Below are 908,623 nucleotides of genomic sequence, written 5' to 3' on the forward strand. Positions count from 1 at the left end.
TGCAGCAGCTCCCACTGGCCGCCTTCGGGCTTGCCTTCGATATGCACGGGCTTGCTGCCCGCGCGGCGCAGCCGCTGCGCGGCCGGCAGGATCTTGTCGCCCGGCAGCAAACCGTTGAGCCGGATCGGCACGATGCAGTCGATCCGGCGGTCGACGATCGCCGGCGGTGCCGACGAGATCGTCGTCGCGGCCGGCAGCACGGGTTCGACCGGCTCGGCCGCTTCAGCGTGCGTGTCGTGCGCGGCGGCCGGCACGGTGTCTTCTCCGGCAACCGCGTCGACCGGCTCGGCCGGCTCTGCCGACGGCTCGACACCGGTCGCCTCGGCCTGCAGGTCGGCCGGCATGTCGGCAGGCGCCGCACCGCCGAAGGTCGGCTCGACGCGCGCGACTTCCGCCGACGTGGCGGCCGCAGCAGCAGTCGCAGCCGGCGCCGCAGGCTCGCGCCGCACCGGCTGACGCACCGGCTCGATGAACGGCAACTCTTCGTCGCGCTCGGGGCGGTTCATCGCCTCGGCCGCTTCCTCCGGCATCGGGCGCGGCATCCTGCGCCGCACCTTCGCGCCCTGCCATGCGTTGTAGACCACGACGCCGCCCACCACGACGGCGCCCGCGCCGATCAAACCGAGTGTCAACTCGTCCATGCACGCTCCATCAGCAATTCTTGTTCGTCGGAACCGCGAACGGGCGCCCATGCGCCGCGCGAACGCGGTCCGGTTTCGTCAAACGTCAATTCTGGGCAAAACCCGCGGCGGTTTCCATGTCCACCGCGACGATCCGCGACACGCCCTGCTCCTGCATCGTCACGCCGATCAGCTGCTGCGCCATCTCCATCGCGATCTTGTTGTGCGAGATGAACAGGAACTGCGTCTTGTCGGACATCGCGCGCACGAGATTCGCGAAACGCTCGGTGTTCGCGTCGTCGAGCGGCGCGTCGACCTCGTCGAGCAGACAGAACGGCGCCGGATTGAGCTGGAACATCGCGAACACCAGTGCGGTCGCGGTCAGCGCCTTCTCGCCGCCCGACAGCAGGTGAATCGTCGCGTTCTTCTTGCCCGGCGGCTGCGCCATCACCTGCACGCCGGCATCGAGGATCTCGTCGCCCGTCATGATCAGCTTCGCCTGGCCGCCGCCGAACAGGCGCGGGAACAGGTCGCTGAAGTGACGGTTGACCTCGTCGAAAGTGCCTTGCAGCAGCGTGCGGGTTTCCTGGTCGATCTTGTGGATCGCGTCCTCGAGCGTCGTGATCGCGTCGATCAGGTCGGCCGACTGCGCATCGAGGAACACCTTGCGCTCGCTCGCGGCCTTCAGCTCGTCGAGCGCGGCCATGTTCACCGGGCCGAGCGCATTGATCGCGTTGTTCAGGCGCGTGACCTCGCCTTGCAGGTACGACGGCTTCAGATCCGGCGTGAGCTTCTCGCGCAGCGCCTCCTCGTCGACCTCGGCCGCGGTCAGTTGCTCGGCGAACTGCTCGACCGCCAGGCGCGCGGCCTGCTCCTTCAACTGCAATTCGGTGATGCGGTCGCGCAGCGGCTGCAGCGAGCGCTCGGCGACGAGCCGCTGCTCGTCCGACGCGCGCAGCTTCGCGGTCAGGTCGTCGAGTTCGATCCGCGCGGCCTGCAGCGCCTCTTCCTTCACCGCACGCACTTCGAGCGCATCCTGCAGGCCCGTGTGCGCGGTCTGCTCGTTGATCGTCTCGAGTTCGGCGCGTGCGTCTTCCAGCGATCCGGCAACACGTTCGCTCTGCTCGTGCGCGACCTGGATGCTGCGCTTGAGTTCGTCGATCCGCGTGACCGCGTTGCGCGCGGCGAAGCGCGCGTCGTTCGCGCCGCGCTCCAGGTCGCGCGCTTCCTGACGCGCCTGCGTCAGCGATTCGTCGAGTGCTTCGAATGCGAGCTGGTTGTCCTCGAAGCGCGCCTGCAGCTCCGCGAGTTCGCCGTCGAAACGCTCGAAATTCGCTTCCGATTCAGCGCGCATCGCGCGCTGCTCTTCGATCTGCGCGCCGATTTCCTCGAGTTCCTCGCGGATCTGCGTGCTGCGCTGCGTGTAACGTTCGTGCGCCTGCGCGAGCTTCAGCACGTCCATCTGCAGCGCGTGCACGCGTTGCGTCGCACGCTCGGCCTGTGCGCGCACGTCGCCGAGCGCCTGCGTGGCCTGCGTGTGCGCGGCTTCCGCGCGCACGGCTGCCGTGCGCGCCTCGTCGGCGAGCAGCGCCTGCGCACGCACCTGGCGCGTCAGGTTTTCGATTTCCTGCTGGCGGGCCAGCATCCCGGCCTGCTCCGAATCGGCGGCATAGAGCTGCACGCCGACGCGCGTGACGACATGGCCGGCCTTGACGACGAACGCGCCGCCTGCCGGCAGCTGCGTGCGCGTCGCGAGCGCCTGTGCGACGTCGTCGGCGACATACACGTTGCCGAGCCAGTCGTTCAGCACCGCACGGATGCCCGCATCGTCGATGCGCACGAGCGACAGCACCGGGCGCAGGCCCGCCACGGCCGCGGGCGGTTCGCCGGCCGCGGGCGGCGCATAGAACGCGAGCTTCGCCGGCGGCGCATCGGTCGCGAATGCCTTCACCCAGTCGAGATTCGACACTTCGAGCGCGGCGAGACGCTCGCGCAGCACGGCCTCGAGCGCCGCTTCCCAGCCGGCCTCGACGTGCAGCTTCTTCCACAGGCGCGGCAGCGCGCCGAGCTCGTGCTTGTCGAGCCAGGGCTGCACCTTGCCTTCGGTCTGCACGTTTTCCTGCAGTTGCTTCAACGCGGCGAGACGCGCCTCGAGCTGGTGGATCTGCGCGGCCTCGGCCTGCACGCGCTCCTGCGCGGCACGGCGTTCGCCATCGAGGCGCGGCACCGTTTCCTGCGCGTCGGCGAGGCGCGCCTGCGCTTCGGCAAGGATCTCTTCCTGCTCGGCCAGCTGCATGCGCAGCTCCTCGAGCTGGGCCTCGTCCGGCGCGTCGAGCCCGCCCGCTTCGCTCTTCAGGCGCTCATGGCGTTGCTGAAGCTGCTGAAGCTGCTGGTCGGCGTTGCGCTGGTGCGCGGCCTCGAGTTTCAGCGACTGTTCGGTCTGCGCGATCCGCGCGCGCTCGTCGTTGAGCTGCGCCTGCGCATCGCGCCATTTCGCTTCGAGCGCCGGCAGTGCGTCGTGCTTCGCGGCGGCGTTGTCTTCGGCGAGCGCGGCCTTCTCGTCGGCCATCGCGCGCGCTTCCTCGGCTTCCTCGAGCTCGTCCTGCGCCTTCTCGGCCTGCGCGCGCCATTGCTCGCGCTGCGCATTCAGCGCGGCGATCTGCGCCTGCACGCGATTGCGCGATTCGACGATGAACTTGATCTCGGCTTCGAGGCGGCTCACCTCGGCATTCGCCTCGTAGAGCGAACCCTGCGCGCCCTGCATCGCGTCGCTCGCCGAGTAATGCGCGACACGCAGCGTCTCGAGCTGCGCCTCGACCTCGCGCAGCTTCGCCGTCTGCGCCTCGAGGTCGATCTGCGCCTGTTCGATCGCGCGCTGCTGCTTCTGCTGCTCGCCGGCGGCCTCGTTCTTGCGCAGCAACCACAGCAGGCGCTGCTTCTCCTCGCCGTCGGCGACGAGTTCCTTGTACCTGGTCGCGACGACGGCCTGCGCCTCGAGCTTCTCGAGGTTCGCGCCGAGTTCGCGGACGATGTCCTCGACGCGCGTCAGGTTCTCGCGCGTGTCGTGCAGGCGGTTCTCGGTTTCGCGGCGGCGCTCCTTGTACTTCGATACGCCCGCGGCTTCCTCGAGGAACACGCGCAGCTCTTCCGGCTTCGCCTCGATGATCCGCGCGATCATGCCCTGCCCGATGATCGCGTATGCACGCGGCCCGAGGCCCGTGCCGAGGAAGATGTCCTGGATGTCGCGGCGGCGCGCCGGCAGGTTGTTGATGTAGTAACTCGACGTGCCGTCGCGCGTGAGCACGCGCTTCACGGCGATCTCGCCGTACTGGCCCCACTGGCCGGCCGCGCGGCCGTCGGAGTTGTCGAAGATCAGTTCGACGCTGGCCCGGCTGCCGGGCTTGCGGGCGGTCGAGCCGTTGAAGATCACGTCCTGCATCGACTCGCCGCGCAGCTCGGAAGCGCGCGACTCGCCGAGCACCCAGCGCACGGCGTCGATGATGTTGGACTTGCCGCACCCGTTCGGGCCCACCACGCCGACAAGCTGGCCCGGAACCTGGAAATGCGTGGGATCGACAAAGGATTTGAAGCCAGCGAGTTTGATCGAGCTCAGACGCACGGCGGTATCGGATGTGAAGAAGGTGTGAAACGGACGGAGCCGCACTGCGCGAGGCCGGACGGCCCATGCGCGCGACGCGCCCCGGAATTCAAAAGCGGGGCCGCGCGCATCCAGCGTTGGGCCCCGCAAACGGCTTCCATCATACCATCGCGCGTGCACCGTCCCGACCGTCGCCGGGTTTGTCCGGTGCCGGCGCGGCACGATGGACCCGGCTCGACAGCAGCGTGGCCAGCACGATGCATGCGCCGCCCGCCCACTCGCGCGCGGTCGGCAGCTCGTTCGCGAACACCCACGCCGACAGCGCGGTGATCACGATCTCGAACAGCATGATGATCGACGCGCGGTTCGCCGGCACACGCGCGAGCCCGTACTGCACGAGCAGGTTGTTCGACGCCATCGTCACGCCGATCGCGACGATGATCAGCGCGGCGACACCGAGCTGGCCGCCCGCCGGCGCAGCCGGCAGCCCCTCGAACAGCGACGCGATCGCGCCGAACACGGCCGCGCCGCCGAACAGCGTCGCGGTGCGCATCTCCGCGCGCATCTCCGGCAGCTCGCGGCTCGCCTTGATCACGAGCACGTTGCTCATCGCGAAGCTCAGCCCGGCAGCGAGGCCGGCCCATTCGGCCGGGCTGGCCGGCAGCGGCAGGCCGAGCGCCGGCGACCACAGCATCAGCATCGCGCCGCCGATCGACAGCGCCGCGAGCCCCGCGCCGGCCCAGGTCAGCCGCTCGCGCAGCAGGAAGTGCGCGTAGATCGCGGTCCACGCGGGGGTCAGGTAGAACAGCAGCATCACACGCAGCACTTCGCCGTGGATCGTGCCCCACACGAACCCGAGGTTCGTCACGCCGGCCGTCACCGCGATGCCGGCCAGCACCCAGTGCCAGCGCAGCGTCGCGATCGTGCGGTGCCGCGCGACGATCACGAACAGGAACGCGACGAGGCTCGTCAGCGCGCTCGCGAGCGTGCCCGTCACGCCGAGCGACGCAAGGATCCGCAGCGGATACCAGATCAGGCCCCATACCGATGCGCCGATCAGGATGGCCAGCGTCGGCAGGCTGCCGCGTACCGCGTTATTCATTTGGTTCGATACCCTTTATTCGACCGGCCCGGCCGCCGTTCCGGCAGGCCGTGACCGCGTTCCGTCACGCTATAATCGTCCGTTGCGACCCGTGCGCCCGCGGCGCCCGTTCGCAGCCGCGCGGCGCGCCCGCCGCTTCCTTCGCTCCAACCGGCCGCGATGGCCGCTTCGCCCGTGAACCCTCGACTCGACTCGCTCCAGCCCTATCCCTTCGAAAAGCTGCGCGCCCTGTTCAAGGACGTGACGCCCTCCGGCGCCCTCAAACCGATCAGCTTCGGCATCGGCGAGCCCAAACACGCGACGCCGGCGCTGATCCGCGACGCCGTGGTGGCCGCGCTCGACGGTCTCGCGTCGTACCCGGCCACCGCCGGCTCGGACGCGCTGCGTACGTCGATCGCGCACTGGCTCGAGCGCCGCTACGGGCTGCCGGCCATCGATCCGGCCACGCAGGTGCTGCCCGTGTCGGGCTCGCGCGAGGCGCTGTTCTCGCTCGCCCAGACGGTGATCGACGCACGCCCGTCCGAAACGGGCGAGAAGGCGATCGTACTCTGTCCGAATCCTTTCTATCAAATTTACGAAGGCGCGGCGCTGCTGGCCGGTGCCGAACCCTATTTCGCGAACAGCGACCCGGCCCGCAACTTCGCGTGCGACTACGCGTCGGTGCCCGACGCGGTCTGGGCGCGCACGCAGCTGCTGTACGTGTGCTCGCCGGGCAACCCGACGGGCGCCGTGCTGACGCTCGACGACTGGCGCGAGCTGTTCGCGCTGTCCGACCGCCACGGTTTCGTGATCGCGTCCGACGAGTGCTATTCGGAAATCTATTTCGACGAAGCGGCACCGCCGCTCGGCGGCCTCGAGGCCGCGCACCGCCTCGGCCGCGGCTTCGAGCGGCTCGTGATGCTGTCGAGCCTGTCGAAACGCTCGAACGTGCCGGGCATGCGCTCGGGTTTCGTCGCCGGCGACGCCGCGCTGCTGAAGAAATTCCTGCTGTACCGCACGTACCATGGTGCGGCGCTGTCGCCGGTCTGGCAGCACGCAAGCATCGCCGCGTGGAACGACGAGGCGCACGTGCGCGAGAACCGGGCGCTGTACCTGCAGAAGTTCAGCACGGTCACGCCGATGCTCGCCGACGTGATCGACGTGAAACTGCCCGACGCGGCGTTCTACCTGTGGGCCAACGTGTCGCGCACCGGCCTGTCGGACACCGAGTTCGCCCGCCGCCTGTACGCCGACTATAATGTGACGGTTCTGCCCGGCTCGTACCTCGCGCGCGATGCGCACGGCACGAATCCGGGCCGCGATTTCATCCGGATCGCGCTCGTCGCGGGCACCCCCGAATGCGTCGAGGGCGCGCAACGCATCGTCGATTTCTGCCGGTCTCTCGCGCGGTAATCGTCCATCCGATCAATTCCATCCAATCTCCTGCGAAAACGAACATGTCGCAACAACTTCAGCAAATCATCGATACCGCCTGGGACAACCGCGCCGAGCTGTCGCCGAAGGCCGCACCGGCCGACGTCCGCGAAGCCGTCGCGCACGCGATCGAGCAGCTCGACAAAGGCGCGCTGCGCGTTGCCGAGAAGATCGACGGCAACTGGACCGTGCACCAGTGGCTGAAGAAGGCCGTGCTGCTGTCGTTCCGCCTGGAGGACAACGCGCCGATGCCCGCCGGCGGCTACTCGCAGTTCTACGACAAGGTGCCGTCGAAGTTCGCGAACTACACGGCCGAAGATTTCGCCGCAGGCGGCTTCCGCGTCGTCCCGCCGGCCATCGCGCGCCGCGGCTCGTTCATCGCGAAGAACGTCGTGCTGATGCCGTCGTACACCAACATCGGCGCGTACGTCGACGAAGGCACGATGGTCGACACGTGGGCAACGGTCGGTTCGTGCGCGCAGATCGGCAAGAACGTGCACCTGTCGGGCGGCGTCGGCATCGGCGGCGTGCTCGAGCCGCTGCAGGCGAACCCGGTCATCATCGAAGACAACTGCTTCATCGGCGCCCGCTCGGAAGTCGTCGAAGGCGTGATCGTCGAGGAAAACTCGGTGATCTCGATGGGCGTGTACCTCGGCCAGAGCACGAAGATCTACGATCGCGAGACGGGCGAAGTCAGCTACGGCCGCATCCCGGCCGGTTCGGTCGTCGTCGCCGGCAACCTGCCGTCGAAGGACGGCTCGCACAGCCTGTATTGCGCGGTGATCGTCAAGAAGGTCGACGCGAAGACGCGTGCGAAGGTCGGCCTGAACGAGCTGCTGCGAGGCGACTGATGGCGAAGCCGCACACCGTGGTCGTCTACGGCATTCCGAACTGCGACACCGTGAAGAAGGCCCGCGTGTGGCTCGACGATCACGGCGTCGAATTCGAGTTCCACGACTTCAAGAAGCTCGGCGTCAGCGCGCCGCTGATCGAAGACTGGCTGAAGGACGTGTCGCTCGACGCACTCGTCAACAAGCGCGGCACCACGTGGCGCGGCCTCGACGACGCAATGAAGGCGGCCGCCGAAACGAAGACCGGCGCGGTCGCTCTGATGATCCACAAGCCGTCGGTCATCAAGCGCCCCGTGCTGGTGGTCAACGGCCGCGTGAAATCGCTCGGCTTCGTGGCCGATCAATACGCGGCGCTGTTTGCCGCATAGGGCTGCCCGCGCTGCGCCCGTCGGCGCGGCCCGACGTCTTGTCGCTGCCGGCCACCGCGCCGGCATTTTTTATCGAAAGTGGTCCGAACCATGTCCGCCACCCTAGCCCTTACCGAACAGCTGATCGCCCGCGCGTCCGTGACGCCCGACGACCAGCATTGCCAGCAGATCATGACCGAGCGCCTCGCCGCACTCGGCTTCGAATGCGAGACCATCGCGTCGCACGGCGTGACCAACCTGTGGGCCGTCAAGCGCGGCGCCGACGGCCGCGACGGCAAGCTGCTCGCCTTCGCGGGCCATACCGACGTCGTACCGACCGGCCCGCTCGAGCAATGGAGCTCGCCGCCGTTCATCCCCGCCCATCGGGACGGCAAGCTGTACGGCCGCGGCGCGGCCGACATGAAGACGTCGCTCGCGGCGTTCGTGGTCGCGTCCGAGGAATTCGTCGCGGCACACCCCGGCCACCGCGGCGCGATCGCATTCCTGATCACGAGCGACGAGGAAGGCCCCGCCACCGATGGCACCGTGAAGGTCGTCGAGCTGCTCGAAGCGCGCGGCGAACGCATGGACTACTGCATCGTCGGCGAACCGACGTCGACCAACGAACTCGGCGACGTCGTCAAGAACGGCCGCCGCGGCTCGATGTCGGGCGAACTGGTCGTCAAGGGCGTGCAGGGCCACATCGCCTATCCGCACCTCGCGAAGAACCCGATCCACCTGCTCGCGCCGGCGCTCGCCGAGCTCGCCGCCGAGCAATGGGACGAAGGCAACGAATACTTCCCGCCGACCACCTGGCAGGTATCGAACCTGCACGCCGGCACCGGCGCGACCAACGTGATCCCCGGCCACGCCGACCTGCTGTTCAACTTCCGCTTCTCGACCGCGAGCACGGTCGAGGGCCTGCAGGCGCGCGTGCACGCGATCCTCGACAAGCACGGCCTCGAATACACGCTGAAATGGTCGGTGAGCGGCCTGCCGTTCCTCACGCCGCGCGGCGAGCTGTCGGGCGCGCTGGAAAACGCGATCCGCACCGAGACCGGCATCACGACCGAGCTGTCGACCACGGGCGGCACGTCGGACGGCCGTTTCATCGCGCGCATCTGCCCGCAGGTGATCGAGTTCGGGCCGCCGAACGGCAGCATCCACAAGATCGACGAGCACATCGAAGTGCGCTTCATCGATCCGCTGAAGAACGTGTACCGCCGCGTGCTCGAACAACTGATCGCCTGATGGAGCCTCGCATGACGACACCTTTTGCCACAGTCCGCGACCTGCTGCGCTACGCGGTCACGCGCTTCTCGAAGGCGAAGCTCGCGTTCGGCCACGGCTCCGACAATGCGTACGACGAAGCGGCCTACCTCGTGCTGCGCACGCTCGACCTGCCGCTCGACACGCTCGAGCCGTTCCTCGACGCACGGCTCCTGCCCGACGAAATCGCGGCCGTGCTCGCCGTGATCGAACGGCGCGCGACCGACCGCGTGCCGGCCGCGTACCTCACGCATGAAGCCTGGATGCATGGCCACCGCTTCTACGTCGACGAACGCGTGATCGTGCCGCGCTCGTTCATCGGCGAACTGCTCGACGACGGGCTGCAGCCGTACGTCGCCGATCCCGAACAGGTCGGCGCCGTGCTCGAGCTGTGCACGGGCTCGGGCTGCCTCGCGATCCTCGCGGCGAGCGCGTTCCCGAATGCCGAGATCGACGCGGTCGACCTGTCCGACAAGGCCCTCGAAGTCGCCGAGATCAACGTGCGCGACTACGGCCTCGAAGACCGCATCGGGCTGCACCGCGGCGACCTCTACGCGCCGCTGCCCGCATTCCGCACCGACCCGGACTCGCGCTACGACGTGATCCTGACGAACCCGCCGTACGTGAATGCGTCGTCGATGGCCGCACTGCCGCCCGAGTACCGGCACGAGCCGGAGATGGCGCTCGCGGGTGGCGACGACGGGATGGACATCGTGCGACGCATCGTCGCCGAAGCCCATCGCTGGCTGCACGACGACGGCGTGCTCGTCGTCGAGATCGGCAACGAGCGCGAGAACGTCGAAGCCGCGTTCGGCGGCCTCGAACTCACGTGGCTGCCGACCAGCGCGGGCGACGACGCCGTGTTCCTGATCCAGGCGTCGGACCTGCCGCGCAAGGCCTGAGCCTTTTCGGCTCGCCCACCGTGCGGTGCACCGTTGCGCCGCACGGTTGGGTAAGATGCGCGTAGGCGGCCGCCCGGCCGCGCGACCTCAGGAGTCCGTCACGCGCCCATGACCCTCGACTGGCTACATCTCGGCACCCTGATCCTGACCATCCATGTGCTCGGGATCGTCGCTGCGTGCCACGCGATCATGAACACGCGCACGTCGCAAGGTGCGATCGCATGGGCCGTCTCGCTTGCGGCCATGCCGTACCTGACGCTCGTTCCGTACCTGTTCCTCGGTCGCAGCAAGTTCTCCGGCTACGTCGACGCCCGGCGCCACGAGCTGGAAATGTTGCGCATGCACACACCCCGCTCGCCCTGGCTCAGCAGCGACGCGACCGACGGGCCGGCCGCCGACGCGATCGGCCAGGCCGCGGTGCTCGCGCTTACGCGTCTCGGCGGCATGCCGTTCCTCGGCGGCAATTCGGTGCGCACGCTCGTGAACGGCGATGCGACGTTCTCGGCGATCCTCGCCGCAATCGACGCAGCGCGCGATTACGTGGTGGTGCAGTTCTTCATCGTGCGCGACGATGCGCTCGGCCGGATGCTGCGCGACTCGATGCTCGCGCGTGCGGCAGCCGGCGTGCGCTGCTGCCTCCTGTACGACAGCATCGGCAGCTTCGACTTGCCGCACAGCTACGTCGACACATTGCGCCGGGGCGGCGTCGAGGTGCATCCGTTCGCGACCAACCGGAAGTTCGTCAACCGTTTCCAGCTCAACTTCCGCAACCACCGCAAGATCGTCGTGGTCGACGGCAATCGCGCGTTCGTCGGCGGCCACAACGTCGGCGTCGAATATCTCGGCGCGAAGCCGCGCCTGTCGCCGTGGCGCGACACGCACATCGAGATACGCGGCCCCGTGGTCGCGAGCATCCAGTACGTGTTCGCCGAAGACTGGCACTGGGCGACGCAGAAGCTGCCGCCGCTCGCGATGCCGCCGCCCGCGCAGCCGGGCGACAACATGCATTGCCTCGCCGTGCCGATGGGGCCGGCCGACAAGCAGGAGACGGGCTCGCTGTTCTTCGTCGAGGCGATCAACGCCGCGCGCGAACGGGTCTGGATCACCACGCCGTACCTCGTCCCCGACGAAGCCGTGATCTCCGCGCTGAAGCTCGCCGTCATGCGCGGCGTCGACGTGCGCATCCTGATTCCGAGCCGGCGCGATCACTACGTGGTATTCGAGGCGTCGAAGCTGTACGCGCGCGACCTGGTCGATGCGGGCGTGAAGGTATTCCGCTACCGGCCCGGCTTCCTGCACCAGAAGGTCGTGCTGATCGACCGCATCGCGGCGGCGATCGGAAGCGCGAATCTCGACAACCGTTCGTTCCGCCTCAATTTCGAGATCATGGTGCTGACCGTCGACCGCGCATTCGCCGACGAGGTCGAGACGATGCTCGCTGCCGACTTCGCACAGGCGTACGAGGTCGATGCGAACGAATACCGCCGATCGCCTGCCTGGCGACGCATCGCGATGCACGTCGCGCGGCTGTTCGCACCGATCCTCTGACGGCCGGGACCGCGGCGGGCAGGCGACCCGCACCGGCGCCGCGAACGACGCCGGCAGCCGTCACAGCAGCTTGTCGATATCCGCGGCGATTTCGTCCGGCTTGGTGGACGGCGCATAGCGCTTGACGATGCGCCCTTCGCGATCGATCAGGAATTTCGTGAAGTTCCACTTGATCGCCTTGAGGCCGAGAATGCCGGGCGCCTCGTCGGTCAGGTAGCGGTACAGCGGATGCGCATGGTCGCCCTTCACGTCGATCTTCGCGAACATCGGGAACGTGACGCCGTAATTGCGCTCGCAGAACGCGCCGATCTGCGCGGCGTCGCCGGGCTCCTGCTTGCCGAACTGGTTGCACGGGAAGCCGAGCACATAGAAGCCGCGCGCCGCGTACTGGTCGTACAGCTTCTGCAAACCGGCGTACTGCGGCGTGAAACCACACTCGCTCGCGGTGTTGACGATCAGCAGCACCTTGCCGCGATACGCGTCGAGCGAGGCCGGCGCGCCGGCAAGCGTCTCTGCGCTGAACGAATACAGGGTGGACATCGGGCACTCCTTTTACGAAACCGGATCGACGTGGAGTCTAGGCGAAATTGCACCATTGCGGCATCCGCCGAACGGCCAATGCCCGGCGCAAGCGGCGCGCAGTCTAGAATAGCGGTTTTGGCCAGTCATTTCCGCCGTGATCCGTTTCAATCAGTTCAGCCTTGCGCGCGGCACCAAGCCGCTGTTCGAGTCGACCTCCTTCGTGCTCAATCCCGGCGAGAAAGCCGGCCTGATCGGCGCGAACGGCGCCGGCAAGTCGACGCTGTTCTCGGTCCTGCGCGGCGAGCTGCACTCCGACGGCGGCGATTTCTCGATGCCGCCGTCGTGGCGGATCGCCCACGTGTCGCAGGAAACGCCCGCCGTCGACCGCTCGGCGCTCGACTACACGCTCGACGGCGACGCCGCGCTGCGCGAGATCGAGGCGCGCATCGCCGCCGCGTCCGCCGCGCATGACGGCGCCGCCGAAGCCGACGCGCACGCGGCATTCGCCGACGCCGACGGCTACACCGCGCCGGCCCGTGCCGAGGCGCTGCTGCTCGGTCTCGGCTTCACGCTCGCGCAGACGCGCGAATCCGTCGCCAGCTTCTCCGGCGGCTGGCGCATGCGCCTGAATCTCGCGCAGGCGCTGATGTGCCGCTCCGACCTGCTGCTGCTCGACGAACCGACGAACCACCTCGACCTCGACGCGATCGTCTGGCTCGAAGACTGGCTGCACCGCTACCCCGGCACGCTCGTCGTGATTTCGCACGACCGCGAATTCCTCGATTCGATCTGCAATGTCACGCTGCACCTGGAAAACCGCCAGGTGAAGCGCTACGGCGGCAACTACTCGCAGTTCGAAGTGCTGCGCGCGCAGCAACTGGCGCTCCAGCAAAGCGCCTACGAAAAGCAGCAGAAGACGATCGAGCACCTGCAGAGCTTCGTCGACCGCTTCAAGGCCAAGGCGACCAAGGCCAAGCAGGCGCAGAGCCGGATGAAGGCGCTCGAGAAGATGGAGCTGATCGCGCCCGCGCACATCGCGTCGCCGTTCACGTTCGAATTCCGCACGCCCGACGCCGCGCCGAACCCGATGATGGTGATGGAAGACGTCCGCTGCGGCTACCACGCCGACGGCGGAGCGGAGATCCCGATCGTCGAGCGCGTCGCGCTGTCGATCCAGAACGGCCAGCGCATCGGCCTGCTCGGCGCGAACGGCCAGGGCAAGTCGACGCTGATCAAGACGCTGGCCGGCACGCTAGCGCCGCTGTCGGGGCACGTCCGCGACGGCAAGGGGCTGACGATCGGCTATTTCGCGCAGCACCAGCTCGAAACGCTGCGTGAGGACGATTCGCCGCTGGCGCATCTGGCGCGGCTCGCGCCCGACACGCGCGAGCAGGAAATGCGCGACTTCCTCGGCGGCTTCAACTTCTCGGGCGACATGGCAACCAGCCCGGTCGGGCCGTTTTCGGGCGGCGAAAAGGCACGCCTCGCGCTCGCGCTGATCATCTGGCAGAAGCCGAACCTGCTGCTGCTCGACGAACCGACCAACCACCTCGACCTCGAAACGCGCCATGCGCTGACGATGGCGCTCGCGCAGTTCGAGGGCACGCTGATCCTCGTCTCGCACGACCGCCACCTGCTGCGCGCGACGACCGACCAGTTCATGCTGGTCGCGAAGCACCGGCTGCAGCCGTTCGACGGCGACCTCGACGACTACCGCGACTGGCTGCTGCAGCACGCGGCCGAGCAGCGCGCCGCCGCGAAGGCGGACAGCGCAGCTTCGTCGGGCGCGGGTGCCGCGGCCAACCGCAAGGACCAGAAACGTCAGGCCGCCGAGGAACGGCAGCGCCTGTCGGTGCTGAAGAAGCCGCTGCAGACGCGCATCACCAAGCTCGAAAAGGAAATGGAGACGCTGCACGCGGAGAAGGCCCGCCTCGACGCATTCGTCGCCGATCCGGCGAGCTACGAAGCCGAGCGCAAGACGGAGCTGACCGATGCGATCCGCAAGCTCGGGGACGTCAACACGCGTCTCGAGACGGTCGAGGCCGACTGGCTTGCCGCACAGGAAGAGCTCGAGCAGATCGGCTGACCGCTGTCACGGCGCAACCGGCCGGTATGCCAGCCCGGCGTGCCGGCTGCCTCGGCACCGCGGCACCGCGGCACCTTGATATCGCGGCATCTCGACAGGCCCATCCGTCCTTCTTCGGGCCCGGATACGACAAGGCCGGGCGCACGGTCCCGGCCTGTTCATTCACTACCGTCGTCACCCTGTGGTTCGCCGACCATCCGCCAGGCTGCCGGCTCAGCGGCGCGGCAGCGTATCGCGCGGCATCTGCTCGTCGTCGCCCATCAGGTACCGGCGCCCTTCGGTCGGCCGCCGGATCGTGGCAGCGACTTCCGCTTCCGTCACGTCCTCGGACACGACCTTGCGCGCGAGTCGCCCCTCTTCGTCGATCCACTCGACGATCCGGCATCCCCCACCCCAGGGCTGGCGAATCGGCTCCGACACGCGGCAGCCGCGCAGGTTGTAAAGGCGTCCGCCCGGCGCTTCCCCATAGGATTTCAACATAGGTTCCCTTCGCATTGCGCGGTTCGACAATCCGGCCAAGGATAGGGAAAAGCGATGTCCGGCGGGTTACAGAAGCCTACATATTCTTTACAGCGAATTACGCGCCAGATCGCCGGCAGGCCCGGCCCGCGTACCCGTGCAGCCGGTCACTCGAGATCGCGCACGCGGTCGATCGCCTGCTCGAGCCGATCGACGGCCATCACGTTCAGCCCTTCGATCGGCTGCTTCGGCGCGTTCGCCTTCGGGATCAGCGCGGACGTGAAACCGAGCTTCGCGGCCTCGCGCAGCCGCTCCTGCCCGCGCGGCGACGGCCGGATCTCGCCCGCCAGCCCCACTTCGCCGAACACGATCAGCCCCTTCGGCAGCGCCTTGTTGCGCATCGACGAATGGATCGCGAGCAGCACCGCGAGGTCGGCGGCCGGCTCGGTGATCTTCACGCCGCCCACCGCATTGAGGAACACGTCCTGGTCGAAGCACGCGATGCCGGCATGACGGTGCAGCACCGCGAGCAGCATCGCGAGCCGGTTCTGTTCGAGGCCGACCGCGAGCCGGCGCGGGTTCGGCACGTGCGCGGTGTCGACGAGCGCCTGGACTTCGACGAGCAGCGGGCGCGTGCCCTCCTGTGTAACGAGCACGCACGAGCCGGGCACGACCTGCTCGTGCTGCGACAGGAACAGTGCGGATGGATTCGCGACGCCGCGCAGCCCGCGCTCCGTCATCGCGAACACGCCGAGTTCGTTGACCGCGCCGAAGCGGTTCTTGAACGCGCGCACGAGCCGGAACGACGAGTGCGTGTCGCCTTCGAAGTACAGCACCGTGTCGACGATGTGCTCGAGCACGCGCGGGCCGGCCAGGTTGCCTTCCTTCGTCACGTGCCCGACCATGATGATCGCGGTGCCCGACTGCTTCGCGATGCGCGTGAGCTGCGCCGCGCATTCGCGCACCTGCGCGACGGAGCCGGGGGCCGACGTGAGCGCTTCCGAATAGACGGTCTGGATCGAGTCGATCACGGCCACGTCCGGCCGTTCCGTGTCGATCGCGGCCTGGATCTTCTCGAGCTGGATCTCCGCGAGCAGCTTCAGTTCGTCCGCCGGCGTACCGCCGTCGAGCAGCGCAAGCCGTTGCGCGCGCAACGCGATCTGCGCGGCCGATTCCTCGCCGCTGATATAGAGCGCGCGCCGCTCGCTCGCGATGTCCGCAAGCGACTGCAGCAGCAGCGTCGATTTGCCGATACCCGGGTCGCCGCCGATCAGTACGACGCCGCCCGGCACGAGCCCGCCGCCGAGCACGCGGTCGAATTCGCCGATGCCGGTGGAGAAGCGCGGCACGTCGGCGGCTTCGATGTCGACGAGACGCTGCACGGGCGCACGCTTGGCGAGCGACTGGAAACGATGGGCCGACGGCGCCTCAGGAACCGATTCGACGAGCGTATTCCAGGCCTGGCACGACGGGCATTGCCCTTGCCACTTCGGGGTCTGTCCGCCGCACTCGCTGCAGACGTATACGGTTTTCTGTTTGGCCACGCGCGACGCCCTTATTCCGCGCGCACGGGCACGCGGCCGGCGACTGCACACATCAGCTCGTAACCGATCGTGCCGCAATGGCGGGCGACGTCGTCGATCGGCAATGCATTGCCCCACAGCTCGACCCGCGCGCCGACGCCGGCTTGCGGGCACGGGGTCAGGTCGACGGTAATCATGTCCATCGACACGCGGCCGACGATCCGCGTGCGGATGCCGTCGACGATCACGGGCGTGCCTTCGGGCGCGACCCGCGGATAACCGTCCGCATAACCGCATGCGACCACGCCGATCCGCATCGGCGCCTGCGCGGAAAACGTCGAGCCGTAGCCGATCGCCTGGCCCTTCGCGATCGTCTGCACCGCGATCAGTTCGGACGCGAGCGTCATCGCCGGCTTCAGCCCCGTGTCGGCGATGTCGGACGACAGCCCCGACGGCGACGCGCCGTACAGCACGATCCCCGGGCGCACCCAGTCGAAATGCGTGTCCGGATGCCACAGCACGGCGGCCGAGTTCGCGAGACTGCGCGCGCCGGCGATGTTTTCCGCGCCGCGCTCGAACGTCGCGAGCTGCTCGGCGACGCCGCGCTCGTTGTCCGCATCCGAAAAATGGGTCATCAACGTGATCTGGCCGATGCCGGGGCACGCGCGGGCGCGCTCCCACGCGGCGCGGTATTTCTCCGGCAGGTAGCCGAGCCGGTTCATCCCGCTGTTCATCTTCAGCTGCACGTTGACGGGTTTCGACAGCCGCGCCGTTTCCAGCATCCGCATCTGCTCGTCGTTGTGGACGGTCGTCGTCAGGCTGTAGCGGTCGATCACGTCGATGTCGGTCGAGCGGAAGAACCCCTCCAGCAGCAGGATCGGGCCGGCCCAGCCGAGCTCGCGCAGCTTGACTGCCTCGTCGAGGTCGAGCAGGCCGAAGCCGTCGGTGCCGCGCAGGCCCGGAAACGCGCGGGCGAGACCGTGCCCGTACGCGTTCGCCTTGACGACCGCCCAGACCTTGGACGGGCCGGCAAAGCGGCGGACGACGGAGAGATTGTTCGCGAGAGCGGCGGTGTGGATGGTGGCGGAGATCGGGCGCGGCATGGGAAATTTACGTAAAGACGCTTGCGAATCATCAGCTTACCGCGCCTTTTGAGCACTGAAGCCGACAACTTGCGGAACGATCGGGGAATCTTGCTAGTCCGAACTGGCGTATTTTCATGTTATAAAGCCGTGCGCACAACCCATTTCGAACGGAATAAGCCGATCGCATACCAGGCGGCCTACGCGGCCCTGCCGCAGCGACGAAAGCATCGCATCAGATGAAAAAAGGTTTTTACACCATCATGGCCGCGCAGTTTTTCTCGTCGCTGGCCGACAATGCGCTCCTCATCGCCGCCATCGCCCTGCTGAAAGACCTCCACGCCCCCAACTGGATGACACCGCTGCTGAAGCTGTTCTTCGTGTTGTCCTATGTGGTGCTGGCGGCGTATGTCGGTGCGTTCGCGGATTCGCGACCGAAGGGCCGCGTGATGTTCATCACCAACTCGATCAAGGTGATCGGCTGCATGATCATGCTGCTCGGCGCCCACCCGCTGATCGCGTACGGGATTGTCGGCTTCGGCGCGGCAGCCTACTCGCCCGCGAAATACGGCATTCTCACCGAGCTGCTGCCGGCCGACCGGCTGGTTGCCGCCAACGGCTGGATCGAAGGCACGACCGTCAGCTCGATCATCCTCGGCACCGTGCTCGGCGGTGCGCTGATCAGCCCGCACATCGCGTCGCACGTGATCGCGCATACCCCCGCCTGGATCGGCACGCCCGCCGAAGCGGCGATGGCGATCATCATGGCGATCTACGTGGTCGCCGCGCTGTTCAACCTGCGCATTCCCGATACCGGCGCCCGCTACCCGAAGCAGGAACGCGGCCCGGTCAAGCTCCTCACCGATTTCGCCGACTGTTTCATGGTGCTGTGGCGCGACAAGCTCGGCCAGATCTCGCTGGCGGTCACGACGCTGTTCTGGGGTGCGGGTGCGACGCTGCAGTTCATCGTGCTGAAGTGGGCTGAAGTCTCGCTCGGCATGTCGCTGTCGGAAGGCGCGATCCTCCAGGCCGTGGTCGCGGTCGGCGTCGCGGCCGGCGCAATCGCCGCCGCGGCCCGGATCCCGTTGAAGAAGTCGCTGACCGTGCTGCCCGTCGGCATCGTCATGGGCATCGCGGTGATGCTGATGGCGTTCTACACGCGCGACCTGTTCCCGCCGCACTGGGCCGTGCATTTCGGCCACCTGCGCATGCCCGTGTACCTGATCATCGCGTACATCTTCCTGATGTGCGTGGGCGCGCTGTCCGGTTACTTCGTCGTTCCGATGAACGCGCTGCTGCAGCATCGCGGCCACGTGCTCCTGTCGGCCGGCCACTCGATCGCGGTGCAGAACTTCAACGAGAACCTGTCGGTGCTCGTGATGCTGTGCCTGTATGCGGTGCTCGTGTGGCTCGACGTGCCGGTCGGCGTCGTGATCGTCCTGTTCGGCACGTTCGTCTGCCTGACGATGTGGCTCGTGATGCGCCGCCACCAGGCGAACCAGCGCCAGTTCGACTCGGTCGCGCTGATCGGCGAATCGCGGCACTGACGCTACACTCCTCGTTTCCGTCCGCCGGCGCCGGTCTTTGAACCGGCGCATTGCCCCGATGACGCACCCGATACCCAACATCCTGACGATCGCCGGCTCCGATTCGGGCGGCGGCGCAGGCATCCAGGCCGACCTGAAGACGTTCTCCGCGCTGGGCGCCTACGGTGCCAGCGCAATCACTGCGTTGACCGCCCAGAACACCCGCGGCGTAACGGGCGTGCATGCGCCGGACGCGGCGTTCGTGACCGCACAGCTCGACGCGGTGTTCAGCGACATCCGCATCGATGCGGTCAAGATCGGGATGCTCGCGAATGCGGCGATCGTGCACGCGGTCGCCGACGCGCTGCGGCGTTATGCGCCACGCTTCGTCGTACTCGACACGGTGATGATCTCGAAGAGCTCGCACGCGCTGCTGGCGCCCGATGCCGTCGACGCGTTGCGCGATGCGCTGCTGCCGCTCGCGACGGTCGTGACGCCGAACCTGCCCGAGGCCGCCGCGCTGCTGAACGACGTGCCCGCCACCACGGAAGACGACATGGTCCGGCAAGGCCGGGCCCTGCTACAGACCGGCGCGCGTGCCGTACTGATGAAAGGCGGCCACCTGCCGGACGCGTCCGCGAGCCCCGACTGGCTCGTCGAAGCGGCGCGCTCCGTGCGGCTCGACGGTGCACGCGTGCCGGTCAGCAACACGCACGGCACCGGCTGCACGCTGTCGTCGGCGATCGCCGCGCTGCTGCCGCAACAGCCCGACCTCGAAAGCGCGGTGCGCGAAGCCAAGACCTACCTGACCGGCGCGATCGCCGCGAGCGGCCACCTCGACGTCGGCCACGGCGTCGGCCCCGTCCATCACTTCCATCGCTGGTGGTGAGCGCCGGCTGACGCGGCGTCAGTGATCCTGCGCCGCGAACGCCTGCGCGCGCACCGGCCAGTCGTCCGGCACGACGAACCCACGCGCCCGTTCGCGCCAGGTGCCGTCACCGTCCTGTTCATGTATGCCGATCAGCGCGGGGGCCTCGCGCGTCGTCAACACGGGCGGCAGCTCCAGAGCGGCCGCCAGCGGTTCCGGCTCGAATCCGGTATCGGCGGCGGCACGTCGCGGCGCGAGCCACGCGAGCCTCGGTAACACACTCCATGCGGCGCCGGCGGGCTGCGCGGCCGCCCACCCCGGCCACTGCGCGTGCGTCAGCCAGAATCCGCGCGGGTGATCCGGCGCGATTTCGGCGGACACCGACGGCAACGGCGCGCCGTGCGGATAGAACAACCAGCCCTTGATGAACATCTGTGCGTCGGACGGTGCGCCATAGCCGAGCCGCGCGAACCCGTCGTGTTCGCCGAGGCGCAACTGGTGATCGAGCAGCCGGCTGCGCTTGCGGTCGAACCGGTCGACGAGATTGGGGCCGACGAAGTCGGCAAGCGATGCACCGTCGCGTACCGGCGCGCACAAATAGCACTTCACCGCGAGCTCCCAATGCAGGCGCTGACCACCCGGCACGTCGACGAGAAAATCGACTTCGCCGAGCGTCTTGCCGTTGCTGCGCAGCGGCAGATTGGCCGCGACGAGCCGCAGCGACGGGCCGTGCGTCAGGAAATACTCGAGCAGGCATTCCGCGTAGCGGCCGAGCCGGGTGGGCCGGAACCCGTCCAGCGCGCGATGCAGCGGCCCGGGCTGCGCATCGAGCGCGGCGAGCCAAGCGTGGACGGCCGACTGCCCGGCCGCATCCGGCCACGGGCGCGCAAGCGGCGCTCCCGGTACCGCGGTGAGGAGGCTCGGGCTGGCAAGCAACCAGCCCAGATCGCGAACCGCGGCGTCATGCAGCGTATCGACGAGTGCGCACGCCGCGCCCGTCGTCATTGCCCGGCCGGCCCGTTCACGTCGGCGCCTTCCGCGCGCCGGAACGTGTCGCGTGCGAGGCACAGGTCGGCCCATGCCTTCGACTTGTCCTGCAGACTGCGCAACAGGTATGCCGGGTGGTAGGTCACGATCACCGGCACGCCCTCGTACGCATGCACGCGGCCGCGCAGCGACGCGATGCTCGCATCCGTCTTCAGCAGGGTTTGCGCGGCAAAACGGCCGAGCGCGACGATCAGCTTCGGCTTCACGAGCGCGACCTGACGCTGCAGATAAGGCTCGCAGCGAGCGACCTCGTCCGGCTCCGGGTTGCGGTTGCCGGGCGGCCGGCACTTGATCACGTTCGCGATGTACACGTTGTCGCCGCGCTGGAGCGACAGCGACTGCAGCATGTTGTCGAGCAGCTTGCCGGCCTGGCCGACGAACGGCTCGCCCTGCTTGTCCTCGTTCTCGCCCGGCGCTTCGCCGATCAGCATCCAGTCCGCCTCGCGGTCGCCGACCCCGAACACGGTGTTGGTCCGCTTCTCGCACAACCGGCAGAGCGTGCAGTCGGCCACGCGCGCAGCCAGCGCGTCCCAGTCGAGTGTCGCAACCGGGGTTTCGGCGCGTCGCAATGGGGCCGTCGGCGCGGGATCGCCCGGCGGCGCCGCATCGAACCACGCAAAATCGTCGGCTCCGGCAGGCGGCGCATCGTCCATCGGCGGCATCGTGTCGGTCGATGCGACCGGCGCGGCGCGTGCGGGCACGCGATCGTCGTCGACGCGGTGCGCCGGGGCGGCAGGCTCGCGAACCGGCGGAACATCGACGCTCCGCGCCACTGCCGGCGTCGCCTCGTCTTGCGCCGGCGTGCGCGCGGTGCGCGCAGGTCGCTCGGTCGCAACGACGGCTGGTGCGGCGTTCGCCGCCCCCGTTTGCGCCGCGGCGGGCGCTTCGACTGCCGCGCCCGCGTCCGCGCCTTCATTCGCGCCCTGCCCGCGCCGCACCCAGATCTGCGCGAGACCCATTTCCTCGAGCGCCGCTTCAGCCCATGCCATGCGCGTCCCCCTCATCCTTGTTCAGCGTCAGACGCATCACGATCGCGTCTTCCCGGCTGTGGTGCTTCGCCGGGTAGTAATTCTTGCGCCGGCCGATCGTCACGAAGCCGAAGCGCTCGTACAGATGGATCGCGCGCGGATTGGACGGCCGCACCTCGAGCAGCACGCCGTCGAGCCGCTCCGCACGCGAAATGCGCACGGCCTCGCGCAGCAGCGCAAGGCCCGCACCCGCGCGCTGCGCGGCCGGCGCGACGCACAGGTTCAGCAGGTGCATCTCGTCGACCACCGGCATCAGCACGCAATAGCCGACGAGCGAACCCGTCACGTGCCGCAGGCACACGCCCAGGTAGCCGTTGCGCAACGAATCCTCGAAGTTGCCGCGGCTCCACGGGAACTCGTACGCGACGTGCTCGATCGCGACGACCTCGTCGAGATCAGCATCCGTCATCGGCGCCAGGTAGCGGTCGCTCAGCAGTACGCCCGTCATCCCTTCGCTCCGCCTGCCTGAGCGGCGCGTGCCGCGACGCGCTCGGCGGTCGTCTGTGCCACCTTGTCGCGCACGTATTCCGGTGCGGCCTGGTCGGCCGGCACCGCACGGCCGGCACGGAACGCGCGCAGCGCGGCATGGGCGACCGCCAGCGCGTGCGGCATCGCGTCGCCGTCGATCACGGCCGCGTGCGCCGCGGCCGGCAACTGCGCGCCGAACGCGGCGGCCGCGTTGCCCGCGAGCGTGAACGGCGTATCGGGCAGGCCGACCGCACCCGGCGCATCGAGCGAAGCCGGATGCAGCGTGAGCCAGTCGCCGGCGCTTTCGTCCCACGCGAAGTCCGCCCAGTAGGCTTCGTCCATCCGCGCATCCAGCGCGGCGAGGACACGGGTCGTACCGGGGGCGCGCAGCCGCGCGTGCTCGGCACACGCGAGCAGCGTGCCGATCGGCACGACCGGCAGCCCGCGCCCGAACGCGAGCCCCTGGGTGATGCCCGTCGCGGTGCGCAGGCCCGTGAACGACCCGGGGCCCGCGCCGAACGCGATCGCGTCGCAATCGGCGAGCGTCAGCCCCGATTCGGCGAAGAGTTCCTGGATTGCCGGCAGCACGCGCGTGCTCGACACGGCGCCCGTCAGTTCGTGGCGGACCCAGGTTTGCGGGATGGAAACGGCGTCATCGGCGTGGGCCGAGCGCAGCAGCGCGACCGAGCAGTATTCGGTCGACGTATCGATGGCGAGGAGCACTGTTTGCGTCATGGGCGACATTGTAATGCGGCACCCCGCTCCCACGGGCGATCGGGCCCGATCCGTGCGCACGCGCACGCCCGGCGGCGGTTTGGAAGGATCGCTCGACCCCGCGCGGCGGTCCGCTTGTTAAGATCGCCCGACCTGAAACCCTTACGGAGACACCCGATGAGCGAACTCACCGCCCAATTCGACCAGGCCCAGATCGACGTCAAGCAACTGACGGAACGGCCGGGCAACCTGACCCTGCTGCGCCTGTACGCGCTCTTCAAGCAGGCGACCGACGGCGACGCCCATGGCGACAAGCCGGGCTTCACCGACATCGTCGGCAAATACAAGTACGACGCATGGGATGCGCTGAAGGGCACGTCGCAGGATGCGGCAAAGCAGCAGTACATCGAACTCGTCGAATCGCTGAAGAACGGCACGGCATCCTGACCGAATAGCCTCCGGCCGTCCCCGGTCACCCCCGGTTGCAATAGGCAATCAAATCAGTGGCGCAGCGCAGCAAATCTCTTTATAATGCTGGCTGCGTCATCTCCGCGCTCGGCTCGCAAGCCGTTCCGGCCCGACGCCTCGTAGCGTTAAGCTCCAATCCGGTTTAGAACCTGTCCCCTCCTGCTTCGACCTTCGCGGTCGTCACTTATCAGGCTGGCGGCCCCGCTCCTGAAGCGCGCCGCACCCAAAACAGCTTCTAATGCCTCATCCGCCGACGGTTCGGCGGATTGCACCCGTTTCCCGATTTGCTCGCTGAATCCGACGACTTGGGTATGCGCGATTGGCGCCGACGTTTCACCCACTGTGTTTCAAGGATTGTTATGACTTCGAGCATCAACTCCAGCCCGCTCAACGCGATCGCCGACCAGGCGCTCGGTCTCGACGACGCCGCCGCACCGGCCGCGGTCGAACCGGCGTCGGACGAGCCGAGCTTCGCGTCGCTCGGGTTGTCGCCGGAGATCGTCTCCGCGCTGCAGGCCGCCGGCTATGTGAAGCCGACGCCGGTCCAGCAGCGCGCGATTCCGGCCGGCATCGCCGGCCGTGACCTGCTGGTCTCGAGCCCGACCGGTTCGGGCAAGACCGCTGCATTCATGCTGCCCGCGATCGAACGTTTCGCGCAGCTCCAGAAGGCACAGGCGCAGCAACCGCGCGCGCCGCGTGAACCGAACCAGGGCGACCGCCGTGCGCGCCGCCCGCAACCCGTCGCGCGCCCGGGCCTGCTCGTGCTGACGCCGACCCGCGAACTCGCGATGCAGGTCACCACCGCCGCGTCGACCTACGGCAAGCACCTGAAGCGCCTGCGCACGGTCAGCATCCTCGGCGGCGTCGCCTACGGCCAGCAGCTGATGCTGCTCGCGAAGAACCCCGAAATCCTGGTCGCCACGCCGGGCCGTCTGCTCGATCACCTCGAACGCGGCCGTATCGACCTGTCCGAGCTGAAGATGCTCGTGCTCGACGAAGCCGACCGCATGCTCGACATGGGCTTCATCGACGACATCGAAACGATCGTCGCCGCGACGCCCGCGACGCGCCAGACGATGCTGTTCTCGGCCACGCTCGACGGCAAGATCGGTTCGCTGACGAGCCGCCTGCTGAAGGATCCCGAGCGTATCGAGATCCAGCAGCGCCTCGAGTCGCGCGCAAACATCGCGCAGACCGTGCATTACGTCGACGACCGCGACCACAAGGATCGCCTGCTCGATCACCTGCTGCGCGACGACGCGCTCGACCAGGCGATCATCTTCACGGCGACCAAGATCGATGCCGACCAGCTCGCCGGCCGTCTCGCCGACGCAGGTTTCGAATCGGCCGCGCTGCACGGCGACCTGCCGCAGGGCGCGCGTAACCGCACGATCCGTGCGCTGCGCGAGCGCCGTGTGCGCGTGCTGGTCGCGACCGACGTCGCGGCGCGCGGCATCGACATCCCGGGCATCACGCACGTGTTCAACTACGACCTGCCGAAGTTCGCGGAAGACTACGTGCACCGTATCGGCCGTACGGGCCGTGCGGGCCGTTCGGGCACCGCGGTGAGCCTCGTGCACCACGCCGAACAGGGCGCGCTCAAGCGCATCGAACGCTTCGTGCGCTCGCCGCTGCCGGTCAACGTGATCGAAGGTTTCGAGCCGCGCAAGGCACCCCCGCGCAACGGCGGCACCGGCGGCCGCGGCCGTCCGGGCGGCGGTAACGGCGGCGGTCGACGTTTCGGCGGCAAGCCGGGTGGCGGTCATGGCGGCAACGGCCGCAGCTACGGCGGCGGCAATGGCGGCGGCTGGAGCGGCAAGCCGGGCGGCAGCCGTGACGGCGGCCCGCGCCGCGACGGTCAACGCAGCGGCGGCCCGCGTCGCAGCAACTCCGCGTCGTAAGCACGCACGGGCGGCCACCGGCCGCCCCACGGATGGCACTGCCCATTCAGCCAACCGGCGCATCTGCGCCGGTTTTTTTTCGCCCCGCCCCACATTTCACGATGCGGAAAATTTTTTTGTGTCGTAAAAAATCATGCTGCGTGGCACAACCCGAGCGATTGCAGGATGGGAAAGAGCGTTTCTTATCTCGAAATCACAACTTCAAGTCATTGATTAAAAACAACTAAAAATTTGACTGCCGCCCCACAAAGCCCCCTGTCCCGCCCCGGTCGATTTGCCTAGACTCTTATACAAGACCTCACGAACCGGAACACAACGCTCCCGGCTTCGAGAACAGCCTCACCATCGTCAGATTCAACCCATCAGGCATCGCACCGCATCAAGGAGCTCATCATGTCGCGTCAGCAACAGGCACAGGAACTGCAAAAGCAATGGGAAACCGATCCGCGCTGGAAAGGCATCAAGCGCAGCTATTCGGCTGAGGACGTGGTCCGCCTGCGCGGTTCGGTGCCGATCGAGCACACGCTCGCCAGGCGCGGCGCGGAAAAGCTGTGGAGCCTCGTCAACAACGAGCCGTTCGTCAACGCACTCGGCGCGCTGACCGGCAACCAGGCGATGCAGCAGGTGAAGGCCGGCCTGAAGGCCATCTACCTGTCCGGCTGGCAAGTGGCCGGCGACGCGAACGTCGCGGGCGAAATGTACCCGGACCAGTCGCTGTACCCGGCAAACTCGGTGCCGCTCGTCGTGAAGCGCATCAACAACACGCTGACGCGCGCCGACCAGATCCAGTGGTCGGAAGGCAAGAATCCGGGCGACGAAGGTTATGTCGACTTCTTCGCACCGATCGTCGCCGACGCGGAAGCCGGTTTCGGCGGCGTGCTGAACGCGTTCGAGCTGATGAAGGCGATGATCGAAGCCGGCGCCTCGGGCGTCCACTTCGAGGACCAGCTCGCGTCGGTGAAGAAGTGCGGCCACATGGGCGGCAAGGTGCTCGTGCCGACCCGCGAAGCCGTCGCGAAGCTGTCGGCAGCGCGCCTCGCGGCCGACGTGATGGGCACGCCGACCGTGCTGGTTGCCCGCACCGACGCGGAAGCCGCCGACCTGATCACGTCCGACGTCGACGACAACGACAAGCCGTTCCTCACGGGCGAGCGCACGGTGGAAGGCTTCTTCCGCACGAAGCCGGGCATCGGGCAGGCGATCTCGCGCGGTCTTGCCTACGCGCCGTACGCCGACCTCGTCTGGTGCGAAACCGGCAAGCCGGATCTCGAGTACGCGAAGAAGTTCGCGGAAGCGATCCACAAGCAGTTCCCGGGCAAGCTGCTGTCGTACAACTGCTCGCCGTCGTTCAACTGGAAGAAGAACCTCGACGACGCGACGATCGCGAAGTTCCAGAAGGAGCTCGGCGCGATGGGCTACAAGTTCCAGTTCATCACGCTGGCCGGCTTCCATGCGCTGAACTACTCGATGTTCAACCTCGCGCACGGCTATGCCCGCACACAGATGAGCGCCTTCGTCGAACTGCAGCAGGCCGAGTTCGCGGCCGCGGACAAGGGCTTCACGGCCGTCAAGCACCAGCGCGAAGTCGGCACCGGCTACTTCGACGCCGTGACGCAGACGGTCGAACGCGAAGCGTCGACGACCGCACTGCACGGCTCGACCGAGGACGAGCAGTTCTTCGACGGCAAGAAGGTCGCGTAACACGCGCCAGGCGTGTCATGCCGATGCCCGCCTCCGTCTCGCGACGGCGCGGCATCGGCCACCGAACAAAAATCAGGGAGGAGACGGCAGGCGCGCGATACCGATCGCGCGACCGGCCGCGCGGCCTGCGTGCCGCCAGCAACGACGCGCGCCGGCTTCGTCCGGCGCGCCCTTTTTCCAGGGCACGGCCCTACCGATAAACGATCACCGGAATTTTCGTATGGGTCAGCACGCGCTGCGTCTCGCTGCCGATCAGCAAGCTGCCGAGCCCGCGGCGTCCGTGGGACGCCATGAAGATCACGTCGCAGCCGCCGCGTTCGGCCGCCTCGATGATGCCGAGATACGGCGACGGATGGACGCTCGTCCAGGTGTCGCAGTCGACGCCGGCCGCCTTCGCGGCCGATTCGACCTCGTCCAGATGCGTACGCGCCTCGCGCTCGCTGCGCGCCCGGAAATCGGCGGGCGGCTCGATGATCACTTCGGAAAACGGCGAGTACGGATACTGCGGCAGGCACGCGTACGCCGTGACGCGCGCACCGACCGCCCGGGCCAGGTCGATCGCGCCGTCGATCGCCTTCTGCGACAGTTCGGAACCGTCGGTTGGAACGAGGATGTGCCGGAACATCGCGCCCTCCTTCGTCAAGTACACGCCGCAAGCCGCGATCCCATCCGGGGCGGCCGTGACGCGTCGGACATGCCTCCTACGAGTGTAGTGCGCGAAACCGCCCAACCGGCCCCGGCAACGGGTTCGCCCTCATATCGGAAACACGCGGGCGAACGCGACCGGCTCCCGCTGCTACTCGCCCCAATATCCGGGCCGCTCGTAAGTGTGCTTCAGGTAGTCGAGAAACAGCCGCACACGCAGCGGCAGGTGCCGGCGTTGCGGGAACACCGCGTGGATGCCGATCGGCGGGGCGGCAAATGCGTCGAGCACGCTGACGAGCCGGCCGGCCGCGATGTCCTCGCCGACCTCCCACCACGAGCGCCACGCCAGGCCATGTCCGGCGAGGCACCATTCGTGCAGCACCGCGCCGTCCGAGCATTCCATCGTGCCGTTCACGCGGATCGACACGACCTTGCCGTCCTCCTGGAACGCCCAGCCGCGCTGCTGGTTCGCGTTTGCCGCAAGCGCGAGGCAGTTGTGCCGCGCCAGTTCCGCGAGCGTCGCGGGCGTGCCGCGCCGTACGAGGTACGCGGGAGCCGCGACGCACACACGGCGGTTCTCGCCGAGCTTCAGCGACACGAGCGAGGAGTCGGGCAGCTCGCCGAGCCGCACCGCGCAATCGAACCCCTCGTTGACGAGGTCGACCATGCGGTCGGACAGGTCGAGCGTGACCGAGACGTCGGGATGCCCGACGCTGAATTCGGGCACGAGCGGCGCGACGTGCCGCCGGCCGAAGCCCGCCGGCGCGGAAATACGCAGGTGGCCGCTCGCCTTGACGCCGCCGGCGGACACGCTCGCCTCCGCGTTCTGCATGTCGTTGATGATCCGCTGGCAATCCTCGAGAAACGCCGAGCCCTCGAACGTCAGCGTGAGCTTGCGCGTCGTGCGCACCAGCAGCTTGACGCCGAGCCGCTCCTCGAGCGCGTCGAGGCGTCGGCCGATGATCGCCGGGGCGACGCCTTCCGCATGCGCAGCCGCCGACAGGCTGCCCTTCGCCGCGACCGCAGCGAACGTTTCGATCTGCTTGAACCGGTCCATGACTCGCCGGGGCGGTGCCGCCGCCCTTCAAATAGCTTAAACGGCTCAAGATTAGGTATATGAAAGTAAAAGATCAAGTGATGAATAGCGTCTTTTTTAGCGCATACGATCACGAATAGAATTCACTCGACCTCTGAAACCGGAGCGCAAGGCTATGTCGGCCACAACGACACTCTCCTCTCCCGACGCAATCCTCTTCGACGCATTCGGCACGTTGTTCGACGTGCGTGCGGTGCTGGCCGCGGCAGAGCAGATGTTTCCGGGTCACGGGGAACGGTTGTCGCAGCTGTGGCGACGCAAGCAAATCGAATACTCGCAACTGCGCACGCTCGCCGATCCGGCCGGCGCCCGCTATCGCCCGTTCCGGGACATCACGCTCGATGCGCTGCGGTTCGCCGCGCGCCGGCTCGGGCTCGCGCTGAACAGCGCGGCCGAGAAGCGACTGATGGACGAATACGCGTGCCTGTCCACCTATCCCGATACGGTGCCCGCGCTGCGCAAGCTGCGCGCGCTCGACCCGCGCCCGCCGCTCGCGATCCTGTCGAACGGCACGCCACAGATGCTCGACATCGCGATCAAGAGCGCCGGCATGTCCGGGCTGTTCGATCGCGTGCTGTCGGCCGACACCGTGCACGCGTACAAGCCGAGTCCGGCGGCCTATGCGCTCGGCACCGCCGCGTTCGGACCGAACCGGCGCGGCATCGTGTTCGTGTCGTCGAACGCGTGGGACGTCGCCGGCGCCGTCTGGTTCGGCTACACCACGTTCTGGCTCAACCGCACGGGCGCGCCCGCCGAGGAACTCGGCGCGCCGCCGGACGGTACGGGCACCGGCATGGCCGACCTGCTCGCATTCCTCGCCACCCCGGCTCCGTCCGGCAGACCCGCAAACCGCACGCGCCCCGGCCCGGGTGCATGACGATTGCAGCTGCCGCCTCCCCCCTTTACCGAAACCGCAACTGACCGACCAAGGAGATGAGACTCATGAGCACCCCGATCACGCTGCCGCAAGGCATGGCGATCACCGGCGAAATCAAGCCGGGTTACGAAGCAATCCTGACGCCCGACGCGCTCGCACTCGTCGCGGCGCTGCACCGCACGTTCGAACCGCGCCGCCGGGCGCTGCTGCAGGCGCGCGTCGAGCGCACGAAACGCCTCGACGCGGGCGAGCGCCCCGACTTCCTGGCCGAAACGAAGGCGATCCGCGAAGGCGACTGGAAGGTCGCGCCGCTGCCGGCCGACCTGCAATGCCGCCGCGTCGAGATCACGGGCCCCGTCGAGCGCAAGATGATCATCAACGCGCTGAACTCGGGCGCCGATTCGTACATGACGGACTTCGAGGATTCGAACGCGCCGAGCTGGACGAACCAGATCGACGGCCAGATCAACCTGAAGGACGCAGTGCGCCGGACGATCTCGCTCGAGCAGAACGGCAAGTCCTACCAGTTGAACGACAAGGTCGCGACGCTGATCGTGCGTCCGCGCGGCTGGCACCTCGACGAGAAACACGTGACGGTCGACGGCCAGCGCGTGTCCGGCGGCATCTTCGACTTCGCGCTGTTCCTGTTCCACAACGCGAAGGAACTGCTTGCGCGCGGCTCGGGCCCGTACTTCTACCTGCCGAAGATGGAAAGCCATCTCGAGGCACGGCTGTGGAACGACATCTTCGTCGCGGCGCAGGAAGCCGTCGGCGTGCCGCGCGGCACGATCCGCGCGACGGTGCTGATCGAGACGATCCTCGCCGCGTTCGAGATGGACGAGATCCTGTACGAACTGCGCGAACACAGCTCGGGCCTGAACGCGGGCCGCTGGGACTACATCTTCTCGGCGATCAAGAAGTTCAAGAACGACCGCGACTTCTGCCTGGCCGAGCGTTCGAAGATCACGATGACGGTGCCGTTCATGCGCGCGTACGCGCTGCTGCTGCTGAAGACCTGCCACAAGCGCAACGCGCCGGCGATCGGCGGGATGAGCGCGCTGATCCCGATCAAGAACGATCCGGAAGCGAACGACAAGGCGATGGGCGGCGTGCGTTCGGACAAGCAGCGCGACGCGACCGACGGCTACGACGGCGGCTGGGTCGCGCACCCGGGCCTCGTGCCGATCGCGATGGAAGAGTTCGTCAAGGTGCTCGGCGACAAGCCGAACCAGATCGCGAAGCAGCGCGACGACGTACAGGTCGAAGGCAGGAACCTGCTCGACTTCCAGCCTGAAACGCCGATCACCGAAGCCGGCCTGCGCAACAACATCAACGTCGGCATCCATTACCTCGGCGCCTGGCTCGACGGCAACGGTTGCGTACCGATCCACAACCTGATGGAAGATGCAGCCACGGCCGAGATTTCCCGTTCGCAGGTGTGGCAGTGGATCCGCTCGCCGAAGGGCGTGCTCGACGACGGCCGCAAGGTCACGGCCGAGCTCGTGCGGGAATTCTCGAAGGCCGAGCTCGACAACGTGAAGCGCTCGGTCGGCGGCAACACGCAGCCGTACGAGCGCGCCGCCGCGATCTTCGAGCAGATGTCGACGTCGGAAGGCTTCACCGAATTCCTGACGCTGCCGCTGTACGAGGAAATCTGACGAAGCCGCCCGTCCCGATCGGGGCCGCCCTTGCGTCGGCGCCGGTCGCATGCGAATGACGGCACAAACGAAAGCGCCCCTCGGGGCGCTTTTTCCTTTGCGGCTGAAGCGGCTGCCGCGCGGCCGGTCAGACGGCTTCCCGCTCGCGCCGGTGCTGAACCCAGTCGCCCGACGCAATGCGCGGACGCCCGGCGGTCGCGTGCGCGGCGACCGGATAGTAAAGGCACGCGTACTGCCGGCCGCCGAGTTCGACGGTCACGTCGTCCGGCTTGAACAGCGAGTCGACACCCGGATAGACGCGCTCGATCTCGTCGAGCACGGGAACAAGCAGGTCGTCGATTTCGTAGACGTCGCCCCAGACCAGCGACTTGCCGGCCGACCCGGCAACCATCCCCGGATACGTGCCGAAATCGTACAGCTCTCCCGGCAGCGCGGCGGCGCCGAGCAGCGTCGGCGCGGCAATTCCGTGCCTGGCGGCCGCGTGGCCGATGTCGTTGGCCTCCCCGTTTCTCAAGGTGCCGTAGACGAAGACGTAACGCATCGTGGTTCTCCTCTTTGATTCGTGTGTTGCCCTGTTCACGGGCGATTCATGCGCGATCCGTGCGCAATTCTTGCGCAATCCCCCGCGCATCGATAGACCACGATACCGGCCCGATGGTTCGAACGCGCAAGCGCCTCTCGTCGCGGGCGGCCCTGAAATCGCCGGGCCACACACAACATTCATTTGAGCGCGGCATGATCGCCCGACAAACCGTCACATGCGCTTTCGCGGCGCCTTCTACAATAACGGCATCGCCGCAGCGTTGCCCGAATCGTTCATGAATCCGCCCGCCCAAGCCGACGTACCGAACCTGTACGTCATCGACATTCCGCCCGAATTCGCGCCGACCGCCGTCCATCCAATGCGCGTGCGCGCACGGCAGCTCGACGCCGGACGCCGCATCCCGCTGCATACGCATGCATGGGCACAGCTCGCGTACGCATCGCGCGGCGTGCTGCGCGTCGCGACGACCGGCACGACATGGATGGTGCCGCCGTCCCGTGCGATCTGGGTACCGCCGCACGTGACGCACGAGGTCGTGATCGTCGAAGAGGCGTTCTTGCGCACGCTGTACATCGACGAGTCGATCGTGCCGGAAGAGCTTGACGCGTGCCGTGTCGTCGAAGTGACGGGGCTCCTGCGCGAACTGATCGTCGCGCTCGACGCGCGCGATCTGAGCACCGCGCGCGAGCGCCTGTTGTGCGGGCTCGTGCTCGACGAGCTGAGTCGCGCCGAACCGCTGCCGCTCGCGGTACCGATGCCCGACGAAAAACGGCTGCGCATGCTGTGCGAGTCGGTACTCGCGCATCCGGCGCATGCGGAATCGCTCGAGCACTGGGCAAGCGAGGTCGGCGCGAGCACGCGCACGATTTCGCGGCTCTTCAAGCAGGAACTGGGCGTGAGTTTTTCGCAGTGGCGTCAGCAGGCACTGCTGGCACGGGCCATTCCGCTGCTGAACCAGGGGCGCCCGCTGTCGCATATCGCGCGCGAGCTCGGCTACCAGAGCCAGAGCGCCTTTTCGGCGATGTTCCGGCGCGCATTCGGCGAAAGCCCGCGCGCATTCATGCTGCGCGGCTACGAACACCGCGGCCCGGAAGGCAGCCTCGCGGACGACGAAACCCCGGACGACGACGACATCGGCGCTGTCCGCTGAACGCGTCGTTCGGGGCCATCAGCGCGTCAGACCGGCCGCACCATGTGGCGGATCGAGCCAAGTTGCGCGAGCCGCGACCCGGCAACCCGATAGCCCATGCGCAAATAAAGACGCGCGGCAGGATTGTCGACGAACACGCGCAATTGCAGTTCGTGCAGCCCGCGCGCACGCGCCCAGCGGTGCGACATGTCGAGCATGTAGGTGCCGGCGCCCTGCCCGCGATGACCGGCCGCGATCTGTACGTCGCGGATGTGCAGCGAATCGCCCTCCTCGGTCACGCGCAGCACGCCGATGCGTTCGCCGTCGGCCTCGAGGATGAAGTTCTCGGATTCGCGCCAGCTCGCGTAGAACAGGTCGCTGCGCCAGACGAGCCCATGGCGCTTGTAATAGCCGCCCATGTTGCCGTGCGTCAGCGCTTCGGCAAACGGAAAATCGCCGGCCTCCGCGGGCCGGAGCTGATACAGGAGTCGCAGGTCGGTCGGATCGAGCATCGCGCAGGGGTCAAGAACGCATCCCGCCACGATAGCGCAGTCGCGTGCGGATGCAATCGCGGATTTCTCGTAGCGGCTCGACGCGTGATGACCGGTGGTTACGTGCCGCCCGCAGACGCAACTGGAAACGCAAAATGAAAAAGCCCGCACAAGGCGGGCTTCTTCATTTTTTGGCGGAGCGGACGGGACTCGCCTACATCCTGCAGGCCGCGGATGCGCGTGCACGCGCATCCCTTCGCGTCCCGCCGGAAGCCGCGCAGGCGGCTTCCTCCGCTCCGCGGTCACGCGCCCGCCAGCGGGCGCAATCGACGATACAAATAAAAAAGCCCGCACGAGGCGGGCTTCTTCATTTTTTTGGCGGAGCGGACGGGACTCGAACCCGCGACCCCCGGCGTGACAGGCCGGTATTCTAACCGACTGAACTACCGCTCCAGTCTTGCTGCTTGCCTGGCAGGCGTCGGTTGCTTCCTGCCGGCGCATCGTTTGTTCGAACGACGCCGAAATCTGGCGTCCCCTAGGGGATTCGAACCCCTGTACTCACCGTGAAAGGGTGATGTCCTAGGCCTCTAGACGAAGGGGACAACGTACTGCTTACATCCTTAATGCAAAAGCCCGTTCAAAAAACGTTCTTTGAACGGGCTTCGTTCTGGCGGAGCGGACGGGGCTCGAACCCGCGACCCCCGGCGTGACAGGCCGGTATTCTAACCAACTGAACTACCGCTCCAGCTTTTCTTACCCTCGCCTGCAGGATCTTGTCACGCTCCTGCAAGCGATGCGGCACTTCTACGAAACGCCGCTGAATCCTGGCGTCCCCTAGGGGATTCGAACCCCTGTACTCACCGTGAAAGGGTGATGTCCTAGGCCTCTAGACGAAGGGGACAACGTACTGCTTACATCTTTAATACAAAAGCCCGCTCAAAAACGTCTTGAACGGGCTTCGTTCTGGCGGAGCGGACGGGACTCGAACCCGCGACCCCCGGCGTGACAGGCCGGTATTCTAACCGACTGAACTACCGCTCCAGCTTTCTTACCCAACCCGCAGGACGTCGGTTACGTTCCTGCGAGCCTTGCGACACTTCTACGAAACGCCGCTGAATCCTGGCGTCCCCTAGGGGATTCGAACCCCTGTACTCACCGTGAAAGGGTGATGTCCTAGGCCTCTAGACGAAGGGGACAAAATCTTTTCAGATCTGTCTGACTTTCGCTATTCACTTTTCAATCAACAGCGAAGGCCGAAATTCTAACTGCTTTGAATCATTTTGTGAAGCATTTATTACTACCCTACTTGCTTCGCAAATCAATCCAGCTTGTTCTGATGGTGGAGGTAAGCGGGATCGAACCGCTGACCTCTTGCATGCCATGCAAGCGCTCTCCCAGCTGAGCTATACCCCCTTGCAGAACAGAAATGAGATTATATGGAGCTACTTTGAACTTGTAAATACCCTTTTTGCGATTGGAGCGAAATTTTTTGCGAAGCCGCCGCGATGTCACGCACGGGCGGCTTCGCTCGCCCCCGAAGCTCAGGCCAGCGCGGCCTCGATGCGCGACACCACGACATCGCGACCGAACAGGACGAGCACCGCGTCGATCGACGGCGTGTGCGTCGTCCCCGCCACCAGCAGGCGCACCGGCATCGCGAGTTGCGGCATCTTCAGCTTGTGCGTGCCGAGCGTCGCCTTCAGCGCGGCGGATACGGCCTCCTTCGTCCAGTCGGCTGCCTTCAGCGCAGCGACGAGATCGGCCAGCGCCGGACGCACCGCATCGGTCACGTGCTGCGCAAGCGCATCGGCCTCCGGTGCCGGCACGCGGTAGAACATCGCAGCGCCTTCCGCGATCTCCTTGACCGTCGTCGCGCGATCCTTCATCAGCCCGACCACGGCATCGAGCGCCGGGCCCGTGGCGATCGCCGCATCGTCGACGCCGAGTGCGGCGAGGAACGGTTTGGCCAGCTCGGCGAGGCGCGCGTTGTCGGCTTCCTTGATGTAATGCGCGTTCAGCCAGCTCAGCTTGCTGTGGTCGTATTGCGCGGGCGACTTGCCGAGATGCTCGAGATCGAACCATTCGACGAACTGCTCACGCGAGAAGATCTCGGCATCGCCGTGCGACCAGCCGAGGCGCGCGAGATAGTTGACGACCGCTTCGGGCAGGAAACCCGCGTCGCGATACGCCATCACGCTCATCGCGCCATGCCGCTTGCTCATCTTCTCGCCCTGCTCGTTCAGCACGGTCGGCAGGTGCGCGTAGACCGGCGCCTCGCCGCCGAGCGCATTCAGGATGTTGATCTGGCGCGGCGTGTTGTTCACGTGGTCGTCGCCACGGATCACGTGCGTGATGCCCATGTCCATGTCGTCCACCACCACGCAGAAGTTGTAGATCGGCGTGCCGTCCGGGCGCGCGATTACGAGGTCGTCGAGCTCCTCGTTCGAAATCTCGACGCGCCCCTTCACCGCGTCATCCCACACGACCGTGCCCGTCAGCGGATTGCGGAAACGCAGCACCGGCTTCACGCCGGCCGGCGGCTCCGGCAGCACCTTGCCGGGCTCCGGACGCCACGTGCCGTCGTAGCGCGGCTTCAGGCCGGCCTCGCGCTGGCGTTCGCGCAGCGCGTCGAGCTCCTCGGCCGACATGTAGCACGGGTAGGCAAGCCCCTTCTCCAGCATCTGCGCGAGCACCTCGCGATAGCGGTCCATCCGCTGCATCTGGTAGATCGGGCCTTCGTCGAAATCCAGGCCGAGCCATTGCATCCCTTCGAGGATCGCGTCGACCGCTTCCTGCGACGAGCGCTCGACGTCGGTGTCCTCGATGCGCAGCACGAACGTGCCCTTCATCTTGCGGGCGAACGCCCACGGATAGAGCGCGGAGCGGATGTTGCCGAGGTGGATGAAGCCGGTGGGACTCGGCGCGAAGCGGGTACGGACAGGACGGGTCATAAACGGTAACTCGAACGCCTGGGGCGCATGAATGATTCGACGCGGGATCGACGGCGGCAGCCCGGACAGCAACGGGGCCGGCCGCGCCCGGAACGGGAAAGAAGCCGGAATTATACTCGCGCCGGACATCGCGCCAAGCGCGCCGCTTGCTTTATGATGTGCGCGCCGCGGCCGCCAGCCGGCGCGGCGCCGGCCGCACGGAACCTGCCGCGCGGCCGCTCGGAACCTATCGCCGCCGCGGGCCGTGTGACCCGCCGCCAAGCCGCCGGAGAACCATTCGATGTCGTCCCCTCGCCTGTCGCGCCGCCACTTCACGATCGCCGCCGCGTCCGCCAGCCTCGCCGCCTGCACGTCGTTCGGCGACAAATCCCGTTCGGACAATACTTCCGGCGCCACGCAGCCGCGCGAGAAGCCGGTGAAGATCGGCATCGCGCTCGGCGGCGGCGCCGCGCGCGGCTTCTCGCACATCGGCGTGCTGAAGGCGCTCGAGGCGCGCGGCATCCCGGTCGAAATCGTCGCGGGCACGAGCGCGGGCTCGGTGGTCGGCGCACTGTATGCGTCGGGCATGAGCGCACTGCAGATCAACAAGATCGCGCTCGACATGGATCAGGCGGCGATCAGCGACTGGGCGCTGCCGTTCCGTTCGCGCGGGCTGCTGCAGGGCGTGGCGCTGCAGAACTTCCTGAACAAGACGCTCAACAACCGGCCGATCGAGAAGATGGCGAAGCCGCTCGGTATTGTCGCGACCGATCTGCAGAGCGGTCAGCCGATCCTGTTCCAGCAGGGCAACACGGGGCTCGCGGTGCGTGCGTCGTGCAGCGTGCCGTCGGTGTTCGAACCGGTGAAGATCGGCAACCGCGAATATGTCGACGGCGGCCTCGTGAGCCCCGTGCCGGCGTCGTACGCGCGCAAGATGGGCGCGAGCTTCGTGATCGCGGTCGACATCTCGGCCCGGCCGGACGGCGCGGCAACCAACAACCCGATCGAGATGCTGCTGCAGACCTTCACGATCATGGGCCAGACGATCAAGACCTACGAGCTCGAAAAGTACGCCGACGTCGTGATCCGCCCGAACCTCGCGGCCATGGGCGGCAGCGACTTCAACCAGCGCAACGCGGCCATTCTTGCAGGCGAGGAAGCCGTCGCGCGCATCATGCCGGAACTGCAGCGCAAGCTCGCGGCAGCGCGCGGCGTGGCCGCCGCGTAAGCACGCGACGCGCAGGCCGGCGCGCGCCGCCGGCCCGCAAACGACGGCGCGACCGTCATTCACCGTTTGCACCGCCCCAAAACAAAAAACCCTGCCGCCTTTCGGTGACAGGGTTTTTTCGATCCGGCCGGACCGGCCGTCGAACGTCAGTTGTTGCCGTTCGCCGAATCGTCGCCAATCGTCGCGCGCACGCGCTGACGCAGATCTTCCGGCTTCATCGGGAACTCCGACTCAAGCCGGCGCGCGCCGGTAAAACGCTTTTCCCAGTAGCCGCTATCGAGATCGTCGACGCGGATGGTGCTGCCCGTCGACGGCGAGTGCACGAACTTGTTGTCGCCGATGTAGATGCCGACGTGCGAGAACGTGCGGCGCATCGTGTTGAAGAACACGAGATCGCCCGGCTTGAGGTTGCTCATGCTCACCTTCTCGCCGACGCGGCTCATCTCTTCCGCTCGACGCGGCAGCGACATCCCGAGGGTGTCCTGGAACACGTAGCGCACGAAGCCGCTGCAGTCGAGGCCCGAATCCGGCGAGTTGCCGCCCCAGCGATAGCGCACGCCGATCATGTTCAGCGCGCCGACGACCACGTCGCCCGCCTTGCCGGCCATGCCGGCGAGGAACGACTTCGCGCCACCGCTCGACGGCTGCGCGCTGGTCTGCTGGAGGGAGGAATTCGACGCGTTCTGCGTCGAATTGGTGACATTCTGGTTAAAACTGCTGACTTCGTCGGCGAACGCGCCGGGTGCTGCTGCGAACAGGGCGCCGATGAACAGCCCGGCGATGGTGCGCGCGCATGCCTGGGTCAGGGATCGATGCTGCATTGGTCGATGGAATGTGCTTAAAAATCAGCTGATTGGCGGAAAATTTCGGTCGATACTAGCCAGCGCGTAATCGTTTGTCAAAACAAATTAATAAATACAATCGAGATGGTCAGACCATTGGCGGCCTATCACGCTTTCCAGACCGCTTTCAACAGCTTTTGTGTGTAAGGATGTGACGGTCTGCTGAAGATGTCGGCCACCTCTCCCGACTCGACGACGGCCCCGCCCTGCATCACCGCGACGCGGTGCGCCATCGCCCCGATCACCTCCAGGTCGTGGCTGATGAATACATAGCCGAGGTTGTATTTCTGTTGCAAATTCGCGAGCAGCTTGAGCACCTGCTGCTGGATCGACACGTCGAGCGCGGACGTCGGCTCGTCGAGGATCAGGATGCGCGGTTCCAGCACCAGCGCGCGCGCGATCGCGATCCGCTGGCGCTGCCCGCCCGAGAATTCGTGCGGATAACGGTGCAGCACCGTGCGGTCGAGGCCGACTTCGCGCAGCACCGCGAGCGACTTCGCGCGACGCGCATCGGGCGTCATGTCCGGGCGATGCAGTTCGAGCCCCTCGCCGACGATCCGCTCGATCGTGTGACGCGGAGAAAGCGAACTGAACGGGTCCTGAAAGACCACCTGCATGTTCGAGCGCAGGGCGGTCTGTTCGCGGCCGCGATAGGTCGACAGCGCGCGCCCCTGGAATTCGATCGTGCCGCCGGCCGTCTTTTGCAGGCCGAGCAGCGCCATCGCGAGCGTCGACTTCCCGGATCCCGATTCACCGACGATGCCGAGCGTCTCGCCCTGCCGCACCGACACCGACACATCCGCGACGGCCGTCACGGGTACCGAGCCGAACCAGCCCGCGATGCCCGGCCGCTTGCGCGCGAACTGCACGCTCACGTGGCGGGCATCGAGCACGACGGGCGCGATCGGCATCACCGGCGCGACCGCGCGTTGCGGCCGGCTGTTCAGCAGCCGCTGCGTATACGGATGCTCGGGTTCCGCGAAGATCCGCTCGACCGGCCCGCTCTCGACGAGCCGGCCGTGCTCCATCACCGCGACGCGATCCGCGAAGTGCCGCACGAGATTCAGGTCGTGCGTGATCAGCAGGATCGCCATCCCGCGCTTTTCCGCTTCCTCGCGCTGCAGCTCCAGCAGCAGGTCGACGATCTGCGCGCGGATCGTCACGTCGAGCGCGGTGGTCGGCTCGTCGGCCAGCAGCAGGCGCGGCCGGCAGGCGAGCGCCATCGCGATCATCGCGCGCTGCCGCTGGCCGCCCGACAACTGGTGCGGATAGCTGTCGACACGCTTCTCCGGCTCCGCGATGCCCGTGCGCGCAAGCAGAGCGATCGCACGCTTGCGCGCCTCGACCGCCGATACGCCGTCGTGCAGCACGATCGTCTCGCCGATCTGCACGCCGATCGTATACAGCGGGTTGAGCGCCGTCATCGGTTCCTGGAAGATCATCGCGATGTCCGAGCCGCGCAGCCCGCGCATCTCGCGCTCGCTCTTGCCAGCCAGGTCCTGCCCCGCGAAGCGGATCGCCCCGCTCACGTCGGCGTCGCGCAGCAGCCTCAGGATCGACAGCGCGGTCACGCTCTTGCCGGAACCCGATTCGCCGACCAGCGCCACGCGCTCGCCGCGACCGATCTCGAGCGTCACGTCGTCCACCGCGACCGTGTCGCCGAAGCGTACATGCAGATGCTCGAGCGCCAGCAGCGGCTCATGCTGCGTCGATACGACCGCCTCGCTCATCGCTGGCCTCCCGCCGCGCGCACCGAATCGGCGATCCGCGTATCGAGTGCGTTGCGCAGCGCATCGCCCATGAAGGTCAGCAGCAGCAGCGTCGTGACCAGCACGCCGAAGGTCGACAACGAGATCCACCATGCGTCGAGATTGCCCTTGCCCTGCGCGAGCAGTTCGCCGAGGCTCGGGGTCGGCGGCGGCACGCCGAGCCCGAGGAAATCGAGGCTCGTGAGCGCGAGGATCGAGCCGCTCATCCGGAACGGCAGGAACGTGATCACCGGCGTGAGGCTGTTCGGCAGCACATGGCGCCAGATGATCTGCCAGTTCGTGAGCCCCATCGCGTGCGCCGCGCGCACGTAGTCCTGCGTGCGGTTGCGCAGGAATTCGGCGCGCACGTAGTCGGCGAGCCCGATCCAGCCGAACAGCGACAGCAGCACGATCAGCAGCAGGAAACTCGGCTCGAAGATCGACGCGAAGATGATCAGCAGGTACAGCTCGGGCAGCGAACTCCAGATCTCGATCAGGCGCTGCCCGACGATGTCGATGCGCCCGCCGAAGAAGCCCTGCACGGCGCCCGCGGCAATCCCGAGCAGCGTGCCGATCACGGTCAGGATCAGCCCGAACTCGACCGACACGCGGAACCCGTACACGAGCCGGGCGAGCAGGTCGCGCCCTTGCGCGTCGGTGCCGAGCCAGTTCGCGCGCGACGGCGGCGCGGGGTTCGGCACGTTCGAGAAGTAGTTCAGCGTGTCGTAGTAATAATGGTTCGGCGGGTAGACGACGAAGTTGCCGGGCGCCTCGAGCCGCTTGCGCACATACGGATCGAGATAGTCGGCCGGCGTCGGGAAATCGCCGCCGAAGGTCGTCTCCGGATACGCATGGAACATCGGGAAATAGGTCTGGCCGTCGTAACGCACGACGAGCGGCTTGTCGTTCGACCACAGCGGCGCCGCGAGGCTCGCGGCGAACGCGACGACGAAGATCACGAAGCTCCAGTAGCCGAGGCGCTGCTGCCTGAAGCGCTGCCATACGCGGCGTGCGGGAGACGGCGACACGCGGGCGCGCGCCGCGTCGATGCGGGACGACACGACGGCCCGGTTCATCGCGCACCTCGCCCGGTGACGCCGGGCATGCAGACGGACGGTTTCATGTCAGCGCTCCAGGGTGTCGAATTGAATGCGCGGATCGACCCACACATAGCAGAGATCGGAAATCAGCTTGGTCGCAAGGCCGATCAGCGTGAACAGGTACAGCGTGCCGAGCACGACCGGATAGTCGCGCCGCACGACCGATTCGTACGACAGCAGCCCGAGGCCGTCGAGCGAGAACAGCGTCTCGATCAGCAGGCTGCCCGTGAAGAACGCACCGATGAACGCGGCCGGGAAACCGACGATCAGCGGCAGCATCGCGTTGCGGAACACGTGCTTCCACAGCACGCTGCGCTCGGAGAGCCCTTTCGCGCGCGCGGTCAGCACGTATTGCCGGCGGATCTGGTCGAGGAACGCATTCTTCGTGAGCATCGTGACGACCGCGAAGCTGCCGACGACCGACGCCGTGATCGGCAGCGCGATGTGCCACAGGTAGTCGAGCACCTTGCCGACGAGCGACAGCTGGGCGAAGTTGTCCGACGTGAGCCCGCGCAGCGGGAAAAGCTGCCAGAACGAGCCGCCGCCGAACAGCACGAGCAGCAGCACGCCGAGCACGAAGCCCGGAATCGCATAACCGACGAGCACGACGAGGCTCGTCGCGACGTCGAACGGCGAACCGTTGCGCACGGCCTTCGCGATGCCCAGCGGCACCGAGATCAGGTACGTGAGGAAGAACGTCCACAGCCCGATGCTGATCGACACGGGCAGCTTCTGCACGACCAGCGACCACACGCTCTGGTGGCGGAAGTAACTTTCGCCGAGATCGAAGCGCGCGAAGCGCTTCAGCATCAGCCAGTAGCGTTCGAGCGGCGGTTTGTCGAAACCGTACAGCGCCTTCAGCTGCGCGAGCTGCTGCGCGTCGACGCCGGTGTGCGCGCGCATCCCGAACGGCACCGCACCCTGCTCCGTCGCGCCCTTGCGCAATTCCTGCACGGCCTGTTCGACGGGGCCGCCCGGTACGAACTGGATCACCGCGAACGTGAGCGTCAGCACGCCGACGAGCGTCGGGATCATCAGCAGCAGGCGTTTGAGGATGTAGCTCCACATGGGCGTCGACTCGCGATCGGTAGGCAGGGTTGGACGTAGGGCGGCGCGGCTCAGTGATCGGGCTTCGCCCACCAGGTCGACACGACCCAGCCCTCGGCCGAATAGTACAGCGGCAGCGTCTGCGGGTAGCCGAGCGTGCGCTTGTACGCGATCCGGTGCGTCGTGCTGTACCACTGCGGGACCGCGTAGTAGCCATGCATCAGCACGCGGTCGAGCGCGTGTGTCGCATCGAGCAATTCGTCGCGCGACTGCGCGGTGCCGAGTGCGTGCAGCAGCGCGTCGACGGCCGGTGACTTCAGCCCGATGAAGTTGTCGGAGCCCGGCTCGTCGGCGAACTTGCTGGCGTAACGCGAGTATTGCTCGGCCCCCGGCACCTGCACGCCCGGCAGGCGGATCGTCGTCATGTCGTAGTCGAACGCGTCGAGGCGCTTTTGCAGCAGCGCGAAATCGGCCGTGCGAAAGCGTGCATCGATGCCGAGCTTCGCCAGATTGCGCTGATAGGCCGTCACGACACCTTCCATCGCAGCGCCCGAATCGTCGAGGATCTCGAACGTGAACGGCTCGCCTTTCGCATTGCGCAGCGCGCCGTCGCGATAGGTCCAGCCGGCCTGCGCGAGCAGCGTGCGCGCCTTCAGCAGGTTCGCGCGCAGCGAGCCCGGCGGATTCGTGTCCGGCTGAGTGACCATCGGCCCGAACACGGCCGGGTCGAGCTGCGCGCGCAGCGGCTCCAGCAACTTCAGCTCGCCGGGGCCGGGCGTGCCGGTCGCCTGCAGGTCGGTGTCGGCGAAGTAGCTGTCCAGACGCGTGTAGGCGCTGTAGAACAGCTGGCGGTTCAGCCATTCGAAGTCGAACGCAAGGTCGAGCGCCTGGCGTACGCGCACGTCGCGAAACAGCGGCCGGCGCAGGTTCATGAAGAAGCCCTGCATGCCGGCGCCGTTGTGCTGGCGGAATTCGCGCTTGACGAGCTCGCCGCTGTCGAAACGCTTGCCGACGTCGCGGCGTGTCCAGTTGCGCGCGATGTACTCGACGAGCACATCGTATTCGCCCGCCTTGAACGCTTCGAGCCGCGCAACGCCATCGCCGTACAGCTTGTAGACGATCCGTTCGAAGTTGTTGGTGCCCACCCGCACCGGCAAGTCGGCACCCCAGTACGCCGGGTTGCGCCGGTAAGTGATCGTCCGGCCGTTGTCGTAGCGCTCGATCAGGTACGGGCCGCTGCCGATCGGTTGCTCGAACGCGAGCTGGTCGAACGGGATGCGCGAGCCGTCCGCGCGCAATCCCCACTTGCGCGAAAACACCGGCACGCCGCCTGCGATCAGCGGCAGTTCACGATTCGCGCTGCGGAACTCGAAACGCACGGTGGCAGGATCAACCACCACGGCCTTCGTGATTTCCGCGAAATACGCGCCGAACTGTGGCGCGGCCAGCTTGCTCTTCAGTGTGTCGAACGAGAACTTGACGTCGTCGGCCGTGACCGGGTCGCCATTGGAAAAGCGCGCGCGTGAATTCAGGTGGAACGTGACCGAACGGCGATCCGGTGCGATGTCGATGTCGTCGGCGAGCAGCCCGTACGCGGACGCCGGCTCGTCCGAGCTGCCGGTCGCGAGGCTCTCGAACAGCATGTCGATGCCCGGCGCGGGATTGCCGCGCATCGTAAACGGGTTGAACTTGTCGAACGAGGTCAGCCGGTTGGGGTTCGCGAGCACGAGCGTGCCGCCCTTCGGCGCGTCGGGGTTGACGTAGTCGAAATGCCTGAAGCCCGGCGGATACTTCGGCTCGCCGTACTGCGCAATGGCGTAGGCCGCGTGCGCGGCGGTCGCGGCCAGCGCCGCCTGCAACACGAATACCGCGGCCGTGCGGCCGGCAACCCGTACGGCACGGCGGACACGCCCGGCGGCCCGGGGCGAACCCTTCGTCATAGAGGCCCTGTCGGTCGAATGAGGGTAGTAACGAGGGACGATTCTACCCATTCAATCCGTCGGGCCAAAAGAAAACCGCCATGCAGGCGGTTTCTTCATCGGCGGACGTTGCGCGCACATCACGCGTGCGCCCTGTCGATCAACGCCAGCCGTTGTGGCGACCGTTGTCCCAATGGCCGTGACCGCGATCCCAGCCGGGGCGGCCGCCGTGACGGCGGTACCACTCGTCGCGGCCCCAGTAGCGACGGCCGTCCCAGTAGCGGTCGCCATGCCAGCCGATCACGATAGTCGGCGCCGGTGCGTAGACGGGTGCCGGCGCGTAGACCGGCGCAGGCTGATAGACGACCGGCGGCGGAGGCGGCGGCGCATACACAGGTGCGGGCGCGACGTAGACCGGTGCCGGAACGCCGAGATTGATCCCGACATTGACTCCCGCCATTGCTGCGCCCGACACGAGCAAGGCCGTCATACCGGTCAAGAGCGAGGCAATACGCAAGGTCTTCATGGATTCCTCTTTGGGGGTTGTTTGATGTGTGATTCGACTATAACGGCAAGCGTTGCCCCCGCATATTTCAAGTTTGTAAGAACTGATGCGCGGCATCGCAACGGCAAGCTTGCGCTAACGTCTTGTAACAATCGACGGCCCGACGGAGGCGTCCAGGCGCCCTTCCGCCTTCGCCGGTCGGCGTTCGCACCGGCCATGCGGCGCGCCGAATCACACAGTCGACGCCCCCCGATACCGCCCTGGCGGGCCGCAGCGCCCTTCTCGCGGACGAAAAAAAAGCGGCACCTTCGTGCCGCTTCTCCGGTCGACGCATCGCGCCGCGATGCCGCTCAGCGCGACATCATGTTCATGCTGACGTTGTGCATCACCCACAGCGTGCCGACGATCAGGATCGCGGCGGTCAGCACCGTGTAGCTGAACGCCATCACGTTCCAGCGCTGGCCCGACGAGCCATTCATGTGCAGGAAGTACACGAGGTGCACGACGATCTGCACGAACGCGAGCACGGCAAGCGCGATCAGCGACGCGTGCGGCGACAGCACGCCGCCCATCACGAGGCCGAACGACGCGGCCGTGAGCAGCACCGACAGGATGAAGCCGGCGACATAACCGCCGACACTGCCGTGCCCTTCTTCGAGTTGAGACGAATGCGAATGGGCCATTTAGATCACGCTCGCGAGATAGACAAAGGAAAACACGCAGATCCACACGATGTCGAGGAAGTGCCAGAAGAGGCTCAGGCACGTCAGGCGTCGCAGGTCGCGATCGGTCAGGTCGCCGCCGCGAAACACGATCTGCCCGGCGAGCACGATCATCCACAGCAGCCCGGCCGTCACGTGCAGCCCGTGCGTGCCGACCAGCGTGAAGAACGCCGACAGGAACGCGCTGCGCTGCGGGCCCGCGCCTTCCGCGATCAGGTGCGAGAACTCGCGCAGTTCCATCACGAGAAACGCCGCGCCGAGCACGAACGTCACCGCGAGCCACGCGAGCAGCGCGCCACGCCGCTGCTTGTACGCGGCGAGCATCGCGAAACCGTACGTGATGCTCGACAGCAGCAGCGCGGCGGTTTCCACCGCGACGCCCGGAATGTCGAACAGGTCTTTCGCGGTCGGCCCGCCCGCATACTGCTGGCCGAGCACCGCGAACGTCGCGAACAGCGCGGCAAAGATCACGCAGTCGGTCATCAGGTACAGCCAGAACCCGAACACCGAATGCGACGGCGGATGGTCGTCGTGCTCGAGCAGGGTCGCGCTCAAGGTTTTCTGCAACATCAGTTGGCCTCCAGTTCCACGTCGTCGACGCGCGCGGCCACGCGCTGCGTCGGCTGCTTGTCTTCGGTCTTGCGCACCGTCGACGCAGGGATGTAATAACCGTCGTTATCGCGCGAGCTGTAGATCACGAGCGTCGCGACAATCCCGACGAGCCCGCCGATCGCCATCCACCAGATGTGCCACACCAGCGCGAAGCCGAGCACCAAGCTGAAGATCGCCACCACGAGGCCCGCGCAGGTATTCGACGGCATGTGGATGTCGCGGAACGACGCCGGGTTCGGCCAGCCTTCGCCGCGTGCCTTCATGTCGGCATACGCGTCGAGCGTGCGCACCTGCGGGATCACCGCGAAGTTGTAGTCGGCCGGCGGCGACGAAGTCGCCCACTCCAGCGTGCGGCCGCCCCACGGATCGCCCGTCGTGTCGCGGTATGCCGGCAGGTTGCGGTTGCGGATGCTGACCACCAGTTGCAGCAACTGGCACGCAATGCCGACCGCGATCAGCACGGCGCCGAATGCGGCGACCAGCAGCCACGGATGCCAGGCCGGGTTGTCGTAGTGGTTGAGCCGGCGCGTCATGCCCATGAAGCCGAGCACGTAGAGCGGCACGAACGCGACGTAGAAACCGACCTGCCAGAACCAGAACGCAGCCTTGCCCAGCTTCTCGTTCAGCTTGAAGCCGAACGCCTTCGGGAACCAGTAGTTGAAGCCCGCGAGATAACCGAACAGCACGCCGCCGATGATCACGTTGTGGAAGTGCGCGATCAGGAACAGGCTGTTGTGCAGCACGAAGTCCGCACCCGGAATCGCCATCATCACGCCGGTCATGCCGCCGATCGTGAACGTGACCATGAAGCCGATCGTCCACAGCACGGGCGTCGTGAATTCGATCCGGCCGCGATACATCGTGAACAGCCAGTTGAACACCTTCACGCCGGTCGGGATCGCGATGATCATCGTCATGATGCCGAAGAACGCGTTCACGTTCGCACCCGAGCCCATCGTGAAGAAGTGGTGCAGCCACACGAGGAACGACAGCACCATGATCGCGCAGGTCGCGTACACCATCGTCTTGTAGCCGAACAGCGGCTTCTTCGCGAACGTCGCGATGACTTCCGAGAAGATCCCGAACGCCGGCAGGATCAGGATGTACACCTCCGGATGGCCCCACGCCCAGATCAGGTTCAGGTACAGCATCGCGTTGCCGCCGGCTTCGTTCGTGAAGAAGTGCATGCCGAGGTAACGGTCGAGACCGAGCAGCGCGAGCGTCGCGGTCAGGATCGGGAACGACGCCATGATCAGCACGTTCGTGCAGAGCGCGGTCCACGTGAACACCGGCATCTTCATCAGCGTCATGCCCGGCGCGCGCATCTTGATGATCGTCACGAAGAAGTTCACGCCGGTCAGCAGCGTGCCGACGCCCGATATCTGCAGCGCCCACAGGTAGTAGTCGACCCCTACCCCCGGACTGAACTGCAGTTCCGACAGCGGCGGATACGCGAGCCAGCCCGTCTGCGCGAATTCGCCGATCACGAGCGACACGTTGATCAGGATCGCACTGACGGCCGTCATCCAGAAGGAGAGCGAGTTGATGAACGGGAATGCGACGTCGCGCGCGCCGATCTGCAGCGGCACGACCAGGTTCATCAGGCCGACCATGAACACCATCGCCATGAAGAAGATCATGATCACGCCGTGTGCCGTGAAGACCTGGTCATAGTGGTGCGGCGGCAGGTAGCCGGGCCCGTTGTACGAGAGCGCGAGCTGCATGCGCATCATGATCGCGTCGGCGAAGCCGCGCAGCAGCATGATCAGCGCGACGATGATGTACATCACGCCGAGTCTCTTGTGGTCGACCGTGGTCAGCCATTCCGTCCACAGCCATTTCCACCGGCCGGTGATCGTCAGCGCGGCGAGAATGCCCAGCACGACCAGCCCCATGAAGGCGCCTGCCCCCATGATGATGGGCTGATCGAACGGGATCGCCGAGAGTGTGAGTTTGCCGAACATGCGTTACCCCTTCGTGCCGCAGGCGGCGTCCTTCAGGTCGAGGACGTGGCCATCGTTGTATTTCGCGATGATGTTGTGGAAGAGCCGCGGATCGACCGACGAGAAGTAGCGCACCGGCGCCTTCTCGCTCGGCTGGGCGACCGTACCGTACACGGTCGCGTCGAGACGGTCGGGCGAGGCCTTCACCTTCTGCACCCATGCATCGAACTGTTCGCGCGGCTCGGCGAGCGTGCGGAACTTCATGTCGGAGAAGCCGCGGCCGCTGAAGTTGGCGGACGTGCCCGCGTAGTTGCCGGGCTCGTCGGCGATCAGGTGCAGGCGCGTCTGCATGCCGGCCATCGCATAGACCTGGCCGCCGAGCTGCGGGATGAAGAACGAGTTCATCACCGAATCCGACGTGATGCGGAAGTTCACCGGCGTGCCGACCGGAATCGCGAGCTGGTTCACCGACGCGATGCCGAGTTCCGGATAGATGAACAGCCACTTCCAGTCGAGCGCGACGACCTCGACGTCGATCGGCTTCACCGACGACTCGAGCGGCTTGTACGGGTCGAGCTCGTGCGTGGTCTTCCACGTGAGCACGCCGAGGAACAGGATGATCAGCGTCGGCACCGTCCAGATCACGACCTCGATCGCGGTCGAGTGCGACCAGTTCGGCGCGTAGGTGGCGCTGCGGTTCGATGCGCGGTAACGCCACGCGAACCACAGCGTGAGCAGGATCACCGGCACGACGACGACCAGCATCGCCCAGGTGGACGTCGCGATCAGCGCCTTTTCGGCAGCACCCACGCTTCCTTTCGGATTTAGTACATCTAAATTACATCCTGACAGGCTCAGGGCCGCGCCGATCGACATCAGCGCCACCCCGCCTTTTGAAGCTCTTCTTTTCATCACACCGCCCGAGGGTCATTGAATCCGTTTGCGTATGCCCGATGCGCATTCGATCCACGAAAGTGGCCGAATCATACGTCGCGCGAGTGCGATGAAGAACCAGCTAATGCGGAAAATCATCATTGCAGAATCTGTTGTGAGACACATTGTCGCGGGGCAATTTCACGCAGCCGCAAGCGGGCCCGGCGCTACCTGCGCCGGACCGAGATCGATGTGTACGCAACGGCTGTACCGCCGTGCGATGAGCCCCGCTCGCGCGACGTGCCGCGATCAGCCGCGCGTCGATGCCATGTACGACGGCTGCGGCTGCGCAGGGCTGTCCCCTGCCGGCAGCTTCGAATGGCTCGCGTCTTGGATCAGCCTTCCGACAGTCGGATCGATCGCGTCGGTGAACGGCTTCGGATCGATGCCGACCGCCAGCACGACCAGTGCGAGCGACGCGAACATCACGATCTCGCGACGGTTCAGGTCGGCGAGCTTCGCGATCCGCTGGCTCGCGACCTTGCCGAACACGACGCGCTTGAGCATCCACAGCGTGTACGACGCGCTGAGGATCAGCGTCAGAGCCGCGATCGCGCCGATCCAGAAGTTGAAGCGGATCGCGCCCATGATGACCATGAACTCGCCGACGAAGCCCGACGTGCCCGGCAAGCCGACGTTGGCCATCGCGAACAGCACCGTGAAGGTCGCGAAACGCGGCATCACGCCCGCGACGCCGCCGTACGCGGCAATCTCGCGCTGCTTCGTGCGGTCGACGAGCACGTTCACGCACAACAGCATCGCGCCCGCGACGAAGCCGTACGACACGAGCTGCACGATCGCGCCTTCGACGCCGATCCGGTTGAACAGGAACAGCCCGAGCGTGACGATCCCCATGTGCGCGACCGTCGAATACGCGAGCAGCTTGCCGAGATCGGTCTGGGCGAGCGCGATCAGGCTCGCATAGACGATCGCGAACAGCGACAGCGCGATCACGGCCGGCGCGAAGAAGTGGCTCGCGTCGGGTGTCACCGGCAGCGCGAAGCGCAGGAACCCGTAGCCGCCGAGCTTGAGCATCGCGAGCATCAGCGCGGCGCCGGTCGGGCCGTCGGTATAGACGTCGCTCAGCCACGTGTGGACCGGCCACATCGGCACCTTGACCGCGAAGGCGGCGAAGAAGCCGAGGAACACCAGCAACTGCGGCGCGAAGCCGAGCTGCAGCGTGCGCCACACGGCCATGTCGAACGTGTGCGACTGCGCGTACAGGTACAGCATCGCCATCAGCAGCAACAGCGAGCCGGCGAACGAGATGAAGAAGAACTTCACGGCCGCGTACACGCGGCGCTCGCGCCCCCATGTGCCGATCAGCAGGTAAAGCGGGATCAGCGTCGCCTCGAAGAAGATGAAGAACAGCAGGCCGTCCTGTGCGACGAACACGCCGACCATCAGCCCCGACAGGATCAGGAACGATGCGTAGTACTGCGCGACGCGCACCGTGACCGACTCCCACGACGCCACGACCACCACGAGCGTCGTGAACGCGGTCAGCACGACGAGCCACAGCGACGCGCCGTCGATGCCGACCCGCCATCCGGAATTGAATGCCGCCAGCCAGTTGCGGCTCTCGACGAACTGCATCGCGGCCGAGTGCGCATCGAAACCGGCGACCAGCGGAACGACGGCCGCAAGCCCCACCAGCGCGCCGACGAGCGCGATCAGCCTCGTTCGACGTGGATGATGGTCGGAACCGGCACGCAGCAGGCACGCGCCGAACAGGATCGGAGCCCAGATGGCCAGGCTCAGGAAGGGAAAATCATGCATGTCAACAGGGCCTTGATGAAGTCGCGCACTGCATCGGGGACAGGCGAGACGAAAGGAACGAAATCAAATCGACAGAAAGATTTCGTGAATCGCCAATGTTGGCAAAATGTAAAGCGGCATCACGGGAAAGCTTGATGCCGCTCAAACGCGATCGGGTTAACCAGCATAAGGCGATTGATTATTTTCTGCAGCGCAGCAGAGCATTGATTTCCACAACCCACTTTATCTTTATGATTTTTATGAGTAATTTTTCGTATTGCTTGATCAGGAAGATTGCAGAAATCGACGCAGCGCCGCATTTTTGACATCCGCCTGCCATTTCGGAGGGTCGGAACGAGCTGATTGGCGCCAGACAAGACGGGGAGAATGCAGCTCCGATTTCTTACAAGACGCCTTTCATTTTTATTTCATATCGTCTTGCTCGACTCGGATCGAGTGAATGGTCGCGCCGCCCCCTCTCCACACTCTCGCGGCCATGCACGACATCCCGCAACGCGGGCGGGTCACGCGCTACGGAGAACGGATCGATCACGGGCAGCAATGCCGCCCTGCTTCATCGCGACGAGAGGCGCGACGATCGCGTGGACTCCTCCGCGGAGGATCTGCGGGCACTCGCAATACACGCGTATGCCGTCGGCCATCGCGTGCCGGTAGTCGCGTGCCGCCGTGCGGAACGCGCGCGGTCGCCGACAAAACGATGAATCGATGAGAGAAGACAGCCGGAACGGAACGCAGGCTCGCCAAGAGCATCACCTCGAGTCGCGCCGGACGATACGCGCCCTATCGCGCACGATCACCGCTCGACCCGAGCACTCATTGGACATTGAGCACCACGCCCACATCGGCCGGCGGACGAGATCCAGCCGCATCGCGCGTCGGGCGCCCGACGGACTGGAAAAGAAAAAGCCCCGCAAGTCCGAGAACTTGCGGGGCTTTGTCACCGCTTTTGGCGGAGACGGAGGGATTCGAACCCTCGATCCAGGTTTTGGCCCAGATGCTCCCTTAGCAGGGGAGTGCCTTCGACCTCTCGGCCACGTCTCCCAAACTTTCGCTCGCACCAGGGAGGCAGTGCGACGAGAACGAAATAATATAGGGTTTCGAACCGCTCGTCAATTTCCGTGATGCATTTTCTTCAATGCATCACGAAAAATTCACGATGCCTGGTCGAGTTCGAATGCCTTGTGCAACGCGCGGACGGCCAGCTCCATGTATTTCTCGTCGATCAGCACCGAAATCTTGATTTCGGACGTCGAGATCATCTGGATGTTGATGCCCTCTTCCGACAGCGTCCGGAACATCTTGCTTGCGACGCCCACGTGCGAACGCATGCCGACGCCGACCACCGACACCTTCGACACCTTCGGATCGCCCTGCACCTGCTCGGCGTTCACATGGCCCTTCACCTGGTTGGTGAGGATGTCCATCGCCTTCTGGTAGTCGCCGCGGCCGACCGTGAACGTGAAGTCGGTCTTGCCCTGGACGCTCTGGTTCTGGATGATCATGTCGACGTCGACGTTCGCATCCGCGACCGGGCCGAGGATCTGATACGCGATGCCCGGCTTGTCGGGCACGCCCATCACCGCAATGCGTGCTTCGTCGCGCTGGAACGCGATGCCGGAAATGACTGCCTTTTCCATGGTCTCGTCTTCTTCAAAAGTAATCAGGGTGCCCGAGCGCATTTCTTCGTCGAGCGCAATCAGCGGATCGGTCAGGCTCGACAGCACACGCGTCTTCACCTGGTATTTGCCGGCGAATTCGACCGAGCGGATCTGCAGGACCTTCGAGCCGAGGCTGGCCATTTCCAGCATTTCCTCGAACGTCACGCGATCGAGGCGTCGCGCCTCTTCGACGACGCGCGGGTCGGTCGTGTAGACGCCGTCGACGTCCGTGTAAATCAGGCACTCTTCGGCACCCAGCGCAGCCGCGACCGCCACCGCCGACGTATCCGAGCCGCCACGGCCCAGCGTCGTGATGTGGCCGTCCGGATCGACGCCCTGGAAGCCCGTGATGATCACGACCTTGCCTGCATTCAGGTCGGCCTTCACGCGCTCGTCATCGATCGAGTGAATGCGCGCTTTCGTGAACGCGCTGTCCGTCTTGATCGGCACTTGCCAACCCGCGTAGCTGACGGCCTCGACGCCGATTTCCTGCAGCGCGATCGACAGCAGGCCGACGCTGACCTGCTCGCCGGTCGACGCGATCATGTCGAGCTCGCGCGGGCTCGGCTGGCTCGAAATCTCTTTCGCAAGACCGAGCAGACGGTTGGTTTCGCCGGACATCGCCGAAGGCACGACCACCATCTGGTGCCCGGCCTGATGCCATTTTGCGACGCGTTTCGCGACGTTCTTGATGCGCTCGACCGAGCCCATCGAAGTGCCGCCGTATTTGTGTACGATGAGTGCCATTGTCGTTCTGAACTGGAGGAGAAACCGCACGGGCGCGCTGGGCAGGCCGCGTAGCCGTTCGGTCACGCGGCTTGTGGCTGTGGACGGACGACGAGGGGGACGGCTGGGACGCAACACGCAAGCGTGACGGATTTTGCCCGGAAGGCCGATCAGGCCGCGCAAACCGGGTACGTCACGCGGAAAACCTGCACAAATCGCTCAAAAATCGAGCCGAGCAAACGTCCGAGCGTACCCGATAGAGGCCCGCTTGACAAGCCGCTCGCCGCGTCCGGAGCCGTTCCGGCGCTGTTTACCAAATGGTGAAAATGCGCGCGCCATCGCGCCGCCGGAAGCCTGCCCGCCGTTACGCGATCAGCAGGTCGGGACGCCATTCGATCCGGCGCCAGGCGCCGTCGCCGGCCGCCTCGCTGCCGGACGCGCCGACATCGCGATTGATGCCGAGCCGCGGCACGTAGATCAGCCGCTCGCCCACGAACAAGAGCGGCACGTCGCGCTGCCAGGCCGGCACGCCGCGCTCCTGGAACAGGTTCTTCAGCGTGCGGCCCGGCCCGCCCGGCGACGTGCGCATCCGCTCGCCGCCCGCTCGGGCGCGCGCCACGAGCCGCGCGCCGCGCAGCAGCGCCTCCGGCACCGCATCGGGGCTTGCCGCGTCGGCCGGCGCGAACACGAACGTGCCGCGCCACCCCGGCAGGTGCCAGACCTCCTGCCCGTCCCACGCGAGCGATGCGTCCGGATGGGGCGTGCCGGTGCCGTCGTCGGCCGGCTCGCTGCTGTCGCCCGCTTCCCAGTAGACGACATCGCGATAAAGCCGCAAGCATTGCCCCGCGTGATCGACGCGCAATGCATGGGCATCGTGTGCGGCACGCAACTGCCGCATCATGTTGGCGAGCCGCGCGGCCGACGCGCCCGGCAAACCGAGCCGGCGCATCCAGAAGCGCAGCAGGTTCGCGCCACGCGTATCGTCGAACGCAACCAGTGCATCGCGTGACAGCGCCTGCCCGTCATCGCGCGCGGCAACGGCGAAGTCGAGTTCAGCCAGATCGTCGAGCAACCGCTGGGCGGCCGCCGCATGCTGGGCCGCGCGGCCCAGCGCGTCGCGAAAGCCCGGAAAATGCACGGCCAGCGCCGGCAGCACGTCGATGCGCAGCGCATTGCGCGCGTAACGCGTGTCGTTGTTCGATTCGTCGTCGATCCATTCGAGCGCGCGCTGCGCCGCATAACGCTCGAGTTGCGCGCGCAGCAATCGCAGCAGCGGGCGCACGCGCTCGACGCTCACGCCGTCGGGGCGGTAACGCGGCGCCATCGCGGCAAGCCCCGCGATCCCCGCGCCGCGCAACAACTGCAGCAACACGGTCTCGGCCTGGTCGTCCGCATGCTGCGCGAGCCACAGCGCGGCCGCGCCGTGGCGTTCGCACATCGCGTCGAGCGCCGCATAGCGCCGCTCGCGCGCCGTCGCCTCGACACCGAGGCCGCTGTCGCGCGGCACGTCGACGCACATCGATTCGAACGCGACGCCGAGCCCGGCCGCGCTCGCCTCGGCATGCGCAACCCAGGCGTCGGCGTTCGCACTCAGCCCGTGATGCACGTGCAGCGCGACGCAACGCGACGCGCCCGCGACGCGCACGGCCGCATCGAGCAACACCGTCGAGTCGAGGCCGCCGCTGTACGCGATCGCGATGCGCGCATCGGGCGGCATGCCGGAAAGCGCAACGCCGACCGCGTCGAGGACGACGCGGTCGGCGGAGAATTCGGTCGGTGGGATCACGAGAAGAACGCGCGCGCAGCGGCGCGCGTATTGAACACGCGGGCGGTCATGCGCCCGGCGTGGTTTCCTTGAACTTGCCGTAGGCCATCAGGCGCTCGAAGCGGCGCTCGCGCAGCGCATCGATGCTCATGCCCTGGAACTGGCGCAGCGAATCGGCGAGCGCGCGGCGCAGCAGCGCAGCCATGCCCTTCGGATCGCGATGTGCGCCGCCGAGCGGCTCGTTGATGATCTTGTCGATCAGGCCGAGCGCCTTCAGGCGGTGCGCGGTCAGGCCGAGCGCTTCCGCGGCTTCCGGCGCCTTCGCTGCACTCTTCCACAGGATCGACGCGCAGCCTTCCGGCGAGATCACCGAGTAGGTCGAGAACTGCAGCATCATCACGGTGTCGGCCACGGCGATCGCGAGCGCGCCGCCCGAACCGCCCTCGCCGATCACGGTCGTGATGATCGGCGTCTTCAGCTCGGCCATCACGTACAGGTTGCGGCCGATCGCCTCCGACTGGCCGCGCTCTTCCGCGCCGATGCCCGGGTACGCGCCCGGCGTGTCGACGAACGTGAAGATCGGCAGCCCGAACTTCTCGGCGAGACGCATCAGGCGCTCGGCCTTGCGATAGCCTTCCGGACGCGGCATCCCGAAGTTGCGCGCGGCGCGCTCCTTCGTGTCGCGGCCCTTCTGGTGACCGATCACCATGCACGGATGGCCGCCGAAGCGCGCGAGACCGCCGACGATCGACAGGTCGTCCGCGAATGCGCGGTCGCCGTGCAGCTCGTGAAAATCGGTAAACAGTTCCGCAACGTAATCGAGCGTGTACGGGCGCTGCGGATGCCGCGCGATCTGCGAAACCTGCCACGGCGACAGGTTCGCGTAGAGGTCTTTCGTCAGTTGCTGGCTTTTCTTCGACAGCCGCTCGATTTCTTCCGAAATGTCGACAGCCGAGTCGTCCTGCACGAATCGCAGCTCTTCGATCTTGGCCTCGAGTTCGGCGATCGGCTGTTCGAAATCCAGAAACGTGGTCTTCATGTGTTCGAATCCTTGGGTCTTGCGGCAGCGCGTATTCTACCCGCGCGGGCGACGCTCAAAACCGGCTCTCAACTATTGATGTTTAAAACCCGATAGCCGCCGCTCAGGCGTCGGCGTCGGGCGCATCGAGGCTGCGCCACATGTACCAGGTCGCGACGGTGCGCCACGGTTCCCAGTTGGCCGCGACTTCACGCGCCTCGCTGCGCGTGACGGGTTCCCCGCTGAAGTAATTGACGCTGATCGCACGGATCAGGCCCGGGTCGTCGAGCGGCAGGACATCCGGCCGCGACAGGTTGAAGATCAGGAACATCTCGGCCGTCCAGCGGCTGATGCCGCGGATCTGCGTGAGTTCCGCGATCACGTCCTCGTCGTCCATCGACGTCCATTTGTCGACGTGCAGCGCGCCCGACACGAAATGCTGCGCGAGATCGAGGATGTATTCCGTCTTGCGCTTCGACAGCCCGCACGCGATCAGCTTGTCCGCGCCGAGCCGGATCACCGGTTGCGGCGCGAGTTTCGGACAGGCGTCCCCGATGCGCGCCCACAGCGACTGCGCCGACGGCACCGAAATCTGCTGGCCGACGACCGAGCGCGCAAGCGTGACGAACGGGTCGCCGCGCTTCACGAGATGCGCGGGACCGAACTTCGGAATCAGTTTCTTCAGGATCCGGTCGCGCTTGACGAGGTCGGCGCATGCCTTGTCCCAGTAAGCAGGACGCACGACGACCTCCTCGCCGTCCGCTTCGGACGCACGGGCCTTGCGGGCCGCGTCGGCGGCCGGCTGCGCGGCCGCAGGCTGCGCATGACCGTTGAGCGCGCCGTTCGGCACGGCGCGCGTTGCGTCCGTCTTCACCGGCGGCACGCGCTTGGCTGCCGGACGCGCGGCGACCGGGGTCGCGCGCCTGACCGGCGCTTTTCTGGCCGTTGCCATCTTGCCTCCTACCTGACGGATCGGTCAGTGGAACGCACCGCGCTCATACGCGACGCCATTCGGTCGATCCGCCCGGTTTGTCTTCAAGTGCGATACCGGTCTCGAGCAGTTCCGCCCGGATCCGGTCCGCTTCGGCATAGTCCTTCGCTTGCTTCGCCGCGACGCGCGCGGCGATCTTCGCTTCGATCTCGTCGGCGGCGAGCCCGCCCGCCTGCGCGGCACCCGACGCCTGCTGCAGGAACGCGCGCGGTTCGCGGCCCAGCAGGCCGAGCAGCCCCGCCAGCTGTTTCAGTTGCCGCGCGAGCGATGCGTCGCGCGTGCGATTCACCTCGCCCGCCAGCTCGAACAACGTCGCCACCGCGACCGGCGTGTTGAAGTCGTCGTTCATCGCGGCCGCGAAACGCTGCGCGTGCGGCTCGTTCCAGTCGAGCGCGAGCGTGTCGGCATCGACGTCCTTCAGCGCGGTGTAGAGGCGCGTGAGCGACGCGCGCGCATCGTCGAGATGCACGTCGCTGTAATTGAGAGGCGAACGGTAGTGCGTGCGCACGATGAAGAAGCGCATGACTTCCGCGTCGTAGCGCTCGAGCACTTCGCGGATCGTGAAGAAGTTGCCGAGCGATTTCGACATCTTCTCGTTGTCGACCTGCACGAAGCCGTTGTGCATCCAGTAATTGACGAACGTCTGGCCGGTCGCGCCTTCGCTCTGCGCGATCTCGTTCTCGTGGTGCGGGAATTGCAGGTCCTGCCCGCCGCCATGGATGTCGAAATGTTCGCCGAGCAGCGTGCAACCCATCGCCGAGCACTCGATGTGCCAGCCCGGGCGGCCCATCCCGTACTTCGACGCCCACGACGCGCCTTCCGGATCTTCCGGCTTCGCCCGCTTCCACAGCACGAAGTCGAGCGGATCTTCCTTCGCGTCGTTCGCGGCGACGCGCTCGCCCGCGCGGAGATCGTCGAGCGACTTGCCCGACAGCTTTCCGTAGTTCGCGAACTTGCGCACCGAGTAGTTGACGTCGCCGTCGGTCGCCTGATACGCGTAACCGTTCGTCTCGAGCGTCTCGATCATGCCGAGCATCTGCGGAATGAACGCCGTCGCACGCGGCTCGATGTCGGGCCGCTGGATGCCGAGCGCGCTTTCGTCGTCGTGCATCGCGCCGATGAACCGGTCGGTCAGCGACTTGATCGTCTCGCCGTTCTCGACCGCGCGGCGGATGATCTTGTCGTCGATGTCGGTGATGTTGCGCACATACGTGACCCGGTAACCGATCGCACGCAACCAGCGCTGGACGAGGTCGAACACGACCAGCATGCGCGCGTGGCCCACGTGACAATAGTCGTATACGGTGATTCCGCATACGTACATCCGCACCTCGCCGGGCTGGCGCGGCACGAAAACTTGCTTGTCACGCGCGAGCGTGTTGTAGATGCGCAGTGATTCCATAGAGATGAACCGTGAGCCGAAGGAAACCGCCCTGGCGAAGCTCGCCCAGCGTGTGAAACGGACGGACCATCTGCTGCGGCACCGGGCCGAGCGTCCTCGTATCACACGGGGCGGTCAGGCTGCAAGCACAGCGGTGACGGCCACGAGAGGCTAAGAAAGACTGTCTGCCGCTCGCCGGAACGCGCAGACGTTTTGTTAGAATGGCTCGGAGTATAACATTCCGATTTACGCCTATGAAACCTCATCGCGGCCGCGCGCAGAGCGCTGCGACCCTCGTTGCGACCACCGTCATGGGCGTCGCGCTGACGCTTTTCGCGGCCCCGGCGGCGCATGCGCAGAAGGCCCCGGCCACCGCCGACGGCACGCCCGAAATCGACGCGTCGATCGCCGGCAAGCAGTGGAAGCAGGCGCTCGCGCAGCTCGACGCGCGCATCGCTTCGAACCCGCACGACCTGCAGGCACAGTTCAAGCGCGGCACCGTGCTGGCCCGCCTGAACCGCGACGACGATGCGATCCAGCAGTTCGTCGCGATCACGCAGGCGTACCCCGAACTGCCCGAGCCGTACAACAACCTTGCGGCGCTTTACGCGAAGCATGGCCGATACGACGAAGCGCGCACCGCGCTCGTCACGGCAACGCAAGCGAATCCGAGCTACTCGCTCGCATACGAAAACCTCGGCGATCTTTACCTGCGCCTCGCGGCCGAGTCGTACAAGCGCGCGCAATCGCTCGGCCGCACGAGCGGCGCGACCGCGCAGCGCCTCGCCGATCTCCAGAAGATCGTGTCGCCGCCGAAGGCCGCGCCGAACGCCCGCGCGGCTTCGCCGAGCACGCGCGACTACTCCGACCGCGCCGCCGCGAACGTGAGCACCACCACGCTGCCGATGTCGCCGACGTTCCAGTTCAGCGGTCCGTCGGGCGCACTGGCGGCGCCGTACGTCGCGCCGTCGCAATAAGCGGCGCGGCCTTCTTTCCCTCCCAACCTGAGGATCGCAATGAAACGTCTGTTGCTGGCGCTTGGCGGCGCCGCCCTTCTCGCGACCGCGACCGCACCTGCGTTCGCGCAATCGGCTACCGCGCACCCCGTCGTGCAGCTGAAGACCTCGCAGGGCGACATCCGCGTCGAGCTCTACCCGGAGAAGGCGCCGAAATCGGTCGCCAACTTCCTCGATTACGTGAAGGCCGGCCAGTACAACGGCACGATCTTCCATCGCGTGATCAAGGGCTTCATGATCCAGGGCGGCGGCTACAAGACCAACTTCGAGGAGAAGCCGACCCGCGCGCCGATCCCGCTGGAAAGCCGCAATGGTCTGAAGAACCTGACGGGCACGATCGCGATGGCGCGCACGAGCGATCCGAACTCGGCCACCGCGCAGTTCTTCATCAACACGGTCGACAACAGCGGCCTCGACTACCCGAACCCGGACGGCAACGGTTATGCGGTGTTCGGCAAGGTCGTGTCGGGTCTCGACGTCGTGAAGAAGATCGAAGGCGTCGCGACGACCTCGCGCGGCCCGATGCAGGACGTGCCCGCACAACCGATCGTGATCGAATCGGCGAGCGTCGTCTCGAAGTAAGAACCTGCCGGCACGTCCGGCGCCTCACGCGGCCGCGTCGCACGACCGGCCGCGTGCCATTTAAACCGCCTCACCGAAGGAATTCATCATGGTTGAACTGCATACGAACCACGGCGTGATCAAGCTCGAGCTCGACGCCGCGAAGGCACCGAAGACGGTCGAAAACTTCCTGAACTACGTGAAGAAGGGCCACTACGACGGCACCGTGTTCCATCGCGTGATCAACGGCTTCATGATCCAGGGCGGCGGCTTCGAGCCGGGCCTGAAGCAGAAGCCGACCGATGCGCCGATCGACAACGAAGCGAACAACGGCCTGAAGAACGACAACTACACGATCGCGATGGCACGCACGAACGATCCGCACTCGGCGACCGCCCAGTTCTTCATCAACGTGAACGACAACGACTTCCTGAACCACTCGTCGCCGACGCCGCAAGGCTGGGGCTACGCCGTGTTCGGCAAGGTTGTCGAAGGCCAGGACGTGGTCGACAAGATCAAGGGCGTCAAGACGGGCAACGCCGGTTTCCACCAGGACGTGCCGGCCGACGACGTCGTGATCGAAAAGGCCGTCGTGGTCTGACGCACAGCACGTAACGGAGGCACTTCGATGTTGCAGGAGAGTCCGCCACGAAGCGTCTCCGCGGGCGTGCCGGGCGAGCGCGAATACGCGCAAGCCGCACGCCCGTTCCTGTTTCTCTCCGATCTGCACCTGAGCGAAGCGATTCCGAAGACGGTCGCCGCGTTCGAGCATTTCGTGAAATACACCGCCGACAGCGCCGACTCGGTGTTCATCCTCGGTGATCTGTTCGAATACTGGATCGGCGACGACATCCTCGACGACGATCCGTTCGCGGCCCGCATGGCCGCGCTGATGCACACGTTCTCGGAACGCGGAATTGCGCTCTACGTGATGCACGGCAACCGCGATTTCCTGCTCGGCCGTCGCTTCATGAAGGCAGCCGGTGCGATGCTGCTGCCCGACCCGTCGCTGATCATGGCGTTCGGCCAGCGCATCGTGCTCGCGCACGGCGACGCGCAATGCACGGCCGATCGCGGCTACCAGCTGTTCCGCCGCTTCGCACGCAACCGCGTCGCGCAATGGCTGTTTCTCGCGTGGCCGTTCCGCTGGCGCCGCGCGCTCGCGCAGCGCATGCGCTCGAACAGCGAAGCGGGCCGGATCCGCCCTGCTTCGGCGATTTACGATGTCACGCGTGAAGGGGTAGCCGCCCTGTTCCGGAAAAGCCGCGCGAGCGTGATCATTCACGGCCACACGCACCGCCCCGCGCGCCACAGCGAGCCGGGCGGCATTCGCTGGGTGTTGCCCGACTGGGATCTCGACCACGGCAAGCCGCGCGGCGGTTACCTGCGTGTCGACGCGGAAGGTATCCACGCGATGCCGCTCGACTGACGCGGCTGCCGCCGTCGAACCGACCTGCTGCGACCGGCAGCGACCCGCATCGATCACATTACGCCTGACGCTCGACCGCCTTGCCTTCCAGCACCGCCGACAGCCGGCGCAGGTCGAGGCGCGCTGCGTCGGCGCCCTGCAGCGTTTCCAGATGCGTGCCGAGCCGCTCGAGCGCCGCGACAATCTCGTCGACACGGCGGCTTTCCTTCGCAGCGTGATCGATCAGCCCGTGAATGGCGAGCGACATCGGATCGTCGGCATTCGGCGTGATCCCGTACGCGGAGAACGCCGCGCGTTCGGGCTGCGGCTTCGGCTGCGCCGGCATCACGACGCGCGCCGGATTGCCGACTGCCGTGCCGCCTGCCGGCACCGGCTTCACGACGACCGCGTTCGAACCGATCTTCGCGCCCGCACCGACCGTGAAACCGCCGAGCACCTTCGCACCCGCGCCGACGATCACGCCGGCCTCGAGCGTCGGGTGGCGCTTCGCGCCGCGCGTGAGCGACGTGCCGCCCAGCGTCACGCCCTGATAGATCGTGCAGTCGTCGCCGATGATCGCCGTCTCGCCGATCACGACACCCATGCCGTGGTCGATGAACACGCGCCGGCCGATCGTCGCGCCCGGGTGGATTTCAATGCCGGTCAGGAACCGGCCGGCCTGTGACGCGAAACGCGCGAGCCAGTAGCGCTTCGCGCGCCAGCATGCGTGCGCGAAGCGATGCAGTACGAGCGCATGCAGCCCCGGATAACAGGTCAGCACTTCCCATGCACTGCGAGCGGCGGGATCCCGCTCGCGAATCGTTGCAACGTCTTCGCGCAGTCTCGTGAACATGATGTGGTCTGGGAAAAGGCCGGCGCGCATCGCCGGCAATGACCGGCCGTTATCGCGCCGGGTAATTTAGTTATGACGTTCGGCGATTGTAGGGCGAGTCGCGCACGGCCGCACGAGCCCGCGCGTTCACCCCGCCGACGGCGCGGGTATTCGGCCGGAACGCTTGCTGGCGTTGAGTTTGCGGGATGGCCGAACGGGCCGGACGATTCGGCCCGGCGCTTCCGGCGGCCGACGCAGCACCTGCCCGACAGGGAAACGGCCCCGCGCGCCGAGCCGTCCAGCGGCCCCTGCACTGCGCACCGGCCGCTTACGCGTCGCCGCCCGGTTTGCCCGATTTCAGCAGGACGTGCTTCGCGATACCGCGCAGGATATTGACCTCCTCACGCTCAAGGCCCGTGCGCGCGAACAGGCGCCGCAGCCGCGGCATCAGCTTCTTCGGGTTGCGCGGATCGAGGAAATCGAGTGCGATCAGCGCGTTCTCGAGGTGCACGTACATCCGCTCGATCTCATCGCTCTGCGCGAGCGTGCCGGCTTCGGCCGGCGCTTGCGCGGATGGCTCGCTCGCCTGCTCGAGAAACGCGACGCGCAACTCGTACGCGAGCACCTGCACGGCCTGTGCGAGATTCAGCGAACTGTAGGCAGGGTTCGCCGGGATGTGGGCGAGCGCGCTGCACTGCTCGACGTGCTCGTTCGCGAGGCCCGTGCGCTCGTTGCCGAACACGAGCGCGATGTCGCCCGTACCGACCTGTGCGCACGCCTGCGTGGCGGCCGCGCGCGGCGCGAGACGCGGCGGCCCGTATTCGCGCGTACGCGCGGTGAGTGCGATCGACCAGTGCACGCCGGACAGCGCGTCGCCAAGCGTCGGCACGACATGCGCGGAGGCGAGGACGTCGTCCGCGCCGCTGGCCATCGCGATCGCCTCGGGATCGCTCTGCACGTGCGGCACACGCGGCGCGACCAGCACCAGACGCGAGAAACCCATCGTCTTCAACGCGCGGGCGGCCGCCCCGACGTTGCCGGGATGGCTCGGCTCGACGAGCACGAAACGGGTGGACGTGAAGCCGCCGGACGGCGGCCGGGACGAGGCCGCGCCCGGCTCGGACGGCGCGGCGGTGATCTGCGGGGTTTCCACTACGATACGACTCGGTTCATCAGAATGGCAGTATGGTATCGCCATCGCCGCGGCAAACCCACTCGTCCGGACGGATAGTGGGGGTTTCCCCGTATTCCGGTCGCCTGAAACCGCCAAAAATCGGGTAAAATCATGCCTTTACGCGTCGCACTCCGTGCTGCGCGGGTCGTACCCCGTTCTTTGTCAATTCGCGTCTCACCTCGCCTGCCACGCTTGCGCCGTGCCGGGCGGTTGTTCCACTTCGTGGCGGCCCGTGCCGCCGGCTACAGGATCCAGGCTCATGCATCCCATGCTCAACATTGCTGTCAAGGCTGCGCGCCGCGCCGGACAGATCATCAACCGCGCGTCCCTCGATCTCGACCTGATCGAGATCCGCAAGAAGCAGCAGAACGACTTCGTCACCGAAGTGGACAAGGCCGCCGAAGACGCGATCATCGAGACGCTGAAGACCGCCTATCCGGACCACGCGATCCTCGCCGAGGAATCGGGCGAATCGGAGAACGAATCCGAATTCAAGTGGATCATCGATCCGCTCGACGGCACGACCAACTTCATCCACGGCTTCCCGTACTACTGCGTGTCGATTGCGCTCGAGCACAAGGGCGTCGTCACGCAGGCCGTCGTCTACGACCCGAACAAGAACGACCTGTTCACGGCCACGCGCGGCCGCGGTGCATACCTGAACGACCGCCGCATCCGCGTCGGCCGCCGCGACCGCCTGTCGGACGCACTGGTCGGCACGGGCTTCCCGTTCCGCGAAAAGGACGGCCTCGATGCATACGCACGCCTCTTCACCGAAATGACGCAAGCCTGTACCGGCCTGCGTCGTCCGGGCGCAGCAGCACTCGATCTCGCGAACGTCGCGGCCGGCCGCCTCGACGCGTTCTTCGAGCAAGGCATCAACGTGTGGGACATGGCAGCGGGCAGCCTGCTGATCACCGAGGCCGGCGGCCTCGTCGGCAACTACACGGGCGACGCCGATTTCCTGCATCGCCATGAAATCGTCGCGGCGAACCCGAAGATCTACGCGCAGATGATCCCGATCCTGAACCGTTACACGCGCGTGCATCCGGCGGCGGAGTAAGCCCCGGCCGCGCCCGCGCGGCGCGGCTTTCGCGCACACCGCTCGCGGGCATCGTCACGACGGCGCACCGTTCGCCTCCCGGTTGCCGGGAGGCGGGAACATCTTCCCGCACAAGGGTCGCTTCGTGCGCCTATCCTGAAGTTGCTTGAGTTTGTCGGGGCCGGTCAGCGTACTGCCGCCCACACCGCCGTTCCCGCAAGACAATAAATGGCTTGCGTGCGGGTTTGCGTACGGCACGCCCGCGCGGCGGACGACCCCGCCGGCCTGCCAGCCCCCGACCGTATCAACACCGCCACGACGCCGTGGCAATCGCATCCGAGTCCCCATGTTACGGCTAAGCGAAATTAAACTCCCCCTCGACCACCCCGAAAGCGCGCTCGAGGCCGCGATTCGCGCGCGCCTCGCGGAGCTTGGCGTGGCCGCGGACGAGTTCCTCCGTTACACCGTGTTCCGTCGTGCGCACGATGCGCGCAAGCGCGCCGACATCAAGCTCACGTATATCGTCGATGTCGAAGTCGCGGACGAAGCGGCCGCGATCAAGCGCCTCGCCGGGAAACCGCATTGCGGCGTGACGCCCGACATGGCGTACCACTTCGTCACGAAGGCGCCCGAGCACGGCAATTTCCTGCGCCCGGTCGTGATCGGCATGGGGCCGTGCGGCCTGTTCGCTGGGCTGATCCTCGCGCAGATGGGTTTCCGTCCCATCATCCTCGAACGCGGCAAGGCCGTGCGCGAGCGCACCAAGGACACCTTCGGCCTGTGGCGCAAGAGCGTGCTCAACCCCGAATCCAACGTGCAGTTCGGCGAAGGCGGGGCCGGCACGTTTTCCGACGGCAAGCTGTACAGCCAGATCAAGGATCCCAACCACTATGGCCGCAAGGTGCTGGACGAATTCGTCAAGGCAGGCGCACCGGAAGACATCCTGTATCTGAGCCGGCCGCATATCGGCACGTTCCGCCTCGTCAGCATGGTGGAAAAAATGCGTGCGTCCATCCACGAACTGGGTGGTGAAGTGCGTTTCGAAACGCGGGTCGACGACATCGAGATCGATCAGGGCAAGGTGCGCTCGCTGAAGCTCTCGAACGGAGAAACGCTGCGGTGCGACCACGTGGTGCTGGCCGTGGGCCACAGCGCGCGCGACACCTTCCAGATGCTGCACGATCGCGGCGTCTACATCGAAGCCAAGCCGTTCTCGCTGGGTTTTCGCATCGAGCATCCGCAGGGGCTGATCGATCGCAGCCGCTTCGGCAAGTTCGCGGGCCACAAGCAGCTCGGCGCGGCCGACTACAAGGTGGTCCACCACTGCAGCAACGGCCGCGCCGTCTACAGCTTCTGCATGTGCCCTGGGGGCACCGTGGTCGCGGCGACGTCCGAGCCGGGGCGCGTGGTCACCAACGGCATGAGCCAGTATTCGCGGGCCGAGCGCAACGCGAATGCGGGCATCGTCGTCGGCATCACGCCGGACGATTATCCCGGCGGCCCGCTGGCGGGCATCGCGTTCCAGCGCAAATGGGAAGAGCGCGCGTTCGAACTCGGCGGCGGCGATTACCGCGCGCCGGGTCAACTGGTCGGCGATTTCATCGCAGGCCGGCCGTCGACGTCGCTGGGCTCCGTGGAGCCGTCGTACAAGCCCGGCGTGAACCCGACCGATCTCAGCACCGCGCTGCCGGACTATGTGATCGAAGCGATCCGTGAAGCCCTGCCCCAGATCGACAAGAAGATCGCCGGCTTTGCGATGCACGATGCCGTGCTCACCGGCGTGGAGACGCGCACGTCGTCACCGATCCGGATTCGACGCAAGGACGATTACCAGAGCATGAACGTCGAAGGCCTGTATCCGGCCGGCGAAGGCGCCGGGTATGCGGGCGGCATTTATTCGGCGGCGATCGACGGCATCGAAGTTGCGCAGGCGGTGGCCCTCAGCCTGACGTCGGGACACGCGTCCTGACACGCAGGACAGAGTCGGCGTGCGAAGGTCCGTGACCCGAGTACGCCGACTTTTTGCACGTTCGCCGCGCCAATCTGTTTCACCGGCTCACCACCACGGCGCGCTTTGGGCACGCCCGTCAAAACACACCGGGAATCAGCCGGTACCGAACCTTCGTCTTGTACGCACGATAATCGGCGTCTTCCGACAGCACCCGCTCTTCCAAACTGATTCGCCCGATCTGCAACAGCATCCAGATGCCGATCGCGAGCAGGTTTCGCGTACTGAAGTTTGCAAGCAGGAAACCGATTTCGGACAACAGATAACCGGCATAGATCGGGTGGCGCATGAACCGGTACGCTCCGCTCGAAACGACGCCGCGATTCGCCGGCAGCAAGCCGAACGAGCGCCCGAGCGACAGTTTCGCGAACAGTTGCCACGCAATCCCGCATATTTGCCAGGCGCCCCCTGCCCACTCCGGGATCAGTTGGGTACTGGCAGTCAGCTGATAGGTCAGGCAGTAGAACGAACCACCCAGGGACAAGCACACTGCAACGGGATGCCAGTCGCGCCGTTTCGGCAATTTGGCAAACGCCGACATGCCGACGGTCAGTACCGCGGATACCAGCAGCAGGATCAGCGTGATCCGGCTCGGATCCAATCGCCACGGCATATAAATCAGATAGGCAAATACGCCCAGCACGGTCACTGACGACACGCGAGCACCAAGCTCGATCAGATTGATCCGCTCCGACTCGTCCGCGACCGTTGTAACGTGCGGCACCAGGGTACTTTGCGCGCACGCGCCCCCCGCATCCTGTATGGCCTGCTTCATGTTTGTGCCCCGAACTTACTGCGTTTTTATATATTGCCGTTTCAGACTAGCACGCTCCATTCATTGAAACTTGCCTAAGTTTCAGTTTTACGAGGTTGATTGGTGTAAGTCCCGAGAGCATGGGCAAATATAAAGACCGAGTAACTGGATTACGCGGTCTGCCAAACGTTTCACAGTTCGTAGCGTTGCCCGGACGGACGAAATCGTCTGCGGTCGATGGTAATGAGTGGCTAGTCTCCCAGGCGAAAAAGGGGCCGAATGAGAGCCGCGGATCGGGTCGCCATGCTCGAAACCGACCGGCGACGCCACGCCGCCGGGTTCGAAGCCGCCGCACGCCGCCTGACGTCCAACCACACGCGCTGATATGCGGGGCGGCGTCAGCACGCAAGGGTTCGCGCGATCGTCCGCACCTGGCCAAACGGCGAACTTCGCGCGTGCACATGGAAGCGACTGGTAAACTCGGGCAACCCAAGCAACAACTTCATGCCTGACCTATGACCACGCTGTCGCCCGAAGCCTTCGCCGGCCATACTCCAATGATGCAGCAGTACCTGCGCATCAAGGCCGACCATCCCGACACGCTTGTCTTCTACCGGATGGGCGACTTCTACGAGCTGTTCTTCGAAGACGCGGAAAAGGCCGCACGCCTGCTCGACCTGACCCTCACGCAACGCGGCGCATCCGCCGGCACGCCGATCAAGATGGCCGGTGTGCCGCATCATGCGGTCGAACAGTATCTCGCCAAGCTCGTGAAGATGGGCGAATCGGTCGCGATCTGCGAACAGATCGGCGATCCCGCCACGTCGAAGGGCCCCGTCGAGCGCAAGGTCGTGCGCGTCGTCACGCCCGGCACGCTGACCGATGCAGCACTGCTGTCCGACAAGAACGATGTCTACCTGCTCGCGATGTGCACGGGCCACAACAAGCGTGGCGTCGCGGTCAATGTCGGCCTCGCGTGGCTGAACCTTGCAAGCGGCGCGCTGCGGCTCGCAGAAATCGAACCCGAGCAGCTCGCTGCCGCGCTCGAGCGCATCCGGCCGGCCGAGATCCTGACGCCGGACGGCGCAACCGACGCCGTGCCGGCAGGCGCAGGCGCAAGCAAGCGCGTGCCGGCGTGGCATTTCGACATCGCGTCGGGCACGCAGCGCCTGTGCGACCAGCTCGATGTCGCGAGCCTCGACGGCTTCGGCGCACATTCGCTGACGAGCGCGTGCGGCGCGGCCGGCGCGCTGCTGCTCTACGCAGCGGCCACGCAAGGCCAGCAGTTGCGGCACGTGCGCAGCCTCAAGGTCGAAAACGAAACCGAGTACATCGGGCTCGATCCGGCCACGCGCCGCAACCTCGAACTGACCGAGACGCTGCGCGGCACCGAGTCGCCGACGCTGTATTCGCTGCTCGACACCTGCTGCACGACGATGGGCAGCCGCCTGCTGCGTCACTGGCTGCATCACCCGCCGCGCGCGTCGGTCGCCGCACAGTCGCGCCAGCAGGCGATCGGCGCGCTGCTCGATGCACCGGCAAACGCAAGCCTCGATGCGCTGCGCAGCGCGCTGCGCCAGATCGCCGACGTCGAACGGATCACCGGGCGCCTCGCACTGCTGTCCGCGCGCCCGCGTGATTTGTCGAGCCTGCGCGACACGTTCGCCGCCCTCCCGGCGCTGCGTGAGCGCATCAGCGCGATCGTCGCGGACGCGGACGCCCTCACCCGCGTCGACGCAGCACTCGCACCGCCCGCCGAATGCCTCGACCTGCTGACGAGCGCGATCGCGCCCGAACCGGCCGCGATGGTGCGCGACGGCGGCGTGATCGCGCGCGGTTACGACGCCGAGCTCGACGAGCTGCGCGACATCTCGGAGAACTGCGGGCAGTTCCTGATCGATCTCGAAGCGCGCGAGCGCACGCGCACCGGCATCGCGAACCTGCGCGTCGAATACAACAAGGTGCACGGCTTCTACATCGAGGTCACGCGCGGCCAGACCGACAAGGTGCCCGACGACTATCGCCGGCGCCAGACGTTGAAGAATGCCGAGCGCTACATCACGCCCGAACTGAAGACTTTCGAGGACAAGGCGCTGTCCGCGCAGGAACGCGCCCTGGCGCGCGAGCGCGCGCTGTACGACGCAGTGCTGCAGGCACTGCTGCCGTTCATCCCCGAGTGTCAGCGCGTCGCATCGGCGCTCGCCGAACTCGACCTGCTCGCCGCATTCGCCGAACGCGCCCGCGCGCTCGACTGGGTCGCGCCGACCTTCACCGACGAGATCGGCATCGAAATCGAACAGGGCCGCCACCCGGTCGTCGAGGCGCAGGTCGAACAGTTCATCGCGAACGACTGCCGGTTCGGCACCGAGCGCAAGCTGCTGCTGATCACCGGCCCGAACATGGGCGGCAAGTCGACGTTCATGCGGCAGACCGCGTTGATCGCGCTGATGGCTTACGTCGGCAGCTACGTGCCGGCCAGGTCGGCATGCTTCGGCCCGATCGACCGGATCTTCACGCGCATCGGCGCGGCAGACGATCTCGCAGGCGGCCGCTCGACGTTCATGGTCGAGATGACCGAAGCCGCGGCGATCCTCAACGACGCGACACCGCAAAGCCTCGTGCTGATGGACGAGATCGGCCGCGGCACGTCGACGTTCGACGGCCTCGCGCTCGCGTGGGCCATCGCGCGCCACCTGCTGGCGCACAACGCGTGCTACACGCTGTTCGCGACGCACTACTTCGAGCTGACGCAGCTGCCGGCGGAATTTCCGCAAGCGGCCAACGTCCACCTGTCGGCCGTCGAGCACGGCCACGGCATCGTGTTCCTGCACGCGGTCAACGAAGGGCCGGCCAACCAGAGCTACGGCCTGCAGGTCGCCCAGCTCGCAGGCGTTCCGGCGCCCGTGATCCGCGCCGCGCGCAAGCACCTCGCGTACCTCGAACAGCAATCGGCTTCGCAGCACACGCCGCAGCTCGACCTGTTCAGCGCGCCGCCGGTGGCCGCCGACGATCTCGAATGCGCGGACGCGCCGGCGCTGCCCGACACACCGCATCCGGCGCTCGAAAAGCTGCGCGACATCGATCCCGACGATCTCAAGCCGCGCGAGGCACTCGACCTGCTGTACGAACTGCGCACGCTGGTCCGGTCGCACGATGCAGACGGACACGCGTAAGCGCGTCTCGCCGGGCCTGCCGGCCCGTGCGGCCGCCGCGCTCGTCGCGGCGTTGATCGCGTTCGCGCCGGCCGGTGCGCAGGCGGCACCGCCGAAGCGCAGCACCGCGCCCTACTCGTTCGCGGTCGTGTCGGGCGTGATCAACACCCCTGCGGACGAACCGGCTGCACAGCGGCTGCTCGACGCGATCGCGCGCGAGCGCAATCTCGCGTTCGTGGTGTATGCGGGCGATCTCAAGGGTTCGAAGGAAGCGTGCCGCGATGCACTGTATTCGCAGCGCGGCGCGATCCTGGATGCGGCACGCGTGCCGCTCATATTCATTCCCGGTCACGACGACTGGGCAACGTGCAACACCGTGGCCGGCGGTAGCTACGATCCGGTCGAGCGGCTCGACTTCCTGCGGCAGACACTGCTCGCCGATTCGGCACTGCCCGACCCCGGCGCGCTGCCGATCACGCGGGAAAGCGAAGTCGCACGGTTCCGGCCGTATCGCGAGAATGCCCGCTGGATGCGCGACGACATCGTCTACGTCGCGCTCAACGCGCCGGCGCCGAACAACCATTACCTGACGGCCGGCGGCCGCAATGGCGAATTCGAGGACCGCATCATCGCGAACGGTTTCTGGATCGACCACGCGGCCGAATACGCGAAGCGGCGCGAGGCGCGTGCGATGGTGGTGATGTTCGAAGGCGATCCGCAGTTCGAACGCTATGAACGCGCGGAACGCTTCGCATGGCTGCGTTTCAACCGGCCGCGCGTACGCGACGGCTTCCGCGAGTTGAAACGTACGCTGGTGAAGGCGGCGGCGACGTTCCGCGGCCCGATCCTGGTGATGCACGCGAGCGGCGAACCGCTGGCGAACGGCTTCCTGATCGACCGGCCGCTGCGTGCCGACGATGGTGAGCTGATAGGAAACGTGACGCGCGTCGCGATCGGACCGCGCCATCCGGCGAATCAGTGGGTCAAGGTGAGCGTGTCGCCGTCACGGCAGACAATCTTCAACGTCAGCCTGCAGGAGGTGCCGAAGAACCTGCCGGTGCCACCCGCGCTGCCGCTCGTGCCGCACGACGACGTGCCGCTGCCACAGATGCCGGAAATCCCCGCGTTGCCGGCGCTGCCCGACTCGTCGTCGGTCGCGCCGCCGCTGCAGGGTGACGGCGCCGCCCCGGGCGGCGCGTCGTGGCCTGCGCCGCCCCCTGCATCGGGGCCGACGCCCGGCGTGCCTGCAAGCTCAGTGCAGAGTACGCCCTGACGGCGCTTCGCCGTCTTCGTCTTCGTCATCGTCCTCGTCGACGATCTCGAGCCCTTCCGCGCCATGTGCGTGCTCATGCTCGATTTCGTCTTCGGTGGCTTCGCGAACGTCCTTCACGGTCAGCGCGAAACGCAGCGCCATGCCTGCCAGCGGGTGATTGCCGTCGAGCACGACCTTGTCTTCGGCGACGTCGGTGACCGTGTAGATCAGCGAATCGACTTCCTCGTCGCCGTCTTCCGGCGTGCCCTCGAACTGCATGCCCACTTCGAGCGGCTCGGGAAAACGATCGCGCGGCTCGATCTTCACGAGTTCGGGATCGTAGTCGCCGAACGCGTCCTGCGGCTCGAGCTGGACCTGCGCCTCGTAGCCGGGCTCGTGGCCGTCGAGCTGTTCCTCGATCTTGGGGAACGTGCCATCATAGCCGCCGTGCAGATAAACCATCGGCTCGTCGCTTTCCTCGATCAGATTGCCCTGTGCATCCGACAGCTTGTAAGTGACCGACACGACGGTGTTTTTTGCGATTTTCATCCAATTCTCCCAAATACAAGTCTCATTATACGATGCGCAACCGGTCTCAAGCCGAACCGCGGGATGCCGCTGCCGCCCCGTTCGGCGCGCCGCCCTCCGATCTTCCCACACCGCTGCTTGGCGGTCTTACGCCGACGCAATTCATGCGCGGCTACTGGCAGAAGAAGCCGCTCCTGATCCGCCAGGCGATCCCCGGCGTCGCGTCGCCGGTCTCGCGCGACGCGCTGTTCGAGCTCGCCACCGACTATGACGCGGAATCGCGACTGATCACCCATTTTCGTAACAAGTGGCAACTGGCTCACGGCCCGTTCGAACCGGGCTCGCTGCCGGCCGTCACGCGCAAGGCCTGGACCCTGCTCGTACAAGGGCTCGACCTGCACGTCGACGCGGCGCGCGCGCTGCTCGACCGCTTCCGCTTCATCCCCGACGCGCGGCTGGACGACCTGATGATCTCGTACGCGACGGACGGCGGCGGAGTCGGCCCGCATTTCGATTCATACGACGTCTTCCTGCTGCAGGTCGAGGGCCGGCGCCGCTGGCGCGTCGGCGCGCAGAAGGACCTGTCGCTGCAGCCGGACGTGCCGCTGAAGATCCTCGAAAACTTCGAGCCCAGCGACGAATGGGTGCTGGAACCCGGCGACATGCTGTACCTGCCGCCGCACATCGCGCACGACGGCGTGGCCGAAGGCGAATGCATGACCTGCTCGATCGGCTTCCGGGCGCCGTCCGCAGGCGAGCTGGGCGCCCAGTTCCTGTACTATCTCGCGGAGCGTGGCGGCCTGCGGGACGGGTGCGGGGACGACCTCTACCGCGACCCGAAGCAGCCGGCCGTCGACACGCCCGCGCAACTGCCTCCGGCGATGGTGGAGCGCGTCGCGGAGATCGTCGACGCGATTCGCTGGCGCAAGCGCGACGTCGCGGAGTTTCTCGGCTGCTACCTGAGCGAGCCCAAACCGAACGTCGTTTTCGACCCGCCCGCGCGCCCGCTGTCCGAGGCCGCGTTCGTCACGCAAGCGTCACGTCGTGGCGTGTGTCTCGACAGAAGGGCCGCATTGATGTATAACGCGCGCTCGTACTTCATTAATGGCGAGGAAGGACCGCTCGAGCAGGCCAGCGAATGGCTGCCCGAACTGGCCAATCAACGCCAGATGGAGGCGAAACGGTTTGTAACACTATCCCGGGCTCCCTCAATGACAGCTTTATTGCACGAGTGGTATCGTGCGGGCTGGATACGGGTCGGAAACCGGAATTAGTGTGAGTCGCCCCGTATGCCCGTACGGATCAAATTCTGTATGGGAAAGACAACGTATTGACCCCGCATTTGTCGACGGTCGATAGGAAAGTGCATATAATTTCCGCCCAAGCCGTAGGGAAGATTCACGCTCTAGAAGTGCATCTCCACCAGCGGCCCAGGTCGGTGTTGGAGCACATTACCGGTATTGTTTCGCGCTGTTGCTTACCTTTAACCATAAAAGGACGTGATCATGAAGAAATCCCTCCTCGTAGCTTCCCTGTTGGCTGCTGTTGCACTGGCTGCTTGCAACAAGAGCGCTGATCAAGCTGCTTCGTCGGCTGCAAGCGACGCGGCTGCTGCTGCTTCGTCGGCTGCTTCGGCAGTTGCTGGTGCTGCGAGCGACGCTTCGGCTGCTGCTTCGTCGGCAACGGCTGCTGCGAGCGACGCTGCTGCTGCAGTGGCGTCGGCTGCTTCGGCAGCGACGGCTGCTCCGGCTTCGGGCGCAAGCCAGTAAGCCTCAGCGTCAGCTGAAAAAAAACCGGCCCGAGGGCCGGTTTTTTTACGTCTGCCGTTTTCGCGCCTGTCGCCCGGCAGTCATACGGGGCCGCCGTAGCGGCCCTGCCCCCGCTCACCCGAGCGCGAGCCAGTCGAAGCCCGCGTCCTGCGTGGCCACGATCACGTCCTCCCCGTTCGTCCCCAGTACGCCGCCAAACGCCTGGCGGACCAGTTCCGGCTGGTTGTTCTGCTGGCTCAGGTGCGCCCCGACCAGGTGCCGAAGGCGGCTGCGCTCAAGCGATGCGAGGATGGCCGCCGCTGCGTCGTTGCTCAGGTGGCCGTGGTTGCCGCCGATGCGCGCCTTCAGCGACTGCGGATAGCGGCTCGCGGCCAGCATTGCGGTGTCGTGGTTGGATTCGAGCACCAGCGCGTCACAGCCGCTCAGTACCGTCGTGATGTGCGGCGTGGCCATGCCGACGTCCGTCAGCACGCCGAGCCGGCTACAGCCGTCCATAAAGACGAACTGGAGCGGCTCGCGCGCGTCGTGAGGGACCGTATAGGGCATCACGGCCAGATCGCGTATCGCGGCCGTCTCGTCGCCCCACAGCACGTGGAGGTCGACATCGGCCTCGTCCGCGCCGACCGCGCGCGCGGTACCCCAGCTCATGTAGAGCGGCAGCGACGCCCGGCGAGCGAGCGTCAGCGCACTGCCGACGTGGTCGCTGTGTTCGTGGGTAATCAGGATCGCATCGAGATCGCCGATGCAGAGATTCAGACGGCCGAGCCGACGCTCGACCTCCTTGGCGGAAAAGCCGCAGTCGAGCAGCACGCGGGTGGTCGTCGTGCCGCTCGAGGCCTCGACGACCAGCGCGTTGCCTTCGCTGCCGCTTCCGAGGCTGGCGAATCGCACGCGCTCAGTTCAGCTGCGCGTGGAGCAGCGAAATGATCCGCTGCGCGTCCGACGAGTTGTCGACCTGGCCGTTTGCGCCGATCACCGCGACCTGCGTGCCGCCGTTGCCTTGCGCGCGTACATTGACGAGGAATTCCTTGCCCGGCTTCGCGGCCGCCGGGCCGCCGTAGAACAGCTTGCCGAACAGGCCGTCACGCTTCAGCTCTTCCATCGAATTCGCATAGCGCACGGTGTACACGCCCTTCTCGCGGTCGCGATTGTCGACCGTGAAGTTGGTCCGGTCGAGCGCCAGGCCCACCCGCAGCCATGCGCGGTCGAACGACTCGGCCAGCTGCAGCGTTGCCGCGCCGTTGCTCGTGTCGCTGACCTGCGCCGGCGCCGTCGCGGGGCGTGCATCGGTCAGCAGCTGCTTCGCCTGCGCATCGGTCAGGCCGAACTTCTGCATCAACTTCGACAGGAACACAGCTTCCAGCACCGGGTTGCGCGGACGCTCCTCCCAGCGCGACGACGTGCCGCCCTGCGGGCCGACCATCATTTCTTCCATCGCGCTGTGCGTGATCGAGATGTCGGTGTTGCCGTCCGACGTGCGGTTCACGAGCGTACGGAAGCGGTCGCGCGTACCGGACGAGTAAGCGAAATCGATGACCTTGCCGATCGTGCGGCGGAACCAGTCGTCGGGAATGTTCGCGCGGTTTTCGGCCCAGTCGGTGGCCATGATGCCCGTCGACGGCGCGTCGGTCTTCAGCGAGAAACCGTTCTCCTGCCAGAACTCCTTCAGGATCGGCCACAGCTGCTCGGGCGTCCGGCCGTCGACGACGAGCCAGCGGCGGTCGCCGTCGCGCTCGATGTGCATGCCGAACGGATCCTGCGCGCTCGGGATGCCGTCGGTCGCGTTGCCGGCCTGGGTCGTGGCCCGCGGCGGCAGCGTGCCGAGGCCGGCGTTGCTCGGCGGCGCGACGAACTGCTGCGTCGTCGGTACCGGCTTCAGGTCGCTCGGCACCGCGAGCGGCGGCGCCGAACCGGTATTCTTGTAGTTGACCCGGTCGGGGGCCAGATAGTCGTTCAGCGTATCGCAGCCGGCGAGCGCGCCCAGCGCCAGCGCCACCACCGACATCTGGATGGCGCGAGAGGAAAAGGCGAAACGTTTCATGAAATCCTTCGTCTTGCTAGAACGCTCGTCAGGAGCGGCGCCGGACGGAGCCGGCCGGTGCGGGTTGATCAGGGTACGAGCCGGCGGCCGCAGGACGCGGCCGCCTCGGCATCAGGCGAGGACGCCGGCCTCGACGAGGGCCGAACGCACGGCATCGTGGCAGCGCTCGTCGAGCGCCGTGAGCGGCAGCCGGATGCCGCCCTGCATCTTGCCCATCGCCTGCAGCGCCCACTTCACCGGAATCGGGTTCGCCTCGATGAACAGGTTCTTGTGCAGCGACAGCAGCTTCATGTGCAGTTCGCGGGCCGTCAGGACGTCGCCGGCCAGCGCTGCACGGCACAGTTCGCTCATCGCGCGCGGTGCGACGTTCGCCGTGACCGAGATGTTGCCGTGGCCGCCGAGCAGCATCAGCGCGATAGCCGTCGGATCGTCGCCGCTATAGATCGCGAAATGCTTCGGTGCAGCCTTGATCAGGTGCGCGGCGCGATCGATGTTGCCGGTCGCTTCCTTCACGCCGATGATGCCCGGGACTTCCGCGAGGCGCAGCATCGTCTCGTTCGCCATGTCCGCGACCGTGCGGCCCGGCACGTTGTACAGGATCACCGGCAGGTCGACCGCTTCGGCGATCGTCTTGAAGTGCCGGTACATGCCTTCCTGCGTCGGCTTGTTGTAGTACGGCACGACCTGCAGCGTCGCGTCTGCGCCGACGGCTTTCGCGTGCTTCGTCAGCTCGATCGCCTCGGCGGTCGAGTTGCCGCCCGCGCCCGCGATGATCGGGATGCGTTTCGCCGCATGCTCGACCGCCGTGCGGATCATCAGGATGTGCTCTTCGACGTTGAGCGTTGCCGACTCGCCGCTCGTACCGACCACGACGAGCGCATCGGTGCCTTCCGCGATATGCCAGTCGATCAGTTTGCGAAACGCCGGCAGGTCGAGACTGCCGTCTTCGAGCATCGGGGTGACGATCGCGGGGATGCTGCCGCGGATTTGAATGCCGTCTTGGGTGCCGTTAGCCATGAAACGCGATTGAGATTATGTACCGGTAAACGTTGAGATTGTAGCGGATTAGCCGGGCAGTTCGTAACGTGGAATTCCCGCCCCCGCCTTCGGGGTCGCGCCCTCGCGCACTGCGCAGAGACGCTGGACGAACGCCTCGCGCGGCGCGGCAACGAACCCGTCCTCGTACGCAACCACCCGCAGGCGGCCGTGCACGGCGTCCAGCAGCTCGCCCGGGGCGAGCAGGAACGCGGGGTTGGACGGTTTACCGACCGATTCGTTTCCTTGCGCGAAGGTTTCGTAGATGAGCACGCCGCCCGGCGCCACCGCATCGAGCAGATGGGGCCAGAGCGGACGATGCAGATAATGGGTGACGATCACCGCCGAAAACTGCTCGCCGGCCGGCAATGGCCACGGCGCGCCTTCGAGATCGGCGTCACGGGCGTCGACGCCCGGAATCGCACGCAACGCGGCCAGCGCGACCGGGTCGCTGTCGAGTGCGACGACCGGATGCCCGCGCGACGCGAACCAGCGCGCATGGCGGCCGCCGCCCGCGGCGACATCCAGCACCGCGCCGCCTGCCGGCACGAGCCGCGACCATTGCGCGACCCAGCGCGACGGTTCGGCCTGGGCGACGTGGCCGCCCGCGGCGGCGATGACGGATGCGCTCATGCGGTCGATCAGTTGTACGACAGGCCCATCGCGTCGCGCACGTCGCGCATCGTTTCCGTCGCGTACTTGCGTGCCTTGTCGCAACCGTCCGCGACGATCGCGCGCAGCAGCGACGGATCGTCCATGTACTTCTGCGCACGCTCGAGCATCGGCTGCTGCTCGCGCAGGATGCCTTCGACGACCGGCTGCTTGCAATCGAGGCAGCCGATGCCCGCCGAACGACAGCCCTTCTGCACCCAGTCGTGCGTCGCTTCGTCCGTATAGACCTGGTGCAGCTGCCACACCGGGCACTTGTCGGGATCGCCCGGATCGGTGCGGCGCACGCGCGCGGGATCGGTCGGCATCGTGCGGACCTTCTTCGTGATCGTCTCGGCGTCTTCACGCAGCCCGATCGTGTTGCCGTACGACTTGGACATCTTCTGCCCGTCGAGACCCGGCATCCGCGATGCTTCGGTGAGGAGCGCCTGCGGCTCGACGAGGATGATCTTGCGCGCGCCTTCGAGATAGCCGAACAGGCGCTCGCGGTCGCTCATCGACAGACTCTGCGATTCCTGCAGCATCGCGCGCGCCTGTTCGAGCGCCTCGTCGTCGCCCTCCTGCTGGTATGCATTGCGCAGCTCGTGATAGAGCTTCGCGCGCTTGCCGCCGAGTTTCTTCGCGGCATCGAGCGCCTTCTCCTCGAAGCCCGGCTCGCGGCCGTACAGGTAGTTGAAGCGGCGCGCGATCTCGCGCGTCATCTCGACGTGCGGCACCTGGTCTTCACCGACCGGCACGAGCGAGCCGCGATACAGCAGGATGTCGGCTGCCATCAGCACCGGGTAGCCGAGGAAACCGTAGGTCGACAGGTCCTTGTCCTTCAGCTTCTCCATCTGCTCCTTGTAGGTCGGCACGCGTTCGAGCCAGCCGAGCGGCGTGCTCATGCCGAGCAGCAGCGCGAGTTCGGCATGTTCGGGCACCTTGCTCTGGATGAACAGCGTCGCCTGGGCCGGATCGATGCCGGACGCCAGCCAGTCGATCAGCACGTCCCACACGTTCTTCTCGATGACCTCGGGAGTCTCGTAGTGCGTCGTCAGCGCATGCCAGTCGACGACGCAGAAGAAGCACGGGTACTCGGACTGCAGCTTCACCCAGTTTTTCAGCACGCCGTGGTAATGACCGAGGTGCAGCGACCCGGTGGGTCGCATGCCGGAGAAAATACGTTCAGGGAACATGGTTGTCGTTAGAAAAGCGAGGCGAATGGAGACAGGATGGCGCTCAGGACGGCGTAACCGACGTTGACGAGCGGGCGCAGCCAGAAGTTCGTCAGCACGCCCGTCGCGACCAGCACGAGGACGATGATGAAACCGTACGGCTCGATGCGCGACAGCGCGATCGATTGTTTCGTGGGCAGCAGCGCCGCCAGGATGCGGCCGCCGTCGAGCGGCGGCAGCGGAAACAGGTTCAGCACGCCCAGCACGAGGTTCGCGCTGACGCCGGCAAACGCCATCCGCGTGAAGAACGGCTCGTCGATGCCGACGGCCGGCAGCACGAGCGTCAGCACGCCCCAGATCAGCGCCTGCACGAAGTTGCAGGCCGGCCCCGCGAGCGATACCCACAGGCTGCCCCAGCGCGGATCGCGCAGGTTGCCGAACGACACCGGCACCGGCTTCGCATAGCCGAACAGGAACGCGCCGCCCGTCAGGAAATACATCGCGAGCGGGATCGCGATCGTGCCGAGCGGATCGATGTGGCGCATCGGGTTGAACGATACGCGCCCCATCATGTAGGCGGTGTTGTCGCCGAGCAGGCGGGCGGCGTAGCCATGCGCGGCCTCGTGCAGCGTGATCGCGAAGATCACGGGAAGCGCGTAGACGGCGATGGTCTGTATCAGGGAAGCATCCATATCGCGTTATTGTAACAAGCGCACTCGCGCAAAAAATGGAACGGCGCGCTTACGGCGCCGAGAGGCCGAACGGCTCGAGCGCGCCGCGCCCCGCACGCACGAGCTCGGGCTCGTCGCCGGTGAGGTCGATCACCGTCGACGGCTCGCGCGGGCACGCGCCACCGTCGATCACGAGATCGACCTGTTTCTCGAGCCGCGCGCGAATGTCTTCGGGATCGTTGAGCGGCTCGTCGTCCGGCGGCAGGATCAGCGTCGTGCCGAGCAGCGGCTGGCCGAGCGACTCCAGCAACGCGAGCGTGATCGCGTGATCGGGCACGCGCAACCCGATCGTCTTGCGCGACGGATGCGACAGCCGGCGCGGCACTTCCTTGGTCGCCTGCAGGATGAACACGTACGGGCCGGGCGTCACCGACTTGATCTGGCGGTACTGGCGGTTGTCGACCATCGCGAAGTTGGCGAGCTCCGACAGGTCGCGCACGAGCAGCGACAGGTGCTGCTTCTCGTCGAGGCCGCGAATCCGGCGCACCCGCTCGACCGCGTCCTTGTCGTCGAGATGGCACGCGAGCGCATAGCTCGAATCGGTCGGCATCGCGATCACGCCGCCCTTGCTGACGATCTCCACGGCCTGCTTGATCAGGCGCGGCTGCGGATTATCCGGATGAATCCTGAAGAACTGGGACATGGGGGTACGTAAAGAGGGAAGAATCGGCAACGCATGATGGCGGCACGGGCGGCGGTCAGCCGCCCGGCGTCAGAGCCAGCGTTCCCAGACCGGCGTGAGATCGGACGGCAACGGCGGCAGGCTGCCGAGCTCGACGCGGCCCTCGCCCGGCGCATGGAAATCCGAGCCGCGCGACACTTCGAAGCCGAAGCGGCGCGCAACATCCGCGTATTCGCGGTACTGGTCGGGCGTATGACTGCCCGTGATGACTTCGATCGCGCGGCCGCCCAGATCGATGAATTCACCGAAGAATGCGTCGAATTCGACCGGCGTGTAGCGGTAGCGGCCCGGATGCGCGACCACGGCCTCGCCGCCCGCCGTACGGATCCAGCCGACCGCGTCGGACAGCGATGCCCAGCGATGCGGGACGAAACCGGGCTTGCCGTCGCCGAGCAGCCGGTCGAACACGTCGGACGTCGATTCGGCGTGGCCGTTCTCGACGAGAAAGCGTGCGAAATGCGTGCGCGAGATCAGGTCCGGATTCGAGACGTACTTCAGCGCGCCTTCGTACGCGCCGGGAATGCCGAGCGTGGCGAGCTGCTCGCCGATCGCCACTGCGCGCGCCGCGCGGCCGTGGCGCGTGCGGTACAGGCCGTCGACCAGCGCCGGGTTCGCGGGATCGATGTTCAGGCCGACGATGTGCACGGTGCGCGACGCCCACGTGACCGAAATCTCGACGCCGCTCAGGTAGCGCATGCCGAGCGCTTCCGCCTCGCTGCGCGCCGCCGCCTGGCCGCCGATTTCATCGTGGTCGGTCAGCGCCCACAGGGTCACGCCGCCCGCATGGGCGCGGCGCGCGACGTCGGCAGGCGACAGCAACCCGTCGGAAACATTGGAATGGCAGTGGAGATCGGCGTTCATTGTCGGCATGGCAGGTAAGGCTTCATTCTACTGCAACGCGGCAATTGCGCCGCCCGCCTGCCCCGCCGCTGCCGCTGCACGGCTTACGCGCAGAACGCCTCGATCAGCGCCGCGATCTGCTCGGGCTGGTCGTGATGCACCATGTGGCCGGCATCCTCGACGAGCTTCTCGCGCCAGTCGGGAAACGCGTCGAAGCGCGCCTTGAATTCCGGCAGCGGGATGTCGCCGGCGATGTGTGCGAGCGTCGGCGAGTTGACGGCCTCGACATGCAGCACCTTCGCACGCACCTGCGCCCAGGTAGCCATCACTTCGTCGAGCCGGTACAGCAGCGGACCCGGCATCTTGTGAGCGGGGTCGGCCAGCAGGTGGTAGAGGCCGTCGTCGCCGCGCTTCGACCAGTGCTCGGCGAGGAACGCGGCACGGCGCGGGGCGAGCCGCGGATTGGTCTTGATCAGGCGCGCCGCCACGTCGTCGAGTGACGCATAAGGGCGCAGCGCGGGCGGTTCGCGCAACTCGTCGAGCCAGCCGCGCAGCCGGCGCGGCGCCTGCTCGGCCCGCGCGGGCGCGAGCCCGAAACCCTCGAGATCGACCACGCGCCGCACGCGCTCCGGCCGTGCGCCGGCATACAGGCACACGACGTTCGCGCCCATGCTGTGCCCGACCAGGTTGACTTCGCCGGCCGGCGCATAGTAGTCGACGAGCGCATCGAGGTCGCCCAGGTATTCGTGGAACCAGTAGTGGCCGCCACCCTGCCGCGCAACCGGCCAGTCTGACAGCCCGAAGCCGCGCGCATCGGGCGCGATCACCTGCCAGTCGCCCGCGAGCGCGTCGACGACGAACTGGAACGACGCCGCGACGTCCATCCAGCCGTGCAGCATGAACAGCGTCGGCGCATCGGGCCGGCCCCAGCGCCGGACATGCAGCTGGACGCCGCGCACCATGACGAAATCGGAAACAGAACTCGAGGCACTCATCGCAGCCGCTCAAAAAAAGAATGGTCGTTCGATTATAGCGGCGGCGCTTTCTTTCCGGCGTCCGGCAGTCGAGGCGCCGCTCTAGCGGTGCCGGCGCGCACGAGCCACCGGGGGGGGTGCCATCTGCCGGGTGTCTGAACAGCCGGCGGTGGTCGAAACGCAGCCGAACCCGAGCGGGTCAGCGCGGCGCGCTTCCGTCCGCCCCGTCCTGCGCGGCCAGTTCGTCGAGTTCGGCCTGCTCGAATCCGGCATCGCGGCGAGCGTCGAAATTGAACGGGCCACGCAGCCGCGGGGCATGATATTGCTCGGCGAGCTGCCGGTAGGTCGGCACGGGATCGCGGCCCGCTTCGTCGCACAGATGCCGGAACCAGCGGTTGCCGATCGCGACATGGCCGATTTCGTCGCGCAGGATCACGTCGAGGATCGCGGCCGACGCCTCGTCGCCCGCCTGTACGAGCCGCGCGCGAATCGGCGGCGATGCGTCGAGCCCGCGGGCCTCGAGCGTACGCGGCACGAGCGCCATGCGCGCCAGCACGTCGCCCTTGGTTCGCTCGCACATCTCCCACAGGCCGTTGTGCGCGGGAAAATCGCCGTACGCATGCCCGAATGCCGCCAGGCGCTCGGACAGCAGCGTGAAGTGGTACGCCTCCTCGGCCGCCACCTTCAGCCAGTCCGAGTAGAACGCGTTCGGCAGGCCCGCGAAGCGCCAGACGGCGTCGAGCGCCAGGTTGATCGCATTGAACTCGATATGGGCGAGCGCGTGCAGCAGCACGGCGCGCCCTTCGGGCGAACGCATGCTGCGTCGCTCGAGCTGGCGCGGCTCGACGAGCGGCGGGCGCGCCGGGCGCCCCGGCAGGTCGGCCGGCTCGGGCAATTCGAGCGATGGCGCGATCGTCGCCCGCCCGGCCAGCAGCGCATCGTGGAGCGAGCGCACCTGTGCGGCCTTGGCCGCGGGTTCTGCGTCACGCAGTGCGACAAGCGCGGCGCGGCGCACGCAGGCACGCGCCTCGCCGAAAGAAGAAGACTCCATGCTCATAAACGGGGACACCCTGCGCGCGCATCGCGGGAGCGCACGCACGCGACGGTTTACAATAGGCGATTGTTCCGCGGCGCAATGCGAACGCGCCGGGCAAACCGGACGCGCCATTCTACCGGCGCCCATCATCGAAGAGACAAGGAGACTCCGTGACGATCTACAAGCTGGGCGATACGGCCCCGACGATCCACGAAAGCGTATTCGTCGCCGATACGGCGGCCATCATCGGCAAGGTCGTGCTCGAGGAGAACGCGAGCGTCTGGTTCGGTGCGACGATTCGCGGCGACAACGAGACGATTACCGTCGGCGCGGGCAGCAACGTCCAGGAAGGCGCGGTACTGCATACGGACCCGGGCTTTCCGCTGACGATTGCCGAAAACGTGACGATCGGGCATCAGGCCATGCTGCACGGCTGCACGATCGGCGAAGGGTCGCTGGTCGGGATTCAGGCGGTGGTCTTGAATGGAGCGGTGATCGGCCGCAACTGTCTGGTTGGTGCCGGCGCGGTCGTGACGGAAGGCAAGACGTTCCCGGACAATTCGCTGATTCTCGGCGCACCGGCGAAAGTCGTGCGCGAACTGACGGCGGAAGACATCGCGCGGCTGCGCACGAACGCGAAGACGTACGTCGAGCGGCGTGCGCATTTCAAGGAGCAACTCGTGCGAATCGGATGATTCGCACGGATTTCAAGGAAGAAGAGTGAGCGACCAGTTACAGAAATTCATGTTCAATGCGGCGCCCGTGCGCGGCGAGATCGTTTCGCTGCGCAATACGTGGCAGGAAGTGCTCTCCCGCCGCGACTACCCGGCCCCCGTGCGCACGGTGCTCGGCGAGATGATGGCCGCATGCGCGCTGCTGTCCGCGAACCTGAAATTCAACGGCACCCTGATCATGCAGATCTTCGGCGACGGGCCGGTCCAGATGCTGGTCGTCCAGTGCAGTTCGGATCTGTCGATGCGGGCCACCGCGAAGTTCGCCGGCGACGCCGCCCAGACGATCGGCGACGACACGAGCTTCGCATCGCTCGTCAATGCGAGCGGTCACGGCCGTTGCGTGATCACGCTCGACCCGGCCGACAAGCTGCCGGGCCAGCAGCCGTACCAGGGCATCGTGCCGCTGAACGGCGTCGACGGCCCGCTCGAATCCGTCTCGCAGGTGCTCGAGCACTACATGCATCACTCGGAGCAGCTCGACACGCGGATGTGGCTCGCGGCCGATCGCGACCGCGCGGTCGGCATGCTGCTGCAAAAGCTGCCGGGCGACGGCGGCATCGTGCCGCGCAACGCCGAAACCGATACCGATACGTGGGAACGCGTCTGCACGCTCGGCGGCACGCTGTCCGCCAAGGAACTGCTCGAGGTCGAACCGGAAGTCGTGTTCCGCCGGCTGTTCTGGCAGGAAAACGTGCAGCACTTCGAGCCGGCCGGCACGCGCTTCCAGTGCTCGTGCTCGCGCGAGAGGGTCGGTGCGATGCTGCGCATGCTCGGCCGCGAAGAAGTCGACAGCGTGATCGTCGAGCGTGGCCACGTCGAGATCCATTGCGAGTTCTGCAATCAGCGCTATGAATTCGATCCGGTCGACGTCGCGCAGCTGTTCGCGGCACCCGGCGTCGAGACGGGCATCGCACCCGCGACCGAACAGCGTCACTGAGCGGCGCCCCGATGCCCGCCGTCCGGGCACGGGCGCATAATGACGCACGAGCGTCGCACGCAAGGCTCGCGCGCCGAAGTCGCGCACTTCGGCGCAAGCCGCTTCCCGTCGTCGGCGCGCTGCAGGAGAAACACATGAATCGCCCGCTTCCTCTCCCGTTTCGTCTCCCGTTTCGTACCGTCGTCCTGACGAGCGTTGCCGCCTGCACGCTCGCGCTTGCCGGCTGCGCGATGCCGCCGCCGACCTCCACGATCCTGAGCCGCCTGCCCGAACCCGGCGCGTCGGGCGGCCAGCCGCCCGCGCTGTCGAGCGCCGAACGCAAGCGTTATGACGAGATCGACCAGCAGGTGCTGCGCGAACAGAACAGCGCGATGGCAGCCGAGGCAGCCGCGCGCGCGTGGGCCTATTACTCGCCGCCGCCCGTGACGGTCTACGGCGGGTATTACGGCGGATGGGGCAATCGCTGGGGTACGGGTATCAGCTACGGCTACCCGGGATGGTGGTGGTGAGCATCCGTCGCCCAGCCGATTGACTACCGGCAGGAAATAAAAAAGCGCGGCATTTCCCGCGCTTTTCCAATGGGTTCGAACGATCGTGGTCAGTGATGCGCGGCCTTGCCCTTGTCGCCGCCATGATGCCGCGACGGCTTCGCGATCGACTGCGGATTCGGCACGACGCGCACCGGCGCCGCGGACACGGCGCCGCGCGTCGACGTATTCGACGGCATGTTGTTCAGCGGCGCGGCCGGTGCATTCGGCGACACGAACTGCACGAAAACCTCGCCGTCCTTCACCATGCCCATCTCGTAGCGCGCGCGCTCCTCGATGGCCGCGGTGCCGCTCTGCAGATCCTGCACTTCGCCGGCAGTGCGCTCGTTGCGCAGCTTCTCGTCCGCATTCTTCTGGAGCTGGTCGTCGAGCTGCTGACGCAATTCATGCACCCGCAGCCAGCCGCCGTGTCCCCACCATAGGGGGTACTGAATGAGCGCCAGCAAGGCAATCAGGACGACAGTGACAAGCCGCATGTAAGAGACGCAGATATAAGAAGCGCCGCTCCGCGCACAGGCACAGAGCGGCGTCGAGATGACGAACCCGATAGTAGCGCGTTAGCGCAGGTTATAGAAAGCCGATTTACCCGGGTAGCTCGCGATGTCGCCGAGATCTTCCTCGATGCGCAGCAGCTGGTTGTACTTCGAGATACGGTCGCTGCGCGACAGCGAACCCGTCTTGATCTGACCGGCGTTCAGGCCGACCGCGATATCCGCGATCGTCGAATCTTCCGTTTCGCCCGAGCGGTGCGAGATCACGGCCGTGTAGCCTGCGCGCTTCGCCATTTCGATGGCCGCGAACGTTTCGGTCAGCGTACCGATCTGGTTGATCTTGATGAGGATCGAGTTCGCGATGCCCTTCTCGATACCTTCCTTCAGGATGCGCGTGTTCGTGACGAACAGGTCGTCGCCGACCAGCTGCACCTTCTTGCCGAGGCGGTCGGTCAGCAGCTTCCAGCCTTCCCAGTCGCTTTCGTGCATGCCGTCCTCGATCGACACGATCGGGAACTTGTCGGCGAGCGTCGCGAGGTAGTCGGTGAATTCGGCCGACGACAGTTGCAGGCCTTCGCCCGCGAGCTGGTACTTGCCGTCGTGGTAGAACTCGGATGCCGCGCAGTCGAGCGCGAGCAGCACGTCTTCGCCCGCGCGGTAGCCGGCCTTCTCGATCGCCTGCAGGATCGTCGACAGGCACTCGTCGTTGCTGCCGAAGTTCGGCGCGAAGCCGCCTTCGTCGCCGACTGCCGTGCTCATGCCGCGGTCGCTCAGGATCTTCTTCAGTGCGTGGAACACTTCCGCGCCGCAACGCAGGGCTTCACGGAACGTCGGCTGGCTCACCGGGACGATCATGAATTCCTGGATGTCGAGGCTGTTGTTCGCATGCGCGCCGCCGTTGACGATGTTCATCATCGGCACCGGCAGCTGCATCGCGCCCGAACCGCCGAAATAGCGGTACAGCGGCAGGCCGGCCTCTTCAGCCGCTGCCTTCGCGACGGCCATCGACACGGCCAGCATCGCGTTCGCGCCGAGGCGCGACTTGTTGTCGGTGCCGTCCAGCTCGAGCAGCGTCTTGTCGAGGAACGCCTGTTCCGACGCGTCGAGGCCCATGATGGCTTCGGAGATTTCGGTGTTGATGTGCTCGACCGCCTTCAGCACGCCCTTGCCGTTGTAGCGGCCGGCTTCGCCGTCGCGCAGTTCGATCGCTTCACGCGAGCCGGTGGACGCGCCCGACGGCACGGCCGCGCGGCCCATCGTGCCCGATTCGAGCAGCACGTCGCATTCGACGGTGGGGTTGCCGCGCGAATCCAGAATCTCGCGGCCGATGATATCTACGATTGCACTCATGGGTTTCCTCTGAGAATGACGATGGATTCTTCAAACTGCGACGGCGCACGCGCCTGAACCGCTTTCGCTACTGACGCGCGAAACCGTCGCAAGGTTCATTCGATCTTTAATTGAAATCGTTTTCCAGGAACGGATGGCGCTTCACCGCCTGGTCGAGCGTGACGAGGGTCTCCAGCAGCGCGCTCATCCGGTTCAGCGGTACCGCGTTCGGGCCGTCCGATTTTGCCTCGGCCGGATTCGGGTGCGTTTCCATGAAGAGGCCCGCGACGCCCGTCGCGACTGCCGCACGGGCAAGCACCGGCACGAATTCGCGCTGGCCGCCCGAGCTCGTGCCCTGCCCGCCCGGCAACTGCACCGAGTGGGTCGCGTCGAACACGACCGGGGCGCTCGTCTCGCGCATGATCGCGAGCGAACGCATGTCCGACACGAGATTGTTGTAGCCGAACGAGACACCGCGCTCGCACGCCATGAAGCGGTCTTCCGACAGCCCCGCTTCACGTGCGGCGTCGCGCGCCTTGTCGATCACGTTCTTCATGTCGTGCGGCGCGAGGAACTGGCCCTTCTTGATGTTGACGGGCTTGCCCGAGCGCGCGCACGCCTGGATGAAATCGGTCTGGCGGCACAGGAACGCGGGCGTCTGCAGCACGTCGACGACCGACGCGACCTGCTCGATCTCGTCGATCGAATGCACGTCGGTCAGCACCGGCAGGCCGAGCTGGCGCTTCACCTCGGACAGGATCCGCAGGCCCTCGTCCATTCCGAGGCCACGAAACGACTTGCCCGAGCTGCGGTTCGCCTTGTCGTAGGACGACTTGTAGATGAACGGAACGTTCAGCTTCGCGCAGATTTCCTTCAGGCGGCCTGCCGTGTCGATCGTCATTTGCTCCGATTCAACGACGCAGGTACCCGCGATCAGGAAGAAAGGCTTGTCGAGACCGACCTCGAAATCGCACAGCTTCATGCTTGCACTCCGCGCGCTTGCTTGTTAGCGAGCGCGGCTTCGACGAACGACTTGAAGAGGGGGTGACCGTCACGCGGCGTGGACGTGAATTCCGGGTGGAACTGGACGCCGACGAACCACGGGTGCATCGAACGCGGCAGCTCCATCATTTCCGGCAGATCCTCGCTCGGGGTACGGGCGCTGATGATAAGGCCGCCGGCTTCGAGCTGGGGCACGAAGCGGTTATTGACTTCATAACGGTGGCGATGGCGTTCGTTCACGTCCTTGCCATAGATTTCTTCGGCCATCGTGCCCGGCTTGATCGGGCAACGCTGCGAACCGAGGCGCATCGTGCCGCCGAGGTCGGATTCCTCGGTGCGCGTCTCGACCTTGCCGTCGCGGTCATACCACTCGGTGATCAGTGCGACCACGCGTTCCGGCGTGTCCGGCTCGAATTCCGTGCTGTTCGCCTGCTTCAGGCCGACGACGTCGCGTGCGAATTCGATCACCGCGAGCTGCATGCCGAGGCAGATGCCGAGATACGGCACCTTGGCTTCACGCGCATAGCGGATCGCCGCGATCTTGCCTTCCGTGCCGCGACGGCCGAAACCGCCCGGCACCAGCACGGCGTCGAGGTGCTTCAGGCTGTCGACACCGTTCGACTCGATCTCTTCCGAGTCGATGTATTCGATGTTGACCTTGGTCGACGTATGCAGCGACGCGTGGCGCAGCGCCTCGATCAGCGACTTGTACGACTCGGTCAGGTCGACGTACTTGCCGACCATGCCGATCGTCACTTCGTGCTTCGGGTTTTCGAGCTTCTCGACGAGCTCCGACCACATGCTCAGGTCGGCGTCCTTCGGCGACAGCTTCAGTTCCTCGCAGATGATCCGGTCGAGGCCCTGGTCGTGCAGCATCTGCGGAATCTTGTAGATGCTGTCGGCGTCCCACACCGAGATCACGGCGTCTTCCGGCACGTTCGAGAACATCGAGATCTTCTTCGATTCGTCGTCCGGAATGCGGCGGTCCGCACGGCACAGCAGCACGTGCGGCAGGATGCCGATCTCACGCAGCTTCTGCACGCTGTGCTGGGTCGGCTTCGTCTTCAGCTCGCCGGCGGTCGCGACATACGGCACCAGCGTCAGGTGCACGAAGCACGCGCTGTTGCGGCCGAGGCGCAGGCTCATCTGGCGCGCGGCTTCAAGGAACGGCAGCGATTCGATATCGCCGACCGTGCCGCCGATCTCGACGATCGCGACATCCGGCTCGCCGCAGGTGGCCGATGCCGCCCCGCGCTCGATGAACGCCTGGATTTCGTTCGTGATGTGCGGAATCACCTGCACGGTCTTGCCGAGATAGTCGCCGCGGCGTTCCTTGCGGATCACCGATTCGTAGATCTGGCCGGTCGTGAAGTTGTTGGCCTTGCGCATCTTCGTGCTGATGAAGCGCTCGTAGTGGCCGAGGTCGAGGTCGGTCTCCGCTCCGTCTTCCGTCACGAACACTTCGCCGTGCTGGAACGGGCTCATCGTGCCGGGGTCGACGTTGATGTAGGGATCGAGTTTGAGGAGGGTGACTTTCAGACCGCGCGATTCTAGGATCGCGGCGAGGGAGGCGGCGGCAATACCCTTGCCGAGGGAAGAAACTACGCCGCCGGTGACGAAAACATATTTGGTCATCGCTGAATGCTCGCGGGAAAAACGGATTATACCGTAAAGCCCGCCCTTCTCTCAGCAATTGACTCGATGATCGCGCCCTTTCGTGCCGCCCCGCACCAGCCGTGGGCGCCGGGGCGAAGCCCCCCCGCCGGCCGGCGCAGCCGCACACACTGGCGGCGCGGCCCGGTCACCCGGCCGGGCGTCAGGCGTGCTTCGCGAGCGGGGCGCTGCCCTGCGACATGCCTCCCTCGGCCGCCTTCAGCGAATTCAGCATCCGCTGCAATGCGCGGGCCGTCTCGAGCGGCCGCTCCATCGGGAACAGGTGGCTGCCTTCCAGCCATTCGACGCGGCCGCGCGCCGCGCGGCGCGTCGCATCGAGCCCGACCTGGCGCACCTCGCGCGAACGCGTGCCGGCGAGAAAACCGAGCGGCACCGGCGCGCCGTGCGCGAGCCTCGGGCCGAGCGTGTGCGGCAGCGTCCGGTAGATCAGGTATTCGACCTGCCGGTCGAACGCGAGCGCCCGCTCGCCGTCGGCGCCGGCCTGCGGGATCCCGTAGTCGATGTAGTCGGCGAGCATCCGCTCGTCCCAGCGCGCGAACGCGGGCTTCTCGCGGAAGTGCCGCCACACTTCGTCGCGGCTCGTCCAGCGCGTGCGCCGGTTACGCGTCGCGGCGGCCGGCGACAGCCGCTCGTCGAGCCCCGCCCACTGGCTCGCACGCAATGCGCCGGCGCGCCAGCCCGCGATGATCGGCGAATCGATCATCACGACGCCGCGCACCCATTGAGGCTTCTTCAGCGCAGCCATCAGCGACAGGTAGCCGCCGAGCGAATGGCCGACGAGCCAGACGGGACGCTCGTAGCGGCTGCCGATGTCGTCGAGCAGTTGCTCGACGAGATGCGGCCAGTCGCGCGTCACCGGGTAGCGGCGGTCGTGGCCGATCCGTTCGATGTAGCGCAGCTCGTAGTCGTCGGCCAGTTCGGCGAAGATCGTGCGGTACGTCGACGCCGGAAAGCCGTTCGCATGCGAGAAATGGAGGATGTCCTTCAAACGCCGATGTCTCCCTTGTCGACCGGAATTGACGCGGCCCTTGCCGCGATCACCGATCCATCCAGTATCGCCGCCGGACGTCGCGATGACGCTCGAAGGCAAACCCGCCGTCGGCCGGCGCGACGTCGAACCGCACGGCGCCGTCGCGATCGGTGCGCGGCAGCGGAATCCCGCGCGCCTCGTAACGTGCGAGAACCGCCCGGTGCGGATGCCCGAAACGATTGCGATAGCCTACAGGAAATACCGCGACGCGCGGCCCGACCGAATCGAGGAAAGGCTCGACCGACGACGTGCGGCTGCCGTGGTGCGGAACGACCAGGATCTGCGCGGCCAGCGTGTCGCGCGCAGTGCCCACGAGTTGGCGTTCGACGGGCGCTTCGATGTCGCCCGTCAGCAGCGCGGACGTCCCGCCCGCGTCGATACGCAGCACGCAGGACTGCCCGTTCGACGAACCCGCGCCCGGACCGCCCGATGGCCAGAGCATCGTGAACACCACGCCGTCCCAGGTCCAGCGCTGCCCGGCCGCGCACGGCAGCCGGTCGGCAACGCCGGCGGCCGTCGCATCGCGCCACAGCCCGCTCGTCGGCGGAATGCCCGCCAGCAGCTGGCGCACGTCGGCAGCCGCATAGACGGCCGGCGCGCCGCCCGCGTGATCGGCGTGCGCGTGACTGAGCACGAGCGAATCTATCACCGCGATGCCTCGCGAGCGCAATGCCGGCGCGACGATCCGCGCACCGGCATGCGTCGACTCCTCGCCCGGTCCCGCGTCGAACAGCAAGGTCCGTCGGGCGGTCTCCACCAGCACCGACGCGCCCTGCCCGACGTCGAGCACGGTCAGCCGGAAACCGCCCGGCGGCGGCGCATCGGCTGCCGGCGCGACGAGCGGCAGCCACGTGAGCGGCGCAGCCCAGCGCAGCGGCCAGCCGCGCGGCATCAGCGCCCATGCGACGCCCACGCAGGCCAGCGCCAGCACCGGCCAGTCGGGCATGCGCAACCAGAACACGCCGGCCGGCCAGTCGGCGAGGTATCCCAATAACGTCATCATCGGTTCGAGCGCCGCGTGCGCAAGCCGGAACGCATAGGCGTCGAACGGCGCCGGCAGCGCGATGCCGGCCAGCACGACCGGCGTCACGACCGAGCTGACCCAGGGAATCGCGAACGCATTGCCGAACGGGCCCGACAGCGATATCTGCGCAAACCAGGCGGCCGTCAGCGGCGCGAGGCCGATCGTCACCGCGTACTGCACGCGCGTGGCCTCGGCGATGCGGCGCCCGGCGCGTGCACCCCACGCGCGCAACCGGCTCGACAAGCCGGCCAGGCCGTCGCCTTCGTCACCGTCATCGCCTTCCGCATCGGCCTCGCGCGCGGCGCGCCAGCCGGCAACCGCCAGCAGGATCACGGCAACCGCACCGAACGACAACCAGAACCCGGCCGACAGCACCGCCCACGGATCGGCGAGCAGGACGCCGCCGAGCGCCGCGCACAGCACCGCCGACGTCGGGACGCTGCGTCCGGCCAGATACGCGATGCCGCCGCCCGCGATCATCCACCACGCGCGCTGCGCCGGCACGTTGAAGCCGGCGAGCGCCGCATAACCGGCCGCGGCCGTCAGCGCGGCGAGCGCGGCCGCGTACGGCGCCGGCAACACGAGCGGCGCGGCCCGCGCGCGCCACCGCAGACGGCGCCAGACCATCGACACGAGCCCGCCCGCGATCGCGCCGACGAGCCCGACATGCAGGCCGGAGATCGCGACGAGGTGGCTCGTGCCCGTGTTGCGCAGCACGCGCCAGTCGTCGTCGCCGATGCCCGACTGGTCGCCGATCGCGAGCGCGGCGACGATGCCGCGATGGCCGGCGTCGCCGCCGAGCGTCTCGCCGATACGCGAGCGCAGCACGTCGCGCAGCCGATCGATCGATGCACGCCATCCCGACGCGCGCGCATCGAGCAATACCGCCCGCCGGGGCGCGCTGACGTAACCGACGGCGCGAATGCCCGCGGCAAGCCAGGCCGCCTCGCTGTCGCGCGCGCCGGGATTGGATTCCGCATGCGGGCGCTTCAGGCGCACGACGAAACGCCAGCGCTGCGCGGCGCGCAGATCGGGCAGCGCGTCGCGCGTCGCGGCCGCGTCATACGCGCGCCACGACAGACGGATCAACGGCGGGAAACGGGCCAGCCCCGCATCGTTCGACTCGACCGCGAACAGCAGCCGCGCACCCGTGTCGTCGACCACGGGCAACCCCCGGATCACACCGGTGACGACGATGTCGCGCCCTTCCCACTCGACGGGCAGGCTGTCGCCCAGCCGCCATTCGGCCCGCGCGGCCGCGTAGCCGAATCCGGCGACGCAGGCCGCGAGCGCGCAAAGCATCCATCCGAGCGCGACGGTCATGCGCATACGCCGGCGGCGCACGCACCATGCGCCCAGGATCACGCAGCCCGCGAGCACGGCCGCACCGATCGTCCATGCGAACGCACCCGGCAGCGTCGCCTGCCGCTGCAGTACGACCACGCCGAGCGCGAACGCGATCCACCACACGCGCATCGCCCCTCCTCGTCGATCCGGCGCCGCCATTGCGAATACGGCGCCTTCCGGCAACGATTATGCGGACGAAAGGGCGAGTCGCGGCAGCGCGGCGAGCGCGTTAGCCGAAGTGCATAGGGAGAGCGCGCCGGTGTCGATCCCGCGCAGTTCGGCGAGCACGTCGCCGATGCGCGGCACCTGGTCGGGCGTGTTGCGGGATTTGTATGCCCATTCGGGCGCGATGTCGGGCGCGTCCGTCTCGACGACGATCGCATCGAGCGGCAACTGCGCCGCGAGCCGGCGGATCTGCAGCGCCCGCGTGAACGTCACGTTGCCGCCGAAGCCGAGATGCAGCCCATGCGCGAGATACGCTTCGGCCTGCTGAAAACTGCCGTTGAACGCATGCGCGATGCCGCGCCGCACGCCGAAGCGGCGCAGCCCGGCCAGTACGCAGTCCTGCGACTTGCGCACATGACACAGCACGGGCAGGTCGAATTCGCGCGCCAGCTTCAGTTGCCCCTGGTAGAAGAACTGCTGCCGCGCGTCGTCGAGCCCCGGCACGAAATAGTCGAGTCCGATCTCGCCGATCGCGACGAAGCGCGGATCGTCGAGGCTCGCCTCGATTTCCATGCGCAACAGGTCGAGATCCTCGTCGCGTGCGCGCGGCGTGTACATCGGATGGATGCCGAGCGCGTAAACCGCGCCCGGCGTGCGTTGCGCAAGCTCGCGCACCGTCGTGAAGTTGTCGCGCCCGACGCTCGGGATCACGATGCGCGACACGCCGGCCGCGTGCGCCGCCTGTACGACCGCATCGCGGTCGGCGTCGAACTCGGCGGCATCGAGATGGCAGTGCGTATCGATCCACATGGCGATGTTCCAGCACGCTGGCGCCGCGCCGGGACGAACCCGGCACCGGCCAGCGGCGTTCACTTACACCGGCAACGCCGGCTCCTCGTGCAGCACGCCGTCGCGCAGCCGCATGATGCGGTCGCAGCGCGCGGCGAGATCGGGATCGTGCGTGACGATCACGAAGCTCGTTTCGAGCGTTTCCGACAATTCGAGCATCAGGTTGAACACCGTATCGGCCGTCGTGCCGTCGAGGTTGCCGGTCGGCTCGTCGGCGAGCACGCACGCAGGCTTCGTGACCAGCGCGCGCGCGATCGCGACGCGCTGCCGCTCACCACCCGACAGCTCGCCCGGCCGATGCTTCGCCCGCGGCCCGAGACCGACGCGCTCGAGCATCGCCTGGGCCTCGGCACGCGCGGCCTCGGTCGTCATCCGGCGGATGCGCAGCGGCATCGCGACGTTGTCGAGCGCGGTGAACTCGGGCAGCAGGTGATGGAACTGGTAGACGAAACCGAGCGCACGGTTACGCAATTCGTTGCGCTCGCGCTCGGCGAGTTGTGTGAACGGCTTGCCGAGCAGCGACACCTCGCCCGCGCTCGGCTCGTCGAGCCCGCCCAGCACGTGCAGCAGCGTGCTCTTGCCGGAGCCCGACGCGCCGACGACCGCAAGCTTCTCGCCGCGCCGCACCGTCAGCTCGGTATTGTCGAGCACCTGCACGTTGAAGCCGCCCTGCACGAACGCCTTCGTGATCCCGCGCGCCTGAAGCACGTATTCCTGCATACCTGCCGAATCCTGTCTGTTGTGTTGTCGTGAATCCGCAAATGCGGTCGCGCGATCATTCATAGCGAAGGGCCTCCGCCGGCTTCACCTTCGCGCCGCGCCAGCTCGGGTAGAGCGTCGCGACAGCCGACAGCGCGAACGCGATCAGCCCGATCCGGATCACGTCGCTCGCGACGAGTTCCGACGGCAGCTCGCTGATGAAGTACACGGACGGCGGCAGGAACTGCACACCGAACAGGTGCTCGATCATCGGAATCAGCCACGGGATGCTCCATGCGATCAGGCAGCCGAGCGCGACGCCCGACGCCGTGCCGACGAAGCCGATCGTCACGCCTTGCACGACGAAGATCCTCATGATCGACCCCGGCTGCGCGCCGAGCGTGCGCAGGATCGCGATGTCGGCCTGCTTGTTGGTCACCGTCATCACGAGCGACGACACGAGGTTGAACGCGGCCACCGCGATGATCAGCGTGAGGATGATGAACATCATCCGCTTCTCGATCTGCACGGCCGAGAACCACGTCTTGTTCTGCTGGGTCCAGTCGCGGATGTACAGGCTGCCCGACAGCGTATGCGACAGTTCGACCGCCACGTCCGGCGCCTTCTGCATGTCCTTCAGCCGCAGCCGCACACCGGTCGGCGCGGCCATCCGGAACAGCGCCTCGGCATCGCGGATGTTGATCATCGCGAGCGTGCTGTCGTATTCGTAGTGCCCGGACTCGAACACGCCGACGACCGTGAACTGCTTCAGCCGCGGCATCATGCCGGCCGGCGTGATCGAACCCTCCGGCGCGACGAGCGTCACCTTGTCGCCGACCGTCACGCCGAGGTTGCCGGCAAGCGCATCGCCGAGCACGATGCCGAACTGGCCCGGCACGAGCGCGGCGAGCTGGCCGGCCTTCATGTCCTTGCCGATGTCCGACACCTGCGGCTCGAGCGTCGGCTCGACACCGCGCAGCATCACGCCGCTCACCGCGTCCTGGCGAGTGAGCAGCGCCTGCGCGTCGACGTATGGCGCCGCGCCGATCACCGACGGATTGCGGCGCGCTTCCTGCGCGGTCAGCTGCCAGTCGGGCATCGAGCCCGTCGGCGAGAACACCTCGACGTGCGCGAGCACCGACAGCATGCGGTCGCGCACTTCCTTCTGGAAGCCGTTCATCACCGACAGCACGACGATCAGCGCCGCGACACCGAGCGCGATCCCGAGCATCGACACGAGCGCGATGAAGGAAATGAAGCCGTTACCGGTCGTGCGTTTGCCGGCGCGCGTGTAGCGCCAGCCGATCTGCCATTCGTACGGAAGTTTCAAGCGAATCCTTTCTGCTGGTTACGGCGGGGAGGCACCCCGCGGCCGGACCGCCGCCCGGTGGCGGACACCGGCCCGGGCACGGTCGAAAAACGGCCGCCGGACGCGAACGGGCCGTCAGCCGGCCCGATCACGCGCGCAGTTTGCCATAAACCGGCGTGCTACACTTAACCCTTTGATTTTCGGGGAAAACCTTGTCCGACAAGGACTTACGGGGCGTTGTGGCCGGTGTTACATACACCGAGGGTGACACCATGACAAATCATTTGCTGCGACGGGGCTCTAGATACTATGTCCGCCGCAAAGTTCCCGCCGACCTTGTTGAGCACCTAGGCAAGCGCGAAATTGTGCGCGCCCTTGGCACGGCCGACCCGGCAGAAGCCCGGCGTATTGTCCGGGAGGCCAGCGTACAGATTGACCGGGAGTTTGACGCCGCCCGCGCCGCCCTTCTCGGTACCCCACCCCGAAAAGCTACGCCCCACCCGCAATATGTGACGATTACCCAGCAACAGGCCGACGAGGCAGAACTCGCTATGCACGAGGCCGCCGACGAATTCGCCCAGCCGCTAGAGGAGCAGTATGAGGAACACGACCGGCAGGTAGCCCGAGAGGCACGCCGGCGGGAAATGCACGAGAGACAGGTAGCCGCATACACGGAGGCATTGCGCCGTGTGGGTGCGGTTCCCGGGACACTCCCGGCGCTACCCCATACATCTGCCCCGGCGGCCGCTCCGGGGGCTTCCGCGTTGTCCCTGGCGGCCCTCGTTGAGCGATGGGCCAAGGAGCGCCAGCCTACCGGCGGAACCGTTGAACAAATGAATCTCGTTGTAGGTCGGTTCTACGAGCACGTCGGGCGTATCCCTCTCCCGTCCGTCACACGTCAGCACGTCGTCTCGTTCAAAGAGAAGCTGCTGGAATCCGGCCTCGCTACGTCAAGCGTGAACAGGTACGTGGGCCAGTTCTTTACGCTAATGAATTATGCGGCCGATAGCATGCTCATCCCGGCCCCCATCCCCCGAGTAACAGTCGTCGTAAAGCGCACCGACAAGTCCCGTGTCTCGTTCAACGAGAGCGCCGTTAAGGCGATATTCTCCAGCCCGGTCTATACCGAGGGGATGCGACCCGTCCGAGGTGCGGGGGAAGCTGCGTACTGGGTCCCCCTGCTCGGCCTGTACACGGGCGCGCGCATTGAGGAGCTTTGCCAGCTCGCCCCCACCGACATATTCGAGGAATCGGGGCATTGGTGCATCCGGTTCGTGAACGACGAGTCTGAGGGACAACGCGTTAAGAACGTCGGGAGCGTTCGCCGCATTCCGTTGCACGCGGAACTTATCCGGCTTGGCTTCCTTGAGTATGTCGCCTCGCGGCGCGACCAAGGCCGCCTATTCGATCTAGCCCCGGACAGGCACGGACGCGTATCGCCCACCTGGGGTAAGTGGTTCGGAGACTACCTCCGCAACGTGTGCAAAGTAACGGACAGGCGTATGACATTCCATAGCTTCCGCCACCTGTTTAAGGACGTATGCCGCACGCACGGAATTAGCCGTGAGGTTGCGGACGCGCTACAGGGACATAGCGACGGGTCCGCATCGAGCGGATACGGCGGAGAGTTCTACCCGCTGCGGCCTCTTGTGGTGGCAATCAGCAAGTTCGACGTTCCGGGCATGCAGGATTGCGACCTAAGCCGCAACTCTTGACGTCCGAAAAAAACTCAGGATCGGTTGTGGTCAATCGAAAGCAACAGCCTATCGACGCTCTCTATCGGAATCTGCCCGCAGGCGTTGAGCGGGATTCGATAGCGTGACAGCATAGCCGTTACGGTGCTACGGTTCCTCCCCAGCATTTCGGCCGCCTGGGTAATGGTGACATGCGGCGGACGCGGGTGGCGGGCTGCGTAAATCTCTACAGCCTTTATAGCGGTATTCAGTACGTCTACCTCGGTCATAGGTCCTCCGTGGGGTTAGTGGATGACCGTACCTTTGGCTGCTCGCCCTTCTCTATTGTTCGAGAGTGAGTAATCAAATCGGCCAACTTCAAACACTCCGCCAGCACTAAGTGCAAGTAATCACGAGCATTACGAGCCGCTACTGCCTTCTTCCCCGTTGCGTGTAACGGCTCGATCCGCTTAAGCAACTCCTCGTGTCGGGCGGTTCCAGCTTTGTTGACATCTTGTAACGCCTTATCCTCTGTCGGGTCATAGCTCTTAGGGCCGAGTTTGCGGCGCGTGCGCACGTAAGATTCTTCCAGTGGCCGCATCATCGTCGTGACTTCATCGAAGCGCGCCATAAGCATGTCCCGCTCGTGCTCCAGCTTCAGCAGTTCCCACCAATTGAGCCTGGGTTGCTCTTGAATTGCCTTGACAGCCTCCCGCAGCTTCCTTGCATCGAAAACCGACAAATTTACGTCGTCCGGATTCGCCTTGATAGGTTCCATACAACCTCGCCGTTGGTTAGCACCAAAGCTCCATACTAATCGAGGTTGTATATTTCAATAGTTTTCCTAATCTATTGACAGATTTCGTGTACCCGGAACCCCTCCCTTAGATTTGTCCGTACTTGATTTGAGCTGCGTAGCCGCCTTGGCCTCGCATGTTCTGCGACATGCGCCGATCTACGAACGCCTGCATATGTGCTTGCATCGCCTTAAGGTCCTCGGCAGACCAACCGCCACCGCCCTGGACGTGCATATGTACGTCGCCGCCACTTCCGGAGCCGCCCGAACTGCCGCCGCTAGACCCGACGTAACCGCCGGTGGCGAAATGAGACATTTGGCCGGAATTGATCGACTCCAACAGTCCGCGATAGCGGGAGGTGCTAGACGCGTTCACGACAAATTCGCCATTGGAGAGCATGGCGGGAATGCTGTCACTCGTAGCCGTACCGGCCCCCGTGACGTGGCCGCCGTCCGCGAGGTGGAACGCGCCCGCGAAGCTCGTAGCGCCGGCCGTAGATGCCCCAAGCCCAAGAGCACCCATGCCAATACCAACCAACGACGAGAACGCTTGATTCGCCGCGATCTTCGCGAAGTCCGCGAGAATCGATGCGGTCAGGTCAGCCATGTTGAGCTTGCCCGTGGTAACAAATTTATCCATTGCGCTCTGTACCTGCCCGAACGCTTGGGTAAATCCTCCCGCGAACGCCTCCGCGTTGGTCTTGCCGTTGGCCGTGAGGCTCGTTACGGCGATGCTCATTTGATCGCTATACGAATTGCGGATTTGATTGCGCTGCCGCTCGTACGCCTCGTACTCTGCGAGCCGATCCGTATAGCCCTGAACGACGGATTGCAATCGGCGCGCTCGTTCGGCGGCGTCAGACTCGTCCGGGTACTGGTCCCGGATCGCCTGCTTATCCTGCTCGTACTTCTCGCATAGCTTGAGCCATACGGAATACTTCCCCGCATCGTCCCGACTCATAAACGGCGTCTTGTTAGACGCGTCCAATCCGAGCGCAAGTTTTGCCGTACCGTTGGCTTGATGCGCTTGGAATTTTGCGAAAGACTGCTCCCTCTTTTCGTATTCCTTAGCAATCGCGGTAATAGCATTGGCAATCGCCTTTACGTGCTCGTGCTCGATACGGTCTAGCTCTTGCTGTGCGGTCTGCGCGGCTGCAATGTTGCGCTTCTGCTGCGCGAGTTCGATGCGCTTACGCTGTAGCTCCTCCTCTTTTCCGTATGCGTCGGTGTTGATCTTGACGACCTTAGCGTAGTAGTCCTGGTACGTGAGTGCTCCAGTATCAAAGTCGGACTTGGCCGTCTGCAACGCTTCCTGTCGGGCTTGGTCGATTTGCTTTAGCTGCGTCTCGTACTGCGCAATCTGACCGTTAAGGGCATTCTCGTTGCCACGGCTTCCGCCTTGTCGAACCTTGGCGTAACTGAGCTGACGCTTAGGAGCGGCTTTTTCGGCCGCTTCGTTAGCCGCCGCAACGTCGCTCCATACCTTCGTATAGAAGTTAACGAACCGGTTGCCATCGTCCTCAATCGTATGGAATCCGTTTTTGAAGTCATCGACAACCGCGCCGAACTTCCCTTGCCCTAAGTGGTTCGATGCCTGAGATAGCATATTGATACCGTCGCCCACTTGCTTAAACGCCGTGTAGACGCCGTATGCGGCGGTCGTGACCGTTCGGAACACCTCCACGACTCCCTTATAGAAGTCCTCCAAAACGGGTTTCATTGACGCGTTGTCTGAGAGCGCACCCGTTACCGCCTCGATAGAGGGCACGAGCTGCGCCTTAGCACCCCGGGCCATCGCGTCCCAGCGCGCGTGCGCTTGCTCCGTGTGCTCCTTCATCTCCGCGAGGCGCTTGTTCACGTCGTCGGAGAGAACACCCCCGAGTCGGCTAGCCTCATTCTCCAGGTTGCGGATACTGTCCGCGCCCTGGTTGAGCGTGGGGATAAGCTGCTCACCGGACTGCCCGAACAACTCTTGCGCGATAGCGGCCTTAGCTGCGCCGTCTTGGGACTTTGAAAACGCATCAGCAACCGCGAGCAACGCATCGTGCGGGGACAATGCCTTAACTTGCTGCATGGAGATACCGAGCGCGGTAAATGCGGCCTCGGCCTGCTTGTTGCCGTGGGCGGCCTTATTCTGCGCCTGCTCGAACGCCTCCAAGCTCTTTGCGGCCTCGTTAGCTTTCAGGCCGGCGGACTCAGTTACGTACGCCCATTGCTGCAAGTTTTGCATGCTAATGCCGGTCTGCTGCGAGAGCGTTACGTACTCTTTGCCGTAGTTCTCAAGTTCTTCTGCTGCATGGTGTACGACCGCGATAGTTGCGCCGATAGTCGCAGCCGCAGCAGTGGCCGCTAGTGCCCCGCCCTTGAACAGCGACGTAAGATCGAACCCGCTACGCTCACCCATAACGAGCATTGAGCCGCCGAACTGCTTATATCGCCCTTGCGAAAGCTCGTGCATGAGCACAAGCATTTCGCGCTGTACGCCCTTGTTCTTCAGCATTGCCGCCGAGAACTCATGCGTATGGCTCGTTGCGTTCGCAATAGTCTTTGTGTATGCCTCGAACGCGGACCCGGCCCCGAGTTGTTCGGCCTTGAGTGCCGCAAGCTCTGCCTGTGTCTTACCCGCAGTTTGCGCCATGCGGTCTAGCTGCATGGTCGCCTTTGCAATCTGCTGAACCTGCTTAGCCGTAGCCGCGCCGGATTCGTCTAGTGCCTGCTGGAACGTGTCGAGAACTTGCCTCGTTCGCCCGGTCTGCTCTGCGTACTTTGTGATTCGGTCGCGTGCGCTGTCCAACGCGGCATTGAAGCTTGTTGCGTCAGCAGAGACTCTGACGTTAACTTGTTTATCTGCCAATTATTTGAATATCCTTAATCATTGATTCAATCTAACCTTCGCTCTCAAGGTCGGTCTACTGATACCGAGGTACTCCGCCGCAAGAGCCTGATTACCTTTCGTAAAATCTAGGACCACCGAAATTACGGCATGCTCGGCGGCATCCATTACGATCTTATGTAAGTCTTTCGGGGCCGTTCCGTGTAGCTCAGTAAGGCACATAGCTGTTCGGTAGCGCACGGTTTCATCAATCGTCGGTGCCAGCACATCGAACAAATCTTCCCGATTTTTGAGGTACTTGTACGCCAAGTTTTGACCTCCTCCAAAGTTATAATTAATAGGTGGAAAAATTTTTTACAACGAAGGGCCGCGCATCCTTCGAGCTGCCCGCTCAGCCTTGATATACGCTGCCTATATTTTGAGCAGACGCCCGGAAACCCTTGTCAGGCCGTGGTCGTCCTAAGGGGAGGTTACGGGGATGGAGAGACATTGAAATATCTCCTGGTATGCTGCGGATACAGACCGGGTTAGTTAGCTAGTAAGGAACATCAGTATCCGCAAGGCTCGTTGCATCCAGTCTCTTATGAAACCGGGAATGGATAAGCTCTAATGCCTTAGCAACCTCAACCCCAATAGGTCTAGTCCGCTGCGCACGGAGTAGATTATCTAGAGCCAAGCTAGTAGCAAGACTGCTTATAGATCGGGCAATGTTTCTCGGCAGAGCATCATTCGACCTACTTGCAGCCAACACACGTTGCATAGCTTCTATCTCATACCGAGTAGGTAGCGACTGCTCTATCCTCTTGTGCTTATCTCTGGCGTTGTAGCTGTAACAGGAAATCGACCAAGGGACATTAGCTTTAGGTGAGCAGCTACCTATCGACTGCCCGGTTAGTCTCGCCTGTGCTCTGATCTGTTGATGTCCACGCAGAACTGACCCACCTGAGGCAGTAATTTTCATCGAATTTTGACCCACGTGATTGAATGCCCTGCTCAATCTTTGAGCAGGGGATACAGAGGTGATCACGGTGGGCATATTGGCCAAGATCAGGCGGATGTATTTCCGCGAGAAGGTCCCGCTGCGCGAGATTGCCAGGCGCACGGGCCTGTCCCGGAACACGGTGCGCAGCTGGCTTCGGCAAACGGATGCCGTTGAGCCGAAGTACCCGAAGCGCGTCAGCCCGAGCGTCGTCGACGAGTGGGCCGCGCAGCTGACGGGCTGGCTGCGGGCGGACAGCCATCGCCCGAAGCGTGACCGGCGCACGGCCCGGTTCATGTTCGAGGCCATCCGCGGCGAGGGCTACGCCGGCAGCTACGGCCGCGTCAGCGCCTTCGTGAGACGCTGGCACGAGGAGCAGGCTGAAGCCCCGCGCAGGAAGGCCTATGTACCGCTGGCCTTCGAACCCGGTGAAGCATTTCAGTTTGACTGGAGCTGCGAATACGCCTTCATCGGCGGGTTGCGGCGACGCCTGGAGGTCGCCCACGTCAAGCTCAATGCCAGCCGGGCGTTCTGGCTGGTCGCCTATCCGACCCAGAGTCACGAGATGCTGTTCGATGCGCACGCCCGCGCATTCGCCGCGTTTGACGGCGTTCCGCGCCGCGGCATCTACGACAACATGAAGACCGCCGTGGACAAGGTCGGCCGCGGCAAGGAGCGCGCGGTTAACGCCCGCTTCGAGGCAATGTGCGGCCATTACCTGTTCGAGCCGGAATTCTGCAACCGTGCCGCCGGCTGGGAGAAGGGCATCGTTGAGAAGAACGTGCAGGACCGGCGCCGCCAGATCTGGCACGAGGCTGCGCTACGACGCTGGGAAACGCTGGAGCTTCTGAACGAATGGGTCGCGGGCCAGTGTCGTCAGGCCTGGCAGATGCGGCACCCGCAGTGGCCCGAGCTGACGGTCGAGGACGTGCTGCAGGACGAGCGCACCAGGCTGATGCCCAATCCACGCCCGTTTGACGGCTATGTCGAGCAGACGCTGCGGGTGTCGTCGACCAGCCTCATCCACTTCCAGCGCAACCGCTACAGCGTGCCCACCGAGTACACGAACCAGCTGGTGAGCGTGCGCTGCTATCCGGCATATCTCAGCGTCGTCGCCGACGCCCAGGAGATCGCACGCCACGAACGCAGCTTCGAGCGGCACATGACCTTCTACGACTGGCGCCATTACATCACGCTGGTCGAGCGCAAACCCGGCGCGTTGCGCAACGGTGCTCCGTTCGTCACGATGCCACAGCCGCTGCAGCAGTTGCAGCGGCACCTACTGAAGCACCCGGGAGGTGATCGCATCATGACGCAGGTGCTCGCCGCGGTGCGCGAACACGGACTCGATGCCGTGCTGCTTGCCGTGCAGGCAGCGCTGGACTCGGGACGCCCCAGTGGGGAGCACGTTCTGAACGTGCTGAGCCGGTTGAAGGCACCCACCACGAGCACCAACCTCGCGACGACGAAACTCCAGCTTACCGAAGAGCCGGCCGCCGACGTGAGCCGCTACGAAACCCTGCGCGCCAACCCACCGGAGGACCGTCATGTCTAACGACATCGCCGCCCAGCTCAAGGGGCTCAAACTGCATGGCATGGCGAGCACCTGGCCAGAGCTGCTGGCGCAGTCGCGTCACACGGAGTTCGACCCGGAGCGCTTCATGAAGCAGCTGCTGATGGCTGAGACGGCGGAGCGACAGGTGCGCTCGATCGCCTATCAGATGACCGCCGCTCGCTTCCCGGCTCACCGCGACCTGAAGGGCTTCGACTTCGCGCAGGCGCACGTCGACGAAGCGCTGGTTCGAGAACTCAGTGACCTGTCGTTCCTCGCAAGCGCACACAACGTCGTGTTCATCGGTGGCCCCGGCACCGGCAAAACGCACCTCGCCTCAGCGATCGGAATTGAGGCCGTGCAGCGCCACGGCAAGCGAGTGCGCTACTTCTCGACCGTCGAGCTGACCAACGCACTGGAGCAGGAGAAGTCCATCGGCAAACAAGGCCAGATCGCCCATAAGCTGATGTACGTCGACCTGGTGATCCTCGACGAACTGGGCTACCTGCCGTTCAGCCAGACCGGTGGCGCATTGCTGTTCCACTTGCTCTCGAAGCTGTATGAACACACGAGTGTCGCGATCACCACCAACCTCAGCTTCGGCGAGTGGGCGACCGTGTTCGGGGACGCAAAGATGACGACGGCGCTGCTGGACCGCGTTACCCATCACTGCCACATCGTCGAAACGGGCAATGAATCCTGGCGCTTCAAGTCCAGTTCTGCCAAGGCGAAGGCAACCAGAAAGAGAGCAGCAAAAGCAGCAGGCAGTGAGGAGTTATCCACACCGGAATAGATGTACTACGCTGTCTCGGGGTGGGTCAGATTTAGATGAAAACGGTGGGTCAAGATTCGGTGGAAATCAACACTCTGATCCTCCGATCTAGAGCTAAGTCGTACCCGCCCTCATCCAAGCTGGCTATCTGCTTGTGCTCCCCTGGTCTACGTCTACCTGTCATAGTCCGGTCTACGCATTATAGGTCGCACTCCTTACTTATTAGGTACTACCAGGGGTTAGGGATTCCCTATGGATACGGGGGCGGGATAGGTAAAATGCGGAGGGCAAAAGGTCGTGACACCGACTGGTCCCTGTCGAAATAACGGCCCAAAGCGGAATTAAAATTTGTGAGCGGGACCAAACGGGCAAAAGGCTAGGATTTGCACATAAATCGGCCGGTTTATGGCCTATCTCTGCACGAACTACCAAAATCCATAGGTGTAAAAACACGCACTTTATTGCCCCGTCCTCGGTCCCCGCTGCTAGGTTCCCTTGATGCGGTCCCTGATGCCGTCCACTAGCTGCGCTTGCTCTGCTACGTCGCTCACGAACGCTTCCCGGCTATGCTCAGGCATGTCATCCGGTGCGATACCGTGGGCTGTCAGGAATGCAGCCAGTCCCGGCAGTAAAACCCGGTGCGTACAGTAATCGGCTCCGTAGAGGCTAAGCAATCTGTCCGCTTCCGGGCTACGCTTAACCTTGATGCCCGCAGCCTCACTGCGTTTAACGTTGATCCTGTCTATGCCTAGGTCGTTACGGAGTCGTCGTACAGCGGCGTTAGAACTCTCCACGGCGATAAGCTCGGGACTGCGCTTCGTGCCTCCGTTCCTGGTCTCCACGGTAACGGGTGCATTCATAGCGGCTCGCTGGGCCTTTCTGAGTAGCGCCTCAGCGTCGATCAGCTCAGAGATACGCGGATCATTCCGGCTAAGCGCGGGGTTGAGCCGTAGTACCTCGTTGATCCGGTCCGCCTTGCTCTTACGCGCCATGCCCAGCTCCGAAGAGTGCTGCCTGGGCGGCTTTACGTCTATCCATTTCGGCCTGGATCGCCTTATGGCTATCTGCCCTACTGCCCCGTTCGACTTCGCTAAGGTCATAGCCCGCTGCGGTCATGTCGCGCTCAAGCTCGATCATGTCGAGGGACACGCGGACGATTTCCAACCATTCCCGCCACTCGCACTGTGTTTGCTCGATCGCATCCATAGCTTTACGGCGCGCCACGTTACGGTTTCTACCGGGAGTACGTGCTTTGCGGGCCTGTTCCCATGCAGCCGCTTCGGCTGCCCTAGCCTCGTTGGCTTTACGGAGTGCGGTTTGTGCTTGTTGATGCAACCAACCGAGCCGCCCCCGGAAGTTCGCCACTACAGCGGTAGCGAGCCAGTTATCTACATCGGCGGCCTTGTCCATACGCTGAATCGGCACCGGGCCGGAGGTCAGCCCCAGGCACCGGTTAGCGATTGCTAGGCGTAGCTCAGTGCTCGTAAGCTGTACCGGCCGCTTTGCGCCGCGTCGCTGGGTCGGAATGCCTACTGCCTGGGCTAGCTCGATCAACAGCGGATTGGTTCTCAAGCTGCCTCCGCCGGGTGGGCGGTAAGCTTGCGCTGGATTTCTTCGTAACGGCGGGCATGCGCACTGCCGTCCGTACCTGTAGCGACTGCGATACGGAAAAGCTCGCGTTCGCGTTCAAGCTCTGCCTGCAACTCGGTAACATTCTTGTTCATTTCGTACATAGTCAATCCTCTTAGATTAGCAATCCTTCGGGTAATAGCTAAGCACCATCTCCCCGATACATTCTTTTGGCACGCCGTAGCGCGCGGCCACGATAACCAACCCGGCGTACTGCTCAGCGGTCATCGTCACACTGTAGGTATAGCTCGTCCTGCTGCTGGACACCTCGAACTTAGGCCCCGTGTCTTCAATGAGGCAGTAGACTAAACGTCTAAACTCGTTGGCTGCGGTGTATCCGGTCTCCTCCCGCAACTGGTGGAGTCGCTTCACCGCTTGCCGCGATAAAGCGAACCTATAGCGCCTTGCGGGCTTCACACGCTCAGGTCATTTACAAGCGCGGCCAATTGCTCCGCTGCTTCGTCAGCCTTCATGCGCTCAGCAAGTTCCCTGTCAAGTGCGCGTCCAACTTCGCGCGCAGCTTGTGCGGTACGGTGCGGCTCGTCCACGGCCGCCGCGTCAATAACGCCGGCTCGCGCCTGCATTGCCATGCGCTCCAGATGCGCATTGGCCTTGCTTGTTACTTCCTGTTGACGTGCGATGAGCTTACGCAGATCACGCTGACTTCGAGCACTAGAGACCGCTTTCCCACGCAGTTCCGCCACCTCTGCTTTAATCCGCGCTACAGCGGCTTCCAGAGTCGGCGGCGGACTCGATCCAACGTACTTGACGCTACCATCCGGGCACCGCATGTAGTCGGATTGCGCAAAGTGGTAATGAACCGCCCCACCACTTTGAACGTGATCCGCGAGGCTACGCGGCGGCTTCGGAGTGAAAATTTTTCCCATGATACCCATATGGATTACTTATTAAATTGGAGCGAGCGGCATACCCGCTCCGTTATCGTTAGGCTACGGTAACGGCCACCGGATTGACCATAAGCTTGTAGTCGGCGTACCGCGTAATCTTGAAGGCCGTTTGGTTCGTCTGGAACAGGCGCGTTACCGTGGTATTGCTACCGCTCGGTGCCGTGTCCATCACGATATCGGCCTCGTTGCTTCGCTCGATAATCTGAGGGCCATCGAAAACGGCGGTGCGCTGCGCATCCACGAGGAACAGCAGCCCCTCAGGCATCGCCAGTACGGCCAGTGCCGGCAGGTCGTAGAAAGTGCCGCCTCGTGGTCCGATGTTTTGCTCCTGTGCGCTACGGAGCTTCGCAAGGGTTTGCGGATTCCCTACCCAGCATGCGGTGCGCAGATCACCATGAAAACTATCAAAGGCGGCGTTGACCGTCGTTTGCGCCGTTCCCGCCGCCGTCGTCAGGCTCGTAACCATCGCGGCATCGATCGCGTTATTTGCGGCGTTTTCGAGGTTGGTTTGCACGAAGGAAATCACGTTCCCCTCGTTATCCGCGTTAAGCAGCACATCGGAAAACGCGAGAATCAGGCCGAACTTTCGTGTACCGTTCAGAACGAAATCCGCGCCCGGGGCTGCGCCGGGATACGGGTTTCCCTCGGCGACCTCCGACGCGGCCAGCAATGCGGCCTGAGTCAGCACACGCACCTCCGGAGGCAATTGCGGCGCGCCAAGTTCGGCAAGCATCGTTACAAGCGGTTTGGTTACGACCGGAACGAGCGACGTAACGCCCTGGGCCTGACGCGGATAGACGAGGTTCGGTGTCGTGTTGCCGAGCGGCGCAACCGATGATTTCACCACGCCGCCTTTCTCCGCCCACTCCACCATAGCGTCCCGGTCGCCGGCCAACCGCGCAGCGTGGAGCGCCTTGACAGTTTGGACGTCACGTCGTCCCTCGTGGATTGCTTCGATAACTTCCAGGTTGCCTAGCGGCGGCTGCTCTGCCAGCATGCCCGCTTCCCGGTATGTCTCGGTCTTCTTTTCGTGTGTGTCGATCAGGTCGAGTGCCTTAGCTACAACCGGGAATCGAGCTTTACGAACATCACTAGGGAGAGACTTTGCGATAGCAAATCCAATTTGCTCTGCGGGGGTGAGTTTCGAAAGAATTGCTGCGTTCATACTTTGTAATCCTTATTTTATAGATTGAATAGTTCCGGCCTTGTTTGTACCGGTCAGCCCGTAGACCGAGTTAAGGCGGGCCGCCTACGTTCAAGCTCGTTATTCCTTCGGCGGCTCGGGGTCCGTGACAAAGACAATCGGCGCGCTTGGATCAAACGATGGCTTGTCTTCGAAGTGGAATACCGCTGTCACCCCACCGCCAAGTGAAACGCGGTATGAGTTGGTACGCAACGACTCCGGCTCGGATGACTTACCGAGGATGCGGGATAGCCATTTCCTCATGCGCCGCCCGTCTTCCTGCATGGCTCACTCAAATAGCGTGTTAGCACCCGCCGGATAAGCTCGGATACGTCCACGTCCTCCTCTACGGCGCGCATGCGGATAGCTCTGCGCATGTCAGCCCGGACCTTGAACGTCATCGCACACGGCTCGCTTGCCGTAGTGCGTTTCATCCGTGGCTGTATCTCGTTCGTTGGAATCATTGCCCTCCTCTGTAGGTAATACCAACGGCCAAACAAAAGGGCCGGCCGCCTCAAATGAGACGCCGACCCGAGATGTAGTCCTAAATAGTTCAGGACAGAATGAACAGTTCCGCCTTGATAGCAGGATCGACCGGGACAATCTTGGCTAGTTCGCCCAGGGCCTCCGCCATGTCACTGGCGCAGTATCGAACATGAGCCGTGATGACGCCGCCGCGCTTGGTCTGCCGCAAGATGCGAAAACCGTAATCGCGGAGGGCGAGAATCACGAGCTTGCATGCGGCGTCCGTGTGGTCCTTCAGCGTGATATGGAGCGCGCTAGGCGCACAATTGTTTGTGTTCGTCATTTCCGTTCTGCTCCTGTCTACCGCTGACTACACGTGAGACTTGATGTAGGTCCGCGTGGCGCTGTTTGCGTGGTCGATCTTTTCTGGTCCCTTGTACTGCCTCGTGCCGGCTGCATTGCGTCGCACGGATGAGGCGGTCGCTTGGTGCTGCCTAACCTTCTCCCAATAGGCTTTTCGCTTCTCTGCTGCCGTCACCGATACTCCCAGTAGTTATCGAAAGGCGCTCGTGGAACACCCTTGGATAACTACATCGCCCTCGCACTCGTCGCGGCTTGGTCGGGCCGGAGTCAAAGCGGTCAAGACTCTTAACGCGGGGTCTGCTGCGGTAGCTCACCGGTTCCGTGTGGCTGACTACAGGACGGAGCATATCCCGACTTTCTGGCTACGGAAAGTATATTTTTCAATACTCGCAAGATATTTACATATCAGTTGCTTTTATACAACACTATTCCGTTGACTTATGAGAAAATGTACTTTTCGTAACGGAGAAAGTCATGGCCATGGGTCGCCCCAAGGGTCCGCCGTCTCGCCCGCTAAACGTGCGCGTTGAAACTGCGGACCTAGACAAGTTGGCCCTCATCTATCGTGTTACCGGGAAGTCCACGGCGGACGTAGTGAGGGACGCAATCAAGCTCTACATAAAGCTACACGAGGGCCAAATACGCGAGGCCGAATGGCAGATTGCCGGGGGCGTCGGCCAGCGGTCTACGGGATGGGAAACGATGACGCCGGAGGAATGGGGTATCGACCGTGACGACGAGGAGCAGTAGTACAGCTCCCGCGTGCTACCATTTGCACCTACATTCGCTGTAACACCAACCTGTACCGGCTGCTACAGCCCCGCTTATAAGTCCTTGATTTCTAAGGGTGCGTAGGTTTGCCATACAATGCGCACCATCATGCACGACCGACGCCTCCATTTTCTCGTTCCGTTCGCGCTGCCGTCGGCGGCCGATGCGGCCTCGTCCCTGCACACGCTGGACAGCCCCGCGCTCGAAAAGTTGCTCGCCCGCGCGAGCCTCGTCGAGCGCGTGGCCGGCGAGGACTTCCAGCGCACGCTGCCGCACGAGCGCTGGCTGGCCCGCCAGTTCGGCGCGACCCAGGGCAACGCCGCCGACGAGGCGCCGCTCGCGCCCTACATGCTGCTGGCGGACGGCGGCGATCCGGGCGCCCGGGCCTGGGCCTGCGTCGAGCCCGTGCACGTCGAAATCGCGCACGATCACCTGGTGCTCGTCGATCCGGCGGCCCTTGCGCTCGACGACGGCGACGCGGCCGCGCTGCTCGCGGTCGCCCGGCCGCTGATCGAGGAGCTCGGCGTACGGCTCGAAGCGCCGAACCCGTCACGCTGGTACCTGTCGAGCGAGCAGCTCGCCCGGCTCGCCGGCGCCGCGCCGCTGCGCGCGAGCGGCCGCAACATCGAAATCTGGCTGCCGCACGAGGCGCATACGGGCGAACGCTCGCGGATGTGGATGAAGCTGCAGAACGAAGTGCAGATGGCCTGGTTCCAGCACCCGGTCAACGAAGCGCGCGAAGCGCGCGGGCTGCCGGCCGTCAACTCGATCTGGTTCCATGCGCAGGGCACGCTGAAACCGGTCGGCCAGCCGTTCGCGCGCGTGCTGTCCGCATCGCCCGCGGCGCTCGGCCTTGCACGTGCCGCGCGGATCGACGCCTCGGGCGTGCCCGCCGCATTCGGCACACTGCCCGCTGCCGACGGCGCGACGCTCGTCGAACTGCCGGCGCTGACCACCCCGTTCATCGAGCAGGACTGGGCGCGCTGGCACGACGGACTCGCCGCGCTCGAGCGCGACTGGTTCGCGCCGGCCCTCGCCGCGCTGCGGAACGGCGAGCTGGCGGGCGTCGATTTCACGCTGTGCGGCGACACGAGTTCCGTGACGCTGCGTGCGACGCGCTCAGACCTGCGCAAGTTCTGGCGCCGCCGCGCGCTGGCCTCCCTGTTCGAATAACAACAAGCACACCCCGTATGACCCGGATCGTTACCCGCCCCGTCGCGCCCGCCGACGCCGAAGCGCTCGCGCGCCACGGCCTGCATCCCGTGCTCGCGCGCCTGTACGCGTCGCGCGGCGTGCAGTCCCCCGCCGACATCGAGACCGCGCTGGCGCGGCTCGTCCCGCCCACCGAGCTGAAAGGCTGCGCCGACGCGGCGTCGCTGCTCGCCGACGCGATCGCCGACAAGCGGCGCCTGCTCGTCGTCGCCGACTACGACTGCGACGGCGCGACCGCTTGCGCGGTCGCGGTGCGCGGCCTGCGGATGTTCGGTGCGCAGATCGACTACCTGGTGCCGAACCGCTTCGAATACGGCTACGGCCTCACGCCCGAGATCGTCGAACTCGCCGCCGCGCGCAAGCCCGACCTGCTGATCACCGTCGACAACGGGATCGCGAGCGTCGCGGGCGTCGAGGCCGCGAACGCACGCGGCATCGACGTGCTCGTGACCGATCACCACCTGCCCGGCGACGCACTGCCCGCCGCACGCGCGATCGTCAACCCGAACCAGCCGGGCTGCGCGTTCCCGAGCAAGCACCTCGCCGGCGTCGGCGTGATGTTCTACGTGCTGCTCGCGCTGCGCGCCGAGCTGCGCCGCCGCGGCGCCTTTGCAAGCAAGGAAGCCGAGCCGCGCCTCGACGGCCTGCTCGACCTCGTCGCGCTCGGCACCGTCGCCGACGTCGTGCGGCTCGACGGCAACAACCGCGTGCTCGTCGCGCAGGGGCTGCAGCGCATCCGCAACGGCCGCATGCAGCCGGGCGTCGCCGCGCTGTTCCGCGCCGCCGCGCGCGAGGCGCGCACGGCATCGGGCTTCGACCTCGGTTTCGGCCTCGGCCCGCGCCTGAACGCCGCCGGGCGGCTCTCCGACATGTCGCTCGGCATCGAGTGCCTGATCACCGACGACATCGGCCGTGCCTGGGACCTGGCGCAGCAGCTCGACGTGATGAACCGCGAGCGCCGCGAGATCGAGGCCGGCATGCAGCAGCAGGCGCTCGCCGATCTCGCCGACGTCGACCCGGCCGACGCGTGCACGATCACCCTCTTCAACCCCGAGTGGCACCAGGGCGTGATCGGCATCGTCGCCGGCCGGCTCAAGGAAAAATTCCACCGCCCGTCGTTCACGTTTGCGCACGCGGACGACGAAGGCAAGCGGGTCAAGGGTTCGGGTCGGTCGATCCCGGGTTTCCACCTGCGCGACGCACTCGACCTCGTGTCGAAACGCGAACCGGACCTGATCGTCGCGTTCGGCGGCCACGCGATGGCGGCCGGCCTCACGCTCGACACCGAGAACGTGCCGCGCTTCGCCGCCGCGTTCGAGGCGGTCGCGCGCGAATGGCTGTCCGACGACGCGCTCGCCCGCGTGATCGAGACCGACGGCGAACTCGAGGACGCGTACTTCACGCCGCAGTTCGTCGGGCTGCTCGACGAGGCCGTCTGGGGGCAAGGTTTTCCGGCCCCGCTTTTCTCGGGCGAATTCGACGTCGTGTCCCAGTCGCTCGTGAAGGAAAAGCACCTGAAACTGCAGCTTGCACGCGGCCGCCAGCGCTTCAACGCGATCTGGTTCAACCACACGGAGCCCCTGCCGGAAAGCGCGCTGGTCGCGTACCGGCTCGTCGCCGACACGTGGAACGGCGTCACGCGCGTCCAGCTGATCGTCGAACACGCGGCCGGCTGAGCGCGGGCCGCCCGGCCCGCGACGCCCGCCGATGCATGCGCGCCGCGCCGGACGGGGCCGCGGTACGCGTGCGAGCACCGTTTGCGTCACCGGGCAACCCTGCCGATCGGCTATAATTCCGCTTTTTTACGAAGCAAGAATAGCGAGCGATCATGGAAGCGGAACGTCTCAACGCGATCGAAAGCTCCCTGCTCGACCTGCGCAATCGCGCGGGCGAGCTCCGGGGGTATCTTTGACTACGACGCCAAAGCTGCGCGTCTGACCGAAGTCAACAAGGAACTCGAAGACCCGAACGTCTGGAACGATTCGAAGAACGCCCAGGCGCTCGGTCGCGAGAAGAAGCTGCTCGAGGGCGTCGTCACGACGCTCACCGCGCTTGATGGCGACCTGCGCGACGCGCTCGACCTGTTCGAGCTGGCCCGCGAGGAAGGCGACGAAGACACCCTCATCGCGTCGGAAGAAGACGCCGCGAAGCTCGAGGCACGCGTCGGCGACATCGAGTTCCGCCGGATGTTCTCGAACCCGGCCGACCCGAACAACTGCTTCATCGACATCCAGGCCGGCGCCGGCGGTACCGAGGCGTGCGACTGGGCATCGATGCTGCTGCGCCAGTACCTGCGCTACTGCGAGCGCAAGGGCTTCAAGGCCGAAGTGCTCGAAGAGTCCGACGGCGACGTCGCCGGCATCAAGAACGCGACGGTCAAGGTCTCGGGCGAATATGCATACGGCTTCCTGCGCACCGAAACGGGCATCCACCGCCTCGTGCGCAAGTCGCCGTTCGACTCGTCGGGCGGCCGCCACACGTCGTTCTCGTCGGTGTTCGTCTATCCGGAAATCGACGACTCGATCGAGGTCGAGATCAACCCGGCCGACCTGCGCATCGACACGTACCGCGCATCGGGCGCGGGCGGCCAGCACATCAACAAGACCGACTCCGCGGTGCGGATCACGCACATGCCGACCGGTATCGTCGTGCAGTGCCAGAACGACCGCTCGCAGCACCGCAACCGCGCCGAAGCGATGGCAATGCTGAAGTCGCGCCTGTACGAAGTCGAGATGCGCAAGCGCCAGGCCGAACAGGACAAGCTCGAATCGAGCAAGACCGATGTGGGCTGGGGCCATCAGATCCGCTCGTACGTGCTCGACCAGAGCCGCGTGAAGGACCTGCGCACGAACGTCGAAATGAGCAACACGAGAGCCGTCCTCGACGGCGACCTCGACGACTTCATCAGCGCGAGCCTCAAACAGGGCGTGTAAGCGCCGCGGCGCGGCCTGGCCAGGCCGCGCCCCCTTGCCCTTCCCCCGTTTGCGTTGCCGCACCCACTCCGAATTCCGACCATCATGACCGAACCGACCCAAACGCAGCCCGCCGTCACCGCGGACGAAAACCAGATCATCGCGGAGCGCCGCGAGAAGCTGCGCGCCCTGCGCGAGCAAGGCGTCGCCTACCCGAACGATTTCCGGCCCGAGCACCACGCAGCCGACCTGCAGGCGAAATTCGCCGACTCGGACAAGGCCGCGCTCGAAGCGAACCCGGTCGAGGTGTCGGTGGCCGGCCGCATGATGCTCAAGCGCGTGATGGGCAAGGCGAGCTTCGCGACGGTGCAGGACGGGTCGGGCCAGATCCAGTTCTTCGTGACGCCGAACGACGTCGGCGCGGAAACCTACGACGCATTCAAGAAGTGGGACCTCGGCGACATCGTCGCCGCGCGCGGGGTGCTGTTCCGCACCAACAAGGGTGAGCTGTCGGTCCAGTGCAAGGAGCTGCGCCTGCTGTCGAAGGCGCTGCGCCCGCTGCCGGACAAGTTCCACGGCCTGTCCGACCAGGAAATGCGCTACCGCCAGCGCTACGTCGACCTGATCGTCACGCCGGAAACGCGCGACACGTTCCGCGCCCGCACGAAGACGATCGCGTCGATCCGCAAGTTCATGGACAACGCCGAGTTCATGGAAGTCGAAACGCCGATGCTGCACCCGATCCCGGGCGGCGCGGCGGCGAAGCCGTTCGTCACGCATCACAATGCGCTCGACATGCAGATGTTCCTGCGCATTGCGCCGGAGCTGTACCTGAAGCGCCTGATCGTCGGCGGCTTCGAACGCGTGTTCGAGATCAACCGTAACTTCCGGAACGAAGGCGTGTCGCCGCGTCACAACCCGGAATTCACGATGATGGAGTTCTACGCCGCGTACACCGACTACCGCTGGCTGATGGACTTCACCGAGCAACTGATCCGCCAGGCGGCGATCGATGCGCTCGGCACCGCGACGATCCAGTACCAAGGCCGCGAGCTCGACCTCGCGAAACCGTTCCATCGACTGACGATCACGCAGGCGATCCAGAAGTACGCACCGGACTACACCGACGGCCAGCTGTCGGACGACGCGTTCCTGCGCACCGAACTGAAGCGCTTCGGTGTCGACGTGTCGCAGCCGGCGTTCCTGAACGCGGGTACCGGCGCACTGCAGCTCGCGCTGTTCGAGGAAACGGCCGAAGCGCAGCTGTGGGAGCCGACCTTCATCATCGATTACCCGGTCGAAGTGTCGCCGCTCGCACGCGCATCGGATACGGTGCCGGGCATCACCGAGCGTTTCGAGCTGTTCATGACCGGCCGCGAAATCGCGAACGGCTTCTCGGAGCTGAACGATCCGGAAGACCAGGCCGCACGCTTCAAGAAGCAGGTCGAGCAGAAGGACGCAGGTGACGAGGAAGCGATGTTCTTCGACGCCGACTACATCCGCGCGCTCGAATACGGAATGCCTCCGACCGGCGGCTGCGGGATCGGCATCGACCGTCTCGTGATGCTGCTGACCGACAGCCCGACGATCCGCGACGTGCTGCTGTTCCCGCACCTGCGCCGCGAAGACTGATCGCCGCGCCCGCGTGTGCGCCGCGCCCTGCGGCGCGCACGCGTCAGCTTTGTAACGACGCGTAAATCCCTTCGGCCGGTGTCCGCCGGCTCTCGATCCTCCCCTGTTTTATTCCCCCGTCGCGACGGCCTTCCCCGGGTTTTCCCTGTCATGGTCGCCAGCGCCCCGCTGCAATTCGTTACACCTTGATACGGCGCGCCGCTTGCCGGTGGACGACACTCCGTTTGCGTCACCACGCATGACCACGGGCCCAGAACGAGGCGCAGGAACGCCAAGTCTGCTCGAGCCCGCAGCGTGGGATCAGGCCCGGCGCCGCAGTGCCGATCCGGATCGACATCGGAGAAAAAAATGGACAACCAGAATCAGACCACGCCGCAAAAGCAACGCCTTCACCCGCTTATCGCCACCGCCGCCGGCGCCGTCATCGTCGCCAGCCTCGCGGCGACGGCTGCGATCACGGGCATCTTCCCGAAGGCCAGCAGCAGCAACGCACAGAACGGCCAGACCCAGGCCGCGCTGATCGCATCGCAGCCGGCCGTCGATACGGCCGCGGCCGCCAGCGCCGCGCTGGCCGCGCAAGCCCAGCAGCAGGCAGCCGAACAGGCCGCCGCGCAGCAGAAGGCGGCCGAACAGAAGGCTGCCATCGCGCAGGCCGAGCCGAAGCCCGCGCCGCGCCCGGCTGCACCGCACCGCCGTCATACGACGGCACCGCAGCCGCCGCAATACGCGCAGCAGCCGTCGGCGCCGGCCCAGACCTACTGCCAGAGCTGCGGCACGGTCGTCGCGATCACGCAGACGCGCACGCCGGGCCAGAGCTCGGGGATCGGCGCCGTGGGCGGCGCTGCAGCCGGCGGCCTGCTCGGCAACCAGTTCGGCCACGGTAACGGCCGCACCGCGATGACGATCATCGGCGCGCTGGGCGGCGGTCTCGCCGGCAACCAGGTTGAAAAGCAGGTGCGCGCGGAAACCGACTATCAGGTGCAAGTGCAGATGGAGAGCGGCGCGACGCGCACGTTCACGTACCACAACCCGCCGCCTTTCGGCCAGGGCCAGCGCGTGCGGATCGAGAACGGCACGCTGGTCGGCGCGTGATCGCCTGATCGCATCGGTGCCCCCTGCCCGCATGTCGTGCGCGGGCAAGCGGCCTGAAAACGAAAACGGCTCGTGAGCGATTGCTCACGAGCCGTTTTCTCATGACCGGCCGTCTGCGCCGTTGTGGCGCACGCGGTGTTCAGTCTTCGTCGTCGAAATCCGATTCGTCGATCCAGTGGGCCTGGATCGCTTCGAGGATCTTCTCGCCCGAGTGCTTGGGATCGTCGTCGAAACCGTCGAGTTCGAGCACCCACTGGCGCAGGTCGACGAAGTTGATCCGCTGCGGGTCGATGTCGGGGTGCTTGTCCGCCAGCGCAATGGCTATTTCACGCGAATCGGTCCATTTCATCGCCTGCCTCCGGTTCCTGTCAGTGATTTTCCTTCGCGTGGTTGATCGAGTACTTAGGAATCTCGACCACCAGGTCCGAATTTTCCTTCACGATCGCCTGGCACGACAGGCGCGACGTCGGCTCGAGGCCCCACGCCTTGTCCAGCAGATCGTCCTCGTCCTCCTCGGACGGTGTCAGATCGTTGAAGCCTTCGCGGATCACCACGTGGCAGGTCGTGCACGCGCACGACTTCTCGCATGCATGCTCGATCTCGATCCCGTGTTCGAGCAGGTTGTCGCAGATACTCTTGCCGGGCGTCGCGTCGATCACCGCGCCGTCCGGGCACAGTTCGACGTGAGGCAGCACCACCAGTTGAGGCATGTCCGTTCCGTCAGTCAGGGTGCGGCGCCAGGCGCCGCACGGTTCAATGTCGCGCGGGCCGTTACCGGCCGATGCGCAGTTCGTGAGTTCAGATCTCGTCGAGCCGGCGGCCCGACAACGCGCGCTTGATGCTCTTGTCCATCCGGCGCGCCGCGAATTCGTCGGTGCCGTCGGCCAGCGCCTTGGTCGCGGTTTCGATCGCGTCCGTGTCGTCGCCCTGCGCGATCGTGCGCAGCGCCGCGGCCAACGCATCGACCTGCGCGCGCTCGTCCGTGTCGAGCAGCTCGCCGTCGGCCGCCAGCGCAGCCTGCGTCGCCTCGAGCATCCGCTCGGCCTCGACCTGCGCTTCGCGCAGCGCGCGGGCGCGCATGTCGATTTCGGCAGTCTTGAAACTGTCCTCGAGCATCTTCGCGATGTCGTCGTCGGCGAGACCGTACGACGGCTTCACGACGACCGACGCCTCGACGCCCGAATGCTGCTCACGCGCGAACACCGACAGCAGCCCGTCCGCATCGACCTGGTAGGTCACGCGAATGCGCGCCGCACCGGCCGTCATCGGCGGAATGCCGCGCAGCTCGAAGCGCGCGAGCGAGCGGCAGTCGGCGACGAGCTCGCGCTCGCCCTGCACGACGTGGATCGCCATCGCGGTCTGGCCGTCCTTGAAGGTCGTGAATTCCTGTGCGCGCGCGATCGGAATCGTCGAGTTACGCGGGATGATCTTCTCGACGAGGCCGCCCATCGTCTCGACACCGAGCGACAGCGGAATCACGTCGAGCAGCAGCCAGTCGTCGCCGGTGCCGCGATTGCCTGCGAGCAGGTCGGCCTGGATCGCCGCGCCGAGCGCGACGACCTGGTCCGGATCGAGGTTCACGAGCGGCGGCTGGCCGAAATACTTCGCGACCGCGTCGCGGATCACCGGCATGCGCGTCGCGCCGCCGACGAGCACGACGCCCTTGATGTCGGCCGGCGTGACCTGCGCGTCGCGCAGTGCCTTGCGGGTCGGCGTGAGCGTACGCTGCACGAGCGGCTCGACGAGCGACGCGAACGTATCGTGCGAGATCGTCTGCACGAGATGCGCACCGCCCGACAGCGTGACGTCGAGCGCGGCTTCGGGCGCCGACGACAGCGCTTCCTTCAGCACGCGCACACGGTCGAGCAGCAGGCGTACGTCCTCGGGCGCGAGCGTCTTCGCATCGATGCCGGCCTGCGCGAGCACGTGACCGAACAGCGCGTGGTCGAAATCGTCGCCGCCGAGCGCGGAATCGCCGCCCGCGGCCAGCACTTCGAACACGCCTTTCGTCAGCTTCAGGATCGACAGGTCGAACGTGCCGCCGCCGAGGTCGTACACCGCGTAGAGGCCTTCGGCCCCGTTGTCGAGGCCATAGGCAATCGCCGCGGCGGTCGGTTCGTTCAGCAGGCGCAGCACGTTGAGGCCCGCGAGGCGCGCGGCGTCCTTGGTCGCCTGGCGCTGTGCGTCGTCGAAATACGCGGGCACCGTGATCACCGCGCCGACGAGGTCGTCGCCAAGCGAATCTTCCGCGCGATAACGCAGCGTCGCGAGAATCTCGGCCGACACTTCGACCGGGCTCTTCACGCCGTCGACGGTGCGGATCTGCACCATGCCCGGCGCGTCGACGAATTCGTACGGCGCGTTCGCCGCGCCTTCGACCTCGGCCTTGCCGCGGCCCATGAAGCGCTTGACCGACACGATCGTGTTGCGCGGATCGGTCGCGGCCTGCTCCTTCGCTTCGTGGCCGATACGCCGGCCGCCCTTCTCGAGATAGCGGACCACCGACGGCAGCAGCACACGGCCCGCTTCGTCCGGCAGCACCTCCGGCACGCTGTTACGCACGGCCGCGACGAGCGAGTTCGTCGTGCCGAGATCGATCCCGACGGCGAGTCGCCGCTGATGCGGCGCCGGCGCCATGCCCGGTTCGGAAATTTGCAGTAAAGCCATCTTGGTTCGTTCGGGCGCTCGGCCCGTTTGCTGCGCGTGCCGCGAGGCACGCGGTTAAGTTTCGAGGCGCTCGATCTGCGCGCCCACTTCCGACGCGACCCGTTCGATGAACATCAGCTGGCGCACGGCCTCGGCGGCCGCCTGATCCGCGCCGCTGTCGAGCAGCGTGCCGAGACGTTCCACACGCACGCGCCGCTCTTCGCGCAACTCGGCGAGCAGCGCGTCGAGCGCGTCGACATTGCGGGCGGCCGCGGCATCCTCGATGCCCTCGCGCCACTCCATCTGCTGCATCAGGAACGCGGGCTCCATCGCGGTGTTGTTTTCCGCACCGATGTCGACACCACGCAGGGACAGCAGATACGACGCGCGCTTCAGCGGATCGCGCAGCGTGCGGTACGCCTCGTTCGCGCGGGTTGCCCATTGCATCGCGATGCGTTTCTGCGCATCGCCGGCCGCCGCGAAGCGGTCCGGATGCACCTGCGTCTGCACCGTCCGATAGGCGGCGTCGAGCGCCGTCTCGTCGAGCGCGAATTGCGCCGGCAGGTGAAACAGGTCGAAGTGGCTGTCTTTCAGCGAGACCATCGTCGCGTTCAATTCCGGTTCGTCGCACGGCAAACGCCGCACATTAAAAAGGCGGCCCGTGCCGCCTCTTGCCCGCATCGCGCGGAGATCCGCGTCACACGCGGAACGATTCGCCGCAACCGCACTCGTCCTTCACGTTCGGGTTGTTGAACTTGAACCCTTCGTTCAGGCCTTCGCGGGCGAAGTCGAGCTCGGTGCCGTCGATGTACGCAAGACTCTTCGGATCGACGATCACTTTCACGCCATGGCTCTCGAACACCTGATCCTCGGGAGCCAGCTCGTCGACATACTCGAGCTTGTACGCGAGCCCCGAGCACCCGGTCGTGCGAACGCCAAGCCGCAGGCCCATACCCTTGCCGCGACGGACGAGGTATTTCTGGACGTGCTGTGCTGCTTTTTCGGTCAGTGTAATTGCCATGATGTCCTTGCCGCGGCACGCCACCGGGGCCCGCCGCGTTTCCTTCTCTAGCCGCTCGATGCCGCTCAGGCTGCTGCCTGATCGCCTTCCTTGGTGTCGTGGCGCTTCTTGTAGTCGGCCACGGCTGCCTTGATTGCGTCTTCCGCGAGGATCGAGCAGTGAATCTTCACCGGCGGCAGCGCGAGTTCTTCGGCGATCTGCGTGTTCTTGATCGACAGTGCTTCGTCGAGCGTCTTGCCCTTCACCCACTCGGTAACGAGCGAGCTCGACGCGATCGCCGAACCGCAACCGTACGTTTTGAACTTCGCGTCTTCGATCACGCCGTCCGCGCCGACGCGGATCTGCAGCTTCATCACGTCGCCGCAGGCCGGCGCGCCGACCATGCCCGTGCCGACCGTGTCGTCGTCCTTCGCGAACGAACCGACGTTGCGCGGGTTTTCGTAGTGATCCAGAACCTTGTTGCTGTAAGACATGACTCAGACTCCTTGACTCGTTACGTCTGCGTGCGCGAATCCGCCCGCGGGTATGTTCAATCCGGCGCTCAGTGTGCGGCCCATTCGATCGTCGACAGATCGATGCCTTCCTGGTGCATTTCCCAGAGCGGCGACAGTTCGCGCAGTTTCGCGATCTTGCTGTTCAGCAGGTTGATCACGAAGTCGACTTCCTGCTCCGTCGTGAAGCGGCCGACCGTGAAGCGGATCGAGCTGTGCGCCAGCTCGTCGTTGCGGCCGAGCGCACGCAGCACGTACGACGGCTCCAGCGACGCCGACGTGCACGCGGAGCCCGACGACACCGCGACGTCCTTGATCGCCATGATCAGCGACTCGCCTTCGACGAAGTTGAAACTGATGTTGAGGTTGTGCGGGACACGGCGTTCCATGTCGCCGTTCACGTACGTTTCCTCGATCTGCGACAGGCCGCGCAGCAGCTTGTCTCGCAGCATGCGGACGCGCTCGTTTTCCGTCGCCATTTCTTCACGTGCGATGCGGAACGCTTCGCCCATGCCGACGATCTGGTGCGTCGGCAGCGTGCCCGAACGCATCCCGCGCTCGTGGCCGCCGCCGTGCATCTGCGCTTCGATGCGCACACGCGGCTTGCGGCGCACGTACAGCGCACCGATGCCCTTCGGGCCGTACGTCTTGTGTGCCGAGAACGACATCAGGTCGACCTTCAGCTTCGCGAGATCGATCCCGACCTTGCCGGTCGACTGTGCGGCGTCGACGTGGAACACGATGCCCTTCTCGCGGCAGATTTCGCCGATCGTCTCGATGTCCTGGATTACGCCGATCTCGTTGTTCACGTGCATCACCGACACGAGGATCGTGTCCGGACGCAGCGCGGCCTTGAACACGTCGAGGTCGATCAGGCCGTCATCCTTGACGTCGAGGTAGGTGACTTCGAAGCCATCGCGCTCGAGCTCGCGGCACGTGTCGAGCACGGCCTTGTGCTCGGTCTTCACCGTGACGATGTGCTTGCCCTTGCCTTTGTAGAAGTTCGCGGCACCCTTGATCGCGAGGTTGTCCGACTCCGTTGCGCCGGACGTCCAGATGATCTCGCGCGGATCCGCGTTCACGAGCGCGGCCACCTGTTCGCGCGCTTCCTCGACCGCACGCTCGGCATCCCAGCCGTACGCGTGGCTGCGCGATGCCGGGTTGCCGAACTGCTCGCGCAGGTACGGCACCATCTTGTCGACCACACGCGGGTCGACCGGTGTCGTCGCGCTGTAATCCATGTAGATGGGCAGGTGGAGAGTCTCTTGGGTCATCTGTCGCTCCGGGAATTCTGTGCAGGGACTATGTGCGTTATGGGGGTTGGCGGGCGCCTTCGCGCTCACGAACTCGCGATGTTGAACACCGAATTGGGACCGAGCGGCATCGTGCGCACCGGTTCGGCCGGTGCGGCGACGGGCTCCGGCGTGCGGCGATCGCGCAGCACCGCAGGGGCACCCTCGCGTGCGCGCTGCTGATCGACGAGATCCTGCAGCGACACGGAGTCGAGGTATTCGACCATCTTCTGGTTCAGCGTCGACCACAGCTCGTGCGTCATGCAATGGCCGTCGGGCTGCTTCGAGCCGTCGCACGTGCCTTTGCCGCCGCACTGCGTGGCGTCGAGCGGTTCATCGACCGCGATGATGATGTCGGCAACGGTGACGTCCTGCGCGCGACGCGCGAGGTTGTAGCCGCCGCCCGGGCCGCGCACGGATTCGACGATTTCATGCCTGCGCAGCTTGCCGAACAGCTGTTCGAGATACGAGAGCGAAATCCGCTGGCGCTGGCTGATGCCTGCAAGCGTCACCGGGCCCTGCTCCTGGCGCAGTGCCAAGTCAATCATCGCCGTGACGGCGAAACGGCCTTTGGTGGTGAGTCTCATGGTGTCTAGGGGACTGCAATCTTGACGATTTTGGTCAAGTATAAATATTTGACGTTTTTAGTCAAGTATCCATGTCTTTGAAAGGGTATTCGCAGACCGCTGAATACCGCGTGATCAGCGTTCCGTGCGAGCCCGGAGCGTCTCGAGCAGGCCCGCGCACGCGCGCTCGACCTGGTCGAGCACCTGCTCGAAACCCTGCGCGCCGCCGAAATACGGATCGGCCACTTCGGTTTCAGTCGAATCCGGCGCGAATTCCATCAGCAGGCGCACCTTGTCGAGATGCTGCGGCGGACAGCGGCGGCGCAGCTCCGCGAGATTCGCGTCGTCCATCGCGAGCAGCAGGTCGAAGCGCTCGAAATCCGCCGCGCTCACCTGTCGTGCGCGCAGCGCCGACAGGTCGTAGCCGCGGCCGCGAGCGGCCGCCTGCGCACGCGTATCGGGCGGCTCGCCGACATGCCAGTCGCCGGTGCCGGCCGAATCGATCGCGATCCGGTCCGCCAGCGCGGCCGCATCGACCTGATGACGCATCACGCCTTCCGCGGTGGGCGAACGGCAGATGTTGCCGAGACAGACGAAACAGATCGAAACGCGGGTCATCGCACTATCGGAAAGCCGCGGCGAACCGCGCGGGAGAAGAACACGCCATTATACAAAGGCGACCGGAATCGCGCCGTCCGGCAAAGCGACGGCGCCGTGCATTACAGCGCCTTCGGCGCGACGAGCGCGACGTCGCCGGATGCCGCCGGCAGCGGCTTCGCCGCGTCGTCGACCAGCCCGAACGACACCGCACGCGCCAGTTCGGCAGATGCCTGGTGGACTGCGAGCGGGCCACGCGACGGCGCATCGGCCATCGCATGCAGATAGGCAGCCGCAGCCAGCGGAACGACGATTGCCAGCGGCCAGTACATCGATATTGTCTTTTTCATGATGCGGACCTCCTTGACCTCGTACCCCGAAACCCAATTCCGGGGACTACAGACGAGATTCTATAGACCGCATCTATCGAGATAAATATCTAAATAGCGAACGCAGTGTTGTCGCCGGATGAACAGTCGTCAGCCGAGGTGGCTTTGCGACGCCGCGTACAGTTCGCGGAACGTGCGCCCGGTCGGGGTCGGCATGTCGCGCGTGTCCATCCAGCCGCCCATCATCGGCAGGCGCCGCAGCGTGCCGCCGGCGCCCAGCCGCTCGAGGATGCGCACCGCGAGCTTCGTCGTCAGCGCGTACAGCATCGGCCGCCGCGCGACGAAACCCCATGCAGCGAGCGCCGCCCGCTCGCGCCACGGCCGCAGGTGCCGCTCGACCTGCTTCTCGCGCAGCGTGCGCAACAGGTGCGACAACGGAATCCCGGCCGGGCAGACGCTGTCGCATTCCCCGCAAAGCGTCGCGGCCTGCGGCAGATCCAGCGCGCGATCGAGCCCGACGTAACTCGGCGTCAGCACGGAACCCATCGGCCCCGGGTAGACCCAGCCGTACGCATGGCCGCCGACCTTCTGGTAAACCGGGCAATGGTTCATGCATGCGCCGCAGCGGATGCAACGCAGCATCTCCTGGAACTCGCCGCCGATCAGCCCCGTGCGGCCGCCGTCGACGAGCACCACGTAGTTGTGCTCGGGGCCGTCCTCGTCGTCCGGCCCGCGCGGCCCGGTCAGCAGCGAGAAATAGTTCGACGTCTTCTGCCCCGTCGCGGAACGCGGCAGCAGGCGCATCGCGGTCGCGAGGTCCTCGAGGGTCGGCAGCACCTTCTCGATGCCCGTCACTGCCACATGCACGCGCGGCATCACCGTGCACATCCCCTCGTTCCCTTCGTTCGTCACGATCGCGACCGACCCGGTCTCGGCGATCACGAAGTTGCCGCCGGTCACGCCCATGTCGGCCGACATGAAATGCGGGCGCAGCACCTCGCGCGCCTCCCGCGTCATGTCCGGAATCTCGGTGAGCCGCTCGCGGTGGTGCGTGCGCGCGAACAGGTCGGCGATCTCGTCCTTGTCCTTGTGGACGACGGGCGCGATGATGTGGCTCGGCGGCTCGTTGTCGTTGATCTGCAGGATGTATTCGCCGAGGTCCGTCTCGATCGATTGCACGCCCATTTCCGCGAGCACCGCGTTCAGGCGCATTTCCTCCGACACCATCGACTTGGTCTTGATGACCTTCTTCACGTCGTGACGACGCGCGATGTCGGCCACGAGCCGCGCGGCGTCCGCCGTCGTCTCGGCGAACAGCACGGTCGTGCCGCGCCGCGTCGCCTCCTGCTCGAAGGCCTCGAGCCAGACGTCGAGGTTCTCCAGCGCGCGGTTGCGGCGCGCCTTGAGCGCGGCCCGCGTGGCCGGGAAGTCGATCGCGGTCATCGCGTCGGCACGCGCGGACACGAACTTCGTCGACAGCTTCTTCAGGTTCTGCTGCAGGCGCTGGTCGGCCAGCTTCTGGCCGGCGCGCGCCTTGAAATGCATCGATTGGACTTGCATCGCGGTATCGGGGAAAAGTGAGCGGAACCGGGCGTCAGACGTCGCCCGCCAGCACTTGCGCGACGTGCAGCACGCGCGTGTCGCGGTCGCCGGTGCGGCGCAACCGCCCTTCGATGTTCAGCATGCAGCCGAGATCGCCGAGCACGACGGCGCCCGCGCCCGACGCGCGCACGTTCGCGCACTTTTCGTCCGCGATGGCCGCCGAGATGTCGCCGTACTTCACCGCAAACGTGCCGCCGAAGCCGCAGCAGTGCTCGCAGTCCTTCATCTCGGTAACCGCGATGCCGCGCTGCGCGAGCAGCGCGCGCGGCTGCGCCTTCACGCCGAGTTCGCGCAGGCCCGAGCACGAATCGTGATAGGTGACGGGCCCCGTGAATTCACCCGGCGCGAGCGAGACCTTCGCGACATTCGCCAGGAAATCGGTCAGTTCGTAGACCTTCTGCTGGAACCGCGTGTAGCGCCCCATCAGCTCGGGGTCGTCGCGGAACAGGTCGCCGTAGTGCGCGCGGATCATCCCGCCGCATGAACCCGACGGCGCGACGACGTAATCGAACTGCTCGAACTCGCGCAGCGTCTTTTCCGCGAGATCGCGGGCGAGCGCGCGGTCGCCCGAGTTGTAGGCCGGCTGGCCGCAGCAAGTCTGCGCGGGCGGCACGATCACCTCGTAGCCGGCGTCGCGAATCAGCTTGAGCGCCGAAAAACCGATTTCCGGACGCATCAGATCGACCAGGCAGGTCACGAACAAACCGACTCGCATACGCGCTCCTTCGAGAAAACGGCTCTCATTATCCGCCGTTTGGCCGGCGAGACCAACGCCGGCTCGCGCGCAAGCCCGCACTGCGCGAAACGAGGACTTCCTCGAACGGCGTTCGCTTTTTTCACGATACGAGATACAATCGTCGCACCACCGCTTGCCGCGTCAACCGATTTCTCCCCCGACATGAGCCAACCCACCCCGGATTCCAAAACGTCGATCCAGGTGATCGAACGCATGATGCGGTTGCTGGACGCGCTCGCCGCGCACAGTGACCCCGTGAGCCTGAAGGAACTTGCGCAGCGCACGGAGCTGCACCCGTCTACGGCGCACCGCATCCTCAACGACATGGTGACCTGCCGCCTCGTCGACCGCTCCGATCCCGGCACGTATCGCCTCGGCATGCGGCTGCTGGAACTCGGCAACCTCGTGAAGGCACGCCTGTCGGTACGCGACGCGGCGCTGATGCCGATGCGCGAGCTGCACCGCCTCACCGGGCAGACCGTGAACCTGTCGGTGCGCCAGGGCGACGAGATCGTCTACATCGAGCGCGCGTATTCGGAGCGCTCGGGGATGCAGGTCGTCCGTGCGATCGGTGGCCGCGCGCCGCTGCACCTCACGTCGGTCGGCAAGCTGTTCCTTGCAGCCGACGAAACGTCGCGCGTGCGCGCCTATGCGACGCGCACGGGGCTGTCCGGCCATACGCAGAACAGCATCACCGACATCGCGAAGCTCGAGCGCGAGCTGACGATCGTCCGCCAGCAATCGTGCGCACGCGACAACGAGGAACTGGAGCTCGGCGTGCGCTGCATCGCGGCCGGCATCTACGACGATTCGGGCAAGCTCGTCGCGGGCCTGTCGCTGTCGGCGCCGGCCGATCGCCTCCAGGATGCGTGGCTCGGCCAGTTGAGCCGTACTGCCCTCACCATTTCGGAATCGCTCGGCTACCGGCCGGCGCCCACGAAGGATGCGGACGGGCTGCAGCGGCAGGCGTAAGCCGCTCCGCGCGCCCGCAGTAAAAAAGCCCCGCGATTGCGGGGCTTTTTTTTCGGCCATCGGCGCGGCGGCGAACCGTCACGCCGCCGTGCGATCAGGTCCCGCCGTTCGGCGTGTTGGCCGCCGTCAGGCGCTCGCCGCCGCCGGCGTCGAGCCAGTTGCGCAGGCGTGCCGCGTCGGCGAATCGCGAATACTTGCCGAACGAATCGAGCAGCACCATCACCATTGGCCGGCCGTGGATCGTCGCCTGCATCACGAGGCATTCGCCCGCTTCGTTGATGAAGCCCGTCTTCTGCAGACCGATGTCCCACGAGCCGTTGCCGCGGATCAGCGCGTTCGTGCTGTTGTAGGCGAGATTGCGCTTGCCCGTGTACACCTCGTAGCTGCGATCGGTCGAGAACTGACGGATCATCGGGTACTGGTACGCCGCATTGACCATCTTCACCAGATCGCGCGCGCTCGACACGTTCGAGCTCGACAGGCCGGTCGAATTCTCGAAATGGGTATCGGTCATGCCGAGCGACTTCGCCTTCGCGTTCATCGCGGCGATGAACGCCGGACGACCGCCCGGGTAATAACGCGACAACGCGGCGGCCGCGCGGTTTTCCGACGCCATCAGCGCGATGTGCAGCATGTCTTCACGCGACAGCACCGAGCCGACCGACAGGCGCGAGCCCGTGCCCTTCTCGTAGTCGCGGTCTTCGTCGGTGACTTCGATCTGGTCGGCCATCGGCGCCTTCGAGTCGAGCACGACCATCGCCGTCATCAGCTTCGAGATCGACGCGATCGGCACGACGGCGTGCGAATTCTTGTCGAACAGCGGCTCGCCGGTGTTCTGGTCGACGACGTACGCGACGCTCGAACGCAGCGCGAGTGCGTCCGGCGTATCGTGCAGGCCGAACGCCTGGCCGACGCTCTGCCGGCGCGGCTGGAACGCGACCTTGCGAACCGCGCCGTGATGGCCGGCACGCACGCTGTTCGCCGCGAGCGTCACGCGCTTGCGCGACGCCTTTGCGCGCGGCGCATCGGCCGCGGCGACCTTGGCGGATTTGTCGGAGGTGGCCTTGGCCGACTTCTTCTTCGCGGACGAAGCAGGAGCGACAGCCTTTTTCTTGGCGGCTTGTTGGGTCTTCGCAGTGGCGGCAAAGGCGTCAGCGGGCGTGACGGACGCGGTGGTCGCCAGCAAGGCGACAGCGACCGACACAGCCGTGCCGAGCGTCATGCTCTGCAACAATCTGCGCGGTGAAAACGATTCGGCTTTCATTGGGGTCTGGACAAAGCGGGCGGGAGGTTTCCGCAAGTGTAGTTAAAGCTGAAAAAAAGAGCAATATTAGGCACTTACCGATCGTCGTTAAACCGGAATGTAAGGGTTGGCCAACCTCTGACCAATGAACCCTCCCGCTCCCATCGAAAAAATTCATGGGATGCGCTGCCCGACAGTACCCGTCTCCCGATTACACACGGTTAATTGAGATAACGTCACTTCGGAGGCGATTTAAAGCGGGGAAACTACGTATCCGGCGCTCGGGGTGCCTTGGGAGCCGGTCTCGGCCGTGGCGGCGGCACGTCGCCACGGTACGCGCATCGAAACGGCGCGTTTTCGACAGGAACAGAAGGATAACGTTCCATGACCCTGTCAGGTTTACCTGTGCATGATCATGGTGCGCCGCGTGCGCCCCGCGCCCGTGCGCACCATCTGGGAGACGCGCATGAAACCGATTCCGGACGGGCACGATAACTTGTTGTTTTATCGATAATTTGTCGCGATTGTGCAACGCACAAAAAATACTTGACATCCGTTTTCGCTGCCCTAAAATAGGCCTCATTGCTGCGTTGCACAAAGCACGCGCATCCGAGGTTCCCCGTCGTAGTGCCCTTTACCCTGCGATCGACGCGATCGCTTTTCAGGAGCTGGACATGTCCTTGCTGACCCCCGAGCAAATCGCCGCTGCACAGAAAGCCAACCTCGAAAGCCTGTTCGGTCTGACGACCAAGGCGTTCGAAGGCGTCGAGAAGCTGATCGAACTCAACCTGCAGGTCGTGAAGTCGACGCTGGCCGAAGGCCAGGAAAACGCACAGCGCCTGCTGTCGGTGAAGGACGCACAGGAACTGATCGCACTGCAAGCCAGCCTGTCGCAGCCGGTCGCGGAAAAGGTGCTGTCGTACGGCCGTCACCTGTACGAAATCGCATCGTCGACGCAAGCCGAGTTCGCGAAGGTTGCAGAAGCGCAATTCGAAGAGCAGAACAAGAAGGTCCAGGCACTCGTCGACAACGTCGCGAAGAACGCCCCGGCCGGTTCGGAAACGGCTGTCGCCGCACTGAAGTCGGCACTGAACGCTGCGAACACCACGTACGAAACGGTTCAGAAGGCCACGAAGCAAGCCGTCGAAATCGCTGAAACGAACTTCAACGCTGCTGCTGCCGTCGCAACGAAGGCTGCTACCGCCGCTGCCGCACGTCGTTCGAGCAAGCCGGCCGCATAAGCGTCCCCTGCTCCTGAAAGAGCCGCGCACTGCGCGGCTTTTTCGTTTCTGGCGCCGTACCACGCCGGAATCGCCAAGCCGCCTGACTTGCCCGAACGGTCGTTTGAGCATCGGCCGCCAGCAAAAGAAAACGCCGCCGCCCGGATTGCCCGGGAGGCGGCGTTTTTTTTGGCCGGCAACATGCCGGCTCCGCTCGCGTTACTTCTTGCGCTGCGGCGGCAGGTCCGTGCACACGCCTTCGTACAGTTCGGCGGCCATGCCGACCGATTCGCCGAGCGTCGGGTGCGGATGGATCGTCTTGCCGATGTCTTCCGCGTCCGCGCCCATCTCGACGGCGAGGCACACTTCGCTGATCAGGTCGCCCGCGTTCAGGCCGACGATCGCGCCGCCGATCACCCGATGGGTTTCCTCGTCGAAGATCAGCTTCGTGAAGCCTTCGTCGCGGCCGTTCGCGATCGCGCGGCCCGATGCGGCCCACGGGAACACGGCCTTGCCGTACTTGATGCCTTCGGCCTTGCACTGGTCTTCCGTCTTGCCGGCCCACGCCACTTCCGGATCGGTGTACGCCACCGACGGGATCTGCAGTGCGTCGAAGTACGCCTTCTCGCCGTGCGCGGCTTCCGCTGCGACGTGGCCTTCATGCACGGCCTTGTGCGCGAGCATCGGCTGGCCGACGATGTCGCCGATCGCGAAGATGTGCGGGACGTTCGTGCGCATCTGCTTGTCGACGTCGATGAAGCCGCGATCCGTGACGGCAACGCCCGCCTTGTCGGCGCCGATCTTCTTGCCGTTCGGGCTGCGGCCCACCGCGACGAGCACGAGGTCGTAGCGCTGCGCTTCCGCCGGCGCCTTCTCGCCCTCGAACTTCACGTAGATGCCGTCTTCCTTCGCTTCCGCGCCGACCGTCTTGGTCTTCAGCATCACGTTGCCGAAGCGCTTCGCGTTGTACTTTTCCCAGACCTTCACGAGATCGCGGTCCGCGCCCATCATCAGGCCGTCCATCATTTCGACCACGTCGATCTCGGCGCCGAGCGTCGAGTACACCGTCGCCATTTCGAGGCCGATGATGCCGCCGCCGATCACGAGCATGCGCTTCGGCAGCTGGCGCAGTTCGAGTGCCCCGGTCGAATCGACGACGCGCGGGTCTTCCGGCATGAACGGCAGCTTCACGGCCTGCGAGCCCGCCGCGATGATCGCCTGCTTGAACTTGACGACCTTCTTGCCGTTTTCGCCCTGCACTTCCATGTGGAACGGATCGACGAATGCGCCGACGCCCGTGACCACTTCGACCTTGCGCGCCTTGGCCATGCCGGCGAGGCCCGTCGTCAGTTTCTTGACGACGCCGCCCTTGAAGTCGCGCAGCTTGTCGAGATCGACTTCCGGCTTGCCGAACGTGATGCCGTGCGACGCGAGCGCCGCGGCTTCCTCGACGACGAGCGACGTATGCAGCAGTGCTTTCGACGGGATGCAGCCGACGTTCAGGCACACGCCGCCGAGCGTCGAGTAGCGTTCGACGAGCACGGTCTTCATGCCGAGGTCGGCTGCGCGGAACGCGGCCGAGTAGCCGCCGGGGCCGGCGCCGAGCACGAGCATGTCGCATTCGATGTCGGCGGCACCGCTGTAGCTGCCGGCTTGCGGCGCGGGTGCCGGGGCGGCCGGTGCCGGAGCAGCCGCTGCGGGCTTGGCCGGTTCGGGTGCTTTCGCGGGCGCGGCGGCGCCTGCCGATGCTTCGACGATGGCGATGACGGTGCCTTGCGAGACTTTCTCGCCGGCCTTGACCTTGACTTCCTTGACGGTGCCGGCGACGTCGCTGGGCACTTCCATGGAGGCTTTGTCGGATTCGAGCGTGATGAGCGTCTGCTCTTTTTCGATCACGTCGCCGGGTTTCACGTTGACTTCGATGACATCGACGCCGCTGAAATCGCCGATATCCGGAACCTTGACTTCGATGAGACTCATGACTGTCCCCTTCTTGATTAGCTGCAGACAGAGGGGGAGAAACCCGCGGAAGAACCCACTACTGCGACTACGGCCTGACAAGAGAACGCGACGCTGGGCAGGACCACCTTTGCCGTCCGCCCAAGGACGCGCCTTTCTTTTGGTTACTTTTCTTTGGAAGACAAAGAAAAGTGACCGCCGCCCCGCGCAGGGGCGACGCTAATAGACCGTTAGCGCAACAGGTTCAACGACAAGAGCGTGGAGAACCAACCCAAAACCACGCCCCCGCGAGCCCCACCCCGCTCATCAAAGAATGATGCGACGGAAATCCGCGAGCAACGCGCCGAGATACGCATTGAACCGCGCGGCTTCCGCGCCATCGATCACGCGATGGTCATACGACAGCGACAGCGGCAGCGTCAGACGCGGCACGAACTGCTTGCCGTCCCACACCGGCTTCATCTGGCCGCGCGACAACCCGAGGATCGCGACTTCCGGCGCATTGATGATCGGCGTGAAGTGGGTGCCGCCGATCCCGCCGAGCGACGAGATCGAGAAGCAACCGCCCTGCATCTGGTCCGGCTTCAGCTTGCCGTCGCGTGCGGCCTTCGACAGCTCGGCCATTTCCTTCGCGATATCGACGAGCCCCTTCTTGTCCGCATCGCGGATCACCGGCACGACGAGGCCGTTCGGCGTGTCCGCGGCAAAACCGATGTGGTAGTACTGCTTGAACACCAGGTTGTCGCCGTCGAGGCTCGCGTTGAAGGTCGGGAACTTCTTCAGCGCGGCGACGACCGCCTTGATCACGAACGCGAGCATCGTGAACTTCACGCCCGCCTTTTCGTGCTCCTTGTTCAGCTGCACGCGCAGCGCTTCGAGCTCGGTGATGTCCGCTTCGTCGTTGTTCGTGACGTGCGGGATCATCACCCAGTTGCGATGCAGGTTCGCGCCCGAGATCTTCTTGATGCGCGACAGCGGCTTCGCCTCGAACGGGCCGAACTTCGAGAAGTCGACCTTCGGCCACGGCAGCAGGTTCAGCTCGCCGCCGCCTGCCGGCGCGGCTGCCGCGCCCGGTGCCGCGCGCTGGCCGGTCATCACGCCCTTCACGAAGCCCGTGACGTCTTCCTTCGTGATGCGGCCCTTCGGACCCGAGCCCTGCACGCGCGCGACTTCGACGCCGAGTTCGCGTGCGAACTTGCGTACCGACGGCGATGCGTGGCTGGCGCGGTATTCGCCCGACGGTGCCGCGGCCGGAGCCGGCGCAGCAGCGGCCGGTGCGGCCTTCGCGGGTGCCGGTGCCGGTGCTGCCGGTGCTGCCGGTGCTGGCGCCGGCGCTGCAGCGGCGGGCGCCGGTGCGCTCGCCTGCGGTGCGGCAGCCGCTGCACCTGCGGCTTCGAGCAGCACGATCAGCGTGCCTTCCGACACCGAATCGCCCACCTTGACCTTGATTTCCTTCACGACGCCCGCTGCCGGGCTCGGCACGTCCATCGTCGCCTTGTCCGACTCGAGCGTGACGAGCGACTGTTCCTTCTCGACCGTGTCGCCGACCTTCACGCCGATCTCGATCACCGGCACGTCCTTGTAGTCGCCGATGTCCGGTACCTTCACTTCGAGCGTGCCGCCGGCGGCTGCCGGTGCGGCTGCCGGTGCCGCTGCGGCCGGCGCAGGCGCGGCCGCCGGAGCCGGTGCTGCGGCCGGCGCGGCCGCGCCGTTGGCCTGCGCCGCGGCGCCGCCTTCGAGCAGGATGATCAGCGAGCCTTCCGACACGGAATCGCCCACCTTGACCTTGATTTCCTTCACGACGCCGCCTACCGGGCTCGGCACGTCCATCGTCGCCTTGTCCGACTCGAGCGTGACGAGCGACTGCTCCGGCTCGACCGTGTCGCCGACCTTCACGCCGATCTCGATCACCGGCACGTCCTTGTAATCGCCGATATCCGGCACCTTCACTTCGATCGCTTGACTCATCTGTTTCTGTCTCCATGGCCGCGCGCGCTTCTCGCGGAAGCGGCGCGCGGCATCACACGGCGTGTGCGTTAAACGGTCATCGGGTTGGGCTTCGACGGATCGAGGTTGTACTTGGCGATCGCGTCCGCGACCACCTTGCGCTCGATCGTGCCCTCGTCGGCCAGCGCGTTGAGCGCGGCGACGGTGACCCAGTGACGGTCGACTTCGAAGAAGTGACGCAGCTTCTCGCGGGTATCCGAGCGGCCGAAACCGTCGGTGCCCAGCACGACGAAGCGGCGATCGATCTGGCCGCGGATCTGGTCGACCAGCGCGCGGACGTAGTCGGTCGACGCGATGACCGGGCCCTGCGTGTCCTTCAGGCACTTCTGCACGTGCGACAGGCGACGCTCCTCGGTCGGATGGAGCAGGTTCCAGCGCTCGACCTGGTGGCCTTCACGCGCCAGCTCGGTGAAGCTCGGCACGCTCCACAGGTCGGCGGCGACGCCCCAGTCGTTCTTCAGCAGGTCGGCGGCAGCGATCACTTCGTTGAAGATCGTGCCCGCGCCGAGCAGCTGGACGCGCGGCGCCTTCTTGTCGGCGTCGGCCTTCCTGAACGCGTACATGCCCTTGATGATGTCGGCCGCCACGTGCTCGCCCTGCGGAATCGCCGGGTGCTCGTAGTTTTCGTTCATCACCGTGATGTAGTAGTACACGTCCTCCTGGTCCTGCACCATGCGGCGCAGGCCGTCCTGGACGATCACCGCGAGTTCGTAGCCGAAGGTCGGGTCGTAGCTCACGCAGTTCGGCACCGATGCCGCCCACAGGAGCGAGTGGCCGTCTTCGTGCTGCAGGCCTTCACCGTTCAGCGTCGTGCGGCCCGCGGTACCGCCGAGCAGGAAGCCGCGCGAACGCATGTCGCCCGCGGCCCATGCCAGGTCGCCGATCCGCTGGAAGCCGAACATCGAGTAGAAGATGTAGAACGGCACCATGATCTCGCCGTGCGTCGAATACGACGTCGCCGCCGCGATCCAGTCGCACATGCCGCCCGCTTCGTTGATGCCTTCCTGCAGGATCTGGCCGGTCTGCGATTCCTTGTAGAACATCAGCTGGTCGGAATCTTCCGGCACGTACTTCTGGCCTTCCTGGTTCCAGATACCGATCTGGCGGAACAGGCCTTCCATGCCGAACGTGCGCGATTCGTCCGGGACGATCGGCACGACGCGCTTGCCGAGCGCCTTGTCCTTCAGCAGGATGTTCAGAATCCGCACGAACGCCATCGTCGTCGAAATCTCGCGGCCCTCGCCCGTGCCCTTCAGCAGCGGTTCGAACGCGTCGAGCGCCGGCACCGGCAGCGACGTCGCCTTCTCGCGGCGATGCGGCAGGTAGCCGCCGAGATCCATGCGCTGCTTGCGCATGTATTCGAGTTCCTTCGAGCCTTCCTCGAACTTCAGGTACGGCACGTCGGCGATCTGCTCGTCGGTGATCGGCAGGCGGAACTGGTCGCGGAACTTCTTCAGTTGCTCGACCGGCAGCTTCTTCTGCTGGTGCGTGATGTTCATCGCCTGGCCCGACTCGCCCATCCCGTAGCCCTTGATGGTCTTCGCGAGAATGACGGTCGGCGCACCCTTCGTGTTCGTGGCTTCGTGGAAAGCCGCGTAGATCTTGTGCGGATCGTGGCCGCCGCGGTTCAGCGCCCAGATGTCGTCGTCGGACCAGTCGGCGACGAGCGCCTTCAGTTCAGGCGTGTTGAAGAAGTGCTCGCGCACGAACGCGCCCGACTCCGACTTGTACGTCTGGTACTCGCCGTCGACGACTTCCATCATGCGGCGCATCAGCGCGCCCGTCTTGTCGCGCGCGAACAGCGCGTCCCAGCGGCTGCCCCAGATGACCTTGATCACGTTCCAGCCGGCACCGCGGAATTCCGATTCCAGTTCCTGGATGATCTTGCCGTTGCCGCGCACCGGGCCGTCGAGACGCTGCAGGTTGCAGTTGATCACGAACACGAGGTTGTCGAGCTTTTCGCGGCTCGCCATCCCGATCGCGCCGAGCGATTCCGGCTCGTCCGTCTCGCCGTCGCCGAGGAATGCCCACACCTTGCGGCCTTCCGTCTTCGCGATGCCGCGCGCTTCCAGATACTTCATGAAACGTGCCTGGTAGATCGCCATGATCGGGCCGAGACCCATCGACACGGTCGGGAACTGCCAGAAGTCCGGCATCAGCCACGGGTGCGGGTACGACGAAATGCCGTTGCCGTCGACTTCCTGGCGGAAGTTGTCGAGCTGCTCTTCCTTCAGGCGGCCGAGCAGGAATGCGCGCGAGTACACGCCCGGCGACGAGTGGCCCTGCACAAACACGAGATCGCCGCCGTGCTGCTCGGACGCTGCGTGCCAGAAGTGGTTGTAGCCGACGTCATAGAGCGTCGCGGCCGACGCGAACGACGCGATGTGGCCGCCGACGTTCGTGTCCTTGCCTGCACGCAGCACCATCGCCAGCGCGTTCCAGCGCGTGTACGAACGGATGCGGTGCTCGATGTCCTGGTCGCCCGGGATCTTTGCCTGGGCTTCGACCGGGATCGTGTTGATGTACGGGGTATTGGCGGAGAACGGCAGGTGTTCGCCGTGCATGCGGGCGAACTCGATCTGCTTTTCGATCAGGTAATGCGCGCGGCCGGTGCCCACGGAGGAGATCACGCCATCGAGCGACTCCAGCCACTCGACGGTTTCTTGCGGGTCGTCGTCACGTTCGGCGGCGACATATTTCATCACTTCGTTCGGTACAGCGGACATTCTCGTCTCCTGGGTCCTGGAATGTGAGGATCGCTCTCGTGCAGACGACGCGACGCGACCGGCTGCGGGCAAGCTCCAGCGGATTGTAATGAGCGTGCGCGGGCCTGCGCAACAAAATTTTCGAATTGTGAGATCTTTTCTCGCAATACGAAATATTGCTGCGCTGCACCCATATTTCGGGGCTCTCCGGCGCGTCCCGGCGGAACAAATCCGTTTCCGTTCAACATATCCGGTATAGGTTTTCCATGTATTGCGCTGCGCTACAATCCTGCCATGTTGACCGATCGGCTTTTCGCACGCTCGGCGCGACCGTCGGGCCCGCCGGCGGAGTCGCAGCCGTCCCGTTGGCACCACGGACCGTGGTGGTCCAATTCCTATTTGCTGACGCCACTGCTGTCGATCCTCGTGTTCCTGGTGGTGATGAGCCTCATCCTGTGGAGCCTCAACCGCCGCGAACAGCAGCAGCAGGAAGACACCCTCTTCCGGAACGTCGCGTGGGCGCAGCAGCAGATCCGCCTGTCGATGACGGGCGCGCAGGAACAGCTCCAGGCAGTGTCGCGCGACCTTGCGTCCGGCCGTCTCGACCAGAACGCGTTCCAGATGGCCGTCGCGGACGTGATGCAGACGCACCCGGAAATCCTCTACCTGAACTGGTACACGTCGCCCGGCGTACAGCGCTGGCCGACCGTGCATCCGCCGCTGCTCGGCCAGCGGCTCGCGAAGCCCGGCGAAGCGCAGATGCAGGACGCCGTGCGCGGCGCGTACGACGAGGCGCGCAGCACGCGGCGCCAGGCCTATTCGCCGCTGATCTACGACGACTTCGGCAACGGCTTCATCACGCTGCAGACGCCCGTCATGCGCGGCGACCGCGAGTACCTCGGCTCGATCGCCGCGGTGTTCTCGGTCGAAGGCATCCTGAAGCACGACATTCCGCAGGAACTGTCGTCGAAGTACAAGATCTCGATCACCGACGCGAACAACCGCGAGCTGTCGTCCACGTCGACGCGCCCGCGCCTGCCGCGCGACTCGCACTACGACCTGCCGCTCGATCCGCCCGGCCAGGGGCTGACCGTGCGCGTGTATGCATTCCCGCAACTCACGAACCTCACCAACAACACGCTCGTGTGGCTCGTGGCGGGCCTGTCGTGCTTCGTGCTGTGGAGCCTCTGGAGCCTGTGGAAGCACACGCGCCAGCGCTTCGAGGCGCAGCAGGCGCTGTACGCGGAGGCGTTCTTCCGCCGCGCGATGGAGAATTCGGTGCTGATCGGCATGCGCGTGCTCGACATGCACGGCCGCATCACGCACGTGAACCCCGCGTTCTGCCGGATGACGGGCTGGGACGAAACCGACCTCGTCGGCAAGGTCGCGCCGTTCCCGTACTGGCCGCGCGACGCTTACCCGGAAATGCAGCGCCAGCTCGACATGACGCTGCGCGGCAAGGCGCCGAGCTCGGGCTTCGAGCTGCGCGTGCGGCGCAAGAACGGCACGCTGTTCCATGCGCGCCTGTACGTGTCGCCGCTGATCGACAGTTCGGGCCGCCAGACCGGCTGGATGTCGTCGATGACCGACATCACCGAGCCGAAGCGCGCGCGCGAGGAACTCGCGGCCGCGCACGAGCGCTTCACGACGGTGCTCGAAAGCCTCGACGCCGCGGTGTCGGTGCTGGCCGCCGACGAAGCCGAGCTGCTGTTCGCGAACCGCTACTACCGCCACCTGTTCGGCATTCGCCCGGACGGCCATCTCGAGCTGTCGGGCGGCGGCTTCGACCGCGCGCAGGCATCGTCCGACTCGATCGACATGGTCGACGCGTTCGCGGGCCTGCCGGCCGCCGCGCTGACGAGCAGCACGGCCGATGCGCAGGAGGTGTACGTCGAGAGCATCCAGAAGTGGTTCGAGGTGCGCCGCCAGTACATCCAGTGGGTGGACGGCCACCTCGCGCAGATGCAGATCGCGACCGACATCACGACCCGCAAGAAGGCGCAGGAGCTCGCGCACCAGCAGGAAGAGAAGCTGCAGTTCACGAGCCGATTGATGACGATGGGTGAAATGGCGTCGTCGATTGCTCACGAATTGAACCAGCCGCTCGCCGCGATCAACAACTACTGCTCGGGCACGCTCGCGCTCGTCAAGAGCGGCCGCGGCACGCCCGAGACGCTGCAGCCCGCGCTGGAAAAGACCGCGCAGCAGGCGCTGCGCGCCGGGATGATCGTCAAGCGGATCCGCGAATTCGTGAAGCGCAGCGAGCCGAAGCGCCAGCCGGCCCGGGTCGCGGACATCGTCGCCGACGCGGTCGGGCTCGCTGAAATCGAGGCCAGGAAGCGCAGGATCCGGATCGTCACGGAAATCCTCGCAAGAATGCCTATTATTTATGTCGACCCCGTGCTGATCGAGCAGGTGCTCGTGAACCTGATGAAGAACGCGGCCGAGGCGATGGCCGACGTGAAGCCGGCGTCGGCGGACGGCGTGATCCGCGTCATCGCCGACATCGAGGCGGGATTCGTCGACATCCGCGTGATCGACCAGGGCCCGGGCGTCGACGAAGCGACCGCCGAGCGCCTGTTCGAACCGTTTTACAGCACCAAGTCCGATGGCATGGGCATGGGGCTGAACATCTGCCGTTCGATCATCGAATCGCATCGGGGGCGTCTGTGGGTGGTCAACAACGTCGAGCCGGATGGCCGCATTTCCGGCGCGACGTTCCACTGCAGCCTGCCCATTGGGGAACCCGCTGATCTCGGCCAAGGGGGGCGCGAGGCATCGGCATCACATACCGTTACGGGAGAACTATGAATAGCCCTGTCACCACCACTCAGGAAACCGTCTTCGTCGTCGACGACGACGAGGCCGTACGGGACTCGCTGCGCTGGCTGCTGGAGGCGAACGGCTATCGCGTGCAATGCTTCTCGAGCGCCGAGCAGTTCCTCGATGCGTACCAGCCGGCGCAGCAGGCCGGCCAGATCGCGTGCCTGATCCTCGACGTGCGGATGTCGGGCATGAGCGGCCTCGAGCTGCAGGAACGCCTGATCGCCGACAATGCCGCGCTGCCGATCATCTTCGTCACGGGTCACGGCGACGTGCCGATGGCCGTGTCGACGATGAAAAAGGGTGCGATGGACTTTATCGAGAAACCGTTCGACGAAGCCGAGCTGCGCAAGCTCGTCGAGCGGATGCTCGACAAGGCCCGAAGCGAAAGCAAGAGCGTCCAGGAGCAGCGTGCCGCGAGCGAACGCCTGTCGAAGCTGACCGCGCGCGAGCAGCAGGTGCTCGAACGGATCATCGCGGGCCGCCTGAACAAGCAGATCGCCGACGATCTCGGCATCAGCATCAAGACGGTCGAAGCGCACCGCGCGAACATCATGGAAAAGCTCAACGTCAATACGGTGGCCGACCTGCTGCGCCTCGCGCTGTCGAAGAAGCAGGCCTGAGCGTCGCGCGCGGCTCCGGGCAGCCCTGCCCGGCCGGCCGCACCATCGGCTACCGCGCCGCGCGATGCGGCCCACTCGCGCGGCATGGCCCGGCGCTTCCTCCCGGAGCGCCGGCACCGGCGCCATGACGCTTTCCTTGTATTCACTGTCGGACGACGGCAGGCGACCGGTATAATTGCGTGCTTTGCTGCGGCGCTTCGCGTGCCGCACGCCCGCATTCCAACTTCCCGGCAGGACCACCACCATGACAGCCCTCCTCATCGACGGCAACGCCCTCTCGAAGACCTTGCGCGCGCAGGCCGCCGAACGCGCCGCCGCCCTGACCGCACGCGGCCACCAGCCCGGTCTCGCGGTGATCCTCGTCGGCGCCAACCCGGCGAGCGAAGTCTATGTGCGCAACAAGATCAAGGCGTGCGAGGACAACGGCTTCTTCTCGCTGAAGGATGCGTACCCGGCCACGCTGTCGGAAGCCGACCTGCTCGCGCGCATCGACGAGCTGAACCGCGACCCGAAGATTCACGGCATCCTCGTCCAGCTGCCGCTGCCCGCGCACATCGACAGCCACAAGGTGATCGAGGCGATCGCGCCGGAGAAGGACGTCGACGGCTTCCACATCGCGAACGCCGGCGCGCTGATGACCGGCAAGCCGCTGTTCCGCCCGTGCACGCCGTACGGCGTGATGAAGATGTTCGAGGCGCACGGCATCCCGCTGCAGGGTGCGAACGCGGTCGTGATCGGCCGCTCGAACATCGTCGGCAAGCCGATGGCAATGATGCTGCTCGACGCCGGCGCGACCGTGACGATCTGCCACAGCAAGACGCGCGACCTCGCCGCGCATACGCGGCAGGCCGATGTCGTGGTCGCCGCGGTCGGCAAGCGCAACATCCTGACCGCCGACATGGTCAAGCCCGGCGCGACGGTGATCGACGTCGGCATGAACCGCGACGATGCCGGCAAGCTGTGCGGCGACGTCGACTTCGCGGGCGTGAAGGAAGTGGCCGGCCACATCACGCCGGTGCCGGGCGGCGTCGGCCCGATGACCATCACGATGCTGCTGATCAACACGATCGAAGCCGCCGAGCGCGCGGCCGACGCAGCAGCCTGACCCTGCCCGTTCAGCCGGCGTGCGGTTCCGCGCGCCGGCGCCTCGCCGGCCGCACTTGGCCGGCCACCCCATCCCGCATTCGACCCCGCGCCAATCGCGTCGTTAGAAACTAACGATTGGAAAGCGCGCGATGCGCCCCAATAATGTCGATATCGGGCGCCGCGCTGTCGTGCGCGCCTTACCCTTTTCACTCCGGTTCATCCGGCAACAGACAGGGAGTCTTATGTCCGCCAGCGCCAACACCAACCCGCTTCTCGACTTCTCGGGCCTGCCCCGCTTCGGCGAGATCCGCCCGGAACACGTGACGCCCGCGCTCGACACGTTGCTCGATGCCGCCAGCCGCGCGGTCGAGACCGCAAGCGCCGCCGCGACGCCGGCAACCTGGGCGGATGTCGTCGAGACGGTCGAGCACGCGACGGAGCCGCTCGGTCGCGCGTGGGGCATCGTCGGCCACCTGAACGCGGTCGCCGATACCCCCGAACTGCGGGCCGCCTACGGCGAAAACCTGCCGCGCGTGACCGAATTCTGGTCGAGCGTCGGCCAGAACCTCGCGCTGTACGAGAAGTACAAGGCAATCGCCGCGAGTGCCGAATACGCAACGCTGTCCACCGAACGCAAAAAGATCCTCGACAACGCGCTGCGTGATTTCCGCCTGTCGGGCGCCGAGCTGCCCGAGGACCAGAAGCCGCGTTTCGCCGAACTGCAGGAACAGCAGGCCGCGCTGTCGAAGGCCTTCTCCGATCACGTGCTCGACGCGACCAACGCGTACGCGTACATCGTGCAGGACGACGCCGAACTGGCCGGCCTGCCCGGCGACGCGATCGAGGCCGCCCGCGAAGCCGCGCAGAAGGACGGCAAGGAAGGCTGGAAATTCACGCTGCACTTCCCGTCGTACTTCCCGGTGCTGCAATACGCCGACAACCGCGCACTGCGCGAGACGCTCTACCGCGCCTATGCGACGCGCGCGTCGGAACTCGGGCCGCAGTACGGCGACGGCAAGGCCGAATGGGACAACACGGCGATCGTCGCCGATGCGCTGAAGCTGCGCCGCGAAGAGGCGCAGATGCTCGGCTACCGCAACTTCGCCGAAGTGTCGCTCGCGCCGAAGATGGCCGAATCGCCGCAGCAGGTGATCGCGTTCCTCGAGGATCTCGCAACGCGCGCACGCCCGCACGCGGACAAGGACTGGGACGAGCTGCGCACGTTCGCCGCGAAGGAACTCGGCCTCGCCGAACTCGCGCCGTGGGACGTCGCATACGCGGCCGAGAAGCTGCGCCAGCAGCGCTACGCATTCTCGGAAAACGAGGTCAAGCAGTATTTCCCGGAGCCGGCCGCGCTGAAGGGGCTGTTCACCGTCACCGAGACGCTGTTCGGCGTCCAGATCAAGCCGGACGATGCGCCGGTGTGGCACAAGGACGTGCGCTTCTTCCGCGTCGAGAACCGCGACGGCTCGCTCGTCGCGCAGTTCTATCTCGACCTGTACGCGCGCGAAGGCAAGCGCGGTGGTGCGTGGATGGACGACGCGCGTTCGCGCGCGAAGCGCGGCAGCACCGTGCAGACGCCGGTCGCGTACCTGACCTGCAACTTCTCGGCACCGGTCGGCGGCAAGCCCGCATGCTTCACGCACGACGAAGTCATCACGCTGTTCCATGAATTCGGTCACGGGCTGCACCACATGCTCACGCGCGTCGACGAGCTCGGCGTGTCGGGCATCAACGGCGTCGAATGGGATGCCGTCGAGCTGCCGTCGCAGTTCATGGAAAACTTCTGTTGGGAATGGGACGTGCTGTCGTCGATGTCGTCGCACGTCGATACGGGCGCCGCGCTGCCGCGCGAGCTGTTCGACAAGATGATCGCCGCGAAGAACTTCCAGAGCGGGCTCGGCACGCTGCGCCAGATCGTGTTCTCGATGTTCGACATGCTGCTGCACGTCGACTTCGACCCGGCAGGCGCCACCGGCGTGACCGCATTCGCGCGCGAGATCAACGAACGCTATCACGTGATCCCGCAAGCCGCGTTCTCGCGCTGGCCGAACACGTTCAGCCACATCTTCGCGGGCGGCTACGCGGCCGGCTACTACAGCTACAAGTGGGCCGAGGTGCTGTCGGCCGATGCGTACGCGGCGTTCGAGGAAGCGGCCGCCGCGAGCGGCAGCGTGCTCGACGCAGCGACCGGCACGCGCTATCGACGCGAAATCCTCGAGGTCGGCGGCAGCCGCCCGGCGATGGACTCGTTCAAGGCGTTCCGCGGCCGCGAACCGCAGATCGATGCGCTGCTGCGCCACAACGGGATGGCCGCACCCGCGCACTGAGCGCCCGCTGTCCGGCTCGTCCGGCTGCATCGAAAGGCACCGCCGCGGCGGTGCCTTTTTTTCATGGTGCCGGGGGTTCGTCGGCTGCGTCGCCGGCGTGTCCGGTTTCGTCGTCGAACAGCGAGAACTGCCCGTGGCGCTCGGCGGTATCCTCGTCGATGCGCACGCCGACGCCGAGCAGCCGCACCGCCTGCGCACGCCGTTGCAGCCCCTTCGCGAGCAGCGTGACGGCCGTATCCGCATGCGTCGCGTCGGCCACGCACTCGACCGTCGTCCGCTGGAAATCGGCGAAGCGGATCTTCACGTACAGCTTGCGGATCGACCGCGCGGCGCCCGCCCGCGCGATACGCGCGTCGAGCTGCACGACGAGCCGGCGGATTTCTTCCGCGCACTGCTCGAGCGTCGTCAGATCGGTGACGTAGGTCGTCTCGACGCTGACCGACTTGCGCTCCTGGTCGGCCTGCACCGGCCGCTCGTCGATCCCGCGCGACAATTCGTACAGCCGCCGCCCGAACGCGCCGAATTCGCGGTGCAGGTCGATCAGCGGCCAGTCGCGCAATTGCGCGCAGGTCTGGATGCCTAGCCGGTCGAGCCGCGAGGCCGTCACCTTGCCGACGCCGTGCAGCTTGCGCACCGGCAGCGCCGCGACGAACGCGTCGATCTCGTGCGGCCGCACGACGAACAGCCCGTCTGGCTTGTTCCAGTCGGACGCGATCTTCGCGATGAACTTGTTCGGCGCGACGCCGGCCGACACGGTCACGCCGACCGTATCGTGCACGCGCTGGCGGATCTCCCGCGCAATCAGCGTCGCACTGCCCTGGCATCGCTCCGACCCGCTGACGTCGAGGTACGCCTCGTCGAGCGACAGCGGCTCGACGTCGGGCGTGTAGTCGCGATAGATCGCCATGATCTGCCGCGATGCCGCGCGGTACTTGTCCATCGCGGACGGCAGGATCAGCAGGTCCGGACACTTGCGCATCGCCAGCGCCGACGACATCGCCGAATGCACGCCGTAGCGCCGCGCCTCGTAGTTGCAGGTCGCGATCACGCCGCGCTGGTCGGGCCGGCCGCCGACCGCGAGCGGCCGGTTGCGCAGCGACGGGTCGTCGCGCATCTCGACCGACGCGTAGAAGCAGTCGCAATCGCAATGAATGATCTTGCGCATGCGCGGCAGCACGTCGCCCGGTGGTGGCGCGTGCGGATCGGCAGGCGGAATGATGGTCGGGTTCACGGTGCCGATACTGTACAAAAACACAGTGCCGGTTTCAACTGTCGCGTGCGGTCGCGCCCGGCTGTGCCGTACCGGCCCGCTTTGCACGGATCGTACCGGCCGGCGCGGGCAGCGGCGCCTATACTCGTCTGCCGCAATACACGAAACGCAAAGGTGACAGATGAAGACGATCGGATTGATCGGCGGGATGAGCTGGGAATCGTCGGCCGAGTACTACCGGATGATCAATCGCCATTCGAAGGCGCTGCACGGCGGGCATCACAACGCGAAAAGCGTGCTGGTCACGGTCGATTTCGCGGAGATCGAAGCGCTGCAGCGCACGCACGACTGGGCCGCGCTCGGCGAACGGATGGCCGGCGCCGCGCGGCAGCTCGAAGCGGCCGGCGCCGATCTCGTCGTGCTGACGACCAATACGATGCATCGCGTCCACGCCGCGATCGAAGCCGCGGTGACGCTGCCGTTCCTGCACATCGCCGATCCGACCGGCGCCGCGCTGCGCGATGCGGGCATCGAGCGCGTCGCGCTGCTGGGCACGCGCTACACGATGGAGCTGCCGTTCTACGCGGAGCGGTTGCGCGACAGGTTCGGCATGGAGGTACTCGTGCCGGACGAACGCGGGCGCGACGACGTGCACCGGATCATCTACGACGAGCTGTGCCACGGCATCATCGCGCCGCAATCGCGCGCGACGTACGTGACGATCATCGAGGAACTGGCGACACGCGGCGCCCAGGCGGTGATCCTCGGCTGCACGGAAATCACGCTGCTGATCGGCGCGGATGACTCGCCGCTGCCGGTGTTCGATACGACCGCGCTGCATGCGAAGGCGGCGGTCGAGTGGGCCGCGCAATAGCGGCGCCGCGCGCAGAAAACAAAAAACCCGGCACGGGGCCGGGTTCCTGTCGACGAAGCGCGCATCGGTCACTTGCGCTGCACATCGTCTGGTGTGCTTGGTTGCGGGGGTAGGATTTGAACCTACGACCTTCGGGTTATGAGCCCGACGAGCTGCCAGACTGCTCCACCCCGCGTCAGAGAAATAAATTATAGGGTGAGGAAGTACTCACGTCAATACTTTTGTCACAATTTCTTCCCGATTCCCCGTGACGGCGGTGCGAGGCACCGCCCCGCCCCGCACGACGGGCGCGTTCGCACCGCGTGCTCGCGGTAAGATGGCGGCCTTCGCATTTACCCCGCACGCACACTCCCGTTCATGAAAATCGCCACCTGGAACGTCAACTCGCTCAACGTCCGCAAGCAGCACGTACTCGACTGGCTCGCGCAAAGCGGCACCGACGTGCTGTGCCTGCAGGAACTGAAGCTGCCGGACGAGAAATTCCCGCGCGCCGATCTTGAAGCCGCCGGCTACCGCAGCTGGTTCACGGGCCAGAAGACCTACAACGGCGTCGCGATCCTCGCGCGCGACACGCTGTCCGTCGACGAATCGGACGTCGTGCGCAACATTCCAGGCTTCGACGATCCGCAGCAGCGCGTGATCGCCGCGACGGTCGACGGCGTGCGCATCGTGTCCGCGTATTTCCCGAACGGCCAGGCGCCCGACTCGGACAAGTTCGTCTACAAGATGCAATGGCTCGACGCGCTGCAGGCGTGGCTGCGCACCGAGCTGCAGCGCTACCCGAAGCTCGCGCTGCTCGGCGACTACAACATCGCGCCGGAAGACCGCGACGTGCACGACCCCGCGAAATGGGAAGGCCAGAACCTCGTGTCGCCGCAGGAGCGCGCCCATTTCGCGCAACTGATCGAACTCGGCTTCGTCGATGCGTTCCGCCGCTTCGAACAGCCGGAGAAGACCTTCACGTGGTGGGACTACCGGATGATGGCGTTCCGCCGCAACGCGGGGCTGCGCATCGACCACGTGCTGCTGTCGCCGGCGCTCGCGCAAACCTGCACGTCGTGCGAGGTCGATCGCACGCCGCGCACGTGGGAACAGCCGTCCGACCACACGCCCGTGGTCGCGGTCGTCGGCTGACCGGGCAGCCCGCGCGCGTTCAGCGCCGCGCGGGCGCCGGCCCGAGATGGGCCCACAGGAACCCGAATTCCGCCGCGTCGGCTTCCGCGCGTTCCAGATCGTCGGCACTGCCGTGGCCGCCGTCGGTGTTCTCCCAATACCACACCCGTTCATGACCGAGCGCATGCATGCGCGCGGCCATCTTGCGCGCATGCGCGGGATGCACGCGGTCGTCGCGCGTCGACGTCGTCAGCAGTAACGGCGGATACGCGACGCCCTCGCGCACGCGGTGATACGGCGAATACGCGGCCAGCGCCGCACCTTCGTGCGGATCCTCCGGGTCGCCGTATTCGTCGAGCCACGCGGCGCCCGCGTGCAGCTTCGGATAACGCCGCATGTCGAGCAGCGGCACGCGACAGAGCACCGCGCCGAACAGCTCCGGCCGCTGCACCATGCACGCGGCAACCAGCAGCCCGCCGTTGCTGCCGCCCTCGATGCCGAGCTGAGCGGCGCTCGTCACGCCGGTCGCGGCCAGATCCTCGGCCACCGCGATGAAATCGTCGAACGAGCGCTGGCGGTGTTCGCGCTGCGCGTCGACGTGCCAGCGCGGCCCGAACTCGCCGCCGCCCCGGATGTGCGCGAACGCCATCACGCCGCCGCGCTCGAGCCACCCGATGCCGAACGCGTCGCTGTAGCCCGGCAGGTTCGGGATCGCAAAGCCGCCGTAGCCCGACAGCAAACACGGCCGCGCGACGCGCGCGGTGCCTTCGGCCGGATCGAGTGCATCGCGCGGCCCGATCAGCGTGTACGGCACCATCGTGCCGTCTCGCGAGCGCGCGCTCGCGCGGCGCACGACGAGCCCCGTCGCGTCGAACTGCACCGGCGGCCGGTCGAGCAGCACGCGGCGCGACGACGCATCGTCCGCGCGGTCGGCCAGATCCGCCAGCCAGCACTCGGGCGGATCGAGATAGGTGTCGACGTCGACGTACACCTCGTCGTTCAGCGTCGCCTCGACGGGCTCGACGTCGATCTGCGCGTCGCCCGCCCACTCGAACGGCCGCGCATCCCATGTCCACGTACCGTCGTCGACCTGTCGCGGTTGCCACAGCATCGTGCGGTTGTGCACGTCGTCGAGCCAGCTCGCGATCAGCGTCGTGCGCGTGTGCGTCCACGTGCATGCGGACGTCGTCGGCTGCGGCGCGAACAGCGTCGTGAGTTCGCGCGACCCGGCCAGGAACGCCTGCTCGCGGATCGCCAGCAGCGAGCCGCCCGCATGGCGCACGCCGCCGCAATCCCAGTCGAGGCGCGGCTCCAGCATGAGCCAGCCTTCCCAGAACCCGACCTCGACATGGGGCGGCACGTCGTAGCGCGCCCACTCGCCCGCATCGGTCAGCCGGTACGCATGCGCGTCGAAGAAGTCGACGCTGCGCCACGCGACGTGGCGGTTGTCGATCGGATCGAACCCCGCGCCCGCGCTGATGTCGTCGGGTTCGCCGCTGAAGACGACGGGCGCATCGGCAAGCGCGGTGCCGCGCACCCAGCGCCGCGCTTCATACGGATAGCCGGCCGCGGTGGCATGCGCGTCGCCGCGATCCCAGCTCACGTAGACGGTATCGCGATCGATCCAGCCGACCGTGTGATGCCCCGGCTCGTCGATCGTGAAGCCGCCGTCGACGAAACGACGTTCGACGAGATCGAATTCGCGCACGACGACCGCGTCGGCACCGCCCGGCGACAGCGACAGCAGCACGCGATCGCCGTCCGGATACAGGATCGCGTCCTGCTCGAACACCCACGATTCGCCCTCCTCCGCGCCGAGCGCATCGACGTCGAGCAGCGTTTCCCACGCCGGCCGGCCTGCACGCCAGTCGTCCCAGCGCGTGCGGCGCCACAGCCCCTTCGGATGGAGATCGTCCTGCCACAGGTCGTAGGCCCAGTCGCGCCAGCGGGTTGGAATCACCGGGCGTTCGCGCGGCAGGTACGCTTTCGCGAGGCGCGCCGTGAGCGCGCGATAGGCATCGTCGTCACGCAGCGCGGCGCGCGTGCGCGCGTTCTGCTCGTCGACCCACGTGCGGGCACGCTTGCTGTCGAGCGCTTCGAGGAAACGGAACGGGTCGGCCCCGGCGGGCCAGCGGAAGGAATCGGACATTGCGGATGGGCGGAATGGCAAACGGCGTGCAAACCGCGATTATGTCCGATCGCGGCATGCGCGATGCCCGCGCATGCCGCAAATCGTGCTCAGGGCTCCAGATGGAGTTCCTGGATCTTGCGCGTGATCGTGTTGCGGCCGATGCCGAGGCGCTCCGCGGCCTCGACCTTGCGACCGCGCGTGAAGTCGAGCGCCTCGCGGATCACGGCCGCCTCGAAGCGGCGTGCGAGTTCGTCCATCACGTCGGCCGAATTCTCGCGCAACAGCCGTGCAACCTCGGTGCGCAAACCATGCTCCCACACCGGATAGCCGGCCGGCGCACTGCCGTTCGGCGCGGCTGCGACCGGCGCGGACGCCGCCGGCGCCGTGCCGGTCACCGGTGCCGAGAGTGCCGTATCGCCACCACCGACGTGCGTGCCCGCACCTTCGCCCGCAGCGACGACCGGCGCGCCGGCCGGCACGAGGTCGGGCGGCAGGTCCTTGATCTCGACCGTCTGCGCGGGCGCCATCACGGTCAGCCAGTTCGCGAGGTTCTCGAGCTGGCGCACGTTGCCGGGAAACGCGAGCGACGTCAGGTAGGCCAGCGCCTCGTCGGACACGCGTTTCGGCTCGACGCCGAGATCGCGCGCGCTCTTCTGCAGGAAGTGGCGCGTGAGCAGCGCGATGTCCTCGCTGCGCTCGCGCAGCGGCGGCAGCCGCAGCCGGATCACGTTGAGCCGGTGGTAAAGGTCTTCGCGGAACAGGCCCTGCCGCACGCGCGATTCGAGATTCTGGTGCGTCGCGGCGATCACGCGCACGTTCGCGCGCAGCGGGTTGTGCCCGCCGACCCGATAGAACTGCCCGTCCGACAGCACGCGCAACAGGCGCGTCTGCAGGTCGAACGGCATGTCGCCGATTTCGTCGAGGAACAGCGTGCCGTTCTCGGCCTGCTCGAAGCGGCCCTGCCGCGTCGACTGCGCGCCGGTGAACGCGCCGCGCTCATGGCCGAACAGCTCGGATTCGAGCAGGTCCTTCGGAATCGCCGCGGTGTTCAGCGCGATGAACGGCCCGTTCGCGCGCGGGCTGTGACGGTGCAGCGCACGCGCGACGAGCTCCTTGCCGGTGCCCGATTCGCCGGTGATCAGCACGGTCGCGGCCGAGTGCGACAGGCGGCCGATCGCGCGGAACATGTCCTGCATCGCGGGCGCCTGGCCGAGCATCTCGGGCGCCTCGGCCACGCGCTCGTCCTGCGGCACGCCGCCGCGCAGGCTTTCCTCGACGGCGCGGCGGATCAGCTCGACCGCCTTGTCGACGTCGAACGGCTTCGCGAGATATTCGAACGCGCCGCCCTGGAACGCCGCGACGGCGCTGTCGAGATCGGAGAACGCCGTCATGATGATGACGGGCAGGCCCGGCAGGCGCTCGTGCATCGCCTGCAGCAACTCGAGGCCCGAGCCGCCCGGCATCCGGATGTCGGATACGAGCACCTGCGGCGTCTCGTGGTCGAGCGCGGCCAGCGCGTCGCGCACGTTCGCGAAGCTCTTCGTCGCGAAGCTGTCCCGGGCGAGCGCCTTTTCAAGCACCCAGCGGATCGATTGGTCGTCGTCTACTATCCAGATCGGCTTCATAGGTCGGTCAGATATTGGTGAATCCGGTGAATCGCCATGCCGCCGCTCAATGATCGAGCGGCAGCAGGATCTGAAATTCGGTACGTCCGGGCCGGCTTTCGACCTCGATCGTCCCGTCGTGCTGCTGCACGAACGTCTGCGCGAGCGTCAGGCCGAGGCCGCTGCCGTCATCGCGCCCGGACACGAGCGGGTAGAAGATCCGGTCGCGGATGTCTTCCGGGATGCCGGGCCCGTTGTCGATCACGTGCAAGTCCAGTGCCAGCCGGTACAGGCGCTTCGCGATCGTCACCTTGCGCGCGATGCGCGTGCGCAACTCGATCTTCGCGTCGCCCTGCGCGATCCGTTCGCGCAGCGCCTGCGCCGCGTTGCGCACGATGTTGAGCAGCGCCTGGATCAGTTGTTCCTTGTCGCCGCGCAGGTCCGGCACGCTCACGTCGTAGTCGCGCTCGATCGTGAGCCCGCGCGGGAATTCCGCGAGCATCACCGCGCGCACGCGTTCGCATACTTCATGAATGTTCACGTCGCCGACGATGTGCGGATGCCGGTGCGGCTCCAGCAACCGGTCGACGAGCGTCTGCAGGCGGTCGGACTCCTTGATGATCACCTGCGTGTATTCGCGCAACTCGCCGCGCTCGCGCTCGCCGAGTTCGAATTCGAGCAGCTGGGCTGCGCCGCGAATGCCGCCGAGCGGATTCTTGATCTCGTGCGCGAGGTTGCGGATCAGCTGCTTGTTGACCGCGGTCAGGTCGTGGATGCGCTCCTCGCGATCGGTGCGCGACTGCCGTTCGTTCTCGAACAGCTCGACGAGCACGAAATCGGGCGCGGTCTCGAGGAAGCCGACGATCGCGTGCACGTGCAGCGGTTCGCGGCCGGGCCGGTCGAGCACGGTATCGAGGTGCGTCGCGTGAAAGCGTTCCTCGCCGATCGCGGTGATCGTCGACGCCAGTTCGTTCGCATTCGGAAAGATCTCGCCCCACGGCCGCTGCGCGAGCTGCCGGCGCGAGATGTCGAGCATCGCCTCCGCGGACGGGTTCGCGAACGCGATCCGCAGCGTCTTGCGGTCGAGCACGAGCACGACCGTCGGCAGCGCTTCCAGCCCCGCCAGCAGGCCCGAGCGTGCGAGCCGCTCGTCGTCCGTCAGTCGCTCGGGCTGCCCCGTTTTCGCCTTGATCAGATTCTTCAGAACCATCTGCGTGCTTGTCGCGCCTCAACGGGCCAGAAAAGGAAAATCACCGGAACAAAAAAGGGACGGCTGAACGCCGCCCCTTTCAGACTCCGCCGCCCCCGCCGCCAACCACGCGGCGGGAACGAACCGGCAAAACGGCGCTGAATCGAAGCGCCATCGCCGATTACAGCGAGTAGTACATCTCGAACTCGATCGGGTGCGTCGTCATGCGGAACTTCGCCAGCTCCTGCTCCTTCAGCGCGAGGTACGCGTCGATCATGCCGTCCGTGAACACGCCGCCGCGCGTCAGGAACTCGCGATCCTTGTCGAGCGCTTCGAGTGCCTGGTCGAGGCCCGCGCAGACGGTCGGGATCTTTGCATCTTCTTCCGGCGGCAGGTCGTACAGGTTCTTGTCCGCTGCTTCGCCCGGATGGATCTTGTTCTGGATCCCGTCGAGGCCGGCCATCATCAGCGCCGTGAAGCACAGGTACGGGTTCGCCATCGGATCCGGGAAGCGCGTTTCGATACGGCGGCCCTTCGGGTTCGACACGTGCGGAATGCGGATCGATGCCGAACGGTTGCGCGCCGAGTACGCGAGCTTGACCGGTGCTTCGAAGTGCGGGACCAGACGCTTGTACGAGTTCGTCGTCGGGTTCGTGATCGCGTTCAGTGCACGGGCGTGCTTGATGATGCCGCCGATGTAGAACAGCGCCAGTTCCGACAGGCCGGCGTAGCCGTTGCCCGCGAACAGGTTCTGGCCGTCCTTCCAGATCGACTGGTGAACGTGCATGCCCGAACCGTTGTCGCCGACGACCGGCTTCGGCATGAACGTCGCCGTCTTGCCGTACGAGTGCGCGACGTTGTGGATGATGTACTTCGACCATTGCGTCCAGTCGGCGCGCTGAACCAGCGTCGAGAACTTCGTGCCGATTTCGTTCTGGCCCTGGCCCGCCACTTCGTGGTGGTGCACTTCGACCGGGATGCCGAGCTGTTCGAGCAGCAGGCACATTTCCGAACGCATGTCCTGGAACGTATCGACCGGTGCGACCGGGAAGTAGCCGCCCTTCGTGCCCGGACGGTGGCCCGTGTTGCCGCCTTCGAATTCCTTGCCTGCCGACCACGGCGCTTCTTCCGAGTTGATCTTCACGAAGCAGCCCGACATGTCCGTGTTCCACTGGACCGAGTCGAAAATGAAGAATTCCGGTTCCGGACCGAAGTAGGCCGTGTCGCCGATGCCCGTGCTCTTCAGGTACGCTTCGCCGCGCTTCGCGAGCGAACGCGGATCGCGCTCGTAGCCCTTGCCGTCGGCCGGCTCGACCACGTCGCAGGTCAGCACGAGGGTCGACTCTTCGTAGAACGGGTCGACGAAAGCGGCGCTCGGGTCCGGCATGAGCAGCATGTCCGACGCCTCGATGCCCTTCCAGCCGGCGATCGACGAGCCGTCGAATGCATGGCCGCTTTCGAACTTGTCTTCGTCAAACGCCGAAACCGGCACCGACACGTGCTGCTCCTTGCCGCGCGTATCCGTGAAGCGGAAATCGACAAACTTGACGTCCTCGTCCTTCACGAGCTGCATGACGTCGGCGACGGTTTTACTCATAACCTCTTCTCCTGATTAGAACAATTCCGGCGGACTGGGAACCGCCTCGTTTATCGAGCTGACCGGGGTCTTGCTTTGGCGCAGCGCGCCCCGATTCGACCGAATTCTATATAGCAGCTTCCGTGCCACCTTTGCGAACGACGGGCGCAAATCGCGCCGGGGCTCGCCACGACAGGGCCGGGCTGCGCGATTCCGGGGCCTTGCGCCGCACCGGTCGCTTGCCGAAAGCACTGTGATGGTGCAATTCCGGCGACCCGCCGCAGTCAAGGAATCATTCTGGTGCATGCGTGCCATTCTGCACTTTTTTGGTGAACGCGTGGGCCATGCGTGCACCGCACCGCACGCGGCCATCCGTGCCGCGACGCCGCGCTAGAATGCTCGTTTGACCGATACGGAGACTCCCTGCCATGAGTACGCTCGACCAGCTTTACGCGAAGGCCGACGAACGCCGCGCCCAAGGCGCGCTCAACTACGCCGGGGCGCTGCTGCCGGCCGAAGCCTTCGAACTGCTGCAGCTCGATCCGTCGGCGCGCCTCGTCGACGTGCGCACCCGCGCCGAACTCGACTGGATCGGCCGCCCGCTCGTCGGCGACGGCCAGTACCTGCACCTCGAATGGACGCGCTACCCGGGCGGCGTGCCGAACGCCGAATTCGTCAACGAACTGAAGGCGGCCCTCCCGCCCGATACCCCCATCCTGTTCCTGTGCCGCAGCGCCGCGCGCTCGAAGCTCGCCGCGGTCGCCTCCGCGCAGGCCGGCTTCACGAAGGCGTTCGACCTGCTCGAAGGCTTCGAGGGCGCGAAGGACGCCGAAGGCCACCGCAAGACCGTCGACGGCTGGTGCTTCCGGAAACTGCCGTGGATCGGCGCCTGACGGCGCGCCGCGCCCGCCGGTGACGACAGCCTCATCGTCGAGCCGGGCGATGACATGCCGATGACGGGCCGCGTTGCGCGGCCCGTGGTTTTTGTGCGACCGGCCGGCACGCCGCTCAGGCGCGCGACGCCTCGGCTTCGACGACGTCGCCGCCGAGCAGGTGCACGCCCTCGCGCAGCTTCACGTACGCGGCCGCGACCGCTTCCGGCTCGCCCTTCACGCCGAGGTCGATGTGACGGCGCGCGAAGATCCCGCCACGCTCCGCATCGCCCACGCTCGGCAGGCTGAACACGCGCACGCCCGGGAAATCGCGCTCGATGCGCTCCATCAACGGCGTGAGCGTCGATTCCGGCAGCTCGAACACGTACAGCGAACGCTCCGCGTGCGGCGTCGCGTGATGCAGGTGCGCGTACTTCGTATCGAGCACCCATTCGATCATCGGCCACGCCATCACCGGGAAGCCCGGCACGAAGTGCAGGTCGCCGACCGAGAAACCGGGAATCCGGTTGTAGCCGTTCGGGATGATCGTCGCGCCCACCGGAAACACGCCCATGTTGAAGCGGTGCTGGTTCTCCGGGGAATCGAAATCGACCGGCGTGGCCGGGTCGGTGTGGGTTTCGCGGATCCGCTCCGAAATCAGCACCTTCGCTTCCGGGTGCAGCTCGAGCGTCACGCCGAGCGCGGCGGCCGCGCACTGGCGCGTGTGGTCGTCCGGCGTCGCGCCGATCCCGCCCGTCGAGAACACGATGTCGCCCGACGCGATCGCGCGCGCGAGCGTCGCCGTGATGCGCGCGGGATCGTCGCCGACGTATTCGGCCCAGTCGAGCGCGAGGCCGCGTGCGCCGAGCAGCTCGATGACCTTCGCCAGATGCTTGTCCTGCCGGCGCCCCGAAAGGATTTCGTCGCCGATGATGATGATGCCGATGCTCATGCCTGCCCCATGTCGATTGCGGTGGCGCGCGAACTCGCACGCAGGTCCTCCAGCGCGCGCAGGCAATAATGCCCGAACCACAGCGCCGAGAAGACGAGGATGAAAGCGTAAACCCAGATCATGGCCGCCGCGACGAACGGGAACAGCACCATCATCCAGACCGACGACACCCACACGAAGGTCGGCACGGTGCCGAGCAGCCCGGTCGCGACGCCGATGCCGATCAGCGGCCAGCGGTGCCGGCGCACGAGCGCCCGGCGCTCGTCGCGGCTCGCGTGCAGCGCGAGTGCGTCGTAGGTCATCACGCGGTACGTGAGCCAGCCCCAGATCACGGGCGGCAGCAGCGCGAAGAACGGTGGAATCAGCCACAGCGGGATCGTGACGACCAGCACGACGACGCCGGCCAGCGCCGCCCACAGCGAATTGAACACGCTGCCGAAGAAGGTGCCGCCCCGCTTCGGCTCGAGCGCCGCGAACTGCCGGTTCGACAGGTGCTTGATCACGACCGGCATCGAAATCGTCGCGATCAGCAACAGCACGGTCAGCACGATCAGCGGAATCGCGAGCGACACGACCACGAACGGCGCGACGACCGCATGCAGCTGCGACATGCCGATCGCGTCGAACGCGCGGTACAGCAGGGCCGTCAGCACGAAGCCGTCGAGCGCGCCGCGTGCGAGGTCCAGCAGCGTCTGCCACGAGAACCACAGCACGACGCCCCACAGGACGGCCGAGACGAGAAACGGCATCAGGGTGAGCCAGAGCATGCGCGGATGCAGTGCGCTCGCCAATGCCCGGACGAAGGAACGCAGCAAGTCGTTCATGCGAGCCTGTATCGACGGAGAAAAACGGGGAAAGGATAAACCACGCGGCCCGCATGCGCCAAAGCACATGCGGGCCGCGTGGGAGAGCCGCTCAACGTGGGAATGGCCGGATCAGGCCGACGCCGCGCCGCGCTTGGCGGGGAACAGGCGCCGGAAGATCCGCACGAACGCGAGGCCGTGCTGCGCCCAGAAGCCTTCGCCGTAGGACACGCCCTCGACCTGGTCGCGGATGCCGGTCGGCTCGACCGTGCGGTTCCACGACGCGGTGCCGAACATCATGTCCCACCATGGGAACAGCACGCCGAAGTTGCACCCGTACTTCGTGCCTTCGTGGCCGTAGCCGACCGCGTGGTGGCGCCGGTGGAAGATCGGGCTCACGAACAGGCGCTCGCCGAGCCAGCCGAACGACAGGCGCGCATTCGTGTGCTGAATGCTCTGCATGAAGTTGGTGAACGCGGTCAGCACGACGAACTGCGACGGCGTCACGCCGATCACGAGCGCGATCGCCGCGAAGAAGCACGACTGGATCACGTCGTCGAGCACGTGGTTGCGGTCGTCGCACCACAGCGACATCTGGCGCTGGCTGTGATGCACGGCGTGCAGTTCCCACCAGACGCCGAACTTGTGCTGCCAGCGGTGATACCAGTAGCCGGCGAAATCGAGCACGACGAGATAGATCGCGAACGCGACGATCGGCTTCGAGGTCACGCCCGGCCACAGGTAGTCGAGGTTGACGTTCGCGACCCCGTGCAGGCGCAGCCACGCCTGGAAGTTGTCGAACAGCGGCTGCAGCGCGAAGAAGAAGAACAGCGAATAGATGCCGAGCTTCGCGATCGCGGTGTAGATCACGTCGACCCGCACGGCACTGCGGTTCGTCCAGCGCTCGACGGGCCGCAGCGCCTCGAGCGGGCGCAGCAGCACGAACATCAGCACCATCTGCAGCGCGCCGACGATCACCCAGTACAGCGCGTCGTAGGTGTCCTCGTCGTAGTCCATCAGGTTGAACTTGAAGAGGAGCGGCTGCACGACGTCGACGTACAGCCAGGTCTGGATGTCCGATACGAACGCATCGATCAGGTGCAGCATCGTTCTCCCCCGCCCGTCACGCGCCGTTCGCGGCGCGCCACGGCGCGCGGTCGTAGAAGTAGATCCCGTGCGGCGAACGGCCGACGGCGATCGTCTGCACCAGCTTGCGCGACGCCAGGTCGATGATCCCGACCTTCTTCGCGAAGCGGAACGTCACCCACAGCGTCTTCTTGTCGGCGGACAGCTCCATGTCGTCCGGGCCCGGCAGAAGGCCGGTGATGTCGCCGACGTTGGTGAGCGTGTTCTCGTCGATGATGCTGATCGTGTTCGCGACCCGGTTCGTCACCGCGACGTGGGTGCCGTCGGCGAGTGAACGGAAGTTGTGCGCGCCCTTGCCGGTGTAGATCTGCTTGACGACTTTCTGGTTGCGCCAGTCGACCACCGCAACGTAATCCGCGCCCGTCATGCCGACGAGCAGGTACTTGTCGTCCGGCGTGAGCCACAGGCCGGCCGGCACCTTGCCGACCTTCATCTTCCACTTGACCGTCTGCGTCGGCAGGTCGATCGCCGCGATCTCGCCGGACACCTGCAGCGACACGAGCAGCGTCTTGCTGTCCTTCGTGAACGCGAGGTGGCTCGGCATGACTTCGAGCGGCACGCGCTTCACGAGCTTCAGGTCGCGGCCGTCGTAGCCGTAGATGTCGACGCGGTCGAGGCGCAGGCCGGCGGCCGCGAACCACTTGCGGTCGGGCGAGAAACCGAGCTGGTAAGGATCGTCGATCCCTTCGACGGTGCGCTGCAGCTTGCCCGTCTTCGGATCGAGGAACATCAGGCTGTTCGAGACCGAATTTGCAACGATCAGCGACGAATTGTCGGGCGTTGCCATCAGGTGGTGCGGTTCCTTGCCGGTCGGCATCGTGCCGACGACCTCACGGGTCTGCTGGTCGATCAGGGAAAGCGTCGCTTCGGCCGAATTGAGGATGATCACGTTATTCGCGTGGGCGGCGGGCGCCAGCACGGCGGCGGCCAGCGCGAGCGTGCGGCCGAGGGAAAGGAAAGTGCGCATGAAGACTCACGTCGTGGAACAACCGTCATTGTAAAACGTTCAACCGGCCCGGCCGGTTGACCTGGGCCGGCATTGCGCCACTTCGACGCACGCGGCGGCGGCCCGGCCGGGCGGCGCGGCAAGCGCCGCGCGGCCGGCCGGGGCCCGGCGCCGGCGCGGAGCCCGGGAAGCCGATGTTGCGCTAGCGCTGCATCGACTCCCAGACCTTGTGCAGACGCTTGACAGAGACAGGCATCGGCGTGCGCAGTTCCTGCGCGAACAGCGAAATCCGCAATTCCTCGAGCAGCCAGCGGAATTCCGCGAGCCGCGGATCGGCGACGCCGCCGCGCTGCGACACCGCGCGCTGGTACTGCTGGGCGAGCGGCAGCAGGTCGGCCGACTGCTTCGCGTCGCGCGCCGGATCGGCCTTCAGCTTGTCGATCCGCAGCGCGATGCCCTTCAGGTAGCGCGGGAAGTGCGCGAGTTGCGCGTAGGGCGTATCGATCACGAAGCGCTTGCCGACCAGCGCGGCGAGCTGCTGCTGCAGGTCCGCATGCGCCTGCGCGAACGGCTTCGCCTGCGCGAGCTTCTTCACGAGACCCGCGTATTCGGCCAGGACCTGCCCGACCAGCCGCGCGATTTCCTGCGCGAGCAGGTTCAGGCGGCTTCGGCCCTCGTCACGGCGCGCGTGGAAGCTCGCGTCGTCGTCGGGCAGCGGGTCCTGCAGGCACGCGCGGTCGAGCGCCGTGTCGATCAGCTGGTCGCGCAATTCGTCCTGCGTGCCGAGCGACATGTACTGCATCGCCATCTCGCGCAGGCCCGGCAGGTTCTTCTCGAGGAACTTGATCGGCTCCTTCAGCTGCAGCGCGAACAGCCGCCGCAGGCCGGCCCGGTGGATGCGCGCGGCCTCCTCCGGCGAATCGAACACCTCGACGTCGCAATGCGTGCCGCGATCGACGAGCGCCGGGTAGCCGTACAGCGTCTGGCCGCGCCGGCGGATCTCCAGCAGCTCGGGGAGCTTGCCGAAATTCCACGTCGTCAGGTTCTCGTACAGCGCCGTCGCGCCGGCTTCCGCCGGAGCGGACGTCTGCGGCGCCGCGCCCTTCGCGGGCTTCGGGCCGCGGCCGGGTGCGCCGGCCGTACCCGCCGCCGCCGGCGCCTGGCCGACCGGCTGACCCGCATCGGCATCGCCGCCAGCCGCGATCGTCGACGCCGCCGCGATCTTCTGGAACTGCTGCTGCGCCTGCGCGCCCAGCTCCTGGCGAAGCTGCGCGAGATTGCGCCCCATCGCGAGCTGGCGGCCGTGCTCGTCGATCACCTTGAAGTTCATGAACAGGTGCGCGGGCAGCGTCTCGAGCTTGAAGTCGGCCGTTTTCATCGCGACCTGCGTCTCGCCGCGCACGTCGGCGATCAGCGCCTCGACGAGCCCGCCCGCGCCGAAGCGCTCGCGGCCCATCCGCTCGACGAAGCCGGCCGCGTATTCGGGCAGCGGCACGCAGTGCCGGCGCAGCTTCTGCGGCAGCGACTTCAGCAGCAACTGCACCTTTTCCTTCAGCATCCCCGGCACGAGCCACTCGCAGCGGCGCGCGTCGACCTGGTTCAGCGCATACAGCGGCACCGCGAGCGTCACGCCGTCGCGCGGCGTGCCCGGCTCGAAGTGATACGTGAGCGCCATCTCGACGCCGGCCATCGTCGCGCGCTTCGGGAACAGCTCGGTCGTCACGCCGGCCGCCTCGTGGCGCATCAGGTCGTCGCGCGACAGGTACAGCAGCCGCTGCTTGTCCTCGGGCTGGCCGCCCTTCTTCACCTCGTCGCGATACCAGCGCTCGAATGCGGCACCCGTGTGGATGCCCGCCGGAATCGCCTGGTCGTAGTACGCGTAGATCAGCTCGTCGTCGACCAGCACGTCCTGCCGGCGCGACTTGTGCTCGAGCTGCTCGATGTCGGCGAGCAGCTTGCGGTTGTGCGCGAAGAACGGCAGCTTCGTGTCGAATTCGCCTTCGACCAGCGCGCCGCGGATGAACAGCTCGCGCGCCCGCGCCGGATCCTGCTTGCCGAACGCGACGCGCCGGCGGTGGTAGATCGGCAGCCCGTACAGCGTCGCGCGCTCGAACGCGCTGACCTGCGCCGGGCGCTTCTCCCAGTGCGGCTCCGACAGCGATTTCTTCAGCAGGTGCGCGCCGATCTTCTCGACCCACTCCGGCTCGATCTTCGCGAGGCAGCGCGCGTACAGCCGGCTCGTCTCGACGAGCTCGGCCGCCATCACCCAGCGGCCGGCCTTCTTCGCGAGCACGGAGCCCGGCCACAGGTAGAACTTGATCCCGCGCGCGCCGAGATAGTGCGGATCGTCATCGGCCTTCAGGCCGAGGTTGCCGAGCAGGCCCGTCAGCAGGGCCAGATGGACCTGTTCGTACGTCGCCTCGGCTTCGTTGAGCCGCCAGCCGTGCTCGCGCACGACCGTCAGCAGCTGCGAGTGGACGTCGCGCCACTCGCGCAGCCGCAGGTGCGACAGGAAATTCTGCCGGCATGCGTCGACGAGCTGGCGGTTCGACTTCTTGTGCGCGACCGCCTCTTCGAACCACGCCCAGATCTTCAGCCACTGCAGGAACTCGGAACGCTCGTCGGCAAACCGGCGGTGCGCCTGGTCGGCCTGCTCCTGCGCTTCGATCGGGCGGTCGCGCGGGTCCTGCACGGACAGCGCGCTCGCGATGATCAGCACCTCACGCAGCGACTGCTGGTCGCGCGCGGCGAGAATCATCCGGCCGACGCGCGGGTCGAGCGGCAGCCGCGCGAGTTCGCGGCCGAGCGGCGTCAGCGCGTTGTCGTCGTCGACCGCGCCGAGCTCGTTGAGCAACTGGTAGCCGTCCGCGATCGCGCGGCCGGGCGGCGGCTCGAGGAACGGGAACGATTCGATCGCCGTCAGGTGCAGCGACTTCATCCGCAGGATCACCGACGCGAGCGACGAGCGCAGGATTTCCGGGTCGGTGAAGCGTGCGCGCGCCTGGTAGTCGCTTTCCTCGTACAAGCGAATGCACACGCCGTCGGCCACGCGGCCGCAGCGGCCCGCGCGCTGGTTCGCGGCCGCCTGCGAGATCGACTCGACCTGCAGCTGCTCGACCTTGTTCCGGTACGAATAGCGCTTCACACGCGCGAGGCCGGTATCGACGACGTAGCGGATGCCCGGCACCGTCAGCGAGGTTTCCGCCACGTTGGTCGCGAGCACGATCCGGCGCGCGTTCGATGCCTTGAACACCTTGTCCTGGTCGGCCGCCGAGAGCCGCGCGAACAGCGGCAGGATCTCGGTATGCGGCGGATGATGCTTGCGCAGCGCCTCGGCCGCCTCGCGGATTTCGCGCTCGCCGGGCAGGAACACCAGCACGTCGCCAGGGCCTTCGCGGCACAGTTCGTCGACCGCGTCGACGATCGCGTCCATCAGGTCGCGCTCGGCTTCGCGCGCGGTCTTCACGCGATCGCGGCCGCCCGTGCCTTCGGCATTTTTCACGGCCGGGCGATCCTCGGCCACCGGCCGGTAGCGCATCTCGACCGGATACAGCCGCCCGCTCACCTCGATCACGGGCGCAGGACGCTCGTCGGTGCCGAAATGACGCGCGAAGCGGTCGGCGTCGATCGTCGCGGACGTGACGATCAGCTTCAGGTCCGGCCGCCGCGGCAGGATTTCCTTCAGGTAGCCGAGCAGGAAGTCGATGTTCAGGCTGCGCTCGTGCGCCTCATCGATGATCAGCGTGTCGTACGCCTTCAGCAGCGGATCGGTCTGCGTCTCGGCGAGCAGGATCCCGTCCGTCATCAGCTTCACGGACGCGCCCGGCGCGAGATTGTCGGTAAAGCGCACCTTGTAGCCGACCACCTCGCCGAACGGCGTGCCGAGTTCCTCGGCGATCCGCCGGCCGGTCGACGATGCAGCCAGACGGCGCGGCTGCGTATGGCCGATCAGGCCCGTGCCGCCGGCGCCGAGGCCGCGGCCGAGGTCGAGACAGATCTTCGGCAACTGTGTGGTCTTGCCCGAGCCGGTTTCGCCGCAGACGATGACAACCTGATGACCGGCGATCGCGCGCGCGATTTCGTCGCGCTTGCCCGACACCGGCAGGCTTTCGGGGTACGTGATCGGCGGGACGGGGTTCGGTGCGACGACGGCGCGCGGCGGCCGCTCGCGGCGCGGTGGGCGCTCGCCCGTTGCCTGGGGTGCGCCCTTCGCGGCCGGCTGGCGCGCATCGCCGCGCCGTTCGTCACCGCGCGGTGCGCGCGGCGCGTCTGCCGGTTTGCCCGCCTGCTTTTCCTGCTGCTGGCGCGCTGGCTGGCCCTGCTGCTCGCGTGCGTCGGCCGCACCATCCGGGTGCCGGGCCGACGGCGTATTGGCCCGCGTCGGCGCGGGACTTTTAGAAACATTCGACATGGGGGCGCATTATAATCCCGCCCATGAATTCCCAAACCGACCTCCCCCCCGCCCAGACCGGCGCCGCGACGCCGCCGGCCGCCGACGATTCGGCCGCCAGTCACGCGCAGTTCGTCGACTGGATGCGCTCCGTCGCGCCCTATATCCACAAGTTCCGCAACAGCACGTTCGTCGTGGGGTTTGGCGGTGAGGTGGTGCAGCAGGGGCTCCTGAACGCGCTCGTGTCCGACATCGCGCTGCTGCAGGCGATGGGTATCCAGATCGTGCTGGTGCACGGTTCGCGCCCGCAGGTCGAGGAGCAGCTGAGCCTGCACGGTGTCGAATCCGAGTTTTCGCACGGTCTGCGCATCACCGATGCGCGCGCGCTCGAATCCGCGAAGGAAGCGGCCGGCGAAGTGCGTCTCGACATCGAGGCCGCGATCAGCCAGGGTCTGCCGAACTCGCCGATGGCGCACGCGCACATCAGCGTCGTGTCGGGCAACTTCGTGACCGCGCGGCCGGTGGGGATTCTCGACGGGGTCGATTTCGCGCATACGGGCATCGTGCGCAAGATCGACGCCGAGTCGATCCGTCATTCTCTCGCGAGCCGCAAGCTCGTGCTGCTGTCGCCGCTCGGCTTCTCGCCGACCGGCGAAGCGTTCAACCTGTCGATGGAAGACGTCGCGTCGGCCGCCGCGATCGCACTGCGCGCCGACAAGATCATCTTCCTGACCGAAGCACCCGGCATCGTCGACGACGAAGGCGGCCTGGTGCGGGAAATGTCGCTCGACGCGGCCGCCGAGCTGCTCGATTCCGGCAACGTCCAGGGCGACGACGCGTTCTTCCTGAAGCACTCGATCCGCGCATGCCGCGGCGGCGTGACCCGGGCCCACCTGATCCCGCAGTCGCTCGACGGCAGCATGCTGCTCGAACTGTTCCTGCACGACGGCGTCGGCACGATGATCTCGTACGAGAACCTCGAGAGCCTGCGCGAAGCGACGCCGGACGACGTCGGCGGCATCCTGTCGCTGATCGAGCCGCTCGAGTCGGACGGCACGCTGGTGCGCCGCGGCCGCCACCAGATCGAACGCGACATCGACCACTTCTCGGTGATCGAGCACGATGGCGTGCTGTTCGGCTGCGCGGCGCTGTATCCGTACCAGCAGGAGAAGATCGGCGAGATGGCGTGCCTGACGGTCGCGCCGGAAGCGCAGGGCTCGGGCGACGGCGAACGCCTGCTCAAGCGCATCGAGCAGCGCGCCCGTGCACGCGGTCTCACGCACATCTTCGTGCTCACGACGCGCACCGAGCACTGGTTCCTCAAGCGCGGCTTCGTCAAGGTCAGCGTCGACGACCTCCCCGAAGACCGCCGCAAACTCTATAACTGGCAGCGCAAGTCGCTCGTGCTGATGAAGCAGCTCTGAGCGCAGGCACGACTGCCCTCCCCCCAGTTCGATTACAGGAGAAGTACACGATGGCTCGAATGATTCAATGCGCGAAGCTCGGCAAGGAAGCCGAAGGCCTCGATTTCCCGCCGCTGCCGGGCGAACTCGGCAAGCGCATTTACGAGAGCGTCTCGAAGGAAGCGTGGCAGGGCTGGCTCAAGCAGCAGACGATGCTGATCAACGAGAACCGCCTGAACATGGCCGACCCGCGCGCGCGCCAGTACCTGATGAAGCAGACCGAGAAGTACTTCTTCGGCGACGGCGCGGACCAGGCGTCCGGCTACGTGCCGCCGACGGAAGGCTGATGATGCGATGCGCGCGGCCGGCAGCCTGCCGGCCTTGTGCTCCGGGAAAGACGGCACCGTGTTTCGCACGGTGCCGTTTTCTTTTGGCGACATGCGCTCGGGGCGTTCCCGCCTCCCGCGCGGCGGCATGGCATGCCGCTCAGCCGGCCGGCTTCAGCGCGCCGCCGTCGCCCGGCTGCGCGCTCCCGTCGGCCGCGGGTGCCGCGCTGCCGCCTTCGGTGCCCCATTCGGCCGCATCGCTGCGTTCGGCCGTCGACAGTTCGTCCGCGCGATACCCGGTGCGATTCAGCAGCGCGAGCATGCAGACGAGCGACACGAGCGCGTAAAGCCCCGACGCGACCGCGACGCCGACGATGCTGCCGGTCGTGTTGAGGATCGCCTGCGCGAGCACGGGCGTGCCGCCGCCGACGACGAGCGCGCTCAGCTGATACGCGAGCGACAGGCCCGTGTAGCGGATGTTCGCCGGGAACACGCGCGCGAGCACGCCGCCGACCGCGCCGTAGAACATCGCCGACGGAATCGTCGAGATGCACATGCCCGCGACGGCGATCCAATACGAACGCGTCGCGAGCGCATGGAACATCACCGGCATCAGCACGATTTCCGGAATCAGGATCCAGCACATCGCGCGGCGCATGTCGACCTTCGACACGAACCACGCGCCGACCGGCTGCATCAGGAACTGCACGACGAGCGAGATCGACAGGATGCCGAGGAACGTGCCCTGCGCATAGCCGAGCTCCTTCGTCGCCCACGACAGCGCGAACGTGCTGCGGAAGTACGTGACGTTGATCACCGGCAGCGTGCCGGCCGCGAGCAGCACGACGACCCGGTGATCGCGCACGACGTCGCGCAGCGGCAGCTTCACGGTGCGCTTGCGCGCGAGCACGCGCCGCATGTCGGCCGACTCCTCGAGCTTCAGCCGGATCACCATGCCGATGATCACCAGCACGGCCGACAGCAGGAACGGAATGCGCCAGCCCCACATCAGGAACGACGGTGTCGGCAGCGCGCTCAGCGCGAAAAACGCGGCCGTGGCCAGCAGGTTGCCGGTGGGCGAACCCTGCTGCGCGAACGCCGCGTACAGGATGCTGCGATGCTTCGGCGCGTTCTCGCTCGCGATCAGCACCGCGCCGCCCCACTCGCCGCCGACCGCGATGCCCTGCAGCACGCGCAGCGCGACGAGGCCGGCCGGCGCCCATACACCGATCTGCGCATAACCGGGCAGCAGGCCGATGCCGGTCGTCGCGAGCCCCATCATCACCAGCGTGATCACGAGCGCGGTCTTGCGGCCGACACGATCGCCGAGATGCCCGAACACGATGCCGCCGAGCGGCCGCGCGGCGAAGCCGGCCCAGAACGTGACGAACGCAAGCAGCGTCGCGACGCCGGGATCCATCCTGCTGGAAAAGAACACCTTGCCGAACACGAGTGCCGCGGCGGTGCCGTAAATGTAGAAGTCGTACCACTCGATCGTGGTGCCGACGAACGCCGCGAAGGCGGCACGGCCGGGCCGCGGCTGCGGCTGCGGTTGCGGCCCGGCGGGCGGGGATGGCTGACGGCTCATCGATGTCTCCATGTTTGTGTTTCCGGGGCGCGACTGCCGCGCGCCTTTCCCGGGTGGCCGGCATGGCGCCGCCGGCCGGCGGCGTCGTGTCAGCCGGGGGCTTCCCTCAGCACGCCGGCGTCGAGCAGTTGCTGCTGGAGCGCGGGATCGATGCCGAGGCGATCGAGCACCGCGCGCGTGTCGCCGCCCAGCGCGGGCGGTGGCGAACGATAGGTAGCCGGCGTGCGCGACAGCTTCACCGGCGACGCGGTGCCGCGATACGCGCCGATCTCGACGAACAGGTTCCGGTGCAGCGCATGCGGATCGTGCGCGACGTCGGCCACCGTTCGCACCGGCCCGCACGGCACGCCGGCCGCCATCAGGTCGCGTGCGAGCGGTTCGCATGCGTGCGCGGCGAGCCGCGCTTCCAGTTCGGCCTTCAGCTCGGGACGGTGCGCGCAGCGGGTGCGGTTGTCGACGAAGCGTGGATCCCCCGCGAGCGCCGGCACGCCGAGATGCGCGACGAGCCGCGCGAACTGCCTGTCGTTGCCGATCGCGAGGAAGATCGGCACGGTCGCCGTGCGGTAGCTGTCGTATGGCGCGATGTTCGGATGCGCGTTGCCGCTGCGCGCCGGCACGCGCCCCGAACCGAAGAAGTTCGGCAGGTGCGGATGCAGCAGCGACACGCCGCAGTCGTACAGCGCGATGTCGATCGACTGTCCGCGCCCGCTCTTCCCGCGCTCCGCGAGCGCCAGCAGGATGCCCGCGAGCGCATTGAGGCCCGTGACCATGTCGACGATCGGCAGACCGATGCGCGTCGCGTCGCCGTCACGCTCGCCGTTGACGCTCATCAGCCCCGCCATCGCCTGGATCACCGCGTCGTAGCCGGGCAGCCCGCCGAGCGGGCCCGTTTCGCCGAAGCCCGTCACCGCGCAGTGGATCAGGCGCGGGAAACGCGGCTGCAAGTCGCGCGCGTAATCCATCCCCCAGCGCGCGAGCGTGCCGGGCTTGAAGTTCTCGACGAGCACGTCGGCCTCTTCGAGCAGGCGCCACAGGATCGCGCGCCCCTCGTCGCGCGACAGGTCGAGCGCGAGCCCTTCCTTGTTGCGGTTCACGCCCATGAAGTACCACGCGGTGTCGCCGAGGAACGGCGGCCCCCAGCCGCGCGTCTCGTCGCCGTCCGGCGGCTCGATCTTGATCACCGTCGCCCCGTGGTCGGCGAGTGCCTGCGTACAGTACGGGCCGCCGAGCACGCGGCTCAGGTCGACGACCTTCAGGCCGTCCAGTGCACCACGCGAGGCGGTCATCGTTCGACCTCCGGCAGCAGGTCGAGCGCGGTATCGAGCGCGATGGGCGCGCCGCGCAGCAGCGCAGCGCAGGCGGCGGATTCGTCGTCGCGCGATGCCGGCGCAAGCGGGTCGACCGGCAGCAGCTTGTGGCGCACGACCAGGTGCGCGAGCGCGAGACGCCGGAAATCCGGCGCGAGCCGCGCGCCCTCGCACGCCATCAGCACGGCCGCGCTTGCGTAGTACAGCGCGGACGCGGCCTGCCGCACGCGTGCGTCGTCGCCTTCCGCCGCGACCCGCGCAAGCCCGTCGCAGGCGCGCGCGAGGATGCGCCGCAACGCCGCGCGGCTCGCGTCGGGCAGCGGTGCCGCGCCGAGGCGGTCGCCGAGAAAGGTACGCAGCGCGCCGAGCGCCTGCTCGCGCTGCGCGGCCCGCGCGACGTCCAGCGCGACGATGTTGCTCGTGCCTTCCCAGATCGAGCCGAGATGCGCATCGCGCACGATGCGCGCGTCGCTCCATTCCTCGATGTAACCGGTGCCGCCGCGCACTTCCATCGCATCGCCCGTCACGCGCCGCGCATCGCGGCACGCGCGGAACTTGATCAGCGGCGTCAGGATCCGCACGCAGCGCGCGGCCTGCTCGTCGCCGGCATCGGCCTGCGGCAGCAGCAGCGCGATCTGCATGAACATCGCGCGCGCGGCCTCGGCCGGCAGCAGCATCTTCAGCAACTGGCGCTGCATCAGCGGCATCTCGATCAGCTTGCGGCCGAACGCCTCGCGGTGCGCGGCGACGTGCAGCGCCTCGTTCAGCGCGCGCCGCATCAGCCCCGCCGCGCGCACGCCGTTCGACAGCCGCGACATGTTGATCATGTCGGCCATCTGGTGGAAACCGCGGCCGATCTCGCCGATCAGGAACGCCTGCGCGCCTTCGAGCGCGATCTCGCCGCTCGCCATCGACCGGCTGCCGAGCTTGTCCTTCAGGCGCACGATCCGGTAGCGGTTGCGCGTGCCGTCCGGCAGCGTCTTCGGCAGCAGGAACAACGCGAGGCCCTTGATGCCGTCCGGCGCGCCGTCTGGCCGCGCGAGCACCATCGCGAGATCGGCGTCCGCGTTCGAGCAGAACCACTTGTCGCCGGTCAGGCGCCAGACGGTCTCGCCGTGCGCGTCCGTCTCGCGCGTCGCCCGCGTGGCGATCCGGCCGACATCGGAACCTGCCGCCTGCTCGGTCATGAACATCGCGCCCTGGTACAGCGTGTCGAAGTCGCGCGACGCGAGCTTCGGCAGGTAGCGCGCGACGAGCGCCGGATCGCCGAAGCGGCGCAGCGTACGCGTCAGCGAATCGGTCATGCTGACCGGGCAGCACAGCCCGAATTCAGCCTGCACGAACAGGAACGTCAGCGCGTACTTGACGAGCGGCGCAACGGATTCCGCCCCGTGGCTCAGCGACGCGAGCCCGAGCTCGGCATACGCGACACGTTCGAGCGCGACATACGCGGGATCCTTGTCGATCCGCTGCACGGCCTCGCCTCGCCGGTTGCGGTGTTCGAGCACGGGCGGGTGCTTGTCCGCGCGCGACGCCCATTCGTCGAGTTCGCCCGACACGCGTGCGCCGAGCGCGCGCAGCCGAGGCTCCAGTTCCGCATAGTGCGCGTCGCCGAGATGCAGCTTCAGCAACACGCCGAGATCGGGATCGACCGTGAAGAAATTGAGGCCCCGGCTGTCGGGGATGTTGGATGCGCCGGCGTCCGGCGTGCGAGCGGTGTCGTTCATGCGTGCGTCTCCTGGGTTGCCTGCACATCGGCTGGCGGGGCGCGCCGCGGCGCCCGGCCAGTCCCGTGCAAAGCCTTCCGCAGAGCGTAGGCGCGCGATCGATAAGCGTCCAATACAGGATTTGTCCGGTACGATAGACGTCGCTTATCGATGCCGACGCCGCGAGGAGACACCATGGAACTGAGGCAGTTGCGCTACTTCGTGGCGGTCGCCGAGGAACTGCATTTCGGACGCGCGGCAAAGCGCCTGTTCATCTCGCAGCCGGCGCTGAGTTTCGATATCCGCAAGTTCGAAGACGCGCTCGGCGTCCAGCTGTTCTCGCGCACCAACAAGACCGTCGCGCTGACCAATGCGGGCGAGGTGCTGCTCGGCGAAGCGCGCCGGCTGCTGCTGCAGGCGGCCGAGGCCGAACGCCTGACGGTGCGCTCCGCGTCGGGCCTCGCGGGACGGCTGCGGATCGGCTTCGTTCATTCGATGCTGTATCGCGGGCTGCCCGATGCGGTGCGGCGTTTCGAAGCCGACTACCCGGGCGTCGAGGTCGTGCTGAGCGAGATGAACACGCACGCGCAGGTGCAGGCGATCCAGCGCGGCCAGATCGATCTCGGCTACGCGCACTGGGGCCACTTCCCGCCCGAGGTCGAATCGGTACCTGTCTATGCGGAACCGTTCGTGTGCTGCCTGCCGGCCGCACATCCGCTCGCGCGGCGCAGGCAGGTCGCGCTAGCCGCGCTGGCCGCGGAACCGTTCATCCTGTTCCCGCGCGAAGCGGCGCCGCATTATCACGACCTGATCATTGCGCAATGCGTGAACGCCGGCTTCAGCCCGCTGATTCGCCACGAAGCGCGGCTGTGGCAGACGATCCTGTCGATGATCGAGTTCGGGATGGGCGTCGCGCTGGTGCCGCGCGTGCTGCAGCAGGCGAAGAGCGACCGGCTCGCATTCCGGCCGCTGAAGGATGCGTCGCTCGAATCGCGCACGCTCGCGCTGAAGCGCAGCGGCACCGCCGAGCCGGTTGCGCTGCGCTTCGCCGATTACGTGCGCGCGTCGATCGACGCACTGCCCGCGCTCGCGGGCTGAGTGCACGGCCGGCTGGCAGGTATTTGCGGGTATCTGAAAAATATTTGCAGAAAGGGCTTTACGAACCCCAAAAGCTCTGACATAATTTGATTCTTCTTTGGGCGGTTAGCTCAGCGGTAGAGCACTGCCTTCACACGGCAGGGGTCACTGGTTCGATCCCAGTACCGCCCACCAAAGAATTCAAGGGCCTGCGTCTCACGACGCAGGCCCTTTTCGTTTTGGCGTCGCGCGTGCTTCGAGCGACGCGGGCGCCATGTCATTCGACGCCCGCGTCCGCACGCAGCTAGCTACCGAGATACCGGCTTACCGTGCGTGCCCCACCCGCTGCGCCGTCGCATCGAACGCCCGTTTCGCCTTGTCGACGATCTCGTCGACCTCCGCCTCGCGAATCAAGAGCGGCGGCGACAGCAGCATCCGGTCGCCGGTCGCACGCATGATCAGGTTGCCGTTGAAGCAGAAGTCGCGGCAGATCGTCCCGATATCGACGTTCGCACCGAACCGCTCTCGCCGGTGCCGGTCGCGCGCAAGCTGAACGCCTGCCACGAGCCCCGCTCCCGAAATCTCCCCGACGATCGGATGGTCGCCCAGCGCATCGCGCAGCCTGCGCTGGAAGTACGGCCCGATGTCGTTCTTCACGCGCTCGACGATCCCTTCGTCGCGCAGCAGCTTCAGGTTCGCGACCGCGACGGCTGCCGCCACCGGGTGGCCCGAGTACGTGAGGCCGTGGTTGAATTCGCCGTTGTCGATGATCGGCCGCGCCACGCGCTCGTGAATGCCGACGGCGCCCATCGGCACGTAGCCCGACGTGAGGCCCTTGGCCATCGTGATCAGGTCAGGCTCGAAGCCGAAATGCTGGTGCGCGAACCATTCGCCGGTGCGCCCGAACCCGCCGATCACTTCGTCGGCCACCAGCAGGATGTCGTACTTGCGGCAGATCCGCTGGATTTCCGGCCAGTACGTCGACGGCGGGAAGATCACGCCGCCCGCGCCCTGGAACGGCTCGCCGATGAACGCCGCGACGTTTTCCGCGCCGAGTTCGAGGATCTTCGCCTCGAGCTGCTGCGCGCGGGCCAGGCCGAACGCTTCCGGCGTTTCGCCGGCCGCTGCCTCGCCGAAGAAATACGGCTGGTCGATGTGCACGATGTTCTCGACCTTCGACGGCATCTGCTCGTGCATGTAGCCCATCCCGCCGAGCGTGCCGCCCGCGATCGTCGAGCCGTGGTAACCGTTCTTGCGCGAGATCACGAACTTCTTCTGCGGCTGGCCCTGCACGCGCCAGTACTGGTGCACGAGGCGCAGCACGGTGTCGTTGCCTTCCGAGCCGCTGTTGCAATAGAAGAAGTGGTTGAAGCCCTTCGGCGTGACTTCCGCGAGCATCGCGGAGAGTTCGATCACCGGCGGGTGCGTGGTCTTGAAGAAGGTGTTGTAGAACGGCAGTTCCTGGATCTGGCGATACGCGGCGTCGGCGAGTTCCTTGCGGCCGTAGCCGACGTTCACGCACCAGAGGCCGGCCATCCCGTCGATGACCTTGTTGCCGTCCGAGTCCCACAGGTAGACGCCGTCGGCCTTCACGATCACGCGGCTGCCCGCGCGGTTCAGCGCACCCATGTCCGAGAACGGGTGGATGTGGTGCGCGGCGTCGAGCGCGCGGTATTCGGCGGTCGAATGCGGTGAGAAGGCTTCGTTTCGATCGGTCATGTTTCCTCCGGATAACGCTGCCGCACGCTCAGACGTGCAGCAGCAGATGCCTGCGTTCCCACGAGCTGATCACGCGGAAGAACGCTTCGTATTCGGTGTCCTTCAGCGCCAGGTAGGCCTTCACGAACTTGTCGCCGAGAATGCCGGCCAGCGGCGTGCACGCCGCCATCAGCGAGATCCCCTCCTCGAGATTGCGCGGCAGCTGGTACGGCAGGTTGTAGCCGTCCGACGCGATCGGCTCGGTCGGCGCGAGCTGCTGCGACAGGCCGAGATAGCCGGCGGCGAGCGTCGCCGCGAACGCGAGGTACGGGTTGCAGTCGACACCCGGAATCCGGTTCTCGATGCGGCGCGCCGATGCACCCGACTGCGGGATGCGGAAGCCGACCGTGCGGTTGTCGTAGCCCCACTGCACGTTGATCGGCGCGGCCATGAAGCGCGACAGGCGGCGATACGAGTTGATGTACGGCGCGAAGATCGGCATCAGCGCGGGCGTGTACTTCTGCAGCCCCGCGAGATAGCTGTGGAACATCGGCGACACGGCGCCGTCTTCGCCCGAGAACAGGTTGCGCCCCGTGCGCGCGTCGGCCAGGCTCTGGTGGATGTGCATCGCCGAGCCGGGCTCGTCCTGCATCGGCTTCGCCATGAAGGTCGCGTACATGTTGTGGCGCAACGCGGCCTCGCGCACCGTGCGCTTGAACAGGAACACCTGGTCGGCCAGCGACAGCGCATCGCCGTGCACGAAGTTGATCTCCATCTGCGCGGCGCCGACTTCATGGATCAGCGTCTCGATATCGAGCCCCTGCATCTCGCAGTATTCGTAGATGTCCTCGAACAGTGAATCGAACTCGTTGACGGCCTCGATCGAATACGACTGCCGGCCGGTTTCCGCGCGCCCGGTGCGGCCGACCGGCGGACGCAGCGGCAGGTCCGGATCGGCGTTCATGTCGACCAGGTAGAACTCGAGCTCGGGCGCGACGACCGGCTGCCAGCCTTTCGCCTTGTACAGGTCGAGCACACGGCGCAGCACGTAGCGCGGCGAGATCTCGACCGGCGAGCCGTCGAAGTGCACGCAGTCGTGAATCACCTGCGCGGTCGGATCGACGGCCCACGGAATCAGGCAGATCGTCGACGGATCGGGCACGCACACCATGTCGGGATCGGTCACGCCGGTCAGCGTGCCGTCCTCCGGATAGTCGCCGGTGACGGTCTGCACCATCACGGCCTGCGGCAAGCGCATCGATTCGCCGGATTCGAACTTGTTGCGCGGAATGATCTTGCCGCGCGCGATGCCGGCCATGTCGGGAATGATCGCCTCGACCTCGGTGATGCGGTGCTGTCGCAGGAATTCGCTCAGTTCGGGTTGCATGATCGGCCTCTATCAGTCGACGTCGGATGCGGCCGGCGACGGCATCGCGCCGCCGGCCGCATGAATGCGATGGGTCATGCGCGCGCGGCACGCCGCGCCGAATGCCGCGAAGATGTCGCGCGACAGCGGCTGTTCCGCGTAACGCCATTCGGGATGCCACTGCACGCCGAGCGCGAACGCACGCGCGCCGCGCACGCTGACGGCCTCGACCAGCCCGTCGGGCGCGCTGGCTTCGACGACGAGCCCCGCACCGAGCTGCGCGATGCCCTGGTCGTGCAGCGAATTGACCGTCGCTTCAGGTGCGCCGCGCGCGATCCGCTGCAGCAGGCCGCCCGGCGCGAACTGCACGACGTGCGCGGGGCCGTACTGCCGTTCGAGCGGATCGGCCGGCCGCTCGCGGTGATCGTCGAAGCCGGTCGTCGCGTGCAGCCGCTGATGCAGCGTGCCGCCGTAGGCAACGTTCAGCTCCTGCATGCCGCGACAGATCGCGAGTACGGGCACGCCCGCGTCGATCGCCGCGCGGATCAGCGGCAGCGCGGTCGCATCGCGCGCGGGATCGTGCAGCGTGTCGGGCGCGCTCGCGGCACCGCCGTAATGATGCGGTTCGACGTTCGAGTAACTGCCGGTCAACAGCAACCCGTCGACCGCCGCGACGATCGCATCGGCCGGCTGGCGCGCGCCGAGCGCGGGCAGCACGAAGGCAAGCGCACCCGCGCCGTCGACGAGCGCAGCCAGGTACTTCTCCCCCGCCGTGTGGTTCGGATGCGCACCGCGCAGGATGCGGTCGGCGGTCACGGCTACGATCGGTCGCGCATGCATGGGTGTCTCTCCGGCAATCGCGCGCGACACGTTCGCACGCGGGACGATGAAGGTTCGCGCCGGCACCGCACGCGCGCACCACGATGCGCCGCATGCCCAAACGCGATCGCGCCGCGCGGACGATGCGGCAACAGGCGGTGCGGCCCGGAACGGACGTGGAAAGGGACGCTAGGGCAACAACGATGCGCTGCCGTCGCACTGCACCGCGCTGAACACGCGGGCAGCCACGAGGTTGAAGCGACGCAGGCCGCGACGGGAAATGGCGGAGAAACGAGGTTCGCGCAAAGAGGCGGCACGCGTGCCGCGATCAGCATGCCGGATCGGCCCGGCATGAGGCGGCGCGCCCGCCGACGGACTTCGCGTCCGGCGTATCGAAGGGCTGGCGGCTTTCACGATCGTACTCGACTGACGAATGCAGGATACGTGTCGCGATGAAGCGCATGCGGCAATGCCGCGCGGCGACACGTCGGCAAGGTGTCTCGCCGCGCATTCCGGCGCGGTGCGGCCACGATCGATGGCCCGCCGCCGGTGCGCGCGTGACGACTTCCTGACATTCAGCTTATATCACCCAAAAATTGCGTCAAATTTTCAGGTGCGGATGACGACATCGATCAGACGAAACCCGGACCAAAAAAAACGGCACCGATCTCGTGGATCGATGCCGTATTGTGCAGTGCATCGGTGCGTCACGCTGCGTGCCGGCGGGCCGGCGGGCCGTCACGCACCTGCTCCGCCGCGCTGCCGCATCCGTGCGGCCCGGGTTCAGCGATACGCGAGCGCGGTTTCGACGAGCGTCTGCAATAGCGGCACAATCCGCGCCGCACGCGTTTCGTCGTACGCGTAGGGGCGCGTCTCTTCCATGTAGGTGATCTGCGAGAGCTCGAGCTGCACGGCCTCGACGCCCGTTTCGGGCACGCCGTAGTGGCGCGTGATGTAGCCGCCCTTGAAGCGCCCGTTCGCGACGGCCGTATAGCCGCCATGTTCGAGCACGCGCGCGGCGAGCGCCTCCGCCAGGCCCGGCGCGGCACTTGCACCGCTCGACGTGCCGAAGTTGAAGTCCGGCAGGCGGCCGTCGAAGAAGCGCGGCACGTGCGAGCGGATCGAATGCGCTTCCCACACGAGCACGCGGCCGTGCTCGCGCTTCAGGCGTGCGACCTCGCGTTGCAGCGCGTCGTGGTACGGCAACCAGTAGCGATCGCGGCGGCGCATGATCTCGTCGTTGCCGGGCAGCGCGTTCGCCGGATACAGCGGCGCCTTGTCGAACGTATCGACCGGCACGAGCCCCGTCGTGTCCTGCCCCGGGTACAGGTTCTCGTTGTCGGGCGGACGGTTCAGGTCGACGACGTAGCGCGCATGCGACGGGACGAGGATCGATGCGCCGAGGCCAGCCGCGAAGCCGTACAGCCGTTCGAGATGCCAGTCGCAATCGTCGACGAGACGCGCGTCGGCCGTCATCGTCGCGGCGATGTCGTCGGGGATGTGCGTGCCTGCGTGCGGAATCGAGATCAGCAGCGGCAGCGTGCCCTGCTTCAGCGTGAATACAGCCGGTTGTTCAGTCATGTCGCATCACCGTTGAAGGTCTGCCGGCGCACGCAGGCGGCGTGCGCCGGTTGCCGCGCGTCAGCGCAGCAGTTGCGCCAGCGCGGCGCGGTAGTCGGCATACGCGACGGTTTCGTCGCGATGGCGGCGGCCGCTCACGACGCGCTCGCCGCCCGTGTAGACGTCGAGCACCGGCGTCTCGCCGTGCTCCGCGAACACGATACCCGACAACCACGACGTGCTGTCGTGTTCGGCGATCGCCGGATGATCGGGATCGAGCACGAGCCAGTCGGCGCGGCACCCTTCGCGCAGCGCGCCGACGCGCCGCCCGCTGGCCTGCGCGCCGCCCGCGAGCGACGCGTCGAACAGGCGATCGGCGACATGTGCCTGCGTGTCGCTCGCCAGCACGTTGCGCGCGCGGTGCACGAGCCGTTGCCCGTATTCGAGCAGGCGCAGCTCGGCACGCCAGTCGACCGACGCGTGGCTGTCCGAGCCGACACCGATCACGCCGCCTTGCGCGAGATAGTCGACGGCCGGGAACACGCCGTCGCCGAGGTTCGCCTCGGTCGTCAGGCACAGGCCGGCGACCGCGCGACGCCGCGCGAGCGCGGCCGTTTCGGCCGCGTCGACGTGCGTCGCGTGCACGAGACACCAGCGTGCGTCGACATCGAAGCGATCGAGCAGCCATTGCACGGGGCGCGCGCCGTAGGCACGCACGCAGTCGTCGACTTCGGCCGTCTGCTCGGCGATATGGATATGCACGGGCGCGTCGTCGGGCAGCCCGTCGAGCAGCACGCGCAACCCGTTCTCGGACACCGCCCGCAGCGAGTGCGGCGCGACGCCGTAGCGCAGCCCGCCGTGCTCCGGCGCCGCGCGACGCATCGCGTCGAGCAGCTCGAGCAGGCCGTCGGGCGTATTGATGAAGCGGCGCTGGTCGTCGCGCGGCGGTTTGTTGCCGAAGCCGGCGAACTGGTACGACACGGGCAGCATCGTGATGCCGATGCCGGCCGAGCGCGCGGCGTCGACCACGCGCGTGCCGAGTTCCGCGATCTGCGGATAACGCGAGCCGTCCTGCGCGTGATGCACGTAGTGGAATTCGCACACCGACGTATAACCGCACTTGAGCATCTCGACGTACAGCCAGCGCGCGATCGCGGCGAGCGCGTCGGGCGTGATCTTCAGCGCGAAGCGGTACATCAGGTCGCGCCAGCTCCAGAAGCTGTCGGCCGGATTCGCGCGGTATTCGGTGAGCCCCGCCATCGCGCGCTGGAACGCGTGCGAATGCAGGTTCGGCATGCCGGGCAGCACCGGCCCGGCCGCATGCGCGACGCCTGCCGGGGCGTCGGTGTCGGGCGTCACGCCGGTCAGCGTGCCGGCCGCGTCCCAGCGCAGCAGCACGTTACGGCGCCAGCCGTCGGGCAGGTACGCATGGTCGGCGAACAACAGGGTGTCGGTCATAAGGCTATCTATCCATTCATCCGGCGAAACACGGTCGTGCCGCCGCGTACGACCTGCTCGCACAGCGGCCGGCCGATCCAGTAGGCGAGCTCCGCCAGCGAGCCGACCGACCATGCGGCGAAGTCGGCCTGGCGACCGACCTCGAGCGCGCCGTGGCGATCCGCGCGGCCGAGCGCCGCGGCCGCGTGGCGCGTCACGCCCTGCAGCACTTCGGGCACCGTCATGCGGAACAGCGTGCAGCCCATGTTCAACGTCAGCAGCAGCGATTCGAGCGGCGACGTGCCGGGGTTGTGATCGGTCGCGAGCGCGATCGGCACGCCGTGCTTGCGCAGCAGCTCGATCGGCGGCAGTTGCGTCTCGCGGATGAAGTAATACGCGCCCGGCAGCAGCACGGCGACCGTGCCGGCCGCCTTCATCGCCTCGATGCCGGCTTCGTCGAGAAATTCGAGGTGGTCGGCGGACAGTGCCCGATAGCGGGCGGCGAGCGCCGTGCCACCCGCGTTCGACAGTTGCTCCGCATGCAGCTTCACCGGCAGCCCGCGCCGCGTCGCGGCTTCGAACACGCGCTCGGTCTGGGCGAGCGAAAAGCCGATGCGTTCGCAGAACACGTCGACTGCGTCGATGAGCCCCTCGTCGGCCAGCGCCGGCAGCATCCGGTTGCACACTTCGTCGATGTAGTCGTCCGCGCGGCCCGCGTATTCCGGCGGCAGCGCATGCGCGCCGAGAAAGGTCGTGTAGACCGTGACCGGGAAACGCTCGCCGAGCTGGCGCGCGACGCGCAGCATCTTGCGTTCGCTCGCGAGGTCGAGCCCGTAGCCCGACTTGATCTCGATCGCGGTCACGCCTTCGGCCAGCAGCGGCTGCAGCCGCGCGGCGGCCTGCACGAACAGCGTCGTCTCGTCGGCCGCGCGCGTCGCGCGCACCGTCGACACGATCCCGCCGCCCTGCCGCGCAATCTCCTCGTAGCTGACGCCCGCGAGGCGCTGCGCGAATTCGTCGGCACGCGTGCCGCCGTACACGAGGTGCGTATGGCAGTCGACGAGGCCCGGCGTCACCCACGCGCCGTGCAGGTCCTCGCGCCGCCAATGCGCATAACCGTGCGGCAGCGCGGACATCGCGCCGAGCCAGACGATCGTGCCGGTTTCGTCGACGGCGATCGCCGCGTCGTCGATCGTCTCGTCGGGATGGCCGTGCGGACACAGCCTCAGGTGATGCCAGACAGTCGGTTTCATGCGTTCAGTCTCGTTCGCCGATGGCGAGCGACACGGCGAGCAACGCGCCGCTACCGCTCACGACGACGTCAAACGCACGCCGCGGCCCGTCGAGCCGCAACGTGTCCATTTCTTCCAGTGTGTAGCGCGTGCCGTCGATTTCAACGGCGACCTCGCCGGCCGCGCAAAACAACAGCACGGTATCGGCATGCCCGATGCGGTGCGCGCCTGCGCGCCACACGTCGAGCGTGCCGCGCGCGGCCGAACGGCGCGTCATCAGGTTGAAGTCGCGCGTCGCGCCGTCGTGCAGCGTCGCGTCGATCGCCGCCTCGCCCGCGAAATCCGCGCGGGCCAGCGGTGCGTCGAGCACGTGGCGTGCGCCGCCTTCCTCGGCGAGCGTCATGCCTGCGCCGGACAGCAGCACGAGCGTGCGGTCGACGCCGTCGAAACGCGAGAACGGGCCGTCCGTGCCGACGTCCGCGACGCTCACGCGCCACGCGAACGCGTCGAGCGCGGCGCCCGGCGGCGCCCCCAAGGAAGTCTCCTTGGGGGAAAACGCCGCGATCTCGCGCGTCACGCCGCCGCCGTTCTTCCATGGCGACGCGACGAGATCCGCTGCGCGCATCATCGTCGCGTTCACCGGCGCCTGATCGAGCGCCGTCATGCTCAGCGGCCGAGCATCGGCAGCTTCAGGCCGGCTTCGCGGGCCGTCTGCTGCGCGAGTTCGTAACCGGCATCCGCATGGCGCATCACGCCCGTCGCCGGGTCGTTCAGCAGCACGCGGCCGAGACGCTCGTGCGCTTCGGCGGTACCGTCGGCGACGATCACGACGCCCGAGTGCTGCGAGAAGCCCATGCCGACGCCGCCGCCATGGTGCAGCGACACCCACGATGCGCCGCCCGCGGTGTTCAGCAGCGCGTTCAGCAGCGGCCAGTCGCTCACGGCGTCCGAACCGTCCTTCATCGATTCCGTCTCGCGGTTCGGGCTCGCGACCGAACCGGTGTCGAGGTGGTCGCGGCCGATCACGATCGGGGCCTTCAGTTCGCCGTTCTTCACCATCTCGTTGAACGCCTGGCCGAGGCGATAGCGATCCTTCACGCCGACCCAGCAGATCCGCGCCGGCAGGCCCTGGAACGCGATGCGCTCACGTGCCATGTCGAGCCAGTTGTGCAGGTGCGGATCGTCGGGGATCAGCTCCTTCACCTTCTGGTCGGTCTTGTAGATGTCTTCCGGATCGCCCGACAGCGCGACCCAGCGGAACGGGCCCTTGCCTTCGCAGAACAGCGGGCGGATATAGGCCGGCACGAAGCCCGGGAAGTCGAACGCGTTCTCGACACCCATTTCGAGCGCCATCTGGCGGATGTTGTTGCCGTAGTCGAGCGTCGCCGCGCCGCGCTCCTGCAGCGCCAGCATCGCGCGCACCTGGACGGCCATCGACTGCTTCGCGACCTTCACGATGCTCTGCGGATCGACCTTCTGCGCTTCGCGCCATTGCGCGACGGTCCAGCCTTGCGGCAGGTAGCCGTTGATCGGGTCGTGCGCGCTCGTCTGGTCGGTCACGCAATCCGGCGTGATGCCGCGCGTGACGAGCTCCGCGAACACGTCGGCCGCATTGCCGAGCAGGCCGACCGACACCGGCTTGCCGGTGCGCTTCGCTTCCTCGATCATGCCGAGCGCCTCGTCGAGCGTCGTCGCCTTCTTGTCGACGTAGCGCGTCTTCAGGCGGAAGTCGATGCGCGTCTCGTCGCATTCGACCGCGATCATCGAGAAGCCGGCCATCGTCGCGGCCAGCGGCTGCGCGCCGCCCATGCCGCCGAGGCCGCCCGTCAGGATCCAGCGGCCCGACGGATCGCCGTTGAAGTGCTGGTTCGCGACCGAGAAGAACGTTTCATAGGTGCCCTGCACGATGCCCTGGCTGCCGATGTAGATCCAGCTGCCGGCCGTCATCTGGCCGTACATCATCAGGCCCTTGCGGTCGAGCTCGTGGAAGTGATCCCAGTTCGCCCAGTGCGGCACGAGGTTCGAGTTCGCCAGCAGCACGCGCGGCGCATCCTTGTGCGTGCGGAACACACCGACCGGCTTGCCCGACTGGATCAGCAGCGTTTCGTTTTCCTCGAGATCCTTCAGCGACGCGAGGATCTGGTCGTAGCATTCCCAGTTGCGCGCCGCACGGCCGATGCCGCCGTACACGACGAGCGCATGCGGATGCTCGGCGACTTCCGGGTCGAGATTGTTCTGGATCATCCGGTAGGCCGCTTCGGCCAGCCAGGTCTTGCAGACCTTCTCGCTGCCGCGCGGCGCGCGGATCGTGCGCGTCGGATCGAGACGGGGATCGATGTGTTTCGGATGGTTCATGACGACTGCTCCCGAAGGAAATGAATATCAAATAGGAATCAGAAATGCCCGGTGAAGCGATAACGGCTGCCGGGATGCCACAGATTCGCCACCGAGGCGACGACGCCCTGCGACCAGGTGCGCCGATGTAAAACCAGACACGGCTCGACGTCGTCCATCCGCAGCTGCTCGCGCCGCTCCGGCGCCGGGGCCCCCGCTTCGATCCGGTACTCGACGCGCTGCAGCGGAGCCGCGCGCATCAGGTACAGGTTCGGCGTCGTGTTCGTGAAATCCTGCTCGGCGTAATCCGGCGCGACCGCCGGATTCACCCACCGCTCTTCGAGCTGCACCGGCTCGTCGTTCTCGAAGTGCAGCACCTGCGAATGAAACAGCTTCGTGCGCACGGCCACCTGCATCTCGTCGGCGAGCACCTCGTCGGCGCGGATCGTGTCGAGGCCGAGCACGCTCGCGCGATACGCATGCCCGCGCGCGCCGACCTCCTCCGAGATGCTGCGGATCGCCACCAGCGTCGACTCGTACTTCGGCCGCGCGACGTAGGTGCCCGCGCCCTTCATGCGCGTGAGCACCTGCTCGGCCGTCAACTCGCGCAGCGCGCGGTTGACGGTCATGCGCGCCACCTTGAACTCGCGCGCCAGCTCGTTCTCGGACGGCACCTGGTCGCCCTCCTCCCACTCGCCGGCGTGGATGCGGGCCAGGATGAAATCCTTGATCTCCTGGTAGACCGGCGCGCTCATGGGCTTACTGTTCCGACGCGAACGAGAACGGCGCGACCTTCGCGAACGCACGCTCGCCGACCAGCTTCGCGATCACCGCGATGTCCGGTGCGAAGTAGTGGTCGAGCTCGTAGTGCGCGACCTTGCTGCGGATCGTTTCCATCACCGGCGCGAGCTTCGGGCTCGTGTGGTGCGGCGCGCGCAGGTCGACGCCTTGCGCGGCGGCCAGCAGTTCGATCGCGAGGATGTGCTTCGTGTTGTCCGCGATGTCGGCGAGCTTGCGTGCGGCGAACGTCGCCATCGACACGTGGTCTTCCTGGTTCGCCGAGGTCGGCAGCGAGTCGACCGACGCCGGGTGCGCGAGCGTCTTGTTTTCCGATGCGAGTGCGGCGGCCGTCACGTGGGCGATCATGAAGCCCGAGTTCACGCCGCCGTCCCGCACGAGGAACGGGGGCAGGCCCGACAGCGTCGCGTCGATCAGCAGCGCGATGCGGCGTTCGGCCAGTGCGCCGATTTCCGATGCGGCCAGTGCGAGGTTGTCGGCCGCGAACGCGACGGGCTCGGCGTGGAAGTTGCCGCCCGACAGCACTTCGCCGGTATCCGGGAAGATCAGCGGGTTGTCCGACACGGCGTTCGCTTCGATCAGCAGCACGTCGGCCGCGTGACGCATCTGGTCCAGGCACGCGCCCATCACCTGCGGCTGGCAGCGCAGGCTGTACGGGTCCTGCACCTTGTCGCAATCGCGGTGCGACTGGTTGATCGGCGAGCCTTCGAGCAGGTCGCGATACGACGCTGCCGCGTCGATCTGGCCTTGATGGCCGCGCAGTTCATGAATGCGTGCGTCGAACGGCTTCACCGAGCCGGCAGCCGCGTCGACCGACAGCGCGCCCGCGACGAGCGCGGTGCGGTACAGGTCTTCGATCGCGAACATGTTGTCGAGCGCGAGCGCGGTGGATGCCTGCGTGCCGTTCAGCAGCGCGAGGCCTTCCTTCGCCTGCAGCGTCAGCGGCGCGAGGCCCGCGACGCGCAGGCCGTCGAGCGCGCTCGCGCGCTCGCCGCGGATGAACACTTCGCCGACGCCCAGCAGCACGGCCGACATGTGCGCGAGCGGCGCGAGGTCGCCCGATGCGCCGACCGAGCCCTTCACCGGGATCAGCGGCAGCACGTCCGCGTTGAACAGCTTGATCAGCGCGTCCATCACTTCGCGGCGGATGCCCGAGTGGCCGCGGCCGAGGCTCGACAGCTTCAGCGCCATCAGCAGGCGCACCGACGAACGTGCCATCGGCTCGCCGACGCCGACCGCGTGCGACAGCACGAGGTTCTTCTGCAGCAGTTCGAGCTGGTCGTGCGGGATGTGCGTGCTCGCCAGGCGGCCGAAGCCCGTGTTGATGCCGTAGGCCGGCTCGCCCTTCGCGGCGATGTCGGCGACGGCCTTCGCGCCGGCGTCGATCTTCGCGAAGCTGGCCGGGTCGAGCGCGAGCTGCACGGATTCGCGTGCGATCTGGCGCAGTTGCGGGAGGGTCAGGTGGCCGGGGGTCAACGTAATCATGTGAGCAATCCTGTCTAGACAAGTTCGGAGTGGTTTGAAGTGTAGCCACCTGAACTTGTCTAGACAACCCGTTTTTCACCGATTTCGACTTGGGAGTTTCCCTGATGCCCGGTGCGGCCCGCCGGAGCGATCGGCGGGATCCGGCTCTTAACATATGTTGCGATTATTTTGTCTTTGGCAACATACGAATCACCACTCGCCACGGAGCCCGTCATGCCCTTCCCGCCCCGTTTCATCGCCCGGTTCATCGCCCGGTTCATTGCCCGGTTCATTGCCCGGTTCGGCCGCCCCCTGCTCTTCGCCGCGTGCGCATTCGCAAGCGGCGCGTCGTTCGCCGCGGAGCCGCTCTCCGGCACGCTCGAGAAGATCCGGCAAAGCAACCTGATCTCGATCGGCCACCGCGAAACGTCGGTGCCGTTCTCCTACGTCGACGCGAGCGGCAAGGTCATCGGCTTCTCGCAGGATCTGTGCGACCGCGTGATCGCCGCCGTGAAGGCACGCATCGGCAAGCCCGACCTGCAGGTGCGCTTCATCCCCGTCACGTCGCAGAACCGCATCCCGCTCGTGCAGAACGGCACCGTCGATCTCGAATGCGGCGTCACCACGAACCTCGCCGCGCGCCACGCGCAGGTCGCGTTCTCGACCACCTTCTTCGTCGCGACGACGCGCCTGCTCACGCGCACGAGCGCGGGCATCCGCGACTTCCCCGACCTCGCCGGCAAGACGGTCGTGACGAACCAGGGCACGACGTCCGAGCGCCTGCTGCGCAGGATGAACGAGGAAAGGAAGATGAACATGCAGATCATCAGCGCGAAGGACTACGGCGAAGGACGCCTCACGCTCGAATCGGGCCGCGCGGCCGCGTACATGATGGACGACGTGCTGCTCGCGGGCGTGCGCCAGCTCGCCGCGAAACCGGCCGACTGGCAGATCGTCGGCACGCCGCAGTCGTCGGAGGCCTACGGGTTCATGCTGCGCAAGGACGATCCGCAGTTCAAGGCGCTCGTCGACGGCGTGCTCGTGCAGTCGATGAAGCGCGGCGAGATCGATGCGCTGTACGACAGGTGGTTCATGAAGCCGGTGCCGCCGAAGGGGCTCGCGTTCGACTTCCCGATGAGCGACGTGATCAAGGCGCGCTACGCGGCACCGAACGACGCGCCGCTCGAATGAGCGCCGCGCGCTGACGCCGGCTCACGCACGCGTCCACGCGATGCACGCCGCGTAGCCGGGCGCCGCGTCGAGCCACGCCGCGTCGAACGCCGCGACACCGGCGGCGGGCGCGGCCGGTTCGACGATCTTCGTCGCAGGGGTCGCGACATCGCGCGGCGGCACGACCGCGAACGCTCGCAACCCGCCGACGATGCCGGTGCCGAGCGCCTTGAGCAGCGCTTCCTTCGCCGCCCACACGCGCATGAACGCCGCCGCGCGCGCGGCGGGCGACACGCTGTCGAGCCACGCAGCCTCGACAGGCGCGCAGACTTCGCGTGTCAGCGCACGCCAGTCGGCCGCGCGGTCGCAGCACTCGATATCGACACCGACACGACCTGCGGGCGCCCACGCGAGCAAGGCATGATCGCCCGCATGCGACACGTTGAAATCGAGTGACGTCCGATGCGCGGGGGCCGGCGACGGCCGCCCCGATGCGTCGACGACGATCGCGACCGCATGCGGCGCGACACCGAGGGCCGCGCCGAGCACGTCGCGCAGCGCGGCACGCGTCGCGGCACTGCGCACCGCATCCTCGTGACGCATGAAGCGCGCGGCGCGCGCGCGCTCGTCATCGCTCAGCGCCGCATAGGCCGGCGACGCGAGCGGCACGCTCCAGTCGAAATCGATACGCGCGACCCGCACACCCGCGCGTGCAGCGGCGGGCGGCACATCGAGCGCGTGCACGCGCCATGCGCGGGCGGTGTCGGCCGGAGAGGCGGAATCGGACGGAATGGACATCGGTGCGCAGCAGCCTGTGCCGTGAAAGGAAACGCCCGATGTTAATCGATCGCGCCGGCATATGAACCGGCCCGGGTGCGACTCGCCGCGGCCGCATCGAATCGGAGCGGCTTCATGAGCCGCATGCGAAGGCCGCGCACGGCAGCACGCCATGCCCGCGACGCACCGGGCAGCCGCCGCGCCTCACCCGTTCGCGGCGACGCCCGGCACGCCGCTGCCCGTCCCTCGCCCGCGCGACGCCGGGTGAAGCGCATGCACGTGACCCGGCGCATCGGCCGGCAGCACGCCGTGCTGCAGCCAGTACAACGCGAGCGGCCACAGCGTGTCGGTGAAGCGGCTGTGGAAAAACGCGAAATGGCCGATCGCCTCGACGCCGATGTCGGCCGGTGCGATCCGCAGATGCGTGACGTCGCTGCCCGTGTAGTAGCCGACCAGCCGCTCGATCGCCTCGACCGTGCCGAACCCGTCGTCGTCGAGGCCGATCGCGAGCATCGGCGCCGACAGTCCCGCGAAGCGGGTGGGCAACGCGACGCGGCTTGCGACGGGTTCGGCGAGCAGGCCGCGCGTATAACCATCCTCGAAGCGGGCCTGCGAGCGCACCCACGACAACGCGACGCCGCGCGGCGTGTCCTCCATCCAGCCGAGCCGCTTCGCGGGCACGTAGCCGAACACGGCCGCGAGCAGCGGCATCGCAACGTGCCACTTCCACCACATGCGCCGCCGTTCGGCCGGCAGGTAATCGCGCCAGTACGCGTACTGCGCGCCGACCGTCACCGCGTGCCGCACGTGAGCGTTCGATGCCGCGAGCCCGAGCGCGAACCCGCCGATGCTGTGCGCGACCACGTCGATCGGCTGGCCCGGAAACGCGTCGCGCGCGTACTGCAGCGCGGCGTCGCAATCGAGCCGCCCCCAGTCGAGCCAGTTCGCGCGCAGCTTCGCGAGCTGCGCCGGGCGCGACCCGCCGATGCCGCGATAGTCGTAGACGAGCACGTCGCGCCCCTGTGAAAACAACCAGGCCGCGAAACGAAAGTAGTAGTCGCAACGCACCGACGTCGCGCAATTGATGACCGTCACGGGCCGCGCGGCACTGCCGCCGCGATGGCGCCACACATGGCCGCGCAATTCATAGCCGTCGGCCGCGCGCAGCGTCACGGGCTCGGGCGGCAATGCGCCTGCCGCACGGCTGCCCTGCGTCGTCCCGCTGCTCTCGTTCGAAATCGTCATCGAGTCTCCTGTCGGTCCGAGTTAGCGCTTTAGCGCTTACTCGGACCCCATGCTTCGCGGTCGGTCCGAGTTAGCGCTTTAGCGCTTACTCGGACCCCATGCTTCGCGGTCGGTCCGAGTTGGCGCTTTAGCGCTTACTCGGGCCCCATGCTTCGCGGTCGGTCCGAGTTAGCGCCTCAGCGTTTACTCGGCCCCCATGCTTCGCGGTCGGTCCGGGTTGGCGCTTCAGCGCTTACTCGGAACCCATGCTTCGCGGTCGATCCCGGTTAGCGCTTCAGCGCTTACCCGAACCCCATGCTTCGCGGTCAGCCCCGCACTCCCCGCGCCAGCCTCCATTGAACTTGACGCGCCCCGCGTTCTCAACCAATCTTGCTGCTCCGTTCGCATGAGTCACGCGCATGTCAACGCCACTCGTCCGCCTCCCGTCGCTCGACCTCGTCCGCGGTTTCGTCGCCGTCGGCCGCCGCATGAGCATCACGCTCGCCGCGCAGGATCTGTGCGTCACGCAATCGGCGGTCAGCCGCCAGGTGCACGCGCTCGAAGCGCATCTCGGCGTCGCGCTGCTGCAGCGCGGCTACCGGAAGATCACGTTCACGCCGGAAGGCGAGCGGCTGTTTCGTGTCGCCGATGCGGCCCTGCACAGCCTGCAGGACACCGTCGCGTCGCTCGCCGCCGCACGCGAGCGCCAGCCCGTCACGATCACCGCGAGCATCGGCGTCACCGCGCTGTGGTTGCTGCCGCGGCTCGGGCGGCTGCAGGCGCGCCTGCCGGAGATCGACCTGCGCGTCGCCGCGAACGACAAGGTACTCGATTTGCGCGCCGAAGGCATCGACCTCGGCGTCCGCTATTGCCCGCGCGAGCGCGCGCCGGCCGGCGCGCTGCACCTGTTCGACGAGATCGTCGTGCCGGTCGCCCATCCCGCGCTCGCCGCACGGCCCGTCACGAACGCGGCCGCGATCGCCGACCACGTCCTGCTCGAATTCGACGGGCCGCCGCAGCCGCAACTGCAATGGCGCACGCACCTGCTCGCGGCCGGGCTCGGCGACGCGCGCCCGAAAGGCGTACTCCGCTTCAACCAGTACGACCAGGTGATCCAGGCCGCGATCGCGGGCCAGGGCGTCGCGCTCGGGCGGCTCGCGCTCGTCGCGCCGATGCTCGCGGACGGGCGGCTCGCGGTGCTCGGGCCGCACACGCAGGCGCTGTCGGAGGCTTACGGCTACTGGCTGTTCCAGCACGATCCGGCACCGCGCCGCGAAGTCGCCGAGGTCCGCGACTGGATGCTCGCCGAAGCAGCCGAATGCGATACCGCGATGCGTGCGCACGATACGGCGTCGGCATAGGCCGGAGCCTGAGCCGGAGCCTGAGCCGGTTCAGCGAATGCCGCCGGCCACGGCCGGGCCCGCCCGATCCCCGCGCCCTTCGTCGCATTCCCCACACGCATACCAACCTGACCGAATGATCGCTTGAGGGTCGACGGGCCCGATCGTCTAATCGGATCGAGCGCGGCCGTTTTGCCGCGCCCCCTTCCGGAGACACGCATGACCCCGATCGAGCACGAAGTCCGCCGCCGCTGGCTGCCCGTACTGGCCGGCGGCCTGATCATGGGCGCCGCGCTCGGCATCCGCCACGTGCAGGGCCTGTTCCTCGCGCCGGTGTCGCTCGACCACGGCTGGTCACGCGAAGCGTTCGGGCTCGCACTGGCGTTGCAGAACCTGATCTGGGGCGTCGCGCAGCCGTTCACGGGCATGATCGCCGATCGTTTCGGGTCGCTGCGCGTGATCGTCGCCGGGATGCTGCTCTATGCGGCTGGGCTCGTCACGATGGCGCATGCGGCGACGACCGGCATGTTCACGGTCGGTGCCGGGCTCGTGATCGGCATCGCGCTGTCGGGCTCGGCGTTCGCATCGATCTACGGCGCGCTGAGCCGCCTGTTCCCACCCGACCGGCGCGGCTGGGCGCTCGGCGTCGCAGGCGCGATCGGCGGGCTCGGCCAGTTCTGCATGGTGCCCGTCGCGCAGGAACTGATCGGCGGCATCGGCTGGCGGCATGCGTTCGTCGCACTGGCGCTCGTCGCGGTGGTGCTCGCGCCGCTCGCCGTGCTGCTGCGCGACCGGCCCGCGCAGATTGCCGGCGCCGCCGCCGGCCCCGACCAGTCGATCGGCGAAGCCGTGCGCGAGGCGTTCGCGCATCGCGGCTTCTGGCTGCTGAACGCGGGTTTCTTCGCGTGCGGCTTCCAGCTCGCCTTCATCGCGACGCATCTTCCCGCGTACCTGCTGGATCACGGGCTGCCGGCTCGCCACGCGAGCGTCGCGCTCGCGCTGATCGCGCTGACCAACGTGGCCGGCACCTATGCGTGCGGCCATCTCGGCGGGCTGCTGCGGCGCAAGTACGTGCTGTCGGTGCTGTACCTCGTGCGTGCGCTCACGATGGCCGTGTTCGTCATCGTGCCGCTGTCGCCCGCGAGCGTCTACGTGTTCGCGGCGGTCATGGGGTTCACGTGGCTCGGCACCGTGCCGCTGACGAACGGCGTGATCTCGCAGGTGTTCGGCGTGCGCTACATCGCGACGCTGTTCGGCTTCGTGTTCTTCGGGCACCAGCTCGGCAGCTTCTTCGGTGTGTGGCTCGGTGCGCTCGTGTACGACGCGACGCATTCGTACATGCCGCTGTGGATCGGCTCGATCGCGCTCGGCGTACTCGCGGCGCTGCTGCACCTGCCGATCAACGACGCGCGCGTCGCGCGTCCGGCAGCGGGCAACGCGGCGTGGGCATGATCCGCGCGGCACTGGCCGCCGGCACGCTTGCGTTCGTCGCGTGGTGCGGCGCGGCCTACTTCGATTCGGGCGTCGCGTACGCGCTGCTCGAACACGTCGCGTTCTGCAATTGACGCGGCAACCCGGGGGCGGGCGTTCAGCGGCGCTTCGGCAATGCGGCCAGTGCATCGAGCGCGCGGGCACGCGCCGCTGCATGCTCGACGAGCGGCTCCGGATAGTCGACGCCGAGCCGCACGCCGGCCGCTTCGAGCTCCAGCGGCGAGGCCTCCCACGGCGCGTGGATCGATGCGGCGTCGAGGCCGGTCAGCTCGGGCACCCAGCGCCGCACGTACGCGCCGTCCGGGTCGAACTTCCGCCCCTGCGCGACCGGATTGAAGATGCGGAAATACGGCGCGGCGTCGGCACCGCAGCCGGCCACCCACTGCCAGCTCGCCGCGTTGTTCGCGGGATCGGCGTCGACCAGCGTGTCCCAGAACCACGCTTCGCCCGCGCGCCAGTCGATCAGCAGATGCTTGATCAGGAACGACGCGACGACCATCCGCACGCGGTTGTGCATCCAGCCGGTCGTCCACAGCTCGCGCAAGCCCGCATCGACGAGCGGATAGCCGGTCAGCCCGCGCTGCCACGCGCGCAGCGCGGCGGGATCGTCGCGCCACGGCATCGCATCGAACTGCGCGCGGAAATTGTCGGTCGCGAGTGCCGGAAAGTGGTACAGCAGCGTGTAGCTGAATTCACGCCAGCCGAGTTCGCTCAGGAACTTGTCGGCGCCCGCCGCGCATGCCGCGCCGCCGGCCTGCGCGGCGCCCTGCACCGCGTGCCACACCTGTCGCGGCGACACGTTGCCGAAGCGCAGGAACGGCGACAGCCGGCTCGTCGCGGGCCGGTCGGGACGGTCGCGCGCATCCGCGTAATCGGCGAGCGACGTCGTCAGAAACGCGTCGAGCTGCGCGTGCGCGCCGCCTTCGTCGGGCGCGGGCCACGCGTCGCGCAGGCCGCCGGCCCAATCCGGCGCCGACGGACGCAACGCCAGCGCATCGAGCGCCAGCGCGCGGTCGCTCACGGCCTTCGGCCAGCGATGAAACCCGATCCGTTCCGGCTCGGGCAGCGGCGCGGCCACCGCGCGATCGCGGCGTGCCGCGCGCCAGTACGCGGTGAACACCTGGTACGGCCCGCCGCTGCCCGTGAGCACCTCCCACGGCTCGTTCAACAGGCTGCCGTTGCTGCTCTCGACCGTGACGCCGCGCGCCTTGAGCGACGCCTTCAGCGCCGCGTCGGCGTCGCGCTGCGGTTGCGCATAACGACGGTTCCAGTACACCGCTTGCGCACCCGTGTCGTGCACGACGCGTTCGATCTCGCGCGGCGCGTCGCCGCGCAACAGCAGCAGGCGGCCGCCATGACGCGCAAGCGCCGCGTCGAGCCCGGCCAGCGACCCGTGCAGCCACCAGCGCGCCGCGCCGCCGGGCGCGCGCCCGGCGGCGGCGCCCGTGTCGTCGACGAATACGCATACGAGCGGCCGGCCCGACGCCACCGCGCGCGTCAGCGCGGGCTGATCGGTCACGCGCAGATCGTCGCGGAACCAGACGATCGCGGGAGCAACGGACGACTTGGCGGACACGGGCACCTCGATGACGAAAGCAGGAAGAGACGCGTATTGTCGCGGCTGTGCCGCGCGGTGTCGATGTTCGGCACGCCGGCGGATCGACGACGGTCACGGCCGTCGCGCTCCCCCTGCCGCCCCCGGTGAAACGCCTTAGTCCATTCCGACGATTCTTCGCCGCATGCGCCGGCCTACGCTCGATGTCGGGTACGCCGCACGGCACCTGCCGGCCGCTACCGGCACCGCGCGTCCCGCCCCTGCCACGCACGCCGGCCGATGCCGACGCGGACCTTTCCGACTGCTGCGGCGCCCGGCCGGGCGCGCGGCCTCACCCGATACTCACCCGATACGCCGCCATGACCAAACCCTCGAATCTCGTCACCTCGATCACCGTCGACATCGACGCACCGGCCTCCGTCGTATGGGAAGTGCTGACCGACTTCCCGCGCTACGGCGAATGGAACACATTCTGCGTCGGCTTCGAAACGACCGGCAGGCTCGGCGATTTCGTGCACATGCAGGTGCGCATTCCCGGCACGGAAACCGTGATTCCCGTCGACGAGATCCTCGTCGCGTGCGAACCGGAACGCCTGCTGTCGTGGGAGCAGCGCCCGACCGACGACAACAAGGACGCCGCGCGCCGCGACCAGTACATCGACGCGATCGGCGCGGAACGCTGCCGTTATTTCACGACCGACCAGTTCCTCGGCATCAACGCGGACACGATCATGCGGAACCACGGTGCGTGGGTGAAACAGGGTTTCGACCAGTGCGCGCGCGACGTGAAGCGGCGCGCCGAAGCGCTCCATGCGGCACGCCGGCGCAACGGCGTCTGACCGGGAGCCGCCGATGCCCGATCTGCACACGCTGTCCGACTATCACGACATCCGCGAACTGATCGTCGCGTATTCGACCGCGATCGATACGCGCGACTTCGACGCGCTCGACGCGGTGTTCACGCCCGACGCGGCGATCGACTATCGCGCGATGGGCGGCATCGCGGGCCGATATCCGGACGTGAAGGCATGGCTGCGCACCGTGCTGCCGCGGTTTCCGCAGTACCAGCACCTGGTCGGCAACCTGTCGATCCGGCTCGACGGCGACACCGCGCGCGGCCGCACGACCTGCTTCAATCCGATGGAAGTCGCGCTGCCGGACGGCGGCACGCAGGTGATGTTTCTCGGGCTGTGGTACGTCGACCGGTTCGCGCGTACCGCGCTCGGCTGGCGCATCGTCGAGCGTGTCGAGGAGCGCTGTTACGGCCACAACGTGCCGGCCGTGCTCGCGGGCGCGACCGGTTGATCGCGCCGCAACCCGGCGGCCACAATCCGCCGCCCGCGACGCGCACGCCGTGCGCGGGATGCACGGCGTGCGCATCGCGGGCCGTTGCGTCAATCGAGCCGGAACGCCGCCTCGAACCGCTCGGCGAACGCGTCGAACTCGGTTTCCGGCAGATGATTGATGCCGCCCGCGCGCTTGCGCCCGCCGCCGGTCGGAAAACCGCGACAGAACTCGTCGGCGCCGAGCGGCCGGCCGTCGGGCACGCGCACGCTGACGACGAGCCCGCCGTCCGCGCGCGGCGACAGCACCGCGAGCGCCGCATGCGGCGCGTTGCGCATCCGCTCGTTCGCGAGCATGCCCGTCGCGCGCCGCGCCCATGGATGATCGGGCATCCGGACCAACGTCGCGCCGGGCACCTCGCGCAGCGGCGCGAGTGCGCACGCCCGTGCCATGTCGTCGCGGTAGCCGTCGCGCAGCGCGGCAAACACGGCGGTCTCGCGCACGAACTCGAGCGGGTCGACGCACGGCAGCATCGCGTCGGCAAGTGCCGCCGGGTCGAAATGCAGATCGCCGACACACTCGCCGTACGCGTTGTAGTTCAGGTAGAGGCCCAGTTCGGCGAGCGTGTCGCGCTCCGCGTCGTCGATCCCGTGCTCGCGCGCGAGCGCGCCGCCGAGCGCCGGCAACTCGTCGCCGAATGCCGCGACGATCGCCCAGCGCACGTGCCGGCCGCCGAGATAACGGTTCACGATCGCGCTCGTGCAGACGTCGGCCGCCGTGTCGATGTGCGCGTCGAAGCGCGGATCGTCGGGCAGCTCGCCCGCGAAGTGATGGTCGAAATAGCGGACCGTCGCGCCGTCGCGCAGCAGCCGCGCGCAGGCATCGCGATTCTGGTCGTGCGACACGTCGAGCACGGTGACGATGTCGCCCGCGCGCGCGTCGATCCGCTCGAGCAGCCTGATGTCGCGCTTCACGCCGGTCACGAGCGTGCCGCGCACGCCCTCCGCGAGCCGCAGTTGCTGAAGCGCGCACAGGCCGTCCGCGTCGCCGTTGAACGCAAGGAAGTGTCGTTCGTCGTGGTTGTCCTGCATGATCCTTTGCTCCGTCGTCAGGGCATGAAATCGCCGCCATTCGCGTCGAGCGTCGCGCCCGTCACCGCGTTCGCGTAGTCCGACGCGAGGAACAGCGCCGCGCGCGCGCAGTCGTCGTCGGTCGGCAGCTTCGCGAGCGCGATGTTCGACGCGACCGGCGCGATCACCTGCTCTTCCGTCATCCCGTATTCGGCCGCCGCCTGCCGGAAATACGTCCGGGTCGGCACGCCCCACATCCACCCCATGTGGATGCTGTTCGCGCGAATGCCGTGCACGCCGAGTTCGCGCGCCAGGTATTTTGCCGCAACGGCGAGCGCCCCCTTCGATACAGCGTAGCCGCCTTCCCCTGCAAACGGCTTGCGGGTCGCCTGCGTGTTGATCATCACGATCGCGCCGCGCTTGTGCCGCTTCATGTGCGGCACGACTTCCTGCGTAAGTGCCATCGTGCCGAACACGTTGGTGTCGAACACCGCGCGCCAGCCGTCGAGGTCGGCATCCTCCACCGGTTCGGGAAACCTGCCGTGCACGAATGCGCTGTTCACGAGCGCATCGATCCGGCCGAAGCGCTCGACGGCCTGCGTCGCGAGCTGCCGGCATTGCGCGCGATCGGTGATGTCGGTCTTCACCTTCAGCACGTCGCAGTCGACACCGAGTGCACGGATCCGCGTTTCGGCGTCGTCGAGCTTTTCCGTCGTGCGCGCCGCGACGACCACGCCGCACGCGCCCTCGCGCGCGGCCTCGACGGCGAGCTTCACGCCGAGCCCCGGCCCGATCCCGGAAATCACGACGATCTTGTCCTTCAGCAACATGGCTTGTCTCCTGGTTGTCGTTGGTGTCGCGAGCCCGGCCGTCAGCCGGCCGCCCGCAGGTGCCGCGCGCGATACGCGGCGAAGTCGCGCGCGAGCTGCGCATCGGTGAAGCCGAAGCGCGCGATCGAATAGTCGTGCGCGGCACGCTTGTCGCGGCCGTTGCGCGCCATCCAGTCGGCCATCGCCGTGCGCCGCCGCGCATCGAGCGGCATGCCGGCAAACGCGTACACGGCCTCTGCCACGCCGAGCGGATTCGACACCGTGTCCTCGAAACGCACGTCGAGGAAGCGGCCGGACGGCAGCGCATCGCGCGCGGCCATCGCGGCGCCGATCGCGCGTGCCATTCCGGCGTTCCACTGCGCGCCGACGGCAAGCGGATCGGGATCGTCCGCATACATCTGCCACAGCGTGTGCGCCATGCTGGCCATCGACGGAATCGTCTGCGCCGGGTCGCGGTGCGTGAGCACGACCTGCGCGCGCGGGAACACGCGGCACAGCACGTCGAGCGCATGCAGGTGCTGCGGCGTCTTCAGCAGCCAGCGCGTGGCCGGCGCGACGCCGCGCCGCGCCTTCTGCCATTGCAGGAACTGCAGCATCCGCTTCAGGTACGTATAGACCGGCGTGAGATCCTGTCGCGCGAGCCACGCCGTATAGCGCGGCACGTTGGCGTACGAGTCCATCGCGCACACGAACGAGTGCTCCATCAGCATGAACTCCTCGTCGGCGAGCATCGCATCGAGCGGATGAATCGTCAGGATCTGCGGAATGCAGTCGATCATCGTCGCGACTTCGGCCTGCGCGCGGGCGATGCGCACCGCCGGCTCGGCCAGCGTCTCGCCCGCGAGCGGCGCCGGGTAGCGGGTCTCCCACCACGCGGCAGTATGGAAGCGCGGATCGACGGCCAGCAGCCGCTGCAGCAGCGTCGTGCCCGTGCGCGGCAGGCCGACGATCACGAGCGGATCGTCGATCGCGATGTCCGCGATTTCCGGATGGCGCCGGAAGTAATCCTCGACGACGAGCCGGTTCACGAGTTGCCCGACGAGCTTCTCGCGCATCATCGCCGCGCCGCGTTCGGACAGCCTGGCTTCGTCGATCAGCGACGCGCACATCACGTCGAGCGCCTCGCGATACGGTCCGTCGCCGAACGCGGTGAGCCCGCCCGTGCGCGACACGGCCTCGGCGATCAGTCCGTCGGCATCGAGCCGCGAGCGGACCAGGTCGATCGGCGCGTTCATGCGGCCTCCTTCAGCGCGGCGAGCTTCACGACCCGCGTGCGCGGATGCACCGGCTGCGCGGCGCCGACCCAGCGCCAGCAGATCGTGCCGGTGCGATGCCCGGCCGTATCGAGCCAGTTCGCGTCGCCCGGCCGCGCGGCCGCGACGACCACCGTCACGCCACCATCCGCATTCCGGCGTGCGCCGTGCTTGTTCACGCAGATATCGAAGTGCCGGTAATCGAGCGACTCCATCCAGTAGTTGTTGAGCTGCACGTTCCAGAAATCGCAGTCGGGCACCTTGTCGACGTCGATCACGAGCGCCTCGTCGTCGGCCAGCTCCCAGCACGAGTGGTAGTAGTAGATGTTCGGGTCGCCGCCGACCGACTGGCACAGCGCCTGGTCGGCGGGCGGCAGCGCGTTCACATGCGACCGGTAGCCCGCGGCCCAGTCGGCGAACAGCTTCGCCGTCTGCTCGACGAACTGCGCGGCACGCGTGAGGCCGCCCTGCAACGCGAGCGGATCGAGTGGCGCCGGGCGGTCGTGCGCGCCGATGCGTTCGATCTTCAGTTGCGCGGGTGTCTCCGTGCGCCGGTCGAGGAAAGTCTGGCGCACCAGCAACGCGTTGGTGCCGGGCTCCATGCGTACCCAGTTGCCCGCGCGCGGTGTCTCGCCGAGCACGATCTCGAAGCTGCCGTCCGGTGCGATCTCGAGCTGCTTCGCATCGAGAAAGCCCGTCTGCAGCATCTTGCCGTCGGTCTCGTAGCCGCCCTTCTGCGTGCCGAAGCTCAGGTAGGCCACCGTGCCGCGCCGCCCCGTCACGCGGTATTCGCAACGGCCGTCGAGCCGCGCGTACTGGTACAGGTTGTCGGGATTGTCGGCGCCGATCTTCGCGGTCTCGTGCGACGGCGAGAAAAAGCCGGGCCACGCGCCGTCCGCGAATTCGACGTGCATTTCGAGCGCGATGCGCATCAGCCGGCTCAGGTAACGAAAGCCTTCCGCGCGTGTCAGCGGATCGTCCGGCGCCTCGGCGCGCAGGATCTGCTCGCCGCTGCGTTTCAGGGTGTCGCAGAAATCGGCCCAGGTCTGGCCCGAAAGCAGTTGCGTGGCACGTGTGTCGTCCGTCATGTGTCGTCTCCGCCGATGGTCGAGCGCTCACCTTAAGCGCCGGCGTCGCGCACCTCTTCGTCCGGGTGGACTAAGGAAAGATCCGCTCCACCGCCGTGCCGCGGTTTAGTCCACCCGGACGAAGAGCGGCATGCCGCTCGCTCGATACCGTTGGCGTCATGCACGAAACGCCGCACATGTCGCGCGGCGCCGGCATGAAACAAGGAGACGAACGATGTTGACCCACTTGGAGCGACTGGAGGCCGAAAGCATCCACATCATGCGCGAGGTGGTTGCCGAGAGCGAGAACCCGGTGATGCTGTATTCGATCGGCAAGGACAGCTCGGTCATGCTGCATCTCGCGATGAAGGCGTTCTACCCGGCGAAGCCGCCCTTTCCGCTGCTGCACGTCGATACGACGTGGAAATTCCGCGAGATGATCGCGTTTCGCGACGAAACGGCCGCGCGCCTCGGCCTCGACCTGCGCGTGCACGTGAACCCCGACGGCGTCGCGAACGACATCAATCCGTTCACGCACGGCTCGGCCATGCACACCGACGTGTGGAAGACGCAGGGGCTCAAGCAGGCGCTCGATCATTACGGCTTCGATGCCGCGTTCGGCGGTGCGCGCCGCGACGAGGAGAAATCGCGCGCGAAGGAACGCATCGTGTCGCTGCGCTCCGAGCAGCACCGCTGGGACCCGAAGCGCCAGCGCCCCGAACTCTGGTCGCTGTACAACGCGCGCAAGCGCAAGGGCGAAAGCCTGCGCGTGTTCCCGATCTCGAACTGGACCGAGCTCGACATCTGGCAGTACATCCAGCTTCACGACATCCCGATCGTGCCGCTCTACTTCGCGAAGGAACGGCCCGTCGTCGAACGTGATGGCGCGCTGATCATGGTCGACGACGAACGCCTGCCGCTGCGCCAAGGCGAAGTGCCGCAGATGCGCAAGGTGCGCTTTCGCACGCTCGGCTGCTACCCGCTGACGGGCGCGATCGACAGCGATGCGAGCTCGCTCGACGACATCCTTCGGGAAATGCGCGAGACGCGCACGTCGGAACGACAAGGACGCCTGATCGACAGCGATTCGGTCGGCTCGATGGAGAAGAAGAAACAGGAGGGATATTTCTGATGGCAAACGTTCTCACCGCGCCCGAGGCACACGCACATGCGACGCCCAACATGCACGCCGACGATGCGCAGACGAAGGACCTGCTGCGCTTCATCACGTGCGGCAGCGTCGACGACGGCAAGAGCACGCTGATCGGCCGCCTGCTCTACGAATCGAACATGCTGTTCGACGACCAGCTCACGCAGCTCGAAGCCGATTCGAAGAAGGTCGGCACGCAGGGCGGCGAGCTCGATTTCGCGCTGCTCGTCGACGGCCTGTCGGCCGAGCGCGAGCAAGGGATCACGATCGACGTCGCGTACCGCTTCTTCGCGACCGCGCGCCGCAAGTTCATCGTCGCCGACACGCCCGGCCACGAGCAGTACACGCGCAACATGATCACCGGCGCGTCGACCGCCGATCTCGCCGTGATCCTGATCGACGCGCGCAAGGGCGTGCTCACGCAGACGCGCCGTCATAGCCATCTCGTCGCGCTGATCGGCATCAGGCGCGTGGTGCTCGCGATCAACAAGATGGACCTGGTCGACTACGACCGGGCCGTGTTCGAGCGCATCGACGCCGACTATCGCGCATTCGCGGCCGAGCTCGGGCTGGCGGAGATCGTCAGCATCCCGATGTCGGCGCTGCGCGGCGACAACGTGATCGCGCCGGGCGCGCGGATGCCGTGGTACGCGGGCCCGACGCTGATGCAGCATCTCGACACGCTGCCGCTCGCCGCGCGCGTGACGCGCGACGAGCCGTTCCGGCTGCCGGTGCAGTGGGTCAACCGCCCGCACCTGAATTTCCGCGGCTACGCGGGCAGCATCGCATCGGGCGAGATCCGCGTCGGCGAGCGCGTGCGCGTGCTGCCGTCCGGCAAGGAGAGCCGCGTCGCATCGGTGATCACGCAACGCGGCGAAAGCGACATCGCGCACGCCGGCGACGCGGTGACGCTCACGCTCGCCGACGAGATCGACATCAGCCGCGGCGACATGATCGCGCGCGCGGATGCGCCGCCCGAGGTGGCCGACCAGTTCGAGGCGACGCTCGTGTGGATGCACGACGCGCCGCTGCTGCCCGGCCGCCCGTATCTCGTGAAACTCGGCACGCAGACGGTCGGCGCGACCTGCGCGACGCCGAAGTACAAGGTCGACGTGAACACGCGCGAGCATCTCGCGGCACGCACGCTCGCGCTCAACGAAATCGGCGTGTGCAACCTGAGCTTCGACCGGCCCGTGGCGTTCGATCCGTACGACCGCAACCGCCACACGGGCGGCTTCATCGTGATCGACCGCTTCACCAACGACACGGTCGGTGCCGGGATGCTGCACTTCGCGCTGCGCCGCGCGCACAACGTGCACTGGCAGGCGGTCGACGTCGACCGCGCCGCGCGTGCCGCGCAGAAGGCGCAGACGCCGCGCATCGTGTGGCTGACGGGGCTGTCGGGCGCCGGCAAGTCGACGATCGCGAACCTCGTCGAGAAGCGGCTGCACGCGCTCGGCAAGCACACGTACCTGCTCGACGGCGACAACGTGCGGCACGGGCTCAATCGCGATCTCGGCTTCACCGAGGCCGATCGCGTGGAGAACATCCGGCGCGTCGCCGAAGTCGCACGGCTGATGCTCGACGCGGGGCTCATCACGCTCGTGTCGTTCATCTCGCCGTTCCGCTCGGAACGCGAGATGGCGCGTGCGCTCGCCGGCCCCGACGAGTTCGTCGAGGTGTTCGTCGACACGCCGCTCGCGGTCGCCGAGGAGCGCGACCCGAAGGGCCTGTACAAGAAGGCGCGGCGCGGCGAGCTGAAGCATTTCACGGGCATCGATTCGCCGTACGAGCCGCCCGCGCGGCCCGAACTGCGCGTCGATACGGTCGCCGAGTCCCCTGACGAAGCGGCCGGGCGCATCGTCGCTTACCTGCTGCGCGAGCGCGCAGCGTAGGCGCCGCAGGCGGGGCAGCCCGGCGGCTGCCCGCCTGCCCGCCCGGGCGCGCCGCCTCCTCCGTTCGGACGACGCGGGCCGCCGGGCGGCCGGTATGCTGGCTCGGGAACCCTCCCCCCCGATCCAGGAGAACACGAGCATGCCCATCGCGCTGGCACCCGGCGATCCGGCCGCGCACGACGGCTTCGACGACGCGGCGTGGACGGCGCGCGAACTCAGCGCGTGGCTCGGGCTCGTCTATCAGGGCCCGTCGGAAGCGCCCCCGTGGGCCGGCTTCCTCGAAGCGGTCCGCGTGCGGCTCGACGCGCGCTTCACGACACTGGTGCTGCGCAACCCGGGCGGCGCACGGCACGGGCTCATCATCAACGCGTCGGCGCACGGCCCGCTGCTGCCCGGCGAGCCGTCGTACAGCGAGCAGTTCTATGCGCTGTGCCCGTTTCTCGATCAGCCGCCCGGCCAGGTCTTCACGGCCGACCGGCTGTTCGGCGAAACCGCGTGGCGCGCGCACGATTTCTACCGGCAGTATCTACAGCCGCTCGACCTGCGCTACATCCTCGGCGCGAACCTGCGCGGCGAACGCGGCGTCGAATGCGCGTTCTTCGTGAGCCGCGCGCACGGCGGACGGGACTTCGACGCGGCCGAACGCGCGCAGGTCGCGACGCTGCTGCCGCACCTGCAGCGGGCAGTCGAACTGCACGCGGCGTTCGACGTGCTCGACGCCGAACGCGCGCTGTACGCGGGCACCGTCGACCGGCTCGATGTCGGCACCGCGATCGTCGACGAGGACGGCCGCGTGATCAAGCGCAACCGCATCGCCGAGCGGCTGATCGAGCAGCAGGACGGGCTGTGCGTGCGCCACGAGCGGCTCCACGCCTCGTGCCCGCTCGACGAGCGCCGGCTGCAGAAGGCGTTGCAGGCCGCGCTCGAGCATTTCCGCGCGGGCGCGCTCGCCCGCATCGAAGCCACCACGCTGTCGCGCCCCGGCGGCGCGATGCCGTTGAGCGTGCTGCTGCGCCCGCTCGCGCCCTACCGCGGCGCCGAGGACCGCCGGCACCGGCCGGCCGTCGCGGTGTTCGTGCGCGATCCCGTGTCGTCGCCGCAGACGTCGCGCGACATGCTGCACCGGCTGTTCCGGCTCACGCCGATGGAAACCGAAATCGCGCTGCTGCTCGTCGACGGGTTGACGCTCGACGAGGCCGCCGCCGCGACCGGCATCACGAAGAACACCGCGCGTGCGCACCTGCGCGGCATCTTCGCGAAAACGGGCGCAACGCGGCAGGCCGTGCTCGTGAAGACGCTGCTCAACAGCGTCGTGTCGATGGCGTAGCGGCCGCGAGAGTAGCCGCCGGTCGGGTTGCCGGGGAGTGCACCACGCGCGCGGGTTACCACCGGGTACCCCGGCCACTGGTACGCACTCGTTTCATGTCATATGTCATCAGACATTGAAAACTGCCCGACGGATCTCGTGAAATTCCCCAATATCTGAGAAATTCCCGGGTAAACCCGCGACGTCTTCACCGGCGCTCAGGCGTACCATGTCATACGACGACATACTACACAGCCCCGCCCGACCGGAGACACGCTTGAACCCGCCCTCGCCCGCCCTGCCCGGACGCGACCCGCTCGCGTCCGCCGTCTCGAAAGTGAAGTGGCATGTACTGCCGCTCGTGCTGATCATGTTCATCGCGAACTACATCGACCGCGTAAACGTCGGCTTCGTCGACCGCCACCTCGAAGCGTCGATCGGTATCGGCGCGGCCGCGTACGGCCTCGGTGCCGGGTTGTTCTTCGTCGGCTACGCGCTGTTCGAGGTGCCGTCGAACCTGCTGATGCAACGCTACGGCGCCCGCGTGTGGCTCGCGCGGATCATGGCGACGTGGGGCATCGTCGCGGCCGCGATGGCGTTCGTGTGGAACGACACGTCGTTCTATGCCTTGCGCTTCCTGCTCGGCGCGGCCGAGGCCGGTTTCTTTCCCGGCGTCGTGCTGTACCTGTCGCAATGGCTGCCGCCGCAGGAGCGCGGCAAGGCGATGGCGATCTTCCTCGGCGGCTCCGCGTTCGCGTCGGTGCTGTCCGGGCCCGTCACCGGTGCGCTGCTGTCGATCCGCGGCTTCGGCCTCGAAGGCTGGCAGTGGATGTTCCTGATCGAAGGACTGTTCTCCGTCGCGCTGTGCGGCGCGAGCTGGCTGCTGCTGAAATCGCACATCCGCGACGCGACGTGGCTCACGGCCGAGGAACGCACGGCGCTGCAGAACGCGCTCGACGAGGAACGCGCGACGCGCGACGTGCGCTCGAACGTGCCGGTGCGCGCCACCGCGCTGCTGCGCGATCCGCAGATCATGCTGTTCTGCTTCCTGTATTTCTCGATCCAGCTGACGATCTACGCGGCGACGTTCTGGCTGCCGACGATCATCCGCAAGATGGGCGGCCTCACCGATTTCCAGGTCGGCCTGTACAACACGATTCCGTGGATGATCGCGATCGGCGCGATGTACGGCTTCGCGGTGCTGTCGTCGAAATGGAAACATCCGCAGCGCTGGCTCGCGTTCGCGCTCGTGCTCGCCGCGTGCGGGCTGTTCGCGTCGACGTCGCACGATCCGGTCTGGTCGTTCGCGTCGATCTGCTTCGCCGCACTCGGCTTCAAGGCCGCGGCGTCACTGTTCTGGCCGATCCCGCAGGGTTATCTCGACACGCGCGTGGCCGCGGCCGTGATCGCGCTGATCAACTCGGTCGGCAACCTCGGCGGCTTCGTCGCGCCGACGGCCTTCGGTTATCTGAAGCAACATACGGGTTCGATCACGGGCGGGCTGTATGCGCTCGCGATCGCGTCGCTCGTCGCCGCCGTGGCCGCGCTGTTCGCGCGCACGCACCGGCGCAGCGATCCGCCGCGCGGCCTGCCGGCCGACACCGCCCTGACGAACGCATCGATGCTCCGCCATGCCGAACACTGACCGCCTGACCGTCGTCGTCTCGAACGCCGCCGACGCCGACCTCGCCACGTTCTCCCTCGCGGCCGACGGCACGCTCGCGCCGCTCGCCCGCTATCCCGCAGCCGACGTCGCGATGCCGATCGCCGTGCAGGCCGACCGCGCGCGGCTCTATGTCGCGACGCGCGGCGAACAGCCGACGATCGTCGCGTTCCGCGTCGTGCCGGCCACCGGCGCGCTCGTGCGCATCGGCGCGACCGCGATCGACGCGAGCCATGCATACCTGTCGCTCGACCGCAGCGGCCGCTGGCTGCTCGGTGCATCGTACGGCGGAAATTCGCTGAGCCTCTACGACGCCGCGCGCGTGCGCGACGGAGACGGCACGCCGCTGCAGGTCGTGGGCGGCATCGCGAACGCGCACTCGGTGATCGTCTCGCCGGACAACCGTTTCGCCTATGTCAGCTCGCTCGGATCGGATCGCGTGTTCAGCTTCGCGCTGGTCGAGGACGCGGCCGGCCTGCGCGCGCTCGAACACGGCGAAACGCGCGTGCCGGCCGGGTTCGGCCCGCGCCACCTGCAGTTCGCGCGCGACGGCCGAACGCTCGTCGTCGTCAGCGAATTCCAGGCCACGCTCGCCACGTTCGCGTGCGACCCCGACACCGGCCGGCTCGGCGAGGTGCACGTGAGTGCGCGCCATCCGACCGTCGCCGAACTCGCGCCGGGCCATGCGCGGCCGCCCGCGCCCGCCGAGCCCTCCGTGTGGGCCGCCGACCTGCACCTGAGCCCCGACGGGCGTTTCGCCTACGTCAGCGAACGCACGTCGAGCCGCCTGCTCTGCTATCGCCGCACCGCTGACGGCACGTTCGAACCCGCGCACGCAACGGCCACCGAGACGCAGCCGCGCGGGTTCGCGATCGACCCGTCGGGGCGCTGGCTCGTCGCGTGCGGCGAACAGTCGGAATACGTGTCGGTGTATGCGATCTCGCAGGACGACGGCGCGCTGTCGCCGCACGCACGCGTACCGGGCGGGCGCGGCGCGAACTGGGTCGAGATCGTCTGAAGAAGGGATAAGTGGAGCATGAAGCGGCAGTCCTGCCACGCGGGCCGGCGCATGCCCGCGTTCAGCGCCGCTCGCTCGGCGCGACACCCGTCCAGCGCTTGAACGCACGCGTGAAGTTCGCGCGATCCGTATAACCGACGCGCGCGGCGATCTCGTCCACCGGCAGCCGCGTTCCCTCGAGCAACCGCAGCGCGTCGCGCAACCGGATCTCGTCGAGCAGCGTCGAATAGGTCGCACCGTACTCGGCGAGCTTGCGCTTGAGCGTACGCGCCGATACATGCAGCTCGCGCGCGACGTCGTCGACTGCCGGATAGCCGCCCTCGCCGCAGATCAGCAGGTTGCGCACGCGCTCGACGATGCTTTCCGCATAACCGAGCCGCGCGAGTTCGGCCTCGCACTGCTGCACGATCATCTGCGCGGTGTGCGCGTTCGCGGTGCCGATCGGTTCGTCGAGCAGCGCGGCATCGCAACGGATGCGGTTCGCGCTCGCGTCGAAATGGCAGCGCGGCAGCCGCGCGCGATAACGCTCGAACCACGGCGGCTCGGGCCATTCGAAATGGAGTTCGGCGCGCGACTGCAACGTGCGTCCCGGCACCGGATACAGCAGCGAATTGAACAGGATCGCCGTCTCGACCAGGAAGTTCTCGACCGCGAACTGCCGCAGCCGGCCGAGCGGAAACGCTTCGAGCACGTCGATGTCGACGGTTCCGTCGAGCCGCGCGAGCCGCACCGAGAAGAACGGCACGCGCGTCGGCAGGTAGCGGATGCCGAGCGAGATCGCCTCGCCGAGCGTCGCGCAGCTCATCAGCCCGAAGCCGATCAGTCCCGCTTTCGTCAGGCTGCTGCGCAGGCCGATCTCGATCGCGATCGACGGATCGTCCGTCGCGTCGAGCAGGTTGAACACGATCGCCGCCTGTTGCAGCGGCGTGATGCGCGCATCGGGCTGCGCGAGCCGGTCGCGCTCGACGCCCGAGCCCGCAAGAATGCGTCCGCCGTCGATACCGCGCTCCTCGGCCAGCATCAGCATGAACAGCGCATACGCGGACGACACCGTCGCCTTGTTCAACTGGCGCGCGGCATCCGGGACGGACAGGGCCATGCGGAGGACTCCGGAGCGGTTTCGGCGGATTGTAGCGCCGCTGGCCCGCAATGACACCGGGGCGAGACTCTAGCCGCGCCGGCCGGCCAACGTGGCCCGAAATGACACCGCCATTGGCACCCGCGGCCCTCGCGGGCGGCCCGGTGCGCGCCTATGCTTGTCACATCGGCATAACGCCCCACTCTTTCCGCAGGAATCCGGTCGATGAGCCAACCCGCACGAACCGCCTTTCGCCACGACGCGGACAAGGTCGCGTACGTCCGCCGCGAGGTCAACGCCGCGAGCGACGCGATCCGCGCGCGCTTTCCGCTGCTCGACAACCAGAACCTCGTCGGCGCGACCGTGATGGCCGTGTCGGTGAGCGCGATGCTCGCGATCGCCTGGCTGTATGCGCGCGGGGCGATCGCGTGGTACGTCGCGCTGCCGCTCGCCGCGTTCGTCACGTCGCTGATCCACGAGCTCGAGCACGACCTGATCCACCTGATGTACTTCAAGAAGACGCCGTGGGCCTATCACCTGATGATGGCGCTGTGCTGGCTCACGCGGCCCGGCACGATCAACCCGTGGACGCGGCGGCGCATGCACCTGCATCACCACAAGGTGTCGGGCGGCGAATCGGATCTCGAGGAATTCGGCATCACCAACGGCGAGCGCTGGGGCGTGAAGCGCCTGCTGATGATCGCCGACGGCATGCTCGCCGTCGTGCTGCGGCCGGCCGCGATGCGCCGCAAGGTCAAGCAGTACGTGGCCGCTCAGCCGGTGCAGGACCCGTCCGAACGCTTGCAGTTGCGCGTCGAGCAGGTGTCGTCGTACATGCCGGTCGGTCACGTGTATTACGTGCTGTGGCATGCGTTCATCGTCTATCACGCCGGCCTGTTCGCGCTGCATGCGTTCGGCTACGCGGTGACGGTGCCGGCCATCGTCGCGCGCGTGATGAGCGTCGTCGATTTCCTGGCCGTGGTGTGGCTCGGGCCGAACTTCGTGCGCAGCTTCTGCATCAACTTCGTCAGCTCGAACATGCATTACTTCGGCGATATCGATTCACGCAACGTGATCCAGCAGACGCAGGTGCTCAACCCGTGGTGGATGCTGCCGTTCCAGCTGTTCTGCTTCAACTTCGGCAGCACGCATGCGATCCATCACTTCGTGGTGCGCGACCCGTTCTACATTCGCCAGCTGACCGCGCGCACCGCGCATGCGGCGCTGCGTGAAGTCGGCGTGCGCTTCAACGACGTCGGCACCTTCGCGCGTGCGAATCGCTGGGGCCCGTATCGACCGTCGCGCCGCGCTCGCCGCGCGCAAGCCGACGCGTGATGTAAGACCGGCGCCGCGCAGGCTCAGCCGCCGATCGGCGGCATCGGCCCTTGCCCGCGGATCCACGACCAGTTCGCGAGCTCGGCCATTTCCTTGTCGCCGCGGCTGTCGCCGTACGCGAACAGCTGTTTCGGCGGCCGGTTGCCCCACCACCCGCGCAGCCGCACGACCTTCTGCGGCCCCCAGCAGTTTTCGCCGTCGAGCCGGCCGGCAAACGTGCCGCGCTCGAACGCGAGCCGCGTCGCGAGCACCGCATCGAAGCCGGCCGTCTTCGCCCACTTCTCCAGGTACAGCGACGGCGACGCACTCACCAGCACGACTTCATGCCCGCGTGCCCGGTGCTCGCGAATGCGTTCGAGCATTTCCGGACGCACGAGGCCCGGCAGGTAGGTGTCGACGAACGTGCGTGCCTGCGCATCGAGCGCGTCCTCGCGCACGGGTCCGAACGCGAACGACGCGAACTTCGCTTTCGCATCGCCACGCGACAGCAGCCCGGCCTTCATTGCGACGATCCACGGCAATGCACGCAGCCCGGCCCATGCGAAGCGCGGCGTGCCGACCGCATAGCGGACGAAATGGCGAAAGCTGTCGGTCGTCGTGATGGTGCCGTCGAAATCGAATGCGGCAACGATGCGGTCGGTCATGGAGAATCGGGCGGGAAAGCAATGAGATGCCCGGGAAGATAGCAGACTCGCGCCGGTGCACGTTAAATGGCGTGACGTGGCGCGCCGTGGCCCGCGCAGCGAATGCGCGCGCCACGGCGCGCGCATTCGTGCGCTTCGTGCCCGATGCGCCGTTCGCTCAGCGCTGCGGCCGCGCCGCCAGCGCCGCCGGCAGCACGACGTTCATCAGGTGATCGGCGCGCGACAGCAGATCGGTCACGCGCTCGTCGAGCCCGCGCAATTGTGCGGGTTGCATGCGGATCTGCTGCACCGCCTGCCCGACGATGTTGCGGCGGTCGAACAACGTGCGCTCGACGCCCGCATCGTCCGGTGCGCGCACGACGTCCGACACCGCGCTCAGCGCCGCGAGCACGACCACGAGATTTTCCTCCGCATGGCGAACCTTCGCGGCGAGTTCCTCGGTGCGGCGCGGAAAGAAGCCGAGCGACTGCTTGAGCGCACCGAGCGCCGCTCGATAATCGACATGCCCGGCGGACCCGCCGAACCAGCGTTCGAACATGCCGGCCTTGCGCGTCGCCTGCGCGAGCATGCCGGCCATCATGTCGGCCGCGCCGAGTTCGTTGAATTCGCGCGTGGTGGCCGCGACGGCTTCGACGAGGTTGCCCGCCGTCTCCAGCGCGCCGTCGCCGATCGTCGCGACCGTCGTGAGCTTCAGCGGTACCAGTTGCCGGATGTGCCGCTCGATGCGCGGCGCGTAGTCGGGGTAGAGATTCGGGAAGCTGGCCTGCGCGGCGCGGAAGCATGCTTCGAGCTGCGGATGGTTCGACTCGCCGAACACCGCGCGGCCGACCGCCTCGGCCGGCGCGGTGCGCACGGGCCTGTCGGGCGCCGGCCCGAAGTCGAGCGCCTGCGGTGCCGGCCGCTCGGGCGCGCGCGTGCCCGGCGTCGTCGCGGCCGCGGGCGGCGCGTCGAACGCAAGACGCCCGGGCGTGCGCTCGGGCGTCGTATCGAACTCGAGCCGTTTCGGCTCGTCGGACGGATTCGTCATCGCTGCTTCCTGCCCGGCGCGGCGGTGTCCCGCCGGCCGGACTGCCGCCAGTCAGACCGCGCCGCCGTACGCGCGCACGAAGTCGCCCAGGCCGCGGTTGTAGCCGGCGCCGACCGCCTTGAACATGAAGTGGCCGTCACGGCGATAGAAGCTGCCCACCTGCACCGACGTCTCCATCGAGAAGTCTTCCTCGAGCGCGTACTTCGCGATCACCGCGCCCGACACCTCGTCGGCGATCTGGATGTAGCTGTTGCGCACCTGGCCGAAATTCTGGCGGCGCGCTTCGGCCTGGTCGATCGTCACGACCACCGAGATTTCCTCGATGTCCGCGGCGAGCTTCGTCACGTCGATGAAGATCACCTCGTCGTCGCCGCCGCCGCTGCCCGTGCGGTTGTCGCCGCTATGCACGACACCCAGGCACTTCGACGCGGGCATCCCGCGCTTCGGGAAATCGTCGCCCGGCTGGATGAAGGTTTCCTTGCGCTCCATCGTGCGCACTTCGCTGTTGTAGAACACGAAATGCTGATCCGAGATCAGCTTCGGATTGCTCTGTGCGTCGTACTTGCACAGGAACACCGACACATCGAGATCGAAATCCGTGCCCGTGTCCGTCGCGTTCGCGTCCCAACCGAGACCGATGCGGAACTTCTGCGTGCCGGGCGCTTCCTTCGACAGGTTGACGCGACCGCCTTTCGACAAATTGATCATCTGAACCTCTTCTGCTGGAACCGCCGTTGCGCCGGCGGCAATACCGGGCCGCCCTACGCGGCCCCCTCGTTGATGGCTTTCGTGCGGCGCGCGCTTATTCGCCGGCCACCGCGGTGCGGTCTTCCTTGCGCTGCACGACGATCGACGACCACACGGCCGCGGCGATCATCGCCGCGCCGACCAGGCCCGTGATGACCTCGGGCACCTCGAACTTCACGCCGAGGAACATGATCGTTGCGAGCGCACCGATCGCCCAGAACGCGCCGTGCTCGAGATAGCGGTACTGCGCGAGCGTGCCCTTCTTCAGCAGCACGAGCGTCATCTCCCGGATATAGGCCGCGCCGACGCCGAGGCCGAGCGCGATCAGGAAGATGTTGTTCGACAGCGCGAATGCGCCGATCACGCCGTCGAAGCTGAACGACGAATCGAGCACCTCGAGATACATGAAACCCGCGACGCCTTCGCGCACCACGCGCGTGCCCGTTTCCTCGCCGCCGATCAGGTCGCCGATACCGTGTGCGATCACGAAGCTGATCACGCCGAACGCGCCCGCCAGCAGGAAGGCGACCTGTTCCGCCGACGGCACGTAGAACGATGCGACGATCACGATCGCGAGCGTCAGCGCCACTTCCAGCGCGGTGATGCGGCCGAGATGACGCATCGGGCTTTCGAGGAAACCGATCCAGTGCTCGTCCTTCTCGGTGTCGAGCATGAACTTGAAGAACACCATCAGCAGGAACGCGCCGCCGAACGCCGACACCTGGTGATGCGCGGAAGTCAGGATCGCCGCGTACTTCTCCGGCGACTCGATCGCGAGCGTCAGCGCATCCCACATGCCGATGTGGCCGATCACCGCGACGATCAGCAGCGGGAACACGAGCCGCATGCCGAACACGGCGACCGGCAGGCCGAACACCATGAAGCGGTTGCGCCATTTCTCCGACCAGTTCTTGAGCACGGAGGCGTTGACGACCGCGTTGTCGAGCGACAACGAGATTTCGAGCACGCACAGGACCGCGACGATCAGCATGTCTTTCACGCCGCCGAGGAAATACGCGGCGACCAGTGCGAGCGCCGTGAGCGACAGCGGGATCTTGAAGTCTTTCAACATGATGTGGGGTTTCGAGTTTCGGGAAAAAATGACGTGCGGGCCACGCTTACTTCGCGCGCACCCAGTCGCAGAATTCCTGCGTGATCAACTGTTCGTAGATCTGTTCGTCGCTGATGTCGAGCGATTCGAGATGCAGGAAGCCGACGTTCGGCATCTCTTCCGCGATTTCCGCGAGGAAGCCGAATTCGCTCGGGTCGCCGACGCCGACGAGCGACCAGTACAGTGGGTAGTGCTGCGACTCGGCCAGCAGCTGGCGCACGCGCTTGCGATCGTTCTTAGGGTTCTGCCCGTCGGTGACGAACAGTACCCATGCGGGCAGATGGCCGTTCACCGGCGCGGAAGCCGCCGGTGCCGGCGTCTCGTCCGCGCCGCCGAACAGCCGGCTCAGGAAGCCGCGCTTCTCTTCGCGTTTCGGCGACGGCTGCGGCGCCCGGAAGAAGAAGTCGACGATGTCGTTCATCACCGGCGCGTACTGCGTGCCGCCCCATTTGTCGATCCGCGCTTCGAGCACGTGGTCGGAAATGTACGAACCGTAGTTGTCCGGCGTCGCGGTCGGCAGCCGGTTGTAGCCTTCGGTGAAGGTCCACGTGTCGACTTCGCCGTTGTCGTCGAACTTCAGTGCGATGCCGAGGATCCGGTCGTGCGTCTCCTGGATCACGCCCGACTGGTAGAGCGGCTTCGCGGAGCCGGAGATGTCGAGCGCCGCGCCGACGCGCACGACGGGCGGCTTCAGGATCTGGCGTTTTTCGAGGACGATCGCGACCTTCGCCGCGCGTTTCTCAAGCGTAATCATGCGGTGTTCTCTCAGTTCTCTCAGTTGTGCTTCGGAGCGAATCGGGTGATCAGGTCCTGTTCGAGCTGGCGCAGGCGCGGCGCGTCCTGCTCGCGCTGGCGCTTGCCGTCGGCGATGATCTGCGTGATGTCGTCGAATGCGCCGAACAGCTGCTGCTGCGCGTATTCGAACGTGTCGGTCGAGATCACCGGGCGCTGGCCGAGCTTCGCGACTTCCTGCGCGTTCTGGCGGTTCAGGTCGGCCTGCGCGCGGATCGCCTCGTCGGCCGCGTCGTACGTCGCGTTCGCGAGTGCCGCCGCGCGCTTCGTGCTGAGCTGCTCGAGGTAGAGCGCGAACGCATTGGTCCACGCGGGGATCAGCACGGTCTTGATCGTCATGAACTTCGACGTCAGCGTGCGTTTCTGGTCCTGCTCCATGCGGATCTGCGGCGCGAGCTGCTTCGACATCAGCATCGCGCGGTCGAGGTCGTCGAGCTTGCTTTCGAGCGCGTCGACCTTGCGCTGCACGTCGAGCAGGCGTTGTGCGGCGAACGCGTCGTCCGCCGGCTGCTGGCCGGCCGCGAGATGCGCACGCAGCGTCGCGAGCGCCGTTTCGCCGAGCGCCTTCGACTGCGCGAGCTCCTGGTGCAGCGCGTAGTTGTCGTTGTACATCCGCTCGAGCTCGTCGATGCCGGCCTTCTGGCGCCGCGCATGGCTCTCGAGCTCGACGACGAGCGTGTCCATCCGCTTGCTCACCGATTCGTATTGCGACAGCAGCTTCTCCTTGGTCGAGCGAAACAGCCGCGTGACCTGCGTGAGCAGCCCGCCCTTGTCGGCACCGCGCGGATCGAGCCCCTTCGCGGTCGCGATCAATTCGTTGAGCTTGTCACCGAACTGGTCGGCATCCGACGCACGGACGCTCGCGAGAATCTGCTGGGAAAAAGCGGCGATTCGCGTGCCCTGCGTCGCGCCGAGCTGGTCGATCTCGTCGACGGTGATCAGGCGGACATTCTCCGCCGGGCGCGCGGCCGGCACGGCGACGGCGGCGGCAGGCACGGCGACGGGTGACGAAGACGGGGTGGAAGGACGATCGCTGACCGCATCGGAGTTCTTGTCATCGAATAGCGGCTTCATGTGGCTACCACGTTTCCTTTTCTGCTTTCTGCTGCGTGTTGTCGTGCGCGCGTGGCGCGCATCCGCGATAACCGCCGTGCTCTCTCACGGGCGGCAGACGGACAATAAATGGCCCGAGCGCCTTGCGTCAAGGGAAGGAATTCTTTCAATTTCCATTCATTTTGTAAGGTGATGAACGGACGTCATGCCCGGGCGCCCCCGCTCCTGCCGCCATGCGGGCCGGCCACGCGAGATTCGGACACGCCGAAACTTACATGTCCGATCAATGCGAAAGAGAAATGAAACCGCCTGTTTGAACGGGTTTCAGACGGCGCACTCACGGGGCCAATCCCCTCGCGGACACCGATCGCGCATTAGCGATCCCGCACGCGATTCATCCCGAGCCTGGGCAGGATGAACGGCACCGATCGGTCACGAATCGTAAAATCCCATCGTCCGTCGATGTCCACGAACGTCGCGCTGAAATGCCGGTCGTCGGCCCACGCGAGGTCGTCCAGATGGCACGACGCATACATCGCGCCGACCGTGCGCCGCGCGATTTCCGTCAATGGATCCTTCGACACGAGCGTGAACGTGACGGCCTCCTCGAACAGGCAGTCGTAGTTGGTGACGAGCAGATAAGCGGCCGGCGTCTCGAACTGGCGAAGCAGCACGTAACCGGAAACCGTGAGGCCCGAGCGCTCGCCGTTCACGAGCACGGCGGTACGCGACGGCCACGTTTCGTACGAGCCGTCGTGCGTTTCGAGCGCGAAGCGTTCGATCGGCTTCATCGCCGGGCCGGTTGGCCGAGATCGTGCGCCGGAAGCATCGTCGCGTCAGTTCGCGGCCTTGCGGTACAACGCGACATATCCCGCGAGAATCAGCAGCAGCGACCCGCTGACGCGGTTCAGCCACTTCTCGCCGGCCGCTTTCCACACGCGCACCGAGTGCACGCCGAGCAGCGCGTAGCCGGTCATCCCGACGACGTCGATCGCGACGATCGTGGCTGCGAGGATCGCGTACTGCGGCGCGATCGCGTGCGACCGGTCGACGAACTGCGGCAGCAGCGCGGACATGAACAGGTAATACTTCGGGTTGCTCATGGCGACGAAAAAACTCTTCAGGAACGCGGTCCGGCGATCGGGGATCGCCTGATCGACTGCCTGCGCGGCAGCACGGCCGCCGGACGAGAGCAGCATCCGCACACCGACATAGGCGAGCCACGCGGCACCGGCCAGCTTCAGCGTGACGAACGCCGTTTCCGATGCTTCGAGCAGCATCCCGAGACCGAACCCGACCAGCGCGACCATCACGACATCGGCGGTAACGGCGCCGAGCATGCCGACCAGTGCGTGACGCAATCCGTACCGTGAGCCGTTGCTCATCGCGAGCAACACCGTCGGGCCGGGCGTCGCGACGCCGACGGAGAGGATCAGGGCAAAAGCGAGCAAGGCGGACAGCGACATGGCGTGGCGTTCCTTCTGAAGGGAGCTTGCGAACGGGATGGCGTCGTCGTCTTCGGCCGCGCGGGCCGCTGCCGGCGTGCGCGAACAATGGCGACGCATTCGAACGGCTCATGATCGCATGTTCGCCCCGAGGTCCGCTCGGCGGTCGCGTGGCGTCGATCCCGGCGTGGGACCGCCACGATCTCGGTGCGCGTTGTGCGACGGCGCTGTTCGGCAGGAAGACGACGTTGCACGCAACCGTACGCAATGTCACGAACAAGTCGTACTGGCCGCCGACGACCGGCGGGTACCCGATACAAGGCGAGCCGCGGTCGGTATGGCTGTCGATGACGACGGATTTCCGACGATCGCCGAAGGGAGTGGCGGGCTGCCGCCAGAGTTTGCTATACTCTCGGTCTTCCGGAGAGATGGATGAGTGGTTTAAGTCGCACGCCTGGAAAGCGTGTATAGGTTAATCGCCTATCGGGGGTTCGAATCCCCCTCTCTCCGCCAGGACAATGTCGAAAACCCCGTAAAGTCAATGACTTACGGGGTTTTTTGTTTTTCGGCTCACAAGCAGACCATCAAACGTCGATTCCTCGACTTGCCAAGAGCGTCGCAAGGACTCTTCGGTCATCCGTTGCGCGCGAGACTCGGCGATATGTGGCACTGGTCGAGCCGGTCCGGGGACGTGCGTCCCGATCTTCCGATTCAGCTGGCTCCCAGCACAGAGGGGCGGTGTTGTCTGCCACACCTTTTCCATTGCCCTGAGTGATGCCCAATTGTTCGCGATCGAAGAAGTGCGGACAGGCGGAAACATCGAGCTGAGGTTGAATCCCGTAGCAGCGGGATTCTCTGCTCAATACGGTCAGCTAGTCATCCCGGACAATTCCTTGTGCGGTGAACCTTAGCGACTGGCGCGAAACTTGAAAGAGCTCGGGCACGGCGATGTAATCGTGCTCGGCGTTCACCGTTCCATTTGGGAGGAGGCGGTCCCGCTACGCTCAGCCATCGAGTTTCTCCACCAGGCCAATCCAATAGGCATCTGTTAAACAGCGCCGTCCGTCATAGACGAATCACCGCCTTTGCGTGCGACATACCGGCCGTCGAATCGAATTGACGTAGAACCAGTTTCGACTTTGATCCGTGGCCGGGTGTCGTCTCCGATACGAATTAAATTCATCACGTCAGGCTACTATTTCCCGAGAAGAGTCCTTAAATAATCAACCCGCTGTTTTGTTATCGTGGCAAGGCAATCTTTTGTGACCAGACCGGAGCCGGCGCCTTGGGATTGCGACGCCTCGGCTGCAATATAACCGTTGCACTGCTTGTCCCGGTAATTGAGCCAAGCCTTCTGAGATTGCTCAAATTCATTCTTGTACTGCGTGGCAGAGTAAAGTTTTTGATAAATCAAATTGAGTTCTTTTTTTGATTTATCGAGGGCTTGGTTGACACAAGACAAGTCGCCGTATACGTTCCCGCTATTGGCACACGCGTCAGCAAAAGAGGTTATTGGTAAAATTAAAAACACAAGCGGGATGATTTTTTCATGGCTTCATTAAAAATGATTGATTGCATGATTCAAGAATTATTGTAAAAGGTCGCGCCAAAAAGTCCGAGAAATATTTGCCGACTTGACGCAAGCTGACGCTGAGTCTGGAAGATCGTGCGGAAGTTTCTCGGTCAACTCGTTGCCGCTGGCGTGAACCCAGATCTGCTCCAGGAATCCTGGACACAAACGAGTGTTAGTGCGTCGGCGGCAATTTCCCCGTCAGGAACGGGAGGTTGGCGATGAAACGCAAGCCATGCTCGACGGAGCAGATCGTGGCCGGCACGCCCGCTCGTCCGATCCGCTGCGTCGTCTGGACCGAGCACCCATCGCACATCGAACCCCGAACACCGCTCGCTAAAGATGTGTATTCTTCTGACGATATCCGAGGTTTCAGCTCCGCGAGTCAGATCCATGCGATTCAGTCCAGGGTTCGCCATGACGATTGTCGCTTCGACGATGCTGTCAGCTTGCGCAACGGCATTTTCGCCGCCGTCGATCACCACCACCGTCGCGGTGACCTCTCCCCCGCCGGTCGACAAGGCGCTGCGCGACGGCGGATCGTCTACCGGCCTGTCGGTCATCGGTCAGCCTGCATCCCCGTTTCGCACGCTGCTTTCCGTTCGTGAGTGCGCTGCCGGCAAATGCGCGGCGGGAATCGCCATGCCGACGCTTGCGGTCACGGTTCAACGCGTGTCCGAAGGACAGGCGGCGATACGCTTCTCGGTCAGCGGAGAGATCGGCAGCAGCCAGACGCTGAAATCGCAAACCGGAAACGCCGCGTCGGAAGTGACGATGTCGATCCCGTCGAGCGCGACACCGATCAACGATCGCTTTGCCGTCGACCGGGTCGCGACGATCAAGGTCGGCGAGTTTCGCCACGTGGCACTGCCTCATGGCATCCGTGCGTACGTGTGCGTCGCGATACCGAACGCCAAGGGGATGACGGACGGAAGCTGCGATTTCAGCCGGGTGCAGACGACCAAGGGCGCCGAACTCGGCATTTCCGCGCTCTGACCCGCCCGTCACGGCGCCGATACCGGCTGCCCCGGCACGCGAGCATGCCGAACGACACCCGCGTCACGGATGCCGGATGTAATCCACCAGCGCCCGCGTATAGTCATCCGGCTTTCGATCGAACAGACTCACGATGATCGCCACCGCGAACCCCGCCGGCACCCCGAATACTCCCGAACTGATCGACTCGATCCCGAACCACGTGCGCCCCGCGAATCCCGTCAGCTGAGTGAAGTACGGATAGGTCGACACGATGTAGTACACGCACACCGCGAGCCCGGTCACCATCCCGGCGATCGCACCGCGCGTCGTCGTGCGCTTCCAGAACACGCCGAGCACCAGCACCGGAAAGAAGCTCGAGGCCGCCAGCGAGAACGCGGCGCCGACGAGAAACAGGATCTTCCCCGTATTGAGCGACGCGACATACGACGCGAACAGCGCGACGCCGAGCAGCAGCACTTTCGAGATCGTCACGCGCCGCTGGCTCGATGCGTCGGGCGCGACCATGCAGTAGTAGACGTCGTGCGACAGCGCGTTCGCGATCGTCAGCAGCAGCCCGTCCGCGGTCGACAGCGCCGCGGCAAGCGCACCGGCCGCGATCAGTCCCGACACGACGTACGGCAACCCGGCAATCTCCGGCGCGGCCAGTACGACCATGTCCGGCTGCATCTGGATTTCCGACCAGTGCACGATGCCACCGCGAATCACCTCGACGACGCTGATCAGGTCGGGTTCGAAGTGATGCCACTGCGTGACCCACGCCGGCAATTCGGCGAACGGCCGCCCGACGAGGTTCGCGAGGATCTCGTACTTGATCAGCACCGCGAGCACCGGCACGCTGAGGTAGAACAGCGCGATGAAGAACAGGGTCCACCCGACCGAGCGCCGCGCCGACGCGACCGACGTGGTCGTGTTGTAACGCGTCAGGATGTGCGGCAGGCTCGCGGTGCCGAGCGACAGGCACAGCAGCAGCGCGAGGAAATTCCGCTCGCGCGGCTTGCGCTCGTCATCGCTCGCGGCGGGAAACGGTTCGTGCATCGGCACGGGCGGCTCGGCACGGGCCAGCAGGTCGTCACGCGCCTGCGTCCACGCGACCCGCGCCGCCGCCGGATCGCGCGGAAAGTCCGCCAGCTCGCGCTCGCGCTGGCTGATCTCGCGCAGCGGCCCGTTGTGGCGCCGCAGGTCGGCCAGCTGGTCGGCGAGATGCCGGCGTGCATCCGCATACGACGAAGGCAGCCGGTCGAGCCGCGTCTGGATGTCCGCGGCTTGTCGTCGATACGCGTCGCGCACCTGCTGTTCGTCGGACGCATCGCGCACCTGCGCCTCGCGCGCCGCGACGCGCTCCATCAGCTTGCCGTAGCTGAACTGCGGCACCGGGCCGAGCCCGTTCTTCATCGCGATCAGCGACACCGGAATCAGGATCGCGCTGATCAGGATGATGTACTGCGCGACCTGCGTCCAGGTGACCGCGCGCATTCCGCCGAGAAACGAGCACACGAGAATGCCCGCGAGCCCGCAGAAGATCCCGATCGCGAAATCGACGCCGATGAAGCGCGTCGCGATCAGGCCGATCCCCTGGATCTGCGCGACCAGGTACACGAACGAACACAGGATCGCCGCGCCGGCCGCGAGCGCACGCACGGCCGTGCTCGAAAAGCGCGTACCGAGAAAATCGGGAATCGTGTAGCGCGCGAGCTTGCGCACATACGGCGCAAGCAGGAACGCGACGAGGCAGAACCCGCCCGTCCAGCCCATCACGTACGCGAGCGCATCGTAGCCGGTCGTATAGAGCGAACCGGCCAGGCCGATGAACGACGCGGCCGACAGCCAGTCGGCCGCCGTCGCCATCCCGTTGAAGGCGGACGGCACGCGCCGCCCGGCCACGTAGTATTCGACGAGATCGGACGTGCGCGACAGCAGCCCGATCACCGCGTACACCGCGATCGGCACGAACAGGAACACGTAGCCGATCCAGACGCCGGAGCCGGTGGCGCGCTCGATCCGCCACATCAGCAGCACGAACCCGAGAAACCCCAGCGTGTAGAGCGCATACGCGCGGATCAGTCGATGCGTCAGCATGAATCAGCGCCCGCCGTTCGGATGGCCGGTACGTGCCGCATGATCGTCGTACGCGCGGCGCAGCGTGCGGTCGGCGCGTTGCATCAGCCCGATGTACGCGACGATCAGCACGAGATACACGAGAATCGCGCCCTGCGCACCGACGTAGAACGGCAGGCTGAACCCGGCGAAGCGCACGCTCGCGAGCGCGGGCCCGAAGAACGGCACGATGAACGACACGGCGAAACCGATCGCCATCAGCACCGCGATCAGCGCGACGTTGAAGCGCCAGTAGCGTGCATGGGCACGCGCGAGCGGCTCGGGAACGGGCGGTGGCGCGGCAGGCGCGGATCGGGTCGGAACGGTCATGCCGTTATGTAACAAAAAGCCCCTGCGCGGGCAATCGGGATTGCCGCGCAGGGGCTCGTGCGCGTGATACGCAACCGGTACGGTCAGCGCACTTCGGCGAGCTGCTCGAGGATGGCCGGGTTCTCGAGCGTGGACGTGTCCTGCGTGATCGCTTCGCCCTTGGCGAGCGAACGCAGCAGGCGCCGCATGATCTTGCCCGAGCGCGTCTTCGGCAGGTTGTCGCCGAAGCGGATGTCCTTCGGCTTCGCGATCGGCCCGATCTGCTTGCCGACCCAGTCGCGCAGCGTCTTCGCGAGCGCCGCGGCCTCCTCGCCTTCCGGACGCGAACGCTTGAGCACCACGAACGCGACCACCGCCTCGCCCGTCGTGTCGTCAGGACGGCCGACCACGGCCGCCTCGGCCACCAGCTCGTGCGAGACCAGCGCCGATTCGATCTCCATCGTGCCGAGCCGGTGGCCCGACACGTTCAGCACGTCGTCGATCCGGCCCATGATCGTGAAGTAGCCGGTGTCCTTGTCGCGAACGGTGCCGTCGCCCGCGAGATAGAGCGTGCCGCCGAGTTCCTCGGGGTAATAGCTCTTCCTGAAGCGTTCCGGGTCGCCCCAGATCGTGCGGATCATCGCGGGCCACGGGCGCTTGACGACGAGAATGCCGCCTTGCCCGTTCGGCACGTCCTGGCCGGTTTCGTCGACCACCGCGGCCATGATGCCCGGCAGCGGCAGCGTGCACGAACCGGGCACGGTCGGCGTCGCGCCCGGCAGCGGCGTGATCATGTGGCCGCCCGTCTCGGTCTGCCACCACGTATCGACGATCGGGCAGCGCTCTTGGCCGACGTGCTTGTGATACCACATCCACGCTTCCGGATTGATCGGCTCGCCGACCGTGCCGATGATGCGCAGGCTCGACAGGTCGTAGCTCTTCGGATGCACCTTGTCGTCGGCCTCGGCGGCCTTGATCAGCGAACGGATCGCGGTCGGCGCGGTGTAGAACACGCTGACCTTGTGGTCGCCGATCATCTTCCAGAAGCGGCCGGCGTCCGGGTAGGTCGGCACGCCCTCGAACACGACCTGCGTGCCGCCGCAGGCGAGCGGGCCGTACGTGATGTACGTGTGGCCGGTGACCCAGCCGATGTCGGCCGTGCACCAGAACACGTCGGTGGGCTTCCAGTCGAAGGTCCACTTCATCGTCTGCGCGGCCCACAGCAGGTAGCCGCCGGTGCTGTGTTGCACACCCTTCGGCTTGCCGGTCGAGCCCGACGTATACAGGATGAACAGCGGATGCTCGGCGCTCACCCACTCCGGCTCGCACGTGTCGGACTCGCCGGCCGTCAGTTCGTGCATCCAGAGGTCGCGGTCGGCATGCCAGTCGATCTTGCCGCCGGTGCGGCGATAGACGATCACGCTCTTCACCGCTTCGCAGCCGCCCAGCGCAAGCGCCTCGTCGGCGATGCTCTTGAGCGGCAGCGTCTTGCCGCCGCGTGCCTGCTCGTCGGCCGTGATCAGTGCCGTCGCGCCGACGTCGACGAGCCGCTCGTTCAGCGACTTCGCGGAGAAGCCGCCGAACACGACCGAGTGCGTCGCGCCGATGCGGGCGCAGGCCTGCATCGCGACGATGCCTTCGATCGACATCGGGATATAGATGACGACGCGGTCGCCCTTGCCGATGCCGCGCTTCTTCAGCGCATTCGCGAAACGCGACACGCGGGCGAGGAGATCCGCATAGGTGACGCGCGTGACGGTGCCGTCGTCGGCTTCGAAGATCACCGCGACGCGCTCGCCGTTGCCGGCTTCGACGTGACGGTCGAGGCAGTTGTACGACGCGTTCAGCTCGCCGTCGTCGAACCACTTGTAGAACGGCGCGTTGGACTCGTCGAGCACTTTGGTGAACGGCTTGTGCCACGCGAGGCCCTCGCGCGCGAGGCGCGCCCAGAAGCCTTCGTAATCGCGCTCGGCCTCGGCGACGAGCGCCCGATAGGCCGGCATGCCGGAAATGGTCGCCGCCTGCTCGAGCGCCGCGGGCGGCGCAAACTGGCGGGTTTCGTGAAGAACCGATTCAATCGCAGACATCGACAACCCCTTGGTGAACATGAATCCTCTGCATGGCGGCGCGATCGTGCGCGCCGCGCGTCTTGGCCGGCGCATGCGCGCCGCTGTCTCCTACCCACCACCCGCGCACGGCCCGAAGGCCGCTGCGCGATGCTGCGCCGCACCACGTCGCACGATGGCGACCGGGCGACCCGACAGTGTCCACAATAAGCGCTCCAACTTACCCGTCACTTACGCGGCACGGCCGTTTCGCCCGCCGGGCGGCGCCGCTTGCAGCTTTACGCTGTAACGAGCGCGACCCTACAATCCTAACTGAACTCGCCTTCCGGATTCCAGCTTGAATCGCTATGCTTTCTTTCTCGTCCTGTCGATGCTGTTCGTCGGCAGCAATGTCGGTATCGGCAAATCGATCGTCGCCTTCGTTCCCGTCGCCATCCTCGCCACACTGCGCTTCGTGATTGCGATCGCCGTGCTGTGGCCGCTGTTCAGCCCGGTGAAGATGCGCACCGTCAAGCGCGGCGAATGGCTGAACCTGTTCCTGCAGGCGTTCTTCGGCACCTTCATGTTCACGCTGCTGATGCTGAACGGGGTGCAGCGCACGAGCGCGGTCGCGGCCGGCGTGATCACCAGCACGATTCCGGCGATCGTCGCGCTGTTCGCGTGGCTGATCCTGCGTGAAAAACCGAACGGCCGTGCGCTCGTGTCGATCGCGCTCGCGATCGCCGGCGTCGTGACGATCAACCTCGCGAACGGCAGCGCCGCCGGGCACGGCGCATCGTCGTCGCTCACCGGCAACCTGCTGATCCTCGGCGCGGTGTGCTGCGAATCGATCTACGTGATCCTGTCGCGCCGCCTCACGCAGACGCTCGCGCCGATCGACATCTGCGCGTACACGCACCTGTTCGGCCTATGCCTGATGCTGCCGCTCGGCGCGACGGCCATGTGGCATTTCGATTACGCGAGCGTGCCGGCCGGCACCTGGGCGCTCGTCGTCTGGTACGGCCTGTCGGCCAGCATCTTCTCGTTCTGGCTGTGGATGAAGGGCATCCGGCACGTGCCGGGCAGCCTCGCCGGCGTGTTCAGCGCGGTGCTGCCGGTCGCCGCGGCCGCGTATGGCATCGTGTTCCTCGGCGAGCGCCCGACCCTCGCCCACGGCATCGCGCTCGCGTGCGTCGTCACCGGCATCGTGCTCGCGAGCCTGCGCGTGAAACGCGTGCCCGCCGCCGCGTCCTGATCCGTCCCTGGCCGTGCCGGCGCGTCACTGCAGTCGCGCCGGCCGACGCGTTACAATAGCGCGCCTTTTCAAGATTACCCCCGATACCTGCGCACCGCGCCCGAGTCTCCACCATGTCCGCCCCGCATTCGCCCGGCCGCCCCGCGCGTCGCCCGCTTCGCCCGCTTCCCGCGCTGATTTTCATGAGCCGCTGGCTCCAGGTTCCGCTTTATCTCGGCCTGATCGTCGCGCAGGCCGTCTATGTGTTCCTGTTCCTGAAGGAAGTCTGGCACCTGCTGTCGCATGCGACCAGCCTCGACGAAATCAGCGTGATGCTCGCGGTGCTCGGCCTGATCGACGTGGTGATGATCTCGAACCTGCTGATCATGGTGATCGTCGGCGGTTACGAAACGTTCGTGTCGCGCCTCGGCATCGAGGGCCACCCCGACGAGCCCGAATGGCTCGACCACGTGAATGCGGGCGTGCTGAAGGTCAAGCTGTCGATGGCGCTGATCAGCATTTCGTCGATCCACCTGCTGAAGACGTTCATCAACCCCGACCAGCACACGATGCACGCGATCATGTGGCAGGTGATCATCCACGTGTCGTTCCTGGTGTCGGCGCTCGTGATGGCGTGGGTCGACCGCCTGACGACGCACACGCACCCGGCCCATTTCCACGAGACGCACGCCCACGACGGGCACGCGCCTGCAGCGAACGAGCCCCGCAAGCCGGCCGAAGCGGCCGCCAACGCATAAACGCATTCCCCACTGTCCCCACAGAGTCTCAGCCATGACCGTCATCAAACAGGAAGACCTGATCCAGAGCATCGCGGATTCGCTGCAGTACATCAGCTACTACCACCCGCTCGACTACATCCAGGCCCTCGGCCGCGCGTACGAACTGGAAGAAAGCCCGGCCGCGAAGGATGCGATCGCGCAGATCCTCACGAACAGCCGCATGTGCGCGGAAGGCAAGCGTCCGATCTGCCAGGACACCGGCATCGTCACGATCTTCGTGAAGGTCGGCATGGACGTGCGCTGGGACGGCGCGACGATGGGCCTCACCGACATGATCAACGAAGGCGTGCGCCGCGGTTACACGCACCCGGACAACGTGCTGCGCGCGTCGATCGTCAATCCGCCGGAAGGCGCCCGCAAGAACACGAAGGACAACACGCCGGCCGTGATCCACTACGAGATCGTGCCGGGCGACAAGGTCGACGTGCAGGTCGCGGCGAAGGGCGGCGGCTCGGAGAACAAGTCGAAGTTCGTGATGCTGAACCCCTCCGACTCGATCGTCGACTGGGTGCTGAAGACGGTCCCGACGATGGGCGCGGGCTGGTGCCCGCCGGGCATGCTCGGGATCGGCATCGGCGGCACCGCCGAGAAGGCGATGCTGATGGCGAAGGAATCGCTGATGGAGCCGATCGACATCCAGGAAATCATTGCGCGCGGCCCGAAGGACTGGGTCGAGGAACTGCGCGTCGAGCTGCACGAGAAGGTCAACGCGCTCGGCATCGGCGCACAGGGCCTCGGCGGCCTGGCCACCGTGCTCGACGTGAAGATCATGGCGGCACCGACGCACGCGGCATCGAAGCCGGTCGCGCTGATCCCGAACTGCGCGGCCACGCGCCACGCGCACTTCGTGCTCGACGGCTCGGGCCCGGCCAAGCTTGAAGCACCGTCGCTCGACGCATGGCCGAAGGTCCAGTGGGAACCGAACACGGAAACCAGCAAGCGCGTCGACCTGAACACGCTGACGCCGGAAGAAGTCGCCAGCTGGACGCCGGGCCAGACGCTGCTGCTGTCGGGCAAGATGCTCACCGGCCGCGACGCTGCGCACAAGCGCATCGCCGACATGCTCGCGAAGGGCGAGAAGCTGCCGGTCGACTTCACCAACCGCGTGATCTACTACGTCGGCCCGGTCGATCCGGTGCGCGACGAAGTGGTCGGCCCGGCAGGCCCGACGACGGCCACGCGCATGGACAAGTTCACCGAGACGATGCTCGCGCAAACCGGCCTGATCTCGATGGTCGGCAAGGCCGAGCGCGGCCCGATCGCGATCGACGCGATCAAGAAGCACAAGGCGGCCTACCTGATGGCCGTCGGCGGCGCCGCATACCTCGTGTCGAAGGCGATCCGCGGCGCGAAGGTGCTCGCATTCGAGGACCTCGGCATGGAAGCGATCTACGAGTTCGACGTGCAGGACATGCCGGTGACGGTCGCCGTCGATTCGTCGGGCACGTCGGTGCACCAGACCGGCCCGAAGGAGTGGCAGGCGAAGATCGGCAAGATCCCGGTCGCAACTGCTTAAGCGCGGTCGAATGCAAGGCCGGACGCAAGTCCGGCCTTTTTGCTTCTCGTTCTCATTATTGTGTGCGGCCGGTTATTCGAGGCTGATTCTCATTACATGCAAAAGGCAGGCCCGGCAAGGCTTTGAGGCTTGGCTTTTCTCGTACGAGCGATTATCTTTCGGTTTCTGAAGCCCCACTGAACAAGGAACAAGCCATGCAAGGCGACAAGAAAGTCATCGAATATCTGAACGCCCAGTTGAAGAATGAACTCACGGCGATCAACCAGTACTTCCTGCATGCGCGCATGTACAAGCACTGGGGCCTCGAGAAACTGGGCAAGCACGAGTACGACGAGTCGATCGGCGAAATGAAGCACGCAGACTGGCTGATCGAGCGCGTATTCATGCTCGACGGCCTGCCGAACCTCCAGGACCTGCACAAGCTGCTCGTCGGCGAGGAAACCGAAGAGATCCTGAAGTGCGACCTGAAGCTCGAGCAGATCTCGCAGTCCACCTGCAAGGAAGCGATTGCCTATTGCGAATCGGTTCGTGACTACGTGTCGCGCGAGATCTTCGAAAAGATCCTCGACGACACCGAAGAACACATCGACTGGCTGGAAACGCAGATCGACCTGATCGGCAAGGTCGGCCTGCAGAACTACCAGCAAACGATGATGGGTTCGCCGGAGTAAGCGCGCTCCGCCCTTCCCGCCATCGCCACCCGCCCTTTCATGTCGACACCTTCCGTTATCGCCGCGACGTCCACGACCGTTGCCCCCATCGGCATCTTCGATTCAGGGCTGGGTGGCCTGTCGGTACTGCGCGCCGCGCGCGCGCAGCTGCCCGACGAATCGTTCATCTACGTCGCCGATTCGCACCACGCACCTTATGGTCCGCGCGATGAGGCGTTCATTACGGAACGCACGCTGGCAATCGGCGAGTGGCTGGCCCGCGAAGGGGCGAAGGCGCTCGTCATCGCCTGCAACACCGCAACCGCACGCGCGATCGCCGCGATCCGCGAACACCTGCCGATGCCGCTCGTCGGCGTCGAGCCGGGCATCAAGCCGGCGGTCGCCGTGTCCGCGAGCGGCGTCGCGGGCGTCCTCGCCACGCAGTCGACGCTGAACAGCCCGCGCTTCCAGGCGCTGCTCGACCGCTACGGCGCCGGCCGCCGCTTCATCTGCCAGCCCGGCCACGGGCTCGTCGAGGCCATCGAGCGCGGCAACACGAATTCGCCCGCCTTGCGCGCCTTGCTCGACAGCTATCTGCAGCCGATGCTCGACGACGGCGCCGATACGCTGGTACTCGGCTGCACGCATTACCCGTTCTTCACGGAAACGATTCGTGACCTTGTGGGCGACCGCCTGACGATCGTCGACACGAGCGACGCAATCGCGCGCCAGCTCGCCCGGATTCTCGACGAGCGCAACCTGCGTGCACCGGCCGGCACGCGCGCGGCGCCGCCCCGCTTCTGCTCGACCAGCGACGGCCGCCAGTTGCAGGTACTCGCGTCGACGCTGCTCGGCCTCGCCGCCCCGGTCGAATCCGTCACCATTTCCTCGCCGAACGCGCGCGCCTGCGCGACCGCCTGACACGAGCCGGCACGCCCGCTTTCGCGTGCCGCTCCACTGCCCCCATCGCTTCAAGGGTCTGATGACCTTAAAAAAAGCCCGGCCCGCGCTTGTCAACGTCCGCAAAATTAATGATAATAATTCGCATTAACGTTAGCTATCGCAACTCACCATGATCGTCTGCGTGTGCAAGTCTGTTTCCGATCGCAAGATTCGCGCGTCCCTCGCAGAGGGCGTGAACTCTTTCGATGAACTCCAGTTCGAGCTCGGCGTGGCCACGTGCTGCGGCAAGTGCGAGGAGTCCGTACGCGACCTCATGGCCGAACAAGGCGTCTGCGCGAGCCAGTGCGGTGTCGAGCACCACGCTCATCCGATCCCGGTCACGTTCTACGAACGCAAGGCGGCCTGACCGGCGCCGGGTGTATACATGCGGCCCAGGCCGCATTTTTGTTTTGACCGTCAGCAAGCCACCGTCTACGCGAGCCAGCGGCTTACCTGCCAAGGAGCCTGTCATGGAATTGCTGATCGGATTTGTGACCACCGTTTGCATCTCGCTGCTGATCTTCCGCAAGTGATGCCGATTCACCCGCCGCGCCCCGGGTGCGACATCGTTCTTTCAAGCTAACATGCAGGCTTCGCATTCCACTCCCGCCGGCATCTTGCCGGCCGCACCACGTATGAATCCCCGAGTGATCGTCGTCGCGGTCGGTGTGCTTGCCGCACATGCGATCATGCTGACGGCCGCCTGGCTCCATCGCAACGCGCCGCCGCCGGCGAAGGAGATCGAGGTTCAGTCGATCACCGCGCAGCTCATTCCGCCCGCGCCCCCTGCCCAGCCGGTCGCGGTCCAGTCGGCCGCGCAGCAGCCCACGCCGCCCAAGCCCGCGCCGCGTGTGAAGCCGAAGGTCGAGCCGAAGCCGGTACAGAAAGCCGTCCCGACGCCTCAGCCGGTCGCGCAGGCACCGTCGCCGACGCCCGCGCCGGCAGCGGTCGATCCGACACCGGCTCCCGCCGCGCCAGCGCCTGCCGCTCCGGCCGCAGCACCCGGCCCGGCCCGCGAGACGATGCAGGTCAGCGCGCCGAAGAACGTCACGGCGCTCAGCTGCAATTTCGTGAAGCCCGCCTATCCGACGATGTCGAAGCGTCGCGGCGAAACGGGCACGGCTTATGTTCACTTCGTCATCGGCGTGACGGGCAAGATCGAAAGCGTCCAGCTGCAGAAGAGCAGCGGCTACCCGCGTCTCGACGAAGCCGCGCTCGAGGCGACGCGCGCCAGCACCTGTCCGCCGTATATCGAGAACGGCCAGGCGATCCGCGCCGCCCATACGCTGCCCTTCAACTTCACGCTCGACGACTAACCCGTCATATTCGGTAGATTCAAAGGAAACAAGAAAATGCAAAGCTACGGTATCGCGCACGTCTGGGCGCAAGGTGATTTCGTCACGCGCGCCATCGCGATCACGCTGCTCGTGATGTCGATCCTGTCGTGGATCGTGATCGTCATCAAGGGCTGGAACGTGATCCGCCTGAACCGCCTGACGAAGAACGCCGAACAGGCGTTCTGGCATTCGGACAACTTCGACGACGGCATCAAGAAGCTCGGGCTCGCCGCCTCGACGCCGAACGACAATCCGTTCCTCGCGCTCGCGCTGTCGGGCAAGGAAGCCGCCGATCACCACCATCAGACGCAACCGCACCTGCACGACCGCATGGACGTGTCGGACTGGGTCACGCGCTGCCTGAAGGACACGATGGACGAAGGCATCTCGCGCATGCAAAGCGGCCTCGCGATCCTCGCGTCGGTCGGCAGCACGGCGCCGTTCGTCGGCCTGTTCGGTACGGTCTGGGGGATCTACCACGCACTGCTCGCGATCGGCGCATCCGGCCAGACGTCGATCGACCAGGTCGCGGGCCCGGTCGGCGAATCGCTGATCATGACCGCATTCGGCCTGTTCGTCGCGATCCCGGCCGTGCTCGGCTACAACGCACTCACCCGTGCGAACAAGGGCGTGGTCAGCAAGCTGCGTCGCTTCGCGCACGGCCTGCACGCGTACTTCGTGACGGGCGCGAGCCTTGCATCGTCGTCGACGCGCGACGGCCTGCGTCTCGCGACGCGCGCCAACTGAGACGGGGTGAAGCATGGCAATGAACACCGGTTTCAGCGACGATGACGACGATGCCGTGATGAGCGAGATCAACATGACGCCGCTCGTCGACGTCATGCTCGTACTCCTGATCATTTTCCTCGTGACGATCCCGGCGATGCAGCACGCGGTGAAGATCGACCTGCCGCATGCCAGCAGCCAGCCTGTCGACGAGAAACCGCAGACGGTCGACGTCGCGATCCAGGGTGACGGCACGATCCTGTGGGACGACCATGCGGTCACGCGCGAACAATTGCAGGAACGCATCGCGGAAGCGGCAAAACGCACGCCGCAGCCGGAGTTGCACCTGCGTGCGGACCGCAAGGTTGCCTACGAACACGTCGCCGAAGTGATGTCGGATGCGCAGGCCGGCGGCTTGACGAAGCTCGGCTTCGTGACCGAGCCGACCGCAAAAGCGAAGTAACGCACGCGCAATAGGCGCTCGCCGGCCGCACCTAGCCGGCCGCGCACAAAGTAAAAGGCCTTCATCGCCAGATGAAGGCCTTTTTTCATGCGCACGCGGGCGCCTTCGGGCGGCGGGCTCTTTGGCGGTATCGGTTACGCCTCGAGCAACGCAAATGCGACTCTGCCGTGGTCTGCACGGACTGCGCGTTCTGCCCTATCTGGCTCACAATATATGCGGCCACCTGATTTCGCTCAGAACTTCCTTCACGAAATGGGATTTCAATATAGGCTCGCACGCACGCGCATTCAAGGTTCCGGCGATTGAAACTTGCGATTGCAGGCGACGCTTCAATGACAAAACAAATTTGCGTCGCCGTGCACGTCGTGTTCAGGTCGCCGAAACATCGGCCGCCGCTTCCTTCTTCGCACGCTCGGGACACCCCGGTTCCTTGTAGGCGCCGTGATCGAGCTTCTCGACCAGATAGTCGACAAACGCACGCACAGCGGGCGGCATCCCCTGCCGCGACACGAACACCGCGTACAGTTGCGGCACGGGCAGCGTCCAGCCCGGCATCACCGGCGACAGTTGCCCCGCGCGCAGCGCGTTGCCGTACATCATCTCCGGCAGCGCCGCGATGCCGAGGCCATCGAGCACGGCTTCGCGGATCGTCATCAGGTCGGCCGTCACCAGCCGCGGGTCGTGTTCGTGCACGTGACGCGTACCGTCCGGCGCGATCAGGTTGAACACGTGCCGCCCGTCGACGCTCGGCGTATCGAGCGTTTCGAATCCGCTCAGGTCGTCCGGTACCAGCGGCGGCGCATTCTGGCTCAGCAGGCTCGGCGCGCCGACCAGCATCTGCTCGGTGCGCCACAGCGGCCGCACGACGATATTCGCGTTCTGCGGCGGCTCCGAGCGCACACGCAGCGCGACGTCGATCGAATCCTCGAACAGGTCGATCACGCGATTCGTCACGCGGACGTGCACCTTCACCTCGGGATAACGGCGCAGGAATTCGGGCAGGATGCGCGACAGCATCGTCTGCGACAGCGTCACGGGCACACTGACTCGCACCGAGCCGCGCGGCGATGCACGCAACTGCTGGACCGCGTTCATCGCAGCCTGCGCTTCGGCCAGCATCGCCTGGCAGTGCTGGTAGAACAGCTCCCCCGCCTCGGTCAGCGCGAGCTTGCGTGTGGAGCGCTGCAACAGGCGCACGCCGAGCGCCGCCTCGAGTTCGGTCAGGCGCCGCGACAGGCGCGATTTCGAGATGCCCAGCACGCGCTCCGCCGCCGAGAAACCGCCATGTTCGACGACCTGCGAAAAGTACATGAGGTCGTTCAGGTTGTGTGCATCGATATTCATCTCATCGTTCCAATTTCAGAACAATCCATTGCGAACCGTCGCGAATCGAACGGTAAAACGCCCAATATAATAGCTCTATGTTTCAAAAATAACGCTATTCCGATGATTTCGAGGGTATCCGCATGACGACCGCTCGCTCGCTTGACCGCATGTACCCCGCCCTTCGCACGACCGAAGGCGGCGGCTTCGTGGTTCACCGCCCGTTCCCGACCCGGCTGCTGATGGATTTCGATCCGTTCCTGCTGCTCGACGAAATGGGCCCCGTCGACTACGCGCCCGGCGAAGCCAAAGGCGCCCCCGACCATCCCCATCGCGGCTTCGAGACCGTGACCTACGCACTCGACGGGCGCTTCCGTCATCGCGACTCGTCCGGCCATGCCGGCACGCTCGGCCCGGGCGACGTGCAATGGATGACGGCGGGCGCCGGCGTCGTGCACAGCGAGATGCCGGATCCTGAATTCGCGCAGGCAGGCGGCCGCTCTCACGGCTTCCAGCTGTGGGTCAACCTGCCGCGGCGCGACAAGCTGATCGCGCCGCGCTACCAGGAGATCCCGGCCGATCGCATCCCGAGCGCCACGTCGCCGGACGGTCTCGCGCGCGTGCGCGTGATCGCCGGCGAAGCGTTCGGCGTCCGGGCGGCGATCGAGACACGCACGCCGATCCTCTACCAGCATTACACGCTGCAGCCCGGTGCAACGGTCACGCAGCCCGTCCCGGCAGGCTATCGCGTATTCGCCTATCCGATCGACGGAACGGGCCTCTACGGGCCCGACAGGCAGGCAGTCGACGCACGGCACATGGTCGTGTATGGCGACGACGGCGACACGGTCACGTTCGCTGCCGGCGACACGCCGCTCGACCTGCTGCTGATTGGCGGCGTACCGCTCAACGAGCCGATCGTCCGCTACGGCCCGTTCGTGATGAATACCGAGGAAGAGATCCGGCAGGCGGTCGTCGACTACCAGACGGGGCGCATGGGCCGTATCGAGGCATGACGCATGGACGCACGGGCAGGTGCCGCGAAACTGCCCGTTTTGCGTCACAATGACTTCTTGAGCCATGTGGCCGCCCGCCACCAGAAGGAACCCGTCCCCTTGAACTTCGAACATCTGATCCAGATCAACTCCGACGATCCGGCCGTGCCCACCCTCACCCGCGACCAGCTCTGGGAAGGTCTCGTGCTGCGCGCCGAACAGCCGCAACTGTTCGTGCTCGGTCTCGACAGCTGCGTCGTCCATGAACGGACGGAGACGACGCTCGAGCGTGAACTGCACTACGGTCACGCGACCGTGCGCGACCACGTCACGTTCACGCCGAATCAGCAGGTCCGCTACGACATCCGCGCCGCCGACGGCGAGATCGGCGGCTCGCTGACGATGACGATCGAGGAACGCGACGACCACGAGCTGTTCCTGCGTTTCGAATACCGCACGACGCTGGTCGTCACCGACGACAGCGAAGACGCGCGCCAGACGCACGGGATCGTCAAGGAGGCGTACCGCACGTCGGATATCGACACGGTTCGCCTGATCCGCGAGTACGCGCAGGGCCGCAAGGATCCCGATCCGCTGCACTGAACCCGGCGGCGGCCTGCGGGCCGCCCCTTTGATTCAAGCTATCAGATTCCCATTTCCGATCGATAAAGAGTTTTTGTAAATGGGAATAGTTATCATTTAGAATTCATTCCATCGTATCGACAGTCACCGATCAACCGAATGACCGACACCATGCGCCCGACCACGCTGACCTTGCGCCGCCCGACCGGCACCGCAGGCAGCAGCCGCCAGAAGACGGCAGCGGTCACCACGCCGGCGAAGCCCGCCGGCAACCGCGATGCAGGCACGCGGGTCGTCAGCAGCGATGCGCTGCTGCAAGGCCAAAGCCACGTCAGCATCGCGCATAACGGAGAGACCTATCAGTTGCGCGCCACACGGCTCGGCAAACTGATCCTGACGAAGTAACGACAGAGTATTGTGGGGACCACCTCCCTGAGAGGTGTTGGGCATTAGCCAGCGTAACGGCTTGCACGCGAGATCTAGACCCCTTCGTGCAAACACACTCAAGCAGCCGTTGCAGCAAGCCAAGCCACTTTTTTTGGTTCTCGCACAAGGAAGAAAAAAGCGACACGTCCTTCGACGTGTCGCTTTTTTATTTGGGCGGCCAATGCGCGAAGCAGGTTCCCGAGCTTCGTTACCGCGTGAGTGCATGACCGCCGAAGCGGCGCACGAGCCGCTTCAGAAACCCCAGAACATCAGCCACCATGCGCTGTCGATGACGGCAAGCGCGACAGCGAACCACGCGAATGCCGCAAGCCGGCGCGGCAAGGCCGCATAACGCCCCGTCACTTTCCACGCGAGCCACGCACTCCATGTGTTGGCGCCGACCAGGATCGCGATGCGTACATCGGTTGCCCATCCGAGCGGTACATGCTCGGCACGAAGCAGCGACAGCGTCGTGGCCGACAGGCCAAGAAACACGCCCGCGCCCGCGATCGGGATCAATGCCTGCGCGAGATGATGCAGCCGCACGCGCTCGAAGCGGCCGAGCACCAGCGTGGCGCCGGCCAGCAGCACCAGCAGCGCCGTGCCGTACACGAGCCCCGTGCCGACGATGTAGCTGACGACCAGCCCGCCGTCGAGCCAGGAGAAGACGTCGTTGCGATCCGGATAATGCGTGAGCAGGAACCACGGTGCATTGGTTTCGAGCGGCCACGTGATGTCATGGTCGATCAGCCAGCCCGCGAGCCATTGCTTGATCTGCACGAACCACGGGCTGACGGTCCAGTGGAACGCACCGATCGCAACGCCGAGCAGGCCGTACAGGATCAGCGCGGTGTCCCACGGGTTCGCCTTTTGCGCGCCGAGGTTCACGACTTCGTCGGACGGCGAGCGCAACGACAGCGAGATCGCATCCCGGTGCCCGCTGCAGCGGCCGCACATATGGCAGTCCGCCGCGCCCTGCATGTTGCGCAACGGCACGAGCGGTGCGCAGTTGATCGGAATCACGCGATGGCCATGCTCGCCGTTCTTGTACGAACGGCGCCATGCCTCCTCGTCGACCTTGTAGCGCATCGGCGCGAGTCGCGCGAGCAGCCCGAACACGCCGTTGACCGGGCACAGGTACTTGCACCACACGCGCTTCTCGCGGCCGTACAGCACGCCGATCACGATCGCGCCGACGGTCGAGCCGCCGAGCACGAACAGCACCGCGAGCGGGTACTGGTACACGCTCACCATCTGCCCGTAGATCGTCGTGAGCCCGAACGCGACGAACGGCCAGCCCCCCCACCGTATCCAGCGCGGAATCGGGCCGCCCCGGCCGAACTTGCTCGCGAATTCGGTGAGCGCGCCCTCCGGACACAGCACGCCGCACCAGACGCGGCCGAGCATCACCATCGACAGCAGCACGAACGGCCACCAGATGCCCCAGAACGTGAATTGCGCGATCAGCGTGAGGTTGCTCCACAGGTGCGCGGAGTCGTCCGGCAGCGGCAACACCGCCGGCACGATGATCAGGAATGCATAGACGGCGACGACGGCCCACTGGATGCCGCGGATCAGCGCGCCGTGGCGCTGCATCCACTGGCCCGCCTGCGCGAGCCAGCCCGGCTTGGCTGCGGCGGCAACGCTCATGCCGCGCGACCCGCAGCGACGGCCGGACGACGGCTCGCACGCTTCATCAGCAGCCAGACCACCGCCCAGTACACCGCGTACGCAACCAGGTTGGTCAGTGCCGGGTGCGCGCGATAACCGGTCAGCGTCGCGACGAGCGAGCCGAACGTGCCCGAATCATCGAGGATCGCGGACGTGTCCCACACCTGCGAAATGCCGAGCGGCAGGATTTCCTTGTCGATCAGCTTGTCGACGCCGGTCTGGAACAGGCCCGCGCCGAGGAACAGCAGCATCACTTCGGTGACGCGGAAGAAATGCCGCCACGAGAAGTACTTGCCGCCGAGCTGCAGCAGATAGAACGTGAAGAACGCAAGGCCGAGGCCGATCACAACCGCGAGCATCTGGCTGCCGTCGACGTGGCCCGACTGGCCGAAACCGAGACCGTACAGGAAGATCACCGTCTCGCTGCCCTCGCGCGCGATCGCGAGCGCGACCAGCACCGCGACGCCCCACCAGTTCGAATCGCGCGTGCTCTGCTGAAGCGATTGCTCCATGTCGCGCTTCAGCGTGCGGCCGTGCCGGCGCATCCACAGCACCATCTGCACGATCAGCACGCATGCGATCAGCACCATCGCGGTCTGGAAGTAGTCCTGCGCGTCACCGGACAGCACTTCGGTGAAACCGACCAGCGCGGCGCCGAGGCCCACGGCCATCAGCAAGCCGACACCGACGCCGGCCCACAGGAAAGGCAGGCCGCGGCGCGCGTCGTCGTCGCCGTTTTTCAGCCATGCATAGAGAATGCCGACGACGAGCAGCGCTTCGACGCTCTCCCGCCAGACGATGAACAAGATCTGACCCATCGATACCTCCTGACGCGCAGAACACCGGGTTGGTGAGCCCGCGCGCAGATAAAACGTGTTACTTCGCGACGATCACGCCCTGCGCCTGCTGGTGGAAATCGTCGAAAAACTTGTATTCGCCCGGCGACAGCGGCGCGACGACCACGAACGAATCGGCACCCGGCGCAAGCACCTTCTCCTTGCGCAGCTGCACGCTCTCGAATTCGGCCGCGCCCTTGCCGGTGTTCTTGATCTCGATCTTGAAACGCTGGCCGGCCGGCACTTCGATGCGGGCGGGAGTCAGCTTGCCGTCCGCCATTTCGAGCTTGAACGTCGGCAGATCGGCAGCGTACGCTGCGCCGGCAAGCCACAACGCAGCGGCTGCGGCAACGATTTTCTGGGGAATTTTCATTCTGGATTCTCTACGCCGACGGCGCGCCGAAGCGCGCCGTCCGTGATGCCACCGATCAGTAACCGCCCTTCTTGCCGATACCGGCGAACGGGAAGTCGTATTCGAGGGTAATGGGCTTGAACCATGCGCCCACGCCCGTTTCCTTGTCGATGTGACGACCGAACGCCATGTGGCCCGTCTGCATCGGCGGCTTGACGACCATCGTCAGGTGATACTTGCCCGGGCCGTTCAGCTTCACGTTGTCGCCGTAGTGCGGACCATCGCTCGCGACCATGCCCATCAGGTCGCCTTCGGCCTTCCACTTCGTGTCACCCTGCTTCGTCAGCTTGTACGTGACCTGCAGGTACGGCATCCAGTCGCCTTCCGCGAAACCCGTCGGGTTGTTCTTGACCGCATGGATGTCGGCCTCGAGGTGGATGTCGGAATCCGACGCCTTGCGCATCATCCCTTCCGGGTCCATCGTGATCGGCTGCAGGTACACCGCGCCGATTTCCATGCCGCCCTGGATCTGCTGCTTGCCGATCGGATATTCGGCAGCCGAGGCCGACATCGCGGCAAGCGCCGCCGCTACCGCAACCGTCGTGCGGATGAACGAAGAACCCAACATGGACACTCCTTGTTATTTGATCTGGAACCATGCGGACCGACCGCCAGGCCTGCCCGCCGAAAACACTAACGCGACGAATAACGTTAATGCGAACAATTCTCAATAATTGCGAAGTTTAGCACCGAACCTGTTCCGGAACAAACGACGAGCCGTGTAAACCCCTGATCCGACAAGGCTTACAGGCTCGTTACCGCAAGGTTTCTGTGACGCTTGGAAAGATTTACCGGCCGCCGCTGACGTGATCGCCGACGTTCGCGCCGAACACGCGCTCGCGCAGAAGCGCAAGCTGGTCGCGGGTCGCGGCAGCCTTCTCGAACTCGAGGTTCTTCGCGTAGTCGGCCATCTGCTTCTCGAGGCGCTTGATTTCCTTCGCGAGCTGCTTTTCCGACATGTCCTCGAATTTCGCACGCTGCTGCGCTTCCTTCAGCTCGGCGCGTGCCTCGTCCGCGTTGTAGACGCCGTCGATGATGTCCTTGATGCGCTTCACGACACCGCGCGGCGTGATGCCCATCTGCTCGTTGTAGGCAATCTGCTTCGCGCGGCGCCGCTCGGTCTCGCCGATCGCGCGTTTCATCGACTCGGTCATGTTGTCCGCGTAGAGGATCGCCTTGCCGTTCACGTTCCGCGCGGCCCGGCCGATCGTCTGGATCAGCGAGCGCTCCGCGCGCAGGAAGCCTTCCTTGTCCGCGTCGAGGATCGCGACCAGCGACACCTCGGGAATGTCGAGCCCTTCGCGCAGCAGGTTGATCCCGACCAGCACGTCGAACGTGCCGAGCCGCAGGTCACGGATGATTTCGACACGCTCGACCGTGTCGATGTCGCTGTGCAGGTAACGCACCTTGACCCCGTGGTCGGCCAGGAACTCGGTGAGCTGTTCGGCCATGCGCTTCGTCAGCACGGTGATCAGCACGCGCTCCTCGGCTTTCACTCGCGCGTTGATCTCGGCGAGCACGTCGTCGACCTGCGAGCTCGCCGGCCGCACTTCGATTTCCGGATCGACGAGCCCCGTCGGCCGCACGACCTGTTCGGCGATCTGCCCGGTCACGCGCTTCTCGTAGTCGGCCGGCGTGGCCGACACGAACACGACCTGGCGCATCTTGCGCTCGAACTCGGGGAACTTGAGCGGCCGGTTGTCCAGCGCCGACGGCAGCCGGAAGCCGTAGTTGACGAGGTTTTCCTTGCGTGCGCGGTCGCCGTTGTACATGCCGTTCAGCTGGCCGATCAGCACGTGCGATTCGTCGAGCAGCATCAGCGCGTCGGGCGGCAGGTAGTCGACGAGCGTCGGCGGCGGATCGCCGGGCTCCGCCCCCGAGAAATGCCGCGAGTAGTTCTCGATGCCCTTGCAGAAGCCGAGCTCCTGCAGCATCTCGAGATCGAAACGCGTGCGCTGCTCGAGGCGCTGCGCCTCGACGAGCTTGCCGTCGCTGTGAAAGAACTCGAGCCGCTCGCGCAGTTCGTCCTTGATCGTCTCGACCGCGCGCATCACGGTATCGCGCGGCGTCACGTAGTGCGACGACGGATACACGGTGAAGCGCGGGATCTTCTGCCGCACGCGGCCGGTCAGCGGGTCGAACAGCTGCAGCGTCTCGACCTCGTCGTCGAACAGCTCGACGCGCACGGCCAGCTCGGCGTGCTCGGCCGGGAAGATGTCGATCGTGTCGCCGCGCACGCGGAACGTGCCGCGCTGGAAATCCTGCTCGTTGCGCGTGTACTGCATCGCGATCAGCCGCGCGATCACGTCGCGCTGGCCGAGCTTGTCGCCGGCGCGCAGCGTCAGGATCATCTGGTGGTATTCGGACGGATTGCCGATACCGTAGATCGCCGACACCGTCGCGACGATCACGACGTCGCGGCGCTCCATCAGGCTCTTCGTCGCCGACAGCCGCATCTGCTCGATGTGCTCGTTGATCGACGAGTCCTTCTCGATGAACAGGTCGCGCTGCGGCACGTAGGCTTCAGGCTGGTAATAGTCGTAGTAAGAGACGAAATACTCGACCGCGTTGCGCGGGAAGAACTCCCGGAACTCCGAATAAAGCTGCGCGGCAAGCGTCTTGTTCGGTGCGAACACGATCGCCGGGCGGCCGAGCCGCGCGATCGTGTTCGCCATCGTGAAGGTCTTGCCGGAGCCCGTCACGCCGAGCAGCGTCTGGAACGACAGGCCGTCCTCGACCCCTTCGACGAGCGTGTCGATCGCGGTCGGCTGGTCGCCTGCGGGCGGATACGGTTGGTACAGCTGGAACGGCGACCCTTCGAAGGTCACGAATTTCGATTCGTCGAGCGCGTCGCCGGTTTCGGCATGATGTTCGGACATGGAATGCGGCCGGAGCGAGGGCAAAAGAGTCATTCTAGCGCTTCGCGGCCGGGCGAACTGCTGTCGGCTCCTGACGCGCGACGGGCGCCGGAAATCGCGGTTCCCGGCCGAATTTCGCCGCCGAAACGCCGCCCCCGCCAGCGCGAATTCGCTACAATGTCAGGCTGCTGCGCTTTCCGGCGTCGTGCCTGCCTGCGCGCGGTCCCCCGCGCCCGCCCCGCCCGTTGAAAGCCTGACCCTCTTTTCACTACTGCCGAATCATCATGTCGCTCTTCTCTGCTGTCCAGCTTGCTCCCCGCGACCCGATCCTGGGCCTGAACGAAGCCTTCAACGCCGATGCGCGTCCGACCAAGGTCAACCTCGGCGTCGGTGTGTACACGAACGAAGAAGGCAAGATCCCGCTGCTGCGCGCGGTTCGCGAAGCAGAGAAGGTGCGCGTTGAAGCGGGCCTGCCGCGCGGCTACCTGCCGATCGACGGCATCGCCGCCTACGATGCGGCCGTGCAAAAGCTGCTGCTCGGCAACGATTCGCCGCTGATCGCGGCGGGCCGCGTGGTCACGGCCCAGGCACTGGGCGGCACGGGCGCGCTGAAGATCGGCGCCGATTTCCTGCGCACCGTGAACCCGAACGTGAAGGTCGCGATCAGCGATCCGAGCTGGGAAAACCACCGCGCGCTGTTCGAAGCAGCCGGCTTCGAAGTCGTTGCGTACCCGTATTACGACGCTGCCACCAACGGCGTGAACTTCGAAGGCATGCTGTCGGCGCTGAACGGCTACGAAGCCGGCACGGTCGTCGTGCTGCACGCATGCTGCCACAACCCGACCGGCGTGGACCTGACCGAAGCGCAATGGCAACAGGTCGTCGACGTCGTGAAGGCACGCAACCTCGTGCCGTTCCTCGACATGGCCTACCAGGGCTTCGGCGAGAGCATCGAGGCCGACGCTGCCGCCGTGCGCCTGTTTGCCGCGGCCGACCTGAACGCATTCGTGTCGTCGTCGTTCTCGAAGTCGTTCTCGCTGTACGGCGAACGCGTCGGCGCCCTGTCGATCATCACGTCGAGCAAGGAAGAAGCGACGCGCGTGCTGTCGCAACTGAAGCGCGTGATCCGCACGAACTACTCGAACCCGCCGACCCATGGCGGCGCCGTGGTCGCAGCGGTGCTCGCATCGCCGGAACTGCACGCTTCGTGGGTGCAGGAACTCGGTGAAATGCGCGACCGCATCCGCGCGATGCGCAACGGTCTCGTCGAGCGCCTGAAGGCAAGCGGCGTCGATCGCGACTTCAGTTTCATCAACGCGCAGCGCGGGATGTTCTCGTATTCGGGCCTGACCTCGGCGCAAGTCGATCGCCTGCGCGACGAGTTCGGCATCTACGCGGTCGGCACGGGCCGGATCTGCGTCGCCGCGCTGAACACGCGCAACCTCGACGCGGTTGCCAATGCCGTTGCAGCTGTCCTGAAGTAAGTCGGCGCCCACGGACGGCAGCCATCGCCGGCCCGTCCTGCCGAAACGAAAAACGCGCTCCCCGGAGCGCGTTTTTTTTGTGCGATTCGCCGGACTAGCCGGGGAGTCGTCGCCCGAGCAGCCCGTGTCGCGACCGCCCGTGCCGGAAGCCTTTACTGCATGAACCAGCCGTGGCTGACGACGACCGACTGGCCCGTGAGCGCGGCGCTCGGGAACGCCGACAGGAACAGCACCGTCTGCGCGACGTCCTGCACCGTCGTGAACACGCCGTCGACCGTATTGCCGAGCATCACCTTCTTCACCACTTCCTCTTCGCTGATCCCGAGCTCCTTCGCCTGCTCCGGAATCTGCTTGTCGACCAGCGGCGTGCGTACGAAGCCCGGACACACGACGTGCGAGCGCACGTTGTGCTTCGCGCCTTCCTTCGCCAGCACGCGGGCCAGGCCGAGCAGGCCGTGCTTGGCCGTCACGTACGCCGACTTCAGCGGCGACGCTTCGTGCGAGTGCACCGAACCCATGTAGATCACGACACCGCCGCGATCGTCCTTGTACATGTGCTTGAGCGCGGCCTTGGTCGTCAGGAATGCGCCGTCGACGTGGATCGCCTGCATCTTCTTCCAGTCGGAGAACGAGTAGTTCTCGATCGGGTTGACGATCTGGATGCCCGCGTTCGACACGAGGATGTCGACCGAGCCGAACGTTTCGGCCACCTTGTCGATACCGCTGTTCACGGCTTCCTCGTTCGTCACGTCCATCGCGACGCCGATCGCCTTGCCGCCGGCCTTGACGATCTCGTCGGCAACGGCGTTCGCGCCGTCCTGGTTCAGGTCGGCGATCGCGACGGCCGCGCCCGCTTTCGCGAGCTCGAGTGCGATTTCCTTGCCGATGCCGCTCGCGGCGCCCGTGACGACTGCGGTCTTGCCATTCAGATCTGCTGCCATGTCCGTCTCCTCCCGTTGTCGGATCGAAAAAGTACGTGCCCGTCACCTCGGCATTCATCGCATGATCGACGCGGCGGGCCAGCCGCCATTGTGCACGATCGGCCCCGCCGTTCGCGCGCAAAACGTCTAAGCTTAAGGTCGGTTCTGTCACGCAGGAGATTCGCATGCACTATCGACGGCTAGGCCGCTCCGGCCTGCAGATCAGCGCGCTTTCCCTCGGCTCGTGGGTCACGTACGGCAACCAGGTCGACCAGCGGGTCGCGCGTGAATGCCTTGCCGCAGCACGCGACGCAGGCGTCAATTTTTTCGACAACGCCGAGGTGTACGCCGGCGGCAAATCCGAGGAAATCATGGGTCACGCGCTCAAGTCGCTCGATTGGCCGCGTGTCAGCTATATCGTGTCCACCAAGTTCTTCTGGGGGCTCGTCGAAGCGCCGAACCAGTATCACACGCTGAACCGGAAATACCTGCTGAACGCCATCGACGGCTCACTGCGTCGGCTGCAGCTCGACTACGTCGATCTCGTCTATTGCCATCGCCCCGATCCGAACACGCCGATCGAGGAAACCGTCTGGGCAATGAGCGACATGATCGTGCGCGGCAAGGCGCTGTACTGGGGCACGTCGGAATGGAGCGCCGACGAGATCCGTGCTGCCTGCGAGATCGCCGAACGGCATCACCTGCACAAGCCGGTTGTCGAGCAGCCGCAGTACAACCTGTTCCACCGCACGCGGGTCGAAAAGGAATATGCACGGCTCTATGACGACTACGGTCTCGGCCTCACGACCTGGAGCCCGCTGGCATCGGGCCTGCTCACCGGCAAGTACCGTAACGGCGTACCGCCCGGCAGCCGCGCGCAGTTACAGGGGTACGACTGGATGCGCGACCGCCTGACCGACCAGGCCGCCAACGACATCGTCGAACGGCTCGGCGAAATTGCGACGGAGCTCGGCTGCAGCACCGGCCAGCTCGCGATCGCATGGGTGCTCACGAATCCGCACGTGAGCTCGGTCATCACGGGCGCGTCGCGGATCGAGCAGATCGGCGAAAACATGCGCGCGCTCGACGTTGCCGCGAAGCTGACACCGGATGTGAAGCAACGCATCGAGGAGGTGGTCGGCGATGCGTACGAATGAGGCGATGCACGGCCACTCGCGTACAATACGCGGCCCGCATCGGCGCCCGGCCTGACTGCCGCGCCTAGCCGGCCGCGCACGATCAAGCGCTTTCATCGATTCACCTTTCGTTTCAGGCAGCCCGCCATGCTCAGTTATCGTCACGGTTTTCACGCAGGCAACCACGCGGACGTGCTCAAGCACGCCGTCGTCGTCCAGTTGCTGCGCTACCTGAACAAGAAAGACAAGTCGTACTGGTACATCGACACGCATGCAGGTGCCGGCGTGTATTCGCTGCGCGACGGTTACGCGGCAAAGACGTCGGAATTCGACACCGGTATCGGCCGGCTGTGGAACGAAAAGAACCTGCCGGAAGCGCTGGGCGACTATGTGGATGAGGTCCGCGCGCTGAACGACGACGGTGAACTGCGCTTCTACCCGGGGTCCCCGTACATTGCATGGCGATCGATGCGCGAGCAGGACCGCATGCGGCTGTTCGAAATGCACACGACGGAAATCGACGTGCTGCGCCACAATTTCCGCGATGCGGGGCGACGCGCGATGATCTTTGCCGGAGACGGCTTCGAAGGCATCAAGGCGCTGCTGCCGCCGCCGCCGCGACGCGCACTCGTGCTGATCGACCCGTCCTACGAGGACAAGAAGGATTACGCGCGCACGGTGACTTGCGTGACGGAGTGTCTGAAGCGTTTCGCGACGGGCTGCTATGCCGTCTGGTACCCGCAGGTGACCCGGACGGAATCGCAGCGTTTCCCCGAGCAGTTGAAGCGCCTGCAACCGAACAACTGGCTGCACCTGACACTGACGGTGTCGAATCCGCCCACTGACGGACTCGGTCTCTACGGCAGCGGGATGTTCATCCTGAATCCGCCGTACACCCTCGCCCAGAGCATGAACGAGGCACTCCCTTATCTGGTCGAGAGGCTGGGACAGGATAGCGGCGCCCGCTGCCAGATCGAGCACCGCGGAAACTGATCGCGCGACTGCGCGTTACGGCTGCGGTCTGGGCGCGAGCCTTGGCTGGTTGGCCGGCTGTCCACCCCACGCGGGGACATTGATATACGGTGCGACGAACAGCGGAACCGACGTGTTCGGCGCCTGCCCGGCCGGAGCCCGCATGCCTGCCGGCTCGACGATCGGCTCGGGAGACAGCGGCGCCGTCTGCAGCACCAACCCGCCCTTGCCGTCCTGGATGCCGCGTTGCGTATCGAGAATCAGCGGTTTGGACGATGTCGCGGCAGCGGCCGCGAGTCCATGGACAAGCGCCACCGCGCCGAGAACGAGACGCGCGCGGGCACTGCGACGCACATCGAGACGCAAACGCATGATCGTGTCCTTCGGGATGAAAAGCAGGCCCATACCATAGCGCTGCACTGATGATTGCGCCAGATCCGGCGCACAAAAAAACAAAGCCCCGTCAATACGGGGCTTGCTTATCGTTCGGTGCCACGTGGCACCTGACGGTGACTCCGATTACAGCGAGTAGCCGTTGGTTTCGAGCGAGCGGATACGGCTCTCGAGCTGGACGATGTCCGACGACGTGGCGAGGTAAGCCTCACGGCGTTCACGTTCTGCGGATTCGAACCAGTTGCTCAGCTTTTCGACGATGTAGGCGATCATGACGTTCTCCAAGGAAGGGGGACCCCTGGTGAATCGAGATTCAGGGATTTCCCGTATAGGGTTATCCCGAATTATAGCGATGCCGCACCAAGATGCTAGTGAAATACTTGCATGGAAACCATTCCGGTTTGGAATGGCCGAGCATCAACTTCACGTAACCTGTTGATTTTTATGGAAATCGAATCGAGGCCCGTTTCGAACCTCGAATACGCGCACTAATTTGGTTCACTGACAGGGTCGGACAGACGCGCCAAAATCGGGCACTCGGGACGCCCGTCACCATGACAGTGCGCGGCAAGATCGGCCAGCGTGTCGCGCATGTCGCTCAGTTCCGCGATGCGCTTGTCGAGTTCGGCCACGTGCTCGAGCGCAATCGACTTCACTTCCGAGCTCGCGCGGGAACGATCTTGCCAGAGCGTCAGCAGCTTGCGGATGTCCTCGACGAGAAAGCCAAGGCGTCGCGCCTGACGGATGAAGCGCAGAATGTGAATTTCGTCCGCCCCGTAGATGCGGTAGCCGGCGTCGGTACGTTTGCTCGGCGCAAGCAGGCCAACCTGTTCGTAGTACCGGATCATTTTTGCGCTGACTCCGGATTCGCGCGACGCATCGCCGATATTCATTCCCGCCCTCTCCATCAAGCCCTGGTTTCGAACATGAACGTCGACGAGTGCAATCGCCGGCGCCACTTCGATCGTATCAAATCGCGTGGTTTCGTTTCGGGGCGAGGTTTGACTGCAGGATGGCAGCTGAGAGATCGGGCCAGCGCGCCAGGTAGACGGGATGAATGACGTGCGCTTTCTCCAAGCGCAAATGGTTTTCCATCGCCGAAATGCAAAAACCCCCGCCTTTTGGGCGGGGGTTCTTGGCTTAGGAAGCCTGACGATTACCTACTTTCACACGGGAATCCGCACTATCATCGGCGTAGAGTCGTTTCACGGTCCTGTTCGGGATGGGAAGGGGTGGGACCGACTCGCTATGGTCATCAGGCAAAGAAGGTTGTTCTGCTGGCTTGGCCAACAGAACCAATCTTGGAAGAAGCAGTAATTTAGGTTGTGTGTATCACACACGAGAATCCAACTTGTCGCTTTGGATCTTGCCGCCAGTGCTTTCACACGGCGCCGATCTACAAGGCAGACTTGTTATAGGATCAAGCCTTACGGGCAATTAGTATCAGTTAGCTGAACGCATTACTGCGCTTACACACCTGACCTATCAACGTCCTGGTCTCGAACGACCCTTCAAGGGGATCTAGTCCCCAGGGATATCTCATCTTAAGGCGAGTTTCCCGCTTAGATGCTTTCAGCGGTTATCTCTTCCGAACATAGCTACCCGGCGATGCCACTGGCGTGACAACCGGTACACCAGAGGTTCGTCCACTCCGGTCCTCTCGTACTAGGAGCAGCCCCCTTCAAATATCCAACGCCCACGGCAGATAGGGACCAAACTGTCTCACGACGTTTTAAACCCAGCTCACGTACCTCTTTAAATGGCGAACAGCCATACCCTTGGGACCGGCTACAGCCCCAGGATGAGATGAGCCGACATCGAGGTGCCAAACACCGCCGTCGATATGAACTCTTGGGCGGTATCAGCCTGTTATCCCCAGAGTACCTTTTATCCGTTGAGCGATGGCCCTTCCATACAGAACCACCGGATCACTATGACCTGCTTTCGCACCTGCTCGACTTGTCGGTCTCGCAGTTAAGCACGCTTATGCCATTGCACTATCAGCACGATTTCCGACCGTACCTAGCGTACCTTCGTACTCCTCCGTTACGCTTTGGGAGGAGACCGCCCCAGTCAAACTGCCTACCATGCACTGTCCCCGACCCGGATCACGGGCCAAGGTTAGAACCTCAAACAAACCAGGGTGGTATTTCAAGGACGGCTCCACCGAAACTAGCGTTCCGGTTTCATAGCCTCCCACCTATCCTACACAGATCGGTTCAAAGTCCAATGCAAAGCTACAGTAAAGGTTCATGGGGTCTTTCCGTCTAGCCGCGGGTAGATTGCATCATCACAAACACTTCAACTTCGCTGAGTCTCGGGAGGAGACAGTGTGGCCATCGTTACGCCATTCGTGCAGGTCGGAACTTACCCGACAAGGAATTTCGCTACCTTAGGACCGTTATAGTTACGGCCGCCGTTTACCGGGACTTCAATCAAGAGCTTGCACCCCATCATTTAATCTTCCGGCACCGGGCAGGCGTCACACCCTATACGTCCACTTTCGTGTTTGCAGAGTGCTGTGTTTTTATTAAACAGTCGCAGCCACCAGTTTATTGCAACCCCTTCACCCTCCTGGCGCAGGCCAGTCAAGCTACAAGGGCGTACCTTATCCCGAAGTTACGGTACCAATTTGCCGAGTTCCTTCTCCCGAGTTCTCTCAAGCGCCTTAGAATACTCATCTCGCCCACCTGTGTCGGTTTGCGGTACGGTCATCGTTAGACTGAAGCTTAGAGGCTTTTCTTGGAACCACTTCCAATTGCTTCGCTCCCGAAGGAGCTCGCGCCACACCCTTGAATTCCGCGCCCGGATTTGCCTAAGCGCCTTCTCCAATGCAGCGACCGGGACTTCCAACACCCGGACAACCTTCCGCGATCCGTCCCCCCATCGCATCTAACAATGGTGCAGGAATATTGACCTGCTTCCCATCAGCTACGCATTTCTGCCTCGCCTTAGGGGCCGACTCACCCTACGCCGATGAACGTTGCGTAGGAAACCTTGGGCTTACGGCGAGGGGGCCTTTCACCCCCTTTATCGCTACTCATGTCAGCATTCGCACTTCCGATACCTCCAGCACCCTTTACAAGGCACCTTCGCAGGCTTACGGAACGCTCTCCTACCATGCGTGCAAGCACGCATCCGCAGCTTCGGTATATAGCTTAGCCCCGTTACATCTTCCGCGCAGGACGACTCGATCAGTGAGCTATTACGCTTTCTTTAAAGGGTGGCTGCTTCTAAGCCAACCTCCTGACTGTTTTAGCCTTCCCACTTCGTTTCCCACTTAGCTATATTTGGGGACCTTAGCTGGCGGTCTGGGTTGTTTCCCTCTTGACACCGGACGTTAGCACCCGATGTCTGTCTCCCGTGATTGCACTCTTCGGTATTCGGAGTTTGCTATGGCGGGGTAATCTGCAATAGACCCCCCAACCATGACAGTGCTCTACCCCCGAAGGTGAGACACGAGGCACTACCTAAATAGTTTTCGGAGAGAACCAGCTATTTCCAGGTTTGTTTAGCCTTTCACCCCTATCCACAGCTCATCCCCTAACTTTTCAACGTTAGTGGGTTCGGACCTCCAGTACGTGTTACCGCACCTTCATCCTGGCCATGGATAGATCACCTGGTTTCGGGTCTACGCCCAGCAACTGAACGCCCTATTCGGACTCGCTTTCGCTACGCCTGCCCTATACGGTTAAGCTTGCTACTGAACGTAAGTCGCTGACCCATTATACAAAAGGTACGCCGTCACCCCTTACGAGGCTCCGACTGTTTGTATGCATGCGGTTTCAGGATCTATTTCACTCCCCTCCCGGGGTTCTTTTCGCCTTTCCCTCACGGTACTGGTTCACTATCGGTCGATCACGAGTATTTAGCCTTGGAGGATGGTCCCCCCATCTTCAGACAGGATTTCACGTGTCCCGCCCTACTTGTCGCACACCTAGTTCTTTCATACTGTTTTCGCCTACAGGGCTATCACCTGCTATGGCCGCACTTTCCAGAGCGTTCGGCTAACAATACAAATAAAGAGTGCAAGGCTCATCCCATTTCGCTCGCCACTACTTTGGGAATCTCGGTTGATTTCTTTTCCTGCGGTTACTTAGATGTTTCAGTTCACCGCGTTCGCTTCACATGGCCTATGTATTCAGCCATGGATACTCCAAAAGGAGTGGGTTTCCCCATTCGGACATCTACGGATCAAAGCTTGTTTGCCAGCTCCCCGTAGCTTTTCGCAGGCTACCGCGTCCTTCATCGCCTGTGATCGCCAAGGCATCCACCACATGCACTTGTTCGCTTGACCCTATAACGAGTCTGTCTCATCGACAGTCGCTACAGGTTGAGTTCTCGCGTTGTGCCGTATTCCAATTGAGTCGAACATAGAGTTCGAATCATCTTGAGATACATCGATACAATCACAACCCGGATAGTTTCCACGTCCATCTCAAGACGCTTCCGCTATCCAAATTACTTACTTCTTCCAGATTGTTAAAGAACGACAGCCGATACTTTCGTACCGCTCTGACTGGCTCAATCGCCAATGCAAAATTCTCGGTTCATCGTATGAACCAAGCACTTAGCGTTGGTGATTGGTGGAGGCAGACGGGATCGAACCGACGACCCCCTGCTTGCAAAGCAGGTGCTCTCCCAGCTGAGCTATGCCCCCATTGAGTACAGATGCCCTCAGGTGTTACCGCCAGACAATGGTGGGTCTGGTTGGATTCGAACCAACGACCCCCGCCTTATCAAGACGGTGCTCTAACCGACTGAGCTACAGACCCCTGAGTCTGTCTTTAATTTACAGCCGATAAGCGTGAGCGCTCAACTTTGCGAGAAGCTCTGGAAAGGAGGTGATCCAGCCGCACCTTCCGATACGGCTACCTTGTTACGACTTCACCCCAGTCATGAATCCTACCGTGGTGACCGTCCTCCTTGCGGTTAGACTAGCCACTTCTGGTAAAACCCACTCCCATGGTGTGACGGGCGGTGTGTACAAGACCCGGGAACGTATTCACCGCGGCATGCTGATCCGCGATTACTAGCGATTCCAGCTTCATGCACTCGAGTTGCAGAGTGCAATCCGGACTACGATCGGTTTTCTGGGATTAGCTCCCCCTCGCGGGTTGGCAACCCTCTGTTCCGACCATTGTATGACGTGTGAAGCCCTACCCATAAGGGCCATGAGGACTTGACGTCATCCCCACCTTCCTCCGGTTTGTCACCGGCAGTCTCCTTAGAGTGCTCTTGCGTAGCAACTAAGGACAAGGGTTGCGCTCGTTGCGGGACTTAACCCAACATCTCACGACACGAGCTGACGACAGCCATGCAGCACCTGTGCGCCGGTTCTCTTTCGAGCACTCCCACCTCTCAGCGGGATTCCGACCATGTCAAGGGTAGGTAAGGTTTTTCGCGTTGCATCGAATTAATCCACATCATCCACCGCTTGTGCGGGTCCCCGTCAATTCCTTTGAGTTTTAATCTTGCGACCGTACTCCCCAGGCGGTCAACTTCACGCGTTAGCTACGTTACTAAGGAAATGAATCCCCAACAACTAGTTGACATCGTTTAGGGCGTGGACTACCAGGGTATCTAATCCTGTTTGCTCCCCACGCTTTCGTGCATGAGCGTCAGTATTGGCCCAGGGGGCTGCCTTCGCCATCGGTATTCCTCCACATCTCTACGCATTTCACTGCTACACGTGGAATTCTACCCCCCTCTGCCATACTCTAGCCTGCCAGTCACCAATGCAGTTCCCAGGTTGAGCCCGGGGATTTCACATCGGTCTTAGCAAACCGCCTGCGCACGCTTTACGCCCAGTAATTCCGATTAACGCTTGCACCCTACGTATTACCGCGGCTGCTGGCACGTAGTTAGCCGGTGCTTATTCTTCCGGTACCGTCATCCCCCGACTGTATTAGAGCCAAGGATTTCTTTCCGGACAAAAGTGCTTTACAACCCGAAGGCCTTCTTCACACACGCGGCATTGCTGGATCAGGCTTTCGCCCATTGTCCAAAATTCCCCACTGCTGCCTCCCGTAGGAGTCTGGGCCGTGTCTCAGTCCCAGTGTGGCTGGTCGTCCTCTCAGACCAGCTACTGATCGTCGCCTTGGTAGGCCTTTACCCCACCAACTAGCTAATCAGCCATCGGCCAACCCTATAGCGCGAGGCCCGAAGGTCCCCCGCTTTCATCCGTAGATCGTATGCGGTATTAATCCGGCTTTCGCCGGGCTATCCCCCACTACAGGACATGTTCCGATGTATTACTCACCCGTTCGCCACTCGCCACCAGGTGCAAGCACCCGTGCTGCCGTTCGACTTGCATGTGTAAGGCATGCCGCCAGCGTTCAATCTGAGCCAGGATCAAACTCTTCAGTTTAAACCTGTTACTGTTTTCGGTTCAGTTAAGAACCGGTCGCTCACTCAAAGCTGACAGGAATATGAATTGCTTCATAAACCTGACTTACTTTAGTGTGAGACTCTTGATACTTTCGCTATCTGATCCGAGGATCAGCTCGCTTCCATCAAGCGCCCACACTTATCGGCTGTTAATTTTTAAAGAGCAATCTGCGAGGAACTTCGTGTTTCTCAGCAGCGCTGCGTTTTCAGCAGCAGAGAAGCGAGATTATGAACCGTGTTTCGCAGCTCGTCAACAACTTTTTACACTACATCGTTGCGACTGCGGGGCTCAACTTCCAAGCCAGCCGCGCGCCCAAGACTGCAGCACACTACCAGCTTCGCTTCCCCTTCCGCGCTGCGTTTCCGTTAGCGCGAAAGAGGCGTGATTCTAAGCACCCTCTTCGAACTGCGCAAGGGGTTTGACGCAACTTTTTTACAAAGGCTGCGATCCGGCCGATCTGCCATGCCTCGGCACGAGACCGCTTATGGTGCAAAGAACGGACTAGAATGTGAGGTTCTTCGCCTCTTTCTATATACGTCTTTAATATGCGCCAGCGAATCGCCAAACGCCTCCCCCCCGATGCCGACAAACTGGTCGGTCTGTCGCTTGCGCTCTTCGCGTCGGGCAGCCGCATCGAGGATCGCTTCTGGGAAGCGAAGCTCGACGCGCTGCTCGCCAAGATTGTCCGCAACGGCAACCAGACCACGCTCGACGCAGCGCTCGACCATCTTCAGCAGAATCATCCCGACGCCTATGGCGCGCTCGCCGACATGGCCGAGACGCACAGCGAGTCGATGGTGATCGAGCACGACGGCCAACCGTTCGACGCGCTGCTGGTCGCCGTCCCGGTTCTCGCATGGACGCGCTACATGATTCCGTCCGGCCCGCTCAAGGGTGACGTTGCCGACGCGCTGCGAACGCACTTGCAGGCTCATGTCCTTGCGAACGGCACCCTCGTCGGCCTTGCACCGTTCCTTTACAGCATTGACCAGTTGCCGCGGCACCACGTCGAGACCTACCGGCTGGCCCAGCAACTCGCTCATGCAGCGATCACCCAGCACACCCCCAAGCTCAGCTTCGGCGACCTGCCTGAAACTTCGCCGATCCTGGCCGACCCGCGCTTCCTGCTCGCCGTCGTCGCCGCGCCCGCCGGCGCGCCGCTGTTCCGATGGCAGGAAGAGGAAAACGGCAGCCGGATCGAGCGTGGCCAGTGCCTCGAGCAATGGACGGCCCAGGGCGGCCCGAACCTGTCGATCGCCCTGCCCGGCTGCGAGTTCGAATGCCTGCTTCCGGACGCGTACTATTCGGCTTGCCGGGATGCGGACGAGCGGGTGCGTCCGCACACGGTGCGAACCGCCATTCGTTATCTTTTCGACACACTTGGTGCGGCACCGCAAGAGCTGCGCGCGGTGGTCGCCGGCTTCGGCGAACGCCGTATCGACGAGTATCGTGTCGGCTTCACGCGGCGTGCCAGCAACGACGTAATCTACGGCGTCGTATGGCCGCTCTACGGTCGTGAAAACGGCGACGTGTCGATCGACAGCGCGACGCTCGAAGGCGAAGCGCCGATCGAAGGACCGCTCGAGGAAATCGTGAGCCTGCTGAAGGAATGCGGTGTAACCGACGTCCGGCGGCACGCAGGCCGCTTCGAACCCGAATACTGCGACGACTGCGGCGTACCGCTTTACGCAGACCCGCTCGGCGAAATCGTCCACGCGGAAATGCCGGAAGACGCATCACCCGCCCAACCGCACTTTCACTGACCCACACAGCAGTACCCTGACGGCCTGCCCGTCCGAAGCCGCTCACGGTTCCCGCCGGAGCGGCTTTTTTCTTGTCCGCCATCCCTCCGTCCGAAATTTCATACTTTTCCTAAGCCTTTCAGCCAAGCAGACATCGTGTAAGGTCTTTGTCATCATCAGACCCAAGGCATGCCAGACGGCAGATCAATGGCTCACATTACGGAGGTTGAATATGCGGTTCCTGATGCTCAATTCAGACGCCGAGCGGCGTGACGGACTGAAGGCCCTGTTGCGACAGATCGACCGTCACGCCAGCATCAACGATGCGCCCGACAGTTTTCAGGCGCGCAGGCTGCTGCGCAACCAGCGTTTCGACCTCGTCGCGATCGACTGGCTCGACGTCGGCCGACTCAGCGAGCTTCAGGCGCTCTGCAGCGCGTGCTCGCCGACACCCGTCGCCGTCCTGGTCGACGAAACATCGCCGGAAGCCATCCAGCGCTTCTTCAACTATGGTGTCGCCGGCGTGATCCCGCATTCCACGCGGCCGCACCTGATCGTGCGTGCGCTCGAGATCGTCCTGCTGGGCGGGCACTACATCCCGCCGATCGCGCTCCGTCTGCTGCCTTCCGCTGCTGCGGCGCGCTACGATGCCCATTTCCAGACACTCGCCGGGTCGCTTCCCCGCCGGCCGCCGAGCGGCCTCTTGTCGCCACGCCAAGCTCAGATCATGCGCTTCGTCCACATGGGCAGCACCAACAAGATGATCGCCCGTACGCTCGGCATCAGCGAAGGCACCGTCAAGATCCACCTCGCCAGCATCTTCCAGCAACTCGGTGCCGCCAATCGCGCCGCCGCGGTCGCGATCTACAACGGCTGGCTGTCGCCCCACCTCGAGGTGCTGCTGGCGAATCGCAACCGCACGCGCAAGCCGCCCATCGGCCAACAGGGCCCGGTTCCGCTGCGTACGCAACGGAAGGACCGCCCGTACCCGGTGCCAGCCTCGATCGACAGCACACAGGACCTGCCGATCGCCGCCGAACCGCCGGCGCGGTTTCGGCGCGAACGCTAGCCAGACAGTCTCGATATTGCGACGGTCGGCGTGTGTGGATTCCCACCTTTGATGCTCAACGAGTAATATGGACGAATGGGTTTTCTCTTCACACCGCTTCCGCTCTGGGTTGGCATCGGTGGCTGGATCGCCGCCGTGGCCCTGCTCGCGCTCGCGATCTGGAATCGCCCCTTCGTGCGCCTGCAGGACGCCACGCTCCAGCACGTGTGGCTCGCGCTCGTCACCGCCATTACGGTTCTCTGGGCCTCGAATGCGTGGCTCGAAGACGGCATCGTCATGCATCTGCTTGGCGCGACGCTGCTCGTCACACTGTTCGACTGGACACTCGCATTGATCGCGATGGGCGCCGTCACGGCGGTTGCCGCGATCATTTTCGACGCGCCCTGGCAGGGCATTGGCCTGACCTATCTGATCTACGGCGCGCTGCCGGTCGCCGTGTCGGCATTGCTGCAGCGCGCCGCACTCGCATGGTTGCCGCACAATCTCGCATCGTTCATCACCTGCCAGGGATTCCTGTCGCCGGCCATCGCAATCATCGCAGTCGCTGCTGCCGCGGCCGGGGTCCAACTCGCGCTGGCGGACGGCGTGCCTGTCGTGATTCCGGCCGGCTACCTGCTGAACACTGCGCTGCTCGCACTCGGCGAAGCGTGGTTCACCGGCATGGCAACGGCACTCATCGCGGTCTATCGTCCCGCGTGGGTCACGACCTTCGACGTCCGGCGCTATCGCCTCGGCGGCCCGCGCGCCTGAATCGCCCTCCGGCGGCGACACCGCCATCACCCGCCGGCAGGGCATCGCGCGGTGCGGCAGAATGCGACATCTACTGCCGCACAACTTTTTTACGCTAAGATTGAACTCCGGTTCTTCATCGGGCATCTATACGTGCCCGATGTCTCATTCGCTCCTCACCAATAACCAGATGGACAGCTCTCCTGCGTCGCTCCGGATTTTCCGGGCGCTCGGCAAGCTGGCAGCCTGTATTGCGGGCCTGTCGCTTGCGCTTCCGACACCGGCATTCGCCGACCTGCTCGACCAGCGCTCCGAACTGATCAACAAATTCGTCAACGAAATGCATGCCGATCCGCTCGCCGCCGATTGTGCGGCGCACGGCAGCTTCATCGCCAGCACGTCGTCGGCGTTCGACCGCGTCGACTTCGCGCCGAACACATTCGACAGCGGCAACGCGACAATCACGCCATGGAACGACTCGTTCGACCAGGGCAAGCAGCGTGTGAAGGTCGACAATATCGTCACTGTCGACGGGCTCGGTATCCACAGCGACGGCAGCGACCCGACGCCGCTGAAATTCCGATGCGGCTATGTCGGTCAGCAAATGCTCGCGTTCAGCTGGAACGACCCGGTTCCGCCGCTGAAGCCGCGCGTCGAGCGCTCCACGTCCTCGACGAAGAAGTTCAAGGGCAAGTCGCACCGAGGCAAGGTCAAGGCGAAAGCATCGGGCCGCACCGGCAGCAAGAAGGCCGCCGCAACGAAAAAGTCGAGCGGACAGAAGAAGGTCGTGAAGAAAAGCGCGAAGAAGTCCTGATTCGACGAAGCGACCTCGACAGAAGCAAAAAAGCCGGAGCATCCTGAGATGCCCCGGCTTTTTTCATACGGCGACGCTGCGCTTACGCGAACGTGTCGACATGCACCAGGATCGCAGCCAGCATCGCCGCGCCAAGCGCCGCGCTTCGCTCGCCGTTCCAGCCGACTCGCTCGTCGGGCAGGTTCGCGTTGTCCTTGAACGGCATCTCGAGCGTCAGCGACAGGCAGCCGAACTGGTGGCCGATGTACTTCGACGCGAGCTTGAGCGCGTCCTCCTTGTACTTGCTCGCCGCATAGCCATGCTCAGTCTGGAAGTCGGGGCTCGCGAGCTTGAACGCTTCGATGAACGCGGTCTGCTCCTTGCCCTGCTGCTCGGTAAAGCTCGGCAGCATTTCCGACCCGGCAACGAACACGTACGGCAGATCCTCGTCGCCATGAATGTCGAAGAACATGTCGCAGCCGATCGCATGGATCGCATCGCGCACGGCCAGCACCTCGGGACTGCGCTCGGCATCGGGCGCCATCCACTCGCGGTTCAGGTTCGCGCCCGCCGCATTGGTGCGCAGGTTGCCATGCACGCTGCCGTCCGGATTCATGTTCGGGACGATGTGGAACGTCACGCGATCGTAGAGCTTGCGCGCGACCGGATCGCCGGCCCAGTCGCCCCATCCGGCCAGCCGCTTGACGAGGCCTTCGACGAACCACTCAGCCATCGACTCGCCGGGATGCTGGCGCGCGATGATCCACACCTTCTTCTTCGGTGCGCCGTCGGTCTCCGGCGTACCGAGCGTCAGCAGCGACATCGGACGACCTTCGACCGTGCGACCGAGTTCGACGACGCTCGCCTGCGGCAACTGCTGGACCGCACCGAGAAATGCCGCATGACGCTCTTCCGAGTACGGTTCGAAATACGCGTAGTAGATGCTGTCGAATTCCGGCGTATGGTCGATGGTCATCGTCTTGCCGTCGAACGTCGTCGGCACGCGGAACCAGTCGACCCGGTCATAGCTCGCCACCGCGCTGTAATTGCGCCAGCCCGACGGATACGCGCATTCGGCCGCATTCTCGAACGTCATCACGCAGCGCTCGCCGCGCGCGCCCGTCAAGCGGTAGTAAAACCATTGCGCGAATTCCGAGCGGTTGTCGCCGCGCACGCGCAACCGAATCGCATCGGGGCTGTCGCACGACACGACGTCGATTGCGCCTGCGTCGAAATTGCTGGTGATCGAAAGGGCCATCTGTCTCTCCTTTGTCGACCGGAGTTGGCGCTTCAGCGCTGACACCGGTCTAATGTAAAGCTGGCGACCGGAACAGGCGGTGTAGCGCTTGCCCGGCCTCATGCATGCGCCGGCCGTCTCGTGAACGGCCGGCAGGGTCACTCGCCGACTCGCCGGCGATATACGTAAGTCGAATCGTTCGACGCAGCCGCATCGAACGCATAGCCTTCCGTCGCGAATTCCTTCAGCGCCTTCGGGTCGGCAATCCGGTTCTCGACGATAAAACGCGCCATCAGGCCGCGCGCACGCTTCGCATGGAAGCTGATGATCTTGTAGCGGCCGCCCTTCCAGTCCTCGAACACCGGCGTGACGACGGGCGCGGCCAGCAGTTTCGGCTTGACCGACTTGAAGTATTCGGTCGATGCGCAGTTGACGAGCACGCGCGCCGCGCCGCTGCGCGTTTCGAGCTGCTCGTTCAGCGCCCGCGTGATGCGGTCGCCCCAGAACGCGTACAGATCCTTGCCGCGTGCGTTCGCGAAACGCGTACCCATCTCGAGACGGTACGGCTGCAGCAGATCGAGGGGACGCAGCAGCCCGTACAGCCCCGACAGCACGCGCACGTGCTGCTGCGCATAGTCGAGATCGGCGGACGACAGCGATTTGGCGTCGAATCCTTCATATACGTCGCCGTTGAATGCGAGCACGGCCTGCTTCGCGTTGGCCGGCGTAAAGGTCGGCGACCAGTCCGCGTAGCGCTGAAAATTCAGGCGTGCAAGCGGATCGGAGATATCCATCAGCGTCGCGATGTCCTGCGGCGAAAGCTTGCGCAGGCCGTCGATCAGCTCGGACGCGTCGTCGACGAATGCAGGCTTCGTGTAAGACTGGACGTGCGCGGGCGTATCGTAGTCGAGGGATTTGGCGGGAGAGAGAACGATTATCATAGAGGCTCGCTGGCACGCCGTGCCTTGCGGTCAGACGAAAACCACCGATTGTAACGAATGACCCGCTCTCCCGCCCCGCATGCCGCACATCGCGTCGTGCTCGACTCGAACGTCTGGATCGACATCCTCGTATTCGACGATCCCGCTACGCGCCCGATCCGCGCCGCGCTCGAACGCGGCACGCTTGCCGCCGTGATCGACGGCCGCTGCCTGACCGAACTCGAGTACGTGCTCGATTATCCGCAGTTCCAGGCGCGCGCCGTCGACAAGGCGGCCGCGCTCGCAACCGTCGCCCGCCTGGCGAGCCTCGTCGAGCCGCCGGCCGTCGACGCCGATGCGCCGCCGTTGCCGAAGTGCAAGGACCGCGACGACCAGAAGTTTCTTGAACTCGCCCGCGCCGCCCAGGCCGATTGGCTCGTGTCGAAAGACCGCGCGCTGCTGAAGCTCGCGAAGCGCACCGCGCGCGATTTCGGCTTCCGGATCGCGCAACCCGCCCCCTTTGCCGAGGCCTGCGCGCTCGACGCCACGCCGGCTTGACGCACGCAACACCACCCGATTTCGACCGTCTCGATGAACGCTCCTTCAGACATGCCAACGACTCCCGTTTTCCCTTCGCGCCTGCCGAACGTCGGCACGACGATCTTCACGGTCATGAGCGCGCTTGCAGCAGAAAAAGGCGCCGTGAACCTCGGCCAGGGCTTTCCGGATTTCGACTGCGATCCGCGCATCGTCGATGCGGTTGCCGCCGCGATGCGCAACGGGCACAACCAGTATCCGCCGATGGCCGGTGTCGCGCCGCTGCGCGAGGCAATCGCAGACAAGATCGCGCAGGTCTACGGCCGGCGTTACGATCCGGCGACCGAAATCACCGTCACGGCCGGCGCGACGCAGGCACTGCTCACCGCGATCCTGTGCACGGTGCATCCGGGTGATGAGGTGATCGTCGTCGAACCGACCTACGACAGCTACCTGCCGTCGATCGAACTCGCGGGCGGCACACCCGTGTTCGTCACGCTGGAGGCGCCCGACTACGCGATTCCGTTCGACCGCCTGGCGGCCGCCATCACGCCGAAAACGCGCATGATCCTGATCAACACGCCGCATAACCCGACGGGTACCGTGTGGCGCGAGGCGGACATGCGCAAGCTCGAAGAGATCGTGCGTGGCACCAACGTGCTGATCCTGTCCGACGAGGTCTACGAGCACATGGTCTATGACGGCGCGCGCCATGAGAGCGTCGCGCGTTATCCGGAACTCGCCGCGCGCAGCTTCATCGTGTCGAGCTTCGGCAAGACCTATCACGTGACGGGCTGGAAGGTCGGTTATGTCGCAGCCCCTGCCGCGCTAACCGCGGAATTCCGCAAGGTCCACCAGTTCAACGTGTTCACGGTGAACACACCGATGCAGGTCGGGCTCGCCGAGTACCTGCGCGACCCGGCACCGTACCTGACGCTTGCCGACTTCTACCAGAAGAAGCGCGACTTCTTCCGGGCCGGCCTCGAGCGCACGCGCTTCAAGCTGCTGCCCTGCACGGGTACGTACTTCCAGTGCGTCGATTATTCGGCGATCAGCGACCTGCCGGAAGCGGAATTCTCGAAGTGGCTCACGTCGGAGATCGGCGTGGCCGCCATTCCGGTGTCGGCGTTCTATCACGAGCCGCACGAATCGGGCGTCGTCCGCTTCTGCTTCGCGAAGCAGGAAAGCACGCTCGCATCCGCGCTCGAACGGCTCGCCCGCCTGTAAGTCCTGCACGGGCGGCCTGAAGCCGCCCTGCAGGAACCGCGCTTACGAACGCGCGACGCTCGTCGCCTCGATATACGCCTTGCGCTCGGCTGCCACGCGCTGCGCGGCCGGACGCTCGCCGACGATCTTCGCGTGCGCCTTCCAGTCGATACCCGCGTCGAGCAGGAAATCGCGTCCGAAAATGGCCTTCGTCGCCATCCCGACGACCGGCAGATGGACCCATGCGGCGATGTCGGCAAGGCCGAACGACTCGCCGAGCGCATACGGCGAAAACTGCGTCATCTGTTTGAACGCATCGATCGCGCGCGGCAGGCGCTTCTCGACGTGCGCCTTCGTCCCGTCGCTGACCTTGCCGCCGAAAAAAGCTTCCGTATAGACTTCGCGCGCCATCCATTCGAGATACAGCTCGAGCGTCTCGACCAGTTCGCGCACCTTCGCAGCCGCGAACGGGCTCGCCGGGAAAATGCCTTTCTCGGGATAACGCGCCGCCAGGTATTCGATGATCACCTGCGACTCGAACAATGCGCCTTCTTCGGTCTTCAGGAACGGAATCTTGCCGAGCGGCGAATCGGCGAGCCGGGCCGGATCGCTGATCGGCAAACCGCACACCGACTCCTCGAACGGAATGTCGTGCTCGAGCAGGACGAACTTCACCTTGTTGTAATAGTTGGACAACGGAATACCGCACAGCTGTAGCATCGGAGTCTCCTTCGTTGCTGGAACGCGGCCGCAACGGTGCCGGCCGCAGCGAGATTCATCGCGCCGAAAAGCACGTTCGTGCTAGTCTAAAGCAAGTATTGCGTTCGTCACGACAACATTACATCCGCTGCGGCATCGGTCGCATCCGCGTGCGCGGCGCGCACGGCGCCGCAGCCCCGCCATCCGATGGAGACACGCTCGCATGAGTGCTGAACTGCTGGCCTCGCGCCCGCCCGAGAGCGACTCGACGCTCGTCCTCACGCTATCCAATCCCGGCGCACGCAATGCGCTGCATCCCGACATGTACGCAGCCGGCATCGAGGCGCTCGCCACCGCCGAGCGCGATCCCGGGATTCGCGCTGTCGTGCTGACCGGTGCCGATCGCTTCTTCTGCGCGGGCGGCAACCTGAACCGGCTGCTCGACAACCGTTCGAAGGATCCGTCCTACCAGGCCGACAGCATCGATCAGCTCGCCGCATGGGTAACGGCGATCCACGCTTCGACGAAGCCGGTGATCGCGGCGGTCGAAGGCGCGGCGGCCGGCGCCGGCTTTTCGCTCGCGCTCGCGTGCGACCTGATCGTCGCCGCGCACGATGCGAAATTCGTGATGTCATACGCGCGTGTCGGCCTGACACCCGACGGGGGCGGTTCGTGGTTCATCGCCCGCGCACTGCCGCGCGCGCTCGCGGCCGAAATCCTGTTCGAAGGCAAACCCGTCGCGGCCGAACGTCTGCACGCGCTCGGCGTCGTCAACCGGCTCGCCGTGCCGGGCGCGGCGTTGACCGACGCGCTGGCATGGGCCGATGCACTCGCCGGCATCTCGCCGAACGCGCTCACGCGCATCAAGTCGCTGCTCGACGACGCGACGACGCAACCGCTCGATGCGCACCTCGGCACCGAACGCGATCATTTCGTCGCGTCGCTGTATCATGCGGACGGGCTCGAGGGCATCACCGCATTTCTCGAGAAGCGCCCGCCCCGCTACAAGCGCTGAGCCGCCACGCCTGCGTTCCGCCTGCCTGACCGCATCACCAGGAAACGCCGCACGCGACGGCGGCGGCGAGCGCTCGCACGCCCGCGCACACGTATCGGCACGCGCGTTTGCGTCGCCAGCAGCGCGCATCGATCCATGCTCTAATGACCGCCTGTCGCGGCGCTGCCAGCGCCGTTTTCGCGCACGCAACAAAGGAGTTCACGATGATCGACGTCTATAGCTGGGCGACCCCGAACGGCCACAAGGTGCACATCATGCTCGAGGAAACGGGCCTCGCCTATCGTGTCCATCCGGTCGATATCGGCGCAGGCGACCAGTTCAAGCCGGAATTCCTGAAGATCAGCCCGAACAACAAGATCCCCGCGATCGTCGATCCGGACGGCCCCGGCGGCAAGCCGATCTCGCTGTTCGAATCGGGCGCGATCCTGATCTACCTCGCGGAGAAGACCGGCAAGTTCCTGCCGACCGATCCGGCCGCACGCTATGCCACGCTCGAATGGCTGATGTTCCAGATGGGCGGCGTCGGGCCGATGCTCGGGCAGGCGCACCACTTCCGCCTGTATGCGCGGGAGAAGATCGAGTATGCGGTCAACCGCTACACGAACGAGGCGAAACGCCTGTACAACGTGATGGACAAGCGACTCGGCGAATCCGAGTATCTCGCGGGCGACACGTACACGATCGCGGACATTGCGACGTTCCCGTGGACGCGCTCATGGCAGAACCAGGGCATCGTGCTCGACGAATTGCCGAACGTGAAGCGCTGGTACGACACGATCGCCGCGCGACCGGCCGTGCAGCGCGGTGTCGAAGTGCTCGCGTCGATGCGCAAGGCGCTGCAGGACGACAAGGCACGCGAGGTGCTGTTCGGCGCAACGCAATACGCGAAGCACTGACACTCATGTGACGGGCGGAGCGGCATCCACGCATGCCGCTCCCCGCTTCAGAAGTAATGCAGCGTGATGAATTCCGCCGCGCAAACCGGCAGCGGCGCATCGGGACGCTCGACCTGCATCGTCACCGACCACGTCACCTGCACGCCGTCCCGCGCGGCCTCGGCGGTTTCCTTTACCGCAAACAGCGCACGCACGCGCGCGCCGACCGGCACCGGCTTCAGGAACCGCACGCGGTTCAGTCCGTAGTTCACGCCCATCTTCTGCTCGAAACGCATCGCGTCGGTCATCAACGCCGGAATCAGCGACAGCGTCAGGAACCCGTGGGCGATCGGCCCGCCGAACGGCGACTCGCGTTGCGCGCGCTCGGGATCGACGTGAATCCATTGATGATCGCCGGTCGCGTCGGCAAACCCGTCGACGCGCTTCTGATCGATCACGATCCAGCCGCTCGCGAGCGGCTCCGCGCCCACGCGTGCCTGCAGCGCCTGCGCCGACGCGATCAGCGGCAAGGTCATTTCCGTCATGCCTGCACGCCTCCCGGATGGCGCAGCCCGAAGATCACTTTCGTGTGCACGGTAATCACCGTCTCGCCGGCCTCGTTCACGCCGACCCATTCCGTCGACACGATGCCGCGGTCGGGCTTGCTCTCGGACACACGCTTGTCGTGGACCTTCTGGTACATCGTGATCGTATCGCCCGCACGCACCGGCTTGAGCCAGCGGATCGAGTCGATGCCCGGCGAGCCCATGCTGGTCGAGTCCCGGCCGAGCTTCTTGACGAGCAGGCTCATGAACACCGAACACGTATGCCAGCCGCTCGCGACCAGCCCGCCGAAATGCGATGCCTTCCCGGCTTCTTCGTCGAGATGGAACGGCTGCGGATCGTAGCGTTGCGCGAACGTCTTGATGTCGTCGGGTTCGAACGTGTAACGGCCCACTTCGGTGGTGCTACCGACCACCAGGTCTTCGTAACTGATGCCCACTAGATGTCTCCTTGTCTGGCGCGCTCGCGCGTCGCCGTCATGCCGCGTCGGCCTGCGCGAAATCGGGCAGTGCCGCGATGCGCGCAAGATGGTGATCGGTGTCGCCGAGCGTCGTCTCGATGATCGTCAGCCGCTTGAACAGGTGCGCCGCGGCGACCTCGTTGGTCACGCCCATGCCGCCGTGCAGTTGAACGGCCTGCTGGCCGACGAAACGCGCGGCGGCGCCGACACGCGCTTTCGCGGCCGACACCGCCTTGCGCCGCGCGTCCGCATCGCCGCTCGCGTAGCGTACGGCTGCCAGGTAGGTCAGCGAACGTGCCTGCTCGGCATGGATCAGCATGTCGACCATCCGGTGTTGCAGTGCCTGGAAACGCGCGATCGGCATGCCGAACTGTTCGCGCGTCTTCGTGTATTCGACCGTGGCGCGGTTCAGTTCGTCGAGCGCGCCGACCGCCTCCGCGCACAGCAGGAACGTCGCGTAATCGGCAACCTGCTCGAGGGCGACGGCGTCGCGTGCACCGCCCGTCAGCAGTCGCGCCGGCGTTTCATTGAAACCGATCGTCGCGGCACGCTGGCCGTCGATCGTCCGGTAGTCGGCCACCTTCGCATTCGCGGCATCCCGTTCGACGACGAACAGGCCGATGCCGCCGCCGTCGACGCGCGCAGGCACGATCCACGCATGCGCCTGCGCGCCGTGCTGAACGACCGACTTCGTGCCCGTCAGGCGGTACGTGCCGCCCTGCTCGCGCGCATGCGTATCGAGTTCGAACAGGTCGTAGCGCGCATGCGGCTCGTGGAAAGCAACCGCGACACGTTTCTGCCCCTGCGCGACCGCCTCCAGCAACGCGGCATCCTCACCGGCGCCGGAGCCGGCGATGCGCAAGGCCTCGACGCCCACCGCCGTTGCCCAGTACGGCTCGATCACGAGCGCGCGGCCGAGTTCCTGCATCACGACCAGCATGTCGACCGGGCCGCCGCCGAAGCCGCCCTGTGCGTCCGGCACGGGCAGCGCGGTCAACCCCAGTTCGGCGAACGCACTCCATTGCGTGTCCGACACGCCCGCGTCGCTGCGCACGATGGCCTGGCGCGCTTCGAAGCCGTATTGCTCGCCGAGATAACGGCGCAGCGCGTCGGCGAACTGCTGCTGCTCATCGGTAAAGCTGAAATCCATGGTTGTCTCCGTTCCCTGATCACAGCCCCAGAATCATCTGCGCGATGATGTTCTTCTGGATCTCGTTCGAACCGCCGTAGATCGACGTCTTCCGGTAGTTGAAGTAGTACGCGGCCAGCGGCGCCGCATCGTCGTCGCCGGCGATGCTGTGCTCGCGCTGGCCGTCGAGGAACGGAACGTCGAACGGTGCGGCGAGCGGGCCGATCGCGTCGACCATCAGCTCGGTGAGCGCCTGCTGCACTTCCGTGCCCTTGATCTTCAGCATGGACGCCTCGGGGCCCGGCCCCTTCCCGCTCGTCTCGCGGCTGACGACCCGCAGCACCGTCACCTCGAGCGCCATCAGCTCGACCTCGAGCGCCGCGACCTTGGCGGCGAACACGGGATCGGCAAGCAACGGCTTGCCGTTCTTGCGCTGGTTCGACGCCACGCGCTTCAGGAACGCGAGCTCGCGCTTCGACGCGCCGACGCGCGCGATCCCGGTGCGCTCATGGCCAAGCAGGTATTTCGCATAAGTCCAGCCGCGATTCTCGTCGCCGACGAGATTCTCGACCGGCACCTTCACGTCCTCGAAGAACACCTCGTTGACCTCGTGGTCCTCGTCGAGCATGACGATCGGCCGCACCGTGATGCCGGGCGACTTCATGTCGATCAGCAGGAACGAGATGCCCTCCTGCTTCTTCGCGGCCGGATCGGTGCGCACGAGGCAGAACATCATGTCGGCGTACTGGCCGAGCGTCGTCCAGGTCTTCTGGCCATTGACGACATAGTGATCGCCCTGGCGCTCGGCGCGCGTGCGCAACGAGGCGAGGTCGGATCCCGAACCCGGCTCCGAATAGCCCTGGCACCACCAGTCCGAGCCGTCGAGAATCCGCGGCAGATAATGACGCTTCTGCGCTTCGCTGCCGTATTTCATCAACACCGGCGCGACCATCGATACGCCGAACGGCAGCACGGTCGGTGCACCGATCCGCGCGCACTCCTCATCCCAGATGTGCCGTTGCGTCGCGTTCCAGCCCGGCCCGCCGTATTCAACCGGCCAGGCGGGCGCGGACCAGCCGCGCTGGCCGAGAATCCGGTGCCAGCTCGCGAAATCCTCGCGGTCGAGTCGTTTGTGATCGAGTACTTTGGCGCGCAGTGCGTGAGGCAGGTTGGCCTCGAGCCAGGCGCGGACGTCGACGCGGAACGCGTCGTCGGCGGGGGAATAATCCAGATCCATGCGCAGTGTCTCCTGTCGACCGGAGTTTGCGCTTCAGCGCTTACTCAGGTCCCATGCAAGGCTGACCGCAGCCGTCCAGCCCGGCAAGGACCCACTGCATGCGTCATTGCAGCGGTTCTTTCAGCGCGGCAGGAATCGGCAGCGGCATCACGTCGATGCCTTCTTCGGCCAAGGATTGCGCATCTTCGGGCGTCGTGACGCCGCGAATGCTGCGTGCCGGCGCCTCGTTGTAATGGATGCGCCGCGCTTCCTCGGCGAAGCGCTCGCCCACATTCTCGGTTTTCTCCAGCACCTCGCGCAGTGCACGCATCACCTGCGCCTGCATTGCGCGCGGATCGGCCGGCTGTGCCTGCGTCGCACCCGACAGATTCAGGCGCGGCGCCGACGGCAGACGGTTGACCTCCGTCGTTCCGCACACCGGGCATTCGACCAGCTTGCGGGACAACTGCGCTTCGAATTCATCGGCGGAAGCGAACCAGCCTTCGAACCGATGACCGTGCGGGCACTGCAAATCGAGGACCTTCATGCTGAATCAGGGCGTGTGGCGAGTGTAGCGCAAAAAGCGGTTTTGTGAACGATCGTGCTAATTACCGATCGCGCGACGTGGAGGCGTCGCGTCACCGGATTGTAACGCGGCGCCCCACCCGCCGCTGACGCCGCACTCAGGGCGTCAGGACCGGCCCGAGCGGCCACGTACCGGACAGCACCTTGTCGAGCCACATCGTACCGATGATCGTCTTCACGTCGGAAATCTGGCCCGTGCGCACCCATTCCTGCAGATCGGCCTGCGTCGCGGTGAAAGTCTCGAGGAATTCGCCCTCATCGAGCTTGCGCTCGCCGGCCGTCAGCCCGCGCGCCAGGTACAGGTCGATGAATTCGGTCGAGTAGGAAATGATCGGATGAATGCGGGCCAGGAACACGTACTCGCGTGCCGTGTAACCCGTTTCCTCGCGCAGTTCGCGCACCGCGCAGGCGAGCGCGCCTTCGTTCGGGTCGAGCTTGCCGGCCGGGAATTCGGCCATCACCTTGCCGATCGGGTAGCGAAACTGGTTTTCCATCAGCACGCGGCCGTCGTCGAACAGCGGGATCACCATCACCGCGCCCGGATGCTGGACGTATTCGCGCGTGGCCTTCTTGCCATCCGGCAGGCGGACGATATCGCGCTTGAGCTTGAGGAACGCGCCGTCGAAAATCGCCTCGCTCTCGAGGCAGGTTTCGGTCAGTGCGGCGTCGTGATTGGGTAGTTCGGCCATCGGCGGCTCCGGGAATGAGCGCGACGGCCGAAGCCGTCAGCGTCGTTTGACGAGATACTGGAACGTGAAGCCGGGAAACGCGAACACGACGAAAAGACTGAACGTGATCGCGTAGAACTGCCAGCCCTGTTCGAAGCGGTTGCCGGCGCGCGACTCGAGCCAGAAGCCGAGCGCGCCGACGATGAAGTAAAGCACGATCAGCTCGCCGATCCGCACCCACCCGCCCTTCTTCGTCGCGCCGAACGGCACGACGGCGAAGAGGCGTTGGTTCAGGAACGGCAGGTTGGCGCAGACGAACGCCAACAGCACGATAAACCAGCCGGCTGCCGACATTACAGCGGCAGCGTGTGGCGAATTGCCTGCAGGCAGGCCGTCAGCAGCGGGCTCGGGATCAGGCCGAGCACGACGACCGCCAGGCCGTTCAGCACGAGGATCGTGCGCTTGCAGAAATCGCCCGTGATCGGCGTTGCATCCTGCGGTGCATCGAAGTACATCAGCTTCACGATGCGCAGGTAGTAGAACGCGCCGAACAGCGACGTGATCACGGCCAGCACGGCCAGCCACGTGAGGCCCGCGTTGACGGTCGCCTCGAGCACGGCGAGCTTCGCATAGAAGCCGACGGTCGGCGGGATGCCTGCCAGCGAGAACATCATGACCATCATCACGAACGCGAACACCGGGCTGCGCTTGTTGAGGCCCTTGAAGTCGTCGATCGTGTCGGCTTCGAAATCGCGGCGTGCGAGCAGCATCACCACGCCGAACGAGCCGAGCGTCGTGATCAGATAGACGATCGCGTAGAACATCGCCGAGCTGTATGCATTCGCCGGCGCCGACGCGTCGCCCTTCACGATGCCCGCGAGCAGGCCGAGCAGCACGAAGCCCATGTTCGAGATCGCCGAGTACGCGAGCATCCGCTTGATGTTGCGCTGGACGATACCGGTGATGTTGCCGACGATCAGCGACAGCGCGGCGAGGATCACGAGCGCGGTCTGCCAGTTCTGCGCGAGCGGCAGCAGGCCCATCACCAGGAAGCGCAGGCCCCACGCGAACGCGGCAACCTTCGGGCCGCCGCCGACGAACAGCGTCATCGCGGTCGGTGCGCCCTGGTATACGTCCGGCACCCACATGTGGAACGGCACGGCGCCGAGCTTGAACGCGATACCGGCGACGATGAAGACCACGCCGAACATCAGCACGGCTGCGTCGGTGTTGCCGCCGACCGCCTTGTACACCTCGCCCAGCTCGAGCGAGCCGGTCGCGCCGTACAGCATCGAGATGCCGTACAGCACGAAGCCCGACGCAAGCGCGCCCAGCACGTAGTACTTCATCGCGGCTTCGCTCGACTGCGCGGCGTCGCGGCGCAGTGCGATGACTGCGTACAGCGACAGCGACATCAGTTCGAGACCGAGGTACAGCGTCAGGAAGTTGTTGCCCGACACCATGACCAGCTGGCCGAGCAGCGAGAACATGCCGAGCAGGAACACGTCGCCGCGGAACATGTCGCGATCCTCGAGGTACTTGCGCGAATAGACGAGCGAGACCGCGAAACCGAACGACACGACGGCCTTCATCGTGCTCGCGAACGAGTCGACGACGACCATCTTCGAGAAGAAGTAGTACTGCTGCGGGTCGAGTGCCTGCACCGCGAACCACACGCCGGCGACGACCGACGAAACAACCGCGATCAGGTAAGTCAGGCGGCGGCCGGAAGCACCGGTAAAGGTGTCGTTCAGCCATGCGACGACGATGGCGGCCATCACCAGCGCGTCAGGCAACAGGACATTCATAGGAGCGTTCATGATCTTGATTTCCTCCGCTCGCGATTACTGCGCCAGCGGCAGCTTGGACTGCGCGACATGGGAGAGGAGGTTTTCCACGGAAACGTGCATCACGTCGGTGAAAGGCTTCGGATACAGGCCCATCAGCAGCGTGAACGCGGCGAGCACGGCCAGCATCAGGAATTCGCGACGGCCGATGTCCTTCAGCTTGGCAACGTGATCGTTCGCCACCGCGCCGAAGTACACGCGCTTGTACATCCACAGCGTGTAAGCAGCGCCGAGGATCAGCGTGAACGCCGCGCCGAATGCGATCCAGAAGTTGTACTGGACGGCCGCGAGAATCACCATGAACTCGCCGACGAAACCCGACGTGCCCGGCAGGCCGCAGTTGGCCATCGAGAACAGCATCGCGAACGCCGCGAACTTCGGCATCACGTTGACGACGCCACCGTAATCGGCGATCTGGCGCGAGTGCACGCGGTCGTACAGCACGCCGATGCAGAGGAACATCGCGCCCGACACGAAGCCGTGCGAGATCATCTGGACGATCGCGCCTTCGACGCCGAGCTGGTTGAAGATGAAGAAGCCGAGCGTGACGAAGCCCATGTGCGCGATCGACGAATACGCGACCAGCTTCTTCATGTCGGCCTGCACCATCGCGACGAGGCCGATGTAGATCACCGCGATCAGCGACAGCGTGATCACGACGGGGGCCAGGAAGTGGCTCGCGTCAGGCGTGATCGGCAGCGAGAAGCGCAGGAAACCGTACGCGCCGAGCTTCAGCATGATCGCGGCCAGCACGACCGAGCCGCCCGTCGGCGCTTCCACGTGCGCGTCCGGCAGCCACGTGTGCACCGGCCACATCGGCACCTTCACCGCGAACGCGAGGAAGAACGCGATGAACAGCAGGATCTGTGGCGTCATCGCGATCTTGGCGTTCTGCCACGTCGCGAGGTCGAACGAATGCGTTTCCGTATACAGGTAGATCAGCGCGACCAGCATCAGCAGCGAGCCGGCCAGCGTGTACAGGAAGAACTTGAATGCCGCATACACGCGGTTCGGGCCGCCCCACACGCCGATGATGATGTACATCGGGATCAGGGTCGCTTCGAAGAACACGTAGAACAGCAGGCCGTCGGCCGCCGAGAAGACGCCGATCATGATCCCGGACAGGATCAGGAACGCCGCGAGGTACTGCGCGACGTTCTCGGTGATGACTTCCCATGCGGCGATCACGACGATCACCGTAATCAGCGCGGTCAGCACGACGAACCACATCGAGATGCCGTCGACGCCGAGGTGATACGCGATGTCGAAGCGCTCGATCCAGGTCGACTTCTCGACGAACTGCAGCGCAGCCGTGCTCGAATCGAAGCCCGTGATCAGCGGGATCGTGACCGCGAGGCCGAGCAGCGAACCGATCAGCGCGATCCAGCGGGCCGTCCCCGGATTTTTGTCATTACCCACCGCAAGCACGAGGAGGCCGAAAACGATCGGCAGCCAGATCGCGGTACTGAGAATCGGAAAAGCGTGCATTAAGTTGTCCCCCGCCTTATTTGCCGCCGAGCGTTACAAACAGGGTCAGGAGCCCCAGCATGCCGATGATCATGGCGAACGCGTAGTGATAGATGTAACCGGATTGGAGGAAGCGGATCACGCTGGCGAACCAGCCGATGAACCGGGCGCTGCCGTTGACGAGGCCGTCGATCACGACGACGTCACCTTCCTTCCACAGGCCGCGGCCGATCGCCACCGAACCACGGGCGAACACCACTTCGTTGATCTTGTCCATGTAGTACTTGTTGTCCAGCAGCGTGTAGATCGGGCCGAACGCGCGGCGGATCGACGCCGGCAGATCCGGACGCTTCAGGTACAGGAACCAGGCGACAACGACACCGGCGAGCGCGAGCCAGACCGGCAGACCCGACACCGAGTGCAGGCCCATGCCCACCCAGCCGTGGAACTCCTCGGCCATCTCGGCCAGCGCCGGGTGGTTCTCGCCGATGAAGATCACCTTGTCGAATGCAACGCCGTGCTGGAAGAAGTCGCCGAACAGCATCGGGCCGACCGCGATCGCACCGATGATCACCGACGGGATCGCCAGCAGGACCAGCGGCACCCACACGACCCACGGGGTCTCGTGCGGCTCGTGCGCGTGGTCGTCATGACCATGGCCATGCCCGTGGTCGTCGTGGCCGTGCGCGGCCGCCATGCCCATCGGCGATTCCGGATGCTTCGGCTTGCGGAAGCGCTCTTCACCGTGGAACACCAGGAAATACATGCGGAACGAGTACAGCGCCGTGACGAACACGCTCGCGACGACCGCGAAGTACGCGAAGCCCGAACCCGGCAGGTGCGAAAGCTTCACCGCGTCGATGATCGAGTCCTTCGAGTAGAAGCCCGAGAAGAACGGCGTACCGATCAGCGCGAGCGAACCGATGAGCGACGTGATCCACGTGATCGGCATGTACTTGCGCAGGCCGCCCATGTTGCGGATGTCCTGGTCGTGGTGCATGCCCATGATGACCGAGCCGGCGCCGAGGAACAGCAGCGCCTTGAAGAACGCGTGCGTCATCAGGTGGAACAACGCGACCGGGTACGCGGACACGCCGAGCGCGACCGTCATGTAGCCGAGCTGCGACAGCGTCGAATAGGCGACCACCCGCTTGATGTCGTTCTGGATGATGCCGAGGAAGCCCATGAACAGCGCCGTGATCGCGCCGATCACCGTGACGAACGACAGCGCGGTATCCGATAGTTCGAACAGCGGCGACATGCGCGACACCATGAAGATGCCGGCCGTCACCATCGTCGCCGCGTGAATCAGCGCCGAGATCGGGGTCGGGCCTTCCATCGAGTCCGGCAGCCACACGTGCAGCGGGAACTGTGCCGACTTACCCATCGCGCCGATGAACAGGCAGATACAGGCCACGGTCAGCAGGCCCCAGTCGGTGCCCGGGAAGTGCAGGCTCGCGAGTTCCGCACGCTTCGCGAACACTTCGCCGTAGTTCATCGAGCCGGCGAACGCGAGCAGCAGGCCGATGCCGAGCAGGAAGCCGAAGTCGCCCACGCGGTTCACGAGGAACGCCTTCATGTTCGCGTAGATCGCGCTCTCACGCGTGAAGTAGAAGCCGATCAGCAGGTACGACACCAGACCCACCGCTTCCCAGCCGAAGAACAGCTGCAGGAAGTTGTTGCTCATCACGAGCATCAGCATCGAGAACGTGAACAGCGAGATGTACGAGAAGAAGCGCTGGTAGCCGTCTTCTTCCGCCATGTAGCCGATCGTGTACACGTGCACCATCAGCGAGACGAAGGTCACGACGACCATCATCATCGCGGTCAGCGAATCGACGAGGAAGCCGACTTCGAGCTTCAGCGAGCCGACGTTCATCCATTCGTAGACGGTCGCGTTGAAGCTTGCGCCGCCCATCACGTCGAAGAAGACTTTCGCCGACAGGAGGAACGCGATCATTACGCCGAGGATCGTGATCCGGTGTGCGCCCTTGCGCCCGACTGCGTTCCCGAACAGCCCCGCAATCAGCGAGCCGGCCAGCGGAGCGAGCGGAATCGCCAGCAGCAGGTTTTCATTGAGTGTCGTTGACATAACAGCGTTGCCTGAAATTAACCTTTGAGCTGATCGAGATCCTCGACATTGATCGTGTCGAGCTTACGGAACAGGGTCACCAGAATCGCGAGGCCGATCGCGGCTTCCGCTGCGGCGACCGTCAGCACGAAGAACACGAAGATCTGGCCGTGCACATCGCCGAGGTAGTGCGAAAACGCGACGAAGTTGGTATTCACCGCCAGCAGCATCAGTTCGATCGACATCAGGATGATGATGACGTTGCGGCGGTTCAGGAAGATCCCGACGATCGCGATCGCAAAGAGGATCGCGCCGAGCACGAGGTAATGAGCAAGAGTCAGCATGGTTTTCGTTTCCTCCGCTTAGCCGTTGGTGCCCGAACCGGCTTCGCTCTGCGCCGTTTCCGGCTGCGGCTTGTCCGCTTCCATCTTCACGAGGCGCACGCGGTCGTTGCGGCGCACCTTGACCTGATCCGACACGCGCTGGCGCTTGCTGTCCTTGCCCTTGCGCTCGGTCAGCCCGATCGCGGCAATGATCGCGACCAGCAGCACCAGGCCGGCGATTTCAAACGCGAAGATGTAGTCGGTGTAGATCACCTTGCCGATCAGTCGCGTGTTCGACCAGTTGGCCATCTCGCCCGTCGCCATCGCGTGCACCGTCTGCGTGTCGCCGTAGCCGCGCCACAGGATCAGCGCGGTTTCGATCACGATGATCGCGCCGACCACGGTCGCCATCGGGACGAAGCGCTTGAAGTCGCGGCGCAGGTAGTCGATGTTGATGTCCAGCATCATCACGACGAACAGGAACAGCACCATCACGGCGCCCACGTAGACCAGCACCAGCAGGATCGCGAGGAACTCCGCTTCCAGCAGCATCCAGATCGCGGCGGCGTTGAAGAACGCCAGCACAAGGAAAAGCGCAGACGCCACCGGGTTGCGCGAAGTGATCACCTTCAGCCCTGATACCACCAGGAGCAGCGCGAAGATGTAGAACAGTACGGTCGTGAATTCCATGATTACCGGTTCATCGTTAGGCCATAGTCAGGCGCGGCTTGCGGGACGCTCTCGCGTGCCGCACCCGTCGCGGCGGCTCGGCCCAGGCTTCGGGCCGGCACTGCAAACACAATCAACGATACGGCGCGTCGGCAGCCTTCGCCGCGGCGATGTCCTTCTCGTAGCGATCGCCCACCGCGAGCAGCATTTCCTTCGTGAAATACAGGTCGCCGCGCTTTTCGCCGTGGTACTCGAGAATCTGCGTCTCGACGATCGAATCGACCGGGCAGCTCTCTTCGCAGAAACCGCAGAAGATGCACTTCGTCAGGTCGATGTCGTAGCGCGTCGTGCGGCGCGTGTTGTCCGCGCGCGTTTCCGATTCGATCGTGATCGCCATCGCGGGGCACACGGCCTCGCAGAGCTTGCACGCGATGCAGCGCTCTTCGCCGTTTTCATAGCGGCGCAGCGCATGCAGCCCGCGGAAGCGCGGCGAAATCGGGGTCTTCTCTTCCGGGAACTGCACGGTGAACTTGCGCTTGAACGTGTAACGACCGGTCAGCGCGAGCCCCTTCAGCAGCTCGGTCAGGAAGAAAGTCTTAAAGAAGTGTTGGATAGCCGTCATGATTTCGTCCTTACTTCACCCAGATGTTCAGCGGCGACATCATCCAGCAGCCGACCACGACTACCCAGACCACCGTGACGGGCAGGAACACCTTCCAGCCCAGACGCATGATCTGGTCGTAACGGTAGCGCGGGAACGTCGCGCGGACCCAGATGAACACCGACAGCAGTGCGAAGACCTTCAGCACCAGCCAGAAGATGCCCGGGATGAACGACAGGAATTCGAACGGGGCGTCCCAGCCACCGAGGAACAGCGTCGCAGCCAGCGCCGAGATCACGATCATGTTGATGTACTCGGCGAGGAAGAACAGCGCGAACGCCATGCCCGAGTAATCGATCATGTGACCGGCAACGATTTCCGACTCCCCTTCCACCACGTCGAACGGGTGGCGGTTCGTTTCGGCGATGCCCGAAATGAAGTAGACGACGAACGCCGGCAGCAGCGGCAGCCAGTTCCACGACAGGAAGTTCACGCCGTGGCCGGCGAAGAACCCGTGCTGTTGCGAACCCACGATTTCCGACAGGTTCAGGCTGCCGGCCGTCATCAGCACCAGCACCAGCGCGAAGCCCATCGAGATTTCGTACGACACCATCTGTGCCGCGGCGCGCATCGCGCCGAGGAACGCGTACTTCGAGTTCGATGCCCAGCCCGCGAGAATCACCGCATACACGCCGATCGACGAAATCGCCATCGCGTACAGCAGGCCCGCGTTCACGTTCGCGAGGACCGCTTCGGCCTGGAACGGGATCACCGCCCACACGGCGAACGCCGGCACGACGGTCATCACCGGCGCGATCAGGTACAGCCAGCGGCTGGCGGCGCTCGGCTGAATGACTTCCTTCAGCAGCAGCTTCAGCACGTCGGCGATCGGCTGCAGCAGGCCGCCGGGGCCGACGCGGTTCGGACCGAGACGCACGTGCATCCAGCCGATCAGCTTGCGTTCCCACAGAATCAGGTACGCGACGCACAGCAGGATGACGACGGAGACGACGAGGATGCGCACGACGGCCCACACCGTCGGCCATGCGAAGCCGAGAAGCTGGGACCCGCCCGCGTTGATCGTATCGAACAAGCTCATTTACGCCTTCTCCACCACCAGTTCACCGGACAGGCTGCCGAGCGCTGCGCCGGCAGGCGTTGCCGCCGACACGCGAACGACCGTCTCCGCAAGATTCGCGTCGCGCACGGCCGGCAACTGCACCGCACGCTCGCCCTGGCGCACGCGCACCGCGTCGCCTTCCTTCAAGCCCAGCTTGTCGAACAGCGCGGCCGGCAGGGCTGCGGCATTCGCCGCCTTCGCGGCGGCCGTCAGGTGCAGCGCACCTGCGCGGCGCACGAGCGCGTCGGCGTGATAGATCGGCACATCGGCCAGGCGCTCGAAACCACCGTTCGCGGCATTCGCCGCGGCGCGCACCGGCGCGACCGACGTCTGGTTCGACAGGCGGCCCGCGACGCCGGCATCGCCGAGCGCGGCAAGACGCACTTCTTCAGCGGTCTCGTATTCGAAGTTCGGCAGGCCGAGCAGGCTGCCGAGCACGCGCAGCACCTTCCAGCCCGGACGCGTATCGCCGAGCGGGCGCACGACACCGTTGAAGCTCTGCACCGTGCCTTCGGCGTTGACGAACGTACCGGCCGTTTCGGTGAACGGCGCAACCGGCAGCAGCACGTCGGCGTAGTCGAGACCGTGCTTGAACGGCGACATCACGACGACCATTTCCGCCTGGTTCAGCGCGGCCAGTGCCTGTGCCGGATCGGCGGTATCGAATTCCGGCTCGACGTTCAGCAGCACGTAGCCCTTGCGCGGCTGCGCGAACGCTTCACGTGCGTTCAGGCCGCCTTCGCCCGGCAGTGCGCCGACGACGTGCGCGCCGACCGTGTTCGCCGCTTCCGTCAGGAAACCGAACGTGGCGCCGGTGCTGTCGGCGATCCACTTGGCGACAGCGTGCAGCTTCGCGAATTCCGGATGGCGGACCGCGACGTTGCCGAGCAGCACCGCACGGCGTTCGCCGTTCGCGAGCGACTGGGCGACAGCTTGCGCGGCCGGCGATGCGGTGACGCCTGCGAGCGCGTCGGGCAGCGCGACGCCGCGCAGTTGCGCGACGGCCGCGGCGATGCCGGCCAGCTCGTCGAGCCATGCGGACGGCGCGGCAACGATGCGTTGCGCGGTCGGGATCAGTGCATCGTCACCGGTCGCGTGCAGGAAGTGCAGCTTCGCGCCGTTCTTCGCGGCCTGACGCAGGCGGGCGGCAAACAGCGGGTGGTCGCGGCGCAGGAACGAACCGACGACGAACGCGGCGTCCACGTTCGACAGGTCGGCGATCGGCATGCCGAGCCACGGTGCGCCCTGGACCGGCGCCGAGAAATCTTGCTGACGCAGACGGAAATCGACGTTCGGCGTCTTCAGTTCGCTGGCGAGCTGCTTCACGAGGAACAGCTCTTCGGCGGTGCTGTGCGCGCTCGCGAGCATCGCCAGCGCGTTCGCGCCGTGATCCGCGGCGATGCCCTTCAGGCCCTTCGCGACGTATTCGAGCGCGGTCTGCCAGTCGGTTTCGATCCACTGGCCGCCCTGCTTCAGCATCGGCTTCGTCAGGCGCTCTTCGCTGTTGAGGCCTTCATACGAGAAGCGGTCCTTGTCCGAGATCCAGCATTCGTTGATCGCTTCGTTCTCGAACGGCAGCACGCGCATCACGCGGTTGTTCTTCACCTGCACGACGAGGTTCGCGCCGACGGAATCGTGCGGGCTCACCGACTTGCGGCGCGACAGTTCCCACGTACGGGCGCTGTAGCGGAACGGCTTGCTGGTCAGCGCGCCGACCGGGCACAGGTCGATCATGTTGCCCGACATTTCGGAATCGACCGTCTTGCCGACGAACGTCGTGATTTCCGAGTGCTCGCCGCGGCCCAGCATGCCGAACTCCATCACGCCGGCGATTTCCTGGCCGAAGCGGACGCAGCGCGTGCAGTGGATGCAGCGCGACATCTCTTCCATCGAGATCAGCGGGCCCACGTTCTTGTGGAACACCACGCGCTTTTCTTCCGAGTAGCGCGACGACGACTTGCCGTAGCCGACCGCCAGATCCTGCAGCTGGCATTCGCCGCCCTGATCGCAGATCGGGCAGTCGAGCGGATGGTTGATGAGGAGGAATTCCATCACCGACTGCTGCGCCTTCACGGCCTTGTCGGATTGCGTGTGGACGATCATGCCGGCCGACACGGGAGTCGCGCACGCAGGCACGGCCTTCGGCATCTTCTCGACTTCGACGAGACACATCCGGCAGTTGGCCGCAACCGACAGTTTCTTGTGATAGCAGAAGTGAGGAATGTACGTATCCGCCTTGTGCGCAGCCTGGATCACCATGCTGCCTTCGGGCACCTCGACCTTCTTGCCGTCTATTTCAAGTTCAACCATGATGGTGAATGGTCCTTAACCTATTTCCGCCCGTTCGCGCCTTCGCCCGACCGTGCGCTCAAATTCCGCAACCGGGTTCGCTTCAGGCTGCCGCCGCGTGCGCGTGGCCGCCGACCATGCAGTGCTTGTGCTCGACGTGGTACGCGAATTCGTCCCAGTAGTGCTTGAGCATCCCGCGTACCGGCATCGCCGCCGCATCGCCGAGTGCACAGATCGTGCGGCCCATGATGTTCTCGGCCACCGAGTTCAGCAGGTCCAGATCTTCCTGGCGCCCTTCGCCGTGCTCGATACGGTTCACGACGCGATACAGCCAGCCGGTGCCTTCACGGCACGGCGTGCACTGGCCGCACGATTCCTCGTAGTAGAAGTACGACAGGCGCAGCAGCGTGCGCACCATGCAGCGCGTCTCGTCCATCACGATCACCGCGCCGGAACCGAGCATCGAGCCCGCCTTCGCGATCGAATCGTAGTCGAGATCCGTCTGCATCATGATGTCGCCCGGGATCACCGGCGCCGACGACCCGCCCGGAATCACGGCCTTGATCTTCTTGCCGCCGCGCATCCCGCCGGCGAGCTCCATCAGCGTTGCGAACGGCGTGCCGAGCGGCACTTCGTAGTTGCCCGGACGCTCGACGTCGCCCGACACCGAGAAAATCTTCGTGCCGCCGTTGTTCGGCTTGCCGATCTCAAGGTAATTCTGCGGCCCGATGGACAGCAGGAACGGCACCGCGGCGAACGTCTCGGTGTTGTTGATCGTGGTCGGCTTGCCGTACACGCCGAAGCTCGCCGGGAACGGCGGCTTGAAGCGCGGCTGGCCCTTCTTGCCTTCGAGCGACTCGAGCAGCGCCGTTTCCTCGCCGCAGATGTACGCGCCGTAACCGTGGTGCGCGTGCAGCTGGAACGAGAATTCCGAGCCCATGATGTTGTCGCCGAGGAAACCCGCTGCGCGCGCTTCATCGAGCGCGGCCTCGAAGCGTCGATACACTTCGAAGATTTCGCCGTGGATGTAGTTGTAGCCGACGGTGATGCCCATCGCGTATGCGCCGATGGCCATGCCTTCGATCAGCGCGTGCGGGTTCCAGCGCAGGATGTCGCGATCCTTGAACGTGCCCGGCTCGCCTTCGTCCGAGTTGCAGACGAGGTACTTCTGCCCCGGGAACTGACGCGGCATGAAGCTCCACTTCAGGCCGGTCGGAAAACCCGCACCGCCGCGGCCGCGCAGGCCCGACGCCTTGACGTCGGCGATCACCTGCTCGGGCGGAATCTTTTCTTCGAGAATGCGGCGCAGCTGCTTGTAGCCGCCGCGCGCGACGTAATCTTCGAGGTGCCAGTTCTCGCCGTTCAGACCAGCGAGGATCAGCGGTTTGATGTGACGGTCGTGGAGGGACGTCATTTCGAGAGCTCCTCAAGCAGCTGGTCGATCTTCTCGCGGCTCATGAAGCTGCACATTCTGTGATTGTTCACCAGCAGCACCGGCGCATCGCCGCACGAGCCCATGCATTCGCCTTCCTTCAGCGTGAACTTGCCGTCGGGCGTGGTCTCGCCGAAGCCGATGCCCAGCTTCTGTTTCAGGTAGTCGGCAGTCGCTTCCGCGCCGCCGTGCGGGCCAAGCTGGCACGGCAGGTTCGTACAGAGCGTGATCTTGTGCTTGCCGACCGGGTTGAGCTCGTACATCGTGTAGAACGTCGCGACTTCCTGCACGGCAACGGCCGGCATGCCGAGATAGTCCGCGACGAACTGCATCAGTTCGGGCGACAGCCAGCCGTGCTCTTCCTGAGCAACGGCCAACGCCGACATCACGGCGGACTGTTTCTGATCGGCGGGATACTTCGTCAACGCTCGATCGATTTCCTTCAGGCCTTCAGCTGAGATCATTTTCAGACACGACTCTTTCAATTCCTACCGAACGAACAACCTGCCGCACACTGGGGTGCATGGACGGCAGACCTGGCGCTCACTCTGTTGACAGCTTGCGAAGCCGCGCCGGTTCAGCGCATGCAGCATGTGACTTCGCGTGTGACTTACCGCTCGCCGCCCGCGACAAACGGGCGGCGCAACCATTAGCGATCGATTTCGCCGAACACGATGTCCTGCGTACCGATGATCGTGACGGCGTCGGCGATCATGTGACCGCGCGCCATTTCGTCGAGCGACGCCAGGTGCGCGAAACCCGGTGCGCGAATCTTGAGGCGATACGGCTTGTTGGCACCGTCCGACACGAGGTAAATGCCGAACTCGCCCTTCGGATGCTCGACCGCCGCGTACGCTTCGCCTTCCGGCACATGGAAACCTTCGGTGAAGAGCTTGAAGTGGTGAATCAAGTCTTCCATGTTGGTCTTCATGCCGACGCGCGACGGCGGTGCAACCTTGTGATTGTCGGTCATCACCGGGCCCGGATTCTTGCGGAGCCACTCAATACACTGTTTCGCGATCCGGATCGACTGGCGCATTTCTTCGACGCGAACCAGGTAGCGGTCGTAGCAATCGCCGTTCACGCCGACCGGCACGTCGAAATCCATGCGATCGTACACTTCGTACGGCTGCTTCTTGCGCAGGTCCCAGGCAATGCCCGAGCCGCGCAGCATCGGGCCCGTCAGGCCCATCTGCAGCGCACGCTCCGGGCTGACCACGCCGATCCCGACCAGACGCTGCTTCCAGATCCGGTTGTCGGTGAGCAGCGTTTCGTATTCGTCGACGCACTTCGGGAAGCGCGTGAAGAAGTCGTCGATGAAATCGAGCACCGAGCCGCTGCGCGCTTCGTTCATCTTCGCGAGCGCCTTCTCGTTGCGAATCTTCGACGCCTTGTATTGCGGCATTGCGTCAGGCAGGTCGCGGTAGACGCCACCCGGACGGTAGTACGCCGCGTGCATCCGGGCACCGGACACCGCTTCGTACACGTCCATCAGGTCTTCGCGTTCGCGGAATGCGTACAGGAACACCGCCATCGCGCCGACGTCGAGTGCGTGCGCGCCGATCCACATCAGGTGGTTCAGCACGCGCGTGATCTCGTCGAACAGCACGCGGATGTACTGCGCGCGCTCAGGCACTTCGATGCCGAGCAGCTTTTCGATCGCGAGCACGTAGCCGTGCTCGTTGACCATCATCGACACGTAGTCGAGACGGTCCATGTACGGCACGGACTGGATGAAAGTCTTGGATTCCGCGAGCTTTTCCGTCGCGCGGTGCAGCAGGCCGATGTGCGGATCGGCACGCTGAATGACTTCGCCGTCGAGCTCGAGCACGAGGCGCAGCACGCCGTGCGCTGCCGGGTGCTGCGGGCCGAAGTTGAGCGTGTAGTTCTTGATTTCTGCCATGACGCCCCCTTAATGTTTCAGACCGCCATAGCGATCCTCGCGGATCACGCGCGGCGTGATTTCGCGCGGCTCGATCGTCACCGGCTGGTACACGACCCGCTTCTCTTCCGGGTCGTAACGCATTTCGACGTAGCCCGACACCGGGAAGTCCTTGCGGAACGGGTGGCCGATGAAGCCGTAGTCGGTGAGGATGCGGCGCAGGTCGGGGTGGCCTTCGAACACGATGCCGTACAGGTCGAACGCTTCGCGCTCGTACCAGTTCGCGGACGTCCAGATGTCGACCAGCGAAGCCACGATCGGCAGGTCGTCGTCCGGCGCGAATGCGCGCAGGCGCAGACGCCAGTTGTTCGTGACCGACAGCAGGTGCGACACGGCCGCGAAACGCGGGCCGTCGTAGGCGCCGTCGCCGAAGGTCTGGTAGTCGACGCCGCACAGGTCGATCAGCTGCTCGAAACGGAGCTTCGGATCGTCGCGCAGCGTCTTTGCGACTTCGAGGTAATCGCTCGCCTTCACGACGAGCGTCAGTTCACCGATCGCTTCGGTGAGGCTCACCACGCGCGCGCCGAGCGCGGCTTCGAGGTTTGCCTTGAGGGTCTCGATTTTGCTTGCCATATTGAGGGGACGCTCGGGGCTTTATTGACGGGCGATGGTATTGGTGCGGCGGATCTTCGCCTGAAGCTGGATCACGCCGTAGACCAGCGCCTCGGCCGTGGGCGGACAGCCCGGCACGTAGACGTCGACCGGCACGATCCGGTCGCAGCCGCGAACCACCGAGTACGAGTAGTGGTAGTAGCCACCGCCGTTCGCGCACGATCCCATCGAGATCACCCAGCGCGGCTCGGCCATCTGGTCGTACACGCGGCGCAGCGCGGGCGCCATCTTGTTGCAGAGCGTGCCGGCGACGATCATCACGTCCGACTGGCGCGGGCTCGGGCGGAACACGACGCCGAACCGGTCCAGGTCGTAACGGGCCGCGCCCGCATGCATCATTTCGACGGCGCAACACGCGAGCCCGAACGTCATCGGCCACAGCGAGCCGGTACGCGTCCAGTTGATCAGCTTGTCAGCCGTCGTGGTGACAAACCCTTCCTTCAAGACCCCTTCGATACTCATTTGCTTTCCACTCCAGACGAGCGACCGAGCGTGGCCGCCCATGCAAACCGGCGATTAACCCATCACTCCCAGTCGAGGCCGCCTTTCTTCCAGATATAGGCAAAGCCCAGCAGGAATTCGAGCAGAAAAATCATCATTGCGATGAAACCCGGCCAGCCGATATCCCGGAGCGCGACGCCCCACGGAAACAGGAATGCGGTTTCGAGATCGAAGATGATGAACAGGATGGCGACGAGGTAGTACCGGACGTCGAATTTCATCCGGGCGTCTTCAAAGGCTTCGAAGCCGCACTCGTACGGTGCGTTCTTCTCGACGTCCGGCTTGTTGGGACCAAGGAGCTTGCCGATGCTGACCAGCGCTATACCTAAACCAGTGCCCACGAGGAGGAACAACAAGACGGGGTAATAGGCTGCGAGGTTCAAGGCAATCCTCTATCGGTTGGTTCTGAGCGTCCGGAGAATACCACTTCCGGCGGAAGGAATCATTTCGGAGTGCACGCGATCGCAAGACAACCGCAAGCACACCCCAGAAATGAAAAATGCCAGCCACTAGAAGCGGCTGGCATTGAGTAACTTTGGTGCCGACGGCGAGACTCGAACTCGCACAGCTTTCGCCACTACCCCCTCAAGATAGCGTGTCTACCAATTTCACCACGTCGGCACTGCATGCAACCGGGGTTGTAACTACTTGTTTCCCGCGAATCGCTTCAAGAATTAAATTCTAACCTGAGTCCCGGAATTGTTCAACGCACAATCGCAAAAATTTTAACTTTTTATTTCGGGACATCCTGGCCCGGCGCGCTCGCAGCCGAACCCGCAACGGCGGCGGATGCCGCGACTGCCGGCGCCGATGCTGCAGGTGCCGATGCCGGCGCGGTCGCTGCCGTGCCGAGCACACCGGCCGACGGCGTCGACTTGTACGAACCGAGATACGTCAGCGCCAGCGTCGCGACGAAGAAGATCGTTGCGAGAATGCCCGTCGTACGCGACAGGAAGTTCGCCGACCCCGTGGCACCGAACAGGCTGCCCGACGCGCCGCTGCCGAACGCAGCGCCCATGTCGGCACCCTTGCCGTGCTGCAGCAGCACGAGACCAATCACACCGAGTGCAGACAGCACCTGCACCACAATAATCAGCGTCTTGAATAACAGCATCACACCCACCCGATTGGATCGGGCGACCGGAACGACCGGCCGCCCTCATGGTTCAATTCGATCCCGGACCGCTTATCGCGCGGCCCGGCAGATCGCCAGGAAATCTTCCGCCTTCAGCGACGCGCCGCCGATCAGGCCACCGTCGATGTCCGGCTGCGCGAACAGCTCTTCCGCGTTGTCCGGCTTCACGCTGCCGCCGTACAGCGCGGACACGTCGGCCGCCCCCTTTGCCGCGAGACGCCCACGCAGGAACGCATGCACGTCCTGTGCCTGCGCCGACGTCGCGCTCTTGCCCGTGCCGATCGCCCAGACCGGCTCGTACGCGACGACGATGCGCGCAGCCTCGTCGGCCGTCAGCACGGCCAGCACTGCGTCGAGCTGCGCACCGACCACCTGCTCGGTCGCACCCGACTCGCGCTCGTCGAGCGTCTCGCCGACGCACACGACCGGCGTGAGCCCCGCCGCGAGCGCGCGCTGCGTCTTCGCCGCGACCGTCTCGTTGCGTTCGCCGTGATACGCGCGACGCTCCGAATGACCGACGATCGCATAACGTGCGCCGAACTCCGCGACCATCCCGGCCGCCACTTCGCCGGTGAACGCGCCCTGCTCGTGCGCCGACACGTCCTGCACACCCCAGGCGACACGGCCGCCGTCGAGCTGCGCCTGAACCTGCGCGAGATACGGGAACGGCACGCACACGCCGACCGACGTTTCGGCCGCGACCGCGCCCGCACCCTGCACCACTTCGTTCAGCAACGCCTGGTTGCCGGCCAGCCGGCCGTGCATCTTCCAGTTGCCGATCACACGCTTAGTTCTCTGTTTCGACATCGTGTCTGTCTCGTCACCGCTTGGTCATTAACGTGCCATTTACGTGCCATTGACGCGCCGGAAACCGGCCGTCAGGTTTGATCTGGCGAAGCAAACCCGCGATTTTACTGCGCACGGCTTGAACCGGTCAAACCGCGTATGTCAAGCCCGGCCACACGGGCCGTCAGGCGTTCGACCCCCAATCCAGGACGATCTTGCCGGTGTGCTCGCTGCTTTCCATCAGCGCATGCGCCTGCGCGGCATCCGCGGCCGGCAATACACGATAGATCACCGGCTTGATGCGGCCATCGGCAATCAGCGGCCACACGCGCGCCTTCAGTTGCGCGGCGATCCGCGCCTTGAACTCGACCGGACGCGGGCGCAGCGTCGAACCCGTGATCGTCAGCCGGCGACGCAGGATCTCGCCGAGGTTGATGTCGGCCTTCGCGCCGCCGAGCAGCGCGATCAGCACGAGACGGCCGCCATCCGCGAGTGCGGACAGTTCGCGCGGCACGTACGAGCCCGCCACCATGTCGAGGATCACGTCGACGCCGCGATCGTGCGTCAGCGACTTCACGACCTCGACGAAGTCTTCCGTCTTGTAGTTGATCGCGCGTTCGGCGCCGAGCGCCTCGCACGCGCGGCACTTGTCGGCGGTACCGGCCGTCGCGAACACGCGAAAGCCGAGCGCATGCGCGATCTGGATCGCCGTCACGCCGATGCCGCTCGAGCCGCCCTGCACGAGCAGCGTCTCCTGCTCGCCGCCCTCGCCAGCGCCGAGCTGCGCACGGTCGAACACGTTGCTCCATACGGTGAAGAACGTTTCGGGCAGCGACGCGGCCTCGATATCCGTAAGCCCGTCGGGTACCGGCAGGCATTGCAGCAGCGGCGCGACCGCATACTCGGCATAACCGCCGCCCGCGAGCAGCGCACACACACGATCGCCCAGCTTCAGGCCGAACGGGTTCAGCGCCGCGTCGGACAGGTCGCCTCCGACGATCTCACCCGCGACCTCGAGGCCCGGCAGATCCGACGCGCCCGGCGGCGGCGCATACGCGCCCTTGCGCTGAAACACGTCGGGCCGGTTCACGCCGGAAGCCGCCACCTTGATCAGCACTTCTCCGCGCTTCGGTTCGGGGCGCGGACGCTCCGCGAGCTTCAGCACGTCGGGGGCGCCGAATTCGGTGATTTCGATGGCTTTCATGGTGATGGTCGCTCCGGGATCAGGATCGGAATCGGATGGCGCGCCCGCGCGCGGCTCGGACGCGTAGCCGGCGCTGCTGCGCCGCACAACGATGCTACAGAAAAAACGGCCGGCACGCTTTCGCACTGCCGGCCGTTGGTCCGCCTGCCCGCTTACTGCTGCGGCGGCGTATCCGACTGCGCCGCTGCCGCTGCTTCATTCAGCAGCGCCTTCGCCGACAGGCGCACGCGACCCTTTTCGTCCGTCTGGATGACCTTGACCTTCACTTGCTGGCCTTCCTTCAGGTAGTCGTTGATGTCCTTCACACGCTCGTTGACGATTTCCGAGATGTGCAGCAGGCCATCCTTGCCCGGCAGCAGGTTCACGATCGCGCCGAAATCGAGCAGCTTCAGAACCGTGCCTTCGTACACCTGACCGACTTCGATCTCGGCCGTGATTTGCTCGATGCGCTTCTTCGCTTCGGCCATGCCGTCGCTGTTCGTGCTCGCGATCGTCACGACGCCGTCGTCCGAGATGTCGATGGTCGTGCCCGTTTCTTCCGTCAGCGCGCGGATCACCGAACCGCCCTTGCCGATCACGTCGCGGATCTTTTCCGGGTTGATCTTGATCGTGATCATGCGCGGCGCGAATTCCGACAGCTGCGTGTTCGCACCCGAAACCGCCGACGTCATCTTGCCGAGGATGTGCATGCGGCCTTCCTTCGCCTGCGCGAGCGCGACCTGCATGATTTCCTTCGTGATGCCCTGGATCTTGATGTCCATCTGCAGCGCCGTCACACCCTGCTCCGTGCCGGCTACCTTGAAGTCCATGTCGCCGAGGTGATCTTCGTCGCCGAGGATGTCGGTCAGCACCGCGAACTTGTTGCCTTCGAGGATCAGGCCCATCGCGATACCCGCGACGTGCGCCTTCATCGGCACGCCGGCGTCCATCAGCGCGAGGCAGCCGCCGCACACCGATGCCATCGACGACGAACCGTTCGATTCGGTGATTTCCGACACGACGCGGATCGAGTAGCCGAATTCGTCGGCGCTCGGCAGGCACTTGACCAGCGCGCGCTTCGCGAGGCGGCCGTGGCCGATTTCGCGACGCTTCGGCGAGCCGACGCGGCCCGTTTCGCCGGTCGCGAACGGGGGCATGTTGTAGTGGAGCATGAAGCGCTCGCGGTATTCGCCTTCGAGCGCGTCGATGATCTGCTCGTCACCCTTCGTGCCGAGCGTCGCGACGACCAGCGCCTGCGTTTCGCCGCGCGTGAACAGCGCCGAGCCGTGGGTACGCGGCAGCACGCCGGTACGGATCTCGATCGGGCGCACGGTGCGCGTGTCGCGGCCGTCGATACGCGGCTCGCCGTTCAGGATCTGCGAACGGACGATCTTCGCTTCGATGTCGAACAGCACGTTGCCGACGGTGGCCTTGTCGGCCGCTGCCGTACCGGCTGCCAGTGCGTCTTCCTCGAGCTTCGCCGAGGTCGCTGCGTAAACTTCCTTCAGCTTCGTCGAACGCGCTTGCTTGTCGCGCAGCTGGTAAGCGGCGAGCAGGTCGTTCTGTGCCAGCTCGGTCACGCGGGCGATCAGCGCTTCGTTCTTCGGCGCCGGCTGCCAGTCCCACTCGGGCTTGCCGCCTTCGCGCACCAGTTCGTGGATCGCGTCGATCGCGACTTGCATCTGCTCGTGGCCGAACACCACGGCGCCCAGCATCACGTCTTCCGACAGCTGGTCGGCTTCCGATTCGACCATCAGCACCGCACGCTCCGTACCCGCGACGACGAGGTCGAGGCTCGATGCCTTGATCTGGTCACGCGTCGGGTTCAGCACGTATGCGTTGTCGATGTAGGCAACGCGCGCGGCACCGACCGGGCCGTTGAACGGCAGGCCCGACACGGCGAGCGCAGCCGATGCGCCGATCAGCGCGGGGATGTCCGCCGGGATTTCCGGGTTCACGGACAGCACGTGGATCACGACCTGGACTTCGTTGTAGAAGCCTTCCGGGAACAGCGGGCGCAGCGGACGGTCGATCAGGCGCGACGTCAGCGTCTCGTGCTCCGACGGACGGCCTTCGCGACGGAAGAAGCCACCCGGGATCTTGCCGGCCGAGTAGGTCTTCTCGAGGTAGTCGACGGTCAGCGGGAAGAAGTCCTGGCCCGGCTTCGCCGACTTCGCGCCGACGACGGTTGCCAGCACGACGGTGTCTTCGACGTCGACGATCACGGCGCCGCTTGCCTGGCGAGCGACTTCACCGGTTTCGAGGCGCACCTTGTGCTGGCCCCACTGGAATTCCTTCACGACCTTGTTGAACATGGACATGGTTGCTCCTTTGAATTCATGCATTTCATTCGCCGCGCCGGCCATCCCGCGCGGCGGCGTCCCGACCGAATCACCCGGAGCAAGGTGTGTTTTTTATGCCATTCCAGCGCGGCACTCATGCAGCGACGCGCTGGAATGACACAAATCCTGCCCCGGTATCAGTCGTTGCGGCGGCCCCGCACAGTCGTGCCGGACAGCCTGCGATGCGTGTGACGCTACGCACCGCGCAAAAACAAAATGCCTGTATCAGCGGACTGACACAGGCATCTTGCTGGCGGCAATCGCCTCGATTACTTACGCAGACCCAGCTTCTCGATCAGTGCGCGGTAACGGTCGGCATCCTTGCCCTTGAGGTAGTCGAGCAGCTTGCGGCGGCGGCTCACCATGCGCAGCAGGCCGCGGCGGCTGTGGTGGTCCTTCGCGTGGGTCTTGAAGTGACCCGTCAGTTCGACGATACGTGCGGTCAGCAGTGCGACCTGGACTTCGGGCGACCCCGTGTCGTTCGTACCGCGGGCGAACTGAGCAACGACTTCCGACTTCTTGATATCTGCAACAGACATGAGATTTCCTTGGTTTCTACTTTCTAACTGAACAGGCGGACACGGAAGAATGGCCGTGCCGTGACTTACAACCGGCGGGCATTGTAGCACAACTCCACGCCGTTCTTACCGCCTCCTGTCACGGGCGTGTCATCGAGCAGGTTGAAGGCATCTCCGTGCGCTGCGCCGGCACCGCGAGCACCGTCCGGAAGCCATAACCCGACCCCTCGTTGTCGAAGCGCACGCCCGGCGTGCCGGCCTTGTCCATCTCCATCACGTAAAGGGGCTGGATCAACTGATGGTCCTGCGCGCGCATCCGCGACGCGTGGAAGCCGTCGTCGAACGACAGCCCCTCGAGCGCACGCGCGACCGCGACGGGGTCGGCCGACCCCGCACGGTTCATCGCGGCGGCCAGCATCTCGATCATCAGGCTCATGCGCCGCACCGGATAGTCGTCCTGGGCGGCCGGAAAACGGTTCCGGAACGCCCGGTAGAACGCATCGGATTTCGCGCCGCCTGCGTTCGGGTGCCAGTCCGCCACGGCGACGACCCGCCCGACACCGGCGTCGCCGAGTGCTGCCGGCGCACCGAGGCTGTTGCCGTAGAACGTGTAGAACTTCGCATTCAGCCCCTGCTCCCGCGCCGCCTTCACGAGCAGCGTGAGGTCGTTGCCCCAGTTGCCGGTCACGACGGCGTCGGCGCCGCTTGCGCGGATCTTCGCGATGTACGGCGAGAAATCCTTGATCCGGCCGATCGGGTGGAACTCGTCGCCGGCGATCGTCACGTCCGGGCGCCGCGCGGCCAGCGCCTGCCGTGCGAGCGCGCTGACGTCGTGGCCGAAACTGTAGTCCTGGTTCAGCAGGTAGACCTTGCGCAGCGCGCGGTCGCGTGCCATCACGTCCGCGAGTGCGGCCATCCGCATGCCGGCGTGCGCATCGAAGCGGAAATGCCAGAAACTGCAGCGCGCGCCGGTCAGCGCCGGATCGTCGGCCGAATAGTTGAGGAACAGCATCCGGTTGTCCGGATCGCGCGCATTCAGCTTGTCGAGCGCCGCGACGAGCGCGGCCGCGACGGCCGAGCTGTTGCCCTGCGTGACGAAGCCGATGTGGCGATCCGCGGCCGCGCGCAGCTGCACGAGCGCCTCCTCGGGGCTGCCCTTGCTGTCGAGCACGACGAGTTCGAGCGGGTGCGCGCCGTCGCGCAGCTTCACGCCGCCCGCCGCGTTCACCTGCTCGACGCCGAAACGCAGGTTGCGCTCGACCGCCGCGCCCGCGTTCGCGAACGGGCCCGACATCCCTTCGATCAGCGCGATCCGCACCGGCTCTCCGCCGGCAAATGCGGACGACACCAGCATCCACCCCGCGCTCAACGCGAGCGCGCACCGCTTCCACCCCTGCATCGGCCACCTGCCCTTCAATCAGCCCGAGAAGCGCGGATCATAGGCCGGCGCCCCCGCCGCCCGCAAGCGTGACTATGCAGGCGATCCGCACCGATTTTTTCCGCGCGATGCGCGATCGGTTGCCGTCCGTGATAAAACGGGACCTGTTTCCGTGTTCAGGAGAATCCCCATGCGCATTCGCATTTCCGCGCGCCTGCCGGTGCTGCTCGCCAGCGCCGCCGCGCTGCTGACCGGTTGCGCGCAACCGTGGCAGCAATACCAGGCCGGCCAGGACGAGTCGGCGATCGTCGCACGCATGGGCCCGCCGCGCGAGATCTACGACCTGCCCGGCGGCGGCAAGCGCCTGATGTGGCCGACCCAGCCGATGGGCGAGATCACCGTCGCGGCCGACGTCGACGCGACCCACAAGATCGTCAACGTGCGCCAGGTCCTGCAGCCGAGCGAGTTCTATCGCGCGGAGATCGGCAAGTGGACGAAGACCGACGTCCTCGTCAACTTCGGACGCCCCGTCGAGACGTCCTACTTCCCGCTGATGAAGCGCGAGGTATGGACGTACCGGTATCTCGAGGATAACGTCTGGTACATGATGTACAGCTTCTACTTCGACCCGCAGGGCATCCTGCGCATCACGCAGAAAACACCCGACCCGTTGCACGACCCCGACCGCCGCAACCTGTTCTGACCGATTACGCATTTACGCGCAATTTTCTCGATGGCCATTCACGAATCATTGCGTGAATGGCCATTTCCTTTTTTCCGCCGGCTTATTAATTCGGCAAATGCGACGGAAATCTTTTCCGATCGATGACATGCCGATCGCAATTCGCTGACATCCCCGTCATGCGGGCCTTTGCCTGAAAACAGGCACGCGCAGTGCATATCATGCGGTGAGTTGGTGCATGCAATGCACTACGCCAAATCAATTTGAAACAATTTGTTTCAACACCCCCGAAGCGCTAGGGCATACCCCTAATATCAGTCGAAACTTAACCTTTCAATTTAGAAAGCATGCCATTTCGTCATTTTTGCCGATATTTGATTGCCTTTATCTCAAAGGAGTCCTCATGAATCGCCCCAAGAGCATGCTCGTTGCCAACATCGCCTGGGCCCGCGAAACGCGTGAACACACGCCCGGTTTCTTCGACGCGCTCGCGCGCGGCCAGAACCCGCGCGTGCTGTGGATCGGCTGCGCCGACAGCCGCGTGCCGGCCGAAACCATCACGCACTGCGCGCCCGGCGAACTGTTCGTCCATCGCAACATCGCGAACCTGTTCCATCCCGACGACGACAATTCCGCCAGCGTGCTCGAGTACGCGGTGCGCGTGCTGCAGGTCGACCACGTGATCGTGTGCGGGCACTACGGATGCGGCGGCGTACGCGCATCGCTGCTGCCGCCGCCGTCCGACCTGCCGCACGTCGCGCGCCGCATCGCGCCGCTGTGCGCGCTCGCGCGACGCCATCGTGACACGCTGGACGGGCTCGACGACACGGCCGCCGCCGACCGCCTCGCCGAGCTCAACGTGCTCGAGCAGGTGCGGCTGCTGCGCGCGTCCCCGATCGTGCGGGGCCGTGAACGGCCGCCGCTCGTGCACGGCTGGATCTTTTCGCTCGCTGACGGCCGCCTGAAGGAACTCGATTCCGGCTACACCACCCCGCCCGTCGACGTCGAACCCGCGCAGGCCGCGACGGCCTGCGCGCTCGGCTGACCTGCCCCCAAAGCCAATGAAATCATCCCGACCATGAAACTGAACCAGCGCCTGTCCACCCTGCCGCGCGACATCGTCGCCGGCGTCGTCGTGTTCCTCGTCGCGCTGCCGCTGTGTCTCGGCATCGCCAACGCATCCGGCGTCGAACCGTTTGCCGGGCTCGTATCCGGCATCGTCGGCGGCATCGTTGTCGCGCTGCTGAGCGGCTCGTCGCTGTCCGTCAGCGGGCCGGCCGCCGGCCTCGTCGTGATCGTCGTCGAAGGTATCGCGCAACTCGGCAGCTTCTCCGCGTTCCTGCTCGCGGTGCTGCTGTCCGGCGTCCTGCAGTTCGGGTTCGGCATGCTGCGCGCCGGCCGCTTCGCCGCCTACGTACCTTCACCCGTCATCAAGGGCATGCTCGCCGCGATCGGCCTGCTGCTGATCGTGAAGCAGATTCCGTTCGCGTTCGGTATCGGCGGTTCGGCCGCGCAATCGTTTGCGAACTGGCCCGGCCTGCCGGTCGCGTGGGCCGCCACGGCCATCGCGCTTGCGTCGCTCGCGCTGCTGATCGCGTGGGACACGTCCGCGCTGCGCCGCTTCGCGCTGGTGCGCTCGGTGCCGGCTCCGCTTGCGGTCGTCGTGCTGGGTATCGGCGCCACGCTCGTGCTGAGCATCGTCGCACCGTCGGTCGCGCCGGGCGCCGCCCATCGCGTGACGCTGCCCGAACTCGGCTCGTTCGCGGCCTTTGCGGCGTCGCTCAAGCATGCGGAGCTCGGCCCGAACTTCGCGCAGCTCGTCAATCCGGACGTGTGGCGCGTCGCGATCACGCTCGCGGTCGTCGCGAGCCTCGAGACGCTGCTGAGCCTCGAAGCCGTCGAGCAGATCGACCCGAAGCGCCGGCCGACCCAGCCCGATCGCGAACTCAAGGCCCAGGGCGTCGGCAATCTCGTCGCGGGCGCGGTCGGCGGGCTGCCGATCACGTCGGTGATCGTGCGCAGTTCGGTGAACGTCAACGCGGGCGCGCAAAGCCGGATGTCGGCGATCGTGCACGGGATGCTGCTGCTCGCGAGCGTGTTCGCGCTCACCGGCCTGATCAACCTGATTCCGCTCGCGAGCCTGGCCGCGATCCTGATCCACACGGGCTTCAAGCTGGCGAAACCGGCGCTGTTCCGCTCGGTGATGAAACAGGGGCCGGCCGCCTTCGTGCCGTTCGCCGCGACGATCGTCGGCGTGCTCGCGGTCGACCTGCTGTTCGGCATCGCGCTCGGCCTCGCGTGCAGCGTGCTGGCCGTCGCCGTCGCGAACCTGAAGAGCCCCGTGACGCTCGCGCAGCACGACGACCACTTCCTGCTGTCGTTCCGCAAGGACGTGTCGTTCCTCGGCAAGGTGCAGGTCAAGCATCATCTGCGGCACATCCCCGACCGGGCCGCGGTGATCATCGACGCGACACGCGCCGACTACATCGATCACGACGTGCTCGAACTGCTCGATGCGTTCGTCGCCGATGCACCGCGGCGCGGGATCGCGGTCGAGTTCCGCCGACGCCAGCCGGCGCCACGCGCGGCTGCGCGCCGCTGGCTGTTCCGCGCGCCGGCCGCCGAATGAGCGACCACTAAAAAAACGCCCCGGGCGGCGCAGGGCCGCACGGGGCGTTTCGGGGCTGCGTAATGCGCGCGGCGTTTACGAACGCTGCGGGTTGACCTTGTCGTCCTTCGAGTGCAGCTTGTTCAGCGCAGAAATGTACGCCTTCGCGGATGCGGCGACGATATCCGGATCGGTGCCGACGCCGTTGACGATCCGCCCGCTCTTCGACAGCCGGACGGTCACTTCGCCCTGCGCCTGCGTGCCGGTCGTGATCGCGTTCACCGAGTACAGCAGCAGCTCGGACCCGCTGCCGACTTCGCCCTCGATCGCATTGAACGTCGCGTCGACCGGGCCGTTGCCGCGCGCTTCACCGGTCACTTCCTTGCCTTCGACCGCGAACACGATTTTCGCCTGCGGTTGCTCGCCCGTCTCCGAACGCTGCGACAGCGACACGAACTTGAAGTGCTCCTGCTCGTGCGCGAGCGCCGATTCCTCGGACACGATCGCGATGATGTCCTCGTCGAAGATCTCCGCCTTGCGGTCGGCCAGATCCTTGAAGCGCATGAACGCGGCATTCAATTCGGCTTCGCTGTCGAGCGACACGCCGAGCTCCTGCAGGCGCTGCTTGAACGCGTTACGGCCCGACAGCTTGCCGAGCACGATCTTGTTCGCGGTCCAGCCCACGTCTTCCGCGCGCATGATCTCGTAGGTGTCGCGCGCCTTCAGCACGCCGTCCTGGTGGATGCCCGACGCGTGCGCGAACGCATTCGCGCCGACCACCGCCTTGTTCGGCTGCACGACGAAACCGGTGATCTGCGACACGAGCTTCGACGTCGGCACGATCTGCGTCGTGTCGATGCCGACGTCGAGGCCGAAGTAGTCCTTGCGGGTCTTCACGGCCATCACGATTTCCTCGAGCGACGTGTTGCCCGCGCGCTCGCCGAGACCGTTGATCGTGCACTCGATCTGGCGCGCGCCGCCGATCTTCACGCCGGCGAGCGAGTTCGCCACCGCCATCCCGAGGTCGTTGTGGCAATGCACGGAGAAGATCGCCTTGTCCGAGTTCGGAATGCGTTCGCGCAGCGTCTTCACGAGATTGCCGTAGAGCTCGGGCACGCCGTAGCCGACCGTGTCGGCGATGTTGATGGTCGTCGCCCCTTCGGCGATCACGGCCTCCAGCACGCGGCACAGGAAGTCGAGGTCCGAGCGGCTGCCGTCTTCCGGCGAGAATTCGACGTTGTCGGTGAACTTGCGTGCGAACCGCACTGCGAGACGCGCCTGCTCGAACACCTGGTCCGGCGTCATGCGCAGCTTCTTCTCCATGTGCAGCGGCGACGTCGCGATGAACGTGTGGATCCGCGAGCTGTTGGCGGGCTTCAGCGCGTCGGCCGCACGCTGGATGTCCTTGTCGTTGGCCCGCGCCAGCGAGCAGATCGTGCTGTCCTTCACGAGACCGGCGATCGTGTGGATCGCGTCGAAGTCGCCGTTCGAGCTGGCCGCGAAGCCGGCCTCGATCACGTCGACCTTCATCCGCTCGAGATGCTTCGCGATGCGGATTTTCTCTTCCTTCGTCATCGACGCGCCGGGCGATTGTTCGCCGTCACGCAACGTCGTATCGAAAATGATCAGCTTGTCTGTCATGGGGGGCTCCAGGGGGCTTTATACGGAAGTCAAACGTAATGAGATCGCGCCACCGTTGGCGACGCTCAACAACAGACGAGGCTTGACGGAGGGCGAGAACGGTCAGCGCGGCAGGCGCGCCGAAGCTAGCGCGCGTAGCGGCGCACCGGCTAGAAGGAGGGAGAGGCGGGAAAATGCAGTCATGCCGAAGACTATAGCGACATTCCGTTGGGTGCGCAATCGGACGGCACCCCGGGTTTCCGGCAGCTCGGGCCGAACAGGGGGACAAATGAAAACGGCGGCCCCGAGGCCGCCGTTTCCGGGCAAAAAACGCGCGTCAGTGATCGCGCTGCGACGAGCGCGCGGGGTTTGCCCGCCCGCGCACGGCCATGTAGGCCCAGAACACGTAGCCGGACAGCCCGTACAGCACGAACAGACAGAACAGCATCAGCGGCGGGTCGGACGACACGAGCACGAACGCGACGACGACCAGCAGGATCGCCGCGAACGGCACGCGGTGCCGCACGTCGAGCGCCTTGCCGCTGTAGAACGGCGCGTTCGACACCATCGTCACGCCCGCATAGATCGTCAGCACGAATGCGACCCACGGCAGCCAGCCGAGCTTCATCGGCACGCGATTGTCGGTCGCGAGCCACACGAAGCCCGCGATCAGCGCGGCGGCGGCCGGGCTCGGCAGCCCCTGGAAGAAACGCTTGTCGACGACGCCGATGTTCGTGTTGAAGCGCGCGAGGCGCAGCGCGGCGCCCGAGCAGTAGACGAACGCGGCGAGCCAGCCCCAGCGGCCGAGATCCTTCAGCACCCACTCGTACATCACGAGCGCGGGCGCGACACCGAACGACACCATGTCCGACAGGCTGTCGAACTGCTCGCCGAACGCGCTCTGCGTATGCGTCATGCGCGCGACGCGCCCGTCCATCCCGTCGAGCACCATCGCGACGAAAATCGCGATTGCGGCGATCTCGAAGCGCACGTTCATCGCCTGCACGACCGCGAAGAAGCCGCAGAACAGCGCGGCGGTCGTGAACGCGTTCGGCAGCAGGTAGATGCCGCGCGTCTTCAGGAACCGCTGGCGCGCGGCGCGGCGGCTCTCGATAGGCACCGGATCGGCGGCCATCCCCTTGTTGCGGCGGAACGGGCGTGGCGTCTGGCCGGCGCCGTTGCGCGGCCGACGCGGTTTGAATGCGGCCATCGTGCGCCTCGCCGCTTACTGTTCGAGCTCGGCGAGGATCGTCGACGACGCGTAGACCTTCTCGCCGATCGACACCTTCGCGCGGCTGCCGAGCGGCAGGTACACGTCGACGCGCGAACCGAAGCGGATGAAACCGTAGCGCTGGCCGCGCGACAGCGGCTCGCCGGCGCGCACGTAGCAGAGAATCCGGCGTGCGACGAAGCCGGCGATCTGCACGGCGGTCACGGTCTTGCCGCTCGCCGTCTGGATCACGACCGCGTTACGCTCGTTCTCGGTGGACGCCTTGTCGATCGCCGCGTTCAGGAACGCACCCGGGAAGTACTCGACCTTGGAGATCGCGCCATCGACCGGCGAACGCTGCGAATGGACGTTGAAGACATTCATGAACACGCTGATCTTCAGCGCTTCGCGGTTCGCGTACGGGTCCTGCGCGGTCTCGACCGCGACGATGCGGCCGTCCGCCGGGCACAGCACCGCGTTCGGCTGCGCCGGGATCGGGCGCTGCGGATCACGGAAGAACTGGACGACGAAAGCGAGCAGCAGCCAGAACGGCCACGCGAAGCCGAAGCCCCCGACGGCGTGGATCAACAGCGCGATGACGGCAGCAATCGCGATGAACGGCCAGCCTTCGCGCGCGATGATCGGATGAGGATAGTTCATGGATTCGTTCTGTGTTCGGTGAATTGCAAAGCCCGTAGCATAACAAAAGCCGCCCGGGGCACTGCTGCCTTCGGGCGGCTTTTTGGTACCGGCCCTTTATTCGAGGGGCCGGAACAGCACGCGGTGCTTAGTTCTTCGTCTGGTCGACGAGCTTGTTCTTCGCGATCCACGGCATCATCGCGCGCAGCTTCGCACCGACCTGCTCGATCTGGTGCTCGGCCGTCAGGCGGCGGCGCGACTGCAGCGTCGGTGCGCCTGCCTTGTTCTCGAGGATGAAGCTCTTCGCGTACTCGCCGGTCTGGATGTCGGTCAGGCACTGCTTCATCGCCTTCTTCGTCTCTTCCGTGACGATGCGCGGGCCCGTCACGTACTCGCCGTACTCGGCGTTGTTCGAGATCGAGTAGTTCATGTTCGCGATGCCGCCTTCGTAGATCAGGTCGACGATCAGCTTCAGTTCGTGCAGGCACTCGAAGTACGCCATTTCCGGCGCGTAACCTGCCTCGACCAGCGTTTCGAAACCAGCCTTGATCAGCTCGACGGTACCGCCGCACAGCACGGCCTGCTCGCCGAACAGGTCGGTTTCGGTTTCTTCACGGAAGTTCGTCTCGATGATGCCGGCACGGCCGCCGCCGTTCGCCGCAGCGTACGACAGCGCGATGTCGCGTGCCGCGCCCGACTTGTTCTGCGCAACCGCGATCAGGTGCGGCACGCCGCCACCTTGCGAGTACGTGCCGCGCACGGTGTGGCCCGGTGCCTTCGGCGCGATCATGATCACGTCGAGGTCGGCGCGCGGGATCACCGCGCCGTAGTGGACGTTGAAGCCGTGCGCGAATGCCAGCGCCGAGCCCTGCTTGATGTTCTCGTGCACTTCCTTCGCGTACACGTCGGCGATCTGCTCGTCCGGCAGCAGCATCATCACGACGTCGGCGCCCTTCACCGCTTCCGCGACTTCCTTGACCGACAGGCCTGCGTTCTCGGCCTTGCTCCACGACGCGCCGCCCTTGCGCAGGCCGACCGTCACGTTGACACCGCTGTCCTTCAGGTTCAGCGCGTGTGCATGGCCTTGCGAGCCGTAGCCGATGATCGTGACTTGCTTGCCCTTGATGAGGGAGAGGTCAGCGTCTTTGTCGTAGAAAACGTTCATGATGGTTCCTTCGCTAATTCAAAAATTCAACAATTCGTTCGGATGGAGTACTGCGGGCCGGGACATGACGGCGCACCCGGCGTGCCACTTTGGCAATGTCGGCATCACACCTTCAGGATGCGCTCGCCGCGTCCGATGCCGGAGCTGCCGGTGCGCACGGTCTCGAGGATCGCGCCCGCGTCCAGCCCCTGGATGAATGCGTCGAGCTTGTCGCTCGCGCCCGTCAATTCGATCGTGTAGGTCTTTTCGGTCACGTCGATGATGCGGCCGCGGAAAATGTCCGCCATCCGCTTCATTTCTTCGCGCTCCTTGCCCACTGCACGTACCTTGATCAGCATCAGCTCGCGTTCGATGTGTGCACCGTCGGTCAGGTCCACCACTTTCACCACCTCGATCAGGCGGTTCAGATGCTTCGTGATCTGTTCGATCACGTCGTCGGAGCCAATGGAAACGATGGTGAGCCGCGACAGCGATTGGTCTTCGGTCGGCGCCACCGTCAAGGTTTCGATGTTGTAGCCGCGTGCGGAAAACAGACCGACCACGCGCGACAGCGCGCCCGGTTCGTTCTCCAGCAGGACGGAAATGATGTGTCTCATGTTCGCTTCTTCCAGAATGTGTCCGTGTCGATTCACTCGCGCCGCGCGCCGCCGCGTGCCGCACCGCCTTTCGTGAAGGCGGCCGCTTCGGCCCAGGCGCGCGTCGCGCCGTTACAGGTCTTCCGATCCGAGCAGCATCTCGGTGATGCCCTTGCCGGCCTGTACCATCGGCCAGACGTTTTCGGTCGGATCGGTCTGGAAGTCGAGAAACACGGTGCGGTCCTTCAGGCGCAGCGCTTCCTTCAGCGCCGGCTCCACATCCGAGGTCTTTTCGATCCGCAAGCCGACATGGCCGTACGCTTCGGCGAGCTTCACGAAGTCAGGCAGCGCATCCATGTACGAATGCGAATAGCGCTTGCTGTATTCGATCTGCTGCCACTGGCGAACCATGCCGAGATAGCGGTTGTTCAGCGAAATGATCTTCACGGGCGTGTCGTACTGCAGGCAGGTCGACAGTTCCTGGATGCACATCTGGATCGAGCCTTCGCCCGTGATGCACAGCACGTCGTCGTCCGGGTGCGCCATCTTGACGCCCATCGCTGCCGGCAGGCCGAAGCCCATCGTGCCGAGGCCGCCGGAGTTGATCCAGCGACGCGGCTTGTTGAAACGGTAGAACTGCGCCGCCCACATCTGGTGCTGGCCGACGTCCGAGCACACGAACGCATTGCCGTCCGTCAGCTCCCACGCCTTCTCGACCACGTACTGCGGCTTGATGATCTCGCTTTCGCGGTCGTACTTCAGGCAGTCCTTCGAGCGCCAGCCCTCGATGTCCTTCCACCATTGCGCGAGGGCTTCGGTGTCGGGGCCATGCTCGGCCGTCTGCAGCTGCTCGATCAGCTCCTTCAGCACCTCCTTCACGTCGCCGACGATCGGGATGTCGACCTTCACGCGCTTCGAGATCGACGACGGGTCGATGTCGATGTGGATGATCTTGCGCGGACGCGACGCGAAGTGCGCCGGATCGCCGATCACGCGGTCGTCGAAGCGGGCACCGATCGCGATCAGCACGTCGCAGTGCTGCATCGCCATGTTCGCTTCGTAGGTGCCGTGCATGCCGAGCATGCCGAGGAATTTCTTGTCCGACGCGCGATAGCCGCCGAGGCCCATCAGCGTGTTCGTGACCGGGTAGCCGAGCAGGTCCGCGAACTGGTTCAGTTCACGCGACGCGTCGGCGAGGATGATGCCGCCGCCCGTATAGATGTACGGACGCTTCGCCGTCAGCAGCAGCGACACGGCCTTGCGAATCTGGCCCGAATGGCCCTTCGTGACCGGGTTGTACGAACGCAGCGACACGCTCTTGACGGGCTCGTACTGGCACGGCGTCTTCGAGATGTCCTTCGGGATGTCGATCAGCACGGGGCCCGGACGGCCGGTGCGGGCGATGTAGAACGCCTTCTTGACGGTTTCCGCGAGGTCGCGCACGTCCTTCACGAGGAAGTTGTGCTTCACGCACGGACGCGTGATGCCGACGGTGTCGCACTCCTGGAACGCATCCTGGCCGATCGCTGCCGTGGGCACCTGGCCGCTGATCACGACCATCGGGATCGAATCCATGTACGCCGTTGCGATGCCGGTCACCGCGTTGGTGACACCGGGGCCCGACGTCACGAGGCAGACGCCGACATTGCCGGTGGAACGCGCATACGCATCGGCTGCGTGCACGGCCGCCTGTTCGTGGCGCACCAGCACGTGCTGAATCTTGTCCTGCTTGTAAAGCTCGTCGTAGATGTAGAGTACCGAGCCGCCGGGGTAGCCCCAGATGAATTCGACGTTTTCATCGGCCAGTGCCTTCATGAGCACGGTACCGCCGATGGAGTCGCTATCGGGAGGGGAAAGGGGTTCCGACGTGGAGAATTCCGCGCTGGGCATGTTCATTTTGACCTTTCGAATTTTCGGCAAAAAATTGATCGGGTGCTCTCTGCCGGGCTTGTGGCTCGGGTTCAAGCGGCGCGTCCAGTTTGAAGGGCAGGCTTCTTGGGCCAGCCTCAAATGAGACCATCACTTCATGTTGCGAATCGCTGACGATAGCGGGTCGCGAATGGGTCGTCAAGCAAAATATCCCGCAGCGCATCATGGGCGCCGCCCGGCACCCCGCCGCCGCGGCTCGCGCGCAACGTGCGGCGCCCGCCCCGGTGCCAAGCGGCGCGAAAATTTGATAGCATCCGCGGGTTTTACGAAATTTTTCGACCTTTTTCACCACGCAGCGGCCCGCAGCGCATACCTTCACGGAATGGCATCAGACAAGGAACTCGCCGACTTTCTGGCGGGCGTCGAAAGGCGCGCGTTCAAGCAGGCCGCGTACGCCGTGCGTGACGACGATGCGTCGCTCGACATCGTGCAGGACGCAATGATCAAGCTTGCGGAGAAGTACGGCGACCGGCCGGCGGCCGAGCTGCCGCTGCTTTTTCAGCGGATCCTGCAGAACGCGATCCACGACTGGTTCCGCCGGCAGAAGGTCCGCAACACGTGGGTCACGCTCTTCTCGTCGCTGAACAACACCGACGACGACGACTTCGACCCGCTCGAAACCCTCGAATCCGCGGACGACAACGCGGGCGTCGAAAGCAGCGAGCACCGCCTCGAACGAGAGCAGGTTCTGGCCCTGATCGACGAAGAAATCCAGAAACTTCCGGCGCGTCAACGGGAAGCGTTCCTGATGCGTTATTGGGAAGATATGGATGTCGCCGAGACTGCCGCCGCAATGGGGTGCTCCGAGGGCAGCGTCAAGACGCACTGCTCGCGAGCCACCCACACCCTGGCGCAAGCGCTCAAGGCCAAAGGAATCACGCTATGAGCTCCGCTCCCGCAAATCGAGAACACGAATTCGCGCTGAAGGTGCGCCGCGCGCTGGACGAGCGCGCGGCCGACCTGCCTGCCGCGACCACCGACCGACTGGCCGCCGCCCGCCGGGCTGCGCTCGCGCGCAAGAAGCCCGAAGCCGCGACCGTGCCGGTGTTCGTGCCGGCCTTCGCCGGCGCGGCCGGTGCGTACGGCACGGCGCCCGCGAGCCGCCCGCAGGCCGGCCGCCCGTACGCGTCGTTCGCGCGCCGCCTGCTGCGCGCGTGGCCGCTGGCGCTGCTGCTCGCGGGGCTCGTCGGCATCGCCTACTGGGAAGACATGCAGCGCACCGCCGAACTCGCCGACATCGACGCGGCGATGCTCAGCGACGACCTGCCGCTCAACGCGTACCTCGATCACGGGTTCAACGCGTATCTGTCGCGTGCGCACTAACAGACAATAACGAGGGGATCGCACGGGTGAGTCAGAAGCGCGGCCTGGCCGTATTTTTCGGATGCGTAATCGCGATCGCCGTTTCCTACGTCGCCACTTACCCACGATTCCACCCGGCCCCCGCGACGTCAACCGCCGCGGCCAACAGCCCTGCCGCGCCCGCGTCGGCCGCGACCGGGCTGACCACCGAACTCCCCCCGCTGCCCCTGCCGCTGCCGGCCGCGTCCGGCCCGCTGTCCTGGGCGCGCCTCACGCCGGCGCAACACGCGGCACTCGCGCCGTTCGCCGACCAGTGGGACGGCTTCAGCGACGCGCGCAAGCGCAAATGGCTGAAGATCGCATCGCGTTTCGCGAAGTTGACGCCCGATGATCAAAAGCGCCTGCAGGACCGGATGACCGAATGGGCGCGGATGACGCCCGAGCAGCGCCGCGTCGCGCGCGAGAACTACCAGAGTGCGAAGGAGCTGTCCGCGCAGGCGCGCGAGCGGGCCTGGAAGGCGTACCAGCAACTCCCCGAGGAGCAGAAGGAACGTCTCGCGGCCGCCGAGCGCCGCCGCCGGCCGAGCGTCGTCAGCGCACCGCCGACCGTCGCCGACCGTGACGTCCGCCGCCTCGTCAATTCGCACGACCACGCCGCAAGCGGCGCAGCCACCGCGCCGGCGCCCGTCCCGGCCGCGGTCACGCCGCCGGTGCCCGCGTCGTCGACGGCCGGCACCGCATCCGCGCCGGCCGCCGTGGCACCGGTGTCGCCCGCCGACGCCCCCTCGCTGTTCAAGGGCTCCTGAGCGGCCGTGGCGAACGCCCGCGCCCCCGAAACCCCGGCCGCCGCGCCGTCCGTGCGGCGGCGTCTCGCCGCGCTGCTCTACGAAGGCGTGCTGCTGTTCGGCGTGGTGTTCTTCGCCGGGCTCGCGTTCAGCCTCGCGACGCAGCAGCGCAACGGCCTCGTCCATCACAACCTGCTCGCCGCCTGGATCGCGCTCGTGGTCGGCGCGTACTTCGTCTGGTTCTGGACCCACGGCGGCCAGACGCTGCCGATGAAGACATGGCGGCTGCGGCTCGAATCGTCGAGCGGCCGGCCGCTGAGCGCGGGCCACGCGCTCGTCCGCTATGCGCTCGGCTGGCTGTGGTTCCTGCCGCCGCTCGCACTGCATCCGCTCCTCGGCCTGTCGGTACCCGTCACGCTCGCGCTCACCGCCGCGTGGATCGTCGTGTGGGCCGGCGCGGCCCGGCTGCATGCCGGCCGCCAGTTTCCGCACGACCGGATCGCACGCACGCGCGTCGTCGCCATTCCGCGCTGACGCGTTGAAGCGCTGACGCACCGCATTCACCAGACGAAAGCACGTCGCCGAGGCGCCCACCCGCCCGGCCCGGCAGCCTTGCCGGACAAGCGCCGGACGTTCGGTACGGCAGGCCACACAACGTGCCGGCATTCACTGCTAAACACCTTGCAGCGGCCGTAATAAGAACGTCTCGTGACTGTCACGGCACAGTCACGCCCGCATGGCGGAATGCCGGTAATGTCAACCGGCGCGAGTCATGCATGGGCCAGAAAACGTCTGCGACCTCCCTGTTCCGTCAACCTCTCGGCGCCCGCGCCGCCACCGCCTTCCTGTCCGGTTCCGCCGCAACCGACGGGCTGGTGTCGCAAGAACCGCCTGCCGGTCATGCCACGCAGCATGACGACCCCGACTCGTCCGCGCATCGCTACCGCACCATCTGGCTGTCCGACATTCACCTCGGTTCGAGCGGCTGCCAGGCGCCGTACCTGCTCGACTTCCTGCGCCACAACGATTCGGAGTACCTGTACCTCGTCGGCGACATCATCGACGGCTGGCAGCTGAAAAAGGGCTGGTACTGGCCGCAGGCGCACAACGACGTCGTGCAGAAGATCCTGCGCAAGGCACGCAAGGGGACGCAGGTCGTCTACATCCCGGGCAACCACGACGAAGGCGCGCGGCAGTTCTGCGACCTCGCGTTCGGCGACATCCAGGTGCGCGGCGAGGCGTTCCACACGACGCTCGCGGGCAAACGTTTGTGGATCGTGCACGGCGACCTGTTCGACGGCGTGATCCAGCACGCGAAATGGCTCGCGTACCTCGGCGACACGCTCTACACGCTGATCCTCGTGCTGAACCGCTGGTTCAACCGGATCCGCAGCCGGCTCGGCTTCCAGTACTGGTCGCTGTCGCAGTACCTGAAGCACCAGGTCAAGAACGCCGTCAACTTCATCTCGCAGTTCGAGACCGTGATGACCGACGAGGCGCGCCGCCGCGGCTGCGACGGCGTCGTGTGCGGGCACATCCACAAGGCGGAGATCCGCGACATCGACGGCGTGCTGTACTGCAACGACGGCGACTGGGTCGAGAGCCTGTCCGCACTCGTCGAAACGATGGAAGGCGAACTGAAGATCGTCTACTGGACGGTGATGCGCACCGCACCGTCGGACACCACGTCGCGCAAGGCCAAGGCCACTGCCTGACACAACCGCACCTACAGGACATTGCCGCGATGAAGATCATGATCGTCACCGACGCGTGGGAACCGCAGGTCAACGGCGTCGTGCGCACGCTGAAGAGCACGTCGCGCGAGCTCACCGCGCTCGGCCACCGCGTCGAACTGCTGACGCCGCTGGAATTCCGCACGGTGCCCTGCCCGACCTACCCCGAGATCCGCCTGTCGATCCTGCCGTACCGCAAGCTGCGCGCGCGGATCGACGCGTTCGCCCCCGACGCGCTGCACATCGCGACCGAAGGCCCGCTCGGCCTCGCCGCGCGGCGCTATGCACGTTCGCGCAAGCTGCCGTACACGACCGCGTATCACACGCGCTTTCCGGAGTACGTGCAGGCGCGCTTCGGCATCCCGCTCGCGGCGACCTACCGCTTCCTGCACTGGTTCCATGGCCCGTCGCTCGCGGTGATGGCGCCGACACCGGTCGTCAAGCAGGACCTCGAGAAATTCGGCTTCACGAACGTGGTGCTGTGGACCCGCGGCGTCGACCTCGACGTGTTCCGGCCGATGGAATCGAAGGTGCTCAATACCGCGCGGCCGATCTTCCTCTATGTCGGCCGCGTCGCGATCGAGAAGAACGTCGAGGCGTTCCTGCGCCTCGACCTGCCCGGCTCGAAATGGGTCGCGGGCGAAGGTCCCGCGCTCGCGGAGCTGAAGTCGCGTTATCCGGAGGCAAACTATCTCGGCGTGCTGTCACAGGCCGAGCTCGCGAAGGTGTATGCTGCGGCCGACGTGTTCGTGTTCCCGAGTCGCACCGACACGTTCGGCCTCGTGCTGCTCGAGGCGCTCGCCTGCGGCACGCCGGTTGCCGCGTATCCCGTGACGGGCCCGATTGACGTGCTCGGCGAAGGCGACGCCGGCGCAATGCACGAGGACCTGCAGGAAGCCTGCCTCGAAGCGCTGAAGATCGAACGCGCGACTGCGCGCGCATGGGCCGAACGCTTTTCGTGGCGCGCGGCGTCCGAGCAGTTCGCGTCGCATCTGAAGCCGCTGCCGAAGACCGCGTACTCGCCAGCAGAAGGTGCCGCCGTTTGAAACGAGACCTGAACGACAAGTCCCCGCCCCCCGATGCCACGCCGCAACGGCACCGCCCGTTCGACGAGGATGAGCCGCATGCCGATGCGGACGTGCACGCGCACGAGCCGCTCGGCCCCGACGATCGGCTGACGCCGTTGCCGCCGAACCCGTACAAGCGCCACCGCGGCATCACGCGCGCCTGGTACGCGCTCAAGCATTCGCTGAACGGCTTTCGCGTCGCGATCCGCGAGGAGAGCGCGTTTCGCCAGGAACTCACGCTCGCCGCGCTGATGCTACCGATCGGCGCGTTTGCGCCGGTGCCGGCCGCCTCGCGCGCGCTGCTGATCGCGTCGGTGCTGCTCGTGCTGATCGTCGAGCTGCTGAACTCGAGCGTCGAGGCCGCGATCGACCGCATCTCGCTCGAACGCCACGAACTCTCCAAGCGTGCGAAGGACCTCGGCAGCGCGGCCGTGACGGTCGCGCTGTTCGCGTGCGTGACGACGTGGGCCTTCGTGCTCGGCCCGGTCGTCGCACACTGGCTGGGCTTCTAGACGAGCGCCGGGCGCACGCGCCGCGCACCGCCCGCGTGCGGCGCTGCACCATGCGCCGTGCGGGGCCGCGCACACGAAATGCGCCCGATGTGGCGAAACCCCGGTTTATAATCGTCCGCTAGACATAGAACAGCAACCCGCGCCGGACGAATCACGCAGCATCGATTGCAGCGCCCGCCAGTCCGGCACACACAGGGCCGGACGACATGGAAGCGAAACCTCCCCGCCGCACCCGCGAACGGATTCTCGAGTTGTCGTTGAAACTCTTCAACGAGATCGGCGAGCCGAACGTCACGACCACGACGATCGCCGAGGAAATGGAAATCAGTCCAGGCAACCTGTACTACCATTTCCGCAACAAGGACGACATCATCAATAGCATCTTCGCGCAGTTCGAGCAGCAGATCGAACGGCGGCTGCGCTTTCCCGAAGATCACCGTCCGACGATCGACGAAACCTGGTCGTACCTGCAGTACATGGCCGATTTCATGTGGACCTACCGGTTCCTGTATCGCGACCTCAACGACCTGCTCGCGCGCAATCGCACGCTCGAGACGCACTTCAAGCAGATCATCAGCCACAAGGTGCGCTTCGCGCGCGACATGTGCGAGCTGCTCGTGTCCGATGCAGAGATGGTCGCGACACCCGCCGAGATCGAGGTCATCGCCACCAACATGGCCGTCATTTCGACGTACTGGCTGTCGTATCAGTACGTGATGCATCCGCGCAAGTACAACGACCAGGACGCGATCCGCGAGGAACTGCACCAGGTCAGCATGCACGTGATCTCCGTGATGGCACCGTACCTGCGCGGCCGTTCGCGCCAGCTGTTCGACGACCTGGTCTCCGGCAAGCTGCCGAAGCGCCAGTTCACCGACTACCTGCCGCCGCGCGACGGTTCGCCGCGCCCGGCAGACAGCCCCGTCGTCACCGGGCAGGCCCCCGCCAAGGATTCCAAGCAATGAAGGCAGTCTGTGTTTACTGCGGCTCGTCGTCCGGCGTCCGGCCCATCTATGCCGACGCCGCGCGCGCATTCGGCCGCGCGCTCGTCGATGCGGGCCTCACGCTCGTCTACGGCGGCGGCCGCGTCGGCCTGATGGGCGTGATCGCCGACGAAGTGATGGCGGCCGGCGGCCGGGCGGTCGGCGTGATCCCCGAATTGCTCGTCGACAAGGAAGTCGGCCATACGGGGCTGTCGGAACTGCACGTCGTGCCCGACATGCACCACCGCAAGAAAATGATGGCCGACCTCTCCGACGCGTTCGTTGCGATGCCCGGCGGCGCCGGCACGCTCGAAGAGCTCTTTGAGGTCTACACGTGGGCGCAGCTCGGTTATCACCGCAAGCCCGTCGCGGTCTACAACATCGATTCGTTCTACGATCCGTTGATCGCGCTGCTGCGCCATACGGTCGACGAAGGCTTCATGCGTCCGGCCTATTTCGACGCGCTGTGCGTCGAATCCGAACCCGTCGAACTGATCGAGCGACTGCGTCGCTACCAGCCGCCCGCCCGCGACAAGTGGGCGCCCGACGCGGCCAAGTAACCGTCACCGGAACCCGCACGCGATGACCGCACCGTCCGACCGCAAGGCCGTCCTCATCACCGGCGCGAGCCGTGGCATCGGCCGCGCGACCGCCGTGCTCGCGGCCGGGCGCGGCTGGGACGTCGGCATCAACTACGCGCGCGACGCGGCGGCGGCCGAACTCACCGCGCAGGCCGTCCGCGACGCGGGCGGCCGTGCCTGCGTCGTCGCGGGCGACGTCGCGAACGAAGCCGACGTCGTCGCGATGTTCGACACCGTCACGGCCGCATTCGGTCGCCTCGACGCGCTCGTCAACAACGCGGGCATCGTCGCGCCGTCGATGCCGCTCGCCGACATGCCGGCCGACCGGCTGCGGCGGATGTTCGACACCAACGTGCTCGGCGCGTACCTGTGCGCGCGCGAAGCGGCGCGCCGGCTGTCCACCGACCGTGGCGGCCGCGGCGGCGCGATCGTCAACGTATCGTCGATCGCCTCCCGGCTCGGCTCGCCGAACGAATACGTCGACTACGCGGGCTCGAAGGGCGCGGTCGATTCGCTGACGATCGGTCTTGCGAAGGAACTCGGCCCGCACGGCGTGCGCGTCAACGCGGTACGCCCCGGCCTGATCGAGACCGAAATTCACGCGAGCGGCGGCCAGCCGGGCCGTGCGGCCCGCCTCGGCGCAACGACGCCGCTCGGCCGCGCGGGCGAAGCGCAGGAGATCGCCGAAGCGATCGTCTGGCTGCTTGGCGACGCGGCGTCCTACACGACGGGTGCCCTGCTCGACGTCGGCGGCGGCCGGTAATGCCGTACTGCGGCGCAGCAAAAACCGCCGCCCGAGACGATCAGTCGTCACGACACCACAAATCTCCACAATTCCGTGACGCTACGAGTAAACTCTCGTAATAATTCCGTGGTCTACTAGCGGGCATTCAGACAGACCTCATCAACACCTGTCCGTTATCCCCTGATGTGGCCCTAATCGGTCCTGCCCATGTCGCCGGACCGGCTCGACTCGACCCGAGATCTTTTCCATGCCCGGAACCGCAGCGCCCAGCCGGCGACGCACGTCTGTGCCCGCCCCGGCTCAGCACACCCGCTCGATCGCCGACACCGACCTCACCGCAACGCTCGACGTCGCCGGCACGCCCGACGCCGCCTCGACCGTCGCAACCAGCGCCACGCACGAGCGCTCGCTCCTGCTCGGCTGGCGCGCATGGCTGTTCGTCGCCGCGCTGATCTGCGCGTATGTGCTGCCGGGCGTACTCGGTCACGATCCGTGGAAACAGGACGAAACCTACACGTTCGGCATCATCCAGCACATGCTCGAGACGGGCGACTTCGTCGTGCCGACCAATGCCGGCCTGCCGTTCATGGAAAAGCCGCCGCTTTACGCGTGGGTCGCGACCAGCCTCGCATGGCTGCTGCAACGCGTGATGCCGCTGCACGATGCGGCGCGACTCGCGAGCGCGCTGTTCGCCGCGCTCGCGTTCGGCTTCATCGCGCGCACGGCGCGCATCGCCAGCCGCGCGGACACCTGGTTCGACCTGCGCGTGATCGGCCCCGTCGTGTTGAGCGCGGGCACGCTCGTCGTCATCAAACACGTGCACGACATGATGACCGACGTCGCGCTGTTCGCCGGCACGGCAATCGGCTTCAGCGGGCTGCTCGAACTCGTGATGCAGCACGTCGCGCGCGCGCAGCAGATGCGCCACGGGCTGCCGGTCCGACCGTCGGGCCGCTGGGCCGCACCGATCTTCGGCGCGGGCGTCGGCATTGCGCTGATGGCGAAGGGGCTGTTCGTGCCGCTCGTGTTCGCGGCCTCGCTCGTCGGCGCGCTGGTGCTCTATCCGGCCTGCCGCACCCGCTCGTTCGCGCGCGCGCTCGGCATCGCCGCGCTCGTGTTCGCACCGTTCGCGCTCATCTGGCCGACCGCGCTGTTCATGCGCTCCGAGACGCTGTTCATGACGTGGTTCTGGGATAACAACGTCGGCCGCTTCTTCGGCTTCTCCGTCCCCGAACTGGGCGCGGAAAACGACAAGCCGTTCTTCATCCTCCGCGCGTTCCTGCTCGTCGGCTTCCCGGTCGCGCCGCTCGCGATCGTCGCGCTCGCGCGCGGCGTGTGGCGCGACTGGCGAACGCCGCGCGTCGCGCTGCCCGTCTTGTTCACCGGCATCGGTCTCGCCGTGCTGCAAGTGTCCGCGACGTCGCGCCAGCTCTACATCCTGCCGTTCTTCGCGCCGCTCGCGCTGGTCGCCGCGCAGGCCATCGAACGCCTGCCGCGCCGGCTGCATCTCGCGTGGGATTACCTGAGCCGCATCCTGTTCGGCACGGCCGCGGCGCTCGCCTGGGCAATCTGGGCAGTGATGGCCGATCCGGCCGCGTCGCGCGCGGATCTGGCGCCGCTCGGCCGCTGGCTGCCGCTCGACTGGACGATGCCGATCGAACCCGCGCTCGTGACCGGCGCGCTCGTGCTGACAGTCGGCTGGCTCACGCTGCTGCCGAAGCTGCGCGCGACGGGCCTCTGGCGCGGCGCACTGTCGTGGGGCGCCGGCGCGCTCGTCGCATGGGGGCTCATCTACACGCTGCTCCTGCCGTGGCTCGACGTCGCGAAGAGCTACCGCTCGGTGTTCGACGACCTGAACGCGCATCTCGCGCTCGAATGGAACGACGGCGACTGCATGGCGAGCCTGCACGGGCTCGGCGAATCGGAAGCGCCGATGCTGTACTACTTCTCCGGCATCCAGCACACGCCGATCGACGACGCGAAAACGACGCGCTGCACCTGGATGATCGTCCAGGGTGTGCGGGCCGTCGATCCGGCGCCGGGCAGCGAATGGAAATTGTTCTGGTCGGGCGCGCGCCCGGGCGACAACGACGAACTGCTGCGCGTGTACGTGCGCACGCCCGAGCAGCACCTGCAGTGACGGAGGGCGGCGCGGCGCACCGTCGTGCGTCCCCTCGTGCCATGCGTGGAACGGCGAACACCGCCGCCTGACACGCGAACAGCCGCCGGGAAACGCGCGCCGCCGACCGGCGCGCCCGGCTGACACGGTGGCCGCGCGACGCCGCGGGGCCGCCCCCTCCCCTTATTGCGCGACTGCGCGGATCTTCAGAACGACGAACCGGGCTCGCGAAGAAACGCCGTTTCCTCGTCGCTCGACTCGCGTCCGAGAATCGCGTTCCGGTGCGGAAAGCGGCCGAAGCGCTCGACGACGGCCGCATGCAGCAACGCGAAGCGGTGATAGCTTTCGCACCCTGCCTCGTCGCGGATGCCCGCGCACAGGCGCACGGCCTCGCGCTGGCTCTCGACCGACTCGTCGTGCTCGAACGGCAGATACGCAAACGCGCGGTGATGTCCGCTCGGCAACTGCGCGTCCCAGCCGGCCGCGACCACGCGGCGTGCAAGCGCGAGCGCCTTCGGGTCGGCGGCAAACGCGCGCGGCGTACCGCGATGGATGTTGCGCGAGAACTGGTCGAGCACGACGATCAACGCAAGCGCACCCGGCGGCGAGCCGGCCCAGTGATCGCATCCGCCGTCGCACGCAGCGTCGAGCAACGCGCCATAGCGTGTACGCAGCACGTCGTCGAACGCCGCCCCGCCGTTGAACCAGACCTTGCGCGCCTGCCCGAATTCGGCCGAGCCCGGCTCGCCGAACCAGAAATCCAGGATCTCCCGCGCATGCGGATCGAGCGCCGCCGTGCCTGCGTGGATGGTGTCGATCGTCATGCAAACTCCAGGACGAGGCGCCGGGTGCGCGCGCTCTTCTTTTCCAGTTTCGCGATTCGCAACTCGCCGATTTCGGCCGTGTTGCGCACATGCGTGCCCCCGCACGGCTGCAGGTCGACATGCTCGATGCGCAGCAGCCGCACCCGGCCGAGGCCCATCGGCGGCTTCACGCTCATCGTGCGCACGAGGTCCGGCCGCCCGGCCATCTCGTCGTCGGTGATCCACTCGGTCGTGACCGGGTGCGCGCCAACCACCAGGCCCGCGAGGCGCCGCTCGACATCGTCGCGGTCGATCGGGTCGGACGTCGCGAAATCGAGGCGGACATAGTCGGCCGTCACGCTGCAGCCGTCGACCGCGTACGGCAGCACCGCGCACATCAGGTGCGCGGCCGTATGCAGGCGCATGTGGCGGTAGCGGCGCAGCCAGTCGATCTCCGCCGCGACGCGCGTGCCGGGCACGAGCGCCGCGACACGCGCCTCCTGCCCCGGTGCGGGCACGTGCACGGCATCGTCGGGGGTCGCGCCGTCGAACTTCGCCTTGCGCGTATCGGCGATCGCGATCGTGCTGCCGTCGGGCAGCGTCAGCGTGCCGGTGTCGCCGGCCTGGCCGCCGCCGAGCGGATAGAACACGGTGCGGTCGAGCCGGATGCCGTCTTCGCCGACGGCCAGAACGACCGCGTCGCATTGCGTCAGGTACGCGTCTTCGCGAAACAGCGCTTGTGTCGTCATCGGGCAAACCTCGTATCGATCGGGAGAAGCAGCCAGTGTCGCGCCACGCGGTGCGCGCGCCCAGACGCAGATCGCCCGCGTGCGTGCAGCGGCGTACCGGTCGGTCAACCGGGCCGGTTGCGCATCCAGTCGGCCGTATCGTAGAACGAATGCATGAGCCGCTCGCGCAGCGGTTCGGGCAATCCGACATCCTCCATCGCCCACGCCATGCAGCGCAGCCACTGATCGCGCTCGACCGACGCGATCGGGAACGGCAGGTGCCGCGCGCGCAGCCGCGGATGGCCGAACCGGCTGATGTAGTGGTCGGGGCCGCCGAGCCACCCGCACAGGAACCAGAACAGCTTGTCGCGCGAACCGTCGAGCGACGCCGGGTGCAGCGCGCGAATCTGCGCGAACTCGGGCTCCAGGTCCATCAGGTCGTAAAAGCGGTCCACCATTTCGCGCACGCGGGCTTCACCGCCCACGAGTTCGAACGCCGTCGGCTGCGACGGCGCATCGTCATTCACATCGGTCATACGGATAGTCGGAAAACGGGATCTTCGGGGCCGCCGGCGACGCTCATGCGTCGCGCAGCGACTGCAGCGCGGGGCGCCGCAGCACATTATGCAGGCTCAGCCAGCCGGCCGCACCGGCGCACGCGACGCCGGCCGCGATGCCGGCCGGCACGAGCCACGGATCGACGGCGAGCTGGAAGTCGAACACGCGCGACGCGAGCACCCAGCCGACCGCGATCGCGCCCGCCGAAGCCAGCGCGCCGGCCAGCGCGCCGACCACGATGAACTCCGCGCGCTGCACCGCATTGACCTGCGCCCGCGATGCGCCCAGCGCGCGCAGCAGCGCAGCCTCGCGCACCCGCTTGTCGCGCGTGCCGGCCAGCGCCGTGTAGAGCACGAGCACACCGGCCGCGAGCGTGAACGCGAACAGGAACTGCACCGCACCGACCACCTGCAGCATCATCCGCTGCAACTGCGCGAGGATCGGCGCGACGTCGATCGCGGTCAGGTTCGGGTAGCGCGCGATCAGCGGATCGAGCAGCGCGGCGTTCGAGGCCGGCAGATGGAAGCTCGTCAGGTACACGGCCGGGAAATCCTTCAGCACCGGCGGCGGCATCAGCACGAAGAAATTGACGCGGAACGAGCCCCAGTCGAGCTTGCGCACGCTCGTGATCGGCGCGTCGACCGTCAGCCCCGTCACGTCGAAGCGCAGCACGTCGCCCGGCTTCACGTTCAGCGTCTTCGCGAGACCGGCCTCGATCGAGATCTGCGGCGTGGCCGCGGTGCCGAACCAGTCGCCTTCGACGATCCGGTTGTCGGACGGCAGCTCGGTCGTATAAGACAGGTTGAACTCGCGGTCGACGAGCCGGCGGGCCTCGTCGGACGGATAGGCATCCGGATTCACCGGTTTGCCGTTGATCGCGACGAGGCGGCCGCGCACCATCGGCGCGGGCACCGCGTCGCGCACGCCGTGCGCGGTCAGATACGCGGCGACGTCGGCACGTTGGTCGGGCTGGATATCGATCAGGAACTGGTTCGGCGCATCGGGCGGCGTCGACTGCCGCCAGCCCGCAACGAGGTCGTTGCGCGTGATCGCGATCAACAGCAGGCACATCAGGCCGAGCGCCAGCGCGGTGATCTGCAGCGCGCTGGCCGTGCCGCGCCGGTGCAGCGACGCGAGCGCGTAACGCCAGCCAACGCCCGCGGCCACACGCGCGTTGCGCACCGCCCGCGCGGCGGCGAACAGCACGAGCCGCGCGATCAGCGCGAAACCGACCAGCGCGCCGGCGAAACCGCCCGCGACGATCAGCCCGAGCTTCAGGTTGCCGGCGGCCACGATCAGCAGCCCCGCGAACAGCACGACGCCGATCGCATACGCGGCCCACGCGGTGCGCGACGCGTCGCCCCACTCGCGCCGCAGCACGCGCACCGGCGGCACGCGCGTGAGCGGCACGAGCGGCGGCAGCGCGAAGCCGAGCAGCAGCACGAGCGCGGCGCCCACGCCGATCAGCGCCGGCCACGGCGTGGGCGGCGGCAGCACCACGTCGATCAGTCCGCCGAGCGCGGCCAGCAACGCCCAGTGGCCGCCGTAACCAAGCACCGCGCCTGCGGCGCCGGATACGACGCCGATGCCGGCGAATTCGAGCGCGAACAACGCGCCGAGCGTGCGGCGGCTCACGCCGAGGCAGCGCATCGTCGCGCAGCCGTCGAGGTGGCGCCGCATGTAGCGCTGCGCGGCCATCGCGATCGCGACCGCCGCGAGCAGCGCGGTGAGCAGCGCGACGAGCGTCAGGAAGTGGCGCGCGCGATCCAGCGTCTGCCGCACCTGCGGCTGGCCTTCCTGCAGCGACTCGAGACCGGCACCGCGCAGCTTCCCGCCGTCGACGCGTGCGTGCGCATACGCTTCGAAGCGCGCGACGGCCTGCTGGTCGCCGGCGACCAGCAGCCGGTACGTGACCCGGCTGCCGTAGCCCGTGAGCCCCGTCGCGGCGAGTTCGTCCGCGCGCATCATCAGCCGCGGCGAAAAATTGACGAACGAAAACCCGCGATCGAGTTCACGGGAGATCGATGCGGCGACCTTGAACGTGCGCAACCCGACGCGCACCGTATCGCCCGCCTTCAGGTGCAGCGCATCGAGCAGCGCCGGATCGGCCCATACGGTGCCCGGCGCGGGAATCCCGGCCGCCTTCTGCGAGGCGGAGGCACCGGCCGGCAGGATCTCGACCGCGCCGCGCAACGGATATCCGGGCGACACGGCCTTCACCGCCGCGAGGCGCGACGGCGCGGCATCGGCTGCCTGCCCGCCCATGGCGGACGCGATCATGCTCGGGAAGATCGCGGTCGTCGCGGTACGCAGGCCGAGCGCGCGAGCCTGCCGGTCGAACGACGGATCGACGGGACGGTCGGCCCGCACGACGAAATCGGCGCCGAGCATCTGGCGCGCGTCGCGCTCGAGCCCCTGGCGCAGCCGGTCGGCGAGGAAACCGACGCTCGTCAGCGCCGCGACCGCGAGTACCAGTGCAAGGACGAGCAGCGTCAGTTCGCCCGCGCGCCAGTCGCGCGCGGTCATGCGGGCGGCCTGGTGGATCAGGTCGCGCAGGCCGAAGCGGCCGGCATGCGCACGCATCTCATGGCCGGGTTGCCCGGCGGGCGGCTGCGCCGCGTGTTGCCGCCCCTTCAATCGCGCTTCCCCCCGATCGAGTTCAGCCGCGACACCATGTGGTTCGCCATGCCGCGAAAGCCGCCCGAGACACCCCGCCACAGGCGCGGGAGCGCCCACGCGGAAGCCGCGATGAAGGCGGCGAGCAGCACCAGGAACGCGAGCGGAACGAAGAACGCGAGCACGAGCCCGCCGACCACGAGGCCGTCCTCGGTCGACGATGCGACCCAGTTCGAAATCGGTTCGGGAGACAGGTTGATCAGCGCGCGTGTGCCGGCCTTCGCCACGTGTGCGGCACCGGCGAGCGAACCGCCGGCGAGCCCCGCGACCGCGAGCACGGTCGGGTCGGCATGGCCGAGCGCGCCGGCCGCGAGCACGGCGCCGGCCGGAATGCGGATGAAGGTGTGCACGGCATCCCACAGCGAGTCGAACGCGGGGATCTTGTCGGCAAGGAATTCGGTGACGGTGAGCACGGCCGCGGCGCCGATGACCCACGGCGACATCAGGACGGCCAGCGTGTCGGGCAGGTGCAGCCAGCCGAACCGCGCCAGCAGGCCGGCGATCAGCACCGTCAGGTACAGGCGCAGGCCGCTCGCCCACGCGAGCCCCGCGCCGAGCGAAATCGCTTCGATCATGGCCCTCTCCTTGCACTTTCCGTGCGCTTTGCCGATTGACCGGATCGGGTCGGACAGACCGGCCGCGCGGCGCGTGGCGACCGGCACCGCGTGCCACGAGAAGCACGACGGTATTCAGGCCCGAATGCGTTCCATTATAGACAGGCCGGCCGGACGGCCGGCGCAATTCCGCAGCGCGGCACCCGGGCGCGGACGCACCCGGATGCAGTCGTCAGGCCGCCGACGACAGCTTGAGGCCGATCAGCCCCGCGACGATCAGCGCGGCACTCGCGACACGCGCGACGGTCAGCGCCTCGCCCATCATCACGATGCCGAACACGAACGCACCGACCGCGCCGATGCCCGTCCACACCGCGTATGCGGTGCCGAGCGGCAACTGGCGCATCGCGACCGCGAGCAGCCCGAAGCTGGCCAGCGCCGTCACGATCGTAAACACCGACGGACCGAGCTTCGTGAAGCCGTCCGACGATTTCAGGCCGGCCGCCCAGGCCACTTCCAGCAAACCGGCAATCAACAACCATACCCACGCCATCCCGACGTACTCCGTATCGGATGGGGCCGTCCCCGTTGAAGCGAATGTCCCGGGGTCGTCCCCGGGCGGCGCCGAGTATAACAAGATGCTTACGGATACGCCGGCGGCCGACCGGGGACGCGACCGGGCGGGCCCGGTCAGTTCGAGACGCGCTTCGGCGTGGCGCCGCCGACGCAGCGGTCGTCGCGGTACAGCGCCCACTCCTCGCACACGCGGCCGTCCTTGAACACGCACATGCCGACCTGCCCGCTCGACAGGTTGCGCACCGTGTGGTGGCCGCCGAGCTTGGTGCAATTGACCGATGCGGGATTGGCCATCGCCTGCTGGGACGACGACGGTTGCTGCCCGGGCGGCAGCGGTTGGGCGAACGCGCCAGACGCGGCAAGCGCCAGCGCACAGATGACGACCAGACGGACGGACATTGCACGCTCCTCGTTTTCGTTCGCGGAGCGGTCAGGATAACGGGGATTGAGCGCCGGGTGTGCAACGCGCGCGTCGGCCGCAGGACTGTCGCGCCGACGCAACCCTGCCGGCGCGCGACGTCACGCGCACGTGCGCCGCCGCGGCCCGGCCGGGCCCGTCATGCGGCGCCGACGAGCCGGTATCCGACGCCCGTCTCGGTGACGATGTACTCGGGCTGCGCCGGGTCGCGCTCGAGCTTCTGGCGCAGGTGCGCCATGTAGATGCGCAGGTAGTGGTGGCTTTCGACGTGCGACGGCCCCCACACGTCGCGCAGCAGCTGCCGGTGCGTGAGCACGCGCCCCGCGTGACGCACGAGCGTGGCGAGCAACCGGTACTCGAGCGGCGTCAGGTGCACGATCTCCCCGTCGCGCCACACCTGGCGCAGCGCAAGATCGACCGTCACGGTGCCGAAGCTCACCTTCGGCGACTCGTTCGCGCCGCCCTGGTTGCGCCGGCGCAGTTGCGCGCGGATCCGCGCGCGCAGTTCGGACACGCCGAACGGCTTGGTCAGGTAATCGTCGGCGCCCGCATCGAGCGCCGCGACCTTCTCTTCCTCCTGCGTGCGCGCGGACAGCACGATCACCGGCACCTCGGACCAGCCGCGCAGTTCGCGGATCACGTCGAGGCCGTCGGTATCGGGCAGGCCGAGGTCGACGATCACGAGATCGGGCTTGCGCGTCGCCGCGTCGATCAGCCCCTGCTTGCCCGTCTCGGCCTCGAACACCGCGATGTCCTCCTCCTCGAGCGCGGCGCGCACGAAACGGCGGATCTGCTTTTCGTCCTCGATCAGGACGACGGTCAGGCTGGGTTCACTCATGGTCTGGCAATGACTCGGATGGGGACGACGCACCCGGCACATCGGGTTCGTCGTCGGATACGGCAGGCGCGGCCGGCGGCGTCTCGACCGGCAGCGTGAACCAGAAGCGCGCGCCCGTCACGCGGCCGTCGGGCGCGGTGCGGTTGAGCGCGCCGATTTTACCGCCGTGCGCCTCGACGATCGCGCGGCAGATCGCGAGGCCGAGCCCGATGCCCGGCGTCGCCGATTCCTTCTCGCCGCGCGTGAACTTGTCGAAGATCCGCGTTTCCATCCCGGCCGGCAGGCCCGGGCCGTGATCGTCGACATGCACGCGCACGAACGGCAGCCCGTCGTCGGTCACGCGCTCGGCGCCGATCTCGAGCGGCGTATCGGGCGGCGTGTACTTCGCCGCGTTCTCGAACAGGTTGGTGAACAGGCGTTCCATCAGCACCGCGTCCATCTGCAGGAGCGGCAGGTCGGCCGGCAGCACGACGCGCGCGGGATGGCGCGACAGCACGCGCTTGCACGCGGCGAGCGCCGCGCCGACGGTTTCCTCGAGCAGCGACCACTGACGCTTGAGCTGCAGGCTGCCGGCCTGCAGCCGCGCCATGTCGAGCAGGTTCGTGACGATGCCCGTCATCCGCAGCGCCTCGTCGTGAATCGCATCGACGAGTTCGCCCTCGCGCTGCGCAAAGCGCTCGGCCGCCGCGGCGTCGCCGCCCTGTGCGGCCGCGCGTCCGTTCGCGAGCATCGACGAGAAACCGACGATCGTCGTGAGCGGCGTGCGCAGGTCGTGCGAGATCGCCGACAGCAGCGAGTTGCGCAGCCGCTCGGATTCCATGTTGACGAGCGCGTCGCGCGCGATCTCGACGTAGTGCACGCGTTCGAGCGCGAGTGCGATCTGCGCGGCGAATGCGTCGAGCATCCGCTGCTGCTCGGGCACCTCGAGTTCGCGCGGTTCGCGTGACGCGACCGCGAGCACGCCGCGCGTGCGCATCGGCGCCTTCAGCGGCAGGTACAGCGCGACCGTCGCGGGCAAGGTATCCGTGCCGCGACCGGCCGGCTTCTGCTGGTCGTACACCCACTGGCCGACGTCGCTGTCGAGGTCGGCGCCCGTCAGCGTGACGGCCGCGTCGGGCTCCTCGATCTTCTGCCGCACCTTGTCCGCACTGTCGGGCAGCAGGAACGCGACGCGCGCGCGGAACACCTCGCCCACGTGGCGGCTGCCGATCTCGACGATCTGCTCGGTCGTCAGCGCCGCGCCCAGCTCGCGCGCCATCGCGTAGATCGCGCCGGTGCGGCGCTCGCGGCGCTGCGCGACGCTCGCCTGGCGCGTCAGCGTCGACGTCAGGTGGCTGATCACGAGCGACGTCAGCAGCATCCCGAAGAAGGTCAGCAGGTACTGCGTGTCGCTGACCGAAAACGACATGCGCGGCGGCACGAAGAAGAAATCGAACGCGGCGACCGACAGGAACGACTGCAGCACGCCCGGGCCGCGCCCGAGCCGCACGGCCGAGAACACGACGCCGAGCAGGTACAGCATCACGAGGTTCGTGAGGTCGAGCCGCTCGGACACGAGGCTCGCGACGACCGTGATCGCCGCGCAGATCGCGGCCGCATACGCGTAGTGCCGCGGCGGCGAGCGATGCGTGCCGAACTGCGCGAACGCATCGCGCCAGTCGCGCGCACGCGCGTCGAGCGGCGCGGCACGCGCCTCGTCGCTCGCGGACGCACGGATCAGCATCAGGTCGACGTCGCCCGCGCGTTCGGCGAGCTGTTCGCCGAACGGCCGCGCGAAGCGGCGCACGAGCCCGACCTTCGGCGAGCCGCCCGCGACGATCTTCGACACGTTGCGCACCTTCGCATAGCCGATCAGCGCGGCGACCGCGTCGGCACCGGCGAGCGTGGCCGTCTCCGCGCCGAGTTCGGCGGCGAGCTTCAGTGCGTCGAGCGTGCGCTGCCGCCGCGCGTCGGGCAGCCGCTGCAGCCGCGGCGTCTCCACATAAACGGCGATCCAGTCGGCCTTCAGGCTCGCGGCGAGCCGCGCGGCCGCGCGCACGAGCGTCGGCGCCTCGGGGCCCGGCCCGACGCATACGAGCAGCCGTTCGCGCGCCTGCCAGATGCGCTGGATCGAGCGGTCGGCGCGGTATTCGCGCATCTGCGCGTCGACGCGATCGGCCGTGCGCCGCAACGCCAGTTCGCGCAGCGCGATCAGGTTGCCCTTGCGGAAGAAGTTGCGCACCGCGCGCTCGGCCTGCTGCGCGAGATAGACCTTGCCGTCGCGCATCCGCTCGAGCAGTTCCTCGGCCGGCAGGTCGACGAGCGTGACTTCGTCGGCCGCGTCGAATACGCGGTCGGGCACCGTCTCCCACACGCGGATGCCGGTGATCGCGCCGACCACGTCGTTCAGGCTTTCGAGGTGCTGGACGTTGACGGTCGTATAGACGTCGATGCCCGCGTCGAGCAGTTCGTACACGTCCTGCCAGCGCTTCAGGTGCCGTGCGCCCTGCACGTTCGAATGCGCGAGTTCGTCGACGAGGATCAGTTGCGGCTGGCGCGCGAGTGCGCCGTCGAGATCGAATTCGGCGAGCGTGCGGCCGCGGTAGTCGAAACGCGCGAGCGGCAGCACGTCGAGACCGTCGAGCAGTGCGGCGGTCTCGCTGCGCCCGTGGGTCTCGACGATGCCGACGACGACGTCGACGCCTTCCTGCAGGCGCTGGCGCGCGGCCTGCAGCATCGCGTAGGTCTTGCCGACACCGGCCGATGCGCCGAAGAAGATCTTGAGCTGACCGCGCCGCTGCTTTTCTTCGTCACGTTGCAGCTTGTCGAGGAGTTGGTCTGGATCGGGACGATTCATGCGTCAGAAAGGCGGAGCGCCCGGATGCGCGCGAGTACGAGCATTGTTGTTCCAAATCGCCGCAAAAGGCAAAGACGGCGCAAGCGCCGTCGGGAAAAGGCGCGCCCGGCGCGGGGCTGACCGCGCCGGGCGCCGGTTGCCGGACGCGCTCAGTGCGCGGCCTGCGCCGCGTCGAGCGCGAGATTCAGCTTCAGCACGTTCACGCGCGCCTCGCCGAGCACGCCGAACTGGCGGCCCGTCGTGTTCGCGGCGACGAGCTGCGCGACCGCGTCGGGCGCCAGGTTGCGCGCCTTCGCGACGCGCTCGACCTGGTACGCGGCGGCGGCCGGCGTGATCTCCGGATCGAGGCCGCTCGCCGACGCCGTCACGAGGTCGACCGGCACGGGTTTCGACATGTCGGTGCCCGCGTCGCGCAGCGCGGCGATGCGCCCCTTCACCTGGTCGGCGAGCGACGGGTTCAGCGGGCCGAGGTTCGAGCCGCCGGAGCCGGTCGCGTTGTACGGCATCGGCGCGGTGGCCGACAGCCGGCCCCAGAAGTACTTCGGCGCATCGAACGACTGGCCGATCAGCGCGGAGCCGACCGGCTTGCCGTCCTTCTCGATCAGGCTGCCGTTCGCCTGCGACGGGAACACGGCCTGGCCGAACACGGTCATCACGGCCGGGTAAGCGAGGCCCGTCACGGCGGTCAGGACGACGAAGAGCACGACGAGCGGGCGAATCAACGTTTTCATGATGTTTCCTTCAATGGCGGCCGGTTCAGGCCCAGCCGAGTGCAGCGAGCGTCATGTCGATCAGCTTGATGAACGGGAACGGCAGCAGCACGCCGCCGAGGCCGTACACCAGCAGGTTGCGGCGCAGGAGCGACGCGGCGCCGAGCGGCCGGTACGTGACGCCCTTCAGTGCGAGCGGGATCAGCGCGACGATGATCAGCGCGTTGAAGATCACCGCCGACAGGATCGCGGAGGCCGGCGACGTCAGGTGCATGATGTCGAGCACGCGCAGTTGCGGGTACGTCGTCACGAACGCGGCCGGGATGATCGCGAAGTACTTCGCGATGTCGTTCGCGATCGAGAAGGTCGTCAGCGAGCCGCGCGTCATCAGCATCTGCTTGCCGATCTCGACGATCTCGATCAGCTTCGTCGGGTTCGAGTCGAGGTCGACCATGTTGCCCGCTTCCTTCGCGGCCTGCGTACCGGTGTTCATCGCCACGGCGACGTCGGCCTGCGCGAGCGCCGGTGCGTCGTTGGTGCCGTCGCCCGTCATCGCGACGAGGCGCCCGGCCGCCTGGTGCTCGCGGATCGTCGCGAGCTTGGTTTCCGGCGTCGCTTCCGCGAGGAAATCGTCGACGCCCGCTTCCGCCGCGATCGCCGCGGCCGTCAGCCGGTTGTCGCCCGTCACCATCACGGTCTTGATGCCCATCTTGCGCAGCTCCGCGAAGCGCTCCTTGATGCCGCCCTTCACGATGTCCTTCAGCTCGATCACGCCGAGCACGCGCGCCGCCCCTTCATGCAGGTCGGCCACGACGAGCGGCGTGCTGCCGCAGCGCGCGACGTCGTCGACCGCGCGGCGCACTTCTTCCGGAAAGCGGCTGCCGTGCGTCTCGACGTAGCGGCGGATCGCGTCGGCCGCGCCCTTGCGGATTTCGCGACCCGGGAGATCGACGCCGCTCATGCGCGTCTGTGCGGAAAAGCCGATGAACGTCGCGTGCAGCTGCGCCATATCGCGCTGGCGAATGTTGAAACGTTCCTTGGCCAGTACCACGATGCTGCGGCCTTCCGGCGTTTCGTCGGCGAGCGACGACAGCTGCGCGGCATCGGCCAGCGCTTCCTCGGTCACGCCCGGCGCCGGCACGAACATCGATGCCTGGCGGTTGCCGAGCGTGATCGTGCCGGTCTTGTCGAGCAGCAGCACGTCGACGTCGCCGGCCGCTTCGACCGCGCGGCCCGACGTCGCGATCACGTTCGCCTGCATCATCCGGCTCATCCCGGCCACGCCGATCGCGGAAAGCAGCCCGCCGATCGTCGTCGGGATCAGGCACACGAGCAGTGCGACGAGCGCGGTGATCGTCACGACGTGGCCGGCCTTCATCGCCTCGACCGAGAACATCGAGAACGGCAGCAGCGTGGCCGTTGCCAGCAGCATCACGATCGTCAGCGCGACGAGCAGGATCGTCAGCGCGATCTCGTTCGGCGTCTTCTTGCGCTTCGCGCCTTCGACCATCGCGATCATCCGGTCGAGGAACGCCTCGCCGGGGTTCGCGGTGACCTTGACGACGATCCAGTCGGACAGCACGCGCGTGCCGCCCGTCACGGACGAGAAGTCGCCGCCCGATTCGCGGATCACCGGCGCGGATTCGCCGGTGATCGCCGATTCGTCGACCGACGCGACACCGTCGACCACCTCGCCGTCGGCCGGGATCACGTCGCCGGCCTCGACCAGCACGACGTCGCCACGGCGCAGGTCGCTCGCGGTCGTGATGCGGATCGGCGACTTCGGATGCGGCTCGTTGAGCTTCTTCGCCATCACGTCCTTCTTCGCACTGCGCAGCGACGCGGCCTGCGCCTTCGAGCGCCCTTCGGCGAGCGCCTCGGCGAAGTTCGCGAACAGCACGGTGAACCACAGCCACAGCGCGATCGCGAGGATGAAGCCCGCAGGCGCCTCGGCCTGGCCGGCGAGCGCCGCGATCCACAGGATCGTGGTCAGGATGCTGCCGACGTACACGCAGAACATCACCGGGTTGCGGAACTGCGTGCGCGGCGTGAGTTTCTTGAACGAGTCCACGATCGCCGGGCGCAGCAGCGCCGGATCGAACATGGACCGTGTTGCGGAATGTTGAGTCATTGCGATCTCTTCAATCTCTTGAGTCTTTTCAACGTGTCGCCGCGCGTCATGCGCCCAGCCACATCATCAGGTGCTCGACGCCCGGGCCGAGCGCGAGCGCCGGCACGTAGGTCAGCGCGCCCACCAGCAGCACCGTGCCGAGCAGCAGCACGACGAACAGCGGACCGTGCGTCGGCAGCGTGCCGCTCGTCACCGCGATGCGCTTCTTCGCGGCCAGCGAGCCGGCGATCGCCAGCACCGGCACGATCGTGCCGAAGCGGCCGAACCACATCGCGATCGCGGTCATCCAGTTGTAGAACGGCGTGCCGACCGTCAGGCCCGCGAACGCGCTGCCGTTGTTGTTGGCCGCCGAGCTGAACGCGTAGAGGATTTCCGAGAAACCGTGCGGCCCCGGGTTCGCGATGCCGGCCTTGCCTGCATCGGCGAGCACGGCGATCGACGTGCCGACCAGCACGAGCAGCGGCGTGAGCAGCACGACGATCGACACCATCTTCATCTCGTACGCCTCGATCTTCTTGCCGACGTATTCCGGCGTGCGGCCGATCATCAGGCCGGCGACGAACACCGCGAGCAGCGCGAACACGAGCATCCCGTAGAGACCCGAGCCGACCCCGCCGTAGATCACCTCGCCGAGCTGCATCAGCAGCATCGGCACGAGGCCGCCGAGCGGCGTCAGCGAATCGTGCATCGTGTCGACCGCGCCGCACGACGCGGCCGTCGTCGCGACCGTGAAGATACCGGTCTGCGCGATCCCGAAGCGCGTTTCCTTGCCTTCCATGTTGCCGCCCGGCTGCAGCGCACCCGTCGACTGGTCGACGTGCAGCGCGGCGAGCGTCGGGTTGCCGCCCTGCTCGGCGCTCACCTCGACGCCGATCGCGAGCACGAACGCGACCGTCATCGCCGCGAGCACCGCGATGCCCTGCCGGCGGTCGCCGATCATCCGGCCGAACACGAGACACAGCGCGGCCGGGATGATCAGGATCGAGAAGATCTGCAGGAAGTTCGCGAACGGCGTCGGGTTCTCGTACGGATGCGCGGAGTTCGCGTTGAAGAAGCCGCCGCCGTTGGTGCCGAGCATCTTGATCGCTTCCTGCGACGCGACCGGGCCCATCGCGAGCGTCTGCTTCGTGAGCGGGGTCGGCACCGTGACCGCGTTGCCCTTGTCGTCCTTCACCGGATTGCCCTGCGCGTCGAGCTTCGGCGCCGCATAGGTGCTTGCCTGCAGCACCGGCACGTCCTGGTACGCCTTCATGTTCTGGATCACGCCCTGGCTCATCAGCAGCGCGGCGACGATCATCGACATCGGCACGAGCACGTACATCGTCACGCGCGTGAGGTCGACCCAGAAGTTGCCGATCGTCTGCGCGGTATGACGCGCGAAGCCGCGGATCAGCGCGATCACGACGACGATGCCGGTTGCCGCCGACAGGAAGTTCTGCACGGTCAGGCCGAGCATCTGCGTCAGGTAGCTGACGGTCTGCTCGGGCGTGTAGTCCTGCCAGTTCGTGTTGGTGACGAAGCTGACGGCCGTGTTGAACGCGCCGTCGACCGTCATCGCGCCGAATTGCTGCGGGTTGCCGGGCAGGAAGCCCTGCAGGCGCAGCAGGCCGTAGAGGAACAGCGCGCCGAGCGCGTTGAACGCGATCGTCGCGATCGCGTACTGCTTCCAGTTCATTTCGCTGCCGGCATCGACGCCGGCAATGCGGTACAGCGCGCGCTCGAGCGGCCCGAACACGCGCACGACGCGCGAACTGCCGTCCATCACCGCGGACAGGTAGCGCGCGACCGGCACGGCCGCCGCCAGCAGCACGACGACGAAGAGCAGTATCTGAAACAGGTTGTTCGCGTTCATTCGATGTCCTCCGCGCGCAGCAGCGCAAAGACGAGATACGCGAACAGCAGGGCCGTCGAGGCACCCGCCAGCCAGAGCATCCAGGTCATGCTCGCCCTCCGCGACCGTATTGCACGAGCTTGTCGCAACCGGCAACCAAACCGAGGATCAGCGCGGTGAAGAGCACCAGTGCGCCGATGAAAACCCCATCCATTTTTGTGTTCTCCATCGTCGAAATCAGACGACTAGAACCTTATGGGAACGTACGTAAAGGACGGGTCAAAGGTATCGGGGCGGGTATAAAAAACGTGTAAACGCGGGCGGCGGGGAACGGCGGGCGGAACGACGGGCAGGACGGGAGACAGGACGGGCGGCACGCCGGGAGGGCGTGCCGACATGATGCCGGCACGAAGGGATGTATCAGGGAACGAGGATCGTCGAGCCGGTGGTCTTGCGTGCTTCGAGATCTTCATGCGCGCGGCCGACTTCCGCGAGCGGATAGCGCTGGTTGATGCTGGTTTTCACCTTGCCCGACAGGATCACGTCGAACAGCTCGGCGGCCGCGGATTCGAGATCGGCGCGCTTCGCGATGTACGAGAACAGCGTCGGCCGCGTGAAGAACAGCGAGCCGCGCGACGAGAACTCCTTCGAATCGATCGCCGGCAGCGGGCCCGACGCGTTGCCGAAGCTGACGAAGTAGCCGAGCGGTGCGAGGCAGTCGAGCGAGCCGATGTAGGTGTCCTTGCCGATCGAGTCGTAGACAACCGGCACGCCGGCGCCGTTCGTGATCTCCTTCACGCGCTGCGTGAAGTTCTCGCGCGTATAGACGATCGGATGGTCGCAACCGTGCGCCTTCGCGAGCGCGGCTTTCTCGTCGGAGCCGACCGTGCCGATCACGGTCGCGCCAAGCGCCTTCGCCCATTGGCACACCAGCAGGCCGACGCCGCCGGCCGCCGCGTGGATCAGGATCGTGTCGCCGGCCTTCACCGGGTACGTGCGGCGCAGCAGGTAGTGCGCGGTCAGGCCCTGCAGCATCACCGACGCCGCGTCGTCGTAGCTGATGCCGTCCGGCAGCTTCACGAGCCGCTCGGCCGGCATCACGCGCTCCTGCGCATACGCGCCCGGCGGCTGCCCGACGTACGCGACGCGGTCGCCAGCCTTGAGCGCGGTCACGCCTTCGCCGACGGCCGTCACCTCGCCCGCCGCCTCCATCCCGAGACCGCCGGGCAGCGGCTGCGGATAAAGACCGGTGCGGAAATACACGTCGATGTAGTTGAGCCCGACCGCATGCTGCCGAATGCGGACTTCACCCGCCTTCGGCTCGCCGACCTCGACATCGACCCACTTCATCACGTCCGGGCCGCCCGGCTGGTCGTATCGGATTGCTTTCGGCATCGTTTCGCTCCTCTTCTGTCTGGAATCTGGAAATCCGGTTCGGCGAATGCATCGACATTGCGTCTGCAGCGATGCACGTGAACACGGGTGGTAGCGGAGGATTCTCGCGCGTCGTGCCCAGTCACGCAGCGCGTCGTCGCAATCCCTTCACATCGGTAGGGTTTTCGCGGGAAATGGATTGTATGGGCCGTGGTCACACTTGGTCACGTTCATATCAAGACCTTTGGGTCATACGAATTTCCGCTCCGTTCGCGTTGACCGAGGTTGGCCGCACTGCGAATTTGGCCTTGCGCCCGTGCGAGACGCGTCTGCCGTGCCGCGTTGTCGTACTGCGCTCCCGGAACCGACGACATCGACACGGGTCGGCCGGCAATTCGAATTCATGCCACGCACATTCATGAGATGACGAGCGTGCTATTTTGCCCTTTGCCCAATTCGCCCAACCCACGCCATGAAACGCTTTCTTGTCCAGAACTTGCTTGTTGTCGCGTCGTTGTCAGCGAGTATTGGCAGCGCAACCGGGGCTGCGGTTCCTCGTGTCGACGGCACCCGGCTACTCGACGGCGTGAGTCGATCGGACAACCGTCCATACGCCGACGCCGAACGCCACGCGATGGCCGGGTATCTGGCCGGGGTCGCCGATGCGACCGAGGGCAAGGCGTGGTGCGACAACGGTCGCGTCAAACCGGGAGAAATCGATTCGGAAGTGCTCGCCGCGCTCCGCCAACTGCCGAGGGACGCACTGAAGGCAAGCGCAGCGAGGTTGGTTGCCCACGCCTTGCGACAAAAATTCCCTTGCCGCTAACCGAGGAACGCTCGCTTGAAACCACCGTTCTCCATACTGAGCAGCCACTATCCAGGCAACAAGACCGTTTCGAGGGAAGCGCTTTTTCAGGAATTGGGCTGGCAAGACCTGATCCAGAATCCGTCGTATGCGAATACGTGCGCCATCCGGATCAGCGTGGCACTTGTCAAAAGCGGAATAACGTTGCGCGGCGGACTGGTCATTCAGAAAGGGCCGCACCGTGGGCGCCGAATCGAGGCGGGGCAAGCCAGGCTGGCCGAGATGCTGGCCGAGCCGGCGTATTTCGGCAAAGCCGAAGTGTTTCGGCGCGACGACGCCGTGACCGGCATCGCCTCCAGAAAGGGCATGGCGGCCTTCTGGAACATTCCGGGATACATGAACGGGCGTGGCGGGCATATCGACCTGATCGACGGTGCCCGAGCCATCTGTGGTTCAGACTGCTACTGGACGGCATCCGAAATGTGGTTTTGGCCGCTACGGTAATCGGTGGTATCCGGATTCTGCGTCACCCACACCGCTCTCCTTGACGCGCGGCGTCACCCTGCCGTAGTGGCCGAACATGGCGACGCCGGACAACGACAATCGCGCCCGCCCCCCGCCTAGCAAACGTCCTGCATGTTCCGCGCCAGATCGTCGAGCAGCATCCGCGCCGTCGCGACGTTGGTCGCGACCGGCACGTCGTGCACGTCGCACGCGCGCACGAGCGCGGTGATGTCGGGATCGTGCGGCTGCGCGGTCATCGGGTCGCGCAGGAACACGACGATGTCCACGCGGCCGTCCGCCAGTTCCGCGCCGATCTGCAGGTCGCCGCCGAGCGGCCCCGACAGCTTGCGCTCGACCTCCAGCCCGTGCGCGTCCGCGATGCGGCCGCCCGTCGTGCCGGTCGCGACCAGCCGGCATTGCGCGAGCGTCGCGCGGTATTCGCCCGCGAGCGCGACGATCTCGTCCTTCTTCGCGTCGTGCGCAATCAATGCGATGCGGGGTTTGCTCATCTCCGGTTCCTTCGTCGTTCAGTTGTTGTCGTGATCGTGATTCGGGACGCGCGCGTCAGAACGTGCCCGGATACGCGCCGCCGTCGAGCAGCCAGTTCTGCCCGGTGATGTAGCCGGCATGCACGCTGCACAGGAACGCGCACGCCGCGCCGAACTCTTGGCGCGTGCCGAGGCGGCCGGCCGGGATCTCCTTCGTGCGCCGCGCGCGCATCTCGTCGACCGTCACGCCCTGCGCCTTCGCCGACGCGGTGAGCGTGGTCGCGATCCGGTCGGTGTCGAACAGGCCCGGCAGCAGGTTGTTGATCGTCACGCCCTGCCCCGCGACCTTGCGCGAGAGCCCCGCGACGAAGCCGGTCAGCCCCGAGCGCGCGCCGTTCGACAGCGCGAGCACGTCGATCGGCGCCTTCACGGCCGAACTGGTGATGTTGACGATCCGGCCGAAGCGGCGCGCGATCATCCCGTCGACGGTCGCGCGGATCAGCTCGATCGGCGTCAGCATGTTCGATTCGAGCGCACGGATCCAGTCGTCGTGCGAGAAGTCGCGGAAGTCGCCGGGCGGCGGGCCGCCCGCATTCGTCACGAGAATGTCCGGCTGCGGGCACGCGGCGAGCGCGGCGGCGCGCCCGTCCGGCGTCGTGATGTCGCAGGCGACCGCGGTCACCGACACGTTCGCGCCGGCGCGGATCTCCTCCGCGGCTTCCTCCAGCGTGTCGCGCGTGCGCGCGACGATCACGAGGTTCACGCCCTCCGCGGCCAGCGCTTCCGCGCAGCCGCGACCGAGCCCCTTGCTTGCCGCGCACACGAGCGCGGTCTTTCCTTCGATGCCGAGATCCATCGTCGATTCCTTGGTGGCGACACGCGCCGGCGCGGCCCGGTCGCTTCGGCGCCCGGACCACGGGCGGGCCAGGCAGGCGAACGGGCGGCCGCAGGCGCGCGGATTGTCGTGAGACGTCGATATTATCCGGATCATGCGGCGCGCCTTGGTAAAATTGCGGACATAAGCGCGCGGCCGGCTTGCGCCCGCCCCCGCCCCCGATCCTCTTTTGCCGCCAAGGCGCCCCCCCGTCATGAAACAGGACAGCCGTTTCCCGAATCTCTTCATCACCGATCACCCGCTGATCCAGCACAAGCTCACGCACATGCGCGACAAGGACACGTCCACGCGCACGTTCCGCGAGCTGCTGCGCGAAATCACGCTGCTGATGGGTTACGAGATCACCCGCAACCTGCCGATTACCACCAAGCGGGTCGAAACCCCGCTCGTCGAGGTCGACGCGCCGGTGATCGCGGGCAAGAAACTGGCGATCGTGCCGGTGCTGCGCGCGGGCATCGGGATGTCGGACGGCCTGCTCGACCTGGTGCCGTCCGCGCGCGTCGGCCATATCGGCGTGTACCGCGCCGACGACCATCGCCCGGTCGAATACCTGGTGCGCCTGCCGGATCTGGAAGACCGCATCTTCATCCTGTGCGACCCGATGGTCGCGACCGGCTACTCGGCGGTGCACGCGGTCGACGTGCTGAAACGCCGCAACGTGCCGGCCGCGAACATCATGTTCGTCGCGCTGGTGGCCGCGCCCGAAGGCGTGCAGGTGTTCCAGGACGCGCACCCCGACGTGAAGCTGTTCGTCGCGTCGCTCGATTCGCACCTGAACGAGCACGCGTACATCGTGCCGGGCCTGGGCGACGCGGGCGACCGCCTGTTCGGCACCAAGAACTGAGCCCCGGCACGGCCGCGTTGCGCGCGGCCCGGTCCGCGGCCGCCCACCCGGCCGTTCGGCCATGCGCGGCGGCCCCGATCCGGCGGTCGCCGCGTGATAAAATCTCGATCCACTCGACACGCGCGGCCCCGCGGCTTCATGCCCGCCGACACGGCCGCCGACTCAACGACACATTGAAACAATCGCCCGCGCTGCGCGCCCGGGCACGGAGAAAGGTATGGCTGGTCATTCGAAATGGGCCAACATCAAGCATAAGAAGGCAGCGGCCGACGCGAAGCGCGGCAAGATCTGGACTCGCCTGATCAAGGAAATCCAGGTCGCGGCGCGCCTCGGCGGCGGCGACGTCAACTCGAACCCGCGCCTGCGTCTCGCGGTCGACAAGGCGGCCGACGCGAACATGCCGAAGGACAACGTCAAGCGCGCGATCGATCGCGGCGTCGGCGGCGCGGACGGCGCGAACTACGAGGAAATCCGTTACGAAGGCTACGGCATCAGCGGCGCGGCGATCATCGTCGACACGCTGACCGACAACCGCACCCGCACGGTCGCGGAAGTCCGCCACGCGTTCTCGAAGTTCGGCGGCAACATGGGCACCGACGGCTCGGTCGCGTTCATGTTCGATCACGTCGGCCAGTTCCTGTTCGCGCCCGGCACGTCGGAAGACGCGCTGATGGAAGCCGCGCTCGAAGCCGGCGCGAACGACGTGAACACGAACGACGACGGCTCGATCGAAGTGCTGTGCGACTGGCAGGCATTCTCGGCGGTGAAGGACGCGCTCGAAGCTGCGGGCTTCAAGGCCGAACTCGCCGAAGTGACGATGAAGCCGCAGAACGAAGTCGAATTCACCGGCGACGACGCAGCGAAGATGCAGAAGCTCCTGGACGCGCTCGAGAACCTCGACGACGTGCAGGACGTGTATACGAACGCCGTCATCGTCGAGGAATGAGATGCCGGCCGCAGCGCACCTGTTGCGGCGGCGGCCCGATCGAATCCGCGGCCGGCGCGCCTGAGCGTGCCGGCCGCCCTGTTTTCTAGTCTGCGGGGAATCCCATGAAACTACTCGTCGTCGGTTCCGGCGGCCGCGAACATGCGCTGGCGTGGAAGCTCGCGCAGTCGCCGCGCGTCCAGATGGTCTATGTCGCGCCCGGCAATGGCGGCACGGCACAGGACGAGCGTCTGAAGAACGTCGACATCACGGCGCTCGACGAACTCGCCGATTTCGCGGAAAGCGAAGGCGTCGCGTTCACGCTCGTCGGGCCGGAAGCGCCGCTCGCGGCCGGCATCGTCAACCTGTTCCGCGCACGCGGCCTGAAGGTCTTCGGCCCGACCCGCGAAGCCGCGCAGCTCGAGAGCTCGAAGGATTTCGCGAAGGCGTTCATGAAGCGCCACGGCATCCCGACCGCCGAGTACGAAACGTTCTCCGACGTGGCCGCCGCGCACGCGTATATCGACGCGAAGGGTGCGCCGATCGTCGTGAAGGCCGACGGCCTCGCGGCCGGCAAGGGTGTCGTCGTCGCGATGACGCTGGAAGAAGCGCATCAGGCCGTCGACATGATGCTGTCGGGCAACAAGCTCGGCGACGCCGGCGCGCGCGTCGTGATCGAGGAATTCCTCGACGGCGAGGAAGCCAGCTTCATCGTGATGGTCGACGGCAAGCACGCACTGGCGCTGGCTTCGAGCCAGGACCACAAGCGCCTGCTCGACGAGGATCGCGGCCCGAACACCGGCGGCATGGGCGCGTATTCGCCCGCGCCGATCGTCACGCCGCAGATGCACGCACGCGTGATGCGCGAGATCATCATGCCGACCGTGCGCGGGATGGAGAAGGACGGCATCCGCTTCACGGGCTTCCTGTACGCGGGCCTGATGATCGACAAGGAAGGCAATCCGCGCACGCTCGAGTTCAACTGCCGGATGGGCGACCCGGAAACGCAGCCGATCATGGCGCGCCTGAAGAGCGATTTCTCGAAGGTCGTCGAGCAGGCGATCGCGGGCACGCTCGACACGGTCGAGCTCGACTGGGACCGCCGCACCGCGCTCGGCGTCGTGCTGGCCGCGCACGGTTATCCGGACGCGCCGCGCAAGGGCGACCGCATCAACGGGATCCCGGCCGAGACCGAACAGGCGGTCACGTTCCATGCGGGCACGACGCTCGACGGCGACAAGCTGACGACGTCCGGCGGCCGCGTGCTGTGCGTGGTCGGCCTCGCCGATTCGGTGCGCGAAGCGCAGCAGCATGCGTACGACACGATCAACCAGATCAATTTCGAAGGCATGCAGTACCGCCGCGACATCGGCTTCCGCGCGCTCAACCGCAAGAGCGCGTAACGTTGCAACCGCCGCCCCGCCCGCGCGCGGCGGCGGCTCCTCTGCCGGGGTTCGATAGAATGCCCGGCAGATGCCTTTTTTACGGCCCCCGCTTCGCACGGGGGCACCCAGTCCAGACATGACCGATTCGACCTACGACGTGACGCGCGTGCGCACGTACCTTCAGGGCCTGCAGACACGCATCGCCGACGCGCTCGGCGCGCTCGACGGCACGCCGCTCGCGACCGATGCGTGGCAGCGCGGGCCGCAAGAGCGCCTGCGCGGCGGCGGCTGCACGCGGATTCTCGAAGGCGGCCGCGTGTTCGAGCGCGCGGGGATCGGTTTTTCCGACGTCGCGGGCGACGCGCTGCCGCCGTCGGCGAGCGCCGCGCGTCCGCAGCTGGCCGGCCGCGGCTTCGAGGCGCTCGGCGTGTCGCTGGTGCTGCACCCGCGCAATCCGTACTGCCCGACCGTGCACATGAACGTGCGGATGCTGATCGCGACGAAACCCGGCGAAGCGCCGGTCTTCTGGTTCGGCGGCGGGATGGATCTGACACCGGTTTATCCGTTCGAGGACGACGCGCGGCATTTCCACCAGACCTGCAAGGACGCGCTCGAGCCGTTCGGCGCCGAGCTCTATCCGCGTTTCAAGACGTGGTGCGACGAGTATTTCTTCCTGAAGCACCGCAACGAGACGCGCGGCGTCGGCGGGATCTTCTTCGACGATTTCTCCGAGCCCGGATTCGAACGCTCGTTTGAGATGATGCAAAGCGTCGGCGACGCGTTCCTGAACGCGTACCTGCCGATCGTCGAGCGTCGTGTCGCGCTGCCGTACGGCGAGCGCGAGCGCGACTTCCAGGCTTACCGGCGCGGCCGCTACGTCGAATTCAACCTCGTGTTCGACCGCGGCACGCTGTTCGGCCTGCAAAGCGGCGGCCGGACCGAATCGATCCTGATGTCGATGCCGCCGGTCGCGAACTGGCGCTACAACTGGCAACCCGAGCCGGGCTCGCCGGAAGCGCGCCTGAGCGAATTCCTCGTGCCGCGCGACTGGGTCTGAGCCCGCCGCGCCCCGCCGCCTCAAGAACAGGACACGTTTTTCTGGACACCATCGCCCGCCCCGCCCCGCTGCCGCGTCGTATCGGCCTGCTGGGCGGCACTTTCGACCCGATCCACGACGGCCATCTCGCGCTCGCGCGCCGGTTCGCCGGGCTGCTCGGCCTGACCGAACTCGTGCTGCTGCCCGCCGGGCAGCCGTACCAGAAGCGCGACGTGTCGGCCGCCGAGCATCGGCTCGCGATGACCCGCGCGGCCGCGGATTCGCTCGTGCTGCCGGGCGTGACCGTGACCGTCGCTACCGACGAGATCGAGCACGCCGGCCCGACCTACACGGTCGAGACGCTCGCGCGCTGGCGCGCGCGGATCGGCCCGGACGCGTCGCTGTCGCTGCTGATCGGCGCCGACCAGCTCGTGCGCCTCGACACGTGGCGCGACTGGCGCACGCTGTTCGACTACGCACACATCTGCGTGTCGACGCGCCCGGGCTTCGAGCTCGGCGCGGCGCCGCCGGACGTCGCGCGGGAAATCGCCGCGCGGCAGGCCGGCGCCGACGTGCTGAAGGCCACGCCGGCAGGCCACCTGCTGATCGATACGACCCTTTCGTTCGACATCGCCGCGACCGACATCCGCGCACACCTGCGCGAATGCATCGCGCGACATGCACAAATGCCCGACGCATCGGCCGAACATGTGCCGGCCGCCGTATGGGCCTATATTCTTCAACATCGCCTCTACCATTCCTGAATCCATGGATATTCGCAAACTGCAGCGCGTGATCGTCGACGCCCTCGAAGACGTCAAGGCGCAAGACATCAAGGTGTTCAACACCAGCCACCTGACCGAACTGTTCGACCGCGTGGTCGTCGCCTCGGGCACCTCCAACCGCCAGACCAAGGCGCTCGCGTCGAACGTGCGCGACAAGGTCAAGGAAGCCGGCGGCGACGTCGTCAGCTCCGAAGGCGAGGACACCGGCGAATGGGTGCTGGTCGACTGCGGCGACGCGGTCGTGCACATCCTGCAACCGGCGCTGCGCCAGTACTACAACCTCGAGGAAATCTGGGGCGACAAGCCCGTGCGGATGAAGCTCGGCGGTGGCAAGGGCAACGGTTTCGCGACGGCGAGCGAAGACGACGAAGAAGAGGAAGAAGCGCCCGCACGCCCGGCGCGCAAGACGGCCGCCCGCCGCCGTTGAGCCTCGAGTCGTTACGCGTCTCCCGATGAAGCTTTTCATTCTTGCGGTCGGCCACAAGATGCCGGGCTGGATCGCGTCCGGCTTCGACGAATACACAAAGCGGATGCCGCCGGAACTGCGCATCGAGTTGCGCGAGATCAAGCCCGAACTGCGTTCGGGCGGCCGCAGCGCCGAGAGCGTGATGGCGGCCGAGCGGCAGAAGATCGAGGCCGCGTTGCCGAAGGGCGCGCGCCTCGTCGCGCTCGACGAGCGCGGCCGCGACTGGACCACGATGCAGCTCGCGCAGGCGCTGCCCGGCTGGCAGCAGGACGGCCGCGACGTCGCGTTCGTGATCGGCGGTGCCGACGGGCTCGATCCGGAACTGAAAGCGCGTGCCGACGTGCTGCTGCGCATCTCGAGCATGACGCTGCCGCACGGGATGGTGCGCGTGCTGCTCGCCGAACAGCTTTACCGGGCGTGGAGCATCACGCAGAATCACCCCTACCACCGCGCATGACGTGTCGTCCTCGAGACGCGCGCCTCGCGCGCTCACCGAGATAACGACACCATGCCGTCCAGCACGTCCCCCGCACTTTTCCCGACCCTTTACCTCGCTTCACAAAGCCCGCGCCGCCAGGAGCTGCTGCAGCAGATCGGCGTGCGCTTCGAGCTGCTGCTGCCGCGCCCCGACGAGGACGCGGAAGCGCTCGAGGCCGAACTGCCCGGCGAAGCCGCCGATGCCTACGTGCGGCGCGTGACCGTCGCCAAGGCCGAGGCCGCGCGTGCGCGCCTCGTCGCGAGCGGCAAGCCGGCCGCGCCGGTGCTGGTCGCCGATACGACCGTCACGATCGACGGCGCGATCCTCGGCAAGCCGGCCGACGCCGACGATGCGCTCGCGATGCTCACGCGCCTCGCGGGCCGCGAACACGAAGTCCTGACCGCCGTCGCCGTGATCGGCGCCGACGGCGAACTCCTGCCGCCCGCGCTGTCGCGCTCGTCGGTACGCTTTTCAAATGCATCGCGCGACGCGTTCGCCCGCTACGTCGACACCGGCGAGCCGTTCGGCAAGGCCGGCGCGTACGCGATCCAGGGGCGCGCGGCCGAGTTCATCGAGCGAATCGACGGTTCCCATTCAGGTATCATGGGTCTGCCCCTTTTTGAGACCGCGGCGCTGTTGCGCGCCGCGCGTGTCGCCTTCTGAATCCCACCATGAACGAAGAAATCCTGATCAACCTCACGCCGCAGGAAACGCGGGTCGCACTCGTCCAGCAAGGCGCGGTGCAGGAGCTTCACGTCGAGCGCACGCTGTCGCGCGGGCGGGTCGGCAACATCTATCTCGGCAAGGTCGTGCGCGTGCTGCCCGGCATGCAGTCGGCATTCATCGACATCGGCCTCGAACGCGCGGCGTTCCTGCACGTCGCCGACATCTGGCATCCGCGCCTCGCGGGCGAGCCGCAGTCGGGCACGCCGCACCAGCCGATCGAAAAGACCGTGTTCGAGGGCCAGACGCTGATGGTCCAGGTGATCAAGGATCCGATCGGCACGAAAGGCGCCCGGCTGTCGACGCAGGTCAGCATCGCGGGCCGCACGCTCGTCTACCTGCCGCAGGAGCCGCATATCGGCATCTCGCAGAAGATCGAGAGCGAGGCCGAGCGCGAAGCCGTGCGCGCACGGCTGACCGCCGTGATCCCGCCGGACGAGAAAGGCGGCTACATCGTGCGCACGATCGCCGAGGATGCAACTTCCGACGAACTCGCCGGCGACGTCACGTACCTGCGCAAGACGTGGGCGACGATCGTCGGGCAGGCGCAGCGGCTGCCGGCGACGAGCCTGCTGTACCAGGATCTCGATCTCGCGCAGCGCGTGCTGCGCGATTTCGCGAACGACGACACGACACGCATCCAGGTCGATTCGCGCGAGACCTACCAGCGCCTCTCCGAATTCGCGGCCGAGTTTACGCCGGCCGTGAGCCCGAAGCTGCATCACTACACGGGCGAACGGCCGCTGTTCGACCTGTACAACATCGAGACGGAGATCCAGCGCGCACTGTCGCGCCGTGTCGACCTGAAGTCGGGCGGCTACCTGATGATCGACCAGACCGAGGCGATGACGACGATCGACGTGAACACGGGCGGTTACGTCGGTGCGCGCAACTTCGACGACACGATCTTCAAGACCAACCTCGAGGCCGCGCATACGATCGCGCGGCAGCTGCGGCTGCGCAACCTCGGCGGGATCATCATCATCGACTTCATCGACATGGAGAACGCCGAGCATCGCGACGCGGTGTTGTCCGAGCTGAAGAAGGCGCTGTCGCGCGACCGCACGCGCGTGACGGTCAACGGCTTCTCCCAGCTCGGGCTCGTCGAGATGACGCGCAAGCGCACGCGCGAATCGCTCGCGCACGTGCTGTGCGAACCGTGCCCGACCTGCCAGGGCAAGGGCCAGGTGAAAACGTCGCGTACCGTGTGCTACGACATCCTGCGCGAGATCCTGCGTGAGTCCCGGCAATTCAACCCGCGCGAATTCCGCGTGATCGCCGCGCAGCAGGTGATCGACCTGTTCCTCGACGAGGAATCGCAACATCTCGCGATGCTGATCGACTTCATCGGCAAGCCGGTGTCGCTGCAGGTCGAGTCGAATTTGAGCCAGGAGCAATACGACATCGTGCTGATGTAACGGCCGTTCGAGTCCGGTTATTTCGGGTGAGCGGTTGGCGTTGCGGCCCGCTCGATCGCATTGCTGTCCCAACGGTCGAGCCGCATCGCTTCCTCCAGCATGCCGAGCGTCAACGGCACGCGCGGTGGTTGGCGATAACGCTCGGAAAACATCGCGAGAAACGTCGTCACCCTATCCTGTTCCTCCGGGTCGAAATAGCGGCCGCAGGGAAAATCGCCCGCCTGCACGCCAAACGTTTCGGCCCACTTGTCGATAAATTCGATTGCGTCGATTCCGGTCACATACAGATCCTCTTCGAGGCATGACGACGGAGCGATCTTCAGTTCGCCGCCGAACAACGGGCGACCCGGTTCTTCGCGCGTGAACGCGGCCAGCTTTTCCCGCGTATCGGAAGGCATTTCAGAACACCGGAAAAACAGGACGCCCGCCTCGAGATCGATACGTCCGATGAACGAATTGCGATCGTCCGACATGCGACCCGCGTTGTCGTTCGAGTAGCCGCCGACCATAGCAAAGCCGAGGCAGCCCGCCATCCCTGTATCATTCGGTCATGCGCGCGATGAGCCGCCGGGTCAAGCCGCATCACGAAACGCCCATCGCGTCAATGTTCACGAATGGTTTCACGATCGCTCCCGCGATGACACGCGATCGAGACGGCGCCACGCGTCATCCTTTCGCTGCCGCCTCCGGCCGCACGATCCATTCCCCTCTCATTCACTCACCACACACCATGAGCCAAGGCCACAACCGCCGCCAGCGCAAGAAACTCCACATCGGCGAATTCCAGGAACTCGCGTTCAACGCGACCGCGCACTACCGCAATGAACTGACCGACCTCGAACGCGGCCAGCTGATCGACGCGTTCATCGACTTCGTCGAAGCGAACGGTCTGCTGACCGTCGCGTCGGCGGACGAAGGCATCGGCGCGTACGTGATCTCCGGCGCACCGCGCGGCACGACGACCGACGCCGATCGCGAACTCGTGCGCGGTTGGCTCGCCGCCCGTCCGGAACTGACCGACGTGCAGGTCAGCGAATTCTCCGACGCGTGGTACCCGGAAGCCTGACGCCCGGTTTCCCCCTGCTTTCATGCAGCGCCCGCGCCTGCCCGCCATGACGGCGGCAGGCCGGGCCGGCACCCATGCGCACGGCCCCTCGCCCGGCCACTTCCCCGTCGCCCCACGGCGACGCGACCGCCGCCGATCCCTACCTTTTCCCGACAGTCCGCCTCCAGCAAGCCGTCGAAATCGGCCCTGAAAGGAAGACACGTTAAAATCTCCCGTCGCGTGGTGCGCCGCCCGCACCCGCCATCCATCGCCAGCCGCGTGCCCTCGGGCCGCCCCCGACCCATGGAGTGAGTGTCAATGAGCGGCGGACTTCCGTTTCCCGCATCCCGCAAGTCGTTGCCGTCGTCGACGGTCTTCCTGATTCTCGCCGCCGCCGCGCTGCTGTCCGGCTGCGGGCTGCTGCCGGTCCAGAATCCGCCCGCGCCGATCAGCGAGGCGCTCGTCGAGCCCGTCCAGGAAACCGCCGGCGAACCGCTGACGATGCCGCCCGTGCCGGCGCCGACGCAGCCGGAAGGGCCGGAAGCACCGAAAAAGCCGCACCGCGAAGTCACGCGGCCCAAGCCCGTGCAGCGCCCCGAATCGCCGACGCCACCGCCGCCTCCGCCCGCGCCGATCGTCGCGACGCGCCCGCTCGACCGCACGCAGATCCATGCGCTGCTCGACAGCGAAGTCGCGCGCCGCAACGGCAAGGTGATCGGTCGCGCGGTCGACATGGTGACCGACGCGAGCGGCAAGCCGCGCGAGATGGTCGTCAACCTGCAGGGCTTCATGGGCGTCGGCGACCGCAAGGTCATCTTCCCGTGGAACGTGTTCCGCTTCACGCCGGGCGGCAAACAGGAGCCGATCGTGCTCGACGTGCCGTCGGGCGACCTGCCGCCTGCCGCGCGGCCCAAGGCCGTGCCGCTGTCGGGTTCGGCCGCGGCCTCGCCCGCGACGCGCCTGCCATTGCTCGACAGCGACGTCGAGCGCCCGAACGGCACGAAGATCGGCCGCGTCGTCGACGTGCTGATCGACCGCGCGTCGCAGCCGCAGGCTGTCGTGCTCGACCTCGGCGGGCTCGTCAATACCGACCGCCGTTCGATCGCCGCGAGCTGGGGCGCGCTGCGCTTCGTCACGCGCGACAAGGCGCTGCGTCCGCAGCTCGACCTGAACGACGCACAGATCAAGGCGGCGCCGCCCTACGCGGCCGACAAGCCGATCGTCGCGGTCTACCCGCCCGTTGCCCCGGCACCGGCTTCGTCTGCGAGTACGACCCGATGACGATCAAGCATTCCGTCAGCGTACGCAGTCTCCGGTCCCTCGACTGGCTCAACTTCTTCGTTGCAAACGTTCAAACCGGGTTCGGTCCGTTCATCGCGTCCTACCTCGCGTCGCACAAGTGGACGCAGGGCGAGATCGGCATGGTGCTGTCGATCGGCACGATCAGCGCGATGGTCAGCCAGGTGCCGGGCGGCGCCGCCGTCGATGCGCTGAAGAACAAGAAAGGCGCGGCCGCGTGGGCGATCGCGGCCATCATCCTGTCCGCGGTGCTGCTCGCGTCGAGCCCGACGATCGTGCCGGTGATCGCCGCCGAGGTGTTCCACGGTTTCGCGAGCTGCATGCTCGTGCCGGCGATGGCCGCGATCTCGTTCTCGCTCGTCGGCCGTGCCGACCTCGGCGACCGGCTCGGCCGCAACGCGCGCTGGGCATCGATCGGCAGCGCGGTCGCGGCGGGCCTGATGGGGCTCACCGGCGAATACTTCTCCGCGCGTGCGGTGTTCTGGCTGACCGCCGTGCTGGCGCTGCCCGCGCTGTTCGCACTCGCGATGATCCAGCCGACACACGAAGTGATCCCGCAATCGTCGAAGCCCGACGATCACGGCGACCACGACGAAGCCGGCGAACGCGAGACACTGCTCGAACTGCTGCGCGACCGCCGGATGCTGATCTTCGCGGCGTGCGTCGTGCTGTTCCACCTGTCGAACGCGGCGATGCTGAACCTCGCGGCCGGTGAAGTCACGGCCGGGATGGGCGAGAACGTGCAGCTCGTGATCGCCGCGTGCATCATCGTGCCGCAGGCGATCGTCGCGATGCTGTCGCCGTGGGTCGGCCGCTCCGCGCAGCGCTGGGGGCGCCGGCCGATCCTGCTGCTCGGCTTCTCCGCGCTGCCGGTGCGCGCGCTGTTGTTCGCGGGCGTGAGCAGCCCGTACCTGCTGGTGCCGGTGCAGATGCTCGACGGCATCAGCGCCGCCGTGTTCGGCGTGATGCTGCCGCTGATCGCGGCCGACGTCGCGGGCGGCAAGGGCCGCTACAACCTGTGCATCGGGCTGTTCGGGCTCGCGGCCGGGATCGGCGCGACGCTCAGCACCGCGGCTGCCGGCTACGTCGCCGATCATTTCGGGAATGCCGTCAGCTTCTTCGGGCTCGCGGGCGCCGGTGCGCTGGCCGTGCTGCTGGTCTGGCTCGTGATGCCCGAAACGCGCGTCGAGAACGGCGACGCGGCGGCCGACGAACCGGCCGCCGCATCGCCCGAACAGGCGCACTGACGCCCGCGCGCCGCCGCTACCCGCTTCCAGGCCAACGCATGATGGATACGATCAGGACACTCAACGAAGCCCGCCAGCAGATCCAGCAGTCGATCTTCGATCTGTTCAAGGGGCTGTCGTTCAGCGAACGGCTCGCGCAAGGCGGGTTGATGGCGCTGCAGGCCGTGTGCAGCGCGTGCCTCGCCTACGTGATCGGCCGCGCGATGCACACCGAGCAGGCCGTGTGGGCGGCGATCACCGCGATCGCCGTCACGCAGCACAACTACTCGGACACGATGTCGCTGTCGCGCGACCAGTTCGTCGGCGCGATGGTCGGCGGCGTGCTCGGCTTCGCCGGCGCGGCACTCGGCGGCGACCGCCTCGTCGCATATGCGATTACCGTCGCGGTCGTGATCGTCTGCTGCTGGTGCCTGAACGTCGGCAGCGCGGCACGGCTCGGCGGCGTAACCGCGACGATCGTGCTGCTGTTTCCGGGTAACGGCCCGCTGTGGGATGTTCCGCTGATGCGGCTCGGTGAAGTGACGCTCGGCACCGTGTGTGCGCTGGGCGTGTGCTGGGTGATGTCGAGAATCGAGCGCCGCTGGTTCCGCCACGCAGCGGCAAAGTGACGCGGCGGGCCGGCTGCCCGGCGCGCATCGCGGCGTCGCGATACGGGCCGGACGATCGGCCGGGTCAGTCGCCGATCCGCAGCACGATGCCGGAACCGATCTGCACCAGCAGGTGATCCCCGCCGACGCCGACCCATTGATAGCCGCGCGGCGGCGGGCTCAGGTGATAGCCGCGCCAGTCGTCGATCACGTACTGACGATCGCGGAACTCGGGAGGAAGCCGGTCGCCCTTGTGCCATTCGCGGCGCGGCTGGTCGGCCCAGCGCGGCGGCACGTCGTCATGACGCATCTGGCCGGGCGGCATGTGTTTCGGGCCGTGGCCGTGCTGCATGCCGTGGCCGCCCTGGTCGTGGTGGTTGTCGTGGTCCTGCGCCATCGCGGCCGGTGCGGCGAAACCCGCCGCGATCACCGCGGCCAGCATCATTCCGTGCATCTTCTTCATCGTGCGTTCCCTCCGTGTCGTCACGTCGAACGAAACCACTCGAACTGCCCGATGAAGACTAGCACACGGTATCGCGCGGCTACGTAACCGCGCGTTACGCCGCCTGCTGCTGGTACTGGATCCGGTGCAGGTGCGCGTAGAGGCCGCCGTGGCGCAGCAATTCGTCGTGGCTGCCCTCTTCGACGATCTTGCCGGCCTCGAGCACGAGGATGCGGTCCGCGCGCTCGATCGTCGACAGCCGGTGCGCGATCACGAGCGTCGTGCGGCCTTCCATCAGCCGCTCGAGCGCGGCCTGCACGTGGCGCTCCGATTCCGAGTCGAGCGCCGAGGTCGCTTCGTCGAGAATCAGGATCGGCGCGTCCTTGTAGATCGCACGCGCGATCGCGAGCCGCTGGCGCTGGCCGCCGGACAGCCGCATCCCGTTGCCGCCGACGAGCGTGTCGAGCCCGTCGGGCATCGCGGCGACCGCATCGGCGAGGTTCGCGGCCTCGAGCGCGGCCTGCACGCGCGCGCGGTCGGGCGTCTGCCCGTACGCGACGTTCGCGGCGATCGTGTCGTTGAACAGCACGACGTCCTGGCTGACCATCGCCATCTGGCCGCGCAGCGCGTGGAGGTCGTAGTCGGCCACCGGCACGCCGTCGACCAGGATCGCGCCGTCGGTCGGGTCGAAGAAGCGCGGCAGCAGGTTCACGAGCGTCGTCTTGCCGCTGCCGGACGGGCCCGCGAGCGCAATCATTTCACCCGGCGCGACCTTGAACGAGATGCGGTCGAGCGTCGGCCGCTCGGTCGCGCCGTAGTCGAACGACACGTTGCGGAACTCGATCTCGCCGCGCGCATGCGGCAACAGCCGGCCGCCGCCCTGCGGCTCGGCCGGCTCGTCGATCAGCCCGAAGATCAGCTCGGCGGCCGTCATCCCGCGCTGCAGCGGCTGGTTGACGTCGATCAGGTGCTTGAGCGGCGAGATCACCAGCAGCATCGACGTGACGAACGCGACGAAGCCGCCGACCGTCGTCTGGTCGTTCGACGACTGCACGACCGCGATCGTGATCACGACCGCGAGCGCGATCGACGCGAGGAACTGCGTGAGCGGCTGAGCGAGGCCGCCGGAAACCGTCATGCGCATCGCGTAGCCGCGCAGGCGCTTGCTCATCTGCGTGAAGCGGTCGATCTCGTACGCTTCGCCGTTGTGCACCTTGACGACCTTGTAGCCGCCGACCGTCTCCTCGACGATGTACGACAGCTCGTTGGTCAGCGTCTGGTGCTCGCGGTTCAGGCGGCGCAGGCGGCGGTTGATCTTGCTGACGAGCCAGCCGATGCCCGGCAGGATCACCGCGACGATCAGCGTGAGCCGCCAGTTCAGGTAGAACAGGTAGCCGAGCAGGAAGATCACCGTCAGCGAATCGCGCACCAGCGTGACCATCACGCCCGTCAGCACCGACAGGATCTGGTTGACCTCGAACACGATCGCGTTGATCACCGTGCTCGCGGTTTCGCGCTGGAAGAACGACGCGCCGGTATGGATCATCCGCTGGAACATCTCGAGCCGCAGTTGCAGCAGGATGCGGTTCGATACGTAGTTGAGCAGGTAATTCGACGTGTACTGGGACACCCCGCGCACGAGCGCGAGGCCGATCACCGCGATCGGTACGTACCATTTCGCACGGTCGCTGCCGTGCGCGCCGAAGCCGTGGTCGAGGAGCGGCTTGAGCAGCGCCGGGATACCGGCCTCGGTGGCCGCGACGACGCCCATCGTCATCACGGCGAGCACCACGATGCCGATCAGCGGCCGGATGTACGGCCACAGGCGCTTGAGGACCGTCACGGGCGAGGTGCCCGTGCCGTCCATCGGTTTGCGAAGAGTGTTCTGGGTTTCCAAGGCAATCCTTCTTGAGCCGCGAAGCGGCGCCCGGGCGTGGCCGCCCGGGATGTCGCCCTGTCGGGCGGGTGCCGAAAAGGGCTCAACATTATAGCCGCACCGCCCCGGCGGGCACGGTCATGGCCGACGCGGGGCCGAAGCGGTCGGCGGCCGGCCCGCGGGTATACTGCCGCTCACCGTTTTCTCCGCCTTTCCGACGATTTCATGGCTGAACCCTCCCTCGGCGTCGCCCTCATCGCCCTCAATGCGTCCGCGCGGCTTGCGCAGTGCCTTGCCGCGCTGTCGTTCGCCGACGACGTCGTCGTCATCGACGGCGGCAGCACCGACGATACGGTCGCGATCGCGCAGGCGCACGGCGCGCGCGTGATCGTCGAGCGCGACTGGCCGGGCTTCGGCCCGCAGAAGAACCGCGCGCTCGACGCGCTCGACACCGACTGGATCCTGTCCCTCGATACCGACGAAGTCGTCACTCCCGAACTCGCGCAGTCGATCCGCGACACGATCCGCGCACCGAACGCGCAGGTCTATGCGGTCGACCGGCTGTCGAGCTTCTGCGGCCAGTGGATCCATCACAGCGGCTGGTATCCGGACTGGGTGCCGCGCCTGTTCCGGCGCGGCTGCGCGCGCTTCTCGGACGATCTCGTGCACGAGCGCCTCGTGTTCGATGGCGCGGCGCAGCGCCTGTCCGGCAAGCTGATGCACTACTCGTACGAAGATTTCGAAACCGTCGTGCGCAAGCTCGACGCGTATTCGACGGCCGGCGCGCGCCAGCGCCGCGCGGCCGGCCAGCGCGGCGGCTTCGGCAAGGCGCTCGCGCGCGGCGCCTGGGCGTTCGTGCGCACCTACGTGCTGCGGCGCGGCTTCCTCGACGGCCGCGCCGGCTTCATGATCGCCGTGTTCAACGCGGAAACCGTGTATTACCGGTTCCTGAAGCTCGGCCACGAACGGGCGCGCTGAGCGCCCGCCCGGCACGCGACCGGCGCGGCGTTACAATGCCGGGCTGCCCGCGCCGCGCGTGCCCGCTCGCCCGACTGGCGGCGCCGCGCGCCGCCCGCCACGACGACCACCGAATCCGACCGCCATGTTCTCCATCATCATTCCGACCTGGAACAACCTGCCGTACCTCAAGCTCGTCGTCGACAGCCTGCGCCGCCACTCCGCGTACGACCACCAGATCATCGTCCACGTGAACGACGGCTCCGACGGCACGCTCGACTGGGTGCGCAGCGAAGGCATCGAACACACCGCGTCGCCGACCAACATCGGCATCTGCCACGCGGTGAACTGGGCCGCCGCACGCGCGACCCGCGACTACGTCGTCTACATGAACGACGACATGTTCTGCTGCCCCGGCTGGGACACAGCGCTCGTGCGCCGCATCGAACAGATGCCGACCGACCTGTTCATGCTGTCGGGCACGATGATCGAGCCGGTCGACACGCGCAACCCGTGCGTCGTGGTCAGCAATTTCGGCCGCGACGCCGAGCATTTCGATGCGGCGGGCCTCGTCGCGGCGGCCCCGAAGCTCGCGCGCGCGGACTGGCTCGGCTCGACCTGGCCGCCGACGCTCGTGCACCGCGACTGGTGGAACCGGATCGGCGGCTACAGCAGCGAACTGTCGCCCGGCATGAGCAGCGACAACGATTTCTCGATGAAATTCTGGGATGCCGGCTGCCGGATCTTCATTGGCGCCGGCGACAGCCTCGTCTACCACTTCCAGCAGAAAAGCACGGGCAAGATCGTCAAGAACGACGGCCGCCGCCAGTTCCTCAACAAATGGGGCATGACCCAGGCGACGTTCGACCGCTACTACCTGCATCGCGGCGAACCGGCCGGCACGCGCGTCGCGCTCGACACGCCGGCCATCGAAGGCCGCCTGAAGCGCGCGCTGCTGCGTTCGCGGATCAAGCGCGCGTTCAGCTGATCGGGCCCCGAAAACAGCGCGGAAACGCCCCCTGCTTCGCGTATACTCTGCGCCGTTCGTCCCGGCTCTCCCGCCGGGGCGCGCGGCGCGCAGCACGATGCCCGCAAGCCGCATTCGTCCATTCGACAGGTTCCGATGCTTTCGTTTTCCGCTCCCGCCACGCGGCGCCTGACCGCCGCCCGCGCCTTCGCCGTTGCCGCGCTCTGCATGGTGCCGGTCTCGACCGCGCTGACCAACGTCTTCTGCGGGCTGTTCGCCGCCGCGCTCGTCATCTCCCCCGAATTCTGGCGTGACCTGCGCTCGTTCGTCACCGACCAGGCTTCGCTCGCGGCACTGCTGATCCTCGCCGCGCTGGCCATCAGCGTCACTTATACGGTTGCGCCGCACGCCAAGGCGTGGAACTGGGTCGCCAAATACGACAAGCTGCTGCTGCTGCCTTTTGCCGTGCTCGCGTTCCGCCATTCGAACTGGGCGCCGATCGTGCAGCGCTGCTGGTTCGCCACGCTGTGCGTCATCCTGCTGCTGTCGACGACCAACTATCTCGGGCTGACCGCGATCGGGCCCGCGCATGCGACCCAGCTGCCGCTGTCGCGCGCATGGGTGTTCAAGAACCACATCGCAGCCGGCATGTTCGGCGCGCTGCTGTTCTACCAGGCCGCCGATCTCGCGCTATCGGCGCGCACGACGCTGTCGCGTGTCGCTTGCGCCGCCATCGCCGCGTGGTCGCTGGTGAACGTCTTCGTGATGCTGCAGGGGCGCACCGGGCAAGTCATCGCGCTGCTGCTGATCCTCGTCGTCGCGGTGCGTTTCGTGCTGTTGCTGCGCCGCCGGTCGGCGCTGCGCGCAGGGCTCGTCGCCGGGGTGTTCGTCCTGGCCGGCATCGCGCTGGTGGTCGCGGCTTGCACGGTTCACAACGGCCGGCTCATCAAGGTCGTGTCGGAAGTGCAGCAGTATCGGCAGAGCGATGCGGCGACGTCGACCGGGCTGCGCCTCGAGTGGTACAAGAAGGGCTTCGAACTGTATCGCCAGCGCCCGGTGATCGGCTATGGTGCGGGCGGCCTCGAATCCGAATTCGAGAAACTCACGGCCGGCAAGACGGCCGCCGAAGGCCAGCTGACGTCGAACCCGCACAACGAATACCTGCTGATGTCCGTGCAGCTCGGGACGCTCGGCCTGCTGCTGTTCATCAACCTGATCGTGCAGATCGCACGCGGCAGCCGCGCGCTCGACCCGCGCTCGCGGCATCTGCTGCTCGCCTGGCTCGCGATCTTCGCGATCGGCAGTCTCGCGAATTCGTTGCTGCTCGATTTCGCCGAAGGGCACCTGATCGTGCTGCTGGCCGGTATCCTGCTCGGCTGCGGCGAGCGCGGCGAGGCGCTGCCGCGCGAGACGTCGGCGATCCGGCGCAGCGCGTAACGCTTGGCGCGCGGCGGCCTGCGCGGTGCTGCCGACCGACTTCGGCGGCGGCGCCCGCCGTCAGAGCGACCGGGCTGTATGCGTTCAGCGCGGCCCGTCGCGAAGCAGGCTATCCAGAACGAAAAAAAGCAAGGCGCGCGCCGCCCGCGCGTCAGTCGGAGCCGGCGCGATGCAGCCGTGATGTATCGACGGTGACCGCGGCCGGGCCCGGCGGATTCAGCCCCAGCATCTCGGCCGCTGCGGCCTTCACGCGCTGCGCACCGAGATTGACGAGGCAGTCGCTGCGGCTGTCGACCTTGCGCTCGCAGCCCTCGTGCCGGCACGGCACGCAATCACCCTCCCCCTGCAGCAGCCACACGTTCCCGTGTCGCCCCGAGCCGCGCAGCGGCCACGGATTCTCGGTCGCCGGCCAGTGCTGCGGCCACGGGCCCCAGCGCACCGGGTCGGACGGACCGAACAGCGCGATCGTGTCGGTGCCGGTCGCGGCCGCGACGTGCGTCGCGCCGGTATCGGGCCCGATGAAAAGCCGCGCGCGCCGGACGAGTTCGGCACTTTCGCCGAACGTCAGGCGTCCGACCAGGTTCAGCACGTCGCCGCCCGCTTCGGCCGCGACCTGCTCCGCATACTCGCGCTCGCTGTCGGCCGGGCCGCCCGACAGCGCGACCGCATAGCCGTGCTCGCGCAGCCAGCCGATCATCTCGACCCAGCCGTCGAGCCGCCACTGCTTGTAACGGAACATCGGATACGGATGCAGGACAACCAGCGGCTTGCCGGCGCGGATCGCGGGTGACTCGGCGAGCCACGCGTCGAAACGCGCACGCCGTGCCGGATCGTCGCCGATGCCGGGTGCGACGACCTCGGACACCGGCTCGATGCCGATCACCGGCGCGAGTGCCAGCGTGCTGACGACCGTATGCGCGGATTCGTGATGATTGATCGCGATCCCGTTCAGCATCATCCGCGTGAGCCACGTCACGCGGTTCGGATCGACGAGGCCCACCCGCTTGCGGCCCGCGAACCAGCTGTAGAAGCGCGGCCGGTCGGAGCTCAGCGCCGCGCACGCAAGATCGTAGCGGCGCCACATCGACAGCGCGTCGCGCAACCGCTCGCGGAAGCCCGCGCGCTGCGCGACGACGATCACGCGCCGCACGTCCGGATTGTGCTCGAGCACGCCTTCGGTGCCGCGAAACACCAGCATGTCGATCTGCGCATCCGGCCAGCGGGCCTTCAGCGAACGGACGAGCGGCGTCGTCAGCAGCACGTCGCCGATACGGCGCGGCGCGGCCACGAGGATGGTTCTGGGCGGGCGGGCGGAAGAAAACAGGGCCACGGCGATTCGGGTATCCGGCTGGCTGAACAAGGCTGGCAATGTACAGGATTTTGCAGCAGCCGGCGCGGCCTGGCGAATCGGCCGCGCGGCTGCCCTGATACGGCCCTGCTCATGGAGGGATGCCCGGCAGGCGCACCGCGTGCCGGTGCCGGTGCCGGTGCCAGTGCCGGTGTCGATGCCAATGCCGATGCCGGGCCGGTGCCGCACGCGCGGGGCTTGTGACGCCCGTGGCGCCCGTGGCGCTACGAGGCTGCCAAGATCACCGGCGTCGCGACATCGGCAGCCGGCCGCGGGCAGGCTGCGTCGGCCAGCGGTTCATCGCGATGGGTGGCCTGCGGCAGCAGATGACGCACCGCGCGCTCGACCGCGTCGACACCGATCGCGTCGACGGTCGCGCCGGCGCGCAGGATCACGTGAGGCACACCGAGCGGGTGCCAGCGCAGGTATTTCTCGGGACGATCCTCGAACAACGCGGCGACGGGCACGCCGAGTGCCGACGCGAGGTGCACGGGGGCGCTGTCGGCCGAGACGATCGCATCGAGCAGGCTCGCGGCCGCCACGAGATCGGCGACCGACGAAGGCGCGACATGGCGGGCGTTCACGTCGCGCCACGAGTCGTCCTCGGGCGCGTGACCCACGGCCGGGTCGCGAAACACGATGACATCGACGCTCGGCGCAAGCCGCTCGGCGAGGTCGTGCCAACGGTCCGCGGGCCAGCGGCGCTCGGCCGCCTTGTTCGTCACGAACAGCCCGACCCGCGGCTTCGTGCGCGCGCCGAGCAGCCGATGCCACGCGTCCTGCAGCGCGCGGTCGGGATGGACCGACAACTCGAGACGGTCGAGATCGGCGCGGCCGAGCTCGGGCACGAGCCGGAAACCCGACAGTGCTTCGTGGCACATCGGCCGCTGCGCGACATGCTCGGGCTTGCGATCGTCGAATTCGGTCTCGGCATCGTGCCAGCGGCAATCCTTCGCGCCGATCTGGCGCGCGAACTGCATGCTGCTGCGATGCATGCCGCCGTTCGGCACGACCACGAGGTCGAACCGCAAGCGGCGCAGGCGACGCACGAGCCGCAGCCGGTCGAAGAATGCACGCATCCGCCCGGGACGGTCGTTGCGTTCGCATTGGCGGCTGTACACGTAGGTGTGGATCATGTCCACGTCCGGGTTTCCGGCCAGCGCGGCCGCGTTGTAGCGGTTCGCGACCACATGCAGTTCCGCGCCGGGCCAGCGCTCCTTCAGCGCACCGAGAAACGCCGTCGTGCACAGCATGTCGCCCAAAAAATCGATCCGGATCACGAGGATCCGCTGCGGCGGGTTCCCATTGGCCATGGTCATGTGGTGACTGTCAGTTCATTGTTGTCGCGACGGGCCATTTCCGGGCATCCGGCTCCGGACGGCCTTGTCGCATGTCGCCGCTCGCCGCACGGATCCGCCCCCCGTTCATGCGCGCGATACCGGCGCCACCTGCCGGGCGAGCGGCGATCGGCGCCGCGTTCGTGCGGCCAGCGCCGGATTGTATAGCGTCCGGATGGCCAGCCCAAGACCCGCTTGCGTGAACATGCAAAACGGCCCGCCGCACCGCACGATGGCGATGCGGCGGGCCGCGTGGCGCGACAGCCGTCGGCTGAAGCGCGGTCAGTACGTGATTTCGACGACGCTGCCGTCGAACGCCGCACGCAGCTCCGCGAGCAGCACGTCGCTCGGCTTCACGCGCCATGCGTCGCCGAGGCGCATTTCGCCTTGCGCCCGCGCGTTGCTGTAGTGAACCTGCACCGCGAGCCCGTTCGGCAGCGGCGCCTGCGGGCGACGGCCGCCGTCGCGCCCGCCGCCGCGCGGCGCAGGCGCCTCGACCGCAGCCGCGGCCGCGGGATCGTCCTTCGACACGTGCGGCTCGAGCACACGGCGCAGCGCGGCCGCGTCGGCGTTGCCGTTCATCGTCAGCCGCACGGCCTGCGCATAACGGCTGCGCGCGCGTTCGAGATCCATCACCGTGTCGGCCGTGAAGCGGATGCCGCCCGTGAACGCATCGTTGCGCGCCTGCCCCTGCACGATCAGCAGTTCGTCTTCCTTGAACAGCGCCTTGTTCGCCTCGAACTGCTCGTTGAAGATCGTGATCTCGCACTGGCCCGAGCCGTCGTCAAGCAGCGCGATCAGCATCTTGCCGCGCTGGGTCATCTGCGTGCGCAGCGAAGCGATGATGCCGGCCACGAGCTTGTCGCGCCCTTCCTTCAGGTCGCCGACCTTCTGCCGCACGAAGCGGCGCACCTCATCGCGATACGCGTCGAACAGGTGGCCGGACAGGTAGAAGCCGAGCGCGCCCTTTTCTTCCTGCAGGCGGCGCTTGTCGTCCCACGCGGGCTCGTCGACGAGCGCATGCGCGTGCGGCGATTCGGCGCCCATGTCGAACAGGCCGGCCTGCATCGCATTCGCCTCGGCCTGGTCGGCCGCTTCCATCGCCAGCGGCACCGACGCGATCAGCTGGGCACGGTTCGGATTCAGCGAATCGAATGCGCCGGCGCGGATCAGCGCCTCGACCGTGCGGCGGTTGACGACGCGCCGGTCGATCCGCTCGCAGAAGTCGAACAGGTCGGTGAATGCCTTTTCCTCGCGGGCGCGCAGGATTTCCTCGATCGCGTTCTGGCCGCTGCCCTTCACCGCGCCGAGGCCGTAGCGGATCGTGCGCGAGCGCTTGCCGTCGGCTTCCGCGACTGGCTCGAAGCGGTAATGCGACTGGTTGATGTCGGGCGGCAGCACGGCGAGGTTGTTCACGATGCAATCGTCGAACAGGATCTTCACCTTGTCGGTGTCGTCCATCGCGAGCGTCATGTTGGCCGCCATGAATTCGGCCGGATGGTGGGCCTTCAGCCACGCGGTGTGATACGCGAGCAGTGCGTAGGCAGCCGCGTGCGACTTGTTGAAGCCGTAGCCCGCGAACTTCTCCATCAAGTCGAAGATCTCGTCGGACTTCTCGCGCGTGAGGCCGTTCTTCGCCGCACCCTCGGCGAAGATCTCGCGATGCTTGGCCATCTCCTCGGGCTTCTTCTTGCCCATCGCGCGACGCAGCAAGTCCGCGCCGCCGAGCGAGTAGCCGCCGATGATCTGCGCCATCTGCATCACCTGCTCCTGATAGACCATGATGCCGTAGGTCTCTTTCAGGACGGGTTCGACGCGCGGATCCGGATAGTCGACCTTCTCGCGGCCGTGCTTCCGTGCGCAGAAGCTCGGGATCAGATCCATCGGGCCCGGACGGTACAACGACACGAGCGCGATGATGTCCTCGAAACGGTCGGGCTGCGCATCCTTCAGCATGCCCTGCATCCCGCGGCTTTCCAGCTGGAACACGGCGACCGTGTTGGCCTTCTTCAGGATCTGGAACGAGGCGGGATCGTCGAGCGGCACCTGCGCGAGCGACCAGTCGGCCTTCGACGGATCGAGGCGGCGGATGTAGCGCTCGGCCCAGTCCAGGATCGTCAGCGTCGTGAGACCCAGAAAGTCGAACTTCACGAGGCCGACGGCTTCGACGTCGTCCTTGTCGTACTGGCTGACCACGCCGCCGTCGTCGCCCTGCGTGTACAGCGGGCAGAAATCGGTCAGCTTGCCGGGCGCGATCAGCACGCCGCCCGCGTGCATCCCGACGTTACGCGTGAGGCCCTCGACGCGCTGCGCGAGGTCGAGCAGCTGGTGCACTTCGTCCTCGTGGTCGTAGCGCTCCTGAAGCTGCGGCTCCTCCTTCATCGCGTCGGCGATCGTCACGTGCTTGCCCGGCTTGAACGGGATCAGCTTCGCGATACCGTCGGTGAACATGTAGCCGAGGTCGAGCACGCGGCCGATGTCGCGCACGGCCGCCTTCGCGGCCATGGTGCCGAAGGTGGCGATCTGCGACACGGCGTCCGCGCCGTATTTTTCCTTCACGTACTGGATCACGCGATCGCGGCCGTGCTGGCAGAAGTCGATGTCGAAGTCGGGCATCGACACGCGTTCCGGGTTCAGGAAGCGCTCGAACAGCAGGTTGTAGCGCAGCGGATCGAGGTCGGTGATGCCGAGCGCGTACGCGACCAGCGAGCCCGCGCCCGAGCCGCGGCCCGGGCCGACCGGCACGCCGTTGTTCTTCGCCCAGTTGATGAAGTCCGCGACGATCAGGAAGTAGCCGGGGAAGCCCATCTTCGTGATGGTCCCGCATTCGAATTCGAGGCGCTTGTAGTACGTGTCGCGCTGCGCGTCGCGCTCGGCTTCGACCGGATACAACTGCGCGAGGCGCGTCTCGAGCCCTTCCTTCGACAGCTGGACCAGGTAGTCGTCGAGCGACATGCCGTCCGGCGTCGGGAACAGCGGCAGCTTCGGCTTGCCGAGCTCGAGCTTCAGGTTGCAGCGCTTCGCGATCTCGACCGTGTTCGCGATCGCCGACGGCAGGTCGGCGAACAGCGCGACCATGTCGTCCTGCGTGCGGAAATACTGGTCGGTCGTGAAACGCTTCTGGCGCCGCGGATTCGCGAGGATATCGCCTTCCGAGATACACACGCGCGCTTCGTGCGCGGTGAAATCGTCGTCGGTCATGAACTGCGTCGGGTGCGTCGCGACGACCGGCAGCTTCAGCGCCGCGGCGAGCGTCGCGGCCTGCTGGATGTACGCCTCGGCGCCCGGCTGGCCGTAACGCTGCAGCTCGATGTAGAAGCCGCCCGGGAACACCTTCGCCCAGCGCTCGGCGTGACGGCGCGCGGCTTCTTCGTTGCCCGCGGCAAACGCGAGCCCGATATCGCCCTGTTGCGCACCGGACAGCGCGAGCAGCCCCTGCGCGAGCTCGCCGTCGAGCCAGCTCGCGTCGAGTTCCGCACGGCCGCGGTACTGGTTCGTGAGCCACGCCTTCGACAGCAGCTCGCAGAGATTCAGGTAGCCGACCTTGTCCTTGACGAGCAGCAGCAGCCGCGACGGCTTGTCGCGGTCGTCGGGATTGGCGATCCAGACGTCGCAGCCGGCGATCGGCTTGATGCCCTTGCCGCGGGCTTCCTGGTAGAAACGGACGAGGCCGAATGCGTTGCCGAGATCGGTGAGCGCGAGCGCACCCTGACCGTCCGCGGCCGCCGCCTTGACGATGTCGTCAATGCGCACGATGCCGTCGGCAATCGAGAATTCGGAGTGAACGCGAAGATGGACGAAGCGGGGATCTGACATGGGCGCTATTGTAGCCGCCCCGCCGCGCAGGCTGCCCAAAAAATGCCCGCTTTGGCCGTTCGGCCGATACGCGCGGCGACGCGTCGCGCGGTTGGCCGACCGGCCAGGTACCGATGCCCGCGCCGTTTGCGGGATAATACGGTTTTTCGAATCAACGCCCCGGCTTCGCACCCTTTTTTGCGGGCCGCCGTGCGGCCGTTTTCCCGTCGGACCATCATGACCATCGTCAACCTCGCCGCCTACCACTTCGTGTCGCTCGACGCGACCGAGCAATGGCGCCCGCTCGTCACCGCCCGCTGCAACGAACTCGGCCTGCGCGGCACGATCCTGCTCGCGCCGGAAGGCATCAACCTGTTCATCGCGGGCACGCGTGACGCCACCGACGCATTCATCGCGTACATCCGCCACGATCCGCTGTTCGAGGGCAAGTTCGCGTCGCTGCAGTTCAAGGAAAGCCTGTCCGATTCGCAGCCGTTCCGCCGGATGCTCGTGCGCCTGAAGCGCGAGATCATCACGATGAAGAAACCGGCGATCAAGCCGGAACTCGGCCGCGCGCCGTTCGTCGACGCACGCACGCTGAAGACGTGGCTCGACCGCGGCCACGACGACACGGGCCGCCCGGTCGTGATGCTCGACACGCGCAACGCATTCGAAGTCGACGTCGGCACGTTCGACGACGCACTCGACTACCGGATCGACAAGTTCAGCGAATTCCCTGAAGTGATCGACGCGAACCGCGCCGACCTCGAAGGCAAGACGGTCGTGTCGTTCTGCACGGGCGGCATCCGCTGCGAGAAGGCCGCGATCCACATGAAGGAAATCGGCATCGAGAACGTGTACCAGCTCGAAGGCGGGATCCTGAAATACTTCGAGGAAGTCGGCGGCGCGCACTATCACGGCGACTGCTTCGTGTTCGATTACCGCACCGCGCTGAACCCGCAACTCCAGCCCACCGGGAACGTCACGTGCTTCGCGTGCCGCGCGGTCGTCACGCCGGAAGCGCAACAGTCGCCGAGCTACGTGCCCGGCCAGTCGTGCCCGGCCTGCGCACCGGCAGCCAGCGCAGCCTGACCGCGCGCCGCCCCGCGCCCCGATGAGCGCCTATCGCGGCCGTTTCGCGCCGTCGCCCACCGGCCCCCTGCACTTCGGCTCGCTGGTCGGCGCGCTCGCGAGCTGGCTCGACGCGCGCGCGCATGGCGGCGCATGGCTCGTGCGCATCGAGGATCTCGACGGGCCGCGCACGGTACCCGGCGCGGCCGACGATATCCTCGCGACGCTCGCGCATTTCGGCATGACGCCCGACGAGCCGCCCGTCTGGCAAAGTACGCGGGACGCGGCCTATACGGCCGCGCTCGGACGGCTCGTCTCGGCCGGGCTCGTCTATCCGTGCGGCTGCACGCGCAAGGAAATCGCCGACTCGCTGCGCGCCGCGCACGAGCGCCACACGACGCTCGCCTATCCGGGCACCTGTCGCACCGGCCTGCACGGCAAGCCCGCGCGCGCGTGGCGGCTGCGTGTGCCGGACGGCACCGCAGCGATCGTCACGTTCGACGATCGCTGGCAGCGCACGCAAACGCAGAACCTCGCGACCGAAGTCGGCGATTTCGTGCTGAAACGCGCGGACGGGCAATGGGCGTATCAGCTCGCGGTCGTCGTCGACGATGCCGATGCAGGCATCACGCACGTCGTGCGGGGCGCCGACCTGCTCGACTCGACCGCGCGCCAGATCTACCTGCAGCAGTGCCTCGGCGTGCCGACCCCGCGATACCTGCACGTGCCCGTCGTGGTCGACGCGAACGGCGAAAAGCTCAGCAAGCAGACGGGCGCGACCGCGCTCGAACGCGACGATCCGCTGCCGGCACTGCAGGCTGCGGCCGCGCATCTGGGCCTCGCGCCGGCCGGCGCGCTCGCAGCCACGACTCTCGATGCGTTCTACGCAGCCGCAACGGCCGCGTGGGCGACGCGCTTCGGGCCGCAGGCCGGGTGACGCGCGGTTTAGCGCTGGTTTCGTGCCGGTTTCGCACCGATCCCGCGGCTGCCGGATGCCGCTTGCATCGCTCGCCGCCGGCGCCAAGCGCCCTCTTCCGCTCCTCCATCGAACCGCGCCCCCAATGAAAAACGGGCACATGCTCATCGCATGCACCCGCTTTTCCCGCAGCGCTCGCGCGCCGCGCCGTCGTGTCCACCAGGCTTACGCCGACGGCTTGCGCGGCATCCCGAACCCGCCGAGCAGTGCGGCGACCTGACGCTTCGGCCCCTTCTTCTCGGGCTGCTGCGCAGGCTGCGCGTCGTCCCGCTGCTTCGCGGGCGCCGACGGCTCGTACGGCTTCAGGAAGAAATCGTCGACCGGCGCTTCGTGGCGACGGTGATGACCGCGCTCGGAGCCGCCCGGGCGGCGTCCCGACGCACCACGATGTTCGTCGCGTTCGCGACGGCCGCCCCGTTCGCCGCCGCGCTCGCTGTTGCGATCGCCGCCGCGGTCGTTGCCGCGCTCGTCGTGACGATGGCGCGCCGGCTTGTCGAGCGTGAGCGTCTGCATCTCGAGCGGACGCTTGATCAGCTTCTCGATATCGGCAAGCTGCTTGCGCTCGTTCGGGCTGCACAGCGACAGCGCGTCGCCCGTCGCACCCGCGCGGCCGGTACGGCCGATCCGGTGCACGTAGTCTTCCGCGCTGAACGGCAGGTCGAAGTTGATCACGGCGGGCAGTTCGGCGATGTCGAGGCCGCGCGCGGCCACGTCGGTCGCGACCAGCGCCTCGATCTCGCCGCGCTTGAACGCGTCGAGTGCCTGCATCCGCTCGATCTGCGTCTTGTCGCCGTGGATCGCCGACGCGACCACGCCGTCGCGCTCGAGATTGCGCGCCAGCCGGCTCGCGCCGATCTTGCTGTTGCAGAACACGATCACCTGCTTGAGCCCGCGATCGCGCAACAACTGCACGACGGCCGCCTGCTTGTCGCCTTCGGCGACGTCGTAGACGATCTGCGTGACGTTCGCGTTCGTCGAATTGCTGCGCGCGACTTCGATCGTCTGCGGGTTGCGCAGGTACGTCGACGCGAGCTTCTTGATTTCCGGCGAGAAGGTGGCCGAGAACAGCAGCGTCTGACGTTCCTTCGGCAGCAGGTTCAGGATGCGCTGCAGATCGGGCAGGAAGCCCATGTCGAGCATCCGGTCGGCTTCGTCGAGCACGAGGATCTGCACCTGACCGAGATTCGCCGTCTTCTGCTGCACGTGGTCGAGCAGGCGGCCCGGCGTCGCGATCAGGATCTCGACGCCGCGGCGCAGTTCGGCCATCTGCGGGTTCATGTCGACGCCGCCGAACACGACCGCGCTGCGCAGCGGCGTGTGCTTCGCATACGCGTGCACGTTCGCGGCGACCTGGTCGGCGAGTTCGCGGGTCGGCGTGAGGATCAGCGCGCGCACCGGGTGGCGCGCCGGTGACGCGCTCGTGTTGGCCTGCGGCAGCAGCCGCTGGATGATCGGCAGCGAGAAACTCGCGGTCTTGCCGGTACCCGTTTGCGCGGCGCCCATGACGTCGCGGCCGGCGAGCACGACCGGAATGGCCTGCGCCTGGATCGGCGTCGGCGTCGTATAACCCTGCTCCGCAATGGCTTTCAGGATATCGGCGGCAAGGCCGAATTGATCGAAGGTTGCGTCGACGGGCTTGGCGACAGAATCGGACATGGTGGCGTTTCGCTCAAAAGGCGCGGCGGGGACATCGTGCGTCAGGCCAGCCGGGCCTGCGCTCATCACAATTCGGAATTAGACGGAGCCGCGGCGCGCCGCGCGGCGCCGCTCTGGCGCTTGGGACCGGTTCAATATGAACGCTGGACGCCAGGCCGTGCGGACTCCGTTCGGCGCGAATGCCGGCGGAAAGGGGCGTATTGTAGCACTGCGCAGCCATCTGTCCGTGACAACGCCGCGAACGGCCCCGCCGACCGTGCGCGCGGCGGGCCCGGGCAGGCCCGCGCGGTCGACGAATGCCCCGATCGGGCTATCCCGATCGGTCGACGGATAATTTCAAGGGTCAGATTCCGGATCGCCTTGCCGGATCGCCTTGCCGGATCGCCTTGCCGGATCGCCTTGCCGGATCGCCTTGCCGGATCGCCTTGCCGGATCGCCTTGCCGGATCGCCTTGCCGGATCGCCTTGCCGGATCGCCTTGCCGGATCGTCTTGCCGGATCGTCTTGCCGGATCGCCTTGCTGGATCGCCCGCTGCCGGCCCGCGCGGCAGGCAGTCACGCCAGGGAGCCTGACGCCGGCCGCCACCGCCAGGCACGATCCACGCTCCCGCCCGTCGCTCAACCCTTCTTCTTTTTCTTCTCGACCTGAACGCAGTCGCCCAGCAGCGGCGGCGCATTCTGGTCGGCGATCTCGTCGCGCAGCGTCGCTTCCTTGCCCTTCGTCCACCACGTATAGCGGCCGGCCTGATAGCGCGCGCCGGACGCCGACACCGTGTCGACGAACAGCATCTGCTTCCCGTTGACCGGCACGAGCGCGAAGCTCTGGCCGTTGCCCGCGAGCCAGTACGACACGCGCACGGGCTGTTTCTGGTTCGCACACTGGTAGACGGCGAACTGGCGCGAATCGGCGTCGATCTCTTCGACGGTCAGTTGCGCGGCATGCGCGACGGAAACGGCGGTGCCGGCGAGCGCAAGCGCGGCGAGCGTTTGGCGAATCATGCAGGTCCTCTCACGAGACGGGTGGAAACGCGCCCTCGCGGGGCGCGCAATGATTGTTGGCGATCGCGTCGTGGAGCTTGATCAGGGATCGATGACGTCGGCACACGCGTCGGTCGGCGCGGCCGCGAGATGGCCGACGAGCGGCACGATCTTGAGCCCGGCCGAGGCCACCCGGCACGGTGCGGCCGCGACGCCGCAACCCGCGAGACTCGCGACCAGCGCCAGTGCGGCGCCCAGCTTTACGATACGCAGCCAGCTTGGCGTCATCGTCCTCTCCTGGTTACGTCAGCGCGCCGACACGGGCCGGACGGCCGCGGCGGCACGCTTCGCGCGTTCGCGAGCTTCGTCGACGGTCGCGCCGGTCGCCAGCGCGACGCCCATGCGCCGCTTCGCAAAACTTTCCGGCTTGCCGAACAGGCGCAGGTCGGCGCCCGGCACCGCGAGCGCGTCGCGCACGCCTTCGAACGCGATGCCGCGCTCGTCGAGCCCGCCGTAGATCACGGCCGACGCGGCCGGCGAACCGAGCGTCGGATCGACCGGCAGCCCGAGAATCGCACGCGCATGCAGCTCGAACTCCGACTGGCGCTGCGACGCGAGCGTGACGAGGCCCGTATCGTGCGGCCGCGGGCTCACCTCGGAGAACCACACGTCGTCGCCGCGCACGAACAGCTCGACGCCGAACAGCCCGCGGCCGCCGAGCGCTTCGGTCACCTTGTGCGCGATCTCGCGCGACTTCTCGAGCGCCGCCGCGCTCATCGGCTGCGGCTGCCACGACTCGACGTAGTCGCCCGCCACCTGCACGTGGCCGACCGGCTCGCAGAAATAGGTGCGCGTGGCGTCCGTCGCCGGATCGATCGCGCGCACGGTGAGCTGCGTGATCTCGTAGTCGAAATCGATGAAGCCTTCGACGATCACGCGGCCGTGGTTCACGCGCCCGCCCGCCATCGCGTAGTCCCACGCCGGCTTCACGTCGGCTTCGGTCTTCACGACCGACTGCCCCTTGCCCGACGACGACATCACGGGTTTCACGACGCACGGCATGCCGATCTTCGCGACGGCCGCGCTGAACGCTTCGAACGAATCCGCGAACGCATACGGGGACGTCGGCAGGCCGAGCTCCTCGGCCGCGAGCCGGCGGATCCCTTCGCGGTTCATCGTAAGCTGCGTCGCGCGCGCGGTCGGGATCACCTCGGCAAGACCGGCCGCCTCGATCGCCGCGAGCGCGTCGGTCGCGATCGCCTCGATCTCGGGCACGATCAGGTGCGGGCGTTCGGCCTCGACGATCGCGCGCAGCGCGGCGGCGTCGGTCATGTCGATCACATGTGCGCGATGCGCGACCTGATGGCCGGGTGCGTCCGGATAGCGGTCGACCGCGATGACTTCGACACCGAGACGCTGCAACGCGATGATGACTTCCTTGCCGAGCTCGCCGGCGCCGAGCAGCATGACGCGCGTGGCCGAGGATGAGAGCGGCGTACCGAGCCGCTGACCGATCTGCATGTGATTACCCGCTTCTGGTGGAGGACGAAAACGGCTCCGATGTTAACACGCGCAACGACACCGGTTTGGCGCGTTTCGCCGTGCCGCCGCCCCGCCTCGGGCCGCTCGCGAGCGGGCTGCGAACGTTTTCACGCGCGAAGTGTCGGCTCGCCTGCCGCGGGGCGGGTGCGTTACTCTTACGCCTTGATCAGAATCCGATGAGGAACGAGGCTCATGTCCCACCTGTCCGCAGCCGCACGCGCACGCACCGGCCTGCTTCGCCCGTTGCGCGCGCCGCTCTGCGCGTTGACGCTTGCCACGCTTCTCGCCGCCTGCGCGATGCCGACCCACCCCGATTCCGCCGCCCCCGCGCCCGACCCGTACAACCCGGCCGCCGTCCAGCTGCTCGACGACACGAGCTGGGAGCTCACCAGCTGGCTGAACGCCGACGGCACGCAGCGCGCGATCCCGCACGGCGACAACGGCGAGCCGATCAAGCTCGCGCTGTCGACCGAGTCGGGCATCCGGCGCGCGAGCGGGTTCTCGGGCTGCAACCGCTACATGGGCACCTACGCGATCAAGAACGGCCTGTTGAGCTTCGGGCCGCTCGCCGGCACGCGGATGGCCTGCCCGAATACGCTCGGCGGCCAGCTCGAACGCGCGTACCTCGACGCACTCGCCCATGTCGACAAGACCGGCGTGCAGATGCGCGAGCCGCAGCAGTTGCAGATCGTGACCGCGTCCGGCGCAACGCTGACCTTCACGCACCGGAGCCCCTGATGCACGGCGCGCGCGAAGGCCGACCGACCGCCTTCGCGTGGCGCGCCACGCGCGTGTGCCGCGCACCCGCGTCGCGCGGCGTGAAGCGGATGCACGCCGCGTTAGAGTCTTGTTCGCCGGCCGGTTAAACTCGGCGGGTCGCGCCCAGCGCGCCCCTCCCCACTCCTGTTTCAAAGCATGCACACGGTTGTCTTCGGCTGGTTCGGCATCTCCGCCGTCTGGTTCCTCCTTCTCTTCTGGCGTCTCGTGCAGGCGATGCTGCCCGGCGGCGGCGGGCTCGCCGGCCGCGGCTCGATCCGTCTGTGGCTCGGCTTCGCCGCGGTGTTCGTGGCAAGCTGCACGCTGACGAGCCCGCTGTCGGGCCCCGACACGAACGCGCTCGGCCATGCGTTCTCGGCAGGCTTCGCCCACGTGCTCGGCCCGATCGGCACGCCGGTCGCGATGGTCGTGCTGTTCTTCGCCGGGCTGCCCTGGTTGACCGGCATCGGCTGGCGGCAATTCGCCGCGTGGGTCGACACGTCGTTCGGCGTCAAGCTGTCGCGCGACGGCGGCGACGACGATGCCCGCGGCATTGCCGACCTGCCGCGCAGCGCGCTTCATCGCGACGACGACGTCGTGCAGCCGACCACCGCGCATACCGTCAATTCGATGGCGCCGCGCCAGAACGGCCGGTATTCGCGTCCGACGCTGTGGAAACCCGATCCGCAGGCGCGGCCGAAGCCGCGCAGCAGCACGCCCCCGCGCCCTCACGTGGAACCCGTCGCGCCGTCGGGCTGGTTGAAACCGACCGCGCCCCAGCGCACGCCGACGCAGCCCGCACCGATTCCCCCGGCCAGCGCGATGCCGCCACCAACGACCGGTAGCACCGCCAGCCTGGCGCGCGCAGCAGCGAATTCGCAGGTCCCGCGCCCCGACCCGGCCCCGCTTCCCGTCGGATTCGAACCCGTCCGCCCGCGCCCGACAGCCGCGCGACCGGCCACTCCCGCATTGAAGCCGACTACGCCGCGTACCACGGTCACGCCGCGGCCGGCCGCCGCGCAGCCGCAGCGCCCGCCGGTACGCCCCGTCGCAGGCGCAGGTTCGGCCGGCCAGCCTGCGGAGACGGCACGACGTCGTCCGGTGCCGCAAACGCCGGCGCGTGCGCCGCTCTACGCATGGACGGAAAAACCCGCCGCACCGATCGCGCCGGCACCGAGCGTGCACGACACGCTGCGCTCGATCGAGGCCAGCACCGCGCAATGGGCGACGCTGGGCGGTGCGCAGTCGGCCGACGCCGGGCACGCTGCCGCCGCAGCCGCTACCGTGGCCGGGGTGGCCGCGGCAGCAGCGGGCGTTGCGGCGCCGGCATCGGCGGCCGCATCGACCGTGCAGGCCGCTTCGGCCGGGAACGCCGCCGCGACCCACGGCCTCGCCGCGCATGACGCTACTGTGTCGCTCGCGCACGATGCGGCGCCGGCTTACGACGACAACGCACCGATCGTGCTCGACGCGTTCATGCCGGCGGCGCCCGCTGTTCATGCACCGGGTGCCGATGCGGGCACTGTCGCGCTCGACGCGGCCGCCCCGCACGCGCTGTCGAATACCGGCAGCGACGATGCCGCGTTTTCGCATCACGCCGACGACGAGCTCCGGTACGCCGACGATGCGCCTGCCGCGCCAACGCCGGGAATCCCGTCCGCACCCTCACCTTCGTTCGACGCGCCCATCGACCTCGCACCGTGGGAAGACCTCGCCAGCCGCGCGGTTTCCACGTTCGACGCATCCGCGTGGAACGCTGCCGCCGAGTCGTCGACGGACGCGACGGGATCGGAACCGGCCGAGGCTGCCGCCGCACAACCCAGGAACGAGGCGGCTCGCGACATCGCCGCGAGCAACCTGCCGGCACCCGTCGATAACGACGACAGGTACACGGCGCAACCGGCTCCCGCAATCGATCACATTGCATCGGCCCGCGTGCCGCAGGGCATCGACGATGCGCACGCCGACGTGAAAGCGGCCGGGAACATCGCACCGTTCGCGGCCCTCCCCTCTTCGCCGATCACCGAAACGACGTCACGCGCAAGTGCCGAAGCCAGGCCGTTTGCGGCGGTGTCGGCAACGTCGGGATCGGCCGTGTCGGGTACCGCACCGGAAGCCGTCAAGGCGGACGCGGCAGAACCTGCGGCACCGCCGTCGGCAAGCGCTCAGGGCTCCGCGCCGGCAGCGGAATGGACTTGGAAACCGTCGACGGCACAATCTGCCCCGACGAATACAACCGTCGCCGTGGAATTGCCGAAATCGCCGGTTGCCGCTCAACCGTTTGCCGCCATGCAGACGGCTTCGCCTGCTGCTGCGTCGCCGCTCGTCGGCACCACCGCGCAAGCACCTGCATCCGCTTCGGGAACATCGCCTGTCGCCGATACCACTTCAATGGATCGCGTGACCGGCACGGCATCCGGCTCGCCTGCTCAGTCGCCTGCGTCGGCATCGACCGCTGCATCGGCCGCGTCGACATCCGCAATCGGCGGAACCGGTGCCGCGTTGGCTTCTCTTTCGCAGCCGGCCGCGTCGGCATCGACACCTGCGTCTACCCCATCGACATCCCCGGTCGGCGTAACCGGTGCCGCGTCGGCTTCGCTGTCGCAGCCGACCGCATCGGCATCGACCGCTGCATCTGCCCCATCGACATCCCCGGTCGGCGTCACCGGCGCTGCGTCGGCTTTTCTTTCGCAGCCGGCCGCATCGGCATCGATACCTGCGTCTACCCCATCGATATCCCCGGTCGGCGTAACCGGTACTGCGTCGGCTTCGCTTTCGCAGCCGGCCGCATCGACATCGACCGTTGCATCGGTTGCGTCGGCAGCCCCGGCTAGCGGAACGGGCACGACTTACGATTCGTTCCCCCGTGCATCGACGCCCACATCGCCCGTCGTGACTCCGTCGACGGCCGGCACGTCGGCTTCGACATCCGGTTCGACCGCGCCCGTACCGGCTGCCACACCGGCGCTCGCTACCGCGATGCCCGTGAACACCGCGTCCGTTTCGCCCGCGCCGGCGCAGGTCAACCCCGCAAGCTCATCGACGGGTACGACATTCGGCACGTTCGGCACCTCCGGCCCGGTCGCTCGGCAGCCGGCCGCAAGCCTGTCCGTGCCGCCGGCCGTTTCCGACACGACTGCACCGTCCCCCGGCGCCGTTGCATCGATCACGTCCGCCGCAGCGACTCCGGCGCAACCGATCTCCGGCTCGCCCGTCGCTCCGACCGGCTCGCTGCCGTCCTTCGGGGCAACCGCTCCTACGCAGGCTCCGTCGATCGCTTCGGCACCCGCCACAATCGGAGCCACGACGTTCGCAGCCCCGCCCGCCCCGGCCCCGGCCTCGTCGCCGGCAAGCTGGCACGTGTCGAACGTCGCCGCGACACCGGCAGCCGCTGCCCTGCAACCCGCCACGACATTCCCCGGCGCGAGCCTGTCCGCACCGGCGGCGGTCACGCCCGTAGCGGCGATTCCCGCTGCCCCGCCGGCAGATGCGACCGCCGCCACGGCAACAACCGAACCGGCCGCACCGCCCCCCGACACCCCCGCCCGCCCGCCGCGTCCGAACGCGTTCGAATTCCACGCGCCCGCGACGTTCAACGTCGAACTGCCGACCCTCGACCTGCTCGAACCGGCGTCCGACGACATCGAAACGATCACCGACGAACACCTCGCGCAAACCGCGCAGGTCATCGAACAGCGGCTGCAGGAATTCAAGGTGCCGGTGACGGTGGTCGGCGCATCGGCCGGGCCCGTGATCACGCGCTTCGAGATCGAACCCGCGCTCGGCGTGCGGGGCAGCCAGATCGTCGGGCTGATGAAGGACCTGTCGCGCGGCCTCGGCCTCACGTCGATCCGCGTCGTCGAGACGATTCCCGGCAAGACCTGCATGGGCCTCGAACTGCCGAACGCGAAGCGCCAGATGATCCGCCTGTCGGAAATCCTCGAGTCGCGCCAGTACCAGCACTCGGCCTCGCAACTGACGATCGCGATGGGCAAGGACATCACCGGCCATCCGGTCGTCACCGATCTCGCGAAGGCGCCGCACATGCTCGTCGCGGGCACGACGGGCTCGGGCAAGTCGGTCGCGATCAACGCGATGATCCTGTCGCTGCTGTACAAGGCGACACCCGAGGACGTGCGGCTCATCATGATCGACCCGAAGATGCTGGAGCTGTCGGTCTACGAAGGCATCCCGCACCTGCTCGCGCCGGTCGTCACCGACATGAAGCTCGCGGCCAACGCGCTGAACTGGTGCGTCGGCGAAATGGAGAAGCGCTACCGGCTGATGTCGGCCGTCGGCGTGCGCAACCTCGCGGGCTTCAACCAGAAGATCCGCGACGCGGAGGCGAAGGAAAAGAAGATCGGCAACCCGTTCTCGCTGACGCCCGAGGATCCCGAGCCGCTGTCGACGCTGCCGCTGATCGTCGTCGTGATCGACGAGCTGGCCGACCTGATGATGGTGGCCGGCAAGAAGATCGAGGAGCTGATCGCCCGCCTCGCGCAGAAGGCGCGCGCGGCCGGCATCCACCTGATCCTCGCGACGCAGCGCCCGTCCGTCGACGTGATCACGGGCCTGATCAAGGCGAACATCCCGACGCGCGTCGCGTTCCAGGTGTCGTCGAAGATCGACTCGCGCACGATTCTCGACCAGATGGGCGCCGAATCGCTGCTCGGGATGGGCGACATGCTCTTCCTGCCGCCGGGCACCGGTTATCCGCAGCGCGTGCACGGCGCATTCGTCGCCGACGAGGAAGTGCACCGGATCGTCGAGTACCTGAAACAGTTCGGCGAACCGCAGTACGAGGAAGGGATCCTCGACGGCCCGGCCGCCGACGGCGCGACGCAGGACCTGTTCGGCGATGCGCCGGACGCGGAAGCCGATCCGCTGTACGACGAAGCCGTCGCATTCGTCGTGCGCACGCGGCGCGCGTCGATCTCGTCGGTGCAGCGGCAGTTGCGCATCGGCTACAACCGCGCCGCACGCCTCGTCGAGCAGATGGAGGCGGCCGGGCTGGTGTCGCCGATGGGCATCAACGGCAGCCGCGAGGTGCTCGTGCCGGCCGCGGCCGATTGAGCGCGGCGGCCGGCCGCCGTCCACCGATACGGGCGCACCGGCAAACCGGCCGCCCCGTAAAGCAAAAGGGCGCTGCATCGGCAGCGCCCTTTGTCATTTACTGCACCGGCACCAGCTTGAAGTCGACCGGCTTGCCGACCGCCACCTTCTGCGGATTCGGGCCCAGTTGCCCCGTTTCCACATTGCGGCTGAACACGTAGAACGTATCGCTGTCCTGGTTGCCGACGATCAGCCACTTGCCGGTCGGGTCGATCAGGAACTCGCGCGGTGTCTTGCCGAGGCTCGACTGGCGGCCGACGGGCTTCAACCGGCCGTCGGCCTGGTTCACCGCGTAGATCACCAGGTCGTTCGCATCGCCGCGGTTGCTCACGTACAGGAAGCGGCCGTCAGGCGACAGGTGGATCGCGCCGCCGCCGACCTTGCCCTTGAAGCCCGGCGCGGTCATCGATACGGTCTCGACCGGCGTCAGCTTGCCGTCGTGGTAGCCGAACACCTCGACCGCCGCGTTGAGCTCGCTCGTCACGTACGCGTACCGGCCGTCGGCGCTGAACACCATGTGACGCGGGCCCGAACCCGCCTTGACCGGCGTGTAGCGCGTGTCGGTCGGGCTGATCAGCCCGCGGCTGCCGTCCACCGTGTACCGGTAGCCGTAGATCTTGTCCGCGCCGAGATCCTGCACGAACAGGTAATGGCCATCCGGCGAAAACACCGTCGAATGCACGTGCGCGCCGTCCTGGCGGCCCTTCACGGGCCCCGTGCCCTCGTGGTGCACCGTCAGCACGGCCTGGCCGACCGCGCCGTCGTCGCGCAGCGGAAACACCGCGAAGCTGCCGCCCGGATCCTTCGCGACCGAGTAATTGGCCGTCACGAGGTACTTGCCGTCCGGCGACAGCGCGAGATAGCAAGGATCGTTCCCTTCCGACGACACGCGGTCGATGAAGCTCAGCGCGCCCGTCTTCGCGTCGAAGCGGAAGGCGCTGACGCCGCCGCGCTGCGACGCCGGGCCGTCGTCGCCGGGCAGTTCGTTGACCGCGTAGACGGTACGACCGTCGCGGCTCGGCAACAGGTACGACGGATTCACCGTCTTCGCCGACGACACCGGCGCGACGCTGCCGGTTTTCGTATCGAAGCGGTAAACATAGATCCCGTCGCTGCCGCCGCCCGTGTAGGTGCCGACGAGCAGGTTGTACACGCCGTCGGCCGGGGCGGGCGATTGCTGCGCAAATGCGTGGGTCGCGGAAAGGGAGAGCACGATCGCGAAACCTTTCATCCAGTGAGCGAGCCTAAGCGGGAACCCTCGTGTCGAAGCGCGTGCGTCACGCTCGCGTAAACGGTTGGGCATTGAATCCTCCTTGCATCGAGTCGCTTCAAGTGTTGAGATAGGACGAAACGCCGGCCGTTCATGCGCTCCGCCGCCCGGCCGAGTATACGGGGCGCGGCGCCAGTGCGTGAAGCCTTGGCCGCCGCCGTCCGCATTGTGAACTCGAATACCCAAGGATCGCCTGCCCATGCCTGCCCTGATCGAAGACTACGCCCTCGTCGGCGACGGCCACACCGCCGCGCTGGTCGCCAAAGACGGCTCCGTCGACTGGCTGTGCTGGCCCCGCTTCGATTCGGGCGCCTGCTTCGCGGCGCTTCTCGGCACCCCCGAGCACGGCCGCTGGCTGCTCGCGCCGGCCGCCGACGCCGCGATCACGCACACGTCACGCCGCTACCGCGGCGACACGCTGATTCTCGAAACCGACTACGAAAGCGCCGACGGTGCCGTCACCGTGGTCGACTTCATGCCGCCCGGCAACGGCTGGTCCGAGCTGGTGCGGATCGTCATCGGCCGCCACGGCAAGATGAAGATGCGCATGGAGCTCGTGCTGCGCTTCGACTACGGTTTCTCGATTCCGTGGGTCACGCAGCTGACCCGCGAGGACGGCATGAAGGCGATCGCGGGCCCTGACACCGTCGTGCTGCGCACGCCGGTGCCGCTCACCGGCAAGAACCTCCATACGCTCGCGGAATTCACCGTGAACGCCGATGAACGTGTGCCGTTCTCGCTCAGCTATGCGGCGTCGCACATGCGGCTGCCGCCCGCCCGCGATCCGCTGTCGATGCTCGCGCGCACCGAGAACTACTGGCTCGAATGGTCGGGCCGCTGCCAGGTACAGGGCCGCTACGCGGCCGCCGTGCGCCGTTCGCTGATCACGCTGAAGGCGCTGGCCTATGAGCCGACCGGCGGGATCGTCGCGGCGCCGACCACGTCGCTGCCCGAGAAGATCGGCGGCAATCGCAACTGGGACTACCGCTACTGCTGGCTGCGCGACGCGACGATCACGCTGCTCGCGCTGATGCGCGGCGGCTACTACGACGAGGCGCGCGCGTGGCGCACGTGGCTCGGCCGCGTGATGGCAGGCTCGCCCGAACAGATCCAGATCATGTACGGGATCGCCGGCGAACGCCGGCTGCCGGAAATGGAACTCGACTGGCTGCCCGGCTACCAGGACTCGAAGCCGGTGCGCGTGGGCAACGGCGCCGCGAACCAGCTCCAGCTCGACGTGTTCGGCGAGGTGATGGCCGCGCTGCACCTCGCGCGCGTGGGCGGCCTGCAGGCCGACGACACGGTGTGGTCGGTGCAGTGCGCGCTGCTCGACCATCTCGAGAAGATCTGGCAGGAACCCGACGAAGGCATCTGGGAAACGCGCGGCGGCCGCCGCCATTTCACGTTCTCGAAGGTGATGGCGTGGGTCGCGTTCGACCGCGCGATCAAGTCGGCGGAGATGTTCCGGCTGCCCGGCTCGCTCGACCGCTGGCGCGCGCTGCGCGAGCAGATCCATGCCGACGTGTGCAACAACGCATGGCACGAAAGCAAACGGGCGTTTGCACAGAGCTACGGCAGCGACGAACTCGACGCGAGCGTGCTGCTGATGCCGCTGCTCGGCTTCCTGCCGCCGGAGGATCCGCGCATCGTCGGCACGGTCGAAGCGATCGAGCGGGAGTTGCTGCACGACGGGCTCGTGATGCGCTACCGTACGACCGAATACGACGACGGCCTGCCGCCCGGCGAAGGCACGTTTCTCGCGTGCAGTTTCTGGCTGGTCGACAACTATGCGCTGCTGGGCCGGATCGACGACGCGCACCGCCTGTTCAGCCGGCTGCTCGCGCTGTCGAATGACCTCGGGCTGCTCGCCGAGGAGTACGACCCGGTGGCCGGGCGGCTCGTCGGCAATTTCCCGCAGGCGTTCTCCCATGTGGCGCTCGTGCATACCGCGATGAACCTGATGCACCACGAGGACGCGATGGCGCGCGCGGCCGGCCAGCCGGCCCCGGCCGTCGCCACGGGGCGCTGAACGGGGCGCGAGCGGCTTGTTCAGAGAACGTCAAATCGCAAAACTTTGATGAAAAATCGGGGAAATGTTGCATTGCACCACCCATCGTTGTCCGATATGATCGACGCGATTGTCCGGCTGCAGTGCAACATGGCCGGCCGCTGACCCACACGGCACGCCGCGACGCCCCACGCCGCCCTTGCGCACCGTCCCCCACGCGGGAGTAGTCTGCATGCTTTACCAACTGCACGAATTCCAGCGAGCCATGCTGAGCCCGCTGACGGCCTGGGCCCAGGCCGCGTCCAAGTCGTTCGCCAATCCGTCCAGCCCGTTCTCGCTGATGCCGGGTGCGCCGCGGATGGCCGCCGCGTATGAGCTGATGTACCGGCTCGGCAAGGATTACGAGAAGCCCGAGTTCAACATTCACCAGATCGTCAAGGACGGCCACAACATCCCGATCGTCGAGCAGACGATCGTCGAGAAGCCGTTCTGCCGACTGCTGCGCTTCAAGCGTTATTCGGACGACGCCGACGCCGTCACGCAGTTGAAGGACGAGCCGGTCGTGCTGGTCTGCGCGCCGCTGTCGGGCCACCACTCGACGCTGCTGCGCGACACCGTGCGCACGCTGCTGCAGGATCACAAGGTGTACATCACCGACTGGATCGACGCGCGGATGGTGCCGGTCGAAGTTGGCCCGTTCCACCTGCACGACTACATCGCGTACATCCAGGAATTCATCCGTCACATCGGCGCGCGCAACCTGCACGTGATCTCGGTGTGCCAGCCGACGGTGCCGGTGCTCGCGGCGATCTCGCTGATGGCCAGCCGCGGCGAGGACACGCCGCTCACGATGACGATGATGGGCGGCCCGATCGATGCGCGCCGCAGCCCGACGTCGGTGAATTCGCTCGCCACGCAGCACTCGACCGCGTGGTTCGAGAACAACGTGATCCACACGGTGCCCGCGAATTACCCGGGCGAAGGCCGCCAGGTGTATCCGGGCTTCCTGCAGCACACGGGTTTCGTCGCGATGAACCCGGAGCGGCACGCACAGTCGCACTGGGATTTCTACCAGAGCCTGCTGCGCGGCGACGAGGAAGACGCCGAAGCGCACCGCCAGTTCTATGACGAATACAACGCGGTGCTCGACATGGCCGCCGAGTATTACCTCGAGACGATCCGCGTCGTGTTCCAGGAATTCCTGCTGGCCGAGGGCACGTGGGATGTCGAAGGCGAGCGCGTGCGTCCGCAGGACATCAAGCGTACCGCGCTGATGACGATCGAAGGCGAACTCGACGACATCTCCGGCAGCGGCCAGACGCACGTCGCGCACGAGCTGTGCACGGGCATCCCGCAGGACCAGCGCCGCAGCCTGACCGCCGAGAAGTGCGGTCACTACGGGATTTTCTCGGGCCGCCGCTGGCGCACGATCATCTATCCGCAACTGCGCGACTTCATCCGCGAGCATGCGCCGGAGCCGAAGCACGGTGCGACGAAGGATGCCGCGGATGCGCCGGCGCCCAAGACGCTCTCCGCCGTGCCGGCCAGCAATGCGCCGCTCGAAACGACGCGCGCCACCGCGGCGAAGCGCACGCGCGCGAAGGCCCCCGCCAAGGCAGTCGCAGCGGCTCCGGCCAAGGCCGCACCGGCCGCGAAACGCGCCGCCAGCGGCCCGCGCGTCAAGGCCGTGCGCACGCGCAAGGCCGCCTGACGCACCGCGTTCCGACGAAAAAACGCCGCCGTTGCCTGCGCACGGCGGCGTTTTTGCATCCTTCGACCGCTTCAGCTCGGCCGGTGCGTCAGCGACGCAGCAGATACGCGAGCAGCAACTCGGTGTTCATGCGGACCATCTCGGCGCGTTCGTCGGTGTCGGTGAAATCGCGGCCGAGCGTCGCGGCGAGCGTGAAGCGGTTCGACACGATGTAGTAGCCGAGCCCCGACAGCGTCACGTAGAAGCGCAGCGGATCGACGTCGGTGCGGAACAGCCCGGCCTTCTGGCCGCGCGTCAGCACGTTGCCGAGCTTCGCGACGATCGGCGACATCATCTCGCGGATCCGCGTCGACTTGTGCAGGTAGCGCGCTTCGTGCAGGTTCTCGTTGTTGATGAGCCTGAGCAGTTCCGGATGGTCGCGGTAGTAGTCCCAGACGAAATGCGCGAGCCGCGTGACGGCTTCCACCGGCGCGACGCCATCGAGGTCGAGCACGCGCTCGGCCTCGGTCAGCGCGGAGAACGCGTGTTCGAGCACGGCCGTGAACAGCTGTTCCTTGCTGCCGAAGTAGTAATAGAGCATGCGCTCGTTGGTTTCGGCCCGGCGCGCGATCTGGTCGACGCGCGCGCCGAACAGCCCTCCACTCGCGAACTCTTCGGCTGCCGCCATCAGGATGCGGCGGCGCGTACCTTCAGGATCTCTTTTGATTTTTGGCTGATTCATGGTGGCGTTTTGCTATGTGAGCCGCTTGATCCGGACCGGCACCCCCACCGCCTCGGCGCCGGCCGCCCTGGAACGGGCGCGCCGCGGGCGGCCGCCCTCCTGCTGAGCCCCTGCAAAAAAGCGGTTCGATTATGCGCACAGACGGCGTCCAGCGCAATGCGGGAAATCGGCGATAATCGAGCTTTGGCAAACCTTTCCGGCCGCGCCCGAAGCGGCCGAGAGCCATTCGGCGCCGCTGCGCCCGTTGTCACCGTGACCGACTCCAAAACACTCGCGGATCGCATCGAAGATCTGCTTCCCCAGACGCAATGCACGAAGTGCGGCTATAACGGCTGCCGGCCGTACGCCGAGGCGATCGCCGCCGGCGACGCGAACTACAACCAGTGCCCGCCCGGCGGCGCCGAAGGCATCGCGCGCCTCGCGGGCCTGCTCGGCAAGCCCGTGATTCCGCTGAACCCCGTGAACGGCAGCGAACATCCGCGCGCCGTCGCCTTCATCGACGAAAGCCTGTGCATCGGCTGCACGCTGTGCATGCAGGCGTGCCCGGTCGACGCGATCGTCGGGGCGCCGAAGCAGATGCACACGATCGTCGAGTCGCTGTGCACGGGTTGCGACCTGTGCGTGCCGCCCTGCCCGGTCGACTGCATCGCGATGCTGCCGGTGACCGGTGAACGCACCGGCTGGGACGCGTGGTCGCAGGAACAGGCCGATGCCGCGCGCGAACGCCACGACCTGCGGCTCGCGCGCCAGCGCCGCGAACGCGAAGCCGCCGAAGCGCGTGCGGCCGCACGCCGCGCGGCCAGCGCCGCGAAGCCGGCCGCGGCCCCCGCGGGAACGCCATCCGCCGCACCGGCCCCGGACGACGCGGAAGCGAAGAAGCGCGCGATCATCGCCGCCGCGCTCGAGCGTGCGCGCAAGAAGAAGGAAGAACTGTCCGGGCAAGGTGCCGGGCCGAAGAACACCGAGGGTGTGAGCGCGGCCGTCCAGGCACAGATCGACGCCGCCGAGGCGCGCCGCAAGCGGCTCGCGGAACAGCAGGCCCAACGCGACGCCGAAGCGGCGGCCGCGAGCGGCAACGACGAAGAGAACGACGCAGGCAACGACGGCCCGGGCGGCCCGTCCGCACCGCCCGACCAGAACGCTCCATGAACGCCAGCAAACGACGCGCGATCTACGAAACGCTGCAGAGCCTCAATCCGCATCCGACCACCGAGCTCGAATACTCGACGCCGTTCGAGCTGCTGATCGCCGTGATGCTGTCCGCTCAGGCGACCGACGTATCGGTCAACAAGGCGATGCGGAAGATGTTTCCGGTCGCGAACACCCCGCGACAAATCGTCGCACTCGGCGAAGAAGGCGTCACCGAGTACATCAAGACGATCGGCCTGTACCGGACCAAGGCGAAGAACGTGGTCGCGACGTGCCGGATCCTGCTCGACCGCTACGACGGCGAGGTACCGGCCGATCGCGAAGCGCTGGAAGGCCTGCCGGGCGTCGGCCGCAAGACCGCGAACGTCGTGTTGAACACCGCGTTCGGCCAGCCGACGATCGCGGTGGACACGCACATCTTCCGCGTCGCGAACCGCACGGGGCTCGCGCCGGGCAAGGACGTGCGCGCCGTCGAGGCCGCGCTCGAGAAGTTCACGCCGAAGGAGTTCCTGCAGGACGCGCATCACTGGCTGATCCTGCACGGTCGCTACGTGTGCAAGGCCCGCAAGCCCGAATGCTGGCATTGCGCGATCGAGCCGCTGTGCGAATTCAGGCCGAAGACCCCGCCGCCCAACGAGTGACGCGCAACCGCGGCCGGCCTGCCGCAAACCGCCGGTCGCCATGCGGCCCGACGCCCGACGCTTGACGCACACCCCACCAGCCGCCCTCCGCCGGCCACTCGCGGCCGCGACCGCGCGTAGCCACCCGCGCCGCCGCCGCTTCCCCCCTCCCGACTAGGCGTTGGAGGTCGCGGTCGCGTCGTCGGCCGCCGCGCCGCCCGCGCGCACCAGCGCCAGCACGGCGGCCAGGATCGCGACGCCGCCCGCCCACTGCAGCGGCGACAGCGCCTCGCCGAACAGCAGCGCCGCCAGCGCGACCGTCACGACCGGTTCGAGCGTCGACAGCATCGACGTGCGCGCGGCCCCAAGCCGTTCGAGCCCGGCAAAGAACGCGATCATCGCCGCGACCGTCGACACGAGCGCGATCGCAAGCATCGACGCCCAGCCGCCGGCCGTCGCGGGCCAGCGCGGCGGCGCGCCGAACGCCGCGGTCCGCACGACGGCGATCGCCACGAGCATCGCGGTCGCCGACAGGCAGATGATCGCGGTGGTCGCGAGCGGATCGACGCCGCGCGTCGCCTTCGTGCCGCCGACGATGTACAGCGAATAGATCACCGCGGCAGCCAGCGCGAGCGCGATCCCGAGCGGCTCGCCATGCCCGCCGCCGACCATCAGCGCCGAACCCGCGACGCACAGCACCAGTGCGACGGCCTTCGCGCGCGTGAGGTGCTCGCCGAGCCACCACGCGGCCAGCAGCGTGACGAAGGCCGGATACAGGTACAGCAGCAGCGCGACAAGGCTCGCCTGCGCGTGTTGCAGCGCACTGAAGTAGCAGAACGACTGCCCGACGTAGCCGAGCGCGCCCATCGCCACGAGCGGCGCGAGCGCGCGCCCGCGCGGCCACGTGACGCGGCGATGCCGTGCGATCGCGGCGAGCACCGCACCGCCGATCGCGAAGCGCACGATCAGCAGCCCGAGCACGTCGACACCGGCCGCATACGCGTAGCGGCCGAAGATCGCCATCGCGCCGAACGCGGCGGCGGACAACGCGACGTAGAGCGTGCCCTGCAGGGCTGCGGACGATGGGCGGGCGGTGGCGGTCATGACGGAACGGATGAGAACGGTGCGGTGACGGGAAACGGTGGAGTGTAGCGGCGCGGCGGCCACGAGCCTAGCCCGCGCTTACCCCGCGCTTACCCCGCGCTTACCCCGCACTTACCCGTTACCCGGCACCGGCGGCGCACCTCACCGGCCCGTGCCGCGCATCCGCAAGGCCCGCCGGCCACCGCCGCTGCGGCCACGCGATTGCGCCAACCCGCCGCCAGCGCCGCCCGCCGACCCGGCGTACAATGCGCGACGCGGCATCCAGCCGTCCGAATCACGACGTTTCCCCACCATGTTCAATCCAAGCCGCGACGAAGTGCGTCGCTTTTTCACCGAGACCTGGCGCAAGCAGCGCGCCGGCGAGATCCTGACGCCGCTGGAAGCGATGGCAGCCGACTGGATCGTCGAGCATCCCGAATACCACGACGAACTCGCCGACGCCGATGGCGCCTCCGCGCGCGAGTACACGCCCGAGGAAGGCCGCACGAACCCGTTCCTGCACCTGTCGATGCATCTCGCGATCAGCGAGCAGCTGTCGATCGACCAGCCGCCCGGCATCCGCGCCGCGCACGACAAGCTCGCGGCGAAGCTCGACTCGACCCACGACGCGCAGCACGTGATCATGGAATGCCTCGGCGAGACGATCTGGGAAGCCCAGCGCACGAACACGCCACCCGATACCGACGCGTACCTGCAGCGCATCCTGCGCCGCGCATCGCGCGACTGAGCGCCGCCGCGGCGGCCTGCAGGCGCCGGCGCACGGACAAAAAAATACCCCGCCGGGGCGGGGTATCCTTGCTGCGCGGGCCCGCCGGGCCCGTCGCGCTTACTTCTTGAACACGAGATCGGTCTCTTTCAGCGACTCGATGTAGGCCGCGATGTCCTTCATGTCGCTGACCGACAGGCTCTGCACCTGTGCCTGCATGATCGCGTTGTTGCGGCCAATCAGCGGGTTCGTCAGCCCCATCTGGTACTGGCGCATCGCCCACACGAGGTAGTCGGCATGCTGGCCGGCGAGGCGCGGATATTCGGCGTTGATCGGCTTGTTCATCTGCGCGCCGTGGCAGGCCGCGCAGTTGTGCGATTCGACCAGTTCCTTGCCCTTCGTGATGTCCGCCGCGTGCGCGGTACCGATCGCGAGGCCGGCCGCCAGTGCAACCGCCGCCGTCTTGAATGCGTTGTTCATGAATGCTCCTGTCCCGCCGAGCGATCGGCGGCGCGCGCTTACTTGTAGGGGTTGTCCTTCGAGTCGGCCTTCTGGGCGGCGTAGTACGCCGACAGATCCGCGATGTCCTGGTCCGTCAGCGAACCGGCGATCGCATTCATCGACGGGAAGTGACGATCCTTCTTGCGGTAGGCCTTCAGCGCGTTCTCGAGATATTGCTGGTTCTGGCCGCCGAGGACAGGCACCCGGTAGACCTCCGGGTACGCCGCGCGGTAGTCCTGGATGCCGTGGCAACCGATGCACATGGCGACCTTGCTCGCCCCGTCCTTCGGGTTGCCGACCACACCGGCCGCCTGCGCGCTGCCCGCGAGCGCCACGAGCGCTGCGACAACGACGTGTTTGCCGACGAATTTGTTCATAGCTCTTGTAACCTAGCTTGAGGGGAAACTGGCGCCGAAGCGGCAACGGCCCGCGCCGTTTTGCTTGTCGGTCGCCACGCAGGCCAAAAAAAACGGCCAGATTGTACCGCGTCGGCGGGGAACGCGTCCACAAGGCGCCCCGCCACAGTCCCGCAACGATACGCGGGCGCGGCCCAACCGGACAGCCCTTCTGACTTATACTGGGTTTTTTTCCCCGATTGAGAAGAGCGCCGCCATGCGTTTCGAAGGGTCCTCGCACTACGTCGCCACCGACGATCTGAAGCTCGCGGTCAATGCCGCGCTGACGCTGCAACGCCCGCTGCTGATCAAGGGCGAGCCCGGCACCGGCAAGACCATGCTCGCCGAGGAAGTGGCCGCCGCGCTCGACATGCCGCTGCTGCAGTGGCACATCAAGTCGACCACCAAGGCGCAGCAGGGCCTGTACGAATACGACGCCGTGTCGCGGCTGCGCGATTCGCAGCTCGGCGACGAGCGCGTGAAGGACATCTCGAACTACATCGTCAAGGGCGTGCTGTGGCAGGCGTTCGATGCCGAGCACCCGAGCGTGCTGCTGATCGACGAGATCGACAAGGCCGACATCGAATTCCCGAACGACCTGCTGCGCGAGCTCGACCGGATGGAATTCCACGTGTACGAGACGCGCGAGACGGTTCGCGCGAAGCACCGCCCGCTCGTCATCATCACGTCGAACAACGAGAAGGAGCTGCCCGACGCGTTCCTGCGCCGCTGCTTCTTCCACTACATCCAGTTCCCCGACCCGTCGACGATGCAGAAGATCGTCGCGGTCCATTTCCCGGACATCCGCGAGGAGCTGCTGCGCGCGGCGCTCGAGAGTTTCTTCGAATTGCGCGGCGTGTCGGGCCTGAAGAAGAAGCCGTCGACGTCCGAGCTGCTCGACTGGCTGAAACTGCTGCTCGCCGAGAACATCCCGGCCGACGCGCTGCGCGGCGCGGACGCGAAGCAGATCGTGCCGCCGCTCGCGGGCGCGCTGCTGAAGAACGAGCAGGACCTGAGCCTGCTCGAGCGGCTCGTCTACATGAACCGGCACAACCGGTAATCCCCCTCACCCGCGAAGGCCCGGCCATGCTGCTCAATTTCTTCTACGCGCTGCGCGCAGCCAAGCTGCCCGTCTCGGTGAAGGAATACCTGACGCTGCTCGAAGCGCTGAAGGCCGGGCTGATCTCGCCGTCGATCGACGCGTTCTACTTCCTCGCGCGCATGACGCTCGTCAAGGACGAGCAGTACTTCGACAAGTTCGACCAGGCGTTCGGCGCGTATTTCCACGGCGTGTCCGCGCTGCCGTCGGATGCATTCGACATTCCGCTCGACTGGCTCGAAAAGCGCCTCGAGCGCGAGCTGTCGCCGGAGGAGAAGGCGCAGATCGAGGCGATGGGCGGGCTCGACAAGCTGATGGAGCGCCTGAAGGCGCTGCTCGACGAGCAGAAGGAGCGCCACGAAGGCGGCAACAAGTGGATCGGCACCGGCGGCACGTCGCCGTTCGGGCACGGCGGCTACAACCCGGAAGGCGTGCGCATCGGCGGCCCGTCGAACGGCAACCGCACCGCGGTGAAGGTGTGGGAGGCGCGCGCGTACCGCGACTACGACGATTCCGTCGAGATCGGCACGCGCAACATCAAGGTCGCGCTGCGGCGGCTGCGCCGCTTCGCGCGCGAAGGCGCCGCCGAGGAGCTCGACCTGCCCGGCACGATGCGCAGCACCGCCGCGAACGCGGGCTGGCTCGACCTGCGGATGGTGCCCGAGCGCCGCAACAACGTGAAGGTGCTGATGCTGCTCGACGTCGGCGGCTCGATGGACGATCACATCAAGCGCACCGAGGAGCTGTTCTCGGCCGCGAAGGCCGAATTCAAGCACCTGGAGTTCTTCTACTTCCACAACTGCGTGTACGACCACCTGTGGAAGAACAACCGCCGCCGCCACTCGGAACGCACCGCGACGTGGGACGTGCTGCACAAGTTCACGCCCGACTACAAGCTGATCTTCGTCGGCGACGCGACGATGAGCCCGTACGAAGTGCTGCAGCCCGGCGGCTCGGTCGAATACAACAACCCGGAAGCCGGCGCCGTGTGGCTGCGCCGCCTCGCCGACCAGTTCCCCCATCATGCATGGCTGAACCCGGAGCCCGAGCGGCTATGGGAATACCGGCAATCGGTCGCGGTGATCCGCGACCTGCTCGGCCATCGCATGTATCCGCTCACGCTCGCGGGCCTCGAAACCGCGATGCGCGCACTCAGCAAGTAACGACACCCACCAAGACACGAAGGTCGCCTCCGGGCGGCCTCCCCCCGGAGAGAGCATGAACCCCTCGCCCACCGCGAGCGCCAGCCGCGCCGGCGGCCGCCGCTTTTTCGCCGATACATCCGTGTCCGCGCTCGTCGCCGGCTTCGTCGCGATGATGACCGGCTACACGAGCTCGCTCGTGCTGATGTTCCAGGCCGGCCGCGCCGCCCACCTCACCGATGCGCAGATCTCGTCGTGGATCTGGGCGCTGTCGATCGGCATGGCGCTGACGACGATCGGCCTGTCGCTGCGTTTTCGCGCGCCCGTCGTCGTCGCGTGGTCGACGCCCGGCGCCGCGCTGCTGATCGCGTCGCTGCCCGGCGTGCCCTACCCCGAGGCGATCGGCGCGTTCGTCGTCTGCGCGGTGCTGCTGACGGCCGTCGGCGTGAGCGGGCTGTTCGACACGCTGATGCGCAAGATTCCGGCCGGCATCGCCGCCGCCCTGCTCGCGGGCATCCTGTTCGAGATCGGCATCGAGATCTTCCGCGCCGCGCAGTTCCAGACCGCGCTCGTGCTCGCGATGTTCTTCACGTACCTGATCGTCAAGCGGCTCGCGCCGCGCTATGCGATCGTGACGACGCTGATCGTCGGCACGGCGGTGGCCGGCGGCCTCGGCCTGCTCGACTTCAGCGGCTTTCACATCGCGTTCGCGAAACCCGTGTTCACGATGCCGGCGTTCTCGATCGCGTCGATCGTCAGCATCGGCATTCCGCTGTTCGTCGTCGCGATGGCGTCGCAGAACGTGCCGGGCATCGCGGTGCTGCGCGCGGACGGTTATCGGACCCCGTCGTCGCCGCTGATCGCGACCACCGGCCTCGCATCGCTGCTGCTCGCGCCGTTCGGCTCGCACGGCGTGAACCTCGCGGCGATCACGGCCGCGATCTGCACGGGCCCGGAAGCGCACGAGGATCACGCGAAACGTTACACGGCCGCCGTTTGGTGCGGCCTGTTCTACCTGGTCGCCGGTGTCTTCGGCGCGACGATCGCCGCGCTGTTCGCGGCGCTGCCGAAGGCGCTCGTCGTGTCGGTCGCCGCGCTCGCGTTGTTCGGCTCGATCATGAGCGGCCTCGCGAACGCGATGCAGGACGTGAAGCAGCGCGAAGCCGCGCTCGTCACGTTCATGGTCACCGCGTCGGGCCTCACGCTGCTGTCGATCGGCTCGGCCTTCTGGGGGCTCGTCGCGGGGATCGTCACGCAGGTGATCCTGAACGCGCGCCGCCCCGCGTAATGCGGCACGGCGCTCGCCGGACATGCCAAAACGTGCTCGACGCGAATCGGGCCTAGAATGATGGCTTGGAAGCGGCGCCCGGCGCCGCTTCGCTTCGCCGCCGCGCTCGCGCGGCCCGTGAGAACCCGGCGCCCTGCGCCCTTCTTCCGAATCGCCATGACTACCGCACTCGACCAGCTGAAGCAGTACACGACCGTCGTCGCCGACACGGGCGATTTCCAGCAGCTTGCGCAATACCAGCCGCAGGACGCGACCACGAACCCTTCGCTGATCCTGAAGGCCGTCCAGAAGGACGCGTACAAGCCGATCCTCGAGAAAACCGTCCGCGATCATCGCAACGAAAGCACCGACTTCATCATCGACCGCCTGCTGATCGCATTCGGCACCGAGATCCTGAAGCTGATCCCGGGCCGCGTGTCGACCGAGGTCGACGCGCGCCTGTCATTCGACACCCAGCGCTCGATCGACAAGGGCCGCGAACTCATCAAGCTGTACGAAGCAGCCGGCATCGGCCGCGAGCGCATCCTGATCAAGCTCGCGTCGACGTGGGAAGGCATCCGCGCGGCCGAAGTGCTGCAGAAGGACGGGATCAAGTGCAACATGACCCTGCTTTTCTCGCTCGTGCAGGCCGCCGCCTGCGCGGAAGCCGGCGCGCAGCTGATCTCGCCGTTCGTCGGCCGCATCTACGACTGGTTCAAGAAGCAGGCCGGCGCGGAGTGGAATGAAGAGAAGGACGGTGGCGCGAACGATCCGGGCGTGCAGTCGGTGCGCCGCATCTACACGTACTACAAGACGTTCGGCTACAAGACCGAAGTGATGGGCGCGAGCTTCCGCACGACCAGCCAGATCACCGAACTCGCCGGCTGCGACCTGCTGACGATCAGTCCCGATTTGCTGCAGAAGCTGCAGGACAGCAACGAGACGGTCACGCGCAAGCTGTCGCTGGAAGCGCTGCACGACAAGCCCGCCGCTCGCGTCGCGATCGACGAGGCAGCGTTCCGCTTCCAGCTGAACGACGACGCGATGGCAACCGAAAAGCTCGCCGAAGGCATCCGCGTATTCGCCGCCGATGCGGTGAAGCTCGAGAAGCTGATCGACTCGCTGCGCTGAGCCGCGATACGCGTCAGCGGGGGTCAGTAACACTGACAACAGCCGTCAGCAGGCACGACGCACACGGCCGCGAACGTCATGTTCGCGGCCGTTTTTATTTTTCATTCCATCGTCAGGCACGCGCACTACAATCCACGTCACGGGTGCGGCGGCCGCCTCCCGATGCCCCCTTTTCCCGGTCAGTCTTGTACGACGCCGAACCCGCGCAGATGCGCAGGCCGGCCCATCACAGGAGACAACGATGCAAGTTCAACCGTACCTGACGTTCTACGGTCGCGCCGACGAAGCCCTTCAGTTCTACGAAAAGGCGCTCGGTGCGAAGACGATGTTCAAGATGCACTTCAAGGACGCGCCGCCGAATCCCGACTACCCGATGGCGCCGGAGATGGCCGACAAGGTGATGCATGCGAGCTTCACGATCGGCGACTCGATGATCATGTGCTCGGACGGCGACTGCAGCCAGCCGGCAGGCGCCGCGCACGCCGGCTATTCGCTGTCGCTGAACCCGGAGACGGTCGAGGAAGGCCAGAAGCTGTTCAATGCGCTCGCCGACGGCGGCGAAGTGACGATGCCGTTCGGCAAGACGTTCTGGGCGCTCGGCTTCGGGATGGCCAAGGATCGCTTCGGCGTGCACTGGATGGTCAACGTCGAAGACCTGTCGCAGCGCGAGGAGCTCGCGAAACACGCGCAGGGCTGATGAAAAAACGCCCGCCACCGCAAGGGGGCGGGCGTTTTCGTTACCGCGCGACGTCCGTCTCAGCCTTCGACGACGTCGAGATAATCCTCCGGCCGCGTGCGATCCTCCGCATGCGCGATGCCCATCACGCGCACCAGCACGCTCACCGCCACCGCCACCACCAGGTTCACGATCAGCGACCACACGGCCGCGTAGCCGGGAATCGCGAGACCGAACAGGTGGATCGTGAAGATCGAACTCGCCAGCTTCAGCGAGACCGCCATCCACGTACCGCAGATGATGCCTGCCGCCCAGCCGGCCAGCAGGCCGCGATGGTCGAGCACGCGCGTGTACAGGCCGAGCACGATCGCGGGCAGCGTCTGGATGATCCAGATCCCGCCGAGCAGCTGCAGCTGGATCGCGTAGGTCAGCGGCAGCCCGAGGATGAACGCGACCGCGCCGACCTTCACGATCAGCGACACGAGCTTCGCGACGTGCGTCTCCTGCTCGTGCGACATGTTGCGGTTCACGAACTCGCGGTGAATGTTGCGCGTGTACAGGTTCGCGGCCGCGATCGACATGATGGCCGCCGGCACCAGCGCGCCGATGCCGATCGCCGCGAACGCGACGCCGACGAACCACGACGGGAAATACTCGAGGAACAGCGCGGGCACCGCGAAGTTCGGGCCGAACGCCTTGAAGTACGGCGCGTACTGCGGCATGTCCTTCACGCCCGACGCGAGCGCCATGTAGCCGAGCAGCGCGAGCAGGCCGAGCACGAACGAGTACGCGGGCAGCATCGCCATGTTGCGGCGGATCGAGTTGCCGGACGACGACGACAGGATCGCCGTGACCGAGTGCGGATACAGGAACAACGCGAGCGCCGAGCCGATCGCGAGCGTCGCGTACGCGCTGTAGCCGTTCAGGCTCATCGCGTCGGGCGCCTTCAGCAGCAGCTTGGCCGGCGGCACGCTCGCGAAGATGTGTCCGAAGCCGCCGAGCTTGGCCGGGATCACGATGACCGCCGCGGCGATCGTGATGTAGATCAGGATGTCCTTGACGATCGCGATCATCGCGGGCGCGCGCAGGCCCGACGTGTACGTGTACGCGGCGAGGATCGCGAACGCGATGATCAGCGGCAGGTCGCCGACGAAGCCGGTCGTGTCGAAGCCGAGCGCGCCGATCACCACCTCGATGCCGACGAGCTGCAGCGCGATGTACGGCATCGTCGCGACGATGCCCGTCACCGCGATCGCGAGCGCGAGCATCCGGCTGCCGTAGCGCGCGTTGACGAAGTCGGCGGCCGTCACGTAGCCGTGCCGCTTCGCGATGCTCCACAGCTTCGGGAACACGACGAACGCGAACGGATAGATCAGGATCGTATAGGGCAGTGCGAAGAAACCCATCGCGCCGGCGCCGAACACGAGCGCGGGCACCGCGACGAAGGTGTACGCCGTATAGAGGTCGCCGCCGAGCAGGAACCACGTGACGATCGTGCCGAAGCGGCGTCCGCCGAGGCCCCATTCGTCGAGATGGGCGAGATCGCCGCGCCGCCAGTTCGCGGCCAGGAAACCGATGATCGTGACGCCGATGAACAGCAGGACGAAGACGAAGGTTGCGCCGAGATTCATCGCGCACCTCCCTGCGGGCCGCTCGCCTTCCACGCGTTCTTGGTCTTGAAATACACGAACGCGGTGATCACCGCGCTGATGAAGACCCAAAGCAGCTGGTACCAGTAGAAAAACGGAAAACCGAACATCTGCGGTTCGATCTTGCTGTACGACGGTACCCAGACCATCGCGATCAGCGGCAGTACCAGCAGCCAGAGCCAGCGCTTGGCGGCCCGGTTGGCGTCGGCATCGTGAGCCATGACGTCTCCTCTTCTTTCCCGGTTATCGATCTTGTTGAGCGGGTACGGCGCCGAGAGGAGCGCAAAACGGGTAGGCTGCGGCTCCCCTGGCTTCGCGCCAGTATAGGAGCCGCGAGCACGCGGTCAAGCGGGGGCGAACCCGATGTGATCCGCCCCTTGTCGCGTGGTTGCACCGGCCTGCCGCCGGTGCCTGAAGCGTCAGATCGCGAACGAGGTATCGCGCGCGCCGGTCGTTTCTTTCAAAGCTTTCACCCACTTGCGTGCGGGCAGCTTCAGCGTGTCCTCGATCAGCTTCGCACGCGCGTCGAGCTGTGCGAACGACACGTCGAGCGCGGGGCCCGAGAACGCGATCGCGATCCGGTTGCCGTCATGCACTTCCGGCAGCGCGATGACGCGATGATCGAACGCCGCGTTCAGGTGCTTCATGTTGCGCACGAAGCTCGGATGGTCGCCGAACAGGTTGATCGTCGCGATGCCCGCGTCGGCAAGACAGCCGCGCACCGCACGGTAGAACGCGACGCTGTCGAGCACCGGGCCGCGCGCGGTCGCGTCGTACAGGTCGATCTGGATCGCGCCCGTCGTGCCGCGGTTGGCCGGGTCGTTGACGAAGTCCCATGCGTCGGCTTCATGCACGGCGAGACGCGCATCGTCGGGCGGCAACGCGAACATCGTGCGCGCGGCGACGATCACGGCCGGGTTCAGCTCGACGGCCTCGACCTTCGCTTGCGGGAGGAAACGGTGCGAGAACTTGGTCAGCGCGCCGGTGCCGAGTCCGAGCTGGACGATCCGCCCGGGCGTTTCGAGGAACAGCAGCCACGCCATCATCTGCTGCGCGTATTCGAGCTCGATGTGCAGCGGCTTCGAGATCCGCATCGCGCCCTGTACCCACTCGGTGCCGAAGTGCAGGAAGCGCACGCCGCCCTCTTCCGAGAACGTGACGGGCGCGAAGCGCGGCTTGCGCGGCGCTTCGAGCACGGGCACGTCGTCGTGTTCGTCGATGTCCGGGCGGCGCTTCACGCGCGGCGGCTGGAGTTTTTCGGAGCCGTTGTAGGCGGACGGCTTGCGATTCTTGAACGCGCGCGCCTCGGCGGACGCGCGCTTGATCAGTCGGGTCATGATTGAATCTCGCTGGGTGACGCTGGTTTTAGCGGACGAGAGGATAGCATTGGTGGGGGATGGCGGCCGCGAGGTACGCCCGGCTGCACCCGACTTCGAATCCCGTTGGCGATACTCGACATTCATCGCTAGAAGGAGGAAACATGACCTCAACCGACAGGAAGATCTGGTTTCCGGCGAAACGCTACGGATGGGGCTGGGGATTGCCGGTTGCGTGGCAGGGCTGGGTCGTGCTGGTGCTGTTCGCGCTCGGGATCATCGCGAGTGCGTGGCTCGCGCCGCCTCACCGATCGCCGTTCGCCTACGCCATTTGCATCGTGGCGTTGGTCGCGCTGCTGATTGCCGTGTGCTGGCTCAAGGGCGAGAAACCCGGGTGGCGTTGGGGCAAGGACGATTGACGGTCAGGCTCGACACGCAGCCCGTGCGGTCGCGGTTCGTCGGCAGGAAACACCCCTCCCCTCCGTCATCGATACACCGCGGCCACACTCTGTCGATCGGCTGAATTGTCCCGAATCTCCCTGCGACGCGAGGATGCGAAAGAACGGCCGTGTGCGGGAAGGACACATGCTCGCGTCCGCATCGACACGCATCCCGATGCCGAACCGGCTTCGCCCGTCGGCGCTCTCCCCCAGGTTGTCCCGCGCCTGACGCCGCAGCCGAACTGCCGCACCAGGTTCCCGCGCGCACTTCGAAATATACCCAAATAGGGATATATTCATCGATGGATCACCGAAGCCGGACGTCGATCTGATCCGTGAACGCCTGAAAGCAGCCGAAGCGCACGCAAAAGGAGAAAGTCGATGATCGACATCGAGCAGGGCAGCGGTAACGTCTACGCCGATCTGGGTAGGCGCGATGCCGACGAAATGCTTGTGAAGGCGCAACTCGCCGCCAAGATCGCCGAGATCATCAAGGCGCGCAAATGGACGCAGCAGCATGCCGCGCGATTGCTCGGCATGACGCAACCGAAACTGTCGAACATGCTGCGCGGACAGTTTCGCGGCGTGAGCGAAACGAAGATGCTCGAGTATCTGGCGAAGCTCGGGCGCGACGTGCAGATCGTCGTCGGCCCCGACCGTCATTCGGAAATCGAGGGGCACATCGAAGTCGTATTCGCAGCCTGACGGCAGCGCCGTGCTCATCAAGAAATCATTCGGCGCCAGAATTCCAGCTTCTGCTCGAACGACAACATCGCATTCGCCGGGCTCGACGAAGGCAGCACGAGCGTCTCGTACCCGGCCTGGCCGATCACGTCGGCGAACCGCCCTGCCGTCTTGCCGTTGAAGCACACGCGCTTCAGCAACGGCGCATGGTCCCGCAACGATTCGAAGTCGTTCGGCTTCGCATTCCGGATGGCCGAGTCGAGACTGCCTTTCCGATGGCACGCATCGAGGACGTCCCAGATGCCGATGCCATGCGAAAGCACGCACGCGAGCCGCGCATCGTACGGCAGTTCATGAAGCGTCGGCTCGCCGAGCACCGCCCCCAGCAACCGCCAGAACTGGTTGCGCGGATGCGCGTAATACTGCGCGGCATCGAGCGACGCCTCGCCCGGAAAGCTGCCGAGGATCATCGTGTGCGTATGCGGCCCGACGACCGGCGCAAACCCCTGCAGCATCACGCGTCTCCACGCGGCCCGACGGACCGGGGTCCGTCGCCGTGCGCATCGAGATGACGCCACAGCGCCGGCAGCATGCATTCGGTCACCATCAACGGCTTGCCGTGACGCTGGAAAACCGAACGCCGCGCGGCGAACGCATGCGGCGCGCGCGCGCCCGCGCCGAGCGCATGGCTCGCGAGCGCATACAGCGGATGGCCGGCGATCACGCGCCGGCTGACGAGCGCAGAACGTTCGACCTGCGGATCGCTGTACAGCAACTCGGCCAGCGGCCGCGTGCGCAGCCGCCGCATTGCCTGCCACACGCCCTTGCTGGCCGCGAGCGGCGCGATGCTGTGCGCGGCAACAAAAGGCGTGCCGTCGACCGACAGGATCACCTCGCGCACCCACATCGGCGCGCGCGGCGAACTGGCGAGCGCGTCGGGCTCGTCGAACCACGGGCAGTCGACGGCCTCGCGCGTCACGCGCACGCTCACGCGGCCGAGCCGCGCGAGGTGCGCGGTCAGCGATCCGCCGCGCGTCAGCCAGTCGCGCTGGTCGAGCGTGCAGCCAGGCCGCGGCGTCTCGCGCCAGCCGGCCTGCCCGCCGTCGAATCGCAAGCGCGCGTTCACGCGGCGCGCGACAGCAGCAGCGCGTTGGTCCGCTTCACGAAGCTCGCCGGATCGTCCAGCATGCCGCCTTCGGCCAGCAGCGCCTGATCGAACAACAGATGGGCCCAGTCGCCGAAATCGGCGCTGTCGGCCTTCAGTTGCTTGACGAGCGCGTGCTCCGGGTTGATTTCGAGGATCGGCTGCATCGCCGGCGCATTCTGGCCGGCCGCCTTCAGCATCCGCTGCAGGTAGCCGCTCATGTCGTTGTCGTCGGCGACGAGGCACGACGGCGAATCGGTCAGGCGGAACGTGACGCGCACTTCCTTCACCTTGTCGCCGAGCGCTTCCTTCATCTTCTCGACGACGGGCTTGATCGCCTCGCCCGCTTCTTCCTGCGCCTTCTTCTCTTCGTCGTTCAGCTCGCCGAGATCGAGGTCACCGCGCGCCACGCTCGCGAGCGGCTTGCCGTCGAATTCATGCAGGAACGACAGCATCCATTCGTCGACGCGGTCGGTCAGCAGCAGGACCTCGACACCCTTCTTGCGGAACACTTCGAGGTGCGGGCTGTTCTTCGCGGCCTGCCACGTATCGGCCGTCACGTAGTAGATCTTGCTCTGCTCGGGCTTCATGCGCGACACGTAGTCGGCGAGCGACACGTCCTGCGCGTCGGTGTCGCCGTGCGTCGACGCGAAGCGCAGCAGCTTCGCGATGCGCTCACGGTTCGCGTGATCCTCGCCGAGGCCTTCCTTCAGCACCTGGCCGAACGCGCCCCAGAACGTCTTGTACTTCTCCTTGCCGGCATCCTCTTCCGCGTTCGCGAGTTCCTCGAGCATCGACAGCGCGCGCTTGGTCACGCCTTCGCGGATCGCCTTCACGTCGCGGCTTTCCTGCAGGATTTCACGCGACACGTTCAGCGGCAGGTCGGCCGAATCGACGACGCCCTTCACGAAGCGCAAGTATTGCGGCAGCAGCTGCTCGGCGTCGTCCATGATGAACACGCGCTTCACGTACAGCTTCAGGCCGCCGCGGTAGTCGCGGTTCCACAGGTCGAACGGCGCGTGCGCCGGCACGAACAGCAGCTGCGTGTATTCGCTGCGGCCCTCGACGCGGTTGTGGGTCCACGTGAGCGGATCCTGGTGGTCGTGCGCGATGTGCTGGTAGAACTGCGTGTACTGCTCGTCGGTGACGTCGCTCTTCGAACGCGTCCACAGCGCGCTCGCCTGGTTGACGGTCTCGTCCTCGTCCTTCAGGACCATCTCGCCCTTTTCCTGATCCCACTCTTCCTTCTGCATCAGGATCGGCAGCGCGATGTGATCGGAATACTTCTGGATGATCGACTTCAGGCGGTGCGACGACAGCAGCTCGTCCTCGCCTTCGCGCAGGTGCAGCGTGATCGTCGTGCCGCGCTGCGCGCGCTCGATCGCATCGATCGTGAAGTCGCCCTCGCCCGCGCTTTCCCAGCGCACGGCTTCGTTCGCCGGCACGCCCGCGCGGCGCGTCTCGACGGTGATCTTGTCCGCGACGATGAAGCCCGAGTAGAAACCGACGCCGAACTGGCCGATCAGCGCCGCGTCCTTCTGCTGGTCGCCGGACAGCTTCGTGAAGAATTCCTTGGTGCCCGAACGCGCGATCGTGCCGAGGTTCGCGATCGCCTCGTCGCGGCTCATGCCGATGCCGTTGTCCTCGATCGTGATCGTGCGTGCGGCCTTGTCGAAGCCGATGCGGATGCGCAGGTTCGGATCGTTCTCGTACAGCGCGTTGTCCGCGAGCGCCTCGAAACGCAGCTTGTCGGCCGCGTCGGACGCGTTCGACACCAGTTCGCGCAGGAAGATTTCCTTGTTGCTGTAGAGCGAATGGATCATCAGGTGGAGAAGTTGCTTGACCTCTGCCTGAAAGCTCATCGTTTCATGTGCCATGGATGCTGTTTCCTCTTACTTGAACTTGAATGGTGTGGCGCAGCCCGGCGCGCGATGCCGGACGGCGCTGGAGGGCCACCGCCTGGCGCAAGCGGTTTGCGCGCGTATCTGGGGATCGCACGCCCGATTTCAAGGGCCGGCGTGCGGCGCCCGGTTACGACGCGCGGCGTACGGCCGAATCGATATAGCGCGACAGCAGCCCCGGCAGCGCCGGATCGCCGCAGTTCGCGACGTTGAAGCGCATCCACGTCGACGGCGATTGCTGCGGCGAGAACAGGCTGCCCGGCGTCAGCAGAAAGCCGGCCTCGTGCGCGACCGCCGCGAGCGCATCGGAGTCGACACCCGTATCGGCCCACAGGAACATCCCGGCCGCCGGCATCGTGAAGAGGCCGAGCCCGGTGCGCTCGAGCATCCGCGCGGTCTTGTCGCGCACGCCGTCGAGCCGCGCGCGCAGCCGCTCGACGTGGCGCCGGTAATGCCCTTCGGTCAGGATCTTGTAGAGCACGCGCTCGTTGAGCTCGGGCGTCGTCATCCCGACCAGCATCTTCTGGTCGGTGACCGCCTTCGCGATCTCCGGCGCGCACGCGACATAGCCGACCCGCAGGTTCGCCGCGAGCGTCTTCGAATAGCTGCCGAGGTAGATCACGCGCTTCAGCTGGTCGAGGCTCGCGAGGCGCGTGGCCGGATAGCTCGGCGGGCACAGGTCGCCGTACACGTCGTCCTCGACGACGAGGAAGTCGTACGCCTCCGCGAGCTTCAGGATCCGGAACGCCTGCGCGGCCGACAGCGACGTGCCGGTCGGGTTCTGCAGCACCGAGTTGATCACGAGCATCTTCGGCCGCCACATCTGCACCAGCGTCTCGAGCGCGTCGAGATCGGGGCCGTCCGGCGTGTAAGGCATCCCGACGAGTTGCGCGCCCTGCGCCGCGAAACGCCCGAACATCTGGAACCAGGCCGGATCGCCGACGATCACCGCGTCGCCGGGCCGCATGTAGATCCGCGAAATCAGGTCGATCGCCTGCGTGATCCCCGAGACGAGCACGATCTGCTCGGGTTTCGCGCCGATCTCGACTTCGGCGAGGCGCGTCTGCAGTTGCTGGCGCAGCGGCAGGAAGCCCTGCGCGGTGCCGAAGCCGAGCATCTGCGCGCCGGACTGGCGCCCGAGCGCGCGCAGCGCGCCGGTAATCAGTTCGCCGTCGAGCCAGCGGCCCGGCAGATAGCCGAGACCCGGCCCCTTTTCCGGGCTGACGGTATGCAGCATGTTGCGCAGCAGCCAGACGACGTCGATCGTGTTGTGCACCGGCGCGGCCTCGGCCACGCGCGCGACGCTGTCGGCCGGCTGCGGGCCGGCGGCCGTGCGCTCGCGCACGTAGAAACCCGAGCCGCGCCGCGAGTCGAGATAACCCTGCGCGACGAGCCGCTCATAGGCCTCGACGACGGTGAAGCGCGATACGCTCTTGTCGAGCGCGAGCTTGCGGATCGACGGCATCCGCATGCCGGGCCGGAACACGCGTTCGTCGATACGCCGCCGCGCCCACTGGACCAGCTGGTCGACGAGCGTGAGCGTGGCCGTATCGTGCGGCACGGGAATCTGGGCGAGTGGAACGGTGAACATGGGCGGCAGCTCCAACTGTACCGAAGGGTATCGCGCCGATTGTACCGTTACTGTGCCGGTAGCGACGATTACAGTTGACCGAATCGGCGACCATGCGGCCGCCGTTCCGGCACCGCCGCACCCGGCACCGCGCCCACCGGACCGCATCGCGGCCGGTACGCCGGCCGGGCCGGCCACCGCCCGGCGCCTCGCCAGCCCACCATGACACTTTCGCTTCCCGACCGACGTTCATGCCAGCCCGCTCCCTGACACTCGACCATCTCGTGATCGCCGCGCGCACGCTCGACGAAGGCGTACGCCATGTCGCCGACGCGCTCGGCATCGAACCGGCCGGCGGCGGCCGCCACCCGCTGATGCGCACCCACAATGCGCTGTTCGGCGCGTGGGGCGGGCTGTACCTCGAGGTGATCGCGATCGACCCCGACGCGCCGGCGCCGAACGACGGCGCCGAGCCGCCGCGCGCGCGGCTGTTCGCGCTCGACGAGCCGGCCATGCACGCGCGGCTCGCGCAAGGCCCGTTTCTCGCGCACTGGGTCGCGCGCGTCGACCGGCCGCGCCAGCTCGCGCTGTGGCAGAGCCAGTACCCGGCACGCATCGCGCCGGTCGTCGCGATGCGGCGCGGCGACCTGAGCTGGGGCCTCACCGTGCCCGACGACGGCGCGTTCCCCGCGTGGCAAGGCGCGGGCGACGGCCTCGTGCCGTCGCTGATCCAGTGGGACAGCACGCGCCACCCGTCCGAATCGCTGCCGGGCGACGGCGTCGCGCTGAAGGCGCTCAAGGGCGTCCACCCGCGCGCGGACGCGATCCGCGAGCAGCTCGACTGGCTCGGCGCCGCCCACCTGCTCGACCTCGAAGCCGCCGACGGCCCGCCCGCGCTCGTCGCCGAATTCGACACGCCGCAGGGCCCGCGCACGCTGCGCTGAGCCCCCCGCCGCCCCGCCCTTACCCCAATACCGGCAACACGGAGACACCCATCCCATGAATTCGCGCGAAACCCGAGGCATGCTGCTCGGCCTCATCGGCGTCATGATCTTCAGCCTGACGCTGCCGATGACGCGGATCGTCGTCTCCGAACTCCATCCGCTGCTCAACGGGCTCGGCCGCGCGCTCGCCGCCGCGGTACCGGCCGGCCTGCTGCTGTGGTGGCGCCGCGAGCCGCTGCCGACCCGCGCGCAACTGAAAAGCCTCGCGATCACGTCGGCGGGCGTGATCATCGCGTATCCGGTGTTCTCCGCGTGGGCGATGAAATCGGTACCGGCGTCGCACGGCGCGGTGGTCAACGGCCTCCAGCCGCTGTTCGTTGCGCTGTACGCGGCATGGCTGTCGCACGAGCGGCCGTCGAAGGCGTTCTGGGCCAGCGCGGTGGCCGGCAGCGCACTCGTGATCGCGTTCGCGCTGCGCGACGGCGGCGGCACCGTGCAGGCCGGCGACGCGCTGATGCTCGTCGCGGTCGGCATCGGCGCGCTCGGCTATGCGGAAGGCGCGCGCCTCGCGCGCCAGATCGGCGGCTGGCAGGTGATCTGCTGGGCGCTCGTCGTGTCCGCGCCGTTCCTCGTGCTGCCGGTCGGCTGGCTCGCATGGATGCAGCATGCCGCGCATCCGGGCCCGCTCGCCCTGCGCACGTGGCTCGCCTTCGGCTACGTGACCCTCTTTTCGCAGTTCATCGGCTTTTTCGCGTGGTACGCGGGGCTCGCAATGGGCGGCATCGCGCGCGTGGGCCAGGTGCAACTGCTGCAGATTTTCTTCACGATCGCCTTTTCCGCGCTGCTGTTCGGCGAAACGGTCACGTCGTCCACGTGGCTGTTCGCGGCCGCGGTGATCGCCACCGTGGTGCTCGGGCGCCGCTCGGCGGTCGCCACGGCCGCGCAACCGGCTCGCGCCGGCTGAACAGGTGCGCCATAATGGACGTTTTGCCTGATCGGTTTTGCCCACCCGGCCGCGAAGGCTCGATCGCGCTCGCGCATGCCCACCCGGCAGCGTCGAAGCGATTTGCCCGAACGACCTTTCTTGACTGACCACGATATCCGAACGAGGAGACTATGAATCCGAGCGACCTGCATCCGCCGCACTGGCAGCTTTCCGAACGCGCCCGCAAGCTGACGAGCTCTGCGATCCGCGAAATCCTGAAGGTCACGGAACGCCCCGAGGTCATCTCGTTCGCCGGCGGCCTGCCCGCCCCCGCGACGTTCCCGGCCGAACGCATGCGCGCCGCCGCCGATCGCGTGCTGCGCGACGCGCCGGCCGCCGCACTCCAGTACAGCGCGACCGAAGGCTACCTGCCGCTGCGCGAATGGATCGCCGAGCGCTACAGCGTGCGCGTGTCGCAGGTGCTGATCACGACCGGCTCGCAGCAGGCGCTCGACCTGCTCGGCAAGGCGCTCGTCGATCCGGGCAGCCCGATCCTCGTCGAAACCCCAACCTACCTCGGCGCACTGCAGTCGTTCTCGCTGTACGAGCCGCGCTACGTGCAGGTGCCGACCGACGAGCAGGGCCTGCTGCCGGAAGGCCTGACGCCGGAACTCACGCAAGGCGCGCGCCTGCTGTACGCGCAGCCGAACTTCCAGAACCCGACCGGCCGCCGCCTGCCCGTCGAGCGCCGCCGCGCACTCGCCGCGTTCGCGCAGTCGAGCCCGTTCCCGGTGCTGGAAGACGATCCGTACGGCGCGCTGAACTACCGCGGCGAGCCGCTGCCGACGATGCTGTCGATGGCGCCCGATCACGTCGTGCACCTCGGCACGTTCTCGAAGGTGCTCGCGCCGGGCCTGCGGATCGGCTACATCATTGCGCCCGAGGAACTCCACTTCAAGCTCGTGCAGGCCAAGCAGGCCACCGACCTGCACACGCCGACGCTCACGCAGCGCATCGCGCACGAAGTGATCAAGGACGGTTTCCTCGACGAGCACATCCCGACGATCCGCGAGCTGTACAGCGCGCAGTGCGACGCGATGCTCGGCTCGCTCGAGCGCCACATGCCGGAAGGCGTCACGTGGAACCGGCCGGAAGGCGGGATGTTCATCTGGGTGAACCTGCCCGCGCAGATCGACAGCATGAAGCTGCTCGCGGCGGCCGTCGACAATCACGTCGCCTTCGTGCCGGGCGCGCCGTTCTTCGCGGACAACGCGCAGCAGAACACGCTGCGCCTGTCGTTCGTGACGGTGCCGCCCGAGAAGATCGAGGAAGGCGTCGCTCGCCTCGGCAAGCTGCTGCGCGAGCGCCTCTGATCCCCTTTTTCCTGTCACGACTCTCTACGAGGAATCGAATCCATGGCTAACGTCTACGACAAGCTGAAGTCGCTCGGCATCGAGCTCCCGACCGCCGGCGCACCGGCCGCCGCCTACGTGATGAGCGCGCAAAGCGGCAATACGGTCTACCTGTCGGGCCACATCGCGAAGAAGGACGGCAAGGTCTGGGCCGGCAAGCTCGGCGCGGATCTTCAGACGGAAGACGGCAAGGCGGCCGCGCGCTCGATCGCGATCGACCTGCTCGCGACGCTGCACGCGCACACCGGCGACCTGAACAAGGTCACGCGCATCGTCAAGCTGATGAGCCTCGTCAACTCGACGCTCGACTTCACCGAACAGCACGTCGTGACGAACGGCGCGTCGGAACTGATCGCCGAAGTGTTCGGCGACGCGGGCAAGCACGCACGCTCGGCTTTCGGCGTCGCGCAGATCCCGCTCGGCGCGTGCGTCGAGATCGAGCTGATCGCCGAAGTTGCGTAACGGGCGCAACGCAGTGCCCGGCCGTCTCGTCCGCTTCAAGCAGGTCGACGTGTTCACGTCGGTGCCGTTCAAGGGCAACGCGCTCGCCGTGGTGTTCGACGCCGATTCGCTCGGCGACGACGCCATGCTCGAGATCGCCCGCTGGACGAACCTGTCGGAAACCACGTTCGTCTGCACGCCGACCGATCCGGAAGCCGACTACCGCGTCCGGATCTTCACGACGGCCGGTGAACTGCCGTTCGCCGGCCACCCGACGCTCGGCACCGCGCATGCGTTCCTCGAAAGCGGCGCGCGGCCGCGTACGCCGGGCCGGCTGATCCAGCAATGCGGGGTCGGCCTGGTTGCGCTGCGCGAGCAGGCCGACGGCTGGGCGTTCGCCGCGCCGCCGGCCCGCGTCACGCCGCTCGACCGTTCGGACTACGCGGCGCTGGCTGCCGCGCTGCGCAGCGACGCGATCGACCTGGAAGCCGAGCCGTGCGCGGTCGACAACGGCGCGCCGTGGCTGGTCGTGCGGCTGAAGTCGGCCGACGCGTGCATCGGCCTGTCGCCCGATCCGGCCGCGCTGGAGGCGCTCACGCACCGTTACGGCATGGACGGCCTCGCCGTCTACGCCCCGCACGCCGAAGGCGGCCCCGCGACGTTCGAAATCCGCTGCCTGATGACGGGCGGCAACTTCGGCTTCGGCGAGGATCCCGTCACCGGCAGCGCAAACGCCGCGCTGGCCGGGCTGCTGACACGGCAGGAGCGCCGCCCCGGCCCGTCGTATACGGCCCGCCAGGGTACGGCGATCGGCCGCGACGGCCGCATCTTCGTCAGCTATGCCGAAGACGGCACCACCTGGATCGGCGGCGATGTCGTCACGGTCGTCGACGGCACCTTCCTGTCACCCGTGTGACATTTCGCGATGTGCGATGGCGCCGGTCCGCCCGGCGCCCCCTACGCTTCGCCCAACTATCGCAAAAACGTTCCAGCCAGTAATATCGGGCCTAATCCGTTGTTTCGGAGGTCTGTCCATGGTTGCGTGTCCCGCGAACGAACAGACGTCGGGACAACCCGAACCATAGCCAGCCATCCTGACGGATGGCGCACGCGCGCAGGACGCCACCCTCTTCGATGAGCTCCGCCCGGCCCAACCACACGCCGCCGACCCGGCCGCTTCGCGCGCCGCGCAAATCGCGCCGGCGTGCGCTATTTGCGATCCCGCTGCTCGGGATGCTGGCGCTTGCGCTGCTGTGGGCCGTGATCATCGCGCGTCTCTCGGTGGAAAAGGACAGCGCATACAAGGAGGCGGCGGCTTCCGCGGCGATCCTGTCCTCCGCGCTCGAGCAGCATACGGTCAAGGCGATCCACCAGGTCGACCAGATCACCCGCTTCGTCAAGTTCGAATTCGAGAAGTCCCCCGCGCGCTTCAACCTCGCGAGCGCCGTCGAGAAAGGCGTCGTGCCGAGCGACACGCTGATCCAGGTATCGCTCGTCAACGCGAAGGGCATCCTGTTCGCGAACACGGCCGAGCTGCATCCGCAGCCGATCAACCTGTCCGACCGCGAGCACTTCAAGGTCCACCTCGCGCACAACGACGACCGTCTCTTCATCAGCAAGCCCGTGCTCGGCCGCGTGTCGAGCCACTGGACGCTGCAGATGACACGCCGCCTGAACAACCCGGACGGCAGCTTCGCGGGCATCGTCGTCGTGTCGGAAGACCCGAGCTACTTCACGAACGACTTCTACAACAACGCGGCGATCGGCAAGGAAGGCGTGATCGCGGTCGTGTCCGATACGGGCGGCGTGCTCGCGCGGCGCACGGGCTCGGTCAGCAATGCGCCGGGCGCGTTTTCGGCGTCGGGCGTCTACCCGATCGCCGAGCGCGTGACGGGCACGATCATCGACCCGATCGACGGCGTGACGCGCATCGTGTCGTACCGCCACCTCGACGGCTACCCGCTCGCGGTGATGGTCGGGCTGTCGCAGACCGAGGAGTACGCGGACTACTACCACACGCGCAACGTCTACCTGCTGATGACGAGCTTCATCACGCTCGCGATGCTCGCGTTCTTCGGCGTCGCGACGGGGCTGATCGGCAAGCTGCTCGGCCGCGAGCGGGAAATGACGCAGCTCGCCGAATACGACCTGCTCACCGGCCTCGCGAACCGCTATGCGACGCTGCGCGGGCTGCGCAACGACGTGTCGATGCCGACGAGCCTGTCGCGGCTCGGGCTGCTGTTCATCGACCTCGACAACTTCAAGACCGTCAACGACACGCTCGGCCACAACGCCGGCGACATCGTGCTGCAGATGACCGCGTCGCGCCTGGCCGATGCGGTCGGCGACGAAGGCTCGCTCGCGCGGATCGGCGGCGACGAGTTCGTCGTCGTGATGAAGGGCGACGACGTCGAGCGGCGCGCGGTGCGGCTCGCGGAAGCGATCATCCGGATGTTCAGCGAACCGTTCGACGTGCGCGGCAGTTCGTTCGTGCTGCACGCGAGCATCGGCATCGCGCTGCACACGGTCGCGAACGAAAGCGAGATCGACCTGCTGAAGAAGGCCGATCTCGCGATGTACAGCGCGAAGGACGCCGGCAAGAACTGCTACCAGTTCTACGCGCCGCACCTGTCGCACCGCGCCGACCACCTGATGCGCTGGGAACAGCAACTCCGCGTCGCGCTCGCCGAGGGGCAGCTGTTCCTCGCGTACCAGCCGAAAATCGACCTCACGCACCGCCACATCACCGGCTTCGAGGCGCTCGCGCGCTGGGATCACCCCGAGCACGGGATCATCTCCGCGAACGAATTCATTTCGATTGCCGAATCGACCGGCCTGATCGTGCCGATCGGCGACTTCGTGATCCGCACCGCGTGCGAGCAGATCGCGCGCTGGCGCGACGAGGGCCACGATACGCTGACGCTCGCGGTCAACATCTCGCCGGTGCAGTTCTGGCGCGGCGACCTGATCGAGACGATCTCGAGCACGCTGCAGGAAACCGGCATCGACGCGAACCGGCTCGAAATCGAGATCACCGAAACCGCGATGATGGAATATCCGGAGCTCGTGTCCGAGAAGATCGTCGCACTGAAGAAACTCGGCATCCGGATCGCACTCGACGATTTCGGCACCGGCTATTCGTCGCTGTCGTACCTGCACCGCTTCTCCGTCGACACGCTGAAGGTCGACCGCTCGTTCGTGCAGGCGATCCCGAACGATCGCAGCGTGTGCGTGATGGTGTCGTCGATCGTGCATCTCGCGCGCTCGCTCGGGCTGACCGTCGTCGTCGAGGGCACGGAAACCGAGGAGCAGATCACGTGGCTGTCCGCACTCGGCGAAATCGAGGCGCAGGGCTTCCTGTTCTCGCGGCCGGTGCCGGCCGACGCGATTCCCGCGCTGATCGCACGCTTCGGCGTGCGCAGCGATTCACCGAACGTGATCGCACACCGCGCGACGGGCAGCACGGGCGCGTAAGCGCACCGTAGCCGTGGCGGGCGTTGCGTGCACCGTCATCGTTTCGTTTTCCGATCCAATTGTTTAGTTCATGAACTAGCGTTTTCGCTCATGGCCGTGTCACGATACGCGGCGGACAATCGGGAGGGGCAACGTGTCGGCGGGCCGCCGGCATGGCCATACGCGAGAGATCGGGCCCCGAGCCCATACCACCGAGATGACAACCGTCGAAATCGAAGCGACCGCTGATGTCGAACAGGCACAGGCTTCCCTGTGGGACCTGTTCAAGGTCGTTGCCAGCATTTCGGCGGTCTCGTGGGGCGGGCTTTCCATGATGGCGCAGCTCGAACGCCACTACGTGGAGCGGCTGCGGCGCATCGAGCCTCACGTATTCGGCGATCTCGTCGCGCTGGCCTGGCTCGTGCCGGGCCCCGTCGGCTGCAACGTGGCGATACAGGTCGGCCAGATACTGCACGGCCGCGTCGGCGCATGGGTTGCCGGCATCGCGAGCGTGCTGCCCTTCTCCATCCTGATGACGCTGTTCGCGATCTTCTATCGCACGCCGTTCGTGCGCTCGCTGGCGGCGCCGATGCTGATCAATCACTTCGGGATGGTGCTCGCCGCGCTGATCGGCGTCACCTGGGTCAAGCAGCTGCGCTCGCTCGCGCGCACACGGCGCGAACAGCTGATCGCCGCGCTGTCGACGATTCTGCTTGCTTTCGCGCATAATCCGGCCGCTTTCGTCGGGATTCTTTTCGCCGCGTTCGCGGCGGGCTGGCTGACCGGGCCGCCGCAGCGCGACGCGGTCGATTTCACGCTGTCGGCCCGCGACCGCAACCTGCTCGTGCTGCTCGGCGTGCTCGTCACGCTGTTCGCGGTGCCGCTGCCCGGCGATTACCAGGCGACGCTGCTGTGGCCGCGCCTCGCCGGCGCCGGCATGACGCTGTTCGGCGGCGGCTTTTCCGCGCTGCCCGTGCTCAAGACGCTGTTCGTCACGCCGGCAACGGGCATCTCCGATCACGACTTCACGCTTGCGTTCGCGCTGTCGCCCGTCGCGCCCGGGCCGCTGCTGAACGTCGTGCCGTTTCTCGGCTACCTGACCGACGGCTGGGTGGGCGCGCTGCTCGCGACGGCCGCGCTGTTCATTCCGTCGGGCTGCCTCGTCGTGTTTGCGCAGAACCATCTGTCCCGGCTCAAGCGCCATTCGCGTTTCGAGCACGGCATGCGCCTGCTGCGCGCGGCGACCACCGGTTTTCTCGTCGTCGCGGTCGTGAGGATCCTGCACCGCGAACCGGCCGACCCCGTTTACTGGCTGACGGGCGCCTTCGCGACACTTTGCTTCGCGCGCTTCAAGGTGCCCGTCTATGCCGTGTACGGCACGGTCGCGGTTGCGTGCGGCGTGTGGCTGTGGGCCGCCGCGCGCTGACGGGCGGCAGCGGCCGCCCCGTCGGCCTTGACCGGCACTCGCCCGTCCTCAACCCGCCTGCACCGCGACCCGGCGTGCCATCCAGCGGGCGCGCAGCGCGTCGTACGCAAGGTTGAAGCCGAACGTGTAGGGCAGGAAGAACAGCACGATACCGAGGTCGAGCAGCAGCGCCTCGACGAGGCTCACGTTCAGCCACCACGCAGCAACCGGCACCACCAGCACGACGAGGCCGAGCTCGAACAAGGCCGCATGCGCGATCCGCATGCCGAGCGTGCGCGACAGCTCCGCGCGTCGCTCGACGCGGTCGAACAGCGTATTGAACGCCATGTTCCACGCCATCGCGATCAGCGACACCATCACCGTCAGCACACCGACGTGCGACACCGGCATGTCGAGCAGCCACGCGCCGAGCGGCGCGCACAGCGCGATCGCGACCAGCTCGAACGTCAGTGCATGCAGCAACCGTTCCGTCACCGTTTTGTTGACCTGTTTCATGATTCCCTCCGATTCGTCCGCTTCGTTGATGGCCGCCATTTTGATCGGCACAACCGTATGAATCCAGTTTGATATCATCGGTTTTACCGATATAACGCCATCAGGAGCGCCGCATGCGCCACGCCCCCGAAGCCCTGCTCGCATTCGCCGAAGCCGCACTGCTCGGCTCGTTCACCGCCGCCGCGCGCAAGCTCGGCAAGCGCCAGTCGACCGTGTCGGAGGCGATCGCGAACCTCGAGATCGATCTCGGCGTGCAGTTGTTCGACCGTTCGACGCGCGCGCCGACGCTGACCGACGCCGGGCGGGCACTGCTGCCGCAGGTGCAGCGCGCGCTCGAGGCCGGCGCGGCAATCGACCGCACGGCCGCGCGGCTCGCGCGCGGCGAGGAAGCGCGGCTGACGCTCGTCGTGTCCGATACGTACCAGTCGAAGCGCTACGAGGAAACGTTGACGGCGCTCGAGCGGCGCTTTCCCGCACTCGAGTTCGAATGCCAGATCGCCGAGCACGACGACGTGCTCGACCTGATCCAGCAGGGACGCGCGCAGCTCGGGCTGATGGCCGCGCGCGCGGCCTACCCGGCCGACATCGGCGCGGCGACGATCGCGGAGGAATCGGAGATCGGGCTGTTCGTCGGCCGCATGCACGCGCTCGCCGAATACGGCGACGCCGACGTGCCGCACGCCGCGCTGCGCGACGTGCGCGAACTGCGCCTCAATACCTATGTGAAAACGGAAGGCCGCGGCACCGGCGACCGGATCGTCGTCGGCACGCACCACTGGCTGGCACCGAGCTACCTGATGCTGCTGGAGATGGCCGTGCAGGGGTTCGGCTGGGCCGAACTGCCGCGCTGGATGGTCGACCACTTCGCACGCGATCGCCTGTGCGAACTGCGTGCGCGCGGCTGGCCGCGCCGCGTGCGGGTCGATGCGGTCTGGTCGCGCAACCGGCCGCTCGGCCCGGTCGGCTCGTGGTTGCTCGATGCGATGCTGGCCGCGTAGCGACGCAGGCCGATCCGCCGGCGGCAGCGCGCCGGCCGGCACCGGCAGGTCAGAAGCCGCGCGACAACACCGCCGCGCCGATCGTCACGACGCCGAGCACGAGGTTCACGAGGACGAGCAGGCGCACCGTATTCACCGCGCGCGCGCCATCCGGCCACTTCTGCGCCTGCACCGCACGACGGATGCGCGGGAACAGTGCGAACCGGATATGCCCGAAGATCAGCATCATCACGACGCCGAGCCCGGCCATTGCATGCAGCGACCACGTTGCGTGCGCGCCGCCGAATTCCACGAGCAGGAAGCCGCCGGACAGCAGGATCACGATCACGGCACCCGACACCCAGTTGAAGAAGCGGCCGAACACGCCTTCGATCAGCGGCAACCGAAGCTGCGGCGACAGGTCGGACAGCGCCGGACGCAGGCAGAAGTTGGCGAAGACCATCCCGCCCACCCACACGGCGACGGCCAGCAGATGAAGAAACAGCGCGACGGAGACAGCATGGGACATGACGGCAATCCTGTGAGGAGTGGGGTACGGCGAACGGCCGCGTCGCACGCGGCATCGAGCGACGTTCGACCGGATTGTCGCCGCCCGGTTCAGACCCCAGGCGCGATTTCACACTATTTTGCAAGTTCCGCGTGACAGCGCCACGCTTGCTTACCCGAATCCCCGCTCAAAAAGAACAGGCCGCACGCCCGCCGAAGCGGAGGTGCGGCCTTCGATCACGGCCGAACCGGCCGATCGATCGCGCGTCGCGTCAGCCGAGCAGCGGACGCAGTTCGTTGACGACCTTGAGCTTCGTCTCCGGTGCGCGGCCCTTGCGTGCGCGCTTGCCGACGTGCGGCGCCAGCCCCGCATACGACAGCGTCTCGTCCTGCGCCTTGCCGCCGCGGCCGGTACCGATCAGCACGACGCCGGCCGGATCGATCGCGAGCGCCTGAACGAGCGTTTCCTTGTCGTCGAGCGCCATCAGGATCACGCCGCGACCGCCGCCCGACAGCGTCTTCATCTCGTCCATCCCGAACACCAGCAGGCGGCCGCCGCTCGACAGGCACGCGACCTGCGTCGCGTTCGGCAGCACCGGCATCGGCGCGAGCGGCACCGCGCCCGCATCGATGGTCATGAACGACTTGCCGGCCTTCACGCGGCTCACCATGTCGCCGACCTTCGCGAGGAAGCCGAAACCGTTGCTCGACGCGAGCAGCAGTTGCTGGTCGGCCGGCGCCGCGTAGTAGTGCATCAGGTGCGAGCCCGACTCGAGCTCGATCAGCGACGTGACCGGCACGCCGTCACCGCGCCCGCCCGGCAGCACCGACACGTCGACCGAGTACACGCGGCCGCTGCTGCCCCACGCGATCAGGCGGTCCGGCGTGCGGCACTGGAATGCCGCGTACAGATGGTCGCCGGCCTTGAACGTGAAACCGGCCGGGTCGAGCCCGTGGCCCTTCAGCGCACGCACCCAGCCCTTCTGCGACACGACCACCGTCACCGGTTCGTCGACCACCTTCGCCTCGAACGTCGCGCGCTTTTCCTGCTGGATCAGCGTGCGGCGATCGTCGCCGTACTGCTTCGCGTCGGCCTCGATCTCCTTGATCATCAGCCGCTTCATCGCGTTTTCGTTCGCGAGCAGCTCCTCGAGCTTCGCCTTCTCGTCGCGCAGTGCTTCGAGTTCCTTCTCGATCTTGATCTTCTCGAGCCGCGCGAGCTGGCGCAGCCGGATTTCGAGAATGTCTTCCGCCTGCCGTTCGCTGAGGCCGAACGCGCTCATCAGCGCGGCCTTCGGCTCGTCCGACTCGCGGATGATGCGGATCACCTCGTCGATGTTCAGGAAGACGATCATCCGCCCTTCGAGGATGTGGATGCGGTCGTCGACCTTCGCGAGACGATGGCGGCAACGGCGCGTCATCGTCAGCTGGCGGAACTTCACCCATTCGTCGAGGATCGTCAGCAGGCCCTTCTGGCCCGGCCGGCCATCGGCGCCGATCATCACCAGGTTCAGCGTCGCGTTCGACTCGAGACTCGTGTATGCGAGCAGCGTGTTCACGAATTCCGTCTGGTCGATCGTGCGCGACTTCGGCTCGAACACGAGCCGCACCGCCGCTTCCTTGCCCGACTCGTCGCGCACCGCGTCGAGCAGGTCGAGCATCGCTTTCTTCGTGTTGAGCTGCTCGGGCGTGAGCGTCTTCTTGCCGAGCTTGAGCTTCGGGTTCGTCAGCTCCTCGATTTCCTCGAGCACCTTCTGGCCCGACGTGTTCGGCGGCAGCTCGGTGACGACCAGTTGCCACTGGCCGCGCGCGAGATCCTCGATCTTCCAGCGCGCGCGCACCTTCAGGCTGCCACGGCCGGTTTCATAGGCCGCCGCGATTTCCGTGTCGCTCGAGATGATCTGGCCGCCGCCCGGGAAATCCGGGCCGGGGATCAGGTTCATCAGCTCCGCGTGCGAGAGCTTCGGATTGCGGATCAACGCGACCGCCGCCGCCGCGACCTCGCGCAGGTTGTGCGACGGGATTTCGGTGGCGAGGCCGACCGCGATACCCGACGCGCCGTTCAGCAGCACGAACGGCATGCGGCTCGGCAGCGTCTTCGGCTCCTCGAACGAGCCGTCGTAGTTCGGCATGAAGTCGACCGTGCCCTGGTCGATCTCGTCGAGCAGCAGCTTCGAGATCGGCGTGAGCCGCGCTTCGGTGTATCGCATCGCCGCCGCGCCGTCGCCGTCGCGCGAGCCGAAGTTGCCCTGCCCGTCGATCAGCGGGTAGCGCAGCGAGAAATCCTGCGCGAGACGCACGAGCGCGTCGTACGCCGACTGGTCGCCGTGCGGGTGGTATTTACCGAGCACGTCGCCCACGACGCGCGCCGACTTCACCGGCTTCGCGTCCGGGCCGAGGCCCATTTCGTTCATCGCGAACAGGATCCGGCGCTGCACCGGCTTCTGGCCGTCGCACACGTCGGGCAGCGCGCGGCTCTTCACGACGCTGACCGCGTAGCTGAGATACGCCTGCTCCGCGTAGTTGCCGAGCGTCAGCGCATCGCTCTCCGGCGCGCCGGAGTCGGCAAAGAGATCGGAGGTGTTGTCGTCCATCTGAATTCCGTATTCGTAAGTGGCGTGAGGCCGGGCCGGGCGTCATGCCCGGCCGCGCGGATTCCCGGCTTAAATGTCCGCTTCGACGTCGTTGCCCTTTTCCTCGAGCCAGCCGCGTCGCGCGGCTGCCTCGCCCTTGCCCATCAGCATCGTCATGCGCGCGACGGTCGCCTCGTAGTCGAGTTCGCCGAGCTTCACCGGCATCAGGCGGCGCGTGTCGGGGTTCATCGTGGTATCCCACAGCTGCTCGGCGCTCATTTCGCCGAGCCCCTTGAAGCGGCTGATGCTCCATTGCGTCTCGCGCACGCCGTCCTTGCGGAGCTTGTCGAGAATCGCTTCCAGTTCGCCCTCGTCGAGCGCATAGAGCTTCTGCGCCGCCTTCTTGCCGCGCGCCGGCGCATCGACGCGGAACAGCGGCGGCCGCGCGACGCACACGTGGCCGCGCTCGATCAGTTGCGGGAAATGCTTGAAGAACAGCGTGAGCAGCAGCACCTGGATGTGCGAGCCGTCGACGTCCGCGTCCGACAGGATGCAGATCTTGCCGTAGCGCAGGTTCGACAGGTCGACGCTTTCATCGGGGCTGTGCGGATCGACGCCGATCGCCACCGAGATGTCGTGCACCTCGTTGTTCGCGAACAGGCGGTCGCGCTCGGTTTCCCAGGTATTCAGCACCTTGCCGCGCAGCGGCAGGATCGCCTGGTATTCCTTGTCGCGGCCCATCTTCGCGGAACCGCCCGCCGAGTCGCCCTCGACGAGGAACAGCTCGTTGCGCGTAATGTCCTCGGTCTCGCAGTCGGTCAGCTTGCCGGGCAGCACCGCGACGCCCGAGCTCTTGCGCTTCTCGACCTTCTGGCCCGCGCGCGTGCGCGCCTGGGCCTGCTTGATCACGAGTTCGGCGAGCTTCTTGCCGTGCTCGACGTGCTGGTTCAGCCACAGCTCCAGCGCCGGACGCGAGAACGACGACACGAGCTTCACCGCGTCGCGGCTGTTCAGGCGTTCCTTGATCTGCCCCTGGAACTGCGGATCGAGCACCTTCGCCGACAGCACGAACGACACGCGCGCGAAGACGTCTTCCGCGAGCAGCTTCACGCCCTTCGGCTGCAGGTTGTGCAGTTCGACGAAGCTTTTCACCGCCTGGTAGAGACCGTCGCGCAGGCCGGATTCATGCGTGCCGCCGGCCGGCGTCGGGATCAGGTTCACGTACGACTCGCGCACGAGCGAACCTTCCTCGCTCCAGGCGACGACCCACGATGCGCCCTCGCCTTCGGCGAAGGTATCGTCGCCCGAACGCGAATCGGCGAAACGCTCGCCTTCGAACAACGGGATCAGCAACTCGCTGCCGTTCATTTCGTCGAGCAGGTAGCCGCGCAGGCCGTCTTCATATTTCCACGTCTGGCGCTCGCCGCTCTTTTCGTTGACGAGCACGACCTCGACGCCCGGCAGCAGCACGGCCTTCGAGCGCAGCAGGCGCTGCAGCTCGCCGAGCGGCAGGTTCGGCGAATCGAAGTACTTCGGATTCGGCCACACCTGCACGCGCGTGCCGGATTTCTTTTCGCCGCGGCCCGCGCCCTGCGTCGTGAGCGGCTTCACCACATCGCCTTCGGCGAAGCCGAGTTCCGCGATCTTGCCGTCGCGCCAGACGGTGACGTCGAGGCGCGTCGCGAGCGCGTTCGTCACCGACACGCCGACGCCGTGCAGGCCGCCCGAGAACGTATAGGCGCCGCCTGCGGCCTTGTCGAACTTGCCGCCTGCGTGCAGACGCGTGAATACGATCTCGACGACCGGCACCCCCTCTTCCGGGTGCATGCCGAACGGGATGCCGCGGCCGTCGTCCTCGACCGAGACCGACTGGTCGGCGTGCAGCGTGACCGTGATCTGCTTGCCGTAGCCGCCGAGCGCCTCGTCGGACGCGTTGTCGATGACTTCCTGGATGATGTGCAGCGGATTCTCGGTACGGGTGTACATGCCGGGGCGCTGCTTGACCGGCTCGAGACCCTTGAGCACCTTGATCGATGCTTCGCTATAGGCCGCGCTGGGTTTCTTCGTTGACATAGGCGCTGAATTTCGTCATTCATCGGGACGTTGTCCACACCTCGTGTGGATAACGTCGTGGACAAAACGTTGAGTTCCGTAAAAAAGCGAATCGAAACAACGGTGTGCTTGGACTGCTCCGAAAGCGGGCGCGCGGCGTTGGCTGCGCTGCCCGGGACGCGCGGTATTTTACTGGTTCCGCGTGGCACGCCAATCGCGCAATCGCGCGCGGCGGCCGCCGGCCGCGCGACGCGTCATGCGGATTACGCCGGCTTGCGCTTCGCCTCGAGCGTTTCCCACCGTTCGAGCGCCGCGAGCAATTCGTCGTCGATCGCCGCGAACCGCTCGGTCAGGCGCGTGCCCTCCTGCGGATCCTTCGCGAAGATCGAACCGTCTTCGAGCCGGGCATTGATCGTCCTCTGCTCCTCCTCGAGCGCGGCGATCTTCTCCGGCAGCGAATCGAGCTCGCGCTGCTCGTTGAACGACAGCTTCACCGTGCGCTGCGCATTGCGGCCCGCGGCGCTTTTTGCCGGCTCGTCCTTGACGGGCGCCGCTTCCTTCACCGCACGCTTCGCGGCTTCCTGCTGCGCGAGCTGATCCGCGCGCGCGCTCTGGATCTGCCAGTCGGTGAAGCCGCCGACATATTCACGCCACTTGCCGTCGCCCTCGGACGCGATCACCGACGTCACAACGTTGTCGAGGAACGCGCGATCGTGGCTGACGAGCAGCACCGTGCCGTCGTAGTCGGCCAGCAGCTCCTCGAGCAGTTCGAGCGTCGGGATGTCGAGGTCGTTGGTCGGTTCGTCGAGCACCAGCACGTTGGCCGGACGCGCGAACAGGCGCGCAAGCAGCAATCGGTTGCGCTCACCGCCCGACAGCGACTTCACCGGCGAACGCGCGCGCTCCGGCGCGAACAGGAAATCGCCGAGATAGCTCATCACATGCTTGCGCACGCCGCCGATCTCGACCCATTCGCTGCCGGGGCTGATGGTATCCGCGAGGCTCTTTTCCTGGTCGAGCTGCGCGCGCATCTGGTCGAAATACGCGACCTGCAGGTTCGTGCCGGTGCGCACCGTGCCTTCGTCGGGCTTCAGTTCGCCGAGAATCAGCTTGAGCAGCGTCGTCTTGCCGGCGCCGTTCGGGCCGATGAAGCCGATCTTGTCGCCGCGCATCACCGTCGTCGAGAAGCGATCGACGACCGTGCGGCCGCCGTAGCGCTTCGTCACGTCGGTCAGCTCCGCGACGATCTTGCCGGACTTCTCGCCCTGCGCGACGTCGAGCTTCACGTTGCCCTGCGAATTGCGGCGCTCCGCGCGCTCGTTGCGCATCTGCACGAGCCGCGCGATGCGGCCGACGCTGCGCGTGCGGCGCGCTTCGACCCCCTTGCGGATCCACACTTCCTCCTGCGCGAGCAGCTTGTCGAACTTCTCGTTTTCCACGCGCTCGACTTCGAGCTGCTGCGCCTTGCGCGTCTGGTACGCCGAGAAATTGCCCGGGTACGACAACAGCCGGCCGCGGTCGAGATCGACGATGCGCGTCGCGACGCGGTCGAGGAACGCGCGATCGTGCGTGATGAACAGCAGGCCCGCGCGCTGCGCGACGAGCAGCTCTTCCAGCCAGCGGATGCCGTCGAAGTCGAGGTGGTTGGTCGGTTCGTCGAGCAGCAGCACGTCGGGCTGCAGCACCAGCGCGCGCGCCAGCGCGACCCGCTTCTGCATCCCGCCCGACAGCGCGTCGACGCGCGCGTCGACGTCCGCCAGGCCGATCTGCGCGAGCGTCATCGACACGCGCGTGCGCCAGTTCCACGCGTCGTGCGCGTCGAGCGACGACTGCAGCGCGTTCATCCGCGCGAGCAACGCATCGTGTTCGGTGCCTTCTGGCGTATCCGCGAGGCGGTGCGCGATCGAATCGTATTCTTCGAGCACTTCGCGCGTATGCGCGAGCCCCGACGCGACCGCATCGAACACCGTCGCGCCCGGCTCGAACTCGGGCTCCTGCGGCACATAGACGGTCACGAGCTCCTGCTGGCGCGTGACCAGCCCGTCATCGGGCTTCGCGAGCCCGGCGACGATCTTCAGCAGCGACGACTTGCCCGCGCCGTTGCGGCCGATCAGGCCGACACGCTCGCCGGCTTCCAGCGAGAAATCCGCGTGATCGAGCAACGCGACGTGACCGAACGCGAGCTGCGCGCCGGTAATGGAATAGAGCGACATGGGGAGACGGCGAAGAGAGAAATCGGAAGCGCCCATTGTACCGGTCGCGGGCGCCGGCACCGGTATGGCCGGACGGATAGGGTGCAAGACCGGTCGCGCGGGCCGGTTGCGGAAGGTCGAGTGCCGCGCGCGCAGCGGGCACCCGCGCCCGCAGGCGCGGGCTCACTTCGTCACGAGGACGGCCCGGCCGCCCTCGCGGAAAGGCGTGCTTACTTGACGTTCACGGAGATCGTCGAGCTCATTTCGGGGCCGTACGAGCGGTGCGCGCCGTCGCCGAACTGCAGTGTCAGCGTGTGCTGGCCAGGCGGCAGCCTGAGCTCGGTTTCGGTCTGCGGCTTGCCGAAGTGCAGCGAACGCTCGCCTGCCGGAATCACGTCGCCCTTCGGAATCGGCCGGCCGTCGATCAGCAGGTGATGATGGCCGGTATCCGGCGTCATGTCGCCGGCGGGCCGAAGCGCCATCCCTTCGAGCCCGAACTTCACGAGCACCGGATTCGACACCGTCGCGCCGTCGCGCGGCGCTTCGAAAAACACGCGCGCCTCGGCCCGCGCGACCGTCGACACGGCCATCGCCGCCACGCATACCGCACTCGCGATCCACTTTTTGTTCAGCATCGCATTCTCCTGATGGTTGGACAGCCCGGGAAGCATACACCGCACGTACGGCATGTGTGTTCCGGTTGCGTTGTTCGCGATGCGTACGTTTAAAACGACGTTGCGGAGCCGTTCGGCGAAATTCCGGTACCATTGCGCCTCTCGTCCGCCGGCCAGGCTGCGGACGGCATTACCGGATTTCCATTTTCACCGAGCGCCACATGAGCGAAGTAACCGAATACCAGAGCTGGGTCTGCCTGATTTGCGGGTGGGTCTACAACGAAGCGGAAGGGCTGCCCGACGAAGGCATCGCACCCGGCACCCGTTTCGCCGACATTCCCGCCGACTGGCGCTGCCCGCTGTGCGATGTGGGCAAGGAAGATTTTGTTGTCGTCGATTTCTGATTCCACGATGTTCTGATCGCGGCTGATTGCGCGATCGCGCGCGTCGGCGTGCATTCCGCCCCGCCGACGCGCCGCGCGTTTGCTATACTCTGCGCGCTGTCCACACTGCCGTCCGGTTCGCGTTTTTTTGCGCGATCATCCGGACATGGCGCTCCCCGTAGTTCAATGGATAGAACAAGCGCCTCCTAAGCGCTAGATACAGGTTCGATTCCTGTCGGGGGGACCAATCTTCCATCTCATGTGATCCCCAGAATTCCGACAAACCCGTGATAGCATAAGGCTCACCGGGTTTTTCAATTCCGTATACGTCCCATGACGTACTGCGACAGCCGGGGGTATTTGGGGGTATCTCTCGGGGTATCCAAGATACCCCTTGGAGGGATACCCCCATGCCCTTGACCGACAAAGCCGTCAAGAACGCGAAAGCTGGCGACAAGCCTGTGAAGTTGTTCGACGGCGGCGGAATGTTCCTGCTCGTTACCCCGGCCGGTCAGCGCTACTGGCGGCTCAAATATCGCGTCAACGGCAAGGAAAAGTTGCTGGCACTCGGCGTGTACCCGGACGTTTCACTAGCAGTCGCACGCAAAAAGCGGGACGAGGCTCGGGAAAAGCTTGCGGCGGGTATCGATCCCAATGAAGCAAAGAGAGAAGTCAAACGAACGGCGCGCATCGCAGCCGCTAGTTCGTTCGAGGCAGTTGCGCGCGAGTGGTTCGACAATCAGCGCGCAGGATGGACCGAGACCTACGCTGAGAAAGTCATCCACTCGCTGGAGATCGATGCATTCCCGAAGATCGGCTCACGCCCCATCTCCAGCATCGAAGCGCCGGAAATGCTGGAGATCATCCGCGCAATCGAAGCACGGGGCGTCCGGGAAACCGCCAAGCGACTGTTGCAGCGTTCGCGCGCCGTATTCCAGTACGCCATCATGACTGGCCGTTGCACCCGTAACCCGTCTGCTGACATCGATGCGGAAACGATCTTAAAAAAGGGGCCGGGCGTGCAGCACATGGCCAGGGTCAAGCCGTTGGAGATCCCACAGCTCATGCGCGACATCGCAGCGTACCCAGGTGAGCCAGTTACCCGGCTGGCGCTAGAATTGATGGCCCTTACCTTTGTCCGCACGAAGGAAATGATTCGCGCTCAATGGGCCGAGTTCGACGAGGCTGCAGCAGAGTGGCGAGTCCCGCCCGAGAGAATGAAGATGCGGGACCCACATATTGTCCCGCTGTCACGGCAATCGCTAGTGGTGTTAGAGCAACTCCGGCAGATCAATGGCGACCGGCCACACGTGTTCTATAGCGTACATGGCCGTGCACCGATCTCGAACAACACCATGTTATTCGCGCTTTACCGCATGGGCTACAAATCGCATGACAGGACATGGCTTCCGTGGACTCGCCGCCACAATGTTACGTGAACTAGGGTACAGCCGGGACGTCGTAGATCGTCAGCTCGCGCATGCGGAGCGCAATCAGGTAACAGCAGCCTACGTTCATGCCGAATACTTACCTGAACGACGCAGGATGATGCAGCATTGGGCTGATCATCTCGATAAACTCAAAGCTGGCTTGTAAGTATCTACCCCTCTTCATCACCGCATCGGCTAAAACAGAGCCATTGCCATTACCGCTAGAAGCCCCTTCATCGAGATGGAGACAGAGGGATTTGCCGACAGAGAGCTCTTTCGGCACATTCGACGATCAGAAAACGTCATCGAATCAGAGGCGCTTGCCAGCCGCACACATCTGCGAGGCCACCTCGAGTCTGCTCATTCCGATAGCACTTACCGGCTCGTCCGGTCAGCACCTCCCCCTCCTAAAGCTTACGCGTCGAAAAGCGCACCTTCGAAGCGCCCGGTGTTGACGACCTATGACGCTACGCCGCGGTCGACCGGCGAGAGCCACGTTCGACTATGACGTGAACAACCGCCACACCGAAACTTGTATTGTCGTTCGCCATTCGCAGCCAACGGACGGTTCGTCGGGCCCGACAGTTGGATCGGCCCTGTATGCCCGCATTTCTCACACATGCACACAATCGATTCCCTGCCAACGCCTAGCTTCACTCGTTCTTCCATGCGACCGCTCGGATCAAGCTTCAGCAACCACTGACGCAAGCCATACACCCAACGATGAGCCGTCGTTGGGTCAACGCCAAGCTCGATGGCCGCAGCCCTACTGGTCTCCCGCCATCCCAACATCCGTGCCAGCTGCAGAGCGTGCTTGCGCATGTGCCGGCCATTCAGCGGCGTGTTCGATATTCGCGTGAAATAGGCCAGACATGTGCGGCATCGAAAGCCCGGCAATCCGTTCGGCCGCTGCTGCGGATGATATTCCGTGTGCTCGCTGCTACACCATGGGCACTGTGGAGGTATGGCGCTGTGACTCAATGCGGTCTCGATCCGCTCGAGCAGGAACTTGCTCAGCACAGTATCCTCAACTCGCTCGACAGGTCCCGGGGGCAGTCGACGATCTGGCAGTTCCAGCTCACTCCACAGAACGCGATCCGGAGCCTTCACTTCGAGCGCTGCATCACTGACGCTTGCCGCACGCACCACGACTGGCACCGGCATCTCTGGATGCACCTTGTGGCGCGCTCGAATTGCCGTATCGATAGCATCGTGGATCACTTCGCCTTTGATGCCCTCGCCCTGGTCCTGCAATACATCCAGGAGCCGGCTGCGCCCGCACTTCGGGCAACGAATCCGCCGCCGCCGCTGAGGATCAAATCCACCCGCAAGGAAGCCACCCTCGAAGCCGCATCTCGTACAACGCGCACGTGGCGCGACCCGCACGCCGAGCAGAACACGGGCCTCCCATAGCCCGGACGGATCGAGTTCGAGCAGATAGCGGCGAAACGCTAGCAACCACGAAAGTACGGCCTTCTGCGTGCGCCCCAACCGTTCGCCTGCCTGCAACAACGACATCTGCCGCGACAGCAGCGGGATCATTTCCGTGCCCTTTGCGAGGTTCTTGAGGTTTGCAAACGGCGTACCGGTCAGCCGGTTGAAGCTCTTCTTGCACGCATGACAAAAATAGATCGGGAGCTTACTCTTGCCGGACGGTCGATCGGGACGAATGCGCAGCCCGTCGCAATGCGGACATCGTGGCACTGGCGTCGGCGAAAGATGAATCAATTCGTACCACGCCCGCATCAGGTAATCCGTTAGATCCACGTCTTCGGTCAGTGCGTCATCGACGGGTTCCTTCGCGGTGATCGCGCCAACCGTGGCATCGAAGCGTCGTGTCGGTGTCGTCTCATGATTCGTTCGACGTGTACCGGGCAGCAATGACTTGACTGTTCTGGACATCGCAATCGTCAAAACTCTAGATATTCAGGGCAACGGGCAAATTGCTGTGGGGCATGGCAGCGCCGATCCGTAACTTGGCACCCGTCCTCAGTTGTCTGCTCCATGGTCAACGTAACTTTACGATCGAGCAGCCGCGGAGTTCATTGAATCAGCGCATTGACGGCATCGATGCAAATTTCCGATGCGTCAATACGCGATCCTTCGATGGGAGTCCGGTAATGCGTGACGATCACGCGCTGAAACTGCTGCCACGCATCCGCAAATCGATACGCGGGCGCAGCCGCGAGCTGAGCATCGTACAAGAGCAAGATACGCTCGACAGCGGCAAAGTCCTCGTCCTTCAACACCCATCGTTCGCCGTTGAGTGCTCTGGTCACGCAGTCTTCTACGATAATCTCGGCGATCCGAAATTGCTCGATGTCGGAACCAGCTGCTGTCACGTCACGCATGAAATACGACAGATAGACGATCTGTGCGAGCCGGCCGATTTGTACCGCATCGCCTTGGCCGCTGCGCAGAACGGACAATGCGACATGACCTTCAAGCGACAGCGTGCGAATTGTATCGTTCGACATCGGCAAAAGCTGCTCCTTGGTGAGCGGCTTACGCTTCGTTCGACGGGGGGAGTTTCGAGCCATATCAGTCAGCCAAGCAACATTTGAGCAATCGGCACTGCAACATCAACGGGGGGCCGTTTCATCATTTTGAAGAAGCGACTTAGTAACCACCGCCGCGGTGGTCTGTCTCGCGGTACCCTCCATCACACCATCGACTCGGTAACCGCCTTTCTGCGATGACTTTCTCCAACGCCTTCTCTTCTCACCTTCTGCTGAACGGCCATCGGCTTATGAGGCCGCGTCGAGGCTGGCCGAGATTTCCGCTGCTCATGAGCGCCACGGTCGTCGCGAGCAAAAGCCGCGATCGGATCTGAAGGTAGTTGATGCGAACTACGTGCAGGGGGCCGTGAAGACGATACTTGCGGCTTCGATCGTGTTACAGGTCCCGTTTTAGCTCGCGCACTCTTGTGCCCCACCTCCAAACTCTTCAATTCGCCTGGACTCACCCAGGTTTCGCGATACTCGGCGAATGCCACCGTGGTCGACATCACCAGCAGACTTCCGATTACTACGTTGCGCATCAACGGAATCCATATCTGAAAGAGGGACGCAGACTCGACAACTGCCGCGTCCGGAGCACCTAAAATAGGCACATCAAAATAGAAATCGAGGCGTTACTTCGTGAGACGCACCACGTAGTAGCCAGCGACCTGTGCGTTTGCCGACAAGCTGTAGTTCGGCGCAACCGAGACCGATGCACCCTGGAGCACCGACTGGTAAGTCACGGTGCCGCCCGACACGTTCGCGTATTCGATAACCGGTGGGTTTTGGGTGGGTTTGACATTCGTCGTAAAGTTCAGAGCCAACGTCGAGGATGCCATTGAGCGGAGATCGCCTGAGGACTTCACCTCGTAGATGTAGTCTGCCGTCACTCCAGCGGGCGTCGGATTCGGCTTCCCAAGGCACACCGTGAAGTCACCGGTAATGCCGTTGGACGGCGTCTTGATTGTCAGCGTCGCAATGCCGTCGTCGGTCGTCAGATTCATATTCACGTTCGCGACGACGCTGCTGTTTGTGAGCGTCAGCTTTTTGTAGTCAGCCGGGCAGGAAAACACGGCGTCCGTATTCGGTGCGGTTTGCGAAGTCGAACCCGTCGAACTTCCCGACGTCGCGCCACCGCTGCTTCCATCACCGCCACCACATGCGGCCAGCGGAACCGCCGAGCCCATCAGACCAATCAGTATCAGCTTCTTCATTTTTTCTCTCAATTGTTAAAGATAACTAACAAAACAAACAACACCCAACCTGTACGACTTGATCCAAGCCACCCGGTGTAGTTTCTACATAAAAAGGCGCGGAGACACTGCTTACCGCGCAAAGCATCTAGACCCGGAGGGGAGCCTAGACGCAACCAATCAAACTCGAAACGTCAATCGAATACCAGTCGCCGCTTCCGCTTCACGATAATTCGCGGTTCGGCAACAGGTACGGGCGTCCGCTCAAGTGTGGGCAGCTCGACGTATGTCTTTCGCGCCTTCTCCATTGCGCGACGCTTGCCGTTCAACCACGGGTGACGCGGCGGAAGCCGGACCGGTTGCGTGTCGTTCGATACGCTCAATTCATCCACTTGGCTGTCTTCCACTACAAGAGACTCCCCGCTCAAAACTGCGAAGTCAGCTGGAATCCAACGGTGACGCGCGCAGTTGGAAAGCCAGATGGCTTATAGACAGGCGTGCCTGCAAACAGGTCATACGCGTAGGCACCGAAGCGCGTCCCGATGCTTCCCTTCACACCGATGACAGCGCCGGCCAACTGCGTACCGACGAGCGCAATCGGCTGAGGCCCCCACACGCGCCCGTAATCCAGCCCTGCATACACCGCTTGCCCCGTCTGGCCAATCTGCATTTGCAACTCGTTACGCCAGTAGAACCCGCGCGACGCCGCCAGCATCGTTTCTCCGTCGAAGCCGCGCACGGTGTATCGGCTGCCGATCGTCAGGTCATCGAGGTAGTACAGCGTATCTCCCGTGTACTGGCCATGAAACGTGCCGACATAGCGAAACGGCTGCTTGCCGATCGCGAACGGGACCGACAGGTTCGCGTCGAGTACGGCCATCTTGAAGCGATAAGTCGGGCCGCTCGTCGCCAGTGTGTCGTCCTGCGCGCCGAATCCGCCAACGCCTTGACGATACGCGAGCGAGCCATCGAATTGCGCGCCGTCGAAGTAGTGCCGGTCGGTCAGACCGAGTTCGATGATCGTGTTGTTACGGCGCTGCTGCGAAATCTCGGTATCCTCAATAAAGCTCTTACCAAAACGGCGGGATAGCCGGAAGTACGCGCCGAACACGTCGCTCTTGCTGCGCGCCAGCACCCGGGCCAGCTTGAAGTCGACCGTCTTCGAGTTGCCGCTCGCGACAAACGTCTGATTCACGCCCGCGATCTGCTGGTAGTAGGTGTTCGTGTACGCCGATAGCGTGGCCGTCCAGTAACCCCACGGAATCGAATAGAAGCCGTTCCAGCCGTGCGAGCCGAGCCGCTTGTCGCCGAACTCAAGGTCTTGGCTCACGCCGACGTTGAAGGTGTCGTTCAGGCCGAGCGGGTTATCGATGCCGACCGACAGGTTGCCTTGCAGCTTGCCGGTAGCACGCGTGCCCGAGTTGTCGATCGATGCGACGATCGTCCACGGCTTGCCGCGCTTCACGTCCAGAACCACGTCGCTTTCGCCGGGCAGTTCGCCCGGAACGATCTGCATCGTGACGTCCTGGCTCGATACGCGTTTCATCTGCTCCAGACCTTGCTCCAGGTCGCGCAGATTCAATACTTCACCATCGCCGGTCGGGAATGCAGTTTTCCATGTGCCGCGCAGCTTTTCATCTGAGAAACGGATGCGCCGGATCGTGCCGGGAATCAGCGACAGTTTCAGCGTACCGGTCGACAGGTCTTGTTCGGGGACGAGCACGCGCGTGGTGACGTTGCCGCGCGCCAGAATTGCCTGAGACAGCCCCTTGACCAGCACGTCAACGCCTTGCTTGCCGACGCATTGCCCGGCGTAGTGGTTCAGCCAGTCGCGCGCAAACGCGAAGCGATCCATCGGCAGCGCCGACGCACCTTGTGCCTTCACTGCGTCGGGAAACGACGCGGGCACGTCGAGCGTGAAGCGATCGATACGAAAGCACGGCGTTTCCGTGGGAAGCGCCGGATAGGCTTCGATCTTCGGCACGTCCGAGCGCATCGAAGGCGCGCGTACGGTCGCGTCACGTTGCTGCGCGTCGCGTTGCTGCTGCGCCTGCCGATCCTGTTCCGCATTTGCGCGCGCGGCGGCGGCTTGGTCTGCAGGTGTCGGAGCCTGCTGCGCGTGTCCCCCGAGCGACATCAAGGCTGTGAATGGCAAAGCCACCAGCCGATTCCTTATTCTCATTATCAACTAACCCCTGATTCAGCCTGCTACATAAACGTTGAGAATGCACGCCGTCTTATCTGCTGCGAAAGCGTGCATCTCGAATGCACCGACTACAATGGCGCTAGCTCCGCCGCAAAACTGCTGCTATCTTTAGCGCACTGCTACATCGACTTTGATAAGCCTCTGGGTACAGCCAACGCTCGTGGGCTTTCGTGTTTCGCTTCCAGGCTCAATGCCAACCAAGACCCTCTTTTCAAGAGGAGCATTCCAACAGCAACATCTCACTCTCTCGCGGGCACAACCACAAGGGCGCCACAACAAGAATTTAAATCCGTCAATGCATCGATTTACAAATATCAATCATCCAGCCAGTCCCGGACCGGATTTCTATTCCTTTCGAATTTATATTCGCCATTATTTTTAACATATGATGATACTATTTCCGGCCTGACATCGACATCCACATACCGGCCGCTTCCCCTGTCAGGCTCTACGCATATGTTTTCGGCCCTCAAAATCCAGGGCAAACAACATTCCACAACGGCACTTATTTTTGCCCGATAAAATATAAGCGACCATCCACCGCCCAAGCTCGGAACCTGTTCCAAAATTGGATACATGATATTTCCGTTGGCGATCTTGACCCTATAAGGGTATTCATAATTTTCAGGCCAATGGTCTCCCAAGATGTACAAGCCATCGCTTGTATCAACCAGCCAGCCGGATACTTCAATACGATCACCAGGCTTCAGGCTCCGCGAATCTAGCAAATCTTTCACATCCATGTTACTTCCCTATCACAATTGCATTGACGCCACGTGACATAGCAGAATTTAGTGCGCTAGCCAAGACTCCACGGGGACCCACATAGGGGTCCCGAGTCATGTAGTACGAGACTCCATTAACCATCGTTTCGCTGTCCACGATGATAAAGTGCCCGTTTACATTAACTATTGCCGACTGCCCACTTGACAACACTCGACTCAGTTGCCCTGGCAACATCACCGTCTCAACAGTATTCTGCACTCCAGCGTTTGATATTACGCTTGATAGCTCGGTCGTGCTGACGCCCGTTGGTCGGATGCCATTTGTGAAACTACCTATCGCGTCTGCCAAACTGACTGAGTTTCCGGTGTTATCTGTAATAACCATTGCCGCACACGCTGGACCACATACTGGCGCATTTCCCTGCAGAATCACGGTCCCGCTCGGCTGATAAGGAATAGTCTTGGGTACTCCAACAGCACCGCCAGCACCATCCGCTACACCAGCAACTTTGCTGTCTACGACGGCTTGCACCGCTCCTTCGGCTCCTGAGCCGAAAACCGCGCCGAGCACGCGTGAAACAATCTTGCCAACGGCCGCCCCCCCTACCAGATTCTCGACCGTGTAGTCCGGCGTAACTGCGCCGTTCGACGCTCCAGCTCGCTGAAGCACGTTTTGCTCAAAGCCCGCCACCTGCTGATTTATCGCACCGGCCGTAGCGTAGTTTTTCTCTCCAATCCCCGCTGTATGTGGCGTCTGTCCCGGCGCTAACGCCTGCGCGGTGCCAGCCGGTGAATCGAACAAGTACTTATCGTTGTACTGCGCAGTAGTCGATTGGAACGTCTTGACCGGGCTACCATCCGCCACGATCGGACCGGTCGTCCCCGAGATCGTATAGCCCGACATCCGATCGATCGCGTTCTGTGCAATCACCAGATTTTGCATAAAGCTGTTCAGGGTCTGCGTATTGCCCGACGCTTGGGCAGCCTGCGCTAACTGGAATACGTAGTTCGTGAGCTGCGACTGCGCGGCCGCGTCTACCTTTGCGCCTGCCGCCAACGTCAGCATATTGGTCCAGTAGTCAGTCAGCGTCGCTTGATCAGCCTGTGTCTTACCGATCGCGGCTGCAATACCCTTCGCCGCCGTAGAAATCATGGTGCGTTCTTGCGGGTGAAGTTGGCGATTGAACAGATCCGCGCTCAATGCACCATTTGCGCCGCTCATTGCACCAGCCGAGCCGCCCAGCAAACCGCCCGCCGCCGCACCAGCCAGCCCCGACGCCGCATTCGCCAACAACGTGCCGCCCAGTGTATCGCCGAGCGCGTTCCCAACGGCGTTGCCTGCCATGTCACCGGCTACCGTGCCAGCGACCGCCCCGGCCACATTGCCGCCGCCCATCGCCGCCCCAATTGCGGCTACACCTGCGTGCGACGCAATGCGTGCGGCACCATCGTTACCCCACAAAGCTTCCTGCTGTTGCGCCGCCGTGAAATCTGCCTGTGCCTGGGCCATCCCGGCCGTGTCGCCTGTGGCACTAGCGTTGGCATATGCCAGTCGTGCCTTGGTTTCGTCTGCGATCGCCTTGTTTTGCAATGCGTTCGCTACGTCGCCCACCACCTGCATACCGACTTGGCCGACCGACTGCTGAACCGCGATGTCGTTCTGCACGTTCTGCGCATTGAACGTGTTCTGTACCGCACCGTTCGCATTCGCCGTGTCGCGGCTCAGCCCAGCAGTGCTGTCGTGTCCGGTACCCGTGTCACCGCGTACCGTGATCTTCCCAGGACTGATAGCCGCATAGGTCGTCCCCGACGCGTCGCTGCTAGTGCCAGCTGCCGAGAACCCGCTCGGCCCCAGGCCCTGCGAATTCAGCGCTCCCGTTGTGTTGTTGGCGCCCTGCTTGACAGGCGTATTGAGATTCACGCCGCCCGGCGTGCTGTTCCCGAATCCACCGCTCGCGCTGACGCCCACCGTATCGCCCGAGTAAGACGCGTGGTTCTCCAGATTCGAATAGCCAAGCGTCTGCGTCGACAAGCTGTTCTTATCCGGCGTCGCCGTGCTGGCGATCACGCCACCGTCGAGCTGCGTATGGTTCCCAACGTTCACGTTATACCCTCCGGTACCCGCATAGATGCCGCTTTGCTGGTTCACCGATTGATAGTTCGCGTTGATGTTCTGCTCGCTCGCGCTCGCGCTGCCGCTGACCGTCTGGCCATAGCAGAACGGCGGCACGCAAATACTTGCCTGGAATCCGGCACTCGATTGCTTGCTGTCGTACGTGCTGGTGTCCTGCTGGCTCTGGATGTTCAGGTCGCGCCCAACGCTTGCGTTGACGGTATTGCCCGACACCTCCGCCCCGCGCAGGTTTGTATCGCGTCCGCTTGTCATCGACAGCGTATCGCTCGCGGTAATCTGCGTATCCCGATTCGTCACGCTGTTGCCGTTCGCGTTGCCGTGCGCCGTGCTCGCACCCAGTTCCAGCGTAAAGCCATTCTGCTGTCCGCCGAGAGCGGCCCCGACACCGATACTGCCGCCGCTGCTGCTGTTGCTGCTCGACTGCTGGCTCGTATCCTTCGAGCTTGTCAGGTTGACATCGCGCGCTGCGCTCAGCTCAACGTTCTGCGCGCTAATCTGCGTCCCGCTGGCATTGATGTCACCGTCGGTCGCAAAGCCATTCGCATCCTTGGCTCCGCTCCCGGTTGCAATCAGCGTTGCCTTACCTCCAGCGTGCAGCGTGCTCCCGTCGTTGGCGACCGAGCTCGATTGCGCTTCGCTGTGGCTGGTACCGCCGCCAATGCTGACCGTCGCTTTGACCAAGGCCTGATTTGTCGGCTGACCATTACTCAGCGCGCTCCCAACTTGATACGCGTTGTACGCGGCCAATCCAGCCTGTGCCTTGTCGAGCGCCGCCAACCGCGAGTCGCCACCGCGTGCCGGCTGCCCAAACGCCTGATTCGCCTGCGCGATCGCATTGCCAACAGCACCGCCAAGCGCAACACTGACGCCGAACTGGCTCGAATCCTGACTCATCCGGCTCTGCGTCGCGTCCGTTCCCGGATCGAGATTCAGGTTCTTGCCGATCAGCGTCAAATCCTTGCCCGCGCTCAGGTCCGAACCGGCCACCGTGATGTCCTGCTTCGCATCAAGCGTCACATTGCCGTTGCCGCTCACGATCTGGCTGCGCATCGTGCTCTGCGTTTGCGACGCCGTATCCTGCACGCTATGGCTGTTCGCTACGCCCACCGAAAAACCTGTAGCCGTACCGTTACTGCCAAGACTGCCAACCTGGTGACTGCTCGATTCCTGATGCGTCACATTCGTATCGAGACCCGCCAGTACATTGATCGCACCCTGCGTTGCAACCAGATCGACGCCTTGCGTTCCACTGATGCCGGAACCAACGACGTTGATATCGCCTGTCTTGCTCTTGATGACGACGCTGTTACCCGTGACCGACGACGCCGTTTGCTGGGTCAGCATCTGGCTGCCGTCCGAATTGCTCCGGCTCGCGTTGTACGGAGACGGACTGTTCCCGCCGCTGTTGGCCGTACCGCCGATCCATCGGGCGACATCACCGAGACTCGGTGTCGAAATTAACGCAAGGCTCGTACTGGAACTGCTCGACGACGTACTCTGCTGAAGCTGGTCCGTCGATGCCTGCAACGTCACGTTGCGGTTGGCATCCAGCGTCGCCGTGCCGCCCGCGCTGATCGCCGAGCCGATCACCGCAATATCGCCGTCCACGATGTTGCCGCTCGCATCCTTCTGCGCGCCGCCGGTCGCTTTCACGGTCACATTACCGCCGCCCCGTACCGTGCTTCCAGCGTTCGTCAGGCTCGAGATATCGGTTGTACTGCTGCTGCGGCTCTGACCATACGTCACCGAAATCGACGGCACGTCCGCGGCGCTTGCGCCGATTTCGGTCAGCACCGATTGGCCGCGCTGAAACCCGTTGCCCGACGACGCATCCGCTTTCAGGTTGCGCACCGTATCGAACGGCGTGCCGGTCACGGCCACCGTCAGGCCGCTCGAATGCGCTTCCCGCTGATCGTGCGATTGCGCTCGGTCCTGTCCGGGATCAATCGTGACATTCTGTCCAGCGATGCTGATGTTGCCCGTTGCCCCAGTGGTATCGCCTGCGGCCTCGCCTGCCACGATGTCGCTGCCGCTAATATGGACGTCCTTTCCGCCCGACACGGTCACGTTGCCTTCAACGCTGCCGACCGCGCTGCGCGACTGGCTCTGCGTCGTCGAAGTAGCGTTATACCGATCGCTCTGTTCGCTCGATCCGATCGTGATGCCCAGGCCACCCGAACCCGACAGGCCCGAGTGCTTCTCTTGATGGTACTCGTTGTCCTGATAGGTATTGGTCGCCGCCGTGATGTTGACGTTGTCCTTGGCAGAAAGTGCTACATCGTGCGTCCCGACAATGGCGCTGCCGGTGACGTTGATGTCTTTCCCGCTCACGACCGTCACGCCGTCGGCCGAGATCGTGCTGCCATTGGCGTACGTGGTGGTCTGGTCAACCCGATTCGTCGCGCTCGTATGACTTGCGACACCGCCATGGTCATGCGATTCGTCCATGTTCGACACGTGCGTTTCGGTTGCCGTGCCGACATTCACGTTGCCGACTGCCATCAGGCCGACGTTGCCCTGGTCAAGCGTAATCGTGCTTCCGACGACGTTGATATCCTTGCCCGAAGCAACGTTTAAGGTATTGCCGCTATGCAGCGTCGTGCCAACCACGGTCTGGTCGGAGGTATGCAACGTTTCCGTATAGCTGCCGTGATGATCGCTACCCGAACTGTTGCTGTCGACCGTCGAAGTCGTGCTCGCCGCGCCGAGCGTGACATTACCCCTGGCAGCGATCGTGCCGCCATTACCCAAGTTGATTTGCGCGCCACTCGCGGTCAAATCACCATTCACACCGATCATCGACACACCGCCGACATTCACAGCGCTGCCCACCACGCCATTGATGTCGGTATTCGAAACACCATTCGCCCGCTGGACAACCTTGTGCTCGCCGACTTGCTGCGTACCAAGGTCGTAGTTCCCACCGACGAGCATGCCGAGATTTCCACCAACCGTCAGCGCACCCGCGTGCTGTTCAAGGTTTCCACCGGTCACGATTGCTGCATCGCGCTTGACGTCAATCTGAGCGATCGGCCCGAGCGTCGACGTGACGCTCGTTGCGCCATCGCGGCTGACCCGCTTGTCGGTCTTCACTGCGGTATCGAGAATCAGGTCGCCGCCGGCATTCAGGTTCAAGCTACCGGCTTGGACCTTGGCCGAAGTCAAATCGACATTGCCGGTTGTCGTCAACGACATCAGGCCACCGCTCTGCAGCGCACCAAATGCGTTGTCGATCTGCTTGCCCTGGATCGACAGCGTGTTGTCCGCCTTCACCGTGCCGCTGTTCGTGAAGTTCTGTGCGTCCTTCAGGTCGATGTCGGTGGCCGTAATCAGCGGACCGTTGATATTCTGCTGATTGGCCTTCGCGAGATACACGACCGGCACCAGCACCGACTGCCCGTCAACAACGCGCGTCTCCATCATGATCACGTTGCTCGTGAGCTGCGACACCTGCTCGGCCGACAGGCTCGCGCCCAACGGAAGGTTGAGCGACTTCTCCAGCGAAGCGCCTGCCGCCATCAGCGACTGGTACATCGACTGGAGATCCGTGTACGGACCGAGCACCGCACGGCCCGTCAGCGACGTGACTTGGTTGCGAACCAATTGCTGCTCGTAGAAGCCGTCACCCAACCTCTTCGGAATGTGGGTAAGGTCGACACCGATCTGACCGAAGAAGTAGTCGCTCGAAATGAAACTCTTCTGGTTCGTGAACGCCGGATTCGTCTCGATCACGTAGCTCGCGTTCGGCGACGGGTTCGGTTTGAACAAGCCGCCCTGCGGAATGGTCAGGTTGTTCAGCACGTTCGACGCAGTCGCGCTTGCGATGACCGGATCGACCGTGGTCACACCACCATGCACCGCCGACGCACCCGACTTCGTGCCGCTCGCGCTACCGCTCAGTCCACCGATCGTCAGGCCGGGTACGGCTTGCCCGGGCAGCAAGCCCAGCGACGGAATCGACGCGTTGCCCGCGGTGTTGTTGATGCTCACGCCGGTTCCGGAAATCGTCCCGTTCGAACCCAAGGTCGAATCGTAGCTCGGCAGCGAGTACTGCTTGACCGATGCCGGCGCCGCCTGCGTATAGCCGCCCGGACGGCTCGTCACGAACGGCGCATTGCCGAACGGCAACTGCCAGTTGTATTCGCTGTTGTCGTAGTTGTTGTAGTGATACTGCCCGGAGTACGACACCGTCACGCTTGGGGCCTGTTGTCCGGTGGCAGCCCACCCGTTGGCATCGTAGCTCTTCGGCATCTGGACATTGCCAACGGCCGTGATGCTGCTCCAGTAGCTTTGCAGGCTGGCGACCGTTGATGCATTGATACTGCCGCCCGACACGATTTGAGCAGCCGGGCTGATGCTGGTCACGGTCGTCGCGGTCGCGCTATCCGCGTAGTAGGTCGTGTATTGATACGTACTGTTCCACTGACCGCCGTGGGGCGGATCGGTATACACGCCGCCGATGCTCGTCGGGTCCTTAACACCAACCTGCCCCGTTTGGCCCTTGATCGGTACGCCGAACTGCGCCAGCGTCGCGGGATCGACCGAGCCCGTCGAAGTCGTCATCACGCGACGCGTGTTCGTGATCTTGTCGGCATGCAATTCCATGCCGCCGCCGGACTGGATCAACGCCGACGAATTGTTGATCAGGGCCGCATTCGTGTAGTTGCCGCTGGCGTCCTTGCCACCGGCCAGTACAACCTTGCCCATACCGAAGATGGCCGTCGTCGCCATCGTGTCGGTCGCCGTCGTATCGTCACGGTTCTCGATGTCATTCGCGAGAATTTCGAGCGTGCCGTTACTGTCCGATGCGCCAATCAGCGCCGTCGGTCCAAGGTTTGAGACCGTGCCCGTTGCATTGAGCGACACGCTGCCGCCGACGATCGCACCCGTGTTGGTCAGATTGCCCGATTGCGTACGCAGCAGCCCACCGGCCGACAACGCGCCCGAGTTGACGATGTTGCCCGCACTGACGTTCAGGTTGTTGACCGATTGCACATTGCCGCTATTGTTGAACGTGCCGGGCAATGTGAACGCAAGATTGTGACCGACGTTGAACTGATAGTCGGGCGTCACCGAGAAATCGCCCTGCAGGTTCACGTTGGCGTCGTGCGCTGCGCTGTACGTGCCACCGCCTTGCAGCGTTGGGGCCGTTACCGTCAGGTCATGCGTGGAGCTGATCTGCCCGTTCGTGTTCGTGACCGTGCCGGTCGTCGTCACGTCCACGTCGCCACTCGAATTCGCGACGTTACCGATCTGCCCACCGCTGTTGTCCAGGGTCGTCCCTTGAACGTGGAGGCTCGCACCGCTCAGCTGGCCGCCCTGCGTGTTCGAAATCGATACTGCGCTGACCGTCACGTCGCCGTTACCGGTGATCGCGCCCATGCCCGTGACGCCGCCCGCGTGACTGTTGGTGATCTGGCTGCCGCCCTGCACGGTCATCTTGCCGGCGCCGAGGTCAGCAATCGAGCCATCAGCATTGTTGATCGATGCCGACTGGATGCTGAGCGTGCTCGCATCGCCCGCCGCCGTCTGGCCGGCCTGAATGTGTCCGCCCTGGTTCACCAGCGCGCCGCCGTTCGTCAACGACAGGGATGCGCCTGCACGGACCAGCCCTTGCGCGTTGTTCACGTCGCCCGCGATCGTGCCGGTGATGCTGCCCTGTGCGGCGAGGATACCGCCCGAGTTGTCCCAGGTGCTCGCGTCAACCACCGCTTGGCCCTTGGTGACGATGGTGCCGCCTGCATTGTTCAGCGCGCTAGCACCGTTGCCGGGCTTGACCGTCAGCGTGCCCGTGCCGGCATGCGTGATCGTGCCGCCCGCATTATTCAGTTGGGCCGGAGCGAGCGTGAGGTCCGTGCTGTTCGTCTGAATCACGCCGCCCGCTGAGTTGTCCAGCGTGCCGCTCACATTGACACCCATCGCGGACGATCCAAACTGCGTGATCGTCCCGCCGTGGTTCGTCAAGTTCGGCGTGGTCAGTACCATCTGGTTCGCTTCGAGCGTACCGCCGCTGTTGTCGAGTGTCGAATCGGCGGTCACCGACAAGTTCGGCGCGACAATCGTTCCGCCCTGATTGGTCATTGAGCCGGTATGTATTACCGCATGCGTGCTCGCGCCGATCTGTCCGCCGTCATTCGTCAGCGTGCCGCTGGTGATGCCCAGGTCCGTATTGGACAGCAGCTTACCGTTGGTGTTGTTCAACACGCCGCCAACCGCAGCGGTCAACCCGGCCTGGGCATTGATCGAACCCGACGTGTTGTTCAGCGAACCGCTTTGTGCCGTGATACGTCCATTGCTGGCGATCTTGCCGCCGATGTTCGACACCGAGCCCGATCCATTGCCGAGCGTCAACGTACCGGTGCCGGCGTGCGTGATCGTACCGCCGTCGTTCACAAGTGTCGCGGGCGCGAGCGTCAGATCGGTGCTGTTGGTCTGCAGCGTGCCGCCGCTCGAGTTGTCGAGCGTACCCGCGACATTGACGGCCATCGTGCCGGTGCCGGTCTGCATAATCGTGCCGCCGTGGTTCACCACGTTGGTTGCGGTCAACGAAACCTGATCCGCCTGCACGGTACCGGAACTGTTGTCGAGCGTGGTGCCGCTCAACGCGGCCGTCTGGCCGACGATGCTGCCGCCGCTATTGGCGAGGTGCGTGCCGGCATCGACCGTCACGCCCTGGGCAGCTTGAAGCACCCCGCCGCTGTTGTCGACCGATCGCCCGGAAACATGAAGATTGGTATTGGATGTAATCGTGGCGTGGTTCGCGATATTGCCGCCTTGGACGGTCACATCGCCGTTGCCGCCGATCACACCGCCTTGCGCACCGTTTGCGGTCGTGCCTGCCACGTTCGTGAGCTGGCCGGTTGCCGTCAGCACCATTCCATCGGTATTGAGCGATGTAATGCGGCCGGCCGTATTGTCGATCGTTACACCGTCGACAGTCGCATGGCCGGCGCTCTGGATCGTGCCCTGGTTGTTCGCGACAGTACCGCCGCGCAGCGTCATCGTGCTTTCCGACACGAGCACACCGGCCTGGTTGGCGATCTGCCCGGCGGCCGTCACGGACAACGGTCCTTGCGACGACACCGTGCCGCCTTGGTTCGATACGTTGCCGCCCGTCAGCGTCGTACTACCACCGCTCGTCAGGCTACCGTGATCGTTGATGACCGTGCCTGCGGCGTTGGCCGTCACCGCCCCTTGCGCACTCGTCGTCGCGTTCGAGAGATTCACGTCGCCGCCCGTCGCGTTCAGCGACAGGTTGCCGTTCGCAGCCGTCGTGCTGCCCGCGAGGTTCACGCCGTAGCCGGTCGCCGATACGTTGCCGCCCGCGACGTTCTTGCCGGTCGCGTTCAACTGGCCCGTGGTCGTGACTTGGAGGTCGCCGGCTTTCGTGACGGTACCGTCACTGTTCACGCCCGCGCCAAGCAGGCCCGTCGAGTTCAGCGAGCCCACCGTCACGCCCACGTTGTGTTGCGCCGCGACCGTTCCGGTATTAGTCACATCGGCGCCGGTATTCAGCGATACCGATTGCTGGCCGTAGATCGTGCTGCTGTTCTCGATCCCACCGCCTGCCGATACCGCGACGTTACCGACCGAACTGATCTTGCCCGACTGCACCAACCTACCATCTGTGGTCAACGTCAGGCCCATCGCATCAGCCGCGATCGTTCCCGCGTTCCGGACCCCGACGCCCCCCTCGGTCCCAACCAAAAAGATGCGATTACTGTACATTCCGCCCAATTGACCCACGTCAATTGCAACGGCAGGGGCTACACCATCCCCCTGAATTCGAGTCGCCTGGAGCGTGTCGTGACTGACCTGATTCGCGCCAGCGATCACGTTCAGGTTCGATGCATAGATGGCTGCATTCGCCTGTACGGCTCTGGAAATGAGGTCGACCTGATCCACATTCGTGGCGTTCAGGCCTGCGCCTTGCACCGTGATGAGGCCGCGTGTCACGCTGAAACTACCCAGCGACCCGTCCGCATTCAGGTTCGGCGTGCCCGTCGTCAGGATTGCTCTCGAGGTGTTGATAAAGCCGCCACCATCGACCACCAATCCCGACGGATTGGAAATGATCATCTCGGCGCGTTGGCCGGCGATCTCGACAAAACCTTTCAGTTGCGAAGGATTGTTGCTGTTGACCTGGTTGATGATGATCTTGGCCGAACCGTTCGGGCTGAAGTTCGGGTTGCCGTTGATGTACCCCGCCTGCTGTGTGTTCGTCAGCGTAGGTGAGTTGTTGACGATAACGCCTTGTTTGGGTACGTCGAACTGCGAATAGGTGTTCAGCGACACGCCCGCGCCGCTCGGCTTGGTAATGTTGACTTGCTGGAGACCGTTTTGCGTCTGGATGACTGACGGCGCGTTCGCCCCAGCGCCCACGACCTGAGCGCTCGCCCACATCGGTGTAACGCCGGCCGCAATCAGCACCGCGAACGCGGCATGACGCAAGGCGAAGCTCGCCAAAGCGCTCAATGCGCGATTGGCAACGGAGCGCGGTGCCTCTCCCTTGCTGACTTTCCCCGTTGCATGAGCGGTCTCCTCGACCGCGACCAGCATGCCGCGCACGCGGCTGAACACCAGACGATATTGGTTCTTATTCATGGATACGGCAACGCTTTTTTAGACGTCAAGCAGATGGATCGGAACGCCTTGCACAAGTACAGGGACGCTCTCTAACGTCGAACGCAACGCTGCCGAAGATTCTCAATTTTTCTTGACTTGAGATTGCGGTGGAATAGCGGCCCCTCACGCCGCAATCTACCGAAACGCCTTCCCGCACACTGTCAGGGATTGCAAGACGCGAACGAATACCGGACGAGCGATGACTGTGCACTTGCCGCTAATGCTGTCGGGTCGGGTCGGATCAAATTCGCTCAGTTAATAGATACTTCGACTTGCCTAAACATTTTCCTCACCCACAAATAACCATAAACTTAACAACACCCCGATCCACCATGGATTGATCGAAGAAAAAGCGCTCGGCCTTCGTGTCTGACCAGGTAGGGCGTCATATGTCACGTCCCTCGCGCCGCTATGCATCCACAGGATAAAGCGCGGATCAGCAACACCATTCCTAAGTGCCGGAATTGGCGCATAGCAGCAACGCACGATGCTCAAAAAAACTTGCACCAATCAGTCGCATTATGACGATGAGATCATTTTTTATTTAACAATCTCCCTCTTACCTAAAAAATTTTCACCAAAACAATGTGACAAAGTTCCCTCGCATATCAGGACGCAGTGCATCGACCGCCCATGTCGCTAAAACGCAACACACTTCGAGTCGGTTGCGCAGTGTTGATGTGTTGACGCGTATCCGTGGGCGTTCCGTACACGTGGGATATTTGGGCCGTAGATCGCCTGGCGGATTCTGAAGCCGACAAGCTCGGGGGCTCGGCGCGGTGAAAGCGACACTGGCTTCCAACACCGGACAACGCACGTCACGTGACCTGGTCGTCTGCGCTTGCCGGTATCAGTGCCTTCACCGCGACAATCGTCCGGAGTTGCTTCAGGTAGCCTATCAATCAAACGACACGCGGGTTACTGCATCAGGCCGTGAGGTAGCTCGTAATGGCGCCCCACTTCAGAGTGTGGGGGCCGTATTTTCTCGATGATCTTGGTATCGGCGAGTAGCCCCCCCCACTTACGCTCCTAACGCTAGAGAGCTTCGACCGCTCCGCTCTTTGGCGTGTAGGCTTGGAGGCAGCTGGAACAGATTCTCTACACCGTCACCGTACTAAACGCGGCAGATCAAGCCCACTCGATTGTCAATCTGTCTGCCAATTGCCCACGAATACCGGACTCTCCAGGTATCGCACGACCTCGGTACCGTCAGCGATACCGACATATCGACTCGGCAACTGATTGCTTTCGGCGGCTCGCATCGGAACAAGGAGGCTGGCTTCACTCAAAAACCGTCTGCTCGAAACAGCTTCGAACAATCTGCAAATGCGATACAGACAACGATACCGTCGGGTGGATCGCGAGCACCAGTGCTAGACGCTCAGTCACTGCACGTAGTACAAGCAACTTATGCCTCGGCATCACGGCCCATAAATGACGCTCACTAAGAACCATCGGCCGGAAGAAGCCCGGCATCGACATCAGCGCCCTTGCAGTTCAACTCGCACACGGGAAACGAGCGACATACAAAAGTCCCATGATAGAGCAACTCTGGCCGATGATCGTTGCCACGCTATGCAGAACTACGTCAGCATATCGAACGATAAATCTGGATGTTCCAGAACGAATATGATGGACCACTAAATAATGCGAATGGTTACCATTAAAATAATTGACAAAATCCACAACAACCCAATCATCAATGAAAATATCGCCGCCACCGACATAAATGGCTTTCCACCAATATTCGACAGCGATACCAACCAATTCTTCATCGCATCCACCTTGATCGCACCTTTCAACAACAGCGCACTTCCAAGATGAAGCCAAATCCAAACGGTGGTCAGCAAACTTGAAAGAAAAAACAATCCCTCTGGAAAAGCATAGACAACCTCAGTTTCGCCATTCAGAATCTTATATTGCCCCGGCCCATCCGGAACAAGCGCTGCATCATGAATGAACTTATTCAATAAATCAAGACTTGAAAAATTGTAAATCCAATTTTCTATTGAATGGAAAACATCATTAAATCCATAACCAGTAATAATCCATTTTACCACGCCAAATATAATATAAAAATTTGCAATCACCAGAACAACACTTACCACGACGACAAAACATCTCTTGACCGGCCCCACGGAGAGAGATGTTAATAGCAACCGCCTCGTAATTAACGTTGACAAAAAATCGACAAACACCCCCAGGACTGCAAATCCCCAGAACCTTTTGACAACAAATGGAGTAAATACCTCATTAAATATCCACAAACCTCGACCAAACATTAAAAAACCGACCAACAAGAAAATTAAAATCCACCCAATACTAATTCCAACAGAAACTATTAACGACCGGAGAGACAACATCCGGCACCCAAACACTGCATCCGAAGACAAAGATGCAAGCACATATGCTCGAGAAAGCGATGGAGTTGCTGCAAATTTTCGAAACTCTGTTGCAAATCTCTGCGCGATGCTTGGATGAACAGCATCTTCTGCCACCTTAGCCACCGCAACCAAAAATCCAACAGTTGCAAATATTATTCCAGACGTAATTTTTATGAATTCAATTACCGCCATAGCCCGCCCCACTCAATCAAAAAATCCACCATCGCCAACGCCCGATTAATGATAGAATTTCCACAATTCGCGAGTTACCATTCGCTCAACAGACGTTGTCGTCCTCGTCGTGAAGAGCCGCGCCATCTGCAATCCGCTCAAAAATGACATAGCAGAAGCGAGCAAAACTCGAATAGCACAGCTACCTTCAGCACACTCCGCTCCACGGCACAACCGACGCCGCTGAGTCCATCGCCGACTCAAATGTCAATCGAAGGGCTAAACCCCTGCGGAGATGCCCCCCCCGATCGAGTAGCGATGATACCGTCAGAGATACAGAAGAATCGGTCTGGCAGTTACCGGTGAGCTAATAGGGATCGTAGCATGAGCTGCCGACTCATCCTCGAAATGGCGATCACCCTTAAATGCGCAGCAATCTGTCAACGAAACCCTAAAGCAACGCTAAGAAGTGCTTTTGAAACCGCTCAGCGTTAATCCGTTGGCTTAAACTGTCGCCATGGCACACGGAATTTGCACCGCCGGATTCGCAAAGATCCTTGAGAGAGCACTGGATGCTCTCTCCAAGGTGATATACGGAGCACCAGTTCCCCGAAAGCTCGCAGCGAACGTGGGCCACGCGTCCAGAATCTGCGCCCGCATGACGCGGGCTTCCGAGACCGACCTACACCCGACCGCTAAGACGCAATCGGAGAGCACAATACGACGGCCACCGTCGAAGACGCAAATCTTGTCAGGAGTGACGAGGCCGACCCTCGGGAAAAGTAGCGCAGGGCCGTCCATCGTCTTCCCTTTCACCATCTCGCCCGAATCAAGCACCGCGCCACCTTTGAGGTGCGTCGTATGAACTAGCGTAGCTGCGGCGCGCGCGCGAGATCGCTGTCGCGAGTGCATCTGGCACGATCCGCGCACGACTGCAACTGAGTGAGATACGACATCGTCCGCCGTTTGAGGAAGTTCCTTAACGGCTCTGCTCAAGCGGACCAGACACGTCCGGGCGCGGACCCGGGCAAATGCCGAACGGGAGTTATCTCTGATGACCTCGATCCTAAACATGCGTCGCAACTCTGCCCAGACAGGATTATCTTGCGTACTTACAAGGCATCCGTCCGGTAAGACAGCGAGCAGGGTTCCTCTCGTGGATAGATATGGAATGCAGTTCACGAGAAAGGCAGTAGCCACCGTCGCAGTGTGTTGCTCGCCCGATAATTCAACCAAATACGATTTTCGATCCCTACGCGAGAAAGGTGGGTTGATTACTATAAGATCAACCTTTCCATGTTGGTACCGCAATGCCGACGAGCGGACTGACATCGGATTGAGTGTTGATGTCCACGCAGAACTGACCCACCTGAGGCAGTAATTTTCATCGAATTTTGACCCACGTGATTGAATGCCCTGCTCAATCTTTGAGCAGGGGATACAGAGGTGATCACGGTGGGCATATTGGCCAAGATCAGGCGGATGTATTTCCGCGAGAAGGTCCCGCTGCGCGAGATTGCCAGGCGCACGGGCCTGTCCCGGAACACGGTGCGCAGCTGGCTTCGGCAAACGGATGCCGTTGAGCCGAAGTACCCGAAGCGCGTCAGCCCGAGCGTCGTCGACGAGTGGGCCGCGCAGCTGACGGGCTGGCTGCGGGCGGACAGCCATCGCCCGAAGCGTGACCGGCGCACGGCCCGGTTCATGTTCGAGGCCATCCGCGGCGAGGGCTACGCCGGCAGCTACGGCCGCGTCAGCGCCTTCGTGAGACGCTGGCACGAGGAGCAGGCTGAAGCCCCGCGCAGGAAGGCCTATGTACCGCTGGCCTTCGAACCCGGTGAAGCATTTCAGTTTGACTGGAGCTGCGAATACGCCTTCATCGGCGGGTTGCGGCGACGCCTGGAGGTCGCCCACGTCAAGCTCAATGCCAGCCGGGCGTTCTGGCTGGTCGCCTATCCGACCCAGAGTCACGAGATGCTGTTCGATGCGCACGCCCGCGCATTCGCCGCGTTTGACGGCGTTCCGCGCCGCGGCATCTACGACAACATGAAGACCGCCGTGGACAAGGTCGGCCGCGGCAAGGAGCGCGCGGTTAACGCCCGCTTCGAGGCAATGTGCGGCCATTACCTGTTCGAGCCGGAATTCTGCAACCGTGCCGCCGGCTGGGAGAAGGGCATCGTTGAGAAGAACGTGCAGGACCGGCGCCGCCAGATCTGGCACGAGGCTGCGCTACGACGCTGGGAAACGCTGGAGCTTCTGAACGAATGGGTCGCGGGCCAGTGTCGTCAGGCCTGGCAGATGCGGCACCCGCAGTGGCCCGAGCTGACGGTCGAGGACGTGCTGCAGGACGAGCGCACCAGGCTGATGCCCAATCCACGCCCGTTTGACGGCTATGTCGAGCAGACGCTGCGGGTGTCGTCGACCAGCCTCATCCACTTCCAGCGCAACCGCTACAGCGTGCCCACCGAGTACACGAACCAGCTGGTGAGCGTGCGCTGCTATCCGGCATATCTCAGCGTCGTCGCCGACGCCCAGGAGATCGCACGCCACGAACGCAGCTTCGAGCGGCACATGACCTTCTACGACTGGCGCCATTACATCACGCTGGTCGAGCGCAAACCCGGCGCGTTGCGCAACGGTGCTCCGTTCGTCACGATGCCACAGCCGCTGCAGCAGTTGCAGCGGCACCTACTGAAGCACCCGGGAGGTGATCGCATCATGACGCAGGTGCTCGCCGCGGTGCGCGAACACGGACTCGATGCCGTGCTGCTTGCCGTGCAGGCAGCGCTGGACTCGGGACGCCCCAGTGGGGAGCACGTTCTGAACGTGCTGAGCCGGTTGAAGGCACCCACCACGAGCACCAACCTCGCGACGACGAAACTCCAGCTTACCGAAGAGCCGGCCGCCGACGTGAGCCGCTACGAAACCCTGCGCGCCAACCCACCGGAGGACCGTCATGTCTAACGACATCGCCGCCCAGCTCAAGGGGCTCAAACTGCATGGCATGGCGAGCACCTGGCCAGAGCTGCTGGCGCAGTCGCGTCACACGGAGTTCGACCCGGAGCGCTTCATGAAGCAGCTGCTGATGGCTGAGACGGCGGAGCGACAGGTGCGCTCGATCGCCTATCAGATGACCGCCGCTCGCTTCCCGGCTCACCGCGACCTGAAGGGCTTCGACTTCGCGCAGGCGCACGTCGACGAAGCGCTGGTTCGAGAACTCAGTGACCTGTCGTTCCTCGCAAGCGCACACAACGTCGTGTTCATCGGTGGCCCCGGCACCGGCAAAACGCACCTCGCCTCAGCGATCGGAATTGAGGCCGTGCAGCGCCACGGCAAGCGAGTGCGCTACTTCTCGACCGTCGAGCTGACCAACGCACTGGAGCAGGAGAAGTCCATCGGCAAACAAGGCCAGATCGCCCATAAGCTGATGTACGTCGACCTGGTGATCCTCGACGAACTGGGCTACCTGCCGTTCAGCCAGACCGGTGGCGCATTGCTGTTCCACTTGCTCTCGAAGCTGTATGAACACACGAGTGTCGCGATCACCACCAACCTCAGCTTCGGCGAGTGGGCGACCGTGTTCGGGGACGCAAAGATGACGACGGCGCTGCTGGACCGCGTTACCCATCACTGCCACATCGTCGAAACGGGCAATGAATCCTGGCGCTTCAAGTCCAGTTCTGCCAAGGCGAAGGCAACCAGAAAGAGAGCAGCAAAAGCAGCAGGCAGTGAGGAGTTATCCACACCGGAATAGATGTACTACGCTGTCTCGGGGTGGGTCAGATTTAGATGAAAACGGTGGGTCAAGATTCGGTGGAAATCAACAGATTGAGAAAGTCGGCGCACGAGTATTGCCATTCCGGCCTCTGTCTCCTCATCTTCGAGATCGTTCCGCGCGATATGTCATTTGCCAACATTGCGGCCTTGGGATACCGTCGTTCGGCTGCCAGCAGAAGGCTGCCCTCACCACATGCGAAGTCTGCCACCAGCTTAGGTTGATTGCGGGGGGCAAAAGATAGCAGGGTGTCCGCTAGCTCAGGAGACGTATAGAACCTGTCTGTCATCAGTTCGTTATATTCGAATTTGCCGTCGCGGAGCCAGAGGTAATGGCACCAACGTGATAAACCAAGAGACGGTCGGATCCGTCGGTTCGACCGTCTTTTCTAATTGGGTTGTCGTAAATAAGCTCGATCCGATCAGAGGAGGTCAGCGCAAACATGATCGCTCCGAGCGCATGCGGCTTGGTGCCAATCATCGCGACCTTTAACAGCGCCATCGGATGCAACGTCGCGAGACGCTGAAGCAAGTAAAAGCAGCTAAAAGGACAATTTGCGGGTGCATACAATACCTTCTGCCACGCATCCGTCTCAGCCAAAGCTGTCCGATTGCCAACATACGTTTCAAAGACATACCACGGCTTAAAGCCGGGCAACCCAACGATTGGGACAACGCCCCCTTGTGTCGGTTGCACATGTTCGATCACGTGCCTAAAGCGTGCCCCCTCGAACCCCAACAGTGGAACGAACAATGAATCGTCCGTATCGGTGATGGTCGCAAACCCTGGCATGGGCGCGATGCCAGCTATTCTTGCACTTAGGTCGTAGATCTGGCCCTCAAGCGGAGCTCCGCTCCGCGTATAGCGGTTCGGCTCAACATAAACAACCCTAAGTTCCACTCGTGAAGCGACTGCGCTTCTGATGATCGCCGCCCACGTTGGATGACTCAGGCCGGTGATATCGATATAAACAATCCTGCCTGCACCCAACGGCTGTATAAGGGATGAGAGTGATGCCGCACCACGGAGAAAATAGTCAGCATCGTCTCCCTTGACCCGAAAGCCGGCAGTAGTTTCAGCCTCTATTTCAATGAACTGAACGTTTTCACATTGCGAGCGCCACTGACTGGTATGGCTGCTCCGATCCTCGCCACTCACACGATAAATGTAGACACTACCATCGGCCGGGCGAAACCGGGCAACCGTCTCATATGTGTCAGTCAGAATAGGTTCGCGTCTGATGTCACGCATAGAATTCGCCAAACAACTCGAGCTGATCGGGGAGCGACTCTTGGTTAGCCCTATTGTTGCTTTTCAGGATCACATCGATGCCCGCTCTCGGACGCTCAACGAGATCGAGCAACTGGACACTCGAAAGCTGGATTTTGCGCTTCTTGCGATGACTGAACACGAAGAACGGGGCGAAAATCGGATGGATCATATAATCGTACGCTCGCGTGTCACGCTCGTCGAGCAGTTTGCTACCCGCGTATCGTACTAGCGCCAGATGCATAACCGCGTTTTTCAGTAGTTCGTTGGCTCTTTGGTCAGTGTCGTCATGACCAACGTCCTCACGTAGATGAAACTGGTTCGCCTCTGGAGTGTGTCCCGCCGGCGACGCTGCGAGCACTCCGAAGACTCGTCCCAGACTGAGGAGCAGCCGGGTCAATCGCGCACCATCAACGCTAAGTCCTTCAAGCTCTGAGAGGTTTTTCCGCCCCACCGCCTGTGCGGCCAGTGTCTGCGTCTCAGGGTCGATCGGTGCGGAAGCGTCTCGCCCCGCTTCAACATGCATCAACAACGCAGAGTGCACGAGTTCTAGCAGATAGCGAATATTTCCTTCGCATAACGAGAGAAAAACGTCCCATCCGCAATAGTATTTGCGGATTCCTCGCTTCCCCCGCCGTATGGCAAACAATGATGCATAGAAATGGTTATCGAATCTGGCTCTCACTGCGGTATTTCCTTTCAGCCAGAGTTGGAGCTCGTCCGCGAGAATGGCATCAGGATGAGACTCGGTCCAGTAGCAAAGGAAATATTGAACCGCGAGCGGCAGACCCGCGGCTGCCTCGCGCATGTCCGGCAAAGCAGCTGCCTCGATCTTTGCTTTGATTTTCGCTGCCTCCCCTCGCTCGATCAGTAATTCAGCCTCATCTGACTCACTCAGTCTCGGCAAGAGCTCACCGACGGGTAGATCCCCGGGTGACGAACCGCCCCCGGCACTCCCGAAGCGCGCCGTTAAGACATGCTCTGCAAAAACCTTGAATCGCGCGTTGTCAAGTCGCTCCGCGATGGAGATTCGAGCATAGTCAGCAGGTGAGGTTAGCTGCTCATTAGCGTTCAGAGTTGCGCGCTCTCGCCACCCGAGCTCGCGTACGCCAATTTTAAAGGTGTAGGCCGCCGGGGCATGCTTGATTATTGTATTCAATACACGCTGCTGGTAGTCCTCGAAGTTCTCGAACTCGTCAATCAAAAAAAAGAACTGACGGCCCTGCAATTCGGGGGCAGACAGGAGCGCGTGTGCAAGAGCATCCACTGGAGCACCCTGCATGGACAAAGACTGTGTCGGCGCATCGACGATACTGTTGATCGACGCTTCGAATCGAAGGATTAGCAACCTCAATTCGTGAGCAAGATCAGCCAGGCTGCCTTCGCTTCTCAGACCCAACGTGGCGCGAAATCCGTCGAGCGCTGCACTTGAAACTGCTAACGTTCGCCCAGTCTGAAGTTCGTACCAGCTCGCGAACTCCATCAGCTGACTGCTGAAGAGGAGGTTAATATAATGCGCGAAGTAAGCGCGCCAGCGGTCTTCCGAAAGCTCTGGTCCGCGAAATGCCGTTACACGGTTGGTATTCACGCGGTGATACAGTCCGAAGAACTGCCACTGGTCGATCACGTCCTTGTTCCCGTGTGCGAACGCGAACTGTCCCTGATACGAGAGCCCTTGCAGAACGGTCGTCTTACCTGTGCCGCGTCCGCCAATCAGGACACATGGCCGAGATGTCTTTAGCTCGGAAAAATATCCTGGTTCGGTGAACAGCTCGAAGAGCTTGCCGCTCAGCCATTCCGCCTTGTACAGGCCAAGCAGATTGCTCAAGTTGCTGACGTGGTCTTGATCTGTCTCGTTCATCATGCCGCCGCCTTCAAAAGCGGCTTCCATTTGCCATCGTCCAGGGTGAAGATCGGCAGGATCGCATCCGGCCATCCGTGTGAGAAAGCCAGCGCCAGGCCGAGTTTCCTGTATCCGCGCCAGCACCCCTCTCTACCATCCAGATCGGGAATACCCGCCCGGTCGCTGATCCTCTGAATGAATTCCGGACCACTTTCTCTCATATCCTCGCGCCATATAACTGACTGAGGTGATAGCGCACTGTAGCTCTGCGGAAGCATGTGAGCCGGGAACGTCTGCACCAAGGGACATACGTCCCGGATGTGCTCGTAACCCAGCTCCGTGGCCACTAGCGGACAATAATAAAAGCCAACCGCATTAGCTCCAATTGCGGCAACGGTTGACTTGAATGATGCGCGGCTGTAGCCCGAAAGCTCATGTACCTTGACCCAAGTGTCCTCGAACTGCTCGCCCGATCCGACGAAATCGTCTACAAACACGACGTTTCCCTTCGGCGATTGCCGCAAACGCTCCAGAGCCTGGGCCGGCGACAGTATCTGACTTTCATCGATGCCGAGGACGTCGCGCGCATAACGGGTAAAGATGTAACCGCTATCCGCATCACTACTCCGACGCCCTTCAACCCTCACAACAACCAACGAATCGATGAACCTGGACCACTGAGCGCTCGCCGAGAAGTAATTCTCCTTGTTCTGCACGACCAACTGCGAAATGTTTTGAAACGCACCCAGGAACATGGCTTCCACCAGTTCGGCGGAAAAAAAGGTAAAGCCCTCGAGCAATCGAACAGCGAATGGAATTTCCTCGGCGGTGAAGTTTTGCAGCCACCCCTGCGGGTCGAAGCGGGTACTTCTGGGCCAAAGCTGTGTATTGACAAAAAACCGCCAGTTCTCTGTCAGACTTCGCGGTAGTCCATTATCGGCCAACCGACACCTCCTCGTATTTACTCGAGAGCTGACGGTAAAGTTCCTCTGAAAAGGTCGATGCGTCTTTAGGAATTCCCGACGCTATCTCCGCCAACCATTCGTTGTCTTCGCGGCCGCTCCAGATCTTCTGGTATGTCCCGTCTCTGTACCCGTGGTCCTGCCTGAACGTATTCAATATATTCTTCCCGACGTACTTTTCGAACAAGCTGACCTCCCCCAGTTCGAAGGCGGCAGCCAACTGTCCGAAAGCGCGCAGGTCAAACGATCGGCTGTTCAGCGTCTCGGACGCAAAAGTCTCGACGAGCGATAGCCGGGTGGCGACTTCGGCTGCGACCGGGCGGACTCTAGCGTAGTCTTCGTAGGCCGTGATCGAATTCGATGCCGCCGCTATCACGGAGCCATGTAGTTGCAGCAGTTCGCTCAACCCGAAATGGAGAATGTCCACCAGCTCCAGGTGAACCTGCGCCATGTCGGGCTCTTGACGTTTCCACCACTTCCATCCCACGTGGTCCATCAACTCTGCACACTCGGTCCAGATTGCCCGGTACCAAGGATTTCCGGCCGCCCGCCAGTCAGCGTTGATCCTGTTGTTTATGCCGTTCTGAAGCGCCAGCATCGACTCGAGCCTGCCCTCGTAGAGCGATATCGTTTCTTGCACTGTTCCGCCCCCAAATTATTCGCGCGATCTGATGGTTGCCGTCAACTCATGCGACGCGATCGCCCGATCTCGCAGTATCCAGGAACGCCTACGTCCTGAGCAAACAGGAAGTGCTCGCAAGCACGAATCGAACGCCCAACGTCGGTTCGCGCAGATTATCCCATTTGCGAAATTCTTCGGATAGCGCAAATCGCTGCTGCCCAGGCCCTTCGTTTCGGATGTCTTCCGACGCTTGCGCACCAGGATTGAATTTCTACCCGCCGCGTAAAGCCTCGTTCGCGTCTCTGTCCCGTCAGTCGTTTATTCGTCGCGCTGGATTACCACAGTGACGTTTGATCCGGAACGCCTGTTCCCGGCGCCGCGCCATCCCCGCCGTATCAACGCGCGGCATAGCATGCACCCGACTCCCAGCTTCCCGCCCTTGACCCGCGACCGTAGCCGATAGCGGACTGGCATCAAGGGGCGCGGGACCGTGTTGCCCGCACCCCTCCCCCGCCTATTTCCTTGACGCCTGCCCGCTATCGGTTCCTTCAGTCGCACGGGCGGGAACCTGGGAGTCAGGCGGCAGCAACGCCAACCCCGAGTTCCACCGGGAGGTAGCCAGCCGCAATGGCAAGGCACACCTCCTCGCCCGGTTCAGGTCCTCAACCTTGACTGTGGAGATTGCCATGCGACTCGCTTCCTCATTCCATTACAGCGCTCCGATGCTGCGCGCGGATTCACCTCTCTCGGACGATCAGATTCGCCGCATCGCCCCGTCCATCTTCGCGGACGGCAAGCACGAAAGCCGCTCCGAGCGCTACACCTACATTCCCACCATCGACGTACTGCGCGGCCTGCGCAACGAAGGCTTTCAGCCGTTCATGATCTGTCAGACCCGCGTACGTGACTCTGGCAAGCGCGAATTCACGAAACACATGCTCCGGCTGCGCCATGCCGACCAGATCACCGGTGAGGAAGCCGATGAAATCGTGCTGCTGAACTCGCACGACGGCACCAGCAGCTATCAGATGCTCGCGGGCACATTCCGCTTCGTGTGCCAGAACGGCATGGTCGCGGGCGAGAACATCGCCGATATCCGCGTGCCGCACAAAGGCAACGTGGTGCAGAACGTGATCAACGGTGCGTTCGACGTGCTCGACGGCTTCGAGCTGATCCGCGAACAAAAGGATGGCATGCGCTCGGTAACGCTCGACCGCGACGAACAGCAGGCGTTCGCCCGCTCCGCGCTCGCGCTGCGCTACGACCCGACCGACGCCGAAGCCCCGGCTCCCATCTGCGAAAGCCAGCTACTCGCCCCGCGCCGTTTCGAGGATCGCCGTGACGATCTCTGGACTGTCTTTAACCGGGTGCAGGAAAACCTGACCAAGGGTGGCCTGCATGGCCGCTCCCGCTCGGGCCGCGCGATGTCGACACGGCCCATTACGGGTATCGACCAGAACGTGAAGCTCAACCGCGCGCTGTGGATGCTCGCGGACGCCATGCGCCAGATGAAGGTGTAGCGACTGACGGGCGGCGCATCCGCGTCGCCCTGCTGCCCCGTTTTGCGCCATGACGCCCGTCGGGTCACGTCCTGACGCATCCGCACCTTACTGGCCCGGCATCGTCCTTCCTACTATCAGGAGTCGATCATGCAAGCCCAATCTGTCGAAACCGCCGCACCCACCGTTGCAGCCGCCGAATCGGCCGCTGTGCTCGAAACGAACTTCGGCAATGAACAGCCGGTCATGACGGTACCGTATTCCAGCCTGCAGCGCTCGCCCTTGAACGTGCGAACGAAGCCACCATCCGGTATCGCCGGACTGGCCGCCAACGTCCGCGCCAAAGGGTTGTTGCAAAACCTCGTGGTCCACGAGATCAAGGGGACACGCGGCAAGCATCGAAAATTCGGCGTCTGCGCAGGCCAACGGCGCGAAGCCGCGCTCGATCTGCTGTTCGAGCAGAAGCACATCGCAGCCGATTATCCGGTACCGGTGCGCATCGTCAGCGAAGGCGAAGCGCTCGCCATATCGCTGATCGAGAACAGCGAGCGCGAAGGACTCGACCCGTTCGACGTGCTGCGTTCCTACCGGATGCTGGCCGACGAAGGCCGCAGTGTCGATTACATCGCCGCGCTCTTTTCAGCGTCGCCCATCACCGTCAAACGGCGTATGAAGCTCGCCAGCGTGTCACCCAAGCTGCTCGAACTGCTGCGCGAGGATGCAATCACGCTCGATCAGCTTGCCGCACTCGCGCTGGCGGACGATCACGACACGCAGGAACACCTGTGGTTCGAGGCCAACGAGTGGCAACGTCAGCCGCACTATCTGCGGCAGGCAATCACCTGCGCCGAGATCGATGCGAGCCGCAGCCGCCTCGTACGCTTCGTCGGTCTCGCCGCCTACGAGGCAGCAGGCGGCTATGTGCGCCGGGATTTGTTCAGCGACGACGAGCATGCAGGCTACATTGCCGATTCCGATCTACTGCAGCACCTCACCGCACAGAAGCTCGACGCAGCAGCCGAGACAGTCCGCGCCGAAGGCTGGGGCTGGACGGAAACGCGGGTCGAACGCGATGTGCTCGAACTGAACCGTTACGGCAGACTACGCCCGGCCCAGCGTCCTTACACCGACGAGGAACAACGCGAACTCGACGCACTCACCGCGCAGCAGGCGGAACTGAGCCACAAGCTCGCTGCGCCGGCGGAGGACGACGAGGACGCCTATGACGAAGCCGAACGCCTCGACGATGAAATCGGGCGCGTGGAAGCCGCGATCAGCGCACTCGAAAGCCGTGCCATCGTATGGGATGCGGCGCAGATGGCCGAGGCCGGGGCCTTTGTGATCGTCGGCGCACAGGTCATCGAACGCAGTCTCGTACGGCGCGAGGGCAGCGCGGCGCTCGATGCAGCAGACGCGATCGTGACCGGCACAGCCGAGGCGGATGCGCCGGCTACGGCAGACGCACCAGTCAAGATCAAGCCAGTCCACAGCGCGACGCTCTGTCAGCGGCTGACCGCACATCGCACTGCCGCCGTCCATGTGGAACTGGTCGCGCAGCCCGCCGTGGCACTCGCCGCCCCGCTGCAACAGCTAATTCCGCAAGCGCTGCCTGAGCACTACGGCGACACCTTCGCGCCGCGCTATCTAGCGCTCTCTGGAAACAACAATCGCGACAATCTATTGCGCGCGGCTGACGACTTGCCCGTCGGCACAGCCTGGAACGCCATCGAGACGCAGCGCACACGCTGGATCGCGGAACTGCCAGCAAGCCAAGCCGATCTGCTGCCGTGGTTGCTCAGGCAGGACGCGTACACGACCCTGCTCGACCTACTCGCGTTTTGCACAGGAACCATGCTCGACGGTATTGCGACATCAGAAGCGCCACACTCGATCAACGCGCTGGCCGATGCACTGAGTCTCGATATGGCCCGGTACTGGACACCAACGCGCACCGCGTACTTCGACCATGTCAGCAAGGCACGTATCGCGGAAGTCGTGTCCGGTGCGGTTTCTCCCAAGATCGCGGCTGACCTCGGCAAGATGAAAAAGAGCGACGCTGCAGCGGCGGCGGAACTGCACCTCGCGAAGGTCGCATGGCTTCCGGAAATCCTCACCGGTCGCGAGATTCCGGCATCGCCCTCATGGGCTGTCCACGGCGACAACGAGGATGACAACGATGGCGAGGACGTCGATGCCGATGAGAACGGCGGAAATGACGACAACCCCGTCAACCACACGCCTCACGATGTCGAGCCGTCCACCGGAACCACCGAGCAGCCGCCGTGGCCTTTCCCGACCACCGAATCGGTAACCGCTGCAAAAACAGGTCCGGATGTCGCGTAACTGTTGGTCCTCATCTAATGACGCAACGCAGCAGACGGCCGCGCACTTCAGGGCCTACCGTCTGCTGACATGCCCTGCGCTGCGTGGCTAGCCGTACCCGACGGGTGGTGCCCTGATCGCCCGTCCACCCAACCACCCGCAACCAGCAGCATCAAGCCGAGGACCGTTACGCTCGTCAACCATAGACACCACGTCGCACGTACAAGGCGTCGCTTCATCGCCGTCACCATCGTGTCCACCCGCGCCGCCGCGTCCACCGCTTTCTCGAACCGGCCGACAATCTCATCCAGCCGCTCGCGCTGTTCGCGCCCCGAAATTGCCACCGCACCGATCATCCGATTACCGGTTGTGCGCACGAGGTGACTGGTCAGCTGTGCACTGAGCGCCGTAAGTGAGGTCTCGTTCAGATTCGCCAACGCTTCCCGGTACCGCGCCTCATGTTCCTGAATCAGGTTCTCCGCCACCTTGATCGTCGCCTTGCAACGTTCAACCGCGCAGCGGTGTTGTTGCATCAACGCATCGTTCGCGCCACCGATTTCCCGCCGAGCCGCTTCGAGACTGCCCTCGCTCGCCCATCGAATACGCTCCGGCATTGCCTCATACAGGCGCGCGTAGTATTCGAGCACCGCGATGATGGACCAGAGTGCGTCGTTATCCTGCAGATTCAGGACGCCCGATACCCGGCGCATTCGGGCCAAACTTGTGTCGTCCGGGACCTCACCGGATACCTCCTGAAACAGGCGAATCAGTGGCTCGACTGGCCGCCTACGGCTCATCGTCGGTCCCCGCGTGATCGATCATGGCCGAGAAGATTGTGTCGCACAGCGAACGCCAGCGCAGCAGCTCCGCCCGCTCTCCAATGTGCATCGTCTCCGACGCGACGCGAATCGACATCCGCTGACTACGCAGTTCGTCCGCGACGCGATCCGCCAGATCCGGAAAGTCGAATGTGCGACCTCGTGCTTCGATCGTTTTGCGCAATTGCGACGCCTGATACAGCGTGAACTTGTCCGGCGTACCGAAATGACCGTTGCGCACGACATGGATCGTCGCCTCGGGAAATGTCGGACTGAACGCACGCAGCAATTCCAAACTGTCGCGCTGCCGGTTGATCACCCACAGTACGACGAGCTCGCGCCGCAGTTCGCCGAGCGTACTGGCAAGTGTCGCGCCAAAACGGGCAATGCCCGGTTGGCTGCGCGCCGCCGTGTTGACAACAATGGCTGCGTCCCGGCGTTCGTCACAGAAGTTGACCAGACCGATCCAACCTTCGGCTTCGTCCAGGCTGTAGGCAACGCACGGTACCTCGTCCTGAATCGCCTTCATCACGTCGGGATTGGACGTATCGGTTTCGACCAGCGCGACAGGAAGATCACGACGCTGGAGGTAGTCGGCCAGCGCGAGCGAGACAAAGCTCTTGCCCACACCGCCCTTGCTGCCGCCCACCAGATAGATTGGGTAAGTCGTCGCCATACGCTTCCTCTACAGGTTCTCGGTGTCCGGCACAACCTCGAACGAGAATGCATCCTGAATCACCATGGCCCCCGGTTTGGTCATCGCCCTTCGACTATCCGTTCGGTCTCGATTCTCTACTTGATCGACAGTCGGCGGTCTCGTTTGCTTCGGCTTCTTGATTCGCGGTGACGCAGTAGCCTGACCCGGCGGGGTGGCTCTTTCCACACGCCCGGCCTTGGGATTTCTCGTTACGCGTTGCATTGCGTAGCGCAACGTGCTGGCGCTGATGTCGACGCCCTCTTCCGCCAGTTGCTGAACGATTTCTTCGAATGTGTAACCCTTCTGTTGCGCGCCATTGATCTGCGGCCGCATTGCATTCACCGCCTCACGCACAGTGACGTGATGCTCGTGTGCAGGCTTGGGTGGCAGCGCGTCGAGACGGCGAGCGACTGCGTCCCATTGCGCTTGAGTAAAGTGCTTTACGACCGGCATGATCCGCCTCGACACGCTGCCTTGAGGTCATCTTGCTGATGGGAACGATGGCCGTCAACGCCCGAGAAAAAGCCGAACCTCGCTCATCGGACCGCATGGGAACGGGCCGGAATTGCACGGCATCGCAAAATATTTTTTGTCGTCTCGCTGAGGCAACACGAACTCGCGATCGACCATGCCTTAAGTAGAAAACGATGATGGGAACAGGATGAATCTGATCATGTGAGTGATGCTCGAGGATCGAACCTCTGTATTCGACTGACGCGACTTACTCCGCATCCACGTCGCCGCCTACTGGTTGATTTCGCTCTCGCACTGATGCGGTCAAGATTTCAATCAGTCGTTTTTGTTGCACCGTGTATGACAGCCCGGTCGCTCATGTCGCTCACAACACTTCGTTTTCCTACGTCACTTGGCCAAAGGATTGACATGACGCAACCCGCTCGGTCCGCTGTTTTTTGATTACATGCGGATCGTCTTGTTGCGCGAGGCGTGCACCCTTCCCGCCCGCTATGAACGCGTCTTGTTGCAGCCATCGCCCCATCTTTCCGCATGATCACACTGCATCGTGCGTGGTAATTGACGAACGGCGAGATGGAAGAACAAAAGACAAGGGACGGCAGGATAGGCTTGCGCCGGTTTTGGGCGCCATGCACATGGAACTCTACGCGCACCATTGATAGGTCGAAGCGGTGAGGCTCAATTGTCGGTATGTGCAGCATATACGCCGCCGACTCACCATGACGGCAACGGAGAGCGTTTGGATCCCACGTATATGTTGATTGCGCAGGTGTAGCGGTGGCTGCGGCACGAAGTCGCGCCGAATCGGCAGCGAACGATGCGTGCAGTTCGACCGCCGACAAGTTGCTGTCAGGGAGGCGCCCCCATATTCGCCCGCCTCGGCCAGCTACATCATCACGCTGCGATCAATTGTCCTCAGTGACGTCCAACTCCCCCGACACGGGTCCGTTAATCGCCTCAACCAGCGCCAGTACCCCCCTCTTCTCCCGACTCTTCAATTCTCTGAAGCCTGCGAGAAGTCGCTCCTCCTCATTGGCAAGCCGGAGCGTCGCAGGATTGGACGTTTGGCCAGTCAGCAGATACTGAACATCAACCCCAGCCTCCGCAATTCCAACCAGGTAGTTGGCGTCCGGGTACCGCAAACCCTTCTCATAGTTGGACTGCGCCTGTTTTCGAACGCCGCCAGAGTTGCCCAATTCGTCCTGCGTCATACGCAGGCGCCGCCGCTCCTGCTTCAGACGCAGCGCAAAGTTATCCAAACGTGGATTCTCAGTTGACATATACGTTTTTGTTGACTAGCGTGATAAGTACACGATCGAGCCTCGACGTTGTCGCGCGTGCAAGAAGATTCGACTGCATACGCCCCGAAAACAGCAGTCCTTTGCTGGAGTAGATGCTATGTCTTTCACTTACGAAATTCGCGGCGCCCTGTCCGTTCTCGAGAACTTTCGACACTTCCATGCCCAGCAATTCGCTGAGAGTGTTGCGGAACCTGCTGACGTCTACTACGCGACCGATGCGGTCACCCATTCCTTTTTGATCCGCATCCGCGGCGCACTCTCGGACCAGGAGGTGTCATCGGTCGAAGATGCGCTCGAGCAATTCTCCCAGAAATGGACGTGTACCGGGGCGGTGCTTCGCCGCGTGCGCTTCGGGGAACTGTCGTTCCTGCCAGTCGGACTAGCTCACCATGTCGAACTGCTTGAGGAACTGGCCGACGAACACTTGCAACTAGAAGCCTTTCTGCAACGCCAAGCCTGGATTCTCAACAAATTCAAGAACCCGGATCTACCAGATCGTGAAGACGCGAGACAAAACTGACTTCTCAGCACCGATTGTGCAGTTCAAGTGGGCGAACCAGCGGAGATTCATCATGGAAGAACCAGCACGCTACGTCTTGTCGGGTGCTCTGCCTGTCCAGGACGATCTGGAAGACGAACAGCTTGATCGTGTGTCTCGACATCTGGGCGGTATCGCGACGGTGTATCTGAGGCATGATCAAGCAGCACACACTGTCTCGCTGCGCATCTCCGGCACGCTGATGCGCGACGACGTGCGCTACATCGAGCAGCGCATCGAGCGCTTCGCCGAAGAAAACGCTCGGGCCGCTGCGATTCTACTGAGCGAGTGGAACTGCGAAACGAGCGAGCTCGTGGTGGGTATGAACTGGGACGCCCAATGCCTGATTAAACTCGGTGCAGTGCAAGAGCAACTCGGCAAACTCTCGGAACGTTACTTCGACTTTCTCCTTCGACTCGAACCTGCCGACGCCCGAACCGGCGGCATGCCTCTTCTGTGCGTCTCGGTCGGGACCAGCAATGAATAGCATGTCGACAGATGAGCAGATTTGGGCCGCAATATGCCCGCGGCATCTTGCGTCGCGACGAGGCGGATTTGGGCCAACGGAAGAACGTGCCGAGCATCGTCCTGCCCGCCCCCCTCTACAGATCACCCCTGGGGGTATTTTTGGGGGTATTTTTGGGGGTATTTCTTCAAAGGTTGCCGGCTATTCCCATAACCGGCGGACCAGCATGAATTCTGTCGGGGGACCAGCCAAGCTCCCAACACTTCCCAAGGTTGCCCAGAAAGTCGCGCACAGCCTTGTGTCGCTTAGACTTTTGCTGCCATCATTGCCCAAGGTTGCCCAGTACAAGCAACCTAACTTGGGGGCATCTTTTGGGACATGCCTCCATGCCCCCAAACTCGATGCCCCCACGCCATGCCAAAGCGCGCTACCCTGCTGACCGAGATGCAGATCCGCAAGGCCAAGCCGGCCGAGAAGCCGTATCGCCTGGCGGACGGCAAGGGCTTGTATCTGGAGGTAATGCCGAACGGGTCACGCTACTGGCGGATGAAGTACCGCTTCGACGGCAAAGAGAAGCGCGCCGCCTTTGGCGTCTATCCAGAGGTGACACTGGCCGAGGCTCGACAAGCCTGCCTCAATGCGCGGAAGCAACTCGCTGCCGGCACCGATCCGACCGAACAGAAGCGGGAAGTCAAACGCACTCGTGCGATCGAAGCAACGTCGACGTTTGAGGCGGTCGCACGCGAATAGTTTGCGACCCAGAAGGATGGCTGGACCGAGGTGTATGCGTCCAAAGTGATCAGTTCGCTCGAGGTCGACGTTTTCCCCCGAGTCGGCCACCGTCCGATCCGCTACATCGAGGCGCCTGACATGCTCGAGATCCTAAGGGCCGTTGAATCCCGCGGTGTCCGCGAGACGGCTAAACGCATCCTCCAGCGCTCACGGGCGATGTTCCAGTACGGAATCATGACGGGGCGATGCCCCCGCAATCCGGCTGCGGACATTGATGCCGAGACAGTTCTCAAGAAAGGGGCCGGCGTCCAACACATGGCACGGGTTAAGCCCGTCGAAATCCCGCAGCTCATGAGAGACATCGCCGTGTACCAAGGCGATCTCGTCACGCGCCTCGCGCTTCGCTTCATGGCGCTGACATTCACTCGGACGACCGAGATGATCAACGCTGAGTGGGATGAGTTCGACGAGCGCGCCGCCGAATGGCGGATTCCGCCCGAGCGGATGAAGATGCGCGACCCGCACATCGTGCCGCTCTCCCGGCAGGCACTCGACACATTGACCGCGTTGCGTGAGTTGAACGGTGCGCACCGGTATGTGTTCTACAGCGTCCAGGGCAGAAGCCACATCTCGAACAACACGATGCTCTATGCGCTCTACCGCATGGGCTACAAGTCACGCATGACCGGCCACGGGTTCCGTGGTCTGGCCGCGACCGTGCTTCGCGAACTCGGTTATAGCCGAGACGTCGTTGATCGGCAGCTTGCCCATGCAGAGCGAAATCAGGTCACCGCGGCATACGTGCATGCTGAGTTCCTGCCCGAGCGCCGAAAGATGATGCAGCATTGGGCGGATCACCTCGATGCACTCGAAGCGGGTGCTGCGGTCTTCCCGATCAACGTCGGGCGATAAGAATTACAGTAACAAGCGCATGGACAAATTCGAGCTGATATGTAATGAGGCCCTTCCAAATTGAAAGGGCCCCGTCTACACACAAATAGGAGTGCAGCAACGCGCTTTATCGCTATGTCGCATAGTGATGGTCGGCTAGCAGTCTCGCACCGGCCACCGGTTTATGCTGCTCCGGGACGCCGTCAAGCCCACGCTTAAGCTGCACGCTCGACGTATGCTTACCGTCAAACGAGTGATCAATTGCCCATACACGATCTTGAGTCAACGCCTCTCGAAGAGGGAGGCGTCCTTGCAGCAGCGAAGCAACCATGTCTGTATTACAGTGGACTGCGATGTACCGAACAATCCTGTCCTTCGGATCAATCGCGGACGTATACAGCAAGTAAGTTTCGCTTCCCGCACGGGCAGTGAACAAGGTCGGGCCATCGTCCTCATCGAGAACATCCACCACATCGAACTCAGCGAAGAGCCCTGGATTTTCTAAGGTACCTTCTGCAGGCCATAACATGACGATCTCCTGCCTTACTTGAACAATGCGGCCCGATCGATCCCATTACAAGGCCACCACGTATGGTGCGAATCCGGCGCCTTCCTATTTGGGGTCGCGACAACAACGCCGTCTTTCGCGTCCAACGTCCCTTGCGCGACGTGCGTCCCCTTCCACGGATAAAGCTGCACCTTGTTGGCCACATCACGGTGATCAGTATAGACACTCACTCCGTGTGACTGGCATTCCTTACTGGGTGAGACGGCCATCCCGAGTTCAGCATATGTCTGAAGATGAACTGCCGAAACTGGGGGCCCGAAGGTTTGACGGTAGACCGTCAACGACGAAGGTGCTGTAGCGTTCTGCGGCGGGCAGTTAGCCGGAAGTCCGTTGAAGTTCGCCATTCAGCATGTCCCCATTATTTTTTTACACTCAACGCATCTATGCGCCCCGACAGCCTGTCTTTTCCGCAACGCAACTTGACAAGTATGGCGATTCAGGATGTGGAATCTGACTAGCACTTTATCCCGCTGATTCCAGCATGTCCATAGCACATAACGACAAACTGTGACCAAATCTTAGCGTGTCGCGATCCCACCACTGAACGCTGCAAGTTTTGCACCAATGCCCAATCGGCGCCCCTCAAAGCCTCCCCCATCAGGAAGTACCGTGAAAGAGCGACGAATCTGTTGCATCTGTGAAACGACCGGCGAGCAACGACGAATTAGTGACAGAATATAAGCTCAAAGCATCCCTTGATTTCACGGGATCGTCGCAGGGAACCCAATGAAACTTGACCGCACCTATCAACGAGAGCTACTCCAAGAGCTAGCAGCCTGTTATCCGGATCGAGCGGTCTGGTTCGAGCGCGTCGACTCAATGGACGCAGAGACCAAAGCGAAGTACCTCGCCAATCTGGCTTACTTGAATGAGCACGGCCTCGTCTCCTCAATGAACGACAGCACGCTTCAGTTCGATTTCTCCAGAAGCCCCTGCATCACCGCCAAGGGTATGGACTTTCTCGCCGATGACGGCGGCCTATCGTCGATCCTGGGCGTCGTGACCGTTAAGCTCCACGAGGACACACTGAAGGAGTTGATCGGCCAGCGGATTGCTGAGTCCGATCTGCCCACGCCCGAGAAGTCTCGGCTCCTCGATCAACTCAAGTCGCTGCCAGGCGAAGCAATCAAGCACCTCACACTGAAGCTAGTCGATGCCGGGCTCTCAAATTGGCCAGCGGCATTGCAAGCAATCGAGACATTCGCTCATCGAGCCATCTGACAGCGTTACGGGATTGTCAATGACAGCAGCATTCGATTGGCAGGAATACGAGCTGAAGGTTGAATCGACATGGCGCTTCGTTATTTGCCTGCTTGCGTTGGCGGCCCTCCTACTGATCGCGTTACCGTGTGCCAACGCTCTACGGCCGGCGAGCGACTCAATGGCCCAATGGTTCCAACGGACCGGCGCGCCAGTCACGGTGTTTGCGTTCCTCGCTCAAAACAAGGCGGGACACCTCAGCGCACTGCTCACCCCAGGGGGATTTGGCTCCGCCGAACTTGTACTGCTCCGGAAGCAATATATGCCGAAACAGAAGTGGGGCATGCGCGTTTCGATTGGCCTGACGGTCGTCGGAACGATCGTATGGGCCTACGGAGATATCCTATTCAACAACGTTGCGCGCCTAGTAGCATCCGCGGCCGCCTAAATTCGCCGCGCTCCGATGATCCAGATCATCCTTGACTCCAACATCTACGATCGCCTCGAGCAGGATGCGGAAAATGTCGAGTTGTTGCGCAACCTGATAGCCCAACAAGCAGTCGAGGTTCTGATGCCGCGTCAAGTAGCTGAAGAACTACATAAGCGCAAGGCTGACCTCCCCGATCTATTCCCCGTCAAAGACATCGGCCACGCCGTCGCACGCGCAGGCGTGATGTGTGCCGGCGACTACCTCGGGTCCGGCAAAACCTTCGATGAACACAAGGGTGCCTCGAACAAAGACGCTGACGCATTCATCGTCGATGTCGCTGCTATGGTTGCTGACTGGTTCGTGTCAGAGGACAGACGCAGCCTACAGCGCTTTCCCGACGATTGTCGCTGCATCCACATGACCTACGAAGACTTCTGCGAAAAACTTCGCGAGCTCGTCGAGGAAGACGATCCTTCGCGTTGACGATTCTCCTCAAGCCTTGCGTTCGCCGTGCAGATTGCCTCGCCGAGCCATGTATAGAACTGCTCGAACGTAGTCAGGATAATTGCGAGATGCACCTCCACCGGAGGAATAGCTCTCGGGGGCATTCCAAACACCACGCGATACGCGTGTTCATGCTCGCCGAAAGAGCCTAGCACCCCACTCCAGTTCGGATGTGTGAACTCACAAAGAGACTCGTAAACCGCCATCAATCCTGGAACACCGATGCGCTGCTCCGTCTCGTCGATCGCCTTCAGAACATGAACTGCGGTGGGAGCCTCGTCCTGCATGTTCCTGGCACCCACAACCGCCTTTGCTATCCGGTCGAACAGGACCTTCTCGTCTCCGGTGGCTTCAAATTTCTCAAAGACGCTCCGGAGGTACCCGAGTATCGACATCGTCTCTAACATCGAGCGTGCGATGATGGCGGCACCTAGCGAGCGTGCCGCATCATGGAGAGCAAAGGCATCATCAGCAAGTGCCACGATCCGATGCAACAGCGCTTCTCGGGCTACCAAGGCGTAAAACAACGACTTGAACATGATGCCTTGCTGCGCGGCATCGACTGATGAGGGCAACGACGCCTTCAACCGAGACGCCACTTCCTTTGCCTCTTGGAACGCGGCGTCCGCCTCAATCCGATTCGTCATTCAGCCACCTCACCAGGCCTCGGTTCCATGTGCCCCCCCCAACCTGTTTGCACGTCTCGTACTCAATCCAATTTTCCATAGTGCATTTTTCGATGGCAGTTCGGACACAAGGCAATAGCGTTCTCAACCGTGTCCTCACCGCCTTCGGCCAATCGCACTCGATGATGCACCTCTAGGTATGGACTGCCATCACTTTTCCTCGGGAAAGGTGCGGGCTTTCCGCATTCTTGACATTGTCCTTGCGCTATATCCAATACTTCCGCAACCACGTCCGGATTCCGAAGATAGGCATACGTAGAAACAGTAATCCTTTCAGGTAGCTTGGGCGCGACTTTTAGCCGTGTCTGTCGTGCGGTTCGCGAATCGGAACTTGACCTTCTTATCGCTTCATCAAAATCAACCTGAAGAGTGACAAGGTCGACTTCCGGCCTCACCGCCCTCTCCTTCAATATGGCGATGAGATGATCCGCCTCAAACGCATTTGCAACCGGTAAGCGGGTTCTGATTGGATGGAAGAGGCGAGCCTCCTCTTCGCTGATGCCGTCCCTGACATCGGAGATCACATATTCCCACCGGACGCCGCGCTCGTGCTGATGTGTTGATACCGATCCAAGCGGCGCACTAGCATGCAGCCGGTACGTACTATCTCCCAGCACGCGTCCGGCTCCAACGTAGCCATAGCCACTTGCATAGGCAAGAACTCGGTCGCCCTCGTCCATCGCTCGCAATTGTTTCTCGCCCTCATCATCGGGCTCGCCATCAAAACCTGTCGTAATTACGCCGCGCCGAACATTCTCGGCCCACCATTCGTTGACATCTCCACCATTTTCGAGATTCCCGATATTGAAGCGATGGTACTTCATGTCACGCAACCCCCAAGGTAAAGATACGTATAGTTCCGATATCGGCCTTCGAGTATGGATCTTGATCTCCTCGGACCATAAAGCCAGCGCATTTCTACTCCGCCTTATATTGCAGTGGGTCCGACAGATACTGGTGCATCTGGTCATTTCGCCACACCGTGCACCGCGGAGATAGTTGAATCGGCTGAGGCGCCCGTCCGGCCAAGCAGAGCTTTCGCCATGTCTCCCGGCAGACGCCCACAAACGGCGCGATTTGCCTCCAACGCGAGTGACCAACCTCTGGCAGCGTGTCGACGTGCTTATGCATGGCGCGCCTCCACCTCGGCAAGCGCCTCGCGCCCGTAGACCCGTTCCACCCACGTTCCGCGTCCGTCCCCATGGCCGAGCCACGTCGACACGCCTGCGGCCGCCTCCCGGCGCGATACGCCGGCTGCCTTCTGCCGCTCCAGGTGCTCGGTCGCATATGCGTATCGGAGGCTACTCGTCGCGAAACCGCGCGCTGCTGCAGCAACGCAAACCCCATCCAGGACCTGCAACCCCCTTCTCAGCGTCGATTCACTACATCGGATAGCCTCAGAGGCGTCGGCCCGGCGTATGGCCTCGCCCGGCCGCGGAGGGAAATACTCTTCCCATGAAATCCATCGATTCGCGGCTCGCTTGGCATCGTACATTTTCGCGATCCGCACGACGACCGGATCCTTCAAGCCATGCGCAAAATCCATCAGGCGCTTCGACATTGGAACCTCGATAGCGTAGGGCTGCGGATATCTGCGGGCACATCGGAAGCGGTTAGCGAGTCCCGCTCCTCTTCTTTTTTTCTGATATTTCCTCAAGAGCGAGACGCTCAGCCAATCGCAGGGGCCGATTTCCTTCCTGGTAGATGGCTTTCTCTTCGACGTAGTACGCGTTACCAACCTTGATGGGAGGTGGGTAGATTTTCCCTTGTTTGATCCAGCGCGAAGCCGTCCGCATCGCTGGCGCTGGAAAAAATTCGCGCTCTAGCCAAAGGTTCAGTCTGATCTTCATCTGCGACCTCATAGCGGAAAGGACTACAGCGGTTTGGTCCAGTTGATCTTCGATCGTGTCGATTGGGGTTGAGCCGGTTGCAGCACGTTGTTGATCTGCTCCCATGTGATCATCGGCGTCCCATCGATACGCCGCGGCGCTTTGATGCCGAGGGCGCGCTCGATCCAGCGGATCTGCGCTGCGCCCTGCTTCAGTCCGCCGGTCAATTCGACCAGTTCTTCCTTTGTCAGGATGCTCACGTCGATCTCACTCTTTCCAAAAATCATCGTTCTCTGGGAAGCCGTGTTCGATCAAAGCCATCGCGAACCGTTGGCCATGATCGAGGGCTTGCTCCAGAGACAATCCAGCTCCACCGACATGTCGAACCTCGTTCCGAAACTGCCCCCGTACTGGCGTACCGTCTATGCGCCTGATCGTTGTGGTGATGTGATATCCGCGAATGCGAGCGGGGTTTCCGACGGGCTCTAAATCTTCCACCGCACCGATGACGATGCGATACGGCCCGTCGTCAAATTCACGAACGTTTCCATTTTGCGTTGCCATCCGACTTCCTCCAATCAAGTGGGAGTGAGTCATCTTTACGAGCGGTACGGCGCTGCGTCGATGCGCTTGGCGTGCCGACAACCGCCTAACCGTCCGCGTCCTGAGGACCCGGGCGCTGAGTCAATGTTCCATGAACTGGCGCCACCGCGGGAACCGTTCGAAAAACGATTCGTCGATCTCTGCAACGTACAGCGTAGGAGACGACACGTTGGTCGTCCGATACGGCTCCGCTCCCAACGTCAACCGAAGATCGATGCCGCCGGCCGCTGACCATGCAGTGAGGTCGTCGTTGAACGCGAAGACATCTTCTCGGGGGATTCGCAGTTTGATGGCGGACATGGAACGCTCCGGATCGCCTAACGGCGTAATCATCGCGCAGCCCTTCGGATGTGAAAAGCCCCGCTCGAGGCGGGGCTTTGGGTAGATCACTGACTGGTCACGGCCGCGATTCAGCGCGAAATCGCGGTCGAGCTTTAACATGCACTGGGTAGCCATCAAATTCATCAGGCACGTTCTGCAATACAAACCCTGGTGAAACCCAAACCACCAAGGCGTAACCCCTGCCAGAATCAGGCACAGCGGCGACATTGACGGTTCCTCGCGGAGCCACCAAGGCGTCGTACAAGTGCTGAGCTGCGTCAGAAGCGTCCATAAAAGTTAGACATTGTGTCCGGATACTAGGTCCATTCCAAGAAGTGCCAAGATCGGCATGATGGGCATGATCATCGAGATCTTTCCGCCAGGTGCTGACGAATCCGCGCCGCCGGCCACGACAACCCCAACAGCGTGGCGTTGCCCCATTGCGTCGGTGTGGACTACAAGCGACCCCGAGTCTCCAGCCTCCGAGAAGCGGTCACCGATGCCATGTACCCAGTACATGTTGTCGAAGTATACGACACCGTTGAAATTATATTGGGGGGCAGAATACGTGATCTCCGACGGCCCGATCACTCGCGATATGACGCGTCCCTGTGTATGGCCGGACGAGCGCCCAACCTTTTCTACTTCCATCCCTGGTGCGAGAGCGATCGCCGTGGAAGGCGAGTCATAGAAGCTCTGCTGCATCGATGATACACGGCTCTCGTCGGCGATGCGAAACACCGCCGCGTCTTGATTCTGCTGCGAGTTCACCACTGTCGGATCCCCCATGAGCATCGTCAGTTGGCGATCGTGATATCCGATCGTGAACGGATGAGGATTGTGCGGCGACACGTCTAACACCCCTGGCGCCAAAATCGGCAGCCCGTTCGGAGAGTAGTTGCACCCCGCTGACACGTGATTGTTGGAGAACCCGAAGAGCTGTCCCGCCCCGTCGCGTAGCAAGCAGCCGAGCGTACCTGCCGCTCGGGCGTTACCAACTGAAATCGAGCTCCCACACGTGTAGTAGAGCCCGCCGTTCGCGATGTGAATCGCACACGGCGTCGCTGCCTCAGCAACCGTTGTCGGTGACACTGCTTCCGGATTCCCTTGGCGAAAACGCAATCGATACCCGTCTGCCTCGGCCGGCAACGACTTCAACAACCGTTCACCAGGCGCAGCCTTTTGAAGAAAGATCGAAATCTCGCTTCTGGCTTCGTTCACTCCCACAAACCGAATTTGCTTCTGACGAAGGAAGGCAACTGCGCGATCGGACATCTGGTCAAACTCGGGGTGACCGTATTCCTCGCCGGGGAAGTACGCTTCTGGTCGAAGCAAAGACTGGTCATGGCTCCATCGGAGCAGCCGGAGTGCTGCAGCGTCGATAGTGACACTCGGCGCCACGCTCGGAATTGGTGCCGCCTCGGCGGCCGCAGTGGTCTCGCTCATTCGTTCCCCGATTTCTATTGTTATTCCGCCGATAATTTAGGCACAGTTGGGGATCTCCGGCAATCCGATTGTCCCCGGTGACATATAGCCTGAATCTCAGTGACAACGATCAATCAGGGGCATTTTTGGGGGCATATTTCCAAAAAATCCGTCTTAAACGCACGTCCACGATAGAAGCATGAATTCTGTCGGGGACCAGTCAGACCTCAAGCCTTCATCCACTTTCTCACGATCAAGTACCGCAACGACGGCGACGAAAAACGCACGACGTCGAAGCAGATGGGCATGCGTCATCAGCCAACCCACATGCCGGATCGCCGCACCCGGTGAAGGTGAACCACGGCTTCCATTCGACACAAATCAAAGATCGTTTGACTCTCGGCATCAGCCCAAGTACACTTCGCGCCGCGGGGTGGAGCAGTCTGGCAGCTCGTCGGGCTCATAACCCGAAGGTCGTAGGTTCAAATCCTACCCCCGCAACCAATACCGAAGCCCGCTTTGCGAAAGCAAGCGGGCTTTTTGTTTTCCGCATGCACTGCTGCGTGTGCACCGCCTGGCAGGCATCGCAGACAAATCGCGGAACATTCAGCCGCTGGCACCACCTGCGACACGCGATCGCATCCTGCCCGATCGCCGCAGACCCACGTCAGACATTGCGTAGAATTCCGAACCTTCTTCAGCATCCGGACTTCCGCAATGATTCGAACGATCGCGGCACTCGCCGCGCTTTCCGCGATTACCGGCACGGCGAACGCCGCCGACACCGTCACCGCGCCCGCGAAGCAGCGCTATGTCAGCCCCGGCATCGCCAACATCGCGAACGCAGCGGCACCGCGCCCGGATACCCCCTCCCCCGACTCACGGTGCCGTGAACTATCCGCCGGCATCGACGCCGTGACACACACCCCCGACCGCGGCCAGAAGGTCGTGCGCGGGATGGGCCCGGACGGCAAGCCGCGCAACGAACTGCGCGCTTACGACAAGCGCGCCGATCTCGAAGCCGAGCATCAACAGCTCGGCTGCCGATAACGAACGCCACACCGCCCGGTCCACTCACACCGGGCGTCCGCCATCAAGCGATCACGCGTTCGCGCCGCCGTCGATCGTCAACCCCGTCCCGTTGATCGACCGCCCTTCCGGCCCGACGACGAATGCGACGAGCGCCGCGACGTCGTCGGCCTTGCCGTACTGCGGGATCGCCATCCGCGAACGCTGCGCGCCGGCGTGTTCGCCGTCGGCCGGATTCATGTCGGTATCCGTCGACCCCGGATGCACGATATTGACCGTGATGCCGCGCGGGCCCAGATCGCGCGCGAGCCCCTGAGTCCAGCCGATCAGCGCGGCCTTGCTCGCCGCATAGAGGCTCATCCCCGCATCAGGCACGCGCGTGGCGAGGCAACTGCCGGTCGACACGATGCGCCCGCCCTCGCCGAGATGCCGCGCCGCCGCCTGCGACGCGACGATCACAGCGCGCACGTTCACGTTCAGCGTCGCGTCGATATCGTCGAGCGTGAGATCGTCCAGCCCGCCGGCCCGGAAAATCCCCGCGTTGTTGACGAGGATGTCGAGACCGCCGAACGCCTCCGCGGCACGATCCACTGCGTCGCGCACGGCCACCGGATCGGCGCTGTCGGCCTGGATCGCGACGGCGCGCCGGCCCAGCGCCTCGATGCCGGCAACGACGGCCTGCGCCCGCTCGGCCGATTTCTCATAGGTAATCGCGACGTCCGCGCCGTCGGCCGCCAGCCGTTTCGCGATCGCCGCACCGATGCCGCGGCTGCCGCCCGTGATGAGTGCACGCTTGCCCTGAAGTCGATTCATGTCGGTTCCTTTCCTCATTTATGTAACGACCGGCACAGAATGTGGCAAGTTGCGCGACACAGTCAATTGATTTATTTTATCGATCGATACAGATATCGACGAAGGAACGGACGCAATGGCTGAACGGGGCCGACCGAGGAGCTTCGACAAGGAAGCCGCGCTGGAACGCGCGATGGAGGTGTTCTGGCGCCTCGGCTACGAGGGCGCGTCGATGACCGACCTGACGGCCGCGATGGGCATCGCATCGCCGAGCCTGTATGCGGCGTTCGGCAGCAAGGAAGCATTGTTCCGGCAGGCGCTCGAGCACTACCGCGCAACGGAGGGAAAAGAAATCTGGGGGGGCGTCGAGGAGGCCGGCAGCGCATACGACGCCGTGCGGAACTACCTGATGGATACCGCACGCGTGTTCACGCGGCGATCGAAGCCGGCTGGCTGCCTGGTCGTGCTGTCGGCGCTGCATCCGGCCGAGCGCTCGGATACGGTTCGGCAAACGCTGATCGCGATGCGCGAGGGCACGGTCGAGAGCCTGCGCGAGCGCCTCAGGCAAGGTGTCGCGACCGGCGAGATCTCGGCGCACGCGAACCTCGACGCGATCGCGCGGTACTACGTAACCGTCCAGCAGGGGATGTCGATCCAGGCGCGCGATGGTGCGAGCCGTCGCGATCTCGAGGCCGTCGCGATGGCTGCGCTGGCCGCGTGGCCAGCGCTCGTCGGTATGGGCGGCGCGTAGCGGCAGGACGCCGCCGCACACGGCCGCCCCGCGCGTTACTGCCTTTCAGCGTGCTGCACGTCCTTCGACGCATGCCACACGCGATAACGCACCTCGAAACCGTCCGGCACATAGACGACGAGCGGCAGGCGGCTGTTGTAACGCAGCAGCTGGCCATCGCCGCGCACCTGCACGAACCGCTGCTGCGGCGCCTGGCCCGGGCACGCCATCAGCGTCGACGCCGGGCCCTTCACGTCGGTGAGCTGGTAGTACGTATAGCCCCAGCCCTTCACGTCCTCGGCGGTCAGCTCGCCGCCGAACCACTGCTGGTTGCAGTCGGTCTGCAACGTCTTGCCGATCATCAGCTCGACGCGCGCATCGCCTTCGTTCTCGAGCGCGGGCAGCGCGATCACGACGCGCTGCTGGCCGGCCGCTGCCTGCGGAAACATCTTGATCGACTCGGCCGGCACGGCGGGCGCCGATGCAGGCGCGGCCAAGCAGGCGGCGGCAGTCGTCACGCACAAGGCGGCCAGCGCGGCCCGGATCGCGAATTTCATCGAGGTACTCCTGAAAAACAAATGAGCTCCGGATGCTAACACTTTCGTCACATGACCTTACGGCGCCGTAATTTGACGACACAATTGCAAACAGCTGGCAATCCCCTTGCGCGGTACTTATAGGGGAACCAACGGAGAACATCATGCTGAAGCTCATTGCTGCCGCCGGCGTCGCGACCTTGCTGGCCGGCTGCGTCGTCGCACCGGACGCCGGATACGGCTACGGCCAGCCCTACTATTCCGATCCGGGCTACGCATACGCGCCGTCCCCCGTGTACGGCACGGTCAACATCTGGGGCGGTGGCGGCGGACGCGACTGGGATCGCGGCCGGCGCGACTACCATCGCTGGGACGGCGATCGCGGCAACCGCGGTAACGGCTGGGGGCACGGCGGCGGACGCCGCGGCGACTGGAACGATGGCGGCGGAGGCGGCGGCCATCGCCACTGACGCACAATTGCAACCGTTTGTATCCGCGCACGGCCCGCCGATGGGCGGTCGCGCCGGTCTTGTGTTACTCAGACGAACGGACTCCCGCGCAAAAGACAAAGGCCCTCGCACGAAGCGAGGGCCTTTTGTCGTCCAGTGCGGCGAAGCGAACGTCGGCGGCGCAGGCCGCCCGGCACCGGCCGTTCACGCGTCACGCATCCGCCCGCTTACCACCCGGCCGGCTGCGCGTAGCCACCCCGCACCGGCGCGCCGCACACGTACGCACGCTGATAGCGGTCGTAGCAATAGTTCGGGCCGTCGTCCTGGTACTGTGCCTGCTGGTAGGTCGGATAAGCAGGCTGCTGGTACGCGGGGGCCTGGTAGTACGTCGGCGGCTGATAGGCCGGTGCCTGGTACACGGGCGCCTGATACGCGACGGGCGGATTCATCGCGGACGTCACGATCGCGCCCAGCACCGCGCCGCCGATCAATGCGCCGATGACGGCGCCGCCGTCGCGGCCATGCGCGGACGCCGGCCCCGCCACGGCAAGCGAACCGGCGAGGACACACACTGCGGCAATTTTTTTCATGATGGGCTCCCACGCGAAGTGGTACTGGATGCGATGCATTGTGGCGGCAGGCGGCCGTAATAGATGCAGCAAGTGGTAACGCGCGATTACCGCTGTCACGCACACCGAAATGCGGCGCCGCCATGCTAGGATTTTCGGCATACAGGAGACGCCTTCATGCAGCCCGAAACCGCCCGCCGTTTCGATACAGAATTCGCCCCGCGCATCGCACAGGCGATCGCCGCCTTCTTCGCCGATCACGTGCTGACCGACGTCGTCCCGTATGGCGGCCACGGGCACCCGACGCGCGTGCAGATCCGCAGCACACCGCACGAGCATGTCAGCGGCTTCGAGCATCCGCTGAATCTCGAACTGACCTGGGACACCGACGAAATCGAGCGGCTGATGGAACCGGACGGCCCGCGGCGCTTCGAGCACTACCTGGCTGCCCTCCCGAAAAAGCTGGGCGCATGGGAAGGCGCGCGCGACATCGATCTCCTGTCGCGCACGCAAGCCGACCCGCTCGTGCGGCTCGGCGGCCTCGACTTCGAAGGCTGAGTGCCGGCGTCGCGCCATGCGGCCCGGTGATACACTCGGCCGGCCACGCCTCGGCGCAGTTGCGCCGGCCGGGCCGCTCATCGCCGCCTCCACCCTCCCGCATGGTTGCGCACGCAACCGGCAGCCGGGCGCGCGGACAACCACGCATCTGCTCCCGCCATGAACGCCGATACCGGCCTGCCGCTTCCGCAACGCTACTGGGCGATCGTCTGCGTCGCACTGGGCATCACGCTCGCCGTGCTCGACGGCGCCATCGCAAACGTCGCGCTGCCGACGATCGCACGCGACCTGCACGCGTCCGACGCCGCATCGATCTGGATCGTCAACGCATACCAGCTCGCGGTCACGATCACGCTGCTGCCGCTCGCCTCGCTCGGCGAGCGCATCGGCTATCGCCGCATCTACGTCGCGGGGCTCGCGCTGTTCACCGCGGCGTCGCTCGGCTGCGCGCTCGCCGGCTCGCTGCCGATGCTGGCCGTGATGCGCGTGATCCAGGGTTTCGGCGCGGCCGGCATCATGAGCGTCAACGCGGCGCTCGTGCGGATGATCTACCCGTCGTCGATGCTCGGGCGCGGGCTGTCGATCAACGCGATGGTCGTGGCGCTGTCGTCGGCGATCGGGCCGACGGTCGCGTCCGCGATCCTGTCGTTCGCATCGTGGCCGTGGCTCTTCGCGGTCAACGTGCCGATCGGCATCGCCGCGGTGATCGGCAGCCTGCGCGCGCTGCCGTCCAACCCGCTGCACGATGCGCCGTACGATTTCCCGAGCGCGCTGATGAACGCGTGCGTGTTCGGTCTGCTGATCACGGCGGTCGACGGGCTCGGCCACGGCGAAGGCCATGCGTACGTCGCGGCCGAACTGGCCGTCGCGTTCGTCGTCGGCTACTTCTTCGTGAAGCGCCAGCTGTCGCAGCCGGCGCCGCTGCTGCCCGTCGACCTGATGCGCATCCCGATGTTCGCGCTGTCGATCTATACGTCGATGGCGTCGTTCACGTCGCAGATGCTCGCGTTCGTCGCACTGCCGTTCTGGCTGCAGCACTCGCTCGGCTTATCGCAGGTCGAGACGGGCCTCTACATGACGCCTTGGCCGCTCGTGATCGTGTTCGCCGCGCCGCTCGCGGGCGTGCTGTCGGATCGTTATTCGGCGGGCATCCTCGGCGGAATCGGGCTCGCCCTGTTCGCGGCCGGGCTGCTGTCGCTCGCGACGATCGGCGCGCACCCGGGCACCGTCGACATCGTGTGGCGGATGGCGCTGTGCGGTGCAGGCTTCGGGTTGTTCCAGTCGCCGAACAACCGCGCGATGCTGTCGTCGGCGCCGCGCGAGCGCAGCGGTGGCGCGGGCGGCATGCTGAGCACCGCGCGGCTGACCGGGCAGACGCTCGGCGCCGCGCTCGTCGCATTGATTTTCGGGCTCGTCCCCGATCGCGGGCCGACGATCGCGCTCTATGTCGCCGCGGCATTCGCGGCGGTGGCCGCGCTCGTCAGCATGCTGCGCATCGCGTCGCCACGACCGGACGCGGCAACCTGACACCGTCGCGCGCCGCCCCGCGCGTCATTCGGCGTCGAGCGCGTTCATCACGAAACGCACACGCGCCTGCACGCTCTCGCGCGGCAGTTCGATCAGCCGATAGCCATACGACGTATAGCACTCGACCATCGCGTCGTAGGTGCGCACGGCTTCCGCGAAATCCTGCCGGCGCTCGGTGTCCTGCGCATAGATGTCCGGCCACGGCGGCGCGATGAACACGCGCGGGTGATAGCGGAAACGGTTGGCCGCGGCCTCCGCATGCGCGGGCACGGCCAGCCCCGTCAGCCGCAGATAGCCGATCACGTCCGGCACGCCGCGATCGAAGAACACGGGCCCGCGCGCATGCCGCGCGAGATCGTACGAGCGCATCTCCCAGCTCAGCATCAGCTCGGCAAACGCGGCTGGGTCGCGCCACGGCAACGCGTGACCGTCGATCGCCATCTGGTCGCGGATCACGCCCCGCCCGGCTTCCTGCGAGCGCGCGCAACCGGCGCGCTCGAGCGCATCGAGCAGCGTGCTCTTGCCCGAACCCGGGCCACCGGTCACGACGAAAAAGCGGCGGGTGGCGTCGTCGCTCGTGTCGTCGGCGGTGCCGGGCCCCTGCGTGACCTCACGCATGCACGACCCGCCGGCCCGCGCGCCGCGTGACCGACGCGGCGGCCGCGACACTGCGCAAGTCGGCGACGAACGTATCGCGCCAGACCGACAGGTCGTTTCCGCGCAGCCGCGCGAGGTTCTCCTCGTGGCGCGCCTGCCGCTCCGCGAGCGGCATCGACAGCGCGCGCTCGAGCGCCTCGGCCATCTGCGACAGGTCGTACGGATTGACGAGGAGCGCGCCGGTCAGCTCGGCCGCCGCGCCCGCGAACTCCGACAGCACGAGCACGCCCGGGTCGGCCGGATCCTGCGATGCCACGTACTCCTTCGCGACGAGGTTCATCCCGTCGCGCAACGGCGTCACGTAGCCGACCTGCGACATCCGGAAGAACGCCATCAGCAGGTTGCGCTCGTACTTGCGGTTCAGGTACTGGATCGGCGTCCAGTCGAGCTGCGAGAAGCGGCCGTTGATGCGGCCGGCCTCGCCTTCGAGCGTTTCGCGAATGTGCTGATAGGTCTGCACGTCGGAACGCGTCGGCGGCGCAATCTGCAGCAGCGACACGCGCCCCTGCCAGCCGGGCGCATTCGCGAGCATCCGCTCGAACGACTGGAAGCGCTCGACGAGCCCCTTCGAATAATCGAGACGGTCGACGCTCATCACCAGCTTGCGGCCGTCGAGCGCCTCGCGCAGCATCTTCACCGGCTTGCGCGCGCCGTACTGGACGGCTGCCTGCGCGATCGCGTCGGGATAAACGCCGATCGGATAGGCGGCGACCTTCACGACACGCCCGTGAGCGTGCAGCATCCCGTCGTCGCTCGCCGCGCCGATCCCGCGCCGCTCGATGTAGTCGGTGAACGCCTGCTTGTCGGCCTCGGTCTGGAAGCCCGCGACGTCGTATGCGCACATGAATTTCACGAGTTCCTCGTGCGGCGGCACGAGGCGCAGCATGTCGGGCGACGGAAACGGGATGTGCAGGAAGAAGCCGATCGGGTTCTTCACGCCGAGCTCGCGCAGGTAATGCGCGAACGGCAGCAGGTGATAGTCGTGCACCCAGATCAGATCGTCGGGGCGCAGCAGCGCGGCGAGCTGCTTCGCCAGCATCGCGTTCACGCGCAGATAGCCCGCGTACTCCTGGCGGTCGAAGCGCGCGAGATCGCCGCGGTAATGGAACACCGGCCACAGCGTCGCGTTCGAGAAGCCGCGGTAGTACTGGTCGTAGTCGCGCCGGGTCAGCCCGACCGTCGCATAGGTCACGTTGCCGTCTCGCTGGATCGCGGGCTCGGCATCCGGCGCACCGACGATCTCGCCGTTCCAGCCGAACCAGACGCCGCCCGTTTCCTTCAGCGCATCCATCACGCCGACGGCCAGGCCACCGGCGCTCGGGCGCGTGTCCTCGCCGGCGGCGACACGGTTCGATACCACGATCAATCTGCTCATGCGGCTTTCCCTCCTCGATTCGATGGGCTGGCGCGCGGCGCGCGCCAAGGCTGGCACGGCGGCCCGAAGGCGGCCGTGCGGCGATTCAGACGTGAGAAATGCAGGTGTGAAAGGCTGCGGCGGAATACGACGGCAACGACATCAGGCGTCCTGCTCCTGACCGAGATCCCGCTGATAGTCGAGCCCTTCCGGGCGGGCACCGCCCTGGTTGTGATCGCCGTCGGACGGCGTCTCGCCGGGCGCACCGGCAGGCGGTGCCGATGGCGCGTCGGTCTGCGGATGCGGGCGATCCGCCCCTGCGTCGGGCGGCCGGGGCGAAAACCGTTTCGAACGTCGCATGGCCGGGTGTCTCATGTGCGGCGCGGCCCGAGGCCGTCGTAGAAACATTCCATAACTGAAAAGTCTAGGTCGCTTCCTTGCACGCCAAAGTAACAATTACCTTCAATTTGTAACGTTTCGACCCCTCACGATCCACCTGTCCGACAATAACGCCGCGCGTACGCGCGCGGGATGCCGTCCGGCGATTTGTCAAAGCTTTGCATTTTTCCTATGACAATTGCGAAACAATGACGCGGCATGAGGGCGCGCACGCGTTGCCGCTCACCCAGACAGGACTTGCACTCAGGGATGAACACTCGTTTCGAATCGCCGCGCCGGGCCATTCCGGCGCGCGTCGTGCTGGCCGCGATCGCCACGGCCGCACTGCTGTCCGGCTGCAACTCGCTGTACAGCGAGGGCGCGACAGCCGGCGCCGGTATCGCGGGTGCCGCGATCGCCTCCAAGGTCACCAACAACGCCGCCGTCGCGACGGGCATCGGCCTCGGCGCCGTCGCCGGCGCGCGTGCGGGCGTCCAGTACTCGCAGCGCGTCGCACACCGTTACACACAGGAACAGATCGCGAAGGCGGCCGGCCCGCTCGACGTGGGCGGCGTCGCGCCGTGGTCGACGCACCACTCGTTCCCGATCGAGGACGACGAACAGGGCCGCGTGACGGTCAGCCGGATGATCAGCATCGGCCCGCTCGACTGCAAGGAAATCGTGTTCGCGGTCGACACGCCCGCGAAAGCCGACAAGGCCGCGCAATCGGCGTTCTACGTCGCCACGATCTGCCGCGACGGCCCCGTGTGGAAATGGGCATCGGCGGAACCGGCAACCGAACGCTGGGGCTCGCTGCAATGAGCGTCGCGATCCGTATCGCGGCCATCGGCGCGCTGTGCGCGGCGGCGGCCACGCTGTCGGGCTGCGGGTCGGTCGGCGCGGCGAGCGGCGCGCTTGCCGGCGCCGCGACGGGCCTCGTCACCGCGAACCCGGCGGTCGGCGTCGGCGTCGGGATCGCCGTGCAGGCCGCGACCGACGAAGCCGTGAACCGCACGATGAAACAACTCCATCAGAATCAGCAGGACGCGATCGCGAAGACGGCCGGCAGTCTCGCCGTCGGCGAAGTGAAGCCGTGGAAGGTGAAGAACACGCTGCCGCTCGAAAACGGCGAAGGCGAAGTGCGCGTCACGCGCGCGTATTCGTCGGCGCTCGCGCTGTGCAAGGAATTCGCGTTCTCGGTGAAGGACGGCGACAAGGCCGACTGGTTTTTCGCGAATGCGTGCCAGCAAGGCACGCACTGGAAGTGGGCGTCGGCGGAGCCGGCCGTCGATCGGTGGGGGAATTTGCAGTAGCGGAGCGGTGTGCCGCGCGTCGGTCAATCAATGCGCGTCGCTCATCGGACACACTGGTGGTCCGGGCGATCAGATCGATGCGCCTGTACGTAGATTGAACGCAGCCCGCATGATATCCGGGGCGATCATTTCCATTCGACTCAGCTCGGCAAGCACCGCCGCAAGCATGTCATCGACATCAGGATCCACCGCCCTCATGTGCTTCAACACTGCGGGCCGAAAGGCTTCGTCTTCGTTGATACCCGACTCCCCCGTCTGGCGTCGCGCACGATACAGCACGCCCACCCAATAACGAGTGCGCTCGATTGCGCTCCATCCCGCATACGTATTCGTGAACTTCGCTCGTTCGATTGCCTGCCGAACGACCGGCTCGGGCTCGTCCAGAAACGGCACAAAGAACATCTGTTCGCCGACGGCAAGCTTCGACGACGTCACCGGATCGTGTGCGGTATAGGTTTCATAGCGAACGTCGGTATCGGCCTCGAGCCTATTGCCTACGTGCACGCGGATCCCGTCTTGCAGCACCATCTGACGCTCCGGCGGAAATTGCGCTTCACGCTCGCCGCGCGACAGCAGACGCCCTAGCCTCGGGGAAAACTCGATTTCGTGCTGACGACCGATTCGCGGGTCGACATACCAAACGATGACGGTTTGCGACTCCGCATTCTCGAACGCCGTCAGAAAATCAGTCTCTGAGATCAATGCTGCCAACGAGGAAGGCAGCACGGAATACGGCAAGCTGTCCCGCTTCAGCATCATTACTCCCTCAATTCGCCCGGATTCTTCCGGGCCGGGTACCGCACACTTCACATCCGGAGGCAGCCGTTACAGACGCGCGCGAAGCTGCGCCACCCTTTCCTTGATCTTCGCGGACAGCGCATCGTCCGGGTCGTAAGTCAGGCACCGCTCGAGATCGGCGATCGACGCGTTGATATCACCCAGCGTCTCGTATGCCCTGGCGCGATTGAAATAGACGAAAGGCTGGTCGGGATTGAGCTTCAGCGCCTCATCGAAGTAATCGAGCGATTTCTGGTAGGCGCCGCCTTCGAGGTAAATCGTCGCGAGCGTGCAATACGCCGACGGATCCGTGTAGCCCAGCTCGATGGCCCGGTTCAGATCGTTCAGCGCGAGCGCTGTCTTCTTGATCATTGCGAAGGTCGTGCCGCGATCGGCATACGTCGCCGCGTCTTCCGGCGCCACCTTCAGGATGTCGCCGTACAGTCCGAGCGCATCCTCGATGCGCCCCTGCGACACGAATCCGCGTGCCCGCATGCGCATCGGTGAAAAATCGGGGTTCCTATCGGTCATTCAATTCAGCTCCAAAAACTTCGCACGCGCATTATCCGCTTCGCTGTCCGGAAGCCGCCCCGGCTCAGCGAACCGCTTTCTCGATGAGCCCTTTCAGGTAGTTCTCGAGCGCACCGAACCTGACAATCGATGCGTTTCGCCTGGTTGGATGAGGAGCCGCCGCAGCTTTCACGGCTTCCGGCAGATCGTCCCTCAACCACAACTCGGGAATCTGTAATCGGGCGTACGATTCACCGTCAATTTCCTCCAGAACCATGTGGCCGCGCCATGGATATTCGTTAAACACACCGGACACTTGATGCACGAAGAGCAACGCCCGCTCCCCGATCTGGAGCGGTACGTTCCCCCACGTCGCAGGCCCGCTGTAAAACTCGAACTCCGTTCCGAGACGATCCGGCGTGATGCCCTTCCCGCAGGAATAGATCTGCTCGATTTTTGCGCGAAAAACGTGCGGACTCGGCGAATCGATGACGGACACGACCACCAGGTCGTGCATACCAGCAGCGACAGAATAGAGACTCTCTGACATGTGGTGAAGTGGTGGACGGTGTCCGAGGTGAACGAAGCGTTGTCGCCGAAGAGTGAAACCGGGCGCGGCATCGTCGCCAAACACCATTCGCAGCGCTTCCGGCAGGCGCACGATCCGACAATCAGGTATCCATGGCCGGGCGCCCGTTGCGAACGCCGGGGTCGGGCCGCGGCCCTTGGCCCGCGACAGCAGCATCAAGCCGCTCGGGGCATCCGGGCGATTCCGGCGGGATGCGCCAGAGTCGCCCCGCCAGCATCAGGACTCGACGTCCTCGAGACTGAAAATCTCCGTCTGGTCGTTGTACGAGAAGATCTCGCCGTAACGCCCCCAGTCGATCACCGCGTCGAGCGTCTCCTCGGCGGCACCGTCCGACAGGAAATCCTCCAGCTCCTGCTCGAAGCGCACGCGCGGCGCGCGATGGCCGGGACGCTCGTTCAGCACCTTCTTGATCCGCGCGGCCAGCGGCACGTGCTTCAGCAGGTGATCCGCGAACATCAGCTTGCGCTCCTGCGTGCCGAATTCCGCGAACACGCGCCCCGGCGGCGTCAGGAACACGTCCCCTTCCCGCACGTCCGCGAAGCCGAGGTATTGCAGCACTTCGGCGATCGGGAACAGGTCGTCGACCTCGAGGTGCAGCGTACGCGCGATTTCCGGCATGTCGGCGCGACCGTGGTACGGCGCCATCGCGAGCGTCTCGATCAGGCCGGCCATCAGGTTGGTCGACACCTGCGGCAGCCAGCTGCCGAGCTCGAGCCCCTTCTTCGTCGCTTCGCCGGTCTGCCGCGCGGTCATCTTCGCGTAGATGTCGTCGACGAGCTTGCGGAATGCCGGGTCGAGCCGGTTGCGCGGATGCTTGAACGGCACCTTGATCTCGGCGATCACGCGGCCCGGGTTCGACGACAGCACCAGAATCCGGTCGCACATGAACACCGCTTCCTCGATGTTGTGCGTAACGATCAGCACCGACTTGATCGGCATGCGGCCTTGCGTCCACAGGTCGAGCAGGTCGGTACGCAGCGTCTCGGCGGTCAGCACGTCGAGCGCGGAGAACGGTTCGTCCATCAGCAGGATCGTCGGATCGACGACGAGCGCACGCGCAAAGCCCACGCGCTGGCGCATGCCGCCCGACAGCTCCCGCGGGTACGCGTTCTCGAAGCCGTCGAGACCGATCAGGTCGATCGCGGCGAGCGCACGCTCGCGCCGCTCGCGCGCGCCGACGCCGAGCGCTTCCAGCCCGGCTTCCACGTTCTGCAGCACGGTGAGCCACGGGAACAGCGCGAAGGTCTGGAACACCATCGCGACGCCTTCGGCCGGGCCGCGCAGCGGCTTGCCGAGGTAGGTCACCTCGCCGCCGGTCGGCTCGATCAGCCCGGCGATGATGCGCAGCAGCGTCGACTTGCCCGAGCCGGAACGGCCGAGCAGGCCGACGATCTCGCCTTCGCGCAGCGACAGGTTCGCGTCGTCGAGCACGAGCAGTTCGCCCTGCGTCTTGTTGAAGCCGCGACAGACGTGATCGACGCGCAGGATTTCCTCACCGAGGCGCGGAGGCTGGTTCGTCTGGACGGGGGCGTTTACAGCATTCGGATTGTGCATCGCGTTTCGCTCTCAATCGGTCTCAGTCGAGCCGCAGCTTCGCTTCGGCGAAGGCATACAGCGGACGCCACAGCAGGCGGTTGAACAGGGTAACGAACAGGGACATCACGGCGATGCCCAGGATGATCTTCGGAAAATCGCCGGCGGCGGTGGTCTGTGCGATATAGGCACCGAGGCCGTGCGCCTCGATCCTGGTATTGCCCCACTGCACGGCTTCCGACACGATGCTCGCGTTCCACGCGCCGCCCGATGCGGTGATCGCACCGGTCACGTAGTACGGGAAGATGCCGGGCAGGATCGCCTGCCGCCACCACTGCCAGCCGCGGATGCGGAAGTTCGTCGCCGCTTCGCGATAGTCGTTCGGGTAGGACGTCGCACCGGCGATCACGTTGAACAGGATATACCACTGCGTGCCGAGCACGATCAGCGGCGACAGCCAGATATCGGCGTTCAGGTGGAAACGCGCGATCACGATCACGAACACCGGGAACAGCAGGTTCGCCGGGAACGCGGCAAGGAACTGCGCGAGCGGCTGCAGCTTCTCGGCGAGCCGCGGGCGCAGCCCGATCCACACGCCGATCGGCACCCAGATGACCGATGCGATCGCGATCAGCACGACCACGCGCAGCAACGTGATGAGTCCGAGCACGAGCACATGGCCGACCTCGGCCATCGTCACGCCGGTCGCGACGAAGCTGACGACGCGCCACACGATATAGGCCGTGCCGAGCAGCACGAGCGCGGCCCATGCGATGTCGACCGTGCGCGACGCCTTCTTCTCGACTTTCGGCAGCGTGAAGCGCATCGCGCCCGACAGCGGCAGGCGCAGCGGAATCCGCGCGGCCTTCGCGAAGAACCAGCCGGCCGGCACGAGCAGCTGATGAATCAGGCGCGTGCGGCGGACGAGGTCGAGCAGCCAGGATTGCGGCGCGTCGCCCGACGCGGTGTTCTCCATCCGGAACTTGTCGGCCCACGCGATCAGCGGGCGGAACAGGAACTGGTCGTACGCAAGGATCACGACGGTCATCGTGAGGATCACCCAGCCGATCGCACCGAAGTTCTTGTCCGAGATCGCCTGCGCGAGATACGCGCCGATGCCCGGCAGCGTGATGGTCTGGTTGCCGACGGTGATCGCCTCCGACGCGACGACGAAGAACCAGCCGCCCGACATCGACATCATCATGTTCCAGATCAAGCCGGGCATCGAGAACGGCACTTCGAGCTTCCAGAAGCGCTGCCAGGACGTCAGGTGGAAGCCTCGAGACACTTCGTCGAGGTCGCGCGGCACCGTGCGCAGCGACTGGTAGAAGCTGAACGTCATGTTCCACGCCTGGCTCGTGAAGATCGCGAAGATCGCCGCGAGCTCGGCGCCGAGCACGCGGCTCGGGAACAGCGCGAGGAAGAACGTGACGGTGAACGAGATGAAGCCGAGCACCGGCACCGACTGCAGGATGTCGAGGATCGGGATCAGCACCATGCCGGCACGGCGGCTCTTGGCCGCGAGCGTGCCGTAGACGAGCGTGAACGCGAGCGACGCGACCATCGCGGCGAGCATCCGCAGCGTGGTGCGCAACGCGTATTCGGGCAGGTTCGACGGGTCGAGCGAGATCTTCTGCGTCTGCAGGGTGCCGATCGGCGCCATCGTTTCGTGGAAACCGACGACCGCCATCGCGATCAGGCAGATGATCAGCGGAAACGCGATGAAATCCCACCGGTTCGGCAGAACGCGCCACGCGGACGCGTTGGCGGTCCGGTTCGGATTGAAGAATCCGACGTCCATCAGGCGCCCTCCCCGGTAAGGCCGAACGAAGCCGGCAGTCGATGTTGATTCATGGCAAAGCGCACGGGTGCGGTAATTCGATTGACTGACGATCGCGCGCGAGCGCGGTGCGCCGTGCGTGCACGCGCTGCCGCGCGCCGGACGTGCCGGCCCGCGACGGCACGACACTACACCAACCTGTATTTCAGGTACAACCGTCCGGGAACGGCGCAGGCGGCGCACGGATCGTGCCTGGCGCGCGGGCGAATGACGGGTGCGCGGTACAAGCAGCCCGGCCGCACTCCTTCGGCCGGCACGCAGGCCCGAATTATGCCGTGATCCGGCCCGGCCGGGAACCCGCCCGCCGCACGCACGCGCAAACCATGTCGGGCGTCATCGGCCCGATACGACTAAGCGGGTATGATCGGGGCTGGCCCCTGAGGGTCGGTGGCGGCCGTACCGATGGCAACGCATGCGCGTTCCCGGTGTCCGCAGGCCCTGGGGATCGATCGACGAGCGGGAGGAAAGGGAATGGCAGGAAACTTGGTGATCGTCTGCCGCGATCAGGATGCCGACGCGTTCTACGAATTGATGCAGGAATACGGGTCGTTCCAGACGCGGCTGTCGTCGACGGCATGGTACCTGAACATGAACGTCGTGCCTGAATCGCTGCAGGAAGAAATCCTGGAGCGCCTCGGCCGGTATACGACCGTCTACATCTTCGAGGCCACCAGCGTGACCTACAACACCATCGACAGTAACGCGGCCGAGACGCTCGGCACGCTGTTCGGCGAATGATGCCACGCGGCGCCAGCCCGGCCGGGCCGGCGCCGCAGCCGCTCATGCGGCCTGTGCGTGGGGTTCGTCCTTCGGCACGGCCTCGAACGGGAACGTCATCGCGACACGCAGGCCGCCTTCTGGGCGGTTGCCGATGTCGCACGCCCCGCCCAGCCTGAGTACGAGCCGCTCGACGATCGCGAGCCCGAGCCCGCTGTGGCCGTTCCCGCCGCGTGCGGGATCGAGCCGCACGAACGGCCGTGTCGCCGCCGCGAGATCGCGCGGAGCGATCCCGCCGCCGCTGTCGCTGACCGACAGCACATAACCGGCCGGCGTGCGTGCCGTCTCGACGAGCACGGGCGGCGCACCGTACGCATGCGCGTTGTCCAGCAGGTTCGACAGGATCCGGTCGAGCGTCGCCGTCGGCAGGCGGAAGCCCGGATCGGCGTCGAGCCGGGTCTGGACCGTCGGCGCGTTCGGCGCGACCGCGCGATAGCTGCGTGCGATCCGCTCGCACGCCTGATCGACCGGCACCGGCTCGCTGCGATCGGACCCGCCGTGGGCAAACACCAGAAACTGGTCGACGATGTGCGACATCGAATCGACGTCGCGCACGACGCCGTCGCGCAGCCGGACGTCGTCCATCATTTCCGCCCGCAGCCGCATCCGCGCAAGCGGCGTGCGCAGGTCGTGCGCGACGCCCGCCAGCATCACCGCACGGTCGCTTTCGGCCTGCGACACCTGCTCCACCATCTGGTTGAAACCGTGCGTGAGCTGGCGCAGCTCGCGCGGGCCGCGCTCGCGCAACGGCGGCACCGGCTGGCCGCGGCCGAAGCGCGCGACCGCGCGCGCAAGCGAACGCAACGGCTGCTGCAGCTGCCAGGCCGCGAACAGCGCGGCAATCACGCCGGCCGAGAAAATCGTGCCGAGCCACAGCAGCATCCGGTCGAGCGAGCGCGGCGGCCGCAGCGGCTGCACCGGCACCACGATCCAGTTGCGGTCGGTCGGCTCCTTCACCCACAGCACCGGCGGATGGCCGGGTGCGCCAACCTCGACGCGCGTGCCGGGCGGCATCCGCTCGCTCACGTCGTCGCGGAACCGCCGGAGCGCCGCCGGCAGGTTCGACGGATCGCCGTTCGGCACGTCGGCGCTGTCCGGCGCCACGAGCCGCACACGCGACGGCAACGGCTGGTCGGGCGTGCGCTCGACGTGCTGGCGTACCGCGTCGACCAGGAACGCGGCCTCTTCGACCGCGTAGCGCGTCTGCATCTGGCTGCGCTCGAGCCGCATCGCGAAAAACCACGCGAAGTGCGACAGGAGCAGGACACCAACGACGAGCAGCGCCAGCCGCCCGAACAGTGAATCAATGGGTTTGCGCATGGGCCTCGCCGTCGGGCACGAACACGTAGCCGCGCCCGCGCACCGTCTGGATGAAGCGCGGCGTCGACGGATCCGTTTCGAGAATGCGGCGCAGGCGCCACACCTGGACGTCGATGCCGCGGTCGGTGCCGTCGTACTCGGGCCCGTGCAGCAGCTCGAGCAGCCGCTCGCGCGTGAGCGTGCGCAGCGCATGGTTCACGAAGATCTTCAGCAGCGCGAATTCGCTGCTCGACAGCGTGGCCGGCTTGCCGTCGACCGACAGCGTACGCGCCTGGAAGTCGAGCACGAAGCGGCCGAATCCGAACGGCTCGCGCTGCTCGGGCGCCGCCGCCGACGGCGTCGCGCGGCGGCGGCGCAGCACAGCCTGCACGCGCGCGAGCAGCTCGCGCGGGTTGAACGGCTTGCCGAGGTAATCGTCCGCGCCGAGCTCGAGCCCGACGATGCGGTCGACGTCGTCCGCCCGCGCGGTCAGCATGATCACGGGGATGTCGTCGCCGGCCGCGCGCAACTGGCGCAGCGCGGTCAGGCCGTCGACGCCCGGCATCATCAGGTCCAGCACGATCAGGTCGGGCCGCTCGCGCTCGAGGCGTTTCTCGAGCGTCGCCGCGTCGTGCAGCACGGACACTTCCATCCCCTGGCGCACGAGATAGTCGCGCAGCAGGTCTCGGAGTTCTTGGTCGTCGTCGACGATGAGGATCTGGGTAGTCATGGCTCGAAGTTTACCGCGCGAGGGCGGAGTCGAAGAACGAAACAAAGGGACGAAAGGGTTACTGCGGGTTACCGCGCAAGGGAACTGTAATGCGCGGTAACCGGGCCGCCGCCCCACGTAACACCGGCCGGAGCCTGCATCGCTAACCTGCGTCTTACCGGATGCGGTACCCGACTTTCCCGGCACCGCATCGCCGGACCCTTTGGATACAAGGAGTTTCTGAAATGTATAAGAAGACTTCCCGCGTGGCCATCGCGGCCGCCACCGTGCTCGCTCTCGCATTCGGCACCGCGCACGCCGCGCAACCCGGCGACATGCCGCCTCCGGGCGGCCCCGGCGCCCACCAGATGCACGGCGGGCACGACGGCGGCCCGTTCGGCGTGGTCATGAAACTGCACGACCAGCTGAAGCTCAACGCATCGCAGGAACAGCAGTGGCAGGCCGCCGTCAACACGATGAAGCAGAACCATGACGCGATGCGCAAGAGCCACGAGCAGATGCGCGAACAGTTCAAGGCGCAGCAGAACCAGCCGATCCTCGACCTGAGCGCGATGCACGCCGCGCGCCAGCAGGCCGAGCAGCAGAACGCGCAACTGCGCGAGCAGACGTCCGCCGCGTGGCTCGCGTTCTACAACGGCCTGAACGACCAGCAGAAGACCACGGTCAGCACGGCGCTCAAGCAGCAGTTCGCGAAGATGGAACAGCGCCACGAGAAGATGAAGGAGCGCTGGCAGCAGCATCGCGCGGCCAAGGCCGCGTCGGCACCGGCGCAGTAAGCCGGCGGGGCCGCTCCACGGAGCGGCATCCTCGAAGGGGACGCGGGCACCGCCCTGCGTCCCCTTTTGCGTTTCAGGCGACGTCGAACAGCAGCACCTCGGCCGCCCGGCCGCGTGCGAACGCCACCGCGTCCACGCCGCCGATCCGCGCGCCGTCACCCGCGGCCAGCGCGCGGCCGTTCACCGCGACGTCGCCGCGCACCACGTGCACATAAGCACGGCGCCCGGCCCGCAGGTCGAACGCCGCCGCCTCGTCGCCGTCGATCAGTCCCGCAAAGATGCGTGCGTCCGCATCCAACGGCAGCGCGCCGCCGCCACCGTCCGGCGCCGCGACGAGCCGCAGCCGCCCGCGCTTGTCGTCGTCGGCAAAGCGCGTCTGCGCGTAGCCGGGCCGGCCGGCCGCCCCGGCCGGCGCGAGCCAGATCCGCAGCAGGCGCAACGGCTGGTCGCACGACGCGTTGGCTTCGCTGAGCATGACGCCGGTGCCGGCACTCATGCGCTGCACGCCGCCCGCACGCACGATTGCCCCGTTGCCGAGGCTGTCGCGGTGCGCGAGCGCGCCGTCGAGCACGTAGGTGACGATTTCCGCGTCCCGGTACGGCCGCATCCCGTAGCCGCGGGTCGGCGCGATGCACTCCTCGTTCAGTTCGCGCAACGCGCCGAAGACCGGCGGCCCGCCCCGGCCGGACGCGCAAGGAAAGCTGTGAAGGAATTCGTGCCAGCCATGGCTGCGCTGGTCGCGATCGGCGGCGCGGCGGATCTGGAACATGGGGCGGACACTCCGTGAGAGGCGTTGTTCTGGTATGCCGACACTGTATGAGTGTGCCAATCGCGCCACAATCCACCGCTCGCGCACTGCATCGTTGCATCCGCGGATGCAATTGACCCAATGCCCGCTGAGAATGCGACGATTATCGCAACAGCCGGATCAATGCCTCGAGGAATCGATCGGTCGGCCCGGATTGCCGGTTTCCGGGTATCGCGTTCGGGTAAAATACCGCCCTTTTGGCGTTCGCCGTTCCGGCGGCCGCCATCGCCAGAACGCCGATCGGCGAATTTTGGCCGTCTAGAATACGCCGCGGCGCCCGGTTCGACCGGCCGCGAGCGCCCCCGGAAAGTCAGCAACAGAAGGATCGAAATGAAGAAGGCCGCCCTGTGCGCCGCCCTCGCCCTCGTGGCGGGCAGCGCCTTCGCGAAGGAGTGGAAGACCGTGCGGATCGGCGTCGACGCCAGCTACCCGCCGTTCGAGTCGACCGCGCCGAGCGGCGAGATCGTCGGGTTCGACGTCGATCTCACCAAGGAAATCTGCAAGCGGATCAACGTGAAATGCGTGTGGGTGGCGCAGGATCTCGACGGGATCATCCCGGCGCTGAAGGCGAAGAAGTACGACGTCATCGTGTCGTCGCTGACCGTCACGGACAAGCGCCGCGAACAGATCGACTTCTCCGACAAGGTATACGACGCGCCGGCGCGGATGATCGCGAAGGCCGGTTCGCCGCTGCTGCCGACGATCGCATCGCTGAAGGGCAAGCGCGTGGGCGTCGAGCAGGGCTCGACGCAGGAAACCTACGCGAAGGCGTACTGGGAGCCGCAGGGCGTGACGATCATTCCTTACCAGAACCAGGACCAGGTCTATGCCGATCTCGGCTCGGGCCGCCTCGACGCGACGCTGCAGGACGAGCTGCAAGCCGACTACGGCTTCCTGCGCACGCCGCGCGGCAAGGGTTTCGCGTTCGCCGGGCCGGAAGTGAAGGATCCGAAGACGATCGGCGACGGCACCGCGATCGGCCTGCGCAAGGAAGATACGGACCTGAAGCTCAAGATCAACAAGGCACTGGCCGACATGCACAAGGACGGCACGTACGACCGGCTGTCGCACAAGTATTTCGCGTTCAGCGTCTATTCGGCTTCGGCCCGCTGAGCGTCGAAAAGAAGAGGCAACGGATGCGGGGGCGGCCCCGTGTCCGGGCAGTACAGGCAGTCGACCACGCGCCGCCCGCCCCGTCGCCCGCCGCTCGCGCGACGGGCTGGCCCGGCACCGATGCCGGGGCGGACGGTCATGATACGCACGAGGCGTTCCGCGCAGCTTGGCGGGCGCGTCTTTCGCGGCGCACCGCGTGCGCCCTACGGGACCACACTAGGGACCACCCCAGGGACCACATATGTTTCTACAAGGTTACGGCCCGCTGATCCTCGCTGGCACCTGGCAAACCGTCAAACTGGCGGTGCTTTCGCTCGCGCTGTCGTTTCTGCTGGGGCTGCTCGGCGCGGGCGCGAAGCTGTCGCGCAACCGCTTCACGAACGGCGTCGGCACCGTCTACACCACGCTGATCCGCGGCGTGCCCGACCTCGTGCTGATGCTGCTGCTGTTCTACAGCCTGCAGATCTGGCTGAACATGGCGACCGACGCGCTCGGCTGGGACCAGATCGACATCGACCCGTTCCTCGCCGGCGTGCTCGTGCTCGGCTTCATCTACGGCGCGTACTTCACCGAGACCTTCCGCGGGGCGTTCCTGTCGGTGCCGCGCGGCCAGCTCGAGGCCGGCAGCGCGTACGGGATGACCAACTGGCAGGTGTTCACGCGGATCATGTTCCCGCAAATGATGCGCTTCGCGCTGCCCGGCATCGGCAACAACTGGCAGGTGCTCGTGAAGTCGACCGCGCTCGTGTCGATCATCGGCCTGGCCGATGTCGTGAAGGCGTCGCAGGACGCCGGCAAGGGCACGCTGCGGTTCTTCTTCTTCACGCTGATCGCGGGTGCCGTCTACCTCGCGATCACGACGATCTCGAACTTCGTGCTGATGTGGCTCGAAAAGCGCTACTCGACCGGCGTCCGCAAGGCTGACCTATGATCGACCTCATCCAAGAATACTGGCGCAACTACCTCTACACCGACGGCTACCGCATCACCGGCGTCGCGATCACGCTGTGGCTGCTGGTCGTGTCGATCGGCCTCGGCTTCTGCCTGTCGGTGCCGCTCGCGGTCGCGCGCGTGTCGAAGAAGAAGTGGCTGTCGGGCGCCGTGTGGCTCTACACGTACGTGTTCCGCGGCACGCCGCTCTACGTGCAGCTGCTGCTCTGCTACACGGGCCTCTACAGCCTGCAGGCCGTGCGCGGCACGCCGATGCTCGACGCGTTCTTCCGCGACGGGATGCACTGCACGCTGCTCGCGTTCACGCTGAACACCTGCGCGTACACCACCGAGATCTTCGCAGGTGCGATCAAGGCGACGTCGTACGGCGAGATCGAAGCCGCGCGTGCCTACGGGATGTCCACGTTCACGATGTATCGCCGCGTGATCCTGCCGTCGGCACTGCGTCGCGCGCTGCCGCTGTACAGCAACGAAGTGATCCTGATGCTGCACGCGACCACCGTCGCCTTCACCGCGACCGTGCCGGACATCCTGAAGATCGCCCGCGACGTGAACTCGGCGACCTACATGTCGTTCCACGCGTTCGGCATCGCCGCCCTGCTCTACCTCGCGATCTCGTTCACGCTCGTGTGGCTGTTCCGCCAGGCCGAGCGTCGCTGGCTCGCGTATCTGCGCCCGCAAGGCAAGTAAGTTTTCGCAGGACTATTGATGAATTCCCAGACTCAGAAGCTTTTCGTCGACGATCTGCACAAGCGGTACGGCGACAACGAGGTGCTCAAGGGCGTGTCCCTGAAGGCGAACTCGGGCGACGTGATCAGCGTGATCGGCTCGTCCGGCTCCGGCAAGAGCACGATGCTCCGCTGCATCAACTTCCTCGAGCAGCCGAATGCGGGCCGCATCTTCGTCGACGGCGAGGAAGTGCGCACCGCGCTCGACAAGTCGGGCGCGCTGCGCGCGGCCGATACGAAGCAGCTGCAGCGCGTGCGCACCAAGCTGTCGATGGTGTTCCAGCACTTCAATCTCTGGTCGCACATGAACGTGATCGAGAACGTGATGGAAGCGCCCGTGAACGTGCTCGGCATCCCGAAGAAGGAAGCCGAGGAGCGTGCGCGCGCGTATCTCGAGAAAGTCGGCCTCGCGCCGCGCGTCGAGAAGCAGTATCCGTCGCACCTGTCGGGCGGCCAGCAGCAGCGTGTCGCGATTGCGCGCGCGCTGGCGATGCATCCGGACGTGATGCTGTTCGACGAACCGACGTCGGCGCTCGACCCGGAACTGGTGGGTGAAGTGCTGAAGGTGATGCAGAAGCTCGCCGAGGAAGGCCGCACGATGATCGTCGTCACGCACGAGATGGGCTTCGCGCGCAACGTGTCGAACCACGTGATATTCCTGCACCAGGGCCGCGTCGAGGAAGAAGGCGTGCCGTCCGAGGTGTTTGCCAACCCGAAGAGCGAACGCCTGCGCGGGTTCCTGTCCGGCAGCCTCAAGTAACGCGCACGAAACGCACGACGTTCGAACGGGCGCCTCGCGGCGCCCGTTTTGCGTTTACGTGGCGTCTATGTGGCGTTCATGCGGCGCTCACCGGCGCGCTGTCGGCGAACGCGCGCAGCTCGTCGCCCGCGAGCCGGTAACGCACCCATTCGCTCTGCGGCGCCGCGCCGACGCTCTCGTAGAAGCGGATCGCCGGCTCGTTCCAGTCGAGCACGCTCCACTCGAAACGCCCGCAACCCGACTCGACCGCGATCCGCGCGAGCGCCTTCAGCAGCCGCAGCCCGGCGCCCGCGCCGCGAAAACGCGGCGACACGTACAGGTCTTCGAGATACAGCCCCTGCCGGGCGAGCCACGTCGAATACGAGAAGAAATACACGGCGAAGCCGGCCGGCTCGCCGTCGACCTCGCAGATCAGCGCGCGCGCCGGCGATCCGTCGCCGAACAGGCTGCGCTCGAGCGACGCGGGCGTCGCGACCACTTCATGCTCCGCCTTCTCGTAGACGGCCAGTTCGGTAATGAAACGCAGGATCTGCGGCACGTCGGCGACGGTGGCGGAACGAATGTCGATTTGCACGGGATGAGCCCTCCTCCGGCCCGGACTTGAAACGGAAAGCGGCGCCGCGCAGCCGCGCTGGCGCCAATCAGATCGTCATACTACGTTCACGCAGCGCCTGCAGGAAGTGCAGGTTTTTCATCCTGACCTGAACATGATGCATCCCGATCTGCGCCGTCTCGACCTGAACCTGCTGCTCGTGTTCGACGCGCTGTACCGCCACCGGTCCGTCGCCGCGGCCGCGCACGAGCTCGCATTGAGCCCGTCCGCGCTGAGCCACGCGCTCGCGCGGCTGCGCGACGCGATCGGCGATGCCCTGTTCGTGCGCCTCGGCAACGAGATGCAGCCGACCGTGCGCGCCGACGACATCGCCACCTGGGCCGGCGACGCGCTCGACGCGATGTCGAAGGGGCTTGCCCGCGCGCGCCGCTTCGATCCCGCGCAAAGCGACCGCACGTTCGTGTTCGCGGCGACCGACTACACGGCCTTCGCCGTGCTGCCGGCGTTTCTCGCGCGCATCCAGCATGTCGCGCCGCGGTTGCGGATCCGCATCGTGCATTCCGACCGGAAGATTTCCGTCGACGAACTCGCGGCCGGCCGCATCGATTTCGCGCTCGGCTACCACGAGGAATCGGCGGCCGACGCGCCGGGCATCGAGGACTTCGACTGGTTCTCCGACGACTACGTCGTCATCGCGAGCGCCGCGCATCCGGACATCCGCCGGCGGCTCACGCTCGACCAGTACCTGGCGGCACGCCACGTGGTCGTCACGCCGTGGAACGAGTCGCGCGGCGTCGTCGACCACGTGCTCGACCGGCTCGGCCTCGCGCGGCAAGTCGCCGTGCAGTTGCCGACCGTACTGGCCGCACCGTTCGTGATTGCGGAATCCGCGCTGCTGATGACCGTGCCGAACCGCGCCGCGCAGGCGCTCCGGCACGCGGCGCCGATCCGCATCTTTCCGGCGCCGTTCGAGATCCCGCGCTACACCGTGAAGGTCTACTCGCACGCGAAGCACGCGCGCACCGATGCGCATCGCTGGATTCGCACGCAGTTGCTCGAAGCGAGGCCGGAGCCTGCCTGACCGGAGCGCGCCGGCGCACCGCGTCGCGCGTCGCCGTGCCAGCGCGACGGGCACGGGCCGGCGACGTCCGGTGGCCGCCCATTCATTACGAAATACTTACCAATTTCTCCTGTCTGGCGCATACGCCCGCGCCCCCTGCAACGTCAATAGTGGCAATCCTTGATCCATGTTTGCGAAAGCCGTGTCTCCCTTGTGGCACAAGGGTTTTCCGTTAATTGCAAACCCTCGGCGCACCTGTTGCCCACCGTGTTGCATGGCAATTTGGCGACAGGTGTTAGTCAAACAACGATTTCCATCGCCACAAAATTGTATTTTTGCTAAATTAGTAACCAAAGTAGCAAAACGAAGTTCGTGAAATGTAGTTTAGCTTCACGACACTACAAGGAGACCCCGCAGGCCGACCCGGCTGCGCGGGACCGCTCAACGGTTTTCCGTCCGCTTGCCCGCGTGCTGCGCTTACCGGCCCTGCACGAGGTCTCCCTGGTTATCCCGCTTTTGCCCGGCGCTCGCGCTCCGGGCATCTCGTGCAGTCTGGGTTGACTTTTTGACAGGGTATGGAGGAGATGATGAAGAAAGCTTTGGTCGCGGCCGCGCTGATGGCTGCTGGGGTGGTGACGGCGCACGCGCAGAGCAGCGTCACGCTGTATGGTCGCCTGGATGCCGGCCTCGAGTACCTGAACGGCCTGCAAAACGGCCACCAGGTGCGCGCGGAAAGCGGCGACTGGGGCACCAGCCTGTGGGGCTTGAAGGGCACCGAAGACATCGGCGGCGGCAACAAGATCCTGTTCCACCTCGAAGGCGCGTTCAACACGATGACGGGCGGCTTCAGCGGCTCGATCTGGGATCGTTTCGCGACCGTCGGTATCTCGAACGACCGTTACGGTACGCTGCTGCTGGGTCGTGAACTCGCGATCGCCAACGGCGTGTGGGACTTCGACCCGTTCGGCCAGTCGGCCTGGTCGACTGCCTCGCTGGTGCGCGGCCGTAACTGGAACAAGACGAGCAACAACGTGTCGTACCAGTCGCCGCAGTTCTACGGCCTCGACTTCTACGGCCAGTTCTCGTTCTCGAACTCGACCAGCTTCAACGGCAACACGACGGCCGGCCAACCGGGCCGTGCAGCCGGCGCACAGGTCACCTATACGAATTCGCTGTTCCAGTTGCGCGGCATCTACGACGAAACGCGCGACAGCAACGGCCGCTTCTCGGACGTGTTCAACTACTCGCGTGAATACTTCGCGGGCGTGAACGTGTTCCTCGGCCAGTTCAAGGTTCAGGCCGCTTACCAGGCCTCGCGCGCGGACGGCAGCGGCGGCCCGGCGGTGAACGCCGGCGTGACGGGCACCCAGCAGGTCTGGGGCGGCGTGACGTGGCAGGCAACGCCGGCAGCGGCGCTGATCGCGGCCGTGTATCACGTGAACGCGAACCACGGCGGCGGCAACGCGAACATCTACACCGTCGGCGGCTCGTACAACATCTCGAAACGCACGCTGTTCGACCTGCAGGTCGCGACGGTGCGCAACAGCAAGAACGCCAACTTCGGCCTGAACGCGAACGGCGCCGGTACGGCCGTGTCGACGGGCAACCCGAATCCGGGCGGCAGCCAGACCGGCGTCTACGCCGGCATCCAGCACCTGTTCTGATCAGGCGCCGTCAAACAACGATTCGACAACACTTTCCACGCTGCTGCGAGAGGCGCGTATCGGTGCGGTACCCCAACGGGTATCCGCACCGTTTTTTCTTGGCGGGGCCTGAAACGGCCCGCTGACGAATACGGCGCTCAGACGGCCGCTTCGTTCTCTTCGCCGGTGCGGATGCGGATCACGCGCTCGACATCCGACACGAAGATCTTGCCGTCGCCGATCTTGCCGGTGCGCGCCGCGCCGATCACCGCGTCGATCACCTGGTCGACCTGCGCTTCCGCGACGACGACCTCGATCTTCATCTTCGGCAGGAAGTCGACGACGTATTCCGCGCCGCGATACAGCTCGGTATGCCCCTTCTGGCGGCCGAAGCCCTTCACTTCCGTCACGGTCAGGCCCGTGAGACCCACTTCGGCGAGCGCTTCGCGGACTTCGTCCAGCTTGAACGGCTTGATGATGGCAGTGATGCGTTTCATGGTGGTTGTCCCCCAATGCTCGTTTGGATGAAAAATCGCGACCCCGATTGTAAGCCTGCGAGCCGCATGCGGCCCAGCACGGCTCAGTCGAGGCGTTCGGTAAAACGTGACGTGATCGGGTAGCGCCAGTCGCGCCCGAATGCGCGATGCGTGACGCGAATGCCGATCGGCGCCTGGCGGCGCTTGTATTCGTTGATCTTGATGAGCCGCGTCACGCGTTCGACGTCCGCCTGCGCATAACCGGCCGCGACGATCTCGGCGAGCGGCCGATCTTCTTCCATGTACATCCGCATGATCGCGTCGAGTACGTCGTAAGGCGGCAGGCTGTCCTGGTCGGTCTGGTTCTCACGCAGCTCGGCCGACGGCGCACGCGTGAGGATCCGCTCGGGGATCACGTCGCGCAGTGCATAGTCGGCCGTTTCGTTGCGGTAACGGCAGAGCCGATACACGAGCGTCTTCGCGATGTCCTTGATCACCGCGAAGCCGCCGGCCATGTCGCCGTACAGCGTGCAGTAGCCGACCGCCATCTCGCTCTTGTTGCCGGTCGTCAGCACGATCGAGCCGAACTTGTTCGACAGCGCCATCAGCAGCGTGCCGCGGATACGCGCCTGGATGTTCTCTTCCGTCGCGTCCTCCGCGCGGCCCGCGAACTCGCCCGCGAGCGCCGCGCGGAATGCATCGAACATCGGCGCGATCGCGATCTCGTCGTAGCGCACGCCGACGCGCCGCGCCATCTCCGCCGCGTCGGTGGTCGAGATGTCGGCCGTGAAGCGCGACGGCATCATCACCGCCCGCACGCGCCCGGGCCCGAGCGCATCGCATGCGACCGCGAGCACCAGCGCCGAATCGACACCGCCCGACAACCCGATCAGCACGCCCGGAAAGCCGTTCTTGCCGATGTAGTCGCGCACACCGGTCACGAGCGCGCGGTACACCTGCGCGTCGGTCGACAGCTCGGGCGCGATCGCGCCGGGCAGCGGCCGCGCGCCGTCGAATTCGACGATCGCGTGCCCTTCGTCGAACTGCGGCATCCTCGCGACGAGCGCGCCCTGCGCGTCGAGCACGAACGAACCGCCGTCGAATACGAGTTCGTCCTGGCCGCCGACGAGGTTCACGTACACCATCGGCAGCCCGGTTTCGCGAATCCGCGCGCGCAGGATGTCGACGCGCACCGCTTCCTTGTTCATGTGGTACGGTGAGCCGTTCGGGATCAGCAGCACCTGCGCGCCGGCCGCCTTGGCGATCTGCGCGGCCGATGCATGCCACGCATCCTCGCAGATGATCACGCCGTACTTCACGCCGTTCAGCTCGAACACGAGCGGCTCGGTGTCGGTCGCGAAGTAGCGCTTCTCGTCGAACACCTCGGTGTTGGGGAGGTCCTGCTTGCGGTAGGTGCCGACGATCTCGCCGCCGACGATCAGCGATACCGCGTTGTAGGTATCGGTGGGCGGCACGCCGCGCTCGATCGGGCGGTTTGCATTACCATCGACGGCTGGCGCATGCGGATCGCCGCCCGGCGCGCCCGCGCCGCGCAACGGATGGCCGACCAGCACCGCGAGCCCGTCGAACGCCTTCAAGGCGCCGGCGAGCGCGTCGAGCGCGGCCGCTGCCGCCGCGTAGAACGCCGGCCGCAGCAGCAGGTCTTCCGGCGGATAGCCGGACAGCGCAAGTTCGGGTGCGATCATCAGCTGCGCACCATCGTTGTGCGCGGCGCGCGCGGCCGCGACGATCCGCGCGACGTTGCCGGCGAAATCGCCAACGGTGACGTTGATCTGGGCGAGAGCGAGTCGGGTCTTCATGGCGGGATCGGCGCAGCCCGGCGGCGCGCCCTGAACGGCTGACGAAATCGTCCCGGTGCGGGCCCGCGCAGGCCCTCGCATCCGGCGACACAGAATGGTACGGATTCACGCTTGAAACACGAACGCATCGATTATCGCACGGGCATCCTGTCGTCCCCCGCGGAGGTGCCGGCCGACGAATGGAACGCGCTGCTCGCCCACGACGCGCAGCCGACGCCCTTCCTGCGCCACGAATTCCTCGACGCGCTGCACGTCGCGCGCTGCGCGGTCGACGACACCGGCTGGTCGCCGCATTTCGTCACGCTGACCGACGAGCGCACCGGGCGCCTCGCGGCCGCCGCGCCCGTCTACGCGAAGCAGCATTCGTACGGCGAATACGTGTTCGACTGGGCCTGGGCCGACGCGTACCAGCGCAACGACCTGCCCTACTACCCGAAGCTGCTATGCGCGGTGCCGTTCACGCCCGTGCAGGGCACGCGCCTGCTCGCGGCCGACGACGATGCGCGCCGCCGTCTCGCGGCCACGCTGCTCGCATTCGCCGAGCAGAGCGACGTGTCGTCGCTGCACGTGCTGTTCCCGACCGGCGACGAAGCAGCGCTCCTCGAATCGATGGGCATGATGCTGCGCGAAGGCGTGCAGTTCCACTGGATCAACGACGGCTACCGCCACTTCGACGATTTCCTCGGCACGCTCGAGCAGAAGAAGCGCAAGAACATCCGCGCGGAGCGGCGCAAGGTGCACGAAGCGGGCGTGACGTTCCGGCGGCTGACCGGCGACCGGATCACCGACGCCGACTGGCGCTTCTTCTCGCGCTGCTATTGGCAAACGTACCGCGAGCACTATTCGAGCCCGTACCTGAACCTCGACTTCTTCCGTACGATCGGCGCGACGATGCCCGAGAACCTGCTGCTCGTGATCGCGGAAGCCGACGGGAAACCGATCGCGAGCGCGCTCGCCGTGTACCGGCGCGGCGAGCACAGCGGCGGCACGCTGTACGGCCGCTACTGGGGCGCGGTCGAGCACGTGCCGTGCCTGCATTTCGAAACGGCCTACTACCAGCTGCTCGAGTTCTGCATCGAGGCCGGGCTCGACACGTTCGAAGGCGGCGCGCAGGGCGAACACAAGCTCGCGCGCGGCTTCCTGCCGACCGTCACGCACTCCGCGCACTGGCTCGCGCACCCGGCATTCTCGGACGCCGTCGCGCGCTTTCTCGAACGCGAGACCGAGCACATCCACGCGTACGTCGACGAATTGCGCGAACACGATCCGTTCCGGCGCGGCGGCGTGTAACGGCTGCGCGCCGGAACGCGCCGGAAGCCGCCGGAACGTGGCAGTACGTGCCGGCACGCGACGAGACCACGACCGGCCTCGCCGCGTGCCGCGTGGCCGCCCGGCTCAGTGCGCGGCGAGCGTCACCGTCGTCGACTGCGCCTGCGGGTCACGCGACGAAGCCGCCGCCGACAGCCCGTAGCTGCCCGCGGCGATCCGCCACGCATGCGCATTCGCGTCCCACACCGCGAAGCGCTGCGCCGGCACCGCAACGCTGACGGCACGCGCCTCGCCCGGCTGCAGCGCGACCTTGGTCCAGCCGACGAGGCGCTTCGGCGGTTCGCCGAGCGACGCGGGCAGTGCCGCGTAGATCTGCACCGTCTGCGCACCGGCCCGCGCGCCGGTGTTCGTCACCGTCACGCCGACCGTCACGTTGCCTGCCGCATCGGCCCGCGCGGACAGCGCCGACAACGCATACGTCGTGTACGACAGCCCGTAGCCGAACGGGAACAGCGGCTCGATCGCCTTCGCGTCGAACCAGCGATAGCCGTACGCGAGCCCTTCCGCGTAAACGGTCTGCGTGCGCGACGGATCGATCGCCGGCTGCGGCAGGTCGGCCTCCTGCTTCGGGAACGTCAGCGGCAGCCGGCCCGACGGGTTCGCATCGCCAAACAGCAGATCGGCGATCGCCTGGCCGCCCTGCGCGCCGGGATACCACGCTTCGAGCACGCCATGCACGTTCGCGAGCCACGGCATCAGCACGGGGCTGCCGTTCTCGAGCACGACGATCACGCGCTTCGCCTTCGCCGCGACCGCCGCAATCAGCGCGTTCTGGTCGTATTGCTGGTTGTACGGATCGGCCTTCGCATCGGGCAGCGACAGGCTCGCGAGGTCGAGCCCTTCCGTCTGCCACTGCGTTGCGAACACGATCGCGACATCGGCCTGCGCGGCCGCGCTCGCCGCGGCATTCGCGTCGGTTCCGTCGAGGTAGCTGACCGCCGCGTTCGGCGCCTTCGCGCGAATCGCCGCGAGCGGCGCGGACTTGTACCACGTCGCACAGCCGCCGAACAGCGTGTCGGCGGGTTGCTGGCAGGTCGTCACCGCATTGCCGTCGATCGCCGGCACCGCGCCAGAGCCGCCGCCCGACAGCACGCCCGCGTCCGCATGCCCGCCGATCACGACGACCGACTTCAGCGCGCCGGCCGCCAGCGGCAGCACGGGCTGCGCATCGCCGGGCGCGGCCGCGTTCTTCAGCAGCACCGCGGATTGCCGCGCGATCGCGAGCGCATCGGCGTTGCCGGCCGCTTCGTCGATCGCGCCGCCCGGCTTCGGCGGTGCGTCCATCACGCCGATGCGGATCAGCGTGCGCAGCTTGCGCTGCACCATGTCGTTCAGCCGCGCGGCCGACACGCTGCCGGCCTGCAGCGCCGCCCGCAGCTTCGTGTTGAAGAACGAGCCGAGCGGCGCGTTGTTGTCGTCCGCCGCGCCCGGCTCCTCCTCGTCGAGCCCCGCCTGCACGGCCGCGACCGTCGAATGCGTCGCGCCCCAGTCGGACTGCACGACGCCCTTGAAGCCCCATTCGTTCTTCAGCACCGTGGTCAGCAGATACGGGTTCTCGCACGCATACACGCCGTTCAGCTTGTTGTACGAGCACATCACGTTGCCCGGCTGGCCGTCCTTCACGCCGATCTCGAACGCGAGCAGTTCGGCCTCGCGCATGGTTCGCTCGTCGACGACCGAATCGATCGTCATCCGGTTGGTTTCCTGGTCGTTGAACGCGAAATGCTTGATCGTCGCGATCACCTTCTGCGCCTGCGTCGCCTGCGTGCGCGCGGCGCTCAGCGTGCCCGCGAGCACTGGATCCTCGCCCATGTATTCGAACGTGCGGCCGTTGCGCGGCTCGCGCGCGAGGTTCACGCCGCCGCCGAGCCCTTCCGCGAAACCGAGCGCGCGCAGTTCGAGCGCGATGCGCGTGCCGTAGGTGCCGGCGAGCGCCGGGTCCCACGTCGCCGCGAGCGCGACCGGCGCGGGCAGCGCGGTCACGCGCGCGTTCTTCACGTTCACGCCGCCCGCCGAATCGGCACTGCTGACCGCCGGAATGCCGAGCCGCGGCACGCCCGGGATGTAGCTCGCGCCGTTCAGCGCGTCGGCCGGAAACGGGCCGCCCAGGCTGAGCGCCGGCATGCCGGTGCCATGCACGAGCTGCAGCTTTTCGTCGGTCGTCAGTTGCGCGACGAGCGCGGCCGCGCGCTGGTCGGCCGCGGCATCGGGGTCGGCCGGCGCGGCCGGACCCGCGTGGATGTCGTCGCCGCCGCACGACGCGAGCAGCACCGTGAGCGCGCACGCGGACGCAATCGTCGAACACCGGAACAGCGAAGTTTTCATTGATCCTCCTGAATCGATCTGTTGTACTTGTCGCCACACTCCAGCGTCCGAGTCTAAAAATCGACCGGTCACCACGCTTGACCGGCAGGAGCATGCGTTGACCTCTCGCAGCGGGGACAAACCCGAACGGCATGACGAAGGGGGACAGACATGGAGTTGCAACAGAAGTCGGTATCCGTGCGGATCTACCGCTGGCTGTGCGAAGACGCGCGCGCGAACGGCATCGATCTCGCGCCGCTGTATGACACGCTCGGCATCGGCCCGGCCGAACTCGCCGACGACACGCGCCGCATCGCAGGCGATCGGCACGTCGCCGCGATGCGGCTCACGAACGAATGGCCGCTGTCGTGGCATCGGCCGCCGCCGCAGGTCATGCCGTGGCTCGTCCCGTTTCCGGAGCTCGCGGGCATCACGTGCAACGCGGCGACGCTGCGTGACGCACTGCACGACTACCTGCGCTATCGCGAGCTGATCGGCAACGTCGACTGGGTGTTCGCGCACGAGAACGGCGACGCGATCGCGCTCGAATACGTGAACGAAGGCGACGGCCGGCACGCGGGCAGCGCGTTCGCGAACCTCGCGATCCTCACCGCGCTCGCCCGCCTGTACGATCCGCACGTGCGCGTCGACGAAGCCGCCTTCGCCGGCCGCGCGTTCGCACCCACCGCCGCGCTGCGCGACATGCTCGGCGCACCGGTGTCGTTCGACGCCGCGCACAACCGCATCGTGCTGCGTTCCGCGCACTTCGACACGCCGTTCGAACGCTACAACGCGCCGCTCGCCGGCATCCAGCGTCATGCGGCCGACGCCGCGCGCGAGCGTGTACGCGTGCGCTCGACGTTCGGCTCGTCGGTCGAGCAATGCGTGCGCGACTGGCTGCGTACCGCCGACGAAGCCGATGTACCGACCGACACACTGATGCAGCACGTGTGCACGCGCTTCGCGATGTCGCGCTGGACGCTGCGCCGGCGGCTGCATCGCGAGGCGGTCGGCTTTCATGCGCTCGTCGCGCAGGCCCGGCTCGGCGAGGCGCGCGACCTGCTGCTGAATACGCAATTGCCGATCGGCGAGATCGGCGTGCGCGTCGGCTTCCGTTCGACGAGCGCGTTCACGCGCTTCTTCACGCGCGAACTCGGCGCGGCACCGAGCCGTTTTCGCGACGGGCACGGCGATCGATGGCGTTGACGCGCGCCTTTTCTGAGACACTGGCGGCTTCGCATCCCGCCGCCCTGCCATGTCCTGGTTTCTGTACCTGATCGAATGCGCCGACGACAGCGTCTACACGGGCATCACGACCGATGTCGCCGCGCGCTTCGACGAGCACGCGTCCGGCAAGGGCGCGCGCTACACGCGCTCGCGCAAGCCGCGCGTGGTGCTCGCGTCGTTTCCGCTGCCCGACCGGTCGATCGCATCGCGTGCCGAGTACTGGGTGAAGCGGCTCACGGCCGCGCAGAAACGCGAACTGGCGGCCGGGATCCGGACGCTCGAGTCGGTGTTGCCGGCCGGGATGTCGATCGACGGGAACGTCGATGCGGCCGGGTTGAAGGCCGAACTGAAGGCCGGTAAGCGCGGGCGGAAGAAGGCAAAGGCGCAGTCGGCCGACATCGCGACGCAGGCCGCTGAAACGGACAAGCCCGTCAAGAAAGCCGCGAAAGCCGGGAATGACAGGGACGCGTCCACGCCCGCGAAAACCGTGACGCGCGGACAAGCCGCGCAGGTGCCCAAGAAGACCAAGGCCACGCCTGCCACGAAGCGTGCAAAGACCGACGACGCGGCCGAACTGAAAAAGGGCTCGCCTCGCGGCAAGTCGGCCACAAAAGCCACGAAAGCCACGAAAGCCACAAAAGCCACATCGAAGCAGAAAGCGCCGGCAGCCGGCGGCAAGTCCGCCGCAAAACCACGCACCGACGTTGCTTCCGCGCCGGCGCGCAGCCGTGCATCGGCAACAAGGACCACCACCGACACGGTCGAAACCCCGGCGAATCCCGTCACCGCCACCCGCCGCGCCACACGCGCGAATCGCGCGAGAAGCGCAGCGAACGCCACCGCCCTGCCTGCGCCGCCCCCCGCGCGTGCCCGAAAGAAGACCACCCCGGGCGCCGGCCCGCGCACAAAACAAAACCGCGCGGCCTCCTGACGAGACACGCGCGGTTTGCGTTCCGAACGAACCGGCCGCGAGGCCGGCCAGCCAGCTTACTTCTTGTAGTTCGCTGCGCCGTCGGCGATTTCCTTGTGCGCGGCTTCGATGCCGGCCCAGCCTTCGACCTTCACCCACTTGCCCTTCTCGAGCGCCTTGTATTGCTCGAAGAAGTGCTTGATCTGGTCCTTCAGGTACTCGGGCACGTCGTCGATCGACTTCAGGTTGGCCGTCATCGGGCAGACCTTGTCGTGCGGCACCGCGACCAGCTTCGCGTCGACGCCCGACTCGTCGGTCATCTGCAGCATGCCGAGCACGCGCGAACGCACGATCGAGCCGGCCAGCAGCGGGAACGGCGTGATCACCAGCACGTCGACCGGATCGCCGTCGCCCGACAGCGTCTGCGGGATGTAGCCGTAGTTCACCGGATAACGCATGCCCGTGCCGATGAAACGGTCGACGACGAGGAGGCCCAGTTCCTTGTCCGCCTCGTACTTCACCGGGTCGCTTTGCGCGGGAATCTCGATGATCACGTTGAAATCTTGCGGCAGGTCCTTGCCGGCCGGAACATGGTTGAAGCTCATGAGCACTCTCTGTAGGTCGATGGGAATTCGGGACAGGGCGCCGCGGCCGATGCATCGCCGCAGGCGTCCCCCAACGGAATGCGCCATTATAGCCAATCGACCGGTGGCGTCCGGATGACGATCGGCGCGATAATCGTCCCCGATGTCCGGCCGTCGAACCACCGGCCGCGTTGCATGGAACCGGCGTCGGCGCCAGAGCACCGTCGGCGGTCGACGCGAAGACAGGAGCACGCATGGAAGAGGCGAAGCACTTCATCGCAGGCGAATGGACGTTGCCTGCGCAACTGGAAACCATCGCGGTCGTCGATCCGTCCGACGGCCAGCCGTTCGCAGCCATTGCCCGCGGCACGGCGCCCGACATCGAGCGCGCGGTCGCCGCGGCCCGCGACGCGTTCGCGGGCCCATGGGGCGCCAAAAGCGCCGCCGAGCGCGGCCGCGTGCTGATGCGGCTGTCGGCGCGCGTGGCCGATTCCCTCGAGGAACTCGCCACGATCGAGGCACGCGACACCGGCAAGCCGCTCAAGCAGGCACGCGCGGATGCCGCCGCGCTCGCGCGCTACTTCGAGTTCTACGCGGGCGCGGCCGACAAGCTGCACGGCGAAACCCTTCCCTACCAAGCCGGCTACACCGTGCTGACGGTGCGCGAGCCGCACGGCGTCACGGGCCACATCGTGCCGTGGAACTACCCGATGCAGATTTTCGGGCGCAGCGTCGGCGCCGCGCTCGCGGCCGGCAACGCATGCGTCGTCAAGCCGGCCGAGGATGCATGCCTGTCGTTGCTGCGCGTCGCCGAGCTGGCCGCCGAGGCCGGGCTGCCGGCCGGCGCGCTCAACATCGTCACCGGCTACGGCCATGAGGCCGGCGCCGCGCTCGCGCGCCATCCCGGCATCGACCACATCTCGTTCACGGGCTCCCCCGCTACCGGCAAGCTGGTCACGCAGATGGCGGCCGAGAACCACGTACCCGTCACGCTCGAACTCGGCGGCAAGTCGCCGCAGATCGTGTTCGCCGATGCCGACCTCGACGCGGCGCTGCCCGTGCTCGTGTCGGCGATCGTGCAGAACGGCGGGCAGACCTGCTCGGCCGGCAGCCGCGTGCTGATCGAGCGCGCGGTGTACGAGCCGCTCGTCGAGCGGCTCGCCACCGCGTTCAACGGGCTGCGCGTCGGCCCGAGCCGCGCCGACCTCGACTGCGGCCCGCTGATCAACGCGAAGCAGCAGCAGCGCGTGTGGGATTTCCTGTCCGACGCGCAGCACGACGGCATTCCGATGGCCGCGCATGGGCAGGTCGTCGCCGAGGCACCCGAAAGCGGCTTCTACCAGGCACCCGCGCTGTTGCGCGACGTGCCGCCGTCGCACCGGCTCGCGCAGGAGGAAGTGTTCGGCCCCGTGCTCGCCGCGATGCGTTTCGTCGACGAAGACGAAGCCGTCGCGCTGGCGAACGGCACGCCGTACGGCCTCGTCGCGGGCATCTGGACGCGCGACGGCGCACGCCAGATGCGTGTCGCGCGGCGCCTGCGGGCGGGCCAGGTGTTCATCAACAACTATGGCGCGGGCGGCGGCGTCGAGCTGCCGTTCGGCGGTGTCGGCCATTCGGGGCATGGCCGAGAGAAAGGCTTCGAGGCACTGTACGGCTTCACCGCGCTGAAAACGATCGCGATCCGGCACGGCTGAACGCGCGGCAAGCAGGACGCGGCATGCGGCCGGCAGCACGCGGCCGCATGCCGAAGCACGACGACACTAAATACAGCACAGGAGACACACCATGCGGTTGAGCGGCAAGACGGCAATCGTCACGGGCGGCGGCTCGGGGTTCGGCGAAGGCATCGCGAAGACGTATGCGCGCGAAGGCGCGAACGTCGTCGTCAACGACCTGAACGGCGCGGCGGCCGAGCGTGTCGCGAGTGAGATCGCGCTCGCGGGCGGCAAGGCAATCGCGGTGGCCGGCGACGTGTCGCGGCAGGAAGACTGGCACGCGCTGCTGCAGGCGACGCTCGACGATTTCCACGCGGTGCAGATCGTCGTGAACAACGCGGGCACCACGCATCGCAACAAGCCGGTGCTCGACGTGACGGAAGCCGAATTCGACCGCGTGTACGCGGTCAACATGAAAAGCCTGTTCTGGTGCGTGCAGACCTTCGTTCCGTACTTCCGCGAGCGGGGCGGCGGCGTGTTCGTGAACGTCGCGTCGACGGCCGGCGTGCGGCCGCGGCCGGGCCTCGTCTGGTACAACAGCACGAAGGGCGCGATGATCACCGCGAGCAAGTCGCTCGCGGCCGAACTCGGCGCCGACCGCATCCGCGTGAACTGCATCAACCCCGTGCTCGGCGAAACCGCGCTGATGACCGAATTCATGGGCTGCGAGGATACCCCCGAGAACCGCAGCCGCTTCCTCGCGACGATCCCGCTTGGCCGCTTCTCGACGCCGCAGGACATCGCGAACGCGGCGCTGTACCTGGCATCCGACGAGGCCGAGTTCATCACGGGCGTCTGTCTCGAAGTCGACGGCGGGCGCTGCATCTAGCCGTATCCCCTTGCCGCAGCGTGCCGCGGCCGGCAATCGCCGCGGCACACGCGCATGGCTTCGCACGACTCCGGACAGGCGCCGCTACGCCTTCTCCGGCCAATGACAAGGACAGGAGACAACATGGCAACATCGACGCAATCGCTGCCGGGCTCGTCCGGCGCATTCGAGGAAGCAACCTATCGGAAGGTGTCGTGGCGGCTCGTGCCGCTCCTGCTGCTGTGCTACGTGGTCGCGTATCTCGACCGCGTGAACGTCGGTTTCGCGAAGCTGCAGATGGCGAGCGACCTGAATCTCAGCGACACCGTCTACGGGCTCGGCGCCGGGATCTTCTTCTTCGGCTATTTCCTCTTCGAAGTGCCGAGCAACATCATCCTGCACAAGGTCGGCGCGCGCGTGTGGATCGCCCGCATCATGGCGACGTGGGGCGTGATCTCGATCCTGACGATGTTCGTCACGACACCCGCGATGTTCTACGTGATGCGCTTCCTGCTCGGCGTCGCCGAGGCCGGCTTCTTCCCCGGCGTGATCCTGTACCTCACCTACTGGTATCCCGCGCATCGTCGCGGCCGGATGACGACGTTCTTCATGACGGCGGTCGCGTTGTCCGGCGTGATCGGCGGGCCGATCTCGGGCTTCATCCTGAAGGCGTTCGACGGCGTGAGCGGCTGGCACGGCTGGCAATGGCTGTTCCTGCTCGAAGGCATCCCGTCGGTGCTCGCCGGCGTGCTCGTGTTCTTCTCGCTCGACGAGCGGATCTCGAAGGCGAAGTGGCTGACCGACGAGGAAAAGGCGCTGCTCACCCGCAACGTCGACGCGGAGGAAGCGACCAAGGAAGACCTGCCGCTCGGCACCGTGATGTCGAGCCCGCGCGTGTGGCTGATGGCGCTGATCTATTTCTCGTTCGTGATGGGGCTCTACGGCGTCGGCTTCTGGCTGCCGACGATCATCAAGGCCACCGGCGTGACCGACACGTTCATGATCGGCCTGCTGTCGGCGATTCCGTATGCGGCCGCGGTGGTCGCGATGATCCTGATCGCGCGCAGCGCGGACCGGCACCGCGAACGCCGCTGGCACGTCGCGATTCCGGCCGCGATCGGCGCGCTCGGGCTCGTGCTGTCGGTGGTCTGGGCACACCAGACCGCGCTCGCGATGCTCGGCCTCACGCTCGCGACGATCGGCATCCTGACCACGCTGCCGCTGTTCTGGAGCCTGCCGACCGCGTTCCTCGGCGGCACGGCGGCCGCGGCCGGCATCGCGATGATCAACTCGATCGGCAACCTCGCCGGCTTCCTGAGCCCATACCTGATGGGCTGGCTCAAGCAGGCGACCGGCGCCAACGATTCGGGCATGTACATGCTCGCCGGGTTCCTCGTGCTCGGCGGGCTGCTCGCGCTGTCGGTGCCGAAGCGGCTGGTCGACAAATGACGCGGGGCGCATCGGCGCCCCTGCCGGCGGACGATCCGCCCCGGAAACGCCCCGCTGGCCGGAACCGCTCCGGCCAGCGGGGCGTTTCTGCTTCCACCTGCGTGCCGACCGGACGATGCCGGCTCGGTATCCAGCCAGCGCTGACGCCATGATTCCAACAATATATTCCCTATTGATCCTTAATTCATGGAACAATATGGAACATATTGAGCATCACGAGCCGATCATGTTCCATACCGTCGACGAGTCCGCCGCCCGCCTGCGCCTCCACCCGAAGACCGTCCTGCGCTTCATCCGCGAGGGCAAGCTGCGTGCGACGCGGGTCGGCCGCGCCTACCGCATCCTCGACACCGACCTCGCCGCGTTCGCGCAAACCGAGCCGGCCGCGCCCGTGCCGCGTGCGGTGCGCGTCACCAGCATCGTCGACATTCCGGACGCGTCGCAGTCGCTGCACCAGTACCTGTCGCGATCGCTGCATGCGATGGCGTCCGGCCGCACGTCGTACGTCGACCCCGTGCGGATCGACGTCACGTTCGATCCCGCCGCGAGCCAGGTCAAGATCATCGTCGCCGCGACGCCAGCCGACACGGCCGTGCTGATGTCGTCGCTCGAGGCTTTGCTGCAGCAAAGCGGGACATGAGTGCGATCTTCAAGTCGCCGCGCCATGCACGCGCCATTCGCGCGGCTTATGACACCGCGCTGTCGCACTGGCCGGCCGGACATCGGCGCGTCACCGTGCAGACGCGCCATGGCGCGACACACGTGATCACCTGCGGCCCCGAGCACGCGCCGCCGGTCGTGCTGATCCACGGCGCGCAGACGACGGCGGCGAGCTGGCAGCATTACGCGGCGCAATGGTCGACACACTTCCGGCTCCATGCGATCGACGTGATCGGCGAAGCAGGACCGAGCGCGCCGTCGCGACCGCCGCTTGCGGGCGACGCGCATGCGCAGTGGCTCGACGACGTGCTGGACGGCCTGCAGGTGTCACGTGCCGCGTTCGTCGGCATCTCGCTCGGGGCGCGAACGGCGCTCGACTTCACGTTGCGGCGGCCGGCACGCGTGACGCGGCTCGCGCTGCTCTGCCCGTCCGGCATCGGCCGGCAGAAGCGGTTTCTGTGGTGGGCGCTGCCGTTGTTGCTGCTCGGCGATGCCGGGCGCGCATGCGTGCGACGGCGCGTACTCGGCCGCCTGCCGCCCGCGTCGACGGCGGCCGAGCGTGACACGCTCGCGCTGATGCACGCCGTCGACCGCGGGTTTCGCCCGCGCATCGAACCGATTCCGGTGTTCGCCGACGACGTGCTGCGCACGCTGTCGGTGCCCACGCTGGCGATCGTCGGCGGCCGCGACGTGATGCTCGATTCGCAAGACACGTGTGAGCGCCTGACGCGTCTCGTGCCGCACGCGCAGATCCTGTTTCTTCCCGAGCAGCCCCACTTCATCCGCGGGCAACGCGACACCGTATTCGCGTTTCTCGCGTCGACGGAAACCATCGACATGCCCCACCGAATCGTTCAGGCAGCCGGCCGCCGCGTGCTGGTCCGCGCCCCCTCCGCTCCCGTCCTGCAGCGGGAAAGCGATGCGCTCGACCTCGTCGCCCTCGCGCACGAGCATGAAGCCGACTGGATCGCGGTGCCCGCGGATGCGCTGCACGACGACTTCTACCGGCTCGAAAGCGGCCTCGCGGGCGCCGTCCTGCAGAAGCTCGTCAACTACGGCGTCAGGCTCGGCGTGGTCGGCGACATCGAGCGCTGGCTCACGCGCAGCGAAGCGTTCCGCGCACTCGTGCGCGAATCGAATCACGGGCAATCGGTGTGGTTCGTCGCCAGCGAGGACGACCTGCTGCGCAAGCTCGGCGCATGACGTGTCGTCCAGGCCCGCCCTGAACGAAAAAAAGCCCCGAAGGCCTTCCGGCATTCGGGGCTTTCTTGCGCGGGTTGCGCGCGCCGCCTGCGGCAGGCGGCCACGCCGCCCGCGTCAGACCACGGTGATCGCGAGCGCGCTTTCGCGGTAGTGCTTCGCGGCCTTGTCGGTTTCGCCGAGATGCTCGAACAGGCGCGCGAGCGCACGATGCGCACGCACCTTCAGCGCCTCGTTGTCGGCGAGCTTCAGCGCCGATTCGAGGAACGACTGCGCCTTGCCCCACAGCTGCTGCTGCTGGCACAGGCGGCCGAGCGCGAACAGCAGGTCGGCATCCTCCGGGTGATCCTTCTTCCACCCTTCGGCCTTCTGGATCAACGGCAGCGCATCGGCGCCGGCCGTATCCGGGTAACGGCGCAGCAGGCGCGCATCCCAGTTGTGGGCAAGCGCGTCCTCGACGATGCGGCGCGCTTCGTTGCGGCGCTCGAGCGGAACGAGAAGATCGGCCGCGAGATCGGCGAGACGCGGCGACTGGCGCTCGACCGGCGACAGCGACTGCCACACCTCGAGCAGCGCGTCCGGGTCGTGCCGGCGTTCGCGCAGCAGGTTTTCCGCAGCCTGCTGGCGCAGCCGCACGGCCGCGGCCGGATGCAGTGCCTCGCGCTTCTCGAGCGCCTTCGCAAGCTTCAGCACCTCGGCCCAGTTCTTCAACTGCTGCTGCGCGCGCAGCGCAACCTGCTGCGCATGGATACGCTTGCCGCCCGCCTGCAGGTCGGCCAGCGCGGCGAGCGCGCCGTCGGCATCGCGCGCATCCGCGCGCATGTCGGCCGCGGCGAGCAGCCGTGCGTCCTGCCATTCGGGTGCGTCGACCTTCGACAGCCAGTCGTCGCGACGCGTGTACTCGTGCATCCGGTGCGCGGCAGTCGCCGCGACGAGACTCGCCGCGCCCTGGTTCGCGTCGACCGACAGCGCTTCACGCGCGGCCTTCTCCGCGCGCGAGAAGCGGCCCGCGTACAGGTTCGCGATCGCGTCGCGCAGCGATGCCTGCGCCTTCTCGTTGCGCGAACGCGCACGATACGCGGCGACCCGCTGCGGCATGCGCCAGATGTTGCGCACGATGCGCAGCAGCGCATACACGACGATGAACAGCACGACGATGGCGATCACGAACAGGTTCAGCGACACGTCGATCCGGTACGGCGGATAGACGAGCAGCACCTGCCCCGCGTCGAAACGGCCGACGGTGGCGAGCGCAGCGGCGATCGCGAACAGGACCGCGAGCCAGACGATTCCTCGAAGCGTCATCGTTACCCCCGGCTCTTGAACTGCTGAACGGCGTTCAGGCTCGTGTTCAGGTTCGGCACCGCGACCGTCAGCGATGCGCCGTCAACCTGCTTGAGCAGATCCTCGACGGTCTGCGTGTCCTTCGATGCCTGGTCGAAATACTTCCCGAGCGACGCCTGCGCGGCGTGCAGGTCGGCCTTCATCGCGCCGTCGTTGCGCGCGAGCAGCGACAGGCGCGCGGTCAGCAGGCGCAGCTTCACGTTCTCGCGCACGAAGTAACCCTGGTCGGGCGACGCGAGCATCGCGTCCGCGTTGTCGATCCGGCGCACCTGCACGAGCCCCTTCAGCTGCTGGCCGAGGCCGGCCGAGAAGTCGTGCCACCACACCTTCCAGCGCGGCTCGCCGGCCACGGCCGACGATGCGGCATCGGCCGGCGCGGCCTTCGGCGCTTCGTGCGGGACGATCGCCTCGCCGGACAGCGGCAGCGCGTCGATCTTCGCGATCGCGTCGTCGAGCTTGATCGCGAGGCCCGTGAGGTCGGCCGCCGGTGCGGCCTTCAGCTTCTCGATGTCCTGCGCGAGCGCCTTGCGCACCGTGACGGCCTGCGCGCTCTGCGAGGTGGCGAGGCGCGCGTCGGCATTCTGCAGCGCGATCAGCGCGAGCTGCGTGTTGCCGGTCAGCTGAAGCTGCTGGCTCGCGCTCGACAGCATCTGGTCGACTTCCTCGAGCATCCACGCATCGCGGTTGCGCGACAGGTCCTGGTATTGCTGCTGCAGCGCCTGCTGCGCGCTCTGCGCGTCGGCGAGCTTGCCGTCGAGCTGCGCGAGCTGCGTGTCGACCTGGTGCGTGCTCGCCAGCGCCTGCTCGGTCTTCATCCGCGTTTCGGCCGTCTGTGCGTCGAGCGCCTTCTGGCGCGCGACGAACGTGCCGTCGAGCCGGTCGATCTTGCGGTTCAGCGCGTAGCCGCCGACGCCCGCCGCGCAGCCGAGCACGACGACGACGAACCACAGCACCGCGCTGCCGCCGCGGCGCGCGGGCGGTTCGGACGCCATATAGGCGGGACGGGACGGCGGTGCGGATGCAGCGGCCGGCTGGGAAGCGACGCTTTTGGAATCGTTGGTATCTGTCATGCGTTTAGTCACCGGTGCGGCTGTCGCCGGTTGGACGGCCTCGTCGGCCATCGTTCGAAACGCGCGGACGATGCGCTCATCGCCCGCGCCGGTCAGCGTAATCCTATCAAAACCCAATGCGCGCGCGGTCTGCTCGATGCGCGGATGCGGCGTGACGAGCGGCGCATGCTTCAGCGCGGCGATCTCGGCATCGTTCAGATGCGCCCGCGCGAGTTCGTGCAGGTTGCGCACGCCTTCCGAGCTCGTGACGAGCCACGCATGCGGTTCGCCGTCGAGCAGCGCATGCACGCGCTCCCACGCGCCGACGCGCGGCTCGGGCACGACGCGCCGGTACGCGGCGACGAGCGTGACGTCCGCGCCGGCCTCGCGCAGGCGGTCGGCGAGCCATTCGCGCCCACCGTCGCCGCGTACGATCAGCACGCGCTTGCCCGCCAGCGCGGGCGCGCCGCCGAATTCGGCCTCGATGCACGCGAACAGGCTTTCCGAATCGTAATGGGGTACGCCGCCGTCGGCCGGCGCCTGCGGCGCGATCACGCGATGCGCGGGCGCCGCGATGCCGTGACGCTCGAGCGCCGCCACGCTGCCGGGCCCGACCACGCCGACCGGCAGCGCGTTCGGCCAGATCGCGCCGTACTGCGCGAGCGCGCGGTCGATCGCGTTCGGCGACACGAAAATCACCAGCGCGTAATCGGCGAGCGCCGCGAACGCGGCGTCGAGCGGCGCCGGATCGTCGACGGGCGCAATATCGATCAACGGGAATTCGAGCACGTCGCAACCGGCCTCGGCCAGTTGCGACGCGAGCGCGCCGGACTGGCCGTCCGGGCGCGTCAGGACAGCGGTGAACGCGCGCGCGCCGCCCGCCATCAGGCGTCGCCCTTGCCGGCGGCCTGCGAGCCCGCGAGCAGCGCCTGGACGATCTCGAGCGCGCCTTGCGCCTCGAGGTCGTCGGACACGGCCCGGCCAAGCGCGAGCGCATCGGCGACGCTCATGACGGACCCGCACGCCTCGGCGGTCAGCACGCGCTTGCCGTCGGTCGTCGACACGCGGCCCGTCAGGTACAGCTCGCCCGCGCGCCACACCGCATGCGCGGCGAGCGGCACCTCGCAGCTGCCGCCGAGCGCGCGCGACACCATCCGCTCGGCCTCGACCGCAAGCGCGGTCTGCGGGTCATGCAGCGGTGCGAGCCACGCGGCGACATCGTCGCGGTGCGACGCGATCTCGATGCCGAGCGCGCCCTGGCCCGCGGCGGGCGGGCTCGCATCGACGTCGAGCAGCGCGCGGATCCGCGCCTCCAGGCCGAGGCGCTTCAGGCCGGCGGCCGCCAGGATGATCGCCGCGTAATCGCCGCGATCGAGCTTCGACAGGCGCGTGTCGAGGTTGCCGCGCAGCGGCAGCACGTCCAGGTGCGGGTAGCGCGAGCGCAGCATCGCCTCGCGGCGCAGGCTCGACGTGCCGACCACGGCACCGGCCGGCAGCGCGTCGAGCGACGCGTAGTCGTTCGACACGAAGGCATCGCGCGGGTCCTCGCGCTCCATGATCGCGGCAAGCGAGAAGCCTTCCGGCAGCGCCATCGGCACGTCCTTCAGCGAATGCACGGCGAGATCGGCGCGGCCGTCGGCCAGCGCGGCCTCCAGTTCCTTCACGAACAGGCCCTTGCCGCCGACCTTCGACAGCGTGCGATCGAGAATCTGGTCGCCGCGTGTCGTCATTCCGAGGATTTTCACGTCACAAGCTGGATATAATTTGCGCAGCGCATCACGCACATGTTCGGCTTGCCACATCGCCAGGCGGCTCTCGCGCGAAGCAATCGTCAACGTCGCGGGCGGCTGTGCCTGTTGCGGCCCTGCCGCAGGAGTCTCGGAATTCATTGCTGGAACATCGAAGGACGGGATTGAAGATCGAACAATGGTAGCACGCACGCCCCCGCCCGCCCGGGCCCGGAGCCTGCGTCCGGCCTGCCGCCGGGCGGGTCGCGGCGCCGATGTGCGGATGTGCCGCACGTAGCTGGTTGCTTGACCGCAGTTTCGCAGTTTCCGCAGTTCCTTTTGACTCGAGCTTTCCCAAGGAAACCCATCGTGAAGTCTTCCGGATCGGCGCGTACGGCGCGCCGCAATGCTGCCCTGTCCTCCTCCGACGCCTCGACGGACACCGTCGCCACCGCCGCGAACGGCCGTGCGAAAACGGCAACGAAACCGAAAGACCCGATACGTCAGACAAAACGCACGGCGAAAGCCGCCGGCCCGGCCGCCCGCACGGCCGGTGCGACGAAGGCCGGCACCCGCACGCGCGACGACAAGGACGGCCCGCTGTTCGACGACATCCGCTTTCTCGGCCGCCTGCTCGGCGACGTCGTGCGCGAGCAGGAAGGCGACACCGTGTTCGACGTCGTCGAGACGATCCGCCAGACCGCCGTCAAGTTCCGCCGCGAGGACGACAGCGAAGCCGCGCAGACGCTCGAGAAGAAGCTGCGCAAGCTGACGCCGGAGCAGACGGTGAGCGTCGTGCGCGCGTTCAGCTATTTCTCGCACCTCGCGAACATCGCGGAAGACCGCCACCACAACCGCCGCCGCCGCATCCACGCGCTGGCCGGCTCCGCGTCGCAGCCCGGTACGGTCGCGTACGCACTCGAGCAACTGAAAACGACCGGCAATGCGTCGAAGCGACTGCTGCAGCGCTTCTTCGACGATGCGCTGATCGTGCCGGTGCTGACCGCGCACCCGACCGAAGTGCAGCGCAAGAGCATCCTCGATGCGCAGCACGACATCGCGCGCCTGCTCGCCGAGCGCGACCAGGAGCTGACCAGCCGCGAGCGCCAGTACAACGAATCGATGCTGCGCGCGCGCGTCACCACGCTGTGGCAGACCCGCATGCTGCGCGACGCGCGCCTGACGGTCGGCGACGAAATCGAGAACGCGCTGTCGTACTACCGCGCGACGTTCCTCGACGAACTGCCGGCGCTCTACGGCGACATCGAGGCCGCGCTCGCCGAGCACGGCCTGTCCGCGCGCGTGCCCGCGTTCTTCCAGATGGGCAGCTGGATCGGCGGCGACCGCGACGGCAACCCGAACGTGACCGCGTCGACGCTCGACGAAGCGATCAACCGCCAGGCCGCGGTGATCCTCGAGCACTATCTGGAACAGGTGCACAAGCTCGGCGCCGAACTGTCCGTGTCGAACCTGCTCGTCGGCGCGAACGACGCCGTGAAGGCGCTCGCGGCCGCGTCGCCCGACCAGTCGCCGCACCGCGTCGACGAGCCGTACCGTCGCGCGCTGATCGGCATCTACACGCGGCTCGCCGCAAGCGCGCGCGTGCGTCTCGGCGAAGGCACGGTGCCCGTGCGCAGCGCGGGCCGCGGCGCGCCGCCCGTGCGCGCGATCCCGTATGCGGATTCCGAAGCGTTCGTCGCCGACCTGAAGGTGCTGACCGCGTCGCTCGACGAACACCACGGCACGTCGCTCGCCGCGCCGCGCCTCGCGCCGCTCGTGCGCGCGGCCGAAGTGTTCGGCTTCCACCTCGCGAGCATCGACCTGCGCCAGAGCTCCGACATCCACGAAGCCGTGGTCGCCGAGCTGTTCGCGCGCGCGGGCGTCGAGGCCGACTACGCGGCGCTCGCCGAGGAAGACAAGCTGCGCGTGCTGCTCGCCGCGCTCGCCGATCCGCGTCCGCTGCGCTCGCCGTACCTCGAATACTCCGCGCTCGCCCAGAGCGAACTCGGCGTGTTCGAGAAGGCACGCGACGTGCGCGCCCAATTCGGCGCGCGCGCGGTGCGCAACTACATCATTTCGCATACGGAAACCGTCAGCGACCTCGTCGAGGTGCTGCTGCTCCAGAAGGAAACGGGCCTGCTCGAAGGCGCGCTCGGCGTGCCCGGCGGCAACGCGCGCAACAGCCTGATGGTGATCCCGCTGTTCGAGACGATTCCCGACCTGCGCGACGCCGCGCGCATCATGCGCGAATACTTCGCACTGCCGGGCATCGACGCGCTGGTCGCGCACCAGGGCGCCGAGCAGGAAGTGATGCTCGGCTATTCGGACAGCAACAAGGACGGCGGCTTCCTCACGTCGAACTGGGAGCTGTATCGCGCGGAACTCGCGCTCGTCGACCTGTTCCGCGACCGCAAGATCACGCTGCGCCTGTTCCACGGCCGCGGCGGCACGGTCGGCCGCGGCGGCGGCCCGACCTACCAGGCGATCCTGTCGCAGCCGCCGGGCACCGTGAACGGCCAGATCCGCCTGACCGAACAGGGCGAGGTGATCGCGAGCAAGTTCGCGAACCCGGAGATCGGCCGCCGGAACCTCGAGACGGTCGTCGCCGCGACGCTCGAGGCGACGCTCCTGCCGCAGAACAACGCGCCCGCGCAGCTGCCGGCGTTCGAGGCCGCGATGCAGACGCTGTCCGATTCGGCGATGGCCGCGTACCGCGCGCTCGTCTACGAAACCCCGGGCTTCACCGACTATTTCTTCTCGTCGACGCCGATCACCGAGATCGCCGAGCTGAACATCGGCAGCCGCCCGGCCTCGCGCAAGCTGCAGGATCCGAAGCAGCGCAGGATCGAGGACCTGCGCGCGATTCCGTGGGGCTTCTCGTGGGGCCAGTGCCGGCTGCTGCTGACGGGCTGGTACGGCTTCGGCAGCGCGGTGAGCGCGTATCTCGACGGCGCGCAGGATGAAGCCGAGCGCACGAAGCGCGTCGCGCTGCTGAAGAAGATGAACAAGACCTGGCCGTTCTTCTCGAACCTGATGTCGAACATGGACATGGTGCTGGCGAAGACCGACCTCGCGGTCGCATCGCGCTACGCGCAGCTCGTCTCCGACCGCAAGCTGCGCAAGCACGTGTTCGAGCGGATCGTCGCGGAATGGGAGCGCACGTCGCAGGCGCTGGCGGAAATCACCGGGCACGAAGGCCGCCTCGCGACCAACCCGCTGCTCGCGCGTTCGATCAAGAACCGCTTCCCGTATCTCGATCCGCTGAACCACCTGCAGGTCGAGCTGATCAAGCGCCACCGCGCGGGCGACACGAACGCGCGGCTGCGCCGCGGGATTCACCTGACGATCAACGGGATCGCGGCCGGCCTGCGCAACACGGGCTGATCCGCATGCGGCGCGGCGCGATGCCGCGCCGGCCGGCGGCATGAAAGCCGCGATACCCACCGTATGCACGGTGGCATATCGCGGCTTTTTTCATGCTCGCGGGCGTCGACGAAACGGTGCGGGCGCACCGCACGCTCAGTGCGCGTCGATCAGCAGCGCGTCGTGCTCGAACGATCCGTCGGGCTGCACCGCGTAATAGCCGCGCACCTCGTCGGGCGCGTGCGCCCACAGCGCGCGAATGCCGGTGACGCTGTCGGCCGGCGTGCGGATGCGCGCGACCCACGTATCGAAATCGATCGGCAGCCGCCAGCGGCTGTGCACGTGCGCGTCGAAGCCGGCATCGCGGAACATCGCGAGCCATTCGTCCGCGCGGTAGTCGCGCACGTGCGATGCGTCGCGCAGCACTTCCGCGGCCTGCAGGTACGTATCGAGGAGCGGATGGTCGTTGCCGGCGATGTCGATCATCAGCACGCGGCCGCCCGGTTTCAGCACGCGGCGCACTTCGGCGAGCGCCGCGCGCATGTCGTGCCAGTGGTGCGCGCTCATCCGGCTCACGACCCAGTCGAACGTCGCCGTCTCGAACGGCAGTTTCTCGGCCGGGCCCTGCTGCGTACGGATGTTCGCGAGCCCGCGCTCGCGCGCCGCGGCGTCGACGGTCGCGAGCATCTGCGCGGCGAGATCGTAGGCAACCACGTCGCGCACGTGCGGCGCGACCGCGAAGCTCGCGTGGCCGGCGCCGCAGCCGAGATCGAGCACCGCGGCATCGGGCGTCGCACGCACCGCGTCGGCGAGCGTCTGCAGGTCGGCGCCCGTCGCGTGGACCGTGCTCGTCAGGTAGGCGGCGGCCGTCGTGCCGAATGCGTCGGCGACCTGGTCGTGGTGTTTCATCGTTCTCTCCTTTCTCTTGCGCAATCGGCCGGCGCGGATGCGTCCGTGCACTTTCCGGCCCCATGCAGCACGTTTTGTGGGACGCCCGCTCCCCTGGCAGCGCGCGAGCCGCTACAATAGGCCTGCGCTTGTACCAGTACAAGTTAAGCAGTTATTCTGGTATTCGATACACCTGTCTGATCGTTGCCGCATCCCCGCTTCCACTTCGCCGTTTCCGCATGAACCAGCCGTCCTCCGTCCCCGTCCCGCCGCTCGACGCCACGCCCGCCCGTGCGCTCGGCGAATTCATCCGCGCCCACCGCGAGCGGCTGTCGCCGCAGGCCGTCGGCCTGCCGCCCGGCCCGCGGCGGCGCACGCCGGGGCTGCGGCGCGAGGAAGTCGCGCAGCTCTGCGGCGTCAGCCCCACCTGGTACACGTGGATCGAACAGGGCCGCCCCGTGTCCGCGTCGGCCGACGCACTCGCGCGGATCGCCGTCGCGCTGCAACTGTCGAAGGCCGAGCGCGCGTACCTGTTCGAGCTGGCCGCGCAGCGCGACCCGGCCGAGCCCGACGTCGCGGGCGGCGACCTGCCGCCGACGCTCGCCGCGACCGTCGCGGCCATCGCGACACCCGCCTACGTGCTCGACCGGCAATGGAACGCACTCGCGTGGAACGCACCGGCCGCCGCGCTCTTTTCCGGCTGGCTCGACGGCGAGCACGACCGCAACCTGCTGCGCTTCACCTTCATGTCGCCGGCCGCGCGCACGCTGATCGTCGACTGGGAAACCCGCGCGCGGCGGCTCGCGGCCGAATTCCGCGCCGATTCGATCCGGCACCTGACCGACGCGCCCACGCGTGCGCTGATCGACGCACTGACCGCCGGCAGCGATGCCTTCGCGCAGTACTGGGCATCGCAGGACGTGTTCGAACGCGAAGGCGGCCTGCGCGAATTCGACCATCCGGCCGACGGCCGCCTCGTGTACCAGCAGATCACGCTGAAGCCCGCGCACCGCGAAGACCTGAAGCTGGTCGTGCTCGTGCGCGACTGAACGGGCCGGCCCGCGCGGGCCACGGCCGGCGGGCCGCCGCGAACGGCTGCGCGCCGCGGCGGGCAGGCCCGCGAATGTTAGAATCGCAGGATTCCCTCGGCGGCGCACGCCGCCCAACATCCCCTTCGAAGAATCGCCATGACGTCCCAACTGCACAAAAAGGGCGAGGCCTGGTCGGCCCGCTTCTCGGAACCGATGTCGGAGCTGGTCAAGCGCTACACGTCGTCGGTGTTTTTCGACAAGCGCCTCGCGCTCGTCGACATCGCCGGCTCGCTCGCGCACGCGAACATGCTCGCCGCGCAGAAGATCATCAGCGCCGACGACCTGGCCGCGATCGAACGCGGGATGGCGCAGATCAAGGGAGAAATCGAGCGCGGCGAATTCGAATGGCAGCTCGACCTGGAAGACGTCCACCTGAACATCGAGGCGCGCCTGACCGCGCTGATCGGCGATGCCGGCAAGCGCCTGCACACGGGCCGCTCGCGCAACGACCAGGTCGCCACCGACATCCGCCTGTGGCTGCGCGGCGAGATCGACCGCATCGGCGGCCTGCTGAACGACCTGCGTGGCGCGCTGCTCGACCTCGCGGAACAGAACGCCGACACGATCATGCCGGGCTTCACGCACCTGCAGGTCGCACAGCCGGTCACGTTCGGCCACCACCTGCTCGCGTACGTCGAGATGTTCTCGCGCGACGCGGAGCGCATGCGCGACTGCCGCACCCGCGTGAACCGTCTGCCGCTCGGCGCGGCCGCGCTCGCCGGCACCAGCTACCCGATCGACCGCCATGCAGTGGCGAAGACGCTCGGCTTCGACGGCATCTGCGCGAACTCGCTCGACGCGGTGTCGGATCGCGACTTCGCGATCGAGTTCACCGCGGCGTCCGCGCTCGTGATGACGCACGTGTCGCGCTTCTCCGAAGAACTGGTGCTGTGGATGAGCCCGCGCGTCGGCTTCATCGACATCGCCGACCGCTTCTGCACCGGCAGCTCGATCATGCCGCAGAAGAAGAACCCGGACGTGCCCGAGCTCGCGCGCGGCAAGACGGGCCGCGTGAACGGCCACCTGATGGCGCTGCTGACGCTGATGAAAGGCCAGCCGCTCGCGTACAACAAGGACAACCAGGAAGACAAGGAACCGCTGTTCGACACGGTCGACACCGTCGCCGACACGCTGCGGATCTTCGCCGAGATGGTGGCCGGCATCACCGTGAAGCCGGACGCGATGCGCGCGGCCGCCCTGCAGGGCTTCTCGACCGCCACCGACCTCGCCGACTACCTGGTGAAGCGCGGCCTGCCGTTCCGCGATGCGCACGAAGCCGTCGCGCACGCCGTGAAGATCTGCGACGACCGTGGCATCGACCTGGCCGACCTGACGCTCGACGAGATGAAGCAGGAACTGCCGAACGTCGCGCACCTGATCGGCGAAGACGTGTTCGGCTACCTGACGCTCGAAGGTTCGGTCGCCAGCCGCAATCACCCTGGCGGCACCGCGCCCGACCAGGTGCGTGCGGCGGTCAAGGCAGCCCGCGCCGCGCTCGGCCAGTAAGCCCGCTGTTCCGGACGGACGCCATCGGCGTCCGTTTTTCATTCGGGCGGCCGTCGCGCCGCCCATCGCCTTCCCCGCTTCCCGAATGCCGCCGATGACCTTTTCCGCCGCGCTCTTCGACATGGACGGCCTGCTCGTCGATTCCGAGCGGACCATCATGAACACGTGGATCGACGTGTCGACTGCGCACGGCGTCACGCTGACCACTGCCGACTACCTGCAGATCGTCGGCCGCTCGTTCGCCGAAGGCCAGGTGATCCTGGCGCGGCTGATCGGCAATCCCGACACGTTCGACGCGGTGCGCACCCGCGTGCGCGAGCAGCTTGCGGCGCCCGAACCGCATCCGAAGTTTCCGCTGAAACCCGGCGCGTTCGCGCTGCTCGACACGCTCGCGCAAGCCGGCATTCCGTGCGCGGTCGCGTCGTCGTCCGCGAGCGAGGTGATCCGCGCGCGGCTCGACGCGGTCGGCGTGCTGCCGTTCTTCCGCGCGATCGCGGGCGGCGACGAAGTCGCACGCGGCAAGCCCGACCCGGCCGTCTACCGGCTCGCGGCCGAACGCCTCGGCGTGCCGGCACACGCATGCGTCGCGTTCGAGGACAGCGATTTCGGTGCGCAGTCGGCCGCCGGCGCGGGCGCCGCGGTCGTCACCGTGCCCGACCTGAAGGCGCCGACGCCCGAGATCATCGCGCTGAGCCTGCACGTGCTCGCCTCGCTCGACGATGCGCTCGCGCTCGTGCCGTCGTGGTTCGGCGGGCACGATACGCGACGGCCCGCGTAGATCGCGTGCCACCCAATGCAAAACGGGCACCCGAGGTGCCCGTTTTGCCGTATCGCCGAACAACCGGCATCGCGGTTGCGCTTACTTGTTGCCCGCCGTCTCCGACAGCCGTTTCATCGTCGCGATGCGCGCGCCGATCAGGTCGACGCGGCCGTCCTCGCCGACGAGCGGCGCCGTCGCATCGCGAAACCCGACCCACGCGCGCTGCGCGCGTACGAGCGTCGCGGCCGAATGCGCGGGCATCTTGCGGCGCAGCTTCTGGTAATAGCGGTTCAGGTCGAACAGCGCGTGCTCGCACGCGGCGTCCTGTTCGCACGGGCGCACGCGGCGCACGGCCGGATCGCGCGGCGCGTTCGCCGGCTTGCCGTTCGGCCGGGCCCCGCCCTGGGCCGCGCTCGTGCCGCCCTGCGCGCCGCTCGTGGCCGCCACCGGCACGGCGGCGGGCGGCGTGGCATAACGATCGGCCGCGCCGCGCAGCGCCAGCGCGCGATCGCGCACCGGCTGCAGCTGCAGGTCGGCACTCGACATCGCGTACGACGTGCCGCGCGTGGTGTCGTACACGGCCTTCAGCAGATGCACTTCATCCTTGCGCCACGTGAGCCATCGGCGCTGGCTGTCCTGCCAGCCGCGCTTCGCGTCGGCCGGCGCATCCTTCAACAGGCGCTGGTATGCGCTGTCCATCACGGCCTGCCACTGCTGCTGCGCTTCGCCCATGCACTGGATCTGGCCGGCCGGCGAAGACCGGTCACGCCGCGCGAGGCATTGCCGCATCGCGACGTCGATCGGGTCGGCCGCCGCGACTTCCGCGTGCGCGACACCCATGCCCGCCAGCCCCGACACGCCTGCCGCCCAGACGACGAGCGCGGCCACCGCCGCACGCATCGCCTGGATTCGTCCGTGCGTCGCCATCAGTCGCGCACGCAGTCGACGAAGTACTCGACGCGGCCGTTCACCTCTTCCGCGACGAGGCCGTGGATGTCGGTGTGGAAGCCCGGGAAGCGTTCGTTGAAGTCGCGCGCGAACCGCAGGTAGTTCACGATCGTCTTGTTGAAGCGCTCGCCCGGAATCAGCAGCGGAATGCCCGGCGGGTACGGCGTGAGCAGGATGCTCGTCACGCGGCCTTCGAGCTCGTCGAGCGGTACGCGGTCGATCTTGCGGTGCGCGAGCTTCGCGAACGCGTCCGACGGCTTCATCGCCGGCTCCATGTCCGACAGGTACATCTCGGTCGTCAGGCGGGCGATGTCGTTCGCGCGGTACACGTCGTGGATCTGCGTGCACAGGTCGCGCAGGCCGACACGCTCGTAGCGCGGATGCTGCGCGACGAATTCCGGCAGCACGCGCCACAGCGGCTGGTTGTTGTCGTAGTCGTCCTTGAACTGCTGCAGCTCGGTCACCATCGAGTTCCAGCGGCCCTTCGTGATGCCGATCGTGAACATGATGAAGAACGAGTACAGGCCGGTCTTCTCGACGATGATCCCGTGCTCGGCCAGATACTTCGTGACGATCGCGGCGGGGATGCCCGTCTCGCCGAACTCGCCGTCGACGTCGAGCCCCGGCGTGATGATCGTCGCCTTGATCGGGTCGAGCATGTTGAAGCCTTCCGCCAGCGGGCCGAAGCCGTGCCAGTGGTCGTTCGGCTTCAGCATCCAGTCGTCGCGCGAGCCGATGCCTTCTGCCGACAGCTCGTCCGGGCCCCACACGCTGAAGAACCAGTCGTCGCCGTATTCGGCGTCGACCTTGCGCATCGCGCGGCGGAAGTCGATCGCCTCGGCGATCGATTCCTCGACGAGCGCGGTGCCGCCGGGCGGCTCCATCATCGCCGCCGCGACGTCGCACGACGCGATGATCGCGTACTGCGGGCTCGTCGACGTGTGCATCAGGTACGCCTCGTTGAAGCGGTGCTTGTCGAACGTGCGGTTCTCCGAATCCTGCACGACGATCTGCGACGCCTGCGAGATGCCCGCGAGCAGCTTGTGCGTCGAGTGCGTCGCGAACACGAGCGCGCCCGTGCGCGGACGGCCGTCGCCGATCGCGTGCATGTCGCGGTAGAAATCGTGGAACGTCGCGTGCGGCAGCCACGCTTCGTCGAAGTGCAGCGTGTCGAGCAGGTCGCCCAGCAGGTCCTTGATCATCTCGACGTTGTAGACGACGCCGTCGTACGTGCTCTGCGTGATCGTCAGGATGCGCGGCTTCATGTCCGGGTTCTGGCGCATCGCCTCGCGCGCGAACGGGTTCGCCTCGATCTTCTTGCGGATGTTCTCCGGCTTGAACTCGTCGCGCGGGATCGGCCCGATGATGCCGAAGTGGTTGCGCGTCGGCGTCAGGAACACCGGAATCGCGCCCGTCATCGTGATCGCGTGCAGGATCGACTTGTGGCAGTTGCGGTCGACCAGCACGATGTCGCCGGGCGCGACCGTCGCGTGCCAGACGATCTTGTTCGACGTCGACGTGCCGTTGGTCACGAAGAACAGGTGATCGGCGCTGAAGATGCGCGCCGCATTGCGCTCGGACGCCGCGACCGGGCCCGTGTGGTCGAGCAGCTGGCCGAGTTCGTCCACCGCGTTGCAGACGTCGGCGCGCAGCATGTTCTCGCCGAAGAACTGGTGGAACATCTGGCCGAGCGGGTTCTTCAGGAACGCGACGCCGCCCGAGTGGCCCGGGCAGTGCCACGAGTACGAGCCTTCGTCCGCGTACTTCACCAGTTCCTTGAAGAACGGCGGCGCGAGCGAGTCGAGATAGACCTTCGCTTCACGGATGATGTGGCGCGCGACGAACTCCGGCGTGTCCTCGAACATGTGGATGAAGCCGTGCAGCTCGCGCAGGATGTCGTTCGGCAGGTGGCGCGACGTGCGCGTCTCGCCGTACAGGAAGATCGGGATGTCCGCGTTGCGGCGGCGCACTTCGGTGACGAACGCGCGCAGCTCGATGATCGCGGTCGCGAGTTCGGGCAGTTCGCCGTCCGGGCCGGTTTCGCCGAGCATGAGTTCGTCGTCGTCGATCGACAGGATGAAGCACGACGCGCGGCTCGACTGCTGCGCGAACGACGTCAGATCGCCGTAGCTCGTGAGGCCGAGGACTTCGACGCCCTCCTTCTCGATCGCTTCGGCCAACGCCCGGATGCCGGAGCCCGAGATGTTCTCGGAGCGGAAATCTTCGTCGATAATGACGACGGGGAAACGAAACTTCATGGGCGATTCTCCAAAAAGAACGACCGCGGCGCGTCACGCGCAGCGGTCACCCGGAAACTGGTGAGACGTTATGCAACCAGATCAGGTTTTCGGCAGCGTGACACCGCGCTGCCCCTGATACTTGCCGCCGCGATCCGCGTACGACACGTCGCACACTTCGTCGCTTTCGAAGAAGAGCACCTGCGCGACGCCTTCGTTCGCGTAGATCTTCGCGGGCAACGGCGTGGTGTTCGAGAATTCCAGCGTGACGTAGCCTTCCCACTCGGGTTCGAACGGCGTCACGTTGACGATGATCCCGCAGCGCGCATAGGTCGACTTGCCGAGGCAGACGGTGAGCACGGTGCGCGGGATGCGGAAATATTCGACGGTGCGGGCCAGCGCGAACGAGTTCGGCGGGATGATGCACACGTCGCCCTTGAAATCGACAAACGACCCCTCGTCGAAGTTCTTCGGATCGACGATCGTCGAGTTGATGTTCGTGAAGATCTTGAATTCGTCCGCGCAGCGGATGTCGTAGCCGTAGCTCGACGTGCCGTAGCTGACGATCCGGCGGCCGTCCTCGGACGCGCGGACCTGATCGGGCACGAACGGCTCGATCATCTTGTGCTCTTCGGCCATGCGCCGAATCCATTTGTCGGACTTGATGCTCATAACAGGGCGCCTGGAAACGCTGCGTGACAGTCGGTGAGGGCCATACCCGCGAAGCGGCGGCCGGGAAAGGCGCACATTTTACGCGATCATCGGCCGGCGCACGCGGCGGCCGTCAACGGATCACGCCGCAGGCGAGCGCGGGCCCCGCGCCATGCTGCGGAAACGCGGGATCGCTCGAGTCGCGGTGCACCAGCGCCGCGCGGTTCATCGCCGAGCGCACGCCATCGAGGGCCAGATCGGGCGCGACGATGAAGCCGGCCGCGACGCCGTTCGCGTCCGCATGGATGTTGCCGAGATCGCCGGCGACGCGGGCGCCCGCGCGCAACCGGTCGGCGGCCGGCGCGAACACCTGGCCGGCGCTCGAGCCGTCGCCCGCGTTGCAGTCGCCGCGTTCGTGCACCTGTAGCGCGTGATCGCTGTTGGGCGGAAGGCCGGCCAGGTTGTACGTGACCTGAACGCCGTCCGGACGCTCGACGAACGTCACCGCGCCGCGCGCCTGCGAGCCGACCGTCGGCTGCAGTTGTGCGTCGGCCCGTTTTTCGTGCGACGAGGAAAAGGAGGTGCAGCCGGCCAGCAGGCCCAGCGCGGCGGCGGCCAGCAGCGCGTACCGCACGCGGCCGGCGCGCACGCCGTGATGTCGTTGTTTCATTCGATCCTCATGCCGGCTGGCGGCCGTTTGACACGACGGCCGCGCCGGGCGGGTAAAGGGACCCGGGAAAAGTCGCCATGATACCGCGCCTCGCGGCGCCGTAAACAGCGTGAGGCCCCGCCCCGCAAGGGTTTTACGTATTTTGAACAACGATCGACGGGAACTTCGACGTCATGTCGCGCGAACGCTCGGCAATCGCCAGTGCGACGCCGCGCGCGATGTCGCGGTAACGACGGGCCAGCGCGCCTTCGGGATCGGCCGCGACCGTCGGCGTGCCGCTGTCGGCCCGCTCGCGGATCGCGATGTCGAGCGGCAGGCTGCCAAGCACGTTCACGTCGTAATCCTTCGCCATCCGCTCGGCCCCGCCGGCGCCGAAGATGTGTTCTTCGTGCCCGCAGTTCGAACAGATGTGGATGCTCATGTTCTCGACGATGCCGAGGATCGGAATCCCGACCTTCTCGAACATCTTCAGCCCCTTCTTCGCGTCGAGCAGCGCGATGTCCTGCGGCGTCGTGACGATCACCGCGCCCGTGACGGGCACGCGCTGCGCGAGCGTGAGCTGGATGTCGCCCGTGCCGGGCGGCATGTCGACGATCAGGTAGTCGAGCTCGCGCCAGTTGGTCTGGCGCAGCAACTGCTCGAGCGCGGAGGTCGCCATCGGGCCGCGCCACACCATCGGGTTGTCTTCCTCGATCAGGAAACCGATCGAGTTCGCCTGCAGCCCGTGGCCGACGAGCGGGTTCATCGACTGGTTGTCGGGGGACTCGGGGCGCTGGCCGTGGATGCCGAGCATCGTCGGCAGCGACGGGCCGTAGATGTCGGCGTCGAGGATGCCGACCGACGCGCCTTCGGCGGCGAGCGCGAGCGCGAGGTTGACGGCCGTCGTGCTCTTGCCGACGCCGCCCTTGCCCGATGCGACCGCCACGATGTTCTTCACGTTCGGCAGCAGTTTCACGCCACGCTGCACCGTGTGCGCGACGATCTCCTGCGACACGGCGACGCGCGCGTCGCGCACGCCGGGCACGGCCTGGAGCGCCGCGGTGACGCGTGCGCGCACGTCGTCGTGCTGGCTGCGCGCGGGATAACCGAGCACCACGTCGAGCGCCACGACGTCGCCGTCGATCGCGACGTTGCGCACGCCCTTGTTCGCCGCATACGGACGGCCGGTATTGGGGTCGACGACAGCCGCCAAAGCGGCGTCGACTTGTGCCCGGTCAATGCTCATCGAAACTCCGTGAAAACGTTTTTCTCGCGCGCAAACGTCAAAAAATATCAAATTACGCTGCGAAAATCAGGAAAAGTGAAAGAATCTGTTGCACGCCATTGCGCGAACGCGCGACCCGGCGCACTCTTCGCCTGCGGCATGCTATGGGGCCAAATCGGCCGCCAACCGCCTATATTGTAGAGGCTGACGCGTCGCACTGCCCGAACAGCCACGCTGACGGACAGGGCATGCGGCCACCTCGGCGGCTGCCGCTGGCGCAGGCCTGCCCTCCTTTTTCGGGCGGCCCGCGCGTGGAGCCGTAACTGTTGTCGTCGTTGTCGACTCGTTCAACCAAGAGAGGAATCCAAGATGAACATGAAAATCGCGACCCGTCTGTCCGTCTTCGCATTGGCCGGCGCACTGCTGGCAGGCTGCGCCACGCAGCAAGGCAACAACACGGCCGTCGGTACCGGCACGGGTGCGGCGCTGGGCGCAGGCATCGGCGCGCTGGCGGGCGGCGGCAAGGGCGCGGCGATCGGCGCGGGCGTCGGCGCACTGGTCGGCGGCGTGACGGGTTACAACTGGCAGGCGATCAAGAACAAGCTCGCGCCGTCGGCAGCCAAGACGGGTACGCAGGTGACCGAGCAGCCGGACGGCTCGCTGAAGCTGAACGTGCCGAGCTCGGTGACGTTCGCGACGAACCAGTACGCGATCACGCCGGCCTTCACGCCGCTGCTGAACGACCTGGCGACGACGCTGAACCAGAACCCGCAAGTGACGGCATCGATCGTCGGCTACACGGACAGCACGGGTTCGCAGCAGCTGAACCAGACGCTGTCGCAGAACCGTGCGCAGAGCGTCGTGAACGCGCTCGTGCAGCGCGGCGTCGCCGGCGGCCGCCTGTCGGCACAGGGCATGGGCCCGTCGAACCCGATCGCGGACAACGCGACGGAAGCCGGCCGCGCACAGAACCGCCGCGTCGAAATCTACCTGCGCGCAGCACAGGCGCAGTAAGCGCACGACGAGGGGAAGGCGCGGGCCCGCCGCCCGCGCAGCCCCGCCGGACAAGGCTTCCGGCGGAGCCGGTAACAAATCGAAAAAATTTTCGAACTTCTGTCGCAGGCCGTGGTCAGTATTTACGGTACGCGGCTGGTGTTGCCGGCGCGTCACCATTCTCCTCTTGTCGTTGTTGCTCCGGGGCCGTATCCGCCCCGGTTTTTTTTGCCCACGGAATTCGTGCTGCATCGCAGCACACCGCCACCGGGCACGCCGCTTGCGCGGCCCCGCCTGTTCCGGCGCCCGGTCAGCGGCGCCCTGCCCGCGTCGCTGGCGCGCGCCCCTGCTAGAATCGCAGTTTCCCGTCGTTTTCCGCCGTTCCTCTACAGACCCTATGTCCGCATCCGACCTCACTTCCGTGCAGGCTGCGGCGCCGCAAGGTGGCCGCCAGATCCTCGTTACGTCCGCACTGCCCTATGCCAACGGGCAGATCCACATCGGCCACCTGGTCGAGTACATCCAGACCGACATCTGGGTGCGGACGCTGCGAATGCATGGCCATGAGGTCTACTACATCGGCGCCGACGACACGCACGGCACGCCGATCATGCTGCGCGCGGAGAAGGAAGGCCTGACCCCGAAGCAGCTGATCGACCGCGTGTGGACCGAGCACAAGCGCGACTTCGACAGCTTCGGCGTGTCGTTCGACAATTTCTACTCGACCGATTCGGACGAGAACCGCGTGCTGAGCGAGAAGATCTACGTCGCGCTGCAGGAAGCCGGTTTCATCGCCGAGCGCGAGATCGAACAGGCGTACGATCCCGTCAAGGAAATGTTCCTGCCCGACCGCTTCATCAAGGGCGAGTGTCCGAAGTGCCACGCGAAGGACCAGTACGGCGACAACTGCGAAGTGTGCGGCTCGACCTACCTGCCGACCGAACTGCTGAACCCGTATTCGGTCGTGTCGGGCGCGACGCCGGTGCGCAAGACGTCGAAGCACTACTTCTTCCGCCTGTCCGATCCGCGCTGCGAAACGTTCCTGCGCGAATGGGTGAGCGGCCTCGCGCAGCCCGAAGCAACCAACAAGATGCGCGAATGGCTCGGCGACGCCGGCGAGGCCAAGCTCGCCGACTGGGACATCTCGCGTGACGCACCGTACTTCGGCTTCGAGATCCCGGGCGCACCCGGCAAGTATTTCTACGTGTGGCTCGACGCACCGGTCGGCTACTACGCGAGCTTCAAGAACCTGTGCGACCGCAACGGCGTCGACTTCGACGCGTGGATCCGCCCGGGCTCGACCACCGAGCAGTATCACTTCATCGGCAAGGACATCCTGTACTTCCACACGCTGTTCTGGCCCGCGATGCTCGAGTTCTCGGGCCACCGCACGCCGACCAACGTGTTCGCGCACGGCTTCCTGACGGTCGACGGCGCGAAGATGTCGAAGTCGCGCGGCACGTTCATCACCGCGCAGAGCTACATCGACACGGGCCTGAACCCCGAATGGCTGCGCTACTACTTCGCCGCGAAGCTGAACGCGACGATGGAAGACATCGACCTGAACCTCGACGATTTCCAGGCGCGCGTGAACAGCGATCTCGTCGGCAAGTACGTGAACATCGCGAGCCGCGCGGCAGGCTTCCTGATCAAGCGCTTCGACGGCCGCGTGCAGGACAGCGCGATGAACCATCCGCTCGTCGTGAAGCTGCGCGATGCGATTCCCGGGATCGCCGCGCACTACGAAGCACGCGAGTACGGCCGCGCGCTGCGCCACACGATGGAGCTCGCGGACGAAGTGAACGCGTACGTCGACGGCGCGAAACCGTGGGATCTCGCGAAGGATCCGGCCAACGCGGTCGCGCTGCACGAAACCTGCAGCGTGAGCCTCGAGTCCTTCCGCCTGCTGTCGCTCGCGCTGAAGCCGGTGATGCCACGCGTGGCCGAGGCCGTCGAGTCGTTCTTCGGGATCGCGCCGCTCGCATGGGTCGATGCCGCGAAGCCGCTGTCGTCGGAACAGCCGATCAAGGCGTACCAGCACCTGATGACGCGCGTCGACCCGAAGCAGATCGAGGCACTGCTCGCCGCGAACCGCGATTCGCTACAGGCCGAGGCCACCGGCGCGGCCGCCGCGAGCGCGAACGCCGCCAAGGAGGCGAAGAATGCCAAGGCGAACGCGAAGCCGGCCGCCGTGAACGGCGCCGACGATGCCCCCATCTCGATCGACGATTTCGCGAAGATCGACCTGCGCATCGCGAAGATCGTCGCGTGCCAGGCCGTCGAGGGTTCGGACAAGCTGCTGCAGCTCACGCTCGACGTCGGCGAGGAAAAGACCCGCAACGTGTTCTCGGGCATCAAGTCCGCGTACCAGCCCGAGCAGCTCGTGGGCAAGCTGACCGTGATGGTCGCGAACCTCGCGCCGCGCAAGATGAAGTTCGGCCTGTCCGAAGGGATGGTGCTCGCCGCGTCGGCCACCGACGAGAAGGCGGAACCGGGCCTCTACATCCTCGAGCCGCACAGCGGCGCGAAGCCCGGCATGCGCGTGAAGTAAGCCGAACGCGCTGCCGCTGGCGCGAAACAAAGCCCCGCACGATTCGTTTCGTGCGGGGCTTTTTTCATTCAGGGCTGCTCGGCACGCCGCGCCCGCGCCGCGTCGCTGCCGAACCACCGGTCGAAACGCCGCGTGTAGTTCAGGTCGACGCCCTGGAACGTGCCGCCGTACGCGGACACGGACCAGAAGCGCGTCAGGTTGATCGTCGCCTTGAACGCGTTGCTCGCCGATTGCAGCCCCTGCTCGAAGCCGAGCACGAACCGCTCGTTGATCGCCTTCGACACCAGCACGACCTGCGGATCGGTGAGGCCCACTTCGCTGCGGCCGACCGAGACCTCGTCGAGACCGAAGGTCTGCGCGACGCGCTTGCCGGTCACGCTGCCGAGCAGCCCGAGCGCCGCCGTCATCGTGCCCTGCTGGCCGACGTTGTTGCCCTGGTCGGTGCCGTGCCCGAACAGCAGCCACGACAGCTTTTCGTTGTCCGTGACGTTCGGTTCCGACACTAGCTTGACCGTCAGCGACTGGATCGTGCCCGTGACCTGCACGCCGGCCTCGACTTCCTGGTTGCGCCGCATCGCGAGGATGTTGACGCCCGGGTTCGACACGGGGCCGTTGAACGTGAAGAAGCCGTTCTCGATCGCGAGCTTGCGTCCGAACGACGTGTACGTCGACCCTTCGGTCACGCGCACGTTGCCGACCGCGCGCAGCGGCACGCCCGGCGCGCTCATCACGGTGATCGTGCCGCGCAGCCCGAGATCCGCGCCGTGCCCCTTGAAGCGGAAGTTGTTGCCGAGGCCGATGTCGATGTTCGCGCGCGGCGCGAGCGACGGCGCCGGCTTGTCCGCGGCCGGCTTCGGCTTGGCGACGGCGGTGCCGGTCGGCGTCTCGCCGCGCACCGTGCCGTCGGGTTGCACGATCACCACGTCGTCCGACAGGTGCGGCGCGGACTCCTCGGGCAGGTCGAACAGCGCGCGATCGACGACGAACTTGCCGTCGATCGACAGCGCGCCGCGCGGCCCGTCGTTCGCGACCGTCGCCTTGCCCGACAGCGACAGCTTCCGGTCCGGTGCCGCGAACAGCTCGAGCTTGTCCGCGACGATGCTCGCGGTCAGGTCGGGCGCCTCGCCGTCGAGACGCACGCGGCCAAGTGCGCGCAGCGTGCCGTCGCCGCCGTGGAACTCGACCTGCTGGAATTCGACGAGGTTTTCCGACAGCTTGATGCGCACGATGCCGTCCTTCAGCTGCACGCCCTGGTCGACGAGCGTCGCGGACAGGTCGTCGCCCGTCAGCGTCCCCGACAGGTTCGGCTTCACCGGCGTGCCCGCGACGGTCAGCTTCAGCGCCGCGCGCCCGCCGAGCAGGTAGCTCGGCCCGAACAGGTTGCCGGTCGTCTTCAGCGCCGGGACGTCGACGTCGATGCGGCCCGACAGCGGGCCGTCGTCGACCACGCCGAACATGCCGTCGCGCAGCGCAAACGGCACGGTGACGTTCGCATCGAGCGTGCCGATCCGGTTCGCCTTCGCGAGCGCCGTCACGTTGAGCCGGTTGCCGGGCGTGAAGTTCGCGCGTGCGGACAGGTCGGTCAGCCCCAGCGACGCGATGCCGCGCCCGCTCTCGATCGTCACGTCGCCGCCGCGCCGCTTCACCTGCACATGGCCGGTCGAGTTCGCGCCGAGCGAGAAATCCCAGTCGGCGTCGAGCACGACGTCGGTTCGCACCGGCGGCCGCTGGCCCGTCAGCTCCTGGCGGACCTCGAGGAAACGCGCGACCGACACGCCGCTCACGGAGCCCGCCGAGCGCATCTGGCCGTGATCGAACACGAACGACTTCAGGTCGATCGCCGCGCCCTCGAGCGTGAGCCGCGTCGCGCCGAGCGTCACGCGGCCGGCACCGGCCGATACGGTCAGCGGCGCCTGCAGCGCGACGGCCGGCGTGCCGCGGTTCGCGAGCCGCGTCACGGTACCGTCCCAGCGCATCCCGTCGCGGCTCTCGACCACGCCGCCGTTCGCCGCGAGCGTCATGTCGATCACGCGGCCGCCGGCCGTCCCGAGCGCCGACGCGTCGAGCGTGTGCTTCGCGCGCGTGCCGTCGAGGTTCGCGCGCAGCGATTTCAGCGTCAGCGAGCCGAGCGCGAGGTCGGTCGCGTCGGCCGTGAACACGAGGGCGCCGTGCGCGCCGTCGCGGATGTCCGCGCGGCCCTGCGCGGCACCGATCCGGTTCGAGCCGACGACGACGTGCTCGGCCTTGTAGGTGGCCGTCACGTTCGGGTGCGCGAAGCTGCCGGTCAGGTCGCCCTGCGCCTGCACGAGCCCTTCCACGCCGAAGCCGAGCCGGTCGAGCTGCGGCGCGTCGACGACGAAGCGCAGCCGGTCGCCGGGCGCCCCGAAGCTGCCGCGCAGGTCGACATGATTGCCCGCGATCGACAGGTTCGCGTTGCTCGGCAGGATCCGCGAGCCGGCGAGCTGCACGACGCCGGCGCCGGTCAGCGGCACGCCGTCGTACAGGCTGTCGCCGAGCTTGAAGGTCGCCTTCGTCGACACCTGCGGCGCGAACGCGCCCGACGCCGTCAGCGTGCCCGACACGCGCGTCTCGCCGCGCCTGGGCGGCGCCTTGGCCGCCTTGGCGGGCGCCTTGCCGCCGCCGGCCTTCGGCGCGCTCTGCGCGGCGAGCAGCAGCGGATCGAACGCGGTCAGCGTCGCCTTCGCGTCGTAGCTCGAATGCGCATCGTGGCGGAACACGCCCGTCAGGTCGATGCGGCCCTTGCCCGCCGTCACGCGCGCGTCGGTCAGCACGGTCTGCTGCGACGTCAGCGCAACCTTCGCGCGTGCGCCGAGCGCGAGCTTCGGATCGTTCAGGTTGAAGTCGACGGTCGTCCCGTCGCCCGCGAGCGTCACGCCGAGCGGGCCGCCCAGGCGCATCGGCCGCAGCTCGGCGACGAAGGCGTTCAGGTCGAGGTTCGCGACCTTCAGGTCGAAGCGGCCCTTGCCGCCCGTCAGCGTGCCGTTGCCCGTCACGCTGCCGTCGCGGATCAGCTTCAGCGCGAGCGCGTCGATCCGCTGCGCGTGCGCGTCGAGATGCACGTTCGCGTGCGCGTCGATCACCGGCAACAGGTGGTCGCCGAGCGTGCCGGGCTTCGCGTTGACGATCGACACCGGGCCGGTCACCGCGAACCCCTTTGCGGGCGCCGAGCCGGCCGGCGCGGTCACGGGTGCGAGTTCCGCGCGCACCGCGAGATCGGCGGCCGGCGCGCCGGGCGCGAGCGCTTGCGGGTTCACGTGATCGAACGCGAGCGACGCGCGCGTGAGCGGCACCGCGCCGAACGGCGCGGCCTCGACGTGCGCGCGCCCGTTCAGCTTCATCCCGCTCGCGTCGACTTCCGCGACGAGCGCCTCGAGCGAGCCCGACACGCGAGCGCGCGCATCGACCGGCTCGTCGGACAGCTTGCCCGCGTAAGTGGCGTCCCCCGTCAGCGCAAACGGCTTCACGCCATCGAGTTTCGCGCGCGCAGTCAGCGCGCCGTACGGCGTATCGACGCCGTCGAGCACGAGTTCATGGTGACGGCCGTCGCTGCGGCCGTTCAGCGCGAGATGGTCGAGCTGCGTCGTCGAGCCGCCGTCGTGGATCGCCAGGCGATCGACGCGCAGGTCGTCGATCCGCAACTGCAGCGGCAGGCTCAGGTCCTGCGGCGTCGTACTCGGCGTCGACGGCCCCGGCGGAATCCGCACGTCGATCGTGCCGGCGCGAAGATACGCGATGGACAGACGCCACGGCGCGCGGGTCAATGCCCAGCGGCCGTCGAGCCGGTCGATGCGGATTTCGGTACCGGTGCCGTCGGGGCTCGTCCAGGCGAACCCGCGCAACCGCACGCCGGTCGCGAGCGAGCCGCCGTCGAGCGTGCCCGCGAGCCGCGCGCCGAGCACGCGCTCCGCCACCTGCCACGCGAGCCGCGTGCCGTGCTCGGTCGTCACCGCGGCCAGCACGAGCCCGACGGCCAGCACGACGAGCAGCACGACCGTCGCGAGCGTCCATGCGACGAACCGCCCGATGCGCGCGACGGGCCCGCGGCGCGGCGCGCGCGGCGGCGCGGCGGGCGCGCCGTCGGGCGTGTCCGGATCGCCAGGCGGCGGCGTGTCGTTCGTATCGTTCGGGTCCTTCGTCATGCGGTTCGTCGATGAAGCGGTACGTTCAGAAAGCGATGCCGAGCGTCAGGTACGGGCGCACGCTATGGTTGCGCAACCCGTACGCGACGTCGACGTTGATCGGGCCGACCGGGCTGCGCCAGCGCGCGCCGACGCCGACACCCGGGTAGAACACGCGTTCGCCCCACGCATCGGTGGCCGTGCCGATGTCGAAGAACGTCGCGGCACCCCAGTCGCGGTTGAACCAGTGCTGGTATTCGGCGGTGCCCGTCATCAGGTACTTGGTCGGCAGGACGGAACCGTCGACGCTGTTGCCGATGCTCTGGTAACCGTAGCCGCGCACCGAGTTCGATCCGCCCGCGCGGAACAGCAGCGACGCCGGCACGCCGGTCGAGCTGCCGCTCGTGAACACGCCGCCGAGCTCCGCGCGGAACACGAACAGGTCGCGCTTGCCGACCGGCAGGTACTGCTGGCCACGCGCGTAGCCGCGGATGAAGGTCTGGTCGGTCAGCACGCCCTTGACCGCGAAGCCGGCCTCCGCGTGGATCAGGTTGCCCGAACGCGGGAACAGCGGATCGTCGACGTTGCGGCGCGTCCATGCCCATTGCGGCACCAGCGCGCGGCTCGTGGTCGGCCCCGCGCCGTTCTGGTCGAGCCGGTCCTGGTAGTACATCAGCGAATACGAATAGTCGATGAACTGGCCCGTGCGCGTGCGCTGCACGCCGACCCGCGCGCTGTAGATGCGCGTATCCGACACGTTGGTGTTCGTGTACGACGCGAGCACGCTGTTGGTCCACCCCTTCTCGCCCGGCGGCATCGACAGCTGGACCTGCCCGTATTGCTGGATCTGGTCGAGCCGGCCCGACACGGTCAGCGGCCACGCGGCGCCGAACGTGTCGAGATACGTGTAGGAGCCCTGTACATGGGGCCCGGTGTCGGTCGCGAAGCCGACGCCGCCGCGGATGTTGTTGTACGGGAACTCGCTGACCTTCACGTGCACGGGCGTGCGCTCGGGCTTCGCCGTATCGTCGCCGACGTCGATCGCGACGCTCGCGTAGTACGGCGTGTTCTGCAACTGCCGCTGCAATTCGGTGATCCGCTGCACGTCGTAGATCTCGCCTTCCGACAGCGGATTGACGTTCGTGACGATCTTCTCCGGATAGCGCCGCACACCGTCGACGTCGACCTTGCCGATCGTGAACGTCGGACCGCTGTCGAACGTGACCGCGAGCGTCGCGCGCTGCGTGCGCGGATCGATGCGCGCCTCCGACGACGCGATCTTCGCGCCGAGATAACGACGCGACTGCAATTGCCTGAGCGCCGCGCCCTTCGCGCCGTCCCAGTCGGACTGCGTGAACGGGTCGCCCGGCTTCAGCGAAAACGCGAAACGGGTCGCGGCTTCCTGCTTCGGGTCCTCGGTGTCGACGGGCCCGTTGAAGGTCAGGTCGACGCTCGACACGACGGTCTGCTTGCCCGGATCGACCGCGATGCGCACGTCGCGCTTGCCGTCGCGCGTGCGCACGTCGGTGCGCACGACCGGCGAGAAATACCCGGCCGTCGCGGTCAGGTCGCGCACCTGCTGCGGGGTGGCCGTCACGAGGAAGTCGAACTGGTCGTCGCTGATGTCGTCGCGCTTCGCGAAGCGCGCGATGTCGAGGTGCGTCTTGAGCAGCTTGCGCACCGAGCGCGGTGCGTCGATGTCGACGTCGTACTTCGCGTGGGCCGGCAGCGCGAAGCACGCGGCCAGGCAACCCGCGAGGGTCGCCCGCGCGGCACGGGCCGCGGCGCCGGCGCGATTGCGTTCCACGCGCGGGCCCGCGTCATGTGCCGGATGTGCTTGCTGGTTCGACTGCCCCGCCAAATATGACCTCGCCCTCGGTTGTCACGGTTTTGTGGAAACCCTGTATTTGACCACAGCGTGCCGGCGTCAAAGCTTAATGTTTGTAAACCGCCGCGCGAGCGCGCGTGGCCGCGGCGTCATGCCCGGCGGCGCGCTTGCGGCCACCGGCTGCGCGCCAGCCCGCGGATTCGACGCGCGATTGCCGCCGGCCGTTCCCGCGTTGCGGTAAAATCCCGCCATCGTGAATCCGGCGCATCGTGCGCCGCCCGAAACGGAAAATCCAGCCATGCCGTACCAGTCCGATGTCACGCAGTTCCTGAACCAGCTCAAGCAACAGAAGCCGACGCTCGAGGAAGAGCAGCGCAAGGGCCGTTCCCTGCTGTGGGACAAGCAGCCGATCGACCTCGAAGAGCGCGCCGAGCAGCAGGAATCGCGCGTGAAGCAAACGTCGTACGTCTACTACCAGAACTTCTGACGACGTGAGCGCCGCCGACGAGGCCAGCGCCGCCCGCCAGGACGACGCGATCGCCGCGCCCGCGGGCGCCGATTCGACGCCCGACACGGTCGACGGTGTCGCGGCGTTCGCTCGCCTGTACGGCGAGCCGCTGTTCAAGCTGCCGCAGGATCTCTACATCCCGCCCGATGCGCTCGAGGTGTTCCTCGAGACCTTCGAAGGCCCGCTCGACCTGCTGCTCTACCTGATCCGCAAGCAGAACTTCAACGTGCTCGACATCCCGATGGCGCAGGTCACCGCGCAATATCTGGGCTACGTCGACCAGATCCGCACGTCGAACCTCGAGCTCGCGGCCGAGTATCTGCTGATGGCCGCGATGCTGATCGAGATCAAGTCGCGGATGCTGCTGCCGGTCAAGAAGGCCGACACCGGCGAGGAAGCCGAGGATCCGCGCGCCGAACTCGTGCGCCGCCTGCTCGAATACGAGCAGATGAAGCTCGCCGCGCAGCGGCTCGACCAGTTGCCGCAGCTCGGCCGCGACTTCCTGCGCGCCGAGGTCTACATCGAGCAGAGCGTCACGCCGCGCTTCCCCGACGTGAATTCGGACGACCTGCGCGCCGCATGGGCCGACGTGCTCAAACGCGCGAAGCTCGTCCAGCACCACAAGATCTCCCGCGAGGAGCTGTCGGTGCGGGAGCACATGAGCCTGATCCTGCGCCGGCTGCAGAACGCGCGCTTCATGGAATTCGCCGAGCTGTTCGACACGTCGCGCGGCGTGCCGGTCGTCGTCGTGAATTTCATCGCGATGCTCGAACTCGCGCGCGAATCGCTCCTCGAGATCACGCAGGCCGAGCCGTTCGCGCCGATCTACGTGCGTCTCGCGTACCTGCCCGCGTAACCGGCCTGGCGCCCGCGTAACGTCCGCGCCCGCCCTTCCCGCCCTCCCGATTCATTCCGGCACACATGCCGCCTCGCCGCAGCCCGACGCGACTGCGCGGGCCGCTGCCGGCACGCCCTCTTAAAAAGTGAACGACCGTACTTTTTTCGATGCGTTTGGCGGCCAAATCCTCTACAATCCGCCGACGCCCGATGCGCCGCCCGCGCGCCGGCGTTCTCCGCTTCGACCCCGACGCCGCTGCTGCGGCGCCAACGCGCGCATGCGCGAGGAAACCGCTACCCGATCATGAAAGTCATCAGCTCGATCCAGGAACTGCGCGACCAGTTGCGTGGACAGAACCGCACGGCGTTCGTGCCGACGATGGGCAACCTGCACGAAGGGCACCTGTCGCTGATGCGCCTCGCGCGCCAGCACGGCGACCCGGTCGTGGCGAGCATCTTCGTCAACCGGCTGCAATTCGGCCCGAACGAGGATTTCGACAAGTATCCGCGCACGCTCCAGGACGATATCGAGAAGCTGCAGCAGGAAAACGTCTACGTGCTGTTCGCGCCGACCGAACGCGACATGTACCCGGAACCGCAGGAATACCGCGTGCTGCCGCCGGACGATCTCGGCGGGATTCTCGAGGGTGAATTCCGGCCCGGCTTCTTCGCCGGCGTGTGCACGGTCGTCACGAAGCTGATGTCCTGCGTGCAGCCGCGCGTCGCCGTGTTCGGCAAGAAGGATTACCAGCAGCTGATGATCGTGCGCCGGATGTGCCAGCAGCTCGCGCTGCCGGTCGAGATCATCGCGGCCGAAACCGTGCGCGACGAGGACGGCCTCGCGCTGTCGTCGCGCAACCGCTACCTGACGACCGACGAGCGCAAGGAAGCGCCCGAACTCGCGAAAACGCTGCAGCGCGTGCGCGACAGCGTGCTCGGCGGCGAGCGCGACCTCGGCAAGCTCGAGCATCACGCGCGCACGCACCTGGCCGAGCGCGGCTGGCTGCCCGACTACATCGCGATCCGCCGCCGCGCGAACCTGATCGCACCTAGCGCCGCCGAACTCGAAGCCGGCGAGCCGCTCGTCGTGCTCGCGGCCGCGAAGCTCGGCGCGACGCGCCTCATCGACAACCTGGAAATCTGACGGGCCGCCCCGCCCGCGCCTCTCACGACGCATCACGGAGACACCATGCAGCGCCACATGCTCAAATCGAAGATCCACCGCGCGGCCGTCACGCACTGCGAGCTGCATTACGAGGGCTCGTGCGCGATCGACGAAGACCTGCTCGAAGCGGCCGGCCTCATCGAAAACGAACGGATCGACATCTGGAACATCAACAACGGCGAGCGTTTCTCGACCTACGCGATCAAGGGCGAGCGCGGCAGCGGGATGATCTCGCTGAACGGCTCGGCCGCGCGTCGCGCGCAGCTCGGCGACCTCGTGATCATCGCCGCATTCGCGATGGTCGATGACGCCGAGATTCAGGCCGGCTGGAAGCCGAAGCTCGTGTTCATCGACGACGGCAACAAGATCAAGGGCCACCGCGATCACGTGCCGACGCAGAACTGGACCTGACCTGACTGGCCGGCCGCCCGCATGCCGCGGCGCGCGGAGCGGCTGTGCCGCTTGCGGTCGAAGGGTCGTAGGATCGAAGGGCCGGATGCCGTGTGCCACGGGATCCGGCCCTTTATCATTTCATCGCGTACCGGCCCGGCGGCCGCGCGATCAGGACGCCTTGGCGGCCCTCTCCGTCTTCTCGGCCTTCGGCGCGCGGCGTTCGGCCCATTCGACGATCGGCCGCCACTGTTCGAGATCCTTCTCGACCCGGCTCTTCGCGACGTCCCACAGCGTGAGGCCGTGCGCGGCGATCTGCACGTAGTTCTGCGTGTCGCGCACGTAGCCGAGCACCGGCAGGCCGAGCCCTTCGACGAACCGGTGAAGCTGGTCCGACGAGCGCGTGCGCGCATCGACCCGCATCCCGACGATCCCGACCTCGACGCTGCCCTTGCGCACGGCCTTCTCGCCGGCGAGGCGCTCCAGAAACTGCTGCGTGGCCAGAATATCGAACATCGACGGCTGCAGCGGCACGATCACCTTGTCGGCCAGTTGCAGTGCGACGTTGAGCCGGTTGCCGTGCAGCCCGGCCGGCGTATCGATCACCGCATATTCGAGGCCGCGCGGCGGCTTCGTCGGCGCGTCCGGATCGAGTTCCCATGCCTCGATTGCCGGCAATCCGGCCGGCCGCAGGTCGAGCCAAGCATGCGCGGACTGCTGCCGGTCCAGGTCGGCGAGCGCGACCCACGCGCCCTGCGCCGCGAAATAGCCGGCAAGATTGGTGGACAGCGTGCTCTTCCCCACGCCGCCCTTCGGATTCGCCACCACGATCACCGTCATGAATTCCCCCGAAAAAGCCGCGCGGCGCCTGCCGCGGGGCAGGCGCCGCTCGATTGCGGATACAGGGAGCGATGATATCGGCAAACGGGGTGTCACCGAAACGGGTTGCGCCGCGTTGCGTACGCCGGCTTACCCCGCCGACTTACCCACTTACCCCATTACGCACGCTGAACCGAGGCTTCCCGTGCGCCGAGCGCGAATGCGCCGCCGCCCAGCAGCGCCTGCACGGCGAGCGTGACGGCCCAGAACGCCGGGTATTCCCAGCCGCCGTTCGGCGACGCGAAGCTCCAGCCGTTCGGCAGATGCGCGGCGGTCGCGCCGAGCATGAACGGCAGCAGCACCAGCGCGGCGACGCGCACGCGGAAGCCCGCGAGCAGCGCCAGGCCGCCGGCCAGTTCGACGAACGTCGTCAGGTACGCGAGCCAGCCCGGCAGGCCGATCGACGCGAAGAACTGCGCGGTGCCGGGCAGCGTGAAGACGAACACCTTCTGCGCGACGTGCGCGAGGTACAGCACGCCGAGGGCGACGCGCAGCAGGGTCGCGGCGAAATCGTTGAGGCGAGTGGGGTTCATGGCGAATTCCTTCGTGAGTGGTGTGAATGGATCGCACTCTATTCGAATCGATTCGACCGATAAACGCGCCAATTCGCTTTAACTCATTCCCCAATGGAATCAATCGAGACGTAAAAAGGGGCATGACCGATCATGCCCCGCGACCTGCTTCAGTAACCGCTCTTGCCTTGTGTGGCGTTGCCGGAACCGGACTGGCCGCCGCCCGGTACGGACGAATCGCACGCATGCGCAACCGCCGACACGCCCAGCAGCGCCGCGAGCAGCATGCCCCACCACCATCGAGCCTTCATCGTCGCACTCCTCCAGGCGGACATCCGCCCTCCTGTGTTGTATGCGATCCGGCGGAAAAAGCGAGCATGGCCCGGCCCGCGTCAACGAAACTCGGCGTACAGCGCGTCGAGATCGAGATGGTCGACGAACGAGTCGGCCAGCCGCTCGAGCGATGCCTCGCGCAACGCCGGATAGTCGATGCGCTCCGCGCCGTCGAGCCCGGCCCACGCGAGCAGCGCCGCGCATGCGTCGGGCGAGTCGAACAGCCCGTGCACGTAGGTCGCGAGAATCTGGCCATCGGCGGACACCGCGCCGTCCGGGCGTGTGGCGTCGGGTGCGGCGTCGGCTGCCAGCATCAGCGCGGGCGACGCGAGCGCGGGCCCGTGCGTGTCGCCCATGTGGATCTCGTAGCCGCGCACGGCCGCCCCGCCCGGCAGCGCGAGATGCCCGGTCACGTTCTTCAGCGTCTTGTCGCGCTGCAGGGTCGTGTCGAAATCGAGCAGCCCGAGCCCCGGCACGCTGCCGGGCGCCCCTTCGAGGCCGAGCGGATCGTCGAGCGTGCGGCCGAGCATCTGCATCCCGCCGCAGATGCCGATCACCTTGCCGCCGTAGCGCAGATGGCGACGGATCAGCGTGTCCCAACCCGCGTCGCGCAGCCATGCGAGATCGCGCTGCACGCTCTTCGAACCGGGCAGGATTAGGAGGTCGGCATCCGGGACGGGGCCGCTCTTCCAGTACGTGAATTCGACCTGCGGATGCGCGCGCAGCGGGTCGAAATCGGTGTGGTTGCTGATGCGCGGCAGCGCCGGCACGACGACGCGCAGCAGGCCGGCATCGCCGCGTGCGGCAGCGCTGCGCGCCTGTGCGGGCAGCATGTCCTCGGCGTCGAGCAGCAGGCCGTGCAGGTACGGCAGCACCCCGAACACGGGCTTGCCCGTCTGCGCACGCAGCCAGTCGAGCCCCGGTTCGAGCAGCTTGACGTCGCCGCGGAAGCGGTTGATCACGAAGCCGCGCACGCGTGCACGCTCGCTGTCCGACAGGCACGCGAGCGTGCCGACGAGGTGCGCGAACACGCCGCCGCGGTCAATGTCGGCGACGAGCACGACCGGGCAGTCGACGCGTTCGGCAAACCCCATGTTCGCGATGTCGCCTTCGCGCAGGTTGATCTCGGCCGGGCTCCCCGCGCCCTCGACGATCACCGTGTCGTAGCCGGCGCGCAGGCGCGCGTACGACTCGAGCACCGCTTCGAACGCGACCGGCTTGTAGCCGTGATACGCGCGCGCATCGAGGTTCATGCGCGCCTTGCCGTGAATGATCACCTGCGCGCCGCGGTCGCTCGTCGGCTTCAGCAGCACGGGGTTGAAATCCGTATGCGGCGCAACGCCCGCGGCCAGCGCCTGCAGTGCCTGCGCGCGGCCGATTTCGCCGCCGTCGGCCGTCACCGCGCTGTTGAGCGCCATGTTCTGCGGCTTGAACGGCGCAACGCGCGCGCCGCCGCGGCGCGCCAGCCGGCACAGGCCCGCGACCAGCGTGCTCTTGCCCGCGTCGGACGTCGTGCCCTGGATCATCAGCGTGCCGCGCGGCCGCGGCTCGGGTGCATTCATCGTGTAAAGGTCGTCGCGAAGCAAAGGCCGCATTATCCCCCGCGCCGGTGTGCCCGCGCCGTTACAATCACGCGATGATTCCGCACGACCTCACCTTCGTCCTCGGCGGCGCACGCTCGGGCAAGAGCGCGCACGCCGAGCGCCTCGCCGCCGACAGCGGCCGCCCCGTCACCTACATCGCCACCGCAACCGCCGCCGATGCCGAATTCGCGCAGCGCATCGCGCACCATCGCGCGCGCCGGCCGGCCGCCTGGGGGTTCGCCGACGCGCCCGTCGACCTCGCCGGCACGCTCGCGCGGCTCGACGATCCGCACGCGTGCCTGCTCGTCGACTGCCTGACGCTGTGGCTCACGAACCTGCTGTGCCCGGCCGACGGCGAACCGCTCGACGATGCGCAGTACGCGGCGCAGGTCGACCGGCTCGAGCACGCGTTGCGCGGCGCGCGCGCGAAGGTGATCGTCGTCAGCAACGAGATCGGGCTCGGCGTCGTGCCGCTCGGGTCGGTCACGCGTCGCTACGTCGACGAACTCGGGCGCCTGAACCAGCGTGTCGCCGCGCTTGCGACGCGCGTGACGCTGCTCGTCGCCGGCCTGACGCTCGACCTCAAGACGGGAGCGCCTTCATGCTGATGCTGTCGCTGCCCGTAGTCGCGATGTTCGCGGTTGCGGCCGCGATCATCGACCGCGCGATCGGCGAACCGGCCGGCTGGCATCCGCTCGTCGCGTTCGGCCGCCTCGCCGCGCGCATCGAAGGCGCGCTGAACACGGGCCGGCGCGGCCGCGTGATCGGCGTCGCCGCATGGATCGCGGCGGTCGTGCCGCCGGTCGCCGTCGCGGCATGGCTCGCGGCCGTGCTGCCATGGCCGCTCGCGGCCGCGCTGCACATCGCCCTGCTGTGGTTCGCACTCGGCGCGAAAAGCCTCGCCGACCACGTCGCGCCGATCGCCGCGGCGCTGCTGCGGCGCGACCTCGGCGCCGCCCGCACGCTCACCGCGCGCATCGTGTCGCGCGACACAAGCGACGCGGACGAAGGCGCGCTGTCGCGTGCGGCCGTCGAATCCGCGCTCGAGAACGGCAACGACGCGATCTTCGGCGCGCTGTTCTGGTTCGTCGTCGCAGGCGGCCCTGGCGCGCTGCTGTTCCGGCTCGCGAACACGCTCGACGCGATGTGGGGCTACCGCACGCCGCGCTTCCTGACCTTCGGCTGGGCCGCCGCGCGCCTCGACGACGCGCTCAACTGGATTCCCGCGCGCCTGACGGCCGCGAGCTACGCGCTGCTCGGCGACACGGCCGCCGCATGGCGCTGCTGGCGCACGCAGGCACGCCACTGGGACAGCCCGAACGCGGGCCCGGTGATGGCCGCCGGCGCCGGCAGCCTGAACGTGCAGCTGGGCGGCCCGGCCGTCTATCACGGCGAGATCGAGGATCGTCCGGCGCTCGGCACCGGCGCGACGGCGAGCGCCGTCCATATCGTCGCCGCGTTGTCGCTCGTCACGCGCACGCTTGCCCTGTGGCTCGCGCTGCTGGTCGCGAGCGGCGCACTCGTCATGGCCACCCATCATGTCTGACACCCGTATCACTCACGGCGGCAACCTGCATGAAGCCGCACGCCGCCACGGCATTCCGTACGATACGTGGCTCGACCTGTCGACCGGCATCAATCCGGTCGGCTATCCGGTGCCGCCCGTCCCGGCCGACGCATGGCGCCGGCTGCCCGACGACGGTGACGGCCTGGCGGCCCGCGCCGCGCAGTACTACCACGCGCCCGATCCCGCGCACGTGCTGCCGGTGGCCGGCAGCCAGGCTGCGATCCGCGCATTGCCCGCGCTGCTGCCGGCCGGCGACGCCGGCGTCGCGACGCTCGCGTACGGCGAATACGCGCCCGCTTTCGCGCGACACGGCCATCGCGTCGTCGCGCTCGACGTCGGCACCGATACGTTGCCTGCGACGCTTCGCCACGTCATCGTCGGGAATCCGAATAATCCGACCGCCGAATTCGTGCCGCCCGAACGCCTGCTCGGCTGGCATGCGCAACTGTCGGCGCGCGGCGGCACGCTGATCGTCGACGAGGCGTTCGCCGATACGGGCGCGACGCAGTCGCTCGCGCCGCAGGTCGATCGCCCGGGGCTCGTCGTGCTGCGTTCGGTCGGCAAGTTCTTCGGGCTCGCCGGCATCCGCGCAGGCTTCGTGCTCGCGTGCCCCGGCCAGATCGTCGCGCTGCGCGACATGCTCGGCGCCTGGACGGTCGGCGGCCCCGCACGCCATGCGGTCGCCGCGGCGTTCGCCGATCGCGCATGGCAGGCCGCCGCCCGCGAGCGGCTCGCGGCCGACGGCGAGCGGCTCGCCGCACTGCTGCGCGCGCACGGCTTCGCTGCCCGCGCGACGCCGCTCTTCAGCTGGACCGACGACCCGCGGGCAGCGGCACTGCATGCGGCACTCGCGGCACGCGGAATCTGGACGCGGTACTTCCCGATACCGTCGAGCGTACGCGTCGGCCTGCCGGGCAGCGAAGCCGAATGGCAGCGCCTCCGCGACGCACTCGCGCACTGCGTGCCGCTGCTGCAACGGGAATCCGCATGATTGCGCGCCTGTTGCGCCGGCTGACACCGGTCGCGATGCTGACCGCACTCGTTCACGCACCGCTCGTCCACGCCGACGTCACGACGCGCGACGACGCCGGCAACACCGTCACGCTGCCTGCACCCGCGCAGCGCGTGATCAGCCTCGCGCCGCACGCGACCGAGCTCATCTATGCGGCCGGCGGCGGCGCAAAGCTCGTCGGCACGGTCACGTACAGCGACTATCCGCCTGCCGCGCAAGCGATACCGCGCGTCGGCGACAACAAGGCGCTCGACCTCGAGCGGATCGCCGCGCTGAAGCCCGACCTGATCGTCGTCTGGCGGCACGGCAACGCCGAGCGGCAGACCGACGCGCTGCGCGCATTGCATATCCCGTTGTTCTTCAGCGAACCGAAGCACCTCGACGACATATCGTCGTCGCTGCGCCGGCTCGGCACGCTACTCGGCACGCAACCGGCTGCCGATGCGGCCGCGGCCGCCTATTCGCGCGACATCGCGGCGCTGCGCGCACGTTATGCCGCGCGGGCGCCCGTCACGATGTTCTTCCAGGTCTGGGACCGACCGGTGATGACGCTCAATGGCGCGCACCTGATCAACGACGTGATCGAGCTGTGCGGCGGCCGCAACGTGTTCGCGTCGCTCAGGCCGCTCGTGCCGACCGTCACCGACGAGGCCGTGCTCGCGGCCAATCCGGAGGCGATCGTGACGACGAGCGCGGGGGCGTCGCGTACGGACGAACCGTTGCCGAGCCTGGCGCGCTGGCGCACGTGGCCCGCGCTGACGGCCGTGGCACGCAACAACCTGTTCGCGATCGACGGCGATCTGCTGACGCGACCGTCGCCGCGGATCGCGCAGGGCGCGGCCGCGCTGTGCGAGGATCTCGAAGCCGCGCGTGGGCGGCGGCCGGCGCGCTGAGTTCCGGCGGCTTGCGCGCCCGTCGCGCACCTGAGCCCGATGCGTCGGTGTTCGAGACAGATCGACCGCGCGCCGCGTCGTCCAGATGCGGACGCTGGTGCGCCTATTCGTCCCAATGCACCACTTCCCACGCTCCCGTGGCGGCCTCCGCGCGCAGCCAGACGACACCACCGGTCGGCACCGGCCGCGACAACAGCGTATCGAGCGGCACGCACAGTACGTGCGCCGCGAACACGCGGATCACGCCCGCATGCGTGACCGCCCATTGCGGCCGGTCGAACCGCGCGACGGCATCGGCCCGCCGGGCGACCCGGGCAGCGAACCGCGCGACGCTTTCGCCGCCATGCGCGCACGCATGCATCAGGTCGGCCGCCCACGCATCGAGTGCCGCGCGATCGATATCGTCCCAGCGCCGCATCTCCCACGCGCCGAAATCCATTTCCTGCCAGTCCGCATCGCGTTGCAGCGGCACGCCGCATGCCTGCGCGATCCGCTCGGCAACGGACGCGCAACGCGTCAGCGGGCTCGTCCAGACCTGTTCGGGAAGCGGCGCGCCGAGTAGCGACAGATGTGCGCGCACGGCCTGCGCGCCGGCGTCGGCCGGCGCGGCGAGCGGCACGTCGCTGCGTCCGTAGCAGATGCCCGGCTCGACACCGACGGCCGGATGACGGATCAGGACGACGTCCATCCGAGCACCACGAGATAGATCGCCAGTTCGCACAGTTGTTGCGTGAAGCCGAGACAGTCGCCGGTATAACCGCCGATCCGCTTCACGAAATAGCGGGCTGCCCACGCGCGCACGAGTACGAGCGCCACGCAGGCGGCGACGCCCATGCGCCAGTCGGGCCAGAACAGCCACGGGAATCCGAACAGCGCGGCGACACACGCCGCGCGCGCGCTCATCCGTTGCGCGACCGGTTTCGCCTTGCCTTCGGGCCGCACGTAATCGAGCGTCATCAGCAGGCTCACGGCCGCCGCACGGCTCGCCGCGTGCGCGGCGATCATCGTCCATGCGGCGCGCAGCGGCAGCATCGACGCGAGCGCCTGCCATTTCACGCCGAGCGCGATCACGAGCGCGACCGCACCGAACGTGCCGATCCGCGAGTCGTGCATGATGCGCAGCACGTCGTCGCGCGTATAGCCGCCGCCGAACGCATCGCAGCTGTCGGCGAGGCCGTCCTCGTGGAAGGCCCCCGTGGCGAGCAGCGTGGCGGCCATCGACAGCCCGACCGCGATCGACACGGGCAGCGCGCGCAGCGCGACCAGATACACGAGCGCGCCCCACGCGCCGACGCATGCGCCGACGAGCGGGAAATATCGCGCGGCCTGGTCGAGATCGCCGGCCGCGTAGCCGATCGCGCGCGGCACGGGCACACGCGTGAAGTAGCCGAGCGCGACGAAAAAGTAGCGCAGTTCGGCCCGCACGCCGCGCGCGCGATCAGGCGTCACGATCGTCGACGCCGGCGGATTCGAAGCTCGCCATTTCCGTGAGGAACGCGGCAGCCGCACGCACGAGCGGCAGCGCGAGCGCCGCGCCCGTGCCTTCGCCGAGCCGCAGGTCGAGCGCGAGCAGCGGCTTCGCGCCGAAATGCTCGAGCATGCGCCGGTGCCCGGCCTCGTGCGACGTATGCGAGAACACGCAGTAGTCGCGCACGCCGGGCGCGATGCGCTCGGCGACGAGCAATGCGGCCGTCGCGATGAAGCCGTCGACGAGGATCGTCATCCGTTCGCTCGCCGCCGCGAGATACGCGCCCGTCATCATCGCGATCTCGAAGCCGCCGAACGTCGCGAGCACGTCGAGCGGCGCAATCGCGTGCGAGTGCTTGACGAGCGCACGGCCGAGCACCGCGCGCTTGTGCGCGAGGCCCTGGTCGTCGAGGCCCGTGCCGCGCCCGACACACGCGTCGATCGGCACGCCGAGCAGGCGGCTCATCAGGCACGCGGCCGACGACGTGTTCGCGATCCCCATCTCGCCGAAGCCGATCACGTTCGTGCCGAGCGACGCATGCAGGCGCACGCGCGCCGCACCGGCTGCGAGTGCCGTCATCGCCTCGTCGCGCGTCATCGCCGGTTCCGTCGCGAAGTTGCGCGTGCCGCGCGCGACCGGCAGCGACACCAGGCGGTCGGACAGCGGCAGCGGCGACGCGACGCCCGCATCGACGATCTCGAGCGTGCTCTGCGCGACGCCCGAGAACGCGTTGATCGCCGCGCCGCCGGCGAGGAAGTTCGCGACCATCTGTGCGGTCACCGCTTGCGGATAGGGGCTCACGCCTTCGGCGGCAATCCCGTGATCGCCGGCGAACACGATCATCACGGGACGCTGCACGACCGGCCGCTCGGTGTGCTGGATCAGGCCGACCTGCAGCGCGACTGCCTCGAGCTGGCCGAGGCTGCCCGGCGGCTTGGTCTTGTGGTCGATCACATGCTGCAGGCGCTTGCGCAGCACGTCGTCGAGCGGTGCGATCGCGGGCGGGAAGTGGGTCGGGGTCGTCATCGGGAAGCCATGTCGTGGGCGCGGCGTGCACCGCGCATCGGAAAAGGAAATGTCATTGTCGCTCGGGCCACGCCGGCAGCAGCGCGTCGCGGCCGTTCTCGCGGATCAGCACGAGCGGATAACCGAACGCATCGCTCGCGCGCTCGGGTGTCAGCACGTCGTGCACGGGGCCGGCCCACGCGTGGCCACGGCCGTCGAGCAACAGCGCATGCGTCGCGAAACGCCGCGCGAGATTCAGATCATGGCACGAGAACAGCACCGTGCGCGGGCCCGCGTCGAGCCAGGCGGCCAGCGCGGTCAGGCAATCGATCTGGTGATGCAGGTCGAGATGCGCGAGCGGTTCGTCGAGCAGCATCAACGGCGCGTCCTGGCACAGCGTCGCGGCCAGCGCGACGCGCTGCCGCTCGCCGCCCGACAGCGACAGCACGTCGCGCGACGCAAGCGCGGTCAGGTCGAAGGTCGCCAGCGCGTCGCGCGCGGCCGCACGGTCGCCGTCGCGCTCCCAGCCCCAGCCGCCGAGATACGGAAAGCGGTTGAGCAACACCGTATCGAACACGGTCGCGCTGAATGCGTCGTGCAGTTGCTGCGGCATCAGCGCGCGGAGCTGCGCGAGCTGCGCGGGCGGCCATGCGGAAAGCGGCCGGCCGTCGATCGCGACGTGTCCGCCGGCCGGCGGCTGCAGCCCCGCGAGGGTCGCAAGCAGCGTCGTCTTGCCTGCGCCGTTCGGCCCGGCGATGCACCAGATCTCGCCCGGACGGAATGCCTTCGTGAAGCCGTCGAGCAGCGTGCGCGCGCCAGCCTTCAGCGTCAGGCCGACGGCCGCGCAGCTCATCTCGTCGCCGCTGGCGCGCAATGCGGCACGGGTCATCGCATCGGCCTCCTGAGCAACATCCACAGGAACACCGGCACGCCGATCAACGCGGTCATCACGCCGACCGGCAGTTGCGCGGGCGCGATCGCGGTGCGTGCGAGCAGGTCGGCGGCCATCACGCCGCCGCCGCCCGCGAGCATCGCGGCCGGCAGCAACATCCGCTGGTCGTTGCCGAATGCGAGCCGCAGCGCGTGCGGCACGACGAGGCCGACGAAGCCGATCGTGCCGGCGGTCGTCACTGCGGCCGCGGCGGCCAGCGACGCGACGAGATAGATCCGCACACGCAGGCGCGCCACGGGCACGCCGAGCGCGAGCGCCGTCGCATCGCCGCGCAGCAGCACGTTCAGTTGCGGCGCGGCCGGCAGTGCGATGCACGCGGCCAGCAGCAGCGCGCCCCACGCGAACCACGGTGTGCTCACGCCGTTCAGGTCGCCCGTCAGCCAGAAGATGATGCCGCGCAGCCGCGCATCGGGCGCGAGCGACAGCAGCAGCGTGACGAGCGCGCCCCACCCTGCCGCGATCACGACGCCCGTGAGCAGCAGCCGCGGCGACGCATCGCGCGACTCGCCGCGCCCCAGCTCGCGGCGCGCGAGTCCGAGCACGAGCGCGACCGACACGAGCGAGCCGGCAAACGCCGACACATCGACGAGCCACCATGCGCCGCCCGCGATCATCGCGACGAGCGCGAAGCCGGCCGCGCCGCCGGACACGCCGAGCACGTACGGATCGGCGAGCGGGTTGCGCAGCAACACCTGCAACAACGAGCCGGCCAGCGCGAGCAGCGCACCGCACGCGAAGCCCGCGAGCGCGCGCGGCAGGCGCAGCGTGCGGACGATGTCGGCGAACAGCGCGTCGCCGCCATGCGGCACGAGCGACGCGAGCGCCTGCCACGGCGACATCGGCACGCTGCCGATCGACAGCGACGCGACGAACAGCAACGCGACCGCCGCGGCCAATGCGGCCCAGATCGCGGTGGCGCGTGCGGCGCTCATGCGGCCCTCCGCGCGACGGACGACACTGCGCGCATCGACGCGCCACCGCTGCGGGCCGGACGCGACATCGGCGCAGTGCAGCGTGTTGCAGGCATAGCCAAGCTCGTGATCCTTGCGGTCAGGTGGTCGACGCGCGCGACGACCTTCCGGTGGTCGCCCGGTTCGAGAACGTCATCAAGATGGCAGAAATCGGCGCCGCCGACGATTGGGGTCAGCATTGAAGATCAATCCCGTGAAGCACTGCACGCCCCGCTTCCCCGCGGGCCGTGCGTCACGAAGCCCGTTCGGGCTCCCCGCCTCGGCCGGTATCCGGGCTGGCGGCGATCCGGCTCGCCTTCCCGCGCGAAGACGCGCAGTGGCCCGCGTCCGCATGCGCAACGTGCATGCGGAACGCGCCCGAGCCGGCCTGCGTCATGCAACGCGGCCGCTTACCGTTGCGGGGGCAGCGCAGGTTGGCGGCGTCCTGGCGGAGCCCGCGCCCTGCTTCCCGTTTAACCGCGCGTTGCACGCGCGAGCACCGAGGCGGCGCCAGTTTAGGAGCGGGTCGCACGAGCGTCAAGGAAGCATCCGGGCACGCACGTGACGCGCCGATTCGCGGCAAGAAGCAGGGGTGTTACGACTGGAAACGTTACAGATGTCGGTTTGCGCGTTATTCCGCGCTAAAATGCTGGGTCTTTAGAGGACGCAGCAAATGCTCAACGAACTCGAAACCCTATCTCAAAATATTGGCCGTCTGATTTCGCTGAACAAGCGCTATCACTCGGAACGGCTCGCGCTCGAGGAGCAGGTCGCGCAATTGCGCGCGGACGCGGACACGGTCCGCGCGGAACTCGCGCAACTGCGCGACGAACGCAATGCGCTCGCGGCCGAGCGCGACACGCTGTCGGCAAAGATCGACGACGCCCAGGTGAAACTGAACGCGATTCTCGAAAAGCTGCCGCGCTCGAAAAGTGCGGAGCAAGCCGACAACCAGCTCGACCTGCTGGATGCGCAGGCGCGTACGGATGGCGATGACGCGGCCAGCCACGGAGAACATGCATGAGCACCAAGCAGATCGAAGTCTCGATTCTCGGTCAGGCCTATCGGCTCGCCTGCTCGGCCGAGACCGAAGCGGCACTGCTCGAAGCGGTCGCGCGCGTCGACGCCGAAATGTCGAAAATCCGCTCGAACAGCTCGGTACGCGGCACCGATCGCATCGCCGTGATGGCGGCGCTGTCGCTCGCGTCCGAATTGCTGCGGCTGCAAACGAGCGTGCGGCACGGTGAAGCATTTCCGGCGGAGGAAATCCGTCGTACAATGCACCAGATGAATGAACAGCTCGGCGCGGTGCTCGCACAGCACGAGACGCAGTAACGTTTTAATCGATGCGTCGATTCCCCTTGATCTCGGCGATCAACGGTGGTCAAATTGGCGCATCGAATCACAGTTCAGTCAGCTTCCCTGCCTGGTTCGCCAAGGTCATATATTCCTTGAACCAATGCCATGTGCACGGTTGCGGAAATTTGTAGCACGGGCGCGCGCGTCACTCTGTCTGATGTACCCGAAGTGCTGCTAACTGCGACCAATTCTGAACCTCAGGTTCAGGATGCCGGCCTAGCGGCCAAGGCGGGGGCCTATCCAACGGCATCGGGCGAAGCCCGGTGCCGTTTTCTTTTGTAGCAGCCTCTTTCTGCGTCGATCACGATCCATGCAATACTGGCTGATGAAGTCCGAACCGGACGAAGCAAGCATCGACGATCTCGCCAACGCACCGCAGCACTCGCTGCCGTGGACGGGCGTGCGCAATTATCAGGCGCGCAATTTCATGCGCGACACGATGAAGATCGGCGACGGCGTGCTGTTCTATCACTCGAGCTGCCCCGAGCCGGGCATCGCGGGCCTCGCCGAAGTATCGTCGACGCCCTACCCCGACCCCACGCAGTTCGATCCGAAAAGCCCCTATTACGATCCGAAGTCGACCCGGGAAGCACCGCGCTGGCTGCTCGTCGACGTGCGCTACGTGAAAAAATCGCCGCTCGTGCCGCTCGCTGCGCTGCGCGAACACGACGAACTCGCCGACATGCGCGTGCTCGCGCGCGGCAACCGGCTGTCGATCACGCCCGTCACGCGCGCCGAATGGCGGTTCATCACCGAAAAGCTGATGAAGTAGGCAAGCAGGCGCACGCCAAACGTCAAATCTGGTCAGTATGCGCGGCCGCCACGGAACTCGCGGCACTTTCGCGCGGCCTAAGCAACCGCTGCCGGCCGATCAAGCCGGCCGTCGTTCTTTTCGTCGCGCGGTACGCCCGCGTCGCGCACGCGTGATCCGCGTGCGCGCCCTCGCACAAGGAGTCCAACAATGACCAAGAAATCCGCACTCGCGCTGTCGCTCGCCCTTGCCGCCGCCGTTCCCGTCGCGCTGACGCTCGCGTCACCCGCCGCGCACGCGCAGGCCGCGAACCCGCACTTTCCGGAGCCGGCAGGCGTGCTGTCGCTGTCGTCGCAGGCCAGCGCCGACGTGCCGCAGGACATCATCCACATCACGCTGTTCTACGAGCAGCAGGCCAAGGATCCGGGCAGCCTCACCGCGCAGTTGAACCAGCGTGCCGACGCAGCCCTGTCGCAGGCGAAAAGCGTATCGGGCGTCACGGCACACACGGGCGCATTCTCCGTCTATCCGAGCACCGATCGCGACGGCAAGATTTCCGCATGGCGCGGCCGCACCGAGGTCGCGCTCGAATCGCGCGATTTCGCCGCGGCGTCGAAGCTGGCCGGCCAGTTGTCGAACCTGATGCAGGTCGCGAACGTCGAGTTCTCGCTGTCGCCCGAAGCGCAGCGCGCAGCCGAGCAGAAGCTGACGACCGAGGCGATCAAGTCGTTCCGCGCCCGCGCGGACGAAGCCGCGAAGGCATTCGGCTACAGCAGCTACACGATCCGCGACGTGAACGTCGGCGGCGGCCGCAACGTGCAGCCGTATCCGCGCATGATGGCAATGGCCGCGGCACCGATGGACAGCGCGAAGATGAGCGCACCCATCGCGGTCGAAGGCGGCAAGGCCACCGTGTCGGTCACCGTCAACGGTTCCGTGCAGATGAAGTAACGCGCAGCGCGCGGCAGTCCGAAATGAAAAACGCCGGCCCGAAGGCCGGCGTTTTTCATTTCAATGCATGGGACCATGCACGCGCCGATCGCGCGTGCATCGCCATCACCTCACGCAACGGCATTCGCCGCGCGGCGGCGATACGCCCAGACCATCAACGCGATGCCCGCGATGATCATCGGCAGCGACAGCCACTGCCCCATCGACAGGCCGAGCGCGAGCAGGCCGAGGAAATCGTCGGGTTCGCGCGCGAACTCCACCGTGAAGCGCGCGAGGCCGTAGCCGATCAGGAACAGCGCGGACACGGCGCCCATCGGCCGAGACTTGCGCGCGAAGAGGAACAGCGCGAAGAACAGCACGATGCCTTCGAGCGCAATTTCATAGAGCTGCGAAGGATGACGCGGCAGCATCTGGTATTGCATGAACACGTCGGCGAGATGCCACTTCTCGACGAGTTCCGGATGCTTCGGCAACCATGCCGCATCGTCGCGCATCGCGCCCGGGAACAGCATCGCCCACGGTGCGGACGGATCGGTCACGCGGCCCCACAGTTCACCGTTGATGAAGTTGCCGAGCCGCCCGGCCGCGAGCCCCGTCGGCACCATCGGCGCGACGAAATCGGTGACCTGCAGCCAATGGCGCTTGCGCTGCCACGCGAACAGCATCATCGCGAGCGTCACGCCGAGGAAGCCGCCGTGAAACGACATGCCGCCCTCCCACACCTTGAACACGTCGAGCGGATGCGAGAAGTAGAAATCGGCCTTGTAGAACAGCACGTAGCCGAGGCGGCCGCCGAGCACGGTGCCGAGCACGCCGTAGAACATCATGTCGTCGATGTCCTTCACGGTCCAGCCCTGCGCCGCGACGTGCGGCAGCTTCAGGCGGATCCGGCCGACGACGATCGCCGCGATGAAGCCGACGAGATACATGAGCCCGTACCAGCGCACGGCCAGCGGCCCGAGATGGATCGCAACGGGGTCGAAATTCGGGTGAATGATCATGGGTTAGCGAAGAAGTTTTCGAATGCGGTACGGCCGTCGCACACGCGCAGCACCGCGCGTTGGACGGCTCCGGCGCGCCATCGTTCACGTCATGTGGCGAGCCCCTGCGCGCACACGACGTCGAGGAAGCCGGCCAGCACGGGGCTCACGTCGCCGGTACGCCACACGAGGCCCGTCTCGACGACCGGCGCGTGACCGGCGAGCGGCCGGTAGACCACACCGGTGCGCCGCAGGTTACGCAGCGATTGCGGCACCAGTGCGACGCCCATGCCGGCCGACACGAGGCTGACGATCGTCTGCATCTGGATCGCCTCCTGGCCGATGCACGGGGTTTCCCCCGCCGCGCCGTAGCAGCCCGTAATGATGTCATAAAAGCCGGGCGCCAAACGACGCGGAAAGATCACGAGCGGCAACGCGGCGACTTCCGCGAGATGGACGGGCTCGTCTTCAGGCGCGTCGCTCGCGGCCGCCGGCATCGCGATCACCAGCGGCTCGCGCAGGACGGGCAGGTACGACAGCCCGGCCGCGTGGCGCGGCGGCACGGGCGGAATGACGAGCCCCGCATCGATGCGGCCGGCGACGAGTTCGTCGATCTGCACGTCGCTCGTCGCCTCCGCGAGTTGCAGGCGCACCTGCGGATAACGCGCGCCGAACGCCCGCAGCAGCGAGGGAAGCAGCCCGTAATCGGCGGTCGACACGAACGCGAGCGACAACGAGCCGGCCTCGCCGCGCGCGAGCCGTCGCGCCAGCGGCGGCAACGCATCGGCCGACGCAAGCAGCCGGCGCACCTCGGGCAACAGTGCGGCACCAACCGCCGTCAGCGCCACCGAACGCTTGCTGCGCACGAACAGCGCGACGCCGAGCGTGTCCTCGAGCGCGCGGATCGCCTGCGACAGCGGCGGCTGCGTCATCGACAGGCGTTCGGCCGCGCGGCCGAAATGGCGCTCGTCCGCAACGGTCGCGAAATAGCGCCACTGGCGCAGGTCGGGAGTCGGATCAGCCATGCGTCCTTCATTCATAAAACGACTTAATAGGCGACAAATAATATATTGGACATCCCAATCCGGAAACTCCATGCTTGACTGATCCGAACCGGCGCGCGCCGTGCACCGGCGCTGCCCAGACTACGATGGAGTCCCCCATGGCTTACAACCGCCGCTCGAGGCACATCACGCAAGGCGTGGCCCGATCGCCGAATCGCTCGATGTATTACGCGCTCGGTTACCGGAAGGACGATTTCGACAAGCCGATGATCGGCATCGCGAACGGCCATTCGACGATCACGCCGTGCAATTCGGGCCTGCAGCGCCTGTCGGACGCAGCCGTCGCGGCCGTCAAGGCATCCGATGCGAACCCGCAGATCTTCGGCACGCCGACGATTTCGGACGGCATGTCGATGGGCACCGAAGGCATGAAGTACTCGCTCGTGTCGCGCGAGGTGATCGCCGACTGCATCGAGACCTGCGTGCAGGGGCAATGGATGGATGGCGTGGTCGTCGTCGGCGGCTGCGACAAGAACATGCCGGGCGGGATGATCGCGCTCGCGCGCCTGAACGTGCCGGGCATCTACGTGTACGGCGGCACGATCCGCCCCGGCCACTGGAAAGGCCGCGACCTGACGATCGTCTCGTCGTTCGAGGCCGTCGGCGAATTCACCGCGGGCCGGATGTCGCAGGAGGATTTCGAAGGGGTCGAGCAGAACGCATGCCCGACGTCGGGTTCGTGCGGCGGGATGTACACCGCGAACACGATGAGTTCGTCGTTCGAGGCGCTCGGGATGTCGCTGCTGTACTCGTCGACGATGGCCAACCCCGACCAGGAGAAGGTCGATTCGGCCGCCGAGTCGGCGCGCGTGCTCGTCGAGGCCGTGAAGCGCGACCTGAAGCCGCGCGACATCATCACGAAGGAATCGATCGAGAACGCGGTGTCGGTGATCATGGCGACGGGCGGTTCAACCAATGCCGTGCTGCACTATCTCGCGATCGCGCACGCGGCCGAGGTCGACTGGACGATCGACGACTTCGAGCGCATCCGCAAGCGCGTGCCCGTGATCTGCGACCTCAAGCCGTCGGGGAAGTACGTCGCGACCGACCTGCACCGGGCCGGCGGGATTCCGCAGGTGCTGAAGATCCTGCTCGACGCGGGGCTGCTGCACAGCGACTGCATGACGATCACCGGCCGCACGATCGCCGACGAACTGAAGGACGTGCCCGCCGTGCCGCGCGCGGACCAGGACGTGATCTTCCCGATCGACCGCGCGCTGTACAAGGAAGGCCACCTTGCGATCCTGAAAGGCAATCTCGCGGAAGACGGCGCGGTCGCGAAGATCACCGGCCTGAAGAACCCCGTGATCACGGGCCCGGCGCGCGTGTTCGACGACGAGCAGAGCGCGATGGATGCGATTCTCGGCGACCGGATCCAGGCAGGCGACATCCTCGTGCTGCGCTATCTCGGCCCGAAGGGTGGCCCCGGCATGCCCGAAATGCTCGCGCCGACGTCCGCGATCATCGGCAAGGGGCTCGGCGAATCGGTCGGCTTCATCACCGACGGCCGCTTCTCGGGCGGCACCTGGGGCATGGTGGTCGGCCATGTCGCGCCCGAGGCGTTCGTCGGCGGCACGATCGCGCTCGTGCAGGAAGGCGACTCGATCACGATCGACGCGCACCGGCTGCTGCTGCAGTTGAACGTGGACGACGCGGAACTCGCGCGCCGCCGCGCCGCGTGGCAACAGCCGGCACCGCGCTACACGCGTGGCGTACTCGCGAAATTCGCGGCACTCGCCCGGCCCGCGAACCAGGGTGCCGTCACGGGTTGACATGGATGCATGACCGCATGCGACCCCGTTAAACATGACCGCCGGGGGAACGCGCAAAACGCGCTTTCCCTTTGCTTTTATAATGCGCGGGTCATGAAGCCGGCCGTCCCCGCCGGCGGAGAACCGCATGAAACACTCGATATTGCGCGTCCTGCTCGCCACGCTGCTGATCGGCGGCGGGGCGGCGGCGCGCGCCGACCAGGCCGACGGGCTCGCGCTTGCCCAGCGCAAGAACTGCATGGCCTGCCACGCGATCGGCAAACCGCTGATGGGCCCGTCGTTCCGCGACATCGCCGGCAAGTATGCGGCGCGCGGCGACGCCGTCGATTACCTCGCCCAATCGATCGTGAAAGGTAGCGTCGGCGTGTGGGGCAGTGTGCCGATGCCCGCCAATACGCAACTGACGAGCACCGAAGCCCACACGCTCGCGCAATGGGCGCTGTCGGTACGCTGATCCGGGCTCAACGGGCGGAAACCGCCTTCGCGCGGGGTTCGACCGGCAGGCAGGCCCGCCCGAGGCTGACCCGCACCTCGCCGGCCGCTTCACCGGCCCTTACTGGAATCGCACCCCGTTTTTCACCTGAACGGCCGCGCACTCAACCGGCATGACCGGCGCGGCGGCGTGCGATTTCTTCGTCGACCGCGTCGCGAACCCAGTCCATCACCTCGGTTTCCAGCGCCAGCGCCACTTCGCGCGTGATCTGGCCGACCAGCCAGGCCGAATGCTCATGCAGCGCGTCGCGACAACGGGCCTCGATGGCGTCGCGCCCGTCCCCGGTCAGATAGTTCGTCAGGCGATTGCGCAGGCGCTCGGCGATGTGCTGGGCATCTTCCGGCGTCAGCCCGGCCACTGCCTGCGCATCCTGCTGCGGCGCGGCGGCGGCTGCGGCGGCCTCCGGCATGTGCGCCTCACGCGCGTGCCCGACCGCCTCACGCGCCACCGCGGCGAACGCGTGCGGCAGCACATCGTCGTCGGCCAGCGACGAGCGCAGCGGCGCACTCATCGCCGCCGAGTCTTCGGCAACCACGTGCTCAGCGGCGCCGGGCTCCGCCGGCGCATCGGTCTCGCCAAGCGCGGCGGCGGCGACAGTCGCAGTCTCCACCACCTCGTCGCCCGGCAGTTCGACCACCGGCACGTGCGGCGTCGGCACGGGTTCGACCACGACGGAATCGGGGTCGAGCGCGTCGGGCATGGAATCGGCCGGCGCCGCACCCGCGGTGCGTGGTACGACCACGTCGGTCAGCACCGGAATCGCCGCGCCGGCAGGCGGCTGCGGAGCGTCGGGCGCGAGCCCGCGCGCCGGCACCGGCTTGCCCGGCACCAGCACGTCGGTCAGCGTCGGGATCGAGGATGAATCGGCTTCTGTCACGGGAACACTCCGTCGACGGTTGCGGCTAGCTGCCCTGCTTGTAGTTGTTCAGCGCGTATCCGCGGTCGCGGTAGAACCGGTAGCGGTCGCGGCCCGCGGCCAGCTCGTCCGGCGCGTTGCCGACCACTTCGAGCAGGCGCTCGAAGCGGGCGAACTGCGCAGGCACGGCCGCGCCGAGGTTCAGCAGCACGTGATGATGCGGTGCGCGGTCGAGATCCGCGGCCAGCACGATCGGCGTACCGGCTGCGTGCTCGCTGTCGACACCGCAATGCGGGATGAAATCGAGCGGCGAGAACGTCCAGAGCCGCTCGTCGAGCGCGCGCAGGCGCGCGGGCTCGGCGAGCACGACGACCGGCTGCCCGGCCTGGTAGGCCTTGCGCAGCAGCCGGCACGCGTACGCGAGCGAATCGCCGACGTTCGAGTGGAAATCGATCCGCGTCATTGCCCGCGTACCCGCAGCGTCGTCAACACCGCCATCACTGGCCGGCGCGGTCGATCAGGAACTGCGCGAGCAGCGGCACCGGACGGCCCGTCGCCCCCTTCGCCGCACCGCCCTTCCACGCGGTGCCCGCGATGTCGAGGTGGGCCCACGGATAGCTGTCGGTGAAGCGCGACAGGAAACACGCGGCGGTCACGGCGCCGGCCGGGCGCCCGCCGATGTTCGCGAGATCCGCGAAGTTCGACTTCAGCTGATCCTGGTACTCGTCGTCGAGCGGCATGCGCCATGCCGGGTCGTTCGCCTCGCGCGACGCGTCGAGCAGTTCGCCCGCAAGCGCGTCGTTCGTCGAGAACAGGCCGCTGTTGTGGCCGCCCAGCGCGATCACGCACGCGCCCGTCAGCGTTGCAACGTCGATCACGGCGGCCGGCTTGAAGCGCTCGGCATACGTCAGCGCGTCGCACAGGATCAGGCGCCCTTCGGCGTCGGTGTTCAACACCTCGATCGTCAGGCCCTTCATGCTGGTGACGATGTCGCCCGGCTTCGTCGCGTTGCCACCCGGCATGTTCTCGCAGGTCGGCACGATCGCGACGACGTTGATCTTCAGGCCCATCTCGGCGACCGCACGCATCGTACCGAGCACCGAACCGGCGCCGCACATGTCGTACTTCATCTCGTCCATGCCCTCGCCCGGCTTCAGCGAGATGCCGCCCGTGTCGAACGTGATGCCCTTGCCGACCAGCACGACCGGCGCGGCCTTCGCGGCGGCGCCCTGATAGTGCAGCACGATGAACTGCGGCGGCTCGACCGACGCGCGCGCGACGGACAGGAACGAGCCCATCTTCAGCGCCTGGATCTGCTTGAGCCCGAGCACTTCCGCCTTCAGGCCCCAATCCTTCGCGATCTTCTTCGCGGTGTTGCCGAGGTAGGTCGGCGTGCAGACGTTCCCCGGCAGGTTGCCGAGGTCGCGGGTGAGATCCATCCCGTTCGCGAGCGCGACGGCCTGCTTGACCGCGACCTTCGCTGCCTTTTCGTCGGACGGATCGACGCTGAACACGACGCGCTTGAGCGTGTGCGACGCCGGTTCCGGCTTGCTCTTCATCTGCGTGAAGCGGTAGGTCTCGTTGCGCAGCGCGAGAATCGCCGCGCGCACGCCCCAGTCGGAGCTGCGCTCGTCGACCGGCAGTTGCGCGAGCGTGAACGTGACCTGGACGACCTTGGTCGCCAGCAGCGCGCGCCACGCGGCCGTCGCTGCGTCGTTATAGGCTTTCTGGTTGAAAGCATCCTGCTTGCCGAGGCCGACGAGCAGCACGCGCGACGCGCCGATGCCCGACACTTCGTGCAGGAACAGCGTCTTGCCGCGCTTGCCGTCCATGTCGCCGGCCTTCACCACGCGCGAAATCAGTCCCTTGGTGGCCGTGTCGATGTCGAGCGCCGCGCCCGAGAGGGTCTGCGCCTCGAAGATGCCGAGCACGATGCAATCGGACTTCCCGGTCAGGAACCCCTTCGCCTCGCCTTTGCTCCAATCACAGCCTTTTATGCTAAAGTCCATCGCGCTTGTCCTCGGATAAAATCTGGGCTAAGGATGAAAGCCGCAATTATCCGCTATTTTTCCCGTGGCGGCGCGAGCGCTCCGCTACGCGTGCGCAGCCTCCCGCCCTCTTCTCTTCAAGAATGATCTTCGAACGCTCCCTCCAGCGCGAGCTTGCGTATACGGCTGGCGCCGTGTTCATGGTGCTGCTCACGATCATGCTCACGACGATGATGATCCGCATCGTCGGTTACGCCGCGTCCGGTGAAATCGATCCGCGGGACGTCCTCGTGCTGATCGGCCTCACCGTGATCGGCTACCTCGCCGTGATGCTCGTCGTCACGCTGTTCGTGTCGATCCTGTTCGTGCTGACCCGGTGGTACCGGGACTCCGAAATGGTCGTGTGGCTCGCGTCGGGCGTAAGCCTCACGCGCCTCATCAAGCCGATCGGCGTGTTCGCCACGCCGATCATCCTGCTGATCGCCTTCTTCGCGTTCGTCGGCTGGCCGTGGTCGAACCAGCAAAGCAAGATGATCAAGGCACGCTTCCAGCAGCGCGACGAGATCTCGCTGCTCGCGCCGGGCCAGTTCCGCGAGTCGGCCACGAACCACCGCGTGTTCTTCATCGAGAAGATGACGCCCGACCAGAGCAAGGTGCAGAACGTGTTCGTCACGTCGACCGAGAACGGCAAGGTCAACGTGGTCGTATCGCAGACGGGTCACACGGAAACGCGCGACGGCAGCCGCTTCGTCGTCCTGGAAGACGGCCGCCGCTACGACGGCACGCCCGGCCAGCCGAACTTCAAGATCATGGAGTTCGAGCGCTACGGCGTGAAGATCACGAGCACGCCGGTCACCAACGTGCCGACCACGAACAGCACGCCGACGCCGGACCTGCTGCGCAACCCGACGCGCGACAACCTCGCGGAATTCGCGTGGCGCGCGGGGCTGCCGCTGATCGCGATCAACCTGCTGGTGCTCGGCATTCCGCTGTCGTACCAGAACCCGCGCCGCAGCCGCACGATCAACCTCGTGATGGCCGTGCTGATCTACCTCACGTACTCGAACCTGCTGAACGTCGTGCAGGCGCAGATCGAGCAGGGCAAGATGTCGTTCGGCGTCGGCCTGGTCGGCCTGCACCTCGTCGTCGCCGCGATCGTCGCGTTCATCTTCTGGTTGCGCGTGCGCAATCGTCCGCTGTTTACACGCGCGCTGTTCGGCCGCTCGGGAGCATGATCGATGCGGCTCTATGAAAAGTACTTCGCGCGACAGATCTACGTCACGTTCGTCTTCATCCTGTTCGCGTTCTCGGGCCTGTTCTTCTTCTTCGACCTGATCAGCGAACTGAACTCGGTCGGGCACGGCAACTACAAGTTCGGCTACGCGGTGCTGCGCGTCGCGCTGCAGACCCCGTCGCGCTTCTACGAGATCATCCCGGTCGCCGCGCTGATCAGCGCGATCTACGTGTTCGCGCAGATGGCCGCGAACTCGGAATTCACGATCTTCCGCGTGTCGGGTCTCGCGACCAATCAGGCGCTGCGCTCGCTGCTGAAGATCGGCATTCCGCTCGTGATCGTCACCTACCTGATCGGCGAATTCGTCGGCCCGTACGCCGATCAGTTGTCCGAGCGCGTGCGGCTGCAGGCGCTCGGCGCATCGGTATCGTCGAACTTCCAGTCGGGCGTGTGGGTGAAGGACACGCTCGCGGCCCGCGAAAACGGCGAGCAGGTCACGCGCTTCGTCAACGTCGGCAGCCTGTCGCCCGACTCGACGATCAGCAACGTGCGCATCTACGAATTCGACTCGAAGTTCCAGCTCCAGAACGTGCGGATCGCGCAGACGGGACGCTACGAGCCGCCCGGCCACTGGCTGTTGAAGGGCGTCTCCGAAACCGAGCTGACGCCGATCAAGCCGATCAGCGGCCAGCCGGCCGACGCGCTCAACCCGGTGTACCGGTCGCAGCAGGTATCGCTGCCCGAATACCGGCTGCGTTCGGACCTGACGCCGCAGATCCTGTCGGTGCTGCTCGTGTCGCCGGAGCGCATGTCGATCATCAACCTGTTCCGCTACATCCAGCATTTGCGCGAGAACCAGCAGGACACGCAGCGCTACGACATCGCACTGTGGCGCAAGCTGCTGTATCCGTTCGCCGTGTTCGTGATGCTCGTGCTGTCGCTGCCGTTCGCGTACCTGCACACGCGGGCGGGCGTGGTCGGCGTGAAGGTGTTCGGCGGCATCATGCTCGGCATGAGCTTCCAGCTCCTCAACACGCTGTTCTCGCACATCGGCACGCTGAACACGTGGCCCGCACCGCTCACTGCCGCGACGCCGGGTCTGATCTATCTCGCGCTCGGCCTGTTCGCGCTCAAGTGGGTCGACCGGCACTGAGCGCCGCGTCATGACGGAGGCTTCGACATGAGTTCGCACGGCATCGTCCTGTTCGGCCACGGCGCCCGCGACCCGCGCTGGGCCGAGCCGTTCGAGCGGCTCGCCGCGCGGCTGCGCGGCGCCGCCTCCCCCGCGGCCCACGTGTCGCTCGCGTTCCTCGAACTGATGACGCCGACGCTCGGTGACGCGGTCGCCGCGCAGGTCGCGGCCGGCTGCTCGCACATCACCGTGGTGCCCGTGTTCTTCGGCCAGGGCGGCCATGTCCGCCGCGATCTGCCGCAACTCGTCGATGCGTGCCGCGCCGCGCATCCGGGCATCGAGATCCGCTGCGCGACGGCCGTCGGCGAAGACGACGGCGTGCTCGACGCGATCGCGCGCTACTGTATCGACCAGATCGATAGCAACGCGTGAGCCGCGCGGGTAGCGTTTAGCGTTGCACAAAGAAAAAGCGCCGGCTTGATGAAGCCGGCGCTTTTTTGTTTCGGACTGCGGCGGGATCCCGCTCAGGCCGCCCCGCTCAGGCCGCATTTCGCAGCGAATCGCCCTCTTTCGCCTGTCCGGCGCGCTCGGCGAACGCATCGCCGATCATCAGCAGGCTCGGTTCCGCGGGATCGAGCCACGCCTGCGCGTCGCCCGCCGCCATCTGCGCGAGCGTCAGCGTCAGCGTGCGCTCGCGCGCGGTGCTGCACGCCTCGACGATCGCCACGGGCGTCGCCGGCGCACGGCCTGCGTCGATCAGTTCCTGCGCGATGCCGGGCGCGCTGTCGCGGCCCATGTAGTAGACGATCGAATCGGCGCGCGCGGCTTCGCGGATCTCGTCGCTGCCCGGCGCGCGGCTGTGCGTCGCGAACGCGACGCTGCGCGACACGCCGCGCAGCGTCAGCGAACGCTTCAGCGTCGCCGCGCCGGCCAGTGCCGCGGTGATGCCCGGCACGACCTCGTAGTCGATGCCGGCTGCTTCCAGCGCGCGCATCTCCTCTTCGGCACGACCGAACAGCATCGGGTCACCGCCCTTGAGCCGCACGACGCACGCGTGCTCGCGCGCCGCATCGACGATCTGCTTGTTGATGAAGTGCTGCGCGGTCGAGCGCTGCCCGCAGCGCTTGCCGACCGCGATCCGGCGCGCGTTCGGCGCGTAGTCGAGCATCGCGGGCTCGACGAGCGCGTCGTGCAGCACGACGTCCGCCTGCGCGAGCAGCCGCGCGCCGCGCACCGTGATGAGGTCCGCCGCGCCCGGCCCTGCTCCGATCAGATACACCTTGCCCATGTTTGTCGCTTCGCTTCGTCCGTGCGGACGTTTGCCTACGGCCCGCGCCGCCGTGTGGCGGCGCGGTTTGCCGCGCAGATTGACGATTACGCCGAGAACGCCCGGATCATGCCCGCGGCGACCGTGTGATGCGTCGCCTCGTCGATCAGCACGAACGCACCGGTACCCGGATGCGCGTCGTACGTGTCGCAGACGATCGGCTTCTGCAGCGTCAGCGCGACACGGCCGATGTCGTTCATCTTCAGGTCGTGACGGTCGGTCGCATGCGACAGCGTGTGCACGTCGAGCACCTGCTTGACGCCGCCGATCTTCGCGAACACCGTGCTGGTGGTCTGCTTCAGCAGGTACTTGCGCTGCGGCGACAGCGGCGTCTCGTCGAACCAGCACAGATCGGCTTCGAGCTTCTTCGCCGGTGCAACCGGCTCGCCGGAGGTGACGAACATGTCGCCGCGCGACACGTCGACGTCTTCCGCGAGGCGGATCGTCACGGTCTGGCCCGCGAACGCGTGCGCGACCGACGCGGTGCCGCCCGGCACCGGCGCGACGATCTCGGCGACCGTCGCCGTGCGGTTCGACGGCAACACGGCGATCTCGTCGCCGACCTTCACCTCGCCCGACTCGATACGGCCCATGTAGCCGCGGAAATCGTCGGCCGAGCTGCCGTCCTGGCGCGCGACCCACTGCACCGGGAAGCGCAGCGCGTCATGCGCCTGCGTCTCGACCGGCAGCGATTCGAGCACGTCGAGCAGCGGTTCGCCCGCGTACCACGGCATGCGTTCGCTCGCGCCGACGATGTTGTCGCCCTTCAGCGCCGACACCGGCACGAAGCGCACGTCGGTGAGGCCGAGCTGCTTCGCCAGCGTGACGTACGCGTCGCGGATCTCGTTGAAGCGCGCTTCGCTGTAGTCGACGAGGTCCATCTTGTTGATCGCGACGATCACGTGCTGCAGCGCGAGCAGCTTGACGATCGCGCTGTGACGCTTGGTCTGCGGCAGCAGGTCGGCGACGCCATTCTCGACCGTCACGCGCGTCGCGTCGATCAGGATGATTGCCGCGTGCGCGGTCGATGCGCCCGTCACCATGTTGCGCGTGTACTGCTCGTGGCCCGGCGTATCGGCGATGATGAACTTGCGCTTCGCGGTCGCGAAGTAGCGGTACGCGACGTCGATCGTGATGCCCTGCTCGCGCTCGGCTTCGAGACCGTCGGTCAGGAGCGCGAGGTCGAGCTCGTCGCCGACCGTGCGCTTGTTCTTCGCGCGCGACAGCGCGGACAGCTGGTCGGACAGCACGGCCTTGCTGTCGTACAGCAGGCGGCCGATCAGCGTGCTCTTGCCGTCGTCGACGCTGCCTGCGGTGATGAAGCGCAACACGCCGAGGTCTTCGGTGTTCTCGATGATGCTCATGATGTGAATGTCCTCGTGTGCTTCAGAAATAACCTTGCTTCTTGCGCTGTTCCATCGCGGCTTCGGACGCCTGGTCGTCCATCCGGGTCGCGCCGCGCTCGGTGATCTCGGTCACCGCCGTCTCGGCGATGATCTTCTCGACGTCGTCCGCGTCGCTCTCGACCGGGCACGTGCAGCTGATGTCGCCCACGGTACGGAAGCGCACCTGCGCGAGCTCGCTCGTCTCGCCGTCACGCATCGGCGTGAGCGGCGTGACCGGCACGAGCAGGCCGTTGCGGCGCACGATCTCGCGCTGGTGCGCGTAGTAAATCGACGGCAGTTCGAGGTTCTCGCGCGCGATGTACTGCCACACGTCGAGTTCCGTCCAGTTCGAGATCGGGAACACGCGCAGGTGCTCGCCGTTGTGCAGGCGGGCGTTGTACAGGCTCCACAGTTCCGGGCGCTGCGCCTTCGGGTCCCACTGGCCGAATTCGTCGCGGAACGAGAAGATCCGCTCCTTCGCGCGTGCCTTCTCTTCGTCGCGGCGCGCACCGCCGATCAGCGCCGTATAGCCGTGCTGTTCGATCGTCTCGAGCAGCGTGACGGCCTGTGCGGCGTTGCGCGAATCGGTTTCGCGGCGCAGCACGACCGTGCCGCGCTTGATCGAATCCTCGACGTGACCGACGACCAGCTCGGCGCCGAGTTCTTTCGCGCGGCGGTCGCGGAAGTCGATCACTTCTTCGTAGTTGTGGCCCGTGTCGATGTGCACGAGCGGGAACGGCAGCGTCGTCTTGCGGTTCGCGCCGAGGCCGAACGCCTTCAGTGCCAGATGCAGCACGACGACCGAATCCTTGCCGCCCGAGAACAACAGCGCCGGCTTGCTGCATTCGGCGACCAGTTCGCGCAGGATGTGGATCGACTCGGCTTCGAGCCAGTCGAGGTGGCCCATGCGGTTGTCGGCACCGGCGGGCGGGGCAAAGGCGGATTGCTCGAGCGTCGTGCTCATGATTTCAGTCCTTCTCTTCTGGGTTCGTGCCGCCCGCTGTCGCGGGCGGCGCAATATTCAGTTTCTTGTCAGGCTTTCAGTGCGTGGCGCCGGCAACGGCGTCCGCGGGAATCGGCGTGATCGTGATGTGCAGGCCGCATTCCTTCGTGTCGCGCGACTCCCACCACCAGCGGCCCGCGCGGCTGTCCTCGCCGGGGCGGATCGCCCGCGTACAGGGCTCGCAGCCGATGCTCGGGTAGCCGCGCGCATGCAGCGGGTTCACCGGCACGTCAAACGCGTTAAGGTACGCCCACACGTCGCTTTCCGTCCAGTCGGCGAGCGGGTTGTACTTCGCGATCCCGCGCGCTTCGTCCTGCTCTTCCTCGTGCAGCTCGGCACGCGTGACCGACTGCTCGCGGCGCTGGCCCGTGACCCATGCCCCGACGTCGGCCAGCGCGCGATTCAGCGGCTCGACCTTGCGGATGTGGCAGCACGACTTGCGCAGCTCGACGCTTTCGTAGAACGCGTTCAGGCCGTGCTCGGCGACGTACTGGTCGACCGCGTCCTGCTGCGGATGAAACTGCTCGATCTCGTAGCCGTAGCGCTCGCGCACGCGGTCGATCATGCCGAGCGTTTCCGCGTGCAGGCGGCCCGTGTTCAGCGAGAAGATGCCGATCCGGACGCCCTTCGACAGGATCGCGTGCGTCAGCAGCATGTCTTCCGCCGCGAGACTGCTCGCGAACTTCACCTTGTCGTGACGCGCACCGATCTGCGCGAGCAGCGCGTCGAGGCGCTCGACCTTCGCGGCGAGTTCCGGGCTCAGCGCGGTGGCGGCGGCGGTGCTCATGCGCCCACCTTCGCTTCAGCCACGCCAGCCGCCGCGGCGCGGCGGCGGAACAGCGGTTCGGGCTGGTCGAACGCGCCCTGATAACGCTGCGTGAATTCCGTGAACGCGTTCAGCGCGTCGTGGATGTCCTTGTCGGCGCGCACCGCGAATGCGTCGAAGCCGCAACGCGACATGTACAGCAACTGGTCGCGCAGCACGTCGCCGATCGCGCGCAGTTCGCCCGTCCAGCCGTGGCGCTCGCGCAGCAGGCGCGCGATGCTGTAGCCGCGGCCGTCCGCGAAGCGCGGGAAGTCGACGGCGACCAGCGAAATCGCGCCGAAGTCGGCCACGAGATCCGCCGGCTCGCTGTCCGGGGCGAGCCACACGCCGAGCTCGTCCTTCGTCTTCGCGGCGACGAGCGCCGCGCGCTCGGCCTGCCACAACGCGAACGGCACCAGCACCTTGCCGGCCGGCAACGCGTCGACCGCGGGCAGTGCACCGTCTTCCGCCGCGCGCACGACTTGCCATGCATCGTCGATCACTGCGCGGTTCTTGATAATCGAAGCCATCTGCTAATTCCTTCTACCCGGTTGGTTACGCGTTCACTGCCTGGCGCGCCGCATACACGCGCTCCTTGAACGGCGCGATGCCGATGCGGTCGTACGTGTCGACGAAGCGCTCGCCGTCGACGCGCGATTCGACGAACGTGTCGATCAGCTTCGCGATCACGTCGGGCACTTCCTCCGCCGAGAACGACGGCCCGATCACGCGGCCGAGGCGCGCGCCGTTCCGGCCCGTGCCCTGCTCGCCGCCGAGCGACACCTGGTACCACTCGGCGCCGTCCTTGTCGACGCCGAGGATGCCGATGTTGCCGACGTGGTGGTGACCGCACGAGTTCATGCAACCGGAAATGTTCAGCGACAGGTCGCCGAGGTCGTACACGTAGTCCAGATCGTCGAAACGCTGCTGGATCGCCAGCGCGATCGGGATCGACTTCGCGTTCGCGAGCGAGCAGAAGTCGCCGCCCGGGCACGCGATGATGTCGGTCAGCAGGCCGATGTTCGGCGTCGCGAAACCGGCCGCCTTCGCCTTTTCCCACACCTCGAACAGGTCGCGCTTCTTCACGTTCGCGAGAATCAGGTTCTGCTCGTGCGACACGCGCAGCTCGCCGAACGAATAGGCGTCGGCCCAGTCGGCCACCAGGTCCATCTGCTGGTCGGTCGCATCGCCCGGCGCGATGCGGTGATCCTTCAGCGACAGCGTGACGGCTGCATAACCGGTCACCTTGTGCGGTGCGACGTTACGCTCGACCCAGCGCGCGAACGCCTTGTTCTCGAGCAGGCGCTGTTCGAACGATGCATCGGTGTCGGCCAGCTTCTCGTAGACGGGCGGCTGGAAGTACTGCGACACGCGATCGACTTCCGCCTGCGTGAGCGTCGACGGGCCGTCCTTCAGGTGCTGCCACTCTTCCTCGACCTGCTGCGCAAACTTCGCGGGCGACAGCGCCTTCACGAGGATCTTGATGCGCGCCTTGTACAGGTTGTCGCGGCGGCCGTAGCGGTTGTACACGCGCAGCACGGCTTCGCAGTAAGTCAGCAGGTGCTGCCACGGCAGGTCTTCCTTGATCACCGCGCCGATGATCGGCGTACGGCCGAGGCCGCCGCCCGCGAGGATGCTCGCGACCACTTCGCCCTGCGCGTTCTTCTTCAGGTACACGCCGAGGTCGTGAATCTGCACGGCCGCGCGGTCGTCCTTCGAGCCCGACACCGCGATCTTGAACTTGCGCGGCAGCCACGCGAATTCGGGATGGAACGTCGACCACTGGCGCAGGATTTCCGACCACGGGCGCGGATCGATCTCTTCGTCCTGGGCGACGCCGGCGAACTGGTCGGCCGTGATGTTGCGGATGCAGTTGCCCGACGTCTGGATGCCGTGCATCTGCACCGACGCGAGCTTCGCGAGGATCTCGGGCGTCTCCTCGAGCTTGATCCAGTTGAACTGGATGTTCGAGCGGGTCGAGAAGTGGCCGTAGCCGCGGTCGTGTTCGCGGGCGATGCGCGCCAGCATCCGGAGCTGGTCGCTGCGCAGGTTGCCGTACGGAATCGCGATGCGGTGCATGTATGCGTGGCGCTGCATGTACAGGCCGTTCTGCAGGCGCAGCGGACGGAATTCTTCTTCGCTCAACTCGCCCGACAGCCGGCGGCGCACCTGATCGCGGTACTGCGCGACACGCTCGTCGACGATCGTCTGGTCGTATTGGTCGTACTGATACATTCGGGGACCCCAGGGTTTTCGTGGTGACCGCGCGACGTCCTAGCCACGTCGCGCCCGAATCTCCGTTCCGCCGTCACCGCCCCCATCCGCTGGCGGATGGATTGCTAATGACGAAAACAGATATCCATATTTGAAAAACTCCGGTGAATCGTAATAAACTCGCCTTATATTTCAAACGACTAAAAAATTCTGTTGATATGCGGAAGGGTTATAAATGAACCTGCACCAATTTCGCTTCGTGCGCGAGGCCGTCCGGCAGAATTTCAACCTCACCGAGGCCGCCAAGGCGCTCTACACGTCGCAACCGGGGGTATCGAAGGCGATCATCGAGCTCGAGGACGAGCTCGGCGTGGAGATCTTCACGCGGCACGGCAAGCGCGTGCGCTCGCTCACCGAGCCGGGCAGGATCATCCTCGCGTCGGTCGAGCGGATTCTTCAGGAGGTTGAAAGCCTTAAAAGGGTCGGGAAAGATTACGCAGCACAGGATCAGGGCAACCTGACCATCGCCGCGACCCACACGCAGGCCCGCTACTCGCTGCCGGCCGCGATCGCCGAATTCAAGAAGCGCTTCCCGAAGGTACACCTGTCGATCCTGCAAGGCAGCCCGACGCAGGTGGCCGAGATGGTGATCCACGACCAGGCCGATCTCGCGATCGCGACCGAGGCGATCTCCGACTACAAGGAGCTCGTGTCGCTGCCCTGCTTCCAGTGGCATCACGCGGCCGTCGTGCCGGCCGACCACCCGTTGCTCGAACGCAAGCCGGTCACGCTCGACGATCTCGCCCAGTACCCGCTGATCACGTACGACGACGCGTTCGCGGGCCGCAAGAAGATCAACCATGCGTTCGCGCTGCGCGGGCTGTCGCCGGACATCGTGCTCGAGGCGATCGACGCCGACGTGATCAAGACCTACGTCGAACTCGGCCTCGGCGTCGGGATCATGGCCGACATCGCGTTCAATCCCGAGCGCGACCGCAACCTGCGGCTGATCCCGGTCGGCCACCTGTTCGGCAGCAACGTGACGCGTGTCGCGCTCAAGCAGGGCGCCTACCTGCGCAGCTATGTGTATACGCTCGTCGAACTGCTGTCGCCGACGCTGAACCGCAAGCTGATCGAGCAGGCGCTCAAGGGCGAATCCGAATCGTACGAGCTTTGACCGGCCTGTATAAACACAGGGGCGCGAATCCGAACCGCGCCCCTTTTCGTTGCCCGACGGAGAATCCCGCATGACGCTTTCCGCCCTGTTGCGCCGCGCCGCCGCCGGCGCGCTCGCGCTCGCCTGTGCCGCCGCCCATGCCGACCTGAAGGTCGGCGTCGACCTGTCGTCGACCGGCCCGGCCGCCGCGATCGGCATCACGAGCAAGAACGCCATCCTGATGTGGCCGAAGACGATCGCCGGGCAGCCCGTGCAGGTGACGGTGCTCGACGATGCATCCGACCCGGGCACCGCGGTGCGCAACATCCGCAAGCTGGTCGACGAGGATCACGTCGACGTCGTGGTCGGGCCGAACATCACGCCGGCCGCGCTCGCGGCGCTCGACGCGGTCGCGGCCGGGCAGACGCCGATGATCACGCTGGTCGGTTCCGGCGCGATCGTCGAGCCGCAGGAAGGCGCGCGGACCTGGGCGTTCAAGATGGCGCAGAGCGACCGCGCGATGGCCGACGTGATGACGCGCTACATGGCGAACCACGGCGTGAAGACGGTCGGCTTCATCGGCTTTGCGGACAGCTACGGCGACAGCTGGCTCAACGAGTTCACGCGCTTCGCGGACCTGCGCAAGATCCGCGTCATCGCGATCGAGCGCTACAACCGCACCGACGCGAGCGTCACGGGCCAGGCTTTGAAGCTGATCGCGGCGAAACCCGACGCGATCCTGATCGCGGGCTCGGGCACGCCGGCCGTGCTGCCGCAGCGCACGCTGATCGAGCGCGGCTACAAGGGCCCGGTCTACCAGACGCACGGGATCGCGACGCCGGAATTCATCAAGCTCGGCGGCAAGGACGTCGACGGGACGCTGTTCCCGACCCAGCCGGTGGTCGTCGCGCGCACGCTGCCGGCCGATCATCCGGCCCGCAAGGCCGCGCTCGCGTTCGTCGACGCATACGAGGCGAAATACGGCGCCGGCACGGTCACGCAGTTCGCGGGCGACGCGGCGGGCGTCTATCCGCGCCTTGCCGATGCGGTCGGCCGCGCGCTGAAGGCCGCTCAGCCCGGCGCGCCCGCGTTCCGTGCGGCGCTGCGGCGCGAACTGGAACGCGCGCACGAGCTCGTCGTGCCGAACGGCGTCGTCAATACCAGCGACAAGGATCATGTGGGGCTCGATCAGCGCGCGAGCGTGATGGGGATCGTCAAGCAGGGCCGGTTCGTCTACCTGAGCCAGTGACGTGCGCGACCGGCACCGGGGCAGCTTGCCCGGCGTCGGGATTTCAGACATAATCCGCGTTTCGCCGCGCACAATCGCATGCGCGGCCAGGATCAAGCCCAGGTGGTGAAATTGGTAGACGCAGGGGACTCAAAATCCCCCGCCGCAAGGCGTGCCGGTTCGATTCCGGCCCTGGGCACCAGTATTTCGCAGCGTCGTGCGCTGCATCTGTCGAAACCCGCGCAAGCTCGCCGCTTCGCGGGTTTTTTGTTTTTGCCGCCCGCGCCGCAACGCGCGCCCCCGCGCAACAGTCCAAGCATCATGAGGACGCGCGGCACGGAGGCACGCCATGTCCATGCGCACGATTTCATCCCCGCTGCGCCGCCGCGTGCTCGCCGTGGCGTTGTCGCTCATGCTGGGCGGATGCGACGTCCTGACCGCGCCGCCGGTGCCTGACTGGCCGGGCCCGCACGCACCGTATCCGTTCCCGGACAACATCCCGCATCGCACCGAATGAAGCGCCGGCCGCCGGCCGTGCCTCGCGCTCAGGCCATCAGTTCGCGAACGAAGTCGAGAAACACCCTCACCTTCGCCGAGACGAGGTTTGACGCGTGGTGATACGCGTAAAGCGGGAACGTCTCGTCCGCCCATTCCGGCAACAGCAGCACCAGCCGCCCTTCAGCCAGGATGTCCCTCGCATAGAGTTCCAGCAATTGCGCAATCCCCGCGCCGCCCAGGCACGCACCGAGCAGCATGCCCGTATCGTTGACCATCAGCCGGCCGGCGGCATCGAACGGCACCACTTCCTTGCCGCGATGGAATTCCCATTCGAATGGCCGCCCCGTCACCGGGTCGCGGATCAGCACGCAACGGTGCCCGTCCGCGAGATCCCGCGGATGCCGCGGTTCGCCATGACGCGCGACATAGGCTGTCGACGCGCAGGTGAGCACGCGCGTTTCCAGCAGCAGCCGCGCACGATACGACGACGGCTCCGGAATGCCGAATCGCACGGCCACGTCGAACCCGTCTGCGACGAGGTCGCCCATCCGGTCGCGCACGCTGATCTCGACGGACAGGTCGGGGAAGCGGTCGAGAAACTCCGCCATCTTCGGTGCCAGCACGTAGTGGCCGAAGGTCGCGTCGACATTGACGCGCAGCCGCCCCCTGACACGCGCCTTCGACTGGCCGGCGTCGATCGCCGCCTCCTCGATGCCGGCCAGCAGCGGCGCGACCGCCTCATAGAAACGCCGACCCTCGTCGGTCAGCGTGATCGCGCGCGCCGTGCGGTTGAAGATCCGGATGCCGACGCGCTCTTCCAGCCGGGCAACGGCACGGCTCACCGCCGGCTGCGTCAGCCCCATCGCCTCGCCGGCGCGCGCGAAGGTGCCCGCCTCGATCACCGCCGAGAGCACGCCGATCCCGCTCAAAAGCCTGCTATCGAATGCCATAAGACATACTTTCAGTCATTCTTTATCTTCCGATTATTCATTATTTTTATTAACCGAGGAAGCCTACATTAGTCCTGTCGCCGGATCGCACGGCACTCACAAACCAAGGAGCAGGACATGAGCACATCGCAACAGGTCGCCCTCGTCACGGGTTCGTCGCGCGGCATCGGCGCAGAAATCGCGCGCCAGCTCGCCCGGGACGGCTTCCGGGTCATCGTCAACTATGCAGGGAGCGCCGGCCCGGCCCGCGAAGTGGTCGACGCGATCGTCGCCGACGGCGGCCATGCCGTCGCGGTGCAGGCGAACGTCGCCGACCCGGCGGCCGTGGCCGCGCTGTTCGACGCCGCGCAAGAGGCATTCGGCGGCGTGGATGTCGTGGTCAATTCCGCGGGCGTGATGAAGCTGGCGACCATCGCCGACTGCGACGATGCGCTCTTCGACGAAACGATCGCCATCAACGTGAAAGGCACCTTCAACGTATGCCGCGAAGCGGCCAGGCGGGTGCGCGACGGGGGACGCATCATCAACCTGTCGACCAGCGTGATCGGCATGCGCATGCCGACTTACGGCGTGTACGTCGCCAGCAAGGCGGCAGTCGAAAGCCTGACTCAGGTGCTCGCGCAGGAAATGCGCGGGCGCGGCATTCGCGTGAATGCCGTCGCGCCGGGACCGGTCGCAACCGAGTTGTTCCTTCAGGGCAAGAGCCCCGAACTCGTCGAGCGGCTCGCGAAGCTGAACCCGCTCGAGCGGCTCGGCCAGCCCGACGACATCGCGCGCGTCGTCGCATTCCTCGCCGGCCCCGACGGCGCGTGGGTCAACGGCCAGATCCTGCGCGCCAACGGCGGCATGTGCTGACGGGCCGCCTGCCTCGCCCCTCGCTTACCGGAGAAAGATCATGAAGGAAGTCATTCTCGTCACGGGTGCGTCCAGCGGCTTCGGCCTGCTGACGGCCCAGGCGCTCGCCCGCGCCGGCCATACCGTCTACGCGTCGATGCGCGAAAGCAGCGGCCGCAACGCGCCGCGCGTCGCCGCCATCGCGGCCTACGCGCAGGAGCACAGGGTCGACCTGCGCACCGTCGAGCTCGACGTCGGCGACGACGCGTCCGTCGCTGCCGCCATCGATCGCGTGATCGCGGACAACGGCCGCCTGGACGTCATCGTCCACAATGCCGGCCACATGGTGTTCGGTCCGGCCGAAGCGTTCACGCCCGAGCAGATCGCCCAGCTCTACGACATCAACGTCGTATCGACCCAGCGCGTCAACCGCGCGGCGCTGCCGCACCTGCGCCGTCAGGGCCGCGGCCTGCTCGTCTGGGTGTCGTCGTCCTCCGCACGCGGCGGCACGCCGCCGTTCCTCGCCCCTTACTTCGCCGCGAAGGCCGCGATGGATTCGCTCGCGGTGTCCTATGCCGCCGAACTCGCCCGCTGGGGTATCGAGACGTCGATCGTCGTGCCGGGCGCCTTCACCCAGGGCACGAATCACTTCGCCCATGCGGGCAAGCCGGCCGATTCGGCCGTGCAGGCCGCCTACGACGACGGCCCCTATGCGGGCGTCGCCGGACAGGCGCTGCAGGGCCTCGCCGCGCTCGAACCGGCAGACGCCGATGCCGGCACCGTCGCGACGGCGATTGCCGACATCGTCGCCGCACCCGCCGGCAAGCGTCCGTACCGCGTATTCGTCGATCCGTCGCAGGACGGCGCGGAGGAAGTGTTCCGCGTCGGCGATCGCGTGCGCCGCGAGATGTTCAGGAACATCGGCCTCGCCGACCTGCTGGCCGCCCGCGTCGGCAGTTGATCCGGTGCGCGCCCGGCGCCGGGCACGCCGACGCGCATCAGCACGGCTCGCAGAACCCGAGGATCGCTTCCGCAACCGCCGCCGGCGCCTCGCGCTGCGGAAAGTGGCCGACACCGTCCAGCACCTGCCGCGCGTAGCGGCCCGTGAAGAAGCGCTCACGCCCGGCCGAGCTGTCCGGATGATTGCAGGTATCCGCGCCGCCGTGCAGCACCAGTGTCGGCAATGCCAGCACCGGCGCGGGATTCAAGCGCGCTTCGTCACCGGCGTGGGCCGGCGCGCCCGGCGCGAATCCCCACCGATGCCGATACGAATGCAGGACGACGTCGATCCAGTCGGGGCCGTCGAACGCGTCTGCCGCCGCCTCGAAATCGCCGTCGCGATACCAGCCCGGTGGCGACCATGTGTCCCACATCAAACGGGCAAACGCGCGGCGATCGTCGCGCAACGCCTGCTCGCCGCGTGGCGTCGCCATGAACCAGTGATACCAGTAATTGCGCGCCTGCTGCAGCGACAGCGGCTGCCCGGGGTCGTTGGTGCCGTATCCGACCGACAGCATCACGAGATGCGATCCGGCGTCATCGCGCAGCCCGCACGCGTTCGCGGCCGCCCGGGCGCCCCAGTCGTGCCCGACCAGCACGGGTCGCTCGAGGCCGAGCGCATCGACGAAGTCGAGCACATCTCGACCGAGCGCCGCGAGCTGGCCGCTGCGCGGCACGGATGCGTCACGAAAATGCGTCGGCGCAAAGCCGCGCAGCGCAGGCGCAAGCACGCGGTAGCCGCGCGCGGCAAGCGTCGTCGCCGCGGCGCCCCAGCCGATCGGGCTGTCCGGCCAGCCGTGCAGCAGTACCGCCACGCGCTCGCCGCGCGGGTTCCATTCGAGATAGGCAATATCGAGCGACGCGGTCGTCGCATGCGCGTAGGTCGTCATCGTGCACTCCGTTGAGTCGATCCGAGTGGACGATGGTAGGCCGGTCGTTCATCACGATTCGCGGAGTATCATTGTTCACTCTTCGCACATTGTGTTGAATCGAACCATGGAACCGCTGACCGATCCCGCGTCGAGCGCGCTCGACATCACGCTGTTGCGCACCTTCCTCGAAGTCGTCGACAGCCGCGGGTTCGCGCCGGCCGCGGAACGGCTTGCGTTGACACCGTCCGCCGTCAGCGGCCATATCAAGCGGCTCGAACAGGCGGCCGGCACGGTGCTGCTCGCGCGCACGACGCGCCGCATCGCGCTCACGCCGGCCGGCGACACGCTGTACGCGTACGCGCGCAACATCGTCGACATGGAGCGCGAAGTGCGCGCGAGGCTGCGCGGCGCGCCGGCGCACGGGCCGCTGCGGGTCGGCGCGTCGGAGGATTTCGCGGGCGCGTGGCTGCCGCATGTGCTGCGCACGTTTCGCGACCGCCACCCGCGCACGTCGATCGAACTGAAGGTCGGCATCACCGCGTCGCTGCTGCGCGAGCAGACGCTCGGCCGGCTCGACGTCGTGTTCGGCAAGCAGTGCCGGCAGGTCGACACGCCGGGCGAACTGCTGTGGGAAGAGCCGCTCGTGTGGGCGTTCGCGTCGGATCGCACGCTCGACGCCGGCGGCGACGTGCCGCTCGCGCTGTTTCCGCAGCCGTGCGTTTATCGCGAAGCCGCCGTCGCGGCACTCGCCGCCGCGCTGCGCCCGTTTCGCGTGCTGTTCGAGAGCGGCAGCATGGCCGGCTGCGTGTCGGCCGCGCTCGCCGGCTTCGCGGTCACCGCGCTGGCGCGCAGCCAGCTGCGCGACGGCTTGCGCGAATGCGGGCCGCAAGACGGCCTGCCGGCGTTGCCGGCCGCGCGCTTTTACGCGTTCGCGTCGAAGCCCGACGACGCCGGCGCCGCGCTGATCGACGCGGTGCGGGCCACCGGGCGCACGCGGCAGTTCTCCGCACACGCCGACTGAACGCGCGCCGGTCGCAATGGATGTCGAATGCCGCCGGCGCGCCCCCGCCGATCGCGGTCGGCGCGTGCGGGCGCGGCGCCCCTTTCGGTCGCCGGTCCTCAGTCGCCGGTCGCGGTCGCGGTCGCGCCCGTGCCGTTCAGCGCATCCGCCATCAACTCCGCGAACCATTCGATGAACGCGTTGAGCCGTCTCGACCGGTGCCGGCGATGCGGATACACGGCCGACACGTCCATCGGCGCGGCACGGTGGCCGGGCATCACGTCGACCAGCGCCCCGCTGTCCAGCAGATGCTCGACGTCGAAGCGCGGAATCTGGATCAGCCCCATCCCGGCGATGCAGCTGGCGATATAGGTTTCGGCGTTGTTGACGATCACGCGGCTCGGCAGCGTGAGGGTGTACCGCTGGCCGTCCGAGCAGTATTCCCAGTCGAGTTCACGCCCGGTCGTCGGCGACGCATAGCCGATCGCCCAGTGTCCGTGCGCGAGCGCGTCCGGATGCTCGGGCACGCCGCATTCGCGCAGGTAGTCGGGGCTCGCGCAGTTGATCAGCGTGAACTGCCCGAGCGGCCGCACGACGAGACTGCTGTCCGCGAGCCGCCCGACGCGGATCGCGCAGTCGACGCCCTCCTGCACCAGGTCGATCGACCGATCCGTCGAGCCGAGCGACAGTTGCAGCTTCGGGTAACGGCGAAACAGCGACGGCAGCGCGGGCGCCACCATGCGGCGCGCGATCCGGCTCGGCACGTCGACGTTCAGCCGGCCGATCACGTCGCGGTCGCGGCGGCGGAACAGGCGGTCGAGTTCGTCGGCTTCCGCGAGCAGGCGCCGGCCGCGTTCGAGCAGCAACGCGCCGTCGGCCGTCAACTGCACCTGGCGCGTCGTGCGATGCAGGAGGCGCGTGCCGAGCCCCGTCTCGAGCTGCTGGACGGCCGCCGACACGGTCGCGCGCGGCACGTCGAGCGCGTGCGCGGCCTTGATGAAGCTGCCCATCTCGGCAACCTGCAGGAAGATTCTGACCTGATCCAGCTTGTCCATCGGCAGGGAACGTAGGTTCGGAAACGCGTCGCCGCCGGCTGTCGCGCGTCGCGGCAAGGTTCGGCGGCACGGAAAAACGGGCGCGCAGCCGCGAGGCCGCACGCCCGTCCATTGTCCACGCAAACGCGCCATTGCGGTGCACGCCGCACCCCGCAACGTCCGCCGAAGCGGCGCGTTACCCGGCCGGTTACTTGGCCAGTTACTTGGTCGCTTACTTCGTCGTATAGCCGCCGTTGATCAGGATCGTCTGGCCCGTGATCCACCAGCCGTCGGTGACGAGATGGCGAATGAACGGTACGACGTCCTCGATGTCGGTCAGGCCCGTCTTGCTGAACGGCGACAGCGCGGCCGCCGTCTTGTGATACGCGACCGCATCGGCGCCCTCGGCCGGATAGAAGAACGGCGTGTCCATCGGACCCGGCCCGACGGCCGTCACCGAGATCCCGCGCGCGCCGTACTCCTTCGACGCCGCACGCGTGAAATGCTCGACCGGCGCCTTCGATCCTTCGTACGCCGCATAGAACGGCGTGAACGCGCCGAGCAGCGACGTCACGAGCGTGACGAGCTTGCCGTGATCCTCGAGGTGCCGCCCCGCTTCCTTGATGAAGAAAAACGCCGACTTGCTGTTGACCGCGAACATCTCGTCGTACTCGGCCTCGCTGATCTCGGTGAACGGCTTCTTCAGCACCTTGCCGACCGTGTTGATCGCGATGTCGATCTTGCCGAAGCGCTGTTTCGCGTCGTCGAACAGCTTCTCGACCGCGGCGGCCGTCGTCAGGTCGCCCTGGAACGTGGCAGCCTCCGCGCCGGCCGCACGCACCGCGGCGGCCGTCTCCTCGGCCTGTGCCTGCGATGCGGCGCTGTTGTAGTGAATCGCCACTGCCTTCGCGCCGTGGCTCGCCAAATCCCGGGCGATCAGGCCGCCGAGATTCTTTGCGCCGCCTGCGATCAGGACGACCTTGTCTGCGAGCGTATGAATTGCCACGGTGGACTCCTTTTCTCGATGAACGAATCCTGGAGTGTAGGCACGCGCGACGCACCGGTCAGCCGGTCGCGGCTGGATGGATTATCCAGAAAATCCGTCCAATCGCCGCAGCGTAATGTGGCCTGCCGCACCGACAGGATTTCCGGAATCGCCGACCGATGCCGCGGATGCCGGCCGGCTCAGCGCGCGTACAGCGCCGCGTCGATCTTGCCGAGCAGCCATTGCATGCCGGCCAGATGCTGCTGGTCGTGGCTGCACAGGTAGTGGACGAGCCCGCGCACGGTCAGCGAGCCGTAACCGTCGAACTCCCCGGTGCGTGCGAGCTGTTCGGGCGTGAGGCGCGACACGAGGTCGAGCGTCTCGCGCCGTGCTTCGCGGATCGCCGCGAGCACGTCGGACGCATACGCGTCGTTGTAGCGGCGCTCGATCGCGAGCGCGTCGCCATCGATCGATACGAGCAGCGGCCGGTCTTCCTCGAGCATCCGCCGCAGCCGCACGTGATAACCGTCGGTCTCGATGTCGCGCACGTGGCAAAGCTGCCCGAGCGGCGAGAAGTGCTCGCTCGGGATTCCGGCCCAGTCGCCGGGCGTCCAGCGCGCGTAGCCGTCGGGGACGGCCGCGAAATGCGCTTCGAGCTGACGGGGAAAATCGGCGAGTGCGTCGAGCGTCGTCGGATTCATGCGGGACTCCCTGTCGAATGGAAGCGACGGCAGCCCTGGCACGGGCCTGCCGCCGCCGTTGCGTCACGTCACTTCACGCTGAAGCCGTACGCGCCCTGCGTGCGGTGCCCGTCGGTCGCGACGGCCACCCATTTCACCGTATAGGCGCCCGTGCCGGCCGCCGTGAGCGGCACCGTCATCCGCTTGCGGTTTGACGTGTCGACGCGCGCACGGCCGTCCGACACCGTCTTGCCGTTGCCGTCGACGACGACGATCGAGCTGAACGCCGGCTCCAGCGGCTCGGTGAAATCGATCGTGACGGCAGCCGGTGCGGCGGCCACCGCCGCGCCCGCCGCCGGGTCGCTCTTCGCGAGATGCGCGTGCGCGAACGCAACCGACGAGACGGTTGCGGCGAGGATGACGGCGGCAGCCTTGCGGCCGAACGGGAACGAAGCGAAAGGCATGGACTTTCCGTGAAGAGTGAACGGGCGCCGCGCCCCGCGCGGCGTACCGGCAGCTTACCAGCGCATGCGGGTTCACGCCGGCCGCGCGCCGCCGCTTGATAGAATGCGCGCGCTATGGATCTCGAAAGCATTCTCTACACCCAGGGCTTCGGCTCGCGCCGCCAGTGCCGCGGCCTGATCGAAGCGGGCCGCGTCAGCGTGGCGGGCGCGTGCGCGACCGACCCCGACGCCGCGTTCGATACCGACGGCCTTGTGTTCTCGGTCGACGATACGGCGTGGCCGTTCCACGCGCGCGCATATCTCGCGCTCAACAAGCCGGCCGGCTACGAGTGTTCGCGCGACCCGCAACACCACGCGAGCGTGTTCACCCTGCTGCCCGCGCCGCTCGTCGCGCGCGGCGTGCAGTGCGTCGGACGTCTCGACCAGGACACGACGGGCCTGCTGCTGCTGTCGGACGACGGCCAGTTCGTGCACGCGTACACGTCGCCGAAGCGCAAGGTGCCGAAAACCTACGTGGCGACCGTGCGCCACCCGCTCGACGACGCGCAGCTGAATGCGCTGCGCACCGGCGTGCAGCTGCACGGCGAGCCGAAGCCGATCGCGGCGGTCGCCGCCGACGCGCGCGCACCGCACGCGCTCGCGCTGACCGTCCTCGAAGGCAAGTATCACCAGGTCAAGCGCATGGTCGCGGCGGCGAGCAATCGCGTCGAAGCGCTGCATCGCGAAAGCATCGGCGGCTTCGCGCTGCCGGGCGATCTCGCGCCGGGTGCGTGGCGCTGGCTCGATGACGCCGACCTTTCAGCGCTGCGCAATCCCGTCGAAACCCTGTAAGGGAAAATCCGCACGATCGTTCGATGCCCGGCCGCGTCTCGGCCGCATGTTCCCCCGCTATACTGAAATCACAAGCTGCACGAGCAGCGATGCAGGGGGAGATACCATGAACGTCAACCATACTTTCGAACTGTCGTACATGATGATCGCGTTCGCGGTCGTCGGTGTCATCGTGATCGGCGGCCTGCTGGCCATGATGCACGCGAAGCACAAATATCATCCGAACCTGATTGGCGCGCTGATCGGCGCGCTGCTGTGCTTCCTGCTGATCGAGGCATTACCGGCGCTGACCTGATGCGCTGCCCGGCGCGAGCGTTTGAAGGAAATCGTCTACGGTCGGATACCGCAACGTCACGCACAATTCGGCCTTGAGCCGGGCGTTGGACAGGCGCCGCGACTCGCGCATGAACGACAGCAGGGTCGGCTCGAGCTGGCGCTCGGCGTCCGCGCGGCTGACGCGTGGCGGCCTCGGCAGGCCGAGCGCCTGCGCGACCCGGTCGAAATATTCCCCCATCCGCAGTTCGCTGTCGTCCGACGCGTGCACGGCGCGCGCCGGCTTGCCGCGTTCGGCCGCGCGGCGCAGGATCGCAGCGAGATCGTCCGCGTGGATGTGGTTCGTGTAGACGTCGTCGGCCGGTTCGAGTGCCGGCGTGCCGCGCTCGAGCCGTGCGACCGGCAGGCGGTTCGCCGCGTAGATGCCCGGAATGCGCACGATGCGCGCGGACAGCACGCCGCGCACCGTCGCCGCGCGCAGTTGCCGCTCGGCCGACACGCGTCGGAACGCGCGCGGATTCGCGGGGCGCAAGGGCTGCGTCTCGTCGATGCGCGCGCCACCGCAGTCGCCGTATACGCCCGTCGTGCTCGCGTAGACGAGCCTCGGCGCGCGAAGGCCGTCGGGTACAATACGCGCTCCCCGAACGGGTGCGCCGGCCTGCCGTGCAGCGGTGCGCAGCGTTCGGAGCCGGCCGACCGCCGGTGCCGGCGGAGTCGATGGCCGACGCGCAGGCACGGTCGTTGCGGCAATCAGCGCACGCGTGCGCCGGTCGTCGCGGCCGTCGGATGGCGGCGGCGCGAGATGCAGGATCGTGCGGGCCAGGCCCGCGAGGCGGCCGAGCGTCGCCCGGCGATCGAGGTCGCCGACGATCGGCGTCGCGCCCGCGGCACGCAGTTCGTCGCGGCGGGCCGGGTGGCTCGTCAGCGCGAAGATCCGCAGGTTGCGGTGCGTGTCGCGCCATTGCGCGACGCAGCGCATGCCGACGTCGCCGCAGCCGACGATCAGTGCGCGCGGCCGGCGCAGGATTCGAGTCGCGATCATGTTGGTTGCGAAATCAGTAGCCACCGTTGCGCGACGCGCAACGGGCTTGCATTGTAGCTGCCGTGCCCGACATGCACGGTCCCCACATTTTGTTCTAGTTTGGTTCTATGGCATTCAACGTCACTCTCAAGCAAAGCGGCCGGCAATTCCAGGTCGAGTCGGACGAAACCGTGCTGGCGGCTGCGCTGCGCCAGAACGTCCATCTGCCGTACGGCTGCAAGAACGGCGCGTGCGGCTCCTGCAAGGGCCAGATCGTGTCGGGCCAGATCGAACAGGGCCCGCACGCCGCGTCGGCGCTGTCCAACGACGAGCGCACGCGCGGCCTCGCGCTGCTGTGCTGCTCGAAGGCGCAGTGCGATCTCGAAATCGACGTGCGCGAAATCGCCGGCGTCGACGGCGTGCAGGTCAAGAAGCTGCCGTGCCGGATCGCCGCGCTCGAACGCAAGGCCGACGACGTGATGGTCGTGAAGCTGCAGCTGCCCGCCAACGAACGCCTGCAGTATCTCGCGGGCCAGTACGTCGAGTTCATCCTGAAGGACGGCTCGCGCCGCAGCTACTCGATGGCGAACGCGCCGCACGAGGAAGGCCCGATCGAGCTGCACATCCGCCACATGCCGGGCGGCAAGTTCACCGACCACGTGTTCGGCGCAATGAAGGAGCGCGACATCCTGCGCTTCGAAGGCCCGCTCGGCACGTTCTTCCTGCGCGAGGATTCCGACAAGCCGATCGTGCTGCTCGCATCGGGCACGGGCTTCGCACCGATCAAGGCGATCATCGAGCACGTGAAGCACACGGGCATCACGCGCCCGATGACGCTCTACTGGGGCGCGCGCCGCAAGAAGGACATCTACCTCGACGAGCTCGCCGAGCAGTGGGCACGCGAGATCCCGAACTTCAAGTACGTGCCGGTGCTCTCCGAGCCGGACGCCGGCGACCAGTGGACGGGCCGCACCGGCTTCGTCCATCGCGCGGTGATCGAGGATCTGCCCGACCTGTCGGGCTACCAGGTCTACGCGTGCGGCGCGCCGGTGATGGTCGAATCCGCGCAACGCGACTTCACGCAGCATCACGCGCTGCCGGCTGACGAGTTCTACGCCGACTCGTTCACGAGCGCCGCCGATCTCGCGCATCCGGTCTGACACCCGCGCATCCGCGTCCCGCGTCGCGCACCGCGATGTCACATCCGTGGCATCGCGGCGGTTTACAGTGAGGCGCGGGATGCCTTATGCTTGCGCACATGAACTGCTTCCTGTCCGCCCTTCGACGTCGCCGCTCGCCGCTCCGCCCGGATGCCGCAGGCTCGTCACGGACTCGCGCGTAACCCCCACACCGCTTCACCGGTTACGCACAAGCTGTTCGACCCACCAGCCACGGCCTTCCGTGGCTTTTTTATTGCCTGTTTCCCTTTCAACGCCCGCTGGAGTCTGCTGCCATGCCCCTGAACGATTATCCGATCGACTCGCTGATGTACATCACGAACCGCCCCGACATCGTGTTTACGCACGGCAAGGGTTCGTGGCTCTACGATCACACGGGCAAGCGCTACCTGGACTTCATCCAGGGCTGGGCCGTCAACAGCCTCGGCCACTGCAACGACGGCATCGTCGAGGCGCTGAAGACGCAGGCGGAAAAGCTGCTGAACCCGTCGCCCGCGTTCTACAACGAACCGATGGCGAAGCTCGCGGGCCTGCTCACGCAGCACAGCGTGTTCGACAAGGTGTTCTTCACGAACAGCGGCGCGGAGGCAAACGAAGGCGCGATCAAGCTCGCGCGCAAGTGGGGCCGCAAGTTCAAGAACGGCGCCTACGAGATCATCACGTTCGACCACAGCTTCCACGGCCGCACGCTCGCGACGATGTCGGCCAGCGGCAAGCCGGGCTGGGACACGATCTACGCACCGCAGGTGCCGGGTTTCCCGAAGGCCGAGCTCAACGACATCAACTCGGTCGAGAGGCTGATCACCGACAAGACCGTCGCGGTGATGCTCGAGCCGATCCAGGGTGAAGGCGGCGTGATTCCGGCGACGCGCGAATTCATGCAGGCGCTGCGCGCGCTGACGAAACAGCACAACCTGCTGCTGATCGTCGACGAGGTGCAAAGCGGCTGCGGCCGCGCGGGCACGCTGTTCGCATACGAGCTGTCCGGCATCGAGCCGGACGTCATGACGCTCGCGAAAGGCATCGGCGGCGGCGCCCCGCTCGGCGCGCTGCTGTCGAAGGCCGAGGTCGCGGTGTTCGAGGCCGGCGACCAGGGCGGCACGTACAACGGCAACCCGCTGATGACGGCGGTCGGCTATTCGGTGATCTCGCAGCTCGTCGCGCCCGGCTTCCTCGAAGGCGTGCGCGCGCGCAGCGAATACCTGAAGCGCAAGCTGCTCGAACTGTCGGAAGAGCGCGGTTTCGAAGGCGAACGCGGCGAAGGCCTGCTGCGCGCGCTGCTGCTCGGCAAGGACATCGGCCCGCAGATCGTCGAGAAGGCACGCGACATGCAGCCCGACGGCCTGCTGCTGAACGCCGCGCGGCCGAACCTGCTGCGCTTCATGCCCGCACTGAACGTGACGACCGAAGAGATCGACCAGATGATGGCGATGCTGCGGTCGGTTCTCGACACACTCTGAGGAGAGCCCGCCGATGGATGCCGCCGCCGATGCTGTCGCAATCCGCCCGTTCGAACGCGCCGACACCGATGCCGTGCTCGCGGTATGGCGCGATGCGTTCCCGCAGTACGACGAAGCCGGTGCGCCGCCGCACCGCGATCCGCTGCGATCGATCGAGCTGAAGCTCGCGACGCAGCCGGAGCTGTTTTTCGTCGCGACCAGCGGCGCACGCGTCGTCGGCACGCTGATGGCGGGTTTCGACGGACATCGCGGCTGGCTCTACTCGTTCGGCGTATCGAACGACGCGCGGCGGCTCGGCATCGGCCGCGCGCTGATCGCGCATGCGGAACGCGCGCTCGCCGCGCGCGGCTGCCTGAAGATCAACCTGCAGGTGCTGCCGGGCAACGACGACGCGTGCCGCTTCTACGCGGCGCTCGGCTACCGCGTCGAGGAGCGCATCTCGTTCGGCAAGACGCTGCCGGCCGCATGACGCGACAGCCGGCCGCCGGCGATCTCAGCGCGTGATCGGCCCCGCGCCCGGCAGCGGATTGCCGAGCGCGTCGGTCGGCACGGCCTGCTGCTCGAACGCGGCGAAATAGGCGGCCCACTGCGTGTCGCTCACGCGCACGATCAGCGCGCCGTCCTGCCAGACGTCGTTGTGGTCGTTGTGGTCGTCGCCCGCACGGTGCACGTAGTTCGAGCCGGTCGAACCCTGGTTCATGTGCGTGTCGTGGATGCCGTTGCCTTCGGCATACGAGCGGCCGAACACGACGACGTCGAGCCCCTGCGACTGCGCGGCGTTCACGAGCCGCAGCAGCGACGGGATCGGCTCCGGATTCTCGGTGCCGTCCATCACGGCGCTCGCGCGCCACGCCCCCGTTTCGTTCAGGATGTCGCTGCGCAAGTAGTCGAGCGCGGGCAATGCGGCCTGCCCCGTCAGGTCGGTATAACCTTCGGTCGCGGCCGCGAGCGTCTGCGTGATCGGGTGGTGGAAATCGTAGACGAGCTTGTAGTTCAGCAAGTCGTCCGCGTCGCTGGTGCCGACGTTGATCGCGACGTCCCAGTTGCCGCCCGGCAACGCCAGCGTCAGGTGGATGTGATACTGGATCTCGCTGCCGTGCGGCGAGCCCTTCAGCTTCGCCACCGATGTCACCTTCGCCTTCACGAAACCTTAGTCCAGACTCATGCGTGCTCTCCGTGTCCCGAGGGGCCGTCGATACTACACGGCCCGTGTGTCGGTTTGTGGGCGACCGGCTTCGGGCGACCGGCTGCGGGCGACCCGCTGCGGGTGGCCGCCCCATCGCCCCCGCGCCGCGTGCGCGGCGTAACAGTCGAATGGAGTCGCATCCGAACGCACAAGTTCGATTCGAATGGCACGACACGAAAAAAAAGGCTGTCACGGCATCCCGTGACAGCCTTTCGAAAGCCCGTGTGCGACGCGCCCGGCACCTGCCGTCGCGCGCCATCGGGCCCGCTCATTCACTCACTCATTCACCGAGATACGCGGCACGCACCTTCGGATCGTCGAGCATCTGCTTCGCATCGCCTTCCATCGTGACCGTGCCCGAATCCATCACGTAACCACGGTCGGCCGCCTGCAGCGCGAGGCGTGCGTTCTGCTCGACGAGCAGCACCGTGATCCCCTCCTTCGAGATCTCGCGCACCACTTCGAAGATCTTCTCGACCATGATCGGCGACAGGCCCATCGACGGCTCGTCGAGCAGCAGCAGCTTCGGCTTCGACAGGATCGCGCGCGACATCGCCAGCATCTGCTGCTCGCCGCCCGACAGCGTGCCCGCGAGCTGCGTCGCACGCTCCTTCAGGCGCGGGAAAAAGCCGAACATACGGTCGACGTCCTTCTTGATCTGCTCGGTGTCGTTGCGCAGGTATGCGCCCATCTGCATGTTCTCGACGATCGACATCCGCGCGAAGATCCCGCGGCCTTCCGGCACCATCGCGAGGCCGCGCTTGAGCAGTTCGTGAGTCGGCACGCCCTTGATCGACTTGCCGTCGTACTCGATGTCGCCCGCCGAATACGCCTTGAGACCCGTGATCGCCTTCATCGTCGTGGTCTTGCCTGCGCCGTTCGCGCCGATCAGCGTCACGAGCTCGCCCTGACGGACTTCCATGTCAACGCCCTTGACGGCCTGGATGCCGCCGTAGTTGACCTGCAAGCCCTTGATTTTCAACATTGCCGCTGCCATCAGTGCACCCCTGCGCCGAGATATGCCTCAATCACCTTCGGATTCTTCTGCACGTCCTGCGGCAGACCCTCGGCGATCACCTTGCCGTAATCGAGCACCGTCATCCGGTTGCACAATCCCATCACGAGCTTCACGTCGTGCTCGATCAGCAGGATCGTGCGGCCGTCCGAACGGATCTTGTCGAGCAGGCGCGTGAGTTCGACCTTCTCGGTCGCGTTCATCCCGGCCGCCGGCTCGTCGAGCGCGAGCAGCTTCGGGTCGGTCGCCAATGCGCGCGCGATTTCCAGCCGGCGCTGGTGGCCGTACGACAGGTTGCGCGACGTGTAGTCGGCGTACTGCAGCACGCCGACGTATTCGAGCAGCTCGATCGCGCGTTCCTTGATCTCGCGCTCTTCCTGGCGTTCGGCCGGCGTCTGGAACACCGCGCCGAGCAGCCCGTGCTTGGTGCGCACGTGGCGGCCCACCATCACGTTCTCGAGGGCCGTCATCCCGCCGAACAGGCGGATGTTCTGGAACGTGCGCGCGATGCCCGTCTTCGCGACCTGGTGCACCGCGGTCGGCTTGTATTCCGAGCCGTCGAGCTTGAACTCGCCGGAGTCCGGCGTGTAGAGGCCCGTGATCACGTTGAAGAACGTCGTCTTGCCGGCGCCGTTCGGGCCGATCAGCCCGTAGATCTCGCCTTCCTTGATCTCGAGACCGACGTCGGACAGCGCCTGCAGGCCACCGAAGCGCTTGTTCACGCCCTTGACGGACAGTCGGATTTGCTTGTCGCTCATGTGTATATCCCCTGTGTCCGTAGGTTAAGCGCGCACCGGCTTCTTGCTGTTGCGCTTCGCCAGTTTCGCGATCTTGTCCTCATGCTTCGGCGCGGGCCACAGGCCTTCCGAGCGGTACAGCATGATGACCACCATCGCGAGGCCGTACAGCGCCTGACGGATCACTTCCGTATCGACGACGTCATGACCGAACAGCGCGTGCTGCAGCGGGCTCATCGTCGAGCGCAGGAATTCCGGGAAGATCGCGAGCAGCACCGCGCCCAGGATCACACCCGGGATGTGGCCCATGCCGCCGAGCACCACGCAGGCGAGCACGACGATCGATTCCCAGAACGTGAACGACTCGGGCGACACGAAGCCCTGGAACGCACCGAACATCGCGCCCGACAGGCCGCCGAACGACGCGCCCATCGCGAATGCGAGCAGTTTCACGTTACGGGTGTTGATGCCCATCGCCTTCGCCGCGATTTCGTCTTCGCGGATGGCGGCCCAGGCACGGCCGATACGCGAGTGCTGCAGGCGCGTACACACCCAGATCACCAGCAGCGAGCACAGCACGAACAGGTAGTAGTACATGTAGACCGACGGCAGCTGCAGGCCGAACAGCGAGTGCGTCTGCGACAGGTTGAAGCCGCCGACGTGCACCGGATCGATGCCCGTGATCCCCTTCGGGCCGTTGGTGATGTTCACCGGGCGGTCGAGGTTGTTCATGAAGATCCGGACGATTTCACCGAAGCCCAACGTCACGATCGCGAGGTAGTCGCCGCGCAGGCGCAGCGTCGGCGCGCCGAGCAGGATCCCGAAGGTCGCCGCCAGCGCCATCGCGATCGGCACGATGATCAGGAACGGGATGTGCAGGCCGTTCGGCGCGAGCGCCGCGATCCACTCGAACTGCGAGGTCAGGTGCGGCGAGCTCAGCAATGCCGCCGTGTACGCGCCCACCGCGTAGAACGCGATGTAGCCGAGGTCGAGCAGGCCGGCAAAGCCGACCACCACGTTCAGGCCCAGCGCGAGCATCACGTACAGCATCGCGAAATCGAGCACGCGGACCCAGTAGTTGCCGCCTGCCGAGCCGATGATGATCGGCGCGGCAATCACGAACGCAGCGGTCAGGATGCCGATGATGACGGTCTTGGTGGTGTTGCGCTCTTCGACGAGCGACGTCGAGGATTCAATCGGTTGAATGGATGTCATGTTGTTTGCTCCCTTCCGTTACGCGCGATCCGCGACACGTTCGCCCAACAGGCCGGACGGACGGAACACCAGCACGATGATCAGCACGACGAAGGCGAACACGTCCTGGTAGTTACTGCCGAACACACCGCCCGTGAGGTTGCCGATGTAGCCGGCCCCGAGCTGCTCGATCAGGCCGAGCAGCACGCCGCCGACCATTGCGCCGCCGAGGTTGCCGATCCCGCCCAGCACCGCGGCCGTGAATGCCTTCATGCCGGGGATGAAGCCCATGTAGAAGTGCACGTTGCCGTATTCGGACGCGATCATCACGCCGGCCAGCGCGGCAAGCGCGGAGCCGATCATGAACGTCGCCGAGATCACGAAGTTCGGGTTCACGCCCATCAGGCTCGCGGTGTTCGGGCTTTCGGCGATCGCGCGCATCGCGCGGCCGAGCTTGGTCTTGTGCACGAGCAGCAGCAGGCCGCCCATCACGAGGAACGCCACCGCGATGATCACGATTTCAGTGACCGAGATCACGGCGCCCGGCGTCGTGTCGGTCGCCTTGATCACGTTGATCGGATCGGTCGGCAGCAATTGCGGGAACGGCAGCGGGTTGCGCGACCAGATGATCATCGCGGCGGTCTGCAGCAGGATCGACACGCCGATCGCGGTGATCAGCGGGGCGAGGCGCGGTGCGCGGCGCAGCGGCCGGTATGCGACCCGTTCGATCGTGAAGCCCACGAACGCACAGACGACGGCGGCGATGCCCAGGCCGATCGTCAGCGTCGCGACGTTGCCGAGTCCGGGGAAATGGTTCTGCAGCACGGTGATGGCCGACAAGGCGACCATCGCGCCGATCATCAGCACGTCGCCGTGCGCGAAGTTGATGATGCCGAGAATGCCGTACACCATCGTGTAGCCCAACGCGATGATGGCGTAGACACTGCCGAGCACCAGCCCGTTGAGAACCTGCTGGACGAAAATATCCATTTAAAGCTCCTTGGCCCGTGCTGCCGGAGGACGGTACGCCCCGCGGGTAAGCGAGGAATCGCGCCTTCTCGGCGACACTGCGGGTACTAGTCGATACCGGTAAGGGTGGATCGTCCCGGCGCGCGCCGCCCGGCCTGTACGGCCGGACCTGCCGCCGGAGCGGATACAGAAACGGCACCGCACTGTTCCGGTGCCGTCATGAGTCCCGTCGCTAAATCGTCACGACATCGAGGACGGTGTTCGTGGCCTCCTTGAAGTCGTGGGGCAGCATGCCGAGACGGCCATCGTCCGGTTGCCCGGCATCCGTGCCTTTTCCCGTCCGGCGCGAGGCGAGCCCCGCATCCGGGCAGATCGGATTCCGTGTCGCGCCGCCCCGCAAGGCACCGCGAACGCCGTGCCCGACATTCGTCAGGACTGCGTCGGAATCCATCGTACGAACCAGACCGCGCGCCGCGACATCATGGCTCGCGGCAACACGCTGTTTCGTCGAATCGAAATGAAAGGGGGCCGGCGACATCGGCACGCTGCCCGCAGCGCCGGGCACCATGGCCGGCCTGCGTCGATCGGCGCGCACGGTCGCTGTCACGCCACGACCGGCGGCTTGCTGCGCTGCAACCTGCGTGCCCGCTGCCTGGCCGTTCGCCAGGCCAAGCGCGTTGATTTCCTCGATCGCCAAACGTGCCCCGTTTTCCTTGTCCTTGCCCAATTGCGCGATGCGGCACGCGAACGGTGCCGCACGACCGGTTCCGGCGACGCGCACGCCGCTGGCCGGCGGTGCCGCGAACACCGCAGCCTCCCTCCCCGCCCCGCCGTCGCTCTTTTTGCTGCAGCCGGCAAGCATTGCAACCGGTGCGGCGACGGACACGGCGTAAGCCAACTTCACATGCATCGAATGGTCTCCCGCGCCTTGCCAAAACCCGATTTCAAAGCCATTCAGGCCTGAAAACGGGCGCATTGTAACTCCATTTATAGGACGCCAATAATCCTGATTCGATGGGGTTTTCCTGCATTGCAACCAATTTTGAGAGACGCTTGAAAACGATGGGAGCAACCCGGTTGCACCATGAATGCAAAGAATGGTTGCGATTGCAATTCCGACGGGTAAAAAAAAGCGCGCCGGGAGGCGCGCTTCGGTGTGTCCGCAGGTGCGCTGCGTCAATCAGGCGGCGGGCGGCAGGTTCAACCCGCGCGGCAGCGGAAACGACACGTTTTCCTCGATGCCTTCGAGCGCGCGGACGTTGCGCACGCCGAGCTCGCGCAGGCGCGCGATCACGGCCTGGGCGAGCACTTCAGGTGCCGACGCGCCGGCCGTCACGCCGATGCGGCGCTTGCCCGCGACCCATGCCGGGTCGATCTGGTCGGGCGCATCGACCATGTAGGCGTCCACGCCGCGCTTCTCGGCCACTTCGCGCAGGCGGCTCGAATTCGAGCTGTTCGGGCTGCCGACGACGATCACGACATCGCATTGCGGCGCCATGAACTTCACTGCGTCCTGGCGGTTCTGCGTCGCGTAGCAGATGTCCTGCTTCTTCGGCTCGCGGATTTTCGGATACTTGGCCTTCAACGCGCCGATGATCTCGGCCGCATCGTCGACGGACAACGTCGTCTGCGTGACGAGCGCGATGCGCTCGGGATCGGCGAGCTCGAGCTTCTGCACGTCCTCGACGCTCTCGACGAGATGCATGCCGCGCTCGACCTGCCCCATCGTGCCTTCGACTTCCGGATGGCCCTTGTGGCCGATCATCACGATGTCGACGCCGTCCTGGCGCATCTTCGCCACTTCGACGTGCACCTTCGTGACGAGCGGGCAGGTTGCGTCGTAAATGCGCAACCCGCGCACGTCGGCCTCGTCGCGCACGGCCTTCGACACGCCGTGCGCACTGAAGATCACGGTATTGCCGGCCGGCACTTCCTCGAGTTCCTCGACGAAGATCGCGCCTTTCTTTTTCAGATCCTCGACCACGTACTTGTTGTGGACGATCTCGTGACGAACGTAGATCGGCGCACCGTGCATCGCGATTGCGCGCTCGACGATCTCGATCGCGCGATCGACGCCCGCGCAGAAACCGCGCGGCTGGGCCAGCAGGATTTCGGCGTCGGCTGCGACGGCCTGCCCGGACAGCGTATCGGTGGTGCTCATGATTACAGGATTCCGATGATTTTCACTTCGAACGTGAGCGCTTGGCCCGCGAGCGGATGATTGAAGTCGAACAGTGCCGAGGTCTCGCTGACTTCCTTCAGCACCCCCGCGTACCGGCCGCCGTCCGGCGCATTGAACTCGATCAGTTCGCCCGGCGTGAAATCGTCGCCGACCATCCCGTTCTCGCGCAGCGTCGACAGCGTGACGCGCTGGAGCATGTCGGGATTGCGGGGACCGAACCCCTGTTCGGGCGATAGCTGAAAAGTCGAATGGTCGCCGACCCTGAGCCCGATCAGAATCTGTTCCAGCGACGGCGCCAGTTGCCCTGCGCCGAGCAGCAGCGTGGCCGGCTTGTCGGTGAAGGTGTTGACGATGTCGGCGCCGTCGGCCAGTGCCAGCCGGTAATGCAACGTGACGTGGGAACCGGGCTTCACTTCGGATAGATCGATGAGGCTCATGAATTACTCGTTCGGTCGGCGCCCGATACGGCCGAAAGGCCCGGCGCAAAGCCAATATTGTAAGTCACCTGAGCGCGCAAGGCGGAAAGTGCGACGACGTCGCGCATACCGCCCGCCGCCAATGGAGTTTCGAGCATGCTGTCACCCTGCCTCACCCTGCCGCCCGTCGAATGCCGCGACACCGCCGATCTGCCGGCCGATCCGCCCGGCCGCGGCCTCCCGATCCGCCGGCGCAAGCGCCGCCCGCGCGACTGGCGGCCCGAGCGGCCGCGCGAGCGATTGCTGGAGCGCGGGCCGGCCGCGCTGACCAACGACGAACTGATCGCCCTGTTGCTCGGCACCGGCAAGCCGGGGCACGACGTGTTCGTCACGGCCCGCGCGCTGGTCGGGCAGTTCAAGACGTTGCGCGGGCTGCTCGAGGCAACCGCCGACGATTTCGAGGCGCACCCCGGCATCGGCCCCGCGCGCTCCGCGCGGCTGGTTGCGGTCACCGAGATCGCGCGGCGCGTACTGAAGGAGAAAGCGCGCGAGAAGCGGCTGATCGATTCGCCCGGCGCGGTCGAGGACTATCTGCGGATAAAGATTGGCGCGCGCCCGTACGAAGTGTTCGCCGCGGTCTACCTCGACGCGCGCCACGGCCTGATCGACACCGAGGAAATCACGCGCGGCTCGCTGACGCGCATGGCCGTCTACCCGCGCGAGATCGTGCGCAGCGCGATGGCGCACAACGCCGCCGCGCTGATCGTCGCGCACAACCATCCGTCGGGCGCGGTGCAGCCGAGCGCCGAGGATCGGCGCCTGACCCGCGTGCTGCACGACGCGCTCGCGCTCGTCGACGTTCAGCTGCTCGATCACGTCGTCATCGGCACCAGTGATACTTTTTCGTTCGCACGGGCCGGTTGGCTGTAGACTGTGCGGTTGCGGCCCGCCTGAGGGCGCCGCAACGGCGATGCGAAATTAGGTTTGATTTTTCTGAACTTTTTCTGCTAGAATCGCCGTCTGTCTTTTTTCCAACCAGTTCTAGCCATCGAAGGGCCTTGTCTGTAAGGGCTTCGGCGTTCTGAGTGCAGCCATGGATCACGTGGCGGTACGATGGAACCTTCATCGGCGATCGAACCCCGAATTTAGCGTATTAGGAGTGCTCTCATGGCACGCGTATGCCAAGTAACTGGGAAAGCGCCGATGAGCGGCAACAACGTTTCCCACGCCAACAACAAGACGAAGCGCCGCTTCCTGCCGAACCTGCAAAACCGCCGGTTCTGGGTAGAGAGCGAAAACCGCTGGGTGCGCCTGCGCGTCTCGAACGCCGGCCTGCGCCTGATCGACAAGAACGGCATCGATTCCGTGCTCGCTGACCTGCGCGCACGCGGCGAAGCCTAAGCCCAAGGAGCACAATCATGGCAAAAGGCGCACGCGACAAGATCAAGCTCGAGTCGACCGCTGGTACGGGTCACTTCTACACGACCACGAAGAACAAGCGCAACATGCCGGAAAAGATGGCGATCAAGAAGTTCGATCCCGTCGTCCGCAAGCATGTGGAATACAAAGAAACCAAGATCAAGTAATCTCCGGTTTCTGCCAGCCTGACGGCGACCGAAAAGCCCCGCACATGCGGGGCTTTTTGTTTTGCGCGCACGCTCCGGCGCGACGCGGTATGCTCTCCCCTTTCCGCGGCTGCGGCCGCCGGAACGCACAAGATCAAAAGCGTAACGATGGAGATGCAGCATGAAATTCGACGTGGCGATCGTCGGCAGCGGCCTGGCAGGGCTGTCGGTCGCACTCAACCTGGCCAGCACGCGACGTGTCGCGCTGATCGCGAAACGTTCGATGATGGAGGGGGCAAGCGATAACGCGCAAGGCGGCATCGCGGCCGTCCTCGATTCGGCGGACAGCATCGAGAACCACGTCGACGACACGCTGGTCGCCGGCGGCGGGCTGTGCGACGAAGGCGCGACGCGCTACATCGTAGAGCACGGCCGCGAAGCGATCGAATGGCTGATCTCCCAGGGCGTGCCGTTCACGAAGGACGACGCTGCCGAGCTCGGCTTCCACCTCACGCGCGAAGGCGGCCACAGCCACCGCCGGATCATCCACGCGGCCGACGCGACCGGCCACGCGGTGCTCGCGACGCTGTCGGCGCGGGCGCGCCAGCATCCGAACATTACGTTCTTCGAGAACCACCACGCGATCGACCTGATCACGTCGGACCGCCTCGGCCTGCCCGGCCGCCGCTGTCACGGCCTGTATGCGCTCGACGTCGACAACGACCGCACGATCACGATCGAGGCACCGCATACCGTGCTCGCGACCGGCGGCGCCGGCAAGGTCTACCTGTACACGACGAACCCCGACACCGCGACCGGCGACGGCATCGCGATGGCGTGGCGCGCGGGCTGCCGCGTGTCCAACATGGAATTCATCCAGTTCCACCCGACCTGCCTGTTCCATCCGTATGCAAAGTCGTTCCTGATCTCGGAAGCCGTGCGCGGCGAAGGCGGCCTGCTGAAGTTGCCCGACGGTACGCGCTTCATGCCCGCGCACGATCCTCGCGCCGAACTCGCGCCGCGCGACATCGTCGCACGCGCGATCGACTTCGAGATCAAGAAGCGCGGGATCGACTGCGTATATCTCGACATCAGCCACCAGCCGGAAGCGTTCCTGCGCGAGCACTTCCCGACGATCCACGCGCGCTGCCTCGAATTCGGCATCGATATCGCGAAGCAGCCGATTCCCGTCGTGCCGGCCGCACACTACACGTGCGGCGGCGTCGTCACCGATCTCGCCGGGCGCACCGATCTCGCGGGCCTGTATGCGGTCGGCGAAACGTCGTACACCGGGCTCCACGGTGCGAACCGGCTCGCGAGCAACTCGCTGCTCGAATGTCTCGTGATCGGCCGCGCGGCGGCCGGGGCGATCGAGGCGGCCGGTTTCGATGCCGAAACGCCCGCCACGCTGCCCGCGTGGGACGAAAGCCGCGTGTCGGATGCGGACGAGGAAGTCGTCGTTGCGCACAACTGGGACGAGCTGCGCCGCCTGATGTGGAACTACGTCGGCATCGTGCGTACCGACAAGCGCCTCGAACGCGCGAAGCACCGGCTGTCGCTGCTGCGCGACGAGATCCAGGAGTACTACGCGAACTTCCGCGTGACGCGCGACCTGCTCGAACTGCGCAACCTCGTCGACGTGGCGACACTGATCGTGAAAAGCGCGTACTCACGCCGCGAAAGCCGCGGGCTGCACTACAGCCGCGACTGGCCGAACACGCTGCCGAAGGCGCTTCCGAGCGTGCTCACGCCCCGCTCGCGCCGCTGACCACCACGCCGTTCCCGGCTGCGGCCCACAAAAAAGCCGCTGGCGTTTGCGCGCCAGCGGCTCTTTTTTCGTCAGACGGTATGTCGCGCGATCAGTCGACGATCCGCATCGAATAGTCCGTCGCGCGCACGTCCTTCGTCAGCGCGCCGATCGAGATACGGTCGACACCCGTTTCCGCGAACGCACGCACCGTATCGAAGTTGACGCCGCCCGACACTTCGAGCACGGCCTTGCCGTTCGCGACACGCACCGCTTCACGCATCATGTCGAGCGTGAAGTTGTCGAGCAGCACCGACTGCGCGCGATGCGCGAGCGCCGTATCGAGTTGCGCGAGCGTCTCGACTTCGACCTGCACGGGCACGCCCGACTCCAGCGCGAACGCCGCGTCGAGCGCCTCGCCGACACCGCCTGCCGCTGCGATGTGGTTCTCCTTGATCAGGATGCCGTCATACAGCGCGAGACGCTGGTTCTCGCCGCCGCCGACACGCACAGCGTATTTCTGCGCGAGCCGCAGGCCCGGCAGCGTCTTGCGCGTATCGAGGATCTTCGCGCGCGTGCCTTCGACGCGCTCGACGTAACGGCGCGTCGCAGTCGCGACCCCCGACAGCAATTGCAGGAAGTTCAGTCCGTTGCGCTCGGCCGTCAGCAGTGCACGGGCCGGCCCTTCGAGTTCGCAGACGGTCGAATCGGGCGTCATCCGGTCGCCTTCGCGATAGCGCCATTGCACGACGATCGCCGGATCGATTCGCGCAATCACGGCCTCGAACCACGGTACACCGCACAGCACGGCGTCTTCCCGCACGATGATGCGCGCCCGGCGACGCCCGCCGGCCGGCACGAGCCGCCCGGTCTGGTCGCCCGTGCCGACGTCTTCCGCGATCGCATCGGCCACGTTGCGCGCGATCGCGTCGTCGAATGCCGCACCGTATTGCTCACGGACGACGTCGAACAGCGGGGATACGGCTGCGTTCGTCATGCAGCCCCCACGTTCGCAAACAGTTGCTGGTCGCGCTGCAGATCGCCGCTCGCCTGCACGCGCTTCTTGTGCGCCGCTGCGAAGTCGAGCATCCGGTCGATCGGCAGACGTGCACGCTCGCCGATCGCGGGATCGACGAAGATCTCGTTGTGACCGCGTTCGAGCACGTCGGCGAGGTTCGCGAGGCCGTTCATCGCCATCCACGGGCAATGTGCGCAGCTCTTGCAGGTTGCGCTGTTGCCGGCCGTCGGTGCGGCGATGAAGGTCTTGCCCGGCGCAGCAAGCTGCATCTTGTGCAGGATGCCGAGATCGGTCGCGACGATGAAGCGCGTCGCGTCGAATTTCACGGCTGCGTCGATCAATTGCGTCGTCGAGCCGACGACGTCCGCCTGTGCGACGACATTTTCCGGCGACTCGGGGTGGACGAGCACCTTCGCGTCCGGATACTCGGCGCGCAGCAGGTCGAGTTCGATGCCCTTGAACTCGTCGTGGACGAGGCACGAGCCTTGCCACAACAGCATGTCCGCGCCGGTTTTCTTCTGGATGTAGCTGCCGAGATGGCGATCCGGCGCCCAGATGATCTTCTCGCCGCGCGCATGCAGGTCGGCCACGATCTCGAGGCCGATCGACGACGTGACCATCCAGTCCGCGCGCGCCTTCACGGCAGCGCTGGTATTCGCGTAGACGACGACGGTACGGTCGGGATGAGCATCGCAGAACGCCGAGAATTCGTCGACCGGGCAGCCGAGGTCGAGCGAGCAGGTCGCATCGAGGTCGGGCATCAGGATCCGCTTGTTCGGGCTCAGGATCTTCGCGGTTTCGCCCATGAAGCGCACGCCGGCGACGACCAGTGTCTGCGCGTCGTGATCGCGGCCGAAGCGGGCCATTTCGAGCGAGTCGGCGACACAGCCGCCCGTTTCGTCGGCCAGTTCCTGCAATTCGGCGTCGACGTAGTAGTGCGCGACCAGGACGGCCTTTTCACGCACGAGTAGCGCCTTGATACGTGCCTTCAGTGCAGCGCGCTCTTCGGCGGACGGTGCGTCGGGCACCTTGGCCCATGCCTGCCCCACGCCGCACACGGTCCCTGCTGCGACGGGCCGATCGTATTCGACGGGTTTGATCGTCGATTGCATCTCCATATCTCCTGTCGATCCAAGTTAGCGCTTTAGCGCTTACTTGGATCCCATGCTTCGCGGTCGATCCAAGTTAGCGCTTTGGCGCTTACCTGGATCCCATGCTTCGCGGTCGATCCAAGTTAGCGCTTTGGCGCTTACCTGGATCCCATGCTTCGCGGTCGATCCAAGTTAGCGCTTTAGCGCTTACCTGGATCCCATGCTTCGCGGTCGATCCAAGTTAGTGCTTTGGCGCTTCCCTGGATCCCATGCTTCGCGGTCGACCAGCATCGGCGCCTTGGCGCCCCCTCCGGCCTCACCCCCGTGCTCGCCCCGGGGCAACCATTCGCCGCCGCCCCAAGCCTCATACAAATCCGGCCCAACCGGTCACCTTCAAAAACCGGAAGTCCAAATAAAAAACCCCGCCAACGCGGGGTTTTTGACGTCCTTAGATTCTAATCGATTTCGAATCAGGCGTAGCGGCGCAGGCGCGTGGCGAATTCCTGCAGCGCCTTGATGCCGCTTTGTTCTGCGCGATGGCACCAATCCTGCAATTGCGCGAGAAGCTGTTCGCGCGATGCGGTCGAACGATCCCAGATCGCGGCCAGATCCTGGCGGAGCTGGAAGTACGTGTGCAGCTTCTGGCTGTTCGCGAAGATTTCCGGCAGCAGCTTCTTCTGCGGCTCGTCGAGGCCGTCGGCATCCTTGTGGAACCACTTGCGCGCACCACGCATCAGCTGGTACTTCTCGCCGCCGATTTCCTTCAGGTGCGCAAGCTCCTGGCGGTATGCGCGCTTCACGGCCTTGCCGTAGCGCGCCATCACTTCGTAGCGGTTCGACAGCACGGCCTGCAGCGTTTCCTGGTCGAGCACCGTCTTCGGCTTGTTCAGGCGCGGCGTCGGTGCGACCTTCTTCACCTTCGCGAGACCGAATGCCGACATGATGCGGATGTACATCCAGCCGATGTCGAACTCATACCACTTGTTCGACAGCTTCGCCGACGTCGCGAACGTGTGGTGGTTGTTGTGCAGCTCTTCGCCGCCGATCACGATGCCCCACGGGAACAGGTTCGTGCTCGCGTCGGCCGAGTTGAAGTTGCGATAACCCCAGAAGTGACCGAAGCCGTTGACGACGCCAGCCGCCCAGAACGGAATCCAGACCATCTGCACGGCCCAGACGGTCAGGCCGAGCACGCCGAACAGCGCGACGTCGATCACCATCATCAGGCTCACGCCGAGGATCGGGTACTTCGAGTAGATGTTGCGTTCGATCCAGTCGTTCGGCGTGCCGTGGCTGAACTTGCGCATCGTCTCTTCATTCTTCGCTTCCGCGCGATACAGCTCGGCGCCCTCGAGGAACACCTTCCAGATGCCGCGCGTCTGCGGGCTGTGCGGATCTTCCTCGGTCTCGCACTTCGCATGGTGCTTGCGGTGAATCGCGGCCCACTGGCCCGTCAGCATGCCGGTCGTCATCCACAGCCAGAGGCGGAAGAAGTGGCTCGCGATCGGATGCAGCTCGAGTGCGCGATGCGCCTGGCAGCGGTGCAGGTAGACCGTCACGCCGATGATCGTGACGTGCGTGACGGCGAGCGCGAACAGCGCGACCTGCCACCACGAAAAATGCAGGAGCCCGTGGGAAAGAAAATCGAGCAGGGAATTCAACAAGGCAGTTACCTGTGATGAGAGCGACGCCGGCCCGCGCCAAGCGTCAGAAAAATGAAAGCATACCGCGTGTAGACCAGAATTTTACTTCAACCGTTCCAAGTCTTTGTAAAAAATGAACATTTTCTTGCCCTGACGCAACCAGCGCAGTCCATGGGCGGACTCGGAACGGCCCGCGATCCGGTTTCGACCGCGGGGTCGATACGCTTGGCGGCCAGCTTGCGCTACGCAGCCGGTGCGCGCCCGTCCACCGCGCCGTTGCCGGCCGCCACGCCCGCGGCAGGAAAGCTGTCCGGCAGCCCCACGACCCGCACTTCGCGCTGCGGGAACGGGATCGAAATCCCGTGCTCGCTGAACAGCCGCCAGATATTGCGGTTCACGGTCGAACGCACGCCGGACGTCCCTTTCGCCGAGTCCTCGATCCAGAAACCGAGCTCCAGGTCGATCCCGTCCGCACCGAAACCCACCAGATACGGGGTCGGAGCCGGCTCCTCCAGCACGCGCGGCACGTCCCTGGCCGCCTCGGCGAGCAACACGAGCGCGTGCTCGACATCGCTGGTGTACGCAACCTGCACCGCGACCTTCGCGTAGCCGCGCGTCAGGTACGACGACTGGTTCTGCACGACGTCGGTGATCAGTTTCTCGTTCGGAATCAGCGTCTCGTTGCCGTCGAGGCCGCGCACGACCGTGTAGCGCGTGCGAATCTGCGTGACGACGCCCTGCAGCCCGCCGACGCTGATCGCGTCGCCGAGCCGCAGCGAACGGTCGAGCAGGATGATGAAACCCGACACGTAGTTGCTGGCGATCTTCTGCAGCCCGAAACCGAGGCCGACACCCACCGCGCCGCCGAACACGCCGAGCACCGTCACGTCGATGCCGACCAGCGACAGCCCGATCAGGATCGCCGCAAATACCAGCAGCGCGCGGCCGACCCGCGACAACACGACCTTCAGGTTCGCGTCGAGCGTGCTTGCGCGCGTGAGGCGGTCCTCGAGCACCGAGCCCAGCCACATCGCGACCATCAGCGTCACGCATACCCATAGCGCGCCGGAAATCACCGACAGCAGCGTGAGGTGCGCGTTGGCGACGCGGAACTGCACGCTGTCGAGCCAGCCCAGCACGTCGCGCTGGATGCCCAGCACGGTCAGCACCATCGCGGCCCACACGACGGTCGACACGATCTTCTCGACGATCGACAGCCACGCATGCGTGTGGCCGTCGCGCGCGAACACGCGCCGCGCGAAGAAGAACAGCACGTAGATCAGCCCGATGCCGAACAGCGGCACGAGCGCCAGCGACAGCAGCGACGTCGACATGAACGGGTCGAACGCGAGTTGCGCGGCGCCGACGAAGACGCTGCCGAACAACGGGAACAGTGCGCGCTTCAGGCTTTGCGCGCCCGCGCCGGGTGCGCGGCCGGCTGCCCGGCGGCGTGCATCGATGCGGCCGTGCACGAAGCGCGCGGTCACCCATGCGAAACACAGCGCGCCGACGAGGATCGCCGCCTGCCAGATCATCACCGGCTGGTGGAAGTCACGAATGACCGATTCCAGCCGGTGCGACAGCAGGCGGCTCTGCAGGTTTTCCATCGTCAGTCCGGGCAGTCGTTACTGCGCGGCGCGCCGTTCGAGAACCGCGGCGAAGAAGCCGTCGGTCGCGTGACGGTGCGGCCACAACGACAGGTAGTCGCCGGTCTCGAGCGCGATGCGCTGGTCATCCAGCACCTTCTGCGCCGGCACCAGCACGAACTCGGGATGATCGGCCAGGAACTGCTCGACGATGCGTTCGTTCTCGGCGTCGAGCACGCTGCAGGTGGCGTAGACGAGCCGGCCGCCCTTCTTCACCAGGCGCGCGGCGCTCGCGAGGATCGACGCCTGCTTCGGCGTGAGTTCGTCGATCGCGGTGCGCGTCTGGCGCCACTTCAGGTCCGGATTGCGGCGCAGCGTGCCGAGGCCGCTGCACGGCGCGTCGACCAGCACGCGGTCGATCTTGCCGGCGAGCCGCTTGATCTTCGCGTCGTGCTCGCTGTCGATCAGCACCGGGTTCACGTTCGACAGCCCGCTGCGTGCGAGGCGTGGCTTCAGCTTCGCGAGGCGCTTCTCCGACACGTCAAACGCATAGAGGCGCCCGGTCGAGCGCATCATCGCGCCCAGCGCGAGCGTCTTGCCGCCCGCGCCCGCGCAGAAATCGACGACCATCTCGCCGCGGCGCGGCGCGACCAGCGAACACAGCAGCTGGCTGCCTTCGTCCTGCACCTCGATCGCGCCTTCCTCGAACAGCTTCAGGCGCGTCAGCGCCGGCTTGCCGACCACGCGCACGCCGAACGGTGCGAACGGGGTCGCGCCCGCGTCGATGCCGCTCGCGCGCAGCCCGTCGATGACCTGGTCGCGGCTCGCCTTCTGCGCATTGGCGCGCAGGTCGAGCGGCGCCGGATAGTTCAGCGCGGCGGCGAGCTGCGCGAGCTCGTCGGCGTCGAAACGGGCCGACAGCGCCTGGTGAATCCAGTCGGGCAGGTTCGTGCGAATGCGCACGGGCAGGCTCGCCGGGTCGATTTTCGACACGTGCTCGAGCCAGGCCGACTCGGTGTCCGACAGGAACGGCTTCAGCGCATTGCGGCCGACCGTCTGCATCAGGCCGAGCAGCGTGAGGCGTCGTGCCGGCGTACCGGTGCCGCTCTCGGCGAGGTGCGAAAACTCCATTTTCCGGCGCAGCACCGCGAACACCGCCTCGGCGATCACGCCGCGTTCGGCATGCCCGAGCTTCGGGTGCGCGCGGAAGAACCGGCTCGTCGTCGCGTCGGCGGGGCCGGCGAACTTCAGCACCTCGGCCAGCAAAGTCTCGGTCTGGCCGATCAGGAATCCGTGCAGCTTCATACGCCCTCACTCGTTTCGGTATGCGGTTGATCCGCGAAAATCCAGCGCGCCTCTTCCGGCGCCACCACTGCACGGCCGTTCTCGAGGCGCAAACGGCCCTCGATGAACCAGCGCACCGCGCGCGGATACAGCACATGCTCGACCGCCAGCACGCGCTGCGCGAGCGCCGCCGCGTCGTCGCCCGCGCGCACGGGCACCGCGCCCTGCGCGACGATCGCGCCGCTGTCGAGCTCGGGGATGACGAAATGCACGCTCGCGCCATGCAGCGCGACACCCGCGTCGAGCGCCTGCTGATGCGTGTGGATGCCCTTGAAGCTCGGCAGCAGCGACGGATGGATGTTCAGCAACCGGCCTTCGTATCGTCTGACGAATGCGGGCGTGAGGATGCGCATGAAGCCGGCGAGGACGACGAGATCGGGCGCGAAACGGTCGATCTCGGCGGCGAGCGCCGCGTCGAAGCTGTCGCGGCCGTCGAACGAGCGGTGGTCGACCACCGCCGTCGCCACCCCGTGCGACGCGGCAAAAGCCAGTCCGGCCGCGTCGGGCCGGTTGGCGATCACGGCGGCAATCTCGGCCGGCCAGCGTTCCTGCGCGCACGCGCGGACGATGGCCTCCATGTTGCTGCCGCGACCGGAAATCAGGATCACGAGTTTTTTCATCCGCGAATTTTACCATTCGCCCCCGCGTTTCCCGCCTTCTCGGCCGCCGGCCCGCCCGAACGTTTATAATCTTCTGCTTTGCGGCATCCCACCGCCCATTCCCCGACGCTGCATCCGCTATCGTGAAAGTCTTCCGCGGCCTGCCCAACGCCGAGAGCCGCGCCCCGTGCGCGCTGACGATCGGCAACTTCGACGGTGTCCATCGCGGCCACCAGGCCCTGCTCGCGCGCGTGCGCGCGGCAGCGGACGCGCGCGGCCTGCCCGTGTGCGTGATGACGTTCGAGCCGCACCCGCGCGAATTCTTCAACCCCGCCGGCGCGCCGCCGCGCATCGCGATGCTGCGCGACAAGCTCGAGGCGCTGCGCGATCACGGTGTCGACCGCGTCGTCGTCGAGCACTTCAATCACACGTTCGCGAGCCAGTCGCCGCAGGCGTTCGTCGAACGCACGCTGGTGAACGGGCTGCACACGCGCTGGATGATGGTCGGCGACGATTTCTGCTACGGCGCGAAGCGCGCGGGCACCTTCGACACGCTGAAGGCGGCCGGCGAACAGTACGGCTTCGAGGTCGAGCAAATGGGTACGGTCGCGGGCAGCGACGGCACGCGCATCTCCAGCTCGGGCGTGCGCGCCGCGCTCGCCGCGGGCGATCTCGACGCGGCCGCGCAGGCGCTCGGCCACGGCTATGCGATCAGCGGCCACGTCGCGCACGGGCTGAAGCTCGGCCGCGACCTCGGCTTCCCGACGCTGAACCTGCCGATCGCGCACAAGCGTCCGGCGCTCGCGGGCATCTTCGTCGTGCAGGTGCACGGCCTCGGCCCCACCCCGCTGCCGGGCGTCGCGAGCCTCGGGCTGCGTCCGACCGTCGACGATTCCGGCCGCGTGCTGCTCGAAGTCCACCTGCTCGACTGGCACGGCGACGCGTACGGCAAGCTCATCCGCGTCGAATTCCTGAAAAAGCTGCGCGACGAGGCGAAATTCGACGATCTCGAGGCGCTGTCGCGCGCGATCGCGCTGGACGTCGCGAATGCACGCGCGTACTTCATCGAGCGCGACCGTGCGCCGGGCAGCCGCGCCACGGGCTTCTCGACGTCGGCCACCGACCGAATTAGCTGATCCGGACGGCGGCGCCTGGCGCCGCGCCCTCGCGCCGCTCACTCGCGCGCATCCCCGATTCACGACGCTCGCGCGTCTCCCGATTTAGATAGCGATCCCATCATGAGCAACAAGAAAGCCGATTCGAAACCGCAGGCCAAGTATCCGGTCAACCTGCTCGACACGCCGTTCCCGATGCGCGGCGACCTGCCCAAGCGCGAGCCGCAGTGGGTCAAGGAATGGGAAGAACGCGGCCTCTACGAGAAGATCCGCGCGGCCAGCAAGGGCCGGCCGAAGTTCATCCTGCACGACGGCCCGCCGTATGCGAACGGCGACATCCACCTCGGCCACGCCGTCAACAAGATCCTGAAGGACATCGTCGTCAAGTCGCGCAACATGGCCGGCTTCGACGCGCCGTACGTGCCCGGCTGGGATTGCCACGGAATGCCGATCGAGATCCAGATCGAGAAGCAGTTCGGCAAGTCGCTGCCGGCGGCCGAAGTGATGAGCAAGGCGCGCGCGTACGCGACCGAGCAGATCGAGAAGCAGAAGGTCGGCTTCAAGCGTCTCGGCGTGCTCGGCGACTGGGCCAACCCGTACAAGACGATGAACTTCGTCAACGAGGCGGAAGAGATCCGCGCGCTCGGCAAGATCATCGAGAAGGGTTACGTGTATCGCGGGCTGAAGCCGGTGAACTGGTGCTTCGACTGCGGCTCGGCGCTCGCGGAAGCGGAAGTCGAGTACAAGGACCGCACCGACCCGACGATCGACGTGATGTTCGCGTTCGCGGAACCGGAAAAGACCGCGCAGGCGTTCGGCCTGCCGGCGCTGCCGCGCGCCGACGGCGGCATCGTGATCTGGACCACCACGCCGTGGACGATCCCCGCGAACCAGGCGCTGAACCTCCATCCGGAAATCGTCTACGCGCTGGTCGACACCGAGCGCGGGCTGCTGATCATCGCGGAAGAACGCGTCGAAGCCTGCATGTCCGACTTCAAGCTGACCGGCCGCGTCGTTGCAACCGCGCCGGGCGTGAAGCTCGCGAACCTGCGCTTCCACCACCCGCTCGCATCGGCCCACCCCGGCTACAAGCGCACCGCGCCCGTCTACCTCGGCGACTACGTGACGACCGACACGGGTACCGGCGTCGTGCACTCGTCGCCGGCATACGGCATCGAGGACTTCCAGTCGTGCAAGGCGCACGGGATGACCGACTCGGACATCATCAACCCGGTGATGGGCGACGGTCGTTACATCGAATCGCTGCCGCTGTTCGGCGGCCTGTCGATCTGGGACGCGAACCCGAAGGTCGTCGACGCGCTGCGCGAAGCCGGCTCGCTGCTGCGCAGCGAGCACTACAAGCACAGCTACATGCACTGCTGGCGTCACAAGACGGCGATCATCTACCGTGCGACGTCGCAGTGGTTCGCCGGCATGGACGTGACGCCGCGCGACGGCGGCAAGACGCTGCGCGAAACCGCGCTCGAAGGCATCGACGCCACCGCGTTCTACCCGTCGTGGGGCAAGCAGCGCCTGTTCAGCATGATCGCGAACCGTCCCGACTGGACGCTGTCGCGCCAGCGCCAATGGGGCGTGCCGATGGCGTTCTTCGTGCACAAGGAAACCGGCGAGCTGCACCCGCGCACGCTCGAGCTGCTCGAGGAAGTCGCGAAGCGCGTCGAGCAGTCGGGCATCGAAGCATGGCAAACGCTCGACCCGCGCGAGCTGATCGGCGACGACGCGAACCTGTACGAAAAGAACCGCGACACGCTCGACGTGTGGTTCGACTCCGGCACGACGCACTGGCACGTGCTGCGCGGCTCGCACAAGGATCAGCTGCAGTTCCCGGCCGACCTCTACCTCGAAGGCTCGGACCAGCACCGCGGCTGGTTCCACTCGTCGCTGCTGACCGCGTCGATGATCGACGGCCGTGCGCCGTACAAGGGCCTGCTCACGCACGGCTTCACGGTCGACGGCGAAGGCCGCAAGATGAGCAAGTCGCTCGGCAACGGCATCGATCCGCATGAAGTCGCGAACCGCCTCGGCGCGGAAATCATCCGCCTGTGGATCGCATCGACCGACTATTCGGGCGAGCTCGCGATCTCCGAGGAAATCCTGAAGCGCGTGACCGAAGGCTATCGCCGCATCCGCAACACGCTGCGCTTCCTGCTCGCGAACCTGTCGGACTTCGACTTCGCGCAGCACGCGGTGCCCGTCGAGGACTGGCTCGAGATCGACCGTTATGCGGTCGCGTTCTCGCAGCAACTGCAGACGGAACTGCTCGGCCACTACGAGAAGTACGAATTCCACCCGGTCGTCGCGAAGCTGCAGACGTACTGCTCGGAAGATCTCGGCGGCTTCTACCTCGACGTGCTGAAGGACCGCCTGTACACGAGCGCGGCCGATTCGCGCGCGCGCCGCTCCGCGCAGACCGCGCTGTACCATCTCACGCACGGCCTGCTGCGCGTGCTCGCGCCGTTCCTGTCGTTCACGGCGGAAGAAGCGTGGAAGGTGTTCCAGCCGGCCAGCGACACGATCTTCACGGAAACCTACTACGCGTATCCGGAAGTCGCCGGCTCGGCCGCGCTGATCGAGAAGTGGGCGCTGCTGCGCGACGTGCGCGGCAACGTGACGAAGGCGCTCGAGGAAGCGCGCACCGCGAACCGCATCGGTTCGTCGCTGCAGGCCGAAGTCGCCGTGCATGCGAGCGGCGCGCGCTACGACGCGCTCACGAGCCTCGGCGACGATCTCAAGTTCGTGCTGATCACGTCGGCCGCGACGGTCGTCAAGGTCGACGACGAAGCGCAGGAAAGCGTCGACGTCGCAGCGTCGAAGTACCAGAAGTGCGAACGCTGCTGGCACTACCGCGAAGATGTCGGCGCGCACGCCGATCACCCGACGCTGTGCGGCCGCTGCTTCTCCAACCTGTTCGAAAACGGCGAAATCCGGAGCGCTGCTTGAATATGGCGAAAACCCTGTCGAAACCGGCCAGCGGTGCGCTTGCGCCCTGGCTGGGCATTTCGCTGATCGTGATCCTGTTCGACCAGCTGTCGAAGATCGCGATCCTGAAAACGTTCGTGTACGGCGCGCAGCACGCGCTGACGTCGTTCTTCAACCTCGTGCTGGTGTACAACCGCGGCGCCGCGTTCGGCTTCCTGTCGACCGCGAGCGGCTGGCAGCGCTGGGCGTTCACCGCGCTCGGCATCGGCGCGACGCTCGTGATCTGCTTCCTGCTGAAGCGCCACGGCCACCAGCGGCTGTTCAGCGTGTCGCTCGCGCTGATCCTCGGCGGCGCGCTCGGCAACGTGATCGACCGGCTCGTCTACGGCCACGTGATCGACTTCCTCGATTTCCACCTCGGCGCCTGGCACTTCCCGGCGTTCAACCTCGCCGATTCCGCGATCACGATCGGCGCGGTGCTGCTGATCTACGACGAACTGCGTCGCGTGCGCGGCTCGCGCTAAGCGCGCATACTCGGCGTCGACGGCCGGCTTCGCGCCGGCCGTTCCGTTCGACCCTTGGAGGCCTGAGTTGGCACAAGCAGAACTCGCAGGAAAACACCTCGTTCTCGGCCTGACGGGCGGCATCGCCTGCTACAAGATCGCCGAGCTCACGCGGCTGCTCGTGAAGGCAGGCGCGACCGTGCAGGTCGCGATGACCGAAGCCGCTACCCAGTTCATCACGCCCGTCACGATGCAGGCGCTGTCAGGCCGGCCCGTCTATACGAGCCAGTGGGACGCGCGCATCGACAACAACATGGCGCACATCGACCTGTCGCGCGAAGCCGACGCGATCGTGATTGCGCCGGCGTCGACGGATTTCCTCGCGAAGCTCGCGCACGGGTTCGCGGACGATCTGCTGTCGACGCTGTGCGTCGCGCGCGATTGCCCGCTGCTCGTCGTCCCCGCGATGAACCGCCAGATGTGGCAGAACCCGGCCACGCAACGCAACGCCGCGCAACTGCGCGCGGACGGCGTGTCGGTGCTCGGCCCGGATTCGGGTGCGCAGGCGTGCGGCGAAGTCGGCGACGGCCGCATGCTCGAGCCCGAGGCGATCTATGAAGCGATCGTCGCGCACTTCGCGCCGAAGGTGCTCGCGCACCGGCGCGTGCTGATCACGGCCGGCCCGACGTTCGAGCCGCTCGACCCGGTACGCGGCCTCACGAACCGCTCGAGCGGCAAGATGGGTTTCGCGCTCGCGCGCGCCGCGCAGCAGGCCGGCGCCGACGTGCATCTCGTCGCGGGGCCGGTCGCGCTCGATACGCCGTGGGGCGTCTACCGCCAGGACGTGCAGACGGCCCAGCAGATGTACGACGCGGTGATGCAGGCCGTGAACGACGCCGACATCTTCATCGCGGTGGCCGCGGTCGCCGACTGGCGCGTCGCCCAGCCTGCCGAGCACAAGATGAAGAAGACGGCCGACCGCAAGATGCCCGCACTCGCATTCGTCGAGAACCCGGACATCCTCGCGTCGGTCGCGGCGCTGCCCGATCCGCCGTACTGCGTCGGGTTCGCGGCCGAAAGCGGCGACCTCGACGTGCACGGCGACGAGAAGCGCAAACGCAAGAACGTGCCGCTGCTCGTCGGCAACCTCGGCCCGCTGACGTTCGGCCGCGACGACAACGAAGTCGTGCTGTTCGAGGCAACCGGCCTCACGCGCCTGCCGCGCGCACCGAAAGACGAACTCGCGCACACGCTCGTCGCGGAAATCGCGAAACGCCTGCCCGACAACCGCCTGATCTGATCTCCCGCGCGGCGGTGCTTGCTGCCGCGCCCTTCCCGACCGATTCGACGACCGCATGAAACTCGACCTGAAGATTCTCGACGCGCGCATGCGCGACTACCTGCCCGCCTATGCGACCACCGGCAGCGCGGGCCTCGACCTGCGCGCATGCCTCGACGCGCCGGTCACGCTGCAGCCGGGCGAAACGACGCTCGTGCCGACCGGCCTCGCGATTCACCTCGCCGATCCGGGCTACGCCGCGCTGATCCTGCCGCGCTCGGGCCTCGGCCACAAGCACGGGATCGTGCTCGGCAACCTCGTCGGCCTGATCGACTCCGACTACCAGGGCCAGTTGATGGTCTCGACGTGGAACCGCGGCCAGACCGAGTTCGTGCTGAATCCGTTCGAACGGCTCGCGCAACTCGTGATCGTGCCGGTCGTGCAGGCGCAGTTCAACATCGTCGACGACTTCGCGGAAAGCGATCGCGGCGAAGGCGGCTTCGGCAGCACCGGCCGTCACTGAGCTGCCATTAAGCACGGCGGGGTGCCCCCAATGCGCCCCGCCGACCTGAATTTCGTACGAGTTGCGGAATTTCGGCATGAATTTTCGGTGTCGTCTCATATCCCCGCCGTTGATCAATGCCCATGCTGGCGTCTGAAGAAGTCCATGTACATCCACATTTGCTGAGGGCTTGCGGCTAACCTGGTTTGCCGTACCGTAGCCGCAGGTGCTCGGCTTCGGGAGATCTATGGCAGGCCAGACATCCAGCACTTCCACCAACGCATCCCGCGAGCGTTCAATCTCGGTTGCCCCGCTCAACCAGATCCAGTTGGGCGACGTGGCCCTCAGCATTTCGGCGTTCGACGAGTGGCTGGGCGCAATCAGCCATGGCAGCGTGAACCTGGACCGTCTGCGCACGGTCGCCGGGAATTTTCCCGCCGTTCTCAACATCCTGAACGTGGCCGATCTGCTCGGCGATATCGTCACCCTCACGACCCACCCCGAACCTCACGCCTCTGACTGGTTGAGCGTCAGCCTGAACCTGATCGGCCTGATGCCCGAGCCGGGTACCGCCGCTGCCCGCATGATGCTGCGGCCCACCCTGTTCCTGGCGCGGCAGGAACTCCTGCAGGCCAGTAATGGGCTGGTGGGCGAGGCGGCACTGCGCACCCTGACCGCCAACCTGAACAACAGCATCCAGGGAGAACTGGAAGACCTCGCGCAGCGGATACAGTCAAGACTCCCCGCTCTGCTGGACGCGGCGGCCGCCTTCGGCGAAAGCCTGCTCTTGGACCTTGCGAACGGCCTGGAGGCCCTGGCCCGGATGAAGCCTTCTGCGCCGGCCACCCTGGGGGCAAGCACATCGGCAACGACCGAACTGCGCGATCCAGCCGCTGCGTTTTCCAACGTCTACGACGCAGCCTATCAATTCCTTCGCCGCAACGCGGCTGCCCGCCCCCCTCTCGAACAGAATTCACCCCTTGAGTCGCCGGCGCTGGTCAGCACCAACGCCCAGGCATTGCGCCAGTTCGCCGCATTGTTGGGCAAGCAGGTGCGGCAACAAGGCAAGGCCACGCAGGCAGGCTGCGTGGGGTGGGTTGCAGCAGGATTGCTCCGCTCGCTTGATGCCCGGAAAGCGGGCGCCGGGCAGAGTGCCAGCATCAAGCCCGACGCGACCAGCATCGCTGGACGCCAGATCCCCGGCGAGTCCCTTGAGGTACGGGTCAAGGAGCGGCCCGCCGGGCAGGACGCCAATCTGTGCAAAAACGGCGCACCGCCGGGCAGCGGCGGCAGCATCAGTTTTGCCACGGGCGCCGAAACCCGCTCGCACACCGACTTCGCGCTGCCGGGCCCGTTCCCCCTTGCCTGGACGCGCACCTACCGCTCCAGTCTGGACGCCTACGACCACGACGAACTCGGCGCGCGCTGGATCACCCCCTGCACCACACGCATCGACGTGCAAGGCGACGGCCTGCGCTATCACGGCGCCGACGGCCGCAGCCATGACTACCCGTTACCCAAGGTCGGGCAGTTCCATGAGGATCGCATCGAAGACCTCCTCCTCGTGCGCGCAAGCGACCACCAGCTCGTCCTGTGCCGCGGCTACGAGCGCCGCGAAACCTACCAGCGCCACGGCGAGCGCTTCCTGCTCGTGCAGGTCGAGCTGCGCGGCGGCGCGGGCCTGCTGCTGGGTTACGACCACCGCGTGGACGAGCGCGTCGTGTTGTCGGACCTGGTCACCTATCAGGACGACCCGAGCCGGCCGCACACCCACCTGGGCACCGACGTGGACGCCCATGGACGCATCATCGGCCTGTGGTTGATGGGCGAGGACGAGCCCCTGCGACGCCTGTGCCTGTACCGCTACGATGAAGCCGGCGACCTCACACTGGCCCAGGATGAAAACGCCGAGGTCTGGACCTATCAGTACCAGCACCACCTGATCACCCGCTACACCGACCGTACCGGCCGCGGGATGAATCTGGAATGGCAGGGCGAAGGCCCCGACGCCCGTGCCGTGCACGAGTGGGCCGACGACGGCAGCTTCGAGGTGCGGCTGGAGTGGGACTCGAACATCCGCCTCACCTACGTCACTGATGCCCACGGGCAGGAAACACGGCATTACTACGATAGGCTCGGGTACACCTACCGCATCATCCATCCGGACAAACGCTCCGAGTGGTTCCTCCGCGACGATGCCAAGAACATCGTCCACCACATCCGTCCCGATGGCAGCGACGACCGTTACGCCTACGACGAGACCGGCAACCTGCTCGAACACATCCGGGCCGACGGCACCACCGTGCACTACGCGTGGGATACGAAAGACCAGCTCATCAAGATCAGCGATGCCGAGGGCGGCCTCTGGCTGCGCGACTACGACACGCGCGGCCGACTCACGGAGGCGATCGATCCGCTGGGCAACAAGACCGAGTACGCGTACAACCCGATGGGCCTGCCCATCGGCATCACCGACGCCAGCGGCAAGACCAAGCAGCTCGAGTACAACGCCAACGGCCCGCTCACGCGCTACGTGGACTGCTCGGGCAAGGCCAGTACGTGGGCCTACGATGAACGCGGCCAGATGATCCAGTTCACTGACGCGGCCGGACAGGTTACCCGCTATCGTTATGAGGCCGGCCAGCTCGCCGCCATCCGCCACCCGGACAACAGCGAAGAACACTTCGAGCGCGACGCAGAAGGGCGTCTGCTGACCCACATCGATGCGCTGGGCCGGCGCACCGAATGGGACTACACCGAGGCCGGGCTGCTCGCCAGCCGGGTGGACGCGGCCGGCCAGCACCTGCGCTACCGGTGGGACAAGCTTGGCCAGCTCACCGTGCTGCGCAACGAAAACGGTCGCGACTCCGAGTTTCACTACGACCCGATGGGGCGCCTGCTGGCCGAAACCGGCTTTGACGGCGCCACCACACGCTACGAGTACGAGGAAACCACTGGCAAGCTGGCGCGCGCGGTGGACGGGCAACGCATCACCGCCTACACCTTCGACGCCATGGGCCGTCTTGTAGAACGCCGTGCGGCGCTGCAAACCGGCGATGCCGAACCGGGAGAGAAGGATTGGCAGCGCGAGCAGTTTGCCTATGATTTCAATGGCAACCTGGCGCTGGCGACCAATGCCGACAGTCGCCTGCAATGGTTCCACGACGCGGCCGGCAACCTGGTGCGCGAGCATCAGCACTACATCAGCCTGGGCAAGCCGCTGGTAGCGGTATGGCAGCACGAATACGACGCGCTCAACCAGCGTACCGCCACCGTGCGCCCGGACGGGCACCGCGTAAGCTGGCTCACCTACGGCAGCGGCCACCTGCTGGCGCTGCAGCTCGACGAGCGCGAACTGGTCAGCTACGAGCGCGACGACCTGCACCGCGAGGTGGCGCGTCTGCAAGGCAACCGCCTGCTACAGACGCAGCAGTGGGACGCCATGGGTAGGCTGAGCGAGCAGGTGCTGGCGCGCGACACGCTCCAGCCTGTGGGGCCGGCCGCGCAGACCGGTGGCGGCAGCCGTCTGCTGGTGCGCCACTACCGCTACGATGCCAGCGGCCAACTCACCAACATCAACGACACGCGGCGCGGCCAACTGGCCTACCGCTATGACCCGGTGGGCCGGTTGCTGGAAGCACAAAGCCGCCTCGGCCATGAAACCTTTGCGTTTGACCCGGCCGGCAACCTGATCGACCCGGCAGAGCAGCGCGAGGCCGAGCGCCAGCGCATGCCGCGCATCAAGGCGCTGGACAACCTGCTCAAGCAATACGCCGGTACCCACTACCAGTACGACGCGTGGGGCAACCTCGGCAAGCGCTGGCACCAGGGCAAGGAAAGCCGCTACGCCTGGGACCTGTTCGACCGGCTCACACACTACGAGGATGAGCGCCTTGCGGTCGATTACACCTACGATGCCCTCGGCCGACGCCTGTCGAAGTACAGCAAAGCCCACTACGTGGAACGTCGCGAGGCCGGCCCGCACTGGAACCGTGCCGAACGGGTGAAGCGCAACCGCGACCTGCAATGCGGCTTCACGCTCTACGGCTGGGACGGCGACACGCTGGCGTGGGAGAGCAAGATCGCCGACGAGGATGGCTTCGGCGCGCGCACCACGCACTATGTCTACGAGCCGGGTAGCTTCGTGCCGGTGGCGCAGGCGGTGAGGCAGGACGCCATCCTGCTGCTTGACCAGCCCGAGTACGGCGACTACTACCGACAGGACGAAGACCCGCTGTGGATGCCACCGCCGCCCGCGCCACCGATAGATGGCTTAGCCTGGTATCAGTGCGATCACTTGGGCACGCCGCAGGAGCTGACCGACGAGCACAGCGAGATTGTGTGGAGTGCGGAGTATCGCGCGTGGGGCGCGGTCATGGGGGTCGTTCGCAAGGCATCCGGTGGGCGCGTGGAAGTGCGAAACCCGATTCGGTTCCAGGGGCAGTACCATGACCACGAGACGGGGATGCACTACAACCGGTATCGGTACTATGACTACGATACCGGAAGATACCTTAGCCCTGACCCTCTCGGACTAGGGGGTGGGATTAACGTCTATGCATATGCCGGCGGTAATCCTGTTGCTTATTATGACCCCCTTGGATTAAAAAAATTTGGCAGAAATCATCCTCACTGTGTTGCAATTCGAGAAAAGGTAACAGGGCTGCAGAATGAATTGAACACGCGTTGGTCAGAATTGGTAGGAGGTCTTCCCGAGAGGATTGGTCCCGGCGAGCGCTTGGCTGAAACAATGCGTGGCCATCGAACCATGATTAATCAGAAAGACTCGATTCTTCGTCGATGGGAGAAAAAGTATGACGAAGATTGTGATGACAACGATCTGGACGATGGGAGCAGTACATATAGTGCGTGCCCGTCAGGCAGCACCGTTGTCAAAACTGCGGCCGGCGTTGGGGCAGCCTATGCCTCATATCGAGCTATTCGAATGATTCCGTCCCTGGTACCGCCACTATGGTGGACTATTCCTGCAAACGCGATAACACCATGATGACAACTGTTAATGAACTATGGCTTCGCATAAGCGCTTTACGAACCAACTCCAAGCGAAAAGAGGTAGCAGAGATTGCGTTCGCGTTAGAGTACCTGTCGCTAACAGTTTCTCCACTGCCGGATGACATATTTTCACTATATCTAAAGGCACTGTCCGATACCCCAACTCTCCCAAAGCGAGGCATGGAGAGTTTTATTTCCGGGATTTATAACGACTTCGACAAACTTACTGCCACACAAAAAGAATCCCTATTGGAAACTCTGATCAACAATTCAAAATTGTATGGCGATGAAAATCTGCGATTCTCTGTTGGGGATATGATTGCTCGAAAGTACTCCATCCAAGTTGCATTGGATGCTTTCCGCCGGATGTGGGCCTCGGGCGAGAAAAACTCTCGGCTCATTGCTCAATTCGGGGCAAATACCCTATCCCTTTCCCTGCCCAAGGATGGGCAAGAGCGCAACGAATTACGCAAGTTCGAACACGAGATCGATCTGGAAGAGAAATGATTATTTCCCCAGATACACACATATATTGGCGGCAATCCGATCAGCCATTCAGATCCATCAGACCCCGTACCCAATCCCGCCGAAGCCGCACGCGTCCTCGGCCCAAATCCCGTTTGCATTGACGGTCTTGTTGCTGAGTTGACTCTTGAATTGTAGGTGTCCTCAGAGTTGGAGCCTTAACCGAAACAGCTTCAATTTCCGGGTCAACGCAGCAGTCTCCGGGCAAGCCGAGTATGAACTCGCGAAGAACTTCTGCGATACGCCACCTCCCACAAGGAGGGAGCGAATGTTCGAATCAGTCACAGACTATATGTCATGCGGGACAATATGTTGGACTTCATGAGCGGTAAGGCGCCAAGCGTAGGCCTGATCGGCATGCTCAAAAAAACAACGCACGGAAGCATGGTTTTCAGAACTTGAAGGCCGAGCACATCATCGTGGACGCTGGTGCAAATATCAATATTAGAGGCGACCTCAATAACACGCCTTTGCATAAGACTACGCTGCGCGGCCCAATACACGCAGTTGAACTCCTTCTGTCTCTTAGCTGATACCACACTCAAAAAGCGAGCTCTGGCAGACACTTCTCGACGTCGCAACGCTGGGCGAAAAAGGGACCGTTTGCGTGGCGCTGTGCAAGCGCCGCCCAAAGAAACGCAAATGAGGATGACGACGCCGTGCTCAACCTGCTCCGTTCCCTACTCCGCAACTGATCGGCCGCCCTGCGGAGCGGCCGGTACTGGTTGACGCGCCAGCGACACCGCCGCATACGCGACCATCGCCACCAACACACCCAACAGCACCGCCGACGAACCTACCGTCCCGAGCGCGAGGCCACCCTTCGCAACCGGCTTCGTCAGCAGATCGCCGACCGTCGCACCGAACGGCCGCGTGAGCACGAACGCGGCCCAGAACAGCAGCACGCCCGAGATCCGCGTGAAATAGTGCGCAAGCACGATCGCCGCGAGCAACCCGCCGATCAGCAGCGCGCCGCCGCCGAAACCGAGCCCCGAGCTGTCCGCGAGGAAGTCGCCGAGCGCGGTGCCCAGCGTGTTCGAGAACAGGATCGCGATCCAGTAGAGCAGCTCGACCTTGCGCGTGCGGATCAGGTCGACCGACAGCGATTCGCCGCTGAGCCGCCACACGGCGAAGATGGCCAGCAGGATCGCGACCAGGATCGACGAGCCGGCCGCATAACCGAGGCCGAGCGTGCGATCCATGAAATCGGACATCGTCGTGCCGGCCGTGCTCGTCGCGACGATCACGGCCCAGTAGATCGCCGGGCGATAACGCGTCGTCCTGAGCTGCGCGCCCAGCGTCACGAGAAAGAAACCGAACAGCAGGATCGAGCTCACCGCATAACCGACGTTCAGCGTCATCGACAGCAGGTCGCCACCGGTTTCGCCGAGCGTCGTCGCGCAGATCTTCATGATCCAGAACGCGAGCGTGATTTCGGGAAGTTTGTTCATTCGCACCCCTTTTTGCATGAAAGCGGCGAGCCGGCGCATGCCGCGCCCGCCTTGCAGGCAGGATCGAATGTAGTCGCCGCGGGCTTAACGGAACCTTAGCGACCGGAAAAAACGGCGCGGGCGGCCGCGCCGGTACCGTCAACGAGCGTGTTCGTGCCGGTAATGCAGCGCGTACGCGAGCGTGAGCAGCACGACGAACACGACGCCAACCACCATCGTCATCCGGAATTCGCGCGTGAACGCGGTCGTGAACAGGATCGCCGCGACGAGCCCCGCACCGAGCAGGCTGCCGAACGGGTGCCCCCACATCCGGAACGCGAGCGCGGGGCCGCGGTACCGCGAACGGAAGCGCAGGTGCGTGACGAAGATCATCAACCATGTGAACAGCGCGCCGAACATCGCGATCGCCATCATCACCGTGAACGCGGTGTCGGGCGCGAGCGCGACCAGCACGGCCGCGACCGCGACGCCGCTGGTCGAGATCCACAGCGCCGCGCGCGGCACGCCGTTCGTGCCGAGCCGGCCGAACACCGCGGGTGCGAGCCGCGCGCGCGACAGGCTGAACATCATCCGCGTCGTCACGTAAAGCTGGCTGTTCATCGCCGACAGCGCCGCGATCAGCAACACGAAGTTGATCACGCCCGCCGCGTACGGCACGTGGGTCGCGGCCATCACCTTCACGAACGGGCTTTCGTCGGTGCCGGCCTGCGTCCACGGCACGATCGCGAGCATCAGCGACAGCGTCAGCAGGTAGAACAGGACGAGCCGGAACACGGTCGAGCGGAATGCGCGCGTGACCGCGTGCTGCGGATCGCGCGCCTCGCCGGCCGCGATCGCGACGGCTTCGATGCTCATGTAGCTGAAGATCGCGACGATCACCGCGACCCAGGTGCCCCACGGCCCCTTCGGCATGAAGCCGTCGTGCGCGGTGTAGTTCGCGAACCCGATGCCGGATGCGGCCGGCGCCGACCACACGAGATACGCGCCGAGCACGATGAACACGACGATCGCCGCGATCTTCAGCAGCGAGAATGCGTATTCGACCGTGCCGTACAGCGTGACGCTCGCGAGATTCACGGCGATCAGCAGCGCGGAGAAGCCGATCACCCAGTACCAGCCGGGCACGGCCGGGAACCAGTACTTCATGAACACGGCGATCGCGCTGATCTCGGTGCCGATCGCGAACACCACCGCGAACCAGTACGCATAACGCACCAGGAAGCCGGCGAGGGGGCCGACGTAGTGCTCGGCATACGCGCCGAACGAGCCGGCGGTCGGATGCGCGACCGTCATTTCCGCGAGCGCGCCCATCAGCAGCAGCGCGATCAGCGCGCCGATCGCATACGAGACCAGCACGCTCGGGCCGGCGAGCCCGATCGCGAACCCGCTGCCGAGGAACAGGCCCGTGCCGATCGCGCCGCCGATCGCGATCATCGCCATCTGCCCCGACGTCAGCGCATGGCGCAACCCTTGTTCGCGCGCGACGATGTCGTCGAACGTCCGTTGTTGTTGTGTCACTGCGTTACCACTCCCCTGCACCACCATCGCGCCGCCGGCGCCGGATAAAACGAAACGGCGCGGAGAACTTCCCGCGCCGTTCGCATGAACAACGAATTATCGCTTACTCGACTTCGACCGTCTCTTCGTTCGGCTTGTGCGGCGGATTCGCCAGCTTGTCGAACGACAACTGCACCTTGTCGTTTTCGTCGACATCGACCGTCACGTGGCCGCCGTTGACGAGCTTGCCGAACAGCAGCTCGTCGGCCAGCGCGCGCCGGATCGTGTCCTGGATCAGCCGCTGCATCGGCCGCGCGCCCATCAGCGGGTCGAAGCCGTGCTTCGCGAGATGCTTGCGCAACGCGTCGGTGAAGAGCGCGTCGACCTTCTTCTCGTGCAGCTGTTCCTCGAGCTGGATCAGGAACTTGTCGACCACACGCATGATGATTTCCTCATCGAGCGAGCGGAAGCTGATGATCGAATCCAGACGGTTGCGGAACTCCGGCGTGAACAGGCGCTTGATGTCGGTCATCTCGTCGCCCGTCTCGCGGCGCGTCGTGAAGCCGATCGTCGCCTTCTGCATCGACTCGGCGCCCGCATTCGTCGTCATGATGATGATGACGTTGCGGAAATCCGCCTTGCGGCCGTTGTTGTCCGTCAGCGTGCCGTGGTCCATCACCTGCAGCAGCACGTTGAAGATGTCCGGATGCGCCTTCTCGATTTCGTCGAGCAGCAGCACGCAGTGCGGCTTCTTCGTGACGGCTTCGGTCAGCAGGCCGCCCTGGTCGAACCCGACGTAGCCCGGCGGCGCGCCGATCAGCCGGCTCACCGCATGACGCTCCATGTATTCCGACATGTCGAAGCGGATCAGCTCGATGCCGAGCGTGAACGCGAGCTGGCGCGCCACTTCGGTCTTGCCGACACCCGTCGGGCCGGAGAACAGGAACGCGCCGATCGGCTTGTCCATCTTGCCGAGGCCCGCGCGCGCCATCTTGATCGAGGCCGCGAGCGCGTCGATCGCCGGATCCTGGCCGAACACGACGCTCTTCAGGTCGCGGTCGAGCGTCTGCAGCTTGCTGCGATCGTCCTGCGACACGCTCTGCGGCGGCACGCGCGCGATCTTCGAGATGATTTCCTCGATCTCGCTCTTGCCGATCGTCTTCTTCTGCTTCGACTTCGGCAGGATGCGCTGGGCGGCGCCCGCCTCGTCGATCACGTCGATCGCCTTGTCCGGCAGGTGACGGTCGGTGATGAAGCGCGCCGACAGTTCGGCCGCGGCCGACAGTGCGCCCGACGAATACTTGACGCCGTGGTGCTCCTCGAAGCGCGACTTCAGCCCGCGCAGGATCGCGACCGTCTGCTCGACGCTCGGCTCCGTCACGTCGACCTTCTGGAAGCGCCGCGACAGCGCCGCATCCTTCTCGAAGATGCCGCGATATTCGGTGAAGGTGGTCGCGCCGATGCACTTGAGCGTGCCCGACGACAACGCCGGCTTCAGCAGGTTCGACGCATCGAGCGTGCCGCCCGACGCGGCGCCCGCGCCGATCAGCGTATGGATTTCGTCGATGAACAGGATCGCGTGCGGACGCTCCTTGAGCTCCTTCAGCACCGTCTTCAGACGCTGTTCGAAATCGCCGCGATACTTGGTGCCCGCCAGCAGCGCCCCCATGTCGAGCGAATACACCTGCGCGTTCGCAAGGATGTCCGGCACTTCGCCGCGCGTGATGCGATAGGCGAGCCCTTCGGCGATCGCGGTCTTGCCGACGCCGGCTTCGCCGACGAGCAACGGATTGTTCTTGCGGCGACGGCACAGCACCTGCACGACGCGCTCGACCTCGGGCTCGCGACCGATCAGCGGATCGATGCGGCCGTCCTTCGCCATCTGGTTCAGGTTCTGCGTGAACTGCGCGAGCGGCGTTTCCTTCTGCGCATTCGCGTCTTCGCTTTCCGCATTCGCGTCGGTCGACTTAGCGGCTTCGCCGCTGTTCGTCTTCGCGATGCCGTGCGAAATGAAGTTCACCACGTCCAGGCGCGTGACGCCCTGCTGCTGCAGGTAGTACACGGCGTGCGAATCCTTCTCGCCGAAGATCGCGACCAGCACGTTCGCGCCGGTCACTTCCTTCTTGCCGTTCGACGTCGACTGGACGTGCATGATCGCGCGCTGGATCACGCGCTGGAAACCGAGCGTCGGCTGGGTATCGACATCGTCGGTACCCGGGACGGTAGGTGTGTTGTCGTGGATGAAATTGCGCAGGTTCTGACGCAAGTCCTCGATGTTGGCCGCACACGCGCGCAACACCTCGGCTGCCGTCGGATTATCCAGCAGGGCCAGCAGCAGGTGCTCGACCGTAATGAACTCATGGCGCGCCTGGCGTGCTTCCATGAACGCCATGTGCAGGCTGACTTCCAATTCCTGGGCAATCATGCTTCCTCCATCACGCACTGCAGCGGATGCCCTGCCTGCCGCGCATGGGTAACGACTTGCTCAACCTTGGTCGACGCGATGTCCCGCGTATAGACCCCACAAACCCCTCGCCCTTCGCGATGGACCTTCAGCATGATCTGCGTGGCCGTCTCGCGATCCTTCTTGAAATACTCCTGGACCACCATCACGACGAATTCCATCGGCGTGAAGTCGTCGTTCAGCAGCACCACCTTGTACATCGAAGGCGGCTTGAGCTTCTGCTGCTTGCGTTCCAGGACGGTGCTGTCCTGCTTGTCCGGGATAATCGCCATACACCCATTCTAAACAACTCGGACAGGCCCGCAATCCTGCCATTACCCGACCGACCGGCCGGCGCCCTCCCCGGTATCCCGGAACACGCGATCTTCTTCGTGCCATACGAAAGCCGGCTGCGGTGCCGGCTTTCACGCGTGGCGCGGAACACGAACCGTCAGGGGGAACCGAACCGGAACGTCGTGTCCGCATCCAGTATCCCACAAGCCGGGACGACTCGAACGCGTGTCACTCGAGCCTGGTATATGAGCCGATTATGCGGCTTTTCAAGTCCTCGCGCTTGGCCGCGTGCTGCCAAGCAAAGCCGGAAAAACCCTGAAAATGGGTTCTTTACAACGTCCCTCTAAACGTCTAAAAATTCCACTTGACACTCCAATAAAGAGCGCCAACAATCAAGCTGGCACTTTTTTCAATTCGTCGGTTGGCAAGTTGAAAGAGGCCGAGGTGAGCTTGTGAGGGGGGAACGGCTGCATTTTCCGGTCGTTTAGCTTTTCGAGCGTGCTCGTGGTAAGTAGCAGCGACTGTGTGACAGGGGAAGTAGGAAATGGCAACTGGTATCGTTAAGTGGTTCAACGACGCGAAGGGCTTCGGTTTCATCACTCCCGATGAGGGCGGTGAGGATCTGTTTGCGCACTTCTCGGCTATCACCATGAATGGCTTCAAGACGCTGAAGGAAGGCCAGAAGGTGAGCTTTGACGTCGTCCAAGGGCCGAAGGGCAAGCAAGCGTCGAACATCCAGGCCGTATAAGGCACCGGATATCAGACGAAGAAACCCGGCGCATTGCGCCGGGTTTCTTTTTTTTCGAGGCCGGCCAGTCGATTATCGATTGGCCGGCCTTTTCGTTCAATCCCGATAATTGAACACGTATTGTCTTGTCACACACGCAGATCGGATACTCATCCGGCACGTGAAACATAATCGTCACTTCGTTACACGACCTTCAGCGTGCCCATCATGCCGAGATCCTCGTGTTCGAGAATGTGGCAATGAAACATGCGCTCTCCACGCATGTCCTGCGTGACGAGAATCGTCACGGTTTCGCCGCTGCGCACGTTCACGGTATCGCGCCATGCACGGAACGGTTCGCTCGTGCGCGAATCGCCCGATGCCCGCTCGATCACCTGGAACTGCGTGCCGTGCAGGTGGAACGGGTGATCCATGTCGGTGGTATTGCGAATCTCCCAGCGTTCGACGTCGCCGCGACGGCTCGTCAGCGTCGCGCGGTGCGCCGCGTAGGTTTCGCCGTTGATCGTGAAGCGCATGCCGGCCGGACGGCCGTGCGCCGGTCCCTTCATCATCGCGTCCATGTCCATTTCCTCGCCGAACGCGACCGTCTTTTGCGCAACCGGCTCGCCCAGCGGCGGCACCGCACGCAATGTCGTCGGCAACACACGTGCGGTGGCCGGCGCAAACGCGACGTCGGCCAGCGCCAGTGCCGGATCGGCCGGCAGGCTGCCGTGCCCGTCATCGTGCGACATCGACATCTTGCGGCGGTCGTATTCTGCCGCCTGCAGCACCGCGCGCGACGCGCGATCGCCGGCGCGCACCAGCAGCTCCGCACGCTCGCCCGGCGCGATCAGCAGCGACGTGACGCGGCGCGGCGCGTCGAACAGCCCGCCGTCGGTCCCCGCGTGCTCGAATGCACGGCCGTCGTCGAACGCGATACGCAAGTAGCGCGCGCTGCACGCGTTCCACACGCGCCAGCGCTCGTCGCCCGCGACGTCGATCCGCGGCCGGCGTGCGCCGTTGACCAGCACGAACTGGCCTTCGCGGCCGTTCATCCAGTCCATCATGTCGTTCGGTGCAATCGTGCCGTCACGCGCAAGCTTCAGGTCCGACACGAACAGGTTGCGCTCGGGCCAGCCCGCCAGCGGATCGTCCGCGGCGCGCACGACGAACGGGCCGGCGAGCCCGCGAAACACCTGCTCGGCCGTCATCATGTGCGGATGCGGGTGGTACCAGTAGGTACCGGCGCTCCCCTTCGGCAACGTGAAGCGGTACACGCGCGACGCGCCGGGCGCGACGGGATCGGACGGGTTGCCGTCCTGGTCGGGCGGCACCGGCAGGCCGTGCCAGTGGATCGTCGACGGTTGCGGCAGCTTGTTCACGAACTTGATCTCGACCGTGTCGCCCTCGCGCACGTCGATCAACGGACCCACGACGGGGCCCTGCGTGCCCGCGCCGAACTGCCAGAACGTGGTCGGCCGCGCACCGTGCAGCATCGGGCGCGCCACCGGCTGCGCCACCAGCGTGGCCCGGAACGTGCCGGGCTCGCGGCTTTCGTTCGCGAGCGTACGCAGCGCCGCGAGCGGCGCGCCGGCCGGCAGCGCGTCGGCGGCAGCGAGCGCGGCCAGGGCGGACTTGCCGTGCTGCCCGTGACCCGCCATTCCTGACATGGACGACATGCCGGGCATGTCGTCCATCGATTCCATGCCGGCCATGCCGGCGTGACCGGCATGCTGCGCCCACGCGGCGCGGGCGAACAGCGACGCGGCCGCGACTCCGATGGCGCGCGACAGGAAGGTTCTCCGTATCATCAAATCGTTCCTCGTTATCCATGCTGCGTCGCGCGGCCGCCGCGACACCCGCGCCGGCCGGCTGAAGCGCCGATGCGCGACGCCAATCCTGATGCCCGCGTCATCATAACCGCAGGCTCCTATCGAGACGCTTCGCCGCCGGGCGGGCGGCGATACGCCGCACACTCGACAACGCCGCGCTGGATTCAGCACGCATCGCCCGGCATCGTCGATCGGCGATCCGCAGCCCTTGACTCACTCCCCCAACAGCAGTCGCCGCCCGCCCCATCCAGTCTCCAGGCGGCCGCCCAGCGCCTGCCGTTCAGCCGCGCCCCGGCGTCGGACGCGTCACCGGGTCGCAAACCCGTCAATATTTCACGATGCGGAACAAGTCTCTGCGTTGTAAAAATTCGTGGTGCAGGGCACAAATTTCCCGTTTCGCGATGCCAAAAAACGTTCCACAATACAAAACGACGAATATAAATATTTGTTTTTGAAAGATAATTTTTGTTTAGTGGAGCCGTTCGACATGCACCATCCAACCGGGTCGCGGACGTAGACTTTGTCCCATGCACTGACGCTTCGCCACGACGTTCGATACGGAACGCGGCGCAAGCAGCCGGTCGGGCCACAGCCGGTCGAACCGGCAGGCGGCACAACAGAATCGCTTGTGATCAGAAAGGGAGAACGGAAATGAAGGGATTTCGCTTTGGTTCAGCGCTCGGGTCGTTCTACATCCTGCCGGGTAACGGCGGCTGGGAAGCGACGTTCGGAAACGCCCTGCTCGGCGCATTCTCGTGCCCCGAAGTGGCGGCCGACCACATCTCCCGCGGCGACTGCGAGCAACTGTCCGAACTGGACACGGCAACGCTCGAAGTGCCGCACGAAATCGCCGAATGGGAAATCGTTCACGTCTGAATGGCAAGCCTGCAACAAAAAACGCCCCGGGCGACCGGGGCGTTTTTTTCTTGTAACGGGCGGAGGGCAGTCTGGCCCGCCGTGCCGTCACTTGCTTCGACTCGCGCGATCGCGCGGCCTGCGTCAGGCGACCGCGTCGACGATGGCGTTCAGCGTCGCGCTCGGGCGCATCGCCTGGCTCGTCAGGTCGACGTTCGGACGGTAGTAGCCGCCGATGGCCTGCGCCTTGCCCTGCGCGGCAGCCAGTTCTTCCAGAATGCGCGCTTCGTTGTCGGACAACGACTTCGCCACGCCTTCGAACTGCGCCTTCAGCGCCGCGTCCTCGGTCTGCTCGGCCAGCGCCTGCGCCCAGTACAGGCACAGGTAGAAGTGGCTGCCGCGGTTGTCCAGGCCGCCGACCTTGCGCGCCGGCGACTTGTTCTCGTCCAGGAACTTGCCGGTCGCCTGGTCGAGCGTCTTCGCGAGCACGAGTGCCTTCGGGTTCTGGTACGCGTTGCCGAGGTGTTCGAGCGATGCCGCGAGCGCGAGGAATTCGCCGAGCGAATCCCAGCGCAGGAAGCCTTCCTCGACGAACTGCTGCACGTGCTTCGGCGCGGAGCCGCCCGCACCCGTTTCGAACATCCCGCCGCCGGCCATCAGCGGCACGATCGACAGCATCTTCGCGCTGGTGCCGAGTTCCATGATCGGGAACAGGTCGGTCAGGTAGTCGCGCAGCACGTTGCCGGTGACCGAGATCGTGTCCTTGCCCGCACGGATGCGTTCGAGCGAGAAGCGCGTCGCGTCGACCGGCGTCATCACGCGGATGTCGAGGCCGTTCGTGTCGTGATCCTTCAGGTAACGCTCGACCTTCGCGATGATCTGCGCGTCGTGTGCGCGTGCCGGATCGAGCCAGAACACGGCCGGTGCGCCGGTCGCGCGCGCGCGGTTGACCGCGAGCTTGACCCAGTCCTGCACCGGTGCGTCCTTCGTCTGGCACATGCGCCAGATGTCGCCCGATTCCACCGCATGCTCGAGCAGCACGTTGCCCGCTTCGTCGGTGACGCGCACGACGCCATCCGCCGGAATCTGGAACGTCTTGTCGTGCGAACCGTATTCTTCAGCCGCCTGCGCCATCAGGCCGACGTTCGGCACGCTGCCCATCGTGACCGGATCGAACGCGCCGTGCTGCTTGCAGTCCTCGATCACGGCCTGGTAGACACCGGCGTAGCAACGATCCGGAATCACGGCCTTCGCGTCGTACAGCTGGCCGTCCGGGCCCCACATGCCGCCCGAATCGCGGATCATCGCCGGCATCGATGCGTCGACGATCACGTCGCTCGGCACGTGCAGGTTCGTGATGCCCTTGTCCGAGTTGACCATCGCAAGGCGCGGACGCACCGCGTATTCGGCCTTGATGTCGGCTTCGATCGCTTCGCGCGTGTCGGCCGGCAGGTCCTTCAGGCGCGCGTACAGGTCGCCGATCCCGTTGTTCGGGTTGAAACCGGCCTGCGCCAGCACGTCTGCGTGTTTCGCAAGCGCGTCGCGGTAGAACACCGACACGAAGTGACCGAACAGGATCGGGTCCGAGACCTTCATCATGGTCGCCTTCAGGTGCACCGAGAACAGCACGTCCTGCGCCTTCGCGTCGGCGATCTGCGCTTCGATGAAGCTGCGCAGCGCGTTGCGGCTCATCACCGATGCGTCGATCACTTCACCGGCCTTCACGGCCGTCTTTTCCTTCAGCACCTTCTTCGCGCCGTCGGTCGTCGTGAGTTCGATCTTCACGCTGCCGGCTTCGGCGATCAGCGCCGACTTCTCGCTGCCGTAGAAGTCGCCTTCGCTCATGTGCGCGACGTGCGCCTTCGACGTGGCTTTCCAGGCGCCCATCTTGTGCGGATGCTTGCGTGCGTAGTTCTTGACCGACAGCGGCGCGCGGCGGTCGGAGTTGCCTTCGCGCAGCACCGGGTTCACCGCGCTGCCCTTGATCTTGTCGTAGCGGGCCTTGACCGCCTTCTCTTCGTCCGTCGACGGATCTTCCGGGTAGGCCGGCAGCGCGTAGCCCTGCGCCTGCAGTTCGGCGATCGCGGCCTTGAGCTGCGGCACCGATGCGCTGATGTTCGGCAGCTTGATGATGTTCGCTTCCGGCTTCAGCGTGAGCTGGCCCAGTTCGGCCAGATCGTCGGAACCCTTCTGCTCGGGCGGCAGGACGTCTGCGAATGCCGCGACGATGCGGCCGGCGAGCGAGATGTCGCGCGTTTCGACGGCGACGCCGGACGAACGCGTGAAGGCCTTGACGATCGGCAGCAGCGAATAGGTCGCGAGCGCGGGCGCTTCGTCAGTGAGGGTGTAGATGATCTTGGGCGAAGTGGACATGGTCGATGCGTTGCTACGTGAAAATTTGGACTGAGGAGCGCCGGCGGTAACCGGCGGGGAGCGACCGGGTCGGTCGCGAAAGGGGCGCGCCGGCTCAGCCGGGCGGTGGTGTTGCGAGGGCCGTCATGTTCTACCTTGCAGGGCCTCCGGGCCGCATCGCGGCGCCGCGGCCCGCACGCCGGACCGCCCTGCCAACAAACCTGCCATCCACGAAACGCTCCGGCGCCGGCAGTCAGCGCCGGGGCGGCCGGCAACCTGCCGGCCCACCCCGGAAGGGGACTTACATGTTCTCGATCAGCACTTCACCGAAGCCCGAGCACGACACCTGCGTCGCACCTTCCATCAGGCGCGCGAAGTCGTACGTGACGCGCTTCTGCAGGATCGACTTCTCCATCGCGGCGATGATCGTGTCGGCTGCTTCCGTCCAGCCGAGGTGGCGCAGCATCATTTCCGCCGACAGGATCTCGGAACCCGGGTTCACGTAATCCTTGCCCGCGTACTTCGGTGCCGTGCCGTGCGTCGCCTCGAACATCGCGACCGAATCCGACAGGTTCGCACCCGGTGCGATCCCGATGCCGCCAACCTGCGCGGCCAGTGCGTCGGAGATGTAGTCGCCGTTCAGGTTCAGCGTGGCGATCACGTCGTATTCGGCCGGGCGCAGCAGGATCTGCTGCAGGAACGCATCGGCGATCGAATCCTTGATGACGATCTCGTTGCCCGTCTTCGGGTTCTTCACGCGCATCCACGGGCCGCCGTCGATCAGCTCGCCGCCGAATTCCTTCTGCGCCAGCGCGTAGCCGGCGTCACGGAACAGGCCTTCCGTGAACTTCATGATGTTGCCCTTGTGCACCAGCGTGACCGACTTGCGATCGTTGTCGATCGCGTACTGGATCGCCTTGCGCACGAGACGCTCGGTGCCTTCGGTCGACACGGGCTTGACGCCGATGCCCGAGGTTTCCGGGAAACGGATCTTCTTCACGCCCATCTCGTCCTGCAGGAACTTGATGACCTTCTTCGCCTGCTCGGAGCCCGCGGCCCATTCGATGCCCGCGTAGATGTCTTCCGAGTTCTCGCGGAAGATCACCATGTCGATCTTTTGCGGCTCGCGCACCGGCGACGGCACGCCCTTGAAGTACTGCACCGGGCGCAGGCACACGTACAGGTCGAGTTCCTGGCGCAGCGCGACGTTCAGCGAACGGATGCCGCCGCCGACCGGGGTCGTGAGCGGCCCCTTGATCGACACCACGTATTCCTTGAGCACCTGCAGCGTTTCGTCCGGGAGCCACACGTCCGGACCGTACACCTTCGTCGCCTTCTCGCCCGCGAAGATCTCCATCCAGTGGATCTTGCGCTTGCCCTTGTAGGCGTGCGCGACCGCCGCGTCGACAACCTTGATCATGACCGGCGTGATATCGAAGCCCGTACCGTCGCCTTCGATATAGGGAATGATCGGCTGATCGGAAACGTTGAGCGAGAAGTCCTTGTTGACGGTGATCTTGTCACCGCCTTCCGGAACCTTGATGTGCTGATACGGCATGATCGACTCCAGTGACGTGGCTGAGCAGGTGATGCTGGTCGAAGCTGCGCGCGCGGCGGGGGCGCGGCATGGCCACCCCGTGACGGCAACAGCGAGCCGCTATTCTAGCGCCCCAACCGGGCACTTCGGCATGAAGCGCGGCACTGCGTATCAAGACCCCACTTATGTCTTATATAAGACAGAGGACTTGGCGTTCCGTATTATGCATTAAGATTCCGCCATTTGCCATAGACCGCCCGCCCCCGCCTCCGCGGCGCGCCGGGCGGGCGACCCGCCATGAACCTGATCGCCCTCAACAAGCCGTTCGGCACGATTTGCCAGTTTTCCGCGCACGAGACGCGCCCGTCGCTCGGCGACTGGGTAAAAACGCCCGGCGTCTACGCGGCCGGCCGGCTCGACGCGGACAGCGAGGGGTTGCTGCTGCTCACCGACGACGGCGCGCTGCAGGCGCGCATCGCCGAGCCGCGCCACAAGCTCGTGAAGCGCTACTGGGCACAGGTCGAGGGCGCGCCGGGCGCCGCTGACCTGAAGGCGCTCGCGCGCGGCGTCGACCTCGGCGACTACGTGACGCGGCCATGCCGCGCCGAATTCATCGAACCGCCCGACGCGCTGTGGCCGCGCAACCCGCCGATCCGCTACCGCGCCGCGATCCCGACGACGTGGATCGAACTCGCGATCACCGAAGGCAAGAACCGGCAGGTGCGCCGGATGACGGCGGCCGTCGGCTTCCCGACGTTGCGCCTGGTACGCGTCGGCATCGGCGCACTGGATATATTCGCGCTCGACATTGCACCGGGAGAAACAATCGCGCTGCCGCCGCGCGCGCCGTGGGACGGTTTCGCGCCCGCCGGATGACGAATTCGGGACGGGCGAATTTTTCGTCATCTTTTTCGTCAACCGCCCGCGAAGATCGCGCGTTAAACCACGCAGATGCCAACCTTAGCTATCCGGCATTGGCAGCCGAGCCGTGTTTGCGTCACGAAAGCGACGTTTTTATCGAATACGATTCGGCGCCCGCAGCGCAATGAGAAATTTCTCGAAGCGTCTGTCAACCGAAAGGTGGATGGCACCGTTAGACGACATGACTCCTATTGCCGGGTCATTTGGTTAATTAACTAAAGCTGAGGAACACAACATGAACAAACTGATCGCCGCTCTGGTCGCTGGCCTCTTCGCAACGGCTGCATTCGCACAAGCATCGGCTCCGGAAGCTGCTCCGGCTGCTGCTGAAGCTGCTTCGGCACCGGCTAAGCACGCTGCCAAGAAGCACCACGCAGCCAAGAAGCACCACAAGGCATCGAAGAAGGCTGCAGCAAGCGACGCAGCAGCACCGGCAGCTGCTTCGAACTAAGTAAGCTTGCTGTAATAACGCAGTCAAGAACACGCAGTCTTGCCGTTCTTACGGCGTTGAAAGGCAGATCACCGCAAGGCGATCTGCCTTTTTCTTTTTTGTGCCCGTCGGCGCGCATCGCGTACCATGCGGGTCTTGTTTTCCAGATAGGAGCCTTGCTGTGCAATTCTCCCTGCGCTCGTCGCTCGGCCGCCTTGCGCGCGCCGCCGTGTTTCCCGCCGCGCTCGCCGTCCTCGCGCTCGGCATGCAGGCCGCCAGCGCGCAAGTGCCGCCCGGCGCCAAGCAGCCGAGCGAATTCCCGCGCGTGAAGCTGCGCGCCGGCATGTACGTGATCGACGCGGCCGTCGCCGCGAACGACCCCGACCGCGAACAGGGGCTGATGTACCGTTCGCAGCTCGCGCCGAACGAAGGCATGCTGTTCGTGTTCAACGAGAACGCGGTGCACTGCTTCTGGATGAAGAACACGCTGATCCCGCTGTCGATCGCGTTCATCCGCGCGGACGGCACGATCACCGACATCGACGAGATGAAGGCCGAGACGACCGACAACCACTGCCCGCGCAACAACGGCGTCTATGCCCTCGAAATGAGCAAGGGCTGGTTCGCGGCGAAGGGCATCAAGCCCGGCATGAAGCTCGAAGGGCTGCCGCAAGCCCAGTAACGGATATCGCCGCGCCGCCGACCCGACCCGCGTCACGTCGCGCCGCGTACCCGACCGAAGCCGGCCGCCCGTTGCGCGCCGGCTTTTTTTCGCCTGCCGCCGGCGGCGCCCGCCTTGATTCGGCAAACACTGCCCGCATCTGCAAAAGCCACGGACAAGCGCTATCCTTTAAATCTCGCTAGTCCAGCCCGGGCCGGCCCAGCCGGCCCGCTTACGATCCGAACCTAAGGAGGTTCACGTGCCCCGCAAAACCCCCATCGAGCGCTATCGCAATATCGGGATCAGTGCTCACATCGATGCCGGCAAGACCACGACGACCGAGCGCATCCTGTTTTACACCGGCGTGAGCCACAAGATCGGTGAAGTGCACGACGGCGCGGCCACGATGGACTGGATGGAGCAGGAGCAGGAACGCGGCATCACGATCACGTCGGCCGCGACCACGGCTTTCTGGAAGGGCATGGCCGGCAACTATCCGGAGCACCGGATCAACATCATCGACACGCCCGGGCACGTCGACTTCACGATTGAAGTCGAGCGCTCGATGCGCGTGCTCGACGGCGCGTGCATGGTCTACGACTCGGTCGGCGGCGTGCAGCCGCAGTCCGAAACCGTCTGGCGCCAGGCCAACAAATACAAGGTGCCGCGCATCGCGTTCGTCAACAAGATGGACCGCATCGGCGCCGATTTCTTCCGCGTGCAGCGGCAGATCGGCGAGCGCCTGAAAGGCGTCGCCGTGCCGATCCAGATTCCGATCGGCGCGGAGGATCATTTCCAGGGCGTCGTCGACCTCGTGAAGATGAAGGCGATCGTGTGGGACGACGAAAGCCAGGGCGTGAAGTTCACGTACGAGGACATCCCCGCGAACCTCGTCGAGCTCGCGCACGAATGGCGCGAGAAGATGGTCGAGGCCGCGGCCGAAGCCAGCGAGGAACTGCTCGAGAAGTATCTGCACGACCATGAATCGCTGACCGAGGACGAGATCAAGGCCGCGCTGCGCCAGCGCACGATCGCGAACGAGATCGTGCCGATGCTGTGCGGCAGCGCGTTCAAGAACAAGGGCGTGCAGGCGATGCTCGACGCGGTGATCGACTACCTGCCGTCGCCCGTCGACGTGCCCGCGATCCTCGGCCACGACTTCCACGATCCGGAAAAGCCGGCGGAACGTCATCCGAGCGACGACGAGCCGTTCTCGTCGCTCGCGTTCAAGATCATGACCGACCCGTTCGTCGGCCAGCTGATCTTCTTCCGTGTGTATTCGGGCGTCGTCGGATCCGGCGACACGGTGCTGAACGCGACCAAGGACAAGAAGGAACGGCTCGGCCGGATCCTGCAGATGCACGCGAACGAGCGCAAGGAAATCAAGGAAGTGCGCGCCGGCGACATCGCGGCCGCCGTCGGCCTGAAGGAAGCGACCACCGGCGACACGCTGTGCGACCCGGCGAAGCCGATCATCCTCGAGAAGATGGAATTCCCGGAACCGGTGATCTCGCAGGCCGTCGAGCCGAAGACGAAGGCCGACCAGGAAAAGATGGGCCTCGCGCTGAACCGTCTCGCGCAGGAAGATCCGTCGTTCCGCGTGCAGACCGACGAAGAGTCCGGCCAGACGATCATTTCGGGGATGGGCGAGCTTCACCTCGAAATCCTGGTCGACCGGATGAAGCGTGAATTCGGCGTCGAAGCGACGGTCGGCAAGCCGCAGGTCGCGTATCGCGAGACGGTGCGCACGACGGCGTCCGACGTCGAGGGCAAGTTCGTCAAGCAGTCGGGTGGCCGCGGTCAGTACGGCCATGCGGTGATCACGCTCGAGCCGAACCCCGGCAAGGGCTACGAGTTCCTCGACGAGATCAAGGGCGGCGTGATTCCGCGTGAATTCATCCCGGCCGTCGACAAGGGCATCACCGAAACGCTGAAGAGCGGCGTGCTCGCGGGCTACCCGGTCGTCGACGTTAAGGTGCACCTGACGTTCGGCTCGTACCACGACGTCGACTCGAACGAAAACGCGTTCCGCATGGCCGGCTCGATGGCGTTCAAGGAAGCGATGCGCCGTGCGAAGCCGGTGCTGCTCGAGCCGATGATGGCGGTCGAGGTCGAGACGCCCGAGGAATTCATGGGCAACGTGATGGGCGACCTGTCGAGCCGTCGCGGCATCGTGCAGGGGATGGAAGACATCGCGGGCGGCGGCGGCAAGCTCGTGCGCGCCGAGGTGCCGCTCGCGGAGATGTTCGGCTATTCGACGTCGCTGCGTTCGGCCACGCAGGGCCGCGCAACCTATACGATGGAGTTCAAGCAGTACGCGGAAACGCCGGCCAACGTATCGGAAGGCGTGATCAGCGCGAAAGTGAAGTAAGCGCGGCGCGATCTCGCGCTGTCGCACGCAGCAAGGCCCGTCCGGAACCGGACGGGCCTTTTTTCATGCGTGCACGCCGTGCGCGCGGCTTTTTTGATCGGCACGACCGGTATTTTTTTCGCGTGCCACAATGCAGCGCGATTCGTCAGATGGAACCATCCCGATGCCGCCCACCCCTGCCCTGCGCCGCCTGCTGATCCTCTATGCCGGCCTGATCGCCGCGAACGCCGCCGTCTGGCTGTGGGCGCTCGCCGTGTTGCGCGATCATCCGCTGCTGCTCGGCACGGCGGCGATCGCTTACGGGCTCGGGCTGCGTCACGCGGTCGACGCCGATCACATCGCCGCGATCGACGTTGCGACGCGCAAGCTGATGCAGGACGGCCAGCGTCCGGTGAGCGTCGGGCTGTTCTTCTCGCTCGGCCATTCGACGATCGTGATCGCCGCGACGCTCGGCATCGCGCTGACGGCATTCGCGCTGCGCGACCGGTTCGATGCGTTCCGCGAGATCGGCGGCACGATCGGCACGGCGGTATCGGCCACCTTCCTGCTCGTGCTCGCGTGCGTGAACCTGGCGATCCTGCGCGACGTGTGGCGGCGCTATCGCGGCACGCACGGCCATGGGCATGGGCACGCGCACGATGCGGCGCACGTGCACCGCCCGGCCGGGCTCGTGTCCCGGCTGCTGCGTCCGCTGTTCCGGTTCGTGTCGAAGAGCTGGCACATGTATCCGGTCGGCGTGCTGTTCGGGCTCGGTTTCGATACTGCAACCGAAATCGGCCTGCTCGCGATCGCGGCCGCACAGGCGAGCCAGGGGCTGCCGGTCTATACGGTCATGCTGTTTCCCGCGCTTTTCACCGCCGGCATGACGCTGATCGACTCTACCGATAACGTGCTGATGATTCACGCGTACGGCTGGGCAATGGACGATCCGCAGCGCAAGCTGCTCTACAACGCGAGCATCACGTTCGTGTCGGCGGCCGTCGCGCTGGCGATCGGCGGGATCGAGGCAGCCGGCCTGCTGGCCGACAAGCTGTCGCTGACGGGCCCCGTGCGCGACGCGCTCGATGCGGTCGGCGAGCGCTTCGGCTCGATCGGCTACGGCATCGTCGCCCTGTTCCTCGTCTGCTGGATCGCATCGATCCTCTTCCACCGCTGGCAGCGCGCGGCCGATGCGCCCGCGCGCTGAACTTAGCTCAGACGTTTCATTCCGGAAACAAAACTCCTACCAAAGACGTTGCATGCGCCGTCGCGCGCTGCGCGCGCCTTGTGCCGCGGGCTCAAGCGGCCGATGGCATGGATCTGGCAGATAGGGCTTCGCACGGCGGGCCCGCATGCCGCTCCGCGATCGAGGCTGGCGTCCAGCGCCGGCCCGAAGGCGATCGGCTGCCGACAGGACTACGAACCTTTACCGGCCCCCTGCACTACACGTAGATTGCCGCGCGGCGACGAGGCATCGCGCGCATGGGGAGGCCATGATGCTCAAGTCGAAACGACCGTTCCGCACGACGGGACGGTGCCATCGCGCAACCTTGTTCGCCGCAGCCGCGTTCGCGTGCTGCTGCTCGTATGCCGTCGCACAGGACGCGACACCGGACTCCGCGCCCGATGCCGTTGCCGGCGCGGACGCCATCATGATGCTGGTCGACGACGCTTCGCCGTGCGCAGCGAATCCGGCTGCGTGCTCGGTGCACGTCTTCGCCGGTGGGCACGCCGGCGGGAATGGCGCAGGTGCGACCGGCAATGGCAGCGGCAGCAGCCCCGGTAGCGGAAATGGCAGTGGCGGCGGAAGCGGCAGCGGAAGCGGCAACAACGGGAACGGTACCGTCGGACCTGCCGGCGCCGGCGGAACGACGAGCGGAACATCCGGCGGCACGAGCGGTTCGAGTGGCTCGGGCCGCGGTGGCAACGCGTCTGGTAACGGTGGTTCGGGAGGGTCTTCCGGGGGTGGTTCTTCCGGGGGTGGCTCGTCCGGGGTTGGTTCCTCCGGTGGCGGTTCTTCCGGTGGCGGTTCTTCCGGTGGTGGTTCTTCCGGTGGTGGTTCTTCCGGTGGTGGTTCTTCCGGTGGTGGTTCTTCCGGCGGTGGTTCTTCCGGCGGCGGCTCTTCGGGCGGCGGCTCTTCCGGCGGTGGCTCTTCCGGCGGCGGCTCTTCCGGCGGCGGCTCTTCCGGCGGTGGCTCTTCCGGCGGCGGCTCTTCCGGCGGCGGCTCTTCCGGCGGTGGCTCTTCCGGCGGCGGCTCTTCCGGCAGCGGCTCTTCCGGCGGTGGCTCTTCCGGCGGTGGCTCTTCCGGCGGCGGCTCTTCCGGCGGTGGCGGTCACGGCAACGGTGGCGGCCATGGCAACGGTGGCGGCCATGGCGACGGCGGTGGTCACGGCAATGGCGGTGGTCACGGCGATGGGGGCGGCCACGGTGACGGCGGTGGCCATGGCAACGGCGATGGTGGTGGTCACGGCAATGGTGGCGGCCATGGCAACGGCGATGGTGGAGGTCACGGTGACGGCGGTGGCCATGGCAGCGGTGACGGCGGCGGTCACAGTAACGGCGGTGGTCACGGCAGCGGCGACGGCGGCGGCCACGGTGACGGCGGTGGCCATGGCAGCGGCGACGGCGGCGGTCACGGTAACGGCGGTGGCCATGGCAGCGGCGACGGCGGCGGTCACGGTAACGGCGGTGGCCATGGCAGCGGCGATGGCGGCGGTCACGGTAACGGCGGCGGTCACGGTAACGGCGGTGGCCATGGCAGCGGCGACGGCGGCGGTCACGGTAACGGCGGTGGTCACGGCAGCGGCGACGGCGGCGGCCACGGTGACGGCGGCGGCCATGGCAACGGCGATGGCGGCGGTCACGGTAACGGCGGTGGCCATGGCAGCGGCGACGGTGGCAACGGTGGCAACGGTGGCAACGGCAATGGCGGTGGCAACGGAAATGGAAACGGCAGTGGCGGCGCCGGCAATGGCGGTGCCAACGGTGTCGGCAATGGCCATGGCAGCGGGAACGGCAATGGCGGCGGTCACGGCAACGGCGGATCCTCCGGAGGCAACCACTGACCTGCCGCGTTGCCCGGCCGGGTGTCGTCAGAGCATCTCGAGCGCGCGCTTGCTGCGTGGCGGACGGAAGTACGCGTCAAGCTGCGCGCGCTCGTCGTCGCTGAACATGAAATCGAGCGCGGCCCGGTTGTCGCGCACGTGTTCGATGCGCGACGCCTTCGGGATCGCGAAAACCCCCGGCTGCGCGAGCACCCACGCAAGCGCGACGCGCATCACCGACACCCCGCGCTGCCGTGCGATCTCGTCGAGCGGCGAGCGCTTCGGCAGCCGTCCATGATCGACCGGGCTGTAGGCCATCGCCGGCATCCCGTGCCCGGCAAGCCATGGCAGCAGGTCGAATTCCGGGCCGCGCCGCGCGATGTTGTAGAGGATCTGGTTGGTCGCGCACGCGCCGCCACCGGCTTCATCGACGAGCTCGGCCATGTCGGCCGTATCGAAGTTGCTGACACCCCAGTGACGGATCTTGCCCGCGCGCTGCAGCGCTTCGAAGCCTTCGACCGTTTCATCGAGCGGCACCGAGCCGCGCCAGTGCAGCAGATACAGGTCGAGGCGATCGGTACGCAGGCGCTTGAGGCTCGCATCGCACGCGGCAACGACGCCGCGCCGGCTCGCATGGTGCGGATAGACCTTGCTGACGAGGAACACGTCGTCGCGCAGGCCCGCGAGCGCCTCGCCGACCAGTTCCTCGGTCGCGCCGTCGCCGTACATCTCGGCCGTATCGACCAGCGTCATTCCGAGCGCGACGCCTTCGCGCAGCGCGTCGATCTCGTCCGCGCGCCGGGCCGGCCGCTCGCCCATCTCCCACGTGCCCAGGCCAAGCTTCGGAATCGTCTCGCCGTCCGGCAGGACGACCGTGGCGATCGTGTCTGTCATGCGTTCCTCGTTGCGGATTCGTGGCCGCGCACCGCGACCCAGGCATGGAATACGACGCATCAGTGTAGTCAATCGGCGCGCGATTCACCTATTGCACGGCAAAAACCGGCTATAACGGCGCCACGCGATGACTTAGAATGGCCGCACCCTGATCGATACCCACTCCATGAAGGCATCCACGGACGACCGCTGGCAGGACCTGCGCCCCGACCCCGACAACGACACGCCGCTCTACCTGCAGCTCGCCCGCAAGCTCGGCGACGCGATCCACGACAACCGCTGGACAGCCGGTGAGGCATTGCCCTCCGAGCGCGTGCTGTCCGATGCACTGGGCGTATCGCGCATCACCGCGCGCAAGGCGATCGCGCTGCTCGTCGAGCAAGGCCTGATTCGCCGCACGCAGGGCGCCGGCAACTTCATCCAGCCGCGCTACGAGGATCCGCTGTCGCGGCTGTCGAGCTTCAGCGAAATGCTCGAACGGCGCGGCTTCAAGCCGAGCTCGCAATGGATCGCACGCGAGATCCAGCCGGCGAACCGCGACGAAGTGATCCAGCTCGGGCTGTCGCCGGCCGCATCGGTCACGCGCCTGAAGCGCCTGCGCCTCGCCGACGGCATCGTGATGGCCGTCGAGAATTCGACGTTTCCCGCGACGCTGATCCCCGATCCGCAGGCAATCGGCGGGTCGCTGTACAGCTATCTCGAAGCGCGCGGCACGCCGATCGTGCGCGCGCTGCAGCATTTCCGCGCGGTCAACGCGACCGACGAGATCGCCGAGCAGATGGGCATCGCACCGCACGACGCGCTGCTGCTGATCACACGAATCGGCTATACGTCGGACCAGCGCGCGATCGAACTGACCGATACCTACTGCCGCAACGACTACTACGACTTCGTCGTCGAACTGCGCAAGTAACGCCGGCCGCGCCGCCGGCGCTTACAGCCAGCACGCATCGTCGGTGCCGAGCGGCACGGACGGGCGCGCAAGCGACGGCGGTGTCACCGATAACCGCTCGGCGGGCCGCACCGCGTCGAGCATGCCGAACGGCGACGCGATGCGCTCGATCCGGTCGCATACATCGGTGCGCGCGAAATCGGGTGCCTGCAGGCCGTCCGGCACGATGCCGAACGACTGCAGCCAGCGGCCCGTCTGCGCGAGCGACAGTCGCACGTGCCAGCTTCCCCCTTCGCGTGCCCGGCGCGCGAGCGCGATCATCGCGCCGAACGCCGCGAGATAACCCGTTGCATGATCGAGCGCCTGGCACGGCAGGTGGCGCGGCGCGTTCGCGTGCGCGGCCTGCTGTTCCTGCCACGCGATCCCGCTCGCCGACTGCACGAGACTGTCGAAGCCGCGCCGCTGCGCCCACGGCCCCGCATGCCCGTACGCGGAGATCGACACGCACACGATGCCGGGCCGCCGCGCCGCCAGCGCGAGCGGCCCGAAGCCGCGCGCCGCGAGCGCACCGGGCCGGTACGACTGCAGGAACACATCCGCATCACGAGCGAGCGCGTGCAGCGTATCGATGCCCGCGTCGTCGCGCAGGTCGATCCACGTCGAACGCTTGCCACGCCCGTTGTCGATCACGAGCGGCGCGATGTTCGGCAGGTGCGGGCCGTTGACGAGCAGTGTCTGCGCGCCGTGCGACGCCAGCGTGCGGCCCGCGACCGGCCCCGCGATGATCCGCGTGAGATCGAGCACGCGCACACCGGCAAGCGGCTGGCCGGCGTCGCCCCCGCCGATCGGCTCGACGGGGGCATCGCCGATCCGCTCGATCTCGAACAGCGGCAGCGCGGCAATCGCACGCGCCTGCTCGTGCGCCGCCCACTCGTCAGGTATTCTGATCAATGCGGCGCACAGCCCGGCCTCGGCCAGCGCGGTGTCGAGTGCTGCGCCGTCCCGCATGCGGATCGCCGCGGCGACGTCGTCCCGCCGCGCGCCGCAGCCGAGCACGCCGAGCATCCCCTGCAGGTGATGCGGGAAGTTTGCGTGCAACTGGATCCAGCGCCCGTCGCGCGTCTCGTAGAAGCCCGTCACCGGATGACGCAACTCCGGCGGCGGGCCGTCGTCGACACGCAGATAGCGTTCGCTGCGGAACGCGACGAGCGCGTCGCGCACCGACACGTCGACGGTTTGCGCAACGCCCGTGCGAAGCCGGTGGCATTCGGCCGCCGCGAGCCCGGCTGCCGCGATCGTCGCCGCGGCCAGCGTGCCGACCCGGAAGGTCGACGGCAGCGTCGGATCCTGCCCCGTCACGGTCGCGCGTGCCAGCGCGTCGGGGTCGCCGTGTGCGAGCCGCCACAGATGCGTCAACGCGAGTTCGGGTGTCATGGCGGGACGGGCCGTGGGGGGAGACAGGATCGAGTCTAGAATTCGCGACCGTCGCGAGCAATCCTGATTGTGCGAATCGGCACCTCGCACACGGTCGTAGCGCGGATGTATCGCCTGCTCCCCGGCACGCGCAGCCGGCTCGACATCCCCAACGCACGGCAAGTCTGGCGGCATCCTCGGTGCCGGCGTGCCCCTCCATACGCACGTGAACCGCGCCCCGCTGCGCTCGCTGCCGGGCGGCACGGCCAGGCTTCGTCGCTACCGCGCGGACGAAATGCGGCAGCTCGCACGCCGCCGTGCCGCAGCGAAACGCTCGGGATACGTCGACGAGCATTCGCTCGACCGGCGCATTCCGGCGCCGGGCTCGCCGACCACGCGGATCGCCGATGGCCGCGCGGCCGGCCGAATCGCGCATGTGCCCGAGCAATACCAGGACGCACGCCGATCCGCCAGCGCCGGGGGCTACGTCGGCAGCGATGCGGGCGCGTGACGCCGGCCGTCGCGCCATGCGACGAGCGGCCGCCACCACGCCTGCGCGGCGCGCACGGCGGGCGCGTCGAGCGGACCGAACGCGAACGTCGCGCCGTGCGCCCCCGCGCTGACCCAGACGCGCATGCCGGGCGTGAGCGTCAGCGAATCGCCGGCGCCGAGCCAGTGATCGTCGATCCGGCCCTCGATCGTCACCCAGACCTCGCCGTCGGCCACCTCCAGCGCGGTGCGATCGACGATCCGCCACCGACCGGCCGGCTCGTCGCCTTCGATCACGTAAAGTCGCAGTTCGCGCATGGCAGCCTCCTGGTCGCACGGGTCCGATGGCACCAGTATTTCGGACAGCGGCAGCACACGGACAGATACGGCGACGAACACTTTCGGCTGAACTGTACCGGTCGCTCGACGAGGACAGGCGCCCGCCGGCCGGACTTCGCACCGCCGTTGCGCCGAACCTGCACGGCGCGACGGCTTTCCCTACAATGTCGGCTGTCCCGCACCACCGCCCCGCCCCCATGTTCCAGCGCCCGCCTGCCGCCGCTCCCGGCGAAAAGAACCTCACCGTGATGCTCTGGCTCGTCGCAACGGGCTTCTTCATGCAGACGCTCGACTCGACGATCGTCAACACGGCGCTGCCGTCGATGGCCGCGAGCCTCGGCGAGTCGCCGCTGCGCATGCAGTCGGTCGTGATCGCGTACTCGCTGACGATGGCGGTAATGATCCCCGTGTCGGGCTGGCTCGCCGATACCTTCGGCACGCGGCGCGTGTTCTTCAGCGCGATCCTGGTGTTCTCGCTCGGCTCGCTGCTGTGCGCGAACGCGCATACGCTGCAGCAACTCGTCGCGTTCCGCGTCGTACAGGGGGTTGGCGGCGCGATGCTGCTGCCGGTCGGGCGACTCGCGGTGCTGCGCACGTTCCCGGCCGAACGCTACCTGTCCGCGCTGTCGTTCGTCGCGATTCCCGGCCTGATCGGCCCGCTGATCGGGCCGACGCTCGGCGGCTGGCTCGTGAAGATCGCGTCGTGGCACTGGATCTTCCTGATCAACGTGCCGGTCGGCGTCGCGGGCTGCATCGCGACCTTCTATTCGATGCCCGATTCGCGCAACCCGGCCGTCGGCCGCTTCGACCTGAAAGGCTATCTGCTGCTGACGATCGGCATGGTCGCGATCTCGCTGTCGCTCGACGGCCTCGCCGATCTCGGCATGCAGCACGCGGCCGTGCTCGTGCTGCTGATCCTGAGCCTCGCGTGTTTCGTCGCATACGGCCTGTACGCGGTGCGCGCGCCGCAGCCGATCTTCTCGCTCGAGCTGTTCCGGATCCACACGTTCAGCGTCGGGCTGCTCGGCAACCTGTTCGCGCGGATCGGCAGCGGCGCGATGCCGTACCTGATCCCGCTGCTGCTGCAGGTGAGCCTCGGCTACTCGGCGTTCGAGGCCGGGCTGATGATGCTGCCGGTGGCGGCGGCCGGGATGTTCTCGAAGCGGATCATCACGCGCCTGATCACGCGCTACGGCTATCGCAAGGTGCTGCTCGTGAACACGATCATGGTCGGCGTGATGATGGCGAGCTTCGCGCTGATGCGCGACACGGTGCCGGTCTGGGTGAAGATCGTGCATCTCGCGCTGTTCGGCGGCTTCAACTCGATGCAGTTCACCGCGATGAACACGCTGACGCTCAAGGATCTCGGCACGGGCGGCGCGAGCAGCGGCAACAGCCTGTTCTCGCTCGTGCAGATGCTGTCGATGAGCCTCGGCGTCACGGTCGCGGGGGCGCTGCTCGCGACGTTCACGGGCATGCTGCGCACCGTGACGCCGAGCAACACGCTGCCGGCATTCCATGCGACCTTCATCTGCGTCGGGATCATCACGGCCGCTTCCGCATGGATCTTCGCGCAGCTCGCGCCCGAGATCCGCAGCACCGCGCGCAAGACCGACCCGTCCGAACGCGCGTGACGCGCGGCGCGCGCCGAACCGGGTCGGCGCGCACCATTGCGGTGCAGCGCGGGCCGTTCGATGCGCCGGCGATGACCGACGGCCCGGCCGCGACGCGCCGCCGCACGGGGTACGATGCCGTGCACGCTTCTTGCTCGCCTATTCTCTAGGTAAACTGGCAGTCTTCCTTCGGCCGACATCATGAGCATGATCGAAATCGATCCCCCCGGCTTTCAGCCGCCCCGCCCCATCGCCGGTGACGACGGTAACCGGCGCACCGTGCTGTACGGCGGCTACACCGTGTTCAGCGTGTTCCAGCCCGTTTTCTCGGTGTCGCACCGCCGCGCGATCGGCTATCACGCGTCGCTGCGTGCGCACGACGAGGACAGCCGCCAGGTGGCGTCGCACGAGGTGTTCACGCAGGCGGCGCGGCGCGGCGACCTGCTCGAGCTCGGCCGGCTCGCCGAATCGCTGCATCTCGGCAACTTCCACGCGTTCGACAGTCATGACGAATGGCTCTTCCTGAGCCTGCATCCGGCCGCGCTGATGGACACCGTCTACAGCGACGCCCTGCTCGCGAACCTGAAGGCGCTCGGGCTGCCGCCGCATCGCGTGGTGCTCGAAGTGCCCGAGCAGGCGGGCGGCGAAACGCCGCGCTACGCGGCGATCGTCGACGGGCTGCGCAAGGCCGGCTTCCTGATCGCGCTGGTCGGGTTCGGCGCGAAGCATTCGAACATCGACCGCGTGTGGCACCTGCATCCCGACATCGTCACGCTCGATCGCGGCATCCTCGCGCAGGCAAGCGAGCACTCGCATCTCGAACGCGTGCTGCCGGGGCTCGTGTCGCTGCTGCACGAATCCGGCCAGCTCGTGCTGATGGGCGGGCTCGCGACCGAGCGCGACGCGCTGATCGCGCTCGAGTGCGACGTCGATTTCGTGCAGGGCCAGTATTTCGCGGGGCCGAGCGTCGAACCGGTGCAGCCGCAGGCCGCCGCGGGCTGCATGGATACGCTGTCGGCCGCATTGCGGCTGCGCGTCGCGCAACGCGAGCGCACGCAGGCGGAACGGCTCGCGCCGTACGTCGCGGCGCTCGAGGAAGCGAGCCGGAAGCTCGGCGCGGGCGAGCCGCTCACCGACGCGGCGGCCGTCGTACTCGGGCTGCCCGAGACCGCCCGGTGTTTCCTGCTCGACGCATCGGGGCGCCAGATCGGCGACAACGTGCTCGCGCGCGGCAGCGTATCGCAGCGCGCCAAGCGCTTCCGGCCGCTGCTGCACTCGGAAGGCGCGAGCTGGGAACGGCGCCCGTACTTCATCGACGCGATGCGCGCGCCGGGCCACGTGCACCTGACGTCCCCCTACCTGTCCATCAACGAGGCGCACCTGTGCGTGACCGCGTCGATCGCCGCGCCGGTCGCGACCGGCATGCAGGTGCTGTGCGTCGACATCAACTGGGAAGCGGCACTCAACCGCGAATGAGCGCGCCGCCGCGCCGCGCTCACGCGGCGGCGGCCTTGCGCGCGATCAGCCGGTGCACGCGCTTGCCGGACGATGCGCTGACGACCTCGTGCTCGTCGATCACCTGCGTGCCCGCGCCGAGCGCCGCCCGCATCCGCGCCGCATCGAGCGGTGTGTAAAGGCGGCCGCGCTCGTCGCGCAACGCGCCGTTGCCGGCCACCCGCCAGCTCATGTACAACGTGCCGCCCGGCATCAGGAGCTCGGCCAGCCGCGCGGCCGCCGCCGCCGCGTCCGCCTGTTCGAGATGCATCACGACCGTTTCGCACAGCACGTTGCGAAACGCGCCGGACGGCACGCCGGCCAGCGCCGGCAGTGCAGCCAGCTCGAAGGTGAGGTCCGGATGGCAGCGCCGCGCCTCGTCGAGCAGTGCGGCGCTCGCGTCGTAGCCGCGCACGTCGAAGCCGCGCGACGCGAGCCAGGCCGTATCGCGCCCGGCTCCGCAGCCGACGTCCGCGGTCGGCCCCGGCGAGAAATACTGCTCCAGCAGCGCGTACATGTCGTCTGGCGCGGCCTGGTCGAGCCAGTCCTGCGCGTATTGCGCGGCGTGGGCGTCGTAGGCATCGAGAGTCGGGCGATCCACCATGGTGACAGCTCCGCATAAGCGTCGTATGACGCACCGCGCATCTTGGCCACAGCACCTGCCGTGCGGCCCCCCACGCCCCGCGCGTCGGCTTGCGCGGCCCCTACGCGGCCCGCACGTCGCCCGCGCGCACTGCCTGCGCGGTCAACTCGGCCCACAGTGCGTCGCCGCGCCAGGCCGGGCGCGCCGCCGCACGTTCCGCGTCATGCACGAGCGCGCACAGTCGCGCATTGACGGGCGCCTGGGTGCCGAAGCGCGCGGCCAGCCATACGACCTCGCCGTTGATCCACTCGACTTCCGTCGCACGCTGCGCCGCGAGATCGTCGGACATCGACGAACGCGCGAGCGGGTCGATCGCGAGCATCCGGCCGCCGAGCACGCGGAACGCGAAATCGGGCAAGTCGAGCACGGCCGGGATCCACTCGGCCGGCAACGGCGTCAACCGCGCAGGCCGGATCGCGGCCCGCGCCAGGCAGTGCAGCGCTTCGCGCTGCGCGAGCGCGACGCAGCGCCGGTACGCACGTTGCGCGAGTTCGTCGCGCAGCGGCAGGTTCGCGAGCGCATTGACCGCGTTGTTCAGGTTGAGCAGGAGCTTCGCCCACTGCACGGCCCGCATGTCGCGATGCAGCGCGAGCGGCAGCCCGGCGCGCGCGAATGCGTCGACAAACGGCGGCAGCGCGGGAGACGCGTCGGCCGCAAGCGCGCCGGCCGAGCCCTGGTGAAACGCGCCGGGGGCGCGCTCGATCACGTTGAACGGCACCATGCCGGCCAGCACGGTTGCTTGCGGCAGCGCCTCGCGCAGCACGTCGGCATTGTGCAGGCCGTTCTGGAAGCTGATCACGACCGTGCCGGGCCGCAGCACGCCGGCCAGCTGCGCCGCGGCCTCACGCGTCGCGGCCGATTTCACCGCCACGAGCACGAGCCGCGCGGCCGCAGCAGCCGCCGGATCAGTCGTGAACACGACATCGGCCGGGGCGAGCGTCGCGCGATAGCCGCGCCGGTCGGTCAGCGTCAGTCCGTGCCGACGAATCGCATCGCCGATCCGTGCGCGGCCGACGAGCGTCACCTTCGCGCCGGCCGCCGCGAGCCGTCCGCCGAGATAGCAGCCGACGGCGCCCGCACCGAATACGCAGACCGGTGCGTCAGACATGCGAATGCGCGCCGCCGTGCACGGGGCCGGCCCGCCGCTCGACTTCGCGGCGCACTTCGCCGCGCAGTCCCGCGAAGAACGCGACCTCGGCGACGACGAACAGCGGCCCGACCATCAGGCCGACCAGATCGTCGACGAAGGCGGGCTTGCGCCCTTCGAACCAGTGCCCGACGAACTGGACGATCCAGCCGACGACGAACGCGCCGATGCCGGTCGCGAGCCATTGCGCGGTCGGCAGCAACGCGAGCGCCTGCGCGCCCCACAGGCCCAGCGCGAACAGCGCGGTCATCACGATCCCGAACCGCAGGTCGAGACGCAGGTAGAACACCGCGAACGCGACGGCGAGCAGCAGCGCCGGCGACAGCGCGACGCCGGCCAGCATCCCGAGCGCCGGCCGCGACAGCAGCACCTCGACCGCGAATACGATCATCGGGATCCCGACCAGATGCGTCGCGATGTTGCGCGCGTCGCGGTGGTAGGCCGCATACTGGGAAAGATGGTCTTCGAGCGTCTTCATCGCGTCTCCTGGTCGGTTGTTGGGCGCTATGATGCGCGTCACGCCCGAGAACCTCTGTCAGCTACCCGACATCGCGTGCCCATGCCCTCTTCGCTCGCCCCGTACCTGCCGCAGATCGAAGCGAACCCGTGGTTCGCCGCGCTGCCGCCCGCGTTGCGCGCGGACCTGCTCGCCCGCGCGGCGCTGCGCCGGCTGCCGGCGGGCCATGCGCTGTTCCGGCGCGGCGACCCGCCGTGCGGGCTGTACGCGGTACTGGCCGGTTCACTCACGATAGGTGCGGTCGATCCGCAGGGCAAGGAGGCGCTGCTGACGGTCGCCGAGCCCGTCACATGGTTCGGCGAAATCGCGCTGTTCGACGGCCAGCCGCGCACGCACGACGCGATCGCGCTCGACGACGCGCTGCTGCTGCACGTCCCGCAGGCCGCGCTGCTCGCGATTCTCGACGCGACGCCGCAATACTGGCGGCAATTCGCGCTGCTGATGGCGCAGAAGCTGCGCCTGAGCTTCCTGACCGTCGAGTCGATGAGCGTGATGCCGGCCGCGCAGCGGCTCGCCGCCCGCCTGCTGATGATCGCCGACGGCTACGGCGGGATCAGCGCCGGGCGCACGCGCGTGCGGCTGTCGCAGGAAACGCTCGCGTCGATGCTGTCGATCACGCGGCAGACCACCAACCAGTTGCTGAAGGCGCTGCAGGCCGACGGCATCGTGCGGCTGCACGTCGGCGAGATCGAACTCGTCGATATCGACGCGCTGCGCCGCGCGAGCGGGCTGGGAGACGGCACGCGCTGAGCAACGCGCACCGCACCGTGATGCGTCACCCCGCCACCGCCGGGTTGCGCTATCGTGGCGGCTCGTCCGCTCCCCCATCGCCCCGCCTTGAATCCATCGACCGCCGCCCCCTCCCGCCATCCGTGGCCCGTCTTCGTCGCGTTCCTGCGGCTCGGCCTCACGTCGTTCGGCGGCCCGGTCGCGCACCTCGGCTACTTCCGCGCAGAATTCGTCACGCGGCGGGGCTGGCTCACCGAACGCACCTACGCGGATCTCGTCGGGCTGTGCCAGTTCCTGCCGGGGCCCGCGAGCAGCCAGGTCGGAATGGCGATCGGTCTCGCGCGCGCCGGCTACGCGGGCATGTTCGCCGCGTGGCTCGGCTTCACGCTGCCGTCGGCGCTGCTGATGATGCTGTTCGCGCTCGGCGTGCACGCGACGGGCGCGCCGATCGAAGCCGGTGCATTGCACGGGCTGCGCATCGTGTCGGTCGCCGTGATCGCGCAGGCCGTATGGGGCATGGCACGCACGCTGTGCCCGGATGCGCGCCGCGTCACGCTGATGGCCGCGGCCGCGTGCGCCGCACTGCTCGCGCCAGCTGCGTGGACGCAGATTGCGGTGATCGTCGCGGCCGGATCGGCTGGCCTCGTGCTGCTGCCGCAGCCTGCGCGCGACGCACACGAGCCGTTGCCGCTGCACGTGTCGCATCGCGCGGGCCTGCTGTGGCTCGCGCTGTTCGCGGCGCTGCTCGTCTCGTTGCCGTTCGCCGCCCGCGCGCTCCATTCCGATACGCTCGCCGTCGTCGATGCGTTCTTCCGCACCGGCGCACTCGTGTTCGGCGGCGGCCACGTGGTGCTACCGCTGCTGCAGGCGGCCGTGGTCGCGCCCGGCTGGGTCGGCGATGCGGCGTTCCTGGCCGGATATGGTGTCGCGCAGGCCGTGCCGGGGCCGCTGTTCACGTTCTCGGCATTCCTCGGTGCGTCGCTGCGCGATGCGCCGAACGGCTGGCTCGGCGGCACGATCGCACTGGTCGCGATCTTCGCGCCGTCGTTCCTGCTGGTGGCCGGCACCGCGCCGTTCTGGGAGCGCCTGCGCCGCAGCACGCGGATGCAGGCCGCGCTCGCGGGCGTGAACGCGGCCGTCGTCGGGCTGCTGCTCGCGGCGCTCTATCACCCGGTCTGGACCGATACGATCATGGCGCCGCGCGACCTGGCCGCGGCACTCGTCGCATTCGTCGCGCTGGTGTTCTGGCGCGTGCCGCCCTGGGCCGTCGTGATCGCGAGCGCGGCGCTCGGCTGGGGGCTCGGCCTCCTCGCCTGACCGGGCACGCGCGGCACGTTTCGCCGCGGCAAAAACAAAAAAGCCCTCGAAACGAGGGCTTTTCTGCTGGGTACCGCGCGCCGTCGCGGCGCGCAGGTGCCGGACCTTACGCGAAGTTCTTCGCTGCGAAGTCCCAGTTCACGATGTTCCAGAACGCTTCGACGAACTTCGGACGTGCGTTGCGGTAGTCGATGTAGTACGCGTGTTCCCACACGTCGATCGTCAGCAGTGCCTTGTCGGCCGTCGTCAGCGGGGTTGCTGCGTTGCTCGTCGACACGATGTCGAGCGAACCGTCAGCCTTCTTCACGAGCCATGCCCAGCCCGAACCGAACGTGCCGACTGCGGCCTTCGTGAACGCTTCCTTGAATGCGTCGTACGAACCCCACTTCGCGTTGATCGCGTCGCCCAGCGCGCCCGTCGGTGCGCCGCCGCCGTTCGGCGACAGGCTGTTCCAGAAGAACGTGTGGTTCCAGATTTGCGCGGCGTTGTTGAAGATGCCGCCCGACGACTTCTTCACGATCTCTTCCAGCGACAGGTTTTCGAATTCCGTGCCCGGGATCAGATTGTTCAGGTTCGTCACATAAGCCTGATGATGCTTGCCGTAGTGGTACTGGATCGTCTCGAGCGAGATGGTCGGCGCGAGTGCGTCTTCAGCGTACGGGAGCGGCGGGAGCGTATGAGCCATGGCGATTCCTTCGTTGAGTATGTAGGGGGGCTTGTGTTGAATGCTGCCGAGCGTCCGATTGTAGGCGAGGACGAATAACCCCGCAAACTCACGGGCCATTTATCCGCGGTATGCGGAAAAGCGATGTTCGCGCATCGTCCACAGGGACGAGCCGATACCGCGCAACCGCCGTTCCCGCGCGTTTTGGCCGGTCGCGGCGCGTGCGCCGCTCACGTCAGATCGTATCGGCGAGGCGCGGCTGCACGTCGGCGAGCGACACGTCGGCCGAGCCTTCGGCGAGATGCACGGTCAGGCGGCGTTGCGGCTTCAATGCGTTCGGCGTGCGCACCGCGCGGCCCGTCTGCGCATCGATCAGCGCCGCATAACCGCGCTCGAGCGTGCGCTGCGGGCTCAATACCTCGAGCCTTGCCGCACAGGCTGACACGCGAGCCGTGTCGCGTTCGTGACGGCGCTGCAATGCGAGCGCAAGGCGCTGCGACAGCCCCGCGAGTGCCTGGCGCGCCTGCGACGGATCGGGGCGCGCGCGCTGCCAGCGCAACTGCGCGAGCGCGAACCGCGCGCGCGCGTCGCGCACCGGCCGCGACGCCGCCGACGCCAGCCGCACGGCAAGCTGCTCGACGTGCGTGCGCTGCCGCTGCAGCCGCTCGGCCGGGCTCACCAGCCGGCGCGCGAGCCAGTCGAGCTGCTGCGCGCGCTGCTCCAGCCGGCGCTCCATGCCGCGAGCGAGCGCACGCTGGCGCTCGCCGACCTCGCGCAGCAGCAGTGCGCGCTGCGGGCTCGCGAGCTCGGCGGCGCCGGTAGGCGTCGGCGCGCGCAGGTCGGCCGCGAAGTCCGCGATCGTGAAATCGGTCTCGTGCCCGACGCCGCTCACGACCGGCAGTTCGCTCGCCGCGATCGCGCGCGCCAGCGCCTCGTCGTTGAACGACCACAGATCCTCGATCGAGCCGCCGCCGCGACAGACCAGCAGCACGTCGACCTCGCGGCGCGCATTCGCGGTCTCGACGGCCGCGACGAGCTTTTCCGCCGAGCCCGCACCCTGCACGGGCGCCGGATAGACGATCACCGGAATGTGCGGCGCGCGGCGCGCGAGCGTGGTCAGCACGTCGCGCAGCGCGGCGGCCTGCAGCGACGTGACGATGCCGATCGAGCGCGGGTGCGGCGGCAGCGGCCGCTTGCGCTCGGGCGCGAAGAGTCCCTCGCCCTCGAGCTGCGCCTTCAGCCGCAGGAACGCCTCGTACAGGCGCCCCTGGCCCGTGCGCCGCACGGCCTCGACGTTGAGCTGCACTTCGCCGCGCGGCTCGTACATCGTCACGACCGCGCGTACCTCGATCCGGTCGCCTTCACGCGGCGTGAATTCCGCGTATTGCGCGCGGCCACGGAACATCACGCAGCGCATCTGCGCCTGCTGGTCCTTGATCGAGAAATACCAGTGGCCGCTCGCGGCGCGCGTGAAATTCGACACTTCGCCCGAAATCCACAGCAGCGGAAACGAGCGCTCGAGCATCGTCGAAATCGCGCGATTGAGCGCCGAAACGGGTATCACTTCGTCGCCGCCGCGGGTGGCACCCGGCGCGGCAAATGGGGAGTCGGAAGGCATGGACGGTCGGATGAATGCTGGCGGCGACACGATAGTCCGACACGCGCGCGACGTCCAGCGCCGGGCGTGTGCGCGGTGACGCGCGGAAGGTGTCCACACTTTGGCAATCGTCGGCCTAAAACGCGGGAAAACCGCGGAAAAATCCAGACGATTTGAGATAACGCATTGATTTTTATATATTTTTAAAACTTTCGAAACGATTCTCATCCGATTCGAGGCCCGCCCGGCGGGCGTTTGACTCATTCGAACGGGGAGTTCTTCACAGAGTTATCCACAAGCCGTCACGATCCGGCCCCGTGGGCTGCATCGGCCGGTCGCGCTTGCCGCGCCCGCCTGCGGCGCGCTAGAGTGCCGCCTTCCGCAGACCCCGCGGCATGCGCCGCCCAACGGAGAATCCGCCTTGACGAATCCGTCCCACGCCGCGGCGCACGACCTGCCGCGCCCGGCCCGATGAGCGCGCCCGACGGCCCGCTCGCCCGGCTCGAAGCGCGCCTGACGCGCGAATGGCAGCGCCGCGGCGCGCTCGCGTGGGCACTCACGCCGTTCGCGTGCGTGTTCGGCCTGTGCGCGGCGCTGCGGCGCACCGCCTACGCGCAGGGCTGGAAGAAGCCGGTCGACGTCGGCGTGCCCGTCGTCGTCGTCGGCAACGTGACCGTCGGCGGCACCGGCAAGACGCCGACCGTGATCGCGCTCGTCGACGCGTTGCGAGCGGCCGGCTTCACCCCCGGCATCGTGTCGCGCGGCTACGGCGCGAACGTGAAGGCGCCGACCGCCATCACGGCCGCGTCGCGCGCCGGCGCGGGCGGCGACGAGCCGCTCCTGATCGCACGCCGCACCGGCGCGCCCGTCTGGGTCTGCCCGGATCGTGTCGCGGCCGCGCAGGCGCTGCGCGCCGCGCATCCGGACGTCGACGTGATCGTCAGCGACGACGGCCTGCAGCACTACCGCCTCGCGCGCACGGTCGAACTCGTCGTGTTCGACCACCGGCTCGGCGGCAACGGTTTCCTGCTGCCGGCCGGGCCGTTGCGCGAGCCGCTGTCGCGGCACCGCGATGCGACGCTCGTCAACGATCCGTACAGCGGCGCGCTGCCGCCGTGGCCCGACACCTATTCGCTCGCGCTCACGCCGGGCGCCGCATGGCACCTCGACCAGCCGGCGCTGCGCCGCCCGCTGTCGCAATTCGCGAACGAGCGCGTCCTCGCCGCGGCCGGCATCGGCGCGCCGGAACGCTTCTTCACGACGCTGCGCGCGGCCGGTCTCGCGCCCGCGACGCGCGCGCTGCCCGATCACTATGCGTTCGCCGACAATCCGTTCGTCGACGACGCCGTCGACGCGATCCTGATCACCGAGAAGGATGCAGTAAAATTGGGCGCTTCCTGGCGCGACGCTCGACTGTGGGTCGTCCCCGTCGAAGCCGCGCTCGATCCTCGCCTCATTGCCCTCGTTGTGGAGAAACTCCGTGGACGCTCGCCTGCTTGAAATCATTGTGTGCCCTATCTGCAAAGGCCCGCTCCACTATGACCGTGCCGCGCAGGAGCTGATCTGCAACGCGGACAAGCTCGCCTACCCGATCCGCGACGGCATCCCCGTGATGCTGGTCGACGAAGCGCGCCAGACCGTCGAAGGCACGCCGGTCGACCCGGCCGGCCGCTGAGCCGCCCGACCCCGCTCCAGCCCGAGCCGCGGCCCGTCCGCGGCCAGGGCGCCGAACCCTCCGGGCGACCCGCGCCAGGCGCGCCGCCCGCTCCGTTCTTCTCACCGCCCGCCCCGATGACTCACCCGCAACCCTTCATCGCCGTCATTCCCGCCCGGCTCGCGTCGACGCGGCTCCCGAACAAGCCGCTCGCCGATCTCGGCGGCAAGCCGATGGTCGTGCGCGTCGCCGAGCGTGCACGTGAGGCTGGCGCGCAGCAGGTGCTCGTCGCGTCCGACGCGCAGAGCGTGCTCGATGCCGCGCGCGATCACGGCTTCGAAGCGGTGCTGACGCGCGCCGACCATCCGTCCGGCACCGACCGTCTCGCGGAAGTCGCGGCGACGTTCGGGTGGAGCGACGACACGGTCGTCGTCAACGTTCAGGGCGACGAGCCGCTGATCGACCCCGTACTCGTGCGCGACGTAGCGTCGCACCTCGCCGCGCATCCGGCGTGCGTGATTGCGACGGCCGCCCACCCGATCCACGACGCGGCCGACGTGTTCAACCCGAACGTCGTGAAGGTCGCGCTCGACGCGCAGAGCGTCGCGCTGTACTTCTCGCGCGCGCCGATTCCATGGAGCCGGGACGCGTACCAGCCGCACTGGCCCGACGTCGCAGCCATGCCTGCGCCTGCTTTCCCGGTCTATCGGCACATCGGCCTCTATGCGTATCGCGCGCGTTTCCTGCGCACGTATCCGACGCTTGCGCAGGCGCCGATCGAACAGGCCGAGCAGCTCGAGCAGCTGCGCGCGCTCTGGCACGGCGAGCGCATCGCGGTGCTGATCACCGAGTCCGCGCCCGAAGCCGGCATCGACACGCCGGCCGATCTCGCACGCGTGCAGGCCCTTTTTCAGCCGGGACCAAAATAACCCGTGGCATAATCAGGCGATTGTGCGAGCCGTCCGCGACCAGCGCGTCCTCGCTTGACCCCGCCCGCGGCCCTGCCGGCAGCCGCGCGTCGCTCAACCCGACGCGCCGCATCAGACCGGTCCGCCGCGCGCCAGGCAAGCGCCGCGCCCACCGTCGCGGCGCTTTTTGCGTCTCGCCACACGAATCTACATACTGGAGATATCACCATGCGTTTGATCCTGTTGGGCGCGCCCGGCGCGGGAAAGGGCACCCAGGCAAACTTCATCAAGGAAAAGTTCGGCATCCCGCAAATCTCGACGGGCGACATGCTGCGCGCGGCCGTGAAGGCCGGCACGCCGCTCGGCGTCGAGGCGAAGGGCTACATGGACGCCGGCAAGCTCGTTCCGGATGCGCTGATCATCGGCCTCGTCAAGGAGCGCCTGAAGGAAGCCGACTGCGCGAACGGTTATCTGTTCGACGGCTTCCCGCGCACGATCGCGCAGGCTGACGCGATGAAGGAAGCGGGCGTCGCGATCGACTACGTGCTCGAGATCGACGTACCGTTCTCGGAAATCATCGAGCGCATGAGCGGCCGCCGCACGCACCCGGCATCGGGCCGCACGTACCACGTCAAGTTCAACCCGCCGAAGGTCGAAGGCCACGACGACGTGACGGGCGAGCCGCTGATCCAGCGCGACGACGACAAGGAAGAAACCGTCAAGAAGCGTCTCGAAGTGTACGAAGCGCAGACCAAGCCGCTGATCACGTACTACGGCGACTGGGCGCAGCGCGGCGAGGAAAACGGCCTGAAGGCGCCGCAGTATCGCAAGATCTCGGGCCTCGGCGCCGTCGAGGAAATCCGCGAGCGCGCGTTTGACGCACTGAAGTAAGCAGCGCGTCGCGCACCCGCAAGCCGCCCTCCCCGGGCGGCTTTTTTTTGCCCGGGCGGAATTCGCACGACCGTTCTGGTATCGCCGCCGCGTGAGGGTGCCCCGTACAATCGGCGGGTGCGGGCGTCTGTGTTACCGGTGCGCCGGCATTTCAACCGATCACGGGGCAAGAATCAGACAATCGCATTGCCCCCGGAAGCGCAACTTGTGCTGAAGCGCGGACGGCGGTCGACCGCCTTGCATGGGACCGCCCCAAGCGCTGAAGCGCCAAGGGCGGTCGACCGCCTTGCATGGGACCGCCCTAAGCGCTGAAGCGCCAAGGGCGGTCGACACGGAGACAGTCATGGACATTCGCGGCAACGTATTTCTGATCACGGGCGGCGCATCCGGCCTCGGTGCCGGCACGGCGCGGATGCTCGCGCAAGCAGGCGGCACGGTCGTGCTCGCCGACCTGAACGACACGGCAGGCACCGCACTCGCGACCGAGCTGGGCGGCGTCTTCGTGCACTGCGACGTGTCGAGCGAAACCGACGCGCAGGCAGCCGTCGACGCAGCGACGCGCGCAGGCACGCTGCGCGGCCTCGTGAACTGCGCCGGCATCGCGCCCGCCGCAAAGACCGTCGGCAAGGACGGCGCGCATCCGCTCGACGTGTTCGCGAAGACGATCAACGTGAACCTCGTCGGCACGTTCAACATGATCCGGCTCGCGGCCGCCGCGATGGCCGCCACCGCGCCGACCGCGGAGGGCGAGCGCGGCGTGATCGTCAGTACCGCGTCGGTCGCCGCATTCGACGGGCAGATCGGCCAGGCCGCGTACGCGGCGTCGAAGGCCGGCGTCGCAGGCATGACGCTGCCGATCGCGCGCGACCTGTCGCGCAACGGCATCCGCGTGATGACGATCGCGCCCGGCCTGTTCGAGACGCCGATGCTGCTCGGCATGCCGCAGGACGTCCAGGACGCGCTCGGCGCGATGGTGCCGTTCCCGCCGCGGCTCGGCAAACCGGCCGAATACGCGCTGCTGGTGCGCCAGATCGTCGAGAATCCGATGCTCAACGGCGAAGTGATCCGCCTCGACGGCGCGATCCGGATGCAGCCGAAATAAGCACGCAAAAAAACGCCCGCATCGCGGGCGTTGTGTCATTCACGGTTCAGGCAGCACGGCGGCGGCTCAGTCCTCGCCGTCGCGCTGCATCCGCTGCCGCAACTCGGTCACTTGCGATTCGACGACGGTCGCGTCGTCCGCGTCCGGCCGCTCGCCGAGATACTGCTCGAGATCCTCGAGTGCGGGGCGCAGGTAGTCGAGCCGCGCATACGCGAAACCGCGGTCGCGGACTTCGTCGAGATGCTCGGGCAGCAGGATCACGAGCCGCTGCTGCACCGCGAGCAGCCGTTGCCAGCGCTCCGTCTGAAGATAGATCGTCTTCAGGTTGCGCAGCATCCGCGCGATGATCTCGCGGCTCGTCGCCGGCTGCAGCAGTGCGCGCAACGCGCTGTCGACCGCACCGGCCGCACGCGCGACGTACGGCTCGAGCATCTCGACCATCTCGGCTTCGGACAGCGAATGGCCGTTGGCCGGGTCGATGATCAGGTCGCCGTCCGGCAGCGTGACGCGCAGCAGGAAATGGCCGGGGAACGATACGCCGCGCGCCGGCACGCCGATCTGCTCGGCAAGTTCCAGGTACAGCACCGACAGCGAGATCGGAATCCCGCGCCGCCGCTTCAGCACGGCGTTCAGGTGGCTGTTATCGGGGTCGTAGTAATCGTTGTGATTGCACGCGAAGCCGAGCTCGCGGAAGAAGAAGTCGTTCAGCGCGGCGACGCGGCCCTTCAGGTCCGTGTCGTCGGCGAGCCGCCGGCGCAGCCGCGCCGCCAGCATGTCGAGTTCGGCCAGCGTGCCCTGCAGGTCGAGGTCGGGATAGGCGTCCTGTGCCAGCGACAGCGCCGCTTCCGTGACGGGCAGGCTGTCGTCGTCTGCCACGAGCGTGCTGAAGTAGTCGAGGACGCGGGTCATTGCGGTCGTCACTTGGCGCGCCTTCTGAAATAAGCGTATTTGAAGCCCATCACCCACAACATACCGAAATATAGTGCAGCGAACAGCACGAGGCACGCGGCCATCAGCGCGATGCGATCGAGCGGCTGCGTGCGCATCCCGGTCCAGTCGAAGCTGATCGACAGCCAGTGCATCAGGCCCGCGAGCACGAGCGCCGCACCGATCAGCTGCACGAAGAAGCGCAGCCAGCCCGGCGACGGCTGGTAGATGCCGCGCTTGCGCAGCCCGAGGAACAGCAGCAGCGAATTCAGGCACGCGCCGACGCCGATGCTCAGCGTCAGGCCCGCGTGGCCGATCAGCGGCACGAACACGTAGTTCGAGATCTGCGTGACGATCAGCACGCCGATCGCGATCTTGACGGGCGTCTTGATGTCCTGCTTCGCATAGAAGCCCGGCGCGAGGATCTTGATCAGGATGATGCCGACGAGGCCGATCCCGTAGGTGGCGAGCGCGCGCGCGACCATCGTGACGGTATGCGCGTCGAACTTGCCGTAGTTGAAGAGGGTCGCCGTGAGCGGCGTCGCGAAGAAGAACAGCGCGAGCGCGCTGGGTGCCGCGAGCAGGAACGTGACGCGCAGCCCCCAGTCGAGCAGCGCCGAATACTCGTGCGAATCGGCGTCGACGTGAGCCTTCGACAGGCTCGGCAGCAGGATCGTGCCGAGCGCGACGCCGAGCAGCGCCGTCGGGAATTCCATCAGGCGGTCGGCGTAGTTGATCCACGACACGGCGCCCTGCCCGAGCCGCGACGCGATGTTGGTGTTGATGATCAGCGACAGTTGCGCGACCGACACCGCGAACGTCGCGGGCACCATCTTCGCGAGCACGCGCTTCACGCCCGGGTGGCGCAGCGCGCGCAGCGGGTTGAGGCCGATCAGCGGCACCATGTCGATCTTCTTCAGGCCCGGCAGCTGCACGAGGAACTGCAGCACGCCGCCGACGATGACCGCCCATGCAAGCGCGAACACCGGCACCTTCAGGTGCGGCGCGACGAACACGGCCGCGGCGATGAACGCGACGTTGAGCAGCACCGGCGCGAACGCGGGCAGCGAGAAGCTCTTGTACGTGTTCAGCACGCCGGATGCGAGCGTCGTCAGCGAGATGAACACGATGTACGGGAACATGATCCGCGTCATCGTGACCGCGAGCGGGAACGCCTGCCCGTCGGTGTGCAGGCCGGACGCGACCGCGAACACGACCCACGATGCGCCGGCGATCCCGAAGACCGACAGCACGGCAAGCGCCCACGCCAGCACCGTCGACATCGCGTCGACGAGCGCTTTCGTCGCATCGTGCCCCTGCTGGTTCTTGAACTCGGCGAGGATCGGCACGAACGCCTGCGAGAACGCGCCTTCGGCGGACAGGCGGCGCAGCAGGTTCGGGATACGGAAGGCGACGTAGAACGCGTCGGTGTATTGACTGGCGCCGAACGCACGGGCGATCAGCGTCTCGCGGGCCAGTCCGGTCACGCGCGACAGCAGCGTGAAGCCGCTGACCGTCAGCAGGGCTCGGAATAGATTCATGGGGCGCTTATTATACGGACGTTGCGTGGCCCGGCCAGCGGCCGATGCCGAAAAGCGCGCACGCCGCCGATGCCCCGCCCGACGGTTGTCACGTTCAACTTGCCACTCGCTTGATTTTGTTGCTATAATCGCCGGTTTCTGGGCTCGTACATGCACGGCAACTGCCGTTTTCATGTCCCGGCCTCGGTTAAAATCACCGTTTTTTTATGCGCCCCTGGGCAATCGTTCTCAGGGGACGGATCGAAAAGCAGCGCTTGGCCGTCAGGCTCCAAGCTCTGGAAACAGGACAGGATAAGGAACCGTCATGGCTAACTCCGCACAAGCACGCAAGCGCGCCCGCCAGGCCGCGAAGGCAAACTCGCACAACTCGGCGCTGCGCTCGAAATTCCGTACCGCGATCAAGTCGGTTCGCAAGGCTGTTGAAGCCGGCGACCAGGCAAAGGCTGCCGAGCTGTTCAAGGCTGCCGTGAAGACGATCGACACGATCGCCGACAAGAAGATCGTTCACAAGAACAAGGCCGCTCGCAGCAAGAGCCGCCTCGCCGCGGCCGTCAAGGGTCTGCAGGCAGCAGCGTAACTCCGGTGCGCCCGCTCACGCGGGCGCTCCTGTTTCCTGCGATCGCAAAAAAGCCCGCCTAGGCGGGCTTTTTTGTCGCCTGTCGCCGGCGCACATCCTGCGGGCCGGCAACATGTGCCAGGACGGGCGCCAGGGTGGGCGCCGCATGCGCCCTCGCCCGTGCCGGCATCACTTCTTCGCGTCGTAGTCCGGCAGTTCGCACGCCTCGGTAACGACGAGGTTGTTGTCCTTCGCGAAATTCAGCACGAAATCGAACGCCATCGGCTCGACGTCGCGCAGCCGGGAATCGAGGATCACGCACTTGAGGTCGCCGAGCATCGTCGGACGCACGTAGAGCGAATACTTGAGGCGCGCGTTCGGCCCGCTCGCCCCCGGCCCGAAGCAGGCCATCACACCGGCCAGACGTTCCGACCAGTCGCTCGGGCGAAACTTTTTCCCGTCTTTCGTGATGCCCTGGATGAAGAATTCGGTCGGAGGGGTTTCAGCCATGTGGTTACCCAAGTGACGGCCCGGCGATGTCCAGGCAACGGCGCCTGGATACGCGAACACAAAGCTGAAACGGACGGCGGCACAAGCATTCCGATATCCCGAAAACGAGACGTCGACGTGCGCCGCCGGCGGACTGCACCGGATTTGTGCAGCGCACGGCTTGTGTCCGGCAGAGCGCGAAGAGGCTTGCCTGCCGGGCTGGAGAAAACTTTTGGATTATACCGCAGCGCGCCATCGCGCGTCGTCCCGACACCCCTCCTCCTGCGCCGCCCGCGGTGCACGGCGATCGCGCCCCGCTTCTCTCCCCGGCTCGTCAAAGCACAGAAAATCCTTTATGCTGCTTTGAGTTATCCACACCCGACGGCGGCGCCGTCCGGCCTTGCTGCCGGGTGCAACCCGCCGCATTTCGCTTCATGACCGCCAAAACCATTCGTCACTACCTGCAGTTCAAGGATTTCTCGCTGGAAGACTACGAGTACGTGCTCGAACGCACGGGTATCCTGAAGCGCAAGTTCAAGAACTACGAGACCTATCACCCGCTGCACGACCGCACGCTCGCGATGATCTTCGAGAAGAACTCGACGCGCACGCGCCTGTCGTTCGAAGCCGGGATCTTCCAGCTCGGCGGCCACGCGGTGTTCATGAGCACGCGCGACACGCAGCTCGGTCGCGGCGAACCCGTCGAGGATTCCGCGCAGGTGATCTCGCGGATGGTCGACATCATCATGATCCGCACGTTCGAGCAGGAGATCATCCAGCGCTTCGCGGACAACTCCCGCGTGCCGGTGATCAACGGCCTGACGAACGAATACCACCCGTGCCAGGTGCTCGCCGACATCTTCACGTACTACGAGCACCGCGGCCCGATCGCCGGCAAGACCGTCGCGTGGGTCGGCGACGCGAACAACATGCTCTACACGTGGATCGAAGCCGCGCAGATCCTCGGCTTCAAGCTGCGCCTGTCCACGCCGCCCGGCTACGCGCTCGACATGAAGCTCGTGTCGCCCGACAGCGCGCCGTTCTACGAAGTGTTCGACGATCCGAACGAAGCGTGCAAGGGCGCCGATCTCGTCACCACCGACGTGTGGACGAGCATGGGCTTCGAGGCCGAGAACGAGGCCCGCAAGCAGGCATTCGCCGACTGGTGCGTCGACGAGGAGATGATGGGCCACGCGAACCCGGACGCCCTCTTCATGCACTGCCTGCCCGCGCACCGCGGCGAGGAAGTGACGGCCGGCGTGATCGACGGCCCGCAGAGCGTCGTATGGGATGAAGCGGAAAACCGCCTGCACGTGCAGAAGGCACTGATGGAGTTCCTGCTGCTCGGCCGCCTCAAGCACTGACGCGCCGGCACCCGGCAACCCATGTAAAAAGCGCCGATCGTCGATCGGCGCTTTTTGTTCTGGCCCGCGAAAAGCGGTGCGAAACCCCGCTTACAGGCAGACGGGTTCGGGCTCGAGCTCGACGCCGAAATGCGCGTGCACGTCGGCCTGGATCGCCCGCGCCAGCGCGAGCACGTCGGCGCCCGTCGCGCCGCCGCGATTGACGAGCACGAGCGCCTGGCGGTCGTGCACGGCCGCCGCACCCAGCACGCGCCCCTTCCAGCCGCAGCGGTCGATCAGCCAGCCGGCCGCGAGCTTGACCTGGCCATCCGGCTGCGGATACGACACGATCTCGGGCGTGCGGGCGCGCAGCGCATCGAATTGCGCCGCATCGATCACCGGATTCTTGAAGAAACTGCCCGCGTTGCCGAGGACGAGCGGATCGGGCAGCTTCGCGCGGCGGATCGCGACGACGGCGTCGAACACATCACGCGGCGCGGCCGCATCGGGTGCGATGCCACGGGCGTCGAGTTCGCGCGTGACGTCCGCGTAGCCGAGCCGCGGCGCCCATTGCTTCGGCAGCCGGAACGTCACCGACACGATCGCGAACCGGCCAGCCCCTTCCCGCTTGAAGAAACTGTCGCGATAGCCGAACGCGCAGCGCGCGGCGTCGAAGCGCTCGCTGCGCCCGGTCGCCAACTCGACCGCGACCAGCGAGTCGAAATACACCTTCATCTCGAGACCGTATGCGCCGATGTTCTGGATCGGCGCGGCACCGACCGTACCCGGAATCAGCGCGAGGTTCTCGAGGCCGGGCATCCCGTGCTCGAGCGTCCATGCGACGAATGCGTGCCAGTTCTCGCCGCCGCCGGCCTCGACGTACCAGGCATCGTCGTCCTCGCGCACGACGCGGCGGCCCTTGATTTCGTCGAGCAGCACGATACCGTCGAAATCGCGCGTGAACACGACGTTGCTGCCGCCGCCGAGCACGAGCCGCGGCAGGTTCGCGACGCGCGGGTCGCGATGGAGCGCCTCGAATTGCGACGCATGCGTGACGCGCGCGGCAAGGCGCGCGGTCGCGGCAATGCCGAACGTGTTGTGCGCGGCGAGCGGATGGTCGGGAAGCAGCGACAGGGCGGAATCGTCAGGAGGCATCGGCATTCGCGGTCACGTCCGCCCGGGCGGCGCATGGCCGGCCTTGGGCAAACGGAGGGGCATCGGTAAAATGGCAAACAGTCCGCAATTATAGCGAGTGCCCGCGCGCGAGCCGGGCATCCGCATCTCAAGGGAGGAATGCCATGCCATCGTTCGACGTCGTTTCCGAAGCGAACATGATCGAAGTGAAGAACGCCATCGAGCAGTCGAACAAGGAAATTTCGACGCGCTTCGACTTCAAGGGCTCCGACGCGCGCGTCGAGCAGAAGGAGCGCGAGCTGACGCTGTTCGCCGATGACGATTTCAAGCTCGGCCAGGTCAAGGACGTGCTGATCGGCAAGCTGGCCAAGCGCAACGTCGACGTGCGCTTCCTCGACTACGGCAAGGTCGAGAAGATCGGCGGCGACAAGGTCAAGCAGATCGTCACCGTGAAGAAGGGCGTGACCGGCGATCTCGCGAAGAAGATCGTGCGGCTCGTGAAGGACAGCAAGATCAAGGTGCAGGCGAGCATCCAGGGCGACGCGGTGCGCGTGTCGGGCACGAAGCGCGACGACCTGCAGAGCACGATCGCGATGCTGCGCAAGGACGTGACCGACACGCCGCTCGACTTCAACAACTTCCGCGACTGATCGCCCGACGATCCGTCACGTCATCCTGCCGGGCCCCGCACACGCGGCGCGCCCGGCGTGCGGCAAGCGCCGCTTTCTCAGGCCTTGCCGCCGTCCTGCGCGCCGCCGTCCGCGGCCGCCTTCTTCTTGTCACCGATCCGGCTCTCCTGCCCCGCCAGCAACTTCGAAATGTTGCCGCGGTGACGCCACACGAGCAGCACGCTCATCGCGAGCACGGCCCATGCGACCGGGTTGTGGCCCGTGCCGAACAGGAACACGTCGAACACCGGCGCGAACACGGCCGCCACCAGCGCCGCGAGCGACGAATAGCGGAAGAAGAACGCGACGATCAGCCAGGTGAGCGCGGTCGCGAGCCCGAGCACCGGGTGCACGGCGAGCAGCACGCCAGCCGCGGTCGCGACGCCCTTGCCGCCCTGGAAGCGGAAGAACACCGGATACAGGTGACCGAGGAACACGGCGATCGCGACCCATGCGACCGCGACGTCGGGCAGGCCGAAGTGGCGGGCGAGCCAGACGGCAATCCAGCCCTTGAACGCGTCGCCGACGAGCGTCAGGATCGCGGCCTTCTTGTTGCCGCTGCGCAGCACGTTGGTCGCGCCGGGATTCTTCGACCCGTACGAACGCGGGTCGGCCAGGCCCATCGCGCCGCTGACGACGACGGCGAACGACACCGAACCGATCAGGTAGGCAACGAGGGCGGCGAGCAGGATCTGCATGCGGTGGACTCTTCTTTCAACGTATCGGTAAAGGGACGGCTGCGCGGCAAGCCCGCAAGCCGAAACGGCGCCCATTCTACCGAACGGGCGCGGCCTGCCACGAAGGTGAAACCCTCAGTCGACACTGGCGCACTGTACGGGCTGCGCGCCGAGCAGCGACGTGAGCACGGCCGGCGCGAGACTGACGAGGTAGCCGCGGCGGCCGCCGTTCAGGTAGATCGTCGGCAGTTCGAGGATCGTCTCCTCGACGTAGACGGGCATCGTCTTGCGCGTGCCGAACGGCGACGTGCCGCCGACGAGATAGCCCGAATGGCGGTTCGCGACCTCGGGCTTGCACGGTTCGACGCGCTTCGCGCCGATCTGCCGTGCGAGGTTCTTCGTCGATACCGTGCGGTCGCCGTGCATCAGCACGATCAGCGGCTTCGCATGCTCGTCTTCCATCACGAGCGTCTTCACGACGCTGTGCTCGTCGACGCCGAGCTGGCGCGCCGATTCGCCGGTGCCGCCGTGCTCGACGTAGTCGTACGGATGCTCGCCGAACACCACGCCGTGGCGGCGCAACAGCTGGGTGGCAGGGGTTTCGGACACGTGTCTGGATTTGCTCATGGCGGCATTTTAATGGTGAACGACCGGCTGGCGCGCAATCGCGCCCTTCGGCCCTTGAGCCCTCGCACCCGCGCCGGCGGTATACTCGCGGCCCGTTTTCCGCCGGGCGGCCTGCTGCGTCGCCGCAGCGATTCCGTCCATCATCATTGCGGACATCGCGAAGCGCTATTGCCCGAATGGCCGATTGTGGCGCACGCGCCGTCATGGCACGATCGTTCGCCAACCTCGTCGGCCGCCGCCCGCCCCTTTTCTGGAGACGCCATGTCCTCGCCCCTCCGTTCTTCCGAGCCGCTCGACGTCGATGCACTGCTCGCCGCGCTGCCCCGCCGCATCGCCGACGTGCCCGCACGCCGGGCCGCGCAGGCACCCGGGCATCCGGCGCTGATCGAGGACGCACGCCGGCTGTCGTACGGCGACCTGTCGCAAGCCGTCGATGCGGCGGCCGCGCTGCTCGCCGGCCTCGGCGTGCAAGGCGGCGACCGCGTGATGATCGTCGCCGAAAACTGCGTCGCGCAGATCGTGCTGCTGTTCGCGGTCGCCCGCCTCGACGCGTGGGCGCTCGTGTCGAACGCGCGATTGTCGGCCGGCGAACTCGACGCGATCGCCGCGCACGCGCGCCCGAAGCTGATCGCGTTCACCACCGACGTATCGCCCGACGCGCGCACGCATGCCGCGCGGCACGGCGCGAGACCTGCCGGCGCACTGCCGGTCGACATCGGCGCATGGTCGTATCGCGTCGACGCCAGCGCGCCGGGCGAGCCGGTTGCCGCCGACGGCGCCGCGCAATGCGCGGCACTGATCTACACGACCGGCACGACCGGCACGCCGAAAGGCGTGATGCTGTCGCATCGCAACCTGCTGTTCATCGCGGCGACGTCGAGCGCGCTCCGCCGCGTGTCGCCTGACGACGTCGTCTACACGGTGCTGCCCGTGTCGCACGTGTACGGGCTCGCGTCGGTCTGCCTCGGCAGCCTGTACGCGGGCGCGACGCTGCGGCTTGCGCCGCGCTTCTCGCCGGAAGCCGTGCGCGTCGCGCTCGCCGACGAAGGCGTCACGATCTTCCAGGGCGTGCCCGCGATGCACGCGAAGCTGCTCGAACACCTGCACACGCACGGCCACGCATGGCACGCACCGCGCCTGCGCTTCGCGTATTCGGGCGGCTCGCCGCTCGACACGAACCTGAAGGCACGCGTCGAACGCCTGTATGGCGTGCCGCTGCACAACGGCTACGGAATGACCGAAAGCAGCCCGACGATCACGCAGACACCGCTCGACGCGCCGCGCACCGACAGCTCGGTCGGCGTGCCGATTCCCGGTGTGGAGATGCGGATCGTCTTACCGGACGGCACCGACGTGGCGCCCGGCGAAGTCGGCGAGATTCGCGTACGCGGGCCGAACGTGATGCTCGGCTACTACCGCAACGCTGACGCCACCCGCGCGGCCGTGTCGCCGGACGGCTGGCTGAGCACCGGCGATCTCGCGCGGCAGGAAGCCGACGGCGCTGTGACGATCGCGGGTCGCAGCAAGGAACTGATCATCCGCTCGGGCTTCAACGTCTATCCGGTCGAAGTCGAGCAGGTGCTGAACGCGCACCCTGACGTCGTGCAGGCGGCCGTCATCGGCCGTGCGGTCGAAGGCAACGAGGAAGTGCTCGCGTTCGTCGAACGGGTGCCCGGCGCGACCGCCGACGAAGCGGCGCTGCACGCATGGTGTGCGGAGCGGCTCGCGCCTTACAAGCGCCCCGCGCATATCCGCGTCCTCGACGCGCTGCCGGCCGCATCGACGGGCAAGGTGCTGAAGCACAAGCTGCGCGAGCTGGTCTGACGCAGGCAGGCCGGTACCCGCACCGGAGCCTGCGCAGCGAAACGTGCGCTAACCGCGCGGATGGTGTTGCGCGTGCAGCGTCTTCAACCGCTCGCGCGCGACGTGGGTATAGATCTGCGTGGTCGAGATGTCGCTGTGACCGAGCAGCAGTTGCACGACGCGCAGGTCGGCGCCGTGGTTCAGCAGGTGCGTCGCGAACGCGTGCCGCAGCGTGTGCGGCGACAGGTGGGCGCGCACGTCCGCGTGCAGCGCGTGACGCTTGATGATGTTCCAGAACTGCTGGCGCGTCATCCCGTCGCCGCGTGCGGTCACGAACAGCGCGTCGGCCGCGCGCGCGCCGAGCAGCGCCGGCCGCGCATCGCGCAGATAGCGCTCGATCCAGCCGTGCGCGACTTCGCCGAACGGCACGAGCCGCTCCTTCGAGCCCTTGCCCATCACCCGCACGACGCCCTCGTTGAGCCCGACCTCGACGGTCTTCAGCGTCACGAGTTCGCTCACGCGCAATCCGCTCGCATACATCAGCTCGAGCATCGTGCGATCGCGCAGGCCGAGCGGCGTGCCGATATCGGGCGCGCCGAGCAGCGCCTCGACCTGCGCCTCCGACAACGTCGACGGGAACCGGGCCGCCTGTTTCGCGGACGAGATCCGCAGCGTCGGGTCGGCGCTCGCGCGATGCTCGCGCACGGCCCAGCCGTAATAGCGCCGGAACACGGACAACCGCCGGTTCGACGACGTCGCCTTGCCGTCGCTGCGCGCGGCGATGTAGCCCGTCACCATCGCTTCGTCGACCGAATCGAGCGACGTGTCGTGGGTCGCGGCAAGCCATTGGGAAAACAGCACCAGATCGCGCCGGTAAGCATCGAGCGTGTTGCGTACGAGCCCGTGCTCGAGCCACAGCGCATCGCAAAACACGTCGATCGATGCGCGGCTCGCGAGCAGCGCGGGGGACGCCGCGGCGGCATCGCCGTCGGCTTCGGGGGAAATCAGCGATTCACTCATCAGTACGGCACGCCCTCGTGCGCCAGCAGCCAGCGCTTCACTTTCTGGTAATACCCGTTGTCGTCATGGTTCGCGAAACCGCCGAGGCCGCCCGCCGCGACGACGCGATGGCACGGGATCACGAGCGGGAAGTAGTTCGCGCCGCACGCCTGGCCGACCGCGCGCGGCGCGCTGCCGATCCGCTTCGCGACCTGGCCGTAGGTCAGCACCGTGCCGGGCGGGATATCGCTGATCACGTCCCACACGCGGTGCTGGAACGCGCTGCCGACCTCGGCGAGCGGCAGGTCGAAGCGCGCCGACGCGCGCGCGAAGTAACGTTCGATCTGCTTGACCGCGCGCTTCGCGAGCGGCGTATCCGGATCGACCGGCTTCACCGATTCGGGCAGATAGACGATCTCGCGCACCACCGCGGCATCCGTGCGGATGCCGACCTTGCCGAACGGTGCGTCGATGACTGCATTGAACATGGCCCTCTCCTGACCGATGGATGCGCGCGGCAGCACCGCGCGCCGACGACACTTTACGCCGCCTTCACGCGGCACGCAGCGCCCATTCGACATGCTCGCGCACGACCGGCGACGGATCGTCGGCCCGCGCGCGCAACGCGTCGACGATCGCCTCGCGCGCCTGCGGCGCGAGCCGGTCCTCACCCGCGCGCAGCGCGTTGCCGAGGCCGACCGCGAGATTGCGCAGCCAGCTTTCGTAGCCGATGCGCCGGATCGCACTGCCCTGCATCCGCGTATCGAACGTGTCCGCATCCCACGCGAACAGCTCGACGAGCGTCGCGCGGTCGAGGCCGTGCCGCACGTCGAAATCGGCGACGGGCGCGGCCTGCGCGAACTTGTTCCACGGGCACACGAGCTGGCAATCGTCGCAGCCGTACACGCGATTGCCGATCATCGGCCGCAGCGGCTCGGGGATGCTGCCTTTCAGTTCGATCGTCAGGTACGAGATGCAGCGGCGCGCGTCGACGCGGTACGGCTCGACGATCGCGCCGGTCGGACATGCGTCGATGCAGCGCGTGCAACTGCCGCAGTGGGCACCGGGCGTCTCGGGCGCGGTGTCGGGCGACGTGTGCGCGTCGGTCGGCAGCGGAACGTCGACGTAGATCTCGCCGAGGAAAAACAGCGAACCCGCATCGCGCTGCAGCAGCAGCGTGTGCTTGCCGCGCCAGCCGACGCCGGCCTTCTGCGCAAGCTCGACCTCGAGCACGGGTGCCGAATCGGTGAACACGCGGTAGCCGAACGCGCCGATCTCACGCTCGATGCGCTCGGCGAGCGTCTGCAGCCGGTTGCGCAGCACCTTGTGATAGTCGCGGCCGCGCGCATAGATCGACACGACGGCCGCCTGCGGATCGTCGAGCCGGGCCCGTTCGCGCGCGCGCCAGTCGTGCGGCACGAGTGCGTCGGGCGCATCGTCAACGAGTGTTTGAGCCGGCAGATAGGCGAGCCGCGCGGAGATCACGCGTCGCGTACCGGCCACAAGTTCGGCCGGGCGCGCGCGTTTCATCCCATGTTTCGCCATATAATCCATTTCGCCGTGGTATCCGGCTTCCAGCCAGGCGGCGAGGCCTGCTTCGGCATCCGAGAGATCGGTATCGCTGATGCCGATCGCCCCGAAACCCAATTCGCGCCCCCACGCCCTGATGCGCGCGGCGAGCGCAGTCAACGCCGCATCGTCGAGCGCGCACGGTGCCGCGCCTTCGGCACGAGTCGAAGGCCTGTCGGATGCGGCGAGTTCCGGTAATCGGTTCATCGCACTATTTTACGAGAATGCCAGCCACGCCCAGCCAACCGCCTCACGACGCCATGCTGCCCGCCCTGCTCGCGGAGCGCGTGATCGCGCTCGCCGACGAAGCGGCGACCGAGGCCTTCGGCACCCGCTTCGCGCACGCGCTCGACGCGGCGCGCACCGAACTCGCCCGCGCGCATGCGTTCGACGGGCTGCAGATCCAGCTGGTCGGCGACCTCGGCGCGGGCAAGACCTCCCTCGTGCGCGCCATCCTGCGCGGCCTCGGCCACACGGGACGCGTGCGCAGCCCGACCTATACGCTCGTCGAGCCGTACGCACTCGAACGCGAGGATGGGGAACTCGAGGTCTATCACTTCGATCTGTATCGTTTCAACGATCCGGCCGAATGGTCCGACGCAGGCTTTCGCGAATATTTCAATTCCAGCGCGATCTGCCTCGTCGAATGGCCACAACAGGCGGGCACGCTGCTCGGCGTACCCGATCTGGTTTTCTCGCTCGACGTGGATGGCGACGGCCGCGTCCTCACCGTCCGGGCGTACAGCGCTTCAGGAAAGGCATGTCTCGAAAGATGTTGATCAAACCGTTCCGCTCGATCGAATCGGCGGCCACCGCGACGCACAACTGGCGGCGTCGCCAGATCCTGCGCGCGGGCGCGTCGACGCTGGTGCTCGGTCTCGTCGCGCCGCGGCTCGCGCACGCGTCGTCGGTGCTCGGCGTGCGCGTGTGGCCCGCACGCGATTACACGCGCGTCACGATCGAATCCGACCAGCCGCTGCAGAATACCCAACAGCTGCTGCAGGGTCCCGACCGCCTCGTCGTCGACCTGAGCGGCCTCGATCTCGACCAGGCGCTGCGCGATCTCGTGTCGAAGATCGCGCCGAACGATCCGCAGATCCAGTCGGTGCGCGTCGGCCAGTATCAGCCGCACGTCGTGCGGATGGTGTTCGACCTGAAAGGTTCGGTGAAGCCGCAGGTGTTCACGCTGCCGCCGGTCGGCGCGTACAAGTACCGGCTCGTGTTCGACCTGTATCCGGCCGTCGCGCCCGATCCGCTGTCCGACCTGATCGCGCAGACGGAACGCAAGGAACAGGCGCTCAACGACACCGCGCGCGCGCAGCAGATGCAGCCGCCGTCCACGCTGGCCGGCCCGGGCACCCCGCCGCCCGCCGCGGGCGACAACAGCGATGCGTTCTTCCAGCGCTTCGCGCAGAACACGCCGGCCACGCCGCACACGCCGCCCGCCGCCGGCACGCCCTCGACGCCCGCGAAGCCGGCCGTCAAGCCGCCGCCGGTCATCGCACGCCGCGACGACAGCGACGACGACGACACCTACAAGTTCACCGCACCGAAATCCGGCAAGGGCGGCACCGTGCGCCTGCTGACGGTGGCGATCGATCCGGGCCACGGCGGCGAGGATCCGGGCGCGATCGGCGGCGGCGGCACGTACGAGAAGCACATCGCTCTCGACATCGCGAAGAAGCTGCGCGCGAAGATCGACGCCGCGCCGAACATGCGCGCGATGATGACGCGCGACGCCGACTTCTTCGTGCCGCTGAACGTGCGCGTGCAGAAGGCGCGCCGCGTGGGCGCCGATCTCTTCGTGTCGATCCATGCGGACGCGTTCACGACGCCGTCCGCGCGCGGCTCGTCGGTGTTCGCATTGTCCGATCACGGCGCGACGAGCGCCGCGGCGCGCTGGATGGCGAACAAGGAAAATTCGTCCGACCTGATCGGCGGCATCAACATCAAGACGGCGGATGCGGCCGTGAACCGCGCGCTGTTCGACATGTCGACGACCGCGCAGATCCGCGACTCGCTGCGCTACGGCAACTATGTGCTGAAGGAAGTCGGCGGCATCAACAAGCTGCACAAGGGCTCGGTCGAACAGGCCGGGTTCGCGGTGCTGAAGGCCCCCGACATTCCGTCGATCCTCGTCGAGACCGCGTTCATCAGCAACCCGGAAGAGGAGAGCCGGCTGAACGACGACAGCTATCGCGACCAGATGGCCGACGCGATCTTCCGCGGCATCAAGCGTTATTTCGCCGCGAATCCGCCGCTCGCGAAGAGCCGGATGGCCTGACGGCCCGACGGCCGTATCCAGCCATACTCGGCCACCCCGCCCCGCCGCCGGCACGCAGTGCGTGCCGGCGCGTCACGATGCCGCGAAGCGGCGCATCAGTTTCCCGCCGAACACGTTCACCGCGAGGCCGCCCATCACGAGCGCCGTGCCGATCAGCTGCGCGCGCGTCAGATGCTCGTCGAGCAGCAGCGCCGACGAAGCCAGGCCGACGATCGGCACCAGCAGCGAGAATTGCGCGACCTGCGCGGCCGGATAGCGCGACAGCAGGCGGCTCCAGAGCCCGTAGCCGAGCAGCGTCGCGACGAACGCGAGATAGACGACCGCGAAGATCGACGCCCCGTTCAGCCCGGCGAGCGCGGTCGCGATCCGCTGCGGCCCTTCGAACCACAGCGACAGCAGGAAGAACGGCACGGGCGGCACGAGGCTCGCCCACACGACGAGCGACACGAGGTTCGCTTTCCCGACCTTCTTCGTGACGATGTTGCCGAACGCCCACATCGCGGCCGAACAGATCGTCAGCAGGAAGCCCGCGAGCGTCATTGCGCGGCCGCCCTGCGCCGCGATCACGACGAGCCCGCCCGCGGCGATCGCGAGCCCGAGCAGGTTCTGCATGCGCAGCCGCTCGCCGAGGAACAGCATCGCGAACACGAGCGTGAAGAACGCCTGCGACTGCAGCACGAGCGACGCGAGGCCAGCCGGCATGCCGACGTACATGCCGGTGAACAGGAACACGAACTGGCCGAGCTGGATCGTCGCGCCGTACAGCACCAGCAGGCGCCACGGAATCTGCGGCCGGCGCACGAAGAACACGGCGGGCACGGCCGCGAGCGTGAAGCGCAGCGCGCCGAGCAGCATCGGCGGCATGCCGTGCAGGCCGACCTTGATCACGACGAAGTTCACGCCCCACGCCAGGATCACGACCAGCGCAAGCAGCAAGTCCTTCGGGGCCATCATCGGCGTCTCCTCGATTGTCGAATCGTTGTGCAAGGTGCTCTCGAGCCCTGTCGCTTCGCGCCAGGCGCCCGAGGAGGCGCTCCCCAAAAGGGACTGCCTGCGGGGCAAAAAATACCGGGGCGGCCCGGCGTTTTCCCGGGAAGCCGGTCAGTCTACCGGGTTTCGGCACCCGGCCCGATACCCGCGCGGCGCGAATGGAATCGGCGGCGGACGGCCAGTACAATGACCGGCATCTCCCCCGCCGCCCCACAGGATCCGCCATGACCGCCCCGATCAAAGCCCTGCTGAAGCCGCACGTGCGCGACATCGGCAACCTGCAGGTGCGCCGCACGCTGCCCGCACTCGCCGCACGCCTCGTCGGCCCGTTCATCTTCTTCGATCACATGGGACCCGCCACGCTGCCGCCCGGCACGGGGCTCGACGTGCGCCCGCACCCGCACATCGGTCTCGCCACCGTCACCTACCTGTTCGACGGCGCGATCCTGCACCGCGACAGCCTCGGATCGCTGCAGGAGATCGTGCCGGGCGACGTGAACTGGATGACGGCCGGCCGCGGGATCGTCCACTCCGAACGCACGCCCGACGCGCAGCGCGAAAACGGCCACACCGTGCACGGGATCCAGACCTGGGTCGCACTGCCGCGCGCGCACGAGACGACCGAGCCGTCGTTCGAGCACCATCCGGCCGACACGCTGCCGAAGCGCAACGAGGACGGCGTGTCGCTGACGGTGATCGCCGGCGATGCGTTCGGGCTGCGCTCGCCGGTCACGACGTTCTCGCGCACGCTGTATGTCGCAGCCGAGTTCGCGGCCGGCAGCCGCCTCGAACTCGACGCATCGCACGAGGAGCGCGCGGTCTACGTGGTCGACGGCGAGCTCGCGATCGACGGCACGCCGGTGCCCGCCGAGCAGATGGCCGTGCTCGCGCCCGGTGCCGCAGTCACGCTGACGAGCGGCAGCGGCGCGCGCGCGATGCTGCTCGGCGGCGACAAGATCGACGGCGAACGCTTCATCGAATGGAACTTCGTCGCCAGCAGCCGCGAAGCGATCGAACGCGCGAAAGAAGCATGGACGCGCCAGGAAATGGGCAAGGTGCCGGGCGAAACCGAGTGGATTCCGCTGCCCGAGTCGAAGCCGCGTTGAAAAAGGGGCGCTCCGCCCTCATCCTGACGACATTCGAACGAAAGAGAACGACATGGACACCACGCTTGCCACATTCGAGAAAGACGTCATCGAGGCGTCGCTGGACGCCCCCGTGCTGGTCGACTTCTGGGCGCCGTGGTGCGGCCCGTGCAAGACGCTCGGCCCGCTGCTGGAAAAACTCGAAGGCGACTACGAAGGCCGCTGGAAGCTCGTGAAGGTCAACGTCGACGAGAACCAGGAACTCGCCGCGCACTTCCAGACCCGCAGCATCCCGCACGTGATCGCGTTCGCCGACGGGCGCCCGGTCGACCAGTTCGTCGGCGTGCTGCCCGAAGGCCAGCTGCGCGCCTTTCTCGACCGGCTGCTGCCGGCCCCCGAGGAAGCCGAACGGCGCGCCGCGCAATACGCGATGGCCGAAGAGCGCCACGACGACGCGCTCACGCACCTCGAGGCGGCGCTCGCGCTGAATCCCGGCTTCGACGACGCTCGCCTCGACCTGATCGAACTGCTGCTCGCGAGCAACCAGGTCGACGCCGCGCGCGCCGAGACGGAACGCCTGTCGCCGCAGACCGTGCAAGGCGGCGACCCGCGCTACCAGGCGATCAAGACTCGTTTCGACGCTCTCGAAGCCACGGCCGACCTGCCGCCGACCGACGCACTCGAAGCACGCATCGCGGCCAACCCGGCCGATCTCGACGCGCGCTTCGATCTCGCGCAGAGCCTGATCGCGCGGCGTGCGTATGAAGGGGCGCTGGAACAGTTGCTGGAAATCGTCACGCGCGACCGCGCGTACGGCGACGATCTCGGCCGCCGCACGATGATCTCGGTATTCGAGCTGGCCGGCGACCGCCCGGACCTCGTCGCCGGGTGGCGGCGCAAGCTGAGCATGGCGCTCAACTGAGGGACGACCGGCCGGGCCGCAACGGCCCGGCTGCGTAACGGCCCGACCACGTAACGGCCCGGCTGCGCAACAGCCCCGCATCGCATGCGGCGCGCATCACGCGCTGCGGCATCGCGCCGGCTGAGCGCCCGCGTGTCGCGCGCTCAGCCGGCGGCCTGCGCCGCGATCGCGCGCAGCGCATGCGCGGCGGCCGCGAAGCCGAAGCTCGCGGTCACGCACACGCTCGAACCGAATCCCGCACAGTTCAGCCCCGCGACGTGCGCGGCTGCGGACGGCTCCGCACCGTCCTCGAGATCGCAGGCGGCCGCTTCCGGATAGATCAGCGGCTCGTCCGAATACACGGCGCTGACCTTGAAACGCGCCTTCGGCCCGCGCGGAAAGCCGTGCTGCTTGCGCAACTGCGCGCGCACCTTCGACAGCAGCGGATCCTGGATCGTCAGCGCGAGATCGTCGATCCGGATGCGCGTCGGATCGAGCTGGCCGCCCGCGCCGCCGACCACGACGAGCGGCTGACGCTTCGCGACGCACCATGCGATCAGCGCAACCTTCGTGCGCACGCTGTCGATCGCGTCGATCACGTAGTCGAAACCGCCGCCGAGCAGCGCGTCGAAGTTGTCGGGCTCGACGAAATCCTCGATCCGGTTCACGCGGCACGCGGGATCGATCAGCGCGATCCGCTCGGCCATCGCGTCTACCTTCGGCTTGCCGTAATTGCCGTCGAGCGCGTGGATCTGCCGGTTCGTATTGCTTTCCGCGACGTTGTCGAGATCGATCAGCGTGAGCGTGCCGACCGCGTTGCGTGCGAGCGCCTCGGCCACCCACGACCCGACGCCGCCGATCCCGATCACCGCGACGTGCGCGCGCTCGAACGCGGCGGCGGCCGGCGCGCCGTACAACCGCGCGACGCCGCCGAAACGCCGCGCGCGATCCACGTCAAGCTGGATTTCCGGGGTCGGGGTAAGATCAGAAGAACTGGGCGGGGCGGTGTCGGCGACGGACATGGCAGCAAGGAAATCGTAAGTCGTGCAGCCATCTATTTTGCCTGAACTCCCCGCTCGCCCGCGCCACTGTGCACGCACGTTTCTTGCGCGTTGGCTACAATGGTTCCAGATTGAAGCGTTTGCATAACATGACGACTCTCGCCGATCTCCGCATCAATTATTCGCGTGCTTCGCTCGACGAAGCCGATGTCGCCCACGACCCCTTCGCCCAGTTCGACCGCTGGTTCAAGGAGGCGCTTGCCGCCAAGCTGCCCGAGCCGAACACGATGACGCTCGCGACCGTCGGCGCCGACGGCCGGCCGTCGGCACGCATCGTGCTCATCAAGGGCGTCGACGAACGCGGGTTCGTCTTCTTCACCAATTACGAAAGCCGCAAGGGGCACGACCTCGCCGCGCATCCGCAGGCAGCGCTGCTGTTCTACTGGATCGAGCTCGAGCGCCAAGTGCGCATCGAAGGCCGGATCGAGAAAACCAGCGCCGAGGAAAGCGACCGCTATTTCGCGTCGCGTCCGCTCGGCTCGCGCATCGGCGCATGGGCGTCCGAGCAAAGCGCAGTGATCGACAGCCGCGCGACGCTCGAAGCGCAGGAAAAGGCCGTCAGCGAACGCTACGGCGACAACCCGCCGCGCCCGCCCCACTGGGGCGGCTACCGCCTCGTGCCCGACTCGATCGAGTTCTGGCAGGGCCGCCCGTCGCGGCTGCACGACCGTCTGCTCTATACGCGCGACGCCAACACGCCGTCGGGCTGGTCGATCTCGCGCCTGTCGCCGTAAGCGCGGCGCCGGCGCACGCCGGTCGTGTCTCGTGTTGCATCCGGGCGCCCGCCGCGCAAGCGGCGGGCGCCGGTCAAGATACTTGGCTGTATTCGATTCAACGAACAAACGGAGAATCCAAATGTTCTGGGAAAAGAAGCTGGCACAGTGGGCGGACGACGTACGGGCGAAAGCGAACATACCGGCACGCCTCGTGCTGTGGAACGGCGATCAACTCGATTTCGGCACCTTCAGCGCGCCGCAGGTCACGCTGAAGGTGAACAGCGCGTCGGCGCTGCCGCTCTTGCTCGAACCGAGCCTCGACAATCTCGGCGAGGCCTACGTGAAGGGCAAGATCGACATCGAAGGCAAGCTGTCGGACATCATCAACATCGGCTACTCGCTCGCGCGCAGCACGGTGACGAGCGCGAGCAAGCTCGCGCGCGTGAAGCGTTACTTCAATCACTCGAAGAGCACCGACAAGAAGGCGATCCAGTATCACTACGACGTCTCGAACGAGTTCTACAAGCTGTGGCTCGACGAGAACATGGTGTACTCGTGCGCCTACTTCGAGAACGGCGACGAGGATCTCGCCACCGCGCAGATCAAGAAGATCGACCACATCCTGACGAAGATCCGGCTCGAGCCAGGCCAGCGCCTGCTCGACATCGGCTGCGGCTGGGGTGCGCTCGTGCTGCGCGCCGCGCAGAAGTTCGGCGCGCAGTGCCTCGGCGTCACGCTGTCGCAGAACCAGTTCGACCTCGCGACCGCGCGCGTGAAGGCGGCCGGGCTGGAGGACAGGATCGAGATCCGGCTGCAGGACTACCGCGAGATCGACGGCCAGTTCGACCGCATCACGAGTGTCGGGATGTTCGAGCACGTCGGGCGCAAGAACCTGCCGCTCTATTTCACGCGGATTCATGACCTGCTCGTCGACGACGGCATCGCGATGAACCACGGGATCACGTCGACCGACGCGGAAAGCGGCGAGACGGCGCTCGGCGGCGGCGAGTTCATCGACCGCTACGTGTTCCCGGACGGCGAGCTGCCGCACATCAGCCTCGCGCTGGAAGCCGCGCAGCGCGGCGGCCTGGAAGCGATTGACGTCGAAAGCCTGCGACGGCACTATGCGCGCACGCTCGACATCTGGACGGAAAACTTCGAGGCGAAGGCAGAAGCGGCGCGACAACTCGTCGACGACGAAAAATTCCGCATCTGGCGCGTGTATCTCGCCGGCTGCGCGTATGCGTTCGAGCACGACGACGTGTCGATCTTCCAGATCGTGTGCCGCAAGGCCGGACGCAGCGCGAAAACGCTGCCGTGGTCGCGGCGCTATATGTACGAACACGCGCTGCCGCGCTAGGCGGCGCTTCACGCTGGGCATGCATGGGTGACGGCAGGACGCGGCGCAAGGGGCCGCCGGAACGACAGCAGCACGACGACGCGCACGCGCCGCACGCCGACGGGCAATTCGACCTGTTCGGCGTGCCGGCCGACGCTGCACGCGCGTCGCCCGAGGACGACGGCCCGCCTGCCCGCACCGACGAACACGTGAAGCCGGACGCGCAGCCGGCACCGCGCGCCCGCTCCCGTTCTTCCGACGAAACACCGCCGGCCGCTTCCGGCCTGCTGTGGGACGAACCGTCCCCACCGGCCGCGCCGCCGAAGAAAGCCCGGCGCCGACGCGGCGTGCTGCCCGCGCCGATCGCGCCCGAGGTGGCCGACGCAGCGGCCGGCCTGCCGCCGAACGTTCGGCTCGGCACGTCGTCGTGGTACTTCCCCGGCTGGGACGGCATCGTCTACGACGGCGATTTCGCGCAGACCAAGCTGTCGCGCGAAGGGCTCGAAGCGTACGGCGCGCATCCGCTGCTGAAGAGCGTGAGCCTCGACCGGTCGTTCTACGGCCCGCTGTCGGTCGCCGATTACCTGCGCTACGCGCAGCAGGTGCCCGACGATTTCCGTTTCGTCGTGAAGGCGCCGGCCTCCGTGACCGACGCGGTCATCCGCGGCCGGCGCGGCGAGCCGTCGGGGCCGAACCCGACCTTCCTCGACGCGCAGCTCGCCACCCATGAGTTCGTGCAGCCGTGCCTCGAAGGGCTCGGCCGGAAAGCCGGCGTGCTCGTGTTCCAGTTCTCGCCGCTGCCCGACCAGCTGCTCGCGCAGCCGGCCGCGCTGATCGACCGGCTCGCCGCATTCTTCGCGGCGCTGCCGCCGCTGCCGCCGGACGCCGACGGCACCCGCTATGCGATCGAGATTCGCGACGCGAGCCTGCTCACGCCGCGTTTCATCCGCGCGCTCGCCGCGCTCGGTGTGCGCTACTGCGTCGGCCTGCACGCACGGATGCCCGACGCGCTGCGTCAGGCGGCCGCGCTCGCCCTGCTCGACGGCGACGCGCCGGGCCCGCTGATCGTGCGCTGGAGCCTGCACAGCGGCTTCAGGTACGAACAGGCGAAAGCGAAATACGAGCCGTTCGACAAGCTCGTCGACGAGGATCCGGCCACGCGCTCGGCGCTCGCCGAACTGGCCGCGCGCTATGCGCTGGCCGGGCAGCCGGTGATCATCACGATCAACAACAAGGCGGAAGGCTCCGCGCCGCTGTCGTGCATCGCGCTCGCGCGCGAGATCGCCGCCGCGTGCGCGCAGTGGCGCAACGAGGCGGCCTGACGCCCGTTTGCGCCGGCTCCCGCCGTTCCGGCGCTTACGCGCCGCGCAGCGACTTCAGCCGGTGCGAGAACTTCTGCCGGAATTTCGCGAGCTTCGGCCCGATCACGACCGAGCAGTAGCCCTGCCCTGGGTTACGCGCGTAATAGTTCTGGTGATAATCCTCGGCCGGCCAGTAGTTGCCGTCGAGCGGCACGACCTGCGTGACGATCGGCTGCCCGAACACCTGCTCGCGCTCCAGCTCGCGGATCACGTCGAGCGCCGTGTCGCGTTGCGCGTCCGAATGCGTGAACACGACCGAACGGTACTGCGTGCCGACGTCGTTGCCCTGCCGGTTCAACTGGGTCGGATCGTGCGTCGCGAAGAAGATCTCGAGGATCTCGCGATAGCCGATGCGCGCCGGATCGAACGTCACGTTGACGACTTCCGCGTGGCCCGTGTCGCCTTCGCAGATGTCGCGATAGCCGGGATTGCGCGTATGGCCGCCCGCGTAACCCGACTGGACGGCCGTCACGCCGTCGACGTCGAGAAACACCGCCTCCGTGCACCAGAAACACCCGCCTCCCAATGTCGCGGTTTCAAGCATCTCGTTCACCATGAAATCAGTCCTTCGTTGATGTCGGCAGCCGGCACGCATGCGCCGGCGCCACCGTTCCGTCTCGCCGCTGCCCACCCGGGGGCGGGTCGCAACGGCACTGCGGCAAGTATCTCACTCGCGCGCGAACCTGACAGGTTGCACAGGTACCGCGCACGACCGACCGCCCGCTTTCTCGTCTACACTTAGGCACGCGCGAGCGCGGCGGCAAACCCGCTGCCTCGCGCAAAGCGCCCGATGCGTGCCCGCCCCTGATGCAAACATCATCTGCCGGAACATCGATATGCATGCCTTAACAGACATCGTCCGCATCACTCGCCCGGCCGTCGCCGCATCGCGGGCTACCGCTTCGACCGTGCCACCCCCTTGCCGTGCGTCCGTCTCGCCCCGCGTGCGGCGATCCGGAACACCGCCTTTCTCCGCTTTCACGATCTGATGCACGGCGCGCCGCACGTGTCGCCGACGCGTGCACCCGCCTACCGATCGTGCCTGCCGGCGCCACGCGCGCCGCGCGGCAACCCCGACCCGCACGCCCGCAACGAACCGCCGTGCGTCAACGATCCGAACCCATCGAGAGGGCATCACCATGAGCATGCGACCTGACCCGACGTTTCACGCTTCGCCCGAGCTTGCGATGCAGGCGCCGGCGGAAGAGTTTGCCTATACGTTGTTGCTGAGCCCCGATTTTTCCAGACCCGACGCGCTCGCCGTGATCGACGTGAAGCCCGGCTCGCCGACCTACGGAAAAATCGTGCATACGGTGACGATGCCGAACACCGGCGACGAGTTTCACCACTTCGGCTGGAATGCGTGTTCGTCGTCGCTGTCGCCGCTGACCGGCCATGCGTTCCTCGAGCGCCGCTTCCTGATCATCCCCGGCCTGCGCTCGTCGCGCATCTACGTGATCGACACGAAGCCGCATCCGACGCAGGCGCGCATCCACAAGATCATCGAGCCCGACGAGATCTTCTCGAAAACCGGCTATTCGCGGCCGCACACCGTTCACTGCGGCCCCGAAGGCATCTATGTGAGCACGCTTGGCGGCGCGGGCAAGGACGGCACCGACGGCGCGCCCGGCATCTTCATCATGGATTGCGAAACCTTCGACGTGCTCGGCCGCTGGGAGATCGACCGCGGCCCGCAGGACAAGCATTACGACTTCTGGTGGAACCTGCCGCGCGACTACATGGTGTCGAGCGAATGGGCGCTGCCGCCGCAATTCGAGAACGGCATCGTGCCCGAGGACCTGCTCGCGAACAAATACGGGCACCGGCTGCATTTCTGGGACCTGCGCGCGCGGCGCAACGTGCAAACGATCGATCTCGGCGCGCAGCATCAGATGGCGCTCGAAGTGCGGCCCGCGCACGACCCGGTGCGCGAATACGGGTTCGTCGGCGTCGTGGTCGACACGACGAATCTCGAAGGCTCGATCTGGACCTGGTGGCGCGAAGGCGGCAAGTTCCATGTGAAGAAGACCGCGACCATTCCGGCCGAACCGGCCGCGGCCGACGAACTGCCGCCGCTGCTGAAATCGTTCGGCGCGGTGCCGCCGCTCGTGACCGACATCGACCTGTCGCTCGACGACCGCTTCCTCTACGTGTCGTGCTGGGGCACCGGCGAGATGCGCCAGTACGACGTATCGGACCCGCACAACCCGGTGCTCGCGGGGTCGGTCCGCATCGGCGGCATCGCGCGCCGTGCGCCGCACTCGAACGGCCGCGCATTCGCGGGCGGCCCGCAGATGGTCGAGATCAGCCGCGACGGCCGGCGCGTGTACTGGACCAATTCGCTCTATTCGACGTGGGACGACCAGTTTTATCCGGATGGCGTGCCGGCCGCGCAGGTGCTCGCGCATGCGGGGCCGGAAGGCGGGCTGACGCTCGCCGACGATTACTGGGTCGAGTTCCCCGAAGGCTATCGCGCGCACCAGATCCGGCTCGAAGGCGGCGACTGCTCGACCGACTCGTTCTGCTACCCGTCGGTCAAGCGTTGAACACCGGCCTTCACGCCCAGTTCGCGCTGTGGGCGGCCGTGCTCGCGAGCGGGGTGTATCACGGGCTCAACCCCGCGATGGGCTGGCCGCTCGCGGTGTCGAACGCGCTGATGACCCGCCGCGGCGGCGCGCTCGTCGCGGCGCTCGGTTATCTCGCGCTCGGCCATGCGCTCGCGGTCTTCGCGGTGATGCTGCCGTTCGGGTTGCTCGCCGCGCTGCTTGCCTGGCAATCGGCGATCCGGATCGGCGCGAGCGCGCTCGTGATCGGCTTCGGCGCCGTGCTGCTGATCCGGCGCCGGCATCCGCGTGCGCTCGCGCGGATCCCGCCCGCGCGGCTCGGCCTGTGGTCGTTCGCGGTCGCGATCGCGCATGGCGCGGGGCTGATGCTGGTGCCGATCTACCTCGGGCTCTGCGGGCTCGACCGGGACGCCGGCCACCGGGCGGCGGCCACGCTCGTCGATGCGCATCTGGGCATGGCGCTCGTCGTCGCGGCCGTGCATGCCATCGCGATGATCGGCGCCGGCGGCGGGCTCGCGTGGCTCGTGTACCGCTATCTCGGGCTGAAGTTCGTGTCGCGGAGCTGGTTCAATCTCGATGCGGTGTGGGCGTCGAGCCTGATCGTGACTGGCGCGCTGTCGCTCGGACTGGCGGCGGCGCGATAGATGGCGCGGGGATCGGCGGTCGGGAAATGCCACTGCGCGGGACCGCGCGGCGGCACCGCTCGAAAAACGCGACAGAACGGCGTTGCCGGCCGCGCGCGATTGCCCGTCCTGCCGCGCGCCGCAGTGTTCGCTACGCCACCCTGCCCCCTCGATGCGCCGTCTGGCCGGGCCCGGCGGCCCCGATTCCGCTAAAATCGGGCCATGCGCACCCCTTCCCCATCGACCGCCTTGTCGCCTTTCGTCCGCCGTGCCCGCCCCGCTCGCGTCGCGCCGCGCCCGCCCGTCTCGTTCCGGATGGCTGCCCGATGAGCCATGCCAATCCCCCGGATTTCGACTCGGCCGCTTTCCGGCAAGCGCTTGGCCAGTTCGCAACGGGCGTGACGGTGATCACGACGCGCGCGCCGTCCGGGCAGCTGATCGGCATCACCGCCAGCTCGTTCAACTCGGTATCGCTCGATCCGCCGCTCGTGCTGTGGAGCCTCGCGCACAAATCGGCGTCGACGCCCGTGTTCCGCGGCAACAGCCACTATGTGGTGAACGTACTGGCGGCCTCGCAGCTCGACCTGTGCAAGCGCTTCTCGACCTACAAGGGCGACCGCTTCGAAGGAATCGCGCATGCGGCCGGCAACTCCGGGATGCCCGTGCTCGACGGCGCGCTCGCATGGTTCGAATGCCACAACCGCAGCCGCTATGACGAAGGCGACCACGTGATCTTCGTCGGCGAGGTCGAACGCTGCGGCGTGCGCGCCGCATCGGACACGACGCCGCCGCTCGTGTTCCACGGCGGCGGCTTCCACGGCCTTACACCGCTTTGATCGCCCCCGTGCGCGCCAGCCCGACCGGCGCGCCGGCTTCGTCCTTCAGCGTCTGCAGCACGATGTTCGAACGGATGTCCATGACGCCCGGCGCCTTGTAGAGCCGGTTCAGCACGAAATCCGAGTAGTGCTTCAGGTTGTGCGCGAGCACGCGCAGCAGATAGTGGCTCTCGCCCGTCACGACGAACGCGCCGACCACCTCCGGCCATTCGCGCAGCGCTTCCGCGAAGCGCTCGTGCCATTGATTTTCTTCGTTGCGCATCGATACCTGCACGAACGCCTCGAGCTCGAAGCCGAGCTTCTCGCGGCTCAGGCACGCGCGATAGTGCTCGATCACGCCCTGCTCCTCGAGCAGGCGCATGCGGCGCAGGCAGGCGGATGGCGAAAGCGAAATGCGTTCCGCCAGGTCGAGATTGCTGATTCTGCCCTCTTCCTGCAGTACCGCCAGAATCCGGCAGTCGGTGGCATCGAGCGTGATCGCGTGCATTTTTGGTCCCCGTTTTCCCTCTGAGTCGAATTATCTGCCAATCCGGCGGTTTGTCCATGTTTATTTCGCAAGCACTTTCTGCGAGCGTCCACCTATCATTCGAAGCATCGACTCACCGAATCGTCATGCCATGGACACCCTCTGGGACATCTCGCCGCCTGTCAGCCCCGCCACCCCCGTGTGGCCGGGCGATACGCCGGTTTCCGTCGAACGCGTGTGGCGGATGGAGGCCGGCTCGCCGGTCAACGTCGCACGCCTGACGCTGTCGCCGCACACGGGCGCGCACTGCGACGCGCCGCTGCATTACGACGCCGACGGCGCGCCGATCGGCGCCGTGCCGCTCGACACCTATCTCGGCCCGTGCCGCGTGATCCATTGCATCGGCGCATCGCCGGTCGTGCAGCCGGCCGATGTCGCGGCCGCGCTCGACGGCGTGCCGCCGCGCGTGCTGCTGCGCACGTATGCACGCGCCAGCGTCGAACGGTGGGACAGCGACTTCTGCGCGGTCGCGCCCGGGACCGTCGACCTGCTCGCCGCGCACGGCGTGAAGCTGATCGGCATCGATACGCCGTCGCTCGACCCGCAGGAATCGAAGACGATGGATGCGCATCACCGCGTGCGCGCGCACCGGATGGCGATCCTCGAAGGCATCGTGCTCGACGACGTGCTGCCCGGCGACTACGAACTGATTGCACTGCCGCTGAAATTCGCGACGCTCGACGCGAGCCCCGTGCGCGCGGTGCTGCGCGCGCTGCCCGCGCGTGCCTCCTGATTATCCCGACTGACGACCCACATCATGATCAAGACCCGTGAAGACGCGCTCGCGCTCGACCGCGACGATCCGCTCGCCCCGCTGCGCGACCAGTTCTCGCTGCCCGACGGCGTAATCTATCTCGACGGCAACTCGCTCGGCGCGCAGCCGCGCGCATCGGCCGCCCGCGCGCAGCAGGTGATCGGCGCCGAATGGGGCGAAGGCCTGATCCGCAGCTGGAACACGGCCGGCTGGTTCGCGTTGCCGCGCCGTCTCGGCGACAAGCTCGCGACGCTGATCGGCGGCGCGCCGGGCGAAACGGTCGTCACGGACACCATCTCGATCAACCTGTTCAAGCTGCTGTCGGCGATGCTGCGCCACCAGGCCGAGCGCGCGCCCGAGCGCCGCGTGATCGTGTCGGAGCGCTCGAACTTCCCGACCGACCTGTATATCGCGCAGGGGCTGATCGAGCAGCTCGGCGGCAACTATGAACTGCGCCTGATCGACGATCCGGCCGACCTGCCGGCCGCGCTCGGCGCGGACACGGCCGTCGCGATGATCACGCACGTGAATTACCGCACCGGCTACATGCACGACATGCCGGCCGTCACGCAGCTCGTGCACGACGCGGGCGCGCTGATGCTGTGGGACCTCGCGCACTCGGCCGGCGCGGTGCCGGTCGACCTGAACGGCGCGCGCGCCGACGGCGCGGTCGGCTGCACGTACAAGTACCTGAACGGCGGCCCGGGTTCGCCCGCATTCGTGTGGGTGCCGCAGCGTCATCACGCACACTTCTCGCAGCCGCTGTCCGGCTGGTGGGGCCACCGCGCACCGTTCGCGATGCAGCCGGGCTTCGCGCCCGATCCGGGCATCGCGCGCTTCCTGTGCGGCACGCAGCCGATCGTGTCGATGTCGATGGTCGAATGCGGGCTCGACGTGTTCCTGCAAACCGACATGCAAACGATCCGCCGCAAATCGCTCGCGCTGACCGATGCCTTCATCGCGCTCGTCGAAGCACGCTGCGCGGGCCTGTCGCTGAAGCTCGTCACGCCGCGCGCGCATCACCAGCGCGGCTCGCAGGCGAGCTTCGAGCACCCGCACGGCTACGAAGTGATGCAGGCGCTGATCGCGCGCGGCGTGATCGGCGACTACCGCGAGCCGTACGTGCTGCGCTTCGGCTTCACGCCGCTCTATGTGCGCTTCGTCGACGTGTGGGATGCCGTCGAGACGCTGCGCGACATCCTCGCCACCGACGCCTGGAAGGCGCCCGAGTTCGCCGAACGCGGCGCGGTGACCTGAGCGGCCTTGCCCGGCGCGCAACGCGGTCACGCGGATTGCGCGCCGCGCCCCGTCATTCAAATCTGGAGATAGTCGTGAATTCTGGTCATATGCAGCCACCCGGCGGCGACGCGCCGGCGGGCTGCCCGTTCTCGGGCGCACGCGCCGCACATTCGGCACAAGCGGCGCACGAAGCGCCTCACGTGCCGGGCGATGCCCCGGGCGAAGCCGGCTGGCACAACGCACAGCTCGATTTCTCGAAGTCGATGAGCTACGGCGACTACCTGTCGCTGAATTCGATCCTCGACGCGCAACATCCGCTGTCGCCCGATCACAACGAGATGCTGTTCATCATCCAGCATCAGACGAGCGAGCTGTGGATGAAGCTCGCGCTGTTCGAGCTGCGCGGCGCGCTCGACGCGGTGCGCACCGACGCGCTGCCGCCGGCGTTCAAGATGCTTGCGCGCGTGTCGCGGATCCTCGAGCAACTGGTGCAGGCGTGGAACGTGCTGTCGACGATGACGCCGTCCGAGTATTCGGCGATGCGGCCGTATCTCGGGCAGTCGTCGGGCTTCCAGTCGTATCAGTACCGCCAGCTCGAATTCCTGCTCGGCAACAAGAACGTGCAGATGCTGCAGCCGCATGCGCACCGGCCCGACATCCTCGAACAGGTGCGCACGACGCTCGAGGCGCCGTCGTTCTACGACGAGGTCGTCCGCCTGCTCGCGCGGCGCGGTTTCCCGATCGCGCAAGCGCGGCTCGAGCGCGACTGGACGCAGCCGACGCAGCACGACGAAACGGTCGAAGCCGCGTGGCTCGAGGTGTACCGCCACCCGCAGCAGCACTGGGAGCTCTACGAGATGGCCGAGGAACTCGTCGATCTCGAGGATGCATTCCGCCAGTGGCGCTTCCGTCACGTGACGACCGTCGAACGCATCATCGGCTTCAAGCAGGGCACGGGCGGCACGAGCGGTGCGCCGTACCTGCGCAAGATGCTCGACGTCGTACTGTTCCCCGAGCTCTGGCACGTGCGCACCACGCTGTAACGCACCACTCGCCCGCCGTCACGACGACGTGCGGGCCAGTTCTTCCCCTTCGCGCGGCTGCGCTGCCGCACGTGACAGTCGGGGGTATATGCCGCCGCACGGCGAGCAGCGCGACGCAGACGATGCCCATCCCGATCAGTCCGGCAGCCACCGCCGGCGCGAATGCGCCGCGCGTGATCCCCCATTCGCGGATCAGCACCGGAATCGCGAAACCGATCAACTGGCCGTCGAAACCGTCGAGCACGATCCCGGGCGCGGCGAGCAGCAGCGCGCCGGCACGATCGACACGCGGCCCGTGCGCGAAGTCGTCGCCGTGCGCACGCTCACCGCGTTCCGGCGCCGCCACGGCATCCTGCCGCAGCCGGCCGGCAAGCGGCTCGAGGAACTCGTCGCGTTGACGCGCGAGGAACGCTGACGGCGCTTCCCGGCCGGCGGCCCGTCCGCCCTTTCCGCTCGCTCATTCCGCCCGCCGCCGCAGCGCACCATCGAAATGCCGTTTCCCCGCCTTGACTTTCGCCCGCCCGAATACGATCATTCGCTCACACATAGAGCAAATGATCGTATTCGTACTCGGCAGGAAAATCTGGCACGAACAGGAGACACCGGATGAGCGCATCGCCCTCCGCCCGCACGCCCGTGCTGCTGCACATCGGCGCGGGCTCGTTTCACCGCGCGCACCAGGCGTGGTATCTGCATCGCGTGAACGCGACCGTGCCGCCCGACGAGCGCTGGTCGCTGACCGTCGGCAACATCCGCGACGACATGCGCGCGACGATGGACGCGCTCGCCGCGCAGCACGGCGAATACACGCTCGAGACCGTCACGCCGCAAGGCGAGCGCGCGTACGAGACGATCCGCGCGATCACGCGCGTGCTGCCCTGGTCGATCGATCTCGCCGCGCTGATCGACGCCGGCGCCGATCCGGCCTGCCGGATCGTGTCGTTCACCGTCACCGAAGGCGGCTACTACCTCGACGAACACAACCGGCTCGACGTCGCGAATGCCGATCTCGCGGCCGACCTGCAGGGTGCGCGCACGACGCTGTACGGCGCGCTCGCGGCGCTGCTCGCCGAACGCGTGAAGCGCGGCGCGGGCCCGCTCACGCTGCAGAGCTGCGACAACCTGCGCAACAACGGTGCGCGCTTTCGCGCGGGGATGCGCGAATTCCTCGAGCGGCGCGGGCAGGCCGACCTGCTCGCGTGGTTCGATGCGAACGTCGCGACGCCGAGCGCGATGGTCGACCGCATCACGCCGCGCCCGACCGCCGACGTGCGCGAGCGCGTGCTGGCCGCCACCGGCATCGACGACGCATGCCCGGTGATGGGCGAATCGTTCATCCAGTGGGTGATCGAGGACCGCTTCGCGGCCGGCCGGCCGCGCTGGGAGCTCGCCGGTGCCGAACTCGTCGACGACGTCCACCCGTACGAGGAAGCGAAGATCCGCATCCTCAACGCGACGCACAGCTGCATCGCGTGGGCCGGCACGCTCGCGGGCCACACGTATATCCACGAAGGCACGCACGACGCGGCGATCCGGCGCTTCGCGCACGACTACGTCACGCAGGACGTGATCCCGTGCCTGACGCCGAGCCCGCTCGATCTCGCGCGCTACCGCGACGTCGTCCTCGAACGCTTCGGCAACCCGTACGTACTCGACACGAACCAGCGCGTCGCGGCCGACGGCTTCTCGAAGATCCCCGGCTTCATCGCACCGACGCTCGTCGAATCGTTCGCACGCGGGGCGGCACCGGTCGCCACCGCCGTGCTGCCCGCGCTGTTCCTGCGCTTTCTCGAACGCTGGGCGCGCGGCACCTTGCCGTATGCGTACCAGGACGGCGTGATGGACGAAAGCGCCGCGCGTGCGATCGTCGGGTCCGGCCGTCCGGGGGCCGACGACCAGGTCGCCGCGCTGTGCGCAAGCCGCGCGCTGTGGGGTTCGCTCGCCGGCAACCCGGCGCTGTTCGAGGCGTTGCGCGCCGGGCTCGCGCGGGTCGATGCATGGCTCGCGGCGCGCTGACGCGCATTGGGGCGAACCTGCCTTGGCACGTGCACGGCCGCGCGGCTAAAGTAGCGAGTCCCCACTGACGGAACGGATCGCTCATGTATCTCGGCATCGACCTCGGCACTTCGGAAGTGAAGGTGCTGCTGCTCGCCCCGGACGGCACGGTCGTCGGCACCGCCGGCTCGCCGTTTACCGTGTCGCGGCCGCATCCGCGCTGGGCCGAACAGCATCCGGACGACTGGTGGCAAGGCACGCTCGCCGCGCTCGCCTCATTGCGCGAACGACATCCGCAAGCATTCGCGGCCGTGCGCGGCATCGGCCTGTCGGGCCAGATGCACGGCGCCGTGCTGCTCGGCCGCGACGATCGCGTGCTGCGCCCCGCGATCCTGTGGAACGACATGCGCAGCGCCGACGAGTGCGCGCTGCTCACCGAACGCGCGCCCGATCTCCACGCCCTCGCCGGCAATCTCGCGATGCCGGGCTTCACCGCGCCGAAGCTGCTGTGGGTCGCGAAGCACGAACCCGATGTGTTCGCGGCCACCGCCTGCGTGCTGATGCCGAAGGACTACCTGCGGTTCCGGCTGACCGGTGCAAAGGTGTCCGATCCGTCGGACGCAGCCGGCACGCTGTGGCTCGACGTCGCACGCCGCGACTGGTCCGACGCGCTGCTCGCCGCATGCGGAATGACGCGTGACCAGATGCCGCGCATCGTCGAGGGCAACGCGCCGTCCGGCACGCTGCGCGCGGACATCGCGCGCGAACTCGGGCTGTCGGAGGCGGTCGTGGTAGCCGGCGGCGGCGGCGACAACGCAACGAGCGCGCTTGGCATCGGTGCGATCCATGCAGGCGACGGCTTCGTGTCGCTCGGCACGTCCGGCGTGCTGAGCGTGGTCGGCGATCGCTTCATGCCGAACCCCGCATCGGCCGTGCATGCGTTCTGCCATGCGATTCCCGATCGCTGGCAATTGATGAGCGTCGTGCTGTCGGCCGCGAGCTGCCTGCGCTGGGTCTGCAAGCTGACCGGCACCGACGAGCCCGCCCTGCTCGCCGAAGTCGAGGCGCTCGACGCCGACGCGCGCGCGACGGCCCCGCTGTTCCTGCCCTACCTGTCCGGCGAGCGCACGCCGCACAACGACCCGTACGCACAAGGCGTGTTCTTCGGGATGACGCATGCGACCGAACGCGCGCATCTCGGCTACGCGGTGCTCGAAGGCGTGACGCTCGGCCTCGCCGACGGTCTCGACGCGCTGCATGCGGCCGGCGTCGAAACCGCCCAGCTGTCGCTGATCGGCGGCGGCGCGCGCAGCGCGTACTGGGCACAACTGATCGCCGATGCGCTGAACGTGCGCACGCGCCAGCACGGCGGCGGCGAAACGGGCGCGGCGCTCGGCGCGGCGCGGCTCGGCTGGCTGGCTGTCGGCGGCGATCCGCATGCGGTGCTGGCCAAGCCGCCGGTACGGGCCGAATACGCGCCGGATGCCACCCGCCATGCGCTGCTGCGCGAACGCCTCGATGCGTTTCGCTCGCTGTACCGCCACGTGCGGCCGCTGTACGAACCGTCGCGCGCACGGCTCGCGTAAGCGCCGACCGTCACGCGTGCCGGCCGTCGGCCGCATGCGCGACATGCGGTACAGTGGATGCCGTCATGCGGCCCGCCGGCCGGCCCGCGGGCGGCCCCCCAGCTCCGAACCGAATCGCTATCGTGTCCAAGTCCTCAGAAAAACTCGATCTCGCCACGCGTGCCGCGTGGCTCTACTACGTCGCGGGCGACACGCAGAACGAGATCGCGGAAAAGCTGCAGGTGTCGCGCCCGGTCGCGCAGCGCCTCGTCGCGTTCGCGGTCGAGAAGAACCTGATCCGCGTGCGCGTCGACCACCAGCTCGCCGACTGTCTCGATCTCGGCGCGCAGCTGTCGAAGCGCTACGGCCTCGCGATGTGCGAAGTCGTGCCCGTCGATGCCGATGCGCCCGACGCGATCGACCGCAAGCTGGCCGTCGCCGGCGCGCAGGTGATGGAGCGCTACCTGAACGAAACGCGGCCGATGGTGATCGCGGTCAGCAGCGGCCGGACGCTGAAGGCCGCGGTCGCCCAGATCGCGCAGATCGACCGCCCGCAGCATCGCCTCGTGTCGATGGTCGGCGCGATCGCGGCCGACGGTTCGTCGAACCGCTACGACGTCGCGCAGTACATCTCCGAGAAAACCGGCAGCAAGCACTTCCTGCTGCCCGCGCCGCTGTTCGCCGACAGCGCCGCCGAGCGCGCGCAGTGGTGCAATCACCGGCTGTACCGGATCGTCGAGGCGCTGTCGGGCCAGGCCGACGTCGCGTTCGTCGGGATCGGCAACATCGGCCCGCATTGCCCGCTCTACGAAGACGGCTTCATCACCGAACAGGAGCGCGACGAGATGACCGCGCGCGGCGCGGTGGCCGAACTGCTCGGCGTGCCGATCGACGCGCAAGGCAAGCTGATCGATGTGTCGACCGGCACGCGCGTGACGAGCGTGTCGCTCGCCACGCCGCCGAAGCGCCCGACGATCGCATTCGCGGGCGGCCCGAAGAAACGCGATGCGGTGATCGCCGCATTGCGCGGCGGCTGGATGTCGGGGCTCGTCACCGACGAGACGTGCGCGAGGGCGGCGCTGGACGCGTAGCCGGCGTGCCGGCTTCCCGTCACCGCATGCGGTCGCCGCACACCGGATCGCCGACGCGTCCGGACAAACCGCGCATCACTGCAGACACCCGGGCATCGTGACCTTCATGACGACCACCGCCTGGTTGGCCGCACGAAGCTTGCGCATCACGTTCATCGGATAAAACTTCGCAGTCCTGTCATGGATGGACGGAATCAGTCCGACATCGGCATACGTCTTGCCTGCCGCAGTCCATTTCAGCCCCTCCTTCTCGCGCGCCGTCAGCGATCGCGCCCGTACCTGCACACTGCAAACTCACGCGGCGCGCGGCGCCGGAAACGCATGCCGGCGAGCACGCCATGCGCCGACCCACGCGGCCGCCAGCAGCGCGACGAGCACCCACGGAATCGCGCCCGCCCCGGTTGCGCCGAGCAGCATCCCGCCCGCGATACCGCCACCCGCGATCGCGAGGTTCCACACCGTCACGAGCATCGATTGCGCGACATCCGCCGCCTCTCCCGCGGCGTTCGCGGTGGCCGTCTGGAACAGCGTCGGCGCACCGCCGAACGCGAGCCCCCACAGCGCGACGCCCGCATAGACGATCGCCATGCCGGAACCGGCGCCGAGCATCGCCGCCGCGATGGCGAACAACGCGATGCTGGCGAGCGTCAGCCGCCGCTGCGCGGCACCGATCCACGCGCCCGTCAGCGCGATGCCGACCAGCGACGCGATACCGAACACGAGCAGCACCGCATCGACCTGCGCGCCCATCCGCACGCCCGCGAGAAACGGCGCGACGTACGTGTACAGCATGTTGTGCGCCAGCACGTACGCGAACATCACGGTCAGCACCGGCCGCACGCCGGGCAGCGTCATCACGCCGAGCACCGGCTCGCGCGCGCCGGCCTGCTGCCCCGGATAATCGGGCACACGCCAACGGATCCAGCCGATCAGCACGAGCGCCGCGAGCGTGATACCCGTGAACGCGACGCGCCACCCGAGCGCCGCGCCGAGTGCGGTGCCGGCCGGAATACCGATCGACATCGCGACCGGCGCGCCGAGCATCGCGACCGCGATCGCCCGGCCGCGCAACGGGGCATCGACCATCCGGCTCGCGTAGCCGGCAAGCAGCGCCCACAGCAGCCCGGCCGCCATCCCCGCGACGAAGCGCGCGGCGAGCGTCAGCGCGTAGTACGGCGACACGGCCGTCAGTGCATTCGACACGACGAAGCCGGCCAGCGCCGCGAGCAGCAGCGTGCGCCGGCGCATCGCGCGCGTCGCGGCGACGAGCGGAATCGCCGCGACGATCGAGCCGAGCGCATATACGGTCACGAGCTGGCCGATCAGTGCCTCGGGCACGCGCAGGTCGGCGCTCATCAGCGGCAGCAGGCCAGCCGGCAACGCCTCGGTGAGAATCGTGATGAACGCGGCCGTCGCGAGCGCCAGCAGGTTCGCAACCGGCAGGCGCGCACCGGCCTGCACCGGCTGAACGACGGGCTCGTCATCGATCGTCGTGCAGTCGCTCATGCCGCGCTCCCGGTTTCGACGCCGTAGACCGCATCGCGCACCGCGGTCACGATCCGCCCGTCGAGGCCCTCGTACAGCGTGTTGGTCAGCGCGACGGCCGTCAGCCCCGCCGCGCGGTCGACGAACCACGTGTGCCCGTACGCGCCGCCCCCGCGCCAGGTGCCGACCGACTCCGGCGACCGCGCGGCCACCGGATCACGCAGCAACGAGAACCCGAGCCCGAAGCCGAAACCCGGCGCATCCCGCAGTTCGCGCGCACCCGGCTGGACGCGCGCCATCTCGTCGACCCATGCGGGTTCGAGCCAGCCGTCGCGGCCCGTGCGCAGCGCGTCGAGCAGCGTCACGCAATCGCGCGCGGTGCCGACCATCCCCGCGCCGCCCGACTGCCACGCATCGGCATCGAACACGCGCGCCGGCTCGAAGCGGATGCCGATCGTGCCGTCGAACACCGGCACGAGATCGACGTCCGCCATCCGGCGCGGGGCGCCAGGCGTGCTCACGTATGGCGTCGCGACGCGTGCGGCGTCGTGCGCGACGAACGCGGTGTCGGTCATCCCGAGCGGTGTCGTGACGAGCGCGGCGACCGCGTCGGCGAGCGGCCGCCCGTCGACTGCCTCGATCAGCGCGCCGACCACGTCCATCGACAGCGAATAGCCCCACGACGTACCCGGCGCGAACTGCAGCGGCACGCTGGCGATGCGCCGCAGGTTCTCGGCGAGCGAGAGACCCGAGCGGTCCATTCCGTCGGATACGCCGGCGCGCGCATACGGGCCGTCGCCGTCCGCTTCGAGGAAACGGTAGCCGAGGCCGGCCGTATGCGACAGCAGATGACGCAACGTGATGACGGCAGGCGTGCCGTCGGTCAACGTCGGGCGGAATGCGGGCAACGAGCGGGCGACCGGTTCGTCGAGCGCGATGCGCCCCGCCGCGACCAGCCGCATCGCGGCGGCCGCCACGACCGGCTTCGTGACCGACGACAGGCGGAACAGCGCATCGTCCCGCATCGGCGTGCCGGCTTCCCGATCGGCGAGGCCGACGGCACGCGCATAACGCAGCTCGCCGTGCTGCGCGACCAGCACGACCGCGCCGACCATGCGCGCGTCGGCAAGCGCGCGATCCAGCGCGTCGTCGAGCCGGTGGCGCAGCGCGGCGTCCGGTTCCACGCGCAAGGCGGTGACAGGCAGGGATGACATGACTTGACCTCTCGACAATGAACGAGCGCTCATCGTAGGGAGCCGACGCAAGAAGAAAAACCGGGGTAGAGTTCCGGACAATCCGGACGCTGACGTCCGCAATCGGGAACTCGCATGGAAAACCTCGGCGGCTTCGTCGTGTTCGTTCAGGTCGCGGAAACGCGCAGTTTCGTCGCGGCCGGACGTGCACTCGGGCTATCGGCTTCGGCGATCGGCAAACGCATCGCGCGGCTCGAGGCGCGGCTGAAGGTGCGGCTCTTTCACCGCAGCACGCGCAGCATCACGTTGACCGCCGAAGGCACGCGCTTTCTCGAACGGTGCCGGCGCGTGATCGCCGAGCTCGACGCGGCCGAGCAGGAACTGACGCACAGCGCCGAAGCGCCACGCGGGCGCTTGCGCGTGAGCCTGCCGACGATCGGCACGCTGCTGCTGCCGGTGCTCGCCGATTTCATGGCTGCGTATCCGGAGATCGAGCTCGACATCGATTTCAGCGACCGGCTCGTCGACGTCGTCGACGAAGGGTTCGACGCGGTGCTGCGCACCGGCCAGCCCTCGGATTCCCGGCTGTCGTCGCGGCTGCTCGGCCACTTCCGCCAGCACCTCGTCGCGTCCCCCGGTTATCTCGACCGGCACGGCACGCCGCGCACGCCGGCCGATCTCGCGCAGCACCGCTGCCTGCACTACCGTTTCCCGACGAGCGGCAAGCTCGAGACCTGGCCGCTGCGCGTGCCGCGCGCGGGCACGCCGCCCGAAGTGCCGGTCGCGATGGTCAGCAACAGTGCGGAAGCGCGCCTGTGCTTCGCGCTGCGCGGGCTCGGCATCGCGTGCCTGCCCATCTTCTTCGTGCGCGAGGCGCTCGCGGACGGCACGCTGCGCGCGGTGCTCGACGAACACGTCGCGAGCTGCACGCCGGTCTACGTGCTGTGGCCGTCGGGCCGCCACCCGACGCCGAAGCTGCGTGCGTTCGTCGATTACATGGCCGCGCACCTGACGCTGTGACCGCGGCCGGCCGTCATGCGGCCTTCGCGTGCACGCTCAGCCGGCGGAACGCCTGGCCGTGTTCGTCGAACAGGTGGCAGTGCTCGGCCTGCGCGTGCACGTGGAGCGCCTCGCCGGTGCGGTAGGTGTCGAGCGGCGGAATCCGCGCGATCAGCCCGTCCGGCGCGACGGCCGACTCCGCATACAGGTACGCGGCGTCGCCGAGCGATTCCACGGCCATCGTCCGCACGGCCACGCCGGTGGCCGCCGCTTCGACCTTCAGGTGCTCGGGCCGCACGCCGACCGTCACCGCCGCGCCGCGCTGCAGCCCCGCCGCCTCGACCGCGACGCGCTGCGTCTCGCCGCTGTCGAAGCGCACGAGCACGCCGCCGGCATCGACCGAATCGACGGTGCCCGTCAGGAAGTTCATCTTCGGCGACCCGATGAAGCCCGCGACGAACTGGTTCGCCGGCGCGTGGTAAAGCTCGTTCGGCGTGCCGACCTGCTGCACCGCGCCGCCCGACAGCACGACGATCTTGTCCGCGAGCGTCATCGCCTCGACCTGGTCGTGCGTCACGTAGATCATCGTCGTCTTCAGCTCGTCGTGCAGCCGCGCGAACTCCAGCCGCATCTTCACGCGCAGCGCCGCGTCGAGGTTCGACAGCGGTTCGTCGAACAGGAACACCTTCGGCTTGCGCGTGATCGCGCGGCCGATCGCGACACGCTGCCGCTGGCCGCCCGACAGCTGCTTCGGCTTGCGGTCGAGCAGATGGTCGATGTGCAGGATCTTCGCGGCGTTCTTCACGGCCTGGTCGATCTCGGGCTTCTTCGCGCCCGCGAGCTTCAGGCCGAACGCCATGTTGTCGTACAGCGTCATGTGCGGGTACAGCGCATACGACTGGAACACCATCGCGATGCCGCGCTTCGCGCTCGGCACGTCGTTGACCTTCGCGCCGTCGATCAGCAGGTCGCCGCTCGAGATGTCCTCGAGGCCCGCGATCATCCGCATCAGCGTGGATTTTCCGCAGCCGCTCGGGCCGACGAACACGACGAATTCGCCGTCGGCGATGTCGAGGTTCACGTTGCGCAGCACTTCCGTTTCGTCGTAGCGCTTCGCGATGTTGCGCAGGAGCACGCTTGCCATGATCTGTCTCCGTTCGTTCGTGATGCGTGATGCGCCGCGTCGAACGCGGCGCGCAATCGTTCGTGGTTGCTAGTTCGGCAGCACCGCGCCGGTCGCCTGCCAGCGCGCGACGTAGCCGGGCAGTTCGTGCATGTCGTCGAATACGTGGCGCGCGCCGATCCCGCGCAGCGCGTCGATCTGCGCGGCCGACGCATGCCCGCCGCCGACGAAGCCGAGCACGGTCATGCCGGCCGCGGCGGCCGCGGTGATGCCGGTCGCGCTGTCCTCGACCACGAGGCACTGGGCAGGCACGACGCCGAGCGTACGCGCGGCGGCGAGATACACGTCCGGCGCGGGCTTCGGCCGTGCGACGGCATCCGCGCAGAACAGCCGGTCGCCGAAGAAGCGCGCGAGGCCCGTGCGCGCCAGTGCTGCCTCGACGTACGCGCGGTAGCTGTTGCTCGCGCAGGCCGTCGTCAACTGAATCGCGTCCAGCGCCGCATCGATGCCGTCGACCATCGGTGCGTTGACGGCCGCCGCTTCGACCGCGCGGCGGATCGCGTCGACATCGCCGGCCGACAGCGTGCGCCCGACGGCGTCGCCCGCGCCGGCCAGCACGCGCTCGATGCGCAGCCCGAGCAACGGCATCACGGCGGGCCGCGCATCGACGCCCGGCCAGCGCGCGTCGAGCTCGCGCACGATCACGTCGGCCGCCACGGCCTCGCTGTCGATCAGTACACCGTCGCAATCGCAGATCAGGACGTTCGCGGTCATTTGACGGCTCCGAACGTGAGCCCGCGCACGAGCTGCTTCTGCGACAGCCAGCCGACGATCAGGATCGGCGCGACCGCCAGCAGCGACGCGGCGGACAGCTTCGCCCAGAACAGCCCTTCGGGGCTCGAGTACGACGCGATGAACACGGTGAGCGGCGCGGCGTTCGAGCTCGACAGGTTGATGCTCCAGAACGCTTCGTTCCACGACAGGATCACGAGTAGCAGCGCGGTGGACGCGAGCCCCGGCAGTGCCATCGGCATCAGCAGGTAGACGATCTCCTGCCACGTCGACGCGCCGTCGATGCGCCCGGCTTCGAGGATGTCCTTCGGGATCTCGTTGAAGTACGTGAAGGTCATCCACACCGCGATCGGCAGGTTGATCAGCGTGTAGACGATCACGAGGCCCGACACGGTATCGAGCAGCCCCGCGTTTTTCCACAGCAGGTAGATCGGCACGAGCACGCCGACCGACGGCATCATCTTCGTCGACAGCATCCACAACAGCACCTTCTGCGTGCGGTGGTTCGGGAAGAACGCCATCGCGTACGCGGCCGGCACCGCGAACAGCAGCGAGATCACCGTGACGCCGGCCGAGATCAGCACCGAATTCCACGCGAACGAAAAGTAGTTGCTGCGCGCGAATACCTCGCGGAAGCTGTCGAGCGTCGGCATGAAGAACAGCGTCGACGCATACGCCTGCTGCTCGGTCTTGAACGCGGTGATCGCCATCCAGAAGATCGGGAAGAACAGCAGGAGCGCGATCAGCCACGCGAGCGTGCCGGGCAGCGCACGCCGCACGAGGTCGAACACGGCCGGCACGCGCCGGCCTTCGAAGGTCAGGTCGCTCATTTCTCGTACTCCCCCTTCAGGTTGCGCGCGAGCATCCGCACCAGGAAGAACGACACGACGTTCGCGACCACGACGGCGATGATGCCGCCCGCGGACGCGAGGCCGACGTCGAACTGCTGCAGGCCGAGCGCGTAGATCAGGTACGACAGGTTGGTCGTCGCGTCGCCGGGGCCGCCGCCGGTCGTCGTGTAGATCTCCGCGAAGATCGACAGCAGGAAGATCGTCTCCATCATCACGACCACGGCGATCGCGCGCTTCAGGTGCGGCAGCGTGATGTAGAAGAACATCGCGATCGGGCCCGCGCCGTCGATGCGCGCGGCTTCCTTCTGCTCCTGGTCGAGCGACTGGATCGCGGTGAACAGGATCAGGAACGCGAACGGCAGCCACTGCCACGCGACGATGATGATCACCGCGGTGAACGGGTAGTCGGCGAACCAGTCGATCGGCGTCATCCCGAGTGCGCGCATCGCGTTCGCGACGAGCCCGTACACCGGGTGCAGGATCATGTTCTTCCAGATCAGCGCGGACACCGTCGGCATCACGAAGAACGGCGCGATCGCGAACAGGCGCGCGACGCCCTGCCCGTAGAACTTGCGGTCGAACAGCACGGCCATCAGCACGCCGCCGACCACCGTGATCGCGAGCACCGCGCCGATCAGCACGAGCGTGTGCCAGATCGCGGGCAGGAACGACGGATCGGTCGCGAGGAAGCGGTAGTTGTCGAGCCCGGCGAAACCTTTCACGTCCGGGTTCAGCAGGTTGTAGCGCGAGAACGAATACCAGATCGTCATCGCGAGCGGGATCGACATCCACAGCAGCAGCACCGCGACGGAAGGCGAGACGAGCCAGCTCGCGCCGCCGCGCGCGCGGCGCGGCGCGCCGGGCGGCGACGACGCGTCGCCGACCGACGGCGCATGAGCATGGCTCAGGGGAAGACGCAGGTGACGCATGATCGGAGTCCCTCCGGTTGATGCGCGGGCGCGAACGGCGTGCCCGCCTGTCAGCTTCGCCGGCCCGCGCCGTGTGCCACGGCGCACGACACGGGCCGCGCGACGGCTTGCGCGTTACTTCTTGTAGCCGGCCTGCCGCACCGCGCGGTCGGCGGCGGCCTGCCCGGCGGCGAGCGCCTGGTCGACCGACATCTGGCCCGCGACCGCGCCCGCGATCGACTGGCCGACCACCGTGCCGAACGACTGGAATTCAGGAATCCCGACGTACTGCACGCCCGTGTACGGCACCTTCTTCAGCGACGGATCGTTCGGGTCGGCCGTCTCGATCGCCTTCAGCACGAAGTCCGAGAACGGCGCGGCGGCCTTGTACTCGGGGCGCTGATACGTCGACGTGCGCGTGCCCGGCGGCACCGACGCCCAGCCTTCGTCCTTGCCGACCATCTCGATGTACTGCTTCGACGTCGCCCATGCGATGAACTTGCGCGCGGCGTCCTGCTGCTTCGACGTCTTCGGCACGGCCAGCGCCCACGCCCACAGCCAGTGCGAGCCCTTCGGCGTCGCGGCGACCGGCGCGGCCGCGAAGCCGATCCTGTCGGCCACCTGCGACTGCTGCTTGTTGTAGAGCATCCCGGCCGCGACCGTCGCGTCGATCCACATCGCGCACTTGCCCGATGCGGTGAGCGTCAGGTTCTCGTTGAAGCCGTTCGAGCTCGCTCCCGGCGGGCCGTCCTTCTTCAGCAGGTTCACGTAGAACGTGATCGCCTTCTTCCATTCGGGCGACGTCAGCTGTGCATTCCAGTTCTCGTCGAACCAGCGCCCGCCGAACGTGTTCACGACCGTCGACACGTACGCCATGTTCTCGCCCCACCCGGCCTTGCCGCGCAGGCAGATCCCGTAGGTCCCCTTCGCCTTGTCGGTGAGCTTGTCCGCGAACTCGGCGATCTGGTCGTAGGTCGGCTGGTCGGGCATCTTCAGCCCCTTCGCCGCGAACAGGTCCTTGCGGTAGAACGTCATCGAGCTCTCGACGTAGAACGGCAACGCGTACAGCTGGCCGTTGTACGACAGGCTGTCGCGCGCGGTCTTCACGATGTCGTTCAGGTCGTAGTCGGCGGGCAGGCCCGTGATCGGCGCGAGCCAGCCGCGCTTGCCCCACTGCGGCGTCTCGTAGGTGCCGATCGCCATCACGTCGAACTGGCCGCTGCCGGTCGTGATGTCGGTCGTCGCGCGCTGGCGCAGCACGTTTTCCTCGAGGATCACCCAGTTCAGCTTGATGTCGGGGTTCGCCTTCTCGAACGCCGGCGACAGCTTCTTCAGCTCGATCATGTCGGGATTGTTCAGCGTCGCGATCGTCAGCGTGCCGGCGGACGCGGCGCAGGCCGCCGTCGCGAGCGCGGCTCCGGCGAAGCAGCGTGCGGCGGCGTCGAGCATCTTTCGTTGCATGGCATGTCTCCTGTGATTGTTCGAAATGTCGTCGGTCTTGCGTCGGTGTTGCGTCGTTTCCTTCGCGGCCCGTCACGCCGGCCGCTGCATTCCGCACGCGCGCGCATAGTGCGCGATCACGTCGCGTATCCGGTGGCGCACCCACGCGCGCGGCTCCTTCGCGAGCCCGCCCGTGCGGCACGCCGCGTAGACATCCGGCAGCCACTGCGCGACGAGCGTTTCCGGCACCGGCTGCCGCGCGAGATTGCCGAACAGCTGCTCGACCGCGGCCGCGACGGCCGGCTGCAGCCAGTAATAGCGGATGCGGTCGCTGTAGCTGAACTGGCGCGCGAGCCGCTGCGCGGTTTCGTCGCCGCGGTAGTACGGCGCCCAGTGCTCGGGCTGCGCGCGCATCGCCGCATCGACGACGTCGCGCAACCGCGAGCGCTGCGCGACGTCGCCGATCAGCGCGTCCTCGATGAACGTCAGCGCGAACAGCGCCTCGCGCAGCGCGAACGTCAGTGCGGGCCCGACCTTCAGCACCGCGAAGTGGTCCCGCACGAGCGCGGCGAGGGCGCCCTCGGTCTGGTAATCGGTCGAATGCGCCTCGAACACGAGGCGCGGTGTCTGCAGGATACTCGCGCCGAGTGCCGCCGCCTTCGCGCTGTCGTAGTCGAGCACGTGGCGATCGTCGAAGTCGACGCCCGGCTGCGCGACGATCGCGACGACGCGTGCCCACGCGTCGTCGAGCCCGGCCGCCGCGAACGCGGCGCGGTGCGCATCGAGCGTCGCCGCGATGCTGTCGCTGCGCGTGACCGCGATCTGCGCGATCGCCGCATCGCCGCCGTGGCCGTTGTTGCCGCTGACTTCACCGCCCGGCGTCGGCACCTCGGTGCCGATCACGTAGACGGGCGCGATGCCGGTGCGCGCCGCTGCGCCTTCCGCCACGCGGCACAGTTCGGCCGCGCGCGCGGCGATCGTGCGATCGTCGAGCCGCACCGGATCGTCCGCGCACGCCATGCTCGCATCGAGATGGATCTTTTCGAAGCCGGCTTCCACATAAGCGGCGACCATCGCGCCCGCCTCGCGCATCGCATCGGCCGCGCGGCGGTGCCGCCACGGGTTCGGCCCAAGATGGTCGCCGCCGAGCACGAGCGCCGACGGCGCCAGCCCGCAACGCCGGGCGATCGCGTCGACGTCGCGGCGGAAATCGGCGGGCGTCATGCCCGTATAACCGCCGTGATGGTTCACCTGGTTGCAGGTCGCCTCGATCAGGAGCGGCGAGCCATCCGCGCGCGCCGCTTCGCACGCGGCCTCCAGCACGAGCCGGTGCGCGCTGCAGATCGAATAGATGCCGCGCTGCGCGTCGGCGCGGTTCGCATCGAAGATCATCCGCAGCACTGCGTCCGCATGGGCGGTGCGAGGGCGTTCGGCGAAGGTCGTCAGGCCGGACATGCGATACCTCGTTCGGTCAGGAAGCGGTCGATCTCGGCCGCGCTGCTGTTGCCTTCCATCGGGCCGCGCCGCGTGACCGCGATCGCGCCGGCCGCGTTCGCGCGGCGCAATGCGGCATCGATCGGCACGCCCGCGACGAAGCTCGCCACGAGCGTGCCGCCGAAGCAGTCGCCGGCGCCGGTCGGATCGATTTCGTCGACCTGAAAGGCCGGTGCTTCGACGCGGTTGGCGCGGTCAAATGCAACGCTGCCTTGCGCGCCGCGTTTCAGCACGACACGCTCGAGCAGCGGATGGGTCGCGAGCAGGCCCGCGATCGCACGCTCGGCCGGCTGCGGCCCGCAGAAGAACGGCAAATCGGCCTCGCTCGGCATGAACAGGTGGCACGCGGCGAGCATCGTCCCGAGCGCCGCGCGCATCGGTCGAAAGCTCAGCATCTCGGGGCGCACGTTCGGATCGAACGACACCTTCGCGCCGGTGCGTGCGGCCTCGATCACGCCGCGCTGCACGGCCGCGATCGCCGATTCGCTCGTCAGCGACGAGCCCATCACGTGGAAATAGCGGCAGCCGTCGAACATCGCGGTATCGACATCGGACGCCTCGACGCACGCGGCCGCACTGGTGGACAGACTGTAGACGAAGCTGCGCGAGCCGTCGTCGCGATACGCGACGAACGCGGTGCCGGTCGGACGCGCAACGCGGCGGATGCGCGCGACGTCGACACCGTCGCGCTCGAGCCGCGCGACGATCGCATCGCCGAACGCGTCGCGGCCGACGCAGCCCGCATACGCGACGCGCGCGCCGAGCCGTGCGGCCTGATCGGCGAAGATCGCCGGTGCGCCGCTCGGGAACGGCCCGGCGAACAGGCCCGGCGAATCGAAACCCTGGCCGCGCTCGGCGGCGACGAATTCGGCCAGCAGTTCGCCGGCGACGACGATCTCTGCCATCAGGCGTGCCCTCCTCGTTCGACGGCGGCCGCGGTGAGCGGCGCGGCCGCCCTGTCGCAGGCCGGCCGGCAGGTGACGCGTGCGAGCGGCGTCAAGTCAGCTCATCCAGTTGCCGCCGTCGACGTTCAGCGTCTGGGCGGTGACGTAATCGGCGTCGGACGACGCGAGGAACAGCGCGGCGCCCGTCAGGTCGCCCGGCACGCCCATGCGGCCGAGCGGCACGGCTTCGCCCACGAGCCGCTTCTTCTCGCCGAGCGGCCGGTTCTCGTAGCGCGCGAACAGTGCATCGACCTGCTCCCACATCGGCGTGTCGACGACGCCGGGCGCGATACCGTTCACGTTGATCCGGTGCGGCGCGAGCGCGAGCGCGGCCGACTGCGTGTAGCTGATCACCGCGGCCTTGGTCGCGCAGTAGTGCGAAACGAGTGCCTCGCCGCGGCGTCCGGCCTGCGACGACATGTTGACGATCTTGCCGCCGCGCCCCTGCTCGACCATCCGCTGCGCGACGGCCTGCATCAGGAAGAACAGCCCTTTCACGTTGACCGCGAACAGCCGGTCGAACACGTCCCACGATTCGTCGAGGATCGGGCGCATGTCGAACAGCGCCGCGTTGTTGAACAGGATGTCGATGCCGCCGAAGCGCTCGACCGCCGTGGCGACGATGCGCTCGATGTCGTCGCGACGCGTGACGTCCGCGGTGACGGCCACCGCGCGGCCGGGATTCGCCTCGATGAGCCGCGCGAGCGAGCCGCTGGCAGGCTTCAGGTCGACGAGTACGCAGCGCGCGCCCTCGTCCAGATAGCGTTGCGCGACCGCCTCGCCGATGCCGCTTGCGGCGCCCGTCAGGATCGCAACCTTGTCTTCCAGTCTCACTGGCTGTCTCCGGTTCGTTCTGCTTTACGACGGCCGCGATATGAACTAACGCTCGCAAACCGATCAATTGCTCTGTTGTTGATCGAATGATCGGATACGCGATTCGCGCTGTCAAGGCAACATGACGGCTTTCTATGATGCGCTGCGGCACGACGGCGCACCGCGGCGGCCCGCCACGCGCGCCCGGCAAGGCGCGGCGCGCGCGGTGCGGCGCGGTCGGATCGGCAATGAAGGGGACGGAGCGAGGACGAAAAGGGGAATTCGCGCTGCACGGCGCGGCGATACGTTATATCATCGCCATACTTTGTTTCACGCCCAGCTTCACGCCATGGCTACCTCATCGTCCATTGACGCCCGGCTGTCCCGGGCCGACGCATTCGCCGCCGAGCACGGGCTCGCGTGGACGCCGCTGCGCCGCCAGGTCTACGAACGCGTGCTCGCCGCGCAGCGCCCGATCGGCGCGTACGACCTGCTCGCCGAGCTCGAGCCGCAGCGCGGCCGCGTGCCGCCCACGACCGTCTACCGCGCGCTGGATTTCCTCGTCGAGCACGGCTTCATCCACCGGATCGAATCGAAGAACGCGTTCTTCGCGTGCTGCGAGATCGGCGTCCCGCACGAAGGCCAGTTCCTGATCTGCGATTCGTGCGGCGACACCGTCGAGATTCCCGGCGGCGACCTCGCGAAGCAGTTGTCCGCGAGCGAGCCCGCGCACGGTTTCGAAGTCCACCATCAGGTCGTCGAGCTGAGCGGCCTGTGCGGACACTGCAAGCGCAAGCCCGCGCAACGCTGACGCGTATCGGGCGGCACATGCGCCGCCCCTTCCAACGAGGAGTTCCATGCCCATTGCCCTGAAGCGCGCGCCGCGGCGCGCCCTGACGCCTGTCCGCTGGCTCGCCGCCGTCGTCTCCACGGCCGCCGCGCTGTCGCTCGCGGCGCCCGCGTTCGCGCAGGCCGCGACCGTCAACGTCGTCGCCGCCGAGAACTTCTACGGCGACGTCGCGTCGCAGATCGGCGGCAGCCATGTCGCGGTGACGAGCATCCTCAGCAATCCCGACCAGGATCCGCACCTGTTCGAAGCGAGCCCGAAGACGGCCCGCGCGCTCCAGCACGCGCAGGTCGTGATCTACAACGGCGCCAACTACGATCCGTGGATGAGCAAGCTGCTCGGCGCGTCGAAGCAGGCGAAGCGCGCGACGATCGTCGTCGCCGACCTGGTCGGCAAGAAGGCCGGCGACAACCCGCACCTGTGGTACGACCCGGCGACGATGCCGGCCGCCGCACGCGCGATCGCGGCCGAACTCGGCCGCGCCGATCCCGCGAACAAGGCCGAATACGACGCGAACCTGCAGAAGTTCGTCGCGTCGCTGAAGCCCGTCGACGACAAGGTCGCCGCGCTGCGCGCGCAGTACAAGGGCGTGCCGGTGACGGCCACCGAGCCGGTGTTCGGCTACCTGTCCGACGCGATCGGCCTCGACATGCGCAACCAGCGCTTCCAGCTCGCGACGATGAACGACACCGAAGCCAGCGCGCAGGACGTCGCCGCGTTCGAGAACGACCTGCGCAAAAAGCAGGTACGCGCGCTGATCTACAACAGCCAGGCCGAAGAACCGATGACCAAGCGCATGCTGAAGATCGCACGCGACGGCGGCGTGCCGACCGTCAGCGTCACCGAGACGCAGCCGGCCGGCAAGACTTTCCAGCAATGGATGGCCGGCCAGCTCGACGCGCTCTCGGCCGCGCTTGCCGCCGGCAAGAAATAAACGACCGTAACGCCATGACCGCCACTCCCCACGCACTCGCCGTCGATCGCGTCACGCTCGAACTGGGCGGACGCACGATCCTGCGCGACGTCAGCTTCGCGATCGAACCCGGCGAATTCGTCGGTGTACTCGGGCCGAACGGCGCGGGCAAGACGACGCTGATGCGCGCGGTGCTCGGCCTCGTGCCCGTGTCGGCCGGCACGCTGTCCGTCGGCGGCGTGCCGGTCGCACGCGGCAACCCGTCGATCGGCTACATGCCGCAGATTCGCAGCGGCCTCGCGAACCGCCGGATGCGCGGCTACGACTTCGTCGCGATGGCCGCCGACGGCCACCGCTGGGGGCTGCCGCACACGAACGCGGCGACGCGCCGCGACGTCGACCGCGTGCTCGATCTCGTCGGCGGCCCGGCGCTTGCCCGCCGGCCGCTGTCGGAACTGTCCGGCGGCGAGCGGCAGCGCCTGCTGCTCGCGCAATGCCTGCTCGGCAGCCCGAAGCTGCTGCTGCTCGACGAGCCGCTGATCAGCCTCGACCCGAACCACCAGCGCGGCGTCGTCGAGCTCGTGCGCAACGTGCAGCGCGAGCTCGGCATCACCGTGCTGTTCTCCGCGCACGAACTGAATCCGTTGCTGAACGCGCTCGACCGTGTGCTGTATCTCGGCAACGGCGTCGCGGCGCTCGGCACCGTCGACGAGGTGATCACGAAGCCTGTACTGTCGCGGCTCTACGGATCGCCGATCGACGTGATGCGCGTGAACGGCAAGATCTTCGTGATGTCGGGCGACGTCGAGATCGAGAAGCACGACCACGAACACGAGGACGACGACGGCCACTCGCACGGCGGTGGCGGCGGCCACGGCCATCACCACCACGGACACGCTCATCCCGGGCACTCGCACGATGTTTGAATACGACTTCATGATCAACGCCTTCGCGGCGTCGGGGATCGTCGCGGTGCTCGCGGGCATCGTCGGCTACTTCCTGGTGCTGCGCGGGCAGACCTTCGCCGGCCATGCGCTGTCGCACGTCGGCTTCACCGGCGCGACGGGTGCGGTGCTGCTCGGCATCTCGCCGATCTGGGGGATGGTCGGTTTCACGCTCGCGGCCGGGATCGGGATGGGCGCGCTCGGCGAAAAGCTCGCGGGCCGCGACGTCGCGATCGGTGTGATCCTGTCAGGCGCGCTGGGTTTCGGCCTGCTGTTCCTGCATTTCTACACGTCGTTCGCGACGCAGGTCACCGCGCTGCTGTTCGGCAACGTGCTCGCGGTGAGCCACGACACGCTCGCGGTGCTCGCCGGCATCGGCGCCGTGAGCCTGCTCGCGCTCGCGCTGATCGCGCGGCCGCTGCTGTTCGCGTCGCTGCAGCCCGAACTGGCCGAAGCCAAGGGCGTGTCGCTGCGCACGGTGTCGATGCTGTTCCTCGCGGTGTGCGCGCTCGCCGTGGCCGCGGCCACGCAGATCGTCGGCGTGCTGCTGGTGTTCACGCTGCTGGTCGGGCCGGCTGCCGCCGCGCAGAACGTGACGACGCGGCTGTCGACCGGCGTGCTGCTCGCCGCGCTGTTTGCGTTGTTCGAGGCGTGGCTCGGCATCGTGCTCGCGTATCACACCGACTGGCCGACGAGTTTCTGGATCACCGCGCTGTCGGCGCTCGTGTACGGCGCAAGCCTGTTGCGGCGCCACTGATCGACGCGAGGCGGGACGACGCCTGGCGGATCGCCGCCCGACGAAAATAAAAAACGCCGGCGTGCCCGAGGGCAACGCCGGCGTTTTTTTATGCGCCCGCGATCGTGCGGCGCGCCGTGTGCGTTATGTGCGCCCCTTCCCGCTCATCGCGCGAGCACGCGCGCGTGATGCGCGATGTGATCGGCGATGAACGTCGAGATGAAGTAGTACCCGTGGTCGTAGCCCGGATGGCGGCGCAGCGTCAGCGGCTGGCCGGCCTTCGCGCACGCGGCCTCGAACACGTCGGGGTTGAGCTGGTTCGCGAGGAACTGATCCGCGAGGCCCTGATCGACGAGGATGCCGTCCGCGAACTTCGGCGCATCGGCGCGCGCGACGAGTTCGCTCGCGTCGTGCGCCTTCCAGGCGTCGCGATCGGCGCCGAGGTAGCCCGAGAACGCCTTCTCGCCCCACGGGCAGCGTGTCGGCGCGGCGATCGGCGCGAACGCCGATACCGACCGGTACAGCCCGGGATGACGCAGCGCAAGCGTCAGCGCGCCGTGCCCGCCCATCGAGTGACCGAAGATCCCGAGCCGCGCGCCGTCGATCGGCAGTTCGGCCGTGACGAGCTCGCGCAGCTCGCCCGTCACGTACGACTCCATCCGGTAATGCGCGGACCACGGCGCTTCGGTCGCATCGACGTAGAAGCCCGCGCCGACGCCGAAGTCCCACGCGTCGGTCTCGCCCGGCACGCCCGCGCCGCGCGGGCTCGTGTCCGGCATCACGAGCGCGATGCCGTGCTGCGCCGCGTATTGCTGCGCGCCGGCCTTGATCGCGAACGTCTCGTCGGTGCACGTGAGCCCCGCGAGATAGAACAGCGCCGGCACGCGGCCGTGCGCGGCCTGCGGCGGCAGGTACACCGAGAATTTCATCGGCAGGCCGATGGCCGCCGAATCGTGACGGTAGAAACGCTGCTCGCCGCCGTGGCACGCATGCGAGGAAACGAGTTCGAGCATCGCGGTGCGCTCCCGGTCAGTACAGCACGACCGAACGGATCGACTCGCCGGCCTTCATCAGGTCGAAGCCTTCATTGATCCGCTCGAGCGGCAGCGTGTGCGTGATCAGGTCGTCGATGTTGATCTTGCCTTCCATGTACCAGTCGACGATCTTCGGCACGTCGGTGCGCCCGCGCGCGCCGCCGAACGCCGAGCCCTTCCACTCGCGGCCCGTCACCAGCTGGAACGGACGCGTGCTGATTTCCTCGCCCGCTGCCGCCACGCCGATGATGAACGACTGGCCCCAGCCCTTGTGCGTGCACTCGAGCGCCTGGCGCATCAGCTTCACGTTGCCCACGCATTCGAACGAGTAATCCGCGCCGCCGTCGGTCAGCTGCACGATGTGGTCGACCACGTTCTCGACTTCGTTCGGGTTGATGAAGTGCGTCATCCCGAACTTCTTCGCGAGCTCGACGCGCTTCGGGTTGATGTCGACGCCGATGATCTTGTCCGCGCCGACCATCTTCGCGCCCTGGATCACGTTCAGGCCGATCCCGCCGAGCCCGAACACGACGACGTTCGCGCCGGCCTCGACCTTCGCCGAGTACACGACCGCGCCGACGCCCGTCGTCACGCCGCAGCCGATGTAGCAGATCTTGTCGAACGGCGCGTCCTCGCGCACCTTCGCCACGGCGATCTCCGGCACGACGATGTAGTTCGAGAACGTCGACGTGCCCATGTAGTGGAACAGCGGCTTGCCGTCGAGCGAGAAGCGCGACGTCGCGTCCGGCATCAGGCCCTTGCCCTGCGTCGCGCGGATCTTCTGGCACAGGTTGGTCTTGCGCGACAGGCAGAACTTGCACTCGCGGCATTCGGGCGTGTAGAGCGGAATCACGTGGTCGCCCTTGCGCACGGTGCCGACGCCGGGGCCGACGTCGACCACCACGCCCGCGCCTTCATGGCCGAGGATCGCCGGGAAGATCCCTTCCGGATCGGCGCCCGACAGCGTGTAGTAGTCGGTGTGGCAGATGCCCGTCGCCTTCACCTCGATCAGCACTTCGCCTGCGCGCGGCCCTTCGAGATCGACTTCCTCGATCGTCAGCGGTGCGCCCGCCTTCCATGCAATCGCGGCTTTCGTCTTCATCGTGTGACTCCTGTCTGTGTGTGAGGTCGGCCCGGGTTCGCGCGTCGGCGCTCATGTCGACCGGCGTGAGTGCGCCAGCACCGACGCCGGCCCAATGCTTCGCACCGGGTTCCATGCAAAGCTGTCGAAACCGTGCCGCGCGGCGTCGCGCGCGGCACGGCGAAAGAATCTCGTGCTCGCCATGATGGCCGGTTCCGCCGCGCATCGCGTGCGGGAAACGGCCGCCGGCTTGCCACGATGCGTCATCGCTGACGCAAAAGAACAAGTGCCCGATTTTAAGCGCCCGTCGTGAACCATGCATCCGTCCGGGCATACAGGTCGATGAAGCGTGCATGGCGCGCGGCCAGCGAGCGATCGTCGCGCGGCTCGGCAACCGGCGACGCGGCCGGCGCCAGCGCGTGCAGCGTGTCTTCCCGCCAGTGCCCGATCGCGACACCCGCCAGCAGCGCGGCGCCGCGCGTCGCGGCGTTCGGGCAGTCGATCGCGTGAAGCGACGCGCCCAGCGAGTCGGCAAGCAGCTGGCGCCAGCGCGGATCGACCGAGCCGCCGCCCGCGAGACGCAGCGTCGCCACCGGGTCGCCGCGGTCGGTGTCGCGGATCGCATCGAGCCCGGCGCGCAACGCGAACGCGACGCCTTCGAACGCGGCGCGCATCATCGCGCCGCGCGTGTCGCCGAGCCCGAGGCCGAGCCAGCCGCCGCGCGCGTCGGGGTTCATCCACGGCGAACGTTCGCCCGTCAGGTAAGGCAGGAAGCACAGGCGTTCCGACGCAGCCTGCGCGAACGCATCGTCGTACGCATCGGCCCACTGCGCGTAGCCGAGCCAGCCGCGCACCGCTTCGAGCGCGAGCCCGACGTTCTGCATCGCTGCCATCGTGTAATAACCGCCGCCGGCCGCCGCGCGATAGCGATGCAGCCCGCGTCGCGCGGGCGGCAGCACATCCGCGAGCACGACGATCTGGCCGCCGCTGCCCGTCGTCAGCAGCGCATCGCCGGCGGCGGCGAGCCCGCTGCCGAGGGCCGCGCATGCGGTGTCGGCCGCGCCCGTCGCCAGCGGCACGCCGGCGGGCAGCCCAAGTGCCGTCGCCGCCGGTGCGCCGAGCGTGCCGCAGCGCGCGGCCGACGGCTGCACCGATGCGAACCGGTCGGCCGGCAGGCCGAGTGCGTCGATCAATGCGAGATCCCATGCGCCGTCGGGCGTCGCGAGCGCGGTCGCGCACGCGTCGCTCGGATCGGCCGCGACGTCGCCACCCAGCGCGATGCGCAACCAGTCCTTCGGCTGCACGGCCCAGCGTGCGGCGCGCAGTGCATCGGGTTCGTGAGCGGCCAGCCAGCGCAACAGCGGGCCGGCCATACCCGGCGCGACGGGATTCGGGGCGACGGGCAATCCGGCGACGGGCACTCCGGCGACGGGCGATCCCGTGACGGGCCAGCCGGCCTCATCCGCTTCGCGCACCGCCCGCGTGTCGGGCCACAGCAGCGCGGGCCGCACCGGCTGCCCGGCCGCGTCGATCAGCACGACGCCGTGCATCTGCCCCGAGAATCCGATCGCCGCCACCTGCGCACGCTCGCCGGCCGGCAGCCGCGCGGCCGCGCGCACCAGCGCCTGCCACCACGTGTCGGGGGCGATCTCGGCCCAGCCGGGCTGCGGCGACGACAGCGCATAGGGTTCGCTCGCAACCGCACGCTCGACGCCGTCGGCATCGAGCGTGACGAGTTTGACGGAGCCGGTGCCGAGGTCGATTCCGAGCAGGCGCATGACGTGAGGGCGAATTCGAATGAACGGATGTCGATGATAACGGGATCGCGATGCGCGGCCCGTCTTTTGCCGCCGCCGCGGCGGCCGAAATCGCCATGGCCTGCCGGGTTACACCCGGCTGCACGTTGGCGGTGAAAGCGGCCGCTCGCGGGTTAACCCGGCACGATTTTCCCCAGGCACTTTTTGCCGCTATGCGCCCCGCCCGATACACACCATAAAGCGGCCGATATTTGACATGGGGGCCAGCGCTATTTTGAAGGGCTATAAAACCGGGAACCCTCACTCCTGCGGCAGTTTCCCGATGATCGACACCCTGTTTCATGCCGAAATGGCATATCGAACCAGCAAAGAGCGGAATAGTACCCAGTGCTCTTGTTGCGTGGATTCATTCCGCATAACTTCGTATCACCCCGAAAACAAGATCATGGAGTGAGACAGATGCAATCGAACACGGTCCATCCGTGCGATGAGGTGCTGCCGACCGGCAAGCTGGTAACGCTTGGCCTGCAACACGTCCTCGTCATGTACGCCGGCGCTGTTGCCGTGCCGCTTATCGTTGGCGCAGCACTCAAGCTGCCGAAAGACCAGATCGCGTTCCTGATCAGCGCCGATCTGTTTTCGTGCGGTATCGCCACGCTGATCCAGACGCTGGGCCTGTGGATCTTCGGGATCCGCCTGCCCGTCATCATGGGTTGCACGTTCGCGGCGGTCGGCCCGATGATCGCGATCGGCACGAACCCCGGCCTCGGCATTCTCGACATCTTCGGCTCGACGATCGCGGCCGGCATCATCGGCATCGTGCTCGCGCCGATGATCGGCAAGCTGTTGCGGTTCTTCCCGCCCGTGGTGGTCGGCACCGTGATCGCGGTGATCGGGCTGTCGCTGATGGAAGTCGGCATCAACTGGGCGGCCGGCGGCGTCGGCAACCCCGAGTACGGCAGCCCCGTCTATCTCGGCCTGTCGCTGCTCGTGCTGACGCTGATCCTGCTGATCAACAAGTTCGGCCGCGGCTTCATCGCGAACATCTCGGTGCTGCTCGGCATCGTCGCCGGCTTCGCGATCGCGTTCGCGATCGGCCGCGTGAATACCGACGGCGTCGCGCACGCACCGTGGGTCGGCATCGTGATGCCGTTCCACTTCGGCATGCCGCACTTCGACCCGCTGTCGATCGTGACGATGGTCACGGTGATGTTCGTCACGTTCATCGAATCGACCGGCATGTTCCTCGCGGTCGGCGACATGGTCGATCGTCCGGTCAACCAGGAGCGCCTCGTGCGCGGCCTGCGCGTCGACGGCCTCGGCACGCTGATCGGCGGCATCTTCAACTCGTTTCCGCATACGTCGTTCTCGCAGAACGTCGGCCTGATCGGCGTGACGGGCGTGAAGAGCCGGTTCGTGTGTGCGACGGGCGGCGTGATTCTCGTGCTGCTCGGCCTGTTCCCGAAGATGGCGCAGGTGGTCGCATCGGTGCCGCCGTTCGTGCTCGGCGGTGCGGGCATCGTGATGTTCGGGATGGTGGCCGCGAACGGCATCAAGGTGCTGTCGAAGGTCGACTTCGTGAACAACTCGCACAACCTGTTCATCGTCGCCGTGAGCGTCGGCATGGGTCTCGTGCCGGTCGTGTCGCCGCACTTCTTCTCGAAGCTGCCGCCCGCGCTCGCCCCGATCCTGCACAGCGGCATCCTGCTGGCGTCGGCATCGGCCGTGATCCTGAACATCGTGTTCAACGGCGTGAAAGGCGAGAAGGATGCGCGCTGCGAGATCCGCCGCGCCGGACACGACTTCGACGGCCGCCCGGCCGACGTGCATCACTGATCACGACGCGCCGGACGACGGCGCGAAGCGGTAACGGAAAACGCCACGGCATGCCGTGGCGTTTTTGCTTGGCGGGGCCGGGCTACGCGGGGTGCCTCGCGCGCTCGGGGGGGCCGCCTGCGATGCGATGCGACGCGATGCGGTGCGGTGCGGTGCGGTGCGGTGCGGTACAGGCTGCCTGGTTGATCGGTTGATCGCGCCTGGACGCGTGTCTGCCGTGATCGGCATCAGCGGCATCCGATGCAGTCATCGTCACGCCGACCGTCGTGGTCTCGCACGACTCGGCCGCAAAAAAGAAAACGCCACGGATTTTCATCCGTGGCGTTTTCGCTTTTGCATCTCGCCGGTTCGGCAGGCGGAAGCGGTTGCCCGCTCCTGCCCCGCCTTTCGCTTACCCGTTCGTCGCCGCTGCCGACGCAGGCGCCGGAGCAGCCGCCTTGTCGTAGTCGACCGGCGCATCCGGCGCGCGCGGCGTCTCGCCGGCGCGCTGGATCCACCCGCCGCCCAGTGCGCGGTACAGGTCGACCAGATTCGTCCAGCGCGCCAGTCGTGCGTTGATCAGCGTCTGCTGTGCCGAGTACAGATCCGTCTGCGCGGTCAGCACCGACAGGTAGCTGTCAACACCGTTCTTGTAACGCAGGTCTGACAGGTCGAAACGGCGCTGCTGTGCGTGCTCGTTGCGCTCGAGCGCCGCGATCTGCTGGTCGTACGTGCCGCGTGCGGCCAGACCATCCGCCACTTCGCGGAATGCCGACTGGATCGCCTTCTCGTAGTTCGCGATCTCGATGCGCTTCTGCACGTTCGCGAGGTTCAGGTTCGCGATGTTCTGCCCGCCTTCGAAGATCGGCATCGTGATCTGCGGCGCGAACGACCACGCCGCCGTGCCGGCCTTGAACAGGCCGCCCAGCGTCGGGCTGCCGGTGCCGAACGCGCCCGTCAGCGAGATGCGCGGGAAGAACGCCGCGCGTGCCGCGCCGATGTTCGCGTTCGCGGCCAGCAGCGTCTGCTCGGCCTGCATCACGTCCGGACGACGCGTCAGCAGATCCGACGGCAACCCGGCCGGCACGTCCGTCAGCAGGTTCTGCGCGTCGAGCGGCATGCCCGCCGGCAGGTCGTCCGGCAGCGGCTCGCCGATCAGTTGCACCAGCATGTTCAGTGCCTGCGCACGCGCACGCGCCTGCTGCTGCTGGTTCGACAGCGCCTGCTCGACCACCGTCTGCGCCTGACGCAGCTCGAGCTCGGAGCCCGTGCCGTTGTCGAACCTTAGCTTGGTCAGGTCGTACTGCGCCTGAGCGGACTTCAGCGTGTCCTCCGTGACCTTCAGCAGGTCGTCGGTCGACAGCAGCGTCAGGTACTGGTCAGCCACCGAAGACACAAGCGAGATTTCCTGCGCCTGCCGTGCATACGACGTCGACAGGTACTGCGCGAGCGCCTGGTCCTTCAGGCTCTGCACGCGGCCGAACAGGTCGAGCTCCCACGACGCGGACAAACCGACGTTGTAGGCACGCGAGATATACGGCGCGCCCGTCTGCGACAGACCTTGCGGCACGCGCTGGACACTGCCCGTGCCCGTGCCGTCGAGCGTCGGGAACAGGCCCGCGCGCGTGATCTGGTACTGCGCACGCGCCGCCTCGATGTTCAGCACCGACACGCGCAGGTCGCGGTTGTTCTTCAGCGCGATCTCGATCAGCCGCTGCAGGCGCGGATCGACGAAGAACTCGCGCCAGCCGATGGAAGTCGCTGCCTGGCCGTTCGCGCTGCGCGCGCCGGCCGCACCCGGCTGCGTCGCGTAGACGCCGCCGGCCGGGTACGCCTGTGCGACGGGCGCGTCGGGCCGCTTGTAATGCGGCGCCATCGTGCAGCCCGTGGCAAAGAGCGCGACCGCGATTGCAGTCAAAGCGTGTTTTTGCATCATCACTGTCCCTTGTTGCCTTCGTCGCCGTTGCCCGGCTTCTCTTCGTGGTGCGAGTGCTCCTGAGCCAGGCGCAGCGCCTCGTCGACGTCTTCCTTCTCGCCGCTGAAGATCGCACGGATCTTCACGAAGAACATCGGGATCATGAAGATCGCGAGGAACGTCGCCGTGATCATCCCGCCGATCACGCCCGTACCGATTGCGTGCTGGCTGGCCGAACCCGCGCCGTTGCTGATCGCGAGCGGCATCACGCCGAGAATGAACGCGAGCGACGTCATCAGGATCGGACGCAGCCGCAGGCGCGCCGCTTCCAGCGCGGCCTCGATCGGCCCCATCTTCTCCGTCTGCTGCAGTTCGCGCGCGAACTCCACGATCAGGATCGCGTTCTTCGCGGACAAGCCCACGGTCGTCAGCAGGCCGACCTGGAAGAACACGTCGTTTTCCAGGCCGCGCATCGTCGCCGCAAGCAGTGCGCCGATCACGCCGAGCGGCACCACCATGATCACCGAGAACGGGATCGACCAGCTTTCATACAGTGCCGCGAGACACAGGAACACGACGAGGATCGAGATCGCATACAGGATCGGCGCCTGCGAGCCGGACTGGATTTCCTGGAACGACAGGCCGGTCCACGAATAGCCGATACCGACCGGCAGCTTCTTCGCGAGCCCTTCCATCGCGGCCATCGCCTGACCGGTCGACTTGCCCGGTGCGGCCTGACCCTGGATTTCCATCGCCGACACGCCGTTGTAGCGCTCGAGCTTCGGCGAACCGTACGTCCAGTGACCGGTCGCGAACGAGCTGAACGGCACCATCCCGCCCGATCCGTTGCGCACGTACCAGATGTTCAGGTCTTCCGGCGTCATCCGGAACGGTGCATCCGCCTGCACGTACACCTTCTTGATCCGGCCGTCGGTATCCAGGAAGTTGTTCACGTACTTCGATGCCCATGCGATCGAGAACGTCTGGTCGATCGCATCCGCCGTCACGCCGAGCGCATTCGCCTTCTCGCGGTCGATGTCGACCTTGTACTGCGGCGTATCGTTCAGGCCGTTCGGGCGCACGCCCTGCAGCGTCGGATCCTTCGAGGCCATCCCGAGCAGCTGGTTACGCGCGGCCATCAGCGCATCGTGGCCGAGACCCGCGTTGTCGGTCAGTTCGAAGTCGAAGCCGGCCGCCGTACCGAGTTCAGGAATCGACGGCGGGTTGAACGGGATCACCACGGCGTCCTTGTAACCCGAGTAGCGCCCGAACATCCGGCCGATCAGCGCCTGCACCTTCTGGTTCGCATGCTGACGCTGCGAGTAGTCCTTCAGGCGAACGAACACGAGACCGGAGTTCTGGCCACGGCCCGCGAAGCTGAAGCCGTTGACCGTGAACGCCGATTCGACGATTTCCTTCTCGTCCTTCAGCAGGTAGTCGGAAATGTTCGCGAGCGTCTTCGCGGTCGTTTCCTGCGTCGAACCCGACGGCGTCTGCACGATCACGAACATCAGGCCCTGGTCTTCATCGGGCAGGAACGACTTCGGCAGGCGCACGAACAGCAGGCCAACCGCGACGATCACGACCAGATAGATGATGAGCCAGCGGCCCGAGCGCTTGATCACGTGGTGCACGCCGACGTGGTACTTGTCGCGGCTGTTGTTGAACGTGCGGTTGAACCAGCCGAAGAAGCCCTTCTTCTCTTCGTGATGCCCCTGCGGGATCGGCTTGAGGATCGTCGCGCACAGGGCCGGCGTCAGAATCAACGCGACGAGCACCGACAGCACCATCGCCGACACGATCGTCAGCGAGAACTGGCGATAGATTGCGCCGACCGAACCGCCCGAGAACGCCACCGGCACGAACACCGCCGACAGCACGAGCGCCACGCCGACGAGTGCGCCGGTGATCTGGCCCATCGCCTTGCGGGTCGCCTCCTTCGGTGACAGGCCCTCTTCGGCCATCACGCGCTCGACGTTCTCCACCACCACGATCGCATCGTCGACCAGCAGGCCGATCGCGAGCACGAGGCCGAACATCGACAGCGTGTTGATCGAGAAGCCCACCATCGACATGATCGCGAACGTGCCGAGCAGCACGACCGGCACCGCGATCGTCGGGATGATCGTCGCCCGCAGGTTCTGCAGGAACAGATACATCACGAGGAACACGAGCACGATACCTTCGAGCAGCGTCTTGACCACTTCCTCGATCGACAGCTTCACGAACGGCGTCGTGTCGTACGGGTACTTCACGACGAGGCCGTGCGGGAAGAACGGTGCCAGTTCGTCGATCTTCGCGCGCACGGCCTTCGCGGTTGCGAGCGCGTTCGCGTTGGTCGCGAGCTGGATACCGAGTGCCGCGGTCGGCTGACCGTTGTACTTCGTGTCGAAGTTGTAGTTTTCACCGCCGAGGCCGATCTGCGCGACGTCCTTCAGGCGAACCTGCGAGCCGTCCTGGTTGACCTTCAGCAGGATGTTGCCGAACTGCTCGGGCGTCTGCAGCAGCGTCGATTCGGTGATCGTCGCCTGCAGCATGGTGCCCGGCTTCGCTGGCGTGCCGCCGATCTGGCCGCCCGCGATCTGCACGTTCTGCGCGGTGATCGCGGAGCTGACGTCGACCGGCGTGAGGCCGTAGTTCGTCAGGCGGTTCGGGTCGAGCCAGATCCGCATCGCGTACTGCGAGCCGAACAGCGTGACGGTGCCGACGCCGTTCAACCGGCTGATCGGATCCTTCACGTGCGACGCCACGAAGTTCGCGAGGTCGTACTTGTTCATGCTGCCGTCTTCGGAGTTGAAGGCGAGCACCAGCAGGAAGCTGCTGCTCGACTTCGTCACCGAGAGGCCGAGCTGCTGCACGACCTGCGGCAGGATCGGCGTTGCGAGCGACAGCTTGTTCTGCACCTGGACCTGCGCGATGTCGGCGTTGGTACCCGGCGCGAAGGTCAGCGTGATCGTCGCGTTGCCCGAGTCGTCACTGGTCGACGACATGTACAGGAAGTTGTCGAGGCCGCTCATCTGCTGCTCGATCACCTGCGTCACCGTGTCTTCCACCGTCTTCGCGGAAGCGCCCGGGTAGTTCGCGGTGATCTGGATCGATGGCGGTGCGATCGTCGGATACTGCGAGATCGGCAGCGTGAAGATCGCCGCAACCCCGGCCAGCATCAGGATGATGGCGATCACCCACGCGAAGATCGGGCGATCGATAAAAAACTTTGCCATGAAACAGGCTCCCTGTTATTGCGCGCTCGAAGCAGCGGCAGCACTCGCCGGCGCAGCGCCCGATGCGGCAGCACCGGAAGCGGCAGCGGCGCCGGAACCGGCGGCAGCCGGCGCGGCGGACGCGGCAGCCGCACCCGACGCGGCATCGGCCGCCGGTGCGAGCTGCGCGGGAACCGTCTTCACGGTCGCACCCGGGCGCACCTTGTCGACGCCCTGCACGATCACGTGATCACCCGCTTGCAGACCACCTTCGACCACCCAGTTCGGGCCCTGCATGCCCGTCGTCTTCAGCGGACGCGGCTCGACCTTGTTGCTGGCGTTCACCACCATCGCGATCGCCTGCCCCTTCTGGTCGTGCGTGACGCCGATCTGCGGCACCAGGAACGCGTTCTCGTTCACGCCTTCCTCGATCCGTGCACGCACGAACATGCCCGGCAGCAGCACCTTGCCCGGGTTCGGGAAGACCGCGCGGATCGTCACCGAGCCGGTGGTCTGGTCGACCGTCACGTCCGAGAACTGCAGCTTGCCCGGCTCCGAATAGGTCTTGCCGTCTTCCAGGATCAGCGACACCTTCGCCGCGCCCGGGCCGCTCGTCTTCAGGCGCCCGCTCTGCACGTCCTGGCGCAGCTTCAGCCCTTCGAGGCTCGACTGCGTGAGGTCCACATACACCGGGTCGAGCTGCTGCACCGTCGACATCAGCGTCGCCTGGCTCGCCTGCACGTACGCGCCCGGCGTCACCTGCGAGATGCCGACGCGGCCGGTGATCGGCGACACGACATCCGTATAGCCGAGGTTGATCTGCGCGGTATCGACCGCCGCCTTGCCGGCCGCGACGTCCGCCGCGGCCTGGCCTTGCGTGGCCACCGCGTTGTCGTAGTCCTGCTTGCTGACCGCGTTCGCGGCCACCAGCACCTTGTAGCGTGCGACCAGCGCGTTCTGCGTGACGAGGTTCGCCTGCGCCTTCGCGAGCGTTGCCTTCGCACTGTTCAGCGCGGCGATGTAAGGCGCCGGGTCGATCTTGTAGAGGCGCTGACCGGCCTTGACGTCGGTGCCTTCGGTGAATTCACGACGCAGCACGATGCCGTCGACCCGCGCGCGGACCTGCGCGACGAGGAACGCGCTGGTGCGGCCCGGCAGGTCGGTGAAGACCGGTACGGCTTGCGGCTGGACGGTGACGACGCCGACTTCCGGCGTTTGCGGCGGCGGTGCCGATTCTTTTTTCCCGCACGCGGCCAGGAAAACGGCGGCCGTCGCGACAGTGATTAAGCGGTATGGAACCCGTTCGACGCGCATGGAGCGACCTCTGTGTATAACCAATGGAATAAGTGCCACACCCGACCGGAGCGAGCGCAACACGGATGCGCCTCACGGCGCAGATCGAACACCTGAATTACTGGACTGCTAGATACAGCAAGCGGCACGAAACCTCCGTGCCGACAGGATGCCCCGCAACTGCGGACTGGTACTTTGGCGGGAATCAGCAGAGTGGGATATTAACTGATTGCCACTTGGGTCATTCGATCGTAGGGTGGTATTGTATATACATTCATGAATGTATGTAAAAAGCCCGCTTGTGCGCGACCGGCTGTCCAGTCTTACGGATTGTTACCAGCCGCGATCCTAGCCAGTCTATATGACCGCGCAGAGGGTTGCAGACCCTATATTCACCTACGATCGATCCAATCAGGCCTGCACATGGTCAGACGTACCAAGGAGGAGGCGCTCGAGACGCGCAATCGCATTCTCGACGCCGCCGAGCACGTGTTCTTCGAGAAAGGCGTGTCGCACACGTCGCTCGCCGACATCGCGCAACATGCCGGCGTGACGCGCGGCGCAATCTACTGGCATTTCGCGAACAAGAGCGAACTGTTCGACGCGATGTTCGACCGCGTGTTTCTGCCGATCGACGAGTTGAAGCGGATGCCGCTCGACGCGCCGGGCGGCAATCCGCTCGACAAGATCCGCCAGATCCTGATCTGGTGCCTGCTCGGCGTGCAGCGCGACGCGCAGTTGCGCCGCGTGTTCAGCATCCTGTTCATGAAGTGCGAATACGTCGCGGACCTGGAGCCGCTGCTGCAGCGCAACCGCGCGGGGATGAGCGAGGCACTGCACGCGATCGACGCCGATCTCGCGGTGGCCGTGCAACTCAAGCTGCTGCCCGAGCGGCTCGATACGTGGCGCGCGACGCTGATGCTGCACACGCTCGTCAGCGGTTTCGTGCGCGACATGCTGATGCTGCCCGACGAGATCGACGCCGAGCAGCATGCGGAAAAGCTCGTCGACGGCTGTTTCGACATGCTGCGCTACAGCCCAGCGATGCTGAAGGACGGCGAATGACCGCGCGACGCGCGTTCGCCAGCGATTCGGGTCTTCGTTTCATCGGGCGGGCCGCCCATCGCGCCGACGCCCGACCCGCCGTCCCTTCTCCCCGCCCGGTTCAGGCGGCCTTCGCGCGCTGCGCGCGGGCCCGCCGGTTCGACGCGGCGACCGAATCGCGCTTCGGCATCGGCGCACCTGCCAGCCCCGCGATCCACGCATCGGTGGACATCACGGCCGCGAAATTCGACTGGAACACCACCGCGTACGCGCGGTGAATCTCCTCGGCGCTCGCCGCGCCTGCTTCGTTCTCGTAAGGCAGCGCGCCCGTCGCGTCGTTCAGGTATTCGACATTCAGCCCCGCATGCGCCGCGTGATAGACCGTCGATGCATTGCAGTTGTGCGTCATGTAGCCGGCCACCGCGAGCGTGTCGATCCCGTGCGCATCGAGCCACGCTGCAAGGTCGGTCCCGGCAAACGAGCTTGCGTGCGTCTTCTCGATCAGGTGTGCGTACGGCCGGCCGGCGACGACCGCGTGCAGCGCGACGCCGTCGGTGCCGGGCGCGAAGATCGGCGCGCCGGCCGGTGCGACGTGCTGGACGACGATCACGGGCACGCCGGCCGCATGCGCGGCATCGATCGCGCGGCCGATGTTCGCGAGCGACACGTCGAGCGGCGGATATTCGATCGGCAGGTTGCCCGTCACGTACTCGTTCTGGACGTCGATCACGATCAGTGCGCGGCGGGAAGCAGAATGGGAAACGGAATGCGGGACGGCGTTCGACATGGCGGGCTCCTGGTCCAGGGGCGCGGCCCCGCCCCGGAACGGGGTGGTCAGCAGCGCGATGCGATGCATTGTCGGGGCGCGTCGCTCACGCGGACAGTGGCCCGATAGCCATTCTTCGATAGAATCGGGCCATCACCCATCCGGAGCCCGCCATGACCGCCGCCTCGTCCACCCGGCCTGCCCCGACCGCTCCGACCGTCGTTGCCGTGATCGCGTACGACGGCATCAGCCCGTTCCACCTGTCGGTGCCGTCCGTCGTGTTCGGCAAGGAGCGCGACGCAGCCGCGTCGCCCGCGTTCGAGTTTCGCGTCTGCTCGGCGGAGCGCGGCCCGCTGTCGACGACGGGCGGTTTCACGATCACCGCGCCCTACGGCCTCGACGGGCTCGACGACGCGGACATCGTCATCGTGCCGGCGTGGCGCGACCCGGACGAAGCGCCGCCCGACGTGCTGCTCGACGCCGTCCGCGCGGTCGCCGCGCGCGGCGCGCAACTCGTCGGGCTGTGCCTCGGCGCGTACGTGCTCGCCGCGGCCGGCTTGCTCGACGGCCGCCCGGCCACCACGCACTGGGCATGGGCCGACGACTTTGCACAACGCTTCCCGCGCGTGAAGCTCGATCCGGACGTGCTGTACGTGGACGACGGCAACCTGATGACGTCGGCCGGCACGGCCGCGGGACTCGACTGCTGCCTGCACGTCGTGCGGCGGCGCTTCGGCTCGGACGCCGCGAACCAGATCGCGCGCCGCCTCGTGATCCCGCCGCACCGTCAGGGCGGGCAGGCGCAATACGTGCCGCAGCCGGTCGCCGCGCACCCGCGCGATGCACGGCTCGCGGGCCTGCTCGACTGGGTGCGCGCGCATCTCGACGCCGCGCACAGCGTCGATTCGCTTGCCGAACGCGTGCTGATGAGCCGGCGCACGTTCACGCGCCACTTCCGCCAGGCGACCGGCACGACCGTCACCGCGTGGCTGCAGGCCGAGCGGCTGGCGCGTGCGCAGCATCTGCTGGAAACCACCGGGCAGTCGATCGATGCGATCGCGCAGGCGGCCGGCTACGGGTCGAGCGTGTCGCTGCGCCAGCATTTCGCGGGCGCGCTCGGCACGTCGCCGTCGGCGTATCGAAGGGAATTTCGCGGCGCCGGAGCCGGCGCCGATGCCGCGCGGTAGGCGCGCGGCGGGCGAGCCTCGCAGCGGAAACGGCCGGCCACTCAGCCGCCGTTGATCCAGCGCGCCGCGTAGAGCAGCAGCGCGACGAAGACGATCATCGCGGCCCACGCCCACACGGGCACCGTGCCGGAGCCGCGATGCGGAAGTGCGCTGGCGGCACGCCCGGTCAGCGCGCCGCCGAGGTGCGGCGGCAGCGCCCGCTTCGTCGCGGCCACCAGCGACGCCGGCCGCAGGAACACGTGCTGGCGCCGCGGCGCGGCCGAGCGCGCGCGATTCGGTGCGAGGCCGTGCTTCGCCTGTACGATCGCGCAGAATTCACGGAAGAAATCGTCGGTCCATTCGCGCAGCGTATTTTCGATCTGCCGCCCCGGCAGCTCGGTGAGCGGGCCGCTCGCCGTCGCCCAGACCACGTACTCGATACGCGTTGCGTCCGCGTCGTCATCCGGCATCAGCACGAGTTCGACCTGGCCGCGCAGCGCGCCGAGCCCGTCGGCCCGCGCCTTGAAATTGAGCACGCGGCGCGGCTGGCCTTCCGCATCGCCCTGCTCGGCGGCCGCATGCGCACGCACTTCGTAGCGGGCGCGCAGCGGGCCGAGCGGCACCGTGATCGTCAGCGCGAACTCGCCGTCAGCAAGCTTCACGAACGATTCGCAATGATCGAAGCTCGCGCGCAGCAGCGCGAGATCCTCGAATGCCTCCCGCACGACGGGCGGCGCGAGCGGTATGCGCAATGTGTCGTTCAGTTCCATGACGCCTCCCCGGTGAACACGCGCCGCATCAGGATGTCTCGACGAGGCTGTCGATCCGTGCGGCGTCGAAGGCGACGTAGAGCGCGAGCGCCGACGCCGCCTCCTTCGGTTCCTCGTAACTCCATGCGGCGTTCTCGATCACGCCGTCTTCCGTCTGCAAGTCGAAGTGCACGGCCTCGCCCCTGAACGGGCAGACCGACGTGACACCGGATTTCACGAGCCGGCGCATGTTGACGTCGCGGCGCGGCAGGTAGTGGATGTCCGGCAGGCCCGTTTCGCGCACGGTCAGCGCGCCGTGCGAATCGGCGTACGTGATGCCGCGATGGATCACGCGCACGCGATGACGGTTCGGCACGATTTCGAGACGAGGGTCGGCTGCGTCGGACATCGTTTCTCCTTGGGACGACCCGGCAGGCCGGGCTCAGGAAACGAAAAAAGCCACGGCACGGGTGCCGTGGCTTTCATTATGGGCGAAACCGCAGCCGAATGCGCGACCCGGGCCGGCGCCGCGCGCGGCAGGCTACTGCGCGCTCCACTGGAACGCCGTCTTCGCGCCGCCCTTCGCGCCGACCGTGACGGCACGGGATTCCTCGTTGCCCTGGTACGACGCATGCACCGTATAGCGGCCCGGCGGCACCTTCACGAGCATGTACGGCCCGCGCGCGTCGGTCTTCAGCACCTCGTTGCCCTTGCCGTCGACGATCCGCACATGAACGTCGGCCAGGAACTCGCCGCCCTTGCCGGTGAAGCGCAGCGCCAGCGGCCATTTCGGCTCGTTGCGCTGGAACGCCGTCGACTCGTCCTGCCCGACGCCGCCGGACACGAAGGTGACGTCGCCCTGCTGGCCCGCGGCGGGCAAACCGTCCGACTGCGCGTACGCGCCGGACGCTCCGGCCGCGAGGCCGGCGGCCAGCGCCGCGGCGACGGCAAATCGGGACACGTTGCGTAGATATTGCATGGCTCTCTCCTTGGGGTCGGAACACATACAGGGCGCGGCGTCACGCATTCGAGCGGCGGCGGCGCCCGCCGCGGCCGGCCTGGCCGGCCGTCGGCCGTGGCCGGTCAGCTCAGGTCGACCGGCACGAAGATCTGGGCATTATCGCGCTGGATCAGCAGAGCAAGACTGTTGCCCGCGCCCTTGACTGCGTCGCGCAACTGCTCGGGGCTCGTGACCGGGCGGCCGTTGACCGCGAGGATCACGTCGCCGGGCTGGATACCCGCGTTGGCGGCCGGCCCGCCGGCCTGCTGCACGATCAGGCCGTGCGACAGGTTGTCGGCGCTGCGCTCCTGCGGCGACAGCGGACGCACCGCAACGCCCAGGCGCCCCTGCTCGACGGGGCCGCCGTCGTTCGACGCGAGCTTCGCATCGGCCATCGCGCCGAGCGTCACGCTGATCGACTTCTTCGACTTGTCGCGCCAGATCTGCAGGTCGGCCTTCGAACCCGGCTTCAGGTTCGCGATCTGCGCGGGCAGCGACGTCGAATCGGCAACCGGCGAGCCGTTGACCGACAGGATCACGTCACCCGGCTGCAGGCCGGCCTTCGCGGCCGGGCCGTTCGGATCGACCGAGCTGACGAGCGCGCCGTCCGGCTTCTGCAGTCCGAACGAGCTCGCGAGCGTCTGGTTCAGCCCCTGCACGGCGACGCCGAGGCGGCCGCGGCTCACGTGACCCGTCTTCACGAGTTCGTCCTTCACCTTGATCGCCTCGTTGATCGGGATCGCGAACGACAGGCCCTGGAAGCCGCCCGTCTGCGAATAGATCATCGAGTTGATGCCGATCACCTCGCCTTGCAGGTTGAACAGCGGGCCGCCCGAGTTGCCGGGGTTCACCGGCACGTCGGTCTGGATGAACGGCGTGTAGTTCTCGTCCGGCAGCGCGCGCGACTTCGCGCTGATGATGCCCGACGTGACCGTGTTGTCGAAGCCGTACGGCGAACCGATCGCGACGACCCACTGGCCGACCTTGCTCTGCGCCGGGTCGCCGATCTTCACGGTCGGCAGGCCGCTCGCATCGATCTTCAGCACCGCGACGTCCGACTGCTTGTCCGAACCGACGACCTTCGCCTTGTATTCGCGCTTGTCGGTCAGCTTGACCGTGACGACGTTCGCGCCGTCGATCACGTGCGCATTGGTGAGGATGTACCCGTCGGAGCTGATGACGAACCCGGAACCGAGGCTCGCGCTCGGCTGGTCGTCCGGTTGCGCGTCGCCGCCCATGCCCGGCACCTGGCCGTAGAAGTGCTTGAAGAACTGGTAGAACGGATCGCTCGGATCGATCGGCAGCTGCGGCTGCGGCACGCGGCGCGACACCTGCTTCACGACGTGCTTCGCGCTGATGTTCACCACCGCCGGGCCGTAAGTCTCGACGAGCCCGGAGAAATCGGGAATGCCGGTCTTGGCGGCCGCTTCGGCCGGCATCAGCGCGGCAGCCTGCGCGGGCGTGATGATCTGCGGATCGGCGCGGCGGGTGCCGGCGACATAACCGGCGGACAGGGCGGCCGCCACGGCGACCGCGACGGCGCCGCGCGCAAGGAATCGGGTATTCATCGTAGGACCTCCTCTTTGTTAGGACGCAGCGTAACGACCCTGACTTAAAGGAGGCTTAATCAGCCTTAAGCGGGGCTTAAGCGGCCGCCGGCGCCCGCCCGGCGGCACGCGGCACGCGTCACACGGATTCGGAAGGCTGCGGCGCCTCGGCCGGCATCTCGGCATCGCGGAACACGACGCTGACGAGCAGGCCGCCCGCGGCCGCGTCGCCGAGCGACACCGTCGCCCCCTGCTGCGCCGCCACGCGCTTGACGATCGCGAGCCCGAGCCCGCTGCCCGACACATCGGTGCGCGCCCGCGCGGAGCTGTCGCGGTAGAAACGGTCGAACACGCGCTCGCGCTCGTCGGCCGGGATGCCGGGCCCGCTGTCGCCGATCTGCACGCACGCGCGGCCGGCCGCGTCGCGGGTGAGCGACACGTCGATGCGGCCGCCGTCCGGCGTGTACTTCACCGCGTTGTCGAGCAGGTTGCCGAACATCACGCGCAGCGCGCCGACGTCCGCGACGACGCTCGCCGCGTGCGTCTCCTCGAAGCCGAGATCGATGTCGCGCCGCTGCGCGAGCGGCGCAAGCGCAGCCACGCATTCGGCGAGCAGTGCCTGCAGGTCGACGGGCTCGCGCATCGTCGCGCCGTCGGGTTCGGCGCGTGCCAGCGCGAGCAGTTGCTCCGTGAGACGCGTCGCGCGCGACACGCCATCCTGGAGATCCGCGACCGCCTCGCGGCGCGATGCGTCGTCCTTCGCGCGGGCGACGAGTTGCGCCTGGATCTGCACGGCCGCGAGCGGCGTGCGCAGTTCGTGCGCGGCGTCGGCCACGAACGCCTTCTGCGTGTCGAGCGCGGCCGACAGCCGCGCGAGCAGCCCGTTCAGCGCCCGCACGAGCGGCTGCACCTCGAGCGGCAGGCGCGCATCGGGCAGCGGATCGAGCGCTTCCGGCCGGCGCGCCTCGACTGCGCGCGTCACGCGGCCGAGCGGCGCGAGCCCGCGCCCGACGATCACCCACACGGCCGCGCCGAGGAACGGCAGCAGCACGATCAGCGGCCACAGCGTACGCAGCGCGACGTTCGCCGCGAGCCGGTTGCGCACCGACAGCGGTTGCGCGAGCTGCACGACGTTGTCGCCGACGATCGCCCCGTACACGCGCCATTCGCCGCGATCGGTGCGCTCGGTCGAGAAACCGAGCTCCGCGCGCGGCGCGATCGGCGCACGCGGATGCGAGAAGTACATCAGCACGCCGTTGCGGTTCCAGATCTGGATCACGATGCCTTCGTCGCCGTTGGTACGCGAGCCGAATACCTGCGAGAACGGTTCCGACGGCAGCGCCGCGGCGATTTCCTGCAACTGGTAGTCGAACAGTTCGTTCGCCTCCGCGAGCGCCTGCCGGTAGATCAGCCAGCCCGCGATGCCCACGCCCGCGACGACGATCGCGAGCAGCCAGATCAGCAATTGATGACGAATCGACCTCACGCGTCAGCTTTCCTTGACGACCATGTAGCCAAGCCCGCGCACGTTGCGGATCAGGTCGGAGCCGAGCTTCTTGCGCAGCGCGTGGATGTAGACCTCGACCGTGTTGCTGCCGATCTCCTCGCCCCAGCCGTACATCTTCTCCTCGAGCTGGCTCTTCGACAGCACCGCACCGGGCCGCGCGAGCAGCGCCTCGAGCAGCGCGAACTCGCGCGCGGACAGCGCGACCGGCGCGCCGTCGAGCGTCACCTGGTGCGAGGCGGGATCGAGCGTCAGCGCGCCGTGGCGGATCAGCGATTCGCTGCGCCCCGCCTGACGGCGGATCAGCGCGCGCATTCGCGCGCCGAGCTCGTCGAGGTCGAACGGCTTGACGAGGTAGTCGTCGGCGCCCGCGTCGAGGCCCTTCACGCGATCGGCCACCGCGTCGCGCGCGGTGACGATCAGCACCGGCAACGCCAGCCCGCGCGCGCGCAGCGTGCGCAGCACGTCGATGCCGTCGCGCTTCGGCAGCCCGAGATCGAGCAGCAGCAGGTCGTACGTCTCGCCGCCGAGCGCCGTCAGTGCGGCGTCGCCGTCCTGCACCCAGTCGACTGCAAAGCCGTCCGAGCGCAGCGCCTTGCGCACGCCTTCGGCAATCATTCGATCATCTTCGACAAGCAGAATCCGCATCGGGACAGGCATCCATGGGGCGAGTCAAACACGCCGACCATTGTAGCGCCGCGAACCCGGCGCGCGGCACCGTGCAATGCAACAGAAAGGCGGATTGCAAGGGGGCTGTCCGGACTTGTCTCTACAATGTGCGCTTTGGCGCCGCGCGCGCCCTGCCCGAACGTCGTGCTTTCCCCGTATTCGCTCATGCCGATTTCCGATCTTTCCAACCGGTTCGCCCCCCGCGCCCGCGTCTGCCTGCGGGCGGCCGCCATCGTCGCCACCTGCACGGCCCTCGCCTTCGCGCCTGCCGCGCAGGCCCGCAAGAAATCCCACAAGGAAGCGCGCAAGACCACGGTCGTGTCGCCGGCCGCGCGCGCGGCCGGCCTGCCGGCGTCCGTGCTCGTCGCGCTGCAGCGCGCGAAGGTGCCGGCGTCGGCGATGAGCGTCGTCGTCGAGCGCGTCGGCGATCCGGAACCGCTGATCGCGTGGAATGCGAGCCGGCCGATGCTGCCCGCCTCGACGATGAAGCTCGTGACGACCTTCTCGGGCCTGTCGATCCTCGGCCCCGACTACCGCTGGCGCACGACCGCCTACACGGACGGCACGGTCGACCCCGACGGCACGCTGCAGGGCAACCTGTACATCAAGGGCACCGGCGATCCGAAGCTCGTGCCCGAAGAGCTGATCGACCTCGTCGACAAGCTCCGCAAGGCCGGCGTCAAGCGCGTGGCCGGCGGCCTCGTGCTCGACAAGAGCTACTTCGCGGCGACGACGCGCGATCTCCCTTCGTTCGACGACGATGCGAGCGCGCCGTACAACGTCGGCCCCGATCCGCTGCTGTACGCGTTCAAGGCCGTGTCGTTCACCGTCACGCCGGGCGACGACGGCAAGGTGGCCGTCGACGTGCTGCCGCCGCTCGCGGACCTGTCGATCGACAACCAGCTGGTCGAAGGCTCGGGCTCGTGCAGCGCGGCCGCCGCGGCCGCGCGACCGACGCTGACGGCCGGCGGCGGGATCATGACCGCTTCGTTCGCCGGCGACTACCCGCTGCGTTGCGGCGCGCACACGACCAACCTCGCGATCCTCGATCACACGACGTTCTTCGCGCGCGGCTTCCTCGCGCTGTGGCAGCAGGACGGCGGCACGATCACGGGGCCCGTGACCGAAGGCAAGGTGCCGACCACCGCGCGGCCGCTCGCCGTGCATCACAGCCCAGTGCTCGGCAGCATCGTCTACGACATCAACAAGTTCAGCAACAACGTGATGGCGCGCAACCTGTTCCTGACGATCGGCGCGGTCGGCGGCAAGCCGCCCGCAACGCCCGAGCAGTCGAGCCGCGTGATCCAGGCGTTCCTGCAGAAGAACGGCATCGCGATGCCCGACCTCGTGCTCGAAAACGGCTCGGGCCTGTCGCGCGAAGAGCATGTGAGCGCACTGTCGCTCGCCGCGCTGCTGCAGGCCGCGAACGCGAGCCCCGTCGCGCAGGCCTTCATCGATTCGCTGCCGATCGCGGGCATCGACGGCACGATGAAGAACCGCCTCACCAACGCCGGCGTGCTCGGCAACGCGCACATCAAGACCGGCACGCTGCGCGACGTGCGCGCGATCGCCGGCTACGTTGCCGGCGCCGACGGCCAGAGCTACATCGTCGTCAGTTTCATCAACAACGATCACGCGGAAGCCGCGCGCGCCGCGCACGACACGCTGCTCGAATGGATCTACGCCGGCGCGCAATGACGATCCGCGCGCCGCGGCATGCCGCGGCGCCGCCGGCCGCCGGCCCGCGCCGGCTTGCACCGGCCACGGGTCCGCACCGCGCAACGGGACCCTCCGGCGGACAATCGGGGCGGCCCGCAGGCGCCCCCGCGCACGGAATCCCGCCCTCCCCGGTTTGAAACGGCTGCCGCCGCCCGCGCGCGACACACCGCGCACCGATCGCACCCACAAAACAGGGCCACACCGCCCGGCCCCGTGCCGCGCGGCTTCCGTAGAAACCCTGTCCTCAGAGGGAACCCTCTACGCTGCCCCCTCGCCTAGCGCGTGGCGATTGCGTAGGCTGTTGGCCTGACCGATATCTACAACGGGCCATACGCCCGGCCTCAAGGCTTGCAGGGGAAAGAAGGAGACACGCCCATGCGATTCGACGTCGAATTGCTTCTGCTCGCGCTGGCGCCCGTCTTCCTGCTCTGCATCGCGTGGGAGGCCTGGCACCTCGCCCGCACCCGTGCGCAGGACCATGTCTATGCGTGGCGCGACACGCTGTGCAACGCGGCGCTCGCGCTGATGCACCAGGGCGCCGACAAGATCGCGTGGCTGTTCGTGATCCCCGTCTACGCGTATTGCTACCGGCACTACCGCCTTTTCACGTGGCACGACGGCTGGCTGTCGTTCGCGGTGCTGTTCGTCGCGCAGGATTTCCTCTACTACGTGTTCCACCGCGCGAGCCATCGCGTGCGCTGGCTGTGGGCCGCGCACGTCGTGCATCACTCGTCCGAGCGGATGAATTTCTCGACCGCGTTCCGCCAGAGCCTGATGTACCCCGTCGCGGGCATGTGGGTGTTCTGGCTGCCGCTCGCGTTCGCCGGCTTTCCGCCGCAGCAGGTCGTCGGCATCGTGCTGATCAACCTCGCGTTCCAGTTCTTCGTGCACACCCAGGCGATCGGCAAGCTCGGCTGGCTCGAATACGTGCTGAACACGCCGTCGATCCACCGTGCGCACCATGCGCGCAATCCGCGCTACATCGACCGCAATTACGCAGGCGTCCTTGTGATCTGGGATCGCCTGTTCCGGAGTTATGTCGAGGAAACGCCCGACGATCCGCCGCGGTACGGGATCGTCGAGCGGCTCGGCTCGAACAACCCGCTCGTCGCGACGTTCCACGAGTGGATATCGATGGCCGGCGACGCATTGCGCGTCGACGGATGGCGCAACAAGCTGCGCGCGATTTTCGGCCCGCCCGAATGGGCGAGCGCTTATCATGCGCAGATTGCCGAGGCCGCGAACCCCGATCCGCGCACCGTGCCGCCGGCGGCTGCGCGTCACCAATAAACCGTTTCAGCCAACGGCCGCCGCGCAGCCCGGAACCGAGCAGGCACGCGGCAGATGAGAAACACATCAGGCCATATCTACGAGGAGATCGAACGATGCAGACACAACAACACGCAGCTTCCCGCACCCGGCAGCGCATGCTGCGCACCGCGCAGGTCGCGATCGCCGGCGCCGCGCTCGCGCTGCTCGCCGCATGCGGCGGCGGCGGTGACGACAACAACAACAGCGCGTCGAACACGCCGCCGTCGGGCGTGAAGATGCAGGTCGTGTCGTTCGGCGACAGCCTGTCCGACGTGGGCACCTACTCGCAGATCAAGCTCGGCTTCGGCGGCGGTCGCTTCACGACCAACCCGGGCCAGGTATGGACGCAGAACGTCGCGCAGTATTACGGCGACACGCTGCAGCCCGCGAACCAGGGCGGGTTCGGCATTCCGCTGCAGGCCACCGGCGGTCTCGGCTACGCACAGGGCGGCTCGCGCGTGACGTTGCAGCCGGGTATCGGTCACGCGGACGCGAGCGTGCCGAACGCCGACTACGCGCAGGCCACCACGACGCCGATCGCCGACCAGGTCAAGCAATACCTGTCGCAGCACGGCAGCTTCAACGCCGGGCAGATCGTGCTGGTCAACGGCGGCGCGAACGACATCTTCTACCAGGCGCAGGTCGCGCAGGCGCAAGGCAACACGCCGGCCGCGCAACTCGCGGCGGCGCAGGCGATCGGCCTGGCCGCGCAGCAGCTCGGCGGCATCGTCCAGCAGATCGTCGCGGCAGGCGCGACGCACGTGTACGTATCGAACGTGCCGGACATCGGCGGCACGCCGCTCGCGCTGCAGGGCGGCGCGCCGACGCAGGCCGCGTTCACGCAACTGTCGGGGCTGTTCAACCAGACGCTCGCCGGCACGCTGGCCGCGCTGAAGGTCGACACGACGAAGGTCGCGCTGCTCGACACGTTCACGTGGCAGGACGGCATCGCGGCGAACTACAAGGCGAACGGCTTCAGCGTGTCGAACACCGATACCGCCTGCAACCTGAAGGCGATGGTCCAGGCCGCCACGCAGTACGGCGTCGCGAACGCGACCGCATTCGGCTCGTCGCTGTTCTGCTCGCCGCAGACCTACACGGTCGCGAACGCGGACCAGACCTACATGTTCGCCGACACGGTCCACCCGACGACGCACCTGCACGCGCTGTTCGCGCAGTTCGTCGAACAGCAGATCGCGAAGTCGGGCGTCGGCAAGTAAGCCGCCGGCCACGCGCCCAAACAGAAACGCCCGACCGGTTCGCCGGTCGGGCGTTTTTTTCATTCCTGGATCAGCCGTCGACGTGTCAGTCGCGCGCTTCGAACGCGGCCGCCGCACGGCCGAGACGATCGTTGACCGCGATCCATTCGACGGTCTCGGGCAGCTTCTCGACGAGGATGCGTGCGACCTGCGCGCGGTCGAGCGCGCGCAGCATCCCGTACAGGTCGCGTGCATACGCCTGCGGATCTTCCGGCGCCGCGACGAAATGCACGCCATCGGCCTGCGCCCAGCGTCCCGCGCGCGACGCACGGGCGACGAGCGCGACACGCTCGCCGTCGGCTTGCGCGGCCGCGAGCAGCGGCTCGAGCGTGTCGAACGGCAGCAGCGCGAGCGGCGTGCGCGGCGCGTAATGCGCCTTCAGCGTGCCCGATGCGCGCGGCGCGGTCGCGTCGCTGCCGTCCGGCAGCTTCGGCGCGCGGCCGAGCACGTCGGCGATCTGCTGCGGCGTCACGTGGCCCGGGCGCAGCAGCGCCGGGAAACCGCGCGACAGGTCGAGAATCGTCGATTCGATGCCGACTTCGGACGCACCGCCGTCGAGCACGTGCACGGTGTCGCCGAATTCGTCGCGTACGTGCTGCGCGGTGGTCGGGCTCACATGGCCGAACCGGTTCGCGGACGGCGCGGCCACGCCGCCATGCCCGCCGCGCCGCGCGCTGAACGCGGCCAGCAGCGCCTGCGCGACCGGATGCGACGGGCAGCGCAGCCCGACCGAATCCTGGCCGCCGCTCACGGCGTCCGGAATGCGCGCATGACGCTTCAGGATCAGGGTCAGCGGGCCCGGCCAGAATGCATCGATCAACGCCTGCGCATCGGCCGGCAGATCGTCGGCCCAGTAACCGGGATCGCCGCCCGGCGGCAGGTGCACGATCACCGGATGATTCGCCGGCCGCCCCTTCGCCGCGTAGATGCGCGCGACGGCCTCGGGATTCGCCGCGTCGCCGCCGAGCCCGTAGACGGTTTCGGTCGGAAAGGCGACGAGCTGGCCCGCGTCGAGCAACGCGGCGGCCGCGTCGATCTGCGCGGCCGTCACGGCGTTCGGGAGATCGATGGACATCGGCCGGCGCCTCAGTCGAGCGGCACGCGCAGCAGCTGCGCGCACGCGGTGGCCGCGGCGACGGCTTCGTCGCGCGTTTCGGCCGTGAAGTTCACGTGGCCCATCTTGCGGCCGACGCGCGCGTCTTCCTTGCCGTACAGGTGCAGGTGCGCGGCCGGCATCGCGGCGACCGTGTCCCAGGGCGGCGTGACGGGATCGGCCGCACCGTTCGGGAACCACACGTCGCCGAGGATGTTCAGCATCGCGGCCGGCGAATGCTGGCGCGGGTTGCCGAGCGGCATGCGCGTCATCGCACGCACCTGCTGCTCGAACTGGCTCGTTGCGCACGCATCGACCGTGTAGTGGCCGGAGTTGTGCGGGCGCGGCGCCATCTCGTTCGCGACGAACGAACCGTCTTCCAGCACGAAGAATTCGACGCACAGCACGCCGACGTAGCCGAGCGTATCGGCGATCCGCACGGCGGCCTGCTGCGCCTCTTCGACGCGCGCGGCATCGGCGGCCGGCGCGGGCACGACCGTCAGCGCGAGGATGCCGTTGTGATGCACGTTCTGCGCGAGCGGGAACGCAGCCGAGCGGCCGTCCGCGCCGCGCGCGATCAGCGCCGACACTTCGTATTTCAGCGGCAGGCGCTTCTCGAGCACGCACGGCACGCCGTTCAGCGCCGCATGTGCATCGCGCGCTTCCTGCGCGGTGCTCACGCGCACCTGGCCCTTGCCGTCGTACCCGAGGCGCGCCGTCTTCAGGATGCCCGGCAGCACCGCGTCGAGCGCGGCATCGTCGAGCGCGGCGAGTGCCGCCGACGATTCGATCACGACGTGCGGCGCGACGGGCACGCCCGACGCCTCGATGAAGCGCTTCTCCGCGATCCGGTCCTGCGCGACCGCGACGCAGCGGCCGGCCGGCGCGACGAACGTCGTGCGCGCGAGGAAATCGAGGCTTGCGGCCGGCACGTTCTCGAACTCCGTCGACACCGCGTCGCACAGGTCGGCCAGTTCGGCGAGCGCGGCTTCGTCGTCGTACGCCGCGCGCAGGTGGCGGTCGGCGACCGCGCCGGCGGGGCTCGTCGGATCGGGATCGAGCACGGCGACGCGATAGCCCATCGACTGGGCGGCAAAGCAGAACATGCGGCCGAGCTGGCCACCGCCGACCATGCCCAGCCACGCGCCGGGCAGGATCGGGGAAACGGAATCAGGAGTTGCGGTCATGTCAGTGGTCGGTCGCGGCGGAACGCGAAAATGCCCGCCGCAGTGGAAAAATCCGGCGCCGGCCGCGTCGTGCGGCCGCGCGCCATGCCGTCATTCCAGCGGCGGCAGCACCATCGCGTGCGCGGCTTCGTTCTGGCGCACGCGGAACGCGGCGAGCCGGTTCGCGTAGTCGGTCGACGTGCCGGACAGGATCGACACCGCAAACAGCGCGGCATTCGCGGCGCCGGCCTCGCCGATCGCGAACGTCGCGACGGGCACGCCCTTCGGCATCTGCACGATCGAGTGCAGCGAATCGACACCCTTCAGGTACTTGCTCGCGACCGGCACGCCGAGCACCGGCACCGTGGTTTTCGCGGCCAGCATGCCGGGCAGGTGCGCTGCGCCGCCGGCGCCCGCGATGATCGCGCGCAGCCCGCGCTCGCGGGCCTTCTCCGCATAGTCGAACATCTCGTCGGGCATCCGGTGCGCGGACACGACCTTCGCCTCGTACGGCACGCCGAATTCCTGCAGGATGGCGACCGCGTGCTTCATCACGTCCCAGTCGGAACTCGAACCCATCAGCACGCCGACGAGCGGCGCGCTGTGCGTGTGGGCAGTCTGGATTTCGCTCATGTCGTATGGACCTCGATCAGGCGAGCGCCTGGCCGGTGATGCGCTCGAGCGCTTCCTGGTACTTCGCGGCCGTCTTCTCGACGACGTCGGCCGGCAGCGCCGGTGCCGGCGCCGTCTTGCCCCACGGCTGCGCCTCGAGCCAGTCGCGCACGAACTGCTTGTCGAACGACGGCGGGTTGGTGCCGACTTCGTACTGGTCGGCCGGCCAGAAGCGCGACGAATCGGCGGTCAGCACTTCGTCCATCAGGTACAGCTTGCCGTGGTTGTCGAGGCCGAATTCGAACTTCGTGTCGGCGATGATGATGCCGCGCGTCGCCGCGTAGTCGGCCGCTTCCTTGTACAGCTTGATCGAGATGTCGCGAATGGTTGCGGCCAGCTCGGTGCCGATGCGGCGCTCGGTTTCCTCGAACGTGATGTTCTCGTCGTGCTCGCCCATCTCGGCCTTCGCGGCCGGCGTGAAGATCGGCTCGGGCAGCTTCTGCGCGTTCTGCAGGCCTTCCGGCAGCTGCACGCCGCACACGGCGCCCGATGCCTGGTATTCCTTCCAGCCGCTGCCGGCCAGGTAGCCGCGCACGACCGCTTCGATCATGATCGGCTCGAGGCGCTTGACGACCACGCCGCGGCCCTTCACCTGCTCGACCTCGTCGGCCGCGACGACCGCTTCCGGCGCGTCGCCCGTCAGGTGGTTCGGCACGATGTGCGCGAGCTTGTCGAACCAGAAGTTCGCCATCTGGTTCAGCACGCGGCCCTTGTTCGGAATCGGCTCGCCCATCACCACGTCGAATGCCGACAGGCGGTCGGTCGTGACGATCAGGAGCTTGTCGTTGCCGACCGCGTAGTTATCGCGGACCTTGCCGCGACCGAGGAGCGGCAGCGAGCGGAGCGTGGATTCGTAAAGGGTAGACATCGTCTTTTCGCAGATAAGGAGCCAAACAAAAAGGGAAACGCCGTTCCCCGCGGCAGGCGGGAACGGCGGTCTTGCAATACGTCGGCGAACCGGCGGGCGACGGCGCCCGGCGGTTGCCGGCCGGCCCTTGTTCGGCCGGACGGAGCGGCTACCGGGGCCGGATCGGATCCGGCAACCGGGCGGCCAGCCCTTGCCCGGCGGCAGTACCGGGCGGGGGCAATCGTACTACAGTCTCAGCGCACGACCTGCGCGAGCGCGCCGGACTTGTACTGCTCGGCGATCTTGTCGAGCGACAGCGGCTTGATCTTGCCGGCCTGGCCTTCGCAGCCGAACGCGAGGTAGCGGTCGACGCACACCTTCTTCGCCGCTTCGCGCGCGGGCTTCAGGTAGTCGCGCGGATCGAACTTGCCCGGGTTCTCGAACAGGTAGCGGCGGATCGCGCCGGTGATCGCGAGACGCAGGTCGGTGTCGATGTTGATCTTGCGCACGCCGTGCTTGATGCCTTCCTGGATTTCCTCGACCGGCACGCCGTAGGTTTCCTTCATGTCGCCGCCGAATTCGCGGATCTCGGCCAGCAGTTCCTGCGGCACCGACGACGAACCGTGCATCACGAGGTGGGTGTTCGGGATGCGCGCGTGGATTTCCTTGATGCGCTGGATCGACAGGATGTCGCCCGTCGGCTTCTTCGAGAACTTGTACGCGCCGTGCGACGTGCCGATCGCGATCGCGAGCGCATCGCACTGCGTGAGCTTCACGAAGTCGGCGGCCTGCTCCGGATCGGTCAGCAGCTGCTCGCGGGTCATCGTGCCTTCGGCGCCGTGGCCGTCTTCCTTGTCGCCCTTCATCGTCTCGAGCGAGCCGAGCACGCCGAGTTCGGCCTCGACCGTCACGCCGATCGAGTGCGCCATCTCGACGACCTTGCGCGACACGTCGACGTTGTACTCGTACGACGCGACCGTCTTGCCGTCGGCTTCGAGCGAACCGTCCATCATCACGCTGGTGAAGCCGCTGCGGATCGCGGCCGTGCAGACCGCCGGCGACTGGCCGTGATCCTGGTGCATCACGACCGGGATGTGCGGGTACGATTCGACCGCTGCTTCGATCAGGTGGCGCAGGAACGGCTCGCCCGCATACTTACGCGCGCCGGCCGATGCCTGCATGATCACGGGCGCGCCGACCTGGTCCGCCGCCGCCATGATCGCCTGGACCTGCTCCAGGTTGTTCACGTTGAAGGCCGGCAGGCCGTAACCGTGCTCTGCCGCGTGGTCCAGCAATTGACGCATTGATACGAGAGGCATTGTGGAACTCCTTGGAATGAAAACCGGTGCGCCCTGACGCCGGCGCGGCGCTCGCTCCCGTTCGAACCGGGGTGGCGCGGCGCGGCTGAGCGTCGAATAGCCGCATTTTATCGCGAAGCGCCTCCGATTCCGACCGCCCGGTGGCGCCGACTCGCAATTTGTTACGTTCGCACGGCACAATGCGGGCAAAAAAGAGAAAAAAAGCCGCGTGGGGCTTCGGACCCCACGCGGCTTTCGCGTATGAAACGGTGCCGGATCGATTTTTCAGCCGATCCGGGCGGCCGGCGCACTGGCCGGCGCGATGCTCAGTCGGTGCTCAATAGTGCTCGCCGACCCGCACGATCTTCAGCGTGTTGGTGCCGCCCGCCTGCCCCATCGGCTCGCCGACGGTCAGCACGACCATGTCGCCGTGCTGCACGTAGCCTTGCTTGACGACGATCTCGAGCGCCGCCTGCAGCGCCGAATCGCGGTCGCTGTTGAAGTCGACGTGCAGCGGCGTCACGTTGCGGTACAGCGCCATCGTGCGCTCGCTGCCGACGCGCGGCGTCAGCGCGAAGATCGGCACGTGCGTGTAGTGACGCGACATCCACAGCGCGGTCGCGCCCGATTCGGTCAGCGCGATGATCGCCTTCGCGCCGAGGTGGTACGCGGTGAACAGCGCGCCCATCGCGATCGACTGGTCGATCCGCGTGAACGTACGGTCGAGGAAATCCTTGTCGAGCTCGACCTCTTCCGACTTCTCCGCCTCGACGCACACGGCCGCCATCGTCTCGATCGTGACGACCGGGTACTTGCCGGCAGCCGTCTCGGCCGACAGCATCACCGCGTCGGTGCCGTCGAGCACCGCGTTCGCGACGTCCGACACTTCCGCGCGGGTCGGCACGGGCGCGTGGATCATCGACTCCATCATCTGCGTCGCGGTGATCACGAGCTTGTTCGACTCGCGCGCCATCCGGATCATGCGCTTCTGCAGCGCCGGCACGGCCGCGTTGCCCACTTCCACCGCGAGGTCGCCGCGCGCGACCATGATGCCGTCGGACGCGTCGAGGATGCTCTGCAGCGCCGGAATCGCTTCCGCGCGCTCGATCTTCGCGATCATCTTCGGCTTGATGCCGTACGGCGCGCCCGCGATGTTCGCGAGCTGGCGCGCCATTTCCATGTCGGTCGCGTTCTTCGGGAACGACACCGCGACGAGGTCCGCGCCGAGCGACATCGCGGTGCGGATGTCTTCCATGTCCTTCGCGGTCAGCGCCGGCGCCGACAGGCCGCCGCCCTGGCGGTTGATCCCCTTGTTGTTCGACAGCTCGCCGCCCACCTTGACGATCGTGTGAATCTCGTCGCCGAGCACGCGCTCGACGGTCAGCACGATCAGGCCGTCGTTCAGCAGCAGCAGGTCGCCCGGCTTCAGGTCGCGCGGCAGCTCCTTGTAGTCGAGGCCGACGCGCTCGTCGTTGCCGAGCTCGCAGCCGGCATCGAGGATGAAGGGCTGCCCCGGCGTCAGCGTCGTCTTGCCGTTCTCGAACTTGCCGACGCGGATCTTCGGGCCCTGGAGGTCGGCCATGATCGCGATCTCGCGGCCGACCTTGCGGGCGGCCTCGCGCACCATCTCGGCGCGCTGGCGGTGATCGTCGGCCGTGCCGTGCGAAAAATTGAGCCGCACGACGTCGAGGCCCGCCTGCATCATCTGCAGCAGAATCTCCGGCGAACTGGAAGCCGGGCCGATCGTGGCGACTATCTTGGTGGCGCGCTGCATGAAACTCCTCATCTGGATCAAGGTGGATGCGCTGGGTGAAACGCTGCGAGAGCCGGAAGCGGCAGGCCCAGCGGCGGCCGTTCCGGGGGGCGTGCCGGTGCTTGCGCCCGGCATCGCTTTGTTCTGAATCTCGTGGTGCTGCTCGGCCGCGTCGCCGGCGGCCGCCGGTGCGCGCGGGGCGGTGTTCGCCCGCGCGGGCGCGCGTTTGCGCTTGCCCGCGCCGGCCGGCTGCTCCGCTTTCGCGGAGCGCGCGGCCTTCGTCACCCCTGCGCGCGCCGCCACGCTCAGGCCGCCCGCGTTTCGAGCACTTCCACCGCCGGCAGCTTCTTCCCCTCGAGGAACTCGAGGAAGGCGCCGCCGCCCGTCGAGATGTAGCTGACCTGGTCGTGGATGCCGTACTTCGCGATGGCCGCGAGCGTGTCGCCGCCGCCCGCGATCGAGAACGCGGACGATTTGGCGATCGCTTCCGCGAGCGTCCTGGTGCCGTTGCCGAACTGGTCGAACTCGAACACGCCGACCGGGCCGTTCCACACGATCGTGCCGGCCTTCTCGAGCTGGCTCGCGAGCGCCTTCGCCGTATCGGGGCCGATGTCGAGGATCATGTCGTCCGCTTCGATGTCGGCGACCTGCTTCACCGTGGCCACGGCCGTCGGCGAGAATTCCTTGGCCGTCACGACATCGGTCGGGATCGGCACCGACGCGCCGCGCTCGCGCGCTTCGTCGATGATCGCCTTCGCCTCGGCGACGAGGTCGGCTTCCGCGAGCGACTTGCCGATCGACAGGCCGGCCGCGAGCATGAACGTGTTCGCGATGCCGCCGCCGACGATTAGCTGGTCGACCTTGCCGGCCAGCGACTTCAGGATGGTGAGCTTGGTCGACACCTTCGAGCCGGCGACGATCGCCACCAGCGGGCGGGCCGGGTTGCCGAGCGCCTTGCCGAGCGCGTCGAGTTCGGCGGCCAGCAGCGGACCCGCGCACGCGACCGGCGCGTACTTCGCGATCCCGTGCGTGGTCGCTTCCGCGCGGTGCGCGGTGCCGAACGCGTCGTTCACGTACACGTCGCAGAGCTTCGCCATCTTCTGCGCGAGCTCGTCCGAATTCTTCTTCTCGCCCTTGTTCACGCGGCAGTTCTCGAGCAGCACGACCTGCCCCGGCGCGACGTTCACGCCGTTCTCGACCCAGTTCGAGACGAGCGGCACGTCACGGCCGAGCAGCTCGGCGAGGCGCTTCGCGACCGGCGCGAGCGAATCTTCCGGCTTGAATTCGCCTTCGGTCGGGCGGCCCAGGTGCGACGTGACCATCACGGCCGCGCCGGCGTCGAGCGCGGCCTGGATGGCCGGCACGGACGCGCGCACGCGCGTGTCCTCGGTGATGTTGCCCTGGTCGTCCTGCGGGACGTTCAGGTCGGCGCGGATGAATACCCGCTTGCCGGCGAGCTGGCCGGCGGCGATCAGGTCGGTAAGACGCTTGACTTGGCTCATGTTGAACAGATTGAAGTAGTGGATGGGGAAAGGGGGTTCACGCTGGACGTGCGCGGGCTGCCGCGAAAGGGCGCCGGATGCGGCCGTGGCTGGCGGTTCGCATGACGCGCACGGGTAAAAAATCTCGAACGGGCATTCTAGCCGATCCACCTGGCAGACTGACCCGTGCGGCGGCGAATTCCGCCTATTTGGGATCGCGCGCGGGAACGGACACATTGCCGCAACGCAGCAATGCACCTGCGCGAGCGGCCGGAGCCCGGCGGGCCTGAACGGCGGCTCATCAGAAGATCACGCGCAGCGCGGTGAACACGAGCATCCCGACGACGATCGTGCCGAGCATGCTGCGGCGCCACAAAAACCAGCCGAGGCCGGCAAGCGCCGCGTAGAACGGATGGTTGGACAGCGCGAACGACAGCCCGGCCGGCGTTTCGAGCACGTCGGGCAGCACGACGGCGACGAGCGCGGCCGCCGGCGCGTAGCGCAGCGCGCGCTGCGCGCGTTCGGGCAGCACGGTGCGCTCGCCGCCGATCAGGAACAGCGCGCGCGTGACCGCCGTGACGATCGTCATCCCGATGATGACGATCCAGATCTCCGTCGCGCTCATTCGATCTCCTTCTCGTGCACGGTTTCGGTGCGGATGCGCCGCCAGTCGGCCCGTTCGACGAAGAAGTCGGCCGTGCAGCCGGCCGCGAGCGCGGCGAGCACCGCGAGCGGCAGCGCGAGCCGGTACGGCAGGTCGAACGCGACCAGCGCCACGATGCCCGCGACCGCGACGGCCGCGAGCGTCGAGCGGTTCGCGACGGCCGACACCATGATCGGGATCAGCGCGAGCGTGCCGGCCAGCTCCAGCCCCCAGCTCGCGGGGAAGAAGCTCGCGAGCAGGATGCCGGCGAGCGACGACACCTGCCAGGACAGCCAGCTCGCGAGCGCCATCCCCCAGAAATACGCTTCCTTGCCGGGCACATGACCGTAGGCGAAGCCCTGTTTCTGGAACAGCAGGTAGATCACGTCGCCGTTGAAATAGCCGATCGCCAGGCGCCGCCACAGCGGCAGGTAGGAAAAATGGGGCGCAAGCCCGGCGCTGAAGATCACGAAGCGCGTGTTGACCATCGCGGCCGTGAGCAGGATGGTCCAGATCGGCAGCTTCGCCGCGAGGAGCGGCAGCACCGCGAGCTGCGACGAGCCCGCGTAGACCAGCAGCGACATCGCGCTCGCCTGCGCGAGTGTCATGACCGACTTGCTCATCGCGATGCCGGTGACGAGCCCCCACGAGAGAATCGCCATCAGCGTCGGGGAATAGTCGCGCGCGCCCTGGATCAGCGCGAAGCGGTCGGTGGCGGACAATCGAGCGAGCATGGGAAGCGGGCCGCGGCGGGCGGTTCGTCGGGCCGCCGGCGCCTCCTGCCGGTACGACCCGTCGTTATTGGAATCGGTACCGGGCGATTATAGCGCCGGCCCCGTGCCGACCGACCGGATCGCCGGCAAATGACGCTAAAATAAGCGTCTTTCCGGCTCAACGCTGCATACAACCCGCTGTACAACTGCTTCCCAGGAGAATCCTATGTCAATGGCCGACCGCGACGGCAAGATCTGGATGGACGGCAAGCTGATCGACTGGCGCGACGCCAAGATCCACGTCCTGACCCACACGCTGCACTACGGCATGGGTGTCTTCGAGGGCGTGCGCGCGTACAAGTCGGCTGACGGCAGCACCGCGATCTTCCGCCTGTACGAGCACACGAAACGTCTGCTGAATTCGGCGAAGATCTTCCAGATGGACGTGCCGTTCGACCGGGAAACGCTCGAAGCCGCGCAGCTGGAAGTCGTGCGCGAGAACAAGCTCGAGTCGTGCTACCTGCGCCCGATCATCTGGGTCGGCTCGGAAAAGCTCGGCGTGGCCGCGAAGGGCAACACGATCCACGTCGCGATCGCCGCCTGGCCGTGGGGCGCGTACCTCGGCGAGGAAGGCCTCGCGAAGGGCATCCGCGTGAAGACGTCGTCGTTCACGCGCCACCACGTGAACGTGTCGATGGTCCGCGCGAAGGCGTCGGGCTGGTACGTGAACTCGATCCTGGCGAACCAGGAAGCAACGGCCGACGGCTACGACGAGGCGCTGCTGCTCGACGTCGACGGCTACGTGTCGGAAGGCTCCGGCGAAAACTTCTTCCTCGTGAACAACGGCAAGCTGTACACGCCCGACCTGTCGTCGTGCCTCGACGGCATCACGCGCGACACGGTCATCACGCTCGCGAAGGACGCCGGCATCGAGGTGATCGAGAAGCGCATCACGCGCGACGAGGTCTACACGGCCGACGAGGCGTTCTTCACCGGCACGGCCGCTGAAGTCACGCCGATCCGCGAGCTCGACAACCGCACGATCGGCAGCGGCGCGCGCGGCCCCGTCACGGAAAAGCTCCAGTCGGCGTTTTTCGATATCGTGTCGGGCAAGAACGCGAAGTACGCGCACTGGCTGACGAAGGTCTGAGCGCGCCGCGCCACCGACCGCCCCACAAAAGAGTGATAAGAGAAAGTCTCATGAGTGAAATCAAGGAAATGCCGCTGGTCGAGCTGACGGCCAAGGATCTTCCCGCGTACTGCCCGAACCCGGCCATGGCGCGCTGGAGCGCGCACCCGCGCGTCTTCATCGACGTCTCGCACGGCGAAGCACGCTGCCCGTACTGCGGCACGCGCTACAAGCTGCGCGACGGCGAGGTCGTCAAGGGCCACTGAGCCCCGGCGGCCGGGCCTGCAGGCTTGCAGGCCCGCCGACCCAAGGCGGCGCAGCCGGGCTTCCGGCGCGCCGCCGTTCTCCATTCTGGCAACCCGAACGCGGCGCCTGGGCGCCGCGCTTCATCAAGACATCGGAAGTCGACCTGATGCGTCGAGCGCTGGTTATCGCACCGAACTGGATCGGTGACGCATTGATGGCGCAGCCGCTTTTTGCGCTGCTGAAGAAACTCCATCCCCGCATCGCGATCGATGCCGTCGCGCCCTCGTGGGTCGCGCCCGTGCTCGAACGGATGCCCGAGATCCACGATGTCTACGCGACCGATCTCGCGCACGGCAAGCTGCAGCTGCTGCGCCGCTGGCAGCTCGCGAGCGACCTGCGCGACGTCGGCTACGACGCGGCGTACGTGCTGCCGAATTCGCTGAAGTCCGCGGTGATCCCGTGGCTCGCGAACATCCCGCTGCGGATCGGCTACACGGGGGAGCACCGCTACGGGCTGCTGAACGTGCGGCACGCGAACCCGACCAAGTCGGGCGAGCGGCCGCCGATGACGACCCACTACGCGGCGCTTGCGTACGCGCCGGGCGCGAAGCTGCCCGAGTCGATGAAGACGCTGCCCGCGCCGCGCCTCGACGCGGACCTGAACGAGACGGCGCGCGTGTCCGCGCGCTTCAACCTCGATACGCGCAAGCCGCTCGTCGTGTTCTGCCCGGGCGCGGAATACGGCCCGGCCAAGCGCTGGCCGCCCGAGCACTTCGCGTCGCTCGCCACCATCGTCCATCAGTCGTTCCCGTACACGCAGATCGTCGCGCTCGGCTCGCAGAAGGACGCCGCGGCCGCGCAGGCGATCGCCGACCACGCGCCGAACGTGCGCAACCTGTGCGGGCAGACGTCGCTGTCGGAGGCATGCGCGCTGATCGCGCGTGCGAACGCGGTGGTCACCAACGATTCGGGGCTGATGCACGTCGCCGCCGCGCTGCGCCGGCCGCTCGTCGCGCTGTACGGCTCGACGGATCCGCGCCACACCCCTCCGCTGTCGGACCTGGCGAAGGTACAATGGCTTCATCTCGAATGCAGTCCCTGCTTCGAACGCGAGTGCCCGCTCGGCCACCTGAAGTGCCTGCGCGAACTCGGTCCCGAGCAGGTATTCGGCGATTTGCGCGGCATGCTCGTCGGGCAACGCTGACCCTGGCCGGCAGCGTCGCACGACGCGCCGGGCAATCCGATTCACCGGTGTACGGCGGCTCCATCCGGGCCGCCGTGCTGAATACGGCGCGCGACGCGCGCGAGAGATAACCCCGATGCCACGTTTTGCCCGCCTCTTCGAAGCCGCCGCCGATACGCTGAACGCCTACTACCAGGCCGTCGCCGATGCCAATCTCGACGCGCTGCTGGGATTGTGGATCGACGAGGATTTCGCCAGCTGCGTATGGGCGGACGGCGAGCATCTGCACGGCCTCGACCAGATCCGCAGCGGGCTCGCCAACCGGCTCGCCACGCGCCCCGTGACGATCGAGCCGCTCGACATCCGTGTGTACGACAGCCTCGGCACGGTCGTCTATACGATCGCCGAAGCGCATCAGCAGGCCGACCTGACGGCCGAACCCGACATGGTTTTCGCCACGTACGTGATGATTCACGAGCGCGGCGAGTGGCGCATCGCGCATATTCACGCGAGCCCGATTCCCGAACAGGCGGCCGGACAATTCGCCGCGAAGATCCGTCACGGGCAGGGTCCGCTGCACTGACGAAGAACGAAGCAACGCATTAGCGGGGCGATCATGAGTACGGCTTCTCCGCCCACCTCGCCGCTGACCGGGGCCCCGGCCCCCAACGACGATTCATCGCGCTATCGCGCACCGCGCTGGCTGCCGAACAGCCATGCCCAGACCATCGTGCCCGCGCTGTTCGCACGGCGCCCGGCCGTCGCTTACCGACGAGAGCGATGGGAAACCCCCGACCACGATTTCATCGATCTCGACTGGGTCGCGCATCTCGACAGCGCGGCGCCGCCGCCCGATGCGCCGCTGTTCGTGCTGTTCCACGGCCTCGAAGGCAGCTCGGGCTCGCACTACGCGCTCGCGATGATGGCCGCCGCGCGCGCGAAGGGCTGGCACGCGGTCGTCCCGCACTTTCGCAGTTGCAGCGGCGAGATCAACCGCCAGCCGCGCTTCTACCATCTCGCCGACAGCGCCGAAGTCGACTGGATCCTGCGCCGGCTCGCCACGCAGCATCGCGGGCCGCTGGTCGCGGCCGGCGTGTCGCTCGGCGGCAACGTGCTGCTGCGCTGGCTCGGCGAGCATCGCAGCGACACGTCGATCCTGCGCGCCGCCGCCGCGATCTCGACGCCGATCGACGTGCACGCGGGCGGGCGCGCGCTGTCGCAAGGCTTCGCGATGGTCTACACGCGCAGCTTCCTGAAGACGCTCAAGCGCAAGGCACTCGCGAAGCTCGACCAGTATCCGGGGTTGTTCGACCGTGAAGCGATGCTGCAGGCCGTGACGATGCGCGACTTCGACGAGGTCGTGACCGCCCCGCTGCACGGTTTCGCGAACGCGGACGACTACTGGACGAAGGCGACGACCCGGCCGCTGCTGCCGGAGATCGACGTGCCGACGCTGATCCTCAACGCCCGCAACGACCCGTTCCTGCCCGAGTCCGCGCTGCCCGGCCCGGCCGACGTATCGCCGGCCGTCGAGCTCGACCAGCCCGCGGACGGCGGACACGCGGGATTCATGACCGGGCCGTTCCCCGGCCGTCTCGACTGGCTGTCGGCGCGGGTGTTCGGCTATTGCTCCAAATTCGTCGACCATGGATGACATCGTCAGGCAGGCCCTCGCCAAATGGCCGAACGTGCCGCACTGTACCGGCTGGCTGCTGCTCGACCGGCGCGGCGAATGGCGGCTGCGCGACGACGCGGCCCAGGCGGCCGGCGAGCTCGGCTCGCCGATCCGGCATGCGGCGCTGAACGCGTTCATCGGCCGCAACTACGAATGCGACGCGCAGGGCCAGTGGTTCTTCCAGAACGGACCGCAGCGCGTGTACGTCGAGCTTGCCTATACGCCGTGGGTCGTCCGCCTGGCCGAACGCGACGGGCAACTCGCGCTCACCGACCAGACCGGTACGCCGTTCGAACCGGACGAAGCCTGGCTCGACGACGCGGGCGGCGTGCTGTTTCGCTCGGCCGGCACGGCGCCGCGCATCGCGGCGCTGCACGACCACGATCTCGGGCTGTTCGCCGATCACGCGGATTTCGACGCCGCACCGCCGGTACTGCGCTGGCGCGACGGCCGCACGCTGCCGCTCGGCAGCATCGTCTGCGCGGACGTGCCTGCGCGGTTCGGCTACGTCGCCAGCCCGGCACGACAGGCCCGCGACGCGGCCGGCGGCGACGCCTGACCCGCAGCGGCTGCGCGCGCGCCCGGCGCGCGCCGGACGCTAACCGCGGCCGTTCTTCTCGTCTTCGCGCTCTTCCTTGTAGCGCGCCTCGAATTCCAGCAGCCGCGCGCCGATCATCGACTGCTCGTAGAACGAGACATCTTTCGCGTCGCGCGCTTCCTTCAACTGACGAATCGCAGACGGCCACGCGCCGTCGAGCGCAAGCTTCTCCGCGAGCGCGCGGCGCCGCGCCAGCACGTCGCCCTTGCCGTCGCTCGCCTTCGCGAGATAGTCCCACCAGTCCGGCTGCTCGGGGTCGGCCTTCGCCTGCGCGCGCGCCTGCGCCTGCGCGTCGGCGAAACGACGCGCCGCGATCAGCGCCTGAAGATGCCCGACGATCGCCGCGTGCGACGCCGGCCAGCGCCGCTGCGCGAGCGCCGCGAGCCGCACCGCTTCGTCGGTGCGCCCCGCACGGCGCGCGATGTCGGCGGCCAGCACGTCGAGGCTCGGCGAACTCGTCGCCGGATCGTCCTCGCGCCGCTCGCGCGCGTCGAACGCGGTGCGCGCCGACGCGAGCGCCTTGCCGGCCGCGTCGTACTCGCCGAGCTGCGCGTTCGCGAGCGCAATGCCGTACCAGTTCGCCGCGACGTTCGGCGCCGTGCGATCGTCGATCTCGGACTGCATCCGGCGCGCTTCGGCCGCGATGTCGGTCGGCACGCGGTTCTGCAGGACCCGCAGCCGCGCGCGCACGAACCCGTATTCGGGCGACTGGCGCGGCTGCCGGTACGGCGCGCGGCGCGCGCGATCCTCCATGTCGGCGATCCGCTCGCCGGTCAGCGGGTGCGTGCGCGCATACGCGGGCACGCCCGCATCACCCATCGACGCGCGATCGAGCCGCTCGAAGAAACCCGGCATCCCGTACGGGTCGTAGCCCGCGCCCGCGAGCAACTGGAAGCCGACGCGATCGGCCTCCCGCTCGGCCGAACGCGAGAAGCGCAGCTGGTTGTCCACCGCGTACGCCTGCCCGCCCACCGCGATTGCGCTGCCGAGGTCGCCGCTTCTCGCGAGCACGCCGGCCAGCACGCCGAGCAGCATCGTCGCGAGCGCCGTATAGCCGGTCTTCTCGTTCGCGCCGATCATCCGCGCGATGTGCCGCTGCAGCACGTGGCCCATCTCGTGGCCAACCACCGACGCGAGTTCCGACTCCGTCTGCGTCGTGACGACGAGCCCGCTGTTGATCCCGATGAAGCCGCCCGGCATCGAGAACGCGTTGATCTGCGGATCGCGCACCGGGAACAGGTCGAAGTCCGGCGTGTAGCCGCCGATGAAGCGCGCGGCCGCCGCAGCCGCGAGCCGCGCCGCCATCGCATTCAGGTAGTCGCGCACGAGCCAGTCGTCGAGGTAGTCGGGATCGCGCCGCACTTCGCGCATCACCCGCTCGCCGAGCCGGCGCTCGGCCTGTGGCGTCAGCGAACCGCCGGAGCCGTCGCCCAGGTCGGGCAGCTCGAGCGCGCGCAGCGGCGCGCGCAGGCTCGCGGCCGGTGCCGATGCGCTGCCCGCGTCGGAGAACCGGCTCTCCGCGCCGCCGTACGTACCGAATACGCCGGCCGCGATGCCGGACGGCACGGTGGAAATCGAGCGGGCGCCGTCGGCCGCCGCTTCGAGCGGCGGTGCGGACGCACGCTGTGCATGGCCGCTCGGCGGCAATGCGAGCGCCACCGACAGCGACACGGCAAGCAACTGTTTGACACGCATGGCAGGATGAAAACGACGCCGTCCCGCGCGCCGGGCGCGCATCGCGGCGTTTGGTCTGAATATTCGGGCCATTGTACCGGCGCCGCGATGACTGTCCCGTGCCGCGCCGGTGCCATCTGCGCTCCGGCGACGCGAACGCCGCTGCTATGATAAGCGCCCGTTGAAGCGTTGCATCGGGTCGGGGAGCCGGTTTCGGATGCCGCGCGCTGCCCGATCGCGAAGCAGGATCGACGGACGTGCTTGTGCAAGCACGCCGTTCCACTGGAGCATGACATGTCAGGACTCACCCATTTCGACGCCGCCGGCCATGCGCACATGGTCGACGTCGGCGGCAAGCAGGAAACCCAACGCATCGCGATCGCGCGCGGCACGATCCGGATGCTGCCGGCCACGTTCGCGCTGATCCGCGACGGCAAGGCCAAGAAGGGCGACGTGCTCGGCGTCGCGCGCATCGCCGCCATCCAGGGCGCCAAGCGCACGGCCGACCTCATCCCGCTGTGCCATCCGCTCGCGCTGACGCGCGTGGCCGTCGATTTCGAGCTCGACGACACGCTGCCGGGCGTCCACTGCGTCGCGCAGGTCGAGACGTTCGGCCGGACCGGCGTCGAGATGGAAGCGCTGACCGCCGTGCAGGTCGGGTTGCTGACCGTCTACGACATGTGCAAGGCCGTCGATCGCGGGATGGTGATCAGCGACGTGAGCGTGCGCGAGAAACGCGGCGGGAAGTCGGGAGACTGGAAGGCCGAAGACGTCGCGGGTTGACCGCCGGCGGTAACAAACCGCCATTCACGGGGCAGCGCCGGCCGTAGCGATGCCCCGTTCGAACGATAAAAACCAGAAAAACGCCTCATTCATGAAGAATCTCACGCTGAAATGCGCCGCGCCGCTGCTGTGCGCGCTCCTCCTGCTGCCGGACGCCGCATCGGCCGCCGGCGCCTGCCCCGCCGCCGACACCGCCGCACGCGCGGCCATCGACGCGCAACACCGTGTACAGCAGGTCCGCAATCCGCCGAGCGACGGGCCCGGCGTCGAGATTTCGCCGCCGCTGCGCGACGCGCTGCGTGCGTACAAGCAGGCGCTCGCCGGCGCGATCGATGCGCGGCTCGCCTGCAGTGACGAACAGGTCGACCCGGCCGCGCTGAAACGCACGCTCGCAGCCGCGCTCGGCGTGCCGGCCCGGCCCGTCCAGCCGAAAGACGGCGAATCGGCGTTCGGCCGCATTCCGGACGTCGACGTCGAACGCGGCGGCACGTCCCGCCCGTTGCTCTTCGTGCGCGCCGGCTTCGACATCGCATGCGGCGACGACAACCTGCTGACCGCCTACGCATGGGAAAACGGCGGCTGGCGGCGCGTGCTGCGCTGGCAGGCCGACGACTACAAGGACATCGGCGGCGCGTATGGCAGCGGCTTCTGGTTCTCGGCGCTGCCCGGCGGGCAGGTCGCGGTCGTCCACGGCACGCCGTGGTGCGCGTCGCGCTGGAGCCAGTTCGCCGCGGATGTGGTCGCACCGGCCAACGGCCCGACCGCGCAACGCGTGCTGTTCCATGCAGAGAACAGCTACGTGCTCGACGAAAACCCGATCCGGTTCAAGGTGCGCCCCGACGGCTTCGAGGTGCGCGCGACGGTCAGCTCGATGGACAGCGAACTGTTGACGCGGCCAGGCGTCTTCCGCTATCGCGTCGACGGCGGCACCGTGCAGCGCGTACAACCCGTCGCGCTCAACGGCCGCGATTTCGTCGACGAATGGCTGAATGTGAACGATGCGCAGGCGCGCGAATGGAGCGAACCCGCCGCCGCGGCTGCCGCGCTAAAGGGCCGGCAGGCGTTCGACAAGGCCCGCAAGGCGCCCGGCACCGGGTTCGAGTACGGCCCGGTGCGCAGTTGCTCGGACAGCAAGGACCGCTTTCAGGTCGAACTCGATCTGACGGGCGATACCGGGGAAACGGTTGCGCGGCACTATGCGCAGATACGCCAGGAACGCAACGGGTTCACGCTGCTCGGGCTGAGCACGGCGGCCGAGCCGGCTTGCCGCGGCGCGAACCTGATGCCGCGGCACTGAACGTCGGGCACGCGCGGCCCGACGGCCGCGCGCGGCGACATTCGGCGGCCATGCGCCACGAAGGAGTCGGCAGGAGACCATACCGGACGGCAACCGGCACGCACGCCACGCCGCGCCGCCCGCGCATCACTTGCCGCGCTGCGGCTCGAACACGAACGGTTGGGTCAGTAGGAACGGATTCGCGGTCGCGCCCGTCTGCACGCAGGTTGCGTGCGTCATCGCGTCGGCGGCCGCGCGATCGGCCGCCGCATTACGGCTGCTCGTCGTCACGGTGACGTTCTGCGCTTCGCCGGACGTCGTCATCAGCGCGCGCACGAGCACGGTCGCCTGGCGCGTGAGCGGCTTCGCGGTATCCGGATAAACGGCGCGCGGGATGTGGCAGGTCAGCTTGCTTTCCTGCGACGACGACAGCATCGCGCAGCCGGAAAACAGCATCGCGACGGCGGGCAGGATCAGGTAGGTCGAGCGAATAGCCATGGTCGAATATCGTTCTTCAGCACTGTTGCGGACGAACGCGCAGCGCGCCGGGGAACATCGCCCGGCCGCATCGCATGCGTCACACCGCGCCGCGGCCATCGGACCGGCGCCCCGTTACGGCCGCACGGCCGATCGATGCTCGGCCGCGATCCTGCGTGGCGGACTTCCCGGATAGCCCGGTGTTGCCGGTGTTCGCGCCGCCCCTGACCCACACGGGCCGGCACGCGAGCGCTTTCGCGCATTGTGCACGCGCCGCCCGGCGAGCGGCGGCGATTTGACAATGGTTGACGCGAATCGCCGCGCCTTCAGCCGGAATCCGCTCAATCCACGAGGTAATCGATACGCGCCGGATTCGCCCGGTTCACACCGCGCGGTTGCGTTCGGCACGCGCCACTGCTCCCGCACGGCACGGCCCCTGCCGGCATTTCCCGTTCCGGCTGGGGCCGCGCGTATCAATCCGAATCGTCGTCGTCCTCGTCGTCGGCCGCGTCGGCCGGAACTTCGCCGTATTTCGCGACGACCGCCGCCTTGAACGTCTTCAGCGCCGGTTGCTGGTCGCACAGCTTGTACAGCGCCGCCAGCTGTTGCGGCCAGTCCTTCAGCTCCTTGGCGAACACGTGCAGGCGCGCGACGGTGTCGAGCGCGTCGGCTTCGCGGCCGGCCAGTGCCTGCAGCACCGCATAGCGGCGCAGCACCGTTTCGCCGGGCAGCAGCGCGATCGCGCGCTCGTGCGCGGCGAGCTTGGCCGGCAGGTCGTCCGCCGAAATCGGGAGCAGCGTGGCCGCGCCGTATTCGCCCCAGGCGCCGAACAGCAACGACGGCGCGTCGCGGTATTGCGCGGCCGGATCACTGCCGTAATACAGCACTTCCGCGCGCTGGTAGTCGCGCAGCACGGGCACCGCCGCCAGCACGCCGCCGACCGACAGCACCGCGAACAGCCCGAAGGCTGCGCGCCCCGGCAGGAAACGCAGCGGCTTCACGTCGAGCAGCCCGATCACGAACATCGCCGGCAACAGGAAGAACATGTACTGCTGCGGATACTCGACCAGCGCATGCATCAGCAGGATGCCGATCAGCGCGAAGCCGAACACGCGCATGCTCGACTGCGGCGCGCGCACCGCACGCACGAACCACGTCACGAGCGCAACGACGAGCACGCCCAGGCCGACGAGGCCGGACTTCGCGAGCAGGTCGATGAAGATGTCGTGCGAGTTGTTCGCGATCTCGACGCCGCCCAGCGAGCGCACGAGCGCGAACTGGTGTGACGGGAACTCGCCCCAGCCGACGCCGAGCAGCGGGTGCTCGCGGAACATCGCGAGCCCGTACTTCCACAGTGCGAGGCGCGGCGCGATCTGCCCCGCGTCACGCATCCGGTCGGCCGCGGATTCCGCGAGGTTCAGGTGATAGTGCACGTTGGCCCAGCGCACCGCGACGTTCACCGCGATGAACGCCACCGCGAGCACGACGGGGATCAGCCACGCGCGCGCATTGCCCGGCGCGCGGCGCGATTCGAGCCACGCCATCCAGAAGCCCGCGACGACCATCACCGCGACCTGCAGCCACGGCCCGCGCGACACCGTCAGCGCAAGACCGACCGACAGCACCAGCGACAGCGCGAGCCACGCCCATACCGCGAGCCGGCGCGTCTGCACGAGATACAGCGCGCCCGCAAGCGCGAACGCGATGTAGCTGGCCAGATGGTTCGCCTGCGCCATGTTGCCGTACGGGCGGCGATCGACCGCGACGTTGTACACCACGACGAACGGCGACAGCGCCGACTCGAGGTGGAACAACTGCACGATCTGGGTGCCGACCGCGAACACGCCGCCGACGAGCAGCGCGCCGGCCATCATCCGCGACACGGCCTCGGCCAGCCCGTCGCGCGCGAGCGTAAAGCCTGCCTGCATCGCGACCAGCGCGGCGGCGAGATAGCCGACCGCGAGCCAGTTCATCGACGGCACCTTGAGCGGGATCAGCACGACCTGCGCGATGAGCACCGCCGCGAACCCGAGCGGCGCAACGAACGCGGCCGGTGCGGCGAACGGTTCGGCCGGGCGACCGGTGCGCGCGAGCAGCACGACGGACACCCCCACCAGCAGATACAGCACCAGCGCGGAAAACTCGGAATAGAAGGTCGGGATCGGATACGTGTGATTCGTGATCGCGTACGGCACGATCAGGGCGACAGCCAGCGCAACGAGCGGCAACGAACGGGAAAAAGTAGAAGGCATGAGCGAACCGGATGTCAGCAACCGGCGCACTATACAAAACTTTCCCCCCTCTGTGCGGGGCCTTCGCGCCGCGCCCCGGCGCGGGGCGGCCGCCCCGGCCGACCGAAGCGGCGGCCGGCATGCTGCCCGTGCCGCCCTGCTCCGCTGCCGGCACTACGCGCGGCACTCCGCCGGCGCATATTTCGCAGGCAGCGTAGCGGCATCGCCCGGCAACGGCCCGGCCCCCGGCGCCGGCAGCGACGACGCGCCCTTGCCGGCGGCGAAGCATTCCCACGCGATCGCGCCGGCCTGCATCGCGCCCTTTTTGAGCGGCACGCGTGCGGTGGGCGCGTCGGCCTTGTCGGGCGCGGACGGCACGAGCACCAGCGTATTGGCGCCCGCCGCCGCGACGCGCGTGGTGAAGGCGACCGTGATCTGGCCGGTCTCGCCGTCGATCGCGACGGATTCGACGTTGCGGGTCGCGGCCGGCGGGCTGTAGCCGCCGTCGAGGCCCGCGCCGCTCGCGGCGTTGTCGGCGACGGCCAGCCGCGCGGACGACGCAAGCGCGAGCCCCTCGCCGACACGCGAGCGCGCAAGGTAATCCTGGTACGCGGGAATCGCATAGGCGGCGATCACGCCGACGATCGCCAGCACGATCATCAGTTCGATCAGCGTGAAGCCGGCCGGCCGCCAGCGCGGCGACGACCGATGTGCGCGCCGCAGGTCGGCGGCAACACGACGGAACAGGGAAACGGAAAAGGCTTCGAACATGGCAGGCTCCGGAAACGAAAAACGCCTGCCGTTAAAGGCAGGCGTCTCGATCGTAGCCAGCAGGCCTTGAATCCGGCAGTCGGCCGGATGGCCAGTGTCAGTGCGCGCGCGGTGCGCCGCTGCGCCGCCTGAGCGCGTAACCGATCGCCACCACGAACAGCGCGCCCGCGATGCTCGCCCCGTACAGCACCGGCTGCGTATCGAGCACCGGCCAGCGGTCGCCGACCGGGTCGTTCACGATCAAGCCGCCCGCGATCCAGCCGAGCAGCCCGGCGCCGAGCGCCACGACGATCGGGAAACGGTCGAGCAGCTTCAGCACCAGCGTGCTGCCCCACACGATGATCGGCACGCTGACGACGAGCCCGAAGATCACGAGCGGGATCCGGTGCGACGGGTCGGCCTGCTCGGCCGCACCGGCGATCGCGATCACGTTGTCGAGGCTCATCACCGCGTCGGCGATCACGATCGTCTTCACGGCGTCCCACAGCCGGCTGGCCGGCTTGATGTCGTCGTGCGCATCGGCGGCCGGCGCCATCAGCTTGATACCGATCCACAGCAGCAGCAACCCGCCGCCGAGCTTCAGGAACGGCACGTCGAGCAGCGCGACCGCAAACGTGATCAGCGCGACGCGTAACAGGATCGCACCCGCGGTGCCCCAGATGACACCACGCAGCCGCTGGTTCGCGGGCAGGTTGCGGCAGGCGAGCGCAATGACGACGGCGTTGTCGCCGCCGAGCAGGATATCGATGATGACGATCTGGAGCACGGCGCCCCAGTGCAGCGACGTCAGGAATTCGAGCATGGGGTGATGTGCGGGGCAGTGGCGGCCTGGCAGGCGGCCGGGTTCATCGCCGGCGCATGCACGACGCATGTCCGGTGGGTGCTTACGAATTCATTGCGCGAGCATAACAAAAAACGCCGGCAAGGCCGGCGTTTTTTGCAGGACGAACCCAGGGGGAAATATTACAGCGCCTTCTTCAGCAGACGGCCCATTTCCGACGGGTTGCGCGTGACGGTGATGCCGCACGCTTCCATGATTTCCAGCTTCGCTTCGGCCGTATCCGCACCGCCCGAGATCAGCGCGCCGGCGTGGCCCATGCGCTTGCCCGGAGGCGCCGTGACGCCCGCGATGAAGCCGACGACCGGCTTCTTCATGTTGTCCTTGATCCACTCGGCGGCATTGGCTTCGTCCGGACCGCCGATTTCGCCGATCATCACGACCGCATCCGTATCCGGATCGTCGTTGAACATCTTCATCACGTCGATGTGCTTCAGACCGTTGATCGGGTCGCCGCCGATACCGACTGCCGACGACTGGCCGAGGCCCAGTGCCGTCAGCTGCGCAACCGCTTCATACGTCAGCGTGCCCGAACGCGACACGACGCCGATGCGGCCCTTGCGGTGGATGTGACCCGGCATGATGCCGATCTTCAGTTCGTCCGGCGTGATCGTGCCCGGGCAGTTCGGCCCCAGCAGCAGCGTCTTGCGGCCTTCGCGACGCATGCGGTCCTTCACTTCGATCATGTCGCGGACGGGGATGCCTTCCGTGATGCAGATCGCGAGATCGAGGTCGGCTTCGACCGCTTCCCAGATCGCAGCAGCTGCGCCTGCCGGCGGAACGTAGATGACCGACACGGTCGCGCCGGTTTCCGCCTTCGCTTCCTTGACGCTCGCGTAGATCGGAATGCCTTCGAAATCTTCGCCGGCCTTCTTCGGGTTCACGCCCGCGACGAATGCTTCGCGGCCGTTTGCGTATTCACGGCAGGCGCGCGTATGGAACTGACCGGTCTTGCCGGTAATGCCCTGCGTGATGACCTTCGTGTCCTTGTTGATCAGAATCGACATGTATTTTGACCTCTGTTCGATTGGCGTCGCGTGCAAGCCGCGCCGCCATACCTATTCATTGAGCGCGCTTACTTGCCTGCGGCAGCCGTGACGACCTTCTGCGCAGCTTCTTCCATGCTGTCCGCCGAGATGATCGGCAGGCCCGAATCGGCCAGCATCTTCTTGCCGAGGTCCTCGTTCGTGCCCTTCATGCGCACGACGAGCGGCACGTTCAGGTTCACGGCCTTCGAACCGGCGATCACGCCTTCCGCGATCACGTCGCAGCGCATGATGCCGCCGAAGATGTTCACGAGGATCGCCTTCAGGTCCGGGTTCTTCAGCATCAGCTTGAACGCTTCCGTGACCTTCTCGGTCGTCGCGCCACCGCCGACGTCCAGGAAGTTCGCCGGTTCGCCGCCGAACAGCTTGATCGTGTCCATCGTCGCCATCGCGAGGCCTGCGCCGTTCACGAGGCAGCCGATGTTGCCGTCGAGCGAGATGTATGCGAGATCGAACTTCGACGCTTCGATTTCAGCCGGATCTTCTTCGTCCAGGTCGCGGTACGCGACGATTTCCGGGTGGCGGAACAGCGCGTTCGAGTCGAAGTTGAACTTCGCGTCGAGTGCGGTGACCTTGCCGTCGCCGGAGACGTTCAGCGGGTTGATTTCAGCCAGCGATGCGTCGGTTTCCCAGAATGCCTTGTACAGGCCTTGCAGGATCGCGCGCGCTTGCGGGATCGAAGCAGCCGGCACGCCGATCTTCGCGGCGAGGTCGTCGGCTTGCGCGTCGAGCAGGCCCGTCGACGGCTCGACGATGACCTTGTGGATCAGTTCCGGGTGCTTCTCGGCAACTTCCTCGATGTCCATGCCGCCTTCGCTGGAACCCATCAGGACGATCTTCTGCGAGATGCGGTCGACGACGAGGCTGACATACAGTTCCTGCTTGATGTCCGCGCCTTCTTCGATCATCAGGCGGTTGACTTTCTGGCCTTCCGGACCCGTCTGGTGCGTGACGAGCTGCATGCCGAGGATCTGGTTCGCGTATTCGCGGACCTGCTCGATCGACTTCGCCACCTTCACGCCGCCGCCCTTGCCACGGCCACCCGCGTGAATCTGAGCCTTCACGACCCATACCGGGCCGCCGAGCTCTTCTGCCACCTTGACGGCCTCGTCAACCGAGAACGCCGGCTTGCCGCGCGGTACCGCGACTCCGAATTTCCGCAGGATTTCCTTACCCTGGTACTCGTGAATCTTCATGCGTGATTCCCTTCAGTCTGAGAGTTGGATGAAAAGTCGCTTTAGACGCTTCTTCGAATGATTTCCGTTCATTCCTTCGTGCTGCCATCACCGGGCAAATCCGGCCGAAGCGGGCCATACCACCGCGGGTAATACTGCCGCACGACCTCGCCGTCGAACCGCAACGCCCGGCAGCGGCCGAGCTGGAAAGGCGGTTCGGCGTGCACGTCGCCCTGATCCGGCCCTTCGCCACCCTCCTCGCGCACATTCCACACGTCACCGGCGAACGCCTGGATCGCTGCGGTCGGCAGCACGGCGCACAGTTCGGTGAGATGGGAACAGCCTGCGACGCCGGCGAGCAGCCGGTTCGCGTTGCGGCGGAAATTGCGGAAGAGATTGAGCCCGATGAGGGCCCGATAGGCAGGAGGGGCGGATTGACAGTGACCGGGATAGGGAACCCATTCCGAAGACGCTTCGGCGTCGACGACATTGAGGTCACGATCGATAGTCACGCGCAGCCAGAGTTCGTGGATCGGCAGGCCCTGGGGCCGGATGCCCGACGCAAGCGCGACATCGCGCGGCTTGTGGTCGGTCAGGCAGGCTTCGATGTCCCACAAGCCGTCGCCGCGCTCGTAAGCTTCCGCTCGGATTGCGCGTCGATGTCGCAACTGACGGGGCACGGGCTCGGATAGCGGCATGCTGGAGGTTGAGGCCGAAGAGGAAAACCCACGGATTTTAGCATATTGGGTATTTGAGACACTTTGACGCGACGGCGGGTATTCCCGCCTGTCCGGAAGCAGTTGCGTTGCAGCAAAATCGCGCGCCACGCGCGCGATCGGCACGGTCAGTCGTCGATCGGGAAATCGTCGCCGACCTTCAGCAACTTCACGATGGTCGCGCTCGAGAAGCCCCGCGCCGCGAGAAAGCGCGCCTGCTTCGCCCGCTCGGCCGGCGTTTGCGGCAGTGCACCGAATTTCTTGCGCCAGACCGCCTGCGCACGCGCCCATTCGGTCTCGCGAAGCTGCGCGTTGACCTCCTCGACGAGCGTGTCGCCGACCGCATGACGCTTCAGCTCGCTGACGATGCGCGCGACGCCGACACGCGACGCGCGGCGATGCACGAGACTCTCGGCAAAACGCGCATCGGACAGCCAGCCATCCTTCTCCAGCGCGTCGAGCACCGGTTCGACGGACTCGTCTTCGCCGACATACGGCGCGAGCTTGCGCGCGAGTTCCGTGCGGCTGTATTCGCGCCTCGACAGATAGCCGAGCGCACGGCCTTTCAACGAACGCGGCGGCTTCGACGACTTGCGCGCGCCGGCACCCGGATCGTCGCCGGAAGCAGCGCTTGAAGCACCGCCCGACGCACGGCGTGTGCGGCGCGGATGCTGGCTGCTGCGCGTATAGACATCTTCCGTCGCAGGCGCCGACGCACCGGATGCGCGATCGCCAGGGAAACTGACACCGGACACGCGACGACGGGAGCGGTCGTGCGCGTCGAACGATTCATCGTCGTCGAACGGATCGTCCGGTGCGGCAATCTCAAACGAAACGAGGGCATCGTCGGATGCCCTCGTCGCGGTGCGGTTCGCGGCACGGCTGCCCGCGACCCGCCGATCGGCGCTCGAGGATCCGGCTCGCCGGCCGGGGCGACCCGCCGCTTCGGGCGCGTCGCTCTCCTCCGGCTCGCCAGCCTGACCTCGGCGCCCGACCATCACTCTTCTTCGTCCACCGCCTCGGCTTCGTTGCCTGCACCATCGGGCATTGCGACGACGCCGAGCGATTCGCGGATGCGGTTCTCGATCTCGCGCGCGATTTCCGGATTCTCGCGCAGGAATTCACGCGCGTTGTCCTTGCCCTGGCCAATCTTCTCGCCGTTGTAGCTGTACCAGGCGCCTGCCTTGTCGACGATCTTCGCCTGCACGCCGAGATCGATGATCTCGCCCTGACGCGAAATGCCCTCGCCATACAGGATGTCGAAGATTGCTTCGCGGAACGGCGGCGACACCTTGTTCTTGACGACCTTCACACGGGTTTCGTTGCCGATCACCTCGTCGTTCTTCTTGATCGAGCCGATCCGGCGGATATCGAGACGCACCGACGCATAGAACTTCAGCGCGTTACCGCCCGTCGTGGTTTCCGGGTTGCCGAACATCACGCCGATCTTCATACGAATCTGGTTGATGAAGATCACCAGGCAGTTCGTGCGCTTGATCGTGCCGGTCAGCTTGCGCAGCGCCTGCGACATCAGGCGGGCCTGCAGGCCCGGCAGCGAATCGCCCATCTCGCCTTCGATTTCGGCCTTCGGCACGAGCGCCGCGACCGAGTCGATGACGATCATGTCGATCGAGCCCGAGCGCACCAGCGCATCGGTGATTTCCAGCGCCTGCTCGCCGGTGTCCGGTTGCGAAATCAGCAGCTCCGGCACATTCACGCCGAGCTTCGACGCGTACTGGACGTCGAGCGCGTGCTCGGCGTCGATGAACGCTGCGGTGCCGCCCAGCTTCTGCAGCTCGGCAATGACCTGCAGCGTGAGCGTGGTTTTACCGGACGATTCCGGGCCGTAGATCTCGACCACCCGGCCGCGCGGCAGGCCGCCGACGCCAAGCGCGATATCGAGGCCCAGCGAACCCGTGGAGACGACCTGGATATCTTCCGCCGCCTCGCCGTCGCCCATGCGCATGATCGAGCCCTTGCCGAACTGCTTCTCGATCTGGGCAAGCGCGGCGGCCAGCGCCTTGCTCTTCTCGGCGGTCATCCCGGAGCCCTTCTTGCTATCTTCCATGAATCGTCCTTTGCTATGATGAGCAGCGTCTGTCAGAGGCGCGCCCGCTTTCAAGCGCCGCCCACGAATGCAGACACTGTATAAAAAAACAGTGTTTTGTGCAAGCCCGCAATGCAGGCTGCGTTGTACACGAATAACTTCGGAGACAGCCGGCCGGCGCGAACGCCCTGCCGGCCATCGGTCAGCACCATGCGAATTCTCATCGCGGAAGACGACAGCATACTCGCGGACGGCCTCACCCGGTCACTCCGCCAATCGGGCTATGCGGTCGACCACGTGAAGAGCGGCGTCGATGCCGATACGGCACTGTCGATGCAGACGTTCGACCTGCTGATCCTCGACCTCGGGCTCCCGAAAATGTCCGGGCTCGACGTGCTCAAGCGCCTGCGCGCCCGCAATTCCAACCTCCCCGTGCTGATCCTGACGGCCGCCGACAGCGTCGACGAGCGCGTGAAGGGGCTCGACCTCGGCGCCGACGACTACATGGCCAAGCCGTTCGCGCTCAACGAGCTCGAGGCGCGCGTGCGCGCGCTGACCCGGCGCGGTGCGGGCGGCGGCCCGACCGTCGTGCGCCACGGCTCGCTCGCGTTCGACCAGGTCGGCCGCATCGCGTACGCGAACGATCGCGTGCTCGACCTCTCCGCGCGCGAGCTCGGCCTGCTCGAGGTGCTGCTGCAGCGGATCGGCCGGCTCGTGTCGAAGGAGCAGCTCGTCGACCATCTGTGCGAATGGGGCGAGGAAGTCAGCAACAACGCGATCGAAGTCTACGTGCACCGGCTGCGCAAGAAGATCGAACCCAGCGGCGTACGGATCTCGACCGTGCGCGGCCTCGGCTACTGCCTCGAGAAGGCCGCGCCCGCCACGCCGGCCGACTCGGCCGCGCCCCAGCCCGCGGTGGCCGGCACGCCGCTGCGCTGACCCCGGGCGTTGCCGCGATGGCCACGCCGGCCCCTACCCGCCACCCGACCGGCGCGCCGTCGTCGACCGCCGACGAGGCGCGCGACGCGCGCTACGAGAACCCGTTCGCGCCGCCCGACGAAACCGATGCGCCCGAGGCGCCGCGCCCGCGCTCGCTGTTCGGCGAGATCCTCGACTGGATGCTCGCGCCGCTGCTGTTGCTGTGGCCGATGAGCATCGCCGTCACCTACCTCGTCGCGAAGACGATCGCGAACGGCCCGTTCGATCGCGCGCTCGAGACCAACGCGTACGTGCTCGCGCGGCAGATCCATCCGGTAAACGGCGTCGCCGAACTGACGCTGCCGCAGCAGACGCGCGACTTCCTGCGCGCGGACAACGTCGACAGCGTCTACTTCCAGGTGCTCGGCACCCGCGGCGAACTGGTCGCGGGCGAAGCCGACATGCCGCTGCCGCGCGACGAGGACCGCCCGCCGCCGGGCGTCGTCATGTTCCGCGACGACCTGCTGCGCGGCAACGACGTGCGCGTCGCGTATACGACGGTCGCGCTGCCGCAATCGGACAGCACACAGCCCGTGCTCGTGCAGGTCGGCGAAACGCTGGACAAGCGCAACGCGCTCGCGAACGACATCATCAAGGGCGTGATCCTGCCGCAGTTCGTGATCCTGCCGCTCGCGATCCTGCTGGTCTGGTTCGGGCTGTCGCGCGGGCTCGCGCCGCTCAACGCGCTGCAGGCGCACATCCGCGCGCGGCGGCCCGACGACCTGTCGCCGGTCGAGGCGCAGCGCGCGCCGCCCGAGATCGAGCCGCTCGTCACGTCGTTCAACGACCTGCTCGCCCGTCTCGAACAGAACATGGCGCTGCAAAAGCGCTTCATCGCCGACGCCGCCCACCAGATGAAGACGCCGCTCGCGGGCCTGCGCACGCAGGCCGAGTTCGCGCTGCGCCACCCCGTCCCGCCCGACGTGCAGCGCTCGCTCGAGCAGATCGCGACGAGCTCCGAGCAGGCAGCACGGCTCGTCACGCAACTGCTCGCGCTCGCACGCGCCGAGAACCGCGCGAGCGGGCTGACGTTCGAGCCGGTCGAGATCGCCTCGCTCGCGCGGCGCGCGGTGCGCGACTGGGTGCAGGCCGCGCTCGCGAAACGCATGGATCTCGGCTACGAAGGCCCGCCGGACGACACGCCGCTCGACGTCGACGGCAACCCGGTGATGCTGCGCGAGATGCTCGGCAACCTGATCGACAACGCGATCCGCTACACGCCGGAAGGCGGCCGCATCACGGTGCGCGTGCGCGCCGAGCCCGCCGCGCGGCTCGTGCATCTCGAAGTCGAGGACACCGGGCCGGGCATCCCCGCCGCCGAACGCGAGCGCGTCGTCGAGCGCTTCTACCGGATCCTCGGCCGCGAAGGCGACGGCAGCGGCCTCGGGCTCGCGATCGTGCGCGAGATCGCGACGCAGCACGGCGGCACGCTGACGCTCGACGATCACGTCTACCAACACGCCCCGCGCCTCGCCGGCACGCTCGTGCGCGTCAGCCTGCCGCTGACCGAAACCGCCCCGGATTAACCCTGACGCGCGCCGCCGCGGCCCGCCCCGATTACATCAAAATCGACGATTTTGGCGACGTTGAAAGCGCGATAGGCACTCAAAGCCGAAAATTGGACGCAAGTCGACGCACATCCGCTTTGCACACGCGAGTCAGTCCGCCGTAAGTTTCCCTACCAATAATCGTCAACAGGCCCGCCCCACCCAAGGCGGCCGCACACCTACAAAGGGACTTGGAGACGACTCATGGCAACGTTAGGCGGGCAAATTTCGCACGCGCCGATGACGGGCGAAGAGAAGAAGGTGATCTTCGCGTCGTCGCTCGGCACCGTGTTCGAGTGGTACGACTTTTACCTGGCCGGCTCGCTCGCGGCCTACATCAGCAAGAGCTTCTTCTCCGGCGTCAACCCGACCGCCGCCTTCATCTTCACGCTGCTCGGCTTCGCGGCCGGCTTCGCGGTGCGGCCGTTCGGCGCGATCGTGTTCGGCCGCCTCGGCGACCTCGTCGGCCGCAAGCACACGTTCCTCGTGACGATCGTGATCATGGGCGTGTCGACGTTCGTGGTCGGCTTCCTGCCCGGTTACGCGTCGATCGGCATCGCCGCGCCGGTGATCTTCATCGCGATGCGGCTGTTGCAGGGTCTCGCGCTCGGCGGCGAGTACGGCGGCGCGGCGACCTACGTCGCCGAACACGCGCCGGCCAATCGGCGCGGCTTCTACACCGCGTGGATCCAGACGACCGCGACGCTCGGCCTGTTCCTGTCGCTGCTCGTGATCCTCGGCGTGCGCACCTTCATCGGCGAGGAAGCGTTCGGCAGCTGGGGCTGGCGCGTGCCGTTCGTCGCGTCGATCCTGCTGCTCGCGGTGTCGGTGTGGATCCGGATGCAGTTGAACGAATCGCCGGTGTTCCTGCGCATCAAGGCGGAAGGCAAGACGTCGAAGGCGCCGCTGACCGAAGCGTTCGGCCAGTGGAAGAACCTGAAGATCGTGATCCTCGCGCTCGTCGGCCTGACCGCCGGCCAGGCCGTCGTGTGGTACACGGGCCAGTTCTACGCGCTGTTCTTCCTCACGCAGACGCTGAAGGTGGACGGGGCGAGCGCGAACATCCTGATCGCGATCGCGCTTCTGATCGGCACGCCGTTCTTCCTGTTCTTCGGTTCGCTGTCGGACAAGATCGGCCGCAAGCCGATCATCCTCGCGGGCTGCCTGATCGCGGCACTGACCTACTTCCCGCTGTTCAAGGCGCTCACGCACTACGCGAACCCGCAGCTCGAGATCGCCACGCAGAAGGCGCCGATCACAGTCATCGCCGATCCGGCCGCCTGTTCGTTCCAGTTCAACCCGGTGGGTACGTCCAAGTTCACGAACTCGTGCGACATCGCGAAGAGCGCGCTCGCGAAAGCCGGCCTGAACTACGAGAACGTCGCGGCACCGGCCGGCGCAACGGCCGAAATCAAGGTGGGCGACACGGTGATCCCGGCCTACGAAGGCAAGGTGGCCGACGCGAAGGTGCAGGGCGCGGCGTTCGACAAGACGCTCGCGTCGACGCTGAAGGCGGCCGGCTACCCGGCCAAGGCGGACCCGGCGCAGCTCAACTGGCCGATGACGATCGTGATCCTGACGATCCTCGTGATCTACGTGACGATGGTCTACGGCCCGATCGCCGCGATGCTGGTCGAGATGTTCCCGACGCGAATCCGCTACACGTCGATGTCGCTGCCCTATCACATCGGCAACGGCTGGTTCGGCGGCTTCCTGCCGGCCACCGCGTTCGCGATTGTCGCGGCGAAGGGCGACATCTACTCGGGCCTCTGGTATCCGATCGTGATCGCGCTGGCGACGTTCGTGATCGGCCTGCTGTTCGTCAAGGAGACGAAGGACTCGAACATCTACGCGCAGGATTGAGGGTGAAGGGCGGGTTGTCGTTTGCCGGACGCGGGTTCCGGCGACCGACAACCCGCCCCACGGCAAGGCCGGCACGGGCCGCCGGCAACTTTTTTCGCGGAAGATGAAAAAAGGTGTTGACAGCCCGAGCGTCGATCTACATAATTCAAGTCTTCGGCGAATTAGCTCAGTCGGTTAGAGCGACGGAATCATAATCCGCAGGTCCGGGGTTCGAGTCCCTGATTCGCCACCAAATGCGAGAGCCGCTGTTTCGAAAGAAACAGCGGCTTTTTCATTTTCCCGATGCCGCGGCAAGTGGCACGGATGATCAAAATTCCCTGCCCGCGACGCGATCGCCACGGCACCTGGTATCTCCGGGTCGCCCCCAATCTCTTCAAGCTGCGCTCAGCACCCGTCGACCTGAACAAATTTCGCATCAATCTCAAGCAAGGCATCATCAACGCCTGTACGCGGTGATACCGAACGGCGCAAGAATCGATACCCCGCGCAATGCCACCCGCCACCCCGCAGTAAACACACGACACCGCGCTTAGAATCGGTACGTCCAAATTCCCGCTGCATCCGGGCACAACGTCAATGAGAAAACGCCTCGCATGCTTCCTGTCGATTCTGATCGGCATCGCACTCCCGCTCGCCTGCCGGGCCGACCCGCTGCCAGACACCACCGTCGACGGCCTGCATTGGAGATTCGAGCAACTGCACGACACCGGGCACGACGACGATTACGAAGTAGCCGCCCGTCGAGGCGAACAGGTGCTGATCTGGGACAACGGCAAGAACCGGCAAGCTTATGCGGGAGCCGTGTTCCTGCTGGTCTCCGCTCCCTATGATCAGGTGCAGCCGCTCGTGGAGCGCGTGCTGCAACGGACGAGCCCGGTCAAGGCCAGTGCCGATAGCTGGCAGTTGCAGAATTTGCCGGACCCCTGGAGCCATGTCCTGTTGTCGCGCCGGCCGGACCTGCGCGCAGCCATCGCCGACCATGCGACCCTGCCGAAACTGCAGCAGGCGCTGCAACAAGGCGCAATCACCCGGCAGGAACTGGACTGGCGCATGGATCAGGCCCGGGCCCGCGTCGACCGGCTGTTCAGCGGCTCCGGCCTGCCCGCGCTGCAACCCACCTACGCGTTCTGGGAGGCCCGCCAGGATCACAGCGACGGCATCACCGGCCAGTACCGGAGCGCGCTGTTCGTCAGGGTGCAGGACACGAGCGCCATATTCGGGCATCCGGCGACGGTCGTTCAGTTCGGTCGCATCGACTCCCGGCCCAACCCCGACTACAGCCTGTGGAAGGCATTGACACTCCAGGACCTGGACGTGTTCAGCGGCAACCGGACGCAATCCAGCAGGACCGGCATCTCCGTCGTCCCGGCCGACGTGTTCACGGCATTGACCGACGCGTTGTCTGCACTGCCGGCCAGGCTGGAAATCGCCAAGTCGCCCGCTGCATGGCAGTTGCCCTCGGCACCGTCGATGCCGCCCCCTGCCATCAAGCCGGTGGCGCCGGACCCGAGCGCCCCGGTAATCGAGCCGTCGATCATCCGCTGGGACAGGTTCGTGACCGACCCGTCGCAACGCACGTTGCTGTACCCGCACGACATCCTCGGCCTGCCGGATGGCAGCCTGCTGTTCAGCGCCCAGGTGGCCGACAACCGCGGCTGGAACGAGTACGTGTGGCGGCTGCGCGCGGCCAACGGCGCATTGCAGGCGGACGAAATCTGGCATGGCAAGGAGGGGCCGCGACAGATGATGATCAACGGTGACGGCAGCGCCGTCTGGTTCGACGGCCAGCCCGACGCCAAGAGCAAGCCATGCCTGTACCGATACGACATCGCGAGCAGCAAGGTCGATCGTCATGAAGTCGTCTGGCCGAGCGAGACCGATTGGCGAGACCATCAGATGAGCGATATGTCCTGGATTCTCGATGACGATCTGCCGGCCAATTTCTGGCATGACCTCCGGCATGGCGAGAAGGACACGAATCCGGTGGGCTCCGCGTTCCTGACCGTGCAGCGCCCGGCGTCACCGCCGCCGGGCAACGACGATCCGTGGCCGTTCGTCACGACGCTGTCGTCGGTACGCCAGTCGCTGATGGACGAGATCAGCAACGGCAGCAATGCGCTGATCTGGCCGGTACGCTGGCGGCCTTCCGGGAGCTACTGGACAGAGGATTCGCAAGGGCTCGCCGAGCTGGACGCCCGCACCGGCCGCACGCTGCGTACGATCGCGTTGCCCCGGCGCATCGGCACACCGGATTCCTTCAGCGCCGCCGGCGTCGCGCAATGGGTGCCCAAGCCGCTCGGCTCGCCGCAGGGTCACTGGATCGCGACAGGCTTCGAGCTGTTGCTCGACGACGACGGCAGCATGCCACCTCCCGTGAAGGACCCGGGCCCGAAACGGGCGCGCTTCGCCGGCATGCACGTGGTGGATCTCAAGAACGGGCACGTACTGTCGGCCCTGCTGGGCGCTGCCGACTCCTTCAAGGCCGCCGCCCGTTCGGCAAACGGTCGCTTCCTTGCGATGGGTACGACCTACAAGGCGGGCGGCTGGCAACATCGCGTGGCACTCTGGGATGTCGCACAAGGCCGCACGCCCGTACAGCTCGACGCATCGTCGCTACCCAAAAACAGCGAGATCCAGGCGCTGGCCTTTTCGTGGGACGGTTCCGCGCTGTGGGCACTCGGCACGCGCGAACTGATGCTGTGGAAATTGCCCGCCGCACTGCGCGATCGCGCGGGGCATGGCGCTGTTCCGGATCAATCCCGCAACTGAAACCGCGGCATCGACACGCGGCTTTTCCGGGACGCCAACACCGCGGTGACCGGTGGCACGACCACCCCGGCCGCGCCCCGGCGCCTCACGCCGCCACCGCCCCTCGCTGCAGCTTCTCCGCCTGCGCGCCCACCCGCCCGCGCCAGTTCTCCCCGCCTTCCAGCGACGGCGTCGCCTCGAACACCTCCGCGACCCAGTCGGCGAACACGCGCACCTTCTGCGACAGGTGCCGGTTGTGCGGATAGACGATCGAAATCGGCTTCGGCTTCGGATTGCAGTCAGGCAGCACCTCGACCAGCGAGCCGTCGAGCAGGTTCGGCAGCACCATGAACAGCGTCGGCTGGATCATCCCGAATCCTTCGAGCCCGCACGTCACGTAGGCATCCGAATCGTTGACCGTGACGCTGCCGTTCATCCGCACCTCGAACGGCTTCCCGTCGATCATGAACACCCACGGAATCGCCCGCGCGCCGTGGCTCGCACGGAAATTCACCGCGTGATGGTCGGCGAGATCGGCAATCTCGTGCGGCTCGCCGTGACGCGCGAGGTAATCGGGCGACGCGCAGGTCACGCGCTTCAGCATCCCGATCCGCCGCGCGACCATCGACGAATCCTCGAGCGGCCCGACCCGGATCATGCAGTCGATGCCCTCCTCGACCGGATCCACGTAGCGGTCGGAGAGCCCCAGTTCGAGCGTGATGTCGGGGTAGCGCTGCCGGAAAATCGACAGCGACGGCAGCACGATGCGCCGCCCGAGCGAACTCGGCATGTGGACACGCAGCACGCCGCTCGGCTTGCGGTTGCCCGTCTGGAAACTCGCGTCGGCCTCCGCAATCTCCGAGATGATCTTCGTGCAATGCTCGTAGTACGCCGCACCTTCCGGCGTGAGCGACAGCCTGCGTGTCGTCCGGTGCATCAGGCGCACGCCCAGCAGCGCCTCGAGGTTCTGAATGATGGTCGTCACCGACGCGCGCGGCATCGCGAGCGTGTCGGCCGCGCGTGTGAAGCTGTTCGCGTCGACCACACGGGTAAAAACTTCCATTGCCTGGATTCGGTCCATGCTGCTCCCCCTTCGAATCGCCAACGGAACAGAATAGAGCGCGCGACGGGCACGGCACAAGCCCCCGTCCATTGTTCTCAGATCCTGAATAGTTTCTGCGTTTCGGACTGGAAAACGATCGATTTCCGTTCAGTCGCATTCGGCGATCGTTCCGGCCCCGAGCGCAGCCGTACGCCGTGCGTTATCGCACGAATCGCTCGCGATAGCCTTGCGGCGACACGCCCAGCACCCGCACGAAACAGCGTCGCAGCGTCTCCTCGGAGCCGAAGCCGCAACGCGCGGCGATCCGCTTGACGGGCCAAGCCGTTTCGCCGAGCAGGCGCTGCGCGGCCTCGACGCGGAGCTGCTCGACCGCGCGCGCGGGGGTGCGGCCGGTGCCCGCGCGGTAGTGGCGCACGAAGCTGCGCTCGCTCATGCTTGCGCGCTCGGCCAGCGCGGGCACCGACAGATCGGCCGTCAGGTGCTCCGCCATCCACGCATGCAGTTCGCCGAACCGGTCGTCGGTGCGTTGCATCGACAGCATCGTGCTGAACTGCGCCTGTCCGCCCGGGCGCTTCAGGAACACGACGAGTTCGCGCGCGACGTCGAGCGCGGTCGCGCGCCCCAGGTCCTCCTCGACCAGCGCGAGCGCGAGATCGATGCCGGCCGTCACGCCGGCCGAGGTCCACAGCGCGCCTTCGCGGATGAAGATCGGATCGGATTCGACGCGCACGTTCGGATAGCGCGCCGCGAACTCGTCGCAGCGCGCCCAGTGCGTGACCGCACGGCGCCCGTCGAGCAGGCCGGCCTCGGCGAGCAGGAATGCGCCGGTGCAGACGGACGCCACGCGCCGCGTGCGCGCCGCCTGCTGCCGCACCCAGCGCACCAGCCGCGCGTCCCGGGATGCCGCATGCACGCCCTTGCCGCCGGCGACGATCAGCGTATCGGGGTGGCGTGCGGCCGAGCGCAGCGACTCGGCCATCACGACGAGACCCGACGACGTCTCGACGGGCCCCGCCTCGGCCGCGACGACACGCGGCGCGTAGGGCGCCGGCTGGCCGCGCTCCAGCGCGAGCTCGTTGACGGACGCAAACACCTGCAGCGGCCCCGACACGTCGAGCAGCTGGGCACGAGGGAACGCGAGGACCAGGATCGAACGCGGAGCGGCAGGCATGGCGATTGGCTGAAAACGTGGGCGATATGGCAATTTCGCCAAACACTACGCGCCTAGAATCGATCTGTCCATCCCGCGCCGGCAACGGTGCGTCCCCCTTCCAACCGGAGTCTTCGCATGACCCTGCATATCGGCTTTCTCGTGTTCCCGGGCGTCCAGCAACTCGATCTCACCGGCCCGCACGACGTGCTCGCGTCGCTGCCCGACGCGGCCGTCCACCTGGTCTGGAAGTCGCGCGACACCGTCGCGTCGAGCAGCGGGCTCGCGCTCGCGCCGACCTGCACGTTCGACGATTGCCCGCCGCTCGACGTGATCTGCATTCCGGGCGGCATCGGGATCAACGAACTGCTGCTCGATGCCGAAACGATCGCCTTCGTGCAGCAGCGCGCGGCCACCGCGCGCTACGTGACGTCGGTCTGCACGGGCGCGCTGCTGCTCGGCGTGGCCGGCCTGCTGCGCGGGCGGCGCGCGACGACGCACTGGGCATTCCACACGCTGCTCGAACCGCTCGGCGCGGTGCCGGTGCGCGAGCGCGTGGTGCGCGACGGCAACCTGATCACGGGCGGCGGCGTCACGGCCGGCATCGACTTCGCGTTGACGATCGCCGCGGAACTGGCCGGCGACGAGGAAGCACAGGCGATCCAGCTGCAACTCGAATACGCGCCCGCACCGCCGTTCGACGCCGGTTCGCCGGACACCGCGCCGGCAGCCGTCGTGACGCGCGTCACCGAACGTTCGGCGGCCGGTTTCGCGAAGCGCAAGGCGACGATCGAGCAGGCGCTGCGCGCGATGTCGCGCTGAATGCGGGTACGGGGAAATTGCCTCGACGACTGAAAGACGACGCGCACTCGCGCCGGAGAACATATCGATGAACATCGTCCGCAGCGCCGCGTTCACCGCGGACCGTGCGTGGGGCGCGCTCGACATCGCGAACCTGCGCGGCATCACGGTTCGCCTGCACTGGACCGACCAGCCGTATCGATGGCACGTGAACGACGGCGAGGAAGTGTTCGCGGTGCTCGACGGTCGCGTCGAGATGCGTTACCGGGAAGCAGGCGTCGAGCACGCGACGGTGCTCGAAACGGGTGACGTGTTCCACGCGACGGCCGGCACCGAGCACGTCGCGCATCCGCTCGGCGAAGCACGCATCCTCGTGATCGAAACCGAAGGCAGCGTCTGACGGCCGTTGCCCGTGCGTCGAGGCCGCGTGGATGCCGACCGCATCCGCGCGGCGGGTTTCATCCGGTGATCGTCCCGGTGGCCTGCGACGCGATCAGCTTCGGCTGCGGCGTGCATTGGCACTGGCACAGGTCGTGTTCGAGCGCGACGACCTTGCCCATCACGGTCATCGTCCGCTCGCCGCCGTCGGACACGATCACGCCGGGCGACTTGCAGGCGGCGCAGAACACCGACGCGCCGAGATAGGCGAGTTCACGTCCGTCGAACGACGAATTGGCGATCCCTTCGAGCACCACGCCGCCGTGGTCGGTCGTGTCGCCCTTCAGAATGAATTTGCGGCTCATGTGTCGGTTCTTCCCTCGGAAATGCCGTGCAGCGCGGCATCAAGGCCGCACACGGGCAATCGGAATCCGCCCGTCGATCGCGGGCGTGCCGCGAGCATATCACCGCTCGCGGCCGCCGCCTGCCGATCGCCGCATCCGTCAGAACTTGTGCCGGATGCCGATCCGCGCCTCGAACTGGCGGTCGTTCGCGGACGCGCCGGGGCCGTTGATCGCGGCAACCGCCGCGTGCCCCGTCGAATCGGTGCCCGATGCGCGCTGAAAGACGGCGGTCGCGTACACGTCGGTGCGCTTCGACAGGAAATAGTCGAGCCCGGCCGCCACCTGGTGGTAAGTCGCGCCGTCGCGGCCGTTCACACCGCCGCCGCGCGTGTAGTCGTACGCGACGCCGCCGAACAGGTAGGGCGTGAACTGGTAGCGCACGCTGCCCTCGACGTTGTTGAACACCGCATTGCCGGACACGCCGCCGGGGTTCGGCCCGGACGACAGGTCGCCGAGCCCGCGGAACGACGTGTTCGTGTACATCGCGCCGAGCGTCACCGCGCCGATCGCGTAGGTGCCGCCCGCCGCCGCGACCTGCAGCGTGCGCGCCGACGCATAACCGGAATACACGGGCGACAGCATGTTGTTGCCCGGCACGCCGCCGACGACCGGCGCGGGGCTGCCGGTCGTGCCGAAGAACGACACGTTCGGGTTGCGCGCATTCAGGTAGCCGGCCGCGACCACGAGCGGCCCGCGCGTGTAGCCGGCCGTCATCGACCACACCTGGTTGCGCGTCGCCGCGCCCGCGATGCCGCCCACGCCGTACATGGCCGCGAAGCGCAATCCGCCGTAGTCGTTGCTGGTGAACTTGATCGCGTTGTTGGTCGAGTTCGCGTTGTTCACGTTGTCGAGATCGCCGGGGTGCGCAACCATGTAGCCGCCGAACAGCGCGGCGGCCTCGAGCGGCCCGAGGAAGTCGACGTTGGTGTCGTACTGGCGCCCGAGCGTGACGGTACCGAACGGCCCCGACAGCCCGACGAACGCCTTCTTGCCGAAGATCAGCCCGCCCTGCCCGAGCTTGCCGGTGCTCGGGTCGAAGCCGTTCTCGAGCGTGAAGACGGCCGCCAGGCCGCCGCCGAGATCCTCGACGCCGCGCAGCCCCCAGCGGCTCGCCTGCTGCACGCCGCCGAGCATCCGCCACGCCGGCTTGCCGCTCACGGCGCCGTTCGGGCCGGCGACCGCAAGGTTGCTCGTGTAGGTCAGCCCTTCGTCGATAATGCCGTACAGCGTCACGCTGCTCTGTGCGTGCGCCGCACCCGCGATCAGCGCGACGCCCGCGCCTGCCAACAGCCGTTTTTTCATCGGAAGGTCTCCATTGCGCGGGTCGAATGGCAAAACGCAGGCGTGCGCGTCCCCCGCAGGCGCGCGGCCTGCTCCGGAGCAAACCGGAACGGTCAGGGGTAAATCGGGGAGGACGGCTAGCGCATCGCGTCGGCGACGACCGCCGGCGGGGCCCAGCGGCGGCCGGCCGCGACTTCGTATGCGTGACCGAACTGCAGCACGCCCCAGTCGTCGCGATAGCGGCCGACGATCTGCATGCCGATCGGCAAACCGGTCGCGCCGAAGCCGCACGGCACCGACAAGATCGGCGCCTCGGTCGACGACAGGTACCAGCACACGCGCATCCAGTCGATGTACGACGTGCTCGCGGCCCCCTGCACATGCGCAGGCGAGCGCAGGCCGACGTCGAACGGCATCACCTGTGTCGTCGGCAGCACATAGAACGCGTAGCGCTGCATGAACGTGCGCATCCGCTCGAACAGCCGCGTCTTGCGCACGAACATGCGGCCGAGATCGGCGGCCGTCAGCGACCGATGCAGCCGGTATTCATCATGAATCTCGGGCTTCAGCGCCGCACGCTGCGCATCGTCGAACCCGTCGACCAGCGTGCCGATCATCCATGCGCGCTCGATGCGGAACACGTCCTCGGCGTCCGTCAGATCGGGATCGTCGAATTCGACTTCGCAGCCGAGCGCCGCGAACACACGCGCCTGCGCATCGACCGCCCGCGCGATCTCGGGATCGACCGGCACGCCGGGCAGGCCGCGCGACATCGCGATGCGCGTGCCGCGGAAGTCGCGTTCGAGCGGCTGCGCGAAGCGCGCACCCGGATCCGCGAGTTCGGTCGCGGTCTCGCCGCCCGGCCCGGCGATCGCCGACAGCAGCAACGCGGTATCGGCCACGTCGCGCGCCATCGGCCCGTCGACGCCGAGCGTCGCCCAGCCGTTCAGGTCGGGCGCGCGCGGCACGCGGCCCGGCGACGGCCGCAACCCGACGACGTTGTTCCACGCGGCCGGGTTGCGCAGCGAACCGCCCATGTCGCTGCCGCAGGCGAGCGGATTCATCCCGCACGCGAGCGCGGCCGCCGCGCCGCCGCTGCTGCCGCCCGCGGAACGCGTCAGGTCCCACGGGTTGCGCGTCGCGCCGAACACGTCGTTGAACGTATGCGACCCGGCGCCGAATTCGGGCGTGTTCGACTTGCCGATCATCAGCGCACCGGCGCTCGCGCAGCGGCGCACGACGAGCGCGTCATGCAGCGGCACATGACCGGCGAACAACCGCGAACCGTAGGTCGTGCGCACGCCGCGCGTCGCGGTGAGATCCTTCTGCGACACCGGCAGCCCGTGCAGCGGCCCCTGCCATTCGCCGCGCATCCAGCGGGCGTCGATGTCGCGCGCACGGGCGCGCAGCACGTCGGGATCGACGACGGTCACGAGCGCATTCACGCGTGGGTTGACCGTCGCGATCCGCGCGAGATGCGCATCGAGCAGGTCGCACGCGCTGATCTGCCGTGTCTTCAGCAGGTCGAGCATCGTGCGGGCGGACAGGTCGCACAGGTCGCCGGCCATCACGTCGGCGGGCGGGGACGATAGCGAAACGGTGGCGGTCATACGGTTCGGGGCGAAGAGGGAAAAAAGCGGGGAAGAAAGCGGAAAGGAAGGCGGCGGCAGCGGTCACGCATCGTGTTCGCTGCGATCCGATGCGAACGCGAGCGCGACGAGCGACAGCGCGCCGCAGACGATCACGTACCACGCGGGCGCCGCCGGATTGCCGGTCGCGCCGATCATCCACGTGACGATGAACTGCGCGAAGCCGCCGAAGATCGACACGCCGCCCGCATATGCGATCGACAGTGCGGTGGCGCGCGTGCTCTTCGGGAACAGCTCGGCGAGGATCACACCGTTCGCGCCGGCGTTGATCGAGTGCAGCGCGGCGAGCAGCATCACGACCGCGTACATCGTCGCGATCGACGGCACCGTGCGGATCAGCCAGAAGCCCGGCAGGATCAGCACGGTCAGCGCGAGGCGCGACCACAGCGCGACGCGCTTGCTGCCGTTGCGATCCGACAGCCGTCCGCCGACGGGCGCGGCGACGAACATCACGGCGCCGGACAGAATCCCGCACCACAGCGCGGTATCCATCGGCAGGTGCAGCACCTTGATCGCGTACGTCGACATGTAATACAGCACGATGAAGTGCGCGGCCGTGCCGCCGACCACGAGGCCGAGCGCGGTCAGCACGGCGCCGCCGTCGCGCCGCAGCACGGTGCCGAGCACGGCCGACGAACGCCGCGCGGCCGCGGCCGGCGCGTGCTGCTCGAGCGCGCTGAAGCGTGCGCGCAGGTAGAGGCCGATCGGTGCGATCAGCACGCCCAGCAGGAACGGCACGCGCCAGCCCCACGCTTCGAGCGAGGCGGTATCGAGGAAATGCGACAGCAGGAAGCCGACGAACGAACCGGCCAGCGCCGCGGCGCCCTGGCTCGCGAACTGCCAGCTCGTGTAGTAGCCGCGTTCGCCGGCCGGCGCGCGCTCGGCGAGCAGCGACGTCGATACGCCGACCTCGCCGCCGGCCGAAAAACCCTGCAGCAGCCGCGCGACGACGACCAGCACGGGCGCCGCGATGCCGATCTGCGCATAGGTCGGCAGCACGCCGATCATCCCGGTGCCGATCGCCATCGTGACGAGCGTGAGGTTCATCGCGGGCACGCGGCCGAAGCGGTCGGCGACGAGCCCGATCACGACACCGCCGATCGGCCGCGCGATGAAGCCGACGCCGAAGGTCGCGACCGACATCAGCAACTGCTGCTGCGCGGAGACCGCGGGAAAGAACAGTTTGCCGAGCAGCACCGCGAAGAAACTGAACACGGTGAGATCGAAGAATTCGAGGCCGTTGCCGATCGTGATCGCGACAATCAGCTGACGATTGGACGGGGATGCGGCAACGTCGCCGACATGCCCGCCGAACATGCTGCCTGCTCGGGGCGCCTTCATGAAGGTGTGTCTCCGTACTGGTGATGCGTGTCGTGTGCACGGCCCGTTGGACGGCCTGCGCATGCAGTCTAGGCATTCAAAATACGCAGCCCGGAGCGACATTTTTCGATCGTGATAACGCACGGTTATCGCGTGCTTTCCGCGCGGAAACGCGGTGTAGGATACGAACGTCGCCACCGCCGCCGCGCCCCGCCTCGCCGTGAAACACCACCAGCTCCGGGCGCTTGCCGCCATCGCCGAACACGGCAGCCTGCGCGCGGCCGCGCGCGCGATCCACTTGTCGCAGCCCGCGCTGACGAAGGCGATCCGCGAACTCGAACTCGATCTCGGCGTGCCGCTCGTCACGCGCAACGCGCGCGGTGCGCAGCTCACGCGTTTCGGGCAGGCCGTCTATGCCCGCGCGCGGCTGATCCTCGCGGAGATGCAGCACGCGCGCGACGACGTGATCCAGCTGTCGGGCGGCAAGGAAGGTGCGCTCGCATGCGCGCTGACGCCGCTGGTGTCGCTCGGCTTCCTGCCGGCCGCGCTCGACGCGTTCCGGCAGCGCATGCCGACGATCCGCCTCGACGTGCGCGAAGGATTTCTCGACACGGCGCTGCCGCGGCTGCGCGACGGCTCGCTCGACTTCGTGATCGCGATCGTCGACGCGGCCCGGCTGTCGCCGGAATTCACGTTCCGGCCGCTGCTCGAATCGGAATTGATCCTGATGACGCGCGCGAGCAATCCGCTGCGTCACTGCACGTCGCTCGCGCAATTGCAGGACGCGCAGTGGATCCTCAACACGTCGCCTGAAAGCATCGGCCGGCTGCTGCAGGACGTGTTCGTCGCACACGGTTATCCGGCGCCGCAGCCGATCGTCGAATGCACGTCGTTCAGCGCGGCATTTTCGCTGTCGGTGCACACCGACACCGTGTCGTGCGTGCCGAAGAGCTTCATGGAAATCGACTGGATTCGCGAGCGGATGGTCGCGATCGACGTGGAGGAAACGATTCCGGCCGTGTCGGTCGGCGTGCTCACGCGCCGCGATGCGCTGAACACGATTGCCTGCGACTACCTGATCCACTGCTTCGTCGAAGCCGTGCGCCGGCACGATCGCGCGACGCTGCTGTGGCGGTAGCGCCAGCGTTCAGACGAACAGCGCGATGCACAGCGCGGCCCCGCACAGGTACGTGCCGAGCGCGCCGATGAAACGCACGGGATTCGGGTTGGCCATCGTCGGCCACGCGAGCAATCCGATCACCAGCAGGCAGCGGCACGCGGTTGCCGCGACGATCAGCGCGAGGATCGCGCGAGACGGATCGTGCGCGCCGAAATGGAGAAACAGCACCGCGAGGAACGGCGCGTATTCGGCCGTGTTGCCGTGCGCGCGCACGATCTTGTGCAGCCCGTTCGTCGGGTCGGACGCACACCCGGACCCGATGGTGCATCGAAAGCGCGTGACGGACACGACGAACCCGAGCCCGAACAGCAGCAGTCCGAGGATGGCCGTGCACACGAGTGCGACGGGATGGATCGCCATGGGACTCCGGGCGGAAGCGGACATGCGCCGCACATCCGGCGATCGTACCCGCCGCCGGCGCGCGCGGCTATCGCGGAAACCCGTAGCGTCGCCGTGCGACGCCCCCCTTTCACGAACGGGTTCCGGCCCGAATTGGAACGATGCCGCAGCGCACGAAATCCGTGCATCGTCCGTCGGCCCGGCCACGCGGGCCTGCCCGCCGCCGCCCCTGCCACGCGGACGTCGCCGCGCGCAACGCGCAAACGTTTAAGCCGCAGCGGCGCGCACCATCGCGGCGCGCCGCCCGTTGCCGCGCCTCACAGGCATGCACGTTGCGTCGACGCATCTCGGTAGTCGACGCCCTTGGCAGCCCGCTGCGGAGGACTACACTAATCCTTAATGGGGTGCGGCCGGAGCCCGCGCCTTCAGGGAGACGCCGCCATGAATCGGCCGCTGAATCGTATCCTGCCGCGCGTGACCGGTCCCGCATCGGTCTGGACGTGGGTCAAGTGGTCCCTGCTCGCCGCGCTGCTGATCGCGGTGGCGATCGTCGCGCGGCTCGTGCAGAGCGAGATCGAAACGTCCCGGCTGCAGGCGCACTACCTGTCCGATCTCACCCGCGACGTCGGCTACACGCTCGAGGCGGGCCCGAGCGATCGCATCCGCTTCCCCGCGAACGGCCCGTACGACCAGCGCCTCGGCTACGCGATGATTCCGGCGTTCCAGGAGCGGCTGCTCGCGCGCGGCTTCGTCGTCGGCAAGCAGGCGCGCGATTCCCAGCGGATGCTGTCGATCGGCGATCGCGGGCTGTTCCTCCCGTTCGAGGAGAAGGACCAGGCGGGCCTGACGCTGTTCGACTCGACCGGTGCACCGCTGTTCGCGACCGTGTTCCCGCAGCGCGTCTATGCCGACTTCGACAGGGTGCCGCGCGTGATCGCCGATTCGCTCCTGTTCATCGAGGATCGCTACCTGCTCGACGCGAACGAGCCGAACCGCAACCCGGCAATCGACTGGGGGCGCTTCAGCCGCGCGCTCGCCGACCAGGCGCTGCACGTCGTCAACCGCCATCAGGCGCGCCCGGGCGGCAGCACGCTCGCGACGCAGATCGAGAAGTTCCGCCATTCGCCCGAGGGCCGCACCGCGACGCCGCCCGAGAAGCTGCGACAGATCGCGTCGGCGTCGGTGCGTGCGTACCTGAACGGCCCGCAGACGATGCCCGCGCGCCGTACCATCGTCGTGCGCTACCTGAATTCCGTCCCGCTCGCCGCGCGGCCGCACATCGGCGAGATCACCGGCATCGGCGACGGCCTCGCCGCGTGGTACGGCCGCGACTTCAACGATGTGAACCGCATCCTGTCCGCGCCGACGACGGGCGACAACGTCGATGAACAGGGCAAGGCGTTCCGCGAGGTGCTGTCGCTGATCATCGCGCAGCGCGCGCCGTCGTACTTCCTCAATCGCGGTTATCCGGCCCTGGAGCGGCTGACCGACAGCTACCTGAGGCTGCTGTCGAACGGCGGCGTGATCTCGCCGGCGCTGCGCGATGCCGCGCTTGCCGCGCAGATCGAACGCAGCGCGCCGCCGGCCGCCGCGCACGTGCAGTCGTTCGTGTCGCGCAAGGCCGTGACGTCCGCGCGCGCGTCGCTGCTGTCGGCGCTCGGCATCAGCGACCTGTACCAGCTCGACCAGTTCGACCTGCAGGCGACCAGCACGCTCGACAACGGCGTGCAGCAGGCCGTCGCCGAACGGCTCGCACGGGCGTCGACGCGCGACGGCGCGCAGGCGGCCGGCCTGTACGGTTTCGAGATGCTCGCGCCGAAGGACGACCCGTCGCACCTCACGTACAGCTTCACGCTGTACGAACACCGCAACGGCGCGAACCTGCTGCGCGTGCAGACCGACAGCGTGAACGAGCCGTTCGACGTCAATCGCGGCGGCCGCATCAACCTCGGCTCGACCGCGAAGCTGCGCACGCTGATCACCTACCTGCAGATCGTGTCCGACCTGCATGCGCGCTACGCGAACCTGTCGAACGCGGAGCTGGCCCGCGTGAAGCCCGACCCGATCGACGGGCTGTCGCACTGGGCGCTCGACTACCTGTCGCATACGCGCGACCGCTCGCTGCAGGCGATGCTCGGCGCGGCCGTCGAACGCAAGTATTCGGCGAGCCCCGACGTGTTCTACACGGGCGGCGGCGCACAGGTGTTCTCGAACTTCGAAAAGTCGGACAACGGCCGCATCCTGACGCTGCACGCGGCCTTCGAGCACTCGGTCAACCTCGTGTTCGTGCGGCTGATGCGCGACATCGTCCACTACGAGACGCTGCAGGCGGCCGGCCCGTCGTCGTCGTGGCTCGGCGACCCCGAACAGCGCCGGCATTACCTGCAGCAGTTCGTCGACGGCGAAAGCCAGGTCTACGTGAAGCGCTACTACACGCGCTATGCGGGCAAGGCGCCCGACGACGCGCTCGCGCTGATGCTGAAGGACGTGCGCAAGTCGCCGCCGAAGATCGCGACGGTGCTGCGCAGCGTCGCGCCGAACGAATCGCTCGCGTGGTTCGACGCGCAGATGCGCGCGCAACTGAAGGGCACGCCGGCCGTGACACTGTCCGACGACGATCTCGCCAGGCTCTACGCGAAGTACGCGATCGACCGCTTCAACCTCAACGATCGCGGTTATATCGCGAGCGTGCATCCGCTCGCGCTATGGACGCTCAACTACCTGCGCGCCCACCCGGCGGCGGCGCTTGCCGATGTCCAGCGCGACAGCCGCGACGCGCGTTTCTACACGTACTCGTGGCTATACAAGACGCGCTACCACGCGACCCAGGACCGGCGCATCCGTCGCATGGTCGAACTGCGCGCGTACGCGGAGATCACGAAGTCGTGGCGGGCACTCGGCTACCCGTTCGCGGAAGTCACGCCGTCGTACGCGGCCGCGATCGGCGCATCGGGCGACCAGCCCGACGCGCTCGCGAAACTGATCGGCCTGATCGCGAACGGCGGGCAGAAAGCGCCGACCGAGACGATCACGCAGCTCGACTTCGCGAAGGGCACGCCGTACGAAACGCGCTTCGTGCGCGCGGCCGCGCAGCCGCAACCGATGCTGTCGCCGGAGATCGTCAACGTCGCGCACACGCTGCTGCGCGACGTCGTGCTCAACGGCACCGCGCGCCGCCTCGCGGGCGGCTTCACGCTGCCCGACGGCAAGACGCTCGACGTGTACGGCAAGACCGGGACGGGCGACCAGCGCTTCAACGTCTATGCGCGCGGCGCACGGCTGATCGAGTCGCGCAAGGTGAACCGCAGCGGCACGTTCGTGTTCGTGCTCGGCGACCGGTTCTTCGGGGTCCTGACGGCAACCGCGCACGAACCGTACGCGGCACGCTACGACTTCACGAGCGCGATGGCCGTGCAGTTGCTGAAGTCGATGGCGCCGGCACTCGCGCCGCTGATCGAACGGCCGGCCGGCACCGGCACGCATACCGCGGGCGCCGCCCCGCAGGCGGCAGCGCCGGCGACGGGTGCCGCGGCCGCGCAACCGTCCTGACGGCCGCACGTCGTGTCATGCGCCGACGCGCCGCTCAGTGCGAGCGGCCGTCGTAGTGCGTGACCGGCAGCGCGTCGAGATCGACACCTTCGAGACAGCGCACATTGATCGCGACCATCGCGGTGCCGTTCGGGTGGACGCCCTCGCCGAACGTGTGAATCCCGCAGCGCTTGCAGAAGCGGTGCTTGATCACGTGCTTGTTGAACATGTAGGTGGCGAGATGCGCGTCGGGCGTGAGCAGCGTCATGCGATCGCGCGGCACGAACCACATCAGCGCGCCCTTGCGCTGGCAGATCGAGCAGTTGCACGCCATCACGCCCTGCAGGTCGCCTTCCGCCTCGAACTTCACGTCTCCGCAATGACAGCTTCCGCGATAAATCATGGTCGTCTCCCGGTGCGGCCCGTGCGCATCGGCGGCGCCCCGGCGGGACACCGTTGGCCAGACCGATCAAGGCAGGTACAGTAGCGCGCAGATGCGCCGCGCGCAATGTCCGGCGGCGCCCTTCCCGCCCCTGTCCGAACAAGGAAAACCGTCATGCTCGAAATGCGCCCCGGCTGCGAATGCTGCGACAAGGACCTGCCGCCCGATTCGGCGGATGCCCGCATCTGTACGTTCGAATGCACGTTCTGCGCGACCTGCGCCGACGACGTGCTGAAGGGCCGCTGCCCCAACTGCGGCGGCGACTTCGCCGTGCGGCCGCGGCGACCGGCGAGCCTGCTCGCGAAATACCCGGCGTCGACCGAGCGCATCCACAAGCCGGGCGGCTGCGCGAACGCCTGACCGCGCCGCCCGCCGTTTCGCGTCACGACATCTCGATCCGCGCGCGCGTCACCGCGAGCAGCGCCGCCATCGCGCGGCGCGCACCGTCCTCGTCGCGCATGCGGATCGCGTCGCTGACGGCCGTGTGCTCGGCGAGCGACGCGTTGTACACGTCCGCGCGGCGCGCGTTCAGGTGCAGCTGCGCCTCGAGCGTGCGATCGATCAGCGTGCCGAGCGGCACCAGCAGTTCGTTGCCGCCGGCCTCGAGCACGCTCAGGTGAAAACGCAGGTCGGCACGCACCCATTCGTCGACGTTGCGCGCGGCGGCCATCGCACGCGCCGCGCCGTCGATCGCCTCGAACGTTGCCGGTGTATGCATGCGCGCGGCGAGCGCGGCCGCGTATGGCTCGACCATCTCGCGCATCTCCTGCAGTTTCAGCGCGAACGCGAGCGGCGGCGCGACGCGCGCATACCAGTCGAGCAGGTCGGCGTCGAGCAGGTTCCATACGCCGCGCGGCCGCACGCGCGTGCCGATCTTCGGCCGCGACTCGACGAGCCCCTTCGACGTGAGCGTGCGCAGCGCCTCGCGCATCACCGTGCGGCTCACGCCATACATCTCCATCAGGTCGGGTTCCCTCGGCAGCAGCGACTCGGGCGGGTAGTCGCCGCGCAGGATCGCCGTGGCGAGCCGGAAGGCCGTCTGTCCATGCAGGTCGCGTCGAATGATCGTTCTCCGTAATGCCGGTACCCGGGTGGTCCGGCTGCCCACTATCTGCACAATAGTACTATTAATACTATTTTTTATCGGCCTGCGCTAGGATAACCGCGAAAGCACGCGACCGCGCGCGGCGCCCGACTCCCGCGCCGGTCAATCATGGAGACCCGCATCGTGAAAATCACCCGCCTCGAAACCTTCGTCGTCCCGCCGCGCTGGCTGTTCCTCAAGATCGAAACCGACGAGGGCATCGTCGGCTGGGGCGAGCCTGTCGTCGAAGGCCGCGCGCACACGGTCGAGGCCGCCGTGCAGGAGCTGGCCGACTACCTCGTCGGCCGCGACCCGCTGCTGATCGAGGATCACTGGCAGGTGATGTACCGCGCGGGCTTCTACCGCGGCGGCCCCATCATGATGAGCGCGATCGCGGGCGTCGACCAGGCGCTGTGGGACATCAAGGGCAAGCATCACGGCGTGCCGGTGCATGCGCTGCTCGGCGGCCAGGTGCGCGATCGCATCAAGGTGTATTCGTGGATCGGCGGCGACCGGCCGAGCGACGTCGCGAACAATGCGCGCGCGGTGGTCGAGCGCGGCTTCAAGGCCGTGAAGATGAACGGCTCCGAGGAACTGCAGATCGTCGACACCTACGACAAGGTCGAGCAGGTGATCGCGAACGTCGCGGCCGTGCGCGACGCGGTCGGCCCGCACGTCGGAATCGGCGTCGACTTCCATGGCCGCGTGCACAAGCCGATGGCCAAGGTGCTCGCGAAGGAGCTCGACCCGTACAAGCTGATGTTCATCGAGGAGCCCGTGCTGTCGGAGAACGCCGAGGCGCTGCGCGACATCGTCAACCAGACCAACACGCCGATCGCGCTCGGCGAGCGGCTCTACTCGCGCTGGGACTTCAAGCACATCCTCGCGGGCGGCTACGTCGACATCATCCAGCCCGACGCGTCGCATGCGGGCGGCATCACCGAGTGCCGCAAGATCGCGACGCTCGCGGAGAGCTACGACGTCGCGCTCGCGCTGCACTGCCCGCTCGGCCCGATCGCGCTCGCCGCGTGCCTGCAGCTCGACGCGGTCAGCTACAACGCGTTCATCCAGGAGCAGAGCCTCGGCATCCACTACAACCAGGGCAACGACCTGCTCGACTACCTGCGCAACCCCGAGGTGTTCCGCTACGAGGACGGCTTCGTCGCGATCCCGCAGGGCCCGGGGCTCGGCATCGACGTGAACGAGGAGAAGGTGCGCGAGATGGCGAAGACGGGCCACCGCTGGCGCAACCCGGTATGGCGCCACGCGGACGGCAGCGTCGCCGAGTGGTGAGCGCGATGCGCGGCGTGCGCGCTGAGTCGCGCTGAGTCGCGCTAAGTCGCGCTAAGTCGCGACAAGTATCGATACGAGAACGGCTGCCCGACAGGCAGCCGTTTTTGCATGCCCGGCGCGGCGCCGGGCACATGGTGAATGCACGTGGCGGATGCGCGTCGGCGGCCTGGCGTCGCGCCGCGCGCAACCGGCCGTCAGCCGAGCGCCGCGAACCCCGGCACGCTGAACGACAGCACCGCGGCCGCGACGAACACGCCGATCATCGTCAGCGCCTCGAGATGCAGGATGTTGCGGAACGTGTGCGCATCCTCGGTCGACGCGGTGCGGCGCAGGCGCGGCAGCGCCGAGAAGCGGTTCAGGCCGCCGAGCACGAGCGCGAGCGCGACGAGCAGCAGCTTCAGCAGCAACACGCGCCCCCACGTGCTGCCGTCGAGCGGCGCAAGCGACCCGCCGAGCCCGCGGATCGCATTGAGCGCGCCGGTGCCGAGCACGAACACGACCGCGACGATCGACGTACGGGACAGGTGCTGGCCGATGCGGATCAGCGCGCCGCGCGCGACCGACGAACCGAGCGCCGGCAGCACCGCGAGCCCGCCCGCGAGCACGAGGCCGCCCCACACGGCGGTCGCGAGCAGGTGCAGCGTCTGCACGCCGACCGCCGCGGACAGCGCACCCGTGTCGGCCGCATGGCCGAGCGAGGCCTTGCCGGCCGCGACCACGATCACCGCGAGCCACAGCACCGCGTGCGCGACCGGGCCTTCCGGCTTCGCCAGCGCGACGATCACGAGCACCACGGCGCCGGCGAACGCGACGCTCCATGCGAAGCCCGTATGGGTCTGCGTCAACATCACGGGAATCGCGGCGAACGCGCCGCCGAGCCCCGCGCCGCTCATCGTCGCGGCCTCGTAGACGAGCCAGCCGAGATCCGCGAGCACCAGCGCCAGCGCCGCCGCGACCAGCGAATGTTGCGCGCGCAGCCACGCGGGATGGGACGGCGCGACGACCGGACGTGCCCCGTCCTTGCCGAGCCAAGCCTTGAGCAGCGCCGAGCCGACCGCCATCGCGAACGCGGCGTCCATCAGCGCCGCGAGCGCGACCTGACCGATCCACAAGCTGTCGAACTTCATCGCGCACACCCTCCCGAAAGCGGCAGGCCGACGATGCGGCAACGGGACGGACAGCGTGAGGAAGGCAACGGCACGGTAGAAAACGTCATCGATGAATCCGGAAACGGGAGAAATGACTGGACCTGCGGCGGAGGCGGCGCCGCGCGACCCGCGAGTGTACGGTCTTCGATGGTGAAAACGCACGCCGGTTCACACAGGTGCGGCGCAATGCGCGTCAAATTGTCGCAAGTCGCAAACGGACAGGAACCGATGTCCTTTTGCCAAATAGCCGTCATTACCCATCGATGATAGAATGCCGCGTCGCAGCAGCCCGGCTGCCTTGCCGTCATGCGCCGAGCCGATCGTAGCCCGGACAGGTCCCCGTCGAATAAACATGGAGTCTCGTGTGTCTTCAAGACGCCTCTTCCGTCCGCTGCTCGCCGTTCTGATGTTCGGCGGCGCGGGCCTTATGAGCGCTGCCCAAGCGCAGACCAAGCCCACGGAGCAAGCGCACGCCCAGCAGGCGCCGCTCAAGGCACCCGATACCATGGCCGAGCGCGTGCGCGGCTGTACGGCCTGCCATGGCGTCCATGGCCAGGGTACGGACAACGACTACTTCCCGCGTCTTGCCGGCAAGCCGGCCGAGTACCTGTACAACCAGCTCGTCAACTTCCGTGACGGCCGGCGCAAGTACCCGCCGATGAACTACCTGCTGACGTACCTGAACGACGACTACCTGCGCGAGATGGCCGAGCACTTCTCGGCCGAACGCCCGCCGTACCCGGCGCCGGCGAAGCCGACGCTGCCGGCCGCGACGCTCGCGCGCGGCAAGCAGCTCGTCACGCAAGGCGACCCGTCCCGCAAGCTGCCGGCCTGCGTGGCCTGCCACGGCGCGACGCTCACCGGCATGCAGCCGGCGATCCCGGGCCTGGTCGGCCTGCACGCCGACTACCTGAGCGCGCAGATCGGTGCATGGCGCTCGGGCAACCGCCACGCGAAGGCGCCCGATTGCATGCATGAAGTCGCTTCGAAGCTTTCCGACGAAGACGTGACGGCCGTGACCGCATGGCTCGCCGCGCAACCGGCGCCCGCCAACCCCGTGCCGGCTCCGGCGCGTTCGATGAAGACTCCGCTCGCCTGCGGCAGCGAACCGCAATAAGGCAAGGGAGACAGACACAATGAAACGCAAGTCCCTGTTTGCACTCTCGGCTGTCGCGATCGTCGCGGCCGCCGCCCTCGTGCCGGTCCTGTGGCCGGGCAACGACACGCTGCACGGCGCCGCCGCCGTCGCGGCCACGCCGGCCGACCAGGCCGCACTGATCAAGAAGGGCGAGTACCTCGCGCGCGTCGGCGACTGTATCGCGTGCCACACCGTGCGCGGCGGCAAGTCGTTCGCGGGCGGCCTGCCGATGGCGACGCCGTTCGGCACGATGTACACGCCGAACATCACGCCGGACGACAAGGACGGCATCGGCAAGTGGACGTCGGACGACTTCTACCGCGCGATGCACACCGGCCGTTCGAAGGACGGCAGCCTGCTCTACCCGGGCTTCCCGTTCGCGAGCTACACGAAGGTCACGCGCGCGGATTCCGACGCGATCTACGCGTACCTGCGTTCGGTCGCGCCGGTGTCGGTGCCGAGCCGTCCGCACGAACTGAAGTTCCCGTTCAACAACCGCAACCTGCTGATCGGCTGGCGCACGCTGTTCTTCAAGGAAGGCGAGTACAAGCCGGATCCGACCAAGTCGGTCGAATGGAACCGCGGTGCGTACCTCGTCGAGGGCCTCGGCCACTGCTCGATGTGCCATACGTCGATCAACATGATGGGCGGCCCGGTGAGCTCGGCAGCCTTCGCGGGCGGCCTGATCCCGCTGCAGAACTGGTATGCGCCGTCGCTGACGAACGACAAGGAACTCGGCCTCGGCGACTGGCACGTGCAGGAGCTGTCCGACCTGCTGCAAGCCGGCGTGTCGAACAAGGGCGCGGTGTTCGGCCCGATGGCCGACGTCGTGCACAACAGCCTGCAGTACATGAGCGACGAAGATACGCGCGCGATGTCGACGTACCTGAAGTCGATCCCGCAGAAGGCTGAAGCGCCGAAGAACATGCAGTACGAGCCGTCGAAGCAGTTCGGCAACGCGCTGTTCGACCAGGGCAAGAAGATCTACGCGGACAACTGCGCGACCTGCCACGCCGAAACCGGCGCGGGCAAGCCGCCGGCCTATCCGCCGCTCGCGGGCAACCACTCGATCGTGATGGAATCGGCGGTCAACCCGATCCGCATGGTGCTCAACGGTGGCTATCCGCCGAGCACGTTCAAGAATCCGCGTCCGTACGGGATGCCGCCGTTCGCACAGTCGCTGTCGAACCAGGAGGTTGCGGCGGTCGTCACGTATATCCGGATGTCGTGGGGTAACAACGGTACGCCGATCTCGCCGCAACAGGTGAGCGACCTGCGTTCCGCGCCGCTCGACTAAGAAGCGGCTGACACACACGGGGCGCGGCTGCGGGAAACCGCGGCCGCGCCCTTTTGCATTTTGCAATTTGCGATGTCACCTCCCGCGCGGGCCGCGCGAGACGTCGCCGATCATAAAACTGAAGAGTGGTATCTATGTCTTTCGAATCTCTCGGCCTGGCCGAACCGCTCGTCAAGGCGGTCAACGAGCTCGGCTATACGTCGCCGACTCCCATCCAGCAGCAGGCGATCCCTGCCGTCCTCGGCGGCGGCGACCTGCTCGCCGGTGCGCAGACGGGCACCGGCAAGACGGCAGGCTTCACGCTGCCGATCCTGCAACGCCTGCACACGTTCTACGCCGAGCATCGCGGCGCGAAGCGCGCGGTGCGCGCGCTGATCCTCACGCCGACGCGCGAACTCGCCGCCCAGGTCGAGGAAAGCGTCCGTGCCTACAGCAAGTACCTGAAGCTGCGCTCGACCGTGATGTTCGGCGGCGTCAGCATCAATCCGCAGATCGACGCGCTCAAGCGCGGTGTCGACATCGTCGTCGCGACGCCGGGCCGCCTGCTCGATCACATGCAGCAGAAGACGATCGACCTGTCGGACCTCGACATCCTCGTGCTCGACGAAGCCGACCGGATGCTCGACATGGGCTTCATCCACGACATCAAGCGCGTGCTCGCGAAGCTGCCGCCGCAGCGCCAGAACCTGCTGTTCTCGGCCACGTTCTCCGACGAGATCAAGGCGCTCGCCGACAGCCTGCTCGACTCGCCCGCGCTGATCGAGGTCGCACGCCGCAACACGACCGCCGAGAGCGTCGCGCAGAAGATCCACCCGGTCGACCGAGACCGCAAGCGCGAACTGCTCACGCACCTGATCCGCGAACACAACTGGTTCCAGGTGCTCGTGTTCACGCGCACGAAGCACGGCGCGAACCGGCTTGCCGAGCAGCTGACGAAGGACGGCATCAGCGCGATGGCGATCCACGGCAACAAGAGCCAGTCGGCCCGCACGCGCGCGCTGGCGGAATTCAAGAACAGCACGCTGCAGGTGCTCGTCGCGACCGATATCGCCGCGCGCGGGATCGACATCGACCAGTTGCCGCACGTCGTCAACTTCGACCTGCCGAACGTGCCGGAAGACTACGTGCACCGGATCGGCCGCACGGGCCGCGCGGGCGCGACCGGCGAAGCCGTGTCGCTCGTGTGCGTCGACGAGAAGCAGCTGCTGCGCGACATCGAGCGGCTGATCAAGCGCGAGATTCCGCAGGAAGTGATCGCGGGCTTCGAACCCGATCCGAACGCGAAGCCGGAGCCGATCCAGCAGCGCCGCGGGCAACAGCAGCCGCGCGGCGGTGGCGGCGGTGGCGGCAATCGCCAGCCGCGTGCGGGCGGCTCAGGCCAGCCGGCCGCGAAACGCGACGGCAACGCACAGCCGAAAGCATCGCAGCAGAAGGCCGCGAAGCCGCGCACGCAAGGCGGTGCCGGCGGCAGCGGCGGGCGCCCGGCGGGCGGCGGCAATGGCGCACGCCCCGCGAACGGCAACGCCGCGCACCCGAACCGCAACCGTTCGTCGCGCAGCGGCCAGCGCGGTCACTGAAGCCGCGCGGCCGCGCGCCGCAGGTGCTCGACCTGGCGTTGCCAGCGTTCGAGCACCGCGGCGCGCTCCCCTTCCAGCGTGAACGTGACGCCTGTCGCGAGACGCGCATAACCGACCCGCTGTGCATCGCCGTGCGCGATCGTCGCAGCGAATCCGGCCAGTCCGCCGAAGTCCCCTTCGAGCGGCTCCATCGTCAATTGCGCCTGAAAGAACGCGCCGTCCGCGACGAGCGTCAGCGCGGCCCTACGCCGTTGCGCGACCGCGCGCGCCGCGCGCGATTGCGGCCAGAGCGCGAGCAGCAGCGTGCGTGCATCGTGTGCATAGATCTCGCCGACGCCGAGCAGCGTCGTGCGCAACTGGCCGTCGTCGGTCGCGACGATCAGCGATGCGGCGAAGTCGGCATGACGCTCGAGCGCCGTGCCGTCGAACAGCGAGACGACGGCCGGCGGCCACGCATCGAACGTCCATTGTTCGAGCGCGTGGCGATGGGTATCGGTCATGGTGGCGTGGCCCCGGTGGAAAGCGGATGAACGAGCCGCAGCATACGCGCGACGGGCCGCGCCGCGGCGATCAGCGCAGGAACACGTGCCGCGTGATCTTCGTGAGCGGGTAGTGGACGCCCGGCTGGATTTTCGCGGGCAGGTCGAGCGGCTTGAGCAGCATCTTCACGCACATGTCGGCCGACAGGTTGCGCCGCACCAGCTTGCTGATGCGCGCGGCGCGCTCGCGGTTGTACTGGCTGTCGCCGACACGATCCGGATAGCGGACCGCGAACACGTGGCGCAGCGCGATCTCGGAATCCTCGTTCTTGATTTCCATCACGCGACGCGCGAGCGCGCCGAGCACCGCGAGCCGGCCGTTGCCTTCGAGCTGGTTGTACTTCTTGAAGAACTTGAAGAAGTGCTTGTAGTGACGCACTTCGTCCGTGCGGATGTTGTCGGTGATTTCCTTCAGCACGGGCTCGTCCGAGCACTCGTTGATCGCGCGATAGAGCGTGGCCGTGCCCGTCTCGACGACGCAGCGCGCGACCATCTCGAGCGCGCGGGTCTTCTCGAATGCCTCGACCTTGCAGGTCAACGAATATTCGGCGAAGAAATTCGCGAACGCGGTATCCCAGTCGAACTCGGGCCACACGTGCGCGATGTACGCCTTCAGCGCGCGCCCGTGCTGCAATTCTTCGTGCTCCCATGCATTGTTGAGCCATGCGGAGACTTCCGGATCGTCGTTGAAGAACTGGCTCAGATTGCTCGTGTAGAGATCCGAGCCGCTTTCGATGAACGACGACGCGCACAGCAGCAGCAACAGATCCTCGTTCGCGGCGGCACGCTGACGATCGATCCGGTTCAGGTCGATGTCCTCGATGCGCCACGGCATCACATGCGTCGTTTTGGTGTCCATGGTGGTGCGCTCCCAGTCGTCGCACGGGCGCCGGCCCATGCCTTCGGCACAGGCGCCGACCGACCCGCAGGCGGCGTTTTACTTGCGTTTATAGTGGATTGGTCCGGCCGAACCATGCTGGCATCTTAGCCGGACTTTGACGTTCGTGCTCCAGAGCACTGACCATACCTGACAAGCGCAGTTCCACGACGTCTGTTGCCGTTCGTTAGACGAGTCCTTCAAACCGCTTGCGCCCGCTCGACGATACGGGCCGCGGGAAACGAAACGGGCGGCCGTCCGGCCGCCCGTGAAGCGCTGGAAATGCCGGTGAAAGCGGGCGGCAATCCGTCAGAAACCTGCCGCCAGGCCGTCGCGCCGGCTGTCGCTCGCGGCCACGTAGCCGCGCTCGCGATCGTCGCGGTCGAGACGCCAGATGAACTGCCCGGAACCGAAATCCATGTAAGGATCGTCGATCGACTTGATCGTATGGCCGCGCGCGGCCAGCGCATCGACGGTCGCGCGATTCATCGTGGCCTCGACGTCGAGCGTGAAGTCGCGGTTGACCTTCCAGCGCGGCGCATCGCAGGCGGCCTGCGGTTGCTGCCCGTAGCCGAGCATCCGCACGACGGTCTGCAGGTGCCCCTGCGGCTGCATGTCGCCGCCCATCACGCCGAAGCTCATCACGGCTTGCGTGCGGCCGTCGGCCTCCTCGGTGACGAACGCCGGGATGATCGTGTGGAACGGCCGCTTGCCGCCCGCGACGACGTTCGGCGACGCCGGGTCCATCGAGAAGCCGTGCCCGCGATTCTGCAGCGCGATACCGGTGCCGGGCACGACGAGCCCCGAACCGAAGCCCATGTAGTTCGACTGGATGAAGCTCACCATCATCCCGCGCTCGTCAGCCGCCGACAGGTAGATCGTGCCGCCCGAACGCGGCCGGCCGGCGCCGAAGTGCGTCGCGCGCGCGGGATCGATCAGCTTCGCGCGTTCGGCGAGATACGCGTCGTCGAGCATCTGTTCGGGCGTGACCTCCATCGCGCGCGGATCGGCGACGTAGCGATAGACATCCGCGAACGCGAGCTTCATCGCCTCGATCTGCAGATGCTGCGAGTCGACCGAATCGACCGGCCATTCCGTCACGCCCGCGTGCTCGGCGATCCCGAGCGCGATCAGCGCGGCGATGCCCTGCCCGTTCGGCGGAATCTCGTGGATCGTGTGACGGCCGAAGCGCTTGCCGATCGGCTCGACCCATTCCGGCCGGTACGCTCGCAGGTCGGCCGCGGTCAGCGCGCCACCGCCTTCGCGCGAGAACGCGGCGATGCGCTCGGCGAGCGCGCCCTCGTAGAACGCGCGGGCCCCCTCCTTCGCGAGTGTGCGCAGCGTCTGCGCATGACCGGGCAGGCACACGCGCTCGCCGACGAGCGGCGCGCGACCGCGCGGCATGAAGGTCTCCGCGAAGCCCGGCAGCCCCTGCAGCTCGGGCACGGCGGCCGCCCACTTGTGCGCGACGATCGGCGGCACCGCATAACCGCGCTCCGCGATCTCGATCGCCGGTTCGAGCAGGTCCGCGAACGGCAGCGAACCGAACTTCGCATGCAGCGCTTCCCAGCCCGCGATCACGCCCGGTACGGTGACGGTATCCCAGCCGCGTGTCGGCTTGTTCGCGATGCCGTTCGCCGCCTCGCCGTGGCGCCGGCGGAAATAGTCGACGTTCCACGCGGCCGGCGCGACGCCCGACGCGTTCAGCCCGGACAGCCGCTCGCCGTCCCACACGAGCGCGAACGCATCGCCGCCGAGCCCGCACGACACGGGCTCGACGACCGTGATCGCAGCCGCGGCGGCCAGCGCCGCGTCGACCGCGTTGCCGCCCTTCCACAGCATCCGGAGCCCGGCCTGCGCGGCGAGCGGGTGCGACGTCGACACGACGTTGCGCGCGAACACCGGAATGCGGGTCGTCGGATACGGGTTGTGCCAGTTGAAGCCAGTCATCGGTTCCACCTCGTCGAAAGCTGAATGAAGCGCCGGGCGCGCACCCGCGCGCGCGGGCAATCCGCCATTGCAGCGCGATCAGCGCGATCGCACAAATTCATTTGTCACATGAATCAATGCAATTTCCGCATGAATTGCCGGCGACCCTGGCGGCCATACCGGCCTAACGGCGTTGCCGCCCTTACAATACCCGCTCCGTCTCACGACACGACCACCGAGCCATGACCCGAGATCCCCGCCTCACCCTCAACGCGCGCCAGCAGGAACTGCTCGAATGGGTGCAGCGCGACGGCTTCGTGACCGTCGACGATCTCGCCGCGCACTTCGCGGTGACGCCGCAGACGATCCGCCGCGACGTGAACTGGCTCGCCGACCTGAACCTGCTGCGCCGCTATCACGGCGGCGCGAGCCTGCCGACCAGCTCCGAGAACGTGTCGTACACGGCGCGCCAGCGGATGTTCCATGACGAGAAGCGGCGCATCGCGGCGCTCGCGGCGTCGCACATTCCCGACCAGGCGTCGCTGTTCATCAACCTCGGCACGACCACCGAGGAAGTCGCACGCGCGCTGAACCGCCACCACGGGCTGCACGTGATCACGAACAACCTGAACGTCGCGTCGATGATGAGCGGCTACCCCGACTGCGAGGTGCTGATCACGGGCGGCATCGTGCGGCCGTGGGACAAGGGGATCGTCGGCGAACTCGCGATCGACTTCATCCGCCAGTTCAAGGTCGACTACGCGATCATCGGCACGTCGGCGATCGAGGCCGACGGCACGCTGCGCGACTTCGACACGCGCGAGGTGCGTGTGGCCGAGGCGATCATGCAGCATGCGCGCACCGTCTACCTCGTCGCCGACCATTCGAAGGTCGGCCGCCCGGCACTGGTGCGCCAGGGCCACCTGAGCCAGGTGCACGCACTCTTCACCGACAAGCCGCTGCCGCCGGAGATGGCCGACGCGGTGGCGACCGCCGGCACGCAGGTGTACGTCGCGGAGTGACGGCCGCGATGCTGCACCGCACCCGAAACTTCAAGTGAAATCAAGAAGTTGGCGCTGCGAGCAAACCGCTTGCGCGGGGTCCGGCTGTCAAACGGAAAATTAACGGGGCACGATTTGTGGTTGCCCGCATGCTCGACTAGACTCCAGTTCCCCGGCCCGTCCGACCGTTGCGCCTGTGCCAGGGCGCGGACGAATGGCATGGCCGGCGAATGCAGCTTTTCCCCCCAAACCATACCCCGCTGGGTATCGCGCGTCGGCCGTTGCGCCGGCCGCGCGGGCTGACTGGTCGCCATGGAGAGAACGATGCTGAGTCCGCATGAATTCGCCACGCTATTGCTTGTGAAGGACGCTCCCGATCAAACCTCGATGGATCGGGACGAAATCGACGCACTGCTGGAGCAGCAGCTCGTCCGCCTGGAAGGGCTCGGATCGGGGCGCAAGTACTGCGTGACCGAGACCGGCGACGCCGCGCTGCGATCCATCAAATACCGCTATTCGTAAAACCACACCGTTGCCGACCTGACCGCGCGGCCCGGATTCCGGGCCGCGCGGTCGTTCCTGCTTCCTCGCTTCCCCGCCTCGCCCCCCACCTGCTTCAGCCGCCGCGCAGCGTCGGATCGACCGCCGCCCGCCAGCTGATGGCTTGCGCTCGCGCGCCGTTGAAATACGCGATCCAGCCGGCACGCGCTGCCGCGTCGGGCGCCGCATAGCGCGTCGAAAGTTCGTTTACGAACGCACAATAGTTCGCTTCGGTCAGCCCGCGATACCGTTTAGCCACGTATGCGTCGTACAGCGTCGAATAGACCGGCTGCGCGTCCGCGCCCCAGTCGCGCGCCGCGCCGCCGCACGACGTCTGCAGGTCGACGAACGACGGCGTGCGCCAGTTGCCGACGAGCGGCGGCATACCGGCACTGCACCCCGCCAGAAGGACGGCGCACACGCCGGCCCACATCCCAATACGCATGATTCACCTCGCGAAACGGTCGATTCCGCCAGTATCGTCCGGGATCGCGCAGCGCGCTACTGGCCCCGCTTTATCGAACTTTACTTTTTCGATTTCGTTCGTTAAATTTCGAATTCGAACATTTTCTGTTCAACCATTTCCCTCAGACGATAAGGACAGCAGGTGACCCAACCGAATCGCTACGATCTGCTCGTCGTCGGCGGCGGCATCAACGGCGCGGGCATCGCGCGCGATGCGGCCGGCCGCGGCCTGTCGGTCCTGCTCTGCGAGCAGGACGATCTCGCGTCGCACACGTCGTCGTGCAGCACGAAGCTGATTCACGGCGGCCTGCGCTACCTCGAGTACAACGAGTTCGGGCTCGTGCGCAAGGCGCTGCAGGAACGCGAGACGCTGCTGCGCGCGGCGCCGCACATCATGTGGCCGCTGCGCTTCGTGATGCCGCACATGCCGAACCTGCGGCCGGCCTGGCTGATCCGCATCGGCCTGTTCCTCTACGATCACCTCGCGAAACGCGAACTGCTGCCCGGCTCGCGCGGCATCGACATGCGCCGCCATGCGGCCGGCGCGCCGCTGATCGACTCGATCAAGCGCGGCTTCGTGTATTCCGACGGCTGGGTCGACGACGCCCGCCTCGTCGTGCTGAACGCGATGGATGCGAAGGAGCGCGGCGCCGAGATCCTCACGCGCACGAAGCTCGTTTCCGCCGAACGCCGCGGCGACGAGTGGGAAGCGCGGCTGCAGCACGCCGACGGTTCGATCCGCGTCGTGCATGCGCGCGCGATCGCGAACGCGGCCGGCCCGTGGGTCGGCGACGTGCTGCACGGCGCGCTCGGCCGCGGCGCGCATCACAGCGTGCGGCTCGTGAAGGGCAGCCACATCATCACGCGCCGCCTGTTCGATCACGATCACGCGTACATCTTCCAGAACCCGGACAAGCGGATCATCTTCGCGATTCCGTACGAGCACGACTTCACGCTGATCGGCACGACCGACGTCGAATACACGAACGATCCCGCGAAGGTCGCGATCGATCGCGACGAGACGCAGTACCTGTGCGATTCGATCAACCGCTACTTCAAGCGCAAGATCTCGCCGGCCGACGTGCACTGGACCTACTCGGGCGTGCGCCCGCTGCTGGAAGACGAGAACGCCGCGAACGCATCGGCCGTCACGCGCGACTACCGCCTCGAAATGGACGAAGGCGCGGGTGCGCCGCTGCTGTCGGTGTTCGGCGGCAAGATCACGACGTTCCGCAAGCTCGCGGAAGAAGCCGGCGACATGCTGAGCCGCGCGCTCGGCCGCGACGCGAAGACCTGGACGGCCGGCGTCGCGCTGCCGGGCGGCGACATCGCGAACGCGAACTTCGACGTGTTCGCCGCCGCGTTCGCGAAACGCCACCCGTGGCTGCCCGCCGCGCTCGCCCGCCGCTATGCACGTGCGTACGGCACGCGCGCGGAGCGCGTGATCGACGGCGCGAAGTCGCTCGCCGAACTCGGCACCGAAATCGCCCCGGGCATCCACGACGCCGAACTGCGCTACCTGCGCGACGCCGAATGGGCGACCTGCGCGCAGGACGTGCTGTGGCGCCGCTCGAAGCTCGGCCTGCACGTCGCGCCGGGCACGCTCGACGCGGTGACGGCCGCGATCGACGCGTGGTTCGCCGCCGCGCACGCGCCGCAGGCCTGACCCGAATGCAGTAGCAGTTGCCGTACCGACGTTGACTCACCGACGCGCCGCCCCCCATGCGGCGCGCATCACAACTAAGTCAAATCCACGGATGGAGATGAGAGACATGCAGGATCAGTACATCCTCGCGCTTGACCAGGGCACCACGAGTTCCCGCGCGATGCTGTTCGATCGCCAGGGCAATATCGTATCGATCGCCCAGAAGGAATTCGAGCAGATCTACCCGCAACCCGGCTGGGTCGAGCACGACCCGCAGGAAATCTGGTCGACGCAAGCCGGCGTCGCCGCCGAAGCCGTCACGCGCACGGGCCTGAACGGCACGTCGATCGCCGCGATCGGCATCACCAACCAGCGCGAAACCACGATCGTCTGGGATCGCGAGACCGGCCAGCCCGTCTACAACGCGATCGTCTGGCAGGATCGCCGCACGGCCGACTTCTGCGATTCGCTGAAAGCCCAGGGCCTCGAGGCGAAGGTGCGCGCGAAGACCGGCCTGCCGATCGACTCGTACTTCTCCGGGACCAAGATCCGCTGGATCCTCGACAACGTTCCGGGCGCACGCGAGAAGGCCAAGCAGGGCAAGCTCGCGTTCGGTACCGTCGACAGCTGGCTCGTGTGGAACTTCACGAAGCACGAACTGCACGTGACCGACGTGACGAACGCGTCGCGCACGATGCTGTTCAACATCCACACGCGCGAATGGGACAACGAGCTGCTCGAGATGCTCGACATCCCGCGCAGCATGCTGCCCGACGTGAAGGCATCGTCGGAAATCTACGGTCACACGAAGACCACCGTGTTCGCGTCGAAGATCCCGCTCGCGGGCATCGCGGGCGACCAGCAGGCAGCGCTGTTCGGCCAGATGTGCACGCAGTCCGGCATGGTGAAGAACACCTACGGCACCGGCTGCTTCCTGATGATGAACACCGGCGACAAGCCGATCGAATCGAAGAACAACCTCGTCACGACGATCGCCTGGCAGATCGGCGACAACGTGCAGTACGCGCTGGAAGGCAGCATCTTCATCGCGGGCGCGGTGGTGCAGTGGCTGCGCGACGGCGTCGGCATCATCAAGTCGGCCGCCGAAATCGAAGCGCTCGCCGCGAGCGTGCCGCACACCGACGGCGTCTACCTGGTGCCCGCGTTCGCCGGCCTCGGCGCGCCGCACTGGAACGCACGGGCGCGCGGCTCGGTATTCGGCGTCACGCGCGGCACGACCTCCGCGCACCTCGCACGGGCGGCGCTCGATTCGATCGCGTACCAGTCGCTCGACGTGCTGGCCGCGATGGAAGCCGATTCGGGCATCAGCATCGGCGAGCTGCGCGTCGACGGCGGCGCGAGCGCGAACGACCTGCTGATGCAGTTCCAGGCCGACCTGCTCGGCGTCGACGCGGTGCGTCCGCAGATCACCGAGACGACCGCGCTCGGCGCGGCCTACCTCGCGGGCCTCGCGATCGGCTACTGGAAGAACCTCGATGAAGTGCGCAGCCAGTGGCAGCTCGATCGCCGCTTCTCGCCGTCGATGCCGAAGGAACAGGTCGAAAGCTGCATGGCCGGCTGGCAGCGCGCGGTACGCGCCGCGAAGGCGTGGGCCGACGATACCCAGTAATCGTCAGCCATCCATACGAAATACAACAACACCGGCGGACCGCGCTTGCGCGCGAGTCCGCGATGACATACGAGAGACAACCATGTCACCTTATATTGCAGAGTTCATCGGCACAGCGATCCTCGTGCTGCTCGGCAACGGCGCGGTCGCAAACGTGCTGCTTGCAAAGACCAAGGGCAAAGGCGCGGACCTGATCGTGATCGTGATGGGCTGGGCGATGGCCGTATTCGTCGCCGTCTACGTGACCGCGTCGTTCAGCGGCGCGCACCTGAACCCGATCGTCACCATCAGTCTCGCGCTCGCGGGCAAGTTCGCGTGGTCGAAAGTCGGCGGCTACATCCTCGCGCAGATGCTCGGCGGGATGGCGGGCGCCCTGCTCGTGTGGCTCGCGTATCGCCAGCACTTCGCGAAGGAAGCCGATGCGGACCTGAAGCTCGCGGTGTTCTGCACGGCGCCCGCGATCCGCAGCGTCACGCACAACGTGCTGACCGAAGCGATCTGCACGTTCGTGCTGATCCTCGGCGTGCTGTACCTCGCGTCGCCGCAGGTCGGCCTCGGCGCGCTCGACGCGCTGCCCGTCGGCCTGCTCGTGCTCGGCATCGGCATTTCGCTCGGCGGCCCGACCGGCTACGCGATGAGCCCCGCGCGCGACCTGTCGCCGCGCATCATGCACGCGCTGCTGCCGATCCCCGGCAAGCGCGACAGCGACTGGCGCTATGCATGGGTGCCCGTCGTCGGCCCGCTGCTCGGCGGCGCCGCGGCGGCCGGCCTGTACCTGCACCTGCACGCGATGGCCTGATCTCGACCTGATCTCGACCTGATCTCGACCTGATCTCGGCCTGACCGAAGCGCGCGGCCGCCACCGCCGCGCGCTTCATGCGCCTTTCTTCGCGCCTCCCTCGCCACGTTCGCGCTGGCGGTCGCCTCCGGCCGACACGAGCGACTTCAGCTTCACGCCCGCATCCGCCACGGCCGCCGGGCTCGCGTCGATCCCGCGTTCGACCAGCATGCTCGCCCACGCGCATTTCCTCGACGAACCCCACCGCACGGCCGAACCCGCGCACGGCGACGCGCCGCGCGACCGGAATCGTCAGGCCACACGCGCGGCATCGGGAAAACCTGCCGAAGCGTCTCGCGGCATGCGCGTGAAAGCACGTATGATGGCGAATTGATCTGCGTCGCCGACATTCCGCTTCTTCACCACCATGCTCGATCACCTCATCTGCGACTGCGACGGCGTGCTCGTCGACAGCGAAGTCATCGCCGACCGCGTGCTGCTCGATACGCTGTCCTCCACGTTCCCGAACATCGATTTCGAAGCCGCCGCGAAGTCGGCGTTCGGCCAGCAGACGTCGCGCTTCCTGGCCGGGATCGAATCCCGCTTCGGGATCGAGATGCCCGCCAACTTCATCGAAACGATCGAGCACAACATCGAGAGCGCGCTGGCGCAATCGCTCGCGCCGATCACCGGCGTGCGCGACGCGCTGCTGCAGGTGAGCCTGCCGGCGGCCGTCGTGTCGAACAGCCGGCTCGCGCGCGTGCGCAGTTCGCTGAAGCGCGCATCGCTCACCGAGATCTTCGGCGATCGCGTGTTCAGCTCAGAGCAGGTGGCGCGGCCGAAGCCCTACCCCGACGTCTACCTGCATGCGGCGCAAACGCTCGGCGTCGCGCCGGCGCGCTGCATCGTCGTCGAAGACAGCGTGTCCGGGCTGAATGCCGCGCGGGCGGCGGGCATGAAAACGATCGCGTTCGTCGGCGCGAGCCACATCCCCGACAACTACGCGGACGCGCTGCGCGCGATGGGCATCACGCGGATCATGCGCAGGATGGACGAGCTGCCGGCGTTCGTCGAAGCCGGCATGCGCGGAGAATTCGCGGACGTACAGTCCTGACGGTCGTTCCGGCGTGCGCCGTTTCACGCACGCCGTGCCACGGGCGCATGAACGCGCCCGCTTTCCCCTTCCCTTTCACTCAGGCCGGTTCGCAGCAGCGCTCGCGCGCGGCGGCCAGCGCCTCGCGGAACTCAACGAGTTCCGCGATCGTCAGCATCGGCAGCCCGTGCCGTTGCGCGAAACGCTCGACATCGTCGCCGCGCGTCATCGTGCCGTCGGGATTCATCAGCTCGCACAGCACGCCGGCCGGCTTCAGGCCCGCGAGGATCGACAGGTCGACCGTGCCTTCGGTGTGACCGCGGCGTGCCAGCACGCCGCCCGGCTGCGCACGCAGCGGAAACACGTGGCCGGGGCGCACGATGTCGTGCGGCTTCGCCCCTTCGGCGATCGCCGCGCGGATCGTCGTCACGCGATCGGCCGCCGATACGCCCGTATGCACGCCTTCGCGTGCCTCGATCGAGACGGTGAACGCGGTGCCGTTGCGGCTCTCGTTGGTCTGCACCATCGGCGGCAGCTCGAGCGCGCGCACCGTGTCGTCGGTCAGGCACAGGCACACGATGCCGCTGCACTCGCGGATCAGCAGCGCCATCGTCTCGGGCGTGATGCGCTCGGCGGCAACGATCAGGTCGGCTTCGTTCTCGCGGTCGTGGTCGTCCTGCAGCACGACCGCACGGCCTGCGCGCATCGCATCGAGCGCGGCGGCGATCCGCGGCGGCACCGGTTCGGAATCCAGTAACGGGAGATCGGCAAAGGCGTCGGCAGGTGCCGACGAAACGGACATCAAGGACATGTGAAACGCTCCTCGCAAATACGGTTTGGGCGAAAAACGTTTCAGGGCATTGCAAACAGACAGAACGACAACCCGCTTCGCGCATGCGGCGAAGCGGCCCTGGCGGACATGACTATCTGCACATCTTCTCTCATCCGGACTGTGACCGTCGGCTCTGGCATTCGACCAGATCTGCTGACCCCGCGCGGATGCGCGGGCGCTCGCGGGCTCGCCGGCTTACGCCAGCCTACCGCCGGTGGGGAATTTCGCCCCGCCCTGAAGACGCACTGATTGCCGGACGGGACAACCCCGTCAGCGGCGGGCCAAGCATACAACAGCTGCGCGCGCGGCGCAGTGAACTCCAGCTAAAACCTTACCGACGACCCCGTCTAACGGCATCGTCCGAACGGCCGACGGACGACCCGCGATCCCGCCCGAACGACGGGAACGCGGCCCGCTCCGGGCGGCCTGCGCGATCAGCCGGCCGCATGTGCGGCGTGCGCCGCATCGGGCACGAGCCAGCGCGGCGGCACCTCGGGGCTCACCGTCACGCGAAATGCGCGCGCCTCGCTGTCGCCCGGGTTGCGCAGGCTGTACGGCTGGTCGGCATCGAACACGATCGCATCGCCGGTCGCGAGCAACTGGCGGCGGTCGTGCACGCTGACTTCGAGCGTGCCCTCGCTGACGACGAGGTTGACCGTCGTGCCGGGCGCGCGGCGTGCGCCGGGCTCCGTGTGCAGCGGCGCGATCCGCAGCTCGTGGAATTCGGCCGCGGCCGGCTCGCCTTCCGGATAAAGCGCGCGCGCCGAGAAGCGGCCGTTCGAGCTGACGACGCGCGACGCGCGCTCGGCCGCCAGGTGCTCGAAGCCGTTCACCGCATGGCGGCGCAGGAAGGCGGCGACCGAAACCTTCAGCGCCGCGGCGATCTTGCAGAGCACCTTGATCGACGGCACGCTGCGCGCCGACTCGATCTGCGCAAGCATCGCGCGCGACACGCCGGACAGCCGCGCGAGCGCATCGAGCGACAACTGCCGCTCGGCGCGCAAGCGCGCGAGGTTAACGCCGACGACCTGCTCGAGAACGTCGAGCGACGCGGACGCCCGCGCATCGGCGGCGTCGCCGGACTCGAAGGAAGACACGTCGCGCACGAGCGCCAGGGATGAAGACATAGCATTGCCTCCGGGCCGCTGTGCGGCCCTGCGTATGGGGTAAGCCGGGATGGGGAATCGGGTTGCGCCAGCAATGGCGCGTATCGAAACGCTATCACCCGGCCTTGCACCGGCAAACGAAGTTATCTTCACACCGTTATCAGCATCGCGGAGGAATGCGTTTCTCGCGCCCCGTTTCCCGCCGCTATCGCGTCGCGCCGCCGGGCTCGCTCATTGCGCCGCCGGCGCCGCACCGCGTGCCGACCCGCGCGTGTCGAGCCGCATCGCGAACCACGTGACGACGAGCGCCGCGAACGTCACCGCGACGGCGACCCACGGCAGCGCATCGAGCGCGAGGCCGTGTTCCAGCGCAAGGCCGCCGAGCCACGCGCCGCCCGCATTGCCGACGTTGAACGCGCCGATGTTGAGCGTCGACGCGAGATGCGGCGCGCTCGCGGCCTTCTCGACCACGCGCGCCTGCAGCGGCGGCACCGTCGCGAACGCGGCGATCCCCCACACGAACACGGTGACGGCGGCCGCGACCGGCAGGTGGCTCGTCTTCGCGAAGACGGCCATCACGGCCATCAGCGCGACGAGGATCGCGATCAGCGACGGCATCAGCGCGCGGTCGGCGAACTTGCCGCCGAGCGTGTTGCCGATCGTCAGCCCCGCGCCGAACAGCACGAGGATCAGCGCGACCGAGCGCGGCGAGAAACCGGACACGGTCTCGAGGATCGGCGCGATGTACGTGAACACGACGAACACGCCACCGAAGCCGAGCACGGTCATCAACAGCGCGAGCCACACCTGCGGCTCCTTCAGCACGCGCACTTCGTGGCCGAGGCCGCCCGGCCCGCTGTCGTGACGGTTCGGCACGAGCGCGGCGACGCCGCCGAGCGCCAGCACGCCGAGCCCGGCGACGATCCAGAACGACGCGCGCCAGCCGAGCAGTTGCCCGACGAACGTGCCGAACGGCACGCCGAGCACATTCGACAGCGTGAGCCCCGTGAACATCAGCGCGATCGCGCTCGCGCGCTTGTCGGCCGGCACGAGCGACGCGGCGACCACCGCGCCGATCCCGAAGAACGACCCGTGCGCGAACGACGTGACGACGCGCGCGACCATCAGCATCGCGTAGCCGGACGCGGTCGCGCACAGCACGTTGCCGACGATGAAGATCGCCATCAGCAGCTGCAGCGCGGCCTTGCGCGGCATGCGGCTCGTCAGCACCGCGAGCAGCGGCGCGCCGGCCGCGACACCGAGCGCGTAGCCGGTGACCAGCAGGCCGGCCGACGGCAGCGACACGGCCAGGTCGTGCGCCACTTCGGGCAGCAGGCCCATGATGATGAACTCGGTGGTACCGATGGCGAAGGCGCTGATCGCAAGCGCCAGTAACGGAATGGGCATGACGTTCTCCGGAAGGCGGCGGACGCGGCGCCCGGTCGGTGCCGCACCGCACAAAAGGCAGGATGTGCGCATTGTCCCGAAGACATCGCTATTTGATAATTGGCGTGGCGTTTGAACCATTTTCAAATATTTCTGGAAAATCGCATGGACCGACTGGGCGATATCCGGCTGTTCGTCGAGGCGGCCGAACTGGGCAGCCTGTCCGCCGCCGGGCGCAAGCTGAACCTCACGCCGGCCGCCGCGAGCGCGCGCCTCGCGAAGCTCGAGGCGGCGGTCGCCACCCGGCTGCTCGACCGTTCGACCCGGCAGTTGCGGCTCACCGACGAGGGCCGCCTGTACCTGAACGGCTGCCGGCAGGCGTTGCAGGCGCTCGACGACGCAAACGCGCTGCTCCAGGCCGGCCGCAACGTGGTCGCCGGCCGGGTTCGGCTGTCGGCGACGTCCGATTTCGGCCGCCGCCGGCTGCTCGACTGGCTCGACGAATTCACCGCGCTTTACCCGGACGTGACGTTCTCGCTGACGGCGTCCGACTCGACGGTGAACCTGTGGCAGGACGAGATCGACCTCGCGATCCGTTTCGCCGCGCCGCCCGACGGCGCGCTGATCGCCCGCCGGCTCGCCGCGGACCGGCGCGTGCCGTGCGCGGCGCCTTCGTTCGTCGAACGCCACGGCGTGCCGCGCGATCCGCACGATCTGGCCCGCTTTCCATGCAACGTGATCACGATCGCGTCCGGGCCGATGAACACGTGGCGCTTCACGCGCGGCGACGACACGCAGACCTGCACGGTGCCGCTCGCCACCGCGTTCGAGACCAACGACGGCGGCCTCGCCCGCGAATGGGCGCTGCGCGGCCGCGGCATCGTGCTGAACTCGATCTGGGATGTCGCCGACGACATCCGCGCCGGGCGGCTCAAGGTCCTGCTGCCCGACTGGCGGCACCAGAGCGCGCCGCTGCACGCGATCTATCCCGGCAAGCGCTACATGGCGCCGCGCGTGCGCGTGCTGCTCGACTTTCTCGCCGAACGCTTCGCACGCGAGGAAGCCGCGCACGACGACCTGCTGAACGCGTGCCGCTGACGGCCGGCGCATCGCGGCTCGAGGGTCGGAACGCGCCGGCCGGCGTCGCGCGGCCGCAACCCGCCGCCCGTCCCGGGCAGCGTGAAAAGCTATAATGGAAAGCTTTCCCGACGGCTTTTCACATGCTGGCTGCACGCGATCCGCGTGCGGCGCGCGCGGCCGTCCCGATTCACTCTTGACGACGCCCCCAGGTCAACCACTGCGAACGGCGAATCCCCATGACCAAGAAAGTTTACGTAAAGACCTTCGGCTGCCAGATGAACGAGTACGACTCGGACAAGATGGTGGACGTGCTGAATGCGGCCGAAGGCCTCGAAAAGACCGACACGCCGGAAGACGCGGACATCATCCTGTTCAACACGTGCTCGGTGCGTGAAAAGGCGCAGGAAAAGGTGTTCTCCGATCTCGGCCGCGTGCGCGAGCTGAAGGAAGCGAAGCCCGGCCTGCTGATCGGCGTCGGCGGCTGCGTCGCCAGCCAGGAAGGCGCATCGATCGTGTCGCGCGCGCCGTACGTCGACCTCGTGTTCGGCCCGCAAACCCTGCACCGCCTGCCGCAGATGATCGACGCGCGCCGCGAGAGCGGCCGCGCGCAGGTCGACATCACCTTCCCCGAGATCGAGAAGTTCGACCACCTGCCGCCCGCGCGCGTCGAGGGGCCGAGCGCGTTCGTGTCGATCATGGAAGGCTGCTCGAAGTACTGCAGCTACTGCGTGGTGCCGTACACGCGCGGCGATGAAGTGTCGCGCCCGCTCGACGACGTGCTGACCGAAGTGGCCGGCCTCGCCGACCAGGGCGTGCGCGAAGTCACGCTGCTCGGCCAGAACGTGAATGCCTATCGGGGCGCGCTGGCAGCCGGCTCGACCGAAATCGCCGATTTCGCGACGCTGATCGAATACGTCGCCGACATCCCCGGCATCGAGCGGATCCGCTACACGACGTCGCACCCGAAGGAGTTCACGCAGCGCCTGATCGACACCTACGCGAAGGTGCCGAAGCTCGTGAGCCACCTGCACCTGCCCGTGCAGCACGGCTCCGACCGCATCCTGATGGCGATGAAGCGCGGCTACACGGTGCTCGAATACAAGTCGGTGATCCGCAAGCTGCGCGCGATCCGCCCGGACCTGTCGCTGTCGACCGACATGATCGTCGGCTTCCCCGGCGAGACCGAGGACGATTTCGACAAGATGATGGCGCTCGTGCACGAGATGAGCTACGACACGAGCTTCTCGTTCATCTACAGCCCGCGCCCCGGCACGCCGGCCGCGAACCTGCACGACGACACGCCGCGCGAGGTCAAGCTCAAACGCCTGCAACATCTGCAGGCGACCATCGAGGAAAACGTCGCGCGCATCAGCCAGTCGATGGTCGGGAAGGTCGAGCGGATCCTCGTCGAGGGCCCGTCGCGCAAGGACCCGAACGAACTCGCGGGCCGCACCGAGAACAACCGGGTCGTGAATTTCCCGGCGCCGCTCGCGTCGCACCCGCGCCTGATCGGCCAGATGATCGACGTGAAGATCAACCACGCGTACCCGCATTCGCTGCGCGGCGAGCTCGTGCTCGTGAGCGACGACGCGAGCGCGGCCACGCACTGACGTTCCACTGGAGCCCGACGCCACTTTGAAGCCGACCCAAGCACTGGAATTCGTCGCGCCGCGCGACGACAATGCGCGCCTCGCCAACCTCTGCGGCCCGCTCGACGAGAACCTGCGGCAGATCGAACAGGCGCTCGACGTCACGCTGTCGCGACGCGGCCACCGGATCGCGATCCGCGGGCGCGGCGCCAAGCTCGCGCTCGCCGCGCTCGAGAACTTCTACAACCGCGCGCGCGATGCGCTGTCGGTCGACGACATCCAGCTCGCGCTGGTCGAAGTGCGCCACACGGGCGGCAACGGCCGCCAGGACACGCTCGACGTGCGCTTCCGCGGCGACCCCGACCATCCGTTCGACGACCCCGTCGTCCAGCTCGACGCCAGCGAGCCGGACGAGGAGCCCGCGCCGAAGCTCTACACGCGGCGTGCCGACCTGCGCGGCCGCACGCCGGCGCAGCGCGAATACCTGAAGCAGATCCTGTCGCACGACGTGACGTTCGGCATCGGGCCGGCCGGCACCGGCAAGACCTACCTCGCGGTCGCCTGCGCGGTCGACGCGCTCGAGCGCGACCAGGTCAAGCGGATCGTGCTGACGCGCCCGGCCGTCGAGGCCGGCGAGCGGCTCGGCTTCCTGCCGGGCGATCTCGCGCAGAAGGTCGACCCGTACCTGCGCCCGCTGTACGACGCGCTGTACGACCTGCTCGGATTCGACAAGACGGCGAAGATGTTCGAGCGCCAGATGATCGAGATCGCGCCGCTCGCGTACATGCGCGGCCGCACGCTGAACCACGCGTTCATCATCCTCGACGAGGCGCAGAACACGACGCCCGAGCAGATGAAGATGTTCCTCACGCGGATCGGCTTCGGCTCGAAGGCGGTCGTGACCGGCGACACGAGCCAGGTCGACCTGCCGCGCGGCCACAAGAGCGGCCTCGTCGAGGCGCAGCAGGTGCTCGGCGGCGTGCGCGGCATCGCGCTCACGCGCTTCACGAGCGCGGACGTCGTGCGCCATCCGCTCGTCGCGCGCATCGTCGAGGCGTACGACGAATTCCACGCGCAGCACCAGGACGGCTGACCGGCCGGCGGCACCCGCACGCCGCCCGGCCTGACAGCCCGGCCCGGCCCGCCAGACGGCGCGCCGGGCTTTTTTTCGCCTGCGCGAATTCGGGTGCGATCGGCCGTTTGGTGTATCCTCAACGCGTCCCAATCGCCGCACGCGTCATGAAATCCTCCCGTTCCCGCAAGTCCGGGCGCGCCCAGTCCGCCGCGCCCGCCTCCCCCCGCCTTTCGCTGTTCGATGCGAAAGGCAAGGCCCGGACCGTCAACGCACAAGGGCTGCGCATCGACTTCCCTGACGGCCGCAGCCTGATGTTCGACCTGTCGGGCAGTTCCGGGGAAGCCGCCGTCGCGATCGTCGCGCAGCACAACGATCCGGCCATGCGCGCGAAGATCGCGCTGCAGCCCGAGCACTACGACAGCGTGGCGCTGCACGTGGGTGCCGAGCCCGCACCGCGCGAGGACGACACCGAAGACGCACTGCGCGAGCCGGAGCTCGACCTGTCCGTGCAGTACGGCGACGAGATCACGAGCGACGTGCGCAAGACGCTGCCCAAGCGCAAGCTGATCGCCGAATGGCTCGAACCGGCGCTGTTCTCCAGTGCGCAGCTCACCGTGCGCTTCGTCGGCGAAGAAGAAGGCCGCACGCTGAACGCCGGCTACCGCCACAAGGACTATCCGACCAACGTGTTGACCTTCGCGTACGACGCGGCACCCGACGGCACCGTGATCGGCGACCTCGTGCTGTGCTGCCCGGTCGTCGAGAAGGAAGCGCACGACCAGGACAAGCCGCTCACCGCCCATTACGCGCACCTGCTGGTGCACGGCGCGCTGCACGCGCAGGGCTACGACCACGAGACGAGCGACGAGGACGCAGCCGAAATGGAAGCGCTCGAAGTCGACATCCTCGCGAAGCTGGGCTTCCCGAACCCGTACCAGTAAGCCGTCCGCACGATGCGCAACGCCGCGACGCTCTCGCCCGCCTACCCGCCGTCGATCGGCGACGGGCGCCTGCTGACGGAAGACGAACTCGCGGCGTCGCTCGCGCACACGATGCGCGACTGGGACGGCCGGCAGGATCTGTGGCTGTTCGGCTATGGCTCGCTGATCTGGAACCCGGGGTTGCCGACCGTCGCAGCCATACGCGGCAAGGTGCACGGCTATCATCGCGGGCTCTACCTGTGGTCGCGCGTGAACCGCGGCACGCCCGAACGCCCGGGCCTCGTGCTCGCGCTCGATCGCGGCGGCTCGTGCTCGGGCATCGCGTTCCGGCTCGCCGGCCCGACCGCGCAACCGCACCTCGAAACGTTGTGGAAACGCGAGATGCCGATGGGTTCGTACCGGCCCGCATGGCTGCCGTGCTCGCTCGAGAACGGCGAGCGCGTGAACGCACTCGCGTTCGTGATGCGCCGCGAAGCGCCGACCTATACCGGCAAGCTGCCCGACCCCGTCGTCAGGGAAGTGTTCCGTTGCGCGGCCGGCCGCTACGGCACGACGCTCGACTACGTCAGCCGCACGGTCGACGCGCTGCGCGCGAGCGGCATCCCCGATCGCGCGCTCGAAGGGCTGCTCGCGCGATGCCGGTGACGCGGCACGGCGCCCGGCTCGCCGCCACGCGCTGCCGCGCCGTGGGCGCATTCTTGCGAGGGCAAGACCGATGAAACCGTCTCGCTGGTCGCGTTGCAGGGTTGCCGCGCTGATCGTCGCCGCGAGCGTCGCGCTGTCCGGCTGCGGAATACTCGGCTGCGGCGGCGCCGCGACCAACGGCGCGGCTGCCGGCGGCTGCTCGGCCGGCATGCGGTTCTGAACCGCGGCCGGGCGAAGTCCGCGTGCGGCAGAATGCCGCCGCTCACCACCCCGGCCGAACGCTTTTCCGCGTCACGGCTCCGCTTCCCGTCCGCACCCGTTTTTTTCGCCGCTGCCCCGCCGCCCTTTTCTGGGATAGGATGGACGCGAGGACGATGTCGCGCCCGGCGCGGCCGTCCGAGAGCGGGGCCCGTACGCGCTGCCCACCCTGGCCGTGCGGCCGGTGTGACACGGTCGCGTCGTGCCCTTGGTGTATCCTTGCCTACTCCGTGACAGCGCGCTCCGGCATGACCCGGGCGCACCACCATGAACGATTCGTATCCCAGTCGTAAGCCAACCGACAAACCGCAAGAAAAGCGCTCGCTGCTCGAGCGCCTGACCGACTTCATCTCGCCCGAGCCCGAATCCCGCGGCGAGCTGCTGGAAATCCTCCAGGACGCCCACGAACGCAACCTGATCGACGCCGATTCGCTGTCGATGATCGAAGGCGTGTTCCAGGTGTCCGACCTGTGCGCGCGCGACATCATGGTGCCGCGCGCACAGATGGACGCGATCAACATCGCCGACAAGCCCGAGGATTTCATCCCGTTCGTCCTCGAAAAGGCGCACTCGCGCTACCCCGTGTACGAGGAGAACCGCGACAACGTCATTGGCGTGCTGCTCGCGAAGGATCTGCTGCGTTTCTACGCCGAAGAGGAATTCGACGTGCGCGGGATGCTGCGCCCGGCCGTGTTCATTCCCGAATCGAAGCGCCTGAACGTGCTGCTGCACGACTTCCGCGTGAACCGCAACCACCTTGCGATCGTCGTCGACGAATACGGCGGCGTCGCGGGCCTGATCACGATCGAGGACGTGCTCGAGCAGATCGTCGGCGACATCGAGGACGAATACGATTTCGACGAGGAAGCCGGCAACATCATCTCGGGGCCCGACGGCCGCTACCGCGTGCGTGCGCTTACCGAGATCGAACAGTTCAACGAGACGTTCGGCACCGATTTCCCGGATGACGAAGTCGATACGATCGGCGGGCTGATCACGCATCATTTCGGCCGCGTCCCGCATCGCGGCGAGAAGCTGCAGCTCGGCAACCTCGTGTTCGAGATCCAGCGCGGCGATGCGCGCCAGGTCCACGTGCTGCTGGTGCGCCGCAATCCGCTCGCGAGCCGTCGCGCCGAAACCTCGCACGAGGACTGACCGTCGCGCGCCAGCCGCGCGTTCCACAACCGCTCGCCCACCTTCGCTTCACATGGACGATCCGATCCTGTCCCGCCCGGCTGGCGGTCTTCTCGCGCCGCCTCCCGGGCGCGCGCTGCCGCGCTGGCACTACCCGGCCGCGCTGCTCGCCGGCGCCGCCAATACGCTCAGCTTCGCGCCGACGCCGCATGGCGGCTGGCTGCAACTCGTCGTATTCGTCTGGTTTTTCGCGCAGCTCACGCGCACCACAAGCTGGCGCAGTGCCGCGCTCACCGGCGGCGCGTTCGGCTTCGGCAACTTCATCAGCGGCATCTGGTGGCTCTACATCAGCATGCACGTCTACGGCGAGATGGCCGCGCCGCTCGCGGGCGGCGCGCTCGTGCTGTTCTCGCTGTACCTGTCGCTGTACCCGGCGTTCTCCGCCGGGCTGTGGTCGTTCTGCGCAGGCCACGCGTGGCATCGCCGCACGCCCGACCCGCGGCCGTTTTCACCGACCTGGCACGGCGCATTCGCATTCGCGAGCGCATGGGCACTCGGCGAATGGCTGCGCGGCACCGTCTTCACCGGCTTCCCTTGGCTCGCAAGCGGCTATCCGCAGGTCGACGGCCCGTTCGCGGGCTTCGCGCCGGTCGCCGGGGTGTACGGGATCGCGTGGGTGCTGGCCTTGTTTGCCGCGCTCGTCGTACAGGCGCTCGCCGCCGCCCGGCCGTCGCCGCTCGCCGAACCCCGTGCCGGCAATGCGCGTGTGCGCATCGCCGCGCCGGCCGGCATCGCGGTCGCGCTGATCGCGGCCGGTCTCGGGCTGTCGCAGGTCACGTGGACCGTGCCCGCGAACGCGCCGCTCACCGTGCGGCTGCTGCAGGGCAACGTGAAGCAGGACATCAAGTTCGAGGAAGCGGGCATCGACGCGGCGATCAAGATGTACACGCAGATGATCGTCGAGAAGCCGGCCGACCTGATCGTCACGCCCGAAACCGCGATCGCGGTGATGATCCAGGAATTGCCCGAGCCGTTCGCCGTCGCGATCCGCAAGTTCAGCGACACGACGGGCTCGGCCGTGCTGTTCGGCGCGGTCGGCGCATCGGTGACCGAGGACGGCCACTACGTCGACTATACGAACAGCCTGTACGGCGTGACGCCGAATTCGCGCGACATCTATCACTACGACAAGCACCACCTCGTGCCGTTCGGCGAATTCATCCCGTGGGGTTTCCGGTGGTTCGTCGACCTGATGAAGATGCCGCTCGGCGACTTCGCGCGCGGCGCGCCGGTGCAGAAGCCGTTCCTCGTGCACAACCAGCCGGTGATGGCCGACATCTGCTACGAGGACTTGTTCGGCGAGGAAATCGCCGCGACGATCCGCGACAACCCGCAGCCGCCGGGCGTGCTCGTCAACGTGACGAACCTCGCGTGGTTCGGCGACACGATCGCACTCGACCAGCACCTGCAGATCGCACGGATGCGCTCGCTCGAGACGGGCCGGCCGATGCTGCGCTCGACCAACACCGGGATGACGGCCGCGATCGATGCGCGCGGCCGCGTGCTCGGCCAGCTGAAGCCGTTCACGATCGGCTCGCTCGACGTGCGGATCGAAGGCACGAGCGGCTTCACGCCTTACGTGACGAGCGGCAACAACATCGTGCTCGCGGTGTCGCTGGTGCTGCTCGCGTTCGGCTTCACGTTCGGCCCCGGGCTGCGCCGGCGCAACGGCAGGAACAACGGCGACGCCCCGCCGAAATGATGCGGCACGCCGCCACCGCGCAGCGCGTGGTGGCGGCCGCCGCATGCAGCGGCCGTTGACCGCGAACCGGCCGGCCGCTCAGGCCCGCCGGGCCGACTCCGCCGCCTGAACCGGCTGCGCAGACAGGCGCCGCAGGTCGCGGCTCACCGCATCCATCACGGGCTCCCACGCGCCGAACGCCGGCTGCCGGTACAGGGTCGCGCTCGGGTACCACGGGCTGTCCGTGCGTTCGAGCAACCACGGCCAGTGCGGATTCACGTCGAGCAGCACCCACGTGCGCGCGCCGAGCGCGCCCGCCAGGTGCGCGACCGACGTGCACACGGTGATCACGAGATCCAGCGCGCCGATGAACGCGGCCGTATCGTCGAAGCTCGTCAGTTCCGCCGTGAAGTCCTCGATCGCGAAGCCGGCCGCGCGCGCCGCCGCGACATCCGCCTGCGCACCCGGCTGCAGCGAATGAAACGCGACGCCGTCGATCCCGCGGAATGCGTCGGCATAACGCTCGAGCCCGACGCGCCGGAACGGATTGCGCTGGTGCCCCGCGCTCCCCGTCCACACGAGCCCGACCTTCAGCCGGCTGTCGCCCGCGAGCCGCGCGCGCCACGCGTCGCGCGCAGCCGGATCGGCATGCAGGTACGGCACCGACGACGCGAGCGTCGACGCTTCCATGCCGAGCATCAGCGGCAGGCCGATCAGCGGTATTTCGTAATCGAAGGCGGGCAGCACGTCGACGCCGCCACCCGCGCTGAACGCATCCGCATGCGCGCCGAGGCTGCGCTGCATCAGCGTGCCCACCTGCGGGAACGTGTTCCATATGAGCCGGCCGCCCTCGCGATGCACGCGCTCGGCGAGCGGCGCGACGAAGCGGCAGAACTGCAGCACGTCGCCGAGCCCCTGCTCGCCCCACACGAGCAGCGTCTTGCCGGCGAGCGGCTCGCCCTGCCAGCGCGGGCCCGGCAACACCGGCCGGCGGCCGCGCAACTCGCCCGCGCCGTCCCAGCGCGCCTCGTGGCCGCGCCAGCCGGCCGCGTGGTTGCCGCGCACGAGCTGGATGATCGCCAGGTTGAAACGGTAGGACGCGTCGTCGGGCGCCAGCTCGCACGCGCGCGCCGCGCAGCGCTCGGCATCGTCCCAGCGCTGCGCCTCCTTCATCGCCATCGCGACGTTGTTCATCGCGAGCGCGTTGTCGGGCGCGAGCTCCACGAGCCGCGCGGCGCACGCGAGCGCGCCGTCCAGGTCGTGCGTCGCGATCCGCGCGACGACGAGGTTGATCCATGCCTGCACGTCGCACGGATCGGCGCGCACGGCCGCGTCGAGCAGCGCGATCTCCTCCGCGCGGTCGCTGCCCGACAGCCGCAGCGCGATCGCGAGGTTGTTGCGCAGCGACGGCCGCTCGGCATCGAGCGCCAGCGCCGCGCGATACGGCGCCACGGCGTCCGCGTGACGACCGGCCATCTGCAGCGCGTAGCCGAGATTGAAGTACGCGGTCGCGCCCGGCTGCACGCGCGCCGTGCATTCGGCGAGCGCGACCGCATCGGCCGTGCGCTGCCGCGTGACGAGTGCGCCGGTGAGCTGCGCGAGCGCATCGGCGTCGACCGCATGCAGGTGCGCGGCGGCGGCCAGCCACAGATCGTGCGCGGCGGCCTCGCCGCGCGCCTGCGCGTCGGCGGCCTGCCCGAGCAGCGCGAGGAAGGGCGGAAGCAGCGGAATGAGGATGTCGGTCAGTTCGTCCATGCAGTCGGGATCGGCAAGCGGTGGCGCGGCACGCGTCGCGCGCACCGCAATACGCGCATCTTAACGCCCGTGCGAAGCCATGCGGCACGCGCGTCGCGACCTGTCGCGCGCGGCCGCCCGGCGCGCGCCGACCATGCCCGCGCAGGCCGCCCGGACGGGGCCGACGGCACGCCCGCCCGCGTTCCGGCCGCATCCGCTCGCCGATCCGGTAAAATTACGCGTTTCAGCACACTAACAAGCCGCGCCGCCGCGCGAGCCGACCCTCCGGGCCCCGCCCGGAGCGCCGCCCGCAACGGAGCGCCAGCGCCACGAAGGCTCTTCATGCTTACGTTTCAGCAAATCATCCTGACGCTGCAGTCCTACTGGGACAAGCAGGGTTGCGCCCTGCTCCAGCCCATCGACATGGAAGTCGGTGCAGGCACGTCGCACGTGCACACGTTCCTGCGCGCGGTCGGCCCCGAGCCGTGGCGCGCCGCGTACGTGCAGCCGTCGCGCCGCCCGAAGGACGGCCGCTACGGCGAGAACCCGAACCGCCTGCAGCACTACTACCAGTACCAGGTCGTGCTCAAGCCGGCACCGGAAAACATCCTCGACCTGTACCTCGGCTCGCTCGAGGCGCTCGGCTTCGACCTGCAGCAGAACGACGTGCGCTTCGTCGAGGACGACTGGGAAAACCCGACGCTCGGCGCGTGGGGCCTCGGCTGGGAAGTGTGGCTAAACGGGATGGAAGTCACGCAGTTCACGTATTTCCAGCAGGTCGGCGGCCTCGACTGCAAGCCGGTGCTCGGCGAGATCACGTACGGCCTCGAGCGCCTCGCGATGTACCTGCAGAAGGTCGAGAACGTGTACGACCTCGTGTGGACCGAGTGGGAAGAGCAAGGCCCGAACGGCCCCGAGCTGCGCCGCCTGTCGTATGGCGACGTCTATCACCAGAACGAGGTCGAGCAGTCGACCTACAACTTCGAGCACGCGAACGTCGACCTGCTGTTCACGTTCTTCAACAGCTACGAAGCGGAAGCGAAGAAGATGATCGACGCGCAGCTCGCGCTGCCCGCGTACGAGCTCGTCCTCAAGGCCGGCCACACGTTCAACCTGCTGGACGCGCGCGGCGCGATCTCGGTCACCGAGCGGGCAGCGTACATCGGCCGCATCCGCGCGCTGTCGCGTCTCGTCGCACAGGCCTACTACGACTCGCGCGAGAAGCTCGGCTTCCCGATGCTCGGCAACCCGCCGGGCGTGCCGGGCCTCACCACCGACGCCCAGGATGCCGCGCAGCCGGCATGGGCGCCGCCGCTCAAGGTCGAACGCAAGATCGATCAGGACTGACGAGACGAGATTTATTCCAGACATGACGCACAATCATCCCGCCCCCCTGCTCGTCGAACTGCTGACCGAAGAGCTGCCGCCGAAGGCCCTCGCGCGCCTCGGCGACGCATTCGCCGAAGGCCTCGCGCAACGCCTCGCGGCACGCGACCTCGTCGACGGCGAACTCGTGTTCGAACGCTACGCCACGCCGCGCCGCCTCGCCGTCGTCGTGCAGAACGTGCGCGCCGTCGCCCCTGAAAAGCAGGTCCGCGAAAAAGTCCTGCCCGTGTCGGTCGCGCTCGACGCCGAAGGCAAGCCGACCGCCCCGCTCGCGAAGAAGCTCGCGGCGCTCGGCCACCCGAACCTGTCGATCGCCGATCTCGAGCGTGCGCAGGACGGCAAGGCCGAAGCGTTCTTCATCAACTATTCGGCAGCCGGCGCGACGCTCGCCGACGGCCTGCAGGCCGCGCTCGACGAAACGCTCGAGAAGCTGCCGATCCCGAAAGTGATGACCTACCAGCGCCCGGACGGCTCCGACGTGAAGTTCGTGCGCCCGGTGCATCGCCTGACGGTGCTGCACGACGACCGCATCGTGCCCGTCACCGCATTCGGCGTCGATGCCGGCGACACGACGCTCGGCCACCGCTTCCTGTCCGACGGCCTCGTCGCGATCCAGCATGCGCGCGCGTACGCCGACACGCTGCGCGACAAGGGCCGCGTGATCGCGCACTTCGCCGATCGCCGCGAAACGATCCGCACGCAGCTGAACGAACACGCGAACGGCGATACCGTCGTGATGCCCGAGTCGCTGCTCGACGAAGTGACGTCGCTGGTCGAATGGCCGGTCGTCTACCCGTGCCGCTTCGAGGACGAATTCCTGCAGGTTCCGCAGGAATGCCTGATCCTCACGATGCAGACGAACCAGAAGTATTTCGCACTGACCGACGTCGCCGGCAAGCTGCGCTCGCGTTTCCTGATCGTGTCGAACATCGAGACGAAGACGCCGGGCGAGATCATCGAAGGCAACGAGCGCGTCGTGCGCCCGCGCCTCGCCGACGCGAAGTTCTTCTTCGAGCAGGACAAGAAGAAGCCGCTCGCCGACCGCGTGCCGCAGCTCGCGAACGTCGTGTATCACAACAAGCTCGGTTCGGCGCTCGCGCGCGTCGAGCGCCTCGAGGCGCTGGCCGGCGAGATCGCCCCCGCGATCGGCGCCGACGCCGCGCACGCGAAGCGCGCCGCGCGCCTCGCGAAGGCCGACCTGCTGACCGACATGGTCGGCGAGTTCCCGGAGCTGCAGGGCACGATGGGCACGTACTACGCGCGCCACGACGGCGAAGCCGACGACGTCGCGCTCGCGTGCGCCGAGCACTACCAGCCGCGTTTCTCCGGCGACGCACTGCCGACCACGCCCGTGTCGACCGCCGTCGCGCTCGCCGACAAGCTCGAGACGATCGTCGGCATCTGGGGGATCGGCCTCGCGCCGACCGGCGAGAAGGATCCGTTCGCGCTGCGCCGCCACGCACTCGGCGTGCTGCGCCTGCTGCTCGAGAAGCAGCTGCCGCTCGATCTCGTGTCGCTGCTGCGCACGGCTCATGCGCGCTTCGAAGGCGTGCCGGGCGTCGCCGAATCGACCGACGCGATCCTCGCGTTCTTCATGGATCGCCTGCGCGGCCTGCTGCGCGAGCGCGGCTATTCGGCCGGCGAAATCGACGCGGTGCTGAGCCTGAACCCGACGCGCGTCGACGATCTCGTCGCACGCCTCGACGCGGTGCGTGAATTCACGCGCCTCGCGGAAGCCGAGGCGCTCGCGGCCGCGAACAAGCGGATCTCGAACATCCTGAAGAAGTCGGAAGGCGGTGCGAACGGTGCAGTGCAGCCGACGCTGCTCGTCGAGGCCGCCGAGAAGGCGCTGCACGAACAGCTCGCGGCCGTGACGCCGCACGTGCAGTCGCAGCTCGAGGCGCGTGCGTACACGGGCGCGCTGTCGGCGCTCGCCGCGCTGCGCGCACCGGTCGACACGTTCTTCAACGACGTGATGGTCAACGCGGAAGATCCGGCACTGCGCGCGAACCGTCTCGCGCTGCTGTCCGCGCTGCACCAGCAGATGAATTGCGTCGCCGACATCTCGAAGCTCGCCGCATAAGGGCCGCACGATGCCGACCAGCCCCAACCGAAAGCTCGTCGTCCTCGACCGGGACGGCGTGATCAACGTCGATTCGGATGCGTTCATCAAGACGCCCGACGAATGGATCGCGCTGCCCGGCGCCCTCGAGGCGATTGCCCGGCTCAACCACGCGGGGTATCGCGTGGTCGTCGCGACCAACCAGTCCGGCATCGGTCGCGGGCTGTTCGACATGGCCGCGCTCAACGAGATGCACCTGAAGATGCATCGCGCGGCGGCCGCGGTCGGCGCGCGGATCGACGCGGTGTTCTTCTGCCCGCACACGGCCGAGGATCACTGCGACTGCCGCAAGCCGAAACCCGGGATGATGCAGATGATCGCCGAGCGCTTCGAGATCGATCCCGATCACACGCCGGTGGTCGGCGATTCGCTGCGCGACCTGCAGGCCGGCGTCGCGGTCGGCTGCCAGCCGCACCTCGTGCTCACCGGCAAGGGCAAGAAGACGCTCGCCGCCGGCAACCTGCCGCCCGGCACGAAGGTCCACGACGACCTGCGCGCGTTCGCGCTCGATTTCCTTTCACACGAACACGAGTGATGCGGCCGCCGCGCGCATCCTCCCTAACGCCAGACTTACGCCGATGCGCTTCGTCCGCTCCCTGCTGCTGCTGATCTACTTCGTCGTGTACACGGTGCCGTACGCCACCGCGTGCTTCATCGCCTTTCCGTTCATGCGCGCCGACGCGCGCTACTGGATGGCGGCCGGCTGGTGCAAATCCACGCTGTGGGTCGTGCGCTGGCTGAACGGCATCCGCTACCGGATCGAGGGCTACGAGAACCTGCCCGACGGCCCGGCCGTGCTGCTGTCGAAGCACCAGTCCGCATGGGAAACGCTCGCGTTTCCCGCGCTGATGCCGAAACCGCTCTGCTACGTGTTCAAGCGCGAGCTGCTGTACGTGCCGTTCTTCGGCTGGGCGCTCGGGCTGCTGCACATGGTCAACATCAACCGCAAGGAAGGCAAGAACGCGTTCACGTCGGTGATCCGCCAGGGCAAGAAGCGCCTGTCGGAAGGCGCATGGATGATCATGTTCCCGGAAGGCACGCGCACGCCGGTCGGCAAGCAGGGCAAGTACAAGACGGGTGGCGCGCGCTTCGCGATCGAAACCGGTGCACCCGTCGTACCGATCGCGCACAATGCAGGCCGGGTGTGGCCGCGCAACTCGTTCACGAAATTCCCGGGTGTCGTCACCGTGTCGATCGGCAAGCCGATCCCCAGCGAGGGGCTGACGCCCGATGCATTGAACTCGCAGGTCGAAGCATGGATCGAAGCGGAAATGCGCCGGATCGATCCGGATTCGTATCGCCAGGCGGGCAACGCCGGCACGCGCGATGCCGCGCGTGTCTGACGCCCCCGGGTGGCAGCCGTTGCGTACGACAAAAAGAAGCGAACTGATGAAACAGCGTCCGCGGCCACGGCCTGCCGTCGTGGCCCTCGATCATCGCCAGATGGATCTGCCGCTCTTCGACGGGCCGGCCGCCGCACCGTCTGCGCCCGCCGCCCCGCCCGCGCCGACCGAAGCGGCCCCCGCTGCGCCCCTCGATCCGGGCCCCGCGCCCGACCGCTCGCGCGTGCGGACGTTCGCACTCGACAGCCGCGTGCTCGAATACCGCCTGAAACGCTCGGCGCGCCGTACGATCGGCTTCACGATCGACGGCAGCGGGCTGTCGATCACCGCGCCGCGCTGGGTCACGCTCGCCGACATCGAAGCCGCGATCGCCGAGAAACAACGCTGGATCTTCGCGAAGCTCGCCGAGTGGAAGACGCGCACCGAGCAGCGCGCGCTGCCGCAGATCGACTGGCGCGACGGCGCGCAGCTGCCCTATCTCGGCAAGACGGTGACGATCGCGCTCGGCGCGGGCGCCGTCGCATTCGACGCCGATGCGTTGCGGCTCTCGCTGCCGCTGCCCGTGCAGGCCGACATGCAGCAGATCAAGGATCGCGTGCAGGGCTGGCTGCAGGGCGAAGCCCGGCGGATCTTCGGTGAACGCCTCGCGGTGTACGCGGAGAAGCTCGGCGTCACGTATTCGATGTATGCGCTGTCGTCGGCCGCGACGCGCTGGGGCAGTTGCTCGAGCGACGGCAAGATCCGCCTGAACTGGCGGCTGATCCATTTCCCGATGTCGATCATCGACTACGTCGTCGCGCACGAGCTGTCGCACCTGCGCGAAATGAATCACAGCCCGGCCTTCTGGCAGACCGTCGAGTCGATCTTCCCCGAGTTCCGCGAAGCGCGCCACACGCTCAAGCATCACCCGCCCGAGCTGCTGCCGTCGCTTTGACGCGCACGGCTTCGCCGCCCACGAAAAAGGGCGATGCGGGTCACTCCGCATCGCCCTTTTTTGCCGCCGCGCGCATCGCACGCCACGGCCCGGTTCATCCGGCGCTCAGTGCGCCTTTTTCTGAATGAATTCGATCTTGTAGCCGTCCGGATCCTCGACGAACGCGATCACGGTCGTGCCGTGCTTCATCGGGCCCGCTTCGCGCGTGACCTTGCCGCCTTGCGCCTTGATCCTGTCGCAGGCTGCGTACGCGTCGTCGACTTCCAGCGCGAGATGGCCGAAGCCGTTGCCGAGATCGTAGGCCGGCGTATCCCAGTTATGGGTCAGCTCGATCACCGTGCCCGTGCTTTCGTCCTCGTAGCCGACGAATGCGAGCGTGAACTTGCCTTCCGGATAGTCGTCGCGGCGCAGCACCTTCATGCCGAGCAATTCGGTGTAGAACTTGATCGAGCGGTCGAGATCGCCGACTCGCAGCATCGTATGCAGAAATCGCATGTGTTGTACTCCTGTGGGGACTTTCCAGAACCGGGAACTCTACCAGAGTCGGGTGAACTTCGTCGGGGGCGCCTAGCCGGGGGCGCCTAGCCGGGGGCGCCTGGCCGGGGGCGCCTGGCCGGGGGCGCCCGGCGGGTAACGCGCCTGCCGGCGCAAGGGCAACGGCGGAACACAACACGCCCCTGCTCGCCCGCCCACCGTGCGGATCGGGTAACATCCTTCCACCTCGCACCAAAAGCGGGCATGCGATCCACCGCCCGAACGCGACCACCCACTCCCCCTTACCGCCACACTGCCGTGCGACACCGCCGATTCGAGCGCGCCGGATGCGCCACCCTCCCGATCCCGCAGCCGCCGCACCGAACCGGCGCGATTCGCCGATGAGTGCACTCGCTGCCCCCGTGCGCCGCGCGCTCGACATGCGCGCTGTCGGCCTGATGCTGCTGCTGTGCGCGATCTGGGGCTTCCAGCAGGTCGCGATCAAGAGCACGAACGCCGCGATCGCGCCGATGTTCCAGGCCGGGCTGCGCTCGGTGATCGCGGCGGCGCTGCTGTGGGGCTGGGCCCGCTCGCGCGGTACGCCGCTGTTTCAGGCGGACGGCACGTTCGGCGCGGGCCTCGCGGCCGGCGCGCTGTTCGCCGGCGAATTCATCTGCGTGTTCTTCGGGCTGACGCTGACGAGTGCGTCGCACATGGCGATCTTCCTTTACACGGCGCCGTGCTTCACCGCGCTCGGCCTCCACCTGTTCGCACCCGGCGAACGGCTGCAGCGCACGCAGTGGGCCGGCGTCGGCCTGGCATTCGCCGGCATCGCGCTCGCGTTCGCGGACGGCTTCCTGAAACCGCGCGCGCCAGGCGCCTCCGTGCTGGCCGGGCTCGCCGGCGACGCGCTCGGCATCCTCGGCGGCGCGATGTGGGCCGCGACGACCGTCGTCGTGCGCTCGACGGCGCTCGCACGGGCGAGCGCGAGCAAGACGCTGTTCTACCAGCTCGCGGTATCGGCGGTCGTGCTGGTCGCGCTGGCCGCACTGTTCGGCCAGGTGTCGTTCGCGCACGTCACGCCGATCGCGGTCGCGAGCCTCGCGTACCAGTCGGTGATCGTCGCGTTCGTCAGCTACCTGTCGTGGTTCTGGCTGCTGACGCGCTACAGCGCGTCACGACTGTCCGTGTTCACGTTCCTGTCGCCGCTGTTCGGCGTCGCGTTCGGCGTGCTGCTGCTCGGCGAATCGGTCGGCTGGCGCTTCATGTCGGCGGCCGCGCTCGTGCTGACGGGCATCGCGCTCGTCAACGCGCCGCCGCGCCGACGCGCGTAACGACACCCGGTGGCCGCCCGGCATCGACGAAAACGGCGCGGGGAAAATGAAAAAGGCTGCCCGCCTGGGCAGCCTCGTGAACCTCGAGCCGGCGTGCGACGCGCGCATGACGCACGCGCTGCCGTTACTCAGCGGCCTTGCGCACTTTCGCCAGCGCCTGCGCCACGCCGACATATTCGGCCACGCTCACATCCTCCGCACGGCGCGCGAGATCGAAGCCGAGCGCATCGAAATCGATCGTCTCGCGATAGTCGCCGAGCGTATTGCGCAGCATCTTGCGGCGCTGCGAGAACGCCGCGGTGACGATTTCGCCGAGCAGCCCGGGATCGACATCCGGCAGTTCATGCGGCTCGTACGGAATCATCCGGACGATCGCCGAATCGACCTTCGGCGGCGGCTGGAACGATTCCGGCGGCACGTCGAGCATCTTTTCCATCACGTAGCGGTACTGCAGCATCACCGACAGACGCGAAAACGCCTTCGTGCCCGGCTCCGCGACCATCCGTTCGACGACTTCGTTCTGCAGCATGAAGTGCTGGTCGATGACCGCGTCGGCGAACGTCATCAGATGAAACAGCAGCGGGCTGGAAATGTTGTACGGCAGGTTGCCGACGATCCGCAACGACGGCTTGTCGCCGGGTGCCGCGAGCGAGCGGAAGTCGAACGCGAGCGCATCGCCTGCATGCAGTTCGAGCAGCGCGCCGAAGCGTTGCTGCAGGCGCCCGATCAGGTCGCGGTCGAGCTCGACCGCATGCAGCGGCGACTCGGGCGTCGCGAGGCGCGCGATCAGCGGCTCGGTCAGCGCGCCGAGCCCGGGGCCGATCTCGACCATGCGCTGGCCGCGCGCGGGGCCGATCGTCGCGACGATCGAGTCGATCACGCCGTGATCGACGAGGAAGTTCTGCCCGAAGCGCTTGCGCGCGAAATGGCCTTGGTGCTGTCTGCTGTTCGACATCGACTGAGTAAAACGAAAAATACGACGAATGAGGTAAAGCCGGGCCGCGTCACGCGGTGCGGCGATGGCGCGCCATCGTGACGGCCGTGTCGAGCGCGGCGATCATGCTGCCCGGATCCGCGCGGCCCGTGCCGGCCAGATCGAGTGCCGTGCCGTGATCGACCGACGTACGGATGATCGGCAGCCCGAGCGTCACGTTGATGCCCTCGCCGAACGTCGCGTACTTCAGCACGGGCAGGCCCTGGTCATGGAACATCGCGAGCACGCAATCGGCATCGGCGAGGTGGCGCGGCTGGAACAGCGTGTCGGCCGGATACGGGCCGCGCGCGTCGATGCCCTGCGCGTTCGCGCGGGCCAGAGCCGGCGAGATCACGTCGATCTCCTCGCGGCCGAGATAACCGTTCTCGCCCGCGTGCGGGTTCAGGCCCGTCACGAGAATGCGCGGCGCGGCCAGACCGAAGTCGCGCCGCAGGTCGCGATCGATGATCGCGAGCGTCTCGACGAGCCCGTCGACCGTCAATGCGGCCGACACGTCCTTCAGCGGCAGATGCGTGGTCGCGAGCGCCACGCGCAGCGGCCGGTGGCCGGTACCGGCCAGCATCATCACGACACGCGGCGTATGCGTGCGCTCCGCCAGGTATTCGGTATGGCCGGTGAACGGCACGCCCGCATCGTTGATCGTGCTCTTCTGCAACGGCGCGGTGACGATCGCGTCGTACCGGCCCGCCAGCGCACCATCGATCGCCGCGTCGAGCAGCCCGAGCACGTAAGGGCCGTTCGCCGCGTCCAGCCTGCCCGCCTGCGCGGGCACGGCGAGCGCGTGATGCGCGACCGACACCGGCCCGCTGCCGGCCAGCGTGGCCCGGTCGGCGCAGACGGCCGCCGCGCGCGCGTCGAGCAGCGCCGCATCGCCGAGCACGGTGAAATGCGCGTCGGGCCAGCGCTGCGCGGCATCACGCAGCGCCTGCACGGTCAGTTCCGGGCCGACCCCCGCGGGTTCGCCGGTCGTGATCGCGATCTGCAGCGCGGGCGTGGTCATCGGAAGCTCGCTCAGTTCGCCGGGCCGACGCCGCCGATCTTGTACTGCACGTACGACGAATCGCGCAGCTCGCGCAGCCAGTCGGCATACGCCTGCTCGGCCTTGCGCTGGCCGATCGCCTGACGCGCGATATCCATCTGCTGCTGCACCGAACCTTCCGCTTCGCGGCGGCCCAGCACCTGGATCAGGTGATAGCCGTACTCGGTACGGATCGGCTGGCTGATCTGCCCGTCCTGCAGGTTGTTCATCGCGCGCTCGAATTCCGGCACGGTCTCGCCCGGGCTGATCCAGCCGAGATCGCCGCCCTGCGACGCCGAACCGTCCTGCGAATACGTGCGCGCGAACTTCGCGAAATCGCCGCCGGCCTCGACCTGGTTGCGGATGTCGGCCAGTTGCTGGCGCGCCTGGCCTTCGGACTTGCCTTCGCCCACGCGCAACAGGATGTGGCGCACGTGCGTCTGGACGATCTTCGGTGCCGCGGCCGACGCGCCCTGGCTCTGGCGACGATCGACGAGACGCACGATCTCGAAGCCGTCCGGCACGCGGATCAGCGTCGGGTTGACCTGGCCCGGGCGCAGCTTCGATGCGGCGTCGACGACGTCGGCCGGCAGCGCGCTCGGCGACTTGAAGCCGAGGTCACCGCCTTTCTTCGCGTCGTTCGCTTCCGAATTGTTCTTCGCGAGCTTCTCGAAATCGGCACCCGACTTCGCCTGCTGCAGCAACGCGTCAGCCTTCTTCTGCGCGGCTTCGATGTCGGCCTGCGGCGCGTTGGTCGGTGCCTTGATGAAGATGTGCTGGAAACGCAGGTCCTGCTGCTGCGACGCGTTCGGCCCGCGCTGGCTCGCGATGTAGTTCGCGACCTCGGCATCCGACACGGTGATCTTGCCGTCGACCTCGCGCTCGCGCAGCTTCGACAGCATCAGTTCGGTGCGCGCGTCGCTCGTGAAGATGCTCCAGGGCACGCCTTGCGCCTCGAGACGCGCGCGGTACTGGTCGAGCGTCATGCCGTTCGCCTGCGCGAGGCGCTGCAGCGTGGACTGTACCGTCGCGTCGTCGATGCGGATCCCGTCGTCCTTGGCCTTCTGCACCTGGATACGCTCGAGCACCATCTGGTTCAGCACCTGCGCGCGCAACTGGTCGGTCGGCGGCACGGGGGCGTTCTGCTGCTGCAGCCGGCGCGCGATCAGGCCGGCACGCTGGTCGAGTTCGCGGCCGGTGATCACGTCGTTGTTGACGACCGCGACGACTTCGTCGGCGAGCTGCGCACCTTGCGAACCGAGCGCCTGCGCCGCGGCCGGCGCAGAGGCGAGCAGCGCGGCGGCCGCAGCGAGGCTGGACACGACTGCCGCGAAACGAAGGGTTTTCTTCATTGCCACTGGAACTCCATTGAAATCGTGCTGACCGGTGCAGACAAGCCGGCGTTACTCGTAGTTGCTGAAGCGGGACATCGGCGGCGGCGGCGGCGGCAGCGGCGTGTAGCCCGGCACCCCGGCGCGGAACGCGGACACGAGGCCGTTGTCGATGGTCGACAGGCCCTTGAGCGTGAGCTGCATCATGAAGCGCGTCGACGAATTCTGCTGCCCGGACGAATTGATGCCGTTCGCCGCCCGCTGCACCCCGACCCCGAGCGCCCAGCAATCCGCGTCGTATTGTAAGCCGACCAGACCGTCGACCACGCGATCGCCGGCGAGATCGTAGTTGAAGCGGCCGATCGCATACAGGCGGCGCGTGAGCGGCCATTGCGCGGACACCAGGAACTGGTTGATCGGCTGGTTGTCGAGCGTGGTGTTCGTACGCGTATAGCGGTAGCCGACGTTGATCACGCGGCGCTCGCCCGGGCTGTAGCCGAAACCGACGCTCGACTTCACGAGCTGGTTGTTGTTCTGGTTGTACTGGAACGCCGTCTCGGACATGAAACCCGAGCCGAGCTTCAGCGCGGCCCCGACGATCAGGTCCGAGTGGCGCGCCAGCACCGCACTCTGCCCGGCATTCAGCGTGACGCGCTGATCGGCGAAGTAGTACTGCTGCGCGATCACGAAACGCGCACGCTCGTCGCCGGTGCGCGGATCGATGAAGCGCGACGTCAGGCCGGCCGTGATGCGGTTCGCATCGGCGATCCGGTCGTTGCCGACGAACGTGTTCGGCTGGTAGATCTCCGCGAGGCCGAAGTCCGACTCCGCGGTGTCGAACAGCGGCGCGTTCGACTGGTCGCGATACGGCGTGTACACGTAGTACAGGCGCGGCTCGAGGGTCTGGATGAAATCCTGGCCGAACAGGCGCACCGAGCGGTCGAAGATCAGGCCCGAATCGAAGCTCACGGTCGGGATCGACTCGGTGAAGCGCTTCGGGCTGTTCGGCGTTTTCGACGACAGGTAGTTCAGGTCGTACGACGCGAGGTGGTACTGGACCTTCGGCACGACGAAGTAGCCGGGGCCGTACACGCCGTACGCGATGTACGGGTTGAAGACGACCCGGTCGCCTTCGGTCGCGTCGGCCGTCGTGATGCGGAACCGCGAATAGTCGGCTTCCGCGCCGAAGTCGAAGCCGCCGACGTTGTACTTCGTGTACTTCACGTTCAACTGCGGCTCGCGGCTGTACGGCGCGATCGACGGCGGCAGCGTCTGCCAGTGCTGGTAGCGCGCGAGCACCGACCACGGGCCGTTGTTGTACGTGAGGCCCGCTTCCTGCTGGTACAGCGTCTGCGTCCCGTTGATGAACTGGTTCGACGAACCCAGTTGCTCGGGATACAGATTGTCCGAGACCTTGTTGTAGTAGACGTAGCCGCCGAAACCGCCGCCGAAGTTCTGCTGGTGCTGCCAGTAGATCGCGTAGCGGTTGCGGTGCTCGAGCCGGTCACTCGGCAGGTAATTGGCCGTGAACGTGCCCGAATACGACGGCGACAGGTAGCGGAACGTCGCCTCGGTCATCACGCCGCGCCGCGAGATGATGCGCGGCGTGAGCGTCAGGTCGCGGTTCGGCGCGATGTTGAAGTAGTACGGCAGCGTCAGCTCGAAGCCGTTGCTCGAGTTCACCGAGAACGTCGGCGGCAGCAGGCCGCTGCGCCGCTCGCCCGACAGCGGGAACGTCATCCACGGGCTCGCGAAGATCGGCACGCCCTGGAAGAACAGCACGCCGTTGCGCGCGGTGCCTTCGTCGGCGCCCGTATCGAAGTCGAAGCGGCTGCCCTTGATGTACCACGCGGGGTTCGTCGAGCACTGGCACGCGGTATACGTACCGTTGACGAACACCGAGCGCTCGTTGTCGACCATGTCGACACGCTCCGCGCTGCCCGAGCCGCCCGTCACGTTGAAGTGATACTTCGGCGCCGTCATGAAGCCCTGGTTCGCCTCGATCTTCAGGTGCGCCTCGGGGCCCGCAAACGACGTGCCGGAATTGATCACCCTGACCTGGCCGTACGCATCGGCCATGTCGGTATCCTGATCGTAGTGGATTGCGTCGGCCTTCACGACGGCGTCACCGCGCCGCAGCTCGGCCGAACCCTTCGCGGCGAGATCCTGCTCGGCCGTGCCGCTCGTGTGGTCGGCGATCACGAAGGCGGCCGGCTTCGCGCCCTCCTTCAGCGGGCGATCCTCGAGCTGGGGCGCGAGACGCAGATCCCACGGCGAGTCGAGCGGCTGCGGCTGCGCGGCCGCGCCCGACAGCTGCGCGTACGACACGGCCGGCACGAGGCCGGGCACGGCCAGGAGCGCGAGCGCGAGCCGCCGTTTGCGCGGCACCCCGTCACCGGGGAAAACATTCGGGAATAGCGGTTTGGGCGGCATCTATCGTTTGGCGAATCGCCCCTTGTCAACCGCGCCGTCGCGGCACATTCGCGCACGGCGGGCCGCGCCGTCGCACCGCGACTGCGGCTGAGCGCAAACCGGGGGGGCGATCGGGTGGCGGCGCGACAGGCGGCGGGCCTGCACGGCGGAAAGCTGACGCGGGGTGCGTCAAAAAAGTCGTGGGGTATTATATGGCAAGACGTTCCCCCCTCCTCCGAGTTTCATGACGCCCCCATCCGCCGCATCCCAGCCCGACGCCCGCCTCGAAGCGCTCACCGCGTGGCTGCACCCGCTCGCCGAGCGCTACGCGCTCGACCTGTCGACCCTCGCGCCCGCATCGTCGGACGCCAGTTTCCGCCGCTATTTCCGGATTGCGTCGGCCACGAGCGCCGGCGGCACGCTGATCGCCGTCGACGCGCCGCCGCCCGAGAAGTGCCGCGAGTTCGTCCAGGTCGCGCAGTTGCTCGCCACGGCCGGCGACCACGTGCCGGACGTGCTGGCCCACGATTTCGACGCGGGTTTCATGCTCGTGACCGATCTCGGCCGCACGCCGTACATCTCGGTGCTCGATCCGGCCGACCCGGCCGCCGCGAAACCGCTGATGCGCGAAGCACTCGACGCGCTGATCCGCTTCCAGCTCACGTCGAAACCCGACGTGTTGCCGCCGTTCGACGAGGCATTCCTGCGCCGCGAGATGGAGCTGATGCCCGAATGGTTCGTCGGCCGCCACCTCGGCAAGCCCGTCACCGACGCAATGCGTGGCACGCTCGACCGCACCTTCGCGCTGCTGGTCGCGAGCGCCCACGCGCAGCCGCAGGGTTTCATGCTGCGCGACTTCATGCCGCGCAACCTGATGGTGTGCGAGCCGAACCCGGGCATCCTCGACTTCCAGGACGCCGTCTACGGGCCGCTGACGTACGACGTCGTGTCGCTGCTGCGCGACGCCTTCATCAGCTGGGACGAGGAGTTCGAGCTCGACTGCTTCGCGTACTACTGGGAAAAGGCGAAAAAGGCCGGACTGCCGGTCGATCCCGATTTCGGCGAGTTCTACCGCCAGCTCGAATGGATGGGGCTGCAGCGCCACATCAAGGTGCTCGGCCTGTTCGCACGCATCAATTACCGCGACGGCAAGCCCCATTACCTGAACGACCTGCCGCGCTTCATCGCGTATGCGCGCAAGGTCGCGCTGCGCTACCGCCCGCTCGTACCGTTCGCGAAGCTGCTCGACGAGCTCGAGGGCAACGCGCCGGCCAACGTGGGCTATACGTTCTGATCGTTCCGACTCTCCTGACACCCGGCCGAACATGAGCACCACCCTGACGACGGCGATGATCTTCGCCGCCGGGCGCGGCGAACGGATGCGCCCGCTCACCGACACCCGCCCGAAGCCGCTCCTCGAAGCAGGCGGCAAGCCGCTGATCGTGTGGCAGATCGAAGCGCTCGCAGGCGCGGGTATCGAGACGATCGTGATCAACCACGCGTGGCTCGGCGAACAGATCGAGGCCGCGCTCGGCGACGGGTCGCGCTGGGGCGTGCGGCTCGCATACTCGGCCGAAGGCGAGGCACTGGAAACCGCGGGCGGCATCGCGCAGGCGTTGCCGCTGCTCGAGCTCGACGGACAACCGGCCGTGTTCGCGGCGGTCAGCGGCGACGTGTACTGCGCCTTCGACTACCAGACGCTCGCGCCGCGCGCCGCCCGGATGGCCGCGCTCGACGCGCCGGCGATGCACCTCGTGATGGTGCCGAACCCGCCGTTCCACCCGGCCGGCGACTTCGCGCTCGGCGACGACGGCCGCCTGGCGCTCGACGGCGCCGCGCGCTTCACGTTCGGCAATATCGGCCTGTACGACACGCGGATGTTCCGCGATCTCGCGCCCGGCACGCGGCGCGCGCTGACGCCGTACTATCGCGCGGCGATCGAAGCCGGCCGCGCGAGCGGCGAACTGTACGAAGGGTTTTGGGAGAACGTCGGCACGCCCGCGCAGCTCGGCGAGCTCGACGCGCGGCTGCGCGCCGCGGGCTGATCGTTTCGCGGCTGGGCGGCTGGGCGGCTGGGTGGCTAGGCGGCTAGGTGGCTGAGCGGCTGAGCGGCTGAGCGGCTGAGCGGCTGAGCGGCTGAGCGGCTGAGCGGCTGAGCGGCGGTTCGGCGGTTCGGCGGTTCGGCGGTTCGGCGGTTCGGCGGTTCGGCGGTTCGGCGGTTCGGCGGTTCGGCGGTTCGGCGGTTCGGCGGTTCGGCAGTCGATACCCGGACTTGTCACCGAGTGCGCGACCGATCGGCACCGAACCAAGCTCCAGGATCCGATGTCGCCGACGCTCCACCAAATCCCCCGGCCCTGACGGCACCACACCGCCCGTTCCTGCCGCGCACCGCGCAATACCCGCGCCTACGCGGCCTCGGCCTCTTCCCCGCCCGCCGCCGCGCGCTGCTGCTGCAGCGCCCACATCTGCGCATACAACCCGTCGGCGCGCACGAGTTCGTCGTGCGTGCCGCGCTCGACGATCCGCCCGTGATCCATCACGAGGATCTGCTGCGCGTGCACGACCGTCGACAGCCGGTGCGCGATCACGAGCGTCGTGCGATGCCGCGCGATCTGGTCGAGCTCGTGCTGGATCGCCCGCTCCGAGCGCGAATCGAGCGCCGAAGTCGCCTCGTCGAACAGCAGCACCGGCGGATCCTTCAACAGCGTGCGCGCGATCGCGACGCGCTGCTTCTCGCCGCCCGACAGCTTCAGCCCGCGCTCGCCGACCGGCGTGTCATAACCCTTCGGCAAGCTTTCGATGAAATCGTGGATGTGCGCGGCGCGCGCGGCCGCGATCACCTCGTCGCGGGTCGCGCTCGGCCGGCCGTACGCGATGTTGTAGTAGATCGAGTCGTTGAACAGCACGGTGTCCTGCGGCACGATCCCGATCGACGCACGCAGCGAATCCTGCGTGACGTCGCGGATGTCCTGGCCGTCGATCCGGATTGCGCCGCCCGTCTGCCGGTCGAGATCGTAGAAACGGAACAGCAGCCGCGACAGCGTCGACTTCCCGGAGCCGCTGTGGCCGACCACCGCGGTCGTCGTGCCCGCGTCGATCGTGAAGGAGACGTCGTGCAGGATCGGCCGCGCCGGCTCGTACGCGAAATTCACGTGCTCGAAGCGCACCTGCGCGCCGGCGACCGCGAGCGGCCGCGCATCGGGCAGGTCGGCCACTTCCTTCGCGGCCGACAGCAACCCGAACATCCGGTCCATGTCGGTGAGGCTCTGCTTCAGCTCGCGATAGACGACGCCGAGAAAGTTCAGCGGAATGTACAGCTGCAGCATGAACGTGTTGATCAGCACGAGATCGCCGAGCGTCAGCTTGCCCGCGAGCACGCCCTGCGTCGCACGCCACAGGATGAACACGAGCCCCGTGCCGATGATCGCCTGCTGGCCGAAGTTCAGCACCGACAGCGAATTCTGCGAACGGATCGCGGCCTTCCGGTAGCGCTTCAGGTTCTCGTCGTAGCGCTGCGCTTCCCACTCCTCGTTGCCGAAGTACTTCACCGTCTCGTAGTTGATCAGCGAATCGATCGCCCGTGAGTTCGCGCGCGAATCGAGTTCGTTCATCGTGCGGCGGAAATGCGTGCGCCAGTTGGTGACCTTCACCGTGAACACGATGTACGTGACCAGCGCCGCGAACGTCACGTACGCGTAATAGGCCTCGTACTTGACCACGAAGAAGCCGAGCACGAGCCCGACCTCGACAAGCGTCGGCAGGATGCTGTACAGCGAATACGAGATCAGCTGCTGGATGCCACGCGTGCCGCGCTCGATGTCGCGCGACATGCCGCCCGTCTGGCGTTCGAGATGGAACCGCAGCGACAGCCCGTGCAGGTGCCGGAACACCTGCAGCGCGAGCTGGCGCACCGCGCTCTCGGTGACCTTCGAGAACAGGATCTCGCGCAGCTCGGTGAACAGCGACGTCGACAGCCGCACGAGCGCATACGCGACGACCAGCAACCCGACGCCGCCCGCGAGCACGATGCCGGCCGACTGTTCGGCGCGGCCGAGCGCGGTGATCTGCTGGACGTAGGACAGGTGGTCGACGATGCGCTTCATCACGACCGGCACGCCGAGGTTCGCGACCTTCGCGCCGATCAGGCAGGCGAGCGCGAGCGCGACGCGCCATTCGTAGGTGGTCAGGTACGGCAGCAGCGACCGGATGGTCTGCCAGTCGTTGCGGGGCCCGGTCGAAGCCGGCGCGGGCTCGCCGGAAGCGGGAAATCGGCGCATGGGGGAAGTCTCTGTGGCGGTGCACGACGCGTGTATCGGCGGCCGGCTTGCGCACTTTCTCGTACAATTTGCGAACGTTGTATTGTCGCAGAAGCCGCTTCGCGCCGCTGCCGGCGCCCTCGCCGGCCGGCCTGCGCACGGCGGCACGTTTCTTACAGGATGAAAGCCCCCGCCATGACCGATTCGACCCTCGAACTCCCGCAAAAGCAGCCCGCGCTGCGCGTCGTCCCGCAACCGCACGACGCGAACGTCCACGGCGACGTGTTCGGCGGCTGGATCATGTCGCAGGTCGACATCGCCGGCTCGATCCCCGCGAGCCAGCGCGCGAACGGTCGCGTCGCGACGGTCGCAGTCAACTCGTTCGTGTTCAAGCAGCCGGTGTTCGTCGGCGACCTGCTGAGCTTCTACGCGACCATCATGCGCACCGGCAACACGTCGATCACGGTCGACGTCGAGGTGTACGCGCAGCGCATGCGCCTGATGGGCGAAATCGTGAAGGTCACCGAAGCGACACTTACCTATGTCGCAACCGGCCCCGACCGCAAGCCGCGGCAACTGCCGCCGCTCTGACCGGCGAGCGCCGCGACCGTGCGGCGCACGGCCACCTCAGTGCGTGGCCGTCAGCCCGAACTCCCGCATCGCGGGCAGGAAATCGTGGTTCAGCTTCGGCTTGCGCGACAGCTTCACCAGCACGTAGCGCTGGAACGGCGCAAGCTGCTGCCACTGCGCGAGCCCGGGCGCCGTCAGCCCGGCCAGCGCGCTCTGCTGCACGAGCGACTCCGGCACGATGTCGGTGGCACGCCAGGCCGGCTGCTCGTCCGGCTGGAACCACGAGGGTTCCAGATCCGCGTGCGTGCGCAGCATTTCGAACAGCGCGTGATCGAAGTTGGGCTCGATCGCGGTGTCGTCGTCGGCCGGAAAGCGTGCGAGCAGCTTGCGGTCCTCGAGCGGCAGCAGTTGCCACTGCTCCAGCGAAATCCGCAGACCGAAACGGTCAAGATTGAAACGCACGATCATCGGGATGTACGTGAAGTTTTCCGACGATTCGTGTTCGAAGGCGAATAACAGTGGAGCGTCGCTGAGTCCCATGGTCGTTACCTGATGTGGCGGATGCCGGCGCGGCCGGCTTGCCTGGGGTATTTTAGAACCTCTGCGCGCGGGCGGCGGATACGAATGCCGCCGCCCGCGCGCCGAATCAACGGGAGTGCTCGTGAATCCGACCGAATCCGGTGAAATGCTCGACGAACCGCGCGGCGCGATCGAACTGTCCGTGCGCCGCACGCGCGGCGGCGCCGTCGAAACCGCGCACGACTACGTGGGCCAGGAATGGCCAGTCGCACTCGTCTTCAACGGCATCTCGCACGCGGTGATGATGTGTACGCCGTGCGACCTCGAAGCGTTCGCGGTCGGTTTCGCGATCTCGGAAGGGATCGTCGCGCGCGGCAGCGACATCAAGGACATCGAGGTGATCCTGCACGCCGACGCCCCGCTGCCGCATGCGGAAGTCCACCTGGAGGTCGTCCAGCAGGCGTTCGCCGCGCTGAAGGACCGGCGCCGCGCGCTCGCGGGGCGTACCGGCTGCGGCGTATGCGGGATCGAAAGCATCGACCTGCTCGACCTCGCGCCCGAGCGCGTGCCGGATACGGGCTTTCTCGCGCGCCTCGCCCCCGACGCGCTGACGCGCGCGGCGCAGGCGCTGCCGGCGCATCAGGCGCTCACGCGGCTCACGGGCGGCCTGCACGCGGCCGCGTGGTGCGACGCAACAGGCGCGATCCGGATGGCGTTCGAGGACGTCGGCCGCCACAACGCGCTCGACAAGCTGATCGGCTCGCTCGTGCTGTCGCGCGCCGACCCGACCGACGGCTTCGTGTTCCTGTCGAGCCGCGCGAGCTACGAGCTCGTGCGCAAGGCCGCCCGCGTCGGCATTCCGATGGTCGCGACGATCTCCGCGCCGTCGTCGCTCGCGATCGAAATCGCGAAAGCGGCTGGCCTGCGGCTCGTCAGCTTCTGCCGCGAAACCGGCCACGTCGACTACGGCACGGACTGATCGCGTTCGCGGCGGCGCGCCGGCGAGCCATCGCCGGCGCGGCCTGCTCCGTCAGTCGAACTGACGGAAATCCGGCTTGCGCTTCTCGAAGAACGCCGTCATTGCCTCGCGCGCTTCGGGCGCGCGCAGCATCGCGGCGAAGTGGCCCGCCTCCTCGGCCATCCGCGCGGACGTCGCCACACCGCCCGTATCCTTCAGCAGCGCCTTCGTCACGCGCAGCGATGCCGCCGGCAGCGCCGCGAGCTTCGCCGCCTGCTTCGCCGCGAACGCGTCGAGCTCGGCCGCCGGCAGCACGCGGTTGACGATGCCGATCCGGTGCGCTTCCAGCGCATCGAACGCCTCGCCGAGCAGCAGCTTCTCGGCGGCGACCTGATGGCCGGCCAGGCGCGGCAGCAGCACGCTCGACGCGGCTTCCGGGCACAGGCCGAGCTGCGCGAACGGCAGCGAGAACGTCGCGGTGTCGGCTGCGTACACCAGATCGCAGTGCAGCAGCATCGTCACGCCGACGCCGATCGCCAGGCCCGGCACGGCGGCCACGATCGGCTTGCTCGCGGTGCTGATCCGTGCAAGGAACTGGAACACCGGGGCGGTGTCGTCCTTCGGCGGCGCCTTCAGGAAATCCTCGAGATCGTTCCCCGCGGTGAAATTGCCGTCGCTGCCGCGCAGCAGGATCACGCGGATCGCCTTGTCTTCCTGCGCGTCGGCGAGTGCATCGGCCATCGTCTGGTACATCGCCGCCGTCAGCGCATTCTTCTTCGCCGGGCGTGCGATCGTGATCGTCATCACGCCTTCGGCGCGTTCCACTTGAATTTCGGCCACAACCGTCTCCTTGACTTTCCTCTATCGGAATGAAAAAACGGTGCGCGAGCTTGTGGCCCGCGCACCGTCGTCGCTTTGCGTCGCGTCCTGCTTACAGGCGTTCGATGATGCCCGCGGCACCCATGCCGGTGCCGACGCACATCGTGACCATCCCGTACTTCAGGTTACGGCGGCGCAGGCCGTGCACGACGGTCGCCGCGCGGATCGCGCCGGTCGCGCCGAGCGGGTGGCCGAGTGCGATCGCGCCGCCCATCGGGTTGACCTTCGACGGGTCGAGGCCGAGGTCGCGCATCACCGCCAGCGATTGCGCGGCGAACGCTTCGTTCAGCTCGATCCAGTCGAGATCGTCCTGCTTCAGGCCAGCGGCCTTCAGCGCGGCCGGAATCGCTTCCTTCGGGCCGATGCCCATGATTTCCGGCGGCACGCCGCGCACCGCGAAGCTCACGAAGCGCGCGAGCGGCGTCAGGTTGAATTCCTTCAGCACCTTCTCCGACACGACGAGCAGCGCGCCCGCGCCGTCCGACGTCTGCGAGCTGTTGCCGGCCGTGACCGAGCCCTTGTTCGCGAACACCGTGCGCAGCTTCGCGAGGCCTTCGATCGACGTATCCGCGCGCGGACCTTCGTCGAGCTTGATCTCGCGCGTCTTCACGTCGACTTCGCCGGTCGCGAGGTTCGGGAAACGCTCGGTGATCGTGTACGCGGCGATCTCGTCGTTGAACTCGCCGGCCTGCTGCGCGGCAAGCGCCTTGCGGTGCGACTCGACCGAGAACGCGTCCTGGTCTTCGCGGCTCACCTTCCACTGCTCGGCGACGCGCTCGGCCGTCAGGCCCATCCCGTACGCGATGCCGAAGTCTTCATTGCGATCGAAGATGTGCGGCGACATCGACGGCTTGTTGCCCATCATCGGCACCATGCTCATCGATTCGCAGCCGCCCGCGAAGATCGCGTCCGATTCGCCGACGCGGATGCGGTCGGCCGCCATCGCGAGCGCCGTGATGCCCGACGCGCAGAAGCGGTTGACCGTCACGCCGCCGACCGTCTGCGGCAGGCCCGCGAGCAGCGCGCCCATCCGCGCGACGTTCAGGCCCTGTTCGGCTTCCGGAATCGCGCAGCCGATGATCGCGTCCTCGATCAGCTTCGTGTCGAAGCCCGGCACCTGCGCAACCGCCGACTTGATCGCGTGGACCAGCAGCTCGTCCGGGCGCGTGTTCTTGAAGACACCGCGCGGGGCCTTGCCGATCGGCGTGCGGCTGGCGGCGACGATGTATGCGTCTTGCAATTGTTTGCTCATTTGAGACTCCTTGCCTTATCGCTCGCTCAGTTACGCACCGGCTTGCCGGTCTGCAACATACCCATGATCCGTTCCTGCGTCTTCTGCGTGCCGAGCAGCTCGACGAACGCACGGCGCTCGAGCGCGAGCAGCCACTGCTCGTCGACGAGGCTGCCGGCTTCGACGTCGCCGCCGCACACGGCTTCGGCAATGCGGCTCGCGATCAGGTAGTCGTGGTCGCTGATGAAGCGGCCGTCACGCATGTTGACGAGCGATGCCTTGATCGTCGCGATCGCCGAGCGGCCCGCGACCGGCACGTCCTTCGCACGCAGCGGTGCGCGGTAGCCGGTGGCGGCCAGCGCACGCGCTTCCTTCTTCGCGGTGTCGAGCAGTTCGAACACGTTGAAGACGATCGTGTCGGACGGCTTCACGTAGCCCATCGCACGTGCATCGTGCGCGGACGCCGACACCTTCGCCATCGCCGCGTTCTCGAACGACTTCGTGACGAACTTCAGGATGTCGGTGGTCGCGTTCGCGGCCGTCGCGGCGTCCGCCGCGCGCAGCGCCGCTTCCTTCAGGCCGCCGCCCGCCGGCACGAGGCCGACACCCACTTCGACGAGGCCGATGTAGCTCTCGACGTGGACGACGCGCTTCGCGCTGTGCAGCATCAGCTCGCACCCGCCGCCGAGCGCGATGCCCGACACGGCCGCGACGACCGGCACGTTCGCGTACTTCACGCGCAGCATGCCTTCCTGGAACTTCTTCACGAACGGCTCGATACCCTTCGCGCCACCCATCATGAACGCGGGCATCGCCTCTTCGAGGTTCGCGCCGGCCGAGAACGGGCCGCCCGGCGTGCCGAGCTTCAGCGACGTCGGCTGCCAGATCACCACGCCCTTGTAGTCCTTCTCCGCGAGTTCGATCGCCTGCACGAGGCCGTCGATCACGCTCGGTCCGATCGTGTTCATCTTCGACTTGAACGACACGATCACGACGTCGTCTTCACCCGCACGATCGTCGACCCATGCGCGCACCGCGTCGGTCTCGAACAGCGTCTTGCCGTACGTCTTCGGATCGGCGCCCGCTTCGCCGAGCAGCGGCGCGCGGAATACCTGCTTGTCGTAGACCGCGAGGTCCGAACGCGGCACGAAGCGCTTCGCAGCCGGTGCCCACGAGCCTTCGGCCGTGTGCACGCCGCCCTTCTCGGCAACCGCGCCTTCGAGCACCCACGACGGCAGCGGCACGTTCGCGAGCGCCTTGCCGGCCGCGATGTCTTCCTGCACCCACTCGGCCACCTGCTTCCAGCCGGCGGCCTGCCAGCCTTCGAACGGGCCTTCGTTCCAGCCGAAGCCCCAGCGGATCGCGAGGTCGACGTCGCGCGCGTTGTCGGCGATCGACTCAAGATGCACGCCGATGTAGTGGAACACGTCGCGGAAGATCGACCACAGGAACTGCGCGTGCGGATGGTCCGTCTCGCGCAGCAGCTTCAGGCGTTCCGCCGGCGGGCGCTTCAGGATGCGGCCGACCGTTTCGTCAGCCTTCGCGCCCGAGTCGACGTAGGTGCCCGTCTTCGCGTCGAGCACCTTGATCGCCTTGCCTTCCTTCTTGTAGAAACCGCCGCCCGTCTTCTGGCCGAGCGCGCCCTGCTTCACCAGTTCGGCGAGCACGGCGGGCGTCTGGTAGACCGGGAAGAACGGATCGTCGGCGAGGTTGTCCTGCATCGTCTTGATCACGTGCGCCATCGTGTCGAGGCCGACCACGTCCGCGGTGCGGAACGTCGCCGACTTCGCGCGGCCGAGGCGGCTGCCCGTCAGGTCGTCGACTTCGTCGAAGCGCAGGCCGAACTTCGCGGCCTCGGTGATCACCGCGAGGATCGAGAAGATGCCGACGCGGTTTGCGATGAAGTTCGGCGTGTCCTTCGCGCGCACGACGCCCTTGCCGACGATGCTCGTCAGGAAGGTTTCGAGCTGGTCGAGGATTTCCGGGCGCGTATGCGCGGTCGGGATCAGCTCGACGAGGTGCATGTAGCGCGGCGGGTTGAAGAAGTGCACGCCGCAGAAGCGCGACTTCAGCTCGTCCGAGAAACCTTCGGACAGCTTCGTGATCGACAGGCCCGACGTGTTGGTCGCGAAGATCGCGTTCGGCGCGATGTGCGGCGCGACCTTCTTGTACAGGTCGTGCTTCCAGTCCATCCGCTCGGCGATCGCTTCGATCACGACGTCGCACTCGGCGAGCTTCGCGATGTCGTCTTCGTAGTTCGCGGCCTCGAGGTATTTCGCGTCGTCCTTCACGCCGAACGGCGCGGGCGACAGCTTCTTCAGGTTCTCGATCGCCTTCAGCGCGATCGCGTTTTTCGGGCCTTCCTTGGCCGGCAGGTCGAACAGCAGCACCGGCACGCGCGCATTGATGAGGTGCGCGGCGATCTGCGCGCCCATCACGCCGGCGCCCAGCACGGCGACCTTGCGAATCAGGAAATTGCTCACGGGATGTCTCCGGATAGTGTCGTGCAGCGCGGAGGTTGGGGCTGCACGGAGAAGTGAGTACCAGGAACCGATGCATCCGGGCGGCGCGCCTCGCGCCCCGCCCGGACTCGCGTCAGAACAGCGATTCGTCGACTTCCATCATCGTCTTCGAACCGGCGCGCGCGGCGCGGATCGTCGACGCCGTCTCGGGCAGCAGGCGCGCGAAGTAGAAGCGTGCCGTCGCGAGCTTCGACTTGTAGAACGGATCGCCCGACGCTTCCTTGTCGAGGGCCAGGCGTGCCATGCGCGCCCAGAAGTACGAGAACACCAGGTGGCCGACGGTGCGCAGGTACGGCACGGCGGCAGCACCGACTTCGTCGGGGTTCTGCATCGCCTTCATGCCGATTTCCATCGTCAGCTTCTGCACCTTGTCGCCGATGTCGGCGAGCGGGTTGATGAACTCGGCCATCTCCGGCTTCACGCCTTCGGCTTCCGCGAATTCGGTCACGAGCTTGCCGAACTTCTTCAGCTTCGCGCCCATGTCGCCGAGCACCTTGCGGCCCAGCAGGTCGAGCGACTGGATCGAGTTCGTGCCTTCGTAGATCATGTTGATCCGCGCGTCGCGCACGTACTGCTCCATGCCCCACTCGGAGATGAAGCCGTGGCCGCCGTAGATCTGCATCGCGTGGTTGGTCGACTCGAACGCGTTGTCGGTCAGGAACGCCTTGATGATCGGCGTGAGCAGCGCGACGAGATCGGCCGCTTCCTTGCGCACCGCTTCGTCGGCGTGCGACAGCTCCTTGTCGATCTGCAGCGCGGACCAGTACGTGAACGCGCGCGCGCCTTCGGCATAGGCCTTCTGCGTGAGCAGCATGCGACGCACGTCCGGGTGCACGATGATCGGGTCGGCCGGCTTGTCCGGTGCCTTCGGGCCCGTCAGCGAACGCATCTGCAGGCGTTCCTTCGCGTACGTGAGCGAGTTCTGGTACGCGACTTCCGTGAGGCCGAGGCCCTGCATGCCGACGCCGAGACGCGCGGCATTCATCATCACGAACATCGCGTTCAAGCCCTTGTTCGGCTCGCCGACCATCCAGCCCTTCGCGCCGTCGAGGTTCATCACGCACGTCGAGTTGCCGTGGATGCCCATCTTGTGTTCGATCGAGCCGCACTTGATGCCGTTGCGCTCGCCCGGCTCGCCCGACGCGTCCGGAATGAACTTCGGCACGATGAACAGCGAGATCCCCTTCGTGCCCTGCGGCGCGTCCGGCAGGCGCGCGAGCACGAGGTGGATGATGTTCTTCGACATGTCGTGCTCGCCGCTCGAGATGAAGATCTTCGTGCCGCTGATCGAGTACGAGCCGTCGCCGTTCGGTTCGGCCTTGGTGCGCAGGATGCCGAGGTCGGTGCCGCAGTGCGGCTCGGTCAGGCACATCGTGCCCGTCCATTCGCCCGACACGAGCTTCGGCAGGTATTGCTTCTGGAGTTCCGGCGCGCCGTGCGCGTGCAGGCATTCGTACGCGCCGTGCGACAGGCCCGGATACATCGTCCATGCCTGGTTCGCCGAGTTCAGCATTTCGTAGAGCGCGTTGTTCACGAACGCGGGCAGGCCCTGGCCGCCGTAGTCCGGATCGCAGCCGAGCGCCGGCCAGCCGGCCTCGACGTATTGCTGGTAGGCCTCCTTGAAGCCGGTCGGGGTCTTCACGACGCCGTCGCCTTCATACGTGCAGCCTTCGCGGTCGCCGACCTGGTTCAGCGGGAACAGTACCTCGGAGCAGAACTTGCCCGCTTCCTCGAGGACCTGGTTGATCGTGTCGGCGTCGAGGTCCGCATGCTTGGGCATTTGCTTGACTTCGGCTTCGACGTTCAGAAGCTCGTGCAACACGAATTGCATGTCGCGCAGCGGCGCGGCGTACTGTCCCATGACTCTCTCCAAAGGTGGGCAAAACGGCTCGAGCTCCTGGCGGGCGGATCACGCGCCGCTAACGGCTCTCGCTCTGATACGAAACAATCGTCTTTTCCAGCGCGGCCCACGTGAGGCGCACGGCATCCGGCGAATGCAGGAAACGTGCGTCGTGATGCAGGCCGAGCGTGAAGCTGTACAACTCGAAGAGCATCAGGTCCGGATCGGTATCCGCACGCAGATGGCCTTCTTCCTTCGCCTGCGAAATGGCCCGCAGCATCGCGGCACGCCAGGCCGTCACGCTCGCGATCAACTGCTCGCGCACGGGGCTGTCAGGCCGGTCGTCGTACTCGACGGCCCCGCTGATGTAGATGCATCCGGTCGTCACCTCCTGGATGCGCTTCTCCGTCCAGCGGGCCAGCATCGCCCGAAGGCGCGGCAAGCCTCGCGGCTCGCGCAGGCTCGGAAAGAACACCTCGTTTTCGAAACGATGGTGATACTCGCGGACGACCTCGACCTGCAGGTCCTCGCGCGATCCGAAGTGCGCGAACACGCCGCTCTTGCTCATCTGCATGCGCTCGGCCAGCAGGCCGATCGTCAGCCCCTCCAGCCCGTCACGGCTGGCGAGGTCCAAAGCAGCTTCAAGTATCGCGGCACGCGTCTGTTCGCCTTTTCGCATAGCTATTTCTGTAACCGTTCGGGGGTTCGAATAAAATCGAACGGCCGTACTATTATTGAGTGCGGCCGCTCGCGAAACAAGGAAATTATTAGAAACCGGTGTCTAACCGAGCCGCTATTTTGCGCGATTCCGGCGGGACCGGAGCGGCTTTTCCGCACGAACGTGCGGACAGATTTTTGAAGCGAACGCTTAGTCTGCGTCAGTCGTAACCACCGACCGTCAGCGCCTTCATCACGAGACGATACGTGGTGTACGCAAGCCAGTTCAGCAGCCGCTCGAGGCGCGGACGCGCGGCGAAGCGCGCGGGGTCGATCTCCCGGCCGTCGGCGAACGCGGCCGCGATCGCGTCGCGCAGTTCGTTCGTGACCGCATCGTAACGCACCAGCACGACGTTCGCTTCATTGTTCAACATCAGGCTCAGCGCGTCCAGATTCGACGAGCCGACCGTCGCCCAGTTGTCGTCGATCACCGCGACCTTGCCGTGCAGCATCGTCTTGTCGTATTCGGCGACGCGCACGCCCGCGCGCAGCAGCGCGTGATACAGGAACGGCACGGCCGTATCGAGTGCCGCGAATTCCTTGCGGCCGATCAGGATCCGCACGTCGACGCCGCGCCGCGCGGCGCCCGTCAGCGCACGGCGCAGCTTGCGCCCCGGCATGAAGTACGGATTGGCCAGCAGGATCCGCTGGCGCGCCTGGCCAATCGCCGCGAGATACGCCTTCTCGATCGCGCGACGGTTCACGACGTTGTCGCGCGCGACGAACGCGACGCTCGGCTCCGTCACGACCCGCAGCGCGCCGGCCTTGATCCAGCGATGGCTGCGCATCCAGCGCCGGAACATGTCGGGGAACGCTTCCCCGCCATGCAGCCCGGCTGCGTATTGCGCATAGGGCTTGTGGCCGAACATGATCCGGTGCCACTGCAATTCGAATGCGGCGCGCACGTCGGACACCGCGGGGCCCGCCATCTCGACCGCGAAATCCCAGCGCGGAAACGGCAGCGTCGTGCCGCCCTGCGCGTAGTCGTCGACGATATTGATGCCGCCGCAGAATGCAACCGCGTGATCGATCACCGCGAGCTTGCGATGCGTGCGCGAGAAACCGAAGCGGCCGAACAGGAAACGGTTGTAGATGCAGTGCTCGACGCCGGCCGCCACCCACGTGTCGAACAGCGGCAGGCGCGCGGTGCCGATGCCGTCGGTGATCACGCGCACGCGCACGCCGCGCTGCGCCGCGCGGATCAGCGCGTCCGACACCGGCCGGCCGGCCGCGTCGTCGCAGAAGATGTAGGTTTCGAGCATCACCTGCTCGCGGGCGGCATCGATCCGCTCGATCAGTGCCCGGAAGAATGCGCCGCCGCCCTCGCACAGCCGCACGGTGTTGCCCGACGTAAAGGCGAGCCGCGACGCGGAACCGCGTTCCTGCAGGAACATCTGCCGCAATTGCGCGAAGCGCTTGCGGGCTTCCGCCGTCATGCGGACGAGCCGTGCGGCGCGCGCGACAGTGCCACGCGCGCGGGCAATTGCAGGATCGCCTCGGCATTCGACGGCGAGAAGCAGCGCGCGGCCGCCTCGCGGAACGGCAGCCACGCGTGGTCGACGTGCTCGCGCGGCGACAGCGTCACGTCGACGCGATGCGGCACGCACAGGCCGAACCAGTGCTCGGTGTTGCGCGTGACGCCCGGTGCATAGCGGTGCAGGTATTGCGGATAGATCGTGTACTCGATCCGGTGGCGCCAGTCGACGAGCGCGCTGGCCGGCACATCCGCGGTGCCGATCGCGATGCCGGTTTCCTCGGCCACTTCGCGCGCGGCGGTGACCGCAAGCGGCTCGTCGAGCGCGTCCTTCGAGCCGGTCACCGATTGCCAGAAATCGGGCTGGTCGGCACGCTTGATCACGAGCACATCGAGGTCGGGCGTGTAGATCACGACAAGAACGGATTCGGGGATTTTCGGCGGCTTCGTCATCTTTGTTTCATGCAGCACGGGGCCACGCGACGGGCACAGGCTCCGAACGGACGGCAAGTGCTGCGACTGTACCGCAAAAAACGAAAAAGGCGCATCGCTGCGCCTTTTTCATGAGCGTCGTGTGCGCGCGAACGCACACACGACCGGATGCGAAGCGCGTTACGCCTTCGGCTGTTCCGGCTGACGCAGGCGGATGTGCAGTTCGCGCAGCTGACGCTCGTCGACCGGGCTCGGTGCCTGCGTGAGCAGATCCTGCGCACGCTGCGTCTTCGGGAACGCGATCACGTCGCGGATCGAATCGGCGCCGGCCATCATCGTGACGATGCGGTCGAGACCGAACGCGATACCGCCGTGCGGCGGCGCGCCGTACTGCAGTGCATCCAGCAGGAAGCCGAACTTGAGCTGAGCCTCTTCCGCACCGATCTTCAGCGCACGGAACACCTTGCTCTGCACTTCCTCCTGATAGATACGCACCGAGCCGCCGCCGATTTCCCAGCCGTTCAGCACCATGTCGTAGGCCTTCGCGAGGCAGCGGCCCGGGTCGGTCTCGAGGTACTCGAGGTGCTCGTCCTTCGGGCTCGTGAACGGGTGGTGCGCAGCGACGTAGCGCGCATCTTCGTCGTCGTATTCGAACATCGGGAAGTCGACGACCCACAGCGGCTTCCAGCCGGCCTGGACCAGACCGTTCGCCTTGCCGAATTCCGAATGGCCGATCTTCAGGCGCAGCGCGCCGAGGCTGTCGTTGACGACCTTCGCGCGGTCGGCCGCGAAGAAGATGATGTCGCCGTCTTCGGCGCCGGTGCGCTCGAGGATCGCCGCGATCGACGCGTCGTGCAGGTTCTTGACGATCGGGCTCTGCAGGCCGTCACGGCCCTTCGCCTTCTCGTTGACCTTGATCCATGCGAGGCCCTTCGCGCCGTAGATGCGCACGAATTCGGTGTAGCCGTCGATGTCGCCGCGCGACAACTCGCCACCCTTCGGCACGCGCAGCGCCGCGACTCGACCGTCCTTCGCGTTGGCCGGCGTGCTGAACACCTTGAAGTCGACGTCCTTCATCGCGTCGGTCAGCTCGGTGAATTCGAGCTGCACGCGCAGGTCCGGCTTGTCCGAACCGAAACGCGCCATCGCTTCCGAGTACGGCATCACCGGGAATTTCGCGTCGAGCTCGACGTCGATCGTCGTCTTGAAGATGTGACGGATCATGTCTTCGAACAGGTCACGGATTTCCTGCTCGCCGAGGAACGACGTTTCGCAGTCGATCTGCGTGAATTCCGGCTGACGGTCGGCACGGAGGTCTTCGTCGCGGAAGCACTTGGTGATCTGGTAGTAACGGTCGAAGTTCGCGACCATCAGCAGCTGCTTGAACAGCTGCGGCGACTGCGGCAGCGCAAAGAACTGGCCCGCGTTCACGCGCGACGGCACGAGGTAGTCGCGCGCGCCTTCCGGCGTGCTCTTCGTCAGCATCGGCGTTTCGATGTCGATGAAGCCCTGCTCGTCGAGGTACTTGCGCGCTTCGATCGCGACGCGGTAGCGCAGGCGCAGGTTGTGCTGCATCTGCGGGCGGCGCAGGTCGAGCACGCGGTGCGTGAGGCGCGTCGTTTCCGACAGGTTGTCGTCATCGAGCTGGAACGGCGGCGTGACCGACGCGTTCAGCACGTTCAGTTCGTGACACAGCACTTCGATCTTGCCGCTCTTCAGGCCGGCGTTGACCGTACCGTCCGGACGGTTGCGCACGAGGCCCTTGATCTGCACGCAGAACTCGTTGCGCACGCCTTCGGCGGTCGCGAACATTTCCGCGCGATCCGGGTCGCACACCACCTGCACGAGGCCTTCACGATCGCGCAGGTCGATGAAGATCACACCGCCGTGATCGCGGCGGCGCTGCACCCAGCCGCACAGCGACACGGTTTGGCCCAGCAGGTGTTCGGTCACGAGACCGCAGTATTCAGTACGCATCGACATGATGTTTGCTTTCGTTCGGTTTGATCAACGGGCGCCGCAACGCGCGGCCCGGGCGATGATTCTTTACTTACAGCGGCGGCTCGACGGGGCGGCGCGCAGGCGCCGGAACCGGCGCCGGGGGCGCCACCACGCCCATCGAGACGATGTACTTGAGCGCGGCATCGACCGACATGTCGAGTTCGATGACTTCGCTCTTCGGCAGCATCAGGAAGAAGCCCGACGTCGGGTTCGGTGTCGTCGGAATATAGACGCTCACGTATTCTTCCGTCAGATGATTGAGCACGTCGCCGCCCGGCGTGCCGGTCAGAAACGCGATCGTATACGAGCCGCGACGCGGGTATTCGATCAGCAGCGCCTTGCGGAACGCATTGCCGCTGCTCGACAGCAGCGTGTCCGACACCTGCTTGACGCTCGTGTAGATCGGCCCGACGACCGGGATGTGACGCACCACGGCGTTCCACCACGTGACGAGCTTCTGGCCGATGAAGTTCTGCGTGGCCAGCCCGACGACGAAGATGAACGCGAGCGTCAGCACCGCGCCGATCCCCGGCAAGTGGAAGCCGAGCATCCGCTCGGGCTGCCACGATTCGGGCAGCAGCAGCAGTGTCTGGTCCATCGTGCCGATGATGAGACCGAGCACCCACAGCGTGATCGCGAGCGGGACGAGAACCAGCAGGCCGGTCAGAAACACCGATTTCAGGGTCGTCTTTTTCATCATCTGCCGTCAATGAACCGCGCCGGCGGCGCGGGTTGGTCGCAGCCCGGCCGGGCCGCGACGGTCAACTGCTGGCGGCGGGCGCGGCTGCCGGGGCAGGCGCAGCGCTCGTCGTCGTGCTTTCGGAACTGCTCGATGCAGCCGGCGCGGCCGCGGCGGGCGCGGCTTCCGCCGGTGCGGCCGGCGCTGCGTCGCCCGACGCCGTCGCCGGCGCGCTGGTGCCGCCCGAACCGCCGCGGAAATCGGTGACATACCAACCCGAACCCTTCAGCTGGAAGCCCGCCGCAGTGACCTGCTTGCGGAATGCATCCTTCCCGCATTCCGGGCACTGCGACAGCGGCGCATCGCTCATCTTCTGGAGCACGTCCTTCGCGAAACCACACGCTTCGCATCGATAGGCGTAGATCGGCATGATATTTTTCCCGCGGAAACTGGAAACAGCTTGCAAAACCTTGAATTATAGCCGAAACCCTGCCGCGCTCCGGCAATGGCCGCGACACCTGCGCATCAGCGACGGCGCCACGTGAGCCAGCGCTCGTGACCTTCGAACACGGGCAGCGAATCGGTCACCGGCAAATCCTCGATCAGTTCGAAGTGCGGCGTGAGCAGCGCATCGAGTTCGGCACGCTCGATCCCGAACGGCGGCCCCTTCGGTTTCGCCATCAGGAAAAAATAGCCGGCCAGCAATCCGTCCACGGGCAGCAGCTCGGCCATGCGGGCCGCGTAGCCGGCGCGCATGGCCGGCGGCAGCGCGCACAGGAACGCGCGCTCGTACACCCACTGCACGTCGAACGGCGGCCGGTACGAAAAGAAATCGGCCTGCTCGACGACTTCCGCGTGCACGCCGAGCTGCGCTTTCGCAACGGCCACTGCCTGCGCGGAGAAATCGATCGCACGCACGGGCCAGCCGGCCTGCGCGAGCCACCCGGCCTCCTGCGCACTGCCACAGCCGGGAATCAGCACCGCGCACGGCTCGAGCCGGTGCGCGAACACGCGAAACCCGTCGGGCACGCCACCGAATTCCCACGGCGTCACGCCACGCTCGAAACGTTCGTCCCAGAACGATGCGTTGCCGGGATCGCGCGTCGTGAAATCGGCGGCTGCCGGTGTGGACGGTTGCTTCGGATCGGACATCGCCCTGCTCCTTTCGGTCATGTGCCGTACGCGAGCGCGAGCAGCACGCGCGCGACGAGCGCCCCGACGCCGACGGCGAGACCGAAGATCAGCAGCGCCTGCAGCAGCCGGTTCGTCCGCTTCTGCTCGACGAGAATCTGGCGCATCAGGTCCTCGCTCGCCGCGCGCGGCGCGTCGTGGCGCGCCGCCATCGCGTGGTGGATCAGGCGCGGCAGTTGCGGCAGCGTCTTGCTCCACTGCGGCGCCTCGACCTTGAAGCGCTCGTACCAGCCGCGCAGGCCGATCTGCTCGGTCATCCAGCGCTCGAGGTACGGCTTCGCGGTCTTCCACAGGTCGAGCTCCGGGTCGAGCGATCGGCCGAGCCCCTCGACGTTCAGCATCGTCTTCTGCAGCAGCACGAGCTGCGGCTGGATCTCGACGTTGAAGCGGCGCGACGTCGAGAACAGGCGCATCAGCACCTGGCCGAGCGAGATGTCCTTCAGCGCACGATCGAAATACGGCTCGCACACCGCACGGATCGCGCTTTCGAGCTCCTCGACGCGCGTCTCGGGCGGCACCCAGCCGGATTCGAGGTGGAGCGTCGCGACGCGGTGGTAATCGCGCTTGAAGAACGCCAGGAAGTTCTGCGCGAGGTAGTTCTTGTCGAAATCGGACAGCGCGCCGACGATCCCGAAATCGAGCGCGATATAGCGTCCGAACGTGCTCGGATCGAGGCTCACCTGGATGTTGCCCGGGTGCATGTCCGCATGGAAGAAGCCGTCGCGGAACACCTGCGTGAAGAAGATCTCGACGCCTTCGCGCGCGAGCTTCTTGATGTCGACACCGGCCGAGCGCAGCGTCTCGACCTGGCTGATCGGCACGCCGGTCATGCGCTCCATCACGAGCACCTGCGACGTCGAAAAATCCCAGAACATCTCGGGCACGAGCAGCAGGTCGAGGCCCGCGAAGTTGCGGCGCAGCTGGCTGCCGTTGGCGGCCTCGCGCATCAGGTCGAGCTCGTCGTGCAGGTACTTGTCGAACTCGGCGACGACCTCGCGCGGCTTCAGGCGCCGGCCGTCGGCCCACATGCGCTCGGTCCAGATCGCGATGTCGCGCATCAGCGCGAGGTCGGAATCGATCACGGACAGCATGTTCGGGCGCAGCACCTTGACGGCGACGGCCTTGCCCGCGTGCTGGCCCTGCTTGAGCTTCGCGAAATGCACCTGCGCGATCGACGCGCTCGCGACCGGCTCGCGCTCGAATTCGTCGAACAGCTCGTCGACCGGCGCACCGAGCGACTTCTCGATGATCCCGATCGCGACCGCCGAATCGAACGGCGGCACCTGGTCCTGCAGCTTCGCGAGTTCGTTCGCGAAATCGACCGACAGCAGGTCGCGGCGCGTCGACAGCACCTGGCCGAACTTGACGAAGATCGGGCCGAGGCTTTCGAGCGCATGGCGCAGCCGCACCGCAGGCGGATCGGAATAACGGCGGCCGATCGTCGTGATCCGCAGCAGCAGCTTCACGCGCCGGTCGTCGATCCGGGACAGCATCACTTCGTCGAGACCAAAGCGGATGACGGTGTAGACAATCTTGATGAAACGGAAAATGCGCATGCCCTGCGGCCCTCAGTGCGCGCCGCGCGGGCCGGAACCCGTGCGCGCGCCGATTTTTTGTTCGAGTCGCTCGACCCGCTTTTCGACCCGCGCGAGCGCATCGCGTGCGCGCGCCAGTTCGGCGTCGAAGCCGCCGAGCGACGCGCGGCGGACGACTTGCGGGTTCTCGTCGAGCCAGTATTCGGCTACGGAATCGAGCACGTTGCGGCCGGTACGTCGCGCGCGCGCGCCGGCGTCGCGCACGACCGTCGCGATCCGGTAGGCCGCCGCGTCGCCGACCAGCTTCGCGAGATCTTCTTCAGGTTCCCAGCGCAGGTGCTCGGCCAGCTTCGCGATCTGCGTCGCGAACTCCGCATCGCCCTCGATCTTCACGTGCTTCATCACGGCCGCCTGGCCGCCCTGCAGGAACGCGGCGACCGTGTCGCCCGCGAGCGCGATCGACACGTCGACCTGTTGCGCATCGTGCGCGTCGACGGCCGACAGATAGCCGTCGGGCTGCACCAGCAGCGTGAGCGTAACGGGAGGCACGTCGATCCGGGCAGTCTTGCCCGCATACGGAATCAGGCGGTCGCGCGCCCACGATTCGCGGGCGAGCAGGTGATTGACGGCAGCAGCAAAAGGCTTGGCGGCAAAGGTCATCGGGCTGGGAAAGAAAAAACCCGCGCAGGCCGGGCGCCCACGCGGGTTTCTATTGTAACGTCGGATCGTCGGCAGGCCGTGCCTGACCGCACACCCGGGCGGCAAGCGGTCGCAGTGCGACGGCCGTTGCCCGGGCGTCCGGCGGCGTGGCCGCCGGACACGCTCAGTGCGTGTTGATCTGCTGGATGCCCGCGAGCAGCCAGCCCTGACTGCCCGACTTCGACAGGTTCCACACCTCGTCGAACGGCGCGGCCGACGCATTCGCCGATTCGCGGATCAGGCCGTGGAAACGCACGCTCGCCGACTGCTCGATGCCGCGATCCTCGATCGCGACCAGTTCCGCGTCGAGCTGCACGACGTCGGTCTGGTTCGACTCGTTGCCGCGCGAATCGAGGTCGATCTTGATCTCGGCGAACATTTCGGGCGTCGTGAACTCGCGGATGTCGGCCAGGTTGCCCTGGTCCCACGCGGCCTGCAGGCGCACGAAATAAACCTTCGAGCTGCGCAGGAACGCTTCGGTGTCGAAGCCGGCCGGCACCTGGAGCGGTGCTGCCGCCGCCGCTGCCGCGCCTGTGGCCGCGGCACCGCCGCCGAACACGCCTTGCGCTTCGTTCGCGTAGCTGCTGCCGCTACCTGCATAGTTGCTGCCGGTACCGCCCTGCTGGAACGACGGGCTCTGCGAGTAGCCACCCGACGACGACGCCGAGCCGCCGACCGAGTATGCCGGCTCCTGCGGACGACGGCGGTTCATGAACTTGCGGATCAGCCAGATGCCGACCATCGCGAGCAACGCGATCACGATGACGTTCGCCATCATGCTCGCGAATGCGCCGCCCAGGCCGAAGTGCGACAGCAGCGCCGCGATACCGAGACCGGCCGCGAGGCCGGCGATCGGCCCGAGCCAGCGCGAGCGGTTGGGCTGCGCGGCCGGCGCGGGCGCGGCCGGGTTCGCACGCTGCGCCTGCGACGGCGCGGCCTGCTGCATCGGCTGCTGCGCAGGCGGCGTGGCCTGGCGCTGCGTGACGGTGGAATTCTGGCGGCCGATGCTGCGCCCGCCGCCCATGCGCTTGGCTTCAGCGTCGAGCGATGCGAACGTGCCGGCCGTGAGCAGGCCGACCATCAGCAGCGTGCCGACTCGTCGAGCCCACGGCTTCGACGGCTTGCTACGGTTGAACAACGAACGCGTTTCGGACATCAGCTTCTCCAGATGTAAGACAAATGTATGGAAAGAGCCCCTTAGTACTTGGCTCCCATGTGTAAAGCTACCACGCCACCTGACAAATTGTAATATTTGACGGCATCGAGGCCCGCTTGTTCCATCATCGTCTTCAGCGTGTCCTGATCGGGGTGCATCCGGATAGATTCAGCAAGATACCGGTAACTTTCAGCATCTTTCGCGAACTTGTCGCCAAGCCACGGTAATACTTTGAAAGAATACAGATCGTACGCCTTTTTCAGCGGATCCCAGACTTTCGAGAATTCCAGCACCATCACGCGGCCGCCGGGCTTCGTCACGCGGCGCATCTCCGCCAGCGCGGCATCCTTGTGCGTCATGTTGCGCAGCCCGAACGCGACCGTGACCAGATCGAAGTAGTTGTCCGGAAAGGGAATTTTCTCCGCATCGCACAGCAGCGACGGCGTCACGATGCCCTTGTCGAGCAGCCGGTCGCGACCGACGCGCAGCATCGATTCGTTGATGTCCGTGTGCCAGACCTCGCCCGTCGGCCCGGCTGCCTTCGCGAACGCCTTGGTCAGGTCGCCGGTGCCGGCCGCGATGTCGAGCACCTTGAAGCCGGGACGCACGTTCGCCTGCGCGATCGTGAACGCCTTCCACGCGCGGTGCATGCCCGCCGACATCAGGTCGTTCATCAGATCGTAGTTGCTCGCGACCGAATGGAACACACCCGCCACTTTCTTCGCTTTTTCGTTTTCCTCGACGCTTTCGAAGCCGAAGTGGGTTTTGCTCATCGCGTTGATCCTCAGTAAATGGCAAGACGGCGCCGAGCGGGCGCCGTCGAATTTCAGTGGCAGTGGCCGTGCGACGCGGAGGCCGCCTGCATCGGGGCGTCGCGCTCGACGCCCGCCGCCTTCAGTTTGTCGAAATAGTCGCGCCACAGCGCGTCCTGCTGCGTGGCCAGCTCGTACAGCAGGTCCCACGAGTAGATGCCGGTCGAATGGCCGTCGGAAAACGTCGGCTGCAGCGCGTAGTTGCCGACGCCCTCGAGCGCGGTGATCGTCACCTCGCGCTTGCCGGTCTGCAGCGTCTCCTGGCCGGGCCCGTGGCCGCGCACCTCGGCGGACGGCGAATACACGCGCATCAGCTCGAACGGGATCCGGTAGCTTTCACCGTTCGGGTACTGCAATTCGAGCACGCGCGATACCGCGTGCACGACGACGCCGGACGGAATCGGCGTCGTGGAAGTCAAACCGCTCATGGCTGCCTCGAATCGGTCATGCGTTGAATTTCCTCGCGCACCGCATTGTGCAGCAGCGAGGCCTGCGCCGCGCGCGTGCGCAGCAGCGCCTCGGACACGCTGCGCTGGCGCGGCGCCCAGACGGGCTGCGGGAAATGGGCGTCGTTGGAAAAGCGCGGGATCACGTGCCAGTGCACGTGCGGCACCATGTTGCCGAGGCTCGCGAGATTCACCTTATTCGGCTGCATCACGCGGCGCACGGCCCGCTCGACCGCGTAGACCACGCGCATCAGGTGGGCCCGCTCGGGCTCGCCGAGATCGGAGAACTCGGCCACGTGCGTGCCCCAGATCACCCGGCAGAAGCCCGGATACTCGTGCTCGCCCGTCGCGAGGACGACGCGCAGCGCATCGTCCTGCCAGAGCACCTCGCCGCCGTCTTCACGGCAAAACACGCATTCCATCGTCGCTCCCATGTGGACGGGCGCCGGCATTGCCGCGCCGGCGCCCGCTCATCCCCAGCCCGGTCGGGCGGTCGTCATGCCCGCATTAGACCAGCACGCGCTCGATCCCGCCATTGTTCGCACGTGCGACATAATCGGCCATCCAGTTCTCGCCGAGCACCTGGCGCGCGATTTCGACCACGATGTAGTCGGCTTCGAGGTTCGCGTCCTCGCTGTAGCGCGACAAGCCCTGCAGGCACGACGGGCAGCTCGTCAGGATCTTCACGTCCGGGCCGTTCGCGGCCGCAGCGGCCGGCGCCGGCGCGTTGCCGGCCACGACCGGGATGCTGCGCAGCTTCGCGGCGCCCTTGCGGATCTCCTCTTCCTTGCGGAAGCGGACCTGCGTGGACACGTCCGGGCGCGTGACCGCGAGCGTGCCCGATTCACCGCAGCAACGATCGTTCTTCTCGATCCGGTAGCCGTCCTTCTCCGAACCCATCAGCTCGTTGACGAGCTTCACCGGGTCGATCGTCTTGATCGGCGTATGGCACGGGTCGTGATACATGTAGCGCGTGCCCGTCACGCCGTCGAGCTTCATCCCCTTCTCGAGCAGGAACTCGTGGATGTCGATGATCCGGCAGCCCGGGAAGATCTTGTCGAATTCGTAACCGGCGAGCTGGTCGTAGCAGGTGCCGCACGACACGACCACCGTCTTGATATCGAGGTAGTTGAGCGTGTTCGCGACCCGGTGGAACAACACGCGGTTGTCGGTGACGATCTTCTCGGCCTTGTCGTACTGGCCCGAGCCGCGCTGCGGATAACCGCAGCACAGGTAGCCCGGCGGCAGCACGGTCTGCACGCCCGCCTCCCACAGCATCGCCTGCGTCGCGAGGCCGACCTGCGAGAACAAACGCTCGGAGCCGCAGCCCGGGAAGTAGAACACCGCTTCCGAATCGACGGTCGTCGACTTCGGGTTGCGGATGATCGGCACGATCTTGTTGTCCTCGATGTCGAGCAGCGCGCGTGCCGTCTTCTTCGGCAGGTTGCCCGGCATCTTCTTGTTGACGAAGTGGATCACCTGCTCGACGACGGGCGGCTTGCCGACCGTCGCCGGCGGGTGCTGCGTCTGCTTCTTCACGACGTTCTTCAGCATGTCGTTCGCGAAGCGCTGCACCTTGTAGCCGACGCCCATCATCACGCTGCGCGCGGCGTTGATCGTCTGCGGGTTGGTCGCGTTCAGGAAGAACATGCCCGCCGCATTGCCGGCGTTGAATTTCTTCTTGCCCATCTTGCGCAACAGGTTGCGCATGTTCATCGTGACGTCGCCGAAATCGATCTTCACCGGGCACGGGGTCGCGCACTTGTGGCACACCGTGCAGTGGTCGGCCACGTCGTTGAACTCGTCCCAGTGCTTGATCGACACGCCGCGGCGCGTCTGTTCCTCATACAGGAACGCCTCGACCAGCAGCGACGTCGCGAGGATCTTGTTGCGCGGGCTGTACAGCAGGTTCGCGCGCGGCACGTGCGTCGCGCACACCGGCTTGCACTTGCCGCAGCGCAGGCAGTCCTTCACCGAATCGGCGATCGCGCCGATGTCGGACTGCTTCATGATCAGCGACTCGTATCCCATCAGCCCGAAGCTCGGCGTATAGGCGTTGCGCAGATCGGCGCCTTCGAGCAGCTTGCCCTTGTTGAAGCGGCCGTTCGGGTCGACACGCTGCTTGTACGCGCGGAATTCGGCGATCTCGTCGTCGGTCAGGAACTCGAGCTTCGTGATGCCGATGCCGTGCTCGCCGGAAATCACGCCGTCGAGCGAACGCGCGAGCGTCATGATGCGCGCGACCGCCGCGTGGGCGTCCTGCAGCATCTCGTAGTTGTCGGAGTTGACCGGCAGGTTGGTGTGGACGTTGCCGTCGCCCGCGTGCATGTGCAGCGCGACGAACACGCGGCCGCGCAGCACCTGCTTGTGGATCGCCTGCGCTTCGTCGAGGATCTGCTTGAACGCGCCGCCGTTGAAGATCGCGCGCAGCTCCGCGCGGATCTCCTGCTTCCACGAGATGCGGACCGTGCGGTCCTGCGTGACGTGGAACACGGTCGCGCCCGGCTGCTCGTCCGCGCGATCGGCGAACTTCTCGGCGAGCGCCTCGTAACCGAGCTGCACGAGGTAGTGCTGCGCCTCGCGCAGCGGCTGGTCGAGCCGGTCGCGCACGAATTCCCAGCGCGCGCGCACGCGCTTGAGCAGCTCCAGTGCCTGCTGGACGCGATCCTCGAGCAGTTCGGCGCTCGGGATCTCGTTCGCGTCGTCGGTCTTGCCGAGCGGCAGGTTGCCGGCGCGGAAAAACGCTTCCAGCGCGTCGACCAGCTGCAGCTTGTTCTTCAGCGACAGCTCGATGTTGATCCGCTCGATGCCGTCGGTGTACTCGCCCATCCGGTTCAGCGGGATCACGACGTCTTCGTTGATCTTGAACGCGTTCGTGTGCTTCGCGATCGCGGCCGTGCGGCTGCGGTCGAGCCAGAAGCGCTTGCGCGCCTCCGCGCTGATCGCGACGAAACCTTCGCCGCTCTTGCCGTTCGCCATCCGGATCACTTCGGACGTCGCGTGCGCGACCGCGTCGGCGTCATCGCCGACGATGTCGCCGATCAGGACCATCTTGGGGAATGCGTTGCGCTTGCTCTTGGTCGCGTAGCCGACCGCACGCAGGTAGCGCTCGTCGAGGTGCTCGAGGCCCGCGAGGATCGCGCCGCCCTGCTTCGACGTCTCGAACAGGTAATCCTTGATCTCGACGATGCTCGGGATCGCCTCGCGCGCCTGGCCGAAGAATTCCAGGCAGACGGTGCGCGTGTGCGCAGGCATCTTGTGCAGCACCCAGCGCGCGGACGTGATGAGCCCGTCGCAACCTTCCTTCTGCACGCCCGGCAGGCCGGCGAGGAACTTGTCGGTCACGTCCTTGCCGAGACCTTCCTTGCGGAACCGGCGGCCCTCGATCTCGAGCATCTCGCTCTTCAGCAGCTTCTCGCCCGGCGCATATGCGCCGTCGAACCACTTCAGCTCGAAACGCGCGACCGCGATGTCGTGAATCTTGCCCTGGTTGTGCTCGTGGCGCGTGACTTCGAGCCAGTTGCCGTCCGGGTCGACCATCCGCCACCAGGCCAGGTTGTCGAGCGCGGTGCCCCACAGCACGGCCTTCTTGCCGCCCGCGTTCATCGCGACGTTGCCGCCGATGCACGATGCGTCGAGCGAGGTCGGATCGACCGCGAACACGTAGCCGGCCGCTTCCGCGGCTTCCGTCACGCGACGCGTGACGACGCCCGCGCCGGAGAAGATCGTCGGCACCTTGTGCGCGACGCCCGGCAGCTCGGTCAGCTCGACCGCGCCGAGCTGTTCGAGCTTCTCGGTGTTGATCACCGCGGAGAACGGCGTGAGCGGCACCGCGCCGCCCGTGTAGCCGGTGCCGCCGCCGCGCGGGATCACGGTCAGGCCGAGCTCGAAGCAGGCCTTGATGAGGCCGGCGATCTCGGCTTCGGTATCGGGGGTGAGCACGACGAACGGGTATTCGACCCGCCAGTCGGTCGCGTCGGTCACGTGCGACACGCGCGACAGCCCGTCGAAACGGATGTTGTCCTTCTGCGTGCAGCGGCCGAGCGCCTTGGTCGCGCGGCGGCGCAGGTCGGCCATCTTCTCGAATTCGTCGGCGAACTCGTCGACCGCGCGCTGCGCGGCGGTTTCGAGCATCTCGACGCGCGATGCGCGTTCACGGCCCGCGTCGTCGCGGTGCTCGGTGAGATCCGCGCTGCGGCGCTTGCCGATTTCGGTCAGCCGGTGGTTCAGCGCCTCGATCAGCAGCGCGCGGCGCTTCGGGTTGTCGAGCAGGTCGTCCTGCAGGTACGGGTTGCGGCGCACGACCCAGATGTCGCCGAGCACCTCATACAGCATCCGTGCCGAGCGGCCCGTACGGCGCTCGGCACGCAGCTCGTCGAGCACCGACCACGCCTCTTCGCCGAGCAGGCGGATCACGATCTCGCGATCCGAGAAGGACGTGTAGTTGTAGGGAATCTCGCGCAACCGGGGCGCGGGGTCGGCGGCGACGGCGGCGGCCGCGCCATGCGGATCGAAAACTTGTGGTGCGTTCATGTTCGGACGACTCGGAGGGCCGATACACCGTGCACGGGCGTCGGCAAGCGCGTGGGCGCAATCTTGGGGAAATCTGTTCTGTTACCAGGCGCGCGGCTGTCCTTCATGGGGCCGGAGCGGGCGGCGATGCGCCCCTCCTGGCCGGCGACAGGGCCTGGCGGCACTCGATCATCGGCACGATCGCGCGCGGCGCGCATGCCGTTCCGCCGCGGGGCTGGCTGCGCGCGGCGTCGGCTTCAACGGTGCGATCCGAGGGTGCCTCTGCATCTTCCGAATCCTTGATTCAAAACGGAATTCTAACCCATGATCGGGCCACGCGTGACACGTCGGACAGGTCGTGGGGCTATCGCCGCGAGCCGCGCCAGGCCTGGCTCGGCGCGATTTCACGCGGCCATTCGCCGTCCGTCCGGTCGGTAACCACGCGGTTAAGCCGGCAAAAGAGGCCGCGCAACGTCGCCGATGCACCGCCTGCACGGCCCCGCGAGCGCGCACCCGGCATGCCGCTTGCATACGGGCGGACCCTTGGCGCTATCATTGACCTTTTACCGTCTGCTACCGCACTGCACGCGAGCGCCCATGGCATCCCACGATTACCTGAAGAAAATCCTCACCGCGCGCGTCTACGACGTCGCGATCGAGACGGAACTCGAATCCGCCCGCAACCTGTCCGCCCGGCTGCGCAACGCCGTCTACCTCAAGCGCGAGGACAACCAGCCGGTGTTCTCGTTCAAGCTGCGCGGCGCGTACAACAAGATGGCGCACATTCCGGCGGACGCGCTCGCGCGCGGCGTGATTACGGCATCGGCCGGCAACCACGCACAGGGTGTCGCGTTCTCGGCGGCCCGGATGGGCGTCAAGGCGGTGATCGTCGTGCCCGTCACGACGCCGCAGGTGAAGGTCGATGCGGTGCGCGCGCACGGCGGCCCGAGCGTCGAGGTGATCCAGGCCGGGGAGTCGTACAGCGACGCGTATGCACACGCGGTCAAGGTGCAGGAGGAGCGCGGCCTCACGTTCGTCCATCCGTTCGACGATCCGTACGTGATCGCCGGCCAGGGCACGATCGCGATGGAGATCCTGCGCCAGCACCAGGGCCCGATCCACGCGATCTTCGTGCCGATCGGCGGCGGCGGGCTCGCGTCCGGCGTCGCGGCCTACGTGAAGGCGGTGCGACCGGAGATCAAGGTGATCGGCGTGCAGGCCGAGGATTCGTGCGCGATGGCGCAGTCGCTCGACGCAGGCAAGCGCGTCGAGCTGAGCGAGGTCGGCCTGTTCGCGGACGGTACCGCCGTGAAGCTGGTCGGCGAGGAAACCTTCCGGCTCTGCAGCGAATACCTCGACGGCGTCCTGACGGTGAACACCGACGCGCTGTGCGCGGCGATCAAGGACGTCTTCCAGGACACGCGCAGCGTGCTCGAGCCGTCCGGCGCGCTCGCGGTCGCGGGCGCGAAGCTCTATGCGGAACGCGAAGCCATCGAGAACCAGACGCTCGTCGCGGTCACGTCCGGCGCGAACATGAACTTCGACCGGATGCGCTTCGTCGCCGAACGCGCGGAAGTGGGTGAAGCGCGCGAAGCCGTGTTCGCGGTCACGATCCCCGAGGAACGCGGCAGCTTCAAGCGGTTCTGCTCGCTCGTCGGCGACCGCAACGTCACCGAGTTCAACTACCGGATCGCCGATGCGCAGGCCGCGCACATCTTCGTCGGCGTGCAAATCAAGCGCCGCGGCGAATCGGCCGAGATCGCCGCGAACTTCGAATCGCACGGCTTCAAGTCCGTCGACCTGACGCACGACGAGCTGTCGAAGGAACACATCCGCTACATGGTGGGCGGCCGTTCGCCGCTCGCGCTCGACGAACGCCTGTTCCGCTTCGAATTCCCGGAACGGCCGGGCGCGCTGATGAAGTTCCTGTCGTCGATGGCGCCGGACTGGAACATCAGCCTGTTCCATTACCGCAACCAGGGCGCGGACTACAGCTCGATCCTCGTCGGGCTGCAGGTGCCGCAGGCCGACCGCGCCGAATTCGAACGCTTCCTCGCGGCACTCGGCTACCCGTATGTCGAGGAGAGCGCCAACCCGGCTTACCGCCTCTTCCTGTCGTAAAGGCGTCACGCATGAATCCCGAACATTCCCCGCTCGGCAAGGCCACCGTCTACGCGGCCCAGTACGACGCGTCGCTGCTGTTCCCGATCCCGCGCGCCGGCGCGCGCGAGCAGCTCGGCATCGCGTCGGCGCTGCCGTTCTTCGGCACCGACATCTGGAACGCCTACGAGCTGTCCTGGCTCAACGCGCGCGGCAAGCCGCAGATCGCGGTTGCGACCTTCTACGTGCCGGCCGAATCGCCGAACATCGTCGAATCGAAGTCGTTCAAGCTGTATCTCGGCTCGTTCGCGCAGACGAAATTCGACTCGATCGACGCGGTGCGCGACACGCTGAAGCGCGACGTGTCGGCCGCGTGCGGTGCGAGCGTCGCCGTGCAGCTCGTGTCGCCGCACGATTTCGGCAAGCTCGAAATGGACGAACTCGACGGGCTGTCGCTCGACCGGCTCGACCTCGACACCGACGTGTACGAACCCGATCCGTCGCTGCTGTCGGCGGCCGTCGACGAAGCGCCGGTCGAGGAGACGCTCGTGTCCGACCTCCTGCGCTCGAACTGCCCGGTCACCGGCCAGCCCGACTGGGGCAGCGTGCAGATTCACTACGTCGGGCCGCAGATCGACCACGCGGGCCTGCTGCGCTACATCATCTCGTTCCGCAACCACACGGGCTTTCACGAGCAGTGCGTCGAGCGGATCTTCCTCGACATCCTGCATGCGTGCAAACCGGTGAAGCTCGCGGTGTATGCGCGCTATACGCGCCGCGGCGGGCTCGACATCAACCCGTTCCGCACGAACTACAACCAGCCGATGCCGGACAACGCGCGCAACGCGCGGCAGTGACGGCGGCGGGTGGCCGCCGCGGTTTGCGGTTTGCGGTTTGCGGTTTGCGGTTTGCGGTTTGCGGTTTGCGGTTTGCGGTTTGCGGTTTGCCGTCTGCCTTTTGCCTTTTGCCGCCGGCGACGCGCGGCCGCCACCCCAAATACAACAGCCCGACCGGAATCAACCGGCCGGGCTGTTTTTCATTGCGCGGGAAACACGTGAATGCGCCGGACCCGTTCTGGAGCGGCTCGCTGTTGCGGCGTTACTTCGCCGGCGCCTTGTACGCGATGCAGTCGACCTCGACCTTACAGTCGATGACCATGCTCGACTGCACGCACGCGCGTGCCGGCGGATGCTCGCCGAAGTACGACACGAACACCTTGTTGAACGACGCGAAATCGCGTGCGTCGTCGAGCCACACGCCGCAGCGCACGACGTGCTAGAGACGGCAGCCGGCTTCCCTCAGAAAATGACGGGTACCGGCGGGCGTTTTGGGTCCGCCATCGATCCCGATCCCGTTCATTGAATTCGGATCGACCCGCGTGGAAAACCGGCCTTTCACGGCAGTGCGGTCAATCGAGCGGCGTCCCATGCTCTGTCGCTGGCCGCACGATGCAGCATCGCGAGCGTAATCGGTTCCCGCTTGAAGTCGTGCGGCTTTCGAAGTACCCATCGCCGAAATAGCGAGTAAAGCAGCCCCTCGCCTTCCATCAGAAAATATCGGTGGAAATCGAAATCGCCCGTATCGACGGCGAAGCGTTCAAAAAAATGGCCCATGAAATCGTTGGCTTCGTCTCCGGTTTGGCCCAGATCTTCCCAGAGCCGCGTGCTGGCAAAGAGCGGCTTCGATTGGCCGAGCCCCGCCTCCGACCTGACAAAAGCTTCGATCTCGTCCCAACTCACGTTTTCCATTAGAACACCTTATCCTCCGGTTTAACGCAGTTGTTGTATCTGATGACGGTGCCGCTTACGATCCGGAACACGTCGCGCGCAAGCAGCGCCCAGCCCAAGCCTGGAACCGCACGCCCGACGAATACGCTCAGCTTCCCGGTCAAAATGATCCGGAACGACTTGATGCTTTGAAGCGTCACGGTTGGCAATATCCTCCTGTTGAGCTGATAGCGAAAGATCGAACGGGCCATCACGGATGCAATAGATGTCCCTTTCGTCGCACCGCCAAATTTTTGTCGGGTCGGCAAAATGGGCCATCCGGTCAAAATCAGGATCACGGCTTCGACATCGTCAATCCCGACCTGCGCGCACGTCTCCTCAACTGCGATAAAGAAGAAAAGCTCGGCGGGCGTGAGATCCGCGTGAACGCCATAGCGGTATGTATTGGTCGCCATGAATCGACTTCATGAATTCGTTGATCGGAATGGTGACCATACCGAGCAATTCACTTCATTGGCTCTATCGAGATTCATCGACGCCACGTGCATATTGCACGCCCATCACTGCCGCCGCCCGCCAGGCGCGGCATATCGTGCCGCCCTGCCATCGAAAGAGTTTCATTCAAAGTGTCAAGGTTCGATACCGCCCGCATCCACCGCAGCCGGACTCCCACTCGAATGATCTCGACTCCCCCAAGACGGGCACGCATGCTGCCAGCCGCCTGAGACTCATTGACTCCGCATAACGCAAGAAGGCCGGCGCATGCTATCGCGCCGGCCTTCTTACACAAGACTTGTCGCCCGCCGTGTTACTTCGCCGGTGCCTTGTACGCGATGCAGTCGACCTCGACCTTGCAGTCGATGACCATGCTCGACTGCACGCACGCGCGTGCCGGCGGATGCTCGCCGAAGTACGACACGAACACCTTGTTGAACGACGCGAAATCGCGTGCGTCGTCGAGCCACACACCGCAGCGCACGACGTGCTCGAGGCCGTAGCCGGCTTCCTTCAGGATCGCGATCACGTTCTCGATCGTCTGCTTCGACTGCGTGACGATCCCGCCTTCGACGACCTCGCCGTTCACCATCGGCGTCTGGCCCGACACGTACAGCCAGCCGTCGGCCTCGACCGCGCGTGCGAACGGCATCACCTGGCCGCCCGTCCCCTTCGCTTCGCCTACGCCATATCGCTTCATCGTTTCACTCCTTGTTTGTCGACCGCCTCGACGCTTCAGCGCCGGCGCCGGTCCCATGCAACGCACGGTTGCGGATGCGCGCGCCGACGATGGCGCGCGCGGCAGATCGGAACAACAACCGCGTTCAGAACGCGGTGTCGGCACTCGCCGGCACGCGCTCGCCGCGTGCGACGAAGCCGCCGGCGCGCTCGCCGGTCGGCTGGCCGTTTTCGTAGGTCAGCACGCCGTTCACCCACACGGCGTCGATTCCGTGCGCGGGCTGCTGCGGCTTCTCGAACGTCGCGGCGTCGATCACGCGCGCCGGGTCGAACAGCACGAGGTCGGCGTGGTAGCCCACATGCACCTCGCCGCGCCGCGCGATGCCGTAGCGGCGCGCGGACAGCGACGTCATCTTGCGGATCGCCTCCTCGAGCGGCAGCAGGTTCGTGTCGCGCACGTAATGGCCGAGCACGCGCGGAAACGCGCCCCACAGTCGCGGGTGCGGCAGCGGATCGTTCGGCAGGCCGTCGGAGCCCACCATCGTCGCCGGGTGCGACAGGATCCGGCGCACGTCCTCTTCGGACATGTTGTGGTACACGGCGCCCGCCGGGCGGATGCGCTGCGCGGCTTCCTGCTCGGTCACGCCCCAGTCGGCCGCGATCGCCTTCAGCAGCTTGCCCGCCACTTCCGGGTGCGGCTCCGACCAGGTGATCGTGATGTCGATGTCGCCCGTCACCTGCTTCAGGTCGAGCGTCGACGAGCTGCGGCTGTACGGATAGCAGTCGCAGCCGACCGGCTGGTAGCGGCGCGCGCCTTCGAGCGACGCGAGCACTTCGGTGCTGCGCCCCCAGTTCGACGGGCCCGCGCACTTCAGGTGCGAGATCACGACCGGCACGCGCGCATGGCGGCCGACCTGGTACGCCTCTTCCATCGCATCGAGGATCGCGTCGAATTCGGTGCGCATGTGCGTCGTGTACAACGCGCCGGCATTCGCGAGCGGCTCGGCGAGCGCCATCACCTCTTCGGTCGGTGCCGCGAACGCGGAGCCGTATGCGAGGCCCGACGACAGGCCGAGCGCGCCGTTCGCGAGCGCCTCCTCGAGCTGCGCGCGCATCCCGGCGATCTCGCCGTCGGTCGCCGCGCGGTCGAGGCGGTCCATCTGGTTGTTGCGCAGCGCCGTGTGGCCGACGAGCGCCGCGACGTTCACGGCCGGACGCGCATCGTTCACGGCCGCGACGTAGTCGGCGAAGGTCGGGTACTGGAACGCGCCGCGCTCGCCGAGCAGGTTCATCGGATCGGGCGGATCGCCCGCGAGCGTCACCGGCGACGCGCTGATCCCGCAGTTGCCGACGATCACGGTCGTCACGCCCTGCGAGATCTTCGGCACCATCTGCGGCGCGCGGATCACGTGCGTGTCGTCGTGCGTGTGCACGTCGACGAAGCCCGGCGCGAGCGCGCGGCCGTTCGCATCGACGACGGTTTCGGCGAGCCAGTTCGACAGGTTGCCGATCGCCGCGATCACGCCGTTGCGGATCGCGACGTCGCGCGTGACGGGCGGCGCGCCGGTACCGTCGTAAAGCTGCGCGCCGACGATCAGCGTATCGGCGGCTTCGGGATGCGAATGCATGGTCAGTCTCCTACCGGTTGACGGTCTCCGCCGCCGCGGTGCGCATCGAGCGCGTGCTTGATGCGACGCAGCGATTCCCGGCCCGCATCGCCGAGCCGCAACGCGACTCCGGTGACGAGCACGTCGATCGCCATCATCATCGCGTAGCGCGATGTCGACGGCTTGTAAATGAAATCGGTTTCGAACGCGACGACCGGGATCAGGTGGTCGGCCAGCTTCGCAAGCGGCGAGGCCGGCGCGGTGATCGCGATCAGCTTCGCGCCGTAGCGCTTCGCGAGCCGGCAGCTCTCGAGCAGCTCGGGCACGCGCCCGCTCACCGACAGCGCGACGACGACGGTGTCGCGCGACAGCGTCGCGGCCACCATCCGCTGCAGCACGCTGTCCTGGTAGCTCGCGACCGGCCGGCCGAAGCGCACGAGCCGGAAACGCAGCTCGTCGGCGAGCGCGGTCGAGCCGCCGCCCTGCCCGTACACATAGGTCATCTTCGCGCCGGCGAGCAGGTCGGCGGCTTCCTCGAACGACGTATTGCGCAGCAACTGGTGGTTGTGCGCGAGCGCCACGCGGATCTCGTCGTAGACCATCGACGCGGGGCTCGTATCGTCGGCCGGCGCGTCGTCGGACGGCACGAGAAAGCGCTGGCCGACCGCCGCCGCCTGCGCGACCAGCACCTTCAGTTCGCGCACGTCGCGGCAGCCGACGGCCTTCGCGAAACGCGTGACCGTCGCGACACTGACCTCCGCGTCGCGCGCGAGCGCGCCGATGCTCGCATGTGCGGCGCGCGCGAGATCGGCGAGGATGAACGCGGCGACCTTGCGCTCGGCTTCGCGCAGCTCGGGCGCGCATTCGGCGATCCGCGCGACGATGTCGAGGACCGGCGGGGCGGCCGGTGCCGGATAGGGCTCGGCCGCGTGCGAAGCGGACGGGTTGGCGGGCGTATTCATCTGCGGAAAAGGGTGCGAAGCTCGATGTTACTAAATAACATCACCGCGCAGATGCTACTTTCTGTACCATCTGCGTGTCAACTTCAGTGCAATGCATAGTGATGATGGAGCGGGATGACATGAAAGTTACAAACTATCAGGAAGCGACGATCGATCCGTTCGGCAAGGGCCTCGGCAATCTGCCGAGCGCGAGCGTGCCGCTCGGCGACGCGGGCCGCCTCGAGTGGAACCTGCTCGCGGAAGACGTCAGCCTGCCGGCCGCCGTGCTTTACGAGGATCGCATCGAACACAACCTGAACTGGATGCAGGCATTCGTCCAGAAGTACGGCGTCAAGTTTGCGCCGCACGGCAAGACGACGATGGCGCCGCAACTGTTCCGCCGCCAGCTCGACGCCGGCGCGTGGGGCATCACGCTCGCGACCGCGCACCAGACGCAGGCCGCGTATCACGGCGGCGTGCGGCGCGTGCTGCTCGCGAACCAGCTGGTCGGCCGCCAGAACATGACGATCATCGCGGGGCTGCTGTCCGATCCCGACTTCGAATTCTTCTGCCTCGTCGATTCCGCGGAGAGCGTCGACCAGCTCGGCCGCTTCTTCGGCGCGCTGAAGAAGCCGCTGAACGTGCTGCTCGAGCTCGGCGTGCCGGGCGGCCGCGCGGGTGTGCGCGATGCCGCGCAGCGCGAGGCCGTGCTCGCCGCGATCGCGCGCTATCCGGACACGCTGAAGCTGGCCGGCATCGAACTCTACGAAGGCGTGCTGAAGGAGGAAGGCGAGATCCGCACGTTCCTGCAGGAAGCGGTCGCGCTCACGCGCGAACTGGCCGAGGCCCGCCGCTTCGCGCGTACGCCGGCGATCCTGTCCGGCGCCGGTTCGGCGTGGTACGACGTGGTCGCGGAAGAATTCGCGAAGGCGTCCGACGCGGGCTTCGCGGAAGTCGTGCTGCGTCCGGGCTGCTACCTGACGCACGATGTCGGCATCTACAAGAAGGCGCAGACCGACGTGTTCGCGCGCAACCCGATCGCACGCACGATGGGCGAAGGGCTGCTGCCCGCGCTGCAGTTGTGGGCCTACGTGCAGTCGGTGCCCGAGGCCGACCGGGCGATCGTCGCGCTCGGCAAGCGCGACGCGGCGTTCGACGCGGGGCTGCCGGAGCCGGCGCGCCACTTCCGCCCGGGCCGCGACACCGCCCCGCGCGACGTCGCCGCCGCCGAAGGCTGGGCCGTCACCGGGATGATGGACCAGCACGCGTACCTGCAGATCCCGCCGGGCACGGACGTGAAGGTCGGCGACATGGTCGCGTTCGACATCTCGCACCCGTGCCTGACGTTCGACAAGTGGCGCCAGGTGCTCGTGCTCGATCCGCAGTTCCGCGTGACGGAAGTCGTCGAAACCTTCTTCTGACACACGTCGCGCGCACCGCCCCGCCGCGCGCGCGGGGCGGCCGTCACGCGCGCTTCAAGCGGCCGGAGTACACTGCGCTTTCGTCCTCGGGGCCCCGGGCGGGCATGGCATTCGTCTGCCGCGGCGGGCCCTCAACGCAGCTCCACTGGAGAAAGCCATGGCCGCGAAGAAGATCCTGTTCCTGACCGGCGATTTCGCCGAAGACTACGAAACGATGGTGCCGTTCCAGGCGCTGCAGGCGGTCGGCCACCACGTCGATGCAGTCTGCCCGGGCAAACGCGCGGGCGACAAGATCAAGACCGCGATCCACGATTTCGAAGGCGACCAGACCTACACCGAGAAGCCCGGCCACCAGTTCACGCTGAACGCGGCATTCGACGACGTCGACGCCTCGCGCTACGACGCGCTCGCGATCGCGGGCGGCCGTGCCCCCGAATACCTGCGACTCGATCCGAAGGTGATCTCGCTCGTGCGCGAGTTCGCCGAAGCCGGCAAGCCGATCGCCGCGATCTGCCACGCGGCGCAACTGCTCGCGGCCGCCGACGTGATCCGCGGCAAGCGCATCTCGGCCTACCCGGCCTGCGCGCCCGAGGTGAAGCTCGCGGGCGGCGAATATGCGGACATTCCGGTCGACGCGGCCGTGACCGACGCGCCGTTCGTCACCGCGCCCGCGTGGCCCGCGCATCCGGCCTGGCTCGCGCAGTTCCTCGCGCTGCTGGGCACGCGCATCGAGCTTTGAACCCGCAGGGAAGCGAAATGAGATGAAGTGCCGGGCCGGCGCGGCGCATTCACGCCGGCCCGCGCCGCCCTGCCCCGTGCTTCAACGCGCGGCCGGCGTCGAGCCGACGTCAGCGATCCGCGACTCCAGCATCGCCAGCGCGCCCGACAGCGCATTCAGCACGTCGTCCGGCAATTGCGCCATCGTCTGTTCGAGAAACGCCTTGCGGCGCGGCAGGCATGCGTCGAACGCGGCGCGGCCGGCGTCCGTCAGCGTCACGTTGGTCACGCGATTGTCGCGTGCGTCGGATTCGCGCTCGATCCAGCCGAGCGCGTCGAGCGACTTCAACTGGCGCGTGAGTGCGCCCGGATCGATGCGCAGCACTTCGACGAGCTTCTTCTGCGACGAATGGCCGCCCATCGTGTGCAACGCGACCATGATGCGCCAGCGCGGCATCGGTTGCCCGACGTGCGTCTCGAATGCGGTCATGAACGCGCGATACGTCCGTCCGAATTGCTGCAAGATCGCGACGCGGTCCTGTTCTTCCATGCGCTCAGTTCTACTCGTTCAATCGTTCAATCGTTCAATCGGCCGCGACATGCGGTTCGATCTTGCGCCGCAGCGCGATCGGCGGCACGCGGCGGCACTGCCACACCGACACCACGGCGACGACGGCCGCCATCGCGACACCCACGTGAATCGCGCCGACGAGCGATTCGCGGGCCGCTTCCAGCAGCAGCGCGCCATTATGCCCGGCACGGGTCAGCTCCGCGACAAGGCCGCCCTGCGCGGCGCGATCGATCAGGATCTGCGGATCGGCGAGCTGCGCGTGCCACTGCATCGCGTGATCGGCCGACAGCGCATCGCGCACGCCGCCCGAGTACATCTGGTTGACGAGCGTGCCGGTCAGCGCGGTGCCGATCATCCCGCCGACCATCCGCAGCGACTGCAGCAGCGCCGTGGCGATGCCGAGGTGCTCGCGGCCGGCCGTCTGCTGCGCGAATACGGTGAGGTTCGGCAGCACGAAGCCGAGCCCGATGCCGCCCGCGACCATCAGCGCCATCAGCAGCCATTTCGGCGTCGTGTGGGTCGACACGACGACGCCCGCGCAGGTGATCGCGAACAGCACGAAACCGACGTGCAGCATCGCATTCGGATTGCGGATGCGCGTGACGACACGGCCGTTCATGATGCTGCCGATCGTGATGAACACGACGAGCGGCGTGATCACGAGCCCCGCCTCCTTCGGCGACATCCCGAAGCCGCCCTGGAACAGCAGCGGCGCGTAGAACAGCAGCGAGAACATCGAGAAGCCGGCGAGGATCGCCAGCACGAAGAGCGCCGACAGCGCGCGGTTGCCGAACATGTCGAACGGCAGGATCGGCTGCGCGCAGCGCTTCTCCCAGTGCCACAGGCCGAAACCGGCCGCGACCGCGACGACGAGCAGCAGCGACGCCCAGCTCGCGACGCCGTACTTCGGCAGCCATTCGACGAACAGTTGCAGCGCGCCGAGCGACAGCGCGATCAGCAGCGCGCCCGGCCAGTCGAGCCGCATCTTGCGATCGTGCTCGACGTGGCGCAGGTGCGGCAGGTAACGCCACACGAACAGCAGCGACAGCAGGCCGATCGGCAGGTTCACGTAGAACACCGAGCGCCAGCCGAACGACTGGGTCAGCACGCCGCCGAGCGACGGGCCGACCGCGTTCGCGATGCCGAACGCGGAGCTCATCAGCACCTGCCAGCGCAACCGCACGACGGAATCGGGGAACAGGTCGGGAATGCACGCGAACGCGGTGCCGACCAGCATCCCGCCGCCGATCCCCTGCAGCCCGCGCGCGAGCACGAGCATCAGCATGTCGTTCGCCATCCCGCACAGCACGGACGCGCCGGTGAACACGACGATCGACACGATGACGAACGGCTTGCGCCCGTAATAGTCGCCGAGCCGGCCGAAGATCGGCACCGTGATCACGGAACTGAGCAGGTACGAGGTCGCGACCCACGCGTACAGGTCGAACCCCCGAAGCTCGGCGACGATGGTCGGCAACGCGGTGCCGACGACGGTCTGGTCGAGCGCGACGAGCATGGTGACGAACGAGATCCCGATCATCGCCAGCAGCGATTCGCGGAACGGCAGGACTTGCCCGCTCGAATGGTGGGCGGCTGTATGGACGGCCATTTTTTGTTGGCGCAACTTTTGACGAGTCAAACAATTTCGAAATTCTAGCATGCGGGAGTAATCTAGGCTGGCGACGGTCAAACCGTTCCAGACCGCCAAGGAGAAAGATGGAACCGATTTCAATTCCCCCCGCCACCACGCTGTCGCAGGACGATCGGGACGCGCTGTGGCGCGCGAAGCAGGTGCTGGAAAGCCCGTCGCTGACGATGAAGCTAACGGGCATGCTGGGCGCACCGGTCGAGAAAATGATCGCCCGGCTGCCGGATTTCGCGACCGGCAAGATCAACGACGCGACGCAGCTCGCGCTGCGCAAGTGCCTGAACATCGCGCTGCGCACGCTCGGCAAGCCGCCCGCGCCGGACGCCGAGCCCGACAAGCCGAGCAACCTGCTGCACAAGCTCGCGGTCGCGACGACCGGCGCGGCGGGCGGCGCGTTCGGCTTTCTCGCGCTGCCGGTCGAGCTGCCGGTGACGACGACGCTGATCTTCCGCTCCGTGTGCGACATCGCGCGCAGCGAGGGTGAAGACCTGGGCTCGGTCGATACGCAGCTGCAATGCCTGGCCGTGCTCGGCATGGGCGGCAACCCGGACAAGCAGGAAGAGGACGCCGATCTCGGTTATTTCGTGCTGCGCGGCGCGCTCGCGCAGGCGATCTCGAAGGCGTCGTCCGACATCACGACGAAGGGCATCGCCGCGCACAGCTCGGCGGCCGTGTTCAAGCTCGTGCAGACGGTGGCGTCGCGCTTCTCGGTGCAGGTGACCGAGCAGATGGCCGCGAAGTCGATTCCGGCGATCGGCGCCGTGCTCGGCGCGACCGTCAATACGCTGTTCATCGACCACTTCCAGCAGATGGCGCACGGCCACTTCACCGTCCGCCGGCTCGAGCGCAAGTACGGCCCGGCGGCCGTCAAGGCCGCCTATCAGGCAATCGACGTCTCGCCGGCGCGCTGAACCGCGCGCTCGACCGCGACGCGGCGCAGGAACGCGGCCGCGCGGTCGAGCGCGTCGCGTGCTTCCGGCACCATCGGCGCGTACAGCTGCCACACGTGCGGCATGTCCGGCCACACCTCGATCTCCACCGCCACCCCGGCGGCCTTCGCCTTCTCGGCGACGCGGCGCGAATCGTCGAGCAGCACCTCGGTGCTGCCGACCTGGATATACAGCGGCGGCAGGCCCGCGAAATCCGCATAGAGCGGCGACGCGTACGGATTCGTCCCCGGCTCGTCGCCGAGGTACAGCTTCGCGGCCTTCGGCAGCGCCGCGCCCGCGAACATCGGATCGGCGCCGTCGTTCGTACGCAGCGTGGCGCCGGTGGCGGCCAGGTCGGTCCATGGCGAGAACAGGATCGCGCCGGCCGGCAGCGGCTCGCCGCGATCACGCAGCGCGACGAGCGTCGCGAGCGCGAGGCCGCCGCCCGCCGAATCGCCGCCGAACACGATCGATTCGGGCGGCGTGCCGAGCGCCAGCAGCTGCCGGTACGCGGCCAGCGCGTCGTCGAGCGCGGCCGGGAAACGGTTTTCGGGCGCAAGCCGGTAGTCGAGCGAGAACGAGCGCACGCCCGCGCGCTTCGTCAGGCCGAACACCAGTGGCCGATGGGTCTTCGTCGAACAGAAGTAATAGCCGCCGCCATGGAAGTACAGCAGCGTGCGGCCCGGCCCGCGCCTCGCGCCCGCGTCGGTGCGTTCGAGCCATTCGCCGCGCAGCGGCGCGTCGCCCGCGCCGTAGCACTGGCGCAACCGGTAGCCCGACGGCGCGCGGCGCGGCACCATCATCCGCAAGTCGGTAAAGCGCCGTGCGCGGGCGGGATCGAGCACCTCGCGCGTGGTCTCGGGACGGAACTGCCTGCGCAGCAGCCAGCAGGCGAACTTGCTTTGCCAACTCATCGGACGCACTCCGTATTCGCAGTGTGACGATGGTACGTGCGATCGTTCCCGCACCGCTCGACAGGTGCCTCCATATCAAACGCCGGCGCTCAGTTCGCCGGCATCACCTGGCCGCGGATCTCGCCGGCCGGGTGCTCCTTCGTATGGACGTTGAAATACCACTTGCCGCCCATCAGGTCGGTGACCTGTGCGTCGGTGAGTGCCTTCGAACCCTTGATCGGGCTCGCCAGCTCGTCCTTTGGAATCGGCACCTGCACGCCCGCGTTCTGGCCGACCGGCGCGGGCCCGTGGAAATGCGCGGCGGTGGCCGGGCCGGTGAGGTGTTCGTAACGGACCGTCCACTGCAGCATGTGCGTTGCCGTGTCGTAGGTGGCCTCGACGTCGCCCGAGCCCTTGGTCGCCGTCGGGGGCACCTCGCTCGACGGCTGGAGATTGGCGGACAGGCGCACCGTTTCGGCGGCGGCGGTGCCGGCGGCCAGCACACCCGCGAGTAACGCGACCTGGAGCAAACGCAGCTTGAGCATGGACTCTCCTTGTACGACGTTGTACGCCGACCGAACGGCGGCGCCACACATGATGGTAGTCGATCGCCGCCGATCCGGGAGCCCGCCGAACGGCCATGCCGCAAAACGCCGCAGCGCGCTCGGCAGGCCAGTCTGCCTCAGGCTGGAAGGGACCTTTGCAGCCTGATGGCTGAATCCGCGTGCGGCCTTTCGCTACACTTCATCTCACAGTTGCTTGTTTCCTTCGTCCGAAGGAGTCTGCGAGTATTCACGCGGCCACCCGGCCGCGTTTTTTTTTGCCCGCCGCCGGATTCGGGACCTGCCGCATCGAGCCTCACGAAGCGATCACGCCGCCCCGCGTCACGCCCGATAACCGGGATCGATGCGATCGACGATACGCTGCAGTGCGTCGAACGCATCCTGCCCCGCGCCATGCTTCGGATCGAAATTCAGCGAATCGCGCACGCACCCTTCGAGCACGGGCGGCGCGATCGCCAGTGCGTCGCCGATCGCATGCGTGGCGACCTGCACCTCGCACGCGCGATTGAGCAGCCACATCAGCGAGAACGTCTGCGCGAGCGTCGCGCCGATCGTCACGGGCCCATGGTTGCGCAGCAGCAGCACGGGCCGCCCGCCCGCGCTCTCGACGATGCGCCGCCCCTCCTCCAGATGCACGGTGATGCCCTCGAAGTCGTGATACGCGACCTTCCCGTACAGCTGCGCCGAATAGAAATTCGAGAACGACAGCCCGTCGCGCGAACAGCACACGGCCATCGTCGGCGTCGTGTGCACGTGCATCACGCAGTGCGCATCGGGCAGCGCCGCATGGATCGCACCGTGGAACGTGAAGCCGGCCGGATTGATCGGCCAGTCGGAATGACCGATCACGTTGCCGTCGATGTCGATCTTCACGAGGTTCGACGCGCACACCTCGCGGTAATGGAGTCCGAACGGGTTGATCAGGAAGTGCCCGTCCTCGCCCGGCACGCGCAGCGAGATATGGTTGTAGATCAGCTCGGTCCAGCCGAGATGGTCGAAGATGCGGTAAGCCGCCGCGAGCTGCACGCGCGCCTGCCATTCGGCTTCGGAGAAACGGGCGGGACGCGTGAACGGCTGGTTCGGGACACGTTGCATGGGGGGGAACTCCGGTTGCGAATGTGCGCGGCACGCGTGGCGCCGGCCGGCGCACCACACTCGTTGCGCGCACAACCATATCACCTTTGCCCGCGCACCGGAAACGCGGGTTTAGCCGGAGCGCTTCCGTCCCCTAAAGCTGGTCGTCGACCGGCAGCAGCATGAAGACGCCGGTCATCAGGTTGCGCAGCAGCCCCGCGTGCGGATCGACGTGATAGACGGCGGGCTTGCCGTCGTCCGTGCCCGTCCATTCGAGTTCGGGCGTGCCGCCGCCCGCCGGCGTCACGAGGCTCACGCGGTAGCTTTCGTCCGGCTGCGCCGCGCGCGCGAAGATCTGCGCGACCTGCTCGGCGAGCGCCGGGCTATGGATCACCAGCGCCAGTTCGGTGTTCAGGTGCGCGGAACGCGGATCGAGGTTCATCGAGCCGATCACGAGGATCTTCCGGTCGATCACGTACGCCTTCGCGTGCAGGCTCGCGCGCGAACGCGACCCGAACAGGCGCGGACGCTGGCGACCCGGCTGCGCCTTGAACTCGTACAACTCGACGCCGTGCTGCAGCAGCGGCACGCGGTACGGCCCGTAGCCGGCCTGCACGGCGACCGCGTCGGTCGCGGCGAGCGAATTGGTCAGGATCGCGACGCGCACGCCGCGCGCGGTCGTGTCGCCGAGGATCTTCACGCCCGCGTCGTGCGGCACGAAATACGGCGAGAACGCGAGGAATTCCCGCTGCGCGCCGCGCGTCAGCTCGACGAGGCGCTGCATCGGCGGGCTCACGTACGCGTCGGTCGGCTGCGCGACCTTGTCGGGCGCGTCGACCTTGAACTCCGCCGGCGCCCACACGAGCCCGAGCTCGTCGCGCGCGATCTGCTGCGCGAGCGGCGTCGCGTTCAGCGGCTTCGCGTTGTACGGATCGGCATTCTTGCGCCAGTGGTCGCGCAGCTCGTCGCGCATCGCGTCGAGCTCCTTCGGATCGAACGACTGATGATTCAGCACGCGCAGCGGGTAGCTGCTCGCGCTCGACCAGTAGGTGTCGAAGCTCGCCGAGACGTCGTTCGTCACGGGCCCCGCGGCGAGCACGTCGAGATCGCGGAACTGCAGCGTCGGGCTCGCGCTGAAGTATTCGTCGCCGAGGTTGCGGCCGCCGACGATCGCGATCTGGTTGTCCGCGATCATCGCCTTGTTGTGCATCCGGCGCGTGAAGCTGTCGATGCGCGTGAAGAAGTTGGCCGTGCGCTCGACCATCCCCTGCGATGCGCCGAACGGGTTGAACACGCGGATCTCGATGTTCGGGTGCGTGTTCAGCGCGGCCATCACGCGATCGATGTCGCGGAAATTCAGGTCGTCGACCAGCATCCGCACGCGCACGCCGCGATCGGCCGCGTAGAGCGCCGCGGCGAGCAGCAGCTTGCCGGTCGTGTCCTCGGTCGCGATGTAGTACTGCATGTCGAGCGTCTTCGTCGCGGCGCGCGCGAGCGCGATGCGCATCTGCAACGCCTGCGCGCCGTCGGCCAGCAGCCGGAAACCCGACTGGCCCGGATGCGCGGCCTCGGGCGCGGCCAGCGCATCGCGCAACGGCGTCGCGGTATCGGGCGGCAACGCATGGGAGACCGGGCGATCGAGCGTGGTGGCGGGCGGATGCGTCGCGCACGCGGCGACGAGCGACAGGAGTACGCCGGCGGCCAGCGCGCGGGCCGGGCGGCATGCGGCGCGCCACGACAGCGCGGCCGGTGCGCGCCGGATCAGGGACGTGAACACGAAGACTTCCTCGACTGGCGGAACACAGGGCCCGCATGCGCCGCGGCGCGCGGCTGGCGCGCGGTTCCGGCCGATTCTAGTAGGCGCCCGATGAACCGGTCAATCGCGCGGGCGGCACCGACGGCCTCGAACCGCGGGCGTGCGCGCGCGTGCCGGGCATCGAGGCCCGCCGCACCGAAGGTGCCCGCCGGGCGGGCCTCGCACCGAAGTAGTCCGACCAATCTCAGGCCTCGTCGCCGCTGCGCTCGAAATGGCTGCGCACGTAGTCGATATGGGTCTGCATCGCAGTGCGCGCCTCTTCGGGCCGTTGCGCGCAGATCGCGTCGCACACGACGCGGTGCTGCAACAGCAGGAGTTCGGACGCGTGCTCGTCGTGCGTCGTCATGCCCGCCACGTTGATCGAGATGTGCTCACGCAGCATCCCGATCACGCTCGTATGCAGGTGCAGGAACATCGTGTTGTGCGACGCGAGCGCGATTGCCTCGTGCAGCTTCGCGTCGGTCGCGGCTTCGACGGCCGCCGCGCCGTTCGCGTGCGCGGTTTCGAGCTCGCGCAGCAGCGCACGGATCCGGCGCCGGTCGTGCGCGTCGGCGCGCAGCGCGGCGAAATACGCGGTCGCGCCTTCGAGCACGCGCCGAAACTCGAGGATGTCGTCGCGCAGCGCGGGGTGATCGGCGACCAGTTGCCCCCACGGCGACGCGATGCCGGCGCGCAACTGGTCCGTCACGTAGACGCCCGCGCCGCGCCGGCTCTGCAGCAGCCCGCGCGCGACGAGCCGCTGGGTCGCCTCGCGCACCGTATTGCGCGCAACCCCGTACTGCTGCGCAAGCACGCGCTCGGCCGGCAGGCGTGCGCCGGCCGGCCATGTGCCGTCGAGCAGTGCCGTCTCGATCTTGCGCATCACCCCTTCGGTCCGGCCCCGTGCCGTCATCGCTGCCATCGTCGCGTCTCCCCGCTCAATGCGTGCCGCGCCGATTGGCCCAACCAATTTGAGCCGCAGCGCCGTCGCGGGAATTATGCAGCGAAATCGTCGTCCCGCATCCGCATGCCGGGCCGTCGCCACTGGAGCGAGACATGAACGAAAGGCAATACCCCGCCGCCGCCCCCGCGCACGTCTATCTGTTCGCGACCTGCCTGGTCGACCTGTTCGTCCCCGAAGCCGGGCTCGACGCGGTCCGCCTGCTGGAACGCGAAGGCCTGACCGTCCACTATCCGCGCGGCCAGAGCTGCTGCGGGCAGCCGGCCTACAGCAGCGGCAATCCCGACGAAGCGCGCCGGGTCGCAGCCGCGCAGCTCGACCTGTTCGCGCAAGCGTGGCCCGTGATCGTGCCCTCCGGCTCGTGCGCGGGGATGATCCGCCACCATTGGCCGGCGCTGTTCGCCGACGATCCCGTGTACGGCCCGCGAGCCCGCGCGATCGCGGAGCGGACCTATGAACTCGCCGAATTCCTCGTCCACGTGCTCGACGTGCGGCTCGACGCGGCGACGGCCGGCGCCGGGCCCGACGAACGCGTCGTGCTGCACACGTCGTGCGCGGCGCGGCGCGAGATGGGCACGCGCGGGCACGGCGTCGCGCTCGTCGACGCACTGCCGGGCGTGACGCGCGTCGAACACGAACGCGAATCCGAATGCTGCGGCTTCGGCGGCACGTTCTCGCTGAAGCATCCCGACATCTCCGGCGCGATGGTGCGCGACAAGGTCGCGTCGGCCTGCGCGACGGGCTGCGACCGGCTCGTGTCCGCCGACTGCGGTTGCCTGCTGAACATCGGCCACGCGGCGGCCAAGGCCGGCGCGGCGCTGCCGGTCGAGCACCTCGCGAGCTTCCTGTGGCGGCGCACGGCAAGCGCCGCGTCGCTGCGCGGAGACCAGCCGTGAGCGCGCGCGACGCGATCCTCGCGCGGCTGCGCGCCGCCGCGCCGGGCGTCGCCGCCCCGTCCGGCCGCGCGCTCGACGCACGCATCGACACGCATTACGACACGCGCCGCTCGCAGGCCGGGACGGCGCACGATCCGCACACGCTCGCCCGCACGATGCAGGCCGCGCTCACCGCGTCGCACGCGGACGTCTGGTGCGCGACCGGCGACGCATGGCCCGCGCAGCTCGCCGCGCGGCTCGCCGAAGCCGGCGTGCGCCGGCTGCTGCTCGATCCGGCCCGCGCCGAATCCGCTGCACTCGCCCGCGCGCTGCCCGACACGGTTGCGCCTGTGCCGTTCGACCGGCCGATCGACGCGTGGAAGGCCGAGCTGTTCGACACGATCGACGCGGGCTTCACCGTCGCGCGTTCGGGCATCGCCGCCACCGGCACCGTCGTGCTCGCCCCCGATGCCGGCACGCCGCGCACGGTGTCGCTGGTGCCGCCGCTGCATGTCGCGCTCGTCCATGCGAGCACGCTGCATCCCGACCTGCACGCGGCCGTCCACGCGGAGCGCTGGCACGCCGGCATGCCGACCAACCTGGTGCTGGTGTCGGGCCCGTCGAAGACGTCCGACATCCAGCAGACGCTCGCCTATGGCGCACACGGCCCGCGCCGCCTGTGGGTCGTGATCGTCACCGATTCCGCCGCCCGGCCGGCTGCAACCGCCCGCGAGGACCTCCCGCAATGAGCGACCACACGCTGCAATTCGTCGCCCCCGGCGACTTCAAGGCCCGCGCGCGCGCCGCGCTCGACGATCCCGCATTGCGCCGGAGCTTTCGCGGCGCGATGGACTTCCTGCAGGGCAAGCGCGCGACGCAGTTCCCCGACGACGCCGAACTGCAGCAGCTGCGCGACCTCGGTGAAGCGGTGCGGCAACACGCGCTCGCGCAGTTGCCCGCGCTGCTCGAACGGCTGGAGACGAAGCTCACCGAAGCCGGCGTGCACGTGCACTGGGCCGAGACGGCCGCCGACGCGAACGCGATCGTGCTCGGCATCGCGCAGGCGAAGAAGGCGCGCCGCGTGATCAAGGGCAAGTCGATGGCGAGCGAGGAAATCGAGCTGAACCATTACCTCGCGGAGCACGGCGTCGACTGCATCGAATCCGACATGGGCGAGTTCATCGTGCAGCTCGCGGGCGAGAAGCCGTCGCATATCGTGATGCCGGCGATCCACAAGACGCGCGGCGACATCGCCGAACTGTTCGAGGCGCACATCCCCGGCACGCGCTACACGGAAGACGTCGACGAGCTGATCCAGACCGGCCGACGCGCCCTGCGGCGCGCGTTCGCCGAGGCGGACATCGGCCTGTCCGGCGTGAACTTCGCGGCGGCCGACACGGGCACGCTGTGGCTCGTCGAGAACGAAGGCAACGGCCGCCTGTCGACGACGGTGCCCGACACGCACGTCGCGATCATGGGGATCGAGAAGGTCGTCGAGAAACTCGAGCACGTCGTGCCCTTGTCGAGCCTGCTCACGCGCTCGGCCACCGGCCAGGCGATCACGACCTACTTCAACCTGATCTCGGGCCCGCGCCGCGACGGCGAACGCGACGGCCCGCGCGAGCTGCATCTCGTGCTGCTCGACAACGGCCGCACGCAGGCCTATGCGGACGAACAGCTGCGCGCGACGCTGCAGTGCATCCGCTGCGGCGCGTGCATGAACCACTGCCCCGTCTACACGCGCATCGGCGGCCACGCGTACGGCACGACCTATCCGGGCCCGATCGGCAAGATCATCTCGCCGCACCTGCTCGGCCTCGACGCGACGGCCGACCTGCCGACCGCGTCGACGCTGTGCGGCGCATGCGGCGAGGTGTGCCCGGTGCGGATCCCGATCCCGCAACTGCTCGTGCGGCTGCGTACCGAGGCGAACCGCAAGCCCGACGAACCCGTCGCGCATCCGCTGCGCGGCCAGGGCGCGAACTACACCCGCGCGGAAGACCTCGTGTGGCGCTTCTGGTCGGGCGCGTTCGCGCATCCGCGCGCGTACCGCGCGTTCCGCTGGACCGCGACGCGCCTGCGTGCGCTGACACCCGCGAAACAGATGGGCTGGACACAGCACCGCACGCCGCTCGAACCGGCACCGCGCAGCCTGTCCGACCTGCTGCGCGCACGCGGCCAGCCCGAGTAGCCCCCGCTTTACCCACCCATACCCATAGATAGACAGACACAGATGGAGGAGACACCCATGCAGGTTTGGCACCAGATCTATACGCCGCTCGGCAGCCTCGGGCTGTCGGCGTTCGTCGCCGCAATCCCGATCATTTTCTTTTTCGTCGCACTGGCCGCGCTGCGGCTCAAGGGCCACGTCGCCGCGGCGATCACGCTGCTGCTGTCGCTCGGCGTCGCGATCCTCGCTTACGGGATGCCCGTGCCTCAGGCGCTCGCGGCGGCCGGTTTCGGCTTCGCATACGGCCTGTGGCCGATCGCGTGGATCATCGTCGCGGCCGTGTTCCTGTACAAGATCGTCGTGAAGACCGGCCAGTTCGACATCATCCGCGCGTCCGTGCTGTCGATCACCGACGACCAGCGCCTGCAGATGCTGCTGATCGGCTTCTCGTTCGGCGCGTTCCTCGAAGGTGCGGCCGGCTTCGGCGCGCCCGTCGCGATCACGGCCGCACTGCTCGTCGGGCTCGGCTTCAAGCCGCTGCACGCGGCAGGACTGTGTCTGATTGCAAACACCGCGCCGGTCGCGTTCGGTGCGATGGGGATCCCGATCATCGTCGCCGGACAGGTGACGGGCATCGACCCGTTCCATATCGGCGCGATGGCCGGCCGCCAGTTGCCGCTGCTGTCGCTCGCGGTGCCGTTCTGGCTCGTGTTCATGATGGACGGGCTGCGCGGCGTGCGGCAGACGTGGCCGGCCGCGCTCGTCGCGGGCGGCAGCTTCGCGGTGACGCAATACTTCACGTCGAACCACATCGGGCCCGAGCTGCCGGACATCACGTCGTCGCTCGTCAGCCTCGTCGCGCTCGCCGCGTTCCTGAAGGTCTGGCAGCCGCGCACCGCGAAGCAGGCGGCCGGCAGCGTCGTTGCGTCGGGCGGCGGCGCCGCGCTCGCGGGCTTCGGCGGCGCGGGCTCGCGCAACGGCTTCGGCGCGGGCACCAGCCGGCAGGCATCGCCGTACACGCTCGCGCAGACCGTGCGCGCATGGTCGCCGTTCCTGATCCTGACGGCCGTCGTCACCGTGTGGAGCATCGCGCCGTTCAAGGCGCTGTTCGCCGCCCACGGCGCGCTCGCGTCGACCGTGCTGAAATTCCACGTGGCGGGGCTCGACCAGCTCGTCGTGAAGACCGCACCGATCGCCGCGACGCCGAAGGCGCTCGACGCCGTGCTGAAGATCGATCTCGTGTCGGCGGTGGGCAGCGCGATCCTCGTGACCGCGCTGATCTCGATGGTGCTGCTGCGGATGAAGCCGCGCGACGCGCTCGTCACGTTCGGCGAGACGCTGAAGGAACTGACCCGCCCGATCCTGTCGATCGGCCTCGTGCTCGCATTCGCGTTCGTCGCGAACTATTCGGGGATGTCGTCGACGCTCGCGCTGATGCTGGCCGCGACCGGCGCCGCGTTCCCGTTCTTCTCGCCGTTCCTCGGCTGGCTCGGGGTGTTCCTGACGGGCTCGGACACGTCGTCGAATGCGCTGTTCTGCTCGCTGCAGCAGGCCACGGCCCATCAGCTCGGCGTACCCGAGACGCTCGCGGTGGCCGCGAACACGACGGGCGGCGTGACCGCGAAGATGATCTCGCCGCAGTCGATCGCGGTGGCATGCGCGGCAACGGGCCTCGTCGGCAAGGAGTCGGAGCTGTTCCGCTTCACGGTAAGACACAGCCTGCTGTTCGCGGTGATCGTCGGCCTGATCACGCTCGTGCAGGCGTACGTGTTGCCGGGAATGGTGCCGTAAGCAAGCGGCCGGCCGTTTTCCGGTTCCCCGAAAAACAAAAACCCCACGCCGCGAAGCGTGGGGTTTCGTTCATCCAGGGCGCCGGACGGCGCCGGCGCATCGGGCGGCGATCAGCTGCCCTTCGCGATGCGATCCTGGATGTGCTGCGCCCGGCTCGACGACGACGGGTGCGAGCTCATCATCGAGCTCTTGCCGCCATCGAGCTGCGCGAGTTTCTGGAATGCGGTGACGAGGCCCTTCTGGTTCATGTTCTTCTGCTTCATCAGGTCGAACGAGTAGTCGTCGGCCGCGCTTTCCTGCGTCTGCGAGAACTGCGCGTTGATGAACTTCTCGGTGATGTCGCCGAGCTGCGAGCTCGTCAGCGCCGCCACGCCCGGCGATGCCGCGCCGGCCGCGGTGCGCGCCGCGCTGACCGCGTAGGCCGTCTGCATCGCCTTCTTCGAGTGACCCAGCGCAACGTGGCCCATTTCATGGCCGATCACGCCGCGCAGTTCGTCGTCGTTCATCATGTCCATCAGGCCGCTGTACACGCGCACGCAGCCGTTGCCCATCGCCCACGCGTTGACGTCCTTGGTCATGTAGACCTTGTAGTTGATCTTCTGGCCGTTCAGCGTCATGTCGCCGAAGCCCTTCATCACTTTCGTCAGACGCTTCGAGTACGCGCTGTTCGCCGGCGCGACCTTCGATTCCGCATCGCTCGACTTGCACGAATCGTTCGACAGCGCGGCGATGTCGGCATCCGACAACGTCGCTGCCTTGTACAGGCTCGTCCCCGCCGACGTCAGGCTGTTCGCGTCAAGGCTCTGTACCCCGCCGCACGCGCTCAACAGAAACGCCACGCCACACGCTGCCACCGCTTTCTTGAGTTGCATCCCGGATCCCTCGATAGTTTTATTTGGGAGCGGCGATTTTGCATAATCCGGCAGAAAATTACCAGATGTTTACATCGGATGACACGTTCATTACTCGGCAAACTGGAACGAAGCGGTGCACCGGCGCGGGATTGATGACAAAAAGCGGGGCAATCGCCGCGACCGGGCAACGATCGGCATGAAAATCGGGCGTGCTCAGGCGGTCTGATCGTGGCGTCGCGCCAACCGCCGCGCGACCAGCATCGGCAGCCGCGCCACGAAGCCGGTGAAAAGGCGCAGGTGCATCCACGCGAGCAGCGCGTTGTCGCGGCCGTAGTGGAAGTGCGAGACGCCGCCCTCGTGACGGCCGAAATAGCGCACCGGCGCGTCGATGCGGATCGGACGCACGCCGGCCCAGCACAGCCGCACGGCCGCCTCGGGATCGAAGTCGAAGCCGCGCATCCACGGCTGGCGGCGCATGATCGCGGCCAGCGGCGCGACCGGATACACGCGAAACCCGTACAGCGAATCGCCGATTCCGGCCCACAGCGTCTCGAGGTCGGCCCACGCGTTCGACAGCCGGCGCCCCTGCACGCGCAACTGCGGCGCGCTCGCGTCGAACTTCGGCACGCCCAGCACCATCGCGTCGGGTGCGGCCTGCGACGCGGCCATGAACGCGGGAATCAGGTCGGCCGGATGCTGGCCGTCCGAATCCATCGTCAATACATGCGTGAAGCCGCTCGCGGCTGCCGCGTCGAGCCCGGCGAGCACCGCGGCGCCCTTGCCGCGGTTCTCGGGCAGCACGATCACGCGCAACCCCGGGTCGCGTTCGGCCATGGCCTGCAGCCGTTCGGCGCTGCCGTCGGTGCTGCCGTCGACGACGACCCACACCGGATTCCACTGCGCTCGCGCATTGCGCACGGTCGTGTCGACCTTGGTGCCCGGGTTGTAGCTCGGAATCAGGACGAGATGGGTGGACGAGGCGTGCTGCTTGGACATGGAAACGGCCGATTGCGAAGACGGGGATCCTGACAAAAGTTTATGACTTGCCGGCGAACGTCGGCAGGCTTCGTCGGCGCCGCCCGAATGCGGAGCCGGTTGCCGGATCGTGAGGCTCTCACGCTTCATGACAGCCACGCCTCCTCATGACCCGCGCTGGCCTCGATCTCGACCAGCAGGTCGTCGCGGCACACGTCCGCATGGACGACGAGCGGCCGCACGCCGGGGCCGGCCGCGTCGCGCAGCACCTGCCCGATCGCGGCCAGCGCCGCGGCATCGCTGGCGTCGCGCACGTAGACGCGATAGCTCAGGTCGGCGAGCGTGAACGGGCCGTGCCCCTGGCGGGCGGCCTGCTCGAGCACGGCCGCGAGGTTCGCGACCGTCTCGCGCGTTTGCGCGACGACGTCGCCGAGATGCACGGTGCGATGCCCGACGATGCTCGCGGTGCCCGACACGAACAGCACCGGCGCGGCATCGCCCGCCGGCCATGCGGCTGCGCGCGCGAACGTCGGTGCCCGCGGGCCGTACTGCGCCGGATAGTGATACGCGCTGACCTGGCGCGGGTTCTCAATCGGATCGGCCGGCGTGCGGCTCGCGAGGAAATGGATCGCGAGCGGCGCGGCCGGCGATGCATCGCCCGCGACCGGCACGACCGAACCGAGCGCGCACGCGGCCGGCACGCCGCCCGTCAGCGCGCGGCGGCACGCGTCGAACGCATGCTGGCGGCCGATATTGAACTGACGATAGCGCTCGATCCCGAACTGCACCGCATTGATCGCCGGCACCGTATTCCAGATGCGCAGCGGATGCGGCATGCCGAGCGAATCGAGCACGTCGAACAGCGTGCGGTACGCATCGTGCGTCGCGCGTTCGAGCGGCGTGCCGCCGTCGCGATGCGCGTCGGGTGTGTCGCGCTCGTGCACGACGATGCTGCCGAACACGAGACCCGCCGCCTCGCTGTAGCGATAGTGCAGCGCGCCGTGTCGTTCGCTGCGCAGGTCGCGCGCATGGCATTGCCAGATTTCGCAGACGGCGTCGTCCGGCGCGATGCCCGCGCCGAGCAGCGCCATCGGCACCGGCGCGACCGGCAGGTCGGGCACGACTTCGGCCAGCATCCGCGCCGCCGCGTCCGCGTGCGATCCGGTTCGGGATGTGCGCTGCAGGTCGCCCGCGCCGATGCACACCGCGCCAAGTGCGCCGGGCAACACGTGGTCGAATCCGTCGTCACGGCTGCGTGCATCGTGCAGCAACGCGGCGAGCCGGGCATCGCTCATCCGGACGAGCCGCAGCGCGCGGCCCTCGTCGTGCGCGAGCGGCACGCCCGGTCGCAATGCGGCCGGCCCGGCCGCCGCCTGCCCGCGCGCGAGTGGCGCAGCGGAGGACGACAGGGAACACGGGCGCCGTTCGGCGTCGACTGGATGCACGGACACTTCGATTTCCTCACTATGCGGCGCTGGTCGCGCAACCTCGCGGCATGCGCTGTGCTGCGTTGCGTTATGCCGCGTTGCATTACGTCACGCCGACGCCGCGCCCTTCGTCATGCGAGCCCGCCGTTGACGGACAGCACCTGTCCCGTCACATAGGCCGCGGCGTCGGACACCAGGTACGCGACCATCGCCGCGACTTCGTCGGGCCGGCCCGCGCGCTGCGCGGGCACGAGCTGCTTGATGCGTTCGGCGGGAAACGCCTGTTCGGCCATCGGCGATTCGATGATGCCGGGCGCGACCGCGTTCACGGTGATGCCGCGCGACGCGAGCTCCAGCGACAGCGACTTCGTCGCGCCGATCAGCCCCGCCTTCGCGGCCGCGTAGTTGACCTGCCCGCGATTGCCGGTCACGCCGGCCACCGACGCGATGTTGACGATCCGTCCGCGCCGCGTGCGGATCATCGGCAGCAACAGCGGCTGCGTGACGTTGAAGAAGCCGTTGAGCGTCACGTCGATCACGCTGTGCCACTGCCGGCGCGACATGCCGGCCATCGGCGCATCGTCGTGAATGCCTGCGTTGTTGACGAGGATCTGCACCGGCGCATCGTCGGCCAGCGGCGCCAGCGCGGCGAGCGTCGCATCGGCGTCGGTCACGTCGAACGCGATCGCGCGCGCGGTGCCGCCGGCCGCGACGATCTGCTGCGCGACCGCCTCCGCCTGCGCGAGATGGCGGTTCGCATGCACCCACACTTCATGGCCGGCCTGCGCGAGCGCCGCGCAGATCGCCTGCCCGAGTGCGCCGCTGCCGCCCGTCACGAGCGCCCGCATCGAATTGCTCCGTTCATCGCGTTCCACCTCGATCGACGCGGTCGCGTATCGTCTGCCGATCGCGGCCGCGTGCCGTCATCATCTGCGCGCCGCGCCCGTGCGCGACGCCGTCACTTCGTGCGGTGCGCGGCGACGTACGCAGCCAGTGCACCGAGCGTCGCGAAGATCTTCTGGTTGTCCGGATTGTCCGAACGCAGCTCGAAGCCGTATTTCTTCGAGATCAGCAGCGCGATTTCCAGGATGTCGATGGAGTCGAGCCCGAAACCCTCGCCGTACAGCGGGGTGTCGGCCGTCACTGTTTCGAGCGGGACGTCTTCGAGATTCAGTTCGCCGATGATCAGCGTGGCGAGCTCTTGTTCCAGTGCGTTCATCATGCGTGCGGGCAGGCGGCCCGTGGCAGCGGAAGGCGCCCGGAAACGGCAATCGCCATGCACGCCCGGCGCGTGCGTATCTCCGTCCCTCCGGCGTCTGCCGGCTTCCCCGCCTGCGTTTTTGGGGATCGTTTGTAAAAGTTACGCGGATTCTAGACGAACGGGTATCGGGCCGTATACCGCCAATGGTTACAGACTGGCGAGCCAGCGCCGCGCCCCGTTGCGGGCCCCGGATGCAGCAGATGCTTGAGCCGCTTTGGATGGAAATGGACCGACCCCGCGAAACCGTTCGTCCGGCGCCATACAATCGGTTACAAAACCCGTTCGCGCCCGCTCCGAACACGCGGTGCCGCGGCCCTAAAATGAGCGTGCCCGACCACCGGCCAGGACCCCGTCCCGGCCGCCTTTCATATGATGTTTGACGGCCCGACCCTCCCGTCCGGCCACGATCCGCCCGATGTCGCCAGTCATGCCGCGCCCGTCCTTCCGCTCCGTTCCGGTTCGCCCGTCCGTCCGCCGCCGCCCGGCCGCCGGTGACGGGTATTCGCGCCGCGCGCACGGAGGCCGTCGATGAGCCGGCTGATGCCTGTCGCACGCGGCATCGCCGCGGTCGGCGCCGTCGCGGCATACCAGGCCGGTGCGCACTACGCGGCCGCGACGCCCGGCGCGCACGGCCTCGGCCTCGCGATGGCGCTCGTGCCGCCGCTGCTGCTCGCGCTCGGCGCGGCGCTGCGCTCGCCGCATCGCATCGGGTTCGTGTCCGCATGGCTGCTTGCCGCCGCCGCGCTGTGGGCCGCGCGCGTGCCGCTCGCGCGGCACTTCGAATGGGGCCTGTACCTGGAACACGCGAGTTTCAATCTCGCGATGGCGCTGCTGTTCGGCCGCACGCTCGCGGCCGGCAAGGTGCCGCTGTGCACGCATTTCGCGACGATGATCCACGGCGCGATCACGCCGGCCGTCGCGCACTACACGCGGCAGATCACGCTCGCGTGGACGCTGTTCTTCGTCGCGATCGCCGCCGTGTCGACGCTGCTGTTCGCGACCGCGCCGATCGTCACGTGGTCGACGTTCGCGAACTACCTGTCGCTGCCGCTCGTCGCCGTGATGTTCGCGGCCGAGCATGCGTGCCGACGCTTCGCCCTGCCGCACGAACCGCGGCCGCGCATGGTCGACGCGGTGCGCGCGTATCGCGCGACGACACACGCGTCGCAGGCATCACGATGAATTCACGGCCGGCGCGGCGCCGCAACGCGGCCGCGCCGGCCTTCGCTCCTGTTTCGACCGATTTATGCCGACTCACCCGCTGGTTTTCCATTCGTCGCCCGACCAGACGATCGCCTGGCGCGACGGCGCGCCCGTCACCGTGCGCACGTTCGTCGCCGACGTCGCGCGCGTGGCCGCCGCGCTGCCCGCCGGCGCGCACGTGTTCAACGTGTGCCGCGACCGCTACCGCTTCGCGGTCAGCCTGTGCGCCGCGCTCGTTGCCGGCAAGGTCAGCCTGCTGCCGTCGACGCATACGCCGGAAATGGTCCGCCAGCTCGCGTCGTTCGCGCCCGACGCGTTCTGCCTGCACGACGCGCCCGACTGCACGATCGACCTGCCGCGCTTCGCGTACCCCGATGCCGCCCCCTGCGCGCTCGCGGACGACGCGCCGTTCGCGGTGCCGCAGATCGATGCGGCGCGGATCATGGCCTACGTGTTCACGTCCGGCTCGACCGGCGCGCCGGTGCCGCACCGCAAGACCTGGGGCTTCCTGGTCGGCTGCGTGCGCGCGGCGGCCGACCGCCTCGGGCTGCTCGACGGCCGCGCGGCCACGCTGATCGGCACGGTGCCCGCGCAGCACATGTACGGCTTCGAGTCGACGGTGCTGCTCGCGCTGATCGGCGGCCTCGCGTTCAGCAACCGCCAGCCGTTCTACCCGGTCGACATTCGCGACGAACTCGACGCGATCCCGCAACCGCGCGTGCTCGTCACGTCGCCGATCCACCTGCGTGCGCTGCTGGCTGCCGGCCATGCGCTGCCGCGCGCGGCGCTCGTGCTGTCGGCCACCGCGCCGCTGTCGGAAAAGCTCGCGTGCGAAGCCGAGGCCGCGCTCGACGCGCCGCTCGTCGAGATCTACGGCAGCACCGAGACCGGCCAGATCGCCACCCGCCGCACGTCGCAGGGCGCGGCATGGGAACTGTTCCCGGACATCCGTCTCGACGCGCGCGCCGAACCGGACGACAACGACAGCGGCCCGACCGTGTGGGTGTCGGGCGGACATGTGGAGGCTCCCGTGCCGATGGGCGATGCACTCGAACTGCTCGGCGACGGCCGGTTCCTGCTGCACGGCCGCAAGGCCGACCTCGTCAACATCGCCGGCAAGCGCACGTCGCTCGCGTACCTGAACCATCAGCTCAACGCGATTCCGCAGGTGCTCGACGGCGTATTCTTCATGCCCGACGAAGCCGCGGCGGCACACGACGACATCCGCCTCGAGCCGGTCACGCGCCTCGTCGCGCTCGTCGTCGCGCCGACGCTCACCGCAGCCGGCCTGCAGCGCGCGCTGCGCGAACGAATCGATCCCGCGTTCATGCCGCGCCCGCTCGTGTTCGTCGACGCGCTGCCGCGCAACGAAACCGGCAAGCTGCCACGCGACGTGCTCGCCGCACTCGTTGCGCAACATGCGCGCCCCGTGCCCGTGCCCGTGCCCGTGCCCGATCCGGCCGGCACGCCCGCACTCGGGTTCACGATCCCCGCCGATCACCCGGCACTGCCCGGCCACTTCCCCGGCCATCCGGTCGTGCCGGGCGTCGTGCTGCTCGATCACGCGATCCATGCGCTCGGCACCGCGCTGAACCGCCCGCTGCACGCGTGGCGGCTCGGGTCCGCGAAATTCCTGAGCCCGGTCACGCCCGGCGAGCCGCTCGATCTCGCGTACGACGCCGCGGCCAGCGGTGCGATCCGCTTCACGCTGCGCGCCGGGGCGCGCGACGTCGCGAGCGGCGTGCTGTCCGCGCCGCCGGCCGAGCAGGATGGTGCGCAGCCATGAAGCGCACCGCGTGGGCCGAACGCCAGGAGCGCAGCAATGCGGGCTTGCTGCGCGCGATGACGTGGATCTCGCTGCGCTTCGGCCGGCCGCGCGCGCGCGTCGTGCTGCACCTGATCGCGACGTATTTCGTGCTGTTTTCGCCGGTCGCGTGCGCGGCGTCGCGCGACTACCTGCGCCGCGTGCTCGGCCGCCCCGCGCGCTGGCGCGACGTGTACCGGCACGTGTTCACGTTCGCGGCGACGATCCACGACCGCATCTACCTGATGAACGGGCGCTTCGACCTGTTCGACATCCGGCTGCACGGCGAGACGCTGGTAGACGAAGCGCTCGCGGGCGGACGCGGCGCGTTCCTGATGGGCGCGCATCTCGGCAGCTTCGAGGTCGTGCGCGCGATCGGCCGCACGCACCCGGACCTGCGCGTCGTCGTGACGATGTACGAGAAGAACGCGCGCAAGATCAACGCGACGCTCGCCGCGGTGAATCCCGCCGCGCAGCCGGAAGTGATTCCGCTCGGGCAAGTCGACTCGATGCTGAAGGTGCGCGAGCGCCTCGACGCGAACTGCATGGTCGGCATGCTCGCCGACCGCACGCTGCTCGACGACGCGGCCGCGTCGCTGCGGCGGCTGCCGCTGCTCGGCGCGCCGGCCGCGTTCCCGCTCGGGCCGCTCTACATGGCCGCGATGCTGCGGCGCCCGGTGATCTTCATGACGGGCCTCTATCGCGACGGCAACCGCTACGATGTGCACTTCGAGACGCTCGCCGATTTCTCCGACGTGCAGCGCGATGCGCGCGCGGCGGCCGTCGACGCGGCACTCGCGCGCTACGTCGCGCTGCTCGACAGGTACTGTCGCTCGGCACCGTACAACTGGTTCAACTATTTCGACTTCTGGCACGGCGGCGATGCCGCGACCGCGGCCGCGCGCGGCGACGCCGCGTGCGCCGGTGCCGGCCTGTCCGCCACGAGGGATTCCGACGCATGACCGCCGTTCGCCGCCTGCCCACGCTCACGCCCGCCCTGCGTCGCGCCGTCCGCACGCTGGCCGCCGCCATCGCCGCAAGCACCGCCGCGATCGCGCTGGCCGCCGCGCCCGCGCGGGCGGCCGACGCGGCGCCCGCGTGGACCCTCGACCGGCTGATGTCGACGCTCGCGCAGCACAAGTCGGGGCGTGCGACGTTCACCGAGACGAAGTACCTGTCGATCGCGACGCAGCCGGTCGAATCGTCCGGCGAACTCGTGTTCGTCGCGCCCGACCATCTCGAGAAGCACACGCTGAGCCCGAAGCCCGAACACCTCGTCGTCGACGGCGACATGCTCACCGTCGAGCGCAACAACCGCAAGTACACGCTCGCGCTCGCGCGCTATCCGGAACTCGGCGCGTTCATCGACAGCATCCGCGCGACGCTCGCCGGCAACCGCTTCGCGCTCGAGCAGGTCTACAAGGTCGCACTCGCCGGGCGCGGCGACGACTGGACGCTGACGCTCACGCCGCTCGACTCGCGGATGCTGAAGGTCGTCAGCACGATCACGCTCGACGGCACGCGCGACCTGTTGCGCAGCGTCGCGATCCGGCAGGCCGACGGCGACCGTTCGGTGATGCGCCTGCAACCCGTTCCGGCGAACCCGAACTGATGGACGAACGCACCCGGCCCCCGTCTTCGCGGGTCGCCCGCCGCCTGCACGCGCTGCGGCAGCGCGCGGTGCTCGTGTGGCTGCTCGCGCTCGTCGCGTGCGGCGTCGCGATCGGGCGCGCGCACTTCACGGCCGACCTGTCCGCGTTCCTGCCGAGTTCGCCGAGCGCCGGGCAGCGCGTGCTCGTCGACCAGTTGCGCGACGGCATCGTGTCGCGGCTGATCCTCGTCGCGATCAACGGCGGCGATGCGGCCACACGCGCCGCGCTGTCGCGGCGCGTGGCCGGCACGCTGCGCGCCGACCCGCAGTTCGCGGCCGTGCACAACGGCGAAGCCTCGAACGACGCGCGCGACCGGCAGTTCATCTTCGATCACCGCTACCTGCTGAGCCCGGCCGTCACGCCGCAGCGCTTCAGCGCCGGCGGCCTGCACCAGGCGCTCGGCGACAGCCTCGACCTGCTGAGCTCGTCGGCCGGCCTCGTGGCCAAGGCGATGCTGCCGCGCGACCCGACCGGCGAAGTCGCCGCGCTCGTCGACCAGCTCGACGGCGCGGCGCAACCGGCGAGCCGCGACGGCGTGTGGGTGTCGCGCGACGGCACCCGCGCAGTACTCGTCGTGCAGACGGCCGCCGCCGGTTCCGATACCGATGCCCAGGCCCGTGCGATCGACGCGGTGCGCCGCGCGTTCGCCGCCGCGCAGCAAGCCGTGCCGAACGCCGCCGCCACGCTCGCGATGACGGGCCCCGGCGTGTTCTCGGTCGACACGCGCGACACGATCCGGCACGACGTCGAACGGCTGTCGACGGCGAGCGTCGTGCTGATCGTCGCGTTGCTGCTGACGCTGTACCGTTCGCCGCGCATGCTCGCGCTCGGCTTGCTGCCGGTGCTGACGGGCGTCGCGGCGGGAATCGCGGCGGTCAGCGTTGCGTTCGGCACGGTCCACGGGCTGACGCTCGGTTTCGGTACGACGCTGATCGGCGAAGCCGTCGACTATTCGATCTACCTGTTCGTGCAATCGGCGCAGGCCGGCACATGCGGCGCGGCGCGCCCGGCGGACGCGACACGCGCGTGGGTCGCCGCGTACTGGCCGACGATCCGGCTCGGCGTGCTGACGTCCGTGTGCGGTTTCGCGTCGATGCTGTTCTCCGGGTTCCCCGGCCTCGTGCAGCTCGGGCTGTATTCGATCGTCGGGCTGACGGCCGCCGCGCTCGTCACGCGCTTCGTGCTGCCGCACCTGCGCGGCGAGCATGTCGCGATCCGCGACGTGTCGCGCATCGGCGCCGTGCTCGCGCGCGCGGCCGACGCCGCGCCGCGGCTGCGCTGGCCGCTCGCCGTGCTGGTGATCGCCGCGGGCGCGACGCTCGTGCTGCATCGCGACGGCCTGTGGAGCCGCGAACTCGCCGCGCTGAGCCCCGTGCCCGCACAAGCTCAGGCGCTCGACGCACGGCTGCGCGCCGATGTCGGCGCGCCCGACGTGCGCTACCTCGTCGTGATTGCCGCGCCGACCGAACAGACCGCGCTCGAACGCGCGGAACGGGTCGCCGCGCAGTTGCAGCCGCTCGTCGACCGGGGCGCGCTCGCGGGTTTCGAAACCCCCGCGCGCTTCCTGCCGAGCGACGCCGCGCAGCGCGCGCGCCTCGCGAGCCTGCCGGATGCCGAGGTGCTCGCCGCGCGGATGCGCGACGCCGTCGCGAACCAGCCGATCGCGGTCAGGCCCGGCCTGTTCGCACCGTTCATCGCCGACGTCGAAGCCGCGCGCCACGCACGGCTGCTGACGCGCGCGGACCTGCGCGGCACGTCGATGGCGCTCGCCGTCGATGCGCTGCTGACCGAACGCGACGGCCGCTGGAGCGCGATGCTGCCGCTGCGCGCGCCGGACGCCGCCCGCACCGCGCAACCGGCATCGAGCCTCGATGCGACACCGATCCGCGCGGCCGTCGCGCGCGCGGGCGTGCCCGATGCGCTGTTCGTCGACATGAAGGCCGAAGCCGATCGCCTGTACGTGAACTACGTGCACGAGGACCTCCGGCTGTCGCTCGCGGGTTTCGCCGCGATCGCCGTGCTGCTGCTGATCGCCCTGCGCTCGCCGCGCCGCGTCGTGCGCGCCCTCGCCCCGCTCGTCGCGGCCGTGCTGGTCGTGACGGCCGGCTTCGCGCTCGCCGGCGTGCCGCTGACGATCCTGCACCTCGTCGGGATGCTGCTGATCGTCGCGGTCGGCTCGAACTACGCGCTGTTCTTCTGCAAGCGCGACGACGCGCAGCCCGTCACGCCCCACACGCTCGTGTCGCTGCTGATCGCGAACCTCGCGACGGTCGCCGGCTTCGGGCTGCTGGCACTGTCGCGCGTGCCGCTGCTCGAGACCTTCGGGCTGACCGTCGGCCCGGGTGCGATGCTCGCGCTCGCGTTCGCGGCGATCCTCGCGCCGCGCGCGGCCGCAGCCGGCCATCGCCATCAAGGAAGCCGCGCATGAATGCACCGTCGTCCGTTCCGCACCGGCAGCCCGGCGATGCGCGCCGCTGGCAGCCCACGCCGCTGATCGCGGGCACCGCCGCGCTGCACGCGGGCGCGGCAGCCGCCGTCGTCGCGCAGCCGGCCGTGTGGCCGTGGGCCGTCGGCGGCGTGGTCGCGTCGCATCTCGCGCTGACCGCCGCCGGCCTGTGGCCACGCAGCGCACTGCTCGGGCCGAACTGGACGCGCCTGCCGCCCGGCGCCGGCCGCCGCATCGCACTGACGATCGACGACGGCCCGGACCCCGACGTCACGCCGCGCGTGCTCGACCTGCTCGACCGTTACGACGCGCGCGCGACGTTCTTCTGCATCGGCGATCTCGCGCGCCGCCATCCTCGCTGGATCGAGGCGATCGTCGCGCGCGGCCACGCGATCGAGAACCACAGCCAGCGGCACCGGCATACGTTCTCGCTGTCGGGGCCCGCCGCACTGCGGCGCGAGATCGCGGCCGCGCAACGGACGCTGACCGAGATCGCCGGTACGCGCCCGCTGTTCTTCCGCGCGCCGGCCGGCCTGCGCAATCCGTTCCTCGAACCGGTGCTGTGCGAGCTCGGCCTGCAGCTGGCGAGCTGGACGCGGCGCGGTTTCGACACGCGCGCGCACGATGCCGCGACCGTCACGCGCCGCCTGCTGCACGGTCTCGCGCCGCGCGACATCCTGCTCGTGCACGACGGCCACGCGGCGCGCGACGCGCGCGGCGAACCGGTCGTGCTCGACGTCCTGCAGGCGGTGCTGCGCGCGGCCGCCGACGCGCAGCTGCACTGGGTCACGCTGCGCGCGGCGCTCGCGCCCGAACCGCCGGCCGGGCCGCGCGAGCCGGCCGGTTCGGCCCCCCCGTTTGATAAAATCTGACCTCGAGCGGCGCGCCTGCCAGCCCTGCTGCGGCGCCCGTTCCTGCCACCGGATGCGACCCTCGTGAAACCTCTCCTGCTCTCGCACTTCACCGCCACCAGCTGCATCGGCCGCGGCCTCGACGCGACCCTCGATGCACTGCGCCACGCGCGCGGCGGGCTCACGCCCTGCGACTTCGAGCGTGCGGATCTCGACACGTGGATCGGCGCGGTGGACGGCGTCGACGCGCAGCCCGTGCGCGCCGACCTCGCCGACTTCGACTGCCGCAACAACCGCCTCGCGCAGCTCGGCCTCATGCAGGACGGCTTCGACGCACGCGTCGCGGCGGCCGTCGCGCGCCATGGCGCGGCGCGCGTCGGCGTGTTCGTCGGCACGAGCACGGCCGGCATCCTCGAGACCGAGCACGCATACCAGCGCCGCGATCCGGCGAGCGGCGCACTGCCCGCCGACTTCCGCTACGCGCACACGCACAACCCGTATTCGCCGGCCGCGTTCGTGCGCGCGTTTTTCGCGCTGCGCGGGCCGGCGATGGCGATCTCGTCCGCCTGCTCGTCCGGCGCGAAAGTGTTCGGCTCCGCGCGCCGCATGATCGAGGCGGGATTGATCGATGCGGCCGTCGTCGGCGGCGTCGATTCGCTGTGCCTGACGACGCTGTACGGCTTCAATTCGCTCGAACTGCTGTCGCGCCGGCCGTGCCGTCCGTTCGACGTCGCGCGCGACGGCATCTCGATCGGCGAGGCCGCCGCGTTCGCGCTCGTCGAACGCGTGCCCGACCCGCCCGCCCCGCTCGACGCCGATGCGATCCTGCTGCTCGGTATCGGCGAATCGAGCGACGCGCATCACATGTCGTCGCCGCATCCGGACGGGCTCGGCGCGCGCGTCGCCATCGAGCAGGCGCTTGCATCCGCCGGCCTCGGCGCGAACGACATCGACTACGTGAACCTGCACGGCACCGCGACGCCGAGCAACGACGCGGCCGAAAGCCGCGCGATCGGCGCGCTGTTCGCCGGCACGCCGTGCAGCTCGACGAAGGGCGCGACCGGCCATACGCTCGGCGCGGCGGGCGCGCTCGAGGCGGTCGTCGCCGCGCTCGCGCTGCGCGGACAGTTCGTGCCGGCGGGCGTCAACACGACGCAACCCGACCCGACACTCGTCGCCGATTACGTGCTCGCGAGCCGCGATGCGCGCGTGCGCGCCGTCCTCTCCAATTCGTTCGGCTTCGGCGGCACGAATTGCAGCCTGATCCTCGGCCGCGCCGACCACGCACGCCGTTGAGGCCCGCCATGACACTGACCGCCTTCATCGAAAGCATCGGCCTCGTCGGCCCGGGATTGAGCGGCTGGCCGCACGCGGCCGACGTGCTCGCGGGCCGCGCGCCGTATGCGCCCGCCCGCACCGAGCTGCCGCCGCCGGCCGGCCTGCCGTCGGCCGAGCGGCGCCGCACGGGCCCCGTCGTGCGCACGGCGCTCGCGGCCGGCCACGAAGCGGTGGCCGCAAGCGCACGCGACGCCGCGACGCTCGCGACCGTGTTCAGCGCGTCGGGCGGCGACGGCCAGAACTGCCACGCGATCTGCGAAACCCTCGCCGGCGACGATCGCCAGTTGTCGCCGACGCGCTTCCACAACTCCGTGCACAACGCGCCGGCCGGCTACTGGAGCATCGCGACCCGCGCGATGGCGACGTCGAACGTGCTGTGCGCGCACGACGGCAGCTTTGCCGCCGGGCTGCTCGAGAGCCTGTGCCAGGTCGTCGTCGATCGCGTGCCGACGCTGCTGATCGCGTACGACACCGACTATCCGGAACCGCTGCGCGCGGTGCGGCCGATCGACGATGCGTTCGGCGTCGCGCTCGTGCTCGCGCCGGAAGCAAGCGAACACGCGCTCGCCCGCATCGACGTGCAACTCGCCGACACCCCCGCCACGACGCTCGCGCACGCCGGGCTCGACGCGCTGCGCGCCGGCAATCCGGCCGCGCGCGTGCTGCCGCTGCTCGAGGCGCTCGCCGCGCGGCGTTCGACACGCGTCGTGCTCGACTACCTGGCCGATACACGCGTGCAGGTCGATGTCGCGATGCCGGATACGTTCGTGGAGCGTGCGTGATGACCGCGACGGTCCCGCTCGCGCCGCCGCTCGACCACGCGTGGATCGCCGCGCACATTCCGCACGACGGCGCGATGTGCGTGCTCGATACGGTCGATGCGTGGGATGCCGCCCGCATCCGCTGCACCGCGACGAGCCACTGCGATCCGCACAACCCGCTGCGCGCGCACGGCCGGCTCGCGTCCGTCTGCGGCATCGAATACGCGGCGCAGGCGATGGCCGTGCACGGCGCGTTGCTCGGTGCGCACGAAGCGCGCCCGCGCGTCGGCTATCTGGCGAGCGTGCGCAACGTCGACGCGTTCGTCGACCGGCTCGACACCTTCACGCAGCCGCTCGTCGTCGAAGCGGAACGCGTGAGCGGCGACGCCCGCTCGGTGCTGTACGGCTTCGCGCTGCGCTGCGGCGAGCGCGTGCTGCTGTCCGGCCGCGCCGCGGTGATGCTCGACGCATCGGCGGCCGGCGTGCTTCGCCCGGCGCCCGCCGGCGACGCGAATCCTCGCTGAAGAGGCTTGTTCAACGGAAGGAAACCAGGTCGTGAAAGTTCGTCAGTTCATTGGTACCGCGCTCGTTCTAGCGCTGATCAGCCCGATCGCGCACGCGGACATGTCGGAAGTGAAGCAGGACATCAAGCGCGATTCGAAGGAAGCCGCGCACAAGACCGGCGAGGCGGCCCGCAGCTTCGGCCACGCGACCGCGAGTGCGGCGAAGGCGGTCGGGCACGGCGTCGCACACGTCTCGCGCGAAGGCTGGGATGCCACCAAGCGCACGACGAAGCGGATCTTCCACAAGAACGGCTCCGGCGAGTCGGGCGGAAAGAGCGATTGACGACGGGCGTCGCGCGCATCGCCTTGCGGCATGCGCGCGATGTGTGACCGCACGTCAACGGTGATGCGTGACCGCCGCCATGCCGCTGCCGTCAACGCGCGCCGCGCATGCGGCGTGCCGGCCTGGCCCGCACGCGCGCGAAACACTTGCCGTAAGCGACGAGCCAGCAATCGCGATGATCGAAGTTCCGCAGCAACCGCGCACGGCGCCGTTCGAGCCAGAAGAGCGAGATCGCCATCGTCAGCGCGACGGCCAGTGCCGCGCCGCCGATCGCGAGTCCCATCCAGGTGTCGCTCATGCCTTCTCCGGAATGCGGGGCCGCACCGGCACACCTGTGCCGCCGCGGCACTGAAACCAGCGGAACACGGCCCGGCACGGGCATGCGCGCCGTCCGGGCCGCCGTGCGTCAGTGCATGTGCTGGCCGCCGTTGATCGCGATGTTGGAGCCCGTCACGAAGCCGGCCTCCTCCGAGCACAGGTAAGCGACCAGCGCCGCGACTTCCTCGGGCTTGCCGAGCCGGCCCGCCGGAATCTGCGGGAGGATCTTCGAGTCGAGGATGTCCTGCGGGATCGCCGTGACCATCTTCGTCGCGAGGTAGCCCGGCGACACGGTGTTCACCGTCACGCCCTTGCGCGCGATCTCGAGCGCGAGCGATTTCGTGAAGCCGTGCATGCCGGCCTTCGCGGCCGCGTAGTTGGTCTGGCCGACCGAACCCTTCGAGCCGTTCACCGACGAGATGTTGACGATGCGGCCCCAGCCGCGCTCGACCATGCTTTCGCAGACCGGCTTCGTCATGTTGAACACGGAATCGAGGTTCGTGCGGATCACCGCATCCCAGTTGACCTTGTCGAGCTTGCGCAGCGTCATGTCGCGCGTGATGCCCGCGTTGTTCACGAGAATGTCGACCGGGCCGACGTCCCGGGCGATCTTCTCGATGCATTGCTGGCACGAATCGTGGTCGGCCACGTCCACCGGATACGCATGGAACTCGCGGCCGGCCGCATGCATCTCGGTCAGCCAGCGGTCTGCGCCGGTGTTGCTCGGCGAATACGTGACGACTACCCGGTGGCCCGCGTCGTTCAACCTGATGCTGACCGCTTCGCCGAGGCCGCCCATTCCACCAGTCACAACTGCAATTCGCTTAGTCATCCTATAAATTACCGACAAAAAAGTAATCGATGAAAGCGGGGCGACGGCATCGCACATGCTGCCGCCCCACCGCTTCGATGCGCAACCGCCCGCGTTGCAGGCACGGCACGCACCGGCACCTCGCGCGTGTTGTTGACCACTTGTCGTGCGCGAAAACCGCTTCACCCGCGTGCGGCGCTCACCGGCGCCGCAGGCGGGACGAATCGTCAGGCCCCGCTCAGGCGCGCTCGACCGCGAGCGCGACGCCCATCCCGCCGCCGATGCACAGCGACGCCAGCCCGCGCTTCGCGTCACGCTTGGCCATCTCGTGCAGCAGCGTCACCAGGATCCGGCAGCCCGATGCGCCGATCGGGTGACCGATCGCGATCGCCCCGCCGTTCACGTTCACCTTCGACGTGTCCCAGCCCATCTGCTTGTGCACCGCCAGCGCCTGCGCCGCGAACGCCTCGTTGATCTCCATCAGATCCAGGTCGCCCGGCGTCCAGCCCGCGCGCTCCAGGCACCGGCGCGAGGCCGGCACCGGGCCCATCCCCATCACGCTCGGATCGACACCCGCGTTCGCGTATGCCTTGATCTTCGCCAGCGGCGTCAGACCCAGCGCCGCCGCCTTCTGCGCCGACATCACCAGCACCGCCGCCGCGCCGTCGTTCAGCCCCGACGCGTTCGCCGCCGTCACCGAGCCGTCCTTCGAGAACGCCGGCTTCAGCCCCGCCAGCGATTCCGCCGTCACGCCGTGACGCACGAATTCGTCGGTCGCGAACTGCAGCGGCTCGCCCTTGCGTTGCGGGATCGACACCGGCACGATCTCGTCGTCGAAGCGGCCCGCCTTCTGCGCGGCTTCCGCCTTGTTCTGCGACAGCGCCGCGAATGCGTCCTGCTCTTCGCGCGTGATCCCGTATTCCTTCGCGACGTTCTCCGCCGTGATGCCCATGTGGTACTGGTTGTACACGTCCCACAGGCCGTCGACGATCATCGTGTCGACCAGCTTCGCATCGCCCATCCGGAAGCCGTCGCGCGAGCCCGGCAGCACGTGCGGCGACGCGCTCATGTTCTCCTGGCCACCCGCGATCACGATGTCCGCGTCGCCCGCGACGATCGCGTTCGCCGCCAGCATCACGGCCTTCAGGCCCGAGCCGCACACCTTGTTGATCGTCATCCCCGGCACTGCCGTCGGCAGCCCGGCCTTGATCAGCGACTGCCGCGCCGGGTTCTGGCCCGAGCCGGCCGTCAGCACCTGGCCCATGATCACTTCGCTCACCTGCTCGGGCTTCACGCCCGCGCGCTCCAGCACCGCGCGGATCACCGTCGCGCCCAGGTCGGGCGCCGCAATCTTCGCAAGCGAACCGCCGAATTTGCCGACCGCGGTCCGCGCGGCCGATACGATTACTACGTCCGTCATGTCCAGTTCCTGCATTGAAATCAGTTCGTCGTTCCGACGCCGGTGCGAGCCGGTCTCGGCCGGCGAACGCGCCCCCGGGCCATCCTGCGCGGTAGCGGTCGCATGCCTCCGTACGGCGAACCGCACCCGTTCGCACGGGCGGCACACCAGCACGGCTCGCCGGGTCACCGGCGCGTTGCGGCAGACCGGACGCGAGCCGGACACCGCGCGGCACACGCGGCGTCCGGCGCCATCCGGCGCCGATCAATCGTGTCGCGCCCGTGCGCGACACATGCTTGCGCGGCTACGCGATCACGCAGCCGATTCGCGGGCGGCCGCGGCGTCCTTGCGCGCGGCGGCGGCCGCTTGCTTCGCACCACGCGTTGCCGTTTCGCTGACCGCGTCGAAGCCGCTCTGGGCGGCTTCGATCGCCTGCCCCGTCGCTGCGCGTACCGAGTCGGCCGCGGCGGTCGCCGCGGACAACGCCGAGTTCAGCGCGGCCACCACCGGCGCCGAGCCGGCCGGCGCGTGCTTCGACAGTTCGCCCAGCACGTCCTTCAGGCGCTTGTCGTTCTGTTCGTATTGGGCTTGCGCGACCTTTGCCCATTCGGATTGCGTCGACACCGCGATGTCGAACAGGTGGCGGCCGTAGGACACGGCCTTGCCGGCCGCTTCCTGCGGCACGGCGATCTGTTGCGCGAAGCCCGCGGCCGGATTGCTGCTGTTGAACGCGTTCTTCAGCTTGTCCTCATATTCCTCGAGCGCCGTCCGGGCCGCTTGCAGGTTGAGTTCGACGACAGCCTCGAAACCTTGGATAGCCGGACGGGCGATCGCAAACCACGCGGCGATACCGGACTGATAATCGGCGTTGAGTTTTTCGGGGGCAAATACGGACATCGGGCACGCTCCTGTTGGCAATGCGAGAGACGACGTAAGGAAAATCGGAAGCCGGTTCGATAGCAGACTTCCTTATTGACAACCCGTCACTTGTTTGAGTACGGGAAGTTGAAGGAGCCCATTCTAGATCGATTAATTGTCAATTAAATGGCATTAATGCTAGGTGTAAACCCCTAATCTAATCCCGGACGACCGCTGGAACCCGTGATGCGCCGACATCGCAGACGGGGCGGCGCTTCACTCTGTCCCGCAATGCATTTTTACCTTTTTACAGGATAGCCGATCATGACGTCGCGCAACATTTACCAATTCATTATTCCGTTTATTAGAAAACCGGCGCACATTGAAAATGGAGCAGTCGCTTATGTAATCGTTTTTTCCGGATTTATTATGAAATCGTTTCCGGGATTATTAATGACGAAATCAATGATCGGACGAATTGCGGGTCGCAATAAAAAAAAGGCCGCATGATGCGGCCGCGTGCGGGTCAGGCAGGCGCGGAAGATCAGCCGGCCAGTTCGCGATGCAGCGCGAGGAACTCCTGCGCGAGCTTGTGCCCGGGCTCCAGATGGATCACCGGCCTGGACTGCTGATGCGACTCGCGGATCTTCACCGAGGCCGACAGCTTCGACGCGAGCACCGGCAGCCCTTCTTCGACGAGTTCGTCGACGAGCCGCTGCGGCAGGCTCGCTCGCGGCTGGAACTGGTTGATCACGATCCCTTCCACCTCGAGCGCCGCGTTGTGGTCCTGCTGGATCTCCTTCACGTTCTCGAGCAGCGTGTACAGCGCGCGACGTGAAAAATCGTCGCAGTCGAACGGGATCAGGCAGCGCTCGACCGCGATCAGCGCCGAGCGCGTATAGAAATTCAGCGCGGGCGGCGTGTCGATGTACACGGCGTCGTAGGCATCGAGCTCGTTCAGCGCGTCGCGCAGCTTGTAGATCTTATAACGCGATTCGAGCTTGCCGTGCAGCGTGTCGAGATCCGGATGCGCGGGCATCACGTCGAGCCCTTCGAACGGGGTCGGATGGATGAACGATGCGACGTCGACCGGACGGAAGTTGAAGGTCAACGCGGTTTCGAAGAAATCGGCGACACCCGGCTGCGCGTCGGCCGCGGCGTCGCCGAGCAGGTAGCGCGTGGAGTTCGCCTGTGCGTCGAGGTCGATGACGAGCGTGCGCAATCCTTCGCTCGCGCTGATCGCCGCCAGGTTGCAGACGATCGTCGACTTGCCCACGCCGCCCTTCTGGTTGAATACGACCCGCCGCATGGTGCCCCCTCGATCGAACGTCGAAAAGAGCAGCTTAGCCGGTCAATAATGGCGACCGCGTGACGCAGGTCGAATTGCGTGCGACTTGTGTACGGCTCGCGTCAGGTGCGCGGCAGCGCCCCCGACACGTACCGGCTGCCGGGCACGCACCACCGCCACGGGAAGTCCATGCCGACGCGAATGCCGATGCGCGGCCCGCCCGCCAGGTTCGCGGGCGGCGCCGCACCGTCGTCGACGATCGCGAATCCTTCGCGCGCAGCGACGAGATCGACGCCATCCTGCGCACCACCGATGCCCATCGCCTGCGTCAGCCGCGCCGGCCCGCGGCACAGGTCGCGATCGCGCGTCTGCGGCGGCCGGGCCGCGCGCATCCGTTCGATCCCGTGCAGCGGCTCGAGCGCACGGATCAGCACGCCCGTCCCCGTGCCGTCCGGGCCGCACACGCAGTTGCAGCACCAGTGCATGCCGTAGGTGAAATAGACGTACAGGTGCCCCGGCGGCCCGAACATCGTCGCGTTGCGCGGCGTCTTGCCGCGATAGGTATGCGCGGCCGGGTCGATCGCGCCGGCATAGGCATCCACTTCGACGATCCGCCCTGCCCGGCCGTCCGCGGCCGCGAGGATCTTGTTGAGCAGTTGCGGCGCGACGTCGGTGGCCACGCGGTCGAAGAACGCGCGGGGCAGCACGGCGCCCGGCCACGCAGGCGCGGGTTCACCGCGCCGCATCCCGCCTCTCCGGTTGAAGACCGGAACCGGCCTTCGCGTGCAGACGCAGTTGACGGTAGGCGTCGACCAGATCGTCGAGGCCGAACGCGAGATTTCTTCCGCTGGGATTGGGCAGCACCCAGACACTTGCCCCCTGCATGCGGGCCGGCTGCAATCCCCACCCGACCTCACGCTGGCCGGAAAGCGCCGAGTACGCCGCCTTGCCGAGAAAGGCAACGAAGCGCGGCCGATAACGCGCCACCTTTTGCTCGAACCCCGCGGCCGCGGCGATGAATTCCGCGCGCGAAAGCTGATCGGCGCTTGCGGTCGGCCGCTTCACCACCGCCGTCAGGCCGCAGCCATGGCGGAGTATCGCGCGATCGTCCTGCGGCGAAATTTCCGCCGGCGTGAAGCCTGCGAGATGGATCACGCGCCAGAAGCGGTTGCTTCTCCCGGCGAAGTGATGACCTGTTGCCGCAGCGGTCAGGCCGGGATTGATCCCGCAGAACAACACGTCGAGATGCGGAGCGATGAGGTCGGGAAGTTCGTCAGCCACGGTTCGTCTGGATTGCGAGGGACAAGGACATCAATGAAAAGGAACCAGGCGCTCGGCCGGCGACGCGCCGCACGGACGAGCACTGCTCGAACGTCTGGAAGCGCCGAATCGGCCGCTGCACCTGCTGATGGACAAGGCGTACGAAGGCAACGAAGCCCGACAACTCGCGCTCGATCTCGGCTTCATCCCCGTCGTTCCTCCGTTGAGCACACACGTTGAGCCTTGGGAGTGCGACCGGGAGTTGTACAAACGTCGCCACGAAGTCGGGCGGCCGTTCCGTCGAGTGAAGGGCTTTCGTCGCATCTTCCCGCATCGACAAACTCGATCTGATGTTCACTGCCTTTATCAACTTCGCCTTGATCGTCGAAGCCCTTCGTTAGCGTGAACACATCCTAGTCCCATTCGCGTCGGGACCGGCGAATCAAATGCCACTCCAGGTAGGCGCTGTGTCCGAACAGGATTGCCGACGTCAATGCCAGACGCCCCGTCGTGAGCACGCCCGGCGCCACGACACTGCTCAACGCGGCCACCCCGACCGACATCGGAAGCGTTCTGCCGAACGCACCCAGCAAGACGGCAAACCATCCATCGCCGAATTCCTTGCTGAAGCGCTCGGGATAAAGGCCGTACCTCAAGAACTTCCTGACCGGGCTTCGCAAATCACGAAAATGCATGACGACTCCCGACATTTCAATACATCGAACACGACAGGCGTGCGAGCATCGAAATGCTCGCACACACCCTACGGACAGGCAAAACTGCCCGTCGATATTCAGAACTTGCAGATCCAGGCCTGTCCGAGGAACGCGCCCGCGCCACTCAAAAGTGCTGCTTGCGGGCCACGGGCGGCGCCCACCAGGGCTGCCCCACCAACCGCCGCCCAGTTGATGGGTGCCGGATTAAGTTGACACGAAAAAGCGCCACTGACCTGTTTCAGGTCGCTTCGTTTGAGCTCATGCATCGATTCGGTATCCTGATAAAAGTTGACTTGGGCCGGCTGCATCTGCGATCACATTCAGCGCCGACAACGCACTCTATCCGCGGGAGCTGTCTCGATAAATATGGAATTTCTCACGGGAATGAAGAAATCCACAACGAAATCGCCGAACCGCACCGCTCACGATGCAGGCTCAAAAATCGAGCCAGCTGTCGGGTTCGGGGGTTCGTAGGCCACCCTTGGTTCCTGCCGGCCGGGTCTCGGCTTCCGTCTTGCGGGGAAGGAAAATTCGCGGAATCGCGAATACAAAAGAAAAACCCCACCAGAGGGCGGGGTTGATCTTTACATTTCTCGGATACGGGAAATCAGAACGGGATATCGTCGTCCATTTCGTCGAAGCCGCCACCTGCCGGTGCGCTCGGACGGCTTTGTGCGCCGCCGCCAGCACCGCCACGCGCCGCGCCGCCGGCACGACCGCCGCCGCCACCGCCGCGTTCCATCTGTTCGCCGCGACCGCCGCCACCACCACCGTAGCCGCCGCCGTAACCGCCTTCGTCACCGCCGCCACCGCCGCCGCCCGCACCGCCGCGGCCGCCGAGCATCTGCATCTGGTCGGCGACGATTTCGGTCGAGTAACGATCCTGGCCGTCCTGGCCCTGCCACTTGCGCGTGCGGATGCGGCCTTCGATATAGACCGACGAACCCTTCTTCAGGTATTCGCTGACGATTTCCGCCAGACGGCCGAAGAACGCGACGCGATGCCACTCGGTCATTTCCTTGAAATCACCGCTGGCCTTGTCCTTGTAGCGGTCGGTCGTCGCGAGACGGATGTTCGCAACCGCGTCGCCGCTCGGCAGGTAACGGACTTCAGGATCGGCGCCGAGATTGCCGACGAGGATGACCTTGTTGACGGATGCCATGTGTTTCTCCAGTAAATTCGATGCCGGGCCGCCCGCTCACGCTGCCGGTGCGGCCCGCCGGGCAAGCCGGCGAACGCCGCCGGTGCCTGCCCGATGTAAGTTCAGGCCTTGCGCGGCGGCGCTTTCATGCTGGCCGCGATTATAAGCCACGCGGCAACGAGCCCCGAGCACGTGTAGAACACCGTGTTGGCGCCCCCGTGCTTCAGCAGCCAGCCGCCCACGATGCCGCCGAGCGCGAGCCCGATCGACTGCGTGGTGTTGTAGACACCCGTGGCCGCGCCCTTGCGCGAACCGGGCGCGAGCTTCGACACGAGCGACGGCTGCGACGCTTCCAGGATGTTGAAACCGAGGAAGTAGACGAACAGGATCGCCGCCACAATCAGGATGGTATGCGGCGCGCTGCCCAGCAGCAATTGGCCGATCAGGATAGCCAGAATGCCGCCGAGCAGCACCGGCTTCATCTTGCCCCGTTTTTCCGCGACGATGATCGCCGGAACCATCATCACGAACGCGAGCCCCATCACCGGCAGGTAGACCTTCCAGTGCGCGGCGACCGGCAGGCCGCCGTCGACGAGCAGGCGCGGCACGACGAGGAACAGCGCCGTCTGCGTCGCGTGCAGCACCAGCACGCCGAAGTTCAGGCGCAGCAGTTCGACGTTGTGCAGCACCTCGGCGAACGGCGCGGGCACGTGCACGGGCTTCGCCGCGTCGGGCACGATCCACAGCACGACGCCGATCGCGAGGATCGACAGTACGCCGACGATCGCGAACAGCCCGCTCATCCCGACCCAGTGGAACACGATCGGCGCACCGACGATCGCGACCGCGAACGACACGCCGATCGAGCCGCCGACCATCGCCATCGCCTTCGTGCGGTTCTGCTCGGAGGTCAGGTCGGCGATGAACGCGAGCACCGCGGACGAGACCGCCCCCATCCCCTGGATCACGCGGCCGACGATGATCCACGTGATGTCGTGCGCGAATGCGGCGACGAAGCTGCCGATCGCGAAGATCACGAGGCCCGTCGCGATCACCGGCTTGCGGCCGAACTTGTCCGACGCCCAGCCGTAGAAAATGTAGAACAGCGACTGCGTGACGCCGTAGGCCCCGAGCGCGATGCCGACGAGCAGCACGTTGTCGCCGCCCGGGATGGTTTTCGCGTAGACCGAGAACACCGGCATGATCATGAACAGGCCGAGCATGCGCAGCGCGAAGATCGCCGCGAGCGACGTGGTCGCGCGCAATTCGGGCGCAGTCATGCGGGAAGACGTGGCAGACGGATTGGACATCGGGAATGAATTTCGAATGATCGGGATGACCGCCCGACACCGGGCGGCGGAAGATCAGGACCAGCGGCCCGGGAGGCTTGGCGGGCGACACGTCGGGGCAGGATTCAGGCAGCCCGCGGGCCACCCGGAACCGCGCGGCGCGGCCGCTTTCCCGGCGCAGGCGCCGCCTTGCTGCCACCTGCGGCCAAGGCCGGGGGCCCCAAACGACGGCCTCGAAAAGCCGTTATAGTAGCAGGTTTGGTTCCCTCCATTTTCGCCAGGTTCATGGAACAGATCCGTATCCGTGGGGCACGTACCCACAACCTGAAAAACGTCAATCTCGACCTGCCGCGCCACAAGCTGATCGTGATTACCGGGTTGTCCGGGTCGGGCAAGTCGTCGCTCGCGTTCGACACCCTTTATGCCGAGGGCCAGCGCCGCTACGTCGAAAGCCTGTCCGCGTATGCCCGCCAGTTCCTGCAGCTGATGGAGAAACCCGACGTCGACCTGATCGAGGGTCTGTCGCCCGCGATCTCGATCGAGCAGAAGGCGACGTCCCACAATCCGCGTTCGACCGTCGGCACGGTCACGGAAATCCACGACTACCTGCGACTTTTGTACGCACGTGTCGGCACGCCGTACTGCCCCGACCACGAGATCCCGCTCGAGGCGCAGAGCGTGTCGCAGATGGTCGACGCGGCGCTCGCGCTGCCCGAGGAAACCAAGCTGATGATCCTCGCGCCCGTCGTCGCCGACCGCAAGGGCGAGCACGCCGAGCTGTTCGAGGACATGCAGGCGCAGGGTTTCGTGCGCTTTCGCGTCCGTTCGGGCGGCGGCACCGCGAACGAAGGCGTCGGGAAGATCTACGAAGTCGAATCGCTGCCGAAGCTGAAGAAGAACGACAAGCACACAATCGACGTCGTCGTCGACCGCCTCAAGGTGCGCCCGGACATGAAGCAGCGCCTCGCCGAATCGTTCGAGACGGCGCTGCGCCTCGCCGACGGCCGCGCGATCGCGCTGGAGATGGATACCGACAAGGAACACCTGTTCAGCTCGAAGTTCGCGTGCCCGATCTGCTCGTACTCCCTCCAGGAGCTCGAGCCGCGCCTGTTCTCGTTCAACAACCCGATGGGCGCGTGCCCGGAATGCGACGGCCTCGGCCAGATCACGTTCTTCGACCCGAAGCGGGTCGTCGCGCACCCGTCGCTGTCGCTCGCGGCCGGTGCCGTGAAAGGCTGGGACCGCCGCAACCAGTTCTACTTCCAGATGCTGCAGAGTCTCGCGGCCTTCTACGAATTCGACATCGACGCCGCGTTCGAGGACCTGCCGGAAAAGATCCGGAAGGTGCTGCTGTTCGGCTCGGGCAAGCAGACGATCCCGTTCTCGTACATCAACGAGCGCGGCCGCACGACGATCCGCGAGCACGTGTTCGAAGGGATCATCCCGAACCTCGAGCGCCGCTACCGCGAGACCGACTCGGTCGCGGTGCGCGAAGAGCTGTCGAAGTACCAGAACAACCAGCCGTGCCCGGCGTGCGAAGGCACGCGCCTGCGCCGCGAAGCGCGCCACGTGCGCATCGGCACCGGCGACCACGCGCGCGGCATCTATGAAATCAGCGGCTGGCCGCTGCGCGACGCGCTCGGCTATTTCGACGGCCTGACGCTCGAAGGCGCGAAGCGCGAGATCGCCGACAAGGTGATCAAGGAAATCGTCGCGCGCCTCACGTTCCTGAACAACGTCGGCCTCGACTACCTGTCGCTCGAGCGCAGCGCCGAGACCCTGTCGGGCGGCGAGGCACAGCGCATCCGGCTCGCGTCGCAGATCGGCTCGGGCCTGACGGGCGTGATGTATGTGCTCGACGAGCCGTCGATCGGCCTGCACCAGCGCGACAACGACCGCCTGATCGCGACGCTCAAGCACCTGCGCGACCTCGGCAACTCGGTGATCGTCGTCGAGCACGACGAGGACATGATCCGCACGGCCGACTACGTCGTCGACATGGGCCCGGGCGCCGGCGAGCACGGCGGCGTGATCGTGGCCGAAGGCACGCCGAAGCAGGTGCAGTCGAACCCGCAGTCGCTCACCGGCCAGTACCTGGTCGGCAAGCGCACGATCGAGTACCCGGACGAGCGGCTCGCGCCCGATCCCGAGCGGATGCTGCGCATCGTCGACGCGCACGGCAACAACCTGAAGCACGTCGACCTCGAGCTGCCGGTCGGCCTGCTGACCTGCATCACCGGCGTGTCGGGCTCCGGCAAGTCGACGCTGATCAACGACACGCTGTATCACGCGGTCGCGCGCCACCTGTACGGCTCGTCGGCCGAACCGGCGCCGCACGAGGCGATCGAGGGCCTCGAGCACTTCGACAAGGTGATCAACGTCGACCAGTCGCCGATCGGCCGCACGCCGCGCTCGAACCCGGCCACCTATACCGGCCTGTTCACGCCGATCCGCGAACTGTTCTCGGGCGTGCCGACCTCGAAGGAACGCGGCTACGATCCGGGCCGCTTCTCGTTCAACGTGAAGGGCGGCCGCTGCGAATCGTGCCAGGGCGACGGTGTGCTGAAGGTCGAGATGCACTTCCTGCCGGACGTCTACGTGCCGTGCGACGTGTGCCACGGCAAGCGCTACAACCGCGAAACGCTCGAAGTGCAGTACAAGGGCAAGAACATCAGCGAAGTGCTCGACATGACCGTCGAGCACGCGTATGCGTTCTTCAGCGCGGTGCCGGTCATTGCGCGCAAGCTGAAGACGCTGCTCGACGTCGGCCTCGGCTACATCCGCCTCGGCCAGTCGGCCACCACGCTGTCGGGCGGCGAGGCGCAGCGCGTGAAGCTGTCGCTCGAACTCTCCAAGCGCGACACCGGCCGCACGCTGTACATCCTCGACGAGCCGACCACCGGCCTGCACTTCCACGACATCGCACTGCTGCTGGAAGTAATCCACCGGCTGCGCGACCAGGGCAACACGGTCGTGATCATCGAGCACAACCTCGACGTGATCAAGACGGCCGACTGGGTGATCGACCTCGGCCCCGAAGGCGGTGCCGGCGGCGGCCAGATCATCGCGCAGGGCACGCCCGAGCAGGTCGCGAAGACGAAAGCGAGCTTTACCGGCAAGTACCTCGCACCGCTGCTCAAGCGTCCGACCCGCAAGGTCGCGGCCGGCTGACGCTTCGCGCCGCCCTGCCCCTCCCGCGCGCGGCCGCCCGGCCGCGCGCGCTTCTGCGCACCGCGCAACCGGCCTCCTCTCGTTTTCCCTTCTGCGTTTACACCATGCGCCAAACGGCCCCGTTGCGGCCCATAATGGCGGCTATACTTTACGGTCGTAAGGTTCGCCGTACGCACCAATCCGGTGCGGCGCCGGGCGAACACGGCTCTGCCGCGCATTCCGCGGCATGACACACGATCGACAGGAATCCACGATGGAGAAGCAACCAGACTCGTCTCGCGATACGCAGAATCGCGAACCGCACCTGCGCAGCGTGCGGCTGACGAGCGACTTCAGCCTGCCGAAACTGTCGGCACTCGAGATCGGCAGCTATGGGTTTGCGATCCTCGCGATGTGGCTCGTGATCGAGCTCAAGCTGCTCGGCGGGCTGCTGGCCGGCCTGCTCGTCTACCAGCTGATCCACACGATCGCCCCCGTGATCGAACGTCACACCACGAGCATGCGCGCGCGCTGGGTCGCCGTCGTGCTGCTGGCCATCGCGATCGTCGGCGCGCTGACGGGCCTGACGATCGGCATCATCGAACACTTCGAACGCACGGTGCCGAACCTGCAGAGCCTGCTCGACCAGCTGATGCAGATCGTCGAGCAGACCCGCGCGCGCACGCCGGCCTGGATCGCGAACCTGCTGCCCGTCGACGTCGAGCAGATGAAGACGAAGGCTGCCGTGCTGATGCACTCGCACATGGACCAGCTTCAGCAAAGCGGCAAGAGCGTCGCGCGCGGCTTCGGCCACGTGCTGTTCGGGATGATCATCGGCGCGATGATCGCGATCGGCGTCGAGCACGGCAAGGTGCGCCGGCCGCTGTCCACCGCGCTCGTCACGCGCGTGTCGCGCTTCGCCGACGCATTCCGCCGGATCGTGTTCGCGCAGATCAAGATCTCGGCGATCAACGCGGTGTTCACCGGCATCTACCTGCTCGTCGCGCTGCCGATCTTCCACCAGCGGCTGCCGCTGTCGAAAACGCTCGTGCTCGTCACGTTCATCGTCGGGCTGCTGCCCGTGATCGGCAACCTGATCTCGAACACGCTGATCGTCGCCGTGTCGCTGTCGGTCAGCATGGGCACCGCGATCGCGTCGCTTGCGTTCCTCGTGGTCATCCACAAGCTCGAATACTTCCTGAACGCGAAGATCATCGGCGGCCAGATCGAGTCGCGCGCGTGGGAGCTGCTGCTCGCGATGCTGATCATGGAAGCCGCGTTCGGGCTGCCCGGCGTGATCGCCGCGCCGATCTTCTATGCGTACCTGAAGCGCGAGTTGTACCTGCTGCGGCTGATCTGAAGCAGCCGGCGCGCTCAAGCAACAAAAAACGCCGCACCCCGTAACGGGTGCGGCGTTTTTGCTTGTACGGGCCTGCGCCGGCGAATCAGCGGAACACGACCGTCTTCGTCCCGTTCAGCACGATCCGGTGCTCGACGTGCCACTTCACCGCACGCGCGAGCGTCACGCACTCGACGTCGCGGCCGATCGCGGTCAGCTGGTCGGGCGTCATGCTGTGATCGACGCGCTCGACTTCCTGCTCGATGATCGGGCCTTCGTCGAGATCGGTCGTCACGTAGTGCGCGGTCGCGCCGATCAGCTTCACGCCGCGATCGAACGCCTGGTAATAAGGCTTCGCCCCCTTGAAGCTCGGCAGGAACGAATGGTGGATATTGATCGCGCGCCCGGCGAGCTGTTCGCACATGTTCGGCGACAGGATCTGCATGTAGCGCGCGAGCACGACGAGATCGGCCTGGTGCTCGTCGATCACTTCCAGCACGCGCGCTTCCTGCGCGGCCTTCGCGGCATCGGACGAGCCGCCGATCAGCGGAAAGTGATGGAACGGGATGTTGTAGCTCGCGGCGAGCTGGTAGAACTCCTTGTGGTTCGACACGATCGCCGGGATCTCGATCGGCAGCTGGCCGGTGCGATAGCGGAACAGCAGGTCGTTCAGGCAGTGGCCGATCTTCGACACCATGATCACGACGCGCGGCTTCACGGCCGCGTCATGCAGTTCCCAGCGCATCGAGAACTGCTCGGCGAGCGGCGCGAATTCCTTGCGAAGCGTGTCGAGCGCCGTCGCGGCATCCGCGCCGCCGCCGTCCTGCTCGAAGTGCACGCGCATGAAGAATTCGCTGGTGCGGCTGTCGCCGAACTGCGCCGAATCGAGGATGTTGTTGCTGCGCTCGAACAGGAAGCCCGAGACCGCATGGACGATGCCGTGCCGGTCGGGGCACGACAGTTTCAAGATAAAGCTGTGATCGGTCGGCATGACCGCTACTCCCTTCGTTTCCGTATTCGTCAAATTGCCCGTTCGCGCCGCCGGACTGCGTGCGCGGCACGCGTCACGCGGCCGGTGCGAACAGGGCGTCGATGCCCGCCGCGTCGGCCGCCGGGATCCAGCGGTGGCGCAGCAGCGTGTCGAGCGTCGCGAGGCTCGCATCCATCGTCGCGCGGCCGGCGCGCAGCCAGCCGATCACCTCGGGCACGCCGGCCAGCAGGTGCTCGGCGACTTCGCCGTCCTGGTTGCGCGGCGCGAAGTCGCGCGGCAGCGGCAGGTCGTACACGAAGATCAGTTCGGACTGCGTGCCTTCCGGCAGCGAGCACAGCACCTGCACCGCGCGGCCCGCGATCGCGCGCGCAGCCAGCTCGGCGGGAATGCCGGCTTCTTCCCAGCATTCCTTCGCGAGCGTCTCGTGAACGCCCAGGCCCCAGCCGATCCCGCCCGCGACGACGTTGTCGAGCATGCCGGGGTCGGTTGCCTTGGTCTCGCTGCGACGGCCGAGCCACATCTGCGGGACGGCCGCGGCGGGCGGCTCGCCCGGCGCAACCGCATATTCTACGATGCCGTTCAGATGCACCGCGTAAGTCTGCGTGCCGAAGAAGCGCGACGCGGCGCGCTCGATGTACGCGAGCGGCGGATCGTCGAAGCGGTTGCGGATTGCGTAGATCTCGTCGCGCCAGCCGGGAATCGCGCCATCGGCCGCGAGCGCGCCGATGGCGCTCGCCAGCGCCATGCTGCGTGCGTCGACCGAGTCGTAGCGCGACGACAGCACGACGCGCTCGTCGGTCAGCTCGAACACGTCGGGCCAGCGGGCGAGCATCGCGGCATCCTGGCGGCGCACCCAGCCGACCGCCTGGCCGGCCATCTCGAAACGCAGGTGCGCAGCCGGGTCGAAACGGCGCGCGGCCGCAATGCACGGAAACGTCATCGTCGTCAGTCCTTCAGCGCCACACGGATGCCGATCGCGATGAACGTCGCACCGGCGATCCGGTCGAGCCACACGCCGGCCTTCGGGCGGCGCTTCAGCCACGCGCCGATCATGCCCGCGCCGACGCCGAACAGCGAGAAAACCACGGCCGTCTGCAGCATGAACAGCGCGCCGAGTTCGAACATCTGCAGCGTCACGCCCTGCCCGCCGTGCGGATCGACGAACTGCGGCAGGAACACGACGAAGAACAGCGTGACCTTCGGGTTCATCAGGTTGCCGATCACGCTCTGCCGGAAGATCGTGCCGAGCGGCTGCGGCGGGCGCTCGTGCGCGTTCGCGAGGCCCTGGCTGCGCAGCGCCTTGATGCCGATCCACACGAGGTACGCGGCGCCCGCGAGCTTCAGGATCTCGAACGCGACCGGCGACGAACGCAGCACGGCCGCGACGCCGAGCGCCGCGAGCGTCGTGTGGAACAGGATCCCGGCGGTGAAGCCGAGCGCGGCGACGAAACCGGCCGCGCGGCCCTGCGAGATGCCGCGTGCGAGCACCTGCAGGTTGTCGGGACCCGGCGCGAACGTAATCGCGATCGACGTGGCGAGAAACAGCATGAAGTTGGGCATCGAGACCTCGCTGTGTAACGTGGAATCAGGCGTGCCGGCGATCAGTGGCCGGCGAATTCGGTGACGGTATAAACCGGCAATCCCGCGTTGCGCAGCAGCGCCGAGCCGCCGAGATCGGGCAGGTCGATGATCGCCGCGCCTTCGACGACCTCCGCGCCGAGCCGCTGCAGCAGGTTGCGCCCCGCCATCATCGTGCCGCCGGTCGCGATCAGGTCGTCCATGATGATCACGCGGTCGCCGGGGCGGCACGCGTCTTCATGGATCTCGACCGTCGCGCTGCCGTATTCGAGGTCGTACGATTCCGAGCGCGTCTTGTACGGCAGCTTGCCGACCTTGCGGATCGGCACGAAGCCGACGCTCAGCTCGTACGCGACGATCGGCGCGATGATAAAGCCGCGCGCGTCGAGGCCCGCGACGTAGTCGAGCTTCGCATCGACATAACGCTCGACGAACAGGTCGACGAGGATGCGCAACGCCTTCGGGCTCTGCAGCAGCGTCGTGATGTCGCGGAACATCACGCCCGGCTGCGGCCAGTCGGGCACCGTGCGGATCTGGCTGTGGATGAAGGCGACCGGATCGAGCGGTGCGCCCGACGACGAATGCGGCATGAAACTCTCCGAAAAAAACGGTGCGCGAAGATCGGGCACCGTTTCGAATAAATACGGGTCAGGTTATCAATCCATGCGCGGCTCAGGCTGCCGCGGCCGGCGGATCGCGCCGATGGCGCGACAGCCGCTCCTCCGCGAGCGCGAGTGCCTCGGGCAACCCGCGCAGCACGACGATGTCGCTCGCGCGCAGCTTGGTCTGCGGATCGGGTTCGACGCCGCGGATGCCGTGCCGGCGGATCGCCGTGACTTCGAGCCCGAGTGCATACAGCCCGAGTTCTTCCAGCGAACGCCCGACCGCGTCCGCGCGCGCATCGACCGGCACCGATTGTAGCCGCACCTGCTCGTGGTCGTCGTCGTCCGCATCGTCCGCGCCGCGGAAATAGCCGCGCAGCAGGCTGTAGCGCTCGTCGCGCATTTCCTCGACGCGCCGCACGACCTTGCGCATCGGCACGCCCACCAGCACCAGCGTGTGCGACGCGAGCATCAGGCTGCCCTCGACGATCTCCGGAATCACCTCGGTCGCACCCGCCGCGAGCAGCTTCTCGAGATCGGCATCGTCGACGGTGCGCACGATCGCGGGCAGCGTCGGCTCGAGTTCGTGTACGTGGTGAAGCACGCGCAGCGCGGACGGCGTGTTCGCATAGGTGATCGCCACCGCCGCCGCGCGATGGATACCGGCCGCGAGCAGCGACTCGCGGCGCGCCGCGTCGCCGAACACGACCGATTCGCCGGCCGCCGCGGCCGCGCTCACACGATCGGGGTCGAGGTCGAGCGCGACGTACGAAATGCCTTCCTGTTCGAGCATCCGCGCGAGGTTCTGGCCCGCGCGGCCATAACCGCAGATGATCACGTGGCCGCGCTGCTTGAGGCTTTGCGTCGCGATCCGCGTCATCTGCAGCGACTGCTGCATCCATTCCGTAGACGAAAGCCGCATCACGATCCGGTCGGCGTTCTGGATCAGGAACGGCGCGGCGAGCATCGACAGCAGCATCGACGCGAGGATCGCCTGCAGCAGCGTCGAATCGACGAGATGCCGGTCGAGGATCAGGTTCAGCAGCACGAAGCCGAATTCCCCGGCCTGCGCGAGCCCGATGCCGGTGCGCATCGCGACACCCGGCGTCGCGCCGAACAGCCGTGCGAGACCGGCGATCATCGTCCCCTTGAACAGGATCTGCCCGACGAAGAAACCGAGCACGAGGAACGGATGCTCCCAGATCACGCGCGGATCGAGCAGCATCCCCGTCGTCACGAAGAACAGGCCGAGCAGCACGTCGCGGAACGGCTTGATGTCCTCTTCCACCTGATGGCGGAACGGCGTCTCGGAAATGAGCATCCCCGCGATGAACGCGCCGAGCGCGAGCGACAGGCCGAAGCGGTCGGTGATGAACGCGGCGCCGAGCGTGACGAGCAGCAGGTTCAGCACGAACAGCTCCTGCGAGCGGCGCCGCGCGACGACGTTGAGCCAGCGCGTCATGAAGCGCTGGCCGATGACCAGCAGCAGCGTGAGCGCGATCACGATCTTGACGGCCGCGAAGCCGAGCGTGAGCGCGAGGTCCTTCGACGATTCGGCGCCGAACGCGGCGATCACGATCAGCAGCGGCACCACCGCGAGATCCTGGAACAGCAGCACGCCGAAGATGTTGCGGCCGTGTTCGGTCTCGATCTCGAGCCGCTCGGCGAGCATTTTCGACACGATCGCCGTCGACGACATCGCGAGCGCGCCGCCGAGCGCGATGCTGCCCTGCCACGTGATGTGTACCCAGTGCTCGAACAGCATGCCGAGCACGAGCGCGAGCACGAGTGTCGCGACGACCTGCAGCAGCCCGAGCCCGAACACGAGCCGCTGCATCGCCCTCAGCTTCGCCAGCGAAAACTCGAGGCCGATCGAAAACATCAGGAACACCACGCCGAATTCCGCGAGATGCTCCGCGCGCTCGAGGTCGGCCGCGATGCCGAAGGCGTGCGGGCCGACCAGGATGCCGACGGTCAGGTAGCCGAGCATCGGCGGCAGGTTCAGCGAACGGAATACGACGACGCCCACCACCGATGCCAGCAGCAGCAGGAGCGTCATTTCGAGCGGGGAAATCACGGGCAAAGCGTCCTCGTTCGTCGGGGCCACGGGAAAGCGGGCGCGGCAGGGTGGCGGTGGACAGGCGACATCGGACGAGTCCGAAGGCCCGGCGCGGCGAACAAACGCCTTTGCTATACTCCGCGCATGATAGCGAAAATCAATGATGATCGGGCGCTCGCGCTCGCCCGCGACGTGCTCGACATCGAGGCGGACGCCGTGCGCGCGCTGCGCGACCAGCTCGACGGCGGCTTCGTCCAGGCCGTCGCGCTGCTGCTCGGCTGCCGCGGCCGCGTGGTGGTGTCCGGTATCGGCAAATCGGGGCATATCGCCCGCAAGATCGCGGCCACGCTGGCCAGCACCGGCACGCCGGCCTTCTTCGTCCACCCCGCCGAGGCCAGCCACGGCGACCTCGGGATGGTCACCTCCGACGACGTCTTCATCGGCATCTCTTATTCCGGCGAATCGGAAGAACTCGTCGCGATCCTGCCGCTCGTGAAGCGGATCGGCGCGAAACTGATCGCGATCACGGGCCGCGCGGGATCGAGCCTCGGCACGCTCGCCGACGTGAACCTGAACGCCGCGGTCTCGAAAGAGGCCTGCCCGCTGAACCTCGCGCCCACCGCGAGCACGACCGCCGCGCTCGCGCTCGGCGACGCGCTCGCCGTTGCGGTGCTCGACGCGCGCGGCTTCGGTTCGGAAGATTTCGCGCGCTCGCACCCGGGCGGCGCGCTCGGCCGGCGCCTGCTCACCTACGTGCGCGACGTGATGCGCTCGGGCGACGACGTCCCGTCCGTCGGGCTCGACGCGACGCTGTCGGACGCGCTGTTCCAGATCACCGCGAAGCGCCTCGGCATGACCGCCGTGGTCGACGCCGATGGCAAGGTCGCCGGCATCTTCACCGACGGCGACCTGCGCCGCGTGCTCGCGCGCGACGGCGACTTCCGCACGTTGTCGATCACCGACGTGATGACGCGCGACCCGCGCACGATCGCACCGGATCACCTGGCGGTCGAGGCCGTGGAACTGATGGAGCGCCATCGGATCAACCAGATGCTGGTGGTCGATGCCGACGGCGCGCTGATCGGCGCGCTGAACATGCACGACCTGTTTTCGAAGAAGGTGATCTGATGAGCGCAGCGCTGACTGCGGCCGAACGCGCGAGCCGCGTGAAGCTGATGATTTTCGACGTCGACGGCGTGCTGACCGACGGCGGCCTGCTGTTTACAGCGGCCGGCGACACGATGAAGTCGTTCAATTCCCTCGACGGCCACGGCGTGAAGCTGCTCGGCGAAGCCGGCATCGCAACCGCGATCATCACGGGCCGCCGCTCGGAAATCGTCGCGGCACGCGCGAAGGAAATGAAGATCGCGCACCTGTTCCAGGGCGTCGAGAACAAGCTTGCCGTGTTCGCCGATCTCATCGCATCGCTCGGCCTCGCCGCCGACCAATGCGGCTACATGGGCGACGACTGGCCCGACCTGCCCGTGATGCTGCGCTGCGGCTTCGCGACCGCCCCCGCGAATGCGCACCCCGAGGTGATCGCCCGCGCGCACTGGGTGGCCGAGGCCCGCGGCGGCCACGGCGCCGTACGCGAAGTCTGCGATGCGATCCTGCGCGCGCAGCGCCGCTACGACGCGCTTCTCGCGGCTGCCTGCGGAGCCTGACGGATGAACACGCATTTCCGCTGGACCCAGCTGCTGCCGCTCGTCGCGGTCGCCGCGCTCGCGGGCATCACCTGGTGGCTGCTGCAGGCCACGCTGCCGCCGCCCGGCGAGGGCACCGCGCAGCCGAAGCGCCACACGCCCGACTATTTCGCGGACAACTTCTCGGTCACCGAGCTCGACCAGTCCGGCTCGACCCAGTACCGGCTCACGGCCGCGAAGCTGATCCACTACGAAGACACCGAAAACAGCGACCTGACCGATCCGGCGATGCGCGCGTTCCAGCCCGGCAAGCCGGTCGTGACGACCACCGCGAAGCGCGGCATCGTCAACGGCGACGTGTCGATCGTCGACTTGTACGACGACGCGCGCATCCTGCGCGCAGCCGGCGGCGGCGATCCGCAGATGCAGGCCGATTCCCAGCATTTCCGGATCTTCGTCAATGACGATGTGATCCAGACCGAAAAGCCGGTTAAACTTCAGCGCGGCCTGTCGCTCGTCAACGCGACCGACGGCATGAAGTACAACAACGTCACCCGGGTCATCGAGCTTTACGGCAACGTGCGCGGCACGATCGCCGCGGCGGACACGTCCGGCGGCTCGAAAGGTCAACCCAAGTGACGCATCCCTCACGTGACTGCATGAACGAACCGTTCCCTCGACAGAATTCCGGCGGCGCTGCGCGCGCCGTCCGCGCCGCGCTTGCCGCGGCGCTCGTGGCGCTCCCGCTGGCCGGGCTGGCGCCGCTCGCCCATGCCGAGAAGGCCGACCAGAACAAGCCGATCAACGTCGAGGCCGACAACCTGACCTATGACGACCTGAAGCAGGTCACGGTCGCGACCGGCAATGTCGTGATCACGAAGGGCACGATCATCATCAAGGGCGATCGCGTCGAAGTGCGACAGGACCCGGAAGGCTATCAGTACGCCACCTCGTTCGGCAGCGGCAAGAAGCACGCGACGTTCCGCCAGAAGCGCGAAGGCCTCGACGAGTACATCGACGGCGACGCCGAGCGCATCGACTACGACGGCAAGCAGGACCTGACCACGCTGACCACCGCCGCGACCGTGCGCCGCCTGCAGGGCACGTCGACCGTCGCCGATACCGTGCACGGCAGCGTGATTACGTACGACGGCCAGCGCGACTTCTACACCGCGAAGGGCGGCAAGGACGTCGCCGCGCCGGGCAACCCGAACGGCCGCGTGCGCGCGATGCTGTCGCCGAAGAACGGCGGCCCCGCGCCGCTGAACGGCGCGCCGGCGAAGCTGTCGCCGTCGACCACGATCCAGGGGGCGCCGGGCCAATGAACGCACTACCGAACCGCCAGCCGGCCGGCACCACGAGTTCGCTCGTGGTCCGCAACCTGAAGAAGCGCTACGGCTCGCGCACGGTCGTCAAGGACGTGTCGCTCGACGTGAAGAGCGGCGAAGTCGTCGGCCTGCTCGGCCCGAACGGTGCCGGCAAGACCACGTCGTTCTACATGATCGTCGGCCTCGTGCCGCTCGATGCGGGCGAGATCTCGCTGAACGGCAGCTCGATCAGCCTGCTGCCGATCCACAAGCGAGCATCGCTCGGCCTGTCGTACCTGCCGCAGGAAGCGTCGGTGTTCCGCAAGCTGACCGTCGAGGAAAACATCCGCGCGGTGCTCGAGTTGCAGCACGGCGAAGACGGCAAGCGGCTGTCGAAGGACGCAATCGCGTCGCGCACCGAAGCGCTGCTCGACGAGCTGCAGATCGGCCACCTGCGCGAGAACCCCGCGCTGTCGCTGTCAGGCGGCGAGCGGCGCCGGGTCGAAATCGCGCGCGCGCTCGCGACCAACCCGAACTTCATCCTGCTCGACGAACCGTTCGCCGGCGTCGACCCGATCGCGGTGCTCGAGATCCAGAAGATCGTCAAGTTCCTGAAGCAGCGCAACATCGGCGTGCTGATTACCGATCACAACGTCCGCGAAACGCTCGGCATCTGCGACCACGCATACATCATCAGCGACGGTTCGGTGCTCGCCGCCGGTGCGCCGAGCGAAATCATCGAAAACGAAAGCGTGCGCCGCGTGTACCTCGGCGAACACTTCCGGATGTAACTCCCCTTCGTGGCTGGCTGCACCCCGCCCGGCATCGCCGCGCGGGGCCGCGCCCTGCTCTGCAACCACGCCCGCGGCCGTGCCCGCGGCCGGGCGGCGCGCCGCGCGTAATCGCGGATGGCTCAACGCGCCTGGGTCGTGGCAAACTGCCGGTATGACTCCCTCCTTGCCATGAAAGCCAGCCTTCAACTCCGCCTGTCGCAACATCTGGCGCTGACGCCCCAGCTACAGCAGTCGATCCGGCTCCTGCAGTTGTCGACGCTCGAATTGCAGCAGGAAGTCGCGATGGCCGTCGCGCAGAACCCGCTGCTCGAGAACGATGACGAATGGATCGCGAGCCCGCTGCGTGTCGCAGCGGACGGATCGTTGATCGCGCAGACGCCCCCCGCCCAGAACACCGAGCCCGCTGCGACAAACAGTAGCAGTTCGTCGAGCGAGCGCGCCGAGCGCGACGAACCGGCCGGCGCGGACGAATACGACGGTTACGCGTCCGGCGACGGCAACGACGGCCCGCAGTGGAACCTCGACGAATTCGGCCGCGCGAGCGGCGCGTCCGACGACGACGACCTCCCGCCGCTGCAGGTGCAGGAAGCGGCGACGTCGCTGCGTGACCACCTGTCCGCGCAATTGCGCGTCACGCAGGCCAGCCCGCGCGATCGCGCGCTCGTGATGTTCCTGATCGAATCGCTCGACGACGACGGCTACCTGACCGCCACGCTCGACGAAGTGCTCGCCGACCTGCCGCCCGAGCTGGAAATCGACTGCGACGAACTGAACGCGGCGCTCGCGCTGCTGCACAGCTTCGACCCGGCCGGGGTCGGCGCCCGCTCGGCATCCGAATGCCTGAAGCTGCAGTTGCTGCGCCTCGATCCGTCCCCGACACGCACGCTCGCACTCGAGATCGTGTCGCAGCATCTCGAACTGCTCGCCGCCCGCGACTTCACGCGGCTGCGCAAGCACCTGAAGGCGAGCGACGACGCGCTGCGCGACGCGCACACGCTGATCCGCTCGCTGGAGCCGTTCCCCGGCGCCGCATACGGCAAGGCCGAGGCCGACTACGTCGTGCCCGACATCATCGTGAAGAAGGCCGGCCAGGGATGGCTCGCGGAGCTCAATCCGGAGGTCGTGCCGCGCCTGCGGATCAACAACCTCTACGCGAACATCCTGCGCAACAGCCGCGGCGATCCGTCGGCCGGCTCGCTCAAGCAGCAGCTCCAGGAAGCACGCTGGCTGATCAAGAATATCCAGCAGCGATTCGACACGATCCTGCGTGTCGCGCAGGCGATTGTCGAGCGTCAAAAGAACTTCTTTGCGCACGGTGAAATTGCCATGCGCCCCTTGGTTTTGCGGGAAATAGCTGATACGCTGGGCCTACACGAGTCGACTGTCAGCCGTGTGACAACCGGGAAGTACATGCTGACCCCGTTCGGGACGCTTGAATTTAAGTACTTCTTCGGATCTCACGTCTCGACCGACACCGGTGGCGCCGCCTCGTCGACCGCCATCCGAGCCCTCATCAAGCAACTGATAGGAGCTGAAGACCCAAAATCGCCACTTTCGGACAGCCGCATTGCCGAGCTGCTGGCAGAACAGGGGTTCGTGGTCGCGCGCCGCACGGTTGCGAAGTATCGCGAAGCCCTCAAAATCCCGGCAGTGAATCTGCGCAAGTCTCTTTAAGCCTGCTGCCTGCCCGGCGGCGGGCGTGTTCCGGCCACCGCGCACACGGGGAACAGGCCGGGCGACCTGTCCGCGATACGCCGCCTCGTGCGGCATGGGCAAGTCGACCGGAGCGCCGCCTCGATGCGGCCGGGTGGTCACTCGCTTGGAGAAGCACTATGAACCTGAAGATCAGTGGACATCATCTCGAAGTCACGCCTGCAATTCGCGAATACGTGATCACCAAGCTGGACCGGGTGCTACGGCATAGCGATCAGGTGATCGATGGCACTGTGATCCTCTCGGTCGACAATCACAAGGAAAAGGACAAGCAGCAGCGCGCGGAAATCAATCTGCACCTGAAGGGCAAGGACATCTTCGTCGAAAGCGCGAACGGTAACCTGTATGCGGCGATCGACCTGCTGATCGACAAGCTGGACCGTCAGGTCGTCAAGCACATGGAGCGCCTGCAAACGCACGCGCACGACCCGATCAAGCTTCAACCGTCGATCGACCAGATCGAACTGCCGCCGCAGTAACCTTCACCGCAACACACACGTCGCCCGGCTCGCCGGGCGTTTTTTTTGCGACTCCGCGCGGTGGTGCAACCGGTCCGTCCACGCTGCGCCACGCACGCAGCTGTGCTCTATAATGTTCCGGTTATCGCCGGGGGGGCGCTGGATGCGGTAGCTGCCTTGCAGATTGCCGATGCAGAACGCCTTGATATCGCCGAACATGGATGATCAGTCTGCCGCCGCAAGGAGACCCCAGGCCGCCCAATCGCCTGCCAACATGAATCGCCTAGCCAAAATCCTGCCCATAGAGAACGTCGTCATCGACCTCTCAGTCACCAGCAAGAAACGCGTGTTCGAACAAGCCGGGCTGATGTTCGAGAATCAGAACGGCATCGCCCGCAGCACCGTCACGGACAACCTGTTCGCGCGCGAGCGCCTCGGCTCGACCGGGCTCGGCGAGGGCGTCGCGATTCCGCACGGGCGCATCAAGGGTCTCAAGCACCCGCTCGCCGCGTTCGTCCGGCTCGCCGATGCGATCCCGTTCGAAGCCCCCGACGGCCAGCCGGTCGGCCTCCTGATCTTCCTGCTCGTGCCCGAGCAAGCCACCCAGCAACACCTCGAGATCCTGTCGGAAATCGCGCAACTGCTGTCCGATCGCGACGCGCGCGAGCGTCTGCACAACGAAACGGATATCGCCGAGTTGCATCGCCTGCTCACTCAGTGGCAACCTTGAGTTGATCCGGGCGGATTATTTTCCCGTACGAGGCGGCACATGCCGCCGTCCAGGGCCGCCCGGCGCCGGCCCGGCATGGCGACGTCCGTCGCCGCGCGCATGCACCGGCCCATTGGAGTGACGGAGCAGTCATGGATACGTCCAGCATCAACGCCCAGAGCATCTTCGACGACAACGCGGCCACGCTGAAACTGAGCTGGCTGACGGGGCATGAAGGCTGGGAACGCGGCTTTTCGGCCGACACCGTCGGCAATGCCACCTCGAGCGCCGACCTTGTCGGCCACCTGAACCTGATCCACCCGAACCGGATCCAGGTGCTCGGCGAAGCCGAAATCGACTACTACCAGCGGCAAACCGACGAAGACCGCTCGCGCCACATGGCCGAGCTGATCGCCCTCGAACCGCCGTTCCTCGTCGTCGCAGGCGGCGCCGCCGCCCCGCCCGAACTCGTGCTGCGCTGTACGCGCTCGTCGACCCCGCTGTTCACGACGCCGATGTCGGCCGCCGCGGTGATCGACAGCCTGCGGCTCTACATGTCGCGGATCCTCGCGCCGCGCGCGACGCTGCACGGCGTGTTCATCGACATCCTCGGGATGGGCGTGCTGCTGACCGGCGATTCGGGCCTCGGCAAGAGCGAACTCGGCCTCGAGCTGATCAGCCGCGGCCACGGACTCGTCGCCGACGACGCGGTCGATTTCGTCCGACTTGGCCCCGATTTCGTCGAAGGGCGCTGCCCGCCGCTGCTGCAGAACCTGCTCGAGGTGCGCGGCCTCGGCCTGCTCGACATCAAGACGATCTTCGGTGAAACCGCCGTGCGGCGGAAAATGAAGCTGAAGCTGATCGTGCAGCTCGTGCGGCGCCCCGACGGCGAATTCCAGCGCCTGCCGCTCGAAAGCCAGACCGTCGACGTGCTCGGTTTGCCGATCAGCAAGGTCACGATCCAGGTTGCAGCCGGCCGCAACCTCGCGGTGCTCGTCGAGGCAGCCGTCCGGAACACGATCCTGCAGTTGCGCGGAATCGACACGTTGCGCGATTTCATGGATCGGCAACGACTCGCGATGCAAGATCCCGACAGTCAATTCCCCGGCAAACTGGTGTAACCCGCACGCGCCGGCCACGCAACGCCGACGCGTCGAGCCGGTGCTATGATGAAACGTCAGGATTCTCTGCTTCCCATGCGCATCGTCCTCATCACCGGCATCTCCGGCTCAGGCAAGTCCGTCGCGCTGAACGCGCTCGAAGACGCAGGCTATTACTGCGTCGACAACCTGCCGCCGCACGTGCTCCCCGAACTTGCCCGCTACCTCGCGGAGGACGGCCAGCACCGGCTCGCGGTCGCGATCGACGCGCGCTCGAGCGCATCGCTCGACGAAATGCCCGGCCTGATTCGCGAGCTGTCGCGCGAGCATGACGTCCGCGTGCTGTTCCTCAACGCGAGCACCCAGTCGCTGATCCAGCGTTTCTCCGAAACGCGCCGCCGTCATCCGCTGTCCGGCTCGCTGTCGCACGATGCGGACGTCGGCCTGCTGTCGTCGCTCGAGGAAGCGATCGAGCGCGAACGCCACCTCGTCGCGCCGCTCGCCGAATTCGGCCACCAGATCGACACGAGCACGCTGCGCGCGAACGCGCTGCGTACGTGGGTCAAGCGCTTCATCGAGCAGAAGAACAACGACCTGATGGTGATGTTCGAATCGTTCGGTTTCAAGCGCGGCGTGCCGCTCGACGCCGACCTGATGTTCGACGTGCGCGCGCTGCCGAACCCGTACTACGACCACGAGTTGCGCCCGCTCACCGGGCTCGACCAACCGGTCATCGCCTTTCTCGACGCACTGCCGATCGTCCACCAGATGATCGACGACATCCATGCGTTCCTGATGAAATGGCTGCCGCACTTCCGCGATGACAACCGCAGCTACCTGACCGTCGCCATCGGCTGCACGGGCGGGCAGCATCGTTCGGTGTTCATCGCGGAAACGCTTGCCGCGCGCCTCGCGCGCGAGGCGAACGTGATCGTGCGGCATCGTGACGCGCCAGTGGATGTCGACGCGTCGTCGCGGCTCGTCTCAGAGGTCGACCGACCCTAGCGACGCACGCCCCAACGCCCGCGCGCCATGTCCTCCCTATCGACCACCCTGATCGACCTGCCGCTGTTTCCGCTGCACACGGTGCTGTTTCCGGGGGGGCTGCTCCCGCTCAAGGTGTTCGAGGCGCGTTATCTCGACATGTCCCGCGCGTGCCTGCGCGACAACGCGCCGTTCGGCGTGTGCCTGCTGAAGAGCGGGCCCGAAGTCGCGCAGGACGGCGCCGTGTCGGTGCCCGAGACCATCGGCTGCATGGCGCGCATCACCGAGTGCGATACCGGCGAATTCGGCATGCTTTATCTGCAGGCCGTCGGCACGCAGCGTTTCGAGCTGCTGTCGTATCGCGTCGAAGGCAACGGGCTGCTGGTCGGCATCGCGGAGCCGCTGCCCGACGACATCCCGCTCGAAGGCGAGCAGGCGCTCGCTCAATTCGGCTCGTGCGCCGAGGTGCTCGAGCGCATCATCGACGCGCTGAAGAAGTCCGATCCGGAGAAAATGCCGTTCGGCGAACCGTTCCGCCTCGACGATCCGAGCTGGGTGTCGAACCGCCTCGCGGAACTGCTGCCGCTCGACCTGCGCGCACGGCAGAAGCTGATGGAGTTTCCGGACGTCGGCGCACGCATCGATGCCGTGCACCACGTACTCGACCGGCACGGCTGGCTGTAACTACCGCAGCCGATTCCGTCGCGTGTCGCACCCGCCGGAAGACCTTTCCCGCCAGCGGCATCCCGGCGCGTTCCCGAACGCGGCCCGCGCCGCGCCCTTCCCGTTCGTTACAGCAGCGGCCCGCTCAGCGCATCGAGCAGCTTGCGCACGGGCGCCGGCACGCCGTACGCGTCGAGCCGGCTCAGCGGGACCCACGCGGTATCCGCGTCCCGCGCCCCCGAAGGCAGGCCGCCACCGTCGGCCATGTCGCTCAGCCGAGGCTCGATCTCGAGCCGGAAATGCGTAAACGTGTGCGTGAGCGGCGCGAGCGGCACCGTGCCGCCGCCGCCGAAGCCGCGCGCGAGTTCCGCAAGCGCGGCGTCGCCGTCCGCTTGCGGCAGGCTCCACAGCCCGCCCCAGATGCCGGTCGGCGGACGGCGCTCGAGCAGCACGGCGTCACCGTCGCGCAGCACGAGCATCCAGGTCTTGCGTGTCGGCACCGCCTTCTTCGGCCGCGCGGCCGGCAGCTCGCGCTGGCGGCCCGTCGATTGCGCAACGCAATCGCCCGCGAACGGGCAACGCGCGCAATCGGGCTTGCCGCGCACGCACAGTGTCGCGCCGAGATCCATCAGCCCCTGCGTGTACGCGCTCACGTCGGCCGCATTCGCGGCGTCGGGCAACAGCGATTCGGCGAGTGCCCACATGTCGTTCTCGACACGCTTCTCGCCCGGAAAGCCCTCGACGCCGAAAACCCGGGCAAGCACGCGCTTCACGTTGCCGTCGAGGATCGTCGCGCGCGCGCCGTACGCGAACGACGCGATCGCCGCGGCCGTCGAACGGCCGATGCCCGGCAGTTCGGCCAACGCGTCGGGCGTCGCCGGAAACGCGCCGCCGTGCTCGGCGACGACGGCCTGCGCGCAGCGGTGCAGGTTGCGCGCGCGCGAGTAGTAACCGAGGCCCGCCCACAGCGCCATCACGTCGTCGGTCGGCGCGGCCGCGAGCGCGGCGACGTCCGGGTAGCGTTCGAGAAAGCGCGTGTAATACGGGATGACGGTCGATACCTGCGTCTGCTGCAGCATGATTTCCGACAGCCAGATCCGGTACGGATCGCGCGTGTTCTGCCACGGCAGGTCGTGACGGCCATGCTCGCGCTGCCATGCGACCAGGCGCGTGGCGAACGTGCGATGCAGCGGCGTGACGGGGAACGGAGCGGGGGCGATGCGGGGCGGCTTCAAGTTATCTGATCGGGGAAAAGGTTTCAACGCTGAGGTTTCAACGCTGGCAGGTCGGGCAAAAATAAGTCGACCGTTGGCCCTGCACGATCTGGCGAATCGGTGTGCCGCATACGCGGCAGGGTTGGCCGGCACGGTCGTAGACGAAGCAGTCGAGCTGGAAATAGCCGCTTTCGCCGTTGCTGCCGACGAAATCGCGCAACGTGCTGCCGCCACGCTCGATCGCGTCGGCGAGCGTCGCGCGCACCGCGTCGGCCAGCCGCTCGTAGCGCGGCAGCGAGACCTTGCCGGCGGCCGTCGTCGGCCGGATGCCCGCGCGAAACAGGCTCTCCGACGCATAGATGTTGCCGACGCCGACGACCATGTCGCCCGCCAGCAGCGCCTGCTTGACCGACACGGTGCGGCCGCGCGTGCGCGCGTGCAGCAGCGCGCCGGTAAACGCCGGCGAGAACGGCTCGACGCCGAGGCTCGCGAGCAGCGGATGTGCATGCACGTCGCCTGCTTCGCGCGGGTGCCACAGCACCGCGCCGAAACGGCGCGGATCGCGGAACCGCAGCACGAACTCGTCGAAGATCCAGTCGATGTGGTCATGCCTGGCGGCGACCGGCACGCCGTCGGCGGGCAGCACGCGCAGCGTGCCCGTCATGCCGAGATGGACGATGAACCAGCCTGCGTCGACCTCGAACAGCAGGTACTTGCCGCGGCGCTCCACGGCGAGCACCTCGCGCGCGCGCAACTGCTCGGCGAGCCCTGCCGGCACGGGCCAGCGCAACATCTCGGTACGGACGTCGACTCGCTCGACGCGGCGGCCCGCGACAAAGGGCTCGATGCCCCGGCGCGTGACTTCGACTTCTGGCAACTCTGGCATGTTTTACGGGTCTGAGGCTGGATTCACGATCGTGCGTGTATTGTAGCGAGCGCGTTACAATCGGTTGAAACATCGAACGGATTTCCATGACCCTGCCCTCGAAGCTGCTTCTGAAGCGCCCCGCCGCCGTGCGCGGCGCGCGTGCCTTCCCGGTCCGCCGTGCGCTCGGCGCCGCGCTGTTCGCCGCCTGGACCCTCACCGCCTTCCCGGCTCACGCGCAGGATCCGGCATCGGACGACGCGGAACCGCAGGGCGCGTTCGAGCACGTGATGCCGGACGAGCAGAAGAATCTCCCCGGCGTTCCGCTGACGAGCCAGATCGTCTACCAGGTGCTCGCCGCCGAGGTCGCGCTCCAGCGCAACCAGCCCGCGCCGGCCTACCAGACCTACCTCGCGCTTGCCCGCGACACGCGCGATCCGCGCATGGCCCAGCGCGCGACCGAGATCGCGCTCGGTGCGCAGAGCCCGGCCGATGCGCTGTCCGCCGCGAACCTGTGGCGCCAGTACGCACCGGAATCGAACCGGGCGTCGCAAGTCGACGCCGCGCTGCTGGTGCTCGCCGGCAAGCCGGCCGACGCGCAGCCGATGCTCGCGCGCGAGCTGGCCCGGGCGACCGGCGAGACGCGCGGCCCGGCGATCCTCGCGCTGCAGGCGCTGCTCGTGCGCGGCCCCGACCGCGTCGGCGGCCTCGCGGTGCTGAAGGACATGCTGAAGAACGACCTGAACCGGCCCGAGGCTCAGCTCGCGATCGCGCGCCAGCAGCTTGCGGTCGACGACAAGGACGGCGCCGCGCAGTCGCTGAAGCAGGCGCTGCAGATCCGCCCCGACTACCTGCCGGCGGCCCTGATGCTGTCGCAGATGGGGCCTGCGGAACGCGCGGCGGGCATCGCGTCGTTCGAGAAGTATGTTCAGCAGAATCCGAAGTCGCGCGATGCGCGGCTCGCGCTGTCGCAGCTCTATCTCGCCGACGATCGCCTCGACGACGCGCAGAAGCAGTTCGAGACGATGCGCAAGCTCGATTCGAAGGATCCGACGCCGCTGATGGCGCTCGCGCTGATCAAGATCCAGCAGAAGAAGCTCGACGAAGCCACCGCCTACCTGAAGCAGTACGTGCAGCTCGGCGACAAGCAGCCGAACCTCGACGTCGGCCAGGGCTACATCTACCTCGCGCAGATCGCGATCGACCAGAACAACGATGCGCAGGCGTCGCAATGGCTCGACAAGGTCGACCAGACGAGCCAGCACTATCTCCCGGCGCAGATCACGCGCGCGCAACTGCTGCAGAAACAGGGCAAGACCGACGAGGCGCGCAAGGTGCTCGACAACCTGCCGATCACGGATCCGCGCGATGCCGCCGTGGTCGCTCGCACCGACGCGTCGATCCTGTTCACCGCGAAGCGCTATCCGGAAGCCGAGGCCCGGCTCGGGCAGGCGGTCCAGGACTTCCCGGACGATCCCGACCTGCGCTACGACTACGCGATGGCGGCCGAAAAAACCGGCCACTACACGACGATGGAAAAGCAGCTGCGCGAGCTGATCCGCACGCAGCCCGACAATCCGCAGGCGTACAACGCGCTCGGCTATTCGCTCGCCGACCGCAACCAGCGGCTGCCCGAAGCCAGCAAGCTGATCGACAAGGCAATGACGCTCGCGCCGAACGATGCCTACATCATGGACAGTCTCGGCTGGGTGAAGTACCGGATGGGCGATACGGCCGGCGCGGCGAAGGTGCTGCGGCGCGCGTACGAACTGCAGCCGAACGCCGAAATCGGCGCGCATCTCGGCGAAGTGCTGTGGAAGAGCGGCGCGCAGGACGACGCGCGTTCCGCGTGGCGTGACGCGCAGAAGCTCGAGCCGGACAACGAAACGCTCGTGCAGACGCTGAAGCGCCTCCAGATCAACGGCCTCTGATGCAGATGTTCCCGACGTTTTCCCTGTCCTCCCGCGCGCGGCGCACGCTGGCCGCAGCCGGCGCGGCGCTAGCGCTCGCCGGCTGCGCGAGCACGCCGCCGTCGGCCAGCGCGCCGACGGGCGCGCCGCTGCAGACCGCCGCAACGCACGCTTACCATGGCCGCTTCGCGGTGCAGTACGACGACCGTCTCGGCAAGCAGCAGAACGTGTACGGCAACTTCGACTGGCAGGAGCACGGCGACGACGTGTCGCTCGAGCTGCGCAGCCCGCTCGGCCAGACGCTCGCGGTCGTGAAATCGACGCCGCAGGCGGCATCGCTCGAATTGCCGAACCGTCCGACGCAATATGCGCCGGACGTCGGCGACCTGATGCAGAAAACGCTCGGCTTCGAACTGCCGCTCGCGGGCCTGCGCTACTGGCTGCTGCCCACGGCCGCGCCCGCGACCCCTGCGGAGACGGTGCGCGACCCTGCCGACGGCACGCGCGTCAAGCAGATCCGCCAGGACGGCTGGACGATCGACTACCTCGCCTACGCGGATGCCCCGGCCACGGGCGTCAAACGCGTCAACCTCGTGCGCGCGACCCCGCCGCTCGACATCAAGCTCGTGCTCGACCAGTGAGCACCGGCCCAGCCCAGACATACGCATGACCGATTCGACCCGCTCGCTGCGCAATTGCCTTGCGCCCGCGAAACTCAACCTGTTCCTGCACATCACCGGCCGCCGCCCGAACGGCTATCACGATCTGCAGAGCGTGTTCCAGTTGCTGAACTGGGGCGACACGCTGCATTTCACGCTGCGCGACGACGGTCGCGTCGCGCGCGTCACCGACGTGCCCGGCGTGCCCGAGGAAAGCGACCTCGTCGTGCGCGCGGCCAACCTGCTGAAAGCACATACGGGCACCGCGCACGGCGTCGACATCGAGATCGACAAGTGCCTGCCGATGGGGGCCGGCCTTGGCGGCGGCAGCTCCGACGCCGCAACGACGCTGCTCGCACTGAACCGCCTGTGGCGACTCGACCTGCCGCGCGCCGAGCTTCAGTCACTCGCGGTCAAACTCGGCGCAGACGTCCCGTTTTTTATTTTTGGAAAAAATGCGTTCGCAGAGGGTATCGGAGAAGAATTAGCTGAGGTACAATTGCCGACTCGCTGGTTCTTGGTTGTGACGCCAAGCGTTCATGTCCCGACCGCTGAAATATTTTCAGATGAGTTGTTGACAAGAGATACGAAGCCCGTCACAATTGCTGACTTTCTTGCACAGCAAACCAGCGATGCGGGATGGCCAGATAGCTTCGGCCGGAACGACATGCAGGAAGTTGTAACAAGGAAGTACGCGGAAGTTGCGCAGGCGGTTAAAAGGTTGTATGATTTGACCCCCGCGAGGATGACCGGCTCCGGAGCAAGCGTGTTTGCAGCGTTTCACAGCAAGCACGAGGCAGAAGCGGCGAAAGCCAAGCTGCCCGCCAGTTGGAAGGGTGAAGTTGCCGAGAGCCTGAACGAGCATCCGCTCTTCGCTTTCGCGTCATGAAGTTTTACTTTGCCGAACGGCCTACACGAGTTCGGTGAAGCAGTCAGTTAAGTGTAGGGGAGTCGCCAAGTTGGTCAAGGCACCGGATTTTGATTCCGGCATGCGAGGGTTCGAGTCCTTCCTCCCCTGCCAAAAATTTTCCCGCATTTCCCGCCCAAGCCTGAAGCAGGTGCACGATGAGCAGCCACAGCCATGATGGCCTGATGGTCTTTACTGGCAACGCGAATCCCGCGCTCGCCCAGGAAGTCGTCAATATCCTTGGTATCCCCCTCGGCAAAGCAATGGTCAGCCGTTTCTCCGACGGCGAGATCCAGGTCGAGATCCAGGAAAACGTGCGCGGCAAGGACGTCTTCGTCCTGCAATCCACGTGCGCACCGACGAACGACAACCTGATGGAACTGATGATCATGGTCGATGCGCTCAAGCGCGCATCCGCCGGCCGGATCACTGCAGCCATCCCCTACTTCGGCTACGCCCGTCAGGATCGCCGCCCGCGTTCGGCGCGCGTTGCGATCTCGGCGAAGGTCGTCGCGAACATGCTGGAAATCGCCGGCGTCGAGCGGATCATCACGATGGATCTGCACGCCGACCAGATTCAAGGCTTCTTCGACATCCCGGTCGACAACATCTACGCAACGCCGATCCTGCTGGGTGACCTGCGCAAGCAGAACTACCCGGATCTGCTCGTCGTGTCGCCGGACGTCGGCGGCGTGGTGCGTGCCCGGGCACTCGCGAAGCAGCTCAACTGCGATCTCGCAATCATCGACAAGCGTCGCCCGAAGGCGAACGTCTCCGAGGTGATGAACATCATCGGTGAAGTCGAAGGCCGCACCTGCGTGATCATGGACGACATGGTCGATACGGCAGGCACGCTCTGCAAGGCCGCACAAGTGCTGAAGGAGCGCGGCGCGAAACAGGTTTTCGCCTACGCGACGCACCCGGTGCTGTCGGGTGGCGCGGGTGATCGGATCGCCGCATCGGCACTCGACGAGCTGGTGGTCACCGACACGATCCCGCTGTCCGCCGAATCGCTCGGCTGCTCGAAGATCCGTGCACTGACGAGCGCGAGCCTGCTGGCCGAAACGTTCTCGCGGATCCGCCGCGGCGATTCGGTGATGTCGCTGTTCGCGGAATCCTGATCGCGAATCGACTGAACAAAGCATGCGCAGAAAGCGAAGCGGCAACGCTTCGCTTTTTGCACAATCGGACGGGATAGACGAAACCCCGTCCGCTTCATCGGGGGCCGACATTTGACGGCCCCGTTTTACTGCCTGGTCGCGGGCAGCCATTGGAGAATCATATGAAAGTCGTCGCTTTCGAGCGCCAACAGCAAGGTACGGGTGCGAGCCGCCGCCTGCGCAACGCCGGTAAGACCACGGGTATCGTTTACGGTGGCGAAGCAGCCCCGCAAAAGATCGAACTCGATCACAACGCCCTGTGGCACGCCCTGAAGAAGGAAGCTTTCCACTCGTCGATCCTCGACCTCGAAGTGGCTGGCCAGTCGCAACAGGTTCTGCTGCGCGACGTGCAATACCACCCGTTCAAGCAACTGGTGCTGCACGTGGACTTCCAACGCGTTGACGCGAAGAAGAAGCTGCACACGAAGGCTCCGCTGCACTTCCTGAACGCTGAAATCAGCCCGGCCGTGAAGCTGTCGAGCGCGATCGTTTCGCACGTCGCGACGGAAATCGAAATCGAGTGCCTGCCGGCTGACCTGCCGGAGTTCCTCGAAGTCGACCTGTCGAAGATCGAAGCCGGTCAATCGCTGCACGCGAAGGACATCGCACTGCCGAAGGGCGTCGCGCTGGTCGCGCACGTCGACGCGGAAAACCCGGTTGTCGCATCGGCGACGGTCCCGGCTGGTGCCGTGTCGGACGCAGCCGAAGGCGAAACGCCGGCTGCCTAAGCGGCTGCCTACGCGCCCCATCGATCCGTTCACGAAACGGTCGACGCAACCCGCCGCGGCTTGCCCGGCGGGTTTTTCTTTTTCTGCGCCCAGGCGGCGGCTGCCGCCTTCGAAACGTCATGATCAAATTGATCGTCGGCCTCGGCAATCCCGGGGCGGAATACACCGCGACGCGCCACAACGCCGGCTTCTGGCTGATTGACCAGCTTGCCCGCGAAGCAGGCGCGACGCTGCGCGACGAACGCCGCTTCCATGGCTTCTACGCGAAAGCGCGCCTGCACGGTGAGGAAGTCCACCTGCTCGAGCCGCAAACCTACATGAACCGCTCCGGCCAGTCGGTCGTCGCGCTCGCGCAGTTCTTCAAGATCCTGCCCGACCAGATCCTCGTCGCACACGACGAACTCGACCTGCCGCCCGGCACCGTGAAGCTGAAGCTCGGCGGCGGCAGCGGCGGCCACAACGGCCTGAAGGACATCACCGCACACCTGTCGTCGCAACAGTACTGGCGGCTGCGGATCGGCATCGGCCATCCGCGCGACCTGATTCCGGAAAGCGCCCGCGCCGGCGCGAAGCCCGATGTCGCGAACTTCGTGCTGAAGCCACCGCGCCGCGAGGAACAGGACGTGATCGACGCGTCGATCGAACGCGCGCTCGCCGTGATGCCGATGGTCGTCAAGGGCGAACTCGACCGCGCGACGATGCAGCTGCATCGCAACTGACCGCACGCTCCACCACGACCGTCGCGCCGTCCGGCGTCGCCGGGCGGCCCGGTCCGCCCCATCCTGCGCACACTTGCGGTAATCTGGTCGCTTTGCCCGACAGGAGCCAAGCGGTGAGCCGTTACTGGAGCGACGTCGTTCAGCAACTCGTGCCTTACGTGCCGGGCGAGCAGCCCGCGCTCGCACACCCGGTCAAGCTGAACACCAACGAAAACCCCTATCCGCCGTCGCCGCGCGTCGTCGCGGCGATCGCGCGCGAACTCGGCGCGACCGGCGACACGCTGCGCCGCTATCCGGACCCGGTTGCACGCGCACTGCGCGAGACGGTTGCGGCCCATCACCGCATCCAGCCCGAGCAGGTGTTCGTCGGCAACGGCTCCGACGAGGTGCTCGCGCACGCATTCCAGGCATTGCTCAAGCACGACCGGCCGCTGCGCTTCCCCGACATCACGTACAGCTTCTATCCGACCTATGCACGCCTGTACGGCGTCGAGACGACGGTCGTGCCGCTCGCGGATGACCTCTCGATCCGTGTCGACGACTATCTCGACGATGCCGGCGGCGTGCTGTTTCCGAACCCGAACGCGCCGACCGGGCGCGCGCTGCCGCTCGCGGATGTCGAGCGGATCGCGGCCGCGAATCCGTCATCGGTCGTCGTGATCGACGAAGCCTACGTCGACTTCGGCGCGCAGTCCGCGATTGCGCTGATCGATCGCTACCCGAACCTGCTCGTCGTGCACACGACGTCGAAGGCGCGCTCGCTCGCGGGCATGCGCGTCGGTTTCGCATTCGGCGACGCCGCGCTGATCGACGCGCTGAACCGCGTGAAGGACAGCTTCAACTCGTACCCGCTCGACCGGCTCGCGCAAGTCGCCGCGCAGGCGGCATACGAAGACACCGATTATTTCAGCGCAACCTGCCGGCGCGTGATCGACAGCCGGACGCGGCTCACGCACGCGCTCGGCACGCTCGGCTTCGACGTCGTGCCGTCGGCCGCGAATTTCGTGTTCGCACGCCATCCCGCGCACGACGCGGGCGCCATCGCGGCCAAACTGAAGGAACGGGAAATTTTCGTGCGGCACTTCGGACTGCCGCGAATCGACCAGTACCTGCGCATCACCGTCGGCACCGATGCCGAATGCGATACGCTCGTCGCGGCATTGCGCGAGCTGCTGGCCTGACATGAAGGAACCGGCGCCAGGCGGCGCCGATCCGGATGCGTGACGTGCGTGCCGAACAACCCAGGCGCGCGCGTCACCACGGGGTCACGACGCGTCGTCGCCTTTCACGGCGATCAACGCGTGATACTTCTCCATCAATTGCGCGTGCGATTCGTCATGCTGCGGATCGCGCGGAATGCATTCGACCGGACACACCTGCTGGCACTGCGGTTCGTCGAAATGGCCGACGCACTCGGTGCACTTGTTCGGGTCGATCACGTAGATGTCCGGGCCCATCGAAATCGCGCCGTTCGGGCACTCGGGCTCGCACACGTCGCAATTGATGCACTCGTCGGTAATCATCAAAGCCATACTGATCTCACTTCTTCAGGCCGGCGGCCGGCTTCGCGACGAAACCGGCCGGCGCCGCGTCACGCGGCAGGGCCTCCCATCGCCGTCACTTTCTCGGTCAGCCACTTCTCGACGGACGGGAACACGAACTTGCTGACATCACCGCCCAACTGTGCGATTTCGCGCACGATCGTGCCCGAGATGAACTGGTACTGGTCGGACGGCGTCATGAACATCGTCTCGACGTCGGGCAACAGATAGCGGTTCATCCCCGCCATCTGGAACTCATATTCGAAATCGGACACGGCACGCAGGCCGCGCACGATCACGCGTGCGTTGTTGGTGCGGACGAAGTCCTTCAGGAGGCCGGTGAAACTCATCACCTTCACGTTCGGGTAATGGCCGAGCACCTCGTTCGCAATCGTCAGACGTTCTTCCAGCGAGAAGAACGGCTTTTTCGCGCGGCTGTCGGCCACACCGACCACCAGCGTATCAAAAATGCTCGACGCACGCCGCACGAGGTCTTCGTGCCCGCGCGTCAGCGGATCGAACGTACCGGGATACACGGCGACTACCATGTCGCTCCTCCTGTCATCACGCAAACGGGATGGCAGCGGTGCCATGCGCACGCGACTGCCGAGATGGGCATGCGTCGCCTTTGCAGCGCGCCGCCTCGTATGGAACGCGCATTATTCATCATTTTCGCGCCGCAGCAAATGATAGTGAACCGCACCGGCCTTGCCGTGCTTCACCACCTCCCAGCCCGCGAGCGCGTCATGCGCGGCCGGGTCGAGTTCCGCGCCCGTTTCGACGTACAGCGCGCCGCCCGCCGCGACGAGCGGCGCCGCCAGCGCGACCGCGCGATCGAGCACAGCCGGTTCGCCGAACGGCGGATCGAGAAACACGACGTCGAACGCGCCCGGCGTGAGCCCGGCCGCGAGCCGCAACGCATCCGCCTCCGCGACCTCGACCGCACGCGCGCCGAGCTTGTCCTTGATCGCACGCAGCTGCTGCGCGGCGCGTGGATGGCGCTCGACCATCACGACGCTCGCCGCGCCGCGCGACGCGGCCTCGAAACCGAGTGCGCCCGTGCCCGCGAACAGGTCGAGGCAGCGACGGCCTTCGAGATCCTGGCCGAGCCAGTTGAACAGCGTCTCGCGCACGCGATCGGGGGTCGGCCGCAGGCCGTCGAGATCGAGCACCGCGAGCGGCGTACGTTTCCAGTCGCCGCCGATGATGCGGATCGTGTGCGGCTTGCCGCGGCTGGAAGGGGCCGCCGGGCGGCCGGAAGAGGAACGGGACATACGGAATATCGACGACGGAGGGACCGGGCGCGCGCAGGGGCGCACCGCCAAACAGGCGCACGTTACCACAGCGGCGGCGCGCACTGACGCGAGCGCCACGCCGCACTGATAAAATGCACGGTTTCGGCCGCCGTGCGCCGCG

Annotated in this window: 825 protein-coding genes, 20 tRNA genes, 3 rRNA genes, 1 other RNA gene, 9 pseudogenes and 2 riboswitches (1 of these 860 cut by a window edge); of the genes and pseudogenes, 374 read left to right on the forward strand and 484 right to left on the reverse strand. The window is 66.7% G+C overall.

The annotated features are described in order from the left end of the window. The 3 genes from AB3K92_RS33410 to AB3K92_RS33420 form a co-directional block, all read right to left on the reverse strand. Positions 1-641 carry the start of a cell division protein ZipA C-terminal FtsZ-binding domain-containing protein gene (locus AB3K92_RS33410; protein ID WP_059585834.1) on the reverse strand. 652 nt of this gene lie to the left of the window's left edge, so only the first 641 of its 1,293 coding nucleotides appear in the window; it begins with the start codon at positions 639-641; its stop codon lies off the left edge, out of view. Positions 642-726: 85 nt separating this feature from the next. Next, positions 727-4,239, reverse strand: coding sequence for a chromosome segregation protein SMC (smc, locus tag AB3K92_RS33415; protein WP_059651618.1), 3,513 nt, complete (start codon positions 4,237-4,239; stop codon positions 727-729). A gap of 139 nt (positions 4,240-4,378) precedes the next feature. Continuing rightward, positions 4,379-5,320, reverse strand: coding sequence for a DMT family transporter (locus tag AB3K92_RS33420; protein WP_027787082.1), 942 nt, complete (start codon positions 5,318-5,320; stop codon positions 4,379-4,381). Positions 5,321-5,479: 159 nt separating this feature from the next. Between AB3K92_RS33420 and dapC the strand changes: the two genes are divergently transcribed. The 6 genes from dapC to cls all read left to right on the forward strand — a co-directional run bounded on the left by dapC (position 5,480) and on the right by cls (position 11,650). Then, the gene (gene dapC / locus AB3K92_RS33425) at positions 5,480-6,712 is read left to right on the forward strand and encodes a succinyldiaminopimelate transaminase (protein ID WP_059624092.1); all 1,233 of its coding nucleotides are present in this window, start codon (positions 5,480-5,482) and stop codon (positions 6,710-6,712) included. A 44-nt stretch (positions 6,713-6,756) separates the two neighbouring features. Continuing rightward, the gene (gene dapD / locus AB3K92_RS33430; RefSeq protein WP_014896723.1) at positions 6,757-7,584 is read left to right on the forward strand and encodes a 2,3,4,5-tetrahydropyridine-2,6-dicarboxylate N-succinyltransferase; all 828 of its coding nucleotides are present in this window, start codon (positions 6,757-6,759) and stop codon (positions 7,582-7,584) included. Continuing rightward, a complete protein-coding gene (locus AB3K92_RS33435; RefSeq protein ID WP_006478478.1) occupies positions 7,584-7,952 on the forward strand; it encodes an ArsC family reductase in 369 nt (122 codons plus the stop codon). The genes dapD and AB3K92_RS33435 overlap by 1 nt, the downstream gene beginning before the upstream one ends. Positions 7,953-8,042: 90 nt before the next feature. Further along, positions 8,043-9,182: a succinyl-diaminopimelate desuccinylase gene (gene dapE / locus AB3K92_RS33440; protein WP_060072992.1), complete on the forward strand. Its 1,140-nt coding sequence runs from the start codon at positions 8,043-8,045 to the stop codon at positions 9,180-9,182. 11 nt (positions 9,183-9,193) lie between these two features. Beyond that, positions 9,194-10,102, forward strand: coding sequence for a 50S ribosomal protein L3 N(5)-glutamine methyltransferase (gene prmB, locus AB3K92_RS33445; protein WP_021159092.1), 909 nt, complete (start codon positions 9,194-9,196; stop codon positions 10,100-10,102). A 108-nt stretch (positions 10,103-10,210) separates the two neighbouring features. Further along, positions 10,211-11,650, forward strand: a complete 1,440-nt coding sequence (gene cls / locus AB3K92_RS33450; RefSeq protein ID WP_369466621.1) for a cardiolipin synthase — start codon at positions 10,211-10,213, stop codon at positions 11,648-11,650. A 60-nt stretch (positions 11,651-11,710) separates the two neighbouring features. On the opposite strand, the gene AB3K92_RS33455 is transcribed toward cls, so the two are convergent. After that, positions 11,711-12,190, reverse strand: coding sequence for a glutathione peroxidase (locus tag AB3K92_RS33455; RefSeq protein ID WP_027787077.1), 480 nt, complete (start codon positions 12,188-12,190; stop codon positions 11,711-11,713). Between the two features lie 136 nt (positions 12,191-12,326). Between AB3K92_RS33455 and AB3K92_RS33460 the strand changes: the two genes are divergently transcribed. Next, positions 12,327-14,258: an ATP-binding cassette domain-containing protein gene (locus AB3K92_RS33460; protein WP_369466622.1), complete on the forward strand. Its 1,932-nt coding sequence runs from the start codon at positions 12,327-12,329 to the stop codon at positions 14,256-14,258. Between the two features lie 213 nt (positions 14,259-14,471). Here AB3K92_RS33460 and AB3K92_RS33465 read toward each other — a convergent pair whose 3' ends face one another. The 3 genes from AB3K92_RS33465 to alr all read right to left on the reverse strand — a co-directional run bounded on the left by AB3K92_RS33465 (position 14,472) and on the right by alr (position 17,343). Further along, positions 14,472-14,738, reverse strand: coding sequence for a DUF2866 domain-containing protein (locus AB3K92_RS33465; protein ID WP_059494095.1), 267 nt, complete (start codon positions 14,736-14,738; stop codon positions 14,472-14,474). 146 nt (positions 14,739-14,884) lie between these two features. Beyond that, positions 14,885-16,261 carry a DNA repair protein RadA gene (radA, locus tag AB3K92_RS33470; protein ID WP_021159087.1) on the reverse strand — a complete coding sequence of 459 codons (1,377 nt, stop codon included), beginning with the start codon at positions 16,259-16,261 and terminating at the stop codon, positions 14,885-14,887. A gap of 11 nt (positions 16,262-16,272) precedes the next feature. Further along, positions 16,273-17,343, reverse strand: a complete 1,071-nt coding sequence (alr, locus tag AB3K92_RS33475) for an alanine racemase (RefSeq protein WP_021159086.1) — start codon at positions 17,341-17,343, stop codon at positions 16,273-16,275. 218 nt (positions 17,344-17,561) lie between these two features. Here alr and lplT point away from each other — a divergent pair, with 218 nt between their 5' ends. Both lplT and thiD read left to right on the forward strand, forming a co-directional pair. Further along, entirely contained in the window at positions 17,562-18,869 is a 1,308-nt protein-coding gene (gene lplT, locus AB3K92_RS33480) for a lysophospholipid transporter LplT (RefSeq protein WP_021159085.1), read from the forward strand. Between the two features lie 58 nt (positions 18,870-18,927). After that, positions 18,928-19,737 (forward strand): bifunctional hydroxymethylpyrimidine kinase/phosphomethylpyrimidine kinase, encoded by an 810-nt coding sequence (gene thiD, locus AB3K92_RS33485; protein WP_021159084.1) that lies wholly within the window; start codon positions 18,928-18,930, stop codon positions 19,735-19,737. An 18-nt stretch (positions 19,738-19,755) separates the two neighbouring features. Here thiD and AB3K92_RS33490 read toward each other — a convergent pair whose 3' ends face one another. Genes AB3K92_RS33490 through tsaB form a run of 4 tightly spaced genes read right to left on the reverse strand, consistent with a single transcriptional unit; the run spans position 19,756 to position 23,003 of the window. Then, positions 19,756-20,721: a DUF1853 family protein gene (locus AB3K92_RS33490; protein WP_369466623.1), complete on the reverse strand. Its 966-nt coding sequence runs from the start codon at positions 20,719-20,721 to the stop codon at positions 19,756-19,758. Next, the gene (locus AB3K92_RS33495) at positions 20,718-21,752 is read right to left on the reverse strand and encodes a uracil-DNA glycosylase (RefSeq protein ID WP_059859593.1); all 1,035 of its coding nucleotides are present in this window, start codon (positions 21,750-21,752) and stop codon (positions 20,718-20,720) included. Before AB3K92_RS33495 ends, AB3K92_RS33490 begins: the two co-directional genes overlap by 4 nt. Beyond that, positions 21,739-22,239: a ribosomal protein S18-alanine N-acetyltransferase gene (rimI, locus tag AB3K92_RS33500; protein ID WP_021159081.1), complete on the reverse strand. Its 501-nt coding sequence runs from the start codon at positions 22,237-22,239 to the stop codon at positions 21,739-21,741. Before rimI ends, AB3K92_RS33495 begins: the two co-directional genes overlap by 14 nt. Then, positions 22,236-23,003: a tRNA (adenosine(37)-N6)-threonylcarbamoyltransferase complex dimerization subunit type 1 TsaB gene (gene tsaB / locus AB3K92_RS33505; protein WP_124588057.1), complete on the reverse strand. Its 768-nt coding sequence runs from the start codon at positions 23,001-23,003 to the stop codon at positions 22,236-22,238. The genes rimI and tsaB overlap by 4 nt, the downstream gene beginning before the upstream one ends. Positions 23,004-23,150: 147 nt before the next feature. Here tsaB and AB3K92_RS33510 point away from each other — a divergent pair, with 147 nt between their 5' ends. The 3 genes from AB3K92_RS33510 to aceA all read left to right on the forward strand — a co-directional run bounded on the left by AB3K92_RS33510 (position 23,151) and on the right by aceA (position 27,043). After that, positions 23,151-23,420: an acyl-CoA-binding protein gene (locus AB3K92_RS33510; RefSeq protein ID WP_011352486.1), complete on the forward strand. Its 270-nt coding sequence runs from the start codon at positions 23,151-23,153 to the stop codon at positions 23,418-23,420. 380 nt (positions 23,421-23,800) lie between these two features. Further along, positions 23,801-25,342: a DEAD/DEAH box helicase gene (locus AB3K92_RS33515; RefSeq protein ID WP_021159078.1), complete on the forward strand. Its 1,542-nt coding sequence runs from the start codon at positions 23,801-23,803 to the stop codon at positions 25,340-25,342. 393 nt (positions 25,343-25,735) lie between these two features. After that, positions 25,736-27,043: an isocitrate lyase gene (aceA, locus tag AB3K92_RS33520; protein ID WP_048020876.1), complete on the forward strand. Its 1,308-nt coding sequence runs from the start codon at positions 25,736-25,738 to the stop codon at positions 27,041-27,043. Positions 27,044-27,233: 190 nt separating this feature from the next. On the opposite strand, the gene AB3K92_RS33525 is transcribed toward aceA, so the two are convergent. Both AB3K92_RS33525 and AB3K92_RS33530 read right to left on the reverse strand, forming a co-directional pair. Beyond that, positions 27,234-27,668, reverse strand: coding sequence for a universal stress protein (locus tag AB3K92_RS33525; RefSeq protein ID WP_011352489.1), 435 nt, complete (start codon positions 27,666-27,668; stop codon positions 27,234-27,236). Between the two features lie 171 nt (positions 27,669-27,839). Next, positions 27,840-28,745, reverse strand: coding sequence for a LysR family transcriptional regulator (locus AB3K92_RS33530; RefSeq protein WP_021159074.1), 906 nt, complete (start codon positions 28,743-28,745; stop codon positions 27,840-27,842). Positions 28,746-28,899: 154 nt separating this feature from the next. Between AB3K92_RS33530 and AB3K92_RS33535 the strand changes: the two genes are divergently transcribed. Together AB3K92_RS33535 and aceB are read left to right on the forward strand one after the other, a co-directional pair. Then, on the forward strand, positions 28,900-29,661 hold the full coding sequence (locus tag AB3K92_RS33535; RefSeq protein ID WP_369466624.1) for a haloacid dehalogenase type II: 762 nt from the start codon (positions 28,900-28,902) through the stop codon (positions 29,659-29,661). A 65-nt stretch (positions 29,662-29,726) separates the two neighbouring features. Beyond that, complete coding sequence (gene aceB, locus AB3K92_RS33540) at positions 29,727-31,319, forward strand: malate synthase A (RefSeq protein ID WP_059651721.1); 1,593 nt, start codon at positions 29,727-29,729, stop codon at positions 31,317-31,319. Between the two features lie 127 nt (positions 31,320-31,446). Here aceB and AB3K92_RS33545 read toward each other — a convergent pair whose 3' ends face one another. Further along, positions 31,447-31,860 carry a gamma-glutamylcyclotransferase gene (locus tag AB3K92_RS33545; RefSeq protein WP_021159071.1) on the reverse strand — a complete coding sequence of 138 codons (414 nt, stop codon included), beginning with the start codon at positions 31,858-31,860 and terminating at the stop codon, positions 31,447-31,449. 277 nt (positions 31,861-32,137) lie between these two features. Here AB3K92_RS33545 and AB3K92_RS33550 point away from each other — a divergent pair, with 277 nt between their 5' ends. Next, positions 32,138-33,013, forward strand: coding sequence for a helix-turn-helix transcriptional regulator (locus AB3K92_RS33550; protein WP_369466625.1), 876 nt, complete (start codon positions 32,138-32,140; stop codon positions 33,011-33,013). Between the two features lie 26 nt (positions 33,014-33,039). On the opposite strand, the gene AB3K92_RS33555 is transcribed toward AB3K92_RS33550, so the two are convergent. From AB3K92_RS33555 to gltX, 9 genes are all read right to left on the reverse strand, one after another. Further along, positions 33,040-33,504: a GNAT family N-acetyltransferase gene (locus AB3K92_RS33555; RefSeq protein ID WP_021159069.1), complete on the reverse strand. Its 465-nt coding sequence runs from the start codon at positions 33,502-33,504 to the stop codon at positions 33,040-33,042. A 355-nt stretch (positions 33,505-33,859) separates the two neighbouring features. Further along, positions 33,860-33,936, reverse strand: a tRNA-Asp gene (locus AB3K92_RS33560). 73 nt (positions 33,937-34,009) lie between these two features. Beyond that, a tRNA-Glu gene (locus tag AB3K92_RS33565) sits at positions 34,010-34,085 on the reverse strand. Between the two features lie 66 nt (positions 34,086-34,151). Next, positions 34,152-34,228, reverse strand: a tRNA-Asp gene (locus AB3K92_RS33570). Between the two features lie 80 nt (positions 34,229-34,308). Next, positions 34,309-34,384, reverse strand: a tRNA-Glu gene (locus AB3K92_RS33575). A gap of 63 nt (positions 34,385-34,447) precedes the next feature. Next, positions 34,448-34,524, reverse strand: a tRNA-Asp gene (locus AB3K92_RS33580). Positions 34,525-34,603: 79 nt separating this feature from the next. Next, positions 34,604-34,679: transfer RNA gene (locus AB3K92_RS33585), tRNA-Glu, on the reverse strand. 141 nt (positions 34,680-34,820) lie between these two features. After that, positions 34,821-34,896 (reverse strand) — tRNA-Ala (locus AB3K92_RS33590). Between the two features lie 128 nt (positions 34,897-35,024). Beyond that, a complete protein-coding gene (gltX, locus tag AB3K92_RS33595) occupies positions 35,025-36,434 on the reverse strand; it encodes a glutamate--tRNA ligase (RefSeq protein WP_042977076.1) in 1,410 nt (469 codons plus the stop codon). A gap of 280 nt (positions 36,435-36,714) precedes the next feature. On the opposite strand from gltX, the gene AB3K92_RS33600 reads away from it, so the two are divergent. After that, a complete protein-coding gene (locus AB3K92_RS33600) occupies positions 36,715-37,641 on the forward strand; it encodes a patatin-like phospholipase family protein (RefSeq protein WP_021162487.1) in 927 nt (308 codons plus the stop codon). Between the two features lie 146 nt (positions 37,642-37,787). On the opposite strand, the gene AB3K92_RS33605 is transcribed toward AB3K92_RS33600, so the two are convergent. The 5 genes from AB3K92_RS33605 to AB3K92_RS33625 all read right to left on the reverse strand — a co-directional run bounded on the left by AB3K92_RS33605 (position 37,788) and on the right by AB3K92_RS33625 (position 43,133). Further along, entirely contained in the window at positions 37,788-38,462 is a 675-nt protein-coding gene (locus AB3K92_RS33605) for a C40 family peptidase (protein WP_011352498.1), read from the reverse strand. 128 nt (positions 38,463-38,590) lie between these two features. After that, complete coding sequence (locus tag AB3K92_RS33610; RefSeq protein WP_021162485.1) at positions 38,591-40,213, reverse strand: ABC transporter ATP-binding protein; 1,623 nt, start codon at positions 40,211-40,213, stop codon at positions 38,591-38,593. After that, positions 40,210-41,307, reverse strand: coding sequence for an ABC transporter permease (locus AB3K92_RS33615; protein WP_369466626.1), 1,098 nt, complete (start codon positions 41,305-41,307; stop codon positions 40,210-40,212). Before AB3K92_RS33615 ends, AB3K92_RS33610 begins: the two co-directional genes overlap by 4 nt. Positions 41,308-41,355: 48 nt before the next feature. Beyond that, positions 41,356-42,399, reverse strand: coding sequence for a microcin C ABC transporter permease YejB (locus AB3K92_RS33620; RefSeq protein WP_059489115.1), 1,044 nt, complete (start codon positions 42,397-42,399; stop codon positions 41,356-41,358). Positions 42,400-42,449: 50 nt separating this feature from the next. After that, positions 42,450-43,133, reverse strand: a complete 684-nt coding sequence (locus AB3K92_RS33625; RefSeq protein WP_148712287.1) for an ABC transporter substrate-binding protein — start codon at positions 43,131-43,133, stop codon at positions 42,450-42,452. 75 nt (positions 43,134-43,208) lie between these two features. Here AB3K92_RS33625 and AB3K92_RS33630 point away from each other — a divergent pair. The 3 genes from AB3K92_RS33630 (at position 43,209) to AB3K92_RS33640 (ending at position 44,142) form a co-directional block, all read left to right on the forward strand. Beyond that, positions 43,209-43,335 (forward strand) — tRNA-Arg (locus tag AB3K92_RS33630). 2 nt (positions 43,336-43,337) lie between these two features. Continuing rightward, entirely contained in the window at positions 43,338-43,904 is a 567-nt protein-coding gene (locus AB3K92_RS33635; protein ID WP_369466627.1) for a hypothetical protein, read from the forward strand. A gap of 37 nt (positions 43,905-43,941) precedes the next feature. Further along, positions 43,942-44,142, forward strand: a complete 201-nt coding sequence (locus AB3K92_RS33640; RefSeq protein WP_187330030.1) for a hypothetical protein — start codon at positions 43,942-43,944, stop codon at positions 44,140-44,142. A gap of 315 nt (positions 44,143-44,457) precedes the next feature. On the opposite strand, the gene AB3K92_RS33645 is transcribed toward AB3K92_RS33640, so the two are convergent. The 6 genes from AB3K92_RS33645 to AB3K92_RS33670 all read right to left on the reverse strand — a co-directional run bounded on the left by AB3K92_RS33645 (position 44,458) and on the right by AB3K92_RS33670 (position 50,791). Then, positions 44,458-44,823 (reverse strand): hypothetical protein, encoded by a 366-nt coding sequence (locus AB3K92_RS33645; RefSeq protein WP_021162483.1) that lies wholly within the window; start codon positions 44,821-44,823, stop codon positions 44,458-44,460. 329 nt (positions 44,824-45,152) lie between these two features. Beyond that, positions 45,153-45,485, reverse strand: a complete 333-nt coding sequence (gene cyoD / locus AB3K92_RS33650; protein WP_011352504.1) for a cytochrome o ubiquinol oxidase subunit IV — start codon at positions 45,483-45,485, stop codon at positions 45,153-45,155. Continuing rightward, a complete protein-coding gene (cyoC, locus tag AB3K92_RS33655; protein WP_021162482.1) occupies positions 45,486-46,094 on the reverse strand; it encodes a cytochrome o ubiquinol oxidase subunit III in 609 nt (202 codons plus the stop codon). Then, positions 46,094-48,100, reverse strand: a complete 2,007-nt coding sequence (gene cyoB / locus AB3K92_RS33660) for a cytochrome o ubiquinol oxidase subunit I (RefSeq protein ID WP_369466628.1) — start codon at positions 48,098-48,100, stop codon at positions 46,094-46,096. The genes cyoC and cyoB overlap by 1 nt, the downstream gene beginning before the upstream one ends. A gap of 3 nt (positions 48,101-48,103) precedes the next feature. Then, complete coding sequence (gene cyoA, locus AB3K92_RS33665; protein ID WP_042977071.1) at positions 48,104-48,991, reverse strand: ubiquinol oxidase subunit II; 888 nt, start codon at positions 48,989-48,991, stop codon at positions 48,104-48,106. 270 nt (positions 48,992-49,261) lie between these two features. Continuing rightward, the gene (locus AB3K92_RS33670; RefSeq protein WP_021162478.1) at positions 49,262-50,791 is read right to left on the reverse strand and encodes a NuoM family protein; all 1,530 of its coding nucleotides are present in this window, start codon (positions 50,789-50,791) and stop codon (positions 49,262-49,264) included. Positions 50,792-50,925: 134 nt separating this feature from the next. Here AB3K92_RS33670 and AB3K92_RS33675 point away from each other — a divergent pair, with 134 nt between their 5' ends. Further along, entirely contained in the window at positions 50,926-51,096 is a 171-nt protein-coding gene (locus tag AB3K92_RS33675; RefSeq protein WP_196491255.1) for a hypothetical protein, read from the forward strand. Positions 51,097-51,738: 642 nt separating this feature from the next. On the opposite strand, the gene AB3K92_RS33680 is transcribed toward AB3K92_RS33675, so the two are convergent. From AB3K92_RS33680 to cysS, 6 genes are all read right to left on the reverse strand, one after another. Beyond that, a tRNA-Ser gene (locus AB3K92_RS33680) sits at positions 51,739-51,832 on the reverse strand. Between the two features lie 110 nt (positions 51,833-51,942). After that, entirely contained in the window at positions 51,943-53,196 is a 1,254-nt protein-coding gene (locus AB3K92_RS33685) for an aspartate kinase (protein WP_027787050.1), read from the reverse strand. Between the two features lie 343 nt (positions 53,197-53,539). Next, the gene (gene tilS, locus AB3K92_RS33690; protein WP_369466629.1) at positions 53,540-54,961 is read right to left on the reverse strand and encodes a tRNA lysidine(34) synthetase TilS; all 1,422 of its coding nucleotides are present in this window, start codon (positions 54,959-54,961) and stop codon (positions 53,540-53,542) included. 46 nt (positions 54,962-55,007) lie between these two features. After that, on the reverse strand, positions 55,008-55,979 hold the full coding sequence (locus AB3K92_RS33695) for an acetyl-CoA carboxylase carboxyltransferase subunit alpha (protein WP_006478433.1): 972 nt from the start codon (positions 55,977-55,979) through the stop codon (positions 55,008-55,010). 103 nt (positions 55,980-56,082) lie between these two features. Further along, positions 56,083-56,910 carry a DNA-3-methyladenine glycosylase gene (locus AB3K92_RS33700; protein WP_059493276.1) on the reverse strand — a complete coding sequence of 276 codons (828 nt, stop codon included), beginning with the start codon at positions 56,908-56,910 and terminating at the stop codon, positions 56,083-56,085. A gap of 43 nt (positions 56,911-56,953) precedes the next feature. Further along, positions 56,954-58,351 (reverse strand): cysteine--tRNA ligase, encoded by a 1,398-nt coding sequence (gene cysS, locus AB3K92_RS33705; protein ID WP_021162658.1) that lies wholly within the window; start codon positions 58,349-58,351, stop codon positions 56,954-56,956. A 233-nt stretch (positions 58,352-58,584) separates the two neighbouring features. On the opposite strand from cysS, the gene AB3K92_RS33710 reads away from it, so the two are divergent. The 4 genes from AB3K92_RS33710 (at position 58,585) to AB3K92_RS33725 (ending at position 61,336) form a co-directional block, all read left to right on the forward strand. Then, positions 58,585-59,307, forward strand: coding sequence for a tetratricopeptide repeat protein (locus AB3K92_RS33710; RefSeq protein ID WP_021162659.1), 723 nt, complete (start codon positions 58,585-58,587; stop codon positions 59,305-59,307). 39 nt (positions 59,308-59,346) lie between these two features. After that, complete coding sequence (locus tag AB3K92_RS33715) at positions 59,347-59,928, forward strand: peptidylprolyl isomerase (protein ID WP_021162660.1); 582 nt, start codon at positions 59,347-59,349, stop codon at positions 59,926-59,928. 88 nt (positions 59,929-60,016) lie between these two features. Beyond that, positions 60,017-60,508, forward strand: coding sequence for a peptidylprolyl isomerase (locus AB3K92_RS33720; protein ID WP_006751616.1), 492 nt, complete (start codon positions 60,017-60,019; stop codon positions 60,506-60,508). Between the two features lie 27 nt (positions 60,509-60,535). Beyond that, positions 60,536-61,336, forward strand: coding sequence for a UDP-2,3-diacylglucosamine diphosphatase (locus tag AB3K92_RS33725; RefSeq protein ID WP_021162661.1), 801 nt, complete (start codon positions 60,536-60,538; stop codon positions 61,334-61,336). A gap of 58 nt (positions 61,337-61,394) precedes the next feature. Here AB3K92_RS33725 and cysE read toward each other — a convergent pair whose 3' ends face one another. Then, positions 61,395-62,168 (reverse strand): serine O-acetyltransferase, encoded by a 774-nt coding sequence (gene cysE / locus AB3K92_RS33730; protein ID WP_060303739.1) that lies wholly within the window; start codon positions 62,166-62,168, stop codon positions 61,395-61,397. A 307-nt stretch (positions 62,169-62,475) separates the two neighbouring features. Continuing rightward, complete coding sequence (locus AB3K92_RS33735; protein WP_059589643.1) at positions 62,476-63,300, reverse strand: RNA methyltransferase; 825 nt, start codon at positions 63,298-63,300, stop codon at positions 62,476-62,478. 280 nt (positions 63,301-63,580) lie between these two features. Between AB3K92_RS33735 and AB3K92_RS33740 the strand changes: the two genes are divergently transcribed. Together AB3K92_RS33740 and AB3K92_RS33745 are read left to right on the forward strand one after the other, a co-directional pair. Further along, complete coding sequence (locus AB3K92_RS33740) at positions 63,581-64,384, forward strand: inositol monophosphatase family protein (RefSeq protein ID WP_021162664.1); 804 nt, start codon at positions 63,581-63,583, stop codon at positions 64,382-64,384. Between the two features lie 325 nt (positions 64,385-64,709). After that, the gene (locus AB3K92_RS33745) at positions 64,710-66,332 is read left to right on the forward strand and encodes an NAD(P)/FAD-dependent oxidoreductase (RefSeq protein ID WP_060058528.1); all 1,623 of its coding nucleotides are present in this window, start codon (positions 64,710-64,712) and stop codon (positions 66,330-66,332) included. 118 nt (positions 66,333-66,450) lie between these two features. Here AB3K92_RS33745 and AB3K92_RS33750 read toward each other — a convergent pair whose 3' ends face one another. Continuing rightward, positions 66,451-67,146, reverse strand: a complete 696-nt coding sequence (locus AB3K92_RS33750; RefSeq protein ID WP_369466630.1) for an isoprenylcysteine carboxylmethyltransferase family protein — start codon at positions 67,144-67,146, stop codon at positions 66,451-66,453. Between the two features lie 494 nt (positions 67,147-67,640). Here AB3K92_RS33750 and mutS point away from each other — a divergent pair, with 494 nt between their 5' ends. Together mutS and AB3K92_RS33760 are read left to right on the forward strand one after the other, a co-directional pair. Next, positions 67,641-70,298 (forward strand): DNA mismatch repair protein MutS, encoded by a 2,658-nt coding sequence (mutS, locus tag AB3K92_RS33755; protein ID WP_369466631.1) that lies wholly within the window; start codon positions 67,641-67,643, stop codon positions 70,296-70,298. Beyond that, a complete protein-coding gene (locus AB3K92_RS33760; protein ID WP_369466632.1) occupies positions 70,279-71,550 on the forward strand; it encodes a hypothetical protein in 1,272 nt (423 codons plus the stop codon). Before mutS ends, AB3K92_RS33760 begins: the two co-directional genes overlap by 20 nt. Here AB3K92_RS33760 and AB3K92_RS33765 read toward each other — a convergent pair. Further along, positions 71,530-72,078, reverse strand: coding sequence for a peptidylprolyl isomerase (locus tag AB3K92_RS33765; RefSeq protein ID WP_042977234.1), 549 nt, complete (start codon positions 72,076-72,078; stop codon positions 71,530-71,532). The two genes, AB3K92_RS33760 and AB3K92_RS33765, sit on opposite strands and share 21 nt — an antisense overlap. A 32-nt stretch (positions 72,079-72,110) precedes the next feature. Here AB3K92_RS33765 and AB3K92_RS33770 point away from each other — a divergent pair, with 32 nt between their 5' ends. Genes AB3K92_RS33770 through AB3K92_RS33780 form a run of 3 tightly spaced genes read left to right on the forward strand, consistent with a single transcriptional unit; the run spans position 72,111 to position 73,826 of the window. Beyond that, the gene (locus AB3K92_RS33770; protein WP_048020842.1) at positions 72,111-73,331 is read left to right on the forward strand and encodes a cupin domain-containing protein; all 1,221 of its coding nucleotides are present in this window, start codon (positions 72,111-72,113) and stop codon (positions 73,329-73,331) included. 56 nt (positions 73,332-73,387) lie between these two features. Beyond that, positions 73,388-73,633 carry a hypothetical protein gene (locus AB3K92_RS33775; RefSeq protein ID WP_075122947.1) on the forward strand — a complete coding sequence of 82 codons (246 nt, stop codon included), beginning with the start codon at positions 73,388-73,390 and terminating at the stop codon, positions 73,631-73,633. After that, positions 73,563-73,826, forward strand: a complete 264-nt coding sequence (locus AB3K92_RS33780; RefSeq protein WP_021162672.1) for a hypothetical protein — start codon at positions 73,563-73,565, stop codon at positions 73,824-73,826. The genes AB3K92_RS33775 and AB3K92_RS33780 overlap by 71 nt, the downstream gene beginning before the upstream one ends. A gap of 114 nt (positions 73,827-73,940) precedes the next feature. Here AB3K92_RS33780 and AB3K92_RS33785 read toward each other — a convergent pair whose 3' ends face one another. The 10 genes from AB3K92_RS33785 to AB3K92_RS33830 all read right to left on the reverse strand — a co-directional run bounded on the left by AB3K92_RS33785 (position 73,941) and on the right by AB3K92_RS33830 (position 83,009). After that, positions 73,941-74,717 carry an MBL fold metallo-hydrolase gene (locus tag AB3K92_RS33785; protein WP_369466633.1) on the reverse strand — a complete coding sequence of 259 codons (777 nt, stop codon included), beginning with the start codon at positions 74,715-74,717 and terminating at the stop codon, positions 73,941-73,943. A 4-nt stretch (positions 74,718-74,721) separates the two neighbouring features. Then, entirely contained in the window at positions 74,722-75,867 is a 1,146-nt protein-coding gene (gene bamC, locus AB3K92_RS33790) for an outer membrane protein assembly factor BamC (protein WP_021162673.1), read from the reverse strand. A gap of 111 nt (positions 75,868-75,978) precedes the next feature. Next, entirely contained in the window at positions 75,979-76,884 is a 906-nt protein-coding gene (dapA, locus tag AB3K92_RS33795; protein ID WP_369466634.1) for a 4-hydroxy-tetrahydrodipicolinate synthase, read from the reverse strand. A gap of 48 nt (positions 76,885-76,932) precedes the next feature. Further along, a complete protein-coding gene (locus tag AB3K92_RS33800) occupies positions 76,933-77,535 on the reverse strand; it encodes a class I SAM-dependent methyltransferase (RefSeq protein ID WP_369466635.1) in 603 nt (200 codons plus the stop codon). Between the two features lie 8 nt (positions 77,536-77,543). After that, positions 77,544-78,746 (reverse strand): tryptophan--tRNA ligase, encoded by a 1,203-nt coding sequence (locus tag AB3K92_RS33805; RefSeq protein ID WP_011352534.1) that lies wholly within the window; start codon positions 78,744-78,746, stop codon positions 77,544-77,546. An 8-nt stretch (positions 78,747-78,754) separates the two neighbouring features. Next, positions 78,755-79,417, reverse strand: coding sequence for a site-2 protease family protein (locus tag AB3K92_RS33810; protein ID WP_021157698.1), 663 nt, complete (start codon positions 79,415-79,417; stop codon positions 78,755-78,757). Positions 79,418-79,466: 49 nt separating this feature from the next. Then, positions 79,467-80,099 carry an L-threonylcarbamoyladenylate synthase gene (locus tag AB3K92_RS33815; protein WP_021157697.1) on the reverse strand — a complete coding sequence of 211 codons (633 nt, stop codon included), beginning with the start codon at positions 80,097-80,099 and terminating at the stop codon, positions 79,467-79,469. Positions 80,100-80,168: 69 nt separating this feature from the next. Next, complete coding sequence (locus AB3K92_RS33820; RefSeq protein ID WP_042973646.1) at positions 80,169-80,999, reverse strand: 3',5'-nucleoside bisphosphate phosphatase; 831 nt, start codon at positions 80,997-80,999, stop codon at positions 80,169-80,171. An 83-nt stretch (positions 81,000-81,082) separates the two neighbouring features. Further along, positions 81,083-81,973, reverse strand: coding sequence for an alpha/beta fold hydrolase (locus AB3K92_RS33825; protein ID WP_369466636.1), 891 nt, complete (start codon positions 81,971-81,973; stop codon positions 81,083-81,085). 178 nt (positions 81,974-82,151) lie between these two features. Further along, a complete protein-coding gene (locus AB3K92_RS33830; RefSeq protein WP_059489138.1) occupies positions 82,152-83,009 on the reverse strand; it encodes a ferritin-like domain-containing protein in 858 nt (285 codons plus the stop codon). Positions 83,010-83,158: 149 nt separating this feature from the next. Here AB3K92_RS33830 and AB3K92_RS33835 point away from each other — a divergent pair, with 149 nt between their 5' ends. The 3 genes from AB3K92_RS33835 to AB3K92_RS33845 all read left to right on the forward strand — a co-directional run bounded on the left by AB3K92_RS33835 (position 83,159) and on the right by AB3K92_RS33845 (position 85,168). Continuing rightward, positions 83,159-83,683, forward strand: coding sequence for a gamma carbonic anhydrase family protein (locus AB3K92_RS33835; protein WP_021157692.1), 525 nt, complete (start codon positions 83,159-83,161; stop codon positions 83,681-83,683). 25 nt (positions 83,684-83,708) lie between these two features. Then, positions 83,709-84,659 (forward strand): Hsp33 family molecular chaperone HslO, encoded by a 951-nt coding sequence (gene hslO, locus AB3K92_RS33840; RefSeq protein WP_369466637.1) that lies wholly within the window; start codon positions 83,709-83,711, stop codon positions 84,657-84,659. Positions 84,660-84,793: 134 nt separating this feature from the next. Next, entirely contained in the window at positions 84,794-85,168 is a 375-nt protein-coding gene (locus AB3K92_RS33845) for a hypothetical protein (protein ID WP_059814721.1), read from the forward strand. Positions 85,169-85,257: 89 nt separating this feature from the next. Here AB3K92_RS33845 and ftsB read toward each other — a convergent pair whose 3' ends face one another. The 9 genes from ftsB to AB3K92_RS33890 all read right to left on the reverse strand — a co-directional run bounded on the left by ftsB (position 85,258) and on the right by AB3K92_RS33890 (position 96,147). Beyond that, positions 85,258-85,683 (reverse strand): cell division protein FtsB, encoded by a 426-nt coding sequence (gene ftsB / locus AB3K92_RS33850; RefSeq protein WP_027786978.1) that lies wholly within the window; start codon positions 85,681-85,683, stop codon positions 85,258-85,260. An 81-nt stretch (positions 85,684-85,764) separates the two neighbouring features. Continuing rightward, complete coding sequence (gene eno / locus AB3K92_RS33855) at positions 85,765-87,048, reverse strand: phosphopyruvate hydratase (RefSeq protein WP_011352544.1); 1,284 nt, start codon at positions 87,046-87,048, stop codon at positions 85,765-85,767. Between the two features lie 106 nt (positions 87,049-87,154). Then, positions 87,155-88,009 (reverse strand): 3-deoxy-8-phosphooctulonate synthase, encoded by an 855-nt coding sequence (gene kdsA, locus AB3K92_RS33860; RefSeq protein ID WP_021157688.1) that lies wholly within the window; start codon positions 88,007-88,009, stop codon positions 87,155-87,157. Continuing rightward, positions 88,006-89,664, reverse strand: coding sequence for a CTP synthase (locus AB3K92_RS33865; protein ID WP_021157687.1), 1,659 nt, complete (start codon positions 89,662-89,664; stop codon positions 88,006-88,008). The genes kdsA and AB3K92_RS33865 overlap by 4 nt, the downstream gene beginning before the upstream one ends. A gap of 181 nt (positions 89,665-89,845) precedes the next feature. Continuing rightward, positions 89,846-90,691, reverse strand: coding sequence for an alpha/beta fold hydrolase (locus AB3K92_RS33870; protein WP_060058539.1), 846 nt, complete (start codon positions 90,689-90,691; stop codon positions 89,846-89,848). A 49-nt stretch (positions 90,692-90,740) separates the two neighbouring features. Further along, complete coding sequence (locus tag AB3K92_RS33875) at positions 90,741-93,233, reverse strand: DNA internalization-related competence protein ComEC/Rec2 (RefSeq protein WP_369466638.1); 2,493 nt, start codon at positions 93,231-93,233, stop codon at positions 90,741-90,743. 57 nt (positions 93,234-93,290) lie between these two features. Beyond that, positions 93,291-94,079 (reverse strand): TatD family hydrolase, encoded by a 789-nt coding sequence (locus AB3K92_RS33880; protein ID WP_369466639.1) that lies wholly within the window; start codon positions 94,077-94,079, stop codon positions 93,291-93,293. 63 nt (positions 94,080-94,142) lie between these two features. Next, positions 94,143-94,838: a lipoprotein-releasing ABC transporter ATP-binding protein LolD gene (gene lolD, locus AB3K92_RS33885; RefSeq protein ID WP_034195750.1), complete on the reverse strand. Its 696-nt coding sequence runs from the start codon at positions 94,836-94,838 to the stop codon at positions 94,143-94,145. Positions 94,839-94,893: 55 nt separating this feature from the next. After that, positions 94,894-96,147, reverse strand: coding sequence for a lipoprotein-releasing ABC transporter permease subunit (locus AB3K92_RS33890; RefSeq protein ID WP_369466640.1), 1,254 nt, complete (start codon positions 96,145-96,147; stop codon positions 94,894-94,896). Between the two features lie 191 nt (positions 96,148-96,338). Here AB3K92_RS33890 and AB3K92_RS33895 point away from each other — a divergent pair, with 191 nt between their 5' ends. Next, positions 96,339-97,841, forward strand: a complete 1,503-nt coding sequence (locus AB3K92_RS33895) for a DUF6538 domain-containing protein (RefSeq protein WP_369466641.1) — start codon at positions 96,339-96,341, stop codon at positions 97,839-97,841. 244 nt (positions 97,842-98,085) lie between these two features. On the opposite strand, the gene AB3K92_RS33900 is transcribed toward AB3K92_RS33895, so the two are convergent. The 3 genes from AB3K92_RS33900 to AB3K92_RS33910 form a co-directional block, all read right to left on the reverse strand. Then, positions 98,086-98,577 (reverse strand): hypothetical protein, encoded by a 492-nt coding sequence (locus AB3K92_RS33900; RefSeq protein ID WP_369466642.1) that lies wholly within the window; start codon positions 98,575-98,577, stop codon positions 98,086-98,088. Between the two features lie 106 nt (positions 98,578-98,683). Continuing rightward, positions 98,684-101,449 carry a phage tail tape measure C-terminal domain-containing protein gene (locus AB3K92_RS33905; RefSeq protein ID WP_369466643.1) on the reverse strand — a complete coding sequence of 922 codons (2,766 nt, stop codon included), beginning with the start codon at positions 101,447-101,449 and terminating at the stop codon, positions 98,684-98,686. A gap of 18 nt (positions 101,450-101,467) precedes the next feature. After that, positions 101,468-101,737, reverse strand: a complete 270-nt coding sequence (locus AB3K92_RS33910) for a helix-turn-helix domain-containing protein (protein WP_369466644.1) — start codon at positions 101,735-101,737, stop codon at positions 101,468-101,470. Positions 101,738-102,456: 719 nt separating this feature from the next. Here AB3K92_RS33910 and istA (AB3K92_RS33915) point away from each other — a divergent pair. Both istA (AB3K92_RS33915) and istB (AB3K92_RS33920) read left to right on the forward strand, forming a co-directional pair. Continuing rightward, the gene (gene istA / locus AB3K92_RS33915) at positions 102,457-103,962 is read left to right on the forward strand and encodes an IS21 family transposase (protein ID WP_213309336.1); all 1,506 of its coding nucleotides are present in this window, start codon (positions 102,457-102,459) and stop codon (positions 103,960-103,962) included. Next, entirely contained in the window at positions 103,955-104,752 is a 798-nt protein-coding gene (gene istB / locus AB3K92_RS33920) for an IS21-like element helper ATPase IstB (protein ID WP_175223704.1), read from the forward strand. Before istA (AB3K92_RS33915) ends, istB (AB3K92_RS33920) begins: the two co-directional genes overlap by 8 nt. Before the next feature lie 464 nt (positions 104,753-105,216). Here istB (AB3K92_RS33920) and AB3K92_RS33925 read toward each other — a convergent pair whose 3' ends face one another. The 6 genes from AB3K92_RS33925 to AB3K92_RS33950 all read right to left on the reverse strand — a co-directional run bounded on the left by AB3K92_RS33925 (position 105,217) and on the right by AB3K92_RS33950 (position 109,259). Further along, a complete protein-coding gene (locus AB3K92_RS33925) occupies positions 105,217-105,723 on the reverse strand; it encodes a hypothetical protein (protein WP_369466645.1) in 507 nt (168 codons plus the stop codon). Beyond that, a complete protein-coding gene (locus tag AB3K92_RS33930) occupies positions 105,713-106,141 on the reverse strand; it encodes a hypothetical protein (RefSeq protein ID WP_369466646.1) in 429 nt (142 codons plus the stop codon). The genes AB3K92_RS33925 and AB3K92_RS33930 overlap by 11 nt, the downstream gene beginning before the upstream one ends. Before the next feature lie 158 nt (positions 106,142-106,299). Continuing rightward, positions 106,300-106,464, reverse strand: a complete 165-nt coding sequence (locus tag AB3K92_RS33935; RefSeq protein ID WP_155629127.1) for a hypothetical protein — start codon at positions 106,462-106,464, stop codon at positions 106,300-106,302. Between the two features lie 309 nt (positions 106,465-106,773). Next, positions 106,774-107,247, reverse strand: coding sequence for a hypothetical protein (locus tag AB3K92_RS33940; RefSeq protein WP_155629128.1), 474 nt, complete (start codon positions 107,245-107,247; stop codon positions 106,774-106,776). A gap of 58 nt (positions 107,248-107,305) precedes the next feature. Continuing rightward, a complete protein-coding gene (locus AB3K92_RS33945) occupies positions 107,306-108,433 on the reverse strand; it encodes a hypothetical protein (RefSeq protein WP_369466647.1) in 1,128 nt (375 codons plus the stop codon). 571 nt (positions 108,434-109,004) lie between these two features. After that, the gene (locus AB3K92_RS33950) at positions 109,005-109,259 is read right to left on the reverse strand and encodes a hypothetical protein (protein WP_369466648.1); all 255 of its coding nucleotides are present in this window, start codon (positions 109,257-109,259) and stop codon (positions 109,005-109,007) included. Positions 109,260-109,753: 494 nt separating this feature from the next. Here AB3K92_RS33950 and AB3K92_RS33955 point away from each other — a divergent pair, with 494 nt between their 5' ends. The 6 genes from AB3K92_RS33955 (at position 109,754) to AB3K92_RS33980 (ending at position 116,898) form a co-directional block, all read left to right on the forward strand. Next, positions 109,754-110,029 (forward strand): hypothetical protein, encoded by a 276-nt coding sequence (locus tag AB3K92_RS33955; RefSeq protein ID WP_369466649.1) that lies wholly within the window; start codon positions 109,754-109,756, stop codon positions 110,027-110,029. 129 nt (positions 110,030-110,158) lie between these two features. Then, on the forward strand, positions 110,159-111,223 hold the full coding sequence (locus AB3K92_RS33960) for a regulator (protein ID WP_155627578.1): 1,065 nt from the start codon (positions 110,159-110,161) through the stop codon (positions 111,221-111,223). A gap of 17 nt (positions 111,224-111,240) precedes the next feature. Next, a complete protein-coding gene (gene recJ, locus AB3K92_RS33965; RefSeq protein WP_021157680.1) occupies positions 111,241-112,938 on the forward strand; it encodes a single-stranded-DNA-specific exonuclease RecJ in 1,698 nt (565 codons plus the stop codon). A gap of 152 nt (positions 112,939-113,090) precedes the next feature. Further along, positions 113,091-114,195, forward strand: a protein-coding gene (gene prfB / locus AB3K92_RS33970) for a peptide chain release factor 2 (protein WP_099318679.1) whose coding sequence is annotated in 2 segments (ribosomal slippage) — positions 113,091-113,171 and positions 113,173-114,195 — 1,104 coding nt in all. Because the reading frame shifts where the segments join, the coding sequence is not laid out codon by codon here. An 84-nt stretch (positions 114,196-114,279) separates the two neighbouring features. Continuing rightward, on the forward strand, positions 114,280-115,806 hold the full coding sequence (gene lysS, locus AB3K92_RS33975; RefSeq protein ID WP_021157678.1) for a lysine--tRNA ligase: 1,527 nt from the start codon (positions 114,280-114,282) through the stop codon (positions 115,804-115,806). A gap of 348 nt (positions 115,807-116,154) precedes the next feature. Further along, positions 116,155-116,898, forward strand: a complete 744-nt coding sequence (locus tag AB3K92_RS33980) for a glycine zipper 2TM domain-containing protein (protein ID WP_021157677.1) — start codon at positions 116,155-116,157, stop codon at positions 116,896-116,898. Between the two features lie 139 nt (positions 116,899-117,037). On the opposite strand, the gene iscX is transcribed toward AB3K92_RS33980, so the two are convergent. From iscX to AB3K92_RS34040, 12 genes are all read right to left on the reverse strand, one after another. Beyond that, entirely contained in the window at positions 117,038-117,247 is a 210-nt protein-coding gene (gene iscX, locus AB3K92_RS33985) for a Fe-S cluster assembly protein IscX (protein ID WP_021157676.1), read from the reverse strand. Between the two features lie 19 nt (positions 117,248-117,266). Continuing rightward, on the reverse strand, positions 117,267-117,608 hold the full coding sequence (gene fdx / locus AB3K92_RS33990; RefSeq protein ID WP_369466650.1) for an ISC system 2Fe-2S type ferredoxin: 342 nt from the start codon (positions 117,606-117,608) through the stop codon (positions 117,267-117,269). Positions 117,609-117,696: 88 nt separating this feature from the next. Beyond that, the gene (hscA, locus tag AB3K92_RS33995; protein WP_318826984.1) at positions 117,697-119,565 is read right to left on the reverse strand and encodes a Fe-S protein assembly chaperone HscA; all 1,869 of its coding nucleotides are present in this window, start codon (positions 119,563-119,565) and stop codon (positions 117,697-117,699) included. A 54-nt stretch (positions 119,566-119,619) separates the two neighbouring features. Further along, complete coding sequence (hscB, locus tag AB3K92_RS34000; RefSeq protein WP_042973645.1) at positions 119,620-120,147, reverse strand: Fe-S protein assembly co-chaperone HscB; 528 nt, start codon at positions 120,145-120,147, stop codon at positions 119,620-119,622. Between the two features lie 94 nt (positions 120,148-120,241). Further along, positions 120,242-120,565, reverse strand: coding sequence for an iron-sulfur cluster assembly protein IscA (gene iscA / locus AB3K92_RS34005; RefSeq protein WP_012492710.1), 324 nt, complete (start codon positions 120,563-120,565; stop codon positions 120,242-120,244). Positions 120,566-120,630: 65 nt separating this feature from the next. After that, complete coding sequence (gene iscU, locus AB3K92_RS34010; RefSeq protein ID WP_006481982.1) at positions 120,631-121,038, reverse strand: Fe-S cluster assembly scaffold IscU; 408 nt, start codon at positions 121,036-121,038, stop codon at positions 120,631-120,633. A 68-nt stretch (positions 121,039-121,106) separates the two neighbouring features. Next, positions 121,107-122,330, reverse strand: a complete 1,224-nt coding sequence (locus AB3K92_RS34015) for an IscS subfamily cysteine desulfurase (RefSeq protein ID WP_021157672.1) — start codon at positions 122,328-122,330, stop codon at positions 121,107-121,109. 65 nt (positions 122,331-122,395) lie between these two features. Beyond that, the gene (iscR, locus tag AB3K92_RS34020; RefSeq protein ID WP_009691731.1) at positions 122,396-122,935 is read right to left on the reverse strand and encodes a Fe-S cluster assembly transcriptional regulator IscR; all 540 of its coding nucleotides are present in this window, start codon (positions 122,933-122,935) and stop codon (positions 122,396-122,398) included. 114 nt (positions 122,936-123,049) lie between these two features. After that, entirely contained in the window at positions 123,050-123,532 is a 483-nt protein-coding gene (locus tag AB3K92_RS34025) for a low molecular weight protein-tyrosine-phosphatase (protein WP_048024076.1), read from the reverse strand. A 101-nt stretch (positions 123,533-123,633) separates the two neighbouring features. Further along, a complete protein-coding gene (locus AB3K92_RS34030; protein ID WP_027786967.1) occupies positions 123,634-123,861 on the reverse strand; it encodes a hypothetical protein in 228 nt (75 codons plus the stop codon). A gap of 129 nt (positions 123,862-123,990) precedes the next feature. Continuing rightward, positions 123,991-125,400, reverse strand: coding sequence for a lactate utilization protein B (locus AB3K92_RS34035; protein WP_021157668.1), 1,410 nt, complete (start codon positions 125,398-125,400; stop codon positions 123,991-123,993). Between the two features lie 34 nt (positions 125,401-125,434). Further along, on the reverse strand, positions 125,435-126,157 hold the full coding sequence (locus AB3K92_RS34040; RefSeq protein ID WP_021157667.1) for a (Fe-S)-binding protein: 723 nt from the start codon (positions 126,155-126,157) through the stop codon (positions 125,435-125,437). A gap of 183 nt (positions 126,158-126,340) precedes the next feature. Here AB3K92_RS34040 and AB3K92_RS34045 point away from each other — a divergent pair, with 183 nt between their 5' ends. Next, positions 126,341-127,150, forward strand: coding sequence for an IclR family transcriptional regulator (locus tag AB3K92_RS34045; RefSeq protein ID WP_027786965.1), 810 nt, complete (start codon positions 126,341-126,343; stop codon positions 127,148-127,150). Positions 127,151-127,244: 94 nt separating this feature from the next. Here AB3K92_RS34045 and pbpG read toward each other — a convergent pair whose 3' ends face one another. Beyond that, a complete protein-coding gene (pbpG, locus tag AB3K92_RS34050; protein ID WP_021157665.1) occupies positions 127,245-128,414 on the reverse strand; it encodes a D-alanyl-D-alanine endopeptidase in 1,170 nt (389 codons plus the stop codon). 653 nt (positions 128,415-129,067) lie between these two features. Here pbpG and AB3K92_RS34055 point away from each other — a divergent pair. Then, complete coding sequence (locus AB3K92_RS34055) at positions 129,068-129,634, forward strand: phasin family protein (protein WP_006481973.1); 567 nt, start codon at positions 129,068-129,070, stop codon at positions 129,632-129,634. A gap of 198 nt (positions 129,635-129,832) precedes the next feature. Here the strand turns inward: AB3K92_RS34055 and lpdA are convergent, their stop codons facing one another. The 3 genes from lpdA to aceE form a co-directional block, all read right to left on the reverse strand. Further along, positions 129,833-131,593: a dihydrolipoyl dehydrogenase gene (gene lpdA / locus AB3K92_RS34060; RefSeq protein ID WP_059489161.1), complete on the reverse strand. Its 1,761-nt coding sequence runs from the start codon at positions 131,591-131,593 to the stop codon at positions 129,833-129,835. Positions 131,594-131,878: 285 nt separating this feature from the next. Then, complete coding sequence (gene aceF / locus AB3K92_RS34065) at positions 131,879-133,540, reverse strand: dihydrolipoyllysine-residue acetyltransferase (protein WP_369466651.1); 1,662 nt, start codon at positions 133,538-133,540, stop codon at positions 131,879-131,881. Positions 133,541-133,608: 68 nt separating this feature from the next. Then, the gene (aceE, locus tag AB3K92_RS34070) at positions 133,609-136,305 is read right to left on the reverse strand and encodes a pyruvate dehydrogenase (acetyl-transferring), homodimeric type (protein ID WP_021157662.1); all 2,697 of its coding nucleotides are present in this window, start codon (positions 136,303-136,305) and stop codon (positions 133,609-133,611) included. 273 nt (positions 136,306-136,578) lie between these two features. Here aceE and fixL point away from each other — a divergent pair, with 273 nt between their 5' ends. The 4 genes from fixL to AB3K92_RS34090 all read left to right on the forward strand — a co-directional run bounded on the left by fixL (position 136,579) and on the right by AB3K92_RS34090 (position 143,146). Then, positions 136,579-139,095, forward strand: a complete 2,517-nt coding sequence (fixL, locus tag AB3K92_RS34075; protein ID WP_042973631.1) for an oxygen sensor histidine kinase FixL — start codon at positions 136,579-136,581, stop codon at positions 139,093-139,095. After that, positions 139,092-139,730, forward strand: a complete 639-nt coding sequence (gene fixJ / locus AB3K92_RS34080) for an oxygen response regulator transcription factor FixJ (RefSeq protein WP_006493245.1) — start codon at positions 139,092-139,094, stop codon at positions 139,728-139,730. Before fixL ends, fixJ begins: the two co-directional genes overlap by 4 nt. A gap of 244 nt (positions 139,731-139,974) precedes the next feature. Beyond that, positions 139,975-140,835, forward strand: a complete 861-nt coding sequence (folD, locus tag AB3K92_RS34085; RefSeq protein WP_048024084.1) for a bifunctional methylenetetrahydrofolate dehydrogenase/methenyltetrahydrofolate cyclohydrolase FolD — start codon at positions 139,975-139,977, stop codon at positions 140,833-140,835. 223 nt (positions 140,836-141,058) lie between these two features. Continuing rightward, positions 141,059-143,146, forward strand: a complete 2,088-nt coding sequence (locus AB3K92_RS34090; protein ID WP_021157659.1) for a M3 family metallopeptidase — start codon at positions 141,059-141,061, stop codon at positions 143,144-143,146. A 61-nt stretch (positions 143,147-143,207) separates the two neighbouring features. Here the strand turns inward: AB3K92_RS34090 and dinB are convergent, their stop codons facing one another. After that, positions 143,208-144,401: a DNA polymerase IV gene (gene dinB / locus AB3K92_RS34095; RefSeq protein ID WP_021157658.1), complete on the reverse strand. Its 1,194-nt coding sequence runs from the start codon at positions 144,399-144,401 to the stop codon at positions 143,208-143,210. A 136-nt stretch (positions 144,402-144,537) separates the two neighbouring features. On the opposite strand from dinB, the gene AB3K92_RS34100 reads away from it, so the two are divergent. Beyond that, a complete protein-coding gene (locus AB3K92_RS34100; protein ID WP_021157657.1) occupies positions 144,538-145,230 on the forward strand; it encodes an aspartate/glutamate racemase family protein in 693 nt (230 codons plus the stop codon). 98 nt (positions 145,231-145,328) lie between these two features. On the opposite strand, the gene AB3K92_RS34105 is transcribed toward AB3K92_RS34100, so the two are convergent. After that, positions 145,329-145,405 (reverse strand) — tRNA-Met (locus tag AB3K92_RS34105). A 182-nt stretch (positions 145,406-145,587) separates the two neighbouring features. On the opposite strand from AB3K92_RS34105, the gene xth reads away from it, so the two are divergent. Continuing rightward, a complete protein-coding gene (xth, locus tag AB3K92_RS34110; protein ID WP_048024087.1) occupies positions 145,588-146,364 on the forward strand; it encodes an exodeoxyribonuclease III in 777 nt (258 codons plus the stop codon). Between the two features lie 19 nt (positions 146,365-146,383). On the opposite strand, the gene AB3K92_RS34115 is transcribed toward xth, so the two are convergent. From AB3K92_RS34115 to glnA, 4 genes are all read right to left on the reverse strand, one after another. Continuing rightward, on the reverse strand, positions 146,384-148,492 hold the full coding sequence (locus AB3K92_RS34115; RefSeq protein WP_369466652.1) for a prolyl oligopeptidase family protein: 2,109 nt from the start codon (positions 148,490-148,492) through the stop codon (positions 146,384-146,386). An 89-nt stretch (positions 148,493-148,581) separates the two neighbouring features. Next, positions 148,582-150,099, reverse strand: coding sequence for a nitrogen regulation protein NR(I) (ntrC, locus tag AB3K92_RS34120; RefSeq protein ID WP_059858939.1), 1,518 nt, complete (start codon positions 150,097-150,099; stop codon positions 148,582-148,584). Between the two features lie 46 nt (positions 150,100-150,145). Further along, a complete protein-coding gene (gene glnL / locus AB3K92_RS34125; protein ID WP_021157653.1) occupies positions 150,146-151,288 on the reverse strand; it encodes a nitrogen regulation protein NR(II) in 1,143 nt (380 codons plus the stop codon). Positions 151,289-151,448: 160 nt separating this feature from the next. Continuing rightward, the gene (gene glnA, locus AB3K92_RS34130; RefSeq protein WP_017331833.1) at positions 151,449-152,864 is read right to left on the reverse strand and encodes a type I glutamate--ammonia ligase; all 1,416 of its coding nucleotides are present in this window, start codon (positions 152,862-152,864) and stop codon (positions 151,449-151,451) included. A gap of 407 nt (positions 152,865-153,271) precedes the next feature. Here glnA and AB3K92_RS34135 point away from each other — a divergent pair, with 407 nt between their 5' ends. Beyond that, positions 153,272-153,736, forward strand: coding sequence for a rhodanese-like domain-containing protein (locus tag AB3K92_RS34135; protein ID WP_021157651.1), 465 nt, complete (start codon positions 153,272-153,274; stop codon positions 153,734-153,736). A 115-nt stretch (positions 153,737-153,851) separates the two neighbouring features. On the opposite strand, the gene AB3K92_RS34140 is transcribed toward AB3K92_RS34135, so the two are convergent. The 5 genes from AB3K92_RS34140 to hrpA form a co-directional block, all read right to left on the reverse strand. Further along, a complete protein-coding gene (locus AB3K92_RS34140; RefSeq protein WP_021157650.1) occupies positions 153,852-154,667 on the reverse strand; it encodes a molybdopterin-binding protein in 816 nt (271 codons plus the stop codon). Beyond that, entirely contained in the window at positions 154,664-155,491 is an 828-nt protein-coding gene (locus AB3K92_RS34145; RefSeq protein WP_021157649.1) for an EI24 domain-containing protein, read from the reverse strand. Before AB3K92_RS34145 ends, AB3K92_RS34140 begins: the two co-directional genes overlap by 4 nt. A gap of 111 nt (positions 155,492-155,602) precedes the next feature. After that, complete coding sequence (locus tag AB3K92_RS34150; protein ID WP_369466653.1) at positions 155,603-156,577, reverse strand: sterol desaturase family protein; 975 nt, start codon at positions 156,575-156,577, stop codon at positions 155,603-155,605. 16 nt (positions 156,578-156,593) lie between these two features. Further along, a complete protein-coding gene (locus tag AB3K92_RS34155) occupies positions 156,594-157,583 on the reverse strand; it encodes a beta-propeller fold lactonase family protein (RefSeq protein ID WP_021157647.1) in 990 nt (329 codons plus the stop codon). 181 nt (positions 157,584-157,764) lie between these two features. Continuing rightward, complete coding sequence (hrpA, locus tag AB3K92_RS34160; protein ID WP_060058561.1) at positions 157,765-161,973, reverse strand: ATP-dependent RNA helicase HrpA; 4,209 nt, start codon at positions 161,971-161,973, stop codon at positions 157,765-157,767. A 23-nt stretch (positions 161,974-161,996) separates the two neighbouring features. On the opposite strand from hrpA, the gene argA reads away from it, so the two are divergent. Then, complete coding sequence (argA, locus tag AB3K92_RS34165) at positions 161,997-163,376, forward strand: amino-acid N-acetyltransferase (RefSeq protein WP_027786948.1); 1,380 nt, start codon at positions 161,997-161,999, stop codon at positions 163,374-163,376. A 50-nt stretch (positions 163,377-163,426) separates the two neighbouring features. Continuing rightward, positions 163,427-163,702: an oxidative damage protection protein gene (locus AB3K92_RS34170; RefSeq protein WP_006478357.1), complete on the forward strand. Its 276-nt coding sequence runs from the start codon at positions 163,427-163,429 to the stop codon at positions 163,700-163,702. A 139-nt stretch (positions 163,703-163,841) separates the two neighbouring features. Here AB3K92_RS34170 and AB3K92_RS34175 read toward each other — a convergent pair whose 3' ends face one another. The 3 genes from AB3K92_RS34175 to AB3K92_RS34185 form a co-directional block, all read right to left on the reverse strand. After that, complete coding sequence (locus tag AB3K92_RS34175) at positions 163,842-165,269, reverse strand: MFS transporter (RefSeq protein ID WP_369466654.1); 1,428 nt, start codon at positions 165,267-165,269, stop codon at positions 163,842-163,844. Positions 165,270-165,358: 89 nt separating this feature from the next. Beyond that, positions 165,359-166,555 (reverse strand): CaiB/BaiF CoA transferase family protein, encoded by a 1,197-nt coding sequence (locus tag AB3K92_RS34180; protein WP_369466655.1) that lies wholly within the window; start codon positions 166,553-166,555, stop codon positions 165,359-165,361. Beyond that, a complete protein-coding gene (locus AB3K92_RS34185; RefSeq protein WP_369466656.1) occupies positions 166,552-168,303 on the reverse strand; it encodes an acyl-CoA dehydrogenase family protein in 1,752 nt (583 codons plus the stop codon). The genes AB3K92_RS34180 and AB3K92_RS34185 overlap by 4 nt, the downstream gene beginning before the upstream one ends. Before the next feature lie 174 nt (positions 168,304-168,477). Here AB3K92_RS34185 and AB3K92_RS34190 point away from each other — a divergent pair, with 174 nt between their 5' ends. Both AB3K92_RS34190 and AB3K92_RS34195 read left to right on the forward strand, forming a co-directional pair. Next, entirely contained in the window at positions 168,478-169,380 is a 903-nt protein-coding gene (locus AB3K92_RS34190; RefSeq protein ID WP_027786944.1) for a LysR family transcriptional regulator, read from the forward strand. Between the two features lie 99 nt (positions 169,381-169,479). After that, positions 169,480-169,554 (forward strand) — tRNA-Val (locus AB3K92_RS34195). Positions 169,555-169,683: 129 nt separating this feature from the next. Here AB3K92_RS34195 and AB3K92_RS34200 read toward each other — a convergent pair. The 11 genes from AB3K92_RS34200 to hutH form a co-directional block, all read right to left on the reverse strand. After that, positions 169,684-171,078, reverse strand: coding sequence for an aspartate aminotransferase family protein (locus AB3K92_RS34200; RefSeq protein WP_369466657.1), 1,395 nt, complete (start codon positions 171,076-171,078; stop codon positions 169,684-169,686). Positions 171,079-171,106: 28 nt separating this feature from the next. After that, positions 171,107-172,444: a glutamine synthetase family protein gene (locus AB3K92_RS34205; protein WP_027786942.1), complete on the reverse strand. Its 1,338-nt coding sequence runs from the start codon at positions 172,442-172,444 to the stop codon at positions 171,107-171,109. Between the two features lie 12 nt (positions 172,445-172,456). After that, on the reverse strand, positions 172,457-173,263 hold the full coding sequence (locus tag AB3K92_RS34210) for a gamma-glutamyl-gamma-aminobutyrate hydrolase family protein (protein WP_059857751.1): 807 nt from the start codon (positions 173,261-173,263) through the stop codon (positions 172,457-172,459). Between the two features lie 168 nt (positions 173,264-173,431). Then, positions 173,432-173,656, reverse strand: a complete 225-nt coding sequence (locus AB3K92_RS34215) for a hypothetical protein (RefSeq protein WP_319001445.1) — start codon at positions 173,654-173,656, stop codon at positions 173,432-173,434. 369 nt (positions 173,657-174,025) lie between these two features. Beyond that, on the reverse strand, positions 174,026-174,823 hold the full coding sequence (hutG, locus tag AB3K92_RS34220; protein WP_369466658.1) for an N-formylglutamate deformylase: 798 nt from the start codon (positions 174,821-174,823) through the stop codon (positions 174,026-174,028). A 60-nt stretch (positions 174,824-174,883) separates the two neighbouring features. Beyond that, a complete protein-coding gene (locus AB3K92_RS34225; protein WP_059675840.1) occupies positions 174,884-176,260 on the reverse strand; it encodes a formimidoylglutamate deiminase in 1,377 nt (458 codons plus the stop codon). 8 nt (positions 176,261-176,268) lie between these two features. Further along, positions 176,269-177,492, reverse strand: a complete 1,224-nt coding sequence (gene hutI, locus AB3K92_RS34230; RefSeq protein ID WP_060157272.1) for an imidazolonepropionase — start codon at positions 177,490-177,492, stop codon at positions 176,269-176,271. A gap of 4 nt (positions 177,493-177,496) precedes the next feature. Then, complete coding sequence (locus AB3K92_RS34235; protein ID WP_369466659.1) at positions 177,497-178,135, reverse strand: HutD family protein; 639 nt, start codon at positions 178,133-178,135, stop codon at positions 177,497-177,499. Between the two features lie 2 nt (positions 178,136-178,137). Further along, complete coding sequence (gene hutU / locus AB3K92_RS34240; protein WP_027786936.1) at positions 178,138-179,826, reverse strand: urocanate hydratase; 1,689 nt, start codon at positions 179,824-179,826, stop codon at positions 178,138-178,140. Positions 179,827-179,864: 38 nt separating this feature from the next. Then, positions 179,865-180,560, reverse strand: a complete 696-nt coding sequence (gene hutC / locus AB3K92_RS34245; protein ID WP_369466660.1) for a histidine utilization repressor — start codon at positions 180,558-180,560, stop codon at positions 179,865-179,867. 4 nt (positions 180,561-180,564) lie between these two features. Further along, a complete protein-coding gene (gene hutH / locus AB3K92_RS34250; protein WP_059486414.1) occupies positions 180,565-182,088 on the reverse strand; it encodes a histidine ammonia-lyase in 1,524 nt (507 codons plus the stop codon). Between the two features lie 213 nt (positions 182,089-182,301). Between hutH and AB3K92_RS34255 the strand changes: the two genes are divergently transcribed. After that, the gene (locus AB3K92_RS34255) at positions 182,302-183,258 is read left to right on the forward strand and encodes a glutamate/aspartate ABC transporter substrate-binding protein (RefSeq protein ID WP_369466661.1); all 957 of its coding nucleotides are present in this window, start codon (positions 182,302-182,304) and stop codon (positions 183,256-183,258) included. A 21-nt stretch (positions 183,259-183,279) separates the two neighbouring features. Here the strand turns inward: AB3K92_RS34255 and AB3K92_RS34260 are convergent, their stop codons facing one another. Both AB3K92_RS34260 and AB3K92_RS34265 read right to left on the reverse strand, forming a co-directional pair. Continuing rightward, complete coding sequence (locus AB3K92_RS34260; RefSeq protein WP_369466662.1) at positions 183,280-184,035, reverse strand: 4'-phosphopantetheinyl transferase superfamily protein; 756 nt, start codon at positions 184,033-184,035, stop codon at positions 183,280-183,282. 183 nt (positions 184,036-184,218) lie between these two features. After that, positions 184,219-185,259 (reverse strand): alpha/beta fold hydrolase, encoded by a 1,041-nt coding sequence (locus tag AB3K92_RS34265; RefSeq protein WP_369466663.1) that lies wholly within the window; start codon positions 185,257-185,259, stop codon positions 184,219-184,221. A 398-nt stretch (positions 185,260-185,657) separates the two neighbouring features. On the opposite strand from AB3K92_RS34265, the gene AB3K92_RS34270 reads away from it, so the two are divergent. Then, the gene (locus tag AB3K92_RS34270; protein ID WP_369466664.1) at positions 185,658-186,599 is read left to right on the forward strand and encodes a LysR substrate-binding domain-containing protein; all 942 of its coding nucleotides are present in this window, start codon (positions 185,658-185,660) and stop codon (positions 186,597-186,599) included. Between the two features lie 198 nt (positions 186,600-186,797). Then, the gene (locus AB3K92_RS34275) at positions 186,798-188,030 is read left to right on the forward strand and encodes an MFS transporter (RefSeq protein ID WP_369466665.1); all 1,233 of its coding nucleotides are present in this window, start codon (positions 186,798-186,800) and stop codon (positions 188,028-188,030) included. Between the two features lie 136 nt (positions 188,031-188,166). On the opposite strand, the gene AB3K92_RS34280 is transcribed toward AB3K92_RS34275, so the two are convergent. Continuing rightward, the gene (locus AB3K92_RS34280; protein ID WP_059486467.1) at positions 188,167-189,645 is read right to left on the reverse strand and encodes a deoxyribodipyrimidine photo-lyase; all 1,479 of its coding nucleotides are present in this window, start codon (positions 189,643-189,645) and stop codon (positions 188,167-188,169) included. 338 nt (positions 189,646-189,983) lie between these two features. On the opposite strand from AB3K92_RS34280, the gene AB3K92_RS34285 reads away from it, so the two are divergent. Together AB3K92_RS34285 and AB3K92_RS34290 are read left to right on the forward strand one after the other, a co-directional pair. Further along, positions 189,984-190,463 carry an SRPBCC domain-containing protein gene (locus AB3K92_RS34285; RefSeq protein WP_369466666.1) on the forward strand — a complete coding sequence of 160 codons (480 nt, stop codon included), beginning with the start codon at positions 189,984-189,986 and terminating at the stop codon, positions 190,461-190,463. A gap of 13 nt (positions 190,464-190,476) precedes the next feature. Next, positions 190,477-190,929: a nuclear transport factor 2 family protein gene (locus AB3K92_RS34290; protein ID WP_369466667.1), complete on the forward strand. Its 453-nt coding sequence runs from the start codon at positions 190,477-190,479 to the stop codon at positions 190,927-190,929. A gap of 89 nt (positions 190,930-191,018) precedes the next feature. On the opposite strand, the gene AB3K92_RS34295 is transcribed toward AB3K92_RS34290, so the two are convergent. Genes AB3K92_RS34295 through AB3K92_RS34310 form a run of 4 tightly spaced genes read right to left on the reverse strand, consistent with a single transcriptional unit; the run spans position 191,019 to position 195,149 of the window. Further along, positions 191,019-191,999: a hypothetical protein gene (locus tag AB3K92_RS34295; protein ID WP_059682385.1), complete on the reverse strand. Its 981-nt coding sequence runs from the start codon at positions 191,997-191,999 to the stop codon at positions 191,019-191,021. A 17-nt stretch (positions 192,000-192,016) separates the two neighbouring features. After that, positions 192,017-192,808, reverse strand: a complete 792-nt coding sequence (locus AB3K92_RS34300; RefSeq protein ID WP_021162436.1) for an SDR family oxidoreductase — start codon at positions 192,806-192,808, stop codon at positions 192,017-192,019. 41 nt (positions 192,809-192,849) lie between these two features. Next, positions 192,850-194,043, reverse strand: a complete 1,194-nt coding sequence (locus tag AB3K92_RS34305) for a sulfotransferase (protein WP_369466668.1) — start codon at positions 194,041-194,043, stop codon at positions 192,850-192,852. Further along, positions 194,040-195,149, reverse strand: coding sequence for a DUF1214 domain-containing protein (locus AB3K92_RS34310; protein WP_369466669.1), 1,110 nt, complete (start codon positions 195,147-195,149; stop codon positions 194,040-194,042). Before AB3K92_RS34310 ends, AB3K92_RS34305 begins: the two co-directional genes overlap by 4 nt. 130 nt (positions 195,150-195,279) lie before the next feature. On the opposite strand from AB3K92_RS34310, the gene cysD (AB3K92_RS34315) reads away from it, so the two are divergent. From cysD (AB3K92_RS34315) to AB3K92_RS34335, 5 genes are all read left to right on the forward strand, one after another. Then, positions 195,280-196,260: a sulfate adenylyltransferase subunit CysD gene (gene cysD, locus AB3K92_RS34315; RefSeq protein ID WP_369466670.1), complete on the forward strand. Its 981-nt coding sequence runs from the start codon at positions 195,280-195,282 to the stop codon at positions 196,258-196,260. Next, complete coding sequence (gene cysN / locus AB3K92_RS34320; protein WP_369466671.1) at positions 196,260-198,173, forward strand: sulfate adenylyltransferase subunit CysN; 1,914 nt, start codon at positions 196,260-196,262, stop codon at positions 198,171-198,173. The genes cysD (AB3K92_RS34315) and cysN overlap by 1 nt, the downstream gene beginning before the upstream one ends. Positions 198,174-198,312: 139 nt before the next feature. Next, positions 198,313-199,500 carry a helix-turn-helix transcriptional regulator gene (locus tag AB3K92_RS34325; protein ID WP_226202957.1) on the forward strand — a complete coding sequence of 396 codons (1,188 nt, stop codon included), beginning with the start codon at positions 198,313-198,315 and terminating at the stop codon, positions 199,498-199,500. A gap of 256 nt (positions 199,501-199,756) precedes the next feature. Then, positions 199,757-201,124, forward strand: a complete 1,368-nt coding sequence (locus tag AB3K92_RS34330) for an MFS transporter (protein ID WP_141667416.1) — start codon at positions 199,757-199,759, stop codon at positions 201,122-201,124. After that, the gene (locus AB3K92_RS34335; protein ID WP_369466672.1) at positions 201,111-202,160 is read left to right on the forward strand and encodes a lactonase family protein; all 1,050 of its coding nucleotides are present in this window, start codon (positions 201,111-201,113) and stop codon (positions 202,158-202,160) included. The genes AB3K92_RS34330 and AB3K92_RS34335 overlap by 14 nt, the downstream gene beginning before the upstream one ends. A 61-nt stretch (positions 202,161-202,221) precedes the next feature. Here AB3K92_RS34335 and AB3K92_RS34340 read toward each other — a convergent pair whose 3' ends face one another. Beyond that, positions 202,222-203,259 (reverse strand): AraC family transcriptional regulator, encoded by a 1,038-nt coding sequence (locus AB3K92_RS34340; RefSeq protein ID WP_059528420.1) that lies wholly within the window; start codon positions 203,257-203,259, stop codon positions 202,222-202,224. A gap of 204 nt (positions 203,260-203,463) precedes the next feature. On the opposite strand from AB3K92_RS34340, the gene AB3K92_RS34345 reads away from it, so the two are divergent. Then, positions 203,464-204,573: a fatty acid desaturase gene (locus AB3K92_RS34345; RefSeq protein WP_059486452.1), complete on the forward strand. Its 1,110-nt coding sequence runs from the start codon at positions 203,464-203,466 to the stop codon at positions 204,571-204,573. A 23-nt stretch (positions 204,574-204,596) separates the two neighbouring features. Here the strand turns inward: AB3K92_RS34345 and AB3K92_RS34350 are convergent, their stop codons facing one another. The 8 genes from AB3K92_RS34350 to AB3K92_RS34385 all read right to left on the reverse strand — a co-directional run bounded on the left by AB3K92_RS34350 (position 204,597) and on the right by AB3K92_RS34385 (position 211,413). Beyond that, positions 204,597-205,217, reverse strand: a complete 621-nt coding sequence (locus tag AB3K92_RS34350; RefSeq protein WP_021162444.1) for an HAD family hydrolase — start codon at positions 205,215-205,217, stop codon at positions 204,597-204,599. Between the two features lie 157 nt (positions 205,218-205,374). Continuing rightward, positions 205,375-206,244 carry a hypothetical protein gene (locus AB3K92_RS34355; RefSeq protein ID WP_048026224.1) on the reverse strand — a complete coding sequence of 290 codons (870 nt, stop codon included), beginning with the start codon at positions 206,242-206,244 and terminating at the stop codon, positions 205,375-205,377. A 51-nt stretch (positions 206,245-206,295) separates the two neighbouring features. Further along, positions 206,296-206,952, reverse strand: coding sequence for a TerD family protein (locus AB3K92_RS34360; protein ID WP_021163605.1), 657 nt, complete (start codon positions 206,950-206,952; stop codon positions 206,296-206,298). Positions 206,953-207,046: 94 nt separating this feature from the next. Continuing rightward, positions 207,047-208,063 (reverse strand): DUF475 domain-containing protein, encoded by a 1,017-nt coding sequence (locus AB3K92_RS34365; protein WP_021163606.1) that lies wholly within the window; start codon positions 208,061-208,063, stop codon positions 207,047-207,049. 46 nt (positions 208,064-208,109) lie between these two features. Beyond that, positions 208,110-208,856, reverse strand: coding sequence for a VWA domain-containing protein (locus AB3K92_RS34370; RefSeq protein WP_021163607.1), 747 nt, complete (start codon positions 208,854-208,856; stop codon positions 208,110-208,112). Positions 208,857-208,876: 20 nt separating this feature from the next. Beyond that, complete coding sequence (locus tag AB3K92_RS34375) at positions 208,877-209,968, reverse strand: toxic anion resistance protein (RefSeq protein ID WP_059486459.1); 1,092 nt, start codon at positions 209,966-209,968, stop codon at positions 208,877-208,879. Positions 209,969-210,321: 353 nt separating this feature from the next. Continuing rightward, a complete protein-coding gene (locus tag AB3K92_RS34380) occupies positions 210,322-210,738 on the reverse strand; it encodes a hypothetical protein (RefSeq protein WP_059587903.1) in 417 nt (138 codons plus the stop codon). Positions 210,739-210,783: 45 nt separating this feature from the next. Beyond that, positions 210,784-211,413, reverse strand: coding sequence for a LysE family translocator (locus tag AB3K92_RS34385; protein WP_059587943.1), 630 nt, complete (start codon positions 211,411-211,413; stop codon positions 210,784-210,786). 155 nt (positions 211,414-211,568) lie between these two features. Here AB3K92_RS34385 and AB3K92_RS34390 point away from each other — a divergent pair. Both AB3K92_RS34390 and AB3K92_RS34395 read left to right on the forward strand, forming a co-directional pair. After that, a pseudogene (locus AB3K92_RS34390) lies at positions 211,569-211,754 on the forward strand (hypothetical protein); the annotation flags it as partial. A gap of 60 nt (positions 211,755-211,814) precedes the next feature. Continuing rightward, positions 211,815-211,905 (forward strand) — tRNA-Ser (locus AB3K92_RS34395). Between the two features lie 568 nt (positions 211,906-212,473). Here the strand turns inward: AB3K92_RS34395 and AB3K92_RS34400 are convergent. Beyond that, a pseudogene (locus tag AB3K92_RS34400) lies at positions 212,474-212,578 on the reverse strand (PAAR domain-containing protein); the annotation flags it as partial. Positions 212,579-212,587: 9 nt separating this feature from the next. After that, complete coding sequence (locus AB3K92_RS34405; RefSeq protein ID WP_369466673.1) at positions 212,588-212,923, reverse strand: lysozyme inhibitor LprI family protein; 336 nt, start codon at positions 212,921-212,923, stop codon at positions 212,588-212,590. A 432-nt stretch (positions 212,924-213,355) separates the two neighbouring features. Here AB3K92_RS34405 and AB3K92_RS34410 point away from each other — a divergent pair, with 432 nt between their 5' ends. Continuing rightward, a complete protein-coding gene (locus AB3K92_RS34410; RefSeq protein WP_369466674.1) occupies positions 213,356-213,958 on the forward strand; it encodes a hypothetical protein in 603 nt (200 codons plus the stop codon). A 63-nt stretch (positions 213,959-214,021) separates the two neighbouring features. Here AB3K92_RS34410 and AB3K92_RS34415 read toward each other — a convergent pair whose 3' ends face one another. From AB3K92_RS34415 to acs, 3 genes are all read right to left on the reverse strand, one after another. Further along, on the reverse strand, positions 214,022-216,037 hold the full coding sequence (locus AB3K92_RS34415) for a sodium:solute symporter family protein (protein WP_021163614.1): 2,016 nt from the start codon (positions 216,035-216,037) through the stop codon (positions 214,022-214,024). Between the two features lie 3 nt (positions 216,038-216,040). Then, entirely contained in the window at positions 216,041-216,385 is a 345-nt protein-coding gene (locus AB3K92_RS34420) for a DUF4212 domain-containing protein (protein WP_021163615.1), read from the reverse strand. Between the two features lie 83 nt (positions 216,386-216,468). Further along, entirely contained in the window at positions 216,469-218,451 is a 1,983-nt protein-coding gene (acs, locus tag AB3K92_RS34425; protein ID WP_318827011.1) for an acetate--CoA ligase, read from the reverse strand. Positions 218,452-218,767: 316 nt separating this feature from the next. Between acs and AB3K92_RS34430 the strand changes: the two genes are divergently transcribed. The 9 genes from AB3K92_RS34430 (at position 218,768) to AB3K92_RS34470 (ending at position 226,077) form a co-directional block, all read left to right on the forward strand. Continuing rightward, positions 218,768-219,664 (forward strand): DMT family transporter, encoded by an 897-nt coding sequence (locus tag AB3K92_RS34430; protein ID WP_021163402.1) that lies wholly within the window; start codon positions 218,768-218,770, stop codon positions 219,662-219,664. Between the two features lie 113 nt (positions 219,665-219,777). After that, positions 219,778-220,401: a TIGR00645 family protein gene (locus AB3K92_RS34435; protein WP_042977899.1), complete on the forward strand. Its 624-nt coding sequence runs from the start codon at positions 219,778-219,780 to the stop codon at positions 220,399-220,401. 34 nt (positions 220,402-220,435) lie between these two features. After that, positions 220,436-221,959: a fumarate hydratase gene (locus AB3K92_RS34440; protein ID WP_059491928.1), complete on the forward strand. Its 1,524-nt coding sequence runs from the start codon at positions 220,436-220,438 to the stop codon at positions 221,957-221,959. 194 nt (positions 221,960-222,153) lie between these two features. Next, entirely contained in the window at positions 222,154-222,630 is a 477-nt protein-coding gene (bfr, locus tag AB3K92_RS34445; RefSeq protein WP_011352652.1) for a bacterioferritin, read from the forward strand. A gap of 39 nt (positions 222,631-222,669) precedes the next feature. Further along, the gene (gene murI, locus AB3K92_RS34450; RefSeq protein ID WP_226202979.1) at positions 222,670-223,530 is read left to right on the forward strand and encodes a glutamate racemase; all 861 of its coding nucleotides are present in this window, start codon (positions 222,670-222,672) and stop codon (positions 223,528-223,530) included. A gap of 151 nt (positions 223,531-223,681) precedes the next feature. Beyond that, positions 223,682-223,918, forward strand: a complete 237-nt coding sequence (locus AB3K92_RS34455; RefSeq protein WP_011352654.1) for a bacterioferritin-associated ferredoxin — start codon at positions 223,682-223,684, stop codon at positions 223,916-223,918. Positions 223,919-224,135: 217 nt separating this feature from the next. After that, positions 224,136-224,867, forward strand: a complete 732-nt coding sequence (locus AB3K92_RS34460) for an energy transducer TonB (RefSeq protein WP_048026661.1) — start codon at positions 224,136-224,138, stop codon at positions 224,865-224,867. 36 nt (positions 224,868-224,903) lie between these two features. Then, entirely contained in the window at positions 224,904-225,635 is a 732-nt protein-coding gene (locus AB3K92_RS34465; protein WP_021163406.1) for a MotA/TolQ/ExbB proton channel family protein, read from the forward strand. A gap of 13 nt (positions 225,636-225,648) precedes the next feature. Next, on the forward strand, positions 225,649-226,077 hold the full coding sequence (locus AB3K92_RS34470; protein WP_059857894.1) for a biopolymer transporter ExbD: 429 nt from the start codon (positions 225,649-225,651) through the stop codon (positions 226,075-226,077). A 369-nt stretch (positions 226,078-226,446) separates the two neighbouring features. On the opposite strand, the gene AB3K92_RS34475 is transcribed toward AB3K92_RS34470, so the two are convergent. Then, positions 226,447-227,421 (reverse strand): LysR family transcriptional regulator, encoded by a 975-nt coding sequence (locus tag AB3K92_RS34475; RefSeq protein WP_021163408.1) that lies wholly within the window; start codon positions 227,419-227,421, stop codon positions 226,447-226,449. Between the two features lie 122 nt (positions 227,422-227,543). Here AB3K92_RS34475 and AB3K92_RS34480 point away from each other — a divergent pair, with 122 nt between their 5' ends. From AB3K92_RS34480 to hemP, 3 genes are all read left to right on the forward strand, one after another. Then, positions 227,544-228,416, forward strand: coding sequence for a pirin family protein (locus tag AB3K92_RS34480; protein WP_060058573.1), 873 nt, complete (start codon positions 227,544-227,546; stop codon positions 228,414-228,416). 99 nt (positions 228,417-228,515) lie between these two features. Next, positions 228,516-228,998, forward strand: a complete 483-nt coding sequence (locus AB3K92_RS34485) for an SRPBCC family protein (protein WP_027786893.1) — start codon at positions 228,516-228,518, stop codon at positions 228,996-228,998. 138 nt (positions 228,999-229,136) lie between these two features. Then, positions 229,137-229,382, forward strand: a complete 246-nt coding sequence (gene hemP / locus AB3K92_RS34490) for a hemin uptake protein HemP (protein WP_021163412.1) — start codon at positions 229,137-229,139, stop codon at positions 229,380-229,382. A 273-nt stretch (positions 229,383-229,655) separates the two neighbouring features. Here the strand turns inward: hemP and AB3K92_RS34495 are convergent, their stop codons facing one another. From AB3K92_RS34495 to uvrB, 5 genes are all read right to left on the reverse strand, one after another. Beyond that, positions 229,656-231,053 carry a 4Fe-4S binding protein gene (locus tag AB3K92_RS34495; RefSeq protein ID WP_124924035.1) on the reverse strand — a complete coding sequence of 466 codons (1,398 nt, stop codon included), beginning with the start codon at positions 231,051-231,053 and terminating at the stop codon, positions 229,656-229,658. Next, positions 231,050-231,892, reverse strand: a complete 843-nt coding sequence (locus AB3K92_RS34500) for an FTR1 family protein (protein WP_021163415.1) — start codon at positions 231,890-231,892, stop codon at positions 231,050-231,052. The genes AB3K92_RS34495 and AB3K92_RS34500 overlap by 4 nt, the downstream gene beginning before the upstream one ends. A 58-nt stretch (positions 231,893-231,950) precedes the next feature. Then, positions 231,951-232,283, reverse strand: coding sequence for a cupredoxin domain-containing protein (locus AB3K92_RS34505; RefSeq protein ID WP_021163416.1), 333 nt, complete (start codon positions 232,281-232,283; stop codon positions 231,951-231,953). 55 nt (positions 232,284-232,338) lie between these two features. Next, a complete protein-coding gene (locus AB3K92_RS34510) occupies positions 232,339-232,890 on the reverse strand; it encodes an iron transporter (protein ID WP_021163417.1) in 552 nt (183 codons plus the stop codon). 220 nt (positions 232,891-233,110) lie between these two features. Beyond that, entirely contained in the window at positions 233,111-235,201 is a 2,091-nt protein-coding gene (gene uvrB, locus AB3K92_RS34515) for an excinuclease ABC subunit UvrB (protein WP_027786890.1), read from the reverse strand. Positions 235,202-235,464: 263 nt separating this feature from the next. Here uvrB and AB3K92_RS34520 point away from each other — a divergent pair, with 263 nt between their 5' ends. After that, on the forward strand, positions 235,465-236,664 hold the full coding sequence (locus tag AB3K92_RS34520) for an amino acid aminotransferase (RefSeq protein WP_021163420.1): 1,200 nt from the start codon (positions 235,465-235,467) through the stop codon (positions 236,662-236,664). Positions 236,665-236,816: 152 nt separating this feature from the next. On the opposite strand, the gene AB3K92_RS34525 is transcribed toward AB3K92_RS34520, so the two are convergent. Further along, complete coding sequence (locus AB3K92_RS34525; RefSeq protein ID WP_048026652.1) at positions 236,817-237,605, reverse strand: 3-hydroxybutyrate dehydrogenase; 789 nt, start codon at positions 237,603-237,605, stop codon at positions 236,817-236,819. Positions 237,606-237,769: 164 nt separating this feature from the next. Between AB3K92_RS34525 and AB3K92_RS34530 the strand changes: the two genes are divergently transcribed. Together AB3K92_RS34530 and AB3K92_RS34535 are read left to right on the forward strand one after the other, a co-directional pair. After that, positions 237,770-238,741 carry a potassium channel beta subunit family protein gene (locus tag AB3K92_RS34530; RefSeq protein ID WP_369466675.1) on the forward strand — a complete coding sequence of 324 codons (972 nt, stop codon included), beginning with the start codon at positions 237,770-237,772 and terminating at the stop codon, positions 238,739-238,741. A gap of 126 nt (positions 238,742-238,867) precedes the next feature. Beyond that, positions 238,868-239,713 (forward strand): 23S rRNA (adenine(2030)-N(6))-methyltransferase RlmJ, encoded by an 846-nt coding sequence (locus AB3K92_RS34535; protein ID WP_059495753.1) that lies wholly within the window; start codon positions 238,868-238,870, stop codon positions 239,711-239,713. Between the two features lie 15 nt (positions 239,714-239,728). Here the strand turns inward: AB3K92_RS34535 and AB3K92_RS34540 are convergent, their stop codons facing one another. The 8 genes from AB3K92_RS34540 to AB3K92_RS34575 form a co-directional block, all read right to left on the reverse strand. Then, positions 239,729-240,097, reverse strand: coding sequence for a hypothetical protein (locus tag AB3K92_RS34540; RefSeq protein ID WP_175852001.1), 369 nt, complete (start codon positions 240,095-240,097; stop codon positions 239,729-239,731). A 114-nt stretch (positions 240,098-240,211) separates the two neighbouring features. Then, positions 240,212-240,358: a DUF3563 family protein gene (locus tag AB3K92_RS34545; RefSeq protein ID WP_006478295.1), complete on the reverse strand. Its 147-nt coding sequence runs from the start codon at positions 240,356-240,358 to the stop codon at positions 240,212-240,214. A gap of 215 nt (positions 240,359-240,573) precedes the next feature. Beyond that, a complete protein-coding gene (gene cueR, locus AB3K92_RS34550; protein WP_027786885.1) occupies positions 240,574-240,978 on the reverse strand; it encodes a Cu(I)-responsive transcriptional regulator in 405 nt (134 codons plus the stop codon). A gap of 254 nt (positions 240,979-241,232) precedes the next feature. Then, positions 241,233-241,345, reverse strand: a 5S ribosomal RNA gene (rrf, locus tag AB3K92_RS34555). 156 nt (positions 241,346-241,501) lie between these two features. Then, positions 241,502-244,382: ribosomal RNA gene (locus tag AB3K92_RS34560) — 23S ribosomal RNA — on the reverse strand. 287 nt (positions 244,383-244,669) lie between these two features. Continuing rightward, positions 244,670-244,745, reverse strand: a tRNA-Ala gene (locus AB3K92_RS34565). A 38-nt stretch (positions 244,746-244,783) separates the two neighbouring features. Then, positions 244,784-244,860, reverse strand: a tRNA-Ile gene (locus AB3K92_RS34570). A 62-nt stretch (positions 244,861-244,922) separates the two neighbouring features. Continuing rightward, positions 244,923-246,455, reverse strand: a 16S ribosomal RNA gene (locus AB3K92_RS34575). The 16S, 23S and 5S rRNA genes sit together here with 2 tRNA genes alongside, the layout of an rRNA operon. A gap of 566 nt (positions 246,456-247,021) precedes the next feature. Here AB3K92_RS34575 and AB3K92_RS34580 point away from each other — a divergent pair. From AB3K92_RS34580 to AB3K92_RS34595, 4 genes are all read left to right on the forward strand, one after another. Further along, complete coding sequence (locus AB3K92_RS34580; protein ID WP_021162835.1) at positions 247,022-248,239, forward strand: DUF2863 family protein; 1,218 nt, start codon at positions 247,022-247,024, stop codon at positions 248,237-248,239. Positions 248,240-248,450: 211 nt separating this feature from the next. Continuing rightward, complete coding sequence (locus AB3K92_RS34585) at positions 248,451-249,287, forward strand: response regulator transcription factor (protein WP_021162834.1); 837 nt, start codon at positions 248,451-248,453, stop codon at positions 249,285-249,287. Between the two features lie 75 nt (positions 249,288-249,362). Beyond that, the gene (locus tag AB3K92_RS34590) at positions 249,363-250,037 is read left to right on the forward strand and encodes an energy-coupling factor ABC transporter permease (protein ID WP_059710070.1); all 675 of its coding nucleotides are present in this window, start codon (positions 249,363-249,365) and stop codon (positions 250,035-250,037) included. A gap of 139 nt (positions 250,038-250,176) precedes the next feature. After that, entirely contained in the window at positions 250,177-250,830 is a 654-nt protein-coding gene (locus tag AB3K92_RS34595; protein WP_042977384.1) for a BspC domain-containing protein, read from the forward strand. Positions 250,831-250,912: 82 nt separating this feature from the next. Here AB3K92_RS34595 and AB3K92_RS34600 read toward each other — a convergent pair whose 3' ends face one another. Together AB3K92_RS34600 and yaaA are read right to left on the reverse strand one after the other, a co-directional pair. After that, positions 250,913-252,067: a carboxypeptidase family protein gene (locus AB3K92_RS34600; protein ID WP_175849477.1), complete on the reverse strand. Its 1,155-nt coding sequence runs from the start codon at positions 252,065-252,067 to the stop codon at positions 250,913-250,915. A 137-nt stretch (positions 252,068-252,204) separates the two neighbouring features. Next, the gene (gene yaaA / locus AB3K92_RS34605; protein WP_021162829.1) at positions 252,205-252,987 is read right to left on the reverse strand and encodes a peroxide stress protein YaaA; all 783 of its coding nucleotides are present in this window, start codon (positions 252,985-252,987) and stop codon (positions 252,205-252,207) included. A gap of 57 nt (positions 252,988-253,044) precedes the next feature. On the opposite strand from yaaA, the gene AB3K92_RS34610 reads away from it, so the two are divergent. Continuing rightward, positions 253,045-253,524, forward strand: a complete 480-nt coding sequence (locus AB3K92_RS34610; RefSeq protein ID WP_021162828.1) for a putative toxin-antitoxin system toxin component, PIN family — start codon at positions 253,045-253,047, stop codon at positions 253,522-253,524. Between the two features lie 33 nt (positions 253,525-253,557). Beyond that, entirely contained in the window at positions 253,558-254,730 is a 1,173-nt protein-coding gene (locus AB3K92_RS34615) for a pyridoxal phosphate-dependent aminotransferase (RefSeq protein WP_369466676.1), read from the forward strand. 42 nt (positions 254,731-254,772) lie between these two features. On the opposite strand, the gene AB3K92_RS34620 is transcribed toward AB3K92_RS34615, so the two are convergent. Continuing rightward, a complete protein-coding gene (locus AB3K92_RS34620; protein ID WP_059855581.1) occupies positions 254,773-255,429 on the reverse strand; it encodes a glutathione S-transferase in 657 nt (218 codons plus the stop codon). 202 nt (positions 255,430-255,631) lie between these two features. Between AB3K92_RS34620 and AB3K92_RS34625 the strand changes: the two genes are divergently transcribed. Together AB3K92_RS34625 and AB3K92_RS34630 are read left to right on the forward strand one after the other, a co-directional pair. Beyond that, positions 255,632-256,423, forward strand: coding sequence for an oxepin-CoA hydrolase, alternative type (locus AB3K92_RS34625; RefSeq protein ID WP_369466677.1), 792 nt, complete (start codon positions 255,632-255,634; stop codon positions 256,421-256,423). Positions 256,424-256,626: 203 nt separating this feature from the next. Continuing rightward, positions 256,627-257,319 carry a glutathione binding-like protein gene (locus AB3K92_RS34630; protein WP_369466678.1) on the forward strand — a complete coding sequence of 231 codons (693 nt, stop codon included), beginning with the start codon at positions 256,627-256,629 and terminating at the stop codon, positions 257,317-257,319. Positions 257,320-257,366: 47 nt separating this feature from the next. Here the strand turns inward: AB3K92_RS34630 and AB3K92_RS34635 are convergent, their stop codons facing one another. From AB3K92_RS34635 to AB3K92_RS34770, 28 genes are all read right to left on the reverse strand, one after another. Further along, entirely contained in the window at positions 257,367-257,843 is a 477-nt protein-coding gene (locus AB3K92_RS34635; protein WP_059492631.1) for a MaoC family dehydratase, read from the reverse strand. Continuing rightward, positions 257,840-258,301, reverse strand: coding sequence for a MaoC family dehydratase (locus AB3K92_RS34640; RefSeq protein WP_042977379.1), 462 nt, complete (start codon positions 258,299-258,301; stop codon positions 257,840-257,842). Before AB3K92_RS34640 ends, AB3K92_RS34635 begins: the two co-directional genes overlap by 4 nt. 37 nt (positions 258,302-258,338) lie before the next feature. Then, positions 258,339-259,472 carry an acyl-CoA dehydrogenase family protein gene (locus tag AB3K92_RS34645; RefSeq protein WP_369466679.1) on the reverse strand — a complete coding sequence of 378 codons (1,134 nt, stop codon included), beginning with the start codon at positions 259,470-259,472 and terminating at the stop codon, positions 258,339-258,341. A gap of 19 nt (positions 259,473-259,491) precedes the next feature. Further along, on the reverse strand, positions 259,492-260,688 hold the full coding sequence (locus AB3K92_RS34650) for an acyl-CoA dehydrogenase family protein (RefSeq protein ID WP_369466680.1): 1,197 nt from the start codon (positions 260,686-260,688) through the stop codon (positions 259,492-259,494). Between the two features lie 103 nt (positions 260,689-260,791). After that, entirely contained in the window at positions 260,792-261,214 is a 423-nt protein-coding gene (locus AB3K92_RS34655) for a DUF1178 family protein (protein ID WP_048020504.1), read from the reverse strand. A gap of 136 nt (positions 261,215-261,350) precedes the next feature. Next, a complete protein-coding gene (locus tag AB3K92_RS34660; protein ID WP_021162820.1) occupies positions 261,351-261,941 on the reverse strand; it encodes an NUDIX domain-containing protein in 591 nt (196 codons plus the stop codon). Positions 261,942-261,977: 36 nt separating this feature from the next. After that, entirely contained in the window at positions 261,978-262,274 is a 297-nt protein-coding gene (locus AB3K92_RS34665) for a DUF2818 family protein (RefSeq protein ID WP_021162819.1), read from the reverse strand. Next, complete coding sequence (nuoN, locus tag AB3K92_RS34670; protein WP_027786870.1) at positions 262,274-263,728, reverse strand: NADH-quinone oxidoreductase subunit NuoN; 1,455 nt, start codon at positions 263,726-263,728, stop codon at positions 262,274-262,276. The genes AB3K92_RS34665 and nuoN overlap by 1 nt, the downstream gene beginning before the upstream one ends. A 36-nt stretch (positions 263,729-263,764) precedes the next feature. After that, the gene (locus AB3K92_RS34675) at positions 263,765-265,255 is read right to left on the reverse strand and encodes an NADH-quinone oxidoreductase subunit M (RefSeq protein ID WP_048020502.1); all 1,491 of its coding nucleotides are present in this window, start codon (positions 265,253-265,255) and stop codon (positions 263,765-263,767) included. 16 nt (positions 265,256-265,271) lie between these two features. Then, positions 265,272-267,326, reverse strand: coding sequence for an NADH-quinone oxidoreductase subunit L (gene nuoL / locus AB3K92_RS34680; RefSeq protein WP_021162816.1), 2,055 nt, complete (start codon positions 267,324-267,326; stop codon positions 265,272-265,274). Positions 267,327-267,343: 17 nt separating this feature from the next. Continuing rightward, positions 267,344-267,649, reverse strand: coding sequence for an NADH-quinone oxidoreductase subunit NuoK (gene nuoK, locus AB3K92_RS34685; RefSeq protein WP_006478272.1), 306 nt, complete (start codon positions 267,647-267,649; stop codon positions 267,344-267,346). 18 nt (positions 267,650-267,667) lie between these two features. After that, positions 267,668-268,318 carry an NADH-quinone oxidoreductase subunit J gene (locus AB3K92_RS34690; protein ID WP_021162815.1) on the reverse strand — a complete coding sequence of 217 codons (651 nt, stop codon included), beginning with the start codon at positions 268,316-268,318 and terminating at the stop codon, positions 267,668-267,670. 112 nt (positions 268,319-268,430) lie between these two features. Then, on the reverse strand, positions 268,431-268,919 hold the full coding sequence (gene nuoI / locus AB3K92_RS34695; RefSeq protein ID WP_009691265.1) for an NADH-quinone oxidoreductase subunit NuoI: 489 nt from the start codon (positions 268,917-268,919) through the stop codon (positions 268,431-268,433). Positions 268,920-268,929: 10 nt separating this feature from the next. Beyond that, positions 268,930-269,997, reverse strand: a complete 1,068-nt coding sequence (gene nuoH / locus AB3K92_RS34700) for an NADH-quinone oxidoreductase subunit NuoH (protein ID WP_021162814.1) — start codon at positions 269,995-269,997, stop codon at positions 268,930-268,932. Beyond that, positions 269,998-272,328: an NADH-quinone oxidoreductase subunit NuoG gene (nuoG, locus tag AB3K92_RS34705; protein WP_369466681.1), complete on the reverse strand. Its 2,331-nt coding sequence runs from the start codon at positions 272,326-272,328 to the stop codon at positions 269,998-270,000. Between the two features lie 82 nt (positions 272,329-272,410). Then, positions 272,411-273,721, reverse strand: a complete 1,311-nt coding sequence (gene nuoF, locus AB3K92_RS34710) for an NADH-quinone oxidoreductase subunit NuoF (protein WP_369466682.1) — start codon at positions 273,719-273,721, stop codon at positions 272,411-272,413. Beyond that, entirely contained in the window at positions 273,718-274,203 is a 486-nt protein-coding gene (gene nuoE, locus AB3K92_RS34715; protein WP_006756903.1) for an NADH-quinone oxidoreductase subunit NuoE, read from the reverse strand. Before nuoE ends, nuoF begins: the two co-directional genes overlap by 4 nt. Positions 274,204-274,388: 185 nt before the next feature. After that, entirely contained in the window at positions 274,389-275,642 is a 1,254-nt protein-coding gene (locus AB3K92_RS34720) for an NADH-quinone oxidoreductase subunit D (RefSeq protein WP_006478265.1), read from the reverse strand. A gap of 9 nt (positions 275,643-275,651) precedes the next feature. Beyond that, complete coding sequence (locus AB3K92_RS34725) at positions 275,652-276,254, reverse strand: NADH-quinone oxidoreductase subunit C (protein WP_006478264.1); 603 nt, start codon at positions 276,252-276,254, stop codon at positions 275,652-275,654. Positions 276,255-276,275: 21 nt separating this feature from the next. Further along, positions 276,276-276,755, reverse strand: a complete 480-nt coding sequence (locus AB3K92_RS34730; RefSeq protein ID WP_006398799.1) for an NADH-quinone oxidoreductase subunit B family protein — start codon at positions 276,753-276,755, stop codon at positions 276,276-276,278. A 62-nt stretch (positions 276,756-276,817) separates the two neighbouring features. Continuing rightward, complete coding sequence (locus AB3K92_RS34735) at positions 276,818-277,177, reverse strand: NADH-quinone oxidoreductase subunit A (RefSeq protein WP_006398798.1); 360 nt, start codon at positions 277,175-277,177, stop codon at positions 276,818-276,820. A gap of 153 nt (positions 277,178-277,330) precedes the next feature. Further along, a tRNA-Leu gene (locus AB3K92_RS34740) sits at positions 277,331-277,415 on the reverse strand. A 112-nt stretch (positions 277,416-277,527) separates the two neighbouring features. Beyond that, positions 277,528-277,908 (reverse strand): preprotein translocase subunit SecG, encoded by a 381-nt coding sequence (secG, locus tag AB3K92_RS34745; protein WP_042977371.1) that lies wholly within the window; start codon positions 277,906-277,908, stop codon positions 277,528-277,530. Positions 277,909-277,980: 72 nt separating this feature from the next. Continuing rightward, entirely contained in the window at positions 277,981-278,736 is a 756-nt protein-coding gene (gene tpiA / locus AB3K92_RS34750; protein ID WP_369466683.1) for a triose-phosphate isomerase, read from the reverse strand. Between the two features lie 163 nt (positions 278,737-278,899). Further along, complete coding sequence (locus AB3K92_RS34755; protein ID WP_175896475.1) at positions 278,900-279,919, reverse strand: NAD(P)H-quinone oxidoreductase; 1,020 nt, start codon at positions 279,917-279,919, stop codon at positions 278,900-278,902. 152 nt (positions 279,920-280,071) lie between these two features. Then, complete coding sequence (pnp, locus tag AB3K92_RS34760) at positions 280,072-282,219, reverse strand: polyribonucleotide nucleotidyltransferase (protein ID WP_042977387.1); 2,148 nt, start codon at positions 282,217-282,219, stop codon at positions 280,072-280,074. Between the two features lie 290 nt (positions 282,220-282,509). Further along, on the reverse strand, positions 282,510-282,779 hold the full coding sequence (gene rpsO, locus AB3K92_RS34765) for a 30S ribosomal protein S15 (RefSeq protein WP_006398792.1): 270 nt from the start codon (positions 282,777-282,779) through the stop codon (positions 282,510-282,512). Positions 282,780-282,897: 118 nt separating this feature from the next. Then, on the reverse strand, positions 282,898-284,157 hold the full coding sequence (locus tag AB3K92_RS34770; RefSeq protein WP_059487329.1) for a branched-chain amino acid ABC transporter substrate-binding protein: 1,260 nt from the start codon (positions 284,155-284,157) through the stop codon (positions 282,898-282,900). Between the two features lie 169 nt (positions 284,158-284,326). Between AB3K92_RS34770 and AB3K92_RS34775 the strand changes: the two genes are divergently transcribed. From AB3K92_RS34775 to AB3K92_RS34785, 3 genes are all read left to right on the forward strand, one after another. Further along, positions 284,327-284,839, forward strand: coding sequence for a hypothetical protein (locus AB3K92_RS34775; RefSeq protein WP_048020494.1), 513 nt, complete (start codon positions 284,327-284,329; stop codon positions 284,837-284,839). Between the two features lie 382 nt (positions 284,840-285,221). Then, complete coding sequence (locus AB3K92_RS34780; RefSeq protein WP_021162805.1) at positions 285,222-285,863, forward strand: carbonic anhydrase; 642 nt, start codon at positions 285,222-285,224, stop codon at positions 285,861-285,863. A gap of 33 nt (positions 285,864-285,896) precedes the next feature. After that, complete coding sequence (locus AB3K92_RS34785; RefSeq protein ID WP_369466684.1) at positions 285,897-287,447, forward strand: SulP family inorganic anion transporter; 1,551 nt, start codon at positions 285,897-285,899, stop codon at positions 287,445-287,447. Between the two features lie 75 nt (positions 287,448-287,522). On the opposite strand, the gene AB3K92_RS34790 is transcribed toward AB3K92_RS34785, so the two are convergent. The 6 genes from AB3K92_RS34790 to AB3K92_RS34815 all read right to left on the reverse strand — a co-directional run bounded on the left by AB3K92_RS34790 (position 287,523) and on the right by AB3K92_RS34815 (position 294,531). Then, positions 287,523-289,067: a 2-isopropylmalate synthase gene (locus AB3K92_RS34790; protein ID WP_060312095.1), complete on the reverse strand. Its 1,545-nt coding sequence runs from the start codon at positions 289,065-289,067 to the stop codon at positions 287,523-287,525. Between the two features lie 316 nt (positions 289,068-289,383). Beyond that, a complete protein-coding gene (gene pssA, locus AB3K92_RS34795; RefSeq protein WP_021162801.1) occupies positions 289,384-290,256 on the reverse strand; it encodes a CDP-diacylglycerol--serine O-phosphatidyltransferase in 873 nt (290 codons plus the stop codon). 15 nt (positions 290,257-290,271) lie between these two features. Further along, positions 290,272-290,916, reverse strand: coding sequence for a phosphatidylserine decarboxylase (locus AB3K92_RS34800; protein ID WP_369466685.1), 645 nt, complete (start codon positions 290,914-290,916; stop codon positions 290,272-290,274). 127 nt (positions 290,917-291,043) lie between these two features. Then, entirely contained in the window at positions 291,044-292,060 is a 1,017-nt protein-coding gene (ilvC, locus tag AB3K92_RS34805; RefSeq protein WP_021162800.1) for a ketol-acid reductoisomerase, read from the reverse strand. Positions 292,061-292,164: 104 nt separating this feature from the next. Further along, on the reverse strand, positions 292,165-292,656 hold the full coding sequence (ilvN, locus tag AB3K92_RS34810) for an acetolactate synthase small subunit (RefSeq protein WP_011352712.1): 492 nt from the start codon (positions 292,654-292,656) through the stop codon (positions 292,165-292,167). Positions 292,657-292,767: 111 nt separating this feature from the next. After that, positions 292,768-294,531 (reverse strand): acetolactate synthase 3 catalytic subunit, encoded by a 1,764-nt coding sequence (locus AB3K92_RS34815; protein WP_042977362.1) that lies wholly within the window; start codon positions 294,529-294,531, stop codon positions 292,768-292,770. Between the two features lie 355 nt (positions 294,532-294,886). Here AB3K92_RS34815 and AB3K92_RS34820 point away from each other — a divergent pair, with 355 nt between their 5' ends. The 11 genes from AB3K92_RS34820 (at position 294,887) to AB3K92_RS34870 (ending at position 304,412) form a co-directional block, all read left to right on the forward strand. Then, the gene (locus tag AB3K92_RS34820) at positions 294,887-295,450 is read left to right on the forward strand and encodes an RNA polymerase sigma factor (protein ID WP_021162797.1); all 564 of its coding nucleotides are present in this window, start codon (positions 294,887-294,889) and stop codon (positions 295,448-295,450) included. After that, complete coding sequence (locus tag AB3K92_RS34825) at positions 295,447-295,887, forward strand: DUF3619 family protein (RefSeq protein ID WP_059492618.1); 441 nt, start codon at positions 295,447-295,449, stop codon at positions 295,885-295,887. The genes AB3K92_RS34820 and AB3K92_RS34825 overlap by 4 nt, the downstream gene beginning before the upstream one ends. 26 nt (positions 295,888-295,913) lie before the next feature. Next, on the forward strand, positions 295,914-296,672 hold the full coding sequence (locus tag AB3K92_RS34830) for a DUF3106 domain-containing protein (RefSeq protein ID WP_192386318.1): 759 nt from the start codon (positions 295,914-295,916) through the stop codon (positions 296,670-296,672). Positions 296,673-296,678: 6 nt separating this feature from the next. After that, positions 296,679-297,185 carry an RDD family protein gene (locus tag AB3K92_RS34835; RefSeq protein WP_060086020.1) on the forward strand — a complete coding sequence of 169 codons (507 nt, stop codon included), beginning with the start codon at positions 296,679-296,681 and terminating at the stop codon, positions 297,183-297,185. A 242-nt stretch (positions 297,186-297,427) separates the two neighbouring features. Beyond that, entirely contained in the window at positions 297,428-298,366 is a 939-nt protein-coding gene (locus tag AB3K92_RS34840) for a UDP-2,3-diacylglucosamine diphosphatase (protein ID WP_021161120.1), read from the forward strand. A gap of 29 nt (positions 298,367-298,395) precedes the next feature. Then, positions 298,396-299,430, forward strand: a complete 1,035-nt coding sequence (locus AB3K92_RS34845) for a glycosyltransferase family 1 protein (RefSeq protein WP_027786855.1) — start codon at positions 298,396-298,398, stop codon at positions 299,428-299,430. Continuing rightward, a complete protein-coding gene (locus tag AB3K92_RS34850; protein WP_048020482.1) occupies positions 299,427-299,963 on the forward strand; it encodes a diacylglycerol kinase in 537 nt (178 codons plus the stop codon). Before AB3K92_RS34845 ends, AB3K92_RS34850 begins: the two co-directional genes overlap by 4 nt. Positions 299,964-300,169: 206 nt before the next feature. Continuing rightward, positions 300,170-300,928: a TetR/AcrR family transcriptional regulator gene (locus AB3K92_RS34855; protein WP_021161119.1), complete on the forward strand. Its 759-nt coding sequence runs from the start codon at positions 300,170-300,172 to the stop codon at positions 300,926-300,928. After that, positions 300,925-301,506: a TIGR00730 family Rossman fold protein gene (locus AB3K92_RS34860; RefSeq protein ID WP_021161118.1), complete on the forward strand. Its 582-nt coding sequence runs from the start codon at positions 300,925-300,927 to the stop codon at positions 301,504-301,506. Before AB3K92_RS34855 ends, AB3K92_RS34860 begins: the two co-directional genes overlap by 4 nt. 22 nt (positions 301,507-301,528) lie before the next feature. Continuing rightward, positions 301,529-302,290: an SDR family oxidoreductase gene (locus AB3K92_RS34865; RefSeq protein WP_048020479.1), complete on the forward strand. Its 762-nt coding sequence runs from the start codon at positions 301,529-301,531 to the stop codon at positions 302,288-302,290. A 229-nt stretch (positions 302,291-302,519) separates the two neighbouring features. Then, on the forward strand, positions 302,520-304,412 hold the full coding sequence (locus AB3K92_RS34870; protein ID WP_059861905.1) for a glycosyltransferase family 39 protein: 1,893 nt from the start codon (positions 302,520-302,522) through the stop codon (positions 304,410-304,412). Positions 304,413-304,597: 185 nt separating this feature from the next. On the opposite strand, the gene AB3K92_RS34875 is transcribed toward AB3K92_RS34870, so the two are convergent. The 15 genes from AB3K92_RS34875 to AB3K92_RS34945 form a co-directional block, all read right to left on the reverse strand. Beyond that, entirely contained in the window at positions 304,598-305,215 is a 618-nt protein-coding gene (locus AB3K92_RS34875) for a DUF924 family protein (RefSeq protein WP_021161114.1), read from the reverse strand. Then, positions 305,212-305,943, reverse strand: a complete 732-nt coding sequence (locus AB3K92_RS34880) for an alanyl-tRNA editing protein (protein WP_048020474.1) — start codon at positions 305,941-305,943, stop codon at positions 305,212-305,214. Before AB3K92_RS34880 ends, AB3K92_RS34875 begins: the two co-directional genes overlap by 4 nt. A gap of 104 nt (positions 305,944-306,047) precedes the next feature. Further along, entirely contained in the window at positions 306,048-306,458 is a 411-nt protein-coding gene (locus tag AB3K92_RS34885; protein WP_006398765.1) for a group II truncated hemoglobin, read from the reverse strand. Between the two features lie 43 nt (positions 306,459-306,501). Beyond that, positions 306,502-309,063, reverse strand: a complete 2,562-nt coding sequence (locus tag AB3K92_RS34890; protein ID WP_369466686.1) for an ABC transporter permease — start codon at positions 309,061-309,063, stop codon at positions 306,502-306,504. Between the two features lie 50 nt (positions 309,064-309,113). Beyond that, positions 309,114-309,731, reverse strand: a complete 618-nt coding sequence (locus AB3K92_RS34895) for a DUF4126 domain-containing protein (RefSeq protein WP_021161113.1) — start codon at positions 309,729-309,731, stop codon at positions 309,114-309,116. A 211-nt stretch (positions 309,732-309,942) separates the two neighbouring features. Next, entirely contained in the window at positions 309,943-310,263 is a 321-nt protein-coding gene (gene sugE, locus AB3K92_RS34900; RefSeq protein WP_021161112.1) for a quaternary ammonium compound efflux SMR transporter SugE, read from the reverse strand. A 137-nt stretch (positions 310,264-310,400) separates the two neighbouring features. Continuing rightward, the gene (locus AB3K92_RS34905) at positions 310,401-310,685 is read right to left on the reverse strand and encodes a DUF333 domain-containing protein (protein ID WP_021161111.1); all 285 of its coding nucleotides are present in this window, start codon (positions 310,683-310,685) and stop codon (positions 310,401-310,403) included. 158 nt (positions 310,686-310,843) lie between these two features. After that, the gene (gene kdpE, locus AB3K92_RS34910) at positions 310,844-311,542 is read right to left on the reverse strand and encodes a two-component system response regulator KdpE (protein WP_027786844.1); all 699 of its coding nucleotides are present in this window, start codon (positions 311,540-311,542) and stop codon (positions 310,844-310,846) included. Continuing rightward, positions 311,535-314,378, reverse strand: a complete 2,844-nt coding sequence (locus AB3K92_RS34915) for a DUF4118 domain-containing protein (protein ID WP_059590668.1) — start codon at positions 314,376-314,378, stop codon at positions 311,535-311,537. The genes kdpE and AB3K92_RS34915 overlap by 8 nt, the downstream gene beginning before the upstream one ends. 149 nt (positions 314,379-314,527) lie before the next feature. Continuing rightward, entirely contained in the window at positions 314,528-315,109 is a 582-nt protein-coding gene (gene kdpC / locus AB3K92_RS34920; RefSeq protein WP_021161108.1) for a potassium-transporting ATPase subunit KdpC, read from the reverse strand. A gap of 25 nt (positions 315,110-315,134) precedes the next feature. Further along, complete coding sequence (gene kdpB / locus AB3K92_RS34925) at positions 315,135-317,219, reverse strand: potassium-transporting ATPase subunit KdpB (RefSeq protein WP_369466687.1); 2,085 nt, start codon at positions 317,217-317,219, stop codon at positions 315,135-315,137. Between the two features lie 46 nt (positions 317,220-317,265). Then, on the reverse strand, positions 317,266-319,071 hold the full coding sequence (gene kdpA / locus AB3K92_RS34930; RefSeq protein ID WP_021161106.1) for a potassium-transporting ATPase subunit KdpA: 1,806 nt from the start codon (positions 319,069-319,071) through the stop codon (positions 317,266-317,268). Continuing rightward, the gene (gene kdpF / locus AB3K92_RS34935; protein WP_006752209.1) at positions 319,068-319,160 is read right to left on the reverse strand and encodes a K(+)-transporting ATPase subunit F; all 93 of its coding nucleotides are present in this window, start codon (positions 319,158-319,160) and stop codon (positions 319,068-319,070) included. The genes kdpA and kdpF overlap by 4 nt, the downstream gene beginning before the upstream one ends. Then, the gene (locus tag AB3K92_RS34940) at positions 319,157-319,279 is read right to left on the reverse strand and encodes a hypothetical protein (protein WP_021161104.1); all 123 of its coding nucleotides are present in this window, start codon (positions 319,277-319,279) and stop codon (positions 319,157-319,159) included. Before AB3K92_RS34940 ends, kdpF begins: the two co-directional genes overlap by 4 nt. Before the next feature lie 191 nt (positions 319,280-319,470). After that, the gene (locus AB3K92_RS34945; protein ID WP_021161103.1) at positions 319,471-320,445 is read right to left on the reverse strand and encodes a quinone oxidoreductase; all 975 of its coding nucleotides are present in this window, start codon (positions 320,443-320,445) and stop codon (positions 319,471-319,473) included. Positions 320,446-320,896: 451 nt separating this feature from the next. On the opposite strand from AB3K92_RS34945, the gene AB3K92_RS34950 reads away from it, so the two are divergent. Continuing rightward, positions 320,897-321,250, forward strand: coding sequence for a Rap1a/Tai family immunity protein (locus AB3K92_RS34950; RefSeq protein ID WP_053076232.1), 354 nt, complete (start codon positions 320,897-320,899; stop codon positions 321,248-321,250). Between the two features lie 15 nt (positions 321,251-321,265). Further along, complete coding sequence (locus tag AB3K92_RS34955; RefSeq protein WP_369466688.1) at positions 321,266-321,733, forward strand: T6SS effector amidase Tae4 family protein; 468 nt, start codon at positions 321,266-321,268, stop codon at positions 321,731-321,733. A gap of 116 nt (positions 321,734-321,849) precedes the next feature. Here the strand turns inward: AB3K92_RS34955 and AB3K92_RS34960 are convergent, their stop codons facing one another. Both AB3K92_RS34960 and AB3K92_RS34965 read right to left on the reverse strand, forming a co-directional pair. Continuing rightward, positions 321,850-322,242 carry a methylglyoxal synthase gene (locus AB3K92_RS34960; protein WP_042976092.1) on the reverse strand — a complete coding sequence of 131 codons (393 nt, stop codon included), beginning with the start codon at positions 322,240-322,242 and terminating at the stop codon, positions 321,850-321,852. A gap of 55 nt (positions 322,243-322,297) precedes the next feature. Then, complete coding sequence (locus tag AB3K92_RS34965; RefSeq protein WP_042976090.1) at positions 322,298-323,077, reverse strand: SDR family oxidoreductase; 780 nt, start codon at positions 323,075-323,077, stop codon at positions 322,298-322,300. Positions 323,078-323,309: 232 nt separating this feature from the next. Here AB3K92_RS34965 and upp point away from each other — a divergent pair, with 232 nt between their 5' ends. The 9 genes from upp (at position 323,310) to rng (ending at position 331,176) form a co-directional block, all read left to right on the forward strand. Further along, positions 323,310-323,960 (forward strand): uracil phosphoribosyltransferase, encoded by a 651-nt coding sequence (gene upp / locus AB3K92_RS34970; RefSeq protein WP_011352740.1) that lies wholly within the window; start codon positions 323,310-323,312, stop codon positions 323,958-323,960. A gap of 217 nt (positions 323,961-324,177) precedes the next feature. Beyond that, positions 324,178-324,906, forward strand: coding sequence for a YebC/PmpR family DNA-binding transcriptional regulator (locus tag AB3K92_RS34975; RefSeq protein WP_006478227.1), 729 nt, complete (start codon positions 324,178-324,180; stop codon positions 324,904-324,906). Between the two features lie 104 nt (positions 324,907-325,010). Next, positions 325,011-326,288 (forward strand): phosphoribosylamine--glycine ligase, encoded by a 1,278-nt coding sequence (purD, locus tag AB3K92_RS34980; protein WP_021161100.1) that lies wholly within the window; start codon positions 325,011-325,013, stop codon positions 326,286-326,288. A 118-nt stretch (positions 326,289-326,406) separates the two neighbouring features. Next, a complete protein-coding gene (gene hemF / locus AB3K92_RS34985) occupies positions 326,407-327,327 on the forward strand; it encodes an oxygen-dependent coproporphyrinogen oxidase (RefSeq protein ID WP_021161098.1) in 921 nt (306 codons plus the stop codon). A 41-nt stretch (positions 327,328-327,368) separates the two neighbouring features. Further along, positions 327,369-328,070, forward strand: a complete 702-nt coding sequence (locus AB3K92_RS34990) for a nicotinate-nucleotide adenylyltransferase (protein WP_230946697.1) — start codon at positions 327,369-327,371, stop codon at positions 328,068-328,070. A 4-nt stretch (positions 328,071-328,074) separates the two neighbouring features. Continuing rightward, positions 328,075-328,518, forward strand: a complete 444-nt coding sequence (gene rsfS, locus AB3K92_RS34995) for a ribosome silencing factor (protein ID WP_006484266.1) — start codon at positions 328,075-328,077, stop codon at positions 328,516-328,518. 25 nt (positions 328,519-328,543) lie between these two features. After that, positions 328,544-329,014, forward strand: a complete 471-nt coding sequence (rlmH, locus tag AB3K92_RS35000; RefSeq protein ID WP_006484265.1) for a 23S rRNA (pseudouridine(1915)-N(3))-methyltransferase RlmH — start codon at positions 328,544-328,546, stop codon at positions 329,012-329,014. A 51-nt stretch (positions 329,015-329,065) separates the two neighbouring features. After that, a complete protein-coding gene (locus AB3K92_RS35005; protein WP_060072155.1) occupies positions 329,066-329,698 on the forward strand; it encodes a nucleoside triphosphate pyrophosphatase in 633 nt (210 codons plus the stop codon). Between the two features lie 8 nt (positions 329,699-329,706). Beyond that, a complete protein-coding gene (gene rng / locus AB3K92_RS35010) occupies positions 329,707-331,176 on the forward strand; it encodes a ribonuclease G (protein ID WP_021161094.1) in 1,470 nt (489 codons plus the stop codon). Positions 331,177-331,193: 17 nt separating this feature from the next. Here the strand turns inward: rng and AB3K92_RS35015 are convergent, their stop codons facing one another. Beyond that, positions 331,194-331,574 carry a DUF1493 family protein gene (locus tag AB3K92_RS35015; RefSeq protein ID WP_369466866.1) on the reverse strand — a complete coding sequence of 127 codons (381 nt, stop codon included), beginning with the start codon at positions 331,572-331,574 and terminating at the stop codon, positions 331,194-331,196. A gap of 332 nt (positions 331,575-331,906) precedes the next feature. Between AB3K92_RS35015 and AB3K92_RS35020 the strand changes: the two genes are divergently transcribed. The 4 genes from AB3K92_RS35020 (at position 331,907) to AB3K92_RS35035 (ending at position 335,375) form a co-directional block, all read left to right on the forward strand. After that, the gene (locus AB3K92_RS35020) at positions 331,907-332,242 is read left to right on the forward strand and encodes a YggL family protein (RefSeq protein ID WP_027786829.1); all 336 of its coding nucleotides are present in this window, start codon (positions 331,907-331,909) and stop codon (positions 332,240-332,242) included. Between the two features lie 297 nt (positions 332,243-332,539). Further along, positions 332,540-333,502: a PRC-barrel domain-containing protein gene (locus AB3K92_RS35025; RefSeq protein ID WP_021161090.1), complete on the forward strand. Its 963-nt coding sequence runs from the start codon at positions 332,540-332,542 to the stop codon at positions 333,500-333,502. After that, positions 333,499-334,767, forward strand: coding sequence for an MFS transporter (locus tag AB3K92_RS35030; protein ID WP_021161089.1), 1,269 nt, complete (start codon positions 333,499-333,501; stop codon positions 334,765-334,767). The genes AB3K92_RS35025 and AB3K92_RS35030 overlap by 4 nt, the downstream gene beginning before the upstream one ends. A gap of 41 nt (positions 334,768-334,808) precedes the next feature. Next, positions 334,809-335,375, forward strand: a complete 567-nt coding sequence (locus AB3K92_RS35035; protein ID WP_021161088.1) for an aromatic acid exporter family protein — start codon at positions 334,809-334,811, stop codon at positions 335,373-335,375. Positions 335,376-335,439: 64 nt separating this feature from the next. On the opposite strand, the gene AB3K92_RS35040 is transcribed toward AB3K92_RS35035, so the two are convergent. Both AB3K92_RS35040 and msbA read right to left on the reverse strand, forming a co-directional pair. Next, complete coding sequence (locus AB3K92_RS35040; protein ID WP_369466689.1) at positions 335,440-335,817, reverse strand: RcnB family protein; 378 nt, start codon at positions 335,815-335,817, stop codon at positions 335,440-335,442. Positions 335,818-335,911: 94 nt separating this feature from the next. Beyond that, a complete protein-coding gene (msbA, locus tag AB3K92_RS35045) occupies positions 335,912-337,663 on the reverse strand; it encodes a lipid A export permease/ATP-binding protein MsbA (protein WP_034195746.1) in 1,752 nt (583 codons plus the stop codon). Between the two features lie 234 nt (positions 337,664-337,897). Here msbA and AB3K92_RS35050 point away from each other — a divergent pair, with 234 nt between their 5' ends. The 3 genes from AB3K92_RS35050 to AB3K92_RS35060 all read left to right on the forward strand — a co-directional run bounded on the left by AB3K92_RS35050 (position 337,898) and on the right by AB3K92_RS35060 (position 341,033). Beyond that, entirely contained in the window at positions 337,898-338,650 is a 753-nt protein-coding gene (locus AB3K92_RS35050) for a glycosyltransferase family 2 protein (protein WP_048020453.1), read from the forward strand. Positions 338,651-338,774: 124 nt separating this feature from the next. Continuing rightward, on the forward strand, positions 338,775-339,617 hold the full coding sequence (locus AB3K92_RS35055; protein ID WP_027786823.1) for a glycosyltransferase family 2 protein: 843 nt from the start codon (positions 338,775-338,777) through the stop codon (positions 339,615-339,617). A 135-nt stretch (positions 339,618-339,752) separates the two neighbouring features. Next, positions 339,753-341,033, forward strand: coding sequence for an O-antigen ligase (locus AB3K92_RS35060; protein WP_059497764.1), 1,281 nt, complete (start codon positions 339,753-339,755; stop codon positions 341,031-341,033). A 151-nt stretch (positions 341,034-341,184) separates the two neighbouring features. Here the strand turns inward: AB3K92_RS35060 and AB3K92_RS35065 are convergent, their stop codons facing one another. From AB3K92_RS35065 to dnaE, 3 genes are all read right to left on the reverse strand, one after another. Next, the gene (locus AB3K92_RS35065; RefSeq protein WP_048020449.1) at positions 341,185-342,363 is read right to left on the reverse strand and encodes a glycosyltransferase family 9 protein; all 1,179 of its coding nucleotides are present in this window, start codon (positions 342,361-342,363) and stop codon (positions 341,185-341,187) included. A 242-nt stretch (positions 342,364-342,605) separates the two neighbouring features. Continuing rightward, on the reverse strand, positions 342,606-343,694 hold the full coding sequence (locus tag AB3K92_RS35070; RefSeq protein ID WP_059649227.1) for a glycosyltransferase family 9 protein: 1,089 nt from the start codon (positions 343,692-343,694) through the stop codon (positions 342,606-342,608). Between the two features lie 306 nt (positions 343,695-344,000). Beyond that, positions 344,001-347,534 carry a DNA polymerase III subunit alpha gene (dnaE, locus tag AB3K92_RS35075; protein WP_369466690.1) on the reverse strand — a complete coding sequence of 1,178 codons (3,534 nt, stop codon included), beginning with the start codon at positions 347,532-347,534 and terminating at the stop codon, positions 344,001-344,003. Between the two features lie 216 nt (positions 347,535-347,750). On the opposite strand from dnaE, the gene AB3K92_RS35080 reads away from it, so the two are divergent. Together AB3K92_RS35080 and gluQRS are read left to right on the forward strand one after the other, a co-directional pair. Then, a complete protein-coding gene (locus AB3K92_RS35080; protein ID WP_059486370.1) occupies positions 347,751-348,605 on the forward strand; it encodes a sulfurtransferase in 855 nt (284 codons plus the stop codon). A gap of 22 nt (positions 348,606-348,627) precedes the next feature. After that, on the forward strand, positions 348,628-349,521 hold the full coding sequence (gluQRS, locus tag AB3K92_RS35085) for a tRNA glutamyl-Q(34) synthetase GluQRS (protein ID WP_369466691.1): 894 nt from the start codon (positions 348,628-348,630) through the stop codon (positions 349,519-349,521). Positions 349,522-349,725: 204 nt separating this feature from the next. Here gluQRS and AB3K92_RS35090 read toward each other — a convergent pair whose 3' ends face one another. The 5 genes from AB3K92_RS35090 to purT all read right to left on the reverse strand — a co-directional run bounded on the left by AB3K92_RS35090 (position 349,726) and on the right by purT (position 353,714). Continuing rightward, the gene (locus AB3K92_RS35090; RefSeq protein ID WP_081052679.1) at positions 349,726-351,282 is read right to left on the reverse strand and encodes a DEAD/DEAH box helicase; all 1,557 of its coding nucleotides are present in this window, start codon (positions 351,280-351,282) and stop codon (positions 349,726-349,728) included. Between the two features lie 270 nt (positions 351,283-351,552). Beyond that, positions 351,553-351,837: a hypothetical protein gene (locus AB3K92_RS35095; protein ID WP_369466692.1), complete on the reverse strand. Its 285-nt coding sequence runs from the start codon at positions 351,835-351,837 to the stop codon at positions 351,553-351,555. Next, positions 351,834-352,214 (reverse strand): MliC family protein, encoded by a 381-nt coding sequence (locus AB3K92_RS35100; RefSeq protein ID WP_021161266.1) that lies wholly within the window; start codon positions 352,212-352,214, stop codon positions 351,834-351,836. Before AB3K92_RS35100 ends, AB3K92_RS35095 begins: the two co-directional genes overlap by 4 nt. 81 nt (positions 352,215-352,295) lie before the next feature. After that, positions 352,296-352,481 (reverse strand): DUF6726 family protein, encoded by a 186-nt coding sequence (locus AB3K92_RS35105; RefSeq protein WP_021161265.1) that lies wholly within the window; start codon positions 352,479-352,481, stop codon positions 352,296-352,298. Between the two features lie 18 nt (positions 352,482-352,499). Continuing rightward, positions 352,500-353,714 (reverse strand): formate-dependent phosphoribosylglycinamide formyltransferase, encoded by a 1,215-nt coding sequence (gene purT / locus AB3K92_RS35110; protein WP_042976186.1) that lies wholly within the window; start codon positions 353,712-353,714, stop codon positions 352,500-352,502. Positions 353,715-353,927: 213 nt separating this feature from the next. Here purT and AB3K92_RS35115 point away from each other — a divergent pair, with 213 nt between their 5' ends. Continuing rightward, positions 353,928-354,473 (forward strand): META domain-containing protein, encoded by a 546-nt coding sequence (locus tag AB3K92_RS35115; protein ID WP_021161262.1) that lies wholly within the window; start codon positions 353,928-353,930, stop codon positions 354,471-354,473. Between the two features lie 177 nt (positions 354,474-354,650). After that, entirely contained in the window at positions 354,651-359,564 is a 4,914-nt protein-coding gene (locus AB3K92_RS35120) for a DNA translocase FtsK (RefSeq protein ID WP_369466693.1), read from the forward strand. Between the two features lie 97 nt (positions 359,565-359,661). Here AB3K92_RS35120 and AB3K92_RS35125 read toward each other — a convergent pair whose 3' ends face one another. Further along, positions 359,662-360,906, reverse strand: a complete 1,245-nt coding sequence (locus AB3K92_RS35125; protein WP_104768670.1) for a lactonase family protein — start codon at positions 360,904-360,906, stop codon at positions 359,662-359,664. Between the two features lie 166 nt (positions 360,907-361,072). On the opposite strand from AB3K92_RS35125, the gene AB3K92_RS35130 reads away from it, so the two are divergent. Then, complete coding sequence (locus AB3K92_RS35130; RefSeq protein WP_048026570.1) at positions 361,073-362,902, forward strand: glycoside hydrolase family 15 protein; 1,830 nt, start codon at positions 361,073-361,075, stop codon at positions 362,900-362,902. Between the two features lie 211 nt (positions 362,903-363,113). Then, the gene (locus tag AB3K92_RS35135) at positions 363,114-364,592 is read left to right on the forward strand and encodes a polyhydroxyalkanoate depolymerase (protein ID WP_021161257.1); all 1,479 of its coding nucleotides are present in this window, start codon (positions 363,114-363,116) and stop codon (positions 364,590-364,592) included. Positions 364,593-364,680: 88 nt separating this feature from the next. Here the strand turns inward: AB3K92_RS35135 and AB3K92_RS35140 are convergent, their stop codons facing one another. Next, positions 364,681-365,313, reverse strand: a complete 633-nt coding sequence (locus tag AB3K92_RS35140) for a TetR family transcriptional regulator (RefSeq protein WP_021161256.1) — start codon at positions 365,311-365,313, stop codon at positions 364,681-364,683. A 156-nt stretch (positions 365,314-365,469) separates the two neighbouring features. Here AB3K92_RS35140 and rsxB point away from each other — a divergent pair, with 156 nt between their 5' ends. Together rsxB and nth are read left to right on the forward strand one after the other, a co-directional pair. Continuing rightward, positions 365,470-366,462: an electron transport complex subunit RsxB gene (rsxB, locus tag AB3K92_RS35145; protein WP_059486358.1), complete on the forward strand. Its 993-nt coding sequence runs from the start codon at positions 365,470-365,472 to the stop codon at positions 366,460-366,462. Beyond that, positions 366,459-367,103, forward strand: a complete 645-nt coding sequence (gene nth / locus AB3K92_RS35150; protein WP_042976184.1) for an endonuclease III — start codon at positions 366,459-366,461, stop codon at positions 367,101-367,103. The genes rsxB and nth overlap by 4 nt, the downstream gene beginning before the upstream one ends. 153 nt (positions 367,104-367,256) lie before the next feature. Here the strand turns inward: nth and AB3K92_RS35155 are convergent, their stop codons facing one another. After that, entirely contained in the window at positions 367,257-368,186 is a 930-nt protein-coding gene (locus AB3K92_RS35155; RefSeq protein WP_048026576.1) for a DMT family transporter, read from the reverse strand. A 292-nt stretch (positions 368,187-368,478) separates the two neighbouring features. Between AB3K92_RS35155 and AB3K92_RS35160 the strand changes: the two genes are divergently transcribed. Further along, entirely contained in the window at positions 368,479-368,913 is a 435-nt protein-coding gene (locus AB3K92_RS35160; protein WP_059497744.1) for a DUF1841 family protein, read from the forward strand. Positions 368,914-369,012: 99 nt separating this feature from the next. On the opposite strand, the gene AB3K92_RS35165 is transcribed toward AB3K92_RS35160, so the two are convergent. Both AB3K92_RS35165 and AB3K92_RS35170 read right to left on the reverse strand, forming a co-directional pair. Further along, a complete protein-coding gene (locus tag AB3K92_RS35165; RefSeq protein WP_021158558.1) occupies positions 369,013-369,372 on the reverse strand; it encodes a cytochrome c in 360 nt (119 codons plus the stop codon). 38 nt (positions 369,373-369,410) lie between these two features. Continuing rightward, on the reverse strand, positions 369,411-369,770 hold the full coding sequence (locus AB3K92_RS35170) for a c-type cytochrome (protein WP_021158557.1): 360 nt from the start codon (positions 369,768-369,770) through the stop codon (positions 369,411-369,413). Positions 369,771-370,005: 235 nt separating this feature from the next. Here AB3K92_RS35170 and AB3K92_RS35175 point away from each other — a divergent pair, with 235 nt between their 5' ends. From AB3K92_RS35175 to AB3K92_RS35195, 5 genes are all read left to right on the forward strand, one after another. After that, entirely contained in the window at positions 370,006-370,848 is an 843-nt protein-coding gene (locus AB3K92_RS35175; protein ID WP_021158556.1) for a MoxR family ATPase, read from the forward strand. 26 nt (positions 370,849-370,874) lie between these two features. After that, positions 370,875-372,050, forward strand: coding sequence for a VWA domain-containing protein (locus AB3K92_RS35180; RefSeq protein WP_369466694.1), 1,176 nt, complete (start codon positions 370,875-370,877; stop codon positions 372,048-372,050). Between the two features lie 55 nt (positions 372,051-372,105). Beyond that, entirely contained in the window at positions 372,106-373,317 is a 1,212-nt protein-coding gene (locus AB3K92_RS35185; protein ID WP_059497742.1) for a benzoate/H(+) symporter BenE family transporter, read from the forward strand. Between the two features lie 156 nt (positions 373,318-373,473). Continuing rightward, positions 373,474-374,427 carry a transaldolase gene (gene tal, locus AB3K92_RS35190; RefSeq protein WP_369466695.1) on the forward strand — a complete coding sequence of 318 codons (954 nt, stop codon included), beginning with the start codon at positions 373,474-373,476 and terminating at the stop codon, positions 374,425-374,427. Between the two features lie 241 nt (positions 374,428-374,668). Further along, a complete protein-coding gene (locus tag AB3K92_RS35195) occupies positions 374,669-375,124 on the forward strand; it encodes a VOC family protein (protein WP_059618903.1) in 456 nt (151 codons plus the stop codon). 59 nt (positions 375,125-375,183) lie between these two features. Here the strand turns inward: AB3K92_RS35195 and mctP are convergent, their stop codons facing one another. From mctP to AB3K92_RS35210, 3 genes are all read right to left on the reverse strand, one after another. Then, positions 375,184-376,734, reverse strand: coding sequence for a monocarboxylate uptake permease MctP (gene mctP / locus AB3K92_RS35200; RefSeq protein WP_059816092.1), 1,551 nt, complete (start codon positions 376,732-376,734; stop codon positions 375,184-375,186). Next, positions 376,731-376,973 carry a DUF3311 domain-containing protein gene (locus tag AB3K92_RS35205; RefSeq protein ID WP_021158552.1) on the reverse strand — a complete coding sequence of 81 codons (243 nt, stop codon included), beginning with the start codon at positions 376,971-376,973 and terminating at the stop codon, positions 376,731-376,733. Before AB3K92_RS35205 ends, mctP begins: the two co-directional genes overlap by 4 nt. Positions 376,974-377,171: 198 nt before the next feature. Then, a complete protein-coding gene (locus tag AB3K92_RS35210) occupies positions 377,172-378,089 on the reverse strand; it encodes a spermidine synthase-like protein (RefSeq protein ID WP_021158551.1) in 918 nt (305 codons plus the stop codon). A gap of 143 nt (positions 378,090-378,232) precedes the next feature. Here AB3K92_RS35210 and AB3K92_RS35215 point away from each other — a divergent pair, with 143 nt between their 5' ends. Both AB3K92_RS35215 and AB3K92_RS35220 read left to right on the forward strand, forming a co-directional pair. Next, a complete protein-coding gene (locus AB3K92_RS35215; RefSeq protein ID WP_021158550.1) occupies positions 378,233-378,487 on the forward strand; it encodes a hypothetical protein in 255 nt (84 codons plus the stop codon). Positions 378,488-378,889: 402 nt separating this feature from the next. After that, a complete protein-coding gene (locus AB3K92_RS35220; protein WP_059861884.1) occupies positions 378,890-379,213 on the forward strand; it encodes a helix-turn-helix domain-containing protein in 324 nt (107 codons plus the stop codon). Between the two features lie 17 nt (positions 379,214-379,230). On the opposite strand, the gene AB3K92_RS35225 is transcribed toward AB3K92_RS35220, so the two are convergent. The 4 genes from AB3K92_RS35225 to AB3K92_RS35240 form a co-directional block, all read right to left on the reverse strand. Continuing rightward, entirely contained in the window at positions 379,231-379,707 is a 477-nt protein-coding gene (locus tag AB3K92_RS35225) for a DNA-deoxyinosine glycosylase (RefSeq protein ID WP_021158548.1), read from the reverse strand. After that, a complete protein-coding gene (locus AB3K92_RS35230) occupies positions 379,707-380,306 on the reverse strand; it encodes a chorismate lyase (protein WP_042974122.1) in 600 nt (199 codons plus the stop codon). Before AB3K92_RS35230 ends, AB3K92_RS35225 begins: the two co-directional genes overlap by 1 nt. An 8-nt stretch (positions 380,307-380,314) precedes the next feature. Beyond that, on the reverse strand, positions 380,315-382,213 hold the full coding sequence (gene htpG, locus AB3K92_RS35235) for a molecular chaperone HtpG (protein WP_059486340.1): 1,899 nt from the start codon (positions 382,211-382,213) through the stop codon (positions 380,315-380,317). 154 nt (positions 382,214-382,367) lie between these two features. Beyond that, complete coding sequence (locus tag AB3K92_RS35240) at positions 382,368-383,828, reverse strand: PLP-dependent aminotransferase family protein (RefSeq protein ID WP_369466696.1); 1,461 nt, start codon at positions 383,826-383,828, stop codon at positions 382,368-382,370. 230 nt (positions 383,829-384,058) lie between these two features. Between AB3K92_RS35240 and AB3K92_RS35245 the strand changes: the two genes are divergently transcribed. The 7 genes from AB3K92_RS35245 to AB3K92_RS35275 all read left to right on the forward strand — a co-directional run bounded on the left by AB3K92_RS35245 (position 384,059) and on the right by AB3K92_RS35275 (position 392,408). Further along, entirely contained in the window at positions 384,059-384,751 is a 693-nt protein-coding gene (locus tag AB3K92_RS35245; RefSeq protein WP_048026596.1) for a VOC family protein, read from the forward strand. A gap of 55 nt (positions 384,752-384,806) precedes the next feature. Next, positions 384,807-385,715, forward strand: a complete 909-nt coding sequence (locus AB3K92_RS35250) for a DMT family transporter (RefSeq protein ID WP_021158543.1) — start codon at positions 384,807-384,809, stop codon at positions 385,713-385,715. A gap of 152 nt (positions 385,716-385,867) precedes the next feature. Then, on the forward strand, positions 385,868-387,049 hold the full coding sequence (locus AB3K92_RS35255; RefSeq protein ID WP_048025387.1) for a PLP-dependent aminotransferase family protein: 1,182 nt from the start codon (positions 385,868-385,870) through the stop codon (positions 387,047-387,049). A 42-nt stretch (positions 387,050-387,091) separates the two neighbouring features. Next, on the forward strand, positions 387,092-387,550 hold the full coding sequence (locus AB3K92_RS35260; RefSeq protein WP_006478174.1) for a RidA family protein: 459 nt from the start codon (positions 387,092-387,094) through the stop codon (positions 387,548-387,550). Positions 387,551-387,563: 13 nt separating this feature from the next. Then, complete coding sequence (locus AB3K92_RS35265) at positions 387,564-388,445, forward strand: PhzF family phenazine biosynthesis protein (protein WP_021158540.1); 882 nt, start codon at positions 387,564-387,566, stop codon at positions 388,443-388,445. A 218-nt stretch (positions 388,446-388,663) separates the two neighbouring features. Beyond that, on the forward strand, positions 388,664-391,003 hold the full coding sequence (locus AB3K92_RS35270) for an EAL domain-containing protein (RefSeq protein WP_021158538.1): 2,340 nt from the start codon (positions 388,664-388,666) through the stop codon (positions 391,001-391,003). 196 nt (positions 391,004-391,199) lie between these two features. Next, positions 391,200-392,408, forward strand: coding sequence for a chromate transporter (locus AB3K92_RS35275; protein ID WP_048025385.1), 1,209 nt, complete (start codon positions 391,200-391,202; stop codon positions 392,406-392,408). 48 nt (positions 392,409-392,456) lie between these two features. On the opposite strand, the gene AB3K92_RS35280 is transcribed toward AB3K92_RS35275, so the two are convergent. Then, positions 392,457-392,903 carry a multidrug/biocide efflux PACE transporter gene (locus tag AB3K92_RS35280; protein WP_369466697.1) on the reverse strand — a complete coding sequence of 149 codons (447 nt, stop codon included), beginning with the start codon at positions 392,901-392,903 and terminating at the stop codon, positions 392,457-392,459. Between the two features lie 113 nt (positions 392,904-393,016). On the opposite strand from AB3K92_RS35280, the gene AB3K92_RS35285 reads away from it, so the two are divergent. Next, entirely contained in the window at positions 393,017-393,901 is an 885-nt protein-coding gene (locus tag AB3K92_RS35285; protein WP_021158535.1) for a LysR family transcriptional regulator, read from the forward strand. A gap of 49 nt (positions 393,902-393,950) precedes the next feature. On the opposite strand, the gene AB3K92_RS35290 is transcribed toward AB3K92_RS35285, so the two are convergent. The 5 genes from AB3K92_RS35290 to AB3K92_RS35310 all read right to left on the reverse strand — a co-directional run bounded on the left by AB3K92_RS35290 (position 393,951) and on the right by AB3K92_RS35310 (position 401,839). Then, a complete protein-coding gene (locus tag AB3K92_RS35290) occupies positions 393,951-394,409 on the reverse strand; it encodes a CopD family protein (RefSeq protein ID WP_021158534.1) in 459 nt (152 codons plus the stop codon). A gap of 250 nt (positions 394,410-394,659) precedes the next feature. Then, complete coding sequence (gene parC / locus AB3K92_RS35295) at positions 394,660-396,981, reverse strand: DNA topoisomerase IV subunit A (protein WP_021158533.1); 2,322 nt, start codon at positions 396,979-396,981, stop codon at positions 394,660-394,662. Positions 396,982-397,050: 69 nt separating this feature from the next. Further along, positions 397,051-399,033 carry a DNA topoisomerase IV subunit B gene (gene parE / locus AB3K92_RS35300; protein WP_021158532.1) on the reverse strand — a complete coding sequence of 661 codons (1,983 nt, stop codon included), beginning with the start codon at positions 399,031-399,033 and terminating at the stop codon, positions 397,051-397,053. A gap of 242 nt (positions 399,034-399,275) precedes the next feature. Then, the gene (locus AB3K92_RS35305; RefSeq protein ID WP_321900369.1) at positions 399,276-401,261 is read right to left on the reverse strand and encodes an ATP-binding cassette domain-containing protein; all 1,986 of its coding nucleotides are present in this window, start codon (positions 401,259-401,261) and stop codon (positions 399,276-399,278) included. Positions 401,262-401,434: 173 nt separating this feature from the next. Further along, complete coding sequence (locus AB3K92_RS35310; protein ID WP_059553395.1) at positions 401,435-401,839, reverse strand: DUF4399 domain-containing protein; 405 nt, start codon at positions 401,837-401,839, stop codon at positions 401,435-401,437. Positions 401,840-402,039: 200 nt separating this feature from the next. Between AB3K92_RS35310 and AB3K92_RS35315 the strand changes: the two genes are divergently transcribed. The 3 genes and pseudogenes from AB3K92_RS35315 (at position 402,040) to AB3K92_RS35325 (ending at position 403,797) form a co-directional block, all read left to right on the forward strand. Next, positions 402,040-402,222: a rubredoxin gene (locus AB3K92_RS35315; RefSeq protein WP_006398668.1), complete on the forward strand. Its 183-nt coding sequence runs from the start codon at positions 402,040-402,042 to the stop codon at positions 402,220-402,222. Positions 402,223-402,373: 151 nt separating this feature from the next. Then, positions 402,374-402,448: transfer RNA gene (locus tag AB3K92_RS35320), tRNA-Arg, on the forward strand. Positions 402,449-402,611: 163 nt separating this feature from the next. Further along, positions 402,612-403,797, forward strand: a pseudogene (locus AB3K92_RS35325) (tyrosine-type recombinase/integrase). Between the two features lie 293 nt (positions 403,798-404,090). Here the strand turns inward: AB3K92_RS35325 and AB3K92_RS35330 are convergent. The 7 genes from AB3K92_RS35330 to AB3K92_RS35360 form a co-directional block, all read right to left on the reverse strand. After that, the gene (locus AB3K92_RS35330) at positions 404,091-405,533 is read right to left on the reverse strand and encodes a DUF746 domain-containing protein (RefSeq protein ID WP_369466698.1); all 1,443 of its coding nucleotides are present in this window, start codon (positions 405,531-405,533) and stop codon (positions 404,091-404,093) included. Positions 405,534-405,673: 140 nt separating this feature from the next. Continuing rightward, a complete protein-coding gene (locus tag AB3K92_RS35335; protein ID WP_243435323.1) occupies positions 405,674-406,108 on the reverse strand; it encodes a hypothetical protein in 435 nt (144 codons plus the stop codon). A gap of 656 nt (positions 406,109-406,764) precedes the next feature. Further along, a complete protein-coding gene (locus tag AB3K92_RS35340) occupies positions 406,765-407,346 on the reverse strand; it encodes a hypothetical protein (RefSeq protein ID WP_369466699.1) in 582 nt (193 codons plus the stop codon). Positions 407,347-407,749: 403 nt separating this feature from the next. Then, on the reverse strand, positions 407,750-409,507 hold the full coding sequence (locus tag AB3K92_RS35345) for a ShlB/FhaC/HecB family hemolysin secretion/activation protein (RefSeq protein WP_369466700.1): 1,758 nt from the start codon (positions 409,505-409,507) through the stop codon (positions 407,750-407,752). A 338-nt stretch (positions 409,508-409,845) separates the two neighbouring features. Continuing rightward, entirely contained in the window at positions 409,846-410,274 is a 429-nt protein-coding gene (locus AB3K92_RS35350) for a hypothetical protein (RefSeq protein ID WP_369466701.1), read from the reverse strand. A 1-nt stretch (position 410,275) separates the two neighbouring features. Then, the gene (locus tag AB3K92_RS35355; RefSeq protein WP_369466702.1) at positions 410,276-420,994 is read right to left on the reverse strand and encodes a hemagglutinin repeat-containing protein; all 10,719 of its coding nucleotides are present in this window, start codon (positions 420,992-420,994) and stop codon (positions 410,276-410,278) included. A 1,661-nt stretch (positions 420,995-422,655) separates the two neighbouring features. Continuing rightward, a complete protein-coding gene (locus AB3K92_RS35360) occupies positions 422,656-423,591 on the reverse strand; it encodes a hypothetical protein (RefSeq protein WP_369466703.1) in 936 nt (311 codons plus the stop codon). A gap of 1,434 nt (positions 423,592-425,025) precedes the next feature. On the opposite strand from AB3K92_RS35360, the gene istA (AB3K92_RS35365) reads away from it, so the two are divergent. Further along, positions 425,026-426,531 (forward strand): IS21 family transposase, encoded by a 1,506-nt coding sequence (gene istA / locus AB3K92_RS35365; protein ID WP_213309336.1) that lies wholly within the window; start codon positions 425,026-425,028, stop codon positions 426,529-426,531. After that, positions 426,524-427,321: an IS21-like element helper ATPase IstB gene (gene istB, locus AB3K92_RS35370; RefSeq protein ID WP_175223704.1), complete on the forward strand. Its 798-nt coding sequence runs from the start codon at positions 426,524-426,526 to the stop codon at positions 427,319-427,321. The genes istA (AB3K92_RS35365) and istB (AB3K92_RS35370) overlap by 8 nt, the downstream gene beginning before the upstream one ends. A gap of 309 nt (positions 427,322-427,630) precedes the next feature. Here the strand turns inward: istB (AB3K92_RS35370) and AB3K92_RS35375 are convergent, their stop codons facing one another. The 4 genes from AB3K92_RS35375 to AB3K92_RS35390 are packed head-to-tail and all read right to left on the reverse strand — an operon-like array spanning position 427,631 to position 432,014. Further along, positions 427,631-428,593, reverse strand: coding sequence for a hypothetical protein (locus AB3K92_RS35375; RefSeq protein WP_369466704.1), 963 nt, complete (start codon positions 428,591-428,593; stop codon positions 427,631-427,633). Beyond that, a complete protein-coding gene (locus AB3K92_RS35380) occupies positions 428,586-430,502 on the reverse strand; it encodes a hypothetical protein (RefSeq protein ID WP_369466705.1) in 1,917 nt (638 codons plus the stop codon). Before AB3K92_RS35380 ends, AB3K92_RS35375 begins: the two co-directional genes overlap by 8 nt. After that, positions 430,472-431,398, reverse strand: coding sequence for a hypothetical protein (locus AB3K92_RS35385; RefSeq protein ID WP_369466706.1), 927 nt, complete (start codon positions 431,396-431,398; stop codon positions 430,472-430,474). The genes AB3K92_RS35380 and AB3K92_RS35385 overlap by 31 nt, the downstream gene beginning before the upstream one ends. Continuing rightward, entirely contained in the window at positions 431,388-432,014 is a 627-nt protein-coding gene (locus AB3K92_RS35390) for a dUTP diphosphatase (protein WP_369466707.1), read from the reverse strand. Before AB3K92_RS35390 ends, AB3K92_RS35385 begins: the two co-directional genes overlap by 11 nt. A gap of 710 nt (positions 432,015-432,724) precedes the next feature. Between AB3K92_RS35390 and AB3K92_RS35395 the strand changes: the two genes are divergently transcribed. Both AB3K92_RS35395 and AB3K92_RS35400 read left to right on the forward strand, forming a co-directional pair. Then, positions 432,725-433,558, forward strand: a complete 834-nt coding sequence (locus tag AB3K92_RS35395) for a DUF932 domain-containing protein (RefSeq protein WP_369466708.1) — start codon at positions 432,725-432,727, stop codon at positions 433,556-433,558. A 129-nt stretch (positions 433,559-433,687) separates the two neighbouring features. After that, on the forward strand, positions 433,688-435,880 hold the full coding sequence (locus AB3K92_RS35400; RefSeq protein WP_369466709.1) for a ParB N-terminal domain-containing protein: 2,193 nt from the start codon (positions 433,688-433,690) through the stop codon (positions 435,878-435,880). Between the two features lie 47 nt (positions 435,881-435,927). On the opposite strand, the gene AB3K92_RS35405 is transcribed toward AB3K92_RS35400, so the two are convergent. From AB3K92_RS35405 to AB3K92_RS35420, 4 genes are all read right to left on the reverse strand, one after another. After that, complete coding sequence (locus AB3K92_RS35405) at positions 435,928-436,569, reverse strand: hypothetical protein (protein WP_369466710.1); 642 nt, start codon at positions 436,567-436,569, stop codon at positions 435,928-435,930. Positions 436,570-436,645: 76 nt separating this feature from the next. Beyond that, positions 436,646-437,353, reverse strand: a complete 708-nt coding sequence (locus tag AB3K92_RS35410; RefSeq protein WP_369466711.1) for a P-loop NTPase — start codon at positions 437,351-437,353, stop codon at positions 436,646-436,648. A 9-nt stretch (positions 437,354-437,362) separates the two neighbouring features. Continuing rightward, complete coding sequence (locus tag AB3K92_RS35415; RefSeq protein ID WP_369466712.1) at positions 437,363-437,827, reverse strand: hypothetical protein; 465 nt, start codon at positions 437,825-437,827, stop codon at positions 437,363-437,365. Between the two features lie 926 nt (positions 437,828-438,753). After that, complete coding sequence (locus AB3K92_RS35420) at positions 438,754-439,128, reverse strand: helix-turn-helix domain-containing protein (protein WP_369466713.1); 375 nt, start codon at positions 439,126-439,128, stop codon at positions 438,754-438,756. Between the two features lie 118 nt (positions 439,129-439,246). Here AB3K92_RS35420 and AB3K92_RS35425 point away from each other — a divergent pair, with 118 nt between their 5' ends. The 3 genes and pseudogenes from AB3K92_RS35425 to AB3K92_RS35435 all read left to right on the forward strand — a co-directional run bounded on the left by AB3K92_RS35425 (position 439,247) and on the right by AB3K92_RS35435 (position 441,797). Further along, positions 439,247-439,669, forward strand: a complete 423-nt coding sequence (locus tag AB3K92_RS35425; RefSeq protein WP_369466714.1) for a hypothetical protein — start codon at positions 439,247-439,249, stop codon at positions 439,667-439,669. Positions 439,670-439,721: 52 nt separating this feature from the next. After that, the gene (locus AB3K92_RS35430; protein WP_369466715.1) at positions 439,722-440,174 is read left to right on the forward strand and encodes a hypothetical protein; all 453 of its coding nucleotides are present in this window, start codon (positions 439,722-439,724) and stop codon (positions 440,172-440,174) included. Between the two features lie 393 nt (positions 440,175-440,567). Continuing rightward, positions 440,568-441,797, forward strand: a pseudogene (locus AB3K92_RS35435) (tyrosine-type recombinase/integrase). A gap of 112 nt (positions 441,798-441,909) precedes the next feature. Here the strand turns inward: AB3K92_RS35435 and AB3K92_RS35440 are convergent. Then, a complete protein-coding gene (locus AB3K92_RS35440) occupies positions 441,910-442,305 on the reverse strand; it encodes a hypothetical protein (RefSeq protein ID WP_369466716.1) in 396 nt (131 codons plus the stop codon). Positions 442,306-443,070: 765 nt separating this feature from the next. On the opposite strand from AB3K92_RS35440, the gene AB3K92_RS35445 reads away from it, so the two are divergent. From AB3K92_RS35445 to AB3K92_RS35455, 3 genes are read left to right on the forward strand one after another with little or no spacing between them, the layout of a single operon-like run. After that, a complete protein-coding gene (locus AB3K92_RS35445) occupies positions 443,071-443,565 on the forward strand; it encodes a hypothetical protein (RefSeq protein ID WP_369466717.1) in 495 nt (164 codons plus the stop codon). Positions 443,566-443,584: 19 nt separating this feature from the next. After that, positions 443,585-443,992, forward strand: a complete 408-nt coding sequence (locus AB3K92_RS35450; RefSeq protein ID WP_369466718.1) for a hypothetical protein — start codon at positions 443,585-443,587, stop codon at positions 443,990-443,992. A gap of 15 nt (positions 443,993-444,007) precedes the next feature. Then, on the forward strand, positions 444,008-444,457 hold the full coding sequence (locus AB3K92_RS35455; RefSeq protein ID WP_369466719.1) for a hypothetical protein: 450 nt from the start codon (positions 444,008-444,010) through the stop codon (positions 444,455-444,457). On the opposite strand, the gene AB3K92_RS35460 is transcribed toward AB3K92_RS35455, so the two are convergent. The 8 genes from AB3K92_RS35460 to AB3K92_RS35495 all read right to left on the reverse strand — a co-directional run bounded on the left by AB3K92_RS35460 (position 444,397) and on the right by AB3K92_RS35495 (position 449,363). Then, entirely contained in the window at positions 444,397-445,125 is a 729-nt protein-coding gene (locus AB3K92_RS35460; RefSeq protein ID WP_369466720.1) for a hypothetical protein, read from the reverse strand. The two genes, AB3K92_RS35455 and AB3K92_RS35460, sit on opposite strands and share 61 nt — an antisense overlap. Before the next feature lie 62 nt (positions 445,126-445,187). Beyond that, the gene (locus tag AB3K92_RS35465) at positions 445,188-445,988 is read right to left on the reverse strand and encodes an HNH endonuclease (RefSeq protein WP_369466721.1); all 801 of its coding nucleotides are present in this window, start codon (positions 445,986-445,988) and stop codon (positions 445,188-445,190) included. 299 nt (positions 445,989-446,287) lie between these two features. After that, positions 446,288-446,725, reverse strand: coding sequence for a hypothetical protein (locus AB3K92_RS35470; RefSeq protein ID WP_369466722.1), 438 nt, complete (start codon positions 446,723-446,725; stop codon positions 446,288-446,290). A 52-nt stretch (positions 446,726-446,777) separates the two neighbouring features. Further along, a complete protein-coding gene (locus AB3K92_RS35475) occupies positions 446,778-447,014 on the reverse strand; it encodes an excisionase (protein WP_369466723.1) in 237 nt (78 codons plus the stop codon). 23 nt (positions 447,015-447,037) lie between these two features. Then, positions 447,038-447,253 (reverse strand): DUF4224 domain-containing protein, encoded by a 216-nt coding sequence (locus tag AB3K92_RS35480; RefSeq protein ID WP_369466724.1) that lies wholly within the window; start codon positions 447,251-447,253, stop codon positions 447,038-447,040. 7 nt (positions 447,254-447,260) lie between these two features. After that, positions 447,261-447,557, reverse strand: coding sequence for a hypothetical protein (locus tag AB3K92_RS35485; protein WP_369466725.1), 297 nt, complete (start codon positions 447,555-447,557; stop codon positions 447,261-447,263). Positions 447,558-447,677: 120 nt separating this feature from the next. Next, entirely contained in the window at positions 447,678-448,037 is a 360-nt protein-coding gene (locus tag AB3K92_RS35490; protein ID WP_369466726.1) for a hypothetical protein, read from the reverse strand. A 177-nt stretch (positions 448,038-448,214) separates the two neighbouring features. Further along, complete coding sequence (locus AB3K92_RS35495; RefSeq protein ID WP_369466727.1) at positions 448,215-449,363, reverse strand: hypothetical protein; 1,149 nt, start codon at positions 449,361-449,363, stop codon at positions 448,215-448,217. Between the two features lie 406 nt (positions 449,364-449,769). Here AB3K92_RS35495 and AB3K92_RS35500 point away from each other — a divergent pair. Both AB3K92_RS35500 and AB3K92_RS35505 read left to right on the forward strand, forming a co-directional pair. Then, positions 449,770-449,846 (forward strand) — tRNA-Met (locus AB3K92_RS35500). A 213-nt stretch (positions 449,847-450,059) separates the two neighbouring features. Continuing rightward, a complete protein-coding gene (locus tag AB3K92_RS35505) occupies positions 450,060-450,392 on the forward strand; it encodes a hypothetical protein (RefSeq protein ID WP_059861845.1) in 333 nt (110 codons plus the stop codon). 51 nt (positions 450,393-450,443) lie between these two features. On the opposite strand, the gene AB3K92_RS35510 is transcribed toward AB3K92_RS35505, so the two are convergent. Next, entirely contained in the window at positions 450,444-451,184 is a 741-nt protein-coding gene (locus AB3K92_RS35510) for an SDR family NAD(P)-dependent oxidoreductase (RefSeq protein WP_027786779.1), read from the reverse strand. 115 nt (positions 451,185-451,299) lie between these two features. On the opposite strand from AB3K92_RS35510, the gene AB3K92_RS35515 reads away from it, so the two are divergent. Beyond that, entirely contained in the window at positions 451,300-451,914 is a 615-nt protein-coding gene (locus AB3K92_RS35515; RefSeq protein ID WP_369466728.1) for a TetR/AcrR family transcriptional regulator, read from the forward strand. Between the two features lie 35 nt (positions 451,915-451,949). On the opposite strand, the gene eco is transcribed toward AB3K92_RS35515, so the two are convergent. Then, positions 451,950-452,450 carry a serine protease inhibitor ecotin gene (eco, locus tag AB3K92_RS35520; RefSeq protein ID WP_059486241.1) on the reverse strand — a complete coding sequence of 167 codons (501 nt, stop codon included), beginning with the start codon at positions 452,448-452,450 and terminating at the stop codon, positions 451,950-451,952. 143 nt (positions 452,451-452,593) lie between these two features. On the opposite strand from eco, the gene AB3K92_RS35525 reads away from it, so the two are divergent. Then, a complete protein-coding gene (locus tag AB3K92_RS35525) occupies positions 452,594-452,899 on the forward strand; it encodes a hypothetical protein (RefSeq protein ID WP_021158523.1) in 306 nt (101 codons plus the stop codon). Between the two features lie 206 nt (positions 452,900-453,105). Here AB3K92_RS35525 and AB3K92_RS35530 read toward each other — a convergent pair whose 3' ends face one another. Continuing rightward, on the reverse strand, positions 453,106-453,507 hold the full coding sequence (locus AB3K92_RS35530) for a hypothetical protein (RefSeq protein ID WP_021158522.1): 402 nt from the start codon (positions 453,505-453,507) through the stop codon (positions 453,106-453,108). A 117-nt stretch (positions 453,508-453,624) separates the two neighbouring features. On the opposite strand from AB3K92_RS35530, the gene AB3K92_RS35535 reads away from it, so the two are divergent. Both AB3K92_RS35535 and AB3K92_RS35540 read left to right on the forward strand, forming a co-directional pair. Then, complete coding sequence (locus tag AB3K92_RS35535; protein ID WP_048025380.1) at positions 453,625-454,005, forward strand: DUF5594 family protein; 381 nt, start codon at positions 453,625-453,627, stop codon at positions 454,003-454,005. A 159-nt stretch (positions 454,006-454,164) separates the two neighbouring features. Continuing rightward, positions 454,165-455,532, forward strand: a complete 1,368-nt coding sequence (locus AB3K92_RS35540) for an MFS transporter (RefSeq protein ID WP_369466729.1) — start codon at positions 454,165-454,167, stop codon at positions 455,530-455,532. A gap of 24 nt (positions 455,533-455,556) precedes the next feature. On the opposite strand, the gene AB3K92_RS35545 is transcribed toward AB3K92_RS35540, so the two are convergent. The 3 genes from AB3K92_RS35545 to AB3K92_RS35555 form a co-directional block, all read right to left on the reverse strand. Beyond that, positions 455,557-456,150: an AAA family ATPase gene (locus AB3K92_RS35545; protein WP_369466730.1), complete on the reverse strand. Its 594-nt coding sequence runs from the start codon at positions 456,148-456,150 to the stop codon at positions 455,557-455,559. Then, on the reverse strand, positions 456,143-457,564 hold the full coding sequence (otsA, locus tag AB3K92_RS35550) for an alpha,alpha-trehalose-phosphate synthase (UDP-forming) (RefSeq protein WP_048025379.1): 1,422 nt from the start codon (positions 457,562-457,564) through the stop codon (positions 456,143-456,145). The genes AB3K92_RS35545 and otsA overlap by 8 nt, the downstream gene beginning before the upstream one ends. A gap of 141 nt (positions 457,565-457,705) precedes the next feature. Beyond that, complete coding sequence (locus AB3K92_RS35555) at positions 457,706-457,903, reverse strand: hypothetical protein (RefSeq protein ID WP_021158517.1); 198 nt, start codon at positions 457,901-457,903, stop codon at positions 457,706-457,708. Positions 457,904-458,191: 288 nt separating this feature from the next. Here AB3K92_RS35555 and AB3K92_RS35560 point away from each other — a divergent pair, with 288 nt between their 5' ends. Both AB3K92_RS35560 and AB3K92_RS35565 read left to right on the forward strand, forming a co-directional pair. Continuing rightward, on the forward strand, positions 458,192-458,743 hold the full coding sequence (locus AB3K92_RS35560) for a hypothetical protein (protein WP_021158516.1): 552 nt from the start codon (positions 458,192-458,194) through the stop codon (positions 458,741-458,743). Continuing rightward, the gene (locus tag AB3K92_RS35565; RefSeq protein ID WP_021158515.1) at positions 458,740-459,234 is read left to right on the forward strand and encodes a hypothetical protein; all 495 of its coding nucleotides are present in this window, start codon (positions 458,740-458,742) and stop codon (positions 459,232-459,234) included. The genes AB3K92_RS35560 and AB3K92_RS35565 overlap by 4 nt, the downstream gene beginning before the upstream one ends. Positions 459,235-459,303: 69 nt before the next feature. Here AB3K92_RS35565 and AB3K92_RS35570 read toward each other — a convergent pair whose 3' ends face one another. From AB3K92_RS35570 to AB3K92_RS35590, 5 genes are all read right to left on the reverse strand, one after another. Further along, on the reverse strand, positions 459,304-459,990 hold the full coding sequence (locus AB3K92_RS35570; protein ID WP_369466731.1) for a hypothetical protein: 687 nt from the start codon (positions 459,988-459,990) through the stop codon (positions 459,304-459,306). A gap of 69 nt (positions 459,991-460,059) precedes the next feature. After that, the gene (locus tag AB3K92_RS35575; protein WP_369466732.1) at positions 460,060-460,542 is read right to left on the reverse strand and encodes a tetratricopeptide repeat protein; all 483 of its coding nucleotides are present in this window, start codon (positions 460,540-460,542) and stop codon (positions 460,060-460,062) included. Positions 460,543-460,606: 64 nt separating this feature from the next. Beyond that, positions 460,607-461,266, reverse strand: coding sequence for a hypothetical protein (locus AB3K92_RS35580; protein ID WP_369466733.1), 660 nt, complete (start codon positions 461,264-461,266; stop codon positions 460,607-460,609). A 60-nt stretch (positions 461,267-461,326) separates the two neighbouring features. Continuing rightward, the gene (locus AB3K92_RS35585) at positions 461,327-462,664 is read right to left on the reverse strand and encodes an AAA-associated domain-containing protein (RefSeq protein WP_021158501.1); all 1,338 of its coding nucleotides are present in this window, start codon (positions 462,662-462,664) and stop codon (positions 461,327-461,329) included. A gap of 22 nt (positions 462,665-462,686) precedes the next feature. Further along, positions 462,687-464,444 (reverse strand): ABC transporter permease subunit, encoded by a 1,758-nt coding sequence (locus AB3K92_RS35590; protein ID WP_059496622.1) that lies wholly within the window; start codon positions 464,442-464,444, stop codon positions 462,687-462,689. Between the two features lie 510 nt (positions 464,445-464,954). On the opposite strand from AB3K92_RS35590, the gene AB3K92_RS35595 reads away from it, so the two are divergent. Further along, positions 464,955-465,221, forward strand: coding sequence for a hypothetical protein (locus AB3K92_RS35595; protein WP_027786765.1), 267 nt, complete (start codon positions 464,955-464,957; stop codon positions 465,219-465,221). Positions 465,222-465,263: 42 nt separating this feature from the next. Here the strand turns inward: AB3K92_RS35595 and AB3K92_RS35600 are convergent, their stop codons facing one another. Both AB3K92_RS35600 and AB3K92_RS35605 read right to left on the reverse strand, forming a co-directional pair. After that, positions 465,264-466,580, reverse strand: a complete 1,317-nt coding sequence (locus AB3K92_RS35600; RefSeq protein ID WP_021158496.1) for an ATP-binding protein — start codon at positions 466,578-466,580, stop codon at positions 465,264-465,266. After that, a complete protein-coding gene (locus AB3K92_RS35605; RefSeq protein ID WP_021158495.1) occupies positions 466,564-467,289 on the reverse strand; it encodes a response regulator in 726 nt (241 codons plus the stop codon). The genes AB3K92_RS35600 and AB3K92_RS35605 overlap by 17 nt, the downstream gene beginning before the upstream one ends. A gap of 224 nt (positions 467,290-467,513) precedes the next feature. Here AB3K92_RS35605 and AB3K92_RS35610 point away from each other — a divergent pair, with 224 nt between their 5' ends. Further along, positions 467,514-468,065, forward strand: a complete 552-nt coding sequence (locus tag AB3K92_RS35610; RefSeq protein ID WP_059590419.1) for a periplasmic heavy metal sensor — start codon at positions 467,514-467,516, stop codon at positions 468,063-468,065. Between the two features lie 73 nt (positions 468,066-468,138). Here AB3K92_RS35610 and AB3K92_RS35615 read toward each other — a convergent pair whose 3' ends face one another. After that, positions 468,139-468,834, reverse strand: coding sequence for a pirin family protein (locus tag AB3K92_RS35615; RefSeq protein WP_059486222.1), 696 nt, complete (start codon positions 468,832-468,834; stop codon positions 468,139-468,141). Positions 468,835-469,203: 369 nt separating this feature from the next. Between AB3K92_RS35615 and AB3K92_RS35620 the strand changes: the two genes are divergently transcribed. From AB3K92_RS35620 to AB3K92_RS35635, 4 genes are all read left to right on the forward strand, one after another. Further along, positions 469,204-469,986, forward strand: a complete 783-nt coding sequence (locus AB3K92_RS35620) for an ABC transporter substrate-binding protein (protein ID WP_021158492.1) — start codon at positions 469,204-469,206, stop codon at positions 469,984-469,986. 241 nt (positions 469,987-470,227) lie between these two features. Continuing rightward, complete coding sequence (locus AB3K92_RS35625) at positions 470,228-470,917, forward strand: ABC transporter permease (RefSeq protein WP_021158491.1); 690 nt, start codon at positions 470,228-470,230, stop codon at positions 470,915-470,917. Beyond that, positions 470,914-471,627 carry an ABC transporter permease gene (locus AB3K92_RS35630; protein WP_042974080.1) on the forward strand — a complete coding sequence of 238 codons (714 nt, stop codon included), beginning with the start codon at positions 470,914-470,916 and terminating at the stop codon, positions 471,625-471,627. The genes AB3K92_RS35625 and AB3K92_RS35630 overlap by 4 nt, the downstream gene beginning before the upstream one ends. Before the next feature lie 18 nt (positions 471,628-471,645). Beyond that, positions 471,646-472,425 carry an ABC transporter ATP-binding protein gene (locus AB3K92_RS35635; protein WP_369466734.1) on the forward strand — a complete coding sequence of 260 codons (780 nt, stop codon included), beginning with the start codon at positions 471,646-471,648 and terminating at the stop codon, positions 472,423-472,425. A gap of 76 nt (positions 472,426-472,501) precedes the next feature. Here the strand turns inward: AB3K92_RS35635 and AB3K92_RS35640 are convergent, their stop codons facing one another. Then, positions 472,502-472,999: a GNAT family N-acetyltransferase gene (locus tag AB3K92_RS35640; protein ID WP_021158490.1), complete on the reverse strand. Its 498-nt coding sequence runs from the start codon at positions 472,997-472,999 to the stop codon at positions 472,502-472,504. A 133-nt stretch (positions 473,000-473,132) separates the two neighbouring features. Here AB3K92_RS35640 and AB3K92_RS35645 point away from each other — a divergent pair, with 133 nt between their 5' ends. Continuing rightward, entirely contained in the window at positions 473,133-474,059 is a 927-nt protein-coding gene (locus tag AB3K92_RS35645) for a LysR family transcriptional regulator (protein WP_059676490.1), read from the forward strand. Between the two features lie 563 nt (positions 474,060-474,622). Beyond that, a complete protein-coding gene (locus AB3K92_RS35650) occupies positions 474,623-475,702 on the forward strand; it encodes a porin (RefSeq protein WP_021158488.1) in 1,080 nt (359 codons plus the stop codon). A gap of 137 nt (positions 475,703-475,839) precedes the next feature. Here the strand turns inward: AB3K92_RS35650 and AB3K92_RS35655 are convergent, their stop codons facing one another. After that, complete coding sequence (locus tag AB3K92_RS35655) at positions 475,840-476,178, reverse strand: P-II family nitrogen regulator (RefSeq protein ID WP_006398637.1); 339 nt, start codon at positions 476,176-476,178, stop codon at positions 475,840-475,842. Between the two features lie 83 nt (positions 476,179-476,261). Beyond that, entirely contained in the window at positions 476,262-477,977 is a 1,716-nt protein-coding gene (locus AB3K92_RS35660) for an NAD+ synthase (protein ID WP_059590429.1), read from the reverse strand. A gap of 111 nt (positions 477,978-478,088) precedes the next feature. Between AB3K92_RS35660 and AB3K92_RS35665 the strand changes: the two genes are divergently transcribed. Beyond that, complete coding sequence (locus tag AB3K92_RS35665; protein WP_369466735.1) at positions 478,089-479,267, forward strand: GNAT family N-acetyltransferase; 1,179 nt, start codon at positions 478,089-478,091, stop codon at positions 479,265-479,267. 105 nt (positions 479,268-479,372) lie between these two features. Here the strand turns inward: AB3K92_RS35665 and AB3K92_RS35670 are convergent, their stop codons facing one another. Beyond that, positions 479,373-481,631 carry a glycoside hydrolase family 3 C-terminal domain-containing protein gene (locus AB3K92_RS35670; RefSeq protein WP_369466736.1) on the reverse strand — a complete coding sequence of 753 codons (2,259 nt, stop codon included), beginning with the start codon at positions 481,629-481,631 and terminating at the stop codon, positions 479,373-479,375. A 150-nt stretch (positions 481,632-481,781) separates the two neighbouring features. Here AB3K92_RS35670 and AB3K92_RS35675 point away from each other — a divergent pair, with 150 nt between their 5' ends. Both AB3K92_RS35675 and AB3K92_RS35680 read left to right on the forward strand, forming a co-directional pair. Beyond that, entirely contained in the window at positions 481,782-482,816 is a 1,035-nt protein-coding gene (locus AB3K92_RS35675; protein ID WP_060159300.1) for an AraC family transcriptional regulator, read from the forward strand. 49 nt (positions 482,817-482,865) lie between these two features. Then, positions 482,866-483,768, forward strand: coding sequence for a GIY-YIG nuclease family protein (locus tag AB3K92_RS35680; protein WP_369466737.1), 903 nt, complete (start codon positions 482,866-482,868; stop codon positions 483,766-483,768). A 56-nt stretch (positions 483,769-483,824) separates the two neighbouring features. Here the strand turns inward: AB3K92_RS35680 and ppa are convergent, their stop codons facing one another. Further along, positions 483,825-484,352, reverse strand: a complete 528-nt coding sequence (gene ppa / locus AB3K92_RS35685) for an inorganic diphosphatase (protein WP_027786751.1) — start codon at positions 484,350-484,352, stop codon at positions 483,825-483,827. A 233-nt stretch (positions 484,353-484,585) separates the two neighbouring features. Here ppa and AB3K92_RS35690 point away from each other — a divergent pair, with 233 nt between their 5' ends. The 5 genes from AB3K92_RS35690 to AB3K92_RS35710 all read left to right on the forward strand — a co-directional run bounded on the left by AB3K92_RS35690 (position 484,586) and on the right by AB3K92_RS35710 (position 490,166). Beyond that, on the forward strand, positions 484,586-486,025 hold the full coding sequence (locus tag AB3K92_RS35690; RefSeq protein WP_059618845.1) for an aldehyde dehydrogenase family protein: 1,440 nt from the start codon (positions 484,586-484,588) through the stop codon (positions 486,023-486,025). Positions 486,026-486,116: 91 nt separating this feature from the next. Beyond that, positions 486,117-486,875 carry an SDR family oxidoreductase gene (locus AB3K92_RS35695; RefSeq protein WP_021158432.1) on the forward strand — a complete coding sequence of 253 codons (759 nt, stop codon included), beginning with the start codon at positions 486,117-486,119 and terminating at the stop codon, positions 486,873-486,875. A gap of 123 nt (positions 486,876-486,998) precedes the next feature. Continuing rightward, positions 486,999-488,303 (forward strand): MFS transporter, encoded by a 1,305-nt coding sequence (locus tag AB3K92_RS35700; protein WP_027786748.1) that lies wholly within the window; start codon positions 486,999-487,001, stop codon positions 488,301-488,303. 226 nt (positions 488,304-488,529) lie between these two features. Then, positions 488,530-488,943: a helix-turn-helix domain-containing protein gene (locus AB3K92_RS35705; RefSeq protein WP_059486205.1), complete on the forward strand. Its 414-nt coding sequence runs from the start codon at positions 488,530-488,532 to the stop codon at positions 488,941-488,943. Continuing rightward, complete coding sequence (locus AB3K92_RS35710; RefSeq protein ID WP_369466738.1) at positions 488,940-490,166, forward strand: alpha/beta fold hydrolase; 1,227 nt, start codon at positions 488,940-488,942, stop codon at positions 490,164-490,166. Before AB3K92_RS35705 ends, AB3K92_RS35710 begins: the two co-directional genes overlap by 4 nt. Before the next feature lie 114 nt (positions 490,167-490,280). Here AB3K92_RS35710 and AB3K92_RS35715 read toward each other — a convergent pair whose 3' ends face one another. The 3 genes from AB3K92_RS35715 to hemC are packed head-to-tail and all read right to left on the reverse strand — an operon-like array spanning position 490,281 to position 494,445. Beyond that, positions 490,281-491,468, reverse strand: coding sequence for a heme biosynthesis protein HemY (locus AB3K92_RS35715; protein ID WP_011352869.1), 1,188 nt, complete (start codon positions 491,466-491,468; stop codon positions 490,281-490,283). A gap of 2 nt (positions 491,469-491,470) precedes the next feature. Next, the gene (gene hemDX, locus AB3K92_RS35720) at positions 491,471-493,441 is read right to left on the reverse strand and encodes a fused uroporphyrinogen-III synthase HemD/membrane protein HemX (RefSeq protein ID WP_369466739.1); all 1,971 of its coding nucleotides are present in this window, start codon (positions 493,439-493,441) and stop codon (positions 491,471-491,473) included. Beyond that, positions 493,441-494,445 carry a hydroxymethylbilane synthase gene (hemC, locus tag AB3K92_RS35725; protein WP_369466740.1) on the reverse strand — a complete coding sequence of 335 codons (1,005 nt, stop codon included), beginning with the start codon at positions 494,443-494,445 and terminating at the stop codon, positions 493,441-493,443. The genes hemDX and hemC overlap by 1 nt, the downstream gene beginning before the upstream one ends. Positions 494,446-494,652: 207 nt before the next feature. Here hemC and ppc point away from each other — a divergent pair, with 207 nt between their 5' ends. Continuing rightward, positions 494,653-497,667, forward strand: a complete 3,015-nt coding sequence (ppc, locus tag AB3K92_RS35730) for a phosphoenolpyruvate carboxylase (protein WP_059554471.1) — start codon at positions 494,653-494,655, stop codon at positions 497,665-497,667. 135 nt (positions 497,668-497,802) lie between these two features. Here ppc and AB3K92_RS35735 read toward each other — a convergent pair whose 3' ends face one another. Beyond that, entirely contained in the window at positions 497,803-498,555 is a 753-nt protein-coding gene (locus tag AB3K92_RS35735; protein WP_027786741.1) for a class I SAM-dependent methyltransferase, read from the reverse strand. Between the two features lie 218 nt (positions 498,556-498,773). On the opposite strand from AB3K92_RS35735, the gene AB3K92_RS35740 reads away from it, so the two are divergent. The 3 genes from AB3K92_RS35740 to AB3K92_RS35750 all read left to right on the forward strand — a co-directional run bounded on the left by AB3K92_RS35740 (position 498,774) and on the right by AB3K92_RS35750 (position 501,909). Then, positions 498,774-499,583 (forward strand): helix-turn-helix transcriptional regulator, encoded by an 810-nt coding sequence (locus AB3K92_RS35740; protein ID WP_059486192.1) that lies wholly within the window; start codon positions 498,774-498,776, stop codon positions 499,581-499,583. Between the two features lie 138 nt (positions 499,584-499,721). Then, positions 499,722-501,131, forward strand: a complete 1,410-nt coding sequence (gene argH, locus AB3K92_RS35745) for an argininosuccinate lyase (protein WP_046544646.1) — start codon at positions 499,722-499,724, stop codon at positions 501,129-501,131. Between the two features lie 94 nt (positions 501,132-501,225). Further along, positions 501,226-501,909: an HAD family phosphatase gene (locus tag AB3K92_RS35750; RefSeq protein WP_059590598.1), complete on the forward strand. Its 684-nt coding sequence runs from the start codon at positions 501,226-501,228 to the stop codon at positions 501,907-501,909. 81 nt (positions 501,910-501,990) lie between these two features. Here the strand turns inward: AB3K92_RS35750 and AB3K92_RS35755 are convergent, their stop codons facing one another. The 5 genes from AB3K92_RS35755 to apbC all read right to left on the reverse strand — a co-directional run bounded on the left by AB3K92_RS35755 (position 501,991) and on the right by apbC (position 507,622). Further along, complete coding sequence (locus AB3K92_RS35755; RefSeq protein WP_369466741.1) at positions 501,991-502,818, reverse strand: lysozyme inhibitor LprI family protein; 828 nt, start codon at positions 502,816-502,818, stop codon at positions 501,991-501,993. Next, on the reverse strand, positions 502,818-505,097 hold the full coding sequence (locus AB3K92_RS35760; RefSeq protein ID WP_021163792.1) for an arginine/lysine/ornithine decarboxylase: 2,280 nt from the start codon (positions 505,095-505,097) through the stop codon (positions 502,818-502,820). The genes AB3K92_RS35755 and AB3K92_RS35760 overlap by 1 nt, the downstream gene beginning before the upstream one ends. A gap of 81 nt (positions 505,098-505,178) precedes the next feature. Beyond that, complete coding sequence (gene dcd / locus AB3K92_RS35765; protein WP_006398615.1) at positions 505,179-505,748, reverse strand: dCTP deaminase; 570 nt, start codon at positions 505,746-505,748, stop codon at positions 505,179-505,181. A gap of 112 nt (positions 505,749-505,860) precedes the next feature. Further along, a complete protein-coding gene (sodC, locus tag AB3K92_RS35770) occupies positions 505,861-506,397 on the reverse strand; it encodes a superoxide dismutase [Cu-Zn] (protein ID WP_027786736.1) in 537 nt (178 codons plus the stop codon). A gap of 133 nt (positions 506,398-506,530) precedes the next feature. After that, positions 506,531-507,622 (reverse strand): iron-sulfur cluster carrier protein ApbC, encoded by a 1,092-nt coding sequence (gene apbC / locus AB3K92_RS35775; RefSeq protein ID WP_021163794.1) that lies wholly within the window; start codon positions 507,620-507,622, stop codon positions 506,531-506,533. Between the two features lie 348 nt (positions 507,623-507,970). On the opposite strand from apbC, the gene AB3K92_RS35780 reads away from it, so the two are divergent. Both AB3K92_RS35780 and metG read left to right on the forward strand, forming a co-directional pair. Next, positions 507,971-508,615, forward strand: a complete 645-nt coding sequence (locus AB3K92_RS35780) for an OmpA family protein (RefSeq protein WP_021163796.1) — start codon at positions 507,971-507,973, stop codon at positions 508,613-508,615. A 376-nt stretch (positions 508,616-508,991) separates the two neighbouring features. After that, positions 508,992-511,145, forward strand: a complete 2,154-nt coding sequence (gene metG, locus AB3K92_RS35785) for a methionine--tRNA ligase (RefSeq protein WP_369466742.1) — start codon at positions 508,992-508,994, stop codon at positions 511,143-511,145. A gap of 68 nt (positions 511,146-511,213) precedes the next feature. Here the strand turns inward: metG and AB3K92_RS35790 are convergent, their stop codons facing one another. Continuing rightward, entirely contained in the window at positions 511,214-515,305 is a 4,092-nt protein-coding gene (locus tag AB3K92_RS35790; RefSeq protein WP_369466743.1) for a translocation/assembly module TamB domain-containing protein, read from the reverse strand. Positions 515,306-515,330: 25 nt separating this feature from the next. Continuing rightward, the gene (locus AB3K92_RS35795) at positions 515,331-517,145 is read right to left on the reverse strand and encodes an autotransporter assembly complex family protein (RefSeq protein WP_059496654.1); all 1,815 of its coding nucleotides are present in this window, start codon (positions 517,143-517,145) and stop codon (positions 515,331-515,333) included. A gap of 265 nt (positions 517,146-517,410) precedes the next feature. Between AB3K92_RS35795 and AB3K92_RS35800 the strand changes: the two genes are divergently transcribed. From AB3K92_RS35800 to panD, 4 genes are all read left to right on the forward strand, one after another. After that, on the forward strand, positions 517,411-517,599 hold the full coding sequence (locus AB3K92_RS35800; protein WP_006478107.1) for a DUF3460 family protein: 189 nt from the start codon (positions 517,411-517,413) through the stop codon (positions 517,597-517,599). 4 nt (positions 517,600-517,603) lie between these two features. Then, on the forward strand, positions 517,604-518,476 hold the full coding sequence (locus AB3K92_RS35805; RefSeq protein WP_021164248.1) for a ScpA family protein: 873 nt from the start codon (positions 517,604-517,606) through the stop codon (positions 518,474-518,476). Between the two features lie 285 nt (positions 518,477-518,761). Next, positions 518,762-519,601, forward strand: coding sequence for a pantoate--beta-alanine ligase (panC, locus tag AB3K92_RS35810; protein ID WP_021164249.1), 840 nt, complete (start codon positions 518,762-518,764; stop codon positions 519,599-519,601). 45 nt (positions 519,602-519,646) lie between these two features. Beyond that, positions 519,647-520,033, forward strand: a complete 387-nt coding sequence (panD, locus tag AB3K92_RS35815; protein WP_059618825.1) for an aspartate 1-decarboxylase — start codon at positions 519,647-519,649, stop codon at positions 520,031-520,033. Positions 520,034-520,183: 150 nt separating this feature from the next. Here panD and AB3K92_RS35820 read toward each other — a convergent pair whose 3' ends face one another. The 4 genes from AB3K92_RS35820 to AB3K92_RS35835 all read right to left on the reverse strand — a co-directional run bounded on the left by AB3K92_RS35820 (position 520,184) and on the right by AB3K92_RS35835 (position 523,298). Beyond that, positions 520,184-520,852 carry a ParA family protein gene (locus AB3K92_RS35820; RefSeq protein ID WP_059496656.1) on the reverse strand — a complete coding sequence of 223 codons (669 nt, stop codon included), beginning with the start codon at positions 520,850-520,852 and terminating at the stop codon, positions 520,184-520,186. A 158-nt stretch (positions 520,853-521,010) separates the two neighbouring features. Further along, complete coding sequence (locus AB3K92_RS35825) at positions 521,011-521,424, reverse strand: DoxX family protein (RefSeq protein ID WP_060304516.1); 414 nt, start codon at positions 521,422-521,424, stop codon at positions 521,011-521,013. Positions 521,425-521,573: 149 nt separating this feature from the next. Next, a complete protein-coding gene (locus AB3K92_RS35830) occupies positions 521,574-521,714 on the reverse strand; it encodes a hypothetical protein (protein WP_165581354.1) in 141 nt (46 codons plus the stop codon). A gap of 81 nt (positions 521,715-521,795) precedes the next feature. After that, positions 521,796-523,298, reverse strand: coding sequence for a cobyric acid synthase (locus AB3K92_RS35835; RefSeq protein ID WP_060059058.1), 1,503 nt, complete (start codon positions 523,296-523,298; stop codon positions 521,796-521,798). A 74-nt stretch (positions 523,299-523,372) separates the two neighbouring features. On the opposite strand from AB3K92_RS35835, the gene cobU reads away from it, so the two are divergent. The 4 genes from cobU to AB3K92_RS35855 are packed head-to-tail and all read left to right on the forward strand — an operon-like array spanning position 523,373 to position 526,791. After that, on the forward strand, positions 523,373-523,927 hold the full coding sequence (gene cobU / locus AB3K92_RS35840; protein ID WP_048022573.1) for a bifunctional adenosylcobinamide kinase/adenosylcobinamide-phosphate guanylyltransferase: 555 nt from the start codon (positions 523,373-523,375) through the stop codon (positions 523,925-523,927). Continuing rightward, positions 523,921-524,865 carry an adenosylcobinamide-phosphate synthase CbiB gene (gene cbiB / locus AB3K92_RS35845; RefSeq protein WP_059484662.1) on the forward strand — a complete coding sequence of 315 codons (945 nt, stop codon included), beginning with the start codon at positions 523,921-523,923 and terminating at the stop codon, positions 524,863-524,865. Before cobU ends, cbiB begins: the two co-directional genes overlap by 7 nt. After that, a complete protein-coding gene (gene cobD / locus AB3K92_RS35850) occupies positions 524,858-525,877 on the forward strand; it encodes a threonine-phosphate decarboxylase CobD (protein WP_060375936.1) in 1,020 nt (339 codons plus the stop codon). The genes cbiB and cobD overlap by 8 nt, the downstream gene beginning before the upstream one ends. Beyond that, a complete protein-coding gene (locus AB3K92_RS35855; RefSeq protein ID WP_369466744.1) occupies positions 525,874-526,791 on the forward strand; it encodes a cobalamin-binding protein in 918 nt (305 codons plus the stop codon). The genes cobD and AB3K92_RS35855 overlap by 4 nt, the downstream gene beginning before the upstream one ends. A gap of 103 nt (positions 526,792-526,894) precedes the next feature. Here AB3K92_RS35855 and cobC read toward each other — a convergent pair whose 3' ends face one another. From cobC to AB3K92_RS35885, 6 genes are read right to left on the reverse strand one after another with little or no spacing between them, the layout of a single operon-like run. After that, positions 526,895-527,479, reverse strand: coding sequence for an alpha-ribazole phosphatase (gene cobC, locus AB3K92_RS35860; protein ID WP_048022577.1), 585 nt, complete (start codon positions 527,477-527,479; stop codon positions 526,895-526,897). Next, complete coding sequence (locus tag AB3K92_RS35865) at positions 527,464-528,240, reverse strand: adenosylcobinamide-GDP ribazoletransferase (protein ID WP_369466745.1); 777 nt, start codon at positions 528,238-528,240, stop codon at positions 527,464-527,466. The genes cobC and AB3K92_RS35865 overlap by 16 nt, the downstream gene beginning before the upstream one ends. Beyond that, positions 528,230-529,285, reverse strand: a complete 1,056-nt coding sequence (gene cobT / locus AB3K92_RS35870; protein WP_042975791.1) for a nicotinate-nucleotide--dimethylbenzimidazole phosphoribosyltransferase — start codon at positions 529,283-529,285, stop codon at positions 528,230-528,232. Before cobT ends, AB3K92_RS35865 begins: the two co-directional genes overlap by 11 nt. A 52-nt stretch (positions 529,286-529,337) precedes the next feature. Continuing rightward, positions 529,338-530,153, reverse strand: a complete 816-nt coding sequence (locus AB3K92_RS35875; RefSeq protein WP_369466746.1) for an ABC transporter ATP-binding protein — start codon at positions 530,151-530,153, stop codon at positions 529,338-529,340. Continuing rightward, entirely contained in the window at positions 530,150-531,148 is a 999-nt protein-coding gene (locus AB3K92_RS35880) for an iron ABC transporter permease (protein WP_021160798.1), read from the reverse strand. The genes AB3K92_RS35875 and AB3K92_RS35880 overlap by 4 nt, the downstream gene beginning before the upstream one ends. Beyond that, positions 531,145-531,366, reverse strand: coding sequence for a hypothetical protein (locus tag AB3K92_RS35885; RefSeq protein WP_369466747.1), 222 nt, complete (start codon positions 531,364-531,366; stop codon positions 531,145-531,147). The genes AB3K92_RS35880 and AB3K92_RS35885 overlap by 4 nt, the downstream gene beginning before the upstream one ends. 64 nt (positions 531,367-531,430) lie before the next feature. Continuing rightward, a riboswitch (cobalamin riboswitch) is annotated at positions 531,431-531,685 on the reverse strand. Positions 531,686-531,839: 154 nt separating this feature from the next. Between AB3K92_RS35885 and AB3K92_RS35890 the strand changes: the two genes are divergently transcribed. The 5 genes from AB3K92_RS35890 (at position 531,840) to AB3K92_RS35910 (ending at position 534,227) form a co-directional block, all read left to right on the forward strand. Then, positions 531,840-532,190, forward strand: coding sequence for a hypothetical protein (locus tag AB3K92_RS35890; protein ID WP_021160796.1), 351 nt, complete (start codon positions 531,840-531,842; stop codon positions 532,188-532,190). Further along, positions 532,187-532,501, forward strand: a complete 315-nt coding sequence (locus tag AB3K92_RS35895) for a cell division protein ZapA (protein ID WP_011352906.1) — start codon at positions 532,187-532,189, stop codon at positions 532,499-532,501. The genes AB3K92_RS35890 and AB3K92_RS35895 overlap by 4 nt, the downstream gene beginning before the upstream one ends. Before the next feature lie 81 nt (positions 532,502-532,582). Continuing rightward, positions 532,583-532,764, forward strand: a non-coding RNA gene (ssrS, locus tag AB3K92_RS35900) — 6S RNA. Positions 532,765-532,835: 71 nt separating this feature from the next. Beyond that, positions 532,836-533,297 carry an EVE domain-containing protein gene (locus AB3K92_RS35905; protein WP_059554455.1) on the forward strand — a complete coding sequence of 154 codons (462 nt, stop codon included), beginning with the start codon at positions 532,836-532,838 and terminating at the stop codon, positions 533,295-533,297. A gap of 189 nt (positions 533,298-533,486) precedes the next feature. Beyond that, a complete protein-coding gene (locus AB3K92_RS35910) occupies positions 533,487-534,227 on the forward strand; it encodes an SIMPL domain-containing protein (RefSeq protein ID WP_048022579.1) in 741 nt (246 codons plus the stop codon). Between the two features lie 110 nt (positions 534,228-534,337). Here the strand turns inward: AB3K92_RS35910 and lgt are convergent, their stop codons facing one another. Both lgt and AB3K92_RS35920 read right to left on the reverse strand, forming a co-directional pair. Continuing rightward, on the reverse strand, positions 534,338-535,228 hold the full coding sequence (lgt, locus tag AB3K92_RS35915; RefSeq protein ID WP_048022580.1) for a prolipoprotein diacylglyceryl transferase: 891 nt from the start codon (positions 535,226-535,228) through the stop codon (positions 534,338-534,340). A gap of 89 nt (positions 535,229-535,317) precedes the next feature. Next, complete coding sequence (locus tag AB3K92_RS35920) at positions 535,318-536,232, reverse strand: LysR substrate-binding domain-containing protein (protein ID WP_369466748.1); 915 nt, start codon at positions 536,230-536,232, stop codon at positions 535,318-535,320. 137 nt (positions 536,233-536,369) lie between these two features. Here AB3K92_RS35920 and ilvD point away from each other — a divergent pair, with 137 nt between their 5' ends. Then, complete coding sequence (gene ilvD / locus AB3K92_RS35925) at positions 536,370-538,043, forward strand: dihydroxy-acid dehydratase (protein WP_369466749.1); 1,674 nt, start codon at positions 536,370-536,372, stop codon at positions 538,041-538,043. A gap of 127 nt (positions 538,044-538,170) precedes the next feature. Next, positions 538,171-538,497, forward strand: a complete 327-nt coding sequence (locus AB3K92_RS35930) for a c-type cytochrome (protein WP_059676472.1) — start codon at positions 538,171-538,173, stop codon at positions 538,495-538,497. 142 nt (positions 538,498-538,639) lie between these two features. On the opposite strand, the gene AB3K92_RS35935 is transcribed toward AB3K92_RS35930, so the two are convergent. Genes AB3K92_RS35935 through AB3K92_RS35945 form a run of 3 tightly spaced genes read right to left on the reverse strand, consistent with a single transcriptional unit; the run spans position 538,640 to position 541,401 of the window. Beyond that, complete coding sequence (locus tag AB3K92_RS35935; protein ID WP_369466750.1) at positions 538,640-539,413, reverse strand: DUF2486 family protein; 774 nt, start codon at positions 539,411-539,413, stop codon at positions 538,640-538,642. Between the two features lie 25 nt (positions 539,414-539,438). Next, positions 539,439-539,855: a DNA polymerase III subunit chi gene (locus tag AB3K92_RS35940; RefSeq protein ID WP_021160787.1), complete on the reverse strand. Its 417-nt coding sequence runs from the start codon at positions 539,853-539,855 to the stop codon at positions 539,439-539,441. A 34-nt stretch (positions 539,856-539,889) separates the two neighbouring features. Next, positions 539,890-541,401, reverse strand: coding sequence for a leucyl aminopeptidase (locus tag AB3K92_RS35945; protein WP_021160786.1), 1,512 nt, complete (start codon positions 541,399-541,401; stop codon positions 539,890-539,892). A 122-nt stretch (positions 541,402-541,523) separates the two neighbouring features. Between AB3K92_RS35945 and lptF the strand changes: the two genes are divergently transcribed. Genes lptF through AB3K92_RS35960 form a run of 3 tightly spaced genes read left to right on the forward strand, consistent with a single transcriptional unit; the run spans position 541,524 to position 544,178 of the window. After that, entirely contained in the window at positions 541,524-542,615 is a 1,092-nt protein-coding gene (gene lptF, locus AB3K92_RS35950) for an LPS export ABC transporter permease LptF (protein WP_021160785.1), read from the forward strand. A gap of 3 nt (positions 542,616-542,618) precedes the next feature. Beyond that, positions 542,619-543,767, forward strand: coding sequence for an LPS export ABC transporter permease LptG (gene lptG, locus AB3K92_RS35955; RefSeq protein WP_021160784.1), 1,149 nt, complete (start codon positions 542,619-542,621; stop codon positions 543,765-543,767). 27 nt (positions 543,768-543,794) lie between these two features. Next, entirely contained in the window at positions 543,795-544,178 is a 384-nt protein-coding gene (locus tag AB3K92_RS35960; RefSeq protein WP_059590488.1) for a sirohydrochlorin chelatase, read from the forward strand. Positions 544,179-544,284: 106 nt separating this feature from the next. Here AB3K92_RS35960 and cobA read toward each other — a convergent pair whose 3' ends face one another. The 6 genes from cobA to AB3K92_RS35990 form a co-directional block, all read right to left on the reverse strand. Further along, positions 544,285-545,034, reverse strand: coding sequence for a uroporphyrinogen-III C-methyltransferase (gene cobA, locus AB3K92_RS35965; RefSeq protein ID WP_048022585.1), 750 nt, complete (start codon positions 545,032-545,034; stop codon positions 544,285-544,287). A gap of 86 nt (positions 545,035-545,120) precedes the next feature. Next, entirely contained in the window at positions 545,121-546,437 is a 1,317-nt protein-coding gene (locus AB3K92_RS35970) for a sulfate adenylyltransferase subunit 1 (protein WP_021160781.1), read from the reverse strand. A gap of 22 nt (positions 546,438-546,459) precedes the next feature. Further along, entirely contained in the window at positions 546,460-547,422 is a 963-nt protein-coding gene (gene cysD / locus AB3K92_RS35975) for a sulfate adenylyltransferase subunit CysD (RefSeq protein WP_059496676.1), read from the reverse strand. A gap of 76 nt (positions 547,423-547,498) precedes the next feature. Beyond that, the gene (locus AB3K92_RS35980; protein ID WP_048022586.1) at positions 547,499-548,248 is read right to left on the reverse strand and encodes a phosphoadenylyl-sulfate reductase; all 750 of its coding nucleotides are present in this window, start codon (positions 548,246-548,248) and stop codon (positions 547,499-547,501) included. After that, on the reverse strand, positions 548,245-548,796 hold the full coding sequence (locus AB3K92_RS35985; protein WP_021160778.1) for a DUF934 domain-containing protein: 552 nt from the start codon (positions 548,794-548,796) through the stop codon (positions 548,245-548,247). Before AB3K92_RS35985 ends, AB3K92_RS35980 begins: the two co-directional genes overlap by 4 nt. 25 nt (positions 548,797-548,821) lie before the next feature. Continuing rightward, positions 548,822-550,501, reverse strand: a complete 1,680-nt coding sequence (locus tag AB3K92_RS35990) for a nitrite/sulfite reductase (protein WP_369466751.1) — start codon at positions 550,499-550,501, stop codon at positions 548,822-548,824. Positions 550,502-550,715: 214 nt separating this feature from the next. Here AB3K92_RS35990 and AB3K92_RS35995 point away from each other — a divergent pair, with 214 nt between their 5' ends. From AB3K92_RS35995 to AB3K92_RS36010, 4 genes are all read left to right on the forward strand, one after another. After that, positions 550,716-551,657 (forward strand): CysB family HTH-type transcriptional regulator, encoded by a 942-nt coding sequence (locus AB3K92_RS35995; protein WP_014896306.1) that lies wholly within the window; start codon positions 550,716-550,718, stop codon positions 551,655-551,657. 70 nt (positions 551,658-551,727) lie between these two features. Beyond that, positions 551,728-552,885, forward strand: a complete 1,158-nt coding sequence (locus tag AB3K92_RS36000; protein ID WP_369466752.1) for an ABC transporter substrate-binding protein — start codon at positions 551,728-551,730, stop codon at positions 552,883-552,885. A 96-nt stretch (positions 552,886-552,981) separates the two neighbouring features. After that, positions 552,982-553,066 (forward strand) — tRNA-Leu (locus AB3K92_RS36005). 147 nt (positions 553,067-553,213) lie between these two features. Further along, positions 553,214-553,381 (forward strand): hypothetical protein, encoded by a 168-nt coding sequence (locus AB3K92_RS36010; protein ID WP_175895369.1) that lies wholly within the window; start codon positions 553,214-553,216, stop codon positions 553,379-553,381. A 28-nt stretch (positions 553,382-553,409) separates the two neighbouring features. Here AB3K92_RS36010 and AB3K92_RS36015 read toward each other — a convergent pair whose 3' ends face one another. Then, positions 553,410-554,312 (reverse strand): LysR family transcriptional regulator, encoded by a 903-nt coding sequence (locus AB3K92_RS36015; RefSeq protein ID WP_059484675.1) that lies wholly within the window; start codon positions 554,310-554,312, stop codon positions 553,410-553,412. A 117-nt stretch (positions 554,313-554,429) separates the two neighbouring features. Between AB3K92_RS36015 and AB3K92_RS36020 the strand changes: the two genes are divergently transcribed. Further along, complete coding sequence (locus tag AB3K92_RS36020) at positions 554,430-555,167, forward strand: SDR family oxidoreductase (protein WP_060218349.1); 738 nt, start codon at positions 554,430-554,432, stop codon at positions 555,165-555,167. A 40-nt stretch (positions 555,168-555,207) separates the two neighbouring features. Continuing rightward, positions 555,208-556,107: an SDR family oxidoreductase gene (locus tag AB3K92_RS36025; protein ID WP_124843306.1), complete on the forward strand. Its 900-nt coding sequence runs from the start codon at positions 555,208-555,210 to the stop codon at positions 556,105-556,107. A 37-nt stretch (positions 556,108-556,144) separates the two neighbouring features. Here the strand turns inward: AB3K92_RS36025 and AB3K92_RS36030 are convergent, their stop codons facing one another. Beyond that, positions 556,145-557,035: an alpha/beta fold hydrolase gene (locus AB3K92_RS36030; RefSeq protein ID WP_059816271.1), complete on the reverse strand. Its 891-nt coding sequence runs from the start codon at positions 557,033-557,035 to the stop codon at positions 556,145-556,147. 106 nt (positions 557,036-557,141) lie between these two features. Here AB3K92_RS36030 and AB3K92_RS36035 point away from each other — a divergent pair, with 106 nt between their 5' ends. Next, the gene (locus AB3K92_RS36035; RefSeq protein WP_369466753.1) at positions 557,142-558,038 is read left to right on the forward strand and encodes a LysR family transcriptional regulator; all 897 of its coding nucleotides are present in this window, start codon (positions 557,142-557,144) and stop codon (positions 558,036-558,038) included. Between the two features lie 98 nt (positions 558,039-558,136). On the opposite strand, the gene AB3K92_RS36040 is transcribed toward AB3K92_RS36035, so the two are convergent. From AB3K92_RS36040 to copC, 4 genes are all read right to left on the reverse strand, one after another. Then, complete coding sequence (locus AB3K92_RS36040) at positions 558,137-559,072, reverse strand: LysR family transcriptional regulator (RefSeq protein ID WP_369466754.1); 936 nt, start codon at positions 559,070-559,072, stop codon at positions 558,137-558,139. A gap of 211 nt (positions 559,073-559,283) precedes the next feature. Continuing rightward, positions 559,284-560,057 (reverse strand): SDR family oxidoreductase, encoded by a 774-nt coding sequence (locus AB3K92_RS36045; protein WP_021160770.1) that lies wholly within the window; start codon positions 560,055-560,057, stop codon positions 559,284-559,286. Positions 560,058-560,236: 179 nt separating this feature from the next. Next, positions 560,237-560,737 carry a DinB family protein gene (locus AB3K92_RS36050; RefSeq protein WP_059493058.1) on the reverse strand — a complete coding sequence of 167 codons (501 nt, stop codon included), beginning with the start codon at positions 560,735-560,737 and terminating at the stop codon, positions 560,237-560,239. 68 nt (positions 560,738-560,805) lie between these two features. After that, positions 560,806-561,180: a copper homeostasis periplasmic binding protein CopC gene (copC, locus tag AB3K92_RS36055; protein ID WP_369466755.1), complete on the reverse strand. Its 375-nt coding sequence runs from the start codon at positions 561,178-561,180 to the stop codon at positions 560,806-560,808. 114 nt (positions 561,181-561,294) lie between these two features. Between copC and AB3K92_RS36060 the strand changes: the two genes are divergently transcribed. Together AB3K92_RS36060 and AB3K92_RS36065 are read left to right on the forward strand one after the other, a co-directional pair. Further along, a complete protein-coding gene (locus tag AB3K92_RS36060; protein WP_060280093.1) occupies positions 561,295-562,011 on the forward strand; it encodes a pseudouridine synthase in 717 nt (238 codons plus the stop codon). Positions 562,012-562,117: 106 nt separating this feature from the next. Further along, a complete protein-coding gene (locus AB3K92_RS36065) occupies positions 562,118-562,306 on the forward strand; it encodes a hypothetical protein (protein WP_021160766.1) in 189 nt (62 codons plus the stop codon). Here the strand turns inward: AB3K92_RS36065 and AB3K92_RS36070 are convergent. Next, positions 562,289-563,326 (reverse strand): NAD-dependent epimerase/dehydratase family protein, encoded by a 1,038-nt coding sequence (locus AB3K92_RS36070; protein ID WP_021160765.1) that lies wholly within the window; start codon positions 563,324-563,326, stop codon positions 562,289-562,291. The two genes, AB3K92_RS36065 and AB3K92_RS36070, sit on opposite strands and share 18 nt — an antisense overlap. A gap of 107 nt (positions 563,327-563,433) precedes the next feature. On the opposite strand from AB3K92_RS36070, the gene AB3K92_RS36075 reads away from it, so the two are divergent. From AB3K92_RS36075 to AB3K92_RS36085, 3 genes are all read left to right on the forward strand, one after another. Then, positions 563,434-564,465, forward strand: a complete 1,032-nt coding sequence (locus AB3K92_RS36075) for a CDP-6-deoxy-delta-3,4-glucoseen reductase (protein ID WP_021160764.1) — start codon at positions 563,434-563,436, stop codon at positions 564,463-564,465. Between the two features lie 293 nt (positions 564,466-564,758). Further along, positions 564,759-565,943, forward strand: a complete 1,185-nt coding sequence (locus AB3K92_RS36080) for an acetylornithine transaminase (RefSeq protein ID WP_027786679.1) — start codon at positions 564,759-564,761, stop codon at positions 565,941-565,943. Positions 565,944-565,956: 13 nt separating this feature from the next. Continuing rightward, a complete protein-coding gene (locus AB3K92_RS36085; protein WP_021160763.1) occupies positions 565,957-566,412 on the forward strand; it encodes a GNAT family acetyltransferase in 456 nt (151 codons plus the stop codon). Between the two features lie 24 nt (positions 566,413-566,436). On the opposite strand, the gene AB3K92_RS36090 is transcribed toward AB3K92_RS36085, so the two are convergent. The 8 genes from AB3K92_RS36090 to AB3K92_RS36125 all read right to left on the reverse strand — a co-directional run bounded on the left by AB3K92_RS36090 (position 566,437) and on the right by AB3K92_RS36125 (position 573,663). Continuing rightward, positions 566,437-567,087 (reverse strand): DUF2278 family protein, encoded by a 651-nt coding sequence (locus AB3K92_RS36090; protein WP_369466756.1) that lies wholly within the window; start codon positions 567,085-567,087, stop codon positions 566,437-566,439. A gap of 322 nt (positions 567,088-567,409) precedes the next feature. Next, a complete protein-coding gene (locus AB3K92_RS36095) occupies positions 567,410-568,126 on the reverse strand; it encodes an ABC transporter ATP-binding protein (RefSeq protein WP_042975782.1) in 717 nt (238 codons plus the stop codon). Beyond that, a complete protein-coding gene (locus tag AB3K92_RS36100) occupies positions 568,126-568,902 on the reverse strand; it encodes an ABC transporter ATP-binding protein (protein ID WP_021160760.1) in 777 nt (258 codons plus the stop codon). Before AB3K92_RS36100 ends, AB3K92_RS36095 begins: the two co-directional genes overlap by 1 nt. 24 nt (positions 568,903-568,926) lie before the next feature. Then, positions 568,927-570,096 (reverse strand): branched-chain amino acid ABC transporter permease, encoded by a 1,170-nt coding sequence (locus AB3K92_RS36105; protein ID WP_021160759.1) that lies wholly within the window; start codon positions 570,094-570,096, stop codon positions 568,927-568,929. An 18-nt stretch (positions 570,097-570,114) separates the two neighbouring features. Then, positions 570,115-571,065 (reverse strand): branched-chain amino acid ABC transporter permease, encoded by a 951-nt coding sequence (locus AB3K92_RS36110; RefSeq protein ID WP_021160758.1) that lies wholly within the window; start codon positions 571,063-571,065, stop codon positions 570,115-570,117. Positions 571,066-571,276: 211 nt separating this feature from the next. Beyond that, positions 571,277-572,020, reverse strand: coding sequence for an amino acid-binding protein (locus AB3K92_RS36115; RefSeq protein WP_369466757.1), 744 nt, complete (start codon positions 572,018-572,020; stop codon positions 571,277-571,279). 204 nt (positions 572,021-572,224) lie between these two features. Further along, entirely contained in the window at positions 572,225-573,205 is a 981-nt protein-coding gene (ispH, locus tag AB3K92_RS36120) for a 4-hydroxy-3-methylbut-2-enyl diphosphate reductase (protein ID WP_321937365.1), read from the reverse strand. A gap of 2 nt (positions 573,206-573,207) precedes the next feature. Then, positions 573,208-573,663 (reverse strand): peptidylprolyl isomerase, encoded by a 456-nt coding sequence (locus tag AB3K92_RS36125; protein ID WP_021160755.1) that lies wholly within the window; start codon positions 573,661-573,663, stop codon positions 573,208-573,210. A 135-nt stretch (positions 573,664-573,798) separates the two neighbouring features. Between AB3K92_RS36125 and radC the strand changes: the two genes are divergently transcribed. The 4 genes from radC to nadB all read left to right on the forward strand — a co-directional run bounded on the left by radC (position 573,799) and on the right by nadB (position 576,975). Beyond that, complete coding sequence (gene radC, locus AB3K92_RS36130; protein WP_369466758.1) at positions 573,799-574,572, forward strand: DNA repair protein RadC; 774 nt, start codon at positions 573,799-573,801, stop codon at positions 574,570-574,572. A 237-nt stretch (positions 574,573-574,809) separates the two neighbouring features. Next, entirely contained in the window at positions 574,810-575,043 is a 234-nt protein-coding gene (rpmB, locus tag AB3K92_RS36135) for a 50S ribosomal protein L28 (RefSeq protein ID WP_004186391.1), read from the forward strand. A gap of 17 nt (positions 575,044-575,060) precedes the next feature. Beyond that, positions 575,061-575,228, forward strand: coding sequence for a 50S ribosomal protein L33 (gene rpmG / locus AB3K92_RS36140; protein ID WP_006478046.1), 168 nt, complete (start codon positions 575,061-575,063; stop codon positions 575,226-575,228). 160 nt (positions 575,229-575,388) lie between these two features. Beyond that, positions 575,389-576,975, forward strand: a complete 1,587-nt coding sequence (nadB, locus tag AB3K92_RS36145) for an L-aspartate oxidase (RefSeq protein ID WP_021160752.1) — start codon at positions 575,389-575,391, stop codon at positions 576,973-576,975. Positions 576,976-577,066: 91 nt separating this feature from the next. Here the strand turns inward: nadB and nadC are convergent, their stop codons facing one another. The 6 genes from nadC to purN form a co-directional block, all read right to left on the reverse strand. Next, positions 577,067-577,951 carry a carboxylating nicotinate-nucleotide diphosphorylase gene (nadC, locus tag AB3K92_RS36150; protein ID WP_021160751.1) on the reverse strand — a complete coding sequence of 295 codons (885 nt, stop codon included), beginning with the start codon at positions 577,949-577,951 and terminating at the stop codon, positions 577,067-577,069. Continuing rightward, positions 577,948-579,084 carry a quinolinate synthase NadA gene (gene nadA, locus AB3K92_RS36155; protein WP_021160750.1) on the reverse strand — a complete coding sequence of 379 codons (1,137 nt, stop codon included), beginning with the start codon at positions 579,082-579,084 and terminating at the stop codon, positions 577,948-577,950. The genes nadC and nadA overlap by 4 nt, the downstream gene beginning before the upstream one ends. A gap of 449 nt (positions 579,085-579,533) precedes the next feature. After that, positions 579,534-580,727, reverse strand: a complete 1,194-nt coding sequence (locus tag AB3K92_RS36160; RefSeq protein WP_027786669.1) for an acyl-CoA desaturase — start codon at positions 580,725-580,727, stop codon at positions 579,534-579,536. A 221-nt stretch (positions 580,728-580,948) separates the two neighbouring features. Beyond that, positions 580,949-582,313 carry a mechanosensitive ion channel family protein gene (locus AB3K92_RS36165; protein ID WP_059621144.1) on the reverse strand — a complete coding sequence of 455 codons (1,365 nt, stop codon included), beginning with the start codon at positions 582,311-582,313 and terminating at the stop codon, positions 580,949-580,951. 18 nt (positions 582,314-582,331) lie between these two features. Then, on the reverse strand, positions 582,332-583,597 hold the full coding sequence (locus tag AB3K92_RS36170; RefSeq protein WP_021160747.1) for an RsmB/NOP family class I SAM-dependent RNA methyltransferase: 1,266 nt from the start codon (positions 583,595-583,597) through the stop codon (positions 582,332-582,334). Then, positions 583,594-584,256: a phosphoribosylglycinamide formyltransferase gene (gene purN, locus AB3K92_RS36175; protein WP_021160746.1), complete on the reverse strand. Its 663-nt coding sequence runs from the start codon at positions 584,254-584,256 to the stop codon at positions 583,594-583,596. Before purN ends, AB3K92_RS36170 begins: the two co-directional genes overlap by 4 nt. A gap of 122 nt (positions 584,257-584,378) precedes the next feature. Here purN and AB3K92_RS36180 point away from each other — a divergent pair, with 122 nt between their 5' ends. The 7 genes from AB3K92_RS36180 to AB3K92_RS36210 all read left to right on the forward strand — a co-directional run bounded on the left by AB3K92_RS36180 (position 584,379) and on the right by AB3K92_RS36210 (position 596,094). Continuing rightward, positions 584,379-585,371, forward strand: a complete 993-nt coding sequence (locus AB3K92_RS36180) for a bifunctional riboflavin kinase/FAD synthetase (RefSeq protein WP_021160745.1) — start codon at positions 584,379-584,381, stop codon at positions 585,369-585,371. 102 nt (positions 585,372-585,473) lie between these two features. Further along, complete coding sequence (gene ileS, locus AB3K92_RS36185; RefSeq protein WP_059590521.1) at positions 585,474-588,311, forward strand: isoleucine--tRNA ligase; 2,838 nt, start codon at positions 585,474-585,476, stop codon at positions 588,309-588,311. 2 nt (positions 588,312-588,313) lie between these two features. After that, the gene (gene lspA, locus AB3K92_RS36190) at positions 588,314-588,814 is read left to right on the forward strand and encodes a signal peptidase II (protein ID WP_021160743.1); all 501 of its coding nucleotides are present in this window, start codon (positions 588,314-588,316) and stop codon (positions 588,812-588,814) included. Positions 588,815-588,881: 67 nt separating this feature from the next. Continuing rightward, positions 588,882-590,093 (forward strand): bifunctional phosphopantothenoylcysteine decarboxylase/phosphopantothenate--cysteine ligase CoaBC, encoded by a 1,212-nt coding sequence (coaBC, locus tag AB3K92_RS36195; RefSeq protein ID WP_048022603.1) that lies wholly within the window; start codon positions 588,882-588,884, stop codon positions 590,091-590,093. A gap of 55 nt (positions 590,094-590,148) precedes the next feature. Continuing rightward, on the forward strand, positions 590,149-590,595 hold the full coding sequence (gene dut / locus AB3K92_RS36200) for a dUTP diphosphatase (RefSeq protein ID WP_021160741.1): 447 nt from the start codon (positions 590,149-590,151) through the stop codon (positions 590,593-590,595). A 226-nt stretch (positions 590,596-590,821) separates the two neighbouring features. Continuing rightward, positions 590,822-595,582 (forward strand): RHS repeat-associated core domain-containing protein, encoded by a 4,761-nt coding sequence (locus tag AB3K92_RS36205; RefSeq protein ID WP_369466759.1) that lies wholly within the window; start codon positions 590,822-590,824, stop codon positions 595,580-595,582. After that, the gene (locus AB3K92_RS36210; protein ID WP_369466760.1) at positions 595,579-596,094 is read left to right on the forward strand and encodes a hypothetical protein; all 516 of its coding nucleotides are present in this window, start codon (positions 595,579-595,581) and stop codon (positions 596,092-596,094) included. The genes AB3K92_RS36205 and AB3K92_RS36210 overlap by 4 nt, the downstream gene beginning before the upstream one ends. A 698-nt stretch (positions 596,095-596,792) precedes the next feature. Here the strand turns inward: AB3K92_RS36210 and AB3K92_RS36215 are convergent. From AB3K92_RS36215 to clpS, 4 genes are all read right to left on the reverse strand, one after another. After that, positions 596,793-597,563, reverse strand: coding sequence for a hypothetical protein (locus AB3K92_RS36215; RefSeq protein ID WP_060127187.1), 771 nt, complete (start codon positions 597,561-597,563; stop codon positions 596,793-596,795). Between the two features lie 138 nt (positions 597,564-597,701). Beyond that, on the reverse strand, positions 597,702-599,081 hold the full coding sequence (locus tag AB3K92_RS36220; protein ID WP_060049824.1) for an amino acid permease: 1,380 nt from the start codon (positions 599,079-599,081) through the stop codon (positions 597,702-597,704). 103 nt (positions 599,082-599,184) lie between these two features. Then, complete coding sequence (gene clpA / locus AB3K92_RS36225) at positions 599,185-601,485, reverse strand: ATP-dependent Clp protease ATP-binding subunit ClpA (protein ID WP_257248609.1); 2,301 nt, start codon at positions 601,483-601,485, stop codon at positions 599,185-599,187. Beyond that, on the reverse strand, positions 601,482-601,796 hold the full coding sequence (gene clpS / locus AB3K92_RS36230; protein WP_006398529.1) for an ATP-dependent Clp protease adapter ClpS: 315 nt from the start codon (positions 601,794-601,796) through the stop codon (positions 601,482-601,484). The genes clpA and clpS overlap by 4 nt, the downstream gene beginning before the upstream one ends. A gap of 545 nt (positions 601,797-602,341) precedes the next feature. Here clpS and AB3K92_RS36235 point away from each other — a divergent pair. After that, the gene (locus AB3K92_RS36235; RefSeq protein WP_006488945.1) at positions 602,342-602,545 is read left to right on the forward strand and encodes a cold-shock protein; all 204 of its coding nucleotides are present in this window, start codon (positions 602,342-602,344) and stop codon (positions 602,543-602,545) included. Positions 602,546-602,727: 182 nt separating this feature from the next. On the opposite strand, the gene AB3K92_RS36240 is transcribed toward AB3K92_RS36235, so the two are convergent. Next, positions 602,728-604,335, reverse strand: a complete 1,608-nt coding sequence (locus tag AB3K92_RS36240) for a multicopper oxidase family protein (RefSeq protein ID WP_369466761.1) — start codon at positions 604,333-604,335, stop codon at positions 602,728-602,730. A gap of 672 nt (positions 604,336-605,007) precedes the next feature. Here AB3K92_RS36240 and AB3K92_RS36245 point away from each other — a divergent pair. Further along, a complete protein-coding gene (locus AB3K92_RS36245) occupies positions 605,008-605,232 on the forward strand; it encodes a hypothetical protein (RefSeq protein WP_006490888.1) in 225 nt (74 codons plus the stop codon). 123 nt (positions 605,233-605,355) lie between these two features. On the opposite strand, the gene AB3K92_RS36250 is transcribed toward AB3K92_RS36245, so the two are convergent. Next, positions 605,356-607,584: an NADP-dependent isocitrate dehydrogenase gene (locus AB3K92_RS36250; protein WP_042977826.1), complete on the reverse strand. Its 2,229-nt coding sequence runs from the start codon at positions 607,582-607,584 to the stop codon at positions 605,356-605,358. Positions 607,585-607,864: 280 nt separating this feature from the next. Next, a complete protein-coding gene (icd, locus tag AB3K92_RS36255; protein ID WP_006478026.1) occupies positions 607,865-609,121 on the reverse strand; it encodes an NADP-dependent isocitrate dehydrogenase in 1,257 nt (418 codons plus the stop codon). A gap of 276 nt (positions 609,122-609,397) precedes the next feature. On the opposite strand from icd, the gene AB3K92_RS36260 reads away from it, so the two are divergent. From AB3K92_RS36260 to AB3K92_RS36285, 6 genes are all read left to right on the forward strand, one after another. Then, the gene (locus tag AB3K92_RS36260; RefSeq protein WP_021163328.1) at positions 609,398-609,976 is read left to right on the forward strand and encodes a pseudouridine synthase; all 579 of its coding nucleotides are present in this window, start codon (positions 609,398-609,400) and stop codon (positions 609,974-609,976) included. Positions 609,977-610,256: 280 nt separating this feature from the next. Beyond that, the gene (locus tag AB3K92_RS36265; protein WP_011352970.1) at positions 610,257-610,472 is read left to right on the forward strand and encodes a hypothetical protein; all 216 of its coding nucleotides are present in this window, start codon (positions 610,257-610,259) and stop codon (positions 610,470-610,472) included. Between the two features lie 160 nt (positions 610,473-610,632). Next, positions 610,633-611,133: a DUF192 domain-containing protein gene (locus AB3K92_RS36270; protein ID WP_027786657.1), complete on the forward strand. Its 501-nt coding sequence runs from the start codon at positions 610,633-610,635 to the stop codon at positions 611,131-611,133. 238 nt (positions 611,134-611,371) lie between these two features. Then, entirely contained in the window at positions 611,372-613,483 is a 2,112-nt protein-coding gene (gene fusA / locus AB3K92_RS36275) for an elongation factor G (RefSeq protein WP_369466762.1), read from the forward strand. A gap of 163 nt (positions 613,484-613,646) precedes the next feature. Beyond that, positions 613,647-614,669, forward strand: coding sequence for a HoxN/HupN/NixA family nickel/cobalt transporter (locus AB3K92_RS36280; RefSeq protein WP_175926961.1), 1,023 nt, complete (start codon positions 613,647-613,649; stop codon positions 614,667-614,669). Positions 614,670-614,958: 289 nt separating this feature from the next. Continuing rightward, positions 614,959-616,527 (forward strand): hypothetical protein, encoded by a 1,569-nt coding sequence (locus AB3K92_RS36285; RefSeq protein WP_369466867.1) that lies wholly within the window; start codon positions 614,959-614,961, stop codon positions 616,525-616,527. A gap of 27 nt (positions 616,528-616,554) precedes the next feature. Here AB3K92_RS36285 and AB3K92_RS36290 read toward each other — a convergent pair whose 3' ends face one another. Continuing rightward, a complete protein-coding gene (locus tag AB3K92_RS36290) occupies positions 616,555-617,400 on the reverse strand; it encodes an aldo/keto reductase (protein WP_369466763.1) in 846 nt (281 codons plus the stop codon). Positions 617,401-617,566: 166 nt separating this feature from the next. Here AB3K92_RS36290 and AB3K92_RS36295 point away from each other — a divergent pair, with 166 nt between their 5' ends. Then, a complete protein-coding gene (locus AB3K92_RS36295; RefSeq protein ID WP_021156386.1) occupies positions 617,567-618,313 on the forward strand; it encodes a GntR family transcriptional regulator in 747 nt (248 codons plus the stop codon). Positions 618,314-618,334: 21 nt separating this feature from the next. Here AB3K92_RS36295 and AB3K92_RS36300 read toward each other — a convergent pair whose 3' ends face one another. After that, positions 618,335-619,726 (reverse strand): CoA transferase, encoded by a 1,392-nt coding sequence (locus AB3K92_RS36300; protein WP_369466764.1) that lies wholly within the window; start codon positions 619,724-619,726, stop codon positions 618,335-618,337. 187 nt (positions 619,727-619,913) lie between these two features. Between AB3K92_RS36300 and AB3K92_RS36305 the strand changes: the two genes are divergently transcribed. Continuing rightward, positions 619,914-620,216, forward strand: coding sequence for a hypothetical protein (locus AB3K92_RS36305; protein ID WP_369466765.1), 303 nt, complete (start codon positions 619,914-619,916; stop codon positions 620,214-620,216). Here AB3K92_RS36305 and AB3K92_RS36310 read toward each other — a convergent pair. Continuing rightward, positions 620,189-620,512 carry a DUF2917 domain-containing protein gene (locus AB3K92_RS36310; protein WP_021156384.1) on the reverse strand — a complete coding sequence of 108 codons (324 nt, stop codon included), beginning with the start codon at positions 620,510-620,512 and terminating at the stop codon, positions 620,189-620,191. The genes AB3K92_RS36305 and AB3K92_RS36310 overlap by 28 nt on opposite strands. A 218-nt stretch (positions 620,513-620,730) precedes the next feature. On the opposite strand from AB3K92_RS36310, the gene mdtD reads away from it, so the two are divergent. Then, on the forward strand, positions 620,731-622,167 hold the full coding sequence (gene mdtD, locus AB3K92_RS36315; RefSeq protein ID WP_021156382.1) for a multidrug transporter subunit MdtD: 1,437 nt from the start codon (positions 620,731-620,733) through the stop codon (positions 622,165-622,167). Between the two features lie 180 nt (positions 622,168-622,347). Next, the gene (locus AB3K92_RS36320) at positions 622,348-623,622 is read left to right on the forward strand and encodes an EAL domain-containing protein (RefSeq protein WP_021156380.1); all 1,275 of its coding nucleotides are present in this window, start codon (positions 622,348-622,350) and stop codon (positions 623,620-623,622) included. A gap of 19 nt (positions 623,623-623,641) precedes the next feature. Here AB3K92_RS36320 and AB3K92_RS36325 read toward each other — a convergent pair whose 3' ends face one another. The 3 genes from AB3K92_RS36325 to AB3K92_RS36335 all read right to left on the reverse strand — a co-directional run bounded on the left by AB3K92_RS36325 (position 623,642) and on the right by AB3K92_RS36335 (position 625,908). Beyond that, a complete protein-coding gene (locus tag AB3K92_RS36325) occupies positions 623,642-624,244 on the reverse strand; it encodes a methyltransferase domain-containing protein (protein ID WP_021156379.1) in 603 nt (200 codons plus the stop codon). A gap of 100 nt (positions 624,245-624,344) precedes the next feature. Beyond that, a complete protein-coding gene (locus tag AB3K92_RS36330) occupies positions 624,345-625,391 on the reverse strand; it encodes a 2-dehydropantoate 2-reductase (RefSeq protein WP_059623907.1) in 1,047 nt (348 codons plus the stop codon). Beyond that, positions 625,384-625,908, reverse strand: a complete 525-nt coding sequence (locus AB3K92_RS36335; protein WP_048026558.1) for a DUF962 domain-containing protein — start codon at positions 625,906-625,908, stop codon at positions 625,384-625,386. The genes AB3K92_RS36330 and AB3K92_RS36335 overlap by 8 nt, the downstream gene beginning before the upstream one ends. An 81-nt stretch (positions 625,909-625,989) precedes the next feature. Between AB3K92_RS36335 and AB3K92_RS36340 the strand changes: the two genes are divergently transcribed. Both AB3K92_RS36340 and chrA read left to right on the forward strand, forming a co-directional pair. After that, positions 625,990-626,697, forward strand: a complete 708-nt coding sequence (locus tag AB3K92_RS36340) for a Crp/Fnr family transcriptional regulator (RefSeq protein WP_021156376.1) — start codon at positions 625,990-625,992, stop codon at positions 626,695-626,697. Positions 626,698-626,784: 87 nt separating this feature from the next. Further along, a complete protein-coding gene (gene chrA / locus AB3K92_RS36345; protein WP_059709384.1) occupies positions 626,785-627,993 on the forward strand; it encodes a chromate efflux transporter in 1,209 nt (402 codons plus the stop codon). A 106-nt stretch (positions 627,994-628,099) separates the two neighbouring features. On the opposite strand, the gene sodB is transcribed toward chrA, so the two are convergent. Both sodB and xseA read right to left on the reverse strand, forming a co-directional pair. After that, a complete protein-coding gene (gene sodB, locus AB3K92_RS36350; RefSeq protein ID WP_011352986.1) occupies positions 628,100-628,678 on the reverse strand; it encodes a superoxide dismutase [Fe] in 579 nt (192 codons plus the stop codon). 214 nt (positions 628,679-628,892) lie between these two features. Continuing rightward, positions 628,893-630,275 carry an exodeoxyribonuclease VII large subunit gene (xseA, locus tag AB3K92_RS36355; RefSeq protein ID WP_369466766.1) on the reverse strand — a complete coding sequence of 461 codons (1,383 nt, stop codon included), beginning with the start codon at positions 630,273-630,275 and terminating at the stop codon, positions 628,893-628,895. A 450-nt stretch (positions 630,276-630,725) separates the two neighbouring features. Between xseA and lpxK the strand changes: the two genes are divergently transcribed. The 5 genes from lpxK (at position 630,726) to AB3K92_RS36380 (ending at position 634,809) form a co-directional block, all read left to right on the forward strand. Continuing rightward, on the forward strand, positions 630,726-631,754 hold the full coding sequence (gene lpxK / locus AB3K92_RS36360) for a tetraacyldisaccharide 4'-kinase (RefSeq protein WP_369466767.1): 1,029 nt from the start codon (positions 630,726-630,728) through the stop codon (positions 631,752-631,754). Then, a complete protein-coding gene (locus AB3K92_RS36365; RefSeq protein WP_006482216.1) occupies positions 631,735-631,929 on the forward strand; it encodes a Trm112 family protein in 195 nt (64 codons plus the stop codon). Before lpxK ends, AB3K92_RS36365 begins: the two co-directional genes overlap by 20 nt. A 116-nt stretch (positions 631,930-632,045) precedes the next feature. After that, on the forward strand, positions 632,046-632,837 hold the full coding sequence (gene kdsB / locus AB3K92_RS36370; RefSeq protein ID WP_369466768.1) for a 3-deoxy-manno-octulosonate cytidylyltransferase: 792 nt from the start codon (positions 632,046-632,048) through the stop codon (positions 632,835-632,837). A 207-nt stretch (positions 632,838-633,044) separates the two neighbouring features. Continuing rightward, on the forward strand, positions 633,045-633,707 hold the full coding sequence (gene adk / locus AB3K92_RS36375; RefSeq protein ID WP_021162571.1) for an adenylate kinase: 663 nt from the start codon (positions 633,045-633,047) through the stop codon (positions 633,705-633,707). Positions 633,708-634,050: 343 nt separating this feature from the next. Further along, on the forward strand, positions 634,051-634,809 hold the full coding sequence (locus tag AB3K92_RS36380; RefSeq protein WP_059855249.1) for an SDR family NAD(P)-dependent oxidoreductase: 759 nt from the start codon (positions 634,051-634,053) through the stop codon (positions 634,807-634,809). Between the two features lie 66 nt (positions 634,810-634,875). Here the strand turns inward: AB3K92_RS36380 and AB3K92_RS36385 are convergent, their stop codons facing one another. Both AB3K92_RS36385 and murJ read right to left on the reverse strand, forming a co-directional pair. Continuing rightward, positions 634,876-635,718, reverse strand: a complete 843-nt coding sequence (locus AB3K92_RS36385) for a SirB1 family protein (protein ID WP_027789283.1) — start codon at positions 635,716-635,718, stop codon at positions 634,876-634,878. Between the two features lie 8 nt (positions 635,719-635,726). Continuing rightward, positions 635,727-637,277, reverse strand: a complete 1,551-nt coding sequence (gene murJ / locus AB3K92_RS36390; RefSeq protein ID WP_021162568.1) for a murein biosynthesis integral membrane protein MurJ — start codon at positions 637,275-637,277, stop codon at positions 635,727-635,729. Between the two features lie 304 nt (positions 637,278-637,581). Between murJ and rpsT the strand changes: the two genes are divergently transcribed. Continuing rightward, positions 637,582-637,854, forward strand: a complete 273-nt coding sequence (gene rpsT, locus AB3K92_RS36395; protein ID WP_006482211.1) for a 30S ribosomal protein S20 — start codon at positions 637,582-637,584, stop codon at positions 637,852-637,854. A gap of 168 nt (positions 637,855-638,022) precedes the next feature. Here the strand turns inward: rpsT and AB3K92_RS36400 are convergent, their stop codons facing one another. Then, complete coding sequence (locus AB3K92_RS36400) at positions 638,023-638,343, reverse strand: DUF3579 domain-containing protein (protein ID WP_021162567.1); 321 nt, start codon at positions 638,341-638,343, stop codon at positions 638,023-638,025. Between the two features lie 413 nt (positions 638,344-638,756). Between AB3K92_RS36400 and argF the strand changes: the two genes are divergently transcribed. Next, positions 638,757-639,686 carry an ornithine carbamoyltransferase gene (gene argF, locus AB3K92_RS36405; protein WP_027789281.1) on the forward strand — a complete coding sequence of 310 codons (930 nt, stop codon included), beginning with the start codon at positions 638,757-638,759 and terminating at the stop codon, positions 639,684-639,686. Between the two features lie 90 nt (positions 639,687-639,776). On the opposite strand, the gene murB is transcribed toward argF, so the two are convergent. After that, positions 639,777-640,826 carry a UDP-N-acetylmuramate dehydrogenase gene (gene murB / locus AB3K92_RS36410; protein ID WP_059816180.1) on the reverse strand — a complete coding sequence of 350 codons (1,050 nt, stop codon included), beginning with the start codon at positions 640,824-640,826 and terminating at the stop codon, positions 639,777-639,779. Positions 640,827-640,963: 137 nt separating this feature from the next. On the opposite strand from murB, the gene AB3K92_RS36415 reads away from it, so the two are divergent. After that, positions 640,964-641,449: a YajQ family cyclic di-GMP-binding protein gene (locus AB3K92_RS36415; protein ID WP_021162564.1), complete on the forward strand. Its 486-nt coding sequence runs from the start codon at positions 640,964-640,966 to the stop codon at positions 641,447-641,449. A gap of 77 nt (positions 641,450-641,526) precedes the next feature. Here the strand turns inward: AB3K92_RS36415 and plsY are convergent, their stop codons facing one another. Then, on the reverse strand, positions 641,527-642,165 hold the full coding sequence (plsY, locus tag AB3K92_RS36420) for a glycerol-3-phosphate 1-O-acyltransferase PlsY (RefSeq protein WP_059484351.1): 639 nt from the start codon (positions 642,163-642,165) through the stop codon (positions 641,527-641,529). Positions 642,166-642,279: 114 nt separating this feature from the next. Further along, entirely contained in the window at positions 642,280-642,771 is a 492-nt protein-coding gene (gene ybaK, locus AB3K92_RS36425) for a Cys-tRNA(Pro) deacylase (RefSeq protein ID WP_059590557.1), read from the reverse strand. 261 nt (positions 642,772-643,032) lie between these two features. Here ybaK and AB3K92_RS36430 point away from each other — a divergent pair, with 261 nt between their 5' ends. Beyond that, on the forward strand, positions 643,033-644,595 hold the full coding sequence (locus AB3K92_RS36430; RefSeq protein WP_369466769.1) for a class I adenylate-forming enzyme family protein: 1,563 nt from the start codon (positions 643,033-643,035) through the stop codon (positions 644,593-644,595). 48 nt (positions 644,596-644,643) lie between these two features. Here AB3K92_RS36430 and xerD read toward each other — a convergent pair whose 3' ends face one another. The 3 genes from xerD to queG form a co-directional block, all read right to left on the reverse strand. Beyond that, on the reverse strand, positions 644,644-645,594 hold the full coding sequence (gene xerD / locus AB3K92_RS36435; protein ID WP_369466770.1) for a site-specific tyrosine recombinase XerD: 951 nt from the start codon (positions 645,592-645,594) through the stop codon (positions 644,644-644,646). Then, positions 645,594-646,061 carry a methylated-DNA--[protein]-cysteine S-methyltransferase gene (locus tag AB3K92_RS36440; protein WP_021162558.1) on the reverse strand — a complete coding sequence of 156 codons (468 nt, stop codon included), beginning with the start codon at positions 646,059-646,061 and terminating at the stop codon, positions 645,594-645,596. The genes xerD and AB3K92_RS36440 overlap by 1 nt, the downstream gene beginning before the upstream one ends. 64 nt (positions 646,062-646,125) lie before the next feature. Next, positions 646,126-647,349, reverse strand: coding sequence for a tRNA epoxyqueuosine(34) reductase QueG (gene queG, locus AB3K92_RS36445; RefSeq protein ID WP_059497586.1), 1,224 nt, complete (start codon positions 647,347-647,349; stop codon positions 646,126-646,128). A 17-nt stretch (positions 647,350-647,366) separates the two neighbouring features. Between queG and tsaE the strand changes: the two genes are divergently transcribed. Next, complete coding sequence (gene tsaE, locus AB3K92_RS36450; protein ID WP_048024926.1) at positions 647,367-647,921, forward strand: tRNA (adenosine(37)-N6)-threonylcarbamoyltransferase complex ATPase subunit type 1 TsaE; 555 nt, start codon at positions 647,367-647,369, stop codon at positions 647,919-647,921. Beyond that, positions 647,903-649,426 carry an N-acetylmuramoyl-L-alanine amidase gene (locus tag AB3K92_RS36455; RefSeq protein WP_060229162.1) on the forward strand — a complete coding sequence of 508 codons (1,524 nt, stop codon included), beginning with the start codon at positions 647,903-647,905 and terminating at the stop codon, positions 649,424-649,426. The genes tsaE and AB3K92_RS36455 overlap by 19 nt, the downstream gene beginning before the upstream one ends. A gap of 72 nt (positions 649,427-649,498) precedes the next feature. Here AB3K92_RS36455 and AB3K92_RS36460 read toward each other — a convergent pair whose 3' ends face one another. Then, positions 649,499-650,377 carry an EamA family transporter gene (locus tag AB3K92_RS36460; RefSeq protein ID WP_175849485.1) on the reverse strand — a complete coding sequence of 293 codons (879 nt, stop codon included), beginning with the start codon at positions 650,375-650,377 and terminating at the stop codon, positions 649,499-649,501. Between the two features lie 263 nt (positions 650,378-650,640). On the opposite strand from AB3K92_RS36460, the gene AB3K92_RS36465 reads away from it, so the two are divergent. Then, a complete protein-coding gene (locus tag AB3K92_RS36465) occupies positions 650,641-651,522 on the forward strand; it encodes a pirin family protein (RefSeq protein WP_059484356.1) in 882 nt (293 codons plus the stop codon). Positions 651,523-651,574: 52 nt separating this feature from the next. After that, positions 651,575-652,423 carry a thioredoxin gene (gene trxA / locus AB3K92_RS36470; RefSeq protein WP_021162552.1) on the forward strand — a complete coding sequence of 283 codons (849 nt, stop codon included), beginning with the start codon at positions 651,575-651,577 and terminating at the stop codon, positions 652,421-652,423. A gap of 143 nt (positions 652,424-652,566) precedes the next feature. Here trxA and AB3K92_RS36475 read toward each other — a convergent pair whose 3' ends face one another. Next, positions 652,567-653,424 carry a ThiF family adenylyltransferase gene (locus AB3K92_RS36475; protein ID WP_048024931.1) on the reverse strand — a complete coding sequence of 286 codons (858 nt, stop codon included), beginning with the start codon at positions 653,422-653,424 and terminating at the stop codon, positions 652,567-652,569. 128 nt (positions 653,425-653,552) lie between these two features. Here AB3K92_RS36475 and pdxH point away from each other — a divergent pair, with 128 nt between their 5' ends. The 3 genes from pdxH (at position 653,553) to AB3K92_RS36490 (ending at position 656,840) form a co-directional block, all read left to right on the forward strand. Further along, entirely contained in the window at positions 653,553-654,197 is a 645-nt protein-coding gene (gene pdxH, locus AB3K92_RS36480; protein WP_059648862.1) for a pyridoxamine 5'-phosphate oxidase, read from the forward strand. Positions 654,198-654,318: 121 nt separating this feature from the next. Further along, a complete protein-coding gene (locus tag AB3K92_RS36485; RefSeq protein ID WP_021162549.1) occupies positions 654,319-655,539 on the forward strand; it encodes a cyclopropane-fatty-acyl-phospholipid synthase family protein in 1,221 nt (406 codons plus the stop codon). A 23-nt stretch (positions 655,540-655,562) separates the two neighbouring features. Then, complete coding sequence (locus AB3K92_RS36490; RefSeq protein ID WP_059816192.1) at positions 655,563-656,840, forward strand: DUF72 domain-containing protein; 1,278 nt, start codon at positions 655,563-655,565, stop codon at positions 656,838-656,840. 34 nt (positions 656,841-656,874) lie between these two features. On the opposite strand, the gene msrA is transcribed toward AB3K92_RS36490, so the two are convergent. Next, the gene (msrA, locus tag AB3K92_RS36495; RefSeq protein WP_041492935.1) at positions 656,875-657,435 is read right to left on the reverse strand and encodes a peptide-methionine (S)-S-oxide reductase MsrA; all 561 of its coding nucleotides are present in this window, start codon (positions 657,433-657,435) and stop codon (positions 656,875-656,877) included. Between the two features lie 583 nt (positions 657,436-658,018). Here msrA and AB3K92_RS36500 point away from each other — a divergent pair. From AB3K92_RS36500 to AB3K92_RS36510, 3 genes are all read left to right on the forward strand, one after another. Then, the gene (locus AB3K92_RS36500; protein WP_048024939.1) at positions 658,019-659,425 is read left to right on the forward strand and encodes a selenium-binding protein SBP56-related protein; all 1,407 of its coding nucleotides are present in this window, start codon (positions 658,019-658,021) and stop codon (positions 659,423-659,425) included. Next, positions 659,422-660,087, forward strand: coding sequence for a hypothetical protein (locus AB3K92_RS36505; protein WP_048024940.1), 666 nt, complete (start codon positions 659,422-659,424; stop codon positions 660,085-660,087). Before AB3K92_RS36500 ends, AB3K92_RS36505 begins: the two co-directional genes overlap by 4 nt. Positions 660,088-660,392: 305 nt before the next feature. Continuing rightward, the gene (locus AB3K92_RS36510) at positions 660,393-660,902 is read left to right on the forward strand and encodes a flavin reductase family protein (protein WP_048024941.1); all 510 of its coding nucleotides are present in this window, start codon (positions 660,393-660,395) and stop codon (positions 660,900-660,902) included. Here the strand turns inward: AB3K92_RS36510 and AB3K92_RS36515 are convergent. Then, positions 660,889-661,389, reverse strand: a complete 501-nt coding sequence (locus AB3K92_RS36515; protein ID WP_006477992.1) for an Lrp/AsnC family transcriptional regulator — start codon at positions 661,387-661,389, stop codon at positions 660,889-660,891. The genes AB3K92_RS36510 and AB3K92_RS36515 overlap by 14 nt on opposite strands. A 130-nt stretch (positions 661,390-661,519) precedes the next feature. On the opposite strand from AB3K92_RS36515, the gene kynB reads away from it, so the two are divergent. The 3 genes from kynB (at position 661,520) to kynA (ending at position 664,464) form a co-directional block, all read left to right on the forward strand. Beyond that, positions 661,520-662,161: an arylformamidase gene (kynB, locus tag AB3K92_RS36520; protein ID WP_369466771.1), complete on the forward strand. Its 642-nt coding sequence runs from the start codon at positions 661,520-661,522 to the stop codon at positions 662,159-662,161. Between the two features lie 27 nt (positions 662,162-662,188). Then, positions 662,189-663,439 (forward strand): kynureninase, encoded by a 1,251-nt coding sequence (gene kynU, locus AB3K92_RS36525; RefSeq protein WP_104767033.1) that lies wholly within the window; start codon positions 662,189-662,191, stop codon positions 663,437-663,439. An 89-nt stretch (positions 663,440-663,528) separates the two neighbouring features. Beyond that, on the forward strand, positions 663,529-664,464 hold the full coding sequence (gene kynA / locus AB3K92_RS36530) for a tryptophan 2,3-dioxygenase (protein WP_369466868.1): 936 nt from the start codon (positions 663,529-663,531) through the stop codon (positions 664,462-664,464). Between the two features lie 121 nt (positions 664,465-664,585). Here kynA and AB3K92_RS36535 read toward each other — a convergent pair. Further along, positions 664,586-664,732: pseudogene (locus tag AB3K92_RS36535) on the reverse strand (MFS transporter); the annotation flags it as partial. Between AB3K92_RS36535 and AB3K92_RS36540 the strand changes: the two are divergent. The 4 genes and pseudogenes from AB3K92_RS36540 to AB3K92_RS36555 form a co-directional block, all read left to right on the forward strand. Then, a pseudogene (locus AB3K92_RS36540) lies at positions 664,727-664,879 on the forward strand (LysR family transcriptional regulator); the annotation flags it as partial. The pseudogenes AB3K92_RS36535 and AB3K92_RS36540 overlap by 6 nt on opposite strands. 191 nt (positions 664,880-665,070) lie before the next feature. Beyond that, complete coding sequence (gene dalD / locus AB3K92_RS36545; protein ID WP_369466772.1) at positions 665,071-666,480, forward strand: D-arabinitol 4-dehydrogenase; 1,410 nt, start codon at positions 665,071-665,073, stop codon at positions 666,478-666,480. Between the two features lie 83 nt (positions 666,481-666,563). Then, positions 666,564-668,045: a xylulokinase gene (gene xylB / locus AB3K92_RS36550; protein ID WP_369466773.1), complete on the forward strand. Its 1,482-nt coding sequence runs from the start codon at positions 666,564-666,566 to the stop codon at positions 668,043-668,045. A 65-nt stretch (positions 668,046-668,110) separates the two neighbouring features. Continuing rightward, the gene (locus AB3K92_RS36555) at positions 668,111-669,115 is read left to right on the forward strand and encodes a sugar-binding transcriptional regulator (RefSeq protein WP_175849138.1); all 1,005 of its coding nucleotides are present in this window, start codon (positions 668,111-668,113) and stop codon (positions 669,113-669,115) included. 75 nt (positions 669,116-669,190) lie between these two features. Here the strand turns inward: AB3K92_RS36555 and AB3K92_RS36560 are convergent, their stop codons facing one another. The 3 genes from AB3K92_RS36560 to AB3K92_RS36570 are packed head-to-tail and all read right to left on the reverse strand — an operon-like array spanning position 669,191 to position 671,814. After that, on the reverse strand, positions 669,191-669,400 hold the full coding sequence (locus AB3K92_RS36560; protein ID WP_059497611.1) for a helix-turn-helix transcriptional regulator: 210 nt from the start codon (positions 669,398-669,400) through the stop codon (positions 669,191-669,193). A 9-nt stretch (positions 669,401-669,409) separates the two neighbouring features. Next, positions 669,410-670,621 (reverse strand): MFS transporter, encoded by a 1,212-nt coding sequence (locus tag AB3K92_RS36565; protein ID WP_175849136.1) that lies wholly within the window; start codon positions 670,619-670,621, stop codon positions 669,410-669,412. Further along, a complete protein-coding gene (locus AB3K92_RS36570; protein ID WP_369466774.1) occupies positions 670,618-671,814 on the reverse strand; it encodes a serine hydrolase domain-containing protein in 1,197 nt (398 codons plus the stop codon). The genes AB3K92_RS36565 and AB3K92_RS36570 overlap by 4 nt, the downstream gene beginning before the upstream one ends. Before the next feature lie 114 nt (positions 671,815-671,928). Here AB3K92_RS36570 and AB3K92_RS36575 point away from each other — a divergent pair, with 114 nt between their 5' ends. Beyond that, positions 671,929-672,813, forward strand: a complete 885-nt coding sequence (locus AB3K92_RS36575; protein WP_059484367.1) for a LysR family transcriptional regulator — start codon at positions 671,929-671,931, stop codon at positions 672,811-672,813. Between the two features lie 13 nt (positions 672,814-672,826). Here AB3K92_RS36575 and AB3K92_RS36580 read toward each other — a convergent pair whose 3' ends face one another. From AB3K92_RS36580 to AB3K92_RS36615, 8 genes are all read right to left on the reverse strand, one after another. Further along, positions 672,827-673,936, reverse strand: coding sequence for an ABC transporter ATP-binding protein (locus AB3K92_RS36580; protein WP_021159533.1), 1,110 nt, complete (start codon positions 673,934-673,936; stop codon positions 672,827-672,829). Between the two features lie 69 nt (positions 673,937-674,005). Continuing rightward, positions 674,006-674,689: an HAD family phosphatase gene (locus tag AB3K92_RS36585; protein WP_048024959.1), complete on the reverse strand. Its 684-nt coding sequence runs from the start codon at positions 674,687-674,689 to the stop codon at positions 674,006-674,008. Next, entirely contained in the window at positions 674,686-675,537 is an 852-nt protein-coding gene (locus tag AB3K92_RS36590) for a carbohydrate ABC transporter permease (protein ID WP_027789251.1), read from the reverse strand. Before AB3K92_RS36590 ends, AB3K92_RS36585 begins: the two co-directional genes overlap by 4 nt. Then, entirely contained in the window at positions 675,534-676,487 is a 954-nt protein-coding gene (locus AB3K92_RS36595) for a carbohydrate ABC transporter permease (protein ID WP_369466775.1), read from the reverse strand. Before AB3K92_RS36595 ends, AB3K92_RS36590 begins: the two co-directional genes overlap by 4 nt. Positions 676,488-676,601: 114 nt before the next feature. Then, on the reverse strand, positions 676,602-677,927 hold the full coding sequence (locus tag AB3K92_RS36600) for a sugar ABC transporter substrate-binding protein (RefSeq protein ID WP_059676432.1): 1,326 nt from the start codon (positions 677,925-677,927) through the stop codon (positions 676,602-676,604). A gap of 72 nt (positions 677,928-677,999) precedes the next feature. After that, complete coding sequence (locus AB3K92_RS36605; protein WP_369466776.1) at positions 678,000-679,361, reverse strand: D-tagatose-bisphosphate aldolase, class II, non-catalytic subunit; 1,362 nt, start codon at positions 679,359-679,361, stop codon at positions 678,000-678,002. Further along, on the reverse strand, positions 679,349-680,305 hold the full coding sequence (locus tag AB3K92_RS36610) for a sugar kinase (protein ID WP_059497625.1): 957 nt from the start codon (positions 680,303-680,305) through the stop codon (positions 679,349-679,351). The genes AB3K92_RS36605 and AB3K92_RS36610 overlap by 13 nt, the downstream gene beginning before the upstream one ends. A 96-nt stretch (positions 680,306-680,401) precedes the next feature. After that, positions 680,402-681,178: an L-iditol 2-dehydrogenase gene (locus AB3K92_RS36615; protein ID WP_059497627.1), complete on the reverse strand. Its 777-nt coding sequence runs from the start codon at positions 681,176-681,178 to the stop codon at positions 680,402-680,404. Positions 681,179-681,506: 328 nt separating this feature from the next. Here AB3K92_RS36615 and AB3K92_RS36620 point away from each other — a divergent pair, with 328 nt between their 5' ends. The 4 genes from AB3K92_RS36620 to AB3K92_RS36635 are packed head-to-tail and all read left to right on the forward strand — an operon-like array spanning position 681,507 to position 684,618. Continuing rightward, a complete protein-coding gene (locus tag AB3K92_RS36620) occupies positions 681,507-681,968 on the forward strand; it encodes a Fur family transcriptional regulator (RefSeq protein ID WP_011546084.1) in 462 nt (153 codons plus the stop codon). Positions 681,969-682,014: 46 nt separating this feature from the next. Further along, on the forward strand, positions 682,015-682,938 hold the full coding sequence (locus tag AB3K92_RS36625) for a metal ABC transporter solute-binding protein, Zn/Mn family (RefSeq protein ID WP_113045548.1): 924 nt from the start codon (positions 682,015-682,017) through the stop codon (positions 682,936-682,938). Positions 682,939-682,952: 14 nt separating this feature from the next. Beyond that, entirely contained in the window at positions 682,953-683,843 is an 891-nt protein-coding gene (locus tag AB3K92_RS36630; RefSeq protein WP_059484372.1) for an ABC transporter ATP-binding protein, read from the forward strand. Beyond that, on the forward strand, positions 683,836-684,618 hold the full coding sequence (locus AB3K92_RS36635) for a metal ABC transporter permease (RefSeq protein ID WP_027789245.1): 783 nt from the start codon (positions 683,836-683,838) through the stop codon (positions 684,616-684,618). Before AB3K92_RS36630 ends, AB3K92_RS36635 begins: the two co-directional genes overlap by 8 nt. 143 nt (positions 684,619-684,761) lie before the next feature. Here the strand turns inward: AB3K92_RS36635 and fghA are convergent, their stop codons facing one another. The 3 genes from fghA to AB3K92_RS36650 form a co-directional block, all read right to left on the reverse strand. Beyond that, on the reverse strand, positions 684,762-685,610 hold the full coding sequence (fghA, locus tag AB3K92_RS36640; protein ID WP_021159522.1) for an S-formylglutathione hydrolase: 849 nt from the start codon (positions 685,608-685,610) through the stop codon (positions 684,762-684,764). Positions 685,611-685,626: 16 nt separating this feature from the next. Continuing rightward, positions 685,627-686,733 (reverse strand): S-(hydroxymethyl)glutathione dehydrogenase/class III alcohol dehydrogenase, encoded by a 1,107-nt coding sequence (locus tag AB3K92_RS36645; protein ID WP_006483756.1) that lies wholly within the window; start codon positions 686,731-686,733, stop codon positions 685,627-685,629. A 275-nt stretch (positions 686,734-687,008) separates the two neighbouring features. Further along, positions 687,009-688,490 carry a xylulokinase gene (locus AB3K92_RS36650; RefSeq protein ID WP_369466777.1) on the reverse strand — a complete coding sequence of 494 codons (1,482 nt, stop codon included), beginning with the start codon at positions 688,488-688,490 and terminating at the stop codon, positions 687,009-687,011. A gap of 438 nt (positions 688,491-688,928) precedes the next feature. On the opposite strand from AB3K92_RS36650, the gene AB3K92_RS36655 reads away from it, so the two are divergent. Further along, positions 688,929-690,305 (forward strand): nucleobase:cation symporter-2 family protein, encoded by a 1,377-nt coding sequence (locus tag AB3K92_RS36655; RefSeq protein WP_021159518.1) that lies wholly within the window; start codon positions 688,929-688,931, stop codon positions 690,303-690,305. Between the two features lie 391 nt (positions 690,306-690,696). Here AB3K92_RS36655 and AB3K92_RS36660 read toward each other — a convergent pair whose 3' ends face one another. Genes AB3K92_RS36660 through AB3K92_RS36670 form a run of 3 tightly spaced genes read right to left on the reverse strand, consistent with a single transcriptional unit; the run spans position 690,697 to position 696,713 of the window. Next, positions 690,697-692,220: an efflux transporter outer membrane subunit gene (locus AB3K92_RS36660; RefSeq protein ID WP_193093683.1), complete on the reverse strand. Its 1,524-nt coding sequence runs from the start codon at positions 692,218-692,220 to the stop codon at positions 690,697-690,699. Continuing rightward, positions 692,220-695,420: an efflux RND transporter permease BpeB gene (gene bpeB / locus AB3K92_RS36665; protein ID WP_059490398.1), complete on the reverse strand. Its 3,201-nt coding sequence runs from the start codon at positions 695,418-695,420 to the stop codon at positions 692,220-692,222. The genes AB3K92_RS36660 and bpeB overlap by 1 nt, the downstream gene beginning before the upstream one ends. A gap of 15 nt (positions 695,421-695,435) precedes the next feature. Next, a complete protein-coding gene (locus AB3K92_RS36670; protein WP_060049512.1) occupies positions 695,436-696,713 on the reverse strand; it encodes an efflux RND transporter periplasmic adaptor subunit in 1,278 nt (425 codons plus the stop codon). A 402-nt stretch (positions 696,714-697,115) separates the two neighbouring features. Between AB3K92_RS36670 and AB3K92_RS36675 the strand changes: the two genes are divergently transcribed. Next, positions 697,116-697,757 carry a TetR family transcriptional regulator gene (locus AB3K92_RS36675; protein ID WP_021164098.1) on the forward strand — a complete coding sequence of 214 codons (642 nt, stop codon included), beginning with the start codon at positions 697,116-697,118 and terminating at the stop codon, positions 697,755-697,757. Positions 697,758-697,857: 100 nt separating this feature from the next. Here the strand turns inward: AB3K92_RS36675 and AB3K92_RS36680 are convergent, their stop codons facing one another. Then, positions 697,858-698,523: a cysteine hydrolase family protein gene (locus AB3K92_RS36680; RefSeq protein WP_048025028.1), complete on the reverse strand. Its 666-nt coding sequence runs from the start codon at positions 698,521-698,523 to the stop codon at positions 697,858-697,860. 152 nt (positions 698,524-698,675) lie between these two features. Between AB3K92_RS36680 and AB3K92_RS36685 the strand changes: the two genes are divergently transcribed. Continuing rightward, a complete protein-coding gene (locus tag AB3K92_RS36685) occupies positions 698,676-699,689 on the forward strand; it encodes a helix-turn-helix domain-containing protein (protein ID WP_048024985.1) in 1,014 nt (337 codons plus the stop codon). A 41-nt stretch (positions 699,690-699,730) separates the two neighbouring features. Here the strand turns inward: AB3K92_RS36685 and AB3K92_RS36690 are convergent, their stop codons facing one another. The 6 genes from AB3K92_RS36690 to AB3K92_RS36715 form a co-directional block, all read right to left on the reverse strand. After that, positions 699,731-700,438 (reverse strand): CoxG family protein, encoded by a 708-nt coding sequence (locus tag AB3K92_RS36690; RefSeq protein WP_060330725.1) that lies wholly within the window; start codon positions 700,436-700,438, stop codon positions 699,731-699,733. A 28-nt stretch (positions 700,439-700,466) separates the two neighbouring features. Further along, entirely contained in the window at positions 700,467-700,826 is a 360-nt protein-coding gene (locus AB3K92_RS36695) for a DUF427 domain-containing protein (RefSeq protein ID WP_021164094.1), read from the reverse strand. A 132-nt stretch (positions 700,827-700,958) separates the two neighbouring features. Beyond that, entirely contained in the window at positions 700,959-701,396 is a 438-nt protein-coding gene (locus AB3K92_RS36700) for a carboxypeptidase-like regulatory domain-containing protein (RefSeq protein ID WP_021164093.1), read from the reverse strand. Positions 701,397-701,500: 104 nt separating this feature from the next. Continuing rightward, positions 701,501-702,985, reverse strand: a complete 1,485-nt coding sequence (locus AB3K92_RS36705) for a DegQ family serine endoprotease (RefSeq protein WP_011353057.1) — start codon at positions 702,983-702,985, stop codon at positions 701,501-701,503. 118 nt (positions 702,986-703,103) lie between these two features. Then, positions 703,104-704,450 (reverse strand): ATP-binding protein, encoded by a 1,347-nt coding sequence (locus AB3K92_RS36710; RefSeq protein ID WP_021164092.1) that lies wholly within the window; start codon positions 704,448-704,450, stop codon positions 703,104-703,106. 3 nt (positions 704,451-704,453) lie between these two features. Next, entirely contained in the window at positions 704,454-705,116 is a 663-nt protein-coding gene (locus AB3K92_RS36715; RefSeq protein WP_021164091.1) for a response regulator, read from the reverse strand. A gap of 186 nt (positions 705,117-705,302) precedes the next feature. Here AB3K92_RS36715 and dacB point away from each other — a divergent pair, with 186 nt between their 5' ends. The 3 genes from dacB (at position 705,303) to AB3K92_RS36730 (ending at position 709,387) form a co-directional block, all read left to right on the forward strand. Then, positions 705,303-706,835, forward strand: a complete 1,533-nt coding sequence (gene dacB / locus AB3K92_RS36720; RefSeq protein WP_059485408.1) for a D-alanyl-D-alanine carboxypeptidase/D-alanyl-D-alanine-endopeptidase — start codon at positions 705,303-705,305, stop codon at positions 706,833-706,835. A gap of 396 nt (positions 706,836-707,231) precedes the next feature. Beyond that, entirely contained in the window at positions 707,232-708,146 is a 915-nt protein-coding gene (locus tag AB3K92_RS36725; protein ID WP_060306342.1) for a sterol desaturase family protein, read from the forward strand. A gap of 95 nt (positions 708,147-708,241) precedes the next feature. Beyond that, complete coding sequence (locus tag AB3K92_RS36730; protein ID WP_021164111.1) at positions 708,242-709,387, forward strand: SGNH/GDSL hydrolase family protein; 1,146 nt, start codon at positions 708,242-708,244, stop codon at positions 709,385-709,387. 85 nt (positions 709,388-709,472) lie between these two features. On the opposite strand, the gene AB3K92_RS36735 is transcribed toward AB3K92_RS36730, so the two are convergent. From AB3K92_RS36735 to pyk, 6 genes are all read right to left on the reverse strand, one after another. Next, on the reverse strand, positions 709,473-710,501 hold the full coding sequence (locus AB3K92_RS36735) for an L-threonylcarbamoyladenylate synthase (protein WP_021164112.1): 1,029 nt from the start codon (positions 710,499-710,501) through the stop codon (positions 709,473-709,475). Between the two features lie 11 nt (positions 710,502-710,512). After that, positions 710,513-711,706 (reverse strand): 5-(carboxyamino)imidazole ribonucleotide synthase, encoded by a 1,194-nt coding sequence (locus AB3K92_RS36740; protein WP_059586715.1) that lies wholly within the window; start codon positions 711,704-711,706, stop codon positions 710,513-710,515. A gap of 90 nt (positions 711,707-711,796) precedes the next feature. Then, positions 711,797-712,318, reverse strand: coding sequence for a 5-(carboxyamino)imidazole ribonucleotide mutase (purE, locus tag AB3K92_RS36745; RefSeq protein WP_021164114.1), 522 nt, complete (start codon positions 712,316-712,318; stop codon positions 711,797-711,799). 16 nt (positions 712,319-712,334) lie between these two features. Further along, positions 712,335-713,225, reverse strand: coding sequence for a phosphoribosylaminoimidazolesuccinocarboxamide synthase (locus tag AB3K92_RS36750; RefSeq protein ID WP_021164115.1), 891 nt, complete (start codon positions 713,223-713,225; stop codon positions 712,335-712,337). Positions 713,226-713,458: 233 nt separating this feature from the next. Continuing rightward, on the reverse strand, positions 713,459-714,523 hold the full coding sequence (gene fba, locus AB3K92_RS36755; protein WP_021164116.1) for a class II fructose-bisphosphate aldolase: 1,065 nt from the start codon (positions 714,521-714,523) through the stop codon (positions 713,459-713,461). Between the two features lie 316 nt (positions 714,524-714,839). After that, positions 714,840-716,276, reverse strand: a complete 1,437-nt coding sequence (pyk, locus tag AB3K92_RS36760) for a pyruvate kinase (protein ID WP_021164117.1) — start codon at positions 716,274-716,276, stop codon at positions 714,840-714,842. Here pyk and AB3K92_RS36765 point away from each other — a divergent pair. Then, a complete protein-coding gene (locus tag AB3K92_RS36765) occupies positions 716,275-716,403 on the forward strand; it encodes a hypothetical protein (protein WP_021164118.1) in 129 nt (42 codons plus the stop codon). The genes pyk and AB3K92_RS36765 overlap by 2 nt on opposite strands. A gap of 157 nt (positions 716,404-716,560) precedes the next feature. Here AB3K92_RS36765 and AB3K92_RS36770 read toward each other — a convergent pair whose 3' ends face one another. The 3 genes from AB3K92_RS36770 to AB3K92_RS36780 form a co-directional block, all read right to left on the reverse strand. Continuing rightward, positions 716,561-717,757, reverse strand: a complete 1,197-nt coding sequence (locus AB3K92_RS36770) for a phosphoglycerate kinase (RefSeq protein WP_048024998.1) — start codon at positions 717,755-717,757, stop codon at positions 716,561-716,563. Between the two features lie 280 nt (positions 717,758-718,037). Then, entirely contained in the window at positions 718,038-718,361 is a 324-nt protein-coding gene (locus tag AB3K92_RS36775; RefSeq protein ID WP_021163740.1) for an AzlD domain-containing protein, read from the reverse strand. Continuing rightward, complete coding sequence (locus tag AB3K92_RS36780) at positions 718,358-719,113, reverse strand: AzlC family ABC transporter permease (protein ID WP_048025000.1); 756 nt, start codon at positions 719,111-719,113, stop codon at positions 718,358-718,360. Before AB3K92_RS36780 ends, AB3K92_RS36775 begins: the two co-directional genes overlap by 4 nt. 205 nt (positions 719,114-719,318) lie before the next feature. Here AB3K92_RS36780 and AB3K92_RS36785 point away from each other — a divergent pair, with 205 nt between their 5' ends. From AB3K92_RS36785 to AB3K92_RS36810, 6 genes are all read left to right on the forward strand, one after another. Then, positions 719,319-720,242 carry a branched-chain amino acid transaminase gene (locus AB3K92_RS36785; RefSeq protein WP_011353071.1) on the forward strand — a complete coding sequence of 308 codons (924 nt, stop codon included), beginning with the start codon at positions 719,319-719,321 and terminating at the stop codon, positions 720,240-720,242. A 50-nt stretch (positions 720,243-720,292) separates the two neighbouring features. After that, positions 720,293-720,487 (forward strand): zinc-finger domain-containing protein, encoded by a 195-nt coding sequence (locus AB3K92_RS36790; RefSeq protein WP_006749970.1) that lies wholly within the window; start codon positions 720,293-720,295, stop codon positions 720,485-720,487. Between the two features lie 146 nt (positions 720,488-720,633). After that, a complete protein-coding gene (gene waaF / locus AB3K92_RS36795; protein WP_027785312.1) occupies positions 720,634-721,671 on the forward strand; it encodes a lipopolysaccharide heptosyltransferase II in 1,038 nt (345 codons plus the stop codon). Positions 721,672-721,786: 115 nt separating this feature from the next. Continuing rightward, the gene (locus AB3K92_RS36800; RefSeq protein WP_006749968.1) at positions 721,787-722,233 is read left to right on the forward strand and encodes a nuclear transport factor 2 family protein; all 447 of its coding nucleotides are present in this window, start codon (positions 721,787-721,789) and stop codon (positions 722,231-722,233) included. Between the two features lie 33 nt (positions 722,234-722,266). Then, the gene (locus AB3K92_RS36805) at positions 722,267-723,304 is read left to right on the forward strand and encodes a hydrolase (protein WP_021163738.1); all 1,038 of its coding nucleotides are present in this window, start codon (positions 722,267-722,269) and stop codon (positions 723,302-723,304) included. Beyond that, positions 723,297-723,884 (forward strand): DUF2946 family protein, encoded by a 588-nt coding sequence (locus AB3K92_RS36810; RefSeq protein ID WP_027789222.1) that lies wholly within the window; start codon positions 723,297-723,299, stop codon positions 723,882-723,884. Before AB3K92_RS36805 ends, AB3K92_RS36810 begins: the two co-directional genes overlap by 8 nt. A gap of 39 nt (positions 723,885-723,923) precedes the next feature. Here AB3K92_RS36810 and AB3K92_RS36815 read toward each other — a convergent pair whose 3' ends face one another. Beyond that, on the reverse strand, positions 723,924-725,618 hold the full coding sequence (locus AB3K92_RS36815) for a M48 family metalloprotease (RefSeq protein ID WP_060342193.1): 1,695 nt from the start codon (positions 725,616-725,618) through the stop codon (positions 723,924-723,926). 273 nt (positions 725,619-725,891) lie between these two features. Here AB3K92_RS36815 and moaC point away from each other — a divergent pair, with 273 nt between their 5' ends. Then, on the forward strand, positions 725,892-726,380 hold the full coding sequence (gene moaC / locus AB3K92_RS36820) for a cyclic pyranopterin monophosphate synthase MoaC (protein WP_021160201.1): 489 nt from the start codon (positions 725,892-725,894) through the stop codon (positions 726,378-726,380). A 91-nt stretch (positions 726,381-726,471) separates the two neighbouring features. Further along, entirely contained in the window at positions 726,472-727,677 is a 1,206-nt protein-coding gene (locus AB3K92_RS36825) for a hypothetical protein (RefSeq protein WP_369466778.1), read from the forward strand. Between the two features lie 126 nt (positions 727,678-727,803). Here AB3K92_RS36825 and AB3K92_RS36830 read toward each other — a convergent pair whose 3' ends face one another. From AB3K92_RS36830 to AB3K92_RS36875, 10 genes are all read right to left on the reverse strand, one after another. Next, positions 727,804-728,154, reverse strand: coding sequence for a TonB family protein (locus AB3K92_RS36830; protein ID WP_048025009.1), 351 nt, complete (start codon positions 728,152-728,154; stop codon positions 727,804-727,806). A gap of 452 nt (positions 728,155-728,606) precedes the next feature. Next, entirely contained in the window at positions 728,607-730,385 is a 1,779-nt protein-coding gene (locus tag AB3K92_RS36835; RefSeq protein WP_048025011.1) for a Wzy polymerase domain-containing protein, read from the reverse strand. Positions 730,386-730,538: 153 nt separating this feature from the next. After that, entirely contained in the window at positions 730,539-731,135 is a 597-nt protein-coding gene (locus AB3K92_RS36840; protein ID WP_021160197.1) for a pilin, read from the reverse strand. A gap of 97 nt (positions 731,136-731,232) precedes the next feature. Then, complete coding sequence (locus tag AB3K92_RS36845; protein WP_021160196.1) at positions 731,233-731,937, reverse strand: TerC family protein; 705 nt, start codon at positions 731,935-731,937, stop codon at positions 731,233-731,235. Between the two features lie 161 nt (positions 731,938-732,098). Beyond that, complete coding sequence (gene sucD / locus AB3K92_RS36850; protein ID WP_006477916.1) at positions 732,099-732,980, reverse strand: succinate--CoA ligase subunit alpha; 882 nt, start codon at positions 732,978-732,980, stop codon at positions 732,099-732,101. A 68-nt stretch (positions 732,981-733,048) separates the two neighbouring features. Next, entirely contained in the window at positions 733,049-734,215 is a 1,167-nt protein-coding gene (sucC, locus tag AB3K92_RS36855) for an ADP-forming succinate--CoA ligase subunit beta (RefSeq protein WP_369466779.1), read from the reverse strand. Between the two features lie 68 nt (positions 734,216-734,283). Continuing rightward, positions 734,284-734,892 (reverse strand): DUF2889 domain-containing protein, encoded by a 609-nt coding sequence (locus AB3K92_RS36860; protein ID WP_042975512.1) that lies wholly within the window; start codon positions 734,890-734,892, stop codon positions 734,284-734,286. A 146-nt stretch (positions 734,893-735,038) separates the two neighbouring features. Beyond that, a complete protein-coding gene (gene recX / locus AB3K92_RS36865; protein ID WP_059552851.1) occupies positions 735,039-735,908 on the reverse strand; it encodes a recombination regulator RecX in 870 nt (289 codons plus the stop codon). After that, positions 735,908-736,978: a recombinase RecA gene (gene recA / locus AB3K92_RS36870; protein ID WP_021160193.1), complete on the reverse strand. Its 1,071-nt coding sequence runs from the start codon at positions 736,976-736,978 to the stop codon at positions 735,908-735,910. Before recA ends, recX begins: the two co-directional genes overlap by 1 nt. A gap of 50 nt (positions 736,979-737,028) precedes the next feature. Then, positions 737,029-737,169 carry a hypothetical protein gene (locus AB3K92_RS36875; RefSeq protein WP_153488778.1) on the reverse strand — a complete coding sequence of 47 codons (141 nt, stop codon included), beginning with the start codon at positions 737,167-737,169 and terminating at the stop codon, positions 737,029-737,031. On the opposite strand from AB3K92_RS36875, the gene AB3K92_RS36880 reads away from it, so the two are divergent. The 6 genes from AB3K92_RS36880 to AB3K92_RS36905 all read left to right on the forward strand — a co-directional run bounded on the left by AB3K92_RS36880 (position 737,168) and on the right by AB3K92_RS36905 (position 744,114). Next, complete coding sequence (locus AB3K92_RS36880) at positions 737,168-737,896, forward strand: response regulator transcription factor (RefSeq protein ID WP_059649778.1); 729 nt, start codon at positions 737,168-737,170, stop codon at positions 737,894-737,896. The two genes, AB3K92_RS36875 and AB3K92_RS36880, sit on opposite strands and share 2 nt — an antisense overlap. A gap of 17 nt (positions 737,897-737,913) precedes the next feature. Continuing rightward, complete coding sequence (locus tag AB3K92_RS36885; protein WP_059620579.1) at positions 737,914-739,461, forward strand: sensor histidine kinase; 1,548 nt, start codon at positions 737,914-737,916, stop codon at positions 739,459-739,461. A gap of 225 nt (positions 739,462-739,686) precedes the next feature. After that, positions 739,687-741,345, forward strand: a complete 1,659-nt coding sequence (locus tag AB3K92_RS36890) for an MFS transporter (RefSeq protein ID WP_060159418.1) — start codon at positions 739,687-739,689, stop codon at positions 741,343-741,345. Between the two features lie 155 nt (positions 741,346-741,500). Further along, positions 741,501-741,577: transfer RNA gene (locus AB3K92_RS36895), tRNA-Met, on the forward strand. A 71-nt stretch (positions 741,578-741,648) separates the two neighbouring features. Next, positions 741,649-741,801 (forward strand): hypothetical protein, encoded by a 153-nt coding sequence (locus tag AB3K92_RS36900; RefSeq protein ID WP_369466780.1) that lies wholly within the window; start codon positions 741,649-741,651, stop codon positions 741,799-741,801. A gap of 120 nt (positions 741,802-741,921) precedes the next feature. After that, positions 741,922-744,114: a hypothetical protein gene (locus AB3K92_RS36905; protein ID WP_369466781.1), complete on the forward strand. Its 2,193-nt coding sequence runs from the start codon at positions 741,922-741,924 to the stop codon at positions 744,112-744,114. Between the two features lie 85 nt (positions 744,115-744,199). On the opposite strand, the gene AB3K92_RS36910 is transcribed toward AB3K92_RS36905, so the two are convergent. Both AB3K92_RS36910 and AB3K92_RS36915 read right to left on the reverse strand, forming a co-directional pair. Then, complete coding sequence (locus tag AB3K92_RS36910; protein ID WP_021160189.1) at positions 744,200-745,174, reverse strand: LysR family transcriptional regulator; 975 nt, start codon at positions 745,172-745,174, stop codon at positions 744,200-744,202. Positions 745,175-745,355: 181 nt separating this feature from the next. Further along, a complete protein-coding gene (locus tag AB3K92_RS36915; RefSeq protein WP_059485393.1) occupies positions 745,356-746,327 on the reverse strand; it encodes a GlxA family transcriptional regulator in 972 nt (323 codons plus the stop codon). 117 nt (positions 746,328-746,444) lie between these two features. Between AB3K92_RS36915 and AB3K92_RS36920 the strand changes: the two genes are divergently transcribed. Continuing rightward, complete coding sequence (locus tag AB3K92_RS36920) at positions 746,445-747,128, forward strand: DJ-1/PfpI family protein (RefSeq protein ID WP_059860727.1); 684 nt, start codon at positions 746,445-746,447, stop codon at positions 747,126-747,128. Positions 747,129-747,195: 67 nt separating this feature from the next. Then, a complete protein-coding gene (locus AB3K92_RS36925) occupies positions 747,196-747,507 on the forward strand; it encodes a cupin domain-containing protein (protein ID WP_048026350.1) in 312 nt (103 codons plus the stop codon). Between the two features lie 58 nt (positions 747,508-747,565). Here AB3K92_RS36925 and AB3K92_RS36930 read toward each other — a convergent pair whose 3' ends face one another. The 4 genes from AB3K92_RS36930 to AB3K92_RS36945 form a co-directional block, all read right to left on the reverse strand. Then, complete coding sequence (locus AB3K92_RS36930) at positions 747,566-747,850, reverse strand: PAAR domain-containing protein (protein WP_048026348.1); 285 nt, start codon at positions 747,848-747,850, stop codon at positions 747,566-747,568. Positions 747,851-747,988: 138 nt separating this feature from the next. Beyond that, entirely contained in the window at positions 747,989-749,191 is a 1,203-nt protein-coding gene (locus AB3K92_RS36935; protein WP_369466782.1) for a porin, read from the reverse strand. 116 nt (positions 749,192-749,307) lie between these two features. Then, positions 749,308-750,780 (reverse strand): amidase, encoded by a 1,473-nt coding sequence (locus AB3K92_RS36940; protein ID WP_369466783.1) that lies wholly within the window; start codon positions 750,778-750,780, stop codon positions 749,308-749,310. A 63-nt stretch (positions 750,781-750,843) separates the two neighbouring features. Further along, positions 750,844-752,160 carry an MFS transporter gene (locus AB3K92_RS36945; protein WP_369466784.1) on the reverse strand — a complete coding sequence of 439 codons (1,317 nt, stop codon included), beginning with the start codon at positions 752,158-752,160 and terminating at the stop codon, positions 750,844-750,846. Between the two features lie 199 nt (positions 752,161-752,359). On the opposite strand from AB3K92_RS36945, the gene AB3K92_RS36950 reads away from it, so the two are divergent. Beyond that, positions 752,360-753,277: a LysR substrate-binding domain-containing protein gene (locus AB3K92_RS36950; RefSeq protein WP_021160181.1), complete on the forward strand. Its 918-nt coding sequence runs from the start codon at positions 752,360-752,362 to the stop codon at positions 753,275-753,277. Between the two features lie 9 nt (positions 753,278-753,286). Here AB3K92_RS36950 and AB3K92_RS36955 read toward each other — a convergent pair whose 3' ends face one another. Next, positions 753,287-753,679 (reverse strand): MAPEG family protein, encoded by a 393-nt coding sequence (locus AB3K92_RS36955; RefSeq protein WP_059552860.1) that lies wholly within the window; start codon positions 753,677-753,679, stop codon positions 753,287-753,289. 420 nt (positions 753,680-754,099) lie between these two features. On the opposite strand from AB3K92_RS36955, the gene AB3K92_RS36960 reads away from it, so the two are divergent. Further along, a complete protein-coding gene (locus AB3K92_RS36960; protein WP_369466785.1) occupies positions 754,100-757,207 on the forward strand; it encodes a transglycosylase domain-containing protein in 3,108 nt (1,035 codons plus the stop codon). Between the two features lie 34 nt (positions 757,208-757,241). Here the strand turns inward: AB3K92_RS36960 and AB3K92_RS36965 are convergent, their stop codons facing one another. Further along, positions 757,242-757,589 carry a GFA family protein gene (locus AB3K92_RS36965; RefSeq protein WP_048026339.1) on the reverse strand — a complete coding sequence of 116 codons (348 nt, stop codon included), beginning with the start codon at positions 757,587-757,589 and terminating at the stop codon, positions 757,242-757,244. A 153-nt stretch (positions 757,590-757,742) separates the two neighbouring features. On the opposite strand from AB3K92_RS36965, the gene AB3K92_RS36970 reads away from it, so the two are divergent. Further along, entirely contained in the window at positions 757,743-757,988 is a 246-nt protein-coding gene (locus AB3K92_RS36970; RefSeq protein WP_021160177.1) for a DUF1272 domain-containing protein, read from the forward strand. Positions 757,989-758,010: 22 nt separating this feature from the next. Here AB3K92_RS36970 and AB3K92_RS36975 read toward each other — a convergent pair whose 3' ends face one another. After that, entirely contained in the window at positions 758,011-758,694 is a 684-nt protein-coding gene (locus AB3K92_RS36975; RefSeq protein WP_060059174.1) for a FadR/GntR family transcriptional regulator, read from the reverse strand. Between the two features lie 162 nt (positions 758,695-758,856). Between AB3K92_RS36975 and dgoD the strand changes: the two genes are divergently transcribed. Beyond that, on the forward strand, positions 758,857-760,005 hold the full coding sequence (gene dgoD, locus AB3K92_RS36980) for a galactonate dehydratase (protein WP_021160175.1): 1,149 nt from the start codon (positions 758,857-758,859) through the stop codon (positions 760,003-760,005). A 194-nt stretch (positions 760,006-760,199) separates the two neighbouring features. Here the strand turns inward: dgoD and AB3K92_RS36985 are convergent, their stop codons facing one another. Continuing rightward, the gene (locus AB3K92_RS36985) at positions 760,200-761,132 is read right to left on the reverse strand and encodes a CopD family protein (RefSeq protein WP_369466786.1); all 933 of its coding nucleotides are present in this window, start codon (positions 761,130-761,132) and stop codon (positions 760,200-760,202) included. 373 nt (positions 761,133-761,505) lie between these two features. Between AB3K92_RS36985 and AB3K92_RS36990 the strand changes: the two genes are divergently transcribed. From AB3K92_RS36990 to AB3K92_RS37000, 3 genes are all read left to right on the forward strand, one after another. Beyond that, positions 761,506-762,270: a c-type cytochrome gene (locus tag AB3K92_RS36990; protein WP_042975501.1), complete on the forward strand. Its 765-nt coding sequence runs from the start codon at positions 761,506-761,508 to the stop codon at positions 762,268-762,270. A 19-nt stretch (positions 762,271-762,289) separates the two neighbouring features. Then, the gene (locus tag AB3K92_RS36995) at positions 762,290-763,588 is read left to right on the forward strand and encodes a cytochrome c (RefSeq protein ID WP_021160171.1); all 1,299 of its coding nucleotides are present in this window, start codon (positions 762,290-762,292) and stop codon (positions 763,586-763,588) included. A gap of 134 nt (positions 763,589-763,722) precedes the next feature. Then, positions 763,723-765,165 (forward strand): DEAD/DEAH box helicase, encoded by a 1,443-nt coding sequence (locus AB3K92_RS37000; RefSeq protein WP_027789193.1) that lies wholly within the window; start codon positions 763,723-763,725, stop codon positions 765,163-765,165. On the opposite strand, the gene AB3K92_RS37005 is transcribed toward AB3K92_RS37000, so the two are convergent. The 3 genes from AB3K92_RS37005 to AB3K92_RS37015 form a co-directional block, all read right to left on the reverse strand. Then, the gene (locus AB3K92_RS37005) at positions 765,159-765,665 is read right to left on the reverse strand and encodes a hypothetical protein (protein WP_124469558.1); all 507 of its coding nucleotides are present in this window, start codon (positions 765,663-765,665) and stop codon (positions 765,159-765,161) included. The two genes, AB3K92_RS37000 and AB3K92_RS37005, sit on opposite strands and share 7 nt — an antisense overlap. 70 nt (positions 765,666-765,735) lie before the next feature. Beyond that, positions 765,736-766,563: a ferritin-like domain-containing protein gene (locus AB3K92_RS37010; protein ID WP_027789191.1), complete on the reverse strand. Its 828-nt coding sequence runs from the start codon at positions 766,561-766,563 to the stop codon at positions 765,736-765,738. 327 nt (positions 766,564-766,890) lie between these two features. Further along, complete coding sequence (locus tag AB3K92_RS37015; protein WP_059649756.1) at positions 766,891-768,531, reverse strand: gamma-glutamyltransferase family protein; 1,641 nt, start codon at positions 768,529-768,531, stop codon at positions 766,891-766,893. A 221-nt stretch (positions 768,532-768,752) separates the two neighbouring features. Between AB3K92_RS37015 and AB3K92_RS37020 the strand changes: the two genes are divergently transcribed. Together AB3K92_RS37020 and AB3K92_RS37025 are read left to right on the forward strand one after the other, a co-directional pair. After that, the gene (locus AB3K92_RS37020) at positions 768,753-769,532 is read left to right on the forward strand and encodes a DeoR/GlpR family DNA-binding transcription regulator (protein ID WP_027789189.1); all 780 of its coding nucleotides are present in this window, start codon (positions 768,753-768,755) and stop codon (positions 769,530-769,532) included. 303 nt (positions 769,533-769,835) lie between these two features. Beyond that, the gene (locus AB3K92_RS37025) at positions 769,836-770,033 is read left to right on the forward strand and encodes a hypothetical protein (RefSeq protein ID WP_021160166.1); all 198 of its coding nucleotides are present in this window, start codon (positions 769,836-769,838) and stop codon (positions 770,031-770,033) included. 94 nt (positions 770,034-770,127) lie between these two features. Here AB3K92_RS37025 and AB3K92_RS37030 read toward each other — a convergent pair whose 3' ends face one another. Next, positions 770,128-770,496 carry a hypothetical protein gene (locus tag AB3K92_RS37030; RefSeq protein WP_042975499.1) on the reverse strand — a complete coding sequence of 123 codons (369 nt, stop codon included), beginning with the start codon at positions 770,494-770,496 and terminating at the stop codon, positions 770,128-770,130. A 162-nt stretch (positions 770,497-770,658) separates the two neighbouring features. Between AB3K92_RS37030 and glpD the strand changes: the two genes are divergently transcribed. The 3 genes from glpD to AB3K92_RS37045 all read left to right on the forward strand — a co-directional run bounded on the left by glpD (position 770,659) and on the right by AB3K92_RS37045 (position 774,590). Next, positions 770,659-772,182 (forward strand): glycerol-3-phosphate dehydrogenase, encoded by a 1,524-nt coding sequence (gene glpD / locus AB3K92_RS37035; protein WP_060219628.1) that lies wholly within the window; start codon positions 770,659-770,661, stop codon positions 772,180-772,182. Between the two features lie 106 nt (positions 772,183-772,288). After that, positions 772,289-773,791, forward strand: a complete 1,503-nt coding sequence (glpK, locus tag AB3K92_RS37040; protein WP_369466787.1) for a glycerol kinase GlpK — start codon at positions 772,289-772,291, stop codon at positions 773,789-773,791. Between the two features lie 82 nt (positions 773,792-773,873). Continuing rightward, positions 773,874-774,590 (forward strand): MIP/aquaporin family protein, encoded by a 717-nt coding sequence (locus AB3K92_RS37045; RefSeq protein ID WP_021160162.1) that lies wholly within the window; start codon positions 773,874-773,876, stop codon positions 774,588-774,590. Positions 774,591-774,665: 75 nt separating this feature from the next. On the opposite strand, the pseudogene AB3K92_RS37050 reads toward AB3K92_RS37045, so the two are convergent. Further along, a pseudogene (locus tag AB3K92_RS37050) lies at positions 774,666-774,870 on the reverse strand (hypothetical protein); the annotation flags it as partial. 126 nt (positions 774,871-774,996) lie between these two features. On the opposite strand from AB3K92_RS37050, the gene AB3K92_RS37055 reads away from it, so the two are divergent. Beyond that, on the forward strand, positions 774,997-775,683 hold the full coding sequence (locus AB3K92_RS37055) for an HAD family phosphatase (protein ID WP_048025979.1): 687 nt from the start codon (positions 774,997-774,999) through the stop codon (positions 775,681-775,683). Between the two features lie 79 nt (positions 775,684-775,762). Here the strand turns inward: AB3K92_RS37055 and ribB are convergent, their stop codons facing one another. The 3 genes from ribB to AB3K92_RS37070 form a co-directional block, all read right to left on the reverse strand. Continuing rightward, positions 775,763-776,473: a 3,4-dihydroxy-2-butanone-4-phosphate synthase gene (gene ribB, locus AB3K92_RS37060; RefSeq protein WP_027789183.1), complete on the reverse strand. Its 711-nt coding sequence runs from the start codon at positions 776,471-776,473 to the stop codon at positions 775,763-775,765. Between the two features lie 118 nt (positions 776,474-776,591). Beyond that, positions 776,592-776,740: riboswitch (FMN riboswitch) on the reverse strand. Positions 776,741-776,928: 188 nt separating this feature from the next. Beyond that, complete coding sequence (locus AB3K92_RS37065; RefSeq protein ID WP_021160158.1) at positions 776,929-777,621, reverse strand: helix-turn-helix domain-containing protein; 693 nt, start codon at positions 777,619-777,621, stop codon at positions 776,929-776,931. A 210-nt stretch (positions 777,622-777,831) separates the two neighbouring features. Further along, positions 777,832-779,007, reverse strand: a complete 1,176-nt coding sequence (locus tag AB3K92_RS37070) for an MFS transporter (protein ID WP_021160157.1) — start codon at positions 779,005-779,007, stop codon at positions 777,832-777,834. Between the two features lie 144 nt (positions 779,008-779,151). Here AB3K92_RS37070 and AB3K92_RS37075 point away from each other — a divergent pair, with 144 nt between their 5' ends. The 8 genes from AB3K92_RS37075 (at position 779,152) to lnt (ending at position 787,470) form a co-directional block, all read left to right on the forward strand. After that, complete coding sequence (locus tag AB3K92_RS37075; protein ID WP_048025978.1) at positions 779,152-780,084, forward strand: LysR family transcriptional regulator; 933 nt, start codon at positions 779,152-779,154, stop codon at positions 780,082-780,084. Positions 780,085-780,302: 218 nt separating this feature from the next. After that, positions 780,303-781,676, forward strand: coding sequence for a tRNA (N6-isopentenyl adenosine(37)-C2)-methylthiotransferase MiaB (gene miaB / locus AB3K92_RS37080; protein WP_048025977.1), 1,374 nt, complete (start codon positions 780,303-780,305; stop codon positions 781,674-781,676). 25 nt (positions 781,677-781,701) lie between these two features. Continuing rightward, positions 781,702-782,748, forward strand: coding sequence for a PhoH family protein (locus tag AB3K92_RS37085; RefSeq protein ID WP_021160154.1), 1,047 nt, complete (start codon positions 781,702-781,704; stop codon positions 782,746-782,748). Positions 782,749-782,894: 146 nt separating this feature from the next. After that, on the forward strand, positions 782,895-783,671 hold the full coding sequence (gene ybeY / locus AB3K92_RS37090; protein WP_369466788.1) for an rRNA maturation RNase YbeY: 777 nt from the start codon (positions 782,895-782,897) through the stop codon (positions 783,669-783,671). A gap of 12 nt (positions 783,672-783,683) precedes the next feature. Further along, positions 783,684-784,316 (forward strand): gamma-glutamylcyclotransferase, encoded by a 633-nt coding sequence (locus AB3K92_RS37095; protein ID WP_165580990.1) that lies wholly within the window; start codon positions 783,684-783,686, stop codon positions 784,314-784,316. 70 nt (positions 784,317-784,386) lie between these two features. Next, a complete protein-coding gene (locus tag AB3K92_RS37100; RefSeq protein WP_021160151.1) occupies positions 784,387-784,536 on the forward strand; it encodes a hypothetical protein in 150 nt (49 codons plus the stop codon). Between the two features lie 305 nt (positions 784,537-784,841). Continuing rightward, entirely contained in the window at positions 784,842-785,729 is an 888-nt protein-coding gene (locus tag AB3K92_RS37105; protein ID WP_021160150.1) for an HlyC/CorC family transporter, read from the forward strand. A 52-nt stretch (positions 785,730-785,781) separates the two neighbouring features. Then, positions 785,782-787,470 carry an apolipoprotein N-acyltransferase gene (lnt, locus tag AB3K92_RS37110; RefSeq protein WP_369466789.1) on the forward strand — a complete coding sequence of 563 codons (1,689 nt, stop codon included), beginning with the start codon at positions 785,782-785,784 and terminating at the stop codon, positions 787,468-787,470. A gap of 78 nt (positions 787,471-787,548) precedes the next feature. Here lnt and AB3K92_RS37115 read toward each other — a convergent pair whose 3' ends face one another. Then, positions 787,549-789,204: a hypothetical protein gene (locus AB3K92_RS37115; protein ID WP_369466790.1), complete on the reverse strand. Its 1,656-nt coding sequence runs from the start codon at positions 789,202-789,204 to the stop codon at positions 787,549-787,551. Positions 789,205-789,525: 321 nt separating this feature from the next. On the opposite strand from AB3K92_RS37115, the gene glyQ reads away from it, so the two are divergent. The 5 genes from glyQ to AB3K92_RS37140 are packed head-to-tail and all read left to right on the forward strand — an operon-like array spanning position 789,526 to position 794,968. Beyond that, positions 789,526-790,530 carry a glycine--tRNA ligase subunit alpha gene (gene glyQ / locus AB3K92_RS37120; RefSeq protein ID WP_011885965.1) on the forward strand — a complete coding sequence of 335 codons (1,005 nt, stop codon included), beginning with the start codon at positions 789,526-789,528 and terminating at the stop codon, positions 790,528-790,530. A gap of 22 nt (positions 790,531-790,552) precedes the next feature. Further along, positions 790,553-792,652, forward strand: a complete 2,100-nt coding sequence (gene glyS / locus AB3K92_RS37125) for a glycine--tRNA ligase subunit beta (RefSeq protein WP_059620592.1) — start codon at positions 790,553-790,555, stop codon at positions 792,650-792,652. A gap of 10 nt (positions 792,653-792,662) precedes the next feature. After that, a complete protein-coding gene (gene gmhB, locus AB3K92_RS37130; protein ID WP_042976157.1) occupies positions 792,663-793,226 on the forward strand; it encodes a D-glycero-beta-D-manno-heptose 1,7-bisphosphate 7-phosphatase in 564 nt (187 codons plus the stop codon). Positions 793,227-793,269: 43 nt separating this feature from the next. Next, entirely contained in the window at positions 793,270-794,034 is a 765-nt protein-coding gene (locus AB3K92_RS37135; RefSeq protein ID WP_021161198.1) for a 1-acyl-sn-glycerol-3-phosphate acyltransferase, read from the forward strand. Between the two features lie 46 nt (positions 794,035-794,080). Further along, positions 794,081-794,968, forward strand: a complete 888-nt coding sequence (locus AB3K92_RS37140) for a M48 family metallopeptidase (RefSeq protein ID WP_027789172.1) — start codon at positions 794,081-794,083, stop codon at positions 794,966-794,968. A gap of 105 nt (positions 794,969-795,073) precedes the next feature. Here the strand turns inward: AB3K92_RS37140 and gloA are convergent, their stop codons facing one another. Continuing rightward, the gene (gene gloA, locus AB3K92_RS37145) at positions 795,074-795,463 is read right to left on the reverse strand and encodes a lactoylglutathione lyase (protein WP_021161200.1); all 390 of its coding nucleotides are present in this window, start codon (positions 795,461-795,463) and stop codon (positions 795,074-795,076) included. 380 nt (positions 795,464-795,843) lie between these two features. Between gloA and AB3K92_RS37150 the strand changes: the two genes are divergently transcribed. Next, positions 795,844-796,776, forward strand: a complete 933-nt coding sequence (locus tag AB3K92_RS37150; protein ID WP_042976163.1) for a DMT family transporter — start codon at positions 795,844-795,846, stop codon at positions 796,774-796,776. A 124-nt stretch (positions 796,777-796,900) separates the two neighbouring features. Here the strand turns inward: AB3K92_RS37150 and rsmA are convergent, their stop codons facing one another. From rsmA to AB3K92_RS37170, 4 genes are read right to left on the reverse strand one after another with little or no spacing between them, the layout of a single operon-like run. Then, positions 796,901-797,731 carry a 16S rRNA (adenine(1518)-N(6)/adenine(1519)-N(6))-dimethyltransferase RsmA gene (rsmA, locus tag AB3K92_RS37155; RefSeq protein ID WP_027789169.1) on the reverse strand — a complete coding sequence of 277 codons (831 nt, stop codon included), beginning with the start codon at positions 797,729-797,731 and terminating at the stop codon, positions 796,901-796,903. A gap of 49 nt (positions 797,732-797,780) precedes the next feature. Continuing rightward, the gene (gene pdxA / locus AB3K92_RS37160) at positions 797,781-798,770 is read right to left on the reverse strand and encodes a 4-hydroxythreonine-4-phosphate dehydrogenase PdxA (protein ID WP_369466791.1); all 990 of its coding nucleotides are present in this window, start codon (positions 798,768-798,770) and stop codon (positions 797,781-797,783) included. Between the two features lie 11 nt (positions 798,771-798,781). Next, positions 798,782-800,140, reverse strand: coding sequence for a peptidylprolyl isomerase (locus AB3K92_RS37165; protein ID WP_027789167.1), 1,359 nt, complete (start codon positions 800,138-800,140; stop codon positions 798,782-798,784). Between the two features lie 51 nt (positions 800,141-800,191). Continuing rightward, positions 800,192-802,552 carry an LPS-assembly protein LptD gene (locus AB3K92_RS37170; RefSeq protein WP_059708184.1) on the reverse strand — a complete coding sequence of 787 codons (2,361 nt, stop codon included), beginning with the start codon at positions 802,550-802,552 and terminating at the stop codon, positions 800,192-800,194. A 223-nt stretch (positions 802,553-802,775) separates the two neighbouring features. On the opposite strand from AB3K92_RS37170, the gene AB3K92_RS37175 reads away from it, so the two are divergent. Beyond that, a complete protein-coding gene (locus tag AB3K92_RS37175; RefSeq protein ID WP_369466792.1) occupies positions 802,776-803,825 on the forward strand; it encodes an aminoglycoside phosphotransferase family protein in 1,050 nt (349 codons plus the stop codon). Between the two features lie 31 nt (positions 803,826-803,856). Then, the gene (gene murU / locus AB3K92_RS37180; protein ID WP_369466793.1) at positions 803,857-804,576 is read left to right on the forward strand and encodes an N-acetylmuramate alpha-1-phosphate uridylyltransferase MurU; all 720 of its coding nucleotides are present in this window, start codon (positions 803,857-803,859) and stop codon (positions 804,574-804,576) included. A gap of 360 nt (positions 804,577-804,936) precedes the next feature. On the opposite strand, the gene AB3K92_RS37185 is transcribed toward murU, so the two are convergent. Then, complete coding sequence (locus AB3K92_RS37185) at positions 804,937-806,808, reverse strand: ABC transporter ATP-binding protein/permease (protein ID WP_369466794.1); 1,872 nt, start codon at positions 806,806-806,808, stop codon at positions 804,937-804,939. A 174-nt stretch (positions 806,809-806,982) separates the two neighbouring features. Here AB3K92_RS37185 and AB3K92_RS37190 point away from each other — a divergent pair, with 174 nt between their 5' ends. Next, entirely contained in the window at positions 806,983-807,378 is a 396-nt protein-coding gene (locus AB3K92_RS37190) for an acyl-CoA thioesterase (RefSeq protein ID WP_027789162.1), read from the forward strand. A gap of 36 nt (positions 807,379-807,414) precedes the next feature. Here the strand turns inward: AB3K92_RS37190 and AB3K92_RS37195 are convergent, their stop codons facing one another. Continuing rightward, complete coding sequence (locus tag AB3K92_RS37195; protein ID WP_021158425.1) at positions 807,415-807,897, reverse strand: nitrate reductase associated protein; 483 nt, start codon at positions 807,895-807,897, stop codon at positions 807,415-807,417. A 121-nt stretch (positions 807,898-808,018) separates the two neighbouring features. On the opposite strand from AB3K92_RS37195, the gene fdhD reads away from it, so the two are divergent. After that, entirely contained in the window at positions 808,019-808,855 is an 837-nt protein-coding gene (fdhD, locus tag AB3K92_RS37200) for a formate dehydrogenase accessory sulfurtransferase FdhD (RefSeq protein ID WP_369466795.1), read from the forward strand. A gap of 51 nt (positions 808,856-808,906) precedes the next feature. Here the strand turns inward: fdhD and AB3K92_RS37205 are convergent, their stop codons facing one another. From AB3K92_RS37205 to AB3K92_RS37290, 18 genes are all read right to left on the reverse strand, one after another. After that, positions 808,907-809,674 carry an enoyl-CoA hydratase gene (locus AB3K92_RS37205; RefSeq protein WP_021158423.1) on the reverse strand — a complete coding sequence of 256 codons (768 nt, stop codon included), beginning with the start codon at positions 809,672-809,674 and terminating at the stop codon, positions 808,907-808,909. A 91-nt stretch (positions 809,675-809,765) separates the two neighbouring features. Further along, positions 809,766-810,965, reverse strand: a complete 1,200-nt coding sequence (locus AB3K92_RS37210; RefSeq protein ID WP_048026145.1) for an acetyl-CoA C-acyltransferase — start codon at positions 810,963-810,965, stop codon at positions 809,766-809,768. A gap of 26 nt (positions 810,966-810,991) precedes the next feature. Further along, complete coding sequence (locus tag AB3K92_RS37215; protein ID WP_021158421.1) at positions 810,992-813,427, reverse strand: 3-hydroxyacyl-CoA dehydrogenase/enoyl-CoA hydratase family protein; 2,436 nt, start codon at positions 813,425-813,427, stop codon at positions 810,992-810,994. A gap of 112 nt (positions 813,428-813,539) precedes the next feature. Further along, complete coding sequence (locus tag AB3K92_RS37220) at positions 813,540-815,327, reverse strand: acyl-CoA dehydrogenase C-terminal domain-containing protein (protein WP_021158420.1); 1,788 nt, start codon at positions 815,325-815,327, stop codon at positions 813,540-813,542. A 58-nt stretch (positions 815,328-815,385) separates the two neighbouring features. Continuing rightward, positions 815,386-815,985, reverse strand: coding sequence for a TetR/AcrR family transcriptional regulator (locus tag AB3K92_RS37225; protein WP_006751498.1), 600 nt, complete (start codon positions 815,983-815,985; stop codon positions 815,386-815,388). 199 nt (positions 815,986-816,184) lie between these two features. Continuing rightward, positions 816,185-817,459: a cardiolipin synthase ClsB gene (clsB, locus tag AB3K92_RS37230; RefSeq protein ID WP_059815532.1), complete on the reverse strand. Its 1,275-nt coding sequence runs from the start codon at positions 817,457-817,459 to the stop codon at positions 816,185-816,187. After that, complete coding sequence (gene nudB / locus AB3K92_RS37235) at positions 817,456-817,950, reverse strand: dihydroneopterin triphosphate diphosphatase (RefSeq protein ID WP_021158417.1); 495 nt, start codon at positions 817,948-817,950, stop codon at positions 817,456-817,458. Before nudB ends, clsB begins: the two co-directional genes overlap by 4 nt. 159 nt (positions 817,951-818,109) lie before the next feature. Beyond that, positions 818,110-819,912 carry an aspartate--tRNA ligase gene (gene aspS / locus AB3K92_RS37240; protein WP_021158416.1) on the reverse strand — a complete coding sequence of 601 codons (1,803 nt, stop codon included), beginning with the start codon at positions 819,910-819,912 and terminating at the stop codon, positions 818,110-818,112. Positions 819,913-819,979: 67 nt separating this feature from the next. Beyond that, positions 819,980-820,630, reverse strand: coding sequence for a DUF502 domain-containing protein (locus AB3K92_RS37245; RefSeq protein WP_021158415.1), 651 nt, complete (start codon positions 820,628-820,630; stop codon positions 819,980-819,982). Positions 820,631-820,691: 61 nt separating this feature from the next. Beyond that, positions 820,692-821,039 carry an FmdB family zinc ribbon protein gene (locus AB3K92_RS37250; protein WP_027789154.1) on the reverse strand — a complete coding sequence of 116 codons (348 nt, stop codon included), beginning with the start codon at positions 821,037-821,039 and terminating at the stop codon, positions 820,692-820,694. 95 nt (positions 821,040-821,134) lie between these two features. Further along, positions 821,135-821,761, reverse strand: coding sequence for a methyltransferase domain-containing protein (locus AB3K92_RS37255; protein WP_060342171.1), 627 nt, complete (start codon positions 821,759-821,761; stop codon positions 821,135-821,137). 17 nt (positions 821,762-821,778) lie between these two features. Then, positions 821,779-823,356, reverse strand: coding sequence for a ubiquinone biosynthesis regulatory protein kinase UbiB (gene ubiB, locus AB3K92_RS37260; RefSeq protein WP_048026149.1), 1,578 nt, complete (start codon positions 823,354-823,356; stop codon positions 821,779-821,781). Between the two features lie 12 nt (positions 823,357-823,368). Then, positions 823,369-823,995 carry an SCP2 domain-containing protein gene (locus AB3K92_RS37265; RefSeq protein WP_006487883.1) on the reverse strand — a complete coding sequence of 209 codons (627 nt, stop codon included), beginning with the start codon at positions 823,993-823,995 and terminating at the stop codon, positions 823,369-823,371. A 163-nt stretch (positions 823,996-824,158) separates the two neighbouring features. Continuing rightward, a complete protein-coding gene (locus tag AB3K92_RS37270; protein WP_021161321.1) occupies positions 824,159-825,190 on the reverse strand; it encodes a Tim44 domain-containing protein in 1,032 nt (343 codons plus the stop codon). Positions 825,191-825,231: 41 nt separating this feature from the next. Next, positions 825,232-825,963, reverse strand: coding sequence for a bifunctional demethylmenaquinone methyltransferase/2-methoxy-6-polyprenyl-1,4-benzoquinol methylase UbiE (gene ubiE, locus AB3K92_RS37275; RefSeq protein ID WP_027789150.1), 732 nt, complete (start codon positions 825,961-825,963; stop codon positions 825,232-825,234). Between the two features lie 53 nt (positions 825,964-826,016). Further along, complete coding sequence (locus AB3K92_RS37280) at positions 826,017-826,430, reverse strand: gamma-butyrobetaine hydroxylase-like domain-containing protein (protein ID WP_021161323.1); 414 nt, start codon at positions 826,428-826,430, stop codon at positions 826,017-826,019. Then, on the reverse strand, positions 826,427-826,870 hold the full coding sequence (locus AB3K92_RS37285; RefSeq protein ID WP_021161324.1) for an HIT family protein: 444 nt from the start codon (positions 826,868-826,870) through the stop codon (positions 826,427-826,429). The genes AB3K92_RS37280 and AB3K92_RS37285 overlap by 4 nt, the downstream gene beginning before the upstream one ends. Positions 826,871-826,955: 85 nt before the next feature. Continuing rightward, positions 826,956-830,981, reverse strand: a complete 4,026-nt coding sequence (locus tag AB3K92_RS37290; RefSeq protein WP_059589715.1) for a DUF3683 domain-containing protein — start codon at positions 830,979-830,981, stop codon at positions 826,956-826,958. Positions 830,982-831,557: 576 nt separating this feature from the next. On the opposite strand from AB3K92_RS37290, the gene ilvA reads away from it, so the two are divergent. Both ilvA and queF read left to right on the forward strand, forming a co-directional pair. Next, complete coding sequence (gene ilvA, locus AB3K92_RS37295; protein ID WP_048026152.1) at positions 831,558-833,081, forward strand: threonine ammonia-lyase, biosynthetic; 1,524 nt, start codon at positions 831,558-831,560, stop codon at positions 833,079-833,081. Between the two features lie 11 nt (positions 833,082-833,092). Then, a complete protein-coding gene (gene queF, locus AB3K92_RS37300) occupies positions 833,093-833,917 on the forward strand; it encodes an NADPH-dependent 7-cyano-7-deazaguanine reductase QueF (protein ID WP_027789146.1) in 825 nt (274 codons plus the stop codon). 241 nt (positions 833,918-834,158) lie between these two features. On the opposite strand, the pseudogene AB3K92_RS37305 reads toward queF, so the two are convergent. The 6 genes and pseudogenes from AB3K92_RS37305 to AB3K92_RS37330 all read right to left on the reverse strand — a co-directional run. Next, positions 834,159-834,362: pseudogene (locus tag AB3K92_RS37305) on the reverse strand (RidA family protein); the annotation flags it as partial. Between the two features lie 92 nt (positions 834,363-834,454). Then, on the reverse strand, positions 834,455-834,808 hold the full coding sequence (locus tag AB3K92_RS37310; RefSeq protein ID WP_059589713.1) for a DUF1493 family protein: 354 nt from the start codon (positions 834,806-834,808) through the stop codon (positions 834,455-834,457). Continuing rightward, on the reverse strand, positions 834,808-835,242 hold the full coding sequence (locus tag AB3K92_RS37315; RefSeq protein ID WP_059708177.1) for an STM2901 family protein: 435 nt from the start codon (positions 835,240-835,242) through the stop codon (positions 834,808-834,810). Before AB3K92_RS37315 ends, AB3K92_RS37310 begins: the two co-directional genes overlap by 1 nt. Before the next feature lie 353 nt (positions 835,243-835,595). Next, a complete protein-coding gene (locus tag AB3K92_RS37320; RefSeq protein WP_006751946.1) occupies positions 835,596-835,982 on the reverse strand; it encodes a RidA family protein in 387 nt (128 codons plus the stop codon). A gap of 124 nt (positions 835,983-836,106) precedes the next feature. Then, positions 836,107-837,588: an amidohydrolase family protein gene (locus AB3K92_RS37325; RefSeq protein ID WP_021161329.1), complete on the reverse strand. Its 1,482-nt coding sequence runs from the start codon at positions 837,586-837,588 to the stop codon at positions 836,107-836,109. 2 nt (positions 837,589-837,590) lie between these two features. Continuing rightward, the gene (locus AB3K92_RS37330) at positions 837,591-838,529 is read right to left on the reverse strand and encodes a MurR/RpiR family transcriptional regulator (RefSeq protein WP_048023196.1); all 939 of its coding nucleotides are present in this window, start codon (positions 838,527-838,529) and stop codon (positions 837,591-837,593) included. A gap of 119 nt (positions 838,530-838,648) precedes the next feature. Between AB3K92_RS37330 and AB3K92_RS37335 the strand changes: the two genes are divergently transcribed. Together AB3K92_RS37335 and AB3K92_RS37340 are read left to right on the forward strand one after the other, a co-directional pair. Further along, positions 838,649-839,929: an amino acid deaminase gene (locus AB3K92_RS37335; RefSeq protein ID WP_369466796.1), complete on the forward strand. Its 1,281-nt coding sequence runs from the start codon at positions 838,649-838,651 to the stop codon at positions 839,927-839,929. A 157-nt stretch (positions 839,930-840,086) separates the two neighbouring features. Next, positions 840,087-840,668 (forward strand): DJ-1/PfpI family protein, encoded by a 582-nt coding sequence (locus AB3K92_RS37340; RefSeq protein WP_021161332.1) that lies wholly within the window; start codon positions 840,087-840,089, stop codon positions 840,666-840,668. A gap of 81 nt (positions 840,669-840,749) precedes the next feature. Here the strand turns inward: AB3K92_RS37340 and AB3K92_RS37345 are convergent, their stop codons facing one another. Then, on the reverse strand, positions 840,750-841,196 hold the full coding sequence (locus AB3K92_RS37345; protein ID WP_021161333.1) for a MarR family winged helix-turn-helix transcriptional regulator: 447 nt from the start codon (positions 841,194-841,196) through the stop codon (positions 840,750-840,752). Positions 841,197-841,230: 34 nt separating this feature from the next. Next, entirely contained in the window at positions 841,231-842,826 is a 1,596-nt protein-coding gene (locus AB3K92_RS37350; protein ID WP_021161334.1) for an MDR family MFS transporter, read from the reverse strand. A gap of 107 nt (positions 842,827-842,933) precedes the next feature. Here AB3K92_RS37350 and AB3K92_RS37355 point away from each other — a divergent pair, with 107 nt between their 5' ends. Continuing rightward, positions 842,934-843,776 carry an EcsC family protein gene (locus AB3K92_RS37355; RefSeq protein WP_021161335.1) on the forward strand — a complete coding sequence of 281 codons (843 nt, stop codon included), beginning with the start codon at positions 842,934-842,936 and terminating at the stop codon, positions 843,774-843,776. Here AB3K92_RS37355 and AB3K92_RS37360 read toward each other — a convergent pair. The 5 genes from AB3K92_RS37360 to AB3K92_RS37380 form a co-directional block, all read right to left on the reverse strand. Further along, positions 843,746-844,708: an alpha/beta hydrolase gene (locus AB3K92_RS37360; RefSeq protein ID WP_059485367.1), complete on the reverse strand. Its 963-nt coding sequence runs from the start codon at positions 844,706-844,708 to the stop codon at positions 843,746-843,748. The genes AB3K92_RS37355 and AB3K92_RS37360 overlap by 31 nt on opposite strands. A gap of 89 nt (positions 844,709-844,797) precedes the next feature. Next, positions 844,798-845,232 (reverse strand): CHRD domain-containing protein, encoded by a 435-nt coding sequence (locus AB3K92_RS37365; RefSeq protein ID WP_021161337.1) that lies wholly within the window; start codon positions 845,230-845,232, stop codon positions 844,798-844,800. Between the two features lie 339 nt (positions 845,233-845,571). Further along, complete coding sequence (locus tag AB3K92_RS37370) at positions 845,572-846,345, reverse strand: class II aldolase/adducin family protein (protein ID WP_369466797.1); 774 nt, start codon at positions 846,343-846,345, stop codon at positions 845,572-845,574. Positions 846,346-846,478: 133 nt separating this feature from the next. After that, entirely contained in the window at positions 846,479-848,101 is a 1,623-nt protein-coding gene (locus AB3K92_RS37375) for a phospholipase D family protein (RefSeq protein WP_059674673.1), read from the reverse strand. 223 nt (positions 848,102-848,324) lie between these two features. Further along, positions 848,325-849,041 (reverse strand): FadR/GntR family transcriptional regulator, encoded by a 717-nt coding sequence (locus AB3K92_RS37380; RefSeq protein ID WP_027789137.1) that lies wholly within the window; start codon positions 849,039-849,041, stop codon positions 848,325-848,327. A gap of 134 nt (positions 849,042-849,175) precedes the next feature. Here AB3K92_RS37380 and AB3K92_RS37385 point away from each other — a divergent pair, with 134 nt between their 5' ends. From AB3K92_RS37385 to AB3K92_RS37400, 4 genes are read left to right on the forward strand one after another with little or no spacing between them, the layout of a single operon-like run. Beyond that, a complete protein-coding gene (locus AB3K92_RS37385; RefSeq protein ID WP_048023188.1) occupies positions 849,176-849,976 on the forward strand; it encodes a (Fe-S)-binding protein in 801 nt (266 codons plus the stop codon). Beyond that, positions 849,973-850,704 (forward strand): lactate utilization protein C, encoded by a 732-nt coding sequence (locus tag AB3K92_RS37390; protein WP_060233681.1) that lies wholly within the window; start codon positions 849,973-849,975, stop codon positions 850,702-850,704. The genes AB3K92_RS37385 and AB3K92_RS37390 overlap by 4 nt, the downstream gene beginning before the upstream one ends. After that, positions 850,701-852,146 carry a LutB/LldF family L-lactate oxidation iron-sulfur protein gene (locus tag AB3K92_RS37395; protein ID WP_369466799.1) on the forward strand — a complete coding sequence of 482 codons (1,446 nt, stop codon included), beginning with the start codon at positions 850,701-850,703 and terminating at the stop codon, positions 852,144-852,146. The genes AB3K92_RS37390 and AB3K92_RS37395 overlap by 4 nt, the downstream gene beginning before the upstream one ends. 57 nt (positions 852,147-852,203) lie before the next feature. Continuing rightward, the gene (locus AB3K92_RS37400; RefSeq protein WP_021160647.1) at positions 852,204-853,916 is read left to right on the forward strand and encodes a lactate permease LctP family transporter; all 1,713 of its coding nucleotides are present in this window, start codon (positions 852,204-852,206) and stop codon (positions 853,914-853,916) included. 110 nt (positions 853,917-854,026) lie between these two features. Here AB3K92_RS37400 and AB3K92_RS37405 read toward each other — a convergent pair whose 3' ends face one another. The 5 genes from AB3K92_RS37405 to AB3K92_RS37425 form a co-directional block, all read right to left on the reverse strand. Next, positions 854,027-854,788, reverse strand: a complete 762-nt coding sequence (locus tag AB3K92_RS37405) for a M48 family metalloprotease (RefSeq protein WP_021160648.1) — start codon at positions 854,786-854,788, stop codon at positions 854,027-854,029. Positions 854,789-854,983: 195 nt separating this feature from the next. Continuing rightward, positions 854,984-855,766 (reverse strand): glycosyltransferase family 2 protein, encoded by a 783-nt coding sequence (locus AB3K92_RS37410; RefSeq protein ID WP_042975723.1) that lies wholly within the window; start codon positions 855,764-855,766, stop codon positions 854,984-854,986. A 125-nt stretch (positions 855,767-855,891) separates the two neighbouring features. Further along, entirely contained in the window at positions 855,892-857,196 is a 1,305-nt protein-coding gene (locus AB3K92_RS37415; protein ID WP_369466800.1) for an endoribonuclease L-PSP, read from the reverse strand. A 107-nt stretch (positions 857,197-857,303) separates the two neighbouring features. After that, positions 857,304-858,020 carry a 3-oxoacyl-ACP reductase FabG gene (gene fabG, locus AB3K92_RS37420; RefSeq protein ID WP_060059235.1) on the reverse strand — a complete coding sequence of 239 codons (717 nt, stop codon included), beginning with the start codon at positions 858,018-858,020 and terminating at the stop codon, positions 857,304-857,306. 110 nt (positions 858,021-858,130) lie between these two features. After that, positions 858,131-858,391, reverse strand: a complete 261-nt coding sequence (locus AB3K92_RS37425) for a phosphopantetheine-binding protein (RefSeq protein WP_042975727.1) — start codon at positions 858,389-858,391, stop codon at positions 858,131-858,133. 570 nt (positions 858,392-858,961) lie between these two features. Here AB3K92_RS37425 and AB3K92_RS37430 point away from each other — a divergent pair. The 10 genes from AB3K92_RS37430 (at position 858,962) to AB3K92_RS37475 (ending at position 869,334) form a co-directional block, all read left to right on the forward strand. Next, positions 858,962-859,615: a hypothetical protein gene (locus tag AB3K92_RS37430; RefSeq protein ID WP_060049412.1), complete on the forward strand. Its 654-nt coding sequence runs from the start codon at positions 858,962-858,964 to the stop codon at positions 859,613-859,615. A gap of 64 nt (positions 859,616-859,679) precedes the next feature. Then, positions 859,680-861,422 carry an acyl-CoA synthetase family protein gene (locus AB3K92_RS37435; protein WP_111998532.1) on the forward strand — a complete coding sequence of 581 codons (1,743 nt, stop codon included), beginning with the start codon at positions 859,680-859,682 and terminating at the stop codon, positions 861,420-861,422. Further along, positions 861,419-862,402 (forward strand): acyl-CoA synthetase, encoded by a 984-nt coding sequence (locus AB3K92_RS37440; protein ID WP_111998533.1) that lies wholly within the window; start codon positions 861,419-861,421, stop codon positions 862,400-862,402. Before AB3K92_RS37435 ends, AB3K92_RS37440 begins: the two co-directional genes overlap by 4 nt. Next, positions 862,399-863,052, forward strand: a complete 654-nt coding sequence (locus AB3K92_RS37445) for an outer membrane lipoprotein carrier protein LolA (RefSeq protein WP_048023177.1) — start codon at positions 862,399-862,401, stop codon at positions 863,050-863,052. Before AB3K92_RS37440 ends, AB3K92_RS37445 begins: the two co-directional genes overlap by 4 nt. Beyond that, positions 863,052-865,520 (forward strand): MMPL family transporter, encoded by a 2,469-nt coding sequence (locus AB3K92_RS37450; protein ID WP_369466801.1) that lies wholly within the window; start codon positions 863,052-863,054, stop codon positions 865,518-865,520. The genes AB3K92_RS37445 and AB3K92_RS37450 overlap by 1 nt, the downstream gene beginning before the upstream one ends. Continuing rightward, entirely contained in the window at positions 865,517-866,410 is an 894-nt protein-coding gene (locus AB3K92_RS37455; RefSeq protein ID WP_059620551.1) for a polysaccharide deacetylase family protein, read from the forward strand. Before AB3K92_RS37450 ends, AB3K92_RS37455 begins: the two co-directional genes overlap by 4 nt. Before the next feature lie 63 nt (positions 866,411-866,473). Next, positions 866,474-867,685, forward strand: coding sequence for a beta-ketoacyl-[acyl-carrier-protein] synthase family protein (locus tag AB3K92_RS37460; protein WP_369466802.1), 1,212 nt, complete (start codon positions 866,474-866,476; stop codon positions 867,683-867,685). Positions 867,686-867,693: 8 nt separating this feature from the next. Continuing rightward, the gene (locus tag AB3K92_RS37465) at positions 867,694-868,509 is read left to right on the forward strand and encodes a beta-ketoacyl synthase chain length factor (protein WP_219707503.1); all 816 of its coding nucleotides are present in this window, start codon (positions 867,694-867,696) and stop codon (positions 868,507-868,509) included. Beyond that, entirely contained in the window at positions 868,509-869,012 is a 504-nt protein-coding gene (locus AB3K92_RS37470) for a hotdog family protein (RefSeq protein ID WP_060059222.1), read from the forward strand. Before AB3K92_RS37465 ends, AB3K92_RS37470 begins: the two co-directional genes overlap by 1 nt. Positions 869,013-869,043: 31 nt before the next feature. Further along, positions 869,044-869,334 (forward strand): hypothetical protein, encoded by a 291-nt coding sequence (locus AB3K92_RS37475; protein ID WP_059589684.1) that lies wholly within the window; start codon positions 869,044-869,046, stop codon positions 869,332-869,334. Between the two features lie 91 nt (positions 869,335-869,425). Here the strand turns inward: AB3K92_RS37475 and AB3K92_RS37480 are convergent, their stop codons facing one another. The 4 genes from AB3K92_RS37480 to phaP form a co-directional block, all read right to left on the reverse strand. Next, complete coding sequence (locus AB3K92_RS37480; RefSeq protein ID WP_048025658.1) at positions 869,426-869,632, reverse strand: hypothetical protein; 207 nt, start codon at positions 869,630-869,632, stop codon at positions 869,426-869,428. A 108-nt stretch (positions 869,633-869,740) separates the two neighbouring features. Next, positions 869,741-870,484: an acetoacetyl-CoA reductase gene (gene phbB / locus AB3K92_RS37485; protein ID WP_048025659.1), complete on the reverse strand. Its 744-nt coding sequence runs from the start codon at positions 870,482-870,484 to the stop codon at positions 869,741-869,743. 217 nt (positions 870,485-870,701) lie between these two features. Further along, the gene (locus tag AB3K92_RS37490) at positions 870,702-871,883 is read right to left on the reverse strand and encodes an acetyl-CoA C-acetyltransferase (RefSeq protein WP_369466803.1); all 1,182 of its coding nucleotides are present in this window, start codon (positions 871,881-871,883) and stop codon (positions 870,702-870,704) included. Positions 871,884-872,174: 291 nt separating this feature from the next. Further along, on the reverse strand, positions 872,175-872,759 hold the full coding sequence (phaP, locus tag AB3K92_RS37495; RefSeq protein ID WP_060057650.1) for a TIGR01841 family phasin: 585 nt from the start codon (positions 872,757-872,759) through the stop codon (positions 872,175-872,177). A gap of 285 nt (positions 872,760-873,044) precedes the next feature. Here phaP and AB3K92_RS37500 point away from each other — a divergent pair, with 285 nt between their 5' ends. Then, a complete protein-coding gene (locus tag AB3K92_RS37500) occupies positions 873,045-873,230 on the forward strand; it encodes a hypothetical protein (protein WP_155649058.1) in 186 nt (61 codons plus the stop codon). Between the two features lie 34 nt (positions 873,231-873,264). On the opposite strand, the gene AB3K92_RS37505 is transcribed toward AB3K92_RS37500, so the two are convergent. The 3 genes from AB3K92_RS37505 to mug form a co-directional block, all read right to left on the reverse strand. Next, positions 873,265-874,029, reverse strand: coding sequence for a ParA family protein (locus AB3K92_RS37505; protein ID WP_059620266.1), 765 nt, complete (start codon positions 874,027-874,029; stop codon positions 873,265-873,267). Positions 874,030-874,130: 101 nt separating this feature from the next. Then, positions 874,131-874,754, reverse strand: coding sequence for a DNA-3-methyladenine glycosylase (locus tag AB3K92_RS37510; protein WP_369466804.1), 624 nt, complete (start codon positions 874,752-874,754; stop codon positions 874,131-874,133). Next, entirely contained in the window at positions 874,741-875,289 is a 549-nt protein-coding gene (gene mug / locus AB3K92_RS37515) for a G/U mismatch-specific DNA glycosylase (protein WP_369466805.1), read from the reverse strand. Before mug ends, AB3K92_RS37510 begins: the two co-directional genes overlap by 14 nt. Before the next feature lie 61 nt (positions 875,290-875,350). Between mug and AB3K92_RS37520 the strand changes: the two are divergent. Beyond that, a pseudogene (locus AB3K92_RS37520) lies at positions 875,351-875,669 on the forward strand (IS5/IS1182 family transposase); the annotation flags it as partial. Between the two features lie 12 nt (positions 875,670-875,681). Here the strand turns inward: AB3K92_RS37520 and AB3K92_RS37525 are convergent. From AB3K92_RS37525 to AB3K92_RS37540, 4 genes are all read right to left on the reverse strand, one after another. After that, positions 875,682-875,963 carry a hypothetical protein gene (locus tag AB3K92_RS37525; RefSeq protein ID WP_369466806.1) on the reverse strand — a complete coding sequence of 94 codons (282 nt, stop codon included), beginning with the start codon at positions 875,961-875,963 and terminating at the stop codon, positions 875,682-875,684. Between the two features lie 98 nt (positions 875,964-876,061). Continuing rightward, positions 876,062-876,292: a hypothetical protein gene (locus tag AB3K92_RS37530; RefSeq protein WP_225740280.1), complete on the reverse strand. Its 231-nt coding sequence runs from the start codon at positions 876,290-876,292 to the stop codon at positions 876,062-876,064. A 299-nt stretch (positions 876,293-876,591) separates the two neighbouring features. Beyond that, positions 876,592-877,146, reverse strand: a complete 555-nt coding sequence (locus AB3K92_RS37535) for a single-stranded DNA-binding protein (RefSeq protein WP_060067283.1) — start codon at positions 877,144-877,146, stop codon at positions 876,592-876,594. A gap of 101 nt (positions 877,147-877,247) precedes the next feature. Further along, on the reverse strand, positions 877,248-878,435 hold the full coding sequence (locus tag AB3K92_RS37540; RefSeq protein ID WP_059489870.1) for an MFS transporter: 1,188 nt from the start codon (positions 878,433-878,435) through the stop codon (positions 877,248-877,250). 264 nt (positions 878,436-878,699) lie between these two features. Here AB3K92_RS37540 and uvrA point away from each other — a divergent pair, with 264 nt between their 5' ends. Further along, positions 878,700-881,585 (forward strand): excinuclease ABC subunit UvrA, encoded by a 2,886-nt coding sequence (gene uvrA / locus AB3K92_RS37545; protein ID WP_021162587.1) that lies wholly within the window; start codon positions 878,700-878,702, stop codon positions 881,583-881,585. A gap of 253 nt (positions 881,586-881,838) precedes the next feature. Beyond that, positions 881,839-882,924, forward strand: a complete 1,086-nt coding sequence (locus tag AB3K92_RS37550; protein WP_059552914.1) for an AI-2E family transporter — start codon at positions 881,839-881,841, stop codon at positions 882,922-882,924. Between the two features lie 85 nt (positions 882,925-883,009). On the opposite strand, the gene purU is transcribed toward AB3K92_RS37550, so the two are convergent. The 5 genes from purU to AB3K92_RS37575 all read right to left on the reverse strand — a co-directional run bounded on the left by purU (position 883,010) and on the right by AB3K92_RS37575 (position 888,151). Next, positions 883,010-883,894, reverse strand: coding sequence for a formyltetrahydrofolate deformylase (gene purU / locus AB3K92_RS37555; protein ID WP_021162590.1), 885 nt, complete (start codon positions 883,892-883,894; stop codon positions 883,010-883,012). 73 nt (positions 883,895-883,967) lie between these two features. Then, a complete protein-coding gene (locus AB3K92_RS37560; protein ID WP_226204184.1) occupies positions 883,968-884,834 on the reverse strand; it encodes an NUDIX hydrolase family protein in 867 nt (288 codons plus the stop codon). 5 nt (positions 884,835-884,839) lie between these two features. After that, positions 884,840-885,454 (reverse strand): LysE family translocator, encoded by a 615-nt coding sequence (locus AB3K92_RS37565; RefSeq protein WP_021162592.1) that lies wholly within the window; start codon positions 885,452-885,454, stop codon positions 884,840-884,842. A 41-nt stretch (positions 885,455-885,495) separates the two neighbouring features. Next, on the reverse strand, positions 885,496-886,062 hold the full coding sequence (locus AB3K92_RS37570; RefSeq protein ID WP_011353218.1) for an adenine phosphoribosyltransferase: 567 nt from the start codon (positions 886,060-886,062) through the stop codon (positions 885,496-885,498). Positions 886,063-886,144: 82 nt separating this feature from the next. Beyond that, entirely contained in the window at positions 886,145-888,151 is a 2,007-nt protein-coding gene (locus AB3K92_RS37575) for a monovalent cation:proton antiporter family protein (RefSeq protein WP_048028905.1), read from the reverse strand. Between the two features lie 126 nt (positions 888,152-888,277). Here AB3K92_RS37575 and kdsD point away from each other — a divergent pair, with 126 nt between their 5' ends. From kdsD to AB3K92_RS37630, 11 genes are all read left to right on the forward strand, one after another. Next, positions 888,278-889,261, forward strand: coding sequence for an arabinose 5-phosphate isomerase KdsD (gene kdsD, locus AB3K92_RS37580; protein WP_021162595.1), 984 nt, complete (start codon positions 888,278-888,280; stop codon positions 889,259-889,261). Further along, complete coding sequence (locus AB3K92_RS37585; protein ID WP_021162596.1) at positions 889,261-889,797, forward strand: HAD family hydrolase; 537 nt, start codon at positions 889,261-889,263, stop codon at positions 889,795-889,797. The genes kdsD and AB3K92_RS37585 overlap by 1 nt, the downstream gene beginning before the upstream one ends. 3 nt (positions 889,798-889,800) lie before the next feature. Continuing rightward, positions 889,801-890,415: an LPS export ABC transporter periplasmic protein LptC gene (gene lptC, locus AB3K92_RS37590; protein ID WP_021162597.1), complete on the forward strand. Its 615-nt coding sequence runs from the start codon at positions 889,801-889,803 to the stop codon at positions 890,413-890,415. Positions 890,416-890,435: 20 nt separating this feature from the next. Then, positions 890,436-891,101 (forward strand): lipopolysaccharide transport periplasmic protein LptA, encoded by a 666-nt coding sequence (gene lptA, locus AB3K92_RS37595; RefSeq protein WP_021162598.1) that lies wholly within the window; start codon positions 890,436-890,438, stop codon positions 891,099-891,101. Continuing rightward, a complete protein-coding gene (gene lptB, locus AB3K92_RS37600; protein ID WP_021162599.1) occupies positions 891,098-891,874 on the forward strand; it encodes an LPS export ABC transporter ATP-binding protein in 777 nt (258 codons plus the stop codon). The genes lptA and lptB overlap by 4 nt, the downstream gene beginning before the upstream one ends. 171 nt (positions 891,875-892,045) lie before the next feature. Next, positions 892,046-893,551: an RNA polymerase factor sigma-54 gene (locus tag AB3K92_RS37605; RefSeq protein WP_042977154.1), complete on the forward strand. Its 1,506-nt coding sequence runs from the start codon at positions 892,046-892,048 to the stop codon at positions 893,549-893,551. A 158-nt stretch (positions 893,552-893,709) separates the two neighbouring features. Next, positions 893,710-894,069 carry a ribosome-associated translation inhibitor RaiA gene (gene raiA, locus AB3K92_RS37610; protein ID WP_006477786.1) on the forward strand — a complete coding sequence of 120 codons (360 nt, stop codon included), beginning with the start codon at positions 893,710-893,712 and terminating at the stop codon, positions 894,067-894,069. Positions 894,070-894,238: 169 nt separating this feature from the next. Continuing rightward, positions 894,239-894,778, forward strand: coding sequence for a PTS sugar transporter subunit IIA (locus AB3K92_RS37615; protein ID WP_034195946.1), 540 nt, complete (start codon positions 894,239-894,241; stop codon positions 894,776-894,778). Positions 894,779-894,909: 131 nt separating this feature from the next. Next, positions 894,910-895,878: an HPr(Ser) kinase/phosphatase gene (hprK, locus tag AB3K92_RS37620; protein ID WP_011353227.1), complete on the forward strand. Its 969-nt coding sequence runs from the start codon at positions 894,910-894,912 to the stop codon at positions 895,876-895,878. 75 nt (positions 895,879-895,953) lie between these two features. Further along, positions 895,954-896,862, forward strand: a complete 909-nt coding sequence (gene rapZ, locus AB3K92_RS37625) for an RNase adapter RapZ (protein ID WP_021162602.1) — start codon at positions 895,954-895,956, stop codon at positions 896,860-896,862. Between the two features lie 27 nt (positions 896,863-896,889). Beyond that, complete coding sequence (locus AB3K92_RS37630) at positions 896,890-897,525, forward strand: LON peptidase substrate-binding domain-containing protein (protein ID WP_021162603.1); 636 nt, start codon at positions 896,890-896,892, stop codon at positions 897,523-897,525. 107 nt (positions 897,526-897,632) lie between these two features. Here the strand turns inward: AB3K92_RS37630 and mutY are convergent, their stop codons facing one another. Continuing rightward, entirely contained in the window at positions 897,633-898,739 is a 1,107-nt protein-coding gene (gene mutY / locus AB3K92_RS37635) for an A/G-specific adenine glycosylase (RefSeq protein WP_027789101.1), read from the reverse strand. Positions 898,740-898,776: 37 nt separating this feature from the next. Further along, positions 898,777-899,604, reverse strand: coding sequence for a bifunctional DNA-formamidopyrimidine glycosylase/DNA-(apurinic or apyrimidinic site) lyase (mutM, locus tag AB3K92_RS37640; protein WP_042977157.1), 828 nt, complete (start codon positions 899,602-899,604; stop codon positions 898,777-898,779). A gap of 86 nt (positions 899,605-899,690) precedes the next feature. Here mutM and AB3K92_RS37645 point away from each other — a divergent pair, with 86 nt between their 5' ends. The 8 genes from AB3K92_RS37645 (at position 899,691) to hisC (ending at position 906,847) form a co-directional block, all read left to right on the forward strand. Continuing rightward, a complete protein-coding gene (locus AB3K92_RS37645) occupies positions 899,691-901,514 on the forward strand; it encodes a tetratricopeptide repeat protein (RefSeq protein ID WP_048025673.1) in 1,824 nt (607 codons plus the stop codon). Further along, on the forward strand, positions 901,514-902,134 hold the full coding sequence (lolB, locus tag AB3K92_RS37650) for a lipoprotein insertase outer membrane protein LolB (RefSeq protein ID WP_369466807.1): 621 nt from the start codon (positions 901,514-901,516) through the stop codon (positions 902,132-902,134). The genes AB3K92_RS37645 and lolB overlap by 1 nt, the downstream gene beginning before the upstream one ends. Positions 902,135-902,159: 25 nt before the next feature. Next, positions 902,160-903,041, forward strand: a complete 882-nt coding sequence (ispE, locus tag AB3K92_RS37655) for a 4-(cytidine 5'-diphospho)-2-C-methyl-D-erythritol kinase (protein WP_059489857.1) — start codon at positions 902,160-902,162, stop codon at positions 903,039-903,041. Between the two features lie 55 nt (positions 903,042-903,096). After that, a tRNA-Gln gene (locus AB3K92_RS37660) sits at positions 903,097-903,173 on the forward strand. 44 nt (positions 903,174-903,217) lie between these two features. Next, positions 903,218-904,180 (forward strand): ribose-phosphate pyrophosphokinase, encoded by a 963-nt coding sequence (locus tag AB3K92_RS37665; protein WP_027789096.1) that lies wholly within the window; start codon positions 903,218-903,220, stop codon positions 904,178-904,180. Positions 904,181-904,341: 161 nt separating this feature from the next. Then, positions 904,342-904,947: a 50S ribosomal protein L25/general stress protein Ctc gene (locus AB3K92_RS37670; RefSeq protein ID WP_021163051.1), complete on the forward strand. Its 606-nt coding sequence runs from the start codon at positions 904,342-904,344 to the stop codon at positions 904,945-904,947. A gap of 119 nt (positions 904,948-905,066) precedes the next feature. Continuing rightward, the gene (pth, locus tag AB3K92_RS37675; protein WP_021163050.1) at positions 905,067-905,666 is read left to right on the forward strand and encodes an aminoacyl-tRNA hydrolase; all 600 of its coding nucleotides are present in this window, start codon (positions 905,067-905,069) and stop codon (positions 905,664-905,666) included. A 113-nt stretch (positions 905,667-905,779) separates the two neighbouring features. Then, positions 905,780-906,847, forward strand: coding sequence for a histidinol-phosphate transaminase (gene hisC, locus AB3K92_RS37680; protein ID WP_369466808.1), 1,068 nt, complete (start codon positions 905,780-905,782; stop codon positions 906,845-906,847). Between the two features lie 84 nt (positions 906,848-906,931). Here the strand turns inward: hisC and AB3K92_RS37685 are convergent, their stop codons facing one another. The 3 genes from AB3K92_RS37685 to rsmD all read right to left on the reverse strand — a co-directional run bounded on the left by AB3K92_RS37685 (position 906,932) and on the right by rsmD (position 908,481). After that, on the reverse strand, positions 906,932-907,198 hold the full coding sequence (locus AB3K92_RS37685) for a YfhL family 4Fe-4S dicluster ferredoxin (RefSeq protein WP_006477774.1): 267 nt from the start codon (positions 907,196-907,198) through the stop codon (positions 906,932-906,934). A gap of 59 nt (positions 907,199-907,257) precedes the next feature. Then, positions 907,258-907,755, reverse strand: coding sequence for a pantetheine-phosphate adenylyltransferase (gene coaD, locus AB3K92_RS37690; RefSeq protein WP_021163047.1), 498 nt, complete (start codon positions 907,753-907,755; stop codon positions 907,258-907,260). A 111-nt stretch (positions 907,756-907,866) separates the two neighbouring features. Continuing rightward, positions 907,867-908,481 carry a 16S rRNA (guanine(966)-N(2))-methyltransferase RsmD gene (gene rsmD / locus AB3K92_RS37695; RefSeq protein WP_027789093.1) on the reverse strand — a complete coding sequence of 205 codons (615 nt, stop codon included), beginning with the start codon at positions 908,479-908,481 and terminating at the stop codon, positions 907,867-907,869. Between the last annotated feature and the right edge of the window lie 142 nt (positions 908,482-908,623).

It is taken from the genome of Burkholderia sp. Bmkn7 (assembly GCF_041103175.1).
Classification (GTDB): Bacteria; Pseudomonadota; Gammaproteobacteria; order Burkholderiales; family Burkholderiaceae; genus Burkholderia; species Burkholderia cepacia.

What these genes read in the sequence shown, in the direction of transcription:
- AB3K92_RS33420 (WP_027787082.1), bottom strand. Translation starts at nt 5,320, where the DNA reads ATGAATAACGCGGTACGCGGCAGCCTGCCGACGCTGGCCATCCTGATC.
- dapC (WP_059624092.1), top strand. Translation starts at nt 5,480, where the DNA reads ATGGCCGCTTCGCCCGTGAACCCTCGACTCGACTCGCTCCAGCCCTAT.
- dapD (WP_014896723.1), top strand. Translation starts at nt 6,757, where the DNA reads ATGTCGCAACAACTTCAGCAAATCATCGATACCGCCTGGGACAACCGC.
- AB3K92_RS33435 (WP_006478478.1), top strand. Translation starts at nt 7,584, where the DNA reads ATGGCGAAGCCGCACACCGTGGTCGTCTACGGCATTCCGAACTGCGAC.
- dapE (WP_060072992.1), top strand. Translation starts at nt 8,043, where the DNA reads ATGTCCGCCACCCTAGCCCTTACCGAACAGCTGATCGCCCGCGCGTCC.
- prmB (WP_021159092.1), top strand. Translation starts at nt 9,194, where the DNA reads ATGACGACACCTTTTGCCACAGTCCGCGACCTGCTGCGCTACGCGGTC.
- cls (WP_369466621.1), top strand. Translation starts at nt 10,211, where the DNA reads ATGACCCTCGACTGGCTACATCTCGGCACCCTGATCCTGACCATCCAT.
- AB3K92_RS33455 (WP_027787077.1), bottom strand. Translation starts at nt 12,190, where the DNA reads ATGTCCACCCTGTATTCGTTCAGCGCAGAGACGCTTGCCGGCGCGCCG.
- AB3K92_RS33465 (WP_059494095.1), bottom strand. Translation starts at nt 14,738, where the DNA reads ATGTTGAAATCCTATGGGGAAGCGCCGGGCGGACGCCTTTACAACCTG.
- alr (WP_021159086.1), bottom strand. Translation starts at nt 17,343, where the DNA reads ATGCCGCGCCCGATCTCCGCCACCATCCACACCGCCGCTCTCGCGAAC.
- lplT (WP_021159085.1), top strand. Translation starts at nt 17,562, where the DNA reads ATGAAAAAAGGTTTTTACACCATCATGGCCGCGCAGTTTTTCTCGTCG.
- thiD (WP_021159084.1), top strand. Translation starts at nt 18,928, where the DNA reads ATGACGCACCCGATACCCAACATCCTGACGATCGCCGGCTCCGATTCG.
- AB3K92_RS33490 (WP_369466623.1), bottom strand. Translation starts at nt 20,721, where the DNA reads ATGACGACGGGCGCGGCGTGCGCACTCGTCGATACGCTGCATGACGCC.
- AB3K92_RS33495 (WP_059859593.1), bottom strand. Translation starts at nt 21,752, where the DNA reads ATGGCATGGGCTGAAGCGGCGCTCGAGGAAATGGGTCTCGCGCAGATC.
- rimI (WP_021159081.1), bottom strand. Translation starts at nt 22,239, where the DNA reads ATGACGGGCGTACTGCTGAGCGACCGCTACCTGGCGCCGATGACGGAT.
- tsaB (WP_124588057.1), bottom strand. Translation starts at nt 23,003, where the DNA reads ATGTCGCCCATGACGCAAACAGTGCTCCTCGCCATCGATACGTCGACC.
- AB3K92_RS33510 (WP_011352486.1), top strand. Translation starts at nt 23,151, where the DNA reads ATGAGCGAACTCACCGCCCAATTCGACCAGGCCCAGATCGACGTCAAG.
- AB3K92_RS33515 (WP_021159078.1), top strand. Translation starts at nt 23,801, where the DNA reads ATGACTTCGAGCATCAACTCCAGCCCGCTCAACGCGATCGCCGACCAG.
- aceA (WP_048020876.1), top strand. Translation starts at nt 25,736, where the DNA reads ATGTCGCGTCAGCAACAGGCACAGGAACTGCAAAAGCAATGGGAAACC.
- AB3K92_RS33525 (WP_011352489.1), bottom strand. Translation starts at nt 27,668, where the DNA reads ATGTTCCGGCACATCCTCGTTCCAACCGACGGTTCCGAACTGTCGCAG.
- AB3K92_RS33530 (WP_021159074.1), bottom strand. Translation starts at nt 28,745, where the DNA reads ATGGACCGGTTCAAGCAGATCGAAACGTTCGCTGCGGTCGCGGCGAAG.
- AB3K92_RS33535 (WP_369466624.1), top strand. Translation starts at nt 28,900, where the DNA reads ATGTCGGCCACAACGACACTCTCCTCTCCCGACGCAATCCTCTTCGAC.
- aceB (WP_059651721.1), top strand. Translation starts at nt 29,727, where the DNA reads ATGAGCACCCCGATCACGCTGCCGCAAGGCATGGCGATCACCGGCGAA.
- AB3K92_RS33545 (WP_021159071.1), bottom strand. Translation starts at nt 31,860, where the DNA reads ATGCGTTACGTCTTCGTCTACGGCACCTTGAGAAACGGGGAGGCCAAC.
- AB3K92_RS33550 (WP_369466625.1), top strand. Translation starts at nt 32,138, where the DNA reads ATGAATCCGCCCGCCCAAGCCGACGTACCGAACCTGTACGTCATCGAC.
- AB3K92_RS33555 (WP_021159069.1), bottom strand. Translation starts at nt 33,504, where the DNA reads ATGCTCGATCCGACCGACCTGCGACTCCTGTATCAGCTCCGGCCCGCG.
- gltX (WP_042977076.1), bottom strand. Translation starts at nt 36,434, where the DNA reads ATGACCCGTCCTGTCCGTACCCGCTTCGCGCCGAGTCCCACCGGCTTC.
- AB3K92_RS33600 (WP_021162487.1), top strand. Translation starts at nt 36,715, where the DNA reads ATGTCGTCCCCTCGCCTGTCGCGCCGCCACTTCACGATCGCCGCCGCG.
- AB3K92_RS33605 (WP_011352498.1), bottom strand. Translation starts at nt 38,462, where the DNA reads ATGCAGCATCGATCCCTGACCCAGGCATGCGCGCGCACCATCGCCGGG.
- AB3K92_RS33610 (WP_021162485.1), bottom strand. Translation starts at nt 40,213, where the DNA reads ATGAGCGAGGCGGTCGTATCGACGCAGCATGAGCCGCTGCTGGCGCTC.
- AB3K92_RS33615 (WP_369466626.1), bottom strand. Translation starts at nt 41,307, where the DNA reads ATGAACCGGGCCGTCGTGTCGTCCCGCATCGACGCGGCGCGCGCCCGC.
- AB3K92_RS33620 (WP_059489115.1), bottom strand. Translation starts at nt 42,399, where the DNA reads ATGTGGAGCTACATCCTCAAACGCCTGCTGCTGATGATCCCGACGCTC.
- AB3K92_RS33640 (WP_187330030.1), top strand. Translation starts at nt 43,942, where the DNA reads ATGTCGATGTCGTCGGCGAGCAGCCCGTACGCGGACGCCGGCTCGTCC.
- AB3K92_RS33645 (WP_021162483.1), bottom strand. Translation starts at nt 44,823, where the DNA reads ATGAAGACCTTGCGTATTGCCTCGCTCTTGACCGGTATGACGGCCTTG.
- cyoD (WP_011352504.1), bottom strand. Translation starts at nt 45,485, where the DNA reads ATGGCCCATTCGCATTCGTCTCAACTCGAAGAAGGGCACGGCAGTGTC.
- cyoC (WP_021162482.1), bottom strand. Translation starts at nt 46,094, where the DNA reads ATGTTGCAGAAAACCTTGAGCGCGACCCTGCTCGAGCACGACGACCAT.
- cyoB (WP_369466628.1), bottom strand. Translation starts at nt 48,100, where the DNA reads ATGTTCGGCAAACTCACACTCTCGGCGATCCCGTTCGATCAGCCCATC.
- cyoA (WP_042977071.1), bottom strand. Translation starts at nt 48,991, where the DNA reads ATGAAAAGAAGAGCTTCAAAAGGCGGGGTGGCGCTGATGTCGATCGGC.
- AB3K92_RS33670 (WP_021162478.1), bottom strand. Translation starts at nt 50,791, where the DNA reads ATGCATGATTTTCCCTTCCTGAGCCTGGCCATCTGGGCTCCGATCCTG.
- AB3K92_RS33675 (WP_196491255.1), top strand. Translation starts at nt 50,926, where the DNA reads ATGCCGCTCAAACGCGATCGGGTTAACCAGCATAAGGCGATTGATTAT.
- AB3K92_RS33685 (WP_027787050.1), bottom strand. Translation starts at nt 53,196, where the DNA reads ATGGCACTCATCGTACACAAATACGGCGGCACTTCGATGGGCTCGGTC.
- AB3K92_RS33695 (WP_006478433.1), bottom strand. Translation starts at nt 55,979, where the DNA reads ATGAAGACCACGTTTCTGGATTTCGAACAGCCGATCGCCGAACTCGAG.
- AB3K92_RS33700 (WP_059493276.1), bottom strand. Translation starts at nt 56,910, where the DNA reads ATGGCAACGGCCAGAAAAGCGCCGGTCAGGCGCGCGACCCCGGTCGCC.
- cysS (WP_021162658.1), bottom strand. Translation starts at nt 58,351, where the DNA reads ATGGAATCACTGCGCATCTACAACACGCTCGCGCGTGACAAGCAAGTT.
- AB3K92_RS33710 (WP_021162659.1), top strand. Translation starts at nt 58,585, where the DNA reads ATGAAACCTCATCGCGGCCGCGCGCAGAGCGCTGCGACCCTCGTTGCG.
- AB3K92_RS33715 (WP_021162660.1), top strand. Translation starts at nt 59,347, where the DNA reads ATGAAACGTCTGTTGCTGGCGCTTGGCGGCGCCGCCCTTCTCGCGACC.
- AB3K92_RS33720 (WP_006751616.1), top strand. Translation starts at nt 60,017, where the DNA reads ATGGTTGAACTGCATACGAACCACGGCGTGATCAAGCTCGAGCTCGAC.
- AB3K92_RS33725 (WP_021162661.1), top strand. Translation starts at nt 60,536, where the DNA reads ATGTTGCAGGAGAGTCCGCCACGAAGCGTCTCCGCGGGCGTGCCGGGC.
- cysE (WP_060303739.1), bottom strand. Translation starts at nt 62,168, where the DNA reads ATGTTCACGAGACTGCGCGAAGACGTTGCAACGATTCGCGAGCGGGAT.
- AB3K92_RS33740 (WP_021162664.1), top strand. Translation starts at nt 63,581, where the DNA reads ATGCATCCCATGCTCAACATTGCTGTCAAGGCTGCGCGCCGCGCCGGA.
- AB3K92_RS33745 (WP_060058528.1), top strand. Translation starts at nt 64,710, where the DNA reads ATGTTACGGCTAAGCGAAATTAAACTCCCCCTCGACCACCCCGAAAGC.
- AB3K92_RS33750 (WP_369466630.1), bottom strand. Translation starts at nt 67,146, where the DNA reads ATGAAGCAGGCCATACAGGATGCGGGGGGCGCGTGCGCGCAAAGTACC.
- mutS (WP_369466631.1), top strand. Translation starts at nt 67,641, where the DNA reads ATGACCACGCTGTCGCCCGAAGCCTTCGCCGGCCATACTCCAATGATG.
- AB3K92_RS33760 (WP_369466632.1), top strand. Translation starts at nt 70,279, where the DNA reads ATGCAGACGGACACGCGTAAGCGCGTCTCGCCGGGCCTGCCGGCCCGT.
- AB3K92_RS33765 (WP_042977234.1), bottom strand. Translation starts at nt 72,078, where the DNA reads ATGAAAATCGCAAAAAACACCGTCGTGTCGGTCACTTACAAGCTGTCG.
- AB3K92_RS33770 (WP_048020842.1), top strand. Translation starts at nt 72,111, where the DNA reads ATGCGCAACCGGTCTCAAGCCGAACCGCGGGATGCCGCTGCCGCCCCG.
- AB3K92_RS33780 (WP_021162672.1), top strand. Translation starts at nt 73,563, where the DNA reads ATGAAGAAATCCCTCCTCGTAGCTTCCCTGTTGGCTGCTGTTGCACTG.
- bamC (WP_021162673.1), bottom strand. Translation starts at nt 75,867, where the DNA reads ATGAAACGTTTCGCCTTTTCCTCTCGCGCCATCCAGATGTCGGTGGTG.
- dapA (WP_369466634.1), bottom strand. Translation starts at nt 76,884, where the DNA reads ATGGCTAACGGCACCCAAGACGGCATTCAAATCCGCGGCAGCATCCCC.
- AB3K92_RS33800 (WP_369466635.1), bottom strand. Translation starts at nt 77,535, where the DNA reads ATGAGCGCATCCGTCATCGCCGCCGCGGGCGGCCACGTCGCCCAGGCC.
- AB3K92_RS33805 (WP_011352534.1), bottom strand. Translation starts at nt 78,746, where the DNA reads ATGTTCCCTGAACGTATTTTCTCCGGCATGCGACCCACCGGGTCGCTG.
- AB3K92_RS33810 (WP_021157698.1), bottom strand. Translation starts at nt 79,417, where the DNA reads ATGGATGCTTCCCTGATACAGACCATCGCCGTCTACGCGCTTCCCGTG.
- AB3K92_RS33815 (WP_021157697.1), bottom strand. Translation starts at nt 80,099, where the DNA reads ATGTCCCAGTTCTTCAGGATTCATCCGGATAATCCGCAGCCGCGCCTG.
- AB3K92_RS33820 (WP_042973646.1), bottom strand. Translation starts at nt 80,999, where the DNA reads ATGAACGCCGATCTCCACTGCCATTCCAATGTTTCCGACGGGTTGCTG.
- AB3K92_RS33825 (WP_369466636.1), bottom strand. Translation starts at nt 81,973, where the DNA reads ATGAGTGCCTCGAGTTCTGTTTCCGATTTCGTCATGGTGCGCGGCGTC.
- AB3K92_RS33830 (WP_059489138.1), bottom strand. Translation starts at nt 83,009, where the DNA reads ATGAGCATGGAGTCTTCTTCTTTCGGCGAGGCGCGTGCCTGCGTGCGC.
- AB3K92_RS33845 (WP_059814721.1), top strand. Translation starts at nt 84,794, where the DNA reads ATGAATCGCCCGCTTCCTCTCCCGTTTCGTCTCCCGTTTCGTACCGTC.
- ftsB (WP_027786978.1), bottom strand. Translation starts at nt 85,683, where the DNA reads ATGCGGCTTGTCACTGTCGTCCTGATTGCCTTGCTGGCGCTCATTCAG.
- eno (WP_011352544.1), bottom strand. Translation starts at nt 87,048, where the DNA reads ATGAGTGCAATCGTAGATATCATCGGCCGCGAGATTCTGGATTCGCGC.
- kdsA (WP_021157688.1), bottom strand. Translation starts at nt 88,009, where the DNA reads ATGAAGCTGTGCGATTTCGAGGTCGGTCTCGACAAGCCTTTCTTCCTG.
- AB3K92_RS33865 (WP_021157687.1), bottom strand. Translation starts at nt 89,664, where the DNA reads ATGACCAAATATGTTTTCGTCACCGGCGGCGTAGTTTCTTCCCTCGGC.
- AB3K92_RS33875 (WP_369466638.1), bottom strand. Translation starts at nt 93,233, where the DNA reads ATGCGCGTGTGGTGGATCGCGTTCGCGCTCGGCGTGGTCGTACTGCAG.
- AB3K92_RS33880 (WP_369466639.1), bottom strand. Translation starts at nt 94,079, where the DNA reads ATGTGGATCGATACGCACTGCCATCTCGATGCCGCCGAGTTCGACGCC.
- lolD (WP_034195750.1), bottom strand. Translation starts at nt 94,838, where the DNA reads ATGCAGGAATACGTGCTTCAGGCGCGCGGGATCACGAAGGCGTTCGTG.
- AB3K92_RS33900 (WP_369466642.1), bottom strand. Translation starts at nt 98,577, where the DNA reads ATGGAACCTATCAAGGCGAATCCGGACGACGTAAATTTGTCGGTTTTC.
- istB (WP_175223704.1), top strand. Translation starts at nt 103,955, where the DNA reads ATGTCTAACGACATCGCCGCCCAGCTCAAGGGGCTCAAACTGCATGGC.
- AB3K92_RS33925 (WP_369466645.1), bottom strand. Translation starts at nt 105,723, where the DNA reads ATGGCGCGTAAGAGCAAGGCGGACCGGATCAACGAGGTACTACGGCTC.
- AB3K92_RS33930 (WP_369466646.1), bottom strand. Translation starts at nt 106,141, where the DNA reads ATGGACAAGGCCGCCGATGTAGATAACTGGCTCGCTACCGCTGTAGTG.
- AB3K92_RS33935 (WP_155629127.1), bottom strand. Translation starts at nt 106,464, where the DNA reads ATGTACGAAATGAACAAGAATGTTACCGAGTTGCAGGCAGAGCTTGAA.
- AB3K92_RS33940 (WP_155629128.1), bottom strand. Translation starts at nt 107,247, where the DNA reads ATGGGAAAAATTTTCACTCCGAAGCCGCCGCGTAGCCTCGCGGATCAC.
- AB3K92_RS33945 (WP_369466647.1), bottom strand. Translation starts at nt 108,433, where the DNA reads ATGAACGCAGCAATTCTTTCGAAACTCACCCCCGCAGAGCAAATTGGA.
- AB3K92_RS33950 (WP_369466648.1), bottom strand. Translation starts at nt 109,259, where the DNA reads ATGACGAACACAAACAATTGTGCGCCTAGCGCGCTCCATATCACGCTG.
- AB3K92_RS33955 (WP_369466649.1), top strand. Translation starts at nt 109,754, where the DNA reads ATGGCCATGGGTCGCCCCAAGGGTCCGCCGTCTCGCCCGCTAAACGTG.
- AB3K92_RS33960 (WP_155627578.1), top strand. Translation starts at nt 110,159, where the DNA reads ATGCACGACCGACGCCTCCATTTTCTCGTTCCGTTCGCGCTGCCGTCG.
- recJ (WP_021157680.1), top strand. Translation starts at nt 111,241, where the DNA reads ATGACCCGGATCGTTACCCGCCCCGTCGCGCCCGCCGACGCCGAAGCG.
- lysS (WP_021157678.1), top strand. Translation starts at nt 114,280, where the DNA reads ATGACCGAACCGACCCAAACGCAGCCCGCCGTCACCGCGGACGAAAAC.
- AB3K92_RS33980 (WP_021157677.1), top strand. Translation starts at nt 116,155, where the DNA reads ATGGACAACCAGAATCAGACCACGCCGCAAAAGCAACGCCTTCACCCG.
- iscX (WP_021157676.1), bottom strand. Translation starts at nt 117,247, where the DNA reads ATGAAATGGACCGATTCGCGTGAAATAGCCATTGCGCTGGCGGACAAG.
- fdx (WP_369466650.1), bottom strand. Translation starts at nt 117,608, where the DNA reads ATGCCTCAACTGGTGGTGCTGCCTCACGTCGAACTGTGCCCGGACGGC.
- hscA (WP_318826984.1), bottom strand. Translation starts at nt 119,565, where the DNA reads ATGGCTTTACTGCAAATTTCCGAACCGGGCATGGCGCCGGCGCCGCAT.
- hscB (WP_042973645.1), bottom strand. Translation starts at nt 120,147, where the DNA reads ATGGTCTCGCTGAAAGACAGCCACTTCGACCTGTTTCACCTGCCGGCG.
- iscA (WP_012492710.1), bottom strand. Translation starts at nt 120,565, where the DNA reads ATGGCAATTACACTGACCGAAAAAGCAGCACAGCACGTCCAGAAATAC.
- iscU (WP_006481982.1), bottom strand. Translation starts at nt 121,038, where the DNA reads ATGTCTTACAGCAACAAGGTTCTGGATCACTACGAAAACCCGCGCAAC.
- AB3K92_RS34015 (WP_021157672.1), bottom strand. Translation starts at nt 122,330, where the DNA reads ATGACCCAAGAGACTCTCCACCTGCCCATCTACATGGATTACAGCGCG.
- iscR (WP_009691731.1), bottom strand. Translation starts at nt 122,935, where the DNA reads ATGAGACTCACCACCAAAGGCCGTTTCGCCGTCACGGCGATGATTGAC.
- AB3K92_RS34025 (WP_048024076.1), bottom strand. Translation starts at nt 123,532, where the DNA reads ATGACCCGCGTTTCGATCTGTTTCGTCTGTCTCGGCAACATCTGCCGT.
- AB3K92_RS34030 (WP_027786967.1), bottom strand. Translation starts at nt 123,861, where the DNA reads ATGAAAAAGACAATATCGATGTACTGGCCGCTGGCAATCGTCGTTCCG.
- AB3K92_RS34035 (WP_021157668.1), bottom strand. Translation starts at nt 125,400, where the DNA reads ATGCAAGTCCAATCGATGCATTTCAAGGCGCGCGCCGGCCAGAAGCTG.
- AB3K92_RS34040 (WP_021157667.1), bottom strand. Translation starts at nt 126,157, where the DNA reads ATGCGAGTCGGTTTGTTCGTGACCTGCCTGGTCGATCTGATGCGTCCG.
- AB3K92_RS34045 (WP_027786965.1), top strand. Translation starts at nt 126,341, where the DNA reads ATGAGCCAACCCACCCCGGATTCCAAAACGTCGATCCAGGTGATCGAA.
- pbpG (WP_021157665.1), bottom strand. Translation starts at nt 128,414, where the DNA reads ATGAAAGCCGAATCGTTTTCACCGCGCAGATTGTTGCAGAGCATGACG.
- AB3K92_RS34055 (WP_006481973.1), top strand. Translation starts at nt 129,068, where the DNA reads ATGTCCTTGCTGACCCCCGAGCAAATCGCCGCTGCACAGAAAGCCAAC.
- lpdA (WP_059489161.1), bottom strand. Translation starts at nt 131,593, where the DNA reads ATGAGTCTCATCGAAGTCAAGGTTCCGGATATCGGCGATTTCAGCGGC.
- aceF (WP_369466651.1), bottom strand. Translation starts at nt 133,540, where the DNA reads ATGAGTCAAGCGATCGAAGTGAAGGTGCCGGATATCGGCGATTACAAG.
- aceE (WP_021157662.1), bottom strand. Translation starts at nt 136,305, where the DNA reads ATGTCCGCTGTACCGAACGAAGTGATGAAATATGTCGCCGCCGAACGT.
- fixL (WP_042973631.1), top strand. Translation starts at nt 136,579, where the DNA reads ATGTTGACCGATCGGCTTTTCGCACGCTCGGCGCGACCGTCGGGCCCG.
- fixJ (WP_006493245.1), top strand. Translation starts at nt 139,092, where the DNA reads ATGAATAGCCCTGTCACCACCACTCAGGAAACCGTCTTCGTCGTCGAC.
- folD (WP_048024084.1), top strand. Translation starts at nt 139,975, where the DNA reads ATGACAGCCCTCCTCATCGACGGCAACGCCCTCTCGAAGACCTTGCGC.
- AB3K92_RS34090 (WP_021157659.1), top strand. Translation starts at nt 141,059, where the DNA reads ATGTCCGCCAGCGCCAACACCAACCCGCTTCTCGACTTCTCGGGCCTG.
- AB3K92_RS34100 (WP_021157657.1), top strand. Translation starts at nt 144,538, where the DNA reads ATGAAGACGATCGGATTGATCGGCGGGATGAGCTGGGAATCGTCGGCC.
- xth (WP_048024087.1), top strand. Translation starts at nt 145,588, where the DNA reads ATGAAAATCGCCACCTGGAACGTCAACTCGCTCAACGTCCGCAAGCAG.
- AB3K92_RS34115 (WP_369466652.1), bottom strand. Translation starts at nt 148,492, where the DNA reads ATGTCCGATTCCTTCCGCTGGCCCGCCGGGGCCGACCCGTTCCGTTTC.
- ntrC (WP_059858939.1), bottom strand. Translation starts at nt 150,099, where the DNA reads ATGAAGCCGATCTGGATAGTAGACGACGACCAATCGATCCGCTGGGTG.
- glnL (WP_021157653.1), bottom strand. Translation starts at nt 151,288, where the DNA reads ATGGTTCTGAAGAATCTGATCAAGGCGAAAACGGGGCAGCCCGAGCGA.
- glnA (WP_017331833.1), bottom strand. Translation starts at nt 152,864, where the DNA reads ATGAGTAAAACCGTCGCCGACGTCATGCAGCTCGTGAAGGACGAGGAC.
- AB3K92_RS34135 (WP_021157651.1), top strand. Translation starts at nt 153,272, where the DNA reads ATGAGTACGCTCGACCAGCTTTACGCGAAGGCCGACGAACGCCGCGCC.
- AB3K92_RS34140 (WP_021157650.1), bottom strand. Translation starts at nt 154,667, where the DNA reads ATGAGCATCGGCATCATCATCATCGGCGACGAAATCCTTTCGGGGCGC.
- AB3K92_RS34145 (WP_021157649.1), bottom strand. Translation starts at nt 155,491, where the DNA reads ATGAACGACTTGCTGCGTTCCTTCGTCCGGGCATTGGCGAGCGCACTG.
- AB3K92_RS34150 (WP_369466653.1), bottom strand. Translation starts at nt 156,577, where the DNA reads ATGCTGCACCTGATCGATGCGTTCGTATCGGACATCCAGACCTGGCTG.
- AB3K92_RS34155 (WP_021157647.1), bottom strand. Translation starts at nt 157,583, where the DNA reads ATGCGCACTTTCCTTTCCCTCGGCCGCACGCTCGCGCTGGCCGCCGCC.
- hrpA (WP_060058561.1), bottom strand. Translation starts at nt 161,973, where the DNA reads ATGTCGAATGTTTCTAAAAGTCCCGCGCCGACGCGGGCCAATACGCCG.
- argA (WP_027786948.1), top strand. Translation starts at nt 161,997, where the DNA reads ATGAATTCCCAAACCGACCTCCCCCCCGCCCAGACCGGCGCCGCGACG.
- AB3K92_RS34170 (WP_006478357.1), top strand. Translation starts at nt 163,427, where the DNA reads ATGGCTCGAATGATTCAATGCGCGAAGCTCGGCAAGGAAGCCGAAGGC.
- AB3K92_RS34175 (WP_369466654.1), bottom strand. Translation starts at nt 165,269, where the DNA reads ATGAGCCGTCAGCCATCCCCGCCCGCCGGGCCGCAACCGCAGCCGCAG.
- AB3K92_RS34180 (WP_369466655.1), bottom strand. Translation starts at nt 166,555, where the DNA reads ATGACCGCCTCGCGTGGTGCACTGGACGGCCTGAAGGTCGTCGACCTG.
- AB3K92_RS34185 (WP_369466656.1), bottom strand. Translation starts at nt 168,303, where the DNA reads ATGAACGACACCGCTCGCACGCCGGACGCCGGCGCATCCAACATCCCC.
- AB3K92_RS34190 (WP_027786944.1), top strand. Translation starts at nt 168,478, where the DNA reads ATGGAACTGAGGCAGTTGCGCTACTTCGTGGCGGTCGCCGAGGAACTG.
- AB3K92_RS34200 (WP_369466657.1), bottom strand. Translation starts at nt 171,078, where the DNA reads ATGACCGATCGAAACGAAGCCTTCTCACCGCATTCGACCGCCGAATAC.
- AB3K92_RS34205 (WP_027786942.1), bottom strand. Translation starts at nt 172,444, where the DNA reads ATGCAACCCGAACTGAGCGAATTCCTGCGACAGCACCGCATCACCGAG.
- AB3K92_RS34210 (WP_059857751.1), bottom strand. Translation starts at nt 173,263, where the DNA reads ATGCATGCGCGACCGATCGTAGCCGTGACCGCCGACCGCATCCTGCGC.
- hutG (WP_369466658.1), bottom strand. Translation starts at nt 174,823, where the DNA reads ATGACTGAACAACCGGCTGTATTCACGCTGAAGCAGGGCACGCTGCCG.
- AB3K92_RS34225 (WP_059675840.1), bottom strand. Translation starts at nt 176,260, where the DNA reads ATGACCGACACCCTGTTGTTCGCCGACCATGCGTACCTGCCCGACGGC.
- hutI (WP_060157272.1), bottom strand. Translation starts at nt 177,492, where the DNA reads ATGAAACCGACTGTCTGGCATCACCTGAGGCTGTGTCCGCACGGCCAT.
- AB3K92_RS34235 (WP_369466659.1), bottom strand. Translation starts at nt 178,135, where the DNA reads ATGACGGCGCTCGATCAGGCGCCGGTGAACGCGACGATGATGCGCGCA.
- hutU (WP_027786936.1), bottom strand. Translation starts at nt 179,826, where the DNA reads ATGAACCATCCGAAACACATCGATCCCCGTCTCGATCCGACGCGCACG.
- hutC (WP_369466660.1), bottom strand. Translation starts at nt 180,560, where the DNA reads ATGAGCGCGCCGGTCTACCAGGAGATCAAGGATTTCATCCTGGCCCGC.
- hutH (WP_059486414.1), bottom strand. Translation starts at nt 182,088, where the DNA reads ATGATTACGTTGACCCCCGGCCACCTGACCCTCCCGCAACTGCGCCAG.
- AB3K92_RS34255 (WP_369466661.1), top strand. Translation starts at nt 182,302, where the DNA reads ATGCCCTTCCCGCCCCGTTTCATCGCCCGGTTCATCGCCCGGTTCATT.
- AB3K92_RS34260 (WP_369466662.1), bottom strand. Translation starts at nt 184,035, where the DNA reads ATGTCCATTCCGTCCGATTCCGCCTCTCCGGCCGACACCGCCCGCGCA.
- AB3K92_RS34265 (WP_369466663.1), bottom strand. Translation starts at nt 185,259, where the DNA reads ATGACGATTTCGAACGAGAGCAGCGGGACGACGCAGGGCAGCCGTGCG.
- AB3K92_RS34270 (WP_369466664.1), top strand. Translation starts at nt 185,658, where the DNA reads ATGTCAACGCCACTCGTCCGCCTCCCGTCGCTCGACCTCGTCCGCGGT.
- AB3K92_RS34275 (WP_369466665.1), top strand. Translation starts at nt 186,798, where the DNA reads ATGACCCCGATCGAGCACGAAGTCCGCCGCCGCTGGCTGCCCGTACTG.
- AB3K92_RS34285 (WP_369466666.1), top strand. Translation starts at nt 189,984, where the DNA reads ATGACCAAACCCTCGAATCTCGTCACCTCGATCACCGTCGACATCGAC.
- AB3K92_RS34290 (WP_369466667.1), top strand. Translation starts at nt 190,477, where the DNA reads ATGCCCGATCTGCACACGCTGTCCGACTATCACGACATCCGCGAACTG.
- AB3K92_RS34295 (WP_059682385.1), bottom strand. Translation starts at nt 191,999, where the DNA reads ATGCAGGACAACCACGACGAACGACACTTCCTTGCGTTCAACGGCGAC.
- AB3K92_RS34300 (WP_021162436.1), bottom strand. Translation starts at nt 192,808, where the DNA reads ATGTTGCTGAAGGACAAGATCGTCGTGATTTCCGGGATCGGGCCGGGG.
- AB3K92_RS34305 (WP_369466668.1), bottom strand. Translation starts at nt 194,043, where the DNA reads ATGAACGCGCCGATCGACCTGGTCCGCTCGCGGCTCGATGCCGACGGA.
- AB3K92_RS34310 (WP_369466669.1), bottom strand. Translation starts at nt 195,149, where the DNA reads ATGACGGACGACACACGTGCCACGCAACTGCTTTCGGGCCAGACCTGG.
- cysD (WP_369466670.1), top strand. Translation starts at nt 195,280, where the DNA reads ATGCCGCTCGCTCGATACCGTTGGCGTCATGCACGAAACGCCGCACAT.
- cysN (WP_369466671.1), top strand. Translation starts at nt 196,260, where the DNA reads ATGGCAAACGTTCTCACCGCGCCCGAGGCACACGCACATGCGACGCCC.
- AB3K92_RS34325 (WP_226202957.1), top strand. Translation starts at nt 198,313, where the DNA reads ATGCCCATCGCGCTGGCACCCGGCGATCCGGCCGCGCACGACGGCTTC.
- AB3K92_RS34335 (WP_369466672.1), top strand. Translation starts at nt 201,111, where the DNA reads ATGCCGAACACTGACCGCCTGACCGTCGTCGTCTCGAACGCCGCCGAC.
- AB3K92_RS34340 (WP_059528420.1), bottom strand. Translation starts at nt 203,259, where the DNA reads ATGGCCCTGTCCGTCCCGGATGCCGCGCGCCAGTTGAACAAGGCGACG.
- AB3K92_RS34345 (WP_059486452.1), top strand. Translation starts at nt 203,464, where the DNA reads ATGAGCCAACCCGCACGAACCGCCTTTCGCCACGACGCGGACAAGGTC.
- AB3K92_RS34350 (WP_021162444.1), bottom strand. Translation starts at nt 205,217, where the DNA reads ATGACCGACCGCATCGTTGCCGCATTCGATTTCGACGGCACCATCACG.
- AB3K92_RS34355 (WP_048026224.1), bottom strand. Translation starts at nt 206,244, where the DNA reads ATGACGAATCCGTCCGACGAGCCGAAACGGCTCGAGTTCGATACGACG.
- AB3K92_RS34360 (WP_021163605.1), bottom strand. Translation starts at nt 206,952, where the DNA reads ATGATCAATTTGTCGAAAGGCGGTCGCGTCAACCTGTCGAAGGAAGCG.
- AB3K92_RS34365 (WP_021163606.1), bottom strand. Translation starts at nt 208,063, where the DNA reads ATGTTGAAAGACTTCAAGATCCCGCTGTCGCTCACGGCGCTCGCACTG.
- AB3K92_RS34370 (WP_021163607.1), bottom strand. Translation starts at nt 208,856, where the DNA reads ATGATTACGCTTGAGAAACGCGCGGCGAAGGTCGCGATCGTCCTCGAA.
- AB3K92_RS34375 (WP_059486459.1), bottom strand. Translation starts at nt 209,968, where the DNA reads ATGAAGCCGCTATTCGATGACAAGAACTCCGATGCGGTCAGCGATCGT.
- AB3K92_RS34380 (WP_059587903.1), bottom strand. Translation starts at nt 210,738, where the DNA reads ATGAAGCCGATCGAACGCTTCGCGCTCGAAACGCACGACGGCTCGTAC.
- AB3K92_RS34385 (WP_059587943.1), bottom strand. Translation starts at nt 211,413, where the DNA reads ATGTCGCTGTCCGCCTTGCTCGCTTTTGCCCTGATCCTCTCCGTCGGC.
- AB3K92_RS34410 (WP_369466674.1), top strand. Translation starts at nt 213,356, where the DNA reads ATGCGATTCAGTCCAGGGTTCGCCATGACGATTGTCGCTTCGACGATG.
- AB3K92_RS34415 (WP_021163614.1), bottom strand. Translation starts at nt 216,037, where the DNA reads ATGCTGACGCATCGACTGATCCGCGCGTATGCGCTCTACACGCTGGGG.
- AB3K92_RS34420 (WP_021163615.1), bottom strand. Translation starts at nt 216,385, where the DNA reads ATGACCGTTCCGACCCGATCCGCGCCTGCCGCGCCACCGCCCGTTCCC.
- acs (WP_318827011.1), bottom strand. Translation starts at nt 218,451, where the DNA reads ATGTCTGCGATTGAATCGGTTCTTCACGAAACCCGCCAGTTTGCGCCG.
- AB3K92_RS34435 (WP_042977899.1), top strand. Translation starts at nt 219,778, where the DNA reads ATGTCCGCCCCGCATTCGCCCGGCCGCCCCGCGCGTCGCCCGCTTCGC.
- AB3K92_RS34440 (WP_059491928.1), top strand. Translation starts at nt 220,436, where the DNA reads ATGACCGTCATCAAACAGGAAGACCTGATCCAGAGCATCGCGGATTCG.
- bfr (WP_011352652.1), top strand. Translation starts at nt 222,154, where the DNA reads ATGCAAGGCGACAAGAAAGTCATCGAATATCTGAACGCCCAGTTGAAG.
- murI (WP_226202979.1), top strand. Translation starts at nt 222,670, where the DNA reads ATGTCGACACCTTCCGTTATCGCCGCGACGTCCACGACCGTTGCCCCC.
- AB3K92_RS34455 (WP_011352654.1), top strand. Translation starts at nt 223,682, where the DNA reads ATGATCGTCTGCGTGTGCAAGTCTGTTTCCGATCGCAAGATTCGCGCG.
- AB3K92_RS34460 (WP_048026661.1), top strand. Translation starts at nt 224,136, where the DNA reads ATGCAGGCTTCGCATTCCACTCCCGCCGGCATCTTGCCGGCCGCACCA.
- AB3K92_RS34465 (WP_021163406.1), top strand. Translation starts at nt 224,904, where the DNA reads ATGCAAAGCTACGGTATCGCGCACGTCTGGGCGCAAGGTGATTTCGTC.
- AB3K92_RS34470 (WP_059857894.1), top strand. Translation starts at nt 225,649, where the DNA reads ATGGCAATGAACACCGGTTTCAGCGACGATGACGACGATGCCGTGATG.
- AB3K92_RS34475 (WP_021163408.1), bottom strand. Translation starts at nt 227,421, where the DNA reads ATGAATATCGATGCACACAACCTGAACGACCTCATGTACTTTTCGCAG.
- AB3K92_RS34480 (WP_060058573.1), top strand. Translation starts at nt 227,544, where the DNA reads ATGACGACCGCTCGCTCGCTTGACCGCATGTACCCCGCCCTTCGCACG.
- hemP (WP_021163412.1), top strand. Translation starts at nt 229,137, where the DNA reads ATGACCGACACCATGCGCCCGACCACGCTGACCTTGCGCCGCCCGACC.
- AB3K92_RS34495 (WP_124924035.1), bottom strand. Translation starts at nt 231,053, where the DNA reads ATGAGCGTTGCCGCCGCAGCCAAGCCGGGCTGGCTCGCGCAGGCGGGC.
- AB3K92_RS34500 (WP_021163415.1), bottom strand. Translation starts at nt 231,892, where the DNA reads ATGGGTCAGATCTTGTTCATCGTCTGGCGGGAGAGCGTCGAAGCGCTG.
- AB3K92_RS34505 (WP_021163416.1), bottom strand. Translation starts at nt 232,283, where the DNA reads ATGAAAATTCCCCAGAAAATCGTTGCCGCAGCCGCTGCGTTGTGGCTT.
- AB3K92_RS34510 (WP_021163417.1), bottom strand. Translation starts at nt 232,890, where the DNA reads ATGTTGGGTTCTTCGTTCATCCGCACGACGGTTGCGGTAGCGGCGGCG.
- uvrB (WP_027786890.1), bottom strand. Translation starts at nt 235,201, where the DNA reads ATGTCCGAACATCATGCCGAAACCGGCGACGCGCTCGACGAATCGAAA.
- AB3K92_RS34520 (WP_021163420.1), top strand. Translation starts at nt 235,465, where the DNA reads ATGTCGCTCTTCTCTGCTGTCCAGCTTGCTCCCCGCGACCCGATCCTG.
- AB3K92_RS34525 (WP_048026652.1), bottom strand. Translation starts at nt 237,605, where the DNA reads ATGGCAGCAGATCTGAATGGCAAGACCGCAGTCGTCACGGGCGCCGCG.
- AB3K92_RS34530 (WP_369466675.1), top strand. Translation starts at nt 237,770, where the DNA reads ATGCACTATCGACGGCTAGGCCGCTCCGGCCTGCAGATCAGCGCGCTT.
- AB3K92_RS34535 (WP_059495753.1), top strand. Translation starts at nt 238,868, where the DNA reads ATGCTCAGTTATCGTCACGGTTTTCACGCAGGCAACCACGCGGACGTG.
- AB3K92_RS34540 (WP_175852001.1), bottom strand. Translation starts at nt 240,097, where the DNA reads ATGGGCCTGCTTTTCATCCCGAAGGACACGATCATGCGTTTGCGTCTC.
- AB3K92_RS34545 (WP_006478295.1), bottom strand. Translation starts at nt 240,358, where the DNA reads ATGATCGCCTACATCGTCGAAAAGCTGAGCAACTGGTTCGAATCCGCA.
- cueR (WP_027786885.1), bottom strand. Translation starts at nt 240,978, where the DNA reads ATGAATATCGGCGATGCGTCGCGCGAATCCGGAGTCAGCGCAAAAATG.
- AB3K92_RS34580 (WP_021162835.1), top strand. Translation starts at nt 247,022, where the DNA reads ATGCGCCAGCGAATCGCCAAACGCCTCCCCCCCGATGCCGACAAACTG.
- AB3K92_RS34585 (WP_021162834.1), top strand. Translation starts at nt 248,451, where the DNA reads ATGCGGTTCCTGATGCTCAATTCAGACGCCGAGCGGCGTGACGGACTG.
- AB3K92_RS34590 (WP_059710070.1), top strand. Translation starts at nt 249,363, where the DNA reads ATGGGTTTTCTCTTCACACCGCTTCCGCTCTGGGTTGGCATCGGTGGC.
- AB3K92_RS34595 (WP_042977384.1), top strand. Translation starts at nt 250,177, where the DNA reads ATGTCTCATTCGCTCCTCACCAATAACCAGATGGACAGCTCTCCTGCG.
- AB3K92_RS34600 (WP_175849477.1), bottom strand. Translation starts at nt 252,067, where the DNA reads ATGGCCCTTTCGATCACCAGCAATTTCGACGCAGGCGCAATCGACGTC.
- yaaA (WP_021162829.1), bottom strand. Translation starts at nt 252,987, where the DNA reads ATGATAATCGTTCTCTCTCCCGCCAAATCCCTCGACTACGATACGCCC.
- AB3K92_RS34610 (WP_021162828.1), top strand. Translation starts at nt 253,045, where the DNA reads ATGACCCGCTCTCCCGCCCCGCATGCCGCACATCGCGTCGTGCTCGAC.
- AB3K92_RS34615 (WP_369466676.1), top strand. Translation starts at nt 253,558, where the DNA reads ATGAACGCTCCTTCAGACATGCCAACGACTCCCGTTTTCCCTTCGCGC.
- AB3K92_RS34620 (WP_059855581.1), bottom strand. Translation starts at nt 255,429, where the DNA reads ATGCTACAGCTGTGCGGTATTCCGTTGTCCAACTATTACAACAAGGTG.
- AB3K92_RS34625 (WP_369466677.1), top strand. Translation starts at nt 255,632, where the DNA reads ATGAGTGCTGAACTGCTGGCCTCGCGCCCGCCCGAGAGCGACTCGACG.
- AB3K92_RS34630 (WP_369466678.1), top strand. Translation starts at nt 256,627, where the DNA reads ATGATCGACGTCTATAGCTGGGCGACCCCGAACGGCCACAAGGTGCAC.
- AB3K92_RS34635 (WP_059492631.1), bottom strand. Translation starts at nt 257,843, where the DNA reads ATGACGGAAATGACCTTGCCGCTGATCGCGTCGGCGCAGGCGCTGCAG.
- AB3K92_RS34645 (WP_369466679.1), bottom strand. Translation starts at nt 259,472, where the DNA reads ATGGATTTCAGCTTTACCGATGAGCAGCAGCAGTTCGCCGACGCGCTG.
- AB3K92_RS34650 (WP_369466680.1), bottom strand. Translation starts at nt 260,688, where the DNA reads ATGGATCTGGATTATTCCCCCGCCGACGACGCGTTCCGCGTCGACGTC.
- AB3K92_RS34655 (WP_048020504.1), bottom strand. Translation starts at nt 261,214, where the DNA reads ATGAAGGTCCTCGATTTGCAGTGCCCGCACGGTCATCGGTTCGAAGGC.
- AB3K92_RS34660 (WP_021162820.1), bottom strand. Translation starts at nt 261,941, where the DNA reads ATGGCCGAACTACCCAATCACGACGCCGCACTGACCGAAACCTGCCTC.
- AB3K92_RS34665 (WP_021162819.1), bottom strand. Translation starts at nt 262,274, where the DNA reads ATGTCGGCAGCCGGCTGGTTTATCGTGCTGTTGGCGTTCGTCTGCGCC.
- nuoN (WP_027786870.1), bottom strand. Translation starts at nt 263,728, where the DNA reads ATGAATGTCCTGTTGCCTGACGCGCTGGTGATGGCCGCCATCGTCGTC.
- AB3K92_RS34675 (WP_048020502.1), bottom strand. Translation starts at nt 265,255, where the DNA reads ATGCACGCTTTTCCGATTCTCAGTACCGCGATCTGGCTGCCGATCGTT.
- nuoL (WP_021162816.1), bottom strand. Translation starts at nt 267,326, where the DNA reads ATGTCAACGACACTCAATGAAAACCTGCTGCTGGCGATTCCGCTCGCT.
- nuoK (WP_006478272.1), bottom strand. Translation starts at nt 267,649, where the DNA reads ATGCTGACTCTTGCTCATTACCTCGTGCTCGGCGCGATCCTCTTTGCG.
- AB3K92_RS34690 (WP_021162815.1), bottom strand. Translation starts at nt 268,318, where the DNA reads ATGGAATTCACGACCGTACTGTTCTACATCTTCGCGCTGCTCCTGGTG.
- nuoI (WP_009691265.1), bottom strand. Translation starts at nt 268,919, where the DNA reads ATGACGGCTATCCAACACTTCTTTAAGACTTTCTTCCTGACCGAGCTG.
- nuoH (WP_021162814.1), bottom strand. Translation starts at nt 269,997, where the DNA reads ATGAGCTTGTTCGATACGATCAACGCGGGCGGGTCCCAGCTTCTCGGC.
- nuoG (WP_369466681.1), bottom strand. Translation starts at nt 272,328, where the DNA reads ATGGTTGAACTTGAAATAGACGGCAAGAAGGTCGAGGTGCCCGAAGGC.
- nuoF (WP_369466682.1), bottom strand. Translation starts at nt 273,721, where the DNA reads ATGACGTCCCTCCACGACCGTCACATCAAACCGCTGATCCTCGCTGGT.
- nuoE (WP_006756903.1), bottom strand. Translation starts at nt 274,203, where the DNA reads ATGATCTCAGCTGAAGGCCTGAAGGAAATCGATCGAGCGTTGACGAAG.
- AB3K92_RS34720 (WP_006478265.1), bottom strand. Translation starts at nt 275,642, where the DNA reads ATGGCAGAAATCAAGAACTACACGCTCAACTTCGGCCCGCAGCACCCG.
- AB3K92_RS34725 (WP_006478264.1), bottom strand. Translation starts at nt 276,254, where the DNA reads ATGGCAAGCAAAATCGAGACCCTCAAGGCAAACCTCGAAGCCGCGCTC.
- AB3K92_RS34730 (WP_006398799.1), bottom strand. Translation starts at nt 276,755, where the DNA reads ATGAGTATCGAAGGGGTCTTGAAGGAAGGGTTTGTCACCACGACGGCT.
- secG (WP_042977371.1), bottom strand. Translation starts at nt 277,908, where the DNA reads ATGCTGTTATTCAAGACGCTGATTATTGTGGTGCAGGTGCTGTCTGCA.
- tpiA (WP_369466683.1), bottom strand. Translation starts at nt 278,736, where the DNA reads ATGTCGAAACAGAGAACTAAGCGTGTGATCGGCAACTGGAAGATGCAC.
- AB3K92_RS34755 (WP_175896475.1), bottom strand. Translation starts at nt 279,919, where the DNA reads ATGAAAGCCATCGAAATCACCGAATTCGGCGCCCCCGACGTGCTGAAG.
- pnp (WP_042977387.1), bottom strand. Translation starts at nt 282,219, where the DNA reads ATGTCCATGTTCAACAAGGTCGTGAAGGAATTCCAGTGGGGCCAGCAC.
- rpsO (WP_006398792.1), bottom strand. Translation starts at nt 282,779, where the DNA reads ATGTCTGTTGCAGATATCAAGAAGTCGGAAGTCGTTGCTCAGTTCGCC.
- AB3K92_RS34770 (WP_059487329.1), bottom strand. Translation starts at nt 284,157, where the DNA reads ATGCAGGGGTGGAAGCGGTGCGCGCTCGCGTTGAGCGCGGGGTGGATG.
- AB3K92_RS34775 (WP_048020494.1), top strand. Translation starts at nt 284,327, where the DNA reads ATGCGCATTCGCATTTCCGCGCGCCTGCCGGTGCTGCTCGCCAGCGCC.
- AB3K92_RS34780 (WP_021162805.1), top strand. Translation starts at nt 285,222, where the DNA reads ATGAATCGCCCCAAGAGCATGCTCGTTGCCAACATCGCCTGGGCCCGC.
- AB3K92_RS34785 (WP_369466684.1), top strand. Translation starts at nt 285,897, where the DNA reads ATGAAACTGAACCAGCGCCTGTCCACCCTGCCGCGCGACATCGTCGCC.
- AB3K92_RS34790 (WP_060312095.1), bottom strand. Translation starts at nt 289,067, where the DNA reads ATGACAGACAAGCTGATCATTTTCGATACGACGTTGCGTGACGGCGAA.
- pssA (WP_021162801.1), bottom strand. Translation starts at nt 290,256, where the DNA reads ATGGCCGCATTCAAACCGCGTCGGCCGCGCAACGGCGCCGGCCAGACG.
- AB3K92_RS34800 (WP_369466685.1), bottom strand. Translation starts at nt 290,916, where the DNA reads ATGAACTATCCTCATCCGATCATCGCGCGCGAAGGCTGGCCGTTCATC.
- ilvC (WP_021162800.1), bottom strand. Translation starts at nt 292,060, where the DNA reads ATGAACGTTTTCTACGACAAAGACGCTGACCTCTCCCTCATCAAGGGC.
- ilvN (WP_011352712.1), bottom strand. Translation starts at nt 292,656, where the DNA reads ATGAGACACATCATTTCCGTCCTGCTGGAGAACGAACCGGGCGCGCTG.
- AB3K92_RS34815 (WP_042977362.1), bottom strand. Translation starts at nt 294,531, where the DNA reads ATGAACATGCCCAGCGCGGAATTCTCCACGTCGGAACCCCTTTCCCCT.
- AB3K92_RS34820 (WP_021162797.1), top strand. Translation starts at nt 294,887, where the DNA reads ATGGCATCAGACAAGGAACTCGCCGACTTTCTGGCGGGCGTCGAAAGG.
- AB3K92_RS34825 (WP_059492618.1), top strand. Translation starts at nt 295,447, where the DNA reads ATGAGCTCCGCTCCCGCAAATCGAGAACACGAATTCGCGCTGAAGGTG.
- AB3K92_RS34840 (WP_021161120.1), top strand. Translation starts at nt 297,428, where the DNA reads ATGGGCCAGAAAACGTCTGCGACCTCCCTGTTCCGTCAACCTCTCGGC.
- AB3K92_RS34845 (WP_027786855.1), top strand. Translation starts at nt 298,396, where the DNA reads ATGAAGATCATGATCGTCACCGACGCGTGGGAACCGCAGGTCAACGGC.
- AB3K92_RS34855 (WP_021161119.1), top strand. Translation starts at nt 300,170, where the DNA reads ATGGAAGCGAAACCTCCCCGCCGCACCCGCGAACGGATTCTCGAGTTG.
- AB3K92_RS34860 (WP_021161118.1), top strand. Translation starts at nt 300,925, where the DNA reads ATGAAGGCAGTCTGTGTTTACTGCGGCTCGTCGTCCGGCGTCCGGCCC.
- AB3K92_RS34865 (WP_048020479.1), top strand. Translation starts at nt 301,529, where the DNA reads ATGACCGCACCGTCCGACCGCAAGGCCGTCCTCATCACCGGCGCGAGC.
- AB3K92_RS34870 (WP_059861905.1), top strand. Translation starts at nt 302,520, where the DNA reads ATGCCCGGAACCGCAGCGCCCAGCCGGCGACGCACGTCTGTGCCCGCC.
- AB3K92_RS34875 (WP_021161114.1), bottom strand. Translation starts at nt 305,215, where the DNA reads ATGACGATCGACACCATCCACGCAGGCACGGCGGCGCTCGATCCGCAT.
- AB3K92_RS34880 (WP_048020474.1), bottom strand. Translation starts at nt 305,943, where the DNA reads ATGACGACACAAGCGCTGTTTCGCGAAGACGCGTACCTGACGCAATGC.
- AB3K92_RS34885 (WP_006398765.1), bottom strand. Translation starts at nt 306,458, where the DNA reads ATGACCGATGTGAATGACGATGCGCCGTCGCAGCCGACGGCGTTCGAA.
- AB3K92_RS34890 (WP_369466686.1), bottom strand. Translation starts at nt 309,063, where the DNA reads ATGCGTGCGCATGCCGGCCGCTTCGGCCTGCGCGACCTGATCCACCAG.
- AB3K92_RS34895 (WP_021161113.1), bottom strand. Translation starts at nt 309,731, where the DNA reads ATGATCGAAGCGATTTCGCTCGGCGCGGGGCTCGCGTGGGCGAGCGGC.
- sugE (WP_021161112.1), bottom strand. Translation starts at nt 310,263, where the DNA reads ATGGCGTGGGTATGGTTGTTGATTGCCGGTTTGCTGGAAGTGGCCTGG.
- AB3K92_RS34905 (WP_021161111.1), bottom strand. Translation starts at nt 310,685, where the DNA reads ATGTCCGTCCGTCTGGTCGTCATCTGTGCGCTGGCGCTTGCCGCGTCT.
- kdpE (WP_027786844.1), bottom strand. Translation starts at nt 311,542, where the DNA reads ATGAGTGAACCCAGCCTGACCGTCGTCCTGATCGAGGACGAAAAGCAG.
- AB3K92_RS34915 (WP_059590668.1), bottom strand. Translation starts at nt 314,378, where the DNA reads ATGAATCGTCCCGATCCAGACCAACTCCTCGACAAGCTGCAACGTGAC.
- kdpC (WP_021161108.1), bottom strand. Translation starts at nt 315,109, where the DNA reads ATGAAAACGTTGATTCGCCCGCTCGTCGTGCTCTTCGTCGTCCTGACC.
- kdpB (WP_369466687.1), bottom strand. Translation starts at nt 317,219, where the DNA reads ATGACTCAACATTCCGCAACACGGTCCATGTTCGATCCGGCGCTGCTG.
- kdpA (WP_021161106.1), bottom strand. Translation starts at nt 319,071, where the DNA reads ATGAACGCGAACAACCTGTTTCAGATACTGCTCTTCGTCGTCGTGCTG.
- kdpF (WP_006752209.1), bottom strand. Translation starts at nt 319,160, where the DNA reads ATGACCTGGATGCTCTGGCTGGCGGGTGCCTCGACGGCCCTGCTGTTC.
- AB3K92_RS34940 (WP_021161104.1), bottom strand. Translation starts at nt 319,279, where the DNA reads ATGGAGAACACAAAAATGGATGGGGTTTTCATCGGCGCACTGGTGCTC.
- AB3K92_RS34945 (WP_021161103.1), bottom strand. Translation starts at nt 320,445, where the DNA reads ATGCCGAAAGCAATCCGATACGACCAGCCGGGCGGCCCGGACGTGATG.
- AB3K92_RS34950 (WP_053076232.1), top strand. Translation starts at nt 320,897, where the DNA reads ATGAAACGCTTTCTTGTCCAGAACTTGCTTGTTGTCGCGTCGTTGTCA.
- AB3K92_RS34960 (WP_042976092.1), bottom strand. Translation starts at nt 322,242, where the DNA reads ATGAGCAAACCCCGCATCGCATTGATTGCGCACGACGCGAAGAAGGAC.
- AB3K92_RS34965 (WP_042976090.1), bottom strand. Translation starts at nt 323,077, where the DNA reads ATGGATCTCGGCATCGAAGGAAAGACCGCGCTCGTGTGCGCGGCAAGC.
- upp (WP_011352740.1), top strand. Translation starts at nt 323,310, where the DNA reads ATGAAACAGGACAGCCGTTTCCCGAATCTCTTCATCACCGATCACCCG.
- AB3K92_RS34975 (WP_006478227.1), top strand. Translation starts at nt 324,178, where the DNA reads ATGGCTGGTCATTCGAAATGGGCCAACATCAAGCATAAGAAGGCAGCG.
- purD (WP_021161100.1), top strand. Translation starts at nt 325,011, where the DNA reads ATGAAACTACTCGTCGTCGGTTCCGGCGGCCGCGAACATGCGCTGGCG.
- hemF (WP_021161098.1), top strand. Translation starts at nt 326,407, where the DNA reads ATGACCGATTCGACCTACGACGTGACGCGCGTGCGCACGTACCTTCAG.
- rsfS (WP_006484266.1), top strand. Translation starts at nt 328,075, where the DNA reads ATGGATATTCGCAAACTGCAGCGCGTGATCGTCGACGCCCTCGAAGAC.
- rlmH (WP_006484265.1), top strand. Translation starts at nt 328,544, where the DNA reads ATGAAGCTTTTCATTCTTGCGGTCGGCCACAAGATGCCGGGCTGGATC.
- AB3K92_RS35005 (WP_060072155.1), top strand. Translation starts at nt 329,066, where the DNA reads ATGCCGTCCAGCACGTCCCCCGCACTTTTCCCGACCCTTTACCTCGCT.
- rng (WP_021161094.1), top strand. Translation starts at nt 329,707, where the DNA reads ATGAACGAAGAAATCCTGATCAACCTCACGCCGCAGGAAACGCGGGTC.
- AB3K92_RS35015 (WP_369466866.1), bottom strand. Translation starts at nt 331,574, where the DNA reads ATGCCTTCCGATACGCGGGAAAAGCTGGCCGCGTTCACGCGCGAAGAA.
- AB3K92_RS35020 (WP_027786829.1), top strand. Translation starts at nt 331,907, where the DNA reads ATGAGCCAAGGCCACAACCGCCGCCAGCGCAAGAAACTCCACATCGGC.
- AB3K92_RS35025 (WP_021161090.1), top strand. Translation starts at nt 332,540, where the DNA reads ATGAGCGGCGGACTTCCGTTTCCCGCATCCCGCAAGTCGTTGCCGTCG.
- AB3K92_RS35030 (WP_021161089.1), top strand. Translation starts at nt 333,499, where the DNA reads ATGACGATCAAGCATTCCGTCAGCGTACGCAGTCTCCGGTCCCTCGAC.
- AB3K92_RS35035 (WP_021161088.1), top strand. Translation starts at nt 334,809, where the DNA reads ATGGATACGATCAGGACACTCAACGAAGCCCGCCAGCAGATCCAGCAG.
- AB3K92_RS35040 (WP_369466689.1), bottom strand. Translation starts at nt 335,817, where the DNA reads ATGAAGAAGATGCACGGAATGATGCTGGCCGCGGTGATCGCGGCGGGT.
- msbA (WP_034195746.1), bottom strand. Translation starts at nt 337,663, where the DNA reads ATGGACGGCACGGGCACCTCGCCCGTGACGGTCCTCAAGCGCCTGTGG.
- AB3K92_RS35050 (WP_048020453.1), top strand. Translation starts at nt 337,898, where the DNA reads ATGGCTGAACCCTCCCTCGGCGTCGCCCTCATCGCCCTCAATGCGTCC.
- AB3K92_RS35055 (WP_027786823.1), top strand. Translation starts at nt 338,775, where the DNA reads ATGTTCTCCATCATCATTCCGACCTGGAACAACCTGCCGTACCTCAAG.
- AB3K92_RS35060 (WP_059497764.1), top strand. Translation starts at nt 339,753, where the DNA reads ATGCTTTCGTTTTCCGCTCCCGCCACGCGGCGCCTGACCGCCGCCCGC.
- AB3K92_RS35070 (WP_059649227.1), bottom strand. Translation starts at nt 343,694, where the DNA reads ATGGCCAATGGGAACCCGCCGCAGCGGATCCTCGTGATCCGGATCGAT.
- dnaE (WP_369466690.1), bottom strand. Translation starts at nt 347,534, where the DNA reads ATGTCAGATCCCCGCTTCGTCCATCTTCGCGTTCACTCCGAATTCTCG.
- AB3K92_RS35080 (WP_059486370.1), top strand. Translation starts at nt 347,751, where the DNA reads ATGACCATCGTCAACCTCGCCGCCTACCACTTCGTGTCGCTCGACGCG.
- gluQRS (WP_369466691.1), top strand. Translation starts at nt 348,628, where the DNA reads ATGAGCGCCTATCGCGGCCGTTTCGCGCCGTCGCCCACCGGCCCCCTG.
- AB3K92_RS35090 (WP_081052679.1), bottom strand. Translation starts at nt 351,282, where the DNA reads ATGAGCGCAGGCCCGGCTGGCCTGACGCACGATGTCCCCGCCGCGCCT.
- AB3K92_RS35100 (WP_021161266.1), bottom strand. Translation starts at nt 352,214, where the DNA reads ATGATTCGCCAAACGCTCGCCGCGCTTGCGCTCGCCGGCACCGCCGTT.
- AB3K92_RS35105 (WP_021161265.1), bottom strand. Translation starts at nt 352,481, where the DNA reads ATGACGCCAAGCTGGCTGCGTATCGTAAAGCTGGGCGCCGCACTGGCG.
- purT (WP_042976186.1), bottom strand. Translation starts at nt 353,714, where the DNA reads ATGCAGATCGGTCAGCGGCTCGGTACGCCGCTCTCATCCTCGGCCACG.
- AB3K92_RS35115 (WP_021161262.1), top strand. Translation starts at nt 353,928, where the DNA reads ATGTCCCACCTGTCCGCAGCCGCACGCGCACGCACCGGCCTGCTTCGC.
- AB3K92_RS35120 (WP_369466693.1), top strand. Translation starts at nt 354,651, where the DNA reads ATGCACACGGTTGTCTTCGGCTGGTTCGGCATCTCCGCCGTCTGGTTC.
- AB3K92_RS35125 (WP_104768670.1), bottom strand. Translation starts at nt 360,906, where the DNA reads ATGCCCAACCGTTTACGCGAGCGTGACGCACGCGCTTCGACACGAGGG.
- AB3K92_RS35130 (WP_048026570.1), top strand. Translation starts at nt 361,073, where the DNA reads ATGCCTGCCCTGATCGAAGACTACGCCCTCGTCGGCGACGGCCACACC.
- AB3K92_RS35135 (WP_021161257.1), top strand. Translation starts at nt 363,114, where the DNA reads ATGCTTTACCAACTGCACGAATTCCAGCGAGCCATGCTGAGCCCGCTG.
- AB3K92_RS35140 (WP_021161256.1), bottom strand. Translation starts at nt 365,313, where the DNA reads ATGAATCAGCCAAAAATCAAAAGAGATCCTGAAGGTACGCGCCGCCGC.
- rsxB (WP_059486358.1), top strand. Translation starts at nt 365,470, where the DNA reads ATGCGGGAAATCGGCGATAATCGAGCTTTGGCAAACCTTTCCGGCCGC.
- nth (WP_042976184.1), top strand. Translation starts at nt 366,459, where the DNA reads ATGAACGCCAGCAAACGACGCGCGATCTACGAAACGCTGCAGAGCCTC.
- AB3K92_RS35155 (WP_048026576.1), bottom strand. Translation starts at nt 368,186, where the DNA reads ATGACCGCCACCGCCCGCCCATCGTCCGCAGCCCTGCAGGGCACGCTC.
- AB3K92_RS35160 (WP_059497744.1), top strand. Translation starts at nt 368,479, where the DNA reads ATGTTCAATCCAAGCCGCGACGAAGTGCGTCGCTTTTTCACCGAGACC.
- AB3K92_RS35165 (WP_021158558.1), bottom strand. Translation starts at nt 369,372, where the DNA reads ATGAACAACGCATTCAAGACGGCGGCGGTTGCACTGGCGGCCGGCCTC.
- AB3K92_RS35170 (WP_021158557.1), bottom strand. Translation starts at nt 369,770, where the DNA reads ATGAACAAATTCGTCGGCAAACACGTCGTTGTCGCAGCGCTCGTGGCG.
- AB3K92_RS35175 (WP_021158556.1), top strand. Translation starts at nt 370,006, where the DNA reads ATGCGTTTCGAAGGGTCCTCGCACTACGTCGCCACCGACGATCTGAAG.
- AB3K92_RS35180 (WP_369466694.1), top strand. Translation starts at nt 370,875, where the DNA reads ATGCTGCTCAATTTCTTCTACGCGCTGCGCGCAGCCAAGCTGCCCGTC.
- AB3K92_RS35185 (WP_059497742.1), top strand. Translation starts at nt 372,106, where the DNA reads ATGAACCCCTCGCCCACCGCGAGCGCCAGCCGCGCCGGCGGCCGCCGC.
- tal (WP_369466695.1), top strand. Translation starts at nt 373,474, where the DNA reads ATGACTACCGCACTCGACCAGCTGAAGCAGTACACGACCGTCGTCGCC.
- AB3K92_RS35195 (WP_059618903.1), top strand. Translation starts at nt 374,669, where the DNA reads ATGCAAGTTCAACCGTACCTGACGTTCTACGGTCGCGCCGACGAAGCC.
- mctP (WP_059816092.1), bottom strand. Translation starts at nt 376,734, where the DNA reads ATGAATCTCGGCGCAACCTTCGTCTTCGTCCTGCTGTTCATCGGCGTC.
- AB3K92_RS35205 (WP_021158552.1), bottom strand. Translation starts at nt 376,973, where the DNA reads ATGGCTCACGATGCCGACGCCAACCGGGCCGCCAAGCGCTGGCTCTGG.
- AB3K92_RS35210 (WP_021158551.1), bottom strand. Translation starts at nt 378,089, where the DNA reads ATGACCCGACTGATCAAGCGCGCGTCCGCCGAGGCGCGCGCGTTCAAG.
- AB3K92_RS35215 (WP_021158550.1), top strand. Translation starts at nt 378,233, where the DNA reads ATGACCTCAACCGACAGGAAGATCTGGTTTCCGGCGAAACGCTACGGA.
- AB3K92_RS35220 (WP_059861884.1), top strand. Translation starts at nt 378,890, where the DNA reads ATGATCGACATCGAGCAGGGCAGCGGTAACGTCTACGCCGATCTGGGT.
- AB3K92_RS35225 (WP_021158548.1), bottom strand. Translation starts at nt 379,707, where the DNA reads ATGCTGCAGGGGTTTGCGCCGGTCGTCGGGCCGCATACGCACACGATG.
- htpG (WP_059486340.1), bottom strand. Translation starts at nt 382,213, where the DNA reads ATGGCACATGAAACGATGAGCTTTCAGGCAGAGGTCAAGCAACTTCTC.
- AB3K92_RS35240 (WP_369466696.1), bottom strand. Translation starts at nt 383,828, where the DNA reads ATGTTCACCGTTCCACTCGCCCAGATTCCCGTGCCGCACGATACGGCC.
- AB3K92_RS35245 (WP_048026596.1), top strand. Translation starts at nt 384,059, where the DNA reads ATGCCAGCCCGCTCCCTGACACTCGACCATCTCGTGATCGCCGCGCGC.
- AB3K92_RS35250 (WP_021158543.1), top strand. Translation starts at nt 384,807, where the DNA reads ATGAATTCGCGCGAAACCCGAGGCATGCTGCTCGGCCTCATCGGCGTC.
- AB3K92_RS35255 (WP_048025387.1), top strand. Translation starts at nt 385,868, where the DNA reads ATGAATCCGAGCGACCTGCATCCGCCGCACTGGCAGCTTTCCGAACGC.
- AB3K92_RS35260 (WP_006478174.1), top strand. Translation starts at nt 387,092, where the DNA reads ATGGCTAACGTCTACGACAAGCTGAAGTCGCTCGGCATCGAGCTCCCG.
- AB3K92_RS35270 (WP_021158538.1), top strand. Translation starts at nt 388,664, where the DNA reads ATGAGCTCCGCCCGGCCCAACCACACGCCGCCGACCCGGCCGCTTCGC.
- AB3K92_RS35275 (WP_048025385.1), top strand. Translation starts at nt 391,200, where the DNA reads ATGACAACCGTCGAAATCGAAGCGACCGCTGATGTCGAACAGGCACAG.
- AB3K92_RS35280 (WP_369466697.1), bottom strand. Translation starts at nt 392,903, where the DNA reads ATGAAACAGGTCAACAAAACGGTGACGGAACGGTTGCTGCATGCACTG.
- AB3K92_RS35285 (WP_021158535.1), top strand. Translation starts at nt 393,017, where the DNA reads ATGCGCCACGCCCCCGAAGCCCTGCTCGCATTCGCCGAAGCCGCACTG.
- AB3K92_RS35290 (WP_021158534.1), bottom strand. Translation starts at nt 394,409, where the DNA reads ATGTCCCATGCTGTCTCCGTCGCGCTGTTTCTTCATCTGCTGGCCGTC.
- parC (WP_021158533.1), bottom strand. Translation starts at nt 396,981, where the DNA reads ATGGACGACAACACCTCCGATCTCTTTGCCGACTCCGGCGCGCCGGAG.
- parE (WP_021158532.1), bottom strand. Translation starts at nt 399,033, where the DNA reads ATGTCAACGAAGAAACCCAGCGCGGCCTATAGCGAAGCATCGATCAAG.
- AB3K92_RS35305 (WP_321900369.1), bottom strand. Translation starts at nt 401,261, where the DNA reads ATGGGCGCTTCCGATTTCTCTCTTCGCCGTCTCCCCATGTCGCTCTAT.
- AB3K92_RS35310 (WP_059553395.1), bottom strand. Translation starts at nt 401,839, where the DNA reads ATGCTGAACAAAAAGTGGATCGCGAGTGCGGTATGCGTGGCGGCGATG.
- AB3K92_RS35315 (WP_006398668.1), top strand. Translation starts at nt 402,040, where the DNA reads ATGAGCGAAGTAACCGAATACCAGAGCTGGGTCTGCCTGATTTGCGGG.
- AB3K92_RS35330 (WP_369466698.1), bottom strand. Translation starts at nt 405,533, where the DNA reads ATGTCCAGAACAGTCAAGTCATTGCTGCCCGGTACACGTCGAACGAAT.
- AB3K92_RS35335 (WP_243435323.1), bottom strand. Translation starts at nt 406,108, where the DNA reads ATGTCGAACGATACAATTCGCACGCTGTCGCTTGAAGGTCATGTCGCA.
- AB3K92_RS35340 (WP_369466699.1), bottom strand. Translation starts at nt 407,346, where the DNA reads ATGAAGAAGCTGATACTGATTGGTCTGATGGGCTCGGCGGTTCCGCTG.
- AB3K92_RS35345 (WP_369466700.1), bottom strand. Translation starts at nt 409,507, where the DNA reads ATGAGAATAAGGAATCGGCTGGTGGCTTTGCCATTCACAGCCTTGATG.
- AB3K92_RS35350 (WP_369466701.1), bottom strand. Translation starts at nt 410,274, where the DNA reads ATGGATGTGAAAGATTTGCTAGATTCGCGGAGCCTGAAGCCTGGTGAT.
- AB3K92_RS35355 (WP_369466702.1), bottom strand. Translation starts at nt 420,994, where the DNA reads ATGAATAAGAACCAATATCGTCTGGTGTTCAGCCGCGTGCGCGGCATG.
- AB3K92_RS35360 (WP_369466703.1), bottom strand. Translation starts at nt 423,591, where the DNA reads ATGGCGGTAATTGAATTCATAAAAATTACGTCTGGAATAATATTTGCA.
- istB (WP_175223704.1), top strand. Translation starts at nt 426,524, where the DNA reads ATGTCTAACGACATCGCCGCCCAGCTCAAGGGGCTCAAACTGCATGGC.
- AB3K92_RS35375 (WP_369466704.1), bottom strand. Translation starts at nt 428,593, where the DNA reads ATGCGTGACATCAGACGCGAACCTATTCTGACTGACACATATGAGACG.
- AB3K92_RS35380 (WP_369466705.1), bottom strand. Translation starts at nt 430,502, where the DNA reads ATGGAAGCCGCTTTTGAAGGCGGCGGCATGATGAACGAGACAGATCAA.
- AB3K92_RS35390 (WP_369466707.1), bottom strand. Translation starts at nt 432,014, where the DNA reads ATGCTGGCGCTTCAGAACGGCATAAACAACAGGATCAACGCTGACTGG.
- AB3K92_RS35395 (WP_369466708.1), top strand. Translation starts at nt 432,725, where the DNA reads ATGCGACTCGCTTCCTCATTCCATTACAGCGCTCCGATGCTGCGCGCG.
- AB3K92_RS35400 (WP_369466709.1), top strand. Translation starts at nt 433,688, where the DNA reads ATGCAAGCCCAATCTGTCGAAACCGCCGCACCCACCGTTGCAGCCGCC.
- AB3K92_RS35405 (WP_369466710.1), bottom strand. Translation starts at nt 436,569, where the DNA reads ATGCGCCGGGTATCGGGCGTCCTGAATCTGCAGGATAACGACGCACTC.
- AB3K92_RS35410 (WP_369466711.1), bottom strand. Translation starts at nt 437,353, where the DNA reads ATGGCGACGACTTACCCAATCTATCTGGTGGGCGGCAGCAAGGGCGGT.
- AB3K92_RS35415 (WP_369466712.1), bottom strand. Translation starts at nt 437,827, where the DNA reads ATGCCGGTCGTAAAGCACTTTACTCAAGCGCAATGGGACGCAGTCGCT.
- AB3K92_RS35420 (WP_369466713.1), bottom strand. Translation starts at nt 439,128, where the DNA reads ATGTCAACTGAGAATCCACGTTTGGATAACTTTGCGCTGCGTCTGAAG.
- AB3K92_RS35425 (WP_369466714.1), top strand. Translation starts at nt 439,247, where the DNA reads ATGTCTTTCACTTACGAAATTCGCGGCGCCCTGTCCGTTCTCGAGAAC.
- AB3K92_RS35430 (WP_369466715.1), top strand. Translation starts at nt 439,722, where the DNA reads ATGGAAGAACCAGCACGCTACGTCTTGTCGGGTGCTCTGCCTGTCCAG.
- AB3K92_RS35440 (WP_369466716.1), bottom strand. Translation starts at nt 442,305, where the DNA reads ATGTTATGGCCTGCAGAAGGTACCTTAGAAAATCCAGGGCTCTTCGCT.
- AB3K92_RS35445 (WP_369466717.1), top strand. Translation starts at nt 443,071, where the DNA reads ATGAAACTTGACCGCACCTATCAACGAGAGCTACTCCAAGAGCTAGCA.
- AB3K92_RS35450 (WP_369466718.1), top strand. Translation starts at nt 443,585, where the DNA reads ATGACAGCAGCATTCGATTGGCAGGAATACGAGCTGAAGGTTGAATCG.
- AB3K92_RS35455 (WP_369466719.1), top strand. Translation starts at nt 444,008, where the DNA reads ATGATCCAGATCATCCTTGACTCCAACATCTACGATCGCCTCGAGCAG.
- AB3K92_RS35460 (WP_369466720.1), bottom strand. Translation starts at nt 445,125, where the DNA reads ATGACGAATCGGATTGAGGCGGACGCCGCGTTCCAAGAGGCAAAGGAA.
- AB3K92_RS35465 (WP_369466721.1), bottom strand. Translation starts at nt 445,988, where the DNA reads ATGAAGTACCATCGCTTCAATATCGGGAATCTCGAAAATGGTGGAGAT.
- AB3K92_RS35470 (WP_369466722.1), bottom strand. Translation starts at nt 446,725, where the DNA reads ATGTCGAAGCGCCTGATGGATTTTGCGCATGGCTTGAAGGATCCGGTC.
- AB3K92_RS35475 (WP_369466723.1), bottom strand. Translation starts at nt 447,014, where the DNA reads ATGAAGATCAGACTGAACCTTTGGCTAGAGCGCGAATTTTTTCCAGCG.
- AB3K92_RS35485 (WP_369466725.1), bottom strand. Translation starts at nt 447,557, where the DNA reads ATGGCAACGCAAAATGGAAACGTTCGTGAATTTGACGACGGGCCGTAT.
- AB3K92_RS35490 (WP_369466726.1), bottom strand. Translation starts at nt 448,037, where the DNA reads ATGTTAAAGCTCGACCGCGATTTCGCGCTGAATCGCGGCCGTGACCAG.
- AB3K92_RS35495 (WP_369466727.1), bottom strand. Translation starts at nt 449,363, where the DNA reads ATGAGCGAGACCACTGCGGCCGCCGAGGCGGCACCAATTCCGAGCGTG.
- AB3K92_RS35505 (WP_059861845.1), top strand. Translation starts at nt 450,060, where the DNA reads ATGATTCGAACGATCGCGGCACTCGCCGCGCTTTCCGCGATTACCGGC.
- AB3K92_RS35510 (WP_027786779.1), bottom strand. Translation starts at nt 451,184, where the DNA reads ATGAATCGACTTCAGGGCAAGCGTGCACTCATCACGGGCGGCAGCCGC.
- AB3K92_RS35515 (WP_369466728.1), top strand. Translation starts at nt 451,300, where the DNA reads ATGGCTGAACGGGGCCGACCGAGGAGCTTCGACAAGGAAGCCGCGCTG.
- eco (WP_059486241.1), bottom strand. Translation starts at nt 452,450, where the DNA reads ATGAAATTCGCGATCCGGGCCGCGCTGGCCGCCTTGTGCGTGACGACT.
- AB3K92_RS35525 (WP_021158523.1), top strand. Translation starts at nt 452,594, where the DNA reads ATGCTGAAGCTCATTGCTGCCGCCGGCGTCGCGACCTTGCTGGCCGGC.
- AB3K92_RS35530 (WP_021158522.1), bottom strand. Translation starts at nt 453,507, where the DNA reads ATGCATCGCATCCAGTACCACTTCGCGTGGGAGCCCATCATGAAAAAA.
- AB3K92_RS35535 (WP_048025380.1), top strand. Translation starts at nt 453,625, where the DNA reads ATGCAGCCCGAAACCGCCCGCCGTTTCGATACAGAATTCGCCCCGCGC.
- AB3K92_RS35540 (WP_369466729.1), top strand. Translation starts at nt 454,165, where the DNA reads ATGAACGCCGATACCGGCCTGCCGCTTCCGCAACGCTACTGGGCGATC.
- AB3K92_RS35545 (WP_369466730.1), bottom strand. Translation starts at nt 456,150, where the DNA reads ATGCGTGAGGTCACGCAGGGGCCCGGCACCGCCGACGACACGAGCGAC.
- otsA (WP_048025379.1), bottom strand. Translation starts at nt 457,564, where the DNA reads ATGAGCAGATTGATCGTGGTATCGAACCGTGTCGCCGCCGGCGAGGAC.
- AB3K92_RS35555 (WP_021158517.1), bottom strand. Translation starts at nt 457,903, where the DNA reads ATGCGACGTTCGAAACGGTTTTCGCCCCGGCCGCCCGACGCAGGGGCG.
- AB3K92_RS35560 (WP_021158516.1), top strand. Translation starts at nt 458,192, where the DNA reads ATGAACACTCGTTTCGAATCGCCGCGCCGGGCCATTCCGGCGCGCGTC.
- AB3K92_RS35565 (WP_021158515.1), top strand. Translation starts at nt 458,740, where the DNA reads ATGAGCGTCGCGATCCGTATCGCGGCCATCGGCGCGCTGTGCGCGGCG.
- AB3K92_RS35570 (WP_369466731.1), bottom strand. Translation starts at nt 459,990, where the DNA reads ATGCTGAAGCGGGACAGCTTGCCGTATTCCGTGCTGCCTTCCTCGTTG.
- AB3K92_RS35575 (WP_369466732.1), bottom strand. Translation starts at nt 460,542, where the DNA reads ATGACCGATAGGAACCCCGATTTTTCACCGATGCGCATGCGGGCACGC.
- AB3K92_RS35580 (WP_369466733.1), bottom strand. Translation starts at nt 461,266, where the DNA reads ATGCTGCTGTCGCGGGCCAAGGGCCGCGGCCCGACCCCGGCGTTCGCA.
- AB3K92_RS35585 (WP_021158501.1), bottom strand. Translation starts at nt 462,664, where the DNA reads ATGCACAATCCGAATGCTGTAAACGCCCCCGTCCAGACGAACCAGCCT.
- AB3K92_RS35590 (WP_059496622.1), bottom strand. Translation starts at nt 464,444, where the DNA reads ATGGACGTCGGATTCTTCAATCCGAACCGGACCGCCAACGCGTCCGCG.
- AB3K92_RS35595 (WP_027786765.1), top strand. Translation starts at nt 464,955, where the DNA reads ATGGCAGGAAACTTGGTGATCGTCTGCCGCGATCAGGATGCCGACGCG.
- AB3K92_RS35600 (WP_021158496.1), bottom strand. Translation starts at nt 466,580, where the DNA reads ATGCGCAAACCCATTGATTCACTGTTCGGGCGGCTGGCGCTGCTCGTC.
- AB3K92_RS35605 (WP_021158495.1), bottom strand. Translation starts at nt 467,289, where the DNA reads ATGACTACCCAGATCCTCATCGTCGACGACGACCAAGAACTCCGAGAC.
- AB3K92_RS35610 (WP_059590419.1), top strand. Translation starts at nt 467,514, where the DNA reads ATGTATAAGAAGACTTCCCGCGTGGCCATCGCGGCCGCCACCGTGCTC.
- AB3K92_RS35615 (WP_059486222.1), bottom strand. Translation starts at nt 468,834, where the DNA reads ATGTTCCAGATCCGCCGCGCCGCCGATCGCGACCAGCGCAGCCATGGC.
- AB3K92_RS35620 (WP_021158492.1), top strand. Translation starts at nt 469,204, where the DNA reads ATGAAGAAGGCCGCCCTGTGCGCCGCCCTCGCCCTCGTGGCGGGCAGC.
- AB3K92_RS35625 (WP_021158491.1), top strand. Translation starts at nt 470,228, where the DNA reads ATGTTTCTACAAGGTTACGGCCCGCTGATCCTCGCTGGCACCTGGCAA.
- AB3K92_RS35630 (WP_042974080.1), top strand. Translation starts at nt 470,914, where the DNA reads ATGATCGACCTCATCCAAGAATACTGGCGCAACTACCTCTACACCGAC.
- AB3K92_RS35635 (WP_369466734.1), top strand. Translation starts at nt 471,646, where the DNA reads ATGAATTCCCAGACTCAGAAGCTTTTCGTCGACGATCTGCACAAGCGG.
- AB3K92_RS35645 (WP_059676490.1), top strand. Translation starts at nt 473,133, where the DNA reads ATGATGCATCCCGATCTGCGCCGTCTCGACCTGAACCTGCTGCTCGTG.
- AB3K92_RS35650 (WP_021158488.1), top strand. Translation starts at nt 474,623, where the DNA reads ATGATGAAGAAAGCTTTGGTCGCGGCCGCGCTGATGGCTGCTGGGGTG.
- AB3K92_RS35655 (WP_006398637.1), bottom strand. Translation starts at nt 476,178, where the DNA reads ATGAAACGCATCACTGCCATCATCAAGCCGTTCAAGCTGGACGAAGTC.
- AB3K92_RS35660 (WP_059590429.1), bottom strand. Translation starts at nt 477,977, where the DNA reads ATGAAGACCCGACTCGCTCTCGCCCAGATCAACGTCACCGTTGGCGAT.
- AB3K92_RS35670 (WP_369466736.1), bottom strand. Translation starts at nt 481,631, where the DNA reads ATGAAAACTTCGCTGTTCCGGTGTTCGACGATTGCGTCCGCGTGCGCG.
- AB3K92_RS35675 (WP_060159300.1), top strand. Translation starts at nt 481,782, where the DNA reads ATGGAGTTGCAACAGAAGTCGGTATCCGTGCGGATCTACCGCTGGCTG.
- AB3K92_RS35680 (WP_369466737.1), top strand. Translation starts at nt 482,866, where the DNA reads ATGTCCTGGTTTCTGTACCTGATCGAATGCGCCGACGACAGCGTCTAC.
- ppa (WP_027786751.1), bottom strand. Translation starts at nt 484,352, where the DNA reads ATGAGCTTCAACCATGTTCCGGCCGGCAAGGACCTGCCGCAAGATTTC.
- AB3K92_RS35690 (WP_059618845.1), top strand. Translation starts at nt 484,586, where the DNA reads ATGGAAGAGGCGAAGCACTTCATCGCAGGCGAATGGACGTTGCCTGCG.
- AB3K92_RS35695 (WP_021158432.1), top strand. Translation starts at nt 486,117, where the DNA reads ATGCGGTTGAGCGGCAAGACGGCAATCGTCACGGGCGGCGGCTCGGGG.
- AB3K92_RS35700 (WP_027786748.1), top strand. Translation starts at nt 486,999, where the DNA reads ATGGCAACATCGACGCAATCGCTGCCGGGCTCGTCCGGCGCATTCGAG.
- AB3K92_RS35705 (WP_059486205.1), top strand. Translation starts at nt 488,530, where the DNA reads ATGTTCCATACCGTCGACGAGTCCGCCGCCCGCCTGCGCCTCCACCCG.
- AB3K92_RS35710 (WP_369466738.1), top strand. Translation starts at nt 488,940, where the DNA reads ATGAGTGCGATCTTCAAGTCGCCGCGCCATGCACGCGCCATTCGCGCG.
- AB3K92_RS35715 (WP_011352869.1), bottom strand. Translation starts at nt 491,468, where the DNA reads ATGACGCTTCGAGGAATCGTCTGGCTCGCGGTCCTGTTCGCGATCGCC.
- hemDX (WP_369466739.1), bottom strand. Translation starts at nt 493,441, where the DNA reads ATGGCGGGCGGCGCGCGCGCGTTCACCGCTGTCCTGACGCGCCCGGAC.
- hemC (WP_369466740.1), bottom strand. Translation starts at nt 494,445, where the DNA reads ATGAATTCCGAGACTCCTGCGGCAGGGCCGCAACAGGCACAGCCGCCC.
- AB3K92_RS35735 (WP_027786741.1), bottom strand. Translation starts at nt 498,555, where the DNA reads ATGAAACACCACGACCAGGTCGCCGACGCATTCGGCACGACGGCCGCC.
- AB3K92_RS35740 (WP_059486192.1), top strand. Translation starts at nt 498,774, where the DNA reads ATGAACCAGCCGTCCTCCGTCCCCGTCCCGCCGCTCGACGCCACGCCC.
- argH (WP_046544646.1), top strand. Translation starts at nt 499,722, where the DNA reads ATGACGTCCCAACTGCACAAAAAGGGCGAGGCCTGGTCGGCCCGCTTC.
- AB3K92_RS35750 (WP_059590598.1), top strand. Translation starts at nt 501,226, where the DNA reads ATGACCTTTTCCGCCGCGCTCTTCGACATGGACGGCCTGCTCGTCGAT.
- AB3K92_RS35755 (WP_369466741.1), bottom strand. Translation starts at nt 502,818, where the DNA reads ATGGCGACGCACGGACGAATCCAGGCGATGCGTGCGGCGGTGGCCGCG.
- AB3K92_RS35760 (WP_021163792.1), bottom strand. Translation starts at nt 505,097, where the DNA reads ATGAAGTTTCGTTTCCCCGTCGTCATTATCGACGAAGATTTCCGCTCC.
- dcd (WP_006398615.1), bottom strand. Translation starts at nt 505,748, where the DNA reads ATGAGCATCAAGTCCGACAAATGGATTCGGCGCATGGCCGAAGAGCAC.
- sodC (WP_027786736.1), bottom strand. Translation starts at nt 506,397, where the DNA reads ATGAAACAACGACATCACGGCGTGCGCGCCGGCCGCGTGCGGTACGCG.
- apbC (WP_021163794.1), bottom strand. Translation starts at nt 507,622, where the DNA reads ATGAGCATTGACCGGGCACAAGTCGACGCCGCTTTGGCGGCTGTCGTC.
- AB3K92_RS35780 (WP_021163796.1), top strand. Translation starts at nt 507,971, where the DNA reads ATGAACATGAAAATCGCGACCCGTCTGTCCGTCTTCGCATTGGCCGGC.
- metG (WP_369466742.1), top strand. Translation starts at nt 508,992, where the DNA reads ATGTCCGCATCCGACCTCACTTCCGTGCAGGCTGCGGCGCCGCAAGGT.
- AB3K92_RS35790 (WP_369466743.1), bottom strand. Translation starts at nt 515,305, where the DNA reads ATGACGAAGGACCCGAACGATACGAACGACACGCCGCCGCCTGGCGAT.
- AB3K92_RS35800 (WP_006478107.1), top strand. Translation starts at nt 517,411, where the DNA reads ATGCCGTACCAGTCCGATGTCACGCAGTTCCTGAACCAGCTCAAGCAA.
- panC (WP_021164249.1), top strand. Translation starts at nt 518,762, where the DNA reads ATGAAAGTCATCAGCTCGATCCAGGAACTGCGCGACCAGTTGCGTGGA.
- panD (WP_059618825.1), top strand. Translation starts at nt 519,647, where the DNA reads ATGCAGCGCCACATGCTCAAATCGAAGATCCACCGCGCGGCCGTCACG.
- AB3K92_RS35820 (WP_059496656.1), bottom strand. Translation starts at nt 520,852, where the DNA reads ATGACGGTGATCGTGGTGGCGAATCCGAAGGGCGGCGTGGGGAAGAGC.
- AB3K92_RS35825 (WP_060304516.1), bottom strand. Translation starts at nt 521,424, where the DNA reads ATGAACCCCACTCGCCTCAACGATTTCGCCGCGACCCTGCTGCGCGTC.
- AB3K92_RS35830 (WP_165581354.1), bottom strand. Translation starts at nt 521,714, where the DNA reads ATGAAGGCTCGATGGTGGTGGGGCATGCTGCTCGCGGCGCTGCTGGGC.
- AB3K92_RS35835 (WP_060059058.1), bottom strand. Translation starts at nt 523,298, where the DNA reads ATGAATGCACCCGAGCCGCGGCCGCGCGGCACGCTGATGATCCAGGGC.
- cobU (WP_048022573.1), top strand. Translation starts at nt 523,373, where the DNA reads ATGATTCCGCACGACCTCACCTTCGTCCTCGGCGGCGCACGCTCGGGC.
- cbiB (WP_059484662.1), top strand. Translation starts at nt 523,921, where the DNA reads ATGCTGATGCTGTCGCTGCCCGTAGTCGCGATGTTCGCGGTTGCGGCC.
- cobD (WP_060375936.1), top strand. Translation starts at nt 524,858, where the DNA reads ATGTCTGACACCCGTATCACTCACGGCGGCAACCTGCATGAAGCCGCA.
- AB3K92_RS35855 (WP_369466744.1), top strand. Translation starts at nt 525,874, where the DNA reads ATGATTGCGCGCCTGTTGCGCCGGCTGACACCGGTCGCGATGCTGACC.
- cobC (WP_048022577.1), bottom strand. Translation starts at nt 527,479, where the DNA reads ATGGACGTCGTCCTGATCCGTCATCCGGCCGTCGGTGTCGAGCCGGGC.
- cobT (WP_042975791.1), bottom strand. Translation starts at nt 529,285, where the DNA reads ATGACGACCCCGACCCACTTCCCGCCCGCGATCGCACCGCTCGACGAC.
- AB3K92_RS35875 (WP_369466746.1), bottom strand. Translation starts at nt 530,153, where the DNA reads ATGACCCGTGCCGCATTGCGCGCCAGCGGCGACGAGATGAGCTGCGCG.
- AB3K92_RS35880 (WP_021160798.1), bottom strand. Translation starts at nt 531,148, where the DNA reads ATGAGCGCCGCACGCGCCACCGCGATCTGGGCCGCATTGGCCGCGGCG.
- AB3K92_RS35885 (WP_369466747.1), bottom strand. Translation starts at nt 531,366, where the DNA reads ATGCTGACCCCAATCGTCGGCGGCGCCGATTTCTGCCATCTTGATGAC.
- AB3K92_RS35890 (WP_021160796.1), top strand. Translation starts at nt 531,840, where the DNA reads ATGCTCAACGAACTCGAAACCCTATCTCAAAATATTGGCCGTCTGATT.
- AB3K92_RS35895 (WP_011352906.1), top strand. Translation starts at nt 532,187, where the DNA reads ATGAGCACCAAGCAGATCGAAGTCTCGATTCTCGGTCAGGCCTATCGG.
- AB3K92_RS35905 (WP_059554455.1), top strand. Translation starts at nt 532,836, where the DNA reads ATGCAATACTGGCTGATGAAGTCCGAACCGGACGAAGCAAGCATCGAC.
- AB3K92_RS35910 (WP_048022579.1), top strand. Translation starts at nt 533,487, where the DNA reads ATGACCAAGAAATCCGCACTCGCGCTGTCGCTCGCCCTTGCCGCCGCC.
- lgt (WP_048022580.1), bottom strand. Translation starts at nt 535,228, where the DNA reads ATGATCATTCACCCGAATTTCGACCCCGTTGCGATCCATCTCGGGCCG.
- AB3K92_RS35920 (WP_369466748.1), bottom strand. Translation starts at nt 536,232, where the DNA reads ATGGCTGATCCGACTCCCGACCTGCGCCAGTGGCGCTATTTCGCGACC.
- ilvD (WP_369466749.1), top strand. Translation starts at nt 536,370, where the DNA reads ATGGCTTACAACCGCCGCTCGAGGCACATCACGCAAGGCGTGGCCCGA.
- AB3K92_RS35930 (WP_059676472.1), top strand. Translation starts at nt 538,171, where the DNA reads ATGAAACACTCGATATTGCGCGTCCTGCTCGCCACGCTGCTGATCGGC.
- AB3K92_RS35940 (WP_021160787.1), bottom strand. Translation starts at nt 539,855, where the DNA reads ATGACGCGGATCGATTTCCACTCGAACGTCGGCGATTCGCTCGCGTAC.
- AB3K92_RS35945 (WP_021160786.1), bottom strand. Translation starts at nt 541,401, where the DNA reads ATGGACTTTAGCATAAAAGGCTGTGATTGGAGCAAAGGCGAGGCGAAG.
- lptF (WP_021160785.1), top strand. Translation starts at nt 541,524, where the DNA reads ATGATCTTCGAACGCTCCCTCCAGCGCGAGCTTGCGTATACGGCTGGC.
- lptG (WP_021160784.1), top strand. Translation starts at nt 542,619, where the DNA reads ATGCGGCTCTATGAAAAGTACTTCGCGCGACAGATCTACGTCACGTTC.
- AB3K92_RS35960 (WP_059590488.1), top strand. Translation starts at nt 543,795, where the DNA reads ATGAGTTCGCACGGCATCGTCCTGTTCGGCCACGGCGCCCGCGACCCG.
- cobA (WP_048022585.1), bottom strand. Translation starts at nt 545,034, where the DNA reads ATGGGCAAGGTGTATCTGATCGGAGCAGGGCCGGGCGCGGCGGACCTC.
- AB3K92_RS35970 (WP_021160781.1), bottom strand. Translation starts at nt 546,437, where the DNA reads ATGAGCATCATCGAGAACACCGAAGACCTCGGCGTGTTGCGCTTCATC.
- cysD (WP_059496676.1), bottom strand. Translation starts at nt 547,422, where the DNA reads ATGAGCACGACGCTCGAGCAATCCGCCTTTGCCCCGCCCGCCGGTGCC.
- AB3K92_RS35980 (WP_048022586.1), bottom strand. Translation starts at nt 548,248, where the DNA reads ATGAGCACCGCCGCCGCCACCGCGCTGAGCCCGGAACTCGCCGCGAAG.
- AB3K92_RS35985 (WP_021160778.1), bottom strand. Translation starts at nt 548,796, where the DNA reads ATGGCTTCGATTATCAAGAACCGCGCAGTGATCGACGATGCATGGCAA.
- AB3K92_RS35990 (WP_369466751.1), bottom strand. Translation starts at nt 550,501, where the DNA reads ATGTATCAGTACGACCAATACGACCAGACGATCGTCGACGAGCGTGTC.
- AB3K92_RS35995 (WP_014896306.1), top strand. Translation starts at nt 550,716, where the DNA reads ATGAACCTGCACCAATTTCGCTTCGTGCGCGAGGCCGTCCGGCAGAAT.
- AB3K92_RS36000 (WP_369466752.1), top strand. Translation starts at nt 551,728, where the DNA reads ATGACGCTTTCCGCCCTGTTGCGCCGCGCCGCCGCCGGCGCGCTCGCG.
- AB3K92_RS36010 (WP_175895369.1), top strand. Translation starts at nt 553,214, where the DNA reads ATGTCCATGCGCACGATTTCATCCCCGCTGCGCCGCCGCGTGCTCGCC.
- AB3K92_RS36015 (WP_059484675.1), bottom strand. Translation starts at nt 554,312, where the DNA reads ATGGCATTCGATAGCAGGCTTTTGAGCGGGATCGGCGTGCTCTCGGCG.
- AB3K92_RS36020 (WP_060218349.1), top strand. Translation starts at nt 554,430, where the DNA reads ATGAGCACATCGCAACAGGTCGCCCTCGTCACGGGTTCGTCGCGCGGC.
- AB3K92_RS36025 (WP_124843306.1), top strand. Translation starts at nt 555,208, where the DNA reads ATGAAGGAAGTCATTCTCGTCACGGGTGCGTCCAGCGGCTTCGGCCTG.
- AB3K92_RS36030 (WP_059816271.1), bottom strand. Translation starts at nt 557,035, where the DNA reads ATGACGACCTACGCGCATGCGACGACCGCGTCGCTCGATATTGCCTAT.
- AB3K92_RS36035 (WP_369466753.1), top strand. Translation starts at nt 557,142, where the DNA reads ATGGAACCGCTGACCGATCCCGCGTCGAGCGCGCTCGACATCACGCTG.
- AB3K92_RS36040 (WP_369466754.1), bottom strand. Translation starts at nt 559,072, where the DNA reads ATGGACAAGCTGGATCAGGTCAGAATCTTCCTGCAGGTTGCCGAGATG.
- AB3K92_RS36050 (WP_059493058.1), bottom strand. Translation starts at nt 560,737, where the DNA reads ATGAATCCGACGACGCTCGACGCACTCGCCGATTTTCCCCGTCAGCTC.
- copC (WP_369466755.1), bottom strand. Translation starts at nt 561,180, where the DNA reads ATGCCTTTCGCTTCGTTCCCGTTCGGCCGCAAGGCTGCCGCCGTCATC.
- AB3K92_RS36060 (WP_060280093.1), top strand. Translation starts at nt 561,295, where the DNA reads ATGGATCTCGAAAGCATTCTCTACACCCAGGGCTTCGGCTCGCGCCGC.
- AB3K92_RS36065 (WP_021160766.1), top strand. Translation starts at nt 562,118, where the DNA reads ATGAACGTCAACCATACTTTCGAACTGTCGTACATGATGATCGCGTTC.
- AB3K92_RS36070 (WP_021160765.1), bottom strand. Translation starts at nt 563,326, where the DNA reads ATGATCGCGACTCGAATCCTGCGCCGGCCGCGCGCACTGATCGTCGGC.
- AB3K92_RS36075 (WP_021160764.1), top strand. Translation starts at nt 563,434, where the DNA reads ATGGCATTCAACGTCACTCTCAAGCAAAGCGGCCGGCAATTCCAGGTC.
- AB3K92_RS36080 (WP_027786679.1), top strand. Translation starts at nt 564,759, where the DNA reads ATGCCCCTGAACGATTATCCGATCGACTCGCTGATGTACATCACGAAC.
- AB3K92_RS36085 (WP_021160763.1), top strand. Translation starts at nt 565,957, where the DNA reads ATGGATGCCGCCGCCGATGCTGTCGCAATCCGCCCGTTCGAACGCGCC.
- AB3K92_RS36095 (WP_042975782.1), bottom strand. Translation starts at nt 568,126, where the DNA reads ATGGCAGCGGCAATGTTGAAAATCAAGGGCTTGCAGGTCAACTACGGC.
- AB3K92_RS36100 (WP_021160760.1), bottom strand. Translation starts at nt 568,902, where the DNA reads ATGAGCGACAAGCAAATCCGACTGTCCGTCAAGGGCGTGAACAAGCGC.
- AB3K92_RS36105 (WP_021160759.1), bottom strand. Translation starts at nt 570,096, where the DNA reads ATGACATCCATTCAACCGATTGAATCCTCGACGTCGCTCGTCGAAGAG.
- AB3K92_RS36110 (WP_021160758.1), bottom strand. Translation starts at nt 571,065, where the DNA reads ATGGATATTTTCGTCCAGCAGGTTCTCAACGGGCTGGTGCTCGGCAGT.
- AB3K92_RS36115 (WP_369466757.1), bottom strand. Translation starts at nt 572,020, where the DNA reads ATGCGCCCGTTTTCAGGCCTGAATGGCTTTGAAATCGGGTTTTGGCAA.
- ispH (WP_321937365.1), bottom strand. Translation starts at nt 573,205, where the DNA reads ATGAGCACCACCGATACGCTGTCCGGGCAGGCCGTCGCAGCCGACGCC.
- AB3K92_RS36125 (WP_021160755.1), bottom strand. Translation starts at nt 573,663, where the DNA reads ATGAGCCTCATCGATCTATCCGAAGTGAAGCCCGGTTCCCACGTCACG.
- radC (WP_369466758.1), top strand. Translation starts at nt 573,799, where the DNA reads ATGCTGTCACCCTGCCTCACCCTGCCGCCCGTCGAATGCCGCGACACC.
- rpmB (WP_004186391.1), top strand. Translation starts at nt 574,810, where the DNA reads ATGGCACGCGTATGCCAAGTAACTGGGAAAGCGCCGATGAGCGGCAAC.
- rpmG (WP_006478046.1), top strand. Translation starts at nt 575,061, where the DNA reads ATGGCAAAAGGCGCACGCGACAAGATCAAGCTCGAGTCGACCGCTGGT.
- nadB (WP_021160752.1), top strand. Translation starts at nt 575,389, where the DNA reads ATGAAATTCGACGTGGCGATCGTCGGCAGCGGCCTGGCAGGGCTGTCG.
- nadC (WP_021160751.1), bottom strand. Translation starts at nt 577,951, where the DNA reads ATGACGAACGCAGCCGTATCCCCGCTGTTCGACGTCGTCCGTGAGCAA.
- nadA (WP_021160750.1), bottom strand. Translation starts at nt 579,084, where the DNA reads ATGCAATCGACGATCAAACCCGTCGAATACGATCGGCCCGTCGCAGCA.
- AB3K92_RS36165 (WP_059621144.1), bottom strand. Translation starts at nt 582,313, where the DNA reads ATGGAAAACCTGCAGAGCCGCCTGCTGTCGCACCGGCTGGAATCGGTC.
- AB3K92_RS36170 (WP_021160747.1), bottom strand. Translation starts at nt 583,597, where the DNA reads ATGAAGCTGCACGGATTCCTGATCGGCCAGACCGAGACTTTGCTGGCC.
- purN (WP_021160746.1), bottom strand. Translation starts at nt 584,256, where the DNA reads ATGAAAAAACTCGTGATCCTGATTTCCGGTCGCGGCAGCAACATGGAG.
- ileS (WP_059590521.1), top strand. Translation starts at nt 585,474, where the DNA reads ATGAGCAACAAGAAAGCCGATTCGAAACCGCAGGCCAAGTATCCGGTC.
- lspA (WP_021160743.1), top strand. Translation starts at nt 588,314, where the DNA reads ATGGCGAAAACCCTGTCGAAACCGGCCAGCGGTGCGCTTGCGCCCTGG.
- dut (WP_021160741.1), top strand. Translation starts at nt 590,149, where the DNA reads ATGAAACTCGACCTGAAGATTCTCGACGCGCGCATGCGCGACTACCTG.
- AB3K92_RS36205 (WP_369466759.1), top strand. Translation starts at nt 590,822, where the DNA reads ATGGCAGGCCAGACATCCAGCACTTCCACCAACGCATCCCGCGAGCGT.
- AB3K92_RS36210 (WP_369466760.1), top strand. Translation starts at nt 595,579, where the DNA reads ATGATGACAACTGTTAATGAACTATGGCTTCGCATAAGCGCTTTACGA.
- AB3K92_RS36215 (WP_060127187.1), bottom strand. Translation starts at nt 597,563, where the DNA reads ATGAACAAACTTCCCGAAATCACGCTCGCGTTCTGGATCATGAAGATC.
- clpA (WP_257248609.1), bottom strand. Translation starts at nt 601,485, where the DNA reads ATGATTGCCCAGGAATTGGAAGTCAGCCTGCACATGGCGTTCATGGAA.
- clpS (WP_006398529.1), bottom strand. Translation starts at nt 601,796, where the DNA reads ATGGCGATTATCCCGGACAAGCAGGACAGCACCGTCCTGGAACGCAAG.
- AB3K92_RS36235 (WP_006488945.1), top strand. Translation starts at nt 602,342, where the DNA reads ATGGCAACTGGTATCGTTAAGTGGTTCAACGACGCGAAGGGCTTCGGT.
- AB3K92_RS36240 (WP_369466761.1), bottom strand. Translation starts at nt 604,335, where the DNA reads ATGATACGGAGAACCTTCCTGTCGCGCGCCATCGGAGTCGCGGCCGCG.
- AB3K92_RS36245 (WP_006490888.1), top strand. Translation starts at nt 605,008, where the DNA reads ATGAAGGGATTTCGCTTTGGTTCAGCGCTCGGGTCGTTCTACATCCTG.
- AB3K92_RS36250 (WP_042977826.1), bottom strand. Translation starts at nt 607,584, where the DNA reads ATGTCCACTTCGCCCAAGATCATCTACACCCTCACTGACGAAGCGCCC.
- icd (WP_006478026.1), bottom strand. Translation starts at nt 609,121, where the DNA reads ATGCCGTATCAGCACATCAAGGTTCCGGAAGGCGGTGACAAGATCACC.
- AB3K92_RS36260 (WP_021163328.1), top strand. Translation starts at nt 609,398, where the DNA reads ATGAACCTGATCGCCCTCAACAAGCCGTTCGGCACGATTTGCCAGTTT.
- AB3K92_RS36265 (WP_011352970.1), top strand. Translation starts at nt 610,257, where the DNA reads ATGAACAAACTGATCGCCGCTCTGGTCGCTGGCCTCTTCGCAACGGCT.
- AB3K92_RS36280 (WP_175926961.1), top strand. Translation starts at nt 613,647, where the DNA reads ATGCCGCCCACCCCTGCCCTGCGCCGCCTGCTGATCCTCTATGCCGGC.
- AB3K92_RS36285 (WP_369466867.1), top strand. Translation starts at nt 614,959, where the DNA reads ATGCTCAAGTCGAAACGACCGTTCCGCACGACGGGACGGTGCCATCGC.
- AB3K92_RS36290 (WP_369466763.1), bottom strand. Translation starts at nt 617,400, where the DNA reads ATGACAGACACGATCGCCACGGTCGTCCTGCCGGACGGCGAGACGATT.
- AB3K92_RS36295 (WP_021156386.1), top strand. Translation starts at nt 617,567, where the DNA reads ATGAAGGCATCCACGGACGACCGCTGGCAGGACCTGCGCCCCGACCCC.
- AB3K92_RS36300 (WP_369466764.1), bottom strand. Translation starts at nt 619,726, where the DNA reads ATGACACCCGAACTCGCGTTGACGCATCTGTGGCGGCTCGCACACGGC.
- AB3K92_RS36310 (WP_021156384.1), bottom strand. Translation starts at nt 620,512, where the DNA reads ATGCGCGAACTGCGACTTTACGTGATCGAAGGCGACGAGCCGGCCGGT.
- mdtD (WP_021156382.1), top strand. Translation starts at nt 620,731, where the DNA reads ATGTTCCAGCGCCCGCCTGCCGCCGCTCCCGGCGAAAAGAACCTCACC.
- AB3K92_RS36320 (WP_021156380.1), top strand. Translation starts at nt 622,348, where the DNA reads ATGAGCATGATCGAAATCGATCCCCCCGGCTTTCAGCCGCCCCGCCCC.
- AB3K92_RS36325 (WP_021156379.1), bottom strand. Translation starts at nt 624,244, where the DNA reads ATGGTGGATCGCCCGACTCTCGATGCCTACGACGCCCACGCCGCGCAA.
- AB3K92_RS36330 (WP_059623907.1), bottom strand. Translation starts at nt 625,391, where the DNA reads ATGTCTGACGCACCGGTCTGCGTATTCGGTGCGGGCGCCGTCGGCTGC.
- AB3K92_RS36335 (WP_048026558.1), bottom strand. Translation starts at nt 625,908, where the DNA reads ATGAAGACGCTCGAAGACCATCTTTCCCAGTATGCGGCCTACCACCGC.
- AB3K92_RS36340 (WP_021156376.1), top strand. Translation starts at nt 625,990, where the DNA reads ATGCCCTCTTCGCTCGCCCCGTACCTGCCGCAGATCGAAGCGAACCCG.
- sodB (WP_011352986.1), bottom strand. Translation starts at nt 628,678, where the DNA reads ATGGCTCATACGCTCCCGCCGCTCCCGTACGCTGAAGACGCACTCGCG.
- xseA (WP_369466766.1), bottom strand. Translation starts at nt 630,275, where the DNA reads ATGCCTTCCGACTCCCCATTTGCCGCGCCGGGTGCCACCCGCGGCGGC.
- lpxK (WP_369466767.1), top strand. Translation starts at nt 630,726, where the DNA reads ATGAGCGCGCCCGACGGCCCGCTCGCCCGGCTCGAAGCGCGCCTGACG.
- kdsB (WP_369466768.1), top strand. Translation starts at nt 632,046, where the DNA reads ATGACTCACCCGCAACCCTTCATCGCCGTCATTCCCGCCCGGCTCGCG.
- adk (WP_021162571.1), top strand. Translation starts at nt 633,045, where the DNA reads ATGCGTTTGATCCTGTTGGGCGCGCCCGGCGCGGGAAAGGGCACCCAG.
- AB3K92_RS36380 (WP_059855249.1), top strand. Translation starts at nt 634,051, where the DNA reads ATGGACATTCGCGGCAACGTATTTCTGATCACGGGCGGCGCATCCGGC.
- AB3K92_RS36385 (WP_027789283.1), bottom strand. Translation starts at nt 635,718, where the DNA reads ATGACCCGCGTCCTCGACTACTTCAGCACGCTCGTGGCAGACGACGAC.
- murJ (WP_021162568.1), bottom strand. Translation starts at nt 637,277, where the DNA reads ATGAATCTATTCCGAGCCCTGCTGACGGTCAGCGGCTTCACGCTGCTG.
- rpsT (WP_006482211.1), top strand. Translation starts at nt 637,582, where the DNA reads ATGGCTAACTCCGCACAAGCACGCAAGCGCGCCCGCCAGGCCGCGAAG.
- AB3K92_RS36400 (WP_021162567.1), bottom strand. Translation starts at nt 638,343, where the DNA reads ATGGCTGAAACCCCTCCGACCGAATTCTTCATCCAGGGCATCACGAAA.
- argF (WP_027789281.1), top strand. Translation starts at nt 638,757, where the DNA reads ATGACCGCCAAAACCATTCGTCACTACCTGCAGTTCAAGGATTTCTCG.
- murB (WP_059816180.1), bottom strand. Translation starts at nt 640,826, where the DNA reads ATGCCGATGCCTCCTGACGATTCCGCCCTGTCGCTGCTTCCCGACCAT.
- AB3K92_RS36415 (WP_021162564.1), top strand. Translation starts at nt 640,964, where the DNA reads ATGCCATCGTTCGACGTCGTTTCCGAAGCGAACATGATCGAAGTGAAG.
- plsY (WP_059484351.1), bottom strand. Translation starts at nt 642,165, where the DNA reads ATGCAGATCCTGCTCGCCGCCCTCGTTGCCTACCTGATCGGTTCGGTG.
- ybaK (WP_059590557.1), bottom strand. Translation starts at nt 642,771, where the DNA reads ATGAGCAAATCCAGACACGTGTCCGAAACCCCTGCCACCCAGCTGTTG.
- AB3K92_RS36430 (WP_369466769.1), top strand. Translation starts at nt 643,033, where the DNA reads ATGTCCTCGCCCCTCCGTTCTTCCGAGCCGCTCGACGTCGATGCACTG.
- xerD (WP_369466770.1), bottom strand. Translation starts at nt 645,594, where the DNA reads ATGAGTGAATCGCTGATTTCCCCCGAAGCCGACGGCGATGCCGCCGCG.
- AB3K92_RS36440 (WP_021162558.1), bottom strand. Translation starts at nt 646,061, where the DNA reads ATGTTCAATGCAGTCATCGACGCACCGTTCGGCAAGGTCGGCATCCGC.
- queG (WP_059497586.1), bottom strand. Translation starts at nt 647,349, where the DNA reads ATGAACCGATTACCGGAACTCGCCGCATCCGACAGGCCTTCGACTCGT.
- tsaE (WP_048024926.1), top strand. Translation starts at nt 647,367, where the DNA reads ATGCCAGCCACGCCCAGCCAACCGCCTCACGACGCCATGCTGCCCGCC.
- AB3K92_RS36455 (WP_060229162.1), top strand. Translation starts at nt 647,903, where the DNA reads ATGTCTCGAAAGATGTTGATCAAACCGTTCCGCTCGATCGAATCGGCG.
- AB3K92_RS36460 (WP_175849485.1), bottom strand. Translation starts at nt 650,377, where the DNA reads ATGGCCCCGAAGGACTTGCTGCTTGCGCTGGTCGTGATCCTGGCGTGG.
- AB3K92_RS36465 (WP_059484356.1), top strand. Translation starts at nt 650,641, where the DNA reads ATGACCGCCCCGATCAAAGCCCTGCTGAAGCCGCACGTGCGCGACATC.
- trxA (WP_021162552.1), top strand. Translation starts at nt 651,575, where the DNA reads ATGGACACCACGCTTGCCACATTCGAGAAAGACGTCATCGAGGCGTCG.
- AB3K92_RS36475 (WP_048024931.1), bottom strand. Translation starts at nt 653,424, where the DNA reads ATGTCCGTCGCCGACACCGCCCCGCCCAGTTCTTCTGATCTTACCCCG.
- pdxH (WP_059648862.1), top strand. Translation starts at nt 653,553, where the DNA reads ATGACGACTCTCGCCGATCTCCGCATCAATTATTCGCGTGCTTCGCTC.
- AB3K92_RS36485 (WP_021162549.1), top strand. Translation starts at nt 654,319, where the DNA reads ATGTTCTGGGAAAAGAAGCTGGCACAGTGGGCGGACGACGTACGGGCG.
- AB3K92_RS36490 (WP_059816192.1), top strand. Translation starts at nt 655,563, where the DNA reads ATGGGTGACGGCAGGACGCGGCGCAAGGGGCCGCCGGAACGACAGCAG.
- msrA (WP_041492935.1), bottom strand. Translation starts at nt 657,435, where the DNA reads ATGGTGAACGAGATGCTTGAAACCGCGACATTGGGAGGCGGGTGTTTC.
- AB3K92_RS36500 (WP_048024939.1), top strand. Translation starts at nt 658,019, where the DNA reads ATGAGCATGCGACCTGACCCGACGTTTCACGCTTCGCCCGAGCTTGCG.
- AB3K92_RS36510 (WP_048024941.1), top strand. Translation starts at nt 660,393, where the DNA reads ATGAGCCATGCCAATCCCCCGGATTTCGACTCGGCCGCTTTCCGGCAA.
- AB3K92_RS36515 (WP_006477992.1), bottom strand. Translation starts at nt 661,389, where the DNA reads ATGCACGCGATCACGCTCGATGCCACCGACTGCCGGATTCTGGCGGTA.
- kynB (WP_369466771.1), top strand. Translation starts at nt 661,520, where the DNA reads ATGGACACCCTCTGGGACATCTCGCCGCCTGTCAGCCCCGCCACCCCC.
- kynA (WP_369466868.1), top strand. Translation starts at nt 663,529, where the DNA reads ATGCAGCCACCCGGCGGCGACGCGCCGGCGGGCTGCCCGTTCTCGGGC.
- dalD (WP_369466772.1), top strand. Translation starts at nt 665,071, where the DNA reads ATGAGCGCATCGCCCTCCGCCCGCACGCCCGTGCTGCTGCACATCGGC.
- xylB (WP_369466773.1), top strand. Translation starts at nt 666,564, where the DNA reads ATGTATCTCGGCATCGACCTCGGCACTTCGGAAGTGAAGGTGCTGCTG.
- AB3K92_RS36555 (WP_175849138.1), top strand. Translation starts at nt 668,111, where the DNA reads ATGCGGCCCGCCGGCCGGCCCGCGGGCGGCCCCCCAGCTCCGAACCGA.
- AB3K92_RS36565 (WP_175849136.1), bottom strand. Translation starts at nt 670,621, where the DNA reads ATGAGCGACTGCACGACGATCGATGACGAGCCCGTCGTTCAGCCGGTG.
- AB3K92_RS36570 (WP_369466774.1), bottom strand. Translation starts at nt 671,814, where the DNA reads ATGTCATCCCTGCCTGTCACCGCCTTGCGCGTGGAACCGGACGCCGCG.
- AB3K92_RS36575 (WP_059484367.1), top strand. Translation starts at nt 671,929, where the DNA reads ATGGAAAACCTCGGCGGCTTCGTCGTGTTCGTTCAGGTCGCGGAAACG.
- AB3K92_RS36580 (WP_021159533.1), bottom strand. Translation starts at nt 673,936, where the DNA reads ATGGCAAGCGTGCTCCTGCGCAACATCGCGAAGCGCTACGACGAAACG.
- AB3K92_RS36585 (WP_048024959.1), bottom strand. Translation starts at nt 674,689, where the DNA reads ATGACCGCGAACGTCCTGATCTGCGATTGCGACGGTGTACTGATCGAC.
- AB3K92_RS36590 (WP_027789251.1), bottom strand. Translation starts at nt 675,537, where the DNA reads ATGAGCGACCTGACCTTCGAAGGCCGGCGCGTGCCGGCCGTGTTCGAC.
- AB3K92_RS36595 (WP_369466775.1), bottom strand. Translation starts at nt 676,487, where the DNA reads ATGCGTCACCTGCGTCTTCCCCTGAGCCATGCTCATGCGCCGTCGGTC.
- AB3K92_RS36600 (WP_059676432.1), bottom strand. Translation starts at nt 677,927, where the DNA reads ATGCAACGAAAGATGCTCGACGCCGCCGCACGCTGCTTCGCCGGAGCC.
- AB3K92_RS36605 (WP_369466776.1), bottom strand. Translation starts at nt 679,361, where the DNA reads ATGTCCGGCCTGACGACCTTCGCCGAACGCCCTCGCACCGCCCATGCG.
- AB3K92_RS36610 (WP_059497625.1), bottom strand. Translation starts at nt 680,305, where the DNA reads ATGGCAGAGATCGTCGTCGCCGGCGAACTGCTGGCCGAATTCGTCGCC.
- AB3K92_RS36620 (WP_011546084.1), top strand. Translation starts at nt 681,507, where the DNA reads ATGGCTACCTCATCGTCCATTGACGCCCGGCTGTCCCGGGCCGACGCA.
- AB3K92_RS36625 (WP_113045548.1), top strand. Translation starts at nt 682,015, where the DNA reads ATGCCCATTGCCCTGAAGCGCGCGCCGCGGCGCGCCCTGACGCCTGTC.
- AB3K92_RS36630 (WP_059484372.1), top strand. Translation starts at nt 682,953, where the DNA reads ATGACCGCCACTCCCCACGCACTCGCCGTCGATCGCGTCACGCTCGAA.
- AB3K92_RS36635 (WP_027789245.1), top strand. Translation starts at nt 683,836, where the DNA reads ATGTTTGAATACGACTTCATGATCAACGCCTTCGCGGCGTCGGGGATC.
- fghA (WP_021159522.1), bottom strand. Translation starts at nt 685,610, where the DNA reads ATGCTCGAACTCGTTTCCTCGCATGCGTGCCACGGCGGCGAGCAGCGT.
- AB3K92_RS36645 (WP_006483756.1), bottom strand. Translation starts at nt 686,733, where the DNA reads ATGAAGACGAAAGCCGCGATTGCATGGAAGGCGGGCGCACCGCTGACG.
- AB3K92_RS36650 (WP_369466777.1), bottom strand. Translation starts at nt 688,490, where the DNA reads ATGCGCCTGCTCGGAATCGACCTCGGCACCGGCTCCGTCAAACTCGTC.
- AB3K92_RS36655 (WP_021159518.1), top strand. Translation starts at nt 688,929, where the DNA reads ATGCAATCGAACACGGTCCATCCGTGCGATGAGGTGCTGCCGACCGGC.
- AB3K92_RS36660 (WP_193093683.1), bottom strand. Translation starts at nt 692,220, where the DNA reads ATGATGCAAAAACACGCTTTGACTGCAATCGCGGTCGCGCTCTTTGCC.
- bpeB (WP_059490398.1), bottom strand. Translation starts at nt 695,420, where the DNA reads ATGGCAAAGTTTTTTATCGATCGCCCGATCTTCGCGTGGGTGATCGCC.
- AB3K92_RS36670 (WP_060049512.1), bottom strand. Translation starts at nt 696,713, where the DNA reads ATGCGCGTCGAACGGGTTCCATACCGCTTAATCACTGTCGCGACGGCC.
- AB3K92_RS36675 (WP_021164098.1), top strand. Translation starts at nt 697,116, where the DNA reads ATGGTCAGACGTACCAAGGAGGAGGCGCTCGAGACGCGCAATCGCATT.
- AB3K92_RS36680 (WP_048025028.1), bottom strand. Translation starts at nt 698,523, where the DNA reads ATGTCGAACGCCGTCCCGCATTCCGTTTCCCATTCTGCTTCCCGCCGC.
- AB3K92_RS36685 (WP_048024985.1), top strand. Translation starts at nt 698,676, where the DNA reads ATGACCGCCGCCTCGTCCACCCGGCCTGCCCCGACCGCTCCGACCGTC.
- AB3K92_RS36690 (WP_060330725.1), bottom strand. Translation starts at nt 700,438, where the DNA reads ATGGAACTGAACGACACATTGCGCATACCGCTCGCGCCGCCCGTCGTG.
- AB3K92_RS36695 (WP_021164094.1), bottom strand. Translation starts at nt 700,826, where the DNA reads ATGTCCGACGCAGCCGACCCTCGTCTCGAAATCGTGCCGAACCGTCAT.
- AB3K92_RS36700 (WP_021164093.1), bottom strand. Translation starts at nt 701,396, where the DNA reads ATGCAATATCTACGCAACGTGTCCCGATTTGCCGTCGCCGCGGCGCTG.
- AB3K92_RS36705 (WP_011353057.1), bottom strand. Translation starts at nt 702,985, where the DNA reads ATGAATACCCGATTCCTTGCGCGCGGCGCCGTCGCGGTCGCCGTGGCG.
- AB3K92_RS36715 (WP_021164091.1), bottom strand. Translation starts at nt 705,116, where the DNA reads ATGCGGATTCTGCTTGTCGAAGATGATCGAATGATTGCCGAAGGCGTG.
- dacB (WP_059485408.1), top strand. Translation starts at nt 705,303, where the DNA reads ATGCCGATTTCCGATCTTTCCAACCGGTTCGCCCCCCGCGCCCGCGTC.
- AB3K92_RS36725 (WP_060306342.1), top strand. Translation starts at nt 707,232, where the DNA reads ATGCGATTCGACGTCGAATTGCTTCTGCTCGCGCTGGCGCCCGTCTTC.
- AB3K92_RS36730 (WP_021164111.1), top strand. Translation starts at nt 708,242, where the DNA reads ATGCAGACACAACAACACGCAGCTTCCCGCACCCGGCAGCGCATGCTG.
- AB3K92_RS36735 (WP_021164112.1), bottom strand. Translation starts at nt 710,501, where the DNA reads ATGTCCATCGATCTCCCGAACGCCGTGACGGCCGCGCAGATCGACGCG.
- AB3K92_RS36740 (WP_059586715.1), bottom strand. Translation starts at nt 711,706, where the DNA reads ATGACCGCAACTCCTGATTCCGTTTCCCCGATCCTGCCCGGCGCGTGG.
- purE (WP_021164114.1), bottom strand. Translation starts at nt 712,318, where the DNA reads ATGAGCGAAATCCAGACTGCCCACACGCACAGCGCGCCGCTCGTCGGC.
- AB3K92_RS36750 (WP_021164115.1), bottom strand. Translation starts at nt 713,225, where the DNA reads ATGTCTACCCTTTACGAATCCACGCTCCGCTCGCTGCCGCTCCTCGGT.
- fba (WP_021164116.1), bottom strand. Translation starts at nt 714,523, where the DNA reads ATGCCTCTCGTATCAATGCGTCAATTGCTGGACCACGCGGCAGAGCAC.
- AB3K92_RS36765 (WP_021164118.1), top strand. Translation starts at nt 716,275, where the DNA reads ATGAAACTCCTCATCTGGATCAAGGTGGATGCGCTGGGTGAAACGCTG.
- pyk (WP_021164117.1), bottom strand. Translation starts at nt 716,276, where the DNA reads ATGCAGCGCGCCACCAAGATAGTCGCCACGATCGGCCCGGCTTCCAGT.
- AB3K92_RS36770 (WP_048024998.1), bottom strand. Translation starts at nt 717,757, where the DNA reads ATGAGCCAAGTCAAGCGTCTTACCGACCTGATCGCCGCCGGCCAGCTC.
- AB3K92_RS36775 (WP_021163740.1), bottom strand. Translation starts at nt 718,361, where the DNA reads ATGAGCGCGACGGAGATCTGGATCGTCATCATCGGGATGACGATCGTC.
- AB3K92_RS36780 (WP_048025000.1), bottom strand. Translation starts at nt 719,113, where the DNA reads ATGCTCGCTCGATTGTCCGCCACCGACCGCTTCGCGCTGATCCAGGGC.
- AB3K92_RS36785 (WP_011353071.1), top strand. Translation starts at nt 719,319, where the DNA reads ATGTCAATGGCCGACCGCGACGGCAAGATCTGGATGGACGGCAAGCTG.
- AB3K92_RS36790 (WP_006749970.1), top strand. Translation starts at nt 720,293, where the DNA reads ATGAGTGAAATCAAGGAAATGCCGCTGGTCGAGCTGACGGCCAAGGAT.
- waaF (WP_027785312.1), top strand. Translation starts at nt 720,634, where the DNA reads ATGCGTCGAGCGCTGGTTATCGCACCGAACTGGATCGGTGACGCATTG.
- AB3K92_RS36800 (WP_006749968.1), top strand. Translation starts at nt 721,787, where the DNA reads ATGCCACGTTTTGCCCGCCTCTTCGAAGCCGCCGCCGATACGCTGAAC.
- AB3K92_RS36805 (WP_021163738.1), top strand. Translation starts at nt 722,267, where the DNA reads ATGAGTACGGCTTCTCCGCCCACCTCGCCGCTGACCGGGGCCCCGGCC.
- AB3K92_RS36810 (WP_027789222.1), top strand. Translation starts at nt 723,297, where the DNA reads ATGGATGACATCGTCAGGCAGGCCCTCGCCAAATGGCCGAACGTGCCG.
- AB3K92_RS36815 (WP_060342193.1), bottom strand. Translation starts at nt 725,618, where the DNA reads ATGCGTGTCAAACAGTTGCTTGCCGTGTCGCTGTCGGTGGCGCTCGCA.
- moaC (WP_021160201.1), top strand. Translation starts at nt 725,892, where the DNA reads ATGTCAGGACTCACCCATTTCGACGCCGCCGGCCATGCGCACATGGTC.
- AB3K92_RS36825 (WP_369466778.1), top strand. Translation starts at nt 726,472, where the DNA reads ATGAAGAATCTCACGCTGAAATGCGCCGCGCCGCTGCTGTGCGCGCTC.
- AB3K92_RS36830 (WP_048025009.1), bottom strand. Translation starts at nt 728,154, where the DNA reads ATGGCTATTCGCTCGACCTACCTGATCCTGCCCGCCGTCGCGATGCTG.
- AB3K92_RS36835 (WP_048025011.1), bottom strand. Translation starts at nt 730,385, where the DNA reads ATGCCTTCTACTTTTTCCCGTTCGTTGCCGCTCGTTGCGCTGGCTGTC.
- AB3K92_RS36840 (WP_021160197.1), bottom strand. Translation starts at nt 731,135, where the DNA reads ATGTTCGAAGCCTTTTCCGTTTCCCTGTTCCGTCGTGTTGCCGCCGAC.
- AB3K92_RS36845 (WP_021160196.1), bottom strand. Translation starts at nt 731,937, where the DNA reads ATGCTCGAATTCCTGACGTCGCTGCACTGGGGCGCCGTGCTCCAGATC.
- sucD (WP_006477916.1), bottom strand. Translation starts at nt 732,980, where the DNA reads ATGTCGATTCTGATCAACAAGGACACGAAGGTCATCACGCAGGGCATT.
- sucC (WP_369466779.1), bottom strand. Translation starts at nt 734,215, where the DNA reads ATGAAGATTCACGAGTACCAGGGTAAGGAAATCCTGCGGAAATTCGGA.
- AB3K92_RS36860 (WP_042975512.1), bottom strand. Translation starts at nt 734,892, where the DNA reads ATGCCGCTATCCGAGCCCGTGCCCCGTCAGTTGCGACATCGACGCGCA.
- recX (WP_059552851.1), bottom strand. Translation starts at nt 735,908, where the DNA reads ATGGTCGGGCGCCGAGGTCAGGCTGGCGAGCCGGAGGAGAGCGACGCG.
- recA (WP_021160193.1), bottom strand. Translation starts at nt 736,978, where the DNA reads ATGGAAGATAGCAAGAAGGGCTCCGGGATGACCGCCGAGAAGAGCAAG.
- AB3K92_RS36880 (WP_059649778.1), top strand. Translation starts at nt 737,168, where the DNA reads ATGCGAATTCTCATCGCGGAAGACGACAGCATACTCGCGGACGGCCTC.
- AB3K92_RS36875 (WP_153488778.1), bottom strand. Translation starts at nt 737,169, where the DNA reads ATGGTGCTGACCGATGGCCGGCAGGGCGTTCGCGCCGGCCGGCTGTCT.
- AB3K92_RS36885 (WP_059620579.1), top strand. Translation starts at nt 737,914, where the DNA reads ATGGCCACGCCGGCCCCTACCCGCCACCCGACCGGCGCGCCGTCGTCG.
- AB3K92_RS36890 (WP_060159418.1), top strand. Translation starts at nt 739,687, where the DNA reads ATGGCAACGTTAGGCGGGCAAATTTCGCACGCGCCGATGACGGGCGAA.
- AB3K92_RS36900 (WP_369466780.1), top strand. Translation starts at nt 741,649, where the DNA reads ATGATCAAAATTCCCTGCCCGCGACGCGATCGCCACGGCACCTGGTAT.
- AB3K92_RS36905 (WP_369466781.1), top strand. Translation starts at nt 741,922, where the DNA reads ATGAGAAAACGCCTCGCATGCTTCCTGTCGATTCTGATCGGCATCGCA.
- AB3K92_RS36910 (WP_021160189.1), bottom strand. Translation starts at nt 745,174, where the DNA reads ATGGACCGAATCCAGGCAATGGAAGTTTTTACCCGTGTGGTCGACGCG.
- AB3K92_RS36915 (WP_059485393.1), bottom strand. Translation starts at nt 746,327, where the DNA reads ATGCCTGCCGCTCCGCGTTCGATCCTGGTCCTCGCGTTCCCTCGTGCC.
- AB3K92_RS36920 (WP_059860727.1), top strand. Translation starts at nt 746,445, where the DNA reads ATGACCCTGCATATCGGCTTTCTCGTGTTCCCGGGCGTCCAGCAACTC.
- AB3K92_RS36925 (WP_048026350.1), top strand. Translation starts at nt 747,196, where the DNA reads ATGAACATCGTCCGCAGCGCCGCGTTCACCGCGGACCGTGCGTGGGGC.
- AB3K92_RS36930 (WP_048026348.1), bottom strand. Translation starts at nt 747,850, where the DNA reads ATGAGCCGCAAATTCATTCTGAAGGGCGACACGACCGACCACGGCGGC.
- AB3K92_RS36935 (WP_369466782.1), bottom strand. Translation starts at nt 749,191, where the DNA reads ATGAAAAAACGGCTGTTGGCAGGCGCGGGCGTCGCGCTGATCGCGGGT.
- AB3K92_RS36940 (WP_369466783.1), bottom strand. Translation starts at nt 750,780, where the DNA reads ATGACCGCCACCGTTTCGCTATCGTCCCCGCCCGCCGACGTGATGGCC.
- AB3K92_RS36945 (WP_369466784.1), bottom strand. Translation starts at nt 752,160, where the DNA reads ATGAAGGCGCCCCGAGCAGGCAGCATGTTCGGCGGGCATGTCGGCGAC.
- AB3K92_RS36955 (WP_059552860.1), bottom strand. Translation starts at nt 753,679, where the DNA reads ATGGCGATCCATCCCGTCGCACTCGTGTGCACGGCCATCCTCGGACTG.
- AB3K92_RS36960 (WP_369466785.1), top strand. Translation starts at nt 754,100, where the DNA reads ATGAATCGGCCGCTGAATCGTATCCTGCCGCGCGTGACCGGTCCCGCA.
- AB3K92_RS36965 (WP_048026339.1), bottom strand. Translation starts at nt 757,589, where the DNA reads ATGATTTATCGCGGAAGCTGTCATTGCGGAGACGTGAAGTTCGAGGCG.
- AB3K92_RS36970 (WP_021160177.1), top strand. Translation starts at nt 757,743, where the DNA reads ATGCTCGAAATGCGCCCCGGCTGCGAATGCTGCGACAAGGACCTGCCG.
- AB3K92_RS36985 (WP_369466786.1), bottom strand. Translation starts at nt 761,132, where the DNA reads ATGAAGTTCGACAGCTTGTGGATCGGTCAGGTCGCGCTCGCGGCGCTG.
- AB3K92_RS36990 (WP_042975501.1), top strand. Translation starts at nt 761,506, where the DNA reads ATGGAGTCTCGTGTGTCTTCAAGACGCCTCTTCCGTCCGCTGCTCGCC.
- AB3K92_RS36995 (WP_021160171.1), top strand. Translation starts at nt 762,290, where the DNA reads ATGAAACGCAAGTCCCTGTTTGCACTCTCGGCTGTCGCGATCGTCGCG.
- AB3K92_RS37000 (WP_027789193.1), top strand. Translation starts at nt 763,723, where the DNA reads ATGTCTTTCGAATCTCTCGGCCTGGCCGAACCGCTCGTCAAGGCGGTC.
- AB3K92_RS37005 (WP_124469558.1), bottom strand. Translation starts at nt 765,665, where the DNA reads ATGACCGATACCCATCGCCACGCGCTCGAACAATGGACGTTCGATGCG.
- AB3K92_RS37010 (WP_027789191.1), bottom strand. Translation starts at nt 766,563, where the DNA reads ATGGACACCAAAACGACGCATGTGATGCCGTGGCGCATCGAGGACATC.
- AB3K92_RS37015 (WP_059649756.1), bottom strand. Translation starts at nt 768,531, where the DNA reads ATGACTGGCTTCAACTGGCACAACCCGTATCCGACGACCCGCATTCCG.
- AB3K92_RS37020 (WP_027789189.1), top strand. Translation starts at nt 768,753, where the DNA reads ATGACCCGAGATCCCCGCCTCACCCTCAACGCGCGCCAGCAGGAACTG.
- AB3K92_RS37025 (WP_021160166.1), top strand. Translation starts at nt 769,836, where the DNA reads ATGCTGAGTCCGCATGAATTCGCCACGCTATTGCTTGTGAAGGACGCT.
- AB3K92_RS37030 (WP_042975499.1), bottom strand. Translation starts at nt 770,496, where the DNA reads ATGCGTATTGGGATGTGGGCCGGCGTGTGCGCCGTCCTTCTGGCGGGG.
- glpK (WP_369466787.1), top strand. Translation starts at nt 772,289, where the DNA reads ATGCAGGATCAGTACATCCTCGCGCTTGACCAGGGCACCACGAGTTCC.
- AB3K92_RS37045 (WP_021160162.1), top strand. Translation starts at nt 773,874, where the DNA reads ATGTCACCTTATATTGCAGAGTTCATCGGCACAGCGATCCTCGTGCTG.
- AB3K92_RS37055 (WP_048025979.1), top strand. Translation starts at nt 774,997, where the DNA reads ATGCTCGATCACCTCATCTGCGACTGCGACGGCGTGCTCGTCGACAGC.
- ribB (WP_027789183.1), bottom strand. Translation starts at nt 776,473, where the DNA reads ATGTCCTTGATGTCCGTTTCGTCGGCACCTGCCGACGCCTTTGCCGAT.
- AB3K92_RS37065 (WP_021160158.1), bottom strand. Translation starts at nt 777,621, where the DNA reads ATGTCTTCATCCCTGGCGCTCGTGCGCGACGTGTCTTCCTTCGAGTCC.
- AB3K92_RS37070 (WP_021160157.1), bottom strand. Translation starts at nt 779,007, where the DNA reads ATGCCCATTCCGTTACTGGCGCTTGCGATCAGCGCCTTCGCCATCGGT.
- AB3K92_RS37075 (WP_048025978.1), top strand. Translation starts at nt 779,152, where the DNA reads ATGGACCGACTGGGCGATATCCGGCTGTTCGTCGAGGCGGCCGAACTG.
- miaB (WP_048025977.1), top strand. Translation starts at nt 780,303, where the DNA reads ATGACCAAGAAAGTTTACGTAAAGACCTTCGGCTGCCAGATGAACGAG.
- ybeY (WP_369466788.1), top strand. Translation starts at nt 782,895, where the DNA reads ATGAAATCCTCCCGTTCCCGCAAGTCCGGGCGCGCCCAGTCCGCCGCG.
- AB3K92_RS37095 (WP_165580990.1), top strand. Translation starts at nt 783,684, where the DNA reads ATGCGCAACGCCGCGACGCTCTCGCCCGCCTACCCGCCGTCGATCGGC.
- AB3K92_RS37100 (WP_021160151.1), top strand. Translation starts at nt 784,387, where the DNA reads ATGAAACCGTCTCGCTGGTCGCGTTGCAGGGTTGCCGCGCTGATCGTC.
- AB3K92_RS37105 (WP_021160150.1), top strand. Translation starts at nt 784,842, where the DNA reads ATGAACGATTCGTATCCCAGTCGTAAGCCAACCGACAAACCGCAAGAA.
- lnt (WP_369466789.1), top strand. Translation starts at nt 785,782, where the DNA reads ATGGACGATCCGATCCTGTCCCGCCCGGCTGGCGGTCTTCTCGCGCCG.
- AB3K92_RS37115 (WP_369466790.1), bottom strand. Translation starts at nt 789,204, where the DNA reads ATGGACGAACTGACCGACATCCTCATTCCGCTGCTTCCGCCCTTCCTC.
- glyQ (WP_011885965.1), top strand. Translation starts at nt 789,526, where the DNA reads ATGCTTACGTTTCAGCAAATCATCCTGACGCTGCAGTCCTACTGGGAC.
- glyS (WP_059620592.1), top strand. Translation starts at nt 790,553, where the DNA reads ATGACGCACAATCATCCCGCCCCCCTGCTCGTCGAACTGCTGACCGAA.
- gmhB (WP_042976157.1), top strand. Translation starts at nt 792,663, where the DNA reads ATGCCGACCAGCCCCAACCGAAAGCTCGTCGTCCTCGACCGGGACGGC.
- AB3K92_RS37135 (WP_021161198.1), top strand. Translation starts at nt 793,270, where the DNA reads ATGCGCTTCGTCCGCTCCCTGCTGCTGCTGATCTACTTCGTCGTGTAC.
- AB3K92_RS37140 (WP_027789172.1), top strand. Translation starts at nt 794,081, where the DNA reads ATGAAACAGCGTCCGCGGCCACGGCCTGCCGTCGTGGCCCTCGATCAT.
- gloA (WP_021161200.1), bottom strand. Translation starts at nt 795,463, where the DNA reads ATGCGATTTCTGCATACGATGCTGCGAGTCGGCGATCTCGACCGCTCG.
- AB3K92_RS37150 (WP_042976163.1), top strand. Translation starts at nt 795,844, where the DNA reads ATGAGTGCACTCGCTGCCCCCGTGCGCCGCGCGCTCGACATGCGCGCT.
- rsmA (WP_027789169.1), bottom strand. Translation starts at nt 797,731, where the DNA reads ATGTCGAACAGCAGACAGCACCAAGGCCATTTCGCGCGCAAGCGCTTC.
- pdxA (WP_369466791.1), bottom strand. Translation starts at nt 798,770, where the DNA reads ATGACCACGCCCGCGCTGCAGATCGCGATCACGACCGGCGAACCCGCG.
- AB3K92_RS37165 (WP_027789167.1), bottom strand. Translation starts at nt 800,140, where the DNA reads ATGAAGAAAACCCTTCGTTTCGCGGCAGTCGTGTCCAGCCTCGCTGCG.
- AB3K92_RS37170 (WP_059708184.1), bottom strand. Translation starts at nt 802,552, where the DNA reads ATGCCGCCCAAACCGCTATTCCCGAATGTTTTCCCCGGTGACGGGGTG.
- AB3K92_RS37175 (WP_369466792.1), top strand. Translation starts at nt 802,776, where the DNA reads ATGACGCCCCCATCCGCCGCATCCCAGCCCGACGCCCGCCTCGAAGCG.
- murU (WP_369466793.1), top strand. Translation starts at nt 803,857, where the DNA reads ATGAGCACCACCCTGACGACGGCGATGATCTTCGCCGCCGGGCGCGGC.
- AB3K92_RS37185 (WP_369466794.1), bottom strand. Translation starts at nt 806,808, where the DNA reads ATGCGCCGATTTCCCGCTTCCGGCGAGCCCGCGCCGGCTTCGACCGGG.
- AB3K92_RS37190 (WP_027789162.1), top strand. Translation starts at nt 806,983, where the DNA reads ATGACCGATTCGACCCTCGAACTCCCGCAAAAGCAGCCCGCGCTGCGC.
- AB3K92_RS37195 (WP_021158425.1), bottom strand. Translation starts at nt 807,897, where the DNA reads ATGGGACTCAGCGACGCTCCACTGTTATTCGCCTTCGAACACGAATCG.
- AB3K92_RS37210 (WP_048026145.1), bottom strand. Translation starts at nt 810,965, where the DNA reads ATGAGCAAACAATTGCAAGACGCATACATCGTCGCCGCCAGCCGCACG.
- AB3K92_RS37220 (WP_021158420.1), bottom strand. Translation starts at nt 815,327, where the DNA reads ATGGGACAGTACGCCGCGCCGCTGCGCGACATGCAATTCGTGTTGCAC.
- AB3K92_RS37225 (WP_006751498.1), bottom strand. Translation starts at nt 815,985, where the DNA reads ATGCGAAAAGGCGAACAGACGCGTGCCGCGATACTTGAAGCTGCTTTG.
- clsB (WP_059815532.1), bottom strand. Translation starts at nt 817,459, where the DNA reads ATGACGGCGGAAGCCCGCAAGCGCTTCGCGCAATTGCGGCAGATGTTC.
- nudB (WP_021158417.1), bottom strand. Translation starts at nt 817,950, where the DNA reads ATGACGAAGCCGCCGAAAATCCCCGAATCCGTTCTTGTCGTGATCTAC.
- aspS (WP_021158416.1), bottom strand. Translation starts at nt 819,912, where the DNA reads ATGTCGATGCGTACTGAATACTGCGGTCTCGTGACCGAACACCTGCTG.
- AB3K92_RS37245 (WP_021158415.1), bottom strand. Translation starts at nt 820,630, where the DNA reads ATGATGAAAAAGACGACCCTGAAATCGGTGTTTCTGACCGGCCTGCTG.
- AB3K92_RS37250 (WP_027789154.1), bottom strand. Translation starts at nt 821,039, where the DNA reads ATGCCGATCTACGCCTATCGATGCGAAGCGTGTGGTTTCGCGAAGGAC.
- AB3K92_RS37255 (WP_060342171.1), bottom strand. Translation starts at nt 821,761, where the DNA reads ATGTCCGATCCGAAGCAACCGTCCACACCGGCAGCCGCCGATTTCACG.
- ubiB (WP_048026149.1), bottom strand. Translation starts at nt 823,356, where the DNA reads ATGCGCATTTTCCGTTTCATCAAGATTGTCTACACCGTCATCCGCTTT.
- AB3K92_RS37265 (WP_006487883.1), bottom strand. Translation starts at nt 823,995, where the DNA reads ATGACCTTTGCCGCCAAGCCTTTTGCTGCTGCCGTCAATCACCTGCTC.
- AB3K92_RS37270 (WP_021161321.1), bottom strand. Translation starts at nt 825,190, where the DNA reads ATGTCCGAAACGCGTTCGTTGTTCAACCGTAGCAAGCCGTCGAAGCCG.
- ubiE (WP_027789150.1), bottom strand. Translation starts at nt 825,963, where the DNA reads ATGAGCAAAACCCACTTCGGCTTCGAAAGCGTCGAGGAAAACGAAAAA.
- AB3K92_RS37280 (WP_021161323.1), bottom strand. Translation starts at nt 826,430, where the DNA reads ATGAGCGGTTTGACTTCCACGACGCCGATTCCGTCCGGCGTCGTCGTG.
- AB3K92_RS37285 (WP_021161324.1), bottom strand. Translation starts at nt 826,870, where the DNA reads ATGGAATGCGTGTTTTGCCGTGAAGACGGCGGCGAGGTGCTCTGGCAG.
- AB3K92_RS37290 (WP_059589715.1), bottom strand. Translation starts at nt 830,981, where the DNA reads ATGAACGCACCACAAGTTTTCGATCCGCATGGCGCGGCCGCCGCCGTC.
- ilvA (WP_048026152.1), top strand. Translation starts at nt 831,558, where the DNA reads ATGGCATCCCACGATTACCTGAAGAAAATCCTCACCGCGCGCGTCTAC.
- queF (WP_027789146.1), top strand. Translation starts at nt 833,093, where the DNA reads ATGAATCCCGAACATTCCCCGCTCGGCAAGGCCACCGTCTACGCGGCC.
- AB3K92_RS37310 (WP_059589713.1), bottom strand. Translation starts at nt 834,808, where the DNA reads ATGGAAAACGTGAGTTGGGACGAGATCGAAGCTTTTGTCAGGTCGGAG.
- AB3K92_RS37315 (WP_059708177.1), bottom strand. Translation starts at nt 835,242, where the DNA reads ATGGCGACCAATACATACCGCTATGGCGTTCACGCGGATCTCACGCCC.
- AB3K92_RS37320 (WP_006751946.1), bottom strand. Translation starts at nt 835,982, where the DNA reads ATGAAGCGATATGGCGTAGGCGAAGCGAAGGGGACGGGCGGCCAGGTG.
- AB3K92_RS37325 (WP_021161329.1), bottom strand. Translation starts at nt 837,588, where the DNA reads ATGCATTCGCATCCCGAAGCCGCCGATACGCTGATCGTCGGCGCGCAG.
- AB3K92_RS37330 (WP_048023196.1), bottom strand. Translation starts at nt 838,529, where the DNA reads ATGAATACGCCCGCCAACCCGTCCGCTTCGCACGCGGCCGAGCCCTAT.
- AB3K92_RS37335 (WP_369466796.1), top strand. Translation starts at nt 838,649, where the DNA reads ATGAAAGTTACAAACTATCAGGAAGCGACGATCGATCCGTTCGGCAAG.
- AB3K92_RS37340 (WP_021161332.1), top strand. Translation starts at nt 840,087, where the DNA reads ATGGCCGCGAAGAAGATCCTGTTCCTGACCGGCGATTTCGCCGAAGAC.
- AB3K92_RS37345 (WP_021161333.1), bottom strand. Translation starts at nt 841,196, where the DNA reads ATGGAAGAACAGGACCGCGTCGCGATCTTGCAGCAATTCGGACGGACG.
- AB3K92_RS37350 (WP_021161334.1), bottom strand. Translation starts at nt 842,826, where the DNA reads ATGGCCGTCCATACAGCCGCCCACCATTCGAGCGGGCAAGTCCTGCCG.
- AB3K92_RS37355 (WP_021161335.1), top strand. Translation starts at nt 842,934, where the DNA reads ATGGAACCGATTTCAATTCCCCCCGCCACCACGCTGTCGCAGGACGAT.
- AB3K92_RS37360 (WP_059485367.1), bottom strand. Translation starts at nt 844,708, where the DNA reads ATGAGTTGGCAAAGCAAGTTCGCCTGCTGGCTGCTGCGCAGGCAGTTC.
- AB3K92_RS37365 (WP_021161337.1), bottom strand. Translation starts at nt 845,232, where the DNA reads ATGCTCAAGCTGCGTTTGCTCCAGGTCGCGTTACTCGCGGGTGTGCTG.
- AB3K92_RS37370 (WP_369466797.1), bottom strand. Translation starts at nt 846,345, where the DNA reads ATGCAACGTGTCCCGAACCAGCCGTTCACGCGTCCCGCCCGTTTCTCC.
- AB3K92_RS37380 (WP_027789137.1), bottom strand. Translation starts at nt 849,041, where the DNA reads ATGGCAGCGATGACGGCACGGGGCCGGACCGAAGGGGTGATGCGCAAG.
- AB3K92_RS37385 (WP_048023188.1), top strand. Translation starts at nt 849,176, where the DNA reads ATGAACGAAAGGCAATACCCCGCCGCCGCCCCCGCGCACGTCTATCTG.
- AB3K92_RS37395 (WP_369466799.1), top strand. Translation starts at nt 850,701, where the DNA reads ATGAGCGACCACACGCTGCAATTCGTCGCCCCCGGCGACTTCAAGGCC.
- AB3K92_RS37400 (WP_021160647.1), top strand. Translation starts at nt 852,204, where the DNA reads ATGCAGGTTTGGCACCAGATCTATACGCCGCTCGGCAGCCTCGGGCTG.
- AB3K92_RS37405 (WP_021160648.1), bottom strand. Translation starts at nt 854,788, where the DNA reads ATGCAACTCAAGAAAGCGGTGGCAGCGTGTGGCGTGGCGTTTCTGTTG.
- AB3K92_RS37410 (WP_042975723.1), bottom strand. Translation starts at nt 855,766, where the DNA reads ATGTCCAAGCAGCACGCCTCGTCCACCCATCTCGTCCTGATTCCGAGC.
- fabG (WP_060059235.1), bottom strand. Translation starts at nt 858,020, where the DNA reads ATGCGGGCGCTCGTGACGGGCGGCAGCGGCGCACTCGGGCAGGCGATC.
- AB3K92_RS37425 (WP_042975727.1), bottom strand. Translation starts at nt 858,391, where the DNA reads ATGAACGCACTGGAACAAGAGCTCGCCACGCTGATCATCGGCGAACTG.
- AB3K92_RS37430 (WP_060049412.1), top strand. Translation starts at nt 858,962, where the DNA reads ATGAGCCGGCTGATGCCTGTCGCACGCGGCATCGCCGCGGTCGGCGCC.
- AB3K92_RS37435 (WP_111998532.1), top strand. Translation starts at nt 859,680, where the DNA reads ATGCCGACTCACCCGCTGGTTTTCCATTCGTCGCCCGACCAGACGATC.
- AB3K92_RS37440 (WP_111998533.1), top strand. Translation starts at nt 861,419, where the DNA reads ATGAAGCGCACCGCGTGGGCCGAACGCCAGGAGCGCAGCAATGCGGGC.
- AB3K92_RS37445 (WP_048023177.1), top strand. Translation starts at nt 862,399, where the DNA reads ATGACCGCCGTTCGCCGCCTGCCCACGCTCACGCCCGCCCTGCGTCGC.
- AB3K92_RS37450 (WP_369466801.1), top strand. Translation starts at nt 863,052, where the DNA reads ATGGACGAACGCACCCGGCCCCCGTCTTCGCGGGTCGCCCGCCGCCTG.
- AB3K92_RS37455 (WP_059620551.1), top strand. Translation starts at nt 865,517, where the DNA reads ATGAATGCACCGTCGTCCGTTCCGCACCGGCAGCCCGGCGATGCGCGC.
- AB3K92_RS37465 (WP_219707503.1), top strand. Translation starts at nt 867,694, where the DNA reads ATGACACTGACCGCCTTCATCGAAAGCATCGGCCTCGTCGGCCCGGGA.
- AB3K92_RS37470 (WP_060059222.1), top strand. Translation starts at nt 868,509, where the DNA reads ATGACCGCGACGGTCCCGCTCGCGCCGCCGCTCGACCACGCGTGGATC.
- AB3K92_RS37480 (WP_048025658.1), bottom strand. Translation starts at nt 869,632, where the DNA reads ATGAGCGACACCTGGATGGGACTCGCGATCGGCGGCGCGGCACTGGCC.
- phbB (WP_048025659.1), bottom strand. Translation starts at nt 870,484, where the DNA reads ATGACTAAGCGAATTGCAGTTGTGACTGGTGGAATGGGCGGCCTCGGC.
- AB3K92_RS37490 (WP_369466803.1), bottom strand. Translation starts at nt 871,883, where the DNA reads ATGACGGACGTAGTAATCGTATCGGCCGCGCGGACCGCGGTCGGCAAA.
- phaP (WP_060057650.1), bottom strand. Translation starts at nt 872,759, where the DNA reads ATGTCCGTATTTGCCCCCGAAAAACTCAACGCCGATTATCAGTCCGGT.
- AB3K92_RS37500 (WP_155649058.1), top strand. Translation starts at nt 873,045, where the DNA reads ATGACGTCGCGCAACATTTACCAATTCATTATTCCGTTTATTAGAAAA.
- AB3K92_RS37505 (WP_059620266.1), bottom strand. Translation starts at nt 874,029, where the DNA reads ATGCGGCGGGTCGTATTCAACCAGAAGGGCGGCGTGGGCAAGTCGACG.
- AB3K92_RS37510 (WP_369466804.1), bottom strand. Translation starts at nt 874,754, where the DNA reads ATGCGGCGCGGTGAACCCGCGCCTGCGTGGCCGGGCGCCGTGCTGCCC.
- AB3K92_RS37525 (WP_369466806.1), bottom strand. Translation starts at nt 875,963, where the DNA reads ATGCATTTTCGTGATTTGCGAAGCCCGGTCAGGAAGTTCTTGAGGTAC.
- AB3K92_RS37530 (WP_225740280.1), bottom strand. Translation starts at nt 876,292, where the DNA reads ATGCAGCCGGCCCAAGTCAACTTTTATCAGGATACCGAATCGATGCAT.
- AB3K92_RS37535 (WP_060067283.1), bottom strand. Translation starts at nt 877,146, where the DNA reads ATGGCATCCGTCAACAAGGTCATCCTCGTCGGCAATCTCGGCGCCGAT.
- AB3K92_RS37540 (WP_059489870.1), bottom strand. Translation starts at nt 878,435, where the DNA reads ATGTCCAATCCGTCTGCCACGTCTTCCCGCATGACTGCGCCCGAATTG.
- uvrA (WP_021162587.1), top strand. Translation starts at nt 878,700, where the DNA reads ATGGAACAGATCCGTATCCGTGGGGCACGTACCCACAACCTGAAAAAC.
- AB3K92_RS37550 (WP_059552914.1), top strand. Translation starts at nt 881,839, where the DNA reads ATGGAGAAGCAACCAGACTCGTCTCGCGATACGCAGAATCGCGAACCG.
- purU (WP_021162590.1), bottom strand. Translation starts at nt 883,894, where the DNA reads ATGCCGACCGATCACAGCTTTATCTTGAAACTGTCGTGCCCCGACCGG.
- AB3K92_RS37560 (WP_226204184.1), bottom strand. Translation starts at nt 884,834, where the DNA reads ATGACGTTTCCGTGCATTGCGGCCGCGCGCCGTTTCGACCCGGCTGCG.
- AB3K92_RS37565 (WP_021162592.1), bottom strand. Translation starts at nt 885,454, where the DNA reads ATGCCCAACTTCATGCTGTTTCTCGCCACGTCGATCGCGATTACGTTC.
- AB3K92_RS37570 (WP_011353218.1), bottom strand. Translation starts at nt 886,062, where the DNA reads ATGCCGCATTCGTCGTCGGGCGCACCGCTCGATCCGGTCGCCTTCATC.
- kdsD (WP_021162595.1), top strand. Translation starts at nt 888,278, where the DNA reads ATGATAGCGAAAATCAATGATGATCGGGCGCTCGCGCTCGCCCGCGAC.
- AB3K92_RS37585 (WP_021162596.1), top strand. Translation starts at nt 889,261, where the DNA reads ATGAGCGCAGCGCTGACTGCGGCCGAACGCGCGAGCCGCGTGAAGCTG.
- lptC (WP_021162597.1), top strand. Translation starts at nt 889,801, where the DNA reads ATGAACACGCATTTCCGCTGGACCCAGCTGCTGCCGCTCGTCGCGGTC.
- lptA (WP_021162598.1), top strand. Translation starts at nt 890,436, where the DNA reads ATGAACGAACCGTTCCCTCGACAGAATTCCGGCGGCGCTGCGCGCGCC.
- lptB (WP_021162599.1), top strand. Translation starts at nt 891,098, where the DNA reads ATGAACGCACTACCGAACCGCCAGCCGGCCGGCACCACGAGTTCGCTC.
- AB3K92_RS37605 (WP_042977154.1), top strand. Translation starts at nt 892,046, where the DNA reads ATGAAAGCCAGCCTTCAACTCCGCCTGTCGCAACATCTGGCGCTGACG.
- raiA (WP_006477786.1), top strand. Translation starts at nt 893,710, where the DNA reads ATGAACCTGAAGATCAGTGGACATCATCTCGAAGTCACGCCTGCAATT.
- AB3K92_RS37615 (WP_034195946.1), top strand. Translation starts at nt 894,239, where the DNA reads ATGCAGAACGCCTTGATATCGCCGAACATGGATGATCAGTCTGCCGCC.
- hprK (WP_011353227.1), top strand. Translation starts at nt 894,910, where the DNA reads ATGGATACGTCCAGCATCAACGCCCAGAGCATCTTCGACGACAACGCG.
- rapZ (WP_021162602.1), top strand. Translation starts at nt 895,954, where the DNA reads ATGCGCATCGTCCTCATCACCGGCATCTCCGGCTCAGGCAAGTCCGTC.
- AB3K92_RS37630 (WP_021162603.1), top strand. Translation starts at nt 896,890, where the DNA reads ATGTCCTCCCTATCGACCACCCTGATCGACCTGCCGCTGTTTCCGCTG.
- mutM (WP_042977157.1), bottom strand. Translation starts at nt 899,604, where the DNA reads ATGCCAGAGTTGCCAGAAGTCGAAGTCACGCGCCGGGGCATCGAGCCC.
- AB3K92_RS37645 (WP_048025673.1), top strand. Translation starts at nt 899,691, where the DNA reads ATGACCCTGCCCTCGAAGCTGCTTCTGAAGCGCCCCGCCGCCGTGCGC.
- lolB (WP_369466807.1), top strand. Translation starts at nt 901,514, where the DNA reads ATGCAGATGTTCCCGACGTTTTCCCTGTCCTCCCGCGCGCGGCGCACG.
- ispE (WP_059489857.1), top strand. Translation starts at nt 902,160, where the DNA reads ATGACCGATTCGACCCGCTCGCTGCGCAATTGCCTTGCGCCCGCGAAA.
- AB3K92_RS37665 (WP_027789096.1), top strand. Translation starts at nt 903,218, where the DNA reads ATGAGCAGCCACAGCCATGATGGCCTGATGGTCTTTACTGGCAACGCG.
- AB3K92_RS37670 (WP_021163051.1), top strand. Translation starts at nt 904,342, where the DNA reads ATGAAAGTCGTCGCTTTCGAGCGCCAACAGCAAGGTACGGGTGCGAGC.
- pth (WP_021163050.1), top strand. Translation starts at nt 905,067, where the DNA reads ATGATCAAATTGATCGTCGGCCTCGGCAATCCCGGGGCGGAATACACC.
- AB3K92_RS37685 (WP_006477774.1), bottom strand. Translation starts at nt 907,198, where the DNA reads ATGGCTTTGATGATTACCGACGAGTGCATCAATTGCGACGTGTGCGAG.
- coaD (WP_021163047.1), bottom strand. Translation starts at nt 907,755, where the DNA reads ATGGTAGTCGCCGTGTATCCCGGTACGTTCGATCCGCTGACGCGCGGG.
- rsmD (WP_027789093.1), bottom strand. Translation starts at nt 908,481, where the DNA reads ATGTCCCGTTCCTCTTCCGGCCGCCCGGCGGCCCCTTCCAGCCGCGGC.